Annotated in this window: 891 protein-coding genes, 6 tRNA genes, 18 pseudogenes and 1 riboswitch (1 of these 916 only partly in view); of the genes and pseudogenes, 491 read left to right on the plus strand and 424 right to left on the minus strand. The window is 64.5% G+C overall.

What is annotated here, in order from left to right:
• The 7 genes from ACXMDY_RS04665 to ACXMDY_RS04695 all read left to right on the plus strand — a co-directional run.
• Positions 1 to 1419, plus strand: the 3' portion of a protein-coding gene (locus ACXMDY_RS04665) for a CocE/NonD family hydrolase (RefSeq protein ID WP_311133925.1). It extends 183 nt beyond the left edge of the window; the window shows 1419 of its 1602 coding nt (coding positions 184-1602); its start codon lies off the left edge, out of view; the stop codon is at positions 1417 to 1419.
• Positions 1420 to 1436: 17 nt separating this feature from the next.
• Entirely contained in the window at positions 1437 to 2156 is a 720-nt protein-coding gene (locus ACXMDY_RS04670) for a DUF3887 domain-containing protein (protein WP_259700870.1), read from the plus strand.
• A gap of 60 nt (positions 2157 to 2216) precedes the next feature.
• Positions 2217 to 4529 (plus strand): 1,4-alpha-glucan branching protein GlgB, encoded by a 2313-nt coding sequence (gene glgB, locus ACXMDY_RS04675; protein WP_259700869.1) that lies wholly within the window; start codon positions 2217 to 2219, stop codon positions 4527 to 4529.
• 44 nt (positions 4530 to 4573) lie between these two features.
• On the plus strand, positions 4574 to 5632 hold the full coding sequence (gene hemE, locus ACXMDY_RS04680; RefSeq protein WP_259700868.1) for a uroporphyrinogen decarboxylase: 1059 nt from the start codon (positions 4574 to 4576) through the stop codon (positions 5630 to 5632).
• The gene (locus ACXMDY_RS04685; protein ID WP_259700867.1) at positions 5629 to 6633 is read left to right on the plus strand and encodes an NAD-dependent epimerase/dehydratase family protein; all 1005 of its coding nucleotides are present in this window, start codon (positions 5629 to 5631) and stop codon (positions 6631 to 6633) included. The genes hemE and ACXMDY_RS04685 overlap by 4 nt, the downstream gene beginning before the upstream one ends.
• A 62-nt stretch (positions 6634 to 6695) precedes the next feature.
• Positions 6696 to 7040, plus strand: a complete 345-nt coding sequence (petE, locus tag ACXMDY_RS04690; protein WP_259700922.1) for a plastocyanin — start codon at positions 6696 to 6698, stop codon at positions 7038 to 7040.
• 116 nt (positions 7041 to 7156) lie between these two features.
• Positions 7157 to 7498: a c-type cytochrome gene (locus tag ACXMDY_RS04695; RefSeq protein WP_259700866.1), complete on the plus strand. Its 342-nt coding sequence runs from the start codon at positions 7157 to 7159 to the stop codon at positions 7496 to 7498.
• A 161-nt stretch (positions 7499 to 7659) separates the two neighbouring features.
• Here ACXMDY_RS04695 and ACXMDY_RS04700 read toward each other — a convergent pair whose 3' ends face one another.
• Positions 7660 to 7866 (minus strand): hypothetical protein, encoded by a 207-nt coding sequence (locus ACXMDY_RS04700; RefSeq protein ID WP_259700865.1) that lies wholly within the window; start codon positions 7864 to 7866, stop codon positions 7660 to 7662.
• Between the two features lie 30 nt (positions 7867 to 7896).
• Between ACXMDY_RS04700 and ACXMDY_RS04705 the strand changes: the two genes are divergently transcribed.
• Positions 7897 to 8142 (plus strand): hypothetical protein, encoded by a 246-nt coding sequence (locus ACXMDY_RS04705; protein WP_259700864.1) that lies wholly within the window; start codon positions 7897 to 7899, stop codon positions 8140 to 8142.
• Positions 8143 to 8195: 53 nt separating this feature from the next.
• On the opposite strand, the gene ACXMDY_RS04710 is transcribed toward ACXMDY_RS04705, so the two are convergent.
• Entirely contained in the window at positions 8196 to 8669 is a 474-nt protein-coding gene (locus ACXMDY_RS04710; protein ID WP_259700863.1) for a hypothetical protein, read from the minus strand.
• A 150-nt stretch (positions 8670 to 8819) separates the two neighbouring features.
• Between ACXMDY_RS04710 and clpB the strand changes: the two genes are divergently transcribed.
• The gene (gene clpB / locus ACXMDY_RS04715) at positions 8820 to 11447 is read left to right on the plus strand and encodes an ATP-dependent chaperone ClpB (RefSeq protein ID WP_259700862.1); all 2628 of its coding nucleotides are present in this window, start codon (positions 8820 to 8822) and stop codon (positions 11445 to 11447) included.
• Positions 11444 to 13051, plus strand: a complete 1608-nt coding sequence (locus tag ACXMDY_RS04720; RefSeq protein WP_259700861.1) for a bifunctional aminoglycoside phosphotransferase/ATP-binding protein — start codon at positions 11444 to 11446, stop codon at positions 13049 to 13051. Before clpB ends, ACXMDY_RS04720 begins: the two co-directional genes overlap by 4 nt.
• Before the next feature lies 1 nt (position 13052).
• On the opposite strand, the gene ACXMDY_RS04725 is transcribed toward ACXMDY_RS04720, so the two are convergent.
• Positions 13053 to 13343, minus strand: coding sequence for a 4a-hydroxytetrahydrobiopterin dehydratase (locus tag ACXMDY_RS04725; RefSeq protein ID WP_259700860.1), 291 nt, complete (start codon positions 13341 to 13343; stop codon positions 13053 to 13055).
• A gap of 82 nt (positions 13344 to 13425) precedes the next feature.
• The gene (locus ACXMDY_RS04730) at positions 13426 to 13791 is read right to left on the minus strand and encodes a hypothetical protein (protein ID WP_457767409.1); all 366 of its coding nucleotides are present in this window, start codon (positions 13789 to 13791) and stop codon (positions 13426 to 13428) included.
• Between the two features lie 35 nt (positions 13792 to 13826).
• On the opposite strand from ACXMDY_RS04730, the gene ACXMDY_RS04735 reads away from it, so the two are divergent.
• A complete protein-coding gene (locus ACXMDY_RS04735) occupies positions 13827 to 14090 on the plus strand; it encodes a hypothetical protein (RefSeq protein WP_259700858.1) in 264 nt (87 codons plus the stop codon).
• Between the two features lie 10 nt (positions 14091 to 14100).
• Here ACXMDY_RS04735 and ACXMDY_RS04740 read toward each other — a convergent pair whose 3' ends face one another.
• Together ACXMDY_RS04740 and ACXMDY_RS04745 are read right to left on the minus strand one after the other, a co-directional pair.
• The gene (locus tag ACXMDY_RS04740) at positions 14101 to 14811 is read right to left on the minus strand and encodes a helix-turn-helix transcriptional regulator (protein ID WP_259700857.1); all 711 of its coding nucleotides are present in this window, start codon (positions 14809 to 14811) and stop codon (positions 14101 to 14103) included.
• 162 nt (positions 14812 to 14973) lie between these two features.
• Positions 14974 to 15420, minus strand: a complete 447-nt coding sequence (locus tag ACXMDY_RS04745; protein ID WP_259700856.1) for a DUF2721 domain-containing protein — start codon at positions 15418 to 15420, stop codon at positions 14974 to 14976.
• A 62-nt stretch (positions 15421 to 15482) separates the two neighbouring features.
• On the opposite strand from ACXMDY_RS04745, the gene ACXMDY_RS04750 reads away from it, so the two are divergent.
• The 3 genes from ACXMDY_RS04750 to ACXMDY_RS04760 are packed head-to-tail and all read left to right on the plus strand — an operon-like array spanning position 15483 to position 18278.
• Complete coding sequence (locus ACXMDY_RS04750) at positions 15483 to 17057, plus strand: carboxypeptidase M32 (protein ID WP_457767410.1); 1575 nt, start codon at positions 15483 to 15485, stop codon at positions 17055 to 17057.
• 34 nt (positions 17058 to 17091) lie between these two features.
• Positions 17092 to 17679 (plus strand): inorganic diphosphatase, encoded by a 588-nt coding sequence (locus tag ACXMDY_RS04755; RefSeq protein WP_259701326.1) that lies wholly within the window; start codon positions 17092 to 17094, stop codon positions 17677 to 17679.
• A gap of 17 nt (positions 17680 to 17696) precedes the next feature.
• Positions 17697 to 18278: a L,D-transpeptidase gene (locus tag ACXMDY_RS04760; RefSeq protein WP_259701325.1), complete on the plus strand. Its 582-nt coding sequence runs from the start codon at positions 17697 to 17699 to the stop codon at positions 18276 to 18278.
• On the opposite strand, the gene ACXMDY_RS04765 is transcribed toward ACXMDY_RS04760, so the two are convergent.
• The 6 genes from ACXMDY_RS04765 to ACXMDY_RS04790 form a co-directional block, all read right to left on the minus strand.
• A complete protein-coding gene (locus ACXMDY_RS04765) occupies positions 18268 to 20244 on the minus strand; it encodes a chloride channel protein (protein WP_259701324.1) in 1977 nt (658 codons plus the stop codon). The two genes, ACXMDY_RS04760 and ACXMDY_RS04765, sit on opposite strands and share 11 nt — an antisense overlap.
• Positions 20228 to 21181 carry a hydroxymethylbilane synthase gene (hemC, locus tag ACXMDY_RS04770; RefSeq protein ID WP_259701323.1) on the minus strand — a complete coding sequence of 318 codons (954 nt, stop codon included), beginning with the start codon at positions 21179 to 21181 and terminating at the stop codon, positions 20228 to 20230. Before hemC ends, ACXMDY_RS04765 begins: the two co-directional genes overlap by 17 nt.
• A 94-nt stretch (positions 21182 to 21275) precedes the next feature.
• The gene (locus ACXMDY_RS04775) at positions 21276 to 21689 is read right to left on the minus strand and encodes a DUF1824 family protein (RefSeq protein WP_259701322.1); all 414 of its coding nucleotides are present in this window, start codon (positions 21687 to 21689) and stop codon (positions 21276 to 21278) included.
• A gap of 73 nt (positions 21690 to 21762) precedes the next feature.
• Positions 21763 to 22842 carry a glycosyltransferase gene (locus tag ACXMDY_RS04780; protein ID WP_259701321.1) on the minus strand — a complete coding sequence of 360 codons (1080 nt, stop codon included), beginning with the start codon at positions 22840 to 22842 and terminating at the stop codon, positions 21763 to 21765.
• Between the two features lie 83 nt (positions 22843 to 22925).
• Positions 22926 to 24341, minus strand: coding sequence for an RNA polymerase sigma factor RpoD (gene rpoD, locus ACXMDY_RS04785; RefSeq protein WP_259701320.1), 1416 nt, complete (start codon positions 24339 to 24341; stop codon positions 22926 to 22928).
• A 131-nt stretch (positions 24342 to 24472) separates the two neighbouring features.
• On the minus strand, positions 24473 to 24664 hold the full coding sequence (locus ACXMDY_RS04790) for a hypothetical protein (protein WP_259727274.1): 192 nt from the start codon (positions 24662 to 24664) through the stop codon (positions 24473 to 24475).
• Between the two features lie 85 nt (positions 24665 to 24749).
• Between ACXMDY_RS04790 and priA the strand changes: the two genes are divergently transcribed.
• On the plus strand, positions 24750 to 27029 hold the full coding sequence (gene priA / locus ACXMDY_RS04795; RefSeq protein ID WP_259701319.1) for a replication restart helicase PriA: 2280 nt from the start codon (positions 24750 to 24752) through the stop codon (positions 27027 to 27029).
• Here priA and ACXMDY_RS04800 read toward each other — a convergent pair whose 3' ends face one another.
• From ACXMDY_RS04800 to ACXMDY_RS04810, 3 genes are all read right to left on the minus strand, one after another.
• Positions 27030 to 28163 carry a DUF3153 domain-containing protein gene (locus ACXMDY_RS04800; RefSeq protein ID WP_259701318.1) on the minus strand — a complete coding sequence of 378 codons (1134 nt, stop codon included), beginning with the start codon at positions 28161 to 28163 and terminating at the stop codon, positions 27030 to 27032. It abuts the gene before it with no gap.
• A complete protein-coding gene (gene argB, locus ACXMDY_RS04805; protein ID WP_259701332.1) occupies positions 28156 to 29052 on the minus strand; it encodes an acetylglutamate kinase in 897 nt (298 codons plus the stop codon). Before argB ends, ACXMDY_RS04800 begins: the two co-directional genes overlap by 8 nt.
• A 103-nt stretch (positions 29053 to 29155) precedes the next feature.
• Entirely contained in the window at positions 29156 to 29728 is a 573-nt protein-coding gene (locus ACXMDY_RS04810; RefSeq protein WP_259701317.1) for a DUF2854 domain-containing protein, read from the minus strand.
• Positions 29729 to 29821: 93 nt separating this feature from the next.
• Between ACXMDY_RS04810 and ACXMDY_RS04815 the strand changes: the two genes are divergently transcribed.
• Positions 29822 to 30040, plus strand: a complete 219-nt coding sequence (locus tag ACXMDY_RS04815) for a hypothetical protein (protein WP_259701316.1) — start codon at positions 29822 to 29824, stop codon at positions 30038 to 30040.
• Between the two features lie 32 nt (positions 30041 to 30072).
• Here ACXMDY_RS04815 and ACXMDY_RS04820 read toward each other — a convergent pair whose 3' ends face one another.
• The gene (locus tag ACXMDY_RS04820; protein ID WP_259701331.1) at positions 30073 to 30549 is read right to left on the minus strand and encodes a single-stranded DNA-binding protein; all 477 of its coding nucleotides are present in this window, start codon (positions 30547 to 30549) and stop codon (positions 30073 to 30075) included.
• A gap of 31 nt (positions 30550 to 30580) precedes the next feature.
• Between ACXMDY_RS04820 and ACXMDY_RS04825 the strand changes: the two genes are divergently transcribed.
• Complete coding sequence (locus ACXMDY_RS04825; protein ID WP_259701315.1) at positions 30581 to 31459, plus strand: precorrin-6A/cobalt-precorrin-6A reductase; 879 nt, start codon at positions 30581 to 30583, stop codon at positions 31457 to 31459.
• On the opposite strand, the gene ACXMDY_RS04830 is transcribed toward ACXMDY_RS04825, so the two are convergent.
• The 4 genes from ACXMDY_RS04830 to ACXMDY_RS04845 all read right to left on the minus strand — a co-directional run bounded on the left by ACXMDY_RS04830 (position 31395) and on the right by ACXMDY_RS04845 (position 36134).
• Positions 31395 to 32393 carry an adenosine kinase gene (locus ACXMDY_RS04830; protein ID WP_259701314.1) on the minus strand — a complete coding sequence of 333 codons (999 nt, stop codon included), beginning with the start codon at positions 32391 to 32393 and terminating at the stop codon, positions 31395 to 31397. The two genes, ACXMDY_RS04825 and ACXMDY_RS04830, sit on opposite strands and share 65 nt — an antisense overlap.
• Complete coding sequence (locus ACXMDY_RS04835; protein WP_259701313.1) at positions 32386 to 33705, minus strand: adenylosuccinate synthase; 1320 nt, start codon at positions 33703 to 33705, stop codon at positions 32386 to 32388. Before ACXMDY_RS04835 ends, ACXMDY_RS04830 begins: the two co-directional genes overlap by 8 nt.
• Before the next feature lie 86 nt (positions 33706 to 33791).
• Positions 33792 to 34262: a photosystem II protein Psb27 gene (psb27, locus tag ACXMDY_RS04840; protein WP_259701312.1), complete on the minus strand. Its 471-nt coding sequence runs from the start codon at positions 34260 to 34262 to the stop codon at positions 33792 to 33794.
• A gap of 54 nt (positions 34263 to 34316) precedes the next feature.
• Positions 34317 to 36134, minus strand: coding sequence for a proline--tRNA ligase (locus tag ACXMDY_RS04845; protein ID WP_259701311.1), 1818 nt, complete (start codon positions 36132 to 36134; stop codon positions 34317 to 34319).
• 126 nt (positions 36135 to 36260) lie between these two features.
• Here ACXMDY_RS04845 and ACXMDY_RS04850 point away from each other — a divergent pair, with 126 nt between their 5' ends.
• Together ACXMDY_RS04850 and ACXMDY_RS04855 are read left to right on the plus strand one after the other, a co-directional pair.
• Positions 36261 to 36782 (plus strand): hypothetical protein, encoded by a 522-nt coding sequence (locus ACXMDY_RS04850; RefSeq protein WP_259701310.1) that lies wholly within the window; start codon positions 36261 to 36263, stop codon positions 36780 to 36782.
• A gap of 220 nt (positions 36783 to 37002) precedes the next feature.
• A complete protein-coding gene (locus ACXMDY_RS04855) occupies positions 37003 to 37260 on the plus strand; it encodes a hypothetical protein (RefSeq protein ID WP_259701309.1) in 258 nt (85 codons plus the stop codon).
• 17 nt (positions 37261 to 37277) lie between these two features.
• Here ACXMDY_RS04855 and ACXMDY_RS04860 read toward each other — a convergent pair whose 3' ends face one another.
• A complete protein-coding gene (locus tag ACXMDY_RS04860; RefSeq protein WP_259701308.1) occupies positions 37278 to 38042 on the minus strand; it encodes a class I SAM-dependent methyltransferase in 765 nt (254 codons plus the stop codon).
• A 133-nt stretch (positions 38043 to 38175) separates the two neighbouring features.
• Here ACXMDY_RS04860 and ACXMDY_RS04865 point away from each other — a divergent pair, with 133 nt between their 5' ends.
• Together ACXMDY_RS04865 and ACXMDY_RS04870 are read left to right on the plus strand one after the other, a co-directional pair.
• Positions 38176 to 38538, plus strand: coding sequence for a (2Fe-2S)-binding protein (locus ACXMDY_RS04865; RefSeq protein WP_259701307.1), 363 nt, complete (start codon positions 38176 to 38178; stop codon positions 38536 to 38538).
• Positions 38535 to 38948, plus strand: coding sequence for a Spx/MgsR family RNA polymerase-binding regulatory protein (locus tag ACXMDY_RS04870; RefSeq protein ID WP_259701306.1), 414 nt, complete (start codon positions 38535 to 38537; stop codon positions 38946 to 38948). Before ACXMDY_RS04865 ends, ACXMDY_RS04870 begins: the two co-directional genes overlap by 4 nt.
• On the opposite strand, the gene ACXMDY_RS04875 is transcribed toward ACXMDY_RS04870, so the two are convergent.
• Entirely contained in the window at positions 38833 to 40368 is a 1536-nt protein-coding gene (locus ACXMDY_RS04875; protein WP_259701305.1) for a hypothetical protein, read from the minus strand. The genes ACXMDY_RS04870 and ACXMDY_RS04875 overlap by 116 nt on opposite strands.
• A gap of 117 nt (positions 40369 to 40485) precedes the next feature.
• Between ACXMDY_RS04875 and lepB the strand changes: the two genes are divergently transcribed.
• Entirely contained in the window at positions 40486 to 41268 is a 783-nt protein-coding gene (gene lepB / locus ACXMDY_RS04880) for a signal peptidase I (RefSeq protein ID WP_259701304.1), read from the plus strand.
• Here lepB and ACXMDY_RS04885 read toward each other — a convergent pair.
• Together ACXMDY_RS04885 and ACXMDY_RS04890 are read right to left on the minus strand one after the other, a co-directional pair.
• Positions 41207 to 42475, minus strand: a complete 1269-nt coding sequence (locus tag ACXMDY_RS04885; protein ID WP_259701303.1) for an amidohydrolase family protein — start codon at positions 42473 to 42475, stop codon at positions 41207 to 41209. The two genes, lepB and ACXMDY_RS04885, sit on opposite strands and share 62 nt — an antisense overlap.
• Positions 42475 to 43818 (minus strand): histidine phosphatase family protein, encoded by a 1344-nt coding sequence (locus tag ACXMDY_RS04890; RefSeq protein WP_259701302.1) that lies wholly within the window; start codon positions 43816 to 43818, stop codon positions 42475 to 42477. Before ACXMDY_RS04890 ends, ACXMDY_RS04885 begins: the two co-directional genes overlap by 1 nt.
• A gap of 30 nt (positions 43819 to 43848) precedes the next feature.
• Between ACXMDY_RS04890 and ACXMDY_RS04895 the strand changes: the two genes are divergently transcribed.
• The 5 genes from ACXMDY_RS04895 (at position 43849) to ACXMDY_RS04915 (ending at position 49300) form a co-directional block, all read left to right on the plus strand.
• The gene (locus ACXMDY_RS04895) at positions 43849 to 45255 is read left to right on the plus strand and encodes a CPBP family intramembrane glutamic endopeptidase (protein ID WP_259701301.1); all 1407 of its coding nucleotides are present in this window, start codon (positions 43849 to 43851) and stop codon (positions 45253 to 45255) included.
• A 142-nt stretch (positions 45256 to 45397) separates the two neighbouring features.
• Positions 45398 to 45784, plus strand: coding sequence for a hypothetical protein (locus ACXMDY_RS04900; protein ID WP_259701300.1), 387 nt, complete (start codon positions 45398 to 45400; stop codon positions 45782 to 45784).
• Positions 45785 to 45920: 136 nt separating this feature from the next.
• A complete protein-coding gene (locus tag ACXMDY_RS04905) occupies positions 45921 to 47621 on the plus strand; it encodes a peptidoglycan D,D-transpeptidase FtsI family protein (protein WP_259701330.1) in 1701 nt (566 codons plus the stop codon).
• A 65-nt stretch (positions 47622 to 47686) separates the two neighbouring features.
• Positions 47687 to 48865, plus strand: coding sequence for a transaldolase (locus ACXMDY_RS04910; protein WP_259701299.1), 1179 nt, complete (start codon positions 47687 to 47689; stop codon positions 48863 to 48865).
• A gap of 57 nt (positions 48866 to 48922) precedes the next feature.
• Entirely contained in the window at positions 48923 to 49300 is a 378-nt protein-coding gene (locus tag ACXMDY_RS04915) for a cyclic nucleotide-binding domain-containing protein (protein WP_259701298.1), read from the plus strand.
• On the opposite strand, the gene ACXMDY_RS04920 is transcribed toward ACXMDY_RS04915, so the two are convergent.
• The 5 genes from ACXMDY_RS04920 to ACXMDY_RS04940 all read right to left on the minus strand — a co-directional run bounded on the left by ACXMDY_RS04920 (position 49290) and on the right by ACXMDY_RS04940 (position 53766).
• On the minus strand, positions 49290 to 50450 hold the full coding sequence (locus tag ACXMDY_RS04920; RefSeq protein ID WP_259701297.1) for an NAD(P)/FAD-dependent oxidoreductase: 1161 nt from the start codon (positions 50448 to 50450) through the stop codon (positions 49290 to 49292). The two genes, ACXMDY_RS04915 and ACXMDY_RS04920, sit on opposite strands and share 11 nt — an antisense overlap.
• Positions 50447 to 50986, minus strand: a complete 540-nt coding sequence (gene frr, locus ACXMDY_RS04925) for a ribosome recycling factor (RefSeq protein WP_259701296.1) — start codon at positions 50984 to 50986, stop codon at positions 50447 to 50449. The genes ACXMDY_RS04920 and frr overlap by 4 nt, the downstream gene beginning before the upstream one ends.
• A gap of 29 nt (positions 50987 to 51015) precedes the next feature.
• The gene (gene pyrH / locus ACXMDY_RS04930; protein WP_259701295.1) at positions 51016 to 51729 is read right to left on the minus strand and encodes a UMP kinase; all 714 of its coding nucleotides are present in this window, start codon (positions 51727 to 51729) and stop codon (positions 51016 to 51018) included.
• Between the two features lie 53 nt (positions 51730 to 51782).
• Entirely contained in the window at positions 51783 to 52481 is a 699-nt protein-coding gene (gene cobO / locus ACXMDY_RS04935) for a cob(I)yrinic acid a,c-diamide adenosyltransferase (protein ID WP_259701294.1), read from the minus strand.
• An 82-nt stretch (positions 52482 to 52563) separates the two neighbouring features.
• Complete coding sequence (locus ACXMDY_RS04940) at positions 52564 to 53766, minus strand: site-specific integrase (protein ID WP_399241638.1); 1203 nt, start codon at positions 53764 to 53766, stop codon at positions 52564 to 52566.
• A 104-nt stretch (positions 53767 to 53870) separates the two neighbouring features.
• Between ACXMDY_RS04940 and hemH the strand changes: the two genes are divergently transcribed.
• From hemH to ACXMDY_RS04970, 6 genes are all read left to right on the plus strand, one after another.
• Positions 53871 to 55046 carry a ferrochelatase gene (gene hemH, locus ACXMDY_RS04945; protein WP_259701293.1) on the plus strand — a complete coding sequence of 392 codons (1176 nt, stop codon included), beginning with the start codon at positions 53871 to 53873 and terminating at the stop codon, positions 55044 to 55046.
• Between the two features lie 43 nt (positions 55047 to 55089).
• Positions 55090 to 55584 carry a M23 family metallopeptidase gene (locus tag ACXMDY_RS04950; protein WP_457767411.1) on the plus strand — a complete coding sequence of 165 codons (495 nt, stop codon included), beginning with the start codon at positions 55090 to 55092 and terminating at the stop codon, positions 55582 to 55584.
• 34 nt (positions 55585 to 55618) lie between these two features.
• The gene (ilvB, locus tag ACXMDY_RS04955) at positions 55619 to 57472 is read left to right on the plus strand and encodes a biosynthetic-type acetolactate synthase large subunit (RefSeq protein ID WP_259701291.1); all 1854 of its coding nucleotides are present in this window, start codon (positions 55619 to 55621) and stop codon (positions 57470 to 57472) included.
• A 47-nt stretch (positions 57473 to 57519) separates the two neighbouring features.
• Positions 57520 to 57903, plus strand: coding sequence for a thermonuclease family protein (locus ACXMDY_RS04960; RefSeq protein ID WP_259701290.1), 384 nt, complete (start codon positions 57520 to 57522; stop codon positions 57901 to 57903).
• On the plus strand, positions 57900 to 58130 hold the full coding sequence (locus ACXMDY_RS04965; protein WP_259701289.1) for a GIVxVP protein: 231 nt from the start codon (positions 57900 to 57902) through the stop codon (positions 58128 to 58130). The genes ACXMDY_RS04960 and ACXMDY_RS04965 overlap by 4 nt, the downstream gene beginning before the upstream one ends.
• A gap of 93 nt (positions 58131 to 58223) precedes the next feature.
• On the plus strand, positions 58224 to 59363 hold the full coding sequence (locus ACXMDY_RS04970; RefSeq protein ID WP_259701288.1) for an ABC transporter substrate-binding protein: 1140 nt from the start codon (positions 58224 to 58226) through the stop codon (positions 59361 to 59363).
• 148 nt (positions 59364 to 59511) lie between these two features.
• Here the strand turns inward: ACXMDY_RS04970 and ACXMDY_RS04975 are convergent, their stop codons facing one another.
• Positions 59512 to 60318 carry an MBL fold metallo-hydrolase gene (locus tag ACXMDY_RS04975; RefSeq protein ID WP_259701287.1) on the minus strand — a complete coding sequence of 269 codons (807 nt, stop codon included), beginning with the start codon at positions 60316 to 60318 and terminating at the stop codon, positions 59512 to 59514.
• A gap of 302 nt (positions 60319 to 60620) precedes the next feature.
• On the opposite strand from ACXMDY_RS04975, the gene ACXMDY_RS04980 reads away from it, so the two are divergent.
• Positions 60621 to 62441, plus strand: coding sequence for an NAD(P)/FAD-dependent oxidoreductase (locus tag ACXMDY_RS04980; protein WP_259701286.1), 1821 nt, complete (start codon positions 60621 to 60623; stop codon positions 62439 to 62441).
• Here ACXMDY_RS04980 and ACXMDY_RS04985 read toward each other — a convergent pair.
• The 4 genes from ACXMDY_RS04985 to ACXMDY_RS05000 all read right to left on the minus strand — a co-directional run bounded on the left by ACXMDY_RS04985 (position 62380) and on the right by ACXMDY_RS05000 (position 65936).
• Positions 62380 to 62742: an AbrB family transcriptional regulator gene (locus ACXMDY_RS04985; protein WP_259701285.1), complete on the minus strand. Its 363-nt coding sequence runs from the start codon at positions 62740 to 62742 to the stop codon at positions 62380 to 62382. The genes ACXMDY_RS04980 and ACXMDY_RS04985 overlap by 62 nt on opposite strands.
• 114 nt (positions 62743 to 62856) lie before the next feature.
• A complete protein-coding gene (pgeF, locus tag ACXMDY_RS04990) occupies positions 62857 to 63690 on the minus strand; it encodes a peptidoglycan editing factor PgeF (RefSeq protein ID WP_259701284.1) in 834 nt (277 codons plus the stop codon).
• Between the two features lie 24 nt (positions 63691 to 63714).
• Complete coding sequence (locus tag ACXMDY_RS04995; protein WP_259701283.1) at positions 63715 to 64602, minus strand: Tab2/Atab2 family RNA-binding protein; 888 nt, start codon at positions 64600 to 64602, stop codon at positions 63715 to 63717.
• Positions 64599 to 65936: a S1 RNA-binding domain-containing protein gene (locus ACXMDY_RS05000; RefSeq protein WP_259701282.1), complete on the minus strand. Its 1338-nt coding sequence runs from the start codon at positions 65934 to 65936 to the stop codon at positions 64599 to 64601. Before ACXMDY_RS05000 ends, ACXMDY_RS04995 begins: the two co-directional genes overlap by 4 nt.
• A gap of 60 nt (positions 65937 to 65996) precedes the next feature.
• Here ACXMDY_RS05000 and ACXMDY_RS05005 point away from each other — a divergent pair, with 60 nt between their 5' ends.
• The 6 genes from ACXMDY_RS05005 (at position 65997) to folE (ending at position 71251) form a co-directional block, all read left to right on the plus strand.
• The gene (locus ACXMDY_RS05005) at positions 65997 to 66833 is read left to right on the plus strand and encodes a creatininase family protein (RefSeq protein WP_259701281.1); all 837 of its coding nucleotides are present in this window, start codon (positions 65997 to 65999) and stop codon (positions 66831 to 66833) included.
• A gap of 54 nt (positions 66834 to 66887) precedes the next feature.
• A complete protein-coding gene (locus tag ACXMDY_RS05010; protein ID WP_259701280.1) occupies positions 66888 to 67595 on the plus strand; it encodes an aldehyde oxygenase (deformylating) in 708 nt (235 codons plus the stop codon).
• Between the two features lie 99 nt (positions 67596 to 67694).
• Positions 67695 to 68747 (plus strand): long-chain acyl-[acyl-carrier-protein] reductase, encoded by a 1053-nt coding sequence (locus ACXMDY_RS05015; protein ID WP_259701279.1) that lies wholly within the window; start codon positions 67695 to 67697, stop codon positions 68745 to 68747.
• Positions 68748 to 68775: 28 nt separating this feature from the next.
• Positions 68776 to 69765, plus strand: coding sequence for an acetyl-CoA carboxylase carboxyltransferase subunit alpha (locus ACXMDY_RS05020; protein WP_259701278.1), 990 nt, complete (start codon positions 68776 to 68778; stop codon positions 69763 to 69765).
• Positions 69766 to 69788: 23 nt separating this feature from the next.
• Positions 69789 to 70499, plus strand: a complete 711-nt coding sequence (locus ACXMDY_RS05025) for an SDR family oxidoreductase (RefSeq protein WP_259701277.1) — start codon at positions 69789 to 69791, stop codon at positions 70497 to 70499.
• An 8-nt stretch (positions 70500 to 70507) separates the two neighbouring features.
• Positions 70508 to 71251, plus strand: coding sequence for a GTP cyclohydrolase I (folE, locus tag ACXMDY_RS05030; RefSeq protein WP_259701276.1), 744 nt, complete (start codon positions 70508 to 70510; stop codon positions 71249 to 71251).
• A gap of 81 nt (positions 71252 to 71332) precedes the next feature.
• On the opposite strand, the gene ACXMDY_RS05035 is transcribed toward folE, so the two are convergent.
• The gene (locus ACXMDY_RS05035) at positions 71333 to 71812 is read right to left on the minus strand and encodes a hypothetical protein (protein WP_259701275.1); all 480 of its coding nucleotides are present in this window, start codon (positions 71810 to 71812) and stop codon (positions 71333 to 71335) included.
• A gap of 213 nt (positions 71813 to 72025) precedes the next feature.
• Positions 72026 to 72691, minus strand: coding sequence for a phosphoribosylanthranilate isomerase (locus tag ACXMDY_RS05040; protein ID WP_259701274.1), 666 nt, complete (start codon positions 72689 to 72691; stop codon positions 72026 to 72028).
• An 80-nt stretch (positions 72692 to 72771) separates the two neighbouring features.
• On the opposite strand from ACXMDY_RS05040, the gene ACXMDY_RS05045 reads away from it, so the two are divergent.
• Positions 72772 to 74049, plus strand: a complete 1278-nt coding sequence (locus ACXMDY_RS05045) for a site-2 protease family protein (protein ID WP_259701328.1) — start codon at positions 72772 to 72774, stop codon at positions 74047 to 74049.
• Here the strand turns inward: ACXMDY_RS05045 and ACXMDY_RS05050 are convergent.
• Entirely contained in the window at positions 74033 to 74746 is a 714-nt protein-coding gene (locus ACXMDY_RS05050; RefSeq protein ID WP_259701273.1) for a lipoyl protein ligase domain-containing protein, read from the minus strand. The genes ACXMDY_RS05045 and ACXMDY_RS05050 overlap by 17 nt on opposite strands.
• A gap of 83 nt (positions 74747 to 74829) precedes the next feature.
• Between ACXMDY_RS05050 and ACXMDY_RS05055 the strand changes: the two genes are divergently transcribed.
• Entirely contained in the window at positions 74830 to 75621 is a 792-nt protein-coding gene (locus ACXMDY_RS05055) for a sulfite exporter TauE/SafE family protein (RefSeq protein WP_259701272.1), read from the plus strand.
• A gap of 25 nt (positions 75622 to 75646) precedes the next feature.
• Here the strand turns inward: ACXMDY_RS05055 and ACXMDY_RS05060 are convergent, their stop codons facing one another.
• Complete coding sequence (locus tag ACXMDY_RS05060; RefSeq protein ID WP_259701271.1) at positions 75647 to 76135, minus strand: CRR6 family NdhI maturation factor; 489 nt, start codon at positions 76133 to 76135, stop codon at positions 75647 to 75649.
• An 89-nt stretch (positions 76136 to 76224) separates the two neighbouring features.
• On the opposite strand from ACXMDY_RS05060, the gene psaM reads away from it, so the two are divergent.
• From psaM to ACXMDY_RS05085, 5 genes are all read left to right on the plus strand, one after another.
• Positions 76225 to 76329, plus strand: a complete 105-nt coding sequence (psaM, locus tag ACXMDY_RS05065) for a photosystem I reaction center subunit XII (protein WP_255087898.1) — start codon at positions 76225 to 76227, stop codon at positions 76327 to 76329.
• Between the two features lie 323 nt (positions 76330 to 76652).
• Complete coding sequence (locus ACXMDY_RS05070; protein WP_457767412.1) at positions 76653 to 76895, plus strand: hypothetical protein; 243 nt, start codon at positions 76653 to 76655, stop codon at positions 76893 to 76895.
• Between the two features lie 112 nt (positions 76896 to 77007).
• Positions 77008 to 78036, plus strand: coding sequence for a protochlorophyllide reductase (locus ACXMDY_RS05075; RefSeq protein ID WP_259701269.1), 1029 nt, complete (start codon positions 77008 to 77010; stop codon positions 78034 to 78036).
• Positions 78037 to 78223: 187 nt separating this feature from the next.
• Entirely contained in the window at positions 78224 to 78829 is a 606-nt protein-coding gene (locus ACXMDY_RS05080; protein WP_259701268.1) for a hypothetical protein, read from the plus strand.
• On the plus strand, positions 78826 to 79713 hold the full coding sequence (locus ACXMDY_RS05085; RefSeq protein WP_259701267.1) for a hypothetical protein: 888 nt from the start codon (positions 78826 to 78828) through the stop codon (positions 79711 to 79713). The genes ACXMDY_RS05080 and ACXMDY_RS05085 overlap by 4 nt, the downstream gene beginning before the upstream one ends.
• 32 nt (positions 79714 to 79745) lie before the next feature.
• Here the strand turns inward: ACXMDY_RS05085 and ACXMDY_RS05090 are convergent, their stop codons facing one another.
• The 4 genes from ACXMDY_RS05090 to ACXMDY_RS05105 form a co-directional block, all read right to left on the minus strand.
• Complete coding sequence (locus tag ACXMDY_RS05090; RefSeq protein ID WP_259701266.1) at positions 79746 to 80915, minus strand: glycerate kinase; 1170 nt, start codon at positions 80913 to 80915, stop codon at positions 79746 to 79748.
• A gap of 123 nt (positions 80916 to 81038) precedes the next feature.
• Positions 81039 to 81953 (minus strand): ferredoxin:protochlorophyllide reductase (ATP-dependent) iron-sulfur ATP-binding protein, encoded by a 915-nt coding sequence (gene bchL, locus ACXMDY_RS05095; protein WP_259701265.1) that lies wholly within the window; start codon positions 81951 to 81953, stop codon positions 81039 to 81041.
• A gap of 135 nt (positions 81954 to 82088) precedes the next feature.
• Positions 82089 to 83708 carry a ferredoxin:protochlorophyllide reductase (ATP-dependent) subunit B gene (locus tag ACXMDY_RS05100; RefSeq protein WP_259701264.1) on the minus strand — a complete coding sequence of 540 codons (1620 nt, stop codon included), beginning with the start codon at positions 83706 to 83708 and terminating at the stop codon, positions 82089 to 82091.
• Positions 83699 to 84952, minus strand: a complete 1254-nt coding sequence (locus ACXMDY_RS05105) for a ferredoxin:protochlorophyllide reductase (ATP-dependent) subunit N (protein ID WP_259701263.1) — start codon at positions 84950 to 84952, stop codon at positions 83699 to 83701. Before ACXMDY_RS05105 ends, ACXMDY_RS05100 begins: the two co-directional genes overlap by 10 nt.
• A 235-nt stretch (positions 84953 to 85187) precedes the next feature.
• Between ACXMDY_RS05105 and ACXMDY_RS05110 the strand changes: the two genes are divergently transcribed.
• From ACXMDY_RS05110 to cbbX, 14 genes and pseudogenes are all read left to right on the plus strand, one after another.
• Positions 85188 to 85499, plus strand: coding sequence for a BMC domain-containing protein (locus tag ACXMDY_RS05110; protein ID WP_255087884.1), 312 nt, complete (start codon positions 85188 to 85190; stop codon positions 85497 to 85499).
• Between the two features lie 73 nt (positions 85500 to 85572).
• Positions 85573 to 86985 carry a form I ribulose bisphosphate carboxylase large subunit gene (locus ACXMDY_RS05115; RefSeq protein ID WP_259701262.1) on the plus strand — a complete coding sequence of 471 codons (1413 nt, stop codon included), beginning with the start codon at positions 85573 to 85575 and terminating at the stop codon, positions 86983 to 86985.
• A gap of 38 nt (positions 86986 to 87023) precedes the next feature.
• The gene (locus ACXMDY_RS05120; protein ID WP_071801781.1) at positions 87024 to 87365 is read left to right on the plus strand and encodes a ribulose bisphosphate carboxylase small subunit; all 342 of its coding nucleotides are present in this window, start codon (positions 87024 to 87026) and stop codon (positions 87363 to 87365) included.
• Between the two features lie 77 nt (positions 87366 to 87442).
• Positions 87443 to 89791, plus strand: coding sequence for a carboxysome assembly protein CsoS2 (gene csoS2, locus ACXMDY_RS05125; RefSeq protein ID WP_259701261.1), 2349 nt, complete (start codon positions 87443 to 87445; stop codon positions 89789 to 89791).
• Positions 89792 to 89831: 40 nt separating this feature from the next.
• A complete protein-coding gene (locus ACXMDY_RS05130; RefSeq protein ID WP_399241650.1) occupies positions 89832 to 91376 on the plus strand; it encodes a carboxysome shell carbonic anhydrase in 1545 nt (514 codons plus the stop codon).
• A gap of 1 nt (position 91377) precedes the next feature.
• Positions 91378 to 91650, plus strand: coding sequence for a carboxysome peptide A (locus ACXMDY_RS05135; protein WP_259701259.1), 273 nt, complete (start codon positions 91378 to 91380; stop codon positions 91648 to 91650).
• On the plus strand, positions 91650 to 91901 hold the full coding sequence (locus ACXMDY_RS05140) for a carboxysome peptide B (RefSeq protein ID WP_259701258.1): 252 nt from the start codon (positions 91650 to 91652) through the stop codon (positions 91899 to 91901). The genes ACXMDY_RS05135 and ACXMDY_RS05140 overlap by 1 nt, the downstream gene beginning before the upstream one ends.
• 292 nt (positions 91902 to 92193) lie before the next feature.
• Positions 92194 to 92487: pseudogene (locus ACXMDY_RS05145) on the plus strand (BMC domain-containing protein); the annotation flags it as partial.
• A gap of 14 nt (positions 92488 to 92501) precedes the next feature.
• Positions 92502 to 92963 (plus strand): ferritin-like domain-containing protein, encoded by a 462-nt coding sequence (locus ACXMDY_RS05150; protein WP_259701257.1) that lies wholly within the window; start codon positions 92502 to 92504, stop codon positions 92961 to 92963.
• 118 nt (positions 92964 to 93081) lie between these two features.
• Positions 93082 to 94926, plus strand: coding sequence for an NAD(P)H-quinone oxidoreductase subunit F (locus tag ACXMDY_RS05155; RefSeq protein WP_259701256.1), 1845 nt, complete (start codon positions 93082 to 93084; stop codon positions 94924 to 94926).
• Positions 94927 to 94939: 13 nt separating this feature from the next.
• Positions 94940 to 96406: an NADH-quinone oxidoreductase subunit M gene (locus ACXMDY_RS05160; RefSeq protein WP_259701255.1), complete on the plus strand. Its 1467-nt coding sequence runs from the start codon at positions 94940 to 94942 to the stop codon at positions 96404 to 96406.
• Positions 96403 to 97590, plus strand: a complete 1188-nt coding sequence (locus ACXMDY_RS05165) for a CO2 hydration protein (protein ID WP_259701254.1) — start codon at positions 96403 to 96405, stop codon at positions 97588 to 97590. Before ACXMDY_RS05160 ends, ACXMDY_RS05165 begins: the two co-directional genes overlap by 4 nt.
• Positions 97556 to 97804, plus strand: coding sequence for a 4a-hydroxytetrahydrobiopterin dehydratase (locus ACXMDY_RS05170; RefSeq protein ID WP_259701253.1), 249 nt, complete (start codon positions 97556 to 97558; stop codon positions 97802 to 97804). Before ACXMDY_RS05165 ends, ACXMDY_RS05170 begins: the two co-directional genes overlap by 35 nt.
• Complete coding sequence (gene cbbX, locus ACXMDY_RS05175) at positions 97804 to 98730, plus strand: CbbX protein (protein ID WP_259701252.1); 927 nt, start codon at positions 97804 to 97806, stop codon at positions 98728 to 98730. The genes ACXMDY_RS05170 and cbbX overlap by 1 nt, the downstream gene beginning before the upstream one ends.
• 24 nt (positions 98731 to 98754) lie before the next feature.
• Here cbbX and dnaA read toward each other — a convergent pair whose 3' ends face one another.
• Complete coding sequence (gene dnaA / locus ACXMDY_RS05180; protein WP_457767413.1) at positions 98755 to 99903, minus strand: chromosomal replication initiator protein DnaA; 1149 nt, start codon at positions 99901 to 99903, stop codon at positions 98755 to 98757.
• 88 nt (positions 99904 to 99991) lie between these two features.
• Positions 99992 to 100132: pseudogene (locus ACXMDY_RS05185) on the minus strand (DnaA N-terminal domain-containing protein); the annotation flags it as partial.
• Between the two features lie 96 nt (positions 100133 to 100228).
• On the opposite strand from ACXMDY_RS05185, the gene ACXMDY_RS05190 reads away from it, so the two are divergent.
• On the plus strand, positions 100229 to 101380 hold the full coding sequence (locus ACXMDY_RS05190) for a trypsin-like peptidase domain-containing protein (protein ID WP_399243693.1): 1152 nt from the start codon (positions 100229 to 100231) through the stop codon (positions 101378 to 101380).
• A gap of 109 nt (positions 101381 to 101489) precedes the next feature.
• Here the strand turns inward: ACXMDY_RS05190 and ACXMDY_RS05195 are convergent, their stop codons facing one another.
• The 3 genes from ACXMDY_RS05195 to hisG all read right to left on the minus strand — a co-directional run bounded on the left by ACXMDY_RS05195 (position 101490) and on the right by hisG (position 104541).
• Entirely contained in the window at positions 101490 to 101978 is a 489-nt protein-coding gene (locus ACXMDY_RS05195) for a GNAT family N-acetyltransferase (RefSeq protein WP_259701249.1), read from the minus strand.
• 104 nt (positions 101979 to 102082) lie between these two features.
• On the minus strand, positions 102083 to 103882 hold the full coding sequence (locus ACXMDY_RS05200) for an ABC transporter ATP-binding protein (protein WP_259701248.1): 1800 nt from the start codon (positions 103880 to 103882) through the stop codon (positions 102083 to 102085).
• Positions 103882 to 104541: an ATP phosphoribosyltransferase gene (gene hisG, locus ACXMDY_RS05205; protein ID WP_259701247.1), complete on the minus strand. Its 660-nt coding sequence runs from the start codon at positions 104539 to 104541 to the stop codon at positions 103882 to 103884. Before hisG ends, ACXMDY_RS05200 begins: the two co-directional genes overlap by 1 nt.
• A gap of 29 nt (positions 104542 to 104570) precedes the next feature.
• Between hisG and gloB the strand changes: the two genes are divergently transcribed.
• Positions 104571 to 105401, plus strand: coding sequence for a hydroxyacylglutathione hydrolase (gene gloB / locus ACXMDY_RS05210; protein ID WP_259701246.1), 831 nt, complete (start codon positions 104571 to 104573; stop codon positions 105399 to 105401).
• Between the two features lie 3 nt (positions 105402 to 105404).
• On the opposite strand, the gene ACXMDY_RS05215 is transcribed toward gloB, so the two are convergent.
• Positions 105405 to 106625 carry an ABC transporter ATP-binding protein gene (locus tag ACXMDY_RS05215; protein ID WP_259701245.1) on the minus strand — a complete coding sequence of 407 codons (1221 nt, stop codon included), beginning with the start codon at positions 106623 to 106625 and terminating at the stop codon, positions 105405 to 105407.
• On the opposite strand from ACXMDY_RS05215, the gene ACXMDY_RS05220 reads away from it, so the two are divergent.
• From ACXMDY_RS05220 to ACXMDY_RS05235, 4 genes are all read left to right on the plus strand, one after another.
• A complete protein-coding gene (locus ACXMDY_RS05220) occupies positions 106624 to 107025 on the plus strand; it encodes a RidA family protein (RefSeq protein WP_259701244.1) in 402 nt (133 codons plus the stop codon). The two genes, ACXMDY_RS05215 and ACXMDY_RS05220, sit on opposite strands and share 2 nt — an antisense overlap.
• A 100-nt stretch (positions 107026 to 107125) precedes the next feature.
• Complete coding sequence (locus ACXMDY_RS05225) at positions 107126 to 107395, plus strand: hypothetical protein (protein WP_259701243.1); 270 nt, start codon at positions 107126 to 107128, stop codon at positions 107393 to 107395.
• A gap of 58 nt (positions 107396 to 107453) precedes the next feature.
• On the plus strand, positions 107454 to 108416 hold the full coding sequence (locus ACXMDY_RS05230; protein WP_259701242.1) for a hypothetical protein: 963 nt from the start codon (positions 107454 to 107456) through the stop codon (positions 108414 to 108416).
• Between the two features lie 120 nt (positions 108417 to 108536).
• Positions 108537 to 108610: transfer RNA gene (locus tag ACXMDY_RS05235), tRNA-Pro, on the plus strand.
• Positions 108611 to 109123: 513 nt separating this feature from the next.
• Here the strand turns inward: ACXMDY_RS05235 and ACXMDY_RS05240 are convergent.
• The 8 genes from ACXMDY_RS05240 to ACXMDY_RS05275 all read right to left on the minus strand — a co-directional run bounded on the left by ACXMDY_RS05240 (position 109124) and on the right by ACXMDY_RS05275 (position 113435).
• Positions 109124 to 109360 (minus strand): helix-turn-helix domain-containing protein, encoded by a 237-nt coding sequence (locus ACXMDY_RS05240; protein ID WP_259701241.1) that lies wholly within the window; start codon positions 109358 to 109360, stop codon positions 109124 to 109126.
• Positions 109360 to 110094 (minus strand): KilA-N domain-containing protein, encoded by a 735-nt coding sequence (locus ACXMDY_RS05245; protein WP_259701240.1) that lies wholly within the window; start codon positions 110092 to 110094, stop codon positions 109360 to 109362. Before ACXMDY_RS05245 ends, ACXMDY_RS05240 begins: the two co-directional genes overlap by 1 nt.
• Before the next feature lie 35 nt (positions 110095 to 110129).
• Complete coding sequence (locus tag ACXMDY_RS05250) at positions 110130 to 110432, minus strand: hypothetical protein (RefSeq protein WP_259701239.1); 303 nt, start codon at positions 110430 to 110432, stop codon at positions 110130 to 110132.
• Complete coding sequence (locus ACXMDY_RS05255; RefSeq protein ID WP_259701238.1) at positions 110432 to 111025, minus strand: hypothetical protein; 594 nt, start codon at positions 111023 to 111025, stop codon at positions 110432 to 110434. The genes ACXMDY_RS05250 and ACXMDY_RS05255 overlap by 1 nt, the downstream gene beginning before the upstream one ends.
• A complete protein-coding gene (locus ACXMDY_RS05260) occupies positions 111018 to 111263 on the minus strand; it encodes a hypothetical protein (RefSeq protein WP_094555481.1) in 246 nt (81 codons plus the stop codon). The genes ACXMDY_RS05255 and ACXMDY_RS05260 overlap by 8 nt, the downstream gene beginning before the upstream one ends.
• Positions 111260 to 112006 (minus strand): hypothetical protein, encoded by a 747-nt coding sequence (locus ACXMDY_RS05265; RefSeq protein ID WP_259701237.1) that lies wholly within the window; start codon positions 112004 to 112006, stop codon positions 111260 to 111262. Before ACXMDY_RS05265 ends, ACXMDY_RS05260 begins: the two co-directional genes overlap by 4 nt.
• Positions 112007 to 112096: 90 nt before the next feature.
• A complete protein-coding gene (locus tag ACXMDY_RS05270) occupies positions 112097 to 112816 on the minus strand; it encodes a hypothetical protein (RefSeq protein ID WP_259701236.1) in 720 nt (239 codons plus the stop codon).
• 94 nt (positions 112817 to 112910) lie between these two features.
• Positions 112911 to 113435 carry a VRR-NUC domain-containing protein gene (locus ACXMDY_RS05275; RefSeq protein ID WP_259701235.1) on the minus strand — a complete coding sequence of 175 codons (525 nt, stop codon included), beginning with the start codon at positions 113433 to 113435 and terminating at the stop codon, positions 112911 to 112913.
• A gap of 915 nt (positions 113436 to 114350) precedes the next feature.
• Between ACXMDY_RS05275 and ACXMDY_RS05280 the strand changes: the two genes are divergently transcribed.
• Entirely contained in the window at positions 114351 to 114587 is a 237-nt protein-coding gene (locus ACXMDY_RS05280) for a type II toxin-antitoxin system Phd/YefM family antitoxin (RefSeq protein WP_259701234.1), read from the plus strand.
• Positions 114587 to 115033, plus strand: a complete 447-nt coding sequence (locus ACXMDY_RS05285) for a type II toxin-antitoxin system VapC family toxin (RefSeq protein ID WP_259701233.1) — start codon at positions 114587 to 114589, stop codon at positions 115031 to 115033. The genes ACXMDY_RS05280 and ACXMDY_RS05285 overlap by 1 nt, the downstream gene beginning before the upstream one ends.
• Here the strand turns inward: ACXMDY_RS05285 and ACXMDY_RS05290 are convergent.
• A complete protein-coding gene (locus ACXMDY_RS05290) occupies positions 115024 to 116442 on the minus strand; it encodes a DEAD/DEAH box helicase (protein ID WP_259701232.1) in 1419 nt (472 codons plus the stop codon). The genes ACXMDY_RS05285 and ACXMDY_RS05290 overlap by 10 nt on opposite strands.
• 103 nt (positions 116443 to 116545) lie before the next feature.
• On the opposite strand from ACXMDY_RS05290, the gene ACXMDY_RS05295 reads away from it, so the two are divergent.
• The 7 genes from ACXMDY_RS05295 (at position 116546) to ACXMDY_RS05325 (ending at position 123680) form a co-directional block, all read left to right on the plus strand.
• A complete protein-coding gene (locus ACXMDY_RS05295; protein WP_259701231.1) occupies positions 116546 to 116743 on the plus strand; it encodes a hypothetical protein in 198 nt (65 codons plus the stop codon).
• Between the two features lie 15 nt (positions 116744 to 116758).
• A complete protein-coding gene (locus tag ACXMDY_RS05300) occupies positions 116759 to 119455 on the plus strand; it encodes a primase-helicase zinc-binding domain-containing protein (protein ID WP_259701230.1) in 2697 nt (898 codons plus the stop codon).
• A gap of 290 nt (positions 119456 to 119745) precedes the next feature.
• Positions 119746 to 120432, plus strand: a complete 687-nt coding sequence (locus ACXMDY_RS05305; protein WP_259701229.1) for a hypothetical protein — start codon at positions 119746 to 119748, stop codon at positions 120430 to 120432.
• 124 nt (positions 120433 to 120556) lie between these two features.
• Entirely contained in the window at positions 120557 to 120925 is a 369-nt protein-coding gene (locus tag ACXMDY_RS05310; protein WP_259701228.1) for a hypothetical protein, read from the plus strand.
• A 5-nt stretch (positions 120926 to 120930) separates the two neighbouring features.
• Complete coding sequence (locus tag ACXMDY_RS05315; protein WP_259701227.1) at positions 120931 to 121449, plus strand: hypothetical protein; 519 nt, start codon at positions 120931 to 120933, stop codon at positions 121447 to 121449.
• Positions 121446 to 123107 carry a phage terminase large subunit family protein gene (locus ACXMDY_RS05320; RefSeq protein WP_457767414.1) on the plus strand — a complete coding sequence of 554 codons (1662 nt, stop codon included), beginning with the start codon at positions 121446 to 121448 and terminating at the stop codon, positions 123105 to 123107. The genes ACXMDY_RS05315 and ACXMDY_RS05320 overlap by 4 nt, the downstream gene beginning before the upstream one ends.
• A gap of 192 nt (positions 123108 to 123299) precedes the next feature.
• On the plus strand, positions 123300 to 123680 hold the full coding sequence (locus ACXMDY_RS05325; protein ID WP_259701225.1) for a sigma factor: 381 nt from the start codon (positions 123300 to 123302) through the stop codon (positions 123678 to 123680).
• A gap of 145 nt (positions 123681 to 123825) precedes the next feature.
• On the opposite strand, the gene ACXMDY_RS05330 is transcribed toward ACXMDY_RS05325, so the two are convergent.
• Positions 123826 to 124107 carry an excalibur calcium-binding domain-containing protein gene (locus ACXMDY_RS05330; protein ID WP_399243680.1) on the minus strand — a complete coding sequence of 94 codons (282 nt, stop codon included), beginning with the start codon at positions 124105 to 124107 and terminating at the stop codon, positions 123826 to 123828.
• Positions 124108 to 124202: 95 nt separating this feature from the next.
• Positions 124203 to 124724, minus strand: a complete 522-nt coding sequence (locus ACXMDY_RS05335; protein ID WP_457767415.1) for a hypothetical protein — start codon at positions 124722 to 124724, stop codon at positions 124203 to 124205.
• A gap of 141 nt (positions 124725 to 124865) precedes the next feature.
• Between ACXMDY_RS05335 and ACXMDY_RS05340 the strand changes: the two genes are divergently transcribed.
• From ACXMDY_RS05340 to ACXMDY_RS05365, 6 genes are all read left to right on the plus strand, one after another.
• Complete coding sequence (locus tag ACXMDY_RS05340) at positions 124866 to 125900, plus strand: IS5 family transposase (RefSeq protein ID WP_457767360.1); 1035 nt, start codon at positions 124866 to 124868, stop codon at positions 125898 to 125900.
• A 550-nt stretch (positions 125901 to 126450) separates the two neighbouring features.
• The gene (locus tag ACXMDY_RS05345) at positions 126451 to 128085 is read left to right on the plus strand and encodes a DUF4055 domain-containing protein (RefSeq protein WP_457767416.1); all 1635 of its coding nucleotides are present in this window, start codon (positions 126451 to 126453) and stop codon (positions 128083 to 128085) included.
• Positions 128085 to 128582, plus strand: a complete 498-nt coding sequence (locus tag ACXMDY_RS05350; protein ID WP_457767417.1) for a hypothetical protein — start codon at positions 128085 to 128087, stop codon at positions 128580 to 128582. Before ACXMDY_RS05345 ends, ACXMDY_RS05350 begins: the two co-directional genes overlap by 1 nt.
• Positions 128582 to 129676, plus strand: a complete 1095-nt coding sequence (locus ACXMDY_RS05355; protein WP_457767418.1) for a LysM peptidoglycan-binding domain-containing protein — start codon at positions 128582 to 128584, stop codon at positions 129674 to 129676. Before ACXMDY_RS05350 ends, ACXMDY_RS05355 begins: the two co-directional genes overlap by 1 nt.
• A gap of 89 nt (positions 129677 to 129765) precedes the next feature.
• Positions 129766 to 130632, plus strand: coding sequence for a hypothetical protein (locus ACXMDY_RS05360; RefSeq protein WP_457767419.1), 867 nt, complete (start codon positions 129766 to 129768; stop codon positions 130630 to 130632).
• Between the two features lie 551 nt (positions 130633 to 131183).
• Positions 131184 to 132233, plus strand: coding sequence for a linear amide C-N hydrolase (locus tag ACXMDY_RS05365; RefSeq protein WP_457767420.1), 1050 nt, complete (start codon positions 131184 to 131186; stop codon positions 132231 to 132233).
• A gap of 106 nt (positions 132234 to 132339) precedes the next feature.
• On the opposite strand, the gene ACXMDY_RS05370 is transcribed toward ACXMDY_RS05365, so the two are convergent.
• Positions 132340 to 132750, minus strand: a complete 411-nt coding sequence (locus ACXMDY_RS05370) for a hypothetical protein (RefSeq protein ID WP_457767421.1) — start codon at positions 132748 to 132750, stop codon at positions 132340 to 132342.
• 122 nt (positions 132751 to 132872) lie between these two features.
• Between ACXMDY_RS05370 and ACXMDY_RS05375 the strand changes: the two are divergent.
• From ACXMDY_RS05375 to ACXMDY_RS05385, 3 genes and pseudogenes are all read left to right on the plus strand, one after another.
• Positions 132873 to 133055 (plus strand): annotated as a pseudogene (locus tag ACXMDY_RS05375) (thiamine biosynthesis protein ThiC); the annotation flags it as partial.
• A gap of 156 nt (positions 133056 to 133211) precedes the next feature.
• Positions 133212 to 135617, plus strand: coding sequence for a DUF1254 domain-containing protein (locus tag ACXMDY_RS05380; RefSeq protein ID WP_457767422.1), 2406 nt, complete (start codon positions 133212 to 133214; stop codon positions 135615 to 135617).
• A gap of 126 nt (positions 135618 to 135743) precedes the next feature.
• Positions 135744 to 136805, plus strand: coding sequence for a helix-turn-helix domain-containing protein (locus tag ACXMDY_RS05385; protein ID WP_457767423.1), 1062 nt, complete (start codon positions 135744 to 135746; stop codon positions 136803 to 136805).
• 102 nt (positions 136806 to 136907) lie between these two features.
• Here ACXMDY_RS05385 and ACXMDY_RS05390 read toward each other — a convergent pair whose 3' ends face one another.
• Together ACXMDY_RS05390 and ACXMDY_RS05395 are read right to left on the minus strand one after the other, a co-directional pair.
• Positions 136908 to 137255, minus strand: coding sequence for a hypothetical protein (locus ACXMDY_RS05390; protein ID WP_457767424.1), 348 nt, complete (start codon positions 137253 to 137255; stop codon positions 136908 to 136910).
• Between the two features lie 127 nt (positions 137256 to 137382).
• Positions 137383 to 137580, minus strand: coding sequence for a hypothetical protein (locus ACXMDY_RS05395; RefSeq protein ID WP_457767425.1), 198 nt, complete (start codon positions 137578 to 137580; stop codon positions 137383 to 137385).
• Here ACXMDY_RS05395 and ACXMDY_RS05400 point away from each other — a divergent pair.
• Complete coding sequence (locus ACXMDY_RS05400; protein WP_457767426.1) at positions 137570 to 138040, plus strand: hypothetical protein; 471 nt, start codon at positions 137570 to 137572, stop codon at positions 138038 to 138040. The genes ACXMDY_RS05395 and ACXMDY_RS05400 overlap by 11 nt on opposite strands.
• 6 nt (positions 138041 to 138046) lie before the next feature.
• Entirely contained in the window at positions 138047 to 138298 is a 252-nt protein-coding gene (locus ACXMDY_RS05405; protein ID WP_457767427.1) for a DUF1651 domain-containing protein, read from the plus strand.
• 165 nt (positions 138299 to 138463) lie between these two features.
• On the opposite strand, the gene ACXMDY_RS05410 is transcribed toward ACXMDY_RS05405, so the two are convergent.
• Both ACXMDY_RS05410 and ACXMDY_RS05415 read right to left on the minus strand, forming a co-directional pair.
• On the minus strand, positions 138464 to 138616 hold the full coding sequence (locus ACXMDY_RS05410; protein ID WP_457767428.1) for a thiamine-binding protein: 153 nt from the start codon (positions 138614 to 138616) through the stop codon (positions 138464 to 138466).
• A gap of 92 nt (positions 138617 to 138708) precedes the next feature.
• Positions 138709 to 139272: an HPP family protein gene (locus ACXMDY_RS05415; RefSeq protein ID WP_457767429.1), complete on the minus strand. Its 564-nt coding sequence runs from the start codon at positions 139270 to 139272 to the stop codon at positions 138709 to 138711.
• 58 nt (positions 139273 to 139330) lie between these two features.
• Here ACXMDY_RS05415 and ACXMDY_RS05420 point away from each other — a divergent pair, with 58 nt between their 5' ends.
• The 5 genes from ACXMDY_RS05420 to ACXMDY_RS05440 all read left to right on the plus strand — a co-directional run bounded on the left by ACXMDY_RS05420 (position 139331) and on the right by ACXMDY_RS05440 (position 143567).
• On the plus strand, positions 139331 to 139495 hold the full coding sequence (locus tag ACXMDY_RS05420; RefSeq protein WP_457767430.1) for a hypothetical protein: 165 nt from the start codon (positions 139331 to 139333) through the stop codon (positions 139493 to 139495).
• A 405-nt stretch (positions 139496 to 139900) separates the two neighbouring features.
• Positions 139901 to 140146, plus strand: coding sequence for a hypothetical protein (locus ACXMDY_RS05425; protein WP_457767431.1), 246 nt, complete (start codon positions 139901 to 139903; stop codon positions 140144 to 140146).
• Between the two features lie 583 nt (positions 140147 to 140729).
• Positions 140730 to 140936, plus strand: a complete 207-nt coding sequence (locus tag ACXMDY_RS05430) for a hypothetical protein (protein WP_457767432.1) — start codon at positions 140730 to 140732, stop codon at positions 140934 to 140936.
• Positions 140937 to 141274: 338 nt separating this feature from the next.
• Positions 141275 to 142687 carry a glutamate decarboxylase gene (locus ACXMDY_RS05435; RefSeq protein WP_457767433.1) on the plus strand — a complete coding sequence of 471 codons (1413 nt, stop codon included), beginning with the start codon at positions 141275 to 141277 and terminating at the stop codon, positions 142685 to 142687.
• Between the two features lie 10 nt (positions 142688 to 142697).
• Positions 142698 to 143567: a hypothetical protein gene (locus ACXMDY_RS05440; protein WP_457767434.1), complete on the plus strand. Its 870-nt coding sequence runs from the start codon at positions 142698 to 142700 to the stop codon at positions 143565 to 143567.
• Positions 143568 to 143656: 89 nt separating this feature from the next.
• Here the strand turns inward: ACXMDY_RS05440 and ACXMDY_RS05445 are convergent, their stop codons facing one another.
• A complete protein-coding gene (locus ACXMDY_RS05445; protein WP_457767435.1) occupies positions 143657 to 145276 on the minus strand; it encodes an alpha/beta hydrolase family protein in 1620 nt (539 codons plus the stop codon).
• A gap of 255 nt (positions 145277 to 145531) precedes the next feature.
• A complete protein-coding gene (locus ACXMDY_RS05450; protein WP_457767436.1) occupies positions 145532 to 145786 on the minus strand; it encodes a hypothetical protein in 255 nt (84 codons plus the stop codon).
• A gap of 345 nt (positions 145787 to 146131) precedes the next feature.
• Between ACXMDY_RS05450 and ACXMDY_RS05455 the strand changes: the two genes are divergently transcribed.
• The 10 genes and pseudogenes from ACXMDY_RS05455 to ACXMDY_RS05500 form a co-directional block, all read left to right on the plus strand.
• Positions 146132 to 146821 carry a GAP family protein gene (locus ACXMDY_RS05455; protein ID WP_457767437.1) on the plus strand — a complete coding sequence of 230 codons (690 nt, stop codon included), beginning with the start codon at positions 146132 to 146134 and terminating at the stop codon, positions 146819 to 146821.
• 117 nt (positions 146822 to 146938) lie between these two features.
• Positions 146939 to 147109: a hypothetical protein gene (locus ACXMDY_RS05460; protein WP_457767438.1), complete on the plus strand. Its 171-nt coding sequence runs from the start codon at positions 146939 to 146941 to the stop codon at positions 147107 to 147109.
• A gap of 646 nt (positions 147110 to 147755) precedes the next feature.
• The gene (locus ACXMDY_RS05465) at positions 147756 to 148760 is read left to right on the plus strand and encodes a formylglycine-generating enzyme family protein (protein ID WP_457767439.1); all 1005 of its coding nucleotides are present in this window, start codon (positions 147756 to 147758) and stop codon (positions 148758 to 148760) included.
• A gap of 226 nt (positions 148761 to 148986) precedes the next feature.
• Complete coding sequence (locus ACXMDY_RS05470; protein WP_457767440.1) at positions 148987 to 150651, plus strand: arylsulfatase; 1665 nt, start codon at positions 148987 to 148989, stop codon at positions 150649 to 150651.
• A gap of 105 nt (positions 150652 to 150756) precedes the next feature.
• Positions 150757 to 151329 carry an HdeD family acid-resistance protein gene (locus ACXMDY_RS05475; protein WP_457767441.1) on the plus strand — a complete coding sequence of 191 codons (573 nt, stop codon included), beginning with the start codon at positions 150757 to 150759 and terminating at the stop codon, positions 151327 to 151329.
• A gap of 41 nt (positions 151330 to 151370) precedes the next feature.
• Positions 151371 to 152441, plus strand: a complete 1071-nt coding sequence (locus ACXMDY_RS05480) for an HAD family hydrolase (protein WP_457767442.1) — start codon at positions 151371 to 151373, stop codon at positions 152439 to 152441.
• A 60-nt stretch (positions 152442 to 152501) separates the two neighbouring features.
• Positions 152502 to 152969, plus strand: a complete 468-nt coding sequence (locus ACXMDY_RS05485; RefSeq protein WP_457767443.1) for a hypothetical protein — start codon at positions 152502 to 152504, stop codon at positions 152967 to 152969.
• Between the two features lie 487 nt (positions 152970 to 153456).
• Positions 153457 to 153660 carry a DUF1651 domain-containing protein gene (locus ACXMDY_RS05490; protein ID WP_457767580.1) on the plus strand — a complete coding sequence of 68 codons (204 nt, stop codon included), beginning with the start codon at positions 153457 to 153459 and terminating at the stop codon, positions 153658 to 153660.
• Between the two features lie 53 nt (positions 153661 to 153713).
• The gene (locus ACXMDY_RS05495; RefSeq protein ID WP_259727759.1) at positions 153714 to 153959 is read left to right on the plus strand and encodes a hypothetical protein; all 246 of its coding nucleotides are present in this window, start codon (positions 153714 to 153716) and stop codon (positions 153957 to 153959) included.
• An 89-nt stretch (positions 153960 to 154048) separates the two neighbouring features.
• Positions 154049 to 154114, plus strand: a pseudogene (locus tag ACXMDY_RS05500) (hypothetical protein); the annotation flags it as partial.
• 284 nt (positions 154115 to 154398) lie between these two features.
• Here the strand turns inward: ACXMDY_RS05500 and ACXMDY_RS05505 are convergent.
• The 3 genes from ACXMDY_RS05505 to ACXMDY_RS05515 are packed head-to-tail and all read right to left on the minus strand — an operon-like array spanning position 154399 to position 157384.
• The gene (locus ACXMDY_RS05505; protein WP_457767444.1) at positions 154399 to 155022 is read right to left on the minus strand and encodes a class I SAM-dependent methyltransferase; all 624 of its coding nucleotides are present in this window, start codon (positions 155020 to 155022) and stop codon (positions 154399 to 154401) included.
• Positions 155023 to 155051: 29 nt separating this feature from the next.
• The gene (locus ACXMDY_RS05510; RefSeq protein ID WP_457767445.1) at positions 155052 to 156422 is read right to left on the minus strand and encodes an Nramp family divalent metal transporter; all 1371 of its coding nucleotides are present in this window, start codon (positions 156420 to 156422) and stop codon (positions 155052 to 155054) included.
• A 41-nt stretch (positions 156423 to 156463) separates the two neighbouring features.
• Complete coding sequence (locus ACXMDY_RS05515; RefSeq protein WP_457767446.1) at positions 156464 to 157384, minus strand: vitamin K epoxide reductase family protein; 921 nt, start codon at positions 157382 to 157384, stop codon at positions 156464 to 156466.
• Positions 157385 to 157494: 110 nt separating this feature from the next.
• On the opposite strand from ACXMDY_RS05515, the gene cadR reads away from it, so the two are divergent.
• The gene (cadR, locus tag ACXMDY_RS05520) at positions 157495 to 157911 is read left to right on the plus strand and encodes a Cd(II)/Pb(II)-responsive transcriptional regulator (protein ID WP_457767447.1); all 417 of its coding nucleotides are present in this window, start codon (positions 157495 to 157497) and stop codon (positions 157909 to 157911) included.
• Positions 157912 to 157927: 16 nt separating this feature from the next.
• Here cadR and ACXMDY_RS05525 read toward each other — a convergent pair whose 3' ends face one another.
• Positions 157928 to 160135 (minus strand): heavy metal translocating P-type ATPase, encoded by a 2208-nt coding sequence (locus ACXMDY_RS05525; RefSeq protein ID WP_457767448.1) that lies wholly within the window; start codon positions 160133 to 160135, stop codon positions 157928 to 157930.
• Positions 160136 to 160222: 87 nt separating this feature from the next.
• Positions 160223 to 160633: a hypothetical protein gene (locus ACXMDY_RS05530; RefSeq protein WP_457767449.1), complete on the minus strand. Its 411-nt coding sequence runs from the start codon at positions 160631 to 160633 to the stop codon at positions 160223 to 160225.
• A 334-nt stretch (positions 160634 to 160967) separates the two neighbouring features.
• Between ACXMDY_RS05530 and ACXMDY_RS05535 the strand changes: the two genes are divergently transcribed.
• Together ACXMDY_RS05535 and ACXMDY_RS05540 are read left to right on the plus strand one after the other, a co-directional pair.
• On the plus strand, positions 160968 to 161534 hold the full coding sequence (locus ACXMDY_RS05535) for a DUF411 domain-containing protein (protein WP_457767450.1): 567 nt from the start codon (positions 160968 to 160970) through the stop codon (positions 161532 to 161534).
• Positions 161535 to 161542: 8 nt separating this feature from the next.
• Positions 161543 to 163042, plus strand: a complete 1500-nt coding sequence (locus tag ACXMDY_RS05540) for a multicopper oxidase family protein (protein ID WP_457767451.1) — start codon at positions 161543 to 161545, stop codon at positions 163040 to 163042.
• Here the strand turns inward: ACXMDY_RS05540 and ACXMDY_RS05545 are convergent.
• The 6 genes from ACXMDY_RS05545 to ACXMDY_RS05570 all read right to left on the minus strand — a co-directional run bounded on the left by ACXMDY_RS05545 (position 163039) and on the right by ACXMDY_RS05570 (position 167368).
• Positions 163039 to 163491: a cupredoxin domain-containing protein gene (locus tag ACXMDY_RS05545; RefSeq protein WP_259727771.1), complete on the minus strand. Its 453-nt coding sequence runs from the start codon at positions 163489 to 163491 to the stop codon at positions 163039 to 163041. The genes ACXMDY_RS05540 and ACXMDY_RS05545 overlap by 4 nt on opposite strands.
• The gene (locus ACXMDY_RS05550; protein WP_259727772.1) at positions 163491 to 165593 is read right to left on the minus strand and encodes a copper-translocating P-type ATPase; all 2103 of its coding nucleotides are present in this window, start codon (positions 165591 to 165593) and stop codon (positions 163491 to 163493) included. Before ACXMDY_RS05550 ends, ACXMDY_RS05545 begins: the two co-directional genes overlap by 1 nt.
• Before the next feature lie 107 nt (positions 165594 to 165700).
• A complete protein-coding gene (locus ACXMDY_RS05555) occupies positions 165701 to 166000 on the minus strand; it encodes a hypothetical protein (RefSeq protein ID WP_259727773.1) in 300 nt (99 codons plus the stop codon).
• Positions 166000 to 166164, minus strand: coding sequence for a DUF3721 domain-containing protein (locus tag ACXMDY_RS05560; RefSeq protein WP_259727774.1), 165 nt, complete (start codon positions 166162 to 166164; stop codon positions 166000 to 166002). The genes ACXMDY_RS05555 and ACXMDY_RS05560 overlap by 1 nt, the downstream gene beginning before the upstream one ends.
• A gap of 145 nt (positions 166165 to 166309) precedes the next feature.
• Positions 166310 to 166534 carry a DUF3721 domain-containing protein gene (locus tag ACXMDY_RS05565; RefSeq protein WP_259727775.1) on the minus strand — a complete coding sequence of 75 codons (225 nt, stop codon included), beginning with the start codon at positions 166532 to 166534 and terminating at the stop codon, positions 166310 to 166312.
• 102 nt (positions 166535 to 166636) lie between these two features.
• Positions 166637 to 167368, minus strand: coding sequence for a DUF305 domain-containing protein (locus ACXMDY_RS05570; RefSeq protein WP_457767452.1), 732 nt, complete (start codon positions 167366 to 167368; stop codon positions 166637 to 166639).
• A gap of 83 nt (positions 167369 to 167451) precedes the next feature.
• Here ACXMDY_RS05570 and ACXMDY_RS05575 point away from each other — a divergent pair, with 83 nt between their 5' ends.
• Together ACXMDY_RS05575 and ACXMDY_RS05580 are read left to right on the plus strand one after the other, a co-directional pair.
• Positions 167452 to 167931, plus strand: coding sequence for a MerR family transcriptional regulator (locus tag ACXMDY_RS05575; RefSeq protein WP_311133744.1), 480 nt, complete (start codon positions 167452 to 167454; stop codon positions 167929 to 167931).
• Between the two features lie 76 nt (positions 167932 to 168007).
• The gene (locus ACXMDY_RS05580; protein ID WP_259727794.1) at positions 168008 to 168376 is read left to right on the plus strand and encodes an AbrB family transcriptional regulator; all 369 of its coding nucleotides are present in this window, start codon (positions 168008 to 168010) and stop codon (positions 168374 to 168376) included.
• Positions 168377 to 168408: 32 nt separating this feature from the next.
• Here ACXMDY_RS05580 and ACXMDY_RS05585 read toward each other — a convergent pair whose 3' ends face one another.
• The 5 genes from ACXMDY_RS05585 to ACXMDY_RS05605 form a co-directional block, all read right to left on the minus strand.
• Positions 168409 to 168789, minus strand: a complete 381-nt coding sequence (locus ACXMDY_RS05585) for a type II toxin-antitoxin system PemK/MazF family toxin (protein WP_259727777.1) — start codon at positions 168787 to 168789, stop codon at positions 168409 to 168411.
• 8 nt (positions 168790 to 168797) lie between these two features.
• Positions 168798 to 168947 (minus strand): hypothetical protein, encoded by a 150-nt coding sequence (locus ACXMDY_RS05590; protein WP_259731629.1) that lies wholly within the window; start codon positions 168945 to 168947, stop codon positions 168798 to 168800.
• Between the two features lie 675 nt (positions 168948 to 169622).
• Positions 169623 to 169784 (minus strand): hypothetical protein, encoded by a 162-nt coding sequence (locus ACXMDY_RS05595; protein WP_457767453.1) that lies wholly within the window; start codon positions 169782 to 169784, stop codon positions 169623 to 169625.
• A 75-nt stretch (positions 169785 to 169859) separates the two neighbouring features.
• Positions 169860 to 170570 (minus strand): ArsA family ATPase, encoded by a 711-nt coding sequence (locus tag ACXMDY_RS05600; RefSeq protein WP_259727779.1) that lies wholly within the window; start codon positions 170568 to 170570, stop codon positions 169860 to 169862.
• Positions 170567 to 171112, minus strand: coding sequence for a hypothetical protein (locus ACXMDY_RS05605; protein WP_457767454.1), 546 nt, complete (start codon positions 171110 to 171112; stop codon positions 170567 to 170569). The genes ACXMDY_RS05600 and ACXMDY_RS05605 overlap by 4 nt, the downstream gene beginning before the upstream one ends.
• A gap of 119 nt (positions 171113 to 171231) precedes the next feature.
• Here ACXMDY_RS05605 and ACXMDY_RS05610 point away from each other — a divergent pair, with 119 nt between their 5' ends.
• Entirely contained in the window at positions 171232 to 171480 is a 249-nt protein-coding gene (locus ACXMDY_RS05610; RefSeq protein ID WP_259727781.1) for a hypothetical protein, read from the plus strand.
• 4 nt (positions 171481 to 171484) lie between these two features.
• Here ACXMDY_RS05610 and ACXMDY_RS05615 read toward each other — a convergent pair whose 3' ends face one another.
• Both ACXMDY_RS05615 and ACXMDY_RS05620 read right to left on the minus strand, forming a co-directional pair.
• Entirely contained in the window at positions 171485 to 171751 is a 267-nt protein-coding gene (locus tag ACXMDY_RS05615) for a hypothetical protein (protein WP_259727782.1), read from the minus strand.
• Positions 171752 to 171891: 140 nt separating this feature from the next.
• Complete coding sequence (locus ACXMDY_RS05620) at positions 171892 to 172761, minus strand: GNAT family N-acetyltransferase (protein ID WP_399254047.1); 870 nt, start codon at positions 172759 to 172761, stop codon at positions 171892 to 171894.
• Between the two features lie 118 nt (positions 172762 to 172879).
• Here ACXMDY_RS05620 and ACXMDY_RS05625 point away from each other — a divergent pair, with 118 nt between their 5' ends.
• The 12 genes from ACXMDY_RS05625 (at position 172880) to brxL (ending at position 190095) form a co-directional block, all read left to right on the plus strand.
• Positions 172880 to 173515, plus strand: a complete 636-nt coding sequence (locus ACXMDY_RS05625; RefSeq protein WP_457767455.1) for an alpha/beta family hydrolase — start codon at positions 172880 to 172882, stop codon at positions 173513 to 173515.
• A gap of 83 nt (positions 173516 to 173598) precedes the next feature.
• Entirely contained in the window at positions 173599 to 173787 is a 189-nt protein-coding gene (locus ACXMDY_RS05630; protein WP_259727785.1) for a hypothetical protein, read from the plus strand.
• A gap of 8 nt (positions 173788 to 173795) precedes the next feature.
• Entirely contained in the window at positions 173796 to 174167 is a 372-nt protein-coding gene (locus ACXMDY_RS05635; RefSeq protein ID WP_259727786.1) for a hypothetical protein, read from the plus strand.
• A 38-nt stretch (positions 174168 to 174205) separates the two neighbouring features.
• Positions 174206 to 175192, plus strand: coding sequence for a hypothetical protein (locus tag ACXMDY_RS05640; protein ID WP_457767456.1), 987 nt, complete (start codon positions 174206 to 174208; stop codon positions 175190 to 175192).
• Positions 175193 to 175198: 6 nt separating this feature from the next.
• Entirely contained in the window at positions 175199 to 176332 is a 1134-nt protein-coding gene (locus ACXMDY_RS05645; protein ID WP_457767457.1) for a tetratricopeptide repeat protein, read from the plus strand.
• Positions 176333 to 176541: 209 nt separating this feature from the next.
• On the plus strand, positions 176542 to 177354 hold the full coding sequence (locus tag ACXMDY_RS05650) for a hypothetical protein (protein ID WP_457767458.1): 813 nt from the start codon (positions 176542 to 176544) through the stop codon (positions 177352 to 177354).
• Positions 177351 to 177908 (plus strand): DUF1788 domain-containing protein, encoded by a 558-nt coding sequence (locus ACXMDY_RS05655; RefSeq protein ID WP_259727791.1) that lies wholly within the window; start codon positions 177351 to 177353, stop codon positions 177906 to 177908. Before ACXMDY_RS05650 ends, ACXMDY_RS05655 begins: the two co-directional genes overlap by 4 nt.
• Entirely contained in the window at positions 177905 to 181393 is a 3489-nt protein-coding gene (gene brxC, locus ACXMDY_RS05660; RefSeq protein ID WP_259727792.1) for a BREX system P-loop protein BrxC, read from the plus strand. Before ACXMDY_RS05655 ends, brxC begins: the two co-directional genes overlap by 4 nt.
• Positions 181394 to 181415: 22 nt before the next feature.
• The gene (locus ACXMDY_RS05665; RefSeq protein WP_457767459.1) at positions 181416 to 184904 is read left to right on the plus strand and encodes an Eco57I restriction-modification methylase domain-containing protein; all 3489 of its coding nucleotides are present in this window, start codon (positions 181416 to 181418) and stop codon (positions 184902 to 184904) included.
• A gap of 3 nt (positions 184905 to 184907) precedes the next feature.
• The gene (locus ACXMDY_RS05670) at positions 184908 to 185681 is read left to right on the plus strand and encodes a hypothetical protein (protein ID WP_457767460.1); all 774 of its coding nucleotides are present in this window, start codon (positions 184908 to 184910) and stop codon (positions 185679 to 185681) included.
• A complete protein-coding gene (gene pglZ / locus ACXMDY_RS05675) occupies positions 185681 to 188026 on the plus strand; it encodes a BREX-1 system phosphatase PglZ type B (protein WP_457767461.1) in 2346 nt (781 codons plus the stop codon). Before ACXMDY_RS05670 ends, pglZ begins: the two co-directional genes overlap by 1 nt.
• On the plus strand, positions 188023 to 190095 hold the full coding sequence (gene brxL, locus ACXMDY_RS05680) for a BREX system Lon protease-like protein BrxL (protein WP_457767462.1): 2073 nt from the start codon (positions 188023 to 188025) through the stop codon (positions 190093 to 190095). The genes pglZ and brxL overlap by 4 nt, the downstream gene beginning before the upstream one ends.
• 189 nt (positions 190096 to 190284) lie before the next feature.
• Here brxL and ACXMDY_RS05685 read toward each other — a convergent pair whose 3' ends face one another.
• From ACXMDY_RS05685 to ACXMDY_RS05720, 8 genes are all read right to left on the minus strand, one after another.
• Positions 190285 to 191232, minus strand: coding sequence for an ArdC family protein (locus ACXMDY_RS05685; RefSeq protein ID WP_457767463.1), 948 nt, complete (start codon positions 191230 to 191232; stop codon positions 190285 to 190287).
• Positions 191233 to 191369: 137 nt separating this feature from the next.
• The gene (locus ACXMDY_RS05690) at positions 191370 to 191618 is read right to left on the minus strand and encodes a hypothetical protein (protein WP_457767464.1); all 249 of its coding nucleotides are present in this window, start codon (positions 191616 to 191618) and stop codon (positions 191370 to 191372) included.
• 315 nt (positions 191619 to 191933) lie between these two features.
• Positions 191934 to 192335, minus strand: coding sequence for a type II toxin-antitoxin system tRNA(fMet)-specific endonuclease VapC (gene vapC, locus ACXMDY_RS05695; RefSeq protein WP_457767465.1), 402 nt, complete (start codon positions 192333 to 192335; stop codon positions 191934 to 191936).
• On the minus strand, positions 192332 to 192565 hold the full coding sequence (locus tag ACXMDY_RS05700; protein WP_457767466.1) for an antitoxin: 234 nt from the start codon (positions 192563 to 192565) through the stop codon (positions 192332 to 192334). Before ACXMDY_RS05700 ends, vapC begins: the two co-directional genes overlap by 4 nt.
• Before the next feature lie 175 nt (positions 192566 to 192740).
• On the minus strand, positions 192741 to 193037 hold the full coding sequence (locus ACXMDY_RS05705; protein ID WP_457767467.1) for a hypothetical protein: 297 nt from the start codon (positions 193035 to 193037) through the stop codon (positions 192741 to 192743).
• A 139-nt stretch (positions 193038 to 193176) separates the two neighbouring features.
• Positions 193177 to 193731 carry a sigma-70 family RNA polymerase sigma factor gene (locus ACXMDY_RS05710; protein WP_457767468.1) on the minus strand — a complete coding sequence of 185 codons (555 nt, stop codon included), beginning with the start codon at positions 193729 to 193731 and terminating at the stop codon, positions 193177 to 193179.
• 175 nt (positions 193732 to 193906) lie between these two features.
• Positions 193907 to 194164 carry a hypothetical protein gene (locus ACXMDY_RS05715; protein ID WP_457767469.1) on the minus strand — a complete coding sequence of 86 codons (258 nt, stop codon included), beginning with the start codon at positions 194162 to 194164 and terminating at the stop codon, positions 193907 to 193909.
• Between the two features lie 4 nt (positions 194165 to 194168).
• A complete protein-coding gene (locus ACXMDY_RS05720) occupies positions 194169 to 194909 on the minus strand; it encodes a L,D-transpeptidase (RefSeq protein WP_457767470.1) in 741 nt (246 codons plus the stop codon).
• A gap of 186 nt (positions 194910 to 195095) precedes the next feature.
• On the opposite strand from ACXMDY_RS05720, the gene ACXMDY_RS05725 reads away from it, so the two are divergent.
• Both ACXMDY_RS05725 and ACXMDY_RS05730 read left to right on the plus strand, forming a co-directional pair.
• On the plus strand, positions 195096 to 195323 hold the full coding sequence (locus tag ACXMDY_RS05725; RefSeq protein WP_457767471.1) for a ribbon-helix-helix protein, CopG family: 228 nt from the start codon (positions 195096 to 195098) through the stop codon (positions 195321 to 195323).
• A complete protein-coding gene (locus tag ACXMDY_RS05730) occupies positions 195320 to 195664 on the plus strand; it encodes a type II toxin-antitoxin system PemK/MazF family toxin (RefSeq protein WP_457767472.1) in 345 nt (114 codons plus the stop codon). Before ACXMDY_RS05725 ends, ACXMDY_RS05730 begins: the two co-directional genes overlap by 4 nt.
• Before the next feature lie 29 nt (positions 195665 to 195693).
• Here ACXMDY_RS05730 and vapB read toward each other — a convergent pair whose 3' ends face one another.
• Positions 195694 to 195930, minus strand: coding sequence for a type II toxin-antitoxin system VapB family antitoxin (gene vapB, locus ACXMDY_RS05735; RefSeq protein WP_457767473.1), 237 nt, complete (start codon positions 195928 to 195930; stop codon positions 195694 to 195696).
• Between the two features lie 93 nt (positions 195931 to 196023).
• Positions 196024 to 196392 carry a hypothetical protein gene (locus ACXMDY_RS05740; RefSeq protein ID WP_457767474.1) on the minus strand — a complete coding sequence of 123 codons (369 nt, stop codon included), beginning with the start codon at positions 196390 to 196392 and terminating at the stop codon, positions 196024 to 196026.
• Here ACXMDY_RS05740 and ACXMDY_RS05745 point away from each other — a divergent pair.
• The 7 genes from ACXMDY_RS05745 to ACXMDY_RS05775 are packed head-to-tail and all read left to right on the plus strand — an operon-like array spanning position 196391 to position 200926.
• Positions 196391 to 197290 (plus strand): major capsid protein, encoded by a 900-nt coding sequence (locus tag ACXMDY_RS05745; protein WP_457767475.1) that lies wholly within the window; start codon positions 196391 to 196393, stop codon positions 197288 to 197290. The genes ACXMDY_RS05740 and ACXMDY_RS05745 overlap by 2 nt on opposite strands.
• Positions 197291 to 197330: 40 nt before the next feature.
• Positions 197331 to 197756 carry a hypothetical protein gene (locus ACXMDY_RS05750; protein WP_457767476.1) on the plus strand — a complete coding sequence of 142 codons (426 nt, stop codon included), beginning with the start codon at positions 197331 to 197333 and terminating at the stop codon, positions 197754 to 197756.
• A 4-nt stretch (positions 197757 to 197760) separates the two neighbouring features.
• Positions 197761 to 198684, plus strand: a complete 924-nt coding sequence (locus tag ACXMDY_RS05755) for a hypothetical protein (protein ID WP_457767477.1) — start codon at positions 197761 to 197763, stop codon at positions 198682 to 198684.
• Between the two features lie 15 nt (positions 198685 to 198699).
• Positions 198700 to 199482, plus strand: coding sequence for a hypothetical protein (locus tag ACXMDY_RS05760; RefSeq protein ID WP_457767478.1), 783 nt, complete (start codon positions 198700 to 198702; stop codon positions 199480 to 199482).
• A 57-nt stretch (positions 199483 to 199539) separates the two neighbouring features.
• Complete coding sequence (locus ACXMDY_RS05765; RefSeq protein ID WP_457767479.1) at positions 199540 to 199848, plus strand: hypothetical protein; 309 nt, start codon at positions 199540 to 199542, stop codon at positions 199846 to 199848.
• A complete protein-coding gene (locus ACXMDY_RS05770; protein ID WP_457767480.1) occupies positions 199848 to 200669 on the plus strand; it encodes a hypothetical protein in 822 nt (273 codons plus the stop codon). The genes ACXMDY_RS05765 and ACXMDY_RS05770 overlap by 1 nt, the downstream gene beginning before the upstream one ends.
• 2 nt (positions 200670 to 200671) lie before the next feature.
• Complete coding sequence (locus ACXMDY_RS05775) at positions 200672 to 200926, plus strand: hypothetical protein (protein WP_457767481.1); 255 nt, start codon at positions 200672 to 200674, stop codon at positions 200924 to 200926.
• Positions 200927 to 201086: 160 nt separating this feature from the next.
• On the opposite strand, the gene ACXMDY_RS05780 is transcribed toward ACXMDY_RS05775, so the two are convergent.
• The 3 genes from ACXMDY_RS05780 to ACXMDY_RS05790 form a co-directional block, all read right to left on the minus strand.
• A complete protein-coding gene (locus tag ACXMDY_RS05780; protein ID WP_457767482.1) occupies positions 201087 to 202139 on the minus strand; it encodes an Acg family FMN-binding oxidoreductase in 1053 nt (350 codons plus the stop codon).
• A gap of 196 nt (positions 202140 to 202335) precedes the next feature.
• Complete coding sequence (locus ACXMDY_RS05785; protein WP_457767483.1) at positions 202336 to 202740, minus strand: hypothetical protein; 405 nt, start codon at positions 202738 to 202740, stop codon at positions 202336 to 202338.
• Positions 202741 to 202799: 59 nt separating this feature from the next.
• A complete protein-coding gene (locus ACXMDY_RS05790) occupies positions 202800 to 203189 on the minus strand; it encodes a hypothetical protein (RefSeq protein ID WP_457767484.1) in 390 nt (129 codons plus the stop codon).
• A gap of 279 nt (positions 203190 to 203468) precedes the next feature.
• On the opposite strand from ACXMDY_RS05790, the gene ACXMDY_RS05795 reads away from it, so the two are divergent.
• The 5 genes from ACXMDY_RS05795 (at position 203469) to ACXMDY_RS05815 (ending at position 208157) form a co-directional block, all read left to right on the plus strand.
• Positions 203469 to 204731 (plus strand): hypothetical protein, encoded by a 1263-nt coding sequence (locus ACXMDY_RS05795; RefSeq protein ID WP_457767485.1) that lies wholly within the window; start codon positions 203469 to 203471, stop codon positions 204729 to 204731.
• Positions 204731 to 205165, plus strand: coding sequence for a hypothetical protein (locus tag ACXMDY_RS05800; protein WP_457767486.1), 435 nt, complete (start codon positions 204731 to 204733; stop codon positions 205163 to 205165). The genes ACXMDY_RS05795 and ACXMDY_RS05800 overlap by 1 nt, the downstream gene beginning before the upstream one ends.
• Positions 205165 to 206034: a hypothetical protein gene (locus ACXMDY_RS05805; protein ID WP_457767487.1), complete on the plus strand. Its 870-nt coding sequence runs from the start codon at positions 205165 to 205167 to the stop codon at positions 206032 to 206034. The genes ACXMDY_RS05800 and ACXMDY_RS05805 overlap by 1 nt, the downstream gene beginning before the upstream one ends.
• 4 nt (positions 206035 to 206038) lie before the next feature.
• Positions 206039 to 207235: a hypothetical protein gene (locus tag ACXMDY_RS05810; protein WP_457767488.1), complete on the plus strand. Its 1197-nt coding sequence runs from the start codon at positions 206039 to 206041 to the stop codon at positions 207233 to 207235.
• A gap of 775 nt (positions 207236 to 208010) precedes the next feature.
• On the plus strand, positions 208011 to 208157 hold the full coding sequence (locus tag ACXMDY_RS05815) for a hypothetical protein (protein WP_457767489.1): 147 nt from the start codon (positions 208011 to 208013) through the stop codon (positions 208155 to 208157).
• A gap of 69 nt (positions 208158 to 208226) precedes the next feature.
• Here ACXMDY_RS05815 and ACXMDY_RS05820 read toward each other — a convergent pair whose 3' ends face one another.
• The 4 genes from ACXMDY_RS05820 to ACXMDY_RS05835 form a co-directional block, all read right to left on the minus strand.
• The gene (locus ACXMDY_RS05820; RefSeq protein ID WP_457767490.1) at positions 208227 to 209012 is read right to left on the minus strand and encodes an RAD52 family DNA repair protein; all 786 of its coding nucleotides are present in this window, start codon (positions 209010 to 209012) and stop codon (positions 208227 to 208229) included.
• Between the two features lie 64 nt (positions 209013 to 209076).
• Positions 209077 to 209295: a hypothetical protein gene (locus ACXMDY_RS05825; protein WP_457767491.1), complete on the minus strand. Its 219-nt coding sequence runs from the start codon at positions 209293 to 209295 to the stop codon at positions 209077 to 209079.
• Between the two features lie 81 nt (positions 209296 to 209376).
• Positions 209377 to 210009 carry a siphovirus Gp157 family protein gene (locus ACXMDY_RS05830; RefSeq protein ID WP_457767492.1) on the minus strand — a complete coding sequence of 211 codons (633 nt, stop codon included), beginning with the start codon at positions 210007 to 210009 and terminating at the stop codon, positions 209377 to 209379.
• Positions 210010 to 210059: 50 nt separating this feature from the next.
• Positions 210060 to 210527 (minus strand): SLOG family protein, encoded by a 468-nt coding sequence (locus ACXMDY_RS05835; protein ID WP_457767493.1) that lies wholly within the window; start codon positions 210525 to 210527, stop codon positions 210060 to 210062.
• A 770-nt stretch (positions 210528 to 211297) separates the two neighbouring features.
• On the opposite strand from ACXMDY_RS05835, the gene ACXMDY_RS05840 reads away from it, so the two are divergent.
• Positions 211298 to 213934: an AAA domain-containing protein gene (locus ACXMDY_RS05840; RefSeq protein ID WP_457767494.1), complete on the plus strand. Its 2637-nt coding sequence runs from the start codon at positions 211298 to 211300 to the stop codon at positions 213932 to 213934.
• Between the two features lie 372 nt (positions 213935 to 214306).
• Here the strand turns inward: ACXMDY_RS05840 and ACXMDY_RS05845 are convergent, their stop codons facing one another.
• Together ACXMDY_RS05845 and ACXMDY_RS05850 are read right to left on the minus strand one after the other, a co-directional pair.
• A complete protein-coding gene (locus ACXMDY_RS05845) occupies positions 214307 to 214510 on the minus strand; it encodes a hypothetical protein (RefSeq protein WP_457767495.1) in 204 nt (67 codons plus the stop codon).
• Between the two features lie 34 nt (positions 214511 to 214544).
• Positions 214545 to 215720, minus strand: coding sequence for a hypothetical protein (locus tag ACXMDY_RS05850; RefSeq protein WP_457767496.1), 1176 nt, complete (start codon positions 215718 to 215720; stop codon positions 214545 to 214547).
• A 1165-nt stretch (positions 215721 to 216885) separates the two neighbouring features.
• Between ACXMDY_RS05850 and ACXMDY_RS05855 the strand changes: the two genes are divergently transcribed.
• Together ACXMDY_RS05855 and ACXMDY_RS05860 are read left to right on the plus strand one after the other, a co-directional pair.
• Positions 216886 to 217194: an addiction module antidote protein gene (locus ACXMDY_RS05855; protein WP_457767581.1), complete on the plus strand. Its 309-nt coding sequence runs from the start codon at positions 216886 to 216888 to the stop codon at positions 217192 to 217194.
• Positions 217195 to 217296: 102 nt separating this feature from the next.
• The gene (locus ACXMDY_RS05860; protein WP_457767497.1) at positions 217297 to 217782 is read left to right on the plus strand and encodes a hypothetical protein; all 486 of its coding nucleotides are present in this window, start codon (positions 217297 to 217299) and stop codon (positions 217780 to 217782) included.
• A 212-nt stretch (positions 217783 to 217994) separates the two neighbouring features.
• Here the strand turns inward: ACXMDY_RS05860 and ACXMDY_RS05865 are convergent, their stop codons facing one another.
• The 5 genes from ACXMDY_RS05865 to ACXMDY_RS05885 all read right to left on the minus strand — a co-directional run bounded on the left by ACXMDY_RS05865 (position 217995) and on the right by ACXMDY_RS05885 (position 223021).
• Positions 217995 to 219695 carry a potassium/proton antiporter gene (locus tag ACXMDY_RS05865; RefSeq protein WP_457767498.1) on the minus strand — a complete coding sequence of 567 codons (1701 nt, stop codon included), beginning with the start codon at positions 219693 to 219695 and terminating at the stop codon, positions 217995 to 217997.
• A gap of 97 nt (positions 219696 to 219792) precedes the next feature.
• Positions 219793 to 220089: a hypothetical protein gene (locus ACXMDY_RS05870; protein ID WP_259731688.1), complete on the minus strand. Its 297-nt coding sequence runs from the start codon at positions 220087 to 220089 to the stop codon at positions 219793 to 219795.
• Positions 220090 to 220146: 57 nt separating this feature from the next.
• A complete protein-coding gene (locus ACXMDY_RS05875; RefSeq protein WP_457767499.1) occupies positions 220147 to 220878 on the minus strand; it encodes a polysaccharide deacetylase family protein in 732 nt (243 codons plus the stop codon).
• A 48-nt stretch (positions 220879 to 220926) separates the two neighbouring features.
• Positions 220927 to 222054 (minus strand): WD40 repeat domain-containing protein, encoded by a 1128-nt coding sequence (locus ACXMDY_RS05880; RefSeq protein WP_457767500.1) that lies wholly within the window; start codon positions 222052 to 222054, stop codon positions 220927 to 220929.
• Positions 222038 to 223021, minus strand: coding sequence for a CobW family GTP-binding protein (locus ACXMDY_RS05885; protein WP_457767501.1), 984 nt, complete (start codon positions 223019 to 223021; stop codon positions 222038 to 222040). Before ACXMDY_RS05885 ends, ACXMDY_RS05880 begins: the two co-directional genes overlap by 17 nt.
• A 539-nt stretch (positions 223022 to 223560) precedes the next feature.
• Between ACXMDY_RS05885 and ACXMDY_RS05890 the strand changes: the two genes are divergently transcribed.
• A complete protein-coding gene (locus tag ACXMDY_RS05890) occupies positions 223561 to 224361 on the plus strand; it encodes a glycosyltransferase family 2 protein (RefSeq protein ID WP_259731692.1) in 801 nt (266 codons plus the stop codon).
• Between the two features lie 104 nt (positions 224362 to 224465).
• Here ACXMDY_RS05890 and psbA read toward each other — a convergent pair whose 3' ends face one another.
• The gene (psbA, locus tag ACXMDY_RS05895; RefSeq protein WP_457767502.1) at positions 224466 to 225545 is read right to left on the minus strand and encodes a photosystem II q(b) protein; all 1080 of its coding nucleotides are present in this window, start codon (positions 225543 to 225545) and stop codon (positions 224466 to 224468) included.
• A gap of 197 nt (positions 225546 to 225742) precedes the next feature.
• A tRNA-Lys gene (locus tag ACXMDY_RS05900) sits at positions 225743 to 225814 on the minus strand.
• Positions 225815 to 225944: 130 nt separating this feature from the next.
• On the opposite strand from ACXMDY_RS05900, the gene ACXMDY_RS05905 reads away from it, so the two are divergent.
• From ACXMDY_RS05905 to ACXMDY_RS05930, 6 genes are all read left to right on the plus strand, one after another.
• Positions 225945 to 226472: a gamma carbonic anhydrase family protein gene (locus tag ACXMDY_RS05905; protein WP_259701653.1), complete on the plus strand. Its 528-nt coding sequence runs from the start codon at positions 225945 to 225947 to the stop codon at positions 226470 to 226472.
• 112 nt (positions 226473 to 226584) lie between these two features.
• A complete protein-coding gene (locus ACXMDY_RS05910; RefSeq protein ID WP_259701654.1) occupies positions 226585 to 226707 on the plus strand; it encodes a photosystem II protein Y in 123 nt (40 codons plus the stop codon).
• Complete coding sequence (trmFO, locus tag ACXMDY_RS05915; RefSeq protein WP_259701655.1) at positions 226707 to 228101, plus strand: FADH(2)-oxidizing methylenetetrahydrofolate--tRNA-(uracil(54)-C(5))-methyltransferase TrmFO; 1395 nt, start codon at positions 226707 to 226709, stop codon at positions 228099 to 228101. Before ACXMDY_RS05910 ends, trmFO begins: the two co-directional genes overlap by 1 nt.
• Before the next feature lie 24 nt (positions 228102 to 228125).
• Positions 228126 to 229679, plus strand: coding sequence for a carotenoid isomerase (gene crtH, locus ACXMDY_RS05920; RefSeq protein WP_259701656.1), 1554 nt, complete (start codon positions 228126 to 228128; stop codon positions 229677 to 229679).
• 209 nt (positions 229680 to 229888) lie between these two features.
• Positions 229889 to 230023: a hypothetical protein gene (locus tag ACXMDY_RS05925; protein WP_259701657.1), complete on the plus strand. Its 135-nt coding sequence runs from the start codon at positions 229889 to 229891 to the stop codon at positions 230021 to 230023.
• The gene (locus ACXMDY_RS05930) at positions 230016 to 230576 is read left to right on the plus strand and encodes a hypothetical protein (protein ID WP_259701658.1); all 561 of its coding nucleotides are present in this window, start codon (positions 230016 to 230018) and stop codon (positions 230574 to 230576) included. The genes ACXMDY_RS05925 and ACXMDY_RS05930 overlap by 8 nt, the downstream gene beginning before the upstream one ends.
• On the opposite strand, the gene ACXMDY_RS05935 is transcribed toward ACXMDY_RS05930, so the two are convergent.
• A complete protein-coding gene (locus ACXMDY_RS05935) occupies positions 230577 to 231305 on the minus strand; it encodes a response regulator transcription factor (RefSeq protein WP_259701701.1) in 729 nt (242 codons plus the stop codon).
• A 190-nt stretch (positions 231306 to 231495) separates the two neighbouring features.
• On the opposite strand from ACXMDY_RS05935, the gene ACXMDY_RS05940 reads away from it, so the two are divergent.
• A complete protein-coding gene (locus ACXMDY_RS05940; protein ID WP_259701659.1) occupies positions 231496 to 231762 on the plus strand; it encodes a DUF6761 family protein in 267 nt (88 codons plus the stop codon).
• A gap of 27 nt (positions 231763 to 231789) precedes the next feature.
• Here ACXMDY_RS05940 and grxD read toward each other — a convergent pair whose 3' ends face one another.
• From grxD to ACXMDY_RS05960, 4 genes are all read right to left on the minus strand, one after another.
• On the minus strand, positions 231790 to 232113 hold the full coding sequence (gene grxD, locus ACXMDY_RS05945) for a Grx4 family monothiol glutaredoxin (protein ID WP_259701660.1): 324 nt from the start codon (positions 232111 to 232113) through the stop codon (positions 231790 to 231792).
• A 49-nt stretch (positions 232114 to 232162) separates the two neighbouring features.
• Entirely contained in the window at positions 232163 to 232396 is a 234-nt protein-coding gene (locus ACXMDY_RS05950) for a BolA family protein (protein ID WP_259701702.1), read from the minus strand.
• Positions 232397 to 232507: 111 nt separating this feature from the next.
• Complete coding sequence (locus ACXMDY_RS05955; RefSeq protein ID WP_259701661.1) at positions 232508 to 233053, minus strand: hypothetical protein; 546 nt, start codon at positions 233051 to 233053, stop codon at positions 232508 to 232510.
• 29 nt (positions 233054 to 233082) lie between these two features.
• Positions 233083 to 233805 carry a lysophospholipid acyltransferase family protein gene (locus tag ACXMDY_RS05960; RefSeq protein WP_399243888.1) on the minus strand — a complete coding sequence of 241 codons (723 nt, stop codon included), beginning with the start codon at positions 233803 to 233805 and terminating at the stop codon, positions 233083 to 233085.
• A gap of 197 nt (positions 233806 to 234002) precedes the next feature.
• Here ACXMDY_RS05960 and ACXMDY_RS05965 point away from each other — a divergent pair, with 197 nt between their 5' ends.
• Positions 234003 to 234752 carry a pyridoxine 5'-phosphate synthase gene (locus ACXMDY_RS05965; protein WP_259701662.1) on the plus strand — a complete coding sequence of 250 codons (750 nt, stop codon included), beginning with the start codon at positions 234003 to 234005 and terminating at the stop codon, positions 234750 to 234752.
• A complete protein-coding gene (locus ACXMDY_RS05970; protein WP_259701663.1) occupies positions 234749 to 235084 on the plus strand; it encodes an MgPME-cyclase complex family protein in 336 nt (111 codons plus the stop codon). The genes ACXMDY_RS05965 and ACXMDY_RS05970 overlap by 4 nt, the downstream gene beginning before the upstream one ends.
• Here ACXMDY_RS05970 and ACXMDY_RS05975 read toward each other — a convergent pair.
• Positions 235081 to 235272: a hypothetical protein gene (locus ACXMDY_RS05975; protein WP_259701664.1), complete on the minus strand. Its 192-nt coding sequence runs from the start codon at positions 235270 to 235272 to the stop codon at positions 235081 to 235083. The genes ACXMDY_RS05970 and ACXMDY_RS05975 overlap by 4 nt on opposite strands.
• Before the next feature lie 59 nt (positions 235273 to 235331).
• Positions 235332 to 235661 (minus strand): hypothetical protein, encoded by a 330-nt coding sequence (locus tag ACXMDY_RS05980; RefSeq protein ID WP_259701665.1) that lies wholly within the window; start codon positions 235659 to 235661, stop codon positions 235332 to 235334.
• Between the two features lie 125 nt (positions 235662 to 235786).
• Between ACXMDY_RS05980 and ACXMDY_RS05985 the strand changes: the two genes are divergently transcribed.
• Genes ACXMDY_RS05985 through ACXMDY_RS06000 form a run of 4 tightly spaced genes read left to right on the plus strand, consistent with a single transcriptional unit; the run spans position 235787 to position 245335 of the window.
• Positions 235787 to 236467 (plus strand): metallophosphoesterase, encoded by a 681-nt coding sequence (locus ACXMDY_RS05985; RefSeq protein ID WP_259701666.1) that lies wholly within the window; start codon positions 235787 to 235789, stop codon positions 236465 to 236467.
• A complete protein-coding gene (locus ACXMDY_RS05990; RefSeq protein WP_259701667.1) occupies positions 236461 to 239814 on the plus strand; it encodes an exodeoxyribonuclease V subunit gamma in 3354 nt (1117 codons plus the stop codon). The genes ACXMDY_RS05985 and ACXMDY_RS05990 overlap by 7 nt, the downstream gene beginning before the upstream one ends.
• Positions 239811 to 243650, plus strand: coding sequence for a UvrD-helicase domain-containing protein (locus ACXMDY_RS05995; protein ID WP_259701668.1), 3840 nt, complete (start codon positions 239811 to 239813; stop codon positions 243648 to 243650). Before ACXMDY_RS05990 ends, ACXMDY_RS05995 begins: the two co-directional genes overlap by 4 nt.
• Positions 243647 to 245335, plus strand: a complete 1689-nt coding sequence (locus ACXMDY_RS06000) for an ATP-dependent DNA helicase (RefSeq protein ID WP_259701669.1) — start codon at positions 243647 to 243649, stop codon at positions 245333 to 245335. The genes ACXMDY_RS05995 and ACXMDY_RS06000 overlap by 4 nt, the downstream gene beginning before the upstream one ends.
• A gap of 11 nt (positions 245336 to 245346) precedes the next feature.
• Here the strand turns inward: ACXMDY_RS06000 and ACXMDY_RS06005 are convergent, their stop codons facing one another.
• Positions 245347 to 247518 carry a glutamine synthetase III family protein gene (locus tag ACXMDY_RS06005; protein ID WP_259701670.1) on the minus strand — a complete coding sequence of 724 codons (2172 nt, stop codon included), beginning with the start codon at positions 247516 to 247518 and terminating at the stop codon, positions 245347 to 245349.
• Positions 247519 to 247644: 126 nt separating this feature from the next.
• On the opposite strand from ACXMDY_RS06005, the gene ACXMDY_RS06010 reads away from it, so the two are divergent.
• The 4 genes from ACXMDY_RS06010 to ACXMDY_RS06025 all read left to right on the plus strand — a co-directional run bounded on the left by ACXMDY_RS06010 (position 247645) and on the right by ACXMDY_RS06025 (position 250648).
• Positions 247645 to 247866, plus strand: coding sequence for a hypothetical protein (locus tag ACXMDY_RS06010; RefSeq protein WP_259701671.1), 222 nt, complete (start codon positions 247645 to 247647; stop codon positions 247864 to 247866).
• A gap of 3 nt (positions 247867 to 247869) precedes the next feature.
• Complete coding sequence (locus tag ACXMDY_RS06015) at positions 247870 to 248235, plus strand: phosphomannose isomerase type II C-terminal cupin domain (protein WP_259701672.1); 366 nt, start codon at positions 247870 to 247872, stop codon at positions 248233 to 248235.
• A 333-nt stretch (positions 248236 to 248568) separates the two neighbouring features.
• Positions 248569 to 250290, plus strand: a complete 1722-nt coding sequence (locus ACXMDY_RS06020; RefSeq protein WP_259701673.1) for a DEAD/DEAH box helicase — start codon at positions 248569 to 248571, stop codon at positions 250288 to 250290.
• A gap of 25 nt (positions 250291 to 250315) precedes the next feature.
• Positions 250316 to 250648, plus strand: a complete 333-nt coding sequence (locus tag ACXMDY_RS06025; RefSeq protein ID WP_457767503.1) for a hypothetical protein — start codon at positions 250316 to 250318, stop codon at positions 250646 to 250648.
• A gap of 16 nt (positions 250649 to 250664) precedes the next feature.
• Here the strand turns inward: ACXMDY_RS06025 and ACXMDY_RS06030 are convergent, their stop codons facing one another.
• Both ACXMDY_RS06030 and ACXMDY_RS06035 read right to left on the minus strand, forming a co-directional pair.
• Positions 250665 to 250865, minus strand: coding sequence for a hypothetical protein (locus tag ACXMDY_RS06030; RefSeq protein WP_259701675.1), 201 nt, complete (start codon positions 250863 to 250865; stop codon positions 250665 to 250667).
• 139 nt (positions 250866 to 251004) lie between these two features.
• Complete coding sequence (locus ACXMDY_RS06035) at positions 251005 to 251199, minus strand: hypothetical protein (RefSeq protein ID WP_259731993.1); 195 nt, start codon at positions 251197 to 251199, stop codon at positions 251005 to 251007.
• Positions 251200 to 251292: 93 nt separating this feature from the next.
• On the opposite strand from ACXMDY_RS06035, the gene ACXMDY_RS06040 reads away from it, so the two are divergent.
• The 6 genes from ACXMDY_RS06040 (at position 251293) to ACXMDY_RS06065 (ending at position 258640) form a co-directional block, all read left to right on the plus strand.
• Positions 251293 to 253089, plus strand: a complete 1797-nt coding sequence (locus ACXMDY_RS06040; protein ID WP_259701676.1) for an ABC transporter ATP-binding protein — start codon at positions 251293 to 251295, stop codon at positions 253087 to 253089.
• Positions 253090 to 253188: 99 nt separating this feature from the next.
• Complete coding sequence (locus ACXMDY_RS06045) at positions 253189 to 253836, plus strand: ParB/Srx family N-terminal domain-containing protein (protein WP_259701677.1); 648 nt, start codon at positions 253189 to 253191, stop codon at positions 253834 to 253836.
• 243 nt (positions 253837 to 254079) lie between these two features.
• On the plus strand, positions 254080 to 254937 hold the full coding sequence (locus ACXMDY_RS06050) for an LCP family protein (protein WP_259701678.1): 858 nt from the start codon (positions 254080 to 254082) through the stop codon (positions 254935 to 254937).
• Between the two features lie 99 nt (positions 254938 to 255036).
• Positions 255037 to 256812, plus strand: coding sequence for a TolC family protein (locus tag ACXMDY_RS06055; RefSeq protein WP_259701679.1), 1776 nt, complete (start codon positions 255037 to 255039; stop codon positions 256810 to 256812).
• Positions 256794 to 257660, plus strand: a complete 867-nt coding sequence (locus ACXMDY_RS06060) for an aromatic acid exporter family protein (protein WP_259701680.1) — start codon at positions 256794 to 256796, stop codon at positions 257658 to 257660. The genes ACXMDY_RS06055 and ACXMDY_RS06060 overlap by 19 nt, the downstream gene beginning before the upstream one ends.
• Positions 257621 to 258640, plus strand: coding sequence for an FUSC family protein (locus tag ACXMDY_RS06065; RefSeq protein ID WP_259701681.1), 1020 nt, complete (start codon positions 257621 to 257623; stop codon positions 258638 to 258640). Before ACXMDY_RS06060 ends, ACXMDY_RS06065 begins: the two co-directional genes overlap by 40 nt.
• On the opposite strand, the gene ACXMDY_RS06070 is transcribed toward ACXMDY_RS06065, so the two are convergent.
• Genes ACXMDY_RS06070 through psbP form a run of 4 tightly spaced genes read right to left on the minus strand, consistent with a single transcriptional unit; the run spans position 258622 to position 261810 of the window.
• Positions 258622 to 258828, minus strand: a complete 207-nt coding sequence (locus ACXMDY_RS06070; protein WP_259701682.1) for a hypothetical protein — start codon at positions 258826 to 258828, stop codon at positions 258622 to 258624. The two genes, ACXMDY_RS06065 and ACXMDY_RS06070, sit on opposite strands and share 19 nt — an antisense overlap.
• Positions 258825 to 260084: an NHLP bacteriocin system secretion protein gene (locus ACXMDY_RS06075; protein WP_259701683.1), complete on the minus strand. Its 1260-nt coding sequence runs from the start codon at positions 260082 to 260084 to the stop codon at positions 258825 to 258827. The genes ACXMDY_RS06070 and ACXMDY_RS06075 overlap by 4 nt, the downstream gene beginning before the upstream one ends.
• 31 nt (positions 260085 to 260115) lie before the next feature.
• On the minus strand, positions 260116 to 261213 hold the full coding sequence (locus ACXMDY_RS06080) for an FAD-dependent oxidoreductase (RefSeq protein ID WP_259701704.1): 1098 nt from the start codon (positions 261211 to 261213) through the stop codon (positions 260116 to 260118).
• A gap of 12 nt (positions 261214 to 261225) precedes the next feature.
• Positions 261226 to 261810 (minus strand): photosystem II reaction center PsbP, encoded by a 585-nt coding sequence (gene psbP, locus ACXMDY_RS06085; RefSeq protein ID WP_259701684.1) that lies wholly within the window; start codon positions 261808 to 261810, stop codon positions 261226 to 261228.
• 148 nt (positions 261811 to 261958) lie between these two features.
• Between psbP and recR the strand changes: the two genes are divergently transcribed.
• From recR to ACXMDY_RS06115, 6 genes are all read left to right on the plus strand, one after another.
• Positions 261959 to 262534, plus strand: coding sequence for a recombination mediator RecR (recR, locus tag ACXMDY_RS06090; RefSeq protein WP_259701705.1), 576 nt, complete (start codon positions 261959 to 261961; stop codon positions 262532 to 262534).
• Positions 262535 to 262554: 20 nt separating this feature from the next.
• Positions 262555 to 263466, plus strand: a complete 912-nt coding sequence (lipA, locus tag ACXMDY_RS06095; RefSeq protein ID WP_259701706.1) for a lipoyl synthase — start codon at positions 262555 to 262557, stop codon at positions 263464 to 263466.
• A 6-nt stretch (positions 263467 to 263472) separates the two neighbouring features.
• Positions 263473 to 264666 (plus strand): sodium/glutamate symporter, encoded by a 1194-nt coding sequence (gene gltS, locus ACXMDY_RS06100; protein WP_259701685.1) that lies wholly within the window; start codon positions 263473 to 263475, stop codon positions 264664 to 264666.
• Between the two features lie 62 nt (positions 264667 to 264728).
• Complete coding sequence (gene gap / locus ACXMDY_RS06105) at positions 264729 to 265748, plus strand: type I glyceraldehyde-3-phosphate dehydrogenase (RefSeq protein WP_259701686.1); 1020 nt, start codon at positions 264729 to 264731, stop codon at positions 265746 to 265748.
• 217 nt (positions 265749 to 265965) lie between these two features.
• Entirely contained in the window at positions 265966 to 266727 is a 762-nt protein-coding gene (locus ACXMDY_RS06110; protein ID WP_259701687.1) for a 20S proteasome subunit A/B, read from the plus strand.
• A gap of 319 nt (positions 266728 to 267046) precedes the next feature.
• Positions 267047 to 267826: a bestrophin-like domain gene (locus ACXMDY_RS06115; RefSeq protein ID WP_259701688.1), complete on the plus strand. Its 780-nt coding sequence runs from the start codon at positions 267047 to 267049 to the stop codon at positions 267824 to 267826.
• A gap of 242 nt (positions 267827 to 268068) precedes the next feature.
• On the opposite strand, the gene ACXMDY_RS06120 is transcribed toward ACXMDY_RS06115, so the two are convergent.
• From ACXMDY_RS06120 to ACXMDY_RS06155, 8 genes and pseudogenes are all read right to left on the minus strand, one after another.
• Positions 268069 to 269436 (minus strand): DUF2252 domain-containing protein, encoded by a 1368-nt coding sequence (locus ACXMDY_RS06120; RefSeq protein WP_259701689.1) that lies wholly within the window; start codon positions 269434 to 269436, stop codon positions 268069 to 268071.
• 68 nt (positions 269437 to 269504) lie between these two features.
• Positions 269505 to 270011, minus strand: coding sequence for a chloride channel protein (locus ACXMDY_RS06125; RefSeq protein ID WP_311133933.1), 507 nt, complete (start codon positions 270009 to 270011; stop codon positions 269505 to 269507).
• Positions 269990 to 270856 (minus strand): annotated as a pseudogene (locus ACXMDY_RS06130) (chloride channel protein); the annotation flags it as partial. The pseudogene ACXMDY_RS06130 and the gene ACXMDY_RS06125, both read right to left, overlap by 22 nt.
• 148 nt (positions 270857 to 271004) lie before the next feature.
• Positions 271005 to 272261: a carbohydrate porin gene (locus ACXMDY_RS06135; RefSeq protein ID WP_259701691.1), complete on the minus strand. Its 1257-nt coding sequence runs from the start codon at positions 272259 to 272261 to the stop codon at positions 271005 to 271007.
• A 103-nt stretch (positions 272262 to 272364) separates the two neighbouring features.
• Positions 272365 to 275106 (minus strand): cyclic nucleotide-binding domain-containing protein, encoded by a 2742-nt coding sequence (locus ACXMDY_RS06140; protein ID WP_259701692.1) that lies wholly within the window; start codon positions 275104 to 275106, stop codon positions 272365 to 272367.
• A gap of 72 nt (positions 275107 to 275178) precedes the next feature.
• Positions 275179 to 275703, minus strand: coding sequence for a hypothetical protein (locus ACXMDY_RS06145; RefSeq protein ID WP_259701693.1), 525 nt, complete (start codon positions 275701 to 275703; stop codon positions 275179 to 275181).
• The gene (locus tag ACXMDY_RS06150; protein WP_259701694.1) at positions 275700 to 276659 is read right to left on the minus strand and encodes a DUF952 domain-containing protein; all 960 of its coding nucleotides are present in this window, start codon (positions 276657 to 276659) and stop codon (positions 275700 to 275702) included. The genes ACXMDY_RS06145 and ACXMDY_RS06150 overlap by 4 nt, the downstream gene beginning before the upstream one ends.
• Complete coding sequence (locus tag ACXMDY_RS06155; RefSeq protein ID WP_259701695.1) at positions 276656 to 276883, minus strand: hypothetical protein; 228 nt, start codon at positions 276881 to 276883, stop codon at positions 276656 to 276658. Before ACXMDY_RS06155 ends, ACXMDY_RS06150 begins: the two co-directional genes overlap by 4 nt.
• Positions 276884 to 277565: 682 nt before the next feature.
• On the opposite strand from ACXMDY_RS06155, the gene ACXMDY_RS06160 reads away from it, so the two are divergent.
• The gene (locus tag ACXMDY_RS06160; RefSeq protein ID WP_259701696.1) at positions 277566 to 277781 is read left to right on the plus strand and encodes a hypothetical protein; all 216 of its coding nucleotides are present in this window, start codon (positions 277566 to 277568) and stop codon (positions 277779 to 277781) included.
• A 5-nt stretch (positions 277782 to 277786) separates the two neighbouring features.
• Here the strand turns inward: ACXMDY_RS06160 and ACXMDY_RS06165 are convergent, their stop codons facing one another.
• Positions 277787 to 277948 carry a hypothetical protein gene (locus ACXMDY_RS06165; protein ID WP_259701697.1) on the minus strand — a complete coding sequence of 54 codons (162 nt, stop codon included), beginning with the start codon at positions 277946 to 277948 and terminating at the stop codon, positions 277787 to 277789.
• Positions 277949 to 278199: 251 nt separating this feature from the next.
• Here ACXMDY_RS06165 and ACXMDY_RS06170 point away from each other — a divergent pair, with 251 nt between their 5' ends.
• On the plus strand, positions 278200 to 279042 hold the full coding sequence (locus ACXMDY_RS06170; RefSeq protein ID WP_259701698.1) for an ABC transporter six-transmembrane domain-containing protein: 843 nt from the start codon (positions 278200 to 278202) through the stop codon (positions 279040 to 279042).
• A gap of 32 nt (positions 279043 to 279074) precedes the next feature.
• On the opposite strand, the gene ACXMDY_RS06175 is transcribed toward ACXMDY_RS06170, so the two are convergent.
• Positions 279075 to 279374, minus strand: coding sequence for a hypothetical protein (locus ACXMDY_RS06175; RefSeq protein ID WP_259701699.1), 300 nt, complete (start codon positions 279372 to 279374; stop codon positions 279075 to 279077).
• A gap of 990 nt (positions 279375 to 280364) precedes the next feature.
• Between ACXMDY_RS06175 and ACXMDY_RS06180 the strand changes: the two genes are divergently transcribed.
• The 3 genes from ACXMDY_RS06180 (at position 280365) to ACXMDY_RS06190 (ending at position 284307) form a co-directional block, all read left to right on the plus strand.
• Positions 280365 to 281345, plus strand: coding sequence for a hypothetical protein (locus tag ACXMDY_RS06180; protein ID WP_457767504.1), 981 nt, complete (start codon positions 280365 to 280367; stop codon positions 281343 to 281345).
• A gap of 848 nt (positions 281346 to 282193) precedes the next feature.
• On the plus strand, positions 282194 to 283228 hold the full coding sequence (locus ACXMDY_RS06185) for an IS5 family transposase (RefSeq protein ID WP_457767360.1): 1035 nt from the start codon (positions 282194 to 282196) through the stop codon (positions 283226 to 283228).
• A 515-nt stretch (positions 283229 to 283743) separates the two neighbouring features.
• On the plus strand, positions 283744 to 284307 hold the full coding sequence (locus ACXMDY_RS06190) for a hypothetical protein (RefSeq protein WP_259701616.1): 564 nt from the start codon (positions 283744 to 283746) through the stop codon (positions 284305 to 284307).
• Between the two features lie 785 nt (positions 284308 to 285092).
• On the opposite strand, the gene ACXMDY_RS06195 is transcribed toward ACXMDY_RS06190, so the two are convergent.
• Both ACXMDY_RS06195 and ACXMDY_RS06200 read right to left on the minus strand, forming a co-directional pair.
• The gene (locus ACXMDY_RS06195; protein WP_457767505.1) at positions 285093 to 286139 is read right to left on the minus strand and encodes an ArdC family protein; all 1047 of its coding nucleotides are present in this window, start codon (positions 286137 to 286139) and stop codon (positions 285093 to 285095) included.
• 260 nt (positions 286140 to 286399) lie between these two features.
• Positions 286400 to 286777 (minus strand): hypothetical protein, encoded by a 378-nt coding sequence (locus ACXMDY_RS06200; protein ID WP_259701614.1) that lies wholly within the window; start codon positions 286775 to 286777, stop codon positions 286400 to 286402.
• A gap of 115 nt (positions 286778 to 286892) precedes the next feature.
• On the opposite strand from ACXMDY_RS06200, the gene ACXMDY_RS06205 reads away from it, so the two are divergent.
• From ACXMDY_RS06205 to ACXMDY_RS06215, 3 genes are read left to right on the plus strand one after another with little or no spacing between them, the layout of a single operon-like run.
• Entirely contained in the window at positions 286893 to 287138 is a 246-nt protein-coding gene (locus ACXMDY_RS06205; protein ID WP_259701613.1) for a hypothetical protein, read from the plus strand.
• A 2-nt stretch (positions 287139 to 287140) separates the two neighbouring features.
• Positions 287141 to 287539 carry a PIN domain nuclease gene (locus ACXMDY_RS06210; protein ID WP_259701612.1) on the plus strand — a complete coding sequence of 133 codons (399 nt, stop codon included), beginning with the start codon at positions 287141 to 287143 and terminating at the stop codon, positions 287537 to 287539.
• A gap of 4 nt (positions 287540 to 287543) precedes the next feature.
• The gene (locus tag ACXMDY_RS06215) at positions 287544 to 287732 is read left to right on the plus strand and encodes a DUF1156 domain-containing protein (protein ID WP_259701611.1); all 189 of its coding nucleotides are present in this window, start codon (positions 287544 to 287546) and stop codon (positions 287730 to 287732) included.
• An 80-nt stretch (positions 287733 to 287812) separates the two neighbouring features.
• On the opposite strand, the gene ACXMDY_RS06220 is transcribed toward ACXMDY_RS06215, so the two are convergent.
• Together ACXMDY_RS06220 and ACXMDY_RS06225 are read right to left on the minus strand one after the other, a co-directional pair.
• Positions 287813 to 287938: a hypothetical protein gene (locus ACXMDY_RS06220; protein WP_457767506.1), complete on the minus strand. Its 126-nt coding sequence runs from the start codon at positions 287936 to 287938 to the stop codon at positions 287813 to 287815.
• Positions 287939 to 288856: 918 nt separating this feature from the next.
• Positions 288857 to 288940: transfer RNA gene (locus tag ACXMDY_RS06225), tRNA-Leu, on the minus strand.
• Between the two features lie 41 nt (positions 288941 to 288981).
• On the opposite strand from ACXMDY_RS06225, the gene ACXMDY_RS06230 reads away from it, so the two are divergent.
• Genes ACXMDY_RS06230 through feoB form a run of 5 tightly spaced genes read left to right on the plus strand, consistent with a single transcriptional unit; the run spans position 288982 to position 292991 of the window.
• Complete coding sequence (locus ACXMDY_RS06230; RefSeq protein WP_259701610.1) at positions 288982 to 289233, plus strand: NAD(P)H-quinone oxidoreductase subunit L; 252 nt, start codon at positions 288982 to 288984, stop codon at positions 289231 to 289233.
• Positions 289234 to 289237: 4 nt separating this feature from the next.
• A complete protein-coding gene (locus ACXMDY_RS06235) occupies positions 289238 to 289591 on the plus strand; it encodes a DUF3007 family protein (RefSeq protein ID WP_259701609.1) in 354 nt (117 codons plus the stop codon).
• A gap of 14 nt (positions 289592 to 289605) precedes the next feature.
• Positions 289606 to 290439, plus strand: coding sequence for a tryptophan synthase subunit alpha (gene trpA / locus ACXMDY_RS06240; protein WP_399243845.1), 834 nt, complete (start codon positions 289606 to 289608; stop codon positions 290437 to 290439).
• Between the two features lie 5 nt (positions 290440 to 290444).
• Positions 290445 to 291116 carry a class I SAM-dependent methyltransferase gene (locus tag ACXMDY_RS06245; protein ID WP_259701608.1) on the plus strand — a complete coding sequence of 224 codons (672 nt, stop codon included), beginning with the start codon at positions 290445 to 290447 and terminating at the stop codon, positions 291114 to 291116.
• Positions 291117 to 291140: 24 nt separating this feature from the next.
• A complete protein-coding gene (gene feoB, locus ACXMDY_RS06250; protein ID WP_259701607.1) occupies positions 291141 to 292991 on the plus strand; it encodes a ferrous iron transport protein B in 1851 nt (616 codons plus the stop codon).
• A 6-nt stretch (positions 292992 to 292997) separates the two neighbouring features.
• Here the strand turns inward: feoB and ACXMDY_RS06255 are convergent, their stop codons facing one another.
• Positions 292998 to 293246, minus strand: coding sequence for a FeoA family protein (locus tag ACXMDY_RS06255; RefSeq protein ID WP_259701606.1), 249 nt, complete (start codon positions 293244 to 293246; stop codon positions 292998 to 293000).
• A 64-nt stretch (positions 293247 to 293310) separates the two neighbouring features.
• On the opposite strand from ACXMDY_RS06255, the gene ACXMDY_RS06260 reads away from it, so the two are divergent.
• On the plus strand, positions 293311 to 293577 hold the full coding sequence (locus ACXMDY_RS06260) for a YciI family protein (RefSeq protein WP_259701605.1): 267 nt from the start codon (positions 293311 to 293313) through the stop codon (positions 293575 to 293577).
• Here ACXMDY_RS06260 and ACXMDY_RS06265 read toward each other — a convergent pair.
• Together ACXMDY_RS06265 and ACXMDY_RS06270 are read right to left on the minus strand one after the other, a co-directional pair.
• Complete coding sequence (locus tag ACXMDY_RS06265) at positions 293565 to 293942, minus strand: c-type cytochrome (protein ID WP_259701604.1); 378 nt, start codon at positions 293940 to 293942, stop codon at positions 293565 to 293567. The genes ACXMDY_RS06260 and ACXMDY_RS06265 overlap by 13 nt on opposite strands.
• 73 nt (positions 293943 to 294015) lie before the next feature.
• Complete coding sequence (locus ACXMDY_RS06270; protein ID WP_259701603.1) at positions 294016 to 294252, minus strand: DUF3136 domain-containing protein; 237 nt, start codon at positions 294250 to 294252, stop codon at positions 294016 to 294018.
• Positions 294253 to 294374: 122 nt separating this feature from the next.
• Here ACXMDY_RS06270 and ACXMDY_RS06275 point away from each other — a divergent pair, with 122 nt between their 5' ends.
• Together ACXMDY_RS06275 and ACXMDY_RS06280 are read left to right on the plus strand one after the other, a co-directional pair.
• Positions 294375 to 294869 carry a GNAT family N-acetyltransferase gene (locus ACXMDY_RS06275; RefSeq protein WP_259701602.1) on the plus strand — a complete coding sequence of 165 codons (495 nt, stop codon included), beginning with the start codon at positions 294375 to 294377 and terminating at the stop codon, positions 294867 to 294869.
• Between the two features lie 42 nt (positions 294870 to 294911).
• The gene (locus tag ACXMDY_RS06280; protein WP_259701601.1) at positions 294912 to 295472 is read left to right on the plus strand and encodes a Nif11 domain/cupin domain-containing protein; all 561 of its coding nucleotides are present in this window, start codon (positions 294912 to 294914) and stop codon (positions 295470 to 295472) included.
• On the opposite strand, the gene ACXMDY_RS06285 is transcribed toward ACXMDY_RS06280, so the two are convergent.
• The 5 genes from ACXMDY_RS06285 to ACXMDY_RS06305 form a co-directional block, all read right to left on the minus strand.
• Positions 295420 to 295914 carry a phosphate-starvation-inducible PsiE family protein gene (locus ACXMDY_RS06285; protein WP_259701600.1) on the minus strand — a complete coding sequence of 165 codons (495 nt, stop codon included), beginning with the start codon at positions 295912 to 295914 and terminating at the stop codon, positions 295420 to 295422. The genes ACXMDY_RS06280 and ACXMDY_RS06285 overlap by 53 nt on opposite strands.
• Entirely contained in the window at positions 295914 to 296141 is a 228-nt protein-coding gene (locus ACXMDY_RS06290; RefSeq protein WP_457767507.1) for a hypothetical protein, read from the minus strand. Before ACXMDY_RS06290 ends, ACXMDY_RS06285 begins: the two co-directional genes overlap by 1 nt.
• A gap of 82 nt (positions 296142 to 296223) precedes the next feature.
• Entirely contained in the window at positions 296224 to 296526 is a 303-nt protein-coding gene (locus tag ACXMDY_RS06295; RefSeq protein WP_259701625.1) for a hypothetical protein, read from the minus strand.
• Positions 296526 to 296936 (minus strand): YkvA family protein, encoded by a 411-nt coding sequence (locus ACXMDY_RS06300; protein ID WP_259701598.1) that lies wholly within the window; start codon positions 296934 to 296936, stop codon positions 296526 to 296528. Before ACXMDY_RS06300 ends, ACXMDY_RS06295 begins: the two co-directional genes overlap by 1 nt.
• Before the next feature lie 94 nt (positions 296937 to 297030).
• Positions 297031 to 297954, minus strand: coding sequence for a sigma-70 family RNA polymerase sigma factor (locus ACXMDY_RS06305; protein WP_259701597.1), 924 nt, complete (start codon positions 297952 to 297954; stop codon positions 297031 to 297033).
• Positions 297955 to 298214: 260 nt separating this feature from the next.
• On the opposite strand from ACXMDY_RS06305, the gene ACXMDY_RS06310 reads away from it, so the two are divergent.
• Positions 298215 to 298733, plus strand: coding sequence for a DUF2214 family protein (locus ACXMDY_RS06310; protein WP_259701596.1), 519 nt, complete (start codon positions 298215 to 298217; stop codon positions 298731 to 298733).
• 11 nt (positions 298734 to 298744) lie between these two features.
• The gene (locus ACXMDY_RS06315) at positions 298745 to 299515 is read left to right on the plus strand and encodes a matrixin family metalloprotease (RefSeq protein ID WP_259701595.1); all 771 of its coding nucleotides are present in this window, start codon (positions 298745 to 298747) and stop codon (positions 299513 to 299515) included.
• A gap of 13 nt (positions 299516 to 299528) precedes the next feature.
• On the opposite strand, the gene hisIE is transcribed toward ACXMDY_RS06315, so the two are convergent.
• Positions 299529 to 300236: a bifunctional phosphoribosyl-AMP cyclohydrolase/phosphoribosyl-ATP diphosphatase HisIE gene (gene hisIE / locus ACXMDY_RS06320; RefSeq protein WP_399235891.1), complete on the minus strand. Its 708-nt coding sequence runs from the start codon at positions 300234 to 300236 to the stop codon at positions 299529 to 299531.
• Between the two features lie 39 nt (positions 300237 to 300275).
• On the opposite strand from hisIE, the gene ACXMDY_RS06325 reads away from it, so the two are divergent.
• From ACXMDY_RS06325 to ACXMDY_RS06345, 5 genes are read left to right on the plus strand one after another with little or no spacing between them, the layout of a single operon-like run.
• Positions 300276 to 300779 carry a 6-pyruvoyl trahydropterin synthase family protein gene (locus ACXMDY_RS06325; RefSeq protein WP_259701594.1) on the plus strand — a complete coding sequence of 168 codons (504 nt, stop codon included), beginning with the start codon at positions 300276 to 300278 and terminating at the stop codon, positions 300777 to 300779.
• Positions 300776 to 301741: a permease gene (locus ACXMDY_RS06330; protein ID WP_259701593.1), complete on the plus strand. Its 966-nt coding sequence runs from the start codon at positions 300776 to 300778 to the stop codon at positions 301739 to 301741. Before ACXMDY_RS06325 ends, ACXMDY_RS06330 begins: the two co-directional genes overlap by 4 nt.
• Positions 301742 to 301771: 30 nt before the next feature.
• Positions 301772 to 302479 (plus strand): TIGR03943 family putative permease subunit, encoded by a 708-nt coding sequence (locus ACXMDY_RS06335; RefSeq protein ID WP_259701592.1) that lies wholly within the window; start codon positions 301772 to 301774, stop codon positions 302477 to 302479.
• Positions 302476 to 303825 (plus strand): hypothetical protein, encoded by a 1350-nt coding sequence (locus tag ACXMDY_RS06340; protein ID WP_259701591.1) that lies wholly within the window; start codon positions 302476 to 302478, stop codon positions 303823 to 303825. The genes ACXMDY_RS06335 and ACXMDY_RS06340 overlap by 4 nt, the downstream gene beginning before the upstream one ends.
• 48 nt (positions 303826 to 303873) lie before the next feature.
• The gene (locus tag ACXMDY_RS06345; protein ID WP_259701590.1) at positions 303874 to 305178 is read left to right on the plus strand and encodes a hemolysin family protein; all 1305 of its coding nucleotides are present in this window, start codon (positions 303874 to 303876) and stop codon (positions 305176 to 305178) included.
• Positions 305179 to 305190: 12 nt separating this feature from the next.
• On the opposite strand, the gene ACXMDY_RS06350 is transcribed toward ACXMDY_RS06345, so the two are convergent.
• Entirely contained in the window at positions 305191 to 307953 is a 2763-nt protein-coding gene (locus tag ACXMDY_RS06350; RefSeq protein WP_259701589.1) for a cation-translocating P-type ATPase, read from the minus strand.
• A 96-nt stretch (positions 307954 to 308049) separates the two neighbouring features.
• Between ACXMDY_RS06350 and ACXMDY_RS06355 the strand changes: the two genes are divergently transcribed.
• Positions 308050 to 309453 (plus strand): TrkH family potassium uptake protein, encoded by a 1404-nt coding sequence (locus tag ACXMDY_RS06355; protein WP_259701588.1) that lies wholly within the window; start codon positions 308050 to 308052, stop codon positions 309451 to 309453.
• Here ACXMDY_RS06355 and ACXMDY_RS06360 read toward each other — a convergent pair.
• The 3 genes from ACXMDY_RS06360 to ACXMDY_RS06370 are packed head-to-tail and all read right to left on the minus strand — an operon-like array spanning position 309426 to position 312036.
• The gene (locus ACXMDY_RS06360; RefSeq protein ID WP_259701587.1) at positions 309426 to 310271 is read right to left on the minus strand and encodes a metal ABC transporter permease; all 846 of its coding nucleotides are present in this window, start codon (positions 310269 to 310271) and stop codon (positions 309426 to 309428) included. The genes ACXMDY_RS06355 and ACXMDY_RS06360 overlap by 28 nt on opposite strands.
• The gene (locus ACXMDY_RS06365; protein WP_259701586.1) at positions 310268 to 311035 is read right to left on the minus strand and encodes a metal ABC transporter ATP-binding protein; all 768 of its coding nucleotides are present in this window, start codon (positions 311033 to 311035) and stop codon (positions 310268 to 310270) included. Before ACXMDY_RS06365 ends, ACXMDY_RS06360 begins: the two co-directional genes overlap by 4 nt.
• Before the next feature lie 50 nt (positions 311036 to 311085).
• Positions 311086 to 312036: a metal ABC transporter solute-binding protein, Zn/Mn family gene (locus tag ACXMDY_RS06370; RefSeq protein WP_259701585.1), complete on the minus strand. Its 951-nt coding sequence runs from the start codon at positions 312034 to 312036 to the stop codon at positions 311086 to 311088.
• A 165-nt stretch (positions 312037 to 312201) separates the two neighbouring features.
• On the opposite strand from ACXMDY_RS06370, the gene ACXMDY_RS06375 reads away from it, so the two are divergent.
• Positions 312202 to 312642 (plus strand): Fur family transcriptional regulator, encoded by a 441-nt coding sequence (locus ACXMDY_RS06375; protein WP_399243832.1) that lies wholly within the window; start codon positions 312202 to 312204, stop codon positions 312640 to 312642.
• 15 nt (positions 312643 to 312657) lie between these two features.
• Here the strand turns inward: ACXMDY_RS06375 and ACXMDY_RS06380 are convergent, their stop codons facing one another.
• Positions 312658 to 313329: a Fe2+-dependent dioxygenase gene (locus tag ACXMDY_RS06380; RefSeq protein WP_399243850.1), complete on the minus strand. Its 672-nt coding sequence runs from the start codon at positions 313327 to 313329 to the stop codon at positions 312658 to 312660.
• A 177-nt stretch (positions 313330 to 313506) separates the two neighbouring features.
• On the opposite strand from ACXMDY_RS06380, the gene ACXMDY_RS06385 reads away from it, so the two are divergent.
• The 7 genes from ACXMDY_RS06385 (at position 313507) to ACXMDY_RS06415 (ending at position 319992) form a co-directional block, all read left to right on the plus strand.
• Positions 313507 to 313746: a hypothetical protein gene (locus ACXMDY_RS06385; RefSeq protein ID WP_259701583.1), complete on the plus strand. Its 240-nt coding sequence runs from the start codon at positions 313507 to 313509 to the stop codon at positions 313744 to 313746.
• Between the two features lie 142 nt (positions 313747 to 313888).
• The gene (locus ACXMDY_RS06390) at positions 313889 to 315472 is read left to right on the plus strand and encodes an iron uptake porin (protein WP_259701582.1); all 1584 of its coding nucleotides are present in this window, start codon (positions 313889 to 313891) and stop codon (positions 315470 to 315472) included.
• 49 nt (positions 315473 to 315521) lie between these two features.
• Positions 315522 to 315878, plus strand: coding sequence for a hypothetical protein (locus tag ACXMDY_RS06395; protein WP_259701581.1), 357 nt, complete (start codon positions 315522 to 315524; stop codon positions 315876 to 315878).
• A 33-nt stretch (positions 315879 to 315911) separates the two neighbouring features.
• Entirely contained in the window at positions 315912 to 316994 is a 1083-nt protein-coding gene (locus tag ACXMDY_RS06400) for a CobW family GTP-binding protein (RefSeq protein WP_259701580.1), read from the plus strand.
• Between the two features lie 88 nt (positions 316995 to 317082).
• Positions 317083 to 317226 carry a hypothetical protein gene (locus ACXMDY_RS06405; RefSeq protein WP_259701579.1) on the plus strand — a complete coding sequence of 48 codons (144 nt, stop codon included), beginning with the start codon at positions 317083 to 317085 and terminating at the stop codon, positions 317224 to 317226.
• A 147-nt stretch (positions 317227 to 317373) separates the two neighbouring features.
• Positions 317374 to 318429, plus strand: coding sequence for an extracellular solute-binding protein (locus ACXMDY_RS06410; protein WP_457767508.1), 1056 nt, complete (start codon positions 317374 to 317376; stop codon positions 318427 to 318429).
• 9 nt (positions 318430 to 318438) lie between these two features.
• Positions 318439 to 319992: an ABC transporter permease gene (locus ACXMDY_RS06415; protein WP_259701577.1), complete on the plus strand. Its 1554-nt coding sequence runs from the start codon at positions 318439 to 318441 to the stop codon at positions 319990 to 319992.
• Here the strand turns inward: ACXMDY_RS06415 and ACXMDY_RS06420 are convergent.
• The 5 genes from ACXMDY_RS06420 to fldA form a co-directional block, all read right to left on the minus strand.
• The gene (locus ACXMDY_RS06420) at positions 319972 to 322131 is read right to left on the minus strand and encodes a PhoX family protein (protein ID WP_259701576.1); all 2160 of its coding nucleotides are present in this window, start codon (positions 322129 to 322131) and stop codon (positions 319972 to 319974) included. The genes ACXMDY_RS06415 and ACXMDY_RS06420 overlap by 21 nt on opposite strands.
• A complete protein-coding gene (locus tag ACXMDY_RS06425; RefSeq protein WP_457767509.1) occupies positions 322128 to 323153 on the minus strand; it encodes an esterase-like activity of phytase family protein in 1026 nt (341 codons plus the stop codon). The genes ACXMDY_RS06420 and ACXMDY_RS06425 overlap by 4 nt, the downstream gene beginning before the upstream one ends.
• 156 nt (positions 323154 to 323309) lie before the next feature.
• On the minus strand, positions 323310 to 323522 hold the full coding sequence (locus ACXMDY_RS06430) for a histidine phosphatase family protein (RefSeq protein WP_259701574.1): 213 nt from the start codon (positions 323520 to 323522) through the stop codon (positions 323310 to 323312).
• The gene (locus ACXMDY_RS06435) at positions 323510 to 324115 is read right to left on the minus strand and encodes a histidine phosphatase family protein (protein WP_259701573.1); all 606 of its coding nucleotides are present in this window, start codon (positions 324113 to 324115) and stop codon (positions 323510 to 323512) included. The genes ACXMDY_RS06430 and ACXMDY_RS06435 overlap by 13 nt, the downstream gene beginning before the upstream one ends.
• Before the next feature lie 502 nt (positions 324116 to 324617).
• Positions 324618 to 325142 carry a flavodoxin FldA gene (gene fldA, locus ACXMDY_RS06440; RefSeq protein WP_259701572.1) on the minus strand — a complete coding sequence of 175 codons (525 nt, stop codon included), beginning with the start codon at positions 325140 to 325142 and terminating at the stop codon, positions 324618 to 324620.
• 1504 nt (positions 325143 to 326646) lie between these two features.
• On the opposite strand from fldA, the gene ACXMDY_RS06445 reads away from it, so the two are divergent.
• The 3 genes from ACXMDY_RS06445 to ACXMDY_RS06455 all read left to right on the plus strand — a co-directional run bounded on the left by ACXMDY_RS06445 (position 326647) and on the right by ACXMDY_RS06455 (position 331160).
• Positions 326647 to 330345, plus strand: coding sequence for a beta strand repeat-containing protein (locus tag ACXMDY_RS06445; protein WP_259701571.1), 3699 nt, complete (start codon positions 326647 to 326649; stop codon positions 330343 to 330345).
• Between the two features lie 360 nt (positions 330346 to 330705).
• Positions 330706 to 330834, plus strand: a complete 129-nt coding sequence (locus ACXMDY_RS06450; protein WP_259701570.1) for a hypothetical protein — start codon at positions 330706 to 330708, stop codon at positions 330832 to 330834.
• Positions 330835 to 330887: 53 nt separating this feature from the next.
• The gene (locus ACXMDY_RS06455) at positions 330888 to 331160 is read left to right on the plus strand and encodes an IS66 family transposase (protein WP_457767510.1); all 273 of its coding nucleotides are present in this window, start codon (positions 330888 to 330890) and stop codon (positions 331158 to 331160) included.
• An 813-nt stretch (positions 331161 to 331973) separates the two neighbouring features.
• On the opposite strand, the gene ACXMDY_RS06460 is transcribed toward ACXMDY_RS06455, so the two are convergent.
• The gene (locus ACXMDY_RS06460) at positions 331974 to 332426 is read right to left on the minus strand and encodes an ATP-binding cassette domain-containing protein (protein WP_259701568.1); all 453 of its coding nucleotides are present in this window, start codon (positions 332424 to 332426) and stop codon (positions 331974 to 331976) included.
• Between the two features lie 435 nt (positions 332427 to 332861).
• On the opposite strand from ACXMDY_RS06460, the gene ACXMDY_RS06465 reads away from it, so the two are divergent.
• On the plus strand, positions 332862 to 333437 hold the full coding sequence (locus ACXMDY_RS06465) for a ferritin (RefSeq protein WP_259701567.1): 576 nt from the start codon (positions 332862 to 332864) through the stop codon (positions 333435 to 333437).
• A 37-nt stretch (positions 333438 to 333474) separates the two neighbouring features.
• On the opposite strand, the gene ACXMDY_RS06470 is transcribed toward ACXMDY_RS06465, so the two are convergent.
• Together ACXMDY_RS06470 and ACXMDY_RS06475 are read right to left on the minus strand one after the other, a co-directional pair.
• Positions 333475 to 333729, minus strand: coding sequence for a hypothetical protein (locus ACXMDY_RS06470; RefSeq protein ID WP_457767511.1), 255 nt, complete (start codon positions 333727 to 333729; stop codon positions 333475 to 333477).
• A gap of 103 nt (positions 333730 to 333832) precedes the next feature.
• Positions 333833 to 334429: a Crp/Fnr family transcriptional regulator gene (locus tag ACXMDY_RS06475; protein WP_259701565.1), complete on the minus strand. Its 597-nt coding sequence runs from the start codon at positions 334427 to 334429 to the stop codon at positions 333833 to 333835.
• 219 nt (positions 334430 to 334648) lie between these two features.
• On the opposite strand from ACXMDY_RS06475, the gene ACXMDY_RS06480 reads away from it, so the two are divergent.
• A complete protein-coding gene (locus ACXMDY_RS06480; RefSeq protein WP_259701564.1) occupies positions 334649 to 334816 on the plus strand; it encodes a hypothetical protein in 168 nt (55 codons plus the stop codon).
• Here ACXMDY_RS06480 and ACXMDY_RS06485 read toward each other — a convergent pair.
• The 5 genes from ACXMDY_RS06485 to ACXMDY_RS06505 form a co-directional block, all read right to left on the minus strand.
• Entirely contained in the window at positions 334804 to 335292 is a 489-nt protein-coding gene (locus tag ACXMDY_RS06485) for a Fur family transcriptional regulator (RefSeq protein ID WP_259727992.1), read from the minus strand. The genes ACXMDY_RS06480 and ACXMDY_RS06485 overlap by 13 nt on opposite strands.
• An 88-nt stretch (positions 335293 to 335380) precedes the next feature.
• Positions 335381 to 336406, minus strand: coding sequence for a lysylphosphatidylglycerol synthase domain-containing protein (locus tag ACXMDY_RS06490; protein WP_259701563.1), 1026 nt, complete (start codon positions 336404 to 336406; stop codon positions 335381 to 335383).
• Entirely contained in the window at positions 336403 to 337647 is a 1245-nt protein-coding gene (larC, locus tag ACXMDY_RS06495) for a nickel pincer cofactor biosynthesis protein LarC (RefSeq protein ID WP_259701562.1), read from the minus strand. The genes ACXMDY_RS06490 and larC overlap by 4 nt, the downstream gene beginning before the upstream one ends.
• A 4-nt stretch (positions 337648 to 337651) precedes the next feature.
• Complete coding sequence (locus ACXMDY_RS06500; RefSeq protein WP_399242061.1) at positions 337652 to 338338, minus strand: hypothetical protein; 687 nt, start codon at positions 338336 to 338338, stop codon at positions 337652 to 337654.
• A gap of 9 nt (positions 338339 to 338347) precedes the next feature.
• Positions 338348 to 339079 (minus strand): hypothetical protein, encoded by a 732-nt coding sequence (locus ACXMDY_RS06505; RefSeq protein WP_259701620.1) that lies wholly within the window; start codon positions 339077 to 339079, stop codon positions 338348 to 338350.
• An 82-nt stretch (positions 339080 to 339161) separates the two neighbouring features.
• Here ACXMDY_RS06505 and ACXMDY_RS06510 point away from each other — a divergent pair, with 82 nt between their 5' ends.
• Complete coding sequence (locus tag ACXMDY_RS06510) at positions 339162 to 340049, plus strand: tetratricopeptide repeat protein (RefSeq protein ID WP_259701561.1); 888 nt, start codon at positions 339162 to 339164, stop codon at positions 340047 to 340049.
• On the opposite strand, the gene ACXMDY_RS06515 is transcribed toward ACXMDY_RS06510, so the two are convergent.
• Positions 339979 to 340299 carry a hypothetical protein gene (locus tag ACXMDY_RS06515; RefSeq protein WP_259701560.1) on the minus strand — a complete coding sequence of 107 codons (321 nt, stop codon included), beginning with the start codon at positions 340297 to 340299 and terminating at the stop codon, positions 339979 to 339981. The genes ACXMDY_RS06510 and ACXMDY_RS06515 overlap by 71 nt on opposite strands.
• 63 nt (positions 340300 to 340362) lie before the next feature.
• Here ACXMDY_RS06515 and xth point away from each other — a divergent pair, with 63 nt between their 5' ends.
• Positions 340363 to 341271, plus strand: a complete 909-nt coding sequence (gene xth / locus ACXMDY_RS06520) for an exodeoxyribonuclease III (RefSeq protein ID WP_259701559.1) — start codon at positions 340363 to 340365, stop codon at positions 341269 to 341271.
• 62 nt (positions 341272 to 341333) lie between these two features.
• Positions 341334 to 341834 carry a hypothetical protein gene (locus ACXMDY_RS06525; RefSeq protein ID WP_259701558.1) on the plus strand — a complete coding sequence of 167 codons (501 nt, stop codon included), beginning with the start codon at positions 341334 to 341336 and terminating at the stop codon, positions 341832 to 341834.
• A 5-nt stretch (positions 341835 to 341839) separates the two neighbouring features.
• Here the strand turns inward: ACXMDY_RS06525 and grrA are convergent, their stop codons facing one another.
• From grrA to ACXMDY_RS06540, 3 genes are all read right to left on the minus strand, one after another.
• A complete protein-coding gene (grrA, locus tag ACXMDY_RS06530) occupies positions 341840 to 342247 on the minus strand; it encodes a GrrA/OscA1 family cyclophane-containing rSAM-modified RiPP (RefSeq protein WP_259701557.1) in 408 nt (135 codons plus the stop codon).
• Positions 342244 to 343197, minus strand: coding sequence for an extracellular substrate binding-like orphan protein GrrP (gene grrP / locus ACXMDY_RS06535; RefSeq protein ID WP_259701556.1), 954 nt, complete (start codon positions 343195 to 343197; stop codon positions 342244 to 342246). Before grrP ends, grrA begins: the two co-directional genes overlap by 4 nt.
• A gap of 67 nt (positions 343198 to 343264) precedes the next feature.
• Complete coding sequence (locus tag ACXMDY_RS06540) at positions 343265 to 344809, minus strand: FAD-linked oxidase C-terminal domain-containing protein (protein WP_399242056.1); 1545 nt, start codon at positions 344807 to 344809, stop codon at positions 343265 to 343267.
• 184 nt (positions 344810 to 344993) lie between these two features.
• On the opposite strand from ACXMDY_RS06540, the gene hemL reads away from it, so the two are divergent.
• Genes hemL through ACXMDY_RS06575 form a run of 7 tightly spaced genes read left to right on the plus strand, consistent with a single transcriptional unit; the run spans position 344994 to position 352255 of the window.
• A complete protein-coding gene (gene hemL, locus ACXMDY_RS06545; RefSeq protein ID WP_259701619.1) occupies positions 344994 to 346280 on the plus strand; it encodes a glutamate-1-semialdehyde 2,1-aminomutase in 1287 nt (428 codons plus the stop codon).
• Positions 346281 to 346285: 5 nt separating this feature from the next.
• Positions 346286 to 347479, plus strand: coding sequence for an ABC transporter substrate-binding protein (locus tag ACXMDY_RS06550; RefSeq protein WP_259701554.1), 1194 nt, complete (start codon positions 346286 to 346288; stop codon positions 347477 to 347479).
• The gene (locus tag ACXMDY_RS06555) at positions 347476 to 348420 is read left to right on the plus strand and encodes a branched-chain amino acid ABC transporter permease (protein WP_259701553.1); all 945 of its coding nucleotides are present in this window, start codon (positions 347476 to 347478) and stop codon (positions 348418 to 348420) included. The genes ACXMDY_RS06550 and ACXMDY_RS06555 overlap by 4 nt, the downstream gene beginning before the upstream one ends.
• A complete protein-coding gene (locus tag ACXMDY_RS06560; RefSeq protein ID WP_259701552.1) occupies positions 348417 to 349331 on the plus strand; it encodes a branched-chain amino acid ABC transporter permease in 915 nt (304 codons plus the stop codon). Before ACXMDY_RS06555 ends, ACXMDY_RS06560 begins: the two co-directional genes overlap by 4 nt.
• A complete protein-coding gene (locus ACXMDY_RS06565; protein ID WP_259701551.1) occupies positions 349328 to 350101 on the plus strand; it encodes an ABC transporter ATP-binding protein in 774 nt (257 codons plus the stop codon). The genes ACXMDY_RS06560 and ACXMDY_RS06565 overlap by 4 nt, the downstream gene beginning before the upstream one ends.
• Positions 350098 to 350832, plus strand: coding sequence for an ABC transporter ATP-binding protein (locus tag ACXMDY_RS06570; protein ID WP_259701550.1), 735 nt, complete (start codon positions 350098 to 350100; stop codon positions 350830 to 350832). The genes ACXMDY_RS06565 and ACXMDY_RS06570 overlap by 4 nt, the downstream gene beginning before the upstream one ends.
• Positions 350833 to 350878: 46 nt before the next feature.
• Positions 350879 to 352255 (plus strand): NAD(P)/FAD-dependent oxidoreductase, encoded by a 1377-nt coding sequence (locus ACXMDY_RS06575; RefSeq protein WP_259701549.1) that lies wholly within the window; start codon positions 350879 to 350881, stop codon positions 352253 to 352255.
• On the opposite strand, the gene ACXMDY_RS06580 is transcribed toward ACXMDY_RS06575, so the two are convergent.
• Positions 352230 to 353048 (minus strand): SDR family oxidoreductase, encoded by an 819-nt coding sequence (locus ACXMDY_RS06580; RefSeq protein WP_259701548.1) that lies wholly within the window; start codon positions 353046 to 353048, stop codon positions 352230 to 352232. The two genes, ACXMDY_RS06575 and ACXMDY_RS06580, sit on opposite strands and share 26 nt — an antisense overlap.
• 57 nt (positions 353049 to 353105) lie before the next feature.
• On the opposite strand from ACXMDY_RS06580, the gene ACXMDY_RS06585 reads away from it, so the two are divergent.
• The 3 genes from ACXMDY_RS06585 to ACXMDY_RS06595 are packed head-to-tail and all read left to right on the plus strand — an operon-like array spanning position 353106 to position 355630.
• Positions 353106 to 354065, plus strand: coding sequence for a DMT family transporter (locus ACXMDY_RS06585; protein WP_457767512.1), 960 nt, complete (start codon positions 353106 to 353108; stop codon positions 354063 to 354065).
• Complete coding sequence (locus tag ACXMDY_RS06590; protein ID WP_259701546.1) at positions 354062 to 355072, plus strand: VOC family protein; 1011 nt, start codon at positions 354062 to 354064, stop codon at positions 355070 to 355072. The genes ACXMDY_RS06585 and ACXMDY_RS06590 overlap by 4 nt, the downstream gene beginning before the upstream one ends.
• Before the next feature lie 36 nt (positions 355073 to 355108).
• Positions 355109 to 355630 (plus strand): DoxX family protein, encoded by a 522-nt coding sequence (locus ACXMDY_RS06595; RefSeq protein WP_259701545.1) that lies wholly within the window; start codon positions 355109 to 355111, stop codon positions 355628 to 355630.
• A 43-nt stretch (positions 355631 to 355673) separates the two neighbouring features.
• On the opposite strand, the gene ACXMDY_RS06600 is transcribed toward ACXMDY_RS06595, so the two are convergent.
• From ACXMDY_RS06600 to ACXMDY_RS06615, 4 genes are all read right to left on the minus strand, one after another.
• Positions 355674 to 357311, minus strand: a complete 1638-nt coding sequence (locus ACXMDY_RS06600; protein ID WP_259701544.1) for a GMC family oxidoreductase — start codon at positions 357309 to 357311, stop codon at positions 355674 to 355676.
• A gap of 51 nt (positions 357312 to 357362) precedes the next feature.
• Positions 357363 to 360026: an MGH1-like glycoside hydrolase domain-containing protein gene (locus ACXMDY_RS06605; protein WP_259701543.1), complete on the minus strand. Its 2664-nt coding sequence runs from the start codon at positions 360024 to 360026 to the stop codon at positions 357363 to 357365.
• Positions 360027 to 360090: 64 nt separating this feature from the next.
• Entirely contained in the window at positions 360091 to 360549 is a 459-nt protein-coding gene (locus ACXMDY_RS06610) for an RrF2 family transcriptional regulator (protein ID WP_259701542.1), read from the minus strand.
• On the minus strand, positions 360546 to 362108 hold the full coding sequence (locus ACXMDY_RS06615; RefSeq protein ID WP_259701541.1) for a UbiD family decarboxylase: 1563 nt from the start codon (positions 362106 to 362108) through the stop codon (positions 360546 to 360548). The genes ACXMDY_RS06610 and ACXMDY_RS06615 overlap by 4 nt, the downstream gene beginning before the upstream one ends.
• Before the next feature lie 57 nt (positions 362109 to 362165).
• Between ACXMDY_RS06615 and ACXMDY_RS06620 the strand changes: the two genes are divergently transcribed.
• From ACXMDY_RS06620 to sds, 5 genes are all read left to right on the plus strand, one after another.
• Complete coding sequence (locus tag ACXMDY_RS06620) at positions 362166 to 362921, plus strand: 2-phosphosulfolactate phosphatase family protein (protein WP_259701618.1); 756 nt, start codon at positions 362166 to 362168, stop codon at positions 362919 to 362921.
• A 71-nt stretch (positions 362922 to 362992) separates the two neighbouring features.
• Positions 362993 to 363811 carry a carbon-nitrogen hydrolase family protein gene (locus ACXMDY_RS06625; protein ID WP_259701540.1) on the plus strand — a complete coding sequence of 273 codons (819 nt, stop codon included), beginning with the start codon at positions 362993 to 362995 and terminating at the stop codon, positions 363809 to 363811.
• An 8-nt stretch (positions 363812 to 363819) separates the two neighbouring features.
• The gene (locus ACXMDY_RS06630) at positions 363820 to 364947 is read left to right on the plus strand and encodes an N-acetylmuramoyl-L-alanine amidase (RefSeq protein WP_259701539.1); all 1128 of its coding nucleotides are present in this window, start codon (positions 363820 to 363822) and stop codon (positions 364945 to 364947) included.
• Between the two features lie 21 nt (positions 364948 to 364968).
• The gene (gene murI / locus ACXMDY_RS06635; RefSeq protein ID WP_457767513.1) at positions 364969 to 365772 is read left to right on the plus strand and encodes a glutamate racemase; all 804 of its coding nucleotides are present in this window, start codon (positions 364969 to 364971) and stop codon (positions 365770 to 365772) included.
• Positions 365773 to 365796: 24 nt separating this feature from the next.
• The gene (gene sds, locus ACXMDY_RS06640) at positions 365797 to 366768 is read left to right on the plus strand and encodes a solanesyl diphosphate synthase (protein ID WP_259701537.1); all 972 of its coding nucleotides are present in this window, start codon (positions 365797 to 365799) and stop codon (positions 366766 to 366768) included.
• On the opposite strand, the gene ACXMDY_RS06645 is transcribed toward sds, so the two are convergent.
• A complete protein-coding gene (locus ACXMDY_RS06645; protein WP_457767514.1) occupies positions 366752 to 367225 on the minus strand; it encodes a DoxX family membrane protein in 474 nt (157 codons plus the stop codon). The two genes, sds and ACXMDY_RS06645, sit on opposite strands and share 17 nt — an antisense overlap.
• An 89-nt stretch (positions 367226 to 367314) precedes the next feature.
• On the opposite strand from ACXMDY_RS06645, the gene ACXMDY_RS06650 reads away from it, so the two are divergent.
• Genes ACXMDY_RS06650 through ACXMDY_RS06660 form a run of 3 tightly spaced genes read left to right on the plus strand, consistent with a single transcriptional unit; the run spans position 367315 to position 369524 of the window.
• A complete protein-coding gene (locus ACXMDY_RS06650) occupies positions 367315 to 368139 on the plus strand; it encodes a helix-turn-helix domain-containing protein (protein WP_259701535.1) in 825 nt (274 codons plus the stop codon).
• Between the two features lie 39 nt (positions 368140 to 368178).
• Positions 368179 to 368496, plus strand: coding sequence for a hypothetical protein (locus ACXMDY_RS06655; RefSeq protein ID WP_259727965.1), 318 nt, complete (start codon positions 368179 to 368181; stop codon positions 368494 to 368496).
• Between the two features lie 29 nt (positions 368497 to 368525).
• Positions 368526 to 369524 (plus strand): aspartyl protease family protein, encoded by a 999-nt coding sequence (locus ACXMDY_RS06660; protein ID WP_259701533.1) that lies wholly within the window; start codon positions 368526 to 368528, stop codon positions 369522 to 369524.
• 24 nt (positions 369525 to 369548) lie between these two features.
• On the opposite strand, the gene ACXMDY_RS06665 is transcribed toward ACXMDY_RS06660, so the two are convergent.
• Entirely contained in the window at positions 369549 to 370751 is a 1203-nt protein-coding gene (locus ACXMDY_RS06665) for an NAD(P)/FAD-dependent oxidoreductase (protein WP_259701532.1), read from the minus strand.
• A 131-nt stretch (positions 370752 to 370882) separates the two neighbouring features.
• Here ACXMDY_RS06665 and ACXMDY_RS06670 point away from each other — a divergent pair, with 131 nt between their 5' ends.
• Together ACXMDY_RS06670 and ACXMDY_RS06675 are read left to right on the plus strand one after the other, a co-directional pair.
• On the plus strand, positions 370883 to 373369 hold the full coding sequence (locus tag ACXMDY_RS06670; protein WP_259701531.1) for a CPBP family glutamic-type intramembrane protease: 2487 nt from the start codon (positions 370883 to 370885) through the stop codon (positions 373367 to 373369).
• 41 nt (positions 373370 to 373410) lie between these two features.
• Complete coding sequence (locus tag ACXMDY_RS06675) at positions 373411 to 373785, plus strand: hypothetical protein (RefSeq protein WP_259701530.1); 375 nt, start codon at positions 373411 to 373413, stop codon at positions 373783 to 373785.
• A gap of 15 nt (positions 373786 to 373800) precedes the next feature.
• On the opposite strand, the gene ACXMDY_RS06680 is transcribed toward ACXMDY_RS06675, so the two are convergent.
• Positions 373801 to 374589 (minus strand): prohibitin family protein, encoded by a 789-nt coding sequence (locus ACXMDY_RS06680; protein ID WP_457767515.1) that lies wholly within the window; start codon positions 374587 to 374589, stop codon positions 373801 to 373803.
• Positions 374590 to 374649: 60 nt separating this feature from the next.
• Between ACXMDY_RS06680 and ACXMDY_RS06685 the strand changes: the two genes are divergently transcribed.
• Positions 374650 to 374883, plus strand: a complete 234-nt coding sequence (locus tag ACXMDY_RS06685; protein WP_399235942.1) for a hypothetical protein — start codon at positions 374650 to 374652, stop codon at positions 374881 to 374883.
• 13 nt (positions 374884 to 374896) lie between these two features.
• Here the strand turns inward: ACXMDY_RS06685 and ACXMDY_RS06690 are convergent, their stop codons facing one another.
• Positions 374897 to 375547: an HAD family hydrolase gene (locus tag ACXMDY_RS06690; protein ID WP_259701528.1), complete on the minus strand. Its 651-nt coding sequence runs from the start codon at positions 375545 to 375547 to the stop codon at positions 374897 to 374899.
• 48 nt (positions 375548 to 375595) lie between these two features.
• Between ACXMDY_RS06690 and acs the strand changes: the two genes are divergently transcribed.
• Positions 375596 to 377560: an acetate--CoA ligase gene (gene acs / locus ACXMDY_RS06695; RefSeq protein WP_259701527.1), complete on the plus strand. Its 1965-nt coding sequence runs from the start codon at positions 375596 to 375598 to the stop codon at positions 377558 to 377560.
• Between the two features lie 5 nt (positions 377561 to 377565).
• Positions 377566 to 378528: a hypothetical protein gene (locus tag ACXMDY_RS06700; RefSeq protein WP_259701526.1), complete on the plus strand. Its 963-nt coding sequence runs from the start codon at positions 377566 to 377568 to the stop codon at positions 378526 to 378528.
• Here ACXMDY_RS06700 and ACXMDY_RS06705 read toward each other — a convergent pair.
• The gene (locus ACXMDY_RS06705; RefSeq protein WP_259701525.1) at positions 378477 to 379256 is read right to left on the minus strand and encodes a DUF1350 family protein; all 780 of its coding nucleotides are present in this window, start codon (positions 379254 to 379256) and stop codon (positions 378477 to 378479) included. The genes ACXMDY_RS06700 and ACXMDY_RS06705 overlap by 52 nt on opposite strands.
• A 21-nt stretch (positions 379257 to 379277) precedes the next feature.
• A complete protein-coding gene (locus ACXMDY_RS06710; protein ID WP_259701524.1) occupies positions 379278 to 379739 on the minus strand; it encodes a peroxiredoxin in 462 nt (153 codons plus the stop codon).
• A 72-nt stretch (positions 379740 to 379811) separates the two neighbouring features.
• On the opposite strand from ACXMDY_RS06710, the gene ACXMDY_RS06715 reads away from it, so the two are divergent.
• From ACXMDY_RS06715 to ACXMDY_RS06730, 4 genes are all read left to right on the plus strand, one after another.
• Complete coding sequence (locus tag ACXMDY_RS06715) at positions 379812 to 380687, plus strand: 3'-5' exonuclease (RefSeq protein WP_259701523.1); 876 nt, start codon at positions 379812 to 379814, stop codon at positions 380685 to 380687.
• An 82-nt stretch (positions 380688 to 380769) separates the two neighbouring features.
• Entirely contained in the window at positions 380770 to 380928 is a 159-nt protein-coding gene (locus ACXMDY_RS06720; RefSeq protein ID WP_259701522.1) for a hypothetical protein, read from the plus strand.
• On the plus strand, positions 380925 to 382031 hold the full coding sequence (gene corA, locus ACXMDY_RS06725) for a magnesium/cobalt transporter CorA (RefSeq protein WP_259701521.1): 1107 nt from the start codon (positions 380925 to 380927) through the stop codon (positions 382029 to 382031). The genes ACXMDY_RS06720 and corA overlap by 4 nt, the downstream gene beginning before the upstream one ends.
• Positions 382032 to 382128: 97 nt before the next feature.
• The gene (locus ACXMDY_RS06730; RefSeq protein ID WP_259701520.1) at positions 382129 to 382389 is read left to right on the plus strand and encodes a Nif11-like leader peptide family natural product precursor; all 261 of its coding nucleotides are present in this window, start codon (positions 382129 to 382131) and stop codon (positions 382387 to 382389) included.
• Between the two features lie 47 nt (positions 382390 to 382436).
• Here the strand turns inward: ACXMDY_RS06730 and ACXMDY_RS06735 are convergent, their stop codons facing one another.
• Together ACXMDY_RS06735 and ACXMDY_RS06740 are read right to left on the minus strand one after the other, a co-directional pair.
• On the minus strand, positions 382437 to 382925 hold the full coding sequence (locus ACXMDY_RS06735) for a cyclic nucleotide-binding domain-containing protein (protein ID WP_259701519.1): 489 nt from the start codon (positions 382923 to 382925) through the stop codon (positions 382437 to 382439).
• Between the two features lie 63 nt (positions 382926 to 382988).
• On the minus strand, positions 382989 to 383408 hold the full coding sequence (locus ACXMDY_RS06740) for a hypothetical protein (protein ID WP_259701518.1): 420 nt from the start codon (positions 383406 to 383408) through the stop codon (positions 382989 to 382991).
• Positions 383409 to 383483: 75 nt separating this feature from the next.
• On the opposite strand from ACXMDY_RS06740, the gene ACXMDY_RS06745 reads away from it, so the two are divergent.
• The gene (locus tag ACXMDY_RS06745) at positions 383484 to 384548 is read left to right on the plus strand and encodes a PstS family phosphate ABC transporter substrate-binding protein (RefSeq protein ID WP_259701517.1); all 1065 of its coding nucleotides are present in this window, start codon (positions 383484 to 383486) and stop codon (positions 384546 to 384548) included.
• Between the two features lie 59 nt (positions 384549 to 384607).
• Complete coding sequence (locus tag ACXMDY_RS06750; protein ID WP_259701516.1) at positions 384608 to 385507, plus strand: CHAD domain-containing protein; 900 nt, start codon at positions 384608 to 384610, stop codon at positions 385505 to 385507.
• Between the two features lie 170 nt (positions 385508 to 385677).
• Here the strand turns inward: ACXMDY_RS06750 and cpcA are convergent, their stop codons facing one another.
• The gene (gene cpcA, locus ACXMDY_RS06755) at positions 385678 to 386169 is read right to left on the minus strand and encodes a phycocyanin subunit alpha (RefSeq protein WP_457767516.1); all 492 of its coding nucleotides are present in this window, start codon (positions 386167 to 386169) and stop codon (positions 385678 to 385680) included.
• 39 nt (positions 386170 to 386208) lie between these two features.
• On the minus strand, positions 386209 to 386727 hold the full coding sequence (locus tag ACXMDY_RS06760) for a phycocyanin subunit beta (RefSeq protein ID WP_457767517.1): 519 nt from the start codon (positions 386725 to 386727) through the stop codon (positions 386209 to 386211).
• A 41-nt stretch (positions 386728 to 386768) separates the two neighbouring features.
• Here ACXMDY_RS06760 and ACXMDY_RS06765 point away from each other — a divergent pair, with 41 nt between their 5' ends.
• On the plus strand, positions 386769 to 386912 hold the full coding sequence (locus ACXMDY_RS06765; protein ID WP_259702340.1) for a hypothetical protein: 144 nt from the start codon (positions 386769 to 386771) through the stop codon (positions 386910 to 386912).
• Between the two features lie 13 nt (positions 386913 to 386925).
• The gene (locus ACXMDY_RS06770) at positions 386926 to 387804 is read left to right on the plus strand and encodes a transglutaminase family protein (RefSeq protein WP_259702339.1); all 879 of its coding nucleotides are present in this window, start codon (positions 386926 to 386928) and stop codon (positions 387802 to 387804) included.
• A 34-nt stretch (positions 387805 to 387838) separates the two neighbouring features.
• Here the strand turns inward: ACXMDY_RS06770 and ACXMDY_RS06775 are convergent.
• The 7 genes from ACXMDY_RS06775 to ACXMDY_RS06805 all read right to left on the minus strand — a co-directional run bounded on the left by ACXMDY_RS06775 (position 387839) and on the right by ACXMDY_RS06805 (position 391815).
• Positions 387839 to 387912, minus strand: a tRNA-Pro gene (locus ACXMDY_RS06775).
• Positions 387913 to 387927: 15 nt separating this feature from the next.
• Entirely contained in the window at positions 387928 to 388293 is a 366-nt protein-coding gene (locus ACXMDY_RS06780) for a hypothetical protein (RefSeq protein WP_259702338.1), read from the minus strand.
• 6 nt (positions 388294 to 388299) lie between these two features.
• Entirely contained in the window at positions 388300 to 388488 is a 189-nt protein-coding gene (locus tag ACXMDY_RS06785; RefSeq protein WP_259702337.1) for a hypothetical protein, read from the minus strand.
• A gap of 5 nt (positions 388489 to 388493) precedes the next feature.
• Positions 388494 to 388865 (minus strand): hypothetical protein, encoded by a 372-nt coding sequence (locus ACXMDY_RS06790; protein WP_457767518.1) that lies wholly within the window; start codon positions 388863 to 388865, stop codon positions 388494 to 388496.
• Positions 388866 to 388892: 27 nt separating this feature from the next.
• Positions 388893 to 389651 (minus strand): peptide-methionine (S)-S-oxide reductase MsrA, encoded by a 759-nt coding sequence (gene msrA, locus ACXMDY_RS06795; RefSeq protein WP_457767519.1) that lies wholly within the window; start codon positions 389649 to 389651, stop codon positions 388893 to 388895.
• A 24-nt stretch (positions 389652 to 389675) separates the two neighbouring features.
• Positions 389676 to 389939 carry a hypothetical protein gene (locus tag ACXMDY_RS06800; RefSeq protein WP_259702334.1) on the minus strand — a complete coding sequence of 88 codons (264 nt, stop codon included), beginning with the start codon at positions 389937 to 389939 and terminating at the stop codon, positions 389676 to 389678.
• 127 nt (positions 389940 to 390066) lie between these two features.
• The gene (locus ACXMDY_RS06805; RefSeq protein WP_259702333.1) at positions 390067 to 391815 is read right to left on the minus strand and encodes an ABC transporter ATP-binding protein; all 1749 of its coding nucleotides are present in this window, start codon (positions 391813 to 391815) and stop codon (positions 390067 to 390069) included.
• Positions 391816 to 391896: 81 nt separating this feature from the next.
• Here ACXMDY_RS06805 and ACXMDY_RS06810 point away from each other — a divergent pair, with 81 nt between their 5' ends.
• The 11 genes from ACXMDY_RS06810 (at position 391897) to ACXMDY_RS06860 (ending at position 403486) form a co-directional block, all read left to right on the plus strand.
• Positions 391897 to 392223, plus strand: a complete 327-nt coding sequence (locus ACXMDY_RS06810) for a DUF3288 family protein (protein ID WP_259702332.1) — start codon at positions 391897 to 391899, stop codon at positions 392221 to 392223.
• A gap of 158 nt (positions 392224 to 392381) precedes the next feature.
• Positions 392382 to 393437 (plus strand): anthranilate phosphoribosyltransferase, encoded by a 1056-nt coding sequence (gene trpD / locus ACXMDY_RS06815; protein ID WP_259702331.1) that lies wholly within the window; start codon positions 392382 to 392384, stop codon positions 393435 to 393437.
• Complete coding sequence (carA, locus tag ACXMDY_RS06820; RefSeq protein WP_259702330.1) at positions 393434 to 394615, plus strand: glutamine-hydrolyzing carbamoyl-phosphate synthase small subunit; 1182 nt, start codon at positions 393434 to 393436, stop codon at positions 394613 to 394615. The genes trpD and carA overlap by 4 nt, the downstream gene beginning before the upstream one ends.
• Positions 394616 to 394741: 126 nt before the next feature.
• Positions 394742 to 395092: an STAS domain-containing protein gene (locus tag ACXMDY_RS06825; protein ID WP_259702329.1), complete on the plus strand. Its 351-nt coding sequence runs from the start codon at positions 394742 to 394744 to the stop codon at positions 395090 to 395092.
• Positions 395073 to 395531, plus strand: a complete 459-nt coding sequence (locus tag ACXMDY_RS06830; protein ID WP_259702328.1) for a ribonuclease III domain-containing protein — start codon at positions 395073 to 395075, stop codon at positions 395529 to 395531. Before ACXMDY_RS06825 ends, ACXMDY_RS06830 begins: the two co-directional genes overlap by 20 nt.
• Positions 395532 to 395774: 243 nt before the next feature.
• Positions 395775 to 397151 carry a 23S rRNA (guanosine(2251)-2'-O)-methyltransferase RlmB gene (gene rlmB, locus ACXMDY_RS06835; RefSeq protein ID WP_457767520.1) on the plus strand — a complete coding sequence of 459 codons (1377 nt, stop codon included), beginning with the start codon at positions 395775 to 395777 and terminating at the stop codon, positions 397149 to 397151.
• A gap of 64 nt (positions 397152 to 397215) precedes the next feature.
• The gene (locus ACXMDY_RS06840) at positions 397216 to 397464 is read left to right on the plus strand and encodes a DUF1816 domain-containing protein (protein WP_259702326.1); all 249 of its coding nucleotides are present in this window, start codon (positions 397216 to 397218) and stop codon (positions 397462 to 397464) included.
• A gap of 30 nt (positions 397465 to 397494) precedes the next feature.
• Complete coding sequence (gatA, locus tag ACXMDY_RS06845) at positions 397495 to 398955, plus strand: Asp-tRNA(Asn)/Glu-tRNA(Gln) amidotransferase subunit GatA (RefSeq protein ID WP_259702325.1); 1461 nt, start codon at positions 397495 to 397497, stop codon at positions 398953 to 398955.
• A gap of 190 nt (positions 398956 to 399145) precedes the next feature.
• Positions 399146 to 399400 carry a type II toxin-antitoxin system Phd/YefM family antitoxin gene (locus ACXMDY_RS06850; RefSeq protein WP_259702324.1) on the plus strand — a complete coding sequence of 85 codons (255 nt, stop codon included), beginning with the start codon at positions 399146 to 399148 and terminating at the stop codon, positions 399398 to 399400.
• Positions 399400 to 399786 carry a type II toxin-antitoxin system VapC family toxin gene (locus ACXMDY_RS06855; RefSeq protein ID WP_259702323.1) on the plus strand — a complete coding sequence of 129 codons (387 nt, stop codon included), beginning with the start codon at positions 399400 to 399402 and terminating at the stop codon, positions 399784 to 399786. Before ACXMDY_RS06850 ends, ACXMDY_RS06855 begins: the two co-directional genes overlap by 1 nt.
• Positions 399787 to 399979: 193 nt before the next feature.
• Positions 399980 to 403486, plus strand: coding sequence for a DNA polymerase III subunit alpha (locus tag ACXMDY_RS06860; RefSeq protein ID WP_259702322.1), 3507 nt, complete (start codon positions 399980 to 399982; stop codon positions 403484 to 403486).
• Positions 403487 to 403528: 42 nt separating this feature from the next.
• Here ACXMDY_RS06860 and ACXMDY_RS06865 read toward each other — a convergent pair whose 3' ends face one another.
• The 5 genes from ACXMDY_RS06865 to ruvA all read right to left on the minus strand — a co-directional run bounded on the left by ACXMDY_RS06865 (position 403529) and on the right by ruvA (position 405918).
• On the minus strand, positions 403529 to 403747 hold the full coding sequence (locus ACXMDY_RS06865; protein ID WP_259702321.1) for a hypothetical protein: 219 nt from the start codon (positions 403745 to 403747) through the stop codon (positions 403529 to 403531).
• A gap of 238 nt (positions 403748 to 403985) precedes the next feature.
• On the minus strand, positions 403986 to 404336 hold the full coding sequence (locus tag ACXMDY_RS06870; RefSeq protein WP_259702320.1) for a CsbD family protein: 351 nt from the start codon (positions 404334 to 404336) through the stop codon (positions 403986 to 403988).
• Positions 404337 to 404491: 155 nt separating this feature from the next.
• Complete coding sequence (locus tag ACXMDY_RS06875; protein ID WP_259702319.1) at positions 404492 to 404941, minus strand: PAM68 family protein; 450 nt, start codon at positions 404939 to 404941, stop codon at positions 404492 to 404494.
• A gap of 9 nt (positions 404942 to 404950) precedes the next feature.
• A complete protein-coding gene (gene rpsO / locus ACXMDY_RS06880) occupies positions 404951 to 405220 on the minus strand; it encodes a 30S ribosomal protein S15 (protein ID WP_259702318.1) in 270 nt (89 codons plus the stop codon).
• Positions 405221 to 405273: 53 nt separating this feature from the next.
• Positions 405274 to 405918 carry a Holliday junction branch migration protein RuvA gene (gene ruvA / locus ACXMDY_RS06885; protein ID WP_259702317.1) on the minus strand — a complete coding sequence of 215 codons (645 nt, stop codon included), beginning with the start codon at positions 405916 to 405918 and terminating at the stop codon, positions 405274 to 405276.
• Positions 405919 to 405940: 22 nt separating this feature from the next.
• Between ruvA and ACXMDY_RS06890 the strand changes: the two genes are divergently transcribed.
• From ACXMDY_RS06890 to ACXMDY_RS06905, 4 genes are all read left to right on the plus strand, one after another.
• Entirely contained in the window at positions 405941 to 406390 is a 450-nt protein-coding gene (locus ACXMDY_RS06890; protein ID WP_259702316.1) for a hypothetical protein, read from the plus strand.
• A gap of 174 nt (positions 406391 to 406564) precedes the next feature.
• Positions 406565 to 407635 carry an HlyD family secretion protein gene (locus ACXMDY_RS06895; protein WP_259702315.1) on the plus strand — a complete coding sequence of 357 codons (1071 nt, stop codon included), beginning with the start codon at positions 406565 to 406567 and terminating at the stop codon, positions 407633 to 407635.
• Positions 407632 to 410373, plus strand: a complete 2742-nt coding sequence (gene rbbA / locus ACXMDY_RS06900; protein WP_259702314.1) for a ribosome-associated ATPase/putative transporter RbbA — start codon at positions 407632 to 407634, stop codon at positions 410371 to 410373. The genes ACXMDY_RS06895 and rbbA overlap by 4 nt, the downstream gene beginning before the upstream one ends.
• Before the next feature lie 3 nt (positions 410374 to 410376).
• Entirely contained in the window at positions 410377 to 411498 is a 1122-nt protein-coding gene (locus ACXMDY_RS06905; RefSeq protein WP_259702313.1) for an ABC transporter permease, read from the plus strand.
• Positions 411499 to 411510: 12 nt separating this feature from the next.
• Here ACXMDY_RS06905 and ACXMDY_RS06910 read toward each other — a convergent pair whose 3' ends face one another.
• Positions 411511 to 412434: a DMT family transporter gene (locus tag ACXMDY_RS06910; RefSeq protein WP_259702312.1), complete on the minus strand. Its 924-nt coding sequence runs from the start codon at positions 412432 to 412434 to the stop codon at positions 411511 to 411513.
• 70 nt (positions 412435 to 412504) lie between these two features.
• On the opposite strand from ACXMDY_RS06910, the gene dnaG reads away from it, so the two are divergent.
• Both dnaG and ACXMDY_RS06920 read left to right on the plus strand, forming a co-directional pair.
• Positions 412505 to 414586, plus strand: a complete 2082-nt coding sequence (gene dnaG / locus ACXMDY_RS06915) for a DNA primase (protein ID WP_259702311.1) — start codon at positions 412505 to 412507, stop codon at positions 414584 to 414586.
• Positions 414587 to 414642: 56 nt separating this feature from the next.
• The gene (locus ACXMDY_RS06920; RefSeq protein WP_259702346.1) at positions 414643 to 415962 is read left to right on the plus strand and encodes an aromatic ring-hydroxylating dioxygenase subunit alpha; all 1320 of its coding nucleotides are present in this window, start codon (positions 414643 to 414645) and stop codon (positions 415960 to 415962) included.
• A 3-nt stretch (positions 415963 to 415965) separates the two neighbouring features.
• Here ACXMDY_RS06920 and ACXMDY_RS06925 read toward each other — a convergent pair whose 3' ends face one another.
• From ACXMDY_RS06925 to ACXMDY_RS06940, 4 genes are all read right to left on the minus strand, one after another.
• Complete coding sequence (locus ACXMDY_RS06925; RefSeq protein WP_259702310.1) at positions 415966 to 417270, minus strand: Y-family DNA polymerase; 1305 nt, start codon at positions 417268 to 417270, stop codon at positions 415966 to 415968.
• 77 nt (positions 417271 to 417347) lie between these two features.
• Positions 417348 to 417782: a LexA family protein gene (locus ACXMDY_RS06930; protein ID WP_259702309.1), complete on the minus strand. Its 435-nt coding sequence runs from the start codon at positions 417780 to 417782 to the stop codon at positions 417348 to 417350.
• A gap of 98 nt (positions 417783 to 417880) precedes the next feature.
• On the minus strand, positions 417881 to 418384 hold the full coding sequence (locus ACXMDY_RS06935; protein WP_259702308.1) for a hypothetical protein: 504 nt from the start codon (positions 418382 to 418384) through the stop codon (positions 417881 to 417883).
• Between the two features lie 13 nt (positions 418385 to 418397).
• Entirely contained in the window at positions 418398 to 418916 is a 519-nt protein-coding gene (locus ACXMDY_RS06940) for a pentapeptide repeat-containing protein (protein ID WP_259702307.1), read from the minus strand.
• Positions 418917 to 418969: 53 nt separating this feature from the next.
• Between ACXMDY_RS06940 and ACXMDY_RS06945 the strand changes: the two genes are divergently transcribed.
• The 8 genes from ACXMDY_RS06945 (at position 418970) to ACXMDY_RS06980 (ending at position 425552) form a co-directional block, all read left to right on the plus strand.
• The gene (locus ACXMDY_RS06945) at positions 418970 to 419362 is read left to right on the plus strand and encodes a YraN family protein (protein ID WP_259702306.1); all 393 of its coding nucleotides are present in this window, start codon (positions 418970 to 418972) and stop codon (positions 419360 to 419362) included.
• A 65-nt stretch (positions 419363 to 419427) separates the two neighbouring features.
• Positions 419428 to 420240: a 16S rRNA (adenine(1518)-N(6)/adenine(1519)-N(6))-dimethyltransferase RsmA gene (rsmA, locus tag ACXMDY_RS06950; RefSeq protein WP_259702305.1), complete on the plus strand. Its 813-nt coding sequence runs from the start codon at positions 419428 to 419430 to the stop codon at positions 420238 to 420240.
• 108 nt (positions 420241 to 420348) lie between these two features.
• Positions 420349 to 421299, plus strand: coding sequence for a 4-(cytidine 5'-diphospho)-2-C-methyl-D-erythritol kinase (gene ispE, locus ACXMDY_RS06955; RefSeq protein ID WP_259702304.1), 951 nt, complete (start codon positions 420349 to 420351; stop codon positions 421297 to 421299).
• Complete coding sequence (locus ACXMDY_RS06960) at positions 421296 to 421619, plus strand: DUF3082 domain-containing protein (RefSeq protein ID WP_259702303.1); 324 nt, start codon at positions 421296 to 421298, stop codon at positions 421617 to 421619. Before ispE ends, ACXMDY_RS06960 begins: the two co-directional genes overlap by 4 nt.
• A gap of 209 nt (positions 421620 to 421828) precedes the next feature.
• A complete protein-coding gene (locus ACXMDY_RS06965; RefSeq protein WP_259702302.1) occupies positions 421829 to 422812 on the plus strand; it encodes a pyruvate dehydrogenase complex E1 component subunit beta in 984 nt (327 codons plus the stop codon).
• A 1-nt stretch (position 422813) separates the two neighbouring features.
• Positions 422814 to 424328 carry a protein translocase subunit SecD gene (gene secD, locus ACXMDY_RS06970; RefSeq protein ID WP_259702301.1) on the plus strand — a complete coding sequence of 505 codons (1515 nt, stop codon included), beginning with the start codon at positions 422814 to 422816 and terminating at the stop codon, positions 424326 to 424328.
• A gap of 19 nt (positions 424329 to 424347) precedes the next feature.
• Complete coding sequence (gene secF, locus ACXMDY_RS06975) at positions 424348 to 425325, plus strand: protein translocase subunit SecF (protein ID WP_259702300.1); 978 nt, start codon at positions 424348 to 424350, stop codon at positions 425323 to 425325.
• The gene (locus ACXMDY_RS06980; RefSeq protein ID WP_259702299.1) at positions 425322 to 425552 is read left to right on the plus strand and encodes a hypothetical protein; all 231 of its coding nucleotides are present in this window, start codon (positions 425322 to 425324) and stop codon (positions 425550 to 425552) included. The genes secF and ACXMDY_RS06980 overlap by 4 nt, the downstream gene beginning before the upstream one ends.
• On the opposite strand, the gene ACXMDY_RS06985 is transcribed toward ACXMDY_RS06980, so the two are convergent.
• The 4 genes from ACXMDY_RS06985 to mnmH are packed head-to-tail and all read right to left on the minus strand — an operon-like array spanning position 425521 to position 429115.
• Complete coding sequence (locus tag ACXMDY_RS06985) at positions 425521 to 426534, minus strand: AI-2E family transporter (protein WP_259702298.1); 1014 nt, start codon at positions 426532 to 426534, stop codon at positions 425521 to 425523. The genes ACXMDY_RS06980 and ACXMDY_RS06985 overlap by 32 nt on opposite strands.
• Positions 426531 to 427619: an AI-2E family transporter gene (locus tag ACXMDY_RS06990; protein WP_259702297.1), complete on the minus strand. Its 1089-nt coding sequence runs from the start codon at positions 427617 to 427619 to the stop codon at positions 426531 to 426533. The genes ACXMDY_RS06985 and ACXMDY_RS06990 overlap by 4 nt, the downstream gene beginning before the upstream one ends.
• Positions 427616 to 428017: a photosystem II reaction center protein Psb28 gene (gene psb28 / locus ACXMDY_RS06995; protein ID WP_259702296.1), complete on the minus strand. Its 402-nt coding sequence runs from the start codon at positions 428015 to 428017 to the stop codon at positions 427616 to 427618. The genes ACXMDY_RS06990 and psb28 overlap by 4 nt, the downstream gene beginning before the upstream one ends.
• Positions 428018 to 428041: 24 nt before the next feature.
• Complete coding sequence (gene mnmH / locus ACXMDY_RS07000; RefSeq protein ID WP_457767521.1) at positions 428042 to 429115, minus strand: tRNA 2-selenouridine(34) synthase MnmH; 1074 nt, start codon at positions 429113 to 429115, stop codon at positions 428042 to 428044.
• A 71-nt stretch (positions 429116 to 429186) separates the two neighbouring features.
• Between mnmH and ACXMDY_RS07005 the strand changes: the two genes are divergently transcribed.
• Positions 429187 to 429909, plus strand: a complete 723-nt coding sequence (locus ACXMDY_RS07005) for a GUN4 domain-containing protein (RefSeq protein ID WP_259702294.1) — start codon at positions 429187 to 429189, stop codon at positions 429907 to 429909.
• A 172-nt stretch (positions 429910 to 430081) separates the two neighbouring features.
• The gene (locus tag ACXMDY_RS07010) at positions 430082 to 430492 is read left to right on the plus strand and encodes an ATP-binding protein (protein WP_259702293.1); all 411 of its coding nucleotides are present in this window, start codon (positions 430082 to 430084) and stop codon (positions 430490 to 430492) included.
• A gap of 28 nt (positions 430493 to 430520) precedes the next feature.
• Here ACXMDY_RS07010 and ACXMDY_RS07015 read toward each other — a convergent pair whose 3' ends face one another.
• Positions 430521 to 430889 carry a DUF6439 family protein gene (locus ACXMDY_RS07015; protein ID WP_457767522.1) on the minus strand — a complete coding sequence of 123 codons (369 nt, stop codon included), beginning with the start codon at positions 430887 to 430889 and terminating at the stop codon, positions 430521 to 430523.
• A 9-nt stretch (positions 430890 to 430898) separates the two neighbouring features.
• Between ACXMDY_RS07015 and ACXMDY_RS07020 the strand changes: the two genes are divergently transcribed.
• Positions 430899 to 431177 carry a hypothetical protein gene (locus ACXMDY_RS07020; RefSeq protein WP_259702291.1) on the plus strand — a complete coding sequence of 93 codons (279 nt, stop codon included), beginning with the start codon at positions 430899 to 430901 and terminating at the stop codon, positions 431175 to 431177.
• A gap of 4 nt (positions 431178 to 431181) precedes the next feature.
• On the opposite strand, the gene ACXMDY_RS07025 is transcribed toward ACXMDY_RS07020, so the two are convergent.
• A complete protein-coding gene (locus ACXMDY_RS07025; protein WP_259702290.1) occupies positions 431182 to 432255 on the minus strand; it encodes a class I SAM-dependent methyltransferase in 1074 nt (357 codons plus the stop codon).
• A 246-nt stretch (positions 432256 to 432501) separates the two neighbouring features.
• Here ACXMDY_RS07025 and ACXMDY_RS07030 point away from each other — a divergent pair, with 246 nt between their 5' ends.
• Both ACXMDY_RS07030 and ACXMDY_RS07035 read left to right on the plus strand, forming a co-directional pair.
• Complete coding sequence (locus ACXMDY_RS07030; RefSeq protein WP_259702289.1) at positions 432502 to 433020, plus strand: allophycocyanin subunit beta; 519 nt, start codon at positions 432502 to 432504, stop codon at positions 433018 to 433020.
• Positions 433021 to 433096: 76 nt separating this feature from the next.
• Positions 433097 to 434305, plus strand: a complete 1209-nt coding sequence (locus ACXMDY_RS07035) for a pyridoxal-phosphate-dependent aminotransferase family protein (protein ID WP_259702288.1) — start codon at positions 433097 to 433099, stop codon at positions 434303 to 434305.
• Here ACXMDY_RS07035 and ACXMDY_RS07040 read toward each other — a convergent pair.
• Positions 434223 to 434720: a nucleoside deaminase gene (locus ACXMDY_RS07040; RefSeq protein ID WP_259702345.1), complete on the minus strand. Its 498-nt coding sequence runs from the start codon at positions 434718 to 434720 to the stop codon at positions 434223 to 434225. The genes ACXMDY_RS07035 and ACXMDY_RS07040 overlap by 83 nt on opposite strands.
• A 238-nt stretch (positions 434721 to 434958) precedes the next feature.
• Between ACXMDY_RS07040 and ACXMDY_RS07045 the strand changes: the two genes are divergently transcribed.
• The gene (locus ACXMDY_RS07045) at positions 434959 to 436458 is read left to right on the plus strand and encodes a pyridoxal phosphate-dependent decarboxylase family protein (protein ID WP_259702287.1); all 1500 of its coding nucleotides are present in this window, start codon (positions 434959 to 434961) and stop codon (positions 436456 to 436458) included.
• 80 nt (positions 436459 to 436538) lie between these two features.
• Here ACXMDY_RS07045 and ACXMDY_RS07050 read toward each other — a convergent pair whose 3' ends face one another.
• Genes ACXMDY_RS07050 through ACXMDY_RS07065 form a run of 4 tightly spaced genes read right to left on the minus strand, consistent with a single transcriptional unit; the run spans position 436539 to position 441386 of the window.
• Entirely contained in the window at positions 436539 to 438131 is a 1593-nt protein-coding gene (locus ACXMDY_RS07050) for a YcjF family protein (RefSeq protein ID WP_259702344.1), read from the minus strand.
• A complete protein-coding gene (locus tag ACXMDY_RS07055) occupies positions 438131 to 440320 on the minus strand; it encodes a transglycosylase domain-containing protein (protein ID WP_399244133.1) in 2190 nt (729 codons plus the stop codon). The genes ACXMDY_RS07050 and ACXMDY_RS07055 overlap by 1 nt, the downstream gene beginning before the upstream one ends.
• The gene (gene lspA / locus ACXMDY_RS07060; protein WP_259702286.1) at positions 440307 to 440786 is read right to left on the minus strand and encodes a signal peptidase II; all 480 of its coding nucleotides are present in this window, start codon (positions 440784 to 440786) and stop codon (positions 440307 to 440309) included. The genes ACXMDY_RS07055 and lspA overlap by 14 nt, the downstream gene beginning before the upstream one ends.
• Before the next feature lie 24 nt (positions 440787 to 440810).
• Positions 440811 to 441386: a biotin transporter BioY gene (locus ACXMDY_RS07065; protein ID WP_259702285.1), complete on the minus strand. Its 576-nt coding sequence runs from the start codon at positions 441384 to 441386 to the stop codon at positions 440811 to 440813.
• 61 nt (positions 441387 to 441447) lie between these two features.
• On the opposite strand from ACXMDY_RS07065, the gene ACXMDY_RS07070 reads away from it, so the two are divergent.
• Complete coding sequence (locus ACXMDY_RS07070; protein ID WP_259702284.1) at positions 441448 to 441705, plus strand: DUF3148 domain-containing protein; 258 nt, start codon at positions 441448 to 441450, stop codon at positions 441703 to 441705.
• On the opposite strand, the gene ACXMDY_RS07075 is transcribed toward ACXMDY_RS07070, so the two are convergent.
• Together ACXMDY_RS07075 and ACXMDY_RS07080 are read right to left on the minus strand one after the other, a co-directional pair.
• Complete coding sequence (locus ACXMDY_RS07075) at positions 441666 to 442982, minus strand: M16 family metallopeptidase (protein ID WP_259702283.1); 1317 nt, start codon at positions 442980 to 442982, stop codon at positions 441666 to 441668. The two genes, ACXMDY_RS07070 and ACXMDY_RS07075, sit on opposite strands and share 40 nt — an antisense overlap.
• Positions 442979 to 444259, minus strand: coding sequence for a M16 family metallopeptidase (locus ACXMDY_RS07080; protein WP_259702282.1), 1281 nt, complete (start codon positions 444257 to 444259; stop codon positions 442979 to 442981). Before ACXMDY_RS07080 ends, ACXMDY_RS07075 begins: the two co-directional genes overlap by 4 nt.
• 47 nt (positions 444260 to 444306) lie before the next feature.
• Here ACXMDY_RS07080 and ACXMDY_RS07085 point away from each other — a divergent pair, with 47 nt between their 5' ends.
• The 11 genes from ACXMDY_RS07085 to ACXMDY_RS07135 all read left to right on the plus strand — a co-directional run bounded on the left by ACXMDY_RS07085 (position 444307) and on the right by ACXMDY_RS07135 (position 455431).
• Positions 444307 to 445101: a phycocyanobilin:ferredoxin oxidoreductase gene (locus ACXMDY_RS07085; RefSeq protein WP_399236321.1), complete on the plus strand. Its 795-nt coding sequence runs from the start codon at positions 444307 to 444309 to the stop codon at positions 445099 to 445101.
• Positions 445102 to 445169: 68 nt separating this feature from the next.
• Entirely contained in the window at positions 445170 to 445979 is an 810-nt protein-coding gene (locus ACXMDY_RS07090; protein ID WP_259702280.1) for an HlyD family efflux transporter periplasmic adaptor subunit, read from the plus strand.
• On the plus strand, positions 445976 to 447163 hold the full coding sequence (gene devC / locus ACXMDY_RS07095) for an ABC transporter permease DevC (protein WP_259702279.1): 1188 nt from the start codon (positions 445976 to 445978) through the stop codon (positions 447161 to 447163). Before ACXMDY_RS07090 ends, devC begins: the two co-directional genes overlap by 4 nt.
• Positions 447164 to 447317: 154 nt before the next feature.
• Complete coding sequence (locus tag ACXMDY_RS07100; RefSeq protein WP_259702342.1) at positions 447318 to 448007, plus strand: ATP-binding cassette domain-containing protein; 690 nt, start codon at positions 447318 to 447320, stop codon at positions 448005 to 448007.
• A gap of 73 nt (positions 448008 to 448080) precedes the next feature.
• The gene (locus tag ACXMDY_RS07105; protein ID WP_011129965.1) at positions 448081 to 448236 is read left to right on the plus strand and encodes a hypothetical protein; all 156 of its coding nucleotides are present in this window, start codon (positions 448081 to 448083) and stop codon (positions 448234 to 448236) included.
• 11 nt (positions 448237 to 448247) lie between these two features.
• Positions 448248 to 449180, plus strand: coding sequence for a glycosyltransferase family 2 protein (locus tag ACXMDY_RS07110; protein ID WP_259702278.1), 933 nt, complete (start codon positions 448248 to 448250; stop codon positions 449178 to 449180).
• A 142-nt stretch (positions 449181 to 449322) separates the two neighbouring features.
• A complete protein-coding gene (gene rpsB / locus ACXMDY_RS07115; RefSeq protein WP_259702277.1) occupies positions 449323 to 450042 on the plus strand; it encodes a 30S ribosomal protein S2 in 720 nt (239 codons plus the stop codon).
• Between the two features lie 75 nt (positions 450043 to 450117).
• Complete coding sequence (tsf, locus tag ACXMDY_RS07120; RefSeq protein WP_259702276.1) at positions 450118 to 450780, plus strand: translation elongation factor Ts; 663 nt, start codon at positions 450118 to 450120, stop codon at positions 450778 to 450780.
• Between the two features lie 34 nt (positions 450781 to 450814).
• A complete protein-coding gene (locus ACXMDY_RS07125; RefSeq protein WP_259702275.1) occupies positions 450815 to 452230 on the plus strand; it encodes a hypothetical protein in 1416 nt (471 codons plus the stop codon).
• Complete coding sequence (recG, locus tag ACXMDY_RS07130) at positions 452188 to 454680, plus strand: ATP-dependent DNA helicase RecG (protein WP_399244129.1); 2493 nt, start codon at positions 452188 to 452190, stop codon at positions 454678 to 454680. The genes ACXMDY_RS07125 and recG overlap by 43 nt, the downstream gene beginning before the upstream one ends.
• A 34-nt stretch (positions 454681 to 454714) precedes the next feature.
• Positions 454715 to 455431 (plus strand): M15 family metallopeptidase, encoded by a 717-nt coding sequence (locus ACXMDY_RS07135; RefSeq protein WP_259702274.1) that lies wholly within the window; start codon positions 454715 to 454717, stop codon positions 455429 to 455431.
• On the opposite strand, the gene ACXMDY_RS07140 is transcribed toward ACXMDY_RS07135, so the two are convergent.
• Together ACXMDY_RS07140 and sir are read right to left on the minus strand one after the other, a co-directional pair.
• Complete coding sequence (locus ACXMDY_RS07140; RefSeq protein WP_259702273.1) at positions 455395 to 455802, minus strand: hypothetical protein; 408 nt, start codon at positions 455800 to 455802, stop codon at positions 455395 to 455397. The two genes, ACXMDY_RS07135 and ACXMDY_RS07140, sit on opposite strands and share 37 nt — an antisense overlap.
• A gap of 71 nt (positions 455803 to 455873) precedes the next feature.
• On the minus strand, positions 455874 to 457607 hold the full coding sequence (gene sir, locus ACXMDY_RS07145) for a sulfite reductase, ferredoxin dependent (protein ID WP_259702272.1): 1734 nt from the start codon (positions 457605 to 457607) through the stop codon (positions 455874 to 455876).
• 87 nt (positions 457608 to 457694) lie between these two features.
• Here sir and glyS point away from each other — a divergent pair, with 87 nt between their 5' ends.
• A complete protein-coding gene (gene glyS / locus ACXMDY_RS07150; RefSeq protein ID WP_259702271.1) occupies positions 457695 to 459860 on the plus strand; it encodes a glycine--tRNA ligase subunit beta in 2166 nt (721 codons plus the stop codon).
• 6 nt (positions 459861 to 459866) lie between these two features.
• Here the strand turns inward: glyS and chlP are convergent, their stop codons facing one another.
• A complete protein-coding gene (gene chlP / locus ACXMDY_RS07155) occupies positions 459867 to 461282 on the minus strand; it encodes a geranylgeranyl reductase (protein WP_259702270.1) in 1416 nt (471 codons plus the stop codon).
• A gap of 154 nt (positions 461283 to 461436) precedes the next feature.
• Between chlP and ACXMDY_RS07160 the strand changes: the two genes are divergently transcribed.
• The 8 genes from ACXMDY_RS07160 (at position 461437) to ACXMDY_RS07195 (ending at position 469582) form a co-directional block, all read left to right on the plus strand.
• Complete coding sequence (locus ACXMDY_RS07160; protein ID WP_259702269.1) at positions 461437 to 462186, plus strand: M15 family metallopeptidase; 750 nt, start codon at positions 461437 to 461439, stop codon at positions 462184 to 462186.
• A gap of 20 nt (positions 462187 to 462206) precedes the next feature.
• Positions 462207 to 464015, plus strand: a complete 1809-nt coding sequence (typA, locus tag ACXMDY_RS07165) for a translational GTPase TypA (protein ID WP_259702268.1) — start codon at positions 462207 to 462209, stop codon at positions 464013 to 464015.
• Entirely contained in the window at positions 464012 to 464467 is a 456-nt protein-coding gene (locus ACXMDY_RS07170; RefSeq protein ID WP_259702267.1) for a DUF309 domain-containing protein, read from the plus strand. Before typA ends, ACXMDY_RS07170 begins: the two co-directional genes overlap by 4 nt.
• A 158-nt stretch (positions 464468 to 464625) precedes the next feature.
• Complete coding sequence (locus ACXMDY_RS07175; RefSeq protein ID WP_259702266.1) at positions 464626 to 465132, plus strand: LptA/OstA family protein; 507 nt, start codon at positions 464626 to 464628, stop codon at positions 465130 to 465132.
• Positions 465129 to 465857, plus strand: coding sequence for an LPS export ABC transporter ATP-binding protein (lptB, locus tag ACXMDY_RS07180; RefSeq protein ID WP_259702265.1), 729 nt, complete (start codon positions 465129 to 465131; stop codon positions 465855 to 465857). Before ACXMDY_RS07175 ends, lptB begins: the two co-directional genes overlap by 4 nt.
• A 26-nt stretch (positions 465858 to 465883) precedes the next feature.
• A complete protein-coding gene (locus ACXMDY_RS07185; RefSeq protein WP_259702264.1) occupies positions 465884 to 467062 on the plus strand; it encodes an LptF/LptG family permease in 1179 nt (392 codons plus the stop codon).
• Between the two features lie 47 nt (positions 467063 to 467109).
• Complete coding sequence (gene ccsB, locus ACXMDY_RS07190) at positions 467110 to 468030, plus strand: c-type cytochrome biogenesis protein CcsB (protein ID WP_259702263.1); 921 nt, start codon at positions 467110 to 467112, stop codon at positions 468028 to 468030.
• Complete coding sequence (locus ACXMDY_RS07195) at positions 468023 to 469582, plus strand: glycosyltransferase family 39 protein (protein ID WP_259702262.1); 1560 nt, start codon at positions 468023 to 468025, stop codon at positions 469580 to 469582. The genes ccsB and ACXMDY_RS07195 overlap by 8 nt, the downstream gene beginning before the upstream one ends.
• A gap of 17 nt (positions 469583 to 469599) precedes the next feature.
• Here the strand turns inward: ACXMDY_RS07195 and rpe are convergent, their stop codons facing one another.
• Entirely contained in the window at positions 469600 to 470283 is a 684-nt protein-coding gene (gene rpe / locus ACXMDY_RS07200; RefSeq protein ID WP_259702261.1) for a ribulose-phosphate 3-epimerase, read from the minus strand.
• 195 nt (positions 470284 to 470478) lie between these two features.
• Here rpe and glpX point away from each other — a divergent pair, with 195 nt between their 5' ends.
• The 7 genes from glpX to ACXMDY_RS07235 all read left to right on the plus strand — a co-directional run bounded on the left by glpX (position 470479) and on the right by ACXMDY_RS07235 (position 477449).
• Positions 470479 to 471483 carry a class II fructose-bisphosphatase gene (gene glpX / locus ACXMDY_RS07205; protein ID WP_259702260.1) on the plus strand — a complete coding sequence of 335 codons (1005 nt, stop codon included), beginning with the start codon at positions 470479 to 470481 and terminating at the stop codon, positions 471481 to 471483.
• 10 nt (positions 471484 to 471493) lie between these two features.
• On the plus strand, positions 471494 to 472804 hold the full coding sequence (locus ACXMDY_RS07210) for a glutamyl-tRNA reductase (RefSeq protein ID WP_259702259.1): 1311 nt from the start codon (positions 471494 to 471496) through the stop codon (positions 472802 to 472804).
• Positions 472805 to 472925: 121 nt separating this feature from the next.
• Complete coding sequence (locus ACXMDY_RS07215; protein ID WP_259702258.1) at positions 472926 to 474221, plus strand: glucose-1-phosphate adenylyltransferase; 1296 nt, start codon at positions 472926 to 472928, stop codon at positions 474219 to 474221.
• An 87-nt stretch (positions 474222 to 474308) separates the two neighbouring features.
• Entirely contained in the window at positions 474309 to 475727 is a 1419-nt protein-coding gene (gene gndA / locus ACXMDY_RS07220) for an NADP-dependent phosphogluconate dehydrogenase (RefSeq protein WP_259702257.1), read from the plus strand.
• Positions 475724 to 476470 carry a 6-phosphogluconolactonase gene (gene pgl / locus ACXMDY_RS07225; RefSeq protein WP_259702256.1) on the plus strand — a complete coding sequence of 249 codons (747 nt, stop codon included), beginning with the start codon at positions 475724 to 475726 and terminating at the stop codon, positions 476468 to 476470. The genes gndA and pgl overlap by 4 nt, the downstream gene beginning before the upstream one ends.
• Positions 476470 to 477033 carry a CIA30 family protein gene (locus ACXMDY_RS07230; protein WP_457767523.1) on the plus strand — a complete coding sequence of 188 codons (564 nt, stop codon included), beginning with the start codon at positions 476470 to 476472 and terminating at the stop codon, positions 477031 to 477033. Before pgl ends, ACXMDY_RS07230 begins: the two co-directional genes overlap by 1 nt.
• The gene (locus ACXMDY_RS07235) at positions 477030 to 477449 is read left to right on the plus strand and encodes a hypothetical protein (protein ID WP_259702254.1); all 420 of its coding nucleotides are present in this window, start codon (positions 477030 to 477032) and stop codon (positions 477447 to 477449) included. Before ACXMDY_RS07230 ends, ACXMDY_RS07235 begins: the two co-directional genes overlap by 4 nt.
• On the opposite strand, the gene ilvD is transcribed toward ACXMDY_RS07235, so the two are convergent.
• Genes ilvD through ACXMDY_RS07275 form a run of 8 tightly spaced genes read right to left on the minus strand, consistent with a single transcriptional unit; the run spans position 477433 to position 485394 of the window.
• Complete coding sequence (gene ilvD, locus ACXMDY_RS07240) at positions 477433 to 479103, minus strand: dihydroxy-acid dehydratase (protein WP_259702253.1); 1671 nt, start codon at positions 479101 to 479103, stop codon at positions 477433 to 477435. The two genes, ACXMDY_RS07235 and ilvD, sit on opposite strands and share 17 nt — an antisense overlap.
• A gap of 54 nt (positions 479104 to 479157) precedes the next feature.
• A complete protein-coding gene (locus ACXMDY_RS07245; protein WP_259702252.1) occupies positions 479158 to 479463 on the minus strand; it encodes a hypothetical protein in 306 nt (101 codons plus the stop codon).
• Between the two features lie 51 nt (positions 479464 to 479514).
• Complete coding sequence (locus ACXMDY_RS07250) at positions 479515 to 481020, minus strand: GMC oxidoreductase (protein ID WP_259702251.1); 1506 nt, start codon at positions 481018 to 481020, stop codon at positions 479515 to 479517.
• Complete coding sequence (locus ACXMDY_RS07255) at positions 481017 to 481649, minus strand: cytochrome c oxidase subunit 3 (RefSeq protein WP_259702250.1); 633 nt, start codon at positions 481647 to 481649, stop codon at positions 481017 to 481019. Before ACXMDY_RS07255 ends, ACXMDY_RS07250 begins: the two co-directional genes overlap by 4 nt.
• A gap of 3 nt (positions 481650 to 481652) precedes the next feature.
• Entirely contained in the window at positions 481653 to 483341 is a 1689-nt protein-coding gene (gene ctaD, locus ACXMDY_RS07260) for a cytochrome c oxidase subunit I (RefSeq protein ID WP_259702249.1), read from the minus strand.
• Between the two features lie 21 nt (positions 483342 to 483362).
• Positions 483363 to 484289 (minus strand): cytochrome c oxidase subunit II, encoded by a 927-nt coding sequence (locus ACXMDY_RS07265; RefSeq protein ID WP_259702248.1) that lies wholly within the window; start codon positions 484287 to 484289, stop codon positions 483363 to 483365.
• Positions 484286 to 484870, minus strand: coding sequence for a DUF2231 domain-containing protein (locus ACXMDY_RS07270; RefSeq protein WP_399236246.1), 585 nt, complete (start codon positions 484868 to 484870; stop codon positions 484286 to 484288). The genes ACXMDY_RS07265 and ACXMDY_RS07270 overlap by 4 nt, the downstream gene beginning before the upstream one ends.
• Before the next feature lie 26 nt (positions 484871 to 484896).
• Positions 484897 to 485394 carry a DUF2231 domain-containing protein gene (locus ACXMDY_RS07275; protein WP_259702246.1) on the minus strand — a complete coding sequence of 166 codons (498 nt, stop codon included), beginning with the start codon at positions 485392 to 485394 and terminating at the stop codon, positions 484897 to 484899.
• Between the two features lie 154 nt (positions 485395 to 485548).
• Here ACXMDY_RS07275 and ACXMDY_RS07280 point away from each other — a divergent pair, with 154 nt between their 5' ends.
• Complete coding sequence (locus ACXMDY_RS07280; protein WP_399241997.1) at positions 485549 to 486067, plus strand: HdeD family acid-resistance protein; 519 nt, start codon at positions 485549 to 485551, stop codon at positions 486065 to 486067.
• An 8-nt stretch (positions 486068 to 486075) separates the two neighbouring features.
• Here the strand turns inward: ACXMDY_RS07280 and ACXMDY_RS07285 are convergent, their stop codons facing one another.
• Genes ACXMDY_RS07285 through ACXMDY_RS07300 form a run of 4 tightly spaced genes read right to left on the minus strand, consistent with a single transcriptional unit; the run spans position 486076 to position 492221 of the window.
• Positions 486076 to 486258 carry a hypothetical protein gene (locus ACXMDY_RS07285; protein ID WP_259732294.1) on the minus strand — a complete coding sequence of 61 codons (183 nt, stop codon included), beginning with the start codon at positions 486256 to 486258 and terminating at the stop codon, positions 486076 to 486078.
• Between the two features lie 5 nt (positions 486259 to 486263).
• Entirely contained in the window at positions 486264 to 488060 is a 1797-nt protein-coding gene (gene ggt / locus ACXMDY_RS07290) for a gamma-glutamyltransferase (protein ID WP_259702243.1), read from the minus strand.
• Positions 488047 to 491721: a hydantoinase B/oxoprolinase family protein gene (locus tag ACXMDY_RS07295; protein WP_259702242.1), complete on the minus strand. Its 3675-nt coding sequence runs from the start codon at positions 491719 to 491721 to the stop codon at positions 488047 to 488049. The genes ggt and ACXMDY_RS07295 overlap by 14 nt, the downstream gene beginning before the upstream one ends.
• A gap of 8 nt (positions 491722 to 491729) precedes the next feature.
• Positions 491730 to 492221: a YajQ family cyclic di-GMP-binding protein gene (locus ACXMDY_RS07300; protein ID WP_259702241.1), complete on the minus strand. Its 492-nt coding sequence runs from the start codon at positions 492219 to 492221 to the stop codon at positions 491730 to 491732.
• Positions 492222 to 492281: 60 nt separating this feature from the next.
• Between ACXMDY_RS07300 and ACXMDY_RS07305 the strand changes: the two genes are divergently transcribed.
• On the plus strand, positions 492282 to 492743 hold the full coding sequence (locus ACXMDY_RS07305) for an MAPEG family protein (RefSeq protein ID WP_259702240.1): 462 nt from the start codon (positions 492282 to 492284) through the stop codon (positions 492741 to 492743).
• 25 nt (positions 492744 to 492768) lie between these two features.
• On the opposite strand, the gene ACXMDY_RS07310 is transcribed toward ACXMDY_RS07305, so the two are convergent.
• The gene (locus ACXMDY_RS07310) at positions 492769 to 493683 is read right to left on the minus strand and encodes an SPFH domain-containing protein (RefSeq protein WP_259702239.1); all 915 of its coding nucleotides are present in this window, start codon (positions 493681 to 493683) and stop codon (positions 492769 to 492771) included.
• Between the two features lie 86 nt (positions 493684 to 493769).
• Between ACXMDY_RS07310 and ACXMDY_RS07315 the strand changes: the two genes are divergently transcribed.
• Complete coding sequence (locus tag ACXMDY_RS07315) at positions 493770 to 494213, plus strand: NfeD family protein (RefSeq protein ID WP_259702238.1); 444 nt, start codon at positions 493770 to 493772, stop codon at positions 494211 to 494213.
• Between the two features lie 23 nt (positions 494214 to 494236).
• On the opposite strand, the gene ACXMDY_RS07320 is transcribed toward ACXMDY_RS07315, so the two are convergent.
• Genes ACXMDY_RS07320 through ebsA form a run of 3 tightly spaced genes read right to left on the minus strand, consistent with a single transcriptional unit; the run spans position 494237 to position 496365 of the window.
• Positions 494237 to 494749: a DNA-protecting protein DprA gene (locus ACXMDY_RS07320; protein WP_259702237.1), complete on the minus strand. Its 513-nt coding sequence runs from the start codon at positions 494747 to 494749 to the stop codon at positions 494237 to 494239.
• Positions 494750 to 494776: 27 nt separating this feature from the next.
• Entirely contained in the window at positions 494777 to 495895 is a 1119-nt protein-coding gene (locus ACXMDY_RS07325; protein ID WP_259702236.1) for a phosphotransacetylase family protein, read from the minus strand.
• A gap of 26 nt (positions 495896 to 495921) precedes the next feature.
• Positions 495922 to 496365 carry a type IV pilus biogenesis protein EbsA gene (gene ebsA, locus ACXMDY_RS07330; protein WP_259702235.1) on the minus strand — a complete coding sequence of 148 codons (444 nt, stop codon included), beginning with the start codon at positions 496363 to 496365 and terminating at the stop codon, positions 495922 to 495924.
• A gap of 101 nt (positions 496366 to 496466) precedes the next feature.
• Between ebsA and ACXMDY_RS07335 the strand changes: the two genes are divergently transcribed.
• The gene (locus ACXMDY_RS07335) at positions 496467 to 497186 is read left to right on the plus strand and encodes a Rossmann-fold NAD(P)-binding domain-containing protein (RefSeq protein WP_259702234.1); all 720 of its coding nucleotides are present in this window, start codon (positions 496467 to 496469) and stop codon (positions 497184 to 497186) included.
• On the opposite strand, the gene map is transcribed toward ACXMDY_RS07335, so the two are convergent.
• Positions 497183 to 498043 (minus strand): type I methionyl aminopeptidase, encoded by an 861-nt coding sequence (gene map / locus ACXMDY_RS07340; RefSeq protein WP_259702233.1) that lies wholly within the window; start codon positions 498041 to 498043, stop codon positions 497183 to 497185. The genes ACXMDY_RS07335 and map overlap by 4 nt on opposite strands.
• Positions 498044 to 498098: 55 nt before the next feature.
• On the opposite strand from map, the gene ACXMDY_RS07345 reads away from it, so the two are divergent.
• The 7 genes from ACXMDY_RS07345 to gltX all read left to right on the plus strand — a co-directional run bounded on the left by ACXMDY_RS07345 (position 498099) and on the right by gltX (position 501586).
• A complete protein-coding gene (locus ACXMDY_RS07345; protein WP_259702232.1) occupies positions 498099 to 498431 on the plus strand; it encodes a peptidase in 333 nt (110 codons plus the stop codon).
• 41 nt (positions 498432 to 498472) lie between these two features.
• The gene (gene rplS / locus ACXMDY_RS07350) at positions 498473 to 498928 is read left to right on the plus strand and encodes a 50S ribosomal protein L19 (RefSeq protein ID WP_259702231.1); all 456 of its coding nucleotides are present in this window, start codon (positions 498473 to 498475) and stop codon (positions 498926 to 498928) included.
• Between the two features lie 63 nt (positions 498929 to 498991).
• Positions 498992 to 499064: transfer RNA gene (locus tag ACXMDY_RS07355), tRNA-Trp, on the plus strand.
• Between the two features lie 36 nt (positions 499065 to 499100).
• Positions 499101 to 499289 (plus strand): SH3 domain-containing protein, encoded by a 189-nt coding sequence (locus tag ACXMDY_RS07360; RefSeq protein WP_259702230.1) that lies wholly within the window; start codon positions 499101 to 499103, stop codon positions 499287 to 499289.
• Positions 499290 to 499311: 22 nt separating this feature from the next.
• Positions 499312 to 499842 carry an NADPH-dependent FMN reductase gene (locus ACXMDY_RS07365; protein WP_259702229.1) on the plus strand — a complete coding sequence of 177 codons (531 nt, stop codon included), beginning with the start codon at positions 499312 to 499314 and terminating at the stop codon, positions 499840 to 499842.
• A 190-nt stretch (positions 499843 to 500032) separates the two neighbouring features.
• Positions 500033 to 500106, plus strand: a tRNA-Asp gene (locus ACXMDY_RS07370).
• Positions 500107 to 500146: 40 nt separating this feature from the next.
• Positions 500147 to 501586 (plus strand): glutamate--tRNA ligase, encoded by a 1440-nt coding sequence (gene gltX, locus ACXMDY_RS07375; RefSeq protein WP_457767524.1) that lies wholly within the window; start codon positions 500147 to 500149, stop codon positions 501584 to 501586.
• On the opposite strand, the gene ACXMDY_RS07380 is transcribed toward gltX, so the two are convergent.
• The gene (locus ACXMDY_RS07380; RefSeq protein WP_259702227.1) at positions 501557 to 502828 is read right to left on the minus strand and encodes a cation:proton antiporter; all 1272 of its coding nucleotides are present in this window, start codon (positions 502826 to 502828) and stop codon (positions 501557 to 501559) included. The two genes, gltX and ACXMDY_RS07380, sit on opposite strands and share 30 nt — an antisense overlap.
• Positions 502825 to 503064 (minus strand): hypothetical protein, encoded by a 240-nt coding sequence (locus ACXMDY_RS07385; protein WP_259702226.1) that lies wholly within the window; start codon positions 503062 to 503064, stop codon positions 502825 to 502827. Before ACXMDY_RS07385 ends, ACXMDY_RS07380 begins: the two co-directional genes overlap by 4 nt.
• A gap of 53 nt (positions 503065 to 503117) precedes the next feature.
• Here ACXMDY_RS07385 and polA point away from each other — a divergent pair, with 53 nt between their 5' ends.
• On the plus strand, positions 503118 to 506183 hold the full coding sequence (gene polA, locus ACXMDY_RS07390; RefSeq protein ID WP_259702225.1) for a DNA polymerase I: 3066 nt from the start codon (positions 503118 to 503120) through the stop codon (positions 506181 to 506183).
• 3 nt (positions 506184 to 506186) lie between these two features.
• Here the strand turns inward: polA and ACXMDY_RS07395 are convergent, their stop codons facing one another.
• Together ACXMDY_RS07395 and ACXMDY_RS07400 are read right to left on the minus strand one after the other, a co-directional pair.
• Positions 506187 to 506540, minus strand: coding sequence for a nucleotidyltransferase domain-containing protein (locus tag ACXMDY_RS07395; RefSeq protein ID WP_457767525.1), 354 nt, complete (start codon positions 506538 to 506540; stop codon positions 506187 to 506189).
• Positions 506512 to 506913 (minus strand): HEPN domain-containing protein, encoded by a 402-nt coding sequence (locus tag ACXMDY_RS07400; protein WP_259702223.1) that lies wholly within the window; start codon positions 506911 to 506913, stop codon positions 506512 to 506514. The genes ACXMDY_RS07395 and ACXMDY_RS07400 overlap by 29 nt, the downstream gene beginning before the upstream one ends.
• 101 nt (positions 506914 to 507014) lie before the next feature.
• Between ACXMDY_RS07400 and ACXMDY_RS07405 the strand changes: the two genes are divergently transcribed.
• On the plus strand, positions 507015 to 508238 hold the full coding sequence (locus ACXMDY_RS07405) for an aromatic ring-hydroxylating oxygenase subunit alpha (RefSeq protein WP_259702222.1): 1224 nt from the start codon (positions 507015 to 507017) through the stop codon (positions 508236 to 508238).
• A gap of 86 nt (positions 508239 to 508324) precedes the next feature.
• Positions 508325 to 508786 carry a hypothetical protein gene (locus tag ACXMDY_RS07410; RefSeq protein ID WP_259702221.1) on the plus strand — a complete coding sequence of 154 codons (462 nt, stop codon included), beginning with the start codon at positions 508325 to 508327 and terminating at the stop codon, positions 508784 to 508786.
• Positions 508787 to 508801: 15 nt separating this feature from the next.
• Here ACXMDY_RS07410 and ACXMDY_RS07415 read toward each other — a convergent pair whose 3' ends face one another.
• From ACXMDY_RS07415 to ACXMDY_RS07430, 4 genes are all read right to left on the minus strand, one after another.
• Positions 508802 to 510223 (minus strand): undecaprenyl-phosphate glucose phosphotransferase, encoded by a 1422-nt coding sequence (locus ACXMDY_RS07415; protein ID WP_259702220.1) that lies wholly within the window; start codon positions 510221 to 510223, stop codon positions 508802 to 508804.
• A gap of 27 nt (positions 510224 to 510250) precedes the next feature.
• A complete protein-coding gene (locus ACXMDY_RS07420; protein ID WP_259702219.1) occupies positions 510251 to 511507 on the minus strand; it encodes a WcaI family glycosyltransferase in 1257 nt (418 codons plus the stop codon).
• 313 nt (positions 511508 to 511820) lie between these two features.
• The gene (locus ACXMDY_RS07425) at positions 511821 to 512084 is read right to left on the minus strand and encodes a transposase (protein ID WP_259702218.1); all 264 of its coding nucleotides are present in this window, start codon (positions 512082 to 512084) and stop codon (positions 511821 to 511823) included.
• A gap of 486 nt (positions 512085 to 512570) precedes the next feature.
• On the minus strand, positions 512571 to 513272 hold the full coding sequence (locus ACXMDY_RS07430) for a class I SAM-dependent methyltransferase (protein WP_259702217.1): 702 nt from the start codon (positions 513270 to 513272) through the stop codon (positions 512571 to 512573).
• Between the two features lie 622 nt (positions 513273 to 513894).
• On the opposite strand from ACXMDY_RS07430, the gene ACXMDY_RS07435 reads away from it, so the two are divergent.
• The 4 genes and pseudogenes from ACXMDY_RS07435 to ACXMDY_RS07450 form a co-directional block, all read left to right on the plus strand.
• Positions 513895 to 514056: a hypothetical protein gene (locus ACXMDY_RS07435; RefSeq protein ID WP_259702216.1), complete on the plus strand. Its 162-nt coding sequence runs from the start codon at positions 513895 to 513897 to the stop codon at positions 514054 to 514056.
• Between the two features lie 35 nt (positions 514057 to 514091).
• Positions 514092 to 514445: a transposase gene (locus ACXMDY_RS07440; protein ID WP_457767582.1), complete on the plus strand. Its 354-nt coding sequence runs from the start codon at positions 514092 to 514094 to the stop codon at positions 514443 to 514445.
• Positions 514446 to 514494: 49 nt separating this feature from the next.
• The gene (locus ACXMDY_RS07445) at positions 514495 to 514641 is read left to right on the plus strand and encodes a transposase (protein ID WP_457767583.1); all 147 of its coding nucleotides are present in this window, start codon (positions 514495 to 514497) and stop codon (positions 514639 to 514641) included.
• 189 nt (positions 514642 to 514830) lie between these two features.
• Positions 514831 to 515004: pseudogene (locus ACXMDY_RS07450) on the plus strand (transposase); the annotation flags it as partial.
• A 424-nt stretch (positions 515005 to 515428) separates the two neighbouring features.
• On the opposite strand, the gene ACXMDY_RS07455 reads toward ACXMDY_RS07450, so the two are convergent.
• The 16 genes and pseudogenes from ACXMDY_RS07455 to ACXMDY_RS07530 form a co-directional block, all read right to left on the minus strand.
• Positions 515429 to 515593 (minus strand): hypothetical protein, encoded by a 165-nt coding sequence (locus tag ACXMDY_RS07455; RefSeq protein WP_259702215.1) that lies wholly within the window; start codon positions 515591 to 515593, stop codon positions 515429 to 515431.
• Positions 515594 to 515688: 95 nt separating this feature from the next.
• On the minus strand, positions 515689 to 516126 hold the full coding sequence (locus ACXMDY_RS07460; protein ID WP_259702214.1) for a hypothetical protein: 438 nt from the start codon (positions 516124 to 516126) through the stop codon (positions 515689 to 515691).
• A gap of 166 nt (positions 516127 to 516292) precedes the next feature.
• Positions 516293 to 516745 (minus strand): annotated as a pseudogene (locus ACXMDY_RS07465) (FkbM family methyltransferase); the annotation flags it as partial.
• A gap of 376 nt (positions 516746 to 517121) precedes the next feature.
• Positions 517122 to 517967 (minus strand): glycosyltransferase family 2 protein, encoded by an 846-nt coding sequence (locus ACXMDY_RS07470; protein WP_259702213.1) that lies wholly within the window; start codon positions 517965 to 517967, stop codon positions 517122 to 517124.
• Positions 517968 to 518040: 73 nt separating this feature from the next.
• Positions 518041 to 518637: a class I SAM-dependent methyltransferase gene (locus tag ACXMDY_RS07475; RefSeq protein ID WP_259702212.1), complete on the minus strand. Its 597-nt coding sequence runs from the start codon at positions 518635 to 518637 to the stop codon at positions 518041 to 518043.
• Positions 518638 to 519299: 662 nt separating this feature from the next.
• Positions 519300 to 519986, minus strand: a complete 687-nt coding sequence (locus tag ACXMDY_RS07480; RefSeq protein WP_259702211.1) for a class I SAM-dependent methyltransferase — start codon at positions 519984 to 519986, stop codon at positions 519300 to 519302.
• A gap of 313 nt (positions 519987 to 520299) precedes the next feature.
• A complete protein-coding gene (locus tag ACXMDY_RS07485; protein ID WP_259702210.1) occupies positions 520300 to 521625 on the minus strand; it encodes a glycosyltransferase in 1326 nt (441 codons plus the stop codon).
• Between the two features lie 700 nt (positions 521626 to 522325).
• Positions 522326 to 523018: a class I SAM-dependent methyltransferase gene (locus ACXMDY_RS07490; RefSeq protein ID WP_259702209.1), complete on the minus strand. Its 693-nt coding sequence runs from the start codon at positions 523016 to 523018 to the stop codon at positions 522326 to 522328.
• A gap of 203 nt (positions 523019 to 523221) precedes the next feature.
• Positions 523222 to 524253, minus strand: a complete 1032-nt coding sequence (locus ACXMDY_RS07495) for a glycosyltransferase family 2 protein (protein ID WP_457767526.1) — start codon at positions 524251 to 524253, stop codon at positions 523222 to 523224.
• The gene (locus ACXMDY_RS07500) at positions 524250 to 525935 is read right to left on the minus strand and encodes an asparagine synthetase B family protein (protein ID WP_259702207.1); all 1686 of its coding nucleotides are present in this window, start codon (positions 525933 to 525935) and stop codon (positions 524250 to 524252) included. Before ACXMDY_RS07500 ends, ACXMDY_RS07495 begins: the two co-directional genes overlap by 4 nt.
• An 87-nt stretch (positions 525936 to 526022) precedes the next feature.
• Complete coding sequence (locus tag ACXMDY_RS07505) at positions 526023 to 527144, minus strand: glycosyltransferase (RefSeq protein ID WP_259702206.1); 1122 nt, start codon at positions 527142 to 527144, stop codon at positions 526023 to 526025.
• 52 nt (positions 527145 to 527196) lie between these two features.
• Positions 527197 to 528390 carry a glycosyltransferase gene (locus ACXMDY_RS07510; protein ID WP_259702205.1) on the minus strand — a complete coding sequence of 398 codons (1194 nt, stop codon included), beginning with the start codon at positions 528388 to 528390 and terminating at the stop codon, positions 527197 to 527199.
• Positions 528390 to 529367 carry a glycosyltransferase family protein gene (locus ACXMDY_RS07515; RefSeq protein ID WP_259702204.1) on the minus strand — a complete coding sequence of 326 codons (978 nt, stop codon included), beginning with the start codon at positions 529365 to 529367 and terminating at the stop codon, positions 528390 to 528392. Before ACXMDY_RS07515 ends, ACXMDY_RS07510 begins: the two co-directional genes overlap by 1 nt.
• A 724-nt stretch (positions 529368 to 530091) precedes the next feature.
• Positions 530092 to 531585, minus strand: a complete 1494-nt coding sequence (locus ACXMDY_RS07520; protein WP_457767527.1) for an IS1182 family transposase — start codon at positions 531583 to 531585, stop codon at positions 530092 to 530094.
• Between the two features lie 134 nt (positions 531586 to 531719).
• Positions 531720 to 532496 carry a class I SAM-dependent methyltransferase gene (locus ACXMDY_RS07525; RefSeq protein ID WP_457767528.1) on the minus strand — a complete coding sequence of 259 codons (777 nt, stop codon included), beginning with the start codon at positions 532494 to 532496 and terminating at the stop codon, positions 531720 to 531722.
• A 919-nt stretch (positions 532497 to 533415) separates the two neighbouring features.
• Positions 533416 to 534147: a sulfotransferase family 2 domain-containing protein gene (locus ACXMDY_RS07530; RefSeq protein ID WP_457767529.1), complete on the minus strand. Its 732-nt coding sequence runs from the start codon at positions 534145 to 534147 to the stop codon at positions 533416 to 533418.
• A 398-nt stretch (positions 534148 to 534545) separates the two neighbouring features.
• Here ACXMDY_RS07530 and ACXMDY_RS07535 point away from each other — a divergent pair.
• Positions 534546 to 535535 (plus strand): annotated as a pseudogene (locus ACXMDY_RS07535) (IS1595 family transposase).
• Between the two features lie 383 nt (positions 535536 to 535918).
• On the opposite strand, the gene ACXMDY_RS07540 reads toward ACXMDY_RS07535, so the two are convergent.
• Positions 535919 to 536695 (minus strand): hypothetical protein, encoded by a 777-nt coding sequence (locus ACXMDY_RS07540; RefSeq protein WP_457767530.1) that lies wholly within the window; start codon positions 536693 to 536695, stop codon positions 535919 to 535921.
• A gap of 575 nt (positions 536696 to 537270) precedes the next feature.
• The gene (locus ACXMDY_RS07545; RefSeq protein WP_457767531.1) at positions 537271 to 538581 is read right to left on the minus strand and encodes a transposase; all 1311 of its coding nucleotides are present in this window, start codon (positions 538579 to 538581) and stop codon (positions 537271 to 537273) included.
• Between the two features lie 358 nt (positions 538582 to 538939).
• Here ACXMDY_RS07545 and ACXMDY_RS07550 point away from each other — a divergent pair.
• Positions 538940 to 539563: pseudogene (locus ACXMDY_RS07550) on the plus strand (IS1595 family transposase); the annotation flags it as partial.
• Positions 539564 to 539937: 374 nt separating this feature from the next.
• Here ACXMDY_RS07550 and ACXMDY_RS07555 read toward each other — a convergent pair.
• The 3 genes from ACXMDY_RS07555 to ACXMDY_RS07565 all read right to left on the minus strand — a co-directional run bounded on the left by ACXMDY_RS07555 (position 539938) and on the right by ACXMDY_RS07565 (position 545506).
• Positions 539938 to 541533 (minus strand): hypothetical protein, encoded by a 1596-nt coding sequence (locus ACXMDY_RS07555; RefSeq protein WP_457767532.1) that lies wholly within the window; start codon positions 541531 to 541533, stop codon positions 539938 to 539940.
• Positions 541530 to 542711 carry a glycosyltransferase family 4 protein gene (locus ACXMDY_RS07560; protein WP_457767533.1) on the minus strand — a complete coding sequence of 394 codons (1182 nt, stop codon included), beginning with the start codon at positions 542709 to 542711 and terminating at the stop codon, positions 541530 to 541532. Before ACXMDY_RS07560 ends, ACXMDY_RS07555 begins: the two co-directional genes overlap by 4 nt.
• A 1022-nt stretch (positions 542712 to 543733) precedes the next feature.
• Complete coding sequence (locus tag ACXMDY_RS07565; protein WP_457767534.1) at positions 543734 to 545506, minus strand: ABC transporter ATP-binding protein; 1773 nt, start codon at positions 545504 to 545506, stop codon at positions 543734 to 543736.
• 691 nt (positions 545507 to 546197) lie between these two features.
• Between ACXMDY_RS07565 and ACXMDY_RS07570 the strand changes: the two genes are divergently transcribed.
• Together ACXMDY_RS07570 and ACXMDY_RS07575 are read left to right on the plus strand one after the other, a co-directional pair.
• Complete coding sequence (locus ACXMDY_RS07570) at positions 546198 to 546536, plus strand: leucine zipper domain-containing protein (protein ID WP_457767535.1); 339 nt, start codon at positions 546198 to 546200, stop codon at positions 546534 to 546536.
• Positions 546537 to 546661: 125 nt separating this feature from the next.
• On the plus strand, positions 546662 to 546928 hold the full coding sequence (locus tag ACXMDY_RS07575) for a DDE-type integrase/transposase/recombinase (protein ID WP_457767536.1): 267 nt from the start codon (positions 546662 to 546664) through the stop codon (positions 546926 to 546928).
• A gap of 885 nt (positions 546929 to 547813) precedes the next feature.
• Here the strand turns inward: ACXMDY_RS07575 and ACXMDY_RS07580 are convergent.
• From ACXMDY_RS07580 to ACXMDY_RS07590, 3 genes and pseudogenes are all read right to left on the minus strand, one after another.
• Positions 547814 to 547984 (minus strand): annotated as a pseudogene (locus ACXMDY_RS07580) (hypothetical protein); the annotation flags it as partial.
• Between the two features lie 522 nt (positions 547985 to 548506).
• A complete protein-coding gene (locus ACXMDY_RS07585; RefSeq protein ID WP_457767537.1) occupies positions 548507 to 548905 on the minus strand; it encodes a protein-tyrosine phosphatase family protein in 399 nt (132 codons plus the stop codon).
• Positions 548906 to 548973: 68 nt separating this feature from the next.
• On the minus strand, positions 548974 to 550098 hold the full coding sequence (locus ACXMDY_RS07590) for an SLBB domain-containing protein (protein ID WP_457767538.1): 1125 nt from the start codon (positions 550096 to 550098) through the stop codon (positions 548974 to 548976).
• A 132-nt stretch (positions 550099 to 550230) separates the two neighbouring features.
• On the opposite strand from ACXMDY_RS07590, the gene ACXMDY_RS07595 reads away from it, so the two are divergent.
• A complete protein-coding gene (locus ACXMDY_RS07595; protein ID WP_457767539.1) occupies positions 550231 to 552657 on the plus strand; it encodes a GumC family protein in 2427 nt (808 codons plus the stop codon).
• Positions 552658 to 552854: 197 nt separating this feature from the next.
• Entirely contained in the window at positions 552855 to 554708 is a 1854-nt protein-coding gene (locus ACXMDY_RS07600; protein ID WP_457767540.1) for a hypothetical protein, read from the plus strand.
• 54 nt (positions 554709 to 554762) lie between these two features.
• Here the strand turns inward: ACXMDY_RS07600 and ACXMDY_RS07605 are convergent, their stop codons facing one another.
• From ACXMDY_RS07605 to ACXMDY_RS07620, 4 genes are read right to left on the minus strand one after another with little or no spacing between them, the layout of a single operon-like run.
• Positions 554763 to 555113, minus strand: a complete 351-nt coding sequence (locus ACXMDY_RS07605) for an acyl carrier protein (RefSeq protein WP_457767541.1) — start codon at positions 555111 to 555113, stop codon at positions 554763 to 554765.
• Positions 555114 to 555117: 4 nt separating this feature from the next.
• Positions 555118 to 556914 (minus strand): fatty acyl-AMP ligase, encoded by a 1797-nt coding sequence (locus ACXMDY_RS07610; protein WP_457767542.1) that lies wholly within the window; start codon positions 556912 to 556914, stop codon positions 555118 to 555120.
• Between the two features lie 2 nt (positions 556915 to 556916).
• Positions 556917 to 558311 (minus strand): cytochrome P450, encoded by a 1395-nt coding sequence (locus ACXMDY_RS07615; RefSeq protein WP_457767543.1) that lies wholly within the window; start codon positions 558309 to 558311, stop codon positions 556917 to 556919.
• Positions 558311 to 559513, minus strand: a complete 1203-nt coding sequence (locus ACXMDY_RS07620) for a hypothetical protein (RefSeq protein WP_457767544.1) — start codon at positions 559511 to 559513, stop codon at positions 558311 to 558313. Before ACXMDY_RS07620 ends, ACXMDY_RS07615 begins: the two co-directional genes overlap by 1 nt.
• Before the next feature lie 102 nt (positions 559514 to 559615).
• On the opposite strand from ACXMDY_RS07620, the gene ACXMDY_RS07625 reads away from it, so the two are divergent.
• A complete protein-coding gene (locus tag ACXMDY_RS07625; protein ID WP_457767584.1) occupies positions 559616 to 560062 on the plus strand; it encodes an SRPBCC family protein in 447 nt (148 codons plus the stop codon).
• A 22-nt stretch (positions 560063 to 560084) separates the two neighbouring features.
• Here the strand turns inward: ACXMDY_RS07625 and ACXMDY_RS07630 are convergent, their stop codons facing one another.
• Genes ACXMDY_RS07630 through ACXMDY_RS07645 form a run of 4 tightly spaced genes read right to left on the minus strand, consistent with a single transcriptional unit; the run spans position 560085 to position 573866 of the window.
• Positions 560085 to 566576: a type I polyketide synthase gene (locus ACXMDY_RS07630; protein ID WP_457767545.1), complete on the minus strand. Its 6492-nt coding sequence runs from the start codon at positions 566574 to 566576 to the stop codon at positions 560085 to 560087.
• Between the two features lie 6 nt (positions 566577 to 566582).
• Positions 566583 to 571496: a thioester reductase domain-containing protein gene (locus ACXMDY_RS07635; RefSeq protein ID WP_259701146.1), complete on the minus strand. Its 4914-nt coding sequence runs from the start codon at positions 571494 to 571496 to the stop codon at positions 566583 to 566585.
• Entirely contained in the window at positions 571489 to 572592 is a 1104-nt protein-coding gene (locus ACXMDY_RS07640) for a glycosyltransferase family protein (protein ID WP_259701145.1), read from the minus strand. Before ACXMDY_RS07640 ends, ACXMDY_RS07635 begins: the two co-directional genes overlap by 8 nt.
• Positions 572592 to 573866: an MFS transporter gene (locus tag ACXMDY_RS07645; protein WP_259701144.1), complete on the minus strand. Its 1275-nt coding sequence runs from the start codon at positions 573864 to 573866 to the stop codon at positions 572592 to 572594. Before ACXMDY_RS07645 ends, ACXMDY_RS07640 begins: the two co-directional genes overlap by 1 nt.
• A gap of 84 nt (positions 573867 to 573950) precedes the next feature.
• On the opposite strand from ACXMDY_RS07645, the gene cysS reads away from it, so the two are divergent.
• Positions 573951 to 575459, plus strand: coding sequence for a cysteine--tRNA ligase (cysS, locus tag ACXMDY_RS07650; protein WP_259701143.1), 1509 nt, complete (start codon positions 573951 to 573953; stop codon positions 575457 to 575459).
• A 59-nt stretch (positions 575460 to 575518) separates the two neighbouring features.
• Here cysS and ACXMDY_RS07655 read toward each other — a convergent pair whose 3' ends face one another.
• A complete protein-coding gene (locus ACXMDY_RS07655; RefSeq protein ID WP_259701142.1) occupies positions 575519 to 575737 on the minus strand; it encodes a hypothetical protein in 219 nt (72 codons plus the stop codon).
• A 98-nt stretch (positions 575738 to 575835) separates the two neighbouring features.
• Here ACXMDY_RS07655 and ACXMDY_RS07660 point away from each other — a divergent pair, with 98 nt between their 5' ends.
• Together ACXMDY_RS07660 and ACXMDY_RS07665 are read left to right on the plus strand one after the other, a co-directional pair.
• On the plus strand, positions 575836 to 577071 hold the full coding sequence (locus ACXMDY_RS07660) for a 1-deoxy-D-xylulose-5-phosphate reductoisomerase (protein WP_259701141.1): 1236 nt from the start codon (positions 575836 to 575838) through the stop codon (positions 577069 to 577071).
• A gap of 23 nt (positions 577072 to 577094) precedes the next feature.
• Positions 577095 to 577463, plus strand: a complete 369-nt coding sequence (locus tag ACXMDY_RS07665; RefSeq protein ID WP_259701140.1) for a (2Fe-2S) ferredoxin domain-containing protein — start codon at positions 577095 to 577097, stop codon at positions 577461 to 577463.
• Here ACXMDY_RS07665 and ACXMDY_RS07670 read toward each other — a convergent pair.
• Positions 577402 to 578415 carry a YheT family hydrolase gene (locus ACXMDY_RS07670; RefSeq protein ID WP_259701139.1) on the minus strand — a complete coding sequence of 338 codons (1014 nt, stop codon included), beginning with the start codon at positions 578413 to 578415 and terminating at the stop codon, positions 577402 to 577404. The two genes, ACXMDY_RS07665 and ACXMDY_RS07670, sit on opposite strands and share 62 nt — an antisense overlap.
• On the minus strand, positions 578408 to 579109 hold the full coding sequence (locus ACXMDY_RS07675; protein WP_259701138.1) for an SDR family oxidoreductase: 702 nt from the start codon (positions 579107 to 579109) through the stop codon (positions 578408 to 578410). Before ACXMDY_RS07675 ends, ACXMDY_RS07670 begins: the two co-directional genes overlap by 8 nt.
• Positions 579110 to 579228: 119 nt before the next feature.
• Here ACXMDY_RS07675 and ACXMDY_RS07680 point away from each other — a divergent pair, with 119 nt between their 5' ends.
• The 3 genes from ACXMDY_RS07680 (at position 579229) to trxB (ending at position 582469) form a co-directional block, all read left to right on the plus strand.
• On the plus strand, positions 579229 to 580668 hold the full coding sequence (locus ACXMDY_RS07680; protein WP_259701137.1) for a DEAD/DEAH box helicase: 1440 nt from the start codon (positions 579229 to 579231) through the stop codon (positions 580666 to 580668).
• A 115-nt stretch (positions 580669 to 580783) separates the two neighbouring features.
• Positions 580784 to 580999 carry a hypothetical protein gene (locus ACXMDY_RS07685; protein ID WP_259701136.1) on the plus strand — a complete coding sequence of 72 codons (216 nt, stop codon included), beginning with the start codon at positions 580784 to 580786 and terminating at the stop codon, positions 580997 to 580999.
• A 72-nt stretch (positions 581000 to 581071) separates the two neighbouring features.
• A complete protein-coding gene (gene trxB / locus ACXMDY_RS07690; protein WP_259701135.1) occupies positions 581072 to 582469 on the plus strand; it encodes a thioredoxin-disulfide reductase in 1398 nt (465 codons plus the stop codon).
• 60 nt (positions 582470 to 582529) lie between these two features.
• Here the strand turns inward: trxB and infA are convergent, their stop codons facing one another.
• Positions 582530 to 582799 carry a translation initiation factor IF-1 gene (infA, locus tag ACXMDY_RS07695; protein ID WP_259701134.1) on the minus strand — a complete coding sequence of 90 codons (270 nt, stop codon included), beginning with the start codon at positions 582797 to 582799 and terminating at the stop codon, positions 582530 to 582532.
• 236 nt (positions 582800 to 583035) lie between these two features.
• Here infA and ACXMDY_RS07700 point away from each other — a divergent pair, with 236 nt between their 5' ends.
• Positions 583036 to 583707, plus strand: coding sequence for a pseudouridine synthase (locus ACXMDY_RS07700; RefSeq protein WP_259701148.1), 672 nt, complete (start codon positions 583036 to 583038; stop codon positions 583705 to 583707).
• A gap of 18 nt (positions 583708 to 583725) precedes the next feature.
• Here ACXMDY_RS07700 and ACXMDY_RS07705 read toward each other — a convergent pair whose 3' ends face one another.
• The 4 genes from ACXMDY_RS07705 to ACXMDY_RS07720 all read right to left on the minus strand — a co-directional run bounded on the left by ACXMDY_RS07705 (position 583726) and on the right by ACXMDY_RS07720 (position 586316).
• Positions 583726 to 583941, minus strand: a complete 216-nt coding sequence (locus ACXMDY_RS07705; protein ID WP_259701133.1) for a hypothetical protein — start codon at positions 583939 to 583941, stop codon at positions 583726 to 583728.
• A 77-nt stretch (positions 583942 to 584018) separates the two neighbouring features.
• Positions 584019 to 584981, minus strand: a complete 963-nt coding sequence (locus ACXMDY_RS07710; protein WP_259701132.1) for an NAD(P)H-binding protein — start codon at positions 584979 to 584981, stop codon at positions 584019 to 584021.
• Between the two features lie 84 nt (positions 584982 to 585065).
• Positions 585066 to 585164 carry a cytochrome b6-f complex subunit PetM gene (gene petM, locus ACXMDY_RS07715; protein ID WP_259701131.1) on the minus strand — a complete coding sequence of 33 codons (99 nt, stop codon included), beginning with the start codon at positions 585162 to 585164 and terminating at the stop codon, positions 585066 to 585068.
• Positions 585165 to 585176: 12 nt separating this feature from the next.
• The gene (locus ACXMDY_RS07720) at positions 585177 to 586316 is read right to left on the minus strand and encodes a N2,N2-dimethylguanosine tRNA methyltransferase (RefSeq protein WP_259701130.1); all 1140 of its coding nucleotides are present in this window, start codon (positions 586314 to 586316) and stop codon (positions 585177 to 585179) included.
• A 3-nt stretch (positions 586317 to 586319) separates the two neighbouring features.
• On the opposite strand from ACXMDY_RS07720, the gene ACXMDY_RS07725 reads away from it, so the two are divergent.
• Complete coding sequence (locus ACXMDY_RS07725) at positions 586320 to 587264, plus strand: alpha/beta fold hydrolase (RefSeq protein WP_259701129.1); 945 nt, start codon at positions 586320 to 586322, stop codon at positions 587262 to 587264.
• A gap of 47 nt (positions 587265 to 587311) precedes the next feature.
• The gene (gene ilvN / locus ACXMDY_RS07730) at positions 587312 to 587842 is read left to right on the plus strand and encodes an acetolactate synthase small subunit (protein WP_259701128.1); all 531 of its coding nucleotides are present in this window, start codon (positions 587312 to 587314) and stop codon (positions 587840 to 587842) included.
• A gap of 24 nt (positions 587843 to 587866) precedes the next feature.
• Here the strand turns inward: ilvN and ACXMDY_RS07735 are convergent, their stop codons facing one another.
• Both ACXMDY_RS07735 and ACXMDY_RS07740 read right to left on the minus strand, forming a co-directional pair.
• Positions 587867 to 588577 carry a peptidylprolyl isomerase gene (locus ACXMDY_RS07735; protein ID WP_259701127.1) on the minus strand — a complete coding sequence of 237 codons (711 nt, stop codon included), beginning with the start codon at positions 588575 to 588577 and terminating at the stop codon, positions 587867 to 587869.
• 5 nt (positions 588578 to 588582) lie between these two features.
• The gene (locus ACXMDY_RS07740; protein ID WP_259701126.1) at positions 588583 to 589158 is read right to left on the minus strand and encodes a photosystem I assembly protein Ycf4; all 576 of its coding nucleotides are present in this window, start codon (positions 589156 to 589158) and stop codon (positions 588583 to 588585) included.
• Positions 589159 to 589417: 259 nt separating this feature from the next.
• Here ACXMDY_RS07740 and psbD point away from each other — a divergent pair, with 259 nt between their 5' ends.
• From psbD to ACXMDY_RS07755, 3 genes are all read left to right on the plus strand, one after another.
• On the plus strand, positions 589418 to 590476 hold the full coding sequence (psbD, locus tag ACXMDY_RS07745) for a photosystem II D2 protein (photosystem q(a) protein) (protein WP_457767546.1): 1059 nt from the start codon (positions 589418 to 589420) through the stop codon (positions 590474 to 590476).
• The gene (psbC, locus tag ACXMDY_RS07750) at positions 590460 to 591848 is read left to right on the plus strand and encodes a photosystem II reaction center protein CP43 (protein WP_259700930.1); all 1389 of its coding nucleotides are present in this window, start codon (positions 590460 to 590462) and stop codon (positions 591846 to 591848) included. The genes psbD and psbC overlap by 17 nt, the downstream gene beginning before the upstream one ends.
• A 258-nt stretch (positions 591849 to 592106) precedes the next feature.
• Positions 592107 to 592976, plus strand: coding sequence for a YcgJ family protein (locus tag ACXMDY_RS07755; protein WP_259700931.1), 870 nt, complete (start codon positions 592107 to 592109; stop codon positions 592974 to 592976).
• Here the strand turns inward: ACXMDY_RS07755 and ACXMDY_RS07760 are convergent.
• Positions 592957 to 593574, minus strand: coding sequence for a Maf family protein (locus ACXMDY_RS07760; protein ID WP_259700932.1), 618 nt, complete (start codon positions 593572 to 593574; stop codon positions 592957 to 592959). The two genes, ACXMDY_RS07755 and ACXMDY_RS07760, sit on opposite strands and share 20 nt — an antisense overlap.
• Before the next feature lie 66 nt (positions 593575 to 593640).
• Between ACXMDY_RS07760 and ACXMDY_RS07765 the strand changes: the two genes are divergently transcribed.
• Genes ACXMDY_RS07765 through ACXMDY_RS07775 form a run of 3 tightly spaced genes read left to right on the plus strand, consistent with a single transcriptional unit; the run spans position 593641 to position 595813 of the window.
• Positions 593641 to 594018 carry an Npun_F0494 family protein gene (locus ACXMDY_RS07765; RefSeq protein ID WP_259700933.1) on the plus strand — a complete coding sequence of 126 codons (378 nt, stop codon included), beginning with the start codon at positions 593641 to 593643 and terminating at the stop codon, positions 594016 to 594018.
• A 32-nt stretch (positions 594019 to 594050) separates the two neighbouring features.
• The gene (locus ACXMDY_RS07770) at positions 594051 to 595529 is read left to right on the plus strand and encodes a cobyric acid synthase (protein ID WP_259701110.1); all 1479 of its coding nucleotides are present in this window, start codon (positions 594051 to 594053) and stop codon (positions 595527 to 595529) included.
• Between the two features lie 38 nt (positions 595530 to 595567).
• Complete coding sequence (locus ACXMDY_RS07775) at positions 595568 to 595813, plus strand: 2Fe-2S iron-sulfur cluster binding domain-containing protein (RefSeq protein ID WP_259700934.1); 246 nt, start codon at positions 595568 to 595570, stop codon at positions 595811 to 595813.
• A 38-nt stretch (positions 595814 to 595851) separates the two neighbouring features.
• On the opposite strand, the gene mnmA is transcribed toward ACXMDY_RS07775, so the two are convergent.
• Positions 595852 to 596985: a tRNA 2-thiouridine(34) synthase MnmA gene (gene mnmA, locus ACXMDY_RS07780; protein ID WP_259701111.1), complete on the minus strand. Its 1134-nt coding sequence runs from the start codon at positions 596983 to 596985 to the stop codon at positions 595852 to 595854.
• 157 nt (positions 596986 to 597142) lie between these two features.
• On the opposite strand from mnmA, the gene ACXMDY_RS07785 reads away from it, so the two are divergent.
• On the plus strand, positions 597143 to 598771 hold the full coding sequence (locus ACXMDY_RS07785) for an NAD(P)H-hydrate dehydratase (RefSeq protein WP_259700935.1): 1629 nt from the start codon (positions 597143 to 597145) through the stop codon (positions 598769 to 598771).
• Between the two features lie 56 nt (positions 598772 to 598827).
• Positions 598828 to 599757, plus strand: a complete 930-nt coding sequence (locus ACXMDY_RS07790; RefSeq protein ID WP_259700936.1) for a sigma-70 family RNA polymerase sigma factor — start codon at positions 598828 to 598830, stop codon at positions 599755 to 599757.
• Positions 599758 to 599760: 3 nt separating this feature from the next.
• Here the strand turns inward: ACXMDY_RS07790 and pdhA are convergent, their stop codons facing one another.
• On the minus strand, positions 599761 to 600885 hold the full coding sequence (gene pdhA / locus ACXMDY_RS07795; protein WP_259700937.1) for a pyruvate dehydrogenase (acetyl-transferring) E1 component subunit alpha: 1125 nt from the start codon (positions 600883 to 600885) through the stop codon (positions 599761 to 599763).
• 125 nt (positions 600886 to 601010) lie between these two features.
• Between pdhA and ACXMDY_RS07800 the strand changes: the two genes are divergently transcribed.
• The 8 genes from ACXMDY_RS07800 to galE all read left to right on the plus strand — a co-directional run bounded on the left by ACXMDY_RS07800 (position 601011) and on the right by galE (position 610354).
• On the plus strand, positions 601011 to 602942 hold the full coding sequence (locus ACXMDY_RS07800) for an IMS domain-containing protein (RefSeq protein WP_259700938.1): 1932 nt from the start codon (positions 601011 to 601013) through the stop codon (positions 602940 to 602942).
• A 72-nt stretch (positions 602943 to 603014) separates the two neighbouring features.
• Positions 603015 to 604502, plus strand: coding sequence for a signal recognition particle protein (gene ffh / locus ACXMDY_RS07805; protein ID WP_259700939.1), 1488 nt, complete (start codon positions 603015 to 603017; stop codon positions 604500 to 604502).
• Positions 604503 to 604600: 98 nt separating this feature from the next.
• Positions 604601 to 605044 carry a 30S ribosomal protein S16 gene (gene rpsP / locus ACXMDY_RS07810; protein WP_259700940.1) on the plus strand — a complete coding sequence of 148 codons (444 nt, stop codon included), beginning with the start codon at positions 604601 to 604603 and terminating at the stop codon, positions 605042 to 605044.
• Between the two features lie 11 nt (positions 605045 to 605055).
• A complete protein-coding gene (locus tag ACXMDY_RS07815) occupies positions 605056 to 606048 on the plus strand; it encodes a PhoH family protein (protein ID WP_259700941.1) in 993 nt (330 codons plus the stop codon).
• 62 nt (positions 606049 to 606110) lie between these two features.
• Positions 606111 to 606839, plus strand: coding sequence for a Bax inhibitor-1/YccA family protein (locus tag ACXMDY_RS07820; RefSeq protein WP_259700942.1), 729 nt, complete (start codon positions 606111 to 606113; stop codon positions 606837 to 606839).
• A gap of 122 nt (positions 606840 to 606961) precedes the next feature.
• Entirely contained in the window at positions 606962 to 608077 is a 1116-nt protein-coding gene (gene gmd / locus ACXMDY_RS07825; RefSeq protein WP_259700943.1) for a GDP-mannose 4,6-dehydratase, read from the plus strand.
• A gap of 214 nt (positions 608078 to 608291) precedes the next feature.
• Positions 608292 to 609278, plus strand: coding sequence for a GDP-L-fucose synthase family protein (locus ACXMDY_RS07830; RefSeq protein WP_259700944.1), 987 nt, complete (start codon positions 608292 to 608294; stop codon positions 609276 to 609278).
• Entirely contained in the window at positions 609275 to 610354 is a 1080-nt protein-coding gene (gene galE / locus ACXMDY_RS07835; RefSeq protein WP_259700945.1) for a UDP-glucose 4-epimerase GalE, read from the plus strand. The genes ACXMDY_RS07830 and galE overlap by 4 nt, the downstream gene beginning before the upstream one ends.
• On the opposite strand, the gene ACXMDY_RS07840 is transcribed toward galE, so the two are convergent.
• Positions 610306 to 611403, minus strand: coding sequence for a TIGR03790 family protein (locus ACXMDY_RS07840; RefSeq protein WP_259700946.1), 1098 nt, complete (start codon positions 611401 to 611403; stop codon positions 610306 to 610308). The genes galE and ACXMDY_RS07840 overlap by 49 nt on opposite strands.
• 367 nt (positions 611404 to 611770) lie before the next feature.
• Here ACXMDY_RS07840 and ACXMDY_RS07845 point away from each other — a divergent pair, with 367 nt between their 5' ends.
• A complete protein-coding gene (locus tag ACXMDY_RS07845; RefSeq protein WP_259700947.1) occupies positions 611771 to 613702 on the plus strand; it encodes an ABC transporter ATP-binding protein in 1932 nt (643 codons plus the stop codon).
• A 104-nt stretch (positions 613703 to 613806) separates the two neighbouring features.
• A pseudogene (locus tag ACXMDY_RS07850) lies at positions 613807 to 613953 on the plus strand (AbrB/MazE/SpoVT family DNA-binding domain-containing protein); the annotation flags it as partial.
• A gap of 44 nt (positions 613954 to 613997) precedes the next feature.
• On the opposite strand, the gene ACXMDY_RS07855 reads toward ACXMDY_RS07850, so the two are convergent.
• Positions 613998 to 614759, minus strand: coding sequence for a hypothetical protein (locus ACXMDY_RS07855; RefSeq protein WP_457767591.1), 762 nt, complete (start codon positions 614757 to 614759; stop codon positions 613998 to 614000).
• Between the two features lie 238 nt (positions 614760 to 614997).
• Here ACXMDY_RS07855 and ACXMDY_RS07860 point away from each other — a divergent pair, with 238 nt between their 5' ends.
• On the plus strand, positions 614998 to 615966 hold the full coding sequence (locus tag ACXMDY_RS07860) for an FkbM family methyltransferase (protein WP_457767547.1): 969 nt from the start codon (positions 614998 to 615000) through the stop codon (positions 615964 to 615966).
• Between the two features lie 497 nt (positions 615967 to 616463).
• On the opposite strand, the gene ACXMDY_RS07865 is transcribed toward ACXMDY_RS07860, so the two are convergent.
• Positions 616464 to 617354: an N-acetylmuramoyl-L-alanine amidase gene (locus ACXMDY_RS07865; RefSeq protein ID WP_259700950.1), complete on the minus strand. Its 891-nt coding sequence runs from the start codon at positions 617352 to 617354 to the stop codon at positions 616464 to 616466.
• 121 nt (positions 617355 to 617475) lie between these two features.
• On the opposite strand from ACXMDY_RS07865, the gene ACXMDY_RS07870 reads away from it, so the two are divergent.
• Positions 617476 to 617706 (plus strand): AbrB/MazE/SpoVT family DNA-binding domain-containing protein, encoded by a 231-nt coding sequence (locus ACXMDY_RS07870; protein ID WP_259700951.1) that lies wholly within the window; start codon positions 617476 to 617478, stop codon positions 617704 to 617706.
• On the opposite strand, the gene ACXMDY_RS07875 is transcribed toward ACXMDY_RS07870, so the two are convergent.
• Both ACXMDY_RS07875 and ACXMDY_RS07880 read right to left on the minus strand, forming a co-directional pair.
• Positions 617642 to 617992 (minus strand): nucleotidyltransferase domain-containing protein, encoded by a 351-nt coding sequence (locus tag ACXMDY_RS07875; RefSeq protein WP_259700952.1) that lies wholly within the window; start codon positions 617990 to 617992, stop codon positions 617642 to 617644. The genes ACXMDY_RS07870 and ACXMDY_RS07875 overlap by 65 nt on opposite strands.
• The gene (locus ACXMDY_RS07880; RefSeq protein ID WP_259700953.1) at positions 617989 to 618414 is read right to left on the minus strand and encodes a nucleotidyltransferase substrate binding protein; all 426 of its coding nucleotides are present in this window, start codon (positions 618412 to 618414) and stop codon (positions 617989 to 617991) included. Before ACXMDY_RS07880 ends, ACXMDY_RS07875 begins: the two co-directional genes overlap by 4 nt.
• A 551-nt stretch (positions 618415 to 618965) precedes the next feature.
• Between ACXMDY_RS07880 and ACXMDY_RS07885 the strand changes: the two genes are divergently transcribed.
• On the plus strand, positions 618966 to 620045 hold the full coding sequence (locus tag ACXMDY_RS07885; protein ID WP_259700954.1) for an FkbM family methyltransferase: 1080 nt from the start codon (positions 618966 to 618968) through the stop codon (positions 620043 to 620045).
• Here the strand turns inward: ACXMDY_RS07885 and ACXMDY_RS07890 are convergent.
• Entirely contained in the window at positions 620018 to 620224 is a 207-nt protein-coding gene (locus tag ACXMDY_RS07890) for a hypothetical protein (RefSeq protein WP_457767592.1), read from the minus strand. The genes ACXMDY_RS07885 and ACXMDY_RS07890 overlap by 28 nt on opposite strands.
• Between ACXMDY_RS07890 and ACXMDY_RS07895 the strand changes: the two genes are divergently transcribed.
• Positions 620138 to 623050, plus strand: coding sequence for a glycosyltransferase (locus ACXMDY_RS07895; RefSeq protein WP_457767585.1), 2913 nt, complete (start codon positions 620138 to 620140; stop codon positions 623048 to 623050). The genes ACXMDY_RS07890 and ACXMDY_RS07895 overlap by 87 nt on opposite strands.
• Before the next feature lie 220 nt (positions 623051 to 623270).
• Positions 623271 to 624122 (plus strand): methyltransferase domain-containing protein, encoded by an 852-nt coding sequence (locus ACXMDY_RS07900; protein WP_259700956.1) that lies wholly within the window; start codon positions 623271 to 623273, stop codon positions 624120 to 624122.
• A gap of 178 nt (positions 624123 to 624300) precedes the next feature.
• Here ACXMDY_RS07900 and ACXMDY_RS07905 read toward each other — a convergent pair whose 3' ends face one another.
• The 3 genes from ACXMDY_RS07905 to ACXMDY_RS07915 form a co-directional block, all read right to left on the minus strand.
• Positions 624301 to 625239, minus strand: coding sequence for a class I SAM-dependent methyltransferase (locus ACXMDY_RS07905; RefSeq protein ID WP_457767548.1), 939 nt, complete (start codon positions 625237 to 625239; stop codon positions 624301 to 624303).
• 174 nt (positions 625240 to 625413) lie between these two features.
• Positions 625414 to 626226: an FkbM family methyltransferase gene (locus ACXMDY_RS07910; RefSeq protein WP_259700958.1), complete on the minus strand. Its 813-nt coding sequence runs from the start codon at positions 626224 to 626226 to the stop codon at positions 625414 to 625416.
• A gap of 132 nt (positions 626227 to 626358) precedes the next feature.
• Positions 626359 to 627165 (minus strand): glycosyltransferase family 90 protein, encoded by an 807-nt coding sequence (locus ACXMDY_RS07915; protein ID WP_259700959.1) that lies wholly within the window; start codon positions 627163 to 627165, stop codon positions 626359 to 626361.
• A gap of 602 nt (positions 627166 to 627767) precedes the next feature.
• Between ACXMDY_RS07915 and ACXMDY_RS07920 the strand changes: the two genes are divergently transcribed.
• The 18 genes from ACXMDY_RS07920 to ACXMDY_RS08005 all read left to right on the plus strand — a co-directional run bounded on the left by ACXMDY_RS07920 (position 627768) and on the right by ACXMDY_RS08005 (position 643747).
• Positions 627768 to 628727, plus strand: a complete 960-nt coding sequence (locus ACXMDY_RS07920; RefSeq protein ID WP_259700960.1) for a GDP-mannose 4,6-dehydratase — start codon at positions 627768 to 627770, stop codon at positions 628725 to 628727.
• 47 nt (positions 628728 to 628774) lie between these two features.
• A complete protein-coding gene (locus ACXMDY_RS07925; RefSeq protein ID WP_259700961.1) occupies positions 628775 to 630001 on the plus strand; it encodes a glycosyltransferase family 4 protein in 1227 nt (408 codons plus the stop codon).
• Entirely contained in the window at positions 629998 to 631140 is a 1143-nt protein-coding gene (locus ACXMDY_RS07930; RefSeq protein ID WP_259700962.1) for a glycosyltransferase family 4 protein, read from the plus strand. The genes ACXMDY_RS07925 and ACXMDY_RS07930 overlap by 4 nt, the downstream gene beginning before the upstream one ends.
• A gap of 96 nt (positions 631141 to 631236) precedes the next feature.
• Complete coding sequence (locus ACXMDY_RS07935) at positions 631237 to 632124, plus strand: glycosyltransferase family 2 protein (protein ID WP_259700963.1); 888 nt, start codon at positions 631237 to 631239, stop codon at positions 632122 to 632124.
• The gene (locus ACXMDY_RS07940; protein ID WP_457767549.1) at positions 632121 to 632999 is read left to right on the plus strand and encodes a DUF5672 family protein; all 879 of its coding nucleotides are present in this window, start codon (positions 632121 to 632123) and stop codon (positions 632997 to 632999) included. The genes ACXMDY_RS07935 and ACXMDY_RS07940 overlap by 4 nt, the downstream gene beginning before the upstream one ends.
• 3 nt (positions 633000 to 633002) lie before the next feature.
• Positions 633003 to 633641 carry a class I SAM-dependent methyltransferase gene (locus ACXMDY_RS07945; RefSeq protein ID WP_259700965.1) on the plus strand — a complete coding sequence of 213 codons (639 nt, stop codon included), beginning with the start codon at positions 633003 to 633005 and terminating at the stop codon, positions 633639 to 633641.
• Positions 633638 to 634954, plus strand: coding sequence for a glycosyltransferase (locus ACXMDY_RS07950; protein WP_259700966.1), 1317 nt, complete (start codon positions 633638 to 633640; stop codon positions 634952 to 634954). Before ACXMDY_RS07945 ends, ACXMDY_RS07950 begins: the two co-directional genes overlap by 4 nt.
• Before the next feature lie 4 nt (positions 634955 to 634958).
• The gene (locus ACXMDY_RS07955) at positions 634959 to 635990 is read left to right on the plus strand and encodes a glycosyltransferase (protein ID WP_259700967.1); all 1032 of its coding nucleotides are present in this window, start codon (positions 634959 to 634961) and stop codon (positions 635988 to 635990) included.
• A gap of 253 nt (positions 635991 to 636243) precedes the next feature.
• Positions 636244 to 637062: an FkbM family methyltransferase gene (locus ACXMDY_RS07960; protein ID WP_259700968.1), complete on the plus strand. Its 819-nt coding sequence runs from the start codon at positions 636244 to 636246 to the stop codon at positions 637060 to 637062.
• Positions 637059 to 638168 (plus strand): glycosyltransferase, encoded by a 1110-nt coding sequence (locus ACXMDY_RS07965; RefSeq protein WP_259700969.1) that lies wholly within the window; start codon positions 637059 to 637061, stop codon positions 638166 to 638168. Before ACXMDY_RS07960 ends, ACXMDY_RS07965 begins: the two co-directional genes overlap by 4 nt.
• Positions 638169 to 638172: 4 nt before the next feature.
• Positions 638173 to 638550 carry a nucleotidyltransferase domain-containing protein gene (locus tag ACXMDY_RS07970; protein WP_259700970.1) on the plus strand — a complete coding sequence of 126 codons (378 nt, stop codon included), beginning with the start codon at positions 638173 to 638175 and terminating at the stop codon, positions 638548 to 638550.
• On the plus strand, positions 638547 to 638774 hold the full coding sequence (locus ACXMDY_RS07975) for a HEPN domain-containing protein (protein ID WP_259700971.1): 228 nt from the start codon (positions 638547 to 638549) through the stop codon (positions 638772 to 638774). The genes ACXMDY_RS07970 and ACXMDY_RS07975 overlap by 4 nt, the downstream gene beginning before the upstream one ends.
• 69 nt (positions 638775 to 638843) lie before the next feature.
• A complete protein-coding gene (locus ACXMDY_RS07980) occupies positions 638844 to 639698 on the plus strand; it encodes a class I SAM-dependent methyltransferase (RefSeq protein ID WP_259700972.1) in 855 nt (284 codons plus the stop codon).
• Positions 639667 to 640110, plus strand: coding sequence for a hypothetical protein (locus ACXMDY_RS07985; protein ID WP_259700973.1), 444 nt, complete (start codon positions 639667 to 639669; stop codon positions 640108 to 640110). Before ACXMDY_RS07980 ends, ACXMDY_RS07985 begins: the two co-directional genes overlap by 32 nt.
• 25 nt (positions 640111 to 640135) lie before the next feature.
• Positions 640136 to 640606, plus strand: a complete 471-nt coding sequence (locus ACXMDY_RS07990) for an FkbM family methyltransferase (protein ID WP_259701112.1) — start codon at positions 640136 to 640138, stop codon at positions 640604 to 640606.
• 112 nt (positions 640607 to 640718) lie between these two features.
• Positions 640719 to 641480: a methyltransferase domain-containing protein gene (locus tag ACXMDY_RS07995; RefSeq protein ID WP_259700974.1), complete on the plus strand. Its 762-nt coding sequence runs from the start codon at positions 640719 to 640721 to the stop codon at positions 641478 to 641480.
• 325 nt (positions 641481 to 641805) lie between these two features.
• Positions 641806 to 642624, plus strand: coding sequence for a glycosyltransferase (locus tag ACXMDY_RS08000; RefSeq protein WP_259700975.1), 819 nt, complete (start codon positions 641806 to 641808; stop codon positions 642622 to 642624).
• Position 642625: 1 nt separating this feature from the next.
• Complete coding sequence (locus ACXMDY_RS08005; RefSeq protein ID WP_259700976.1) at positions 642626 to 643747, plus strand: glycosyltransferase family 4 protein; 1122 nt, start codon at positions 642626 to 642628, stop codon at positions 643745 to 643747.
• Positions 643748 to 644029: 282 nt separating this feature from the next.
• Here the strand turns inward: ACXMDY_RS08005 and ACXMDY_RS08010 are convergent, their stop codons facing one another.
• Positions 644030 to 644203 (minus strand): type II toxin-antitoxin system prevent-host-death family antitoxin, encoded by a 174-nt coding sequence (locus ACXMDY_RS08010; RefSeq protein WP_259700977.1) that lies wholly within the window; start codon positions 644201 to 644203, stop codon positions 644030 to 644032.
• Positions 644204 to 644325: 122 nt separating this feature from the next.
• Here ACXMDY_RS08010 and ACXMDY_RS08015 point away from each other — a divergent pair, with 122 nt between their 5' ends.
• The 7 genes from ACXMDY_RS08015 (at position 644326) to ACXMDY_RS08045 (ending at position 652153) form a co-directional block, all read left to right on the plus strand.
• Positions 644326 to 645678, plus strand: coding sequence for a glycosyltransferase (locus tag ACXMDY_RS08015; RefSeq protein ID WP_259700978.1), 1353 nt, complete (start codon positions 644326 to 644328; stop codon positions 645676 to 645678).
• 90 nt (positions 645679 to 645768) lie between these two features.
• Positions 645769 to 646755 carry an FkbM family methyltransferase gene (locus ACXMDY_RS08020; RefSeq protein ID WP_259701113.1) on the plus strand — a complete coding sequence of 329 codons (987 nt, stop codon included), beginning with the start codon at positions 645769 to 645771 and terminating at the stop codon, positions 646753 to 646755.
• Positions 646752 to 647930, plus strand: a complete 1179-nt coding sequence (locus ACXMDY_RS08025; protein WP_259700979.1) for a glycosyltransferase family 4 protein — start codon at positions 646752 to 646754, stop codon at positions 647928 to 647930. The genes ACXMDY_RS08020 and ACXMDY_RS08025 overlap by 4 nt, the downstream gene beginning before the upstream one ends.
• Complete coding sequence (locus ACXMDY_RS08030; protein ID WP_457767550.1) at positions 647927 to 649120, plus strand: glycosyltransferase; 1194 nt, start codon at positions 647927 to 647929, stop codon at positions 649118 to 649120. The genes ACXMDY_RS08025 and ACXMDY_RS08030 overlap by 4 nt, the downstream gene beginning before the upstream one ends.
• Positions 649117 to 650478, plus strand: coding sequence for a hypothetical protein (locus ACXMDY_RS08035; RefSeq protein ID WP_259700981.1), 1362 nt, complete (start codon positions 649117 to 649119; stop codon positions 650476 to 650478). Before ACXMDY_RS08030 ends, ACXMDY_RS08035 begins: the two co-directional genes overlap by 4 nt.
• Positions 650406 to 651587 (plus strand): glycosyltransferase, encoded by a 1182-nt coding sequence (locus ACXMDY_RS08040; protein ID WP_259700982.1) that lies wholly within the window; start codon positions 650406 to 650408, stop codon positions 651585 to 651587. The genes ACXMDY_RS08035 and ACXMDY_RS08040 overlap by 73 nt, the downstream gene beginning before the upstream one ends.
• Positions 651584 to 652153, plus strand: a complete 570-nt coding sequence (locus ACXMDY_RS08045) for a WcaF family extracellular polysaccharide biosynthesis acetyltransferase (RefSeq protein WP_259700983.1) — start codon at positions 651584 to 651586, stop codon at positions 652151 to 652153. Before ACXMDY_RS08040 ends, ACXMDY_RS08045 begins: the two co-directional genes overlap by 4 nt.
• An 11-nt stretch (positions 652154 to 652164) precedes the next feature.
• Here the strand turns inward: ACXMDY_RS08045 and ACXMDY_RS08050 are convergent, their stop codons facing one another.
• A complete protein-coding gene (locus ACXMDY_RS08050) occupies positions 652165 to 652932 on the minus strand; it encodes a class I SAM-dependent methyltransferase (protein WP_259700984.1) in 768 nt (255 codons plus the stop codon).
• A gap of 49 nt (positions 652933 to 652981) precedes the next feature.
• Here ACXMDY_RS08050 and ACXMDY_RS08055 point away from each other — a divergent pair, with 49 nt between their 5' ends.
• From ACXMDY_RS08055 to ACXMDY_RS08095, 9 genes are all read left to right on the plus strand, one after another.
• A complete protein-coding gene (locus ACXMDY_RS08055; RefSeq protein ID WP_259700985.1) occupies positions 652982 to 654205 on the plus strand; it encodes a glycosyltransferase family 61 protein in 1224 nt (407 codons plus the stop codon).
• Entirely contained in the window at positions 654183 to 655040 is an 858-nt protein-coding gene (locus tag ACXMDY_RS08060; RefSeq protein WP_399243583.1) for a glycosyltransferase, read from the plus strand. The genes ACXMDY_RS08055 and ACXMDY_RS08060 overlap by 23 nt, the downstream gene beginning before the upstream one ends.
• Positions 655037 to 655960 (plus strand): Rossmann-fold NAD(P)-binding domain-containing protein, encoded by a 924-nt coding sequence (locus tag ACXMDY_RS08065; RefSeq protein ID WP_259700986.1) that lies wholly within the window; start codon positions 655037 to 655039, stop codon positions 655958 to 655960. The genes ACXMDY_RS08060 and ACXMDY_RS08065 overlap by 4 nt, the downstream gene beginning before the upstream one ends.
• On the plus strand, positions 655957 to 656985 hold the full coding sequence (locus tag ACXMDY_RS08070; RefSeq protein ID WP_259700987.1) for an MraY family glycosyltransferase: 1029 nt from the start codon (positions 655957 to 655959) through the stop codon (positions 656983 to 656985). The genes ACXMDY_RS08065 and ACXMDY_RS08070 overlap by 4 nt, the downstream gene beginning before the upstream one ends.
• A gap of 1 nt (position 656986) precedes the next feature.
• Positions 656987 to 658978, plus strand: coding sequence for a polysaccharide biosynthesis protein (locus tag ACXMDY_RS08075; protein ID WP_259700988.1), 1992 nt, complete (start codon positions 656987 to 656989; stop codon positions 658976 to 658978).
• Between the two features lie 7 nt (positions 658979 to 658985).
• Positions 658986 to 659900: an exosortase/archaeosortase family protein gene (locus ACXMDY_RS08080; protein WP_259700989.1), complete on the plus strand. Its 915-nt coding sequence runs from the start codon at positions 658986 to 658988 to the stop codon at positions 659898 to 659900.
• A gap of 6 nt (positions 659901 to 659906) precedes the next feature.
• Positions 659907 to 660587: a hypothetical protein gene (locus ACXMDY_RS08085; protein ID WP_259700990.1), complete on the plus strand. Its 681-nt coding sequence runs from the start codon at positions 659907 to 659909 to the stop codon at positions 660585 to 660587.
• Between the two features lie 62 nt (positions 660588 to 660649).
• A complete protein-coding gene (locus ACXMDY_RS08090) occupies positions 660650 to 661642 on the plus strand; it encodes a hypothetical protein (RefSeq protein ID WP_259700991.1) in 993 nt (330 codons plus the stop codon).
• 174 nt (positions 661643 to 661816) lie between these two features.
• Entirely contained in the window at positions 661817 to 662194 is a 378-nt protein-coding gene (locus tag ACXMDY_RS08095) for a protein-tyrosine phosphatase family protein (protein ID WP_259700992.1), read from the plus strand.
• Here the strand turns inward: ACXMDY_RS08095 and ACXMDY_RS08100 are convergent.
• The gene (locus tag ACXMDY_RS08100) at positions 662144 to 664498 is read right to left on the minus strand and encodes a GumC family protein (RefSeq protein ID WP_457767551.1); all 2355 of its coding nucleotides are present in this window, start codon (positions 664496 to 664498) and stop codon (positions 662144 to 662146) included. The genes ACXMDY_RS08095 and ACXMDY_RS08100 overlap by 51 nt on opposite strands.
• A gap of 294 nt (positions 664499 to 664792) precedes the next feature.
• Here ACXMDY_RS08100 and ACXMDY_RS08105 point away from each other — a divergent pair, with 294 nt between their 5' ends.
• The 3 genes from ACXMDY_RS08105 to ACXMDY_RS08115 all read left to right on the plus strand — a co-directional run bounded on the left by ACXMDY_RS08105 (position 664793) and on the right by ACXMDY_RS08115 (position 667530).
• Positions 664793 to 665806: an SLBB domain-containing protein gene (locus ACXMDY_RS08105; RefSeq protein ID WP_259700994.1), complete on the plus strand. Its 1014-nt coding sequence runs from the start codon at positions 664793 to 664795 to the stop codon at positions 665804 to 665806.
• Between the two features lie 39 nt (positions 665807 to 665845).
• The gene (locus ACXMDY_RS08110; protein WP_259700995.1) at positions 665846 to 666781 is read left to right on the plus strand and encodes a hypothetical protein; all 936 of its coding nucleotides are present in this window, start codon (positions 665846 to 665848) and stop codon (positions 666779 to 666781) included.
• 83 nt (positions 666782 to 666864) lie between these two features.
• A complete protein-coding gene (locus ACXMDY_RS08115) occupies positions 666865 to 667530 on the plus strand; it encodes a hypothetical protein (RefSeq protein ID WP_457767552.1) in 666 nt (221 codons plus the stop codon).
• 73 nt (positions 667531 to 667603) lie between these two features.
• Here ACXMDY_RS08115 and ACXMDY_RS08120 read toward each other — a convergent pair whose 3' ends face one another.
• The gene (locus ACXMDY_RS08120; RefSeq protein ID WP_457767586.1) at positions 667604 to 668107 is read right to left on the minus strand and encodes a hypothetical protein; all 504 of its coding nucleotides are present in this window, start codon (positions 668105 to 668107) and stop codon (positions 667604 to 667606) included.
• 130 nt (positions 668108 to 668237) lie between these two features.
• On the opposite strand from ACXMDY_RS08120, the gene era reads away from it, so the two are divergent.
• From era to larB, 6 genes are all read left to right on the plus strand, one after another.
• On the plus strand, positions 668238 to 669230 hold the full coding sequence (gene era / locus ACXMDY_RS08125; protein WP_259700997.1) for a GTPase Era: 993 nt from the start codon (positions 668238 to 668240) through the stop codon (positions 669228 to 669230).
• 46 nt (positions 669231 to 669276) lie between these two features.
• Complete coding sequence (locus ACXMDY_RS08130) at positions 669277 to 669774, plus strand: phycobiliprotein lyase (protein WP_259700998.1); 498 nt, start codon at positions 669277 to 669279, stop codon at positions 669772 to 669774.
• On the plus strand, positions 669771 to 670478 hold the full coding sequence (trmD, locus tag ACXMDY_RS08135) for a tRNA (guanosine(37)-N1)-methyltransferase TrmD (protein WP_259700999.1): 708 nt from the start codon (positions 669771 to 669773) through the stop codon (positions 670476 to 670478). Before ACXMDY_RS08130 ends, trmD begins: the two co-directional genes overlap by 4 nt.
• Before the next feature lie 72 nt (positions 670479 to 670550).
• Positions 670551 to 671030: a 2-C-methyl-D-erythritol 2,4-cyclodiphosphate synthase gene (gene ispF / locus ACXMDY_RS08140; RefSeq protein ID WP_259701000.1), complete on the plus strand. Its 480-nt coding sequence runs from the start codon at positions 670551 to 670553 to the stop codon at positions 671028 to 671030.
• Complete coding sequence (locus ACXMDY_RS08145) at positions 671027 to 671473, plus strand: TIGR03792 family protein (RefSeq protein ID WP_259701001.1); 447 nt, start codon at positions 671027 to 671029, stop codon at positions 671471 to 671473. Before ispF ends, ACXMDY_RS08145 begins: the two co-directional genes overlap by 4 nt.
• The gene (gene larB / locus ACXMDY_RS08150; protein ID WP_259701002.1) at positions 671470 to 672261 is read left to right on the plus strand and encodes a nickel pincer cofactor biosynthesis protein LarB; all 792 of its coding nucleotides are present in this window, start codon (positions 671470 to 671472) and stop codon (positions 672259 to 672261) included. Before ACXMDY_RS08145 ends, larB begins: the two co-directional genes overlap by 4 nt.
• Before the next feature lie 42 nt (positions 672262 to 672303).
• Here the strand turns inward: larB and ACXMDY_RS08155 are convergent, their stop codons facing one another.
• From ACXMDY_RS08155 to ACXMDY_RS08165, 3 genes are all read right to left on the minus strand, one after another.
• A complete protein-coding gene (locus ACXMDY_RS08155; protein WP_259701003.1) occupies positions 672304 to 673257 on the minus strand; it encodes a DUF1517 domain-containing protein in 954 nt (317 codons plus the stop codon).
• Positions 673258 to 673377: 120 nt separating this feature from the next.
• Positions 673378 to 673593 (minus strand): sulfur carrier protein ThiS, encoded by a 216-nt coding sequence (gene thiS, locus ACXMDY_RS08160; RefSeq protein WP_259701004.1) that lies wholly within the window; start codon positions 673591 to 673593, stop codon positions 673378 to 673380.
• Positions 673590 to 674672, minus strand: a complete 1083-nt coding sequence (locus ACXMDY_RS08165; protein ID WP_457767587.1) for a thiamine phosphate synthase — start codon at positions 674670 to 674672, stop codon at positions 673590 to 673592. The genes thiS and ACXMDY_RS08165 overlap by 4 nt, the downstream gene beginning before the upstream one ends.
• A gap of 105 nt (positions 674673 to 674777) precedes the next feature.
• Here ACXMDY_RS08165 and ACXMDY_RS08170 point away from each other — a divergent pair, with 105 nt between their 5' ends.
• Entirely contained in the window at positions 674778 to 674915 is a 138-nt protein-coding gene (locus ACXMDY_RS08170) for a hypothetical protein (protein WP_259701006.1), read from the plus strand.
• Here the strand turns inward: ACXMDY_RS08170 and ACXMDY_RS08175 are convergent.
• Entirely contained in the window at positions 674871 to 675848 is a 978-nt protein-coding gene (locus ACXMDY_RS08175; protein WP_399243639.1) for a bifunctional riboflavin kinase/FAD synthetase, read from the minus strand. The genes ACXMDY_RS08170 and ACXMDY_RS08175 overlap by 45 nt on opposite strands.
• Positions 675849 to 675958: 110 nt before the next feature.
• Between ACXMDY_RS08175 and ACXMDY_RS08180 the strand changes: the two genes are divergently transcribed.
• The gene (locus tag ACXMDY_RS08180) at positions 675959 to 676540 is read left to right on the plus strand and encodes a DUF3611 family protein (protein WP_259701008.1); all 582 of its coding nucleotides are present in this window, start codon (positions 675959 to 675961) and stop codon (positions 676538 to 676540) included.
• Here the strand turns inward: ACXMDY_RS08180 and surE are convergent.
• Both surE and ACXMDY_RS08190 read right to left on the minus strand, forming a co-directional pair.
• Positions 676537 to 677352: a 5'/3'-nucleotidase SurE gene (surE, locus tag ACXMDY_RS08185; RefSeq protein ID WP_259701009.1), complete on the minus strand. Its 816-nt coding sequence runs from the start codon at positions 677350 to 677352 to the stop codon at positions 676537 to 676539. The two genes, ACXMDY_RS08180 and surE, sit on opposite strands and share 4 nt — an antisense overlap.
• A gap of 130 nt (positions 677353 to 677482) precedes the next feature.
• Positions 677483 to 678694 carry a hypothetical protein gene (locus ACXMDY_RS08190; RefSeq protein ID WP_457767553.1) on the minus strand — a complete coding sequence of 404 codons (1212 nt, stop codon included), beginning with the start codon at positions 678692 to 678694 and terminating at the stop codon, positions 677483 to 677485.
• A gap of 268 nt (positions 678695 to 678962) precedes the next feature.
• On the opposite strand from ACXMDY_RS08190, the gene pheS reads away from it, so the two are divergent.
• Genes pheS through ACXMDY_RS08210 form a run of 4 tightly spaced genes read left to right on the plus strand, consistent with a single transcriptional unit; the run spans position 678963 to position 682272 of the window.
• Entirely contained in the window at positions 678963 to 679970 is a 1008-nt protein-coding gene (gene pheS, locus ACXMDY_RS08195) for a phenylalanine--tRNA ligase subunit alpha (RefSeq protein WP_259701011.1), read from the plus strand.
• 51 nt (positions 679971 to 680021) lie between these two features.
• Entirely contained in the window at positions 680022 to 680978 is a 957-nt protein-coding gene (locus ACXMDY_RS08200; RefSeq protein WP_259701012.1) for an NAD(+) kinase, read from the plus strand.
• The gene (locus ACXMDY_RS08205) at positions 680975 to 681658 is read left to right on the plus strand and encodes a winged helix-turn-helix transcriptional regulator (RefSeq protein ID WP_259701013.1); all 684 of its coding nucleotides are present in this window, start codon (positions 680975 to 680977) and stop codon (positions 681656 to 681658) included. Before ACXMDY_RS08200 ends, ACXMDY_RS08205 begins: the two co-directional genes overlap by 4 nt.
• Positions 681655 to 682272, plus strand: coding sequence for a DUF192 domain-containing protein (locus tag ACXMDY_RS08210; protein ID WP_259701014.1), 618 nt, complete (start codon positions 681655 to 681657; stop codon positions 682270 to 682272). Before ACXMDY_RS08205 ends, ACXMDY_RS08210 begins: the two co-directional genes overlap by 4 nt.
• Here the strand turns inward: ACXMDY_RS08210 and nrdJ are convergent.
• Both nrdJ and ACXMDY_RS08220 read right to left on the minus strand, forming a co-directional pair.
• Positions 682191 to 684503 carry a ribonucleoside-triphosphate reductase, adenosylcobalamin-dependent gene (gene nrdJ, locus ACXMDY_RS08215; RefSeq protein ID WP_259701116.1) on the minus strand — a complete coding sequence of 771 codons (2313 nt, stop codon included), beginning with the start codon at positions 684501 to 684503 and terminating at the stop codon, positions 682191 to 682193. The genes ACXMDY_RS08210 and nrdJ overlap by 82 nt on opposite strands.
• Before the next feature lie 156 nt (positions 684504 to 684659).
• Positions 684660 to 685958, minus strand: a complete 1299-nt coding sequence (locus tag ACXMDY_RS08220; protein WP_457767554.1) for a serine hydrolase domain-containing protein — start codon at positions 685956 to 685958, stop codon at positions 684660 to 684662.
• A gap of 54 nt (positions 685959 to 686012) precedes the next feature.
• Here ACXMDY_RS08220 and ACXMDY_RS08225 point away from each other — a divergent pair, with 54 nt between their 5' ends.
• The 3 genes from ACXMDY_RS08225 to ACXMDY_RS08235 all read left to right on the plus strand — a co-directional run bounded on the left by ACXMDY_RS08225 (position 686013) and on the right by ACXMDY_RS08235 (position 688762).
• Entirely contained in the window at positions 686013 to 687671 is a 1659-nt protein-coding gene (locus ACXMDY_RS08225; RefSeq protein WP_259701016.1) for a peptide chain release factor 3, read from the plus strand.
• A gap of 71 nt (positions 687672 to 687742) precedes the next feature.
• Positions 687743 to 687967, plus strand: coding sequence for a hypothetical protein (locus ACXMDY_RS08230; RefSeq protein ID WP_259701017.1), 225 nt, complete (start codon positions 687743 to 687745; stop codon positions 687965 to 687967).
• An 87-nt stretch (positions 687968 to 688054) separates the two neighbouring features.
• Positions 688055 to 688762 (plus strand): CPP1-like family protein, encoded by a 708-nt coding sequence (locus tag ACXMDY_RS08235; RefSeq protein ID WP_259701018.1) that lies wholly within the window; start codon positions 688055 to 688057, stop codon positions 688760 to 688762.
• Between the two features lie 2 nt (positions 688763 to 688764).
• Here ACXMDY_RS08235 and hslO read toward each other — a convergent pair whose 3' ends face one another.
• Positions 688765 to 689679: an Hsp33 family molecular chaperone HslO gene (hslO, locus tag ACXMDY_RS08240; RefSeq protein ID WP_259701019.1), complete on the minus strand. Its 915-nt coding sequence runs from the start codon at positions 689677 to 689679 to the stop codon at positions 688765 to 688767.
• Between the two features lie 15 nt (positions 689680 to 689694).
• A complete protein-coding gene (locus tag ACXMDY_RS08245) occupies positions 689695 to 690342 on the minus strand; it encodes an ABC transporter ATP-binding protein (protein WP_259701020.1) in 648 nt (215 codons plus the stop codon).
• A gap of 68 nt (positions 690343 to 690410) precedes the next feature.
• Here ACXMDY_RS08245 and ACXMDY_RS08250 point away from each other — a divergent pair, with 68 nt between their 5' ends.
• Both ACXMDY_RS08250 and ACXMDY_RS08255 read left to right on the plus strand, forming a co-directional pair.
• Positions 690411 to 690866: a DUF3531 family protein gene (locus ACXMDY_RS08250; RefSeq protein WP_259701021.1), complete on the plus strand. Its 456-nt coding sequence runs from the start codon at positions 690411 to 690413 to the stop codon at positions 690864 to 690866.
• 41 nt (positions 690867 to 690907) lie between these two features.
• Positions 690908 to 691654 carry a 16S rRNA (uracil(1498)-N(3))-methyltransferase gene (locus ACXMDY_RS08255; protein ID WP_259701022.1) on the plus strand — a complete coding sequence of 249 codons (747 nt, stop codon included), beginning with the start codon at positions 690908 to 690910 and terminating at the stop codon, positions 691652 to 691654.
• A 2-nt stretch (positions 691655 to 691656) separates the two neighbouring features.
• Here the strand turns inward: ACXMDY_RS08255 and ACXMDY_RS08260 are convergent, their stop codons facing one another.
• Positions 691657 to 692019 (minus strand): hypothetical protein, encoded by a 363-nt coding sequence (locus tag ACXMDY_RS08260; RefSeq protein WP_259701023.1) that lies wholly within the window; start codon positions 692017 to 692019, stop codon positions 691657 to 691659.
• Between the two features lie 127 nt (positions 692020 to 692146).
• On the opposite strand from ACXMDY_RS08260, the gene ACXMDY_RS08265 reads away from it, so the two are divergent.
• Positions 692147 to 692911: a DUF92 domain-containing protein gene (locus ACXMDY_RS08265; RefSeq protein WP_259701024.1), complete on the plus strand. Its 765-nt coding sequence runs from the start codon at positions 692147 to 692149 to the stop codon at positions 692909 to 692911.
• On the opposite strand, the gene ACXMDY_RS08270 is transcribed toward ACXMDY_RS08265, so the two are convergent.
• The 6 genes and pseudogenes from ACXMDY_RS08270 to ACXMDY_RS08295 form a co-directional block, all read right to left on the minus strand.
• A complete protein-coding gene (locus ACXMDY_RS08270; protein ID WP_259701025.1) occupies positions 692847 to 693743 on the minus strand; it encodes a sigma-70 family RNA polymerase sigma factor in 897 nt (298 codons plus the stop codon). The two genes, ACXMDY_RS08265 and ACXMDY_RS08270, sit on opposite strands and share 65 nt — an antisense overlap.
• Positions 693744 to 693849: 106 nt before the next feature.
• On the minus strand, positions 693850 to 694527 hold the full coding sequence (locus ACXMDY_RS08275) for a GDSL-type esterase/lipase family protein (RefSeq protein WP_259701026.1): 678 nt from the start codon (positions 694525 to 694527) through the stop codon (positions 693850 to 693852).
• A gap of 883 nt (positions 694528 to 695410) precedes the next feature.
• Positions 695411 to 696145, minus strand: a pseudogene (locus ACXMDY_RS08280) (ABC transporter permease subunit); the annotation flags it as partial.
• Positions 696142 to 696948 (minus strand): ATP-binding cassette domain-containing protein, encoded by an 807-nt coding sequence (locus ACXMDY_RS08285; RefSeq protein ID WP_259701028.1) that lies wholly within the window; start codon positions 696946 to 696948, stop codon positions 696142 to 696144. The pseudogene ACXMDY_RS08280 and the gene ACXMDY_RS08285, both read right to left, overlap by 4 nt.
• Positions 696949 to 696951: 3 nt before the next feature.
• Positions 696952 to 697917 carry a putative selenate ABC transporter substrate-binding protein gene (locus tag ACXMDY_RS08290; protein WP_259701029.1) on the minus strand — a complete coding sequence of 322 codons (966 nt, stop codon included), beginning with the start codon at positions 697915 to 697917 and terminating at the stop codon, positions 696952 to 696954.
• A gap of 18 nt (positions 697918 to 697935) precedes the next feature.
• A complete protein-coding gene (locus ACXMDY_RS08295; protein WP_259701030.1) occupies positions 697936 to 699114 on the minus strand; it encodes a pyridoxal phosphate-dependent aminotransferase in 1179 nt (392 codons plus the stop codon).
• A gap of 63 nt (positions 699115 to 699177) precedes the next feature.
• Here ACXMDY_RS08295 and ACXMDY_RS08300 point away from each other — a divergent pair, with 63 nt between their 5' ends.
• The 3 genes from ACXMDY_RS08300 to ACXMDY_RS08310 all read left to right on the plus strand — a co-directional run bounded on the left by ACXMDY_RS08300 (position 699178) and on the right by ACXMDY_RS08310 (position 702637).
• Positions 699178 to 699813 carry a uracil-DNA glycosylase gene (locus ACXMDY_RS08300; RefSeq protein WP_259701031.1) on the plus strand — a complete coding sequence of 212 codons (636 nt, stop codon included), beginning with the start codon at positions 699178 to 699180 and terminating at the stop codon, positions 699811 to 699813.
• Positions 699814 to 699916: 103 nt separating this feature from the next.
• Positions 699917 to 701161 (plus strand): (E)-4-hydroxy-3-methylbut-2-enyl-diphosphate synthase, encoded by a 1245-nt coding sequence (gene ispG, locus ACXMDY_RS08305; protein WP_259701032.1) that lies wholly within the window; start codon positions 699917 to 699919, stop codon positions 701159 to 701161.
• A 129-nt stretch (positions 701162 to 701290) separates the two neighbouring features.
• Positions 701291 to 702637, plus strand: a complete 1347-nt coding sequence (locus ACXMDY_RS08310; RefSeq protein WP_259701033.1) for a S41 family peptidase — start codon at positions 701291 to 701293, stop codon at positions 702635 to 702637.
• Between the two features lie 38 nt (positions 702638 to 702675).
• Here the strand turns inward: ACXMDY_RS08310 and ACXMDY_RS08315 are convergent, their stop codons facing one another.
• On the minus strand, positions 702676 to 702873 hold the full coding sequence (locus ACXMDY_RS08315; RefSeq protein ID WP_259701125.1) for a hypothetical protein: 198 nt from the start codon (positions 702871 to 702873) through the stop codon (positions 702676 to 702678).
• A gap of 41 nt (positions 702874 to 702914) precedes the next feature.
• Complete coding sequence (locus ACXMDY_RS08320) at positions 702915 to 703202, minus strand: SemiSWEET family sugar transporter (RefSeq protein WP_259701034.1); 288 nt, start codon at positions 703200 to 703202, stop codon at positions 702915 to 702917.
• 107 nt (positions 703203 to 703309) lie between these two features.
• Between ACXMDY_RS08320 and ACXMDY_RS08325 the strand changes: the two genes are divergently transcribed.
• On the plus strand, positions 703310 to 705364 hold the full coding sequence (locus ACXMDY_RS08325; protein WP_259701035.1) for a lipase family protein: 2055 nt from the start codon (positions 703310 to 703312) through the stop codon (positions 705362 to 705364).
• A gap of 16 nt (positions 705365 to 705380) precedes the next feature.
• Here the strand turns inward: ACXMDY_RS08325 and ACXMDY_RS08330 are convergent, their stop codons facing one another.
• Both ACXMDY_RS08330 and ACXMDY_RS08335 read right to left on the minus strand, forming a co-directional pair.
• Positions 705381 to 709016: an Ig-like domain-containing protein gene (locus ACXMDY_RS08330; protein WP_259701036.1), complete on the minus strand. Its 3636-nt coding sequence runs from the start codon at positions 709014 to 709016 to the stop codon at positions 705381 to 705383.
• Positions 709013 to 709792: a hypothetical protein gene (locus ACXMDY_RS08335; protein ID WP_259701037.1), complete on the minus strand. Its 780-nt coding sequence runs from the start codon at positions 709790 to 709792 to the stop codon at positions 709013 to 709015. Before ACXMDY_RS08335 ends, ACXMDY_RS08330 begins: the two co-directional genes overlap by 4 nt.
• 533 nt (positions 709793 to 710325) lie before the next feature.
• Here ACXMDY_RS08335 and ACXMDY_RS08340 point away from each other — a divergent pair.
• On the plus strand, positions 710326 to 710796 hold the full coding sequence (locus ACXMDY_RS08340) for a type IV toxin-antitoxin system AbiEi family antitoxin domain-containing protein (protein ID WP_259701038.1): 471 nt from the start codon (positions 710326 to 710328) through the stop codon (positions 710794 to 710796).
• Between the two features lie 665 nt (positions 710797 to 711461).
• Here ACXMDY_RS08340 and ACXMDY_RS08345 read toward each other — a convergent pair.
• The 3 genes from ACXMDY_RS08345 to ACXMDY_RS08355 are packed head-to-tail and all read right to left on the minus strand — an operon-like array spanning position 711462 to position 712371.
• A complete protein-coding gene (locus ACXMDY_RS08345) occupies positions 711462 to 711860 on the minus strand; it encodes a type II toxin-antitoxin system VapC family toxin (protein ID WP_259701039.1) in 399 nt (132 codons plus the stop codon).
• Complete coding sequence (locus ACXMDY_RS08350) at positions 711860 to 712096, minus strand: AbrB/MazE/SpoVT family DNA-binding domain-containing protein (RefSeq protein ID WP_259701040.1); 237 nt, start codon at positions 712094 to 712096, stop codon at positions 711860 to 711862. Before ACXMDY_RS08350 ends, ACXMDY_RS08345 begins: the two co-directional genes overlap by 1 nt.
• Positions 712097 to 712128: 32 nt before the next feature.
• Positions 712129 to 712371, minus strand: a complete 243-nt coding sequence (locus ACXMDY_RS08355) for a hypothetical protein (RefSeq protein WP_259701041.1) — start codon at positions 712369 to 712371, stop codon at positions 712129 to 712131.
• A 516-nt stretch (positions 712372 to 712887) separates the two neighbouring features.
• On the opposite strand from ACXMDY_RS08355, the gene ACXMDY_RS08360 reads away from it, so the two are divergent.
• Positions 712888 to 713073, plus strand: a complete 186-nt coding sequence (locus tag ACXMDY_RS08360; protein WP_259701042.1) for a hypothetical protein — start codon at positions 712888 to 712890, stop codon at positions 713071 to 713073.
• A 95-nt stretch (positions 713074 to 713168) separates the two neighbouring features.
• Here the strand turns inward: ACXMDY_RS08360 and ACXMDY_RS08365 are convergent, their stop codons facing one another.
• Positions 713169 to 713585 carry a PIN domain-containing protein gene (locus ACXMDY_RS08365; protein WP_259701043.1) on the minus strand — a complete coding sequence of 139 codons (417 nt, stop codon included), beginning with the start codon at positions 713583 to 713585 and terminating at the stop codon, positions 713169 to 713171.
• Positions 713585 to 713815, minus strand: a complete 231-nt coding sequence (locus ACXMDY_RS08370) for a hypothetical protein (protein ID WP_259701044.1) — start codon at positions 713813 to 713815, stop codon at positions 713585 to 713587. Before ACXMDY_RS08370 ends, ACXMDY_RS08365 begins: the two co-directional genes overlap by 1 nt.
• A 214-nt stretch (positions 713816 to 714029) precedes the next feature.
• Between ACXMDY_RS08370 and relB the strand changes: the two genes are divergently transcribed.
• Together relB and ACXMDY_RS08380 are read left to right on the plus strand one after the other, a co-directional pair.
• A complete protein-coding gene (gene relB, locus ACXMDY_RS08375; RefSeq protein WP_259701045.1) occupies positions 714030 to 714257 on the plus strand; it encodes a type II toxin-antitoxin system RelB family antitoxin in 228 nt (75 codons plus the stop codon).
• A complete protein-coding gene (locus tag ACXMDY_RS08380) occupies positions 714241 to 714507 on the plus strand; it encodes a type II toxin-antitoxin system RelE family toxin (RefSeq protein WP_259701046.1) in 267 nt (88 codons plus the stop codon). The genes relB and ACXMDY_RS08380 overlap by 17 nt, the downstream gene beginning before the upstream one ends.
• A 123-nt stretch (positions 714508 to 714630) precedes the next feature.
• On the opposite strand, the gene mfd is transcribed toward ACXMDY_RS08380, so the two are convergent.
• On the minus strand, positions 714631 to 718161 hold the full coding sequence (gene mfd / locus ACXMDY_RS08385; RefSeq protein ID WP_259701047.1) for a transcription-repair coupling factor: 3531 nt from the start codon (positions 718159 to 718161) through the stop codon (positions 714631 to 714633).
• A gap of 306 nt (positions 718162 to 718467) precedes the next feature.
• Between mfd and ACXMDY_RS08390 the strand changes: the two genes are divergently transcribed.
• Entirely contained in the window at positions 718468 to 719064 is a 597-nt protein-coding gene (locus ACXMDY_RS08390; RefSeq protein ID WP_259701048.1) for a hypothetical protein, read from the plus strand.
• Positions 719065 to 719071: 7 nt separating this feature from the next.
• On the opposite strand, the gene ACXMDY_RS08395 is transcribed toward ACXMDY_RS08390, so the two are convergent.
• Together ACXMDY_RS08395 and ACXMDY_RS08400 are read right to left on the minus strand one after the other, a co-directional pair.
• Positions 719072 to 719449: a hypothetical protein gene (locus ACXMDY_RS08395; RefSeq protein WP_457767555.1), complete on the minus strand. Its 378-nt coding sequence runs from the start codon at positions 719447 to 719449 to the stop codon at positions 719072 to 719074.
• 75 nt (positions 719450 to 719524) lie between these two features.
• On the minus strand, positions 719525 to 719887 hold the full coding sequence (locus tag ACXMDY_RS08400) for a hypothetical protein (RefSeq protein WP_457767556.1): 363 nt from the start codon (positions 719885 to 719887) through the stop codon (positions 719525 to 719527).
• Between the two features lie 61 nt (positions 719888 to 719948).
• Between ACXMDY_RS08400 and ACXMDY_RS08405 the strand changes: the two genes are divergently transcribed.
• Genes ACXMDY_RS08405 through ACXMDY_RS08415 form a run of 3 tightly spaced genes read left to right on the plus strand, consistent with a single transcriptional unit; the run spans position 719949 to position 721056 of the window.
• Complete coding sequence (locus ACXMDY_RS08405) at positions 719949 to 720431, plus strand: TerC family protein (protein WP_457767557.1); 483 nt, start codon at positions 719949 to 719951, stop codon at positions 720429 to 720431.
• The gene (locus tag ACXMDY_RS08410) at positions 720344 to 720685 is read left to right on the plus strand and encodes a DUF475 domain-containing protein (RefSeq protein ID WP_457767558.1); all 342 of its coding nucleotides are present in this window, start codon (positions 720344 to 720346) and stop codon (positions 720683 to 720685) included. The genes ACXMDY_RS08405 and ACXMDY_RS08410 overlap by 88 nt, the downstream gene beginning before the upstream one ends.
• A 5-nt stretch (positions 720686 to 720690) precedes the next feature.
• A complete protein-coding gene (locus ACXMDY_RS08415; protein ID WP_259701117.1) occupies positions 720691 to 721056 on the plus strand; it encodes a DUF6464 family protein in 366 nt (121 codons plus the stop codon).
• On the opposite strand, the gene ACXMDY_RS08420 is transcribed toward ACXMDY_RS08415, so the two are convergent.
• The 9 genes from ACXMDY_RS08420 to ACXMDY_RS08460 form a co-directional block, all read right to left on the minus strand.
• Entirely contained in the window at positions 721023 to 721985 is a 963-nt protein-coding gene (locus tag ACXMDY_RS08420) for a cation diffusion facilitator family transporter (RefSeq protein WP_259701051.1), read from the minus strand. The genes ACXMDY_RS08415 and ACXMDY_RS08420 overlap by 34 nt on opposite strands.
• Before the next feature lie 18 nt (positions 721986 to 722003).
• On the minus strand, positions 722004 to 722645 hold the full coding sequence (locus ACXMDY_RS08425) for a TMEM165/GDT1 family protein (RefSeq protein ID WP_259701052.1): 642 nt from the start codon (positions 722643 to 722645) through the stop codon (positions 722004 to 722006).
• 82 nt (positions 722646 to 722727) lie between these two features.
• Positions 722728 to 723009: a P-II family nitrogen regulator gene (locus ACXMDY_RS08430; RefSeq protein WP_259701053.1), complete on the minus strand. Its 282-nt coding sequence runs from the start codon at positions 723007 to 723009 to the stop codon at positions 722728 to 722730.
• A 6-nt stretch (positions 723010 to 723015) separates the two neighbouring features.
• The gene (locus ACXMDY_RS08435) at positions 723016 to 724017 is read right to left on the minus strand and encodes a sodium-dependent bicarbonate transport family permease (protein ID WP_259701054.1); all 1002 of its coding nucleotides are present in this window, start codon (positions 724015 to 724017) and stop codon (positions 723016 to 723018) included.
• A 96-nt stretch (positions 724018 to 724113) separates the two neighbouring features.
• Positions 724114 to 724965 carry a carbohydrate ABC transporter permease gene (locus ACXMDY_RS08440; RefSeq protein WP_259701055.1) on the minus strand — a complete coding sequence of 284 codons (852 nt, stop codon included), beginning with the start codon at positions 724963 to 724965 and terminating at the stop codon, positions 724114 to 724116.
• Complete coding sequence (locus ACXMDY_RS08445; RefSeq protein ID WP_259701118.1) at positions 724962 to 726170, minus strand: DEAD/DEAH box helicase; 1209 nt, start codon at positions 726168 to 726170, stop codon at positions 724962 to 724964. The genes ACXMDY_RS08440 and ACXMDY_RS08445 overlap by 4 nt, the downstream gene beginning before the upstream one ends.
• Before the next feature lie 139 nt (positions 726171 to 726309).
• Complete coding sequence (locus ACXMDY_RS08450; protein WP_259701056.1) at positions 726310 to 726972, minus strand: alpha-ketoglutarate-dependent dioxygenase AlkB family protein; 663 nt, start codon at positions 726970 to 726972, stop codon at positions 726310 to 726312.
• Positions 726973 to 727095: 123 nt separating this feature from the next.
• Positions 727096 to 727266: a hypothetical protein gene (locus ACXMDY_RS08455; RefSeq protein WP_259701057.1), complete on the minus strand. Its 171-nt coding sequence runs from the start codon at positions 727264 to 727266 to the stop codon at positions 727096 to 727098.
• Positions 727263 to 727703 carry an AAA family ATPase gene (locus tag ACXMDY_RS08460; RefSeq protein ID WP_259701058.1) on the minus strand — a complete coding sequence of 147 codons (441 nt, stop codon included), beginning with the start codon at positions 727701 to 727703 and terminating at the stop codon, positions 727263 to 727265. The genes ACXMDY_RS08455 and ACXMDY_RS08460 overlap by 4 nt, the downstream gene beginning before the upstream one ends.
• Positions 727704 to 727853: 150 nt before the next feature.
• Between ACXMDY_RS08460 and ACXMDY_RS08465 the strand changes: the two are divergent.
• A pseudogene (locus ACXMDY_RS08465) lies at positions 727854 to 727958 on the plus strand (nucleotidyltransferase domain-containing protein); the annotation flags it as partial.
• Positions 727959 to 728118: 160 nt separating this feature from the next.
• Positions 728119 to 729174 carry a class I SAM-dependent methyltransferase gene (locus ACXMDY_RS08470; protein WP_259701059.1) on the plus strand — a complete coding sequence of 352 codons (1056 nt, stop codon included), beginning with the start codon at positions 728119 to 728121 and terminating at the stop codon, positions 729172 to 729174.
• A 6-nt stretch (positions 729175 to 729180) separates the two neighbouring features.
• Here ACXMDY_RS08470 and ACXMDY_RS08475 read toward each other — a convergent pair whose 3' ends face one another.
• From ACXMDY_RS08475 to ACXMDY_RS08485, 3 genes are read right to left on the minus strand one after another with little or no spacing between them, the layout of a single operon-like run.
• Positions 729181 to 730599: an NAD(P)(+) transhydrogenase (Re/Si-specific) subunit beta gene (locus ACXMDY_RS08475; protein WP_259701060.1), complete on the minus strand. Its 1419-nt coding sequence runs from the start codon at positions 730597 to 730599 to the stop codon at positions 729181 to 729183.
• Entirely contained in the window at positions 730599 to 730895 is a 297-nt protein-coding gene (locus ACXMDY_RS08480; protein ID WP_259701061.1) for an NAD(P) transhydrogenase subunit alpha, read from the minus strand. The genes ACXMDY_RS08475 and ACXMDY_RS08480 overlap by 1 nt, the downstream gene beginning before the upstream one ends.
• Complete coding sequence (locus ACXMDY_RS08485) at positions 730892 to 732040, minus strand: NAD(P) transhydrogenase subunit alpha (RefSeq protein WP_259701062.1); 1149 nt, start codon at positions 732038 to 732040, stop codon at positions 730892 to 730894. Before ACXMDY_RS08485 ends, ACXMDY_RS08480 begins: the two co-directional genes overlap by 4 nt.
• A gap of 228 nt (positions 732041 to 732268) precedes the next feature.
• Between ACXMDY_RS08485 and ACXMDY_RS08490 the strand changes: the two genes are divergently transcribed.
• Complete coding sequence (locus tag ACXMDY_RS08490) at positions 732269 to 732550, plus strand: 2Fe-2S iron-sulfur cluster-binding protein (RefSeq protein WP_259701063.1); 282 nt, start codon at positions 732269 to 732271, stop codon at positions 732548 to 732550.
• Between the two features lie 26 nt (positions 732551 to 732576).
• Here the strand turns inward: ACXMDY_RS08490 and maeA are convergent, their stop codons facing one another.
• From maeA to ACXMDY_RS08510, 4 genes are all read right to left on the minus strand, one after another.
• Entirely contained in the window at positions 732577 to 734259 is a 1683-nt protein-coding gene (gene maeA / locus ACXMDY_RS08495; RefSeq protein WP_259701064.1) for an oxaloacetate-decarboxylating malate dehydrogenase, read from the minus strand.
• Positions 734260 to 734313: 54 nt separating this feature from the next.
• Positions 734314 to 734748: a hypothetical protein gene (locus ACXMDY_RS08500; RefSeq protein ID WP_259701065.1), complete on the minus strand. Its 435-nt coding sequence runs from the start codon at positions 734746 to 734748 to the stop codon at positions 734314 to 734316.
• A gap of 65 nt (positions 734749 to 734813) precedes the next feature.
• Positions 734814 to 735260, minus strand: a complete 447-nt coding sequence (locus tag ACXMDY_RS08505) for a TspO/MBR family protein (protein ID WP_259701066.1) — start codon at positions 735258 to 735260, stop codon at positions 734814 to 734816.
• 31 nt (positions 735261 to 735291) lie between these two features.
• Positions 735292 to 735867, minus strand: a complete 576-nt coding sequence (locus tag ACXMDY_RS08510; protein WP_259701067.1) for a hypothetical protein — start codon at positions 735865 to 735867, stop codon at positions 735292 to 735294.
• Between the two features lie 104 nt (positions 735868 to 735971).
• Between ACXMDY_RS08510 and ACXMDY_RS08515 the strand changes: the two genes are divergently transcribed.
• The 3 genes from ACXMDY_RS08515 to ACXMDY_RS08525 all read left to right on the plus strand — a co-directional run bounded on the left by ACXMDY_RS08515 (position 735972) and on the right by ACXMDY_RS08525 (position 737286).
• The gene (locus ACXMDY_RS08515) at positions 735972 to 736118 is read left to right on the plus strand and encodes a hypothetical protein (RefSeq protein ID WP_259701068.1); all 147 of its coding nucleotides are present in this window, start codon (positions 735972 to 735974) and stop codon (positions 736116 to 736118) included.
• An 86-nt stretch (positions 736119 to 736204) separates the two neighbouring features.
• Positions 736205 to 736417 carry a Nif11-like leader peptide family natural product precursor gene (locus tag ACXMDY_RS08520; protein WP_259701069.1) on the plus strand — a complete coding sequence of 71 codons (213 nt, stop codon included), beginning with the start codon at positions 736205 to 736207 and terminating at the stop codon, positions 736415 to 736417.
• Positions 736393 to 737286, plus strand: coding sequence for a lysophospholipid acyltransferase family protein (locus tag ACXMDY_RS08525; RefSeq protein WP_259701070.1), 894 nt, complete (start codon positions 736393 to 736395; stop codon positions 737284 to 737286). The genes ACXMDY_RS08520 and ACXMDY_RS08525 overlap by 25 nt, the downstream gene beginning before the upstream one ends.
• Here the strand turns inward: ACXMDY_RS08525 and cbiE are convergent.
• On the minus strand, positions 737283 to 738578 hold the full coding sequence (cbiE, locus tag ACXMDY_RS08530; protein WP_259701071.1) for a precorrin-6y C5,15-methyltransferase (decarboxylating) subunit CbiE: 1296 nt from the start codon (positions 738576 to 738578) through the stop codon (positions 737283 to 737285). The genes ACXMDY_RS08525 and cbiE overlap by 4 nt on opposite strands.
• Before the next feature lie 73 nt (positions 738579 to 738651).
• Here cbiE and ACXMDY_RS08535 point away from each other — a divergent pair, with 73 nt between their 5' ends.
• The 6 genes from ACXMDY_RS08535 to ACXMDY_RS08560 all read left to right on the plus strand — a co-directional run bounded on the left by ACXMDY_RS08535 (position 738652) and on the right by ACXMDY_RS08560 (position 745628).
• Entirely contained in the window at positions 738652 to 738897 is a 246-nt protein-coding gene (locus ACXMDY_RS08535; protein WP_259701072.1) for a hypothetical protein, read from the plus strand.
• A 65-nt stretch (positions 738898 to 738962) separates the two neighbouring features.
• Entirely contained in the window at positions 738963 to 741464 is a 2502-nt protein-coding gene (locus tag ACXMDY_RS08540; protein WP_259701073.1) for a GH116 family glycosyl hydrolase, read from the plus strand.
• Positions 741461 to 741988 carry a DUF3122 domain-containing protein gene (locus ACXMDY_RS08545; protein WP_399236077.1) on the plus strand — a complete coding sequence of 176 codons (528 nt, stop codon included), beginning with the start codon at positions 741461 to 741463 and terminating at the stop codon, positions 741986 to 741988. The genes ACXMDY_RS08540 and ACXMDY_RS08545 overlap by 4 nt, the downstream gene beginning before the upstream one ends.
• On the plus strand, positions 741958 to 743076 hold the full coding sequence (gene ribD, locus ACXMDY_RS08550) for a bifunctional diaminohydroxyphosphoribosylaminopyrimidine deaminase/5-amino-6-(5-phosphoribosylamino)uracil reductase RibD (RefSeq protein WP_457767559.1): 1119 nt from the start codon (positions 741958 to 741960) through the stop codon (positions 743074 to 743076). The genes ACXMDY_RS08545 and ribD overlap by 31 nt, the downstream gene beginning before the upstream one ends.
• Positions 743073 to 744104: a mechanosensitive ion channel family protein gene (locus ACXMDY_RS08555; RefSeq protein ID WP_259701074.1), complete on the plus strand. Its 1032-nt coding sequence runs from the start codon at positions 743073 to 743075 to the stop codon at positions 744102 to 744104. The genes ribD and ACXMDY_RS08555 overlap by 4 nt, the downstream gene beginning before the upstream one ends.
• Before the next feature lie 3 nt (positions 744105 to 744107).
• Positions 744108 to 745628, plus strand: a complete 1521-nt coding sequence (locus tag ACXMDY_RS08560) for a peptide ligase PGM1-related protein (protein ID WP_259701075.1) — start codon at positions 744108 to 744110, stop codon at positions 745626 to 745628.
• Between the two features lie 7 nt (positions 745629 to 745635).
• Here ACXMDY_RS08560 and ACXMDY_RS08565 read toward each other — a convergent pair whose 3' ends face one another.
• The 4 genes from ACXMDY_RS08565 to ACXMDY_RS08580 are packed head-to-tail and all read right to left on the minus strand — an operon-like array spanning position 745636 to position 751536.
• Positions 745636 to 746688, minus strand: coding sequence for a glycoside hydrolase family 130 protein (locus ACXMDY_RS08565; protein ID WP_259701076.1), 1053 nt, complete (start codon positions 746686 to 746688; stop codon positions 745636 to 745638).
• On the minus strand, positions 746685 to 747797 hold the full coding sequence (locus tag ACXMDY_RS08570) for a Gfo/Idh/MocA family protein (RefSeq protein ID WP_259701077.1): 1113 nt from the start codon (positions 747795 to 747797) through the stop codon (positions 746685 to 746687). Before ACXMDY_RS08570 ends, ACXMDY_RS08565 begins: the two co-directional genes overlap by 4 nt.
• Positions 747794 to 750064, minus strand: coding sequence for a glycosyltransferase family 4 protein (locus ACXMDY_RS08575; RefSeq protein WP_259701078.1), 2271 nt, complete (start codon positions 750062 to 750064; stop codon positions 747794 to 747796). The genes ACXMDY_RS08570 and ACXMDY_RS08575 overlap by 4 nt, the downstream gene beginning before the upstream one ends.
• Positions 750061 to 751536 (minus strand): glycoside hydrolase family 130 protein, encoded by a 1476-nt coding sequence (locus tag ACXMDY_RS08580; RefSeq protein WP_259701079.1) that lies wholly within the window; start codon positions 751534 to 751536, stop codon positions 750061 to 750063. Before ACXMDY_RS08580 ends, ACXMDY_RS08575 begins: the two co-directional genes overlap by 4 nt.
• 407 nt (positions 751537 to 751943) lie before the next feature.
• On the opposite strand from ACXMDY_RS08580, the gene ACXMDY_RS08585 reads away from it, so the two are divergent.
• The gene (locus ACXMDY_RS08585) at positions 751944 to 752096 is read left to right on the plus strand and encodes a DUF2256 domain-containing protein (protein ID WP_259701121.1); all 153 of its coding nucleotides are present in this window, start codon (positions 751944 to 751946) and stop codon (positions 752094 to 752096) included.
• Between the two features lie 238 nt (positions 752097 to 752334).
• Here the strand turns inward: ACXMDY_RS08585 and ACXMDY_RS08590 are convergent.
• The 6 genes and pseudogenes from ACXMDY_RS08590 to lysA all read right to left on the minus strand — a co-directional run.
• Positions 752335 to 752862, minus strand: a pseudogene (locus ACXMDY_RS08590) (class I SAM-dependent methyltransferase); the annotation flags it as partial.
• The gene (trhO, locus tag ACXMDY_RS08595; RefSeq protein ID WP_259701080.1) at positions 752859 to 753806 is read right to left on the minus strand and encodes an oxygen-dependent tRNA uridine(34) hydroxylase TrhO; all 948 of its coding nucleotides are present in this window, start codon (positions 753804 to 753806) and stop codon (positions 752859 to 752861) included. The gene trhO and the pseudogene ACXMDY_RS08590, both read right to left, overlap by 4 nt.
• Positions 753796 to 754761, minus strand: a complete 966-nt coding sequence (gene bioB, locus ACXMDY_RS08600; protein ID WP_457767560.1) for a biotin synthase BioB — start codon at positions 754759 to 754761, stop codon at positions 753796 to 753798. Before bioB ends, trhO begins: the two co-directional genes overlap by 11 nt.
• A gap of 75 nt (positions 754762 to 754836) precedes the next feature.
• A complete protein-coding gene (locus ACXMDY_RS08605; RefSeq protein ID WP_259701081.1) occupies positions 754837 to 755631 on the minus strand; it encodes an isoprenyl transferase in 795 nt (264 codons plus the stop codon).
• Positions 755628 to 756497 (minus strand): diadenylate cyclase CdaA, encoded by an 870-nt coding sequence (gene cdaA, locus ACXMDY_RS08610; RefSeq protein WP_259701082.1) that lies wholly within the window; start codon positions 756495 to 756497, stop codon positions 755628 to 755630. Before cdaA ends, ACXMDY_RS08605 begins: the two co-directional genes overlap by 4 nt.
• Positions 756498 to 756521: 24 nt before the next feature.
• Positions 756522 to 757937 (minus strand): diaminopimelate decarboxylase, encoded by a 1416-nt coding sequence (gene lysA, locus ACXMDY_RS08615; protein ID WP_259701083.1) that lies wholly within the window; start codon positions 757935 to 757937, stop codon positions 756522 to 756524.
• A 37-nt stretch (positions 757938 to 757974) separates the two neighbouring features.
• On the opposite strand from lysA, the gene ACXMDY_RS08620 reads away from it, so the two are divergent.
• The 4 genes and pseudogenes from ACXMDY_RS08620 to ACXMDY_RS08635 all read left to right on the plus strand — a co-directional run bounded on the left by ACXMDY_RS08620 (position 757975) and on the right by ACXMDY_RS08635 (position 763985).
• Entirely contained in the window at positions 757975 to 758469 is a 495-nt protein-coding gene (locus tag ACXMDY_RS08620; protein WP_259701084.1) for a GNAT family N-acetyltransferase, read from the plus strand.
• Positions 758470 to 758658: 189 nt separating this feature from the next.
• Positions 758659 to 761217: an ATP-dependent Clp protease ATP-binding subunit gene (locus ACXMDY_RS08625; protein ID WP_259701085.1), complete on the plus strand. Its 2559-nt coding sequence runs from the start codon at positions 758659 to 758661 to the stop codon at positions 761215 to 761217.
• A 357-nt stretch (positions 761218 to 761574) separates the two neighbouring features.
• Positions 761575 to 762230, plus strand: a pseudogene (locus ACXMDY_RS08630) (dienelactone hydrolase family protein).
• A gap of 81 nt (positions 762231 to 762311) precedes the next feature.
• Entirely contained in the window at positions 762312 to 763985 is a 1674-nt protein-coding gene (locus ACXMDY_RS08635; RefSeq protein ID WP_259701086.1) for a mechanosensitive ion channel family protein, read from the plus strand.
• A gap of 10 nt (positions 763986 to 763995) precedes the next feature.
• Here the strand turns inward: ACXMDY_RS08635 and ACXMDY_RS08640 are convergent, their stop codons facing one another.
• The gene (locus ACXMDY_RS08640; RefSeq protein WP_259701087.1) at positions 763996 to 764787 is read right to left on the minus strand and encodes a GNAT family N-acetyltransferase; all 792 of its coding nucleotides are present in this window, start codon (positions 764785 to 764787) and stop codon (positions 763996 to 763998) included.
• A 108-nt stretch (positions 764788 to 764895) separates the two neighbouring features.
• Here ACXMDY_RS08640 and ACXMDY_RS08645 point away from each other — a divergent pair, with 108 nt between their 5' ends.
• Together ACXMDY_RS08645 and ACXMDY_RS08650 are read left to right on the plus strand one after the other, a co-directional pair.
• Positions 764896 to 765273 (plus strand): hypothetical protein, encoded by a 378-nt coding sequence (locus ACXMDY_RS08645; RefSeq protein WP_259701088.1) that lies wholly within the window; start codon positions 764896 to 764898, stop codon positions 765271 to 765273.
• Positions 765274 to 765283: 10 nt separating this feature from the next.
• Positions 765284 to 765883 carry a non-canonical purine NTP pyrophosphatase gene (locus ACXMDY_RS08650; RefSeq protein WP_259701089.1) on the plus strand — a complete coding sequence of 200 codons (600 nt, stop codon included), beginning with the start codon at positions 765284 to 765286 and terminating at the stop codon, positions 765881 to 765883.
• Here the strand turns inward: ACXMDY_RS08650 and ACXMDY_RS08655 are convergent.
• Positions 765880 to 766617, minus strand: coding sequence for a BMC domain-containing protein (locus ACXMDY_RS08655; protein WP_259701090.1), 738 nt, complete (start codon positions 766615 to 766617; stop codon positions 765880 to 765882). The two genes, ACXMDY_RS08650 and ACXMDY_RS08655, sit on opposite strands and share 4 nt — an antisense overlap.
• 192 nt (positions 766618 to 766809) lie before the next feature.
• Here ACXMDY_RS08655 and ACXMDY_RS08660 point away from each other — a divergent pair, with 192 nt between their 5' ends.
• From ACXMDY_RS08660 to ACXMDY_RS08670, 3 genes are all read left to right on the plus strand, one after another.
• The gene (locus ACXMDY_RS08660) at positions 766810 to 767274 is read left to right on the plus strand and encodes a hypothetical protein (protein WP_259701091.1); all 465 of its coding nucleotides are present in this window, start codon (positions 766810 to 766812) and stop codon (positions 767272 to 767274) included.
• 280 nt (positions 767275 to 767554) lie between these two features.
• On the plus strand, positions 767555 to 768019 hold the full coding sequence (locus ACXMDY_RS08665) for a VOC family protein (protein WP_259701092.1): 465 nt from the start codon (positions 767555 to 767557) through the stop codon (positions 768017 to 768019).
• Positions 768016 to 768471, plus strand: coding sequence for a cupin domain-containing protein (locus ACXMDY_RS08670; RefSeq protein WP_259701093.1), 456 nt, complete (start codon positions 768016 to 768018; stop codon positions 768469 to 768471). Before ACXMDY_RS08665 ends, ACXMDY_RS08670 begins: the two co-directional genes overlap by 4 nt.
• Here the strand turns inward: ACXMDY_RS08670 and ACXMDY_RS08675 are convergent.
• From ACXMDY_RS08675 to ACXMDY_RS08695, 5 genes are all read right to left on the minus strand, one after another.
• Positions 768450 to 769049, minus strand: coding sequence for a DUF2808 domain-containing protein (locus ACXMDY_RS08675; RefSeq protein ID WP_259701094.1), 600 nt, complete (start codon positions 769047 to 769049; stop codon positions 768450 to 768452). The genes ACXMDY_RS08670 and ACXMDY_RS08675 overlap by 22 nt on opposite strands.
• The gene (locus ACXMDY_RS08680) at positions 769046 to 770338 is read right to left on the minus strand and encodes a glutathione S-transferase family protein (RefSeq protein ID WP_399243625.1); all 1293 of its coding nucleotides are present in this window, start codon (positions 770336 to 770338) and stop codon (positions 769046 to 769048) included. Before ACXMDY_RS08680 ends, ACXMDY_RS08675 begins: the two co-directional genes overlap by 4 nt.
• Positions 770339 to 770401: 63 nt before the next feature.
• Positions 770402 to 770581, minus strand: coding sequence for a hypothetical protein (locus tag ACXMDY_RS08685; RefSeq protein WP_259701095.1), 180 nt, complete (start codon positions 770579 to 770581; stop codon positions 770402 to 770404).
• Between the two features lie 135 nt (positions 770582 to 770716).
• Entirely contained in the window at positions 770717 to 770902 is a 186-nt protein-coding gene (locus ACXMDY_RS08690; protein WP_259701096.1) for a hypothetical protein, read from the minus strand.
• A 409-nt stretch (positions 770903 to 771311) separates the two neighbouring features.
• Positions 771312 to 771683 carry an AbrB family transcriptional regulator gene (locus ACXMDY_RS08695; RefSeq protein ID WP_259701097.1) on the minus strand — a complete coding sequence of 124 codons (372 nt, stop codon included), beginning with the start codon at positions 771681 to 771683 and terminating at the stop codon, positions 771312 to 771314.
• 79 nt (positions 771684 to 771762) lie between these two features.
• Here ACXMDY_RS08695 and ACXMDY_RS08700 point away from each other — a divergent pair, with 79 nt between their 5' ends.
• From ACXMDY_RS08700 to ACXMDY_RS08715, 4 genes are all read left to right on the plus strand, one after another.
• Positions 771763 to 771900, plus strand: a complete 138-nt coding sequence (locus tag ACXMDY_RS08700) for a hypothetical protein (protein WP_259701098.1) — start codon at positions 771763 to 771765, stop codon at positions 771898 to 771900.
• A 124-nt stretch (positions 771901 to 772024) separates the two neighbouring features.
• Positions 772025 to 772408: a DUF393 domain-containing protein gene (locus tag ACXMDY_RS08705; RefSeq protein ID WP_259701099.1), complete on the plus strand. Its 384-nt coding sequence runs from the start codon at positions 772025 to 772027 to the stop codon at positions 772406 to 772408.
• Positions 772405 to 774213, plus strand: a complete 1809-nt coding sequence (locus tag ACXMDY_RS08710) for a gamma-glutamylcyclotransferase (RefSeq protein WP_259701100.1) — start codon at positions 772405 to 772407, stop codon at positions 774211 to 774213. The genes ACXMDY_RS08705 and ACXMDY_RS08710 overlap by 4 nt, the downstream gene beginning before the upstream one ends.
• A gap of 174 nt (positions 774214 to 774387) precedes the next feature.
• Positions 774388 to 774570, plus strand: a complete 183-nt coding sequence (locus ACXMDY_RS08715) for a hypothetical protein (RefSeq protein WP_259701101.1) — start codon at positions 774388 to 774390, stop codon at positions 774568 to 774570.
• Here the strand turns inward: ACXMDY_RS08715 and ACXMDY_RS08720 are convergent.
• The 8 genes from ACXMDY_RS08720 to speB form a co-directional block, all read right to left on the minus strand.
• Positions 774516 to 775694 carry an aromatic ring-hydroxylating oxygenase subunit alpha gene (locus tag ACXMDY_RS08720; protein ID WP_259701102.1) on the minus strand — a complete coding sequence of 393 codons (1179 nt, stop codon included), beginning with the start codon at positions 775692 to 775694 and terminating at the stop codon, positions 774516 to 774518. The genes ACXMDY_RS08715 and ACXMDY_RS08720 overlap by 55 nt on opposite strands.
• 39 nt (positions 775695 to 775733) lie before the next feature.
• Entirely contained in the window at positions 775734 to 776504 is a 771-nt protein-coding gene (locus ACXMDY_RS08725; RefSeq protein WP_259701103.1) for an ABC transporter ATP-binding protein, read from the minus strand.
• 14 nt (positions 776505 to 776518) lie between these two features.
• Positions 776519 to 777265 (minus strand): ABC transporter permease, encoded by a 747-nt coding sequence (locus tag ACXMDY_RS08730; protein WP_259701124.1) that lies wholly within the window; start codon positions 777263 to 777265, stop codon positions 776519 to 776521.
• Between the two features lie 74 nt (positions 777266 to 777339).
• Positions 777340 to 778356, minus strand: coding sequence for an ABC transporter substrate-binding protein (locus ACXMDY_RS08735; RefSeq protein WP_259701104.1), 1017 nt, complete (start codon positions 778354 to 778356; stop codon positions 777340 to 777342).
• A gap of 13 nt (positions 778357 to 778369) precedes the next feature.
• Positions 778370 to 779755, minus strand: a complete 1386-nt coding sequence (glnT, locus tag ACXMDY_RS08740) for a type III glutamate--ammonia ligase (RefSeq protein WP_259701105.1) — start codon at positions 779753 to 779755, stop codon at positions 778370 to 778372.
• Positions 779752 to 780456, minus strand: a complete 705-nt coding sequence (gene hypB / locus ACXMDY_RS08745; protein WP_259701106.1) for a hydrogenase nickel incorporation protein HypB — start codon at positions 780454 to 780456, stop codon at positions 779752 to 779754. Before hypB ends, glnT (ACXMDY_RS08740) begins: the two co-directional genes overlap by 4 nt.
• A gap of 4 nt (positions 780457 to 780460) precedes the next feature.
• Positions 780461 to 780853 carry a hydrogenase maturation nickel metallochaperone HypA/HybF gene (locus ACXMDY_RS08750; protein ID WP_259701107.1) on the minus strand — a complete coding sequence of 131 codons (393 nt, stop codon included), beginning with the start codon at positions 780851 to 780853 and terminating at the stop codon, positions 780461 to 780463.
• Positions 780854 to 780856: 3 nt separating this feature from the next.
• Positions 780857 to 782047: an agmatinase gene (gene speB / locus ACXMDY_RS08755; protein WP_259701108.1), complete on the minus strand. Its 1191-nt coding sequence runs from the start codon at positions 782045 to 782047 to the stop codon at positions 780857 to 780859.
• Between the two features lie 26 nt (positions 782048 to 782073).
• A riboswitch (guanidine-I (ykkC/yxkD leader) is annotated at positions 782074 to 782194 on the minus strand.
• 39 nt (positions 782195 to 782233) lie between these two features.
• On the opposite strand from speB, the gene ACXMDY_RS08760 reads away from it, so the two are divergent.
• From ACXMDY_RS08760 to ACXMDY_RS08785, 6 genes are all read left to right on the plus strand, one after another.
• Entirely contained in the window at positions 782234 to 783121 is an 888-nt protein-coding gene (locus ACXMDY_RS08760) for a sugar phosphate isomerase/epimerase family protein (RefSeq protein ID WP_259701109.1), read from the plus strand.
• A 374-nt stretch (positions 783122 to 783495) separates the two neighbouring features.
• Positions 783496 to 784146: a TIR domain-containing protein gene (locus tag ACXMDY_RS08765; protein ID WP_399243633.1), complete on the plus strand. Its 651-nt coding sequence runs from the start codon at positions 783496 to 783498 to the stop codon at positions 784144 to 784146.
• 47 nt (positions 784147 to 784193) lie between these two features.
• Entirely contained in the window at positions 784194 to 785228 is a 1035-nt protein-coding gene (locus ACXMDY_RS08770; protein ID WP_457767360.1) for an IS5 family transposase, read from the plus strand.
• A gap of 98 nt (positions 785229 to 785326) precedes the next feature.
• Entirely contained in the window at positions 785327 to 785575 is a 249-nt protein-coding gene (locus ACXMDY_RS08775) for a hypothetical protein (RefSeq protein ID WP_457767561.1), read from the plus strand.
• A gap of 212 nt (positions 785576 to 785787) precedes the next feature.
• The gene (locus ACXMDY_RS08780; protein WP_457767588.1) at positions 785788 to 786039 is read left to right on the plus strand and encodes a DUF4160 domain-containing protein; all 252 of its coding nucleotides are present in this window, start codon (positions 785788 to 785790) and stop codon (positions 786037 to 786039) included.
• 31 nt (positions 786040 to 786070) lie between these two features.
• Positions 786071 to 786307 carry a DUF2442 domain-containing protein gene (locus tag ACXMDY_RS08785; RefSeq protein ID WP_457767589.1) on the plus strand — a complete coding sequence of 79 codons (237 nt, stop codon included), beginning with the start codon at positions 786071 to 786073 and terminating at the stop codon, positions 786305 to 786307.
• Positions 786308 to 786376: 69 nt separating this feature from the next.
• Here the strand turns inward: ACXMDY_RS08785 and ACXMDY_RS08790 are convergent, their stop codons facing one another.
• On the minus strand, positions 786377 to 787822 hold the full coding sequence (locus ACXMDY_RS08790) for a CoA transferase (protein ID WP_457767562.1): 1446 nt from the start codon (positions 787820 to 787822) through the stop codon (positions 786377 to 786379).
• 616 nt (positions 787823 to 788438) lie between these two features.
• Here ACXMDY_RS08790 and ACXMDY_RS08795 point away from each other — a divergent pair.
• A pseudogene (locus ACXMDY_RS08795) lies at positions 788439 to 790027 on the plus strand (IS3 family transposase).
• Between the two features lie 338 nt (positions 790028 to 790365).
• On the opposite strand, the gene ACXMDY_RS08800 reads toward ACXMDY_RS08795, so the two are convergent.
• A complete protein-coding gene (locus ACXMDY_RS08800; protein WP_457767563.1) occupies positions 790366 to 790578 on the minus strand; it encodes a winged helix-turn-helix transcriptional regulator in 213 nt (70 codons plus the stop codon).
• Between the two features lie 456 nt (positions 790579 to 791034).
• On the opposite strand from ACXMDY_RS08800, the gene ACXMDY_RS08805 reads away from it, so the two are divergent.
• Complete coding sequence (locus ACXMDY_RS08805; protein ID WP_259702176.1) at positions 791035 to 791739, plus strand: DUF429 domain-containing protein; 705 nt, start codon at positions 791035 to 791037, stop codon at positions 791737 to 791739.
• On the opposite strand, the gene ACXMDY_RS08810 is transcribed toward ACXMDY_RS08805, so the two are convergent.
• The gene (locus ACXMDY_RS08810; RefSeq protein WP_259702175.1) at positions 791724 to 793112 is read right to left on the minus strand and encodes a DUF6880 family protein; all 1389 of its coding nucleotides are present in this window, start codon (positions 793110 to 793112) and stop codon (positions 791724 to 791726) included. The genes ACXMDY_RS08805 and ACXMDY_RS08810 overlap by 16 nt on opposite strands.
• Positions 793113 to 793230: 118 nt before the next feature.
• Between ACXMDY_RS08810 and ACXMDY_RS08815 the strand changes: the two genes are divergently transcribed.
• Positions 793231 to 793740, plus strand: coding sequence for a hypothetical protein (locus ACXMDY_RS08815; RefSeq protein WP_259702174.1), 510 nt, complete (start codon positions 793231 to 793233; stop codon positions 793738 to 793740).
• A 701-nt stretch (positions 793741 to 794441) separates the two neighbouring features.
• Positions 794442 to 794819, plus strand: coding sequence for a large conductance mechanosensitive channel protein MscL (gene mscL, locus ACXMDY_RS08820; protein ID WP_259702173.1), 378 nt, complete (start codon positions 794442 to 794444; stop codon positions 794817 to 794819).
• Positions 794820 to 794850: 31 nt separating this feature from the next.
• On the opposite strand, the gene ACXMDY_RS08825 is transcribed toward mscL, so the two are convergent.
• Both ACXMDY_RS08825 and ACXMDY_RS08830 read right to left on the minus strand, forming a co-directional pair.
• Entirely contained in the window at positions 794851 to 795024 is a 174-nt protein-coding gene (locus ACXMDY_RS08825) for a PIN domain-containing protein (protein ID WP_259702172.1), read from the minus strand.
• A gap of 12 nt (positions 795025 to 795036) precedes the next feature.
• The gene (locus tag ACXMDY_RS08830) at positions 795037 to 795291 is read right to left on the minus strand and encodes a PIN domain-containing protein (protein WP_259702171.1); all 255 of its coding nucleotides are present in this window, start codon (positions 795289 to 795291) and stop codon (positions 795037 to 795039) included.
• Positions 795292 to 795521: 230 nt separating this feature from the next.
• On the opposite strand from ACXMDY_RS08830, the gene ACXMDY_RS08835 reads away from it, so the two are divergent.
• On the plus strand, positions 795522 to 795764 hold the full coding sequence (locus ACXMDY_RS08835) for a type II toxin-antitoxin system Phd/YefM family antitoxin (protein ID WP_259702170.1): 243 nt from the start codon (positions 795522 to 795524) through the stop codon (positions 795762 to 795764).
• Positions 795761 to 796030 (plus strand): Txe/YoeB family addiction module toxin, encoded by a 270-nt coding sequence (locus ACXMDY_RS08840; protein ID WP_259702169.1) that lies wholly within the window; start codon positions 795761 to 795763, stop codon positions 796028 to 796030. Before ACXMDY_RS08835 ends, ACXMDY_RS08840 begins: the two co-directional genes overlap by 4 nt.
• A gap of 537 nt (positions 796031 to 796567) precedes the next feature.
• Here ACXMDY_RS08840 and ACXMDY_RS08845 read toward each other — a convergent pair.
• Positions 796568 to 799432: a valine--tRNA ligase gene (locus ACXMDY_RS08845; protein ID WP_259702168.1), complete on the minus strand. Its 2865-nt coding sequence runs from the start codon at positions 799430 to 799432 to the stop codon at positions 796568 to 796570.
• Between the two features lie 473 nt (positions 799433 to 799905).
• Here ACXMDY_RS08845 and ACXMDY_RS08850 point away from each other — a divergent pair, with 473 nt between their 5' ends.
• Positions 799906 to 802125, plus strand: a complete 2220-nt coding sequence (locus tag ACXMDY_RS08850; protein ID WP_457767564.1) for a DUF3883 domain-containing protein — start codon at positions 799906 to 799908, stop codon at positions 802123 to 802125.
• Between the two features lie 68 nt (positions 802126 to 802193).
• Here ACXMDY_RS08850 and ACXMDY_RS08855 read toward each other — a convergent pair whose 3' ends face one another.
• Positions 802194 to 802700: a hypothetical protein gene (locus ACXMDY_RS08855; protein ID WP_259702166.1), complete on the minus strand. Its 507-nt coding sequence runs from the start codon at positions 802698 to 802700 to the stop codon at positions 802194 to 802196.
• Positions 802701 to 803658: 958 nt separating this feature from the next.
• On the opposite strand from ACXMDY_RS08855, the gene ACXMDY_RS08860 reads away from it, so the two are divergent.
• Positions 803659 to 804429, plus strand: a complete 771-nt coding sequence (locus tag ACXMDY_RS08860; protein ID WP_259702165.1) for a sulfite exporter TauE/SafE family protein — start codon at positions 803659 to 803661, stop codon at positions 804427 to 804429.
• 52 nt (positions 804430 to 804481) lie between these two features.
• Here ACXMDY_RS08860 and ACXMDY_RS08865 read toward each other — a convergent pair whose 3' ends face one another.
• Positions 804482 to 805195 (minus strand): hypothetical protein, encoded by a 714-nt coding sequence (locus ACXMDY_RS08865; RefSeq protein ID WP_259702164.1) that lies wholly within the window; start codon positions 805193 to 805195, stop codon positions 804482 to 804484.
• A gap of 4 nt (positions 805196 to 805199) precedes the next feature.
• Positions 805200 to 805565, minus strand: coding sequence for a hypothetical protein (locus tag ACXMDY_RS08870; RefSeq protein ID WP_259702163.1), 366 nt, complete (start codon positions 805563 to 805565; stop codon positions 805200 to 805202).
• Between the two features lie 36 nt (positions 805566 to 805601).
• Between ACXMDY_RS08870 and ACXMDY_RS08875 the strand changes: the two genes are divergently transcribed.
• The 4 genes from ACXMDY_RS08875 (at position 805602) to ACXMDY_RS08890 (ending at position 808837) form a co-directional block, all read left to right on the plus strand.
• Positions 805602 to 806165: a type II toxin-antitoxin system RelE/ParE family toxin gene (locus ACXMDY_RS08875; protein WP_259702162.1), complete on the plus strand. Its 564-nt coding sequence runs from the start codon at positions 805602 to 805604 to the stop codon at positions 806163 to 806165.
• A complete protein-coding gene (locus ACXMDY_RS08880; RefSeq protein ID WP_399244095.1) occupies positions 806059 to 806547 on the plus strand; it encodes a helix-turn-helix domain-containing protein in 489 nt (162 codons plus the stop codon). Before ACXMDY_RS08875 ends, ACXMDY_RS08880 begins: the two co-directional genes overlap by 107 nt.
• A 56-nt stretch (positions 806548 to 806603) precedes the next feature.
• On the plus strand, positions 806604 to 806855 hold the full coding sequence (locus tag ACXMDY_RS08885) for a hypothetical protein (protein WP_259702161.1): 252 nt from the start codon (positions 806604 to 806606) through the stop codon (positions 806853 to 806855).
• Positions 806856 to 808030: 1175 nt separating this feature from the next.
• Complete coding sequence (locus tag ACXMDY_RS08890) at positions 808031 to 808837, plus strand: alpha/beta fold hydrolase (protein WP_259702160.1); 807 nt, start codon at positions 808031 to 808033, stop codon at positions 808835 to 808837.
• A gap of 5 nt (positions 808838 to 808842) precedes the next feature.
• Here the strand turns inward: ACXMDY_RS08890 and ACXMDY_RS08895 are convergent, their stop codons facing one another.
• Together ACXMDY_RS08895 and ACXMDY_RS08900 are read right to left on the minus strand one after the other, a co-directional pair.
• Entirely contained in the window at positions 808843 to 810507 is a 1665-nt protein-coding gene (locus tag ACXMDY_RS08895) for a phosphatidylglycerol lysyltransferase domain-containing protein (RefSeq protein ID WP_259702159.1), read from the minus strand.
• On the minus strand, positions 810504 to 811022 hold the full coding sequence (locus ACXMDY_RS08900) for a DUF1003 domain-containing protein (protein WP_457767565.1): 519 nt from the start codon (positions 811020 to 811022) through the stop codon (positions 810504 to 810506). The genes ACXMDY_RS08895 and ACXMDY_RS08900 overlap by 4 nt, the downstream gene beginning before the upstream one ends.
• 404 nt (positions 811023 to 811426) lie before the next feature.
• Between ACXMDY_RS08900 and ACXMDY_RS08905 the strand changes: the two genes are divergently transcribed.
• The 4 genes and pseudogenes from ACXMDY_RS08905 (at position 811427) to ACXMDY_RS08920 (ending at position 813677) form a co-directional block, all read left to right on the plus strand.
• Complete coding sequence (locus ACXMDY_RS08905) at positions 811427 to 811750, plus strand: helix-turn-helix domain-containing protein (RefSeq protein WP_457767566.1); 324 nt, start codon at positions 811427 to 811429, stop codon at positions 811748 to 811750.
• A complete protein-coding gene (locus ACXMDY_RS08910) occupies positions 811747 to 813012 on the plus strand; it encodes a type II toxin-antitoxin system HipA family toxin (protein WP_259702156.1) in 1266 nt (421 codons plus the stop codon). Before ACXMDY_RS08905 ends, ACXMDY_RS08910 begins: the two co-directional genes overlap by 4 nt.
• Positions 812981 to 813199 (plus strand): annotated as a pseudogene (locus ACXMDY_RS08915) (HvfC/BufC N-terminal domain-containing protein); the annotation flags it as partial. The gene ACXMDY_RS08910 and the pseudogene ACXMDY_RS08915, both read left to right, overlap by 32 nt.
• A 37-nt stretch (positions 813200 to 813236) precedes the next feature.
• Positions 813237 to 813677 (plus strand): hypothetical protein, encoded by a 441-nt coding sequence (locus tag ACXMDY_RS08920; RefSeq protein ID WP_259702155.1) that lies wholly within the window; start codon positions 813237 to 813239, stop codon positions 813675 to 813677.
• Between the two features lie 114 nt (positions 813678 to 813791).
• Here ACXMDY_RS08920 and ACXMDY_RS08925 read toward each other — a convergent pair whose 3' ends face one another.
• From ACXMDY_RS08925 to ACXMDY_RS08980, 12 genes are all read right to left on the minus strand, one after another.
• A complete protein-coding gene (locus tag ACXMDY_RS08925) occupies positions 813792 to 814004 on the minus strand; it encodes a type II toxin-antitoxin system HicB family antitoxin (protein WP_259702154.1) in 213 nt (70 codons plus the stop codon).
• Positions 814001 to 814201 carry a type II toxin-antitoxin system HicA family toxin gene (locus tag ACXMDY_RS08930; protein ID WP_259702153.1) on the minus strand — a complete coding sequence of 67 codons (201 nt, stop codon included), beginning with the start codon at positions 814199 to 814201 and terminating at the stop codon, positions 814001 to 814003. Before ACXMDY_RS08930 ends, ACXMDY_RS08925 begins: the two co-directional genes overlap by 4 nt.
• A 1282-nt stretch (positions 814202 to 815483) precedes the next feature.
• Positions 815484 to 815783, minus strand: coding sequence for a hypothetical protein (locus tag ACXMDY_RS08935; RefSeq protein ID WP_457767567.1), 300 nt, complete (start codon positions 815781 to 815783; stop codon positions 815484 to 815486).
• A gap of 99 nt (positions 815784 to 815882) precedes the next feature.
• Positions 815883 to 817013, minus strand: coding sequence for a hypothetical protein (locus ACXMDY_RS08940; protein ID WP_457767568.1), 1131 nt, complete (start codon positions 817011 to 817013; stop codon positions 815883 to 815885).
• Positions 817014 to 817593: 580 nt separating this feature from the next.
• Positions 817594 to 818712 (minus strand): SAVED domain-containing protein, encoded by a 1119-nt coding sequence (locus ACXMDY_RS08945; protein WP_259702150.1) that lies wholly within the window; start codon positions 818710 to 818712, stop codon positions 817594 to 817596.
• Positions 818705 to 819121: a Mov34/MPN/PAD-1 family protein gene (locus tag ACXMDY_RS08950; RefSeq protein ID WP_399244092.1), complete on the minus strand. Its 417-nt coding sequence runs from the start codon at positions 819119 to 819121 to the stop codon at positions 818705 to 818707. Before ACXMDY_RS08950 ends, ACXMDY_RS08945 begins: the two co-directional genes overlap by 8 nt.
• 62 nt (positions 819122 to 819183) lie before the next feature.
• Positions 819184 to 820893: a ThiF family adenylyltransferase gene (locus ACXMDY_RS08955; RefSeq protein WP_259702149.1), complete on the minus strand. Its 1710-nt coding sequence runs from the start codon at positions 820891 to 820893 to the stop codon at positions 819184 to 819186.
• Entirely contained in the window at positions 820890 to 821900 is a 1011-nt protein-coding gene (locus ACXMDY_RS08960; protein ID WP_259702148.1) for a nucleotidyltransferase domain-containing protein, read from the minus strand. The genes ACXMDY_RS08955 and ACXMDY_RS08960 overlap by 4 nt, the downstream gene beginning before the upstream one ends.
• 473 nt (positions 821901 to 822373) lie before the next feature.
• Positions 822374 to 823024: a 2OG-Fe(II) oxygenase gene (locus tag ACXMDY_RS08965; RefSeq protein ID WP_259702147.1), complete on the minus strand. Its 651-nt coding sequence runs from the start codon at positions 823022 to 823024 to the stop codon at positions 822374 to 822376.
• Entirely contained in the window at positions 823021 to 823494 is a 474-nt protein-coding gene (locus tag ACXMDY_RS08970) for a protein phosphatase (RefSeq protein ID WP_259702146.1), read from the minus strand. Before ACXMDY_RS08970 ends, ACXMDY_RS08965 begins: the two co-directional genes overlap by 4 nt.
• Positions 823495 to 824607 carry an inorganic phosphate transporter gene (locus tag ACXMDY_RS08975; RefSeq protein WP_259702145.1) on the minus strand — a complete coding sequence of 371 codons (1113 nt, stop codon included), beginning with the start codon at positions 824605 to 824607 and terminating at the stop codon, positions 823495 to 823497.
• Positions 824608 to 824622: 15 nt separating this feature from the next.
• Entirely contained in the window at positions 824623 to 825285 is a 663-nt protein-coding gene (locus ACXMDY_RS08980; protein WP_259702144.1) for a DUF47 domain-containing protein, read from the minus strand.
• 114 nt (positions 825286 to 825399) lie between these two features.
• Here ACXMDY_RS08980 and ACXMDY_RS08985 point away from each other — a divergent pair, with 114 nt between their 5' ends.
• The 4 genes from ACXMDY_RS08985 to ACXMDY_RS09000 are packed head-to-tail and all read left to right on the plus strand — an operon-like array spanning position 825400 to position 829114.
• Entirely contained in the window at positions 825400 to 825657 is a 258-nt protein-coding gene (locus ACXMDY_RS08985) for a hypothetical protein (RefSeq protein ID WP_259702143.1), read from the plus strand.
• A gap of 43 nt (positions 825658 to 825700) precedes the next feature.
• On the plus strand, positions 825701 to 826612 hold the full coding sequence (locus tag ACXMDY_RS08990) for an oxidoreductase (protein ID WP_259702142.1): 912 nt from the start codon (positions 825701 to 825703) through the stop codon (positions 826610 to 826612).
• A gap of 26 nt (positions 826613 to 826638) precedes the next feature.
• Positions 826639 to 827883 carry an extracellular solute-binding protein gene (locus tag ACXMDY_RS08995; RefSeq protein WP_259702141.1) on the plus strand — a complete coding sequence of 415 codons (1245 nt, stop codon included), beginning with the start codon at positions 826639 to 826641 and terminating at the stop codon, positions 827881 to 827883.
• Between the two features lie 10 nt (positions 827884 to 827893).
• Positions 827894 to 829114, plus strand: a complete 1221-nt coding sequence (locus tag ACXMDY_RS09000; RefSeq protein ID WP_259702140.1) for a mechanosensitive ion channel family protein — start codon at positions 827894 to 827896, stop codon at positions 829112 to 829114.
• Between the two features lie 399 nt (positions 829115 to 829513).
• Here the strand turns inward: ACXMDY_RS09000 and ACXMDY_RS09005 are convergent, their stop codons facing one another.
• The 7 genes from ACXMDY_RS09005 to ACXMDY_RS09035 form a co-directional block, all read right to left on the minus strand.
• Entirely contained in the window at positions 829514 to 830026 is a 513-nt protein-coding gene (locus ACXMDY_RS09005; RefSeq protein ID WP_259702139.1) for an HPP family protein, read from the minus strand.
• The gene (locus ACXMDY_RS09010) at positions 830023 to 830298 is read right to left on the minus strand and encodes an MSMEG_0570 family nitrogen starvation response protein (protein WP_259702138.1); all 276 of its coding nucleotides are present in this window, start codon (positions 830296 to 830298) and stop codon (positions 830023 to 830025) included. The genes ACXMDY_RS09005 and ACXMDY_RS09010 overlap by 4 nt, the downstream gene beginning before the upstream one ends.
• A 67-nt stretch (positions 830299 to 830365) precedes the next feature.
• Positions 830366 to 831364, minus strand: a complete 999-nt coding sequence (locus tag ACXMDY_RS09015) for a sll0787 family AIR synthase-like protein (protein WP_259702137.1) — start codon at positions 831362 to 831364, stop codon at positions 830366 to 830368.
• Positions 831361 to 832005: an MSMEG_0567/Sll0786 family nitrogen starvation N-acetyltransferase gene (locus tag ACXMDY_RS09020; protein WP_259702136.1), complete on the minus strand. Its 645-nt coding sequence runs from the start codon at positions 832003 to 832005 to the stop codon at positions 831361 to 831363. Before ACXMDY_RS09020 ends, ACXMDY_RS09015 begins: the two co-directional genes overlap by 4 nt.
• Entirely contained in the window at positions 832005 to 833150 is a 1146-nt protein-coding gene (locus tag ACXMDY_RS09025; RefSeq protein ID WP_259702135.1) for an MSMEG_0568 family radical SAM protein, read from the minus strand. Before ACXMDY_RS09025 ends, ACXMDY_RS09020 begins: the two co-directional genes overlap by 1 nt.
• Entirely contained in the window at positions 833143 to 834192 is a 1050-nt protein-coding gene (locus ACXMDY_RS09030; protein WP_259702134.1) for a Nit6803 family nitrilase, read from the minus strand. Before ACXMDY_RS09030 ends, ACXMDY_RS09025 begins: the two co-directional genes overlap by 8 nt.
• A gap of 2 nt (positions 834193 to 834194) precedes the next feature.
• Positions 834195 to 834677, minus strand: a complete 483-nt coding sequence (locus ACXMDY_RS09035; protein ID WP_259702203.1) for an MSMEG_0572/Sll0783 family nitrogen starvation response protein — start codon at positions 834675 to 834677, stop codon at positions 834195 to 834197.
• 166 nt (positions 834678 to 834843) lie between these two features.
• Between ACXMDY_RS09035 and ACXMDY_RS09040 the strand changes: the two genes are divergently transcribed.
• The 5 genes from ACXMDY_RS09040 to ACXMDY_RS09060 all read left to right on the plus strand — a co-directional run bounded on the left by ACXMDY_RS09040 (position 834844) and on the right by ACXMDY_RS09060 (position 840387).
• Positions 834844 to 836175, plus strand: coding sequence for an MSMEG_0569 family flavin-dependent oxidoreductase (locus ACXMDY_RS09040; protein ID WP_399244089.1), 1332 nt, complete (start codon positions 834844 to 834846; stop codon positions 836173 to 836175).
• A complete protein-coding gene (locus ACXMDY_RS09045) occupies positions 836172 to 837131 on the plus strand; it encodes a fatty acid desaturase (RefSeq protein WP_259702133.1) in 960 nt (319 codons plus the stop codon). Before ACXMDY_RS09040 ends, ACXMDY_RS09045 begins: the two co-directional genes overlap by 4 nt.
• On the plus strand, positions 837128 to 838186 hold the full coding sequence (locus tag ACXMDY_RS09050; RefSeq protein ID WP_259702132.1) for an alpha/beta fold hydrolase: 1059 nt from the start codon (positions 837128 to 837130) through the stop codon (positions 838184 to 838186). Before ACXMDY_RS09045 ends, ACXMDY_RS09050 begins: the two co-directional genes overlap by 4 nt.
• Before the next feature lie 5 nt (positions 838187 to 838191).
• On the plus strand, positions 838192 to 839475 hold the full coding sequence (gene glnT, locus ACXMDY_RS09055; RefSeq protein ID WP_259702131.1) for a type III glutamate--ammonia ligase: 1284 nt from the start codon (positions 838192 to 838194) through the stop codon (positions 839473 to 839475).
• A 108-nt stretch (positions 839476 to 839583) separates the two neighbouring features.
• Complete coding sequence (locus tag ACXMDY_RS09060; RefSeq protein ID WP_259702130.1) at positions 839584 to 840387, plus strand: HAD family hydrolase; 804 nt, start codon at positions 839584 to 839586, stop codon at positions 840385 to 840387.
• Positions 840388 to 840442: 55 nt separating this feature from the next.
• Here the strand turns inward: ACXMDY_RS09060 and ACXMDY_RS09065 are convergent.
• Together ACXMDY_RS09065 and ACXMDY_RS09070 are read right to left on the minus strand one after the other, a co-directional pair.
• Positions 840443 to 840664 (minus strand): annotated as a pseudogene (locus ACXMDY_RS09065) (cell division protein SepF); the annotation flags it as partial.
• A gap of 69 nt (positions 840665 to 840733) precedes the next feature.
• Complete coding sequence (locus ACXMDY_RS09070) at positions 840734 to 841273, minus strand: PAP/fibrillin family protein (RefSeq protein WP_259702129.1); 540 nt, start codon at positions 841271 to 841273, stop codon at positions 840734 to 840736.
• Positions 841274 to 841439: 166 nt separating this feature from the next.
• Here ACXMDY_RS09070 and ACXMDY_RS09075 point away from each other — a divergent pair, with 166 nt between their 5' ends.
• Entirely contained in the window at positions 841440 to 841763 is a 324-nt protein-coding gene (locus ACXMDY_RS09075) for an RNA recognition motif domain-containing protein (RefSeq protein ID WP_457767569.1), read from the plus strand.
• A gap of 62 nt (positions 841764 to 841825) precedes the next feature.
• Here the strand turns inward: ACXMDY_RS09075 and ACXMDY_RS09080 are convergent, their stop codons facing one another.
• Positions 841826 to 843376 carry an apolipoprotein N-acyltransferase gene (locus ACXMDY_RS09080; RefSeq protein ID WP_259702127.1) on the minus strand — a complete coding sequence of 517 codons (1551 nt, stop codon included), beginning with the start codon at positions 843374 to 843376 and terminating at the stop codon, positions 841826 to 841828.
• A 52-nt stretch (positions 843377 to 843428) separates the two neighbouring features.
• Here ACXMDY_RS09080 and ACXMDY_RS09085 point away from each other — a divergent pair, with 52 nt between their 5' ends.
• From ACXMDY_RS09085 to ACXMDY_RS09095, 3 genes are all read left to right on the plus strand, one after another.
• Positions 843429 to 843770 carry a phasin family protein gene (locus tag ACXMDY_RS09085; RefSeq protein WP_259702201.1) on the plus strand — a complete coding sequence of 114 codons (342 nt, stop codon included), beginning with the start codon at positions 843429 to 843431 and terminating at the stop codon, positions 843768 to 843770.
• A gap of 70 nt (positions 843771 to 843840) precedes the next feature.
• Positions 843841 to 844473, plus strand: coding sequence for an FKBP-type peptidyl-prolyl cis-trans isomerase (locus ACXMDY_RS09090; protein WP_259702126.1), 633 nt, complete (start codon positions 843841 to 843843; stop codon positions 844471 to 844473).
• A 127-nt stretch (positions 844474 to 844600) separates the two neighbouring features.
• Positions 844601 to 845200 carry a superoxide dismutase gene (locus ACXMDY_RS09095; protein WP_259702125.1) on the plus strand — a complete coding sequence of 200 codons (600 nt, stop codon included), beginning with the start codon at positions 844601 to 844603 and terminating at the stop codon, positions 845198 to 845200.
• A gap of 4 nt (positions 845201 to 845204) precedes the next feature.
• Here the strand turns inward: ACXMDY_RS09095 and queA are convergent, their stop codons facing one another.
• Genes queA through lipB form a run of 5 tightly spaced genes read right to left on the minus strand, consistent with a single transcriptional unit; the run spans position 845205 to position 850913 of the window.
• Positions 845205 to 846371, minus strand: coding sequence for a tRNA preQ1(34) S-adenosylmethionine ribosyltransferase-isomerase QueA (queA, locus tag ACXMDY_RS09100; RefSeq protein WP_259702124.1), 1167 nt, complete (start codon positions 846369 to 846371; stop codon positions 845205 to 845207).
• Position 846372: 1 nt separating this feature from the next.
• Positions 846373 to 847728: a dihydrolipoamide acetyltransferase family protein gene (locus tag ACXMDY_RS09105; RefSeq protein ID WP_259702123.1), complete on the minus strand. Its 1356-nt coding sequence runs from the start codon at positions 847726 to 847728 to the stop codon at positions 846373 to 846375.
• Positions 847729 to 847784: 56 nt separating this feature from the next.
• Positions 847785 to 848228 (minus strand): YlqD family protein, encoded by a 444-nt coding sequence (locus ACXMDY_RS09110; RefSeq protein WP_259702122.1) that lies wholly within the window; start codon positions 848226 to 848228, stop codon positions 847785 to 847787.
• A gap of 46 nt (positions 848229 to 848274) precedes the next feature.
• Positions 848275 to 850203 carry an AMP-binding protein gene (locus ACXMDY_RS09115; RefSeq protein WP_259702121.1) on the minus strand — a complete coding sequence of 643 codons (1929 nt, stop codon included), beginning with the start codon at positions 850201 to 850203 and terminating at the stop codon, positions 848275 to 848277.
• Positions 850204 to 850235: 32 nt separating this feature from the next.
• Positions 850236 to 850913 carry a lipoyl(octanoyl) transferase LipB gene (gene lipB, locus ACXMDY_RS09120; protein ID WP_259702120.1) on the minus strand — a complete coding sequence of 226 codons (678 nt, stop codon included), beginning with the start codon at positions 850911 to 850913 and terminating at the stop codon, positions 850236 to 850238.
• A gap of 96 nt (positions 850914 to 851009) precedes the next feature.
• Between lipB and hpf the strand changes: the two genes are divergently transcribed.
• Genes hpf through ACXMDY_RS09145 form a run of 5 tightly spaced genes read left to right on the plus strand, consistent with a single transcriptional unit; the run spans position 851010 to position 855795 of the window.
• The gene (gene hpf, locus ACXMDY_RS09125) at positions 851010 to 851621 is read left to right on the plus strand and encodes a ribosome hibernation-promoting factor, HPF/YfiA family (protein ID WP_259702119.1); all 612 of its coding nucleotides are present in this window, start codon (positions 851010 to 851012) and stop codon (positions 851619 to 851621) included.
• Between the two features lie 4 nt (positions 851622 to 851625).
• On the plus strand, positions 851626 to 852321 hold the full coding sequence (deoC, locus tag ACXMDY_RS09130) for a deoxyribose-phosphate aldolase (protein WP_259702118.1): 696 nt from the start codon (positions 851626 to 851628) through the stop codon (positions 852319 to 852321).
• On the plus strand, positions 852318 to 853148 hold the full coding sequence (gene recO, locus ACXMDY_RS09135; protein WP_457767570.1) for a DNA repair protein RecO: 831 nt from the start codon (positions 852318 to 852320) through the stop codon (positions 853146 to 853148). The genes deoC and recO overlap by 4 nt, the downstream gene beginning before the upstream one ends.
• Positions 853149 to 853152: 4 nt before the next feature.
• On the plus strand, positions 853153 to 854532 hold the full coding sequence (locus ACXMDY_RS09140) for an MFS transporter (protein ID WP_259702116.1): 1380 nt from the start codon (positions 853153 to 853155) through the stop codon (positions 854530 to 854532).
• A 27-nt stretch (positions 854533 to 854559) separates the two neighbouring features.
• Positions 854560 to 855795, plus strand: a complete 1236-nt coding sequence (locus tag ACXMDY_RS09145) for a glycosyltransferase family 4 protein (RefSeq protein ID WP_259702115.1) — start codon at positions 854560 to 854562, stop codon at positions 855793 to 855795.
• Positions 855796 to 855816: 21 nt separating this feature from the next.
• Here the strand turns inward: ACXMDY_RS09145 and ACXMDY_RS09150 are convergent, their stop codons facing one another.
• From ACXMDY_RS09150 to ACXMDY_RS09180, 7 genes are all read right to left on the minus strand, one after another.
• Positions 855817 to 857217 (minus strand): 1-acyl-sn-glycerol-3-phosphate acyltransferase, encoded by a 1401-nt coding sequence (locus ACXMDY_RS09150; protein ID WP_457767571.1) that lies wholly within the window; start codon positions 857215 to 857217, stop codon positions 855817 to 855819.
• Positions 857218 to 857260: 43 nt separating this feature from the next.
• Complete coding sequence (locus ACXMDY_RS09155; protein ID WP_259702113.1) at positions 857261 to 857770, minus strand: WbuC family cupin fold metalloprotein; 510 nt, start codon at positions 857768 to 857770, stop codon at positions 857261 to 857263.
• Positions 857771 to 857775: 5 nt separating this feature from the next.
• Positions 857776 to 858423 (minus strand): superoxide dismutase, encoded by a 648-nt coding sequence (locus tag ACXMDY_RS09160; protein ID WP_259702200.1) that lies wholly within the window; start codon positions 858421 to 858423, stop codon positions 857776 to 857778.
• Positions 858424 to 858526: 103 nt separating this feature from the next.
• Complete coding sequence (locus ACXMDY_RS09165) at positions 858527 to 859966, minus strand: flavin monoamine oxidase family protein (RefSeq protein WP_259702112.1); 1440 nt, start codon at positions 859964 to 859966, stop codon at positions 858527 to 858529.
• A gap of 22 nt (positions 859967 to 859988) precedes the next feature.
• Positions 859989 to 860714, minus strand: coding sequence for an orotidine-5'-phosphate decarboxylase (pyrF, locus tag ACXMDY_RS09170; protein WP_259702111.1), 726 nt, complete (start codon positions 860712 to 860714; stop codon positions 859989 to 859991).
• On the minus strand, positions 860711 to 862003 hold the full coding sequence (tyrS, locus tag ACXMDY_RS09175) for a tyrosine--tRNA ligase (protein WP_259702110.1): 1293 nt from the start codon (positions 862001 to 862003) through the stop codon (positions 860711 to 860713). Before tyrS ends, pyrF begins: the two co-directional genes overlap by 4 nt.
• 67 nt (positions 862004 to 862070) lie before the next feature.
• Positions 862071 to 862394, minus strand: a complete 324-nt coding sequence (locus ACXMDY_RS09180) for a DUF1825 family protein (protein WP_259702109.1) — start codon at positions 862392 to 862394, stop codon at positions 862071 to 862073.
• A gap of 132 nt (positions 862395 to 862526) precedes the next feature.
• Here ACXMDY_RS09180 and ACXMDY_RS09185 point away from each other — a divergent pair, with 132 nt between their 5' ends.
• From ACXMDY_RS09185 to ACXMDY_RS09200, 4 genes are all read left to right on the plus strand, one after another.
• Positions 862527 to 863213, plus strand: coding sequence for a hypothetical protein (locus tag ACXMDY_RS09185; protein WP_259702108.1), 687 nt, complete (start codon positions 862527 to 862529; stop codon positions 863211 to 863213).
• Positions 863210 to 863854: a GIY-YIG nuclease family protein gene (locus tag ACXMDY_RS09190; RefSeq protein ID WP_259702107.1), complete on the plus strand. Its 645-nt coding sequence runs from the start codon at positions 863210 to 863212 to the stop codon at positions 863852 to 863854. The genes ACXMDY_RS09185 and ACXMDY_RS09190 overlap by 4 nt, the downstream gene beginning before the upstream one ends.
• 70 nt (positions 863855 to 863924) lie before the next feature.
• Positions 863925 to 865406 (plus strand): leucyl aminopeptidase, encoded by a 1482-nt coding sequence (locus tag ACXMDY_RS09195; protein WP_259702106.1) that lies wholly within the window; start codon positions 863925 to 863927, stop codon positions 865404 to 865406.
• 29 nt (positions 865407 to 865435) lie between these two features.
• On the plus strand, positions 865436 to 865687 hold the full coding sequence (locus ACXMDY_RS09200) for a hypothetical protein (protein ID WP_259702105.1): 252 nt from the start codon (positions 865436 to 865438) through the stop codon (positions 865685 to 865687).
• A 43-nt stretch (positions 865688 to 865730) separates the two neighbouring features.
• Here the strand turns inward: ACXMDY_RS09200 and ACXMDY_RS09205 are convergent, their stop codons facing one another.
• From ACXMDY_RS09205 to ACXMDY_RS09235, 7 genes are all read right to left on the minus strand, one after another.
• A complete protein-coding gene (locus tag ACXMDY_RS09205) occupies positions 865731 to 865916 on the minus strand; it encodes a hypothetical protein (RefSeq protein ID WP_259702104.1) in 186 nt (61 codons plus the stop codon).
• A 59-nt stretch (positions 865917 to 865975) separates the two neighbouring features.
• Complete coding sequence (gene msrA, locus ACXMDY_RS09210) at positions 865976 to 866644, minus strand: peptide-methionine (S)-S-oxide reductase MsrA (protein ID WP_259702199.1); 669 nt, start codon at positions 866642 to 866644, stop codon at positions 865976 to 865978.
• A gap of 40 nt (positions 866645 to 866684) precedes the next feature.
• Positions 866685 to 867905 (minus strand): lipid-A-disaccharide synthase, encoded by a 1221-nt coding sequence (gene lpxB, locus ACXMDY_RS09215; RefSeq protein WP_259702103.1) that lies wholly within the window; start codon positions 867903 to 867905, stop codon positions 866685 to 866687.
• Complete coding sequence (gene lpxA, locus ACXMDY_RS09220) at positions 867905 to 868726, minus strand: acyl-ACP--UDP-N-acetylglucosamine O-acyltransferase (RefSeq protein WP_259702102.1); 822 nt, start codon at positions 868724 to 868726, stop codon at positions 867905 to 867907. Before lpxA ends, lpxB begins: the two co-directional genes overlap by 1 nt.
• A 4-nt stretch (positions 868727 to 868730) precedes the next feature.
• Complete coding sequence (fabZ, locus tag ACXMDY_RS09225; protein WP_259702198.1) at positions 868731 to 869159, minus strand: 3-hydroxyacyl-ACP dehydratase FabZ; 429 nt, start codon at positions 869157 to 869159, stop codon at positions 868731 to 868733.
• Positions 869160 to 869192: 33 nt separating this feature from the next.
• Complete coding sequence (gene lpxC / locus ACXMDY_RS09230) at positions 869193 to 870041, minus strand: UDP-3-O-acyl-N-acetylglucosamine deacetylase (protein WP_259702101.1); 849 nt, start codon at positions 870039 to 870041, stop codon at positions 869193 to 869195.
• 2 nt (positions 870042 to 870043) lie between these two features.
• Positions 870044 to 872070, minus strand: a 2027-nt coding sequence (locus ACXMDY_RS09235; protein WP_457767572.1) for a BamA/TamA family outer membrane protein, incomplete at its 5' end; no start/stop codon positions are given.

The following is an 872070-nucleotide window of genomic DNA, read 5'->3' on the forward strand; positions in this document are numbered from 1 at the left end:
AGAGAGGGCTATGTGGTGGCAGTGCAGGACGTGCGGGGCCGGGGTGACTCCGGCGGCGATTTCGGCGGCTTCGCCCAGGAGGCCCGTGATGGAGCCACGGCCCTGGCCTGGGCCCGTTCTCAGTCCTGGAGCAACGGCCGTCTCGGCACCTACGGCTTTTCGTACCAGGGCCTCACCCAGTTGCTCAGCGACAACCCGGACCTGACCCCGGACTGCCTGGTGCCGGCGATGACCGGCCTGGATGAACGGCTGCACTGGGCCAGCGATGGCGGTGCCCACCGCTGGGCGCTCGGCCTGGCCTGGGCCCTGCAGCTCGCCGCCGAAACCGTGCGGCGCCAGGGGGATGAGCTGGCCTGGACCACGATCCGCCGCAGCCTTCAGTCGGGCCATTTCCTGGCCGACGGACTGGAGCTGCTGCGGCGCCATGACCCCGCCGGGATGGGCCTGGGCTGGTTGGGCCTGGATCCTGGCAGCGCCGAGGGCTGGTGCATTCACCAGCCCTCGGTGGCCCTGCTGCGCCGGCCGATGCTGCTGGTGGGCGGCTGGTGGGACGCCCAGCTCGGCGGCGTGCTCGATCTTCACCACCGCAGCCTGCAGGCCGGTGGCGACCCCCTGCTGCGGATCGGTGCCTGGAGCCACCTCGACTGGGATGGCGGTCTCGACCGGCTGCAGCTGCTCTTCTTCGATCAGCACCTCCGCGATCGGCCCGCAGCACTTCCCCCGGCCCGGCAGCGCCTCGCCGATCTGGGCAGCGGCCTCTGGTCGGATGCCGCCGGCGCCGGGATCCCATCGGTCCCCTGGCGGCTGGCCAGTGATGGTCTCGCCGCGATCGATCACCGGGAAGGCCGGCTGCTGGGTCCGGAGGACGACGACGCTGGCGGCGGTGAGGTCTGGCTGGTGCACGATCCCTGGCGGCCGGCACCGGGCCGGGGCGGACACCTCGGGCTGGATGCCGGCCCGGTGGAGCGGGGCGACCTGGATCGCCGCAGCGATGTGGCCTGCTTCACGACCGCCCCGCTCCCCAGGGCGCTCCGTCTGCAGGGGCAACTGCAGCTGGAGCTGGAGGTGGCCGCCGATCAGCCCGGCTTCGATCTCTGTGCGGCCCTCTCGATCGTGCGAGGCCAGGGGGAGCAGGTGCTGCAGATCAGTACGGCGGTGGGGCGCTTCCTCGGCCCGGATTGCCTGCGGGGGCAGCGGCGGCGGATCCTCTTCCAGCCCCTGCTGGCCAGCCTGCGCACCGGTGAACAGCTGCGTCTTTCCGTGGCTGCCGCTGCCTGGCCTCAGATCGCCGTGAACCCGGGAACCGGCGCGATCCCCCTGGGCCCGGCCGGGCCTGAGCACCGGGTGATCAGCCTGCAATTGTTGCTGCCTGGAGCCTCGCTTGGGCTGCTACCTGGGTCTTCGGCCAGACTGGACTGATTCTCGAATGTTTCTCTGTGAAGTTGCCTGTCCCTCTGCTGGCCGTGGTTTTTGCCTGCAGCGCCTGGCTGCCGCCCGCCCTGGCCAGCTCCGCCCTGAATCCGGAGCAGGCCCGCAACGCCGCCGCCACGATCATCGAGGGGTTGCAACGCAGGAACAACCAGGCCATCTACAACCTGCTGGCCCCGGATCTGCAGCGCTCCACCACACCGGAGCGGGTTCGGGAGCGGATGCAGCAGCAGGAGCCGATCCTGAGCAGCAGGATCAAGGAGGTGCTGGTGGGCGCCGACGACAGCACGGTGGAGGTGGAGCTGCTCACAGCCACCGGAACCCATCCTCTGGTGCTGGTGATCGACGACCGGGGACGGCTGCTGGGCTGGGAACGGGATCTCAATGACACGCCGGTCCGTCAGGTAGCCAACAACTTCATCAAGGCGCTCAGCCAGGGGAAGGTGGTGGAGGCGCGGAGCCTGCTTTCTCTCCAACTGCAGGAGCAGATCAGCCCGCAGGACATGCTCAACCGCTGGAAGGATCTCGAAAAGCTCACGGGCAGCTTCCAGCGCGTGAGGGGCACGGTGGTGGCCAGCCAGGGCGGCGATCAGCAGCTGGTGCTGGTCACCACCCAGTTCAACCGTCTCACTGACAACCTTTTCGTGATTCTCGATTCCGGCAATCACATCATCGGGATCGACTTCCCTGAACAACTGAAGCGACAGGACGGAGCCAGCACACCCTGATCAACGGCAGTTCCACCAACCACGGCGATCTAAGGTTCACCCTCCCAATGCGAGCCCTCCATGCTTCCCGCCGCCAGCCTCGACGGGATCAGCCAGGACGGCGAGCGGCTTGAACAGTGCTCCCACGACCACCCCTTCGCGGTGCTCGGTCCCCAGCCCGAAGCGGATGGCTGGGTCGTAAGGGCCTGGATGCCGGAGGCGGATCGGGTCAGCCTGTTGCTGGATGGCCAGGAACTGACCATGGCCAGCTCCCAGCACCGCTGGTTGTTTGAAACCCGTCTCCCAGCCGATCCAGGCTGCACCTATCGCCTGAAGGTGAGCCGGGCTGGCATCGAGCACATCCAGCACGATCCCTGGGCCTTCCGTCAGGAGTGGATGGGGGAGCTGGACCGGCATCTGTTCGCCGAAGGGAACCATCACCACATCTGGCATCGGCTCGGCGCCCACCCCTGCTGCCGGGAGGGGATCGAGGGCGTGCAGTTCGCTCTCTGGGCCCCGAATGCCCGCAGCGTGGCCATGCTCGGTGGCTTCAACAACTGGGATGGACGCCACCATCCGATGCAGCAACGGCTCGGCGGCATCTGGGAGCTGTTCATTCCCGGCCTGGCCGTCGGCACCATCTACAAATACGAGGTGCGCAGTCCGCAGGGCCATTGCTATCAGAAAGCCGACCCCTACGGCTTCCAGCATGAACTCCGTCCCCAGACCGGTTCAGTGGTGGCCGCCCTAGGCACGTACCGCTGGAGCGACCAGGCCTGGCTGGAGCAGCGTGAGGCCAGAGATCCCCTCGATCAGCCGATCGCCGTCTATGAACTGCACCTCGGCAGCTGGATGCACGGGTCCAGCGATGAGCCCTACCGCGAAGCCGACGGCACGCCTCGTGCCCCGGTGGCGGCCGCTGATCTGAAGCCCGGTGCCCGGCTGCTCACCTATCCCGAGCTCGCCGATCGCCTGATTCCCTACGTGAAGCAGCGGGGCTTCACCCACATCGAGCTGATGCCGATCGCCGAGCATCCCTTCGATGGATCCTGGGGATATCAGGTCACAGGCTTCTATGCCCCCACCAGCCGGTTCGGCAGCCCCGATGAGTTCCGGGCCTTCGTTGATCGCTGCCACGCCGAGGGGATCGGTCTGCTGCTCGACTGGGTCCCCGGCCACTTTCCCAAGGACAGCCACGGCCTGGCCTTCTTCGATGGCGCCCACCTCTACGAGAACGCCGACCCACGCATCGGTGAGCACAAGGAATGGGGCACCCTGATCTTCAACTACAGCCGCAATGAGGTTCGCAACTTCCTGGTGGCGAACCTGATCTACTGGTTCGAGGAGTTTCACATCGATGGCATCCGGGTGGATGCGGTGGCCTCGATGCTCTATCGCGACTATCTCCGGCCCGATGGCGAATGGCTGGCCAACGAGCATGGCGGCCGCGAGAACCTCGAGGCGGTGCGCTTCCTCCAGCAGGCCAACACGGTGCTCTTCCAGCACTTCCCAGGTGCTCTCTCGATTGCCGAAGAATCCACCACCTGGCCGATGGTGACAAAACCCACCCATCTCGGCGGGCTTGGCTTCAACCTCAAGTGGAACATGGGCTGGATGCACGACATGCTCGATTACTTCGAGCTCGATCCGTGGCTGCGCCAGTTCCACCAGAACAACATCAGTTTCTCGATCTGGTATCACTACACCGAGAACTTCATGCTTGCCCTCAGTCACGACGAAGTCGTGCATGGCAAAAGCAACCTGCTCAACAAGATGCCAGGTGATGACTGGCAGAAGTTCGGCAACGTGCGTGCCCTGCTCGCCTTCATGTGGACCCACCCCGGCAAGAAAACCATCTTCATGGGCATGGAGTTCGGTCAGCGGTCTGAATGGAACGTCTGGGGTGATCTGGAGTGGAATCTGCTCCAGCACGAACCTCACCAGGGCTTGCTGAACCTCGTTGACGACCTCAACATCTTCTATCGCAATGAGCCTGCCCTCTGGCGTGACGACTTCGTTCAATACGGCTTCCAGTGGATTGATTGCAGCGACAACCGCAATTCGGTGATCAGCTTCATGCGGCGCGAGGAGATCAGCGGCCGCTGGCTGGTTGTGGTGGCCAACTTCACTCCCCAGAGCCATTCCAACTACCGCATCGGCGTTCCGCTGGATGGGTTTTATGCCGAGGTCTTCAACACCGACAGCAGCCGCTATGGCGGCAGCAACCTCGGCAATCTGGGTGGCAAGTTCAGCGAGGAATCACCGATGCACGATTACTGCCATTCCCTTGACCTCTGCCTGCCACCGCTCAGCGTCCTGGTGCTTCAGCGGGATGGGGAGCGCAGCCAGGAGCCGTGTGAAGAAGCGCCCAGCAGCGGTCTTCTGGTCGGGTAGGTTCGCCCCTGGCTTCGCCTCTGCCTCCGGCACCGTTTCCTCCCATGGCCGATTCCCTCCCCCTGCTGTTGCGCGCCGCCCGTGGCGAGCAGGTGGAGCGTCCGCCTGTCTGGATGATGCGCCAGGCCGGTCGCTACATGAAGGTGTACCGCGACCTGCGCGATCGCCATCCGGGCTTCAGGGAGCGATCCGAAAACGCCGACCTCTCCTACGAGATCTCGATGCAGCCCTTCCGGGCCTTCCAGCCCGATGGCGTGATCCTGTTCTCCGACATCCTCACGCCGCTGCCCGGGATCGGCATCGACTTCGACATCATCGAGAGCAAGGGACCGATCATCGATCCCCCGATCCGCAGCCAGGCCCAGGTGGATGCCTTGCGGCAACTGAATCCGGCTGAAGCCCTGCCCTTCGTGGGGGAGGTGCTCAGCCGCCTCAGGCAGAGCGTCGGCAACCAGGCGGCGGTGCTTGGTTTCGTCGGCGCCCCCTGGACCCTCGCCGCCTACGCGGTGGAAGGTAGGAGCAGCAAGAACTACGCCGTGATCAAGGCGATGGCCTTCCAGGAGCCCGCCCTGCTGCATCAGCTGCTCGGTCACCTGGCCGATTCGATCGCCACCTACGTGCGCTTCCAGATTGACAGTGGCGCCCAGGTGGTGCAGCTGTTCGACTCCTGGGCCGGCCAGCTCAGCCCGATCGACTACGACGTCTTCGCGGCCCCTTACCAGAAACGGGTGGTGGATCAGGTCAAGGCCACCCACCCCGACACGCCGCTGATCCTCTACATCTCCGGCAGCGCCGGGGTGCTGGAGCGGATGGCAAGAACCGGTGTCGATTTCATCTCGCTCGACTGGACCGTGGACATGGCCGACGGCATCGCCAGGTTGCCAGAGCACCTTGGGGTGCAGGGCAATGTGGATCCAGGGCTGCTGTTCGGCACGCCCGAGGCGATCCGGGCCCGCGTGGTGGACACCGTGCGCAAGGCCCGCGGCCGCCGCCACATCCTCAACCTCGGCCACGGCATCCTGCCCGGCACGCCTGAGTGCAACGCCCAGGCGTTCTTCGAAGCGGGCAAGTCGGTGAACGAGCTGATCGGAGCGGCTGTTTGACGGCACCGACCAGGGTCCTGATCACCGGGGCCAGTGGCTGTGTCGGCCAGGCGATCGCCCAGCAGCTGTATCACGGCTCCAACGTGGAGCTGCTGCTCTGGCTGCGGGATCCGGCCAAGCTCACCGCCGTGCCCCGCCACGATCCCCGGATCACCCTGTTGGTGGGTGATCTGCGCGATCAGCAACCCCACGCCGCCGCGATCGCCTCGGCCGATCGGATCATTCACACCGCCACCGCCTGGGGTGATCCGGAGCGGGCCCACCAGGTGAACGTGGTGGCGGTCAAGGAGCTGCTCGCTCGCACCGATCCGCAGCGGCTGGAGCAGGTGATCTACTTCTCCACGGCCAGCATTCTCGATCGCCATCTGCAGCTGCTGCCCGAAGCGGCGGCCTACGGCACCGAGTACATCCAGACGAAGGCTCTCTGCCTGCAGCAACTGGAGGTCCACCCCATGGCCGAGCGGATCGTGGCCGTCTTTCCCACCCTGGTGTTCGGCGGAACGGTGCAGCCGGGTGGAGCGTTGCCCGCCAGCTATCTCACCGCCGGGCTCAAGGAGGTGGTGCGCTGGCTGTGGCTGGCCCGCTGGTTGAAGGCTGAGGCCAGCTTCCATTTCATCCATGCCGAGGACATCGCCCGGGTGTGTGTGAACCTGGCGCTCCAACCGCACCGGGCCAACCCGGAACCCGGCCAGGGATCGGTGCGTCGCCTGGTGCTCGGCCAGCCAGCGGTCACCGTCGACGACACCGTGACGCGGCTGTGCCGCTGGCGGCGGATCCGAAGGCCCTGGTTTGCGATCCCCCTCAGTGGCTGGTTGATCAATGCCCTGATCAAGGTGCTGCCGATCGAGCTCAATGACTGGGATCGCTTCAGCATCCAGCAACGCCACTTCGTGCATGAGCCGATCAGTCCGCCGGAGCGGTTCGGCCTGGTGAGCCTCGCCCCCACGCTCGAGCTGGCCTTTGAAACCGCGGGGTTGCCCCAGCGGGATGGGCAACGCTGAAGCGGGAGCGATTCCTATGGTTGGCGTCAGCGTTCTCTGACACCATGCACCGCTTCCGACCGATGGCCTGCCTGCTCCGCTGCGGGCTGCTGCTCTGGCTCGTGCTGATCACGGCCCTTCCGGCGCAAGCCGCCATTCTGGAAGTGAAGCTCGGCACCGATGGCGGCATGCTCGCCTTTGAACCCAGCAGCCTCACGATCGCCCGGGGCGACACCGTCCGCTTCGTGAACAACCGCCTGGCTCCCCACAACGCCGTCTTCGATGGCCACGAGGAACTGAGCCACACCGCACTGGTTTTCGCCGAGGGCGAAAGCTGGGAGGAAACCTTCGCGGAGCCCGGCACCTTCACCTACTGGTGTGAGCCGCACCGCGGGGCGGGAATGGTGGGCAGGGTGATTGTGCAGTGAAGCTGTTGATCAGCCCCCCTGGCCAGCGAGGGTTACGAGATTGTTTCGATCCTGGCCATTCGTACTTCCCGCTGGCAGGGGAGGCTTCTAGCTTTGTCGGGTTGCCCGTTTTTTCGATGCGCCGCCTGATCAGCTTCTTCGCCCTCTGCCTCGCTTTTCTGCTGGGGGCAGCACCCAGCTTCGCCGCCGATGCGGCCCACGGTGGCCAGGTCTTCTCGGCCAACTGCGCCGCCTGCCACATGGGTGGCGGCAACGTGGTCAACGCCGAGCGCACCTTGAAGCAAGACGCCCTGGAGGCCTATCTCGCCGATTACAGCACCGACCACGAAGCGGCCATCGCCATGCAGGTCACCAAGGGCAAGAACGCCATGCCTGCGTTCCTTGGCAAACTCACCGAAGCTGACATCTCCGACGTGGCCGCCTACGTCGAGGAAATGGCCGGCAAAGGCTGGAGCTGAACGGCAGCCATCCCGGCAGCCAGGCCCGGTCCAGCACTGATTCACCGGTTCAATCAGCTCCCGGCAAGGGCACCAAGCTCTGTCCTTGCTAAGGCTGCTGCTTCCCAACCCTGTCCTGATCGACAGGGTTTTTTGCTGGAAACTCCGCGCCGATCCGCCCCTCAGTCCTGGGAGCGGCGATGGGCGAGCACGGCGAGATAGAGGTCTTCCGGGACTTCGCGGATGTCGTATTCACTCGGCAACACCCCATGGGTGTGCTGATGAACCGCCATCCAGCAGTTGCGCTCCGGATCGTTGCCGGTGCCATCGAAGCGGCGTGATTGCTCCGCCAGCCGTTCCACCAGCTCCTGATCCTGCTCGTCGGCCATGCTTCAGTGAAGCCTGAACAAGACCCCATCATGATCGCGCGTGTGCTGGTGCTGGGCGCCTCGATGCTGATCGGATCGGCCGGCGCCCAGGCCCAGAAGAGCTGTCCCCTGCTGGTGCCCCGCGAGGAGGCGTTCCTGCAGCCGAAGCGCCTTCCACCGGCTCAGGTGCCGGCCAAGAACGCCGCCGGCTGCCTCTCCCCAGCCGATGCCATCTACGCGCCCGACGGCTGCCCCCTCAGGCTCTGTCCCAGGCCCACCCGAGGCATTGAACTCTGAGCGCTGGCAGCGCCTTAGAAGGCACCAACACAATCAAAGAGCCCGGCACAGCATCAACGGCAGCCGTAGACCGAAACCACATAGCTGAAGCCGGTGGCGTTGGCGTTGTATCCCGAGCCCACCTTGACGTTCACCTGGCTGACCAGTTTGCCGCCGAGGGAGGCGAAGGGACCGAACTGCCTGAACTGGCCGGGTTTGGCATCCAGGGTCTGATTCACCACCTGCAGATTCGTGCCGTCGCTGAACTTGAGATAGGCCTGAATCGGGTAGGGACCGGGCTTGCTGGAGGTGGACCTGAAGTTGACCAGATAGCTCCTGTACGGACGGCTGACGATGAAATCAGTGTTGAAATTGGTTCTCCCGAACGGGAACACCAGCGGGCCATCCAGCTGGATCGTTTTGCTGATGCTGGTGCCGCCGCCCACGGCATCGAGCAGCCCACAATTCGAAGCTGCCTGCGCCGGAATGCCAGTCAGCGCCAGCAGGGGAAGGGCGAGCAGGGTGGAAATGGGATGGAGGCGCATCATCGGGTCTGTGTCTGGGGTCGCCAGGGGAACCTATGAGAGGGCCCGGCGGTCGGTTCGGTTGGTTCGCCATTTGTTTCGGCAGGCCCATCCTGTGGAAACCAGGGAGCTCGCATACGGTTTTGAAACCTCCCCCATTGCCGTCATCCCGCCATGCATCCCACCGCCGAGCAGTTCACTGAAAAAGCCTGGGCTGCCGTGGTGGCGGCCCAGCTACTCGCCCAGAAGAGGCGCCATCAGCAACTCGAAACCGAGCACCTGTTCGCCGCCCTGCTGGCCGACCAGGGCCTGGCCGGTCGAATCCTCGAGAAGGCGGGGGTGAACCCCGACCTGCTCAGCCAGAAGGTGGAGGCTTTCCTGGCCGCCCAGCCGAGCCTCAGTTCAGCGGCTGAAACGGTCTTCCTCGGCAAGGGCCTGGGCACCCTGCTCGACCAGGCCGAAGCCCTCAAGCAGGAATTCGGCGACAGCTTTCTCTCGATCGAGCACCTGCTGCTGGCCCTGGCTGTCGATCCACGCTGCGGCCGCCAGCTGCTCACCCAGGCCGGCACCGACAAGACCAAGCTGCTGGCAGCGATCGAGTCGGTACGCGGCAGCCAGAAAGTGACCGACCAGAACCCCGAAGGCACCTACGAATCCCTGGAGAAGTACGGCCGCGACCTGACGGCGGCCGCCCGTGAGGGCAAGCTCGACCCGGTGATCGGCCGCGACGAGGAAATCCGCCGCACGATCCAGATCCTCTCGCGCCGCACCAAGAACAACCCGGTGCTGATCGGGGAGCCGGGTGTGGGCAAGACGGCCATCGTGGAGGGCCTGGCCCAGCGGATCGTCAACGGCGATGTGCCGCAGGCGCTGCAGAACCGTCAGCTGATCTCCCTGGACATGGGCGCCCTGATCGCCGGTGCCAAGTACCGCGGCGAATTCGAGGAGCGGCTGAAGGCGGTGCTCAAGGAGGTCACGTCCTCAGAGGGCCAGATCGTGCTGTTCATCGATGAGATCCACACGGTGGTGGGGGCCGGCGCCGCCGGTGGCTCGATGGATGCGAGCAACCTGCTCAAGCCGATGCTGGCCCGCGGCGAACTGCGCTGCATCGGCGCCACCACCCTCGATGAGCACCGCCAGCACATCGAGAAGGATCCCGCCCTGGAGCGCCGCTTCCAGCAGGTGTTCGTGGATCAGCCCACCGTGGAAGACACGATCTCGATCCTGCGCGGCCTCAAGGAACGCTACGAGGTGCACCACGGCGTGCGCATCGCCGACAGCGCTCTGGTCGCCGCCGCCGTGCTCAGCAGCCGCTACATCGCCGATCGGTTCCTGCCCGATAAGGCGATCGACCTGATGGATGAATCGGCCGCCCGGCTGAAGATGGTGATCACCTCCAAGCCGGAGCAGATCGACGAGATCGATCGCAAGATCCTCCAGCTGGAGATGGAGAAGCTGTCGCTCGGGCGTGAATCCGATGCCGCCAGCAAGGAACGCCTGGAGCGGATCGAGCGGGAGCTGGCCGAGCTGGGCGAGCAGCAGAGCGGCCTCAACGCCCAGTGGCAGAAGGAGAAGGGTTCGATCGATGAACTCAGCGCCATCAAGGAGGAGATCGAGCAGGTGCAACTGCAGGTGGAGCAGGCCAAGCGCAGCTACGACCTCAACAAGGCAGCCCAGCTCGAATACGGCACCCTGGCCGAACTCAACAAGAAGCTGGCGGCCAAGGAAACCGAGCTCAATGCCGCCGGTGCCGACAAGACCCTGCTGCGCGAAGAGGTCACCGAGGAGGACATCGCCGAAGTGATCGCCAAGTGGACCGGCATCCCGGTGGCGCGGCTGGTGCAGAGCGAGATGGAGAAACTGCTGCATCTCGAAGCGGATCTGCACGCCCGCGTGATCGGCCAGGAACAGGCCGTCACCGCCGTGGCCGATGCGATCCAGCGCTCCCGCGCCGGGCTCAGCGATCCCAACCGGCCGATCGCCAGCTTCCTGTTCCTCGGCCCCACCGGCGTGGGCAAAACCGAGCTGTGCAAAGCCCTGGCCGCCCAGCTGTTCGACAGCGACGACGCCATGGTGCGCATTGACATGAGCGAATACATGGAGAAGCACGCCGTCAGCCGCCTGATCGGCGCGCCTCCGGGCTACGTGGGCTACGAGGAGGGCGGCCAGCTCACCGAAGCGGTGCGGCGCCGGCCCTATGCGGTGATCCTGTTCGACGAGGTGGAGAAGGCCCACCCCGATGTGTTCAATGTGATGCTGCAGATCCTCGATGACGGCCGCGTCACTGACGGCCAGGGCCGCACGGTGGATTTCACCAACACCGTGCTGATCCTCACCAGCAACATCGGCAGCGCCTCGATCCTCGATCTGGCCGGTGATCCAGCCCGCCACGGCGAAATGGAGAAGCGGGTGAACGACGCCCTGCGGGCGCACTTCCGCCCCGAATTTCTCAACCGGCTTGATGAAACGATCATCTTCCACAGCCTGCGGGCCGAGGAACTGCGGCAGATCGTGGTGCTTCAGGTGGAGCGGCTGCGGCGGCGGCTGGAGGAACGCAAGCTCGATCTCACCTTGAGCACTGCGGCACTCGACTGGATCGCCACGGTCGGCTACGACCCGGTGTACGGGGCCAGGCCCCTCAAACGGGCGATCCAGCGCGAGCTGGAAACACCGATCGCCAAGGCGATCCTGACCGGCACGTTCCCCGAGGGAAGCACGATTGCCGTGGACGTTGAACAGGAGGGTGGCAGCCCGCGGCTGGCCCTGCGGCCCCATCGCCACCAGCCGTTGGTGAGCGTGTGAGCGAAGGAGCTGCTGACGCCAGCCTCGACGCCCTGATCGCGGCCCTCTCACTGCCTTCGGCCTATCCAGCCGCTGACTGGGAGGGGGTGGCCCCAGAGCAGCGGCGGGTGGAGGTGATTCAGACCCACATCAGCGTTGTGTTCCTGACCCCGCAGCGGGCCTACAAGCTCAAGAAGCCTCTGCGGCTCTGGGACCTGCTCGATTACAGCAGCCCAGAGCTCCGCCTGCACTGGTGTGAGGAGGAAGTGCGGCTCAACCGCCGCCTGGCGCCGGATCTCTACCTCGGTGTGAGCCAGCTGATCGGACCCCGGGGACCTGAACCCGTGGTGGTGATGCGTCGCTTCGCCGCCGCCGACACCCTCCAGGCCCGGCTGGCGGCAGGACAGGTCGGTCCGGAAACGCTGCGGGCCGTGGGCAGCCGCATCGCCGCCTTTCACCGCCAGCATCTCCTCACGGCCGCCAGGTCCACCAGCCTGCTCAAAGACTTCAGCCGGGTGCTGCACAGCAATCTGCGCTCCACCCGCTCCTGTGTGCCGGCACTGGTGCCCGCCTCTGTGCACCGCCAGCTCGACCATCTTCTGGCCCTGGCCCTGCGGAGGCAGCGGCACCTGCTGCGGCAGCGGCTGGGAGCCGGCTGGGCCGTGGATGGCCACGGCGATCTCCGGCTTGAGCATGTGCTGCTGCTGGAGCCGATTGCCGTGGTGGATGGGGTGGAATTCAATGCGAGCCTGCGCCGGATCGATGCCGGCTCCGATCTGGCCTTCCTGGCCATGGAGCTCCAGGCGGCGGGCCACAGCGAGCTGATCGAACCCCTGCTCGAAGGCTATGGCCGGGCAATCGAGCCGGCCGTGTTTGCCCTGTTCTGCGCCTATCGCGCCCATGTGCGGGCCAAGGTGGCGGCCGCCACCTGCCTGGAGCCGGAAATCCCGGCCGCCCAGCGGCAGCAGGCCGCCCGGATGGCCCAGGCCCAGCTCAGCCTCGCCCTGGCCTATGCCGGCAGCGGCCAGACCCCGCCGGCTCTGCTGCTGCTGCGGGGGAGTTCCGGCAGCGGCAAGAGCCAGCTGGCCAGAGAGCTGGCCCCCTGGTTGCTGGCGGATCATCTCCAGAGCGACAGGATTCGCAAGCAGTTGCATGGGCTGGCGCCCCTGGCGCGGACTGTCGGCGCCGAGCGGGATCAGCTCTATGGCGCAGCAGCCCATCAACGCACTGAAGCGGCCCTGCTCGCCGCCGCCGCCGCCAGCCTCCGCCAGGGGCGCACCGTGCTGCTCGATGCCACCCATCTGGCTCGCTCCAGCCGAGCCCGGGCCGTGGCGCTGGCGGGCGAGCTGGCGGTTCCCTGGTTGATCCTCGATCTGCACACTCCCCAGGCCGTGATCGAGGCGCGCCTGGAGCAGCGCTACCGCCGCAACGACGACCCCAGCGACGCCGATGCGGTGATTCAGGCGGCCCAGCGGCTGGCCACCGATCCCTTGCTGCCGCAGGAAGCTGAGCGCACCCTGACGGTGCCAGCCGACCTCCCCGGCCAGACAGAGGCTGAAGGACCGCGGGTCGCTGCTCTGTTGATCGAGATCTGGTCTCGATTGATCGAGCCAGCCGGGCGATGAGTCAGTCGTTCAGCAGCCCGTCGATCCGCCTGGCGAGCTCCAGGTCGAGGCTGGAGAGGCCCCCGGTGTCATGGGTGGTGAGGTCGATCATCACCCGGTTGTAGATGTTGCCGAGCTCCGGATGGTGACCCATCGATTCGGCGATCAAGGCCACCTGGGTGAGGAAACCGAAAGCTTCCACAAAGGAGGTGAACAGCAAGCCGCGATGCAGCTTGCCGTTCACCACACTCCAGTCAGGCAGCTCGATCTCGAGTGCGGCGATCTCTTCGGCGGAAAGCGATTTGGCAACCATGGCGACTTGAGCCAGTCGGGATTCCAGCCTGGCAGAGGCCTGCCCTGATCCGTGCTGAGCGGGAGCAGGTCGGCAGGTCCATTCAGTCACTGGGCTCGGAGAGGTCGTGGAGGCGATCGATCATCAGATCCAGCTCCGTGTCGTTGTCGGGGTCGACTCCCTGGGCGCTGCGGCGCAGCACCTCGGCATTGAGCCGCTCACCATTGCGGCGGGCCAGCAGGGTCGAGGCGGAAAGGAGGGGGGCGGCAGGCTGCTGGGAGGGCGATGAATCCACCAGGCCGGCCAACCGATCGAGAGTGGGGGCCAGGTCGCTGAGCCGGGCGTTCAGCGCCCTGAGTTCCGCTTGCAGGGCGGCGATCTGAGCCGAGAGAACGGCCCAATCAGTGGCTGCCGGGCCATCGAGGGGAGCGCCACTGGGCTGCTGACTCAGCACCGACCGGGGCCCCATAGGCTTGGGTGATCGATCCGGTCACTTGCCCAGCCATGGAGCGTCGCGCCTGTCGTCATTGGTTCTCCATTCTCATCAGCCTGCTCGGGTCTGGAGCCATTCTGGCCACAGGCCCCGGGGCCCAGGCCCAGGAGGTGATCCCCAAACTTCAGGCCCTCTGCCCCCTGGGCTATGTGGACACCTTCAACGGCAAGTGCAGCACCCTCGGCGTCGTCAGCTACACCGTGGCACCGACCAACGGTGAAGCCTGCCAGTCGGGCTGGATGAACATCGGCGGTGGCTATTGCCGCCGCAAATGATCGGGCCTGCTCAACCGGGTGGATCCCAGCTCACCAGTCCAAGCCGCAGGGCAATCAGGCCCGCATCCAGCCGCGTGCGGGCCTTGAGCTTGCTCAGCACGGCCTTGATATGGCTTCGCACCGTTTCCACGGAAATGTGGAATCGCTGGGCGATTTCATGGGTTTCACAACCCTGCAGCATCGCTTCGACCACCTGCAGTTGCCGGGGCGTCAGCCGTTCCGGCTCACCATCGCCCAGGCCACGGCTGCTGCGCTGCAGCAGGGCGGCCACGGCCGTATCCATGTACACCCCGCCCGTGCCGAGCACGGCCTTGATCGCTGCAACCAGGGTGCCGAGACCGACGCGACGCTCCAGGCAGATGCCGTCACAGTTGGATTCAAGGGCCGCCAGCAGAACGTCAGGGGTGTCCCGCTCGAGCAGCAGCAGGCAGGCCAGGCGGGGATAGAGCCGTTTGGCCTCCCGGACGAACTGGCAGCCGCTGCCGGCCTCCAGGGGATGGGTCACGAACAGCAGATCGGGGAGCCGCCTGCTGAGCAGGGCCAGCCCTTCTGTCTGGCAGGTGGCAGCTCCGATCCACTGGGCTGGCTCGCCGACGGAATGGGTGATCAGGGTGATCAGCAGCCGGCGGCCACTGACGATCATCAGCGTTCGACCCCGGAGCAGCTCGATCGCCTCATCTCTGGCCTGGCCACCGGGCCCCAGCAGTGGGGTCATGTCCATGGACCAGGTCCTGAGGCATTTACGTTGATGCGATAAGCCCGGATGACAAGACCATGTCAGGAGATCCTGACATGGTCACGACGTCCCGGTCGAATCCTGGCGATCCCCTGCCGATCCCCGCGGCTGGTTGATCGGGACTGGGTCAGGAAAAGCGGCGTTGGATCAGTAGTAGCGCCGTGGGTTCTGGGAGATCGCCAGTTGCACCTCCACCAGGAAGAGCAGCAGGGCCAGGATCAGCGAGGCCATCGCCAGCACGAACACCGGCACCACGATCGCGGCAAGATCAACGGCCGCAACGGCGCTGATGAACAGCACCGCCACCACACCGGAAACCAGCAGGGCCGTGAACGTGGCGCAGAGGATGGCCCGATTGATCAGAAACAGGCGACGGCGTTGCACGGTCAGCACCGCCTTCAACTGCTTCGCCTGGGCGATGTTGCCCTTCTCCATCGCCTCCTGCAGAACGCGGGTGCGATCGATGATCCGACTCAGACGAGCCGTGAAGGTGCCCAGCAGGCCGCCGATGCCGGTGAGCAGGAACACCGGAGCAACGGACAGTTGAATCGCCCGGGACAGGCCGGCCACCGCTGTCGCATCAGTCAGGCTCATCGGCCCCTTGGCATGGCGGATCGTTTCAATGGTTGCAGCATCGGTCCAGGAGCAGCAACGGGATGACGAATCAGGCGAGGCAGAGGCTGGCAGCCCATGTCCGGGAGACCCGGCTGCTCGGCAGTATCCATGGAACGCTCTACTGGGATCAGAACACGCTGATGCCCAGCGCCGGCGCTGCCTGGCGGGGTGAGCAGCTGGCCCTGCTGGCCCGCCAGCTGCACGAGCGCCAGAGCAGCGCCGCCTACGCCGACATCCTGGCCGCCGCCGAAGCCGAGCTCGGAGCCAGACCAGCCACCGACCCCTGGCGACAGAACCTGGCCCTGCTGCGCCGGGACCTCGAGCGACAACGGCTGCTGGACCCTGCTCTGGTGGCAGCGCTTTCCCTGGCCAGGACGAGGGGTTACGCCCTCTGGCAGGAGGCCCGCAGCCAGGCCGACCATGCCCGCTTCGCCCCGGCCCTGGCCGAGCTGATCGCCCTGCGCCAGGAACAGGCCCGTCAGCTGGCCCCGGTCGAGCGCGATGCCGAGGGCCGGCCGCGCAGTTGCTGGGAAATCCTCGCCCAGCCCTTCGAGCCGGGGATCAGCAAGGCAAGGCTGGCAACCCTGTTCAAGCCCCTGGGCCAACGACTGCCCCCGCTGATCGAGCGCCATGGCCGACAGGTGTCGGCCATGGCGCTCGATCCGCACCAGGCGGTGCTGTCAGACACGGCGCAGGAGCGGCTCTGCCAGCAGCTTCTCCAGGAGTGGGGCTTCGACCCCAGCCAGGCGGTGCTGGCCCGCTCTCCGCACCCCTTCTCCACCACCCTCGGTCCGGCCGATTTCCGTATCACCAGCCGGATCGTGCCTGGCCAGCCGTTCTCCGCCTTTCTCGCCACCGCCCACGAATGGGGCCACTCCCTCTACGAACAGGGACTGCCCCGCCACGACCAGCAGTGGTTCGCCTGGCCCCTGGGCGATGCCACCTCGATGGGAGTGCACGAGAGCCAGAGTCTGTTCTGGGAGTGCCGGGTGGGACGCGGTGAAGCCTTTGCGCGGCGCTGGCAGCCGCGATTCCGTCAGGCGATCGAGCGGCAGACGGCCCGGAATGCCGGCCAGGCCGGCGCCCAGTGGCAGGACCCTGCCGCCTTCTGGCGCGAGCTCAACCCCCGACGACCAGGGCTGATCCGGGTCGAATCCGACGAACTCAGCTACTGCCTCCACATCCTGTTGCGCTACGAGCTGGAACTGGCGCTGCTGGAGGGTGGCCTGTCGGTGCAGGAGCTGCCAGCCGAATGGAACCGCCGCATGCTGGCGATGCTCGGCATCGCGCCCGGCAACGACGCCGAAGGTTGTCTCCAGGACGTCCACTGGAGCGAGGGCCTGTTCGGCTACTTCCCTTCCTATGCGCTCGGCCACCTGATCTCGGCCCAGCTGGCGGAAGCGATGGAGCGGGAGATCGGCCCGATCGAAGCGCGGCTGACGGCAGGGGACGACCGGGCCCTGCTGGACTGGCTGCGTCTGCACGTGCATCCGCTCGGCCGGAGTGTCACCGGCGAGGAACTGGTGCTGCGGGTGAGTGGGGCCCGGCTCGACTCCAGCGCCTTCCTCACCTACCTGGAAGCAAAGCTGGAGAAGCTCTCGAGTGGGCATCCGTAGGATCACGGCCGCACGTCCTTCCTCTGCTCTCGCCATGGCGAACATCGACCATGCCCCCAGCCGCACGATGCTCAACCTGCTGCATGTGCTGCCGGCTTTCGCCGATGAAGCCGAGCTGCGGCTGAACGCGATCATCGAGGTGAATTCGATGACGATCAACAAGTACGAACTGATCACCGAATCGGGCCAGCTCAAGCTCGATCGGGTCGGGTACTCCTCCCTGGCCTATCCATTCGCCTACGGCTGCATCCCCCGCACCTGGGACGAAGACGGCGATCCGCTCGACATCGAAATCGTCCATGTCACTGAACCGCTGGTGGCGGGCAGCCTGGTTGAGGCGCGGATCATCGGGATCATGACCTTTGACGATGGCGGCGAGGTGGACGACAAGGTGATCGCCGTGCTGGCCGACGACAAACGGGTGGAGCACATCACCAGCTGCGAGCAGCTCGGCGCGCAATGGCTGAAGGAAACCCAGTACTACTGGGAGCACTACAAGGACCTCAAGAAGCCCGGCACCTGCCACGTCAACGGCTTCTTCGGAACCGAGGAGGCGGTGAGGATCGTCAAGGCTTGCGAAGCGCGCTACAACAGCGAGATTGATCCCAAGCTCGTCAACTGACGCCCCCGTACACCTCCATGGCGATGAAGCATCTCTCTCCCCAGCGGCTGGTCCGTCTCCTCCCCGCCCTCGCTGTGCTGGCGCTTGGCACCGCCGCCCTGCCTGGGCGGACCGGGCAGAGTGCAACGCTCGTGACGCCTGCCCCGGTCCCCGCCGCTGTCACCCCGGCGAACCCCAGCACCGCCGCCGTCACCAGCACCAGGGAAATCGTGCTGGAACTCGGCAAGCGCACGATCAGCCTGCTGGACAACGGCAAGGTGATCGGCAGCTGGCCGGTGGCGATCGGAGATCCCTCCACCCCCACCCCCACGGGCAGCTTCAAGGTGCGCAACAAGGTGGTCAATCCCCAGTACCAGAGCACGGTCTCCGGCAAGATCAACCCCACCCGAGGGGCCCAGGGTCCCCTCGGTGACCGCTGGATCGGGTTCCACACCACCACCAAGGATCAGTACGGCATCCACGGCACCCCCACCGCCTGGGAGTGGACGGTCAAGGGTCGCGAGGCCGTTTCGCGCGGCTGCGTGCGGATGCTCACCCCCCATGTCCGGGCGCTGTTCGATCAGGTGGAGGTGGGGACTCCCGTCGTGGTCAAGCGCTGAGCTGCCGGGCCAGGGCCAGGGCCAGGCCGTCACGGCTGGCCAGTCCGCGCAGGGCCCCAATCGGCAGGCCATCGGCAGGCAGGCCGTGGGGAAGATATCCTCCAACCCCTTCCTCCACGGCGAACACAGGAACCTGGCGCAGGCCATTGGGAGTGAGTTGATCCTCAAGCCTGTCCAGCCTTGCCGTCAGGGGCAGCCAGACCAGATCGCTGCGGCGGCAATCGTTCACCCTCACGGCTTCCTGTCGTTCGATTCCAGCGCTGAGGCCCCGCTGCAGATCCTGCAGGGTGACCAGTGCCACAGCCCGGTCCGCCTCGACGGCGATCAGACAGTGGCCATGGACCTCGGTCAGTCGGGCCACCGCCGCCGCCGCCGGTGTGGCGGCCGGCAACACGAGGGGGACATCCGTCCCGAAAGCCTCCGACACCGGCAGGGCGGCCAGTTGAAGCCTGCGTTTCTCCTCCAGCGGGTCGGCGCCCAGCAGGCCACGGTCCTGGAAGCCCTGCCAGCGCTCGACCAGCAAGGCGCTCAGGCCGGTGGCGGCCATCAGGGGAAGCACGATGCGGATGTCATGGGTGAGCTCGAACAGCAGCAGCAGTGCGGTGAGCGGGGCCCGGGCGCTGCCGGCCAGCACCGCCGCCATCCCGACCATCGCGTAGGCGGGGGGTTCGGCCACGGGCAGATGCAGCCCACCCTCCCCCAGCAACTGGCCATAGCAGTTGCCCAGCACCGCCCCGAGAAACAGCGAGGGCGCGAATCCACCACCCACGAACCCGGTGGCATTGCTGAGCCCTGTGGCCAGCAGCTTCACGACCAGGAGGGCCAGCAGAGTGCCCAGAGCGATGCCCCCCTCATTGCCGAGCAGCGCTTCGATCGTGTCGTAGCCGACCCCGAGCACCTCGGGAAAGCCCAGGGCCAACACCCCGACCCCGAGCCCGCCGAGGGCGTTGAGCAGCCAGGGGGCGAGCCGGCCCATCTGGCGCTGCACCGGTCCGCTGCGCCCGGCCGCCAGCAGAGTCACCAGTGCCCAGGAGATCAGGCTCGCCACCACGCCAAGCCCGAGGTAAAGCGGTAACTCCAGCGGTGAGCGAACGTCATAGGCGGGCAGCCTGAAAATCGGTTCATCACCCAGGCAGAGCTGGGTGACCAGGGCCGAGCTGACCGCGGCCACCAGCACTCCCCGCAGGCTGGGGCGGCCGGGGATCGTGCTGTAGGCCCCTTCGAAGGCGAAGAACACGCCAGCGATCGGTGCCCGGAATCCGGCCGCCAGACCGGCCGCCACCCCCGCAGCCACCAGCGCCTTCTGGGACTCCGGCGAAAGCGAGCCGCGCTGGCCGACCCAGAGCCCGATGTTGCCGCCGCCTTCCACGCTCGGTCCCTCCGGTCCGAGCGATGCGCCACTGCCCAGACTGAGTGCGGCAGCCACCAGCCGCAGCAGCGGCAGCTTCGGTGCGGCCCGCACCATGCCATCGGCCATCGCCATCAGGCTGGGCAGCCCGGGGCCGAGATCCCTGGCGAGCTGGCGCAGCAGGCCAACCAGCAGCCCGCCCAGCATCGGCACCACCAGCACCGGCCAGGAGGAGAGCCAATTCACGGCGATGGTGGCTGCGGGCAGGGGTTCCGGGGGCGCCGGCGGTGGTGGCAGGAAACCGATTCCGCCCAGGCCGAGCTGCAGCAGGGCCTTGAGAGGTGTGCTGGATTCGGGCTCGGCGGGATTGAAGATCTCCACCGGGGTTTCGGGAGATCCCACCGTGCCCAGCACGCCCATCACCGTCTCCACCACGGTGCCGAACAGGAACTGGTTGATGTACCCGAGCAGGAAGTGGAAACCGACCACCGCCAGGCCGGTCAGCACCCCGACGAGGGCAGCCCAGGCGAGCAGGTTCCACTGAAAGGGAATCGCGCGGGGCTCGCTCTCCTGCTCAGCCACCGGAGGCGATGGAACCAGCTCAGTGCTCGCGGCCAACGGTTGCAAAGATCTCCTCCAGAATCTCTCCGGCGCCCTGGGCCCGGAGGCGCTCAGCGAGGGCGATGCCGACCGCTTCCGGATTGCTCTGATCGCCACTCACCTCATCACGGATCAGACGCTGGCCATCCAGGCTGGCGACCATGCCGGTGAGCACGAGGGCCTCGGCCTCAAAGCGGGTGTTCACGCCGATCGGAACCTGGCAGCCTCCCTCCAGTTGGCGGAGGAAGGCTCGCTCGGCCAGGCAGCGGCGGGATGAGGGAGTGTGCTCAAGGGCCTTCAGCTGGCCGATCACCTGTTCGTCACCACTGCGGCACTCGATGCCGAGGGCACCCTGCCCGACGGCATGAAGCGAGATCTCCGGGGCGATCCGCTCGTGGATCCGTCCCGACAGCCCGAGCCGCCCCAGTCCCGCCGCCGCCAGGATCAGGCAGTCATAAGCACCGGCATCGAGCTTTTCCAGCCGGGTGATCACGTTGCCGCGCACATCCTTGAACACCAGATGGGGGTAATGGTGGCGAAGCTGGGCCAGGCGCCGCAGGGAGCTGCTGCCCACCACGCTGCCCTCGGGCAGGGTGGCCAGGGATTTGTCGGCATGCCTGGCGTGCACCACCAGGGCATCGGCCGGGTCTTCCCGTTCGGTGATGCAGCCCAGCACCAGGCCATCGGGAAGATTGGTGGGCAGATCCTTGAGGCTGTGCACGGCGATATCGGCCCGGTCCAGGAGCATCTGGGCCTCCAGTTCCTTGGTGAACAGGCCCTTGTCGCCGATCTTCGCCAGGGCCACATCGAGAATCTTGTCCCCCTGGGTGGCCATCGCCTCGATGCTGATCTCCAGCCCCGGATGGGCCAGAGCCAGTTCATCACGCACCCAGTGGGTCTGCACCATCGCCAGCTGACTGCGGCGGGAGGCGATGCGCAGGGTGGAGCCAGCCATCAACTCAATCCTCAAACCGGCCAGTGGCCGTCCTACAGCCGCTCAGCCTAAGGACCAGCCGTCCACCACTCGCCCTGACCGGGAAAGATCGTGATCAGCCAAAGAAATCCAGGGGGAACGGTCCCCATGTGCCTTCGGCGTCCGGATCCGAACCGTGATGGCCGGTGATCAGCAGCCCGTGGCCCAGACCGGTTTCAGGTCGGAGCCTGAACAGACCGGTGCTCTGGTTTCCCTTGAGGAACACCGGACCCGCCGCCGCCGGGAGGGCGTCTGCCTCTGCGACCAGGGCCTGCCAGCCCAGGGCCCGCTCACAGCTGCGCAGAGCCGCGACGGCGGCCGCTCCGGATGGAGCCATCACCCCGACCGTGAACCACTCACAGCCCGCGACCGTGGCCAGCAGCTCCCGCAGGATCCGCTCCTGTTGCCGGTCATCGATGGACGGGGCGGTGCGCAGGCCGCAGAGGTCGGCGAGGGAGGCCAGCTCAGGAAGATCCGTGGGTGGGTTCATCGGGTCAGCGGGACGTCCGGCCACTCTGCCCCTCCAGGTCCTGGCTTGGGGCGAGCAGCCAGCCAGCCGTCAGCTAGGGACTGTTCCAGACAAATCGCGACGTGGCGGCATAGTTCCAGACGAACACCACGGCGATGCCGGCGATCTGCGCGAAGAAGGTGTCATTGGAAATCTGGTTGTAAAACAGACTCGCCAGTCCAACGTTGGCCAGCATCGGCAGGGAGGCCACCGCCAGAAACTTGACCAGACCCGCCAGCAACGGCATGCCCTGGAGCCGGCGATGGCGAAAGGTGAGACTGTTGTTGATCAGATAGTTGGAGATTGCCGAAACAAGCACGGCAACCGGCAAGGCCAGCTCGAAGGAAAGGCCGATCAGCATCAACAGCTTGGAGGCCAGCAGCTGGAGGCCGACTCCGCTCAGGCCCACCAGAGCGAAGCTCACCGCACGGCGCGGCACCAGCCTCAACAGCAGGGTGTGCAGGATCGAAACACCGAAGTCCCAGAGCACTGCCTGATCCAGCTTTGAGCTTCCGTGGCTGCGGCTCTGAAAGTGGAGCGGGATCTCAGCCACCTTCAACTGGCCCCGGCTGAGGGCCAGCAGTTCATAGAGAAACTTGAACCCCTGAACATCCACCTGCCGCACCCAGGGCATGCAGCGATCCAGGTTCATCGCCATGAAGCCACTCATGTAATCGGTGAGCTGCCGGTAGCGGGGCAGGCTGAACCGCGCCAGCCGGTTGGCCAGGATCGATTGATCCTGGCGTGAGTCCGACAGGCCCAGGATCGAAGCTTCAGGGTGAAACCGGCTGCCGATCACCAGATCACTGCCCTGGCTCAGCAGGGCCTCCAGCGCCAAGCCCACCGCAATCGGTTGATGCTGACCATCACAGTCCATCACCACGGCAAGATCACCGGTGGCATCGAGCAGACCTTCCTTGATGGCGCTGGAGAGACCGGAGCGGCCGACCCGTCGGATCAGGCGGATCTCCGGTTGCTGGTGGGCGAGTTTCCTCACCTGCTCGGCCGTGCCGTCAGCGGAGTCGTCGTCGACCACGATCAGCTCAATCGACCACCGATCCCTCAGCAACAGCAACTGCTGCAGGATCACGGTGATCGTGGCGCATTCGTTGAAGGTGGGAAGAATGATCGACACCCGAGGTGCCGATGCTGGCGAATGCCCTGCCTGGGAGGTGCGGGGAAGAGAGACCAATCCGCTGGGTTCGAAGCTGCGGAAGGTTACTTGATGTACTCCTTCAGGACGCCGTTGCGGTTTGGGTGACGGAGCTTGCGCAGGGCTTTGGCTTCGATCTGACGGATGCGTTCGCGGGTCACATCGAAGATCTGACCGATTTCTTCAAGGGTCTTCATGCGGCCATCATCAAGGCCGTAGCGCAGGCGCAGCACATCCCGCTCCCGGGGGCTCAGGGTGGCCAGAACGCCTTCAAGATCTTCACGCAGCAGGTTCTTGGCGACATCCTGCTCTGGATTTTCAATGTCGGCTTCGATGAAGTCGCCGAGGCGTGAATCTTCCTCCTTGCCGATCGGAGTTTCCAGGGAGATCGGCAACTGGGCTGACTTGGCGATGAAGCGCAGCTTCTCGATCGTCATTTCCATGCTTTCAGCAATCTCTTCTTCGGTGGGTTTGCGTCCGAACTCCTGGCTGAGCACCTTGGTGGTTTTCTTGATCCTCGAAATGGTTTCGTAGAGATGAACCGGCAGCCGGATGGTGCGGCTCTGGTCGGCGATGGCGCGGGTGATCGCCTGACGGATCCACCAGGTGGCATAGGTGGAGAATTTGTAGCCTTTCTCGTGGTCGAACTTCTCGGCGGCACGGATCAGGCCGAGGCTGCCCTCCTGGATCAGATCCTGGAAGGAGAGGCCTCGGTTCATGTATTTCTTGGCAATCGACACCACCAGGCGCAGGTTGGACTGCACCATCTTTTCCTTGGCGCGCCGACCCAGCATCAACCGCCGCCGGAACTTCAGCAGGGTCATGTCAACGAGAACAGCCCACTCCTTGACATCGGGGTAATGGCCGTTGTCCTGCTCGAACTGGGTTGCGAGCTCCTCGAGCAGAAGCAGGTCGGCGATCTTGCGGGCGAGCTCGATCTCCTCATCAGGCCGCAGCAACCGGATCCGGCCGATCTCCTGGAGATAGACCCTGATCGAATCCTCGGTGTAGACACCCTTCGGACCCACCTTGATGCTGGCCAGCGCCTTGCTGGCAACAGGCTTGCCGGCGGGGGCAGGATCATCTCCCTCGGCCGCAGCCAGGAGCTGATCGGCGACATCATCGAGTTCAACAATGTCAAGGGGCAAATCGAGGCTGCCGGTGGGCTCGGCCTTGGCCTTCGCCGCCTTGGTGGTGGCCGCCTTGCCTGCGGTTGACTTGCCTGCGGTTGACTTGGTGGCCGCTGCTTTCGTGCCGACTTTCTTGGCCGCCGGTTTGCGGGTGCTCGTCACTGTGTTGACAGCTCCGTCGCTGAGCGGGGCCGATTCCGGATCGGTGGCGGTGGGATCGGGCTTGGGCCTGGCTTTGGCCCGGGGTGCTTTGGGCTTGATCTCGACGGTGACCTGCTCGCCCGCCTGGTTCGCAACCGCGAGGATCTCGGGTTCGGCTTTCGTGGACTTCAGGGCGGCAACAGGGCTCATAGGAATCGGCAGCTAAAGAAGCGGGATCGGGCGAAGCGGATGGGGATGGACGGATCAGGGCAGTGCCTGTGGTGCAGGCGCGCAGCGAACGCACAAGCAAAAATCACCCGCCAAGAACCTGGCCCCTGCGCTCAACCGGCAGGGGTTGAAACGACAAGGGGAAAAACAGTGATCAGCGAGGTCGAGCCAACAACGAAGTAGAACAGCACGGAGGCCTTTGCAGGGTTGTCAGGGGTGATCGCAGACTGGGAGAAAGGAAGGAGCGGAAACTCCGACAGGCTTTCTCGCCGTGTCTTCCCTCTGAACGAAACACTGATCAGCACCGGGTGCAGCTTGAGAGGCTGCTCAACCCATGCATTCTAAGAACCTGTATCGGTGTTTGCAAGGCAAAGACACCACCCCATCGCTTTGAACCAGGATCCGACCTGCTGGCAGGTGTGGCTGGAGGCCGGCCGGGAGGGGCGGGTGTTCAGCTACACCAACCCTCGGGACCTGGTCCTTGCACCTGGAGATCTGGTCAGGGTTTCCTTGCGGGGACGTCGGCAGATCGGCCTGGTGGTGTCCTGCCAGGAGGCTCCTCCCCCGGGGCTGGATCCTGGCAGGATGCTGCCGATTGAAGCTCTGCACCAGGCGGCAGCTGTTGATCCGCAATGGCAGGCTTTGCTCATGGAGGTGGCTGAAGACTGCCACACCAGCCTGTTCAAGACGCTCAAAACAGCCCTGCCAACAGGCTGGCTGGGCCAGCGCCGCCAGCCTCCTCCGACAACAGCCCGCCAGCGCCACTGGGTGGAGCCACTGGAGGCGGCGGCAGCCCATCCGGATCTTCCCCCTCGCCAACGGGAGCTGCTCGATCGCCTGTGGATGCAGCCCGAAGGAGCCTGGCTACAGGAAACCCTTCAAACCTGGGGCTTCAGTCGCTCGGTCGTGCAAGGTCTGGTGGGCCGTTCGCTGGTGCGGATTCAACCCAGACAAGCCCCATCCCCCAGCCAAACCACAGCCAGAGCCACAGCTACATCGCCGTCACCGCCCCTCCCGCTGCAGCCACCCCGGCAACTGAACCGGGCCCAGGCCGAAGCCCTGCAGCGGTTCGCCAGCTCACCAGGGGGGGCGACACTGCTGCTCTGGGGTATCACGGGGTCCGGCAAGACCGAGGTCTATCTGCAGGCGGCGGCCCAATGCCTCGCCGCAGGAGAAAGCAGCCTGCTGCTCACCCCGGAGATCGGCCTGGTGCCCCAGCTGCTGGATCGCTGCCGGGCACGGTTCGGTGGGCAAGTGATCGCCTATCACAGCGGGCTGGGGGAAGGCGAGCGCATCGCAGCCTGGAAGCAATGCCTCGCCGCGGATCGTCAGGGTGCCGTGGTGGTGGTGGGAACCCGCTCCGCCATCTTCCTGCCACTGGCGCAGCTGGGTCTGATCGTGCTCGATGAGGAGCACGACAGCTCCTACAAACAGGAAAGTCCGATGCCCTGCTACCACGCCAGAACCGTGGCCCAGCGTCGCGCCCGGCGCTGCGGGGCGCGACTGCTGCTCGGCAGCGCCACTCCTTCCCTGGAATCCTGGCTGGCCTGCAGGGCGAAGCCTGGCCAATCCGATGCGGCCGCCACCCTGCTGAGATTGCCGGAGCGGATCAGCGGGCAGAGCGATGCCCCGGTCCGGGTGGTCGACATGCGCCAGGAACTGGCCGGCGGCAACCGCCGCCTGATCAGCCGGGCCCTGCGGGACCGCCTCGATCGCCTGCGGGAGCAGGACGGCCAGGCGGTGGTGCTGGTGCCCAGGCGTGGATACAGCAGCTTCCTGAGCTGCCGAAGCTGCGGCGAGGTGGTTCAGTGCCCCCATTGCGACGTGCCGCTCACCGTCCATCGTCACCGCGATGGCCACCAATGGCTGCGCTGCCATTGGTGCGGCCACCGCCAGGAACCGGGCCTCCACTGCGGCCACTGCGGTTCAACGGCCTTCAAGCCCTTCGGGGCGGGAACCCAGCGGGTAATGGAACAACTGGAGCTGGAACTGGAGGGGTTGCGGCTGCTGCGTTTCGATCGCGACACCACCCGGGGACGGGATGGTCATCGCCGACTGCTGAGCCAGTTCGCTGCCGGCGAGGCGGATGTGTTGGTCGGTACCCAGATGCTCACCAAGGGGCTCGATCTCCCCCGGGTGACTCTGGCGGCCGTGCTGGCCGCCGACGGACTCCTGCATCGGCCTGATCTGCGCTCCGGTGAACAGTGCCTGCAGCTGCTGCTGCAGCTGGCTGGGCGGGCCGGCCGCGGTGAACGTCCCGGCGAAGTGATCGTGCAGACCTACAGCCCGGACCATCCGGTGATTCGTCACCTCGTCGATGGGCGCTACGACCGCTATCTGGAAAGCGAAGGGCAGATCCGCCAGCAGGCGGCACTTGTGCCGTACAGCCGGGCCTGCCTGCTGCGCCTGGCCGGCCCATCCGCCACCGCCACCGCCACGGCAGCCGCCAGCCTGGCCGAGCAACTGCGGGGACCGCTCCAGGCAGCCGGCTGGCAACTGGTCGGACCCGCCCCGGCTCCGGTCGCCCGGGTGGCCGGGCGCTATCGCTGGCAGCTGCTGTTGCACGGACCAGCCGACTCCGCCCTGCCCCTGCCGCCGGAAGCGGATCTGCGTGCGGCCCTGGGCCAGCAGGTGAACCTCAGCATCGACCCCGATCCTCAGGAGCTCTGATCAGGACTGGGTTCGATCAGGTGAGGGAAGCTCCGGCCAGCCGAATCCCGCCTGCCAGCGCAGGCGCTGCAGGGCGAGGGCCAGGCTGAGCAGAAGCAGGATGGCCAGAACACCGAGGCCGAGGCGGCTCCACCGCCAACAGCTCAGCTCCAGGCTGTTGAGCGCCCCGATCTGCAGAGGCCAGCGCACCCCATCCGCCCTGGGCTCAGCGGCCAGGGGCTGGGCCAGGCGGACAGCCTGGGGACTCAAGGGCCCGAGCACCACGCTCAGATCGAGGCCAGGCAGGTCAGCCAGCTGGCGCAGGTCCACCTCCAGTCCGAAGCGCTGCCGGGCTCCGAGCAGCCAGTTCCGCTCCCGCAGGAAAAGGCCGGGAGGGGGCAGCGTCAACCCGCCCAGCTCAGCTGCGGTTGCCGTGCTCAGGGCAAGCAGATCTGCGAGTGCCGGACCAGACAGGCTGGCGCTGCTCAGCCTCACCACCCCCTGCTCAGTGGTGATTGCCAGGCCGGTTCCCGGAGCCATGGGCAAGGCTTTCAGACCCTGGACGAACGCCCGTTGCCAGGGCAGCGGGCGCGTGCTCTCGCTGCTGAGGGTCTGCTGGAGTTGAAGCCGACCGGGAGCGCCGAAGCGCAACTCCGTCTCCACCCGCAGGCAACCGGAGAGCAGGGTGGTGAGCAGAAGCAGCAGGGTCACCACCACCACGGCGAAGCCCACCGGGCCCCGGGTCGGTCCGACCGGAGGGGATGGCGGCGGAGCAGGGCGATGGCTGACTGAACGACGGACGCTGGCGCTGGCCCTGAGGCGTCCCTGCAGTGCATCGCTGCCATTCAGCACCGGCAGGGTGAGCGACCAGTTCGCCGGCCGCTGCAGGGGCGGGGCCTCGAGAATCAGTTGAAGATCCCTGGCCTGGCTGCGGATCTCCGGGTCCTGGCAGACCCGCAGGCTGCGGCAACAGGCCGTCGCCGCAGCATCCTGTCCCTGGCCCAGCAGGGCGGTGACCATCAGCAGTCGCAGGCTGCCGCCGAAACCACTGCTGGCGGGATGGGCCAGAGCCAGGGGTTCTAGCAGCCGCAGGCAGACCCCGTAATCACCCCGCTCAAGTGCTGAACGGGCCGGCAGAAGCGGATCCTCAGCCATGCTCCTGAGGGGAGCGCCCCAACAGCATCGTGCCGATGCCGGCATCGGTGAACACCTCCAGCAGCAGGGCATGGGGCACCCGGCCATCGACGATATGGGCGGCGCCAACCCCCTGGGCCAGGGCGCGGATGCAGCACTGGGTCTTGGGCGTCATTCCACCGCTGACCACGCCGCTAGCGATCAGCTGCCGCGCTTCGGTGAGGCTCAGCTGGCGGAGCAACGAAGCCGGATCGTTGCGGTCCCGCAGGATGCCGGGCGTGTCGGTGAGCAGGATCAGCTTTTCGGCCTGCAGGGAGGCGGCCAGCTCCCCGGCCACGGTGTCGGCGTTGATGTTGTGCGATTGACCCAGGGGATTCGGCGCCACGCTTGAGATCACCGGGATGTAGCCGTTCTGCAGCAGAGGGGCGAGCACATCAGGGTTGACCGCCGCCACATCACCCACCAGGCCATGGGATCCATCGCCCCAGGTGCGCGCTTCCACCAGTCCTCCATCGCTGCCGGAGAGACCAACCGCCCGGCCACCCAGCCGGTTGAGCCCGTTGACGATCTGCTTGTTGACCCTGCCGACCAGCACCATTTCAACCACGTCCATCGTGTCGGAGTCGGTGATCCGCAGGCCATCCACGAAGTTGGGCTCAATGGCCATGCGGCTCAGCCACTGGTTGATCTCCGGGCCGCCGCCGTGGACCACCACCGGTTGAACCCCCACACAGGCCAGCAAGGCCAGATCACGGAACACGGCGTCGCGCAGCTCCTGATGCACCATGGCGGCGCCGCCGTACTTCACGACCACGCGGCGACCGGCGAAGCGCTGGATGTAAGGAAGCGCTTCGCTGAGAACGGAAACCCTCAGGCTGTCCTGGGGACTGATCAAGGGGTCCTGGCTCAAGGGGTCCTGGCGTAAAGGGTCCTGGGGCAGTGGGTCCTGGGGCAGTGGGTCCTGGGGCAGTGGGTCCTGGCTCAAGGGAATCGGCCGAAGAAACGAACGGGCATCAGGCGGATGCCGCTTCCAGGGTGGTGTTGCCCGGCTCAGCCGGCAACAGGGACAGATCGAGTTCGGCACTGCCTTGGGGGTCCAGTTCCGCCACCAGTCCAGGCCCGAAGAAACGACCCAGCCGTTCCTGCTTGGCCAGCCAGCGCTCGAGAGGCACCCCCTGGGTTCTGAACCGGAGAATCAGCCCATAGCCGCCATGGCGCTCCAGCTCAGCAACGCTGATCAGTTCGGGGGGCTGGTCGTCGTCCCAGAGCTTGAGCGCCTCAAGAGAACTTTCCAGATGGGCTTTCTGTCCGTAGCGCCAGCGGGTCACGTCCTTGAGCAGGGCGCTGAGCGGTTCGCTGGCGTCCAGCTCCCGCAGGTCCCGGAACTGGGCCGGTGGAGTGAGCCTGACCGCCGGGGGCAGCTCCGAAGACTTGAGGGCCAACCCGCCGAGCAGCAGGGGAATGCCGTAGAAAACTCCGGCCAGGCTGATGTTGGGGCTGTCGGTCGCATAGGCGATCGTGCCGACCACGGTAAGCACCGACCCGAGGATCGTGAGCAGGCTGCCGGGAGACGTGAGGGCTTGCATGGCGACCATTCTCCAGCAAGGGGGATGCGAGATGATGGTTTCAACCGTTCCAGCTGCCATTTCAGCTCGAACCTTCCTTCCGCCAGCGCCGAGATGACCACAACTGGACCCGAGCCGGCCCCGGCGGCAGAGAAGGCCCCAGAGCCGATCAGCACCCTGGAGCTGATCGAGCAACTCATTGCCGACCGGATCTGGCTGCTCCAGCAGATCGACGGGGGACGCTGGAGTGATCTGCGTCTTGATCTGGCGGCGCTGGAGCGGGAGCTCGGTCAGATGCTCGACCTGGCCAGCGAACGGTTCGCGAAGCGCTGAGCGCCCGCTGCGAGGGCGCTCAGAAGCACCCTTCAGAAAGGGATGTCATCGTCATCGGGCAGATCGGGCACCAGCGGAGACGTGTTCCAGGTGGGGGCTTCCGGGGCACGATTCGGCGGGGAAGTGGGCGCAGCGGCTGGGCGGGCCGGCACAGGTCGTGGCACGGTGCGGGCCGGAGCCTGGCCGGATGGGGCCGAAGCGGACGGCGCGCCCATGGGATGGAGCCGGGAGAGGGTGAACTCGGCCCGCTTCTCCTTGACGCCATCGGGCCGCGTGAACGTGCTTACCCTCAGGCGCCCCTCCAGCATCAGACGCTGGCCCACCTGAACCCGGTTCTGGAGGTCCTGCGCCAGATTGCCCCAGCCGACCACCTTCAGCTGCCCAGGGGGATCATCCGGCCTCAGTCCGTCAATCTGAACAGCCATCTCCGCCACAGGGGTCTGGTTGTCCTGGGTGTAACGCACCTGGGGCACTTCGAGCACCTCCACTTCCAGCACACAGTGATTCACAACCAGGAACGCGACAGCGGGCCACATCCTGATGCACGGCCCTGATTTCGACCAGCGCCGCAGGATCTGGCTGATCGCCGGCACCGGCGAGGGACCCGTTCTGGCTGCAGCCCTGCTCCGGCATGGCTGGCAGCTTTCGGTGGCGGTGGTGAGCCAGACCGCCAGCCGTGTCTACCCGTCCCACCCGGCCCTGAAGCTGGAGGTGGGCCCCCTCGACGGAGCAGCAGCAATGGCACAGCGGCTGGCTCAGGCCCACTCCGAGGGAAACCCCTTCGCCTGGGTGGTTGATGCCAGTCACCCGTTCGCGAGCCGGGTCACCGCCGACCTGGCGAGGGCCTGCGGCTGGAGTGGCCAGCCGCTGCTTCGCCTTGAGAGGCCCCTGCTGATGGCCCCGGCCGGACTGGATCGAACCGTGCTGCCAGACCTCGAAGAACTGGGCCGGCTGGACCTGCGTGGTGATCGGCTGCTGTTCGCGATCGGAGCCCGTCACCTGCGGCAGGCCGTGGCCCTGGCCGCCGCCGCAGTGCCCTTCGCCAGGCTGCTGCCCAGTCCGGAGAGCCTGCGGCTGGGTCGGGCCGCTGGACTGGCCGACGACCAGCTGGCCTGCCACAGGCCGGGCCGGAATGCGGGCTGGCCCGAGTTCACCCTGGAGCGTGCCCTGCTGCGCCACTGGTCCGTCACCACAGTGCTCTGCCGTCAGTCCGGCGGCCCGACGGAGCACGGCTGGCAAAGCCTCTGCAGCAACCTGGGGTTGCGCCTGCTGCTGCTGGCCCGACCGGCGGAACCGCCAGCTGGCACCAGGCTGGAGCTGGAGGCCATCGTCGAGATGATCGGCGCCCCTGGCCTCAGCCCAGGTGGGTGGCGACCAGATCCGGCAGGGAGGCCTGGGAGCGGGGACCCAGCTGGGTGACCACCTGGGCGGCACAGAGGGAGCCCAGACGGCCACAGCGCTCGAGGGAATCACCACGGGAGTAGCCGTAGAGGAAACCGGCGGCATAGAGATCACCGGCACCGGTGGTGTCGACCAGGGGACCGAGCTGGTAGGGCTCGATCACCACGGTGTCGCCCCCACTGAGCAGAACAGATCCGCGCTCGCTGCGGGTCAGGGCAGCCACCTGGCAGCGGCCACGCACCTGCTCCGCCGCCGCCTCGAAGCTGGAGGTTTCGTAGAGGGCGGTGATCTCCGCTTCATTGGCGAACAGCAGATCGACGTGACCATCGACCAGCTCCAGGAAGCTGGCACGGTGCCGATCGACGCAGAAGGCATCGGAGAGACTGAGGGCCACCTGGCCACCGCTCCGGCGCATCACCTCGGCGGCGGCGATGAAGGCCCGCTTGGCTGCCTCGCTGTCCCACAGGTAGCCCTCCAGGTAGAGAAGCCTGGCCTGAGCCACCAGATCGAGGTCGAGGTCTTCGGGTTCGAGGCCCACCGATGCCCCCAGATAGGTGCACATGGTGCGCTGGGCGTCCGGGCTCACCAGGATCAGGCAGCGGGCCGTCGAGGGGCCCGTGGTGGCCGCAGGGGTGTCGAAACCAGCGCCAACGGAACGGATGTCATGGGCGAAGATCGCGCCGAGCTGATCATCCCGGACGCGGCCGATGAAGGCGGCCTTGCCGCCGAGCTGGGCGATGCCGGCCATGGTGTTGGCCGCCGACCCACCGGAGGTTTCCAGCCCAGGACCGCTGGCGGCGTAGAGCCGCTGGGCCTGCTCCTCATCGACAAGGGCCATGGCGCCCTTGGTGAGTTGGTGGTCATCGAGAAAGCCGTCGTCGGTCTGGACGAGCACATCGACGATGGCGTTACCGATGGCGACGACATCAAGGGACTTGGTGGTCTCAGGCATTCAGAAGAGCTCGTTTGGGTCCGTGAATGGGGTCTTCGACCACGATGGTCTGATCCCGGTGAGCGCCAAGGGAGACGATCGCAATCGGAACTTCCATCAGCTCGGCAAGGTAGCGGAGATAGGACATCGCGGTAGCGGGGAGATCCTCCAGTCGCCGACAGTCGGCCGTGGAGCACTGCCAGCCCGGCAGGCTGACGAAGATCGGCTGACAGCGGGCGAAGGCTTCGGCACTGCTGGGGAAATGCTCGATCCGCTCCCCATCGAGCTCGTAGGCGACGCAGACCTGGATCACGTCGAGCTCATCGAGCACATCGAGCTTGGTGATCGCCAGGCAATCCAGCCCGTTGACCTCGACCGCATAGCGGCCGATCACCCCGTCGAACCAGCCGCAGCGGCGGCGACGACCGGTGGTGGTGCCGAATTCGTGCCCCCGGTCGCAGAGGTGGTCGTTCAGGCTTCCCTGCAGTTCGGTGGGGAACGGGCCCTCGCCGACCCGGGTGGTGTAGGCCTTCGCCACACCGATCACCCGATCGATCAGGGTGGGCCCGACACCGGCACCGATGCAGGCCCCCCCCGAAACGGGGTTGGAGGAGGTGACATAGGGGTAGGTGCCGTGATCGAGGTCGAGCAGGGTTCCCTGGGCCCCTTCGAACAGGATGTTCTTCCGGCCGCGGGCCGCCTGGTGAATCGTGCGGGTGCAGTCGACCACATGGGGGGCGAGGCGCTGCCCATAGGCGGAGTATTCACGGATCACCGCCTCCGAATCGAGCGGCGCCAGGCCGTAGATCTTCTCGAGCAGGAGATTCTTCTCGACCAGCGGCGCGGCGAGGCGATCGCGCAGCCGTTCCTCGTCGAGCAGATCGATCACCCGGATACCGTTCCGCTCGGCCTTGTCCGCATAGGTGGGACCGATGCCACGGCCTGTGGTGCCGATGCGCCGATCGCCGCGCCGCTGCTCCATCGCCTGATCCAGCAGACGGTGATAAGGCATCGTCACGTGGGCTGTTGAGGCCAGCTTGAGCCCGGCGATGTCGATGCCGTAGGCCAGCAACATGTCCAGTTCGCCCAGCATCACCTTCGGGTCCACAACCGTTCCGGAACCGATCAGGCAGATTGTTTCGGGATAGAGAATTCCGGACGGAATCAGGTGCAGTTTGAGCACCTTGTCATCAACAACGATCGTGTGGCCGGCGTTGACTCCCCCCTGGTACCGAACGACCACATCAGCGGAGCGGCTCAACAGGTCGGTGATCTTCCCCTTTCCTTCGTCACCCCACTGTGCTCCGATGACAACGACGTTGGCCAAGGACACAGCGGCCCGAAGCCGCTTCAAAGCACAAGGTTGGAGCCTGTCAGATCAGAGGCCCTTCCGTCAAAGGAAAGGGCGATCCCGACGCTTCAGGCACCGCGGGCCACACTGGCCTCCGCTTTTCTGAGTTCCTTCTCAAGGCGTGAGCGCAGGGCTTCCGGCAACGGCCGGTTGGCATAGTTCGCGTAGTGGCCAGCCAGGGAATTGATCGCTGTCTGCATGGTGGTGAAGGAACTCAACCCATTCACCCTGGGCTTGGGTCGGTAGTAAGCCACGTAACCCGTGACCAGAGTGCGGGCGGCGGTTTCGGCTTCGGCCCGGCCAGGGTCGTCGGCGGCGATCGCGATGGTGCTCAGCAGGGTCTGGGCGACCGTCAGCGTGTCATCGACGTAGGAGCCGCTCAGCGGGCCGGCGGGGCTGCCACAGCCACTGAGCGAGAGGCTCAGGGTGAGACAGATGGCCAGCAGTGCAGTGATCGGGCGCCGGATCGCCGCACCGAGCCCCCCGAACCAGGCCCGAACCGATTTCAGGCCGGCCGTTCGATCACACGCAGCAGCCATGGGCACTCGAATCCAACCCGGCAATTCTACGAGAACCCCCTGAGCCGGGCAGAATCAGCTGATCTCCAGACCCCGCCGCCCGGCAACCAGCCGTGGCAGAAGCCTGGCCAACAGGTCCGTGGCCGGCAGTTCCTCGCTGGCATGGCTGACGCGCTCGACCAGCTCCACCATCCCCGTGGCGGCTCCTCGTCCGACCACCACCCGCCAGGGAATGCCGATCAGATCTGCGTCCTTGAACTTCACACCGGCCCGCTCGCTGCGGTCATCGAGCAGCACATCGACAGCCGCGGCCCTGAGCTCCCCGTAAAGCCGCTTAGCCAGGCTGAGCTGGTCAGGGTCCTGACCGTTGGCCACCACCACGATCAGCTCGAACGGAGCGATCGCAACCGGCCAGCAGATGCCCTTGCCGTCGTGGTGCTGCTCCACCGCCGCCTGGGCCAGCCGCGACACACCGATGCCGTAACAACCCATCCAGAAGGCCTCATCGGTGCCGGCTTCGGTCGTGAAGCGGGCATCGAGGGCTTCCGAATACTTCCGACCCAGCTGGAAGATGTGGCCCACTTCAATGCCGCGGCAGGCCACAAGCCGCTGCTGGGGGTCGTGGAGACAGGGATCGCCGGGTTGGGCGGAGCGCAGATCGACCAGCTCGGGAAGCGGCGTCAGCGCTGGCCAGCCGTCTACCACCAGATGTTGGTTCAGCTGATTGGCACCGCAGACGAAACGATCCAGTTCGGCGACGCTGGGATCCGCCAGCCTGAGGAACTGGCGCCGCCAGTGGTTCGCGCCCTCAAGCACCGCGTCGTCGAGCTGAGGGCCAAGGAACCCGAAGGGCAGGGCCGCCACACCCTCTGACTCCAGCTGCTCGGCGGCGATGGGCAGGAGATCGAGCAGGGGGTGTGAAGGATCGGCCAACGTGGCAACCAGGGCATTGCGCAGCTTGACCTCATTGAGCTGCTGATCGCCGCGCAGGCAGACCAGGACGGGCTGGGCAGGCAGGCCCGAGAACCGGGCCAGCAGCAGCAGCACCTTGAGAATCCGGCTGGGAGCGAATCCATGGGCTTCGCTGAGCGCCGCGATCGAGCCCTGCCCCGGGGTCGCCACCACACCGGCGGAGACATTCGGATCAAGTGGCAGAGCAGGGGGCGCCATCGAAACGGCCCTCTCCTGGTTGGCGGCATAACAGCCGTCGGGGCTGGAGAGGATCAGGTCTTCACCCACCTCTGCGGTGACCATGAACTCCTGGCTGGCCGAGCCACCGATCGCGCCGCTGTCGGCTTCCACAGCGACGGTACGGAGTCCGCAGCGCTGAAAGATGCGGCGATAGGCCTGGTCCATCGCCAGGTAGGTGTCGGCCAGGCTGGTGGGGTCGGGATGAAAGGAGTAGGCATCTTTCATGATGAATTCCCGGCCGCGCATCAGGCCGAACCGCGGGCGGATCTCATCGCGGAACTTGGTCTGGATCTGATACAGGCAGACGGGCAACTGGCGATAGGAGCGCAGAAGATCGGCAGCCAGGGCCGTCACCACCTCCTCATGGGTCGGGCCCAGTCCCAGGGCACGGTCCTGGCGATCGATCAGATGGAACATGATCCCCTCGCCGGCCGTGTAGCCCTGCCAGCGACCGCTGCGTTCCCAGAGTTCAGCGGGCTGAAGCTGGGGCAGCAGGGTTTCAAGGGCTCCTGTGCGGTCCATCTCCTGGCGCACGATGGCATTGATCTTGCTCAGCACCCGCCAGAGCAGCGGCAGATAGGCATAGACACCGGCAGCGATCCGGCGGATGTATCCACCCCGCAGCAGCAACCTGTGGGAAGCGATCTCCGCCTCGGCCGGATCGTCGCGCAGTGTCACCAGCATCAGGTGCGACACGCGCATGATTCAAGGCTGACCGGGGGTCGTGGAACCTATCATCATCGCCTTCCTCCCCTGGACGAACAGGCCCCGAAGCGGGAAACTTCTGTTAGCTTCTCAAGCCTGTCCCAATCGTCTTGAATTCGTCTCATGGCTGTGGCTCCGCAGGATCCCGATGGTGGGATCACCTCGGCTGGTCTTCGGGCCGACGTCCCCTCAGCTGCGGCCTATCCGGGCGGCATTCCCCTGGTGGCATTTCCAGGCTCGGGATCCAGTGGCCCCTCCGAGGCCCTGATCGGTATCGATGACGTGCAGAACGCCCTGAACCGTTCCAGGGCCTCCGTCTATCGCTACACCAACACCGACCCACGCAACCTCAATCCGCCCTTCAATCCACGGCGGCTCAATCCTGAATACCGCACCGACCAGAAAGATCCGCTCCAGTTTCACCCCAACGAAGTGGCACGCTTCGCCCGCGATGTCCTGCGCATCAAGGAGGTCACCGTTGAGGTGCTCAATTCCCCCTCAACGGTGACCCAGGAGTTGCTGGGCTCGATCCTGGAGGAGCTGCAGGCCATCCGCGGCCTGCTCAACACCATGGAACAGGCCCCCGGCCCCCTCGAACTCAGCCGCAGACGCGAGAGTTTCGAGCAGTCCCGTCCAGCGGCGTGAATCAACCGGCCCGGGGCTTGATCGCCCAGCCAATCTGGTGCCAAGATAAAGGGATCAATCAGGAAGAATGATCTGAGGTTGTGTTGTTCGGTTGCCGCATCGGTCGGTTTCCCAGCTTCACAGCAGCGTTCTCAAACCTGGTTGTGCTCACCGATCAACCTGATGCCTGGCTGAGCCTGGCGATTCCAGGATCCGGGGAGCTGCTCCTCATTCCCAGTCCATGGACTCCGCCCAGCCCCGATTCAGCCTCGACGACCTCCCCCAATCCGCCCAGGAGCCAGCTGGGGATCCAGGTGAGGATCCATTCAGTCCGGGCACCATTCTCGAAAACAGCTCTCCCCTGCTCGGGGCCCTGATTGCCATCCTCTCCCTGCTCGTGCCGATCGGCGGCGTGATGGCTGATCGGTTCAGTCAGCCGGCCCTGCCCTTGCCCATCTCCGCTTCTCTGGGCGAAGGCCTCCAGAAGTCGGCCCCCTGAGGACGGCAGGAGTGATGTCAGCTGCTCCGCTGCAGCAGAAACCCCTCGTAGTTGAGGGCCTGAAAAACCCGGGCCGGATCGCCGAATCCGGCGGCGTTCACAAGAGCGGTGAACCGTCCGACTCCGATCGGATGAAGGCCCTGGCTGAGCGACTCAACGACCCCCCTCTCCTCACCCAGCCCGCTCGCGCTCTGAAAGCCGAGTTGGGCGGCGGCCATCTGGTCCGTAAGCAGGGGCAGGGCAGGACGCATCAGATCAACCAGAACCAGCTGCCCGCCAGGTTGGAGGCAGCGGGCCAGGGCCGTCAGAAAGGCCAGCTTGCTGCCGTCGTCCGGGAGGGACTCAAGCACCAGCACCGAGAGCGCTCCGGCAAACCTGTCCTGGGCGTCGAACGCTTCCACGTTCGACTGGCACCAGCTGATCATGGTTTGGTCGCCGAGGCGCCGGCGGGATGCCGAGAGCATCGCGGCAGATGGGTCGAGGGCAGTCAGTCGCCAGTCAGGTCGCTGAGCCACCGCCTCGACCAGCTCGGCGCCGGTGCCACAGCCTGCCACCAACACTTCCGACCCGGCCGGCCCGGCGACCGGCGAAGCTGACAGCAGAGCAACCGCCAGGCGAGCCAGGCTTGCGTAGCCGGGAATCAGGCGCTGCACCACCAGGTCGTAGCCATCGCCCAGCTGGTCTGCGACCAGTTGGCCAGAAACCAATGGATCAGTCAGTGGATCGGCCGGTGGATCGGCTGGTTGATCAGCGACCGTGGGGTCGAGTGGAATGTCCGGCAAAAATTCAGCAGCCAAAGACCCGCCATGACGGAGACACAATTTAGCGGTGACAGCCGCCAAGAACCCTTGCTGAGCTGTGCTGAATCGACCGTCGAGCAGGTAAGTTTGGTGGCGCCGTCGAGCGTTGTCATCCGTGCCCACCATCCGCTTTGAACAGGAAGGCCAGCAGGTCGGATGCATCGAGGGAGCCAACCTGCGCAAAGCGGCACTCGACGCCGGCATCAACCCCTACAAGGGTCTGAACAATTTCAACAACTGCGGTGGCCTCGGCCAGTGCGGCACCTGCGTCATGGAAGTGCTGGAGGGTGCCCGCAACCTTTCTCCCCGCAGCGATGTGGAACAGGTCTATCTGGCTGATCGTCCTGCCAACTTCCGGTTGAGCTGCCGCACCTCCGTCAACGGCGACGTCACGGTGCGTACCCGTCCGGATGCGGCGGTGGGCAAGGGATCCAACAGCCTGGTCGGCGCCCTCAAGTCCCTCGTCGGCAGGAAGTGAGCCCCAGCCCGCTGCGGCTCTACAGCTATCCCCGTTGCAGCACCTGCCGCAAGGCGATCAAATGGCTTGACCAGCATGGCGTTGCGATGGTCTTGCACGACATCACCCTGACGCCCCCGTCCAGGTCGGACCTTGCGCTTGCCTGGGGTGAGCTGTCGCCCCCGCAGCGATTGTTCAACAGCAGCGGCCAGAGTTACCGCTCCCTCGGCGCCGCCACCGCCAGGGCGATGACCATGGAGCAGGCGCTTGATGCGCTCTTTGCCGACGGCAAACTGATTCGCCGCCCCTTCCTGATCAGGGCTGATCCTTCCCTGGTGCTGGTGGGTTTTGACCCGGAACGCTGGAGTGAAGCCCTTCTGACGACTCCACAGGCACCATCAAGGCATCCAGTTCCCCCATCAGCGCATTGATCCCCACCCGGTTGATCTGGGCCAGATAGGTGAGCTTGAGTTCCTCCAGCAGATTGCAGACCAGCTGCTGGCTCCGCTCCAGTGCCTCGCCGTTCTCGAGCGAGCTGGCCAGCTCCTCCCAGAAGCGATCCACCAGACGCTGCAACAGGTCAACCTGCTGGTTGTCGCGCTGCTGGAGCCGTTCACCGGTGCTGCGTGAGAGTTCCAGGAGGCTCACCGCCATGCCACCGGCCAGCTGCTTGGAGAGCCCCCGCTCGATCTGAAGCAAAGGCTGAAGCTGACGCAATCCGGGAGGAACCACCAGCCCCTGCAGGCTCTGCTGGAGGGAGTGGCTGAGCACCGCCGCCAGTTCAGGCTCGAGCCGTGGCGCCACCTGCCGCAGCAGCAGCGGGCCCCAGATCCTCAGCAGTTCCACCAGCTCCCGCTCGTTGTTGATCGTGACGATCTGGTGGCTGCGCAGGCGACGAATCCGCTGGGGCCACTGGGGGGAACGGATCACCCCCTGGGCTCCGTCCATCAACTGCAGGGCCAGCACTTCGAACAGCTCCACCGCCAGCAGGGCCACCACCACCCGACTGACCACAGCCCGCAGCGGCTCGAAGCTCACCAGTCCACTGGTCTGCAGGCGTTCGATGACAGGAATCAGCCGCAACAGGCGCCAGACGGGAAGCAGCAGCGGCAGGTCGGTCCAGCGACGCAGCAGGGCTCCACGCCAGCTCAGCCCGGGGACCCGGCGGCGGATCCGCACGACCCGAAGCAGAATGTCAACAAGAAAAACGCTCTGGAACAGCAGCAGGTCCGCTCGCCAGAAATGATCGGTCGGACGACCATTCTCATCGATCGAGCGCCAGTAGTTGGTCGCCACCAACGGCAGGATCTGCTGGCGCCAGAACAGCCGCTCGCTGGCCCAGGAACGGTTCTGCAGCCACTCGTCGCTCAGCAACCGGGCTGCCGCCTCCCTGGCGGAGGGGATGTCGGCCCGCTGACGCATCCGGTTCTTGATCTTCTCCAGGGTGCCGGATCCGCCGGAGGCCAGAAAGGGGTTGTCCTGGATCATGTCCTGGGCCAGCCGCACCTGGCGGAGCCGAAAGGCCTCGGCCCTTGAACCGGATTCCATCGCCCGGTCGAGCTGCTCGAACTGATCGAGGAAGGCCTGGCTTTCGCGGTGGGGTTCGATCCCCTTGATCGGGTCGTAGAGCGGGGTGATGTCCGGCAACCAATGCAGCGGCAGAGCCAGGGGCACCGAGGGGAGCGGATAGAGGTTGCGCTGCAGCCAGAAATTCCGCAGCGGCACGTAACTGAGGTCGAAGCAGACCCAGAGGAGATTGAGGCTGGCCCAGAGGGCTACGAACTGGTCCCAGCGACGACCGGGTGAGCGGGTCCCGAGCGTTCGGATCCTCTGCCAGCGGGGCCGGGCCATGGGGCTGCTCCATTCCTCACCAGCGTAGGCAGGGGTCCGCGTCCTCCAGCACTTAGGGTCGATGCCGGAACGGCAGCCGCGGCTGACGCCCAGAATCCCCATGCCACAACAGGTGCTTTGACCGCCGAGGACGTCCCGTCAGCCAACCTGGAGCCGCCGTCGACAACGGACGCAGATCCCAAACCGCCCCAGGAAAGCGCCTGGGCTTTCTGGCGCAGTGTTCTGCTCACCCTGGCGGTGGCCCTTGGCATTCGTCACTTCCTGATCGAGGCGCGGTTCATACCCTCCGGCTCGATGCTTCCGGGGCTGCAGATCCAGGACAGGCTGCTGGTGGAGAAGATCAGCTACCGCAGCCGCAGCCCGCGAAGGGGGGAGATCGTCGTGTTCCATTCCCCCTTCCACTTTGATCCTGCCCTGCGGGCCGATCACCAGGCCGGACCCCTGCGTTGCCTGGTGGTCAATCTGCCTTTGCTGGGATCGATTCCGGGAATTCAATCCCCCGCCTGTGATGCCTACATCAAGCGGGTGGTGGCGGTCCCGGGCGATCGAGTCGTGGTCAATCCCCGTGGCCAGGCCTGGATCAATGGCCAACGGCTGAATGAGCCCTACGTGACCAACCTCTGCCCGGTCGACAGGCAGGGGGTGGGCCCCTGCCGCACCCTCAACACCGTGGTGCCGGCCGGCCATGTCCTGGCCCTCGGCGACAACCGCGCCAACAGCTGGGACGGTCGCTTCTGGCCCGGTAGCCCCTTTCTGCCCCAGGACGAAATCATCGGTCGAGCCTTTTACCGGTTCTGGCCCCTGGATCGCCTCGGCACGCTCGCCGATGCCGACCAGCTCAGGGTTCCCCCCCCCGCCAAAGCTCCGGCAGCAGTCCCGACGCCAGCACCTGGCCCGTGAGGCTGCAGCCGGCGTAGGGCTGATTGGCGGCCCTTGAGCCGAAAGCATCGGAGCCCGGCTCCCACCTGCGCTCCGGATCGAACAGGATCCAGTGTTCGCTGCCGGGCTGGAGGGTTTCGGCGGCCAGACCAAGGAATCGAGCCGGCCCCCAGCACAGCACCTGCCACAGAGCCGGAATGCTCCAGCCGGCTCCCAGCACCAGCTCCTGCCAGAGCGCCGGCAACACGAAGCCATGGCCTGCCAGCCCCGGACGGCGCTGATCAATCGGCAGCAGGCACTCCTCCGCGTCCAGCGGCACATGCTGCACGGCCACAGCGCTCAGCACGCCATCAGCGAGGGCGGCGAGCAGAGAGCGGCGATCATCCGGTCCCCCCAGGGCGGGGACGACCCGCCAGCCTTCGGCGACCGGATCGAGTCGGCCGCTGTCGGCGACCAGATGCCACCAGCAGACGCTGGCGGGCAATGACCTGGGATGGGAGCGCAGTAACGTCACCCCCGCTGCGGTGGAGAGCTGGGCAAGCCTGATCTCCGCTGCCGGCAGCTCCTGGTCCAGGGCAAGGATGCTCTGCAGCGGCAGGGTTTCGCTGAGTGGGGGATCCAGCGGCCAGCCCACCCGCAACGCTTCCACCCCTTCACGCACGAAGCCACCACGGCTGAGCGCCGCATCCCTGGGAGCGAGCAGAACCGGCCGACCGGCGGCTTCGCCGAGGCGCAGCCCCCGCTCCAGCAGGGGCAGGGGGGGCAGGGTGTCATCCTCCGCCAGACCGATCGCACCCGCCGCGATCAGATCGGCATGGGGCGCCAGCTCGAGGCCAGCACCCCCCAGACTGAAGCCGGCCCAGAGGGGCAACTGGAACGGCGGCCTCGCGGCAAGCAGCAGGTGTTCCGGCTGGTCCCGCCAGCTGCGCCCCCTGGGCAGCAGCGCCACCGTGCCGTATCCCGCCGCCGCCGCCGCGCGCACCAGGCTCTCGAGGGTCTCGGCGACGGAGCCAGCCGGCTGCTCCAACACGCTGTGCGGATCCACAAGGGCCGGAGCCAGCAACCACCGGGCGGCCGGCCAGGGGGTGAGCCCGAGGATCTCGGCGCGGGCCACGGCCTGAGGACCGATCGCAGCCAGCCGCCCTTGCTCGATCAGCACATCCTCGTGGCGCAGGGCCAGGTCGGGCCCTTCCAGGTACTGGACCTGCTCAAGGAAGCAGGTCGTCATCAGAGGGCGCCAGCGGCGGTGCGATCGAGCACTCCACCCAGATGGGCGGTGAGATTCAGGCAGGTCACCACCGGAGCTGAGTGGGCCGGATCGGCTGGAAAGTCGATCACGCTGACCCCGCCATTGCCCTGCTTCACCATCCAGATGTCGGCGGGGCTGAGGCCGAGCAGAGCACACAGAATCGTTTTGTTGACGGCGTCATGGGCCACCACCAGGGCCGACTCGGAATCAGCCAGGCTCCCAGCGATCGTCCGAATCGAGCTGATCGAGCGATCCCAGACCTCCTGGAGATTTTCACCCTCGGGCATCTGAACGGTGTCAGGGGCGCGCTTCCAGGCGGCAAGCAACTCCGGCCAGCCCCGGGCGATCGCTTCCTCGAGTTCACCCTCCCAGAGGCCATGGCCGATTTCCACCAAGCCCCGCAGGCTGGTGAGCGGAATGCCGGCCCGATTGGCAAGGATCAGCTCGGCGGTCTGGCGGGGGCGGGCCATGGAGCTGGTGTAGGCCCGCTGGATCGGCTCGCTCGTCAGGCAGCGACCGGCCGCTTCGGCCTGGTGGCGTCCCTGGGGATTGAGGGGAATGTCGATCTGGCCCTGGAAGCGTCCCTGCCGGTTCCAGTCGGTTTCGCCATGGCGGACCAGCAGCAAGCGGGGGCCGGCCCCCTTGGCCGGCAACCCCTCGCCCAGATGGGCGGTGCCGTTCAACGACTCGATCTGGACCTCCCCAGCTCCATCGCCGCCAGGGGCGATGTTGAACACCGAGAGCGAGGCGTTGTCGAGACGCAGGCGCTGGAATCCGCCCCCGGGCAAGGACAGCAGGTTGAGGATCAGGCAGCGCAGGATGGCGTTGTGAGCCACGACAAGCACGGTGACCGTCTCGTCGACGGATGGATCGGTGAAGCGCTGCAGCAGGCGGTCGAGAAAGCGCCGGGCCTGGGCCATCAGCTCGACGATCGGCCGATAGACGCTGCCATCACCACGGCGCAGCTCCAGCTGCTCGGGTGACTGGCGCCAGAGCCGATGCTGTTCCGGGAAGCGCTGCCTCAGCTCACTGACGAGCAAGCCGCTCCACGGCTCGAGATCCACCTCCAGCAGGTCGTCGTCGAGGGTGGCGATCAGACCACCGCCCTGGGCGGCCAGCAGCAGCGTGGCGGTCTGCTCAGCGCGGCGGAGCGGCGAGCTGTAGACCGCCTGGAGGCTGAGGGGGCGGAGGGCAGCGCCGGTGGCCGTGGCCTGACGCTGCCCCAGCTCGGTCAGGGAGGAGCGATCATCGCGGCCCTGAACCCGATGTTCGACGTTGAAGCTGCTCTGCCCGTGCCTGACCAGAAGGAGCCTGAGGGGCACGGGTCGTCAAGCCGAGAGCGAAGCCATCGTATGGGAGGGCTTCGGGCCACAATCGAGACAGTGGGGGAACGGCGGTTGAAACCAGTGGTGGATCGGCAGCGGCCCGGACTGTGGAAGGTGGCGCTCGCCCTGATCAGCCTGGCCCTGAGCCTGTTGCTGTGGATCAACGGTCTGCTGGAAAGCCTGGACAGGCCCTCCGTCGGGAACGATCTGGTGATCCGCCAGCTGGAGCTGGCGGCCCTGGCCGCTCCCCAGGTGAGTCCTTCCCTGCACGACCTGCTGATCGGGGAGAACCCTGAAGCGGCCCTGCTTGAGGAGATCGAGCGGCAGTCCAGACCGGAGAACGATCCACTGCGCGCCCTGTTGCAGCTGAACGGCCCCGAGCCCAGCCGGGCCAGACCCCTGCTGGAAACGCTCCGGGATGGAGGTGATCCGGCCACCGCTGCCCTGGCCGCCAGGCTGCTGGCGGAGCCTGGATCAACGGACCCAGGCCGGCCACAGCCGGAGCTGCCGGGCTCCGACCCCCTGCTTCGGCGCCTGAGCTGCCTTGCCCTCGGTGGCAGCGGCTCCTCCTGTGCCCTGCCCCGGGAGGAACGGCAGGCCTTTTTCCAGTTGATCGGCGTCACCCTCCTGCCCAGCCTGGCGGCGCTGGGGGGAGTGCTGTTGATCGGGCGGGAGATCTGGCTGCGCTGGCGGGGACTGGTTCCCGAACCGCCGCCGCTGCTGGGCCCCCCGCTCGGCGTGATCGACGTGATCCTGCTGGTGGCCGGGGGATTCGTCCTCCTGGGCGAAGTGGCCACGCCCTTGCTGATCACGCCGCTGATCTCCGGAGCGCTGCATGGGCTGGCGATCGAATCGCCGCTCGCCGATGGCCTTTCCGTGCTCCTGCTGTACCTCGGTCTGATGGCGGCCCCCCTGACGATCCTGGCCCTGATGCTGGGCGGACAGCGGCCCGAGGGTGGTTGGCTGCAATACCGCTGGCGGCCGGTGGGCAGCGCGCTTCGCAAGGGGCTCAAAGGACTGCTGATCGTGCTGCCGCTGGTCAGCCTGGCCAGCTGGCTGCAGCAGCTGGTCTGGAGCGATCCCGGCGGCAGCAATCCACTGCTGGAACTGGTGTTGCGCAGCACCAGCCCCCTCGCCCTGTTCTGTTTCGCCTTCACAGCGATCGTGCTGGCACCGCTGTTCGAGGAGACCATTTTCCGTGGTGTGCTGCTGCCTGTGCTGGTTCGGCAGCTCGGCGCGGGCTGGGGCGTGGTCGTCAGCAGCGCCGTTTTCGCCCTGGCCCACCTGAGCCTCAGCGAGCTGGCGCCTTTGTTCGTCCTGGGGCTTGCCCTCGGTTGGCTGCGGCTGGCGAGCGGCCGGCTCAGCGCCAGCATCTGGCTCCACGCGCTCTGGAACGGCCTGACCTTCAGCAATCTTGTTTTGCTTGGAAGCTGATTTGTGCCTTGCTGAGCCTCCAGGGGCATGGTTCACTTGCGGGAAGGCTTGGTTTGATTCGGTGGTTGCTGCTCCGTCGCCACAACGTTCAGGTCGTCGGCACCCCTTTTCGCTGATTCAGGGATCCCTGGTTCAGCAATCGATGTCGGCCCGCAAGGTGGCCCGCCAGGCGCCGGTGCTGGCGGGGCTGCACCGGATGGCGGATGGCCTGCTGCTCGCCCTGGGCGGAACGATGGTGGGACTGGCAGCCCTCACTCTCCACTGGCAGAGCGCCTGGACAGAGAGTTATCAACGGCTGGAGGCTGCCCAGCTGCTGGAGCATCGGTTTCAGGAATCGTCCGCCGTGCTGGAGCACCACCATCTGGCGATGGCGAAGCGTCCTGGCCAGCTCGTTCCCACCAACATCCAGAAACTGATCTACCTGCCTTCCCCGGATTCCGGCGTGGCCCAGCAGTCCCCTGCCCAGCCAGATCCCACCCTGGCCGGATCACCGGCAGCAGCCCTGCCATCCATCCGGCCTGGCTACTGAGGTGTTGACACGTCCGTCACCGCCAGCCCGGCCGATCCCGATCCACCAGGCCAGGGGGCGACGCTCAGGGTCGGTGGGCACCGAACGCCAGCGACGGGTGGTCCCTCTCCAGCCGGTCCCGACCGCTCGGCTGATCATGGTCTACCTCCTTCTTGTCAGTGGCTTGACGGGCCTGGGGGTGCGTCTGGCCTGGTTGCAGGTGAAGGAGGGGGACAAGCTGCAGGCCAGGGCCAGGGCGATCCAGACCCAGCAGGTCAAGCCGATCGGCAAGCGCCGCCAGATCGTCGATCGCCAGGGCAAGCTCGTGGCCCTCGATGAGGAGCACTACACCCTCTGGGCCCACCCGCGCTACTTCAACTTCCCGGGCGATGACCCGAACGCCAAGCGCAGCCCCGGTGCTGTGGCCGAGAAACTCTCGGAGCTGATGGCACTGCCGGCCGCCGATCTGAACCGCAGGATGGGCAGCCGCCAGAGCGGCGTCAAACTGGCCACCGACCTGGACGCTGAAACCGCCAATCGCATCAGAAAGCTGGGCATCAGCGGCCTTGACCTGGAGCCATTCCCCCAACGGCTTTATCCCCAGGGCCAGCTGTTCGCCAATGTGGTGGGTTTTCTCAACCAGGACCGGGTGGCCCAGGCAGGCCTGGAGCAAAGCCGGGATCAGGAGATGTGGCGCCAGGAAAGCATCCGCTCGCTGCGGCGTGGTGCCGATGGAACACCCCTGCCCGATGGGCTCAAGGCCGGCGTTCTCTACACCGACGACCTGCGCCTCCAGCTCACCCTTGATGCCCGGTTGCAGCAGGTGGCCCAGCAGGCCCTGATGCGCCAGATCAAGCAGTGGAAGGCCAAGCGAGGAGCGGCTCTGGTGATGGATGTGCGCAATGGCGAGATGCTGGCGCTGGCTTCGGTCCCCAGCTACGACCCCAATCAGTTCTGGAAGTACTCCCCCGCCCTCTTCCGGGAGTGGTCCGTGCAGGACCTCTACGAGCCCGGCTCCACCTTCAAACCGATCAATCTGGCCATCGCCCTTCAGGAGAAGGCCATCCAGGCTGACGGCAAGGTCAATGACAGCGGGTCACTGATGATCGGTGGCTGGCCGATCTTCAACCACGATCGGCGTGGCAATGGACTGATCGATTTCCCGACGATTCTGCAGGTTTCGAGCAACGTCGCGATGGTGCAGGCGATGCGGAAGGTCAAGCCCGGCCATTTCTGGCAGTGGCTGCACAAGATCGGCATCGATACCGTGCCGGACACCGACCTGCCCGGGGCCGTCGCCGGCCAGCTCAAGAGCCGCCAGCAGTTCACCGGACAGCCGATCGAACCCGCCACCGCGGCCTTCGGTCAGGGGTTCTCACTCACGCCTCTGAAGCTTCTCCAACTGCACGCCATGCTCGCCAATGGCGGCCGTCTGGTCAGTCCTCACATCACCCGGGGCCTGCGCTCCGGTGATGGACTGGCCGGGTCAGGCGGGCCCAGCAACGGTCTCCAGGTGCTGGATCCAGCCGTTGCCAGGCAGGTGACGGCCTGGATGGAAACGGTGGTGGAACAGGGCAGTGGCAAGGGGGTGAAAGTGCCTGGCTACCGCATCGGCGGCAAGACGGGAACCGCCCAGAAAGCCCTCAATGGGGTGTACATCCCGGGGGCGCGGATCTGCAGTTTTGTGGCCACCCTGCCGATCGAAGACCCCCGCTACGTGGTGCTCGTGGTGGTGGATGAGCCCCAGGGGGGCAATGCCTACGGATCGACCGTGGCGATCCCGGTGGCGAAACAGCTGATCGAGGCCCTGCTGGTGATCGAGAAGGTGCCGCCAAGCACACCGCTCGTTCGGGGATGATCACCCCCAGGCTGCGGTTTGACGACCCCTGGCTAGCTTGATCATCTTCCTGGGTTCCCAGCTCCATGGCCAATCTGCTCGACCAACTTGCCGGGATGACCGTGGTAGTGGCCGACACCGGTGAGCTGGAGGCAATCAAGCAGTTCACCCCCCAGGACGCCACCACCAACCCCTCCCTGATTCTGGCGGCAGCCCAGATTCCCCTCTATCAGGATCTGATCGACACCTCCCTGCGGGACTCAAGGCTAGTGATCGGCGCCGATGCCCCGGCCGAGGTCGTGGTGCTCGAAGCGCTCGACGAGATCTGCGTCACCTTCGGCAAGGAGATCCTCAAGATCGTGCCGGGGCGAGTGTCCACCGAAGTGGATGCCAGGCTCAGCTATGACACCGAAGCCACGATCAACAAGGCCCGCAAGCTGATCGGGCTTTATCAGCAGGCCGGTATCGGCAAGGAGCGGGTGCTGATCAAGATCGCCTCCACCTGGGAAGGCATCAAGGCCGCGGAGCAGCTTGAGCTGGAGGGAATCCACTGCAATCTCACCCTGCTGTTCAGTTTCACCCAGGCCGTCGCCTGCGCCGAAGCCAAGGTCACCCTGATTTCCCCATTCGTCGGACGCATCCTCGATTGGTACAAGAACGACACGGGCCGGGATCATTACCCAGGTGCTGAGGATCCAGGTGTGATCTCAGTCACCCAGATCTTCAACTACTACAAAACCCATGGTTACAAAACCGAGGTGATGGGCGCCAGTTTCCGCAATCTCGAAGAAATCATCGAACTGGCCGGCTGCGATCTTCTCACCATCTCCCCCAAACTTCTCGATCAGTTGCGCCAGCGGCAGGGTGAGCTGGGCCGGCGCCTCAACCCGTTCGATCCAGGCCCGAGTGAAGCCCTCTTCTCCCTGAGCCACGCCGACTTCCAGCAGCGCATGGCCGACGATCGCATGGCCCATGAAAAGCTCGACGAGGGCATCCGCGGCTTCAGCAAAGCGATCGAAACCCTGGAAGCCCAACTGGCCCATCGCCTCGGCGAGCTCGAAGGCGAAGCGGCCTTCGCCCATGCCGCCCAGGAAATCTTCCTGCTCAACGACCTTGACGGAGATGGCTGCATCACCCGGGAGGAGTGGCTGGGGAGCGATGCTGTGTTCGACGCGCTGGACACCGACCACGATGGCCGTCTCGTTCCCGAGGACGTGCGCGGCGGGCTCGGTGCCCCGCTGGCACTCTCGGCAGCGGCCAACTAACCAGCGCTTAACCTCCGAGCATCAGGATGGAGAAGTTGCATCGCTCTTCCCTTGCCCATGAATGCTCTCGACACCATGCGCGCCCTTGCCAATGAAGGTGAGGTCCGTCATTTCGAGGCCGGTGAATTCGTCTTCGGTGCCGGCGATTCGGGTGACTGCATGTTCGGGGTCCTGGAGGGCACCATCGAGCTCAGCTGGAACAATCACGCCGGCTCCGAGGAGATCCAGGCCGGGGATGTCTTCGGTGCCGGCGCCCTGGTCACGGCCGACCATCGCCGTTTCGGCGAGGCCAAGGCACTCACTGCCAGCCGCATCCTGGTGATGAATCGGGAGAAATTCCTGTTCGCCGTGCAGGAATCCCCGATGTTCGCCGTTGAGTTGCTCGGATCGATTGACGAACGGCTGCGCAAACTGAAGGACTGCCTCAAGCGCTGAAGAGCAGGCGGCGGATCACCCGTTGGGCGATGTCGCCGTAGCCCATTTCACCGGAGAGGATCTGGGCGATCCGCTGGGGGGCCGTCGCCCGTTTGATCCCGAGCTGATAGCCCACCCGGGGCAGGCGGTAGAACACCTGGGCGATCCGCCTCCCCCAGGCCATCGACTGGCCCCATTCCAGCCGCATCACCTCGCTGTAGTCCGCCAGGGCCCCTTTGTTGCCGGCCAGCCATCGGTCCAGGGCCTCAGCGGCTCTGGTGCCGCTGAGCAGGGCAGGACGCAGCCCCTCGGCCAGGAACGGATCACACAGCGAGGCGGCATCCCCAACCACCACCACACCGTCGCCGTGCAGCCGGTGGTGGCCGTCCCAGACCCGCAGGGGCCAGTGGCTGCGGACACCGGCATCGGCAGGCAGTCCCAGGCTTGGCAGCAGCTCGGCCAGCACGGTGTCGGCATCGTTCAGTTCACGGCCCAGAAAGGTGCCGACCCCGATACTCAGGCCACCCTGCCGGGGAAAGGCCCAGCAGAAGCCATGGCGGACCAGGCCGAACTCGAACCGGGCGGTGCCGGGATCCGGCACAGCCCCCTCCACCTCCACGGCAAGGGCGGCGGCATAGCGCGGCCTGGGGGAACCGAGCCCAAGCGGAACATTGAACCGGGAGCGTGCCCCGTCGGCGACCACCACAGCCCTGGTCAGCAGCGCTGGGCCGTTCTTCAGTTCCACCCGCCAGTGATCACCGCAATCGCGCAGGCCGCTCACCGGGGAGCCATCCAGCAGATCGGCTCCGGCCTGCACGGCCTGATCCGCGAGGAACATGTCGAAGCGGGTGCGCTGCACGATCCAGAAGGGAGCCTCACCCGGAAGATCGGCCAGCACAGGGTCTTCCAGGCACCAGGTGAACCGCACCTGGGTGATCACCTGATCAACGGCGGGGGAGAGGTCGAAGGGAAAGAGGCGCTGCACCGATGCCGCCATGCCACCACCACAGGGCTTGGCGCGGGGCAACCGTCGGGCCTCCACCAGCTTGACCCGGTGCCCCCTGGCGGCCAGGTGGTAGGCCGCTGCCGCACCGGCGACCCCGGCACCGACAACGATCACATCGGCATCGAAGCGACCCGCACCGGCCTCAGCCAGGACCGGGACGCTCAAACCTTGAGGATGTCGACTTCCTTTTCGGCGAGATGCTTCTCCAGTTCAGCGATGAAGCGATCGGTGAGCTTCTGGACAGCCTCCTGGGCATCCCGGCTCTGATCTTCGGAGAGCTCGCCTTCCTTCTCCTGCTTCTTGACCTGGTCGATCGCGTCGCGGCGAATGTTGCGGAGCGACACCTTCCCCTCCTCGGCATAGCGGGAGGCCAGTTTGCAGAACTCCTTGCGCCGGTCTTCGGTGAGCGGTGGGATGTTGATGCGGATCACCTTGCCGTCGTTGTTGGGGGTGAGTCCGAGGTCGCTCATGGCGATGGCCTTTTCGATCAGGGCCATCGAGCCGCGGTCGAACGGCTGGATCTGAATCGTCTGGGAGTCGGGCGTGGAGAGGGTGGCCAGGGAACGGAGCGGGGTTTCCGCTCCGTAGTAATCCACTGAAAGTTTGTCGAGCAGGGATGGATTGGCGCGGCCCGTGCGGATCGTGTTGAAGGTGCGCTGGGTGGATTCCACCGACTTGCGCATGCTGGCTTCGATGTCCATGGCGGGAAGGGGGGTGGTGAGCGCCGGGGTCAGCCGGCGGGAGTGATGCTGGTGCCGATCGCTTCACCGGCCACCGCCTTGCCGATGTTGCCCGGTCCGAACAGGTCGAAGACCAGGATCGGAATGGCGTTGTCCTTGCAGAGAGCGATCGCGGTGCTGTCCATCACGGCCAGCTCGCCGCTGAGCACATCCTGGAAGGTCAGGGTGGAGTAGCGAACGGCATCGGGATAGCGGGCTGGATCCCGGTCGTAGACCCCATCCACCTTGGTGGCCTTGAACACCACATCGGCATTGATTTCCGCAGCACGCAAGGCCGCTGCGGTGTCGGTGGTGAAGAACGGGTTGCCGCAGCCCGCCCCGAACACCACCACCCGGCCTTTCTCGAGGTGGCGGATGGCGCGGCGACGGATGTAGGGCTCGGCGAGCTCCTGCATGTCGATGGCGGTCTGGACGCGGGTCGGCACCCCATAGCGCTCAAGGGCGTCCTGAAGGGTGATGGCATTCATCACCGTCGCCAGCATGCCGACGTAATCGGCCGTGGCGCGTTCCATACCGGCCGCCGAGCCCTTGAGTCCCCTGAAGATGTTGCCTCCGCCCACGACGATGGCCAGCTGGGTGCCGGTGGCCACCACCTCGGCCACGTCGTTGGCGATCGACTTGACGATCGCCGGATCGATGCCGTAGCCCTGCTCACCCATCAGCGCCTCGCCGCTGAGCTTGAGAAGGACACGCCTGTAAGCCATCTGATCGAGCGCTCAGCTCATGCAAACGGGCGAACAGTAGCAACCGCAAGGGCTCAATATTCGATCCCGGCCTGGGCCTTGACCCCCTGCTCGCGGAACGGATGGCGCAGCAGGCGCATCTCGGTGACCAGGTCGGCCCGCTCGACCAGCGCGCCGGGCGCACCCCGTCCGGTCAGGGCCACATGGGTGAGGGGTGGACGACGGTCCAGCCCCTCCAGAAGCTGGTCAAGCTCCAGGTAGCCCAGCTTGATGGCCACGTTCACCTCATCGAGAACCACCAGCTTGAAGCTGGCATCGGCCAGGTAGAGCAGAGACTGCAACCAGGCCTGCTGGACCAGCTGGCGGTCCCGCTCCCGGTCCTGGGTCTCCCAGGTGAAACCCTCACCGAGGGCATGCCATTGCAGGGCTTCGCCGAACACCTGGAGCGCCCTGGCCTCGCCGGGTTGCCAGCCCCCCTTGATGAACTGCACCACCGCCACGCGCTCGTCGTGGCCGAGCGTGCGCAGCACCAGGCCCAGGGCCGCTGTCGTCTTGCCCTTGCCCTCGCCGGTGAACACCAGCACCAGGCCCTTTTCGAGATTGCGCTCGCCGACCCGTTGTTGCTGCACCTCCCGGCGGCGCTCCATGCGGCGCCGATAGCCCGCCGCATCTGGCTCCGGCGCAAGCACGCCGCCCGGACCCAGCTCGGCGGCACGCTGGTCGAGCGACGCCGACTGGTCGGCGGCCGGGGCAATGGGATCAGGTTCAACCATGCGGACTTCGGAACCGACTGCTGATGCACTTTGACCGACCCTCCGCACGAACCGGTGGAGCGGCCCCCAGGGCGGCCCGTGCCTATCGCCGCCGGGCCAGGGCCGCATCCACCGCCTGCTGCTGGTCGCGGCGGGTGATCCAGTGGTGGTAGGTGCGGGTGTGGATCGTGACGGAGTGGCCCATCATCCGGGCTGCCACCGTGTCCGGCAGACCGATGTGGATGGTCCGCACCGCCCAGGCGTGGCGCAGGTCGTAGGGGGTGATCGGCAGGTCGTAGCGCCGGAACTGCTCCGCCACCCGGCGACCCACCTGCTGGAGGGTGGTACGGCGCAGGTCGGTGCAGACCGATGGCAGAGCCGCACTGGATTCGGCCAGCTTCGGCAGCTCGAAGTGCTCCACCCACTCCGGCTGAAACGGCCAGACCTGATGCTCGCCCGTCTTGCTGGTGGGAAGCACCCGCAGGACCCGATCACCGCCGGGAGCAAGGCTGGAAAGATCCGTGAAGAACACTTCGTGGTTCCGCAGTCCGTAGGTGGCCATCAGCCCGTAGGCCAACCGCCAGCGGGGGTTGGGAATGCGCTCCACCAGATCCTGCACCGCGGCGTCGCTCGGCAGCTGGCGGAACTGGGCCTGGTGCAGCCCATAGCCACCGGCCCGCTCCGCCCAGTCCGGAGCCAGGCGGAGGCCCAGCTGCCGGGCCAGGGCGGCCAGGGCGGTGCCGCACTGCTGACGGCTGCGGCTGGCGGCCGGGTAACCCTCGAGCACCTCGAGAAACAGCTCCGCATCGAGGTTCCGCTGGCGGCTTGCCGCCAGCGCCAGCAGCCGTCTGAGGTAGGGGAGGTAGGCACCCAGCCAGGTGGATCGACAGCCGGCAGGGTTGCGCCGCCGGCGCGGGTCGGCGAAGAAGCCGGCCTTGAACTGCTCCAGCACACCCTCAGCGACGCGGCTGGGATCAGCGGCCGCTGCCGGGGAGCGCTCCTGCCCGACAGCCCAGTCCCGCCAGTCAAAGCGTTGGTGCTGAAGCTGCTGCTGGAGTCGGCGCAGAGCCCGCTGCGCCTCGCGCAGGCCACCCTCACTGGCACACAGTCCAAGGCTGATCCGCTGCACCGGGAAGCCACCACCACCGCGCCGGCAGGGCAGCGGCCCCCGCAGGCCGAGCCGCTGACCGCGGCGCTCAAGTCGCAGCGACACCCCGCTGGCGCCCAGCAGGCCATTCTGCCGCTGCAACTCCGCATCGATGGCCGCCGCCGGGTCCAACCCCTTTGCTCCCCAGCCCTCCACCACCAACCGATCGTCCGGGTTGGGCCGACCTTATCGATCGAAGCCTCGAGCGGCCAGGGGGTCTGGTGACAGCGTTACGCTCGGCCTTAACAACGGAAAGATCGGGCATGGCCAGGGTCGGCGTGGTGCTGATGAACCTCGGCGGACCCGAGCGGATCGAGGATGTCGGTCCATTTCTGTTCAATCTGTTCTCGGACCCCGAGATCATCCGGCTGCCGATTCCGCTTCTCCAGAAACCGTTGGCCTGGCTGATCAGCACCCTGCGGAGCAGCAAGTCGCAGGAGGCCTACCGCTCCATCGGCGGCGGTTCACCATTGCGGCGGATCACCGAGCAGCAGGCCCGCGAGCTGCAGAGCGAGCTCCGTCTGCGCCATGTGAATGCCACCACCTATGTGGCGATGCGCTACTGGCATCCATTCACGGAATCCGCCGTCGCCGCGATCAAGGCCGATGCCGTCGATGAGGTGGTGGTGCTGCCTCTCTATCCCCATTTCTCGATCAGCACCAGCGGCTCGAGTTTTCGTGAACTGCAGCGGCTGCGCCAGGCCGATCCGGCCTTCAGCCGCCTGCCGATCCGCTGCATCCGCAGCTGGTACGACCATCCCGGCTATGTCAAGGCGATGGCCGAGCTGGCCGCCACCGAGATCCGCGCCTGCGGGGATCCGGCCAGCGCCCACGTCTTCTTCAGTGCCCACGGTGTGCCCAAGAGCTACGTGGAGGAAGCCGGCGATCCCTATCAGCAGCACATCGAGGCTTCGGCCGCGCTGGTGATGGCCGAACTGGAGCAGGAGCTCGGCCATCCCAACCCCCACACCCTCGCGTACCAGAGCCGGGTCGGACCGGTGGAATGGCTCAAGCCCTACACCGATGAGGCCCTGGTGCGCCTCGGTGCGGAGGGGGTGAAGCAGCTGGTGGTGATCCCGATCAGCTTCGTGAGCGAGCACATCGAAACCCTGGAGGAAATCGACATCGAATACCGGGAAATCGCCACCGAAGCCGGTATCACCACCTTCCGCCGGGTGCCCGCCCTCGACACCTATCCCACCTTCATCCGCGGCCTCGCCGACCTCGTTGAGATCGCTCTGGCCGGTCCGGAGGTCAACCTCGACCAGGCCGCCACCCTGCCCACCAAGGTCAAGCTCTATCCCCAGGAGAAATGGGTCTGGGGCTGGAACAACAGCTCCGAGGTCTGGAATGGCCGGCTGGCAATGCTGGGATTTTCTGCTTTCCTGCTGGAGTTGATCAGTGGCAAAGGTCCCCTGCATGCCCTGGGCCTGCTCTAAAGCGAGCCGCCTTGGCCTGACCGGCCTGGCTCTGCTGGCCTTGGTGGCCTCCACTCCGGTAGCCCTGGCTGACCAGAGCTGGCGCCAGGGTGTGTTCCCTGTGGCCCGCTTTCTGGCCTACACCAGCCCCTTCGGTGGCCGCATCGGACCTGACGGAATCCAGGAGCACCATGGCGGTCTCGACATCGCAGCCCCGCTGGGATCGCCGATCCTGAGCTGGTGGGGTGGGGTGGTGGAGTCGATGTTCAGCGATGGGCGTTGTGGCCTTGGCGTGCTGATCCGCTCGGGCGATTACCGCCACCTTTACTGCCACCTGGCCGGCCAGGTCAGCGGTCGCACCTACACGAGTGGCCGGCTGCGCCTGGTGGTGGGCCAACCGGTGCGCGGCGGCCAGCTGATCGGCCATGTGGGAATGAGCGGACGCAGCACCGGACCGCACCTGCACTGGGCGATCAGCCACCGCGGCCGCTGGCTCGATCCCGCAGCGATCTTGCGCGCCATGGCAAGAAGTCGCCCATCGCGCCAGGTCAGACCTTAATGTTGTGACTCTGGTTGAGTGCGTCCCAGCTGCCGTGACCCTCACATCCCTCTCTCCAGCGGCCACCACCGCCGAATCGTCCTATCCGGCTCCCATCCGGGGTGCGGAGGCCCTGATGGATGCGCTGCACCGGCATGGCGTCCGCCACATCTTCGGCTATCCGGGTGGCGCGATCCTGCCGATCTACGACGCTTTGCATCAGGCGGAAAGCCGCGGCTGGCTGAAGCACATTCTGGTGCGCCACGAGCAGGGCGGCGCCCACGCGGCCGATGCCTATGCCCGCTCCACCGGTCGGGTGGGTGTCTGTTTCGGCACCTCCGGGCCTGGAGCCACCAATCTGGTCACCGGCATCGCCACCGCCCAGATGGATTCGGTGCCGATGGTGGTGATCACCGGCCAGGTGAGCCGGGCCTCGATCGGCACCGATGCCTTCCAGGAAACCGACATCTTCGGCATCACCCTGCCGATCGTGAAGCACTCCTGGGTCGTGCGGGATCCGGCGGACATCGGCAGGATCGTGGCCGAGGCCTTTCTGATCGCCTCCAGCGGCCGGCCCGGGCCTGTGCTGATCGATGTCCCCAAGGATGTGGGCCTTGAGGAGTTTCTCTACGAGCCGGTCGAGCCCGGCAGCGTTGTTCCCGCCGGGTATCGCCTGCCCGCTCCGCCAGCCTCCCAGCAGATCCAGCGGGCCCTCGAGCTGATCAGGCAGTCGCGGCGTCCCCTCCTCTATGTGGGCGGCGGAGCCGTCAGCTCCGGAGCCCACGAGGCGGTCCGTCAGCTCGCCGAGCGTTTTGCCCTGCCGGTCACCACCACCTTGATGGGAAAGGGCTGTTTCGATGAGCGGCATCGGCTGGCGGTCGGCATGCTCGGCATGCACGGCACGGCCTATGCCAATTTTGCCGTCACCGAATGCGATCTGCTGATTGCCGTCGGTGCCCGTTTCGACGACCGCGTCACCGGCCGGATCGACAGCTTTGCACCAAGGGCCCAGGTCATCCACATCGACATCGACGCGGCGGAAGTGGGCAAGGTCCGGGTGCCGGAGGTGCCGATCGTGGCGGATGTGCGCGAAGCCCTCAACGCCCTGCTGCTCTGCTCCGCCGAAGAGCCGGCCACCCATCGCACCAGAGCCTGGCTTGATCGTATCGACAGCTGGAAGGCCCACTATCCCCTGGTGATTCCAGAACCGCAGGGGGCTATCGCCCCCCAGGAAGTGCTGATCGCCCTGCGGCAGCTTGCCCCGGATGCCTACATCACCACCGACGTCGGCCAGCACCAGATGTGGGCGGCCCAGTTTCTCAACAATCCTCCCCGGCACTGGATCAGCAGCGCCGGCCTCGGCACGATGGGCTTCGGTCTGCCGGCAGCCCTCGGGGTCCAGGTGGCCCACCCCACTGATGCGGTCGTCTGCGTGGCCGGCGACGCCAGCATCCTGATGAACATCCAGGAGCTGGGCACCCTGTCGCAGTACCAGCTGCCGGTGAAGGTGGTGATCATCAACAACGGCTGGCAGGGCATGGTGCGCCAGTGGCAGGAAAGCTTCTACGGAGAGCGTTACTCCGCTTCTGAGATGGAGGCCGGCATGCCCGACTTCCCTGCCCTTGCCGAAGCTTTCGGGGTCAGGGGGGTGCTGATTTCCGATCGCGACCGATTGCTGGAGGATCTGGCCACCGCCCTGGCCCACCCAGGTCCAGCCCTGATTGATGTGCGGGTGCGCCGCAACGAAAACTGCTACCCGATGGTGCCGCCGGGAGCCAGCAATGCCCAGATGGTCGGCCTGCCCAGCCATCCGGAGCTGGCAATCGACACCACCCGCCAATGCGGCTCCTGTGGGTCCACCACAATCAGCGCCCACCTGTTCTGTCCCACCTGCGGCGCCAAGCTCTGACTTCCCCGAGCCGATCCCTGCGATGGTTCAGCCAGTGGAGCCGGTCGATGGCACTGGCGATCTGCCTGATCACGATGCTCTCGGCTGCGCCGATGGCCCTGGCCGCTGAAGTGCTGCAGGTGCGCAGCGCAGATCTGCTCCAGGTGGGCGATCAGAATCGCAGCTATCCCGTTCGGCTCGGTTGCGTGGAAGTGGATGCTTCCCACACCGTGGCTGCCACCGAATGGCTGCGCAGGGCGCTACCGCGCCGCACAAAGGTGAATCTCAGGCCGCTCGGCAGCGTCGATGGTGTGTTGCTGGCCCAGGTGAAGCTTCTCCCCGGGGGCGCCGACCTCGGAACAGGCCTGGTCAGGGAAGGTCTGGCCACCCGCCTGACCCCGCCCGGCGCTCCCCTGGGTTGCCCGGCATCTGAGCCGCCGCCAACGCCATGAGCCTGAATCGCACCGCCAAGGGCATCGTGCTTGTCCCGAGCCTCCTGCTCGGTGGCGCTTTTCTGGCGGCGAGCCTCTGGAACCAGGGAGAGGCGGCGGCGAACCGGACCCTGGCGGCGACCCTGGGGGGGATCCTGATGGCAACCGGTTTGCTCAGCCAGCTGCTGCCGGAGCCGACCAAGCAGGATCCTGGCGAAGCTCAGCAGCCAGATGCTGATGGGCCTTGAAAGAAAAAGCCTGCAGGCTCACCACTAACCTGCCTCGGCGGGACGCAATCGATGATGGGCACGGGAAAGGTTGATCCCAGCACACCCTCAGAGGTGGGCTGTCCCGGGAAGCTTCGCTGGGGTGCGCTCGGTCTGGCCGCCAGCCTGCTCGGCGTTCAGAGCCTCGCTGCCAGCGGTGCCATCGGTGCCCAGGTGCTGATGATGCTGCCCGCCGATGGCCAGGTGGCTGGCATCGGCGATGGCTTGCGGCGGGGCTACGGCCTGGCGATGGACGAAGCCAGAGCTTGCGGCATCAACCCACCATCGCTGGAACTGGGCTGGTTGCCGACAGGGGAGGATCCCAGGCCGTTCCTGCAGGGCCGAACCTTGCCGAAACTGCTGATCGCACCTCCGGCCGTGTCGCTGTTGCCCTACGGCCTGCTGGCGCAACAGCTCCAGATCAGTGTGTTGCTTCCTCTGCAACGGGGCATCTCCCTGCAAGGACTGCCCAGCCAGCCGGGCTCCGATCGACTCTGGCCAGTGCTGCCCGCCCGCAGCATGGAGGCGGATCGTCTGGCCCGGGCACTGATCGAACAGGACAAGGGAAAAGCGATGGTGATCCATGACGGCTCCATCGAGCTGGTCGTCCTGGCCGACCGCTTGGCCGAGACCCTCAGCGGTGGCGGTGGCTGGGTGGTGGGACCGGCCAACGAGCCGACAGGGATGGAAAAGCCCGACCAGGCGAGCCTCGACCGGTTACGCGACGACATCGGCTGGTATCAACCTGAAGCGCTGATCGTGATGACCTCCCCCGGATCGCCCCTGGCCAAAGCGGTGGCCCGTGCATCCCTGCCGGAGACTCTGACCCTCGTCTGGCCGTTTCCAGTGGTGACCCCAGGCCCCAATCCCCAGCTGGGCATTGAGCCGCTCAGCCGTGGACCTGGCTGGAACCGCTTCGAGCAGGCGTTCAGATCGGCCCATGGATTTGATCCAGGCCTGGTGGAAGCGGCCGGCTATGACACCGGCCAGCTGACCGCCCTCGCCGCCCACGGCTCCGCCAAGCGGAAGGCCTGGGCCCTGGACGGGCTCGATGCCAAAACCCCGGCGCTTGGGCTGTGTGCGGCTCTGGAGGCCCGCGCCAAAGGGTCCAGCCTTGCCCTCAAGGGAGCCGCCAGTCGGCTTGAACTCTCGGCTGCCAATCCTCCCACCGGTGAGTGGAAACTCACGGCCCTGAAGCCACTGAAGCGTCCCTGAGCAGATCCTCCAGGCTGATCCCTCAGGCTGATCCGTCAGGCTGATCCGTGGGGGGTCTGTGGCAGGACAAACTCCGGTGCTACAGGGAGAGACAGAGCACAGCATGGTGGCCAGCCAGCGCGGGATGGCTGAGGCAAGGCTGGCATGTTCAGGGGCGCCTGGCAGCCTCGAGCGCCGTTGTCGCCAGGGCATAGCGCCTGCCGGGCACAGGATCAATCAACAGACAGCCATGACCCGACTCAGCCGGGCGGAGCGAACCGGCGGGTTGGTGGGCGTTGACCACGGCTTCCGCCGCCTGCACCGAACCCTTCTGCCAGAGGAGACGGGTGAGCAGCCCGGAGAACTCGGCCGTGCCGCCGGCCGTGCTGGCCAGAACGGTGCGTGGCTGAAACCGCTCCAGCAGGGCAGGCAAAACCTGACGACCCTTCACAAAGGCCCCCGCCACGGGCAAACCAAGATCGACAACAGGGGTGATCACCGCGTCGAGGGGTTGGGCCGGCAGCTCAGCTGCCAGGAATCCATGCGGTTCAAGGTAGAGCCGACCCTCTGCATGCTCGAGCAGGTAGCCGTTCTCCAGCTGCGGCACCGGGGCTCCTGCAGTGGCAGTGATCCGCAGCTCTCGCCAGTCCAGACAGTCGCCAGGCGCCAGGGCTGTCACCGCTGTGAAACCCAGTTGACGCGCCCGGACGGCGGCGGTGGTGGAGCCAACCACCGGCAACTGCTTATCGAGCAGCGCAAGGCTGGCGGGATGACAATGGTCGGGAAGACCCTGGCTGAGCAGCAGAAGATCCAGCCGCTCGGGCGCCGGCCACGGATCCGCCAGGGTGGCCTGGAAAAACCAGGGACCCGGCGGAAACTCCAGGCTGCCAGTCAGCCACGGGTCAAGCAACACCCGCAACGAACCGAATTCAAGCAACCAGCCATTGGCGCCGTAATAGGTGGCATGCAAGGCCATTGGCCGATCCTGGACTGAGCCGAGACCCTAGATCGCCTGTGGACAGGGACGTGGCAGCACCTCCAGCGGATCCTCAGAGCCCGGCCGTCGCCATTGCCAGACAAGGAGTGCATGGGAACTGAAGCGCACGGCACACAGAACTGCCAGACCGATGCAAAGGGGGCAGTGGGTCAGTCCCATGGGCTGGCTGCGCAGGGCTGCAAAGGATTCAGTGACTCCAAGCTTGGCAGCGACCGGAAGCAACCTGGGCCCTGGCTGCTGGAATGGTGGGGAAGTGACATTTCCACCGGCGAGCAGGCAGCGTGTTCCGGCTGAGCGAACTCAAGGTCCCCCTGGATCACTCCGACGCGGAGCTGCGTCAGGCGGTACTCGATCGCCTGGGCATTTCAGCCGAGGCCCTGCTGGCTCTCCGGGTGGTGAAGAGGAGCGTGGATGCCCGTCGCCGCTCCGCCGTGCAGTTCAGCTACAGCCTCGATCTTGACCTCGCCCTATCGCCAGGGACCCGGCGACGCCTCGGCCGTGATCCCCAGTTCCGGCCCAGCCCCGACGCCACCTATCGGTTTGTGGGTCGCGCCGCAGAATGCCCGGATGGCCGCCCGCGTCCGATCGTGATCGGGGCCGGTCCATGCGGTTACTTCGCCGCCCTGCTGTTGGCTCAGATGGGCTTCAAACCGCTGCTGCTGGAGCGGGGCAAGGCTGTGAAGGAACGCAGCGCCGACACCTTCGGCTTCTGGAGAGACCAGCGACCCTTCGATCCGGAATCGAACGTGCAGTTCGGCGAAGGGGGGGCGGGCACCTTTTCCGACGGCAAGCTCTACAGCCAGATCCGAGATCCCCAGCACCATGGGCGCAAGGTGCTGGAGGAACTGGTGGCCTGCGGGGCCAATCCCGACATCCTCCATCTGCATCGCCCCCACATCGGCACCTTCAAACTGGCCACCGTGGTGCGGGGCCTGCGCGCCAGGATCGAGGCTCTCGGTGGCGAAATCCGCTTCCAGAGCCGGGTGGTGCGACTGGAAACAATCCCAGCCAAAGCAGGTCCACTCACAACACTGCCGCCCGCCGGCCGGTCTGGCGCAGTCAGCGCCGGCATCGGTGACGATCGCTTCCCGGCCCAGCAGATGGCTGCGGTCTGGCTGGCTGATGGGAGCCGTTTAGCCGCCGATCAGGTGGTGCTGGCAGTGGGTCACAGCGCCCGGGACACCTTCGCCATGCTGCTGGAGCAGGGTGTGGCGATCGAAGCCAAACCCTTTTCGATCGGGCTACGCATCGAGCACCCACAGTCGCTGATCGACCAAGCCCGGTGGGGCGCCTTCGCCGGCCATCCGCGCCTCGGCGCGGCGGAATACAAGCTTGTGCACCACTGCGCCAATGGCCGCAGTGTCTACAGCTTCTGCATGTGCCCCGGTGGACTGGTGGTGGCTGCCGCCTCGGAGCCGGGCCATCTGGTGACCAATGGCATGAGCCAGCATTCCCGCAATGAACGCAATGCCAACAGCGGCATCGTGGTGGGTCTGCAGCTCGCTGACCTGGAACCCTTCGGCCAGGGAGCCAACGACCCCCTCGCCGGCATCGCCTTCCAGCGCCACTGGGAGGCGAAGGCCTTCGCACTCGGAGGCAGGAGCTACCGCGCCCCCTGCCAGCGGGTGGGGGATTTCCTGCAAGGGTCCCAGACCAGCACCAGCACCAGCACCAGCACCACAATCGACACCGGCAGCACGGGTTTGGCAGAAACGGGGGAAGCTGCGGATCTGATTCAGCCCTCCTACGGGCCTGGAGTGAACCAGGCCGACCTCGGAGCCTGCCTGCCGGCCTTCGCGGCGGCGGCGATCCGGGAGGCGTTGCCTGCCTTCGATCGCACGATTCCCGGTTTCAGCATGGCCACTGCCCTTTTGACCGGAGTGGAAACGCGCACCTCTTCACCGGTTCGCATCCCAAGGGGGGAAAACCTGCAAAGCATCAATGTCCGGGGGCTCTATCCAGCTGGGGAGGGAGCCGGCTATGCCGGCGGCATTCTGTCCGCAGCCATCGATGGCATCAAGGTGGCGGAGGCGCTTGCCCTCACTCGTCTTCGTCGTCAGCGCCGAGAGGAATCAGGCGAATCTGCTTGCGTCCCAACTTGATCTGGAACTCATCACCCGGCTTGAGATCAAGCAGGCTGGTGTAAGCCTTACCCACCATCAGATTACCGTTGAACTGAATCTTGGTGGTGAAGCTGAGCTTGCGACCACCCTTGCCGATTTTGCTCCATGAACTGAAATCCACGCCCTTGGCATTGAGCAGGGCTTCGTAGAAGGCTGTGAAGTTCAATCGTTCACTGCCATTCTTCTTTGCCGAGACGTAGCCACAAGCCCGTACAATCTCGGATTTGCTGACGTCTCCCATCTCCTTTACTTTGGCAAGAAGATCGGCGCCGGTAAGCATGTTGAACGGTTCAGATATCTTCAGGATTCTATAAGATCATCCGCCATCCGGCAAGCCAGCGGCGACAGGAATCCACACACAACTCTCTATCCAGAAAGGATGACCAGAGGAGGCTCAGGCCTGGGCCACGATTCCGCTCCATTGCACGGCCTTGACCTGATCTCGGCGCCAGGAATGAAAGAGCAATGGCTCAGCAGCCGTGCAGAGCGGACACACACTGATCTGATCGGCGGACAAGCCTTCAAGCCGCAACTGTTGGGCGGCGGCCGCACGGATGTCAAGCCTGAATCGATCGGGCTGGGGATCGTCGGACAGAGCACCGCAGCGTTGCAACGGCTCCAGCCTCGCCAGCCGATCGCTTGGGGCATCGAGCAGATCCGGTAGGCCTGCCGAAACCAGGCTGGCCGCCACCTCCAGGGCCACATCGGCGTGCACCTGATAGGCCGCGCCATGGATGGCTGGGCCAAGGGCAACCTGCAGGTCCTCGCGCCGGCTGCCGAGTCGCTCCATCTGCTCAATCGCTTCCGGCAGGATGCGACCCGCCACACCTCGCCAGCCGGCGTGGCAGGCCGACACCTGGCCGGTGGCGCCATCGGCGAACAGCACCGGGGTGCAATCAGCCCCGCAGACCCAGAGGCTCTGACCACCTTCCCGGCTGAACAGGCCATCGGCGGCGGGCCAGGGCTCCCCTGTCGCAAGATCGGCCCCGAGCACCTTCGCGCCATGCACCTGTCGGGTGCGGTGCACACTCACACCGGCGCTGATCGCTCCAGCCAGTTCCTCCGGGCCCCGTCCGCCCCACTGACGGGTGAAGAAGCCATGTTCGAAATCGGCCAGCCGATCAGCCTGGAGGAAATAGCCGCCATAGGTCCCCACCCAGGTCCAGCCGGGCAGGCTGTTGAAGGTCCGATCCGGCCGATCGAACGGCGCTTCGACGGCTTCAGCCATGGAGGTGGGATTGCTGGGGAGAGGTCATGGATCGGGAAGATCGCGGAGCAACCAGAAACCATCGAACCTCTCCGACTGGGGAGTGCTCTGGACGGCGATGAACTGCAGGCCAGCCACCTCCTGGCGGGCGAGGGCAAAGACGGCCCTGGCCGCTTCAGCCTCCGCTTCCTCCACCTTGCCCAGCAGCCAGCGGTTCTCAAGGGCAGCCTCAAGCAGCAAAGAATCGTCGTTGATCTCCAGGCGGACTGGCTCCAGCCCCGCCATCCAGCCGGCGATCGCCAGGGACCGATTGGCGCTGAACAGGCGGATGCCGGGAACAACAAGCTGACCTGCCAAACCGGCCGGCAAAGCTCCCAGTCCGCTGAAGCCGATCTCCCAGGCGGAGGCTTCCTGGAGAGCGGCCACCGTGAGGGTGGCCCAGCTCCAACGGTCACCGCGAACAGCTTCAGGCAGGATCACAGCCGGTGCGGCAACCGGAATCGGTGGCGGCGCCAGCGGGCCCGCCAGATAGCCCGCCTCCTCGGGATAGACCCGCTGCTCCCGTTCTGCCAGCCAGTCGAGCAGGGCATAGCAGCGGCGGCTGGGCACCACTTCGAGCCCGATCGCTTCGGCAGCACGCTGCACCATCGTGCGCATCGAGGCCCGCCAGCAGCGCAGGCGCCGGGGGGGGCGGTAGCCATCCCGCTCTGCAGCGGCGAGGGCCTCAGTGAGGGCCCCCTGCAGCCAGATCGAGTTGACGCTGGTGGCCGGACAGACGCTGACCCAGCGAAACCCCGCTTCGGTGGCGTCAAAGGCCGGAGTGGAGCAGATCAGCAGTTCCCAGCGCTTCTTGCCATCGGCCTCCAGCACCGGTCGGGAAAAGTAGTCCAGCTCCCAGTCGGCGGAGACGGAGCTGGCTGCAGCCTTGCTCATCCGGCGGTCTGCTCCTGCTGACGCAGGCCGTTGCGGGCCCGGTTGGCCCGGTCTTCCGCCTCGGCCATCACCTTCTCCTTGTCGACCAGCCATTCGCCGGGCTGGCCCTCCAGCAGGGCCGTGTTCAGTCCGATGCGGCCGCGGGACGGGTCGAGCTGGGTGATCAGGGCCTTGAGACGGTCGCCCTGGTCGAAGACCTCGCGCAGATCGCGCAGGGTGCCGCCGGTGATGCACGACTGATGCAACAGGCCACTGACGCCGCCGAGATCGACGAACAACCCGTAGGGCTTGACGGCCACCACCTGGCCCTCGACCAGCTGACCCACCTCCAGCTCCTGGAAGCGGGCCGCCGTGCTGGCCCGCTTTTCAGAGAGCACCAGCTTGTGGGTTTCGATGTTCACCTCAAGGAAGGCGGCGCCCAGGGTCTTGCCCACCAGCTCCTCGTGGTTCTCCCCGTTGATCAGCTGGGAACGGGGAATGAAAGCCCGCAGGCCTTCCAGGTCACAGGTGACGCCGCCGCGGTTGAAGCCACTCACCTTGACCTGCACGACCTTGCCATCCTTCTCCAGTTGCTTCACCTTGTCCCAGCTGTGGCGCAGGGCCAGGGCGCGGGCACTGACGGTGACCATGCCATCGGCATTCTGCTCGCGCGTCACGAGCACTTCCACCGGCTGTCCCCTGGGAAAGCGTTCCTTGAGGTTGATGATGACGCCGAGGCCACATTCGGCCTTCGGCATGAAGCCGGGTGCCTTGCCGCCGATGTCGACGTAGACGCCATCACTCTCCACCGTGAGCACGACGCCCTTGACCACCTCGCCGGTGGCCCCAACCGGCTCGTTTTCGTCCAGGGCCGCCAGAAAGGCGTCCTCGTCGAAATCAAACTCATCGACCGTGCGTGCCGGCGTGCTGGCAGGCTTCGGCCCAGGGCTGGCGCCTCTGGAGCTGGGCTTCTCGCCGCCCAGCAGATCAGCCATCGTCAAGCCTTCCAGGCTGGCCGTTTCAAACCGATCGCCATCCCGATCCTCAGGATCGATGCGATCTGGAGCAGGCTGGGCTGGATCGTAGTGGCCCTGGCCCGGTCGGAACGGGGCAGAGCGGGCTGGTGCAGAGGGCTGGAGGGGATTGGTGGCGCGCACCGGCGACTCCGCCTGACTGGGTTGAACATTGGGCTCATCCAGCACAGGGGCCGGTTGCTGCTCCTTGCGGCTGAGGTGCAGCACCTGAAGCGGCTTGCGCAGGGGGGTGGGGGGTTGCAGGCGAGAGCTGGAAGCTGGAAGCGGCCGTTGTGATCCGGCCTGGGGATCGCGCGCTGGCTGCTGATCGGATCCGGCCATGGTTCCAACGGAACTCGGGTAGGACCACACTGTAAGGATCACGGGCTGAGGGTTTCCAGGATGGATGCGGCCGGCCAGACCGACGCCCCACCAACTGGCGGAGCGCAGCGATCACTGGAAAGACTTCCCTGGCCGGCGATCGAGAGGGCTGCCGCTCGGCCCGGCAGCACGGTGATCTGGCCGTTCGGGGCGGTGGAGCAGCACGGCCCCCACCTGCCGATCGGCACCGATGGCCTGTTCTCCGAACGGGTGCTGGACGGCGTGCTGGAGCGGCTGCCGGAGGCGCTGCCGATCTGGCGGCTGCCTCTCTCCAGCTATGGATTCTCCCCTGAGCATCGAGGATTTCCTGGAACCCTGAGTCTCTCGGCAGAAGCGCTGATTGCTCTGGTGATGGCCGTGGGCCGTGATCTGGCGGGAGCGGGGTTCGACCGGTTGGTGCTGTTCAACGGCCATGGGGGGCAGATCGCCTTGCTGCAGGTCGCTGCCAGGCAACTCAGGGCCGCACAGCCAGCCATGGCGGTGCTGCCCTGCTTCCTCTGGAGTGGGCCGCAGGGTGTGGCCTCCCTGCTGCCGGAACCGGAACGCCACGAAGGTCTCCATGCCGGCCTGGCCGAAACAAGCCTGATGCTTCACCTCGCGCCGGAGCTGGTCGGTCCGCAGCGGCCCCATGACGGGCGCCTGGGCCGGGAAGTCGCGGCAGTAGCCCCGGCCGGCTGGAGCCTGGAGGGTTCCGTGCCGAACGCCTGGCTCACGGCAGATCTCTCCAGCTCGGGGGTGATCGGGGATGCCCGGAGTGCCAGCGCCGCCTTGGGGGAGGCTCTGTATGAAGCGTTGGTGATCGGCTGGAGTCAGCTGCTCGGAGGGCTCCTCAGCAGCGAGTGGCCGCCGAGGGGGTGATCAGATTCGTCGGGCGGTGGTTACAGTTGAATCAATCTCTGAGTAACCGCGGTCATGACCGTTGCGGAAACCACGTCGGCCCTTCTGGACGCTCTGCCGGATTTCACCACCAATGAATACAAAGATGCCTACAGCCGCATCAACGCCATTGTGATCGAAGGTGAACAGGAGGCCCACGACAACTACATGTCGCTGGGGTCGCTCATTCCCGATCAGGCCGACGAGCTTGCTCGCCTTGCCCGGATGGAGCTCAAGCACATGAAAGGGTTTCAGGCCTGTGCCAGGAATCTGGATGTGGTTGCTGACATGCCATTCGCCAAACAGTTCTTCTCCCCGCTCCACGACAATTTCCAGTCCGCACTGGCCGAGGGCAAGGTGGTGACCTGCCTCCTGATTCAAGCCCTGCTGATTGAAGCCTTCGCCATCGCCGCTTATCACATCTACATCCCTGTAGCCGACCCATTTGCCCGCAAGATCACCGAAGGTGTGGTCAAGGATGAATACACCCACCTGAACTACGGGCAAGAATGGCTCAAGGCCAACCTGGAGGCAAGCCGCACCGAACTGGAACAGGCCAATCGCCAGAATCTGCCTCTGGTCCGCCAGATGCTCGATCAGGTCGCTGGCGATGCGGCCGTGCTCCAGATGGAAAAGGAAGGTCTGATCGAGGACTTCCTGATCGCCTATCAGGAGGCGCTTGCCGAGATCGGCTTCACCGGCCGGGAGATTGCCCGCATGGCGGCCGCAGCCCTGGTCGGCTGAACCCTGGGGGGGCACGCTGCTGAAGCGATCACACCGAGCGGTAGCCTGCACTACAAGGTGGCCCGCGAACGTTGGTTCGCTTCGAGAGGTACAGATTCCATGTTTGGTCTGATCGGACATTCCAGCAACTTCGAGGAGGCTCGGCAAAAGGCAAGGAACCTTGGCTACGAGGACTACGCCGAGGGTGACCTGGACATGTGGTGCAGCGCACCGCCCCAACTGGTCGAAAAACTGACGATCACTGACCCTGCCGGCCAGACCATCGAGGGCGCCTACATCGACTCCTGCTTCGTGCCGGAGATGCTGTCCCGCTTCAAGACAGCAACCCGCAAGGTCCAGAACGCCATGGAGCTGGCCCAGAAGCAGGGAATCGCGATCACGGCCCTGGGTGGATTCACCTCGATCATTTTCGAGAATTTCGATCTGGCCAAGTTTCAGCAGATTCGCTCCACAACCCTGGAATGGGAGCGCTTCACCACCGGCAACACCCACACCGCCTGGGTGATCTGCCGCCAGGTCGAGATCAACGCCCCGCTGCTGGGCATCGATCTCAGCAAAGCCAAGGTGGCGGTGGTCGGAGCCAGCGGCGATATCGGCAGCGCCGTCTGCCGCTGGTTGCAGGACAAAACCGGCGTCGGTGAACTGCTGCTTGTGGCCAGGCATCAGCAGCGCCTGCTTGATCTGCAGGCGTCTTTGGCAGGGGGCAGGATTCTTCCCCTGGAAGAGGCCCTGCCCGAAGCCGATGTGGTCGTCTGGGTGGCCAGCTTGCCCCAGTCGCTCTCGATCGACTGGCAGCGGCTCCGATCACCCTGTCTGATGATCGATGGGGGCTATCCCAAGAACCTCGATTCGAAGATTCAGGCGGAAGGGGTTCACGTCCTCAAGGGGGGCATCGTTGAGTTCTTCACTGACATCGACTGGCAGATGATGGAGGTGGCCGACATGGATCAACCGAAACGCCAGATGTTTGCCTGTTTCGCAGAGGCGATCCTCCTGGAGTTCGAGGGCTGGCATACCAACTTCAGCTGGGGACGCAACCGCATCACCACCCAGACGATGGAGCAGATCGGTGCGGCTTCCAGTCGCCATGGCTTCAAGCCCCTTGGCCTCGATCCAGCCAGGATCCGTTCGCTGGCCGGCGCCATGCTCTGAACCCCCTGTTTTTACCTTTCTCTCCCCGATGGCCCGCCGCCCCCTGCTCGACTTCGAAAAACCCCTCGTTGAACTGGAGGAGCAGATTGAACAGATCCGCCAGCTGGCCAAGGATTCCGAAGTGGATGTCAGCCAGCAGCTCCTCCAGCTGGAAACCCTCGCCGCCCGGCGCCGCGAGGAGATCTTCGGTGCGTTGAGTCCCTCCCAGAAGATCCAGGTGGCGCGCCACCCCCAGAGGCCCAGCACCCTGGATTACATCCAGGTGATCACCGAGGAGTGGCTGGAGCTGCATGGGGATCGGCGCGGCTCCGATGACCAGGCCCTGGTGGGGGGAATCGGTCGCATTGGATCCCACGCCGTGGTGCTGCTGGGCCATCAGAAAGGTCGCGACACCAAGGAGAATGTGGCCCGCAACTTCGGCATGGCCTCACCAGGCGGCTACCGCAAAGCGATGCGACTGATGGACCACGCCGATCGTTTCCGGCTGCCGATCCTCAGCTTCATCGACACTCCGGGTGCCTATGCGGGGGTGCTGGCAGAGGAACAGGGACAGGGCGAGGCGATCGCCGTGAATCTGCGGGAGATGTTCCGGCTCAGGGTTCCGATCATCGCCACGGTGATCGGGGAAGGCGGATCCGGCGGCGCGCTCGGCATCGGTGTGGCCGACCGCCTGCTGATGTTTGAGCACAGCGTGTATACCGTGGCCAGCCCGGAAGCCTGCGCCTCGATTCTGTGGCGGGACGCGGCGAAGGCGACGACCGCGGCGGCAGCCCTGAAGATCACCGCCGCCGACCTGCTCCAGCTCGGCGTGATCGACGGAGTGCTGAGCGAACCGTCTGGGGGGAACCACTGGTCGCCCCTCCAGGCGGCCAAAACGCTGAAAGAGGCCCTGCTGGAGCAGCTGGCCAGCCTTTGTGCGTTATCCGAAGCGGATCTGCTGAACCAGCGTTACGAAAAGTTCCGCCGGATCGGCAGGTTCATCGAAGCCGGGGCCACAGATTCTTCTCTGAGCAATTAAAATAAAATTGTTAAGGAGGTTGTTTGGCTGCTGTTCTGATCACGGGTGCCTCCAGGGGTATTGGTGCAGCAACGGCACGACGCTTTGCCTCAGCAGGCTGGGATCTTCTGCTCCTGGCCCGTCCCAGCGCGGAGCTGGACCTCCTGGCCGACTCCTTGCGGAGTTCCGACTGCCAGGTCGGGGTTGTGACTGCCGATCTCAATGACGCCGACTCGATCACTGGGGCAATCCATCAGTTGCTTTCGCTCGGAATCACCCCTGCGGTGGTGATCAACAATGCTGGAGCTGCCTACACCGGCTCTCTGGCTGAGATGACCCTGAGCCACTGGCAATGGCTCCTTCAACTCAATGTCACCAGCGTGTTTCAGGTCTGCCAGGCCGTCTTGCCCACACTGCGGGCTACGGGATCGGGCCTGATCATCAACGTCAGCAGCCATGCTGCCCGAAGGGCCTTCCCCAACTGGGGCGCCTATTGCACATCGAAGGCCGCACTCGAAGCGTTCAGCCGTTGCCTTGCAGAAGAAGAGCGCAGTCACGGAGTCAGGGTCTGCACCCTGACCCTCGGGAGCGTGAATACCCCCCTGTGGGTGTCGGATACCGTCAACGGAAGTTTCGACACCCGTGCCATGCTAAGTGCAGACCAAGCAGCTGAAGCCCTCCTGTTTCTCGCTCAACAGCCTTCCACCCAAGTGGTGGAGGATCTCACCCTCATGCCCGCCACCGGAGCTTTCTGAAGTCTTCCATGACATCCACCCTTCCTTCCGCTTCACTCCCACGGGCAACGGCCCCGGAGCTGGCGCCTGCACCGATCAGCCATCGCATTCGGGAAAGGCTCGTGCAAGCCGGGGCCTCCTTCTTCGCCAACGACAACATTTCCGATTTTCTTCAGGATGGTGATCTGGAGCAACTGGAAATCGAGGTTGCCGGCAAGGTGAGGGAGATGCTGCGCAGTTTGGTGATTGATATCGACCACGACCACAACACCGAAGAAACAGCTGAGCGCGTTGCTCGGATGTATCTTCATGAAGTTTTCAAGGGTCGTTACCATCAACAGCCCAAAATCGCCAGTTTTCCAAACGTCAAGAAGCTCGATGAGATCTATACCGTCGGGCCGATCAGCATCCGTTCTGCCTGCTCCCACCATCTTGTGCCCATCCTGGGCAACTGCTGGATCGGCATCAAACCAGGGGACCGTGTGATCGGGCTCTCCAAATTCGCCCGGGTGGCAGATTGGGTCTTTTCACGCCCCCACATCCAGGAAGAAGCTGTGATGATCCTGGCCGATGAAATCGAACGGCTCTGCTGTCCGCAGGGGCTGGCGATCCTTGTCAAGGCCCAGCATTACTGCATGAAATGGCGTGGGGTCAAGGAACCACAGACCAGCATGGTGAATTCCGTCGTTCGTGGGGACTTCCGCCACGATCCCAGCCTGAAACAGGAATTTTTCGAGCTGGTCAGGCAGCAGGAATCGATGCTCACCAGCTGAGCATTCATATGCCCGGTATCCAGCTGCCGGAAATGTGATCGGGCAGTACGGAGATCATGCAGCAGGCTGTGGCTGCCGTGATCAGCGAGGGGTCTGAGTGACAGGCCCAACAGGTTGTGAGCTCTGTCTGACGGTTGTGGTGCCGGCTCCACTCACGGATACCACCATCAGTTGCTGACCCACATCCAGCATCGTCAGTCGGTAACTCGCCCCCCTTGCCTCAGGAATGAGCTGCCAGCTCTGCTGTCCCGGCGCGATTCGATACCAGTGGAAATCCACAGGAGAGGCTCCGGAACCTGTCAATGACGCGCTCAAGACAGCACCCACCAGGGCGGGGCCGGCCAGCAGTGCCTGCTGAACAAGGGCCTGTTGCTGGTTCACAACGGTTTCCAGGCCTTGATCAGCGCTGATCTGCTTCCGCAGGATCTGGATCTGCTGCTCGGGATCAGCCGTCAGTCCAGGCACACACTGCAGGCTGCCATCCACCAACTGACAACCGGGCACCATTCCCTGGGCCTGGGCCAGACCTGAAGCGAGCAACGAACCAAGCAGAGCAGCCATGGCGATGGCCGATCGCCTTGGTGCCCTCGACAGGCTGCGGACCATCGGCACGTCAGGAAGTCCCATTGAATCCATTGAATTCTGCAGATCCCCGAAGCTGGATTGCCCCGGACGCTGAGCCGTTTCGTTGATCATCCCCTCAATCCACTCCTGAAGGGCCCTGAAGGCCCCAGATGTCACAGGGCCAGGTTCCGTTGGCAGCCCATCCTCGGCTCAGGGAGCGAGCCGAGGATGGGCTGCCCTGATTGCTTCAATCAGCTGGCTCACCCTCCCCAGATCCTTGAGGCCCGGAGCCAGCTCCACCGAACTGGAGACATCCAGCCCATCCGGTTGAACCGCGGCCAGAACAGCCGCCACGTTCTCCGGAGAGATCCCACCGGCCAGCCACCACGGCATGGCCGGTTGAAAGCCGCTCAACCACTCGATCGGGATTCGCTGACCACTGCCCCCCAGCTGGTCAGGCACCCAGGCATCAAGCAACACGGCATCCACAGCACCGGCGTAGGCCATCACCCGCTGCAGATCAGCGGGGTGGCGCACGCGCAGGGCCTTCCAGAGGGGGCATCCCAGCTGCTCGGCCAGCTGACGGCAGTGCTGCGGTGATTCCCGGCCATGGAGCTGAACCACGTCGTGGCCGCCCTGCTCTGGCCGGAGCGAATCAAGCTCATCGTCCCCTGGATCCGCCACCACAAGCACGCCCAGGCAGTGCGGACTGCTCTGGTGCAGAGCGGCGAACAGGCCAGGGCGGAGGGGCGGCTCCAGCCAGCGGGGGGATCCCTCCACGGCGATCACGCCCACCGCATCGGCGCCGCTGCTCGCCACCGCCACCGCCTGATCACTCCGCCGCAGGCCGCAGATCTTCAACAACGGAACAGGCACGGCCTCAGGAGCGGTGGTCTTTCTAAGATTCATGTTCGACGACTTCGGGCTCCGCCTGAGGCATAGCCGGAATGAATCGCGTGGGCGAGGGATGGTTGCTGATGAGGATCCAGGGCATACCCCTGCGGATCCATCCCAGCTGGTTCGTGATTCTCGGCCTGGTCACAGTGCTCTTTCAGCAGCAGTACAGCGCCCAGTTCGCCGGCCAGGCCTCCCTGCTCAGTCTCTGGTTGCTCTCCCTGGCAACGGCGCTGCTGCTGTTCGTTTCGGTGCTGCTGCATGAGCTGGGCCATTCGCTGGTGGCGATCGCCCACGGCGTCAAGGTCCGCAGCATCACCCTGTTCATGCTGGGCGGGGTGGCCACGGTGGAGCGGGAGTGCAGCACGGCGCTGGCCGCTCTGCAGGTGGCGGCCGCCGGCCCCCTGGTCAGCCTGGTGCTGGCCGGGCTGCTGCTTCAAGGCAGTCACTTCGTTTCCCACCTCTCGCCGATGGCGGGCGAAATGGTGGAGCAGCTCGGGGGCCTGAACCTCATGCTTGGCCTGTTCAACCTGCTGCCCGGTCTGCCCCTGGATGGCGGTCTGATCGTCAAGGCGCTGGTGTGGCAGCACACCGGCAGCCAGCGGCGTGGGGTGCAGGTTGCGGCGGCGATCGGCCGCTTCCTGTCGCTGATGGCGATCGGCATGGGCACCCTGCTGGTGCTTCGTGGCGGCGGCTTCGGAGCGATCTGGCTGGTGCTGCTGGGTTGGTTCGGGCTCGGCGCCTCCAGGAGCCAGCTCCAGCTGCTCTCCCTGGAGACGGCCCTCCGCGATCTCAAGGTCCGTGAGGCCGCCGGCCGTCGTTTCCGGGTTCTCGAGGCCGATGCCTCGTTGAAGGAGCTCAGCGGGGTTCGCCGCAGTGATCCCTCCAACCAGCCTGCTGACTGGATCCTTGTCTGTGATCGGGGCCGCTGGAAAGGCCTGATCGACGATGGAGCCCTGCAATCACTGCCGGTCCAGCGCTGGGAGATCGAGCAGGTGGGGGATCACCTGCAGCCGCTTGCCTCGCTCAGTTCCATCAGCGAGTCTGCGCCGCTGTGGCAGGCGGCCCTCAAACTGGAAGAGCCTGGCGTCAATCGTCTGCTTGTGCTCAGTGACGCGGGCCTCCCATCCGGGACCATTGAGCGTCCGGAGCTTTCCGAAGCGGTGCTGAAGCGTCTGGGCCTGCGCCTGCCGACGGCCTTGTTGGATGCGGCCCGGCGACAGGGCAGCTACCCGATGGGCCTGGCCCTTGGCCAGGTAGCCCGTGGCATCGCCGGCTCTCTCCCTGCGGAACCCGGCTCACCGCCCGCCACCCCGCCTGCGATCAGCTCCGCGAAGTGAGGCCGGCCCGAGCCAGGGGCACTGGTTCGCTCCCAGCCTGCTGTCGACGGAGATCGATCGCGGCAAGCTCCGTCTCGTTGAGCGGGCTCGAATCAAATCCACCCCCACCCAGAGCCGCCTCTGCCGAACAACGCAGATGCGCCAGGAGGGCATCCCCATCGATCGGCAGGGCAGACAGCTCAGGTGGCTCGGCGCCGAAGATCTCCATCCAGAGGCCTGGGGTGGGCGAGAGCTGCACACTGCCGTGCTGAAGCAGATGGCCCTGGCGCCACAGCTGGGCACTCCCCACCCGCTTGGCTCCGTTGAGCTCCACCAGATCAGCGCTGGTGCTGGTGGCAAAGCAGCTGCTGCGCTGCAGCCCGGGCGCCGAAGAGCCGAAGGCCAGGGGGCAGCCAAGTTGCTGAAATCCATCCAGCAACCACTGGCTCGCCAGGCGATAACTGAGGCTGCGCGGCCCTGGAGCCTGGGGCCACAGCAGGGCATAGGTGAGGCAACCACCGTGCAGAACCGCCCGACCACCGCTCGGTCGCCGCACCACCTTGATCAGCCCCTGCTGCTCCAGAGTGGTCCAGTGGGGCTCCAGCGTGCGCTGGTGGAAACCAAGGGAAAGGGTGGGGGTCGACCAGGTGTAGAAGCGAAAGGCTGCCGATCCACGGCCAGCCACCAGCTCATCGAGCAGCCACTCATCGATGGCCATCTGCCAGTCGCCTGGGCCGTTGAGTGGCGGAATCCAGCGCCAGCGGCTTGGGAATGGTGGGGTGATGGGAGATCCTGGAGCCAATGGTCAGGAGTGCTCTTGATCCCACCATGGTGATGGAGCTGCTGCCCCTGCTGCCCCTCGGCCTGCTGGCCGGCCTGCTCTCAGGGCTGCTGGGTGTCGGAGGTGGTCTGGTCTTCTCACCCCTGCTGCTCCTGCTCGGCCTCACCCCCCACCAGGCTCTGGCCACCAGCACCCTGGCCATCGTGCCCACCACCTTCGGGGGGACCTGGTCCCATCTTCGAACCGGCAGGCTGGCCTGGCGTGAGGGCATTTGGATCGGCCTCAGCGCCGCCGGCAGCGGCCTCCTGTTCAGCCATCTCGGCAACGGGCTGAGCGGCTGGCACCTGCTGGCGATCCAGGCGGCCATGTACGGACTTCTGGCCTTCAGCATCCGTGCGACGCAGTCAGAGGCGGACAGCAGGGAGCAGCCACGAGTGGCTGCCATCGGCCTGATCGCCGTGGGCAGCGTCGGTGGACTCGGCGGCGGCCTGCTCGGCCTCGGCGGCGGACTGCTGATGGTGCCGCTGATGGTGCGCATTCTGGGTGTGCCGATCCATCAGGCCATCCGGCTCAGCACTCTTGCCGTGCTCTGCTCCAGTTCAGCCGCCTCTGCCGAGTTTCTGATCGGGGGGCGAGCCAATGCCTCGATGGCCCTGCTGCTGGGCGGATCCGCGGCCTTTTCAGCTCGCTGGTCAGCCGCCCGGCTGGACCGGGTGAGTGAACAGACCCTGGTCTGGCTGCTCCGGCTGGTCACCCTGCTGCTGGCGATCGACGCCGGCCGAAGGGCGATCAGCCTGGGGCTCAGCAGCTGAACGTCCGCCCCAGGCCCAGCAGCATTCAACCGTTCAGAGGCAGGGGTTGCCAGAACGCTGAGTCCAGTTCAAAGCCGAGCATCGCCGCCATCTGGGCCAGCCCACCGCGACAACCGAGCCCATGCAGCTGACTCCAGTGATCGAGCAGGAAGAGCCGGTGGGTGATCCAGAGTTCCAGGGATTCCGGGGCGAAACGGATGCCCTCGGTGCGGCTGAAGCCATGGGGAAGCAACATCGCCACATGACGACAGAGCTGGCCACTGCTTCGCTCCAGAATCAAGGGCAACCAGGGATGCAGCGCGTCGGCCCGCAGGCTCCAGAGCCGCAATTCGGGCAACTCGGAGAGTTCCCGCGGATCCGCCTCCGACCGCGGCCACTCGAAGTTCAAGGCAAGCTTGCCAGCACGCTCCAGCAGGGCCGCCGGGGGTAGATCGCGCCAGAGCTGGAGCGGGGTCAGATCGAGCGAGCGGATCTGGCTGGCCGAGATCGTGAGCGGAGCGGAGGAGGGAGCCATCAAGAGCTATGACAACCCGCGGCCTGGCAGCGGCGAGGGGTGAGTTGGAGCTGAACAATGGTGGCGACAATCGTTCCCCGTCGTCGGCCATGGTCACAACACTCAGCCAGGTAGAAGTGCTGATCGCTCTAGTGGTCGCCGCCCACGCCGGTGTGCTGGCGATTCGCCTCTGCGTCAGCCTTTACAACGCCTGATCCAGAAACGGGAAGCCCTGGACCTTGGCATCTGCACGGAGAGCTGTTAGAAGCGGGGCCTAGCTCGCGACTCCGCCTTGACAGCCGCCCAGCGCTCCGCTCCCTTCGGCTCAAGATCGACTGGATCATCCACGATCGGTTCTTCAACGGCGGGATCATCACCGTTTGAGCCCTCCCAGGAGACTGGCCGGCGCAGGCGCAGCGACGGACCGAGTCGTTCTGAATCTCCACGCCCTCAGCAGCGGCCCTCGGGCGAGCGGCAGGAGGTGTTGTGCAGCGTGATCGGGCTCACCGTCAAACTCGGTGTTGCCATGTTGGCCGCCGTGAGTCTCACCCATCTCGCCGCTGCCTATCAGCAACGGCTCGATCGTCACGGTGAACTGAGCGCCATCCTCGATATCGAAACCGCCCGGCTGCGGCGGGCCCAGGCCCGTTTCGACAAGCTCTTTTCAAAGGAAGGAGAACAGCAGCTGCTGCGAGAGCAGGATCAATGGATCGCCCCGAATCGCCTCCGGGTGGTCTGGGAGCCCCCCAAACAATCCAGTTCGCTTCACTCCCGCCTCTGAACATCCGCGGCGAGCCGGGCAACCATCACCTTCTGTTGAATTCCACTCATCCGGCAGCCGCTGAGGCACCCGGCTGGCTTTAGGTATGGGCTCAACGCAGCAATTCGCCAGCATGGCGTCCGATTCCGATCCAGCCATCCAGCCGTTGGCGACAGCCCAGCCGCTCAGCCCGGCAGCAGCGCAAGCCCCGGGCACCGTTCTGATCACAGGCTCTTCCTCAGGCGTCGGCCTTCATGCCGCCAAGGCCCTCGCAGCCAGGGGCTGGCATGTGGTGATGGCCTGCCGGGACACGGCCAAGGCCCGCGCAGCAGCAGCAAGCCTGGGCATTCCCGAGAGCTGCCTGAGTCATCTGCAGGTGGACCTCGGTGATCTCGCCAGCGTCAGGAAAGTGCCGGAAGCCTTCAAGGCGACAGGACGTTCGCTCGACGCCATGGTCTGCAACGCAGCCGTGTACCTGCCCCTGCTCAAGCAGCCCCGACGCTCCCCCCAGGGCTACGAACTCTCGATGGCCACCAACCATTTCGGGCATTTCCTGTTGATTCAGCTTCTGCTCAAGGAGCTCGAACGCTCGGCGCATCCATCCAGACGGCTGGTGATCCTCGGCACCGTCACGGCCAACTCAAAGGAACTCGGTGGCAAGATTCCTATCCCTGCACCCGCTGATCTGGGCGATCTGGCCGGCTTCCGGGCCGGCTTTCAGGCGCCGATCAGCATGGCCGATGCCAAGCCCTTCAAGCCTGGCAAGGCCTACAAGGACAGCAAGCTCTGCAACATGATCACCACCCGAGAGCTGCACAGGCGGCTGCATGCCAGCACGGGCATCGTGTTCACATCCCTGTACCCCGGCTGCGTCGCCGATACGCCCCTTTTCCGCAACAGCTATCCGCTGTTCCAGCGCATCTTTCCCTGGTTCCAGAAGAACATCACCGGTGGATACGTGAGTCAGGAGCTTGCCGGTGAGCGGGTCGCCATGGTGGTGGCCGACCCGGCCTTCGCCAGCTCAGGCGCGCACTGGAGCTGGGGGAACCGCCAATCGGCCAACGGCAGGCAATTCATCCAGGAGCTCTCCGAGAAAGCCAGTGATCAGGCCACGGCGGAGCTGATGTGGGATCTCACCAGCCAGCTGGTCGAGCGTGTCTGATGCTCTCGGTGGGTGACAGATTCACCGCCCTCCAAGTAGAGGGCGGAGCAGAGCTGCTGAAGCCTGCTAAGACAGGCTTGGATTGATCGGGTTCCGCAGGGCCTCGTCATAGCAAAAATCAGGATTCCCAATCCTGCGATTTTCAGCCTCACGTTCCCAGCCTGAAAGTTCTTAGCGAAGTATGCCGATGCCTCGACCATTGCGCTGGGCCCTGGCCATCGGACTGGCCGGGCTGCTGATTGTGGGCGGGGCTCTGCTGCTGCCCTTCTCCGATTGGTTTCCCGGTGGAACCGTTGCTGGCATCTCCAAACAGGAGGTGGTCAATGGGACGGCCTTCAATCGCCTCTTCCCCGCACCGGCAGCTGGAGAAGACCTTGTCTTCAGCCAGGAGAAGCGCGGTTTCAGTGAAGCCAGGCTGAAGCGCGATGGCGCCGTGGTGGCCCTGCTGGCCATCTCCGACACCAGCACGGCGCCGGAGGCCAGGGCCAAGTTCGAGTCCGCCAGCGAGGCGATCGCCGGTTGGCCCCTGGTCGAACAGGGGCCCCAGGCCAGCGCCCTGCTGGTGGCCGATCGTTTTCAGGTCAAGGTGATCGGCCAGGGCAGTGGGCTGGATCCGCAACGGAGGCACGCCTTGCTCGGCGCCTTCGATCTCCCCCGAATCGCAGCCCTGGAACCCAGCCGTCAGAGCCGCACCAAGCCCCGTGGCCAGCTGGCTGAGCAGCTCGGCGAAGCCCTGCCGGCAGCGCCTCCAGCCACCCTCCAGCCCCAGCCCGAGCTGCAACCTGCCGCATGAGCCGTACTGTCCTCGAACGCCTTGAGCGCCTGCCTCGCAGAGATCTCACGGTGCTGGCTCTCAAGGGCATCAGCACCCTGGTTCCTGGTGGCTGGAGCAACCCCACCAGCGCCGACCAGATGATCAGCGAGGTGATCGGTAGCCAGGATCCTCAGCTGATCCGACAGGTCAGGATCCGCGCCGATCAACTCAGCGGCGCCCGCGCCGAGGGGTATGGCCGGGCCCTGAGCCTCTACGACGCGGTGAACCGCTCCCAGCACGCCACCGGTGGATTGCGTCTGCTGGCCAATGTCACGGCCGGCCTGCCCCTGCTGAAGCGGATCTCAGGCATCACCCCGCCGGGGGACACACTCCAGGCCGTGGACCTGAGCCTGAAGGTCGGGGCTGAGCTGCTGGCCTTCACCCAGGTGAACGGCCTGCCTGGAGACAGCTTCGCCGATTTCGGCGCCGCCCTGGCCGACTACGCCGGAGAGGCCCGGGTGCGGATGGCAGCCCTGATCTGCTTCGACGGACTCCTCCCCCTCGGCGATCAGGCCCTGCAACGCCTCGACGGCCTGCTTGGAGCCGCCGGCAGCGGCGACCTCCACAAACTGCCGGCCTACGGGCGGATGGCAGCACTGATCCCTGGCCGGGGCGATGCTGCCCACATGAGCTTTCTGCGCCGTGGGGTGGATCAATGGCTGGGCTGGGCTGGTGGCTTCGTGGGCCAACTGGGCCTGAGCGGTCAGAAGGCGGTGGCTGCGCTTGAAGGAAGCATCGGCCCCTGGCAGGGGCGCTTTGATCAGCTGGCCGCATTCCTCGATGCCTTCACCGACACCTATGCCCATACCGGCGTGCAGGCGGTGGCCCGGCGACTGGTGGAGCGGGCAGCCGCGGAGATCTGACCGCCTTGGGCCTCGGCCAGTCCCGAGGCTGATCAACCACCCTGGTCCGCCCTCCCAGCTGTGGCCAGGAAGAGGCGCATCACCCGCTCGGCCGTATCGGCGACCATCTCCCGGCCTTGATCCATGGCCTGCTGAAGGCTCACCGGACCGGGCACCAGGGACACGATGCTGGTCAGACCCATGCCGTAGAGGAGTTCCGCTCCCGCACCGATGCTGCCGACAATGGCCACCACCGGGACCCCCTGCCGCTGCGAGCGCTGCACCACGCCTCGGATCGTTTTGCCATGCAGGGTCTGCTGATCAATCCGTCCCTCGCCGGTCAGCACGAGCTGGGCGCCCCGGATGGCTTCGGTGAAGCCGCAGGCCTCCATGACCAGGTCGATACCGGGCCGGAGCTCGGCGCCGAGAAAGGCGATCAGTCCGGCGCCCAGGCCCCCGGCAGCACCGGCGCCTGGCTGGTGGCGGACCCGACGGCCGAACGTGGGTTCGATCAGGTCGATCGCCTGGCCGAGCAGGGCTTCCAGCCTCCCGACGATCACGGCGTCGGCCCCCTTCTGGGGTCCATAGACAGCACTGCAGCCATCGGGACCCAGCAGTGGGTTATCCACGTCACAGGCCACCAGGATGTGGCTCTGCGCCACAGCCGGGTGGAGACCGGCTGGATCGATCCTGGCCACCTCAGCCAGGCCTTCTGCGGTGATCGGCTCAAGCATCTCCCTGCCATCGGCCCGGAAGAAACGGATGCCCAGCGCCTGGGCCATGCCGACGCCGAGGTCATTGGTGGCCGAGCCGCCGATTCCCACGATCAGGCGGCGTGCCCCCCGATCCAGGGCCGCGCCGATCAGCTGCCCGGTGCCATAGCTGGTGGTGTGGAGTGGATTGCGACTGGCGACAGGAATGAGCGGCAATCCGGAGACACAGGCCATCTCGATCACCGCTGTGCTTCCGCCGTGGATCAGTCCGATCAGGCCATCGACCGGCCGCCGCTGGTCCGGCAGGGGCCCGGTGGCCGCAACGCTGATCCGCTCCCCGCCACAGGCGGCGACGAGTGCCTCGGTGGTGCCTTCACCGCCATCGGCCATCGGCAGGGCAACCAGTTCGGCGTCGGGTCGAACGCGGCGCACACCCTCTCGAAACCCATCGCACACCTCCAGAGCCGTCATCGAACCCTTGAAGGAATCCGGCGCCAGCACGATCTTCATGGAAGGCTTTCGGATGGATCGTCGCGCTCAGCAGCCAGGCTGATCACCCTGATTCACCGATCGTTCGGAATGCGGCCAATGGGAGCGCCAGCCCCCAGCGCGACCGCACGGTCCATCTGCCCGTCAATCGAAGCCCAGCAGATCGAAGATATCCCGGTCCTTGAGCGACTCGGCCTCCAGCGGCTCCACGTCGCTGAGCATCTTCTGAGCCAGGCTCAGATACTCCTGTTGCACCGCTTCCACTTCCGGGCTGGCTTCCATCTCGAAGATCGTGCACTTCTTCAGGCGTGATTTCCTGATCGCATCCACGGTCTTGAAGTGGGCCATCGTGCGCAGGCCGGTGCGCTGATTGAACTTATCGATCTGGTCGGTTTCTTCGGAGCGGTTGGCGATCACACCACCGAGCCGCACCTTGTAGTTCTTGGCCTTGGCATTGATCGCCTGCATGATCCTGTTCATGGCGAAGATCGAGTCAAAGTCGTTCGCCGTGACGATCAGGCAATAGTGAGCGTGCTGCAGGGGGGCGGCGAAGCCACCGCAGACCACATCGCCGAGCACATCGAAGATCACCACGTCGGTGTCTTCCAGCAGGTGGTGTTCCTTGAGCAATTTCACCGTCTGGCCGGTGACGTAGCCGCCGCAGCCGGTGCCGGCCGGCGGGCCACCCGATTCCACGCACATCACGCCGTTGTAGCCCTCGAAGACGAAATCTTCAGGGCGGAGCTCCTCGGTGTGAAAGTCGACGGTTTCGAGGATGTCGATCACCGTGGGCACCATCCTCTTGGTGAGGGTGAAGGTGGAATCGTGCTTGGGATCGCAGCCGATCTGAAGCACCCGCTTGCCCAGCTTCGAGAAGGCGGCCGAGAGGTTGGAAGAGGTGGTGGATTTGCCGATGCCGCCCTTGCCGTAGACGGCGATCACCAGGGCACCCTCCTCGATCGCCATCGCAGCGTCCTGATGCACCTGCAGGCTGCCTTCGCCGTCTTCATGGCCCGACGGGGCCCCTGCGGTGGTGGGAGGCGTGAGTGTGGTGGTCATGGGAAATGGCAAGCCGAGGGAACGGCGATCGATTCATCTAAGGGCAAGCCCCCTGTGGCTGCAGGGGGTTCGTGCAAACCGAAACATCAACAATCGAGCTGATGCTCAGGCTGAGGATCGGCTCCACCCAGCGATTCAGCGGCTGAGCTGGGCCTTGGCGTCGTAGAGAACCTCCGCATCAATCCGGGCGACGCCCCGCTCCCGGGCAAAGATTTCGGTGTTGCGCCGCACCTTGCCGCGCACGAAGAAGGGGATCTTGGCCAGTTCCGCCTCCCCATCGGGCGTCCAGAGCGGAGATGCATCGACAGGGATGGCGAGATCCTGCACCGTCCCGATCAGCGTTGGCACCGGAGCTTCCTCTCGGCGGGGATCGGTGGCGCTGGCGACCGCTGGCGCCCCGTCTGCCAGATGGCTGCGGTGGCCCTCGATGAATTCGAAGTCGTGGCGGAACATGCCGATCAGGTGTTCCTCCAGCCCCATCATCAAGGGATGCACCCAGGTGTCGAAAATCACGTTGGCTCCCTCCCAGCCCATCTGGGGGGCATAGCGAGCCGGCACATCCTGCACATGGAGGGGGGCGCTGATCACCGCGCAGGGAATACCGAGCCGCTTGGCGCTGTGGCGCTCCATCTGGGTGCCGAGCACCAGCTCCGGAGCGGCCTCGGCCATGGCTTGCTCCACCGCCAGGTAGTCGTCGGAAATGAGCGCCTCAAGGCCGAGTTCTTGGGCGACGGCACGCACCTCACGGGCCTGTTCGCGGCTGTAGGTGCCGAGCCCCACCACCGTGAAGCCGAGTTCACGGCTGGCGATCCGCGCAGCCGCGATCGCGTGGGTGGCATCGGCAAAGATGAACACCCGCTTGCCGGTGAGGTAGGTGGAATCCACCGAACGGGAATACCAGGGCAGCCGCGAGCTCTGATCTGCCTCCAGGCTGGCCGGTGCCTCCAGACCGAGCAGGGCGTGAAGCTCCCTCAGGAACTGGGCTGTGGCACCGATGCCGATCGGCACCGTTTTCAGCACCGGTGTGCCGAAACTGCGCTCCAGCCAGCTGCAGAGGGGAGCGGCCACCTCCGGGTAGAGGCAGAGGTTCACATCGGCGGCCGGCAGCCGCAGCAGGTCGGCGGGCCTGGCGCCCAGCGGTGCCACCGTGTTCACATCGATGCCGTGCTCCGCCAGGAGGCTCCGCAATTCCCTGACGTCGTCACGGCAGCGAAAGCCCAGCAGGCTGGGGCCGAGGAGGTTCACCCGTGGCCGACGGTCTTCGGCACGCCAACGGGTCGGATCAGCCTTGGGGCTGCCTGGAGGAGGCAGTTGGTTCCTGAGCAGGCCGCGACAGAGCTGGTAGAGGGTTTCAGCCGCACCCCAGTTCTCCTTTTTCGAGTAGGCGGGCAGCTCCAGGCTGACCACCGGGATCCCAAGCCCCATGCCGGCTGCCAGCGATCCCGGCTGGTCCTGGATCAGCTCGGCCGTGCAGCTCTCACCGACCAGAAGGGCTTCCGGCTGAAACCGATCCACCGCCTGCTGGATCGAGCGCGTCACCAGTTCAGCCGTGTCCCCGCCGAGGTCGCGGGCCTGGAAGGTGGTGTAGGTGACGGGCGGACGGCGGCCGCGTCGCTCGATCATCGTGAACAGGAGATCGGCATAGGTATCGCCCTGGGGGGCATGCAGCACGTAGTGCACACCCTCCATCGAGGCGGCGACGCGCATCGCACCCACATGGGGCGGGCCTTCGTAGGTCCAGAGGGTCAGTTCCATTGGAGAAGATCGCGACGGTGCAGGGGACGGGCGAACAGTTCGGCCAGATCGGCAGCCTGGTCACAACCGTGAATCGGGCTGAACACCAGTTCGATCGACCATTTCGTGGCGATGCCTTCGGCCTCCAGGGGATTGGCCAGGCCAAGACCGCAGACCACGAGATCAGGTCGGCTGGACCTCACCCGCTCCAGTTGACGCTCCACATCCTGGCCTTCACTGAGCTGGGTCCCGGGCGGCAGCAGGGCCAGTTCCTCGGCCATCAGTTGCCGGTCGAGATAGGGGGTGCCCACCTCCACCAGCTCCATGCCGCACTCGCGGCTCAGGAAGCGGGCCAGGGGAATCTCCAGCTGGGAATCGGGCAGCAGGAACAGGCGCTTGCCCTCCAGCTGGCGGCGCAGGGGCTCAAGGGCCCGCCGACCACGCGCCACCAGGGGATCCAGCACCGTGTCCCGGTGGGCGGAGTCGATTCCGAAGGCGGCGGCGGCGGCAGCCATCCAGGCAGAACTTCCTTCCACACCAAGCGGAAATGGGCTGGCGATCCTTGTGGCTCCCCGGCGTTCGAGGGCCCGGACGGTATCACTGAGGAAAGGCTGGGCAAGCAGCAGCCGGGTTCCTGGGCCCACTGGTGGCAACTCAGTGGACTGGCGCGGCGGCAGACTGCGCACCGGCCCGATCCCGAGGCGCTCGAACAGGGTGAGGAACCGTTCCTCCACCCCATCCGCCAGGGTGCCGACCAGCAGCAGCTGGGTTTCATCCGTGGCGGGAAGCATCGGCACCAGGGCCGCCAGGGCCGCATCCTCGCCCTGGGTGAAGGTGGTTTCGATGCCGCTGCCTGAGTAGTTCACCACCCGCACCCGCCCCCTCAATCGGCTGGTGAGCCGCTCGGCGGCCTTGGCCAGGTCGAGCTTGATCACCTCGGACGGGCATGAACCGACCAGGAACAGCATGCGGATCTCGGGTCGCCGGGCAAGCAGATCGCCCACCAGCCGGTCGAGCTCATCGTTGGCATCAGCCAGGCCGGCCAGATCCCGTTCGCCAAGGATCGCCGTGCCGAAACGGGGCTCGGCAAAGATCATCACCCCTGCCGCCGACTGGATCAGGTGGGCGCAGGTTCGGGAGCCGACCACCAGAAAAAAGGCATCGGGCATGCGGCGATGCAGCCACACGATCGAGGTGAGGCCACAGAACACCTCCCGCTGGCCGCTTTCCTTGATCAGCGGCGGCAGGGTTGGCGTAGCGGCCATGGAAGGGTTCGATCGATCCCTTCCTGGTTACCTCAGAGGATGCCGAAGAAGATTTTGAACCGGCCCCATCCGCGCTTTCCTTCACATGGCTTCATATTTCTCAGGGTGGATGAGCAACGCTTATCAAGGCCAGCTCAGACGGTGATGAGTCATCACACCCAATTCACTTGACGGCGGGGTACGTCGAAGAGCACTGTTCTCATCGAACCTCCTTTTCTTTGTCCCGGAGTCGTCAATGGCGAGTGAAACCATGGGCATTGCCCTCGGCATGATCGAAACACGTGGCCTCGTGCCTGCCATCGAGGCGGCAGACGCGATGACCAAAGCGGCTGAAGTCCGTTTGATCGGCCGCGAATTCGTCGGCGGCGGCTACGTCACCGTCCTGGTGCGCGGCGAAACCGGTGCAGTCAACGCAGCTGTCCGAGCAGGCGCAGATGCCTGCGAGCGCGTCGGTGACGGCCTCGTGGCCGCCCACATCATCGCCCGCCCCCACCGCGAAGTGGAGCCAGCCCTCACCAGCAGCTTCGGAGTCGGATCCAAGGACTGAGTCCTGATGCGCCCCTGAATCAACGGGCGCCCAGCCCTCCCCTTCCCAATCGATCCACACCGACATTCTCCCCATGAGCAAGAAATTTGACGCCGGGGTCAAGGAGTACAGGGATACCTACTGGACTCCCGACTACGTCCCCCTCGACACCGACCTGCTGGCCTGCTTCAAGGTCACCGGCCAGGAAGGTGTTCCCCGCGAGGAAGTGGCAGCCGCCGTGGCCGCCGAGTCTTCCACAGGCACCTGGTCGGCGGTCTGGTCTGAACTTCTCACCGACCTCGACTTCTACAAGGGCCGTTGCTACCGGATTGAAGACGTTCCCGGTGACAAGGAGTCGTTCTACGCCTTCATCGCCTACCCGCTCGATCTGTTCGAGGAAGGTTCGATCACCAACGTGCTCACCTCCCTGGTGGGCAACGTGTTCGGCTTCAAGGCCCTGCGCCACCTCCGTCTGGAAGACATCCGCTTCCCGATGGCCTTCATCAAGACCTGCCCAGGCCCGCCGAACGGCATCTGCGTCGAGCGCGACCGGATGAACAAGTACGGCCGTCCGCTGCTTGGTTGCACGATCAAGCCGAAACTCGGCCTCTCCGGCAAGAACTACGGCCGGGTGGTGTACGAATGCCTCCGCGGTGGTCTCGATTTCACCAAGGACGACGAAAACATCAACTCCCAGCCCTTCCAGCGCTGGCAGAACCGCTTCGAGTTCGTGGCCGAAGCCGTCCAGCTGGCCCAGGAGGAAACCGGCGAGAAGAAGGGGCACTACCTCAACTGCACCGCCGCCACCCCCGAAGAGATGTACGAGCGGGCCGAGTTCGCCAAGGAACTGGGTCAGCCGATCATCATGCACGACTACATCACCGGAGGCTTCACGGCCAACACCGGTCTGTCGAAGTGGTGCCGCAAGAACGGCATGTTGCTGCACATTCACCGTGCGATGCACGCAGTGATCGACCGTCACCCCAAGCACGGCATCCACTTCCGGGTGCTGGCCAAGTGCCTGCGCCTCTCCGGTGGCGACCAGCTGCACACAGGCACGGTGGTGGGCAAGCTCGAAGGTGATCGTCAGACCACCCTGGGCTTCATCGACCAACTGCGTGAGTCGTTCATCCCCGAAGACCGCAGCCGCGGCAACTTCTTCGACCAGGACTGGGGTTCGATGCCCGGCGTCTTCGCCGTGGCCTCCGGCGGCATCCACGTGTGGCACATGCCCGCGCTGGTGGCGATCTTCGGCGACGACTCGGTGCTGCAGTTCGGTGGTGGCACCCATGGTCACCCCTGGGGTTCCGCCGCTGGCGCCGCTGCCAACCGCGTGGCCCTCGAAGCCTGTGTCAAGGCCCGTAACGCCGGACGTGAGATCGAGAAGGAAAGCCGCGACATCCTGCTCGAAGCTGCCAAGCACAGTCCCGAACTGGCAATCGCTCTCGAAACCTGGAAAGAGATCAAGTTCGAATTCGACACCGTCGACAAGCTCGACGTCAATTGATCCGTTCCCTTATCCCCTCCACTTAACCAAGGATCCCCATGCCCTTCATGAGCACCGTGGGTGACTACCAAACAGTCGCCACCCTGGAGACATTCGGCTTTCTGCCTCCCTTCTCCCAGGACGAGATCTACGACCAGATCGCTTACATCATTGCCCAGGGCTGGAGTCCCCTGGTCGAACACGTTCACCCCAGCCGCTCGATGGCGACCTACTGGTCGTTCTGGAAGCTGCCCTTCTTCGGCGAAAAGGATCTCGGCGTGATCGTCAGTGAACTCGAGGCCTGCCACCGGGCCTATCCGGATCACCATGTGCGCCTGGTCGGCTACGACGCCTACACCCAGAGCCAGGGTTCCTGCTTCGTCGTGTTCGAAGCACGCTGAAGGGTTTCGGTCCCGGCTCAAGCCGGGACCTCACCCCTTTTCCGAATTGTTCAGGCCACTTAACTCACCGGGCGGATATGGCAACTCAATCCAGTCGCGAAGCGGCTCTAGCGCGCCGCTTGGCCCTCTCCACTGCGGGAAAAGCGGCTGAAAAACGCTATTCCACCAGTATTGATCGGGTGCGCAGCGCAGCTGAAGCGCGGCCGATCCACTCCGCCACTCCTGTGAGCGTGGCTCCGACCCCCGCACCGACATCGCGTTCGTCACGGCCGGACCTGTCCTACCAACCATCCAGCCAACCCCGCTCGAGAACGGCGATCTCCAATCCCAGCCGCGATCTCGTTCTGGCTCGCCGTGAGGCCCTCAGCAAACGGGGCAAGCGAGCTGACACCAGCAAGGATCGCACCCGCACCGCGCCAGAACAGGCCCAGGCGAGCACCCCCCCCCCTGCTGCCGCCGCCACGGTTTCCGAACCGGTTCGTTCAGCAAAGCCCCTTTTTCAGGAAAGTGGCCATCGGCATTCAGCCTCGGGCGCCAACGGTGGCCATCGCCAGGCCCCGAAGCGAGCTGCCCAGCACAACCCCAGCCGTGCCGTCGTGCTGGCGCGCCGCGAAGCCCAGTCGAAACATGGCAAGTCGGCAGCCAGGAACGGCTCAACCGGAACCGCCGCCGTCGTGCGTCAGTCGAACCCGGATATCAGCAGCCGTGACCTGTCCCACCGCATCCGTGATCTGAAGAGCAAGACCGGAGCCGCCGCCGTCGGGGGCAACAACGGAGTCACCCGGCCCACCGGCCCGCGTCGTGGCATCAACAAAGTGGCCGCCGCCCAGGACGCCAGCTGGAAAGTGGGGGTCGGGGAGACCAGCCGTGGCCAGTTGGTGACGGGTACCCAGGCCAACCGTTCGCTGAAGACCACCGGCAACGAGGCAAGCACCTGTCGGCCGATCACCGGAACGGAGTACATGGGTGCCGACATCTTCCGGGCCTTCTGCCAGAGCGAACCCCAGCCCCTGCAACCCGCCAAGGTGGCCGTCACGGCCACCAGCCACGGCAACCGGGTCACCGGCAACGAAGTCGGCCGGTCCGAAAAGGTCACAGGAGATGAGCCGGGAACCTGCAAGATCGTCACCGGCACTGAATACCTTTCCGCCAACCAGTCAGCGGCCTACTGCGGCGGCACCAGTCCCGCCCCCCGCAAGGTGGGCATCGGCCAGACCCTGGCCGGCCGGCCGGTCTCCGGTGTGATGGTTGGTCGCTCCGAAAAGGTCACCGGCGATGAACACGGGGCCGGGCTTCGCACCACCGGAACCCAGTACGTCGGCGCCGATTCCACAGCCACACCAGGGCAGGCCCCGGCCAAGGTCGGTGCCGTCCACACCCTGCGTGGCACGGGCATCACCGGCACCCTCGTCGGGCGCAGCGAAAAGGTCACCGGGAATGAGCCAGGCACCTGCAAGCGCGTCACCGGTGACGAATACATCGGCAGTCAGCAGTTCGACGCCTTCTGCGGCACCCGTCCGGAAGCCGAAGCCCCCAAGGTGGGCTTCAGCCTCACCAACAAGCAACTGGTGGTCTCCGGCACCAGCACAGGGCGCTCCTCCAAGGTCACAGGCGATGAACCCGGCACCTGCAAAGCGGTGACAGGCACCCCCTATGCGGGCCTGGAACAGGCCGGCGAATGGTGCGCACCAACGGCGGTTCAAACCATCCGTCAGCGCACACCGATGGGGATGGGAACCCCCGGCCCCCGCCTCAGCGGCATCCAACCCGGAATCGGCGGTGTGATGACCGGCGCCGGCAAAGGAGCCTGTGAACCACTCACCGGCACCCCCTACGTGGGCGTGGAACAGTTCAACGAAGCCTGTGGTGCCGCTGAAGGCCACGAGGCCGATTTCCCCCAATCCCTCGATCTTCAACCCTGGCAGCAGTTCAGCGTCCAGTCGCCGGCCCGGGCCGCTCAGCAACAGCCTGAACGCCATGGCGCGGTCACGGGGACCCGCTACGAAACCAGTGCCAGGATCACCGGCCCTTTTGACCTCGCCGGTGACAAAGTCACCGGCACCGAACAGTTCCGCTTCGATCGTCGGCCAGCCCAGCTCGCCGGAGCTGCACTGAACCTGCCCCCCAAGGCTCCCGTCAGCGTTGACGAGGACAATCGGCCAGCCTCACGGGTGACCGGAGAAGGAATCTCGGCCGGTCTCCACATCACTGGAGACGACTGGGACCGGGGCAAACGGGTCACCGGAACCGAAGGGGTGTCGGCCCGACGCCGCAATCCCACCCGCACCGGTCCGATGCCTGCCATGGCCAGGGTTCAGCCGAAGCGCAATGAAGAGGTGACGAAACCGATCAGCCGGGTGACCGGCTCAAGCGGCAACACCGAGCACGGATCCCTGATCACGGTTTCCGGCGGCGCCCGAGGTTGATGGAATCGCTTCCCTTCTCCCCCCTCACCTGACCTTGCCAATCCCGCGACGCCAACCCCCCGGCCAGAAGTCCCTGGCACCAACAGCGCCGCGACGCCGCCCTGATCCAGGTCAGGTCCCGCTGGCCGCCCCCAGCCGGGCACGGTCAAGCCACAGCTGGAAGCCGATCGCCACAGGCCCCGTCCATCCACTCTGCGACCGGGCCGGCAACGAGCGGCTGCATGCCTACGAAAGCGCCGTCAAGGGATCCTTTGATCGGATCGTTCCGGTTCTGAAGCATCTCTCGGCTCTGCAGCACGATCCCCATTTCGTCGAGCTGGCCCAGCGGCATGCCAGAGCCGAGCTCGGATTTGCACTTCCCCTGGCGATCCTGGAGAAGGCCTGGGTCAGTCAGCTGGACATGCGCAGCCTGTTCGCCTGGTGCGTGTTCGAAACCTACGGACAGGTGAGCGAATCCTTCTTCCGCGACGATCCCCTCGATTGTCGCGACGGCACTCCGGCTGCCGAGGCGTTCAATGCCTTCCTGCTCGAGTGTGGCTTTCATCTTCTCGATGTGACCCCCTGCGCCGATGGACGGCTGGCGCACACGATCAGCTATGCCCTTCGCCTGCCGTTCAGCTCGGTGCGTCGCAGGCCCCATGCCGGCGCCATGTTCGACGTGGAAGACACCGTGGACCGCTGGGTGAAGACCGAGCACCTGCGCTACCGGGAAGGCCGTCCCAATCCGGCCCATGCCCCCACCCGCTACCTCAAGGTGGTGGTTTATCACTTCAGTTCCGTCGACCCCAGCCATGAGGGCTGTGCCGCCCACCACTCCAATGACGCCGCCGCCGCCAGCCAGGGCCTGTCAAGGCTGATGGACTTCCAGCAGGCGGTGGAGAACAGCTTCTGCTGCGGGGCTTCCGTCGATCTGCTCTTGATCGGGCTGGACACCGATACCGACGCGATCAGGGTGCATGTGCCATCCAGGGATGGCGCCACCGATCTGCACAGCTGGCTCGATGCCCGTGAGGCCCATGCCACCACCCTTGAGCTTGATCCTGCCGCCGCCCGCGAAAAGCTGCACAGCCTGGTGACAGCCGCCGCCGCGGGCGAGCCTGACGAAGGCATGGTGAGCCTGATCACCCGGCTGGTTGAGCACAACCTCTCCCAGATCGACTACGTGCGGAGCTTCCATGGCGGGGCCTATGCCGATGCCGGCCATGCCGAGCGATTCATCGGTGTGGGGATCGGCTTCAAGGAGATTCATCTGCGCAACCTCACCTATTTCGCCCATCTCGACACCGTTGAAGAAGGCGCGGCCGATCTCGATGTCGGTGTGAAGATCTTCACCGGGTTGAACGTTTCCAGGGGCTTACCGGTTCCTGTGGTGGTGCGCTTCGATTATCACGGCAGTGTGCCCGGGGCCAGGGAACGGGCCCTGCTGCATGGCCAGCGGGCTGAAGCCGCAATCCGCAATCGCTACAGCGATCTTTGTCGCGAAGGCCTGCTCCACACGCTCCTGACCGTGCGGGACCGCGACCAGCACGCTCCTGCCGAGGCCGTAGGGTCATCGATCAACCTCGAAACGGCGGGGGGGCATTGAAATGTTGATCTGCAAGGTCGTCAAACCACTCGTTTCCACCAACCGGATTCCAGGTTTCGAGCACAAGCACCTCCAGGTGGTGCTCGACGGCAGCTCCCAGAAAGTGGCTGTCGACGCCGTCGGCTGCATTCCCGGCGACTGGGTGATCTGCGTGGGAAGCTCCGCCGCCCGGGAAGCCGCCGGCAGCAAGTCCTACCCAAGCGATCTCACGATCGTGGGGATCATCGACCACTGGGATCCTGACAGCGGCAACGCCCCAGGGGGATCAGCCTGATGGAGATCATGCAGGTGACCGGATCACTGATCTGCAGCCAACGGGTCGATGGTCTGCGCCATTGCAACCTTCGGGTGCTGCGTTCCACCAAGGGCAAATTCAGCGTTGCCGTCGATCCCGTGGGTGCCTCACCAGGCAACTGGGTGTTCACCGCCAGTGGCTCGGCGGCTCGCTTCGCCTCCGGCGATCCCGATCTGCAGACCGACCTGACGATCGGTGGGATCATTGATTTCTGGGATCCAGATGGCTGAGTCCCAGTGGCCACCCGCCCTTCCCCCGCAGCCCCCACGACCTGACCACGTCCATCGACTTCCGCCATGGCCACCCCCACCCCCGACAACCCTCATCCCGTCGCACCACCGCCAGTCGGGGCGTGAGCAGCCCGTCAGCCAAAGCCCTGCCAGCGGCGGCAGGGGCGGCGACCCCTGAGCCCCAGACACCCCCTGTTTCAGCGCCAGCCGTTTCGGAGGGCACCAAGCCCCCGCGCCACCGGCACCAACACCCACCCACCCCCCATCGAGCACCGCCATGGCCCCTCTTCCACACGGCATTGCCCTCGGCATGATCGAAACCCGTGGGCTTGTCCCCGCCATCGAAGCGGCTGACGCCATGACCAAGGCAGCTGAAGTCACCCTCGTCTCCCGCGAATTCGTCGGTGGCGGCTACGTCACCGTGATGGTCCGCGGCGAAACCGGTGCCGTCAACGCCGCCGTCCGTGCCGGTGCCGACGCCTGCGAGCGGGTGGGCGATGGCCTGGTGGCAGCCCACATCATTGCCCGCCCCCATGTCGAGGTGGAACCTGTGCTCGTCCCCAGCGGCGCTGACCGGAGGAGCTGAGCGTGATCGGCGGCGTGCATCCGCGCGTGCTCGGCTACCTGGGCCGAGCCCTCAGCCTTGAGTACACCGCGGTTCAGCAATACATGACCCAGTCTTCACTCGTGGAGCTCTGGGGACTGGCTGACGCGGCCGAGCGGTTCCGGCAGGACACCGCCGAGGAGATGCGGCATGCCGAGCGGATCGTCATGCAGATGCTGCAGCTGGGTGTGGCTCCCGCCGCCTCCCAGCTGCGACCGGTGCGGGCCGCCTCCAGCCTGGTTCAGCTGCTGCGGCTGAACAGGGAACTGGAGGCGGATCTGATCCAGCATTACGCCGAAGCAGCCCGGTTCTGCACGATGATGCGGGATGAGGTCAACGGTTCCTTCTTTCGCCTTCTCTGGGAAGAAGAACTGCAGCATGGCAACGATCTCGAAATCTGGATCCAGGAACTCGATCGCAACGGTCCGGAAGGAGCAGCGCAGAGGGCCACCTTCTAGCCACAGTTTTGTGACGTTCTGATGGCGTACCCCAGACGCCTTTCCGTGTCTGGGGTACTCAACAGATCAGCATGGTTGCCTCGGCTCAGTTGTTGCCACCCTGCGGTGAAATCTGATCTTGGTGTCGTCGCTCCCCCTATCGGTTCAGCTGGCCTGGTTGATCCCGCTCTACGGCTTCGCAGGGGTGGGGATGTCCTTGCCATGGGCATGCGGCTGGATCCGCCGCACCGGGCCCAGGCCCGCCGCCTACCTGAATGTGCTCGTCACCCTGGTGGCCTTTCTGCACGGCACGGCGCTGCTCAATGCAGTGTTACAACACGGGGCCTATGAGATCAGTCTGGGCTGGTTTCAGGCCGCCGATCTGAAGCTGGAGCTGAGCTTCGATCTCTCCTTGACCAACCTGGCCTGCCTTGAGCTGGTCGCTGGGCTGAGCCTGCTGGCCCAGGTGTTCGCCCTCGGCTATCTCGACAAGGAATGGTCACTGGCCCGCTTCTTTGCCCTGGTGGGCTTCTTCGAGGCGGCGATGGCGGGGGTGGTGCTGAGCAGTTCCCTGTTTCTCACCTACTTTCTGCTGGAGATGCTCACCCTCTCCACCTACCTCCTGGTGGGATTCTGGTACGGCCAGCCCCTGGTGGTCACCGCTGCCAGAGACGCCTTCCTGACTAAGCGTGTCGGCGATGTGCTGCTGTTGATGGGGGTGGTCGCCCTCTCCGCCTTCGCCGGGGTGATGCGCTTCGAGGATCTCTACCGCTGGGTGCCCCAGGCCCAGCTTTCACCCCTGGCAGCCAACCTGCTGGGCCTGGCGCTGATCGCCGGACCGCTCGGCAAGTGCGCCCAATTCCCCATGCATCTCTGGCTCGATGAAGCGATGGAGGGACCCAATCCGGCTTCGATCCTGCGCAACTCCGTGGTGGTGACCTGTGGTGCCCTGGTGTTGCTGCGGCTGATGCCGATCCTGCAGCTCTCGCCGATCAGCCTGGACGTGCTGATCGTTCTGGGCTCGCTGACGGCGATCGGCGGGTCCCTGGCCGCCCTCGCCCAGGTCGATATCAAACGGGCCCTCTCCTACACAACCAGTGCGGCCATGGGGCTGGTGTTCATCGCCATCGCCGAGCAGCAGCCGGCCATCGCCCTGCTGCTGCTGTTTGCCCACGCCGTTGCCAAGGCCCTGTTGTTCATGAGCGTGGGGAGCGTGATCGCCACCACCAATTGCCAGGATCTCAGTGAACTGGGCGGCCTGGCCCGCTGCATGCCCGCCACCACCGTGGCCTTCCTGGTGGGGGCAGCCGGCAGCACCGCCCTGGCGCCACTCGGCTGCTTCTGGGCCTACGGACTCGACGTGGAGGCCCTGGCCCGCAGCTCACCCGCCCTGGCCATGGTGGTGCTGCTCGCCAACACACTCACGCTGATCAACTTCAGTCGGGTGTTTCGCTGTGTCTTCCTCGGGCCCCGGCAGACCAAGACACGGCGGGCTCCCGAAGTGAACTGGCAGATGGCCCTGCCGATGGTGAGCCTCACCGTGCTGGTTCTGCTCACTCCCTTGATCATGGTGAAAATCGATCCTGTTCCCGGGCTGGCTTCGTTCCCGCCCCAGGTGGCATGGGCGTTGGTGGCCAGCGGGGCCACGGGCCTGATCCTGGGGGGGACGGTGCCGCTCTACAAAGGATGGTCACGCTCGACCCTGAAGCCCCTGCGCCAACTGCAGGATCTGCTCGCCTTCGACTTCTACACCGAAAGGATCTACCGGCGCACGGTGGTGGCTCTGGTTGCGACGCTCGCCCGGCTGGCCGCCTGGTTTGATCGGCAGGTGGTGAATGGTCTGGTCGAGCAGCTCGCCTCGCTGTCAATGGCGAGCGCCGCTGGGCTCAAGCTCACTGTCGGCGGCCAGATGCAGACCTACGTGCTCACGGCGATGGCCTCCATCGTGGTGCTGCTTGGCTCGCTCAGCTGGGTGATGCGATGAGGGTGATGGAACCGTGCTGAGCGGCCTGCTGCTGATCCCCCTGCTGGGTGCCCTGATCCTGGCGATCTGGCCCGGCGATCCGGCGCCGGAGCGAATCCGGCGCAGCGGCGCCGCCGTGCTTGCCCTGCAGCTGCTCTGGTCCATTCGGGTGCTGGTGAGCTTCGATCCCAGCGCTGGCGGCATGCAGCTGGAGGAAGCCGTTCCCTGGCTCGGCAGCCTCGGGCTGCACTACCGGCTCGGGATCGATGGACTTTCCCTGCCCTTGGTGCTGATCAACGGAGCGTTGTGCCTGGTGGCTGTTCTGGCCACGGAGGCCGGGATCCTGAGGCCGCGGCTCTTCTTCTCACTGATCCTGTTGATCAGCGGCGCCGTCAATGGTGCCTTCCTGGCCCAGAACCTGCTGCTGTTCTTCCTGTTCTATGAACTGGAACTCGTGCCGCTCTGGCTGTTGATCGCGATCTGGGGCGGCAACGGCAGGGCGAGGGCCGCCACGAAGTTTCTGCTGTTCACCGCCGTCTCCGGAGGGCTGATCCTGGCCGGGTTCCTCGGCCTGACGCTGGCGACCGGCAGCGCCGATTTCAGTCTGCGAGCCATCAGCAGCGACGATCTCGGCCTGGGCGTCCAGCTGGCCCTGCTCGGGGCACTGCTGGTGGGCTTCGCCATCAAGATTCCCCTTTTTCCCTTCCACACCTGGCTGCCCGATGCCCACACCGAGGCTTCAACCCCGGTTTCGGTGCTGCTGGCCGGGGTGCTGCTCAAACTGGGCACCTACGGCCTGCTGCGCTTCTGCTTCGGCCTGCTTCCTGAGGCCTGGGCCCTTTGCGCCCCCTGGCTGGCGGGCTGGGCAGCGGTGTCGGTGCTGTTCGGCTCCCTGGCGGCGATCCAGCAGCAGGACATGAAACGAATGGTGGCGTACAGCTCCGTAGGCCACATGGGCTATGTGCTGCTGGCTGCGGCGGCGGCCACACCGGTGAGCCTGCTCGGGGCGGAGTTCCAGATGATCAGCCATGGCCTGATTTCAGCGTTGTTGTTCCTGCTGGTGGGAGCTGTCTACAAGGTCACCGGCAGCCGCGACCTCCGCGAGCTGCGCGGGCTGCTCAATCCCGAGCGGGGTCTGCCGCTGGTGGGGTCGCTGATGATCATCGGGGTGATGGCCAGCGCCGGGATCCCTGGGATGTCGGGGTTCATGGCCGAGTTTCTCGTCTTCCGGGGCAGCCTGATCGCTTTCCCGTGGCAGACCCTGCTCTGCATGGTCGGCTCCGGTCTCACAGCCGTCTACTTCCTGCTGCTGGTCAACCGTGCCTTCTTCGGTCGGCTGGGGGCCACCGTGCAGCTGGCGGCGATTCCGCTGCAGCGACATCTGCCCGCCCTCGCGCTGACGGTGGCGATCCTGGCGATCGGCCTGTTCCCCCAGGGTCTTGGTCTGCTGAGCGAGACCACCAGCACCGCGATGGCAGAGCCGAGCGGGGTGCTGCGATGAGCCCGCCCAGCGCCGAGCAGCTGATGGCCAGGCTTCTCAGCGGCCAACCCCTGCTGGAGGAATCGGCCGATCACCTGCTGGAGGTGGTGGGGGTGCTCGAAAGCTATGGCGAGGTGCTGGATGCCTACAGCATCAACCTCAACCATCAGGCCCAACGGGAGTTCCTCAACCCGCTGCCGATCTGGCGATTCTTCGATGGGGCGCTGAGCGCCGGGCGGCTCTGGCGCCACCTGATCCACGACCGACTCAACTACGAGTACGCCGAGTATTGCCAGCGGATGATGCTCTGGCATGGCACCGGCGGCCTCGACACCTATCTCGACAGCAACCCCTTCGCCGCCGACTGCCGCCTGGTGATCGCCCATCGCCGCCGCAGAGACCCCCTGCTGAATCTGCTGGATCGCTTCTTTCCGGACTTTCTGCCGGAGCAGATCCGCTCCGCCGCCACCGCCAGTGCCCTGGGACAGTTCTGGCGGGTGATGAGTGATCTGTTCCGCGAGCTCCGAGTCGCCCATCGCCATGGAAGGGTGGACTCGATCACGGCGGTGGTCGCCTTTCTGCGCGATGGCCTGGTGGCGGCGGCCGGCCAGCCGATCCACTATCGCGTGGAGCTCGACGGGAAAGGCTTCGACATCCTGCCGGCCGAAGCAGGGCTGACCTTCCTCGCCGATGTGGCCGTTCCCTACGTGGAGGCGGTGTTCCTGCGGGGCACCCCTTTCCTGGGCACGGTGTCTTTCAACGCCCAGGCCCAGCAGATCCCGATCGACCAGGGCCGTTTCCAGTACGGCGCCCTGTTCGCCGATCCCCTGCCCACCATGGGCGCCGGCATTCCCCCCAGCCTGCTGATGCAGGACATGAGCCGCCATCTTCCGGCCGATCTCGAAGCGCTCTACGCGAGCCGGGGCCGGGGCAGAGGTGATCTGCGGGTCAAGATCTGCACCAGCTTCCAGAAGGCGATGTTCTGTGTCACCAATGCCGCGATCGCCGGCACCTTTCCCCATCCGCTCCGGGGCGCCGGGGCGGCGGAGCAGGGACTCAACCATGCCCATGCCGAGGCCTGGGTGAAGCGGCTGCTCCAGGCGCAGATCGGCTGTCTGCCGGCGGCTGGGCCAGTGCTGGCCTCAGTTTCGCCTGGGCTAAGTTGCAGGGATGGATCAGCCCTGGACCAAACGGCAGCGCCCTGAACGCCTGGAGCGGCGTATCGAGTTCGACGACTACGAAACCACCCGCCTGTTTCTGGAGCAGCTCAACGAGCTCGCCGAGCAGCGCCAGTGCTACCCGGACATCAGCTTCGGGCGCACCTACGTGAACCTCACCCTGCGGGCCGAGCCCGACCAGAGCCCGGTGGGCGAGCCGGAGCTCGCCTTCGCCGCCGCCATCGACGCCCTCGTGCCCTGATGGAGCAGGCGCCGGTCGATGACGACACGCCGGTCGATCTGCGGGCCGCCTATGACAGCACCGGTGTGGATGAGGTGCTTGTTCAGCTCGATCGCGAGCTGATCGGCCTGAAACCGGTGAAAACGAGAATCCGTGAGATCGCCGCGCTGCTGGTGGTGGAACGGGCGCGCAAGCAGGTGGGCCTGGCCACCGGTGCCCCCAGCCTGCACATGTCCTTCACCGGCCATCCCGGCACCGGAAAAACCACAGTGGCTGAACGGATCTCCGACATCCTTCACCGGCTCGGCTATGTGCGCAAGGGTCATCTGGTCACCGCCACCCGCGACGACCTGGTGGGCCAGTACATCGGCCACACCGCCCCGAAAACAAGGGAAATGCTCAAGCGTGCCATGGGTGGCGTGCTGTTCATCGACGAGGCGTACTACCTCTACCGGCCTGAAAACGAACGCGACTATGGCGCCGAAGCGATCGAGATCCTGCTTCAGGTGATGGAGAACAATCGCGATGATCTGGTGGTGATCTTCGCGGGTTACAAGGATCGGATGGATGTGTTCTACCAATCCAACCCCGGCCTCTCCTCGCGGGTGGCCAACCACATCGATTTTCCCGATTACACCGCCGAGGAGCTGCTGGCGATTGCCAAGCTGATCATGGCAGCCGAGAGCTACCGGTTCAGTGAGGAGGGCAGCGCCGCCTTCTCCGACTACATCCAACGGCGCATGCAGCTCCCCTTCTTCGCCAACGCCCGCTCGATCCGCAACGCCATCGACCGGGCACGGATGCGTCAGGCCAACCGGCTCTTCAAACACCTGGGCCCAGGCCTGACCAAACGGGATCTGATCACGATCGAAGCCTCCGACATCACCGCCAGCCGCGTGTTTCAGGGCGAGGTGGAAGGGCTCGACCCCAGCCTGCCGCTGACCTGAACCCCTGCGAGCTGGCTGGACGATTCAGCGGCGACGGCGGCTATCGATCTGCAGGAGATCCCGAACCTGCTGGAGCTGGCGGGCCAGGCTCGGATCGATCGCCAGTTTCTTCTCGATCTGCTCCACCGCATACATCACGGTGCTGTGATCCTTGCCGCCGAACACATCGCCGATGCGGGGCAGGCTCAGGTCGGTGCTCTGACGCATCAGATACATGCCCACCTGGCGGGCCTGGCTCACGGCCCGCTTGCGGCTGCTGCTGCGCATCTCCTCCACGCCGATACCGAACACCTCCGCCACCTTCTCCACCACCTGCTGCGGCGTCACCACCACCTCATTGCCCACCGGATCGAGCATCGGCGCCACCGATTCCACCGTCATCGGCAGGCCGGTGATCGAGGCGAAGGCCACCGCCCGGGTGAGCGCCCCCTCCAGCTCCCGGATGTTGGAGGTGAAGCGGCCCGCCAGATACTGGATCAGGTCGCGGGGGAGCGTCATGCGTTCCTGCTCGGCCTTCTTGTGCAGGATCGCCATGCGGGTTTCCAGATCGGGGGTCTGGATGTCGGCGATCAGGCCCATCGAGAAGCGCGAGATCAACCGTTCCTGCAGGCGGGGGATCTGGCTGGGCGGGCGGTCGCTGGCAATCACGATCTGGCGACCCGCTTCGTGCAGGGCGTTGAAGGTGTGGAAGAACTCCTCCTGGGTGTACTCCTTGCCTTCGATGAACTGGATGTCGTCGACGAGGATCAGATCGGCGGCGCGGTAACGGTCGCGGAACTTCTGCATGCCGTCCTTGCGGATCGCCTGGATCAGGTCGTTGGTGAACGACTCGGTGGACACGTAGAACACGCGCGCCTCCGGGTCGATCTCGACGCGGTAGTGGCCGATCGCCTGCATCAGGTGGGTCTTGCCCAGGCCAACGCCACCACAGAGAAACAGGGGGTTGAACTCGCGGCCGGGCGCTTCGGCCACCGCCAGCGAGGCGGCATGGGCCATGCGGCTGTTGGGCCCCACCACGAAGCGGTTGAACACGTAGCGGGGGTTGAGGCCCGGGGCGGGGCGGCGGGGCGTTTCGCCGCGCGGAGGGGGATGGGGGCTGAATCGGCTGCGCCCCCGATGCAGCGACGACTTCCAGACCAGGGTCGTTCGGTACTCCCGAAGCCGTCTCCACATCCACCCGCACGGAGTGCCCAGCCAGCTCCGAGGCCACCGCCTCGATCGTGCTGAGGTAGTTCTTGCGCAGCCAGCCGCTCGCGAAGCTGTTCGGGGCCTCCAGGCGCAGCCTTCCATCGGAGAAGCCGGCACAGCGGGCCGGCCGGATCCAGGTTTCGAAGGTGGGCTTGCTCAGATTGGCCTGGAGTGCCTCTTGAACCCGGTGCCACAGCTCCTGACCCTGCTGCACCTCCGCCTCGTCCCACAGTGGCCGAATATAGGCAGATCCCCAGCCTCCGACCTGTGCCCGGCAAGCGGCCTTCGGCCTGGACCACCTCCCCTCTCCATGACCTCTGATCGGCGTCCTTGCCCGGTGGCCCTTCTGCCCAGCCTGATCGCTGCCTGTTCCGCCGGCCTCCTGCTGGGAGGCTGCACCCTGGGTGTGCCGAACCTGCTGAAGCAGAAGAGTGAGCCGGTCGCCGCTCCGAAGGTGAGCGACGCCCCCGCCGCCATCCCCCTCCAGGCCGGCAATCGCTTCATCGTCGACGCCGTCGACAAGGTCGGACCGGCGGTGGTGCGGATCGACACGGTCAAGCGGGTGATCAATCCACTGGGCGGCCTGTTCGGCAGCGCTCCCGCCGTTCAGCAGCAGCAGGGGCAGGGCTCCGGCTTCATCACCCGCTCCGACGGGGTGATCATCACCAATGCCCACGTGGTGGAGGGAACCAACGAGGTGTCGGTCACCCTGCCGGACGGCCGCAGCTTCAACGGCAAGGTGCTCGGCGGGGATCCGCTCACCGACATCGCCGTGGTCAAGGTGGTGGCCCAGGGGCTGCCGGTGGCCCCCCTGGGTGACTCCACCAAGGTGCGGCCGGGAGAGTGGGCGATCGCGATCGGCAACCCGCTGGGCCTCGACAACACGGTGACGGCGGGAATCATCAGCGCGATCCAGCGCACCAACGCGATCGGGGAAGGGCAGCGGGTGCCTTACATCCAGACCGATGCCGCCGTCAATCCGGGCAACAGCGGCGGGCCACTGATCAACGACAGTGCCCAGGTGATCGGCGTCAACACGGCGATTCGGCAGGCGCCAGGCGGTGGCCTGAGCTTTGCCATCCCGATCAACCTGGCCCGCCAGATCGCCGCCCAGATCCTCGAGAGCGGTCGGGCCTCCCATCCCTACATCGGCGTACGCCTGCAGGCCCTCACCCCTCAGCTGGCCAGGGAGATCAATGCCACCGCCGCCAAATGCCGCCTGCCTGAGATCAACGGCGTCGTGGTGGTCGACGTGCTGAAGGGCAGCCCCGCCGACCAGGGTGGGCTGCAGGCCTGTGATCTGATCGAGAAGGTGGGTGACAAGCGCGTGCAGAACCCCTCCGAAGTGCAGGTGGCGGTGGACGCCGGCAGGGTCGGCCAGGAGCTGACGGTGCAGGTGCGGCGGGGCGAGAAGGCGCTCAGCCTCACGGTTCGCCCCGCCGAGCTGCGCCGCAACAGTTGAGCCGCTTCAGCCAGCCGATCTGAGCCGAGCTGATCTGATCAGGACCAGACCAGACAAAATCGGACCTGACCTGACCTGACCAGGATCAGGATCAGGATCAGGATCAGGATCAGGGTGAATACCAGAAGGCGCAGCGGCGTTGGCGGGGCTCCAGCTCCCAGCCCTGCAGTTCGTAGAAGCCAACCACATCCGGATCAGCGAACAGGCTCACCCGCTCCACCTCCATCCGCCGCAGCCGCTCGAGCACATAGGCCATCAGCTGACGACCCAGGCCGGCCCCCTGGTAGGTGGGGTGGACGGCCACGTCCCAGACGGTGGCCTCCAGCACGCCATCGCCGGTGCAGCGGGCAAAGCCCACCAGCTTGGGGAGGCGGGGATCGTGCCGCCACAGACCGACCCGCAGCAGGCTGTGCTCCAGCGCCTTGCGCACCCGCCGCAGCGGCCGGCGACTCCAGCCGACCGCATCGCAGAGACGCTCCAGCTCAAGCAGATCGATTTCCCTGTCAAAGCTCAGCACCAGCTGGAGGCGGGGATTGGCGCTCGGGCAGATCCGGTGATCGGCGCCATAGAGGCTGGAGAGGTGAGCAGTGAAATCCAAATCCAGTGGAGGGCAGCCCGGAGATCGTCTGATCCTGCCCGATCCAGGCCCGGCGGGCGGTCGGGGGTTGGGGAGATCACCGGCCGATCAGCTGGCCTTGCCGTTCAGAGCGTGACAAGTCCCCGTTCCTGCAGGTCGGCCAACTGGGCGTAGAGCCCCCGGGCCGCCCGCAACTGCAGGTGACTGCCCTGCTCGATCAGCTGACCCTTGCGCAACACCAGGATGCGGTCGGCGGATTCGACCGTGGCGAGGCGATGGGCGATCACAATGGCGGTACGGGCGTGGAGCAGCCTGTCGAGGTCGCGCTGCAGGGTGGCTTCGGTGGAGGGATCCATGAAGGCGGTGGCCTCGTCGAGGATCAGCACCGAAGGATTCCGGATCGCGACTCGAACAACGGAGAGCAACTGGCGCTCCCCGGAGGAGAGATTGCCGCCCCGCTCCCGCAGCTCCGTTGCCAGACCATCGGGAAGGCGGCGCAGCAGGGCCTCAAGACCGAGCTCATGGCAGAGGCGCTCGAGTTCGGCGTCGTCGATCGGGGCGTCGAGGCGGAGATTGTCGGCCACGTTGCCGCTGAACAGGAAGGTGTCCTGGAGCACCACACCCAGCCTCTGGCGCAGGGTGCCGATCGGCAACTCACGAATGTCGATGCCATCGAGCAGGATCCGCCCCTGCTGGGCCTCATAGAGCCTGCAGAGCAGGCGGATCACGGTGGTCTTGCCGGAGCCGGTGGGGCCCACCAGGGCCACGTGTTCGCCGGGGGCAATCCGAAAACTGAGGTTGGTCAGGATCGGATCGTCGGGCCGGTAGGCAAACGAGACATCCTCGAACTCCACTTCGCCGGCACTGGCCCGCTCCAGGGCTGAGCGCCGCGCTGCCGGGCTGCGCTGGATATCGGCCATGCTGCTGATCTCGATCGGTTGCTCCAGAAGTTCACCAATCCGCTCCACCGCGGTGAGTCCACCCTGGATCTGGGTGAACCGTTCCGCCAGCTGACGCAAGGGGTCGAACAGCCGCTGGGAGAACAGGATGAAGGTGGTGAGGGTGCCGAGCCCCATCGAACCACTGGTGACCATCCAGCCCCCCAGGGCAATCACCAGGGCCACGGCGCTGAGGGCCACCCACTCGATGAAGGCGGAGATGGCACTGTCGTAGAAGATCGTGCCGCCCACGGCCTGGCGATAGGCATCGGTGGTGTGGGCGAAGCGGCGGCTGTTGATCGTCTCCCGCCGGAACATCTGGACCACCTCAAGGCCCTGGAGGTTCTCCTGCAGATCGGCGTTGAGCTGACTGAGCTCCTCCCGGACGCGGTAGTTGGCCTTGCGGTAGCGCCCCTGCAGCCAGAGGATGATCAGCACCACCGGGATCTGGATCACCAGCAGCAGCGCCCCGAGCTTCGGCTCGATCGTGAGCATGGTGATCGCGATCACCAGCAGGGTGACGAGGTCGGCGAGCACTCCGACGGCGCCACTGCCGAACACCTCCGCCAGGGCGTCGACGTCACTGGTCAGCCGGGTGAGCAGCTTGCCCACCGGGGTGCGGTCGTGGAAGCGGAGCGACAGATCCATGGCATGGCGGAACAGGTCGTCCCGGATCCGGGCGGTGAGCCGCTGACCCACCGCCTGCACGCTGTAGGTCTGGATTCCCTGCAGGCCCAGACGCAGCAGAACGGCGCCAAACAGCAACAGCACCAGCAGGCGGATCGCCTGGGGCACGGGCAGGTTGCTCAGCCAGGGAAGCGTGGGTTCATGGCGCAACACGGAGATGGCCTGGCCCACCAGGAGCGGCTGAACGGCGGCAGCCAGGGCCACCGGGATCAGCAGCAGCAGGGTGAGCAGCAGGCGGCGGCGATCACGGCCCAGGTAGGGAAGCAGGCGCAGCAGCCGCTGACGGTCCAGGTTGGCCATCAGGCCGTCACCGCTTGGCGGGCCGGGGGACTGGCCACAGCGATCCGATCCACAATGGACTGGAGTTCGCCCTGATCGAGCCGCAGGGCGATCGGGTGACCGATCAGGCGGGCCGTGCTTGTGAAGAGATCTTCGATGGCCACAAGGCCGTTGTCACGCAAGGTGCGTCCGGTGGCCACCAGATCGACGATCGCCTCGGACATGCCGGTGATCGGACCCAGCTCCACCGATCCGGTCAGGTGGATGAGTTCCACCGGCAGGTCGAGCTGATCGAAGAACGCTTCGGCACAACGCACGAACTTGCTGGCCACCCGGCAATGGGCGGGCAGGTCGGCAGCACGCCGGTAGCCACTGCTGGCCTTGACAGCCACCGCCATGCGACAGCCGCCGAAGCCGAGATCCAGCAGGGGCGCCACCGGCAGGCGGTGTTCCCGCAGCACATCGTCCCCGACGATGCCGAACTGGGCCTGGCCATAGGCCACATAGACCGGCACATCGGCATTGCGAACCAGCAGGGCCCGTGCCGTGCCGCAGGGGCTCGGCACCATCAGCTGGCGATTGTCGTCATCGAGCAGGGCACTGAAATCAAGGCCGGCGGCGGCAAACCGCCGAACCGAGTCTTTGAGGAGGGCACCTTTTGCCAGGGCGACGGTGATCATGGAACTGCACCGCAGATTGGACTTTAACGATGAGGAAGCCAGGGGGCGAGTGGCAGGCGGCAGAGCCGGGCGCCGGGGCCAAGCGGGCGGCGGCTCCCGCCGAGGATGTGGCAGTGGCTGTCGCCCTGGTGCCGATCCTCGACGACAACTACGTGTTCGTCCTCCATTCCAGCCACCAGGCGGTGGTGATCGATCCAGGCATTGCGGCGCCTGTGCTGAGCTGGCTGGAGCAGCGGCAGCTGGAGCTGGTGGCCGTGCTCCAGACCCACCACCATCAGGATCACATCGGTGGGACGCCAGAGCTGATGCGGCGCTGGCCCGGGGCCGCGGTGGTGGCCAGCCGCGCCGATCAGGAGCGGATTCCCTTCCAGACCCGTTCCGTTGCGGAGGGCGATGACCTCGAGCTGCTCGGCCGTCGGGTGGAGGTGCTGGAGCTGCCCGGCCACACCCGTACCCATCTGGCCTACCTGCTGCCGCCCGTGGCCGGCGGCCAGGGCGAGCTGTTCTGCGGCGACGTGTTGTTCGCTGGCGGCTGCGGCCGACTGTGCGAAGGCACGGCGGAACAGATGCACCGCTCGTTGCAGCGCCTCGCCGCTCTGCCCGACGCCACCAGGGTCTGGTGCGCCCACGAGTACACCCTGGCCAACCTGCGCTGGGCCGCCTCGGTGGCTGATGTCAGGCCAGCCGAGCAGGCTGCGGTGGCGGCCCGCCTGGCCGAAGTGAAGGAGCAGCGGCACCGCGGGGAGTGCACAATTCCCAGCACCATCGGCCTGGAGCGCCGCTCGAATCTGTTCCTGATGGCCGGGGACGCCGGGCAACTGGCGGCGCGTCGCCTGCACAAGGATCAGTGGAAAGGTTGAGGCTCAGCCCTGACTGGCAGGCTCGGCCACAGCCACCACCGACAGACCGTCGGGAAACAGCACGGCCTTCTGGGCCTCGCGGATCCGCAGCCGACAACGCTCGCCACGGCTGAACTCCTGATCGAGGGGCAGCCGCAGTCGCAGTTGCAGGGGAGGGCTGCCGGCCTGCTCCAGGTGCACCTGGATCAACCAGTCGCGGCCGAGAAACTCCCGGCCCATCACCCAGGCGTCGCCATCCGGGTCAGCCACCGGCTCAAGGGCCGTCGGGTCGAGCAACACCTCCAGTGGGCCCGAATCCCGCCCGGAGGTCATGGCCACGACGGGCTCGGCCGGCTGCAGCCAGCCCAGCGGCGTGCGCAGACGCTGGCCATCCCAGCAGGCCGGCACGAGATTTCCCTGCAGAACGAAGCGCCCGACAAAGGCGCTGGCCGGGCGACGCACCAACTCCCGGGGGCTGGCGCACTGATGGATGCGCCCCCCCTGCAGAACCGCCACCCGGTCACAGATCGCCAGGGCCTCCTCCGGATCGTGAGTCACGATCACGCCACTGGCACCGCAGCGGCTGAGCACGGCGGGGAGCTCGCTGCGCAGCCGCAGCCGCACCTCGACATCAAGATTGGAGAACGGCTCATCGAGCAGCAACAGGGAGGGGCCTGGCGCCAGGGCCCTGGCCAGGGCCAGCCGTTGCCGCTGACCGCCGGAGAGTTCGTGGGGATAGCGGTGCTCCAGGCCGCTGAGCCCGAGCAGTTCCAGCAGCCAGCGAGCCCGGCTGCGATCCTGATGGGGCTTCAGGCCAAAGCAGGTGTTGCACCAGGCATCGAGGTGGGGAAACAGGGCATAGTCCTGAAAGACCATGCCGACCCCGCGCCGCTCCGGATCAAGCCAGCGGTCGGGGCCGGCCACCTCCTGGCCCTGAATCAGAATTCTGCCGCTGGCGGGACGCTCGAATCCCGCCACCAGGCGCAGCAAGGTGGTCTTGCCGCAGCCGGAGGGGCCCAGCAATCCCACCAGTTCGCCGGGGCGAAGTGCAAAATCGATGGCTTCAAGGGTCCAGCCCTCGCCATCGGAACGGCCTGCAGCTGAGGCGATTGAGGCCCCGTCGTAGCGGTGCCAGACGTTTTCAAGCCGGACCTGGTCCCGGTGTGGCGCCTCACTCCAGAGAGGTTCCCGGCTCCTGACTGTGGGCGATCCACTTAGGCTCATCGCCTCATCTTCTCCTGTCATGGTGTCCCTGCCCGAAGCGATCCAAACGGCTTTGGCGCCGGCTCCCGTCGGCCCTTACAACCAGGCGGTCAAGGCGGGCGACCTGCTGTTCTGCTCAGGACAGATCGCCCTGGATCCGTCCACCGCGCTGATGGTTGGAGGAGGAGATGTGGAGGCGGAAACCAGGCAGGTGCTGGCCAATCTCGAAGCGGTGCTGGCGGCGGCCGGCTGCACCACCCGGCACGTGGTGCGCACAACGGTGTTCCTGGTTGACCTGGCCGACTTTGCGGCGGTGAACCAGATCTACGCCGAACACTTCGGAGCCGGAGTTTCGCCGGCCAGGGCCTGCGTGGAGGTGGCGGGCCTGCCGAAAGGGGCCAGAGTGGAGATCGACTGCATCGCCCTGCTCTCGAGCCCCTGATCAGTGGCTGTGGCAGGTTACGAAGCTCACGCTTGGTAATCAAGGTGACAGTCACCAGCTGGCACATGCCCAAGAATCGGAGGATGCACCAGCTCCCCCCATGGCGTACTCCTCCCTTGGCGTCAGGTCTGTTTTGAATGGCGGCAAAAATCGGCTCTACAGACTGGTCGATCAGCAATGCTCCCCCCATCCCGTGCTCGATGACCACTTCGAGACGATGGATGCGGCCTGGGAGGCCGCCCTGGACTGGTGGCAGGAACAGGTGGGCGCGGTGGAGCAGCCGATCGGAATCGGCATTGAAGTGAGCACCCCCCGGGGCGACTGGCGCACCCTGCGTTATCCCGGCACCTGGCCAGGCCTGATGCACTGACGGCTTTGCCGCCCGTCTCCACTCCGGTTTCACCTGCTCACCGGGTCGGGTGGTCACGATGTTTCTTGTCCATCTCTCTGCAGAGCAGGCCCCACTGCTGGCCGCAGCCGTCGCCGGTGCCTGTCGGATCGGCAATCGCTGGTCCACAGCCTTCCAGCCCCGCTTTCTCGCCCTGATCTTCCAGGAGCTGCTGGGAGTAACCCTGGATTTCGAACAGCTCGAAGCAATCGATGTGGAGGCGGCGGCTGGTCTGTTTCCCCAGCCGCAGCAGCGACGGGAGCTGGTCGAGTTGCTGGTGCTTGCCGAGATGCTGGTGAATCCAGTGCCGCCAGAGCTTGAACGGTCGATCGAACGCTGGGCGGCACGGTTGGGTGTCGATGACCGCAGCCTGGTGATGGCCCGCGATGTGGCGTTCAACAGCCGATCGCAGGCCCAGAGTGATTTCTACAGGCTCTTCTGGATGGGGGTGGAAGACCGCCAGACGGCGGGCTTTGAGCAGCTGCTGGAGCTGCATGGCCCCAAGGCCTGGACCTTCACGTTCGAGCCGGATGCGGCCCTAGCGGCCCGCTGGCGTGCCCTGGCCACAGCCCCGCCGGGGAGCCTTGGTGCTGCCGTCTGGCGGCATTACCAGACCAACAGGTTCACCACCCCCGGCGAACTGGGTGGCGCCAACGCGGCACTCGCCCATCACGACTGGCTGCATGTGCTGGGTGATTACCAGGTGGATGTGGTGGGTGAGGTGGAGAATGCCGCCTTTGGTGCCGCCAGCAGCTCAGTGCCGGGAGCCAATCTCTGGTTTCTCGGCGTGATGGCCATGTACGAAGGCGGCTTGTTCGACAGTGTGGTGGCCGGTGGGCAGCAGAACTGTGTGTCGGCGCCGGGGGTTCCTGAGCGGGTTGTGGCCGCACTCAAGCGGGGCAGGCAATGCTCCCGGGATCTCCTGGCCATCGACTATTTCACCGTGGCCGATCAACCTCTGAAGGAGCTGCAGGAAGCCTGGGGAATTGCTCCTCGCTGCTGACGAGCCGGTTCCACCCCACCCTGCCGCCACCAGCGCCCTGCTGAAGCCGGCTTGATCCCAGAGCTGGGGCGGCGGTTTCGGGCCAGGGCCACGAACAGCCGCAACCTATGATGGAAGAGGCGGGGCGTGGCGCAGCTTGGTAGCGCGGGTGCTTTGGGAGCACTAGGTCGCAGGTTCGAATCCTGTCGCCCCGACTTACTTCTCAGGGATCGGCAAGGGGCCATGTGAGCAAATGAGTGAGCAAATCTTCGGTTTGCTCACTCGTCCAGCCCTCAGCGTTTCCTCCTCGGCGCCAGGGCCACACCTGCGGCGGCTTGATCAAGATGTATGCCTTGGTGGCCCCGCACCGAGCAGCCCGTACAGCTGGCCCCCGCGCATGCTTCCACCGATGGGCCTCTGGTCCATGGCCTGGGGCAGTTGGCTCGGATCTTGGCCCAGTGCTGCAGGGCCCTTTCACGGAGAATCCGCAGGAGCGGCTGCCGGCGGCAGTGGGAAGCCCAGTTCCGGAACATGGAGACGCTGGTCACGGCAACAGCCCACACGGCTGGTTGGGGACTGCCCCCGTCCAGATGACCTGCCGATGGGCCGACCCAGGGGCATCGAGATCAACCCTGATCAGCCAGCTCCTCCTTGCGCGACACCCAGGCGAGAGCGCTGATCAGAAATTCAAAGGCGCCTTTGCTCACTCACGTGAGCAGCGCAACCCCCTACTGCCGGAGGTTGCGCCGGCTCCAACCGGTGATGGTGGCTTCCACGTTCTCGAGGTGCCACTGCAACGGACCCCTTCCCTCAGTGCAGCCCCAGCGGCGGTAGTGCTTGCCTGGTTGCAACACCCCCCGCAGCCGCAGCTGGCGGAGGGTCTCACGGCTCATCCCCAGAACAGCACAGGCTTCGGCGGTGCTCACCCAGACCCGCTGTCGTGCAGGTGTTGTCGGCGAATCCATCAGCCTCCTGCCAGCTGAGCGCGGAAGCGCTTGAGGGTGTCGATCAGCCATGAGCGGCGGTAGCTCTTCACTTGGCGCGGGGCCCCATCGACGAACTGCTGGCGCAGCGGAGGCTCCTGGCCGAAGTCTTCGCGATAGACCCCAGCCACCAGCATCCCGGCCGAGCGGTACTTGGCGCGCGGAAGCACCTCCTCAAACACCTCCAGCCAGGCATCGCTGAGGGTCAACTCATTTTCGGCAGGGGCGCCGGGCAGCAACCCCGCGCTGGCGGTGAGCACGTTGCTGCGCACGATGTCCTTGAACAGGAGCTGGTCGCGCTGATCCAGCCCGCCGAGCCGCTCGAACAGCCCGATAGAGCGCTCCACCAGGGCGATCACCTCGACTTCCCTGAGCCTGGGCGGGGGTGCCACCACCGGTGCCGGTTCAGCCTGCTGGACGCTCTCCAAGAACCAACCGTCCATCCACACCGCGAAGGGTGCGCTGATCCAGCGGGCCAGGTCCACGGCGACCTGCGGATGAACCCAGGTTCCGCCGCCCTGGCCCTGGCGCGACTCGATCAGGTCAAACATCCGAATTCCGGAGGTTTCCGCGAGGGCGTCCAGGTAGGTCTGACAGCGGTCGCTCTCGCGATACTTCGACCACTGCTTGCCGTTGGCTTTGCACATCGCCGTGGCATTGACATAGCCATCCGTCGTCCGGCGACTGATCGGTGTCCCGTTCCACGAGCGAGTCACCAACTCGAAGAGCGCCGGAGAAGAAACGATGCTGTTCATCGGTATGGATGCGGTGTGACGGAAGAAGCCCCGCCGGCGGCGGTGCCGGCAGCGGGGAGGAAAACGGTTGTGGTGCTGGCCGGTGTCAGCCGCGGCGGGACAGGGCCCGCGATCACCAGCAGCAGGGTGCTCAGCTGGAAAACCAGGACCAGCAGTAAGAGCCGGTACAGGTCCCGCAGGCTGCTCACGTAGACGGTGGTGGTGGGCCGGCGGGTGCGGCAGAAGGCCGGCAGCTGGGGTTTGTCCCCCTGGGGGCGTCCGCTGCCAACACCGCCGCGGACACTGTGGAGGTGGGTCATCAGAAGGGTGCCTCCTCGTCGTCATCGGCGGCCCAGTCACTGGAGCCGGAGCCGGTGGATGCGTTGACCGCGGAGTAGCCGTCGAGCTCGTCGAAGCCGTCGGTGGGATCGACCTGCTCGTAGGGGACGAACTCGACCACCTGGATTGCCCGCGGCTGAAAGGTCATGCCGCAGCCGTTCTCCCCGTCCCAGTCGTAGATATCGAAAGCGACGATCACCTTCGAGCCGTTGCCGATGGCGGCCCCATCCCAGGGATGCTTTCTCGCGTCGACGATGCGGGGGGCCTCGGAGAGGGAGCCGTCGCGCCGCTGAAACTGCGGAACCTTGAAGCGCACCACGGTGAGCTCGCTGGGCTTGTCCTTGTCGGCTTTCCAGGGGAAGCCCTTCTCAGCGCGGCGTTTGCGGCTGCCGTGCAGGGCGATGAACTGATCCTCCATCGCCAGCAGGAAGGATTGCGCCCTCTCGTCGCTATTGGGCAGCAGCAGGTCGCAGGTCCAGGCCAGCGGTTTGCTCTTGTCGAGTTGATGCCTGGGGGTGATCAGGTGGGCCCAGCGCACGGCGGCGAGGGGTGTGCGGAACAGGTCCTTAGCCATGGTGTGAATCCGGTGAAACGGTTGGTTGATCGAAGGGAGGAAGCGGCGGCAAGCCAAAGCGCTCCCGCAGCAGGTGGTGCACCGCTCCGCTGGCGGAGAGGTTGCGGGCCTCCATCAGCTCGCGGATCCGCAGGTAGACGTCGGTGCGCACCTGGGTCTGGATGAAGTGACGGCCAGCCACTGAGCGCGGCTGCTCGCCATAGCGGCGGGGCGGCCGGGGGCGATGGCTCGGGCTCATGGGGCGCACGGCGTGGGAACGACCTCCGGCTCCTGGCCCTGGCATTCCTCGAGGAAGCGCTCGATGAAGTCGCCGTGCTGGCGCTGGGTGATGCGATCGCCTATCGAGCGGGCACTGCGGGGCACCTGGAAGTGCTCACGGAACGCATTGGTGAGCTCGCGGCGAACGGCCGGCGGCAGATCCAGCACCTGGCGGTGGTAGCCGCTGATCTCCTCGGGCGTCAGTGGAAGCAGTGCTGGGTCGCCACCTTCATCGGGACTGTCACTGCTGCCGGCCTGGACCTCGGCCTGCTGGCCTGAAGCTTGTGCCTCAACATCGGGCTCCGGCCGAGCCACAGCCGTCAGTGGGCCGCCAGACTTGTCAGCCCCACTCAGTTCTTCACTGTCACAGGGCTTTGCAGCCTGAGCCTCTGGAGACACAGGAATGCCCAGCAGCATGGCCAGCATCAAGCCGGTCATTCCGGGCAGATCGCCGGTTTCGCCGGCCCAAGCCTCACTGTTGAGCTCAGCGCCAGCGGCGTGCCTCACCGTGACCTGCAGCCTGGAGCGGCCCTGCTGCTCGTCCAGTTGGGCGGACCAGCCGATGCCCTGGCGGAAGGCAGGGCGTGCAGCCTCCACGACGGCGCCCAGGTCGGGGCAAGGGATGGCGGAAACCTCGGCCTGAAAGCAGGCCAGGGCGTGGGTGAGCTGTTGCTCAGGGGGGTGATGAGACTGGGCCTCCAAGGGCCTGGCTGGTGTGACCATGGGGAATCAGATCGGGCGGTTGCCCGCTGATCATGATCTTAGAACTCTTTACTGAAAGCCGCATTAGCAGCGGCTGTTAATTCCTAGCCATTAGGCCGCGACGGGCTTCTTGCCCTTGCCCCTGCCGGGTTTGCGCGGCTGGCAGTTGGCGGTCTCCCACTGATCAAGCCAGCGCTTGGGCTGATACAGGTCGCCCTCGATCCAGAGGGGGGCCAGCTCCTCGGGCTTGTAGTCGCCAAAACCGGTGAGGACGGCGTAGAAGCGCTTGCGGTGTTCCTCGCTGGCTTCTGCCGCCAGGGCGGTGATGGCCTCGCTGGGCTCGAGCTCGCACTCGTCGACGACCCGCCGCAGCTGGTTGCGCCACTTGGTCGACAGTTCGGTGGCCTTGCGCTGGCCGATGGACGGGGCCGGCGTGGTTCGGAACGCATCTGGTACCTCGCGCAGGCCGCAGTAGCAGGCCCAGAATTCCAGTGGTGTCCAGATCGGGCAGTTGTTGTCCCCGATGGGAACCGCGCCCTTCAGCTTCTCCTTGATCGCCTGATCCTTGAGCGCGCCCCACGCCTCATCGGCGATGCGGCGGTTGAGTTCTCCCAGTTGCCAGAAGGCTTTCTGCCGCAGCTCGCCCGCCTTGCCCTGCTCGATCACCGAGAGGTTGCCGTAGGAGATCGTCTCGAAGCCAACCTCCTCAGCCCAGCTGCAGGCGGTGTACTGGGTCCAGCCGTTGCGTCTGCGCCAGTTCAGCAGCATGCGTCCGAATGCAGAACGGTTCTCCTCCTGGCGCTCAAGCAGCTCCGCGTAGGTGATGGCCACGTTCTGAACTCCGAGTTCTTAGCGGGAAGCTAAGACATACTTGGCAGGCACAGCCATAGCCTGTCATGTCCTGCTATGTCAGAACCGGTCAGGGTCAAGTCAGTAGGGGATCTGCTTGGCTTGATGTCCAGTGATCGCTATCCCTGTCTCCATCTGTGGTCTCAAAGCCAGTGTGTAGGGGTGCTCGCCGGGGTGGGCCTGCGCCAGCTGCCTGAGCCGCTTCTGCAGTTCTGCCCGATCCATCAGTGGCTTGCCGCAGCTGGCTTGTCACGGCGAGCGACTGCTCCGCTTCCTCGATGGAGCGGCAGACGGCCGCCACACCCCCGAGCTGCTCCACGAGATGCAGAAAGGCCCGCTGCTCAGCGCTGACGACACCGTGGGGCGTCTTGATCTCGAGGGCGACGAACTGGGCGATCTGCTGGCCGACCAGCTCAGGTGTGACCTCCAGCGACCGAAGGCCGATCAGGTCGCTGCTGCCCCTGCACAACCCGAAACGCACCTGCCGGCCTTGCTGATCGACCAGGGCACCGGTGTTGTTGCGCCAGAGCCGTACCGGCCCATGACCGCAGGCCAGGCGGATGCGCTGCTGGATCTCGTATTCGCTGTGGGGGGAGGCCATGCCTCCTGTTGCCAGACTGAGCACAGGAAACGTCGTGGCACTCGCCATGCCAGCCCGAAAGACACGACCTCGGTCAGGCAGGGATGCTGGGCCTCGCCGACACTGATTAAGTAGGAGAGACGCGCATGTCATCCAGGAGGAGACCAGGCAATACTGAGGCTTGTCAATCGCGTGCGAGTCTTACCTTTCTTCGCCCAATATTTGCATTACTGATTATATGCTATGGAATGCAGGACCGGGGCAACGGTGTCCTTGCGCAGTCACTCCACTTCACCAGGCTGAAGAGCACATCTGTTACATGCGCAGCAGCCCAGTCTTCGGTTCAGGCCGAATTAAAGTCACGGGGATTCTTTTCGCCTTACCGGGCCAACGACGGCACTCGCATAGCGAGGATGGTCTATCCAGCAGTGACGCTTGATAGCACCTCCATCGGGAAGTACTACTACGGAGCGCCTCCAGGTCGGCCGCAGCAACTGGACATCAACCTCTCGGGAGACTCTGACAAGCTTTATCAGGGCCTTCTCTCGTCGCCCGTCTACCTATCTTCTCTTGGGGCCCGGATCATTGAAGCGTGCCCCGACATTGGCATGGTGAGCTTCAACCACTGGCATGAGGGCGGGGTCCCGGTTGGGTTTTTCCCTGATGCAACAGCTCGCACTTTCCAATGGGTGGACCTTGGAGAAGGACCCCACACTCGTCAGGTCCCAGGGGAAGATGGAATGAATGTCATGCAGTTCGAGTGGGGGTACTACTTTTCACCATGACCATCCTGAGATCCCTCACGGCAATCACTCTGGCCCTGATCTCACTGGAGTGCATAACGGTGCTTTCAAACGAGCGCGTATCTGCCTATGAACATGCCTGGGGCTCGCCCCGCGACCGCGCTTAGAGTTGGTCATCTAGATGGACAACGGCATGAAGCAGGTCACGGTGGCGGAAGCCAAGGCTCAGCTTTCGAGCCTGCTCGATGCAGTGGAGAGCGGTCAGCCGGTGGTGATCACCCGACGCGGCAAGGCCATCGCTGAGCTGGTCCCCAGGCATGCCGTGCGCGATCTCGTGCCCCAGCTGCAGGCTCTGCGGAACTCCCTGCCCCATCAGGCCACCAGCGGCGTGGAGACCATGCGCGCGCTGCGGGATGACGTCGGCTCCTGATGCTTTACGTCGATACCTGCGTGCTGCTGGCGGCTCTCACACCGGAGGCCCATTCCGATACCGCAGCGGCATTTTTCGAGCAGGCCACAGCACCATTGGCGATCAGCCCTTGGAGTGCCACCGAGCTCCATTCCGCTCTCGGGCTCAAGGTGCGCACGAAGGCCCTGAGCCGCTCGCAGGCCGAGGCGGTGCTGCTGGGATTTGAACGCAGCCTGGCCCCAGGTCTTCTGATGCTGGAGGTGGAACCGCAGGACTTCCGTAATGCCAATGCCTGTCTGCTCGGCTGGACCACGGCCCTGCGGGCGGCCGATGCCCTGCACCTGGCGATCGCCTCCGGACGGGGCGCCACCCTCTGCAGCCTGGATGCCCCGTTTGTGCTGGCAGCACAACAGCTGGGGCTCGATGCCCAGCTGATTGGGGCTGACGAAACCTCCACTCAGGCCTGAAGGCCCCGCTGCCGGGCAGCCCAGACATGCCTGGCCCAGCCGGGTTTGTAGCCCCGCTCCTGCTCCCGCTGCTGCAACTGCTCGAAGCTGCGGCAGCCGGCCGAGGGCGACCGGCGGCGTGGCCGCTGCTGTTGGCGGGGCTTGGGCCGGTGGGCACCGGCGACGATTTCGACCAGATCGCCCTCGATCTGCTGCAGACCGCGGCGCTGCTCATCGCGCTCCTCACTGAGGAACAGGTGGCCGCAGTCAGGGCACTGCTGGGCCGCGCTGGGGCAGCTGCAGAAACAGAGCGGGCAGTCCTTGATTGGAATCGAGACTCCCTCCCGACGCTTCCGGCCGGCCAGGTTCCACTCGCGCTCGTCGGTGGGCAGCCCGTGGCGATGGGCATTGCCGACGTGATCAAGGATGACCGCCTCGCCCTTGCCTGGTGCGGACCGCAGGGCCCGGCCGACCATCTGCAAGTACAAGCTCAGGCTGGCGGTGGGGCGCATCAGGATTGCGCCGCCGACCGAGGGGATGTCGGTGCCCTCGGAAATGATCATGCAGCTGGTGAGCACCTGCACCTCGCCGGTGCCCAGTCCGGCAATCAGGCGCCTGCGCTCTTCTGCTGGGGTGCTGCCGCTGACCGCTGCGGCGCGAATGCCATCAGCGCGGAAAGCACCGGCCAGCTGCTCGGCGTGCTGGATCGTGCAGCAGAAACAGATCGCCGTGGCCGGATGCAGCCTGCGCCTGTAGTGCGAGACGGCATCACCGATGGCGGCACGATCGCCGAAGGCGCGTGCGGCCTGCTCCAGGTCGAAGTCGCCCATTCGGCGGCGAAGTTTGCTGTTCCGTGCCCCTGGCCAGGAGAAGACTCTGGGCCGGGCCAGCCAGCCCTGCTCCACCAACCAGGCCGCTGAGGGCCCCAGCACCAGGGCCTCAAAGAAGCCGCCCGCCTCAACGCCAAGCCCCTTGCCGTCGAGGCGCTCGGGGGTGGCGGTCTTGCCGATCAGGTGGGCGCCTGGCCAGGCGTTGATGATCCGGCCCCAGACGTTGCCCGCCACCAGGTGGTGGGCCTCGTCCTGAATGATCAGATCCGGCGCCGGCAGCTGAGCCAGCCGCCGCGCCACGGTCTGCACCGAGCCCACCGCCACCTGCCGCCCCTGGAGCTGATGGCCGGGGACGATGAGGTCGGGCTCCAGACCCCAGGCCCACACCGTGGCGCTGAGCTGCTCGATCAGCTCGGCCCGGTGCGCCAGCACCAGCACCCGGCGGCCCTTGCCGGCCGCACCGCGGGCGATCGCGCCGATGGTCTGGCCCTTGCCGGCGCCGGTGGGCATCACGGCGCAGACCCGCTTGTGCCGCTTCAGGGCGGTGCGGAGGTCGGCCAGGAGCTGGAGCTGGTAGTCGCGCAGGACGATCGGGGCCATGGAGAGGACTGGATGCTTGGCGCTGATCAGCGCGGGCTGACAGTGTTCAACTTACCAAGCCTTGCCCTGTGCGCTTAGGCTCTACTGCAAACTCCTAGCTAACATGGCCTCCTTTGCTCCGCCCCTGAGTTTCTCGATCACCGAGGAGCAGCTGACTTGGCTTGACCAGCGCCGCCGACACGGCGCCCTTAGCCGCTCGGCGGCGCTGCGCCAGGTGCTGGATGCCGCCATCGCCGCTGAGCAGAGCGCCAGCAGCGCCCTGCCTGTTGCTTCCGGGACCGCGCTTGTTGCCCAGCGCTGACCCGAGGCGATCACCATGGCCACCGATGTCCTTGCGGCGGCCAGTGGCCGCTGGAGCGAAATCCTTGAGGCACTGGCCGCTCTGCCCCCCGAACAACTGAGCAACCGCCATCAGCCCTGCCCCATCTGCGGAGGCAGGGATCGCTACCGCTTTGATGACCGGGATGGCAGCGGCTCCTGGTTCTGCAACCAGTGCGGCGGCAAGGACCACATGGGCGGCGCTGGCTCCGGAATGGACCTGCTGATGCGGGTCCGCCACTGGAGCTTTCGTCAGGCCTGCGAGGAAGTGGAGCGCTATCTGGGCCTGGCGCTTGAACCTGATCAACCACATAGGCCCCAGGCCAGCGCTTCCTCCAATGGCGCATCCGGCAGACCAGCAGCGGCATCGGCTGCCGGCCTCCCCGGCCATGGCGGCCGGCCCTGGCGGCAGCCCGAAACCCCGCCAGTAGAAGCACCACCACCAGCCCTCGATCAAGGGGCCATCGCACAGTGGTGCTACCGGGACGTCAGCGGCGCCCAGCTGTTTTGGATCCAACGCCTCTGCGGCGGCCGCAGCGGTCGCAAGGCCTTCCTGCATCGCGTCTGGCTCGATGGCGGCTGGCACCGGCCCAGCCGCCGCGACCCCTTCTCCTGTGAGTGGCCTGCGACCCGGCCCCTCTACGGCCTCCATCACCTGTTCGCCCGCCCGGAGGCACCGGTGCTGGTGGTGGAAGGGGAGGGCACAGCCGATGCGGCAGCGCTCCTCTTCCCGCAGCACGTTGTGATCAGCTGGCCCAACGGCACCAACGCCACCGCCAAGGCCGACTGGAGTCCACTGGCGGGGCGATCGGTGACGCTCTGGCCCGATGCCGATGCACCGGGGCGCAAGGCGATGCAACGCCTCGCCCCCCTTCTTGAAGAGCAGGGCTGCCTGGTGCAGCTGGTGGAGCCGCCGGCCACGGTGCCCGAGTGCTGGGATCTGGCCGATGCCGACTGGACGCCGGCGGAGGCGGCCGAGCGCCTGCAGGCATGGCTCATGCCTTTGCCGGCTGATGAGGCAGAAGGGAGCACGGGTCATGCGGCCTCTGACAGCACCGCTTCCGGCAGCGAGCCCCCGCCCCCCACTGGCGGCGCAGCTCCGTTTCAGTGCCTTGGCTACGACAGCGAGGCGAACTACTACCAGCCCAGCAGCACCGGCCAGATCCTGCGGCTGGGCCGCTCCTCTCACACGGCCACTCAACTGGTGGCCCTGGCTCCGCTGCGCCACTGGGAAACCCTTTACCCGAGCCGCACTGGCGTGAACTGGGCGGCGGCGGCCAGCGACCTGCACGAGCGCTCCGCTGCCACCGGCATGTTCGCCCCCGAGCGCATCCGCGGCCGTGGCGCTTGGTGGGACAACGGCCGCACCGTGCTGCACCTCGGCGACCGCTTGATCACCCCGGACGGGGAGCAGCCGATCACCGAACCCTTCCCCTCGCGGCACATCTACCAACGCCTCAAACGCCTCCAGGGGCCTGGCGGCGTGGAGCCCCTGTCGGTGGAGGACGCGGCCGTGATCGTGAGCATCGCCAACCGCTTCCGCTGGGAGGTGCCGGCCTCCGGCACCCTGCTGGTCGGCTGGGTGGTGCTGGGCCCGATCTGCGGTGCCCTGCCCTGGCGCCCTCACCTGTGGCTCACCGCCGGCGCGGGAACGGGCAAGAGCGCGATCCTCGATCGCTTCGTGGTGCCGCTGCTCGGGGACTTCGCCCTGGTGGTGAGCGGCGCGACAACGGAAGCAGGCCTGCGCCAGACGATCTGCTGCGATGCCGTGCCAGTGGTCTTCGATGAGGCGGAGAGCAACGAGAAGGGCGACCAGCAGCGCATGCAGGCCATCCTCTCGCTGGCGCGGGTGGCCAGCAGCGAGAGCAGCGCCGCCATGCTCAAGGGTTCACCGAGCGGCGAGGTGAGCCGCTACCGGGTGCGCTCGATGTTCCTGCTCAGCTCGATCGCCACCGCCCTCAAACAGGGTGCCGACAAGAGCCGCTTTGCCCAGCTCACCCTGCGCAGCCCGAGCGACATCCCCAAGCAGGAACGGGAAGCTCACTGGACGGCCCTGGACCGTGATCTGGAGCGCCACATCACCCCGGAGCTGAGCCGGCGCCTGATCGCACGCACCGCACGCCTGATCCCGATGATCCGTCAGGCCGCCGGGGTTTTCACCCGCGCGGCGGCGCGACACTTCGACTCTCAGCGGCTGGGCGATCAGTACGGCACGCTGCTGGCGGGTGCCTGGTCGCTGCTCAGCGATGTGGCCCCCACAGAAGCCGAGGCCGAGCTCTGCATCGCGGCCCACGAGTGGGACAGCTACAGCCAGAGCACCGAGATCCCCGACGAGCGGCGCTGCATCCAGACGATCCTGCAGCGGCCGATACGGGTGGAGACCAATGACAAGCCGCTGACTCGCACGATCGGCGAGCTGGTGGATCTGGCCACCTGCCGCGACAGCTGCATCGAGATCCCACCGGACCTGGCCGATCAGACCCTGGCCCGCCATGGCCTGCGGGCCGAACCAGAGCGCCTGCTGGTGAGCAACACCGCCAAGGCGATCGAGCAATTTCTGGCCGATACCGCCTGGGTGAACAGCTGGCCGGTGGTGCTCTCACGGCTGCCTGGAGCCATGCGCTTCGGCCCCGTGCGCTTCCGCGGCGCAGGGATGGTCACGCGCGCCGTTGCGATCCCCCTCACCTCCCTGTGACAGACCATGCGTCACGACATGAGCCTCTGGAGCACCGCCGGTCACGCCGAGAACGATTGCTGCATCTGGGTTTGCGGCATGCGTAACGGTGTGACGGTTCCGGTGGGGCAGAGCCCCCCTTACAGAGATCAAGAGGAATTCCCCTCTCTAGTGATCCCTCTTCTGCTGCTTGCTAAAGCTTCTATGCCTCTACAGATGGTTACCTCGTTACAAGGGGCTCTAACCCCTCTTCCAGCCAGGGATCTCGGTTGTGACGTCCACCGTCACCCGCCGTTGCAACCGAAACAGCGATGCTGAAGAGCACCTGGCTTGATCTCATCCCCGGCCTGTGGCGGGATGAAGCTGCCCACCGCTACTGGCTGGGCGAGCACCTGTTTCCGGTGTCGATCACCGGCGTCCTGGCCCATGGCCTCAGCGCCACGGCCCGCAGAGCGATCGAAGCCAAGCGGCCGGTCTGGGAACCACGCGGCAACACCGTGCACGCCGCCCTGGAGCGCTACAGCCAGGCCCGCTTCTCGGGCGGCCGCAACGCAGAGCAGGCCTTACTGGCAGTCGAGCAGCTGCCTGGGCACCACCGGTACCGGGACTGGATCCTGCCGCTGCTGCAGCTGCCGCTCTGGGACGAGGTGCAGGTGATCGCCAGCGAACGGCTCAGCTGCTGCCTCACCCGCAACCTGGCCGGCGGCTTCGATGGGGCCTATGCGTCACCGGCTCTCAGTGACCGTCGGGGCCGCGAGGTCCGGGTGCTCTACGACCTCAAGACCCTCTCGGCCCATGGCCGCCCCTATTCCACCGCCGCCCAGCTGGGGGGCTACATGGTGCTGGAGGCCGCTCAGGGAAACCATTACGACCTGGGCCAGACGCTCTGGAGCAAGCCGGGCGAGGCGTTCACGAGCACCTTCTACAGCCGTGAGCAGTGCCTGGCGGCCTGGGCCGCCGCCTGGAGCCGCTACTGCCTGGCGTGCCGGCCGTTCTGAGCAGCAACGAAAACACCATAGGAATTAGCAGCCGCTGTGATTGCGGCTCTTAGAACAGAGCCAATACACTTAACTGATCGCCAGGCTCCACTTCCCTGGCTTGCTTGTTGCTGTGCTGGCTGCCATGACCACTGCCCCTGCCGCTGTTTCTGTCTCTGCACCGGGCCCAGAGGCGATCGACGCCGTGCTGGATGCCCTCACCGCGCTCAAGGCCCAGCAGAAGCAGCTGGAGCAGGAGCTCGAACCCCTGTTGGAGTCGCTCAGCGCGGCGATGGACGCCGGCGAGCTGGATCCCTCCTTCTCCCACAACGACTGGGCCTTCTGCCACAACGCCGGCCGCCTGAACTACGAGTTCCCGCTGGCCGTGCAGCAGATCGAGCAGCAGCTCAAGGCTGCTCGCGATGCGGCAATCCAGCAGGGCAGCGCAACGGAGAAGCGCGGCAAGCCGTTCTGGACCATCCGCCCCCCGAAAGCAGCGGCACTGCCGATCTGAGCCCCATGCCGCCCCGGTCCGCTCCACCGACGCCAGATCCGATCGAGGAATTGCGCTCAGCTGCCAGCGCAGAGGATGAAAACGGCCAACCGCTGTATGAACCGACTGACCCCGCCAGGCCGATCGGGCACGCCAATCCTCCCCGCCGGCCCAGAGGCCTCGCCTCCCATCAGCCGCCCAGGCCCTCGCGGCTTGAGGTCGAACGTCGCATCGCCGAGGCGCAGTTGTGGATCGCCCAGCGGATACCGCTGGTGTTGATCTACGAAAAAGGTCGTGAAAGCTGGGGGGTGAACAACAGTCAGACGATCAACAGGTATCTCAACCTCGCGCGCGAACGCATGGTTGAGGAGCTGATCTCGGATCGCAAGCGTCACCAGGCCGAGCAGATCTACGCCCTGATGGATTGCGCCCGTCGGGCAGCGGACGCCGAGCAGTTTTCCGCCGCCGTGGGTGCCCATCGGGTGATCGCAGAGATCGCCGGGATGTTGCGTGCCCCGGCCAAGCCGTATTCGGAGCGGCCATGACGATGGCGCTGCTCACCTGGGCTGGGCGCGCTGTCGATGGCGGCCTGCTCCACGGCCCGCATCACCCGGATCCCTGGGCTGATCCCGGGGTGCTGGCCTATCGCGACCCCGATGAGCTGATCGCTGGCGCAGGTCCGCTCTCGCTGGAGCAATTCATTGCCCTGGCCTACCCCCGCTACGCCTTCCACCGCTGGGCGCTGGTACTGATCGCCTTGCTCCAGGCGATCGCCGATGGCCAGCTCTCGCGCCTGATCGTCACCTGCCCGCCACGGCTTGGGAAATCACTCCTGGTTTCCAAGCTGTTCCCCGCTTACTTCATCTACCGCCACCCCCATCTGTTCGCCGCCATCGCCAGCTACAGCGGTGAGCTGGCCTACGCCCATTCGCGCGAGGCGCGGCACTTCTACCGCGTCACTGGCAATCCACTCTCCAAGGATTCCGCCGCCGTCGGCAACTGGCTGACGCCAGAGCGTGGCGGCTGCATCGCTGCCGGTGTCGATGGTCCCTTCACGGGCAAGGGCTACAGCCTCGGCATCATCGATGACCCCTACAAGGGCCCCGCTGATGCTGGCTCCGCCCGGGTGCGGCAGCGCTTGGTGGAGTGGATCAAGGCGGTCTGGTTTCTCCGCGCTGAGCCGCAGTTCATCGCTGCCGGAGAAGGCGCCCTGCAGCGCAATCTTTCAGCCCAGGTGATCGTGCTCACCCGCTGGGACCACGAGGATCTGATCGGCTGGTTGCTGGAGCAGGAGGGTGGCGATGCTCCCCACGGCTGGCACCTGCTCAACCTGCCGGCGATCGCCGAGCTCCCGGCCGACCGGCAGACCTTCCCGCCTTCCTGCACCGTCGAGCCCGACTGGCGCCGCGCCGGTGAGGCGCTCTGCCCTGAGCGCTTCCCGCTCTCCGAACTGCTCAAGATCCGTTCCCGCTCTGGCTCCTACTGGTGGCAGGCGCTCTATCAACAGCGCCCCTCCCCGGCCACCGGCTCGATCTTCCTGCGCCAGTGGCTGCGCCCGCCCTTCCCCCGCAGCAAACCCCGCCGCTACGCGCCGCTGGTGCTCTCCTGCGATCTGTCCTTCAAGGGGGAGGAGGACTCCGACCACTGCGGCTTCGTGCTGATGGGGCTGCTGGCGCCGGAGTTCACCGATACCCAACAGGCCGAACCCCACAGGGGCCAGACCCAAGAGGCCGAGACCCAGAGGGCCGGACGCCAGGGCAAGACCAGCCCCCAGGAACTGCAGATCGAGGTCCTTTGGGCCGCCCGCCATCGCTTCGGGTTGCCGGAGACGATCCGCTTCCTGCTCTCCTCTCTTGCCGCCCTGCACCACCAGGGCCTCAAGCCCGATGCGGTGCTGATCGAGGACGCCGCCAACGGCCCGGCCGTGCTGCAGATGCTGCGGCGCAAGGTGCCGGGCCTGCTGCCGATCCCGGCGCGGGGCAGCAAGACCTTCCGCGCCCATGCCGTCGCGCCGCTGCTGGAGGCCGGCCAGGTTCGCTTTCACCCCCGCGCCAGCCAGCTCACCGAGGAGCTGCCGCGCTTCCCGAAAGGGTCCAAGGATCTGGTCGATGCCTTTGGCCACGGTGCGCTGTGGCTCGAAACCCGCTACTGGCGTGGCCTGGGCATCAAGCGGGATCCGCTGCCGATGCTGCTGACGCGGTGATCGATGCATCAACTCGCGTTGCCGATCCCGATCGGTGCTTCTCCAACCAAGCGGTGCTCTCGCCACCGCCGACGCGCTGCCTCGGAGCCCCACCAGGGTGATGAGCAGCTCTCCCTCAGCCTCCGGCACTGCCGCCCGCGGCCCCGTCGACACCGGCCGAGCAACCCGAACGCTGCAGCCCATGCCCTGGCCTTGGCGCACCTGGACCTGGCCGAGAAGATCGCCGGCAACTTCGCCCGCCGCACCACCCATTCCTTCGATGATCTGCGCCAGCTCGCGGTGATCGGATTGCTCAAGGCTGCCGCCCGCTTCGATGGCACGGGCGGGCGTTCGTTTCGCCCCTACGCCCGCACCTACGCCAACGGCGAGATCACCCACTACTTGCGGGACCACGGCTTTGCGATCAAGGTGCCCCCCTCCTGGCGCGATCTCTACGCCAGTGGGCAGAAGTTGTTGAGGGAGGGGCTGCCGCCCCATGCGGTGCCGGAGCGGCTGGGGATCACGGCCGAGCGCTGGCAGGAGATCCAGGAGGCCTGCTCGATCAAGGTGATTGCTCTGCAGCCGGATAACTGAAAGGTTGGCTCTTAAGTTGCTACACCTACGCTAATCGGTTAACCGACAGAGCACGTGCTGAACATTAAGTCGCATCCCGGCGCGTCCACTCGATTGCCAGGTTGCAGCGAGATGGATAATTTATTGGATTCGACGGCGTGATTTGCTATTTGCACCACTGCTTCTCGCAGGGGACACCATCGTTGTTTCCGTCCATCTTTGTGTAAGGACAATTCTTCAGGAAGAATGTAGCCTCAGCACAAGAGGTCATTTGTGAACAGTAGGTCCGGCCATCACACTTGAATCGCCCTTCAGATGCCAGTTCTGGGACTGCAGACGCTGCGGCTTCAGTAGCACCCACGGCAGGGGTCTGAGCTCGAAGTTGATACTGCTTGTAGCCGTACCAACCAGCTGAAACGAGCAACAGCAGCAAGATGATGTTCTTCATTGCGTCGAAAAATCTGCGTGCACCATAAGCGCTCAGTTTCAGCCGCGATTTTACCGCGAGGAAGCGGAGGCAGAAACGTCGGCTGGAACCTGTTTTTAGAGATACTTCACATTGACATACGCCTGGCAGAACTTGGCAGCCATTGAAATGATCAGGTCGATTGCCTCGTCTAGGTCGGTAATGACTCTCTTGGGCGGACTATTACCTGCAGCGCCATGTCTTGCATACACACCAAGTATGCTCATGTTGTTGCATGCTGCCGTGAATGCATTGATCTTATTGATGTCAGAAAACTCTTCTAGCGACAACTGTAGAGGCTTTGAATGGTACCTGACAGTGTCAAGAATCTTGTATAGTGTGCCCCAGGCAAGAATGCATTCAAGCGGCGAGTTTTTTGATACCAAACCAACAAGAAACAACAGAGCGCGTAAGTCGCTGTCAGCCTTCGAGAGGTTAAGGAGGTGCGATGGACATCTGGTCTTTGGATTGTTCCAACCACTCAGGTCTCGATCTATTGCAGAATTTCGATAGAATGGGTCTTCTTCGATGATGTTTGCGTAGACCGAATGTCGTCCGCCGCCATTGATTCGCGCGAACTCCGAAAAGCGGACTGGCACTGGATGAATATCGCCCCAGCAGAGGCGCAAGGCACCATTCAATAGGAGTTGCAGGCTATAGAGGGCACCTCGAAAAATCTACGTCGCTCCCTGACAGACTTTGAAATAAGCAATAGAATTGGTTCAGTTCAATACAGCTGAATGGGACAGCGTGGATTCTGGGATGAGGAGAAGCGCATCCACAGGCTTCAGCAGAAGAAGCCTACGTTAGCGACCCTATCCGAGACGATTCCTTGGGAAGCCTTCAGGCCCCTGCTGGAGCAGGGTTACAGCCATGAACGGAAGAGCAATGCTGGCAGGAAACGGATTGATCCGCTCATCCTCTTCAAGATGCTGGTGCTTCAGCAGCTGTTCAACCTCAGCGATGAAGAGCTGGAATTCCAGGTCAATGACAGACGCTCATTCGAGGAATTTGTCGGACTGGGAGTGATGAACACCATTCCTGATGCCACCACGATTGCCTTCTTCCGCGAGCGTCTCCGCAAGGCGGGCGTTATCGATGAGCTCTTTGACCGGTTCGAGGAGCACCTGCGGTCCGAGGGACTGGAGGCCCGTGGAGGGCAGATCATCGATGCGACACTGGTCCCTGTTCCCAAACAGCGAAACTCAAGGGAGGAGAACAAGACCATTAAGGATGGAGCCATCCCAGAGAAGTGGCTGAACAAGCCAAACCGACTGCGCCAAAAGGACACTGACGCCCGCTGGGTCAAGAAGAATGGCATCAGCCATTACGGATACAAGAACAGCATATGCATTGATGCCACTCACGGCTTCATTCGAAGATTTTCCATTACCCCAGCCAACATTCACGACAGCCAGATGCTTACACAGGTGCTAGACCCTGAGAACAGGGATGACTTCGTCTGGGCTGATTCTGGCTACGCCGGCGTGCGGTATGAGGATCTGCTGGATATGGCTGGTTTTGAGAGCAGAATTCATGAAAAGGGCTCACGCTGCCATCCATTGAGCGAAGAAGCCCAGGAGCGCAACAAGGCACGATCTAGTGTGCGGGCAAGGGTTGAGCACGTCTTTGGTGCAATCACAACTTGGATGCGCGGCAAGCTGACGAGGCGGATTGGATTGGCCAGAACGAGAGCTTGGTGGGGACTGCGTAATCTGACTTACAACTTTCTTCGATACCTGCATAGCAACTCAAAGGCAACGCCGGCCTCCTGATCATTCGACAGGGAGATAAACGACTCGACTTAAAGTAATTGATGCCAGTCGTCAGGAGCATCTGCACGTGCAGAGGATTTCCTTGCAGCGTCTCAATATTGCCTCAAAAGTGGCAATATTTCGAGGTTCCCTAGAGCCTCTGCGCTACATGAACAGGATCGTCGAGTTCGTCTACGTGGCATGAGTAGGCAAAGAACTGCATCCCTAGATGATCGTTCTCGTAACTGAGTCCGATGTCATTGCCAGGAAAGTTCTGGGTAAGGTCTGGATAGTACGACCCAGCCGAGACTGCGATTTCCCATTTGTGCGGTGGAAGCATGCCTTACCCCTTGCTTTTTCGACAGTTCAGCAAACTAAATTTGATAAGACTCTTCTTTCCGCTGAACACGGTTTGTGTCCCAGTCGGACACTGCAAAGATTAGCTCCGGCATCAACTCAGCGGATGTCCTGTCCTCCCCCTGGTGGACGCGGCTTGAAGGCGGGTGGCGCCGTTTGATGTCAGCCATGGGCCACCCCCCTTGTGGCAATAGTCCACAGCAGCCCCACGCGCTTGGCCTCCAGGAGTCGCAACCGAAGCCGCAACAAGTGGCTGCCGCTCTCCCCGCCCGAGGCACAGGCCTTGGCGGCGGCAGGCACCGCTCCACTGGTGCAGCCCTGGCGGGAGCATGCCACCCTCCGGTCCCTGCGGGAGCAGCTCCAGCTCTGCTTTGACTGCTGGAACCTGCTTGATGCCCCCGGCGGCACCAGCCGTCGCTGCGTCTACCTGCCGCCAGGCGCCAAGGAGCCTGACGCCAACTACCGCAACCGTGTGGAGAACGCCCGCCCGAGCGGTTTCTTCCGCGATGCGCTGCGCACCTACGCCGGGATGCTCTCCTTCCTGGAGTACCTGGCCCTGCCGCCCTCACTCCAGCGGGTGATCTCCGATGTGGATGGGCGCGGCACCGATCTGGGTGTGTTCCTGTTCATCGCCGATCTGCTGGTACTGCGTGATGGCGGCTGCTTGATCCTGGTGCTGCCGCCCCTGCGAGGCTGGCCATCAGAGGGCCACCGCCTTGATGCGATCCGCCGTGGTGATCGCCTCTCGCTGCCGCGCCTGTCGCTGGTGCCGCGCGGTGATCTGCTGGATTGGCACCTGCCCAGCCCCGACAGCCCACCGCATCGGATCAATTGGCGGCAGGACCGTCGGGCGCCGCAGCCGCCGCTCTACGACAGCGCCATCCCGGTGCATCATCTCGGCCCTGTGGGTCTGGGACCCAATGGAGCCGAGGCGCCGCGGCTCGAGGACTGGCTTTACCACCAGGCAACCCTCGGTGATGACGGTCTGGCCGTCGAAACCTTCGCCGCTGTGCCCAACAGCACGGCGGCCAGCGCAAGGGCCGTCAGTGTTTATGGCGCCAGCGGATACACCGCCCAACGGCTGGGCCCGCCGCTGCTGCTGCCCCGCCAGCACACCATGCCGGTGGTCTGGTATGCCGCCGATGGGGCGGCCTTTGGCGAGGGCGATCTGCCCCACCTGGGCCTCGCCAACCAGTACCTCACCCACTACCGGCTCAAGAGCGAATACGAGGACCTTCTCTCTCGCTGCGCTTTGCCGGTGGGGGTGCGCTCTGGCCTGGTCGATCAGTTCGGCTTCCAGCGCAGTGAGGACGGCGAACCCCGCCCCCCAGAGCAGCTGGTGCTCTCCACCTCCACCTTCATGGACCTGCCTGAGGGGGCGGACTTCAACTGGAAGGAGATCCGCGCCCGATCGCTCGCCGAGCACCGCGCCTACCTGACCCTGCTGGATGAAACCATGCGCCGTGATGCGCTGGTGCCGACTCAGAATCGGGGTGCCGGCCGCAGCGAAACCGAGATTTCGCTCACCGCCGGCCAGGCCTACGCCCTGCTCCAGTCGCTAGCCACCCAGAAGACCTCGGTGTTTGAGAACGTGCTGGCGCACTGGTGCTCACTCACCGGCGACAGCCTGATGCCAGGCGCCGGTCTGGCGCTCACCGTGACGCCGCTCACCCCGCCGCTGCGGCCCCAACCGACGGTGGGCGAGTGGCTCACGCTCCACGAGCGCGGCGTGATCAGCACCGCTGAGCTGCGCCACCAGCTCTCGCTGGCTGCTGCGCCGGGGGTGGTCAACCCGATCAGCGGCTCGGCCACCGAATCGTTCGCCGTACCCACAGCGGAGATGAGCTGATGAGCGGCCCACCTGCCAACCCCAACGCCTGGCGTCCGTCGGATCTGGAAGCGATCCGCCGCGCCCTTCTGATCCCCGTCACGGCGTCTGCTCTGCGGGCCATCAATGACGCGATGGCCCAGCTGGAGCGCAGCTATCCCGAGGCGATCCCTGGCGCCAAGGCCTCGCTCGACGCCATCGCCGTGATCGATGCGGGCCTGGCCGCTGGTGGCACGCCAGCCGAGCCCTTCGTGATCAAGACGACCCGCAAAGCGGCCGCCGGTCCGGTGCCAGCTGAGCTGCCCAAGAAGAAGCTCGATGTGATCGAGTACGCCACCGAGCTGCTGATGGAGGAGGTCTCGACGGAATACGCCGAACCCACCGCCAACAGCTATGGCCTCAGCCCCGGCGCCCAACGGCGCGGCCATGTGTCCAACCTGCTGCTGATCCTGCCGGTCCTGGCCTCCTGGTGCGCACCGGCGCCGACGCCGTTCTCCGGCACCCTCCTGCGCTCCTGATGAGCGCCAGCCCGGTCACAGCCCTGCAGGAGGTCGCCAACCTTCGCCTGATGTTTCAGCAGCAACAGCATCCCGGCGCCAAGAACCCGGTGACGGTCTGCCGGCAGGTGATCGACTGCTCGATTCAGCAAACCAAGCTGATCTCCAGCCGCGACAACGGCCCCGGCATCGACACCGGTGACATCCTCTGCGAGGGCTACCTCACCCGCGCCGCCCTGCTCCCGCCCGCCACGCCCGAGTCCAATCCCTGGGACTGGCTGGCGGCCGAGCAGGCCTGGCAGACCCCCGGTCTGCGGGCCACCTATCAGCCGCTGCCGGTTCCGCCAGCATCCGAGCCACCGCGGCCAACCACCGTGCAGGTGCCCGTCGAGGGGGTGTGCTGGCTGGGTGATCTGTCGCTGCTGGAAACACCGGGCGTGCTGCCGCTCAGTCCCCGCGCTGTCTTCGCTGGCGCCAGCCTGATGATGATCGGCCAGGCCTATGGGCCTGGTGGAATCGGGTTGCAGGTGCAGCCGGAGCTGGGGGAGGCGATCAGCTTTGCCCTCAAGCCCAACCGTGTGCTGGTGCTGGAGAGCGGCGACAGCTTGAACCTGATCGCCGAGCGCTATGGCACCACAGTGCAGACGCTGCGGGCGGTGAATCCGGATCTGGCACAGCAGGGGCCGATCACCACGGCCACGGGCGACACGCTCAACGTGCTGGCCGCCCGCTACGGCACGACCGTCGATTACCTGCGCAAGCTCAACCCGTCGCTGCTGCGCGCCGATGGCCACTCCACCGTGAGCGGCGACACGCTCAAGGCCCTGGCCGTGGCGTACGACACGACCGTGGATTGGCTGCGGCTCTACAACCTGGACTACGACCGCTGGCCCCGCAGCGATCCGCTTCCGGTTGGGGTGCTGCTCGATGTGCCGGCGATCCGCCCGTCCGATCCGCTGGACGTGGGCCAGGTGCTGCAGGTGCCGCTGATCCGCCCGGCCACCTTGCTGTCTGCCGGCGGCTGGATCTACCTGCCGCCCCTGCGGGGTGTGAATGCGGCTGACGATCTCTGGGATTTGGACCTGTCGCCGGATCCGCCACCTGCCACGCCGTGACCCAGTGACTGGCTGGTGGTGGCAATAGCTGGGGTGAGTGCAGCCCGGATGGGGCGCTCGCTTCAACCACAGCCGTGATGGGTGGACCGATGACCAAACGCCTTTCCCAGAACCTCCGCGTCCTGCCGCAACCGACCGCCGAGCATCAGCAGCTCGTCAGCTACGCGCAGCCGCAGCACTGGCCCAACCAGGAGCCGCCTGCCCAGCCGGAGCCGGAAGACGACGACCTCGAGGATGACGACCTCGACCCAGATGAGCCCCTCGATGAGCCCGGCGAGGAGGTTGAGGCTTCCCGCTCCGAGCCGTTCGATGCGCTCAAGGCGGAGCGGCGCAAGACCAACCAGCTGGAGCGGGAGCTGCGCACGATCAAGCGCCAGCTCGCCCAGTTCTCCAAGATCAACCCCGACGAGTACGAGCGCCTGCAGGAGGCCGAGCGGCAGAAGGAGCAGCTGGAGCGCGAGATCGCCAGCCGCGAACTGCAGCTCGAGGCCGCCGCCGCCCGAAAGGTGAAAGCGGCCGCCAAGGAACGCGACGAGGCACTCCAGGACGTGCAGAACCTGCGCAAGGAACGCCTGCTGGAGCGGTTGTTCGTTGACGCCGATGGCCGCGCCGGTGGGGACAACCGCGGCTCGTTCTTTGAGATCTTCAAGCACCAGGTCGGCGGCGAGTTCCGCCTCACCAAGGACGGAGCCGGCCGTGACCTGCTGGAGCCGATCGACTCCAAGGGCAACGTGCTGCTCGGTGATCACGGCAACCTCGATGCCGCCGATCACATCGAGTCGCTCCGTACCCATCCGGTGCTCAGCTTCCTGTTCAACCAGCGCGGCGGCCTGGGCCCCGCCACCGTGATCGCTGAGTTCGATGGCAACGGCCAGCCGACCAACCTGCAGAGCATGAGCGCCAGTGAGCTCTACCTAGCCAGCTACGCCAAGAAGCCAGCTGGCGCCCGGCGTTGATCCATCCGCGCTCCGTCCACACGGGCGGAGCGCATCATCGTGCAACCGATTGGTTGAGAGAGATTGATCGACGCACAATCAAGTGCCTGGCGGGGGACTCCAATTCACGATCAATCGAATCAAACGAAGTAGATAAAAGGGGGGGGATATACCCACGAATACGAGAAACGCGCGCGTACTGCTTCGGAAATGTCGCAAAATCTGGAAATTCGTTGCTCCGATCAACTCAGTGTCGGCTGACCTTCCTCCTACATCGACTTGCCTGCTTGAGGCGGCCACGGGGCGCAGCGCAACACCCGAGCAGGCGCGAGCGGGTGGAGCGGTGGGCCGCAGGCGCCCCGGCCTAGCCGCAGATCTGGCAGTGTTTAGCAGGGGATCGTCCCGAACCCATTGCAGATGATGACAGTCGAAGTGTCGTTCTTGCCTCTGCAAAGACACGAGATATTATTATACATAATCATCAATTCTCTATTTTCTAAATGGCTTTTATGTGTAGGTTCAATCAGTTTCGGGCCATTAGCCGGGCGTTACTTACCACTGCCGCCGGCGCAATGGTCTTGGCATCGGCCCCTTTGGTACAGGCCTGCACCGGAATAAGGCTTACGGCTGCCGATGGATCGGTCGTGCACGCACGAACAATGGAGTTCGGGCTTGACATTGCCTCGGATGTGCTGGTCATTCCTCGCGGCTTCGCCAGAACTGGCCTGACGCCTGATGGCACCGCCGGGCTTTCTTACCGCTCTAAGTATGCAAGCGTGGGCGCTAACGGGGTAGGTCTTCCCTATCTTTTCGACGGATTGAATGAAAAGGGTCTGGCGGTTGGAACGTTCTACTTCCCGACAAGTGCCGGCTACATGGCCTACACGAAAGGCAATGCCTCTCGCACACTTGCTCCCTGGCAGGTTGGATCTTGGATCCTTGAAAACTTTGCCAGCGTGGAGGACGTGCGCAAGAACATCGCCAGCATCGTCGTTGCAGACGTCACGTTCAAAGCGTGGGGTTTTACGCCGCCGGTTCATTACGTGGTGCATGATGCGTCGGGTAAAAGTATTGTCATCGAATATGTTGGCGGCAAGCTGCAGGTCCATGACAATCCCCTTGGCGTCATGAGTAACTCGCCAACGTTTGACTGGCACATGACCAATCTGCGCAACTATGTGAACCTTTCGGTGACGAATGCCGCCCCGATCAAGCTGGGGCCCGTGAAGCTAGCCCCCCTAGGCATGGGTTCAGGCATGCTTGGTGTCCCAGGCGATTTCACGCCACCATCGCGGTTTGTGCGCGCCGCGATTTATAGCGCATCAGTTCTGCCGTCTGGCACTGGCAATGCAGCCGTGGAGCAAGCATTTCATATTCTGAACCAGTTCGATATACCCAAGGGTGTTGCTCGCGACCACGAGAAGGACGAGCACGGCAATATCGTTGCTGATTACACGATCTGGACCAGCGCGAATGACCTTAAGGCCAGGCGATTCTTTATCAGAACCTATGACAACAGTCAGATTCGCTCCATCGACCTGATGACTCAGGATCTAAATGCCAAGGGAATCGCTACTTACTCCATCAAGGGCAAGGAAAAATTCGTGCCATTAACTCGATAAGGAACCGTACGATCCCACTGCTGCCCTGCTTGCTGGCCTTCACCGGCGCCGGCCAGCAGGGGGGAAAGGGCAGCCAGCTGACGCCAGCCGCCCGACCGGGACGAGATCAGGCGCGGAAGCCGAACTCCCGGCGATAGAGATCAAGGTGGTGGGCTTCCAGCAACTCCATCGCCAGGAAGGCTGGGAAGGGGACCAGGCCAGAGAGCGTGACCTCCTGGGAGGACAGCCCACGCCGGGGGCGCGCAGGAACCGCCACAGGGACAGGCATCTGAAGCGGCTCGATCTGACGCAGCTTCTGCTCGAGCAGCGCCCACAGATACTTCGGGATGCCAGAGGGCCGAGGACAGCGCCACACCTTGCAGGTGACATCCCAGGGCCGGGCCTCTTCCAGCAGCAGCCCGTGCTTGCCGGCCTTGCTGATCTCGATCATCAGCAGGTGCTTGCTCACCGCCTTGCCGGTGACGGCCCTCCAGGTGATGCCGCTCATCGTGGACGCATAGATCGTGATGGGTGCCATGGCCGAACCAGGCAAAGGACCTCGAAGCACTGCGCGGGGAGGGCAAGGGGCGCCTCGGCGCCTTGCGCAGCCCTTGCGCCGCCGCGCACGCTGAAGCAGGCCGCCGCTACCGTCCGCATCACAAGCATGCCCGCGATTACCACGACGAACCCCTGCCGTCCGACATCTACAAGCAGGCCGAGTTCTGCTCGATGTGCGGGCCGAAGCACTGCCCGATGCAGACCAAGATCACCGATGAGGATCTGGCGGGGCTGGAGGAAGTGCTGAAGGCGCAGGAGCAGGCCAGGGAGGCTGCGGTTATCTGAACCGCAGGCAGCACCAGGATCAGGGCTGATTCGGATCAGGCTGATTTTGTGCCAGGAGCGCAAACGTGGGCTGCGATCTTGCGCATCTGGCATGGTCTGAGGCATTGATTGCCCCCTCAAGACCACAATCGGTTGATCTGCTCCTGATGGTTGCTGATGTTGCGCGCGTCCCTTTCCTCCCTGTTGGTTGGCTCCAGTTTCCTGCTGGCTCCGTTGCCGGTGGCAGCACAGGTGGCGCCATCGCCGGCTGAATTCCGGCAAATCGGCAGGGAGGCCTATGTGTATGGCTTCCCGATGGTGGACAACTACCGCATCCAATACGCCTACTTCGCCGATCCGAGCAACCCCGATTACAAGGCTCCCTACAACCAGCTGCTCAATGTTCCGCGCGTCTTCACCCCGGCTGATACGGCTGTGCAGACGCCCAATTCCGATACGCCCTACTCCTGGTTGGGCCTGGATCTGCGCCGCGAACCGCTGGTGCTCAGCGTGCCGCCGATCGAGCAGCGGCGCTACTGGAGCATCCAGCTGATCGATCTCTTCACTCACAACTTTGCCTATCTCGGCAGCCGCAGCACCGGCAATGGCGGCGGCACGTTCCTGATCGCCGGTCCCAACTGGAAGGGCAGCACCCCCCCTGGCATCACCAAGGTGATCCGCTCGGAAACGGATCTGGCCCTGGCCCTTTACCGCACCCAGCTGTTCAACCCCGCCGATCTGGCTTCGGTGCAGGCCCTCCAGGCCCAGTACAAGGTGCAACCGCTCTCGGCGTTCCTCGGCGGTCCGGCCCCTGCCGCCGTGGCGCCGATCCGGTTCATCAAGCCGCTCAGCTCGGCAGAGCAGAAAACCTCGCTGCGCTTCTTCGAGGTGATGAATGCCCTGTTGCCCTACGCCCCCGTTCATCCCAGCGAGCAGAAGCTGCGCGCCTCCTTTGCCCGGATTGGGATCGCCCCGGATCGGGCCTTTGACGTCTCGATGCTGTCGCCCCGGAACCGAACGGCCCTGGAGGCGGGCATGGCCGACGGCTGGGCTGATTTCGCTGCGCTCAAGGCCCGCATTGACAGAGGCGAGGTGACCTCCGGCGAGCTGTTCGGCACGCGCGACTTTCTGAACAACAACTATCTCTCCCGGATGACGGCCGCCGTGCTTGGCATCTACGGCAACAGCCGCGAGGAGGCCCTCTACCCGGTGTATTTCGTTGATGCTGCTGGTCAGAAGCTTGATGGCAGCCGCAGCAATTACCGGCTGCGCTTCGGTCCCAATCAGCTGCCACCGGTGAATTCCTTCTGGTCGCTGACGCTCTACCGCATGCCCGAGAGCCTGCTCTATGGCAATCCGCTGAACCGCTATCTGATCAATTCGGCGATGCTGCCCGGCCTCCAGCGCGATCCCGATGGTGGCCTCACCCTGCTGGTCCAGAACCCATCACCTGGCCAGAAGTCGGAGTCGAACTGGTTGCCGGCACCTGACGGGCCCTTCTCGCTGTTTCTGCGTCTGTACTGGCCCAAGCCGGAGGCCCTCTCCGGCAGCTGGAAGCCACCGGCCCTGCTGGCTGAGCCGCTCGGCGCCGGCGTTACCGCCGGCCCGCCTGCCGCTTCCAGCGAAGCGGTCACGCCCCAGACCTACATCCGTGCGGAGACCGATCGCACTTTCCAGAACATCGTCCGGCAGGCTGGTGGGGTGAACCGCTGGTTTGTGATCCGAAACCCCACGCCGCTCGATCAGCAGACGGTGGTGCGGATGAATCTTGACACCCTCTATTCCGCTTCGATCGTGGATACCTCCAAGGGCGCCACGGTCACGATTCCGCCGCTGCCGAAGGGGCGGTTCATGTCGGTGCTGTTGGTCGACAATGACCACTACGCTCCGGCGGTGTTCTATGAGCCCGGCACCTACGCCTTACCGCGCGACACCAAATATCTGGCGGTGGTGGTGCGCACCCAGCTGTTCAACCCCAAGGATGCCGCTGAGATCGCAGAGGTGAACAGACTTCAGGACTCGGTTGTGGTGAGGGCAGCCAGTGCCGATCCACTTCCACCCTCGCGCTGGGATCAGGCCTCGCTCAAGGCGCTCACCCAGCGCTATGAGCAGGAGGCCAAGGCCTACTCCAGCTACAAGGGAATGATGGGCCCTCGCGGCACGGTGGATGAACGCACGCGCCACCTGGCGGCAGCGGCAGCCTGGGGTCTTAATCCTGAAAAGGATGCCACCTATCTCAACACCAGCGGTTCCTTCGATCAGCGGGTGTGCCATACCGCAACCTATGCGGTGCCGGAAAACAAGGCCTTCTGGTCTATCACCCTCTACGGAGAGGATGGCTACATGAAACACACCAATGCGGTGGTGAATTCCAGTAATGTCAAACTCAATCCTGATGGCACTTTCACTGTTGCCTTTGGCTCCCAGCAGGTCTGCGGAGCTGTTGCCAACCGCGTGGATGTGGCGCCGGGCTGGAATCTGTTGATGCGGATCTACCGTCCGGGCCCTTCCGTGCTCAGCGGTGCCTACAGCCTGCCGAAACCGATCCCGACTCCCCCATCCCAACGGACTGCAGCACCCTGAATCCGCAGGGATTGCAGCTGGCTTGGTGCCATCGATAGAGCCACCTGAAACCCACGCCGGGCGTACTTGCTAACCTCCGCCGATGGGCTGTCTGGCTCACCGCAGGGTTGTGTTGGATTTGCGTTGATGGCGCCCGCTGGTCTTGGCCGAATCCCGTTGCTGGGCCAGGCTGGCTTGAGCCGCTATTTTGACGATCCACAACTGTGGGCTGAGCAGCTTAATGCGTTCACGCCAAGCCACATCTGTGAGCCCACAGCGCGTCAAGGTCCGTTCAGCAATTGCATGGCGATGCTACCGCTTGGTTGCATGCGCATTCTGAGCACGCTTGGAAACTCCATACAGCTCGCCAGCAGCGGTTCCGGTTATGCACATCTGGTGATGTCTTATCGGGGGCTGACGCGCTGGTGTGTTGATCGCCAGTGGTTTGACAACTGGACGAACGAATCACTGCTGTATGTACCACCTGGTCCGCTCCAGATTGAAAATTCGATCACTGCCGGCATCGTCACGTTTGTCGACCTCGACGCACTCCTGCAGACGGCTCTGACGATGGAGGGCCCGGACGGCAATCATCGGATGGTGAAGGGGGCTCTTCAGTCCACCCGCCTGATTCCCGCCCAGGATCCATCCAGTCGCAAGCTATTCCGTGTTCTCTATTCGGCTTATCGACATCTTGATTGTCTGTCGACTGCAGGGAGTGAGGTTCTTCGTCAGTCCTGCATGGAGGATCAGATCCTGCGCCTCTGGATTCTGTTGCTGATTCCTGAGTTGCGTGTTGGTGCCGGCAGGTCGTCTCGTCCATCCAGTGATGGGGATGGCTCCCGTTGGATCAGGGCACTCACCGATTGGATTGATGCCCATGCAGATCACCCCCTAGCGCTCACTGATCTTGAGCGGCAAACGGGCTATTCACGCCGCAGTCTTCAGCTGGCATTCCGCAGGCATATGGGCTGCACGCCCATGCAATGGGTGAAACGCTGCCGCCTGCAGAAGGCACGCGAGCGACTCCTCCATTCCGCTCCCGGTGATTCCGTTGGTGGGGTAGCTCAACGTCTGGGCTTTGCCAATGCGGCCTCCTTCAGCCGCGATTTCACCCGCCTCTATGGCGAAAAGCCTTCTGCGCTTCTTCGCCAGGCGCCTTCACGACTGGATTCCTTTCCAGAGAGATCAGCGGGTCCCGCGCTCTGAGCCCCCGCTGTCGCCCTTGTCGCTCACCAAAGCTCGTCTGGTGATTCGCAAGACAGAGAGAAAGGGGCCGATAGGCCCCTTGGGGGCTGCCCCCCACGGGCCTCAGATCACCGAAACGGTGCAGCCCTTGGTGCCCTGCAGCTTGCGGGCGATCGCGTGCGCCTTCTCGGCGGGAATGAAGCGCATCTTCTTGACGGGCTTGCCGCGCTTCCCGAAGAACTGCAGCTCGCAGGGGTGGGCGCTGCCCTTGAGGCCACCGGGATAGAAGTGGACGACGACGCAGCGGATGGGGCTGCTGGGGCCGGATTGAGCTGCCATGGGATAAACGGCGAGGGACCCCTCGGTGCTGGCCTCCCGCACAGGGGAAGGCAGGGGCGGCGTCGCCGCAGCGCGGCAAGCCGCTTGCGCAGCCCTTGCCGAGCCGAGCAGGAGGCCACCGTGGGGACCCATCGCCCAGCTCCGAGGTTCTGCAGCAGCCCCAGCTGACGCCGTTCGGCCGTGCTCCCGCCACGGGGGGTGAGCGCGATGGGGGACGCCAAGCGTCTGGCCCACTCCAAGGGCCATCGGCTGAGGGTGCTCAGCGAAACCAGAGCGAGCACCCGCCGCCAAAGAAGCGCTGCAGCTGCTGGCCGCGCAGCTTGGCGATCGGTGCGGGCACCAGGCGGCAGGGACGCACCGCCTGGCCGGTGGCATCGAGGAACCAGATGCGGGCCTGGGCGCCGGGGTGATCGGCCGGCTCGAGGAACTCGACGCCGATGCAGGCGATGGCGGACATGGATGGCGAGCGACGGACACCTGCGCCACGCCCCGTCAGGGGCATCCTGGCCGCGGTGCCGAGCTGCCATCCAGCCGCCACGGTCGCAGGATGCTGGCCCGGGCTGGCCAACTCGATGGAACTCCTGCTAGTACGGGTGTACTTCTTGCTTGGCGGTCTTGTGTCTGCTCCCCCTGCTCGCTCTCGTGGTTCCCATCGGGACAGGAGCCCCAGCGGGGAGGAAGCGACCGTCGAGGCCTGGCCCTATCTCGATGAGGCCTTGCTGCGCCCCAGTCGCAGCCGCAAGGTCTGCATGACTTGCCATTGGTTTCGCCATCACGCCGGGGTGAACTGCATCCCCCTGCTCACCTGTCAGCTGCACCAGGGACTGCTGGCTCAGGGGGAGCACCTCACGCACCGCTGTCAGGGCTGGACCGACGACATGACACGCCAGCGGGGCTGGTGCCCGGAGGTGGCCTGAGCAGGCATGGCCATCAGCAAGGGGCCACCCCTGTCGCCCAAAGACGGGTGGCTCAGCGACGGCCGCCAGGTGCTGCGTTTCCGCCCCACGCGCTGGGAGCGCACCTACCAGCGGCTGGAGATCACCAAGGGGGAGATACTCCCCGGCGAACCGGTGCCGCTGCTCAAGAACCGCCGGGAGATCAGCCGGGATGAGGCCCTCAAGCTGTGGGCCAGCAAACGCCAGGAGGGCTGGAGCCCCTGTGAGCCCCAGTGGTGATGGGGTGGGGCCCAGGAATGAGGTTTGCCGTACTGACACAACGGCCCAACGGATCTATCAATGAGTCAGAGGCCTCGACCAGGGCGGTTCAAACCAGTTCCCTGCAACCGGCCCTAGCCCTTGGCTTCTGCGCAGCAGTAGGGCGCCCGACACGGGGCGCCCTTCTCATTGGCTCCGATCCGGCTGCTGTTGGAGCAAAGCCTCAACGCTTGCCACCTTGTCTTCCAGCGTCTGGTCCCGATCGGTGCGGATGTTGACCTTCACGTTGGTGAAGATGCGATTGCACCCCATGGCATGCAGCGCCCCATGACAGGCCACGTGGGATCCATGGGGGCGATCCAAGCGCAGCGGGTGGTTGATAAGGGTGTTTCTTTGGAGATGTAGCCCGGGGGGTGAGTGCTGCTTTCCGCTCAGAGCCAGTGGTGCGGGTAGGGCATCGCCCCCTTGACCCAGCGGCTGAAGCTGGCTGCCAGAAGCACCAGCAGCAGCGAGCCACTGAGCACCGGAAACAAAACGAAGGGCCACTTGGCACCCAGCAGTACCCCCAGAAAGGCCAGGCCGCCGGCCGGCGGATGCAGACAGCGCAGCTGCTGCCCCAGCAGGATCGTCAGCCCCACGGTCAGGGCGATCACCAAGGGCCCTCGGCCCAACAGGGCCACCGCCGCCACACTCAGCAGCGCACCCACCAGATTGCCGAGCACGATGTTGCGCGGCTGGGCCAGGGGGCTGGCCGGGTAGCCGAAGAGCAGCACAGACGAGGCCCCGAGCGGCGCGGCGAGCAGCAACTTGCCGCTCCAGGCACTGAGGGCGCTCAACAGGACAATCGCCGTCAGGGCCCCCAGCCAGCTCACCCCCAGCTGCCCCAGGCGGAATTGGGGCTGGTAGGCCCGCCCCCGCAAGCGTTCGGCGGCGATCCGTGCACCCAGGCGCCGGCCGAGAGGTCCGGAGCACCAACGCCCGATCGGCCCAAACAAATCCGTTGATTCCCCGACGCAACGGCTGCAATTCCAGCAGAGACCTGGAGCGGTTTTGGTGTTGAGCCCGACGGGTGCAACTGCCGCCGAGACCTTGGAGGAGTGGCCGTTTCTCGATCAGGCCGTGCTGATCCCCAGCTCCAGCCGCAAGGTCTGCATGACCTGCCACTTCTTTCGCCACCAGGCCGGGGTGAACTGCATCCCCCTGCTCACCTGCCAGTAGCACCAGGGCCTGCTGGCCCAGGGGGAGCACCTCACGCACCGCTGTCAGGGTTGGACGGACGACATGACACGCCAGCGGGGCTGGGCGCCGGAGGGGAGCGTGAGGGCTGGGGCCAGCCGGCAGCCACCGCTCTCACCCAAGGAGGGCTGGCTGATCCTGGTCGCCAGGTGCGCTTCCGCCCGACCCGCTGGGAGCGCCAGGTGCAAAGGCTGGAGATCACCACCGGCGAGTTGCTCCCGATAAGGAGATCCCCTTGCTGAAATCACGCCGGGAGCTGAGCCGGGCTGAGGCCCTGAAGCTCTGGGAGGACAAACACAAGCAGGGCTTGACGCCCTGCAGCCTCCAGTGGTGATCACGACCACCGCACAAACCGATCGCACCCCCACCAAGCTGAGCTCAGAACCGATGACCACTTTCTTGCCGAAGAGCAGCAGCCACCAGCCACGGCGTTATCGCTTGGTGGATCATCACGGCCAGCCACACCTTGAGCCCGATGAGCACTTCGACTCGATCGAGAAAGCCTGGGCCTTCGCCACCCTCTGGTGGCAGCAGCCGCAACCCGCTGGCGAACCGGCCACCCTCGTTGGCCTTGGCCTGGAGGTGAGCACCGAGAACGGCAGCTGGCGCACCCTTCGCCATCCGCAGGGATGATCCCACCCCTGTCAGGCCACAACAAAGGTGACCACACAAGCCACTCCTGCCCTAAGTAGATGATCATTATTTTACTGCAGATACAATCGATAGGAGCTACTATTTCCTCTCACTTGGCGAAACTTGTTGGACCACTGTGGAGGGCGTTGATCTATGGCCTGATTAGCTATTCTGGGCTTGCTCTGATCAACAACTCAGAGCTGGACCTCCCCAACATATGGATTGCCTATCTGCCGATGTTTATCGGTGTCTATGTGGTCACGCAGTGGCTAGATAAGAAGTTTGGGGGCTGAAAGCCTCGGGATTGGACGCGTCTTCATCAATCGAGGACCAGACCGTGCGGATCGATCACAGCCACTCCACCTAAAACGCCTACGAGCCAGCGGAAGCCCACGGTTCAATCAACGCCTCCAGCTCCTGGGCCCAGTGGCTGCCCAATTGAATTGATTCGCTCCTGGCGGCAGCAGGGGGCGAGACAATCACATCCCTGATGATCAGCCTCCCTGGCCCCAATGACCTCTCCGTTGCCGATCCGGCCCATTGAATCGGCCGACTGCCCGGGGCTTAGCGCCTGCTGGAGCGTATGTTCTGCGCCGGGGAATCCTTCCCCCACGACCGTGCGCTCACAGAAGCCGAGGTGAGAGTTCTGTGGGTGGAGGAGTCCCAGACGGTGATGGAGGCCCTCGCTGCCAATGGGGCCGTGGTGGGGACCTACTACCTGAGGCCCAATTCCCTGTGCCTTGGTGCCCACGTGACCAGCCTGGGACTGCCGCCTTGGTACTGGCGGTAACGCCGGCCCAGGCCGATGGCTTTATCCGCGGTGGCCTGACATCAGGCTTCCTACACCTGATCACCGGCCAGTTCGACTGGCGCCTGGCCGACTGTCCCTACCGGGTGGGCAGCCCCCTCGAGTTGGATCCGCTGCGAGGGGAGCTAGGGCAAAGCCTCTGTCTGGCACGCTCGGTAAGGGCAGCCGCAGCGATCCTCAGCCAGCCAGGAGTGGCTGGTAGACCCCCTGCCACTGAAGCGCGACCGCGGAGGCGGTTCCCGCACTCCTCTCGCCAATGGTGCCTAGAAGCATTCTCCAGGCACAATAGTGTTGGCTCACGCGTATCACCAAGGTATTCAATGGTCTCCAAGCCAGATCTTCAGTCTGCTCGCCATTCAGATCGACACTCCAGCGACGACGACATCTACGCCTCCGGAAATCTTTCGTCAGGGATGCCGAAGCGCATATTTCCAGCCAAGGAGAATAATCCCAGAGCTGTGTATGCCGCCATTCACGATGAGTTGATGCTCGATGGCAACTCCCGCCAGAATCTGGCCACCTTCTGCCAGACATGGCTGGAGCCAGAAGTTCATCAGTTGATGAATGAGTGCATCGACAAGAACATGGAGGACAAGGACGAATATCCCCAGACCGCTGAAATCGAAGCCCGCTGTGCGCGCATGCTGGCGGACCTCTGGAATGCCCCATCGATCGACGGTGCGATCGGCTGCACCACCCTGGGCTCCAGCGAGGCAGCCATGCTCGGCGGCATGGCGATGAAACGCCGCTGGGAAGCCAGCCGTCGCCAGCAGGGAAAACCCACCGACAAGCCCAACCTCGTCACGGGGCCTGTGCAGATCTGCTGGCACAAGTTCACGCGCTACTGGGACATCGAGCACCGGGAGATCCCGATGGAACCCGGCCGCTTGCTGATGACACCCGAGCAGGTGCTGTCGCACTGCGATGAGAACACGATCGGGGTGGTGCCCACCTTGGGGGTGACCTTCACGGGTCAGTACGAACCGGTGCAGGAGGTGGCTGCAGCCCTCGATGCCCTCGAGCAGCAGACCGGCCTCGACATCCCCATCCATGTGGACGGCGCCAGTGGTGGATTTCTTGCCCCCTTCTGCCAGCCTGATCTGCTCTGGGATTTCAGGCTGCCACGGGTGAAATCGATCAATGCCTCAGGCCACAAGTTTGGCCTGGCGCCCCTGGGTACCGGCTGGGTGCTGTGGCGGGAAGCGAAGGATCTCCCCGAGGAGATGGTGTTCTGGGTGAACTATCTGGGTGGCAACATGCGCGACATCACCTTGAACTTCTCCAAGCCAGGTGGGCAGGTGATCTGCCAGTACTACAACTTCATCCGGCTGGGCAAAGAGGGCTACCGAAAGGTGCACGACGCCTGCTATGCCACCGCCCAGCATCTGGCGAAGGAAATCGAGAAGCTCGGCCCGTTCGAGATGATCTATGGCGGCGATCCCAAGACGGGAATTCCATCGGTCTGTTGGCGGATCAAGGACGGGGAGGATCCGGGCTTCAATCTCTTTGACCTGGCGGATCGCCTGCGTGTGCGCGGCTGGCAGGTGCCCGCCTACACCCTGCCCGCCCACTGCAGCGATCAGGCGGTGCAGCGGATCCTGGTGCGGCACGGCGTCAGCCGTGACCTCGCCGACCTGCTGCTGGAGGACATCAAGGGTGCCATCGACCATCTCCATCTCCATCCCCTGAGCGCCTCGCTGAGCAGTCAGGAAGCCTCAGGCTTCCATCACTGAGCCGACGTCGATGCTGACCAGCAGCCCTGGAAGCTCCGTGCTGGAGCAACAAGGACCTTGGCCGTTCATCACCAGGCGTGTGGCCAGGAGAGAAGGGCAGATCGTGAGCCTGTGGCGCTCGCGTCATCAGCGCAAGGGTCTGCCTGTGCGGCGGACCGGACAGATCCTGCTCCTGGAGGTGGCCCTCAGCCGCTGTCTCTGGATGCCGCTGGAGCTGAACTGGTGGATCGGGGTGTTGTTTGCCCTCGGTTCGCTGCTGTTTGCTCTTGGCAGTTGGCTGAGCCTCCAGCCGCTGCTGGCCCAACAGTGGCGCCTCAGCCCCGAGGCGGTGAGCCGGGTGTTCTTGTTGGGTTCGATTCCTTTCACCACAGCGGCTTACCTGCAGTTGTTTCAGGCCGCCAACGCTCCCCTGCCCTCCGGTCAAGCGCAGGCCCACGGCCAACACCGGCGTTGGTTCGGCTGGAAGCCCAGGGATCCGGGCTGGCTCAGCTGTGCCCTGCAATTCCCAGGCACGCTGCTGTTCAATCTCAACACCTACAACGCACTCAACACCGGGCTGGATTGGTTCGATCAGGAGCTGATGGTCTGGGCCCCGGACCTGCTGGGTTCTGTGCTCTTTCTGGCCTCCGGCTATTTGGCCTTCATCGACTCCTGCCACGCCCACTGGGCATGGCAGCCGCGCAGCCTGTCGTGGTGGGTGACAGCCATGAACCTGATCGGTTGCGTGGGGTTCATGCTCTCGGCCGTGCTCAGCATCGTTCTGCCGTCCACGGTGGGACCCGCTTGGCCAACGGCATCGCTGCTGTTCACCCTGGCGGGGGCCATGGGATTTCTGATCGGTTCCCTGTTGATGCTGCCTGAGGCAGTCGTTCCTTCCTGAACCTCTCGTCAGCCGGTGATCACGGCACTGCACCGGCTAAGCGGAGCGTGGATGAGTCGTTCCCAGCTGACGGTCTACAAGGTCAACAACTATTGGCTGGCAGGGATCGGACGGGTCTTCAGCTCGGTTGTGACGTTCACCAGGGGATAGGTGCTGTCCCCCCAGCCATCGGGAGGCAACAGCAGGGGTGCATTGGGGCCTGGGGCCGCTGCCGGCCCAGCTGCGAAGGCACCATTGGTCCAGGCCAGCAGCAGCGCTCCAAGCGGCCCGCCACCTTGCTCCAAGGTGGCGCGAAGGTTGAAGTGGGTGCCGCCCTTGGCCAGCACGACCTGATGGCCGCCGCCCACGTTGCGGGCCTCCTGGGCCATCGGGATCAGCGCTTCAGGTCCGGAGGGAACGACCCAATCGTGCGTACCGCTCACCAGCAGCACCCGGGCGTTCATCTTGCCGGCCGAACCCACGTTGAACAGCAGCGACGTCACCGGACTCACCACCATCACAGCCTTGATGCGTGGATCAGCCCGCCCGGCCCGGTTTGCCGTCTTGAGGAAGCTGCACTGGAGCACCCAGCTGAGATTGCGGGCCGGATTGCTCAAGTTCGGGCATCGCTTGATCATCAGCGCGTTGCTGGGTTGGGCGCCCGCCAGCTGGAGCATGTCGGTAGCGCCCCACGACTGGCCCATCCCCACCACATCGTCGGTGCGGAGATTGGCGGGAAGGTCGGTGAGCGTGCCCTTGGCGGCCGCGTCGATCGCTGCCGAGATGTCCATGGGCCGCAGGATCAGGTCTTCGGGGCTGGGCGGCGGGGTTTCGCCAGCGAGCATCGAGCGCTGCTGGCTGAGGTCGCTGCCGGGGTGGCGGGGGATCAGCACCGTGTAGCCATGGCTGGCCAGGTGCTTCGCCCAGCCCTGGAAGCTCTCGGGATCGTCCCAGAGCCCGTGGGAGATCACCACCAGCCGTCCGTTGGCACCAGTGGTGGGCATGACCGACACAATCGAAAGCGGCTGGGGCCGGTAGGCCACACGGATGGTCTGTTCCGCCAACTTGATCGCCCTCGGCCCCATCCGGGTCAGGGCCGGATCGATGGCCGCCGTGGGGATCGCCTTCACCAAGCGCTCACCTTCCGCCTGCTGACGGATGAGCCGGTCCGCAGCCAAAACAGCCTGCTCTAGATCCAAGGTGGCCGACTGCCCCGGGATCGCCTCCAGCACATCGAGCAGGGTGGGAGATCCCTTGGCGGCGGCCCGGTTGAACACGGCGGCCAGCTCCTGGCTGTCAATCGGCTGGGGTACACCCTTGACCTGGAAAATCGCTGAAACGATCATCAACGCCTGGTTCAGCAGCGGTGATCCCACCGAGGTGTCGGTGAAGCGGGTCACCTCCAGGGGCAAGGGTGTGTTCACCAAACCCACCAGCTTGCGGCCCAGGTCCCCATTGGTGGCCTGATCCAGCTGGGCCAGATCGCTGTTGCCACTCAAGAGGGTGCTTGGGTTGCGCAAGTCAGCCAGTTTCACCGTGAAGCTCGTTTGAAGCAGGGGCAACGGCACCACGATCTGCTCGAGGGCATGGGCGGGAGCGCCCAGACCTCCCAGACCAAGAACCACCAGACCGCTACAGCCTGTGGAGAGGGCCCATCGCCGCAGGGCGGGATGAAGGCGGGCTTGTTTCAGGTTCTCAACCACTTGGCGGTCCATTGGGTAGATGGGCATGGGTTGAAAGGGCTCCAGTGTTGCGGTGAAACATCAACCCTGGAGCCATTCACACCTATTTCAGCTGATCATCCAGCAGGGATAGATCACAGGGAGAAAGCCGCTTTCCGTAGGGCCGATCGCTGGCCTCCCACAGGTGCCCCACGTCGGTTGATCTGAGGCGCCCATCCACGTGCTCCCTGGCATCACCCCCCCCCCAGTGCGTGATTCTTCCACTGGCCCCTCTAGCTCCAGACCCTTTCCGCTCAGCCAGGTTCAGAGGCCGTACTTGGCGGCAGCCTTCTGCTTGCAAATCGTCTTGGCGCTGCTGATGCTCATGCGCGCATTCACCTGTTCGACGACGCAGCTGCAGGTGTAAGTGGCCAGGCCTGCCGGTGCCGGCTTGCCCGAGAGCGCAACCTCTGCGTTCACGGCATTGCTGCAGTAGTGCATGATCAGATCGTCTTTCATGTTCTGCGCCCTGGCTCCAGGCGCGACGCAGGCGAGGGTGCCGCAGCTCATTGCCGCCATGGCTAGGAACCGCGCTGATGCCGACATTGCCAAACTTTCCAAAAATCAAGCTTAACTGTAGCGGCTTGCAAAGTTGTCCTGCAAAGCAATCTGAGGCCCTGAGATTCGTCGGACATGCATCCTCAATCAACAAGAATGGATGTCCTTCATGAGAGCGTCCGCAGTCGATCGAGGCGCAAAGGCGTGGCTTTTGGCTGGGACAACACATCTAGCGGCCCGTCTACTGCCACTTTCATGCTGGATGATGATCTGAGGCTCCTAGCGATCTGTCTCGAAGCTTGAGCTGACGGTGGGCAGGAAGTCTCAGTAGCCCGCACCCCCACTCGACCCCTGAGCCGACTGCCCATGGCCACTGCAGCTGATCTGACCTCCCTCGCCCTCAAGGTGTTGCCGCTGGCCCTGGGAGCGGCGGTGAGCCCGCTGGTGCTGGTGGGACAGATGGTCACGCTCAGCCAAGGTGGTGCGGGCCTGCGGCCGGGCTGGAGCTACGCCGCCGGGACAGCTGTGGTGGTGGCTCTCTGGTTGGCCCTCGGCCTGGCGGTGGGCGCTGCCCTGCCGCCCCACCCCAGCGGCCCCGACCCGGTGTCAGCAGGACTGCACCTGATGCTGGCCCTAGTGCTGGTGGCGATTGGTGCTCGGATTCTGAGCCGCTCAGCCGCCCCCGCGGAAGCCAATACAGCTCCACCTCCGCCGGTTTCTGCTGGAGGTCATACGCTCAGGCATGCCTTTCTGCTAGGCCTGGGAGCCATGGCGGCCAACCTCACCTCCTTGGTGCTGGTGTTGCCCGCCAGCGAGATGTTGTCTCGCTCCAGCCTCCCCGGAGGTGCCAAGGCCCTGCTGGTGCTGGCCGTGGCCTTGATCACCCTTTTGCCCTCCCTGGTGCCGCCGCTGGCCCTGGCCCTGGCGGGGGCGAGCGGCCGCAGGGCCCTGGAGCGATTCAGCGCCTGGAGCGAAGCCCACCAACGTCAGATCACCGCATCACTCTGTTTCGGCTTTGCCCTGCTGCTGGCCTGGAGTGGCCTCGGTCTGCTCTGAGCGGCCCCCGCATCACCTATAGCTAGGCACCATGGAGCTTGCACCCGCTGGCCCTTGGTTATGGGCACGAAGGGGCTACCACCCGGGCGGGTCCAGCGCCTCCAGTCATTCCCCATCTTGTCCTTACCCAGGAAGTGCGCCGAACACCTCAAGGGCTGGCTCATCTATGGCCGTCAGGAGCTGCGCTTCCGCCCGACCCGCTGGGAGCGCGACGTGCAACGGCTGGAGATCACCAGCGGCGAACTGCTGCCCGATCAGGAGATCCTGTTGCTGAAGCGGCGGCCTTGAGCAGAGCGATCACCGCGAGTTAGCGCAGGTCGTCGAAGGGATGGGTGGTGCAGCCGACAAAGTTGCCGGCGATCATCTTGGCCAGGGCCAAGTGCCCCAGGGCAGGTCAGCGGCGTTCGAATGGCTCGGCTGGCAGCCACGGGGCCTGTGGTCGCAGGGCCGAAAGCCGAGCGAGGGCTGTTGCTCACCCTGGAGGGTCTTTGAGACAGCGCGAGCACGGCGGCGAGCGCCCCACTCAGCCGGAGCGACGATGGCATAGGCCTGTATGAACAACTCAGCAGTCTGTCAAGGCTTTTCGCTGCCATTGATCAAGTGTTCGCCAAAATGAGGTTGGATGAGAGATCCGGTCTAAGGACCCGCAGTGTCGTCAGGGTGAGATGTCGAATTGCTCATCAGCCATGTAGTGCCTGATACGAAAGATTGTGGCTTGGAACGTTCATTCGGCGAGATCCGAAAGCATTGTTAAGCAATGTTTCAAGGGGGGGGGGGTGACAGGGTCTTGCAGGCCAGCGGGGTCACAGTTAGAAGTCGCGACATAAGGGTCTGCCAAGTCTTACCAAGTCCGCATTCAGCATTAGCCCTCCATTTTGAGCATCAATTGCGTGGTAGCTGCTCTTAAGACTTCACGACCGATGCGGGAGCAGGAATGAAAGCGTCCAATCAGCAGATCTTGGCCTTTGCATTCACGATCGCGGCTCTCCTGATTGCCTGCCCAGCTGCCTTTGCCTGCCCAGCTGCCTTTGCCTGCCCCACTGGGATGGTAGAGATCCATGGCGGAACCTTTCGCATGGGGACAGATACCCAACTGCCGGAAGAGCGATCGGCGGAAGCTGTCACGGTTGAGGACTTCTGCATGGACAGCCATGAAGTCACCAATGCCCAATTTGCCCAGTTTGTGAAAGAAACTGGCTATCTCACGATCTCAGAACGGCCTATACCCAAAGACCAGTATCCCGATTTGCGGGATGACCAGCGAATGCCTGGTTCGGTGGTGTTTCAGCCAGTGGCAGCAGCAGGGGAACCGATTCCAGATTTAAGCTGGTGGCATTGGGTTCTTGGCGCAGATTGGCGTCATCCGGAAGGTCCGAGCAGCAGCATTGAAGGCAAGGAAAGTCATCCCGTTGTTCATGTTGCTTTTAATGATGCTCAGGCCTATGCCAAATGGGTAGGTCAGTCGCTGCCAACGGAGGCACAGTGGGAATTCGCGGCGCGCGGGGGGCTTAAAGACAAAGTCTTTAGCTGGGGAAACACTTACTCGGCCAAGAAAGCCAACACTTGGCAAGGTAAGTTCCCGGTAAATAATACCCAGGAAGATGGTTATCTCGGCACGGCCCCAGTTGGCTCGTTTCCTGCCAATGGATACGGCTTGTATGACATGACAGGCAATGTTTGGGAATGGACGAATGATTGGTATCGTTTCGGACACGAGGGAATGGCCAACACCATTAACCCCGTTGCCAGCAACGAACAGGAAAGCTTTGATCCTCGAGAACCCGGTATCACCAAGCACGTGATCAAGGGGGGATCGTTTTTGTGCGCCCGTAACTATTGCAGTCGTTACCGACCTTCGGCAAGAGAGGCCCTGTCCCCAGATTCAGGTACGTCCCATGTTGGTTTTCGTCTTGTGGATGTATCCACCAACTCATCTTAAGCCAACCTTGATGCAACGGCTTCCCTTTTAAGTAAAAACTTCGTTAAATGAACAAGCCATGAAGCATTTCTGTCGATCTCACCTTCGGCGTTTTACAAGCCTGTTAATGGCTCTTTGTTTGAGCATCTCATTGGTGGCTTGTGGTGAGAAATCCCCAGAAGCCACAGTTGCCGCCCCTTCCTCGACAGCAGTTGCCACATCAAGTGGCCAACCTGTTTCTCGCGCGATGGGGCTTCCCAACAAGGAATTTGCTGAAAAACCGAACATTATGTTCATCATGGGTGATGACATCGGCTGGATGCAGCCGGGCATCTACCACCGTGGCTTGATGGTCGGGGAAACGCCCAACATCGATCGCATCGGCAAAGAGGGCGCAATTTTCATGGATTACGTCGCCATGCAAAGTTGTACTTCTGGGCGCAATGCCTTTTTCACTGGCATGTATCCGCTCCGCACCGGCATGATCCCGCCGCAGTTACCCGGTAGCCCTTCCTACCTGAGGCCTGGTACTCCGGCACTTGCTAAGTTCCTCCGCGATCGCGGCTATACAACCGGAGAGTTCGGCAAAAATCACCTTGGTGATCATACCGCCGCCCTTCCGACGGCCCATGGATTCCAGGAATATTGGGGCTATCTGTATCACCTAGACGCGATGCAAGGAGTCAGTTTTCCCGACATCAACAAGTCACCGACGGTGCAGGGTATCGCGCCGCCCTGTAGAAATACGCCTGTTCCAGGACTCCCCCCAGTCCCCGGTGCTGTGGATGCAGCCACCACAACATGCCTGACGCCGCCACGCCCCGTCGTCTACTGCACATCCTCCGACGGAACTGAGAAAAACCAGACCTGCAAGGATGAAGGCCCGTTGACGCTAGATCGGTCCAGAACCATCGACGAGGAGATCTCGACCAAGGTGATCGACTTCCTTGATCGCAACGACCCGAAGAAGACCAACAAGCCTTTCTTTGTCTGGTATAACCCAGCCCGCATGCACGTCACAACCGTGCTGCCGCCGAAGTATGAGGCCATGATTGGCGAGCCGGGTGGCAAGGACTGGGGCGCGAACGAAGCAGGCATGAAGCAGATGGACGACAACATCGGCTATGTCATCAAGAAGCTCGATGACATGGGTCAGCTCGATAACACCCTGCTCGTCTTTACTACCGACAACGGTGCTGAGGCCATCTCCTTCCCCGACGGCGGTGTCACGCCCTTCAAGGGTCAAAAAGGAGAGGCCTGGGAAGGTGGCTATCGCGCTCCCATGGTGGTCCGCTGGCCCGGGCACATCGAAGCGGGCACGGTCAAGAATCAACTGTTCGCTGCCCTCGACTGGCTGCCGACGCTGGTGGACATTGCCGGTGGACCTAAGGGAGACGGCCTGAAGAAGCAGATCGAGGCGGGCAATTACCCAGGCATCGTCAAGACAACCCTGGACGGTGTTGATCAACGCGATTATCTCGAAGCCAAAACAGAAAAGTCGGCACGCGACGTCTTCTTCTATTACTCAGGTTCGACCCCTTCCGCGGTGCGTTACAAGAACTGGAAGATGTACTACTCAATGGCTCAGCCGGGACCCGCCGGCTGGCTCATGCCTCTTATCCCTTTCCACTGGACCTTGGTGCAAAACATCAAGCGTGACCCCTTTGAGCAGGCAGTTGGAATCGAGCAGAAGACGGCTATGAGCATGGGCGGTGCACTTGGTTCTCCGAGTACCGCCTACATCTACGACTGGAATATGCTGCCAATCGGACAGCAATTGTGGCTGAATGAACTTGAGTCCTACAAGACATTCCCACCACTTCAGAGTCCAGAAACTTATAATCTTACCGGGATTCAGGAGAAGATAAGGGAACAGGTGAATGCTAGTCATGCCAATCATCCCAGCGACTAGTCGCTAGAGACAAGGCTGACGATATGGAGCGGGTACATCGCGTCAATGTTTCCGCTCTCTTTTCAGAACTCTCTTCATTGCACATTCCACAGTGAACCAACTCTCATGTTGAACCTCAATCCTGAATCATCCCAGGACCCTCAGCAGAACCACAAGAGCGCAAGCGCGATCGCTGTGCTCATGATTCTTCTGGGTGCACTGGCCATCTTCTATCCACTTTTTGCGACGGTCTTTACCTTCAATGTTCTCGGCTTTGTGCTGTTATTGTTCGGCACATTGCAATTATTCTATGGAGCTCAGACTCGCACGATGCAGGTCGGACACCATGTTCTCAATATTCTGATGGGGATTTTTTACCTTATTGTAGGATTTTGGATTTTAAGACATCCCGTATTTTCCATCCTTGATCTGACCCTGGTGATCGGTATACTCTTCTTCATTCAAGGAGCTATACAAGTTATCCATTCCTTTGAAATGCGACCAGTTCAGAACCGTGGCTGGATGCTCGCCAGTGGCATTGCTGGCATCATCCTCGGCATTCTGATCTGGAGCAACTGGCCTGTTGATTCCTTGACCCTGCTCGGGTTATTGGTTGGCATTAACCTGATCATAACGGGGGTCAGTCTGTTGGCCATTTTCAATCAAGCTAAGCGTTCGACTGCCGTAGACAAGGCTTGACTTGATCAAGTCAAAATGAGAGTCTCTCAAGAGAAGCGATCATGACATTCATCCGCAAGTCGTATTCGTTGACGCTATCAATACTGTTTGCGGTGGTATTCTTAATCGTCTTTATCACCCTGACGAGGGCAATTGCACTGCCGCAGCCTTCTGATCCCCTTCCTTCCTGGAATCAGGGGGAAGCCAAGCAGACGATTATCAAATTTGTGCAATCAACCACAACCCAAGGCAACCCGGAGTTCGTGCCTCCGGCCGAGCGCATTGCCGAGTTCGATCAGGATGGCACCCTCTGGGTCGAGCATCCGCTCTACACCCAGGTGATGTTCGCGCTGGAGCGCGTTCCGGATCTGATCAAGGCCAAGCCGGAATTGGCTCAGGTCGAACCGTTCGAGACCGTCCTCTCGGGCAATAAGGCGGGCCTAGCGAAGCTTACTGACAAAGACTGGTTTGAAATCGTGCTCGCGGCTCAGAGCGGCATGACAACCGAAGCGTTCACGCGGGACGTGAACGCCTGGCTCGCAAAAGCGCGGCATCCGCGCTGGAGCCGTCCTTACACCGAGCTGACCTATCAACCGATGCAGGAGGTACTGAAGTATTTCCGGGCCAACGGCTTCAAGACGTTCATCGCCACAGGCGGCAGCCAGGGCTTTGTGAGGCCCTATTCCGAGCGGGTCTACGACATTCCGCCCGAACAAGTCGCAGGCACCGCGCAGCCGCTTCGCTACGGGTATGGCAATGATGGGCTGCCGACGCTCACGCGCCAGCCGAAGCTGCTGCTCAACAATCTCGAGGCCGGCAAGATCGAGAACTTCTATCTCCTGTATGGACGCCGGCCCCTCGCCGCTTTCGGCAACTCGTCCTCGGATGATCGTCAGATCCTCGAATACACCACCGCCGGCCCTGGCCGACGCCTTGGCATGCTGGTGCTCCACGACGATGCCAAGCGTGAATACGCCTATGGCCCTGCGCAAGGGCTACCCGATACGACGGTCGGCACCTTCAACCAGGAGCTCTACGAGGAAGCGAAGAAGAAGGGCTGGATCGTGATCAGCATGAAGAACGACTGGAAGCAGATCTTTTCTTTTGAGCCTCGCCTCCCGTCCCATCGCTGACATCAATCCCCAATTATGGGGGCATAGTAATGTAGAATTAAATCTTGTTGATCTGCAGTTATGAAGCTTCTGGCCATCTCCCTTCTGAGCGCATCATTAGCCCTCGGTGTTGGTTCAGCTGCAGAAGCGCAACCGAGTTGTACCTTCCTGCAACCAATCGGCGGCAACGGCATCACTCCGATCGTCTCCAAGCAAGTCGGTCGCGACAAGCTGATCGGCAGGGACAACTGGAACACAGACTTCATCGTCAACCAGCCCTACAGCAGCTTCAAGTTCTTCTTCACGGCTAACTCTTCCGACGCCAATGCGAAGTACCCAGTGGAGGGCTTTATGAAGTTCAGCGATGGTTCTAACCTGCAGGTGATCACTGAGACCATGAACCCACCGATCGGCACTGGGCGGATGTTCGGACCATTCCCAGCCATCCCCGGCAAGCAGGCCAGTCAGATGAACTTCAAGGTGGGCGCCAGCAGCGACCCCGGTGCCCTGGGCTTCAGCTATCGGATTTCAGTGCAGGGCTGCATTTGAAGCCTCCGAGGCGACATGGTAAATGATGTATTGAGAATCTACCTACCTGGTTAGTTTCGTACTATTTGCCATTCCTGCTGTCGCTTCGGAGCCGAGAGTATGCAATCAGGCGGCACTTGACCCCAGTGCCGCACAACTCCCGTCATACTCCAAAGCGCGTGCAGCAGTCTTAGTATGCTTCCTCCGGTAGGCGATACGGGGCGTTCAGCTGCTTACTGGAGGCCGAGCCTTTGATAGGTGGTACGCCGTGACAATGACATGTGGAACCCCTTGGTCAGCTTTAAACTTGAGGGAGTCGACACACCTAAAAATGATTAACAGGCACGCCACAATCTAATTAAATCACAGGCCGTGGTGGCAGCCCTACTCGCGGACATGGCCGGCCAATTGTTCGGCTCCAAACCTTGTGAGATTGAATCCTTAAGTTGGCTGAGCCGGCACGGCCATCAGCAAGGGACCACCCCTGTCCCCCAAAGAGGGCTGGCTGATCCATGGCCGCGAGGTGCTGCGCTTCCGGCCGACACGCTGGGAGCGCACCTACCAGCGGCTGGAAATCACCAAGGGAGAGTTACTCCCCGGCGAACCGGTGCCGCTGCTCAAGAACCGCCGGGAGATCAGCCGGGATGACGCCCTCAAGCTGTGGGCATGCAAGCGCCAGGAGGGCTGGAGCCCCTGCGAGCCTCAGTGGTGATCACCATCACCACCCAAACCGATCGCAACTCCACCAAGCTGAGCTCAGAACCGATGGCCACCTCCTTGCCGATGAGCAGCAGCCACCAGCCACGGCGTTATCGCTTGGTGGATCAGCACGGGTTACCCCACCTTGAGCTTGATGAGCACTTCGATTCGGTTGAGGAGGCCTGGGGCTTCGCTACCCACTGGTGGCAGCAGCAGCAACCCGCTGGCGTAACGGCGACGCAGGTTGGCCTTGGATTGGAGGTAAGCACCGAGAGCGGCTGCTGGCGCACCCTTCGCCACCCGCAAGGCTGAACCCTGCAAAGGTGAGGCCACAAGCCACCTCCGCCCTGGCACGCTCGTCTCCGACCGATCAGGCCCAGGCCAGCGCGCAACCCAGTGATGTGCTGTCGGGATCGATCGAGCGCGTCACCTTCCACAACGCTGAGAACGGCTTCTGCTTGCTGAGGATCAAGGCCCGTGGCCACCGCGACCTGGTGACGGTGGTGGGCCATGCCGCCGAGATCGTCGGGGCCTCGGCCATGGCCAGGGGCAGCAACACCAACGCTGCACCGGCGTACAGCAGACCCGCCACGAGCACGGGAGAAGGCCCGTGGCTGACGCTGCCGATCAGCGGAGCGCTGGAGCCGAACAGCGCGGCGGCCAGCAGGCCCGACAGCCAGCCGCGGCGCTGTTCTCGCGTCTGGGAGGTCATCAGGATCACCACAGCAACCGGACGGGCTCCATTGCAAAACTATGGGGAAGTAGTCCGTTGGAACCGACAGGACAGAAAGTGTTGCTCCGCGCCGCCTGGTGTGCGATGGCTGAACCGCTCATGGCTGAGCAACGAAAATGCATTCCCCAGGGTTTCCTGAAGCCTCACAGGGCTGTACCGCACCACAGGCAAGCCACTGCAAGTGGTGGGGCCATCTTCTGCAAAGGTTTCCAGGAGAAGAGTGCCACCAGGCTTGAGCGCCTGCAGCACGGCCTGGACATAGGCCTGCTGATCGGCGGGGCTGGTGAGGAAATGAAACACCGCCCGGTCATGCCAGACGTCATAGGCCTGATCGGGCAGGGTGGCCGTGAGGATGTCGGCCTCCAGCCACTGCACTGCAGCCGCGCGAGCGCCAAGCCGCTCTTTGGTCACGGCCAGTGCCGTGCCGGAAAGGTCCAGAACCGTGATCCGTTGATAGCCAAGGTTCAGGAGGTCATCCACAAGCGTGGAGGCACCGCCACCCACATCAATGATTGCCGCATCCAGTGGTAGGCCGGCAGCCTGAAGCAGCCGGAGTGAGTCATCGGCATGGGCTTGATACCAACTCAACGACTCAGGGGCCTTGGTGGCGTAGATCGTCTCCCAGTGCTTTTTGCTCGTCATGGGCCCACGCAGAGGCTGCTGTTAACAGTTCAGCCGCCCCGCAGCACCGCGCTGAGCAAGGAGACGTTGATCATCACAATCACACTGGCGCACAGCCAGCCCGCGGCCTGCAGAGCGAGCGGCGCTCTGAGCTCGCCCATCAGAGCGCGCCGCCCGCAGAACCACACGAGCGGGATCACCGCGAACGGCAACTGCAGCGACAGCACCACCTGGCTCAGCACCAGCAGGTTGGTGGTGGCCCGTTCCCCGAACAGGATCACGGTGGCCATCGCCGGAATCAGGGCCAGGCCGCGGGTGAGCAGCCGCCGCTTCCAGTCGGGAAGACGGATCTGCAGAAACCCCTCCATCACGATCTGGCCAGCCATGGTGGCGGTGAGCGTTGAGCTCTGGCCCGCCGCCAGCAGGGCCACCCCGAACAGCACGCTGGCCAGCGAGGTACCCAGCATCGGCGTCAGCAGCCGGTAGGCCTCGCTCAGGTCCGTGACCGGCAGCGGCAGCCGTCCGTAGAAGCTGCCGGCGGCCAGCACCAGGATCGAGACATTGATCAGAAAGGCCAGGCTGAGGGCAATCAGGGTGTCCCAGGTGCTGAAAGCCAGGGCCCTGCGCTGCGTCCCCTGGCCGCCGACCCAGAGGCGGGATTGCACCAGCGAGGAATGCAAATAGAGGTTGTGGGGCATCACCGTGGCCCCGAGAATGCCGGCGGCCAGGAACAGCTGCTGGCCGTCCCTGAGGCTTGCGGCCTGGGGAAGAAAGCCCAGGCCCACCTGGCTCCAATCGGGTTGGAGCAGCAGCATCTCGACGGCGAAACAACCGCCCACCAGAGCCACCAGGGCGATCACCAGGGCCTCCAATCGGCGGATCCCGAAGCGCTGCAAGGCCAGCAGCAAAAGGGTGTCGGCGGCCGTGAGCCCCACCCCCCAGAGCAAGGGGAGACCGAAGAGCAGCTGCAGGGCAATGGCGCTGCCCACCAGCTCGGCCAGGTCGCAGGCAATGATGCCCACCTCGGCCAGCAGCCACAGGGGAATCCGCCAGAACCGCGGCAGCAGCTGGCTGCAGGCCTGGGCCAGATCCAGCCGCGTGGCGATGCCCAGCCGGCAGCAGAGCGACTGGAGCACCATCGCCATCAGGCTGGAGAGCCCGATCACCCACAGCAGGCGGTAGCCGAACTGTGAACCGGCCGCCAGATCCGTCGCCCAGTTGCCTGGATCCATGTAGCCCACGGCCACCAGGTACCCGGGGCCGAGCACCCGCAGGAAGGTGCGCAGGGTGCCCAGGCCGGCGGGCACCTCCACGGCCTGGGCGTCGATGCGAGCGGCGGTGCCGAGCGGTGCATCAGGCATGAAGCGATGCCAGCGGAGCTGGAGGGTAAGGCGAGGGAGGCTGCGATCTTGCCGGGGCATCGCTGGCCTGACCCCGCCCTGAAGAAGGGATCACCGCCAGTTCAGAAGTCGCGGGAACCGGTGTAGCCACTGAGATCAGCGAGAGTTTTCAGCGGCTTGACGCCCGAATCCACAACGCCCTTGATCTGCCAGCTGGGATAGCCCTGAACCCCCTGCTGCTTGCAGAGCGCGGCCTGGCTGTTGACGCCGTCTTCGGCACATTCGATCACCTGGAGCTTGGCGGCGGCTTCCTTGCCGAAGGCCTCCTTCTGGTCATGGCAGTGGGGGCACCAGTACGCCGTGAACACCCGGGCACCACTGCTGCTCAGATGCTCCGCCAGCGCAATCTTGGCTTGCGAGCTGGCGCTGACGACAGCTGGAGCCACCCGTCCGCTTTGAGCGACAGGCTGGTCCGCCGAGGCCGCCCAGCCCAGCCCCAGCAGAGCGACAAGAAAGGCCGTCATCAATCCGCGAAAGATCATTTGGCTGCGGTCGATCCAGAGACCTCCAACAAGGCTCAACAGGAACAGCGCGAGGCTAAGGGCGGCTGACACCACACAGAAGGTGCAGAAGGCCTTGATCTCGAACACCAGGAGCCCCATCAGCACCAAGCTGAAGACGGCCATGCCGCTGCAGGTGAGGAACAGAGCCCACCGATTGCCCTCCGATCCAGGGGCCCGCAGACCTCCTCGCAGCAACGGCATCAGGGCCAGCAGGAGCACCGTGGCGTAGGCAAGAAAGCCAAACAGAGAAAGCGGTTGGCCCAGCAGCGTGCCCCAGGCGCTGCCGAGCACCTTGTCGCAGCCATCGCTGCCGCCCGGACAGGACAGGCTGCCGATCCAACCCCAGCGCTTAGCGGTGATCGAGCCGGTGTCGATCATGCCGATCGTGGCGAGCACGGCCATGGTGAGCCGCACCCAGGGCCGGCCTGGCTCCTGGCCGGCCCGGCGGGAGAGAGGTTTGGTTCGCGTAGCGCTGCTCACAGGCTGAGAGAAGGTTGGAGATGGCGCCATTGAAAAGCCTGAAGTGGCTCCAGGGTCAAGGGCCTAATGTGCCCAACAAGGGGTTGTCACCTACCGGGGAGGGAGCATCGATGCAGATCGGCGAGTTGGCACGCTCCACCGGGGTGAAGATCGAAACCATCCGCTATTACGAACGGGAGCACTTGCTGCCGGTGCCACAGCGCACGGATGGCAACTACCGCCTCTATTCGCCGCGGCATGTGGAGCAGTTGCGTTTCATCCGCTACTGCCGCGGCCTTGACATGAGCCTGGAGGAGGTCCGCATCCTGATCGAGGCGCGGGAAACACCAGCCGGGAGCTGCCAGACAGTCAACCTATTGCTGGACGAGAAGATGGCCGAGGTCGATGCACGGGTCGATGAACTGCGCCAGCTTCAGGATCAGTTGTGGACTCTCAGAGGGCAATGCCCGCAACCTGATGAGGCGAAGACCTGTGGGATTCTCGTGGAGTTGAACCGTTCGGCTCGAATCAACAAGGCACGGATCTGATCGTTTCCTGGCTGGCTCAAACTCTGATCCGCTCAAAGATGGGTTGGTGGAGAAGACGAAGACCATTGGCGATCACGATCAGGCTGGTGCCCATGTCAGCAAAGACCGCCATCCACATCGTGGCATTGCCCGCCACGGTGAGCACCAGAAAAAGGGCCTTGATTCCCAGCGCCAGCGCAATGTTCTGACGCAGGATTCGGAAGGTGCGGCGAGAGAGAGCGATCGTTTCCGGAACGCGCATCAGATCGTCGTTCATGATCACCACATCGGCGGCTTCGATGGCGATGTGGGTGCCCGCGGCCCCCATCGCAAAGCCGATGTCCGCCTGGGCCAGAGCCGGCGCATCGTTGATGCCATCGCCGGCCATGGCCGTGAATCCGTAGCGGGCCTGCAGATCGGCCACCGCCTCGAGCTTGTCTTGAGGCAGCAGGTTGCTCCTCACCTCCTCAATTCCTGAAAGGGCCGCGATCGCAGTCGCGGTGGCTGCGTTGTCGCCCGTGAGCATCACCGGGGTGACGCCGAGGGCTCGCAGGGCCTCCATGGCTGCCGCGGAGCTGGGCCGAACGGTGTCGGCGACGGCGATCAGGGCGAGCACGCCGCTGTCATCCGCCAGCAGGCTGAGCGAATGGCCCTGGTGCTCGTGAACCTGCATCGAGGCTTCCAGTTCGCTGGAGCAGAGCCCCAGCTCCTCGATCCAGCGGTGGTTGGCCAGCATGAGCGGCCGCCCCGCGATCAGGCCGCGCACCCCCCGCCCCGGCAGGGCCTCGAAGGCCTCCACGGCCAGCCGCTCGCCATCGAGGCCTGCGGCCATGGCCCGCGACACGGGATGGTCTGAGCGCTCCGCCAGGCTGCTGGCCAGCTGTTTCAGTGCGCCAGCGTCCGCCCCTTCTTGCCGAGGGGAGAAGGCCACCAGCTTGGGCTGCCCCAGGGTGATCGTGCCGGTCTTGTCGAGGGCCAGCACCTTGATCTTGCGGGCCTCCTCGATGTAGAGGCCACCTTTGATGATGATGCCGCGGCGGGCGGCGGTGGCCAGGCCGCTCACCAGCGTGACCGGGGTGGCGATCACCAGCGCACAGGGGCAGGCGATCACCAGCAGCACCAGGGCCTTGTAGATCGCCTGGAGTGGGGTGAACCCCAGCAAGGGTGGCGCCAGCAGGGCAACGGCCAGGGCCATGACGAACACGGCCGGGGTGTAGCGGGCCGCAAAGCGATCGACGAAGCGCTGGATCGGGGCACGGGAGGCCTGGGCTTCCTCCACGGCCTGGATGATGCGCGCCAAGGTGCTGTGGGAAGCCGGCGCCGTCACCTTGATGTCGAGGGCGCAGCCCTGGTTGATCGTGCCCGCAAACACCTCATCCCCTGGACCTTTGTCGACCGGCAGGCTTTCGCCGGTGATCGGGGCCTGGTTGATCGCACTCTCGCCGCTGAGCACCGTGCCATCGAGCGGCAGCCGTTCGCCCGGGCGGACACGCACCACAGCTCCGATGGCCACAGCACTGGCCGGCACCCGTTGCCAGCGGCCATCGCTCTGGCGGATCTCCGCCTGATCGGGGGCCAGGGCCATCAGGCTGGTGATCGCCTGGCGGGCCCGCTCCACCGCCCGCGCTTCGATCGCCTCGGCGACGGCATAGAGCGCCATCACCATGGCGGCTTCCGGGAAGCGGCCGATCAGGAAAGCACCCGTGACCGCCACGCTCATCAGCGCATTGATGTTCAGCCGGCCCTGGCGCAGGGCCGCGAGGCCCTTGCGAAACACGGAGAAGCCCGCCAGGGCGATCGCGGCGATGGCGATCCCGATCTCCAGCAGTTCATGGCCCGGGTAGGCGGGAACGACCAGATGCAGCAGCTCCGCCGTGATCGCCAGCGCCAGGGAGCCCGCCAGGCGGAGCCGTTCACGGCGGCGTTCGGCGCGGGTCTGGGCGGCGGACGGCCGGTGATCGGGGCTGATCGGCTCCGGGTTGAACCCCAGCCGGCGGATCGCGGCGAGCGCGGAGTTGAGCGCAGCTGTTTCGGCATCGATCGCCAGAACCCGCTCGGCCAGCGAGAACCTCAGACCTCGGATGCCGTCGAGCCCTGAGAGGGCATGGCGAATTTCGGTTTCTTCGGTGGCGCAATCCATGGCGCTGATCCGAAACAACCTTTCGGTACCGGCGGCCGGCTGCGGCGCTGGGAGGGCTCCGGCCGTCTGCTCGCTGGTTCCGCTGCTGCAGCAAGGATCCGCCATGGTGTTGTCATCCAGATCCCAGCAAACAGCCTGTAGTCGCTTCAGGGTCAAGGGTCTGGCCATCACCGCGTGGCCACAGGTTGTTGATCAACGCAGCTGGGGGCACTCCTGATCCCGCAACGGCTGCAGCAGCCGATCGGCTTGCCGGGCCAGCTTGGCTCCAGCCGCTGTGTAAAACCTGAACCACTGGCGATTGACGTAGAGAACCCGCTGGTTGCGCACCAACTGTTCTTCCGCCTTGTGGCGGCACTCGAGCAGGGCCTGGTAGTCGATGGTCAGCCCGTTGCGGTCGTTGGCGTTGGCCCCATCGGCCTGCTGGCTGAGCACCGGGCAGATCCGTTCACGGGTGGTACGGACCAGGGCGATTTCGGCCTTCATGGCCTGCTCGGCCAGGGCATTGCGTTGATCCAGCAGTCTCTGACACGGCTCCAATTCAGCCGCCATCACCGGGGCTGCCAGCCAGCAACAGGTCATTAACAGGGTCAGGACGTGGCGCATGCACGGATCAATTCGAGTCCTGTGTCTTTGGCGACGATGGGCGTGATCAGCTTGAGAAGAGTCAGACCATTCACTCATCGATCTGCAGCACCCCCATCAGCCCCAGATCCTCGTGGTTGAGGTTGTTGCAGTGGTCAACAGTGCGCCCCGGAAAATCCCGGAAGCTCACGCGCAGGCACACCTCCTCGCCCGTTTTTGAGCCCCTGCGAGCCCCAGTGGTGATGGGGGGTGGCCACGTCTAGTGCTTCCGAAAGCGTGACGGTCGATCCAACCATTGCTTGACTCTCCCCTTTACTGGAGCCCTTATGGTTGAACTTCTGCGTCTGTCGGTGTGATGGCCAGCCGGAAAATCAGTCCCACTCGCCCCCTTCACCACCACTGGTCTGGGGTGCAGCGCCGCGGACCACTGCTCGCCGCGATGCTGGCTGGGCTGAGTGCCGCCGGTCTTGGCACCCTGCTCTGGCTGTCCAGCTCTCGGCCAGCACTGGCTGAGGGAGGCATGCCGAGCGTTTCCAAGGCAAGGAGCCTGCAAGTGATGGCCTACCGCTCCGCTGGCTGCAGCTGCTGCAAGGGGTGGCTCAAACACCTCCGCGCTGAGGGCTTCAGCGTTGTGGATCACGTGGTGAAAAATCTCGATGAGATCAAGGTCAGCCGTGGAGTCCCCAGGGATTTGGCGTCCTGCCACACCGCCACGGTGGCGGGGTACGTGATCGAGGGTCATGTTCCGGCCGAGGCCATCCGCCGGTTGTTGCGCCAGCGACCGGCGGTGGCGGGGATTGCTGTGCCGGGGATGCCTCTCGGTTCGCCGGGCATGGAGTCCACTTTGCGGAAGGAGTCCTACACGGTCTTCTCCTTCGCTCGTGATGGATCCATCAAACCGTTCCTCAAGGTGGACGCCTGAGGATGTCGATGGCCTCCCATTTCGGTCGCCGCTCCTTCCTCGCCCTCGCGGCAGGGGCCTCCGCCTCCGTCGCGGGTACGGCCCTGATGGGACGCTCCGCCCCCCTGCGCTCAGGCGGCGTCTCCCAAGCACCGAACCCATCACGTTTCCGCTCCAGCGGTGGGCGGCTGGACGTGGATCTGGTGGCGCAGGAGACGGCCGTGACGATTCCCCGTGGCCCCAGAACGGCGCTCACTTACAACGGCCTGCTGCCTGGTCCATTGCTGGAGGTCGAACCCGGAGACGCCGTGCGGATTCGGCTGCACAACCGCCTGAATCTCCCCACCAATCTCCACTATCACGGTCTCCACATTCCGCCCAGCGGTAACGCTGACAACGTCTTTTTGAGCGTGGCCCCGGGGGCCAGCCAGACCTACGAGTTCAGCCTGCCCGCCGACCACCCTGCCGGCACCTGCTACTACCACCCTCACCATCACGGCACCGTGGCCGATCAGGTGTTCGGCGGCCTGGGCGGTGTACTGATCGTGCGGGGTGACCTTGATCGCATCCCCGAGGTGCAAGCGGCCCGCGAACAGGTGCTCTTCCTCAAGGATCTCCCCGGAGATGGGAATTTCGGCCCGATGGGCATGGGGAGGATGCTGGGGCGGGAGGGAGCGGTGCTCACCGTCAACGGCCAGGTGAATCCTGCGCTCACGATCCCCGCTGGCGGCCTGCTGCGGCTGCGGATCGTGAACGGATCCAATGCCCGCTTCTGGCGGCTGTCCCTGGAGGACCATCCCTTCCACCTGATCGCCACCGATGCCGGTGCCCTCGAGACTCCGGTTCAGCTACCTGAGCTGCTGCTGGCCCCAGGCGAGCGGGCCGAGGTGCTGGTGCGGGGCGAACGGCAGGGCGGCCGCTACCGGCTCCTGAACCTTCCCTATGCCCGTGGCTCTGGCGGAATGATGGGCGGCATGGGCCGAAGCAGAGGAATGGGCCGAGGGATGGGAATGGGAATGGCCCGAAACCAAGGCCAAGGCACTGCTCAGGAGGGGCCGCTGCCGGTCGCCACCTTGGAGTACGAGGGATCTGTGGCGACCCTGCCGTTACCCGAGCGCCTGCTGCCGGTGACCCCTCTGCCGGAGCCGGTGCGCACCCGCCGCTTTCTTCTCAACCACGGCATGGTCCCTGGCCTGGGCATGGTGTTCACGATCAACGGCCGCGCTTATGAACACGGCAGGATTGACACCCGCGTGCGACTCGGTGACACGGAAGAGTGGGAACTGGTGAACGACGACGGGATTATGGATCACCCCTTTCACGTGCATGTCAACCGGTTCCAGGTGATCAGTCGCCATGGCACCCCCGAGCCTTACCGGGCCTGGAAAGATGTGGTGGTGGTCCGAGCGGGGGAGACTGTGCGGGTCCGCACCCGCTTTGAAGACTTCACCGGCCGCAGCGTGTACCACTGCCACATTTTTGATCACGAGGAGCTGGGGATGATGGGCACTCTGGAGATTGCTGCTTAGCTCACCTCAAGCACACCGCGCACCATGTTCATGCCGCAGTGGAAGGGATAAACCCCCGGCTCAGTGGCCGGCAACTCCAACTTGGTGGTGGCGTTCAGGGGCAGATCGAGGGTTTTGTGGAAGTCAGGGAAGATCACCTGGGCCACACAGCCGCTGGGATCGATGCGGTGAAAGGACAGCCGCAGCGGGCGGCCGGCCATCGCCTTGATCCGGGCGGGGGCATAGCCGCCATCCACCGTGATGGTGATTTCCTGGATTCCTTGCTCTCCTACCCGGGCCGCCACGCCCGATCCATGGCGCCCCAGGAACCACCAAAGCTCCCAGGCGATCAGGGCCAGACCCACCATGAACACCAGCACATTCAGGCCCGAGGGCTGCTCGATCGAGCGCCAGAGGGGCTCAGCCGCACCGCGGGCTGCACTCCCCGCCATCAGAAAAGGAAGCAACATCAAGGTGCCGCAACGGGGAGTGGAGTGGGCCTGAAACGGCGCAACCGCAACGCATTGGTCACCACCGAAACCGAACTGAACGCCATGGCGCCGCCGGCGATCATCGGGCTCAGCAGCCAGCCGGTGAAGGGAAACAGCAGACCGGCGGCGACGGGGATGCCGGCAACGTTGTAGGCGAACGCGAAGACCAGGTTCTGGCGAATGTTGGCCATCGTGTGGCGGCTGAGTTCGATCGCCGCCGGCACCCCGGCCAGGTTGCCGGAGATCAAGGTGATGTCGCTGGCGGCGATCGCCACATCGGTGCCGGTGCCCATGGCGATGCCAACGTCGGCCTGGGCCAGGGCGGGGGCGTCATTGATGCCATCGCCCACCATCGCCACCGGGCCTTCCCCCTTCTCCTGCAACCGGCGGATCACCGCGGCCTTGTCGGCGGGACGCACCTCGGCGATCACCCGCTCAATCCCCACCTGGGCGGCCACCACCTCGGCGGTACGGCGGGCGTCGCCGCTGAGCAGCACCACCTGCAGGCCCAGGCGCCGCAGGGCGGCCACGGCGGCGGCAGCGCTGGGCTTGAGCGGATCGGCGATGCCGAAGCAGGCCTCGATTCGGTTGTCCACCACCACCGCCGCGACACTGCAGGCCGATGCTTCCATCCGTGCCACCAGGGGTGTGAGGCCCGTGATGTCGAGGCCGAGTTCGCTCAACCAGCGGGGTGTGCCCACCAGCACCCTCAGCCCGGCCACCGTGCCCTGCACCCCGAGGCCCGCCACCGCCTCGAAGCCCTCCACAGCCGGCAGCTGCGGATCCTGGAGCTGGGGGCGGATGTAGCCCACGATCGCCTCAGCCAGCGGATGCTCCGAGCGCTCCTCCAGGGCTGCGACGGCGGCCAGCAGGGTCTGGACCGGCAGCTGGCCAGCGGGCAGTCGCTCGAAATCGGTCACTTCCGGGTGGCCAAGGGTGAGAGTGCCGGTCTTGTCGAGCACGATCGTGCGCAGACCGCCGGCGGTTTCCAGCGCTTCGGCGCTGCGGAAGATCAGCCCGCTCTCGGCTCCTTTGCCGGAGGCCACCATGATCGAAGTAGGCGTGGCCAGGCCCAGGGCACAGGGGCAGGCGATCACCAGCACGCTCACCAGGAAGAGCATCGCCAGCACCGGATTGCCGCTGACGAGGAACCAGACCACAAAGGCCGCGATGGCGATGGCGATCACCACCGGCACGAACCAGCCCACCACCTGATCGGCCAGCTTCTGCACCCGGGTGCGGGAGCTCTGGGCCTGACGCACGAGTTCCACGATCTGGGCGAGCACGGTGTCGGCTCCCACGCGGCTGACACGGAAGCTGAAGCTGCCGCTGCGGTTCATCGAGGCGCCGATCACGCTGTCACCGGGAGCCTTTTCAACAGGGGTGGGTTCACCGGTAAGCATCGATTCCTCCACCCAAGAACTGCCCTCCACCACCACCCCATCCACGGGCAGCTTCTCGCCGGGCCGCATCTGGACCAGATCACCAAGTACCACCAGCGCCACCGGGATTTCCTGCCGCACACCGTCGCGAAGCACACGGGCGGTGGGCGGCTGCAACTGGAGCAGCCGACGGATTGCTTCTGATGTCTGGCCCCGGGCTCGGGCCTCCAGCAGGCGGCCCAGCAAAATCAGGCTGATGATCACCGCAGCGGTCTCGTAGTAGACGTCTGCTGGCAACCCCTCCGCGGTGAGCAGCTGGGGAGCGAAGGTGGCGACGAGGGATGCGAGCCAGGCGATGCCGGTGCCGGCCGCCACCAGGGTGTTCATGTCGGCGCTGTGTTGGCGAAAGGCCGAGGCAGCGCCTGTGAAGAACTCCCGCCCACACCAGAACAGCACCGGCGTGGTGAGGATCAGCTGGATCCAGGGACTGGTGAACCAGTCCGGCAGGAAGGGGAGATGCATCCCGCCGAGCATGTGAGGCAGGCTTGAGAGGACCACCAGGCCGGTGAGCACCGCCGCCACGGAGACCTTGCGGCGCAGGAGCGTGAGCTCATGGGCCAGCTCCCGCTCCATATCTGGGGTCGACGTGCCGCTGCCGTCGTCCTGGCAACAGGACGGCTTTGTCGTCGTGGATGTCATCGGGTTGTCTCCCCTTTCGACGGCCTACTGGTGCAAACTAATCTCTCCAGCATGCTGGAGAGTCAAGCCTCCGTGGCCGTTCGATACTGAATCAGTGTGGCGCTCTTCTAGGCCGTTGAGGTGTTCTTACGGCGCCCGCCAACGAACAGAGCGACTCCAGAGATCGCGATGAGCAGTGAAAGGATTCCGATGATCACCGAGTAGTAGGGCTGAAGATTGATGATTCCGAAATTGCCGGTATGGATCTTCATGAGCCAGAAGGCCTCGACGTTGTTCGCCAGCAGCAGGCCGTAGATCGAGCCGGAAAGGGCGGTGATGATCAGCGGCACTGCGGCGATCGGAACCAGGGCGCGATGAAGGCGCCGCCGAAGGTGTCGCTTGCGCAAGGTACTGCTTGGGCCGGTCATCAGTTCTTCTGCAGGGCCTCATGGAGAGCCCGCTCGTTGGCGCAGGGCATCCACACCGAACCCATCGCGAAAGCGCCCTTGCACTTGAGCTCAGCGGCCCGTTTCTCCGCATCGGCTTTGGTCTTGAACATGCCCTGCATATGGGCCTCTGCGCCAGGCGGCATCAAGACAGCCAAGGCGCCAGTGAGCACCAGGATCAGGGCAGCACGACTACCAAGGTCGGTTCTAGAAGAATGAGTCTTCATGGTCATAAAGAAAGCAAGGTGAGCCGAAGAGTTCTGATCGAGGGGCATTAGGCGAGCCAACGGCTCACTTTTCTTTCGACACGGCCTTCTGGTATGTCTCGAAGCTGGCGCAGGGCATCCACTCGCTTCCCATGGCAAGCGAGCCAGTGCACTTGAGCTCCTTGGCGCGCTTTTCAGCAGCGGACTTGGTAGGGAACATGTCGTTCGCCTGGGAGTGAACCAGCGTTGGCATGAGCAACTGGGAGAGCATCGCCAAGGCGGCGATCGGGAACAAGCGAGAGAAGGTCATGATTCGCTCTGCGGGTGTGAATGGATTCGTAGGTCTTGACCGGATCATCCGGCCGAATCACATGAATGAAAAGAAGCGGTCGTCGGCCAGGCCAGCGGCTGGTCAGAGAGTGAAAAGGGCGTCGTACTTGTGGTACTCCGGCTTGCGTAATCCCTCCACGGCCAACATCTTGCGCAGCTGCATGATCTCCGCCCGTTGCGCCACGATCACGCCCACAGCGAAGCGACGGATCGTCGGATTGGTGCTTTTGGCTAAGGCGTCGTGGGCCATGATCAGTGCTCCGCCGTGGTGATCGAGCATTCCCTCAAGGAACCACACCACCCGGTTCTCCTTGGTGGGGCTGTCGACCATCATCCGCATGCCGTCGATCTGGGCCTGGCTCATGCGGCTGAGGCCCGAGAGGCTGTTGGGATCACCGCCGCTCGTCAGCGCCACCGGATAGACCGGCGCCTGGGGGTACCAGGCCTTGCGCCAGAGGCCCATGGCGCGAATCTCGCCCGCCTGATCGCGCCAGATTGCCCTGCCCAGGTGCCCAACGCCGGGCTGGCCGATGCCGAAGACGAATTCGCTCATGCGCAGCGCACCGGTGTGGTGCTGCACCATGCCGTCGATGAAGCGCAGGTCGTAAGTGGAGCCCGCTGGGCCCACCTCGTGCGCATGACCAGCATGGGCGCCAGATGCGGGGTTCATCGAATCAGGCTGGGCCGGTGCCTGGCCACCCTGGGGCATCGTGTGCATGTCGTGGTTCATCGGCATCTGCGCACGGGCTCCTGCCAGGGGGGCCAGCGGCAGCAGCGCCAGTGAGGCAAGGAACAAAGCAGGCTTGAGGCGCATTCGCTCGACGATCCATGGGACTAACCCTAGGATGCAGTCTCCATCAGATGGAGAGTCAAGTGGTCTCCGCAGCTTCTACCAACATGCCATCGAGCAACCATCCAACCATCGGCAAGCGCATGGCCGTCCCGGCGGCAAGGATCAAGAGTGCGGTGCTCCCCAGCACCGGGGCCGAGGCGGAGGGAGCCATGAAAATTGGCGAGGTGGCCGAGCGTTCGGGCCTGCCCGTCAAAACCATTCGCTTCTACAGCGATGAAGGGTTGATCTGGCCGATCGGGCGCTCCCAAGGTGGTTACCGCTTGTTCGACAGGAACATCGATCAGGACCTGGAACTGATCCGGGCCTTGCGGGCTATGGAAATCCCACTGAGCGACGTGCGCCAGATTCTCGATGCCCGGCGGGCGGGGGTCTGCACCTGCGACGAGCTCAAGACCACCATTGCCGCCAAGGCCGAGGAGATTCAGCAGCGGATCTTGGGACTCAAGGCCCTGCGCAGCGAGCTGAACATCCTGTTGAAATCCTGGGAAGACTGCGGTGGCAGCAAGCGTCAGGCCCGGCCGTAACGACTAGCGATTGCATTGGGTACTGGTTCGCTGTCGACCAACCGGTACGTTGTGGGGAAATTCAAGGAATCCACCCATGGCACTAACTGGTGCAGATCTACTGGCCAAAGTGAAGGAACTCGGTGATGCCAGCAAGTCCGATCTGGTCAGGGCCGCTGGCTACGTCAGCACCAAGAAGGACGGCAGCGAGCGGCTGAACTTCACCGCCTTTTACGAGGCTCTTTTAGAGGCCAAAGGCGTCAGCTTGGGCTCAAGCTCGGCCGCTGTGGGCAAGGGCGGCCGCAAGCTGAGCTACGTGGCCACCGTGCAAGGCAACGGCAATCTGCTGATCGGAAAGGCCTACACCGCATTTCTGGATCTGCAGCCCGGCGATGAGTTCGAGATCAAGCTGGGACGCAAGCAGATCCGCCTGGTGCCCGCCGGCGGGGCTGACGACGAGGAGTGATCTGCTGAAACTGGCGATGGCCGCCTCATCCTTCAGGTGAGCCCTCCGATGGCCAGCACCACCAGCTGGCGCAGTTGCTGCAGCTCGGCGGGGGTGACGCAGGAGTCAGTGGCTGTGGTGATGCGTGTCTTGGCCACACAAGTGAGATTCTGAGGGAGCAGATAGCTCACCTTCTTGCAGCCGTTGGCCGAGCTGGGTTGCAGCACCACAGTCAGGTCGGGAATGGCCAGTTCGGGGTCGCTCGTCATCGGCGCCACCAGGACTGTGGGATAAGCAAGGTCAAACAGTTCGCAATCTTGCACGACCACAGCCGGTCTGAGCTTGTTGGGCTCCGGGGGGTGAGGGTCTTGATCGGGGTCATCTGGATCTTTGCGCCAGTCGACCGTGACAATTTGCCCTGCCTTCAGCTCCACGCTTGCGCTCAGTGGCCGAGGAGCTCAGGTGTGGCCCAGTCGCCGATGAAAGAGTTGGCGTCCGGATCAGCCGCGATGTGTTCGGCCACGGTTTTGCTCTGGGCCCGAATCCGTGCCCGCAGAGCCTCCATGGCGCTCACCGAACTGCTCACCTGCATGACGCTTCTCCCCCCACGTTGCCTGCGGCGGACGGAGAAGGGAGCTTCGAGGTTTTGGCTGGCTTGATCGGCTGGGGTCATGACGGCAGCGGCTTTCGCCAACCTCATGGGCTGAGGCTTCAACGTTAGACGTCATTCCGGTCTCGGCCCGATGCTGACGGCACCACCTGGCTAGGCCAGGTTCTCCATGGGTCAAGGGGCCTGCACGACAAAGCCCGGTGACGAGGCCACCGGGCTCTGAAGCAGTTGGGTTGGTGGGGGCGGAGCTGCTGACGCTGGCACCTGGGGCCAGTTGACAAGTGGGACCTCCCGTTGGGTCCGGGGCACCTGAGGCGAGGCCGTTAACGGTGCAATGGACGGCGTTGCAGCCAATCAAACAGCCGCGACACGCCAGGGAAGTGAGTGATCCGTCGAGAGTGTTGGAGCAGGGACCGGATCGTCAGCGCACTCCTAAAGGATGCTCAGGTGGGGTGTCTTCCATGCTCTGGAGCCTCCCGATTGTCGATGAACTCACAATCGGCCGGCCAGCTGATGGGGGCAATAGGGGTTTATGCCTGAGTCAGCCAGCCCCGGATCCGGGCCAGCAGGTTCGCTTCCTGGACCGCCTCGATGTAGCGCTTGGCACGACGCCACTGCTGCGCAGCCTTCGGCTAGAGGTCGTCCTGGCGGGTCGCGTCAATTACGGAGGCGGGTAGGAGCCCCCCACCCTTGCCATGGCAGCGAGGTGGTGCGGATCGTCAGCGCCGAGAGGCTGGGCGATGCCGCCTGCACATCGCTGACGTGGTGCTGGGGGCTGCTGCTGGAGTGGCGGTTCCGGCGGGAGCTGGATCCAGCCACCGGCTGCGCCGAGCTACTACGTCAATCCTCAGGCTCCTGCTCAGGTGGTGGCAACCGCTTGGGGGGATCAGATGGTCAAGGCTCCGCCAGAGCTGTGATCGCACGAAGCGTCTCAAGCAAGTCCGGCAGTCGTTGCTGGTTGGCCTGATCAGGTGGGAGAAACGCAGGAAGTGCCTCGACGAAAGCGGGCGTCGCCAAGAGGTCCTTGAACTGTGCCGCGAGATCGTTCCGCAGCTCAGGCAGGCTCAGCCGACACTCCTCCAGCAGCGACTCACGACCGTCGACCACGGCCATCAGGTCCTCCAGATCGTGGCTGAAAAGAAACTCTCCCTGGCCACGCCCGTGGAAGGCCTCCAGCTTGGTGGCCAGGAAAACCGGTGCGCTCACCATCCGAATCGAGCGACCGCTCGGCAACGCCTGAAGCTGGGCGGTATCCATGGCCAGGGGATACCAGCGATTGGAAAAGCCCAGAATCTCGCCCTGGGTTGGCATCAGGTCGAGGATGATCTCCTCGATGCACCAGCGGCAGAGTGGTGCGCCGGGCCGTGTGTCTTCCTGGAAGCCCCGTCTCTTCAGCTGCATCCCCAGCTGGTAGTAGTCGGACCTGGCGATGACTCGGCAGATCACATCCACGTCCTGGGTGGGCCGGATGTCCGGCATGGCGGGATCTGTGATCAGCACACCGGCCACCACCCCGCCGACAAACACCAGTTGATCGAGCAGGGGATCTCCCAAATGCTCAGCCGCCCGTTCGAGCAGGGAGACGTTGGGATCGTTGGGGTTCATGGCTGCAGCCGCTCCTCCAACAGGGCCACGGCCAGGGCCTGTTCACGGGCGCTGCCGCCACGCACCGCGTCGAACAGGGCCAGCAGTTCGCCCAGTGCCGGATTGCGCGCCGCCGCCTCAGGGACACTCGGGTAGAGCGGGTAGAAGGCGATGCCACGGGCCGTGCCCTTCTTCCACGGCCAAACCGGCGGCGGATCGTTGCCTGACCGGAACTGCTCGTTGAGAGGCGAGGCGGCGTAACCAGTGGGCACTCCGCGGGTCAGGCCGCCCTGGCTGGCCGGGAAGCAGTAGCGGGCGCCGTGCTGCACAAAGGATCTCAGGGCGGCACGTACCACCGAGGGCTTGCCATCGACACCCTTGGTCGCCAGCTTGGCAGCCACGGCACGCTCCACCGCCGCATGGGCCTCAGAGGCCGTCATGCCCAGCTCGGCGCCAAGGTCCGCATAGGTGGGCGCCGGGCCATGATCGAGAGCCAGGCGCAGCAGCACCACCAGATCCTGCGGGCGCAGGACGAGCTGAGGGTTGGAGGGGGATCGGGCCAACGTCGGAGGCATTAATTCGCCATTCGCGAATAGCGAATATAGAGCGCTGAAGCTGTCTTGGCCACCCTTCTGCCTCATGGGGAGGGTGGGGCGGAAAACAGCCGCCGCTCGATCACCTCATGGGGCACACCCACCTGCTGGGCGATCAGCATCACCAGCTGCTCCAGTCGAACGAGGCCCAACCCTTCGGGGAGCTGGCCGCCAAAGTCAAGAAGGCGCGCAGCGCGATCGCCGCCCGGGATCTGCGGCAGGAGCAGCCCCAGGAGCTACGGCAGGACGCGGTGAGCTACTGCAGCCGGGGGGTGTCATCCATCGTTGGGCCTCCGAAACTGATACGTGAACGATCGGCCTACCGGCAGGGGCAATAGGGGTTTATTCCTGACTCAGCCAGCCCCGGGCACAGGCCAGCCGGCCTGCTTCCTGGACCGCCTCGACGCAGCGCTTGGCCCTGCGCTTCAAGTCGTCCTGGCCCTGGGACCGCAGCAAGTAGGCCTCCATCGCTTCTGGGGTTTCGATCACCGCCAGCAGCCCACTGGTGCGATCACCGATGGCGGGATCGTTCAACAGACGGCTCACCAGGCTCAGCTCCCAGAGTTGCGCTCCAGTGCCGCCGGGTTGGAACAGCTGCTGGTGCAGCACATTCAGGCAGCTCGCCTTGAGCGCGTCCAGCTGACCGGGCTTGAGGCGGCGACTGTTGGGCAGGCCTTCTGCGGGGCCAGCGGGGATCGCTGCGCGCCGGCCACTCGGCTGACACCAAATCCTTCCTGTTCCTAACCATTTCAGCCCAGCTCAAGGCAGGCCAAGCCGTAGAGGTCTTGCAGCGGTAGCTGGGGTGGCCCACCGCGGTACATGCGCACCGTATGGCTCACTACCGAGAAGCCCGCCGACTGCAGCAGCGGTCCAGAGCGGGGGTTGGCTTCCGGCGCATCGATCAACACCGGGCCATGGCGGTGGGCGGTCAGCTGATCGATCAGGGCCTGCGCAATGGGGCTGCTGTCAGCAATCAGCGGCCCTAGCCGCCAGCCCCCTGCCCGCTCCAGCCCATCCAGCAGGCAGGGCCGGATGCGGCCGTAGCCGCGACAGCAGTCCTCGGCGTCGAGCGCCACCAGAACAGCGCCGGAGTCCGGCTCCCCCAGCCAGCGGCCCAGGAAGAGCGGCCGGGGAGTGGCCTCGTGGCGGGCGTCATAGTCCTGCACCACATCCTTGGGCACGGCGGCTGCCGGCAGCAGGGTGATCCCCTCTGGTTCGGGCGCAGCGGCGTCGCGATCCCCCCGGCCACCTGTGTCCCGCCGCCAGCGCAGGGTTGCGCCTGCGGCGGTGAACCCCCAGCCGGTGTAGTCCACCAATCGCGCATCGGCCGCCTCCAGTCCCACGCAGGCCACCCCCTCGAGGTGGGCCAGGGCCTGCTCCCAGAGGGCCACGCCGTAACCATGGCCGCGGTGCTCAGGGCGGACCAGGAACAGGCCGATAAAGCCGTATTGGTCGTCGTAGCGGACGCCGGCGATACACCCCACAGGCTCGCCGTTAAGGCAGCCCACCCATAGGCCGTCAGAATCGGTGTCGCGATAGTCGTCGACATCGCATGGGCCAGGGCAGAAGCCTTCCCGCCGCGCCCACTCGGTCACCTGGGGCAGATCTGCAGGCCGCATGGGCCGGATCGAATAACCGGACATGGGCGAGGTTTGGGAAGGTTGCTGGAGCAGGCTCCAGATGTTGCGGCTGCAACCGTTGCTTTGGTGCCTAATTATGGAAGCCGAGGCGTTTCCCTTGATCGATGGACCCGACGCCGCGCCGGCCTCCGTGCTGCTGGCCCATGGGGCCGGCGCACCGATGGACAGCCCGTTCATGGCGGCGATCGCCAGCGGCCTGGTGCTGCAGGGCTGGCGGGTAGTGCGCTTTGAATTCCCGTACATGGCCCGGCAGCGAATCCTGGGCAGGCGTCAGGGACCCGACCGGATGCCAGTGCTGCAGGAGGCGTTCCGCCAGCAGGCGCGGCTCGAGCAGATGGAGGAGCCGGACCGGCCGCTGTTTATCGGCGGCAAGTCGATGGGCGGCCGAGTGGCAAGCCTGCTGGTCGATGAGTTGGCCGCCAGCGATCGGGTGCGCGGCTGCCTCTGTCTGGGCTATCCCTTTCACCCGCCCGGCAAACCGCTGCAGCTGCGCACCGAGCACCTGAGCGCCTTGGAGGCGTCCACCCTGATCCTGCAGGGGGAGCGGGATACGTTCGGTCGCCGCGAGGAGGTGGAGACCTACGTCCTCTCGCCGCAGGTGCAGCTGCGCTGGATCCCCAGCGGTGACCACAGCTTCAAGCCCACCCGCAGCTCCGGCCTCAGCGAGGCGGAGAACTGGGCCACGGCGGTGGCCTTGAGCGATCAGTTCCTGCGGGAGCGTCTGATGCACTGAGCTCTCATCTCCCGGAAGGAGATCTGCACCAGCGAGACCGATCGGATGTTCAATGCTGGAGGCCGCCTCGATGAGTTCCCTTCATGCCGCGCCAGCGCTACCGGCAGAACCCACTGCCACTCGGTCCTGATGCTCCGCCGGTGGAGCTGTTTGGGCCAGATCAGCCCAATCCATCCGGACTCCAGGTGGTGGAACAGGGCCAGTTGGGGGTGGTGCCGCTGGGGCCGCTGTTCGACGCTCAGAGCGGGAACACAAGCTGCAACGAGGCCTGAGCACCACCATGGCCGACCTCACGATCACCACTCAGGACGAACTGCCAGGACCCGGTGACGATCGTCCCTATGTGATGTTCGTCAACCAGACCGAGTACGGAATCGGCCGGTTCCTGCGCACCAATGTGCTCTCGGCACGGCCCGATCTCAAACGCTTCACTTCCATCCGCTTCCGCATGACCCTGAAGCGGCATCCGAGCGACAGCGCCGGGGAGATCGTGCTGGCCCTGCTGGAGGCGATCGATCTGGATCCGCCCCTGTCGGTGTTCTGCGGCGACCTGCATCTGGAGATGGAGGGATATCCAATGGAGGAGGGCTGCACGATCGAGGTGCCGCTGCTGCCGCCTGGTCGACGGCCACCGGCCAGGGGCTTCAGCTGAGGACGCTGAGCGGCGGGTTGCCCGGTTGAAGCTCCAGGTTGGCCACGTTCACCTGGCTGCTCTCGCCATCAGGTCAGGCGACGGTGGCCAGCACGAGGGAGCTGCCAGGGCTGATCGGCGCCATCGCCGTCACGGTGCCCCTGGCAAACGGCCCCACCCTCGTGGAGGCTTCCCATCCTCGCTGGGGAGGCGAGGAGCGGCCGATACCGTGGGGACACTCCTGCCGCAGCAGCCTCTTGGCGATGGTTGAGCACGCGCTCCTACCGGCCGTGACCCGCATCCTCCAGCGGGTGGAAGCGGTCAGCGGACTACCGGTGGCCGTGGCTCAGGAGCCCGGTCTCAGCACCCTTGCCACCCTCAAGCCCGCCAACAAGGAACGGCAGGCGCACTTGATCCTGTTCAGGCAGGATGACGAGGCCAGCAGCTATCACGTGGCCTTTGAGGCGGCGCTGCTGCTGCGGCTGGTGGAGGTTCCCCAGGAGCTGCGGGTGAACCTCACGGAGAAGCGGGAGGCGCGCGAGCAGGTGGTGTCGCAGGTGGAGAAGCTGCACAAGGGCAAGCTGCCGTTGGCCCGGGCGCGGGAGCTGGGGCTGGGCTTCTACAACGGCCTGATGGTGCAGCTGCGCTCAATAGGACCGGGGCTGTGCGCTGACAGGTGGCTGTTTGAGGAGGCACCGGAGCTGCGGGGCTTGCAGGCGGCGGTGCTGCAGGAGCAGGTGCAGCAGAACGTGCCCAGCCTCAATGCCGACATCGACCGCCTGGCTCCTGCCGCGGTCGTGAAGGCCAGCCGGGGGATGAACGCGGCCTATGCCTTCCAGGCCGCTGAATTGGTGGGCCTGCCGCCACTGGCGGTGCCGTATCAGGCGGCAGGGTTCGAGGTGCTGGCGCGGGAGCTGATCGCCACCACCCGAGAGCAGGCCACTACGGCGGATCCGGATCGGGAGATGATCGACGCCTGGGCCGAAAAGCTCGGGATTGCTCGCTGGTACAACTGGCAGCCTGCCTATCCCGCTGGGGTTTGCTGAATGGGCATGCAGGCCACCTCGTTCACGATCGAGGAGACGACCTTCGATCGGAAGCTGCTGCCGGAAGACAGCGGTAAGCCGGGCAGCGCGGCCTTTCACCGGGCGGTGACCGACTACTTCCAGCAGGCCTATGGCGCCATGGGCGGCCGGGTGGATGTGGTATTTGCCAACGGGCGCATCGAAGTGAACTGGAGCCCAGCAACTGAGAGTGCAACTCCTACAGCCGAGGCGATGGCGGCCATCACCCCGCTGCTGAAGCAGCGCCGCTACGGCGAGGCCCGGCCGTTGCTGGTGGCCCTGCTGGAAGCGGAACCAGAGAACCGTGACGCGCTCTACAACCTGGGCATGGTGGCGAGCGATGAGGGTCAGCTGAAGGAGGCCCGCGAGCTGCGGCGGCGGGCGGTCGCGGTGGATCCTTCGTTTGCCAATGCCCAGGTGGCCCTGGGGGTGGCAGCCCTGCGGGACCAGGACCAGGCAGAAGCACGCCAGGCGCTGGAGAGCGCGATTGAGCTGGAGCCTGGCAACCCCTATGCGCTGCGCACCCTGGGCAGCCTGCTCACCGCGGCGGGCGCCCTGGCGGCAGGGGCAGAACGGTTCCGGCATGCCCTGGCGGTGGCACCAAACGATGCTGTGGCCAGCCTGAGCCTGGCCCAGGCGCTGCTGGAGTTGGATCCAGGCGAGCACCGCGACGAGGCCGATGCGCTGTTGCTACGGGTGATCGAGCAGCAACCGTTTGGGGAGCTGGGTGAGCAGGCCAAGGCGCTGCGGGGGCAGGTGGCCGCACGCGATCTACGCCAGGCCAGCAGCAATGGTTTGAGGCAGGACGCGGTGACCTACTGCCTCGATGCCCTGCGCCGCTTCCAGGCGATGGACCAGGCCGAGTTCATGGCGGTGATCAGCGAGGTGGCGGCCGTTGGTCAGAGCGGGCTGCAGATCAATGAGCCAGGCACCAACCGCACCCTGAAGACCCTGCCAGGCAGCTGGAGCGACCTGGCGCTGGCCTGCCTGATCCATGTGGGCATGAAGCGGCTGACGCCGGATGAGGACTCAGGTCTGGGGATCGAGACGGAATACGTGGAAGCGCTTCGGCTGCATGGTGGTGAAGGAGCGCATCAAAGTCTGGGCAGACCAATGGTGTAGGCCTGCCACTGAATGAAGGGCAGCGTGCGCCGAAACCTATGCACCCAACGCATCAATGAAGCGAAGCCTGTGACGACCCCAGAAGCTCGGCGGCACCTGCCGTTGCCAAGCGGCAGACTGCCGCAAGAACGCTGCCGGCCTGCATGCGCAGACAACCTTGGTGCGGCCCCCATCAGTGCCTTCCCAGGGCTGCCAGCTCCCTCCGCCGCATGCCCGCCCGCCGCTCCAGCCCCAAGCTCCCGAAAGCAGCAGCTTCCTCGCCAGACCTAGCGGCCCTCGGCTTCCGCATCGCCAGCAGCGGGCCCCACACCAGCAAGACCCTGATGCTCCAGGAGCTGGTCGCCCTGTTTGAGGCCGTACCGGCTGATGCACCGACGAAGGCCTACCGCATCGCGATCGTGGAGGAGAATGTGCTGGGTAAACGGACCGCGACGACCCGGAAGGAAACTGCCAGCCGCCTGAAGGCCCTGCATGGGCTGGATCCCTCCAAGCCCATGTTCCGAGTGATGCGGCGCCTCTGGGACATCGACTCCCAGGCCCGGCCACTGCTGGCGCTGCTCACTGGCCTAGCCAGGGACCCCTTACTGCGTTCTTCGGCTCCTCTGGTGATGGGCATGGCCCCTGGGACTGTGCTCAGCCGCAGCGACCTGATTGAAGCGATTCGGGCGTTCACGTTGGAGCGGCTGAGCCCCAGGGTGCTGACAGCGGTGGCCCAAAACACAGCTAGTAGCTGGACCCAGACGGGCCATCTGCAGGGAAAGGTGCGTAAGGTTCGCCAGTCCGTCACGCCAAGCCCCACCGTTGTGGCCTATTCGCTCTGGCTTGGCTATTCAGAAGGCCGACGCGGCAAGGGGCTGCTGAATACGCTCTGGACGTCCGTGCTCGATTGCTCCCCCTCGGCATTGATCGAGCTGGCGTTACAGGCCAAACGTCTGGGCTTGCTGGAGGCGAGTCACGGTGGTGGTGTTCTGGCGATTGACCCCACTGGGCTCGATCCGCTCCAAGAGAGAGCACGTTCATGAGCCGGATCGATGAACTGGCCCACCGCTACGGCGACCACATCGGTGCTCCGTGGCAGCAGGGCCTTCCCGCTGCCAACCGGGTGGTGATGCTGGTGTACGAGAAGGAGCTTGAGCGGCAGCTGCGCGGCAAGCTTGGCGAATTTGAGCAGCGCACCAAGGCTGCCGGCCACGGCTGGCAGCTGGTTGACCTCACCACTGCCTTTGCCGACTGGATGGCCGTCATGAAGTACCGGGACTCCTATTTCAACGGTCCAGAGAAGATTCGTCTGAAGCTCGACAAGGCCTTTCTTCAGCATGTGAGCGATCTGACCAAGGCTCAGCTGGAACAGGGCGGGGACAACGACGTCGTGGCTGTGCTGGGGGCGGGAAGCCTGTTTGGCTTCCTTCGGCTCTCCGATGTGATCAAGGACATCGAGCGCGACATCCAGGGCCGGCTGGTGGTGTTCTTCCCCGGCCAGAAGGACGGCAACAACTACCGGCTGCTCGACGCCCGCGACGGTTGGAACTACATGGCGGTGGGCATCACCCGCCACCCCACAGGAGCGGTGGCATGACCAAGAAGATCTTCGAGACCCTGCAGCGCGACCCGCGCACCAGCCCGCTGGCCAACAACGGCCAGGCACGTATCACCACCCTCGACGACGACAACGCCCGTAAGGAGCTGGAGGCTGAGCTTCACACCTTCGTGTGCGACGGCCAGTACGGCCGGGCGATGGAAGTGATCCTGCAGAGCTACCTCAGCCAGCAGGGCCAGGCGCGCCAGAACGCTGCCTGGATTGCAGGTTTCTACGGCTGTGGCAAGTCCCACTTGCAGAAGATGCTCGGGCATCTCTGGGCCAACACCGATCTTGGTGGCGGCAGACGGGCCCGAGATCTGGTGCTGGAGCTGCCGGATGCGGTGCGAGCCCAGTTCAAGGAGCTCGACACCCTGGCCCTGCGCAGCAGCAAGCCATTGGTGGCGGCCAGTGGTGCCATGCCATCCGGCGCCAAAGACGCCGTGCGCGCCACGGTGCTGGCGATCCTGCTCAAGGCGCAAGGGTTCCCAGAGACGGTGCCCCAGGCACGGTTCTGTTTCTGGCTGCAGAAAGGTGGGCATCTCGATGCGGTGCGTGCAGCGGTGGAAGCAGAGGGTTGCAGCTGGTTTGAGGAACTCGATGACCTGTACGTGAGCCCAGTGATCGCCAGTGCGGTGTTGGAGCGAATTCCAGACTTGGCCGCTGGCATCACGGAGGCCATTGATCTGATCGGCCGGCAGTTCCCCGATCGGGAGGGCGACATCACTACCAAGGACTTTGTGCAGTTGGCGCGCAAGGCCCTCGCTCCCGATGGTGGCGAGCTCCCCCACACGATGCTGGTGCTCGATGAGGTTCAGCAGTACATCAGCGACTCCAACGATCGCGCCACCGATTTCGTGGAGCTTGCCGAAGCCCTGCAAACCGAACTGGACAGCCGGGTGTTGCTGGTGGCCTCCGGCCAGTCGGCGTTGTCATCAGAGACACCTCAACTGCAGAAGCTCAAAGACCGCTTCCGCATCAACGTGCAGCTCTCGGACACCGACGTGGAAACGGTGATCCGCAAGGTGATCCTGCAGAAGCGGCCTGATGCTCAGGCTGCCGTTGAACAGGTGTTGGATGGCAATGCCGGTGAGATCTCCAAACAACTCCAGGACAGCGGCATCAAGGAACGCTCGGAAGATCGCCAGGTGGCGGTGGCCGACTATCCGCTGTTGCCCACCCGCCGCCGCTTTTGGGAAGCCTGTTTCCGCAGTGTCGATGCTGAAGGCACCAACAGCCAACTGCGCTCCCAGCTGCGGATCATCTTCGATGCGGTGAAGGACATCGCTGCTGCAGATGTGGGCCAGGTGATCACCGGTGATGTGTTGTTCCAAGCGATGGCTGGAGATCTGGTGAACTCCGGGGTGTTGCTCAATGAGCTGAACAACCGAATCGCGGCACTGGATGACGACAGCGTTGAGGGCAAGCTGAAGCAGAGCCTCTGCGGGCTGGCCTTCCTGATCAGTCGGCTCCCACGGGAGCAGGGAGCCGATCTTGGGGTCAGAGCAACAGCTCGCTCCTTGGCGGATCTGATGGTGGCGGATCTGCGCTCTGACAGCGGCCAATTGCGCCAGGACGTAGCCAAGTTGCTGGAGGCCATGGCGGAAGACGGCACCTTGATGAAGGTGGTCGATCAGCCCGGGCTGGAGGAATACCGGCTGCAGACCACCGAAGGCGCGCAATGGCAGGGCCAGTTCGAGGAAAAGAAGCAGGCGGTGCGCAATGACGCCAGCGAACTGAGTAGCAAACGGGAGCAGCTGCTGGGCCACGCCATCCAGGAGGAGCTCAAGGCCGTGAAGCTCTCGCAAGGTGACGCCAAGATGGCGCGCAAACTGGCGCTGTGGATCAGCGGTGAGCCGCCGGCTCCTTCCAAGGAAGGGGTGGTGGTGTGGGTGCGTGACGGCTGGGGCTGCAGTGAGAAGGAGGTACGGGACGCAGCCCGCGAGGCCGGCGCTGATGATCCGGTGCTGCATGTGTTTCTGCCGCGTCGAGGGGCCGACGACCTGAACGCCCGGATCATCGAAGCCAGCGCAGCCAAGCGGGTGATTGATCATCACGGCACCCCCTCCACGAACGAGGGCCGAGAGGCCCGCTCCTCGATGCAAAGCCGCCAGAACCGGGCGGAGGAAGGAATTGGTGAGTTGATTGGGGATGTGATCACCAATGCCCTGGTGTTCAAGGGCGGCGGGGCTGAGGAATACGGAACGAAGCTTGCTGCCAAGGTGCAAAGCGCGGCGACCGAGGCCTCCCTGGCGCGGCTGTTCCCAGAGTTCACCAAGGCAGACTCCGCCGGCTGGGGCCTGGCCGTGAAGCGGGCGAGGCAAGGCAGCGACAGCCCACTGGAGGCGGTGGGCCATAAGGGCGCCACCGAAACCCACCCGGTGGCTCGCCAGGTGCTGAGCACCATCGGAGCGGCCAAGGAAGGCAGCACGATCCGGGCTGAGCTGCTGATCGCGCCCTATGGCTGGCCCCAGGATGCGATCGATGCGGTGCTGCTGGCGTTGCATCGCGACGGCACGCTCAGTGCCAAGGACGGCAGCAACAACACGATCACACCGGGCCAGCTGGATCAGCAGAGCCTGGCGAAAGCCAAGTTCGTGCCGCAGCAAGTGCGCCTGACGGCCATCGAGAAAGTGGGGGTGCGCGGGGTGTTTGGCATCCCCGGGGTGGGTGTCAAACCGGGGGAGGAAGAAGCCAAGGCGAGCGAGTTTCTCGATGAAATGGAGAACAAGGTTGCCCAATCCGGTGGTGCCGCTCCCCTGCCGGCACCCATGGCTGCGCCTTTGCTCACAGAACTGCGTGGGCAAAGCGGCCCCGAACAGCTCAAGGCGATCCTTGAGGCCAAGGCCCAGTTGCAGGCGCTGTGGGATGACGCCAGCACCCTGGCGGATCGCAAGGACAAGCGCCTACCTCAGTGGGAGCGCCTGGTGACTCTTCTATCCGAGGCCGAGGGTCTTCCAGTTCATCAGGAGCTAGAGCCACAGGTGGCTGCCATTCTTAAGCAGCGCTCCCTGCTGGATCCCACCACCGACTACGTGGCACCGCTGCTCCAAGAGGTGGAGAACGCCCTCAGCGCGGCGATGGATCAAGCCCAAAAGAACCTGGTTCAAGTGCTTGCCGCCGAGCTGAAAGATTTGGAAGACACGGCCGAATGGAAGGCGCTGACGGATGAGCAGCGCACCACCATTGCCCAGACGGCCCAGCTCCCCGCGGAAACCATTGAGGCCGAGCCGTTGGAGCGCAATCAGCTTGTGGATGCGCTGCAGCAGCGCTCCCTGACCAGTCGGGCCGAACTGGCCGACTGTTTGGCGGCCCGTTTTGCCAACGCCCGCACGGCCGCGGCCCAAGCCCTGGAGCCCAACACCCAGGCGGTGAAGCTCAGCAGCGGGGTGCTCAAAGACGAGGCTGCCCTCGATGCTTGGTGGGCCGCCAAACGCGCCGAACTGCTCTTGAAGCTGCCCCAAGGCCCGATCCAGATCAACTAGCCAGCCCTGCTACTCAGCCCCCATGCCAGCCCTCGCCTCAACCCTGCGCCAGTCGCTGGACAAGACCGTGGTGAAGGCCCGCGACCTGGCCGAGCGCGGTGCCCGAGAAGCGCTTATGGGTTTGGCCGTGGGGGCCAAAGAGCCCTTCTCATCTATGGGAGAAGAAGAGCGGCGCCTGCGTAACCGCTTGCGAGCCCGCGGCCGGCAACTGGGTGATCAGCTGGATGCCCCAAAAGGCACCCAAAGCATTGAGCGATTAGTGCGGGAGATGGCCTACGAGCATTGGCACCGGATGCTGTTTGCTCGGTTTTTGGCGGAAAACCAGCTGCTGATCGAACCCAGCTCCGGAGTATCAATCAGCCTTGATGAATGCGAAGAACTAGCTGCTGAGGAAAGCACAGATCTCTGGGAGCTGGCAGCCCGTTTTGCCCAGGGGATGCTGCCCGAAATCTTTCGGGTTGACGACCCGGTGCTTGCGGTCAAGCTGCCTCTTGAGATCCGCCAGCAACTACAGGCGTTGGTGGCAGCGTTGGAGGTGGAGGTGTTCACCGCCAGCGACAGCCTGGGCTGGGTGTACCAGTTCTGGCAAACGAAGCGCAAAGACGAGGTCAACGACTCCGGCGTCAAGATCGGCGCGGATGAATTACCGGCGGTCACGCAGTTGTTCACCGAGGACTACATGGTGGACTTCCTGCTCGACAACACCCTCGGTGCCTGGCACGCCGGCAAGGTGCTTGCCGCTAATTCCCAGCTGGCCACCACTGCCCGAAGCGAAGACGAACTCCGCCAGTCCGTGTCGCTGCCCGGCTGCCCGTGGAGCTATCTCCGCTTCATCAAAGGCGAGGACGGCAAGTGGACACCCGCCGCCGGCACGTTTGAAGGCTGGCCGAAGACGGCGAAGGAACTCAAGTGCCTCGACCCCTGCATGGGCAGCGGGCATTTCGTCGTGGCGATGTTCGAGCGGCTTGTCGCGCTGCGGATGGCGGAGGAAAAGCTGGACGCGCCCGCGGCGGTGGCGGCGGTCATCCGCGACAATCTCTTCGGGCTGGAACTCGACTCGCGCTGCACGCAGATTGGCGCGTTCAACCTGGCGCTGGCCGCGTGGCGTCGCGTGGGCCACTGCGCGCTGCCGGCGATGAACCTGGCCTGCTCCGGCCTCGCGCCGAACACGCGCGAAGCCGACTGGCTCGCGATTGCCGGCGACAACCAGAAGCTCCAGCGCGGCATGGAACGGCTTTACCGGCTGTTCCAAAAGGCGGCGGTGCTGGGCAGCCTCATCAACCCGCGCGCCGGCGAGGGCGACCTGCTGGTGGCCGCGTTCCATGAACTCCAGCCGCTGCTGGAAAAGGCGCTGGCGCAGGAAGCCAAGGACGACACCGCGCACGAAATGGCCGTGACCGCGCGCGGCCTGGCCAAGGCGGCGGAAATTCTCGCCGGCCAGTTCACGCTCGTCGCCACCAACGTGCCCTTTCTTACTCAATCGAAATTCTCCGCCGAACTGAAGGAGCACATTTATTCGTTTCTCGAATTGGCAAAGGAGAATCTCGCCTCCGCATTCTCACTCAGAATGGTTGGCCTTACCGCCAAACACGGGGTGATGGCTTTTGTGTCACCTCAAAGTTGGTGGTTCTTGAAGCGATACACGGACTATCGAAAATGGCTTCTGGAACGGCAAACCATCAGGGCGCTTTATCGTCTAGGTGAAAAGGCGTTCGAAAGCCCGCAAGCAGGGGGCGAGTTGGTTGGTCTTTCAATTATTCAGAACATCGAACCTACACGCGATGCTGCGATGCTTATCGCGGATGCCTCCTACGGAAAAGAGCCCTCGGAGAAGGCAGAAATCCTTCTGGATGTGGGCGGTTCGACCGTCAAATATGCTGACGTCTTGAGGAGTGAGGACTTAGCGTATCGCCCCCAAGTGACTAACGGCGGAAAGATCGGCGACATTGCGTCAGTTTTGCAGGGATTAGTCACTGGTGATTCCGCTCAATACTTTGGCAAGTTCTGGGAGAGGCCAAGAAATGGTATTGAATGGGAGTTTCTTCAGTCCACTTCTTCAAGAACAACTTACTACGGTGGGCTGACGGATGTAATCCTTTGGGAGAAAGAACAAGGGCGGCTTGCGGCTCTTGCGGAGTCAGTGAAAGGAATCAACCATTCTGCGCAGAACTGGCGGAAGGGGAAGCCAAACTGGGGCAAGCCGGGCGTTGTAGTCAGTCAAATGGGCAACTTTCCTGCCACGCTTTATCTTGGGAATATTTATGACCACAACTGCTGCGCGATTGTGCCAAATGACGATTCAGATGTCGTTCCTCTTTGGTCGTTCTGCTCATCCGAGACGTTTGCCAAATCTGTTAAAGCACTAAACCAAAACAGAAAGATTGAGGTCGGAACAGTGCTCAATACTGATTTCGACCTGGCGCACTGGCAGAAGGTGGCGGCGGAGAAGTATCCGCAGGGGTTGCCCAAGCCGTTTTCGAGCGACCCGACGCAGTGGTTGTTCAACGGCCATCCAAAGGGCGCCGATCAGCCGTTGCATGTGGCCTTGGCCCGCTTGCTCGGCTACCAGTGGCCGCGCCAGACCGGTTCCAATTTTCCAGATTGCCCGGCGCTCGCTACGGATGGTCTGGAAAAACTGGCGGATGACGACGGCATCGTCTGCTTGTCGCCCACCCGCGGTGAATTAGCTGCTGCCGACCGCCTAAGGAGTTTGCTTGCCGCAGCCTTTGGTGAGGAGTGGAGCAACGCCAAAGAGCGGGAGCTGTTGCTGGAAACAGCCGTGGCCAATGATGCCAAGAAGGCCGCAACCGATCTAGGCGACTGGCTGCGCCAGAACTTCTACGCCGAGCACTGCAAGCTCTTCCATAGTCGTCCGTTCATCTGGCAGATCTGGGATGGCAACCCCAACGGCTTCTGCGCCCTGGTGAACTACCACAAGCTTGCTGCCCCCAACGGCCAAGGCCGCAAAACTCTGGAGCTGCTCACCTACACCTACCTGGGCGATTGGATCGATCGCCAGAAGCTCGATCAAGCAGAAGGCATCAACGGCGCCGATGATCGCCTCGCCGCCGCCCTTGATCTCCAGGAGCAACTCAAGAAGATCCTCGAGGGCGAGCCGCCTTACGACCTCTTCGTGCGCTGGAAGCCCCTGCACCAACAAGCGATTGGCTGGGATCCAGACATCAATGATGGTGTGCGTCTCAACAGCCGCCCCTTCCTCAACGCCACTCTTCGCAAAGGCGGCAAGACCGGTGCAGGCATCCTGCGCTCCAAGCCCGGCACCATCAAGTGGGCCAAGGACCGCGGCAAGGAACCGATGCGCCCCAAAGGGGAGTTCCCCTGGTTCTGGTGCTGGGATGAGAGCAACCACGCCCTCGCCACAGATTTCGGCGCCCCCATCGCAGGCGCTCCACCGGTTGGCACCAGCTTCGATGGCAACCGCTGGAATGATCTGCACTACAGCCGCGCCGCCAAGGAAGCTGCACGGGCCCAGCATCGGGGAGAAGGCTGAAGCATGCGGATCCGCAGCCATCCCTTCCCCGACGCTGCGGCTTTGCCTTACTGGATGTGGGATGACGACCAGCCGCTCAAGGCTCATCCCGCTTACCGCAAAGCCAAAGCCGGTGAGCAGGAAGCCGCCATTGATCTGGTCTGGGATCTGACGATCGAGTTCCTTGCTGGCTTGCAAGCCAAGCTCCCGCTTGAGCTCACCTACGTGGCCCCCTATGCCCGAGAAGCCACCGGCGACAACGCCATCCCGCTGATGCTTGCCAGCGCCTGTGCCGAGATCCTTCACGGCGATGTCGAAACCGAAATCGTCCAGGCCTCCCGTGTTTTCCACACCGGTGCCAAGGCCATGGAGCGCCTGTTGCTGCGGCCCCAATTCGATGGACCGGTCACCCCTGGCACCGCCTACGTGCTCGTCGACGACGTCACCTGTCTGGGCGGCACCCTCGCCGAACTGGCCGACTACGTCCAGGCCGGTGGCGGCCAGGTGGCAGCTGTCATTACGCTGGTGAATGCCGGACGGCTCAAGCCCCTCAAGCCTGAACCTCTGGTAACCCGCCGTTTACGCGAGAGGTGCCCCGATGCCATCCAACACATCTTCGGCATCGACCCCGGTGCCCTCACAGCCAACGAAGCCTGTTACCTCAGTGGTTTCCGAACGGCTGACGAACTCCGAAATCGCGCAGCTAAGGCAGCAGAAGAGATCGATCTCCGCCTACGCGCAAAGGGTTTTCAACTTGAGGCTCAGCCAGCGCCCTTGAGCCAGGAGGGCATCAGCTGATGGCGCTGCCCCGCACCCTGCTTGAGGCCCTGATCCAGAAGCTGCGGGGTTGCAACGTCTGCAGTGATGCCGAGGTGGCGCCGGTTGCCATCCTCTGGACCGATCCCAAACGGGAGTGGCTGCCCCTGATCCCCCAGCTGCGCAGCGCCCTGCCCGAGCTGATCAGCCTTGGCACCTACGACGCCGAGCAGCTGCAAGGGCCCAGCCTCTGGCTGCGCTGCATCGTTGATCGCACCTTGGCGGAGCCACCCATCCCCGAGGGGCAGATCCCCATCCTTTATCTCCCCGGCGTGAGCCGCCAAGACCTTCGGGCCGGTGAGGGTTGCCCCTGGGCCTGGGAGCCGCTGATCGAGCTGATGTTCCTCGGCACCCTCTGGCTGCAGCGCAATGGCCGCGACTGGACCCTGCAGGCTTTCCTCGGCTCTCCTGATGCCTTGGGCCTTGATGTGGCCAGTGATCAGGACACAAAACTAGCGATGGCCAGGGCCCTCACCGAATTGGCGATGCAGCCGCTGGCCCAGCTTCGGGGTACACGCCTGGAGGCCAAGGATTTCGACGCCATGCTGGTCGACGATCCGATCCGCGACCTCCTGCGCTGGATGGTCGACCCTTCTGGCTTTCAGCAATCCCGCAACATCGATCAATGGAACGCTCTGGTGTCGGTGTGGAAGAAGGACTACAAGTTCGATCCGTCCAAAGACAGCGAACTCACCGCCGCTGAGCGTCTCGCCACTGGCAAGCCCGAGTGGGAGAAAGTCTGGAGACGTTTCGACGACCAACCCGCCGCCTACCCAGGCCTCGTTGATCTCCTGCGCCGCGCCGCTCCACCCACCAACCAAGTGGATCTGCTCGGAAGCAGCAGTGATCCCTCCACCTCCCGTTGGCCCCACCGCAACGACGCCATGGAGCAGGAGGTGCAAGAGGCCCTCAAGGCTTTGCCCAAACAGCCCCATGCCCAGGCCTGCAAGGCTGTGCGCGATCTAGAAGCCAGCCACGGTCAACGGCGGCAGTGGATCTGGGCCCAGTTGGGCCTCTCCCCCATGGCCGAACTGCTCGCCCCCCTCGGCCTCCTCGCCCAGCGGGCTGATCAGCCCTTGGTTGGCACTACCCCAGCAGACTTCATTGCGCCCTACACCGAATCCGGATGTGAGGCTGATCTGGCGGCTTGGCAGGCGGTAGCCCAGGCCAGGCCCGAGCATGAAGCCATGGTGCTGGCAGCTGTCGCAGCGCTGTTGGAGCCCTGGCTGGATGACACCGCCAAGCGTTTTCAGGCCGCTGTTCAGAGCCACGGGCTTCCCATCCCGGTCGATCAACCCGCCATCGCGGCCCCACCAGGTGGCTGCCTGCTGTTTGCCGATGGCCTCCGCTACGACGTGGCTCGCCAGTTGCAAAAACGGCTTGAGGAGATGGGCATCACAGGGGGACTCACCACCCGCTGGGCCGCTCTTCCCACGGTGACCGCCACCGCCAAGCCGGCGATCACTCCCCTGATTCATCTGATCCAGGGACAGGCTCTGCCAGAGGATTTCGCCCCCAGCTTCCGCAACGGCAAGGCCACCAGCGCTGCTGAGTTGCGCAAGGCCCTCGAGGCCGAGGGCTATGTGGTGCTGGCTGACGGCGCCTTGGATTTGCCCACCAGTGCCGCCGCCAAGGGCTGGCTGGAGATCGGCGATCTCGACCACCGCGGCCATCAGCTCCAGGATCAATTGCCCAGCGTCATCGGCCCGGAGATCGAACGCCTGGCCCTGCGCATCCAAGCGCTACTGGCGGCGGGCTGGAATTCAGTTCAGATCGTCACCGACCACGGCTGGCTGTACTGCCCCGGTGGTCTGCCCAGCGCCCAGCTGCCCAAGCACCTCACCGCCAGCAAATGGGCCCGCTGCGCGGTCATCAAAGGTGATTCGCAAGTGCCGGTGCCCACGGCCGCCTGGAGCTGGAATGCTTCGGCGCACTTCGCCACCCCAGCGGGCGCCGCCTGCTTCAACACCGGTTCCACCAACTCCTACGCCCACGGTGGCATCAGCCTCCAGGAGTGCCTCACACCTGTGTTGAACGTGTCCGGCGGATCCAGCGTTGTGGCGGCGGCCAGCATCAGTGCCATCACATGGAAGGGGATGCGTTGCTATGTGGAGGTAGCCGGGGGGGCTGAGGGCCTCAAGGCCGACCTGCGCCAGGGCAGCCCCGGCGGCACCTCCGTTGCCAATCCCAAGCCCATCGAAGACGGCAGTGCCCGCTTATTGGTAGAGGATGAGGAGCTTGAGGGTGTTGCGCTTGTGATGGTGCTCCTGGGCCACGAAGGCCGCCTGATTGCCCAGCGGCAGACCCGAGTCGGAGAAGACGCATGAGCAGCGCGCCTGCCATCACCAGCGAGATGGACCATCTCGATGAGCTGGGTGCCAAGGCCTTCGACGGCTACCTGGTCCGTAAAGACCTGGTGCGCAAATACTCCCGCCAATACCCGGTGCCCACCTACGTGGTGGAGTTCCTGCTCGGTCGCTACTGCGCCAGCACTGATCCAACTGAGATCGAGGAAGGTCTGCAGATCGTCGAGAAGCAGCTCCAGGGCCGCACGGTGCGCACCGGAGAGGAGGAGCTGTTCAAGGCCAGAGCCCGTGATCAGGGCAGCGTCAAGATCATCGACATCGTCAGGGCTCGCCTCGATACCCGCACCGACTCCTATATGGCCGAGGTACCCAGCCTCGCCATCAAGGACGCCCAGATCGATGACGACCTGGTGCGCTCCAACGAGCGCATGCTCACCGATGGCTTCTATTCCGAGGTCACCCTCGAGTACGACCCGGTGATCGCCCAGGAACGCAATGGCCGGCCTTTTCGCATTGCCGGACTGCGGCCGATTCAGATGTCCAACCCCAATGTGTTGGGGATCCTGGCCAAGGGCCGAGCTGCCTTCACCACAGGCGAGTGGCGCGACTTCTTAATCCGCTCGATTGGACTGGAGCCCAACGCTCTCGATGAGCGGGCCAAGATGGTGGTGCTGCTGCGCATGGCTCCCTTCGTGGAGCGCAACTTCAATCTGGTGGAACTGGGGCCAAGAGGTACTGGCAAGAGCCACCTGTTCCAGCAGATCTCCCCTTACTCGCACCTGATCTCGGGGGGTAAGGCCACTGTCGCCAAGATGTTCGTCAACAACGGCAACGGCCAGCGGGGTCTGGTGTGCCAGTACGACGTGGTCTGCTTCGACGAGGTGGCGGGGGTCTCCTTCGATCAGAAGGACGGCGTCAACATCCTCAAGGGCTACATGGCCTCCGGTGAGTTCAGCCGCGGCAAGGAGAGCATCCGCGCCGAGGGCGGGATCGTGATGGTCGGCAACTTCGATGTGGATGTGGAGCAGCAGCAGCGCATCGGCCATCTGCTTAGCCCGTTGCCCCGTGAGATGCGCGATGACACCGCCTTCCAGGATCGGATCCACGCCTATGCCCCCGGCTGGGATTTCCCGAAACTCAACCCCAACGAGCACCTCACCAACCACTTCGGCCTGGTGAGCGATTTCCTCAGCGAGTGCTGGAGCAGGCTGCGCGAGAGCGGCCGGGTGTCGGCGCTGCAGAACCGGGTGCACCTTGGTGGAGCCCTCAGTGGTCGCGACATCGAGGGCGTCAACAAAACGGCGAGCGCCCTGATCAAGCTGCTGTTCCCTGATCCCCAAATGGAGATCCCCGATGAGGATCTCGAGTGGATCGTGCGTGTGGCACTCGAATCACGCCGCCGCGTGAAGGAGCAGCAGAAGCGCTGCCTCAAGAGCGAGTTCCGCAACACCCACTTCAGTTACACCCTCGGCCTGGAGGGGGTGGAGAAGTTCGTGGCCACGCCCGAGCTCCACAGCGATGACGCCATCGACGGCGACCCTCTACCACCTGGCCAGGTGTGGGCGATCAGTCCAGGCACTGGGGAGACAGGGCCGAGCCTCTACCGAATCGAAGTGGCCGTCGGACCTGGGAGCGGGGTGAAGATCCTCAATCAGCCCGTCCCGCCCCCGTTCCGCGAAAGCACCAAGGTGGGCGAGCAAAACCTCTACTCCCGCGCAAAATCCCTCGTAGGGGACCGTGACCCACGTGGCCACGAATACTCGGTTCAGCTGCGGGCCATGGACAACGACCGTTCAGGGGCTGGGCTGGGCCTGCCCATCCTTGTGGCCCTGGTGGGCGGCCTGCTGGAGCGCAACACCCGGGGGAGCACGATCATCGTGGGCTCCCTGAACCTCGGCGGTTCGATTGAGATGATCCCAAACGCGGTCTCGATTGCAGAGCTGGCAGTCGAGAAGCAGGCCCGAGTGCTTTTGATGCCGGTGTCGGCTCGCAGAGCCCTGAATGATCTCCCCGATGATCTCTGGACCAAGATCTCGATCGAGTTCTACAAGGATCCGGAGGATGCGGTGTTTAAGAGCTTGGATGAGTAGAGACTGGGGAATGACGTGCAGCGCTGATTCAGCTCAGCATGTACACATCATCGGTGCTCTGATTGAGATAGAGATCACTAGGCGGCCCGCTCGGCACCGTGGTGGGAGCAGCGCTGTTGGTGAACTAGCCGCTGCCACCGAGATCAGCCCCAGCGGAGACTGAATGGCCGGGCGAGGGCCACGGGGCATTCAGCTGGCCTGGCCCTGGCCCTGTGGCTCCTGCTCCCCAAGCGCCTCTGGGCAGATCAGATCCGCCGCCTGCCTTGCCTCACTGAGCACCTGAAACAGCACCTTCGGGGACTCCTTGAGCAGCTCGATCCAGTGGCCGAGATAGGCGGCATGGCTCTCGATCTCGCTGCCGATCTCCAACCGATCACCCAGCAGCACCGCCCCCAGCTCAGCAACCAGCTCCTCACGGGCATAGCGCCCCTTCCCGAAGACACCGCCGAGATCCCGCTTCAGGCGCGATTCGTGGCCAGTGGAGTGGATGGCTTCATGGGCCCAGGTGGCACAGAACGCCGCTGGTGAGTGGAAGCTGGCTCGATCAGGCAGCTGGATCCGATCAATCGCAGGCAGGTAGCAGGCGCGATCACCCCCAAAGCTGACCGGCACCGGCCAGGCACCCAGCACGGCTTCCGCAGCCTCCAGCCGCTCGGGCTCCGGCTTGGGCTCCACGCCTTCCGCTGCCTTGCGGGCTTCGATCAGTGAGGGAAGTGCTTCACCCTCGAGATCGGCGGCATTGAAGACCGCCACCGGCCGGTAGGTGGCCCAGCTGTGCAGGGTGACTTCACCGCCCTCGCCTTGCTCCTCGCAGCTGTGGAGCTGGGGCCGCAGGATGTGAACCGCCTTGCTGCCCTTGCGGGGGAAGATGCCGAGCTTTTTGGCTTCGGCAAAGCCGCACCAGAACAGCAGGCTGGATCCGCGCATGTGCAGGCCGAGGGTGAGCAGGATCGGATTGGCGCCGCGGTAGCGATGACCCGAGATCAAGTTGACGTGGTGGCCACCGCCGCTGCCATCCCAGGGCCGGCGCCAGGGGGCTGAACCGGCCTCCAGCAGCTCGATCAAGGAGGCGACGATCCTTTCCTCGGCCGTGGGGCCAGTGAAGCTTTTGCGTGAGCGGGACTTGGACGCGGCCATGAATGGCAAAGCGCGGGACGCCCGAGTGGTGCCCCGCGCAGGCAAGGGCGGCGACGGCGCCTGTCGCCGAGCCGCTTGCGTCAGCCCTTGCCCGTGGGGCGACCATGAGGAAGCCCGCGCGCCTTACCCCCCAGCGCTCAGGTGATCCGCAGCAGATTGCCGCTGCTCCAGCCACCGGTGCGCCGCACCCGTGACGGGCGGGAGAGCGTGCTCTTGGTCATCTGCCGATCGAAGCTGCCCCGCGAGGGGGCCATAGCGACAGAGAAGGCAACCCCCGGTGCTCCGACGACCTGCTGGGGCCAGACGCCGGTGCGTGGCTTGGCGTGAACCCGGGCGACCTGAGCCGGGGCCTTCATCGACCTGGCGCTGATCATGGTGGCGGGCATGGCTTTGCTCCTTGTGTTCAGGCTCCATTGCCAGGCCACGGCCGCCGCTGGCAAGGGGTGTTGACGTCTTGTGGCTGCGCTGATGCCTCCTGCTACTCGTGGCTCTGCCAGCCGTGGCTCTGCCAACCGTGAACCGCCGCCACAGGTCCCACCTGGCCCCTGGCGTGTGACGGCCAGGATCAGTGGCGGCCTGGTGCAGATCAGCAACAACCACGAGTCGCGGGTGATCCGCAAAGCGGAAGTGGAGGCCTACCTGCGGAGCGGCAAGGCCTGGTGATTCGAATCCTGTGGAGTTCAAAGCGCCTGTGCGGCGCCTTACGCCGTTGGTGCCCAGTTATCAACTTGCAGACCGGGCACTTGGGCAAACTCACGGGTGTTGTTGGTGATCAGAGTGGCCTGCAGGCTCAGGGCATGGGCCGCGATCATCGTGTCGAGTGAACCAATCGGTGTACCCCTGCGTTCCAGCTCCGCACGCAGGTCGCCGTAGGCCCAGGCGGCGCGCTCGTCAAAGGGCAGGATCGTTAGTGGGGCCAGAAACATCTCCAGAGCCTGACGGTTGCGCGCCGAACTACTCTTTGCCACACCAAAGGCCAGCTCGGCAGCTACCACACTGCAGAGGCCAATCTCTCCAAGTCGGTAATTCTTGAACCGCTCCAGCACAGCGGCTGGTTTGGCATTGATGATGTAAATACAGATGTTGGTATCGAGCAAGATCATGGGCTGATCGCTTCTCGGATCTGCTCTTCGGGTTGCTCGCGTGTGATCACAAACCCCGGCTCAAAGGCTGCCAGCCCCGCCTCCAGGGTTTGCCAGGGGTCATCGATGGGCAGCAGCAGCACGCCGTTGCCGAAATGCTTCACCACCACCTCGTTGCCGCGGAAGCGGTAGTCCTTCGGGAGCCGTACCGCCTGGCTGCGGCCCGATTGGAACAGACGTGCGGTGTCCATCGGATGCCCCGGATCTGGTGATGACCCATGGTAGCTACCAACGCTGGAACTCGACTTGCGGCGACCAGGTCAGCTGGGCAGGCCCCACTCACGATCCATGCCCTTTTCGCTGCGTTAGCGGGCCAGCGGCAACACCTGTTGACGCTGAGGGCCGCCTCAAGCGGCCCCATCAGGTTCAGCCCTGGGCCACGAGCTCTGCGGCCATGGAGGCCTGCACTCGCTCGACCTCGCCCTCATTGGCGACCTCCAGCGCTGCATCGATTTCTTGGATGCGAGCCAGGAACTGCTCCAACGCGGGGATCAGCTCCTCCTCCAGCAGGGTGATCTCCTCCTCGCCATAGGGGTGATCGATCCAGAGGCGGCGGATCGGCTTGCCCCGGTGGCAGCGCAGAAGCCTGCTGAGCCCCTGATGGCAGGAGTGGACAAGGGCAACGGGATCCTCGCGGCAGAGGGCATCGAGCCAGAAGGACATGGAACCTGGCGCCCGGTGGCGCAGCGATGGGACGCCAGCAGCACCGCCGGATCTGGCAAGGGCGGCGAGGAACGAGCCGCTTGCGCAGCCCTTGCCCCGGCGGATGATGCGCGATCCCACCGCCAGCCCCATTGGGGCCTCAGGCCAGCACGGCCCTGAGGGCGGCCAGGCCCTTCTGCCGGCGCCGCTGCACCGACATGGCGCTGATGCCAAGCTTTGCGCCGATCTGGCGGAGGCTCTGGCCCTCCAGCACCGACAGCCGGATGATTGCGGCCTGGCCAGCCGGGAGCCGATCCAGCAAGGCCTCGATGCCCTCGCCGCAGGGCTGGCCCGGCTGCTCAGGCGCCTCCAGCTGATCGATCCAGTGATCACCGCTAGGCATGGGCGCATGCAGGCTCTGGTGCGCCCAGGGATGGATGCCCTTCTCGTGCTGACGCCGCGGGACGCGGACCAGGCGGCCGTGATCACGGAGGTGATGGAGCAGGGCGCCTTTGATGCAGCGCCTGAGATAGCCGGCGGCAGAGGCTGGCTCGCTGACCTGCCGGCAGGAGAGCCAGAGCTGCATCCGGGCCACCTGGCGGGCATCCTCCAGCTCGATCACCCGGCTGCCGGCAGCGATGCCGCGGGCGATGGAATCGGCGAGGGGCAGGAACTGCTGAAAGAGGGCATCGGCCTGGGATTGGGTGTGGGCCATGACCTGATCGCGAAGGACGCGCGACCCAAGGCCTCGACGCAGGAAGAGGCCAAGCTGAGCAAGGCCAAGCAGCAGGCCAGCCCACCAAGCCCCACCGATCTCTCCCGGCACCCCAGACCCTGCCGCCATCGCTGGCTGAACGTCTCCAGCCGATCGAGTGATGCCTTGGTGGGGCCTAAGGCCCTGGCGGCCTGTTGCTGTCGCTCAAGGCCTTGCCGCCGAGCAACGCCAGCAGGGTGTTGAGGGCGACGCCGAAGGCGGTGTGGACGGCGTTATCAAAGCGAGCACACAACCCTCCCTGGGGCACTAGTTGCTGAGCGCTGCGCCAGGCGCAGACACCTGCGCCAAAGGCGTAGAGCGAGACCTCAGCGATCAACACCACAGCGACCAGGCGCAGCAGGAAGCGCTCGCGGTTGAACGGCCGCTCCTCCACCGGCTCAGGGCTCCTGGAAGACGCCGACATAGACCGTGCCCTTCTTGTAGAGGGGCAAGACCTTGTCGCGCAGGTCGACGTTGTGGAGGCGGATGCAGCCAAGCGTCGGCAGCAGTGGCTGGTTGGCGGCCCAGGCACCGGGCCAGCCGCAACCGGAGCCGCCGCCATGGAGCATGATCCCGGCCCGGCCGACCGTCACCTCCTGGTTCTCCAGCTCGACCAGATCGAAGCTGTACCAGCCGTAGGACATGGCCGTGTCCGTGCAGGGCGGGTTGGGATCTAGCTCGTAGTCGGGATAGAGCTGGCCGAGCTTGTAGAGCCCCGGCGGTGTGTCGGTGCTGGTGTGTTTCCAGTCGTTGTCGGCACCCTGGCCCCTCGCCAGACACGGCACCTTCCACAAGAACTTGCCGGTGTGATCAAACGCTTCCAGGTCCTCGTCGCGGTCGTTGACCAGCAGATACGAGTCGCCCGGCTTGACCGGTGCGGCGATCTTGGGACCCACCAGGCCGGCTTCTTCTGAACCGCGTGGATCAAGGCCACCGGTGGGAGCTGGGGGAGCCGGTGGAGTCGGTGGCTTCTCGCTGAACTTGAGCGCCCATTGGGCCTGCTCATCGAGGATGTCGCCGCTGCCTTCCAGCTCGGCGATCGAGTCATACAGCCCCCAGATGCCTGAAACCTGCTGGGGTTCCCCCTTGAAGGCCTCCCAGCGGTCCTGGAATCGCTCCGGGGTCATCGGCGTGGCCATGGCGGCAAGAGGGTCTTGGGTTCAACCCATTGCCAGCACCGCCAGCGGTACGTTCTGACCTACGCGTATGGCGCTCTGCTCTGCTGCGATGGCCAGCCTTTTTCGGGCAGAGGCCCGCATGCTCGCCGCCGCAAGAGCAGCCATCCCACCTACGCTGTAGAACGAACCGTTCAACAGCAGGGGATCATGGCGATCGGGGTGCGGGTGGAGCCGGAACTCGAGCGGCAGCTCGATCAGCTGGCCCGGCAGCTCGGCAAGAGCCGCAGCGCCTGCGTGCGAGACGCCATTGCCCAGTACCTGATGCGCCACGGCGATCGCGAGGAAGCCCGCCGGCAGTCAGAGCGGCTGGCCGAACGGGAACCTCAACAGCACTGGAGCGAACAGATGCCCGACTGGAGCGACTGGACCGCGTGAGCCTGCCTGAGCTCCGCCGCGGCACCGTTGTGACCGTGGCCAGTCCGGGGGTGTACTCCGGCAAACCCAGACCAGCAGTGGTGGTTCAGGCCGATCGCTGGTTGCAGGCCCATCCCAGCGTCACCCTCTGCCCGCTCACCAGCACCCTGGTGGAGGCGCCCCTCGTCCGGCTTCCCGTTCAGCCAACGGCACGCAACGGCCTGCAAAAGCCATCCCAGCTGATGGTCGACAAGCTGTTCAGCGTGCCGATCAGCTCCCTCGGCAAGGTGGTGGGGCAACTGGAGCCCCAGCTGTTGATCGAGCTGGATCTGGCCCTACGGGGTTGGCTGGAACTCCCCTGAGATGGCCGTCACTTGAGGCCATCAACGAATCAGCAGGATTCGCGTTCGCCTTGTTCCTGGGAAGCCCGCTCCGCCAGAAAGTCTCCTGTCACTGTCGGACCACCCAGGAAGAAGCTGTCCCAGCTGCGGCCGAGCGGCGCGATGATCCGCTCCTGGCCGCAGGCCCGGACCTCCACCTCCTGGACGGAGTCGGGAAACCGCAGATGGGCCGGGAGGCGTACGGCCTGGCTGAGGTTGCTCATGAACAACTTGGTGACAGACCGCATCGAACCGGCTGGATCTCCAGCGAGTCTGTCTCTGGGTGGCTTGTCCCGCCATCGGCATGGGAAAGCCCGGCCGCAGCCGGGCGGGAGCTGCGCTCAATAGGGCAGCTGCTCCAGCTCCATCCAGGCCGGGAAGCTGGCGGGCGTGAGCAGCTGGCGTTCAAACAGGATCTGCTCAGCCAGCTCGGCCAGCCGATCGCAGGGGATGGTGGCGAGACGGCAGCAGTAGCTGAGGCGCTCCAGTGAATCGGAGCTGTGGCGCTCCAGAGCAGAGCGGCGGAAGGCGGAAGCCATGGGGAGCTGGAGAAGGACCCCAAAGCCGGGCGGGGTGGGGTCAAGGGCGGCATCGCCGCTTGCGTCAGCCCTTGAGGCCACCCCGCACCATGACGGGGCCTGACCAGCCACCAACCCTTTCAGTCGCTGGTAATAGCTGGAGACGTTGCTGGGTACACCCGGAGCAAGCATGGGCCTCTCCCTGATCGAGGCTGCCAAACACGAGACGCGGGTGGAGCGCCTGGCCGTGATCAAGACCTTCACCGAGGGTCAACTGATCAGCCGCCTGCCCTTCCGCAACCTGCTTGGTGGTGCTCTCAAGTTCGCCGTCGAGAAGAAAATGCCCCGCGTCGGCTTCCGTGCCGTCAACGAGGGCTACCGGCGTGACTACGGCGCCGTCGAGAACGACACCGAGTTCGTTCACCTCTTCGGGGGGGACCTTGATGTGGACCGCTCGATCGTTGACCTCAACGGCCCTGAGGCCAGGGCCAGCCAGACCGAGCAGAAGGTGCGCTCGATGCGGCTCACCCTCGAGGCGGCTGTGATCAACGGCGATGCCGCCTTCGATCCGCGGGCGTTCAACGGCCTCAGCAAGCGGCTCACCCCCGGCGGCCCCCAGACCGTCGACAACACCTCCGGCAGTGTCAAGCTCACCCGGCTGGAGGCCCTGGTGGACTCCGTCAATGCCTACGGCAGCGAGAAGGTGCTGCTCACCAGCAAGGCAGGACGGCGCCAGATCAGCTCCGCCTGCCGCGCTGCTGGTGGTGATCTCTATCAGGTGATGGACGGCCGCCACTGGTTCGAAGACACCGAGATCCTCTGCCTGGAGGAGGACGCCAACGGCAATGACGTGCTCGGTTTCGGCGAGGCGGGCGGCACCACCTCGATCTACTGCTGCGCCTTTGGCGATGAGCAGATGACCGGCCTGCAGGGACCGTTCGAGGGTCGCTACGGGATCTCGGTGCGGGACTTCGGCGAAGTGCAGGACGCCCCGGTGTTCCGCACCCGCGTCGATTGGTACGTGGGCTTTGCCGTCTGCGATCAGAAGGCGATCGGGCGGCTGTTCAACATCGGCCCCGCCCTGACCTGAGGGCCACACCCCCTGATCTCTTTTTTCTGAGGACATGACCATGACCGCTTCTGGCAACAAGCTCATCGATGCCGTCACCACGCTGGTGGGCTGGATCAACTACAGCGCCACCGACCCGTTCGAGCGCACCCGGGTGAGCGCCGAGATCGTGCGCCTGAGCGTTCCGCTCGACACCGTCGAGCACTTCACCCTGCTGTTCTCCCACCCCGGCGCCGCCGCCGCCGTGACAGCGCTGCTGGAGGTGGCGCCGTTGCTCAAGGACGGCACCACCGGCACCTGGCTGACGGCCGCCACCGTGGCGATCCCCGCCGCCGGCGGGCAGATCGAGGCGACGATCAGCGGCGGCTCGCTGGTGCCTGCTGCCGGTGATCTGGCCAACGTGGTGGACCCGTGCTTCTTCTTTGCGCGGGCAACCCTGACGCCATCGACGCCCGCTGGCGCCCACGTCAGCCTCACCCACGCCTGAGCCGATGAGCAACTCTGAAAGCTCACTGGTACGGCCGACGCAGCCCGGCACTCCCTGGGCACCGCCTCAACCGCTGACGCAGGGCTCGGATCCGACGGTACCGACCGCACCGGAGCTCAACCCCGTCCCGGAGGGACCTTCCGACCGCATTCGCCCCGTTGATCCGACCATCCCGATGGCCCTCACCAATGCCGATTCCCTGCTGAGCGTGGCGGCCCCGGAAGGGATGGTGCGGATCACTTTTGGCGATCAAAGCCGCTTCTGCTTCCCCTGCCACATGGATGGCTGGCAGGCCCTCGGCTGGACGGCGCACCCTCCAGGCCTTGCCGGTGGTGATGGGGAGGACGGTGGTGGATCGCCGCCGGACCCACCGGATCCGCCTGCGGCGCTGCCAACAATCACCGCGATCAAGGGCGGACCGTATGTGGTCAAGGGCGAGGTCGTGGAGGCTTACGTGGTGGGCACTGGCTTCTCTGCTGATGGTGACCTCGAGGTCCGGGGTGAGAGCCAGGCAGAGGCGGGTGAGTACAGCTTCTTGGGCGCCACGGAGTTGAGCTTCCAGCTGGATTGCAGCCTGATCACTGAACCCACCCGGCTGCCAGTTGTGGTGGTGAACGGGTCGGGCAAGAGCGAGCCGTACAACCTGGCAGTGGTGGCTGCCTCAGCTGTTGATGCCTCGGTTGTGGCCCTTGCGGCGACTGCTGAGGACCTGCCCGATTACGCCGCGATGACCAAGGCGCAGATCATCACCGAGGTGGAACGCCGCTATGGCGTGGCGCTGGATCCGGGCATGACCAAGGCGGAGCTGGTGGCCGAGGCTGAACGGCTGGTCTCCAAGGGTTCACCGACGGTGTCCCCGATCGCTGGGCTCGATGGACCGCCGGCGAGTGATGAGGAGCCTGCCCTGCCGCTGGATCTGCTGCCCTGATCCAGCAGCATCGCCATGCCTTACCCGCTGCCTACCGGCTTCGATGACACCAATGGGCGGGTGCGGATCCTGCCGCCGGTGGGTTGCCCGGGCAGCGAGGAATGGGTGCTGCTCCATGAGGCGCCGCGCTGGCTGGAGCTGAGCTTCCGGCTGGGGCCGGTGCCGGCCCTGCCGCTGGAGTTGTTCTGGATGCCGGCGCCGAGCCGCTGGAATGATCCGCTCGGTTCAGCGCCGATCGAGCTGGCGGTGAACCCTCTGGGGCTGCCGGCCCAGGACTTCCAGGTGGACTGGGGCGATGGCACAAGCGAAACCGTGCCCTGGACGCCCTACCGGCCCGATGTGCCCAAGGTGCGGCACGTCTACGGGCAGCGGCTGGACCTGACCGTGACGGTGACGATGGGGGTGAACATCGCCGCGTTGCCGGTGGCGCTGCTGGGCTGCCCCCTGCCGCCGAATCTGGTGCCATCGAATCCGATTGGCACCGGTGGCGTGGGCACCCTGGCCGGTGTGGAGCCGCTGGTGCCGAGCGACGGCCTCGACGGGCTCGCCTACAACGGCAGCCGCGCCGAGGTGTGGCGACTGCGCCTGCACCCCCAGGGCGGGCTTGCGCTGCTGCCCTCGCCGGTGGACGGCAAGCCGTCGCTGGTGGTGATGAACGGCTCCGGCGCCGCCAGCCGCGGTACGCGCTGGTATGCGGGCGATGGCCCACCACCGAGCGAGGGGCTGGTGCCGACACCGGCACCGGGTGATCTCTACCTCAACCGGACGAACGGCCAGGTGTTCGAACTGATCGTGTGAGGCCGGGGCCGGGCCAGCGCCGGTGGTAATAGCTGGGGTAAAACGCTGGGGGAGTGGATGACGTCTTGGGGCGCCCTCGGGCTGTCGCTGCGGGGGCCGGAAGGACCAGCGGGAGCTGCTGGAGTCGCGGGCGCCCAGGGACCAGCCGGCTCCCAGGGCCTGCAGGGTGTGCCAGGCACCACCGGCAGCCAGGGTCCAGTCGGCCCCGCCGGGCCGAGCCTGTGGGGTGGCATCACGGGCAGCTTGAGCAGCCAGAGCGACCTGCAGGCGGCGCTCAACCTCAAGCTCAACGCCTCCAGGTTGACGGTGGGACCAACGGCACCGGCCAGTCCACAGGTCAACGACCTCTGGGTGGACACCAACTGATGGCGATCACCACCCGTGACCAGCTGATTGCGGCCTTGGCGAACTCTCGCCATGTGCTCTTTGACAAGTCCTCGATCGCCAACGCCGTGGCCGGCCGCTTCTACTCCCTGTGGCGAGCGAACGGCCAACCGGTCCAAGGAGCGATTCCGACTGCGGCAGCTTTCTGCGACAGGAACCTGCAGGGTGCTCTGGGCATGGAGAACCCGATCACGCCGCTGCTCAATTACCTCGCCTGGGTGGATGTCGCCACGGGAAATGCCACCAGCACCTTGGAGATCCATGACCGCCTCTGCCATCAGGGCGGCCTCTCCGGAACCATCGCAGCACCGACAGCCCAGATCACCAACCTGCCGCTGACGCTTGCCGCGGTGCCTGCGGAGCGAATCGGTGCACCGGATCACAGTCAGTTGCAGTGGTGGCTGGAGTGGTACGCCGACACCGGCTCCACGGGGGTGAGCGCGACCGTGAATGTGACCTACAGCGATTACACCAGCGGCAACGTGACAGTGCCGCTCGCGGCCACCAGCCGCGCCTCAGGCCTCTATCAGATCCTGCCCTTTGCCGCCGGCAAGACGGGCATCAAGGCGGTCAACAGCGTCACCCTCAGTGCCACCACTGGCACCGCCGGCAACTTCGGCGTGACCTGCACCCGCTACCGCGCCGGCCTGTTCACGGTGGTGGCCAACAAGGCGGAGGTGTTCGACTGGGCCGCCCTTGCCCTGCCGGAGATCGCCAACGACTCCTGCCTGGCCCTGCTCCAGCTCTGCACCACAACCACCACCGGGATCTCCAAAGGTGTCGTCCGTTTTGCGGCCGGCTGAGCATGAACCGCAGCAGCCGTGATCGCGCCCTGCCATGCAGCGGTGGTTCGGACCGTTGGGACCGGGGCCCGGCCGGAGAGATCATCACCACCGAGTTCTTCTGGCTCCAGGAGCTGCCGCCGCCGCTCGGCAACGGAGAGTTCGCCGTCTGGATGGGCAACGGCTGGACCACGAGGCCCTGCAGGGTCTGGACTGGCACCAGCTGGGTGCAAAAGCCGATCCGCTTCTGGAGCGGTGCTGCCTGGCTACTGGCCTGAGAGGGCGTGCTCGCATCATTGGCACTCCTATGCAATGTCAAGGAGGAAGACGAGTCAGAGGATTTTGAGCAGCGCCGCGCCGCTTGCAGCAGATAGACCGTCACCAAGTCCAAAGCCCCCTCTGCGGCGACGTTGGACAGCGAGTTAGGGGGGCATGGGTTCAAACCATCACCGCCTCGAGGGGCCTGCGGGCCGAGAAGGGCAGTGCCGCGCCGCGCCCAAAGCGCATCACGATGTCCGGGCGCCGCCCAGGCAGGCCAACCAACGCCGAGAGATCAGCGCGCAGCCCCGGCACCTCGACCGGCTGGTTGAGAAAAGCGCATTTCAGGCCCAGCGCGGTCGCCTGAAGGGCAAACCGCTGGCAGGCCCGCCCCACCTGCACCCAATGCGCAGGTTCCGCCTCGGCCCCGACGAACACCGCGATCCCTGCGGACGAGGCGATCTGGCGTGAATATCTCTCCCTCTCGGCCTTCACAGTGAAGACCCGATCGAACAGCCAGGGCCCCATCCACTCCGGCAGGGCCGGGTTGCCGCTGGCGGCGCTGAACAGCCCGTCTCCCGAACGCAGGGCAGCATTTGGGCTGAAGCGCAGCCAGTGCTTCAGCTCAGCGATGAATGCCGGATCACCGATCTGCGCGGTGTTGCCAGCAATGATCAGATCGCGGAGCTGATCCATCGGCGGCCGCTCGGTGATCAGCACCAGATCGACCCCCGGAACCGCTGCCGCCGCTCTCAGCAGGCGCAGGTCTGGGGCGCCGACGGTCGAACCGTCGTAGTCGGCCCGCGTCGATTGGCGGCGTGGGATCGCATCGAACAGGGCCTGCTCGCCGCCGTTGCCCGTCCCGAAGCGGACCAGCACCGTCCCGCCGCCGGCCGGATCGAACTCGATTTCACCGGCCCGGCCCGCAGCAGCAGCCGCCAGGGCCAGATTCTCGGCGGCACAGCCCAGTGACACGAACACATGGTGATCGTCGGGATCAACCACTGGGGTGCGTCGGCCGAAATCGGGAAGGATCGCGATCCCGTTCTTGCCCGGGCGGAACAGCCAGGGCTGGGTGTTGTGACCGTTCGGGGCCAGGCTCGCGTAACGGATCAGATCGCGGGTCTCCGGTGCCGTGGTCGGGATCCGGCGCAGCTCGGCAACCGCAGCCTTGTATTCGGCCATCGACCCCATGCCGTTCTTGTTCGCCCAGGCCGCACTGCCCACAGCCACTGCGGCAGTTCCGGCCCCCAACAGCAGATTCCTTCTCGTCACCATCGCCGCACGCCCTTGCTGAGGATCGGCGGCACCTTGCGGTGCGGCAGGCCTGAACTTTCAAGCTACTGCCCGTTTCTCGGCTCGACTCACACCAGACGAAACGAAGATTTCAAAAGGGGTTTGTCAGGCAGCAATTTTGCCCCGCGCTGAATCACTCAGTTGGTGTTGAGGCTGGGCCGTAGGCCTTCAAGGTGATGGTAAGAGCGACGAGAAAAAGGCAACCCTCCAAAACCATGAAGGCTATGGAACTCGCGCCCTGGATTGCCTGCTGATACTGACTTGCTGCGAACATTCGGACGAGGCCGAGGAGAAGCAAGAACCAACCTGCAAGAGTGATCAGCACAGTCCAGTTCTTTTCCCACACATTGTGCGCTCGCACGAGTGCCAGGCCTGCGACGAACATGATGATGCCCGAGAGATAGATGACCGGTGGAATTTGATCGTCATAAAGGTGAGGCTGAATCAACGGGAACTCAGAGAGGAGTATCACGCCGATGGCAGGGCCAAGGAGTCCGCCAAGTTGCCTGGAATTCGCCACAGAGGCCTCCGGAGTCAAGGTTGTTTGATCTGATCATCTGTCTAAAGCTGAGCTGTGCAAGTCCGTCGCAGGCTGGGTTAACCAGCGTTCTGCAGGCGGAAGAAAAGCCACGGTGCGAGTGTGATCCAGAGGAGGAAGAGAATCCAGACGCGGCCGGCGAAGAGGTTGTACTGGTCGAGAACTTGCGCCAAAGGGCGATGCTGTAGCACCAAGCCCATGAAGAACTCGAAGGCCACCGTGAGACCAAGCCAGATGAGCCCAATGAGAAGGGCCTGGTGGCCCGATGATGGGGGCCAGATGTACACAATCAACCAGATGAAAAGCCCCATGAACATCGAGCCGATGAGGGTCGAGAGCTGATGAGCGCGAAGCTCTGACATGACCTTCCCGAAGCTCAACTGCCGGAGAGCACCGTTGGCGACGGCGATGACCAGCATTGGAATCCAGGCGATTACGTATTTGGTCAAGGGAAGAATCTGATGTGGGTTGTCATCCAGAGGCCAGCGATCCTTTCTTGCTGGCGGTTCAAGGCTTCTCGCCAGCCGCTGCTGGTTGAGGGTTCAGCCACTGCTTTGCTGCGTCATCCATGGGTTTCGCCTGCCCTGCTTGTCAGTACGGCAAGCCGATCACGGGGGTGTGTTGCGCCGTGATGGCGACTGCCCGCCAATCTCCACGCGGTTGCCCCGGACCATAAACCGCCCGTCAAAGCACGTGGCAATAGATCGTGAGAACGGCCTGCTGAGTCGATGACCTCCTGGGCGAACACCGGCTCGATCCGTGGACCGCAGGGGGTGCCAGGACCCACAGGACCTGGTGGCAGCACTGGCGCCACGGGGCCGCAGGGCAACAGTGGACCGCAGGGCTCGCCGGGCCCCGCAGGCAGCCAGGGACCGGCGGGAGCCACCGGCCAAGCAGGCAGCACGGGAGCCGCAGGACCCCAAGGCCCTGCCGGCCCCCAGGGCAGCGCCGGCACCGGCATCAACCTCAAGGGCAGCGTGGCCACCTTCTCGGCGTTGCCCACAAGCAACCGTCAGCAGGGCGACGCCTACATCGTTCAGGACGAGAACGACACCCTCTACAGCTGGAATGCTTCCGGTAATGCCTGGGTGAACGCCGGGCCAATCTCAGGCCCCGCTGGTCCGGCTGGACCGACCGGCGGTATTGGACCGGCTGGCCCGACCGGGCCGAGCGGAGCGGCCGGCAGCACCGGCGCCGCTGGGCCGCAGGGGATTCAAGGCCCGATCGGTGCCACTGGCGGCACAGGCCCTGCCGGCAGCCGTGGCACGGGCTGGTACGCAGGCAGCGGGCCGCCGCCGGCCACCATCCCCGGCCAGATCGAGGGCGATCTCTACCTCGATCAGAGCAACGGCGACGTCTACAAGCTCAACGTCGCCGCCAGTGGCACCCCGGTGGCCAGCCTGCCGGCGATCGGTGCCGCCTACGAGGGCGGCTACTACGGCGGGCTGATCTCCCAGAGCATGAATGGCGTGGCCACCCACGCCCTGATCATTGCTCCCAAGGCCACCGGCCAGAGCAGCCGAGCTTGCAAGACCACGGGCACGGCAACGACGGGGGCATCGAGCACCTTCGATGGCTGGGCGAACAGCAACGCCGCCAACGATGCGGCCCACCCGGCGACGCAATGGGCGCGGGGGCTCACCATCGCCTCCTTCTCTGATTGGTACATCCCGGCGCTGTTCGAGTTGGAGATCCTCTACCGGCGCTTCAAGCCGGACGGGAGCGAGGGCAATGCAACCAGTCATGGCGCCAACCCCTATGCGGTGCCGGCCAGTGCCAACTACACCTTCTCGTCTCCGGCTCAGACCGCCTTCCCGCTGTTTGCGATCGGCGGTGCCCAGGAGTTCCTGGCGGGGGGGATGGGCACCTCCACCCAGGACTCAGCAACCACCCACCAGGTGCAGGACTGGTTCTATGGCAACTGGGAGCCGCTGGGCAAGACGTTTCCCCAGACCGTGCGGGCGATCCGCAAGATCCAGGTGATCCCCTGATGCAAGTTGCTCCCCGCTGGGTGCCCCGCATCGACACACCCCGGCGGGCCCTTGAGCAGCAGGACAGCGGGCCACTGAGTGGTCCGTCGGTGTTGGATCTGAGCTTTGCGTCCCTTGGTGTGGACGGACTGTTTCTCGAGGTGAGCTGCTCGGTGGCGGCCTGGGTGAGCTTCTACGACTCCCCAGCAGCGCGGACGGCCGATGCAGCCCGGCCGATCGAGGAGGACCCACCGCTCTCGGCCGGTGTGCTGCTCGATCTGCGCTATTCCGCAGAAACGCCGACCCTCAAACTCGCGCCGGGCTGCAGTTACAGCAATGGCGAAAGTCCCCTGCAGCAACGTCTCTGGGCGCGCATCCGCACCGAGGCCACTGGTGCCCACACGGCCACCGTGGCGGTGCTGGCGCTGGTGCTCAACGATTCGGTGGGCGGTTGATGGCAGCGACGATCACCGATCTCAGCCGCCGCGGAGACCAGGGCTTTGCCCTGCCGGGCCTGTTTGGTGAGGCCCATGCCCTGCTGATGGCCTGGCTCACGGCCGCGAACGGCCAGAACCCGACCCAGCTGCTGAGCCTGCTCAATGGCCCTGCCGGTGCGCCGGGCTTCTGCGGCTGGACGATCAAGGCACGGCTCGCGGAGCTCAGTGGTGGCCAGCCGGCGGAGCTGATGGCCCAGTGGGTGGCAAATCTGAACACTGGCGCTGTGACCACCCACGCCAGCCTGGCAGCAGGCTTCTCGCCGGGCTCCGCCCTCGGCGGCCACGGCAGCCTCACCGGCGGGGTGGGCACCACCAACTCCCTGATCACCTTGGGATCACAGCCTCTACCCCTGGGGGCGGTGGTGGCCTCATGCATGGCGGCAGGGCAGGAGTTCTTCTGCTTTGCCTTCTCCCAGCACTCCTTCTCCAACCGCCAGGCAGTGGCGTTGCTGATTGCCAAGGATGTGGTTTCCGGCCAGTGGCACATCTCGCTCACCGACATGGCCGGTGTGATTGCCACGGTGGCCTGGAACCTGGCGCGGCCCCAGGTGCTGCTTGCCACCGCTTTCCGCGCTGACTTCTTCTCATCGGCGGCACCGCTGATGCTGGTGCGCCCGGCCCAGTGGCTGCCGATCACACCGACGGTTTTCTACCAGCAGCCACTGCCGCCGGTGCAGTGGTGGGACCCGGTGGCATTGCCGGTGGACCTGGCGATCTACAACCGCACCTTCACGAGCCTGGGATACATCAAGCCGGCCGATGGCAGCGAGTGGCTGCAGCTCGGCCCCTCACGGCTGGTGGTGCGCCTCAAGGACCCGGTGAGCTGACGCGATGACCATCACCTGCTCCGCCCTGCAATGGCCGCTCTGGAACTGGACCAGCAAGCTGCCAGGCGCTCCGGGCATGAAGCTGGCGGAGGCCTTCAGCGCCTTTTCAGCTGAGGTGAATGCCACGCCGGCCAATGCTGCTCTGCAGCTGCAGGTCGTCAAGGATCACAGCGCCGCAACGGGCGCCACGAACTACGGCTACGTCTGGCGGCTGGGCCATCCGCAGACGCCGGTGCTGCTCAGCTTCTACAACAACTCCAAGGTCCAGGGCTACAACTCCAGCAGCAGCTCCGCCCGCCTGCAGCTGGGCCTCGAGAGCGCCTACACCAACGACAGCAGCAACAGCGGCTACGGCAGCTTCTCGGCGACCTTGTTCAGCGTCAATGCCGGCTTGTCGCATTACGCCTCCGATGGCACACCCACCTGGGACCTGGCCGGTTTTCTGCTGATTCAGGCTGATACAACGCCAGGCCGTGAGTTCTTCTGCTACACGATCGCGCCGATCGGAACTGACATCAACACGCAGAATCACACCCTGCTGCTATTTCGCTCAGCGGCGGTGAGCGGCTGGAGTGTTGTTCTCAATCGCTCCAACTCCTACACCGGCATGTTCTATTCACTGAACAACTACACCTGGAGCAACAACGCTTTGGTGGCGGCCTCGATCATTCCACTGCCACCCACGGGCAGCGAGCAGCAGCTGATCCAAGGCTGCGGGCTGTATGCGAACACCAGCAGCGGTGTGTTCGCGCCGGGGATCATCCAGCCCCGCATCGCACTGCCGGACTGCTTCTGGTTCGGAAGCAACCAGCACTCGGACCCGCGCCGTCTGGGCCGGGTGAGCAACCCAGGCGGAGCCGGCACCTTTTACCAGCTGGCGGCGGCCTACAGCGGCGCCACCGATCTCTGGTACCTGAACCCAGCGGGTACGCAGCCGCTCTCTGGCTGGGACACGGTCGGTTCCTTGCCCTGGAGCACGATCCCGGATCGGCTGAGCTTCTGCCCGCTGCTCACCCCAGGCCCCGTCGCGATGGGACCAGCCACCGGCCCGGACTTCTTGATCGACTGGTCCACAGCCGCGCTCGGCGCCGCGGGCGTGCGGCAGCACCCCTTCTATGCCAAGCAGCTCCAGGGGAGTGGCAGTGGTGGTGGCAGCGGCCGGCCGAGCACCGGAGTGCTCTGGCCGAGAGGAACGCCATGAGCTTCCGCTTGTGCTGGCACGACTCTGACTCGATCGGAAAGCACTCGCATGACAGCCGTGTCGGCAGAAGCAGGCCCGAGGCGTTGCCACTTTCTTGGCCGTCACACGGCCCTTATTGCGAACGATGAGAACCGTTGCGCTGCAGCGCTTCTTGTGGCAAGCGCTGGAATGAGGTTGTGGCGGTTCTCGGGATGCCCAGCCGGGACGGCTCTCGCAACCAGATCACATAGGGGCGATCCTACGGCTGACCACCAAATCTGGCAATCGCCGAAGGCCTTTACACCATCCCTGGTGTCTTCTGGCCGTCTGTGCCCGAAAGCCGGTGCTAGACCTTGAACTCCGCATGGGGCGGCCCTTCTACGCAAGAAGGGCCCAGGGAATCTGACCTCCCTGAGCCTCCCCTTGCGGGCTACTCCACTGGTATTGGAGCCATTTCATGGTGAACCATTCCGGGCAGCCTCCGGGGCCCGACCCGCACAACTCAACAACCGCCCACCCATACCGTGGGACTGGGCCTGCTTCCCTCAACTGCTCCCACCGGGTCACATCAATGGAGATGTCCCCGGCGAGGACGGCAGTCGATCGCGAGTGAGGGGAGGGCTGATTGATGACGACGGATCAACCGACGCGAGCCCTGTTCCACAAGGTGGTAACGACAGAAGAAGGGCCCTCTGGCACTTCCTACACCGTTGCTTACTTCGAAGATGCAGATGGCGCCAAGCTCCTGGCATTTGCCACCTCCGAGCGCTTCGGGGACCTGGATCTTCTCCCGTTGATGACAGGCCAAGAGCTCGCTCTGGCGTCTGGGAGCCCTTGCCTGGAAGTGCTGCCGCTTCAGCTTCAGAGCGAGGAAGTTCAGCAACACGTTGCCGAGCAACGGACCCTGCTCTCGCTGCAGCGGTTGATGGTGACCGGTCACTGACCCGCTTGACACAGGTGGGTGCAATCAAGATCCCCCCCACCTGGAGCGCAGCCGCTTCTGCTCCTGGAATCACGCCGGCACAGCTGCGTGCTGCACCAGGAAGGCCTCGATCCAGTCGTGATGGCGCTTCTGCAGGATCCGATCGGCGATGGAAGTTGCCTCCTCCGGGACCTGAAACCGCTTGCGGAATGACTTGGTGAAACCCTCCAGCACCGGCCTGGGCAGGCCGCGCAGGGTGGCCAGGATCTGGCTGATCGTGGCCGGATCGAGGGGCGACAGGCTGGGGTCGCCTGTGGCTTCTGCTGCGGCGTTCTGTGCCGCGGGGGAGGGGCGGCGGTGGATCGACCTGGTGCCGTTGCTCGCAGGAACTGGACGGGCGCTGTCCTCATCCGATTGGGTGACCTCCCGCTGCTGCTTGTCATAAAGCGCCAGCCCAAACGGGTTCCCGAAGGTCATCAGGGCACGCTTCATAGCATCGGTTTCGGCCTCCTTGATGGCGGATTCATGGGCCTGGCCCAGGTCCACGTCAATGCCGTGCCCGGCGCCGGTTCCCTCGCGGATCAGAGGGGCGGTGCCCACATGGCTTACGGTGATGCGAACCCGGGCTGTGTAGGTGACGCCCCAGCCAGGGCGGTTGTCCCGGCCGATGCTGCGCTCGCTCTGGTTGACGCAGCGGACTGAGGTTGTTTCTCGCATCCAACCGTCAAAGCCAAAGATGCGGTTGGCTTCCGCGATCACCTGCCACCCCTCCAGGTAGCTGACGGTGCTCCGGCCCTGCTCCCGCTGACGCACCTTGGCGCGATCGAGGGGTGCAGTGAGGGCGGCGATCTGCTCGGCAGAGAAAGTGCTGACCATGACGATGAGTAAGGAATGAACTGGCGTGAGGACTTGGACTGGCTGGCGGTGGCTGGTTTGGGAATCAGCTGCTGTTGTCTTCTGAATTGGTGATGGGCTCGATCAGCACCCAGCAGGGCGGCTCGCTGCAGTGAATGTGATCGGGCGAGGGCCTGCGGCCTGGTTTGCGGGTGATGGGCACCACCCAGCTGGCCAGGCGGGTGGACCAGATATGGCCTTTGGGCCGTGGCGTGGTCGCTTTGGCGCCAGAGGTGAGGCTGTTGCTGTAAGGGGTGAGCTCCATAGCTTCTGAGGAGGTGGGAAGGAATGGGTGTGGGTCCGCCTATGCAGCGGACCTGTATCGAGGGGGCCTCTGGCCCCCCGCTCAGTGGATGCGCCAGCTACGGCGCGACACCAGCTGGACGCCGGCGATCTGGTGGCCGGCCTTGATTGCTTCCTTGATGGCGGCCTTATCCGGTTGGCTGGTGGTCTTCGTCACCAGCCACTCCTGTGCCAGGGCCAGCTCGTCGTCGATCTCGACGGCCTGGGATTTACGGCTGCTCAGCTCGTGGTTGGGGAAGGAGAAGCGGGTGGCCCCCGGCTGCAGCCGGGTGAGCACCAGAACCAGGGAGTCCTCAAGGGCATCGGCCCGGCCGACATCGGAGCGGGAGAGCTCCGTGAGGCGCTTGGCCTGCTGCTGGCGGTAGGCCGCCTGGCCGCGCAGATGCTCGATCACCCAGCAGGTGGCATCGGCCTTGGCCGCGAGGGCCTGCTTGTTGCCTTCCTCGGCCAGCAGGGCGGCCTCCAACTCCGCCAGGGCCTGCTGGCGCTGCTCGGGCTCATCGGCCTCCAGCTGCTCGGCCAGCTGGCCGATGGCGGTGGTGAGCTCCTGGGCCTCGATGCCCAGCTGCCAGAGGGAACCGGAGCGGCGGATGGAGGTGGCGGGACCGGCGGCTTCTGGAGCAGCCACCGCTGGGGCAATGCCAGGAGCGACGGCGATGGGGGTGAGAACAGGCATGACAGTGAAAAGGGGATGGGGAACGAAGGCGCCAACAGGCGCGGAAGGCTTCAGGGGCAAGAGGCAGAAGCGGGCTTGGCCCAGAGACCGGCGGATGGGTTGACCTCGACCACGGCGATCGGCACCGGGGCGCGGGAGGCCATGCGGCGGGCCTGCTGCACCAGCGAGGCCGTGCCGGACCCACCGGGGAAGGCCACCACCAGCACGGAGGTGGAGACACCAGGGGAGGTGTGGGTCACGGCCCGGGCCACAGCCAGCTCGAGCAGATCCCGATTACGGATCGGCCCAGCGGCCCGGCCATGGCGCCGCCACTCGGCGGGCATGACCAGCGCCGACCAGCCCAGCTGATGGGCGGCGCGGGCGATTGCGGCATCGGCCCCACGTGCTCCGCCGTGAAGCAGCAGATGGACCAGCCGGCCCCCGCTGCGGGCCAGCAGCTCAGCAGCCACCCGCTGATGGGGCCAGGCCAGATCCCGGCCGCCGCCGGCCGCGATCACAAGAGACCGGCAGGGGGCCACCTTGGGCCCAGATGAAGTACAAACAGCCATGGAATCAGTTGCCGTAGGTGACAACTGATCGGGGCATCATGCCGCTGTTACGAGTGCGGCGGCGATGGCGAGATCAGGGGATGACGTTGCCGCAGGCGATGGGCTCGGGGCCTTTGGCGCTTACCTAATCCTAGCAGTACAAATGCACTTCATGGAGGCCAGAGCTGCTGCAGCAACTCCGATCTAAAGGATCGCAGCTCACGCCAAACGGGACGAATTGAGTGGAGACCAACTGGGCATCATTCCGCCGGCCTTGTGATCCAGGCCTGATGGATAGCCGCGCAGCCGTGCGGGGTGGGCAACGGGAAAAGCCGGTACAGCCCAGGAGAGCAAAAGGCCAGCCACCGCAGCCGCGGAAGAGAGCCTGAGCTCTTTACCCCCAACACCGGCCCCAGAGCGGAGGACGGAGGCGGCTGGACGACACAAGCCACTGCGCAGCTGTGGCACGTTGAGGACGGCCGCCTCCGACCGAAGGCCTTCGGTGCATTGCTCTCCCGCAGGCCATCTTCAGGAATTCCAGCAGCAGCCCGATTTGGTGGGTGCAATTCAACATTTTAATGGCCCGAGAGACGCCGAGCCAATAATTATGACTTCCATTTGGCCCCTTACATCTGAAATGAATTCCACTCGCTTTTGAAGGAAGTGCGGAGTTTGCAGTGCCTATCGATAAGAATTGCCTGGTTCAAAAGCAGACAAAAGAGCTAGCCTGCACGAACTCCAACCGAACCTCCTAGAATACGGTGAAGTCACTAACCTACGAATATTACGTACGGCAGTTTAGAGAAGCACTTGGATCCGAAATCCAAGCGCTTCGCAAGCAGGGCGGGCAGACAACAATAATTACTGATGGACGCAGAATAGGCACAAGAAATGGTAAACACATTTACTTATTTAGCACTGACAACGAAATCAAGCTTCCTGATGACACCTCAATTGAGGTCATCTGTCAGAAGAGACACTATTCAGGAATGCTTTTATCAACAGAAGGATTTGATCTTCAGGTAGCCATATCTAAAAACATTGGTGAGCTGGTTGAAATCGCTCGGATCACAACCGAGCCTTGGTTTTTGCTCGAAAAGCTGCAAGAAAGACTCAGTGAAACAGTTGAAATGGCTGACGCCAATCGTGAATTAGGACTAGAGCTGCTTAGTGGCCCCACGCAAACCTTGGCGAGTAGTGGCGGGAGGCTTTCTGAGATCATTCTGAGGATAGAAGCAGAAATAGGGACAACGATTAGGGCGAATAAGCACCAGTTAATGGCCGTAAAAAAAATCCTCGACTGTCCTGTGAGCTTTGTATGGGGCCCTCCTGGAACAGGTAAAACATCTACATTAGGACTGAGTGTTGCGTCCTTGGTTCACGAAGGCGAAACAGTTCTAATACTTTCACATAGCAATACTGCCGTTGACACCGCGATGCAAAGCATGGCAAGATATCTCCACAAGACAAGCTATTATAAAGAAGGTCTTATTGTCCGCTTCGGCATTGGTAGTGAAGAGACTTATGGTCTCTATCCAATGGTCGACATTCGCGGAATCGCGAAGAAACAGAATGCTACTCTTGTCGCAAAAATTGATGCGCTAGGGAAAGAGCGAACGCGGATTATTAAAAGACTTCGTGACAGCGATCTTAGTGAGAAACAAAAACAAGTCTTACAGAACAGAGTGGCAGTTATTAAAACTGAATTGCAGCCTCTCAAGCAGTTAATTCGCGACAAGCTATCAGAGCTTGTCAGCCATGCAGTTGTGGTCGGCTGCACGTTTTCTAAAGCATCGATTGCAGAGGAGATCTTCGGACGACAGTTCGATGCTGTTATCATTGATGAGGCAAGCATGGCTTACATTCCTCACTGCATCTATGCAGCAACACTGGCCAGAAAGAGAATCGCCGTCTTCGGCGACCATCGCCAGCTTGGCCCTATATGCCAATCCGACACGGATGCTGCCAATCAATGGTTGAAGAGAGATATCTTTGACGAGTCTGGGGTAACCAAGACTGCAAACGGTATCGGAGGAGAAAACGGAATGATTCTGCTGAAAACTCAGTACCGAATGCACCCTTCAATATCCTCGATACCTAATACAATCTTCTACGATAATGTACTCGAAGATGGTGAGCTACTCACTGATAAATGTGCCACTATCGTTCAGGGCGAGCCAAATCCAGGTCACCCGCTTGTTTATTATGACTTAGGAGAGAGATTTGCATCCTGCTTCAGGGAAGAGGAGTCACATAGCAGATTTAATCCAATCTCAGCTTTAATCGCGGTTGACATTGCAATGAGAGCCCAACGCAGCGGTATCGAAGGGATTGGAATTATTACGCCATACAAGGCTCAATCTAGATTAATTCATCGAGTTATCCAGGACTGCCGCCTAGATGGCATCCTTTCATCGACGGTCCATCGCTTTCAAGGTTCCGAAAGATCCTTAATAGTCTTTGATACCGTTGAAAGCCATCCTCAAACAAAAATCGGGAAGTTATTGGCAGGTGGAATGAAAAGCACTGCTGCCCGCCTTGCGAATGTGGCTGTCAGTCGAGCACAGGGCAAGTTTGTCTTCTTGGCAAATAATACTTATATCAGAAATCAAATTGATCACTTCAGCGTTTTTCGCAAATTCAACGATCGCCTTTATAACAATTCTGAGCGTGTCGATATATCGCATGCTCTGCTTGGAGAAACCTGGTCTTTTGAGCTTCCTGGCCTTACCTATTTCCCGTCCCGCACTTCTGCTCGGGACCAAATCAATAAGGATTTGGCTGGGGCTCGTCACACTGTCGCGATTGATTGGCCCAGCAGCTTTGGTACTCAGGAATTCTTTTCTCCATTCTGCATCAGGCAAGGAACAAACATACTTTATCGTGGATGGGGCAAATTCAGAGACTCAATCAAATTGCAAAACGTCAGATATTGGCAGACAGACTCGTTCTCGGATGACGCACTTATTGGCCTCGATCAAGAGATCCTATGGATCTGCTTCAGCCCAAAAGGCAAGAGTACACCGTGCCTTCGGATCCACCTTCCTAAGGCTGTGGCTCTGTTGCATTCCTTTCTTCAGCTGGCTCCTACTGATCATGGACCAATCGAAGGGGATATTCATGTATTTGGAACTTGTGGAATATGTCGAAATCCTCTTTGGTATCAGCCAAGTCTTCATTGCAACGGACAGCCCCGCGTTGCGTGTGTGAAACATCCTCAGGAAGGGCGCAAAATGACCAAGGGTGACGCCACAAAACTTGCTCAACTGACGAAAACAATATGTGAGGTCTGTAATTCGGCGCTGATCGGCAAGCAAAACGGTGCGAACGGTAAGATCTTCCTAGGATGTAGCCAGAAGGGTTGCAAGGGAAGCCTAGACATCGGCCAGCTTGTATAAGCCAAATGTCTGCTATCAGGAAACTCGTTACGAAAGCGTCCGTTCTCTTTAATGTATCCAACTTAAGACGGCTTTCCACCTTACACGGCTTCTTCTGAAATCAAGAATGAGGCAACGATCATCCTAACTTCCCGGGCTAACGCTCGCCCGTGAGCCCTAGCCGAGCGGGAATTGTCTCAACCGCGAGCCGCCTTCTGAGTAACTTCTGCCCCCTCGCATGTAGCTCCCTCCAGCACCCTGGCACCGAAATCATGAAACCCTTCTCCCGTAGGTAGTGGATGATTTCTCCGGTCACGAAGAAGCGGACTTAGATGATGAAGTGATTGGGGCTGCGCCCTGGCTGTTCGCGGTGGTAGCGGCGGGATGTCTTGATCAATCCGATCGCCGCCAGATGACGAGGTCTTCATTGGAGTGGCCAGTCCGTCGGGCGTAGTTGACCACGACCTTGGCGGCAAAGGGCAAGCGCTCATCCACCAGGTTGTCGTAGGTTGCATTGGAGAATACCAAGAGTTCAGAAATCAGTACGTCGTTGCCGCTCAGAAACACGAGCTGCCCGGTCTCCAGCAGCGGCGACACCAAATAGGCGCGGCTGAGCTTGCTGCCCTCTTTCCTATTGGCTCAAACGTTCCGCTGCTCGCTCGAAGGCGACATCCACCACGTCATCGCCGCACCACTTGCTGTAGGCCGCTAGGTGTGTTTCGACGCTGTGACCCATGGCAGCGGCGGCCACCTTCGGTGGCAGTTCGCAGGTGAGGTGAGCACGGTGGGCGTAGCCATGGCGGGCGGAATACAGAACCAGCTTCTCTCCTGCCGCCTCGTACTCCCGGCGCAGATCCTGCCAACGTTGGCGCCTGCGCATGTGCAGGCCCAGATCTTCGGCGCCATACCCCGGGCGCATCGGCGGTAGTTGCTGGCCCTTGAACCGCTCCACCAGCTTCCAGTCCTTAGCCCAGTCGTCACAAGGAAGCAGGCGCAGCGGCCTGGGCTTTGTCTGGCCCCGGCTGGTGCTCTTGCAGTAGTTGCACCACAGGCGCCCGTCGCGCAGCTCAAGGTGCTGCAGCTCCTCTGGCCTCAGGCCAAAGGCCGCCAGCAATTGAAAGGCGAACCGCCATCGAGGGTCGGTGATGGCCTCCACCAGCCCGAGGATGTGCTTCACCTCGAGTGGCGTCGTGATCGTCTTCGCCACTCGCTTGCGGCCTACAAATGGGTCGAGGTCGAGTGGTGGCGCCCACTCCAGGCCCAATGTGCCGTGATCGACTCCCCAGCGCAGCAGCGCAGCCGTCTGCTGCACCTGCATCTGGCGACCACGGGTGCCGGGCTGATCGGCCCATCGGGCAGTGACGGCCTCCAGCAGCTCACGTGGATTGGTTGGTGGCTTCTTGCCGGTGAGGGTGGCCAGCAGCTCTGTCATTCGGCGCTGGTACACGTTGTCCCAGGTCTGGGGCTTAATGGCACCACTGCTCAGCTTGCGGGCTTTGAACCGTTCCACCAGGGCAGGCCAATCAATCGGGCCGGCCTTTGGGCCTGCTGCTGGCTCATCGGTGGCCAGGACGGCGGCGATGGCACGGTCGAGGGGTAGGCCGTCAATGTGGGCGGCGTGAATCGCCAACACGGTCTCTCGGATCAGATCGGCCTGGTCCTGTGACCATTCGAAGGGCAGCAGAACTTGATGGCGGCCACCGATGGCATCGACCGTGAGGCGGGTACGGCCACGTAAATCGGACACGCGCCAGCCGCTACTGGTGCCCCGCTGGGCGAGAGAGAGGCGCAAGCCGGAGCGCAGCACGGTGGCCCAGGTGCCCGAGGCTCTAGAACTCCCCATGTGAGCAAACAGGTGAGCAAATCACCCCCTGAGATTGCCACGCTTGGGCGCCGCCTGTCAGTAGCTGGCAACGCGAACAGCAGTGATAGCAACGTTCTTTGGCCTAGACTTCAGTCGCTGCAGGCACCTCACCAAGCCCCCAAAAAAGAGCTTTGGGAGCACTAGGTCGCAGGTTCGAATCCTGTCGCCCCGATTGACTTTTCAGGGATTGCAAAACAGGAGATCGCTGGGCGGGAGCGTTCATGCCAAACCAGTGGGAATTCTCAGGGCGTGCCCGCAGGCCAAGACCCAATGGTCCAGTACTGGGACCCCCGGCAACGAGGCCTGAGGGTCACACACAGCTGAGCAACAGCTCTGAAAATTCGGATGACTGATCTGCTCCACCAGATTCAGGGCAGCAACTGGAGAGTGCTGCACCTTGACGAAGTGTTGCCTTGGCCTGAATGGGTTCACCCCTGCCAAGGCGGCGATGGGGCGCCAACGGGTTCGAATCGAGTGATCACCGCGACCGTTCTGCACACCCCTCAAATACAATTGATCTTGCACGAGCCAGCTGCAGGCCCCTGGAGCAATGTGATGGGTGCCAATTGTCAAATGGGCGGCAGGTGTTGTTTGAAGGTGGATGATTCACGGAATCCCCGATACAAGAATCCAAACCACTCTCGAACCACCTCGTTCGACCATCAGGCGTGGAACAACCAAAGCCTGACCACGGCCCCAGCAGTCCAACTGTGTCAATGAAAACAGGTGGTTATCGGACCCGTCTATATAGGGCTAGACAGGCTCAAGACCGGTTGCGGAGCCGTATCCCCAGAGATACAATGGTGGGGTACTGGAGATTCGGGAGGCCACTGCCTATGCCGAATGGTTCCGTGGCCTGCGTGATCGAGCAGCGAAAGTTAGCATCGACATTCGGATCAGGCGTCTATCCCTGGGAAACCCAGGTGATGTCCGGCCAGTCGGACAAGGCGTCTCTGAGCTTCGTTTTCACCACGGCCCTGGCTAACGCATCTAATTCATTGACCCGGCCAACACAGTCGTCGTTCTTCTCACTGGTGCAGACAAGAGTGCTCAAGACAGGGACAACCAGCATGCCAATGATCTAGATCGAAACCTATTGGTGGTGTCAATGACAAGAACCGAAACAACCATCTGGGATCCAGTCAACCATTTCACAACCAGCGAAGCCATGGCGGCCTATCTTGAAGCCGCCTTTGAAGATGGAGATCCAAGCCTAGTGGCTGCTGCCTTAGGTGATATTGCTCGTCCAAAAGGCATAATGCAAATTGCGCGTGAAGCTGGAATGGGTAGAGAAAGTCTCTACAAGGCTCTCTCGTCTAGCATTAACCCTGAACTGGCCACTGTCTTGAAGGTTATCTCTGCACTCGGGCTTCAGTTACATGCCAGTCCAGCCGATGAGGCGGAGACGGCCATCTAGCAATGCCATCCACCTGGTCTGCCTCCAATTGAATCTTGATCGACGCCTCGTATCCTTGCGGCCAGGTGATGGCAAGCGTTTTACCGATGGAGCAGCAATGGCATGAACATCATCATTCTCGGCAATGCCGGAGCAGGCAAGAGCACCTTGTCCAGATCGATCATTGCCACGCGACCAGCCGCTGAATTATCACTGGACGAGGTGGCGTTTCACGGCAGCACCGAAAGACGGCCACTTCAAGATAGTATTGAAGATGTTAAGCATTGGATTTCAAGCCATGATAGATGGATCATCGAAGGCTGTTATTCTGACATCATTGAACCAGTATTGATCTTCTGCGATGAGCTGATCTTTCTCAACCCTGGAGTAGATGCATGCGTTGCCCACTGCCGCATGAGGCCATGGGAGCCTGAGAAGTTTGGTTCACGTCGTGAACAGGATGAGAACCTGGACAACCTGATTAAATGGGTTCGTTCCTACGAAACTCGCGCAGACGAGTACGGGCTTTCCAGACATAGAGCTCTCTACGAATCCTTCCATGGGATAAAATCTGAGTTTGCGCATCCAAGCCAGTATGTAGCGGGGTAACAAGGCCATCCACCATGTCCGTAGCCGCAGGGTTCCTGCTTGGAACCTCAACATGCTTGCGGCTTTGTCCAGGTCAGCACTATTCAGAAGTAAGCATCCTGCTGAAGAACAAGCTTTGCCGCCGATTTCGCTGATATCGTTTCGATCAATATCAAGGCGGAATGATAACGAAGGCCTAACTGGCTAAACCCAACGCCTCGGCGTGCACGCTTTCAAGCCACCGACCCACAGCAGGTCACCAGAACCAGATCCGGCTCCGCAGCTGGTGTGATCAGAAAGGGACCGAGGCGAGCCTGCTGCTGCGGGCCGGATTCCGCCAGTAGGGCAGCGAGGCTTGAGCTCGCCGCACCAGGCGCACCGTTCAGCGCCATGGTCTGGCCATAGAAGCGATGCAGCTGGGCCAGGCTGGTTTGCGCGTTGAAGGCCAGCACCAGGCCGACCGGAGGGGACGACGGCTCCGGGTCTGGGTCGAACAACCGATCCATCAGTGGCTTGAGCTGGGTGCGCAACGCCACGAACACATGATCTCCAGGCTGGAGGGCCGTTCCGCCACGCGGCATCACCACCTGCCGGCCGCGCAGGATCAGGGTCATCAGCACCCCATCGGGGAGGGGAAGATCTCGCAGCAACTGGCCAGCCACCCGGGCGCCGGGCTTCACGGTGTAGTCGACGATCTCCCCATCAACCTGACGCAGGGCATTGATCTCCACCGACAAGGCGGGCACGGCGTCGGCAGGGCGGCCGATCTGCAACCAGCGTGCCACCAGTGGCAGAGACCAGCCCTGAGTGAGCGCCGAGATCAGCACCACGAAGAACACGGCGTTGAAGATCGTCTGGCTCTGGGGCACACCCGCCATCAGCGGGAAGGTGGCCAGGGTGATCGGAACCGCGCCCTTGAGCCCAACCCAGGACAGGAACAGGAGTTCACGGCGCCGGAAGCGGAACGGCCAGGTCGCCACCGCGACGGCGACGGGCCTGGCCACCACGATCAAGACCAGAGCGATCAGCAGACCTTCGCCGGCAACCGCCAGCAGGCGGCTGGGGAAGCTGAGCAACCCCAGCATCACGAACAGAATGATCTGGCCCAGCCAGGCGGTGGCGTCGTGGAAGGAGAAGATCCCCCGGCGAAACACGATCGAGCTGCTGCCGAGCACGATGCCGGCGATGTAGACAGCGAGGAAACCACTGCCACCCAGCACCGCCGCCAACCCGAAGGCCACCAGCCCGAAGGACAGCGCCAGCAGGGGGTAGAGGCCCGGGTAATCCAGGTTGATCCGGTTGACACTCCAGATCGCCAGCCGCCCCACACCGAGGCCCACCAGGCTGCCGATGCCGAACTGGGCCAGGAACAGCAGCGCCAGGTCCTGGGGGGAAGAGGTGTTGCCGCTGATCACGCCGATCAACCCCAGCGTGAGGAAGATCGCCATCGGATCGTTGGAGCCGCTCTCCACTTCAAGGGTGGCCGTGAGCCGTTCGGGAAGCTTCAGGCCGCTGGAGCGGAGCACCGAGAACACGGCAGCCGCATCGGTGGAGCCGACGATGCTGCCCAGCAGCAATCCCTGCAACAGGGGCATCTTCAGCACCCAGGCCGCCGCCAGGCCCGTGAGCAGCGAGGTGAGCAGAACGCCGATGGTTGAAAGCGACAGCGCCGTCCGCCAGACCCGTTGCACAGAGGTGAGCGAGGTCCGCAGTCCGCCGTCGAACAGGATCAGCGACAGAGCGACGCTGCCGACACTGTTGGCCAGGGGATAGTTCTCGAACGGGATCCGCCCCAGCCCTTCCGAGCCCGCCAGCATCCCCACCGAGAGGAACAACACCAACACAGGAACACCGAACCGGGCCGAGAACTTGCTGGAGACAATGCCCAGCAGTAACAGCACTCCCGCCAGCAGCACGGCTGCGTTGATCGACACGCTCCCTCAGCCAGCACAGCCCTTCAAAGAATGGCCCAACTCCTGAACCATGCACCATCTCAGGGCCCAGAGAAGCTGGTTGCGCTGCTGAGGGGCTTCAGGCGTTCTGCCGCACCCGTTTCACAGCCAGGCCCGCCTCTGTGGCCGTGACACCGGCCAGCACCACCAGGCCGACCAGCCCCACCAGCTGGTTCTGGGCTTCAGCAGCCGCCTCGGCGTTCTGGGCCAGCGCGGCTCCGGCCACGAACCAGGCAGTCGCCAGGGCCGAGGTGATCCAGTAGGCCTTCCAACGGCGCTGGTAGAGGTAGCCGGCACCCAGCCCTGGCACCACATTCAGCACCACCGCCACCCAGCCGGCGGAGGCGGCCAGGATCTGCTCACGGGTGGGGGCCATGGTGTGATTCATCACTGAGCTCACTCTGGCGGTGGTGGAGCGCTGGTGGGGGCAGGTTCAGCAGGGCGCACCCAGCAGCTCCGCCAGCGGCACGAAGCTGTAGCCGCGTTGGCGCAGCTCGGGAATGATCCGCCGCAGGGTGGCCTGGGTGCGCGCGCTCAACGCTGGCGTGTCGTGGAGCACCAGGATCCCGCCGGGGTGGGCATTGAGCCGCACGAACATCCGCACGAACCACAGCGGTGGCAGATAGGTGTCCCAGGGAAAGATCGAGCCCAGCACCAGCCGGTAGCGGCGCTCGGCCAGCCAGCCGAGCATCGCCGTATGGAACAAGGCCCGCCCCGGACGGCACCAGCGCCAGTGCAGCGTCTGCGGTGCGGCGGCCGGCTCGATCGCCTGTTCGGTGCTCTCCAGTTCGTCCAGGAACTCGGTCCTGTCGAGGCCGGCGGAGCGCGCGTCGATCCACAGGTGGTTGCCGATGGCGTGGCCCTGCTCCAAGGCCCGGCGGGGAAAGTGCGGGTCGTTCGGCAGATGGGAGCCGATCAGGAAGAAGGTGGCCGGCACCTGCAGCTCCCGCAGCAGCTCCAGCAGGGCGTCGGAGCCAGGGCCACTGGGGCCGTCATCAATCGTGAGCGCCAGCCGCCGCTGCCTGTCACCGCCACAGAACACCACCTGCGGGTTGAGCGGCGCCAGCAGCCCCCGGATCACCAGCGAGGGCAGCAGCGCGATCACCCCAGCCACCAGGAGCAGCAGGGCGAGGGCGAAGCCCGGCAGGGGTGGGAGTGGGGACATGGCGGGGGATTGGCGGCTGGCGGAGGCGGTTCAGGCCGTGCTGGTGGCTCAACCAAAGCCGGCCCCACCGGATCGCCGCTGACGTTCCCTGCCTGGCACGGCCACCGGCCACAGCCACCAGCGCCCCTGATCTCCACCGGCGGCCAGATGCAATCCGTCCGGACGCCAGGCCAGCGCCTGGAACCCCTGGCCTTCCCCTTCGAGCGCCTGCAGCAGGCGGCCGCGGCCATCCCAGAGGCCCACGCTGCCATCGGCGGAGGCACTGGCCAGCAGGGGGCGGCCCGGCGCGAAGGCCAGGGCCTGCACACGCTGTTCATGCCAGAGCAGCGGCTCCGGTTTCCAGCCCTGTTCACTGCGATCCTGCTGTTGCCACAGCACCACGTGGTCGGCGGCGGCCACGGCCAGGGAGGGCGCCAGCTTGCCGGGCTGATCGCTCCAGGCCAGCGCCCGCACCTTGGCCGGGAAGCCACTGAACTGCCAGGGCCGCCCTTCGCCCGCCTCGGGCCAGAGCAGCAGGGAGCGGTCCATCTGGCCACAGGCGAGCAGGTGGCCCACCGGCGAGAAGGCCAGGGCCAGACCCACGGAAGCGGTGGGGGCACGCCGGGGGGCGGCGGCGGGATCGAGCGGGTTCCACAGCGCCAGCTCGCCATGACAGCTCGCCGCCAGCCGCCTGCCGTCGGCACTCCAGGCCAGGCTCTGCGCGGTGCCGGGCAGCTCCAGGCTGCCGGGGTGCCACTGCCGCACGGCCCCATCCCAGAGCCGCACCCGGCGGCCCGCCGCCACAGCCAGCAGCAGGCCAGCCGGCTGCCAGACCGCCGCATCCAGCCAGCCGGCGCCAAGCGGCAGCGGCGCGAAGGCCATCGGCCGCACCCCGCTGCCCCCCAGCTCCCAGAGCAGCAGCTCCCCGGCCTGGCCCACCGCCATCAGGAACTGACCATCGGCACTGAAGCCGATCGCATCAAGGCTGGCATCGTGATCGCCCCGCAGCAGCTCCTCGCAACCGGCGCGGAAATCGAGCAGCAGCAGTTCGCCGCCGGCACTGGCGATCGCCAGAGCGTTCCCATCCGCTGACCAGCTCAGCGCGGTGATCGCTTGCTGCAGCTGCCCGCAGAGCCGTTCCTGCACCAGCGGCGCCGTGCCCTTCACTGCAGCAGCCCCCTCAGGCGACACAAGCATTGAAGCCAGACCGCAGGCCTTCGGTATCAAGATCGCGGCCGATGATCACGAATTCGGTGCAGCGCCGCTCACCATCTTTCCAGGGGCGATCGAAATCGCCATCCAGCAGCATGTGCACCGCCTGGAACACGTAGCGCTCGTCCTTACCCTCCAGCTGGATGATGCCCTTCATCCGAAACAGATCGGGCCCCCGCTCGGCCACCAGATCCGACAGCCAGCTGCCCAGCTTGTCGAGGCTCATCGGCCGCTCCTCCACGAACGCCACCGAGCCCACAGCGTCGTCGTGTTCGTGGGCATGCTCTTCGATCAGGAAGCCGGGATCGAGGCTCAGGGCCCGCTCCAGTTCGAACGCCCCCACACCCAGCAGCTGATCGATCGGTGCATCGGCGTTGCAGGTGGTGAGCAGCCGTGCCATCGGGTTGATCGCCCGCACCCGCTGCTCGATCGCCTGTCGTTCGGCCTCCTCCACCAGATCCGCCTTGTTGAGCAGCAGCACATCGGCAAAGGCCAGCTGTTCCTGCACCTCCTCCGCCTCCCAGTGCTGTTGCACGTGCACCAGATCCACCAGGGTGATCACCGCATCGAGGCGCAGTTCATCACGCAGATCTTCATCCACGAAGAAGGTCTGGATGACGGGGGCGGGATCGGCCAGGCCGGTGGTTTCGATCACCAGATGATCGAAGCGATCGCGCCGTTTCATCAGGTTGCCGATGATGCGGATCAGATCGCCACGCACGGTGCAACAGATGCAGCCGTTGTTCATCTCAAAGATCTCTTCGTCGGCATCGATCACCAGTTGGTTGTCGATGCCCACCTCGCCGAATTCGTTCACGATCACCGCCACCTTGAGGCCGTGCTCGTGGGTGAGGATCCGGTTCAGCAGTGTGGTTTTGCCGGCCCCGAGATAGCCGGTGAGCACGGTCACCGGCAGGCGGTCGGCGGCTGGAACGGCGCTGGTGAAGGCCATGGCAGGGGGGTGGGGAGCAGCCGGCAAGGCCGATGCCCCGCAGGAGTGAGAATCGTTGTCGTTCTAGCAGCGCTGGCGCCAACTGGGCGGTGCCGGCCGCGTGGTGAAGGCCTCACCGCAACCAGGCGATCGATCAGGCCCCGATCGGCCTCAAGCGCCGACCATCCGGCTGACTGGGCTCGAATCAGCTGCCTGTTCAACTGCATCAGGCGCGCCGAAGGCGACAACAAAGCTGGACTGCTGACGGCTTCAGGAGCAGCCGGATATCACCACGCACCACACTTCAACGCATGGCCGATCAGGGGAAATAATCGCTGCAAAAATGACCAATCTGCAGTGACATTTCATGTGAATGTTCAAGGCCGCCTACCGACTGCTAGCTTATCTGTGGTTACCTGCAGGCAGCACATCAGCCAGCCAGATTTCAATTTGCCAAAGATTTGCATCAGTCACCCTGGCCTTCATCATCCCATTCAGGCAGGAATGAAGGCTCAGCCGTTGAGAATCGAAACCAAAGGAATCCATCTTCAGACACAGATATGATTGTCAGCGTGATAACCCCAACCAGGCTCTTGCCGGATCGGCTCAGCATGCTGGTGGAGTTGAATCAAAGTCTGAAGAACAATGAGTGCGAGGTTGAACATGTGATCGTGATTGACGGCTCAAGCCGCAACACCCTGCCCGATGGGATTTGCGAAGGGGCTACCGTCATAGCGACAGAACGCCCGATCGGTCAGGCGGCGGCACGGAACCTGGGTCTTGTGATTGCTGCAGGAGGGTGGATCACCAGCGCCGATGACGACGATTGGCTTTACCCCCATTCCATTGATCTACGGTTGCAGGCCATCCAGGCTCAGAACGGTGCCCTCTGGTCGGCTGGTTACTGCCAGGACGACTCCAAGTCCGACCCAAGAATCGTGCCCGCAGGACCGAGTGCTCCTGGAGACATCTGGCGTGCCTGGCCGACACCAAAGGCAAGCATCCCATTGGGTCCGACAACCTTGCTGGTGGAAGCCAACCTGCTGAAAAGAGCTGGAGGCTGGATGGGCCTGCCCCAGGGAGAGGATATCGGCATGATGATGGCCGTCACCAGCATGGCTCCAGGCATCGTCATTGAAGCTTTCGTGTATCACATCCGGTTGCATGGTGGGCAGATGACCAAAACAAAATGGTTTGACGACCTGGAACTTCTCTCCCGAAGATGTGCCTGGCAACGGGGCGAGCAGATTCTCTCCAGACGACAGGTGGAAGCGTCTCTCTGGAATGGCGGTTCAATCCAGGACTGCCTTCCTCCCCTCAGGGCTCAACCGACGGCTCTGACCAGGCTTGCTGCCCGATAACTGCTGATCGAGGCATGTGCCAACAAAAAGCCCCCGCCATGGCGGGGGCTTGGCTTCAATCCACGCGAAGCAGTTGGTGGACCCTATGGATCAACCAGCCTGGATCAGCCGATCGCCGGGGCGATCAGGGCCACAGGGGTGGCTTCTGCAGAAGCCAGATCGAGCGGAAAATTGTGAGCGTTGCGCTCGTGCATCACTTCCATGCCAAGGCCTGCACGGTTCAGCACATCAGCCCAGGTGTTGATCACGCGGCCCTGGCCATCGAGGATCGACTGGTTGAAGTTGAAACCGTTCAGGTTGAAGGCCATCGTGCTCACGCCCAAGGCGGTGAACCAGATGCCGATCACCGGCCAGGCGGCCAGCAGGAAGTGCAGGCTGCGGCTGTTGTTGAAGGAGGCATACTGGAAGATCAGGCGACCGAAGTAACCGTGGGCGGCCACGATGTTGTAGGTCTCCTCTTCCTGGCCGAACTTGTAGCCGTAGTTCTGGCTCTCGCTTTCGGTGGTTTCACGCACCAGCGAGCTGGTGACGAGCGAACCATGCATCGCCGAGAACAGCGAACCACCAAACACACCGGCCACACCCAGCATGTGGAAGGGGTGCATCAGGATGTTGTGCTCGGCCTGGAACACCAGCATGAAGTTGAAGGTGCCGGAGATGCCGAGGGGCATGCCGTCGGAGAACGAACCCTGACCGAAGGGGTAGATCAGGAACACAGCTGAAGCAGCGGCCACTGGGGCGCTGTAGGCGACGCAGATCCAGGGACGCATGCCGAGGCGGTAGGAGAGTTCCCACTCACGGCCCATGTAGCAGAAGATGCCGATCAGGAAGTGGAAGATCACCAGCTGATAAGGGCCACCGTTGTAGAGCCACTCATCGAGGCTGGCGGCTTCCCAGATCGGGTAGAAGTGCAGGCCGATGGCATTGCTGGAGGGAACAACAGCACCGGAGATGATGTTGTTGCCATATATCAGTGAACCAGCGACGGGCTCACGGATGCCGTCGATGTCAACGGGGGGTGCAGCCACGAAGGCCACGATGAAGCAGATGGTGGCAGCCAGCAGGGTGGGGATCATCAGCACACCGAACCAGCCCACGTAGAGGCGGTTGTTGGTGGAGGTGACCCACTCACAGAACTGACTCCAGGCAGAAGCGCCTTGGCGCTGCTGAAGAGTTGAGGTCATGAGGACGAGAGATAGTGCCCCCGAAGGGACGAGGAAGGAAGACAAGGCAAGGCGGAAGCCGCCTGCGGACCCGCTTGCGCGGCTTGTCTGACAAAGATTAACACGCTGTTGCGTTTTGTTAAGAGGCGTTTCCTGATCAGCAGGAGGTTCCCGGGCGTCTTGCCTGGATCACCGCCAGGACGTTCGCCGTTCAGAGATGGGTCGCCTGAGATTCGAACTCAGGACCAATCGGTTAAAAGCCGAGTGCTCTACCGCTGAGCTAGCGACCCGCCCGGATGGGCCAGCAGCGAACGTATCACAAGGGGAATGCACTCCCCATTGCACCGGAGATCCTCCGGCTGAAGGCCATCCCAAAAACTTGCCTGACCACAATGGTCATGCTGTCGAAGGCTCCGATCCGTGACCGCAGACCGTTCTCCCTGGCCTGAGCCCAACGTCCACCCCGAGGCCTGGGTGGCACCCAGCGCCGTGCTGATTGGCGACGTGTCCCTGGCGGCTGGAGCAAGCCTCTGGCCGCTGGCCGTGGCCCGCGGCGATCTCTGCTCGATCGTGGTGGGCGAGAACAGCAACGTTCAGGATGGGGCGGTGCTGCACGGAGATCCAGGCCAGGGCGTCTGGATCGGGGCGGAGGTCACGATCGGCCATCGGGCCGTGGTCCATGGGGCCGTCCTCAAGGATGGTTGCCTGATTGGTATCGGCGCCATCGTTCTTAACGGTGTGACCGTGGGAGAAGGGGCCCTGGTGGCGGCAGGGGCTGTGGTTACCAGTGACGTGCCACCGGCCACGCTGGTGGCTGGTGTGCCTGCCAGGCCACGCCGTGAGCTGAGTGCGGCAGAACTGTCCGACCAACGCCACCATGCCCTCCGTTACAGGACATTGGCCGCCGCCCATGCCGGCAGGAGCGATCGAACGGGCTTTGAACGCTGAAATCCAGCCTGGATCGGTTTCGGGACCCACTGCAGGTTCGCCCCACCCGCTCCGGATTGTCCTCAACGGGGTCCTCGGGTCCGTAGGATCACCTCACCCTGCATTGGACCCGATGGACGCAAGGCTTCTGCTGGTTTCAGCCCCGATCCTGCTGGCTGTCAGCTGGGCTGTGTTCAACATCGGACGGGCGGCCGTCGGCCAGCTCCAACTCATGCTCAAGCGCTCCCGCGCCTGATGATCCAGGTGATCGGTGCCGGCCTCGCCGGTACTGAAGCGGCCTGGCAGATCGCCCAGTCCGGTGTGCCTGTGAGGTTGTGGGAAATGCGGCCGGTCTGCCGCTCCCCCGCCCACCACAGTGGCGAATTCGCAGAGCTCGTCTGCAGCAACAGTTTTGGAGCCCTCTCCAGCGACCGGGCCGCCGGGTTGCTTCAGGAGGAATTGCGCCAACTTGGTTCGGTTGTGATCGGCACTGCCGATGCCCATGCCGTTCCTGCGGGCGGGGCCCTGGCCGTGGATCGGGGCCGTTTCAGTGAAGCCCTCACCGTCGCCCTGGAGCAGCATCCCCTGATCAGCGTCGAGCGGCGCGAGCTGAGGGAACTGCCACCACCTGCCGAAATCACGGTGCTGGCCACCGGTCCACTCACCAGTGACGCCCTGGCCGAGCAGCTCCGCGCCTTCACCGGTCGCGCCGAGTGCCACTTCTTTGATGCCGCCAGCCCGATCGTGGAAGGCGAGAGCATCGACATGCAGCGGGCTTTCCGGGCCAGCCGCTATGACAAGGGCGACGCGGATTACATCAACTGCCCGATGAACCGGGAGCAGTACCTCGCCTTCCGCGAGGCGCTGCTGGGCGCCGAACAGGCGGAACTGAAGGATTTCGAGCAGGAAAGCGCCACGTTCTTCGAAGGCTGCCTGCCGATCGAGGAGCTGGCCCGCCGCGGCGAAGACACCATGCGCTATGGGCCGCTGAAGCCGATCGGTCTGTGGGATCCCCGCTGGGGCGACCTCTACGACGCTGATGTGCGCCGTGCCCGGCGCGCCTATGCGGTGGTGCAGCTGCGCCAGGAAGACAAGGACGGCCAGCTCTGGAACCTGGTGGGCTTCCAGACCAACCTCAGGTGGGGCGAGCAGAAGCGGGTGCTCCGCCTGATCCCCGGCCTGGAGAACGCCAGCTTCGTGCGCTTCGGCGTGATGCACCGCAACACCTTCCTTGAAGCGCCTCAGCTGCTGGATCCCACCCTGCAGTTCCGCCAGCGCCCTTCGCTGTTGGCGGCCGGACAGATCACCGGCACCGAGGGCTATGCAGCGGCGGTGGCCGGCGGCTGGCTGGCCGGCACCAACGCCGCCCGGCTGGCGCTGGGCCAGGAACCGATCTGCCTGCCTGTCACCACCATGGCTGGCGCCCTCACCCACTTCATCGCCTCCGCCCCCAGTGAGCGGTTCCAGCCGATGCCGCCCAACTTCGGCCTGATGCCGGAGTTGCCGGAGCGCATCCGCGACAAACGCCGCCGTTACGGCGCCTACCGGGATCGGGCCCTGGCGGATCTGGCCCCCTTCGCGGCACCTTCAGCAGCACCGATCGCGGCGCCGCTGGCGGCCACCCCCGGGGCCGACCTGGCGCTTGCCTAGCCTCGGCGCACCGGCAACATCTCCGTGCAGCAGACGAGCGGCAACACCTCCCCGGCGGCGGGAGGCGGGGCCTTGGATGCCGTGGTGATCGGCTCGGGCATCGGCGGGCTGGTCACCGCCAGCCAGCTGGCGGCCAAGGGGGCGAAGGTGCTGGTGCTGGAGCGTTACCTGATCCCGGGCGGCTCCGGTGGCAGCTTCAGGCGCGCGGGCTACACCTTTGATGTGGGGGCCTCGATGATCTTCGGCTTCGGCGAGAAGGGGCACACCAACCTGCTCACCCGCGCCCTGGCGGACGTGGGTGAACGGCAGGACACCATCCCCGACCCGGCCCAGCTCGCTTACCACCTGCCAGGCGGCCTTGAGCTGGCCGTCGATCGCGACTACGACAGCTTCATCGCCCGGCTCACGGCCCTGTTCCCCCACGAAGCCACCGGCATCCGCGCCTTCTACGACACCTGCTGGCAGGTGTTCCGCTGCCTCGATGCCATGCCGCTCCTCTCCCTGGAGGATCCTGCCTACCTGGCCAAGGTGTTCTTCAGAGAACCCCTGGCCTGCCTGGGGCTGGCCCGCTGGCTGCCGGTGAACGTGGGCGATGTGGCCCGCCGCCACATCAAGGATCAGGCGCTGCTCAGGTTCATCGACATGGAGTGCTTCTGCTGGTCGGTGATGCCGGCCGATCGCACGCCGATGATCAATGCCGGCATGGTGTTCTCCGATCGCCATGCCGGCGGCATCAACTACCCGAGGGGCGGCGTCGGCACGATCGCCGAACACCTGGTGCGTGGCCTGGAGCGCCACGGCGGCGCCATCCGCTACTGCAGCAGGGTCACCAAGGTGGTGCTGGAGGGCGGCCAGGCGGTGGGCGTGGAGCTGGCCAGTGGCGAAACGATCCGCGCCCGGCGGGTGATCTCCAATGCCACCCGCTGGGACACCTTCGGCAGCCTGGTGGATGCCGCCCACACACCGGCGGCGGAGACGGTCTGGCGGCGGCGCTACAAACCCTCAGCCTCGTTCCTCTCGCTGCACCTGGGCGTGAAGGCGGAGCTGATTCCCGCCGGCAGCCACTGTCACCACCTGCTGCTGGAGCACTGGGAGGAGATGGAGGCGGAGCAGGGCACGGTGTTCGTTTCGATTCCCACCCTGCTGGACCCGTCCCTGGCACCGCCTGGCCATCACATCGTGCATGCCTTCACCCCGTCGGCGATTGACAACTGGAAAGGCCTGGGACCCACGGCCTACGCCGAGGCCAAGCAGGCCGCCGCCGATCGCCTCATCCGTCGCCTGGAATCCTTTCTGCCGGGCCTCGGCGCGGCGATCACCCACCGGGAAGTGGGCACGCCCCGCAGCCACCGCCGTTTCCTGGGCCGGCACCAGGGCAGCTACGGCCCGATTCCGGCGCTGCGGCTGCCTGGCCTGCTGCCGATGCCGTTCAACCGCACCGGCATCCCCGGGCTCTACTGCGTGGGGGATTCCTGCTTCCCCGGCCAGGGGCTCAACGCCGTGGCCTTCAGCGGCTTCGCCTGCGCCCACCGGGTGGGCGCCGACCTGGGGCTCAACCCCTGGGCCCTGCCGGACTGAGCAAACAGGCGGAAACCCGAAGACCCAATTCCACGGATTGCCGGCCAGGAAACTAAGATTGAAACAGTTCGCAATATTTCCAGGTGGGACAGTCTGAAACGCCCAGCTCGCAGGACCTGGCCCGGTACCTTGAAGAAAAGGGAGCCCTGACCAAACCCTGGCTGTTGATGCAGTTGAGGCTCAGCAAGCTCAAAGAGGAGAAGGCCTCGATGACATCTGACGAATACCTGCTGCGCATCCAGGACGCCCACACCGATCTGATGCGGATGGGCCCGTTCTGGAAGGGTCAGGAGCGGCAGGTGTTCGGGCTCTCCGGCGACCCTCTCCCCCTGACTGATGGCTGAGCTTCAGCCGGTCATCGGCCCCCCAGACAACAAGCCCTATCGGATCGCTCCGTTGATCCGCACCACCCTTCTGCTGCTTTATCTCTCCCTGGTGGGTCCTTTGCCTGTGCTGGCACCGCCGGAGCTGAGGGTATGGCTCCTGGCTGCCCTGATGCTTGGGCTGGTGCTGGTTTTGGCCATGTTGAGTGAACAGGTGGTGCTCGAATCCGATGCCATCCGGGTGGGTCATCCACGATGGTGCGCCTGGCTGTTCCGCCGGGGCTGGCGGCTGGATTGGAGCGAGGTCGGCCGGTTGGTGCCGATCACCACCAGCCAGGGCGGCACCGTTCACTACATCCGCTCCCGACAAGGCGAGCACTTTCTGTTGCCGCAACGCCTGGAACGCTTTGCCGATTTTCTGATGCGCTTCCAGCAATCCACCGGGCTCGACACCAGGGGGATTGGACGGATCACCCCCGCCTGGACCTACTGGACCCTGGCGATGCTCAGCCTGCTGCTGCTGATCGGCGAAGGGATCAGCTTCGCCTGGCTCCTGCCTGCCCAGGCCGGCTGATCAGCCAGCGCTGGCAACCTGGCGCAGCGAAAGGTTGCCAGACTGGGAATCGCCGTCTTCCGGCAGGGTTTCAAGACTGAATCGATACCCCTGCTGCCGCACGGTTTCGATTCCTCCCCCTTCTCCCAGACCCGCCAACTCCAGCTTGCGCCGCAGCGTGAGCACCTGGGTATCGACGGAGCGGGGGCCACCACTGAACGGGGGCCAGGCCATCCGCAGCAGTTCCTGGCGGCTGCGAACCATGCCTGGCGGCATCAGCAGCGCGCAGAGCAAGGCAAATTCCCGCGGACTGAGCTCGACAGGCTGATCGCGCAGCATCACCTGGCGCAGCAGCAGATGCACTTCAAGCGGGCCCACACAGACCCTCTCCTGCAGGCCACTGCCGCTCCGCCGCAGCAGACTGCGACACCGGGCCGCCAGCTCCTCAAGACCGAAGGGCTTGCGGAGCACGTCATCGGCGCCGGCATCGAGCATGGCCACCACGGCATCCGCACCGGTTCGGGCGGTGAGCACCATCACCGGGCAGCGCAGATGGGCCGCCAGCCGCAGCGCGGAGCTCTCCTCGAGCAACTCGGCGCTCACCAGCAGATCCGGCATCTGGTCTTCGCAGAGCTGGAGCGCCTCGGTGGCCGATGCCACAGCAGCCGCCAGATGGCCATCCTGCCTGAGGCGCTGGGCCAGCACCGTGCGAAGCGTGGGGTGGGGATCCACCACCAGAATGCGCTTCAGGGGTGAAGCGGAACCACGCCGTTCTCCAGGCCCCTGGCCCTCGGCCTGGGGTGGATGTTCAGAATTCAGGCTGGGCCTCAGCTCCACAGCGGATCCCTAGGGAATCCCTAAGCTACTCGGCATCCGGGTTCCGACGATCAGGTCGTTGCCACCCCTGCTTCAGTCCCCCCCACCGGCCGAACGCCTCACCATGACCGCGCTGCAGAATCCTGAGGCCATTCGCCACTTCCAGTCACTCTGCGATGCCTGTCAGGACCTGGTGAGCCGCTACCACAGCCCATCGGAACTGCGGCTCTATGCCGATGGCTACCTGCACGCCCTGCGGCGCACCGCCGTGCTGGATTCCCAATCCCAGCGAAGGCTGGAGGAACTGATCGATCGCTGGATCCTCGATCCCTCTGGTTTCATCGGACCCGGTGGTGATCTCAGCACCCTTTACCAGAGCGGTCACCACTGAGCCGACAGGGGCATCGCCAGCAGGGCCTCAGGAGGCCAGGGCCACCGCGAGGGTTTCGCGCAGCTCACCAGAGTTATACAGCTCGATGAGAATGTCGGAGCCGCCGATGAACTCCCCATTCAGATACACCTGGGGAATGGTTGGCCACTCGGAGAATTCCTTGATTCCGTGGCGAATTTCAGGGTCGGAGAGCACGTCGAAGGTTTCGAACGACACCCCAAGGGTGTTGAGGATCTGAACCACATTGTTCGAGAAGCCGCACTGCGGCATCAACTTCGTGCCCTTCATGAACACCACCACCGGAGCGCTGGTCACGAGGGTCTTGATGCGTTGCTCAACGGTGGGTTCCATGGGCTGCTGGGGGTGGGGATCAGAAAGGTTGAAGGAAGCTGGGCCGGGCTCAGCCAGGGGATGAGGTCTGCAGAGCCAGGGCATGGATGGCCTCACTGGCCAGTTCGCTGCGCAGGGCTCCGTAAACGAGCTGATGCTGCTTGATGCGAGAAAGACCGGCGAAGGCGGCGGAAATCACCTTCACCTGGAGGTGGTCTCCCCCTCCGGTCAGATCGTCAACCTCAACCTGGGCATCCGGCAAGCTGTTCCAGATCGCTGCTCTGACTTGATTCGGTTGCACCATGCTCTCGTCGGAACTCACAGAACGGGAATCTAGAAGCTGGGGCGCCATGGCTGGCTGATCGCTCCATCCCTGGCTCAGCGGATTGTCAGAGGGAACGGACGGATCAGCCGATCACTTGCTGCCGGTGGTGGCAGGGGCCGGTTCTCCGGCCGTGTAGGGGGTGGTGGCAAAGCCCAGCTCCACCAGGCTCTGGTAGGCCCTGCGCCCTTCCTCCCGGGCCGGGGTCATGATCTTGATCACCTCCACCAGCAGCGGCACCGCCACCTCCGGTTGGTTCTGACGGCGCAGCAGGGCCGCCAGCCGCAGGTTGGCCTGGGCCAGGGTTTCCAGAGATTCACGGCCCTTCTGGTCCATTTCCCTTGGGATGCGTGCATCCAGGCCCCGGAAGGATCCACTCAGGTCGCGATAGAAACCGAGTAGCCGCAGGCTGGCGTCACGGGCGAGGTCGTAGTCCTTGCGGGCCGCGGCCAGATCGCCGCGGGCAACGGCGGCGTCGCCTCGCACCAGCAGGCCGTTGATCGAGGCAAGGTTGAAACCGACACTAGCGCCCTCAAGCACCTTCTGGGGTTCCGCTTGGGCCGAGGCGGCCGGTATGGAAACGACGGGGGCGAGGGTTGCCGCCAGAGCAAGCCCGAGGGCGACAGGGGGCCAGCGCACGTGGAAGGATCGAAAAGTTCTGATCAACTCTAAAGGGCGTCGATCGGACGCCCCAAAGCCAGACGGGCCGCTTCCTCGGCTGATTGCATGGCCAGGGCCAGGCGTTCGTTGAGGGTTTTCACAGCCACACGCCCCCTGCCTTCCACGCTCAGCACGGGGCCGAAGCAAAGCGCTGCCCGACTCCGGAAGTGCGGACGCTCCTGTTCATAGCCGATCCCAACGGGAACCACCTGGACAACCACCCCCTGGCTGGCGGCCAGGACAGCCAGCCGGGCCAGACCCTGATGCAACCGGATCGGACCATCCTGGCGACGGATCTGGCCTTCCGGAAAGACGACAAGCTGCTGGCCGACCCTGAGGAGATCCACTGCGTAGCGAAGGGTGGTGGTGCCCGGCCGGCCCTGGTCGACGGGGAAACAGCCCAGACGCTGCAGAAACCAGCCCTGGATTCCCTTCATCTCCGTCTGGGTGACCATGAACCGGCAGTCTCTGCCGCTGACGCGCCGGCCGGCGGCGCGCGGCAGCAACAGGGCATCCCAGCGGGCACGGTGGGTGGGGGCCAGCAGCACGGCGCCGTGCAGGGGCAGGTGCTCGGTGCCGAGCAGCTCGATCCGGCTGAACTGCCATGGCAGGGCCAGATCCTGGGTGACCGCCATGGCCAGTGGAGCCAGGGCCGGGCTGACCCCGAAGCAGATCCGGCGCTCCCGACGGATCAGGGCGTGCTCAGCTGCCGATGGTTCGGCTGCAAGCACCGTTTCCGGCCCGGTTGCCGGCCCTTCGGCTGGCTCGGTTGTCGGGCTGATCTGCTGCCGCGAGCTCACGGCCACCTGCCATCACGGAACTATCGGCAAGCTAGGGGGACAGGCTCCCCGCCGATCCACCCGACGGGCAGTTGCCGCTGCGGCCCGGATTCAATCCATAGGATCAGGCAAACCATCCCGCTTCTGCCGTGGCCAGCCTTGGCGTGAACATCGACCACGTTGCCCAGGTGCGCCAGGCTCGCCGCACCGTGGAGCCTGATCCAGTCAGTTTCGCCCTGTTGGCGGAACTGGGGGGAGCCGACGGCATCACCGTGCATCTGCGCGAAGACCGGCGCCATGTTCAGCTCCGGGATCTGGAGCTGCTGCGGGCCACCGTGCGCAGCCGGCTCAACCTGGAAATGGCTGCCACCGCTGAGATGGAGGCGATTGCCCTGGAGATCAGGCCCGACATGATCACCCTGGTGCCGGAAAAGCGCCAGGAGGTGACCACCGAGGGAGGGCTGGACGTGCTGACCCAGCGTCCGGCCCTGCAGGCCCTGGTGGAGCGACTGCAGATGGCCGGCATTCCCGTGAGCCTGTTCGTGGACCCGGAGCCTGCCCAGCTGGAGGCCAGCCAGCTGTGCGGTGCCCGCTGGGTGGAGCTCCACACCGGCGCCTACGCGGAAGCGAGCTGGCCGGAGCAGCCCCGCGAACTGGCCAGGCTCACCGAGGCCGCCGCCCTGGCCGGTCAGCTCGGCCTGCGGGTCAACGCCGGCCATGGCCTCACTTATCAGAATGTTGAGCCGGTCGCCGCGATCGCCGCGATGGAGGAACTGAACATCGGTCACACGATCGTGGCCCGGGCCCTGGCGGTGGGGCTGCAGGAGGCGGTGCGGCAGATGAAGGCCCTGGTTCAGAATCCTCGCCACGACCCCCTGTTTGGTGGCATCAGCCCATGAGCGCCTCAACGCCGACCACCTATTTCTTCGTAGCCGCCAGCACAGCCTTCCTCACGGAGGAGGAGCCGCTCGAAGAAGTGCTCCGGGAGCGGGTTCGGAACTACGCCGAGGGGAACAAGCCGATCGATTTCTGGCTGATCAGCTCCCCGGCATTTCTTGCCTCCGTCGATCTTCAGAGCGTTGCCGCCTCCCTTCCGAAACCGGCCTCAGCCGTGGTGTCCACCGATCCGAAGTTCATCGATTTTCTCAAGCTGCGCCTTGAGTTCGTGGTGAAAGGGAGCTTTCTGGCCCCAAGTGCCACCATTCCGGATCCATTGGCCGCCGCCGGCTAGGCCACCTGGCGCTGCTTCTCAACCACCCAGCCGGCCAGGTGCCTCTGCTGGCGGTGGTCAAGGGCCCGATCAGCCAACAAGCGCTCACGCAGACGCTCCAGATCCTCCGGGTGAAGTTCACCGTTCGACTGCCAATGGAGATTGGTGGGGATCAAGGTGTTGGGTTGCTGACGCAAATCTCTGTCCATGTTGTCAGAGCGAACAGCCCTGGGGCGACCCTGAAATCGGTTGAATTCCTGCAGAGATCTCAGAACAGGCCGAGGAAGCGTCGACGTCCCTCGGAGGGTCTGCCAGCGGGAGTGTCCCTGCCGTCCTGCTGATGGCGAGGCCGCTGATCGCCAATCGTCAGCAGGGCCTCCTTGTTCTTCCACCAGATCCAGTCGCGGATCGGCGGTGTGGCGAGCAGGTCGTTGCGGCTGAGCCGCAGTCCGAGCCGCGATGAGGCATCGAGCAGCACCTCGACCATGGCCTCCCCATCCGTGCAGGCAGCCAGTGCCTCGTTGGTGCGCTTTGCTCCATTCAGCGCCTTCACCAGCAGATTGACCCTCTGGGAAACGGAGAGGGAGGCTGGATCCATGGGCCTGCAAAGACATTGGGCGGACGGTACCAGCGCCAGTGAACCGGTGGCAGGCGGCAAAACTGACAAAAGGCGCTCGAAGGTTCAGACTTCAAGAGCGCAAGCTTCTTCAACCCGCCCGTTCCATGGCGTCTGCACCGCCCCATCAGCCCCACTGGGTGATCGGTGATGTCCATGGTTGCGCCCAGGCCCTCGCAGAACTGATCTCCAGGCTCCCCAGGACTGATCGGCTGATCCTCTGTGGAGATCTGATCAACCGTGGGCCCCAGATCCAGAGAACGATGGAACTGGGCTGGAGCCTGGTCCAGAGTGGTCGGGCGGTGTGGTTGCGCGGCAACCACGAGCAGAAGCTGCTGGATGCACTGAGCCGGGGAGATTCGATCCGAAACCGCAGCCTGGCCGGGTCCGACACCTTCCGCCAGCTCGGTACGGAGCAGTGCCGGTTCTGGCGGTGCCGGCTCGCTTCCCTCCCGCTGGCGTACTGGGGCCAGGGCTGGGTAGCGACCCACGCCGGCTTCGATCCATCCACCTGGAAGCCTGATCTGGGAATCCGCGCCCCCTTCTGGCGGGCCTACGACGGACGTTTCGGCGACGTGATCATCGGCCACACCCCTGAGCAGGTCGTGAAACGCCGCCGCAATTCGATCGTGATGATCGACACAGGAGCCTGCTACGGGGGGCGGCTGACGGCCTACTGCCCCGAAACCGGCGACACAGTCAGCGTGCCGGGCGCGGGCTCGCTCCCGGACGACCGGACCATCAGGCAGGAGCTGGAGCGATCCTTCCTGGCCCCCTGCCCTTGCTGACGGTCTATCGCAGCAACCGGGCCGAGTTTCTCGCCCAGTTGCTGGCCCAGCAGCTCCGCCTCGACCCTCCCAGCCCCTGGGAAACCATCCAGGTGGTGGTGAACACCTGGCCCACCAGCCGCTGGCTGGGGGAACAGCTCGCCGTGGAGCTGGGTGGAATCGTCGCCAATCTGCGGTTTCCCTTTCCGGCCAGCCGTCTGCGTCAGATCGTCAATCACCTGCTCGACGATGCTGCCGCGGCCGACGATCCCTGGCGTGCCACAAATCTGGTCTGGCCGGTGCTGGAGCTGCTGCCGGAGCTGGCCAAGGCGCCTGAGGCGTTTCTGCTCGAGCGCTGGCTGCAGAGTCGCGGTGACAGCCAACGGCTCGACGCCCCGCTCTGGCAGCTGGGCCGGGCCATCGCCGACAGCCTCGACGATCTCACCCTCTACAGGCCGGCCATGCTGGCGACCTGGTCGGGCGGTCAAGACCGCGATGATCGCGGCGAGCCGCTGCCCGAGTTGCAGCGCTGGCAACCACTGCTCTTCCGCCAGCTGCAGGCCCGTCTTGGGGTGCAGCCGTTCGGTCTCAGGCTGATCGAGGCGATCGAGCGGCTGCGCCTTGGCACCGCCCGGGTGGAAGGACTGACGGGCACGCTGCGGCTGTTCGGTCTCAGCAGCGGCGCCCCACTCCAGGTGCAACTGCTCCAGGCCCTCTCGGCTGTTCTGCCGGTCGACATCTACCTGCTGACCCCCTGTCGCGACCTGTGGCAGCGCTGCAGCCAACGGCGCCAGGAGCTCCGCGATGCCGTGGCTCTCACCGAGCCCTTCGCCCTCGACTGGCTGGTTCAGGCTCCGGCTCTGGAGGGACGCTTCGGTCGCCTGGGCGGGGAGTTTCAGCAGCTCCTGGAGGGAACCGGCGAAGCCCAGCTCGGTTGTGCCCAGGAACGGGACCTGTTCTTTCTTCCCGCCACGGCCGCCACCGCGCAGGGGCGAAGCCCCCGGCTGCTGGAGCAGCTCCAGGAACAACTGGTGGAGGGAGCCGCTCCGCAGGCACTCAGCTGGCGGGCGGGGGATCGCTCCCTGGAGTTCCACCCCTGTCCCGGGCGGCTGCGGCAGGTCCAGATCGTGCGTGACCGCCTGTTGCAGCTGATGGCCGAGGACAGCAGCCTGGAACCGCGTCACATCCTGGTGATGACGCCGGATGTGGACCGACTCGCTCCCTTGCTGGCCGCCGTGTTCGGCGACACGGCAGCCACCGGCGTGGTGTTGCCGTGGCGACTCACGGACCGAAGCCAGCAGGAGGAAGCGGGCCTGAGCGCGGCACTGCTGCAACTGCTGCTGCTGGGGGGTGAGCGGCTCACCGCCAGCGCGCTCGAGACCCTGCTCCAGAACACGGCGCTGCAGGAGCACTTCCAGCTCGAGTCGGGCGAAGCCGCCGCCCTCAGCTCCACGCTCCAGACCTGCGGCTTCCGCTGGGGACTGGCGGCCGAACAGCGCGGAGGAAACGCCAGCCACAGCCTGTCCTGGGCGATTGATCGCCTCTTGCTCGGCCTGGCCCTGCCCGATCAAGCCGGAGTGGCGGTCGGCGACTGCGCTCCCCACCGGCTGGGGGGAACGGTCGAACAGCTGGGTCGCTGGATCCGTTTGCTCACCAGCCTGCGGCAGGTGCTGACTGAACTGGCCCGCGCCCACAGCGCCGCCGAATGGGCCGCCCGGCTGCCGCCGCTGCTCACGCTCCTGTTCGGTGATGGTGGAGATCGGGCCTGGGAACTGCAGACCATCCGGGAGGCGATCGCCAGCTGGCATCAGAGCGCGGCCAGCTGCGACCTTCAGCTCACGGCTCCAGTGGTGGCCGCGGTGCTGAAGGAACGTCTCTCAGCCGACAGCGGTCGTTTCGGGCACCGCAGCGGTGCTCTCACGATCAGTGCCCTCGAGCCGATGCGCGCCATCCCCCACCGGGTGATCGTCCTGATCGGACTCGATGCCGGGGCCTTTCCCCGCCAGGGGACACGGCCGGGTTTCGATCTGATGGAGAACCACCGCCGCCTGGGTGATCCCCACAGCGCCGATCAAGACCGCTACGGCCTGATCGAGGCGCTGCTCTCGGCCCGGGATCATCTGCTGATCTGCTGGAACTGCCGCGAGGAACACAGCGGCGAACCGATTGCACCGGCTGCTCCGGTGCGCCAGTGGCTGGAGCTGGTGCGCTCGGAACTGGGGGAGGAAGCGGCGGCTTCCCTGCTGGTGAACCATCCCGCCAGTCCGCTCGATCGCCGGAACTTTCTGGTCGAGGACGGGCGCCAGCCCGCCAGCTGTGATCAGCGCCTGCTCAGGGTGCTGCAGCAGCTGGAGCGCTTAGGCAGCCTCGGACCAGGGACTGATCGATGGGAGGGGGCCACCGCACCCCTGATCCTGCGGGGTCCTGGCCGGAACGTGCGGGGCGAACCTGGCGTCGCGGCGGCAACGGAACGGCTGGAAGCGGAGGAGGCCTACCGCGATCTCCGCCACTGGCTGATCAGGCCCCAGGATCACTGGCTTCGCAGCCTGGGCCTGGAGGCGCGGGAATGGAGCGAGGCCATCGAGGATCTCGAAGACCTCGAACTCGATGAAAGGCAGCGTGCCGCCCTGCTTCGTGGCGTGCTGGATGCGGATCCCGCCCCAGGCGGAGCCGATCCGCCGGACTGGATCCAGCGCACCCGGGGGCGTGGCCTGCTGCCCCCGCTGGCGGCCGGCATCCTCGAAGCCCAGGCCCTTAACGAACGCTGGGGTTCGCTGAAGCAGTGTCTGGAACGTCTTGGCACCCCCCACCAGGAGACGCACCACTGGCAGCCGCCACTGGCTTCGCTCCAGCCCCTGCAGGCCACCGTCCTCTGGCATGACACCACGCTCGTGCTGGTCAAAACGAGCAAAGCCCAGGCCTCCCATCGCCTGGAGCTGGCCTTGCAGCTGATCCTCTCGGGCGCCTGTGGGGCCCAGACCTCGGGTGCTGTGTTGGTCGCCCGCCACGAGAACTCCTTTGCGGTGGTGGAGAAGCTCCGCCCCCCAACTTCCCTTCAGGCCGGTTCGATCCTGGAGCAGTGGCTGGGCTGGCACCAGCGCAGCCACTGCTGGCCAGTGCCACCGGCCACCGGCTGGGCCTATGCCGAAGCGGAGCTCGCCAGCCCCGGCACCGGTCTTGCCAAGGCCACGGCCTGCTGGGAAGGCAGCGGCTTCGGCCAGAGAGCGGAACGGGAGGACCCGGCCATCAGCCTCTGCTTCGGCCGCGACACAACCGCCAGGGAGCTTGTGGCGGGGACGTTCGGGCCGTTCCATGAGCTGTCGATCGAACTCCAGACCCCTCTGCTGGCCCTGCGGTCAGAACCATGACCCAGCTCCAGCCGCAGCCGGGAGCGCCACCGGTCGACTTCGAGGCCAACGGGGTGGGTCTGGAAGGCGGTGTGCTGCTGCTGGAAGCGAGCGCCGGCACCGGCAAGACCTTTGCCCTCGCCCACCTGGTGCTGAGGCTTGTGGTGGAACGGCAGCTGTCGTTGCGGGAACTGCTGGTGGTGACCTTCACCGATGCCGCTGCCGCCGAACTCAGGGATCGCATCGGCCGGCGACTGCTGCAGGCGCTGCAGGGAATCGCTGATCTGGAATCGGCGGCTGGAGAGGCCGCTGGGATCGAGGGGATCGACGACGTCCTGCGGGCCTGGCTCGCCAGCCAGGGGAGCATCGAGGCCAGCCCACGGCTGCGGGCACGGCTGTTGCTGGCCCTCGAAGACCTCGATGCCGCCGACATCACCACGATCCACGGATTCTGTCGCCGCACCCTGCAACGCCAGGCGCTGGAGGCCGGGCTCGGCCCCGACGTCGAGCTGGACACCGATGCCAACACCCTGGTCGAGCAGATCTGCCACGACTACTGGCAGCAGCAGATGCTGCCCCTGCCCAGCCACCTGCTCGATGGGCTCAGGCGCCGGGGGGTGAGCCTGAAGGGATTGATCAGCCTGTTGGCCCAGCTGGAGGGGGATGCGGCCCTGGGTCTTGCCCCCCTGCCGAGCGGTTTCCAGGCCGAGCTGCCACTGCCTGGCCAGCTGATCAACCTCTGGGACCAGCTCTGGAACGCGTTCGTCCAGCTCTGGCAGACCAGAGGGGAGCTCCTCTATGGGGCCCTGCAGGCAGCCCCGGCCCACTGGAAGTCGCTCGGTGCCAAAACCTCCAGGGAGTATCCGCTCAAACCGAAGATCGACCGCCACCGGAAGCTCTCCAACTGGCTGATCGCCCAGCAGGCGGGGGATGGGATGGGGTCCTACGCCGACACGGTGAAGGATCCGAACGGCCTCAGTGACTATTTCCACCCGGGCCCCTTCACCAAGCAGGCCAGTCGCTGGGAAGGAGCGGCTGTTTCCCTGCCGGAGCGCCCCCTGATGGAGGCTGTTGCGGGCCTGGTGGATGGGCCTGCCGAGGCGATGCTCGCCCATTTCTGCCACTGGGCCCGTCGGGAGGTGGCAGAGCGGCGGAGGCGCAGCGGCCGGATGAGTTACGGCGATCTGCTCCGGGGGCTGGATCCAGGCCTGGAGGGCACGGCCCACCGGGAACTGATCGCTGCGGTGGCGCATCGCTATCGGGTTGCCCTGATCGATGAATTCCAGGACACCGATCCGATTCAGTGGCGCATCCTGCGGCAGGCCTTCCTGAACCCATCGCTGCCCGGAGACGGGCCGGATCACCTGCTGGTGATGGTGGGCGACCCCAAACAGGCGATCTACCGCTTCCGGGGCGGTGACCTGGCCACGTACCAGGCCGTGCGACAGATCACCCCCCGGGTGGTGGTACTGCGATCGAACTTCCGCGCCTCGGCACCCCTGGTGGCCTCGCTGAATGGACTGATGGCGAAGGGGCTGGCACGCTCCGGCCTGGAGGTTCCCGCCGTCGTGGCCGAACGCTCCGGCGGAATCAGCCTGTCCCTGCCGGCTGGCGACTCCCCCCTGCAACTGCTCTGGCTTGGCGGCACGGTGGCTGATGCTCCCCTGCCGAGTCGCAGCGCCCTGGAGCGGGAGCTGCCCCAGCAGGTGGGCTGCCTGATCGTTCAGCTGCTGGGGCGGGGCATCCAGGTCCGGGAGGGTGATCGCTGCCGTGCCCTCCTGCCCCAGGACATCTGCCTGCTGGTCAGCCGCCACGACCAGGCGGAGGCGCTGCGCCAGGCCCTGGAGCGGCGAGGCGTGGCCTCACGGCTGGTCAGCAAGGAGGATGTCTTCCTGAGCGAAGGAGCGGCGGTGCTGCAGCGGCTGCTGGATGCCCTGGCGAAGCCTGGCCAGGCTCGAAGCCGGCGCCTGCTGGCGGCCTCCCCCCTGCTGGGCTGGAGCGCCCAGCAGATCGCCGAGGCCAGCCCCGGCAGCTGGGACGCCCTGGCCGGCCAGGTCGCCCGCCTCTCCGCCGACCTGGCCAGTCGCGGGCTGCTGGCCGCCCTGGGCGAGCTGATCCGGGCGGAGACCCTGGCGGAGATCACCCTGCGGGGCGGCTTGCTGGCGGATCTGCAGCAGTGCGCCGAGCTCGTCCAGGAGCGCATGCATCAGGAACGGTTCGGGGCGGCGGCCGCCGCCGACTGGTTGCGGCGACGCCGGCATCACCCCCCGGCGACCCTGCCGGAGAAGCACCAGCCGAACAGCGCGACCGTTCCTTCCGCGGTGGGTCTGGTGACGGTGCATCGCAGCAAGGGACTGGAATTTCCCGTGGTGATCTGCCCCTATCTCTGGCAGGCGCCCGGCAGCAGCCGCGGCCGTGCTGGCGCCAGCAGCCTGGGGCGACGCTGGACGCCGCCGGGGGAACAGCAGGTACGCCTCGACCTGCATCGCAATGCCTGCTGGGGCGATGGCCTCGCGGCGCTGCAGCAGGAGCGGCAGGAGCTTGGGGCGGAAGCCGAGCGGCTGGCCTATGTGGCCGCAACCCGGGCGATGCAGTTGCTGATCCTCTGCTACGGGCCCGCCAAGGAGCAGGCCCTCAATCCGCTGCTGCCCTGGTTGTTTCCCACGCTCCCCCTTCCGTCTGAAGGGGATGATCTCGCCCCCATCCAGCGGCGCATCGACCTGGAGCAGATCCGCGGGCTGCAGCTGATCACCCCACCGGAGGCGGCGGACCAGGCGGAACGCTGGCAGCCCCCCTCCCCCCAGGGGGTGCTGGCCACCGGGCCGAGACCCGAGCGGTCCCTTGGCGATGGCTGGGGGCGCAGCAGCTATTCCAGCTGGACCCATGGCGCGGCCTCCAGTCTTGGACCGATCGCCCTGGAGGAAGGACGCGAAACCGATGGAATCAGCGCTGGGATCAGCGATGCGGTGGCGGCAGAAGACCTGGCGGTGGGCCCAGGCCAGGCGTCCCGCTCGATCTGGGCCGGGGAGGGGCCACTGGCCTTCTTCCCCCGGGGCGCCGGAGCTGGAGACTGCCTCCACCGCATCCTGGAGCAGGTGGACCACCAGCTGCCCGCCAACACCCCTGCCCAGGCGGAGCTGGTGGAACGGGAGCTGGCACGGGCCGGCATCGAAGCCGGTGAACGGGACGCCGTACTCCGGTTCCTGGATCAGCTGCGGTTCACGCCGATGGGCGGCGCCCTGGGGGCGTTCCGGTTGGCTGATCTGCCGATCAACCAACGGCTCAATGAAATGGGTTTCGATCTGCCGCTGGCGAGCGGCGAAGGTCAGCTGGTGCGGGCTTCCGGCCTGGCCCGGGTGTTCCGGCAACAGCCTCTGGCGGCCGCGCCCACCTATGCCGACCAGCTGGCCGATCTGCCGGTGGCCAGCCGGGGGTTCCTGACCGGTTCGATGGACCTGGTCTTCACCGCCCCCGACAGCGCCGGGGCGGAGCGCTGGTGGGTGGCCGACTGGAAAAGCAACTGGCTGGGCGAACGGGACCAGGCGGGCCAGCCGCTGGCCTGCGGGCCGCGCCACTACGGCGAGGAGTCGATCGCAGCGCTGATGCGCAGCAACCACTACCTGCTTCAGGGCCATCTGTATCTGGTTGCCCTGCATCGCTACCTCGACTGGCGGCTGCCGGGTTACAGGGCCAGTCAGCACCTGGGGGGCTACGTCTATGTGTTCCTGAGAGGTGTGCCGGGCCCCCTTCCCAGGCAGGCGGCGGAAGGGAGCTTCGTGCCCGGGATGCTGGTGGAGTCCGTCGATCTGGCCAGGCTTGAATCCCTCGATGCGCTCCTGCGGGATGGCCAGCGATGACGGCAGCCGTGCCGGCGGGTCGAGCACAACAGCCGTGGCACGGTCCCCTGGCGGAGGCGATGGCCGAAGCCTTGCCCCGGCTCTATGGAGTGGCGCCCGACCCCCTGCTGAGTGAACTGATCAGGGCCCTCACCTCGGCCCTGGAGCGTGGGGAACTGGAACTCGACCTGACTGGCCCACCCCCGGATGGGGTATCCGCCGCTGCCTGGCCGGCCGGCCACGGCGCCGCCCTGAAGCGATCGGGCCTGGCGGCAGTCAGCAGTGATCCGGCTGATCCACCAGCGCCGCTCGTGGCAACGGCGACGGGAGGAATCGCCTGGCGCCGCTGGTACGAGCAGCAGGAATCGGTGCTTGCGGCTCTCCAGGAGCGGGCCCTTGCTCCCCGCCTTGAGCTGGTAACAGCAGCAGCCCAGAGCCAGGTCGCAGCAGAGATCAGCCTTCGCAACGGGCTCGACCCGCAGCAACAACGCGCCCTGCAGGCCCTGCTGCAGCATCAGCTCGTGGTGCTCGGCGGTGGACCCGGAACCGGGAAAACCTCCACCGTGGTGGCGATGCTGGCGGCGGTGATCAGCCTCAACCCAGGGCTGCGGACCTGGTTGGCAGCACCCACAGGCAAAGCCTCCAGCCGGCTGAAGCGGGCCATCGAAGATCGCTGCGCCGTGCTGCCGGAAAGCCTGGCTCTGGCCTTGCGGGCCCTGCCCTGCAGCACACTTCACCGCCTGCTCGAAAGCAATGGGGAGCGGTTTGGCCGTAACCGCAATCATCCCCTCGCCGTCGATCTGCTGGTTGTCGATGAAGCGTCGATGCTCGACCTCAACCTGGCAACCGCCCTGCTCGACGCCCTGCCGCCCCAGGCCCAGCTTCTGCTGGTGGGAGACCCGGCCCAGCTGCCACCGGTGGGAGCCGGAGCGATCCTGAGCGAACTGCATCGACCGGAGCGCTGGCAACAGCTGGGCGAGGCTGCCGTTGAGCTCGGCACCACCTATCGCAATGCCGGTGCCATTGCCGGCGTTGCCTCGCTGCTGCGCCATGGGGACCGTTCCGCTGTCCTGGAGCGACTGGATCGCCTCAGCCCGGCTGACAACCTCAGCTGGCTGAGAAGCCCCACGCTCCGATTGCCGCTGGAACTGGAGAAACGCATGCTGGAGCAGCAGCGGGAACTGCGCCGCCTGGCGGAAGGCTTCAGCCTCGATGATCCCCACACAGCAGACGTGTTGCTGCAGCAACTTGAGGCCTTCATGGTGCTCTCCCCTCTGCGGCGGGGGCCATGGGGGGTGGAAGAACTCAACCGCCGGCTGTTGGGGGAACGGTTCAACGGTGGACCTTCGCGCTGGCCCCCCGGCACTCCGGTTATCTGCACCCGCAATCAGGAGGAGGCAGATCTCGCGAATGGAGACGTGGGGGTGGTGGTGCAGCCATCCGGAGGGGCTGTCCTGTTCGCGGCTGCAGGCGGCAGGACGCCAGCGGAGCCGAAGCTGATTCACCCAGCCCGGCTGGAAGGAGCCGCCGCTGCTTTTGCCCTCACCATCCACAAGGCCCAGGGGAGTGAATACGAAACCGTCTGCCTGCTGATGCCAGTCACCCAGCATCCTGATCCACGATCCCTCTACACAGGACTGACCCGGGCCAGGGATCGCTGTGTGCTGATCACCCCCGAGGGAACCGATTGGTTGCCAGGGGGGTGATCAGCTGTGGCTCAACGGACGAACAGCATCTCCTGATAGGTGGGCAGGGGCCAGATCGCATCATCCACGAGCGTTTCCAGGCCATCGACGGCTTCCCGCAGGGTTTCCATCAAGGGCAACAGGGTGTGGGCGCAGTGGTTCATGTGGGCCTGGGCATCGCCGTGGGGTGGGCTGGCGATGGCCTCTTCCAGCTTCGTGCAGGTCTGGAGGAGCTGCTGGTTGAGGCTGGCGATCTTGCCTGCCATCGCCCGGTCTGGGGGAAGGCCGAGGTTTTCCTGGTGGTGCAGGGAGCTGGAGAGCTGGCCCAGATAGGTCATGACGGCCGGGTACACCTGGGTGCGGGCCATCTGAAGCGCAAGCTTGGCTTCCACCTCGATCGCCAGCACGTACTGCTCGGCGTAGACCTCGTAGCGGCTTTCCAGTTCAACGGCACTGAGCACCCCTTCACTGACGAACAACTGGCGGACATCCTCCCGTTGCAGCACGGAGAGAGCATCGGCAGTGGTGCGGAGATTCTCCAGTCCGCGCTCTTCGACGGCTTTGTGATGCCAGGCCTCGGAGTAGCCGTCGCCGCCGAACACAACCGAACCATGCTCCTGCATGATCTGCTTGAGCACCGAAAAGGCTGCGTTGGGCAATGTTTCACCCGCCCCGAGCTTGGCTTCCAGCTGATCGGCCACGAAGCGGAGCGAATCGGCCAGGATCGTGTTCATCGCCACCAGGGGCCCCGCCACCGACTGGTTGGAGCCGACGGCCCGGAACTCGAAGCGATTGCCGGTGAAGGCGAAGGGTGATGTGCGGTTCCGATCGCCTGGATCCTTGGGGAATTCAGGCAGGGTGTCGACACCGAGCTGCATCACCCCGGCGGTGGCGGATCCGGTCACTTCGCCTTCGAGGATCTGCCTGTAGACATCTTCCAGCTGGCTGCCGAGGTAGACCGAGATGATCGCAGGAGGGGCTTCGTTGGCCCCGAGCCGGTGGTCGTTGCCGGCCGTGGCCACCACGGCCCTCAGCAGGGGGCCATAGAGATGGACGCCGCGAATCACGGCTCCACAGAACAGCAGGAACTGCATGTTCTCGTGGGGGGTGTTGCCGGGATCCAGAAGGTTGCCCTGGGTGGCATTGCCCACCGACCAGTTGACGTGCTTTCCGGAGCCGTTGATGCCTTCGAACGGCTTTTCGTGCAGCAGGCAGTTCATGCCGTGCTTCCGGGCGGTGTTCTTCAGCAGGGTCATCGTGAGCTGCTGGTGATCGGTGGCCACGTTGGCGGCCTCGAAGAAGGGGGCGAGCTCGAACTGGCCCGGCGCCACTTCGTTGTGACGGGTCTTGGCGGGAATGCCGAGGGTGTACATCTGCCGCTCCACGTCTTGCATGAAGACCTGGACCCGCTGAGGGATCGCGCCGAAATAGTGATCGTCGAACTGCTGGCCCTTGGCCGAAGGAGTTCCGAACAGGGTGCGACCGGTGAGCAGGAGATCCGGGCGAAGCGCCACGAAAGCACTGTCCACGAGGAAGTATTCCTGCTCGGCGCCGCAGCTGGAGTTGACCGGAGCCACGTCGGTGTAGCCGATCAGCTTGAGCAGCCGCTGGGCCTCGTGGTTCATGGCCGCATTGGAGCGCAGCAGAGGCGTTTTCTTGTCGAGTGCCTCGCCGGTCCAGGAGATGAAAACGGTGGGGACGCAGAAGGTGACCCCGTTCGGAGTCTCCATCAGGAAGGCCGGGCTGGTGATGTCCCAGGCGGTGTAACCGCGGGCCTCAAAGGTGGAGCGGATGCCGCCGTTGGGGAAGGAGGAGCCGTCAGGTTCGCCCTGGACAAGCACCTTGCCGGTGAACTCGGTGATGGTGGAGCCGTCTCCCTGGACCGAAATGAAGCCGTCGTGCTTTTCGGCGGTGGAGTTGGTGAGCGGATAGAAGACGTGGGCGTAATAGAGAGCTCCCCGACTCGTTGCCCACTCCTTCATGGCCTGGGCAACCATGTTGGCCACCGAAACATCAAGCTTGCCGCCCTCCTTGACCGTCTTCTGAACCGACTTGAAGACGTCCTTAGGAAGAGCCGCCTTCATTTTGGCGAGATCAAAAACGTCCTGGGCCCAGAGCTCCTGAAGGGGTGCATTGGGGGCCGTTGCCGCCGCCGGACGTTCCTGGATTGAACGGAAAGCGGCAAGGCGCTGGGGACTGGGCATGGGTCAGGAATTTGGCTCGGTTTGCATCTTTGGCTGCGGCGAGGCGCTGAGATGAAGCCATTGCTACCGAACCCCCGGGCCGGGCTGATGGGAGAGACTGAAGGAGCAACAACGAGCTCGGCCCTCATGATCCGCTACTACCTGCTCTTGCCGGATCCGACAGGAGGTGAGGCCACGCTGGGGCGGATGCTCGAAGATCGTTCGGAAGCCTGCTTCGACGGCTCGGCCACGCCGCCCAGCTGGCAGACCTGCAGCAACCAGATCCAGCGGCGGCTGCACTCCCACGACAAGATCGCCGAGATCAGCCTGGCCCGGGCCCAGGCCTGGAAACCGTCCGCCTTTTCCTGAGCTGTGCCCCCCTTCGAAGCAGAACGCTGTGAACGACCCTGGGGGTGGTTCGAATGCCTGGTCAGCGGCCCTGGTTATCAGGTGAAGCGGCTTCAACTCAAAGCGGGCCAGCGGATCAGCCTGCAGCGTCACCAGCAGCGCAGCGAGCACTGGGTGGTGATTGAGGGTGCGGGAACGCTGGAATGCGATGGGCAGGTCATCGAAGCGGAGCAGGGCACCCGCCTGCTGATTCCCCTGGGCGCTGTGCACAGGGCCACGGCAGGCGCCATCTCTCTGGCGATCCTGGAGGTTCAGATCGGATCGAGGCTCGACGAAGACGACATCGAGCGACTCGCCGACGATTACGGAAGGACGGCCTCACTCCGCTGAAGCATCCGGGAGTGGGTGGAGTGCCTGGTGATACAATTCTTCTTCACCCTTTGATTAAGGGCAAGGCAGTCTTGCTTCAGGCCCAATAGGCCAAAGATTTGGATCGCTGCCGGCCTGCGTTGAAGGACATTCCAGGCCAACGCCTCCACAATCTCCGTGACCCAGCCTTCCGCTTGCGAGAGCTTCGCGTGCTCTTCCGACAACCTCACGACTTCCGACAACCTCACCACGTCAGACGCCACCACCACGTCAGACACGATCAGCGAACAGGTCAGCTCCCATCCTGAGCCGGATTCCCTGATCCCTGCCGAGCCTCTCCAAACGGCCGCTCCCTTGATCTCCGTCTCTGGCACCCCAGGCGGCTTCGATGGCTTCGGCCTCAGCGCTCCCCTGCTTGAAGCCGTCGAAGCCTGCGGTTACACCACTCCCTCGCCCATCCAGAAAGCGGCGATTCCCGAACTGATGCTGGGCCGCGATCTGGTCGGACAAGCCCAGACGGGAACAGGCAAGACAGCGGCTTTTGCCCTCCCCCTGCTCTCACGGCTCGACCCCAGCCAACGCACCCCCCAGGTACTCGTTCTCACCCCGACCCGGGAGCTGGCTCTGCAGGTGGCCGAAGCGTTCAACACCTACGCCAGCAAGCTGCCCCAGGTGCGCGTCCTGCCGATCTACGGCGGCGCCGACTTCCGTGATCAGATCGTGCGCTTGCGCCGTGGTGTCCAGGTGGTGGTGGGAACACCGGGCCGGGTGATGGATCACATGCGCCAGGGAACCCTCGATCTGTCCGGGCTGCGCAGCCTCGTGCTCGACGAAGCCGACGAAATGCTCCGGATGGGGTTCATCGACGATGTCGAATGGGTGCTTGAGAAGCTTCCCGAACAGCGGCAGGTTGTGCTGTTCTCCGCCACCATGCCTGCGGAGATTCGGCGCCTTTCACGCCAATACCTCAAGGACCCCGCAGAAGTCACCATCCGCCAGAAAGGCGCCGAATCGAGCACGATTCGCCAGCGTCATCTGATCGTGAACGGCTCCCAGAAACTCGAGGCCCTCACCAGAGTTCTGGAAGCAGAAAGCAGTGAGGGTGTGATCATCTTCGCCCGCACCAAGGCGATCACCCTGGCCGTCACTGAAGCCCTCGAGCAACACGGCTACGACGTGGCCGTCCTGAATGGCGATGTTCCCCAGTCGCAGCGTGAGCGCACCGTCGAGCGGCTGCGAAGCGGCCAGGTGAACGTGCTGGTGGCCACGGATGTGGCCGCCCGGGGCCTCGATGTCGAGCGGATCACCCTGGTGATCAATTACGACATTCCCTTCGACAGTGAGGCCTACGTACACCGGATCGGCCGTACCGGCCGAGCCGGCCGCCAGGGCGATGCAATCCTGTTCCTCACCCCTCGGGAGCGCCGCTTCCTGACCGGTCTGGAGCGTGCGGTGGGCAAGCCGATCGAGCCGATGGCGGTTCCCAGCAATGCCGACATCAACCAGAACAGGCTCGACCGTCTGCGCCTGGAGCTCACCACCCTGGTCCAGCATCCCCGCGCTGCCGAGCAGGAGCTGGCCCTGCTCAGCGAGATCCTCCAACGGGTTGGAGGCGAGATCGAGGCAAGCCCGGAGCAGCTTGCTCTGGCTGCCCTCCAGCTTGCTGTCGGCACCAAGCCCCTGCTGGTTCATGGCAACGAAGACTGGCAACGCTCCACCGGCCAGCGTGATCGGGAACGCAGCCGCGATGACGACGACCGTCGTGGTGAGCGGCGGCGGCCCGATCGGCAGGGTCGCGATGGGTTCTCCAGGCAGGATGGGCCCTCCGTGCCGGATGCCGATATGGACCGGTTCCGGATCGAAGTGGGCTGGCGCGACCACGTCAAGCCGGGCAACATCGTCGGCGCCATCGCCAATGAGGCCGGTCTCGCCGGTCGCAGCATCGGGCGCATCCAGATCTTCGACACCCACAGCACGATCGATCTGCCCCAGGGAATGCCGGATGATGTGTTCACGGCGTTGAAGCAGCTGCGGGTCATGAACAAGGAACTTCAGATCAGCCGCCTCTCCAGCTGACGCCTTCCCTTTGATCGAGCAACCCATGCGCCGAGCACCGGATTTCGTCCCATCGTCCGACCAGAGGATGCGATACGTGCCCGGCTGGCTGGCTGTGGTCTCGGCCTTTTCCCTGATGCCGCTGGTTGCACTGGTGGGCACTGAGAAGGCTCAGGCCCAGAGCAAGGACGAGGTTGTGGTCGAGCGACTCTGCCTGGCTGGATTCAGCGCTGCCTTCCAGGCCGCCGGCAAAGTGGCACCACCAGGAATGAGCACCTACACCTGCTCCTGTTTCCTCGATCAGATCAATCAGGGGAGTGGACTGGATGCCGCCCAGTCCACCTGCCGAAAACGCACACAGGAACGGTTCAGGATGTGATCATCGCAGCCCTCCCTCAGGCGGTCTGGCCGGTCAGTCCGTCGGTGCAGAGGCAGGACACTTCCTCCAGGGATAGTCTTTCCAGGCTGGCGACGAACGCGTATTGAACTTCAGGGGTTTCGGTGCGAATCAGCGTTTGGAGCAGGTCAAAACGGTCGGCGAAAGCAAGCTCTCCGCTCTCACTCCAAGCCAGACTCCAGGCAACGGGCGAAGCCATGGGGTGAAATCGCAACGTTAGGGTTTCAGCACAATGAACCCAGATGGGCCAAATTGGCAACGCGTTTTTCGATCTCTTCGGATTTTCTTCCAATGCATCCCAGGGCTGGCCTCAGGGTGAATCACGCTAATTGATGGATTCAGAGCCTGCCGTCCTGCAGCTCGTCGAGATCAAGACTCAGATCCCGTGTCCAGCCCTGGGAGCGCAAGCTGGCGGCGGGCTCAAGCAGAAGCAGTTCGCCCTCGCGCTGCTCAGGCAATGAAGCGCGCAGGTGTCGACGGCGCAGTTTGGCCGTCCAGCGCTGGAACCGTGTGAAAGAGCGTGAGCGAGTCAACGGATCTGCTCCAATTGGAGTCTTTCCCGTTCTAGTGGCGCCGGCTGGGCAAAAACAGCTCATTTCAAACCGATCCTGAATTCCGCCTTCCGCATGGCTGCATCACCCGAGCATCCCGCCCTGGCCCGTCTGCTGGCCACGCTCGCACCCCATCGACGCCTGGTCTGGCTGGCTGCCACCTGCTCGGTGCTCAACAAGCTCTTCGACCTGGCCCCACCGGTGTTGATCGGCCTGGCCGTCGATGTGGTGGTGCGGCAGCAGTCGTCCTGGCTGGCGGCTTTCGGCTTCAGCAGCGTTCCCAGCCAGCTGGCGGTGCTGGGGGTGCTCTCCTTTCTGATCTGGAGCGCCGAATCCCTGTTCGAATACCTCTACGGCGTGCTTTGGCGCAACCTGGCCCAGACCGTGCAGCATGAGCTTCGCCTCGACGCCTACGACCATCTCCAGCGGCTTGAGATGGCCTTTTTCGAAGCGGGCAGCAGCGGAGGGCTGCTGGCCATTCTCAACGACGACATCAACCAGTTGGAGCGCTTCCTCGACCACGGCGCCAACGAGGTTCTGCAGCTGATCACCACGGTGCTGGCCGTGGGTGGCGCCATGCTGGTGCTCTCACCCGGCGTGGCTGGAGTCGCCTTTCTGCCGATCCCGGCGATTCTCTGGGGCTCCCTGCTGTTTCAGAAACGGCTGGCCCCCCGCTATCGCGACGTGCGCGATCGGGCCAGCGATCTCAACAGCAGCCTGGTCAACAACCTGGGCGGCATGCTCACGATCAAGAGTTACGCCGCCGAGTCCTGGGAACTGGAGCGGATCGGCCGGCAGAGCGAGGCCTACCGGAGCAGCAACCGCCACGCCATTCGGCTCTCGGCGGCCTTCATCCCTCTGATCCGCTTCGCGATCCTGTTCGCCTTCGTGGCGATCCTGGTGATCGGCGGCCTCCAGGCCTGGCAGGGGGCGATCGCGATTGGCAGCTACAGCTTTCTCGTCTTCATCACCCAGCGGCTGCTGTGGCCGCTCACCACCCTCGGCCGCACCCTCGATGACTACCAGCGCGCCATGGCCTCCACCGACAGGGTGCTTGACCTGCTGGCCACCCCGGTGGCGATCCCCAGCGGTGATCGGCCCCTTCCCCTGGCGGCGGTGCGCGGAGCACTGGAGTTCCTGGATGTGAGCTTCGGCTACGCCGGACGGGAATCCCTGCTGAAGGGCTTCGATCTGACCATTCCCGCCGGTCACACGATCGGAATCGTCGGGGCCACCGGCTCCGGAAAGAGCACGCTCGTCAAGCTGTTGTTGCGGCTCTACGAGGTGGATCAAGGAGAGATCCGGCTGGATGGGGTGCCGATCCGCAGTCTCAGGCTGGGCGACCTGCGGCGAGCGATCGGGCTGGTCAGTCAGGAGGTGTTCCTATTCCACGGCAGCGTGGCCGAGAACATCGCCTACGGCAGCTTTGACGCCACCCCGGCGGCCATTGCCCACGCCGCCGCGCTTGCCGAGGCGGCCGGCTTCATCGAGGCGCTGCCCGACGGCTACGCCACGGTGGTGGGAGAGCGGGGACAGCGGCTTTCCGGAGGCCAGCGCCAGCGGATCGCCCTTGCCCGCGCCATTTTGAAGGATCCACCGGTGCTGATCCTCGATGAAGCCACCGCCGCGGTGGACAACGAGACAGAAGCCGCCATTCAGCGCTCCCTGGAGTTGATCACCGCTGAGCGCACCACCCTGGTGATTGCCCATCGCCTCAGCACGGTGCGCCATGCCGACAGGATCGTGGTGATGGAGGAGGGCAGGATCGTCGAGAGCGGCCACCATGACGATCTCCTGCGGCATGGCGGTGTCTACGCCAATCTCTGGAGGGTGCAGGCCGGGCTGCGGGCCAGCGAAGCCCTGACGGCCTGAGCCGAGCGGAGGGCATGGCCGGCGGCAACGCCGCTAGCTGCCTGGATGTTGCACGATGTGAGGGAGGGCTCTCTTTTTCCGCACCAGCTGTGCTCGCCCATGGCGCCGATTCCAGGCCCGTTTCAGCCGTTGCCCCCGCCGGGGGGTGAACTCATCGAGCTGCCGCTGAGCTGCCTCCAGCCAACACAGCTCTGCCTGGGACTGGCGGAAGTGGAGGCACGCACCAGCGACTTCCGGCTCGAATCACCCCAGAGTCTGCGGCGCTATCTCCGCAACCGACCGGTGCCGATCGCCGTGAGCAGTGCCGGGGAGCACTGGATGATCGATCGCCACCACCGTCTGCGGGCCCTGCTTGATGTGGCCCCGCAGACCACGGTCTTCTGCTCGGTGGTGCTGGAGCTGGAAGGAGCCAGCCAGAGCTACTGCCTGGAGGAATTGAACCGGCGTGGCTGGCTGTATCTGATCGACCGGGACGGCCAGGGTCCCTACCCACCGGAACGCCTGCCTCGCCATCTGGCTGAGCTTCAGGACGACCCGTACCGGAGCCTGGTCTGGAAGCTGAAACAGGAGGGTCTGATCCGCCCGCAGCCCTCCGTGCCGTTCCTGGAGTTCCACTGGGGAGCCTGGCTGCGAAGACAACCCCTGCCGCCGTTCAGCTCCAGGAACCTGGAGCCGGCCCTGCAGGAGGCAAGAATGCTGGTGCGGAGCCGCCGCGGCGGCGGAATCCCAGGGGAAGGCTGGATCTGAAGCCAACACTTTTTCACCACTGTCGGGACAGCCTCTCTCCTTGCGATCTGGACCTGGCTCAGCGAGCGCCCCGGCAGCAAAGGATCAGGGAAAGATGAAATAGGATTAAGAGATGATGCCTCCCGTGGTGCAGCCTTCCCGGTCGGCTCTTCAGACCAAGTTCCTCCACCTACAACCGTTGCACCGACATTGAGACTCAGTTCCAAGCGGTCCAGATCCGGTCCCTGGATCGTGGTTTTCGCCATGGTGGCCGGCCTCAGCGGCGGGCTGTTGCTCGCGGCACCACTGGCGGGCCTGGTCAGCTCCGGCTGGAAGATTGACACCCGGGCCATCCCCAATCCGTTCACGGCCTGGGCCAACACCGACCAGGATTTGCTCGTGCTCGGCTCCGACGTCGGCGGTGGAAACACCGATGTGATGCTGACCCTGCGGGTTGCCGACGGCCACACCACCATCACCCAGGTTCCCCGGGACACCTACATCAATTCACCACGGTTCGGGCCGATCAAGGCGAATGCTCTCTATGCCTACGGCGGCACGGATGCCGTCAAGGAAGAACTCAGCCATCGGCTGGGCCGTCCAATTGGCCATCACCTCCTGATCAACCTGGGTGCCATCCGGAGGATGGGCGATGTGCTCGGCGGTGTGGAAGTGAACGTGCCGAAGCGGATGTACTACGTCGATAACAGCCAGGGGCTCTACATCGATCTCCAGCCTGGTGTGCAGACCCTGAAGGGCAGGGATCTGGAAGGCTTCCTGCGCTGGCGCCACGATGAAGCAGGGGACATCGGTCGGATTGATCGCCAGAAACTGGTGCTCAGTGCCCTGTTCGCCAAGCTGACCCGGCCTGAGAATCTGGTGCGGCTGCCGAGCTTGCTGGCAGCGGCCGGCGATGACGTCAAGACCGATCTCGGGCCGATGCAGATCGGCGGCCTGATCACCGCGATGGCCGCCACCAACCTCAGTACCGAACGGATCGGTGGCCGACCCTTTGATCAGAATGGCATCAGCTACTGGGAAGCAGACTGGCCGGCCGTGAGCACGGACAGCTCCAGCAGTGGCGATGGGGCCAGCGAGGGTCGCTACCGATTCCTGTTCTGATTGCACACCGCCGGGGATGAAGCCCGACGATCAACCACGGTCATGGGGCTCCCGAAGACGTGGATCCTGGGGAACGGTTCTCGCCATCGCCCGCCAACGATGCTCCGGTTGCCACGGCATGAGGTGATGGGGAGCAAAGGCAACCATCGGTTCTGCAGATCGGGCGGCTCTGCAAGGCTGAGCTTCGGCCTGTTCGCCTGCTGGCTGGCCCTGCAGGGGTCCGCCATCCCCACCGGCACCCGGGCTCTGGAGCGCTCCTGGCAGCGGCTTGATTCAGAGCTGCAGTGGCTGGATCAACTGCTGCCGGAGCCAGCCCCCGCGACAGACTCCGCCGGCCAGAAGCCCAGTGGCAGCACACCAGCCGGGCTGGAGGCAACGCCGCCGCTGGCCCTGCCGAGCGCAACCCAGCTGAGGCGGGCAGGAAGCCAGAACCTCAGCCTTGAGCAATCCATCGCCATCGCCCTCGCCCAGAGCCCGAGCCTGGAGGCCAGACGGCTGGACGTGGCCGCTGCCCTGGCGCAGCTGCAGGCGCAGCTGGGGGCTTTCTGGCCAAGGATCTCTGCCCTGGCGGGCCTCGGCTACAGCCAGAGCGCCAGCGCGTTCGGGGTACCCCAGGGCAATGGCCGGCTGGGTTTCGGGCCCAACTTCGCCGCCAACGGCCTGCTTGCCGCAGACGGATCGACCACCGACGGCCCCTTCTTCGTTCCAGGCGGCGGCAACGCCAGGCTGAGTCAGGGGGTGCGTTCGGTGGCCGGGAGAGTGGAGCTGGAACTGGCCCTGCTCGATTTCGCCCGCCAGCCGGCGATCCAGGCGGCCCGTGCCCGGCTGCGGATGGGCCGCCAGGCCTACGCCAATGCCCTGCGCCAACGGCAACTGGAGGTGAGCGAGGCGTACTACGGCCTGCAGCGCGCCGACCAACTGGTGCGCATTCGCGACGCTGATCTGCGCAATGACCTGGTGATCCTCCAGGACGTGCTCGCCCTCAAGCAGGCAGGGCTGGTGCCCCGGCTCGATCTGCTGCGCCGCCGGGCGATCGAAGCCGACAGCGAAGAACGGCTGATCCAGGCGAGGGCGGATCAGGCGATCGCCCGTCGTCGCCTGGCCCTGCTGCTCAACCTGCCGCCTGGGATCACCCCTGGCGCCGGCGATCCGATCGCCCTGCAGCCGCGCTGGCCCCTCGATCTGGAGTCCAGCCTGCTGGCCGCCTACGCGGGAAATCCCCAACTGGAGGCGTTGCTGGCGATGCGAGAAGCCCTGGCCAACGAGAAGGAGGCCCGGGCCGCCGAGCTGTTGCCGAGCCTGAGCCTGGCTGCCAGCGCCGGAGCCGCCGGCAGCCAGAGCCAGCAATGGGATGCCAGCGGCGACTGCTGTGGTGCCACCGTGATCCCGATCCTCAACACCGGCAGCACCGAGTGGTCGGTGGCGCTCACCTTCCGCTGGCTGCTCTTCGACGGGGGACGGAGCGCCGCCGAAGTGCGGGCCCTGGCCCGCCGCGAGGAAGGGGAGGCCCAGCGGTTCGCCGCTGCCCGCAACGACATCCGCCTGCGGCTGGAGCAAGCCTTCTTCAACCACGAGGCCAGCCTCGCCCGGCTGGCCTCGGCCCGGCGCGGCGTGGCTGCCAGCCTGGAGGCCTTCCGTGATGCTCGCCTGCGCTATCAGAGCGGCCTGTCCGATGAGGTGACCCTCTCGCTCACCCAGGACCGGCTGATCACCAGCCTGGTCGGGCGGCTCGAAGCCACCGTGGCCGTGAACATCACCTATGCCCAGCTCTTGCGTGACCTGCTTCCCGGGCCCTGGGACAGCGCAGCCGCTGCCCCGCCGGTGACGCTGACCCTGCCGAAGGAGGAGGCCGCGCGATGGGATTCCGCCCGCTGACCACCGAGCAGTGGCACAGCAGCCTGCGCATCGGGATCGCCAGCCTGATTGCGGCGGCGATCACGCTGCGCTGGAACGGCTCCAGCAGCCTTGATCTCTGGTACTGCCTCTACGGGGTGGCCCGCAGCAACCTGGCCGATCAGAGGCTTTCCAGCCGTCTGGCCAGGGAGCGGATCGTGGGCACCCTGTTCGGAGGCGGCGTCGGCTGCGCCCTGCTCCTGCTGGGACCGGGGTGGATCTGGATCGGGGTCGGGTATCTGTTGGTTCAGCTGCTCGGCAGCCACTGGAACCTGAGCGGAGGCAGCCGCAGCAATGGCGCCGTTGCTGTGCTTCTGATGATGATGGTGCCGGCGGATTCAGCTGCCGGTCCCACCTATGTGCTCGCGAGGGTGCTCTGGCATCTGCTCGGGTTATCGATCGGCATGGCGGTGGAGCACCTGTTCTGGCCGAGGGGCGACCGGGAACAACGGGAGCAGCTGGAGGCGAAACTGCTGGGCCTGCTGGCCGATCTGGATCTTCAGCCCGATGCCGTCCGCGCCCAGCGACAGGAACGCCAGCTGGTTGAACTGTTCAGGCAGATCCGGGAAATGGCGCAGCTGAGCGCCCATTCCGACCCGTCCGTCGGCACGGATCTGCCAGGGGAAGGGCGGCTGCAGGCGCTGGAGCAGGCGGTGATCCATGGGGCGGCGTTGCTGCGCCACCCCCATGGACCGAGCGCCGACGGCCCCCTCGCCCAACGCTGCCTGTCGCTGGAGCGCGAGGCCCTGGCGGGCAAGCTGGCCTTCCTGACCGGAGCGGTGGGCCCGGCATGGGCAGTGGTCCCGGCAGGGGCAGCCGCGCCGGCATGAACACCGCCCTGACCGTGCGAAACGCCGTGGTGCTCAGCCTCACCGCCGGGCTGGCCGAACTGTTCCGGCTGCCTGAAGGGCTGTTCATGGTGCTGGCGGTGTTGCTCAGTCTGGAGGGCTCGATCGGCCAGGGCCGCAAGGCGGCGCGCGAGCGGGTGATCGGCACCTTCTGTGGAACGGCGGTCTGCCTGCTGCTGCTGGGCCTGCTGCAGTGGAGAGGGGTGCCGGCCGCGACACTCGGGCTCAGCCTGGTGCGGGTGCTGGGCCACGGACTGGGGCTGAGCAGCGGCTTCATCGTGGGTGGCCATGTGGTGGCTGGCTCGGTGGCGAACCACAGCAGCGACTGGCCCACCTACATCGGGCTGCGGGCCGTGGAAACCCTGGCCGGGGTGCTGATCGCGGTGCTGGCGGCCCGCTGGATCATGCCGGTGCGAGCCAGCCACCGCCTGCAGCTGGCCCTGGGCCAGTGGCGCCGGGAGCTGGCGGCGGCGCTGCGCCAGCCGGAGCGCTCAGCAACACGGTTGAGCCTCCTGCGGGGCCAGCGGGATCAGCTGCTCGACCAGCTTCCCTTCGCCCGCGAGGAACTGCTCCCCACTCCCGGTGCCCTGGCAACACAGTGGGATCAGCAACTCTTCCATGGCGGCGCCCTGCTCAGCGGCCTGCGCGACCTCAGCCAGCCGGACCCGGCGGTGCCGCCCGAACTGCGACGGGCCCGGGACGCGCTGTTGCGGCAGGCCGCGGATCTGCTCGATGCCAGCCTGGCGGGACGGGACCAGGCTGGCGTGGAGCAGCAGCGTTCCTGCCTGCAAAAACTGAGGCAGGCCTCCAGCGAACTCGTTGCCCTGGCAGGCCGACCCGACTCCAGCCATGACCCCGGCGAAACGGCGCTGGACCTGCTGGCGCAGTGGATCCACCGCAGCCGGTTGATCGGTCTGCACGCCGAGGCGATGGTGGAGGCTGCTCAGGGGGAACCATCCTGAGCAGCCTGGAGCCAGCGCTCCAGCCGGTAGGCGAGCAGCACCACAAGAACCACCAGCCAGAACCACAACTCCGGCGCATTGGCGTTGAGCAGCACCACGAAGATGGCCGCTTCGGCGATCAGCCAGGGCAACTCCCGCCGCAATGTGGTGGTGGCCGGAGGTGATTTTCGTGGACCTGGCGAACTCACTTCCGATCCCCCGGGCCTGGGTTGGCATCGAAGCCGCGGAATCCACCGGTGAGGTTCCGCAGCCCCGGCAGCACGTAGGAAAGCGGAGTGCGCCATTCCACATAGGCGTGGGTCACGGTGGTGAGCCCCTCCCGCACCGGAAAGACGCGACTGCCCTGCGACAGGGTCCAGCGATAGCCATCAACACTGCCGGGGTCGCGCTCCAGCCCGATCTCGGCCCGCATCACCGGTCCTGCTTCCACCAGCGCCTTGGCGAGCTGGGGGTTGCCGATCGTGGTGGAGATGTCGGCCTCGGTGGCGGGAAGCACGTTCACCCTCTTCACCTTGCCGACGATGCCACCGAAACGGCCCCGCTGGTTCCAGTCGGGAACAACCTCTACCGGCAGGCCATCGCGCAGGCGGCGGGCATCGGCCGGAGCGAAGTAGGCGATGGCCCGCAGCGCTGCAGCGCCCGGATCCCGGCCGATCGTGCCCAGCCGCTGGCCCACCGCCACGGTCTGGCCGGGGATCACCTGCAGGTCGAGCACCACACCGTCGCGGTCGGCGTGGAGGCGGCCGTCAAAACCAAGCTGGGCCTCCGTGACCCTCAACTGACGGCGCAGATCATCAATGCGGAAACGCCGCTGCAGGGCCTCGGTTTCAATGCTCAGCCTCACCTGCTGGAAGCTGGTGAGCAGCCGCTTCTCCTCGATCCGCACCTGATCGAGGCTCACGCCGGTGCTGGTCAGACCCTGCTCGACCGCCACCACCTCCGTGGAGAGCGGGGCGACCACGTCGCGCTGCGCCAGCCAGTCGAGGTTGGAGAGCTTTTCGCTGTAGGTGCCCTTGAGACGGCCGAAGCGGCCGCGATCCGCCGCCAGCTTGGCCAGAGCCGTGTCAACCGCCTCTTTCTCACTGAGCAGTCGCAGCCGATCGCGACCGGAGAGCTGCAGGTCCTGGCGTTCCAGCTCCCGCAGGTTGGCCCGCTGTTGCTCCAGCTGCCGCTCGAGCACGGGCAGGTGGAACGCGATCAGCACCTGCCCCCGCCGCACCCGATCGCCCACGGCCACATGGAGCCGGCGCACCTGGCCACCGGCACGGGCATCGAGCAGACCGGCGTTATCGGGCAGCAGCAACACCCCTTTGCCCACCACTTCGGTCGGCACGGCCCAGAAGCAGGCCCAGAGAACCAGAGCTCCAGCCATGGCACCCAGGCTGCATCCCACCTGCTGATGAGGTGTGAGCCCCTTCCTGGCCGTGGGAAGTGGAGCGTTCATCGGCTCAGCATGCAGGGTTTCGCTCCAGCTGTCAGCAACCCGGCAGCCGTTCCAGGGCAGCGGAGTCGCCACCGATCGCCGCCGCCAGCAGGGGGGCCAGCGGCGGCACCAGGGCAAACGGGCCGCTGAAGCCGGCAAAGACCCACAGCCCCGGCCAACCCGGAACCGGTCCGACCAGGGGAACTCCCGTGCTGGTGAAGCTCACCGGCACCTGGAGGAACGGCGCCTCCAGCACCCCCAGCCCCGGGTCGATGGCAGCCAGGGCCTGGCGAAGGGCCGCTTCGAGTCCAGCAGGTGATGGTGGCGGCCCGCTGGCCACACCCGGCCGCACCAGGGTGGTCTGGCCCAGCAGCAACCCCTTCCCCCAGGGGGCGAGGCCCGCATCGACAACCCACTCCTCGCCCCTGAGCCCGGCAGCCCGGTCCTCCAGCCCCTGGCGTCCACCCAGCAGCGGCATGACGATCTCCGCAGCGTCGGCCAGCGCCTTCGGCAACAACGATGAACAGGCAGCGGCATCCTCAATGGCCAGCAGACCGGCCCAGCTGACCCGCAGCCGATCAGGCAAGGCCGACAACAAGGAGCGGCAGCCGGCTCCGGCCGCGAGAACCACCTGATCAGCCGGAAGCGATTCCGCCCGGAGGGGGCAGGCAACGGCCTGGATCCGCTCCACCCCGGCCCGATCGAGGGCGGCGGGGAGGGCGCGGAGGAGGCTGGGGACATCGACCCGGCCATAGGGCAGCCGCAGGGAGCCCGCCGTTCCTTCTTCAACCGGCCATCCCGTCCCGGTGGGCAGGTGGCGTTCCGCCCGATTCCGCACCCCGGCGAGGGCGGTTTCGATCGCAGCGGCCGCAGCCGCACAGCCGCTGTTCCGCCAATGGAGCAGCAGGCTGCAGGGCTGCCAGCCGAGCGGCCCATGGCGCGCTTCCAGGTCGTGCCAGCAGGCCGGGGCCGTTGCCATCAGGGCACCGAGTGGACCAGGGGGGCCAGCCCACCAGGGCACTCCCCCATAGCTCAGCCCGGTGGCGCCAGAACGGGCTGAGCCGGAATCCTGCAGCAGGACCCGGGCTCCGGATTCGGCCAGGGACAGGGCCAGCAGGCTGCCGGCCAGGCCGGCACCGATCACCAGCACGTCCGCCAAAGCTCAGATCCGCAGCGTGAAGGAGGTGATCACCTGGTGGAAGAGGGTGTGCACCTTCTGCCAGCGGTCCTCGTTGGTGCTGGCAGCCAGGGTGTAGAGCCGGCCGCGGTCGACCACAACGGTGGCCAGTTCATGGCGGTCGCGGCCGGCCAGATGGACGGCGTATTCAAGGTCGAAGAAGGTGTGGTCACCGTCCTGGCGTTCCACCGCCTCGACCAGCTCGGCGCGACGTCCGCTGCCCTCGGGGGCGATCACGATCCGGCCGAGTTTCTCCCCCACCGCCTCGGCGCTCTCCAGCGAAGCGAGTTCATTGGTGGCGTTCACCTCGGAGATCACCAGGCTGAGGGTTTCGTCGCTGTTGATCAGGTCGTGGAACACCACCTGGGGTCCACCACTCACCGCCACCCGGCTCCAGCCGGTGGGGTAGAGAAAGGCGTAGCGCCCGTCGGGGCTCTGGAAGGAGTTGAGGCCAGCGGCGGCGGCACTGCAACCGGCCAGGCCACCGCCGATCGCGAAGACTCCGAGCACCAGGGCCAGCAGCCGGGAAAGCAGGGGAGCGGGAAGGACAAAAGGAACGCGCGGAACCATCGTCGGCTGGCAGAGGCGAGGGAGATGCGCCATGGCACTCAGACTATTGTCGCCGCCGCCTGGCGGACTGCATCACCGCCGGCCTGGCCCCTAGATTCCGGCCAGTTGCGGCGGTTCGCTGAGCGGCTTCACCCGGCCCCTGGCCCGCCTGATCGACCAGTTCGAGCGGCTGCCCGGCATCGGCCCCCGCACCGCCCAGCGGCTGGCGCTGCATCTGCTGAGGCAGCCGGAAGAACAGATCCGCAGCTTCGCCGACGCGCTGCTGGCGGCCCGCAGCCAGGTGGGCCAGTGCCGGCGCTGCTTCCACCTGTCGGCGGAGCCACTGTGTGAAATCTGCCTCAACAACGAACGGCAGAATGGCCAGCTCTGCGTGGTCGCCGATTCCCGCGACCTGCTGGCCCTGGAGCGCACCCGGGAGTTCAAGGGGAGTTACCACGTGCTGGGCGGATTGATCTCGCCGATGGATGGGGTGGGCCCGGAGCTGCTCCATGTCCAGCCCCTGGTGGAGCGGGTGGACCGCGAAGGCATCACCGAGGTGATCCTGGCGCTCACCCCGAGCGTCGAAGGCGACACCACCAGCCTTTACCTGGCCAGGCTGCTGCGGCCGTTCTCACCGGTCAGCCGCATCGCCTACGGCCTGCCGGTGGGCAGCGAGCTTGAGTACGCCGATGAAATCACCCTGGCCCGGGCCCTGGAAGGACGGCGCAGGATGGACGAGCAATGACCGGCACGGAGAAGAAAGGAATGGGTCCGAGCAGCCGATACAGCGCCATCGCCCCGGCCGAGCGTCTGCCCGAGTGGCTGAGACGGCCGGTGGGGAACGCCTCTGATCTGGAGACGGTTCAGGGGGTGGTGAAGCAGCAGCGACTCCACACGATCTGCGAGGAGGGCCGCTGCCCGAACCGGGGCGAGTGCTACGCGGCCGGCACGGCCACCTTCTTGCTGGGCGGTCCGATCTGCACCCGCAGCTGCGCCTTCTGCCAGGTGGAGAAGGGCCAGGCGCCGGTCCCCTTCGACGCCGGGGAGGCCGAACGGGTGGCGGAAGCGGTGGAGGCCCTGGGCCTTCGCTACGTGGTGCTCACCGCCGTCGCCCGCGATGACCTGGCCGACCATGGCGCCAGCCTGTTCACCGGCACGATGGCCGCGATCCGGCGCCGCACGCCCCAGGTGTCGATCGAGCTGCTCACCCCCGACTTCTGGGGTGGCCACCGCAGCGAAACCGAGGGGCTGGCCGCCCAGCGACGGCGCCTCGGCACGGTGCTGGAGGCGGGGCCGGTGTGCTTCAACCACAATCTGGAAACGGTCCGGCGCCTCCAGGGGGAGGTGCGTCGCGGTGCCACCTACGAGCGCTCCCTGGGCCTGCTGGCCGCCGCCCGCCAGCTGGCTCCCGCCATCCCGACCAAATCGGGGTTGATGCTGGGACTCGGCGAAACAGCAGACGAAGTGATCGAAGCATTGGCGGATCTTCGCCAGGCCGGCTGTGAACGGCTCACCCTGGGGCAGTATCTGCGGCCCTCCCTGGCCCATCTACCCGTGCAGCGCTATTGGGAACCCGAGCAATTCGTTCGCTTCGGCGAGGTTGCAAAACAGCTGGGATTCAGCCAGGTGCGCAGTGGGCCGCTGGTGCGCAGCAGCTACCACGCCGGGGAGGATTGAAGAGCAATGCAATTCGAAAGCTTCTCCACCTTCAACATTGCCATCGTTGTGCTGGCGATCGGCCGATGGCTCAATCAACGGGTGGCGCTCTTGCGGGAGTTCAACATTCCGGAGCCGGTCAGCAGCGGGCTACTTGTCTGCCTTCTGCTGGCCCTGTTCCACAGCGTCACGGGAATCGAGGTGGGCTTCAATCTGGCCACCCGTGATTTCCTGCTTCTCTACTTCTTTGCGGCGATTGGACTGAACGCCGACATCAGGACTCTGCGGGCGGGCGGGCGGCCCCTGCTGGTGCTGGTGGTGGTCACGGTGGTCTACATGATCCTTCAGAACCTCACCGGCGTGGGCGTCGCCACCCTTCTGGGCCTCAATCCACTGATCGGCCTGCTGGGTGGATCGGTGTCGCTGCTCGGTGGGCACGGCACGGCAATTGCCTGGGCACCGCGGTTCGCCGCCAGCCACGGGGTGGAGAACGCCCTGGAGATCGGCATCGCCTGCGCCACCTTCGGCCTGGTGCTGGCATCCCTGATGGGTGGCCCGATCGCACGTCTCCTGATTCGCGGCAACAAGCTCCAGCCAGCCGTCCGCAGCATGGCTTCAAGGGTGGATGACGGTGGGCGTCCCGCGGAGCCGATTTCCTATTTCAGCCTGCTGACCACGCTGTTCTGGCTGAACGTCAGCCTGGCGCTGGGCGAGGCTCTGCACGAAGGCCTGCGTGCCATGGGACGCCAGTTGCCGTTGTTCGTCTGCTGCCTGTTCGCCGCCATCCTGCTCACCAACACGGTGCCACGGCTGGCCCGCTTTCCATGGCCCGCCGGCAGCCGCTCCCTGGCGATCGTCTCGGACGTCGCCCTGGGAATCTTTCTGACGATGTCGCTGATGAGCCTGCAGCTCTGGACGATTGCCGAGCTGGCCGGCCCGATCATCACGATTCTGGCCGCCCAGTTCGTGCTTGCCTTTCTGTTCGCCATTTTCGTGATCTTCCGGGTGATGGGTCGTGATTATGAAGCCGCCGTGATCTGCTCCGGCTTCGGTGGCATCTCCCTTGGCGCCACCCCCACGGCCATGGCCAACATGGCAGCTGTGACCCAGACCTATGGCCCGGCCCAGCGCGCCTTCATCATCGTGCCGCTGGTGTCGGGGTTCTTCGTGGATATCAGCAATGCCATTGTGATTCAACGCTTTCTGAACTGGCTGGGCTAAGCCGGCTGGCTGCTAGATTAAAACAAGATCCTCACAACTTCAAGCCGCAGGGAGAGTGTCTCATGACCATCAAGATTGGAATCAACGGGTTTGGCCGAATCGGCAGACTGGTATTTCGGCGTGCCATTGAAGCCAGCGATGTGGATGTAGTTGGCATCAACGATCTGCTCGATGTTGATTACATCGCTTATCTGCTTCGTTACGATTCAACCCACGGCCGCTTCCAGGGGGATGTCACCGTCAACAGCGGCAATCTGATCGTCAACGGCAACACCATCCGCGTCACCGCCGAGCGGGATCCCCGCCAGCTCAACTGGGGAGCGGTGGGAGCTCAGATCGTGCTGGAGTCCACCGGCTTTTTTCTCACGGATGCCACCGCCAGGGCCCACATCGAGGCCGGGGCCAGCAAGGTGGTGCTCTCCGCCCCCTCGAAAGACGACACGCCGATGTTCGTGATGGGGGTGAACCACACCAGCTACGCCGGCCAGGACATCGTTTCCAATGCATCGTGCACCACCAACTGCCTGGCGCCGATCGCCAAGGTGCTGCACGACAACTTCGGCATCAGCTCAGGCCTGATGACCACCGTGCATGCCACCACCGCCACCCAGAAAACAGTTGATGGCCCGTCCGTCAAGGATTGGCGGGGCGGCCGTGGCGCCGGCCAGAACATCATTCCCTCCTCCACCGGAGCGGCCCGGGCGGTGGGCAAGGTGATCCCGGCCCTGAACGGCAAGCTCACCGGCATGGCCTTCCGGGTGCCCACTCCCGATGTGTCGGTGGTGGATCTCACCGTGAATCTCTCCACCCCCACCACCTACGAGGCCATCAAGCAGGCGATGCGAGCGGCGGCCGCAGGACCGATGCAAGGGGTGCTGGGCTACACCGAAGAGGAGGTGGTTTCGGCCGATTTTGTTGGTGAAACCTGCACCTCGGTGTTTGATGCCGGTGCCGGCATCGCCCTCACTGACACATTTGTGAAAGTGGTGGCCTGGTACGACAACGAATGGGGCTATTCCTGCAAATGCCTCGACCTGATCCGTCACATCGCCGGCCCCAGCCCAGCGGCCCAGGAAAGCTGAAACAGCCAGATCCATTCTGCCAAGCTGATTGAGCGGTTCATTCCTGATGAACCAGCGCTGACCAGCGGCATTCTCACCAGCAGGTCGATCTGCAGCAGGTCGATATCCGGAGCTCGAAGCTGGCAGGCTCAGAAGTTCCTCACTTCTTAACCTTCAAGGCCTCAAGCTTGCCTGGCGGATCGCTAAGATCATTGTCTGGATTCTGGAGTTTCAAGCGGTGACGTATTGCATCGGTTACTGGCTGGAGAAAGGGCTCGTCCTGGCATCAGATTCACGCACCAATGCAGGAGTTGATTATATCTCAAGCTACAGCAAGATGCATGTTTTTCAGCCGGCTGCCGATCGGATCTTCGTCCTTCTTGCTGCGGGCAATCTAGCCACAACCCAGGCTGTGATCAGCTGGATTCACCGCGATCTCGATCAGAAGATCGAAGCTACACCTGCAGCCAATAAAGACCTCCGATCATGCCAGTACCTCTTTGAAGCAGCCAGCTATGTCGGTCGTGTGAGTGTGGCTGTGCAACAGGAAAATGCTCCTGCTTTGCAGCAAGCTGGAGCCAGTGCCGGAGCTTCCTTCATCCTGGGCGGGCAGATCAGAGGGGAGGCCCATGGCCTGTACCTGATCTATGCTCAGGGCAATGCAATCAAGGCAACACGTGAAACTCCATACCTGCAGATCGGTGAAACAAAGTATGGGAAACCACCGCTCGATAATGTGGGGCATTCCAATCTTTCCCTGGAGGATGCAGCCCGGCTTTGCCTGATTTCAGAAGTTCTCACCCAGCGATCCAACCTCACCGTGGGTCCGCCCTTCGAGCTGGCCCTCATTCCACGGAATCACCTGGCGATCAGCCATCAGCTCAAGCTGGATGGGGATGCTCCCGAGCTTGCTGCCATGATCGAAACCTGGAGTGACGCCCAGAGGGAGGCGCTCTACCGCCTGCCTCATTTCTCCTGGGAGCATTCGGCGGCATCCTGACGCCGCAATCAGCCCACCCCCAATCACTCTCTCCTGCTCCTATTGGTGTAGTGGGATTGGTGTAGTGGAAAAGACTGAAGCCCCATAAGACAACAACTCTGAGGAGTGAGTGGATTGTCGATGCGGCAAGTTCAGTTGGTATGGACAGGCAAGCCTGACGGCTCAACACGTGGTATTCTCAGAATAATGATGATCATGTTTCAAGGTTGCATGCCTTCATTTGTTCTGGACGAACAGGATCTCGTCCTGGCGTGAGCAGCACCGACAGGACCCCCTGCTTGCAAAGCCAACTTTCACTGCTGTCCTGATTTGATTGAGCATGGAATTCCTAGCCGTATCACTCCTGTCAGCAACACTGCTGGGCCTGGGCATGGCTGGAAGCATCGAAACTGGCTATCGAATCGGGCGGCGGAGATTAATCAGAGATCCCGAAAGAACGATCGAAGGATTTAGCGCCGTTGAAAACTCTATCTTTGGAATTCTAGGGCTGCTCCTGGCTTTGACATTTACTGGAACACTATCTCGCTACGAGAATCGGGTCCATCTGGTATTAAAGGAAGCCAACGCTATTTCAACCGCCTACCATAATCTCGATGCACTGCCGAAGCAAGATCAAGCGAAGTTGCGGCCACTCTACAATGATTATGTTCAATCGCGTATCCAAGTCTTCCGATACTATGATGATCGAGAACGATCGAATGCCTACTTCCGTCAAAGTCTTGCCCTGCAAGACAAGATCTGGGTCATTGCCAGTGCCTCTGTTCTAAAGGATAAAAATCGAGGAATCATCACTCTTGTCCTGACATCAACCGGCGAGATGATGAATGTTGCCAACGAACGGCTGCAGGCGACTCGCACCCATCCACCGCTGATTGTTTACATCTTGCTGTTTGCTCTCGCCTTGGCTTCTGCCTTTATGGTTGGCCAGGATATGTCCGTAAATTCAAAACGGCCGCTCTTTTATATGATTATTTTCTGCCTGACCATATCCCTCATCACCTTCATCATTATTGACCTGGAAAACCCACGGGTTGGCCTGACAAGAATCAACATCCAAGGAGACAAGATCCTTTTGGAAACCTTGTCCCACATGAAATAAGGTTGGTTCTACCTCCAGGTGCACCCTCCCGGTGGGATGAAAACCAGCCCGGCAAGGCATCACTGGATGGCCTCCAGAGGTACGGGGCTGCCGATGTCGTCGCCCATGCGCAACTCCAGCCGTACCAGGAGTCATTCAAGCTGGAAGCCTGAGCGCTGAACCGGCGGGAGAGCGATCTGCACCAATGACCCAGGAAGTCCTGGTCGATGCAGTCGAGCCCCCAGGGCTATCCGCTGCCGAGCTCAGCGATCGGCTTCGATCAGGGCCTCGATCCGCCCGGCGTCCACAGCCGCCTGGAGGCTGGCGTGGTCGCGCTCCGTCTGGTCGGCATAGGCGATGGCGAAGCGTTCGATCGCCCGGTCGGCCGCCTCTCCCACACCCAGGTAGCCGCTGATCGTGGCAGCGTCTCCGCCGCGGGCGTGGGCACGGGCCAGCGACCAGCCGCAGTAGTCGGCGTAATGCTGGAGTCGCAGGGGGGAGATGTCCTCGATCGGGTACGACATTTTCATGTCACGCAGCTGGCGCACGAAGTAGTCGTTGCCGATCCGGCTGCGGAACCAGCCGAGAAACAGATCGCTGCCGGATTGCATCAGCCGCTGGCCCATCACCACGCGCTGGCCGTGGTTGGGCAGGGTGCTGGGCAGGGTGTAGGGCTCCAGCACCGACGGGTTGGCCTGCTTGATCTGCAGGATCAGGGGATGGCCATCCTCGGAGAAGTAGAGAGCCACCAGGCAGCGGGTGCCGACACTGCCGATTCCCACCACCTTGAGGGCCACATCCTCGAGGGTGTAGCGATCCAGCAACACACGCCGCTCATCGGACAGGGAGAGTCGATAGTCCTCCAGGTCTTCGCTGATCCGCTGCTCCAGTTCTTCATGGCAGACATGGGTGAGCACGGGAGGTTGGTCGGTGAGCCGGCAATGGCCATCCGCCAGGGTGGTGATCTTCGGAAACAGGTGATGGGCAATCCGCCGGCGAGCCTTGGCAGTGAGTGATTGGCGCGACTTTCTGATGGCCTTGGTCGGTGCGGCCTCGATCAGATCGTCGGCATCGAAACGGGCATACCAGACCTCCAGTGGGCTGGCCTCGACGTACTCCCGCAGATGCTGCCGGTAGGAGCGGACGCATCGCCGGGCGGCTTTACGGCAATCCACTTCGGAATGGTTGTTGTCGCGGCCCGCCAGCACGAAACTGGTGGCCAGACGCTTCACATCCCACTCCCAGGGGGCCGGGTGGGCCTCATCAAAATCATTGAGATCAAAGATCAGATTCCGCTCCGCCGTGGCAAAGAGCCCGAAGTTCAGCAGGTGGCAATCCCCGCAGGCCCACACCTGGATGCCGGAGCGCGGCAGCAGGCTCAGGTCATGGGCCATCAGCGCCGAGGAACCCCGCATGAAGGTGAAGGGGGAGCGGAGCATCCGGCCGATGCGAATCGGAATCAGCTCCTGCACCCGCCCCGCATTGGAGGCTTCCAGCAGGGCGATCGGATCACGGCTCCCCAGCAGGGAAGACCATTCCGCCTGGGCCGAGCGGGGAACCGCCGAGCGCAGCGCCTTTCCCCTGGCCAGGCGCTGAGCGGCGGTGTTGGACCCCGCCCAGGAAGGACTCAAAACGATGATCCGGCTCAGGTGGCGCCCATCGTCCCATGGCTTCCCTTGTTCAGATGGTCACACCAGCGTCAGCCCTTGAGGCGGCTGGCCTCTTCCAGCGTCAGGGAGAGCACGGAGATTCCCCGGCTTGCCCAGGCGCCGGCGGCCACCGCCACCCCCACCGTGGCCAGGCAGGTGAGGGTGGCCAGGGTGGGTCCGCCCACCCCCAGCACCATCGCCATGGCGGTGAACGGCAGGCGGTAGCCACCGGCGATCCCGGCCGCCGCCCCGGCGGCACCGGCCAGATCGGGGGGCACCCCGAAGGCCGCGGCGAACACCCGGCCGGCGATGTCGCCGATCGCCAGGAACGGCACGAAGACGCCCCCACAGCCTCCGGCCGCCACCGCCGCCGTGGTGGCGGCGGCCCGCAGCAGGGCGACGGCCCCAGCAGGGTGAGGGGGGTGGCGGCCGGTGTGGTCTCGGCCCAGACGATCGCCGCACCGCCGGGCCCGAAGCCCGCAGCCGGCGCGGCGATCCAGCCGGTGGCCAGCGCAATCGCCAGCATGGCAAGGGCTCCCAGGGCCAGCTTTCGCCACGGTTGAGCCTTCCAGCCCCGGGCCCAGTAGATGGCCTTGCCGGCGAGCGCCGTGACGGCCCCGGCAATGGCGCCGATCAGGAGGGCCGCTGCCACCGCATCCCAGAGATCGGCCGGGGGCACTTTCGGCACCACCAGGCTGATCAGCGTCAGCTGAAACGTGACGTTGATCCCCCAGCCCACCAGGCCACCGGCCAGGGCCGCCGCCACGCGATCGACGCTGAACGGCACCTGGCGGCGACGACCGAGTTCGAGCATGAAACAGGTCCCCACCAGGGGGATCCCCATCAGGGCCGCCACCCCGGCGGCCCCACCTCCCACGGCCAGGGGCCGCAGCAACGGCCGCAGCCACGGTCGCCACCGGCCCATCCAGGCTGCTGCGGCCACCCCCAGGTGGGCGGCAGGCGACTCGGTTCCCATGGCGCCGCCGAAGCCGACGGTGGCCAGGATCGCCAGGGCCCGCACCGGCGCCAGCCACCAGGGGAAGCGCTCCTCCTCCCCCGCCGTGGCCAGCACATCGGCGGTGAGATCGGCGCGGGCCGCATCACCGGGGAAGGTGGTCCAGATCCGCAGCGCCCTGGGCACCGGCACTCCGGCCAGGGGGAGCAACGGCAGCCGACCGGCCCCCTCACCCTGGGCCAACCCCTGCAGCACCAGCACCGCCAGGGCGATGCCCAGCACGGGCAGGGCCAGCAGCCAGCCGGGTTCGAGCTGCCAGACCCGCGCCAGGCTGAATTTGATCAGTTCTGTGACCAGAACGGCTGCCGCCGCACCTGCCAGGCCACCAAGAACCCCACCGGCAGCGCCGGTGAGGCCTCGTAGAGCGAGCTGTGACAACGGCTGCATGGCATGAGGAATCGCCCCAAAACCATCCTGGGCAGGATTAAGAATGCCCTAAGGGCTGATCGAAGCAGTGTCACAACAGGAAAGGCCTGAAGCGTGGCAACAGGGCTGACGACGATCCCAGTGGAGAAGGAGCCGCTCCGGAGGTGGTTCAGAACCGCAGCGTTGCCCGAATCAGTCCAGCCCAGACGCCGAGCGTGGCGTCCGTCGATCCAACGGGGAACAGCAGTGCCTGGGATGGATCATCGCTGGCTGTCATGGCCCCCCGAGGGCGGGTCAACCAGAACACGGCAGGCGTCAAGCTGAGCTCGTCACTCACCACAATCCGGTAATAGAGCTCATAAGCCAGGCCTCGATCGTCGATGGGCCTGGTCCCCGATGCCTGGATGCCCGTCACATGGGCGGGTGACCCCACAGCGAATCCCAGGCTGTTGCCCTGGCGGAGCACATCACTCCAGACCAGCCCGGTGTACCAGGACTGGGTACGCAGCCCCGACACGTTCGCCACCGGATAGGCACCGAAACGAAAGCTGTCCTGACCCAAGCCAACGCTGATCGAGGGGATCCACCTTGACCGCCGAGGTTGCCAGTACCCCGCCACCGACCAGGACTGGAGCGATCCATCGCGCGCCCCTGCGGCCAGGAGGCTGGCCAGTGGCGTCCCCCTCAGCCTCACCTGGGGGCCGCTGAAGGTATAGGCCCCGGTGATGTTCCACTGGGGCCTGGTCAGGGCCAGCTGGAGGGTGCTGGTTTGGGAGGAGACAGGAGAGAACAGGCCACCACCTTGAGGGGATCCACCGGCGCGTTCGGCCACGTAGGCATAGCCAAGGCTGAATCCCTGGAGCACACCCCGGGGCTGCCACCAGGCACCGAAGCCGCCACCGGATCGCTTGCTGTAGGCACCGGGGGCCCCGGCGTACTGAAACAGATCGAGAATGGGGGAGTCGTTGTAGACACTCGGCCAGACGGGGAGCTTATCGAGCTGGCTGATGATGCCACCCACACTGATGCGGAGCTCGGGGCTGAGCGGAACCTGCAGATAGGCCCGGTTGACACTGATCGGATTGTCGGATGCGAAATCGAGGCGCGTCAGCGGAGTTGGTGGATTGGAGAAGAAACCGGAGGCGCCGAAGTTGCCGCTTCTGAAGCGGACCCTGAGCAGGTCCTGCCCCGTGAAACTCGTGTCGATCGTGACCCGAGCGTCATGGTTGACGCTGAGTGCGTTGAGCAGGGGAAAACCCAGGGCTGTATTGGAACCCCTGTCGACAACGTCGCCCTCAAAACTGAGGGCGCCCATCGCCGTATTCACCTGGGCATGAATGATGGTGGTAGGGGTGAAGTCCTCTGGCTCCTGAGCCCTGAGCGGCTGGACGTCTGTTGCCACGGCCATCGCAAGAGCAAACGCCACGACAGCGCCTGGGGCTGGCTGTCGCAGCCACAGATCTGCTGAGAACTTCCCTGACCACGAAACCAGCCGTCCCACCGATTGCCGGGGCCAACGGCCGTGCCGCTCAGGCCTGCACCGAACGCATGAACCGCTGCAAGTGGCGGCTCTCCAGCTCCAGCACCCGGCGGCCAAGGTCGTGATCCTGATCGAGCATGGCATCGAAACTATCGACCGGAACAGCCAGCAGGCGAGTGTTGTCACGCTCGGCCACGATCGTGTTCTCGGTGGCGCTGTGGGTGAGAACTTCGAGTTCATCGAGAACCTGGCCAGGCTTGAGGGGCTCCAGGCGAACGCGCTGTTCTTCCTGATAGTGGATCACCGCTTCCCCATCAATCAACAGCAGCAACTCGCGGCAGGTGTCGCCGGCTTCGGTGATCAGCTCACCCGCCGCGTAGGTGTGCACGCTGGAGGCGTCAGCAAGGGCTTCGAGGGTTTCCGGCCGGGTGCGACGGAAGAAATCGCTGGCCGCCAGGCACAGCCGCAACTCCAGGGCGGGAAGATCGGCCAGGACCAGCTCCGCCGCCTCCAGGTTGAGCAGCTGCTGGGCCGTCTGACCCAGCAGCTGTGCCACCGGTGCAGTGCTGAGAGCACCGGCAAGCTGGCGGGCGCGGCTCCGATCCAGCTGGGCCAGCAGGAACAGGGCCGCCGCTGCGGTGGTGGGAGTGCGTTCCTGCAGCAGGGTTTCGAGATGGCCGAGCGTGACCGGCAACGGGATCTCCAGGGAACAGGCGGAGGGTTCAGCTCCAGGCGCATTGAGATCGGCAAACAGCTGCGGGGAGAGGCGCTGCCTCCACGGCCCCCGCTCCAGCATCTCCAGCAGCACCAGGGGGGACTGGGCCCGCAAGCGCACAACCAGGCCTGGCAGGACCGGATCGTCCTGGAGGATCACGAAGGCCTCAAGGATCGCGCCCATGCTCAGCTCCAGGCGGTGGCGGATGTGATCGGTGAGCACAATCCGAACAAAAGGGTGCTGGGGGACTGAGGGTTGATGCAGGGCGCGCCAGGTCTCGCTCAGCCCTGGCAAGCGATCCAGCAGCGCCTCGACCTTCCTGGCGGCGCCGACTGCGGGCTTGAGCCCATCCAGCACGTTCTCCTGCTCCTGGTCGGTGATCGCGTACTCCAGTTCCAGAGGAGTGAGCATCGATGGGGTGGCTGAGCCCTGCTGGCGGGCCTGGAGCAGGAGCAGCCGCTCCAGCGATTGGCGATAGCCATTGAGGCGGACCTGATTTTCAAGGCTGCGGCGGCTGTCGGGGTCGAGCAGATCGGGATCCTCCACGCCCAGCTCCTCGAGCAGCTGTTCGTGCTCGGCGTCGGAGACACCCAGCTCCACACGCATCTGCTGGAGCACATCCAGACTGCTGGCCACGTTCACATAGCCCTCGGCAAGGGCATCCCGCACCACCCCCTTGTAGGCCTCCTGGCGTTTTTCACGGGTGAACCCAGGCAGCACCTTGGCGAGCACATAGACCTCATGGGTGTTGAGCTCGGCCAGGCTGCGGCCGTCGAGGTACTGGGCGACATTGAGCTGCAGCCGCTCCAGCTGTTTGCGGAAACGGCTCGCCAGGTTCTCCCGGCCATACAGATCGGGATCACGATTCCAGGCGCGGTACAACCACAACGTGCTCAGCATCATCAGGAGCAGGTCGTAGAGGGTTTGCACCCAGAGGGGCAAAAGCTGGATCAGAGGCCGGCCGGCAAACAGAAAGAAGACATTGAAGATGGCAAAGGTGCACAGGCAGAACAACCGGTGCCGAACCACCGTGAAAGCAGGGCCAGCCTCGTGGCGATGGGCGCTGATCCGGCCCCTGTTCTCGATCCAGCGTCCGCACAGGGCACCCAGCCAGGTGCACAGACCGAGAACCAGGGGAACCGCCACCAGTTTCGGCAGATTGATCGGTTGACCCCACAGGAAAAGCCCAGGCCTGAGCAGGGATGCGAGCTGATCACTCTGGCGTAACCAGGCACCGGAGAAATAATAATCCCAGTTACCAGCATAGAGATAGTAAAAACCGAAATAGCCGATCACCAATCCCACATAGCCATAACGATCAAAGCCAGCGGCGGGTTTGTCGATCCCGGCCCAGTACATCCGCTCGGCATCGATGTCGATGCAGGGTTGCTGGCAGGCCACACAAGCACTCTGCTCGGATTGATCCGGCAACACCGTGCGGCACATCGACTGGGTGATCAACTGTTCACTGGTGTGGGCCCGGCTGCCCAGCAGGCCGGCCGGTGTGGAGTAGATGCTCTGCACCGGCGCCATCGGGCAGAAATACTGACACCAGGCCTTGCCACCGAACAGGTAACCCACCGCGATGGCGGCCGCAATCGTGAACAGCAACCAACCGGCCAGCACGATCCGATCCGCATTGAAAAACAGCAATCGTCCGCAAAGCCCAACGAACAACCAGCCGAATTGCAACTGCTGGTAATGCTGACCCAGCCAGGAGTCTGCTGGCACCTTGGCGATCTCGAAGCGTCGCTTGCCGGTTTTGGCATTGAGGCGCTCGAACTGACGCTGCAGGCCGAGGGCGCGGGGAATCTGGGAAAGAAAAGACAGTGGGCAGATCCGCCGCCAGAGCTCGTGGCCGAACACCAGGAGAATGAAGATGCCGGCTGGCACGACCACCCCCCAGAACACCGTGGTGCCAAGGGGATAGGGTTGCTCGATCAGACAGGAACCCTGCACCTCAACGCACTGCCGCGATAACCGCAGGGGGCTCCAGGGGTGATCCGGATCGGTGAATCTCGCCGTCCAGGGGTCATAAAAGAGCGAACCGATGATCAGCAACCAGCCAACGGTCAAGATCCAGCGAACCAGATGCATCCGAGCCTCTGAAATCTGAATCACCATCCCCCCTGATCATTGCGTTCGACCTTACCGGGCCGATGCCTCAACCAGCAGGGCGCTGCAGCGCCTCAGACCCTCCTGGCAATCGCCTGCCATCCGCAGGCCGGCACCACCCCAGAGCAGCCGCTGGGGCCAGTCCAGCAAGCCCGCCCCAACGGTCTGGACCGGTTGAAATCCAAGCCGTTCGAAGTAACGCACCAACCGGCAGTGCTGGACCTCTTCATCGTGAATCGCCAGCAGCTGGGCGCGACGGCAGGGGGTCTCCTCCAGGGCCCAGGCGAAGGTGGCAGCCCAGATCAGCACCCCCACCCGATGGGCCCTGCCCTGCACCCGCAGGGTGTCGAGGTGGAGACCGCTGGCAGCCGGCAGGGCCCAGCCCTTGAGTTCACCGAGCAGTTGCGGAGCCTGCTCCGGCCGGCTGCGCGCCACCCCCACCCTCAGGGCCCAGATCCCCAGCTGTCGCCGCCTCTGAATCCGGAGCAGCAGTCCCCGCCGCACCGCACAGCGCTCCAGCTCCGCCAGGCTCAACGGCCCGGCCCCGGCGCCGGTCATCCTGCTGGGTAGGGCTCCACCCCCACCACCGCCGTCAGCGGCAGGGGGCCAAAGAGATGGGGAAACAACTCCCCACTCCCGGGAGCAGGCTCCAGCCGGCAGATGGCCGCCAGTGGCTGTGGATCGATCGTGAGCAGGCGCACGGTGCCGGCATCGGCGTAGAAGCGCTGGTAGGTGGCGTCGATCTGGTGGGCCTGGCTGGCATGGATGAAGCCCACCTCCTCCAGGCTGCGCCCACGGGTGGAGCGGCGGTACTCACCGGCCAGCTGGGCGTCCTGCCAGTCGGTGGCCAGGGCGAGGTGATAGAGAAAGCGGCTTGAGCGCCAGCGTTCCCGCCGGGTCATCACCGCCGCGAGCGCTTCGCTGGCCAGGAAGCGGCTCAGCCAGGTCTGCAGGACTTCCAACCCAGGCTCGGCCTGAAAAGCCTCCGGATCCACCCGGGCAAACTGACGCACGAACGGCAGCAGGGCGAGATCAGCCAGACAGGGGTGATCGCCGAGCAGCCAGGGCGCCAGGCGGGCATTCCAGTGATGCAGGATCTCCAGTGCCTGTTGGCGATGCCGCAACGGCTCTGAGCCAGGGAAGCGCTCGGGGTACTTGAAGTGATCCAGGTGGAACTTGAAGGGGCCGTCATTGGTGCTGATCAGGCTGGCCATCTCCTCCACCAGGGCCGGCTGTCCATGCCGGAGCAGATCGCCAGGGTCGTGCTGCTCCAGAGCCCAGCGCATCACCGCCAGGCTCTGATCAATCACCTGGCCAGCACCACTGGCTGTGGCGGGAAGCACCAGTACCGGCACCGTTCCTTTCGCCGATACCTCCAGCAACTCGGCCGGTTTGGCCCGAAGGCTCACTTCACGCAGTTCAACGGCGACACCGGCAGCCCGCAGGGCCAACCGCGCCCGGATCGCGAAGGGACAACGGCGAAAACTCCACAGAACCGGTGGTGCGGCGCTCAACGCTCGGCCAGGAGCGCCGCGAGCCGTTCCTCAACCCCCTCCCGTTCGGCCGGATCACCAACGACCGTGAGCACACCGGACTGGGGCCACCAGTTCAGACGGAGATTGGTGTCTTCCTGATCGGAAACGAACAGTTCGAACTGGCCCTTGTGTTCCCAGTGACCGGGGAAAGCAAGACGATCCACCAGGACCTTCAGCTCATCGAGCGTGCCGAGGAAGGTCATCACGAAAGAGGCAATGCAGGCAGCTTACGAAGCGGCGGGCAGCTCCGCCCTGATTCAGAACCAGAACGGAGACAAGGAGCTGAAGCGGTGCGCACCGAATGCGGAACAAACATCGTTTTGTCTTGCTGGATACCTGGAAGGAATGCCATTTCAAGGCATCATGATCGGATCAAAACATATGGCGCCCCTGGCTGCGGCCAGGAACCAAAACCCTTGGATCCTTGACATAATGAGAAAATCCTGAGCGAGCCTACCGGCCAACCCGATGGTCCAGGTCATCCTGCCCCCCTGAGGAGCCTTCACGCCTGGTTCCCAGACGCAGGCCGCAACCAAACGACCCGATCGCCCAATCGACAACCCCTGCCATCGTGCTGGTACAGGAAATGACGATCACAACCAATACCAGGCCCACGGACAGGCAATCGGAGCGATTGCGAGTTCCGTCTTCAACCCCTTGCCCAGTCGCTGTTGGCCACTGGTTCGGCTCTTTCGCCGGAGATAGCTCAGCCAGAGCTCCTGAACCCCCAGTTCAAATGCAACAACTGATACCGATTGCCCATCCACGTCGCTATCAGCCATCCCGCCATCAAGCCCACTGACTGACCCGCCATTTCATGTCATGGACAAGCACACTCAAGGCAATGGGGACAATCTCGTCACTGATCGCATCCATGCCCTCTCAATGGCTCTGAGGAGCTCTCCCGATCTGGCCAGCATGGTGCGCTCCAGCACCAATCCACAGCAGATCGTCGACATTGCCCAATCCCTGAACATCGAGATCAGCATCCCACTGCTGCGCAAGTTCTCCAGCCAGCTATCTGCCCCCTACTGGCCCTGGGAAAACCAGAACAGCGAGATGCGGCGCAAATTCTTTGACGATTGGCTCCAAGGACAATGAAGAGTTTAGCCGGGCTTCATGGCAATCCTGAGCTCTGCTTCGCAGTCCTGGAAAGCGTTTTGTTTCCCGTAGCCAACGCCTTCCGCGCAGCCGCTGCCGCTGTGGCAACGCATCCCGAACAACAACTGCTTGCCCATGGCAGCCGAATCCTGCAGTTCAGGATCCATCACCTTGGCCTTGTTGTTGGTGGAACTGGAGGCCTGGAAGTTCCTGGTTAGATCGGGGATGCTCCCATCGATCTGCCCGATTCCGGCGAAGCGCCTGAGGACGTCACCATGTCACAGATGATCACTCTGGAGAGGCATCGAAGTGCCTGGATCACTGATCCTGTGGGTCAGCAGTCTCTCGACTTGAGGGGAGTGAGCCTGATCCGTTGATCACGGCTCTACGGCCACCCTGGGGACGACAACGCAACACGATGACGCAGTCGATCCTTACCGCCCTCTCCCGTGCTGAACGGCTGTCGATTGCCGGCACCTACACCCTCACCCTGCTGGAGAACCTCTGCATGCTCGCCTATCCGGCACTCACCGGATGGGCGGTGGACGGGCTGCTGAAGAACAGCTACCGGGGCCTTTCGGCGCTGATTGCCGTGTGGCTCGTGCACCTTGTGATGGCTTTTGGGCGGCAGCGCTACGACACCCGTGTCTTCATGGGCCTGTATGCCCGGCTCGCCGTGCTCACCGTCGCTGAGCAGAGGCACCAGGGCCACGGCACGAGCATCGTCTCGGCGCGGGTCGAGATGATGCGCGAGATGGTGGGTTTCTTCGAGGCCGATGTGCCGGCGATGTTCTCCCAGGTGGTAACCGTGATCGGGTCGCTGGTGATGCTGTTCACCTTCGACCTGGAGGCGGGATTCATCGCCATGGCGGTGCTGCTGCCGATGGCGCTCATCAATACCTGGTACTGGCGGCGCGCGCTCCGGTTGCATCGTGGCCTCAACGACCAGATCGAGCACGAGATCGCTGACATCGAGGCGGCTCGGCCGCTGCGCCTTCGTCGTCACTTCGGCCGGGTGCGTCGCTGGCACGTTCAACTGTCCGACAGCGAGTCGTGGACCTGGACGGTGACGGAACTCGCCACGATCATCGCCCTCGTCGTCCTGCTGATCGACTTCACCCGGTCGCCGGTGTTCAGCGCCGGCGCCATCTATGCCGTGCTCGCCTATGTGTTCGATTACCTGCAGGGCCTCGACAGCGCTCCGGCATTGGTGAACAGCGTCGCCCGGCTCAGGGACATTCGTGCGCGGCTGGGCCACTGAGCGTCAAACCAGCAGACCTTGCAACTGTGGGGTCAGGTCACACCACCATTCCCACTGGAACCCTCTGGGGAGCGCCCATGGCGATTGGGCAGAGCCCCCTTGATCAAACGATCCTCGAGCACGTCCCTCTGCAGCGGTCGCAGGTCGTCCTCGGTTGTGATCTGGAATCCTGGCACGGCATCAAACAGCGGCCCCAGCGGCACCACCGCCAACTGGCCCTGCTCGGCCAGCTGCAGTCCGGGTGGGTTGGCCTGCTCCGGTCCGAACAGTTCAGCGGCGGGGGCCACGGCACCGAGCGGCAGCGGATCCTGGCGGTAACGACGGCGTGGCATGGACAGAGCGCATAGAGCTGTCCACCAGCATCGAACAATCAGCCGCCCTGATCTGGATTTGTGCCTTGATCAGCAGGCTGAGCAGCAAGAGCACCGTGGCCTGCAGGTCGGCGATCCTGGCGGCGGTGAGGGGGGAGGGGGAGAGCAGGAGCATCGGAAAGGGGCGAGGGGCGTGTACCAATCGTGACGAGGCTGGTGCTGCTGCTGGGGAGCAAGCCCACAGCTGGATCCGTCGTCACCCCAGAAGCCCAACAAGCTCAACTTGGCAGTGGTCGTTCTGAACGGTCAGATGCCTGAGCAAGGACGACCAGCAGAGCGGGTTGTGCCGCAGCCGAGTGCAATCCACGGCGACAGAACGGCGAGCTGACTGTTGCCGCAGATCAACTTGAACCCCCACAGTGTTGCCACCTGTGGATTTCAAGTCCGCGATAAACCCAGTTTTAACAATGGTTCCCGGCAGTTGTGTGACCACATGCTGACCACAGCTGATCGCGTTGCCGGAGCTTGGCATTGGAGGTTTCCACGGAATGGAATGCGGAGAACCCAATCCACCCGGTGCCCCGTTGGTGGTGGTCAGGGCACCGCCAGCTGCTCGCGTCAGTCCTTGCCGGCTGCCGGCGAACCCCCAACCCAAACCAGCAACAAGTGGGTGTGGGCACCGAAGGTGGTGAGGGTCTTTGCTCCCGCTGCCGGACCTCCAACCAAGACCAGCAGCGCCAAGTTCAGCTGTGGCTCACCCCCCGCACAGAAGCAAGCCTCAAAGAGCACCACTGCCGCCATTCTCAACCAGCCGGGAGATCACAGCAGGAGCTCTCCTCGATCTGCTGGTTGAGAATGGCAGTGGTCCCCGCAGGATCAGGAATCCCAGCCGGAGACGATCAGCAATGGCTCATCCACCTCCTAGGCAGGGTTCCTCTGCCGGCAGCCAGGAGTGAGTTCGTATCAGTGACAAGCGGAATCATGCTGGCAAGATGCGCAGGCACCTTCAACATGGATAATAGAGACTATTACGACCCCTGTAATGATGGCAGGAAGATGGGTAGTGTTGGCAAGTTTTATATTCGATTTATGATGAGACGTCTGGGGAGATTGCTAACAGGTGCCGCTGTCACGACGACATGTTTGTTCGTTCAGGCAGCTCCATCTCATGCTGCGAATGTCACAGGGACAGACAGCACAGGCGTTCTAGGCGTCCCCGGCGGTAGTGGTACCTCATTTGGTTCTCTTTTGCCAGGTGATACCTTCCGCATCAACCTGTTGCCATACGTCCTGAGCATTGTCGATGACGATACCTCATTCAACGCAATCGGAGCGGCAATCTCTTTTGGCAGTGGACCTGCAGCATTCAAGGATGTGGGGTTAATCGCCGGCGGAGATGTGGATTTGGGCATTTTTAGCAAAAGCTTCACTGATCAACCGATTGCTTTGTGGGGATTTGTCCCTGTGTCTGCCACAAGCAAGGACGTGTTGTCTTACACTGCAAAGGGTGAAGAAGAGCTATTCAACAATTATCGCACTGCAGACTTTACTCTTCTACCAACCGGCACTCTGGGGCAGCCACGAACGGCAAGCATTGGAGGTCTGCTTGCAGCAGCAACCCAATTCAATTTATCCAATCCAACTCGATTTGACCTTGTAGGAACTTATGTTGGCGGTGGCGATAACAACACGAAGATTAATTTCGGCCTGGCTAGTTTCACAAATCGTGGAACAACTGGCAATCCCAACCAACCCAAACCCGGTGATCTTGATTTCTCAACAGCAAGATTCAATGGTGGCTTCTTCACGTTGAAGGAAGATCCTGAGTTCATACCAGTTCCCCCACCCGAGTTTGACCCTCCTGATCGGAACCCTGGGCCTCCGGGGCGAGATCCAATCACATCTGCAACCGTGCCCGGGCCATTGCCTGTGCTTGGTGCAGCTGCAGCCTTTGGTTGGAGCCGCAGGCTGAGAAAGCGTATCAAGACTTGAAGGAAAGCCCCAAAGACAGCCTGTCCGCCCTTTTCAACCACCTGGGAGATCACAGCGCTGGGCTTCGTCGACCTGCTGGTGGTTGATCCAGTGGTCACCGCATGAGCAGGAATCCCAGCCGGAGACGATCAGCGATGGCTCATCCACCACCAGCTCCAGGTTGGTTTGTTGGCAGACAGGAGCAGGTTCCTTTCTGCCAGCTGTTCGGCGACGATTAGGTAGGCGGGTCCGCGCAACTATATAGGCGGGTCTCAGGACGCGACAACAGGGCTCCGATCTCGGTCTGGAGAGTTGTCATGCCCGCCCCTTTGTCGTTGCGGATCAAGGAGCGGTACATGGCCAAACGGGCCCAGGCACTCCGGCTCAGGCTCCTGCCAGCCCTGGGCACAAGCAACCTGCCAGTCCTCGATCGTGGCGGCCAACTGAGCGCTGGTGGTTGCAGGTTGAAGTGGAGAAGGCTCCATGGCAGGAACGGCGTAGAACACCGTCCCCTCCCAGCGGCAGCAGCAGCTGAGGCAGGGGTGCCAAAGGCACTCGCGTCAGCCCTTGCCGGTTGCTGCCCCCATCCCCTGAGTGTAGCGAAGGTCGATGGGGTGCCGCAGGATCATCGGGATGGGGGTTGTCGGGCCTGCCAGAGCTAGAAACTCACCCTTAGGGCTGACCAGCAGCGGCTACCCGAGGTTTCTTGAGGTAGAGGTAGAAACCGGGAATAATTACCAAGTCCGGACCAAAGGCCAACTTTTTAAGCGTACCTCTTGCGCTTACTACAGGGCACCTCGAAAAATCTACGTCGCTCCCTGACAGACTTTGAAATAAGCAATAGAATTGGTTCAGTTCAATACAGCTGAATGGGACAGCGTGGATTCTGGGATGAGGAGAAGCGCATCCACAGGCTTCAGCAGAAGAAGCCTACGTTAGCGACCCTATCCGAGACGATTCCTTGGGAAGCCTTCAGGCCCCTGCTGGAGCAGGGTTACAGCCATGAACGGAAGAGCAATGCTGGCAGGAAACGGATTGATCCGCTCATCCTCTTCAAGATGCTGGTGCTTCAGCAGCTGTTCAACCTCAGCGATGAAGAGCTGGAATTCCAGGTCAATGACAGACGCTCATTCGAGGAATTTGTCGGACTGGGAGTGATGAACACCATTCCTGATGCCACCACGATTGCCTTCTTCCGCGAGCGTCTCCGCAAGGCGGGCGTTATCGATGAGCTCTTTGACCGGTTCGAGGAGCACCTGCGGTCCGAGGGACTGGAGGCCCGTGGAGGGCAGATCATCGATGCGACACTGGTCCCTGTTCCCAAACAGCGAAACTCAAGGGAGGAGAACAAGACCATTAAGGATGGAGCCATCCCAGAGAAGTGGCTGAACAAGCCAAACCGACTGCGCCAAAAGGACACTGACGCCCGCTGGGTCAAGAAGAATGGCATCAGCCATTACGGATACAAGAACAGCATATGCATTGATGCCACTCACGGCTTCATTCGAAGATTTTCCATTACCCCAGCCAACATTCACGACAGCCAGATGCTTACACAGGTGCTAGACCCTGAGAACAGGGATGACTTCGTCTGGGCTGATTCTGGCTACGCCGGCGTGCGGTATGAGGATCTGCTGGATATGGCTGGTTTTGAGAGCAGAATTCATGAAAAGGGCTCACGCTGCCATCCATTGAGCGAAGAAGCCCAGGAGCGCAACAAGGCACGATCTAGTGTGCGGGCAAGGGTTGAGCACGTCTTTGGTGCAATCACAACTTGGATGCGCGGCAAGCTGACGAGGCGGATTGGATTGGCCAGAACGAGAGCTTGGTGGGGACTGCGTAATCTGACTTACAACTTTCTTCGATACCTGCATAGCAACTCAAAGGCAACGCCGGCCTCCTGATCATTCGACAGGGAGATAAACGACTCGACTTAAAGAAATTGATGCCAGTCGTCAGGAGCATCTGCACGTGCAGAGGATTTCCTTGCAGCGTCTCAATATTGCCTCAAAAGTGGCAATATTTCGAGGTTCCCTACAGGCATCCACTCCAGTTTCTCACCCATGGCATCAAGTAAAGTGATGTACCTCTGGACTCCAGACTCCTTCGTGTCAGCGTTCAAGTGACAGAGTTCGCCCGACCGGGACACAACCCACAGCCAAGGTGTACCTCCGTATTTGGAATCTCCAATTCGGTCTTCTCTCTCTGTCAGCCAATGCCTAAGACATTCGTCAAAGTGTAAGCGGTTCATTGGCAGCTTCGACGACATTTTTGCTAAACTCATTGAACTAATCCCTTGGCCTTTGGTAGGCCAATATATGCGGCAATCTGAGTTCACGAGGACGCGTCCACGGATGGTGACATTATGGCACCCAGATTTCCAATTCACTTACAATCAGTCCGCTCCTATCGGCCATGCATGTACCGGACCAACTCTGAAGTCGTAACTAGAGTCCACAAAAGCCTCCTCGCCAACTTGCTTAGCTTTTGCGAAAGCCACAATATTCACGATTGGAAGGGCATACAAGAATCCAGAATCAAGGAAGTATTTGATCAGCCACTGTGGAAGCTGCTCGAACTGGAGGGGAAGTACGTGAAGGACTACGTCTCTGAAGGGGTGGTCAGCATTGAGGACAATACTGGCCAGCCGGTCAATCCAAACAGTGGCAGGTGGACAGATGATGACCTCAGAAGAGCATTCCCGGAACTTGCCAACGTCCAAGAACCCTCAAAAGAAAAGGCATTTAAATGTCAACTGGAGCACGTTAACTCTCGCAGGCTTCTAGTTGAGAGCTTATTGCTAAAGCGTATAACTCTTGATGAACTAGTAGAGAAGCATCTCATAGGTTGTGTTGTGACTTTAGCGGAACACACGCGACTCAGAACGAAACACGAGAGCCTTGATGACCCTTGGCTAAAGTACAGAAAGGCAGACCCTCCTGTACGCGTATGGAGCAGGGCGAATCAAGAATGGCTGTTCTAGAGTTATTTCGTGCCGTGGAATATCTGGGCAGCACGGCCAAAGGTTGCCCCTAGAGCTAATCATGCTTGCATGGTTGTCTGGTCTTTTCTCGGTGTAGAATCCCAACGCGGATTGATCAGATCTTGCTGTTCAACGAAGATTCACTGCATTTCGACTTTTTTGCGAATTAGGCGGAGCGACCAATTGTCAAATCCTGTCTTGTGGATTGACTATTGAGGAAGATGAGAAAGTGTCGTCTGGGCTGCCAGGTCAACGACCTTGTTGCTTCGTCATTCAGCTTCACATGTCGTGCCCCCACGAAGTTTTGGGATAGACCAGAGGAAGGCTTTTTGAACAGGGCGAACTTTGTGGATGTAGTAAGGTCAAAAAAGCTTGATGCAAAGTCCATGGCTTCACCGCATGATGAGATTATCGCCGCGTTTCAAGAAGTGGATCCTTCCATCTCAGTATGAGCTCGGGGCGCTGGCAACAAGCGCAATTGCTATAGTCACATTCACGGACCAAATCAACAGCGGCGTGCAAGTTCCTGCAACACCCACAGCATCACCGTCCTGCAGATAAACGGAACAGTTTCAATCAGAAGACCTGTGATGAAAGCATTGGGTGGCGATAAACGACCCGATCAAAGTGTGACGGTCAATCCCATCGGCCACACAACTGGACCGGTCTATGGAGAGTTTGATTATGCAATTACTGCTAGTGACATTCTAAACCGATGGGATTCCTATCTCGAGTTTGCTCGGGACGTCGTTGCGATTGAAGTAAGTCGAGGGCGATGGTAAGCGTCAATCAAGCTGATGGTGTGGTACCGATACCTCCACCGCCCGCCTCGCCTCACCGAGCACCTGAAACAGCACCTGCGGGCTTTCTTTGAGCAGCTCAACCCAGTGGCCGAGGTATGCCGCATGGTTTTCGATCGCGCTGCCGATCTCCAGCTGGTCTCCGAGTAACACCGAGCCCAGTTCTGCTATCAGCTCCTCCCGGGCATAGGCCTTGGAGCCCATCCGACCGCCCAGGTCTCGCTTGAGGCGGGAAGCATGGCCGGTGGAGTGGATGGCTTCATGGGCCCAGGTGGCATAAAAACCGGCGGCGGAATGAAAGGCAGCCCGCTCAGGCAGCTGGATGCGATCAAGCTGCGGGAGATAGCAGGCCTTGTCGCCGCCATGACTCACAGGCACCGGCCAGGCAGAGAGGATGGTTTCAGCAGCGGCAAGTCGCTCTGGTTCTGATCGAGGAGCAACCTGCTCAGCAGACCTGCGAGCAGCCAGTTTCTCGCCTTGCAGGTCACTGGCGTTGAACACCACCACCGGGCGGAAGCTCACCCATCCCCGTTCAGCCGAGCTGCCATCGGCAGGCCTGGAAGTAGTGGCCTTTGGGGGGTCCTGGCCACCGGAGCCGACAGACCCGACAGACCCGGCAGCATCGCCTGGGCAGATCAGCTGCGGCCTGAGGATTCTGATGCCCCGGCTGCCTTGGCGGGGAAACACCCCATGGGCCTTGGCCTCCGCAAAGCCGCACCAATACGGCATCACCGACCCCCGCAGGTGCATCCCCAGCGTCAGCAGAATCGGGTTGGCCCCCCGGTAACGATGACCACTGAGCAGGTTGACGTGGTGGCCACCCCCAGTGGAATCCCAGACCCGCCTCCAGGGGGTGGTGCCAGCCTCCAGCAGCTGGATGATCGCTGCCACCAGCAGCTCGGCGGAAGATGGTTGCTCCGCTCCGTCTTTGCAGCGTTTGGAGCGAGACGTTGACCTCTGGCGGGAGGGTGGTGAAACAGCAGCCATCGGGCAGCAGCGCAGGACCCGAAGCACCGGCGCGGCCAGCAGCAAGGGCTGGCCTTGGGCCTCGGTGTATCACCAGTTCCCAGGCCGTCACCAAACAGAGGAAGGCCAGCTCGTGAAACCCTTGTGCGGCCGCGCATGCTGAGGAATCCCTGCAAGCAACTGAGGATGTGTCCGAGCAACCGATGAACCGATCTGCCGTGGGGGTGATGAATGGAAAACCGTGCTGGGTTCAGGTGGTGGCACGCCGTGATCATTTTTGCCGCAGCCAACGTGACCAGTGCCCTGCCGGCTGGTTTTGGCGGGGACTACGCTTTTTCAATTCCTTTCAGCAGCCTGAACTTGCACCACCAGACTGGCCTTTTGCGCCGGTCTGGTTGTTCCTGAACGCGACATCCCTGGTTGCCTTGTCCCGGATCGCCACCACCGCCCAGACCCTGGCCGAACTGGAGCTGGAGATCGAAACCCTCAAGGGCCTGGACAAGCTGAGCAAGAAGGTGGTGGATCAGCGCTGCGACGCCAAGTGGAGCGAACTCGATCGGATCCTTGATGACGAGCAGATGCGCGAGCCCAATGGGGGCCGCCGCAAGCTGGTGCTGTTCACCGAGTTCAAGGACACCCTCACGGATATGGCGATCAAGATCCGCGATCGGCTCGGGAGGCCAGAGGCGGTGGTGGAGATCCACGGCGGCAGTCTGGCTTCGGCGACACTCAGATCACCCAGATTCTGCAGCAGCTTCTGGCCGCCGGGAGGGCGCCCCATTGACGAGCGGTGCCATGCTTGGCCGCAGAGTCCAAGTTGTGGAGATCGAAACCATGAAAGTGACTGTGGAACTTTCGGACGCCGAGATGGCCGAAATCCTGGGCCTCACAGGTGAGCACAAGAAAGGTCCCGCCATTCGCCGCCTGATGGAAGAGGCCCTCCAGCAACGCCGCCGCGCCCAGATCGCACAGCGTTTCCTCAGCGGCGAGTGGGGCGTGGAGTTGGAGACCTACGAGACCGACCGGGAGCGCGAGCGTCAATGGGACCAGGAGATCGCCTCGTGACCATGCTGCTCGACACCAGCCTCTGGATCGACTTCACCCGTGCCCGGAGCCCGGCCCCGTTGAAGCAGTTCATCGCTCCCTTCGTGTTGGACCCTGAGGCGCACTTGGCCGAACCAGTGCGCTTCGAGTTGCTGCGCGCAGCCCGGCCGGACGAGACCCGCCAACTGGAGGCCCAGTTCGCGACCCTGCCCACACTCCCCACCCCGGCGGATCTGTGGCAGCGGGCGATCGAGCTGGGCCAGGCCTGCCATCAGATCGGGCGCACGGTGCTCAGCCTCGATCTGCTGGTGGCTGCTGTGGCCTTGCACCACAACGCCGTGCTCGTGAGCTTCGACGCCGACTTCGAGTCCATCGCCTCGGTGAGTGAGCTACGCCTGCAGCGCCTGGATCGCCCTGCCTGACTCCATGACCTCCCACGTCATCCGCCGCCGAATGAAGGTGATCGAGATCGCCATCCCCATGGAGGCGATCAATGCAGCCTCAGCGCGGGGAATGAGCATCCGTCATGGCCTCCCCAGCACCCTGCACCTGTGGTGGGCCGCCCGCCGCCAGCTGCTCACCTGCTCTGGAAACAGGCCCCGCTCACGGCAGTAGGCGCTCAGCTCAGTGGCGTTGAGGCCAGCGGTCTCCAGCACCACCGTGAACTTGTCAGCGGCACTCCAGCCCTCAGGTTCTTACTCGGATGCCGGCACCACCTCTCCCTGCATCCGCCAGGACTTCCTCCATTTGTAGAGGGTGATCGCGTGAATGCCCAGCTCTTCTGAAATCCCGGCCTCGCTCTGCCTGTGCGGCGGGCTCATCCGCCTCCTCACATCAGTCCTGACGGCCTCGCTGTATCTGCGCATTGGTCATGTCCTCAAGCCCCCGGATGTACTGATGAGAGGGGTGACATCTTTCCTGAAACCGGGGGGAGTCAACAGAAGAGCAGGGTGCATCCCACAGCTTCGCTGCGGGTCGGGCCCTTCCAGTCCCCTTGCGCTTGGGCAGCACCACTCAAGCTGCCCCTGGTGGGGGCTGGGCTCAGAATTCCGCAATGTGCGGGTCGGGTCAAGGGCAATGGCACGCCCGCTGCTGGCTCTGCTTGGGGTGTTGACCACCCCCCCTCTGCCTGTAGGCGCGGTCCCTTGACTCCCACCCCCTTTCTGCTGACGTCCATCCCGTCAGCCCGATGGCTACCAATCGTTCATCCAGTACCAACAGGACCACCTTGGGGAGCTGATCGATCAGCTGCTCTTCGATGGCCAGCTCAGCAACCCAATGATTCCGATGGATCCAGGGATGGAGCAGGAGTTGTCGTTCTGAGGGTTGCGGCCCTCTGCTGTCTGCGTGGCTGAGTCAAGGGTTTCATGAGCTGGCCACGCACCGGGCGAGGGTCCTTTGCGCTTGGGGCCATGACTGACTCTCCTTCTGATTCCTTGCAGCTCCAGGCCACGATCGAGGCCTGGGAAGCGGAAGGCAGGAACCTTCTCCTGTCTGCCTGCAGAGCACTCTGGAGCTGGTGATCGATGAACCATCACTGATCGGCTCCACCGCCTCAGAACCAGATCCTTGAGGGCGCGGTTGATGCGAGCCAGATTAAGGATCCCGGGAGGCCATGGAAAACCGTGCCTGGTTTGGCCCTCTCCGGTCAATTCAGGGCCTAAAGCATGCCTGGCAAGCTGGAGCCCGCAAAAGTGTCGCTACCCACAACTCCACTGCCCTGCAAGCGATCTCAGCGATGGGGGCAGGGGGACTTGAACCCCCACAGTGTTGCCACCTGCGGATTTTAAGTCCGCTGCGTCTACCGATTTCGCCATGCCCCCTGGCGCGGACAGCTTAGATTTCAGGCAACGGTTCCAGAACCATGCCATTGCCAGGGTTGCTCAGCTCGCTTTCCCCGGAAACCCTGGGCGTGCTGATCGCTTATGTGGTTGTGGCCGGTGCCTATCTCGTGGTCGTGCCGCTGGCCCTCTACTGGTGGATGAACAAGCGCTGGACCGTGATGGGCAAGCTGGAACGCCTGGGTGTGTATGGCCTGGTGTTTCTGTTCTTTCCAGGGCTGATCCTGTTCTCACCCTTCCTCAACCTGCGCCTGGCCGGCCAGGGAGAGGCCTGAGCCGATGACCCGGGGTCAGTCGCTGCTGCTTGGTCTCGGCGTGTTCGCTTTGGGTGGGCTGGGCTACGCCGGTTTCAGGTTGGCGGGCTTTGAAGCGAGCTCAGCCGGCATCGCCGCCGAGGCCGTGCTGATTCTCGGCGTGGTCGCCTGGACAGCCAGCTACCTGTTCCGGGTGGTGACCGGCAGGATGAGCTTCATGGAGCAGCGCCGCCAGTACCGCGCCGCCTACGACCAGCAAACCACCGACTCGCTCCAGAAGCAGTTCGACGCCCTCTCCCCAGCCGATCAGGAGGCCCTGTTGCGCGAAATCGGCCAACTCACCGACGACCCCGGCAAGCAGCCGGCTCCTTCCCCCTGAAAGCCACCTCCGCCTTGCCCCAACCCCCAACCGATCGCCTTGCTGCCGGCGCCATCCAGGCCCGCTTCCAGGCCCTGGCCGCCGCCAGGAGCTGCGCCCTGATGCCCTTCCTGATGGCGGGGGATCCCGACCTGGACACAACAGCTCGCACCCTGCTGGCACTGCAGGCTGCCGGGGCTGATGTGATTGAACTGGGTGTTCCCTACAGCGATCCCCTCGCCGATGGTCCGGTGATCCAGGCTGCCGCCGCCCGTGCTCTCGCCGCCGGCACCACCCCAGCCAGGGTGCTGGAGATGCTGGCCAGCCTGCGCGGCCAGCTCACCATCCCGATGGTGCTGTTCACCTACACCAATCCCCTGCTCAACCTGGGCATGGCGGCCTTCTGCCATCGGGCCGCCGCCGCCGGCGCCGCTGGCCTGCTGGTGCCCGATCTGCCGCTGGAGGAAGCGGAGCGGCTCTCCCCGCTCGCCGCCGCCGAAGGCCTGGATCTGGTTCTTCTGGTTGCCCCCACCACCCCGGCGGCGCGCATGGCCAGGATCGCCGCCGCCAGCCGGGGCTTCACCTATCTGGTCAGCGTCACCGGCGTGACCGGGGTGCGCAGCCGGCTGGAATCCCGGGTGGCAGGGCTGGTGGAGCAACTCAAAGAGTGTGGCTCCACTCCGGTGGCGGTCGGTTTCGGCATCTCCGGCACCGACCAGGCCCGCCAGGTGCGGGACTGGGGCGCCGATGGCGCCATCGTCGGCAGTGCGCTGGTGGCGCGCATGGCAGCGGCCAGCCAGGCAGGAGGCGATCCGGTGGCAACCGCGGCAACGTTCTGCGCCGAGCTGCGCCAAGCCCTCGACAGCTGAAACCGATGCCTGAACAGCCAGCGATCTTCGGTTTCAACCTCGACCTGCCCTATTCCGAAGCCTGCGAACGCAACAAGCAGCCGATCCTCGAAGCCCTGCGCAGCTGGCTGCCTCCGGAGGCCACGGTGCTGGAGCTGGGCTCCGGGAGCGGCCAGCACGCTGTTCACATCTGCAGAAACCTGGCAGTGCGCTGGCAACCCAGTGATCGCCCCGGCTATCTGGAGGGCCTGCAACGCCGCTGGGCACTGGAGGCTGAGGGGCTGAAACCCGGCACACTCCAGCCACCGATCGAACTCGACGTGACCCGCCCAGAGCAGTGGCCGACGGGGCCCTTCGATGCCCTGTTCACGGCCAACACGGCCCACATCATGCCCTGGGCTGCCGTGAAACAGCTCCTGGCCCTCAGCGCCCGGCTGCTGAACGCCGATGCGCTACTGCTGCTCTATGGCCCGTTCAGCGACAACGGCGCCCACACCAGCGCCAGCAACGCCGCCTTTGATGCCCATCTGCGCAGCCTCGATCCGGCCATGGGTGTGCGCGATGCCCGGCTGCTGGCTCTTGAAGCAGCAGCGGTGGGCCTCAGGCCGGCAGCCGACCTGAACCTGCCCGCCAACAACCGGATCCTGATCTTCCGGCGCTCCGGCCATCCCATCGATTCAGCCCCAGGGTCTTCGTAGCATTGGGGGTATGAGCCACAGCCGATGAACCCGCTGGCACCGTCCTGCCATCGCCCGGCAGCGGCCGGGCCCCTGCTCCAGGGGGTCAGGCGGGTGGCCCTGCTGGGCATGCCCAACACCGGCAAGTCCACCCTGTTCAACTGCCTCACCGGTGGCGAGGCGCGGGTGGCCAACTGGCCGGGCCTCACCGTGGAGTTGTTGCGGGGCGCCCTGCCGAGCGATTGCCACGGCCGCCCCTACGAGCTGGTCGATCTGCCAGGCATTCACGATCTGCTGGGCAGCAGCGAAGACGAACTGGTCGTCAGGCGATTTCTGGAGCAGCACCCGCCGGACCTGGCGGTGGTGGTTGTCAATGCCAGCCAGGTGAACAGCCAGCTGCGCCTGGCCCTGGAGCTGCAGGCCACCGGCCTGCCGCTGTTGGTCGTCCTGAACATGGCTGATGAAGCCGAGCGCTTCGGCGTGGTGGTCGATCAGGCGCGGCTCAGCGAGGAACTGCAGCGGCCGGTGCTGATGATCAGCGCCCGCCGCAACCAGGGAATCGCCGAGCTGCTCAGGTGGATCCATCAGGCCGATCAGATCCACCCTGCCGCCCCTATTGCCCTGACTCCTTCAGGGCTCGACCAGCGGCTTCTGGAGTTGAACGAGCGTTGCGTGCAGCTGCCGGAGGGCCTGTTCGATCAACTCAGCCATCAGATCGACCGGGTGCTGCTCAACCCCGGCGTGGGCATGGTGGCCTTCCTGGCCGTGATGCTGGCGATGTTCCAGTTGATCTATGCGATTGGCGTGCCGATCCAGGAGTTGATGGGACTGGGCTTCGACGCCATCCAGCGCAGCACCCTGCTGCCGGCCCTGGCCGCGATCGGCCTGCCGGAGTTCCTGATCGGCTTGCTGAGCGATGGGCTGTGGCTGGGAATCACCACGGTGATCAGCTTCATGCCGATCATCTTTCTCTTCTACCTGATGATCGCCCTGATCGAAGATTCAGGCTATCTAGCCCGCTCCGCCTTCCTGATGGACGGTGTGATGCACTGGCTGGGCATGGACGGTCGCTCCTTCGTGCTGCAGATCATGGGCTTCGGCTGCAACGTGCCGGCGATCATGGGCACCCGGGTGATCCGCGATCGCTCCCAGCGATTGCTTGCGATGCTGGTGATTCCCTTCTCGCTCTGCCAGGCACGGCTGGCCGTGTTCGTGTTCATGGCCGGAGCCTTCTTCGCCAGGCCCTGGTGGGCCCCTGGCCTGGTGATTTTCGGCTTCTACAGCATGAGTTTCGTGGCGGCGATCCTCACGGCGCTGCTGTTCCGCCACCTGTACCCGAGTTCCGAAGCCTTTGTGCTGGAACTGCCGCCCTATCGCCTGCCGAGCCTGGCCACCATGCTGAAGAAGGCCAGCCTGGAAATGAAGAACTTCTTCGTCACCACCCGCCAGTTCATCATCGTGGGCGTGATCGCGATCTGGCTGCTCAATCACCTGCCGCTCGGGGTTGATCAGCTGGCCGGTCAGTCCTTTGCCGGCCAGATCGGCCTGCTGACCCAGCCCCTGCTCGGGCCGATCGGCATGAATCCCCAACTCACCGTTTCGCTGATCTTCGGCTTCATCGCCAAGGAAATCCTGCTCGGGGCGATGGCGGTGATCTACGCCACCTCCCAGGCCAATCTGGGGGCGGCGATGGTGGCTTCGATCACGCCACTGCAGGCCCTGAGCTTCATGATGTTCACCCTCCTCTACACCCCCTGCCTTTCAACCGTGGCGATTCAGCTCAAGGAATCGAAGAGCAAGGCCTTCACCTGGCTATCGGTGGGCTGGTCGCTGGCCCTGGCCTGGCTGCTGGCTTTCCTGCTCTATCAGGGTGGCCTGAAACTGGGGCTGGGCTGAGCTCGCTCAGTCGCTGATCGGCGCCACCTCCATCTGGATGCCATCCCGGCGGCGCAGCATGAACTCCAGAAGCCCCACCCGCACATGCAGGATGCCGCCGGGGAAACCTCGTCGCACCACCTGGAGCGTGATGCCCGGTTTCACTCCCATCGCCCGCAGGCGCTCCCGCAGGGAAGGATCGGCCGGAAGGCTGCCCAGCAAGACCATCGCGCCGATCGGGGCTTCAGCCAGAGACATCGACCCCTTCCGGTCCATGGATCTGACCCTAGGGCGGCCGATGGCTCGCTAGTTTCAGCAGTGCCGATGGGGCCATGGGCCGATGCGTTTCGTCCTCTGGGGCACCTACTGCGACGACGCCCTCACCAGGCGGGCCCCCTACCGCAGCGAGCATCTGGCCGGGTTGCAGCGCCAGAAGCAGGAGGGTGTGCTGATCACCCTCGGCCCCACCGAGGGCAGCACCCACGTGTTCGGCATCTACGAAGCCGATTCCCGTGAGCAGGTTGAAGCCCTTCTCCGCGACGACATCTACTGGCGCCAGGGGATCTGGACCGAGCTGAAGGTGTATCCCTGGATTCAGGCCTTCTGAGCGGGAGCAGGGCGGGGCCAGTCAGCCAGGGCCTGCCGCCACACCCACTCAGCCACCAGGGCAGGGCCATCTTCGCCGAGCACCTTGGCGTAGCCACCCATCTGGCCGATTCCACCGGCGGCGATCGTGGCGATCAGCTCCGGACCCTCGATGCCGTTGCGTTGCAGCGCCGCCAGTTTCAAGGTCTTGTTGCGGCGGAGGATGTTGCCGCCATGGATGTGGCAACCGGAGCAGTGGGCCTCGAAAAGCTGCTCACCACTGGCCCCATAGGCCGAGCTGGGCCAGCTCAACAGCAGAAAGAGAGCCAGCAGGAAGGCAGCGGCCAGCAGGCGCCTCCACCAGGGATGGGCAGAGGCTTCGGTCATTCGGCGCCAGCCCTGGCAAGCGAAGCGTGGTGGGGCTCACGACAACGGATCAGGGCGCCCATGGCCACCAAGCTCACTGATCGATCGGCAGACCAGCCTGCTTGGCCCTGAGATAGCGCTGGTAAAGATCGAGCGGCGAGCGGTAGCGCTGGGGAAGGCAGTCATGCAGGCGCTGCAGATTGTGCCAGCAATGGGTGCGCTCAATGCGCTCCTGGCTGCGATCATCAGCGACCAACCGCCGGAGGGCCTGGCAATAGGCGGAAAAACCTGCTTCCAGTTCTCCGATCGTGAGCGGTTTGGAATCGGCCATGGTCATTCGCTGCTGATCTCCATGGGCCTGCGTTGACCGTATAAAGGAACGTGCCTTGAAGGTGAGTGTATCGGCCCGTTCGGTCCGATCTCGTTTCATTTCTTCGCAGCCCTGGAGCAACCATGACCCCGCTGCGGCCGCTCGGCAGCCACGACATCGACGAGGTGATCGCCGTTTACCGCGACGCGGTGCTCAGCCAGGCTCCCCGGATCTACAGCCACGCCCAGGTGAAAGCCTGGGCAGAGCTGGCTGCGGGCCGTGCCAGCCTGCCGCTGGAACTGGCCCGTGGCATCGGGATGGTCAGCACCGGCGGCGTGGATCGAGACGGCAGCCCCTCCGGGCCGATCGAGGCCTTCGCCCTGCTTGATCCCGTCGATCGGATCTCACTGCTTTACTGCCGTGGGCGCTCCTGCCGGCAGGGGAGGGGGCGAGCCCTGCTGAAGGCCCTTGAAAGTGAGGCCCGCAGGGCCGGGGCGATCCGGCTCCGTACGGAGGCCAGTTTTCTCTCACGGCCGCTGTTCGAGCGGCTGGGCTGGCAGGTGGACGGGCTCGAGACCCTGCCGCTGGGCGGGGTGATCTTTCACCGCTTTCTGATGTCAAAGCCCCTGCTGCCCTGAAGCCAGCCCACCAGGCAGACTGACCACCCCCCCGCTGCTCCGATGGCCGAGAAGGACCTGCAGCGCTTTCTGACCAAGGTGGACCAGCTCAATGCCTTCGTGGCCCTGAGCCGCCGTGACCCCGGGCTCGGCGAGGCCCTGCGGAACTGCTCCGATCACGCCAGCGTCGTGGCCCTGGCCCGAAGGCATGGCTTCGAGATCGGCCGCCGCTGGGGCGAAGACCACCAGGATCAGCCGCTCGATCCAGGCTCGGGGCGGGGTCTGGAGGCCCCCCCGAAACCGAACCCGAAGCCGCCCAACCTGCTGGCGAGCCACTGCCCGGAACCGGGCCAGGAAGCCACCGAGTTGGTACTAGAGGCGCCCGGACTGCGGCTGGAGCGGATTCACTCCTGCAGCCACAGCGGGGAGTGGCAGGAGCAGAGCGGTTCGGAATGGGTGCTGCTGCTCAGCGGCCGGGCGCAGGTGCAGTTCGCCGATGAGCCGCAGCCACGCCAGCTGGCCTGCGGAGACTGGCTGGTGATCGCCCCCGGCCGCCGCCACCGGGTGGTGGCTACCGATCCGTCACCTGGAACGCTCTGGCTGACGCTGACCTGGAAGCCTTGAGAGCCTTGAGATCAGCCTGGCGCACCAGCCAGTAGCCGATCGAAAGACCCACCACCATCAGGGCCAGACCGAGGAGCAGCTCAGGCTTGTTCTCGGCACCCGGCGGCAGCACGATCACCTTCCGAGCCACGGCCGTGAGCGCCGTGATCAAGACCAGCTCGATCTGCACGACATGGCGCCGCAGATAGGCGGTGACGTTCTGAAGCACCTCCAGGGCGATCAGCAGGGTGAGGACGTCACCGAGAATGCGGATCATGTCATCACCCAGCCAGCCGGTGGCGGGGTTGCCGAACTCCGCGAGCACGGAGAGAACCAACTGAACGGTTCCCGCCACGATCACCACACAGATCAGCAGGGAGAGAAGCTTGGCGAGCTGCCGCTCAAACCGTTCGACCATGCCGAGGAAGGCCTCGTCGGCGAACATCGCGCGAAAGCGGCTCATCAATTCTTGAAGGGGCTGTACTCGGGCTTGGCCGGGGTATCGCTGGGCGAGTTCTCGATCGCCGTGTTGCAGGTGACCGAACCATCCGCCGCCGTCACGCAGTCCACCGGCTTGATCCGGGTTGAAGGACCGACGTTGCTGCCGCGTTTGAGCAGGTAGCTCTCACTCTGGGCCCAGGCAGCCGGGGCACTCCAGGCTCCGGAGGCAAGCATCAGTGACGTGGCCATCAAGGCCAGCCCTGGGCTTCCGGAACGGGGGCGAAATCGCAGCAGCATCATGGCCGGGGCAGGGGCCCACCACTCTGCCTGCTCATCCCTGGGTTTGGCGCCCCTCCCGGATCTCGTTGAGCAGGGCATCGAGGTCAAGATCGAGCTGGGTGAGGGAATCCGGCTCGCTCTGCCAGAGGGCTTCGATCGCGCAGAGCCGCTCCGCCACACCCCTCAGCCCCTGCTCATCGTGGAGGCGCCGGAGCTCTTCGAGCAGAACCGGCATCCGAATTGATTCGGCCCGCAACGCCCTGCGCAGGTCGGCCTGGGTGCGGCCGCTGTGACGCAACCACTCCTTCAGGAAAACCTGCAGCTCCTCAAGCTGATCGGGGCTCAACGTGACCATCAACGGGACGGAGGAAACCAGCGATCCAGCTTGCGCCTGGCCCGCAGTTTGATGTCCGGGGTCAGGTGGGTGCCGGCCATGCCCAGCAGGGCGGTGAGAGCCACCAGGTCGTCGCTGAAACCCGCCACCGGGATGAAATCGGGGATCAGATCAAGCGGCAGAACCAGGTAGGTGAGCGCGGCGAGAACCGTGAACCTCACCTGAACCGGAGTGCTTCCATCCAGCAACAGCTCCAGACATTCGATCGCCGGCAGGGCGATGGCACGACCGGCGCGTCGCAGCAGACGCTGCAGCAGACCTTCGTCGACCACACTGCTTTGAAGGACCTCGGCTTCCAGCGTGGTGCCGTCATCAGAGGCGGCACTGGATGGGTCGGACGAAGCGTCGAAAGGGATGTCGGAGCTGGCCATGGTCGTTCCACAGCAATGAACCTGTTCATCATCCTCTGCCGATCCCAGGCGGACAAGTTCGGTTTCAGGAACAATCAGGATCGGAGATCTTCCCCTAGGCGATCTCTACAAGACCGCTCTGAAGGCCGATCTTGCGCATCTTGCGCAGGGCCCGCTGCACCACCAGCCGGCAGTATTCCCGGCTGCAGCCAAGCTGCTCGGCCACATCGACCAGGGTGCGCCATTGATGGTTCTGATCGAGGCCGAATCGCAGCAGAACCACGGACCGTTCCCTTGGAGAGAGCTGGGCCTGATCGAGCAGGACCCACACCATGTCAAGCCGCTCGGCCTGCTCGGCTCGCTCCAGCGGGGAAGCCTCGGCGCTGGGCAGCACGTTGAGCAGATCGGACGGATCCAGCAGGGCGTGGACATCCCCCTGAAGGCTGACGGTTCCACTGCGCAGTTCGCATCCCTGCAGCGCCTCGACCTGCAGCACACTCAGCCCGAGCTGCGCCGCCAGCTGGGGAGTGGTGGCAGCCTGGCCATGGAACTGCAGCAGGGTGGCCCGGGCGGCCCGCAGCTGGGTGAGCTGCTCATTCACGTTGACCGGTATCCGGATCGTGCGGCTCTGGGTGGAGAGGGCGCGGTTGAGCCCCTGGCGGATCCACCAGTAGGCGTAGGTGCTGAAGCGATTCCCCCGGGTGGGGTCGTACTTCTCGACGGCGCGGCACAGACCGAGCGTGCCCTCCTGGATCAGATCCAGCAGCTCAAGGCCCTTGCCCTGGTAGCGCTTCGACATGTTGACCACAAGCCGAAGATTGGCCACGATCATCTGATCCTTGGCCCGCTCGCCAAGGCGAATCAGGCGCTGATCCTGCTTTGAAAAGGTGGGAGCCGTCTCCAGACCATCGATCAGGCGATGACGCTCCTGTATGCCGATCATGGTCTGAACGGTTCGACCGAGGGTAAGTTCCTGGACCGGCGTAAGCAATGGATGGCACCCAATAGAATTGAGATAGGCACTAAGAGGACTAAGCATCGGATATTTCTTCTGGTTCAAATTTATCCTAAAGCCCATAACTTTTTCAGAAACCGGAGAACCGAACCTCCAGGATTAATCTCCTGATTATCTCCCTTATTGAGATCTTCTCGCCGTCTTCTCTACAGAACCAGCTCATCCTTCGCCGCCGCTGCTTCCAACCAACTTCCAACCAACCAATCCAGCCTTCCGCCACGCTGTGGTGATGGTGGTGGACTCGCTACGGTCTGCGCAGCAACCCAGCCCAGGATTCCGCAGCGATGGCCCCCTTCCCCGCTCTCCCCCACCTGATCTCCCTGGGTTTCGTCTTCCCCACCGGCGTCCTGCCCAGTGCGGTGGTGGCCTACGTCCACTACCTGAGTTTCATGGTGTGCTTCGGCGCCCTGGTGCTCGAACGCCGGCTGATCAAGGCCGACCCGGCCAGGGGGGAGGCCATCCTGATGGTGATCACCGATGTGGTGTACGGCATCGCCGCCCTCGCGGTGCTGCTGAGCGGCATCCTGCGGGTGCTGCACTACGGCCAGGGCAGCGACTTCTACACCGAAAACCCCCTGTTCTGGTGGAAGGTTGGGGTGTATCTGGCCGTGGGGACCCTGTCGCTCTATCCCACGATCACCTACATCCTCTGGGCCATCCCCCTCCGCAAAGGGGAGCTGCCCGCGGTGAGCGAAGCCCTGGCCTCCCGGCTGCGCTGGGTGCTGAACATCGAGCTGGTCGGCTTCGCCACCATCCCCCTGCTGGCCAGCCTGATGGCGCGGGGTGTGGGACTGCCCGGCTGAGGGGTCGATCGTTGCCCAGTCATCCCGAGCCATCCCGAAGCCAGGATTGGCGTTCCTTCGGGGTGCTGATCGCCGCCTGCTGGCCGCTGCTGTCGCTTGGTCTGCAGCCAGGCCAGGCCAGGGCTCAACCAACCTGCCCGCTGGCCGAAGCAAGCCGGCCCTGGGCGGAATCAGGCCCTGCTGAACCGATCACCGCAGCGGTAGAAACGCCAGGCGACTACCGCCATGTTCTCGCTCCCTCCGCCGCCGGCTGGCCGGTGCTGTCCCACTGGTGCGTCTGGGTGGAGCCCCAGAGCCTGGAGGGCCCCGCCGCCCGCTTCCAGCTGCTGTGGCTCCAGGCTGTCGAGGCTGCCCTCGGGCAGTGGCAGGAGCATCTGCCGCTGCAGCGGGTGGAGGATCCCCGCCGGGCCCAGGTGCTGATCCGCCGTGAGCGGCCGCCCCGGCAGCAGCTACCCACCGGCCGCTCACGGGCCAGCCACGGCAGGGCCACTCTCAACCTGCAGATCACCGCAAGGCTGGGGGTCTGGCGGCTGGAGCCCAGGGTGGAGGTGCTGATCAGCCCGGACCAACGCCGGGCGGCGATCGAGGCCACGGCGCTGCACGAGCTGGGGCATGCCTTCGGGCTCTGGGGCCACAGCCCCGACCCCGACGACGCGATGGCGGCGGTGCCCGGCGCCGATCCGGTGTTGCGGCTGAGTCCCCGCGACCTGGCCAGCCTGCGCTGGCTCTATGGCCAGCCGACGCGCTTCGGTGCCCCAGTGCCCTCAGCGCCCGTGCCCTGAACAATCAAGCTGCTCAGGCAGACCGCCGCGCGGCACCACGGCGGGTGGCCAGCACGTTGAGCACCTGGCGCCAGGCCACCCCATGGTGGGCCAGAGCCACCTGCAGATGAAAGATCAGATCAGCCGCCTCGCCGGCGATCGCAGCGGGATCGTCGTCCTTGCAGGCCATCACGAACTCGACGCTTTCCTCGCCGATCTTCTTGAGAATGGTGTTGTCACCCCCCGCCAGCAACCGGTTGGTGTAGCTGCCGGGCTCCGGCCGGCGCCGGCGGCCTTCGATCACCCGGGCCAGCTCGGTGCAGGCATCGGCCGGCGGCGGCAGGGCCGTGGCGCCGCCGGAGGTGGGAGCGGCGTCCGCTTCGTAGAAGCAGCTGCGGGCGCCGGTGTGGCAGGCCACATCACCGACCTGCTCGATGCTGAGCAGCAGCACATCGGCATCACAGTCGTAGCGGAGACCCCGGAGCCGCTGCCGATGGCCGCTGGTGGCGCCCTTGTGCCAGAGCTCCTGACGGGAACGGCTCCAGTAGTGCACCTCCTCTGTGGCCAGGCTGCGCTCGATCGCCTCCCGGTTCATCCAGGCCACCATCAACACAGCCCCATCCAGCCAGTCCTGGGCGATGGCGGGAATCAGGCCGGCGGCATCGAAACGCAGGGAATCGATCAGCCCCGGGGGGGGCAAAGACCCAGCGGCGGGGCTGGGGAGCTGAAATGATTCCTCCAAGGCCTGCGCTGTGCGGCGGCTGCAATCCTCCCCCATCCCATGACGGCAGCGACCGCGGCGCCCTACAGCTGCTCCAAACGGTTCGGCGGCTACCCCTGTTGCCACCGGCAGTGGCGCCACCCTGGCCATTGCCGCTTCGTGCACGGCTACAGCCGCGAGTTCACCTGCTGGTTCCGGGCCCACCGGCTCGACGCCAACGGCTTCGTGGTGGACTTCTCCAGCCTGCGGCCGCTGGCGGAACAGCTGGCGGAGCAGTTCGATCACACCGTGCTCATCAATGCCGACGATCCCCTGCTGGTCCAGTGGCAGGCGCTGCACAACCTGGAAGCGCTGGATCTGCGGGTGATGGCGAATGTGGGGATGGAGGGCAGTGCCGCCTGGGTCTGGGAGCGGGCCAACCGGCTGCTTGCGGACCGCGATGGTGGCCGCAGCTGCTGCTGGAAGGTGGAAGCCCGCGAAAACGAGAAAAATGCCGCCTGCTTCGAGGCGCTGCCCGCCTGGTTCACCGCTGAGGGCCACTCCACCAGCCAGCCAGCCCTGTGAACCCGGAGCGCCTCGCCACCACCTGGGCGCTGTTCCAGGCCCTGCTGGTGGAAGCGATGCCATTCCTGCTGATCGGGGTGGCGATCTCGACGCTGGCCCGCTGGCTCAGCCCGGGCGGCTCCTGGGTGCGGAAGCTGCCGGCCCACCCCCTGCTCGGGCCCCTCACCGGTGCCGCCCTCGGCTTCGCCCTGCCGGCCTGTGAATGCGGCAACGTGCCGGTGGCGCGGCGGATGCTGGCGGGCGGCGCCCCCCTGGCCACGGCGATGGGCTTTCTGTTCGCCGCGCCGGTGCTGAATCCAATCGTGCTGGCCAGCACCTGGGCCGCCTTCCCCGACCAGCCCTGGCTGCTGGCGGCCCGCCCCCTCGGGGCCCTGCTGATCGCCCTGGTGCTGGCCACGCTGTTGCGCCAGCTGCCGGAGGCCGAGCTGCTCACCCCTGCCCTGCTGGAGGAAAGGCGGCTGAGCCAGCCGCTCAGCAGGGTGTCGTTGCTGGAGCGTCGCAGCGGCCTGATCGGTGCCGAAGCATCGCCGATCCCCCCCGCCCTGCCACCGCAGCGACTGCCACTGGCCGAACTGCTGGGCCACGGCAGCGCCGAGTTCCTCAATCTCGCCCTGCTGCTGGTGATGGGCTGCGCCATCGCCGCCCTGGTCCAGACCGTGGTGCCGCGAACCTGGCTGCTGGCGGTGGGGGGTGCCCCGACCCTGTCGATCCTCAGCCTGATGTTGCTGAGCCTGGTGGTTTCGGTGTGCTCGAGCGTGGATGCGTTCCTGGCCCTGGGGTTCGCCGCCCAGGTCACCCCTGGTGCCGTGCTGGCCTTCCTGCTGCTGGGACCCGTGATCGATTTCAAACTGGTCGGGTTGTTCGGCGTGTTGTTCCGACCCCGCGCCATCCTGTTCACAGCGGTGGCGGCCAGCCTGGTGGTGTTGCTGATCGGCCAATGGGTGAACCTGGTTTTGCTGTGAAGCTGGTTTTGCTGTGAAGTGGGGGATGCTGTGAAAGCGGACGCACTCCTGCAGCCGATCAGCCTGGCGTTGTGGTCGGCGGTGCTGCTGCAGAGCGCCGCCAGTGGCCGACTCGACCTGCTGCTGCGCGCCGTTTTCCACCCGCTGGTCTTGGGCAGCGGCCTGGTGCTGCTGGCCCTGGCCGCCGTGGGGCTGGCAGCAAGCATCCGGAGCGATGCCAGGAGCGGTGCCTGGAGTGGAGCCCGTCTCACTTCAGGCCAGCGGACAGCCCTGCTGCTTGGCTGCGTCGCCGCGATCGCGGTGTTGTGGATTCCACCCCGTCCATCCTTTGCCGATCTGGCTGCCAACCGGGGCCGGGAGCTGCTGGAGGAACCGGGCCTGAGCTTTGTGGTGCCCCCCGGCCAGCGCAGCCTCACCGAGTGGGTGCGGCTGCTGCGCAGCGAGCCCGACCCTGGCCTCCACAGTGGCGATCCGGTGCGGATCAGCGGCTTCGTGCTGCCGGTGCCAGGCGATCGGCCCCAACTCGCCAGGTTGCTGGTGCGCTGCTGCCTGGTGGATGCCACGCCAGTGGGTCTGCCGGTGCTCTGGCCAGGCGATCGCCCCATTCCCCCAGCCGACCAGTGGCTGGAGATGACCGGTGTGATGACCAGCGAGCGCTTCGAGGGCCGGCAGCGCAGCGTGGTGAAGCCATCGCGATGGCGGCCCATCCCCCGTCCCCAGCGACCCCTCGAGCCATGAACGGCCTGTCGGTGGCACTGGCAGCAGGGCTGGGCCTGGCCCTGGCCCAGCAGCAGCTCCTGCTCCAGCGTCCGCCGCGACTGCTGGAGCTGCGGCAGGCAGCCGCCAGTTCCGGACCGGCAGCCCTGAGGCTGCGCTTCAGCCGGCCCCTGGAACCGCAAAGCGTGGCAAGCCGCACCACCTTGAAGCCGGCCCTGCCCTTTGACATGCAGGGCAACGGCAACCCGCTGCTGCTGCTGCCGAAAGCCGGCGAGCGCATCCTGGCGCCCCTGCGCCTGCACCTGGGCGGCGAAGACGGGCGTGGGCTGGCTCTTGCGGGCGTCGAGCGCCACTGGGACCCTCGCCCCCACCTGCTGGCCGTGGTGCCGGTGGCGGGTGGGGAGCAGCTTCAGGTGCGCCAGCACGATGGCCGCTGGACGGCACTCACGCCGGTGTGGCCTTCGATTCCGGGGCTCCAGCCCCTGGGGGATGGCTCCGGTGTGGGCCTGGTCAGCCGTGACCAGCAGGGCAGCCACCTGGTGTGGCGGCTGGACCTGCATACCCGCAACCTGTCGCCCACGGCGGCCGGACTCGGACTGGTGGAGCGCCGGAAGCTGGAGCGGCTCGGCGATCAGCCGCTGCTGTTCGCCCACCTGAGCAGCAACCGGGCCGGCGACCTGCTGGTGCAGGCTTCGCCGCGCAGCGATGGGCAGGCCAGCACGGTGCTGTGGAAACGGGATGGCGGACGTCAGTCCCTGGAGCTGGAGGCGAGCGGTCCGATCGCCCTGCTCCCCCAGGGGGGCGAGCTGATCGTGCCGGAGAGCGAAGGACTCTCCCTGCGCGCCCTGCCGCCGCAGCCTGCCCGGCGGCAGGTGCTGCCGGGCAGCCGTGACCTGAGCAGCTTCTGCCCGGTGGCGGGGCGGGCCCTGCTGGTGCGCCACTGGCCCGATTTCCGCCGCTCCCTGGAGCTGGTGGAGCCGGGGCAGGCGCCGCGAGCCCTCTGGCTGGGCAGCGCCGGGCTGGCCGCCAGCGCCTGCTCCCGCGGCGGCGAGCGGGTCTGGGCATTGCTGATCGAGGGGCTCCGTCAGCCCAGGCTGGTGCTGCTGGGGCTCGATCAGCGCGGCAGGGTGCTGCAACGGCGGGAGCTGACCGGCCTGGAACTGGAACCTGGCACCGACCTTCACTACGACCCCACCACCGACCGCCTGCTGCTGGCGGTGCGTTCCCGGCCAGAGGCCCAGGGCGTTGGAAGCGCCAGTGAGCCACAGCGTCAGCAGGCCCGGGCCGCCCTGATCGATGCCAGCAGCCTGGAGATCGACCTGCTGGAGCAACCGGTGCGGCAGGTGAGCTGGCTGGTAGCGGGCTGATTCAGTAACGACTAAAGTGCAGATTCGATTGTTGTTTGTCTGAGCCGCTTGGCGCTGGAGATCCTCTTCATCCTGGTGCTGATCGTCGCCAACGGCATCTTCTCCGGCTCCGAGATCGCTGTTGTCTCCGCCCGCAAGGTGCGGCTCCAGCAACTGGTCGAGAAGGGAAACAAGCCGGCCCGCCTGGCCTTGCGCCTGGCGGAATCCCCGAACGATTTTCTCTCCACGGTGCAGATCGGCATCACCCTGATCGGCGTGCTGAGCGGCGCTGTCGCCGGGGCGACGGTGGCCCAGCAGATCAGGCCGGTCTTCGATCGCATCGAGGCTCTGCGGCCCTACAGCGAAGGGTTGAGCGTGACCCTGGTGGTGGCCCTGATCACTTATCTCTCCCTGGTGATCGGCGAGCTGGTGCCCAAGCGCATCGCCCTGGCCAACCCGGAGCAGATCGCCTGCCGCATCGCCCCCGCCATGCGGGCGCTCTCGCGGCTGAGCGCTCCGGCTGTGCACCTGCTCGGCGCCTCAACCGACATCCTGCTCAAGCTGCTCAACGTGGCCGCCAGCACCGAACCCGACATCACCGAAGAGGAGATCAAGGCCCTGATCCGCCAGGGCGCCGACACCGGTGTGTTCGAGGCCAGCGAGCACGACATGGTGCAGCGGGTGCTTCGCCTGGGAGATCGATCGATCAAGACGCTGATGACCCCCCGCACCGAGATCTTCTGGCTGGATCTGGAATCCTCCCTGGAGGAGAACCTCGCGGAAATCAAGGAATCGAACCATTCCCGTTTCCCGGTGGGCCGCGGCAGCCTCGATGCCTGCATCGGCATCGTGCGGGTGCGCAACCTGCTCACCGCCCAGCTGGGCAGCGAACCCCTGGATCTTGAGGCCCTCTGCCAGGAGCCGCTCTATGTGGCGGAATCGACCCCTTCGCTCACCGTGCTGGAGGAGTTCAAACGCACCGGCGTTCACGTCGCCCTGGTCACCGATGAATTCGGCGGGGTGGAAGGCATCGTTACCCTCAACGATCTGATGGAGGGGATCGTCGGGGATCTTCCCAATCTGGAAGACGAGGAGGACCCTTCCTTTGTGAGCCGCGAAGATGGTTCCTGGCTGGTGGATGGCAGCCTCGACATCAACGAGTTCGATGATCGGATCGGCGCCAAGTTGCTCGGCTCAAACGAGCAACTCCCCTACCACAACATGGCTGGATTCGTGATTCATGCCCTGGAGCGCATTCCCAGATCCTCCGATCATTTCGAGTGGAAGGGCTATCGCTTCGAGGTGGTGGACATGGACAGCAAGCGGGTCGACAAGATCCTCGTGTCTCCATCTTCAAGCCCGACCCACGCTTGATCAGCCAGCCATTCAGGCATCGGCATGGGCACGGCGGCGCCACAGACGCCACACCTTCTCCAGCTCCAGGTAGAGGAAGAATACCAGGCTGAAACCAAGGCAGATGGCCAGGTCCTCAAGTGTCAGGGGCGTGGTGCCGAAGAAGTTCGAAAGCACGGGCACGTAGAGCAGGGCCATCTGCAGGACGGCGGTGAGCAGCACGGCACCGATCAGCCAGGGGTTGGAAACCGGGTTCACCTGCACCAGGGGCAGATCGCTGCGTGCGGCCAGGGCATGGCCCATCTGGGCCAGACAGAGCGTGGTGAACACCATCGTCTGCCAGGGGGCACCTGCTTTGACGGCATAGAGCATCAGCACGATCGTGATCGCCGCGAACACCACACCGACGCGCAGGATGTAGCTGCCGATTCCGCGCGCGAAGATCGACTCACCGGGTTCGGCCGGCGGGCGCTGCATCAGACCCTCCTCACCAGGCTCAAGGGCCAGCGCCAGGGCTGGAACACCATCGGTCACCAGGTTCATCCAGAGGATCTGGAGTGGCGAAAGGGGGACCCCCACCAGGCCGAGCAGGGGCGCCGAGGCGATCGTGATCAGCTCACCGACGTTGCTGCCGAGGATGTACTTCACGAAGCGGCGGATGTTGGCGTACACCAACCTCCCCTCCTCCACCGCGTTCACGATCGTGGCGAAGTTGTCATCGAGCAGCACCATGTCGGAGGCCTCCTTGCTCACCTCGGTGCCGGTGATGCCCATCGCCACGCCGATGTGGGCCTGCTTGAGCGCCGGGGCGTCGTTGACGCCGTCACCGGTCATCGCCACCACCTGGCCATTGGCCTGCAGGGCCTTGACGATCCGCAGCTTCTGCTCAGGCGGCACCCGGGCATAGATGCTGCAGTGGCTGACCACCTCCTGCAGCCGGGCATCGTCGTAGCTCTCCAGCTGCCGGCCCAGCACCACCTCAGCCTCGCCGGCAACCAGGCCGATGCCCTGGCCGATGGCGCGGGCGGTGAGGGGATGGTCGCCGGTGATCATCACCGGCCGGATCCCGGCCTCCCGGCAGCGGGCCACCGCCTGGGCCACTTCCGGACGGGCCGGATCGAGCTGGGCCATCAGCCCGAGCAGCACCAGATGGTCGAGCTCAAGCTCGGGGCTGTGGTGGTGGGGCGCGCAGGCGAAAGCCAGCACCCGCAGGCCGGAAGCGGCCAGATCGCGCGCCTGCTCCAACCACCACTGTTTCTGCGGATCAGACAGAGCACTCACACCGGAGCCTGAGATCCAGCGGTCGCAGCTGCCGATGATCACCTCCGGAGCACCCTTGCTGATCGCCAGGGAGCTGGAGCCGGCCGCCACCTCTCCAAGCGGTGCCTGGAGCGTGCCGTCTCTGTCCTGCACCCACACCGCCATCAGCTGGCGCTCGGAGCTGAAGGGAATTTCAGCGGTGCGCTCGTAGCGGCTGCGCAGGGCGAAGCCATCCAGCCTGGCCTTGCCGGCCGCCACCACCAGGGCACCTTCGGTGGGATCGCCAAGCACATCCCAGCTGCCGTCTTCCGCCTTCCTGAGCTCGGCATCGCTGCAGAGCACACCAGCGGAGAGCAGCAGATCCCTGGCGCCAGGGGCAATGCCTGCTGCGGCACCCTCCGGGACGGGGAGCTCGACAGCAGTGAAGGAGCCATGGGGGTCGTAGCCCTGGCCGCTCACGGCGATCGCTTGACTGCCGCAGCGCAGCTCCTCCACCACCTGGCGGTTCAAGGTGAGGGTGCCGGTCTTGTCGGTGCAGATCACCGTGACCGAGCCGAGGGCCTCCACGGCCGGCAGGCGGCGGATCAGAGCGGCCCGCTGCACCATGCGCTGGGTGCCGATCGCCAGGGTCACCGTGATCACAGCCGGCAGACCTTCCGGCACGATCGCCACGGCCATGCTGAGCGCCACCTCCAGCAGGCCCAGCAACGGCTGACCCAGCAGCCAGCCCCCCAGCACCACCACGGCCACCAGGGCCAGGGCCGACACCACCAGCACGCGGGCCAACCCATCGAGCCGTTCCTGCAACGGGGTGGATTCGCCGCCGGCTGTGTTGATCAGCTGGGCGATCTGGCCCAGTTCCGTGCCCATGCCGGTGGCCGTCACCAGCGCCGTACCCCGTCCCCGCACCACCTCGGTGCCCTGAAACAGACAGTTCTGTCGCTCAAGCACTGGCGTGGAGGCCTCCAGCACCAGTTCCGCCTTCTTGAACACCGCTTCCGCCTCGCCGGTGAGAGCCGCTTCCCGCAGGCCCAGCTCGGCCCCCTCCAGCAGGCGGGCATCGGCGGGGACCCGATCGCCCGCCTCAAGGCGGATCAGATCACCGGGCACCAACTGCTCACTGCTCAGGCGCTCCCAGTGGCCGTCACGGCGCACCGTGACCAGGGGCTGGGCCATCTGCCGCAGGGCGAGCAGGGCTTGCTGGGCACGGCTTTCCTGGAGATAGCCCAGCAGGGCGTTCAACCCCACGATCAGCACAATGGCGATCGCATCCTTGGGGAACTTCTGCGCCTGGAAAGCGATGGCGGCCGACACGGCAGCCACGGCCAGCAGCATGATCAGCATCACGTTGCTGAGCTGATCCCAGAGGATGCGCAGGTTGCTCCGGCCCGCGGCCAGCTCCAGCCGGTTGAGCCCCACCCTGGCCAGCCGTGCCGCGGTCTGGGCGGTGCTCAATCCCCCCTCGCCGGCCTCCAGTTCCTGGAGGCATTGCTCGGGGGTGAGGCTGTGCCAGGCAGGCGCGACAGGACCGGTCAAGGGATCGCGGAACCGCTTGGCAACTCACCCTACGGTCGGGATTCTGGCTCTCCATACAAACTGGGCGATCGGTTGGCCGCAAACGGCCCTGGCGCGATGACATCCAGCCCCCTTCATCCCTTCTGGAGCCGCCTGCTGCTGTGGCGCCATCGCCTCTCGGTTCCCCAGTTCACCGTGGTCACCGGGTTGCTGGTGATCGCCCTGGGAACCGTGCTGCTGGCCTCCCCCCTCTGCTCCAGCGACGACGTCGGACTCTGGCAGGCCCTGTTCACGGTGACATCGGCGATCACGGTGACGGGTCTGTCGATCATCGATGTGGGCAAGGATCTCACCTTCTTCGGGCAGTTGACCCTGGCCGGATTGATCATCACCGGCGGGCTCGGCCTGATGGCGATCACCACCTTTCTGCAGGGTTTCGTGCAGGGTCGCGGCGGCCTGCGTCATCGCCTCGACAAAGGCCGATCGCTCGATGAGTTCGGCGTCGGTGGCATCGGCCCGACCTTTCACCGCATCCTGATCACCGCCGGTTGCGTGATGGGGGTGGGCACGGTGATTCTGTATGTCTTCGGATTCACCGATATCAGCAACCACGGCGAGCGGCTGTGGGCGGCGATGTTTCATTGCATCAGCGCCTACAACAACGCCGGCTTCGGTCTCTGGAGCGACAACCTGGTCGGCTACCGGGCCAATCCGGTCGTCAATGGGGTGATCGCCAGCCTGATCGTCACCGGCGGCATCGGTTGGCGCGTCACCAACGATGTCTGGGAGAAGCGCTACAAGCTGCGCAAGCTCCACCGCCTCAGCCTGCACACGCGGCTGGTGCTGCGCAGCACTCTGGTGCTGATCGTGGTTGGCGCCCTGGGGCTGCTGTTCACCGAACAGTTCACGCCGGACGGGATCATGAACACCCTCCCCTTATGGGACAAGCTGCAGGTCACTGTTTTCCAGTCGATCACCACCCGCACCGCCGGGTTCAACACGGTGCCGCTTTCAATCACCACCCTCTCGGATGCGGGCCTGCTGCTGATGATCGTGCTGATGTTCATCGGCGCCAGCCCCGGCGGCACCGGCGGCGGCATCAAAACCACCACCTTCGCGGTGCTGATGGGTGCCACCCGCTCCACCCTCGAAGGCCGCAAGGGGGTGATCATCCGCCGCCACGAAATCCCCGGCGACATCCTGCTCAAGGCGGTGGGAGTGGCCCTGGCCTCCGGTCTGTTCGTGATCCTGATGACCCTGCTGCTGGGCCTCGGTCCAACGGCGGGCGGGGAAAGCGCCCAAAGCTACAACTTCCTCGAGAAACTGTTCACCTGCATGTCGGCCTTCGGCACCGTCGGGCTGGATGTGGGCGTGACCGCCAATGTGAACCGCTGGGGCCAGCTGGTGCTGATGGTGGGCATGTTCGTGGGACGGCTGGGCATCATGCTGTTGCTCTCAGCCTTCTACGGCAGCAGGCCCCAGTCGAGGGTCGGCTATCCCCGCGAAGAGGTGTTCATCTGATTCCTGGGGGCCGCCACCGCCAGGGCCACCAGAAAGCCCACCAGCTGAAAGATCACCACACAGGGCCCTGAGGGCAGATCGAAGCGGCCGGAGAGCAGCAGCCCCAGCACGGCGCAGATGGCCCCCAACGCCGCGGCCAGAACCACGTAGCCATCGAAGTGGCGGCTCACCAAGCGGGAGGCACAGGCCGGGATCACCACGAAGGCACTGATCAGCAGCACCCCCACCGCCTTGATCGAGATCGCCACCACCACCGCCAGCAGCACGATGAACAGCAACCGGTGCAGCGGCACCGCCACCCCACGGGCAATGGCGAGGGGTTCATCGAGGGTGAGCAGGATCTGGTCGCGGCGGGTGAGGCCGAGATAGGCCGCAGCGGTGAGCAGCAACCCCACGATCAGCCCCAGATCCAGCCAGGAGATGCCGAGGATGTCGCCGAACAGCAGCTGGTGGATGCCGCCCTTGTAGCTGCGCACGAAGCTGAGCGCCACCACGGCGATCGCCAGCGACGACGAGTAGATGATGTTGAGCAGGGCATCGGTGGGAAGGCGGCTGTGCTCCACCAGCCGACTCACCACCAGGGCGAACAGCACCGCGAAGGGGATCAGCACCAGGGTGGGGTTGAGGCCCAGCAGGATGCCGAGCGTGATGCCGAGCAGGGCCGAATGGCCGAGCGCATCACTGAAGAAGGAGAGCTGGCGCAGGATCGCGAAGCTGCCCAGCAGGCCGCCCAGGGCCCCGGTGAGCAGGCCACCGATCAGGGCCCGCTGCATGAACGGCTGGGCCAGCAGCTCGCCCAGGGCCACGCCGTCGTTCATCGGTGGTGATGGTGATAGGGCACATAGCCACGGCCGTAGACCCGCTCCAGCTGGGCGGGGCTGAGGGCGTGATCAGGCGGGCCTGAACAACGCAGACTGCGGTTCAGGCACAGCACGCCATCGCAGGTGCGTCGCACCATCTCCAGGTCGTGCGACACCTGCAGGATCGTCCAGCCCTCGCTGCGCCGCAGGTCGAACAGCAGGCCGTAGAACTGCTCCGCCGCCTGGCTGTCGAGGCCCGCCTGGGCTTCATCGAGCACCAGGAGGCGGCGCGGGCGCACCACACAGAACGACAGCAGCACGCGTTTGGTCTGGCCGCCGGAGAGTTCGCTGATCAGCTGATCGGCCAGATCACTGCAGCCGGTTTTGGCCAGCGCCTGGCGCACCGCCTGCCGCCGCCGCTCCGACCCGTGCCAGGGCAGCTGCAGCCCCGGCGGATCCCAGCCCAGGCCCACGAAATCGGCCACGCTCAACGGGCAGCGGTTGCGCACGGTGAAGGTCTGCGGCAGGTAAGCCAGCTGGGCCCGCACCGATGCGGGCAACTGGCCCTGGGGACCCATCGGACGGCCCAGCACCTGCACCTGGCCGCTCTGGTGCGGAAGGATGCCGAGCAGCGCCTGCACCAGGGTGCTCTTGCCGGCTCCGTTCGGACCGACCAGGGCGGTGTCGGACTCCGCAGCCAACGCGAAGCTCACGTTCTCCACGGCGGTGACCCCCTCGCGCCGCACCGTGAGGCCCCTGACTTCGAGAACCATTTCCGCCATCACTTCAGCCTACCGAGCAAAGGGGAAGCGCACCGCTGGGCGGAAGCCGCTCACGATCCGAAAGCCCCGACCAGATCATTGACATTGCGACGCATCTGGGCGGCGTAATAGCCGGGCTGATCAGCCTCGGCGGGGCCGGTTTCCAGGGGGTCGAACACACTCACCCGCACCCCGAGATCGGCAGCGAGGGCGTTGAAGGAACGGCTGCCTTCCTGGGGCTCGGAGAGCAACGCCTTGAGGTCGGATTGCTTCACCTGTCTGGCCACCCGCTGCAGATTGGCCGGGCTGGGATTTTCTTCAGGGGCTTCCACCACGAAGGAGGCACTCAGCTTGTAGCGGTCGGCGAAATAGGGGGCGAAATCATGGAAGGCCACGAAGGTTTTGCCCGCAAACGGCTTCAACCGGGCCGCCAGCTCGGCATCGAGGGCCCGCAGCTGGGCGCTGAAACTGGCGGCATTGGCGGTGAACTGCTCCTTGCAGGCGGGCTTGGCGGCGATCAGTCCATCGCGGATCGTTTCCACCTGCTGAACGGCCCGCAACGGATCGAGCCAGATGTGCGGATTGTTCGGGCCATGGTCATGGCCGTGGTCATGGGCGTGGTCATGGCCGCTTTCGGGCTTCTGCTCAGGGTTCGCCAGGGTGGCGATCCCGGCGCTGGAATCGATCACCTTGAGCTTGGCGTTACCGGCGCCACTGATCAGCTTGTCGAGAAACTCCTCGAGGCCAAGGCCGTTCTTGACGAGCACCGATGCGTTCTGCAACCGCACCAGATCACTGGGTGTGGCCTGGAAATCGTGGGGCCCCACGTTGGCGGGAATCAGGGCCTGCACCGTGGCGCAATCTCCGGCCACCGCCCTGGTGAACTCGGTGATCGGCAGAAAGGTGGTGACCACCTGCAGCTCCAGGGCGGAACTGGTCGCCGGCCCCTGGCCGACACGAGTGCAGGAGGCCAGCAGGGCGGCTGCGGTCAGCACCGCCATGGGGCGCAGGACGATTCGCATGGGGAAAGCGAGCGGTGACAGGCGAGGCGCCGGGAGAACGGCAGATCCAGCTGAGAATGATACTCATTCAATTCCATTGGTCCTGTTGCCCTTTCGTTTCGGATCGGCTCAATGGGCTGGGACGGCGCTCCATAGGATCAGCGGTGAATCGCTGTCGTCCTGGCCATGGCTTCCGAGGCAGCCGTTTCCGTTATGAATGCCAGTCCGCGCAACGCCAGCCCGCTGAACGCCAGACAGAGCCACCTGCTCGACCAGCTGCAGGCGGCCGGCCATGAGCTCTCCGGCCAGGACCTACACGCCCGGCTGCGGAGCACCCCCCACGGCATGGGTCTGGCCACGGTCTACCGCCACCTGCGCCAGCTGCAGCAGCGCGGCCTGGTGCGCTGCCGCCACCTGCCCAGCGGCGAGGCGCTCTACGCCCCCACCGAACGGGACGAGCACCATCTCACCTGCGTCGACTGTGGCCGCACCCTGCCCCTGCGGGCCTGTCCCATGCACGACGTGCATCTGCAACCCCAGCAGCTGGAAGGTTTCCGGCTGCTCTTCCACACCCTGGAATTCTTCGGGATCTGCGCCAGATGCCAGGAGCGGCAGGACGTGCCCTGAACGCCGGGGCCCGGATCAGCGCTGCTCCCCCCACATCCTCAGGAGGTTGCTGTAGCTGCGGCTGAGCAGATCGAAGGCCTCCGCTTTCCCCTGCTGGCTGAACAGCAGCCGCCGGGCCGTGTCGAGTTCGAACAGCAGCTCCCGCTGCTCAGCGCAGCGGATCCGGCTCTGGATCCAGCCCACACACACCAGCCGCTCCCCCCCCGTCACGGGCTCCACCCGGTGCAGAAGGGTGCTGGGGTAGACGATCACGTCGCCGGCGCCGAGGCGAACCGCCTCCTCGCCGTGGGGGAACTCCAGCACCAGGGCGCCGCCCGCGTAGGTGGCCGGCTCCGAGAGAAACAGGGTGAAGGAGAGATCGGAGCGGCCATCGGCCATGAAGGCGTTGTCGACATGGCGGCCGTAGCCTTCCCCCACCCCTGAGCGGCTGAAGAGCAGGCCATGGATCCGGCTCGGCAACGCCGCCGAATTCAGCAGTGGGTGGCCCCCCAAGGCCTGGCGCACCTGGAGCGCCAGCTGCCTGTGCAGGCTGGAGCCCCGCTCCAGCTGGTGGTTGTGCTTGACCGCCCGGGCATGCCAGCCGGCCGTCTGGTGGCCTGGACGCCAGTCCACCCCAGGCTCCAGAAGGCGATCTCGCCAGGCAGCGATTTGCTCAGGTGTGAGCAGCGATTCGATCTGGAAACGCATCAGGCCGTCTCCATCCTTGATCTGCACCGGTCGATGATCGGGTTGCTGGTGCGCTGATCGAATCCGGAACAACCAGCAGCAAGGAGTCCGTAACCAATGACACCGGTCCTTGTGCCAATGGTGAGACCTTCATGCTGGCCGCGATCCACAATCGGCCTCATTCGCATTCGATCCACGATGCAGCGCTCCAGTGTCGCCCTGTTTCTTGCCGCCACCGGTCTGATTGCCGGGATGACCGGCTGTGGCAAGCCTCCTGAATCCAGCGAACCGCAATCGCCGGCGGCCGAGCAATCCGAGCCTGATCACGCCGATGACCAGAAGGACAAGGAGGACCGCGACGACAAGAAAGGCGGTCAAGACAAGAAAGGCAGTGAGGAAGGAGAAGGCGGTGAAGGTGGTGAAGGCGGCGAAGGCTGACCCAGCACCGCTGGTGATGGCACAGCCGGAGGAGCAACCGGTCGATCGGACCCAGGATGATTTTGATAACTATTATCGTTCTCGGCAGACTCAGGACAGGCCGGCCGCCGTGTCTGTCCCGCCAACCTGGATCTCCCCCTTGATGACCCTCTCCCTGGCCCGCCTGATCGCTCCCGCCGCTTTCGGCCTGCTCCTGCCAGCGGCTCCGCTGGGCGCAGCCGCCTCAGAGCTCAAGCTCGATGGCATCAACCGCTATGCCGCCAGTGGCGCTCCGATCAGCCAGCAGCAGGTCACCAGCATCACCCAGTTCTCCGATGTGCAGCCCACCGAGTGGGCCTACCAGGCGCTCGCCAACCTGGTCGAGCGTTACGGCTGCGTGGCTGGCTATCCAGATGGCAGCTTCCGTGGCAAGAAGCCGCTGAGCCGCTGGGAAGCTGCCGCCCTGCTCAACGCCTGCCTCGACCGGATCACTGAGGTGACCGACGAACTCCGCCGCCTGATCAAGGAGTTCGAAACCGAGCTGGCCGTGCTGAAGGGCCGCGTCGATGGTCTCGAAGCCAAGGTGGGTGAGCTGGAGGCGAGTCAGTTCTCCACCACCACCAAGCTCAGCGGCCTGGCCACCTTCGTGGTGGGAGCCAACGCCTTTGGCGGCAGCGCCGATGCCCTGCTCGATCAGACCCGGGCCGAGGTGGGCGCCACCACCTTCAACTACGACGTGCAGCTGGTGCTTGACACCAGCTTCACCGGCAAGGATCTGCTCCGCACGGTGCTTCGGGGCGGCAACTTCGGCAGCAGCGCCTTCGGCGGCGCCGGACCCACCGGCAATCTCTCGATCATGGAGATCGCGTTTGAGGAGGATGCCGGCCCCGATGCGCTGGGGATCGACAAGCTCTATTACCAGTTCCCGCTCAGTGCCAATTTCACCGCCACGATCGGCGGGAGGCTCGGCCAGGAAGACATGTTGGCGGTATGGCCCACCGCCTACGTGACCGATCCGATCCTCAACTTCTTCTTCCTGAACGGCATCCCATCCAGTTACAACAAGAACGCCGGACCTGGCGCGGGCCTCTGGTGGCAGAGCGAAGGCTGGAGCCTCAGTGCCGCCTATGTGGCCGCCACAGGCTTCCTGGGGGATTCCGGAATCGGAGGGATCGGCAACGGCAACAGCCAGGGCACCGCAACCGCCCAGCTTGCCTATGCCAGCGAACGCTGGGCCGTGGCTGCGATCTACAACTACATCCAGCAAGGTGTCGCCATCTCCGGTGCCACGCCATTGACAGCCGCTGTGTTCGAGGACAATCCCTCCAGCAGCACCAACGCCTTCGGCCTCAGTGGCTACTGGCAACCGGCTGCATCCGGCTGGCTGCCCTCGATCAGCGCCGGCTGGGGGATCAACAGCACGAGCTACGACGACTCCCAGCCCGATGGCAGCGTCAGCACCAGTCAATCCTGGATGGTGGGTCTGCAGTGGAGCGATGTGTTCTGGAAGGGCAACGCCCTGGGCATGGCGGTCGGCCAGCCGATCTTCGCCACCGCCCTGGAAGGAGGGGGCAGCCCGAACGACGGCAATTTCGTGTGGGAATGGTGGTACAAGGTTCAGGTCACCGACAACATCTCGGTGACGCCGGCTCTGTTCTATCTGAGCCGGCCACTCGGCCAGGAGACGCCATCGGGAGACAGCTTCAACCAGCTGGGCGCCCTGATCAAAACCAGCTTCAGCTTCTGAGCGAACGGCCCCACGCCGATCAGGATGGAACGACGTCTCCGCCAACCCCATGAGCCTGCTGCGCGAAATCATGCAGACGTTCGGGCGACAGAGGCGCCGCGATCCGGCCACCAATCCGGCCTACGCCGCACAGCTGGCCTGCTGCTCCGACGACGAGCTGCTCTACGAATGGACCTGGCTGGAGCGCCGCCTGGAGGAGTCTTCCCTGGCCAGCGGCCCGGAAGCCCTGCTCCAGCGGCAGGAGGCCAGCCTCTGGCGCGGTGACCTGGTCCGTGCCATGGACCACCGTGCCCTCTCGCCGGTGCCGCAGCGGGGGCCGATCGACCCCGCCCACCACGCCTGGGAGGTCAGGGACGAGGCCATCCGCCTGGCCTGGCGCCTTGGGCGCAGCCAGGCTCCAGACTGATTCGATCCGATCTCCCGCCATCTTCCCCAGGCCATGAGCAGCATCACCAGCCGTCCCAGCCCATTGCCGGTCACGATTCTCACCGGGTTCCTGGGAGCCGGCAAAACCACCCTGCTCAACCACATCCTCGCCAACCAGGAGGGCTTGAAAACAGCCGTGCTGGTGAATGAGTTCGGTGAGATCGGCATCGACAACGACCTGGTCATCGCCACCGGCGAAGACATGGTGGAACTCAGCAACGGCTGCATCTGCTGCTCGATCAACGGCGAACTGCTCGAAGCTGTGGAGCGGATCCTGCAACGCCCCAACCCGGTGGATTACCTGGTGGTGGAAACCACCGGACTGGCCGATCCGCTGCCGGTGGCGATGACCTTTCTGGGCAGTGAACTGCGCGACAGCACCAGGCTCGATTCGATCATCACCCTGATCGATGCCGAAAATTCTGACCAGGCCCTGCTGGGCAGCGAGGTGGGCCGGGCCCAGGTGGTCTATGGAGACATCCTGATGCTCAACAAGGGAGATCTGGTATCGGAGCAACAGCTCCAGGCCCTTGAGCAGCAGCTGCTCAGCATCAAACCGGAGGCCCGCATCCTGCGTTCCGTGAAGGGGGTTGTGCCGCTGCCACTGCTGCTGAGTGTCGGGCTGTTCGAATCGGATCGGGTGGTGGCCCAGCCAGCCACCGTGCCTCACCACGATCATGACCACAGCCACGATCACGGGCACGATCCCAATCACGGGCACAGCCACGATCACGGCGATCACCATGGCCACGACCATGCGGACTCCAGCCATCCGGCCGATCACCTGGCGATCGAAGGCTTCACCTCCCTCTCGTTTGCCGCCGATGGACCGTTCGGCCTGCGCAAGTTCCAGAACTTCCTGGACAATCAGCTCCCGGCGGGGGTGTTCCGGGCCAAGGGGATCCTCTGGTTCAACGAGAGCGAGCGGCGCCATGTGTTTCATCTGGCCGGCAAACGCTTCTCGATCGACGACAGCGACTGGACCGGTGCCCGCAAGAACCAGCTGGTGCTGATCGGCAAAAACCTCGATCACGCCACCCTGCGGCAGCAGCTCAGGGCCTGTGTGGCCAAGGATGCCGGCAAGGGTTTTTCCTGAGTCAGCCCCTCTCCGGGGCAGATTCGCCGCCATCGACACAATTCAGCCGTGGAACCTGGTTACGCTGAGACGACATTGAGCCGGGGCCATGGTCGATTTTCTGCTCTTCGCCGGGGTCCTCGCCCTGTTCGGTCTCGCCTTCTGGCTCACCGCCAACTCTGACGACGACAATTCCGGTGGAGGGTTGATGCAGCCAGCCCTGGTGCCGGTGCGGGTCAGATCCCGCCGGTGAGGGCTCCAGGGGGCCTGAGCCGCCCCAGGCTTCATCCCTTCGTCACATTGGTCACGTCAAGCCGAACCCTTTGGTCGCAGACGTTGATCACACGATTCCTACGCTCCGGAGATTGATCCAGCGCCCTCAAAGCGCATCAATCTCAAGATGAATCGATTTCCATTCACGTTCCTTCAGATTGCCACCACCGGCCTGTTGGCCGTTTCAATCGGCGGCGCCATCAGCGCCGGCCTCGCCCAGCAATCCCCGGCCAACCGCAAACCGGCTGAGATCGGCGTCTACTCCGGTCGTCACTACAACACCGACAAGGAGCTCTACCGCCAGTTCACCGCCCGCACGGGCATCAAGGTGAACGTGCTGGAGGCCAAGGACGACGCCCTGCTGGAGCGGCTCAAGAGTGAGGGCAAGAACAGCCCCGCCGATGTGCTCGTACTCGTCGACGCTGCCCGCCTTGACGCCGCCACCGATCAGGGCCTGTTCCAGCCCAGCCGCTCGGCCGCTCTCCAACGGGATGTGCCGGCCAACCTGCGGGACTCCAAGGGTCGCTGGTATGGCCTCACCCGCCGCGTGCGAGCGGTGGTGGTCAACCCGAAGCTGGTGAATCCCGCCACGATCCGCACCTATGCCGATCTGGCCAGGCCGGGCCTGAAAGGCAAGCTCTGCCTGCGGGAACGCAAGAGCCCCTACAACCAGTCGCTGGTGGCCAGCCAGATGATCCTGCGCGGTGATGCGGCCACCCGGACCTGGATGCGCGGCATGGTGGCCAACGTGAAGCAGCCCTTCTTCACCTCCGACACGCCCCTGGCGCGGGCTGTCGCCAGGGGGGATTGCGGCGTGGGGGTGGTGAACTCCTACTACGTGGCCCGGATGCTCTCCGGTGAAGGCGGCGCCGACGACAAGCGTCTGGCCGAGCAGCTCAAAGTGGTTTACCTCAATCCGTCCCACGTCAACATCAGCGGTGCCGGCGTCACGCGCCATGCCAGGAACCCCCAGGGAGCGATCAGGCTGATCGAATTCCTGGCTTCCCCCACCGGCGGCCGCGGCTACGCCGAAGCCAACAACGAGTATCCGCTCAAGGGCTTCGGGGACAACCCCATCCTCAAGCGGTTCGGCACATTCCGGGCCGATGGCGTCTCGGTTGAGCAGATCGGATCGAGGAGCAAGGCGGCCACCTTGATGATGGAATCGAACGGCTGGAAGTAGAAACAGCCGATGGTGTCACTGACAGCAGCTTGGGTCTCGGCCCCGCCCCGGCGATCACCCCTGGTGGTGGCTGTGCTGCTGGTCTGTGCGCTGGCGTTGCTGCCGGTGCTGGTGCTGCTGGGTTATGCCCTGCTCGGCACCGGCCTCGGCAGCCTCAGGCTTGGTGCGGAGGGGGTGGAGCAACTGCTCAACACCCTGGCCCTGCTGGTGGCGGTGGGGCTGATCGGCGCCGCCCTGGGAACGGCCAACGGCTGGCTGACCGCCTGCTGCCACTTCCCTGGCCGGCGCTGGCTGCGGCTGGCCCAGGTGATTCCCCTGGCGGCACCGGCCTTCGTGCTTGCCGCCGTGCTGGTGGACCTCGGCAGCCGCTGGGGCCTGCGGGTCCATGGCCTCGGCTGGGCCGTGCTCTTGCTGAGCCTCACCACTTACACCTATGTCTTTTTGCTGTCCACCGAGAGCTTCTCGGTGAGTGGCCGCCGCCAGCTGGAGGCCTGCCGCAGCCTCGGGGTGGGACCCTGGGGCAGCTTCCGGCGGGTGGCTCTGCCGCTGGCCCTGCCATCGATCGGGGCCGGCGTTGCCCTCAGCGGCATGGAGGTGGTCAACGAGCTGGGTGCGGTGGAACTGCTCGGCGTCCCCACCCTCTCGCGGGGCATCCTGCAACGCTGGCAGGGGGAAGGCGACCTGCAGGGCGCCGTGGGGCTGGCGCTGCTGGCCCTGGTGATGGTGAGCCTGCTGGTGGGAGCCGAACGCTGGCTGCGCCAGCGCAGCCGACGCTGGAATCTGGGCAACGAGGGCGCCAGCCCCCTGCAGTGGCAGCTGCGGGGTTGGCGACGGGCCACCGCCCAGCTGCTCACCCTCCTGCCACCCCTGGCCAGCCTGGCGATTCCGCTCACCTGGGCCTTCGTGAGCCGGGACCAGCTGCAGAGCGATTCCCTCGACGACCTGCTGGCCCTGAGTCTGCGCAGCTTTGGCCTGGCCCTGGCGGCAGCCCTGGTCACCGTGGCGGCCGCCCTGCTGCTGTCGATCGCCCGGCGCTGGATTCCCCAGCCCATCCTGCGGAAGCTCACCTTCGCGGCGGGCATGGGCTATGCCATCCCCGGCACCGTGCTGGCCCTGGCCCTGATGCTGATCGGCGGTCCACTGGGATTCAGTCCGCTGCTGCTGCTGCTCTGGGGCTATGGCGATCGCTTCCTGGCCGTCTCCAAGGGAGGCCTGGACGCTGCCCTCGAGCGCATCCCGCCCAGCGTCGATGAAGCCGCCACCGGGCTGGGCTGCAGCTGGCTGCAGGTGCTGCGGCGCGTGCATCTGCCCCTGCTGCGGGGTCCCCTGCTGGTGGGAGGGCTGCTGGTGTTCGTCGACACCGTCAAGGAACTGCCGCTCACCTTTTCCCTGCGTCCCTTCGACTTCGACACCCTGGCGGTGCGGGTCTACCAGTACTCCAGCGACGAGCGGGTATCCGCCGCCCTGGTGCCGGCCCTGCTGATCCTGGCCCTGGGCCTGCTGGCCTCCCTCGCCCTGATGCCCAGCCTCGAAGATCCCGATTCAGGTGTTCAGCAACGCTGAGCCATCCAGCCGGCGGATCACCACCACGCCGGGCCGGGGGGGACGGCCGGGGGCGCCGGTGGGCCAGTTCGAGCCGAGTGACACCTGGCGTAGCTGGGGAAAGCGGACGCCCTCGCGATCGACCAGCTCGAAGGACTGAAACTCCTCCATGCCGGCCCGATGGGTGCCATTGGCCTCGCCAGGGTGCTGCACAGCCAGCAGCAGGCTGCGCTCGGCCGGATCGAGGGCGAGACCGCAGAGCTCACACTCGTTCGGGCCGATGGCGAAGCAGAGGGCCTCACCGGCGCCGCCCCCCTGGCGGGGCAGCAGCCAGCAGCTGTTGTTGCCGAACAGATCGGTGGAGGAGGAGCCACTGCTGCGATCGGTCACCATCCAGAGGTTGCCGGCCCGATCGAGGGCCAGGTTGTCGGGGTTGGTGAAGCCCATGCCCCCCGCCCAGGGTTCACCGCCGGTGGCCACCATCCGCCAGCGGAATCGCCCCTCGCTGGCGGGCCCGGCTTCACTCAGCCGCATCACGAAACCGTGGGGCCAGGTCATCTCCCCCTGCGGCCCCTGGAACATCGCCGGGTCAGCGCCGCCCTCGCTGTCGGAGCTGCCGGAGGTGAAGGCGATCAACAGGTCACCCGTCACCGGATCGAGATCGGTGTCCTCCGGCCGGGCCGTGGGGGTGGCGCCCACCGCATTGGCCGCCAGGTGAGCATCGATCAGGATCGCCCCCTGTTGCTCCTCACCATGACCTGGATAGAGGGCGGCCAGGGTGGGGAAGCGCCGCACGTACGCCCCCACCCCGGCATCGTCCAGGAAGGCGACGCCGCCGGCCTGGAGCCGGTCGGGGTTGGGAAGCATCACGGGCACCGCCAATCCGGCGTTGCCGAACCCCGAAGGCAGGAAGGGATCGAGGGGAGTGGAGGGCAGCAGCGGAATCCAGCTGCCGCTCCCATCGGCGAAGAATCGGGCCACCTCCAGCCGCCCCTGGCCGAACAGACGGGAATTGCGCTTGTCGCGCCGATCCTTCACCAGCCCGGCACTCACGAACCGGTAGAGGTGGCCGCCGCGGCGGTCGCAGCCGGAGTAAACCACAAGCGGCTGCTCCGCCTCGGCCCGCACCGCCACCGCCTCATGGCGGAAACGGCCGAGGGCGGTGTGCTTGGTGCCGGGGTCGGTGGGATCGGCCGGATCGATCTCCACCATCCAGCCGTATTTGTTGCCGGCCAGGCCATACACGTTGCCCAGTCCACTGAAGGATCCGGGCCGGCAGGCCAGGGGCCGCTCGCGGGGGTGCTGGGAGCTGCCGTCGGCATACACCGGCTCGACAACATGGGTCTGGAAGTTTTCCTCGGCGCTCAGCACCGTGCCCCAGGGGGTGGTGCCGCCGGCGCAGTTGGCAAATGTGCCGATCACCCGATCGGCGAGGCCGTCGTCGTAGCCGAGCCGCTGGCGGCGGCGGAACACGCTGGCCGCAGGCCCGCTCACCTTGAGGCGTTGCTCCGGCCGGCTCAGGCCACTGATGCCGGTGATCCGACGATCGAGGGGGCCGGGGGAGCGCAACCAGCCCCCGCCGGGTGCCGCCGTCAGGCTGGCCACGCCGATGCCGAGGTCGGTCATCGCCTGGTCCACAACGCCACGCAGCAGGGGCCAGAGGGGGTCCGCCGCCGCCAGGTCCGTGCAGTCGATCCGCCCACCGCGGGGCTGAAGTGCTTCAGCAAGCTCCGCAAAGGGCAGCGGCTGACCCACCACCTCAGCGAACCCCTCCAGCCAGGGGCGCTCGCTGATGTACTCGAAGTTGATGGTGAGCAGGGCCCGGCCCGGGCCCTGGGGGGTGAGGGCCAGGAAGTCGTTGTTGTAGCCCACCCGGCTGTCACCGAGGGGATCACCCCAGGCCAGCAGCAGGTCGGAGCGGAAGCCCTCCGGCACCACCAGCCGGTCCTCAACAACCTGGCGCCCATGGCGCCGGCGCTGCTCAGCGGCGGTGAGGCCTTCGCTGGCCAGGGGGAGAGGAGCCAGAACCGGCTGGAAAGGCAAGACGGCAGCGGCAGGGCTGCGGGCAGCGACAGGGCCTGATCGCAGCGGTCCTGGAGCCGCCAGGGCTGCACCGCTCAAGCCGAGCAGAGCCAGAAAGCGGCGGCGGGGAAGGGTCATCGGGGCGCCCGGCAGCGGGGGGCGATGCGGGCCAGGCGGTTCGCCTGCAGTGGACTGAAATTGTCATCGCTGACCAGCAGCAACGTCGGTCGTCCATCCGACAGCGGCGGGCCAGCGGCGAGACCTTCCCAGTTCTCTGGAGTGAGACCGGCAGCAAGCAGATCCCACTGCTGCAACGGGCCCGGAGCTGGGACGGCGGGCCCAGGGGTGGGCAGCAGCACCAGACGGCTCCACCAGCGCGCCGGGGCCTCATAGCCGCGGATCAGTCCGAGCAGACCAGCCGGAACTCCAGCCCGGCCACTCTCTCCGCGGAAGGCGAGCAGGTCGGTGAGGCCCCAGCGGGGGCCGCCGAGGGGAAGGTCGAACGAACCGAGCGGCTGAAAGCCAGGCGTCTGCGGCGACAAGCCAGCCACGGCGCCCGCCAGGGGGCCGAAGCCCAGCAGCCGGACCTGGCCGGGCGGATCCTGGAGCAAGGGCCGCTCCGCAGCCAGCAGCAACGTGCTGAACTGGGGAGGCAACAGGGTGAGCGATTCCGGCCCCTGGTTCACATCCAGCCCCCGTCCCGGCTGGGCACGCCAGTCGTCCGGGAGCTCCAGGGACTGGAGCAGTTGGCCGCTGCGCCGATCGAAACGCATCAAGCGGGCGGGTTGCTCCGTGGTGCGGCGCCCCTCACTGACGATCCAGAACTCCCGGTCCCGCAACACCAGCCCCTCGCCGTCCAGGGGTTGCTCGAAGGGCTGACCGTTGGCCGCGCTGAGCGGCAGGCGACGACCGAAGACAGGCGGCGGCGCAGCGGGAGAGCCCAGGCGATCAACGCCGTGAAGCGGAACCAGAAAAGGAAGCGGCGCATCACTGAGCAGCCAGAGGGTGGTTCCGTCTGAATCGAGAGCAGCTGCGGAAAAACCACCCAGCGGCTGGCCGTCACGGCCTTCGCGCGGCAACGGCACGTCGCCGATCAGCTCCCAATCACTGGGTGCAGGGCAAGGCATCACCCAGACCATGGCGGCGGGCTGAGGCGGCAAGGGAGACGGCGTGATGGGAACCAAGGGGAAACACACCGGACCGGTTGTTCACGATGGCCGAAATCCCCTGAACAGGAGGCGGGGGATCGCCAGGAATCCAGCACCGAACAGGCAGCACCGAACAGGCTTCACCGAACAGGCTTCACCGAACAGTCATCAGAAGCTGGCCCACTGATCCGGCTTCAGGCTGGCCTGGACTGTGAAACCTCCCTTGCCGTCGGGCGTGAGCACGTAGGCGATTCCCTGGGGATCTGGATAGATGCCGGTTGCCGCCTCAAAGAGATCATCATGGCCAACAACCACGGTATTGGTGCCCGGCCTGGGAGGCGCCGTGAGGAAGGGCAGCAGATTGGCCTTCATCTCAGCCATCTGAGCGTCGGTGTAATCCTCGAAGGGAAGAAAATCAACTTGGCAGACTGTTGATGCCGTCCGAAGGCCAGATCAGCCGTCTGCCAGGCGCGGCAATACTGGCTGCTGTAGACAGTGCCGACCGGAATCTTCAGCGTCTGGAAGGCCTTGCCAATCTCTCTGGCTTGTTCGATGCCGGCTGCGCTGAGTTTGCGCTGGGTTTCGCAACTCGCCAGGCTCATCTTCGGATCGGCCTGGTCTGCGTAGTCTTTGGTGGTCTGGGCATGGCGGAAGTAAATGATGTTCCCGCCCGAGCGCAATGCCGCCAGCAGCTGCTGGGAGCCGAGCCTGTTCACGAAGGCGGCATTGGCCTTTTCACCGGCGCTCATCTCCTCAACCTTGGCCGCAGCCTCACCACCTTCGCCGCCCTGGCTCAGAAGCCAGACGTCGGATTCGACAGGGAGTCCAACAATTGCTCCACTGCCGAATGATGCTGTTTCAACTGGAACCCTCATAGTGGCAGACAAGACCGGAGTGGCAGCGCCAACGATGCCAAGCCCAAAAAACAAGGCGATTGAAGTGATTACTGGATGCATGACAAAGGGAAAGTTCATAATTCTAGACAATAGCGGCAATCGCTCCAATCTCAATACTCAAAAGATACCCAATCGCTTGAGCAATGATACAAGATGTGTTACCGGTCAGTGTTACGTGGTTCCCTGATGCCGGGACACTCAGTTGTCAGAGCAGAGCAATGCCGTGCCGAGCCCGGGCTCGAACAGAGCAATGCCTCCACGCCTCGGTGTTCAGTTCGCTACTCCAGACGGTTACAAACTTTCGTTCAGGCATACCCGCAGCCGAGACAATGATTGTCCAGAAGCAAGGCAGACAGGATGGATGGATTTGCAGAGGAGCAAGAATTCGTAAACCGAATTCTCCAACTCACCCAGCTCCGGGATTGGTGCATGGAAAGGCTATCGGTTCTTTCACTCAGAGCCGACCCGGAGGATGCGCGGTGCCTCACCAGTGAACATCTGGAAATGCTGGTGGAAACAAATGCCTGGAAAACACTGTGGGTTGATGCGAGATGGCGAGGACAAAATCACCAGGGGTGAGCTAGAACATACGAGGAGCTTCACGCCTCAGTTGAGCCAACCAGCTGATCAGTCGCTCATCTGTCAGGTCCGGCTCACTGTCTTCATCAAGTGGAAGCCCGCAGAACAGGCCATTCACAAGGCTCTTCGATTCAGAGTAGGCATAGCCTGAAGGAGATACTTTGCCAACAATTGTTGCCCCAGACTGAAGAAATGCTGTGTACAACTCTTCCATGGCATCACAGAAATAGGCAGGATAAGATAACGAATCACCCAATCCCACGATGGCCACGAAGCGTCCTGCCATCTGCAGATCAGGAATCAACTCCAAGTGACTGTCCCAGGCTGTACCTGAACACATCGAATCGGCTCCTGTATTCCAGGTGGGCACACAACAGATCAAATCTGACCCTCCGGCCAGATCCTCAGTGGCCGCGAGATCATCCACATCCTTCAGCATGGCCGTTGAGCCGATCAGCTCCGCCAGGCGGGTGGCGATAGCTTCCGTTTTCCCGGTGGTGGTAGCGAAGAAAATGCAAACAGCCATTGAGTTGAAACAGTACCCGTGAAGTTCCAGTCGTTGAATCTATGCCTTGGCAACTGAAACAAACAATATTGAGTGACATCTACTCCATCGATGGGACATCTTTCAGTTTCCTGAACAGAAGACTGAAGGACAGGCCGCAAACACTGCCCCTAGTGCCATTCTCGCCTGCATCTATCAAGCCACAAGCTCAGATTCGATCATCCAGATCTGAATAGATCTCTAGGCAATCTTGGCAAAATGGAGACAAGCCCTGGGTGGATGATCCAGGGCATCACCATTACTGGATTCACTGAATGCCAGTCAAGCCTGATGTCAGGTAGGTTCGCCTGAGAGTCGTAGCCCTGAATCCAGCTGCCAGATCCATTGAAGATGGGGTTACCTGGGTCTGTGACATTGCGCTGGGCCTGGGGTTTGGGATGACCGAATAGTCCCTTGGGAGTTGAAGGCTCAACATCAGCCGATGATCCATCTCTGTCAATTGAGCAGGTGATTCCGGCTCTGCAGCCAGGGCAGTCCCGACCGTAAGCGGCTGTGTCTCATCCAATTGCTTGCTGGCATCACCGGCCCGGCGTGAGGCCCGCTAGATCCGCTACTCATCATCACAGCCCTCAGCCTCTGAAGCCTTCAGCTCAGCAGCCTTTACCTCAAGCTCCGCTTGAGCCTTGCGGATCCACTCCAACAGAGTGGAGCGGCCGTGCATCTCTTCCGGGAGTTCATCGACCCGCCTGCCCTAGCGATAATGCCAATTCCCCTTGTCATCGATGAACTCGAACTTGCACAGCGGCCCACACATCTCGCCATCCTGCTGCCGCTCACATCTGGGCATCCGCTCGTGGCTTGTGGCCCTTAAAATGCTGGCACTGGCTTACAACTTGGTATGGTCAGGCACCACTTGGCCAGGTTCGCCATCCCCGGACTTTGACAGAGCCGACCTCGTAAAAGGCATTTTCGAGACTGGACGCCGAGTTGACATTGGTAGAAATCGCTCATTAGGGTACTAGTTGCCTGTGAGAACCCAGAAGCAAGCGGCAACCCAGCAGGCATTCTCGATCTGGTGCCTCCCACAAGCAGGCATGGGACCAGGTAAATGGGAACTGGGAAGCCAGGTGCAGTAGGCGTACAGGAGTAGCAGAACAATCATCTTGGGGCGTACGGCTTCTGCAGACGTTGATCCTCCTGCCGGTTGACTGCGTGAATAGTCTCGAGATGAAGTTTAGCGGCCCGATCCGGAAAAAAAGTGCAGTGAGTTCTCAGTAAGCCACTCGACAGCTATCGGCGTGAAGTGCAGCGTCTGGTCGGGATTCCAGGGGGAGGGGGGAGGAGGTGGACTTGACCAGAGCCATTAGTCCTACTGAGAACAATGCAGCCACAGGGGGTTTAGGCGGAATTTGGAGCGGCTGTGGAGGGCCTGGGCGCTGATCAATACGCAACAGCCTCCTGACCGGGAGCCCGCAGCTGGGCTTGGATCGTGTAAAGTATCCCCATTGAAACCTGATATGCCTGCGTGGCCATTCTTAACGGCGACAATCTTAATAATATCCTGTTCGGCACCGCCTTCATGGATGTTATCAAGGGCTTTGCCCTTAACGATTTAATCAACGGCGCGGGCGGCGCCGACTTCATCGAAGGCGGAGCAGACGAAGACATCCTTCTCGGCGGTGGCGGCAACGATACCCTCTATGGCGACAATGAAGCAGGAGGCGCCGTAACAGGAAACGACCTCCTCGATGGCGGGGCCGGCGATGACTTGATCGATGGCGGCAGGGGGAACGACACCATCTATGCCAACGAGGGCAGTGACAGAGTGTTTGGCGGCGAGGGCGATGACGAATTCTATTTACACGGCGACGGCCTCGGCGGAGATGTTTTTCTCTCCGACTCGGGCGGAATTGATACAGTGAATTTCTCGCTCGCCGGGGCCGGTGTCAGCGCAGAACTATCCAGTGCCTTGTCCGGTGTCATTCAGTCGTTCAATGTCGATGGACGGACGATCCGTTTGGGAGCCCTTGGTGTTGGAGGCCTGCCGTTCGTCCAACCGAGCACCTTTGAAAACGCAATCGGCAGCGCTTTTGACGACAGGCTTGTCGGCAACGAGTTTGACAATCGACTTGCGGGCGGCGACGGCAACGATCGTCTTTTTGGCGAAGGCGGCAATGACACGCTGTTGGCGGGCACTGGGACAGATTATCTCAGCGGCGGAATTCAGACCACGCTGCACGAGCTAACGCTTAACTCAACTGTCGAATTGACGCCCGTCGATAATTTCAAACTGATATTCGAGTCGTTCGATCCGGGCGGCGATCAAGCGCCGGGATCGGGAACGAGCGCCCGAGTCCGCGTGTCGTTCGACATCTTCACGAACAATAGTGCCTCCATTTCAGAGACGACGTTTTTCCTTACTGTCTCTGTGAATGGCTTTATTAGCGACTTTTTCTTCGACGGCAACAACACGTCTTTCTTGGAGTATAGAGAGGTCGTCGCAACGGGCACAGATGGAGCCATATTTGCAAAGACATTTGACCTGATCGTGCCCGGCCTTGTTTTGGGCGCCAGCAATGCGATTGGGATACAGATTTTCGCAAACAATAATTACGATGATTCGGCTAGCACAGTCTTCGTAAGCGACCTGCTCGCCCAGCAATTCACGGTCGACAGCAGCGTGACGCCCTTCTCCGGCAACGATACGTTGGACGGCGGCGCCAACGGGGCAGGCGTGACGACCATGCGTGGCAGCGACGGAGACGATACCTATATCGTGCGCGACGCAGCTGATCTGGTTCAAGAAAACGCGGACGACGGAACAGACACCGTACAGACAGATATCAGCTATACGCTTCCCTTCGCAGTGGAGAATCTGATTCTGCTGGCCGACGCGAACATCAATGGAACCGGCAACGACTTGAACAATGTGATTACGGGGAACAACGGCGACAACGTATTGCTCGGGGGCTTTGGTAATGACACGCTGATCGGCGGATTGGGCAACGATGTATTGGGCACCAGCGATCTGAGCAGCGAGTTGGGCGACGACGTGATGATGGGCGGCGGCGGCAACGACCTCTATTTCCTCCGCGATGGCGGAGATGCCGTGATTGAGTCGCTGGCGGGACCAGCGGGTGGTGTCGATACTGTCATTTCAACCATTTTCAATTACACGCTCGGCGCGAACATAGAGAATGCCGAGCTGTTTCCCACGTTCGGGTTAAATCTCACGGGTAACGCGCTGGACAATCGCCTCACGGGCAATCTGGGCGACAACGTTCTGAATGGTGGTCTGGGCAACGACACCATGACTGGCGGCGATGGCAACGATACCTATTTCGTTGGGCAGACTGGTGATCTGGTTGTCGAAGCCAACGGGAGCTTTTCGGCCGGATTGAGGGATGGGGTGCAGTCGTCCCTTGCGACCTATACGCTAACGAACCATGTCGAGAACCTGACCCTGTTGACCGGAGCAGTTACGGGCATTGGCAATACCCTCGACAACGTCATTACCGGCAATTCCGCGAACAACTCACTCAGCGGTGGCAACGGCAACGATACGTTGAACGGTGGGCTTGGTGTCGACACGATGAACGGCGGAGCCGGCATTGATACCTATGTCATTGATACTCTGGGCGATGTCATCGTTGATTCGTCTGGTATCGATGCCATCCAGGCCAATTTCAACGCGACGCTGAGCATCTTCTCGCAGATTGAGAACCTCACCCTGACAGGCTTTGCCTTCCAAGGCTCTGGCAATGGGTTGGCGAACCGCATTGTGGGCACGTCGCTTGCGAATTCCCTCATCGGAGAAGCTGGCAATGACACGTTGGAGGGCGGCTCGGGCAACGACCTCTTGACCGGCGGGATCGGCAATGACCGGCTCGATGGCGGGATTGGCAACGACACGATGACCGGCGGCGACGATAACGACGTCTATCTCGTGGATGCGACCGGCGACACGGTTGTCGAACTGCCAGGCGGTGGCACCGCCGATCGAATCGAGAGCACAATTACCATCGCGGCGCTGGCGGCGGAGGTGGAGCAGCTGACGCTCTTGGGAGCAGCAAACCTCAACGGCACGGGCAATGCGCTAGCCAATCGGATAGTCGGCAATACCGGGAATAACATCCTGGACGGTGCGGCCGGTGTGGACATCATGATCGGCGGTGCCGGTAACGACGTCTACAAAGTTGATGTGACTGGTGAATCGGTCGTTGAACTTTCAGGCGAAGGCATTGACCGGGTTGACAGCCTGGTGTCCTATGCACTGACTGCCAATGTTGAGAACCTCACTCTGCTTGGTCTGGCGAACATCAACGGCACGGGTAACACGCTCGCTAACACGATTGTCGGCAATGGCGCGGATAACGTGCTGAACGGCGGCGTGGGCGGCGGCGATGTTCTGCGGGGTCTGGGCGGTAACGACACCTATGTCGTTGACGAACTGTCCGACACTGTTACCGAGGTCAACGCGGTCGGCGTCGATCTGGTGCAGTCCTCGGTCAGCTTCACGCTCGGCAATTTCGTCGAGGATTTGAGGCTTACAGGATCGGCGGCGATCAACGGCACGGGCAACACGCTCGCTAACGTCATTACTGGCAATGCGAGCGACAACATTCTCGACGGGAAGGCTGGCGCGGATACGCTCTCGGGTGGAGCGGGCAACGACGTCTACGTTGTTGACAATGTGGGTGATGTGATCGTGGACTCGAGCGGCACGGGTGACGAGGTCACGGCGAGTGTCACACGGACTCTCGAAACGACAATTGAAAAGCTGATGCTAACGGGTGCTACCGCAATCAGCGGGACCGGCAACACGCTTGCCAACACGATCGTAGGGAACAGCGCGGCCAATACGTTGGACGGCAAGGCGGGAGCGGATACGTTGACTGGCGGATTGGGTATCGATAGGTTCCAATTCTCCGTTCTTCAGAACCTACCTGACAGGATTACTGATTGGGAAAACGCAAATGACGTGATTGCCATCTCCGCATCCGCGTTCGGCGGCGGACTTGTTGCTGGGGGGGCCGTCCCCTTCGCATTCGGTAACGGCATTCCTGCCACGTTTGGAACCAACGGTCAGTTTCTGTTCGATGACATTAACGAAAATCTCTTTTTCGATCAGAACGGTTCCAATCCAGGCGGTCTGTTTCACATCGCCGTCGTTGTCGGCGGCGGCGGGTTCTTGGGTGACTCAAACTTCAGCATCATCGCTTAGGATAGTGACCGGGTGATTACGTGCTCCGGGCAACAGACTCCTGGGTATTCCTGACAAAGTTAGGTCAACTGCGACACAACTTGTTTCAGCATTCGAACCCCGACAAACTGGCTGCGCGCTGGGCAATCGATGATTGCTGCACCTGCTGATCAGTACAGATATACCGTTAATATCATACCGACAGGTCTCAATCGATGAATTCTGCGTGCATTTTGGAGGCACCTTGGACCTTGGACCCGGACAACCGCTGAGTGCGCTTCTTTTCTGAGATGCCCTGGGCAGAGCTGGGAAAAACAATTTGTAGCTAAGTTCACCCCCACGATTGGTCCCCCCGCAAAGCCTGTAAGGCTGGCCTTTGGAGTGCTGCTCATCAAGCAACGGCTCGGCTTCTCCTATGAGGCGTACCGGCTGCACCGGTTGGTGTGCCCCTGCTGCTCCACCAGCACCTGCGCGGCGTTGCCGGTGGATGTGGAGCTCAGTCGCCGCTAGCCTCGGCTCATTGCCTTGGTGGTTTTGCTGGGTTGCGCCTTCCCCCCTTGAGTTTGAGCAAGACCCAGGCGCTGCTGGTTCAGCTGCTGGGAATAGAGGGCCGTCGCGTCGCCATTGCGGCAATCCGCCAGTGCCTGAGCGCTGCACTGGAGCAGCCCACGCATCAGGCCACCGCTTTCGCCCGTCAGCAGCCGGTGGCCTACGTGGATGAAACCGGCGCACCCACAGGCAACGCCGACGGATGCAATCCCACCGGAAAGCGCGGCTGGCATTGGGTCATGGTGACAGCTGTTGTGACGGTTTTTGTTCAGGGCCTGAGCCGCTAGACGTCCGCTGCGTTCGAGCTGAATACCCCCACCATGTGTGGGCAATCGACTTCCAGTTCAACCAAACAATGGATGGCCGCACGCTCAAGCTTCTGAACGTGGTGGTTGAATTCAGCCGCTTCTGTCTGGCCACTCGAGTGGGCCGGCGCTGCAAGGCTGTGGATGTTGTCAATCACAACTTCTCTCAATCGCACCTGGCATGGGTGCCTTTGCCGACAGAGCTGGGAGTTATCGGCGACAGACCTCTGCCGGCTCCATTCCAGAATGGCCATGGTGACGGACTCCCTCACCTGGTGGGGTCAGGGAGTTTTTCTTGTTCAATCTGGAAGTGAATGTGCCCCACTGCACTTCCGGGCAGGACAGGTGTGCACCACGGCGACAGGTCGCAAGTGCAGGCCACAGCGCTGACCCAGCGGCAGGGAGGTATCGATGGGCAGGCGCACCCGCAGCCGTATCCCTCCCTGGCCCACCTGATCGAGCCAGTACCGGCCGAGAAACTGCCTTCCCACAATGATGGTCACTCCTCCATTGCCAGGGCAGAGATCAAGATCATCTGGGCTTGCCAGCCCCTCCAGAGAAACGTCTGACGCCACCGGGAGCGTAAGAGAGGTTGATTCGTTCACTGACTGAGTTGGCCCCAGCAGGGTGTGCAGGACGCAACCCTGCCACCAGGCAGGCAACACGTTGCACTGCAGCACGGAGCTCCCAACAAAGGACGTGACGGGCCCACTGACCAGTTCTCGCGGGCTGGCGCATTGACGGAGGCGACCATCCTTCAGCACAGCGACACGATTGCAGATCGCCAGGGCCTCCTCAGGATCGTGGGTGACAAGCAGACCGCTGGTGCCGCACTGCGCCAGAACAGCGGGAAGCGCGTCCCTTGTTCTGGCGATGCGGAAGACCGAAGCAGACGGTCTCCCAGGCGGTCAGATGGGGAAACAGGGCGTAATCCTGGAAAACCATGCCGACACCTCGCCGTTCCGGTGGCAAACAGCGGCTGGGTCCCACCACTTCGCGTCCGCCCAGACGGATCACGCCTCGCTCCGGTCGACCAACTCCGGCGATCAAGCGCAGAAGTGTCGTTTTTCCGGAACCAGAGGGACCAAGCAATCCCACCAACTCACCAACACCAAGTGATGGTTCAACGCCCTGGAGAACCCAATCCGTGGACCCAAACTGGCTGGGAAAGCGATGCCAGAGACCCTCAAGTTCAATTGAATGTCGACCAGCATGGCAGGCCGATTGGGAGTGGTCGATGGATGACATCCAGGCAGAGAAGGAGTTTTGTTTCCTTACCACTGGAGAGGACCAATCAGATCCCAGAGACAAACTGCTGAGCACTGACGCTGCCTGGAGCCGAGCTCGGAGCCGGAAGCAGAACTGAGGGTGGGCTCAGTCGCGGCCACAGCGGCAACAACCGCCCTTCCAGTGGGAGCATTTCGACTGCTTGCAACCCTTCTTCTTGGAAACCCGAATCAGATCCTGGCGCAGGGCGCGAACAGCGGCAGGTTCGGGAGGGGGGGCAAGATCGGCCATGCCATCGGAGGTGGTTGGTTCAACCCTAGAAGGCCATCACCCCCCAGCCGCAACCATGATCACCCCCGGCTGTAACCAATCGAACATCGAGCCAGGATGGATCTCCCATCTGGGCCTGGTGCCCGCTTGGGTCCCTACGCTGAGTTCAAACCAACGATCAGCACAATGACTCTGAGCACCCAGCCCGTTGCCGGCAGCCTGCAGAGTGGTGGGAGGCCTGTGGCTCAACCGATCCAGGAGTCGCTGCTGGAGGCACTGCAGCAACATCTGGCGATGGAACTGAACGCCAGCGCCTCCTACTGGGCCCTGGCGATCTGGTTCGCCGAGCGGGAATTACGCGGCTTCTCCCATCATTTCAAGCAGGAATCCGATCAGGAACGCAACCATGCCGGCCTGTTCGCCGACTACCTGATTGCCAGGGGACAGCCTGTGGCACTGGGAGCGACCCTGGCACCACGACAGGTGTGGAGTGATATCGAAGACATCCTGGCGGCTGTTTTTCAGATGGAAGTGGATGTCACCACATCACTCCATCAGCTCTATGCCATGGCGGAGCAATCCGGTGATGTGCGCACCACCGTCTATCTCGATCCGTTGATCGACAAGCAGACGGCTTCGGAAGATGAAGCCGCCCATCTTCTCGGTCGTCTGCGGCTGGCCGCCGGTAATCCTGCCGCTCTGTTGATTCTCGATACCGAACTGGCAAACGGTCAGGCGGCACCGTCCAAGATCGGGGAGTAACTCAGCCTCAGGCCGCCTGCTCCTGAAGCGCTGTCGCTCAGGCCAGGCTGGTGCGGCGGGTGAGTTCAAGCAGGAAGGCGATCCCGACGGGATCGAGTCCGGGCCGGCCCTGCCAGGCCCTGACCACGGTGCGCAGTTCAGCCTGGCGCTCGGCGCAGCGGTCGAGTTCGCCGTGCAGCCGGCCGATCAGATCGGCATCACGGCAACGGGACACCTGGGCCTGGATCTGGCTGCGCCGGCTCAGGAGGCGGCCCATCTCGCGGCAGAGGCTTCCAAGCAGGCTGTCGGCCACGTGAACCGGCTGCCGCGGACAAGCCAGAACCGCAGGGCCCGCCGGGGACAGGGAAGAAGAAGGAGAAGAGGAAGGAGAAAGAGTCATGGGGCAGGGATTCCGTTCAGCCGAGCGCAAGGGGAGCCGATTCCACCAGGGACGGCGCCAGACGCAGGCCGCTCTGGCCGCTGGGAGCCTCCAGCAGCTCGGCCTGGCGAATCCGGGAAATCAGCCGTGTGGTGGTGACGCGGGTGGTGCCGATCAGCTCTCCGATCCGCTCATGGGTGAGGCGGAATGGCAGATCACACCAGGGACCGCAACGGCGGCCCAGCCGACGGACCAGCAGGCCGAAGAGGGCATGGAGCCGCTGTTCAGCACTGCCGAGATGGCGAATGCGAAGCAATTGCAGAGTCCATTCGTTGACAGGATCGAAACCATCGCTCTCGCCGGCTTCTCCGTCGCTGCGGAAACGGAGCGGAGTGAGCGCCTCGACGCAGACCCCTTCACTGCAGAGACGGTCGGTACGCAGCCGGTCGCCGGCCTGAAGGAAGGCAAGGGTCATCCCCTCGGTTTCCTCGCAGGGGCAATAGACCCTGGCCACCCCTTCGAGCACCTCAAGGCAACAGCCGCCGGGACGGCCAGCGGGATCGAGCAGAACGGTCTGACCGACAGGCATGCGCACGGCGGTGGAAGGCGAATCAGGCAGGAAGCGAAAGGCCACGGACCCAGCACTGTTGCGAATGACTCGCAATCTAGACAGTCAACCCGCTTTCTTGCAAGTGGTTCTCAATAGCAACTGGTTGTTGCAAGTCGGTCGGCCGGCGATCGACCGGCGGCGGCACCGACAGCGGTGTCATTTGGGCTCAACGCCGGTGCCATCAACTCCCGGGCTCGCCTGGAATCCCCGCAGGATGGAACCCGTCCCCCACCCGACCAGGCCATGATCCGGATCCTTGGCGATCGTGCCTCCCTGCTGGCAGCCCTCACCGCCCACTGGGCCGACCAGCAGCATGGCCTCAGCTCTCCCCCTGCCAGGCGCCGGGCCATCAACCCGGGCCAGGCCATGGCCGCTCCGCCCAGACTGAGCAGCCCCCCTCAACCGTTCTGAACCGCGGCGCAGCCAGGGCACAGCGCCCGCACATTCAGCACGCACTCAATCAGGCGAAATCCTTGGCCGAGCGCCGCCTGCTCTCCCGCCGCGAGAACCGCCGAACTCTCGAATTCCTCGGTACGACCGCAACCGACGCAGACCAGATGATGGTGGTTGCGGTGGGTGTCACCGGCCAGTTCGAAGCGTCTGCCCCCCTCCGGCAGTTCCAGCTCCCGCAGCAGCTCCATCGAACTCAACAGCCGCAGGCTGCGATACACCGTGGCCAGGGAAACCTTCTCCTGGGAGCCGAGCAGTCGCTGATGCACCTCTTCGGCACTGAGGTGGCTGCCTTCCCCGATCCGCTTGAACAGGGCCAGCACCCGCTGGCGCTGGGGAGTGAGCCGCTGGCCACGGCCATGGAGGCTGGCGCGCAACTCGCCCGCTGCCAGCGGAGCGGCCAGGACCTCGGTTGACGGAGCTGCGGAGTCGATCAAAACGGACAAGGGCACAGCGCCAGGCCGGGCGTTCTCAATAATAGGCCTTGTTGCGAAGATCGGAACCGGTGGTGCCTCCGGGGATGGTTCAGCTCGCCAGCGATCGGTTCCGAGCCGCCGCCGCCACCAGCAGGCCATCCAGGCGGGCCAACAGGGCCGCCAGCAGATCGGCCAGGGTGGCCACGAGCCGATAACTCAGGGCCACCGCGAGCAGGGGAGCCTCAGCCAGTTCGGCGCCGAGCAGCAGCAGCAGCATCGCCTCGAACACCCCCAGGCCGCCTGGAGCACCCGGCACCACCAGCCCCACGGTCCAGGCGAGCAGGAAGCCGCCCAGCCAACCGGGCCAGCCCAGGCTCAGCTGCTGATCGAAGGCCAGCACACAGCAGGCGAAACCGCCGAAGCGCAGCAGCACGAAAACGAACTGGGGCAGCAGGGGCAACAAGGGATACCCCGGCAGGGAGAAAGGCGCCGGGGCCGGGGTATCCCCCCCAGGCTCCTCCAGCTTCAGCTGCCGAGCCCGGCGCCGCTCCAACCGCCCCAGCAAGGGATTGAGCCAGCGCGGCAACAACAGCACAGCCGGGAGAAGGGCGAGCAGGGCCAGGCCGTTCTGCCAGCCAGCAAAGGGCACCAGCAGCAAGGCAGCACTGGCTGCCAGAACCGGATCGAGCATCACGGCCACCACAGCCTGAGGAGTGGAGAGCGCGACGGCCAGCAGCGGCAGCTCCCCGGGGAGGGCAGCCTCCTCCCTGCGACGCAGCAGCTGCACCCGGGCTGCCAGGTGCCAGATGCCACCTGGCAGGTACTTGTAAAGATTGCTGCGCAGATAGAACCGGACACAGGCGGCCCAGGCCGGCCGAAAACCAAGCCAGCGCAAGCCCACCGCCCAGGCCATCCCGCAGATCACCAGGCTCAGCAGGCTGAAGCCGATTCCCATGGTGAGCCAGAGCCAGCCCTGGGGATCGAGGCGCAGGGCCAGCAGCTGCTCGCCATTGCCCAGCAGAGCGGCGAAAACGAAGCCGAAGCTCAGCAGACTCACCCAGACCCGCGCCCCCCCCGGCAGAGCCAGCTTGGGCACAGCCAGCCTGGGCAGAGCCAGCTTGGGACGTCTGATCATCGGGCCGCGTCGCTGCTGGGATCTGGATTGTCGCCGGCCAGGGCGCGCAGCGCCGCTTCCCGCACCTCCTGCAAGCTCAGGCCATGGGCCCTGGCCAGGGAGGCCAGGTCGTCGTGTTCAGGCTTGGAACGGTGGCTGCCATCCGGCAGGGTGACCCACTTGATCCGCACCTCTCCCCAGGCCGTACTCACCTGTCGCTGCAGGCGCGGCAGACACCAGCGCTGCTCCAGGTGCTCACGCACCCCCAGGCTGCTGCCATGGCGCCACCAGATCGCCCGCAACGCAGCAGCCCGCTCCGGCTGGGCCACAACCGTGAGCAACACGCCGCATCGGCCCTTTTTCATCTGCACCGCCTGGCTGTAGACCTCCAGTGCTTCTGCCGCACGCAACTCCTCAACCAGAAAGGCGAGATCCTCGGCCGTGGCGTCGTCAATCTGGGCCTGCTGCAGCAACACCGTTTCCAGAATCGGCCGGGCAGCCGGGACCAGCTCCGCTCCCTCCGGTTCCATGGCTTCCGCTGCCAGCCAAAGCCGGAGCAGGTTTGGACGATCCAGCTGACGGTGGCCGAGGCCGATCCCCACAGCCGACGGCACCATGGCGGGGGCCGGCCCGAAACCGTCCACCCAGGCTGCGATCAGTGCCATTCCCGTGGGCGTGGTGAGTTCACCGGCGGGCCGGCCATCCCCGCCGGCCAGGGGAACGCGATGGCGGCGGGCCAGCTCCAGCACCGCCGGCGCCGGCAGGGGCAGCAGGCCGTGGGCTGTCGCCACCACACCATGACCGGCCGGCGGCGGGGCACAGATCAGGCGGTCCACCTGGAAATGGAGCAGGCCGGCGCAGACCCCCACCACATCAACCAGGGCATCCACGGCCCCCACTTCATGAAAATGCACGCGCTCAGGCGGGTGGCCATGCACGGCGCCCTCCGCCTCGGCCAGCAGCCCGAACACCTCCAATACCTTCTGACGCAACGGCGGCTCGATCGCACTGGAATCGATCTGGCCTCGGAGCTCCAGCCAGCGACGATGCTCCAGCTGGGGCTCCAGAAGATCCACGCTGAGCCGGCGGCCGCGCAGCCCACCGCTGCTGGCCTCCTCGATCCGCAGCCGGTAGGCACCGCTCAACCCCAGGGCAGCCAGGGGGGCTTCCACCGTCGAGGCAGGCAGTCCCAGATCGAACAGGGCCGCGAGCACCATGTCGCCGGCCACACCCGTGGGGCAATCGAGATAGGCCAGGGTCATGGCGTCAGCGCAACAACCGGGGGGCGCCGGAGAGCAGATGCTCGGCGCGCTCCTCAAGGCGAGGCTGCTCCCGTCGCAGCCATTGCACCACTTCCCGCCGGGCCCGGCGTTGTTCCAGCTGGGCGGTGGCCACATCAAAGCCCGACAATCCCCAGAGGCGGCCGAGCAGGGCCCGGTCATCACCGCCACCGCGGGAGCGGCCGTAGATCAGGCTTTCGGCTGCCATGCCGGCCTGCAGCACCCGGCTCCAGCGGCGCAGATCTTCAGCGGCCAGTTTGGCGTGGGCGGGAATCTCGAACTCCGTGCTGCCGCTGGCCCGCAATCCAGCCTGCAGGCAGGCGAGGCTGCCGACAAGCACCCGTCGAATCGGCAGGTCGTTCTGCTCGGCCAGCAGGGAATGGCCCGCCTCGTGGATCGCAATCCGCCGCAGCCGCTGCCGGCCACCGGGCAGGGCTTCAGCCAGCAGATGGCCGCCCCTGCCACCGAAACGGGCCGCATCCACCGTGAGACCAACCAGTCCAGCACCGACCGCCAGACTGGTCAGCCAGGGGGAGATCCCCAACACCGGCCCGAGCACCGCCAGGCCTGTGCCAGCAGCCACCACGATCCCCGCCGTCAGCGTGCTGATCGAGCCATCGCCGGGATCCGGAGCTGGAACCCTTCGCGTGGAGCTGGATTCGGGATGGTCCACAGAACGACCTCAGCTCCCCGGCCGAATGATCGCCGTGCGGCGGCCGCCAGGGGGCAGGGCCTCACCCCGGCTGATCGGATTCCTCGGTGGCTTGCGCTCGCTCCGGTCGGCGCTGCTGCGACCAGAACCGCTGCGATCCTTGCCGCCCCGGTTGCCGCGCTGGGCGACCGGACCGATCACTTCGAAGCGCTCCACCTCCAGCTGACTGGCCTGACGTCGCAGATCGAGGGAGACGAAATGGCGCAGATGCTCCAGGGGGATCTGGCCGCGCAACTGCAGCTTGAACGGTTGCACCCTGGTGCCATCGGCCCGGGGTTTCTGACGCACCTTGATCACCAGGTCACCACTCTCGGGCCGGGTGAAGATCAGCTCGCCGCGCACGGAGAAGTAGTCATCCCCTTCCGGAAGGCTGTCCTCTGGGGGCTGGTCATCGGCCGGGGGTGACTCGACGGCATCGAGGGTGCTGGGCTCCCACACCCCCACCATCTGGAGATGGAGGCTGCCAGGCTCGCGAATGCGGGGATACACCACCCAGAGATGGGGGCTGGCCATGTCGAGATGGCGACGCACCAGGCTGAGAACCCTGCCCAGCACAACCGCTTCGATCGCTGTGCCATCGGCGGTGTGGATCAGGCCACGGGTGGGCTGCTCCGCATCGGTTGGAACGTACTGGCCGCGAACCACGCCAATGGCCCGGTACTGCATCGGTTCGGTGACCGGGGAAATCGGATGGTGACGCATCTTCAGGGGGGGCAACCATTGGCCCGTGCCGCAATCTAGCCAGGCCTCCAGGGGCCAGACTTGACTGAACTCCGATCGATCCATGGCTTCCCGACTGAGTGTCGGCCGCATCGTTGCCGCCCGCCGGGGGCTCTGGCTTGCTGCGGCAGGCCTGGCCCTTTCGCTCGGCGGACTGGGGGCGGGCTGGTGGCTGGCCCAGCGTGACCCTGCCCCCGCCAATGCCGATCGATCCCGGCTGGAGGCTCAGAAGCAGGTGGCCCTGCTCAAGGCCGACCTTGCCCGGGGCAACGCCACCCAGGGGCAGCAGCAACGGTTGCTGGAACTCCTGCTGGCCCTGCAGTCCAATGCCGAAGCCACCGTTCTGCTGGAGCGGATGGCCGATCAGCAACCCGACCGCTGGCCGCTGCGGCTGATGCTGGCCGAATTGCGCCGTGCCCAGAATGACCGCAGCGGTGCCGAGCGGGAAGTGCGGCAGCTGCTCAACATGAATCCTGAGCGGATCGAAGCCCTCCAGTTGATGGCCCTGCTGCAGTGGGAGCAGGGCCAGGGAGAAGCGGCCCAGGCGCAGCTGCAGGCCCAACTGCAGAAAGCCTCGTTGCCCCAGCTGAAGCCCCAGGCCCTCCCGATCGGCCTGCTGCTTGGAGACCTGCGCCAGCGGCGCGGCCAGCTCGCTGAAGCCGACGCCCTCTACCAGAGCCTGGCCAGAAGCTTCCCGAGTGACCCCAGACCCGTGCTGGCCAGGGCCTTGCTGAAGCAGCAGCAGGGGCAGACCCAGGCCGCTCTCGCCATCCTGGCCGAAGCGCGGCGACGGCAACCGGATCGCCAGGATGCCCGCCTCGATCAGGTGGCCGCAGCCTGGGGGCTGGCGCCCTTGCGCAGCCCCGCCAGCGGCCAGCCTCCTAAGGACCCTTCATCCCCGCCGATCCAGGGGTCTGGCCTGCCGGCACCGTCTTCACCTCCAGCTCCCTGAGCGCCCGATCAATGGCATCGCCGGGGTCGGTGGCGTTATCGAGTGCCTGACCGCGGCGGATCCGGTTCATCAGCTCGATCGGGTTGGTGGTGTTGAGAATTCCCTTGTTCTGATCGGGGCCGTAGTCGTAGAGCTGCTTCTCCTGCACCGACTGACCGGCTCCGAACCCATCGGCGCGCACGATCCCCGGCACCACGATCACAGCGGCGGCCAGCAAGGCAACAGCACGGAAGGCCAGGGGAGGCGCCATGGCGGGGCAGGCATCAACGGGATCCGATGCTAGGGCTCATCGCCAGCCGCTCTCGTTCAGGCCATGCGCATCGCCACCTGGAATGTGAACTCCGTCCGCACCCGGCTGGCCCAGGTGCTGGCCTGGCTGGAGCGGCAGAACCCTGATCTGCTCTGCCTGCAGGAAACCAAGGTGGAGGACCGGCTGTTTCCCACCGAGGCCTTCCGGTCCCTGGGTTACGACGTGGCGATCAGTGGCCAGAAGGCCTACAACGGCGTGGCCCTGCTCAGCCGGTTGCCCCTCGAGGATGTGCAGGTGGGTCTGGCGGCCCTGTTGCCCGAGGATGCTGACGCCAGACGGTTGAGCGAGCAGAAGCGGGTGATCAGCGCCCGGGTGGCGGGCGTGAGGGTGCTCAACCTTTATGTCCCGAACGGCTCAGGACTGGGCAGCGAAAAGTATGGCTACAAGCTGGAGTGGCTGGCCTGCCTGGGCCGCTACCTGGCCGTCCAGGCGGAGCGGGGCGAAGAGCTGTGCGTGCTTGGAGATTTCAACATCGCCCTCGAAGACCGCGACATCCACGATCCGGCCCGCCTCAGCGGCGGGATCATGGCCAGCACGGCCGAGCGCCAGGCGCTGCAGGCGGCCCTGGGTGGAGATCTCCATGACGTCTTCCGGCTGTTCGAGCCAGCCGGCAACCACTGGAGCTGGTGGGACTACCGCAGCGGCGCCTGGGACCGGGACCGGGGCTGGCGCATTGATCACATCTATCTCAGTGAGAGCCTGCTGGCCTGGGCCACCGGCTGTGCGATCGACAAGGTGGTGCGGGGCCAGGAGCAACCCAGCGATCATGCGCCGGTGCTGGTGAATCTCCAGCTCCCCGAGGATGACGACGACAACGACAACGACAACGACGGTGACGGTGACGGTGACGATCACGGGGCCGATCTGGACGGCGGCTTCAGCTTCCAGACCAGCCCGATGGCAGGGTGCTGAGCGCAGACAGGGGCGGCTCGGCGCCTGCTGAGAGCCCTAAGGTTGGCGCCAAAACAATCCCGATGCTCAACAGCGATCTGAATCGTCGTTCACAGCGGCTCAGGCCGAATCAATCCTGGCTGAGCCTGGCGGCCGTGCTGGCGCTGGGCTGGTCGACGGGCGCCCAGGCCGAACCCGTCTGCAGCTTCCTGATGCCCCTGGGCGGCAGCGGCGATCCGGTGGTGGCGAAGCGGGTGGGGCCAGGTCGGTTGCTGGGCCGTACCAACTGGAACACCGACTTCATCGTGGACAGACCCTTCACGAGCTATCGGTTCTTCTTCACCGCCACCTCCACCGACCCCGCCACCTACCCGGTTCGGGGCTACATGCGCTTCACCGATGGCGCCAGCCTGCGCCTGTTCGACGTGACGATTTCACCGCCGGAGGGGACAGGCCGCATGTTCGGCCCCTTCCCGGCGATCCCCGGTCGCCGCACCAGCCTGATGAACTTCCACATCGGATCGAGTTCCCAGCCCGGTGCCCTGGGCTTCAGCTATCGCATCTCCGTGCAGGGCTGCAACTGAACGGGTTACCAGTTCCGGAAAACGCCACCGCGGGGGACAGCGTTGACAAAGCCGCCGCCGCCATAGGCCCCATTCACGAAGCCACCGCCGCCGTTGACGAAACCTCGGCTGCCGCCTCCGTAATAGGGGTGACCGTTGACGAAGCCGCCCCCGCCGGGACCGCGTACGGCGCCGCCGTAGCGACCATTGGCGAAACCGGCGGCGAGTTGCTGGTCACCGCTGGGTGAAGCCGGATCATCGATCACACCCTGCCTCTGTCGCAGGGCGGCGGCGATGCGGCTCAGCCGTTGCTCGATCGTGCTGTCGGGGCCAGCGAACGCCGGCGGGCTGCCGGCGGCCTGGCCCTGCGGCGCGCTGAGCACGGTGAGGGAAACCAGCAGGCCGAGCATGCCGGCACGGGAGGTGATCGTCATGGGGCTTGCACCGACGGAGTGGCAGAGGACGTTGCTGGAACCAGGATCTGTTCGTGGTTGAGCAACACGGTCTGAAAGTAATCCTTGATCAGCTGGGGAGGAAGGCCGAGCATTCCCTCGGGGCCCAGCCACCGGTTGACCAGCTGCACATCCGCCTTGTTGTCGTTGAGGTAGCCCTGGATCAGCTTCGCCACGGCCAGATTGGCGAGATTGCGGAACGTGGAATTGTTCTCCGGCAGCATGCACCCCACGGCATAGCGTGCCAGGGGCGCCTCCGGCACGAGTGCAAATCCCTGGGCACCCTTGCGTTGCAGGGCGGCGGCGACCAGGAGCGAATCGCCAGCCACAGCATCGAGCTGACCGGCGACCAACTGGCTGACCCCTTCATTCAGGCCAGCCACGGGCACCCGCACCGCCCTGGGCTGCAGAGCCTTGATCGCCCGATCCCCGAGCGAATCGGCAACAACCCCCACACGCTTGCCCAGCAAGGAATCGGCGCTGCCGCTGAGCCGCCCCTGCGGGGTGAGCATGCGGATGCCGGAAAGGCTGAACGGCAGGGTGAAATCAACGAACATCTCCCGCTCCCAGGTGAACTGGGCGCCGCAGACAAGATCAACTTCGCCTGTCTTCACCTGGCGGAAGAGCGTGGCCGGATCATTCACCGGCTGCACATCAAGGGTGATCGGTTTGCCGAGATAGCGGGACACTTCGGCGGCGATCCGCTCCGCAACGGCGATTCCGTAGCCCGTCGGCTGTTGCTTCTCGTTGAGAAAGGAGTAAGGGGCCAGGTTGGTCGGCCCACCCAGGCTGATCACCCCGGTGCGGGCCGCCCGCTCGATCACCGTTTCCGCCCTGGCGGTGGAAGGGGTCAGCAGCGGCACCAGCAGGGCCGCCAGGGCCAGCACCAGGGCACCCGGAGCCGGAATCGGCAAGCTCAGGATCTTCAGCACACCGAATCAGAGCGGAGAACAACCGACTCAGTATGCCAACCCTTCCAGAGCAGCACTGGAGCGGGATTCAGTACACCTCAACTGTTGCGCCGAGCGCGGCGGCATCGGCACCGTTCCCATCTCCGCTGCCATCGCCGGAGAGTGGCAAGCCATCCAGCTGAAGGCCGATCGAACGGCCGCGCCGCGCCGACTCCCCACAGCTGCGCGGGGTGGGAAAGAGCTTGCCGGGGTTGGCCCTGCCTTCGGGATCAAAGGCCCGGCGCACCCGTTGCATCGTGGCCAGATCCTCGGAACTGAACATCCAGTCGAGGTAGCAGCGCTTATCGGAGCCGACACCATGCTCACCGGTGATGCTGCCACCGGCGTCGATGCAGAGCCGCAGAATGTCGGCGCCGAGATCCTGAACCCGCTGCAGCACCCCTGGGCTGCTGGCGTCGTAGAGGATCAGCGGGTGGAGATTGCCGTCACCGGCATGGAACACATTGGCCACTGAAAGGTCATAGGCCCGGCTGAGAGCTTCGATCGCCGCCAGCGTTCTCGGCAGAGCGCTGCGGGGCACCACCCCATCCTGGACGTAATAGGTGGGCGTGATCCGGCCCACCGCCGCAAAGGCCGATTTGCGGCCCTTCCAGAGCTGGGCCCGATCAGCTGCACTGCGGGCTCGCCGGATCGAGCGGGCACCCGCCTGGAGGCAAAGCTCAATCGAGCGCTCCGCCGCAGCCTGCACTTCCTCTGAGCGGCCATCAAGTTCGATCAGCAGCACCGCTGCCGCATCCCGGGGGTATTCGTCGACCCCGAACAGATCATCGACGGCGTTGATCGTGAAGTTGTCCATGATCTCCATGCCGGCCGGCAGCACCGCAGCGGCCGTCACGGTGCGGACCGCCTCTCCGGCCGCCTCCATGGCGCCGAAATCGGCCAGCAGCACCTCGACGGTCTGGGGCTGGGGCAACAGGCGCAGGGTGATCGCGGTGGCGATGCCGAGGGTGCCCTCGCTGCCGATGAACACGCCCCGCAGATCCAGACCCGGCATCTCCGCCAGCGATCCACCCAGGCTGGTGATGCTGCCGTCGGGCAACACCACCTCCAGCTCCAGCACATGGTTGCTGGTGACGCCGTACTTGAGGCAGTGCACCCCACCGGCGTTCTCGGCCACGTTGCCGCCGATGCTGCAGACCACCTGGCTGGAGGGATCCGGGGCGTAGTAGAAGCCTTCACCACTGACCGCCCGGGTCACCCAGCTGTTGATCACACCGGGCTGCACGGTGATGCGCTGGTTCTCGAGATCAACGGCGAGCACCGATCGCATCCGGCTGGTGACAACCAGCAGGGCCTCCTGCTCCACCACCGCCCCGCCGGAGAGCCCGGTGCCACTGCCCCTGGCCACGAACGGCACCCCCATGGCGTGACAGCAGCCCAGGATGGCCGCCACCTGCTCGGTGGTTTCCGGCAGCACCACCAGGGGCGGCTCATGGCGGTGCAGGGTGAGGCCGTCGCAGTTGTAAGTGAGCAGTTCCTGGCGGCGCGCCACCACGGCCCGCTCCGGCAGGATGCGGCGCAGGTGCCGCTCGATCCGCTTCCAGGGGAGCCTCGATGTGCTGGAGGTTTCCACCAACGGGAGCAGAATCAACCAAGCGGACTTTACCGACCCGGCAACGACTGGACGGAAGGAGCCATTCCTGCGTAAGGATGGGAAATGGCTGTTGCAACGGGGGCGCCCTGCCGTTCCCCTCGACGGGCCGCCCCCAACACCCGCGGATTCAGCTTTGACATCGGCCCCCGTCTCGGTTCCAGCCCTGAACACCACCCGCTCCAAGGAACTTTTCGCCGCTGCCCAGAAGCTGATGCCGGGCGGCGTCAATTCGCCGGTGCGGGCCTTTCGCTCCGTCGGCGGCGAGCCGGTCGTGTTCGATCGGGTCCAGGGGGCCTACGCCTGGGATGTGGACGGCAACCGCTACATCGATTACATCGGCTCCTGGGGGCCGGCGATCTGCGGCCATGCCCACCCGAAGGTGATCGGCGCCCTGCGTAACGCGCTCGGCAAGGGCACCAGCTTCGGCGCCCCCTGCGCCCTTGAGAACCAGCTGGCCCAGATGGTGATCGATGCCGTCCCCTCCGTGGAGATGGTGCGCTTCGTGAACTCCGGCACCGAGGCCTGCATGTCGGTGCTGCGGCTGATGCGGGCCTTCACCGGGCGCGAAAAGCTGATCAAGTTCGAGGGCTGCTACCACGGCCACGCCGACATGTTCCTGGTCAAGGCGGGCTCGGGCGTGGCCACGCTCGGCCTGCCCGATTCCCCCGGCGTGCCCCGCAGCACCACCGCCAGCACGCTCACGGCTCCTTACAACGATCTCGAAGCGGTCAAGCGGCTGTTCGCTGATAACCCCGGTGAAATCGCCGGCGTGATCCTGGAGCCGGTGGTGGGCAACGCCGGCTTCCTGCCTCCCGAACCAGGCTTCCTGGAGGGCCTGCGCGAGATCACCACCGAAAACGGCGCCCTGCTCACCTTCGATGAAGTGATGACCGGATTCCGCATCGCCTACGGCGGCGCCCAGGCCAAGTTCGGCATCACCCCTGATCTCACCACCCTCGGCAAGGTGATCGGCGGCGGTCTGCCCGTGGGGGCCTACGGCGGCCGCGCCGAGATCATGGCGATGGTGGCCCCGGCCGGACCGATGTATCAGGCGGGAACCCTCAGCGGCAATCCCCTGGCGATGACCGCCGGCATTCACACCCTTGAACTGCTGCGCCAGAGCGGCACCTACGAAAAACTCGAAGCCACCACCTCGCGGCTGATCGCCGGCATCCTGGCGGCCGGCAAGGACGCCGGCCTGCCGATCTGCGGCGGCAGCATCAGTGCCATGTTCGGCTTCTTCCTCTGCGACGGTCCGGTGCGCAACTTCGAGCAAGCCAAGGCCGCCGACACCGAGCGGTTCGGCAAGCTGCATCGGGCCATGCTGGAGCGGGGCATCTACCTGGCGCCGAGCGCCTTCGAAGCCGGCTTCACCTCCCTGGCCCACTCCGACGAAGACATCGACGCCACCCTGGAGGCGTTCCGCGACAGCTTCGCCGCCATCGCCTGAGCGGCATGCAGTTCCGCCTTCGCCCGCTCCCCCGCCTGCTGCTGGGGCTGAGCGGCCTCACTCTGGCCTTGGCTGGCTGCGCTTCCACCGGCAGCGACAAACCGCTTGATCTCAGCCAGGGGGTCCCGGTGGGGGCGGTGCTGGCTCTCACCAGCAACGCCAACGTGTATGGACAGGATCAGCAGCTTGGTATGCAGCTCGCTGAGCGCTGGTTCAAGGGAAAAGTGATGCCGATCCGGCTGCGAATCGAGGACTGCGGCGGCGACGAACAGGCGGCCAGTCAGGCCTTCAACCTGCTGATCGATGCGGGAGTGGTGGCGCTGATCGGCCCCACCCTGTCCCAGCAGGCCTTCGCCGCCGACCCGATCGCCCAGCGGCGCGGTGTCCCGGTGGTGGCGCCCTCCAACACCGCCGAGGGCATTCCCCAGATCGGCAGTTTCATCAGCCGTGTGTCGGCCTCCAGCGCCGTGATCGCGCCCCTGTCGATCAAGGCCGCCCTGAAGCGCGACCCATCGATCCGCCGCGCGGCGGTCTTCTTCGCCCAGGACGACGCCTACAGCAGCTCGGAAGCGGCGATCTTCCAGAGTGCTCTGGCCGCCAAGGGGCTGAAACCGGTCACCGTGCAACGCACCCAGCTCAACGACCAGGATTTCCAGAACCAGATCACCGCGGCGCTGCGGTTGAAGCCGGATCTGATCGTGATCTCGGCCCAGGCGGTGGATGGCGGCAACCTGATCCGCCAGCTCCGGGAACTGGGCTACAAGGGCTCGATCGTGGTGGGCAACGGCATGAACACCCCGAACATCTACCCGATCTGTCAGGCCTATTGCGACGGCATCCTGATCGCCCAGGCCTACAGCCCCGAACTGGATTCGGCCATCAACAAGGGATTCGTGACGCTCTACAAGGAGGCCACCGGAGGCGCCATTCCCCCCCAGCTCTCCGCCCAGGCGTTCACCGCTTATCAGGTGGTGGCCGAAGCGCTCACCCGGCTCAACCGCCGCACGCCCATCAACGTAAGGCCGCTGATCGAGGTGCGCCAGGAGCTGATGCAGGAGCTGCTGAGCGGTCGCTACGACACGCCCCTCGGCGCGATCGCCTTCACTCCCGAGGGTGAGGTGGTGCAGGAGCGCTTCCACGTGGCCGAGGTGCAGATGGAGCCGGGCGGACGGAGCGGTCGCTTCGCCCTGCTCGAATGAGCAGCGGCGTTGAGCACCTGCTTCAGGTCCTCTTCAACGGGCTGGCCAGCGGGGCGGTCTACGCCCTGTTCGCCCTTGGCTACACGCTGGTGTTCTCCGTGCTCGGAGTGATCAATTTCGCCCAGGGAGCGCTGTTCACGCTTGGGGCCTATTTCACCTACCTGTTGATCGGCGGGGCGGTGGGATCAAACGGAGCCCTCGCCGGCTTCCAGCTTCCGCTCGCCCTGCCGTTCTGGCTGGCCCTGCTGTTGGCCGGTGCCGGTGCCGCCGGGATGGGGCTGGTGGTGGAGGCCACCGCCTTCGCACCGCTGCGCCAACGGCGGGCGGAGCCGCTCCTCTTTCTGATCTCCAGCCTGGGGGCCGGGGTTGTGATCGTGAATGGAGTGCAGCTGCTGATGGGGGCCGAAAGCTATTCGATTCCAGCCGGCAGCCTGGGGAGACTGCCGGCTGCGGTTCTGATCGGTGGCGCCCAGGTGCGTACGGTGCAGCTGCTGCTGATGGCCGTGGCGGCCGTTGTGCTCGTGGTTCTCACCCTCTGGCTGGAGGGCAGCCGGCTCGGCAAGGCCCTGCAGGCCGTCTCGGAGGATCCTGTGACAGCGAGGCTGCTGGGCATCGATGCCGGGGCGATGATCCGGCTCGCCTTTGCCCTCAGCGGTTTTCTCGCCGGTGTCGCCGGTGGGCTGGTGGCCCTCAGCGTGAGCATCGCCGGGCCCTACTTCGGCATCGGCTTCGGACTCAAGGGGCTGGGAGTGCTGGTGCTCGGAGGGCTGGGCAGTGTGCCGGGGGCCATGCTCGGCGGGCTGGTGGTGGGGCTGGCTGAGGCGCTGGTGCCGGCTGAATTCTCCGGCTACAAGGACGGGGTTGCCTATGGCTTTCTGTTCCTGGTGCTGCTGCTCCGGCCCCGGGGTCTGCTGGGCAAAGCCACGGTCAGCAAGGTGTGAGTGACCTCTCCCTGCTGGTTCAGATGGGGCTCGGCGCTCTGCTCGCCCTTTCGGTGTACCTGCCGTTGCGCTGCGGACAACTCTCGCTTGCCACCCCGGGCTTCTATGCGATCGGCGGCTATGTGGCGGCCCTGCTCTCCACACGCTGGCCCGCCCTGGCCGCTGCTGGTGCAGGTGGGCTCTACCCGTTGCCCGCACTGCTGCTGGAGATGGTCCTGGCCGTGGGACTGGCGGTCGGGCTTGCTCTGCTGATCGGCCGACCGGTGCTGAAGCTGCGGGGCATCTACCTGGCCATCGCCACGATCGCCCTGGTTGAGATCCTGCGGGTGGTGAACCTCAACGCCGGCTGGAGCGGTGGGGCCGTGGGGATCTTTGCGATTCCACAGCCGTTCGATGGTCCCGGCGGCTACCTGGTCTGCACGGCGCTGCTGCTGGCGCTCTGCTGCTGGTTCTGCGCCCGACTGGAGCAGACGCGTCTGGGGCGGGCGATGGCTGCGATCCGGGAAGACGAACTGGCGACGCGCTGCATGGGGGTGCCCACGGCCCAGGTGGCCTTGAGCGCCTTCGTGCTGAGTGCCGCGATCGCGGCCCTCACCGGAGTGGTGGCCGCCCATTTCCTCAACACCTGGAACGCCCGCCAGGGTGGCTTCGATGCCAGCATCACCACCCTGGCCTTCGTGGTGTTCGGTGGATCCCGCACCTGGCTCGGGCCGGTGCTGGGTGGCCTGGTGCTCACAGCCCTGCCGGAACTGCTGCGGCCGGTCGGTGACCTGCGCCTGATCGTGTTCGGCCTGGTGATCCTGGTGGGCTCGATCCTGGCGCCCCAGGGGCTGATCACGCCGGAGAGGCTGGCCGCCCTGGCACGGGCCTTCCCGGCTCGCGCCGCAGGCGGCAACGGAGTTCGCCGGTGACGGCACCACCCCTGCTGGAGCTGGAGGGACTTTCCAGGAGCTTCGGCGGGCTGGTCGCGGTCAACCAGGTTTCGCTGCAGGTGCAGGAAGGCACGATCACGGGCCTGATCGGACCGAACGGGGCCGGCAAGACCACGCTCTTCAATCTGATCTCCGGGCTGACGCCCCCCCATGCCGGTCGCATCCTCTGGCAGGGTGCGGCTATCGGTGGCCTGCCACCGGAGCGGGTGAACCGGCTGGGCATCGCCCGCACCTTCCAGAATCTGCGCCTGTTCGGACCGCTCAGCTGCCTCGACAACGTGCTGGTTGGCCTGCACAGCGCCGACCGATCGCCGCTGCTTGCCGGACTGCTCAACCGGCCCGCCTTCCGTCGCCAGCAGGACCAGCTTCGGCAACGGGCCCACGAACTGCTGGAGCTGCTGGAGCTCGATCGGCTGGCCGATCAACCGGCCGACAGCCTTGCCTACGGCCACAGACGCCGACTGGAGATTGCCCGTGCCCTGGCAACCGGCCCCAGGCTGCTGCTGCTCGATGAACCGGCCGCCGGCATGAACCCCGCGGAGAAAGCGGCGCTGGCCGACCTGATTGAGAGGCTGCGCCAGCGCTTCAACCTCACCGTGCTGGTGATCGAACACCACGTGCCGCTGATGATGCGCCTCTGCGATCGCCTGGCGGTGCTCAACTTCGGCCAGCGGATCGCGGAAGGAACCCCCGCCGAGGTTCGCAGCGATCCGCTGGTGATCGAGGCCTACCTGGGGAGCCAGGCATGACCCCGGCACCCCCTGGCCCCGCCCCTCTGCTCGCCCTGCGGGGGCTCACGATCCGCTATGGAGCGATCGAGGCCCTCAGCAACCTCGACCTGGACATCCACAGCGGCGAGCTGGTGGCGCTGCTCGGTGCGAATGGGGCCGGCAAGAGCACGGCGCTCCGGGCCATCTCCCGACTGGTGGATGCGGCGGCGGGAACGGTGGAGTGGAAGGGGCGCCCGCTCGCTGCGTTGTCCACTGAAGCCACCGTGCGCCTGGGCATCGGCCACTGCCCGGAAGGCCGCCGGGTGCTGGCCCGCCAGAGCGTGGCCACCAACCTGGAACTGGGCGCCTTCCTGCGGCGCGATGCCGGCGCAATCCAAGCCGACCTGGACTGGTGCTACAGCCTGTTTCCGCGCCTCGCCGATCGGCGCCGTCAACTGGCCGGCAGCCTCTCGGGGGGCGAGCAACAGATGCTGGCGATCGCCCGTTCCCTGATGGGACGGCCCGAAGTGCTGATGCTCGATGAGCCGAGTCTTGGCCTCGCCCCCAGGCTGGTGGAAGACCTGATGGCCGTTCTGCGCGATCTTCACAGCCAGGGACTCACGATCCTGCTGGTGGAGCAGAACGCGCTGGCAGCGCTGGCGATCGCCGACCGGGGCGTGGTTCTCGAGGCCGGCAGCGTGCGGTTGCGCGGCTCTGCCACCGCGTTGCTCAGCGACGACCACCTGCGAGCCAGCTACCTGGGCTCGTGAACCGCAGTGCCCTGAATAGGCTTCAGGCCATCCGGCCTGCACCCCCATGCCCCGCGAGCGCTTCTTTCTGGAGTTGGAGCCGCCGGCCGAAGAGCTGCGCGATCGCCCCCATGTGGTGATCGTGGGCGGTGGTTTCGCGGGCCTGGCCGCCTGCAAGGCCCTGGCCGGCGCCGATCTGCGCGTGACGCTGATCGACAAGCGCAACTACAACCTCTTCCAACCGCTGCTGTATCAGGTGTCCACCGGGCTGGTGGCCCCAGGGGATGTGACCGTGCCCCTGCGGCTGCTGGTTGGTCGCCAGCGCAACGTGCAGGTGCTGATGGGGGAGGTGAAGGAAATCGATGCGGACGCCAAGGAGCTGGTGTTCAACGAGCGCCGCCTGAGCTACGACCAGCTGATCCTGGCGGCGGGCTCCGGCAGCTCCTACTTCGGCCACGACGACTGGCAGGCGATCGCCCCGCCGATGAAGCAGCTGGACGACGCCCTGGAGATCCGCGAGCGCCTGCTGCTGGCGATGGAGGAGGCGGAGCAGACGCACGAGGCAAAGAAGCGGCGCTTGCTGCAGTCGGTGGTGGTGGTGGGGGGTGGACCCACCGGCTGTGAGCTGGCGGGGTCGGTGTCGGAGCTGCTGCGCCACGCCATGGCGCGGGATTTCCGCCAGCTCGATCCCGACGACACCCGCATCCTGCTGGTGGATCCCGGCGACCGCCTGCTGCGCGGCATGCATCCCGACCTGAGCGAAGGTGCCCGGCGCTTCCTGGAATCGATCGGCGTGGAGGTGCTGCTGGGGGGCCGGGTGAAGGCGATCGAGCCGGGCCGCGTCACGATCAGCACCGCTGCCGGGGAGCAGGTGCGGGAGGCGGCCACCGTGTGCTGGACGGCCGGGGTCAAGGCGTCCCCACTGGGCGCCCGGCTGGCCGAGGCCACCGGCGTGCCGCTTGATCGGGGCGGCCGGGTGCCGGTGGACGCCGATCTCTGCGTGCCCGGCCATCCCGAGATCCGGGTGGTGGGTGACCTCTGCGCCTACGCACCCAGCCCCGGAGCCCCTCCGCTGCCGGGGCTGGCCAGTGTGGCCGTGCAGATGGGCAGCTGGGTGGCCCGTGACCTGCGGGCCGGGCTGGAGGGCCGCCGCCAGCTGCCGTTTCGCTTTGTGGATTTCGGCTCGATGGCGATGCTGGGGCGCCTGCACGCCGAGGCCGACCTGCGCGGCTGGCGGGTGGACGGCCCGCTGGGCTGGCTGATCTGGGGCGTGGCCCACCTGGGCTTCATGCCCGCCAACGAGAACCGGGTGAGCCTGCTGACCAAATGGCTCTGGGCGATCGCCGCCCGGCAGCGCGGCTCCCTGCTGATCATGGGAGAACCGCGCTTTGAGGAAGCGGAGGCCGTGAGCCGTGCCGCTACAGACCCGGGCTGCTCTGCATGATGCCGCCATCGGCAAAGATCGTGGTGGCGGTGATGTAGCTGGCGGCGTCGCTGGCGAGGAAGGCCACCACGCTTGCCACCTCTTCCGGCCGGGCCATGCGGCCCAGCGGAATGGCGGCATCCAGCTTGGCCATCAGCTCCGGATCCTTCATCGTGGCGTCGTTGATCGGAGTGGCCACGGCGCCCGGGCCCACATTCACCACGGTGATGCCGTGAGGTGCCAGCTCCAGGGCGGCGGTGCGGGTGAGCATGCGCATGCCGCCTTTGGCCAGGCAATAGGGCGTGTTGTTGGGCATCGGCCAGTCTTCGTGAACCGAGGAGATGTTGATGATGCGGCCGCCGCCGCCCTGGGCGATCATCTGCCTGGCAGCAAACTGAGTGGCGAAGAAAACACCGCGCAGGTTCACATCCAGCACCTTGTCGTAGTCGTCGGGGGTGGTGGTGAGAATGGAGGTGCGGGTTTCGATGCCGGCGTTGTTCACCATCACATCAATGCGCCCGTATTTCTCCACCGCCGCATCCACCAGCCGCTGAAGATCCTCCAGCTTCGCCACATCAGCCTGCACACCGAAGCTGCTGCCGCCAAACGAGCCGATCTCCCGCTCGATCTCCTCGGTGGCCTCCGGGTGAGAGCGGTAGTCGATCACCACCTTGGCGCCGCGGTGGGCGAGGGCTTCGACGATCGCCTTGCCGATGCCGCTGTTGCCGCCGGTCACGATCGCCACCTTGCCCTCCAGCAGCTTGGCCAGGGTGCGGAGGGCGTCGGGATTGACGGTGCTGGTCACGGAATCCATGGGTGACAGGGCCGACTTTGAAGGTAAGCATGGGCCCACCGGGCAGGGTTGAGCGCCGTGGCGAATGTGACTCCATCCACACCCCAACAGGCGGACGCCGCATCGATGCGCTCCCTGCTGCTCGGGGCCGCCCTGCTGGTGCTGGCCTTCCTGGCGAACACCGCCCAGAGCGCCTTCGGCAAAGCGCTCGGCAGTGGCATGGGGCCCGTGCCTTTCACCTGGCTCACGTTCGTGATCGCCCTGGTGTTGATCCTCCCCTGGGTGCTGTGGCGCGGTGGCCGTGATCTGCGCACCGCTGTGCCGCTGCTGCACCTGCTGCGCAGTTGCACCGGGCTGGCGGGTTTCTTCCTGTTCATCACCGCCGCGCGGCTGGTGAATCTGGTCAACGCCAATGTGCTGCTCAACACCACGCCGCTGTTCATCCCGCTGCTGGGCTGGCTGGTGCTCGGCCAGCGGGTGCCCCGGGTGCTGTGGGGCTGCCTCGGCATCGGCTTTGCCGGCATGGTGATCGTGGTGCAGCCCAACGCCTCCCTGCTCACCCGTCCCGGCGATCTGCTGGGCCTGGCCGCCGGCCTGCTCTGCGCCGTGGAATTCCTGGCCGTGAAACGGCTCGACCGCAGCGAAGCGCCGCTCACCCAGATGATCTATTTCCTGCTCATCGGCAGCGCCGGCTCCAGCGTGGCGATGCTCGGCCCCCTGCGGCCCGAGGGGCCGATCGCTGCATTGCTGGGCGGGCTGGAGGCCAGCCAGTGGCTCACGGTGCTGGCCTCCGGCTTCTGCCTGGCCTGCTTTCAGTTTCTGCTGATCAAGGCCTACACCTATGCCGAACCTGGTGCGATCGGCGCCTTTCAGTATTCCTCGGTGGTGTTCGCCGGCCTGATCGGCTGGATCTGGTTTGCCGAACAACCCACGCTTGCGGTTTGGCTCGGCACCGCCTTGATCAGCCTGGGCGGCGTGCTCAGCATCGTGTTGCAGCGCCCCGGCGGCACCCCCCCAGCAGGCACCACCGGCCCATGACGGCCGCCACCGCCGGCCCCGGCCCCCACATCGAAGCGGTGGCGATCACCTGCAGCAGTGCCGAGCGCAGCGCCTCCTTCTTCTGCGGATCGCTCGGCTTTGTGCGGCTGGGAGACCACCGGCTGGTGCAAGGCCCTGAAGCCGCCCTGTTCGGGCTGCCGGAAGGGCGGCTGCTGCGGGTGCAACTGCAGCTGGGCGAGGAGCGCCTGGATCTGATCGAGGTGCTCGATCCCGGCCCAGGCGAGCGGCCGGGCCGGCCGCTGCCGCCGGACTCACGCAGCTGTGATCTCTGGTTCCAGCACCTCTGCCTGGTCACGACGGATCTGGCGGCCAGCCAGGCGCGCCTGCAACCGTTACTGGCCGCTGGCGTGCTCACGGCGGTGTCGGAGGCCCCCCAGCGGCTGCCCGACTGGAACACCGCCGCCGCTGGCATCTGGGCATACAAGTTCCGGGATGCCGATGGCCACACCCTGGAGCTGCTGCAGTTTCCCGCCGGCAAGGGAGATCCCCGCTGGCACCGCCCGCGGCCAGCCTGTGCCTGGGAGCTGCTCGGCATCGATCACAGCGCCATCGCCATCGCCGATTCCGGCCGCAGCCGTGCCTTCTACAGCGATGGGCTCGGCCTGATCGCGTTGCCGAGCGGCGAGAACAGCGGCGTGGAACAGGACCGGCTCGATGGGCTGAGCGGAGCGAAGGTGCAGATCACGCCGCTGCGCTGCAGGGCCGGCATGGGCATCGAAACCCTCACCTACCTGCCCCCCAACCAGGGGCGTCCGCAGCCGGGAAATCCGGCCCCGCAAGACCTTTCCCACTGGCAGATCCGCCTGGCGGCCAGCAACCTCGAGCAGATTGCCGCCACTGCGGCGGCCTTCGGGGCGCAGGTGCTTCCACCTGGCCTGATGGAGCTGGAGGCGGGGGCCTCACCCTGGACGCGGGGCCTGCGCCTGGCCGATCCCGATGGCCACGAACTGCTGCTGCTGGAGGCGGGCGGCGTCAGCGGCTCCTGAACCCCATCGACGCAGCCGGGCGCCTTGGTTACGTTGATGGCCCGAAGCGTGCAAACTCCCGTGGCTGTGGAGATCGTCGAGGTCCTGGTGCCGATCGGCCCATCTCCCCTGGCCGAAGCGGCGCTGACGTTGCTGCGGCTGTTCACCGGCATCGCCTTCATCCGCCATGGCTGGCCGAAGCTGCGCAACCTCGGCACCTGGGCCGCCGCCATGCGCACGCCCCGCTGGCTCTGTTTCCTCTCGGCGGCCTCGATGTGGGCGGGCGGCATCGCCTTGATCATCGGGCTGCTCACACCGCTGGCCGCCCTGGCGATTCTGGTGTCGATGGCCTATGCAATGGTGCTGGAGGTGTTCGCGGGCACTCCGTTCATCGCCCCGGACCCCTATCAGATTCCGGCTGGAGATTATGCCGGCCCCATGGGTGTGGGGGAACCGCCCAGCTGGGAAAAGGCGGCCATGTATGTGGTGATGTGCCTGGTGCTGATCAGCGCCGGTGGTGGCGCACTCTCCCTCGATGGGCTGCTGATAAGAGATCTCCTGCTGAGCAACTTCGGCTGAGAAGCTCAGCCGCGTCGATGCGGATGGTGTGCCACCGGCCTGATCAGCTCTGCAACCGGGCGATCAGATGATCGCCCACCCGCAGGGCGTTGGCGATCGCGGTGAGCGAGGGGTTCACGGCGCCGATGCTGGGGAAGAAGCTGGTGTCCACCACGTAGAGGTTGTCGAGCTCGTGGGCTTTGCAATCGAGATCCAGCACCGAACTGGCCGGATCGGTGCCGAAGCGACAGGTGCCGGCCTGATGGCCCACGGCGGCAATCGCCATGCTGGATTTCACGTAGATCTGACGCTCCACCAGGTGATTCTTCAGATAAAGAGAATCCAGCAGGCTGCGCAGATTGTGCTCCAGCCTGGCGCTGGCCGTTTGATTGTTGGGGGTGTAGGAGAGCGTGATCGCCCCCTCCTTGTTCACGGTGATGCGGTTCTCTGGGTCGGGAAGGTCCTCGCTGCTCAGCCAGAAATCCAGCGCATGCTCGGCGATCTTGTCCATGCTCCAGCCCGGCATCAGGAAGGTTTCCAGCGGGGCATAGCCCTTCATGATCGTGCCGCTGGTCTTGCCCGTCATCTGGATGTTGCCCATCGGGTAAGGAAACGCCTCAGAGCCCAGATACCAATCGTTGATCGACACCGTTTTCTGAAACACGGTGGTGTTGGGTTCATGGGCCAGCGCCACCAGGGCCTTGCTGTTGTGGAACATGTAGTTGCGGCCCACCTGCCCCGAGCCATTGGCCAGGCCGGCCGGGTGGCGGTCGCTGGCAGACATCAGCAGCAGCCGGGCGCTGTTGGCGGCACCGCAGCTCACCACCACCACATCGGCGGAATAGCGCATCGGCTCGCCATCACGCAGGAGTTCCACCGCCGTGACCCGCCCACCACTGGCATCGGTGAGCAACCGCTGCACATGGGCGCGGGTGAGCAGTGACACATTCGCATCGGCCAGGGCCGGCCGGATGCCCACCACTTCCGCATCTCCTTTGGCATGCACAAGGCAAGGAAAGCCATCGCAACGGTTGCACTTGCGGCAACGGCTGAAGGGCAGGTTGGCCTCATCGAGCATCACCCCGCTGGGGGCGTGGAAGGGGCGCAGGCCGGCGGCGCGCAGGTCGTCGACCAGCTTCTGCATGCGCGGCTCATGGGCGATCGGCGGATGGGGATAAGGGGCACTGCGGCGGGGTTCGGTGGGATCCTCCCCCTGCTGGGCATGCACATGGAACAGCTCTTCAGCCCGCTGGTAATAGGGCTCAAAGACGTCGTAGGGAAGGGGCCAGGCCGGTGAGATGCCGTCGTGGTGAATCAACTCACCGAAATCCGCCTCGCGCAGGCGGAAGTGGGCGGCCCCATACATCTTGGTGGCGCCGCCCACCATGTAGTGGCTGCCGGGCTGAAAGGCCTTGCCGTGTTTGTCGTGCCAGGTGTCGGCAGACACGTAGCGGCCCTGCTGAAACACCGCTTCGGCGCTCCAGTTCTGCGGTTCCTGGGGGAGCCAGTCGCCGCGCTCCAGCACCAGCACCTTGAGGCCGCTGCCGGCCAGATGCCGCGCCAGGGTGCCACCACCGGCACCACTGCCGATGATCAACACATCCACGTGGCTGCCATCCGGTGGATTCAACTGGCCGGCGCCAGGAAGCGGCGAGAGGGTGATCGGGGGAGCGGTGATCGAGGCCGGTGGGGTGGCAGGCATGGCGGTGTTGGAGGCGGCGGAACAAGAAAACAGACCAGACCGATGCTGCGTTCAGGGAAGTGGATACTGGGCGAGCTGGGTGATCATCTTGCAGACGATCGCGCTCCAGCCGGTCTGATGGCTGGCGCCCACCCCACGGCCGGTGTCGCCGTGGAAGTATTCGTGGAACTGGATCAGATCACGCCAGTGGGAGTTGCGTTGAAACAGCTCCACATCCCCCAGGAAGGCGCGCCGGCCCTGGCTGTCACGGCGAAAGAGATTCACCAGCCGCTGCTCCAGCTGCAACGACACATCCCAGAGGCTGAGCCAGTGGCCGGAGCCGGTAGGGAATTCCACCAGAAAGCTGTCGCCATAGAAATGGCCGAACTTCTGCAGGGATTCGATCAGCAGGTAATTGAGCGGCATCCACACCGGGCCGCGCCAGTTGGAGTTGCCTCCAAACATCGCCACCGGGCTGTCGGCAGGTGAATAGGCAAGGCATTCGGATTCGTCTCCTTCGGTGTAGCAGAAAGGAGCCGTTTCATACACTTTGGAGAGCGAGCGAATGCCATAAGGCGAGAGGAATTCAGCCTCATCGAACAGCCGTTCACAGATGCGGCGCAACCGATCCTCCGGCACCAGCGAAAACAACAGCCGATCGTTGTGCCGGCGGCCCAGGTGCGTTTCCACCCATGAGGGAGACGTGCGCTCGTGGATGTACCACGCCATGCTGCGCTTCACATCCAGCACCGGCAACCGCTCCAGCGTTTCCTGATCGAAGCTGGCCACAGCCAGCAGGGGAATCAGGCCGGCGATCGAGCGGCTGCGGAGATAATCGGAGCTGCCATCCGGCCGCTCGATCACATCGTAATAAAAGCCATCCTGCTCGTCCCAGTTCAGAAAGCCGTTATCTGTGGGTGTGTTGAGCGTGAGGTTGAGCTGCACGAAGTCGTAGACGAAGCGTTCACACAGATCGGCATACTCCGGCTCACTGACACTCAGCTCCACGCTGATGTTCAGCAGATTCAGGCTCAGCGACGCCATCCAGGCGAGGCCATCGCTCTCACCGATGCGGCTGCCATCCGCCAGCGGAAAGCGGCGATCGAACACGGCGATGTTGTCGAGGCCGAGGAAGCCTCCCTCGAACACATTGTCTCCCGAACGGTCGTTGCGGTTGGCCCACCAGCCGTACTCCAGCAGCAACTTGCGCAGCGCGGCGCGCAGAAAGGGCCTGTCCGCCGCACCGTTCTGCTTGCGATCGATCTGAAACACACGCATCGCCGCCCAGGCGCCGATCGGTGGGTTGGGATCGGAGAGGGCCCATTCATAGGCGGGGGTCTGGGCGTTGGGCGCCGTGAAGCGGGGGCTGCGCAGCAGCATGCACTGCTCCTTGGCGGTGGCTGGATCGAAGCCGGCGAACGCCACGGCGTGCACCATCAGATCCCACTGGCAGAAGTAGGGGTACTCCCACGAATCGGGCATGGAGATCACATCTTCCACATGCAGACGCCGCCAGGCCGCATTGGCACTCCTGAAGCGCTCCGGCGGCGGCACCGGCTGGCCGGGGTCCCCCTCCAGCCAGCGCTTCACATCCCAGCTGTAGTACTTCTTGCACCACAGCAACCCAGCGGCGCCTGCGAGGTGAATGCGGCGGTCGTCGTCGGCCAGACCCGGCACGCAGTGCTCGAAGTAGGCACGCCATTCCTGTTCGCGCGCCTGATGCATGGCGTCGAACGCCGCTCCGAAGGCCGCCGGCTGCTCGCCCGCCCAGAGGCGCAGATCCACCACCCAGGTTTCACCCGGCGCCAGGGTGCGGCGCAGCAGCCGGGCCGCCTTGGTGCCCCGCTGGGCGGGATTGATGGCGCCCCCCTCCCCCTCGACCACATAACGGTGGAAACCGTCTTTCTGAAACGGCCGCCGGTTGGGCTGGCGGAACAGCCGCCCGGTGTTGGTCTCGTTGTCGGTGAAGATCCAGGGGCCCGGCTCAGCGCAGGCCAGCCGGTACGAGCCGAGGCCGGGCAGCCCAGGGGCGCGCAGTTGGTCGCCCTCGAGCTCCAAGGGCTGCTCGGCGGCGTCCGCATAACCCCAGCTCCAGGTGTTGCGCAACCAGAGGGTGGGCAGCAGGGTGAGCGGCGCCGGATCGGGCCCCCGATTGGTGAGCTGCAGGCGGATCAGCAGGTCGTCGGCCGCCGCCTTGGCGTACTCCACCTGCACGTCGAAGTAACGGTCGTCGTCGAACAGCCCGGTGTCGACCAGCTCAAATTCCGGGCTGTCACGCCCGCGGCGGGCGTTCTCGTCGATCAGGTGCTCGTAGGGGAAGCGGCGCTGGGGGTATTTGTAGAGCCCCCGCATGAAGCTGTGGGTGGGGGTGTTGGCCAGGTGGAAGGTGTAGTCCTTGATGTCTTCGCCGTGGTTGCCTTCGGGGTTGCCCAGTCCGAAGGGCCGCTCCTTGAGGATGGGATCGAGGCCGTTCCAGAGCGCCACCGAAAAGCAGAGGCGGGCGCGCTGATCGCAGAGGCCCAGCAAGCCGTCTTCCCCCCAGCGGTAGGCGCGCGAGCGGGCATGGTCGTGCGGGAAGGAGCGCCAGGCGTCGCCGTCGGCGGAATAGTCCTCCCGCACCGTGCCCCACTGGCGATCCGGCAGGTAGCTGCCCCAGAGCGCCCAGGGCACCAGCCCCTGATCCCGCTCGGCCATGCGACGCCGTTCGGCGATCGGGCTGGCATCGCTGTCGGGCATCAGAGCGTGAGCAACACCAGGCCATCCTGGCCGCGACCGGCGTTTCCGCAGGCCGCTCTGTGGGTTACCCCACCATCAGGCCGCCATCTTCGCTGAGGCATTCCTGCCAGCTGCGCAGATCGAAGAGCAGTTCTTCGAGCGTGAGCAGGGCCAGTTCCCGCTCCAGCGCCCGTTGCAGGCGCCGCACCAGGGCCTGGGCCACCTGCTCACCTGCCAGCGAAGGGTCGCTCGCCATGACCACCGCGGGCCCCAGCGCCGGCCCCAGCGCCGGATCGGCCCGCACGGCCTGCAGCACCTCAGCGACGGGGATCGCCGCCGGCGGGCGCCGCAACCGGTAGCCACCGCTGCGCCCCCGGCGCGCCTCCACCAGATCGGCCCGCCGCAGCTGCAGCAACACCTGCTCCAGCATCGGCGCCGGGATCGACTGGGCGGCGGCGATCTGGGTCACCGAACACCAGCTGCCAGGCTGCTTGGCGAGCTCCAGCAGCGCCTTGAGCGCCTGCAGGCCGCGGCGCTTGATCAACGCCGCGCCGCCAGCCGCTCCAGCACATGCTCCAGGGTGTAGCCGAACAGGGTGGGATCCGGTTCGGAGGCGTCGATGTCAGCCAGACCCAGCTCCGGCCAGCGGGCATCGAGCCGGTCTTCGATCGCCGCCGGCCGGCCCAGCGGTTCGCCCCACTCGTGCCGTTTCTCCGGCCCGATCTTGGTGGTGGCATCGATCGCCAGGCGTCCGCCCAGCCCCAGCCGTTCGCTGGCGAAATCCAGCGTGTCGAACGGGGTGTCTTCGAGCACGAACAGATCCCGCTGGGGGTCCACCTGGGCGCTGATCGCCCAGATCACCTGGCGTGGGTCGCGGATGTTGATCGACTTGTCGACCACCACCACGAACTTGGTGTAGGTGAACTGGGGCAGCACCGTCCAGAAGGCCATCGCCGCCCGCTTGGCCTGGCCGGGATAGGCCTTGTCGATCGAGAGCACGGCCAGCTTGTAGCTGAGCCCTTCCATCGGCAGGAAGAAATCGATGATCTCGGGCACCTGCTGCCGCAGGATCGGCGTGTAGATGCGGTTGAGCGCGATCGCCAGCATCGCCTCCTCCTTCGGCGGGCGGCCGCTGAAGGTGGTGAGAAACACGGGGTTCCTGCGCTGGGTCATGCACTGGAAGCGCACCAGCGGCGAGGCTTCCACGCCGCCGTAGAAGCCCATGTGATCGCCGAAGGGGCCATCGGGAAGCTCCTCGCCGGGGGTGATCGTGCCCTCCAGCACCACCTCGCTGTGGCTGGGCACCTCCAGATCCACGGTCTTGCATCGGGCCAGCCGCACCCCCTCGCCGGCGTAGATGCCGGCGAACAGCCACTCACTGAGCTGCACCGGGATCGGTGTGGCGGCCGCCATCACCAGCAGCGGATGCACGCCGATCGCCACCGCCACCTCCAGCGGCTTGCCCATGGCGGCCGCCTTGCGCAGGTGGCGGGCGCCACCGCGCACACTCAGCCAGTGCACGGTCATCGTGTTCACCGACTGCCGTTGCAGCCGGTAGACGCCCACGTTGGGCACGCCGGTTTCCGGGTCTTTGGTGATCACCAGGCCGAGCGTGATCACCCCGCCGGCATCGCCGGGCCAGGGGCGCAGCAGCGGCAGGCTGTCGAGGTTCACCTGATCGCCCTTGAACACCTGCTGGTGGCAGGGGGGCAGCAGGTCGAGGTCGGGGCGGGCTTTCACCACATCCCAGAGCACCCCGCCGAAACGCACCGCCTCGCGCAGCCCCTTCGGCGGCCGGGGCTGCTGCAGCAGGGCCAGCCGCGCGCCGAGATCCTCCAGTTCTTCAGCCCGCTCCAGGCCCATGCTCCACACCACCCGCTGCACGGTGCCGAGCAGGTTCACCGCCACGGGCATCGGGCTGCCGATCACGTTCTCGAACAGCAGGCCGGGGCCACCGCGGGCCAGCACCCGGTCGGCGATGGCGGCGAGTTCCTGGTCGGGGTCGACGGGGGCGGTGATCCGCCGCAGCTGGCCGCGTTCCTCGAGAAGGGCAAGAAAGCCGCGGAGATCGCGGGTGGAGCTCCGCGGCAGCGTGGCCGGCATCGAGTGGGTCCTGAGCGTCGCTGCCTACTGTGACGCACGCGACCCGTGCCCTGCGCCGTGCTGATCCATACCTTCCACACCTCTGAAGACGTGCCCGAACGCGGCCCGGGAGCAGCGGCGGGCCCGGATGCGGCCGTGGTGATCGACGTGCTGCGCGCCACCACCACGATCGCCTGGGCGCTGCAGAACGGGGCAGAGGCGATCCAGGCCTTTGCCGACCTGCCCAGCCTGGAAACGGCGGCGGCCGCCTGGCCAGCCGAACATCGGCTGCGGGCCGGCGAACGGGGCGGAGCGATGGTGGCAGGCTTCGATCTGGGCAATTCGCCCCTGGCGGTCACGCCGGAGCGGGTGGCGGGCAAGCGCATCTTCCTGAGCACCACCAACGGCACCCGCTCACTCGACAAGGTGCGCGACGTGCCCCTGCTGCTGACCGCCTGCCTGCCCAACCGCCTGGCGGTGGCCGAACGGTTGCTGGAGAAGAACTGCCGGCAGGTGTGGATCGTGGGCAGTGGCTGGGAAGGCTCCTATTCGCTGGAAGACACCCTGGCGGCTGGCGCGGTGGCGGCGGCGGTGAACGAGCTAGGGGGATCCAGCCAGCCAACCGTTCGGCCCGGCAACGATGAAATGGTGGCCGCCCTGGCCCTCTGGGAGCAGTGGAAGCAGGATCCCGAAGCCTGCCTGCGAACAGCCAGCCATGGTCAGCGGTTGATCGGCCTGGGCGACCATGACGCCGACTTCCAATGCTGCGCCGCCGTGGACAGCCTCCGGGTCGTGCCGCTCCAGACCGAGCCGGGCGTGCTCAGGGCGAGCTGATCGCCTGCGCGCAGCCAGGGAGGGTGCCATCGGGCTCCCCTACAGTTCCGCCGTCCTTTCAGCCGTTTCCGGTGCCGAGCTTCCTTGCAGCCGCTCTGCAGATGACCAGCACACCGGACCCGGAGGCCAATTTCGCCGCCGCCGAAGAGCTGATCGAACTGGCGGCCCGGCGGGGGGCCGAGCTGGTGGGGCTGCCGGAGAACTTCGCCTTCATGGGCGACGACGAGCGGCGGCTTGAGCTGGCCCCGACCCTGGCGGAGCGCTGCAGCCGCTTCCTGGTCACGATGGCGCGGCGCTACCAGGTCACCCTGCTGGGGGGCGGCTTTCCAGTCCCCGCCGGCGAGAAGGTCACCTTCAACCGCGCCGAACTGGTCGGCAAGGACGGCCAGCTGCTGGCCCGCTACGACAAGATCCATCTCTTCGATGTGGACCTGCCCGACGGCAACACCTTCCGGGAGTCGGAAACGGTGCAGCCGGGCATGGCCCTCCCACCGGTGGTGGATGTGCCGGGCCTCTGCCGCGTCGGCCTGTCGATCTGTTACGACGTGCGCTTCCCGGAGCTCTACCGCCATCTGGCCGGGGCGGGAGCCGAGTTGATCATGATTCCTGCCGCCTTCACGGCCTTCACCGGCAAGGACCACTGGCAGGTGCTGCTCCGGGCCCGCGCGATCGAGAACACCGCCTACGTGCTGGCGCCGGCCCAGACCGGACTGCACTATGGGCGCCGGCAGAGCCATGGCCATGCCCTGGTGATCGATCCCTGGGGAACGGTGCTGGCCGATGCCGGCGTGGCCACTGGACTGGCGGTGGCACCGGTCGACTCCAGCCATGGTCAACGGGTCCGGACCCAGATGCCCAGCCTCAAGCACCGCCGTCCATCGCTGTTCTGATCCTGGGGATGCCCTGCCCACCACTGCTGGGGCCGCTGCGCAGCGGACTGATCGGTGGCGTCGCCAGCCTGGCGATGCTGCTGAGCGCCCTGCCTGCCCAGGCGGCCAGCGCCCTGGCCGCCTGGCGGATCAGCCGCGATGGCGTTCTGGAACTGCGCACCACCCCATCCATCAGCCTGCAGGCGTTCTATGAAGCGGGCCAGGGCGGCCAGGGGCCCCGGATCTGGATCGATCTTCCCGGTGCCCCCCAGCGCACCCGCAGCCTGCGCGGCAGTGGCCTGCTGCGGGAGGTCCGCATCGGCAGGCCCGATGGAGCCACCACCCGGCTTGTGCTCGAATTCGCCCCCGGTACCCAGCTTGATCCCAGCGCGATGCGACTGGTGGGGACAGCCCGGGATCGCTGGCGACTGGAGGTGAGCGGGCTCCGTTCAGGCGACATCGAGCCAACGGGAGAAGGGGATGTGGATGCCGCTGCGGTGGCCTGGCGGCCCCGTCCTTCGCCGTGGCGGGCCGAACCCTCCCCTTCTGCGTTTCAAGGGGGCAGCGGCAACCCCCTCAGCGCCGGTGGCCTGCCTTCCGTGCCAAGGGGACGCTTCAAGGTGGTGATCGATCCCGGCCACGGCGGCCCCGACCCTGGCGCCGTCGGGATCGGCGGCCTGCGCGAAACCGACGTGGTGCTGGACGTGAGCCTGCAGGCGGCCAGGCTGCTGCAGGACCGTGGCGTGCAGGTGCTGCTGACCCGGACCACCGAGGTGGACGTGGATCTGCCCCCGCGGGTTTCGCTGGCCAACAGCAGCGGTGCCGATGCCTTCCTGAGCATCCATGCCAATGCCCTGAACATGAGTCGGCCGGATGTGAACGGCATTGAAACCTTCTATTTCCAGAGCTCCCTCTCCAGGGCCCTGGCCAGTGCAGTCCAGGCGGAGGTGCTGGCGGTCTCTCCCGGCAGCCCGGACCGGGGCGTCAAACCCGGCCGCTTCTTCGTGATCCGCCGCACGGTGATGCCGGCGGCCCTGGTCGAAACCGGCTTCGTGACCGGCGATCTCGACTCCCCCAGGCTGGCCGCCGCCGCCCACCGCCAGCAGCTGGCCCTGGCCATCGCCCGCGGCATCCTCAACTACCTGCGGGGGGGCTGAATGCAGGGGCGGATCGGCCTGATGGACAGCGGCCTCGGCGGCCTGACCGTGCTGCGCCAGGTGCTGGAACGCCACCCCCACCAGCCATTTCTCTACCTGGGTGACACGGCCCGGGTTCCCTACGGCCAACGCTCGGCGACTGAGATCCGCACGATCGCCAGGGAGCTGATCGGCTGGTTCCGATCTCAGCGGGTGGATCTGGTCGTGATGGCCTGCAACACCACCAATGCCCTGGCTTTCGACGTGTTCGAGGCGGAGGCCGGCGTTCCGGTGCTGGGCCTGATCGACAGCGTGGCCGCCCAGCTGCGTGCCGATCGGGTCGGGGTGCTGGCCACCCCCGCCACCGCCGCCAGCGGTGCCTACGGCCATGCCCTCCGCGCCGGCCATCCCGGCACCCTGGTGGTGGAGGTGGGTTGCCCCGCCTTCGTCCCGCTGATCGAGGCGGGCAAGCTCGATGACGATCGTCTGCGCCAGGCCGCCCTCCTCTACCTGGAGCCGCTGCTGATCGCCCGCGTCCAGACCATCGTGCTGGGTTGCACCCATTACCCGCTGCTGCAGGACCTGCTGCTGGAGTTGCTGCCGGCCGGGGTGAGCCTGGTGGATCCTGCTGTGGCAACGGTGGAGAGGCTTGGCAGCCTGCTGCAGCAGACGCCGGCAGCACCGGTCACGAGCTGTGGACTTGAGCAACCCCGGTCCCTGGCGAGCAACGGCCGCTTCTGCGTCACCGGCGATCCCCGTTCCTTTGCCGAGGCTGCCACCCCCTGGCTGGGCTGGCAGCCCGCGGTGGAGCAGGTGAACCTGCATGGGGCCGGCCGCTCCTCCTAGGATCCTTGAGGCAGTGCGGTGGACATGGCGACGGTTGCTGACTTGCTCCAGCCGGTCGAGAACGATCTGGAAACGCTGCTCAGCGATCTGCGCAACCTGATCGGTGCCGGCCATCCGATCCTGCAGGCCGCAGCCGAACACCTGTTCAGCGCCGGCGGCAAGCGGATCCGGCCCGGCATCGTGTTGCTGCTCTCAAGGGCTCTCTCCGAGGAGGGGGAACTCGGTTCGCGCCACCGGCGCCTGGCCGAGATCACCGAAATGATCCACACCGCCTCGCTTGTTCACGACGACGTGGTGGATGAGGCCTCCACCCGGCGCGGGGTGGACACGGTCCACAGCCGTTTCAACAATCGCCTGGCTGTGCTGGCCGGAGATTTTCTGTTCGCCCAGGCCAGCTGGCACCTCGCCAACCTGGACGATCTGGAGGTGGTGAAGCTGCTCTCCAGGGTGATCATGGATCTGGCCGACGGGGAAGTGCGGCAGGGGCTCTACCGCTATGACACCGGCCAGAGCTTCGAAACCTATCTGGGCAAGAGCTACTGCAAAACGGCCTCCCTGATCGCCAACAGCGCCAAGGCGGCAGGCGTTCTCAGTGGGCTGGCCACTCCTGAACTCGACCAGCTCTACCGCTTCGGTCGGCAGCTCGGACTGGCCTTCCAGGTCGTCGACGACATTCTTGATTTCACCGGCAGCGACCTGCAGCTCGGCAAACCGGCCGCCAGCGACCTGGCGGCCGGTTACCTCACCGCTCCCGCCCTGTTCGCCCTGGAGGAACGCCCCGCCCTGGCTGGCCTGGTCGAGAGAGAATTCTGTGAAGCCGACGACCTCGACAACGCCCTCGCCATGGTGCGCGGCTGCGAGGCCATTCCCCGCTCCAGGGCGCTGGCCGAGGGTTTCGCACGGGAAGCGCGGCTCTCGCTTCAATGGCTTCCTCCATCAGAAGCCTGCTCCGCCTTGCTGGCCCTGCCTGAATTTGTGCTCAGCCGCCTGTCCTGAGGGCCTGGCCCTCAGCTGCGGGCTGGTTGGCCACCAGCAGCAGGCCCCCGATGATCGCCACGTTCTTGAGCAGCTGAATCCGCTCGCCCGGATCGGTGATCTCACCGTGGAAGATCAGGCTTGTGGGGATCAGGAAAATCAGCAGCAGCAAGGCACCCAGCCGGCTCTGCCACACACTGATCAGCAGCAGGGCGCCGACCGCCAGCAGCAGCATGGCCGCGGCCAGCAGCAGTGGGGCGAAAGGCAGACCCTTGACGCTGATCCTGGCGGCGACGGCGCTGAAACCAGTCAGCTTGCCGAACAGCGCATGCAGAAAGACCAGACCGAGCATGGTGCGGGCCAGGCCATCAATCAACCGATTGGGAACGATCATCGGAGCGAGGCGGATCACCAGGAGGATGGACAGGGCCAGTCTGTGGCCCAGCTCACCCACTGGTGGCAGCACCGCCCTGGACAAGGCCGTGATCGCCGGGCTCCGTTTGTGTGCCCATGGGCAGGGACTCAGGCGAGAAAATCGAATACCCTCGGCTCGCCGATCACGATCCGATGGGACAGCAGCACGCCGTATCGGGGCCTGAGCAGGACACCCCGTACCAGAAAGCCCTCACGACGCTGGGAGCCGGCCTCAGGCAGCAGCGTGAAGCCAGATCCATTGATCTACCTGAGCTGGCCACCAGGCTGTTCTTTCCGATCGAGCAGCTCGAAGCGCTTGAAGCCGGTGATCGCAGCCGTCTGCCGGAGCCCGTCTATGTGATCGCCCAGGCCCGCCGGGTTGGGCTGGCCCTCGGCCTCGGCGATGACGGCCGGATCCAGGGGCTCGAAGCGGTGATCAGCAGCTCCAGGCATCCGCAGCTGCTGCATCCCCTCACCCATCAGCCCGAGCCCCCTGGCAGACACAAGACCGGAGCGAAGCGGCTCTTCAGCCACACCACCGAACGCAGCCACCCGCTGAACAGACGGATGATCGGAGTGGCGATCGCCTGTGGGGCGGCTGCGGTGCTCGGCTTCACCCTGAACGATCGGGCGCGTCACCAAACGACTCCCACGCCCAACCGGCAGGAGGCGGCTGGGCAGGCCCTGGTGGCCGCCAGCCCCACTCCCAGAGCAAGCGCTGAAAACGTTCAGACCACGGCAGCGGGCCAGATCAGCCTGAGCAGCGCCGAGCCCAGCTGGCTGGAGGTGAGGGATCTTGCTGGCCAGTCGCTTTTCAGGGGCACCCTGAACGGATCCAGGCAATTCCCGCTGGGATCCGGAGTGAAGGTGATCGCCGGCCGGCCGGATCTGGTGCAGGTGCAGGTCGGCCAGGCCCCAGCAAGGCCGCTCGGCAGGATCGATCAGGTGAGCTGGCTGCGCTTCGGCCCGACCCGCTGATTCCAGCTCCATAGGATGGAGTGATTGGAAGCAGGTCGCATGGTGTTTCAGATCGCCCTCTCCACCCTGGTTGCCCGGCTTCGATCCCTGCTCCTGATCAGCGGAATCCTGCTGGCCGCTCCACTCGCCAGCTGGGCCGAATCCTCCACCGCTGAATCGATCTGGGACGAAAGCAACGCCCGGGAGAGAGCGCTGCAACAGGTGCCACAGGGGGCCACGGTGAGCGGAACGAGTTGCGAATCGTTCTCGGTCGGCATGGGCAACACCCGCTATCGCTGCACGGTGACCTACACATCGACTCCAGCACCTGCCCAGGCTCCAGCAACGGCACCGGCTGCCGCCCCCAGCGCCCCGTAGGAGCCAGGTTCCATGAACGGCACAGATCCATGAACGGCACCAGCTGCGGCCCCACGGCTCAGGGCTGGTCTGTGGCGCTGTTGCTGCTGCTTCCAGCCAGCAGCTTGCCGGCAGCGGCGGCCCTGATCCAGGTCAGGGGTATTCCCCTGGCCGGTGGCATCGTCACGGGCCAGGTTTCGGTACCGCTTGAGAGGGCCGAAGGCGGAGACGCACCGGTGCTGCGGTTTCGCACCGAACGGGGCGCGATGGTGGCACTTCTGGTCGATACCGGTGCCTCCTCGACCCTGGTCAGCCCGGACCTGGCCAAGCGGCTCGGCCTGCGTTCCCAGCTGGTGCCACCTGAAGCCTTCGGCCTGGCAGGGGCCGGTGCCGACTGCGCCGAGCTCCAACCCCGCCGTGCCCGGTTGCCCCTGCTGCGGCTGGACGGCCAGGGCGGTCAGCTGCAGATCAGAGGCAGCGATGCCCTGGTGTTGGCGGTGCCGGGGCTGCCAGCCGGAATCGATGGGGTGCTCGGAGCGCCCCTGCTCCGCCAGCTTCCCCTCTGGATCGATCCCACCACCAACCAGCTCAGCCTCGGCGGGGCGGCACTGCGGGCAGCGGAGCGGAAGGCCAGAGCCCGCGCCCCGCTCGAGCTGCCGCTGCGCTGGGAGAAAGGGGTACCGCTGCTGGTGCTCTGGGGCGCCAGCGGTCCACTCCCCGCCCTGGCCGACACCGGCGCTGAGGGCCTGTTCGTGACCCCTGAGCTGGCAGCCCGACTCCAACCTCTCGGCAGCGTCCAAGCGGTGCGTCTGAGCGGGTTCTGCGGGGAACAACCGGCCAGCCTGGTCCGCCTGGCCGGCCTGCGGCTGGAACCTGGCCCGCCCGGCGCCGCCCCCCAGGCGCCGTTCGCGCCGCTCGAGGCGATCGTGACCCGCAACCCGGTGTTCGCCGCCCTGGGGGTGGAGGCGATCGTCGGGCAGGAGCTGCTGAGGGATCGCATCCAGCTCTGGCGGCTTGAGCAGATGCCGCCCGTGCTCAGCCTCTGGTGAAGCCCTGCTGCCTGACCAGGGCAGTCAGCCGAGGTTGGGCGGCGGGGCCTGAGTCACCGGTGCGGCAGCCGCGAGCAGCGCGGCCGGATCCCCGGAGAGAGGAGGAACGATCCGTTGGCGGTTGATCAACTGCTTGGTCTGCTTTGCCGCCGCCCCGCTCGAAACGAGCCGCCGCTCCCAGCCTTCGGTGTAGAGGGCCCCCCAGGCTCCGAGGTCCAGAACCGTCACGTAGTCGGCCAGCTGCAACGGCAGCAGCGGTTGACCGAAGAGATCGCAGACCGCGTTGTGGCCGGCGAAGCGTCCCATCGGGCGGCTGTGCTGACAGGACATCACCGAGCTGTGGCCGGCGTCGATCGGAACCGAGGCGCAATCTCCCGCCGCAAACAGGGCCTCGACGCCCTGAACCCGCAGGCAGCCGTCCACGGGAAGACGCCCGAGCCGGTCGCGCTCCAGCGGCAGCTGCCCGGTCAGCGGGCTGGCCTGCATTCCGGCGCACCACACCACGGTGGCGGCATCGATCGCTTCGCCGGAGCTGAAGGTCACCCCGGCCGGGGTGATCGCCGCGACGCCTGCGCCCAGGCGGGTTTCGATGCCCAGCGCAGCGAGGGCCGCCTCGATCACCGGCTGGGCGGATTCGCCCATGGCCGAGCCGACCCTGGGGCTGTGATCGACCAGCACGACGCGTCCAGATTCAAGCCTTGACGGCAGTTCGCTCGCCACTTCGATGCCGGTCAGGCCGGCGCCGACCACGACGACGGTGGAGCGCCCTGGAAAATCAGGCCGGCCGGCCAGCCCCTGAAGATGCTGCTGCAGTCGGCTGGCGCCGTTCCAGGTATCCACATCGAAACCATGCTCGGCCAGACCGGGAATGGCCGGTCGCCGCAGTTCACTGCCCAGGGCAAAGACGAGACGGTCGTAGGCCAGGCTGCTGGCCCCATCCGGTGTGGAGACAGCCACGCTCCGGGCGGTGGCATCCACGGCCAACACATCAGCTTCGACGAACCGGATGCCGACGGGGCCGAGCAGGTCGGGCAGGGGAATGCGCAGGGCGCTCAGGTCGGCTTCGTAGTTGCGCACACGGATGGCGTGAAAGCGATCGCGGTTTACGAGGGTGATCTCGAGGGCCTCGGCGGCAAGCCCCAGGAGGTCCCGCTGGCGGGCCGCGGCCAGTGTGCTCCAGAGGCCGGCGAATCCACCGCCGAGCACCAGCAGTTTCTTGGCCGCCATCGATCTCCTGCTATCGGGTCTGGGCTGGAGCGGTTGCGCTGGGGTCGAGCCGAGACGCCGGTTCGCACCACCTCTTTACCGGAACCTGCCTGCAGCCGCCAGCCTCGCCGACACCGCCCCGATGGTGGACGATGGCGTCGATCTGCCCGGCCTGTCCCATCGTTCGCCTTGTCCTGCTGCTTTCGCTGCTGGCCGGCCTCGGCCTCGGTGGCATCGGAGCGCCGGCGTGGCTGGCCAGGGCTGCGGAACCTGCCCAGCCCTCCAGCTACGCGCTGGCCCAGCGGGCTCCGTTCAACCGCCCAGCCTTCTATCCGATCACCGTTCAGCCGGATCCCGCGCTCTACCGGCCGAATGGCGCCTGGATCGGCCGCCTGATCCTGCCGGAGGCGGCCACGCAGGGCTCCGTTGACTGGGTGTGGATCGAAATCGAGCACGCCCCGAGCGATTGGCAGCAGCTGGTGGGGGAGCGGCTGCGGCTTCACTGGCAGGACCGTCCGGAACTGAAGGGACTGGTGCGCGCCGTGAGCACCGACCTGAACCTCAGCCCTGCCGCCCGCCGGGCCAGCGCCGGCGGCGACCTGGTGCCCGAGCGGCTCGATGGCCGCCGCGCCGTCGGGCCCTTGCAGTCCCTGGCCGGTGCCCGCCCCAACGACGACCTGCAGGTACGCCTGGAGGATGTGGCCGTCTCCCGGGAGCCGAACGGCGGCGTCCTGCTGCGGATCGGCAGCCCACCGGTCCAGATCAGCGGCCGGTATGTGGCCCTGGTGCGCCTGCTCGGCCCCGCCCCCCCTGCTGAAGCGGGAAGCCCAGAAGCCAACGACCGCTTCCTGGTGCAGCACTACGACCGCCGCCGCCGCGGTTTCGAGGGGGCGATCGAAACGGTGCGGATCCCTCAGCAACCGCCTGATCGCTATGGCCGAACCCTCTCCAGCCCGGCCGGTCTCGCCGCCAGCAGCACCGGGGAGCAGGGCTGGTACCTCTACGGCGCCCCCGATGCCCGGGGTCTGTTCACCGCCCAGGCCCTGCTGCCGCGCCGGCTCACCCAAGCCGATGCCGACAGCAGCGTGGCCGGCCGGGCGGCCGGGCTCCGCTACATCCTCAATCGCAACTGGTCGGACGTGCCCGGCCGCCGTGGCCAAAGCGAGCGGGTGCAGGTCTCCACGGCAGGGGGGAACCAGGCCTGGCGCCTTGGCCAGCATGGCCTGGTGATTCACACCTTCGGCGGAATCGGCGGCAGCCGGGGCGAAGCCGCGGCCGGGTTCACCGTGACCGGCCATTTCGCCTTCGGCGAGGTGGAGGTGATGACGGACCCATTCAGTGGCGAGCCCCGCTTCGAGATCCGCTATCACCAGATCTACGCCAACAATCCGAACGGGATCGTCGCCGGCACCCAGGACGCCAGCGCCTATGCCGGTGACCTGCAACGGGGCTGGATCTGGCTGCGGCCCTTCTCCGATGTGCTGATCAACCAGCCCCTCTTCGCCGAGCTGTCGCTGGGCGGCCGCAATCTCTCCCTGTTGCGGGAGCTGGCGGTGCAGGCGGAGCTGATCATGGCCCGCTACCGCAGCGGCGACGGCACCGGCCTCGCCTCGGTGACCCCGGCCACCTCCTGCGTCCAGGATTCGAGCCAGGCTCTGTTCATCTCCATCCGACGCCTGCGGGAACGGGTGCAGTCGGACCCGGCGCTGGTGCGCTGGCTGAAGAACCATCCTCGCCACCCGGACACGCTTCGCTTCAACGAACTCAACGGGCTGGCCCGCTCCCTCGATCAGCTGCTCACCCCCTTCGGCATGGTGCGGGCCGACTGGAAGCGGAACGCGGCGGTGGCGGGAAACCCGGGGACGGGAGCAGGGGGCGGCGACCCATCCACCACCGCCCTGTTCCAGCGTGGCCAGAGCCTGGCGGATGTCCTGCTGAGCTGGCGTTCGATGCTGCCGCGCCGCGCCCACGACGACACCGCCCGGGTGTTCCTCCAGAACGGTGCCGGCCTCTGGTTCCTGCGCAGCAACCAGATCCCCGGAGACGATCCCAGCCTGGTGCCCCTGGCCCCCACCCTGCTGCTGGGCCAGCTGCCCCAGCTGTCCACCCTGCTGCGTCGCTTCAGCGATGCCCTCTTCACCCCCCTGGGAGGCAGCGGTTCAGCGGCCAGCCTGGCGGTACTGCTGACCTACGCCGGTGTGGCCCTGGAGCAGGGCCGGCGCTCCGGGTTTCTGCCGAACGGGTGGAAGCGACGAACCTGGCGGTTCCGGCCCCTGGGCCCATTGCTGCGCCAGAGCGCCTGGTTGCTGCTGATGCCCTCGCTGAGCGAGGAACTCGTCTTTCGGGTAGCCCTCCTGCCCCACCCCCTCGAAGGCAGCGGCCCTGGCGGCAGCCTGGCCTGGGGTGCCCTGAGCGTGGGCCTGTTCGTGCTCTACCACCCCCTGGCGGGCGCCAGCTGGTACCCACGGGGCCGCGCCGTGTTCAACGACCCCCGCTTCCTGGTCCAGTGCACCCTGCTGGGGGTGGCCTGCGTGCTCACCTATGGCCTCACGGGCTCGCTTTGGGCGCCGGTGCTGGTCCACTGGCTGGCGGTGAGTCTGTGGCTTGGGCCCCTCGGCGGGCGCCGACAGCTGGGTTGAACCGGCGGCGCGAGACTCAGGCTGTTCCAGGTGGCAAGAGCATGGCCCTCGATCGCTTCAAGCAAGCCCTGACCGCCTTGATGATCGCGGCACCCAGTGATCCGCTCGATCGCGACGAGTACTTCGAGGTGACACCCCTGCCTGCCGCCGACGGCCCCTTCGAGCTGGTGGTGGTGGACGAGGAGAACGGCATCTTCGCCGCCCTCTACCTCGATCGCCTGTTTCAGGAGGACGAAGCGGGACAGGAGGAGGTGGCACTGCTCTTGCCCGGCTACCTGGAGGAGACCTTCGGGTTGGAGCCCAGTGAGTGGGTACCCACCGCACCGTTCGATCTGGGCTGGCGCTCGCGGGAGTTCCTCTGGTTCCTGGAGTTCAGCCTGCCGGGGCTGACGCCCGCCTGCCACAGCGACGCCTGAAACAGGCGCCCCCGATCAGCGGCGGCCGTTGACGATCACCGACGTGCCGCCGCCGGGGGCGGTGCCGGGCAGGGCCGGCACAACGGAGGTCTGGCCGTCCCACTTGTCGAGGAACAGCTTGTAGAGCACCTGGTCATCGAGGCTGGAATTGAGGATCTGGTAGCGCTGGGCTTCCTGGTCGGCGATCTTCACTTCGGTCTGGGCCCGCAGCAGCCGCTGGTCGGCGATCTGCTTCTGCTCGATCGCCGCTCGATACTCCTCGGCAATCTGCAGACCGGTGAGGTCGAGGCCCTGCACGATCACATAATCGAATTTCTTGAGTTCCTCGGCCACCTTGTCCTGGACCAGCTCTGAGATGCTGTTCCACTCCGTGGCGATCGTGACCAGTTCATACTGCGAAAACACCGATTTCAGCGCCTTGAGCAGTGACGGCTGAATGATCCGCGCATAGATCTGGGAGTTGTCGGTGGCGATCGTCTCGAAGATCCGCGCTGCCTCACTGGGCTTCACCGCATACTTCACGGTGGCCGTGGCCTCAATCACCTGCAGGTCCTTGGTGAGAGTGGAGAACTGCTCGGGCCGCACCTGGGTGCGCACATCGAAGAGCGAGGTGGCCTGAATCAGCGGTGCCTTGATGTTCGGCCCGGGGCTGCGCTGGCCGCCGGTCACCTTGCCGAGGGTGGTGACCACCGCCACGTTGCCGGCCGGCACGATGAAAATCGTCTGGGTGAGCAGGATCAGCACCGCCACCGCCGCGATCACCTGGAAGGAGGCTCCAGGCCCATCCCCACCGGCAGGGCGCATCGAGCTTTGCATGGGTGATCTGAATGCCTTGGTGGGCACGACCCTAGGCACCGGGCGAGAATGGCGGCCCTCCACCAGAGCCTGACGATGACCGGCAACCTGCAGGCGATCGGCTTCATCGCCAGCTGGGTGCTGGGCTGGGGGATCGGCGGCTCCCTGATCGATGCCGGCCTGATCAACGCCGGTGTCTATTCGATCGACACCAACCAGCTCGGCACCCTGGCCACCTTCACGGTCTGGTCGGTTCTGTGGGGAGGGCTGGGCTACCGGCTCTACCAGCGCTTCACCGCCTGAGTGGCAGCGGCCCTCAGACCTCCACCTCCAGCAGGGAGCGCAGGCAGCGCACCTGCGGCGGGTAGCTTTCGCTGCCCACCCCCGCCGGCAGAAGCACCAGCACCTTGCAGCCGGCCGCCAGGGCCGCCGCCGTGCCGGCGTGGGAATCTTCGAACGCCCAGCAGGCTTCAGGTTCGACGCCAAGCCGGCGGGCGGCCAGCTGAAAGCCGTCAGGCGAGGGCTTACCGCTGGAAACACCCGGATCGTCGCCGTAGACCCGCAGATCCAGCAACGCAAGCCAGGGATGGGGAGCACTCTTCACGGCAACGGCCTCACGGCTGCTGCTGGTGACCAGCGCCATCGGGATCGCCAGCTCGCGGCACCGGGCCAGCAGCTCGGGCGCCCCCTCCATCGCCGGCGCTGACGGCAACAGGCGACGCGCGATCGGTTGCTGAACCGCCAGCAGCTGGTCGACACCCGGGCCCGCCGCCCCTGACGCCTCGATCCAGGCGATCACCTGGTGGGCGTTGTCGAGCCGCCGCCGACCCCGCAGCCCCAGCAGCTGGGCCTCATTCAGGGCCAGGTCGAACTGGGCCGCGGCCTGGCGCCAGGCCAGGCCGTGCAGAGGCTCGGTGTCCAGCAGGAGGCCATCGAGATCGAACAGACAGGCGGCTGGGCGGGTCATGGCGGCATCCTCTCAGTCCACAATGGGGGCCGCCTCCCTGCCGCCGCGATGAGCCAGGACACGATCGAATCGGTGCTGCAGGAGGACCGGGTGTTCGAGCCCCCCGCCGCCCTCGCCGCCACCGCCCGCATCGGCAGCCTGGACGCCTACCGCGCCCTGGCCCAGCAGGCCGAGACCGACCCCGACGGCTTCTGGGGCGAGCAGGCCCGCCAGAGCCTGCACTGGTTCGAGCCCTTCCACACCGTGCTCGATTGGAGTGGGGCTCCCTTTGCCCGCTGGTTCGAGGGGGGCACCACCAACGTGGCCTACAACTGCCTCGACCGGCACCTGAACGGTCCACGTGCCCACAAGACGGCCCTGATCTGGGAGGGGGAACCGGGTGACGGGCGCCGCTACACCTACACCGAGCTGCACGCCGAGGTCTGCAGGGCCGCCAATGCCCTGCAGGAGCTCGGCATCGGCAAAGGCGATCTGGTGGCGCTCTACATGCCGATGGTGCCGGAAGCGGCCATCGCCATGCTGGCCTGTGCCCGCATCGGCGCGCCCCATTCGGTGGTGTTCGGTGGCTTCTCGGCCGAGGCCCTGCGGGATCGGCTGATCGATGGCCAGGTCAAGGCGGTGATCACCGCCGATGGGGGCTTCCGCAAAGACAAGGCGGTGGCGCTCAAGCCGGCGGTGGACCAGGCCCTGGCCGAGGGCTGCCCCACGGTGGAGCATGTGCTGGTGGTGAAGCGCACCGGCGAACCCACCGCGATGACGGCGGGCCGCGACCACTGGTGGCACGAGCGGGTGGATCCCGCCAGCGCCGAGCACAAGGCCGAGCCGATGGCCAGCGAAGACCGCCTGTTCGTGCTCTACACCTCCGGCTCCACCGGCAAACCCAAAGGGGTGGTGCACAGCACCGCCGGCTACAACCTCTGGGCCCAGCTCACGTTTCAGTGGATCTTCGACATCCGTGAAGACGACATCCACTGGTGCACCGCCGACGTCGGCTGGATCACCGGCCACAGCTACATCGTGTACGGCCCGCTCTCGGCCGGCGCTACCACGGTGATGTACGAAGGCGCGCCGCGGGCCTCCAAACCAGGCGCCTTCTGGGAGGTGATCGAGAAGCACAAGGTGAGCATCTTCTACACCGCCCCCACGGCGATCCGGGCCTTCATGAAAAACGGCCGCGAGGTGCCCGACCACCACGACATGAGCTCGCTGCGCATCCTCGGCACGGTGGGCGAGCCGATCAATCCCGAGGCCTGGATGTGGTACCGGGAGGTGATCGGCGCTGGCCGCTGCCCGGTGGTCGACACCTGGTGGCAGACCGAAACCGGCGGCGTGATGATCAGTCCCCTGCCAGGCGCCACCCCCACCAAACCGGGATCGGCCACCCTGCCCCTGCCGGGCATCGCCGCCGACGTGGTCGACCATGACGGCAGCTCCCAGGCCGCCGACCAGGGGGGCTACCTCGCCATCCGGCGGCCCTGGCCGGGGATGATGCGCAACGTGCATGGCGATCCGGAGCGCTTCCGCAAGAGCTACTGGGAGGAAATCCGCCCGGCCAACGGCAGCTGGCTCTACTTCGCCGGCGATGGGGCCCGCCGCGATGCCGATGGCTACTTCTGGGTGATGGGCCGGGTCGACGATGTGATCAGCGTGTCGGGCCACCGACTCGGCAGCATGGAGATTGAATCCGCCCTGGTGAGCCACCCGGCCGTCGCCGAGGCCGCCGTGGTGGGCCGGCCCGACGACCTCAAGGGCGAAGCGATCGTGGCCTTCGTCACCCTCGATGCCGGCACCAGCGGCGACGACGCCCTGATCGCCGCCCTGAAGAAGCATGTGGGCATTGAGATCGGCCCGATCGCCCGTCCCGACGAGATCCGCTTCACCGATGCCCTGCCGAAAACCCGCAGCGGCAAGATCATGCGCCGCATCCTGCGCGCCCTGGCGGCAGGCGAAGAGGTGAGCGGCGACACCAGCACCCTGGAAGACCGCTCCGTGCTCGATGCCCTGCGGGTCTGACGGGGATGCGGATCGCCAGCAGCCGGGCCGAAGCCCTCGCCATCCTCGCCGCGATGGCGGATGTGGGCGCCGGCGGTGGTGAGCCGCCGCCGGCCGCCGCGGCAGCGGTGGCAGCGGCCGGCCACTGGATCTTCCAGCTGCCGGAGCACGAAGGGCTGGACCAGCTGCCGGCCACCGGCCCGGCCCAGCTGGCCGCTGCCCTGGGCACGGGGGCCCTGCGTCAGGAGGCGATCCGGTTCCTCACGGTGATGGCCTTCCTGGGTGACCAGCTCGATCCGGCCCGGATCAGCCGCGTGCTCGCCTACGCCGCCGCGCTCGGCATCCGGTCGAGCTCGATCGAGGAGATCGCCGCCGTGGCCCGGGGCCAGCTCCAGGAGGCGGTGGCGCACATGGTGCGCGACAACATGAGCTCGCTGACCGGATCGCCATGGCGCCCGGAGCAGGATGTGGCGGCCTGGCTGCTGCCCTATGGGGGGGAGGGGGCGGATCCGCAGCTGGCCGCCCGTTATCGGGCCCTGGCCAGCCTGCCGAGCGACCGGCTCGGACGCGCCTTCCACGACCACTTCCAGCGCAACGGCTACGCCATGCCGGGGGAGCCGACGGCCCTCAACGAACGCTTCACCACCCCCCACGACACCTGCCACGTGCTTGCCGGGTACGACACCACACCCCATGGCGAAATCCTGGTGTCCACCTTCACCGCCGCGATGCACCCGGTGCATCCGATCTCCGGCCATGTGCTGCCGGCGATCATCTCCTGGCAGCTCGGCATCCCGCTCAATGCGGTGGCCAGGTCGGCGCGGGGTGAGCTGGATCCGGTGGCGTTCTGGCGGGCCTGGGCACGGGGGGAGGCCATGCCGATCGATCTGTTCGCTCCCGGCTGGGACTTCTGGGAGTGGGTGGACCGGCCACTGGCTCAGCTGCGAACCGCCTGGCTGGGCGAGCCCAGCCACCAATCCAGCAGCTGATCAGCCAGTCGGTCGATCTGCCGCTGCCGGGCCGGATCATCGGCCCAGGCCCCCAGCAGGTTCTGGCGCAGGCCGGCACTGGCGGGGGTGAGGTGATCGCCGGGCCGCTCCAGCAGGAGCGAGGCATCCTCCGGGCGCTGCTGCAGCACGCCGATCAGCCGCCGGCTCTGGTCGAGCGCATCGGTGCCGAAGCGGATCAGCAGGTTGCGGGGCTGGCGGTAGTGCAGCCCCACCAAGCGCAGCGTTTCCTCCGGCGAGGGACTGAACTCGGTGCGCAGCCCCAGCCGGGGGGCGAGATCAGCCAGCAGGGGGATGGAGCGATCCGCCGAGAAGTTGTTGAAGCTCATCGCCGCCAGACCACTGCAACCCCGGCCGCCATCAGGCGCCAGCAGGTGCAGCTTGCAGCCCAGGCTGTGGCCGAGCCGCAGCACGGGGCGCGAGCCGGCCTGCCCTGCAAGGGAAGCCTGATCAACGGCACTCTCCCGGGCGGCGCGAAAGCAGCGCCAGGCCTCGGTGGCCTGGGCCTGGTGATCGAAACCGGGCACATAGCTCCAGGCCCGCACCAGCAGACCCCGCAGCGCCAGCGCCTCCAGCAGGCGGCGGTAGCTGAGCTGGGGGGTGGCGGCCAGCACGGTGCCACCGATGAACTCCACCACGCCGATGGCTGAAGCGGCCGCAGTGGGCGGGGTCAGGGTCCAGAGGCTGCCCTGCTGCTGCCAGCGGTTCATGGCGATCGGGGGAATCGGCGTTCAGGCCGGCAGCCGCCGGAGGGCTGCGAGGGCCTCGCGGGCGTGGGCCGCGCCGTCGAGCAGGTTGCTGAAGATGTGCCGCACCACCCCATCGCCATCGATCACGTAGGTGACCCGGCCGGGCAGGAGCCCCAGGGCCTTGGGAACCCCGAAGGCCTGGCGCAGGGCATTGCCGCGGTCAACCAGCAATGGATAGGGAAGTTGATGACGGGAGGCGAACCGGCTGTGGCTGCCGGCGTCATCGCCGCTGACACCCCACACCTGGGCGCCAAGGGCTTCGAGCCCGGCGTGGTTGTCGCGGAACGCACAGGCCTCGGCGGTGCAGCCGGGAGTGTCGTCCTTGGGGTAGAAGAACAGCACCAGGGGCTGGCCCTGAAGCTGATCGCTGCGGCGCTCCACGCCGCTCTGATCGGTGAGGGCAATCAGGGGGGCCCGCTCTCCCAGTTCGATGGCGTTGGCCAAACAGGCTCCATTCGCTGTGACACGAGCCTAGAAACCCCTGGGCTTGCGCCGCCCCCTTGCACGGCTGGGATCATGGAGAGGTCGGAGCAGGCGGGCATGGAGCTGGAACCAGGCAGTGGCGAGGAGCGGAACCGCTGGCAGCAGACCAGCCTGCTGAGCCTGGTCGCACCCGCCCAGCTGTGCGATGGCACCGCTGAGAAGGCTGTTGAAGCAACCGATGGGGCCGCCACTCCCTCCACCCCATCACATCAGCCGCCCCCCCCGGCCCGGCTGTTGATCCTCGATACGGAAACCACCGGCCTCGATCCGCTGAAGCACCGCTGCATCGAAGTGGGAGCTGTGCTGTTTGACGTGCCCCAGCGGGCCGTGCTCAGCCAGATCTCCTTTCTGCTGCCCTGCCAGACCAACGAGGCCGAAACCGTCAACGGCATCGCCGCGGCGGTGACCCGGCTCAGCCAGCCCTGGCCCGAAGCCCTGGCCTATTTCCAGACCCTGGTGGCCGCCTCCGACCTGATCCTGGCCCACAACGCCGGATTCGACCGCCAGTGGTTCGGCCACGGCCCGCTGCCGGCGATCGAGAAGCCCTGGCTTTGCAGCATGGAGGACCTGCGCTGGCCGCCGGATCGCAACCTGCGGGCGAACCCCTCGGTGCGCGATCTGGCCCTGGCCTACGGCGTGCCGGTCTGGGCGGCGCACCGGGCCCTGACCGACTGCATCTACCTGGCCCAGGTGCTGGAGCGCTGTGACGATCTCGAGGGTCTGCTCTGCGCCGGGCTTGAACCTCGCCAGCTTTATCGGGCCCGGCTGCCCTACGAAGAGCGGCACCGGGCCAGGCAGGCGGGTTTTCGCTGGAACGACCCGGTTCCGAAGGCCTGGAGTCGGCGCCTGAGTGCCCGCGAGGCCGCCGCAATCGGCTTTCCGGTCAGCCTGGAGCAGCTGAGCGCGTGATCTGCCATGCCTGACGCGGTCGCCCAGATGGCAGAACGAAGCGGGGGCCACACCTGAAATCATGGGCCCCGCTGCTCTCGCCATGGCTGGTCTGCTCTGGAGCCACCGGTCCCAGGTTGGTTGCTGTCTGCTGATCCAGGCGGCGCTGCTCAGCGTTGGGCTGGGGCTGGAGCGCTTCATGCCCCAGCCGTCTCCGGCGCCATCGCCAACCAGCCTGGGTCTCGCTAGAACTCGGGGATGATCCGCACCGCACCGGCCAGTCCGGTTTCCAGACGGCTGAAGATCCGGCCCGGCCAGATGCCGGGTCAATTGTTCGTCCATGGCGGACGGGCTCCCACCAGCCTCTCCGTGCTCCGCTTCAGCGCTCTGGGGATGATCCATCAGCATGCCCTGGCCGGGCCGGATGGCCTCGAGCCACTGATCGCCAGCGGCGATCCGCTCTGGGTGCGGCTGAAGGGGCTGGGAAATCCGGGCCTGATCGCCGCGGTGCTGCACAAGCTGGCGGTTCCCGAGATCTTCCACACCCCGCTGATCGAAACGCCCCAGCGCACCAGGGTCGACTCGGTGCGGGATGCGGTGCTGGTGGTGATGCACCGCCTGAGCTTTGCCGACTCTCCCGCCCACCTGATCAGCGAACAGGTGGGACTGCTGCTGATGCCCAACCTGCTGCTGACCGTGGAGGAATCGCCCAAGCCCCACTCCTTCCCCCAGCTCACCCAATGGCTGGATTGCCTCGACCCCCCACCCGGCCGCGAGGACCTCGACGACATCCTCCACTTTCTGATCGATGAGATGCTCGACGAGCTCTTCCCGATGCTCGAGCATCTGGCCGAGCTGCTGGATGGCCTTGAGGAATCGGCCCTGCGGGACCCGAAACCGAAACTGCTCAACCGCGCCTACCAGGCACGGGGCAGCCTGCGCCAGATCCGCAGCCAGGTGTGGCCCCTGCGCCACCAGATCCTGATCCTGCTGCGCCAGAACCAGCGGATCCTCGGCCCCGATGCCCGCAGCGGCTTCGAGGACATGGCCCAGCACGTGGGGTTGATCTTCGAGAACGCCGAGCTGCTGCGTCATCAGTGCGACGCCGTCTCGGATGCCTACATGGCCAGCACGAGCAACCGCATGAACCAGGTGATGAAGACGCTGACGATCGTGTCGAGCATTTTTGCTCCACTCACCTTCATTGCCGGCATCTATGGCATGAACTTCAAGGTGATGCCGGAGCTGGATCTCCCCCTGGGCTATTACTTCGCCCTTGCCTTCATGGCCCTGGTGGCGATGCTGCAGACCTACTTCCTCTGGCGACGGGGCTGGTTCACCGACTGGACCGCCACCCGGCGCTGAGCAGCAGCAACCCAAATGCATGGCAGATTATTTCAGAAGCTTGACGGGCAGCACCCCTTAGCTGAGCCTTAAATCCTGAACATCAGATCTTGCTTCCGTGGCCCCTTTGCCGATTGATTCGTTTCTCGACCAGCTCAGCCAGGACGAGACGCTTCAAGACAAAGCCAGGACAGCCACCACAGCGCAGGACATAGCCACAATCGCGCAGGCAGCGGGGTTTGTGATCACGGCTGGCGATGTGATCGCCTTCTTTGCCTCCCAGTTGCTCAATGGAGATGCTGCCGTTGTTGAAAAACGCTTCGACAGCCTCGGCTGGGACATCGGGGAACTGCTCTGGGCCCTGAAGACCTGGCGCTGAGGCTCCCGGCTCCAGTCCAGGCGGCCGGATCCACTCCAGGCAGGAGGTCAGATCGGTTCATAGACGGCGGTGGTGCTGCGAAGCCGTTTCGCCAGTTCACGGATCACTCCCCGAACGATCTCGGGATGGTCGACCATGAGTGCTGCAAGCATCTCCTGATCGATCCGATAGAGAAGGGTGGGCTCAAGCGCCGATACCGAGGCCGAACGGGGCTCTGGATCCAGGGCAGCCAGCTCGCCGACGATCTCCCGCTCACCGAGCTCCACCACGGTCTGATCACCGATGTGGACCCGGACAAGCCCCGACACGATCACATACATGGAGGTGCCGAGATCACCCTGCCGGAACAACACATCACCCGGCTGGAGATGAACCTCCTCCACCCCATTGGCAAGCTGTACCAACACAGGATCGGGGGCGTCTGAGAAGATATCAACACCGCTCAGGACCAGAACCTTATCCATCAGGGCGGAATTCGTCATGGCCAGTAACGCAATGAGCTGGATCGAGCTCACCAGGGCCAGTTCCGCAGCCATGGCTGTTCTCAAGACTAGGACCGCTCCCCAGAGATGGCCAATGGCACTGGCCGAAACAAGGGCCTAAGCCTCCGTTGTTCGGCGCCGGCGGGAGCGACTGATCCGCGAGCGGCAGGTGCTTGAGCAGTAGAGCGCATCCCGACGCCGGGCCGTGAAGGCTGTGCCGCAACAGCCGCACAGCCTGGTGGCTGGCTCGGCTGGCAGGCTGCTCAACAGCAGCGGCACCAAGCGCCGGGCCCTCTCCCCCAGCACAAGATCGAGTCCGTAGCCGTCCATGAGCAGGGCAGCGGCATCGGCGTAACCAAGGGCTTCGGCGAGCCGTGGGGCTTCGGCCGCCATCCTCTCCAGAAGCAGGAACAGTTCATAGCCCTCGCTCCAGAACCAGCGGCGGCGCTCCCGCACCAGCTCCGCCAGCCGCTCGGGGGGGAGCTGATCAGCCCGGTCCTGGGGGCGGATGGGGAGTGAATCCTGGGAACCAATCACTACGAACTCCTAACCGCCACTTAACCACTGCCAGCAGTCCTGCGGCGCAGAGTGGCCGGGCAGAGCGACTGTGGCATGGTTCAACGCGATCGATCCATCGGCAGCCGCTGGAGAAACCAGGGTTGCTTCGGCCTCGCCACCGCCCTGTTGCTCGGGGGGCTTCCGGCGGGGGTGGCCCGAGCCCAGTCGGCAGCGGCCCCGATCGTGATCAGCGGATCGAGCACCGTCTTCCCGATCACCACGGAAGCGATCCGGGCCTTCCGCCAGACCAGAGCCGGCAGGGATGTGCGCTTCGACCTCAGGGAAACAGGCACAAGCGCCGGCTTCCGTGATTTCTGCTCCGGAAAGGTGCCGATCAGCAACGCCTCCCGGCCGATCAGCAGCAAGGAACTCAAGGCCTGCGCGGCCAGGGGCATTCGCTTCATCGAACTGCCGATCGCCTTCGATGCGCTCACGGTGGCTGTCAACCCACGCAACACCTGGGCCAGACAGATCAGCACCCAGGAGCTCTCCACCCTGTGGAGCCGCCAGGCCCAGGGCAGGATCAATCGCTGGAATCAGGTGAACAGCAGCTGGCCGGCCAGCCCGATCAAGCTCTGCGGACCGGGCAAGGATTCCGGCACCTTCGATTATTTCAACAAGGCCATCAACGGATCAGCCGAAAACTCCCGAACCGATTTCAGCAGCAGTGAAGACGACAACGTTGTGGTGAAGTGCATCGCCGGAAATCCACAGGCTCTTGGTTATGTCGGCTTCGGCTGGTATGCAGCCAACACCGCCAAACTGAGAGCCATGGCGATCAAGGGTGCCAAGGGAGCGGTGCTCCCCTCTGTGGAGGCCGTTCAGCAGGAACGCTACAATCCACTTTCGAGGCCGTTGTTCATTTACGTGAACAATGAAATGCTGCTGAAACAAGACAACCTACGGCGTTTCATCAAGTTTTACCTGCAAGACGGCCCCAGGATGGCGAAAACAGCTCGCTTCATCCCATTGCCTGATTCCACCTACCGGCTGGTGGAATCGAAGCTCTACCGCCATGTTCTGGGCACCTCCTTCGGTGGTGATCTGCCTGTCGGGCTCACGATCGGCGAAGCCCTGCGGCGGAGCTTCGATCAAACCAAGCAGCCCCAGTTCCGCTGATCCCGCCGATCCTCCGGCCTGCATCGGTGATTGGAGAACGGTGGCGCAGAATCAATTTCATGCTTGATCTCAGCGCCCCCCTCCTCAGCAGTGGCGACTATGCCCGTGAGCTGATCCACCGCCAGACCCGTCGGCTTGGCAAGCTCCAGGCCGAGGTTCTCGCCGACCGGGACCCGGAAGCGCTGCACCAGTTGCGGGTGAGCCTCAGGCGGCTGCGCACGGCCCTCAGCCAGTTCGCAGCAGCCCTGGTGATACCTGATGCGATCACCGACCGCCGGATCGCCCGGGTGGCCCGCCGCACCGGCCTCACCCGCGATCTCGATGTGATGCGGGCGAAGCTCACCGCCAGCTGGCTGCCGATGCTGCCGGATCCGGAACGCAAGACGCTCAAACCGGTGCTCAAGCAACTCGAGCGGGACCGGCAGATGGCCTTTGACGGCCTGGCAGCCACCCTGCGCGAAGGCCCCTATCTGAAGATGCTGGCGAGGCTGCACAAGTGGCAGCAATCACCCCGGTTCACGGCGATCGGAGCGCGTCCGCTGCGCGGCTGGCTGTTCGAGTGGCTGGCCCAGTCGATCGGCGGCCTGTTCCTGCAGACCGGCTGGTGCGCCAGCGATCCCCATGACGGGAGCCTGCACGACCTGCGCAAGACGATCAAGGGTGTGCGCTATTCCCTGGAGGTGCTCGAACCCTTCGCCTGCCCAGCCCTCGGTGGCTGGGTGGCCGACCTGCGCAGAGCCCAGGACTGCCTCGGCGATCTCCATGATCTCCAGGTGCTCGCCGCGGCGCTCAGCGACGAGCTCGAGCGGGATCTCGCCAGGGCGGTGCCGACCCTGCACCAGGCGATCGAACGGCAGCAGGCCGAACGCTGGGGCGAGTGGCTCGCCTGCTCAGAGCTGCTGCTCAGCGAAACCAGGCGGCGGGAACTGAAGAACAGCCTGATCGAAACAACAGCCTGAACGGCTTCTCCTCTGCGGCTCCACTATCGCGGCTCCACAACTGCCGCTTGCAGACCACCGATTGCAGACCACCGCCTGCAGACCACCCCCTGCATCACCCGCCATGAAAAAAGGACCCCGTAAGGGGTCCATCGTTGCCGTGGGGCGAACTGCTGACTGGTGTCAGGAGTTCAGACGAGTGCGTTGATGGCGTAGTCGATGTAGTTGTTGGCGATCACACCGGGATCACCAGCGATGCCGTGGTTGGCCTTGATGTAGCTCAGGGCTTCCACATACCAGGAGGGGGAGAGCTCGAAAGCGCGGTTGATTTCATCCAGACCGGCGATCAGGTACTCGTCGAGGGGGCCGGTGCCACCAGCCACCAGGGAGTAGGTGATGTGACGGAGGTAGTAACCGATGTCACGGGAGCACTTGGCCTTGCCTTCCGGGGTGGAGGCGTAGTTGGGTCCCTGCTGCTGGGTGGTGTAGGGATACTTGTTGTAAACGGCCTGGGCGGCGCCGTTGACGAGGGAATCAGCGTTGGCGGTGAGTGCCTTGGCGGCTTCCAGAGCGTTCTTGGCGCGCTCGAAGCGTCCGAAGGCGGCATTGAGCTCGGTGTTGCTCAGAAACCGACCCTGGGAGTCGGCGGCGGCAACGGCCTCGGTGAGTGGAGTCTTCGACATGGTGGAAGGAGAGGAAGGGGAATCGAAGGAAAAGAAGGATCAGCCGACAGCGGCGGCGGCGCGATCGAAGTAGGTGCCGATTTCGGAGACCAGGGCGGAGCAGTCACCGGGGGTGATGCCGTTGCGGTCGTTGACGAGGCCGAGGGCGGCATCCTTCATCTTGCGGACACCTTCTGCCACCGAAGCGCCAGGCACGCCGAGGGCGAGATAGGTTTCGCGGAGGCCGTTGAGGCAGCGATCTTCCAGGACGGAAGCATCACCGGTGAAGACGGCATAGGTGACATAGCGGAGGATGATCTCCATGTCACGCAGGCAGGCGGCCATGCGGCGGTGGGTGTAGGCGTTGCCACCGGGTGCGATCAGGGCGGGCTGCTGAGCGAAGAGCTCGCGGGCCGCGTTGGTGACGAGGCTGGAAGCGTTGGAGGTGATCCGGTTCACGGCATCCATGCGCTTGTTGCTGTCAGCAACGACCGAGGCCAGGGCATCGATCTGGGATGGGCTGAGGAATTCGCCGCGGGCATCAGCCTGGGCAACGACCTTGGTGAAGGCGTCGAACATCGGGTGGTCTCCGGGTTCCGATTGAAAGGAGCGAGCAAACCTTGGACGATGGCGGCTTGACTGGGACGGTCTCTCAACAAAAGGTCATTGATTCAGCCGCCGCACCGGGACAGCAGAATGGTTCAACGGTGGATTTCCGTGGTGCTGATTCCGTGATGCTGAAATCTGTGATGCTGATTCCGTGATGCTGATCCCGTGATGCTGATCCGGATCCACCACTCCCTGCGGTTCCGTTACGAGCGGCCGGTTTTCCTGGAGCCGATGACCGTGCGGCTCTCACCCCGGCAGGACGCCACCCAGCAACGGCAGCGCCATTCCATGGTCATCTCCAGCCCACCTGCCGAAGAGGCCTGGATCATCGAGCCGGATGGCCATGACGCGGCCGTGGTCTGGTTCAACAAGGAGCGCGAAAGCCTGGAGATCAAGGTGGAGTCGGAGGTGCGCACCCTGCGCGATAACCCCTTCGACTGGATCTTCACCGTTCCCGGGGCGCAACAGCTGCCGATGGAGTACGAGCCGGCCCTGGCCGCCTCGCTGGCACCAGCACGGCTGGATGGGGCCGTGGAGTCCGTCAGGGGCTGGGCCGACGGCCTGGCCAGTGCCGTGGATCACTCCACCACCGCCTTCCTGGGCCACCTGGTCGATCACATCCACACCACCTTCCACCACATCGGCCGGCTGGATGGGGATCCCCAGCTGCCGGAGCACACGCTCGAAACCCGAACCGGCGCCTGCCGCGACACGGCGATGCTGTTCGTGGCGGCCTGCCGCTGCCAGGGGCTGGCCGCCCGGTTCGTGAGTGGGTACTCGATCCACCATCCGCCCGAGGTCACCGAACAGGAGCTGCACGCCTGGGCTGAGGTGTATCTGCCAGGGGGCGGCTGGCGCGGCTATGACCCGAGCCTCGGTCTCGCCGTGGCCGATGGACACATCAGCCTTGCCGCCGCACCCGACCACCGGCTGGCCGCACCGGTGGTGGGCACCTACCGGGGCACCGGCGTGGGCTCCACGATGGACTACACGATCAATCTGGCAGCAGTGGGCAGCCACGAAAAAGCCCCGCCAGAGCGGGGCTGAATGGGGAAAGAAACCAACGAGAAACTGATCAGAATCGGAGCGGCGGGATTTGAACCCACGACCCCCACTACCCCAAAGTGGTGCGCTACCAAGCTGCGCTACGCCCCGTCAAAAGGGAAGCTATCACAGCTCCTGCGGCAACCAGTCCTCCCAGCGTCGGCTGCGTTTGAGCCGCTTCAGGATCCTGGGGCTGAGACGCTCGCGGCTGAGCCCGGCGTAGCCGACGATCCAGAGACGACGGGCCAGCAAACGCAGGGCGGCCAGGTTGAGCCCCGCCAGGCGCAGTTCTGGCTGACGCCTCCAGGCACTGGCGGTGACGGGCATCGGATCGCCCCGTTGTCCGCCCAGCCAGCTTCGCAGCGCCCCGTCCGCCATCCACTCCGGCACGAGCACGAACAGCACCGCCAGCAGGCCATAGAGCTCGACGAGACCCTTCGGCAGTGGGTGGAGAGGGCGACGCCTGATGTCCGGGGGAAGGGGAGGCTCCAAGGCGGCTCAGAGCAAGGTGCCTTTCGGCTGGGTGATCGGCGGCGGGGCGGGAAGCCCGGGTGCGGGCGCCTCCCTCCACAGAAAGGGGGATTCGACCGGAGCGTTCAGGCGGGCAAACCAGAAAACCAGAGCGAACACCACTCCGAGCGTGACGGCGATCGAGAGCACCACGGTGCGGTCGGAGAGGGGGCCCATACCGTTCAAACCTGATCCGTGCGCAGGCAGATCACCCGCTGGGGCAGCCGCTCGACGATCAGTTCATCGCCCCGCAGGATCAGGCGCAGGGCGTCATTGCCGTAGCGAAGCCCAGGCAGGCTGGAGGTTTCGCGAAAGAGCGTGGTGCTGGATCGGCCCGAGATCAGGGAGGCCTGGGCATCGTTGCGCTCCAGCACGATCCTGTTGTCATCCCGGCAGAGGAAGCTGTCGCGGGTGTTGTAGTGCTCCCACCACGGCGAACCCATCGCCCCGGCCGGCTGGGGGGCCAGCAGGGTGCTGCAGCCCAAGGCCGACGCTGTCAGCAGCGCTGTGAAGGCGGCTGACGGCCTGGGGATCGGAAAGAGCCGGACTGCCATCAGGGAGCGATCAGACAAACGGAGAATTCAGAGGCGGATCGGTTGATTGGAACTGCGCAGGACGCAGTGCTGCACCGACCAGTCGTACTGCTCCCAGACCTCCGGTGCCAGCAGGAAGGAACTGCCGGGGAAGGGGGTGAGCCGCACGCCGCTCGGACGGGCGGAACAGTAGGGGCGGCTGCCGGGGCGGGCCAGATATTGCTGATGATGGGTTTCGGCAAAATAGAACGGGCGATCGGCCACGATCTCGGTGGTGATCGGACCGAAACCAGCCAGCTCCAGCTGCTGCTGGTAGTGGTGCCCACTGGCCTGGGCCAGGCACAGCTGCTCGGCCGTGCTGGCGATGATCGCCGAGCGGTACTGGCTGCCGGTGTCATGGCCCTGGGCCAGGCCCTGGGTGGGGTCGTGGCATTCCCAGAACAGCTTGAGCAGATCGCTGAATCCCACCAGTCCTGTGTTCCAGACCACCCGCACCACCTCCGTGTGGCCCGTGCGCCCGGAGCACACCTCGTCGTAGGTGGGGTTGGGGGTATGGCCCGCCGCATAGCCCACGGCGGTGGTCACCACGCCAGGGAGGCGCCAGAAGCCCTTTTCCGCTCCCCAGAAGCAGCCGCAACCGAAGACGGCCTCCTCCTCTCCCGCCTTCAGGGGAGCCTGCAGGTCGGTGCCGAGCACCTGATGGCGGGGAGCGGTGACGATCGGGACCGATCGGCCGGGCAGGGCCTCAGCGGCCGTCACAATTCGCTGCTTGGGGCTGTTGGCCGTAGACGTGAAGAGACCGAACACCGATCCAGTGCCACTGTCACCAGCCTAGGCAGGGGTTTCCAGCGGCGCTGTCGGCTCCAGGGCGATGTGGTTGAGCAGGGTGGTGGTGAAGGCGAACAGCAGGAACGGCAGGGAGAGCACCAGGATCATTCCCACCCCCACCAGGGCGAAGAGCGGCTTGCTCGATCCCATCAGGGCAAGCCCGGCGGCGAGGCTCACGAAGATCACCACCATCCAGATCAGCACCTGACCGTAGATGTCACCGAAGGTGAGCGTGCAACGCAATTTGTAGGCCTTGGCTGGATCCATGGGGCACCCACAGGAGACCCTCAGCTAAGAGCCACCTGGCTGGATTGGGGCGATGCATCAACAACTCGTTTGATTTCAGCAGCTGATTTCAGCAGCTGCTTTCAGAAGCTGAGTTGAGCAGCCCCGATCAGGCCAGCTGCAGCTGCTCCTCGGCCTGCTGCCGCTCCCAGAGCCGCCGGTAGGTGCCTGGCACGGCCAGCAGGTCCTGATGGCGGCCCTGCTGAACGAGTTTTCCATCATCGAGCACCAGCACCCGGTCGCAGGCAGCGGCCGCCGAGAGCTGGTGGCTGATCATCAGGATCGTGCGGCCCTGCTGGGAACGGATCGAGGCCAGGATCGCCGCGGCGGTGTTGTTGTCCACGCTGGCCAGGGCGTCGTCGAGCACCAGCAGGGGAGCGTCCACCATCAGGGCGCGGCCGAGGGCGGCCCGCTGCCGCTGGCCGCCGCTCAGGGTGATGCCCCGCTCCCCCACCAGGGTCTGATAGCCGTCGGGAAAGCCGCGGATGTCCGCTTCCAGGCGGGCTTCCCGGGCCGCGCTTTCCACCTGCGGCAGGGGGGCGTCGGGAACGCCGTAGCGGAGGTTGTCAGCCAGGGTGGCGGTGAACAGATAACCCTCCTGCGGCACCAGAGCCACCTGGCGCCGCAGCGATTCGAGCGCCAGGGCGGTGACATCGACCCCATCGAGAAACAGGACCTGCTCCGGCACATCCACCATGCGCCCGATGGCCCGGGCCAGGGTGGTTTTACCGGATCCCACCGGCCCCACCACCGCCACCAGTTCACCGGGGAGGAGCTGAAAACTCACATCCGTGAGCGCATCACGCTGGGCCCCGTCGTAGCGGACCGAGAGGCCACGGGCCTCGATCGCGCCGCGCCCCCCCACCGCCACCGGAACGGGCCGCTCCGGTGACACCACCCCTGGCTGCCTGGAGAGCAGCTCCTCGACCCTTTCCAGGCTCACCTGGCCGGTCTGGAAGGTGTTGAGCGTGAAGCCGAGCAGGGCTGTGGGAAACACCAGGCGCTCGACGAACAGGATCAGGGCCACCAGATTGCCGACGCTCAGCTGACCGCTTTCGATCCGCCCGCTGCCGAACGCCAGCAGCAGCAGCAGGCTGATCGAGGAGATGCCCTCCAGCAGCGGGAACAGGGTGCTGCGGGTGCGGGCCAGGGAGAGGGCCGAATCGCGATAGCGGCCGTTGCGCTCGGTGAAGGCCTTCTGTTCGTTGTCTTCCTGGCCATAGATCTTGATGGCGCTGATGCCGGAGAGATCCTCCTGGATCAGATCGCTGAGGCTGGCGAGGGCCTCCTGCTGGCGCCGCTGCTGACGCATCATCCGACCGCCGAACAGGCGCACCACCATCAACATCCCCGGATAGAGCCCAAGCGCCGCCAGGGTCAGCAGGGGGTCGATCGCCAGCATCGCCGGCACCGTGAGGGCGTAGGCCAGAGCCGTGTTGGTGAGGCTGAGCATGGCGAAGCCGAGCAGCCGCCGCACGTTCTCGACATCACTGGTCGAGCGGCTGATCACATCGCCGCTGCCGGTGGCCTGCACCCAGCCGGGCTCCTGGCGAAGCATGTGGTCGAACACCTGCTGACGCAGGCTGGCTTCCACCTGGCGCCCGACCCCGAACACCAGCATCCGTGACACCAGGCGGGCCACCCCCATCAAGGAGGCCAGCAGAACGATCCAGCCGGCCTGGCGCAGCACGGCCGAGACGGCGAAACCATCCTGCAGATCGTCGATCACACCGCGAACCATCAGCGGAATGGTCACGCTGAGCAGGTTCACCACCAGCAGGGCCACGACGCCCTGGGCCAGCACCCGCCGGTGGGGGCGAAGGTACTTCCAGAGCAGGCCGGGTCGGATGGCGGCCATGGAAACGGGCAACGGGATCCAACCTACGGATGGAGGCGGCGGTGCGAGAGTTGATGCTGGAGCGCGACCTGGAACGGCCCGATGAGCGAACGCCCCCAGAGCGAACCCCAGGCTCACCCGCTCCATGCCACCGACCGCGACGTGGTGGATCGATTGCTGGCCCTCGATCAACCCGGCGATGGCGACCTGGTCGATCTGGCCCGGCTGCTGAGGCGCTACGACAGCTTTCCCGGCGCCGACGACCTGCAGCAGGATCTGGCCAAATGCCTGGGGCACTGGGGCTTCAGCCTGGATCAGCTGCACCGGCGAACCCGCACGATCTGGGCGGCCGGTTACCGCCCCGGCATGGCGCCCGGGGCTGAGGCGGTGGGGAGCGGTTTCGACACCGCCGCCCAGGACACCGCCTGAGCCGCTGCAGGCTTTTGGGATGAACTGGTCAGATTCAGCCTTTCCGGGGGATAGTGGGAGCGTCCCCATCACCCGGCCCGGCGTGTCCTGCACCCGGGCTTTTTTCTGGCGTCACGCCAACGGCGACTGATTACGCTCGGGATCCTGAATGCCGATCAATGGCTCCATCCACCTCCTGGCCTGGCCTGCTGGAGTCGCTGCTGGAGGGGGTGTCCCTGGGCGAGACCGAAGCCACAGCCCTGATGCGGGGCTGGATCGACGGACAGATCGAACCTGAACTCACCGGTGCCCTGCTGGCCGCCCTGCGGGCCAAAGGGGTGAGCGGCACCGAACTGGCGGCGATGGCGCGGGTGTTGCGGGCTGCCGTCGTCCTGCCCTGCCCGCGGCCGACCCTTCCCCTGGTGGACACCTGCGGGACCGGTGGCGATGGCGCCGGCAGCTTCAACATCTCCACCGCCGTGGCGTTCGTGGCCGCCGCCTGCGGGGCCAGTGTCGCCAAACATGGCAACCGCAGCGCCAGCGGCAAGGTGGGCTCCGCCGATGTGCTGGAAGCCCTCGGCCTCAACCTCCAGGCTCCTGCCGCCGCCGTGGTCGGCGCCCTGCCGGGCAGCGGCGTCACCTTTCTGTTCGCCCCTGGCTGGCATCCCGCCCTGGTCGGTCTGGCGCCCCTGCGCCGCCGCCTCGGCGTTCGCACCGTGTTCAACCTGCTGGGCCCGCTGGTGAACCCGCTCTGCCCCGAAGCCCAGGTGGTCGGCGTCGCACGTCCCGGCCTGCTCGAACCGATGGCCGAGGCCCTGAACCGGCTGGGCCTGGAGAGGGCCGTTGTCGTCCATGGCCACGGCGGCCTCGATGAGGCCTCCCTCTCCGGCCCCAGCGAACTGCGACTGGTGGAGAAAGGGGAGATTCGTCACCTGCAGCTCGACCCGCTCGCCATGGGGCTGGCGGCAGCTCCCAGCGAAGCCCTGGGCGGCGGTGACCTCGAAACCAACCGGCGCATCCTCGAAGCCGTGCTGCGCGGCGGCGGCAGCAGCGCCCAGCGGGATGTGGTGGCCCTCAACACCGCCCTGGTGCTCTGGGCGGCCGGCCGGGCCGCCACACTGCAGGAGGGACTGGATCAGGCGCAGCGCAGCCTGGCTTCCGAAGCTCCCTGGCAGAGGCTGCTGGCCCTGCGCCAGGCCCTCGCTCCGGTGGCTGATCAGGCTGCTGCGCCATGATCGAAGCCATCGGACGGGTCCCCTTGAGCGTTGCTTCTCCACCCGCCAGCAGCGAGGCCCTGCTGGTGCTGGCCGATGGCACCGTGCTGCGTGGCAAAGGGTTTGGAGCGCGGGGCACGGCGATCGGAGAGGTGGTGTTCAACACGGGGATGACCGGCTATCAGGAGGTGATCACCGATCCCAGTTACGCCGGCCAGCTGATCACCTTCACCTACCCGGAGCTGGGCAACACCGGGATCAACCCAGACGATCAGGAGGCCGATGGGCCCCAGGTGCGGGGCGTGATCGCCCGCCAGCTCGTCGGGCACCCCAGCAGCTGGCGTTCCACCGCCAGCCTGGAGAGCTGGCTGTCCCGGCATCGCGTCGTGGGAATCGAGGGGGTCGACACCCGTGCCCTGGTGCGCCATCTGCGCGAGGGCGGCGCGATCAACGGAGCGATCAGCAACGACGGCAGCGCGGCCGGAGACCTGCTGGAGCAGGTGCGCAGCAGCCCGTCGATGGAGGGCCTGAATCTGGCGGAGCAGGTGAGCACCAGGGCGGCCTATCAGTGGGACCGGCTCTGCCCGGCCGGCTTCGACCAGCGCCTGCAGGAGAGGCCCGAGCGACCCTTCCGGGTGGTTGCGATCGATTTCGGCATCAAGCGAGCCATCCTCGAGCGCCTCGCCGCCCATGGCTGCGTGGTGGATGTGCTGCCGGCCGGCAGCAGGATCGATCAGGTGCTGGCGCTCGATCCTGAAGGTGTGTTTCTCTCCAACGGTCCGGGGGATCCGGCGGCGGTCGAGGCGGGCATCCTGCTGGTCAAGGGGCTGCTTGAGCACGTCGAGCTTCCCCTGTTCGGAATCTGCCTCGGCCACCAGATCCTGGGGCTGGCCCTCGGCGGCAGCACCTACAAACTGGTGTTCGGTCATCGGGGCCTGAACCATCCCTGCGGTGGCAAGGGGCTGGTGGAGATCACCAGCCAGAACCACGGCTTCGCCCTTGAAGCGGCTTCCCTGCCGAGCGACCGGGTGGAGATCACCCACCAGAACCTCAATGACGGCACGGTCGCGGCCCTGCGCCACCGCCACCAGCCGGTCTTCGGTGTCCAGTACCACCCGGAAGCCAGCCCCGGTCCCCACGACGCCGACCATCACTTCAGCCGATTCGTGGCGCTGATGGCCGATCGCCGCCGCCCCTGAAGCCCACCGTTCGATGGGACGCCGTGGGCCGCGGTCGTGGAGCTTGAGATCCCCGCTTCCCTTCACTCTCTACACTTCGAGCGCCGTTTCGCATCGAGGCCTGCGGAGATTTCTGAACTGCAGCGATTGACCGTGTCCCTGCGAGGTGGCTTCGAGAAGCAGGCCCTCTGCCTGCTGTTCAGCTTCACCGGCCAGCTGGATGCCTACTCCGACAAACAATTCAAGGACTACATCCTGCTCCACCAGGGCAACAGCACCCTGCCGGTGCTGCTTGATCTGACCCACATCGATTTCATCGATTCCTCCGGCCTCGGCGTGCTGGTGCAGCTCGCCAAGCTCTGTGGCGATGCGGGCATCCGGTTCCTGATGGTGGGCAATGCCCGTGTGGTTCAGACCGTCAAACTGGTGCGGCTCGAAGAGTTCCTCCATCTCCAGAGCGACCTGAACGCGGCTCTCCGTGCCCTCACCACCAGCTGATCCGGCGTCCTCCGACTGGCTGCGTCAGCGCCCGGCCGTCCAGGGCACCGAGCTGGGCCCGCTGCAGCTGGCCTGGCTCGGTGATGCCGTCTGGGAGCTGCATCAGCGCCTGAGGCGGTGCCGCGAGCCCGGGCGCAGTGACAGCCTGCATCGAGCCGTGGTGGAGGAGGTGCGCGCCGGGGCCCAGGCCGCCGCCCTGCTGCGGCTCGATCCGCTGCTCAGCGAGCTGGAGCGTGACTGGGTGCGCCGGGGAAGGAATCGGGCCGGGCGGGGACCGAGACGTGCCGATCCGGCCACCTATGGCCAGGCCACGGGATTTGAGACAATGGTGGGCTGGCTCTTTCTGCGGAACCCCGGACGGCTCGCTCAGCTGCTGGATCATCTTGAACAGCCCGGACCCGACCCATTGCCTGAGAACGTCCATGCCCCAACGATTTGAGCGCCGCCGGCCGAAGGGGTCAGAAGGGGGCGGCGAGCGGTCCGCCCAGGGTCCACGCGGTGCCAAGCCCTCACGCTTCAGTGGTCCAAGGCCCGACTGGCGCAGCGCCCTCCGGATCGCGAGGGCCGTGAACGCCGCGAAGGGCGGGAAGGGCGGGAAGGTCGCGAAGGGCGCGGCGAGTCCAGGCCAGGCGAACGCCGCGAGCGTTTCACGAGGCCGAGCGGCGAGGGTCGCCCCACCCGGGTGATCCCGGCCAGGCCCGGCGCCCGCCGCAGCGACCCGGACGGCAGACCCGCCGGCGCCAGGCCCGTCTACGGCAAACCGAGCTTCAGCCGGCCAGCCGCCGGTGGCAAGCCCTCCTTCGGGGGCCGGCCATCCTTTGGTGGCAGGCCTTCCTTTGGCAAGCCATCTTTTGGCAAACCCTCCTTCGGCAAGCCCGCCTTCGGGAGGAAGCCGCCGTTCGGCAAGCCGAGCTTCGAGCGATCCCGCTTGGAAGACAGGCGTGCCACCAGCTCCGCCGGCCCCGCCGCTGAACGGGAAGACAACCTCGAACCCAGCGGCGAGTCGGAGAGGTTCGGCGCCGAGCCGGCCGAAGACATGATCTGGGGCCGTCATTCAGCCCAGGCCAGCCTGGAGAGTGACCGGCCCATCCATCGGATCTGGTGCACGCCTGAGCTTCGCTTCGCCCCGCGCTTCCTGCAGCTGCTGCGCGAAGCCAAGGCGGGGGGTGTGCTGGTGGAAGAGGTGAGCTGGGCACGGCTCGGCCAGCTCACCGGTGGCGCCGTCCACCAGGGGATCGTGCTCCAGGTGGCCGCCGCTGACACCCTGGACCTGGACAGCCTGATCGAAGGGTGCCGCGACATCGGCGAACCGCCCTTGCTGATGGCCGTCGACGGGCTCACCGACCCCCACAATCTCGGCGCGATTCTGCGCAGCGCCGAGGCGCTCGGCGCCCATGGGCTGATCTTGCCCCAGCGGCGCAATGCCGGACTGACCGGATCGGTGGCCAAGGTGGCCGCCGGAGCACTGGAGCATCTCCCGGTCGCCAAGGTGGTGAATCTGAATCGATCCCTTGAGCAGCTCAAGGATGAGGGCTACCGCGTCGTCGGCCTGGCCGAGGAAGGCACGGTCAGCCTGATCGAAGCCGACCTCGACGGCCCCCTGGTTGTGGTCACGGGCTCGGAATCCCAGGGGCTCTCGATGCTGACCCGCAAGCACTGCGACCAGCTGATCCGCATCCCGCTGCGCGGCGCCACGCCGAGCCTGAACGCTTCGGTGGCCACCGCCCTGCTGCTCTACGAAGTGGCCCGCCGCGGCTGGATGAAGCCGATCACCGGCACGGCACCAGCTCCCCGGATCGTGCGGCCCCAGTTGCCCCACCAGGCCGCTTCCGTGCCGGAATCGGCTGCGATCGACCTTGAGCTCGATCCTGATCCCAGCCTCAACTCTGATCCCCTACTCGATCCTGAGACAGAGACAGAGACAGTTGCAGAGGCAGAGACAGTTGCAGAGGCAGAAACAGCGCCCGACCCGGCGGCGGCGGATCCTGCCGTGGCCGAGGCGGTGGCCCCAGAACCTGAAGAGCTGCCCGCCAGCTTTGCGGGGGACATCGAACTGTGAGCGACGACAAGCGCGGCCCGGTCAGGCAGGTCAAGGGCACAATGGGCCCAGACGATCGTCTTCCATGAACGCGCTCCTTCAACCCCTGCGCAGCCTGGCCAATGGTCTTGGCCTGGCCTGGTGGGCGAAGGTCCAGACCGAATCCCCGGACGTCATCTACTGGTTCGGTCCCTTCCTCAGGCGTCGGGAGCTGGAGAACAAGCTGCCGGCCTTTCTGGCCGATCTGCAGGCCGAGGCACCCGCCTCGCTCAGCCATGAGGTGGTCCGTCTCAACCGGGGCGAACCGCTCACCGAACTGCTCGGGCCTGGCTGATAGCGTCGGCCGATCGCCGCAACAGATGCAATGGGGATCGCCGAATGGCGTGAGCGGCTGCAGAGCGGAGAGCTCTCCGCCCGGGAGCTCACCGATCAGCATCTGGCCCGGATCGCAGCGGTGGAGCCCACCGTTCATGCCTTCCTGGAGGTCACCACCGAGCGGGCCCGCGCCGATGCCGACCGCATCGATGCGGCCCGCGCCGCCGGCGAGGCACTGCCACCGCTGGCCGGCATCCCCCTGGCCATCAAGGACAACCTCTGCACCAAGGGCATCACCACCACCTGCTCCAGCCGCATGCTGGAGCACTTCGTGCCGCCCTACGAATCCACCGTCACCGAGCGGCTGTGGCAGGCCGGCGCCGTGCTGCTGGGCAAGACAAACCTCGACGAGTTCGCCATGGGCAGCTCGACGGAAACCTCCGCCTTCGGGCCGAGCCGCAACCCCTGGGATCCCGAGCGGGTGCCGGGCGGCAGCTCCGGCGGCAGTGCGGCGGCGGTGGCCGCCGGTGAAGCGGTGGCCGCGCTCGGCTCCGACACCGGCGGCTCGATCCGCCAGCCCGCCGCCTTCTGCGGCGTGGTGGGGCTCAAACCCACCTACGGCCGGGTGAGCCGCTGGGGGCTGGTGGCCTTCGCCAGCTCGCTGGATCAGGTGGGTCCGTTCAGCAGCAGCGTGGCCGATGCCGCCGAGCTGCTGCAGGTGATCGCCGGCGCCGACCCCCGCGACAGCACCTGCCTGCAGGCCCCCGTGCCGGATTACCGGGCCGCGCTGCGGCAACCCATCACCGGTCTGCGCGTGGGTCTTGTGCGCGAATGCTTCGAGCAGGAGGGGCTGGATCCCCAGGTGAAGGCGTCGGTGCTGGCGGCCGCCGCCCAGCTGGAGGCGCTCGGCTGCGAGCTGGTGGAGGTGAGCTGCCCCCGCTTCAACGACGGCATCGCCACCTATTACGTGATCGCTCCGTCGGAGGCGTCGGCCAACCTGGCCCGCTACGACGGCGTGAAATACGGCTTCCGCTCCGGGCAAGCCGGCAGCCTGGCAGAGATGACCGCCCGCAGCCGCGCCGAGGGCTTCGGTGATGAGGTGCAGCGCCGCATCCTGATCGGCACCTACGCCCTCTCGGCTGGCTATGTGGATGCCTTCTACAAAAAGGCCCAGCAGGTGCGCACCTTGATTCGCCGCGACTTCGACGCCGCCTTCGGCCAGGTGGATGTGTTGCTCACCCCCACCTCGCCCACCACCGCCTTCCGCTTCGGCGCCCACGCCGACGACCCCCTGGCGATGTACCTGGCCGATCTGCTCACGATTCCAGCCAACATGGCGGGCCTGCCGGCGATCAATGTGCCCTGCGGCTTCGACGACGGCGGCCTGCCGATCGGCCTGCAGCTGATCACCGGTGTGCTGGAGGAGCCGCGCCTGCTGCAGGTGGCCCACCACTACGAACAGGCGGCGCGGGTGATGGACAACCGGCCGGTGGCGGCGCTGGTGGCCTGAGCTTGTGGGCTGAGCAGCCTTCCGCCAGTTCGAAGGTGGTCTCCTTGGTGTGCCACTAGGTGTGCCACTTGATGTGCGCCTTTTTGGGGGCCGATGCCAGCCCTGCCGAGCCAGAGATCCACAGCCCCCTGAAGCTCTCTGAGGAGCTGGTCTGACTAAGTTAGTGTGGGAGGAAACGGGCTGTTTGCCCATGCGACAAGCCAACCTCTACGCAGCAAAAGCCCAGCTCTCCGAGTTGGTTCAGGCCGCCCTCGACGGTGAGGAGGTCTGGATCGCCCGGGCGGGCAAACCACTGGTGCGGCTGGTGCCGGGCAGCCCCGCCCACCGGTTGGGCGGGCGGGGATCGCTGGATCTGGAGGCAGGTTGCATCGATGCCGCCTTCGCCCCGGAGGTTGAGGGCGCGGTGGCGGCCTTGCTCGGTGGCGAATCCGAGGGATGGCTCTGATGGCCGCTGGAGGCGGCTACCTGCTCGACACCTGCGTGCTGCTTTGGTGGCTGAGCGGGGACCAACGCCTCTCCAGGGAATGGGAGGAACGGTTGTGTGGGGCCCGCTGTCTGGTCAGCGCCGCCTCGATCTGGGAGGCAGCCATCAAACATCAGCTGGGCAAGCTGCCGGTGTCCCCTCAGGCCCTGGTCAAAGCAGCCCAGCAGGCGGGTTTCGCGTTGCTGGCGATCACCCCCGACCATGCCGCCGCCACGGCGCTCCTGCCTCCCCACCACAAAGACCCGTTCGATCGCCTGCTGATCGCCCAGGCCCGCTCAGAAGGGGTGCTCCTGCTCAGCGACGACCGTGCCCTGAAGGACTACGGACCTGGCGTGATGCTCCTGTGAGATCACGATCAACGTACGCAGGGAAACTCTGCTGGATCGGCAATAGGACCAGCTGCCAATCGCCTTGATCGGCATCATCACCTGAGCGCAGCGGCTGCACACCCCAGATCTGGTGTCTGCAGCCCCGCACGGCCCGGCAGAGAGCCTGGATCTAGTGGTTTTCCCCTAGGCTGGCGGCAGCGACCCACTGCCCTTGGCCTTCGTTCCGCTCCACAACCACAGCGACTACAGCCTGCTGGACGGGGCCAGCCAGTTGCCGCAGATGGTGGAGCGGGCCGTGGAGCTGGGCATGCCGGCCCTCGCCCTCACTGATCACGGGGTGATGTATGGCGCAATCGAGCTGCTGAAGCTGTGCACCAAGGCAGGCATCAAGCCGATCATCGGCAATGAGATGTATGTGATCAACGGCTCGATCGAGGATCCGCAGCCGAAGAAAGAACGCCGCTACCACCTGGTGGTGCTCGCCAAGAATGCCACCGGCTACCGCAACCTGGTGAAGCTCACCAGCATCAGCCACCTGCGCGGCATGCGCGGCCGGGGCATCTTCTCCCGCGCCTGCGTCGACAAGCAGCTGCTGACGCAGTACAGCGAAGGCCTGATCGTGGCCACCGCCTGCCTGGGCGGTGAGATTCCCCAGGCGATTCTGCGCGGCCGCCCGGATGTGGCCCGTGATGTGGCCCGTTGGTATCAGGAGCTGTTCGGCGCCGATTTCTACCTGGAGATCCAGGATCACGGCTCGCCGGAAGACCGGATCGTGAACGTGGAGATCGTGCGCATCGCCGCCGAACTCGGCATCGAACTGATCGCCACCAACGACGCCCACTACCTCACCAGCGGTGATGTGGAAGCGCACGACGCCCTGCTCTGCGTGCTCACCGGCAAGCTCGTCACCGACGTCAAGCGCCTGCGTTACACCGGCACCGAATACATCAAGAGCGAGGCGGAGATGGGCCGCCTGTTCGCCGATCACCTCGAGCCAGCGGTGGTGGCCCGTGCCATCGCCAACACCGCCGCGGTGGCCGAAAAAGTGGAGGCCTACGACATCCTCGGACGCCAGCAGATGCCGCGCTTCCCGATCCCGACCGGGCACACGGCGGTGAGCTATCTGCGCGAGGTGAGTGAGCAGGGCCTGCGGCAGCGGCTGGGGCTCTCGGCCGCTGATCCGTTCGAGCCCGTGTATGGCGAGCGGCTGGCCTTCGAGCTGCAGGTGATGGAGCAGATGGGCTTCCCCACCTACTTCCTGGTGGTGTGGGATTACATCCGCTACGCCCGTGAGCAGGGCATTCCGGTGGGTCCGGGCCGGGGCTCGGCGGCGGGCTCGCTGGTGGCCTATGCGCTTGGCATCACGGCGCTCGATCCGGTGGAGCACGGGCTGCTGTTCGAGCGCTTCCTCAACCCCGAACGCAGGTCGATGCCGGACATCGACACCGACTTCTGCATTGAGCGGCGCAGCGAGGTGATCGATTACGTCACCCAGCGCTATGGCGACGACAAGGTGGCCCAGATCATCACCTTCAACCGCATGACCTCCAAGGCGGTGCTGAAGGATGTGGCCCGCGTGCTCGACATCCCCTACGGCGATGCCGACCGCCTCGCCAAGCTGATTCCGGTGGTGCGCGGCAAACCCGCCAAGCTCGCCGAGATGATCGGGCCGGAGTCACCGGCGGTGGAGTTCCGCGAAAAGTATGAAAACGATGCCAATGTGCGCCGCTGGGTGGACATGGCCCGCCGCATCGAGGGCACCAACAAAACCTTCGGTGTGCACGCCGCCGGGGTGGTGATCGCCGCCGAACCGCTCGATGAGCTGGTGCCGCTACAACGCAACAACGACGGGCAGGTGATCACCCAGTACTTCATGGAAGACGTGGAGGCGATGGGGCTGCTGAAGATGGACTTCCTCGGCCTCAGAAATCTCACCATGATCGATAAAACGGTTGATCTGGTCGAGCAGGGCAGCGGTGAACGCATCGACCCCGATGCCCTGCCGGCCAATGATCCCGGCACCTATGAGCTCCTGGCCCGCGGGGATCTCGAAGGCATCTTTCAGCTGGAATCCAGCGGCATGCGCCAGATCGTGCGCGACCTCAAACCCTCCTCACTGGAAGACATCTCCTCGATCCTGGCGCTCTACCGCCCCGGCCCCCTTGATGCCGGACTGATCCCTAAATTCATCAACCGCAAGCACGGCCGCGAAGCGATCGATTTCGCTTGCCCGGCCCTGGAGCCGATCCTCAAGGAAACCTACGGGATCATGGTGTATCAGGAGCAGATCATGCGGATCGCCCAGGATCTGGCCGGCTATTCGCTCGGAGAAGCGGATCTGCTGCGCCGCGCCATGGGCAAGAAGAAGGTGTCGGAGATGCAGAAACACCGCAGCCAGTTCGTGGAAGGTGCCACGGCGCGGGGCGTGAACGCCACGGTGGCCGAAGCCCTGTTCGAGCAGATGGTGCTGTTCGCCGAATACTGCTTCAACAAGAGCCACTCCACCGCCTACGGCGCCGTCACCTATCAGACCGCCTACCTCAAGGCCCATTACCCGGTGGCTTACATGGCCGCCCTGCTCACGGTGAATGCCGGAGCCACCGACAAGGTGCAGCGTTACATCGGCAACTGCCAATCGATGGGCATCGAGGTGATGCCACCCGATGTGAATGCCTCCGGCATCGACTTCACCCCCACCGGCGATCGCATCCTGTTCGGTCTCTCGGCGGTGCGCAACCTCGGTGATGGCGCCATCCGCCAGCTGCTGGAGGCTCGCCTCACCGGTGGGCCCTTCACCTCCCTCGCCGATCTCTGCGACCGGCTGCCGGCCGGCCTGATCAACCGGCGGGCGCTGGAATCGCTGATCCACTGCGGCGCCCTGGATGCCCTCGAGCCCAACGCCAACCGCGCCCAGCTGATGGCCGATCTCGATCTGGTGCTGGATTGGGCGGGCAGCCGCGCCCGCGACCGGGCCAGCGGCCAGGGCAATCTGTTCGATCTGCTCGGCTCCGCTGCCGCCCCTGAACCGGCCACAGCCCCCCGGGCCGCTGCGGTCGCCGACTATCCCCCCAACGAGAAGTTGAAGCTGGAGAAGGAACTGGTGGGCTTCTACCTCTCCGATCACCCGCTCAAGCAGCTGAGCCGGCCGATGCGGCTGCTCACCCCGATCTCCCTGGCCAGCCTGGAGGAGCAGCCCGACAAGGCCCGCGTCAGCGTGGTGGCGATGGTGGCGGACATCAGGGCCCTCACCACCCGCAAGGGCGATCGGATGGCGGTGCTGCAACTGGAAGATCTCAGCGGCAGCGCTGAAGCGGTGGTGTTTCCGAAAACCTTCGCCCGCCTCGCCGACCATCTGATGCTGGATGCCAGGTTACTGGTCTGGGCTTCGGTGGACAGGCGGGACGAGCGGGTGCAGCTGATCCTCGATGACTGCCGCGCCATCGATGCGCTGCAGTTCCTGATGGTGGAACTGCAGGCCGAAGACGCCGCCGACATCGGCGTGCAGCATCAGTTGCGCGAATGCCTGGTGCGCCACCGGCCCGACCAGGAGGAAGCGGGGGTACGGGTGCCGGTGGTGGCGATGGTGCGCCAGGCCAGTGAGTCGCGCTATGTGCGGCTGGGCTATCAGTTCTGCGTGCGCGATGGCGCTGCCGCCCTGGACACACTCACCGCCGCATCGTTCACAGCCCGGCTGCGCTCACCGCTGCAGCTGGTCTGAGGGGTGATATCACGGAATCATGGCAAGCACTCAACGCTGTGATCAGAGCCTGTACCTGCGGATTGCCTCCTGCTTGCAGTTCACCTGAGCCGCATTCAGGGAGCGACCAAGGTCGAGATGCCTGAGAAAGCATTGACAGGTGAACTGGGTCAACCCTGCCGGCACAGCCAGGCCGGAACGCTCCACTTCCGTATTGACGGCAAGCTGACAGAAACGCATCACGATGTTGCTCTGATCGAGGGTTCTGGCCTGGGTGGCCATCGGAGAAGCCGAGATCAAACCACAACCGGCTATCCCAGCAACAGACCTGATCGCATGCAGCAAGGCAATACCTGATAACGAAAAACGACGCGAGCGCTGAAGATCAACCGCAGGCTTATCAGCGCTCAGCAGCCGCCCCGCAGGGCGAGGGGAAGCTGCACAAGCCTGGATGCACTGTGGCCGGGATTGTCTGGCCAAAAGGGCTTGCCTCGCCAGAGGCCAGCTGTTCAGGCGGGGATCATTTGATCTTGTCGGCTGCCTTTGCTGCCGAATCCGCCAATGAGTCAGCCGCAGACTTCACACCTTGCTTGAGATCGGACCCAGCCTGCATCGCTGCAGCCTGCACCTGCTTGGCCTGTCCTTTGATCGTTTCGCCGGGATCACCCATGAGTTCTCCGTGGGCGGCCTGGAGCCGGCCTTCCACTTGCTTGGCGGAGGCGGAGAGATCTTTGGACTTGATGTTGGCAGCAAACGGTGCGTTGGCTGGGTGGCTGGTCATGGCAATGGCCGGGGCCTGAAAAACCAACGAGCCGATCAGGACGATCACCGCAAGAATCAAGCCCATCGGGTTTCCCTTGGTCGTAGTCATGGCTGGGTGGCTCTGCAAGAACACCCCACCACTAGCCAGCCATGCCGAAGCCCGCCACACAAAGTCGACAGAAACCCGCTTGCAGTCGCAGCAAGCCCGGCCATCGGACATCCGTCCGTCTTCCGTCAGTCGGCCCCAACGGCCTGGGCTGGGCCTCAGGCCTTGCCCCCCTGCCGCATCGCCTTGAGCGAAGCACCCACCCGCCGCAGGTTCAGCCCGATCTGCTCAGCACCGAACCAACTGCCGGCCGCTTCCTCCCAGCTGGCCGACAGCACCCCGTAGCTCAGCCCGAGCAGGCCAAGCAGAAAACAGCCACCGGAAGCGGCCAGAGTGGCCACGGTGGGGATGGCGAGGATGTCACGGCTCACCAGCAGGTAGCTGGCCACGAAAACGGCCATACCGAGGAACGAGGGCACCCCGGTGGCGATCGCGATGCGGCGGGCCATGCGGTTGGCCACCGCCGATGGGATCACCTGGGAGCCTGAGGTCCTGGCGGCTTTGGACGTTGCCGGTTTGGCCTTGGGCTGCGGCTTGCCCCCACCGGCAGCCCTGGCGGCCGCAGCTCGGTCGGGCTTGAACGGCAGGGGCTTGCGCTTCGCTGCCATGGCGAGAGATCAGCCCCGGATGCCGAGCTTGGCGATCAGCTGGCTGTAGCGCTCTTCGCTCTGGGCGCGGAGGTAGCCGAGCAGCCGCTTGCGACGGCCGATCATCTTGAGCAGCCCCTGGCGGGAGGAGAAGTCGTGCTTGTTCTGCTGGAGATGGCCGGTGAGCTGGACGACCCGCTCGCTCAACATCGCCACCTGGACCTCAACGGAGCCGGTGTCGGTGCCGTGGGTCTGATGGCCGTTGATCAGCTCCTGTTTTTTGGTGGTATTGAGCGGCATGCCGACGTTGAGCCCTGACGGTGCAAACCGACAACCTACCGTCCCGGCGGCCCTCAGGCGACCTGCTGGGACAGCCAGCGCAAACTCTCCCGCAACCAGTCATCGGCTCCCAGCTCCGGTGCCAGTCCCTGGCGGCCCACCGCCCGCAGGGCCCGGTTGATCTCAAGGGGCTCGTAACCAAGCGCCGTCAGGGTGATCTGAACATCGTCGCGGGTGGTTGACGCCGGCTGGCTGGCGGCATCGACGGCCAGCTCACCGGGATCCGTCTCATCGAAATCCACCGCCTCTGCCAGCTTGCTGCGCAGTTCCACGGACAGCCGCTCGGCGGTGCGCCTGCCCACCCCGGGCGCCTTGGCCAGCAGCCGCAGATCGGCCTGCACGATCGCCCTGACCAACTCCTCGGTCGGCATCGCCCCGAGCAGCGCCAGGGCCATCTGGGGGCCGACGCCGCTGACCGCCACCAGCAGACGGAACAGGTCACGTTCATGGCGGGCCCCGAAGCCGAACAGGGTCCAGCTGTCCTCGCGGATGGCCTGGTGGATGTAGAGCACCAGGCTGCTGCCGGCCGGCGGCAGGCCATCCCAGTGGCGCCGGGTGAGCTGCACTTCGTAGCCCACCCCCTGGCAGGCGAGCAGCAGACCGCAGCGATTGCCCTGCTGCCACTGCTCCGCCACGGTGCCCTGCAGCCAGCCGATCATGGGGACACGTTGAAGATCTCCCATGCTGCCCGCTCTGCCCGTTGACGCCAGTCGTCGGTTGCGGCCGCTGCCGGCGCTGCTGGTGCTGCTGCTGGCCCTGCTGCTGAGCCTGACGGGCTGCCAGGGCGTCGGCCAGCCGCCCCGGCAGGTGTTGCTGGATGCCCTGGAGTTGCAGATCGCCCTGACCCAGCAATCGATCGCCCAGGCACTCGACCTGCCGCCGCCGGGACCGCCCCAGGTGAGCCGGGTGCGGGTGGCGCGGCAGGAGGCCATCACGATCGGGGAAGCCAGGGGGCTGCACCTCACCGGCCAGTTCGACTGGCGGCTGGCGGAGGACCCCTACCGGGTCGACAGCGGCTTCGAGTTGTTTCTCCAACGGGGTGAAAAGGGCCAGAGCTGGCGCCTGGCCCGGCCCAGGGACCAGAACGGCAGCCCCGGCTGGGTGAGCGATCCTCTGCCGCTCAAGGGATAGGCGCCCGGCTCACCAGTGTTTTCACGGTGATGCCGCTTCAGCGGCCGCTGGCGCCAGCTCCATGTCGACTTGCTGACGGAATCGCAGCCGCTCGGTCAGGAGTCAGCCTTCTGGCTAAGACGACAGAAAAGTTCTTCCTCCGCCTGGTCGTCCGATCGTTCCGAGCACCCCACGATGATCCGAGGCCGCTGGCTGCTGGTGCTGGGCGGCCTGCTCGTGGCCGGGGGAGGCGCTGGCTTCGCCGTCTGGCAGGCCTCCAGGCCGACGCAGCTTCCTGACAGCTTCGCGCGTGGCAACGGAAGGATCGAGGCGGTGGAAATCGACGTGGCCACCAAAGCGGCAGGCCGGATTGATCAGGTGCTCAAGGACGAGGGGGACTTCGTCGTGCGCGGCCAGGTCCTGGCCAGGATGGATACCGACGTGCTGACGGCACAGCTGAGGGGAGCGCAGGCGGATCTGCGCAAGGCCACCAGGGCCGTCGAAACGGCCGAGAGCACCGTGTTGCAGCGGCGCAGTGAACGCACCGCCGCCGAAGCCGTCGTTGTGCAGCGCAGCGCCGAGCGCGAAGACACCCGCCGCCACCGGCGCCGCCAGGAGCAGCTATTCGTCAGCGGTGCCGTCTCGGCCCAGGACCTCGACGATGCACGCGCCAGCTTCTACGGTGCCGATGCGGTGGTCGCCGCAGCCCAGGCGACCGTGGCGGCCAGCCGCGCCGCGATCAGCACGGCAGGTTCCCTGGTGATCGAAGCGGAGTCGTCGGTGACGGCCGCCCAGGCCCGGATCGAAGCGATCCGGGCCGACATCACCGACAGCCAGCTGAAGGCTCCCCGCGATGGGCGGGTCCAGTACCGCGTCGCCCAGCCCGGTGAAGTCCTGAGCGCGGGGGGGAAGGTGCTGAACATGGTCGACCTCTCCGACGTTTCGATGACCTTCTTTCTGCCAACGGACCAGGCCGGGCGGGTGCGGCTCGGCTCCGAGGTCCATCTGGTGCTGGATGCCGCTCCGCAGCTGGTGATCCCGGCGCAGGTCAGCTTCGTTGCCGACGTGGCCCAGTTCACCCCCAAGACAGTGGAAACGGCGATCGAACGCCAGAAGCTGATGTTCCGGATCAAGGCCCGGATCGATTCCGCCCTGCTCAAACGCCACATCCGCAGCGTCAAGACCGGGCTGCCCGGCATGGCCTATGTGCGGCTTGATCCCAGAGTCCCCTGGCCCGCGAATTTGACGGTGAAGGTGCCGGGTTGACGCCACCGGTCATCCAGTTGTGCGAGGTGCGGTTGCAGTTCGGCGCGACCTGCGCCCTCGCCGGCGTCAGCCTCGACGTGGCCAGCGGCATGCTCAGCGGCCTGGTCGGCCCGGATGGGGTGGGGAAGTCGAGCCTGCTGGCGCTGGCGGCCGGAACCCGGCGGGTGCAGCAGGGCCAGGTGCTCGTCCTCGGCGGTGACATGGCCAACCCACGCCACCGCCGCCAGGTGTGCCCCCGCATCGCCTACATGCCCCAGGGCCTCGGCAACAACCTCTCCCCGACGCTCACCGTCAACGAGAACGTGGATTTCTTCGCGCGCCTGTTCGGCCTCGGACGCACGGAGCGTCGCAGCCGCCGCGCCGCCCTGCTGGAGCGCACCGGGCTGGGCCGCTTCGGCAGCCGCCCTGCCGGCCAGCTCTCCGGCGGAATGAAGCAGAAGCTCGGCCTCTGCTGCGCCCTGATCCACAACCCCGACCTGCTGATCCTCGATGAACCCACCACCGGGGTCGATCCGCTCTCGCGCCGTCAGTTCTGGGACCTGATCGCCGGCATCCGACGCGAACACACAGCGATGAGCGTGCTGGTGGCCACCGCCTCGATGGAGGAGGCGGCCAGCTTCGACTGGCTGGTGGCGATGGACAACGGCCGCGTGCTCAGCAGCGGCAGCCCAGTGGAGTTGCTGCAGCGCACCGGCACCACCACGCCGGAGGCCGCCTTCATCGCCCTGCTGCCGGAGGCGAGGCGCCAGGGACACCACCCGGTCACCATTCCGGCCCGCCCACCGGGCGATGGCCAGGTGGCGATCGAGGCCATTGAGCTCAGCAAACGCTTCGGCACATTCCTTGCCGTGGACCGCGTCAACGTGCGGATCGAGCGTGGCGAGATCTTCGGCTTCCTCGGCTCCAACGGCTGCGGGAAGTCGACCACGATGAAAGTGCTGGCAGGGCTGCTGCCGGCCAGCTCCGGCCAGGTGCGCCTCTTCCAGCGGCCGCTCAACGCCGACGACCTCCGCACCCGGCGCCGGGTGGGATACATGTCGCAGGCGTTCTCGCTGTACAGCGAGCTGACGGTTCATCAGAACCTGGTGCTGCACGCTCGGTTGTTCCAGGTACAGGCGGCGGAGATCACCGCCCGTTGCGCCGACCTGATGCAGCAGTTCGGCCTGGGGGATTTCGCTGACGCCTTGCCGGGGACCCTGCCGCTGGGGGTGCGCCAGCGGCTGTCGCTGGCGGTGGCCCTGGTGCACCGGCCCGAGCTGCTGATCCTCGATGAGCCCACCTCGGGGGTCGATCCGATCGCCCGGGACATCTTCTGGCAGAAACTGATCGATCTCTCGCGCAGCGATCACGTCACGATCTTCCTCTCGACCCACTTCATCAACGAGGCACAGCGCTGCGATCGCCTCTCGCTGATGCATGCCGGCCGGGTCCTGGTCAGTGACACCCCCGCCGGCCTGATGGTGCGGCGGGGCGCCGCCACGCTCGAGCAGGCCTTCATCGGCTACCTGGAGGAGGCGAGCGGAGCCACAGACGCCAACCCCTCTGCCGCCGCGATCACCGCTGCCGCGCCCCCTCCGGCCGGCCTGGAGCGTTCGCCATGGGAGGGGAAGGGCTTCAGCCTGCAACGGCTGGGCAGCTACACCAGGCGCGAAGCCCTGGAACTGAGCCGCGACCCGATCAGGATCACCACGGCGGTGCTCGGCAGCCTCTTCCTGATGGTGGTGATGGCCTTCGGCATCAACATGGATGTGGAGGATCTGCCCTACGCCGTGCTCGACCGCGACGACAGCACGGCGAGTCGGGAGTACGCGCTGAACCTGGCCGGATCGCGCTACTTCATCGAACATCCACCCCTGGATGGCTACGACGCCCTTGATCGACGCATGCGCTCCGGGGAGCTGAGCGTGGCGATCGAGCTGCCACCGGGCTTCGGGCGTGATCTGAAGCGCGGCGACCCGGCGGCGATCGGCGCCTGGATCGACGGTTCGATGCCGCTGCGGGCTGAAACGGTGCGCTCCTATCTGCAGGGCGTCCATGGCCAGTGGCAGACCGACCGGGCCCGGCGTCAGCTGGGCCAGTCCAGCGCACCGGCCGCCGCCAGCATCGAGACACGATTTCGATACAACCCCGACATCCTCAGCCTGGTGGCGATGGTGCCGGCCACGATCCCGATCCTGCTGCTGCTGATCCCGGCGATCCTGGCGGCGCTCTCGGTGGTGCGGGAAAAGGAGCTGGGCACGATCGTCAATTTCTACGCCACCCCCGTGACCCGGCTGGAGTTCCTGCTCGGCAAGCAACTGCCCTACGTGGCCCTGGCCATGGTGAACTACACCCTGCTCACCCTCTTGGCGGTCACGCTGTTCGCCGTGCCGCTGACCGGCAGCGTGGCGGCGCAGGCCAGCGGTGCCCTGATCTATGTGACCTGCGCCACCGGTCTTGGGCTGCTGATCTCGACCCTGGTGCGCACCCAGATCGCCGCCCTGTTCACCACCGCGGTGCTGACGATCCTGCCGGCCACCTCCTTCTGCGGACTGCTCGATCCGGTCTCCTCCCTCCAGGGGGCCGGTGCACTGATCGGGGCGATCTACCCCACCGCCCATGCACTCACCATCTCCACCGGCACGTTCTCCAAGGAACTGGGCTTCGGCGATCTGCTCCGACCTTTCACCGCCCTGCTGATGACGGTGCCGGTGCTGCTGGGGTTGTCCGTTCTTTTCCTGAACAAACAGGAGACCTGAGCCATGCGCGGCGCCAACATCTATCACCTGGGCCTCAAGGAGCTGTGGAGCCTGGCCCGAGACCCGATCATGCTGATGATGATCGTCTTCGTCTTCACGATGTCGGTCTATGCGGGGGCCACGGTGTTGCCGGAAACGCTCCATCTGGCGCCGATCGCGATCGTCGACGAGGACCGCTCGCCTCTCTCTGAACGCATCATCGCCGCCTTTGAAGCTCCCTACTTTCTGCCGCCGCAGCTGATCGAGCAGCCGCTGATGGACGAGCGCATGGATGCGGGCCTGGACACCTTCGCCCTGGTGATCCCCTCCGGCTTCCAGCGCGATGTGCTGGCCAGGCGCTCACCGGCGATTCAACTCAATGTGGATGCCACCCGGGTCAGCCAGGCGCTCACGGGCAGCGGCTATGTCCAATCGATCGTCAGCACCGAGGTGCAGACCTTCGTTCAGCACAGCCAGGCAACACCGCCAGCGGCGGTGGACCTGGTGATGCGCATGCGCTTCAACCCCGAACTCACCAAGACCTGGTTCGGTGCCGTGAACAAGTTGATCGACAACATCACCCTGCTCGCCATCGTGCTCACCGGAGCGGCCCTGATCCGGGAGCGCGAACGGGGCACGATCGAGCACCTGCTGGTGATGCCGGTCACCCCCTTCGAGATCATGGCCAGCAAGGTCTGGTCGATGGGCCTGGTGGTGCTCAGCGCCGGGTTGCTCTCCCTGCGGATCGTGGTGAGCGGCTGGCTGGCGGTGCCATTGGCCGGCTCCCTGCCGCTGTTCGCCGCCGGAGCGGCTCTCTACCTTTTCGCTGCCACCTCACTGGGAATCTTCCTCGGCACCTTCGCCCGTTCGATGGCCCAGTTCGGCCTGTTGCTGATGATGGTGTTGCTGCCGCTGCAGATGCTTTCAGGCGGTGTCACCCCTCGCGAAAGCATGCCGGAACTGGTTCGCACCCTGATGCTGGCAGCACCAAGCACCCATTTCGTGATGCTGGCCCAGGGCATTCTTTTCCGTGGAGCCACGTTCATGGTGGTCTGGCCTCAGTTTCTGGCCTTGCTGCTGATCGGATCGGTGTTCTTTGCTGTGGCCCACGCCCGCTTCCGCAGCGCGATCACGGCGATGGCCTGACGGCCTGACGCTTCAGCGGCCCAGGCTCAGCAGGGTGGAGCCGAGCACCAGGCCGGCGGCGGTGAGGATGTCGGGATCGAGGGATTCGCCGAACCAGAGCAGCCCCCAGAGGGCCGCGAGCGGCACCTGCACGTAGCTGAGCGCCGTGGCGCGGGCCGCCGGCATGGCCATCAGGCCGCGGGTCAGGGCCAGCTGGCCCAGCTGGGTGAACACCCCCACCCCCAGCAGCCAGCCCCATTCCGCCGGCCTGGGTGCCACCGGATTCAGCAGCACCAGCGGCAGGCTGAGCGGCAGGGCCATCAGCGGGAAATAGAACACCACCACCAGCGGGTGTTCGCTGCGGCGCAAGGCGCGCACGCTCACGTAGGCCAGGGCCGACAGCAGCGCACCGGCCAGGGCGAACAGCAGCGGCCCGGTGGGCAGAGCCACGCCGGCCGCTGTGCCCACTGGCTGGAAGACGGCCAGGGCGGCGGGATCGGTGAGCAGCAGCACGCCCAGCCAGCCCAGGGCCACCGCCAGCCACACCCGGGCGCCGGGCCGTTCGCCCAGCAGCGGCCAGGCCAGCAGGGCGGTGAAGGTGGGATGCAGGTATTGCAGCACCGTGGCCACCGCCAGCGGCAGGCCGGCGATCGCCAGAAACACGCAGTAGAGGCCGGCGGTGCCGAGCACGCCGCGACTCACCAGCAACCACCGGCGCTGTCCCCAGGGCGAGAGGCCCGCCCGGCGCAGCAGCCACCAGCTGATCAGCAGGCTCACCACCGAACGGGCCAGCACCACCTGAGCCACTGGCAGCCGGCCGCCCAGCGCCTTGACGCACACCCCCATCAGGCTGAAGGCCAGGGCGCTGAGCAGCATGTCCATGCCGGATCCCAGCCGAGCCGGCTCAAGGCCAGAGTCGTTGACCCTAGGCAAGGCAACGCCGGCAACGGTGGCCATGGCATCTCCCCACCTCTGGTGGCGTCAGGCAGAATGGCTGCCATCAAGCCCCTACAGGTAGCGCCGTTCCTTGAGCCCACCGGCACCTCAGGCCCGCCTTCACCCCCGCACGATCGAGGCCGTCAAGGAGCGCGCCGACATCGTCGATGTGGTGGGCGAGCACGTGGTGCTCAAGAAGAAGGGCCGCGAGTTCGTGGGGATCTGCCCCTTCCACGACGACAAATCGCCGTCGATGACGGTCTCGCCCGCCAAGCAGTTCTATTACTGCTTCTCCTGCGGCGCCGGCGGCAACGCGATCAAGTTCCTGATGGAGCTGCAGCGCAACAGCTTCAGCGATGTGGTGCTGGAGCTGGCACGCAAATACCAGCTGCCGGTGGAAACGGTGGAGGGGCCGCAGCAGGAGCGCTTGCGCCAGCAGCTCTCGCGCCGCGAAGCGCTGCTGCGGGCCCTGGCGCTGGCCTCCGGCTGGTTCCGCAGCCAGCTGCGCAGCCCCGCCGGTGCCGCCGCCCTCGCTTACCTCAAGCAGCAGCGGGGCCTGAGCGAAACCACGCTGGAGAGCTTTGAACTCGGCTACGCGCCCGAGGCCTGGGATGGGCTGCTGAAGCACCTGCAGCAGGTGGAGGGGCTGGCACCGGAGCTGCTGGAGGCCGCCGGTCTGGTGGTGCCACGCAAGGGCGGCGACGGCTTCTACGACCGCTTCCGCCACCGGGTGATGGTGCCGATCCGCGACCGCCAGGGGCGGGTGATCGGCTTCGGCGGCCGCAGCCTCGATGGCGGTGAACCCAAATACCTCAACTCACCGGAAACGGAGGTGTTCGAGAAGGGCAAGCATCTTTTCGGCCTCGACCGCGCCACCAACGCCATCCGCAAGGACGACCAGGCGGTGGTGGTGGAGGGCTACTTCGATGTGATCGCCCTGCATGCCGCCGGCATCACCAATGCGGTGGCGGCGCTCGGCACGGCGCTCAGCAGCCAGCAGATCACCCAGCTGTGCCGTTGCTGCGACAGCCGCCGCCTCGTGCTCAACTTCGACACCGACGGCGCCGGTGTGCGGGCGGCGCAGCGGGCGATCGGCGAGGTGGAGCAGCTGGCCCTGCAGGGGCAGCTGGAGCTGCGGGTGCTGCACCTGCCCGCCGGCAAGGATCCCGACGACTTCCTCAAGGAGCATGGAGCGGGCGAGTACCGCGCCCTGCTGGAGCAGGCGCCGCTCTGGCTCGACTGGCAGATCGAGCAGGCGCTGGAGGGCAAGGACCTGGCCCGCTCCGATCAGTTCCAGCAGGCGGTGTCGGCCCTGGTGGCGCTGCTGGGCAAGCTGCCCCAGAGCGCCGTGCGCAGCCACTACCTGCAGCAGGTGGCCGAGCGCCTCTCCGGCGGCCAGGCACGCCTGGCCCAGAAGCTGGAGGAAGACCTGCGCCAGCAGGTGAAGGGCGAGCGCTGGCACGGCCGCGCCAGCCGCTGGGAAAAGCCCGGTGAGATCGGCCTGCGCGAGCGGGCCGAAGCGGAGCTGCTCCGCCTCTATCTCCATGCCGCCCGCCATCGCGGCGCGATCCGGCGCGAGCTGCGCCTGCGTGAGCTCGATGATTTCGCCCTCCAGCACCACCGCCTGCTCTGGGCGGCGATCAGCGAACGGGAGGAGGACAACCTCGGCGTCGGCCGGCTGGAAGCGATCAACCGTGGCGAGGATCCCGGCGACGACCTGGCCGATCTCGATCTGCCCCGCCTGCTGGCCGACCAGCTGCTGATGGAGCAGAGCGAGCTGCTCAACCGGCTCACCCCCCTGCTGGAGCCCGATGAGCTCCAGACCATGAATCTCTCGGCACCCCTGCTCCAGCTGCGCGGCACCGCGGCGGTGCTGGAGCGCCAGCGTTGCCTCAAGCGCTGTCGCCATCTGCTCGATGCCTGGCGGGGTCAGCGACTGGAAACCCTTGAACGTTGCATCGCCCTGCTGCTGGAGCAGGAAAAGACCGAAGCCGCAACAACGGTGGCCGTGAACATGGAAACCCGCATCGACGCCCTGTTCGCCGCGCTCAACGCCGATGCCCTGCGATTCCAGGAGCTCTATTACAACGAGCGGAAGCACATCTCTCACCTCGACCGCCAGCGTTGTCCCGGCCTGGCCGAGGCCCTCGCCGCCACCCCGACCGCCGCCTGATCGATAGCCCCGCCGGCCCTGCCAGCATCGGCAGCACCCAGTGCTTCCGCGGCGCCATGCCCTCCCTGTCTCACTCGTCCTGGCATCGCGCCTGGTACCCGGTGGCCTATCTCAAGGACCTCCGGCCAGACCGTCCCACCCCCTTCACCCTGCTCGGCGACGACCTGGTGATCTGGCGGGACCGACAGGCCAGCCAGTGGCGTGCCTTCGCCGATGTCTGTCCGCACCGGCTGGTGCCCCTTTCCCAGGGCCGCCTCAATGGGCGGGGCGAGCTGGAGTGCCCCTACCACGGCTGGAGTTTCGATGGCGAGGGGCATTGCACCATCATCCCCCAGGCCGAGGCCGGCAGCACGATCGACACACCGCGCAGCCGCTGCCACGCCTACGCCACCGCCGAAGGCCAGGGGATGCTGTTCGTCTTCGCCGGCGATCCCGCCGCAGCTGCCGCAGCGCCCCTGCCGCTGCTGCCGATGCTGGCGGAGGAGCCGGAGCAGTGGACGGTGCAGGACACCTTCCGCGACCTCCCCTACGACGCCCTCACCCTGCTGGAGAACGTGCTTGATGTGAGCCACGTGCCGTTCACCCACCACGCCACGGTGGGCAAGCGCGAGACGGCCGGACCGGTGAACCTGGAGCTGACCAGCAGCGGGCCGGAGGGCTTCACCGGCGTGTGGCCCGAGGGGCCGCGCCGCGGCACGCTCGGCACCCAGTTCACCACCTTCCAGGCCCCCTGCCTGATGTGGCACGACCTCACCGCCAAGGGGTTCGCCCGCATCCTCACCGTGGTGTACGCCACGCCGATCCGGCCGGGGGAGTGCCGGCTGTTCGCCCGCTTCCCCTTCCGCTTCGAATCAGCCCTGCCCCGCCGGCTGCTGAAGCTGCGGCCGGAATGGCTGCAGCACCTGGCCAACCACGTGGTTCTGGAAGACGACCAGGCCTTCCTGCACTGGCAGGAGCGGGTGCTGGAAGCCCGGGGCGGCAGCGACGGGCTGGCCCGCTCCTGTTATCTGGCCACCAGCTCCGATGCTTACGTGCGCGCCCTGCACGACTGGATCAGCGCTGGCGCTGGCAAGCCGTTCGGTGATGCCACGCTGCCGGAGCGGCTGGGGGAAACGCCGCTGCTGGAGCGCTACGAGAGTCACACCCGCCATTGCCGCAGCTGCTCCGGCGCCGACCGGCGCCTGGCCCAGCTGCAACCCATGCTCGCCGCCGTGCTGCTGCTGGCACTCGGCGGCGCCGCCTGGTGGGGAGCTTCAGCGGCGGCGGCCGGTGCGCTGGGGGTGGCGGTGCTGGCAGCGGCGGCCTGGTTCCAGGCCGGGCGCTGGCGGCGGCAGTTGCGCCATGGCCGGCCGGTGCCGCCGCGCAACCTGACCTGAGGCTCAGGCCAGCACCACCGGCAGATCGGCCAGCCGGGTGGTGGTGGCGCCTGAGAGGCGCTCCCGTTTCATCGCCCAGCTGGGGCGCAGACCGCAGGCCGCCCACTGCACCGTGCCGCGGCCGTAGCGGCGGTTGAGGCCATCGATCGTGGCCATCAGCGCCTCGCGGCGCTGCTGCTGCTCCGGCGACAGGGGAACAAGCAGATGGTGCTGCAACTGCTCCACCGGCTGCAGGTTCTGCAGCAGCACGCCGGCCTTCTGCAGGGGCTTGTGGGGGCGAAACAGACGCGCAGCCAGGGGCAGGGCGGCGGCCAGCAGCACGGCGGTGTCCTGGCTGGCCAGCGGCAGCGAGACGGTGGCGGCATTGGCGTAGAAGCTGGTGCCGTTGAAGGGGCTGCTGCGCACGAACACCGTGATCGTGCCGGCCCGCTGGCGCTGGCGGCGCAGCTTCTCGGCGGCGCGGCTGAGGTAGGTGGCGATCGCCTCCCGCAGGGCCGCCAGGCTGGTGACCGGCTCACTGAAGCTGCGGCTGACGCAGGTTTCCTGTTTGGCCGGCACCACGCTCTGCAGCAGCAGGCAGCTGTGGCCGCGCAATTCCTGCTGCAGACGCAGGCCCACCACCCCACAGCGGGCCCGCAGCTCGCCACTGGGCAGATCGCGCAGCTGGCGGGCATTGGCGATGCCGCGCAGACGGCACCAGCGCGAGAGCTTGCGGCCGATGCCCCAGACCTCTTCCACCGGCACCTGCTCCAGCCAGAGGTCGGGATCGGCCACGGCCCCCAGATCGAACACGCCCAGCGACTGCCCCGCCCGCTCGCCACCCGCCGGGTACCCGGAGCGCTTGGCCAGCCGGTTTGCCAGCTTGGCCTGGGTCTTGCTGGCGGCGATGCCCACCGCCACCGGCAGACCCAGGTGGCGCCGCACCTGCCGGCGCAGCGCCTGGCCCCAGGCCGTGAGATCTCCGCCGGCCGGCCGGTGCAGGCGGCCGAAGGCTTCGTCGATCGAATAGATCTCCAGCTCCTCCACCCAGGGCTCCAGGGTGGCCATCAGCCGCTGGCTCATGTCGGCGTAGAGGGCGTAGTTGGAGCTGCGCACCACCACCCCCTGGCGCTCCAGCTGGCGGCGCACCTGGAAGTAGGGGGTGCCCATGGCGATGCCGAGGGCGCGGGCCTCGGCGCTGCGGGCCACGATGCAGCCATCGTTGTTGGAGAGCACCACCAGCGGCCGGCCGATCAGGACCGGATCGAGGGCCGCCTCACAGGAGGCGTAGAAGTTGTTGCCGTCGATCAGCACGGTGGCGAGCGGCATCGGTTGGGCAGGGCGAGGGGTTCAGGGCGGCTGGATCAGGGCCACTGGATCGGGGCCACTGGATCAGGGCCACTGGATCAGAGCGGGTGGATCACCTGGATGGCCACGCCCCAGAGGCGGGTGTCGTCGGCGTCATGGAGCTCCAGGGGGGGGTAGGCCGGATGGGCCGCCTCCAGCCGCAGGCGGCCCTGGTGCCGCACCAGGCGCTTGAGCGTGAAGGCACCCTCCAGCACGGCCACCACAATGCGGCCGGGGCGCGGCTCGACGCTGCGATCAACGATCAGCAGGTCGCCGTGGTGGATGCCGGCGCCCGTCATCGAATCACCGCTGACGCGCAGAAAAAAGGTGCTGCTGGGATGCGCGATCAGTTGCTCATTGAGGTCGATGCCCACCTCCACGTAATCGTCGGCGGGGGAGGGAAAGCCCGCCGCCACGGATTCCACCGCCAGGGGCAACCGCACGGCACGGCGATCAGGCCGCAACGGCAGGGGCTGGGGCTGGGGCAGCGACAAGACAGGGAGAGGGCGGATCGCGTCGAGCAAGGGGGCAGCCGACAGAGACCATCAGAGTAGTACAAATCTACTGATGAGCCCGATCTCGGGCGCCGGGCTCAGGGGCCGGCCGGATCCTCCTCGTCCTCCAGCAGCAGCTGCTGAAACTCGGTGTAGAGCTCAGGGTGGTCGGCGGCGAGGCGACGATCCGGCCGCGGATTCAGGGGGCGTCCCCCCCGTCCCGCGCTGCCGCCCGCACCATTGCCCGCGCCGAGCCCGGCACCGGTGCGACCAGCGGAGGGCGAGGAACCGGCAGGAGGCGCCGGGGAGGAGGGGGGCAGCCGCTCGATCCGCCGCTCCTGGAGCTGCCGCTCCTGGCGGCTCAACTCCAGCTCCTGCAGGCGCTGCAACAGGTGAGGCGGCACCGTGCCGTCCGGGCTCACCTGCATCAGCTCGTGGAACAGCGCATCAGGATCGGTTTCCGTTTCCACCCGGTGGCGCCGCTCGCCCGCTGCCGCCGCCGCTGACCCTGCCACCGCGCTGGACGGTGGTGCCGGCAGGGGCTGGGGCAGGCGCCGGCCCAGCTCCCTGAGGCGATCAAGGCTGCGGGAGTCGAAGGCCATCAGCGAGGCGGCGTCAGGGGCACCCCAGTGTGTCGCGGGTGATGCGGCCAGTGACGGGGTTGGTGCCGGTGGCGCTGGCGCAGAGCTTCTTGAGCACATCGGCCCTCAGGGGCACGTTGGTGAAGTCGGCCCCGTCGATCGCCACCCGATCGAACTTGGTGTTGAAGGCGAAGGCATCTTCCAGCACCGCATCCCGCAGGTCGGTGCCCTCCAGCACCGCCGAATCGAGGGTGGCCTGGCGCAGATCGGCACCGCGAAGGTTGGCGTCCTGCAACTTGGCGCCGAACAGGCTGGCGTTGCGCAGGTCGGAGCCGGAGAGATCAGCGTCCCGCAGATTGGTGAGGCTGAAGGTCACCCCGCTGAGATCGGTGTCGTGGAAATCGGCACCGATCAACACCTGTTTGGCGTAATCCATCGCGGCAGCGGCGGGGGCCACCGGCCAACCGGGCAGCAGCCCGGCAACCAGACCCCCCAGGCCACCCAGCAGAACCAGCAGGAAGCCCGTGAACAGCGAACGCAACGGGGCGGCCATGGCAGCGGAGGGACAGGCATGGGAACTGTAGGAACAGTGGGTCTGGCGGTTCGATGGGGGCGATCACAACGCAACAGTCGAAAAACCAGCGGCGAATTCCAGGCCAGTGGGCCGAGCAGCGGGCCCTGCGGCTGTTGCGCAGCCGCGGCTGGCAGCTGGTGGCACGGCGCTGGTCCTGCCGCTGGGGCGAACTCGATCTGGTGGTGGCCAAACCCGGCCGCCTGCTGCTGGTGGAGGTGAAGGGTCGGCGGCACTGCGGACGCGACGGCTGGGGCACAGCAGCCCTGGGCCCTGTCAAGCGAGCCCGGCTGGCCCGGGCCTGGGGCTGCTGGCTGGCCACCCAGCCGGAGCGGGCGAGCCTGCCGGTGGAGGTGGTGTTCGCCCTGGTGCCCCTGCCACCGACGCGGGGGGAGGTGCGCTGGCTGCGGCTGGATCAATGGAACTGAATTCGTGGAATTGAGCGGCCCCGGCTGGCCAGGCGGCAGTGTGGAGGGGTCGCCCGCCCGCCGCCATGACCTTCGGGGCCCATCGCGCCCGCAAGCGCTTCGGCCAGCACTGGCTGATCGATGCCGGCGTGCTGGAGCGCATCGTGGCGGCGGCGGAGCTGCAACCTGAGGACACCGTGCTGGAGGTGGGTCCGGGGCGCGGCGCCCTCACCGAGCGGCTGCTGGCCTCCCCGGCGGCGATGCTGCAGGCCGTGGAACTCGACCGCGACCTGGTGTCGGGCCTGCGGCAGCGCTTCGGCGACCATCCCCGCTTCGAGCTGCTGGAAGGGGATGCCCTGAGCGTGGAGCTGCCGGCGGCGGACAAGGTGGTGGCCAACATCCCCTACAACATCACCGGTCCACTGCTGGAGCGGCTGGTGGGCCGGCTGGACCGGCCGGCGCCGATCCCCTACCGGCGGCTGGTGCTGCTGGTGCAGCAGGAGGTGGGAGAACGGATCCGGGCCAGGGCCGGCAGCAGCGCCTTCAGCGCCCTGAGCGTGCGGCTGCAGCTGCTGGCCGACTGCCGCTCGGTGTGCGCTGTGCCGCCCCGCTGCTTTCAGCCGCCGCCGAAGGTGCACTCGGAGGTGATCGTGCTGGATCCACGGCCGGCGGATCAACGGCTGGAACCCGCTCTTGCCGCGCGGGTGGAGCTGCTGCTGCGCCGCTGCTTCGCCAGCCGCCGCAAGATGCTGCGCAACAGCCTCGCCGGCCTGCTGCCACCGGATGCCCTCGCCGCCCTCGCCGCCGAGGCGGGCGTCGATCTGCAGCAACGGCCCCAGGAGCTGGCCCCCGGGCGCTGGGTGGCCCTGGCGCTGGGCCTGCCCAGCGGGCACGGCTGAGGGAGCCCGCCAGGAACTGGACTGGAACGGACAGTCGGGGGGTTTGAATCGGGCCGACCAGGCCCATGCCGCCCCGCCGTTCCCGTGTCTTCCCTCCCGTGCCATCCCATGGCTGATCTGCACGCCCTGGCCCCGGCCAAGATCAACCTGCATCTGGAGGTGCTTGGCCTGCGGCCCGATGGCTTCCACGAGCTGGCCATGGTGATGCAGAGCCTTGAGCTGGCCGACAGCCTGGCCCTCTCAGCCCGCCACGACGGTGTGCTGTCCCTGAGCTGTGATCAGCCGGGTCTTCCCACCGATGGCACCAACCTGATCGTGCGGGCCGCGGAGCTGTTGCGACGGCAGACCGGACAAGCCTCACTCGGCGCCGATCTGGTCCTCACCAAACGCATTCCGATCGGAGCGGGCCTGGCCGGTGGCTCCAGCGACGGTGCCGCGGCCCTGCTCGGGCTGAATCAGCTCTGGGAACTGGGGCTGGGCGATGCCGACCTGCGCGCCCTGGCGGCCGAACTCGGCTCGGACGTGCCGTTCTGCCTGGTGGGCGGCACCCAGCTCTGCTTCGGACGGGGCGAGCGGCTGGAGCCTGTCGACCTCGGTGCCACCGAGCCGCTGGCGGTGCTGCTGATCAAGGATCCGGCGGCAAGCGTGTCCACCCCCTGGGCCTATGGCCGCTGCCGGGAGCTGCGCGGCGACTTCTACCTCCAGCAGGAAGTCGATTTCGAACAACGCCGCTCCAACCTGCGCCACGGCCCCCTGCTCGCGGCCCTGCGGGGAGAGCGGGCCCTGCCACCGCTCCGCAACGACCTGCAGGCGGTGGTCGAGCCGGAGCAGGCCAGCGTGCGCCTGGGCCTGGCTCTGCTGCGCCAGGCCGAAGGCCAGCTGGGGGTGGCGATGAGTGGCTCAGGACCCAGCCTGTTCGCCCTGTTCGCCGATCTGGAGCAGGCCGAAGCGGCCCGATCCCAGCTCGGTGAGGCCCTCGACGCGGCGGGGTTCGACGCCTGGTGTTGCCTCTGCAGCAGCATGGGGGCCCGCCCCGGGGTGCCGCCCCCATCCCCATGAGCGATTCGCCGCCATCGCCAGCCGAGACCAGCCCGGCCCCGCCGGTCCGCAAAGGGCCGCTCAGCTTCCTCTCCGGCGCACTCACCAGCGGTCTGCTCGCCTGGATGTTCCTGCTGCTGAGCCAGCGGGTGGTGGGCTATTACGCACTCCATCCGCCGCACTACAGCAAGCCGTTTGCCCAGAGCATCGCCACGGCGCTCAAGACGCTGATCGTCGGCATGAGCTTCCTGGCCACCTTCAGCTGCGCCTTCGTGGGCCTGGGCCTGTTCCTTGTGTTCATCCGCAGCCTGCTGCCGGCCCAGGCGCAGAAGCCTTCCTAAGCTCAGCCAGGCTTCACCCCCACCCCTGCTTGCTGCGATGACCCCCCACGACCTCGGGCTGCTCGCCCTGCTGCTGTCACCGGGAATGCTGCTCTCCGTTCTGCTGCTGGCCACGTTCGCCGCCGGCGGCTGAAGCTTCCGCAGCCTGCTCCGGCGGCCTGAGATAAGTTGGCCGCTCCACCGGCAGCAGCCGGGTCCGCTCTCCTTCCGTGGCCGAGACGCTCCTCTTCAACGCCCTGCGTGACGCCATCGACGAAGAGATGGCCCGCGACCCGATGGTCTGCGTGTTCGGCGAAGACGTCGGTCAGTACGGCGGTTCCTACAAGGTCACCAAGGATCTCTACGAGAAATACGGCGAATGGAGGGTTCTCGACACCCCGATCGCCGAGAACAGCTTCACCGGCATGGCCGTCGGAGCCGCCATGACAGGACTTCGCCCGATCGTGGAGGGCATGAACATGGGCTTCCTGCTGCTCGCCTTCAACCAGATCTCCAACAACATGGGGATGCTGCGCTACACCAGTGGCGGCAATTACACGATTCCCACCGTGGTGCGAGGCCCCGGCGGCGTGGGTCGTCAGCTCGGGGCGGAGCACAGCCAGCGGCTCGAGGCCTACTTTCACGCGGTGCCCGGCATCAAGATCGTGGCGGTCAGCACCCCCACCAATGCCAAGGGCCTGATGAAGGCCGCCATTCGTGATAACAACCCCGTGCTCTTCTTCGAGCACGTGCTGCTCTACAACCTCAGCGAAGAACTTCCTGAAGGCGATTACATCTGCGCCCTCGACCAGGCCGAAGTGGTCCGGCCCGGCAAGGATGTCACGATCCTCACCTATTCCCGGATGCGGCATCACTGCCTCAAGGCGGTGCAGCAGCTGGAGGCGGAGGGCGTCGATGTGGAACTGATCGACCTGATCAGCCTCAAGCCGTTCGATCTCGACACGATCACCCGCTCGATCCGCAAGACCCACAAGGTGATGGTGGTGGAGGAATGTATGAAAACCGGTGGGATCGGTGCCGAGCTGATCGCCCTGATCACGGAACACTGTTTCGATGATCTCGATGCCCGCCCCCTGCGGCTCTCCAGCCAGGACATTCCCACCCCCTACAACGGAGCCCTGGAGAACCTCACGATCATTCAGCCCCATCAGATCGTGAAGGCCGCCACCCAGCTCAAGACAGGCGTGTTCTGAGATGGCACGTCAACAGGGGTGGTTCGCCCTGATCCTGGCCCTGGCGATCGCCGCCGGCGCGGTGCTGGCCGCCTTCCCGCTCCAGCTTGGTCTTGATCTCCGGGGCGGCAGCCAACTCACCCTGCAGGTGCTGCCCGCCGGTGCGATCACCAAGGTGCAGCGGGAACAGCTGGAGGCCGTCAAGGACGTGCTCGATCGCCGCATCAACGGCCTGGGCGTGGCGGAATCCACCCTCCAGACCGTGGGCGACGACCAGTTGCTGCTCCAGCTGCCCGGTGAACAGGATCCGACCCGGGCCGCCAAGGTGCTGGGCACCACGGCCCTGCTTGAGTTCCGCGCCCAGAAGCCCGGCACCGAACAGGAGATGCAGGGGCTGCTGCGCCTGAAGCGCCAGGCCGAAGCGGTGCTGGCCCGGCTTGAGCGACGCAGCCCGGCCACTCCTGAAGGGGGTCTGCCATCCGGCCAGACCCCACCGCCACCGGCCAGCTTCCCCGCCGCTGAACTGGCCAAGGCCCTCGATGGCCTGGGCGTGAAGGTGCCGGCAGCTGCCGGCGAGGCCGACCAGATCAAGGCCCTGCTGGAAGAGGTGAACAAGCGGGTGGTCGCCCTCTACGAACCAGCCAGCCTGACCGGCAAGGGGTTGGTCACGGCGGGGCGCCAGCAGCAGAGCAACGGCCCCGGCTGGGATGTCACCCTCGGCTTCAACCGGGAGGGGGGTGAGGCCTTCGCCCGGCTCACCCAGTCGATCGCCGGAACAGACCGCTTGCTGGGCATCGTGCTGGATGGCCGCTCGATCAGCGAGGCCAGCGTCAGCCAGGAATTCGCCGCGGCCGGCATCACCGGCGGCGCGGCGAGCATCACCGGAAATTTCACGGCTGAGGAGGCCCGGGATCTGGAGGTGCAACTGCGCGGCGGCTCCCTGCCCCTGCCGGTCAGGATTGTGGAGGTCCGCACGGTCGGCCCGTCGCTCGGTGCCGAGAACATCCGCACCAGCCTCACCGCCGCCCTCACCGGCCTCGGGCTGGTGGGGGTGTTCATGGTTGTGGTCTACCGGCTGCCCGGGGCCGTGGCGGTGCTTGCCCTCAGCCTCTATGCCCTCTTCAACCTGGCGGTCTATTCCCTGATTCCCGTCACCCTCACCCTGCCCGGCATCGCCGGCTTCATCCTCAGCGTCGGCATGGCGGTGGATGCCAATGTGCTGATCTTCGAGCGGGTCAAGGAGGAACTGCGCAGCGGCAACACCCTGATCCGTTCGATCGACACGGGCTTTTCCCTGGCCTTCAGCTCGATCCTCGATGGCCATGTCACCGGCCTGATCAGTTGCCTGGCGCTGTTCATGCTCGGAACCGGGCTGATCAAGGGGTTTGCCGTCACCCTGGCGATCGGCCTGCTGCTCAGCCTGTTCACTGCCCTCACCTGCACCCGCACCCTGCTGCGCCTGCTGATGAGCTATCCAGCCCTGCGACGCCCCACCTACTTCCTGCCCGCCACCCAGCTTCCCGCCGGCGTGGCCTGAGCCCCCCCACCTCCAGCCTGTGACTCAGAGTCCCTCCCCCCGCTTCCGGATCAGCCGCTACCGGCGCCTCGCCTGGCTGGGATCGGGGCTGGCCTGCCTGCTCAGCGTCGTTGGCCTGGCCCTCAGCTGGCTGAACCCGTCGATCGGCTTCCCGCTCCGCCCCGGCCTTGATTTCACCGGTGGCACCCAGATTCAGCTGGAGCGGATCTGCGAAGCAGCCTGCACACCACTGACGGCTCCGGCCATGCAGCAGCGGCTCGCCGATCTGGCACTGCCACCGGAAGATCTGGAGCGGGCACCGAACCTCGGCAGCGCCAGTGTCCAGGTTCTCGATGGCGGCCGCTCCCTGCTGCTGCGGCTGCCCGCCCTCAGCCCTGAGCAGAGCGCAGCGGTGATTGCCGACTTCACCACTGCCATCGGCCCGCTCAACGCCGCCGGCACCGCGATCAACACGATCGGCCCCACACTGGGATCCCAGCTGCTTCAGAGCAGCGTGATTTCCCTGCTGGTGAGCTTCGCGGCGATCGCGGCCTACATCACCTTTCGCTACGACCGGGTCTTCGCCTTTCTCGCCCTGGTCTGCCTGGCCCACGACGTGCTGATCACCTGCGGGGTCTTCGCCTGGCTGGGGCTGTTGCTGGGCATCGAGGTGGATTCCCTGTTCGCCGTCTCGCTGGTCACCGTCGCCGGTTATTCCGTCAACGACACGGTGGTGGTGTTCGACCGGATCCGCGAACAGAAAACCAGCCTGGGCCAGCTCCCGGTTGCCGATCAGGTGGATGTGGCCGTCGATGCCACCCTCACCCGCTCCCTCTACACCTCGCTCACCACCCTGCTGCCGCTGCTGGCGGTGATCTTCTTCGGCGGCAGCAGCCTGTTCTGGTTCGCCGTGGCGCTCACGGTCGGCATTGCCGTCGGCAGCTGGTCGAGCATCGGTGTGGCGCCAACCCTGCTTCCCCTGTTCAACGCCCCCAGCCCCGCCCGGAGCGCGGCATGAGGCGCCTGCGCCTGCCGCTGATGCCGGTGCTGCTGATCCTGCTGGCGCTCTGGGACCTGCGGGCGGAACTCCAGCTGATCAGCGATCACTTCACCTGGGTCACGCTCCGGGCCGCCCTGGTTCAGCATCCCCTGGCTGTGGCGGTGCTGCTGCTCGCACCGGATCTGATCCGTCGCTACCGCCAGAAGCCGGCAGCTAGCCGCCCGGCAGGGTCCAGCGATCCATGATCTGCTCCACCAGCACCCGCTGACAGACCACCTGAATCACCACCACCAGGGGCAGACCCAGCAGCACACCCGGCAGTCCCAGCAGGGCGCCCAGGCTGAGCTGGGCCATCAGGGCAACGGTGGGGAGCAGATTCACGGTGCGACTCAGCAGCACGGGGGTGAGAACGAAGGCCTCGACGTTCTGGAGAAACAACCGCAGAATCAGCACCTGCACCACCTTGGCCGGAGAGATCAGCAGGGCAACGGCCATCGGCAGCAGGGTCGCCACGGTCGGGCCGATCGTGGGGACGAAGGTGAGCAGGCCGCAGACCAGGCCGCTCAGCAGGGCCAGCGGCACCTTCAGCAGGGCCAGGCCCGCCCAGGTGAGCACGAACACAGTCAGGGCCGAAACCGTCATGCCCGCCAGCCAGCCGCCGAGGGCCTGGCGGCAGTCGTGCAGCAAGCCCTGCATCGCCGAGCGGTAGAAGCGGGGGGTGGCGGCGACCAGCAGGCGCTGGTGGCTGCGGGGATCAAGGGCGAGCAGCACGGCGAGCAGGCCCATCAGCAGCAGCTGGATCGTGGTGTTGGCGGTGCTGCCCGCCACCCCGAGCAACTGGGAACCCAGCGGCTGTAGCCGGTCCCAGCTGCCCAGATCAAGCAGTTGCGTCTCGAGGGTCTGCAGACCCCGAAACTGGCCGGCCAGGGCACCGAGCCGCTGGATCAGCACCGGCACCAGCTGGGTGAATTCATTGGCCTGCTGCACCAGCTCAGGCAGCAGCAGCTCCGACACCTTCCAGCCCAGCAAAGCCAGCACCAGCAGCACCAGGGCGAGGGCGGCAGGCCGGTTGAGCGGCAGGCGGCGCCGCAACTGGGTCACCGGCACATCAAGGGCAACGGCCAGAACCACGGCGCCGAACAGCACCAGCAGCACCCAGCGCAGCTCCCAGAGCAACAGCCCGAGCACCACCAGTGCCAGGCAACCCAGCAGGGTGCGGCTGGTCATCCCAGCGACCGCTGGCGTTTCCAGGGATCGAGCACGTCATGGATCAGCACCTCCCGCACGATCACCTGCAGGCACACCGCCATCGGCAGGGCGAGCAGCAGCCCCAGGGGGCCGAACAGCACCGTGAACAGGAACTGGGCCGTCAGGGTGAGGCCAGGCAGGAGGCTGAGCTGGTGCTGCATCACCGATGGCGTGATCAGATAGCTCTCCAGGTGCTGAATCACCAGGTAGAGGCCGATCACGGCCAACGCCTTCCAGGGGGCATCCAGCAGGGCCACCGAAACCGGGAAAATCGTGCTCAAGGTGGGGCCGACATTGGGGATCACGTTCAGCAGCCCGGCCAGCAGGGCATTGGCCACCACCAGTTTCACGCCGAGCAGCATCAGGCCGATCCCCGAGAGCAGGGCCACGCAGCAGGAGCTGATCAGCACACCGACCATCCAGTCGCTCAGGGCGGTTCCGCAGCCATCCAGCACCTGGCGGAAGCGGCGTCGGTAGAACGACGGAATCAGCAGCACCGCCACATCCCGGTAGGCGGTGGGTTGCACCGCCACCATCACACTCACCGCCACGACGAACAGCAGTTGCAGCAGCCCCCCCCCGAGGTTGCCGGCCAGGCCGAGCAGGCGGCCGAGTCCCTCGCCAAGGCCGCTGGCCAGGGCAGCGCTGCCCTCGGAACCGCTGGGCAGCAGCTGCTGAAACTGCTGAAACCAATCCAGCTCGAGGGTGGCGTCCTGGCGCCCATAAATCATCCGGGCAGCCTCGGTGAGGGCGCTGCGGGCCATTGCCAGCAGGAGCTCCGCGGCGGCAGGCACCTTGGTGAGCAGTTCGGCGAACTGGGCGGCGAAGGGGGGGATCAGCACGGTGACGGCCAGCACCAGCAGCACCAGCAGACCCAGCAGGCTCAGCAGCAGGGCAAGCGGACGGCCGCAGCCGAGTTGCCGGCGCACGAACCCCACCAGCGTGCAGAGCGCCATCGCCAGCACGATGGCGGCGAACACCTGCACGAGCACATCACGCAGGCTCCAGAGCAGCGCGACGGCCGCCGCGGTGCCGGCCAGACCCAGCCACTGCCCGAATTTCAACCTGCTTCCGGCTCCGGCGCCGGCTCGGGCGCCGGCTCGGGCTGATCGTCTGCCGGCTCATCGTCTTTCTCGGCGAAGCCGAGGCCATGGCCGGCGGCATAGCGATCGGCAAACCGCATGAACCGATCGAAATCCTCCTCGGTCTTCCAGGTGTAGGTGGCCTCGATGGCGCTGGCGCGGCCATTCACGAAGCGGGCGTTCACATCTCGCGTGACCAGCTCACCCTCTTCATCGAGCAGAAACATCCCGGTGATGTCGCCCATGGTTTCCGGAGCGAGGGCCGCCGGCTCCTCGAACACGAACAGCGCCTGGCCGGTGCGTCCGTCGCGGGACCGGGTCAGGCGGATATCGGGAACCACCGGTTCATCCACCCCACGAAAAAACTGAATGGCAGTCATCGGAGGAGGCAACAAACGCCGATCCTAAACAGCACGACTGATCCGGCCCTGGTTCAGCAACAACTCCGCCACAGTCGGCTCAGGCCAGACTCCGAGCTCGATCCAGGCCACCGGCGACAAAGACGGCGAAGACGACCCAGAGAGCTGGAGGGTGGCCTGTTGCGCCGGTGCTCGCCGGGCATCGTGGTCGTAACAACGGTCGTAATAATCCAGCATCTGGCGACAGGCCTCTGCCCAATCCCCGGCAGCGATCGCCGCCAGGGCCGCCTTGGTTCGCTCCGGTCCCAGTCGCTTGGCGATCCGAGCGGTGGCCTCGGCAAGGGCTGCGCCATCCTGCCCCCCATACACCTCCACCAGCCGCCGTACCCGCTCCTCAAGCGGGCGACGCAGCTCCAGCCGGGGCGCCGTCTGCTTCTGCCGCCAGAGCCCGGCCGGAATCCGGCAGCGGCCCACCTGAACACTCTCGGCTTCCAACCAGATCTCAGCGGCCTCGGCCAGCTGGTTCAACTGGTGGGCCAGCCGATTCTCGTAGTGCTCGGTGCTCGGTTGGGGCGGCTGGCCCAGGCCACCGAAGCTGCTGCCCCGATGGTGGGCCAGCCCCTCCAGGTCCACCACCGCCACGCCGCGCCGGGCCAGCTCCAGCAGCAGATCGGTCTTGCCGGTGCCGGTGCGGCCCGCCAGCAGGCGCAGCGGCCAGGGCTGCTCAAAGCGAGCCAGCACCCACTGCCGGTAGGCCTTGTAACCACCCTCCAGCAGCAGCACCGGCAGATCAAGCGTCTCGGCCAGCCAGCCGAGGCTGGCGGAACGCAGGCCACCACGCCAGCAATGAATCCGCAGCGGCTGGCCCTCGTAGCGCATCCGCAGGGCCTCCCCCAGCTCGGCCAGCCGGGGGCCGACCCGGGCGAGACCGAGCTGGACGGCCGCCGTCCGACCCTGCTGCTTAAACAGAGTGCCGATCTCGGCCCGTTCGGAATCGCTGAACAGGGGCAGGCTGTGGGCACCGGGGATATGGCCCCGCTCGAACTCGGCCGGACTGCGCCCATCGAGCAGCGGCCCCGGGGCGGCCAGAAATGGCTCGATCGCCAGCCGCACCGCCATCCCCCCGACCCGGACCGACCTGTCCTGACATAGTGGACCCACGCTGGCCCCGATCAGGCTGGCTGAACGTCATGCTCTCCGGACCATCCGCCTCCACCACCATCAGCGCCGAAGAGCTGCTGGAACGGTTTCTGACCAGCTCGCAACGGCAGCGGCGCAGCCTTCTCGACCAGCTCGACGCCCGGGCCGCCGAGCTCCGTCCCCTGCTCATCGACAGCCTCGGGCATCTCGATGCCAGCGGTGACGACTGGGTGGCCGGCACCCTGATCCACCTGCTGCTGAAGGAGCAGGATGCCCTGGCCAGCGACTTCCTCTGCCGCTATCCCCAGGGCTGGCTGGAGCTCGGCACGGCCCAGGGCATCGACTATCTGCCCCTGCAGAGCGCCCTGATGGGCAAGGCCTTCGAGGAGGCCGACCGGCTCACCAGTGCCATCCTGCGCCAGCTGGCCGGCCCTGCGGCCGAAGGTCGCGGCTATGTCTATTTCAGCGAGGTGGCACCGATCGAGGGCCTGGATCTGGTGAGCCTCGACCGGCTCTGGAACTGCTATTCGCTCGGGCGATTCGGATTCTCGGTCCAGGCTCGCCTGCTGCGCAGCGTCGGCGGACGCTGGCCGCTGCTGTGGCCGAAGCTGGGCTGGAAAACCGGCGGGGTCTGGACCCGCTATCCATCCGGATTCACCTGGTCCCTGGAGGCGCCGGAAGGACACATGCCCCTGGTCAACCAGTTGCGGGGAGTGCGGCTGATGGATGCCCTGCTCTGCCATCCCGCTCTGCAACAGCGAGTCGTCAGCTGAAGGGACAGGCGGTTAGGGTCAAATTCAGTGGGCGAAAGAGTGGATGCCGCTTCACTTGAGCACCTTGCTGTTCAAGATCCCGTCAACCGTTCCCTGGGGCTTCCCCTGGAACCTCCAGCTGTTGACGAGATCGGCGTTTCCGAAGGCCGTTTCCGGCATCAGGCCTTTCCGTTTGAACCTCTTCGCTGGGAAGACGTTCACCTGGACGGATTACATCACCCCGTCAACCCTCCAGCTCGGACCGCTGCTGGAGCTGCTGCTGGAGCCGGTGGCCCAGGCCGCCAACCTGGCGGGCCTTCAGCTGGGCCTTCAGGAAGCCCTGGTCAACGCCGTCCGCCATGGCAACGGTGGTGATCCCAGCAAATGTCTGCGGATCCGCCGCATCCTCTCGCCCCGCTGGGTCATCTGGCAGATCCAGGATGAGGGCTTCGGCGTACCGCCGGCCTCCCGCACCAGGGAGCTTCCAGCCAGTCCGGAGGCCTGCTGCGGCAGGGGCTTCTTTCTGATCCACCATTGTTTCGATGATGTGCGCTGGAGCGGTCGGGGCAACCGGCTCCAACTGGCCGCACAACGCCGGCGCTGACCGTCAGCGTTGTGCCGCCGCCGCCTAGCTAGCGGCCGTGGCTGGGGCAGCCAGGATCCTTGAGGTCGCCCTTCAACCAGGCCAGACCCTGCTCCAGCAGGGCGATCGCCCGGACCTGAGCCTCGCCGCCCAGTTGCTTCGCAGAGCTGTCATCACCGACCAACTGCACGAGAGCCGCGGCAATCTGCTCGGCCCCGCGGCGGGGCTTCTGCCCCTTGTGGGCGTGCCAGTCGCGCTCCTGGATCACCAGCAGCCGATGCAGGGCCTCGGCCAGCTGGCGGCTGCCGTCCGGCCAGGGGCTGCGCGGCGCAGCAGGATCATTGGCACGGGCGATCCCAACGGGAACGCCGATTTCGGAGGGAGGCGTCACTGGACGCAGGGCGGCATGGGGATCCATCCTGGCGCCATGCCCAAAGGCCTGCGCAGATCCAGCCGCCGCCGACCATCGGGGTGGTTGAACAGCCTCTCCGCCCTGCTGGCGATGGCCGCCCGCGGCGAACGGCTCAAACCCGAAGACACCGGCAGCGGGGCCCGCCGACTCCGCCAGCACCTGGAGCTGGGCCAGCGGCTGCTGGATCCCCTGCCCAGGTCGCTTCGCACCGAACAGAGCGGCGGGGAATGGTTCTGGAGAGCGCTGCGCTGGGGTGGCGCCGGCCTGGTGCTGGCCTGGCTGCTCCGAGCTTGAACCGTCAGGAGGCAGGGGATCCGAATGGCTTGGTGGCTCTCCAGACCCGGGTCATGAAGTGGGATTCGCAGTGAATCGCCTCGAATCCGGCTTGCCGCAGCCGTCCATCGATGGCATCGCTGATGTAATCGCGGTAGTAGGGCTCATGGAACATGCGGCGGAAGTTCTCCATCGCCGGCATGAATTCCGGAGAGTCGGCCATCTGAACGGAATCGGCCATCACCAGGGTGCCGCCGGGCTCAAGCAGCCGGAAACAGTCGGCGATCACCTGCTGGCGGGCTTCGCCCGGGAGCTCGTGCAACAGGAAAACGCAGCTGACCGCCTGGAAGGTGGCATCGGCGAACGGCATCGCCTCCGCATTGCCCTGCACCAGTTGCGGCAATTCGCCGGGCAACTGGGCCAGGAAGCGGTTGGCCTCCCGCAGGTAGGCGGTCGAGAGATCGAGCCCGACCAGCTGAACTCCCGGCAGGGCACCTCGCAACTGGCGCAGGGTCCGGCCGGTACCGGTGGCCACGTCCAAGACCCTCAACTGGCCTGGCGTACGGCCTGGAAAGGCCCGCAGGCCCCGTCGCAAAGGCGCCAGCACGCGACGGCGCATCGGATCCGCCGTGCCGTTGAACAGAATCTCCACCTGAAGGTCGTAGAGGAGGGCAGAGCGATCGCTCAGGTAGCCGTCGGTCTGATGGTGGAAGTTCTGGAGGTAGTAGGCGGGAAAATCGGCGGGATCCACCTCCCGGGGGAGGTCGCGCACATTGCGCTGAGAGCGTCGGCTCCAGGTGCTGGGCAGGTCGAGCCAGACCAGGGGATAACGGGTGGCCCATTGCATCCAGGGAGCCTCAAAAAGCAGGGAGGAGGGATAAACCCCCCGCTCGGCGTCCTGCCAGTCGACCTCCAGGAGGCGATTCATCGAGCTGCGCAACTGCTCGAACATCTCCGGAGGGACTGGAACGGTCTGGGGCAGGCTGCCCGGGGCGAGCAGTTCCAGAAGCCTGGTGCTCACCTCCTTATGGGCCAGGCCAAGCAGGCTTTTGCCCTGCTGGAGTGTCTGGTAGGCGATCTTGCTGACCGTTTCAGGCATCGGCTGGATCAGGGAGCTGAACCTGGAGGAAGTCCCATTCCAACGGATCGGCCCAGGCGCCGCGAGCCGGATCAGGAGCACTGCCGGGCAGGACCCGGGCTCGCACTGAGTGGGAAGGGCATCAACGGGAATAGCCCCGAAGCCGCGTAACCGTTTCTGTCAAAATCTTCAGATCCCACGGCTGCACTGGGTTCTTTGCGGTAGGCGGGTGCTAGTTTTCGGCTCAGGTCAGCGGATCTCCACGTCATGCGCGATGCCATTACCGGCCTGATCGGTCGGTATGACCAGCTTGGGCGCTATTTCGATCGGGATGCGATCGATCGGATCTCCAGCTACTTCGCCCAGTCCGGGTTACGCCTGGCGGCAGCGGAAATCATCAATCGGGATGCCACCGACATCGTGCGTGAAGCCAGCCGCCGGCTGTTCGAGGAGGATCCGGAACTGCTGCTTCCCGGCGGCAATGCCTACACGACCCGCCGCCTCTCGGCCTGCCTGCGCGACATGGATTACTTCCTGCGCTACGCCAGCTACGCCCTGGTGGCAGACGACCCCACCATCCTCGATGAGCGGGTGCTCAACGGCCTCGACGACACCTACAAGAGCCTGGGAGTTCCCACCGGGCCTACCGTCCGCAGCATCAACCTGCTGGCCGATGTGGTCAGCGAGCGGCTTGAATCAGTCGGGCTGGGTCCCACCGATGTGGTTCGCCTGCCGTTCAACCACATGGTCCGCGGACTTGGCGCCGTCAACGTCCGGGCCCGCTAGCCCCGGTCGGTCCCTGGAGAGCCCGCGGCCCATTGCTGCGTAGGCTTCGCATCTCTTTCCTTTCGCGCCGCTGGTCTTGGTCACCCAGTTTCCTTCTGCCCCAGTCAGCGATCGCCATCGCCTCTCGCTGGAACCGATCGCCACACCCGAGAGGCTGCTGCTGGGCCCAGGACCCTCCAACGCCCATCCCACCGTTCTGGCCGCCCTGGCGCGCAGTCCGATCGGCCACCTCGACCCCCTCTACATCGAGCTGATGGGTGAGGTGCAGGAGCTGCTGCGCTACGCCTGGCAAACCGATAACCGCCTCACCATTCCGATGAGTGGCACCGGCAGCGCTGCCATGGAAGCCACCCTGGCCAACACGGTCGAGCCGGGCGACGGCGTTCTGGTGGCCGTCAAGGGCTACTTCGGCCACCGCCTTGTGGACATGGCCCAGCGCTACCGGGCCGAGGTGCACACGATCGAGCGCCCCTGGGGGGAAGCCTTCAGCCTGGCTGAGATCGAAGCGGCCCTGCTGCTGCACCATCCGAAGATCCTGGCGATCGTCCATGCCGAAACCTCCACCGGCGTCTGCCAGCCGATGGAGGGGATCGGTGAACTCTGCCGCCGTCACAACTGCCTGCTGTTGCTCGACACGGTCACGTCCCTCGGCGCTGTGCCGATCCACCTCGACGCCTGGGGCGTCGACCTGGCCTACAGCTGCAGTCAGAAGGGCCTGAGCTGCCCTCCCGGTCTGGGACCGTTCAGCATGGGACCCAGGGCCGAAGCCAAGCTCTCCGCCCGCAGCGGCAAGGTACCCAACTGGTATCTCGATGTCTCCCTGCTCAATCAGTACTGGGGCAGCAACCGCACCTACCACCACACGGCCCCGGTGAACATGAACTTCGGCATGCGCGAAGCCCTCAGGCTGCTGGCCGATGAAGGCCTGGACAATGCCTGGGCCCGCCATCGCCAGAACGCGGAACGTCTCTGGGCCGGTCTCGAGCGGCTGGGGCTCGAACTCCATGTGGCTGAGCCCCTGCGGCTGCCGACCCTGACCACGGTCCGGATTCCGGAGGGCATCGACGGCAAGGCCTTCAGCCTGCATCTGCTCAACCGTCACGGCATCGAAGTGGGAGGCGGCCTCGGGGCCCTGGCCGGCAAAGTCTGGAGAATCGGCCTGATGGGCTACAACAGCCGTGCCGAAAACGTCGACCGGCTGCTCAATCTGCTTGAAACGGAGCTTCCCGCCTTCCGGACGGGCGCGTCGAGCGATCAAGCCGCTGTTGCCGTCGCTGCTGCCTGAACCAGCCGGCCAGCAGATCCTGGGCCTCGGCAGCGAGCACCCCCCCCAGCACCACCATCGGATGGTGAGCGCTCGGGTCGATCGACAGATCCAGGCAACCACCCAGGGCGCCGCGTTTCGGGTCGGCAGCGCCAAACACCACCGTGCCCATCCGGGCCTGGATCAGGGCCCCGGCGCACATCGGGCAGGGCTCCAGGGTCACCAGCAGCGTGCTGTCGTTGAAGCGCCAGTCCCCTCGCAAGCCTGCGGCCTGCCTCAGCGCCACAAGCTCGGCATGCCCCAGCGGATCCTGTCGGGTCTGGCGCTGGTTCGTTCCCCAGCCCAGGCAACGGCCGCGGCCATCAAGAACCACGGCGGCAACCGGAACCTCCCCGCGCGAGCCGGCCAGGCGGGCCAGGCGGAGCAACCGCTCCATCCAGAGCAGCCGCTGATCATCCGCACAGGCAATTGGGGTGGGCACAACCGGGGGCGGGGGCGAGGATGCTGGGCGAGCTGGGGTTGGACGTGAACTGATGCAGCCAGGCTGACACCCCGCCAGAGTGCCCCCAGCTCCAGAGAGGATTGACTGCAGAAATGGTCACTGCAGAACAGGTCAAACAAGGTCACCGCCCAGGACAATCGCTGCCCAGCGCCATGCACCGCCTCCCAGGAGAATGATCGGCCCGACCACCCTGCCCGCTTTGAGCCCCCTGCCCGGTGCCGCCTCCCTGCCGGTGCCGGTCGGCAGCTGCGGGCCGCTGCCCTTCGCTTCTCCCGACCAGGTCGATCCGCAACTGGAGACATTTCTGCGGGATGCCGCCGATCAGCTCTGCCGCTGGCTGGGTTCCTCCTCCAGTCGCCCGCCCCTGCCGGGACTCAGCCTGCTGCCTGGCCTGGAGCCTCAGAAGGATGGGCTCGATGGTGAGCGGCTCCTCTCAGATCTTCAACAGCTGATGGACGGGGCGTACAACCCCAGCCATCCAGGTGCCCTGGCCCATCTCGATCCGCCCCCGCTCACCGCCTCGCTGGTGGGCGACCTGATCTGCGCCGGGCTCAACAACAACCTGCTGGCCGAGGAACTGTCCCCGTCCCTGAGCAGGCTGGAGCGGGGCCTCTGCGCCTGGCTGGCTCGCCGGCTCGGGCTCGGCGAGAAGGCGAGCGGCGTCCCGGCCAGTGGCGGCAGCCTCAGCAACCTGATGGCCCTGGTTACCGCACGCCGGAGCCGTGGTCTCGGGACCTGCCAGGAGGCCGTGGTCGTGGGCAGCGCCGACCTGCATGTCTCGATCGAGAAGGCGCTGATGGTGATGGGTCTGCCGAGCGAGGCCCTGAAGCGCCTGCCCGTCGATGCGACCGGTGGCCTCGATCCGCTCCGGCTGGAGGAGGCGCTGGAGCAACTGCAGCGAGAGGGCAGACCCGTGATCGCCGTGGTGGCCACCGCCGGCACCACGGTGAGGGGAGCGGTGGATCCCCTGGTGGAGATCGCCGCCCTTTGCCGCCGCCATGGGATCTGGCTGCACGTCGATGGGGCGATCGGTGGGGTGCTCGCCCTCAGCGAGCGCCACCGCCATCGGGTGGAGGGAATCGGCCAGGCCGATTCGGTCACGATCAATCCCCAGAAGCTGCTGGGAATCACCAAGACCTCCTCGCTGCTGCTGCTAGCTGATCCCACCCTGCTGCCCGCCACCTTCGGCACCGGGCTTCCCTACATGGAGCCGAGCTGGGCCGATGGCCACGGTGGGGAGTACGGCCTGCAGGGCAGCCGCAGTGCCGAGATCCTCAAGCTCTGGCTGGGTCTGCGCCAGCTTGGACTCTCAGGTGTCGAGCGGGTGATCGAGTCGGCGATCACGCGACGGCGACGGTTGCAGCGACGACTGGAGCACGACCTGCCGGCAGGGGAGCTGCTCCTGCTCGGTGGTCCGCTGCACCTGCTCGCCTTCAGGCCGGCCGGTCTCGACCCGATCGCCACGGAGCGATGGTCGACCCAGTGCCGCGCCGCCCTGCTGGCCGAGCAGCTGATGCTGTCACGGCCGCTTTACCAGGGCCACCACCACCTCAAGGCGGTGCTGGGAAACCCCCATACCGGTGAGGCCGAGCTGGAGCGGCTTGGGGCCGTGGTGCGGCGGTCGCTGCAGGGGGTCGCCCCTGGAGCCAGCCCGGTGGTGGCGAATGGCTGAGCCGAGCCGCCGGGGCCGCTGGGTGGCGATCATCACCGGGGCACTCTCGATTCTGATCGGTGTGCTCTATCTGGGCCTGATCACGGTGCTCGACGCCCGCGGTCCCCTTCTGCCGCCTCCCCCCGAGGCCCTGGGCGCGGCGGCAACTGCGGATCCTTCCGCCGTTGCAGAGGCTCCACCACCCGGTTGAAAGCCGCCTCCAGGAAGCGTTTCAAGGCACCATCCCGGCGGTTGAGGTCGTATTGCCGTTGCACCACCTCCTGCAGTCCGCCATCGCCCCAGTCCTGGTCCTGCTCGAAATAGGTGATGAAACTCTGGCCGGCGATGCGGGTCAGCCAGGCTGCGCCAACCCCCTGCACCGCCTTGCTGACCACCAGCGCCGGCAGATTCAGGGTCAGCGCCGAACTGATCAGGCTCAGTCCCCCCTTGATCATTCCCAGCCCGGCCAGGGTCCGTCCCACCGAAAGGGCCAGATCCTGCCCGCTCTGCCGGGAGAGGTTGACCCCGTAAACCCGGCCGATCTCCACCACCATCTGGGCGTTGACCGCGGCGGTGCCGAGCAGATCAACGACGGGCAGGGGGTTGACCACAAGCACGCCCGCCCCGATCCACATGTAGCGCTCAACGATGCCTTCAGCATCGCGGCGACGCTGGCGAGCCAGCAGCGCCCGGCTGGCAGCACCGAGGCAACGGCTCTGCAACAGGATGTTGTCAGCGATCAGTTCCTCGCCGTCCTGGTGGAGCAGCGTGGCCAGTCGTCGCACCAGGGCCTGCACCTCCGGGTCCGGTTGCAGGGGCCTGCCGCCGGGCCGCGGCAGCGACTGGGGCGCCGCACTGGTGGGAACCACATCTTCGGTGTCGAGCCGGCCACCGGCGCGCTGGCGCAGCAGGCCGATCAGTCGCCGTTCCTCCTGCTCCCCCCGCAGATCGCATTTGTTGAGCACCAGAATCAGGCGCTTGCCCAGACTGGCGAGGGTCTCGAACACCTCCAGCTCGGCAGCCCGCAGATCTCCATCCACCACCAGGAGCAGCAGATCGGCCCGCGCAGCCCGTTGCCTGGCCACGGTTTCCCGCTCGCGGCCATCCGCCCCGGCTTCGAGGATCCCCGGCGTATCGACCAGCTGCAGGCCGCGGCGCAGTCCCTTCAGCCTCAACCGATAGGTCTCACACTCGCTGGTGGAGCCCATCGGCGCCCCCACATCCCCCACCACCTCGTTGAGCAGGGCCCGGATCAGCGACGTCTTGCCGGCGGACCCCGCCCCGAACACAACCAACACCAGGTCCCCCCGGGCCAGTTCCGCCTCCACCCGGTCACGTTCCTGGCGCAGCGCTTCGCGTTCGACATCGTCGCGAACCCGCTCAAGCACTTGATCAATCGCCTGAAGGTTGCGCTCGGCCGCTTCCTGACGGCTCGCCAGCGGCCCCTGAATGGTTGGCGGGGGCAAGCGAGCCGGGCGGGGCTGGCGCCAGGCCAGCAGCCAGGGCCAGGCCAGCCGCAGCGCCAGCAGGCCGCCGCCGCCGAACAGCAGCAACATCACCGGCCCCACCAGCCAGTAGGGCAGCAGGTAACTCAACTGCCAGAGAAGGGTGTTGAAAGCCTGCAGCAGCAGGGACGCCGCCACCACCGCCGCCAGGGCTGCCCCCAACCACAGCCAGGGCCGGAAGCGACGCATCACGGCTTGGCCACGGCCGGCTGTGAACCCCGGCCCGCCGCACGGATGATGTCTCCCCAGAGGCCGGCGGCCAGGGCACTGGAGCCGGCGGTGGGCCGATTCTGGTCATTGCCCAGCCAGATCCCCATCACCCAGTGCCGGCTTGGCTCGTAGCCCACGAAGACCAGATCATGCCCCTTGTTGGTGGTGCCGGTCTTCCCCCCTTCCTCACCGCCCAGGTAGGCGGCGGTGCCGGTGCCACCGCGCACTACACCCCGCAGCAGAGCCTGCATCTGCCTGGCCACCGCGGGCTTCACCACCGGCCGGGCCGGGCTGATCGTGCGACCTGGACCACTGGGCTGCTTGCGACAGCGGGCATTGTCGAGGCCGCCACAGGTTTCGGCATCGGTGAGTCGCCGCACGGTGCTGGGGGCGTGCCACACCCCGTCATTGGCGACGGCGGCGTAGGCGGCGGTGAGTTCGATCAAGCGCACCTCGCTCTGGCCCAGGGCCAGCCCGGGCACCGCCTGCATCGTGGAGGTGAGGCCCAGGTCCCGGGCCATTTGCTCCACCTTCTCCAGGCCGACCCGCCGGGCCAGGCGAAGGGCGGCGGTGTTGCTGCTGATCGCAAAGGCCTGGCCCAGGCTGAGCGTGCCGCCACAGGAGCTGGCGAAAGACTGGCCGGCCCACTTCAGCGGACCGCAGTTGAGGCCGGCGGACGGCTTGATCCCCTGGTTGAGGGCCGCGAGGTAGGTGAACAGCTTGAAGGTGCTGCCCGGTTGGCGCAGGGCCATGCTGGCCCGGTTGAACTGACTGCGGCGGTAATCGCGACCGCCGGCGATCGCCAGCACCCCGCTGTTGCGACTGTCGAGTACCACCACCGCCCCCTCACTCACCCCGGCCGGCGCCCCGACATCGAGCCTGCGGCGCAGCTGGCGTTCCACCACCTGCTGCAACAGCGGATCAAGGTGGGTTTCGACCAGGAAGTTCCCTTCGGCGGCCACATCAGCGCCCAGCAGACCCTCCAGATCGCTGCGCACCTGGTCGGTGTAGAAGGGCACCGGTCGGTTGCGGCCGCCCCGGCAGGCATCGGGACCCAGTTGCACCGGACGACGGCGGGCCTGGCGGGCCTGATCGGCACTGATCCGTCCGGTGTTGGCCATCTTCAGCAACACCCCATTGCGGGCCTCAAGAGCAGCCTGGGGATTGCTGCAGGGATCATGGCCGTTGGGGGATGGCAGCAGCCCCACCAGCAGCGCAGCCTCCTCCAGGCTGAGTCGGGCGGCAGGCTTGGCGAAGTAAGCCCGGGCAGCGTCTTCGAAGCCCCAGCCCACCCCCAGATACACCCGGTTGAGATAGCTGAGCAGCAGGGCGCCCTTGCTGAAGCGCGCCTCCAGCTGCAGGGCAACGAGCAGCTCCCGCCATTTGCGCACCAGGGTCTCCCCCTCCCCCACCTGGTCGGGATACAGGCTGCGGGCCAGCTGCTGGGTCAGGGTGCTGCCCCCTTCCAGCACCCGCCCCCCCAGCAGATTGGTGACCAGCGCCCGGCCGGTGCCGATCGGATCCACACCGGGATGCCACCAGAAGCGGCTGTCCTCGCTGGCCAGCAACGCTTCGATCAACACCCTTGGGTAGTTACTGAGCGCTTTGTTCTCGCGGTGTTCGCTCGAATCAGCAGAACTGAGGGGCCGGTTCAGGCGGTCGTAGAGAGCCACCGGTCCCCGCACCGGCGCCAGGCTGCCCCGCACGGGCATCAGCACCACCGAAAACCCCAGCAGCAGCATTCCAGCCGAGGCAACGGCGGCGGCGGTGGCGGCGGCGACCCTGAACAGGGTGGGCAGGCGTGGCTGGGGGCGACGCTGAAAAACCAGCTCCGGCAGACCGGGCTCCGTGGCGGGTCCGAACCGGACCGCATCTCCATCACGGAGCAGCAGCTGGCTGATCCGCTGCCCACGCCAGTAGAGGCCATTGGTGGAGCCATCGTCGCGGAGCAGCCAGTCGGAACCGATCTGCTCGAGGAGGGCATGGCGCTTGCTGACCGCCGGATGGTCGAGCCAGACCTCCAGGCGGCTGTCGCGGCCCAGGCGATAGAGACCACCGTGCAGGCTGATCCGGCGGCTCGGATGGCCCGGAACGAAGAGCTCCAGGAGCGCTTCGGAGGGCAGGGAGCTTGCCGCCACCCGTCGATTCAGCAGCTCAGCGCCCAGCACCGGACCGCCCCTCCCACAGGTCCAGGGCGAGGCAGGCCACCGCCACGTTGATGGCCAGATCGGCCAGGTTGAACACCGGGAACGGGAATGGAACCAGCTCCAGGAAATCAACGACACCCCCCAGCCGCCAGCGGTCGAGGCCATTGCCCAGGGCCCCCCCGAGCAGGGCGCCCAGTCCCACCGCCTGCCAGCGACGCAGGCTGTCCTGCCGCTGAATCCAGACGATCAGACCGATCCCCACCAGGAAACTGACCAGACCCAGCAGGGCAGTGGATGACTGAAACAGACTGAAGGCCGCGCCGGTGTTGAACACCAATCGCAGGCGCAGCAGGCCCGGCAGGAAAGGCTGGGGAGCGGCGGGGGCGAGGGCCATGCCCGCCCAGGCCTTGCTGAGCTGATCGAGCAGCACCACCGCGGCGGCGATCAGCCAGGCGACCCGTCTGCGGGACTGGACAGGCAGCGTCATTGGAATGTCGTCACTGGGCAGATGTCATGGTTCGACCAGAAGCAGCCTGCGCAGAGGCACCGCCAGCACGGCAACGGCACAGCAGAGCAGCAGCTGCGGCAGCAGTGGGCCCAGGCTGTAGCTGAGCAACAGATCAACCAGGCTGCCTCCCCAGCGGCCCACCAGGCCACCGATCAACAGGTTGGTGATGCCACAGAGCTGAATGGTCAGCAGACCCAGCAGGGCGGCCCCGAGCAGGCGCAGCAGCTCACCCATCCCCTCCTGCCGTGCCAGCCGACCGGTCACCCAGCCGGCCGGCACGAACCCGGCCAGGTAGCCGAAGCCGGGGTCGAGCAGATAGGCCATCCCACCGCCGCCGTGGAACACCGGCAGCATCAGCAGACCCAGGCTCAGGTAGGCCACGGCCGCCAGCAGGGTGGGCCGCGGTCCGCAGACGAGCGCCGTGAGCAACAGGGCCGGAACCTGAGCCGTGACCGGCAGTTCCTGCAGGACAACGCCGCCACCGGTCGTCGGCAGGGGAATGAAGGTCTGAATCAGACCACCGCTGATGATCAACAGCAGCCCCACGATGGCGCCGCTCCAGTTGGCTAGGGCCCGCAATCGAATGGAACCTGACTCTCCCCATCCTGCTGTAGTGGGGAGCAGCCGAGAGCATCGAACCATGAACTCCTCAGACAGCCCCCCTCCCCATGCCTGGACGGTCGGGACACGGGTGCGCCTCAGCGGCAGCCCCGACTTCCTCAAAACCGCAGATCCCATGCCGATGCTGCGCCCCCCCGACCTGGTCGATCCCAGTGAAGTCGGGCAGATCACCGGCCTCAGGGCCCTGGATCAGGTGGCGGTCCGCTTTCGCCGTGGCACCTTCGTGATGCGGGCCGATCAGCTCAGCAGCGCCGAAGCGGAGGAGCCCAGGGGGTGAGCGGCCCAGGCCCGCTCCGCGGCGGCGAGGGCCGCTGCGGGTCCGCAGAGGCTGAGGCTGGGGCGCGCCAACAGGGAGCGGGCGGCCTGCCAGAGAGCTTCTGGATCAAGGGCTTCAGCCTGCTGGCTGGCCTGATCGGGGTAGGACCAGGGCAGGCCATGGCCCAGCACCAGGGCCTGACGATCAGCGATCTGGCCACAGGTCTGACGACCGGTGGCCACAAGGCCACGGAACTTGGCCAGGGCAAGCTGCCACTCTTCAGTGGTGAGGGGCTGATCAAGCAGCCGCTGCCATTCCTCCAACAACTGGGTGGTGGCCTCGGTGGCCCGATCCGCCGAGCTGGAGAGATGAAGCACGAAGGGGGCGGCGCCGCGCCTGGCCGGCAGGTGAACGCCCACGTCGTAGGCGAGACCCTGTTCCTCGCGCAGCACCACGAACAGGCGACTGGACATGCCCACCCCCAGATGGCACTGCAACAGCCGCAGGGCCACGGAACGGGGATCAGCCAGGCAGACCGTGGCCGCCCCCAGCATCAGGACGAGTTGCTCGGTGTCGAGTTCGGTGCTCACCAGGGCGGCGATCGAGCGACCACCGGGGCCAGCTGCCGCCAGCGGCGGCGCGGTGGGCCAGAGCGGTCCGACCGGAGGCTCCAGCAGCGCCGGCAGCTGCGGCGGCGGCTGACCGGTGATCACCAGAACGGCCCCTTCAGCGCCGAGCCGGCCAGCCGCCTCAAGCAGCTGGGGACGCTCCAGAGCCGCCAGTTCATCCTCCACGCCGAGGGGATCGTGGCCGTAGGGGCCTTCGCCAAACAACTGATGCCGCAGCAGGTCGTGGGCCTGCTGAAACGGGTCTTCCCGCTGGCGGAGCAGCGCCTGCAGGTTGAGCTGGCGCTCCAGGCTGATCTGATCGCTCGCCAACCAGGGGTTGAGCACCATCGCGTGCAGCAGGGGCAGCAGGGCGGCGCTGTCGGCACTGGCGCACTTGAGGCTGATCAGCAGGCCGTCTTCGGTGGCCTCGCAGCGGAGCTCATCACCGAGGCCCTCGACCAGATCGGCCATCGCCTCGCCACTGAGGTCGCCGCAACCCCGACTGAGCAGGCCTGCCAGCAACTGGGCGCGGCCCCGCTGACCGCGGGGATCGGCGCCGCTGCCGCCCCGGATCCACAACTTGGCGGAAACGATCGCCGGTCCGCTCCGGCGCAGCACCCAGACCGGGCAACCACCCTGCAGGGTGAAGGTTTCAGGCGTGGGGAGAGGGGGGTGAAGCAGGGCGCTCATGCCGGCAGCACCAGCAGACGGCAGGCCTTGCCCGGATCGAGCAGCGGCACCATCTCACTGCGGATGCGCTCCGGCGACCAGGCCTCGAGCAGCTCCAGGGGATGGCTCAATGGTGCAAGGCGGCCCCAGAGCCCCTGATGGCCGGTGAGACCGGCCACGGCGGAAGCCGACTCCAGGCCGAAGCGGTAGCCATTGGCCACCAGCCGCCGGGCCCGCTCCAGTTCCTGCTCCGTGGGGGGCGCCGCGCAGAGCTCCTGCCACACCTGGGAAATCTGGGCCTCCACCCGCTCGGCCTGGCCAGGATCGAAAACCGCCTCCAGAAGTCCGAGGCTGCCGGCCTCCAACACGTTCAGATCCAGATCAATACTCTCGACGAGCCTGAGATCTTCCCGCAGCCGTTGGACCAGCCGGCTGCGCTTGCCTTCGGCCAGCAGTGTGGTGAGCAGATCGGCACCGGCCACCGCATCCAGATCGGCAGCCGCCGGGAACGACCAGGCCATCAACAGCCGTCCGGCCTCCAGCCGGGGCAGGCGCAGATCGTGGCGGCCGCTTTGCAGCCGCAGCGGCGCGAACCCGGCAGCGGTCAGCCCAGCGTCAGCCTGATGGTCAGGGGGGGACAGCCCAGCCAGAGGGCTGCTGGCCAGCAGGCCTTCGAGATCGAGATCCCCCACCGCACCGGCCATTCCCAGGCTGCAGTGCCCGGGTTGATAGCGGCGCCTGTGAAACCGGGCCATCCGTTGCGGGTCATGGTCCAGAAGAGACCTGCGATCGCCGAGGATCGGGCGGCCATAGGGATGGCCGGGGCAGGCCAGGGCGAGCAGCCGCTGGAAGGCGACCTCTTCCGGTTGATCTTCACTCTGGGCCAGCTCCTCGAGCACCACCTGCTTCTCCATGCCGAAATCGTCCGGGTCGAGCCTGGGATGGAGCACCAGATCCAGCAGCAGATCGAGTGCTTCAGGCGCGGCGGCCGGCGGAATCAGGACGTGATAGTGCACATCGTCAAAACCGGTGGCTGCGTTGCTGCTGCCTCCAAGGGCCTCGATGCGACGGTCGAACTCGCCGGCGGCGAGCTGGCCGCTGCCCTTGAAGACCATGTGTTCCAGAAAGTGGGCCAGGCCGTATTCCTCAGCTGCCTCCGTGCGGCTCCCCGCCTGGCACCAGAAATCGAGACAGACCACCGGAGCCTGCTCCTGCTCAACGGTGACGACCTGGACCCCGTTGTCGAGCTGGAAGGCGAGAGGGGACGGGAAGATTTCCTCTGAATCCTGCGAAAACACCAAATCCTGCGAAAACACCAAGGGCTGAACCGATCACGCATGGCAGGATCAGCATTCTGCTGGCTGAGGCAGCCTCCGTGACCAGCACAGCATCAACCGCCGGCGGCATCCATCCCCTTGTAGACGCTCTGGCCGAGCAGATCCGGGCCAGCTGGCTTTCCCTCCCCGCCCTGGAGGGGCTGGAGATCGCCCCCGATCTCGAAGCGATCACCGGCAGCCTCGATGGCGAGCGCCTGTTCATCCACAACGAGCTCAGGCGCTGCCGTGGCCTGCGCAAGCTCCATCTGGAAACGGCCCGGCTCGGGGCCGGGCTGCAGATCCTGCATTGCGTCTACTTCCCGGATCCCCGTTTCGATCTTCCCGTGTTCGGAGCCGACATCGTGGCCGGGCCCGCCGGGGTTTCCGCCGCGATCGCCGACCTCTCCCCGACCACGGGGGTGCTGCCGACCGGCATCGCTGCCGGTCTGGAGAACCTGCCGGTTCATCCGTTCAGCCAGATCCGCGAACTGCCCGCCTGGGGCACGATCTTCTCTCCTTTCGTGCGCTTCGTGCGGCCGGTCGGCGCCACCGAGGAAGGCTGGTTCATCGAAGAGGTGAACGGTCTGCTGGCGGTGCTCGCCACCGCCATTGCCCAGGCCGAGGAGCAACCCCTGAATCACCCGGCTACGATTGATCGGTATCACGGCCAGCTGTCCTATTGCCAGCAACAGAAACGCAACGACAAGACCCGGCGGGTCCTGGAGAAGGCGTTCAACCCGGCCTGGGCCAACCGCTACATCGAGGAACTCCTGTTCGACGATCCGCCGCTGATCCCGGCCGACGGATCAGGCGCCCGCTGCTGATCGCCGCGGCGGCTCTGCTGCTGCTGGGGGGAGTTTTCTGGTTCTGGCAGTCGAGGCAACGTTCGGCCGTGGCCAGAGCTCCCCGCGCCCAGCCTGCCGTCGCCCCTGAAGCGGTGTCGGCCCTGGGCAGGCTGGAGCCGGCCGGCGATGTGCGCAAGCTTGCCGCGCCGACGACCGATTTCGGCGGCAGCCCGCGGCTCTCCGAGCTGCTGGTTGAAGAGGGGGACAGGGTCGCCCAGGGACAGGTGCTGGCCCGCTTCGACAACGGCCCCACCCTGCAGGCGGAGCGGCGGCTGGTGAACAGCCGCATCACCAACCTCAGCAGCCAGGTGATGGTGCTGGAGAGGGAGATCAATCGCTACCGCCAGCTGGCCCGGGCCGGCGCCACCGCCGCTGCGGATCTGGAATCCCGCGAACTCAAGTTGATCGAGCTGAAAGGGAACCTGATCGAAGCGCGCAACCAGCTGCTCAAGACCGACACCGACCTGGTGAACACCGAGCTCCGCGCGCCGATCGCCGGCACCGTGCTGCGTCTCCAGTCGCGGGTGGGTGAGCGGCCAGGTGAAAACGGCATCCTGGAACTTGGAGCCAGTGACCGGATGGAGGCGGTGGCGGAGGTCTACGAAAGTGACATCAGCCGACTGCGTTTCGGCCAGAAAGCAACGGTCACCAGCGAGAACGGCGGTTTCAGCGGCAGCCTCGGCGCCAGGGTGATCCGAATCAGCCCCCAGGTGCGCCAGCGCCAGGTGCTCTCCACCGACCCCACCGGCGACGCCGACGCCAGGGTGGTGGAAGTGCGGCTCGAACTCGATCCAGCCGATATCAGCCGGGTGCGCAATCTCGTCGGCATGAAAACGATCACCCGCTTCCAGCCATGAGCGCCTTGTCCGGCCTGGGCCGGCTCTGGACCTCCCGGCGCATTCCCCTGGCCTGGCTGTTGCTCACCCGGCAGCCGGTACGGCTGGCGGTGGCCCTGGCCGGCATCAGCTTCGCCGGGATCCTGATGTTCATGCAGCTGGGCTTCCGCGACGGCCTGTTCGATGCCAGCGTCACGATCCACAAGCTCTTCGATGCCGACCTGGTGCTGATCAGTCCGCGGACGATCAGCTCGATCAGCATGTTGGGATTTCCGCGCCGACGCCTGGTGCAGGCCCTCGGTGATCCCGAGGTGAAGGGGATCACACCGGTGAACTGGAACTTCCTGCTCTGGCGCAATCCCGAAACCAAAAGCACCCGCTCGATTCTGGCGATCGGCTTCGAGCCCAACGATCCCCTCTTTCTGGACCCCGGCTTGAAGAGCAAGGCGAAGCTGCTCACCCAGCGCGGCCGTGTCCTTTTCGATGAACTGTCCCGGGAGGAGTTCGGGCCGGTCGGGCCCTGGTTCCGCCAGGGCCGCACGGTGGAAACCGAGGTGAGCGGCACGCGGGTGCGGGTGGCGGGGCTGGTCGGACTCGGCCCCTCCTTCGGCGCCGACGGCAACCTGATCACCAGCCGCGAAACCTTCCTGAGCCTGCTCCCGGAAACCCCTGCAGGCAGCATTGAGCTGGGTCTGATCCGGCTCAGCCCCGGCGCAGAGCCTGCCGAGGTTCAGCAGCGCCTGCGCAAGCAGCTCCCCAGGGACGTGACCGTGTTCACCAAAAAGGAGTTTGAGGAATCCGAAAAGGACTACTGGCGCAGCAGCACGGCGATCGGCTTCATCTTCACCCTGGGGGCCGGCATGGGCTTCGTCGTGGGCTGCGTGATTGTTTATCAGATCCTCTACTCCGATGTGAGCGATCACCTGCCGGAGTACGCCACCTTGATGGCGATGGGCTATCCCCTCACCGCCTTGCTCGGGGTTGTGGGCAGGGAAGGATTGCTGCTTGCCCTGCTCGGCTACCTGCCCGCCTACGGGGTTGGCCAGGGGCTCTATGCCCTGGTGCGCTCAGCCACCAAGTTGCCGGTGGAGATGAACACCACCCGCGCCGTCGTGGTGTTCAGCATGATCCTGGTGATGTGCATGGGTTCAGCCGCGATGGCGATGCGGCGCCTGGCCGACGCCGATCCAGCCGAGATCTTCTGACCCTGGGCCAACCCGGGCCAACCACCCTCCGACCGAACCGCTTCCCATGGCTGTCCACCCCACCCACAGCGACGGCACTGGGAACGGCACCGTCACCGGCACCGGCAATGGAACCGGCAACGGCAGCAATGCCCCGTCCACCGACGATCCGCCGATGGTGGATCTTCACGACCTCTGCCACTGGTACGGCGAGGGCGAGATGCGGCGCCAGGTCCTGCAGAACGTGGAGCTGCGCATCCACCCCGGCGAGGTGGTGCTGCTGACCGGCCCTTCCGGCTGCGGCAAGACAACCCTGCTCACCCTGGTGGGGGGGCTCCGCCAGGTTCAGCAGGGGCAGGTCACGGTGATGGGGGAGCAACTGGAGGGCTCCAGCCGCCGGCTGCGTCAACAGCTCAGGCGCCAGATCGGCATGATCTTCCAGGGTCACAACCTGCTGCGCTGCCTCACCGCCGAGCAGAACGTGCAGATGGGTTCGGATCTGCTCCCTGGCCTCGGCTATCGGGCCCGGCGAGACCAGGCCCGCGAATGGCTGCGAGCCGTCGGCCTTGGCGACCACCTGGGCAAACTCCCCCATGACCTCTCCGGTGGCCAGAAGCAGCGGGTGGCGATCGCCCGGGCCCTCGCCGCCCACCCCAGGCTGCTCCTGGCCGATGAACCCACCGCCGCCCTTGACAGCCGCAGCGGCCGCGAAGTGGTGGACCTGCTGAAGCGGCTGGCCCGGGAGCAGAGCTGCGCCGTGCTGATGGTCACCCACGATCCCCGCATCCTGGATGTGGCCGACCGGCTGGTGGCCATGGAGGATGGACGCCTCCGTACCGCGCCGCTGGTGGCAGCAGCGGGCTGAACCGGGCTTGACAGCTCCGGCTGGAGGCCAGGAGTAGGATGGTTTTTCTCTCCCCAAGGTCCATCCTTTCTCCATGGCGAAACGCAGGAACCTCAAGAAGGAAAAGCAGGAGCGCAACCGCTCCTACGCCCGCAAGTTCAAGAAGCGCAAGCTGCGCAACGACGGTCGCGGCGAAGGAGCCGGCAACGGGGTGACCGGCACCGCCAACAACGGTGGCGCGGCCGACTGAGCAGCGGGAGCATGTTCCCCAGCGTCGTCATCCCCACCTACAACCGCCGGGCCATCCTCGAGAAGTGCCTGCGGGCCCTGGAGCGGCAGCAACTGGCCGCTCCGATCGACACCTACGAGGTGGTTGTCGTCGATGACGGCTCCACCGATGGCACCGCCGACTGGCTGCGCCGGAATGCCGCCGCCTTTCCCCATGTGCGCCTGATCGAGCAGGACCATGGCGGCCCAGCAGCGGGGCGCAACCGGGGGGTCGAGCAGGCCCGCGGTGATGTGATCGTCTTCATCGACAGCGATCTGGTGGTGACCGAGCTCTTTCTGCTCTCCCATGCCAGGGCCCTCTCCCGCCACTGGCTGGAGCGGGGCAACAAGCTCTGCTTCACCTACGGAGCGGTGATCAACACCAGCAATTTCGACGATCCCACCAGCGAACCCCACAAGCTCAGCGATCATTCCTGGGCCTACTTCGCCACCGGCAATGTGGCGATCGATCGATCCCTGCTGGAGCTCTCCGGCCTGTTCGACACCGGCTTCCGCCTCTATGGCTGGGAAGATCTGGAACTGGGAGAGCGCCTGCGCCGCATGGGAGTCGAGCTGGTCCGCTGCCCGGAGGCACCCGGGTATCACTGGCATCCGGCCCTGAGCCTGGAGCAGGTTCCCGATCTGGTTCGCATCGAGCAGGAGAGAGCTCGCATGGGCCTGGTCTTCTACCGCAAACACCCCACCAGGCGTGTCCGCTTCATCATCCAGTTCACCTGGTTGCACCGCCTGCTCTGGGAACTGCTCACCCTCGGCGGCCTTCTCAATGAGCGCAGCCTTCGTCCCCTGCTGGCCTGGCTGCTGCGCCACGGCCATTCCGCCCTGGCGATGGAACTGCTCCGGCTGCCACTCAACCGGATCGGTGTCCGCGCCCTCTACCGGGAGGCCCGGGCGGAGGGATTGAGCTAACAGGCTCTTTGGTAACTTGAGAGGTCCCCCAACACCGCACACCTGTCCGTTTCGGGTGCTCAGGCGAACCCGGTGACTCCCCCTGGAGCCACTCCGCCCTGATCCCTGGCAGGTGGAGGCGAACCCGAAACCCCTCTCAACCATGGCTGTCGTTACCCTCTCCGAAATGATGGAGGCGGGTGCCCACTTCGGGCACCAAACCCGCCGCTGGAATCCCAAGATGTCGCGCTACATCTATTGCGCGCGCAACGGAGTCCACATCATCGATCTCGTGCAGACCGCGATCTGCATGAACAACGCCTACAAATGGACCCGCAGCGCCGCCCGATCCGGCAAGCGCTTCCTGTTCGTCGGCACCAAGAAGCAGGCCTCCGAAGTGATCGCCATCGAGGCCGCCCGCTGCGGAGCCTCCTACGTGAATCAGCGCTGGTTGGGCGGCATGCTCACCAACTGGAGCACCATGCGCGCCCGCATCGACCGGCTCAAGGATCTGGAGCGGATGGAGTCCTCCGGGGCGATTGCGATGCGGCCGAAGAAGGAAGCCGCCGTGCTGCGGCGCGAGCTCGACCGTCTTCAGAAGTATCTCGGTGGTCTGAAGAACATGCGGCGGCTGCCGGATGTGGTGGTGCTGGTCGACCAGCGCCGTGAAACAAACGCCGTGCTCGAGTGCCGCAAGCTCGACATCCCTCTGGTGTCGATGCTCGACACCAATTGCGATCCCGATCTCACCGACGTGCCGATTCCCTGCAACGACGACGCCGTGCGCTCGGTTCAGCTGGTGCTCGGACGCCTGGCCGACGCGATCAACGAAGGCCGGCATGGTGCCCCCGACCAACGCTCCGGCGACGACGAGGAGTCCTGAGCCCATGGGGCTGGCTGCTTGACCAGCCCCGGACCCGGTCCCTTTCTTCCTGATCTCTCTCCATCCCTTCTCCCCATGGCTGCGATCACAGCAACCCTCGTCAAGGAACTGCGCGACAAAACCGGCGCAGGAATGATGAACTGCAAGAAGGCGCTGACGGAATCCGATGGCGACATGACCAAAGCGGCCGAATGGTTGCGCCAGAAAGGCATCGCCACCGCCGAGAAAAAGGCTGGACGCACGGCGGCGGAAGGCGCGATCGGCAGCTACATCCACACCGGTGCCCGGGTTGGGGTGCTGCTGGAACTGAACTGCGAAACCGACTTCGTCGCCCGCGGCGATCTGTTCCAGGATCTGCTGCGCAACGTGGCGATGCAGATCGCCGCCTGCCCCAACGTTGAATACGTCAGCACCGACCAGATCCCCGAAGACGTGGTTGAGCGGGAGAAGGCGATCGAAATGGGTCGCGACGACCTGGCCGGCAAACCCGACAAGATGAAGGAGAAGATCGTCGAGGGGCGCATCGGCAAGCGCCTCAAGGAGCTGGCGCTGCTGGAGCAACCCTTCATCAAGGACAGCTCGATCACCGTGGCTGAGCTGGTCAAACAGGTGGCCGGCAAGATCGGCGAGAACATCCAGGTGCGGCGCTACACCCGCTACACCCTCGGTGAAGGCATCGAGGTCGAACAGGTGGATTTCGCCGCTGAGGTGGCCTCCATGGCCAGTCCGGCCCCTTGACCACCGCCCGCACCCTTTCAACAACGGCAAGGCCTTGGACCGCAGAGCCACGGCACTGAGCGAGGCGAGGGAACAGTTGCAGCGGATGCAGCAGCGGCTTGAGCAATCCAATGCCGCGCTGGTTCACGAGCTGACCCTCTACTTCCAGGTGTTGCGGGAGGGGTTGCCGATGGCCGTTCAGCAGGCGGCCTTCCATGTGGCCACCCAGCTGGTCCCGGAGCGCTACGGCTCCCTCGAAGAGGGTCGACGCCAGGAACTGCAACGGCGGCTGAGGGAGTTGGTGGAACGCTGCGGCTCCCTGCTCACCCTGGAGCAGCTGATCGTGCTCGGCCGGCAGGTTCAGTCGGAGCAGAAACGGCTGCATCGACGCGAGCAGCAACGACTGATCGCCGCCCTGACCGACCAGCCAGAACAAGACTCCTCCGGCGACGATCCAGCCAGCCAGGGCCCGCTTCCGCCGGGTTCGGTGCGGCTCGGCCTCGATCTGCCGCTCTCCGCCGACCTCTTTTCCGCCGGCCTGCCAGGGCTGGCCGGCCTGGCCGCCCTTGGCCTCTCGCCGGCGGGGAAGCCCCCTCCAACTGGCATCGAGGCCGATCCAGACGATCTCGCTGCAGCCGCTGATCACCGGGCCGACGAGGCCTCACCGGAGGCCGGGGGAGCCGAAGCGGACACTGGCGATTGCGCTGAGGAAGCTGGCGATCAAGACGACGAAACAGCCACGGAAGCTGGGGAAAGTGGGGAAGCTGGGGAAGTTGGGGATGAGGAGGAAATGGAGGAGTTGGAGGAGACGGAGGAGTTGGAGGATATGGAGATGGATGAGGAGGAAGACGCTCCCGGCGATCTCGGAGCCGGGCGGCTCGACGCGCTTCGCTCCAACCAGGGCCTGCAGCAACTCTTCGCCATGGCCTCCGAGCAGTTCGGTCGCGATGCCACCAGGGAGGAAGACGAGGAGCAGGAGCTTCCAGCCGACCCTGAAGACGGGGCCTCACCGGTTGTGCTGCCCGACCAGCCGATCGCGCTGCTGCGCTGGTGGGAGGTGCTGGATCGTGCCTTGCAGCGACGGTTACGCAACCTGTCCCACGCCATCAATCTCGATCTGCTGCGGCTCGGCCTGACCCGCAGCCTGCTGCCGATCAACCTGCTCGATGCCGTGCTCGACGGCCAGATCGAAGCGATGCCTGCTCCTGCCAATCTGTTGCGCCTATCCCTGCCCTTCGCTCCTGAGGCGATGGCCGGACAACTTGAGGCGATCGGCCTGCTGCTGCGCAGCAGTGATCTGGAGTTCGATCAAGCGCGCCTGCGCACCTGCCGGCGCCGACTGGAGCAGCGGCGGCAGGATGTGCGCAAAATGGCTCGGCAATACCGCCATTGGCAGCGGCGCACCCAGGCCCTCGAAGCGGAACAGCAGTGGTTGCAGGACAGCCAGACCAACCTGCCGGCTCCCCCCTGAGCCGCCCCCCCCAGGTGGGAGCGGAGTGGATCGCGACCCTGCAGAAGGCCCTGCAGATCGAAGCGGATCGGGGCTTTCCGGACCTGGAGGGCAGGCAGGAACGGTTCAGCGTCTTCCTCGCCCGCCATTGCCGCGAACCCTCGGCGGGGCTGGCGCCCCTCGACCTTGAGTTCGATCGCTACGCCCAGCTGAGCCTGGCCGGTCGCCAGAACCTGGTCCGACGCTGCCGGGAGGCGCTGCATCGGCTGCGGCAAAGCCTGGAGCCCGCCTCCCCCTTTGCCCCACCGAGGCTGCGCCTGGCTCCCCTGCCGCGGCAGGGGGGGGCGAACCCATCGAGGCCGACCCCGATCGGGCCGAACACCCCGCTGTCGGAGGTGCCCGGCATCGGGCCGAAGCTGGCCACCAAGCTGGCGGGCCTTGGGCTGCTGCTCGCCGCCGACCTGCTGCGCCATTACCCCCGCGACTATCTCGACTACGCCCACCTGGTCCGGATCAACGCCCTGGTGCCGGGCGAAACCGCCACGGTCGTGGCCACGGTGCGGCGCAACCATGCCTTCACCAGCCCGCGCAACCCCAACCTGTCGATCCTGGAGCTGCAGGTGCAGGACATCACCGGTCGGTTGCGCCTCAGCAAGTTCTTCAACGGCAAGCGATTCGCATCAACAGGCTGGTTACGGGCCCAGGAACGCCAGTACCCCGCGGGCAGCACCCTGGCCGCCAGTGGCCTGGTCAAGCAGACGCCCTGGGGACCCACCCTGCAGGACCCCCTGATCGAGGTGCTCGATGGTCCGGGCGCGCCCGTGCGCTCTGAGCAGATCGGCCGTCTGCTGCCGGTTTACGGGCTCACCGAAGGGTTGAGTGCCGAGCGGCTGCGTCAGGCGATCCAGGCGGTGCTGCCGGCCGCCGCCCCCTGGGGGGATCCGCTGCCGGCCACCCTGCGGCGGCGGCTGAACCTGCTCGATCGTGCCGCGGCCCTGAAGGGCATCCATGCCCCGGTGGATCAGGCTGAGCTCAAGGCCAGCCGGCACCGCCTGGTCTTCGATGAGTTTCTGCTGCTGCAGCTGAGCCTGCTGCGCCGCCGTCAGCAGCTGCGCAGCCGCCCCTCGCCGCCCCTGCTGCTGCCGCCGGGGCAATCCAGCCTCGTGGCTGCCTTTCTGGAGCTGCTGCCCTTTCCGCTCACATCGGCCCAGCAACGGGTGCTGGGCGAGATCCGCGCCGACCTCGCCCGGGAGCGGCCGATGGCGCGCCTGGTGCAGGGGGATGTCGGCAGTGGCAAAACCGTGGTGGCGATCGCCGCCCTGCTCACCGCGATCGAGGCCGGCTGTCAGGGGGCCCTGATGGCACCCACCGAAGTGCTGGCCCAGCAGCACGCCCGCAAGCTGGGGGAATGGTTGCCCCAGCTGCAGATCCGCGCCGACCTGCTGACCGGCTCCACATCGCGTCTCAGGCGCCGGGAACTGCTGCAGGATCTGGCCAACGGCCAGTCGCAACTGCTGGTCGGGACCCACGCTCTGATCGAGGATCCCGTGCATTTCGCCCGGCTCGGGCTGGTGGTGGTGGATGAACAGCACCGCTTCGGGGTGCGACAGCGCAACCGCCTGCTCGGCAAGGGCCTCCAGCCGCATCTGCTCACCATGACCGCCACGCCGATTCCCCGCACCCTCGCCCTGTCGGTGCACGGCGATCTGGAGGTGAGCCAGATCGATGAACTTCCCCCCGGTCGTACCCCGATCCGCACGCGGCTACTGCGGGGCAGCGAACGCCTGGAAGCCTACGAACTGATCCGTGACCAGGTGGCCCAGGGGCAGCGGGCCTATGTGGTGCTTCCCCTGGTGGAGGAATCGGAGACGCTGGATCTCCGCTCGGCGGTCGAGGTCCATGAGCAGCTGAGCAGCGAGGTATTCGCCGACCTGCGGGTCGGTCTGCTCCATGGCCGCCTCGACAGCCGCCAGAAGCAGGCGGCGATCTCCGCCTTCGCGGCCGGGCAGACCGATGTGCTGGTCGCCACCACCGTGGTGGAAGTGGGCGTGGACGTCCCCGAGGCCAGCGTGATGGTGATCGAGCACGCCGATCGATTCGGGCTGGCCCAGCTCCACCAGCTGCGCGGGCGGGTGGGTCGGGGTGCCGCCGCCTCCCACTGTCTGCTGATCAATGACAGTCGCGCCCCCCAGGCGAGGCAGCGGCTGGAATTGCTGGTGCGCTCCAGCGATGGCTTCGAGATCGCCGAGATGGACCTGCGTCTGCGGGGGCCGGGGCAGGTGCTCGGCACCCGTCAGTCGGGTCTGCCGGACCTGGCCCTGGCCAGCCTCACCGACGACGGCGACGTGCTGGATCTGGCCCGTCAGGAGGCCAGCGCCATTCTGGAAGAGGATCCCGACCTGCAGCGACACCCTGGCCTGGAGCGCGCCCTGAGCGAACAGCGCCAGGCTGAAGCGGCCCGCTTGAATTGAGCACCGCCGCTCCGTCGGTCCGCCCCATGCCGCTGTGTCACGTCCCTGGAACGTCATCCCGATCCACGACAACGACGATCCCCTGATCGAGCTGCCGCTGGCCCTGCATCGCCTCCTGCCCCATCCCTACATGGAACTCGGCGCCCCCTATGGAGCCAGTGGTTCCCCCTTCCAACTGCGCAGGGCTGTGGTCGAACGTCTGCTGATCGCCGAGGCCGAGCTGCAGCGCCACGAACCGACCTGGCGACTGGCGATCTTCGATGCCTGGCGGCCGGTGGCCGTGCAGGCCTTCATGGTCGAGCACGCCCTGCTCAGCACCTGCGCCGCCAGGGGGGTGGATGCCGCCGTGGCCAGCCCGGAGCGCGAGGCGATCCGGCTGGAGGTGGGGCGTTTCTGGGCGCCGCCCAGCCAGGATCCGTCCATGCCCCCGCCCCACAGCACCGGTGCTGCCGTGGATCTGACCCTGGCAGAGGCCAGTGGCGAGCCGCTGGCCATGGGTGGAGAGATCGATGCGATTGATCCGGTGTCCGAACCCGACCACTACGCGGACTTCGATCTGGAAAGCGACGGTCATCCGGCCCGTTGGCACCACCGCCGGCTGAGGCTCCGGGCCGCGATGACGGCGGCGGGTTTCTGCCAGCACCCCAATGAGTGGTGGCATTTCAGCCATGGCGACCAGCTCTGGGCCTGGCAATCCGCTCAGGCCTCGGCGGTCTACGGGCGCTGGCTGCCTGTGCCCGGCGGCGCCTGAGGCAGAGGCATCGTCTGCAGATCCCGCCAGATCTGCTCCGCCACCTCCCGGCTGATCAGGTTCTGGTCGGCGCAGCTGCGCAGAGTGGCCTCACCAAGCTCCAGCTGCAGCGTGCGCAGCCGGGCCATCACCTGGGGAGACTGTCCCACGAACTGGTCGAGCTGGCGGCGAAAGGCGGCAGTGAGGTGATCCGGTTGGCAGGTGGCGAAATCGGGGCGGTAGACCCGTACGGGGGCGGCTGGTGGTGTGGGCATCGTGCGGCCCTGGGCCAGGGCGCCCGGCAGCAAGGCCGTCGAGCCGATCAGGCGGCCGGCCGGGAAAAGGGCAACCAGCACCTCGACCAGCAGCGCAATCAAGCCGAGCCGAACCATCCTGTGGATGAGCCCGCTGTGAACAGACCCGCCATGGAGCGGCCTGATCCCGGGCCGGCTAACGCGTTGCATCAGCAAGCTGGCAGCAGGGCCCGCACCCGCTCGGGGCCGAGCTGGCCGACGAAATCTCCGAAGCTGGCCGCTCTGCCGCCGCCTGGGTTCGATTTCCAGTCCCGCAGCAAGGGTTCAAGGGTGGTCTCCAGATGTTCGAGGGGCATCTTCTCGAGGTAAGGGGTGGCCAGCCGGCTGAGGTTGGGAGTCCCTCCCAGCCAGAGCTGGTACTGATCCACCCCACTGCCGACCAGCCCGATCTCCGCCATGTAGGGGCGGGCACAGCCATTGGGGCAACCGGTCATGCGCACGAGCACGGGTTGGTCGATGTCCAGCCGGCGGAGCAGGCCATCGAGACGATCGAGCACCGAGGGCAGAATCCGCTCCGCTTCGGTGATGGCCAGCCCGCAGGTGGGCAGGGCCGGACAGGCCAGGGCGTGACGGGCCAGCCGTGCGGGAGCCTCAGGTGCGACGAAACCCAGAGCAGCCAGAGCGTTGCGCACCGTCGTGCGCTGGCTGGTGCCGATGTTGCAGAGCAGCAGATCCTGGTTCGGAGTGAGGCGCACATCGAGCTGATAGGTCTCGACAAGCTGCCGCAGCCCTTGCTTGACAGCTCCCTCCAGCCGACCGCAGAGCAGGGGAAGCCCGACGAACCAGAGGCCGCTGCTCTGGCGGTGCCAGCCGAGATAGTCGTGAAGCTTGGTCTTCGGCTCCGGCCGCAGGGCCTTGATCGGGTGGGGAAAGTAACGGATCAGTTCCTGCTTGAACCAGGCGATGCCGCGATCGTGGATCAGATACTTCATGCGGGCATGACGCCGCAGTTCCCGGTCGCCATGGTCGCGCTGCAGGGCGGCAATGGCCTGAACGAGATCGAGGATGTGCTCCGCAGCCACATGGCCGAGCGGATCGGCGGTGCGGGCGAAGGTGTCCTCTTTGTTGTGGGTTCGTCCCATGCCGCCACCGACGTAGACGTTGCAGCCCCGCAGCCGCCCGGCTGGATCGCAGAACACCACCAGACCGATGTCCTGGGTGAGCAGGTCAACGGAGTTGTCACCGGGCACCGTGACCGCCACCTTGAATTTGCGGGGCAGATAGGTGCCGCCGTAGAGGGGCTCGGTGGCGTCGCCACTGAACAGGGCTCCCTGCCGCTGCCGTTCGCGGGCCCGCTTCACGGCCGCCTCGGGCTGAAACCGGTAACGGTGGTCGCCATCCACCCAGAGATCGAGATACGACCCTTCAGCCGCCTGGGGTGAGAGCAGATCGGCGATCGCGTCAGCGAGGCGACGGGCCGCCGGGTAACCGCCCTTTTCGAAGGGGGCCGCCGGTGCCATCACATTGCGGTTGATGTCACCACAGGCGGCCAGGGTGGAGCCCATCGCCCGCACGATCGTGCCGATCACTTCCCGCAGATCGGCCTTGGCGATGCCATGCATCTGGAAGGCCTGGCGGGTGGTGACCCGCAGGCTGCCGTTGCCGAGCCGGTCGGCCAGGTCATCCATGGCCAGGTAGAGCGGCACGGGAATCAGACCCGCCGGGCTGCGCAGCCGCAGCATCATCTGCCAGTCCTTCTCGTGGCCTTTCTGGCGATGGTCGCGATTGTCCTGCTGGTAGCTGCCGTGGAACTTGAGGATCTGAACAGCACCATCGGTGAAGAACGGCTTGTCGTTCTCCAGTTCGGTGGCAAGGGGCTCCCTGAGATGGTCGCTGCGCGCCTTGAGTTGCTCGAACTTGCTCAAAGGCGGGGAAGAGGTCACAAAGGCTTCGCCAGCATCTCTCGAAGGTAGCGAAGCGGCTGCGACCCAAAGGCGTTCAATACAGTCGATGGCGTCCGAGAGGCGTCCGTGGCCACATTTCTGCTCGAGATCGGCACTGAAGAACTGCCGGCCGATTTCGTTCGCCTGGCCCTGCCCCAGCTGGAGCGACAGGTGCGCGCCTCTCTGAGCAGCCAGCGGCTCGGCCATGGACTGGTGCGAAGCACCGGCACACCACGACGTCTCGCCATCACCGTCGCGGCGTTGCCCTCCCACCAGCAGGACCTGGAAGAGGACCGCAAGGGCCCGCCGGCCGGAGCGGCCTTCGCTGATGGCGCTCCCACCCCCTCCGCCCACGGCTTCGCCCGTCGCTGCGGCGTCGCCATCGGCGACCTGGAGATTCGCCAGACGGCCAAAGGGCCCTTCGTGTTTGCCAGAACCCGCCAGGCCGGTCAGTCCACCGCAGCGGTGCTGGCTGGCGAGATCCCTGGCTGGGTGAACGCCCTGCAAGGACGACGCTTCATGCGCTGGGGTGAGGGGGAGCAGCGCTTCAGCCGACCGGTCCGCTGGCTGGTGGCCCTGCTCGATGAGCAGCCGATCCCGATCGAGCTGCCCGGTTGCGATCCGGTGGTGCGGAGCGGGCGGTTGAGCCGCGGCCACCGGCTCAGCCGGGCCGTCGTGACGATTCCGGCAGCGGCGGCCTACGCCGAGACCCTTGCCGCTGCAGGGGTTCAGGTGGAGCGTGAGGATCGGGCCCGCTGGATCCGGGAGGCGGTCGAGACAGCCGCATCCACTTGCTCGGCCCGTCCAGATTTCCCGACCGAACTCTTCGAGGAACTCGTTGACCTGGTGGAGTCGCCCTCCCTGATCGAGGGGCGGGTGGAGGAGCGCTTTCTGGCCTTGCCACTAGAAGTGCTCAGCACGGTGATGCGCACCCACCAGCGCTACATCCCCCTGCTGCACGCCAAAGCTCCTGATGATCCACTGGCCCTCGACGCCACCGAAACGCTGCTTCCCCGCTTTCTCTGCATCGGCAACGGCAGGCCAGAAGCGATCGAGACCATCCGGCGCGGCAATGAAAGGGTGCTCAGGGCCCGACTGGCCGATGCGGAATTCTTCCTGGCGGCAGACCGGGCCGTCACCAGTGAGCAGCGGCGAGAACAACTCGCCAGCGTGACCTTCGCGGAGGGACTGGGCAGCCTCCTGGATCGGGCCGAACGCCTGGAGTGGCTGAGTGGCCTGTTGCTGGATCAGCTGAATCTGCCGGAGAGCTCGGCCCTCAGCGCCCGCCGGGCCGCCCACCTCTGCAAGAACGATCTCGTCAGCCAGATGGTGGGCGAGTTTCCTGAACTCCAGGGGGTGATGGGCGCCAAGTACGCGCTGGCCGAAGGGGAAGCCAGGCCTGTTGCCCTGGCCGTCCTGGAGCACTATCTGCCCCGGGGAGCCGCTGATCAGCTGCCCAGCTCCGATGCCGGCGCCATCGTCGCCCTCGCGGAGCGTCTGGAGTTGCTGCTGAGCGTCTATGCCAAGGGGGAGCGCCCCAGCGGCTCATCCGACCCCTACGCCCTGCGAAGGGCGGGCAACGGCCTTGTGCAGATCCTTCTGGAGCGGGGCTGGGCCCTGGACCTGAGCACCGTCCTGCAGGACGGGACAGCCCATTGGCAGCAACAGCTCCCGGAACTCAGCCTGGATGCGGCTGCACTGGCCACGGAGCTGACCGACGTGGTGCGGCTGCGGCTGATCAACCTGCTGGAGGAGCAGGGCTTCGATACCGACCTGGTTCAGGCCGTGGCGGGGGACAGGGCGGCAGCGGGGCGATTGGTGGCGGATGTGGCCGATGTCCGCCGGCGGGTGGAACTGCTCGCCGAACTGCGGTCCACCGGAGCCCTGGCCCCCCTGCAGGCCGTGGTCCAACGGGCCAGCCGACTGGCCGAGAAAGGCAGTCTCGACACCACGATCCTCGACCCCATGGCCGTGGTGAATCCGGCTCTGTTCAGCTCAGCAAGTGAACAGGGCATGTTGCGCGTGCTCAAAGACCTCCTGCCGATCACCGCCGACCAGGCCGAGGATCGCTACCGGACCCTGGCCACAGAACTGATCGGTGGGGCCCCTGCCCTGGCGGCCTTTTTCGATGGGGACACCAGCGTGATGGTGATGGCTGACGATCCAGCCGTGCGCACCAATCGGCTGAATCTGCTCGGCGTGCTGCGCAACCAGTCGTTGGTGCTGGCCGACTTCAGCAGATTGGCGAGCTGAGACGGCTCAGGTTTTGCTGGCCAGCACAGGCTCCCGGGCCCCACTGTCCTTGGCAGTTGCCGGGGCAGGGGGCTGGAGGGGTCCGCCAACGGGATCAGGCTGCTGCTGGTGGGGTGCTGATTCAGGGGATGCCTGCAGCCTGGCCAGACGATGGGCTTCCATCTCTTCGGGACTGCGGACCGCGCTGGCCACCGGCTTGTAGGCAATCGGAGCGAGAGCCTGGCCGCGCAGCACCGAGCCGAGCGTCATCAGAGTGAGCTTGATCTGCTGCCAGGGATTCATCATCACCACCCGCTTGTACAGATAACTGTCAAAAGTCAGGCGCTGCACATCTTTGTCGTCACACATTTCGACAAACGCTTCTCGGGCCGCATCATTGCGATAAAAAATGTTCTGAAGGATCTCAAGAACCTTGTAGGTTGCACCATACTTGCGATCCCACTTCTTGATATAAACCTTGAGGTCCTTCTCCGATGGAATGGTCCGCCCCTGATCGCTCGCCGAGACGATCTGCTCGGCGCACATCCGTCCACTCTTGGCCGCGAAATAAATCCCCTCACCTGAACTCTTGGTGACATAACCGGCTGCGTCCCCGACCAGGGCCATCCGGCCCACGACCCGGCGAGGGCGGGGATGCTCCGGGATCGGATGGGCCTCCACCTTGATCACCTCACCATCGAGCAGACGGGCGCTGGCCCTGGCCCGGATGCCCTTCTGGAGGCTTTTGATCAGGCTCTGGTTCTGCTGCATCGTGCCGGTGCCAACAGCGACATGGTCGTACTTCGGAAAGACCCAGCCATAAAAGTCAGGCGAGACGTCGGTGCCCACATACATTTCGGCAAGGTCTTCGTAGTAGCTCATCTCTTCCTTGGGAAGGCGGATGCGTTCCTGAAAGGCGATCGCCACGTTGTAATCACCCGCATCCATGGCCTTGGCCACCCGGCTGTTGGCCCCATCTGCGCCCACGATCAAATCCACTTCCAGGGTTCTGATCTCTCCGGTGGGTCCCCCTGAAGAATAGTCAGCGTATTGAAGGGTATAAGGGCCCTGCCGATTCACACCGGTATCGATGCTCTGAACCAGGCCGTTGACCAATTGAGCGCCCATAGAGGCCGCGCGATCGCGCAGGAAACCATCCATCACCTCTCGGCGGCACATGCCGATGTATTCATTCTCGTCACCGAGATGAATGTCCACTTCCCGGTTGGAAGGGGAAATCATCTTCATGTTCCGAACTTTCCGATCGATGATCGATGCGGGCAGATCGAACTCAGCCACCATGCACAGCGGTATCGCGCCTCCGCATGGTTTGGCGTTGTCGAGCTTGCGCTCGAACAGCCAGGTCTGAATGCCCGCCTTGGCCAGCACTTCAGCAGCACAGGATCCGCTCGGGCCGCCACCCACAACTGCGACTCGCAACATCTTGAAACCTGCTCCGCTGGAACGATCTTGAGCTGGAAGCTAACACCGAAGACCGGCCCTGCGTTGAAGCATGGATGGCACAGCCCTAAGATTGTCTCCAAGCTTGTTTGAACGGCGTGTTCCACGAGGAGTGCCACGGGGAGTGCCTCCAGGAGTGACACCCCGTGCCCGCTCCAAGCTCCCCACGCGAGAGCTGCCCCACGAGATCCCGGTAGCCCGTCGAACGGCTCGACCGATCCCGGCAGCGTCTGGCCCACTCAAACCACTGGTGCTCGGCGCCGCAGGCCTGGCGGCCCTCGGGTTTCTTCTCGTGGTGATCGTGCCTCTGGCCAGAACGATCCTCGACCCCGACCCCCTCGCAGGCTTCGGCTCCCAGCGGAGCTTCGATGGTCGCCTCCTGGGTCATTTCCCCTTTCCGGAAGTCTCCGCCGATCAGCTGATCCAGGTGGCTCCAGGCCTCAAAGCCCATCGCGACGCAGCCGAGCCCCTGCTGGCGATGCAGCGGGAGGCAGCAGCCGATGGCGTTGATCTCCGTGTTCTGAGCGGGTTTCGCGACCTGGCCCTGCAGAAGCAGCTGTTCTTCGACGTGAAGGCGGAACGCAATCAAAGTGCCGCCGAGCGGGCCAAGGTGAGTGCCCCGCCGGGTTTTTCCGAACACAGCACCGGCCTGGCCTTCGACCTCGGCGACGGAACCCGCCCCGGCACGAACCTGAAGGATGCCTTCGAGACCACCCCGGCTTTCGCCTGGCTGGAGCGCCATGCCAACCGTCACCACTTCAGGCTCTCCTTTCCGAAGGGCAACAGGCAGGGGGTCAGCTACGAACCGTGGCACTGGCGTTTCGAAGGATCGGCTGAAGCGCTGAAACTGTTCGAAGCGGCCAGGCGAGGGGCTGAGATAAGGTGATCAATTGATTCTGCCGCTGCATGAGCGCCCCATCCCAGCGCGCCCCGATACGCAATATCGCGATCATCGCCCACGTTGATCATGGCAAAACCACCTTGGTGGATGCGCTGTTGCAGCAGTCGGGGATTTTCCGGGATGGAGAGGCCGTTCCCACCTGCGTGATGGACTCGAACGACCTGGAGCGGGAACGCGGCATCACCATCCTCTCCAAAAACACGGCCGTCACCTACGGCGACACACGAATCAACATCGTCGACACGCCGGGCCACTCCGACTTCGGCGGCGAAGTGGAGCGGGTGCTGGGCATGGTGGATGGCGCCCTGCTGATCGTCGACGCCAACGAAGGCCCGATGCCCCAGACCCGCTTCGTGCTGCGCAAGGCGCTGGAGCAGGGTCTGCGGCCGATTGTGTTCATCAACAAGATCGACCGGGCCCGGGTGGATCCTGAGCAGGCCGTCGACAAGGTGCTCGATCTGTTTCTGGAACTGGGCGCCGACGACGACCAGTGTGATTTTCCCTACCTGTTCGGCAGCGGCATGGGCGGTTTTGCCAAGCCGGACATGGCCACCGACAGCGACAACATGAAGCCGCTGTTCGATGCGATCCTCCGCCATGTGCCGCCCCCGGTCGGCGATGTGGACAAGCCACTGCAGCTCCAGGTCACCACCCTCGACTACTCCGATTTTCTGGGCCGGATCGTGATCGGTCGTGTCCACAACGGCACCATCAAGGCCGGCCAGACGGCGGCGCTGATTCGCGATGACGGCAGCATCAAGCGCAGCAGGATCAGCAAGTTGCTGGGCTTTGAAGGTCTCTCCAGGGTTGAGATCGCCGAAGCTCACGCCGGTGACCTGGTGGCCGTGGCCGGTTTCGATGAGGTCAACATCGGCGAAACGATCGCCTGCCCTGATCACCCGGAGGCCCTGCCGCTGATCCGGGTGGACGAACCCACCCTCCAGATGACCTTCGTCATCAACGATTCACCGTTCGCGGGCAAGGAGGGCAAGTTCGTGACCAGCCGCCAGCTGCGGGATCGGCTTCAGAAGGAACTGCTCACCAACGTGGCCCTGCGGGTCGAAGACACCGACTCACCGGATCGCTTCGCGGTGAGCGGCCGGGGTGAGCTTCACCTTGGAATTCTGATCGAAACGATGCGGAGGGAGGGTTACGAGTTTCAGGTCACCCAGCCCCAAGTGATCTTCCGCACCATCGACGGAACCCCCTGCGAACCCGTTGAAACCCTGGTGATGGACGTGCCTGAAGAGGCTGTCGGCAACTGCATCGAAAAGCTCGGCATGCGCAAGGGCGAGATGCAGAACATGGAAACCGGTGCCGACGGACGCACCCAGCTGGAATTCGTGGTGCCCGCCCGGGGCCTGATCGGCTTCCGCGGCGAATTCGTTCGCGCCACCCGTGGCGAGGGGATCATGAGCCATTCCTTCTTCGAGTACCGCCCGATGCAGGGGGATTTCGAAGCACGGCGCAACGGCGTGCTGATTTCGTTCGAAGAAGGAACAGCCACCTTCTATGCCCTCAAGGGCGCCGAAGACCGGGGTCAGTTCTTCATCACCCCGGGCACGAAGGTCTACAAGGGGATGATCGTCGGCGAACACAACCGTCCCCCCGACCTGGAACTGAATGTCTGCAAGGCCAAGCAGGTCACCAACATCCGCTCGGCCGGCGCTGAGGTGCTCGACACCCTCCAGTCCCCGATCCAGATGACCCTGGAGCGCGCCCTGGAATACATCGGACCCGACGAAATGCTGGAGGTGACGCCTGAGTCGATCCGTCTGCGCAAACTGGCGATGAAGAAGCCGGCCAAGCGATGACGGACCGGCCCACCGGCTGGCGGACATCGAGTCCGGCCCCGATCGATCTGGCCCTTGATCCCCGCTTCGTTGCGGCTGTCACCCTCTTCAACCAGGCCGCCTGGTATCCATGCCACGACGGCCTGGAAGAGCTCTGGCATGAATCCCTCGGCCAGGACCGGATCGTGCTCCAATCCCTGCTGCAGATCGCTGTGGCCCATCTCCATCTTGAGCGCGGTAACCGGCATGGAGCCACGGTCTTGATGGGCGAGGGGCTGGGGCGCCTGGCCCCTTTCCCTGACGAGGTGCTCGGGCTGGATCTCGGCCCGCTGCGCGCTCAGGTCAGCGGCCGGTTGCACTGTCTGCAACAGAACGGAGATCCGGGCAGCCTGCCGCTTCCCAGTCTCTCCCCGGTCAGCTGCAATGGCCATCCATCCCTGCAGGGCCCTGCTGAATTGAGGCCATTCATTTGATGGCCGTTCGTCTGAGAGCCATTCTCTCGATTTCCACGCCAAATGAACAGCCGAGCGCCCCTGCGCTTCAGGCTTTCCACCGGCACTGCCTGATTCACGCCTGATTCACGCCTGATTTGGACCGGACTGATGCTGATCCCCAACGGAGCAGCCAAACCATGAACCCTGGTCGGCCCCTCTCCCGACATCCCCGGAACCAGCCTCTGGGTGCGCTGCTGCTGGTGCTGGTTCTGCTGAGCGCTCCTCGGGCCTGGGCCCAGGGCGCAGCCACCGTCCCCGTCGCCACTCCAGCCGCGGCAACGGCAACTCCACCACCGCCAGCAGCGCAGCCGACCGGCCTGGTCACGATTGAATCGGACAGCCAGAAGGCCGACAACGCCACAGGCATCATCACGGCGATCGGCAACGTCAGGATTCTTTATCCGGATCGGCGCCTGGTGGCCACCTCCCGCCAGGCCCAGTACTTCACCAAGGAGGGCCGGATCGTGCTGACCGGCGATGTCGATGTGATCCAGGAAGGGGGAAATCTGTTGCGGGCCGAGCGGGTGGTCTACCTGGTGGACAGTGAGAGGGTTCTGGCGGAGCCCGGCAGCGGCCAGCAGGTGTTCAGTCGGCTCCGCCTCCAGCAGAACAACGCCAGCCCAGGGACTGCGGCGCCCCGATGAGTCTCCAACTTGAGGAGGTCGCCCTCAGCCTCGGCGGCCGCCCCCTGGTCAAGGGCGTCAGCCTCGAACTCCATCCCGGCGAAGTGGTGGGGCTGCTCGGCCCGAACGGAGCCGGCAAGACCACCACCTTCAATCTGGTCACCGGCAGGCTGAAGCCCGACCGGGGAAGGGTGATGCTCGATGGCCGTGCCGTCGAAGGCCTGGCCATGCCCCAACGGGCCCGCCTGGGAATCGGCTATCTACCCCAGGAACCCAGCGTCTTCCGTCAGCTCAGCGTCAGGCAGAACCTGCAGCTGGCGCTGCAGGAAAGTGGTGCACCGGCGGGGATTCGCCGCACACGCCTTGAGCAGCTGATCGAGGACTTCCACCTGAGCCGCTTCCAGCACCGTCTCGGTTTTCAACTCTCAGGGGGGGAGCGACGGCGCTGTGAGGTGGCCCGGGCTCTGGCTGTGGGTCCCAGGGGGCCCCGCTATCTCCTGCTCGATGAACCGTTCGCCGGCGTCGACCCGCTGGCTGTGGCCGATCTGCAGGCCCTGATCGGCACCCTGAGGGAGCGGTCGATGGGCTTGCTGATCACGGACCACAACGTGCGGGAAACCCTGGCCATCACCGATCGGGCCTACATCCTCACCGAAGGCAGCATCCTGGCCGCCGGCCGCTCCGAGGTGGTCGCGGCGGATCCGCTGGTTCGACGGCATTACCTCGGGGAGGCCTTTCAGTTGTGAATCAGGTGCAGGGAGCCAACCCGCCTTTGAGCCGGCCCAGCCAGGGCTGGCAACACCTGCCTGTGCTCAGGCCACTTCCCCTGCTGGACCGCTGGCTGGTCGCGGAGCTGGTCCCCCCGCTCCTGTTCGGTATCGCCGCCTTCACCGCCGTATCCCTCTCGGTGGGGGTGGTGTTCGAACTGGTGCGCCGGGTGACCGAATCGGGGCTGCCGATCGGGGTGGCCCTGCAGGTGCTGGGTCTGCGCTTGCCGGGGTTTCTGGTGTTGTCGTTTCCGATGGCCACCTTGATGGCCACCCTGCTGGCCTACAGCGGGCTTTCCAGCAACTGCGAGCTCACAGCCCTGCGCAGCCTCGGGGTGAAGACCTGGCGAATGGTCGTTCCAGCCCTCCTGGTGGCGGTGCTGATGAGCCTGGTCACCTTCCTGTTCAACGACCTGATCGTGCCCAATGCCAACCTGCAGGCCAGCGATGTGCTCAACCAGGCCCTCGGCAAGGCGGTGGCCGCCGAGAAGGGCAGCAACATCATCTATTCCCGCTTCAGCCGCCGGGAAAACAAGGATGCGGAATCCGGAAGTGAGCGCTATCTCTCCCAGCTCTTCTACGCCGGACAGTTCAGGGACGGAGAAATGATCGATGTCACGGTGCTGGATTTCACCCGTGACGGGCGAACCCAGATCCTCAGCGCTGATCGGGCCATCTGGAGCCCTGCCGAGGGGATGTGGGAATTCCGGGACGGCAAGGTGGTGCTGATCGACAACAGGGACGCCACCACCACCTCGGCGCGTTTCAGCCGCTACCTCTACCCGCTCGACCAGGGACCCCTGCAGCTGGCTGCCCTGCCCAAGGATGCCGCCGCCATGTCGGTGTCCGAGGCGATCAGCGCCGAGAAGCTGCTCAGGGAAGCCGGTGACCGGAAGGAAGCCCGCCGCATGCGGGTGAGGATTCAGGAGAAATTCGCTTTTCCATCCATCTGCCTGGTGTTCGGCCTGATCGGCAGCAGCCTCGGGGTTCGCCCCGATGCCCGCACCAGCCGCAGCCAGGGGTTCGGGATCAGTGTGCTGCTGATCTTTTCCTACTACCTGATGTCATTCATCTTCAGTTCGCTGGGGGTGAAGGGCACCCTTTCACCCTTCCTGGCCGCCTGGGCTCCGGTCCTGGTCGGGCTGGCCACCGGACTGCTGCTGCTGCGCCAGGCCAGTCGCTGAGGTTGGATGTCCAGGCAGACTGGCAAGAGCCGTTGTTCCCCCTTCCCGTGCTGGCTGCCGTGACCGATCCGGTTCTCGCCCTTGGCCTGCTGGCCTTCGGTCTGTTGTTGCTCGCCCTGCCGCTGGCGTTCTGGAGCGTCAGCTCTGCCACCCCCAGCACCCTCGTGCGTGTTCTGGTCGCGGCGGCGAATCTGAGTTTGACGGCCCAACTGACCCTGCGCTGGTGGGAATCGGGCCATTTCCCGATCAGCAACCTCTACGAATCGCTCTGCTTTCTGGCCTGGGCCTGCAGCCTCACCCAGTTGCTGGTGGAGCGCTCATGGCCCTCACCCCTGGTTCCGGCCGCCACCACGCCGATTGCCCTGGGCTGTGTTGCCTTTGCCAGCTTCGCCCTGCCGGATCGCCTCCAGGAAGCCGCTCCGCTGGTGCCGGCCCTGCGATCGAGCTGGCTGGTCATGCACGTGAGCGTGATCATGGTGAGTTATGCGGCTCTGCTGGTGGGCTCGTTGCTTTCCCTGGCGGTGCTGTTCACCGAGCGTCAGCAGACCCTTCAACTGCGCAGCAGTTCAATCGGCAGCGGTGGGTACCGCCAGGCCAAGCTGGCCACCCCCTCCGGCGAACTGCAGCTCAGCAGTGTCTCGATCGGGATCAACGAGCAGCTCGACAGCCTCAGCTACCGAACGATCACCGTCGGCTTCCTGTTGCTCTCCGTTGGTCTGGTCAGTGGGGCCGTCTGGGCGAACGAGGCCTGGGGCAGCTGGTGGAGCTGGGATCCGAAGGAAACCTGGGCCCTGATCTGCTGGCTTGTCTATGCCGCCTATCTGCACACCCGGCTCAGCCGAGGCTGGCAGGGCCGCAGGCCGGCCCTGGTGGCGGTGGCCGGACTGGTGGTGATCCTGGTTTGCTACATCGGCGTGAACCTGCTCGGCATCGGTCTGCACAGCTACGGCTGGTTCCTCGGTGACTGAGCCACAGGCCTCAGGGCCTGGACGTGTTCTGCAGCCCAGATGGCTGCTGCCGCTTGTGCTGCTGGCAGGGCTGCTGCTTCGCTTTGCCCTGATTGCCATCCTGCCGCCGGGGTACGACGAGGCCTACTACCTCTTCTACGGCCTTCATCCAGCCCTGAGCTACTTCGATCATCCCGCAGCCGTGGGGCTGTGGGCCTGGCTCGGCCATCGGCTTGGCGGCTCGATTCTGGCCCTGCGCATCCCGTCGCTGCTGAGCTACACCCTCGCCCTCGCCCTGCTGGCTGATGCGACCGGTCGCTGGTTTGGCCGGAATGCCGGGCTGCTCAGCGCCGTGATCGGCAGTATCTGCCCCCTGCTGTTCCTCTGCGGTGGCGTGCTGCTGTTGCCGGACAGCCCCCTGCTACTGGCCATGGCGGCCCTGCTCTGCTGGCTGTCAAGACACCCCCAGGTCGTGCCCGGCACGGCCAGGCAGGCGATCGGACTGGGTGCCCTGCTCGGCTTGATCACCCTTGGTAAGTACCACGCCTTGCTGCTGCTGCTCTCCCTGCTGGCCTGGACCCTGGCCAGCAGGGAGCGCCGCCGGCGGTACGCAAGCCCCTGGCCCGCCGTTGCACTGCTGGTCTGGCTGCTGGTCTCCGCTCCGTTATGGCTCTGGAACCTGAGCAATGGCTGGGCATCCTTCCTGTTCCAGGGCGGCAGGATCGGTGCAGGCGCTGCCTACGCCTTCGAAGCCCCACCCCTGTTCCTGCTCTCCCAGCTGGCGCTGCTCTTCCCGACGATCGGCGCCGTGCTGCTGGTGGCACTGCTGCCCCGGCCGGGCCTTGATGGGGCGGCACCACACCGACAGCTTCTGCGCTGGCTGGTGCTGCCGCAGCTGATTGCTTTCCTGCTCCTGGCCGGAAGACTGCATGTGCTGGCAAGCTGGCTGGTGCCGGCCTGGTGGCTGCTGCTGCCGCTGGCTGGCGATTGGCTGGCTGGCCCACACCGGCACTGGTGCCGCAGGGGGATCAGACTGGGGGCCTGGGGCACGGCCGTGTTCCTGCCACCGCTGCTGCTGGTTCTGGCCCTGCAGGTGCGCTGGGGAATGTTCGATGGCCTGCTGCCCCCGGGCCTCGATACCTCCAGCGAGCTGATGCCTGCCGACAGCCTGCGCAGGGATCTGCAGCGCCATCCGGCAATCTGGAAGGCGCTGCAGGAAGCCGAGCTGATCGCCGGCAACCGCTACGAGCTGCCTGGATTTCTGGCCCTGGCCCTGGGCCCTGAGCTGAAGGCCGAGTACACCACCTTCAACAAGGACTCCAGGGGGTTCGCCTGGTGGCAACGCGCCGATGGCTATGTCGGATCCAGTGGGGTGCTGTTCGGCATCCTTGAGCCCGGAAAACCTCTGGCTCGTCCCGCCTGGCTCCCCTGGCTGGGAAATCTGCAACCGCTTGGGGTCGTCACGGTCAACCGCTCCGGCAAACCGGCAGTTGAGCTGGAATTCAGTCGGTTCGGACCGATCAACCGTCCTTTGCCCAGACGCTACGGGCCAGGGGCAACCCGGAAGAAATAGCCGCGCCGGTCGCCCCTTCAGACCAGGACTGTTTCGGGTCGGCGGCTGTGGCGAATGCCGCTGATCGCCTCGCGGTAATCGGGCTGATTGAACACCCCTGAACCCGAAACAATCGCGTTGGCTCCCACCTCGATCACCTGCCAGGCATTGTTGGCCTTGAGGCCACCGTCCACCTCGATCCAGGGATCGAGACCCCGTTCATCACACATCCGCCGCAGACGCCGCACCTTTTCGACCGCCGAAGGGATGAAGCTCTGCCCGCCGAAGCCGGGGTTGACGCTCATGATCAGAACCAGGTCACAGAGCTCCAGGCAGTACTCCAGGGTGTCGAGCGAGGTGCCGGGGTTGAGCACCGCACCGGCTTTCTTGCCCAGGTCCTTGATCTGACCAAGATTGCGATGAAGGTGCGGGCAGGCTTCCACCTGCACGTAGATGTGGTCGGCTCCGGCCTTGGCGAAATCCGCCACATAGTTCTCCGGCTCCACGATCATCAGATGAACGTCGAGCGGCTTGGTAGTCACCGGACGGAGGGCCTCGACGATCAGCGGGCCGATCGTGATGTTGGGCACGAAGCGGCCGTCCATGACGTCGACATGGATCCAGTCGGCACCGGCTTCGTCGACGGCCCTGACCTCATCGCCGAGGCGGGCGAAATCAGCGGAAAGGATCGACGGAGCGATCACCAGAGGCTTCGTGCTCATGGCTGGGGCCACTGGGGCATAAGGAGCACCGTGATTGTAGGAATCGGCTGGAAGCCTGGAACAGGCCGGACAGACCCGGCCGGTGAGCCCTGATCGTCGCTGATACAGTATCGATCGTCTAATGGCTGAAAGGCCTTGCTGCAGCTGAACTGCCGGCCTTTCAGTTGACGTTTTCTCCCTCTCTGCCAGACCCCCGTGGATCGCACCCTCATTCAGGAACTGCTCGAAGTCGTCGAGCAGGCCGCCATTGCCTCTGCCCATCTCACCGGGCTGGGGAAGAAGGATGAGGCCGATGCGGCTGCCGTGGAGGCGATGCGGAAGCGCATGGGCTCCATCGTCATGCAGGGCCGGATCGTGATCGGCGAGGGGGAACGGGACGAAGCCCCCATGCTGTACATCGGCGAGGAAGTGGGCAGCGGCACCGGCCCCGGCGTTGACTTCGCCGTGGATCCCTGCGAGGGAACCAACCTCTGCGCCAACGCCCAGGATGGCTCGATGGCCGTGCTGGCCGCCTCCGATCGCGGCGGGCTGTTCAATGCTCCCGACTTCTACATGAAGAAGCTGGCGGCTCCCCCGGCCGCCAAGGGCAAGGTGGACATCCGCAAGAGCGCCACCGAGAACATCGCCATTCTGAGCGAGTGCCTCGGCCTGCCTGCCAGCGAGCTGGTGATCGTGGTGATGGATCGGGCCCGCCACAAGGAGCTGATCGCCGAGATCCGTGCCACCGGTGCCCGGGTCAAGCCGATCAGCGACGGTGACGTTCAGGCGGCGATCGCCTGCGGCTTCGCCGGCACCGGCACCCACTGCCTGATGGGCATCGGCGCCGCCCCTGAAGGGGTGATCTCCGCCGCAGCCCTGCGCTGCCTGGGCGCCCACTTCCAGGGCCAGCTGGTCTACGACCCGGCCATTGCCCAGACAACCGAGTGGGCCGATTACACCAGGGAGGGCAACGTGGAAAGGCTCCACTCGATGGGCATCACCGACATCGATAAGGTTTATGAAGCCGAGGAACTGGCCTCCGGGGAGAATGTGGTGTTCGCAGGCAGCGGCATCACCCCCGGCCTGCTGTTCAAGGGGGTCGTCTTCGAGCACGACTGCACCCGCACCAGCAGCCTGATCATCAGTTCCCTCGATCAAAGCGCCCGCTTCACCGACACGATCCACATCAAGGACGGCGCCCAGAGCGTCGCCCTGCGCTGAACCCCTCCCCATGCACATCGCCGTCGTCGGCCTCAGCCATCGCACGGCCCCGGTCGAGATCCGCGAGCGGCTCAGCATCCCCGAGCAAACGATGGAGGAATCCCTCCAGACCCTGCGCGGCGATTCCCAGGTGCTGGAGGCTTCCATCCTCAGCACCTGCAACCGGCTGGAGATCTACACCCTGCTGCGTAGCCAGGAGCAGGGAATCACGGCGGTGGGCTCCTTTCTGAGTCGGCACTCAGGGCTGGAGTTCGGCGATCTCACTCCCCATCTGTTCACCTACCACCACGAAGAGGCGGTGGTTCACCTGCTGCGGGTCGCCGCCGGCCTTGACAGCCTCGTGCTGGGCGAGGGGCAGATCCTCTCCCAGGTGAAAAAGATGGTGAGGCTGGGGCAGGAGCATGGCTCGATCGGGCCGATCCTCAACCGGCTGCTCAACCAGGCGGTGAGCACCGGCAAGCGGGTGCGCACCGAAACCAACCTGGGCACCGGCGCGGTGTCGATCAGCTCGGCTGCTGTTGAGCTCGCCCAGCTGAAGCTGGGCCAGGCCCGGGGCCTCGATGACCTGGTCTCGCTGGATCAGGAGCAGGTGGCCGTGGTGGGGGCAGGCCGGATGGCGCGGCTGCTGCTGCAGCATCTGCAGGCCAAGGGATGTCGCGCCCTCGTGCTGCTCAACCGCACCGTGGAGCGGGCCGAGGCCCTTGCTGCCGATTTCCCCGAGCTGCCGGTGCAGTGCAGACCCCTTTCCGACCTCGACCACTGCCTCAGCACCTGCTCATTGGTGTTCACCAGCACCGCTGCGGAGCAGCCGATCATCGACGCAACCCGGCTTGGGGGGCTCAACCGGCGCTCGGCACTGATGCTGATCGACATCGGCGTTCCCCGCAACATCCGCTCGGGTGTCAGCGATCTCGCTGGCGTGGATGCCTACGACGTGGACGATCTCCAGGAAGTGGTGACCCGCAACCAGGAGGCCAGGCGCGAGGTTGCCATCGAGGCCGAAGGTCTGCTGCAGGACGAAACCCGCCAGTTCCTGGAATGGTGGGATGGTCTGGAAGCGGTGCCCACCTTGAACCGGTTGCGCCAGACCCTTGAGACGATCCGGGAACAGGAGCTTCAGAAAGCCCTCAGCCGCATGGGGCCCGATCTGTCCGCCCGGGAGCGGAAAGTCGTCGAAGCACTCAGCAAAGGGATCATCAACAAGGTGTTGCACAGCCCTGTCACCCATCTGCGGGCTCCCCAGCCCAGACAGCAGCGGCATCTGGCCATGCAGGTGCTGCATGAGCTCTTCGAGCTTGACGGCGGCAGCCCCGACGCTTGATCAGGCCAGGGGATGGTGGCCATTGCCACAGTTTGGTGCGGTCCACAGGCAGCCGCCTTGCCCGGTCAAACGCTCCGGTACGGTGCTCTGGTGCTGGAAACAGACCTGTGAAGAGTGAGTCATGAAGCGGGTTCTGGCGATCATCCTCGGCGGAGGAGCGGGCACCCGCCTCTATCCCCTCACCAAGATGCGGGCCAAGCCAGCCGTTCCCCTGGCCGGCAAGTACCGTCTGATCGATATTCCGATCAGCAACTGCATCAATTCGGGGATCAACAAGATCTACGTGTTGACCCAGTTCAACAGCGCTTCCCTGAACCGACACCTCACCCAGACCTACAACCTCTCGGCAGGTTTCGGCCAGGGCTTCGTGGAGGTGCTCGCTGCCCAGCAGACCCCGGACAGCCCCAGCTGGTTTGAAGGCACCGCCGATGCGGTGCGCAAATACCAGTGGCTGTTCCAGGAATGGGACGTGGACCACTACCTGATCCTCTCCGGTGACCAGCTCTACCGGATGGACTACAGCCGTTTCGTGAAGCACCACATCGAAACCGGTGCAGACCTCAGCGTCGGTGCGCTGCCGGTGGATGAAGCGCAGGCCGAAGGCTTCGGCCTGATGCGCGCCGACGACGATGGACGGATCCGGGAATTCAGCGAAAAACCGAAGGGCGCGGCGCTGGCGGCCATGAAGATGAATACGGCCAAACTCGGTCTGGCGGAAGCGGAGGCGGCCCGTCGTCCCTATCTCGCCTCGATGGGGATCTATGTGTTCAGCCGCCACACCCTCTTCGACCTGCTGAGCAGCAACCCAGGCGCCACCGATTTCGGCAAGGAGATCATCCCTCTGGCCCTGGGCCGCGGCGACAACCTGCAGAGTTTCCTCTTCGATGACTACTGGGAGGACATCGGCACGATCGGGGCCTTCTACGAAGCCAACCTGGCCCTCACCGATCAACCCAGGCCTGCCTTCTCCTTCTATGACGAGAAGTTCCCGATCTACACACGGCCTCGTTACCTGCCCCCCAGCAAACTGCTCGACACCCAGGTCACCCAGTCGATCATCGGGGAAGGATCCCTTCTGCAGGCCTGCAGCATCCACCATTGCGTGCTCGGTGTGCGCTCCAGGATCGAGGGGGAAGTGGTGCTGCAGGACACCCTGGTGATGGGCGCCGATTACTACGAATCCGCCGAGGAGCGCGCCGTTCTGCGGGAACGGGGCGGCATCCCGCTGGGGGTGGGCCATGGCACCACCGTGCGGCGCGCCATCCTTGACAAGAACGTGCGGATCGGCCGCAACGTCACGATCGTGAACAAGGATCACATCGAAGAAGCCGACCGCCCCGAGCTGGGCTTCTACATCCGCAACGGCATCGTGGTGGTGGAGAAGAACGCCACGGTGGCCGATGGCACGGTGATCTGAGCGGTTGCTGACACAGCCACGCCCGCGACGGCGTCGGGCCTGGCCCACGGGCACACTGGCACCGAAAGGTTTGCAAGCCCTCCTGACATGAGCAAAGCGCACTTCGGCCTGATCGGCCTGGGCGTGATGGGCGAGAACCTTGTCCTCAACGCCGAGCGCAACGGCTTCTCCAGCGTCGTCTACAACCGCACCTGGGCCAAGACGGAAGAGTTCCTCAACGGTCGCGGCGCCGGCCTCCAGATCATCGGCGCCCATACCCTTGAGGAGTTCGTCGCCAGCCTGGAGCGCCCCCGCCGCATCCTGATGATGATCAAGGCGGGCCAGCCGATCGACGACACCATCGCCGCGATCTCCCCCTTCCTGGAGGAGGACGATCTGCTGATCGACGGTGGCAACTCCCTCTACACCGACACCGAGCGGCGGGTGAAGGAGCTGGAGAGCAAGAGCTTCGGCTACATCGGCATGGGCGTCTCCGGCGGCGCCAAAGGGGCCCTGGAGGGGCCGAGCATGATGCCGGGCGGCACCAAGGCGGCCTACGACGCGATTGAGAGCCTGGTGACCAAGATGGCCGCCCAGGTGGAGGACGGCCCCTGCGTCACCTACATCGGCCCCGGTGGCGCCGGCCATTTCGTGAAAACGGTGCACAACGGCATCGAATACGGGATCGAGCAGATCCTGGTGGAGGCCTACGACCTGATGAAGCGGGGCGCCGGCCTCGAAGGCATCGCCATGGCGGATGTGTTCGACGGCTGGAACCAGCTCGAAGAACTCTCCTCCTATCTGGTCGAGATCACCGAGGTGTGCCTGCGCACCCGCGATCCCGAGGATGGCGGCGACCTGGTCGAGAAAATCCTCGATGTGGCCGGCCAGAAAGGCACCGGCCTCTGGACCGTGATCAGTGCTCTGGAGATGGGGGTGCCCGTGCCCACCATCTACGCCTCCCTCAATGGCCGGGTGATGAGCTCGATGAAAACGGAACGAGTGGCCGCCGAAGCGGTGCTGCCGGGCCCGGCGCCCCACCCCGTCGACCTGGGCGCGGCGGCCGATGGCCTGCCGCCACTGCGCGATGCGGTGATTCTTGCCTGCATTGCCAGCTACGCCCAGGGCATGGCCCTGCTGGTGGAAGCCTCCAAGCTGCACGACTACAAGCTGCAGCTCTCCTCGATCGCCCAGATCTGGAAGGGGGGATGCATCATCCGCGCCCGCCTGCTGCAGCGCATCCAGGACGCCTACGACGCCAACCCGGGTCTGGCGAACCTGATGGTGGACCCCTGGTTCGCCGAGCAGATCAACCGCCGTCTGCCCGGCCTGCGCCAGGTGGTGGCGGATGCCGCCCTGGCCGGCATTCCCGTGCCGTGCCTGAGCAGCACCCTCGATTACATCGACAGCTACCGCACCGCCCGCCTGCCCCAGAACCTGCTGCAGGCCATGCGTGACTGCTTCGGCGCCCACACCTACGGGCGCGTGGACCGCGACGGTGCCTTCCACACCGAGTGGCTCGGATGAGCGGGTCTGCCCCCGTCACCTACCGGCTCGAAAAAGCTGCTGATCGCCAGGCCCTGGCTCGCCTGGCGGCTGAAACGATCGCCACCACGATCGACCTGGCCCTGGCGGAGCGGAATCGTGCCCAGATCGCCCTGGCCGGCGGCACCACCCCGGAAGTCGCCTACCGGCTGCTGGGTGAGCAGCACCTGCCCTGGGAGCGGGTCGATGTTCTGCTCGGTGATGAGCGCTTCGTGCCGGCTGATGATCCCTCGAGCAATGCTCTGATGCTGCGGCGATCCCTGCTGGCGGCAGGTCCTGGCTCGATGGCCTGTTTCCATCCGGTCCCCACGGATCAAGCCAGTCCAGGCGAGGCCGCTCTCGCCTACGCCGAGCTGTTGGGCCGGCTTTGCCCCGGCGACCCACCGGTGTTTGATCTGGTTCTGCTCGGCCTGGGCGACGACGGACACACCGCCTCTCTCTTTCCCGGCACCGCCGCCACCGGCGTCACCGATCGCAGCGTCACCGTGAGCGAAGGCAAAGGGCTGCCGCGAGTCACCCTCACGGCGCCGGTGCTCAGTGCGGCGCGGCGGGTGATCTTTCTGGTGAGCGGGGAGGGGAAACAGCAGGCCCTGCAACGGCTGGTCGATCCCAACGAGCCCGCCAGCCGCACCCCGGCCCGATTGGTGCGCCCACGCACACCCGTGCTGATCCTGGCCGATCCAGCTGCTGCGGCAGGCTGGATGAGCGAATCGCAATCGCCTTGATGAGGTCGCCGATGCTGCTGGTGAGCGGAGATGGCTTCAGTGGCTGGCTGGCGCTCAACGACACGATCATGGGTGGGAGCAGCAGCGGTGCCTGCCGTGTCGGTCCGGAGGGTCTGGTCCTGGAGGCAGAGGTGGTCGAGCAGGGTGGTGGATTTGTCAGCTGCAGGTCTCCCCTGTTCTCTCCCCCCCTCGACCTGGGCGCCTACCGGGCCCTGCAGCTGGAAGTGCGCGGCGATGGCCGGCGCTACAAGCTCGCCGTGGCCTGCGCCGACGGGTTGGCCGGACTGACCGAACTGATTCCAGGCGGCCTGCGCTGGGTGGCGGAGTTCGACACCTCCGTCCTCTCCCCGGATCAGCCAGCCCAGCTGGTTGAGATCGGCTTCGATCAGTTGCGGGCCTCGGTGCGGGCCCGCCCCCTCAACCTGCCGCTGCGCTTCGATGCCTGCCGGGTCACCCGGTTGCAGATCCTGCATTCGAAGTTTGGGGACGATGGTCAGCTCAATGCCGGCTTCCGGGCCGGGCCTCTGCAGTTCTCCCTGCTGGCGGTGCGGGCCCTGCCGTGACGGTGCCGGAAGAGCTGAGCCGGCGAATCGCCGTCGCCGCCGATCTCTGCCTCAAGCCCCACCGCCATGCGGTGGTAGGTGAGATGGTCGGGGAGGCGCTGCCTGCCAAGCTGGGCAGCGAGCCCGGCCCACCGCTCGACGATCCCGTGGACCAGTGCCTGCGGATCCAACCGCGCCGCGCCGATGGTGAACGACTGCCGGAGCTGGACATCGAGCTGGAGCTGTACCGCAGCGGCGACGAGCTTCACCTGATGCTCAGCTGGCCGGAGCAACCGGCATTGCCGATGCTCTGGCATGGCCAGCATCCCGTCTGGATGGACGCGGAGACCGGGCTGCGCACCGAACGCCCGAGCCAAGGGGCACCCCTGGAGGCCCTGGCCCGGCGCCTGCGGGCCTTGCTCAGCCCTGATCGGTGACCGCCCCCAGGCTGCTGCTGCTCACCAGGCGAGCGTACTTGCCCAGCACGCCGGTGCGATAGCGGGGCTCGGGTTTCACCCAGGCAGCCCGGCGGCGCTGAAGTTCAGACGCCTCCACGTTCAACTGGATCAGCAATTGGTGGGCATCCACGGTGATGCTGTCGCCCTCTTCCACCAGGGCGATGGTGCCGCCCACGGCGGCCTCAGGGGCCACATGGCCCACCACCAGGCCGTAGGAGCCGCCGCTGAAGCGCCCATCGGTGATCAGCGCAACCGATTCACCCAGCCCCTGGCCCACGATCGCGGCGGTGGGGGAAAGCATCTCGCGCATGCCAGGACCACCCACCGGGCCCTCGTAGCGCACCACCACCACGTCGCCGGCATGGACCCCACCGGCGAGAATCGCCTCCAGGGCACTCTCCTCGCTCTCGAATACCCGGGCCGGGCCGGTGATCACCGGGGTCTTGACGCCGCTGATCTTGGCCACCGCCCCCTCTTCCGCCAGATTGCCCTTGAGGATGGCCAGGTGCCCCTTGGCATAGAGCGGATTGGACAGGGGCCGGATCACGTCCTGATCGGCCGGGGGCTCGCTTGGCACATCGGCGAGCACCTCGCGCAGGGTGCGCCCCTCGATCGTGCCGCAATCGCCGTGCAGCAGGCCGGCATCGAGCAGCAGCTTCATCACCTGGGGGATGCCGCCGGCGTTGTGCAGATCCACGGTCACGTAGCGGCCGCTGGGCTTGAGATCGCAGATCACCGGCACCCGCTGGCGGATGGTTTCAAAGTCGTCGATGGTGAGCGGCACCTCGGCGGTGCGGGCGATCGCCAGCAGGTGCAGCACCGAATTGGTGGAGCCGCCGACGGCCATGATCACGCTGATCGCATTCTCGATCGCCTCGCGGGTGATCAGATCGCGGGGGCAGATGTTCGCCGCAATCGCCCGCACCAGCACCTCGGCAGAGCGTGCAGCGCTTTCGGCCTTCTCTGGATCCTCGGCCGCCATGGTGGAGCTGCCCGGCAGGCTCAGGCCCATCGCTTCAAAGGCCGAGCTCATCGTGTTGGCGGTGAACATGCCGCCACAGCTACCGGCACCGGGGCAGGCGTTCTTCTCGATCGCCAGCAGTTCGGCTGCGTCGATGCGGCCACCGGAGAACTGACCCACCGCCTCGAAGGCACTCACCACGGTGAGATCGCAGGGGCCGAGCCGACCGGGCTTGATCGTGCCGCCGTACACAAAGATCGCCGGGATGTTCATGCGGGCCATGGCGAGCATGGCGCCGGGCATGTTCTTGTCGCAGCCGCCGATCGCCAGCAGGCCGTCCATGCTCTGAGCGTTGCAGGCGGTTTCGATCGAATCGGCGATCACCTCCCGGCTCACCAGCGAATACTTCATGCCCTCGGTGCCCATCGAGATGCCGTCGCTGACGGTGATGGTGCCGAAGGTCTGCGGCATCGCCCCCGCCGACTGGGCCGCTGCCACGGCCCGCTCGGTGAGGTCGTTCAGCCCCAGGTTGCAGGGAGTGATCGTGCTGTAGCCATTGGCGATGCCGATGATCGGCTTGTCGAAATCAGCGTCGCCAAAACCGACGGCCCGCAGCATGGCGCGATTGGGGGACCGCTGGATGCCTGCGGTGATGGCGGCAGAGCGGAGCATGGGCAAGGGGAGCAGCTCAAGCAAGTTAACGATCCGGCCGGAGCGGGCCTCGCCTCAGTCTTCGGGGCTGAGGCACTCCAGCTGGCGTCGCACATCCTCGATGGCCCGGTTCAGCTCCTTGACCTTGTGCTGCAATTCACTGTCCAGCAGGGGGCGGTGTTCACCGAGTTCCCCATCGCGTGAGCCCTCCTGCAGCCGTGAAAGGCTGAGGCTGCGGCGCTGACGCAGGGCCTGGCGCCGCCGCTCCGCCTCCGAGAGCAACCACCAGCCCAGACCGGCTGCACCGACCAGGGCACCGCCGATGGCGCTGGCCAACAGGCCGGTGCTCCTGGGCTGATTGCGTTCTCTGAGCTCGCCCATCGACCTTCTCCTTTCCCGATCCCAGGTGTGGTCCAGACTAAGGGCGGCTGATCAGGCCAGATGTTCGGCCAGCCGCAGGGCGTTGGCGATGATCGTCAGACCTGGCGAGAGGCCGGGGCAGCTGGGGAAAACGCTGGCATCGGCAATGGTGAGGTTGCCGATGCCATGGCAGCGACCCTGCAGATCCACCACCGAGCTCGATGGGTCGCTGCCCATGCGGCAGGTTCCGCAGGCGTAGCCCATCACCGCCAGGGGGGCCTCGCCCCGGGGGTGAATCCAGGACCGGTTGACCACGGTCACGAGGGGGTCGGCCTCCACGGCCTGGAGGGTATCGAGCCAGCGATAAACAAGCCGGTCGTGGGCTTCGAGGTTGTTGGGCAGGTAATGGATCCTGATCCGATCGTTGCGCAGGGTGATGCGGTTATCGGGGTCGGGCAGCACGGCGCTGGTGGCCCACCAGCACACCGAGCGGGCCGCCAACCGCTCCAGGCCAGCCTTCGGAAGCAGCCGGCTGACCAGGGACAGCACCGGCGGTGACTCGGCGAAGAGGGGATCCTGCAGCACACCACCGCCACTTTCGATGTGGCCGAGAGGAAAGCTGACATTCTTGTCGCCCCAGTAGTAGTCGTTGATGCCGAGGCTGCGGGGATACCGGCCGGAGTTGGGCTCGCTGGCTCTCTGCAGAATCGCGCTGAGCTGCAGTTTCATCAGATGACGCCCCACCAGCCCGGAGCCGTTGGCCAGCCCATCCGGGTGGGGATCGCTGGCTGAGGCCAGCAGGATGGCGGGGGTGTTGATCGCGCCGGCGGCGAGAACCACCTGATCAGCACGAAACAACCAGCGCTGACCCTTGATTTCAGCCTCGACCCCCCGGACCTCGGTGCCACTGGGATTGACATGCAGGCGCCGGACCCTGGCCTGGGTGCGCAGGCGGGTGGCGCTCTGCTCCAGGGCGGGTATGACGCCGAACAACTCGGCATCGCCGGTGGGATCGGCCAGGTCCTCCGACCAGGTGAGCGGCAGATCGTAGGGGCGACAGCCCTGGCGCTCCAAGCCGGAGCGCAGCGGCTCCAGGAATGGCTCGATCGGCCGGGGCTGGTGGAGGTAGGCCCCCGTTCGCTCCGGCTCGGTCGGATCGATGCCGGCGGCGCCGTGCACCCGGTAAAGCGCCTCGGCCCGGTCATACCAGGGGGCGAAATCGGCGTAATCGAGACCCCAGGCCGGCGCCCGGCCGGTCTGCATGGCCAGACCGTCGAATTCCGCAGCCCGCATCCGCTCCAGAACAGCGCCCCAGATCTTGGTGTTGCCACCGAGGGCGTAGATCGCCTGGGGGTTGAACGGATCGCCATCGGTGCCGAACCACTGCTCGGCGGGGTGATAGCGATCCTTGCGGAACAGGTCGATATCAGCGACGTTCTGATCCTCCTGGGGAAGGCTGCCTCCCCGCTCCAGAATCAACACCGAGCGTCCCATAGCCGCCAGCGCCGCGGCCACGGTGCCACCGGCAGCGCCGCTGCCGATCACGATCACGTCGTAGTGGTCATCATCGATGATCATGCTGGCCAGATATAAAGAAGCAAGAAGAGAAGCACCCAGATCACATCAACGAAATGCCAGAACAGGGAGGCTGCCACGACCCCCTGCTCCCCGCCCTCGTAATTGCCAGGCAAGAAAGAGCGGATCAGCATCAGCCCCATCAACAACACACCCGTGGCGACATGGAGGCCATGGAAACCGGTGAGCAGATAGAAGCAGCCGCCAAACGTCCCGGAGGTGAAGCCGAAGCCGAGCCCACTCCACTCGATCGCCTGGCCATAGAGAAACAGCGAACCCATCGCCATGCTGAGCAACCAGAAGGCGCGAAAGCCCCATAAACGGCCTCGTTTCAGACACCATTCAGCAACAGCGATCGTGCCGCTGCTGGAAACCAGCACGGCTGTGTAAGCCAGTGGTGTGCGCCATTCCAATCCCTCCACACCTGGCGGCAGCCAGTTGAGAGCGGAGAGCTTCAGCACGGCGTACCCCGTGAAGAAAGCCAGGAAAATGACGCTCTCGGAGCAGAGAAAGATGATGAATCCGGTCAGCGTGTGGTTGGCATGGCCACCGTGGCTCCCGTGGCTGGAGATCTGGCCGGTGGATGGCTGGAGGCCGGGGGTTGGCTCTGGGCTGGCGGGGGTGACGATCATTGGTCAGACCTGCTGCAGGGAGCGTTCATAGGCCTCCTGGTTTTCCACCAGGGGCAGGCCGGTGCCGTAGCCATAGGGACCGCTGATCACGGTGGGGACATGATCTTCGAAATTCTCGGTGGGTGGCGGCGAAGGCAACAACCACTCAAGGCCGATCGCATTCCAGGGATTGGCCGGCGCTCGCTCGCCCCGGACCAGGGAGCTGACCAGGTTGAGCAGAAAGGGAATGATCGAGACGCCGAGCAGGAAGGCACCCAGGCTGGCGATCACATTCCAGAAGGCGAATTCCGGGTCGTAGGAAGACACGCGCCGAGGCATTCCCATCAAGCCAAGAGGATGCATGGGAAAGAAGTTGAGATTGGTGCCGATGAACGTGAGGAGGAAATGAAGCTTTCCCAATCCCTCGTAGTACATCCGGCCAGTGAACTTGGGAAACCAGTGGTAGATCGCGGCATACACACCCATGGTGGCAGCCCCATAGATCACGTAGTGGAAATGTCCCACCACAAAATAAGTGTTGTTGACGTGGATGTCCACCGGTACGGTGGCCAGCATGATGCCGGTGACCCCTGCGAACACGAAGTTGAACAGCCCACCGAGGGCAAACAGCATCGGGGTGTTGAGCCTGATCTTCCCACCCCAGAGTGTGGCCAGCCAGGCGAACACCTTGATACCGGTTGGCACGGCAATCAGCATGGTTGTCACCATGAACAGATCACGCATCCACTGGGGCACACCACTGGGGAACATGTGATGCACCCAGACCACCAGGCTCAGTCCAACGATCACCAGCGAAGCTGCTGCAACAAACTTGTAGCCGAACAGCGGCTTTCTGGCATACACCGGGAACAGCTCCGAAAACACACCGAACACCGGCAGAATGATCACATAGACGGCCGGATGGGAATAGAACCAGAAGAAATGCTGATAAAGAACCGGGTCACCGCCCCCCTCAGGCCGGTAGAACGAAGTCCCCACCACCAGATCAAACAACAGCATCACCGCCCCACCGGTGAGAGCCGGCAGGCCGATCAACTGAATCACCTGGGCCGACAGGGCTGTCCAGCAGAAGATCGGCATGCGGAACAGAGTCATGCCGGGGGCCCGCATCCGCAGGATCGTGGTAACGAAGTTCAGAGCCCCCATGATCGAAGACACGCCTGAAAGAGCCACCGCCACGATCCAGAGGGCCTCACCGTTGATCAGGTGGCCCAGCGGGTTCTGAAGGCTCACCGGCGGATAGGACCACCAGCCGGAAGCGGCCGGCCCGCCCGGCACCAGGAAGCTGGCCATCAGGATCACCCCGAACACCGGAACCAGCCAGAAAGCCGCGGCGTTCAGCCGCGGAAATGCCATGTCGGGGGCACCGATCATGCAGGGAATCAAGAGGTTATTAAGCCCATTGAGCACCGGAAACATGAACAGGAACAGCATGATCGTGCCATGCATCGTGTAGAGGCCGTTGTAAACGGTGCGATCAACCAGATCCGCCTCCGGGGTGATCAACTCACCACGCATGATCATCGCCAGCAGGCCACCCACCAGCAGAAAAATCAAGGCGGTGGCGATGTATTGAATGCCAATCACCTTGGCATCCGTATTGAAGCTGAAGTAACGCTTCCAGCCGTTGGGTGCCTGGGGCTGGGGGCTCGGAAGCTCACCGATGCCGGGGTCAAAAGGTGTGATGGTCATGGCGTGAAGGTCATGGCGTGATCAGCCGTCGTGGGGAAGGGTGTTGGAGCCGGGCACATTGACCATCGGTGGTGGGGCTGGGACCACGGTGGCGTAGCCGCTGCTGGTGCTGCGTCCCTGCTGGAGGGCGTACTCCCTGGAGGCGTCACTCAGACCCGGTTGCAAGGGGAGTTTGGCGGCACGGCGCAGCCAGCTCTGGTAGTCGTCCTCGCTCTGGACAACCACATCGACCTGGTTGGCGGCGAACCAGGTGCCGCTGTATTCAGAGTCGCGCAGTCGGTAGCGGCCCAGCCGGGTTGGGGTGATGAAAAAAGGAATCACCCGACCGGGAATCACCTGCTGCTTGAGCCGGAAGGCCGGAACATAGAACCCATGAATCACATCCTCACTGCGAAGCTGCAGCCCGACCCGACGCTCGAGCGGCAGATGCAGTTCCGTGCTGGTCACACCGGCGGCTGGATAGCGGAACTCCCAGGACCACTGGCGGGAGATCACCTCGATCTCGAAGGCGGGCGACGACCCATCGGCAGCGGCAGTCTCCGGGCCACCGTGCACGTGCTCCATCGGACCGATCAGGCCGATCTGGCGGTTCACATCGATCGTGTAGGCGGCGATCGCCATCACCAGCACCAGGGGGATCACCGTCCAGATGATCTCCAGACGAAGGTTGCCTTCGATCGGCGCCGCATCGCTGACGTCGTACTTGGCCGCCCGGTTGAACAGGATCACCCAGGCCATCACGGACACCACCCCGGAAAAAACAAAGGTGGCAACAGCGGTTTCAAAGCTGAACAGGCCATCGACGAGGGGAGCCGCGCTGGAGGCCTGAACCGGCAGCCAGCGATAGGACTGACGTCCCATCCAGAAGCTGAACCAGACCAGCAGACCCAGCCAGACCGCCAGACCGCTCAACGCAGTCAGGCCGGGGCGGGAAGGGGTGGTGGTCATGGCAGGGCCTCGTGCAGATCAGCTCCACCCGCCAGGAGCTGATCCGCCGTGACGTGCACGCCGAATTCAACCGCCAGCTGGGCTCCGAGGGTGCCGTGCCAGGCCATCATCCCGAGCAACAGCACCCCGGCCAGCAGGTAGGTCCACTGCACCTGACGGCCCATCTCCCGACGCCAGGCAAAACGCTGCACACCTCGCCACAGGGTCATCACCACGATCGCGAACAGCAGGGCGACTCCGCCGGCGCCGTGCCAGAGCATGGTGGCGGTGCTGCTGAGGCCGAAGCTGCTGGTGATCCCTGGCAGAGGCACGGCCAGCTGCATTTCCACAAAGCCGGCGGCCACCGTGAAAAAGCTGATCAGACAGCAGGCCACCAGGTTGTACCAGCCCACATCATGGAAACCGGCACGGCTGACCGGCAGGGCCAGAAAACGGAACAGCCTTTTCTCAAGCGGGAACACGGCACCAGCCACATCGAAGGCGATCGCGATCACGAACAGGCCGATGCTCAGATGCACCAGGTTGGGATGGATCGGCAACCGGTAAGGCAGATCGTTGGCCCCGAGTTCGAGAAGGGGCATCGACAGGATGGCGGAGGCCAGAGCCATCACACCAGCCCCGCCCGCATGGCTTCGACCACCTTGACGGTGTGGAGGCCGTAGACCCAGATCAGCTGATTGCCCAGAATCACCTGCACGACCACCAGCAGGCTGAGCAGGGACCCTGCCCCGAGGAAAACAAGCGGCAACTGAAGCGGATTGCGGCTGCGGATCACGTAGCGCCAGCCGGTCAGCAGGGAAAGGACTCCGGCGAGAGCCCAGCCGAGGGTGCTGTGCAGGTTGAGGATGTCGCGGGAGGCGCCGTAGGGGTTGGCCAGACCCGCCTCCACCTGGCCGAAGATGATCGCCACGAAGATCGCGGCGGTGGCAAAGAGCAGGTTCCAGAAGGAAACCTCATACAACGCAGGCTTTCGGGCCAGCACGCCGATCAGATCAAAGACAAAGGCGATCAGGGCCATCGCGATCACGAAATGCACCACGATCGGATGGATCGTGTCCATCCAGGGCAGGTTGCGATCGTTGAGCTGAGGCAACAGCTCCAGCATGACCCGGTGCCTGGATGAACACCCTTCAAGCTTGGGCGGGTCCCTGGCTCGACCGCGGCTTTGTCATCGAATCCGCTCCAAGCCACCTGGGCTGGCGCGACCTGCACCTCCTGAACCCCTTGAGTGGGTCCACCTAGGCTGACTTTTTGTGGTGATGGCCGTGACGGCACCTGCCTCCCGATCGATGCGCTGGCTCACGGCAGGGCTTCTGTTCGCGGCAGCCGGTCTCTCGGTTGCCTTGCCGTTCGTCTCGGCCACCCTGCTCACCCTTGGCCTTGGCGGTGTGGCGGTGGCCACCGGGGTGGCCCAACTGCTGCGGGTCCGGGGAGGGGATGGCCGCACCATCGCCTTCCGGGCCCTGTCCGGGCTCCTCTACCTGGTGAGCGGGATCTGGATCCTGCTGTTTCCCCTGGGCAGCGAAGTGAGCCTCACCTTGTTCGTGGGGGTGCTGCTGGCCTTCGAGGGGGTGATGGAGCTCGCCGCCGCCGCCGCCAGTGAAGGGCCGGCCCGAGCCCTGGTGATCACCGATGGTGTCGTCACGGCGATCCTCGGCGGGCTGCTGATCGCCGAATGGCCCAGCGACAGCCTCTGGGCGATCGGCACCCTGTTCGGCGTGGGCCTTGCCCTCTCCGCTGTCAATCTGCTCAGCAGCCCGGCTTCGGCTGCGGCCTGAGCGGGGCTTCAGTCGCGCCGCCGCGCCACCAGCCAGGCGGCACCCAGCAAGGCGGCAGACAGGACAGCCAGCTCAATCAGTCCGCCGCTCCACATCCACTCCTGCTGGGTGAGTGCAAGCAGGGGCTGGAAGCTGGCAACGGCAAAACCCACAACGATCCAAACAAATCCGCCGGATCCAGTCTGCGCCAAGACCCTCACTCCCCGATCGCCAGGGCCTCGCCGCGACGGGAATCGGCCACTCCGAGGCTGCCGCCCCCGGGCAGGGCCTCCACCGAATGGGCTGAGCCCATCGCCGCCACCCGCAGCAGCCTGTGACCCATGGTCTGCAGCAGTCGCAGGGTATCGGGGCTCAGGCCCTCCTCGTGGCTGAGCTGGTCAGGCCAGAGCTGGCTGTGGACGCGGCTGGCGGCGACGGCAGAGGCCAGGTTGAGGCCGTGCTCCAGCCGGTTGAGCAGCACCTGCAGCACGGTGGTGATGATGCGACTGCCGCCGGGACTGCCGGTGGCCAGCAAGGGACCACCCTCCCTGCTAAGCACCAGGGTGGGGGCCATCGAGGAGAGCGGCTGCTTGCCGGGCGCGATGGCGTTGGCCTCCCCCTGGACCAGCCCGAAGGCGTTGGCCTCCCCGGGCCTGATCGAGAAGTCGTCCATTTCATTGTTGAGCAGAAAGCCGGCGCCTGGCACGCTGATCCCGTTGCCGTAGGCGAAGTTGAGCGTGGTGGTGGTGGCCACCATCGACCCTTCGCGATCGATCACCGAGAGGTGGGTGGTGTTGCCGCCCTCCGCCGCCCTTGCTGGCGGCGGCGCCAACAGGGCCGCCGGGGTGTGACGCCCCAGCTGGATGCGTAGCCGTTTGGCGATGGCGTCGGCCGGGCTGAGCAGACGCTCCAGCGGCAGGGCAACGAAGCGGGGATCACCGAGCTGGCTGTTTCGATCGAGATACGCCAGGTTCATCGCCTCCACCATCACGTGGATGGCGGCGGCGCTGTTGAGTCCCATCCCCGCCAGGTCGAACCCCTCAAGCACATTGAGAAGCTGGATCAAGGTGACGCCACCGGAACTGGGCGGCGGCATGGCGATCACCGCATGGCCGCGCCAGCTGCCGAGCAGCGGCGTCAGGGGCCTGGCCCGGTAACCGCTGAGATCGGCGGCGGTGATCAGCCCGCCCCGGCGCCGCATCAGCTCCAGCAGTTGCGCAGCCACCGGCCCGGCGTAGAACCCAGCCTCCCCCTGCCGGGCGATCCGGCGCAGGGTGGTGGCCAGCTGGGGCTGACGCAGCCGCTCGCCTGGCCGGTAGAGCCCACCATCAGGCTTGAAGAACAGGCGGCTCGAGCCGGGGTCGGCCTTGAGCAGTGCCGCCGCCGCCCCCAGGGAGTCGGCGAGCTCCCGACTGACGATCACCCCGTCCTCGGCCAGCCGGATCGAAGGGGCCACCACCACCGCCAGGGGCAGCCGACCATAGCGGCGCTGGGCCAGCACCAGACCCGCCACGGTGCCGGGCACCGCCGTGCTCAGCAGACTGCGGGTGGCCCTGCTTCGATCCACCGCCCCGGCGGCATCCAGGAACAGATCAGCCCGGGAAGCCAGTGGGGCGCTCTCACGGAAATTGATCGTCACGGCCCGGCCCCGGCCCACCCGCCGCTCACCTGGCAGCAGGGGGGTGGAAGCCCGCTGCGCCGTGCCGGGCGGCTCCGGCCGCCACAACACCAGAAAACCTCCGCCACCGAGGTTGCCGGCCTGGGGCAGGGTGACGGCCAGGGCAAAGGAAGCTGCCACCGCCGCATCCACGGCGTTGCCACCCTGGCGCAGCACGTCGCGGCCCACCCGGGAGGCTTCGGCTTCCTGGCTGGCCACCATGCCGCCAGCGGACCAGACCGGTGCAAACCGCTGACCCTGCTCCTGCAGCACGTTGGCCCCGGCGGCTGGAGCCAGCGCCAGGCCGAGCAGCAGGCCGGCCAACAGACGTGTGGTTGGGCGATCAGGCCTGGCCATAGCCGCCGCCTCCCGGAGTTTCAATCACGAGCCGATCGCCTGGGTTCACCAGCAGCTGGGCCGAACCGCCCAGCTGCTGCTCCCCGCCGGCCTGCCGCACCAGCCGGTTGTGCCCCACCGCTCCAGGCCCCCCGCCGGCCAGACCGAAGGGCGCCACCTGGCGGGAGCCGGAGAGGATCGCCACCGTCATCGGCTCAAGGAAGCACAACTGGCGCACCACGCCATCGCCACCCGCCCAGCGGCCCTGCCCGCCACTGCCGGTGCGCACCGCAAAGGACTCCAGCCGCACCGGAAAACGCTGCTCGAGGATCTCCGGATCGGTGAGCCGGGAGTTGGTCATGTGGCTCTGGACCGCCGCGGCCCCGCCAAAGCCCGTGCCGTCAGCCAGGATGCCGGCGCCGGTTCCGCCGCAGATCGTTTCGTAGTACTGGCAGCTGTCGTTGCCGAAGCTGAGGTTGTTCATCGTGCCCTGGGCCGCCGCCAGCACGCCGAGCGCACCGAACAGGGCGTTGGCGATCGCCTGGGATGTTTCCACATTCCCGGCCACCACCGCCGCCGGTGGCCGGGGGTGGAGCAGGCAGCCCTCGGGCACAACCAGCTCCAGCGGCCGGAAACAACCGGCATTGAGCGGGATCGCCTCGCCGACCAGACAACGGACCACGTAGAGCACCACCGCCTTGGTGATCGCCAGGGGAGCGTTGCGGTTGCCGGCGTCCTGGGGCGATGTGCCACTGAAATCAATCCGGGCCCGCCGCCGCTGCCGGTCGATCTCCACCTCCAGCTGGATCACCAGACCACCATCGAGGGGCAAGCTGAAGCGGCCGCCAACGAGCCGATCGATCAGGCGCCGCACCGCCTCGGCACCATTGTCCTGGACGTGAGCCATGAAGGCCCGTACCCTTGCCCCTCCCTCCCGTTCCGAAAGGGCCAGCAGGAGCTCGGCCCCCAGCTGGTTGGCGGCCACCTGGGCCCGCAGATCGGCAAGCAGCTGGTCAGGGTTGCGCACCGGCTGGTTCCCCGCCATCAGCCGCTGGCGCCACTCGACTTCAAGCAGAACACCACCACGCAGCAGCGGGATGTTGTCGAGCAGAAGGCCCTCCTCACTGAGCTGGCGACTGAAGGGGGGCATCGAACCCGGGGTGAGGCCGCCCACATCGGCGTGGTGGCCACGGCAGGCCACGAACAGGGGTTCGCCCCCGCAGAACACCGGGGTGATCGCGGTGAGGTCGGGAAGGTGGGTGCCGCCGTTGTAGGGGTTGTTCGACACCACCACATCACCGGGACCCAGGGGGAGACGCTCACCGCGGCGAATGGCGGCCAGCAGGCTGGCCACGCTGTCGCCCATCGAGCCCAGATGGACGGGGATATGGGGCGCATTGGCGACCAGGCCCCCCTCGCCATCAAAAACGGCGCAGGAAAAATCGAGCCGCTCGCGAATGTTCACCGAACGGGCGCTCTGCTGCAGCCGCACCCCCATCTGCTCGGCGATGGCGGCGAAACGGTGGTGGAACAGCTCAAGCGACACCGGGTCCACGCCGTTCTGCGGTCCTGACGGATGGGTGGAGGCTGGAGCGGCAGCAGCGGTGTGGCTGAAGAGCAGCTCGCCACCTGGCAGGAGATCCGCCTGCCAGCCCTCAGCCAGCAGGTTGGTGCCGGTGGCCTCCACGATCAGCGCCGGCCCGCTGAGCCGGGCTCCAGCTGCCAGCTGGTGGCGCTCCCACAGCGGCACCGTCTGCCAGCGACCCTCCAGAAACAGCGCCACAAAGGCGGATTCGGCCCGGGAGCCGCTGCCCGTCGGAGCCCCAGCCACCACCGGAGTGTCATTGGCCTCCACCTGCTCCACGAGCAGCCGCTCGACCACCAGGGCCAGCGGCTCGCCGGCCGTGGCCACAGGCAAGTAGCCATAGCGGCGGCGATGGCTGGCCTGGAACGCCTCGCCGATCGCCTCCAGGCTGGCGAAGGGCACCGACAGGCACACCTCACTGCCGCCGAAGCGGAGTTCGAGGCTGATCCGCACGATCGAGCCGGACCCCGGGACGGCCAGCTCCGCCGCCATCGCCGCGAGCCTGGGCAGCAAGGCCGCATCCAGCGGTTCCCGCACCACGCGCTCCCGCAGCAACCGCCGGTCGGCCAGGCCGATTCCATAGGCCGAGAGCACACCGGCGAGGGGATGGAGCAGCAGCCTGGAGATGCCGAGCTGGGCCGCCACGGCGCAGGCGTGCTGGCCGCCGGCTCCGCCGAAGCAGACAAGCGTGGAGTTGCGGATGTCGTGACCCCGCTGGATCGAGATGCGCCGGATCGCCTCAGCCATGCGATCAACCGCGATCGCCAGCGCACCTTCCGCCAGCCGTTCCGAGACCTGGGGCAGGCCCGTGGCGGCATGGATCCTGGCCGCCAGCAACTCGAACTCCTGCCGCACCACCGCAACGTCAAGGCACTGGTTGCGGCCTGGGCCGAACAGGGCCGGGAAGCAGGCAGGCTGAAGACGACCCAGCAGCAGATTGGCATCGGTGACCGTGAGCGGCCCGCCCAGCCGATAGCAGGCGGGGCCGGGATCCGCCCCGGCCGAAGCAGGCCCCACCTGCAGCCTCAGTCCATCGAACTGAATCTTCGAACCGCCACCAGCCGCGACGGTATGGATCGGCAGCATCGGCGCCTGCAGGCTCACCCCGTTGATCTCGGTCTCAACGCAACGCTCCCAGCCCCCATCGGGACCAGCCGGATCGAAATGAAAAACATCGGTGGAGGTCCCACCCATGTCGAAGCCGACAATCGCTTCAGCCGCAGCCGGCCTGCCCCCGACCGCTGGCGAGCATCCCACTGCCGCTGCCGCTGCCGCAGCCGCCACCCGCACCGCGCCGACCATGCCGCCGGCCGGCCCGGAGAGGATGGTGTCCTTGGCCCTGAGCCGATCGGGGCTGATCAGCCCACCGCTCGACTGCATCACCTCCAGCCGGCAGCCGTCGCCGAGGGCTGAGCGGAGCTGGGCCAGGTAGGTCCCCAGGGCTGGCCCGACGAAGGCCTCCACCACGGTGGTCTGACCACGGGGTACCAACCGGCTCTGGGCGGCAACGGCGTGGGAAAGGCTCAGCTGCTCGAACCCGAACCGAGCCAGCCAGCTGCCGAGGGCCAGCTCGTGGCGGGGGTGACGGGCCGCATGCAGCAACACCACCGCGCAACTGCGCAGGCCCCGCTCCAGGGCCTGATGAAGTCCCCGCTCCAGGTCGGCGTCCAGCCGCAACGGCTCCAGCTCCTTGCCATCGGCGGCCAGCCGTCCGCCCACTTCAATCACCTGGCTGAAGAGCGGGGCCACGGTCTGGATCCGCAGCGCGAACAGATCGGGGCGATGCTGATCGCCGATCCGCAGGGCATCGGCAAATCCGGCCGTGATCAGCAACAGGGTTGGGCTGCCTCGCCGCTCCAGCAGGGCATTGGTGGCCACGGTGGTCCCCAGCCGCACTGCCTCGATCGCCCCGGCGGGGATCGGGGCATCGCCCGCCAGGCCCAGCACCTGACGCATGGCCATCACGGCTGGGTCAGCCAGGCGACCCGGTTGCTCGGAGAGCACCTTGCGTACCACCTGTTCCCCGCCCGGACCCTGGCCCACCAGGTCGGTGAAGGTGCCGCCCCGATCGATCCAGAAGCGCCAACCGCCTGCCACGGCTCCGCCTAGCGGTAGTTCTCGAACTGCAGCGGCAGCTCCAGATCTTCAGCGCGCAGCAACTGGATCACCTGCTGCAGGTCGTCCTTGTTCTTGCCGGTGACCCGCAGGCTCTCGCCCTGGATGGCCACCGTCACCTTCTTGATCTGATCGCGCACCGTTTTGCTGAGCTGCTTGGCCAGCTCCTGGCTGAGCCCCTTGCGCAGCTTCACCACCTGCTGCACCCGGTTGCCGCCCACCGGCTCCGCCGGCTGGAAATCGAAGATCTTGAGTGAGAGCTCTCGCTTGACCGCCTTCTGTCGCAGCACATCGGTCACCGCGTCGAGGGTCATGTCGCTGGCAGTGGTGATCGTGAGGCTGGTGTCCTCCAGATCAATCTCCGTTTTGGAATCCTTGAGGTCGTAGCGCTGGCCCACCTCTCGGCGCACCTGATCAAGCGCGTTCACCAGCTCCTGCCGATCGAAATCCGACACCACGTCGAAGGAGTAGGTGTCGGCCATGGCGGAAAGCACGAAGCGAGCGGAGATCAGCTTAGAAAAGGACGGCCCAGCCATTCCCCCATGCTCGCCCTCCTTGCTGTCGCCATCCCGCCTGGCAACTCGGCGGCGCCCTTCGCCTGGTCGCTGGTGCTCTCCGGGGCCGTGGTGGTGCTCAGCCTGGTGCCCCTGGCGGCCGGCCGCTCCAAGGCCGATTTCACACCCGGCGATCTGGCCGCCCCCCGGGCGATGTTCGAGCGGCTGCCGGCCTGGGGGAAGCGGGCCAGCTGGGCCCACCAGAACAGTTTCGAGGCCTTCACGCTGCACGCCCCCGCCTGCCTGCTCTGCCTGCTGGCGGCTCCGGCCGTGCTGGCAGCCTCACCCATGGCAGCCGTGGCCGCCTGGCTCCACCCGGCCCTGCGGCTCGCCTACATCGGTGCCTATGTGGCCAATATTCCGCCCCTGCGCAGCCTCTGCTGGATCGGCGCGCTGCTGAGCACGGGCCTGCTCTACAGCGAAGGGCTCAAGGCGCTGCTGCGCGGCTGAACGGAGGAACCTCCCTGGAGGGATCTCAGCTGCCGCCCTTCTCCTGCAGCCCCTTGAGAGCGGCAAGCAGGGAAGCCGGACTCTGGGGATCCACCATCAGCACCGATCCCCCCTTGCTTGCTGCCATCGCCTGGCCCATCGCCATCCAGTCTTTGGCCAGCAGCAGGCGCAGGCCCTCGGCCGCCGCCGGCTGGGAATCAATCACGGCGGCCAGCTCGGTGGCGGCCTGGGCCCTGGCCTTGGCGAGCAGAAGTTGCTGTTTGGCCTGGGCGTCGGCGTCGAGCAACACCGCCTCCTGCTTGGCCTTGGCATCGAGCACCAGGGCTTCGGCCCGCCCCTTGGCGGCATTCACCTGGGCTTCCCGCTCGCCCTCGGAGCGGAGGATCGCCGCCCGCTTCTCCCGCTCAGCGGTCATCTGCTGCTCCATCGCCTGCTGCACCCCCTGGGAGGGCTGGATGTCGCGCAGCTCCACCCGGGTCACCTTCACCCCCCAGGGGTCAGTGGCCTGATCCAGCTCGTTGAGCAGGGTCTCGTTCACCTCCTGGCGGGTGGTGAAGGTCTGATCGAGGTCGAGCTTGCCCATCTCGGCGCGGATCTGGGTGAGCACCAGGTTCACCATCGCGGCCTGCAGATTGTCGACGCCGTAATAGGCGCGGGCATGCTCGAGCAACTGCCAATACACCACCGCATCCACCACGATCGAAACGTTGTCGCGGGTGATGCACTGCTGCGGCGGGATATCAAGCACCCGCTCCTTGAGCGATTCATGGCTCACCACCCGCTCCATTCCCGGAATCACCAGGGAGAGGCCGGGCCGCAGCTCCCGGTCGTACTTGCCCAGACGTTCCACCAGCATCGAGCGGCTGCTGCTGGTGACCTTGATGCCGCTGATGCCCAGGCCAGCCAGCACCGCCAGAACCGGAAGAAGCAGAAATTCCATCCAGAGACCATCGCTGGGACCACGGTAGGCAGGATGGTGTCAGCGGATGGCGACCGGTACCCGCTTTCCCCGTCTTCCCCTCCCCTGTGAATCCCATCCTCTGGTTCGCCCTGGCGGCGGCGGTGCTGACCCTGGAGCTGGCCGGAGCCGACGGTGACGGCCTGTTGCTGATCGCCGGGCTGGCCGGCCTGCTGCTGACCCTGCTGAGCGCCCTGCTTCCGGCCGTGCCTGCGGCGGCGCAACTGGTGCTGTTCCTGGCGCTGGTGGCGGCTGGTTACGTCGCATTGCGGCGATGGTCGGCGGGCCGGCAGGCGCGGACGATCCCACCCTCGGCCCGGGCCGAGCTGGCCGAGGTGATCAGCCGCTTCGAGGCCAATGGCGAAGGGAGGGTGCGCTGGCAGGGCCAGAGCTGGGCCGCCATCAACCTGGCCCCCGGCGAGCCCCTCGACCCAGGCGCCCAGGTCGATGTGATGGGCCGGGAGGGAACCTGCCTCCAGGTCCTGCCACGCCACGACTCCCTGCCTGGTTGATCCCGAACTGGAAAAACGCCGGGCTAATCGAAGAACAGCAGGCTCACCACCTTGCCCATGTCTTCGGCGGTGCGGCAGCTTGAAAGCAGGGTTTCGCTGTCGTGGAAGGCAAAGCAGATCAGCTGATCGGAACGGCCGATGATCTCCTGGTTGCAGAGAATGCTGGCCATCGGCAGGGGCAGGTCGTCGTGTTCCGGCTTTTCGACGAGATGGAGCACCTGCTCGAGTTGCTCGCGGGATTCACCGGGCTGGCGATCCAGGCTCTGGGGAAGCAGCACGGTGAGCCGGGCGGGGTCGATGCCGAGCACACCGCGGATCACCGCCGCATTCACACCCTGGGATCCTGAGGTGACCAGGTTGTGGCCTTCCTGGGCCAGCGAACGGGAGACCAGCTCGACGAGATGGATCGACACCACCGGCACATGGCGGCTGCCGAGAATGGCGATGCGGCGTTTGCCCGTGTCCTGAAGCAGGGCCAGTTCCTGGGCGAGGGTGTCAATCCGGTCGAGAGAGGGAAGATCGAGGGACCGGGTCACCGAGGTCGCGCAGCCAGCCGGATGAAACTAGCAGCGCCCTTGCGGGGCAAGCCCACTCCCCAGCTGAAGCCGCTCGAACAGGCGATCAAAACGGCAGTGCTCCTCCACCAGGCGAATGGCGTAACTGGCCTTCACCGATTCATGCAGCCGCACGTGGCCGAAGGCCCGCTCAATCACCTCCACCGTGGTGAGGGTGTCGTGATCAACCTTGAGCACGGGGACGTCGAGTTCCTCCGCACGGTTGATCAGCTGGGGGAGCGGATCCCCCGCCCCGGTGAGGATCAGGCACTGGGTGGAGGCCTCCAGGGCCGCCAGCTGGATGTCGGTGCGATCAGCGCCGGTGACCACGGCCATGTTGCGGCGGCGGCGGAAAAACTCCATGGCTGAGTTCACGTTCATCGCCCCGATCGAAAGGGTTTCAACCAGGAGATCAAGGCGCTCGGGGCAGCAGAGCACGCTGGCGCCGAGTCGCTCGACCAGCTCTTCCACGGTGACGCTGCGCAACAGGGGGCTGCGGGGCATCACCCCGAACACCGGCAGACCGACCTGTTCGATCGCCGGCACCAGCTCGGCCCGCAGCGATTCCACATCTTCAGGATTGACGGCATTGAGCACAACACCGGCCAGCTGGTCACCGAGCTGCAGGCGCGCCTGCAGCAGGGGCTCAATGCTGCGGCTGTCCTCCCAGAGATGGACCAGCACAACCGGCGCCTCAAGCCCCCTGGCCAACTGCGGCAGGCTGAGGCCGTAAAGCAGGCCTTCATTGAGGCTGCCAGCGGCTTCGAGCAGGTTCACCCCGTCGGGGTAAGCCGCCAGTTGCTGCTGCAGCCGCGTGAACCCATCCCCTGGCGCCAACCGCCCGGCCAGGAGGCGATCCCTGGCGGTTTCAGCCGCCTGGAGTGCGAGGGAGGCGATCAGGCACTCCGGGGCGAGGCCCAGGGTGCTGCCGACGAAGGCGACGTCTGCGTCGATCAGCGCAGCGGGGGGTGAGGCGGGAGACATCCGGCCCTGGCGCAGGCTGGTGGCGAGCGGCTTGCCGAAGCGAATCGGCACTCCCTGCCGAGTCAGCAACCGGGCCAGTCCGAGCGACAGGGCTGACTTGCCGCTGAAGGGATCGCAGGACCCGATCAGCAGGGTGCTGCTCATGAGCGATCTCGATCAGGATGACCAATCTAAGTGGCGGGCGAGCCGGGACTCTCGCCCAGCAACAGCCAGCGCCAGAACGCTTCGGGAAGGTCGTCTTCGCCGCGGATGGCCTGGGCCTCCAGCAGATCCATCAGCCAGAGCACCAGCTGATGGCTGGGCAGGGTGAAGTTGTAGACCAGCCCAGGAGTGGCCGGGAAGGTGAGAACACAGGCCACAGGTTCCTGGGGTGCCTCCACCGGCTGCCAGCGCAGCTCGAACGGATGGACGCCTGCCGGCCGCAGCTGTCGGCGTCCACTCACCTGACGGGCTTCGAGCAGATCGAGGGCAAGCTCAAGCCAGGACTCCCGCTCAACCCCACCGCAATAGGGAGCGAACAGGGCTGAAATGGCTGGATCAACGTCCAGGGCGGCGGGAATGGCCTCGAAGCTGTCCACGGTCGATGGGGGCGAGGCGAAGGGGGGGCGTGCCAAGGATGACGCGTTTGACCAGGATGGCTTCATTCCCGCTGACTGTGGCCCCGATCAACGAACCCCGCCACCGCCCAAACTGAGCGGGCCTGCATCACCCTCCCGTGCTGCTCCCCCTCAGCGATCGAACCGTGGCGGTCAGTGGTGCCAGCGGCGCCTTCGGCATGGCCCTGCTGCTGCAGCTTCACCGCCAGGGGGCACGGCCGATCGCCCTGACCACCCAGCCGCGGACCCTGATGCTCGACGACGGCGCCTGTGGGACGATTCCCCTGCGCAGCGTCTGCTGGAGCTGTGGGGGCGAGGCGGCCCTCGCCGAACTGCTCAGGGAGGTGGACATCCTGGTGATCAACCACGGCATCAACACCTTCGGGGATCGAGACCCAGGCGCAGTGCAGCGGAGCCTGGAGGTGAATGCCCTCAGCGCCTGGCGGCTGATCGAGCTGTTCCTGTCACTGCCGGAGCGCCCGGCCGGCCAGCCGGGCCGGGAGCTCTGGGTGAACACCTCCGAAGCGGAGATCCTGCCGGCGATCAGCCCTCTCTATGAGATCAGCAAGCGCCTGCTGGGCCAGCTGCTCAGCCTGCGGGCGCTCGACCGTCGCGGCGACAACCCCTGCCGCATCCGTCGTCTGGTGCTGGGACCGTTCCGATCCGGGCTCAACCCCTATGGAGTGATGGGGGCTGATTTCGTGGCTGGGCAGGTGATCGCCCAGGCCAGGCGCCACTGCGCACTGATCATCGTGTCGCCGAATCCGCTCACCTATGTGCTCACTCCTCTGGCCATGGCCCTGCGCCACGGCTATTTCCGCTTGACGAGCAGGGCTTAGAAATCCCGGTCGGTGAGAATCTCGCAGCCGTCGCTGGTCACCACGATCGTGTGCTCCCACTGGGCTGAGAGGCTGCCGTCGCTGGTGACGACCGTCCAGCGATCGGCGAGGGTGCGGCAGCCCTTAGCGCCGGCATTGAGAATCGGCTCCACCGCCAGGGTCATGCCGGCCCGCAGGGTGAGGTTGGGGAGGTCCCGGGTGCGGAAGTTGAACACCGAGGGCTCCTCATGCAGGTTCCGGCCAACGCCATGGCCGGTGTAGTCCTCCACAACACTGAAACCGTGGGCCTCGACGTGGTCCTGGACCGCGCCGGCAATATCGAGCAGGGTGTTTCCCGCCTTGATCCTGGCCAGGCCCTTCATCAGCGATTCCTGGGCCACCCGACTGAGCAGTAGGCTCTGCTCGGAGGCCTCACCGACACAGAGGGTGACGCAGCTGTCGCCGTGGTAGCCCTCGAAGTAGGCGCCGGTGTCCACCTTCAACAGGTCGCCAGAGCGGATCACCCGCTTTTGACTGGGGATGCCGTGAACCACTTCGTTGTTGATGCTGGCGCAGATGCTGGCCGGAAAGCCGTGGTAGCCCTTGAAGCTTGGCGTGGCGCCCATGGCGCGGATCCGCTTCTCGGCATGGCGATCGAGATCGGCGGTGGTCATGCCGGGGGCGGCCAGATCGATGATTTCGCGCAAAACAGTGGCCACGATGCGGCTGGCCTGACGCATGATCGCGATTTCCCGCGCTGATTTGATCTCGACACCACGGCGTCCTTTTTGGATGCGGGGGCCGGTCTGCACCGCTGTTGCCGGGGAAGCCTTCCTAGCCGCGGTGCTGGAGGCGAGCAGATCAGCGAACAGGTTCATCAGCGGGCGCCTGGACACTTCAGACTCTTAACCTATCAACTTTCCCAAGCCGACCATGCAAGCCCTGGCGAAACTGCGGCGCTGGCACGGCCTGCTGGCCCCGGTCGTCCTGGCCCCCCTGCTGGTCACCGTGGCCAGCGGCATGAGCTACCGCCTGCTGCGGGACTGGGCAGGCTTCAGCCGTGATCAGGCCCACCTGCTGATGGTGCTTCACGAAGGGGAATGGCTGGGCAGTCAGGGCGAAACCATCTACGTGGCCCTCAACGGCGTGGGGCTGCTCTGGATGCTGGCCACCGGAGCGGGCCTGCTCATCCAGAAATGGAGTCGTCGAGCCGTGGCCGGTCGCAAGGCGGAATCCCCCCCTGCTCAAACCGAACCCGAAAGCTGAGGCGGTACACTTGTTGTTTGGCCAGAAACCTCGGAACTGGGATGGCAGCGGAACTCAACGACACCGATTCAGCGGCCACAGCCGAAACAGGATCCCCGGGCGGAACCACAGCAGTGGCTGAGAAGCCTGTAGCTGCAAAGCTCTGCGCCTACGACCTGATCAAGGCCTTTGAAGCCGAGCAGCTCAAGCCCGAACTTCCCGAGATCTACGTCGGGGACACCGTGCGGGTGGGGGTGCGAATCAGCGAAGGAAACAAGGAGCGGGTGCAGCCCTACGAAGGTGTGGTGATCGCCAAGCGTCATGGCGGCCTCAACGAAACCATCACGGTGCGGCGTATTTTTCAAGGCATCGGGGTGGAGCGGGTCTTCATGCTTCACAGCCCTCAGGTTGCCACCATTCAGGTGGAGCGTCGCGGTAAAGTCCGTCGTGCCAAGCTGTTCTACCTGCGCGATCGGGTCGGCAAGGCCACCAGGGTGAAGCAGCGCTTCGACCGCTGAATCCTGGCTTTTCACCACTCGTTCGGGTGCCGATTTCGGCACCGGACCAAAGGGCATCTTCTTGCGCCGTTAGTTCAGTTGGTAGAACGCAGGTCTCCAAAACCTGATGTCGGGGGTTCAAGTCCTCCACGGCGCGCTCGTTGCCCTTCCCTGCCCTTTCCTGGTTCCGGATATGGAGTTGGATCTACAACCCGGTGATGTGGTCAAGGTGCTCGAGTCCGCCGCCCTTGGCTGGGTTCGGGCCCGGGTGATCCGGGTCAAATCCGGTGGACGCGTCGTGGTTCAGAGCGACCAGGGCAGCGAGTTCACGGCCCGGGGCAACCAGGTGAGGTTGATCGAGCCAGCCGGATTCCGCCCCTGATGCACGTCACGGTCTTCCCCTGATGCTCGTTCTCGCGGCCAGCAACGGCAAGAATCTGGAATTGGCCAGGCAGATCCTGCTCTGTGCCGAATCCAACTCAGAAGCCAACGCCGCAGCTGGCTCAGGCGCCGCAGAGCTGATTGATCTGGTGGCACTGAACCTTCCCCTGTTCACGCCGGTGCAGCAACCCCAGGGTGCCGGACCCGGCCTTGAACAGCTGGCCTCCGCCCTGCGCCGGCATCGGCGACTCTGGGTCTGCGCACCCGAGTACAACGGCAGCCTGCCGCCAACCCTGGTCAATGCGGTGGCCTGGCTCTCCACCAGCACGGCCGATTTCCGCAACCTGTTCCAGGGCATCCCGGTGGCGCTGGCCAGCCACAGTGGAGGCAGCTCCCAGAAAGTCCTCAGCGGCATGCGCCTGCAGTTCTCCCACCTCGGTGCGGTGGTGATCGGCCGCGAGCTGCACAGCAACAGCCAGAAGGGTGCCAATCCCGAGAGCATCGCAGCCATGCTGGCGGAACTGCATCGGCTGGAAGCTCCTCCCCTGGCCTGAAGCCTGTTCAGCGGCAGGAGGCGGGTGAACTGCTCCGCACAGGCGACTTGCCCCGGGAGCTTTCGGTGGAGGCTTCAGTAGAGAGCTTCAGTTGACGGGTTCAGTTGACGGGTTCAGTTGACGGCGGGACCCGTGATCGCGGATACTCTTGAGGTTGCACGGGCAACACAGGTCGGCCAAAAGCCGCTCTGGGACTGTAGTTCAACCGGTTAGAGCACCGCCCTGTCACGGCGGAAGTTGCGGGTTCGAATCCCGTCAGTCCCGTCTGGCCTCATCAGCCACCTTTTTTCAGGAGATCGATCCAGTGACGGTGCGGGTACGCCTGGCTCCCAGCCCCACCGGCACACTTCACATCGGCACGGCCCGCACAGCCGTTTTCAACTGGCTGTTCGCCCGCCACCATGGCGGCGCATTTCTGCTCCGAATCGAAGACACGGACCGGGAACGTTCCAGCCCGGCCTTCACCGCCAACATCCTCGACGGTCTCGCCTGGCTCGGCCTCAGCTGGGACGGCGAGCCGGTGATCCAGAGCGAGCGGCTCGAGGCCCATCACGCCGCCATCAGCCAACTGCTCGCCAGCGGCCATGCCTATCGCTGCTACATGAGCGACGCGGAGCTGGAGAGCATGCGGGCGGATCAGAAAGCCGCCCACGCCGCACCACGCCACAACAACGCCCACCGCGACCTCAGTGCGGCCCAGCAGCAGGCCTTCCAGGCCGAAGGCCGTGAGGCGGTGATCCGCTTTCGCATCGACGCTGACGCCAGCATCGACTGGAACGATCTGGTCAGGGGGGCCATGCATTGGAGCGGCGCCGATCTCGGCGGCGACATGGTGATCGCCCGCCGTGCTCCGGCCACCGCCATCGGCGATCCGCTCTACAACCTTGTCGTCGTCGTTGACGATGCGGCCATGACGATCAGCCATGTGATCCGCGGCGAAGACCACATCGCCAACACCGCCAAGCAACTGCTGCTCTACGCAGCGCTGGGCCTGCCGGAGCCGGTGTTCGCCCATACGCCCCTGATCCTCAACGCCGAGGGCCGCAAACTCTCGAAGCGTGATGGGGTCACATCCGTCGCCGATTTCCGCGACCTGGGCTATACCGCCGAAGCCCTGGTCAACTACATGACCCTGCTGGGCTGGTCGCCTCCAGACGAGATGGGCGAGCGCTTCTCCCTCGCCGAAGCGGCGGCGGTGTTCGGCTTCGAGCGGGTCAACCGGGCCGGAGCACGCTTCGACTGGGACAAACTCAACTGGCTGAACGGGCAGGTGCTGCATGAACGCAGCCCGGCCGATCTGTGCCACGACCTGATCCCCCTCTGGCAGGCGGAGGGCTGGTGGAGGGCCAGCGAAGATCCCGAATGGGCGGAAGAACTGGCAGCCCTGCTCGGTCCATCCCTGGTCACCCTCCAGGACGGCATCGAGCAGGCCAGGCCTTTCTTCCTCTGGCCCGGCTGTGATGCGGCCGCCACTACCCAACTGGCGATACCCGAAGTCCAGGCGGCCCTCTCAGCCCTGCTGGAGCACCTGCCGGGCTCCGAGCAACCACTCACCGCCGCCGCCGCCCAGGAGCTGCTGGCCGCTGCAGCCAAGGCGGCCGGAGTGAAGAAGGGGGTGGTGATGAAAAGCCTGCGGGCCGCCCTGCTCGGCAGTCTTCAGGGTCCCGATCTGATCACCACCTGGCGGCTGCTGCACAGCCGAGGCAGCGACCGCTCACGACTCGAGAACAGCCTCACGGCCTGAACGATCGTCACTCGGCTGGGCTGTTGCCTCCTCCGGCCGCACCAGGCCCAGCACCCGGGCCAGGGGCGTGGCCGTGAGTCCCTGGATGCCCACCGTCATCAGGATGGTGAGAAACACCAGACCCTTCAACTGGGCGGCGCCCGGCACACCAGCCAGCTCCAAGCGCAGGGCGAACAGGCTGGCCACCGCAGCGGTGACGATTCCCCGTGGCGCCAGCCAGGCCAGCAGCACCTTCTGGGGCACACTGAGCGGCAATCCGGCCGTGGCGAGCAGCATCGACACGGGCCGCACGGCCAGCATCAGCGCCAGAACGCAAGCCACCCCACCCAGGCCCAGGGGGCTGAGATCGCCCCAGGACAGATCGGCGGCCAGCAGGGGAAACAGGATGCTGATCGCCAGCTGGGCCAACTGGCGGATCAACCCATCGAGCTGGGCCGATCCGGCCGCGTCGCGACGGCCCACCATCCAGCCGGCCGCCACCGCCGCCGGCAGCCCCGACTCGGGCAGCAGAAGGTCACAACCGGTCACCATCAGAAACAGGATGCCGAGGCTGAGCTGGAGTCGCAGACCACTGCCTGGGTCCACCGGCAGGCGAGCCAGCAGGGCGTTGAGCAGCAAGCCCGCCATGCTGCCGATCAGCACGCCACCGCCGAGCCGCAACACCAGATCAAGGCCCAGCGCCCGCCAGCCCGACAGTCCGCCCAGCACCAGCTCCAGCAGCAACAGGGCGAGCACGGCCCCGAACGGCTCCAGCACCAGCCCTTCCCCCTCCAGCACCTCCCCGAGGGGTGGGGCCAACCGCATCTGCTGAACCAGCGGCGTCACCACGGTGGGTCCGGTACCCAGCACGATCGCGCTGAACACCGCCGCCAGAGGCCAGCTCAGGCCCGCCAGCCAGTGGGCGGCGACCATCGCCGCCGGCAAGGCCAGGGCCAGGCGCACCAGCACGATGCGCAGCACCGCCAATCGCGACACGTCCCCGGGCAGGCTGAGCTTGAGGCCGCCATCGAAGAGCACCAGGCTGACCAGAAGAGCCACCACGGTTTCGAGTCCGCTGCCCAGCTGGAGCGGATTGACCAGGCCGAGGCCGGAGCGGCCGATCACCAGACCGGCGGCCAGCAGCAGCACCACCGCGGGCAGGCCGGTGACAACCGCCACCAACTGGGCCAGCGCGCCGGAGAAGAGGGTGATGCCCCAGAGCAGCTGGAGCCGCTCAGGAGCGTCGGTGACAGGCAGGGTCAATCTTCAATCGCGCCGTACTGGGGTTCGATCCGGATCGCGCTGACGGCACTGGGGCGAAGCACGAGGTATTCGCCGTCGAGATCGCCGATCGGCACGTTCACGAAGGCGTCGGCCGCTCCGGCGTTCAGGACGCCGTACCAGGCCTGGAAAGCATCGAGGCTGGCGAAGTGCACCAGCTCATGATGGCCTCCGACCAGGAGCAGATGGATGGCGTAGCGGCGGGGTTGACGTGCCATGGCGGCGGTTGCGGCCAGCCCACAATGGCCCCGCTGGTGGCAGGCTGGGGCGAATGAAGCCAGCCTCCACTGTTTCATCACCTTCTTCCACCGCTTCAGGCGGTGGCCAGCCCCTGCTGCTGCTGGTGGATGGCCACTCCCTGGCCTTTCGCAGTTTCTATGCGTTCGCCAAGGGAGGTGAGGGGGGACTGGCCACCCAGGCGGGCGTTCCGACCAGCGTCACCTACGGCTTTCTCAAGGCGCTGCTGGAGAACGTCCGCGGGATGACCCCCCAGGGTGTGGTGATCGCCTTTGACACCGCTGGACCCACCTTCCGCCACGACGCCGATGCCACCTACAAGGCCCACCGCGACGAGGCTCCCGAGCACTTCTTCACCGACCTGGCCAACCTTCAGGAGATCCTCTCCGAAGCCATGGATCTACCTCTCTGCATGGCGCCTGGCTACGAAGCCGACGACGTGCTCGGCACCCTGGCCAACCGGGCGGCGGACGCCGGCTGGCGGGTGCGCATCCTCTCGGGAGATCGCGACCTCTTCCAGCTGGTTGACGACGAGCGCGACATCGCCGTGCTCTACATGGGAGGCGGCCCCTACGCCAGGAATTCCGGGCCGTCGATGATTCGCCGGGAAGGGGTGATAGCCAAGCTGGGGGTCAGCCCCGAGGAGGTCGTCGACCTCAAGGCGCTCACCGGGGATTCCAGCGACAACATTCCGGGCGTGAAAGGGGTGGGGCCCAAGACCGCGATCAGCCTGCTGCAGGCCCATGGCGATCTCGATGGCATCTACTCAGCCCTTGATCAGCAGAAGGGAGCTCTGAGGACCAGGCTGGAAACCGACCGGGAGAAGGCTTACCACTCACGGATGCTGGCCGAAATCCTGATCGACATTCCGCTGCCGAGTGAACCGCGGCTGACCCTCGGCTCGGTGAACGGAGCCGACCTGGAACGTCGGCTGCAGGACCTGGAGCTGCACAGCCTGGCGCGCCAGCTGGCGGCCTTCGAGAAGGCTTTTTCGGCCGTCAGCAAGCCCAAGGACACTGAGCTCAAAGAAACCGGGCTCAAAGAAACCGGGCTCAAAGAAACCGGGCTCAAAAAAAGCGAGCTCAACAACACTGAGCCCAACAGCACAGAGCCCGAAAGCCTCGAGCCGGCCTCGGCCGCCGCCGCCAGCCCGTCTCCAGCACCGGGAGCGGACTCAGAGCCGCCGCCGGGCCGGTTGCCTGCCCTCAACCCGGAAATCCTCTCCACCTCCTCCCAGCTGGAGGCCCTGGTGGCACGGCTCTGGGCCAGCACCGATCCGGCGCAGCCTGTGGCGCTTGACACCGAAACCACCGCCCTCAACCCGTTCAAGGCCGAGCTGGTGGGGCTCGGCTTCTGCTGGGGAGAAGGGATGGCCGATCTGGCCTACATCCCGATCGGTCATCAGCCCCCGGCGGCCGCTGATCTGCTCAGTGCGCCGGCGGCGGCACCAGGGCAGTTGCCGCTGGAAGCGGTGCTCACGGCCCTGGCCCCCTGGCTGGCCAGCGACGCCCACCCCAAGGCACTCCAGAACGCCAAGTACGACAGGCTGATCCTGCTGCGCCATGGCCTGAGCCTGGGCGGCGTGGTGATGGACACCCTGCTGGCGGATTACCTGCGGGACGCCAATGCCAGGCACGGCCTGGAGGCGATGGCGGAGCGGGAATTCGGCTTCGTGCCAACCGCCTTCGGCGAGCTGGTGGCCAAGGGCCAAAGCTTCGCCGCGGTGCCGATCGAGGCGGCGGCCCTCTACTGCGGCATGGATGTGCATCTCACCCGCAGGCTCTCGACGCTGCTGGCGAGGCAACTGGCGGCGATGGGTCCCCAGCTGAGCGCGCTGCTCAGGGAGGTGGAGCTGCCGCTGGAGCCTGTGCTGGCCTTGATGGAGGCCACCGGCATCCGCATCGACACGGCCTACCTGGGAGAGCTGAGCCTGGAGCTGGGCGACCAGCTGCAGCGGCTGGATCAGCAGGCCAAGGCGGCCGCCGGAGTGGAATTCAACCTGGCCTCACCGAAGCAGCTGGGCGAGCTGCTGTTCGACACCCTGGGGCTGGACCGGAAGAAATCCAGGAAGACCAAAACCGGCTGGAGCACTGATGCCGCCGTGCTCGAGAAGCTGGAAGACGACCACGCGGTGGTGCCGCTGGTGCTGGAGCACCGCACCCTGAGCAAGCTCAAGAGCACCTACGTGGATGCGCTGCCATTGCTGGTGGAGCCTGAGACGGGCCGGGTGCACACCGATTTCAACCAGGCGGTGACCGCCACCGGGCGATTGAGCAGCAGCCATCCGAATCTGCAGAACATCCCGATCCGCACGGTGTTCAGCCGGCGGATCCGCAAGGCGTTTCTGCCCCAGGAAGGCTGGAACCTGATCAGCGCCGACTACTCCCAGATCGAGCTGCGCATTCTCACTCACCTCTGTGGCGAGGAGGTGCTGGTGCAGGCCTACAACGACGGCGATGACGTGCACGCCCTCACGGCCAGGCTGCTGCTCGACAAGGACGTGGTGAGCCCGGAAGAGCGGCGCCTCGGCAAAACGATCAACTTCGGGGTGATCTACGGCATGGGTGCCCAGCGCCTGGCCCGCGAAACCGAGCTGAGCGTCGCCCAGGCGAAGGACTTCCTCAGCCGATACAAGCAGCGCTACCCGAAGGTGTTCGCCTTCCTCGAGCTGCAGGAGCGCCTGGCACTCAGCCGCGGCTACGTGGAGACGATCCTGGGTCGGCGGCGCCCGTTCCCCTTCGACCCGGGCGGCCTCGGGCGGCTGCTGGGCACCGATCCACTGGCGATCGAGCTGGAGGTGGCCCGGCGGGCCGGCATGGAGGCCCAGCAGTTGCGGGCGGCCGCCAACGCACCGATCCAGGGCTCCTCCGCCGACATCATCAAGCTGGCGATGGTGAGGCTGCACCACGAACTGGCCGCGGAGGGACTGCCGGCGCGGCTGCTGCTTCAGGTGCACGACGAACTGGTGATCGAAGCCGCCCCGGAGGCCACCGAGGCGGTGCGCGCCCGGGTGAAGGAGGTGATGGAGAGCGCTGTTCAGCTCAGCGTGCCGCTGCTGGTGGAAACGGGGGTCGGGCCGAACTGGATGGAAGCGAAATGAGGGCTACGCCTGGCGCTGCCAGATCCAGCGGGCATCGCGCTGGAGTTCCTGGGCCATCCGCTGATCAGAGGCCATCAGGATGACCAGTTCGCCGGGGGTCAGCACCAGGGCATCACAACTGAGCGGCAGTTGTTCCAGGGGCCAGTGCAGCAACCTGGCTTGCTGGCCTCCCTCAGCGGCGGAATCGATCAGCAGCAGATCCAGATCACTGCCCACACCGGCGGTGCCGCGTCCGTAGCTGCCGAAGACACCCACCCGTTGCAGGGATGGGTGAACCTGACCCTGGTCCTCGGCCCAATCGGAAAGCTCACGCAGCACCAGGTCCGCATCAGGCCAGCGCAGCACGGATTGCGTCAACAAGCGAACGGGCATGGCGAAAGGCGTCCTCGCTCTGCAAACGGCCGAAATGGTCGGTCGGGGCACCATCAGGAAGGCTATCGGGGTAACGGGTGGGGATGTAGAGAGCATCAAGAATCCGCAGGCGATCTTCCAGATCGGTAACGGCCAGGGTCAGGGCCTCTTGATCCGGAGCGGGCAGATCACGGAAGGCCCGGCCGAGGCCATGGCCCCAGATCTGCTGACCACGCTGCAAATGCAAAGCCTTGAGCGCCTTTTCCACAGCCTGATGGCAAGCAAAGCAGGCCCATTCATGGTGGCCGGCTTCGGCACCGACCGCTGCCAGTTCAAGGTCGGCGAGGGCCTGATGCAACCAGTCGGCGGAGCGGTTCATTCAGACGGGCCAGGAGCCGAAAGACGAGAATGGCACCGGTTCAGGGCAGGCGCCAGCCCGGCTTGCCGCCGTAGGGTGCTTGCAAGCGCAATGCCTGCAGCATGGATGAGCGGCAGCGTTCCGATTGGGCACGCTCCCTGCGGGATCCCGAGGCCTTTGCCAACGAACAGGCCTGTTTTCGCCCGATCTGGACCCTGCTCGGACTCACCACCGACATCCCCAGCGACAACGACTGGATCCGTTGCAACCTTGGTGGAAGCTCCGTTTTTGTGCAGCGTTTCGGCACGACGATCCGTGGATTCGAGAACATCTGCCGGCATCGTTTCCATCCGATTCGCACCAAAGCGAAGGGGAGCGGAATGGTGCGCTGCGACTTTCACCATTGGGTCTACAACCAGGCAGGGGAAGCCGTCGGCATTCCTCAGTGCAAGAAGCTGTTCGGGGGTACACCCAGGGAGCTAGGGGTGCGGTTGCGGCCGGTGGAGATCGCCACCTGCGGGTTCCTGATCTTCGGGCGCTTTTCCGAGCAACCGGCCACCGCACCAGGCTCAGCCGAGCCCACCGAACGGGAGCAATCGGCAACCAGTGGGGCTGAATCGCTGCAGGAGTACCTGGCAGAAGCCTGGCCGATCCTGGCGGCGATCTGCCAGGTGAACAACCCGCCTCACATCGCCTGCAGCTCCGTGAAAGCGAACTGGAAGCTTCTCTATGAGCTCACACTGGAGGAATACCATCTGTTCGCGGTGCATCCATCCACCTTTCGGATGCTTTTCTCCGTTGATCCAGCCCATTTCGGCACAACCGGATATCTCAAGCCTGAGCACGCCCACTACCCACGCTTCGGGCGCCACAGTGCCTTCTTCTTCAAGGGAAAACCTGGCGATCTGACGGCGATGGCCGGGGATTGCCGGGATGGCAGCTATCGCCCCAGTGGCTACCGGATTCTGCAGATCTTTCCGAATCTTCTGATCAATCACTACCAGGTGTTGCAGAGCTGGTATGTATCGATCACCCAGTATGTTCCAGAAGCTCACGATCGCACCAGCGTGCGCAGCTGGTTTTTTCAGGCCCCGTTTCCGATCGAAGCCAGATCCTGGTTTCACAGCCTGCTGCGGCGGATCACGGAACCTTGGTTGCCGTTCTTCGTGGGCCCCAACCTGCGCCGGCTCACCGGGGAAGACCATGCGGTCTGCGAAACGCTCCAACCGATCGCCGGCCAGATCACCGCCTCCCCCCTGCTCGGCGGCGAGGAACAACGGATCGGCTGGTTCCGGCAGGCCTATGGCGCTGTGCTGGGCGGGGAAGACCCCCTGAGCGGCAAGTGAGCGATCCGGGATCGACCAAAGAGCGAAGGGCGCCGCAAAAGCCAGAACCTGCGCAAGGATTACTGAAGCTCAGGACACGGCGCAGCATGCAGGCAGGCAAGGGCGAAACCGGGCAGAACATCGCCAGCGAGCGGAAGCCACGTCAGCGCAGCCGCCGCCGGGAACTGCTCTGCCCGGCCCACCCCGAGCAGAAGCTGGTGGGGAACGGCAAGAAGTACTTCCTGCACCTGCTCACCCCCGAGCAGCTCAAGCAGCGGGGCATGCCGGATGGCAAGGCCCGGCTGGTGATCAATGCCTTTCCGGTGCTGGTACTGAGCAACGAGTGGATCGAGGAACTGTTCTGCGCGGAATGTGGGGCATGCCACTGGTGCCACGTGGTGCGGCTGGATTCGGTGCAGCACACGGTCCGCTGGGCGCCCCGCGACCTCTGGCAGCAGGTGGCCCATGTGGATCCGATCGGCGGCAACCCGAGCGTGAGCCAGTTCACCGCCAGCCAGGCTCGCCGTCACAGCCGCAAACGCAGCGATGGCAAAGCCTGGTTTGGCTGAAAAAGGCTGGTTCGGCTAATAAGCGTTGGGGGACGACAAGCCGAACACAGTTCGAAGCAGAATCTTCACGTCCAGGCGCAACGACCAGTCCCGCTGGTAGCGGAGGTCGGCCTCGATCCGGCTGGCCATCGATTGAAGCGTGGACGTTTCGCCGCGCCAACCCTCCACCTGGGCCAGCCCGGTCATGCCCGGCTTGAACTGGTGCCGCTGCATGAAGGCGGTGATCTGAGTGCGGTAAAGCTCGTTGTGATCAACGGCATGGGGCCTTGGACCCACCAGGCTCATTTCACCTTTGAGAACATTGATCAGCTGGGGCAGTTCATCAAGAGACCAACGGCGCAGATAGGCCCCGAGGGGGGTGATGCGCGGGTCGTGGCGAGTGGCTTGAACCAGCCCGGCCTGATCGCCAGCCTCCATAACCGTCATGGTGCGGAATTTGAGAATGCGAAACCGTTTTCCCTTGAAGCCATACCGCTCCTGAGAAAACAGAATCGGCCCCGGGCTGGTGAGCGGAATCAGGACTGCGATCAGGATCAGCAGAGGGGAGAGAGCCACCAACAACACCAGCGAGCCCACCAGATCGATCACCCGCTTGGCCTGGCGATCGAGGTTGGCCTCAGGAGGCACCCAGAGGCCGAACACCAGCTGGCTGCCCAGCCGCTCGACGTTGAAGCGCATGCCCTCCTGGGCCCAGTGGGGCACGTAATAAACCGGCAGGCAGGTATCTCCGAAGAAGCGGATCACCTCAGCCATCGAAAGGTGACTGGAGCGTCGATCGGGAAAATAGCTGAAGTAGATCTGATCAGCCGTGTTGAATTCCAGCCAGCGGCGCAGCTCCGAAAGCCCTCCCATCGAAGCAGGCATGCTTTTCGGGAGAATGGTGGGTTCCGCCGAGGGAGACTCAAACCAGGCCACCAACCTGAGACCCAAGTGGGGCTGGGCAAGCAACTGGGCATGGAAGCTGCAGGCTGTGGCCGCAGGCCCCCAGTAGATCACGTTGCGGCTGTTACCACCTTTGGCACGGTGTTTGCGCAACAGGTGGCGACCCCACAGATGACAGAAAAGCAACCAGCCAAGGCTGAACAGCGACCAGACGCTGACCGTGAGGCGAGAGAAGTTCTCGCTGGTTTTGGTGAGAAAAGCGATCAGCAACAGGATGGTGATCATCGCCACCCAGCTCAGCAGCAGACGACGGAGCAACAGCAACAGGCTCTGCTGCCGGTAGCTCTGATAAATGTTTCCCTGGCTGAGAACGATGAACGAAACAACCAGAATGAGGATTCCAGCCTGGTGATCCAATCCTCCTTGGCGGATCTCGAACTGACTGTTCCACCAGGACAGCAGCAGGAATGACTCGCCGATCACCAGAGGATCCAGCCATCGCTGAATGCGGTTGAGATCCTTGCTGTAAAGGCGGAGCAGCCCGGTGGATTTCATCAAAACCTCAGCTCAGCATGGAAGTTATCAGAGATTTTTCAGGTAATCTTCGAATTTGCTCAACACCGCATCCCGATCCCAGTCGCGCAGGGCCAGCTGTCGGGCTGCGGTTCCCAGGGAAGAGCGAAGGGTAGGGTTGTCTGCCAGCTCCCGGGCGGCCACGGCCAGCGCATTGGCATCTCCAGGGGGCGTCACCATTCCACAGGACGTGGCTCCGGTGATGGCGGCAGCCAGACCGGTCTGCGGTTCGGCTGTGGCCAGTACCGGCCGGCCACTGGCGAGCATGGCCAGCAACTTGGAGGGCATCACCACATCGGCCGCTCCGGCCTGCTGGGGAAGCAGGTGGATGTCTGCCAGCTGCAGGAGAGCATTGAAGCGCTCTGAGGGCTGGAGCGGCAGAAAAAGCACACGGGGAAGGGAACCACAGGCGGCTTCGAAGGCGGCACGGGTGGGGCCTTCACCGCAGAAAATCCAGTGAAGGGTTGGGTGATCAGCCAGTTGGAAGGCAGTTTCAGCCAGCACCTCAAGGCCTTGCTTGCGGTTCATGCTGCCGGAGTAGAGAGCCACCACGGCATCAGCGGGAATGTCCAGCTCCCGGCGCCAGGCCAGCTGGCCGGGTGGAGCCAGCGGCTCGATCGCTTCGCAATCCACCCAGTTGGGGAACAGCCAGATCCGGCGGGAAGCGACACCTTTGAGTGCAAGGCGGGCGCACATCGCCGGTGAAATCGTTGACACAGCCGAGAATCCCTGCAGAACAAACCGCTCGATCGCCTCGGCCCAGGCACGCAGCGGTCCACCGGCCAGGAAGCCGAGCTCGAAAGCGGCATCCAGTTCGAAATCCTGGATGTGCAGCACAGCAGGCACCCTTCGCCCACGCAACCGGGCCAGGGCGGTGAACAACAGCGCTGGGGCCGCACAGAAAAAGGCCGGGGCGATCACCAGCAGCCGATCTGGCGGCTGGTGAAGCTGGGCCAACAACGGAAAGGCGGATGAGCAAGCGAAGGAGGCCAGATGAACCAGCCTTTTTAAGGTGGTGGGCTGGCGGGGCACCCAGAGCGGACAACGGCGAACAACCAGGCTGCCTTGGCTGGCGGGCCCGTGGCGGTCCACAGAGTAGCGATTGCGAAACGGGGGCTGGAGCTGCCACTGGGGGTAGTAGGGAGGGGCAGTGATCACCAACACCTGATGCCCACGGGCCGAAAGCCAGCTGGCCAGTTCGCCGGTGTAGCGGCCGATGCCAACGGGCTCAGGGGCGTAGTTGAGGCCGAGGATCAGCAGACGCATCGGGCAAGACTTCAGGACAGGTGGAGCAACGGAAGTGACGTGCCCGCCGGCTCCTCCACGCGCGCCAACGTGGAGGTAAGGCAGGGGAGAGGACGTGCCCAGCGGCAGGGTGCATTCAGATAACGCCCAACCACACCAAATGTGGTCTGCGAAACAGGACCAAGTAAGGACACACGAGGCAAGCCAGGGCCAGACGAGGCGACGGCGGGATCGTCCAGGCCGGACTTCATGTCAAGCCTGAACTCAGCTTTACAGCCTGCAAGTCGGTTCGCTTCTCGATGCTGAAGTGGCAGCGTAATCCAAAGAACGACTGCTAGCACCTTGCAACCGAATGCATTTCAGGATCTCTCCGCTTGCGCCTGTTTTTGGTGGAGCTGGGGCTATTGATGTTCGTGACATCAAGGATCGTGGCTTCCCTCAGCATCACGCTCCTAGCACTCAGCATCTGGTTCACACACGCGAGGATCTGCTCTTCCAGCAGATGGCGAACGTTGTGGATCGTGCTCTCATCAGGGATCCGGCCATCCATTGTCTCGATCCCTGCGAAGCGGCTGAAGTAGGGCGTATCGATCAGCATCTACTCCATCAAGGGATCTGAAAGGGTGAACAACTGCTGCTGACAGGTGGATTCGCAGCATCACATCCAGAGGAATCGATGCCGATCTCCATTGCTTGAAGGTATATGATACACGGGCTGGATCAAGGTCAGAAATGCTTTCCAGGGAACCGTGGCCTCAATCTCATTCAAGAAGTGCTGAAGGAACGTCTTCTTTATCGCGAATGTCTACACGTAGTCCGTGAATCCTAGGTGGAGAGGGCGACCATCCGTTACATTATCAATCATAGTTGTGAACTGAGTTTGGCGGAGTTTGCCAGATGCTCCTTACATGCAAGTCAAGATTCACCCAAAAATACTTCAAACAATAGCAAAGATACAGCAGATAAAAAAAGTTCTGGACTCTTTGTCAACTGAAATAAGCCACCAAAGATCCTAGCCAAAAATTCGTAACGTCGACGAATAAGCTTTCAATAGAAAAATGGAAAACAATACAAACAACTCTTATCAAGTTTGTGGTTTTTGGAAAAATGCAAAAATAGAACCATAGAGTTGAACTGGCATAAATGTATGCGCTACGAGCATTAGTTTGTACATCATGTCGCTTCCAAAAGTATAGCCTGGCTCCGAGGGATAAATAAAAGATCGATTTAGATATTGTGGAAATGACTTTTGAATCTGGTTAATCGAGTTCATTCGGTAGAAGGTTGGGAAAGCATCCTCTGGGGCACGCCTTGGCTGAAGGAATCGGAGCGTAGAAATGTGTAGCTTGAAAGGCAATACACCAGCAGCAAGTGATCGGTAATTCAACCTGTGTGGAGTAACCGCACAGAACCACCCCCCAGGCTTTAGAACACGGTTCACTTCTGAGGAGAAAGTCACTGGATTCTCAACATGTTCCAACACCCAACTTGCTATAATTACATCTACTGATTCACTATCGAGTGGGATAGTGTCACCCTGCATTACAAATGACTGATCAACCGCATGGTTCTCAAGAACAGCTTGATCAATGTCAACGCCGATAACATAAGCTCCCTCATTTCTAAGATCATGGAGCTTGCTGCCAATTGTTTTCTCGTTAGCCCAAGATCCGCGACCTGCTCCGAGGTCTAGCACAGTTGGACTCAGAGGCAGTATCGATCTAACTCGCAGATAGAAGTCAATGGTTCCATCTCTAGTTGAAAAATCACCAATTAGCTTTTTCATGAATGAGATGGCAACTCAAATAAATGATCAATGCTTAAAAGGCTCGAAGCGATGAGGTGGTGCCTTGAATATCAAGGGTCACGAAGCCGAGTCTGGCGCAAATTAAGCGCTGGACAGAATCCATTCCAATCTATCTGCTTGGCCCGAGGAGGATGAAGAGGCCAAGCTTTGGAAAATCAAGAACATCAACGGCTCGACTCGTTTGAAAATATTTTAGCACATGCTGCTGCCCACTTTCAGCGCCCCTCTGCCAGTACAATTGACGCGTCTCCATCACAATTACTTCCACCACCGAGGGCCTGATGGAATCGATCAATATATCCTTGAAGCGAGGCTGTCTAGCCGAAAGTTTCTGCGAAGCAGTGGGCTGATATCCACCGGCGGATGACCCCACCTCACCGCAAAAATATGTAGAAGGTTGCTCAAGAGTTAGACATCTACGTTATGAACCTCTACAGATGCTGCGCCTGCCTCCCCTGTGCTGGTGTAAGTCTTTGAGGATCTCAACTCCGGCGGAGTCAGGGTTGATCGCGCACCTGAGGCGTTCCGCTCAGCGGCCAGCGTTGCAAGGGGTGGGCAGGCCCGTGACCACGGTTTGAGCACTATCTCAACCAGACGAACCATGCCCACTTCAACTCGTGCCGCAACTGAGCTGGCGCCGCTACTGGATAGCAGCAGCGCCGGTGAGCTGGAGCGCCATGAGCGCAGCGAAGACCGGCTCGGCTACCGCAACGACTACTGGCCGCTCACCCTGGCCACCCAGGAAGGCGCATCGACCTGCTGATCAACAACCTGCACACCGGGGGCTTCCTTCCCTCAATCCTCGAGCCCTGCCGCTGCGTCGATCAGGTCCTTCATGGCGTGGTGATGGAGGCCTACATCGGCTGCATCTCCACACGCAAAGTGGACACCCTGGTGACGGACCTGGGCGTGCAGAGCGGCTACTCGAAATTCCAGGTGAGACAAATATCCAAGGAGATCGACCAGCAGGTGCAGGCACTTCTGAACCAGCCGCTGTATGAGAGCGGCTACGCCACGCCTACGTCTGTCTCGATGCCACCTACCTCCACGACCGGCTGGGGGGGGGCTGCAGGTAAGCTCCAGAGCCACAGTCGTGGCCATGGCAGTCAACGCCGATGTCCGCAGCGAGCTGCTCGGCCTGGAAGTGGGTGAGAGCGAGGGCTTCTAGAGCGCATTCATCTCCTCTCTCAACGCCGTAGTCATCTGCGGAGAAGTTGAGCGCGGCCTCACTGACGTCAAGCTGGCGATCAGTGACGCCCATGTGGGCCTGACCAAGGCGATCCGACGGCAGCTCCAGGCCAGCTGCTGGCAGAAGTGCCCATTCTATTTTGCTCGGAACCAGCTGTAGCGGGTACCAAAAGCCAACCAAGACATGGTGACCGTCGAGCTGCGCTCTGTGTTTGCACAGGAGTGGGGCATCGTGGCCCGCTGGGAAGACCTGGGCGGCTGACTCCCTGGGCGAGCGCATCCCCAAGGCCGCTGAGCTTATGGACAAGGCCACGGAAGACGTGCTGGCCTACCGACACTTCCTGAAGCAACATTGGAAAAGGGCTGGAGCAGGATCCCGTTGGAGCGGCTCAACGAAGAAAACAAGCGGCGCACCAGGGTCGTCGACATCTTCCCCAACGACGCCTCGATCTCACGCCAGGTGGGTGCGGTGCTTCTGGAGCAGGACGAGCACTGGCAGTTGGAGGGCAGGCGTATGTTCTAAGACAAGAGCATGGCTGCCATTCCGACCCAGGAGAGCCTGCCTGCGTGGGCCTCGCTGCAGAAAGCAACGGCCTTAGCTCAGGCACCAAGGTGACCGCGCAGTAGCGGGCGCACAGAGCTCAGCGGCGGCGTTCATCGCCCGGGGGCCGGCGCACAAGCCGGCACATCCAAAATTACAGGCGTAGCCCAAAACCGATCAGCAATGCAGACGAAGGCACTTGACCATTCAATCGTCTGGAATCATCGTGAAACAACGAGCTGCCAAGGCAGCTATCAAGTGACAGCCCGTCATTCACCCCTGTTCACCCTCAGATCAGGACAATCGGGGCTCGGGGCATACACCACGCGAAGGGAAGCGAGCAGCCAAAGGGTGAAGTGCGGATTTCATAAGAAAAGAAAAGCAACCAGATGAGTAACATCCGCACCTAGAGCTGGTAAGGCAAAGTGATTGCTGCTTCGCGTAGGACCAGGAAGTTCTGCTGAGATGGCAGCAAGGCCGGGTCGGCAGCGATCAGGACAACCTGCAAGCCATGTTGCTGAAAGGCAAGGCCGGAACGGGAGAACAACGAAGAATCGGTGATCAACAGCACAGGGATGCCGAGATGATGGTGACGCAACCAGCGGCTGGTGAGGCTTGTGTTCTCCGAGGCGGTAAGGACGCAGGAATCAGGTAAAATGTTGGAAATTAAAAGCCCAGCGAGAACAGCTGCTCAGTTGTGGTCAGCTCGTCACCGGAAATGTAGACATGGGCATACACACTACTAGAGGAGCACTCATTGCAGTGGCCTTGGTAAAAGCGCCGATATCGGGGCCACGTCCGAAGAACACCACCACCGGAGCAGCAGAGAGGGGCTGCACCAGAAGCGGTGAACTGCTGTTGTAGCGAGACCGCGGGCAGAGCGGTTGAGGCAGGGCAATAAATTTTGCGTAATGCCGGAGGCAGCAACAGCACGAACTCCAGCATGTGGAGTCTGGAAAGTCGGTGACACCAAACGAGCAGGGCTGCGACGAGCGCCAGAAGTGGCATCAGAAAGGCGGTAGTATCAATCAGCTGCAGCGGCAGCTCGCGGAATTCAATCCAGGCCAGCGGTGCAGGTGGACAAGCGATCCATTTGATGGTCATCACTGATCGATCGCCAGTCACGCAGGAACTTCTGGGATGGGAGCGCAGTCGCGTGTGGCTGGGGGCAGCCGCACCAGACGGTCATAGAGTAAGGCGACCCACCTTCACCCTGGGTGCGTTGTTGTAGCGCTCCTGCACAAAGACCAGATCGCTGATCCAGAGCTGGTTATGGGCAGTGCTGCGTTGGGGCGTGGCTGCCACTGGGGCCAATTGGCGACTGAAGGGGTCGTACTGATAGCGGGAGAAGCCGGCCTGTTCCATCGTGCGCTGCTGAAGAGGTGTCGGCTTCTAGCAGCACGGCCTTCAGCAGAGGGTTGCGCAAGGCCGTGGTGGCGCCGCGCAGCACATAAGGCTCATAGCCTTCCACATCCACTTTCCACATAAGGCGGATTGGCTTATCGCGCAACAATTGATCAACGCTGATGATCAGAACCTCCACGGTGGGTTCATCGCTGAACGTTGAAAGCAACGACATAGCACGGTTGGTGGTGTCGCTGCCGGAGGTGAAGCGCAAGGTTCCATCTTCTGCGCCAAGCGCAAGGCAGTAACTGGTCACAAGAGAATTCAGGTCATTGAGCCGTACATTGCGCTGGAGGCGGGCAAATGTTTCCGGAATCGACTCAAGGGCAGTGGAATGAGCTTAAAGAACACCACTAGCAAGTATTGAGTAGGTACCTACATTGGCACCAATGTCGAGAAAGCCATCACCAGGACGAAGCACGTGCAACACAAACGCCATGTCTGCGGCTTCGTGCAACCCGCAGTACACGTTCATGGTGGCGCCCGTCATTCCCCGCTCAATCAAGGGAGAGGTACCGCCAATCTATGGGAAAACAGCGGGCATCCCAAGCAGGCGGATGCCAAGCTGCCAGCGCAGAAAGCGCGCAAAGGTACCGGGAAGATCCCGGCTTGCGAGAGGATGGCGTTGTCAGTAGCGGAAAAGCAAGAGGGGTGCCAGTAATTGGCGAGAAAGGACGGACATTGGCAATAAGGGGTTAGGGATTCGGCGGACTGGTGGTCAGCTCGAGTTCTTGAACCTTAAGTACTATCATGGCTTCGTAAAAACTCTGCAGAAGAGCATAGGTGAAGCCAGGGGTGCCATCGAGAAAGCCACACTTGATTACGTAGAGCAGTAGGAACTTGATCAGCGGGCGGGCCGGTAGGCGGTAAAACAGCTCCTTCTGATGAAAGCGGCGGCGGTTAAAGTCGCCCTCAAAGAAGGCGGCAGACAAACTAAAGGGCTCCTGGTTCTGGCGGTTCAGGAGGATCTGCTGGGCTTCGAAAGTACTGTAGGAATTATGACGGGCGATCCAGTGGCTCAGGCCCTTGGAGAAGGGGTAGTGGTCAAGAGGATGCTGCAGGTCACCAATAAGGCCGTCCACAACAGTGAGGGGATTGACCAACCGCTCATAGTGAACATACTCTGGACGAAAAAGGCGGATATACCAAGGAGAAGACTGTACATGTTTAAGATGCCTGCCATGGAAAAAGTCACGTCGACAGATTCGATAAGCGACAGGATTCATCAGATCGGGATGAAGAGGAATGGAAGCTATAAAGCCAAACTCATCTGCGGCCGCGAAAGGAAGACGCTCATCGGCATCAATATAAAAGACCCAGGGGTGCTTAAAGGCAATATTTCGCAACCCCCAGTTCTGATGAGATGACCAATTATCAAAAGGTCTTTCAATTAACCTTGCACCAGCGGCCAATGCTATAGACTGGGTTGCATCAGTACTGAGAGAGTCGTAAACAACAACATCATCACTCCAGGCTACAGATGAAAGACAACCGGGAAGATCATTCTCTTCATTTTTTGTGAGAATAAGAATTGAAATCACAATTCAGATGTGCAAATTATAAAAAAATACGATGCTTAGCCCTAACGTTTTTGAGCGACATAGAACATGGACTTCAAAGATAGTTAAAACGGCCAATTCCGTGAAAATCAACGATATCGAAACCGGAATCAAGAAGCAACTTGGCAAGGGTGCGCTTACTAAAAAACTTGATATGACCTCCGTCCCTCAAGGAAGTATGGTGCTTATCCCACTTATCAGAAATAGATAGCGCAAGATTCTTGAGGTATCCATGATATGGTGTTGTGATTAATAGATAACCATGGTCAACCAAAACCTCGCGGGAGAAATGAAGCAATTGCTGAGGAGAGTAAAGATGTTCTATAACCTCGGTAGAAACTACAGCATTAAAAAGTCCACAACTAGAAACGATTAAGGCAGGATCGTCCTGAACCCCATGCTGATAAAATGGAATGTCAGGGAAAGCGGCCCGTGATACTTCAATACCCTGGCTGTCAAACTCACAACCAACGATGTCGAACCCATTCATATGAAGATATCCACATAACTCACCATTACCTGAACCGAGATCAAGGACTTTAGCTGGCGCCAAAGCTCTCAACTGATTCAAAATCTGAAGTCCTAAAATGCTGGTAGTTCCAGTGCTTTGATGTGTCCATCCATAGTTTTGAACAATTTCAGGAGATGCCATGAGAAAAATGCAAAATGTAGAACTGAACTAACAATAACAGATCAAAAGTAAATAGGAAATGTAAGTGACCAAATTATCGCTGATAAACAAGCAAGATTGAAAATTAGCATGAATGGCTTGGATTTTATTGCAGGCATCGTGGTTTTATCGGACGACAGGGATTTCCGCCGCAAACCATCCAAGGAGGCAGAGACTTTGTTACAACGGACCTGCATCCCACGACAGATCCTTCACCTATAGTAATGCCTGGCAAAAGAAAAGATTCTGAACATACCCATACAAAGGCATTAAGAACAATTGGAGAAACAATCAAGGGTAGTTCCATTTTGCTATAATCATGGCTGCCAGTGCAAAGTGTGACATACTGGGAAACAATGGAGCCGCGCATAAATGTGATTAACGCCATATTGTAAACATTGACACCATGACTAATCGTACAGTTGTCTTCCAGGGAAAGATTTTCTGGAAGCCATATTTTTGTGCTAGGGAAGATTTTGCAATGATTGCCAATATTAGCACCAAACAATCTCAATAATGCGATTCGCCAACTGTGCATGAAATCTGGTGTATACCGAAAGAATAGAAGATAAACAAAGCTCCAAACAACTCGCTTAACTTTATTAGAGCGGGAAAACGCGGAAAAAGAGTAAGTCAAATGATCGCTAGTACATTTTACGGGAGTGAGCAACGATCATCTCACCCAACCCACTGCCTGAAAGTGCTCGCGGTGACCATATGGGATTTAGTAGCTTGCGGAGTTGATAAAAACGATAGGTATTAGACTGAGGAGAAGCTTGGAGTGAATGTGAGGACAACAGAGGCGTAGTAATCATGCCAAACAAACACTTGATCCTATGCGCTAATCGAAATGCAAGCATTTCCCATGGCTCATAAGTATATATTTTTGTATTGAATAAGCAAGACATATGGCCAAGTAAGAAGTTAAGTGATGAAGGTGAAAAACAGCTGATGTGCTCATCAGGTATCCACTTCGGGAAAGATGAACCCATTTCGAGAACAGTTTTTGATTGGAAGTTGTCAGTTGCTAGAACAAGATGTCCACCTGGTACCAGGAGCCTTGTCAGATCCTCAATAAAATGCAATGGTGAGGAGATATGCTCGATAACTTCAAACGCGCAAATAATATCATATGAATATGATACATTGCCTAGATCACTAAATGTATTGATATTAAGAACATTGCTTGAATGATCTCTCTGGGCTGATGAAATTTCAAGTCCGTCACATTTGATGTTGTGTTCTGAAGACAACAAGGAGGGAAGAAAGCCATATCCAGAGCCCACATCAAGAATTTTTTTTCCTCCTAAATCCCCAATTAACTTTTTCAAAATCCTTGCATTGGTAAAGGCATTGACTCTCTGACCCTGTATAATTCTCTTATCAGAATAACCATGGTCGTATGTGAATCGGAGTTGATCAGCTGAGGGAATCTCCTCAGGAAATATAAAATGACAATTATGGCACTGTAGAATAACTACACTGGAAACAACTATGACAGGAGAATGGCTCAATGAGCTACAAATTGGACAAACGTTCCTGATTTCAGACGCAATAGTTGTTGACATACTTAAGATTGAGATAATTCAAAGCCTGAAAGAACTAACCATGAAAGGAACATAGAACGATGACCTAATTGAAGATTCAAAGGATAGAGCTTCTCAGATTGAGAAGCAGGTTTCCAGCAAGTGTAGCCAAATCAAAACGCTCTTGGAAAAGAGCTTTTGCATTCAAAGCAATAGAAGATTTCTCTTGAAGTGTTTTGCTATTCCACTCGTGCAACGCTTCAGTAACACCTTGAATCGTGTCTGAGAATACAAGACCTGCTCCGGCCGCCATAACCTCGGCAGAGATGCTCACCGGTTCAGATATCGCCACCGGAAGGCCACAGGCTAAAGCTTCGGCAACCACAATACCGAAATTCTCTTGATGGGAGGGCAGGCAGAAGAGTTCTGCTGATCTGAATGCGCCCCACTTGAGATCACCGCTAAGCATGCCGGGCCAGGTAATGCGATCGGCAATACCAAGGATGGTAGCCCGCTGTTGCAACTTTGCTTGCCAGCCCACCTGATCGGGACCGGCAATCACCAGATGCAGGCGGGGATCACTGGAAGCCACCGCCGCAAAAGCCTCGATCAACAAGTCTATACCCTTCTTGGGATGAACTCGGCTAAGAAAGAGCAGCAGCCTTTGACTGCGAAGTTGGGGGAACTTGCGTAAAAACAACTCCCGTTGTTGATAAGTGTCGCCAGGCGGTGCTGAGGTGCCATAACCCACCACCTGCTCACGAGCTTGATATAGCCAGAAAGACTGGCGTGCCAACAACCTCTCCTGCTCGGTGGTGAACATTACGGCCTTGGCATCTCTCAGCACCCGATAGTCAGCCCAGGGCCAGTAGGCCCACTTCTTAAGATGCTTGAGCGGATAAGTGCGCTTGAACCAGGGATCCAGCATCCCATGGGGATAGACAAAGTAGGGAATCGCACTGCCATGTAGAGCCCGCCAAACAGCAAAGGCGTGGTATTGCCATAAGCCATGCACTATCACGGCATCGTGCTGCGCAGCCAACTTCCGTATCGATGCTGTCAAACCTCGCCGGTAGCCGTAGCCACCAGCCACCGGCCCTAAGGCGACGACCTTGGCGGGAAAGTCTGCAAGCCACGGGGCATCTGGTGGATCAAGACAGGCCACAGTCGTTGTCACCCCAAGGGCCATCAGGTGAGGGGTGATCTGACGGATTCCCTCCATCGGACCGCCGTCTCGGGGGTTGAGAGTGCGGATGAAGCGAAGAATGTTCAAATCTGAGTGACGAGTTGCGACAGAATAAGCCTGCGAAAACTGCGCAGAACCGAAGGGGACGGTGTTGTAGTTGGCTTGAACTTGACTGTCGATAGCATGGTCGAACTGAACAATATGTACTTGGCGCAAGGCCTCTACAAAAGAGTAGCCGACACTGGAAATGGCTTGCATGACAGGCTACACATAAGGATACCCGCTTTCCAACTCAAAACCATCGTAAGCAGTCCAAAAGGGGCATCGTCAAGCCTTCATAATCGACTTGAGAATTAAATCAACCAATCTTCTGACTATGCAAAAAGGCTATTGCCATAGATGTTGATTCGCATTATTCAAATTCCTGTCGGGTAATGTCACTATTACGGAAAGGACAGCAGGTTATTACGCTCTATATGAAAGCCACGGCCATGGAGCTTGAGAGAAAAACTACGTCTTCAACACTTCAAAGGGCTCAATGATCAATCCAGCTTACCAAGTCACTTTCTGAAAAACTTTTGAAGTGGCAAACTGGGAAATTGCAATCCAATCAAGTTTGGCAAAGTACAGACAATATTGTCAGATAAGTACGTAAATTCAAGATCTTCCATTGCGTAGACTGAAGTTGTCAATAAATGAAGAGTCGATAAATCAACATCAAATCAGCCCCTCAACCACCAACCCCCGTCCGCCCCCAACCTTAGACAGGATAGTATTTGCAAATTTGCGTGAAGCTGGGTAAAGCAATGAGAAGAATTAAGATTCAATAAAAAAGGTCACTTCAAATTTGGTTTGATAACCAGAGTCATAAGAGTAATTGTTGAAATATTTGAGCTACATTGATGGACAACAGCATTGCAGAATACAATTATTAAGCATCATGTTAATTATGGACGAATCACAAATCCTGTTGATCATTTACTGAGCAGTAAAGAATGATCTCACCACCAAACAAATTCGGAAACATAGAACATCCTAGATTATCCAAAAAGTTTCTCGTTGACTGATTTAGTAAATGATGTCGAAGAAAACCAAGTGGAATAGAGCCATTCACACTCAAACTAAGTTTATCTAACTGGGGAAGTGGATCAAGAAAGTGCCTGCAAACAGTGTAATATGTATAAAAGTGCAAATGAGTTTCGTCCATGATCCCACTTTTAGTGTACTCAAAAATTCCTCTGGCAAGTCGCCATCGCGACCTCCAGCTTGCGATGTTTGGCAATAAGATAATTACTTTTCCATTTGGCTTTAAGAAGGGCAGCAGTTTATTTATGACTGAGACTGGGTCAACTAAATGTTCTAGAACATGACATAAAAGCAAAGCATCAAATTTATGGGCAAAAGACAAATCATTTCTTTCTAAATCTGTATGAATACAACAATCCAAAACTTTAGATGCCTCTTCGTATTCTGCTTGTGAACAGGTTACTCCTGTAATACGACTTGATGGATAGATAGAGTTTATCAATCTTCCATTGCTGCCTGATCCACAACCGATGTCTAAAATTTGGCGATCATTCTCAGTGAGATATGGCAAAATTGACGAATTACCATCATTCTTATAAAATGAAACCGAATTGAGAGGTGGCATGATGACGAATCGAGGGAATTAATTCTGCTGTCCGAGAGAAGCACTTTCTGATGGTGAGCTTCAAGAAACAGGACTGAAAGCATGGGCTCTGATTATGCGAATGTGGATATCGGTTCTTGATTGACACGGAAATTACTGGGTCTGAATACTCCCAAGTTCAGGAAATTAATTGTTCGGAAAATATCTTACAAAATACTAACAATTCATGGGCCACTACCAATTAGTCTATTCACTCGATAAGCCAGTGAAAGAAAAGAATTCTTTCCTAAACGACCACCAAGAGAAAGGAAGAATACACAATAGCGCAAAATCAGCGGAAGAAGATACTGTTTTGAGGCATTAGAAGAACTCAAGGCATGCAGTTTCACCGGATGTCCCCCTAGAGCCGTACGCAAACCCATTAGCCTATACTGGCTATCATAAACTAAGGTTCCAGCAATTCTTAACAAAAGCTTCCCAATAATGCCACGTACTTGAATTCTCGAATAAATCTGAGATGTGACGATGGAAAGCTGAGTGTACAACTCGCCATTTGTATTTAAATGAACGCTTGCTTGGCCTGGGTGGCTTCGCACTGAGACATAACTAGCATCAGAGATTAGTAAGCGATTGACTTGCACAAACCGAGCCCAATACTCAAAATCACCGGCGTAGGGATAAGCTTGGTTAAATTCACCAGCCTGAAGTAAGCACTTTCTGCGTACGCAGGCACATGACAAATTTCCCAGGAGATTGCCATGCAGAAAAAAGAGAAGTTGGCTGTTATGAGAATCTACGAGTTGTGGTAGTTTCTGATTCAGCAGTTTTCCTCCATTCCATCTAATCACTCCAACCGATGGATCAAGTGTGCGCCAGCTGGCTACAATCAAGGAAAGAGAATCTGGAGTCGATAAGTAATCGTCAGCACAGAGGATCTGGACGAGGGGTGCCTGAGCTCTTTGAGACAAGAAATTAAGATTTCCAAAAATTCCAAGATTCTGTGGCTGATAAAAAATGTTTATTCTTTGATCACCTAAATCTTGAATTTGCCTGAGATAGTCTATGGATCCGTCTATCGATCCATCATCTGAAATGACCCATTGCCAATTCTGTTCATTTTGAGAAAATATAGATTCGGCTGTTTCCATGATGTAGGGGAGGCTGTTCCAGACCGGTGTCAGGATTGTAATCGCAGCTGAAGTTGGCATCGATATTGAAAATGGTTGGCCTTGTGAAGGATTCGTGTGAGAAATCATGTGTTTCTACGAGCAAGTTCCCCAAGTTGAACAAGACTCCATGCCTGGCTCCAGTGTACTGATCTATCCTCAAAGCCTTTCCAGATGGCGCGGATCCAGGTGGTATCCAACCAACCACTTGCACACAGCTGCTCAAGCCGTTGCAGGCAGAGTGGACGAAGCGCCCCTCTCATCCATACCGCCATCGGTAACATGGCGGTTCGACGAGAGAGAGGGATAGTCCGAATAGGAAACAGATCGATACAAGCGGACAGGAGCAAACCTTTGCCCAGACGTTGATAACGCTCTGGCATTCGCAATGCAGTTTCCACCAATTGGTGATCAAGAAAGGGAAATCGAAGCTGTATCCCGCATGCCATTCTGAGCATGTTGCTGTCGCGCAGCAGCATCGGTTCGGTTGAAGCAAAAAGTTCTGCCCAGCTGATCTGGCCGAAGCGCTGGGTGATCCGCTGAGGTGGTTGCTGCGGCCACTCGAGTGGCACTGCGCCTGCAATGGCCAGCTGGGCATCACCATGAATACGCCGCAGCGCCAGGCTCAAATGCCAATTGTCCCAACGGGGTAAGTGGCTGAGCTTTGTGGCCAGGGAGGGGCTGAACCGCTGAACCAGCGACTGGCGGAAGTGAGTGGGCAACCAGCCGATCCGCAGCAGCCATGGGACGAGCCGGTGAGAGGGGCAGCCACCGAAAAGCTCATCGGCCCCAAGGCTCGTGAGGGCAACGGTGATGCCTTGCTCACCCATGGCACGGCTCAATAGGTAGGTGTGGAGGCCATCTGCCGTAGGCTGATCAAGAGCTGCAAGGCCCGCCTCCACCCATGCAATGGCCTGGTCAGCCTCCAGGATGAATTCGTGATGATCAGCACCGCAGTGATCAGCCAACTGGCGAGTTACACGGAGTTCGTCCTCTGGCTGGCCAGGAAGATTCAAGCTGAAGCTGGTGGTTCGCCCAGGGTGGATGCGGCAGGCCAGAGCCAACAGGATGGCGGAATCAAAGCTGGAGGAGAGGAAACAGCCCATCGGCCCGCAGCGCAGCTGTTCAGAAATGGCTCGCTCCAGTTGGGCGCGCAGGAAACAGCGAGCGTGAGTGGGAGAGCGAATCGGCAGTGGGCCCCAGTCAGGCCGGGGTTGGGGAGGCCAATAGCGAACAGGCCGGTGGGGACGATCTCGGTTGAACCTCACCACAACACCAGCCGGGAGGCTATGTACCCCCGCCGTCGCTGGTGGCACGAGAACCGCCGGAGTACTGAGGTGGCCCCAAACCAGCATCTGGCTGATCGCATGGGGGGAGAGATCATGGCCACCGGGGAGTGCACGTCGCTCGGAGGCGAAATGAAGGCCGACCTCATCCCAGGCCAAATGGAGCGGTTGGATACCAAGGCGATCACGGGCAAGAAGTAGCTGCTGCTTGTGGTGGTCGTAGGCGGCGAAGGCGAACATCCCGCGCAGATGTATCAGTAGGGCAGGGCCTAACTGGGCCAGGCCTTCAACCAGGGTTTCACCATCGCTGTTTCCGTACCAATCTAAAAACCGAAGTCGATACCGAACATCCAGGTGGTTGTCAATAGCACCTGTGAACAGCAGCGTGAACCGGCCGCAGCGGCTGTGAATGGGTTGGGATGCCAATGAACAAAGGCCATCGGGGCTATGCCATTCGCCCGCGGTGTGCTCGGCATGACGGCTCAAAAAAGCCTGAGCCTTTGTGGGTTCTGTAGATGAAATCCGGGGTGATGCATCAACGTGGTAGCGAAAGGCTCCCATGAGGCCAGCCATTCAACCTGCCCCCTGTAGAACCAGGGCTCTGCGATAGTGGGCGTCGAGCTGATCGAGCCAGCGGTCGTAGTCAAAAGAATGAGCCCACGCCATTCCAAGTTGGCGGCGATGTTCAGCCTTGGCATCATCGAGATCAAGCCCTGAAGCCACCAGCAAAGCAGCCTGATCTGCCCAATCAATGAATAGCTGGGGTTCCGGAGGACATGGAGGTAGATAATACGCTGCAGTACCACCCACCTCGCTCATAGGTGCCCGATCTGTGGTGAACACCGGACAGCCGCAGGCCATCGCTTCGAGAATAGGCCAGCCAAAGCCTTCGTAGTAAGAGGGAAAAAGCAATCCGGCCGCACGATTGTAAAGAGAAACAATCAGCTCGTCGCTGGCGTGATCCAAAACGAACAGTCGATCAGCCAAGGCTGGGTGTTGCTGGAGCCACAGCACGAGAGCTGGGCTGAGGCTCCCCACGAGCACAAGATCAAGATCCCCCCATCGACTGGACAGCCGTTCCCAAATCGCCAAGACACCCTGTCGATTCTTATACCAGTTCCGGCCAATATGGAACAAGAAACGACGCCCTTGCAGCCGGGGAAGCTCACGGCTTAGTGCGGCTTCAACAGATTCTGCCGGAAGAGGGCCGAAGCGGGAGGGCAGGGGAAGAAGGGCAACGTCAGAAAAAAGTGGTGATGTTGACAACTGTCGCTGCAATGCAAGCCGCGTGGCCTCTGATATCGATAAAAAGCAGAGTGCCTGGCGGAAGCCATGGCGAATCCATCGCTGATAGAGGCGCCCAGTTCGACCGGGACGGTGTTCAGGCAGCAGGCCCAGGGAACCTTCCAAAGCCAGCATGTCATTCACATGCACGACATGAGGATAATGGCGAACCACACACATCCAGGGTCCAAGGGCCTGATCAGTGAGCACAATCAGGCTTTGTCGAGGTAGCGAGCGTAAACTCCACCAGAGGATGGGTGGGAAAAGCAGGAACTGATCAACATAGCCAAGCCAATGCCAGGGCCATCGCTGAGGTAGCCAGCCTCCAAGCAAGATGGGAGGAGTCAGCTCAGTGACATGATGACCTCGCTTCCTTAGCCCTTGCTTAACCAGGTCAGCAAAAGCCGCCATGCTTGGTCCAACGCTGGGAGCGTAGTGTCGGAGCAAGATGATCCTCATCGGTTCAGGCAAGATCGTCCATGGCAGTAGAGAGCGACTGGGCTGCAGAATCAATGCTATAGCTTTGGAGCAAGTCATTGGCCCAGTGAAAATCACGGGGGAGAGCTGAAAGTGATTCGAGGGCAATGGCAAGGGCCGTGCATGAGCCCTCGGGAATCACCCTAACCCGTTCCCAGCTACCAAAATCAGCACTACAACCCACTGCATCGCTCACAACAACATTGCAGCCGGCCTGCAGCGCTTCGTTGACCACCAGACCCCAGGTCTCCCCCATACGGCGAGATGGAAGCACAACCGTATCTGCAGCCAAATACCAATCGGGCAAGGCTTGCTGATTGATGAAGCCAGGGAAATAGCTCTGAATGCCAAAATCACGTTTGGCACGATCAGCCATGAGATGCAACTCAGCATCTAAGGACCCACTACCTACAAAGACAAGGGAAAGATGGGTCCGACTATCAGTTTGCAGATGATCGATGCAAGAAAAAAGAAGCTGAGGATCCTTCTTCGGGATGAACTTACCGAAGAAAGCCACCAAATGGGAGGAAGGGAGTAAATCCAACCGATCTCGGAGGTCGTTGCGCCGTTCGAGGAGCACAGAGGATGGAAAACCGGCAAGTGGATTAGGCGTACAGTAGTTAGCGTGGCTGAGTTGCTTCGGCTTAAGACCATGACGCAACCAGTGATCGCGACTCAGACTTCCAATCGGAAAAGCGCGATCAAGTCGTGAGTAAAGGGTGGTGTAGTACATCGATCGCAGAACATTCTTGAGACCAGAACGACGGAAGGCCTGATCCTGGGTTTCACAGCGCATCCAAACCTGCAAGCCTCTCGTGAGGGCAGCCAGGTAAGCCACATGGTCAAAGCGGTAATTGAGTGAGTTGAGCAGAATGGCCTTGGGTTGCAGGCGATCCAAAAGCTCGGCAATGCCTTTCCCATCCAAAGAACCCCACCCTCCCAATGGCTCTGTTTGCTGATTACGAAGAAATGAGAAAGAGTAGCCTTGAAGCAAATTGGAATCCCAGGCAAACGAGGAAGCAAAGCCAGGGTCTCGATAGCCCTGGATAGAGAAGTCACTACCATAGGCCACATGAAAACGGGCCGGTTGTAACTGCTCTAGCCGTGAATAGACCGGTGCTCTATATTGAATTGGATGGGATTCAAAGATAACCAGATCAGGGGTGGTTGCTTGCTGCATCAGATAGAGTTGAGAATAGAGCGAGAGATATCTTCATTACCAACACCAAGCTCACGCACCCTTGAGCTGCCGGCCTGACGCATCACTTCGCGTTTCATCGGATGAGTAAGCAGATCACAGCACAGCAAACCACATTCTTCAACCGTATCCCAGAAGATGGCTTCGTAGCCTTCTTCATAGAGAAGCTGATGCTCACTGGTCCGCTCAGCGCAGAGCAGGCTGCCGGCGAAGGGCACTTCTACAGAGCGACGTGTAAGCAAATCGCGGTTGCCATGGGAAAGGAATCCAAGGCATATGCTGGCCTTTGCAAGGGCACTAGCATAGGCTGTGTTCAATATGCCATTACCCATGTGGCACATACGAAGTTCAGACCAATGAGGGCTACGCTGCCATCTATTACCCATTAGGTGAATCGGCAATCCGGATTGCTTCAGCTTGAGGAGGAAGGTATCTCGATGTTCACCTGGAATGAGAGTACCGATGAAAAGAATAGAATCAGACTCCGAAGTATCTGCATCATCCACCGGCTTGGGAGGTGCGTGAACTACCTCATCATAAGATGTCAAGACTCTAAAGACACGCTGAGCACCAAAGGCAATCCATTCAAGAAGATTTTGCTCTCGAACACAAACGCAAAAGTCATAAAAGGGCAAGGCTGCACGCAAGGAAATAAACCTCTTCCAATCACGAGGGCCAGTAGGGTCATCGTTGTTGAATAGGAGGATAGGAACGGAAAATCGTTGTTTCAGCCAAAGAACAGCTTGAGGACCAAGTAATTCACCACCAATGACATAAACCAGATCTGGTCGAGCCTGATTTAGCATGGGATTAGTCTGCAGAACATAAATTAATTCTGATTGCAGCAAACAATACCCTGACAGGTACCCTATCGCTGAGCGCCATGAAGACGAAAGTCTTAGCAGAGATCTAGGATTAAATATGGCAACATTATTCCCTAAGCGCCGCAGGGCTTCCATGCGGTGTCTCGAAGTGCTTCCCAAGGAATCATCACCGATACACAAAAGAGAACAGGGAGTATTCATGTCAAAATACAATAAGAGCAGAAACGAATTATGAACTTCTAGTAAACATTCGACACAACATAAAACCGTCGCAGGCATCTAGGTTGGGCTTGCATATGCTGCAGTCATGTCTATGCGATAACGAGACAATCGTAGAATCATTCATAGGTAGCAATTCGATTCATCCCTTCTGACTCATAGAGTCTGATCAGGCTGGATAAACAAGCATAAAGGAGGACAAAAAGGGGCGGAACACCATCAGAAGCTTCTCGGCAAACATCATAAAAAACGCATGGAGATAAGTATTGCAGCGCAGTGAGCGAGCCTCTCACTGAACTATGTCGTTAAAGTTGCAGTGCTTCATTAAGCAGTCCCAAAACAAACAGTCATAAGATGGGTCGAACAATGGGCGCATCAAAAAATCGGCTTTCCCGCGACCATTGACCAAGCCCGACGCCGGCTAGGACATGAGTCTCAATCGAAGCATCAAGAGTAAAAAGGAAATTTCGAAGTACCCACAAGGTAACTAGGAGCGTGTCGCACGTCTAGCCCGACCAAGGCCTGGCACAGCGGCAGGCGGTTCAGCGAAATGATTCGCCAGATACCCAGCAGCACTGAGGGGGCCTCAGGCCGTCGCCATCGCAGCTCTGAACAACTACTCCTTCGGAGAAGCCTGCGGCTAGATGATGTTGTGGGTGGTGGCCATCAGTGCCCATTCCCCATTCACCTGCTCCAGGCCCCGCAATCGGAAGCGATCCAGCCGTCTTGCTCCTTTGATCTGCCCAAACACCGGCTCAACGACCGTTTTACGCAAGGCGTAGACCGCTTGCCCTGCTTTTGAGCGGAGCTTGCGATCCATCCGGCCACGGGCATCGAGATCTTTCGGTGGCCTGCCCCGTGATGGCCTGGGCCTTTGGCCGTGCTGCTGGCGACTGGTGGAGATGTAGGCATTCAGTCCGATCTGCTCGCATGACGCGAGGTTGGCGTTGCTGCAGTAGCCCGCATCCGCTGTGAGCACCTCCGGCAACTGGCCGGTGTTGGCCAGGGTCCGCTCCAGCATGGGCAGCAGGTGCACCGCATCACTGGGCTGGTTGCTCACGCCGATGGCCACGATCACCTGGTGATCACCATCGACGGCGGCCTGGCAGTTGTAGCCCTGAATCCAGCCATCAGCTCCCTTGAGGATGTGGCTCTCTGGGTCTGAGAAGTTGCGCTGGGCTGTGGGTTTGGGGTTGCCGGCTGCATCGGTGGGCAGTTGGCGTGATGGCATGGCCAGGGGATCGTGCTCTGCTGCAAGGACCGGTGAGTTGAGCCCAGCGACCGCAGCTTTCTCGAACGCCAGCTTCTGAGTGTCATCCGCTCGTCTGCGGGCACCACGGGCACGGCGTGATGCCTGCTTACTGGTCTGGGCATCGCTACTGGCCTCAGCCTCGGTTGCTTTCTGCTCTGCCACCTCAGCCTGTTCTGTGTGTTGGCGAGCCTTACTTGCGGCCGCCTCTGCTTCCAGCTCGGCTTTGGCCTTTCGGATCCACTCCAGCCGGCTGCTGCGCCGCTGCAGCTCCTCAGGAAGTTCATCACCCCGCTTGCCTTTGCCGTAGTGGCCGTCCTCCTGGGCGTCGATGATCTCGGCCCTGCGCAGCAACGCCCGCATCTCGGCTTCCAACTGCTGTTCGCTCCTGAGCATCCGCCCGTGGCTCATGGCCTTGAGCTTGCTGGCATTGGCGCGGATCTTGGTGCCATCCAGCGCCACATGACCCAGGGTCACCAGCCCCGCCTTCTGGCACAGCCTCAGCACCTGAACAAACAAGCCGGCCAAAGCCGTGAGATGGCGCCGGCGGAAATCGCAGATCCGGCTGTGGTCGGGCTGCTGGTTACCGGTCAGCACCCGGAAGGCGGCGTCTTCCCAGCAAGCCTTCTCAATCTTGCGGGAGCTGGGTAACCCGACGCAGTAGGCGTACAGGAGCAACACCACCAACATCCTCGGCTCATACGCCTTCTCACCCCGCGGATCCTTCTGGCGGTAGACGGCGTGTATCTCCTCCAGATCGAGCTCAGCGGCCAGATCCAGCAGGAAGAACACCAGGTGTTTCTCTGGAAGCCAGTCCAACGGTGACGGCGGCAACAGCAACGTCTGCTCTGGGTTCCAGGGACGGAAAGACTTGGGCTTGACCATGTCCCATTCTCTCGCTCAGAACCGCTGCTGTCACAGGGATTCGGGCAGATTCAGGGCCGTCTGTGGAGAGGCTGGACGCTGTTCTATGCGCGACACGCTCCTAGCGGAAATGGCAGTATGCCATACAATGCACGTTAGCCGTCCTCACCCACTCGAGAATGAACGGGCTTAAACAATTTATTCTTCTCAAGAACAACAATCGAATCATGAATATGAATCCCTGAGCAGTCTTTGCTTACAGCGGCTTGTTTCAACTTCTTTGTGTGATACCAGTAGTGCATATCATCTATCAAATCCATCGCAAAACCAAAGAAATTTTTCCTAGATCGAAATCCTCCACCGTATCTATTCCAATAGGCGGAATGCAAATCCTCGATCATATATATACCGCCATATTCTAAACGGGGAAACAAGTATTTTAATGAAGTTGTAATATGCTCCATATGATGACTGCCATCATCTAAAACTATATCTAAACCTCCCATTTCGCTAACAATTGAAGCCAAGAATGAGGGGTCAGTCTGAGAGCCAATTCTTACTTGCCCTGAAAGACCATTCAACTTCTCGCACTTAGGATCAATATCAATACCAAAGATAATGGCATCAGCGCCGAAGTAATTTCTCCACATCTGAAGACTGCCACCATTACTGACACCAATTTCAAGAAATCTAATCTGCTTGTTACGGTAAGGCGAAAAATAACGATCGTACAAGGGAATGTAATGATGCCACTTGTGCACGACAACACCCGTATTATTGGCAAAATATTCGAGCAACTCACTTTCATGGTTATACTTATCTTTTATATCTCTCTTAACACTCGACGACTCATCAAAACTAAACTTAAATTGAGATGTTTCTTGGTGGGCGGTGTTTGCTCTATACAATTTGGCCAAGATAGTCGGCGTCAAGGATTTCGCAATTGCCTTAAAGTTCATCATTGTTCTACATTTACAGAATGAACTGCCATAGTATTAACTACTATATCAAAAATCCGGCCAATTTCAGGGTTGATTCAAAGTGTTACAGGCGTGCTGGCTTGAGCTACCAGCGTTGGGTTCTCTGAGCGAGCTTGCTACTTCTATGTTCCCAAAACCGGCTCTGCTGCAGCTGATCGCGATCTGATCAGCTTCCTGAAGGCGATCCCCGACACGCGGATGCGGAGTGGGATTGGTCCCCCCGCCAGGTATCTGCTGCCGGTGGACGTGCTGGGAATCTGGAGCGGCTGGGAAAGCTGGAGAGATGTGGAAAGATTCGTGCGGGGAGACCATGCAGTATTTGATGAGCAGTAAAGGCTCAAACTTCTACAGCCACCATAAGATTCAGCGTTTCGCTACTTCTTCCTCCAGATGGACGTGAATGTCCTCTGCGCTGCAATCCGTGACTGGACGATCGCCCAGATCCCAGGTGGTACAGAGGGTCTCGAACAACCTGTGTGTCGGTAGGAGCTTGCGGAGTTCGATCGAGCCCACACCTGGCGGTGGCTCAGCGTTCATTGCACAAGTTGCACTGTACTCGGCCGCCTGGGGTTTGGCGATCTCGCTGGTGTGATACGCCACGGGTGAGAACCGGCCAAGCTGACGGCGCTGAAACAGTTACCGGGCGAGATGCAAATGGCGAAATCCTCCAATGCAGTCAAGTGTTGCGAGCACAAGTGGCGATCTGACATATATCTATAAATAGACATAGTTTGATGAAAAATCCTGCAAAGACAGCAAGTAATGTAGATGTCACGCTAGGTTGTAACGACTGCATTTTAATGCTTGGCTTGATTTAATATAGAGAAGCAGGAAGATATCTATTCAGACGTGAGTTAGGTCCAATTTTGGTTCACATTACATCCTGCTGGGTAACTGATAGGGGATAGCCAAAGAACCGAAAATCTTCCGAGTAATGTTCCAAAACAAGATGAGCTGCATGCTTGGTTAGTTTAGGCCGGACTGGCTTGTGCAAGTTGTCCATTCTTTGCTTTAATTTTAATGCTGAACCAATATAATGATCTGGTTGAAGACTATGTTCTTTGTCGAATGATGACAAATCTTCTTCAAGATGCTCAAATCGTATAACTTTCACTTGATAAAATGATCCATCATGCCGACGTAGGTAATCCAACTGTCTTAGCTGGTGTGATATTAGGTTATGCCTTATAAATGATCTGTCATGCGGCCAAGTATTACAAAAAACCTCAAGGTCTTGATCGCTCCACTTACTTGAGTGGGTATGATGACAATAAAGGCTAATAATACGAGAAAATGGATTTCTTGAAATGCAAAATATCGTGGTACTGGCCAGCGAACAAGGCAGTAGACGGTAGTGATCTATCTCGTGTAGAGTTAAATGTTGGCCTACCAATGCAATATCGATCATGCCGCGAAGATTAATTTTACTATTAGCACATTCCTTATTGGCTACTATCCTAGCAATAGATGATAGTTTACTGCGGTTTTTTTGATTCGCTTGCTTTCCCGGATAATCTGACATTTTATAGCGATCTTCAACGTACTTGCCGGCATTCTTGGGAATGTGGATAAATAGCAGTTTTTTGTCAAAATCGAATGGCATGAATCTGAATTGCTTTGAAATAAAGTTTTAGATTTTCTTGGAGACGTATTGGGGCAACTACATTGCAGAGGCTCCGCAAGCATGCTTGATCTAATCGTATAAGTTTTTGGATAATGCTAAGTTGAGGTTACGAACGAGAAATTCTTATACTTAAATTCTACAATGAAGTAGACTTTAAAATCGTTCAGCATGCTCAGTAGATCATATTCGCCAAAGTGGGACATCTTTAGGAGATCCAGAATGCATGCGCTGTGTTCAGGAGAAGTGTTCATTGGTTTTTTGCCATTAACAGTATTAGTTGACTCTAAAGGATTCTTGATTAGGTAGCAAGAGCTGATTGCGCTCGGCAGCCACCTAAGCTAGTTCTTATGTACCAGCACTGATTGGCATGGCCATGAATCGAGTCCAAGTCAAGTCTGGCTCAGCCCAAGTTCATAAAGGTCTATGTCAAAAAGGACGGAAGTAAGGTCGCCTGGGAGCTGTCGGGCTGGCCGGATCGTTTCCGTTGCCCCCGGAGACAAAGAAAGTAGTATAGGTATATCGGTGGGAGGCAGCACAAGCGGTATCAGTACCGGGAGCTTCCACCATAAGTTCAACCTCACGGCCGAAACCATCCTGGAGGGGACAAAGTTACCGATGACCACCTCATTTCTCGCCTTCTTCATGGTTGGAAGGGCAAAGACCGGCATCTCATCACACGCTCTAAGGCGCCATCTCGGCGTGAGCTACCGAACGGCATGGCTGGTTCACAACAAGATAATGGAAGCAATGAACGAGCGGGAGGAGATCTATGTCTTGCGGGGGAAGGTGTAGATGGATGATGCTTATCTCGGCGGAGAACACTGGGGGACGAGGAAGGTCATCGATCAGAGAACAAGGTCAAGGTGGCGATCGTGGCAACCATCTCACTCGATGATGCGGGCCAACCCCGGCACGTGAAGCTTGCCACCACAGAGAAGTTCTCCTTTGCCGCAATCGCTGACTGGGCTCAGGATTCACTGGCGATTGGATGTGAGGAGATCTATGACAGGCTGGCTTGCTTCCGCGCCGTGGCAGAAGTCGGTTGCCTCCATCAACCTGTGGTCGTGAAGGGTCGCCATCCAAATGATTTTCCGGAATTTCGCTGGATTAACACGGTGCTCAGCAAGTTGAAAACCAGCTTAAGCGGCATCTTCCATGCCCTGAAATTCGATAAGTACGCTAATAGCTACCTGGGTTCCTTCACATACCGCTTCAACCGACAGTTCAACTTGGCAGCGATGACTGAACGAGTGGTTCATGCCATCTGCAACTACGGAGCTCGGCCAAAACGCTTCTTGAGGAGTGCAGAGATAGCTACCAAATCAAGTGGGCTTTTACATGGCCGATTTTTTGCTATTCCAATGTAGATACTAGGGTATGGATATATTTAGATACGTCCGTGGAGAGCTGGGACGCTGCTCAGTTCTCAACAGAGTCCGACCTTTTGCCAAGGAATGAGCATTGCAAGCTGCAACCAGCGATTGCCAAGATCTAGTAGTCAGCATAAGACACATGAACTTACTTGATTGCAAGCTTACTGACATTGCGATTCCGATATGGATGCGGACATATTCAGTGGCGACAATCCACAATTGACATGTTTGATGCATGCATGTCGACATTGAAACGCTAAGACCATTTTTGGCACGAAAGATGTGGCACTTTTTGGAGTCACTGCCTAACAAATCTCTGGCAATTCAAACCCCAATTATCAAGAGCTTCAAGATACAAGCCGTAATGTGATGAAAAACTATAGGGAGGAATCAGCAAAGGAGCCACAATATCTATCGAAAAAAGGATTCAATAGTTGATGAAGCCTAATATCAAGTGAATTAATCATGGATAATCTTTGAATTACGTCCTCCGAGACATCAGTCAGCTTAGGACGCGACTTGGTTGCCGTGATGCCTACTCTAGCTATTTTGAGTGGTACACCAATTCCGCATGATAGATGCTCTACCGACGACTCAATAAAGCTGTGATGAATCCAATAACTATAGTTTTTTAATAAGTGATTCTGTGCAATGCGAACAAGCTTTCTTTCACCCAACACTTTAAGCGCAGGAATCCAAAAGTTAGTAAAAGGCAAACCTGCGTAGGCTTTGGTTTGAAGGTTCTGAGCCGGAACTGCTGACAAATAAAATTGTACAACATCTTGATTATCAGAAAGAAACTGACTCCAGGGACTGCGATCTCCAAGCTCCAAATGATAGTGATAATAACTAATCATCTGATCAATCGGATCACGAAGTGTGGCAATATGTAGGCGTTTACGTCGGGCAACATGACTCCAAGGGCGCAATAATCGATGAACTCCCCAGGGGTAATGACCGACAAGGTAATCGAAATCGCTGGGATGGGCCCAGAAGATTCCCGACATGCCTGCTTTCCTAGTAAAGCTTACCCTGCCTGGCCAATAAAATGAAGAATCTGACAATGCAAGTCCATCTCTAATAGCGTAATGCAATGAGGTACCACAACATTTTGGGACATGTGTTACAAAAAAAACAGGCTGTTGGTGCAACATAGGAGATATTGGAATAGAAAAGAGGGAATGGCAATCAACCAAGAATTCTAAATCTACAGTCAAAGATAGGTTAAATTAAGATGAACGATGTAATGACTGATTAGGTGGCAAGATCAGCTCCCTGCCACCTGGGCTGGAACACATAAACTATACAAGTCTGCCGTGGTCGTGAATCGGACCCAGTTGCAGTCGGATCTGTCTTTGCCAAAGTTGTCAAGCTCTACTGCACCGAGGAGAAATGCGAGGCAGCCCTGGAGCAAGCGCTCTGGCCGGATGGGTTGCGCTGAGGGGCAAGGAGCAAAAGCATATCAGTGGCCGAGAACACAACCGCTATCAGAGCCGGAGCTGTCGCCATCAAGTCACCCTCATGGCCGGCACCATTCTGGTGGTTACCACTGACCACCTGGTTGTTCGCCATCTACCTAGGAGCGTGTCGCATGTTGAGCCTGATCAAGTCGTGACGCAGCGGCTGGCGGTTCAGCGAAATGATTCGCCAGATACCCAGCAGCACTGAGGGGGCCTCAGGCCGTCGCCATCGCAGCTCTGAACAACTACTCCTTCGGAGAAGCCTGCGGCTAGATGATGTTGTGGGTGGTGGCCATCAGTGCCCATTCCCCATTCACCTGCTCCAGGCCCCGCAATCGGAAGCGATCCAGCCGTCTTGCTCCTTTGATCTGCCCAAACACCGGCTCAACGACCGTTTTACGCAAGGCGTAGACCGCTTGCCCTGCTTTTGAGCGGAGCTTGCGATCCATCCGGCCACGGGCATCGAGATCTTTCGGTGGCCTGCCCCGTGATGGCCTGGGCCTTTGGCCGTGCTGCTGGCGACTGGTGGAGATGTAGGCATTCAGTCCGATCTGCTCGCATGACGCGAGGTTGGCGTTGCTGCAGTAGCCCGCATCCGCTGTGAGCACCTCCGGCAACTGGCCGGTGTTGGCCAGGGTCCGCTCCAGCATGGGCAGCAGGTGCACCGCATCACTGGGCTGGTTGCTCACGCCGATGGCCACGATCACCTGGTGATCACCATCGACGGCGGCCTGGCAGTTGTAGCCCTGAATCCAGCCATCAGCTCCCTTGAGGATGTGGCTCTCTGGGTCTGAGAAGTTGCGCTGGGCTGTGGGTTTGGGGTTGCCGGCTGCATCGGTGGGCAGTTGGCGTGATGGCATGGCCAGGGGATCGTGCTCTGCTGCAAGGACCGGTGAGTTGAGCCCAGCGACCGCAGCTTTCTCGAACGCCAGCTTCTGAGTGTCATCCGCTCGTCTGCGGGCACCACGGGCACGGCGTGATGCCTGCTTACTGGTCTGGGCATCGCTACTGGCCTCAGCCTCGGTTGCTTTCTGCTCTGCCACCTCAGCCTGTTCTGTGTGTTGGCGAGCCTTGCTTGCTGACGCCTCTGCTTCCAGCTCGGCTTTGGCCTTTCGGATCCACTCCAGCCGGCTGCTGCGCCGCTGCAGCTCCTCAGGAAGTTCATCACCCCGCTTGCCTTTGCCGTAGTGGCCGTCCTCCTGGGCGTCGATGATCTCGGCCCTGCGCAGCAACGCCCGCATCTCGGCTTCCAACTGCTGTTCGCTCCTGAGCATCCGCCCGTGGCTCATGGCCTTGTGCTTGCTGGCATTGGCGCGGATCTTGGTGCCATCCAGCGCCACATGACCCAGGGTCACCAGCCCCGCCTTCTGGCACAGCCTCAGCACCTGAACAAACAAGCCGGCCAAAGCCGTGAGATGGCGCCGGCGGAAATCGCAGATCCGGCTGTGGTCGGGCTGCTGGTTACCGGTCAGCACCCGGAAGGCGGCGTCTTCCCAGCAAGCCTTCTCAATCTTGCGGGAGCTGGGTAACCCGACGCAGTAGGCGTAACAGGAGCAACACCACCAACATCCTCGGCTCATACGCCTTCTCACCCCGCGGATCCTTCTGGCGGTAGACGGCGTGTATCTCCTCCAGATCGAGCTCAGCGGCCAGATCCAGCAGGAAGAACACCAGGTGTTTCTCTGGAAGCCAGTCCAACGGTGACGGCGGCAACAGCAACGTCTGCTCTGGGTTCCAGGGACGGAAAGACTTGGGCTTGACCATGTCCCATTCTCTCGCTCAGAACCGCTGCTGTCACAGGGATTCGGGCAGATTCAGGGCCGTCTGTGGAGAGGCTGGACGCTGTTCTATGCGCGACACGCTTCTAGTTGGACAGCCCCTAGCCAAAGGCATCCGTGCAGCGGTAAACCGGCAACGACTGACTCGCACTGCGGGAGTCTCAGCGTGACCTACCGAACGACATGGCTGGTTCACAACAGGATCAAGGAAGCAATGAATAAGCGTGAGGAGGTCTATGTCCTGCGGGGGAAGGTGCAAGTAGATGATGGATGCCTCGGTGGAGAAAGCTGGGGTGTCAATGCAGGTCGTGGATTCAGAGATAAAGGTGCCGATCGTGGCAACCGTCTCACTCGATGATATGGGTCACCCACGGGACGTGAAGCTTGCCACTCTGGCCACATTCTCCTTAGCCGCCAATGCAAACTGGGATTAGGATTCACAGGCGATTGTATGCGAGGTGATCTCTGACGGGCTGATCTGCTTCGACGCCGTGGCAGAAGTCGGGGGTCTCCATCAACCTGTGGTCGTGAAGGGTGGCCATCCCAATGAACATCCGGAATTCTGCTTGATAAAACGATGCTCAACAACCTGAAAACCAGCTTCAGTGGCAACTTCCATGCCCTGATATTCGATAAGTACGCTAATCGCTACTTGGGTGCCTTCTATTTCCGCTTCAACCAACGCTTCAACTAGGCAACGAGGGCTGAGCGAGTGGTTCATGCCATCTGCTGCTGCTGCGGTCGGCCGAAACGCTACTTGAGGAGTGCGGAGATACCTAACTAGTCAAGATTAATTTTTGATTGGGAATACCATCGCTGGATTCACAGGAAACCTAATCAGCTTATTAGAGGTGATTAAACCAAAACTCGTTCTTCTAGAGTAAAAAAACTGAGCAAGCAATATGACGCAAGGATGAAAGAGCAATGAAAAAGCTGGAGGGAAGGCTTCTGCAATTTCAATGCAAGAGGCTGAGGCATCTACCTGAAAGTGAGAGGAAATCAAGATATTCAAAGAGCAGCACTAGAGAAGCCACTACTTATTCTAAAGAGAAACAGATTAACAAAGGATAAGATAAGGTCATTCTATCAAAAACAGATACATCAAGAGATAAGAAGATCTGATGATAATGCAAAAGCTGGAAAATTAGTGGGCAAGTTTCAGACAGCTTTGAAGAACGCAAGAGTTGATCTCACCAAAAAAAATAGCAAGATTGGCTCAAAAAATGTTCGGAATGAGAATATAAAGAAAGAGGCTACTGACTCAGAGCTCGAGAAGGTAAGCCAAGGAAAAAGTTGGGTGATAGCTACAGCAGAAAAAACTGGTATCATATGTGATGACAAAAGGGCATGAGAGTCTAGAAGTGGAAATACCAAGAGCAATCCTAATAACAAGATAATCAAATAACCATAACCAAACCCGGCCATGCCAGTGCCGAAAAAATGACCGGCAAAGAATCCTCCCACCATATAAATACTACCAGTATTGGCTAGTGACATCAAAAAATCACCCATGCTTCCCGAAAGAGCAAGGTCCTTTAACTTTGCCAATCCAAATAAATCAAGAACAGGCCCAGGAAAAATAGATACAACCCTCAGAAATTGAATTCTAGCCATCTGCAAACCAGCTTGCGGAGTAATCCGTTGGGAAAAGGTAAGAGAAATATCAGGGTATCGGGCATTAACAAATCGCGCAAGGAAAAGGTTGCTAACGTATGTATCATTCCTATCTTCGCTGAGCTTAAGTGTTTTTCCGATGGTGTACTGCCTAAGAGTCTCACGGTCCTTCATAAGCTCCAAAGTGACAGCAAGAAGTTCTTGCGCTGGTATATCTCCTCTTAAAAATCTCGCCATTACAATTGCCGTTGCCAAATCAGTAACAGTTGGCAGAGCAAGTAAAAGTACCAAGGCAAGCGAAATAAAGATGGAAAGTCTAATACGAATGAGACCATACAACCATTCGAATGCGAAGCCAATTATAAGGCAAACTATTGGTACAAGAAAAGGGCCCCTAGCCCCTCTGCCAACTGAGGTCACAACAATGAGAGCCTGAAAACCCAGATATATCAAGAGAGGTTGAACGAATTTATTCCGCTCCAAGCGATCATTCATGCCCAAAAGACGGCAAAGCAGAAAGGAGGCAGGAATGATGGATAAGAAGTCAAAACCAACAATAAACTTTAAAACAATTGTATTCGTGACCTGATTATTAAACCATGAGCTGACTGCCAAAGCAAACGTACCCAAGGCACCCATCCATATTACTTCACTGGAATGAAGTGGTTTGAAAATATACAGACGAAGCATGATATGCTGCACCGCTGCCTTCAACTGATAAAGAATAGCCGAATTCCGATAAATCCAATGAGCCAAAATGCATACAGCAGATACAACCAGGCTATGCGAAAAAGTCGTGTAAGGGACCTGAAGAATATTGGTGATGCTGTTCCCTTCCATTGCAGTGAAAAGCAATGGACCAAGCTGAAGCGTGACCGCAAAACCGATAAGAACAAGAGTAGACAGTGGAAATCTAAGAAAACGGATTTCACGAAAACAATCATACAGAAGGAGATAACTGCCAGTCGCAGCAAGCAGTGAGCAGAGAATATCTGTGCTTGTGGATGCCAGAAAGCACTGCACAACGAAGCCCACCCAAGGCAAGGCCAGCACAAGCCCACGCACTCTGGTGATGCGAGGTTGCACAGGTGCTGGCTCAACGAGGGCTTGATATGCAGTTGAGACGACGGGATGGCTCATGTGGACAGATCGGACGCTGCTTGGATTGAATGGATCAAACTTGACCATTTTTGACCGTAAGAATCCCAACCCCCGAGAGAAATCACACGTGCCAATGCAGCACGGGCCATCTGTTCGCGCAGTTGGGGCTGATCTGAGAGTTGCTGTAGACGATCTGCAATCAGCTGTGGCGAACGGATCGGTACGATAAAGCCTTCAACGCCATTGCTGATCAATTCAGATGCTCCGGTATTGGTTGAGGCAATCACAGGGCAGCCGCATGCCAACGCTTCACCGATCACCATTGCTAAACCTTCTTCGATACTGGGAAGCACAAAAACCGATGCACGGCTGTAATAGCGTCGCAACTCTCCGTTAGGAACGTTCCCGACAATCTCAATGGACGATTGGTCTACAGTGCCAAGCATAGATATGGCTTCTGAAGTCTGGCTACCAACTAACGTCAAAGACTTGCGGGGGTGATTCAATCGTTGAAACGCATCCAAAAGGTCGATAAAACCCTTTCTGGGTCCCGCACAACCCACAAACAAAACACGAAATTTATCATCATGAGACTCGGGGTCCTCACATGGCCAAAAGCGCTCAAGGCGAGCCCCATATGGAATCTTGAACAGCTTTAGCTCAGGAACTCCTTGGGATGTAAAACTGTCAAAACAAAACTGGCTGGGGACAGAAATCAGATCCGCCTGCTCGTACTCGGCTTCTTCTTTGGCAATGCATCGATGATCAATGCCTCTCCAGACTTTTCCATACCGTCTATACTCTTCATGCAGTAGTTGATCCTGAAATCGGATGTGGGAGGAGCCACGATCACAAATGTGAAGTCCTCCCAACATTTGGGCACGTCTGCCAGAGTGGAGGCCGGTTCCTGAAAGTGACAATAGAATGGTAGGTTTTTTTAGATGTCTTTTCACATGGTGATCAAGAGTTTCGTGGGCGTACCATGCCCACTGATTATTCAACCAGTTCCACCGATCAAGCCCTAGCTTGCCACGAGCCATATAAGGGGCTAATAGCCAGGGGTACGTTTTGATTTTTTCGGCTGGGATACCATCTTCATCCTTGAGTTTGAAGCGAGGATACCCCGTGTATACTACATCGAGCAAGTTTTGCTTTTCGAACTGGCGAGCAAGATGGAAATGGTGAAAGCGACCGATGGTGATCTGGGTGATATTCATTGGGTGTAGTCGAAGTGGATCTCGGATCAAGCTGAATATTGAACATTAAGACCACAAGTCTTGAAATGATTTCAAAATAAAGCCAGATTCGAACCCAGAAGGGGCAAGTACTACTCTTCCTCCATGGGTTTATGGAGCAAAATCACATCCACTCTTGGAGTGTTAAAGTGTCAGTCAAGATATATTGATTGCCACTGCACAAACTTGGGGCCATCGACTCATCAAGCACCGTGACGAACCACAACAGTGCAACCGGTTAACTTCCAATAAGAAACGTCTATACAAACAGAACAGCGAGATGTTCGGTCAAACCGATGATTTAAAAATGGGAAAGTGCACAGGCGTTTAGCCTCCAGGCTCTACAGGTGACAGCAGGTGTTGGCTATCAGCTCGTCGGGATTCGTGATAGCCGCATACAAGCTCAAAGGAAGGTTCACGGAATCCTGATCAGGAAACAGCAAGCTCTGGATTGCACAATACGGTATTACTCTAGGCAAAAATCAGATACTCGAAGCCATCGTGGAGGTGAACGTCTAGTATCTAGGAAAAGCATGCCAGATCAAAGTTATGTAAGTCAGCGGGTTCTCTGGGGAGACAACTCACCGGACAGTGTGGGCTACTCGAGTACACTTTCACCAAGCCACAGAACCACTCATCCACGGCAGAACCAACAAAGCCTGCGACTCCTGTGAGCAGAATGGTCTTAATTTATCCTTGTTGAACACCCTGAGAAAATCCTGACTAAACAATGATTTAAACGTAATCTGCATCACCAAAAATATATCAAAGCTTCAGAATGCTGTCAATAGAATAGTGTCAGAATGCTCGTATTAGCTGATCAGAAGCAGAGTTGTAGGCTTAAGTTTTGGGTCTCCATAGATAAATGAGCAAGGCCCTGGCGGAACATGGCAGCGTTCAGCTCAATACCACAGATGTTAATGCAACCTGCACAACTAAAACTGACAAAGCAACCAAATAAGTTTTGGAATCAGCCTCTATAGCAATGGAGTTTAGTTTGAAGGTTACACTAACTTATGAAAACCAAAATGGCCAGCTTCAAGCTCTCGGTAGGAGCCAATGGCAGCGATGCGTCCCATCTCAAGCAAGATAATCCTGTCACAGTTTCGCACAGTGGTAAGGCGATGAGCTATCAGGATTACCGTTAAACGGCGATCCAACTCTTCGATCGCCTTCATCACCTCCGCTTCGGTTCGGTTGTCAAGAGCACTGGTCGCTTCATCGAGTACAAGCAGATCGGACTGCTTGTAAAGAGCCCTGGCGATACCGATCCTTTGGCGCTGGCCTCCACTGAGCCGGACACCCCGCTCCCCCACAAAGGCGCTATATCCCTCGGGGTTAGATGTGATCACCTCGGCGATGCGAGCTTGCTCTGCAGCTTCTCGAACACGCTGATGATTGATCTGATCCTCTGGGACTCCAAACGCAATATTCGCTGCAAAGCTGGCGTCGCTCAAGTAAATCTGTTGAGGCACATGTGAAACCCGCGACCTCCACGACGCCGCCAAGCCAGGTGTATTATGGAGATTCTCACCATTGACCAAAATTGTTCCCTTGGTAGGAGCCAACAGACCAAGGATCAGGTCGCAGCATGTACTTTTCCCACTTCCAGTGGTTCCTACAAATGCAAGCCTCTCACCCTTGGTCAGGTTCAAATCCAAATCTCTGATAACCCAGGGACGGTCTGAACTGTAACGGTAACTAATTTTCTGAAGCTGAAACAGAGTACTGTTAGTTGATGGTAAGCAACCTGAAGGCAATCTAGTACTCGTAGAAGTTGCAGGTTCAATGCCAGTAGGTTGTTTGACAGATGCCAAGAATGGTTCAATCCTTCTCAGTGATGCCTGGTTGGCCTGCAAGTTGCCCACCGCTGTAAAACATTGCTGGAGAGGAGTGAGCAATCGGTAGGCTCCTAGGGACAACGTTCCCAACAGTGGAAGCTGCTGCTCGACACCCTCACCGGAGAGTGCCAACAGCAAAGAAAGAGCCACAATGATCAGAAGCGAAAAGCCCTCAATAAGGTATCGGGGCACTTGGGCCTTGATGTTGATTGAGCCCCCCGCCAAACGATAGTTTAGGAAGCGGCTACGGTATGCATCAAGAAAGAAACCCTGCGTTTGATCGAGTAGAACATCGCGTATGCCGCCCAAACCCTCTTGGGTCACCTTCAAGAAAGCCTGATAATTGATCGCTCGTCTCTGACCATCCAATCTGAGACTAGCTTTGGTGAAGCGGAAGACAAGAAGATAGAAACCTGCTAGCAACACTGAAACCACCAGCATCACAGTAGGGGAAAGAGCTATCAACGAGCTGGCTAAAAGCACCACGATCGATAGGTTTACCACAAGAATAAGTAGTGACTGAATTGAGGCACAAACCTGATCAATATCAGTCGTAAGATAGCTTAGAATTGAGCTACTGTTTTGTTGAATATGCCAGGAATAGGGGCGCATGAGCACAGAGGCAAAAACCCGCTCTCCTAGATCAGCGACGATCAACACTCCCAGCCTCACTTGCAGAATGGTTGTGAACAGTCTCAGACATATACTTACCACCACCACTACCATAAAGCCCAGTCCTAAGACGAGCAGGAGCTGGTCGCTTGGCATTGAGCTCAATGGGAATGACAATGGACCCAAGATCTCCAACCCATCTTGGGGATTCGCCAAGAGTCTAAGGAACGGCAAAAGTGCACCAATGTTAGCCACTTCACCCACAGCTGCCAGCAAGCTAAAGACCTGGAGCACCAATAACTGACGACGGCGGCGGGGGCTCAAGCAATTCCATATTGGATGCAAGGCCTTAGGAATAATGGGTTTAGAAAGTTTCATTTAGGCCACATTAGTGCACAGCAGAATGGGGAGCAACTGAGGCGAGAATGCTACATCAACTCAAGAGGAATGTTCACTCATTGCAATTATTTTATCAAACCTTGCAGCTCCAATTCACAGTCAATTTAAATCCAAGAGTCAAGAATGTCAGAGCGATGCAACTTCAGCTTAGCTATAACAGAATACACACAATCCATGCAAGGCTACCACGGACAATACTTACGTTTTCAATGACATTAAATCGATTCACAATGGAATGGTAGCTAGAGACAAAGCTAACTGACAGACTGTCATTACAACCGCAGCCTTCCGGAAGGAACCAGATTACTGCTTACATACTTAGCACTATGTCTTGTACTAAGAGTGGCAAGATTGTGGCCTTGTCCTGTGGAGGGCAATACAAAAGTCATCAAGGATACTCAGTGGGGCTGCACCGATGCAGTTGACAGTGCTTAGGTGTGTAGTCCCACCAGGTTGTTCAGCTGACAAGGGGGTGTGAGGTCGCCAGGGTCGGAGTGTCACCACCGTCCTAAGATCTCACACACCATGAATAGCCACCCACTGGCCCGACTGACACCCATCAGTCGGGAACGGCTCATCCGCTGGCATCTCGATCAGGGCGTGCCGCTCAAGACCCTTGCAGCGCAAGCGGGGTACTGCTTCGCAGAAGCCTGACGGCTACAGCCTGCGCACGGCCTGCAAGTGGCTGGCGCGTTTCCGTGATGGCGGCGTAGCTGCACTGGCGGATCGAGTGTTCGCCGCAACCAGCGGCGGACGCTCGATCCGCAGCGACTGCAGGAGGCCGTGGATCTACGACACCAGCGGCTGCACGCTCCGTCGTATCGCCAGTGCCCTCTGTGCGCGGCTTGCCACCTTTGGCCGGCTCATGAAGGGCCTGGGTCTGGGACGACTGAAGAAAACCTTGACCCCAAACCTCCCGTTCGTCGCTACCAGTGGGAGCGGCCGGGCGACATGATCCATGTCGACACCTAGCCGCAGGCTTCTCCTCAGGAGTGACAGTTGGCTAGATTTGAGCGTGTAGGCCACCGGATTACTGGTGACCGCCGTCAAGGCTCCACACTGGGTGCCGGCTACGAGAAGGTGCACGTCGCGATCGACGACGCCACCCGCCTGACCTACGTCGAGGTACTCGCAGAAGAGCAGAAGGCGACGACCGTTGGCTTCCTGGCCCGTGCCATCGGCTGGTTTTCTGAGCAGGGGATCACCTGTCGGCGGATCCTCTCGCAAAACGGCCCCTCCTACCGCTCCGGTGACTGGCGAAAAGCCTGCCGCGCCTCGGATCTCAAGCCCATCCGCACCAAGCCCTACACGCAACAGACCAATGGGAAAGCGGAACGGTTCATCTAGCCGCAGGCTTCTGCGCAGCAGTGGACTCTCCTGGCGGAATGGGCCTACGTGATCGCCTACCAGACCTCAGACGAACGCAACAACTGGCTACCCCACTATCTCGGGATCTATAACGGCAGCAGGTGCCACATGGCTCTCAGTGCCTCACGCTTCAGCAGTGCCTTCAGAGGCTGCTGGTCGCTGAATGACCTGGTGAGAAAACACACTTAGGGAATCGCGGTGGTGCGTGTATAGACAGCGATGGATGGCTGCTCGTGTCGGTCGAGCAGAGATAGCACATCGTTGAGTGACGCCGCACACAGCTGGAATACCTGCTGATCTGGATGGTCAGGAGGGTTTGCAGTTGCTGGTTGAACACAGATGTTCGGCGTCGGCATGTAGCTCCAATTCATGGTTGGTGGTGGAGACGAAGCTCTCCACAATGGCGTTATCCCAGAAGTAGCCCATAGCAGACATCCTGAGAGAAACATTGTGAAGAAGCCGCGCGACACGCATGGCTACCCATCTTGCGACCGACATCACGCAGCTCCAGATGGATCCTTAGAGCGCCCTAGAAGAGAAGGTGCTCTTGGAACACCGCCTTGATCAGATTGGTGAGCTCAGCATCCTCAACAGGCCGCTGGCCAAGTGCCTTATGCCGTAGGCACCAGGCCAAATAGTCACTGCAGGCAACACCCAACTGACGGCAAAGCCTGGCAGTAGAATAACGGCAGAACAGAGACTCAATCAGGCGCAACAGCTCGGCAACGGCTGCCCTGCTGCTTCTCTTGGGGTTGACTTCGCCTATGCAGAAGCCCGATTGGCCAAGGGAAGTGCGCTCCCGCCAGCCTGACCAAATCCTTCTCCATCCAGAGCTTCCGTTTGTCCTGGCGCAGCCGGACCCGTTCAGCGCCTTCCTCGCTGGTGAGCTGGCCCTGACTGATCAGGAGGACCGAAATCACCCCGATCAGTGCGGGCTTGTCTGAACCACTTGGCCAGGGTGCTGATGGAAATGCCGTGACGCTGGACCACAGGCGTGCAGTTGAGGCCCTCATTCAGCGAGAACTCAATGGCCTCTTGCTTCTGCTGCGAAGCGAGGCTTCATCAATCCTTAGCTTGGTTGCTCAACGATGGACAGCCTGGGGTTATGGCGTGACTCGAAACGGCTTGTACACGAAACCAGGTAAACCCATAAGATCAGTGAGTCTTGCAGGGACCGACAGACTGCGAAAACAACCGCATATCCATTGGAAAGATGAAAGTTTGACTCATTGCGCACCCAGCGCTGAAGGCCAAGATAAAAAATGCTCATGGTCTCCTCATTTGCGAACATGAGGTTAAATCTCCCTGATAAAGCGGGTTGATCAAGAGTTTTTCTAGACTACTAAAAATTAAATATCCCATCACTGACTGAAAAACAAAACAACCGAACACTTCAATAAGGATTGGGCAATTGACTCGTTCAACTCAGAGCGTAGGGTTACTATGCCCAAATTGATCAAGTAAAAGCCGAACCATCAAAGCTCAAGGACTGGAGCTTTGCTCACAATCTCATGAACCAAGGTTAGCTTACACCACATTGATTTGAATGCCCCAATGTCAGGAAAAGAAATCCTGGCCTTGTCCCATGACTAATTGTTGGAGAGCTTCCAACTGCCCTGGCAATGGGTTGGTTCCAGGATGGACCTGCATCAGATAGTCAAGCGCCTGCTCTCTGCTGAGATGTCGATCATGCATGAGCCATGCCAGGCACACTAAAGGAGAGCGTTCCATCGCAGCCACACAATGGACGAAAACAGATCCGTGGGTCCGAAGTCCAGCCAGCAAATGGAGTGCAGAAGCTAGTTCTTCAGGCTGAACCATGTGTGTGCTGCGGTGGTCAGGGAGCACCAGCCGCTCCCAGGCAAACCGGTCCTGAATGCCAGAGGGCAAAGGAGCTTCATCTTCTGATGACAAGCTGAGTACAGCCTTAACCCCTTCGGCTTCAAGACGTACCAAATGACGTTCGGCCCTTGGAGCAGGACCAACTGCAAGGCAGTCTCTGAGAACCCAACTGATTCTGAACATTAATTATTCAGAATACGGAACAAAGCACCTATGCTCACTAGGCCAGTAAGGGGCTGGGTTACAGCGCCGAGTGCATCAGAGGCCACAGCAAAACCACTACGGTTAACAATAACTGTATCACCATTTCTTAATGGTGGATTTTTGGCGTTAGAAGCACCCTGACTCAGATCCAAGCCGAACACTTCACGGGTAGCTGTCCCGTTGCGGTTGATACGGATAAGCTCTATCCTACTCTGACTAGCACGCCATGATTCCACCCCTCCAGCCGCCAGCACGGCCTGCATCAAAGGAGTGTTGGCACCTAGCTGAATACGTCCGGGCTTCTTCACCTCACCGACCACATTGACTGTAATCTCCTGTGGCGAAAGATTAACGGCTGCCAGTTCGATCGACTCTTCCACGGGTTGATCAGCTTTTTCGATTCGGAGCGTGTCCCCATCGAATAGGAAAGGGTTTTGAAGCTGATCGCCAGCCTGAACTAGAGCCAACAGATCAAGACGCGTCCGTTTGAAGCTGGGTGATTCACCAGGAAGACGTCGCTGAAGGATCACCACACGTAAGTCAGCATTCAAGGTGATTCCACCTGCTTTCTGGATCACATCTACCACCGTGGGCAATCCGCTGATAATGACACCAGGACCTCCCTCGGAAACAACTTGACTCACCTCACTGGTTGTCAGGGAATACACACCAGGTCGCTGCACCTCCCCCACCACCGCCACCCGGATCGGCCGAGGTCGCACTACACGCAGAAGCAGATCTGGCCTCTTCATCTGCTGACGGAAAAGGGTGGTAAGCCAGAAACTCGCCTGAGAAAGGGTAAGTCCAGTGAGTCGCACGCTTCCAATCAGTGGCAGTGTGGCGGTTCCGTCACTGAGCACTTCAAAAGGGCCCGAAAAATCCAATGCGTCATACAATTTTAGATCGAGTCCATCTCCAGCGCCAATAATGTATTCATCGCCCTGGGGAGCAGGTGTTTGGCTAGGGGATAACTGCGTTGAGGGATTTGATTCTGTCTTGCGTGGCAATGCTTCTAGAGCTGTAGCAGCATGAACGAAAAGAATCTGGTTCACCATCCCAAGACAAAATATTAAAATCATGCTATGGAACGACCGTAATTTCATGATGTTTCAGATTTTCCCAACAATTTGAGGAGTGCACTGTAAAACGGGTTTCATTTTTTGCGTTAATGGCGTACGATGCCTTTATGCTAGACCACAATCATCTTGTCTAATCAGATCCCTAAGCCAGTTTCCATGCCGGATCAAAACGGGAATCACTTGATCAATACTGGTGTTGAGTCTGATTCCAATGGTTTGCAGTTCGTGCCCATTGAAAGGTCGAGTTTAAGCTCCGAGCCTAAGGGACGGGATCTGTCCGATCTACTGTTTGCAGTCAGACGGAGAAAGCGGCTTGTTCTTTTGACGACTGGAGCCATTCTGGCTGTCACAATTGCGCTTACAATTTATCAACGCCGTTTTACCCCGGTTTTTCAGGGTTCGTTTGATTTGTTGATCAGCGATCCCATTTCGGACGGCAATGAAAATAGAAACTCAGATCCTACCAGTACCATTTTCAATCAACTGGCACTGAATTCAACCAGCGCAGACATCCCTACCCTGATAGAAGTCCTTAGGAGCTCCGCTCTCCTTGAGCCAATCGCCAAGCAATTTGGAATCACAGCAGATAATCTCTCAGGAAACATCGCAATTGCCTCCGGTGGAAGCCGACTGAGCGAAGCACGTGGCGTCTTAAAGATAAGCCTCAACGGGAAGGATCCTGCGATAACCAAAAAGTTACTTGAGGCTATCAGCAATACTTACCTACAGTATTCACTTGTCCAACGGCAACAGCGGCTTACCGAAGGATTACTCTTTTTAGACCGACAGGCTCCCGATTTACAGAATAAGACAAATCAGCTACAGGCTCAGCTTGCTCGTTTTCGCGAATCTAATAACCTTCTACAGCCAACTGAGGAAGGGATTGCCCTTAAAACACAGCTTGCCTCGCTTGAGAATCAGCGGGCCGAACTAAAAGCCGATTATTCAAGGTTGCTATCTGTGCGAACCTCTATCGAGAATGGAACCCTCAAAGCCCAAGGTTTTCAGGAAGCCATCGGCACATCAAACACAGGAACCGCTGGTGGTTTATCCACCCAAGGCCAAGGCCTATCAATCGCCGGTGCCGGTCAGGCTATCCTTGAGCAGCTAACCAAGGTGGAAAAGGAACTGGCAGAAGCTCAAGCTAGATTCACCCCATCATCCACAATCGTCCAAGGCCTACGGGCACGCCGAAATGGCATGATTCCGCTTCTTCGCAGCAACCAACTTGAAGCAGTGTCTTCGGCTCTCAACCTTAATGCCAACCGTCTTGAATCTCTTGATCGCCAAGTAGCGCGGCTCAATGCCATCTTCCAGCGTCAGCCGGCTTTAATAAAAGAATTTGAGGATATTCAGCAGCGGCTCACAATTGCTCAAGCCAACCAAGCTGGATTCATTAAAGCCAGGGAAGACCTCCAACTTGAGCTTGCACAGCGCAGCGTCCCTTGGAGTGTAATTTCTATGCCACAGGTCTCCCTTGTTCCCGTGGAGCCCTCGATCAGACGAAACATGGCTTTGGGCCTCTTGCTCGGCCTGTCAGGAGGAATCGCAGCCGGCCTGATCCGCGACCGCTTCGACCATGTTTTCCACAAACCTAGCGAGGTGCGCGACGACCTCAACCAGCCCCTGCTTGGCAATATTCCCCATGTGTCCTTCTTTCGTGGAGTTCGGGAAGACCGCCGCTTCCTGTTGGCCGAGCTGGATCAGAGCGTTTCACCCGACAACACAGCGGTGCCAGAGGAGAAGCGCAAAGCCATCGGTTACCAGCGATTCTTCTACCAGGAAGCCTTTCGCAACCTATACACCAGCTTGCGCTTTCTCAACAGTGAACGGCCCCTCCGCTCGATCTCGATCACCAGCTCCCAGCCCAACGAAGGCAAGAGCCTGGTGAACATTCTGTTAGCCAAAACCCTTTCAGAAATGGGGCAACGAGTGCTGATTGTGGATGCCGACTTACGCAAACCCCAGCTGCACCAACGGCTTGGCCTCGACAACCTGATCGGCCTCTCCAACCTGCTCAGCGGCGATGCCGACCGCTGGCAAGATGCTATTCAGCCTGTTCCCGGTTATGCCAACTGGTTTGCCCTCACCAGTGGCAGGCGTCCCCCCGACCCCGCTCGCCTGCTTGGCTCTTCGCGGATGGCGGATTTCGTGCGACAGGTGGCTGAATCCGGACAGTTCGACCTGATTCTCTACGACACACCCACAGTGCTCGGCCTTGCCGATGCCCTGCTGGTCGCTGAACAACTCGATGGCATGGTGCTGCTCGTCAGCCTTGCCCGCGTCGATCGAGCCCTGCCCCACGAATCGATCGAGCGCATCCGCTCGGCCGGTGCTCCCCTGCTCGGCATCCTCACCAATGCGATCAAAGAGGAAAAGCAACGCGACAATGCCTACGGCTACGGTCGCTATGGAAAGGGTTACGGCTACGGAGCTTATGACTACCGCACTGCTTACGCCTACTACGGAACCGACGACACAACCCCGTCAACGACTCAGAGTGACAAAACGCTTGAGGAAGGGGCTGTCAAGCCAAGGCGAGAGGGTTGGGGCCGCAAGCTGATGGGCTGGCTCGATCGGTGAATTCCTTGCAACCTCCTCGCCACCTCCTGCTGATCAGCGGGGCCACTTGCACTGTGATGTCCGCCCTGATTGCTTCAGTGGCCCAGGCTCAACCGATCCAGACAGAAGCAACCACCCCAAGCCGGCCGCTCTGGGAGCTTGTCACCCCGTCCGCGCCTGTCGAACCTACAGCCGCTCCGGATCCAGACAGCACTCCAATGCTCCAGCCCGCCAGACCGCTGGTCTGGACCTCTGCAGACGAAGGCCCTGCCTCCAGCTCCAGCGGGCGGCAACTGGAATGGGTGGCGGTGGAGCCAGGCGACACCGATCCTCTCACCCCTTTCAGCTACGCCCTCGCCACCATCGCCTCCGATTCCACCACCCGGCTGGCGGTTGAAACGATTGAGCCCGACAACACTCCGAAAACAGCGGAAGAGGCCCTGGCTTTTGCCCGCAGCCTGCCACCCCCGGCAGCCAGTTATCTGCCCCTGCTCCGGCTTGGCCTGGCTGTGCCCACCGCCAACCAGCTGGAATCGGAGGGCCTGCAGATTGCTTATGGGCTCATCACTCCCGCAGCCGGTGGGGGCATCGACCTCCCAGGCACCGGCAACCAGAATTACTACGTTCGCGGTGATATGGGCCTGACCCAGCGGCTGCAGATCTCCGGGTTCTACAGCGTCGCAGACGATCCTCTGTTTGCCCCGATCAGCAACAAGCCGATCCGTCCCGCCAACCGCTGGGAGGTGTTTGGTGCTGCATCCCAGTGGCAACTGAGCAAAGGCGAGCATTGGGCCATGGCGATCACCGCTTCCCTCGAGCAGTTCACGGTGGGCAGCGGCGGCTCCGACTTCGGCCGGGGCACCAATGCCTTCAGGTCCTCGGTTTCATCCAACATCTTCAACGACAGCAACAAGCGGGTTGAAACCGACAACATCGTCGGCTCGATCGGCCTTCCGATCAGCTGGCAGGTCAGCCGCACCCTGCAACTGAGCTTCACCCCCGGGGCCAGTTTTCTGCCGGCCAGCCAGGGGGCCGGCCAGGGTGGAGCCGGCACCTTCTTCGGCAGCTCGATCACCCTGGCGGCCGGGCTGAGCTGGCGACCCTCGCCCCAGCTGAACCTGTTTGCCTCCGGCCTTGTCCCCTTCGGGCCAGGCACCAACAGTTTCGATCGCAATCTCGATTTCTACCGGGTCCCGATCTACACAGCCGGGCTGAACTACGCCCTCAATCCGCGCATCAGCCTCGAAGGTGCGATCACTAATGGCTTCGGTGGCAGCCCCGCCACCGCTTTGCTGGCCTTGCCCAGCCAGGAACAACTGCTCTACACCGGCCGCTTCGTCTACTCGATCCAGGCGGAAGATTCACCGCCGATCGCCCTGAGCCGCCGCCAGCGCAGTCTGGCCATCGGTGGCGTAACGGTGAACACCGCCGTTCTCCCCCCTGAAGGCTCTGTGCAGATCTCAGCGAATGCTGACAATCTGGGCAACCTGTTCGGCTTTGTCGGCTATTCGGCCTCCAACGATTTCCAGCTCCAGCTCTGGGGCGGCGGGGTGTTCAACGGCATTGATCCCGTTACCCCCCTGAGTGACCAATTCGCTTCCGATGATGGCCTCAACCAGCGCTTCGGCGGCAAGGCCGTGCTGTTCAGCCAGCTGCGCGGTGCCCCGTTCTCCGGTGGTGGCCGCATCACCGTGGGACGCAACGAAGACCCGGCCAGCCTGCAGGGCTACCTGTTCTTCGAAACAATGGGCACCTGGGAGGTGACCCCCTGGCTGGCCCTGAACTCCAATCCCAAAGTGGCCTGGAACGGCACCAGCACCGCCTATGGCCTGGGCCTGAGTGCCAATGTGCAGCTGGGGCGCTGGTTTCAATTCATTCCAGAACTGAACCTGGTGGCAGACGAAGACTCCGACTCAGCCGGCACCAATGGCACAGCCGCCCTGCGCTGGATTCCCAGCGACTCCGCCATGGTCGACGTTTACGTGAGCAACGCCGCCGGTCTGCTCGACATCGGTCAGCTGCTCGGCAACAGCCAGGTGCGGGTGGGTGGACGGCTCACCCTGTTGTTCTGAAGCCGTTGCAGAGTGCTGCCGAAGCTGCTCTGGAGAGCGGGATGACCTGGCTCGTCAGGTGTGGGCTGAGGCCATCTGCTCAGCGAGTGCGCCACTGAGACTCTCGATCGTGGTGTACTGATAAAGCAACGTGGGGTTGATTGTGCAGCCAAGCCACTCCTCCAAGTCGCCCGTCAAACCGATCGCCAGAGAAGAATCCACCCCCAGTTCATCAAATTGAAGCGCAGGATCGATCGTGTCCGCAGGAACCTGAAACAGATCAGCAAGGTAATCAATCACCCAGCCGCTGATATCCTCTGCTGTGATCTCAGTGTTCATAACAAGTTGCGATAGGAGAATGTTTTGCATCCACATTGCAAAACTTAGCATCAGCGGGTGCCAGCATCCCTGCACTCCGCAGACCATTCATTCATTCAGCGCCTATCCCTGGTTGGGGCCAACCACGCACCACCGCCAGACTTCCGGCCAGAAACTCCATGCGGCAATGATCTCGCCTCACCTTTCCACTCGTTGTTCGGGGGATCGTGGCGGGCTTGATCAGCACCACCGCATCAAGGCGAACCCCATGCACGGAGAGCACACTTGTGCGGATTGCCTCGATGCAATCGCTGGGGCTGATCGACCTGAGCGCCATTCGCTCCACTTCCTGAACCATGATCACCTGCTCACGCCCCTCTCTCTCCAGGGAAAAGGCAGCCCCACCACCAGCCTGCAGGCCGTCAGCACAGTGCTCAACGGTCAGCTCGATCTCGTGGGGGTAATGGGTTTTGCCATGGAGAATGATGATGTCCTTGATACGACCGGTGACGAACAGGTTGTTCTCCTGGATGAAACCCAGATCTCCTGTTCTCAGAAACGGTCCCACTTCTGAATCAGCCAATCGGGCTGCAAAGATCTGGCCTGTTTCCTGCGGGCGGTTTCTATAACCGTTGGCCACACTCTTTCCCTTAACCCAGATCTCACCCACGCGATCAGCTGAGCATCGAACTCGAGTCACCGGATCAACGATCAGAACCTGGTGATCCAACCCCTCCCGGCCACAACCCACAATGCCGATGCTCTGATCCGAAGGCACATCGCAGCCCACTACCTGGTTCTCCATCAGCCCCTCTCGGCTGACCTGTTTCACAACGACCGGCTGGCGAACCTGGCTGCCCGTGACGAACAGCGTTGCTTCCGCCAGGCCATAGCAGGGATAAAACGCGTCCCGATTGAATCCGCAGCTTGAAAATGTGTCAGCAAAGCGTTGAATCGTCGCCGAACGAACAGTTTCTGCACCGATGAAGGCAAGCGTCCAGGAGCTCAGATCCAGTTGATCACGCTGGGCCGCTCCAATCTTCTGAACACAAAGGTCGTAGGCGAAGGTGGGTCCACCACTGGTGGTTGCCTGGTAATGACTGATGGCCTGGAGCCAGCGCAGCGGTCGTTGGATGAAGTGAAAGGGAGACATCAGAATGCAGGGTCTGCCGATGTACAGCCCTTGCAACAGATTGCCGATCAATCCCATGTCATGAAAATGGGGAAGCCAGCCAATCCCAATCGTGGTTCGATCATGTCGAAAGGCCTTTCGGATCAGCTCTTCATTGCTGAGAACATTGGCGTGAGAAACCACAACCCCCCTAGGGGCATTGGTGGTGCCGGAGGTGTATTGGAAAAAAGCGGCGGAATTGACGGCAGGATCCGCCGGATGCCAGTCAGGAGAAGGCTCCACACTGATTTGATCGGTGGCCAGCAGGCGCAGTGACTGCGCCCAGTCGTGCTTGCTGGGGTCCTTGTGGAGTGCTTCAAGAATATCGGAACTGGTCAGAACCAGGCGGGTGCCGGCATCGCTGAGGATGGCCGTGAGGCCACCCAGCCGCTTCAGGCCCGGGGGGGTCTGAACCGGGATCGCCACCAGGCCCGCAAACAGGCAGCCGAAAAAAGCTTCGATGAACCCCAGACCTGGGTGATACAGCAAGCCAACCGCTTCGGAATGAACCTCCAGGCCCTGCAGCGAGGCGCCGATTCGTCTGGCTTGCCGCTCAAGCTGGAGGTAAGTGATCGCCTCCTCCTGGCGCTCGCCATCGCGCAGAAACACATAGGCCACCCCCTCCGGCTGGCTGCGCGCCCTGTAGCACAGGAGATCCACCAGGGTGCTGCAGGCCTGCTCCGGCCGGTCTCCGCCGGAGGCAGCAGACGACCAGGGCCAGCAGGCATCGGGCGCCACGATCACAGCCGCCGCAGCTTCACCTGCACGCCATTCACGGAGCGCAAGGTTAAACGCGCCACCAGATCGGGGCGGTGGCCGGGGTCCGGCAGGATCTCGTAGCGGCGCACCAGTTCAGCCAGCACCAGCAACGCCTCCTGCAGGGCAAAGGCCGCGCCGGGGCATTTCCGGGGCCCCAGACCGAACGGCAGGAAGGCCTCCCTGGCCAGGCGACGCTCCTCCACGCTGGCCTCCTCCGCCAGAAAACGCTCGGGGCGGAACTGATGCGGATCGCTCCAGTTCTGCTCGTGACGCTGAATCACCCAGGGGGAGATGGTCAGCAGGGAACCCACCGGACAGTGCTGATCCAGCAGGGTGGTGGGCTGGAGGGCTTCGCGCATCAAAAAGCTGATCGGGGGGTAGAGCCGCAGGGTTTCATTGAACAGCGCCGTTCCGTAGGGCAACTGCCTCAGGGCCTCAAAGCCCAGGGGCCCCTCCTGGCCCGCAAGGGCTGCGACCACCTCCTGCCGGAAGCGCTCTTGGGCGTCCGGGACGTGGGCCAGGAGATAAACCGCCATGGCCAGGGCACTGGCCGAAGTTTCATGGCCCGCCAAAAACAGAACGCACACCTGATCGAGCAATTCCTCGAGGCTGAAGGATGAGCCGGTGAGCGGATCGCGGGCCTCGATCAGGGCCTGAAGCAGATCCTGGCCATGCGGTGCCTGGTCTGTGGTGGAAGCCGCGAGGCGTGCTTCGATCGCCGCCCGGATCCAGGCCCGGATCCGGCCGGCATGGGTGGCCAGGTAGCGGTTGAGCAGGCCCTGGGGTACCCGCAACAGGCGCAGCATCACCGCCCGGCCGGCCCGGCGCTGGTAGTTGGCGAAGTCGCCGAAGAGCATCGCCGCCTCCGGGCCGGCCAGGGGACACGACAGGATCGTTCGCACGATCACATCGGCCGCCACCAGTGTCATCTCGGCATCGATCGCCACGCTGCGGCCATCGGCGAGGGGGTCGAGGCGAGCGATCAGATCGCTGGTGGCCCCCTCCATCTGTGGAAAAACCCGCTGCAACTGGGCCACCTGGAAGGCCTGATCCACCAGCCGCCTCTGCCGTTCCCACTCCTTTCCGTTAACTGAGAAGATCCCCCGGCCGATCAAGGGCTGCAGCACCCACAGTGTGAACGGATGCTTCGGGAACTGCTCAACTTGGTCCACCATCAGCAGCCGCACCGCCGCCGGCAGATTGACCAGGAACAGGTGGAAACCGAAGAAACGAACCCCACCGATCGGAATCTGGAAATCCCAGCGGTTCAGCAGGCCCAGCCAGGAATGGAGACCACGCAACAGACGAAACAGGTAATTCGGCGTGGAAGGCCCCGGCCGGGGATGAACCGGCTCAAATCCGAAAGGGCAAGCCATCAGGGCATCGGGTTGCTCGCCTGCGCCGGGCTCTCCACCGGCTGAAGCACGAGTTCCAGGTAATCAAAGCCACTGCTGCGCTCTGGCTCCCGGGTAGCAAGGTATTCAAAATGGAGACCCAACTGACCCTTGATGACCTGCCAGAGGGAGGTGAGACCCTGGCGATCGGCAAGGGAAATCAACTCGACCTCTGGATAGGGGGAACTGGGCACTGTCAGACCACAGGTGAGGTAAAGATCGACCCCACGCCCGGAAATGAAGTCATCGATGGAGCTCACATCCCGCCAAGGAAGCCGCACACCGTTGAGCAACTCAACGAGATCCCTGCGAAAAGACAATGCCCGCGGTTGAATGGCCAGCAAACTAAGATTCTGGCCAAGACTGAGCATGCTCAACCGGGATGCAATGGGAGCAAATCCAGGCTGTCGGCGCAACTCTGCCGCCAACATTGCCATCACAAATGTTCCATTACTGTGGCTGACAAGCATTATTTCTACCGATGGCTCAGAAGCTTCAAGCTGAAGAATTTCCATCACGAGCTTACTCAATCGAGGCCTCAGTTCACCTTGGTCATCCACTGCGAGTCGATGGATGAAAGCCATCGACCGAAAAAACCAAAGAATCCCAATTCGATCTGCAAGCAGCCAGGCTTGCCAAAGAATCACCATGCTGAAAGCTGAGGCCAATCCCAAAGATATTGGCTTCAGCCATGCAAGATAAACTGTTGCATAAAAAGCCAGCGAGCCGAGCAGGCCCGCCAGAAAAAAGGCACATGCAAAAAACAGGAGAGGAAACAAGAAGCAGATGATGCCTGGCAAGGATCCTCGAGCGATCCGCCATAACACTCCTTGCATCAGCTGATCGCCATACACAACCAAGCCAGTTCCGAGGAGACGAAGGGGATTTCGCTCCCAACTCTGACGAACAATGTCATCCCAATGCAAAAAACAGTAGTCAACATCACAGCCAGCCTGGTTGCTGGGATCGGCCTCATTGACTCGCCAGCGACTCAGAAAGGATAGGGCATCCTTTCGGCGAGAGCCCACGGAAAGTGCCCGCCCGGTCAAATCTGAAAATCGCTTCAGCTGCTGGGAGAACAAACCATGATAATAAGAAGCCCCACGTGGATCAAAGCCGCTGATGTAATAGACTCTTCTTTCAACCATTGTTTTCTCGCCAGCGGCCCCCTTCACCTCTCCCACCCTATGTTCCTCCAATCCAACCGTTGCTTCGGGATAATCTTAGCGGCAACATCAGCATGCTCTTCTCTTGCCGTTGCTGCTCCAGCTTCCCAACCCATGCTGATGGGGAGCAAAGGCTCATACACCGTTTCCATAGTAGCAACGACGACACCAGAGAAAGCCTGGCGTATTCTCACCAGTTACGAGGACGCCGCCCTTAAAATGCCTGATATCAAGCAGTCCAAGCTGATCAGTCGCCAGGGAAACAAACTTGAGGTGGCTCAAACCTATCAGGCCCCCTACACCTTTGGGTTGCGCATCAAGGCCAGGCTGGCCGTCACGGAAACTCCACCTCGGCAGATGAGCTACCGGCTGATCAGCGGCGATCGCATCCGCAGCCTCCAGGGCAACTGGACCCTCACGCCTGTGAAGGGGGGCGTGCTGGTGAAGCACCAGATCAGGATCGATCCCGATCTGCCTGCTGTGTTGCGTCCCCTCTATTTTGAACTCAGCGAAACCAACCTCAGGCAATCGATGCAGATTCTGCGCAGCCTGATGGAGAAGGGGTGATCTTTCCTGGCAGGGGTTGCACCTATTCACCCCGCAATTGTCGCACCAGATCGTCAACGGGCAGCGCTGCAACCTCTTCAAGCTTCTGATCCCAGGCGAGGTTGGAAGCCACAGTCTCCAAGGGCTCAGGCACAGCAGGCTGTGGCGATGACTCCGTCAGGAAAAGCACCTCCATCAGGAAATGATTCACCAGGTCATCCACCGTGGGTTTCTCGAAGACCAGCGATTCAGACAGGGAAACACCAAGATTCTTCTCCAGCAGCACATTGAATTCAAGCGCCATCAGCGAATCGAGCCCCATGTTGAAGAGTGGCTCGGAGGCATCGATCTGCTCCGCTTCCGCCAGGCCCAGCACCTTGGCCAACTGCTCCTGGACAAACCTTCTCAGCACGGCCTGGCGCTCGATCGCAGGGGTGGCCTGAAGCACGGCCAGAAGGGCGGGTGGGCCCGCGTCGCCAGGCGATGACGCCCCTGGCGCGCCACCGGCAAGAAGGTTGGCGAGCAGGGCCCGCTGTCCCCGGGGAGCCTGGCGGAGCAGACGCTCCCAGTTGATGTTCAGCACCGCCACGCTGCCACGGCTGCTCCTGTTCAACAGGCGTTCCAAGGCCAGCAGACAGGCCGCCGGAGGCAGCAGAGCGACACCCAGGGTCCTGAGCCTCTGGCGATCCCGCCCGGCCATCGCCGCCGCCATGCCCTCCCCCTGCCACGGACCCCACTGGATCGACAGACGGTGGCCCCGCGCCGCCCGGCAGGCCGCATCGAGGGCACCGTTGGCGGCTGCGTAGCTGCTCTGGCCCGGGGAGCCCAACAGCGAGGCCATCGAGGAAAAGGCCACACCGAAGTCGAGCGGCTGCGAAGCCAGGGCCGCCTCGATGGCGTTCCAGCCACCGTGCTTCACCGCCAGAGCCTCCGCCAGACGCGCCGGGGTCTGGCGATCGATCAGGCCGTCATCGAGCCGGCCGGCCGCATGGAAGAAGCCCCGCACCGGCCGCTCCAGCCCGTTGAGGCCCAGCCGCAATCGATCGGCGGCATCGGCCGCCATCAGATCAACCGCCAGGCAATGCAGGCGCACCCCCCGGCGCTCCAGGCTCTCCATCAGGGCCCGGGCAGGCGGTGGGGGATCGGCCAGGGAACGGGACACCAGCACCAGCTCCTTAGCCCCCTGATCGGCAAGCCAGGGCAGCAACTGCCGACCGATCCCCCCCAGGGCGCCACTGACCAGGTAAGCCCCATCGCCATCAACCCTCAAGGCCGGCGGTCGGGGGGGCTGGCTGATCACCACCTTGCCGGTGTGGCGGGCCTGGGCCATCAACCGGAAGGCCTCGACGCTGCGCTCGTTCGGGAAGACGGTGACCGGCAGCGGGGTGAGCTGGCCGTTACCCAGCTGCTCGATCAACTGCAGCAGAAGCCCCCGGATCAGCCCAGGTGAGGCCGCCGCCACCTCCAGCAGATCGAAGGGCAGGTAGCGGGCATCGGGACGCCGATCCCGAGCCTGCTGGCGGCTCCAGGTCTCGATCTTGCCGAGTTCGATGAAGCGCCCCCCCCTCGCCAGGGCACGGAAGCCGGCCTCCACTCCGTCGCCCTTGAGGCTGTTGAGCACCACGTCGACGCCCCGGCCGCCGGTGTGCTCCAGAACCTGCTCGGCGAAGGCGAGGCTGCGGGAGTCGAACACCGCAGCCACTCCCTGGGCCAGAAGTTGCTCCTGCTTGGCGGCGCTGGCCGTGGCCAGGATTCGGGCCCCGCAACGGCGCGCCACCTGCAATGCCGCCTGGCCCACGCCACCGGCTGCCGCATGGATCAGCACCGTTTCACCGGGCTGCAGGCCAGCCAGATCCACCAGCCCATAGTGAGCGGTGAGGAAGGCAGTGGTCACACTGGCGCCCACTTCCGGGGTCATCGCCGCCGGTAGCGGCACCACCAGTTCGGCACGGCAGCACACATGGCTGGCCAGGCTGCCCACGGCCAGGGCCGCCACCACCGTCTGGCCGATCAGTTCACGGGCAACCCCCTCACCGCAGGCCACCACCTGGCCGACGCACTCACCCCCGAAAGGCACCCGGGCTTCCTCATCGAGCCCGAGCTGACGGCTGTAGGTCCGCAGCAGGCCAAGGGCATTGAGCACATCACGGAAGTTGAGGCCGGTGGCCGCCACGGCCAACAGCACCTCACCCGGTGCTGGCTCCTGGGCAGCCACGGGCTCCGCCCAGAGGGTTTCGAGGCTGCCGAACGAAGCAATCGCCCAGCGGAACCGATCAGCAGGGAGGGGCATCAGGCGCTCAACCCGGGCGGCGCCGTCCTGCCAGAGGATCGCCGCCTCCCGCTCCGCCAGCTCCCAGAGCAGCGGCCAGTCAGCGGGGCCCGGCGCCAGGGCCCGATCCTCCGGCAGCCGCAGCCGGCTCCAGCCGAGCTGCGGCTGCTCCAGGGCTGCGGTTTTGCTGAAGGCTTCCAGGGCGCCCTGGGCCGGACCCTCCCCCTCCAGCACCACCATCATCCGGCGGGGCTGGGGGGTGCGGCTGGAAGCGCTGCCGAGTTGCTGGGCGATCACCAGCAGACCCTCCAGCGCCTCCTGCACTGAGAGGGTGCGCAGATCCGGCCAGAACAGCACCGGGCCCGGACCTGGCACCGTCTCGCCCAGATCAAGCCGGCCGGCCTCACCACCCTGCTGAGCTGTCCAGGCCTGGAAGCCGGCGGCCTGCTCCCCAACGGCTCCCACCAGCCAGGGCGCCTGGGGCGAGCGGAGCGGCAGCGGCTGGAGTGTTGGTTGCTGTGGCTCCGGCGCCAAACTGGTCCAGACGCTCTGATAGAGCCAGTCGGCAGGACTCTCGCCCCCGCTGCCTGCCTCCTCCGGCAGGGGAAACAGCCAATCGAGCGCCTGCCGGGGCAGCCGGCGCAGACGGAAGCCAGCGATCCAGCCGATCACGGCCTCCGCTCCTGCCAGGCTCGGATCGAGCAGCAGCAGATCGGCTTCCACGAAGGCCGCCTCGTCGTTGGCGACCAGTTGCACCTGGACCTGCAAACGATCCGGCAGCGGCAACCGGGCCAGCCAGAGGCGATCAAAGCCGACCGGCAGGAAGACCTGGCCGGCCGCAGCGGCAGGATCCAGCGTGGCCGCCACCACCTGGAGGCAGGCATCAAGCAGGGCCCAGTCTCTGGCGCCAGGCGGGCGGACCAGCTCGGCCCAGGCCTGGCCCAGCTCCTGCCGGAGCCCGACCACCCCTCGGAAGCTGGGGCCATACACCAATCCGATCCGCTCGAGAGCTGCGTAGAAGCCGGACAGATCCACGGCCGCGGCCGTGGCGGGGCAGGCGCAGGGCTCGAAGGGCGCCGGATCCGGATCGCCTGACCCAGGCAGCAGGCCTCCGCCATGGAAGCTCCAGCGGCGCTCCGCTTCGACGGGCCCGGGGCCGGAGTCGGCCTGCTCCAGGCTGTGAAACTCAAAGGTCCGGCTGGACGGACCCTCGCTGATCACCAGCTGCAACCGCAGCGGGGAATGACGCAGCTTGAGACTTCGCTCCAGCTCCATCCCCTTGATGGCCAGGGGGACGCCCTCCTCCTGGAGCTGCTGCAACACAACGATCAGGAAGCCGGTGGCCGGGAACACCACCTGGCGGCGCAGGGCGTGATCTGCCAGATCGGCCGGCTGATCCGCCCGGAGCACGGTCTCGAAGCGCTGCTCCCGGCCACCGGGGAGATCGAGCCGCCGCATCTGCCCATCGTCAGACAAAGAAGGGGTGGAGCGGGCCGCCACCTCCCCCGGAGACGCCAGAAGCTGATCCAGCCAGAGGCTGGCCGCTTCCTTGGTCTGGCCGTAGACGGGCCACCAGAACCGCTGCCGCTGGAACGGGTAACCGGGCAGATCCACCCAATGGTGAGGGAAAGGCCGGTGAAAACCGATCCAGTCGACCCGGTGGCCCTGAAGGTGCAGCTGGGCAAGGCTGGACAACATGACCCGGACATCCTCAAGACCGGGCCGCAGGCTGGGCAACCAGGTCAGGGCCGGGTCCGGCAGACATTGCCGCCCCATGCCGGTGAGGGTGGGTCGGGCGCCGATCTCCAGGAAGGTCTGGGCACCCTGGGCCGCGAGGCAATCCATCCCCCGGGCGAACTTGACCGGACGGATCAGGTGATCGCACCAGTAGGAGGGATGGGCGATCTCCTCACCGGCCAGACGGCCGGTGAGATTACTGACCAGGGGCTGGCGGGGAGGGTGGAAGCGAAGCTGGGCAAGCTCCTTGGCGAACGCGTCGAGCATCGGGGCCATGGCCGGCGAATGGAAGGCATGGCTCACCGCCAGACGGTGAACCGCCAGCCCCTGGGCCTGGGCCTGGAGTTCAAGCCGATCCAGGGCCTTCAGCGGCCCGGAGAGCACCGTGTTGGCGGGCCCGTTGCTGGCAGCCACGGTGAGCTCGGGGTGCTGCTGCAGCAACCGGTCCAGCTGGTCGGCCGTGGCCAACAGGGCCAGCATGCCGCCACCGGCGGGAAGCTCCTGCATCAGGCGCCCCCGCGCCACCACCAGCCGGATGGCGTCTTCCAGGCTGAACACCCCAGCCAGATGGGCGGCCACCACTTCGCCGACGCTGTGGCCCATCAGCAGATCGGGGCGGACTCCCCAGCTCTGCCAGAGCTGGGCGAGGGCATAGCCCACCACGAACAGGGCCGGCTGGGTGTAACGGGTCTGGTTCAGGGCGGAGGCGGCCGCCTCTTCCAGGCCAGCCGCCGGGTAAAGCACCCTGGCCAGGGGCTGGGGCAACAGCGGGTCGAGCAGGTGGGTGCAGGCTTCGAACGCCGCCCGGAAGACGGGATGGTGACGGAGCAGCCCCTCGGCCATGCCCAGGGTCTGGGATCCCTGGCCGGTGAACAGGAAGGCGAGCTTGCCGGGACGCCGGGCGGCCTGGCCCCAGCTGATCCCCTGGGGCTCCTCGCCGGCAGCGAAGCCAGCGAGCTGCAGCAGCAGAGCGGCATGATCCGGGGCCAGGCAGACGAGTCGACGCGACAGCTGGCTGCGCCGCTGGTTGGCCGTGGCGCAGAGATCAACCAGGGGAAGACCGGGCTGGTCCCGCAGCAGGCTGGCCAGGTCGCCTGCTTTCTGCCGTAGGGCCACATCGGAGTGGGCCGAGAGGCAGAGCAACTGGAGCGGCAGGGGCCTGGGGGGGCGGGGTCGCGAACTCGCCGCGGCAGGTTCCGGCGGCTCGCCGAGCACGACATGGGCATTGGTGCCGCCGAAACCGAAGGAGCTGACCCCCACCACGGCCGGCCGATCCGCCTGCGGGAATGGCTCCAGCGAAGTCTGGACCTGCAGCTTCAGCCCGCTGAAATCGATGTCGGGGTTGGGGTTGCGGCAATGGAGGCTGGCCGGAAGCTGGCGGTGATGGACGCAGAGAGCGGCCTTGATCAGCCCGGTGATGCCGGCAACGGTTTCGCCGTGGCCGAGGTTGCTCTTCACCGAGCCCACCCGGCAGGGCTGGTCGTGAGGCCTGCCTTCCCCGAGCACCGTGCCGAGGGCCTGCAACTCCACCGGATCGCCCTGGCGCGTTCCGGTTCCATGGGCCTCGACGTATTGGGCGGCGGCCGGATCGATCCCAGCCCGGGCAAAGGCCTGGCGCACGCAGATCACCTGGGACTGCAGGTTGGGCGCCACCATGCCGTTGCTGCGGCCATCGGAATTGACTGCCGTGCCCTGGATGAGCGCATAGATCGCATCCCCATTGGCCAGGGCCGCTGACAGGGGCTTGAGCAGCACCACTCCAGCGCCCTCGGAGCGGACGTAGCCATCGGCACTGGCATCGAAACTCTTGCAGCGGCCATCGGCGGAGAGCAGCCCGGCCTTGCAGAAGCCCATCTGGCTGCCAGGGCTGATCAGGGCCTGAACACCTCCGGCCAGGGCTGCCACCGCCTCGCCCCTCCAGAGGCTCTCACAGGCGAGATGGACAGCCACCAGTGACGAGGAACAGGCCGTGTCCACCGAGAAACTCGGACCCTTGAAATCGAAGAAATAGGAAAGACGGTTGGCCGCGATCGAGCTGGTGTTCCCCGGCAGCACGAAGGGCTCGTTGTCGGGAACGGCGTAGTTCTCGGTGGAACTCCACAGAACGTTGATGTAATCCGCCGAGGAGATCCCGATGAACACTCCCACCGCCTGGCCACGCACGGCTTCCACCGGCTGCCCCCCATCTTCCAGGGCGCGCCAGGCCACCTCCAGCAGGAGCCGTTGCTGCGGATCCATGCAGATCGCCTCCCGGGGTGAGATCCCGAAGAAGGCGGCATCGAACTGGTCGATGGCCTCGATGAAGCCCCCGTGCCGCACGTGCTGGTGCAGCGGGCGCTGTGGATCGGGATCGAAATGGCGCGCCAGATCCCAGCGATCCGATGGCACTTCCCGGATCACATCACGGCCCTGGATCAGCAGTTGCCAGAAGTCGGCGGGGGAATCCACCTCCCCCGGCAGGCGACAGCCGATGCCCACGATCGCGATCGGCTCCGGTGGGCGAGGGACGTGGGGCTCAGGATTGCTCAAGGATCTCTAACCGGGATGGCCGGAAAGGGCCCTCAGAAACAGGCCGGCATACCGCTCGATCAGCTCCTCGCGACTGGGGCAGACCACCCCGAGCGCCTGGAGCACGGCCTCGGTGCGCTCGCAACTGGGCCTGGAGCGCAGGCCCGGCATCAACAACTGGGAATAGGTGAGTTGTTCGCTCCCCCAGCGCTGCGAAAAGAAGGGAATCAGGGGGTAGAGCGGATTGGTGGGCTGCTTTGACAATTCCTCCAGCCAGTCCTGCAAGGGAACAGCCTTGGGGCTCTGATCACTGAAACCCTTCAGCAGGTCGCTCCACAGCACCGGCCGGGGGTGGTTGAGGTGGAACACCGCCCCGGCATGCTCAGGCTTCCAGGCCAGAACGCCGACGGCGTCACTCACATAGTCGACCGGCACCAGATCGAGCTCCGTCATCACGTCGAGGGTCTGGCCCAGCTCCAGGCAACCCCGCACCAGGCGATGGATGTAGTCGTCGGCATTCCAGGCTCCCGTGCGGGAGTGACCGCCGATCAGGGGAGGCCGGTACACCGTGACCGGCAGGCCCCTGGCGGCGGCGGCCAGCATCAGGCGCTCACTGACCCACTTGGTCTGGGAGTAGCCGAGCACAATCCCCCGCCATTCGCTGAGGTCATCGGATTCGAGAATCACCTGATCGCGGTAGGCGGCCGCCTCGGCCACCGCGGTGCTGGAGATGAACTGCACCGGCAGGGGGCGGGGTCCCGCCACCGCCAGGCGCAGCACTTCAAGGGTTCCTCCCACATTGGCGGCCCGAAGCTGGCTGTAGGGGAGGGTGTAGCTGAGCTGGGCACCGTTGTGGAGGATGCCGTCCAGTTGGGCGGCCAGGGCGTTGAAGCCAGCGGCCTCCAGGCCGAAACGAGGCCTGGCGAGGTCACCGGCGACCCCGACGATCCGCTCAGCATCGGCCTCCCGCCACAGCCCATAGCTGCGCAGATTGGCCTGCACCCTCTCCCAGGCGCCATGGTCGGAATCGGCGCGGGCCAGGCAATGGATCCTGAGATCGGGCCAGCGCTTCAGTTGGTCGGCCAGCAGATGGGCCCCCAGAAAGCCAGTGGCCCCGGTCACCAGCACCGCCCGGCCGGGTCCGTCCTGCCCTGGGTCGTCCAGACCAGGGGCCGGGGGGTTGAACGGCCAGTGCCAGTCGGCCGGCAACACGGCTTCGGCGGCCAGGTCGGTGTCCGCAGCGACGCCGTTGACGGACGGACTGCCCCCTCCGATCAGCAGGAGCAGGTGGCCGGCCAGGCTCCCCAGAGTGGGATCCCCCGCCATCGCTCCGAGACCCAGGCTCACCCCCAGTCCGGCCTGGACGGCCGTGGCCAGCTCAACCGCCATCATCGAATCCATGCCGAGCAGCTGGAGGTCGGTGCCGGCCTGAAGATCGGCCCGGTCATAGCCGCCCAGCTCGGCGAGCACATCGGCCAGGCAGCCGAGCATGGCGGCTTCGGCCGTCGCCCCTTCCAGATTCCCCTCCAGCTCCCGGATCACGGTGAGCTCCTGGGTGAGGGCCCTGAACCGGGGCACGAAACGATCATGGGCCTGCTCCTCCAGCTCCACGACCACTGCCCTGGCCTCGCTGCTGCCCATCCAGCGCTCCAGGCTGGCGAGGGCCTGGGCGGGCTTGATCTTGCGCAGGAAATCGGCCGTTCCCGCGGCCATTCCCTCTCCGGCCCAGGGACCCCAGTTGATGCTGAGGGCGGGCCAGCCCTGGGCTCTCCGCTCGGCCATCAGGCCATCGAGAGCTCCATTGGCGGCACCGTAGGCCGCCTGGCCCGGCGAACCCAGCAGGCCGGCCACAGAGGAATAACAGAGGAAGAAATCGAGCGGCAGGCCCCGGCTCAGCCGGTCAAGGTGCTGGGCACCCAACACCTTGACGGCGGCAACGGCGGCGCATCGCTCGGGGGTCTGATTGATCAGCAGGCCATCGTCCAGCACCCCGGCGGCATGGATGATTCCCTGCAGCGGCAGGCCACTGGCGGCAATGCGGGCAAAAACGGCCTCGAGGCCAGCGCCATCGGCCACGTCCACGTTCTCCACCGTCACGCGGGCTCCGAGAGCTTCGAGTTCGGCGATCACGGCCAGCTGGGCGGGATTGGCAGGCCGCCGGGCCAGCAGCACAAGCTGGCGGCTGCCGGCGGCGACCAGCCAGCGGGCCGTGGCCAGACCCAGGGCCCCCAGCCCACCGCTGATCAGCACGGTGGCCGCGGCCCGCAGGGCCGGGCCAGGGGCCACGAACAACTCGGCCGGCGCCGGATCCAGCGACACCCGTTCCACCGCGCCGGCCTGCAGCCGTCGTTCTTCAAGCGTGGCCAAGGCGGGCCCGGTCAGCAGCAGGTCCACCAGATCGGCTCCGGCGGGATCGCACCACAACAGGGCGCCGCCCTGGGGTCCGGCTTCCCGGATCCAGCAGCGGGCGAGAGCCGCCAGGGCCTCACCACCGGCCTCGTCTGAGCCGCTCAGGGCCCAGTGAACGGTTTCAAGGCGGGCGCTTCGCTCCAGCAGGCCCCGGAGCAGCGGGAGCCATTCCTGCCAGAAGGGCTGCCCGGCCAGGGCTTCGGCCGACGGCGGCCGGAGAGCTGTCAGCAGCACGAGCGAAGGGCGGCTGCGGGCGGCTGCCTCACTCGTCTGTGGTTCATCCAGCCAGGCATCGAGGCCGTCGAGATCGGGCAGCCAGCAGGCCCCGTTGCCGAGGCGCTCCGCCAGGCTCAGGCCGATCGCCGCCGTTCCCCCGAGCAACACCAGGGGGGCGGAACCTGAAACAGCTGGTTCGAGCGTCTCCAGCGCTGTCCAGCACCGCCAACGGTCGAGCTGGAAAGCCGCTTTGGCGTGAATCCGATCATGCTCCTCGATCCAGAACGTTCCCCGATCGAACGGAACGGTGGGAAGCACCTGACGGGGCCAGAGCCTGGCGGGGGAGAGGGGACGCCAATCGAGCTGGCAGCCGGCCAGCCAGAGTTCAACCGCGCGGCTGATCCCCGGAGCCTCGAGCGGAAACCGCAGGCCATAGCCATGGGCCGCGAGTTCCTCGCTGGCGGCGCCGGCTTCCACCAGGCGAGGCCGGGACGGCAACACCGCGAGTGTGGTGGCCAGATCAAGCGAATCAGCCCCATGAACCACCGCGCCGGGTTCGACGCCGAGCCGCAGCCAGTCCGCCACCCAGCCAGCGGCACCGGGCGAGGCAGATCCGACAAGATCCCAGGCCAGGCGGGGCGGGGAAGCAGGCGCCTCACCCCAGAGCAGCGCTGGCACCTCTTCCCCATCCAGCCAGCCCGCGAGGTCGGCCGCCGCAGCGATCGGTGTCGCCGCCTTGAGGGCCAGCCGCCAACGCAGGCTGCGGCGGCCCTCCCGACTGGTGGCACAGACGGCCTGCCAGTTGGCCTGAGCCACTCCGGGCAACCAGCGCACAAAACGCTCCACCAGCTTCTGAAGGCTGGACTCCGTCGAGGCGGAGAGCAGCAACCAGTCGTCAGCCGCGGGGGAATCGGCGGGGGCTGGGATCAACTCAGTCGGGGCCTGTTCGACGATCACATGGGCGTTGGTGCCGCTCCAGCCGAACGAACTGACCGCCGCCCGGCGCAGAACGCCCTGACGGGGCCAGGGTTCGAGGACCTCAGGCAGCCGAAGCGCCCACTGATCCCAGTCCATGAGTGGAGTGGGTCGGCGCAGGTGCAGGTGGGGCGGCACCAGCCCCTTCTGAACCATCAGGATCCCCTTGATCAACCCGGCGATTCCGGAGGCCCCCTCCAGGTGGCCGATGTTCGTTTTCACCGAGCCCAGCAGCAGCGGAGCATCGCGATCCGGACTGGCATAGATCGGGGCGAGGGCCTTGAGCTCGATCGGATCGCCCAGGGCGGTGCCGGTGCCATGGGCCTCCAGCACATCGATCTGATCCCCCTCCAGCTGAGCCAGGGCCAGGGTCTGACGCATCAGGGCAGCCTGGGCCTCACCACTGGGGACGGTGAGCCCGGCCGTGGCGCCGTCCTGGTTCACCCCACTGCCCCGCAGCACCGCCCAGATCGGATCGCCGGCCGCCATCGCATCGGCCAGCCGCTTCAGCACCACCACCCCACAGCCCTCGCTGCGCACGTAGCCATCGGCGGCCGCATCAAAGGATTTGCAGCGGCCATCGGCCGCCATCATTCCGCTCTTGGCCAGGCAGAGGCTGTTCACCGGCGAGAGGATCAGGCTGACGCCACCGGCGAGGGCCAGGTCGCAGCCGCGATCCCGCAGGGAACGGCAGGCCAGGTCCACCGTCACCAGGGAGGAGGAGCAGGCGGTGTCCACCGCCAGAGAGGGTCCGGTCAGGCCCAGCAGATAGGAGAGCCGGCCCGGCGCCATGCTCAGGCTGGAGCCGGAGGCAAAATAGAGGTCGAAGCGCTCGTCACCGACTTCGCTGCGCAGCTGGCGCCAGGCGTAATCGTTGGTGCAGATGCCCATGAACACCCCCGCGGCCGTGCCCTTCAACCGATCGGTGGCGATGGCAGCCGTTTCCAGGGCTTCCTGGGCCACCTCGAGGATGAGCCGCTGCTGGGGGTCCATCGCCTGGGCCTCCCGGGGGGAGACGCCGAAACCGGCGGGCTCGAACTGGTCGACATCCGCCAGAAAGCCGCCTCGGCGGAAATGCATCTTCCCGGGCCGACCCGGGCTGGAGTCAAAGAAATCCTCGATCGGCCAGCGGCTGGGGGGAACCTGGCTCAGCCCGTCTCCCCCCTCACACAGAAACGACCAGAAGGCTTCAGGGCTGTCGAGATTGGGCTTGCCTTCGCCAGCGGGGAACCGGCAGCCCATCCCGACCACGGCGATCGGTTCGGCCTGGAGCAGCTGACGCTGGTCGTGGGCCTTCTGGGCCAGCAGGGCCAGCTGAAGTGCAGAAAGACCCTTAACCATGCAACAAGTATTTCATGACCCTCTCAGGATCGGCCTGGAGGGCGCACTGCCGGTAGCGGAGCCGCAACAGCTGATAGCGGGCGGGGTCGGCCAGCCAGCCCCCCACCACGGCAGCGAGATCACAGGCCCGCTGGATGGACGTGGCGAGCCCTCGCTCTCGGAAGTACCGCAGGGCCAGAAGCTCCTGGGGCATGCACCCGCCCAGGTGATGAAAGATCAGGGGACAGCCCAGCAACAGGGCTTCGGTGGCGGTGCGGGCCCCTGGCCGACTCACCATCGCCCAGCAGCGCCGATAGAGGGCCGCCATCGCCTCAGGTCCCTGGAAATCAAGGGCGGTGACCGCCAGGCCGGGGTGGGACTCAGCCCAGTGCTGGACAGCATTCTGAAGGTCTTTTCGGTGTCCGCACAGGGCCACCACCTCCAGCTGACCTCCCCAGGGAAGCAGCTGCTCCAGCAGTTCCAGATGGTTGCCGGAACCGTTGGCACCTGAGCCCAGCACCAGCAGCGGCAGGCCAGGAAGGGTGAGCGGTGCCGGCCCCCCGGCGTGGAACGGCTGCTGGAGCAGGGGGCCCAGCACCGCAATGCGCTGCTCAGGAAACAGTCGCTTCCGCAGCTCAACTGCCACAGGCTCGGTGATGGCCCAGAAGCCGTCGGCCGTTCGGGTCACCCAGTTGCGGGTGAAGCCGAAGCCCCCATCCACTTCTGTGCAGCAGACGATGCAGCGCAGCTGGGGACCGACGACCCGCTTGGCCAGATCGAAATGGCCCCTGTTCGTGTGGGGATGGGTGGAGATCAGCAGGTCGGGCAGGCAGCGACGCAGCACCTCCACGAAATGGCCGCGGCCGATCAGAACGGTGCCGGGCTTGGTGAAGTCTTCCGTTTCGAGAATTCGCCAGTAGATCTTATGAAGCCAGGGCGCCTTCTTCTGAATCCAGTTATAGAGATTTGTGGCATCACTGTTATAGGCACAGGTGTCTTCATGGAAGAGCACCGTCACATCCACGTGCGGCACCTGAATGCCAAACCAGGAAACCAGGGCATTCGCCGCATTCTGATGAGCCGTGCCTGCCCGGGAGGTGAGGATCAGAACGCGCATCAGAAAAGCGTTGCAGCAAGGCGTCCCTGCCGCTTGATATGTTCCGACTGCCAGACAAGAACCATCAGCAGCAACCATCCGACAGCCCAGAGGCCGATCGCCATCGGTCTGCCGGCCGAAGAACCCATCGTCTCCCGGATCCAGCCGGGCCAGAAGGTCCATCCCATCGCCGGCTGGAGAAAGCGATCGACCAACAGGGCAATGCTGCAGAACGCCGCGAGTCGTGCGCTCCACTCCATTGCAAAACGCGCGGCGAACAGCCGCGGCTGCTCTTCAACAGGCGTCACCGCCTGCCAGAGACTCTGAAGGGCAGCACCGCTGATTGGAACGCCCGCTGAGAAGAGGCCAAGGGCAAGGAACCAGATCACTGGCAGCCCTTCGAACACAACCAGACCAGCTCCGATCAGGATCACGCTCTGAAACGCCAGCGCGGAAAGCAGCGCCGACGCCCAGTGCCGACGCTCCACCCTTCGCCAGCCGAGCACCCCCAGCCCGAACCCTCCCGTCCCGACCAGGAGGGCTACCCCTAGGCGGGTGGCACCACTGGCGGTGAGCACCCAGGCGGGAAAGAGGATTTCGCAGGCCGCCATCGCGAACGACACCGTGGTGCCCAGCAGCAGCAGCGGGCGGGTCAGGGGGTTGGCCCAGAGCTCCGACACTCCGGCCCGCAGACCAGGCACCCAGGTCTGGCGCGGCTGCAGGGGGGCCAGTGCAGCCCTCGGCCACCGGACCAGACCCACACAGGCCAGCGCCACAAGACAGGTTCCACCGTCAAGGGCCAGGGCCCCCGCCAGACCGCCGACCCCCACCAGCACTGCTCCCAGCAAGGGGGCCGCTGCCATCACCAATCCGTCGCCGCTGGCGAACAGGCCGTTGGCCCTGCCCAGCTGCTCGATCGGAACCATCTGCGGGATCAGGCTCGCGAAGCAGAGCACCAGCGTCGCTTCCGCGACGGCAGCGACAGACAGCAGAGCCAGGATCAGGCTGAGGGGAGCCGCCTGGCGGTAGAGAGCAATCGCCAGCAACAGGGTGACGGTTCCACCCAGGCCGTTGGCGAGGAGCATGACGCGGCGACGGGGCCAGCCGGACAGCCGGCGACCGAGCAAAGGCAACGCCAGCAGCTTGGCCAGCAGGATCACGATCGCCACCGTCGTGAAACTGGCGAGCTGGCCATCCCGCTGGAACAACCACAGACCGAGCGCATAGAGGCTCGTCTGGGTTCCGAAGTTGGAGACCAGCTGACCTGCCCACAGAACGGTGAAGGCTTTCGGCAATCGGCGGCTCTGCAGGGAGGGCTGGATCCTAGGTACCGGCAAAGGCCAGGACCTACGGTGCCCGAACGGACACATCCGCCCCCCTTGACCCTGCGGTTCACCAACACGCTCACGCGCCGCACCGAGACCTTTGAGCCGCTGGTGCCCGGTCAGGTGTCGATCTACTGCTGCGGCGTCACCGTCTACGACCTCTGCCATCTCGGCCACGCCCGCAGCTACATCGTCTGGGATGTCCTGCGGCGTTATCTCAGCTGGCGGGGATTCGCGGTCACCTTCGTCCAGAACGTCACGGACATCGACGACAAGATCCTGCAGCGGGCCGCCGCCGAGGGCACTTCGATGCAGGAGGTGAGCGAACGCAACATCGCCGCCTTCCAGGCCGACATGGCCTCCCTGGGAATCCTGCCGCCGGACCGCCTGCCCAGGGCCACCTGCTGCCTGGACGGCATCCGCTCACTGATCGGGGAACTGGAAGCCAAAGGGGCCGCTTACTCCGCCGACGGTGACGTGTACTTCGCCGTGCTGAAGCGGGCCGACTACGGCAAACTCAGTGGCCGCAACCTCGATGAGCAGCAGGATGGAGCCAGTGGCCGGCTCGATGACGGCGAGGAAAGCCGCAAGCACCACCCCTTCGATTTCGCCCTCTGGAAAGGAGCCAAACCGGGGGAGCCCAGCTTCCCCTCCCCCTGGGGTCCGGGCCGGCCAGGGTGGCACATCGAATGCTCGGCGATGGTTCGCCAGGAACTCGGTGACTCGATCGACATCCACCTCGGTGGCGCCGACCTGATCTTTCCGCACCACGAGAACGAGATCGCCCAGTCGGAGGCGGCCACCGGCAAACCCCTGGCCCGCTTCTGGCTGCACAACGGCATGGTGAACGTGGAGGGCGAGAAGATGTCGAAATCGCTCGGCAACTTCACCACGATCCGCGCTCTGCTGGAGCGGGGCGTTTCACCCATGACCCTGCGGCTGTTCGTGCTGCAGGCGCATTACCGCAAACCGCTCGATTTCAGCGATGCCGCCCTGGAAGCCGCTGCCGCCGGCTGGAGCGGTCTCAACGCCGCCCTCGACCTCGGGGTGCGCTTCGGGGATCGGCTCGGTTTTTCGGTGGCTGCCGGGCCTCTGCCCCAGCGGGATCAGCAGCAGTCCATGGCCTGGGATCCCTCCGAGCTTCAGGAGGCGTTCATCAGCGCCATGGACGACGACCTCAACAGCTCGGCCGCCCTGGCGGTGCTGTTCCAGCTGGCCAGGCCGCTGCGCGCCCTCTCGAACCGGCTCGAACGGGGTGAGGATCCTCTTCAGGCCGATCCGCCGGGCCCCAGCGTCGCCGATCTCCAGGGCCGCTGGCAGCTGCTGATCAGCCTGGCCGGGGTGCTGGGCCTCCAGTCCGAGCCGCTCAGCCCTGCGGAATCTTCGGCTGTCGCCGCCCCCGGCCCGGCGGAGACGGAGATCTCGGCCCTGATCGCCCAGCGGCTTGTGGCCCGCAGTAGCAGGGACTATGCCGCAGCCGATGCGATCCGCGATCAGCTGCGTCGCGACGGCATTGAACTGATCGACCGGCCCGGCGGCAGCACCGACTGGATCCGCAAGTGAGCTGTGGAGGACGCCGGGTTCAGTCGCCAGGATTCAGGTACCAGATTCAGTCGGTCAGATCAGTCGGGAGGGGGCTCCGGGGCTTTGCTGCCGGCCATCAGCGCCTCGATCCGCCGGATGCGCACGACCGTGGTCTGCCACACCTCACGGCGGAACGGATCACTGGCCGGACAGGCCGCCAGGCATTCCTCGATGCTCTCGCCCCGCTCGAAGGCATCCCAGAGCTCCCGCTCCAGCCGGGCTCTCTCGATGAAATTCCAGCGCCTGAGCCAGAGCACGGCAGTCGGTCGGATCGATCCAGTGTGACGCCCCGACCCTCCGGGGGAGGTGCGCCCGGCCTGGATGGGAGACTGACGGCCATCGACGGAGCAGCGCGGTGAAGGCGATCAGCGTGCTGGGGTCCACCGGCTCGATCGGCACCCAGACCCTGGAACTGGCCAGCGAGTTCCCCGATCGCTTCAAGGTGGTGGCCCTCAGCGCCGGCCGCAACCTGGCCCTGCTCACCGACCAGATTCAGCGCCACTCCCCCGAAGTGGTGGCCCTGGCCGATGCCGCCCTGCTGCCGGAGTTGCGGGCCCGCCTCGCCGCCCTCGACCGGCCTGGCCAGCCCTTCCGCTTGCCTGAGCTGCTCGGTGGCAGCGAGGCCCTCTGCGCCGCCGCCGCCTGGCCCACGGCCGAGCTGGTGGTAACGGGAATCGTCGGTTGTGCCGGCCTGCTGCCGACCCTCGCGGCGATCCGCGCCGGCAAAGACCTGGCGGTGGCCAACAAGGAAACCCTGATCGCCGCCGGGCCCGTGGTACTGCCGGAGCTGAAGCGCAGCGGCAGCCGGCTGCTGCCGGCCGATTCGGAGCACTCCGCCATCTTCCAGTGCCTGCAGGGCACCCCCTGGGCCGACACCGCCCGCCTGTCCACCGGCATTCCCACCCCCGGGTTGCGTCGCATCCAGCTCACGGCCTCCGGCGGCGCCTTCCGCGACTGGCCCGCCGCTGATCTGGCCAAAGCCACCGTGGCCGACGCCACCAGCCATCCCAACTGGAGCATGGGGCGCAAGATCACCGTGGATTCAGCCACCCTGATGAACAAGGGCCTGGAGGTGATCGAGGCCCACTATCTGTTTGGCCTCGATTACGACCAGATCGAAATCGTCGTCCATCCCCAGAGCATCATCCACTCGATGGTGGAGCTGGTCGATTCCTCGGTGCTGGCCCAACTGGGCTGGCCCGACATGAAGCTGCCTCTGCTCTACTGCCTCAGCTGGCCGGAGCGTCTCGAAACCCCCTGGCGGCGGCTCGATCTCACCGAGGTGGGCAGCCTCAGCTTCCGCGCCCCGGACCGGGCCAAATACCCCTGCATGCAACTGGCCTATGCGGCCGGTCGCGCCGGCGGCACGATGCCGGCGGTGCTCAATGCCGCCAACGAGCAGGCGGTGGCACTCTTTCTGAACGAGCGGATCCCCTTCCTGGCGATTCCAGAGCTGATCGAGCGGGTCTGCGATCGCCACCGAGGCGACCTGCGGGCCGATCCAGGCCTCGACGACGTGCTGGCCGTGGATGGCTGGGCCCGGCAGGCGGTGGATGAGGCGGCCGCCACAGCCCAGATCCTGCCCCACTGAGCCGCATTATTCTGAGTCGCACCATGGCGATTGCCCATCATCTCCTGCTCTGCGCAACGCCCAGCAAGCCACTCTGCGGCGATCCGGCCGTGGGAGCCGCCAGCTGGGAGCGGCTCAAGACGTTGGTGCGCCAGCTCGACCTGGAGAATCCGAGCCGGACCGGCGGCATCGTGCTGCGCAGCAAGGCCGATTGCCTGCGGATCTGCGGCGGCGGTCCGATTCTGCTGATCTGGCCGGAGGGCATCTGGTACGGGGGCGTGACGCCGGAGCGGATCGAGCGAATCGTGCGGGAGCATGTGATCGGCGGCGATCCGATCGAGGCCTGGATTCTCAGGCGCACGCCCTTCGGGGGGGCTGCCGATCCAGCTGCTGGCGCAGCCAGTGCAGGGTGAGCTGATCCGACCAGCTGCCGCCGGGGGCATGGAAGCCGTTGTGTCCGCCCCCGGCCGAGAGGACGACCTCGAGCCCTGGCAGGGCAGGATCCCGTGAGGCCAGGGCGACGGCGGGGGCCGCCGGCACCCAGGGATCATCGAGCGCCTGGATCAGCAGGCTCGCCGGCAAGGGCGGATCCGGCTCCTGGAGCCTCAGCAGTGGACTGGCCTGGGCGTAGTAGTCGTCCACCGAGGCGAAGCCCCAGCGGGGTGCGGTGATCAGGGTGTCGAAATCGCGGATGCTGCGGACCTGGCTGAGGCCAAGCCGCTCACCGGCGCTGAGTCCACTGGAATCAGCCAGGGTCTGGCGACGCAGGCTGCGCAGCAGCCAGCGCTCGTAGAGCCGGTTGCGGGGCAGACCGATCGCCGCCGAGCAGCCGGCCAGATCGAGCGGACTGCTGATCACCACCAGGCCATCAAGCCAGGGCTGCGGCGAGCCTGGCTCGAGCACCCCATTCAGCAGCACGGTTCCACCCAGGGAGAAGCCCACCCCGAACAGCGGCCGACCCTCCGCCAGCTGCCGCGCCCGGCGCAGGGCTGGCAACAGGTCGCCGTTGCAGTGGGCCGCATAGGTGCCGGGGGCCAGGGAGCGGCCAGCGCCGGCTCCCCGCAGATTGAGACGCAACACCGCAAAACCCTGGGCCTGCAGGACCAGGGCAAGGCGGCGCACCCCGATCGCCTGACTGGAGCCGCCCAGGCCATGCAGCAGCACCACCACGCCGAGGGGCGCCGCCTGGGCGGGCCGGTCGACCAGAGCCAGCAACTGCTCTCCCCGCCCGATCGGGATCGGCAGGGGCTCAGCCTGATCGACGGGAAAGCGCGGCCCCCGCAGGGTGTCACGCAGGGTCTGCAGGTCGGGCCCCCACCAGGGCGGCCGCGGCTGAAAAGGCACTGCCCCGAGTGGTTCAGGCATCGACGACGAGGGGTTGGCTCTGCAGCCATTCCGCCATGCCGATCGGCGCCAGATCCGGGCCGCTGGTGATCTCGATGATCCGGCCGGTCGCCGCTGGAGTGGCCAGGGCATCAAGGCAGACCCTGGCCACCAGGCGCCTCGGAATGCTGTTGCTCTCCTGCTGATCAGGCCCGCTGAAGCGGATGCCTTCGGCCTCCAGGTTCAGCTCCGACTCCTTCAGCCCGCCCGGTCGCACCACCGTCCAGGCCAGGCCGCTCTCCTGGAGCCAGCGTTCCCCCAGCCGTTTCCAGAGCAGGATCAAGCCGAACAGGTTGAGGGGGTGGAAAAAGCGGCCACTGCAGAGCGAACTGACCAGCACCACCCGCTGCACCCCAGCGGCCTGGCAGGCGGCGATCTGGGACCGCATCGCCAGGGCATCAACCTGCAGCGGACCGCTCAGGTCGATCGAGGGGCGGGCGCCGGTGGCGATCACAAGGGCCTGTGCACCCTGCAGGGCCCGCTCAAGGGCGGCCTTGTCGCTGAGTTCGAGGCGAATCAGCTCGGCCCCCTCCAGGCCGGCTGGAACCGTGGAGTTGGGCCGCAGGATCGCCCGCACTTCGTATCCCCGACCGAGGGCCTCCTGCACCACCCGCCAGCCGGTCTTGCCGGAGGCACCGGTGACGGCAAGCAGGCCGGGGGCGGAAAGAGCAGGCATCCAGGACAGGAACAGCTGATCCAGTTCTAGGCAAAGGGAGCCCCCCTGGCAGGCAAGGACTGCCCCTCAGCCGGTTCCGGCCGGTTTCAGCCACAGAATGGCCACCTTGCCGCATGGCCATGGGCTCCCTTTCCTTCAACCTGGCGGCGCGGCACTCCCTGGCGGGCCCCAGGCCACGGCACTGGCAGCGACGCATGATCGAACTGCTGAGGCGGCGGCTTGAGCAAGGCGGGCCGGCTGGGCAGGACGTGCTGATCCATGCCGGTCCCGGGGCCGGCAAGACCCTCGGCGCCCTGCTCGCCTTTCAGCGACTGCACCGGGAGGGGACACTCACACACCTGCTGGTCTGCTGCCATCGCAGCTCGATTGCGGCCCAGTGGCGCTCCGCCGCCGCCCAGCTCGGCCTCACCCTCAGCGACTGGCCGGCGCAGTCAGCCGATCCCGCCGGCGGCGCCGGGCTGCTGCTCAGCTATCAGGGCGCGGCCCGTCAGATCGACAGGCTCGAGCGGGAGCTGGCCTGGACCCGCGAGGCCAGGGTGCTGGCGGTGGCCGATGAAGTGCATCACCTCGGCATCGATCCGGAGGAGCCGGAGGCCGCCGTGTGGGGACAGGCCTTCCAGCGGCTGAGCCAGGGCTGCGTGCTGCGGCTCGGTCTGAGTGGCACGCCCTTTCGTGCCGACAACCTGGCCTTCCGCGCCGCCCGGCGCCACCGGCAATGGGAAGGGGGCGAGCTGATCGAGCACATTGCCGCCGATCTCAGCGTCGAGCCGCGGGAGCTGATCGCGGCCGGCGATGTTCGCCCGCTCGAATTCCGCTTCCAGGATGGCTGGGTGGACCACGGCCGCCTCGGCGACACCGAGCGCTCCTCCCTTTCAACCGAGTGGCGGGAGGGCTGGCGAGCCCGAAACCTGCGACGAGCCATCCAGCCGGGAGACAGCAGCAGCATCGCCCTGAGGGTGCTGCTGCAGGCCCGCCGTCGCCTTGAGCGGTTGCGTGCCGAGGCTCACCCGCTGGCGGGCGGGCTGGTGATCGCCCGGGACATCGCCCATGCCAGGCGGATCACCGGCCTGCTCGAAGAAGAGGGGGATCGGGTCGTGCTGGTGCATTCCCAGGATCCCGAGGCGGCCACAGGGCTGCAGCGCTTCCGGGACGGGGAGGCGGACTGGCTGGTCAGCATCGACATGTGCGCCGAGGGATTCGATGCCCCCCGCCTGCGGGTGGTGGCGTACCTGACCACGGTGGTGACCCGCAGTCGCTTTGTTCAGGCGATCACCCGTGCCGTTCGGATGGAGGCCGGACGATCTGAGCTGGAGGCGATTCCCCGCCAGCCCTCCTACGTGTTCGCCCCGGCCGATCCGCGCCTGCTGGCCTATGCCCGCACCTGGTCGGTGGCTGAGCCGTATCGGATCCGGCCAGGCGCGCCCCCCGCCGAGCAGGATTCGGCCGCGGGCGGCGGCGGCGGCCGCAGCCTGCCCCCGCAGGCCCTGGCCGAGGGGGTCGGAGCGGTGATCCGGCTGCGTGGACCGGAGCTGCCCCGTTTCCTGGGCGGACCGATCTGACCCCTCCCGCCCGGATCAGGACACGGGGCTGTTGTCAAAAAAATGCAACGTTCCCGGCAACAACCAGGCAGCTGATCAACACGCTCGCCAGCCTGAACGTCTCCGGAGCAGGACCATGGCCCATGCGTCTCTCCATCGCCTGCTGGCGGCCCAGGTGAGCTGGGCGGAAAGGCGAATCGCCAGCCTCGACGCAGCGGAGCGCTACGAAGACAGTTTCGCGCTCACCGAAGAGTTCCGCGAATGGATCCTCTGCATCGACGACCGACCCGAGCGGGTGGAAGCCCTGCTGCTGCCGAAGCACCACTGGCCCAAAGCCATCCGGGAACCCTGATTCCCACCTGCCACCCGCCGGGCGAACCCTTGCTGATCTAGGGTCAACTCATACCCTCTCCGTTTAAGCGCGATGACGGCCGAGCACCCTCTGCCGGAACCATCCGGTATCGAAAACCTGGTGATCGTCGGCTCCGGCCCGGCTGGATACACCGCCGCCATCTACGCCGCCCGCGCCAACCTCAGCCCGCTGCTGATCACGGGTTTTCAGGATGGCGGCATCCCCGGCGGCCAGCTGATGACCACCACCCACGTTGAGAATTACCCAGGCTTCCCAGACGGGATCCTCGGCCCCGATCTGATGGACCGGATGAAGGCCCAGGCGGAGCGCTGGGGCACCCGGCTGGTGGAAGCCGATGCCGAAGCGATCGACCTCTCGGCTCGCCCCTATCGGGTGCGGGTCGAAGGGGCCTGGGTGCAGACCCAGGCCCTGATCCTGGCCACCGGTGCCAGCGCCAACCGCCTGGGCCTGCCCCAGGAGGAGCGCTTCTGGAGTCACGGCATCAGCGCCTGCGCGATCTGCGACGGCGCCACGCCCCAATTCCGCAATGCCGAGCTGGCGGTGGTCGGCGGGGGCGACTCCGCCTGCGAGGAAGCCGTCTACCTCACCAAGTACGGCAGCCATGTCCACCTGATCGTGCGTCGCGACTCCCTGCGGGCCAGCGCCGCCATGGCCGATCGGGTGCTGGCCAATCCCGCCATCACCGTGCACTGGAACCGGGCCCTGGTCGACGCCAGCGGTGATGACTGGCTCAGTGGCCTCACCCTGAGAAATCTCACCGACGGCTCCAGCGAAGAGCTGCCGGTGCGAGGCGTGTTCTACGCCATTGGCCACACCCCCAACACCCGTCTGGTGGGCGACCAGCTCGAGGTGGATGCCAAGGGTTACCTGGTGACCAGCCCCGGCCAGCCGGACACCAGCCTGGAGGGGGTGTTCGCCGCCGGCGATGTGGCCGACGCCCAGTGGCGTCAGGGCATCACGGCAGCCGGCAGCGGTTGCCAGGCCGCCCTGGCGGCGGAGCGCTGGCTCAGCCATCACGACCTGGCCATCACCGTGGCGCGCGAGGCGGTGGAGCCGGAACCGGCCGGGGAACCCACCGCCACGGCCGTGTCCGACGCCGACAATTTCGATCCCGCCGCCCTCTGGCAGAAAGGGGGGTTCGCGCTGCGCAAGCTTTATCACGAGAGCGACAAGCCTTTGCTGGTGGTCTACACCTCGCCCAGCTGTGGTCCCTGCCATGTGCTCAAGCCGCAGCTCAAGCGCGTGCTCAGCGAACTGGGCGGCAGCGCCCTCGGCATCGAAATCGACATCGACGCCGAGCAGGAGATCGCCGTGCAGGCCGGTGTCAACGGCACCCCCACCGTGCAGCTGTTTTTCAACAAGGAACTCAAGCAGCAATGGAAGGGTGTCAAGCAGCGGAGCGAATTCCGCGATGCCATCAACGCCCTGCTGCTGACTCCGGTGAGCTGAGCCAACAGCGCTGAGCCAACCGAGCTGAGAGGCGTCCGCGCTGAAAGGCGTCCGCGCTGATCAGCGGCGTCGGGGGCCGCCGGGGCGGTTGCCGCCAGGCCTCGGTCCAGCGGTGCCGACGTTCCGTTCCCGGTAGGTGATCCTGCCGCGGGTGAGGTCATAGGGGCTGATCTCGACCAGCACCTTGTCTCCGGCCAGCAGCTTGATGCGGAACTTGGTGAGTTTGCCAGCGGCGCGGCAGAGGCACTGGTGACCGGAGGGCTGATCGAGGGTGACCAGGTAAAACCCGTTGCCCTGTTCTTTCTCGATCACACCCGAGGTTTCGATCATGCGCGGCTGGTGCTCGATTCAGACAATCGATTCAGCTTAAATTGGCGCCTCGCCCCCCCTGTGACGGTTAGGGTCACACCCCCGGCACCAACCAGCTTTTGATCGCTTCAACATTGCTGGCCTCCCCTTTGATCGCTCCGCCTCTGTCGCTGGATCTGGGCCTGCTGCTGATCTCGATCGGGGTTGTCAACCTCTGGAAAGCACGCCAGAACGGCAGCGCCAGCTGACTCCTTCCCCTGGTCACCCTTCTCTTCCACAAGCCCTACGGGGTCCTCAGCCAGTTCACGGTCGAAGCAACGGCCGATCGCTGGAGAACCCTCGCCGATTTCATCGACAGTCCTGGTGTGTACGCCGCCGGCCGCCTGGATGCGGACAGCGAGGGCCTGCTGCTGCTCACCAGTGACGGACGCCTGCAGCAGCGCCTCACCGACCCCCGCTGGGGCCACTGGCGCCGCTACTGGATCCAGGTGGAAGGGTTTCCCACTCCTGAGGCGATCGCGGCACTCCGTGCCGGCCTGCCCGTGCAGGGGAGACGAACCCTGCCGGCAAGGGCCGAACGGCTGGCCGATCCAGCTGCCGCTCCCCGCCAGCCACCGATACGCCATCGGCTGAGGGTGCCGACCAGCTGGCTGCAACTGGACTTACGCGAAGGCAGGAACCGCCAGGTGCGGCGCATGACGGCCGCCGTCGGCTACCCGACCCTGCGGCTGATCCGCACAGCCATCGACCTGATGGATGACGGCCCTGCGCTCAACCTGGCCGGCCTGGAGCCGGGCCAGTGGCGCCAGGTGACCAACGAGGAAAGCGAACGCCTGAAGGCGTTGCTGCTCCGCAGGCCGGTTCATTCGCCGGGCCTGGGGGGCCGGGCCGGTGGCGGGAAAGGGGGCCAGGGAGGCGGCGGCGGGTAGGGCGGCCTGGCCTGGGAGTCAGCCGATGACCTGCTGCAGCTCCCGCGCCGTTTGCAGCTGACCGTAGTAATAGTTGGCACGGGAGCGTCGATCCGGATCCTCGAGCGAATCGAAGGCATCGAAACCAAGGGTGAGCCAGAGCTCATGGCCGCAGCAACGGTTCAATTCCGCCACCGCCTCCTGCTCAAGGTTGGTGAGCCGGCGCTGCAGGTTCTTGATCTGGGCAATGGACATGGCTGGGGGAGCTCAGGGCAGCAGAAAAGACAGGCGAACCAGTGAACCAATCAAACCGGATAGTACATCTGAACTGATCAGAAGGGGAGTTTCTTCTTGGCGTCCTTGGCGAGATCCACATCCAACTCCCGCAGCCGCTTCAGGATCGTGCCGAAATACTCCTTCAGATAGTCCTCCAGGTGGGTGGTGCTGGCGGGGTCGAGGGCGAAGGCTTCATAGCTTTCCTCCATCGGCGCCTCCAGGCTCACCCCTCCGCCGGTGACCTCGGCGAAGGACAGCCGTTCGGCCACGTTGACCCCCGGCTCGAAGAAGGCCGCAAACGCCTGCATCAGCCTGATCAGGAACGGCCTCACCCGGAACACCCGGGCTGGCTTGCCGCTGTACTTCTCGCAGAGCTGGGTCACCTCCCCGGTGTTCCAGGCCTTCGGTCCCACCACCGCATAGGCATGGTCGATCGTGCCTGGACGCTCCAGGGCAGCAACCGCGAAGCGGGCCACGTCCTGGGTGTTCATGTAGGCGATCGGGGTTGGACTGCCACTCACCCAGACGGTCTGGCTCTCCAGCACCGGCATGGCGAATTGACCGATCACCCCCTGCATGAAGGCGACGGAGCGCAGGATCGTGTACTCGAGGCCGGATTCGATCAGGGCCTGCTCGGTGCAGTACTTGATGTCCATCAACGGAACGCTGCGGTGCTTCTCCGCATCGAGCAGGGAGATGAACACAAAACGTTTGACGCCGGCCTGAAGGCAGGCATTGATCAGGTTGAGTTTGCCGGTCCAGTCGATCGTGTAGATGCTGCCGTTGTCGGTGGCCCGGGCCGTGGCCGCGTCGATCACCGCATCCTGGCCTTCCAGTGCGTAAAGCAGGCTTTCCGGCTCAAGCAAATTGCCACGGGTGAGCTCGCAGCCCCATTCCTGCAGAAACGCGGCCTTGCGGGGGGTGCGCACCATGCAACGCACCTGATGACCCTGATCGAGGGCGCGTCGGGCGATCTGGCGACCAAGGGTTCCCGTTGCGCCGACGACCAGAACCTGCATGAATCACCGGCGCAACGGCTGGAGCCTAAAGCTGCGGCAGGGGCCGGCGCGGGCCTCGGCTTCGAGCGATGGGCCCAGGGGATTTCAGTCGTTCTGAAGCTTGAGCAGGATGGCGCCACCCACCAGGCCAACGGGGATGAGCACCCAGAAGATCGCGGCGATGCTGAAGATTTCAGAGGCCATGGCGGGTGGCGGCTAGGGCTCTCCATTGTGCGCCCCCGCCACCTCAAGCACCAGCGACCAGGGAGCATCGGTGCGAAGCTGGGCCGGCATCACGCCACTGGCATTGGCGGCCCATCCCCTGGCCCGGAGGGCTTCCACCAGATCCGCCAGCACCGGCGGACCACCCCCCAGCCGTCGTCCGATCGCGGCGGTGGGCCAGCAACGGGCGGGGACGCCCACATCGCTGATCAGGCTGGCCAGCAGCTTTGTCGTGGCAGGAGCAAAACTGGATTCCGCCGCCAGGGCAGCCAGGGCAGCCAGGCTGGGTCGATGCTGCAACGGACCGATCCAGAGGGGACCGCTGATCGCCAGGGGTCGATCCGGACCGCAGCAGGAGGGCCAGTCCCTCAGGCGCAGCAGTGGTTGCACCATCTGGTCTCCGCAACGGTGGCAATGGGCCGTCATCCCCAGCAGCGCCTCATCGCCGGCCTCGATGCGACGCTGCAGACGCACGGCGGTGCGGAAGGTGCGTCCCTCGCTGAAGCTGAACAGCGGTTCCACCCCCCGGCCCATGGCCCAGGCGGTGCGGGCGATCACCCCCAACTGCAGCCGCAGGGCCAGCTCCCAGCTGGATGGCTGGGCCCGGGCCGCCGCCCCCAGCCGCCGGATCGCCGCAGGCCGGTCATGGCCGGTGGGGGAACGGCCGTCGGTGCTGGCCAGGTAGAGGACACCGCCGAAGCCGACGGCCTCGAGGGCCAGGGGGAGAAGGGCGGTGGGACAGCCGAACCCATCGAGATCAATCAGCTCGAAGCGCTCCTCACGGACCAGGCAATCGGCCAGGAGCTTCTGGGCGGTGAGGCTGGTGATCCGCAGCGATGGGATCTCCCCCTGCCGCAGGGGGGCCAGGTTCGCCTCCAGCAGAGGCAAGCGGTCGGGATCGGCGTCATTGGCCCAGACGGCCGTGGCCGCGCTTTCCTGGCCATAGCGAAGGGCACGGATGCCACAGCCGGCCATCAGATCCAGCACCCGCAGCCGGCCGTTGAGGGCCAGGTGACTGGCCAGCAGCACGCCGAGGTCCCGGGCCGGCCGCGAAGCGGCCTGAAAGAAGCCAGCTCCGAGCCGCAGTCGCGCTGAGGCTTCGCAATAGTGGTCTGAGTCCTGCGTCGGTTCCACTCCTTGCTGTCGACCCAGCTCCAGCCTGTCGCAACGACGGGCGCCGATTGGGGCCGGCAGGCGATCTGGCACTGGCGGGGGCTGGCCTGCCACTGGCGGGTTCTGGGTGATCCAGGCCATCCACCCCTGCTGTTGCTGCACGGCTTCGCCTGCGGCTCGGGTCACTGGCGCCACACGGCGGGGCCCCTGGCGGCGGCCGGCTGGTGCGTCTACGGCCTGGATCTGATCGGTTTCGGCGGGTCGGCCCAACCGGCCCTGCGCCTCGACAACCGGCTCTGGGCCCGCCAGACCCGGGCCTTCCTGGAAGAGGTGGTCCAGGCACCCGCTGTCCTGGTGGGCCATTCGCTCGGCAGCCTGGTGGCGCTCAGCTGCGCCGGCTTCTTCCCCGCCTGGGTGCGGGCCGTGGCGGCCGCCACCCTGCCCGATCCCAGCCTGCTGATCACCGTGAAACGGCGGCGTGCTCCCTGGCGACGGCGGCTCAGACGGCTGGTGATCACCCTGCTCTGCCGTCTGTTGCCTCTGGAGTTGCTGGTGCCCTTGATTGCGCACACGCCACTGCTCAACCTCGGCATCCAGTCGGCTTACAACAAGCCGGTGATCGGCGACAGGGAGTTGCATCAGCTGATCGCCTGGCCAGCCCGCAGGCCGACGGCGGCCTGGGCCCTGAGAGGCATGAGCATCGGCATGGCCCTGCGACCGCGGGGGGCCACTGCCGCCGCGCTGCTGGATCGCCTCAGCCAACCTCTGCTGGTGCTGTGGGGTGATGCCGATCGGCTCGTTCCGATCGAAGTGTCGCGCCAGCTGAAGCGATACAAACCCGATCTCGAACTTGTGGTGCTGCCGGGTGTTGGCCACTGCCTCCAGGACGAGGCCCCGTTGCGGTTCGGGGGCCTCTTGCTGGACTGGCTGGCACGCCTGCCCGACCCCACCCCCGCCGGTCCGGGCTGAGGTCAGGGGGCGGCCACGTAATTTGGGGGCAGGCAAGCGCTGCGGGCATGAAGCACACCCTTTCGGTGCTGGTCGAAGACGAATCCGGGGCCCTGAGCCGGATCTCCGGTCTGTTCGCCAGGCGGGGCTTCAACATCGAAAGCCTGGCGGTCGGACCCGCCGAGCGCCGGGGGGTATCCCGGTTGACGATGGTGGTGGAAGGCGACGGCTCCACGCTTCAGCAGATGACCAAGCAGCTCAACAAGCTTGTCAACGTGCTGAACGTGAGTGATCTCACCACCATTCCTGCCGTGGAGAGGGAATTGATGCTGTTGAAGGTGGCGGCACCGCCGGAGCGGCGCTCGGAGATCCTCGACCTGGTCCAGGTGTTCCGCGCCAATGTGGTCGATGTGGCCGACAACGCCCTGATCCTTGAAGTGGTGGGGGACCCCGGCAAGCTTGTGGCCATTGAGCAGATCCTCGAGGCCTACGGCATCCTCGAGATCGTGCGCACCGGCCGGGTCGCCCTGGAGCGGGCCTCAGGGGTGAACACCGCCTTCCTGAAGATCACCGCTTCAGACAAGCGGGTGCCGGCCTGACGGTTCAGACGGATCGCTGATCGCTCAGGGCTTCGCCTTCACCAGGGTGCCACCCTCCAGCAGGACGGCCTTGATCAGCCGATCGCCCTGCTTGATCCGATCGACCACCTCCATGCCTTTGACCACCCTGCCGAAGACGGCATAGCGCCCGTCCAGTTCCACGAGGGGCCGCAGAGCGATGTAGAACTGCGCGCTGGCGGAATTGGGGTCCGCCGAGCGGGCCATCGCGATCGCCCCCCGATCGTGGAGCAACCGCAGACGGCCAAGCTGGGTCGGATCCAGAAGCTCCTCGCCGTAGCGGGGGTCCGCTTCTCCCTTGAGGCCGATTTCCAGCGGAATGGTTCGAGGGGCCCCCGTGCTGGTATCGATGAATCCACCACTGCCATAGAGGCTGGCAGGAACCTTGGGATCAGCGCTCTGGGGGTCGCCGCCCTGAACCACGAAGGGGGAGGGCTCCGTCACCACCCGGTGGAAAACAGTGTTGTTGTAAGTGCCGCGGCGCACGAGATCGACGAAGTTACCGGCGGTGAGCGGGGCCGCGTCACCGATCAGAGAAACCTGGATCTCGCCACGGCTGGTCTGCAGAGCAACCAGGGCCTTGCCGCTCAGGCAGGGGGTCGTGGCGTTGCTGCAGCCCACGGCCGTCTTGGCTGAATCAGCGGCACAGGCCGTCAGGCCCATCGGCGCCAACAGCAGCAGCGCCCACAAAAGGGCGCGGGTGAAGGGAAGAGCCATCGCGATCAGACGCCCTCCAGGGGAACCCTGAGGAACCGGGCCAGCTCGGCGCCGCTTTGCTCCAGCTCGGCCAGCGGCAGGGGTTCGCCCACCCGGGTGAGGGGAAGATCGCGGCGGCCCTGCAGGCGCAGAGCCAGACGCCGACGGGGGTTGAGGCCGTCGCGAATATCCACTTTCACCGCCTGGATGTCCCGCAGGGGGAGATCGAAGCAGATCAGCTGGCGGAAACCACGGCGGCTGATCGTGGCCACACCGCTGCCCTGGTCGAAACGGTTGCTGCCGGCGCCCAGATCGATGGCGATCACACCCCACAGATAGGTGGCCAGCAGCAGGGCCGCCACTCCATAGGCCCCCATCACCAATCCCTGGGGGACCCATTCGAGGGAGGCGGGGTGACCGATCGGCAGCAGGTTGACCCCCAGGCGGCTGGAGAGGCTGGTGAGCAGAAAACCGGCGCCACCAGCGCTCACAACAGCAGCAACCAGCAGATTGGAAGGCCGGCGTGAACCCTGCACCGGCTGATCAAGGACCAGTGAAGGGTCGCGGGGAGGCGAGGCAGCCGAGGAAGGGACCGAAGCCATGGCGGCGTGGCAGGTGCGGAGTTCTGCCATCTTCGCCCTCCCGCCGCAGCTCTGTGGTGCCTGCCTGGGCCTGGCGCCACAGCGGAGACAGGAGCGTGGGCCGCGCAATCAGCTGGCAGCAAATGAGAAGAAATACTTAAAAACCCAGCCGCGGGAAGCCATGTCAGGGCGTTTCGGCCAGTCCCGACTCCGGCTCGAACGTTGTTACCATCGCCGGGTATTTCACCGATCAGCGGGTTCTCCACCTGCCTATGCACCCATGACGATTGCCCTAGGGCGCGCGCCTTCCACACGGGGATGGTTCGATGTCCTCGACGACTGGCTCAAGCGTGACCGCTTCGTTTTTGTCGGCTGGTCCGGTCTGCTGCTGTTCCCCACCGCCTACCTGGCACTGGGCGGCTGGCTCACCGGCACCACCTTCGCCACCTCCTGGTACACCCACGGCATTGCCAGCTCCTACCTGGAGGGCTGCAACTTCCTCACCGCTGCCGTCAGCACCCCTGCCGACGCCATGGGCCACAGCCTGCTGTTGCTCTGGGGTCCGGAAGCGCAAGGTGATTTTGTTCGCTGGGTGCAGCTCGGTGGCCTCTGGCCGTTCGTGGCGCTGCACGGTGCCTTCTCGCTGATCGGCTTCATGCTGCGTCAGTTCGAGATTGCCCGGCTGGTGGGCATCCGCCCCTACAACGCGATCGCCTTCTCCGGTCCGATCGCGGTGTTCGTGAGCGTGTTCCTGATGTACCCGCTGGGTCAGAGCAGCTGGTTCTTCGCACCATCCTTCGGGGTGGCGGCGATCTTCCGCTTCCTGCTGTTCCTGCAGGGCTTCCACAACTGGACGCTGAACCCGTTCCACATGATGGGCGTGGCCGGCATCCTCGGCGGTGCGCTGCTGTGTGCCATCCACGGCGCCACAGTGGAGAACACGCTGTTTGAGGATTCCGAGCAGGCGAACACCTTCAAGGCGTTCGAGCCCACCCAGGAAGAGGAGACCTACTCGATGGTCACCGCCAACCGCTTCTGGAGCCAGATCTTCGGGATCGCCTTCTCCAACAAGCGCTGGCTGCACTTCTTCATGCTGTTCGTGCCGGTGATGGGTCTGTGGACCAGCAGCATCGGCATCATCGGCCTGGCGCTGAACCTGCGTGCCTACGACTTCGTGAGCCAGGAAATCCGCGCCGCTGAGGATCCTGAATTCGAAACCTTCTACACGAAGAACATTCTTCTGAATGAAGGTCTGCGTGCCTGGATGGCACCGGCTGACCAGCCGCATGAAAACTTCGTCTTCCCTGAGGAGGTCCTGCCCCGTGGTAACGCTCTCTAGTCCTTCCCTTGTTGCCGTTGGTGGCAAGGACCTCGACTCCACCGGATATGCCTGGTGGGCCGGCAATGCCCGCCTGATCAACCTGTCCGGCCGTCTGCTCGGGGCCCACGTGGCTCACGCCGGCCTGATGGTGTTCTGGGCCGGGGCCATGATGTTGTTCGAAGTGAGTCACTTCAGCTTCGACAAGCCGATGTATGAGCAGGGTCTGATCCTGTTTCCGCACGTGGCAACCCTCGGCTACGGCGTCGGTCCCGGTGGTGAAGTCACCAGTCTCTATCCCTTCTTCGTCGTCGGTGTTCTGCACCTGATCAGCTCAGCAGTGCTGGGCGTCGGTGGCCTCTATCACGCCCTGCGCGGCCCGGAGATCCTGGAGAACTACTCCTCGTTCTTCTCCCAGGACTGGCGTGACAAGAACCAGATGACCAACATCATTGGCTATCACCTCATCCTGCTTGGAGTGGGTGCCCTGCTCCTGGTGTTCAAGGCCATGTTCTTCGGTGGCGTCTACGACACCTGGGCTCCAGGTGGTGGCGACGTGCGATTGATCACCAATCCAACTCTCAGTCCGGCGGTGATCTTCGGCTACCTGACAGCAGCTCCCTTTGGTGGAGAAGGCTGGATCATCGGCGTGAACTCGATGGAAGACATCATCGGTGGTCACATCTGGGTGGGCCTGATCTGCATCTTTGGAGGCATCTGGCACGTGATCACCAAGCCATTCGGCTGGGTGCGCCGTGCCTTCATCTGGAACGGTGAGGCCTACCTGAGCTACAGCCTGGGTGCCCTGAGCCTGATGAGCTTCATCGCCAGCACCTACATCTGGTTCAACAACACCGCTTACCCCTCCGAGTTCTACGGCCCCACCAATGCCGAGTCCTCGCAGGCCCAGAGCTTCACCTTCCTGGTGCGTGACCAGCGACTTGGTGCCAACATCGGTTCGGCCATGGGCCCAACCGGCCTGGGTAAATACCTGATGCGCTCCCCCACCGGCGAAATCATCTTCGGCGGTGAAACCATGCGCTTCTGGGATTTCCGTGGTCCCTGGCTCGAGCCCCTGCGAGGCCCCAACGGCCTGAGCCTCGACAAGCTCCAGAACGATATTCAGCCCTGGCAGGTGCGCCGGGCCGCTGAATACATGACCCACGCCCCGAATGCTTCCCTCAACTCCGTGGGAGGCATCATCACCGAACCCAACTCGGTGAACTTCGTGAACGTGCGTCAGTGGCTCTCCGCCACTCAGTTCGTGCTCGCCTTCTTCTTCCTGGTGGGCCACCTCTGGCACGCCGGTCGCGCCCGCGCAGCCGCCGCCGGTTTCGAGAAGGGCATTGATCGCAAGGCAGAACCAACCCTGGCCATGCCCGATCTCGACTGAGTTTCCCCGACTCAACCGAGCATCCACGCAATCCAGCTTCAGCCACAAGCTGATCCATCTGGAGATCTTCCTGAACCCCTGCCTCCGCAGGGGTTTTTTTATGGTCGACACATCTGGTCAGACCTGAGCGCCAGACAGATGAACTCTGGTTGTTCCTTCAACGCTCACCCTGGCTACGGTCCAGCTGAGGTGATGGGGAGATCAGCGCAGCTGGCCATCCACACCACCCGGCCATACCCCTCACCCAGACCAGCAGCCATGACGACCCCCTGCTCCAGCGGCCATGTTCAGAAACGCTCGCTGGGATGGCTGGCCACACTCTCCCTTCTGGTGCTCCCAACTCTGAGCGCACCGTTGCAGGGGCAGGCCAAGACGGAAACCCTGACTTTTCCCAGCAGCGGCGTGATCTGCGACTCGGCGGTGCGGATCTGCTACGACAGCGACGGCGCCTCCCTGCCGCTGACCCGTCGCCATTTCGACCGGCGGGCCGAGCAGAACCTGAAGCGGCTGCTCTCCGGGAGGACGATTCCCAGGGAGTTCCAGTTCAGTGGTGGAGAAGTGTGTGATGTTCAGCGCCAGCTCTGCTGGGACAATGGCTGGAAGAAAACAAATGTGAGCAATCGCCTGAGCCGTCAGCTGTTCGGCAGCGTCAGACGCTCAGACGATCCATGGGCAAACAACAACTCCAACAACAACTGGGGTAACAACTGGGGCAACAACTCAAACAACAATTCAAACAACAATTGGAACAACAACTCAACGAACAACTGGAATCAGAACCAGCAGGCAAATTCTTGTGAACTCTCCCAGTCCGGGCGGAGCGTCTTCAATGGCAGCTGCGATCTGAGGCAGCGAAGCACAGCCAATGGAACGGCCTATTCCGTTGAGCTGCAGAACGGCCGGCAGTTCGCCTTCTACAACAGGCAGGGAGAGCTGGTGCTTCGAGACGGAACGGGAACATGGCCCGTCCGCACCGCAAGGCGCGGCAACGAAGTGATCTTCAGCTGGGGCAACCAACGGCTGATCACCCGTGTTAACGATCAACAGGTGAACCCGACAAACCTTTCTCCCAGCCTGAATCCCACCAACCAGTTCCTGCAGGGTCTGTTCAACAACCTGTTCCGCTGATTGGAGCTTCTGGCTGCAACCAACGTCGCAGCAAGGGGAGGCTCAGGCCGATCACATTGCTGAAACATCCCTCGATCCGCTCCACCAGCAGGCCGCCGCGGCCCTCAAGGGCAAAGCCACCGGCACACTGCAACGGTTCGCCGGTGTCGACGTAGGCCTGGATCTCCGCGTCCGTCAGGGCGGCAAACAGAACCCGGGTGGTCACGGTGGCGAGCAGGGGAGACGCCACGCCGACCTCAGCCGGGAGCAGGCAATGGCCGGTGTGGAGCTCCCCCCACCGACCCGCCATCTGCCGCCAGCGCCGGCTCGCCTCAGGCGCATCACCAGGCTTGCCGAACACCTCCCCTTCAAAAACCAGCACCGAATCACAGCCCAGCACCGCTGGCCCCAGCTCAGATCCCACGGTCGCCGCGCCCCGCACGGCCTCGGCCTTGGCCAGGGCCAGCCGCTGCACCAACCACTCGGCTCCCAGCGGCCCGGCCGCCGCCGTGATCGCACGCTCATCGACACCACTCACCTGAGAGCGATGGGGGATGGCGGCCTGCTCAAGCAGGCGCCGCCGCGCCGGCGAGGCGGAGGCAAGCAGCAACGACGTCATCCCGGTGGCCCAACGGCCCCCATCCTGCGTCGCGATGACGGCCAGCCATCCGGGAGAATCACGGCTATGGACCCCGTTGCCTGCCCCAACCCGGGGCGCTCGTTCAGCCGCGCCGCCAGTGCCCTGCGTTGCCTGCCGTTTCGCAGGGCCTTCTACGCGCTGGTGGGGGGGGAAGCGATCAGCAGCGGGGCCCTCTGCGATCGCTCCGACTGGTCCGTCTTCTGCTTTCTGCCGATGGGCCCGCAGCGGGCCGAGGATCATTTCATCTGGCTGATCCGGCTCGGGGTGCTGCGCCGTGAGGTGGACGGCCAGGGGCTGACCGATCGGGTGCGGTTGACGCCGATGGGACGCCAGTTGCTCGCAGGTTTCCCGGGCGAGATTCCACGGGCGGGGCTGGCCGAGCGGATTCACCAGAACCTGCGCCGCCACCGGCCCCGCCTGTGAGCAGCGCGCCTCTGGCCCCGCTCCCGGCCCTGATGGTGCTCGGCACCAGCAGCGGGGCCGGCAAGTCGCTGATGACAGCAGCCCTCTGTCGGGTGTTGCGGCGGCGCGGAGAGCGTCCGCTGCCGTTCAAGGGGCAGAACATGAGCCTCAATGCCTGGGTGGACGAGGGGGGCGGCGAAATGGCCTACAGCCAGGCCCTGCAGGCCTGGGCGGCCGGACTGGAGCCGGAAGTGGCGATGAACCCGGTTCTGCTCAAACCCCAGGGCGACAGCACCAGTGAGGTGATCCACCTGGGCCGCTCAGTGGGGATTGCCCGCGCCGAGCACTACTACCGCGACTGGTTCCGGCCCGGCTGGGCGGCGATCCGCACAGGGCTGAGCAGCCTGCAGGCCTCCCACCCCGGCGGACAGCTGATTCTGGAGGGGGCGGGCAGCCCGGTGGAGGTGAACCTGCAGAGCCGCGATCTCACCAACCTGCGCCTCGCCCAGTACCTCCGAGCCCGCTGCCTGCTGGTGGCGGACATCGAGCGCGGCGGGGTGTTTGCCCAGGTCGTCGGCACCCTGGCCCTGCTGCGACCGGTGGAGCGGCCCCTGATCCGGGGCATCCTGATCAACCGCTTCCGCGGCCGGCGGGAGCTGTTCGATGCGGGGCGCCTCTGGCTTGAGCAACGGACGGGGATTCCGGTGCTGGGGGTGATGCCCTGGCTCGATGAGCTGTTCCCGCCGGAGGATTCACTCGATCTGCTCGAGCGGCGGGCCCGCAAACCCGATGCCGAGCTGGAGATCGCCGTGCTGCGGCTGCCCTCGATCAGCAACTTCTCCGACTTCGATCCACTTGAGGCCGAACCGAGCGTGCGGCTGCGCTGGGTGCGCCCCGGCGAGGCGCTCGGCCAACCGGCCGCCGTGATCCTGCCTGGCAGCAAGCAGACCCTGCGGGACCTGGCAGCGCTCCAGGCCAGCCCGATGGCCGGGGAGCTGCAGGCCTTCGTGGCCGGCGGCGGCCATCTGTTCGGCATCTGCGGCGGACTGCAGATGCTGGGCCGAGCGCTCGAGGATCCCGATGGTCTGGAAGGCGGCGGCATGGTCGGCTCCATGCGAGGCCTGGGGTTGTTGCCACTGCTCACCCGCTTCGGCTCCGTCAAGGCCCTGCGCCGGCGCAGCAGCCAGGCGCTCTGGCCACCGCCCGGAGGCCAGGATCTGGAAGGGTTCGAACTGCACCGGGGGCGCTCCCACTGCCTGGCGCCCCAGCACTGCCATCCGCTCGGCTCCGAGCCCGAGCTGGGCTGGTGGCAGCAGCTTGAGCCGGGTGGTTCAGTGGCCGGCACCTACCTGCATGGTGTGTTCGAGAACGGCCCCTGGCGGCGGCGCTGGCTGAACCAGCTGCGCCGCCAGCGGAACCTCCCCGACCTGGGGGAGGCCCAGCCCCACCACAGCCGCCAGCGGGACGCCCTGCTCGATCGCCTCGCCGATGCCTTCGAGGCCCACGTCAACCTGGAGCCGCTGCTGCACTGAACACTGCTTCAGACTGACCCAGACACAGCCGTGATTCCATGGCCCCTCCCCTGGTCAGGATCAGCTGGCCGAATGGCAGCACCAGCCTGGAGCCGGCCGGCACCGCCTGGTTGTCTGCAGCGGCCAGCGGCAACCTGCTGATTCCCACCGGCTGCCTGGGCGGCAGCTGCGGCGCCTGCGAGATCGAGGTGAACGGCCAGGTTGTGCGCGCCTGCATCGCCTCCGTTCCGCCGGCCCGCAGCGGCGAGCTCAGGGTGGAACTGGCCAGTGATCCCTATTGGTGATCCCCATTGGTGATCCCTATCGGTGATCAGCCTTGTGATCAGCCCGCCGCCTGGATCAGCCCGCCCCCCAGCACCAGCTCGCCGGCATAGAACACGGCCGCCTGCCCCGGTGTGATCGAGAACTGCTCCTGCTCGAACTCCAGGCGGCCGCGATGGGGCCGCCCAGCGGCGTCATCGGTGGCGGTGGGCGCAAGCGGCGTGAAACGGGCCCGAACCGGCCCACTCCGATAGCGCACCTGCACCTCCAGTGACAGTGGAGCGGCGGGAGGATCGATCGATACCCAGTTGATCGCTCCCACCACACAGCCGGAGCGAGCCGCCTCGGCGCGGGGGGCAACCACCACCCGGTTCATCGCAGCGTCGAGCCGCACCACATGCAAGGGCTCACGCCAGGCCACCCCCAGCCCCTTGCGCTGGCCGATCGTGAAGTGCTCGATGCCATCGTGCTGGCCGATCACTGTTCCGTCCGCCAGCACGATCTCCCCCTGGCGGGGCGGTAGGTAGGCGTCGAGAAAGGCCTTCATCGAGCCGTGATGATCGGCCAGGCAGAGATCCTGGCTCTCCGGCTTGCTGGCCGTGCGCAACCCCAGGCGCTCCGCTTCAAGGCGGGTGTCCGGCTTGCTGATTTCACCGAGCGGAAACAGCAGCCGGCCCAGCACCTCCTGGGGGAGGTCGTAGAGGAAGTAGCTCTGATCCTTGCCGGCATCGAGACCGCGCAGCAGCTGCGTCCGGCCGGACCGTTCGCCTGAGCAGGAAGCGGAGGCGGCAGCCAGCGACGGTCGCAGCCGGGCGTAATGCCCGGTGGCAATCCGGGTGATGCCCCGCTCGGCCTCGGCCCAGGCGAGCATGGGCGCGAATTTCACCTCCCGGTTGCAGCGGGAGCAGGGCAGCGGCGTGACGCCGCCCGCATAGCCCTCCACAAGGAAATCAACGATCTGGGCCTGGAAGCGGGCGCGGGAATCGACGACATGGTGGGGAATCCCCAGCTGGTCGCAGAGGCCGGCCGCATCCACCAGACCTTCGGCGCAGCAACTCCCCTTGCCGCTCATCAGCCAGAGGGTGAGCCCCTCCACCTGCCAGCCGGCCTCCACCAGGAGAGCGGCGCTCAGGGAGCTGTCGACCCCGCCGGAGAGGCCCACGGCGACGCGATGCTCACCTGGCCAGGCCCGCAACCGCTCGACGGCCCGGGCAGCGGCAGGGGTGGCCGGACAGGTGGTTGCGGAAGCACGGGTTGCTGAAGCGGGGATTGCTGAAGCGGGGGCTGGAGAAAGGGTCACACCGAACACCCTCGATGCTGAATCGTGGGGCAAAAACATCCTTGCTCCCATCATGGGACCAGCCCGCGCCGCCGTTGCCGTGCCCTCCTGGCCCGCCCGTGATGCCGCCCACCTGCTGGTGCGCTCCGCCCAGATGGCGGACCTGGAAGAAGCGCTGTTCGCCAGTGGCCTGCCCGTGGAAGCCCTGATGGAGAAGGCCGCCCTACGAATCAGCCAGCGGCTGCTCGGGCAGCCGGATCGGCTGGAGCGGGGCGTGCTGGTGCTGGTGGGGCCCGGCCACAACGGCGGTGATGGACTGGTGGTGGCCAGGGAGCTGCATCTGGCCGGGGTGCACGTTCAGCTCTGGAGCCCCTTCGAGCAGCGCAAGCCCCTCACCGAGGCCCACTGGCGCCATGCCCACTGGCTGGGGGTGGAGCAGTGCGCCGGCAGCCCTGATCCGGCCGATCCACGCCTCTGGATCGATGCCCTGTTCGGCACCGGCCAGCGGCGACCGCCCGGTGCGGTGATCGAGCGACTGCTGGCGACCAGGCAATCGCAACGGCCAGGCCGGCTGGTGGCGATCGATGTGCCCACCGGCCTCTGCGCCGACAGTGGCCAGCTGCTGGGGGAGGTGGCTGCCTGTGCCAGCCACACCTACGTGCTCGGTCTGCTCAAGCAGGGCCTGGTGCAGGACGCAGCCCTGGCCTGGGTGGGGGAGCTGGAACGGCTCGACCTCGGGCTCCCGCCCGCCCAGCTCGCCGGCCTGCCGGTGGACCAGCCCCTGGGCCTGGCGGCAGCGGATCTGGCCTCGACCCCCTGGCCGATTCCAGATCCGAGGGCTGGGAAGTATGGACGGGGCCGCCTGCTGGTTGTGGCCGGCAGCAACGCCTATCGCGGCGCTGCCCTGCTCAGCCTGCTGGGTGCCGGCGCCAGTGGTTGCGGCAGCCTGCGGGGCGCCCTGCCGATTGCGGTGGCCGAAGAGCTCTGGGCGGTGCAACCCGATGTGGTGGTGCACCGCGCCCTGGCCTCTGGAGCCCAGGGGGGCCTCTGCCTGGCGGCGCTGGGAGAAGCCGGAGCCCTGGACCGCCTCGATGCGGTGCTGCTCGGCCCCGGCATCGGTGCCGGCCATGGGGCAGACGGCACGGATCAGACCCTGGCCTGGCGAGCGCTGCAGCACTTCAGCGGACTCCTGGTGCTGGATGCCGATGGGCTCAACCGCGTGGCCGCCGGGGAGACAGGGACCGGAAGCGATGCCTGGCTGCGGGGACGCCAGGGCGCCACCTGGCTGACGCCCCATGCCGGCGAATTCGCCCGCCTGTTCCCGGATCTGGCCAGCCAGCAGCCCTTGGCGGCGGCGGCGAGCGCCGCCGCCCGCTGTGGCGTCAGCGTCCTGCTCAAGGGGGCCCGCAGCGTGGTGGCCGCGGCCGATGGCCGCCGCTGGCAGCTGCTGGAGGCTGCCGCCCCGGCCGCCCGCGCCGGACTGGGGGACGTGCTGGCCGGCTACGCCGCCGGCAGGGGGGCCGCTGCCGCAGCGGCTCAGACCTGCTCCCCTGCGGATGGAGCCCTGCTGGCGGCCGCCGCCCTCGACCATGCCCAGGCCGGCCTGCAGTGCTGCCGGATCCTCGGCGCCGCAGCGGCCAGCCCCCAGGCCATCGCCAGCCAGCTGGCCCGGCGTGAGAGCAAGCTGCCAAAACGTTGTTAAAAACACACCCAAACCGGGCGATTGCGTCGAGATTGACGCAACTTTTGCGTCGTTTCATGGCTGTCACCAGCCTTCAGGCCCGAGACACCCACCAGCGGCGCAGGACGGATTCGATCCACTGGTATCTGACCACGATCGGCAGGGAGCCCCTGCTCACCCCGGCTGAGGAGATCGAACTGGGCAACCAGGTCCAGACGATGATGCGGCAGCTGGAAGCCAGCGAGCCCAGCGAACCCACCGACCAGACCAATCAGGTGCTGCGGATCGGCCGGCGGGCCAAGCAGCGGATGATCAAAGCCAACCTCCGGCTGGTGGTGAGCGTTGCCAAGAAGTACCAGGGCAAGGGGCTGGAGCTGCTCGACCTTGTCCAGGAGGGCTCCCTGGGGCTGGAGCGGGCCGTGGAGAAATTCGACCCCACCCGTGGCTACAAGTTCTCCACCTATGCCTTCTGGTGGATCCGCCAGAGCATGACCCGGGGGATCGCCTGCCAGTCGCGCACGATCCGGCTGCCGGTTCACCTCAGCGAGCGGCTGGGCTCGGTGCGCCGGGTCAGCCTGGAGCTGGCCCACAAGCTCGGCGCGATGCCCAGCCGCCAGGAGATCGCCGAAGCGATGGCGATCCCGATCCAGGAGCTCGACGGGCTGTTGCGTCAGTCGCTGACCACCTCGAGCCTCGATGCGCCGGTGAATGGCGAGGAAGGGCGCAGTCCCCTCGGTGATCTGATCGCCAGCCCCTCCAGCCAGGAACCGCTCGAGCGGATGGAGCAGGCGATGGACCACGACCGGCTGCAACACTGGCTCAGCCAGCTTTCGGCCCAGGAACGCCAGGTACTCGACCTGCGCTTCGGCACCAACGGGGCTGAACGCAGCACCCTGGCCGAAATCGGCCGGCTGATGTCCGTCTCACGCGAGCGGGTGCGGCAGGTGGAACTGAAGGCCCTGCGCAAGCTGCGCAGCCTCTCGGAGCTCAGTGCGACCAGCCCCTGAGATTCAGTCTTCGGCCCAGATGTAACGGGTGAGTTCGGCGGGGTCGGGCTCGGGAGCGGCGATGGCGAAGCTCACGGCATCGGCCACCTCGGCATCGATCTCGGTTTCGATCGCCTTGAGCTCCTCGGCCGTGGCCAGCTCGGCGGAGATCAGCTGGCCGGCAAGGGCCTTGATCGGATCCCGCTGGGCCCAGAAGGCCTTTTCAGCCTCGCTGCGCAGCTCATCGGGATCGGCCAGGGAATGGCCACGGAAGCGGTAGGTGAGGCACTCCAGCACCGTGGGGCCATCACCGGCCCGGGCCCTCTCGATCGCCCGCTGGGCGGCGGCGCGCACCGCCAGCACGTCCATGCCATCGACTTCCTCTCCGGCCATGCCGAAAGCAGCCGCCTTGCGCCAGATCTCCGGCTCGCTGGTGGCCCGTTCATGGGCCATGCCGATCGCCCACTTGTTGTTCTCCACCACGAACAGGATCGGCAGCTTCCAGAGCGCCGCCATGTTGAGGCATTCAAAGAACTGGCCGTTGTTGCAGGTGCCATCGCCGAAGAAGGCGGCGGTGACGGAATCACTGCTGGCATCGCCGAGCCCATCGCGCTTGTAGCGGCTGGTGAAGGCGGCGCCGAGGGCGACCGGAATGCCCTCGCCGATGAAGGCATAACCGCCCAGCAGGTGGTGCTCCCTGGAGAACAGGTGCATGGAGCCGCCGCGGCCCTTGCTGCAGCCGGTGGCCTTGCCGAACAGCTCGCTCATCACCTCGCGGGCCGGCACGCCGCAGCTGAGCGCGTGGACGTGATCCCGATAGGTGCTGCAGAACCAGTCGTGCTGGGCCTTCATCGCCTTGATCACGCCGGTGGCAACCGCTTCCTGACCGTTGTAGAGATGCACGAAGCCGAACATCTTGCCACGGTAGTACATCTCGGCGCATTTGTCCTCGAAGCGCCGACCCAGGGTCATGTCGCGGTAGAGCATCAGCCCCTCAGCCCGGCTCACCGTGCAGGGAGCGGAGGCGAAAGCTGCCAGCCGCAGGGCGTGGCTTCCGGCCGCCTCAGCTTCAGCTGAACCAGCGGGGGCGGCAACAGGCTCAGAGGCGAACGCTTCAGGGGCCGACTTGAGCGCGAACTCCTGGGTCATGGCGGGAGTGGCGTGGTCTTCAGGGGCCGACTGTACGGGGTCCAACAAGGCCAGGGCGTCAAAACCGATGCCTCTGCCTACACTCACCAGCAATCCACCCGCGAGGGGTCTGGGAGTCGCTGCGGTTGGAACTTCCGATCGACCATTACCGACTGCTTGGGGTCAGCCCCTCCTCCGATTGCCAGAACGTGCTGCGCAGTCTTCAGCAGCGCCTCGACAACCCCCCCGGGCAGGGCTTCAGTCCTGAGGGACTTCAGGCCCGGGCCGACCTGCTGCGTGCCAGCGCCGAGCTGCTCAGCGATGACGACAGGCGCAGCGCCTACGAGGCCGATCTGATCGCCTTCGAGGGCAGTGGAAGTTCCGGCGCCCCAGGCCTGGAGGTTCCCAGCTCCAAGGTGGTCGGGGGCCTGCTGCTGCTGATGGAGGCCGGCCAGCCCCTGGAGGCCTTCGAAGCCGCTCGCCACAGCCTCCAACCACCCCAGACCCCCGCGCTGGGCAGCAGCCGCGAGTCCGATCTCAGCCTGTTGGTCGGGCTGTCCTGCCGTCATGCCGCCACCGAACTGAGCCAGGAGCGGCACTTCGAAGCGGCCGCCTCGCTGCTGCTACAAGGCAGGCAGCTGCTGCAACGGCTGGGCCAGGCACCGGCCCAGCGGCACCTGCTCGACGACGACCTCGACAGCCTGCTGCCCTTCCGGGTGCTCGACCTGCTGAGCCGGGATCTCACCGCCACAGCCGAGCGCCAGGAAGGCCTCCGCTGGCTGGACGTGCTGGTCAAGAAACGCGGTGGGCTGGAAGGAGACGATGATCCATCGCTGCCGCGGCAGGAATTCCAGGCCTTCTTCAAGCAGATCCGTCAGTTCCTCACGGTGCAGGAACAGGTGGATCTGTTCAGCCGCTGGGCGATCGAAGGCTCGCCGACGGCGGCGTTCCTGGCCAGCTATGCCCTCACCGCTTCCGGCTTCGCCCAGCGCAAACCGGAGCGGATCGCTGCGGCCCATCAGCGGCTGATCCACAGCGGCCAACCCGGAGTAGGGCCGTTCCTGGCCTGCCAGAACCTGTTGCTCGGCCGCATCGACGCCGCCCAGACCGGTTTTCTGAGCGATTCCGAGCCGGATCTGCGCCGCTGGGCCGAGCAACGCAGTGACGACCCGCTCGGCCAGATCTGCGCCTATTGCCGCGACTGGCTCTCCAGGGAGGTGCTGCCCGGCTATCGGGACATCGAAGTCGACGCCGATCTCGACGCCTACTTCGCCGACCGTGACATCCAGACCTATGTGGAGGCGCAGGACCACTCCTCCCTCGCAGGGAGCGGGGTCGCTCCACCGGGCCCGACCGCCACGGCTTGGACGCCGGCCGATGCGGGGTCCGGGGCTCTGCCGCCGCTGGGATCAGCGTTCGGTGATTCGAGCGATTCCTTCGCCCTGCCGGCTCCGGCGCAACCGAAAGCAGCCGGCCGGCGGCGGGAGGGCCGCAGGCCTGGCTGGCTGCTCCCGCTGGCGGCCGGCGTCGCCGCCATCGCCGTTGCAGGGGGTGCCTGGTTCGCCTTCAAGCCGCTCAACCAGGCACCCCAGCCAGCTACCACACCTGACGCCAAGCCGACCCTGAAGCCGGCCGTCAAGCCAGCCGTAAACCCTGTGATAACGGCACCGGTTTCGCGCCTGCCCCTCAAGGCAGCCGAGCCGAGCGACGCCGAGATCAAGGCTCTGCTCGAGGCCTGGCTGAAGGCCAAGGCCGAGGTGCTGGCCGGCCAGCCCCCCGGCCGGCCCCTGGCTGAGCTGGCCAGGCCTGCCATGGTGGCGAGCCTGCTGGCGGAGGCGGGCCGGAACAGCAGCCGACAGCAGCGGCAAACCGTGAACGCCGCTGTGGAGCAGCTGGCGGTGACCAGCCGCAGCCCGAGGCGGATCGAAACCAGGGCGAGGCTGCGCTACAGCGAGCAGACCACCAACAGCGCCGGCACGGTGATCGACCGCACCGAGCCGATCGAGCTGCGCAACAGCTACGTGTTTGCCCGCGACGGCGAGGTCTGGAAGCTGGCCGGCTGGCGCCCCCGCCGCTGAGCCCGGCGGACCGCTTTTTAGGATCGGCGGGCGGCCGCCCACCCGCCTAGCCCGATCACCCGGTCTTCCTCCATGTTCGACGAGCTTTCCCAGCGTTTTGAAGACGCCGTCAAGAGCCTGAAGGGCCAGGACAGGATCACCGAAGGCAACGTCGATGGCGCGCTCAAGCAGGTGCGTCGCGCCCTGCTCGAAGCGGATGTGAGCCTGGAGGTGATCAAGCTGTTCATCGCCGACGTGCGCCAGAAGGCGATCGGCGCCGAGGTGGTGCGGGGGGTGAGCCCGGATCAGCAGTTCATCCAGCTGGTGCACCAGGCGCTGGTGGAGGTGATGGGCGGTGCCAACGCCCCGCTGGCGGTGGCCGAAACGGCCCCCACCGTGATCCTGATGGCGGGCCTGCAGGGGGCGGGCAAGACCACCGCCACCGCCAAACTCGGGCTGCATCTCAAGGAGCAGGGGCGCCGGGCCCTGCTGGTGGCCGCCGACGTGTACCGTCCGGCCGCCATCGATCAGCTGACCACGCTTGGTGCCCAGATCGGCGTGGAGGTGTTCAGCCTGGGCACCGACGCGAAGCCGGAGGCGATCGCCGCCGCCGGGGTGGCCAAGGCCCGCGCCGAGGGGTTCGACACCGTGCTGGTGGACACCGCCGGCCGGCTGCAGATCGACACCGGGATGATGGAGGAGATGGTGCGGATCCGCGCCGCTGCCGCTCCCGACGAGGTGCTGCTGGTGGTGGATTCGATGATCGGCCAGGAGGCCGCCGAGCTCACCCGCGCCTTCCACGAGCAGGTGGGCATCACCGGAGCGGTGCTCACCAAGCTGGATGGCGACTCCCGCGGTGGAGCGGCCCTCTCGATCCGCCAGGTGAGCGGCGCGCCGATCAAGTTCATCGGCACCGGCGAAAAGGTGGAGGCGCTGCAGCCCTTCCACCCCGAGCGGATGGCCAGCCGCATCCTGGGCATGGGCGACGTGCTCACCCTGGTGGAGAAGGCGAGCAAGGAGGTGGAACTTGCCGATGTGGAGAAGATGCAGCAGAAGCTGCAGGAGGCCTCCTTCGACTTCTCGGATTTCGTCCAGCAGATGCGCATGATCAAGCGCATGGGATCCCTGGGCGGGCTGATCAAGCTGATCCCGGGAATGAACAAGATCGACGACGGCATGCTCAAGCAGGGGGAAGCCCAGCTGAAGCGGATCGAGGCGATGATCGGCTCGATGACCGAAGCGGAACGTCAGCAACCCCAGCTGCTGGCCGCCCAGCCCTCCCGCCGGCGGCGGATCGCCGCCGGCAGCGGCCACACCCCCGCCGATGTCGACAAGGTGCTGGCTGATTTCCAGAAGATGCGCGGCTTCATGCAGCAGATGACCCGGGGCGGCGGGATGCCCGGGATGCCGGGAATGCCTGGAATGCCCGGGATGCCTGGAATGCCCGGGATGCCGGGAATGCAGGGCATGCCTGGAATGCCCGGTGCCGCTCCGGGGATGGCGGGAGCGACAGCCAGGGGCGGCCCTGCCCGCAAGCCATCGCGGCCGGCCAAGAAACGCAAGGGTTTCGGCCAGCTCTGAGGGTTGGCGGCGGCCAGCCGGGCACCCCAGGCGGTAGGGTGAGATTCGGCGTGTGATGTCACCGCCTGCCCAAGGTTCTCCCAGTCAGCAACGCAACGATGATCAAGCTCCGCCTGAAGCGGTTCGGCAAAAAGCGGGAAGCAAGCTTCCGTCTGGTCGTCACCAACAGCACGTCCCGCCGCGACGGCAGGCCGCTTGAGGAGCTCGGCTTCTACAACCCACGCACCAAGGAAACCCGCCTGGACACCGAGGCGATCCGGGTGCGCCTGAGCCAGGGCGCCCAGCCCACCGACACGGTCCGCTCCCTGCTGGAGAAAGGTGGCCTGATCGAGAAAACCATCCGCCCGGGTGAAACCGTGGGCAAAGCGAAGCAAGCCGCAGCCCGCGAAGCCCTGATCCAGCAGGCAGCCAAGGAAGCGGCCGCGGCCAAGGCCGAAGCAGCGGCTGCCAAGGCTGCTGAAGAAGAAGCTGCAGCCGCAGAAGCAGCCGCGGCGGCCGAAGCTGCCGAGCCGGAACCCGAACCGATCAGCGCCGAAGCTTGAGCAGCCGGCCCATGGCCGGACTTGAACGGGGCTCCTTCTTTTCGATTGATCTTCCCGATCCAACCGCTGCCCTCTCCCTCTCTGGTGGAGCGGAAGCCAACCTCAGAAGGATGGAGGCCCTCACGGGAGCCTCGATTGTTCTGCGCGGGCTGCAACTGGTCATCCAGGGCCAGCCAGCCCAACTGGAGCGGGCCGCAGCCCTCGTGGAGCTGGTGCGGCCGCTCTGGATGGAAGGTCAGACGGTGGGCGAGGCCGATCTTCAGTCGGCCCTGATCGCCCTCGATGGCGGCCGCAGCGCCGCCCATCGGAGCCTCACCGAAAAAGTGCTGGTGCGCAGCTCCAGCGGCAAGCTGCTGCGCCCGCGCACCGAAGGGCAGCGCGCCTATGTGGAGGCGATCGAGACCCACGACCTGACCCTGGCCCTGGGCCCGGCCGGCACCGGCAAAACCCTGCTGGCCGCGGTTCTGGCGGTGCGGATGTTGCAGGAGCGGCGGGTCGAGCGGCTGATCCTCACCAGGCCTGCCGTGGAAGCGGGGGAGCGGCTCGGCTTCCTGCCGGGTGATCTGCAGCAGAAAGTGGACCCTTTCCTGCGCCCCCTTTATGACGCCCTGCATGGCCTGCTGGGTGCCGAGCGCACCGGCGGCCTGCTCGAGCGTGGCGTGATCGAGGTGGCACCGCTGGCCTACATGCGCGGCCGCACCCTGGCCGACGCATTCGTGATCGTCGATGAGGCCCAGAACGCCACGGCGGCCCAGATGCGCATGGTGCTCACCCGGCTGGGGGAAAACTCCCGCATGGTGGTCAGCGGTGACCCAAGCCAGGTGGACCTTCCACGCCACCAGATCAGTGGCCTGGCCGAAGCCGCCCGGGTGTTGGCCGGGGTGGAGGGGGTGGCGATCTGCACCCTCACCGACGCCGACGTGGTGCGCCATCCCGTTGTGCAGCGGGTGGTGCAGGCCTACGCGCGCCACGACCAGGCCCAGCGGCAGGACGGGCTCAGATAGGGAGATCCACACTCCACAGCCTCGGCGTCGCTGTCAGGATGGAGAAGTTCGACCCCAGAGCCATGCCGGCCAGCAGCAATTTCCAGGAAGCGATCCGCGAGGCCCAGCAGGGTGCCCTCGTCGGCCCGAACGTGGTCAACAAGGCGTTGCCCTATGTGGGCGGCGGCATGGTGCTCACGGCAGCCGGCGTGGTCGGCGGTCTGTCGATGATCGGCAGCCCGATCTTCATGCCCCTGTTCTGGGTGTCGCTGATCGGTAACTTCGTTCTCTTCTTCATCGCCCAGAACGCGGCGATGAAAGGGAACAACGGCACCGCCCTGCCGATCCTGGCTGTCTACAGCCTGCTCACCGGCTTCACCCTGAGCGGCATCGTGGCGCTGGCGATCGGCACCGCCGGGATCGGCGCGATCGGCACGGCTGCCCTGGCCACCGGCATCACCTTCGTGATCGCCTCGGTGGTGGGTCGCAACATGAGCGACAGCATCGGTCAGGCGCTCAGCGGTGTGGTGGGCCTCGGCATCGTCGGCCTGCTGATCGCCATGGTGGTCCAGATCGTGGGCGGGATCTTCATCCCGGGCTTCGGTGGCAACGGCTTCGAGCTGCTGATCGCCGGCTTCGGCACGGTGCTGTTCGTTGGTGCCGCCTTCGTCGACTTCTACACGATGCCGCGCACCTACAACGACGATCAATATCTGGCCGGCGCCCTGGGGATGTACCTCACCTACATCAACCTGTTCATCTTCATCCTGCGCCTGATCATTGCCCTCAACGGCGGCAGCCGCAGGGACTGAGCCAGGCTGAGCCAGGCCAGGGCTTGCCAACCGAGCCGCAGCCAGGGAGTTTTCCCTGGCTTTTTCATGTTGGAATGCCCCTTCCCCTTAACCGCCCAGGCGCACCTGGCCCCCTCCAGCCCATGAGCAAGATTGCCCTGATCACCGGCATCACCGGCCAGGACGGCAGCTACCTCACCGAATTGCTGCTGGAGAAGGGCTATGAGGTGCACGGCATCAAGCGGCGAGCCAGCAGCTTCAACACCAGCCGGATCGACCACCTCTACCAGGATCCCCACGAGAGCGATCCCCGCCTGGTGCTCCACTACGGCGATCTCACCGATTCCACCAACCTGATCCGGATCGTGCAGCAGGTCCAGCCGGATGAGATCTACAACCTCGGCGCCCAGAGCCATGTGGCGGTGAGTTTCGAGAGCCCTGAGTACACCGCCAACGGCGATGCCCTCGGCACCCTGCGCATCCTCGAGGCGGTGCGCATCCTCGGCCTCACCGGCAAAACCCGCATCTACCAGGCCAGCACCAGCGAGCTCTACGGGCTGGTGCAGGAGATTCCCCAGAAGGAGACAACCCCCTTCTACCCCCGCAGTCCCTATGGGGTGGCCAAGCTCTACGCCTACTGGATCACGGTCAACTACCGCGAGGCTTATGGGATGTATGCCTGCAACGGCATCCTCTTCAACCACGAGAGCCCCCGCCGCGGCGAAACCTTCGTGACCCGCAAGATCAGCCGCGGCCTGGCCCGCATCGACGCCAACCTCGAGCAGTCCCTGTTCATGGGCAACCTCGATTCGCTGCGGGACTGGGGCCACGCCCGGGATTACGTGGAAATGCAGTGGCGCATGCTGCAGCAGGAGACACCGGAGGATTATGTGATCGCCACCGGCCGGCAGGAGAGCGTGCGGCGCTTCATCGAGCTCTGTGCTCTCGAGCTGGGCTGGGGGGGGATCGACTGGAGCGGCGAGGGGCTGACCGAAATCGGCCAGCGCGCCGACACGGGCGCCACGGTGGTGCGGATCGATCCGCGCTATTTCCGGCCGGCGGAGGTGGAAACCCTGCTGGGGGATCCCACCAAGGCCCGCGAGAAGCTGGGCTGGACCCCCACCACCACCCTGGAGGAGCTGGTGGCGGAGATGGTGGCCGCCGATGTGCAGGAGGCCGCCAAGGAGGCCACCCTGCGCCGCGAGGGCTTCACGGTGGTGGGATCGATGGAGAATCCACCAGCACTGGTCAGGCCGTGAGGGGGCCTTTCGGCCGTTACGCAGCTGGCGCTGCTCAGACGGCCTGCAGGACCCCCTCACGGCATTGGGCGGGGAGCAGGCGGTAGGGAAGTGGTGGGATGGCAAGTGGGGGGGATGGGGATGGGGAGGCTTTGGGAAGCGGGGGGTATGGAGGGCTGGCAGCAGGAGACTGGACGGTGGGAATGACGGCGAAAAAGGAGAGAAGGGGTGGGGAATGGGGCTGATTGACAGGTCGGATCGGATCTTTGTGGCGGGGCACCGGGGCATGGCGGGCAGTGCCATCTGCCGGGCTTTGGTTGGGAGGGGCTACACGAACCTGCTCACCGCCGGGCGCGACGTGCTGGATCTACTCGATCCTGTGGCGGTGGCTGGCTGGTTTGCGGCCAACCGTCCGGACGTGGTGGTGCTGGCGGCGGCCAAGGTGGGCGGCATCCTCGCCAATGCCACCTACCCCGCCGACTTCCTGCTCGAGAACCTCAAGATCCAGAACCATGTGATCGAGAACGCCTGGCGCCAGGGGTCGCGGCGCTTGCTGTTTCTGGGCAGCAGCTGCATCTATCCCAAGTTCGCCCCCCAACCGATCCGGGAGGAGTCCCTGCTCACCGGGGCCCTGGAGGGCTCCAACGAGTGGTATGCAATCGCCAAGATTTCAGGTATCCAGCTCTGTAGAGCCTTGCGCCAGCAGCACGGCTTTGATGCGATCAGCCTGATGCCCACCAATCTCTACGGGCCTGGCGACAACTATCACCCCACCAACAGCCATGTGCTGCCGGCCCTGATCCGTCGCTTCCATGAAGCCAGGGAGACCGGCGCGGCCAGCGTGAGCTGCTGGGGCAGCGGCTCACCGCTGCGGGAGTTCCTGCATGCGGATGATCTGGCCGATGCGGCGGTGTTCTGCCTGGAGAGCTGGCAGCCCGCCATCACCCCGGAGCACCCCGATCCCCTGCAGTTCCTCAACGTGGGCACGGGCGTCGATCTGCCGATCCGGGAGCTGGCCGACCTGGTGGCAGACGCCGTGGGCTATCGGGGCGAGATCCACTGGGACACCAGCAAACCGGATGGCACCCCCAAGAAGCAGCTGGATGTGAGCCGCCTGGCGGCCCTGGGCTGGAAAGCCCGGATTCCCCTGAGCGAGGGGTTGCAACGCATCGCTGCAACCTACGGCCAGGACAGACAGGCGGCCGGCCTGCAGCGCCATTGAGGGTTCTGGTCACTGGCGGAGCGGGCTACATCGGCAGCCACGCGGTGCGGGCCCTGCAGCGGGCCGGCCATCAACCGGTTGTGCTCGACAACCTGGTGTACGGCCATCGGGCGGTGGTGGAGGAGGTGCTGCGGGTGCCGCTGGTGGTGGGCCAGGTGGGCGACCGGGCCCTGCTCGATCAGGTGCTCAGCGGTTCACACCCAGCCCTGGCCGCCGGGGGGGCTCCGATCGAGGCGGTGCTGCATTTCGCCGCCTATGCCTACGTGGGTGAATCGGTGCTTGCCCCCGCCCGCTACTACCGCAACAACCTGGGGGACACGCTCACCCTGCTCGAAGCGTTGATCGAGCCGAGCCAGGGAGACGGGCAGGGCCGACGGACCAGCCCGATTCCGATCGTGTTCTCCTCCACCTGCGCCACCTACGGCATCCCTGGGCAGGTGCCGATCACCGAAGACACGCCCCAGCAGCCGATCAATCCCTACGGCCGCAGCAAGTGGATGGTGGAGCAACTGCTCGATGATTTCGCCCGCGCCTATGGCCTGCCCAGCGTGATCTTCCGCTACTTCAATGCCGCCGGCGCCGATCCGGCCGGCGATCTCGGCGAAGACCACAACCCCGAAACCCACCTGATCCCCCTGGTGCTCGATGCGATCGCCGGCCACCGCCCGGAGGTTCAGCTGCTGGGGGATGACTACCCGACGCCGGACGGCAGCTGCATCCGGGATTACATCCATGTGAGCGATCTCGCCGATGCCCATGTGCTCGGGCTGGAGCACCTGCGCCGCCAGGGGCGGAGCAGCGCACCGCTGATCTACAACCTCGGCAACGGCAGCGGCGCTTCGGTGCGGCAGGTGATCGAAGCCGCCCGGGCCGTGACCGGCCTCGATCTCACGGTGAAGGTGCAACCGCGGCGGGAAGGTGACCCGCCGGAACTGGTGGCCAGCGCCCGCAAGGCCCGGGAGGAACTCGGCTGGCAGCCGCGGTTCCCGGAGCTCACCACGATCCTGGAGCACGCCTGGGCCTGGCATCAGCGCCGCCACGGCCTGGCCAGCGGCTCTCCGATGAACACCCCCTGACCCGGCATCGCCACGCTGCGCCAGTAGGCCTCGATCAAGGTGTCACCACGGCGGTAGAAGAGCATCAACAGGGCGGGATCGGGAAACTTGGCGGGGATGCTGCAGGGCTCCACCACGGTGCCGTAGCTGCCGGTGGCGCCGGCCTCCAGCCAGCGCAGGGCACTCATCTGACCGGCTTCGGTGGGCTCGCCGCCGGGGGTGAGCTGGCCGCCGTAGGAGGTGAGGTGATCGGCCACGGCGCCGGGCCGGAACCGGTTCGAGTTCAGCTCCTGCACCGTGGCCAGGCCGGTGAAATAGAACATCACATCGCGGGCGTTGCGCAGGGCATCGGCCTTGAGGATCTGCACCCGGAACCCCTCGCCCACCGCAGCCCGGGCCCGGTCGTAGCCCAGGGCGCGCCCATTGCGGGCCGGATCGCTGCTGCTGAGCAGGTAGGCGGTACCGGGCGGGCGGGTGCCATCGGCGGCGAGGCCCCGGCCGATCAGGCGGCGTGCCTGGTCGGGGCTGGCGGCGGCCAGCAGCATGGTGGGTCGAATCCCCAGGGCATCCCAGGGCCGGCGCACGGACCCGTTGGCAAAGAAGGGATTGATCCGGGTGAAGCGGCACCCCTCGGCGCAGTGGCGGGTGTCGTAGCCGAAGGCGAAGGCGGTGGTGATCGAGAGGCAGCCCACCCGATAGGGAGTGGCCCAGGCCAGGGCATAGACCTGCACATGGGCGGGGGTGCGCCGGATCACCTGCTGCCGGATGGCGCGAAATCGGGCGGGGCTGAGCTGGGGGGCCGGCGGGAAGCGAATCCGGATCAGCTGGGCGGCGGGAATCCGGCGCCGGGCGGCGTACTCGCTGCCGATGGCGATGCTGAGCGGATCGGCCTGGTTGATCACCACGGCAAGGTGGCGCCGATCCAGTGGACCCAGCCGGGGATCGCTGGGGGGATCGTGGAAGTGGCCCGGATCGGCGCGGCTGGAAATGGCCCCATCCAGCCGGGCACCATCACTGCCGATCCAGGCGGGCAACAGGATCACCATGGCCAGCGAGAGGGGGCGAAGCACGGCTCGAACAACGATGGGCGAAACCTGAAATAGGCTGTGAATTCGGTGAAACAAACGATTCCCGTCTTATAGGTGTTGCGCTGGAAATGAGGCAGCTTGAGCCTGGCTTGCGCCCAACCGGCATCTGATGCCCATGGTGTGCTTATGCGTTAAAATCAAGTTCAGAGCAGTTGAATTGGGGTTGTAGTAGCAAATTGCAGGCTGATCGATACAGCCTAACCAACTCATTTGGGCGAATTTGCACGATCTTCTCACCCTTTACTCAGTTAATCCAGCCAAGGGCTGGGCGTGAGGTCGCCGTCAACGGCTGAGTTGGCTTCGGCGACCCACCTGCCATCCCTGTTCCAAACCCAGCTTTCCGCCTGCCTTGCCTGTTCGCCTGCCACCACCGCTGAAACGGGTTGTTCGCATCCTGGGTGGTTCGGTGCTGGCGCCCCTGATCGGAGCGCAGCCGGCACCCGCCCTGATCCGGGCCACGGCGCGGGCTCAATGGCGGCTGATCGCGCTCAACTTCGGCACCAGCCTGGTGGAGGCGTTCAGCGAAGGGGCCACCCTGGGGGTGATCTTTCTGGCGGTGGATCTGCTCAGCAGGCCGGTGTCAGCGGCTGGCGGCTCGGCGATGGACTGGGCCAGCAATCCCCTGGTGGGGCGTTTCCCGGGGCTGGTGGAGCTGCTCACCGGGCTGCCCCGCACCCCGATCTTCCTGATCCTGATGGCCCTGGCCGTGCTGTTGCAGGCCACCCAGAGCCTCACCCGCTACCTGAACGGCGTGAGCGTGGCCTACTTCGGCGCCCGCTGCAATGCCCTGATCACGGCCCGCATCCACAGCCAGATCCTCAGCTTCGCCTACCCCTGCGCCAGCCGGTACCGGGTGGGTGATCTCACCGACTACGCCGCTGGAGGGCCCCAGGCGGTGAGCAACCAGATCTCCCTGACCAGCGGGCTCCTGCTGCAGGTGCTGCTCACCGGGGTGTACCTGGCCATCCTGATCACCCTCTCGCCCTGGTTGCTGCTCCTGGCCGCAGGCCTGGCCCTGGCCATCACCCTGATGCAGAACCAGCTGCTGCCTCGGATCAGCCGGCAGGCCCAGCGGGTCACCCAGAGCCAGCTGGCGATCAGCACCCGGATCACCGAAGACTTTCAGGGCCTGCGCCTGCTGCACAGCAGCGGCCAGCTGGATGCTGCGGATCAGAACCTCAGGAGCCGGATGGGGGACCTGGAGCAGGGCCTGCGGCGGCAGAGCCTGTTAATGAACATCGTCGGGCCTGTGTCGTCGTTTCTGCCGATCCTGGCGATGGCCGTGATCGCCGGACTGAGCCTGGTGGTGTTCGGAGCCCGCAGCACCGGGGTGCTGCCGAGCCTGGTCACCTTCGTGCTGGCCCTGCAACGGCTGAACATGCGCCTGGCGGGAATCGCCGGCACCTTCAATGGCATCGCCGAGAACACCGGCCGGTTCGAGCGGTTGAACGAGATCCTGGCCCCCACCGGCAAACAGTTCCGGCGGCAGGGCGGGATTCACTTCGAGGCGCTGCACACCGCGATCGAACTGGAGGGGGTGGGGCTGCGCTACGCGGCCGGCCTGCCGCCAGCCCTCCAGGAGATCAAGCTGAGCCTGGCCAAAGGCAGCACCACAGCGCTGGTGGGGGCAAGCGGGGCCGGCAAGAGCTCGATCGCCGATCTGCTGGTGGGGCTCTACGCCCCCACCTCGGGGCGCATCCTGATCGATGGCACCGACCTGGCCGATCTGGAGCTGGGCAGCTGGCAGCAACGTCTCGGCGTGGTGAGCCAGGACACCTTCCTGTTCAATGCCTCGCTGGCGGAGAACATCGCCTACGGCTGCCCGTGGGCCGGCCGGATCGAGATCGAAGCCGCCGCCGAGGCGGCCCAGGCCATGGGCTTCATCAGGGCGCTGCCGGATGGAATGGCCACCCTGGTGGGAGAGCGGGGCTACCGGCTGAGCGGCGGCCAGCGGCAACGGATTTCGCTTGCCCGCGCCATTCTCCGCAAACCGGAACTGCTGATTCTCGATGAGGCCACCAGTGCCCTCGACAGCCAGAGCGAGCGGCTGGTGCAAGAAGCGATCGAGCGCTTCGAGCGGGAGCACACGGTGCTGGTGATTGCCCACCGGCTCAGCACGATCGTGAATGCCGATCAGATCGCCGTGCTGGATCACGGCCGGATCATGGAGCGGGGCCGCCACCGGGAGCTGCTGGAGCGAGCCGGCCTTTACGCGCAGCTGTGGGGACACCAGGCCAGCCCGGGCGTGGCTCCGCAAACGGCCCTGCTGAGCCAGCCCTGAGCAAAGCCTCCTGCCTGGTCAGTCCTCTGAATCGACCAATCAGGTCAGCGGCAGTTGCCATTCCGCTGAAAATCAGAAACCATGAAAGTCCACGAGGTTGCCGAATGGATGGCGCTCAGTCCATTGGAGCTCGCGAGGTTCTCACGGTGTCGAGTCGAGGCCAGATCACCTTGCCTGCCGGGATGCGCAGGCATCTGGGCATCGCACCGGGCGGGGTGGTGATCGTGGAAGAGCTGGATGGAGAGCTGCGTCTCAAGCCCGCTGAGGTGCTCGAACAGGAGTTCTACAGCGATGCTCAGATCGAGGAGTGGGATCGTGCCGACCGGCTTTCGGTCAGCGCACGCAACACCATCCTCAGGCGGCTGCAGCTGGGGCGAAGCGCCTGTTTCTTGATGCCAATGTGCTGTTCACAGCGGCTCACAATCCGGATGGAAAAGCTGCTTTCCTGATCACGCTGGGACAATCCGGCCTGATTCAACTGGCCACCAGTGCCTATGCCAAGGAGGAAGCCCGGCGAAACCTGGCCCGGAAATTTCCCCACTGTATGGATCGTTTTCTGGCCAGTATTGATGGCCTCCGCCTGGTGAGTGACGACTGCGATGTGCTTTGTCCTGCCGGGTTGCCTGAGAAAGACTGGCCGATCTATCGGGCAGCCCATGCCTGCAAGGCTGATGTGTTGGTCACCGGTGATCTCCGTGATTTCGGCCCGCTGATGAATGCGCCCGAGCGCACCGCTGGCCTCCTGGTTCAAACGGTCGCCGAGGGCGAAGGGCTCGAAGAAGGCGGTGATGCCGAACTCCTGGGCGAATTCGAGCACCCGGCACCAGGCGCGGTCGTCGCGGAGGATGCCGCGCAGGATCACCGGCGCGTTGCCGCCCTGCAGGCCCATCTCGAACTGGGGATGGCCGATCGAGGCCTGCACGCCGTCGTCCCGGTAGGTGGGGGCGATGTCGGTGCTGCCGATCAGGATGCGCCGCTGGGCGGGATTCCATTCATAGGGGATGTCGTAGAGGGCGAGCAGATCGGCGGCGAGAGCCCAAGAGGGAAAAGGAAGCACCGGCTGGGGAGGCTGGATCGCATGTCTGGGAGTGGCAGGGTAATCTGAGCATCAGCCGAAACGGCAGCGAAGCGCATCATGGGTACTTAGGGAGATAGAGATTGGCACTCTTGCTAATTGTCAGAAAGAGATCCTTCACCTTCATTTTCCCCGACCCAGGATCACGAAGAGTGCAAACCTGTTCAACGGGTAACTTTCGATGTAAGGTTGACCCGCCAGGATGCGTTGCCACTAGAATATGAGAGCACGTTTTCGAGAAGCCCTTTCACCACTTTTCAAGAAGGTGAGAAGCAAGTTCGCAATCGACATTGGCAATAAGCCTGGCACAGTCTCTGACCAAGGAGCTCAGACACCAACAGCAAGTGATCGATCTGAATTTGGCATCGCGAAAACCGATTACGGACACATGATCGCCTACAAGTCAGACAAGGTGATTGGGCAATCGTTGCTACTTCATGGAAGCTTCCAAGAAAGACAAATCAAAGAGGTAAATCAATTTCTAATAAGGTCTTTTGGTTTTCAGCCAACGACCTTCTTGGACATAGGAGCTAATATTGGCACTCATGTTATTCACGCCGTTCAAACAGGACAGTTCAGCCTGGGAATAGCTATAGAGCCTGATTTCAACAATTTCAATCTCCTAAGATGCAACATTCTACTAAATCAGGCGGAGGAAAAGATTCGTCCATTTCGGATAGCCTTGTCTGACAACAGTGAGCCAATTATTCTTGAGCTCTCGCCAGGAAATTTCGGGGACCACAGAATTCGCACAAAAACAGATCATCTATCTCCATCAATTGATGATGAACAGATGCGCGAGACATCAACAGTGCCTTCCGCAACGCTTGACGACTTTCTCGAAGCCCAACAACCGGACCTGGCTACCACACTAATTTGGATGGACACACAAGGGCACGAAGGCCATATCATGTCGAGTGGCAAGAAAGCCCTTGCCAATGGAGCCTGTTACATCGTTTCCGAATTCTGGCCCTACGGATTGGAACGCTCCGGAGGCAAGCGTAATCTTTTTGACTTTCTTGGATCGTGTCATTATATCTATGATACTCGATGCGATTCCTGGGAGGATAATGTTCCGCTAACGCTTGAGCAGCTGGAATCTCTCTATCAAGAAATGTTGGCCGACACCAGAAAAGATTATCACCCTCACACTGACCTGCTCCTCATCCGACAATCAACACCGAAGTAGAAGATTGAGATCAGCAGATCGAATGATCCCATGGATGATGGTAACAGAAAGGACCACTTGAAAGAAGACAGATGGCTCTGTTAGCCATCCAACAGTATTTTCCAGATAAGACTCAGCATAATTGAGCGAAGGCATAAGAGCCCTACGTAGATGGACATGATTCTCACCAACAAGTCATTGCAATAAAATGAGCAGTAGATCCATTGGGCAAATGATCTACTCAGCACGAGTGAAACACTTATTAGAAGAGTTTTTCCAATGGCATCATGATCAATGACGGACTCTCTTGTGCGTAGGCAAAGGCAACGAAGCCGCCAAGTCGTCAATCGTATTCCACCATGATTGGAACTCCAGAGAGTCTTGAAGCATTTCATTCTCGATGCTGGAATCCTTCACCTATCCGTCTACGGGCCAGCAGATAGCACATAAGAGTCGTGGCATTAAGGTACGATTGCCACAGTAGTCTACTAGCTGGAAAGATTAGATTCACCGAATCTCTAACCTCCCCGCCGTTCCCCAAGGGCAAAGGGCTGGAAGAAGGCCGTGATGCCGAACTCCTCGGCGAATTCGAGCACGCGGCACCAGGCCCGGTCGTTGCGGAGGATGCCCCGCAGAATCACCGGAGCGTTGCCACCCTGCAGCCCCATTTCAAACAGGGGGTGGCCGATCGAGGCCTGCACCCCATCCTCCCGGTAGGTGGGTGCGATGTCGGTGCTGCCGATCAGGATGCGCCGCTGGGCTGGATTCCATTCGTAGGGGATGTCGTAGAGGGAGAGCAGGTCGGCGGCGAGCGCCCAGGAGGTGCCATTCGCGTCGATCTCCACCGCCAGTTCGGTGCCACGGGCGGCCATGGTGGCCCTGCGGCGGAAGGCCAAGGCTGGCTGGCCAGGGTCTGGATCGGGCTCGACGCTCAACAGGGCACGGACCCGACGCCTCAACTCCTCGCCGCCATCGGCCGGCCCGCCCTTGCGAAGCTGCATGAAATCCCAGCGCTCGCCGGTGCCGCCCCAGGCCACCGGGCCGTAGTTGTCATGCATGACGCGCCCATCCCGGTTGGAGGCGGCTTCGGCGTGGGTCATCACCCGCTCGATGCGAATGTCGGCGGCCTGCCAATCCCAGCTGCGGGCCACGGCCGCCACCTCCCGGCACATCGCCTCGATCTGGGCCTCGGTGGGCGGCATCGACCAGGGATCAGGACGGCCGCCCATGCAGGCGCAGGAGATCGCCACGGCATTGCTGTTGCGCCGCCAGGTGTGGGCGTTGAGATCGATCGTGTAGGAATGCAGCCGGTGCAGATGGCCATCCCCGGCCACGATCGTGTGATACAGCCCGGAGCGCACCCAGTTGTAGGGGGTGGCACTCCAGTGCAGGTAGATCGTGGGGGCCATCGCAACGGGGTGGCGAACGGGTGGAGGAGGCCAAGTGGGGGAGGCCCGGCCGGACGGTAGCCGCTCTAAGTACCTGCGGCATGGAGCTGTCCACAGGGATCAGGTCGTCATCCCCAAGCGGGTGCGTGAGCAATTCGGGCTGTCACCGGGCCAGCAGTTGCAGGTGATCGCGCTGCCAGGCCGGATCGAATTGGTGCCCAGCCAACGCATCACAGCAGCGGAAGCTGCTGAACATGGGCTGAACATGCACAGGTTCTGCCATGGCCGAGCGGCCCCCAGCAGGCCGATCACGGCTGCTCCCAGAGCACCACACCGGCCCTGGCGATGTGCTCCTTCAGGGGGGGGTGATTGATCAGGTGCTGGAGCTGCAGGTCGATCCGCCACGGCAGCAGCAGATCATCCAGTTCGGCACCGAGCAACAGGAGCTCACCGAGCCCGAGGGTCGGGGCCTCCAGGCACAGGTCAATGTCGGATCCGGAGCGATGCCGGCCCAGCGCCCGTGATCCGTAGAGGATCACTCGCCGGACTGCTGGATGACAGTGAATCCGCTCCAGCAGCTGGGTTGTGGCCTCAGCCGAAAGGCCAGGAATGCCGGCTAGGATCGGTTCTGATCCAATCGATTGTGTGGGTATCGTCAACGCTGCCTGGCCCGCTGAGCCATCTGATCATGGAGCGCCTGAAGCTCCAGTCCATAGGTTTCCACGATCAGGGTGGCAATCTCGCGGGCCAGGGAGGGGTTGTAGGTGTGGCTGGTGAGATTACGGCTGCGGATCATCCCCATCCAGATGGCTTCGCTGTCTGGCCTGAGCAGATCCCTGACCACAGCCTCCCGCACCGCATCCCGCGAGCCACTGATCCCACTCACGCCCTGGTCCACCAGAAAATCCTTCAACAGCTGCCAGCTCAGTTCATGGGTGAACTCAAAAGCGTGGATCAACCCCTGTTCCTCAAGCTCGCTCAAAGGGCGTGAGCGGGCCGTTGCGATGGCCCGCTGCAGGGTGGCAAGAGCGCGGCTGTAGTTGTCCAGGCGTTGAAGCCAGCGCACATCCGCTTCCGCCATGGCTTCAGGAGTTGCAATCGGTGGTGTGAGTCTGGTCCATGCCGAAAGCTCTACGGCACACCGCTTCGGCGCATGAATGGATCGGCTGGGCTGGCCCTCAGGGCCCGGCTGTGCCGCTGGAGCCGGAAGAACTGGTCCGGCGTGACCTTGAGTACCACCAAGCGCCTGGTGCGCAGCGAGGGTTTTTCGGCTTTGGCAAGATTCGATCGTGTTTGGCAAGATTCGATCGTGGCCTGCTGCGATCAGCTGCGGCGCCTGGGCTGTCAGCTGAGATACGGGAGCACTGAATCACCCTGGCTTCGATTGAGCTGGGACAGGAACTGACGCACTCCCACGAATACGGAAAGCCCAGGGTGCCACCCCAACATCCTTCATGACAGCAGTGTGCCGAATCCGATGCAGCGAGTTAGAGCGATCAGCATCTTTCTGGCCACCGCTCAAAGCCATCCAGACAACCTCTACACGATGAAAGCTGATTTCCTGAACAACCCATCACTCCGTCCTTTATTGTCTCACTCACTTGTTAATCATCAGACATTATCCCCAGCCCGATGAGCTTCACCGCCTATGGCCGAGACCTTGAAGATCTGATTCTCTGGCGAGCGCTCCACGACGTTTCTGAGGGCTTTTACATCGAGGTGGGAGCCGGAGATCCGATTGCTGAATCCGTGAGCTGTGGCTTCTACGCCAGAGGCTGGCGGGGTGTTCTGGTGGAACCTGCCGCTGATGTCGTGATCGCCCTTTCCCAGGAGCGGCCTGAAGATGCGCTTGAGCCGGTGGCCCTGGGCGCCAGCTCGGGTTCACTCCACTTTTTCGATTTCAAGGGAACGGCCCACTCCTGCGCTGATCCGCTGATCGCTGCTCAGCGGGTGCTGGCAGGATTCCAGCTCAGAGAAACCGAGGTGCGTTTGCACACTCTGGATCAGATCTTCGAGCGCCACGCCGAGGGCAAGGAGATCCACTGGCTGAAGGTGGCCGTGGAGGGCATGGAGGCAGACGTGCTGGCGGGCTGGAGCAGCCTCCGTTTTCACCCCTGGATCGTGGTGGTGAACAGCCTCCATCCCACCAGCGGAGCCGACACCCATGCCGCCTGGGAGCACCACCTGATCCATAAGGGCTACAGCTGCGCCCGCTTCGATGGCGTGAACCGGTTTTATGTGAGCCAGGAGCACAACGACCTGGCCGCAGCCCTGGCCAGCCCACCGCTGGGGCTTGCTGGGGTGCAGCTGGGGGGAAGGCCCTGCCATCCACTCTGCGGCGGCACCTGGCAAGAAGCCCAGGCAGAACTGGAGGCCCTGGGCCGCCACACCCGCGCCGTGGAGGCGGAGCTGGAGGCAATCCGCTCCAGCCCCTGGTGGCGCCTCAGCGGCCCGGCTCGCCACGGGGCTGAGGTTCTCTCGCCGCTGCCCGGGCAGCTGCAAACTGCCAGCCGCCGGGTCCGGGGCACCCTGTCGCGGCTGCTGCGCCGGGCTGCCCACAGCCGGCCGGGCCGCTCGCTTCAGCATCGCCTGCCGCTGCGAGCCTGGGCCGAGCACGCTGGGCTGCTGAAGCCCCGCCCCCTGCCGGTGCCCAGCCCGGTGCTGCCCACGGCCACGGCCAGCCGCTACGCCCGCTGGCTGGTGCGGCCATGAAAATCCTGCTGGATCTGCAGGGTGCCCAGACGGAGAGCCGCCACCGCGGCATCGGCCGCTATCTGCGTGAATTCACCCGTGCCCTGCTGCCGCTGTGTGATCAGCGGGGCCATTCCGTGCAGATCCTGCTCAACGAGCGCCTGGCCGATGCCGCCCGCGACCTTCGCAAGGACCTCCACGATCGGGTTGGCCCGGGCTCCTTTCGGGTGTTCAGCCCAGTGGGGGCCTCCCACGATGGCGGCCTGAGCGAAGACGAACGCCGAGGCTTCAACCGCCGCCTGCTGCAGGCGGTGATCGACGATTGCCAGCCGGATGTGCTGCTGATCGGCAGCCTGTTTGAGGATCAGAGCGGCGCAGCAGTGACGGCCATCGAGCCGATCCGAACTGTGCCAACGGCGGTGATCGCCTATGACCTGATCCCCTTTCTTCACCCCGATACCTACCTCAGCTTCGAGCCCACACGGATCTGGTACCACCAGAAAATCGAGGAACTCAAACGCGCAGACCTGCTGCTGGCGATCTCCCACTCCACCAAGGGGGAGCTGGAACAGCACCTGGGGATCGAGCCGGAGCGGGTGGTGGCAATCTCCACCGGTGGCAGTGCGGGCTTCAGCGCCGCCGACCTCAGCCAGGCTGAGCGCCTGGATCTGCAGGAGCGCTTCGGTCTGGCCGGCAGCTTCCTCTATGGCAACGGCATGGTGGAGCCCCGCAAGAACCTGGACGGGTTGATCCGGGCCTACGCCCTGCTGCCTCGCAACCTGCAGAACACCCACCAGCTCTGCATCAGCACATCCGCCCAGCCCCAGGCCGTGGCCGGGCTTCGCAAGCTGGCCCGTTCGGTGGGAATCACCGATCAACAGCTGGTGATCGCCGGCCATCTCTCCGATGCCGACCTGGCCCTGCTCTACCGCGCCTGCACCGTTTTCGTGTTCCCCAGCTGGCATGAGGGCTTCGGGCTGCCGGTGCTGGAGGCGATGCAGTGCGGAGCGGCCGTGCTCACCTCGAACCGCTCCAGCCTGCCGGAGGTGATGGGCCGTGCCGATGCCCTGTTCGACCCTTTCAACCCGGCGGCGATCGCCGAGCGAATTGAGAAGGTGCTCCGCAACGAACCCTTCCGGCTCGATCTGAAGGCCCACGCCGCAGTTCAGGCCAGGCGCTTTTCCTGGCAGGCCACCGCCGCCGCCGCCCTGGCGGCCCTGGAGCAGCTGGCCGCCTCTGCAGACCAGCCGGCAGCCCCGCCTTCTGCCAACAAACCGCAGCTGGCCTACGTGGCTCCGGTGCATACCGCTCAACTGCCCCAGCACGACCATCACCAGCAGGTGCTGGCGGAGCTCCAGAACGATTACCAGGTAACGGTGATCAGCGCCGACAACCAGGAGCAGCTGCGCCAGGGAGAACACCGCTTCGAGCGGGTGCTGATCGCCCTGGCCGATCACCCCGCCTACTCCTATGGGCTGGAGTTGCTGGAGAGCGTTCCAGCGGTGGTGGAACTGCTGGCTAGCCAGCTGGACCAGCTCTACCGCAGCAGGGGAATCGAAAGATGGCTGAGGGAGCTGCAACGCTGCCACGGCTACCCGGGCCTGCTAGCGGTTGCGAAAGGTGCATCGCTCAAAGACCTTGCCAGCTACCCTTGCACCGAATTGCTGGAATCGGATTCGCTCGGGGTGATCGGGCCCGACGTTCCGCTGGCGAATCTGGCCTGTCACCTGGATCGGCTCTACCAGGCAGCCACTCCGGTCCTGGGCCTGCTCAAGGAGCCAGCTACTCTGCAGCTGGCGGCGAAGTCAGGCCAGGCTGCGGAGGCCATCTGCCAGTCGCTGGCGAACAGCCTGCCGAGACACTCACCGAAGCGGCGGCGCCAGTTGCTGGTGGACATCAGCGTAGTGGTTCGACACGACGGAAAATCAGGAATTCAGAGAGTCATCAAGGGAGTTCTTAGCCAGATTCTCAGAGATCCATGCATCCCATGGCAGGTTGAACCGATTTATCTCAACGATGAAGGACAATTTCTTTATGCGCGAGCGTATTCATTGAAGTTTCTTGCCTTGGGAGGAGAATGGAGCAAGGATGAACCCGTTGAGGCAAAGGAAGGCGATGCATTTCTGGGTCTCGATTTGAACATCCAGTTAATGTATAGGGGGAGCGAAGCCCTGAACAGACTTAGCGCCAATGGCGCTAAAGTCCACTTTGTAGTCTACGACATAATTCCTATACTTTGTCCAGATTATGTCGGCCGGGAACATCGACAGCTATTCACCCGATGGTTGGAGCAAGCAGCAGAGTTTGATCATCTGATCTGTATTTCCAAGGCAGTAGCCGAAGACGTGGAACTGTGGCTGCAAGAGCATCCCGAGCTGAAGAACCCAATGAGAGCAATACGTTGGTTTCATCTTGGATCAGCTTTGGATGGAGCCAAACCGAGTCACGGATTGCCAGAAAATGCTCACGAAGTTCTTACAAAGCTGAAAGAAAGTCCGACTTTCCTATTCGTTTCAACGATCGAACCAAGGAAGGGACATTTTCAACTATATTCTGCGGCAAATCTACTCTGGGATCGAGGAGAGTTATTTAATCTCGTTTTCGTGGGCCGTCAAGGGTGGAACATGGAACAGCTTGCAACAGAGATTAGACAGAATCCATTACACGATAAGAACTTGCACTGGCTTGAAGGGATATCAGATGAGTATTTAGATTTGATCTACAAGGCCTCAAGTTGTTGCATTAATCCATCAATGGCTGAAGGGTTTGGTCTGCCCGTAGTTGAAGCCGCGCGATATGGCATCCCTTTGCTGCTTCGTGACCTTAAAGTGTTTCAAGAAGTGGCTGGTCATGCTGCCAAGTACTTTACAGGCGATGATCCCGCTGCCCTTGCCAACGCAATGAGTGAATGGATGCAACAGAACAAAGCTTCTCCATTTCCACCGCCAGAAGATATCAAGACAATCTCGTGGCAGGAGAGCGCTGAATGGTTACTCATGCTTTTGGAAAAGAATGACGCAGCTTGAAGATCCACAGGATGGAACGCATGCAATTAGCAGTAATATTGCTCTCTTTTTGCATTGGGACACTCTTGACATGCCACCAATCAAAGCAGCCAACAATTAGGGTGGTGGAGCTCAATCCAAATCGTATACGAACCATGACGCCGTGGTCGCATTGCTTTCCAGCAGGCAAATCCAAAAATAAATAAGCTAATTTACCATACACCTTTACCAAGCAATCCACATGCTACGGTCATCCCTTTGCCGAGAAGTTGATTTCAGATCAGAATGGTACAACAAATGGTGCAACATAATCAAGAATGGCCTCAAAAAACTTGACGAAGAGGAAAAGGCAGTTTGGCAACCAGTCTGGGATGGCATGAGTTTTAAATGTATGCACCGTAAACTATGGGAGTGGTGCGCAATTTCAGAGGCTCTAGAAGAGCGGGGTATGCTCGTGGATGGCAGAGAAGGTATTGGCTTCGCAGTTGGGAAAGAGCCGTTAGCATCAATGTTTGCAAGCTATGGGCCAACAGTTACTGCAACTGATTACCCATCAGGAGATATAGCTTCCCAATGGAACGAAAGCGGTCAGCTCGCCAAGGGCATAGAGGATTCGAATTGGCCAGGCCTAATTTCGCATCAGGAGTTCCAAGATCGAGTTAAGTTTCGACCAGTTGACATGAATCGGTTAAGTGTCTTGGACAGTAAGGTTTACGACTTTATGTGGAGCTCTTGCTCGTTTGAACATTTAGGTTCATTGGAAGCTGGAATAAACTTTGTCTGCAATTCACTCGAATTGCTCCAACCCGGTGGGCTAGCAGTGCATACAACTGAGTACAATGTTTCTTCAAATGAAGATACCATAAAGAATGGAGACAGCGTGATTTATCGTCGACGTGATATTGAGGCCCTTGATCGGAGATTGCGCCTCCAGAACGCGGCAATCGAAAATCTTGATTTTGAAGCAGGCAGCGAACCAAACGACATCGGTTATGACTATCCTCCCTATTACTCCCACAATCGCCAGCACATCAAGCTAAAGCTTGGAGATTACATCAGCACTTCAATCCTACTCATCATAAGAAAGTATTAGCCAACAAGGGGGTTTGCCGCCAAACTTTCGCAGTGCAGAAATCACCAGACAATACCGATGGAAGTCATCAATAAAATTACATTGCAGACAGGAATACAAAGAGTCTAAAGATAGTTCAACCATGACAGCTCTATTTAATCTGCTGCTTAACTTGGAGAGGGTTCCCAACTGATTCCCGTTAAGCATCAGTCATCCCGCCTAGAGGAGTAAGGACTGCAGCCATGTAATCTGAGTCATCCGATTGAATGAATTCACAGAGCTTCATTCCTGCTGAAGCAGCCAAGAATTCAAGCGACCTTCCCATAAAGAAAAATACATGGAACCGAGTATACTCGTAAAGATAATCATAGCATGGTGTGGCATGAACAAGCTTTCCATCAGGCAGTAAAAGCTCTTTCAGCATTGATGTTACTCCAATAGGATCGGTTAAATGTTCAAGTACATTATGAGTGATAATTCCGTTGAATCGATATCGAGAAAGCTCCTCAGTCGTTGCAAAGACCCAATCTGAGGAATTCACAAGAGAAGGTTCAAACCCATAGATCTGATATCCCTGTGAACGCAGAGTTAAAAGAGCCTTAGGCTTAGCCACACCACACCCATAATCAAGATACACACCCTCCTTCTTCAAGCCCAATAGCTCAAAGCTTCGTAGGATCCTGTCGGTTGAATCACCTTCAGAGTAGAGTTGATAATGCAAACGATAATCAAACTCTAACATCTCCTCCTCCATTTCGAGCACCTTCGCCGGCCCAAAGATTACATCACAGCAAGGACATTGCCGGCGAATTAACTCACCACCAAGAAAGATGCACGTGCTGGAGTAGCATTTAAAAGCAGATTTGTCATCTTCATGGCCGCACAGATAGCATAAAATACGATCCTTTTCGGCGAGAAGATGCAATCGATCTAAAACAGCCCAATGAGATTTGATAAGATATTGAGCAATTTCGTGCACGCGGTAGTTCTCTACGCTTTCCTCCAACTTGGTAAGGCGGTCAAGAATCAAGTCCTGCCGCACGAAGAACAACCATTTGTTCCTCAAAGCAGTCTTGAGTCGTTTCGGGAAAAAGTGAAACATGTTAACACCTAAATTTTTCATAGCGATGTGCAGCACTCTACATTAACTACAATAAAAACAATAGACTTTAGACGCAATCAACTACAATTTAATAAAGGTAGCACAAACACTGCGAAACCTTGTTAAAATGCAAGATCTTAGATAGTCCAAAGTGGGCATAGTTCTGAAACTTAAGGATGTCTGCATGTATCTTTTGATGAAACAGGGAGTTCAATTCAACATTCTACGATAAAGCTGAAGGAGCAACGCTTTCCTCGATCGCCAATTATTGGTCAACAATTCAAGAGCATGCTTAGTTCGAATCAGCTCTTGACTTGTTTCTCGAAGTAACTTGGGAGAGTAGCCATCCCAAATTCCAATTGGAAACGAGAAAAAGGACTTCAATTCCGTCAGAATTTCAGATGCACCCCACCATTCATTCAGACCATCAAAGTAAAGGAATTCGTAGGAGTAATTGCGCAGAAGCAAGTTTATTTCATTCGTATTTGGTGCCTTTTCTGTTGAGCAAGGTGTAGTTGCTTCGTACAAGATAATTTTTGGTCGATATCGAAACAAGTCAATTCCCAAAAAGACCTCTAGCTCAAAGCCTTCGACATCAACCTTTAAAAATTCAAACTGCTTGTCAGGATACCCCAAATCTTCCAAAATTTCATTCAGAGGTCTAACATCAACCTCAATCTCTCTTTCCTCAAAGCCAAGGTGACTTGCATTTATTATGTTTTCCTTTACCAAACTACTTAAACCAGATCCCTTCAGTGCAGTCAACTTTGCCTTCCCATTCGATGCTCCCGCAGCACAGCAAACAACCTTGTCCCTTGTTCGTGGATAAAAAGTGGTTGCACATTCTGGAATGGGTTCAATGGTAATTCCAGACCATCCCTTGAGATAAAAGAACTTGGTTACCGAGTCTTCTTCTTCATCTTGGCCGCCAACATCAATGTAAAAACCATCATTCACATCCTTAAAGCAACGTTCCAAAAGGACGTCTTCAAAATTCTGAGAAAAGAAGCTGTCGACAGTCATGTTGATGTTTTTTCTATCTTAACATCAAACTAGGGAACGGCACCCAGCAGCTCACCAATTCCAGAAAGCCTCCTGCAATTTATGCATCATGTCTGAGCAGGTTGCCGGATAATATAAACCATGGTAACTCACTCAATCGTACCCACTGAAATTAGCATAAGCCAACGCCTTAGCTTTCATTAGATCTGGAATCAGATGAACATAAGCGTGCATCGCAATGAATCCTCGATAGGCAATCCAGCACGCCTCCTCATGGTTCTTCAAAGCCCAATTCACCTGTTCTGGAAGATCACTAAAATCCTTAGCAGTTGGAATAAAATGCCTCCAGGGTTGTAACAGCGGATCATAAGCTAGGTAGCGTTTAGATGGGGGCTTAAAGACCAGACAACCTGCCAAATACTTGGACAGGCTCCCCCAGGCTCTTGCATTCCCAGGGATGTCTGGGTAAAAGCGATGTGCCATGATCTCAGACTCCGATATCTCGGAAGAAAAAATAGATTCGTTGACAAGTTCAGTCTTGGCTGCCTCCCTAAGGCCTTCATCAATCTGAACTAATCGAGAAAGGGCAAGGTCAATAGCCGAGTGGCTCCCACGTAGTTTCTTGCAGATTTGAAATCTTGGATTGTTCCAAAGGTCATTCAACGACCCGATATGAAGGCCTGCCTGGCCAATAACCCCACCTGTCGTAGAGCCTCTCCACAGCATGGAAGGAAGCTTTGCATCGAACGAACGAAAAAAAGAATGCGCATCCAAGAGCTGTGGCAAAGCCTTTGGCTTACTTCGATACGTGATCATGGCGTAGAGATCTGGAACCACATTGGCAAGATCCGAGCTATCCATGCAGAGGCAATCTCCGCTACTGACACCCAAGTCACCGGCATCCAGCCTGATGCTGAATTCGTTATCAATGCTGGAAGAAAGACTCTTGAGCAGCGGCAACCAATGGCCGAGTACCTGCCAAATCCTTCGTCGTCCCAGCTCAACGGGTGGCGATGAGGCGGCAAACCAGGATGGGACACTAACTACCGCTAGAGGGCTCGAACGCGATCGGTTTTTTCTCCTAGGCTGATAGTGCACGATGACTTGGAACCCCTCCAAATCGTCCGTAATACAAATTGATGGAACATCATCCCTTTGGCGTAACTGCGCCTCATGAACCAACTCAGATTCCCAAGGTTGACCGCTAGCAATAGCCGTACTTGGCATCATAAGCTGGATACCTTTTCTCAATGCGGATGGCACTTTGAGGAAGAGTGAGCGCATAGGTCTCATTGGGTTTACAAAATCCGAGCTATCCTAAGTTTTAATCAATTGATCACCAGCAGAATTCCGTCAGGATTTATTCACTTGTTTTACAACTATAACACCAACCTACATCAGGGCCATGAATCCCCTTGTATGAATACCATGAACATCCTTGCTCAGCCTAATATGCTAGCTGCATATCATGGAAAAGTCTCAAAAACATACCTCAAGTCTTGGCTCAGTCGAATTGCCTGGTCCTTGCGATTACTCTTTAACCTTGAGATCTCCGCCCAACCATGAGTCCACCTGTTGCTCTGATCAGCGGCATCACCGGCCAGACGGGGGCATACCTGGCCCACCGGCTGCTGCAAAAAGGCCACAAGGTGGTTGGCGGCACCCGTGATGCCAGCTCCTCCGACCGCAGCCGGCTGAAGCGGCTTGGCGTGGATGGCGATCTGGAGTTGCTCTCACTGGCGCCAGCTGATTTCCGCAGCGTGATCCAGTGTGTGCGCAAGGTGCGGCCTGATCAGATCTACTACCTGGCCGGGCAAACCAGCGTTGGTCTGTCGTTCGAGCAGCCCTTCGAATCGATCGAATCCATCGCTGTTGGCACCCTCAATCTGCTCGAAGCGATCCGCCTGCTGGGGGAAGACATCCGCTTCTTCAGTGCCGGCAGCAGCGAATGCTTCGGTAACTCCCTGGTGTTTCCACTCACCGAAGAATCGCCGATGCGGCCGGTGAGCCCCTACGCAGTGGCTAAATGCGCCGCCTTCTGGTCCACCGTGAATTATCGGCAAGCCTATGGGCTGTTTGCCTGCACCGGTATTCTCTCCAACCACGAATCACCGTTGCGCCCGGATCGCTTCGTGACCCGCAAGATCATCTCGTCGCTGCGGAGCATCCAGGCTGGCGACGCCGACAAACTCACCCTCGGCAACCTGGACATCTGGCGTGACTGGGGCTGGGCTCCGGACTACGTGGAGGCGATCGATCTGATCATGAGTGCCGATAATGCCGACGATTACCTGATCGCCAGCGGCCACACCCACAGCCTGCGCGAGTTTCTCAGCATCGCCTGCCGCCTGGCCGGCCTCGACGAAGACCAGATCATCTCCAGCGACCCGGGCCTCTACCGCCCATCGGAGCTGAACACCATCGAGCTCGATCCCAGCAAGATTCGGCAGCAGCTGGGCTGGAGCAGCACCCTGCCATTTGAAACGATGGTGGAGCGCCTCTATCACGAGGAGTTGTTCTGAACAGCCGTTCTCAGCTGCCCGGGCCCACGGTTTTCTTTGAAGCCACGGTGCTCGGGCAGGCCCGTCAGTGCGAAGGAATGCGCACCGGCATTCACCGCTGCATTCTTGAGCTGCTGCGCGCCTTGCATCGCGACCATGCCGACCTCCAGCTGGTTCCTTTCAGCCGCACCGGCAACGCTGCCGCCGATCTCAGAGTCGTGCTCCAGCAGGAAGGTCTTCCGCCTGGCCTGGCGCCGCGGCAGGCCAGGCTGGACCGGCTGGTGCGCACCGTGCTGCCGGCCTCACCCCTGCCGGGAAAGCTGCGTGAGCTGGCCTACACCGTCAGGGAGCGTGCCTATGAATCCGCTCTGGTCCGGGCGCTGCGCAGCACTTCGGATCCACCCCTGCTTCAAGACTGCTTTCAGGGCACTCCGCTCCGCAAGGCCTTCCCCCCCTGTCACCATCTGGCGATTGTCTACGACCTGATCCCGATCCTCTTTCCGCTTCAGATTCAAGCCGGTTTCTTCGAACCGTTCGATGCCTTCTACGCCTCCCTCACAGCCAACGACACGGTGATCTGCATCTCCGAGGCCACCCGCCTTGATCTGCTGCGCTGTTACACCCAGCTGAATCCAGATCGCTGCCTGGCCATCCCCCTGGCGGCCTCGGAACAGTTCCGCCCCGAGCACGATCAGGTCGCCATCGCCGCCATCAAAAACCGGCTTGGCCTCGCCGCTGATCAGCCCTATGTTCTCTCACTCTGCACCCTCGAACCCCGCAAGAACCTGGCAGCGGTGGTGCAGGCCTTCGCCCGGTTACCCGGGCTCCAGGCCGAGCACGCCCAGCTCAGGCTTGTGCTGGTGGGCACCTCCGGCTGGGGTGATCAGGCCGAGCTTGCCGCCATGGCCAGGGATCTTGGAGTGTTCGACCGCCTGCTGATCACCGGCTACCTGCCGGATGCCGAGCTTCCCGCTCTCTACTCAGGAGCGCTCGCCTTTCTGTACCCATCCCTCTACGAGGGCTTCGGCTTGCCGGTGCTGGAGGCCATGCAATGCGGCACACCGGTGATCAGCTCCAACCGCTCCAGCCTGCCGGAGGTGGTGGGAGAGGCCGGATTACTGATCGATCCCACCGATATCGATGCCCTGGCCACAGCCCTGGAGGCGGTGCTGAGCTCCACGGAGCTGAGGCAGCGGCTCGGGGCCGACGCACTGGAGCGGGCCAGCCTGTTTTCCTGGAGCACCACCGCCGGCCGGATCGCCCAGCTTTACCGGGAGCGGCACAACAGCCGATGAGCGCAAAGCGGCCCCTGCGGCTTTACTACGACGGCTACATCTACGGCTGTTACGACCGGGGCACCGGTGGCATCACCCGCTACTTCGATTCCCTGATCAGCCACCTGCCCACCGATCTCCAGATCCTGCTGACAAGCTCGCGGCCACCCCAGCTTCCCCATCCCCATCACCCAGGCCTGCAGATCGTGCACGCCAACCCAAGACGATGGCCTGTACGGCTTTCACGCAAACTGGAGCATTTCAAATACACCCTGGCCGCAACCTTGTTTGAGCCAGATCTCAACCATCCCACCTATTACATTCCCCCCAGGATCTTCCAAAACCAACGCCGGAGCCGTCCGTTGGTTTACACAATTTATGACATGATTCACGAGATCTTCAGCGAGCAGGAGGATCCTCAGGGTGAAGCAGCCGGCGAGAAAAAAGCCTGCCTTGAACAAGCAGACCTTCTATTATGCATCAGCGATTCAACACGGCAAGACCTTCTGCGTTTTTATCCCCAGCTGGAATCACGCAGCTGTGTGGTTCCCCTGGCAAGCTCGCTTGATTGTGCTGGCAATGATTGTGGATCTGAGCATCCGAATCCAACCCTACCCAACGCTCTCGCCACCATTCCCTATGTGCTTTATGTAGGCAACCGCAACACCTACAAAAACTTTCCCCTTCTGCTGAAGGCTGTCGCAGCGCTCCAGCCCAGCCACAGCGATCTCCACCTCTGTATCGCCGGCCAGCGCCTGAACGGAGCAGAGTGGCGGCAGGTGGCTGAGCTTGGCCTGGGCCAACGGCTCGTGCAGGTGGAAAGCCCAGCCGATGATCTGCTGAAATCGCTCTACGCATGCGCCCTGCTGTTTGTCTACCCCTCTCTGTACGAAGGTTTCGGTATCCCCCCCCTGGAGGCGATGCAATGTGGAACGGCCGTTGTGGCCAGCCATAGCTCCAGCATCCCCGAGGTGGTGGGGGACGCGGCCAGCTTGTTTGATCCCACCAGCCTGGAGGATCTGGTCGAATCGATGCGAACCTTGCTCGATTCCGCTTCCCTCAGGGAGCAACTGATCAGCAAAGGCCATCAACGGGTGAAACAATTCAGCTGGAGCCGAACGGCCGCCCAGACGATGGAGCATTACCGATCGTTGCTTTGAGCATCCGGGTCTTTGTCTCGGCAGCCGGCTCCATGAGTCAGCAATCAAAGCGATTCTAACCGATCAACTTACCATCACACTTTGCTGATAAACAACATGCCGAGCAGCCCAGGTTGTCCCCAGATCACCCTGGTCACCCCATCGTTCAATCAGGGCGAATTCATCGAGGCCACCCTGGATTCCGTTCTCTCGCAGAACTATCCAGATCTTCAATACATTGTGATCGATGGCGGCAGCACCGATGGAACGGTGGAGATCCTTCGCCGCTATGAGCGTCACCTCAGCCTGCTCCTGATCGAACCAGATCAGGGCAGTGCCGATGCAATCAACAAGGGATTGCGGCTGGCCACAGGCGAATGGTTCAACTGGCTGAATTCAGATGATGTGCTCATGCCAGGTGCCCTGAATCAGTTGGCCTGTCATGCGCAGCGGCACCCAGATCGGCAATGGATCAGCGGCTGCAAAGTGAACCTTGATGCAGCCGGCAGCTATGTGTCGAGCCAGGCCCCCTGGCGTGAGAACCTGGCCTTCTGGTTGTTTGAAGCGGCTCTGTTTCCCCAGGATGCCACCTTCCTTCGCACCGGCTTTCTGCGTGCCAAGGGAATCGAGCTGGATGTCGCACTTTGCAACGTCTACGACACCGTTCTCTATCTCCAGTTGCTTGCCCATGCCGAGCCGCTGCTCGTTTCCTCCGTGTTTTCTGGCATGCGCTGGCATCCCGATCAGAAAACCGCCAACACCACCCAGCGGGCGCTGGAGAGCGAAGCGATCCGGGCGGCATCTAGGCGGCTGCCCCACCATCACCGGATCACCTGGACGCAGAGGCTCTGCGCATCGCGGCTCGCCTGGCTGGCCCGGCCACTGCTGATCAGCCTGGCCAACTTGAACCTCTGGCCATCGCGGCTGAACTGGACCGTGGAGCAGTACAACGCCTGGACGCGATCCTTCCAGCTGTGCCGGATCAGGGATTGCATCCACCAATGACTGGAGCTGCAGCCATCAACCCAGTTGTGGTGATTCCTGTTTACCAGGCGAATCTCAATGCCTACGAGCAGATCAGTCTGCGGCGCGCCTTTGCCATCCTGGCGGACCATCCCATCTGCCTGCTTGTGCCCCGCTCCAGGCAGAACGCCATCCGGCTGATGCTCCAGAAGCTGCTCCCTTTGGAGGCCAACTGTGGATGGCAGGTCGTGGACGACCACTGCCTGGACTCACACCGCTCCTACAATCAAATGATGTTGGAGCCAGCGTTCTATCGCCACTACGCATCCCACAGCCACCTGCTGATCTGCCAGCTGGATGCCTATGTGTTCGAGGATCAGCTCCTGCACTGGTGCCACCAGCCCTTCGATTACATCGGCGCCCCCCTTTATCTTCCCAACGCAACCCATGGACCCGCAGGCTTGTTCTGCGTTGGGGTGGGGGGGTTCTCCCTGCGCCGGATTCAGCCGATTCTTGCCTTGCTTCAAGCCAACCCGATCGTTTTTCGAAGCCGAGAACTTCGCGAGATCCTCCAACCCTTCAACAACAAAGCCCGTGCCTTGTATCTGATCCGCTATCTTTTCTGTCGATTGATCAATGGCTGCCGGCTGGCGGCACCTGGCAACCAGTTAAGCCGCTGGGTAGGGGTGAACGAAGATGCTGTGTTCGCCAAGTATCTTCCTCGTTATCACAGCAGTTTTCGCCTTCCGGATGCGAGTGCAGCCTTGGAATTCTGCATCGACAAGCATGTGGAACTGGAGCTGGCTGCCCTGGGCGGAGCCATTCCATTCGCTGCCCATGCCTGGTGGACCTGCCCCGAAAACCTGGCCGCCTGGCGTCCATTCATCACTGAACTGCAAACCAGCGAGGCGATCTGAACCATGATGGATGTCGATCTTTCCTATGTCCAGCGGTTGCTGCGTGATCGCGTTATCACAGGCAAGGTACTGGAGCTTGGCGGTGGCTATGGCGGCCAGATCTGCGCTGAGCTGATCAAAGAAGCCGGGCTCGACTATGCTTCCACTGATCTGCCTGGTTGCCCCTACAAGGTGGATTTAGAGATCGACTTTCTCGCTTCTGCCCCATTGGCTGTGGCTGAACAATTCAACACCCTGTTGATCCTCAATGTCTTGGAGCATGTGTTTGATCCGGTAACCTTGCTGGATCGAGCGGTTTCTCTTCTGGCTCCACAGGGTGTGGTCGTGTTGTTGAGCCCCGTGTGCTGGCCGATTCATCACTACCCCGTTGATTGCCACCGTCTCCTGCCGGATTTTTATCGCGAATATGCGCGTCGGCGTGGCATGAAGATCGTGGATAGATCCTTCGTCTATGTGTCCTCAGGTGCCGCCATTCCACCTGAAGCCCCCTCAAACGAGGCCTTGCCCCGCATTCAAGCTGGATCCGCTGTTCAGAGGCTCTGGTCCCGCAGTGTGCATCGCCTCCTCCGCACCGATGGACGCCCGATCTACACCCTGCCTGTTGCGCAGGAAGCAATCGCCGTGGCGCTGCGATCCGCTTGAGTGCCTTGCGCCTGCTTCACCTCACCAACGATCACTATCCCCGCGTCACCGGCGGCACGGAGATCTTCGTGAGCCAGCTGATCGAGGCGCAGCTTGGCTTGGCCGGTGCCGCTGAGATCCTCTGGGCCTGCCACCGGGCACCCCTGCTGGATCCCGACCATGCTCCGGCGACGCCCCTGAGCCGGCAGCAGCGCCTGCTGCCGCCGATCCAGAGCGGGTCCCGCCGGCAGCAGGTGGCCGCCACCGCCGCCGCCATCCCCGGCTTCGCTGAGCTGCTGCAGGAGTTCCGCCCCGATGTGGTGCATCTGCATTCCTTCAGCGAGCGCTGCGGGCTCAGCCATGCCCGCGCTGCCAAGGCCTTCGGTGCCCGCCTGGTGGTCACGGTGCATGCCCCCGGTTTCACCTGCATCAAGGGCAACCTGATCGATGGGCGCGGGGCGATCTGTGATGGGGTGATGCGCGAGCGGCGCTGCAGCCGCTGCCGGTTGCAGAACGGCGGCCTGCCCCTGCCGCTCGCCGCTGTGGTGGCACTCCAGCAGGGCTGGCCCCTGGGTCCGGAAACGCCAGGCACCCTCGCCCATGTGCTCAGTGCACGCCAGCTCACCGCCGCTTTCCAGGCGGCCTGGCGAGAGCTGGCGGGCCTCGCCGATGCCATCCACGTGCTCGCCGAATGGAGCCGCCAGGTGCTGCTGCGCAACGGCGTGCCAGAGCACAAGCTGCAGCTGATCCGCACCGCCGGCCCACCGCCATTGCCGCCGAAACAGCGCCAGCCGATGGAGGATGGCCTGCTGCGCCTGGTGTACTGGGGCCGCTGTCATCCGGTGAAGGGGCTTCACCTGGTGATCGAGGCGATCCTGGCCCTGCCGCAGACCGCCCCGATCCAGCTCGATTTCTTTGGCCCCTACTGGGACAGCAGCTACGGCCGCAACCTGCAGCGGCGCATCGCCGGCGATCGCCGCTTCCGCCTGCGGGGGAACATTGCCAAGGCAGAGCTGCTGCCGCGCCTGCAGCACTACGACCTGGCGGTGGTGCCCTCCACCTGGCTGGAAACCGGCCCGCTCACGGTGCTGGAAGCCTTCGCCGCCGGGCTCCCCGTGGCCGGCAGTGATCTGGGGGGGATCCGGGAGTTGCTATGTGGCGCCCCCACTTACCTGCGTGTGCCATTAAATCCACAAGCTTGGACATCGTTACTAAAAACCTTGATATCAGATCCGGGCATTATGAGGTTCTCATTGCCAGTTTTTGATTCATTCCACTATCTTGCTGGCAGAACAATGAAGCTCTATTTAGCCTTGTCAAATACAACCTTGTAATGAGATGAATATTCTTCTGATCGCCGACCCCCACATTCCAGTTCCACCGACGCAGTACGGAGGAACTGAACGAATTGCAGATCTTTATGCACGGGAACTTAACCGCCTAGGGCACCGGATCAGCCTCATGGCCGGAATTGGTTCTCGCGACTATGGGGGAGGGTTGCATGTGCACCGCGCTCCAACAATGGCATACCACAGCCGAGCCAGACGAAAACTTCAGTTTCAAATCCAAAGCCTGTGGGCCGCAAGGAATGTGGATTGGATTTTCAATCATGGTCGATTTGATTATTTAGAGACCCTGCTGAGAACCGGTATCCCAATTGTGCATATCGCCCAAAACCCACTTGACGGTGATCAGATCAAATTTATGGAACGTCGAGTGCGGTCGAACTTTCTACTATGTGTCGTCAGCAATGATCAGCTTAAAGATGCGCCAACCTCGTTGCCCACCAAAACAATTCACAACTTTGTCGATACTAGACATTTTCGTTTCAGCAACAAAGGTGATGGCTACCTTGCGTTCCTTGGACGTCTCACTGATAACAAGGGAGTTCACACCGCAATTGAAGTCGCCAAGCTGACCAACCGTCAGCTTCGGATCGCCGGAACAATCTCAACAGAAGAAGGAGGCGAGGAGTACTTTTATCAACGCGTCAAACCCGAGATCGATGGGGACCTAATTCAGTATGTTGGACCAGTTGACGATACCCAAAAGCAAGCCTTACTTTGCGGAGCTGATGCATTGCTTTTCCCTACTCAATGGAGAGAGCCCTGTGCGATCGTGATATCCGAAAGCCTTGCCTGCGGCACTCCAGTTCTGGCCTTTGATGTTGCATCTAATGGTGAGCTTATTGATAACAGAGTAACAGGCATTTTATGCCCAACGGTTGGTGACGCCACTCAAATGGCAGAGGCAGTTGGGAGAATCAATCAGATTTCTCGAATGGATTGCCGCAAAGCCGCTGAAACTAGATTTGACGTACGATCAGCAACCCGCCAGCTCATTAATTCACTCCCTGCGCGGATTCTATAAGCCATCTTATCGCGTCAGAACCATTTAAGCACGAAACGCTACATAGCATTCATCTATCTTTTTAGCGATAATTTCTTGACATCAGAATCCACATGAATAGCGCAGCCGAAAGGCCAAAGCCTACCACTCCTGAAGGGGTACCCAAGCAAAGACGGCCCAATTAGGAATTAACAACCGTCTCAAGAGTCAGCATCCATCAGCATTGAGACCAGTCTCAATGACCAGCTAACAAAATTTCACTCATGAACAAGATATGACAGCAAAAGCATCCATCAAGGCATTTCTGAGCTTCCTGAGCGACTATGCAGACATGCCATTCTCTCCTCGAAAACGGCAGTTTCCACGTTATGTCTGGAGTTATCTGGCCAGTGCCATGGCGCGCCGAACTGGCACCTATTCATCGAGCCTTGCCTTCCAATTCAAACGCCAAAAGACAATCACTATCAGCCTACAGCCTGAGCACTTCGGCATGGCCAAAGGAATCCTTCAAGACTGCGAATACGACAATCTACCCCTCAAGGCTTCCCCCAAGACCATCATGGATCTGGGTGCGAATATTGGATTGGGCGCAGTGGTCTTTCATGGACAGTCGCCCGAGGCTGAAATCTTATGCGTAGAGGCCGATCCACGAAATGTTCAGCTGCTGCTGCGCAACCTGAAAGACAATGGGATCCCGGCTCATGTGGTGGCAGCAGCGATTGGTCCTGAGCAGGGATTGCTATCACTTCGGATCGGTCAGGACAGCACATGTAGCACACTTGTCGATGCCTCTGTCATTCATCCAGGCATGAATGCTGAGGTCAAAGTACCCGTGGTTTCAATGGATCAACTGCTTGAAGTCTGTGGCTGGAGCAGAATTGATCTGCTGAAGATTGACATTGAAGGTGCCGAAGAAGAACTGCTGTGTGAGTCCCCCCATTGGCTTGAGAAAGTAGGCGCAATTGTGATGGAGATTCATCCCAATACAACACCAGAGCGGATTGCTGGATATCTTCGTCCCTATGGTTTCGTGCTTGAAAAACACGGAGAAGGTCGCGAACCCGTTTACGTGGCCTCGAAGCAAACCGTGTGAGCGAGCACATCATCATCGTTCTCGATTCGCTTTGCGCCGAGGGCACTCAAATCCTTGCTCTCCAGCTCTCCCAGCAGTGGCTGGCCCAGGAGATTGAGATTTCGGTGGTATGCCTGTTTCCCGAACCGAATGATCTGCTTCCGGAGTATGCGGCACTCGGGCTGAGCCCACAAGTTTATCGCCTTGGCCAGGGTCTTGGCCGTTATCTTCAGTTGCTGGTTCAGAGCTTCTGGATCTGCAGAAAAACGAAACCCACCGCCGTGCTCAGCTTCCCGCTCGGCTGGCATGCCTGCATCGCCTGGGGCGCCAGGCTGGCTGGCGCGAAGCGGGTCTGCGCCCATGTGGGCAACCTGCCACCGGTGTGGACCGGGGGCGCCTTCCGGAAGTTCCGTTGGCTGGTGCAGCTGGGGCGGCCCGTCACCAGCCGCCTGCTCTGCTGCTCCGATTACATCCGCGCCGCCACCATCCGCGATTTCTGTGTGGCCGCCATCGAAACCACCACCATCTACAACGCCTGCGACCTCGATCGCTTCGCAGCCCAGCCACGAACTGCCTCCCATTCGGGCACTCCTCGCATCGGCATGGTGGCGCGGCTGGAGATCCACAAGGATCAACCCACCCTGCTGCGTGCCGCTGCGTTGCTGCGGGATCAGGGGATGGCCTGCGAGATCTGGCTGGTGGGCGAGGGAAGCCATCGCCCCCAGCTTGAAGCCCTGATCGCTGAGCTGGATCTGGGTGATCGGGTGAAGCTGCTCGGCATGCGCCGCGACATCCCCGAACTGCTGGCCCAGCTCGATCTGTTCGTGTTTGCCGCCAAGCCCGACGAGGGGTTCGGAATCGCCCTGGCCGAAGCGATGGCCGCCGGTGTGCCGATTGTGGCCACCGATGTCGGCGCCTGCCGGGAGGTCCTGGAGAATGGACAGCTCGGGCGGCTGGTGGCTCCTGGTGATCCGGGGGCGCTGGCGGCCGGGATCAGGGAGGTGCTGGCCGATCCCCTCGCCGCCCGCAGGCGCGCCGAGCGGGCCCGTAAGCGGGCGCTCCGGGATTTTTCAGTGCAGGCCATGGCCCAGGCCTACGGGCGGGAACTGGGGCTCTCGGTAGCCTGAAGCCATGGCCGCTTCCCCCACCCTTTCTCCCCTGGAGGCCCTGCGCCAGCAACGCCATGCCCGCTGGCTGGCCGCCTTCACCAGCAGCCTGATCGAGGTGTTCAGCGCCCATGCTCAGCCGGGTGGTGAACCGTTCGAGGTTTTCTTGTTCGGCTCCAGAGCCCGGGGCGACTGGGATGGCTACTCCGATATCGACCTGCTCGTGATCGCGGATGAGCAGGGGGCGGCCGATCTCTGGGCCGATCGCCTGCTGGAGGCCGGTGCTGGCTCGGATGTGCTGCCGGTCAGCCGAGGCTGCTGGCAAGCCTGGCTTGCTTCTCCCTCTCCCCATTGGCGAGCGGTGCGCTCCCAGGCCATTCCCCTGCTGCCCTGGCCCCCGTGAACGCACGCCCGAAAGCCTGGCTGGCCCAGGCCCGCAACGACCTGGAACTGGCCGAACTCGCCAGCCGCAACGGTTTCCTCGCCCAGGCCTGCTATTTCGCTTCGCAGGCTGCACAAAAAGCTTTCAAGAGCATGATCCTGGAGCTTGGAGTGGAACCACCCCACCAGCCGAGCTGTTCGACCCCGCCGATGCTGAACAGGCGATCGGAACGGCAGCAGCGGTGATCGAGGCGCTCGCCGCCACGGATCAGGCGCCAACGTGATCCCTTTTTCTCCTTGATTGCTTCTCACTCCATGGCCCCACTCAATCTCAACGAACTGGCCGCCCGCTCGGAAGCGGCGGGGCTGGCGCTGACTGGCTTCGTTTCCAGGCAACAGGCCGATGCCGAGGCCCTTGAAGATCTCCGCACCTGGCTGCTTGGCCAGTGCGAAAGCCTGTACTTTCTCCATTATCTGAAGGGTGGGCTTCAGCACTGGTCAAGGCGCTGGGAGTATCCCTATGTGCTCAGCCAGGTGGCCCGCTGGATCAGCAGCCAGCCGGATCCAGCCGCTCCCTGCTCCCTGTTTGATAACGCCTGCGGTGTGAATGCCACCGCTTACCTGCTGGCCACAGCCGGGCATCAGCTGATCGGCACGGATCTGGGCGAGCAGGCTTCTGCGGAAGGCGATCTTCCCTCCGACGCCTGGAGCCACCCCGACCTTGACGCTGTGGCTGGGAGCCTTCACTTCCAGCCGGCCGATTCCCTGAACCTTCCCTTTCCCGATCACCATTTCGATGCGTCCTATTCGATTTCATCCCTTGAGCACATGCCTGATCCGGTCCAGGCCGTTCGGGAAATGATCCGGGTGACCAGGCCAGGTGGGCTGATCACCTTCACGATGGATGTGGCCCCCTACCAAGGGGCCGTGGCAGGCGAAAGCCAGGTGAATCGCTCCAACTTTGCGGAGTTCCAGGCGCTGCTGGCTGCCAGAACTGAATTCTTCAGCCCGCCCTGCTTCGTGATGCCGCAAGACGCCCTGAGCTGGCAGCAGGATTGCCGCACGTCCTCCGGACTGCGAGCAGCCGCAGGCCAGGTTCGCCGGTTACTGGAAGGTGAGCCGGAAATCCCCAATTTCCATGTCTTCGGTGGGGCCTACATCAAGCTATGAATCTGAGCATCGCTTCTCGCCTTCAAAACGGAATGAAACAGCCGATCAGAGTATTTCCGATAGAGCTGTTCGCCTTGTGAGCTATAATCAAAACCGGCTGATCAATGCCAGCACAAAATCTGATCACGGGATCAGAAACGGCCGTGCACCCAGCCTCAACTATCTGTGGCTGCTTGCTCAAATGGGCTTCCAGAAGGCCCCATCGATCAGATTTGCTGCTGTCAACTTCCGGGTGATGAAAAGTCATTACCAGCTGCGTTACCTGCTGAAACACAGGCAGATTGAACCCGTTTTGAGCCGATTACTGAGCCTGTGCTGTCCGGATACTCTGTTTCTTGATATCGGAGCCAATGTTGGCCTGTTCTCACTTCTGATCGCTGCCCAAAAGGGGGTCCACCTGCCTGGCTTTTGAGCCGATTCGAACCACCTTCGCCTCCCTGGTTCAGAACTGCCGAGCCAACCCTCAACTGAACATCAGTGCGCTGAACCTTGCCCTTGGCGCCCACTCGGCCCAGATCGCCATGACAGCCCTTCCGGAGAGTGGGATCAACCACATCCACAGGGAGCCAAGCGATTCCCTGGGGCCAACGCAGTCGGCCTTTCAACTCAGCCTTGATCAACTGAAGCTCTCAGATCTGAGCGGCCTTCATGGCAAGCTGGTGATCAAGATTGATGTGGAACACCATGAGCTTGAAGTGTTGCGTGGAGCCAGTGAAACCTTGCGGATCAACCAGCCGCTGGCGCTCTGCATCGAAGCAGCGCCAAACGAACTGGCTGCAATCATCCCCTTACTGGGCAGCAACTTCCAGCCAATCGAACCTCCCTATCATCCTGGATTCCAGCGATCACCAGAACGGAACATCTACAATCACTTCTTTGTCAATCAACTCTGGCAATCAGAGGAATGAAATCCAAAACCATCAACTCATCATCCTGATTCCGTAACGATGCAGACCAGGCCCATGTCCTTCCACGACCAGCAACAATCGGCATCGCTGAACCGATTGGAGGGCCAGAATCATGTCACCGTCTGAGCCTGCCTATGACCAAGGCTTCTATGCGGACATGCATGGAAAGTCGCTTGGTTCATCCAGAATCATTCTGAGCCTCCTCCAACAACAACTTGGCACAAGGTCCATTCTGGATCTGGGTGCAGGTCAATGTGCCTGGGGGCAAAGTTGCCTTGAACTGGGGATCAGCTATCTCGGAGTCGATGGCGATCACGTGATTACCAACAGGCTCGCCGTTCCGCTCAACAACTTCCTGGCCAGGGATCTGACCAAGCCATTTCTCACCGACCAGGTCTTTGATCTGGCCATTTGCATGGAGGTAGGAGAACATCTGCCACCTGAATCCGCTCCTGTGCTGGTGGAAAGCCTGGTGCGCCATGCCGAGCTTGTCCTGTTCTCAGCCGCCATTCCCTGGCAGGGAGGTACCCATCACATCAATGAGCGCTGGCAGAGTTGGTGGGCCGTGATTTTCAAGCAGCATGGCTACTTACCGCTTGATCTGCTCAGGCCGCAGGTCTGGAGCAATGGCCAGGTTGCCGAATACTATGCACAGAATGCAATTCTATATGCCAAGGAAGGCGAGCCCTACAATCGCATTCTTCCGCTGACCATCGAAACAATTGCAACGAATCCGATTCTAGATTGTATCCATCCACGTGAATACGAACGCAAAGCTGACATGGGGCGGCGGCGCGTCAGCGAAATCATCCAATCCTTGCCACGCATCACAACCCGGGTGATTCGGAATCGAATCAGCAAAACCAGTCCTTGACGTGAGCAATGAAACCATTGTCGTCCATGTGCTGGATGGATTGAATCTGGGCGGAATCGACAATCTTGCTTGTTCACTGATTCGCGAATTCAATCGCCGACACCATGTCAGGTCGTTTCTTCTCAGCCTTTCATCAACACAGGAATCAGCACTCAACACCTTCCTCTCAGACTCAACTCTCTGCCTCAACTCCGCTCTGATTCCAGGTAAAACATGGAAAGGCTTGAACCGTTGCCTGAAAACCTATCAAGCCGCTAAAAAGCATCATTTCACAACGGCGATCATTTATCCCTTCAATGCCTCTCTCCTGCCGGCATTGATCGGATTGAAACTGGCTGGAGTTCGCCGGATTCTGGTTCACCTCGGCAATCCGGTCGCCACCACGAGCCCCGCCAAGCAAAAGACCCACCTGCTGTGCGCCCTGTTCAGCGCCCTGGGGGTGACCTTCGTGCCCTGCTCCCAGTATGTGAAGTCGTCCCTGAACCGGAACTGCCTGCTCAGACGCCAGGCCCCGATCATCCCGAACGGCTGCGACACGCGAGCCATTCTGAGCCGTGCCCTGAAGGCCCGGAAGCAGGATTGGACGGCCGGCCCCACGGAGCGCGATGGCGCACGGAGACATGTGGTGATGGTGGCCAGGCTGGATCACATCAAAGACCACAACACCTTGCTGAAGGCCTTTGCCATCGCCCGCAGACAACGAACGGAAGCCTGGGGCCTCTGGTTGGTGGGGGACGGGGACAACGACGCATCACTCCGCAAGCTGAGTGCCGAACTGGGCATGAATCCCCAGGACATCTTTCTGGGTCGCCGCCATGACATCCCTGAGATTCTGGGTGCGGCCGATCTCTTTGCCTTCTCCACCACCGTGGCCGAGGGTTTCGGCATTGCCCTGGTGGAAGCGATGGCCGCCGGGCTGCCCATCCTGGCCAGTGACGTGCCGGCCTGCCGGGAGGTTCTCGACCAGGGCGCCTCCGGGCGTCTGGTTCCAGCGGGAGATGTCCAGGCCTGGGTCAGCCATCTGGAGGCGTTGATGGAGGATGCCCAGCTGCGGATCGCCCTGGCCAAGCGTTCCTCCGCCGCCGCGAGCCAATTCGATCTGAGCACAACGGCGCAACACTGGCTGCGCCTGGTTGAGGCATGAGATGAGCCGCCTGCTGCTCTGCAATGGAGATGCCACCGATCCGGCCACCTGGAGCAACATTCCCTACTTCCTGCTGCAGGCCGGCATCACATCGGGATGGCTGCAGAGCGGCATCTCGCTTCATCCCGAGCCTCTCAAAGGAAGGAAACGACTCTGGAATCTGGCTCAGCTGATCCGCACCGGCAAAGCCGGTGGGTTCCAGTACAGCCCCCTTTACGCCCAGACCCTCTTCCAGCAGGCGGGGCTCCAGAACTTCAAAGGCTCCCTTCTCAGTCACTACCCCTTCCTGCCCCCCCTGCCATGGCCAAGCTCCCAGCGGGTCGACTTCTACATCGATGCCACCACCCGCCAGATCTTCGATGATTACGGCCTGGGCGATCCGATCAGTGCCTCCTTTCGTGCCGAGGCGTTGACCCGGGAACGGCTGGCCTATCAACAGGCGGGAAGCGTGATCTGCATGGCCCAGTGGACCGCCAACTCGGTGATCAACGACTACGGCATCGATCCCGCCAAGGTGCATGTGGTGCCGGGTGGCGCCAACCTCGATGAAGCCCGACTGGCGGAACTGGCTGAGCCGGCATCTCCCCCACTCCCATCAGAGGAGGCGCCCCTGCGCCTGGGCTTCCTGGGCAAAGACTGGCCGCGCAAGGGCGGACCGTTTCTGCTGACGGTGGCCGAGGCCCTGCAGCGGCAGGGGATTCCCAGCCGGGTCCGTGCCATCGGGGTTGATCCAGCCAGGCTTCCGCACCACCCCCTGCTGGAGCCCCTGGGCTTCATCAACAAGCAGACCGACACCCCCCGCTTCGTGGCCGAGCTGCGCAGCTGGCATTTCGGCGCCCTTTTCTCCAGCGCGGAGGCCGCCCCGCGATCCAATCTCGAGTGCCTGCGGCTGGGCGTGCCACTGATCGCCCACGCCGTGGGAGGCATCCCCTCCACCCTTCCCGACGCCGGCTGCGGCCAGCTGTTCCCGGCCCATCCATCAGCGAGCGAGGTGGCCAACTGGCTGGTGGACCGGCTGACCCCCTACCAGAGGTATCTGGCCTGGCGAGCGGCCCTGGCGCCCCGCTGGCGTGAATTCACCTGGGCGGCGGCAGTGGAGCAGTTGGCGGTGGTTCTGAACTGAAGGGATTGATCACCTCCACCCCTGTGGGGATGAAATGGCGAACATTCCGCGTCACCACCTGCAGGCCGTGCTCCAGCGCCGTCCCTCCAACCAGCTCCGCAGAAGCCTTGCGAACGCGACATCACCTTTCTGCTTGATCGCGATGCCCCGCTCGAACTCCCCAAGGCTGATCTCACTGAGAAAGTGATCATCCGACCTCTGCTCCCTGAGCCAGCTCACCACACCTCAATCCCGCTGACGCCTGCGCAGTTCCGAGATCACCACCGTATCGAAAAGAAACACTCACTCCTCCCAGGCCCGTGGCTCCAGCTGGATGGGTTGGCTGCTCCCATCGTCCTGGGGTTGTGCCAGAAGCAGCTCCACCAAGCTCGGCTGTTGGAGGCGCTCAAGCTGCTGAAGACGCTTGTAATCGGCAATTCCAAGAATCACCGTGGCTGGTTTGCCACGCCTGGTCACGAGCTGGGGTCAGCCGGCCATGGCGGCCTCCACCACGGCACTGAAGCTGTTCTTGGCGTCCTGAAGGGTCCACACTTGGTCAGTCTCGCCTTTGTCCCAGCTAGATGATCAGGCTAGCTAGCATGGGCATCCCCCCAACTCCCCGCAGACGGCGCATCCTCACGGTTGTTCAGGCCCTCTCCACCGGCGGCACCGAACGGGTGGCCGCCACCTATGCGATCGCCACCGCGGCGATGGGCTTTGAATCGGCGATCCTGGGCATCTACGGCGGTGGCATCCTCGAAGCGGCGCTCCAGGCCGGCGGTGTGCAGGTCTGGAGTGGCGCTGACGCCATCGCCCCCCTCTGCCTTCAGAGCGAACAGGAGCCCTGGGATCTGATCCACAGCCACAACGGTGGGCAGTTCGATCCCTACTCCGATTGGTTGATCGGCAGGCTGAAAGGGGGCACCACCCGGGTCGTGCAGACCAATGTGTTCGCGCGGGCGGATTACGGGCCCTTGCCTGATCCGATCGACTTCGAACTGCTGATCAGTCAGTCGGGGGCCTGGAAATGGAGCCGCTGGGTCCGCTCCGCCGCCCGCCGCCGGCCCCATGGAGTCTTCCCCTACCTGGTGGCCGAGCAACGCTTTCGCCCGCCGCAGGCCGGCGAGCGTCAATCCGCCCGCGAGCACTTCCAACTTTCGTCCACAGCGCCGGTGGTCGGCCGCATCGGCCAGCCCTCTGATTCGAAATGGGATCGGCGGATTCTGGATGTCTTCCGCCTGATTCAGCAACGGCTGCCGGATTGCCAGCTGTTGCTGGTGGGATGCCCACCGGGAATCTCTGCCGAGATCGACACCCTGCCGGCCCCGCTCCGCGCCGCGATCCAGGTGTTCCCCGCCAGCTCCGATGACCGGACCCTCCAGGCGGCCTACTGGGCCATGGATCTGTTCCTGCATCTTTCGCAGATCGGCGAATCGTTCGGACTGGTGCTGGTGGAAGCGGCCCAATCCGGCCTGCCGATCGTGACCGGATCCACGCCGCTCAAGGACAACAGCCAGGGCGAAGTGGTGCGAATCCTGGCGGCAGGCCGCTCGGCCGCCAGCGTTGAGGCGATCGCTGCGCACGCCATCGATCAGCTCCGCTCTAGCAGCCTCGAGCAGGATCGAAACGCCATCGCCAGCCAGGCCAGGCTGGCCTATGGAATCGAGTCGAACCAGCACCTGCTGAAGCAATGGATCGATCTGCTGATCGAAACCGGGGATCCCGTTGCCCTGGCGCACCTGCTCCAGAACCAGCAGGCCAGCCATCCCTGCTGGCGGCGCTCCGACCCCGAGCAATGGCGGCGCCAGGCCCTGGCCGACCTCTCACCGCCCGGCCGCCTCCTCTTCCGCCTGCTCCATCAGCCCTGGCTCTACAGGCTGTTTCGCAGCTGGCGGGAACGCCCCTACATCCGCCAGCAGCGCAGGAGGATCGACATTCTGCTGCTTAGCTAAGTGCCATCAACCGCCGACCTGGCAAACCTTTTCGACGGCCCAGAACAGCGCGCCTGATCAAGATGTTCTGATCGATCATGGCCTTTGCTTGTGCTGGATCTGCTGCTGATGCGCACCCCATTCCCCTACGGCCTGCGCAAGATCTGGAGCCATCCTTCCCATTGCGCCTCCGGCGGGTTGCGTGGGCTCAGTCATCGCCTCGGAGGAACCGTTCGCTGGGCCACCTACCAGCTCCAGAAGAAATTGAGCCTGTTCCCCGCCACCGGCCGGGTGATCCCCTGGGTGGATGGCCTGAAGGTGCAACTGCTCACCAACAGTCAGGGAAGCCAGTCTTGCCTTTACTACGGCCTGTTCGATTGGCCCTCGTTGCAGTTCCTGCGCCGCTACCTGCGGCCAGGTGATCTCTGCGCCGACATTGGCGCCAATATGGGTACCTACAGACTGCTGATGGCCAGGTGGGCTGGGGCCCAGAGCGTTCATGCCTTCGAGTGTCTACCGGAGAACGTGACCAAGCTGAGATGCAACCTCAAACTCAATGGTCTGGAGGCCGTAACCGTGCATCCCGTGGCCCTGGCCGATCGCGATGGGCTGGTGCAGCTCAATCGAAGCGATGGTGATTCGACCGTCTCGATCTCACCCCCCCCCCTCGATGGTTACAATCACTCAGAAAATGGCATAGGCAGTTCGCCGGGCTTGTCAGAGCATTGGGTCCAGGCGAAGCGCCTTGATGGCTTCCCCTGGCCTGATCGCTTTGCCTACATCAAGATTGACGTTGAAGGGGCTGAGCAACTGGTGCTTGGCGGGAGCGAAGGGGAACTTCGGCGCGGCGCCCCGAAGGTCTGGAGTTTCGAACTCCTTGACACTCAGCAGCGACTGGGCTCCAGCAATGCCGCCCTGCTCGAAGCCTTCACTCGCTGGCAATACGGCTTTTATCTCTACGACCCCACTACCAATCGCTTGCAACCCTTCTGCCCTGAAACTTCGGGAGCTGAACCGCCACGACTGGACAACAACGTTCTCGCTATCCATGTCAGTGCCTTGGAGGAGGTGGCTAAGCGGTTGTGCGGGTTGGTATGACCCAGAACTACGCCGTGCTCCAGGCCGGTGCCCGGATGCACTACGCCGTGCCGGCCCTGCTGGCCCGCGCCGGTGTGCTGGCAGCCTTCTACACCGATCTGCACAGCAACCACCGGCCCCTGGAGCTGCTCGATCGCCTCTGGCCCCGGCAACTCCAGCCCAGACCGCTCAGGCGCCTGCTGGGCCGGCGCCTGCCAGCGGAGTTGCCCCGCCGGCTGGTGCGCGATCAACCGCTGGCCTCCCTCACCTGGGCCCGCCACGGCTCACGCTCCGACGAGCTGCTGCTGCAGCGCGCCTGCCGCGAGCGCTTCGGCGGCGCAGGCGCGCTCTACACCAACTTGATCAACAACGATCTCAATGCTTGCCGGCAAGCCAAAGAGCTGGGATTGAAGGTGGTGCATGAACTGATCATCTCGGCCGATGTGGGCCGCACCCTGCTGGAGGAGCGCCGGCTCCATCCCGGCATCGAGCCAGATGGAGAAGCGCCGGAGCTGGTGGAAGCGGGCATCGAGCGCGATCGCCAGAAGTGGGCCCTCAGTGATCAGGTGCTGGTTCCCTCCAGCTACTGCCTCGACAGCTGCATCGCCCTCGGCTGTGATCCGGCCAAGCTATCGCTGGTTCCCTACGGCATTCCCGAGCATTGGTTCGAGCTGGAGGCCGAGCCCGAGCCCGGCCGGATCCTGTTCGTGGGTCAGGTGGGGCTCCGCAAGGGCAACCACGTGCTGGCCGAAGCCTGCCGGGAACTGCGCCGGCGGGGGGTGGCCTTCGATTGCCGGGTGGCCGGTCCGCCCCTGGTGGATGTAAGCCTGCCCCTGTTCGAGGGGCCCACCTACCTGGGCCAGGTGCCCCGCCGCCAGATCCGCGAGGAGTTCCGCCGAGCCGATCTGTTCGTGCTGCCCACCCTGGCCGAGGGCATGGCCCTGGTGCACCTGGAGGCCATGGCCTGTGGGCTGCCGGTGATCACCACCCCCCAGTGCGGCTCGGTGGTGCGCGACGGCGTGGAAGGCTTTCTGGTGCCGATGGGCCAGAGCGTCCCCCTGGCCGATCGCCTGGAGCAATTGCTCGGCGATCGCAGCCTGCGCAACCGGCTCGGCGCCGCCGCCCGGCTCCGGGCCCACGACTACACCTGGGCCCGCTACGGCGAGCGGCTGCTCACCACCCTGCAGCGCCGATGATTCCCGTGCTGCTGGCCCTGCACCGGATCGGCCCATACCACGACATCCGGCTGAGCGCGGCCGAGCGCCTGCTGAACCTGCAGGTGCTGGAAACCCGCCCCGACAGCCAGGAGTATCCCTGGGCCATTGCCCCAACGGGCACCTACGGCCGCCATCAACTCACTGGAGCCGGTGATCCCGAACAGGATCCCGCCAACCCGGAACTGGATCGGCAAATCGCCGCCCTGCTGGATCAGCTCCAGCCGGCTGTCGTCGTCACGACGGGCTGGGCCGACCGCGCCTACCAGCGGCTGATCCACCAGGCCGATCGCCGAGGCATCCCCCTGGTGCTGATCTCCGACAGCCGCGAGCGCGACGAGCCGCGCCGCTGGGCGAAGGAGTGGATCAAGCGTCTGCTGCTGCTCAGCTATGCCGCTGCCCTTGTGGCCGGCAGCGAAAGCCGCGCCTACCTGGAGCGGCTGGGCTTTGCGGCCTCTGCCATCGTTCAGCCCTGGGATGTGGTCGACAACCGGGGCTTCGCGGCCGGGGCCGCCCGGGCCCGCCGCCAGCCAGTACCCGACCACCCCGTGCTCGCCAGGCCCCATTTTCTGTGTGTGAGCCGCTTCGTGGCCAAGAAAAACCACGCCGGCCTGCTGGCTGCCTACGGCGCCTACCAGCGGCAGGGGGGGGCCTGGGGGCTTCGGCTGATCGGCGCCGGTCCGCTTCATGCCCAGATTCAGGCCGCCGTGGCGCAGCTTCCCCATCCCGGCCGCGTTCTGATCGATCCCTTTCTGCAGCTGGAGCTGCTCCAGGAGGCCTACGGCCAGGCGGCCTGCTTCGTGCTGGCCAGCCACAGCGACCAGTGGGGCCTGGTGGTGAATGAGGCGATGGCGGCTGGTCTGCCGGTGATCGTCAGCCGAAACTGCGGCTGCTGCCTGGATCTGATCGAAGCTGGGGCGTCTGGCTGGAGCTTCGATCCGGCCCAGCCCGCCGCCCTCACCGCCCTGCTTCAGGCAGCCGAAGCCCAGTCCGCCCAGCAGCGCACCAGCATGGTGGCTGCCGCCCATCGCAAACTGGAAGGCTTCGATCCCCGATCCTTCGCCGCTGCACTGGCCAGCGCCGTTGCCCTGGCCCGAACGAACACCCACCACCAACACAGCCGCCGCCGGCAGGGGGCACTGCTGGCCCGCCTGCTCAGCCACCAGCCATGACCGATCCCAACCAGCTGAGCTTCGATGAAATCCTCCTGGTGGGTGGGCTGATCGCCCTGATCACCGCTGAAACCTGGAACGCCGCCACCAGCCGCCAGTGGGTGGACCTGTTTCGCCCCACCCTGATCATCGCGGCAATCCTCGCCTTCTACTGCCTGCTCGGGCCTCTCTGGCTGCTCAATAGCGGCGAACTGGTCGTCCAGAAGGGACTGGGGGGCAGGCTCTCGATGGTGTGGGGCTGGGCCGGGGCACTGTTCTTCTATGCCGCCCTGCTGTTCGGCTTCCACCAGCTGGCCACCCCGCGCTTCAACCAGCGTTTTCTCGCCGACATCCAGCCGGAACACCTGCACAAGCTCGGTAGAGCTCTCTGCCTGGTGGGCCTGGCCATGTTCGCGTTGGCTTTCGGCCCAAGGGCGATCGCTCTGCTGAATCCGGTGGCGGGCATCAACCCCCTGGTGGGTTGGGATGAAGGCGGTGCGGATATCGGCGCCTTTGCCAACTACTTCAACTATGCGGTGAACTTTCTGATTCCAGGCATCGCCCTGATGTTCACCGCCTGGATGACCAGCAAACGTGACCCCACCCAGGTGTTCTTGTGGCTGTTGGGTGCTATTGGAATCTACACCAGCCTTGGTTTTCGCTATCGCCTGGTGATTCTGCTGATTCCGATCATCCTGCTTTGGTACATGCTGCGGCAACGAAGGCCCAATCCGATCGTCATTCTTGCCATTGCCGCCGCAGCCATCCTGGTGGCCGGGGTCGTCGGCGCTTCCAGGCAATATGGATTGGGGCTGGATCCAACCAAGCTCCAGGGCAAAGGCCTTTACGATTTTTTCACCAATGCCCTCGGCGAAACCAATGTGTTCTTCACAACCGCCGGCGTGATGAAGATCACCCCATCCGAAAGCCCCTTTGTAGGCCTTGATCCGCTGATCGCCACGGTTCTCTTCCCGATCCCCCGGGTGTTACTGCCGGGCAAGCCCGGCAACGAATACATCTCCAATGTCACCTCCATTCTCTATGGAGGTGCGAAGTATGCCTCCGGCACGGCGATTCTCAACTTCGCCGAGTACTACCTGATGTTCGGCTGGCTATCCCTGGTGGCCGGGGGGCTGTTCATGGGCTGGCTGGTGCGTTGCCTGTGGAACTGGTTTCTGATGCGGCTGCATGAGCCCTTCGCCTATGTGATCTACGTGATCTCAGCCTCGTTCCTCTATGTGGCGATCAGCCGGGGCTACCTGCCCCAGGTGGCCCTGCTGTTCGGCTTTTCGGTCTACCCACTGTTTTGGCTCTATGGCCGCTGGGCCAGGCCGGTTCAGCAACTCGGCGCCGGCCCCGCTGCGGTGCCCCGGTCCTGAACCCCTCCACCAGCCACCCGCTGCGGCCCCTTCACCTCTCCCACTCCGCCGGAGCGGCCGATGGCGGGATCGCCACCGCCGTGGCCGATCTGGTGGCCGCCCAGCAGCTCCGCGGACTGGCCAGCGCCTGGGCCACCGCCGAGCGCCACCCAGCCTGGCGCCGGGATCACCGGCTGCGGCTTGAGGCGATCCGCTCCGGGGCGGAGCTGATCCACATCCATGGCCTCTGGCGCAGTCCCAGCCGCATCGCTCCCGCCCTGGCGGCCTCCGGGCTGCCGCTGCTGATCGCGCCCCACGGCATGCTCGACCCCTGGGCCCGGGCCAACAGCCGCTGGAAGAAACAACTGGTCTGGCGGCTCTGGGAAAAGCAGGCGCTGCAATCCGCCCGCTGCCTCCAGGCCCTCTGCCCGGCTGAAGCGGCGGCGATCCTCGAACTCGGACTGACCACCCCGATCGCCGTGATCCCCAATGGCGTCACTCCACCGGATCGCAGCCGAGAGCTGCCCCCGCCGCCGTGGAGTGGCCAGGTGCCGCCGGGGGATCGGGTGCTGCTGTTCCTGGGCCGCTTTCACCCCAAGAAGGGGATCGGGCCACTCCTGGACGCCTGGAGCCAGCTGGCCGCCGCCGCCGCCCGGGCCGGCTGGTGGCTCGCCCTGGTGGGCTATGGCGATCAGGGTCAGCTGGCCGCCCGGCTGAACGCCGCTCCGCTCGAACGCTGCCTGGTGCTCGGCCCCTGCTTCAGCGAGGCCCGGGATGCCTGCCTGGCTGGGGCCGCCGCCTTCGTGCTGCCGAGTTTCAGCGAAGGCCTGCCGATGGCGGCTCTCGAAGCGATGGGCTGGCGCCTGCCGGCGCTGTTGAGCCCCGCCTGCAACCTGCCTGAAGCCTTCAGCGCTGGCGCCGCCTGGCCGGTGGCCGCCGCAGCCACTCCCCTGCAGCTGAGCCTCAGCAGGCTGTTCACAGCCGATCCACATGAGCTGGCCTCGATGGGTGCGGCTGGGGAGCGCCTTGTTCTGGAGCGCTACAGCTGGCCCCAGGTGGCCGAGCAGACCGAGCAGCTCTACCACTGGATGCAGGCTGGCGGAACGCCACCCGCCTCGCTCAGCCGATGAGACAGGATCTCGCCAACTACCAGTTGCCGGCAGACTGGTCGCCGGGTGCCCCGCGCTGGAAGCAGGCGCTCTGGCTGATCGTCGGCCAGCTGCTGCTCGGCTCCCATCTGCCGGGAACCGCCTGGCGCCGTTGGCTGCTGCAGTCGTTCGGAGCGCAGATCGGCTCGGGCTGTCGTCTCAAGCCCGGGCTGCGGGTGAAGTTTCCCTGGCGGCTGGTGGTGGGGGATCACTGCTGGCTGGGGGAGAGCGTCTGGATCGACAACCTGGCCCCAGTGAGGCTGGGGGATCGGGTCTGCCTCTCCCAGGGGGCCTTTCTCTGCACCGGCAACCACGATTACCGCAGCCCTGGATTCGAGCTGACGCTCGGCCCGATCAAGGTGGGCGCCGACGCCTGGATCTGCGCCAAGGCCGTCCTTGCCCCTGGCAGCCAGGTGGGAGAGGGGGCCGTGGTCGGCCTGGCGGCGGTGGCGTCGGGCAGGATTGGCTCAGGATCGATCATGGCCGGCAACCCCGCCGTGCCGGTGGGGCGGCGCCAGGCCAGGCAGTTCGCCCCCGACAACGGTTGAGGGCAAACCGATCAAACCGGCTTGGTGAACAGCTTGCGGAGGATCGCCAGAGGCATTCTGAACAGATTGGCGGGTGCCAGCGGATGCCAGCGCCGATAGCCAAGCCCAATGAATTCGGTTTCAAGGCTGGATGAACGATCACGCAACACAATGAAGTCCTGCCCCTTGACCAGGAAACGGAAGGGAACGCGCTGGACGACTGCCGCCAGGACAAGACCATCCCGAACGGTTTCCCAACCGAAATCATCACCACAGATCAATCCGTCTGGTGAAACAATCTTCAATGCGTTTGAAACGTCCTTGAAGACAGAGTATGTGTCATGAGCGCCATCAACGTAGATCACATCAAAGTGAAGCTTCTGATTGGCAAAAAGCGACAGAGCAGATTGCGAGTCAGCCCGGAAGGGAAGAATTTGATCAGCGTAACCATTGGCATGAACATTCCAAAGAAAGTCGTCAAAGAACGTTGGGCCATAGGGCTCGATCGCAAGTCTTTTGAAGCCCCATTCGCCATCAGCCCACGCTCCTTCATTGTTGAGGTAGTGCTCAACGGAACCAAGCCAGGTGTCCACGCAATAGACCTTGGCATCGGCGTTGAGCGGAATGGCCGCTTCACACCAGGCCATTGCCGATGCCCCCATCCAGCTGCCGATCTCCAGGATCGAACCTGGCCTGATCAGTGAGCAGACATCGGCGAACAGGCTTTGCTGCCGTGGCTCCGGAGCCACCCGTTGCTCAAGGATGCGCGCCGGTGGGCACTGGCCAGGAAAGATGTTCATCCGTGCAGGGCCCTGGGCAAATCGAGAATAAGGGTTCCTGGTCCAGTTGATGTTCCAACGACTGCTGCGATCCAGACGCCGCTGCCTTGATCTGGTCAAGCGGCTTGCCCTGTTGGTGGCCGACGCCAGCAAGAGGCTCACCACAGGCAGCGGCTTTTCGGATCAGGATCATGATCTGTTCAGAGCCTGCCCCGGCTCCTCCTGTGGAGCGGAAGCCAAACCCACCTGGAAATCCACCACATTCGAAGCACCGACCCCCCCAAGCCTTGCCCGGCACGAAGAAGCACGGGCGATTCCGTTGCTGGCATGCCGGATTCTCCCTGCGGCAAGAATCCTCTCGATCTATGGCCATGTCTACGGGCCGAACCTGGACGCTCTGCATGGAAACTCGAGCGATACCGACAGCCGGCAGGCCGCCATGCTGAGTGCACTGCTGCCCAAACTGGCGCCCACAAGGTCAGCTGGCCAGGCTGATGCGCCGGGTCACTCCCTGGTTCTGATCCAGGAGCGTCTCTGGTGGGACAACTACTTTCACTGGACGCTCGACTATCTCACCCAGATCGTCTGGGCTGAGCGCCATCTCAGGTCCCTGGGCTCCGCTGGCCTGGAAGCCCTCACCGTCTACTACATCAGCAAGGAAACAACCCGCCGCTACCAGCAGGAATCGCTCGACCTGCTTGCCTGGACCGGGCTCAAGGCCCAACGGGTGGAATCAAAGGAAAGGCTGCTCAATCTCCGGCTCACCAATCTCCTGATCGTTCAGGATCGGTATGCCATTCAGACCATGGACCCGAGCTGTCACAACAATCAACTGCATCCTGAGATAATCAACAACTGGAGCAGACTTGTGACCTCTTCTCCACAAGTGAAGGCTCCACGATCCAGGCAAAGAATTTACATCTCCCGCAAACTGACAACCTCAAGGCGGGTGCTGAACGAAGCGGCCGTCATCGAAACGCTCGCACTCCACAACATTCAACCCGTCTGCCTTGAGGGCATGAGTGTGGCCGAACAAGTGGCCCTGTTTCAGTCGGCGGAACTGGTGATCTCTCCCCACGGCGCTGGACTGACCAACCTGATCTATGCAGATCAACCAGCTGTACTGGAGTTGTTCTGCTCCGGTCATCGGATCGGAGCAGAATACTTTCAGATCACCATGATCAGGGGCGGCCGCTACTACTTCCATCAGCTTGAGCCCGCCAACGCGAGCAATGACATGATCGTGCCGATTGACCTTCTGCAGCACTATCTTGAGGCTCTACTGCCCTCCTGATCAAGCCAGCCCGGCTCACGCTGATCAAGCCGGGCTGGCCCCTGCTGATGGGCCGGCATCGATCCTGATCGTTGTTCCCACCCTCGATTCCCATCCACTCCTGCCGCGCCTGGTGGACTCGCTGCAGACCCAGACCCATCCCCGTTGGCAGGTGCTGTTCATCGACGGACCGTCGGGTCAGGAGCATCGCGCCTATCTGCAGCAGCTCTGCCACTCCGATCAGCGCTTTGCCTGGCAGGTTCAGGAAGCCGGCCGGCCCGGCATCTTCGCAGCGATGAACCAGGGCTTCGCCGCAGCCGCTCCAACCGACTGGCTGCTGTTCTGGGGCAGCGACGACTGGGCCGCCAGTCCGACGGCCCTGGAGCGGGCCGCCGCTGCCGTCACCGGTTGTGATCTGCTGGTGGCCGCGGGCCGCTACGCATCGATCGGCGCTGGTGGTGAAGCCGTGCCGGGCCGTCGCACCGTCTTCCGCTGGCGTCACTCCTTCCGCCGCTCCCTCTTTCTCGGCTCCACACCCCCCCACCAGGCCACCTTGATCGGCCCGGGAGCGCGCCAGCACCTGGCCGCCTACACCCCTGGCTTCCGCCTCGCCGCCGACCTCGACTACTTTCTGGAGCTTTCCCGCTTCCAGGGTCTGCGGGTCAGGATGTTGGCGGTGGAGCTGGTCCAGATCGCCGTGGGAGGCGTCAGCGGCATCCAGCATCAGCGGCGGCTGCAGGAGGTTCGGCAGGCCTATCGGCGGGCCTTCGGGCTGCTCTGGTGGTGTCCTTTTCTGCTGCGCTACCTGCAACGCGCGGCCAGTGCCATCGCGCCACGGCTGGGCAGGAGACCATGACGAAGCTTCTGATCTTCGGAGCCACCACCCCGGCAGGCGATGCCTTCCTCCGCCAGGCCATGACCCTTCAGCCAGGCCTCCAGCCAAGCCCTGAGCTGAGCGTGGCGGGGCGGCGGCCACCCCCCGACCACCCTGGCCTGCCCTTCCTTCCCTGCGAGCTCAGCAGCGAGGCTGCCGCTGCCAGCGCCTGGCCCGATCGCAGCCAGGCGACAGGCCCTCTGGTGGTGGTGAGCTTTGCGCCGATCTGGCATCTGGCGCCTTTCCTGAACCGGCAGCTGGCCGCCCAGCCGCCCCCTGGCCTGCGGGGGGTGGTGGCCTGCTCGTCTTCGTCGGTGCTCACCAAGCGCTTCGCCAGCAATGGCTTCGATCGCGCCCTGGTGGGCAGGCTGCAGCGGGCCGAGGCGGAACTCCAGGCCAGCTGCAAGCGGCACGGCCTGGCCTGCCAGATCCTGCAGCCGACCCTGATCTACGGCCGCAGCGGCTCCTACGCCGATCGCAACCTCAGCCGGCTGGCCACAGCGCTGGGGCGGTATCCCTGGCTGCCGGTGCCGGATCCCAGTGGCCTGCGGCAGCCGATTCACTGCGCCCAGCTGGCGGCAGCCGCCCTGCACCTCGCCCTGGCCCAGCTGCGGGACGACCAAGGCCTGGATCTGCCCAGCCACCTGCCGATCGGCGGCGACGACACGCTCAGCTACCGGGCGATGCTGGAGCGGCTTGCCCCGGCCACTGGCCGGACCAACCGGCTGCTGCCTGTGCCGGCCCGGCTGATCTACGCCCTGGCGGCCCCTTTGCTGCTGGTTTCGCCGAAGCGATTCGAGGCCGTGCTGCGCATGGGCGCCGACCTCTGCGGATTCCTGCCGGTCCACGAGCTGCTCGGCCGGCCGCCCGCAGCATTCCCCGCCGGACCCCTGGCTCCATGAACCCGGCATCCATCCCCCAGGCCGGGGCGCTCGCCGCCCTTTCCGCCACGCTCAGCTGGCTGCTGCTCGCCGGCCTGCTGCCGGTCCTGCGCCAGCGGCTGCTGGATCAGCCCAACGCGCGCAGCTCCCACCGGCTGCCGACACCCCGGGGAGGCGGTGTGGCGTTCGTGGCGGTGAGCTGCCTGATGGGTCTGATCCTGGGGCTGACGGGGAGTGCCAGCTGGCTGGTCTGGTTGCCGCTGATCTGCGCGCCTCTTGCGATCACGGGATTTCTCGATGACCGGCACGACCTGCCGGCCGCGCTGCGCTTCGGCATCCAGGCCCTCACCGCAATCGGCCTGATCAGCGTGGCGGCCGTGCCCCTTCCCTGGTGGATCCTGCCGCTGGTGGTGATCGGGATCACAGCCGTGGTCAACTTCGTCAACTTCATGGATGGACTCGACGGCCTGGTGGCGGGCTGCCTGGCGGTGGTGTTCGCCGTCGCGGCCCTTCGCCTCGGCACCGAGGCCCCCTGGAGCCTGGTGGGGGCACTGCTCGGCTTCCTGGCCTGGAACTGGAGCCCCGCCAGGGTGTTCATGGGAGATGTGGGCAGCACGTTCCTGGGGGCCGTGTTCGCCGGAACCGTGCTGCAGGCCGGCGATGCCGCCACGGCACTGGCCCTGCTGCTGGTGGGGTTTCCGCTGCTGGCCGATGCGCTGATCTGCGTGCTGCGCCGCGCCGTGGCTGGGCAACCGGTGTTTCAGGCCCACCGGCTGCACCTGTATCAGCGTCTGCATCAGGCGGGCTGGAGCCACCAACAGGTGGCGACGCTCTACATCGCAGCCACCGGGCTTGGCGGTCTGCTGCTGCTGAACCTTGGCCCGATCGGGCTTGCCATCGGAATCGGCCTGGACATGGGCGTAGGGTTGCTGCTGGAATTGAAGGTGGCAGCACCTTTCCAGGGCCAGGCAGCGTGGCGTGGGGAGCAGGAGATAGCTGCACTCCCCAACGGCAAAAAAGATTGCAGCAACACCAGGCCGAACTGAGTTGACCTCCCTCATTCACATCACCGTCCGATGCCCCACCTGGCTGCGGAGAATCCTTCTGGTGGGAATGGATGGATTGCTGATCGCCTGCAGTTTCATCGGGGCCTACCTGATTCGCTTCAACCAGGATTTCCGGCTGTTCATCAGCTACTTTTCCCACCACGGCTGGCTGCTGCCCTGGGCCGTCGGCAGCGGCTTGCTTCTTCTGGCCATCAGCGGATGGTATCGAAGCCTCACCCGTTACTCGGGCAGCCACTCCCTGTACGCGCTGCTCCCCAGGGCCGCCATTCTGACCGTGGGCCTCTGGTTGATCGCCTGGTTGAACCGGGGGGTGATGCCACCCAACTCCTTCTGGTTTCTCTACTTTCTGCTGTTCACGATTGGATCGATCGGCAGTCGGATCATTCTCCGCGATCTGCTCAGGTTCCAACTGGGTCGAGTTCAACCAGCCGATCAATTCCGGCGAACAGCCAGGCGAATCCCAACCCTGATTTACGGAGCCGGTCGACCCGGTGCCAGCCTGAGGCAGGCCCTTCAGAATGATCGCCGGTTCAAACTGATCGCCTTCCTCGACGATGACCCCAGACTCCAGGGCCGAAAGCTTCAGGGGTTGACCATCCACTCCCCCGAAAAGATTCGATCCCTGGTCGAAAAGCACCAGATCAAGCAGACCCTGCTGGCGATTTCAACCCTCTCCCGGCATCGCAAACGTGAACTGGTCGATCGCCTCACCGAATGCGGCCTCAGCGTGCTCACCATTCCATCGCTCGCCCAGCTGGCCTCGGCCGAGATCGTCGTCGATGAACTCCGGGCCGTCACGATCGAGGATCTGCTCGGCCGCGAGGCCTCCAGCCCGGATCCGGAGCTGCTCGGCGTCGGCGTCACCGGTGCATCAGTCCTGGTGACCGGAGCGGGTGGATCGATCGGCACGGAGCTGTGCCTGCAGATCCACCAGCTCGGTGCCCGAACGCTGGTGATGCTGGAGCAAACCGAGTTCTCTCTCTATTCGCTGGAAAAGGTGGTTTCGGCGCAACACCAGCCCGGCAGCGAGCTTGTTCCCGTGCTCGGAGATGCTGGCAACAAGGTCCATCTCGAAGCGCTGTGCAAGAGATACGCCGTGGACACGATCTTCCACGCTGCGGCCTACAAACACGTTCCGATTGTTGAGTCCAATCTTTGCGTGGGGATCGGTAACAACCTGCGATGCACAGCTTCGGTGATTGATGCCGCTCTTCACACCGCGGTCAAACGGGTCGTGCTGATCTCCACGGACAAGGCCGTGCGTCCCACCAGCGCCATGGGGGCCAGCAAGAGAGTCTGTGAACTGATGATTCAGAATGCGGCTCAACAGGTGGCCGGATCCGGGCAGGGACCGATCTTCTCGATGGTCAGGTTCGGCAATGTGCTGGCCTCCTCCGGCTCGGTGATCCCCCTGTTCCACCAACAGATCCAGGCAGGTGGGCCGATCACCGTGACCCACCCGGCCATCACCCGCTACTTCATGACCATTCCCGAAGCCGTCCAACTGGTGCTTCAGTCCACTGGCATGGCCGAAGGGGGGGATCTCTTTCTGCTCGACATGGGCGAACCGGTGCGAATCGCTGACCTGGCCAGACAGATGGTGGAGCTCTCCGGGCTGCGCGTCCGCGATCAGCAGCACCCGGGCGGAGACATCGAAATCCAGTTCACGGGGCTCAGGCCAGGTGAAAAGCTGTTCGAGGAACTGCTGATCAACCCGATGGACCAGGAAACCAGGCATCCACTGATCCGCAGGGCCAGGGAACCTCAGCATGCTTCCAGAGATCTCGCTATCAAGCTTGATCATCTCAATCGAGAACTGAACGACTGGAATGATCAGGGAGTGATCAGCAGCCTTCAACAACTGGTCCCGGAGTATCTGGCAGAGGGGAAAGAAGCCGAGAGTCAATCAGCCAATTTGGGGCAGGGGTCCGAACAAATGATCGACAACAAATACACCAAAACAAAGAATTGATGCAGCCATGATCGCACTGTACAAGCAAATCCCGAAGCTGCCTGCAGCCACATCGAGGAACCTCTGGTTTCTCACCGCAGCCCTGGTGGCCATCCACAACCTCTGGGTGATTCAAACCACCCAGGACGCCACCACCCTGCTGGTGTTTTCCCTGCTCTGCTGGTGGGGTGCCCTGACCTGCATGGAAGATCGGCTCGATTCGTTGCATCCGAATCCAAGCTGGCCCTCACTGGTGGCGGGCTCGGTTCTGCTGCTCTGGTGCCTGGTTCGCAGTGCTGTGATCCTTGATCGCGACAGCATGATCTACATCGTGGGCGTTGTTCAGGTTGTTGCTCTCGCCCTGCTCTGCAAGCCGATCCGAAAACTCACCCAGTTCTGGCAGCAGATCCTGATCGTGGCCCTGGTTCCGCTCTCGCTGTTCGCTCAGCGCTTTTTTCCGGAAGAACCGCTCAGCCTGATCACAGCCAAGCTGGCCACGGCCTGGCTGGCCATTTTCGGGTTTGATGCCGCCAACTCGGGCCGGGTCGTCACGATCAGCCAGCAGGCCTCCGTTGCCGTTGCCGGACCCTGCACGGGCTACGAACAGATTTCCCAGGTGCTCGCCATTGCCGTGATCTTTCTGCTTGCCTTCCCACTGCGAAGGCTGCATCACCAGATGCTGATCATTGCCTTTGCTCCCTTGATCGCGATCGTCTGCAATTCCTTTCGCATCGCCCTCCTCAATGTGATTGTCTACTTCGAAGCGCTGGCTGAATCCAACGATCACTGGTGGTTCGATTTCTTCCATGAAGGGGATGGCTCGCTGATTTTCTCCGGCATTGCCGTCTGCCTGTTCGCCTGGCTCTACCTCAAGGTGCTCGACAGGGAACTGGGGCCCCTTGATCTCACCGAGCAAGGCCAGGCAGCACCCCCCAACCTCTGAGAGCCCATGCGCTATTCCCTGCTTCGAGGTTGGCTGATGGTCACCGCCGGCGTCGCCGGGCTGGCCCTGCTCCAGTCGATCGTTCTGCCCCGCTGGCCGCAGGCTTCCGCCCCTGGGCTGGCTCGATTCAACTGGCCGGAGGTGCCACTCATCCCTGCCAAGCCACTCTGGCCGGGTGGCCGCACAGCTGGCCTGGCGCGCAGCACCACATATGGTTTTCAGCTTGCTGGAAAGGCGGCCCCATCAGCCACTCGATTGAGCCTCACCCTGCTGGAGCCAAGGCAATGGCGCACGTTTCAGCTGGCGCAGGCAACGGCGGAGATTCCATTGTTAAAACTCAGAGAGCGAAGACTGAAGAAACTCGGTGAAAATGAACTGGCATTGGGAACGATTCAGAAAGAAGCTGCCCTGCAAACCTGCCTCACCACGGAAGGGAACAATTTCGTTACAGAAAAAGCCTTTTTCAGTCTTTCGTTTGAAAAGCCGCCGCAGACGAATCGTGAGCAGCTGGAACGGGTTCTTGGCCTCCGTCAGAACCGCACCCACCGCTGCCTTCTGGTCAGCCTGAGTACAGCCCGGGGTGGTTCAGATCCTGATGGTAAACTGATCAATCTGTGGATAGAGCTGAAACCCCATCTTTCGGAGCACCTTGCCATGGTGAACACCCTGTCCGGTCAGCCTTGGTGACGGAAGAATCTTCACTTCCGGCTCTCCCGGAACCGGCGGAAGCCCTTCAGGACAATGAACCCATGCTGCCCAGACAGCATGGCTCAGTGGGCACCGTCGCCGGCTACGCCCTGCTGCTGTATGCGCTCTACAGCCTGGCATTTCTGTTTTACGGAAGCAAAGCCAACCAACCCGCCGAGATGCTCGGCAGGGTCAACAGCCTGGTTGGGCTGTTCCCACCCCTGCTGATCTCCTTTGCCCTGATCTTCCAGAATGCCGAGCGGCGCCCCTTCAAACCGGTTGGGTTTGTGGAAGGATCGCTGCGGCAAGCTGTTTTGCTGCTTGGGATCATCTACCTGCTGGCTGCTCCTGCTGCTCTGTTTCTCGGGCGCAATCAGATCACCCTGAATCAGAACCGGCTGGGGATCGCCGCCGAGCAGTTCCAGGAACGCAAGCAGGAAATCATGCGTTCTGTTCAGGGGCTGAAACGGCGTGAGGAGTTTCTGATCGCCCTGCAAAGCTTCCCGGAAATCTCCAATGTGGTGATCACACCCGGTGAGCAGGCCGATGTGGTCATCAATGGGATCAACCAGGGGCTCGACAAAGGCATCGAGGCACGGTTGCAGGCCCTCACTGCGGAGCAGCAGCAAAAATCCGCAGCGATCAAGGCCCAGGCTCGGGTCGCCATGCTTGGTTCCCTGATTGCCGGATTCTCATTTCTGGCCATGGCCTCACGGCTGCTGCCCTGGCTGGGCCGATCTCTGAACAACCTGTCCACCAGCCTGAGGCGATTCTGGAATGGCCTCAGCCCATCACGAAAACCACCACGGGCTGCCCGTGCAGGCAGCCCCCCTCAGAAGATCAAGCCATTCAGCCAGATCAGCCAGGGCTCAACGCTGGTCAGGCCAACAGGCCAGCCTGGGCTGATCCGCAGCTTGCGGAGAGCCATCAGAACGTTCACCGGCGGCGTCAGCCAGATCTGGATACGGCTGCAGCGCCAACCACAAAACCGCAGGAATCAAACCAGGCAAAACCGCCCCAAACGCCCCCATTCCAGACCCTCCAAGAGGATTTAAGCCGTGCCATTCCTGTCACAGTTCTGGAAACGATCAGCGCCGATTCAGTTCAGCTGGATTCTGCCTTCCCGGTTGGCCATCGGCCCAGCTCCACTCACAGCCGCAGACTGGAAGATCCTCGAAAGCGCTGGCTTTCAATCTCGATTCAGCTGCTGCTATCCAGGTGAAGTGCCCTTGCAGCCAGGCTCAGAGGCAGCCTTTCTGCATGGCGGTGTGTCACTGCCGGATCACCGCCAGCAGGAACCCCTCAGCAGAGAACGCCTGCTGCAGGCGATCAACGCCTCCCGAGAGATGCTGGATCACTCGCCGCCGTTGTATCTCCATTGCCTCGCTGGACGCGAACGCTCGGTAGCCCTGGCCATTGCCCACGTGAGCATGATACGAGGCCTTTCGGTGTATGAGGCGCTGCTGGCTGTGCGCGCCGCCCATCCACCGGCCAACCCTCTGTTTGAACATCTGGAATTGCTGGAGGTTCTTCTCAAACCTGAGCAGCCTTTCTCACTAGCGACGGAACCATCCCTTCAATCGATTCAACCCCCCGGAGCTGCCTGACTGATTCGAATCAGGTTTGGCAGCCGATCCGCTTGCTGCTGAGGATTGGGCTTGGTCTGAAGGATTGTCAGGCAGGGCCTCTGCAACATCTTTGGAGGCCAACCGTTGGGAATAGGTATCCCGGTAGCCGGCATAAGAATAATTGTAGTGATAGCCGTATTCGTAGCCATAATCGTTGAGGCGGGTGGGATAAGCCACCTGATTGCACATCAAGCCAAGAATATCAACACCTGTGGCTTTGATGCGCTTGATGGCCTGCGGGGCAATCTCACGACCAACCCTGCCCAGGCCGACCAGATAGAGAATGCCATCCACCTTCTCACCCAGAATCACGGGATCCGAGAGCAACAGACAAGGGGGGGTGTCGAAAATGATCAGGTCATAGCCTGGCAGCGCCCGCAGATGCTGCACCATGTCGCTGCAACGCAGGGAATTGAGCAAACGAGCTGGATCGGGCGCGCGACTCCCGGCCGTGATCAGTGAAAGATTGCTTGTGATTGGCTTGATATAATCCTGAATATTGTCATCCGTGTCACCAAGATAATCAGAAAGACCTTTGACATTGTCGACAGCGAAATGCTTGTGTTGAACGGGTAGACGCATGTCCGCATCGACAAGCAACACGTGCAGGCCGAGGTCGGCAAGAGTGTTGCCAAACACGGAAGCAGCTGTTGACATTCCTTCATTCTGGGTAGAAGAGGTGATCACCACCAGACGAATTTCACGGTCGGCCCTGAGCAGCCGAAAGGTGGTGAACAGGCTTCTCAACGATTCCTTGATGGCGAAGCGCTCCGTTCCCGGCAGCTCCTTGAGGCTCTTGAGGATTGAATCACTTGAAACAATCGGCAGATAGGGGATCAAGCCCAGGATCGGCAGACCCAGCTCCTGACTCGCTTCTTTGGGGGTGTGATAAGCATCATCCGTTTTCTCCCGAAGCAGAACAGCAGCGATGCCAACGGCAAGACCAATGAAGAGGGCTCGCAAGAATTCCCTGGAAAGATCCGGCTCGATTGGAACGTCCCCAAAGACGGGGGGAGAGATCACTTGCCATGGAACGGTTTGCTTGGCAACCTCCAGCCTGAAGTTTTCGCGTGCCTGGATATAGGAAAGATAGTTCGCCTGGGCAACTTCAATTTTCTGCTGAAGTTCCTCATACTTTCGGATCTCCTCTGGGCTTTGCTTGAAGTTCTTGTTCAGCAGCAGGATCTGGCGATTCAGTTCATTCTGCTGAGCCTGATTGGCAAACAGCTGGCTGCTCAGCTGATCAATCCCCTGGCTCTGAACAAGGGGCTTGATCCTGTTGCGCTGCGCCAGGAGGGTTTGAAGCTGCGGCGAATCCGACTTGAACGTGGCCCTGGCCGTGGCGATCTGCTGATCCAGTTGGCTGAGTTGCTGCTGGGGGGTGACAACAGTGTTGGAGGAAGGCGCGACGGAATCGGCTCGGGGGCGCGTGGCCAGGCCGAGCTGGGGGTTGCCAGCAGCGGGACTACCCTGGCCGACAACTCCGCTGCCCGATGAACCAGGGCTGGGGAGCGTGATCAATTTGCCGGAGCGCACCGAGGCAAGCTGCGTTTCCAGCTCCGCCTGCTCCACCTGTAGTGTGCGCAGCTGGCCAAGCAATCCATCCCGGGAGGAGATGATGCTGCCGCCCTGGGCGAGGGGTTCGAGGAAACTGTTGGATTCGCGGAATTGCTTGAGGGTACGCTGCAGTGAGTTCACCCGTTGCTGGAGTGCCGGAGCCTGCTGGCCAAGAAATTCAAGGCCCTGACCCAGCTTCTCCTGACGCTGGATCAGGGCATACTTCGGATAACTGTCGGCCAGGGCTGTGAGAATCTTTCGACCCTGAACAGGATCGGACCAACGCAGCTGAATATTGAGAACACCCTGACTGTCGGCGCGGGTACTGCCGATCGCCAGGCTTCCGATCAAACTGCCCAGCGGAATCGCCTGGGCCTCGGCGATCGGTTTGAGCACCACTGGACTAGTGAGCAACTGGATCAGAGTGGGAACATCAGAGTTGCCCAGAGAAGTTGTTTTGGCCAGGGATTCAACCACCCCTGAACTAGGCGTAGAAGGCCCCACATTCGCCAGTGGATCGGTGATCAACATCTGGAAGCCACCGATGTAAACGGGGGCAACAATCCGTTGTCTCAGAGCATTGGCGGCGAGCAGGGCGGTGGTAACGAAGAAAACAAACAGAAACAGCGCCTGGCGTCGCTTCAAGCTACGAATCAGCTTGAAGAGAACATTGGTGCTGGCATCATCAGGCTGATTGGCTGTTGGCGAAAGAGCGCTCGCGGCCACCTGGGTGGAGCCGGTGCCAAAGGGGGAATGGGGTGTGGGTGATCCAGCCTCCGTCAGCACAGGGATTCTTCAGAGTGGGTGTAAGCTTACGTCAACAATGGGCTGAATTGCCATTGGTGGACGTTGAACCAGGATGGCATGGCTGATCAGGCTGGAATGGCACACAGATTGGGGCATTTCTTCTTTCTGCTGTTAGCAGCAGCTGCGCCGTTGGCCGTTCCGCTCGGGGCGAGCACGGCCCCATCGGCACCCTTCACCCAGAGTCTCAATCGTCCAACATCCCCCCTGCCTGCCATGGGATCTCCCCTGGCCGCCCATCAGGATGTTTATATCCTCGGCCCCGGCGACAGGCTGCAACTGCAGATGCTTGACCCGAGTGCCCAGGCCTATGGCGGCAACCTCGAAATCCTCAACGACGGCACCGCATCCCTGGCGTTGCTTGGGTCTGCCCAGCTCACCGGCCTGACGATCAGCCAGGCCACCCAATGGCTCACCCAGCTCTATGGCCGTTTCCTGATCCGCCCAGAACTCACCCTATCTCTATCGGCTCCCAGGGCCATGCAGGTCACCGTGCTGGGGGAAGTTCAAACTCCTGGTTTATACAGCCTTTCCCCAGGTGGTGACGCCTCCGCTGTCACCGGCGTGGGAGGCACGGGCAACCCTGGCCTCCCCACCGTGGTCACCGCCATCCAGAAGGCCGGTGGAATCACCCTGAACTCCAACATCCGCTCGGTCACCCTGCGACGGCGCCTGCCTGGGCTCAGCAGTGATGTCAAGCAGGTGACCCTGGATCTGGCCAGACTTCTGCAGAACGGCAACCTCAGCCAGAACCCCTTTCTCTTCGACGGGGACACGATCATTGTAGCCAAAGCTCTTGATCCCCTGCCCGAGGAAGTGATCGCCCTGGGGGCGATCAACCTCTCACCGCAGACGATCAATGTGTCGATCATCGGAGAAGTCCGCAACCCCGGGCCGATTCAACTGAAGGCAAACACCCCTTTGGTGGAGGCCATTCTCAAGGCCGGGGGGCCTAACGACTGGCGTGCCCAGAAGAACAATGTCGAGTTGGTGCGAATCAACCGCAACGGCACTGTCAGCCGCCAGAGCTTTTCATTGAATTACAGCCAGGGTGTATCCAATGCCTTCAATCCTCCCCTGCGAGATGGGGATTCCGTGGTGGTGCCAAGAAGCCTCTACGGCAAAACAGTGGATGTGGTGAATCAGGTGGTTGCACCGCTGGGCCAGGCGCTCAATTTCTACACTCTTTACTGTTCCTTCAGCAACAACGACGGCAGCAACCGTTGCTGATCTTCCGGCTTTCCCCAAACCCATTTTGAGGCCGCTCCGATGAACACGTCCTTTCCCACCCTGCTGAGGGCCGTGGGTTTCGCTTCGCTCATCCAGCTGGTCTGGTTGCCGGCGCTGCTGATCAGCGCCATCGACCAGCGCCACCAGGCCCGGCGCCTGGCCGAGTCGGCTCCAGGCAGCAAATCCACCGCGCCGGCCTGGAAAAACCGGTGGAAGGATCCGATCGACCAGCTGTTCAGTAACCAGGATCTGCCCGGCCTGCAACCGCAGCGTTCCACGCCCCAGCCAGCAACAGCCTTCAGTCTGGCCAACGGAGTGGTGGTTCTCAATGGCGGCAAGCGGCACAGCCGGGCTGATCAGCCGGAGCAGACCGGCGTCGCCATCGAGCTGGGCCGTGATGCGCTCGGCATCCTGCGGCCCCTGCCGCCGGCAGGCTTCACAGCGGCGGAGCTGCTGGGCGGTCCGCTCACCCTGGCCTCGCTCCAGGAAGCGCCGATGCCATCGTTGGCCCGGTCGGAGCGGGTTCGCTGGCTGAGCAGTGGCGATCCCCTGGCACCGCTGAACGCCGAATGGCGTGAGCCGATGCGGCAGGCGATGCGGCAACTGGAATCCCCGGATCAGCCCCCTGCCACCCAACCGCTGATTCAACAAGCGCGGATGGTGCATGTGCCCTCAAGGCGCCTGCGCAGCAGCGAGCAGGTGCCCGTGGCGATCCACGCCGATGGCACCGTGCAGGTGTTGCGCCGTCCCGCCGCCCCGGAGGCCCTGCGGGACATCGAGGAATGGTCGCAGCGCCAGTCTCTGCCGGATGCAGGCAAGGTGGTGGCCGCCGTGGTGAGCCTCGAACCCCTGCCGAGCGCTCCTGATCCCGCCAACAGCCAGGCCGCAGCCCTTCCCGTTCCAGTGGCCGCCCCGGTGGCGACACCAGTGGCAGCGCCTGAGCCGGCCCCACCAACGCCCAGCCTGGCCAACTGAACCCTTATACCATCCACCTCGCCATCATCAGGTTGACGAAATGCCCGGGTTGCCTCTAAGGTGAACGCAGATTCAGTGAGCAGATGGGTTTCCATAGCAAAACAGCTGTCGCCCTCGTAGCAGCCGCCGTAGCCCTGCTTTCAGGGTCGTCAGTCAAGGCAGGAACCATCTCGTTCAGCTTCGTGCCAACTGCCGTTGTCGATCTCGGCACCATCAACACCCAGCTGCCTGGGGCTCCGTTCGTCAACAACGCAGGCGGTTTTGTCATCACATCGGCCGGAACGGAAGATTTCTTCGGCGCAACCGGAATCACGCCTGTTTCATTCACCTATTCCAAAACAAATCCTGCCTTAGATACCGTCAATCCAGGAACTGGATTCACATCGATCATCACTGCCCAGCTTTCAGCGTTCACGCTCAGCGGCACCTGCACCTCTTGCAATATTCTCTTAACCCCGGCGCTCAGTACAACATCGAACGGAGTGGCAACCAACATTCCATTCGCTGTTTCCAATTTCATCAATCAGGCTTCTCCTGAGTTCATCACAGTTGCCGGCGGTTCCCAGTCGATCGGTCTCACCTTCAACATCGGCACCGTCTTCCCAGGAGGACCAACAAATTTCGGTACGCTTGAACTGATCTCCCCGATTCCTGCAGTGCCCTACCCAGTGCCCTTCATCGGTGCCGCTGCGGCCTTCGGGTTCTCCCGCAAACTGCGCAAGCGGATCAGCCTTTCCAAGTCGGTCTGAGTCGATTCCATCCCTTTCATCTCAACCGTTCCAGAACGGTTGAGATTTTTTTATGGGTGCTAACCCGGCCTGATCATCCCAATGCGGCCGCCCCGCCGGTCAGCACTCCCCTGATCACCCTGGCGATCGCCTCGATCTGCACGCTGTCGTAGCCCCAGCGCTTCAGGAAGGCCACATCTTCACCAGTGCCGTCGGTGGCCGCCAGCAGCACCGTCAGGCGCTGCTCCGCAGCAGCGGGCTCCAGCCAGGCCAGCAGTTCGGCGCAGCGACGCTGCACCCGCTCGGAGCGGCCTTGCTGCTGCTCGTCGCCCTGGCGCCCATGCTGCACGGCCATCGCCGTGCTCATCGCCAGGTTGCGCGCGGTGAGATCCACCACCCCCTCGCCCGCGAGCCGCAGACTCTGGGCCAGGGGTTCGGGCAGCCGGTCCATCAGGGCTGAATCCCCGGCCAGGGCCACCACAAAGAAGCCCCTGGCCCCGTCGCGGCTGGCCACCAGCTCCCCCACCCGTTCGGCCAGCACCTCGTCGCTCAGTTCCCCTCCCCCCCACAGCCCGATCCACTGGGCCGTGATCTCCATCGCCTGGGCGAAGCTGGGAGCGGCGGGCGGCACGGTGATAGCAGACGGCACGCCTGCTGCAGACGGCACGGATGCGGCATCGGGGCTCGGTGTGGACATCCCTGCTCGGCTAACTGGCAGTGTTGAGGCTATGGAGAATCCAACGCCGCCGGAGTTCAGCCGGCCCATTCCGGCAGAATCAAGCCCGCCGGCTTCCATTCCGCTGCTGCCGACCCAGAGCGTTGCCGGTTTCCGCTCCGGCTTCGTCGCCCTGATCGGCCGGCCGAATGTGGGCAAGTCCACCCTGCTCAACCAGCTGGTGGGCGAAAAGGTGGCGATCACCTCGCCGGTGCCCCAGACCACCCGCAACCGGCTGCGGGCGATCCTCACCACCCCCACCGCCCAGCTGGTGCTGCTCGACACCCCTGGCATCCACAAGCCCCACCACCTGCTCGGAGAGCGGCTGGTGCAGAGCGCCCGCGGTGCGATCGGCGAGGTGGATGTGGTGCTGCTGCTGATGGATGGCAGCGAGCCGGCCGGCCGGGGCGATCGCTTCATCGTCGAGCTGCTGCAGCACTGCCGCGCCCCGGTGCTGGTGGCGCTCAACAAGCAGGATCTGATCGAGCCAGCCGCCGCCGCCGCCCTTCAGGCCAGCTACCGGGAGCTGCTGCAGCTGGCCGCGCTCAACGCCCCCCTCCACCCCTGCAGCGCCGTCAGCGGCGAGGGCTGCGCCGATCTGGTGGCGGCCCTGGCCGCCCAGCTCCCCCTGGGGCCCCACCTCTACCCCACCGACACGGTGAGCGATCAACCGGAGCAGCTGCTGCTCTCGGAACTGATCCGCGAGCAGGTGCTCAGCCACACCCGCGAGGAAATTCCCCATTCGGTGGCGGTTCAGATCGAGCGGATCGTCGAAGACGGCAAGCGCACCGCCGTGCTGGCCACGGTGCTGGTGGAGCGCTCCAGCCAGAAGGGGATTCTGATCGGCAAGGGGGGCCGCATGCTCAAGGAGATCGGCAGCGGCGCCCGCCACCAGATGGAGAAGGTGTTTGACGGGCCGGTTTATCTGGAGCTGTTCGTGAAAGTGGTGCCGAACTGGCGGCGCAATGCGGCGCGACTGGCCGAGCTGGGCTACAGCGGCTCCTGAACCCGGGGCTCCTGCAGGATGGAGCATCGCCCCCAGACGTCCCGCCGTGACCGGCCCCCAGCCAGACCCCTCCGCCGCCTTTCCACCGGGCAGCCTGCCGGCCTTCCTCGCCCTCTGCGCCGGTCAGTGGATGGCCCTGCGCAGCCAGTTCAGCCCCGAGCGCCTTCCTGGCGAGGACGCCGATGACGACGCCTGGCACAGCAGTGAGCGCGGCGAGCTGGTGGTGAGCGCCCTGGTGGCGACCAGCAGCGGCAGCCTGGGTGGACTGGCCGTCACCTCGCCCCAGGGGGACACCAGCCGGATTGATTTTCAGGCCGATGGCAGCCTGCTGGCCTGGGAGGGCGCCGCCCCCCTCGGCCGCTGGCAGCTCTGGCCCGACGGCAGCCTGGAGCTGGTCACCGAGGCGGGCGGGCTGGAGCGACGGGAGCGGATCTGGTTCACCAAACCCAACCTGCGGCTGCGCAGCAGCGTCGTGCACAGCAGTGACGGTGCTGCCGCCCAGGCCAGCTTCTGCTCGGAGATTCGCCGGGTCAGCCCCCCATGAGCGGCCTGCGGCTCGATGTGGTGAGCCTGGTGCCTGAGGCCTTCGCCCTGCTCGCCGGTCTGGGGGTGATCGGCCGGGCCTTTGCGGCGGGCATCGCCGAGCTCCACACCCACAACCCGCGCGATTTCGCCACCGACCGCTACCGCAAGGTGGATGACGAGCCCTACGGCGGCGGGGCGGGGATGGTGCTCAAGCCGGAGCCGGTGTTCGCCGCCTTCGAATCGATCCCGGTGCTGCCGCGGCGGCGGGTACTGCTGATGACCCCCCAGGGGCAGCCGCTGCGCCAGGCCGACCTGCGTCGCTGGGCCAGCGGCAGCGACCAGCTGGTGCTGCTCTGCGGCCACTACGAGGGGTTCGATGAGCGGATCCGATCCCTGGCCGATGAGGAGGTGTCGATCGGCGATTTCGTGCTCACCGGCGGCGAGCTGCCGGCGATGACGGTGATCAACGGCGTCGTGCGGCTGCTGAGCGGCACCCTCGGCACCGCCGCCTGCCTGGAGGAGGAAAGCCACACCGCCCTGCTGCTTGAGCACCCCCACTACACCCGCCCGGCCAGCTTCCGCGGCCTGGAGGTGCCGGCGGTGCTGCGCAGCGGTGACCACGGCGCCATCGCCCGCTGGCGCGCCGACCAGCAGCAACAGCGCACCCGCGAGCGTCGCCCCGATCTCCACGCCCGCTGGCAGGCGGACCAGCAGGCTCCCTGATCCAGGCGGGAGTGAGCGGCAGGCGGCGGCAGTGGGCTGGAAGACTGGAAGGAATCTTGAGGGATTACCTGCATGCAGCTGCGGATCGGCAACGGCTACGACATCCACAGGCTGGTGCCGGGGCGGCCGCTGATCCTGGGGGGCGTGCGGCTGGAGCACCCGCTGGGGCTGGATGGCCACAGCGATGCCGATGTGCTGGTGCATGCCCTGATCGATGCCCTGCTCGGCGCCCTCAGCCTTGGCGACATCGGTGGCCACTTTCCACCGGAGGATCCCCGCTGGAAGGATGCCGACAGCCTGGAGCTGCTGGCCCAGGTGATCGCCCTGGTCCGGGAGCGCGGCTGGGAGGTGGTCAACGTCGATGCGGTGGTGGTGGCGGAACGGCCCAGGCTGAAGCCCCGGATCGAGGCGATGCGGGCCTCGATCGCGGCGCGACTCGGGGTGGAGCCCGATCAGGTGGGGGTGAAGGCCACCACCAACGAGGGCCTCGGCCCCACCGGCCGCGAAGAGGGGATCGCCTGCCATGCCGTCGCCCTGCTGCGGAAGCCATGAACCGGCCCGTTCTGATCGGCCTGACGGTCCTGCTGCTGGCCTTCGGGCTGGCCCTGTCTCTGCTCAGGCCGGCAGCGGGGGCAGCCCTGGCAACCAGGGACCTGGCGATCGGTGAAAGCGGCGTGGTGGAGGTGCTGCGGCTGCGGGTGCCCGCTGCCGAGCGCACCTGCTGGCGCCAGGCCGAAGCCCACAGCTGGGAGCCCTGGTTGCTGGAGCAGGCCGGCTACCGGGGCAGGGAGCTGCTCTGGGACGCCAGGCTTGAGGAGGGGATGCTGCTGATCGGCTGGGCCCGCCAGAGCGACTGGGACGCGATCGCACCCGAGCAGATCGAGGCGGTGCAGGCCCGCTTCGAAGCGGAAGCACGGCGCTGCCTGGGGCGGGCCGAGGCTTCAGCCAATCCCTTCCCCCTGCTCTCCAGCGGCGCCCTGCTGCCGGAGCGATGAGCCGGCAACCGCCCCAACCCCAGGCTGGCGGTCGGCCGCTGGATCCGGCCCTGATCGAAGGCCTGGCCGAACTCGACCTGAACCGGCGGCAGCGGCTCGGCCTGGCGGAGGCGATCTGGGGTGAGGACAAGAGCGCCGCCCAGATCGCCGCCATCCTGGAGCGCCTGGCCGCGGTGGATTCCGAAAGGTTGGCGGGCGCCGCAGCTGAGATCATCCTGGTGACTCGGGTGTCGGCGGAGAAAGCCGCAGCTGTGCTGAGCAGCCTGCAGCGCCGCCGGCTGCCCCTGGCGCTGCACCATCACCCCGAGGCCCGCTGCCTCAGCCTCGGAGCGCTGCCCGGCAGCGAGCAGCCCAGCAGTGAACCGGCTGCCACCGGTGGGGCGCCAGTGGCGATCCTCTGCGGCGGCAGCAGCGATCTGGTCGTGGCCCAGGAGGCTCTGCTGGCCTTGCGTTGCCACGACATCGGTGCTGATCTGGTCGTGGACGTGGGGATCGCCGGGCTGCATCGGCTGCTCGGCAAACTGGAGCGGCTGAGCCGGGCCCGGGTGCTGATCGCCTGTGCCGGCATGGAGGGGGCCTTGCCCACCGTGCTGGCCGGCCTGCTGCCCCAGCCGGTGATCGGCGTGCCCATTTCCGTGGGCTATGGGGTGAGCGCCGCTGGAACGGCCGCCCTGCACGGAATGCTGGCCAGCTGCGCACCGGGTCTCACCGTGGTGAACATCGACAACGGCTACGGAGCCGCCATGGCGGCGCTACGGATCCTGAGGGCGGTGAACCCTGAGGAGTGATGAGCAAGTCAGAGATGCTGGACGCTCAGATTTGCTGGACGCTCAGAGGTGCTGAAGCTGGGGATAGGCCGTGAGCAGCTCCTCGGTGCTCAGCACTTCGCCGGCTCCTTCCGGCTGCCAGATCACCTCCAGGGCCAGCAGGTCGTTGGCCGGCACGGCGCCGATCAGCCGCAGGGCCTCCCGCAGGCTCTCGGCAGTGTTGACTGTTTTGATTGGCATCCGGCCCCGGCTGGCCACCAGCAGGGTGATGGCGATGAAGTCGCTGGCGGCATCGGCATTCCCCGCCGGCCGGGCCGAATCCTGGAAGCGCTGACCGCCCACATTGGAGGTCACCTCGCTGCGCAGCTTGCTGCGCTCGGTCATCGAAAGGCGATTGAAGGTGGATTCGGTACTCACGAAGGGAACCTGACCCACCTCACAGTTGGCGTAGACCCAGAGGTCGGGCTGGCGCATCAGGGCCAGGCTGGTTTCCTGCAGCACCTTCTGAAGGCCGCCGCTGTCGGAGGTGTTGGCCGTGGCCGCCAGACGGCGGAGATCATCCTGCAGTTCCCGGGCCGTGGCCAGCAGACCCACCTGCAACTGCACCACGTTCACCGGCCCCTCGGCCACCGGGGCATAGCCGCCGCCGTTGCCGGCCGAAAGGGCGGGTCCGCCGCCTCCCCCTCTGAGTGCATTGACCAGCACCCCGGCGATGGTCATCAGCACCAGGAAGCCGAACAGCCCGCCGCCGCCGAAGCCGAACATCGGGATCAGGAACGGAAATCCGATTCCGCCACCCCCAAAGCCGCCGCCGTAACCACCGCGATAGCCGCCACCGCCGCCAAAACCACCGCCGCCATAGCTGCCACCGCTGCGGGGCATCGAAGGGGCCGAGCGGAAACTGCCACCGCCGATGCGGCCGCCACTGGCAGCATCGCTCGGGCGTGGTGCTGCGAAGAGCAGCAGGCCGCTGGTGAGCAGTGGCAGGAATACCCAGGCGGAGAGGCGCCGAATCATGGTTGGGTTGAAGGTGGGTTTGAAGTCTGCCGAAGAAACGGATTTCAAGACTGACTTGAAAAATCTGCGGAAGGAAGCAAGGAAGGAGGGCACGGAAATCGCCCGAAGCATGACTTGAATCTAGGAACCCCCCCCCACAATGGTGACCACCTCCAGAACATCCCCCGCCAGAACGGGTTGCTCGCCCCAGTGTCGCCTGGGAAGGATCGCGCCGTTGAACTCCACGACCACCAGCCGGGGCTCATAGTTGCAGCAGCGCAGCAGCGCCTCCAGGCTCAGACCGGCCGGGCAGCGGCGCTCCTCGCCGTTGAGCTGCACGCAGATCATCGCTGTCATCGCGGCGCTTCGCCTGGATCTGCCCCGGCCGGGCCGCTGCCATCGAGCAGCCCCAGCAACTGGCGGGTGGCGGCGCCTGGGTCCGGCGCCGCCGTGATCGCCCGCACCACGGCCACCGCCGGCGCTCCGGCGGCGAGCACCGCCGCCAGGTTGGTGCTGTCGATGCCACCGATCGCAAAGCAGGGAATCGGGCTGGCGGCCGCCGCCGCCGTCACGTAGGCGAGGCCCACCGGCTCCCGGCCCGGCTTCGTGGGGGTGGCATGAACCGGTCCGACACCGACGTAGTCACAGCCATCAGCCACCGCCTGATGCAACTGCTCGAGGCGATGGGTGCTCCGGCCGATCAGGCGCTCCCGGCCCAGCAGGCGGCGGGCCAGCGCCGGTGGCAGATCACCCTGGCCGAGGTGGACCCCGTCGGCGTCCACCGCCAGGGCGAGGTCCACCCGGTCGTTGACCAGGAACAAGGCGCCATGGCGGGCGCAGAGCTGACGCAGGGCGCTCGCCTCGGCATACCGCTGGCTGTCGTCAGCCTGCTTGGCGCGGTATTGCACAAGCCGCACACCGGCCGCCAGCGCCGCCGCCACGGTGGCCTCCAGCTGGGGCGACGGGCTGGTGACCAGATAGAGGCGGCAGCGGGCCAGCTGGTGGCGACGGCGATCGCCATCGGGGCTGCCGGCCAGCAGATCCACCTCCAGGTCGTAGAGGGCGTACCGAAGGCTGGCGGCTTCGGCGGCGAGGGTCGGATCGCTGGCGCGGCCGAACTCCTCCAGCACCCGCAGGGCTTCCTGAACCCGGCCGGCGTTGGCGGCGACCACCTGGGCAGGACTGCGGCGCTCCAGCTGGGCAGGGTGGCCGAGGCCCGCCGATCCATCGGTGGCGGTGTGGCGCGCCAGCTTGTAGCGCTCCAGATGACAGCGACCCAACCGCTGGCGCATGTCCTTGGTGCGGGCGACGAGATCAGCGCGCCCCAGGCCGAAGCGGCACCAGTCTTCGATCACCCGCAGCCCTTCCCGGGCCCGATCGAGGTTGGCATCGATCAAGCGGTCCACCGCAGCCGGCGGCGGGGAGGAAGCCGGCAGCGGGTAGAAAGCCGGCGGGTCGATGGCAGAGGGTGTGGGCTGGATCACATGGTTCAGACGGGGGAGCGGAAGCTGCCTAGGTTGATCACAACGGGGACGGGACCTTTGGCCAAGGATTCGGGTGGCAACGACGTCGTCGGTGGCGACAATCCCATGCTGGTGTTGATCACGGGAATTCTGCTGCTGGGCGGCATCGGCCTATTCATCAGCTGGGGCCTCACCCACGCCTATCCGGCCGCCTGAGCCGATCACTCCCGCCAGTGCCGAGAGGATCCGGCGGGAGTGATCGGCATCCGCACCGATCTGGGCGCTGAGCGCCTCCAGGCTCCCGAAGCGCTGCTGGTGGCGCAGCAGCTCCACCGGCTCCACCTCCAGTTCCTTGCCTTCGAGCTCCAGTTGGCGGTCCAGCAGGTGCACCTCCACCGCCGAAGGGGCCAGCGGGTCAACCGTGGGCTGGGGACCCAGGTTCATCACAGCGGCCAGCGGCTCAGGCCCCCCCCCACGCACGAGCGCGGCGTAGACCCCTTCGGCGGGCAGGAACTTGCGGCCATCCACCCGCAGGTTGGCGGTGGGCCAGCCCAGCTCCCGCCCCAGGCCGCGACCGCGCACCACCCGCCCGCTGAAGCGATAGGGCCGCTCCAGCAGGCGGGTGGCCTCGGCGATCGCGCCAGCGGCGAGGGCACGGCGGATGCGGCTGCTGCTGACCCGCTCGGCACCGTCCCACAGCATCGGCAGCACCTGCACCCGCAGGCCATGGTCTGCGCCGATCCGCCGCAGGGTCTCCGTGTCGCCGCTGCGACCCGCCCCGAACCGGAAGTTCTCCCCCACCGCCACCTCGCGGGCAGCCAGCTGACCCACCAGCACCTGCTCCACGAACGCTTCCGGGCTGAGGGCCGCCAGATCACGGGTGAAGGGCACCAGCACCAGCTGCTGGATGCCGCAGGGCGCCAGCAGCGAGAGCTTCTCGACGGGCAGGTCGAGCCGCAGACGGGTTTCGCCGTAGAGCAGCTCGCGGGGGTGGGGCCAGAAGCTCACCACCGTGGGAACCAGGCCAGGGGCTGGATCCGTCGCGATCGCGGCGATCACGCGACGGTGGCCCTGGTGCAGGCCATCGAAGCTGCCGAGGGCCAGGGCGGTGGGGCCCAGGGCGTCCTGGGGTGATCGCAGGGGAATCAACGGTGCGGCCAGTGCCCTGATCAAATCCATCCTTCCACGACAACACCGATCACCGCGTGCTGCGTCAGCCATGGCAAGTTTGGGGCGTCAAGTCTCGCCGCCCGATTCCGATGGCCGATCGCCTCGACCTGCAGCTGGTGTCCGCAGCGGTCAGGCGAATGGGCTGGATCCGCTTCTGGGCCCAGCTGGTGCTGGGGGTGGTGGTGATCGGGGTGCTGTTCTTCAACAACATCAGCGGACGGCTGGCCGCCAATTCCAGCCGGGCCCTGGGCCTGGGTCCGGGACTTTCCCTCACCACCCTCTCGTTCCTGGTCCTGCTCTGGTCGCTGTGGCAGGCCTGGCTGGTGGTGCGCTGTGGCCGCGCCCTGGCCAGCCCGGTGCGGCCGAGCCGCGGTGAAACGGCCCGCCTCGTGAAGCGCGCCCTGATCGCCGACCTGGCCGGCCTCAGCCTGGCCGCTGTCGGATACCAGGCCCTGGCCGGCAGCCTGTTCGTCCAGGCCTCGATGCAGGTGCCGGGCTTCTTCGGGGCCCAGCTGGCCGTTCCGCCCGGCACCCGCGGTGGCCTGATGGGCCTGCCGATCACCTCGATCGAGATGCTCTCGGTGCTGAGCAACACCCAGGTGCTGTTCGCCCACCTGATCGGGCTGCTGATCAGCCTCTGGCTGCTGCAGCGGGTCTACCGGCCCACCTAGGGCCACACCTGGGGCACCGCCTGGGGCACCAGGTCCTGCAGCGCCGCCAGCCCGCCCCGCCAGAACAGCTCCGGCTGCAGGGGGGTGAGGGCAGCACCGCCCCGATGGATCTGGGCCACGTCCGTCGGCCAGTCGCGCGGGCCGGCCGTGGCCGACTCCAGATCGACCACCACCTCCCCGGCCAGCCAGTAGTAGGTGCGGCCACGGGGATCGGTGCGCTCATTGAACTGATCCAGATAGCGCCGCACCGCTGGGCGGCACCAGCGCAGCGGCCCGATCTCGGCGCCAGGCAGGGCCGGCACGTTGAGGTTGAGCAGCAGGCCGTCAGGCCAGCCCGCCGCGATCACCCGTTCAGCCAGATCGAGGGCCAGGGCGGCCGCCGGCTCGAACTGCCGCCACTGAAAGCAGGCACTGCTCACCGCCAGGGCCCGCAGGCCTTCAAGGGTGCCCTCCATGGCCGCGGCCACCGTGCCGGAATAGAACACATCACTGCCCAGGTTCGGGCCGTGGTTGATGCCGGAGAGCACCAGGTCGGGGGGGCTCTCCAACAGCCGGCCGAGAGCCAGCTTGACGCAGTCGGAGGGGGTGCCGCTGCAGGCCCAGGCCGTCACCCCGGCGGCGAACAGCCCATCGGCGCGCTCGGCCCGCAGCGGCGTCTGCATGGTGAGGCCGTGGCCGGTGGCGGAGCGCTCCTGATCGGGACAGACCACGGTGACCGTGTGGCCCCTGGACGCCGCCTCGGCCGCCAGGGCCTGGATCCCGGCGGCGAAGACTCCGTCATCGTTGCTGATCAGGATCCGCATGGAAGACAAAAATGAGGCTATGGGGAGAACGCAGGTGAAGCTGGGTTAGCCGGAAGCTGAATACCACTCTGATCAACGATAAGGGGAGGTCCTCCTGAGACTTTGACTGGTTCATTCTGGTCATTGTGCCGACCAGCATTCAATTGGCTCCGAGCCCAAACAGGGTTCTTGCTAAAACCAACGGCATCGGGTAGACGATCTGAACGGAAGTAGCCTCGAAGAATGCGCCCCAGTAATGGCCCAGAAAAAACTGTGGGGTTACCACAAGCAACCCGAGACAGACCAAACCTGCCTGACGACAGGCTGGCGGATTGGCCTCGCAGACCAGCAGAGCGCTCGCCAGAATAAATGGGAAGACATAGAGCGCGCATCTCCACTGATCTCCGGCTGACAGGTTGACAAGAAAATAACAACCAAGAATCAGCAAGCCATGAGCAAGAAATAATCGATACGACGCTTTCGCCCGAACAAGCTGGTCAAATCGCCAACCAAAGAGAGAATGCTTGCTGACAACCATGAATGCTGCCAGAACAGGAAAAATCCAAAACCACCGAAACGCAGCAAACCATTGAATCAATCCGTAAAGGATGAAGGTTGGGTGATAAGTTTCAAGCTGCCAGAATAGATTACTGATTTTCTCATACTGGTAATGCTCCAACGGCGCAGGAAAAACCACTCCTGAATCAATCAAGGCACGAAATGCCATCACAAGCAAAATCGCTGGCAAAAAATAAAAGTATTGTCTTGCGATGAACCTGAGCTTCAGGTCCTGCCGAGAACTGAGCGCCCAGGCCAATGACGGAAGCAGCAGCAAGGAAACAATCGCCCGCTCATCAAGTGTCAGGGCAAGGAAAGACAGAAGTGTGGTGGCAATCAGCCCTGGAGAAAACAGAATGGCTGCAACCGCCCCGCAAGCCAGCGAATCAGTGGCGACCCAGCATGTGGTGCCTGAAACAACCAAGAAGGTCAGAGAAGCGCAGATCGTGAGAATGAAAGAGGTTACGGGGTCACACTTACGACGAAAGATTCGATGCAAAAGGAAACACAAAAAAAGAGAGCCGAAAAGACTCGGCAAGACGATGGCGTGCCCACGAAGACCAACGAAGTGATTGAACAGGGGGACTGCCAAGCGATAGGCAAGAACATTGTCAACCGTGTCATAAACAATTCCGAATGGATCTCTGGCCTGTTGCATCATCAGCCCATAGCGGTCTGACGATTCGCCCCAATTCAAATAGACCCACAAGGGTGGAAAATAAAGAAACACCGAGACAAAAAATGAAACAGCCGCGGGAAAGCGAAGGCACAAGTTCACGCCCGCTTGCTTGACATTCCCGAGCCGGATGACCACATGATTGACTCGCCTATGTTGCATTCAATCCCAGTTTGAAGAAGAGCATGAAAAATTCTCTAAAACATGATGCCTTCATGGAAGCAGCTTTCATCGCTCCGAACAGTCGATGCACACATCTCTGATCCGTAAACCTTCAACTCACCTACAAGTGGCAGATCCTGGTTTGCTCTCACTACTTTGCCTCCTTGCGCTCTGATCCAGAGTGCCCTGTCCATCAAAGCCTGTCGCGTCAACATTTAACGTTGGTCTCTCTCGAAGCCTTTCCGTGAGCGCCACGATCAGCCTCCAGCAGCTCAGCGAGCAGCTCGACAGCCTGGAGGCCGAAGCCGCCGCGGCGATTCAGGCGGCCGCCAGCGCCGCCGAGCTCGAACCGCTGCGGGTGGGACTGCTCGGCAAGAAGGGGCGCCTCTCCGCCGTGCTCGGGGCGATGGGCCGGCTCTCGGCTGAGGAGCGGCCCCTGGTGGGCCAGCGGGCCAACCGGCTCAAGGAGCAACTCCAGCAGCTGCTGGCCGAGCGGCTGGGCACGCTCAAGGGGGCGGCGCTCGAGGCTCGGCTGCAGGGCGAACGGCTGGATGTGACCGCCCCGAGCCGGTACGCCCCGGCCGGTCACCGCCATCCGCTGATTTCCACCACCGAGGAAATCGTCGACATCTTCGCCGGCCTGGGTTACCGGGTGGAGGAAGGGCCCGAGGTGGAAACCGACCACTACAACTTCACAGCCCTGAACATCCCGCCCCACCATCCGGCCCGGGACATGCAGGACACCTTCTATCTCCCGGAGGGCTCCCTGCTGCGCACCCACACCTCGCCGGTGCAGATCCGCCATCTGGAGGCCAACCCGCCGCCGGTGCGGATCGTCGCCCCGGGCCGGGTCTATCGCCGGGATGCCGTCGATGCCACCCACTCACCGGTGTTCCATCAGGTGGAAGTGCTCGCCCTCGACGAGGGCCTCGACTTCAGCCACCTGCGCGGCACCGTCACCGCCTTCCTGCAGGCGTTCTTCGGCGACCTGCCGGTGCGCTTCCGGGCCAGCTACTTCCCCTTCACCGAACCGTCCGCCGAGGTGGACGTGCAATGGCGCGGCCGCTGGCTGGAGGTGATGGGTTGCGGCATGGTCGATCCTGCCGTGCTGGAAGGTCTGGGGCTGGATCCGGAGCGCTGGAGTGGCTTCGCCGCCGGGCTTGGCGTGGAGCGTTTCTGCATGGTGCGCCACGGCATCGACGACATCCGCCGCCTGTTCAGCAGCGACCTGCGCTTCCTGGAACAGTTCTGAGCAGCGGGTCCGGGGAGCCCGATAAACTCCGGGATCACCCGCCTGCGATCGGTGCCCTGCGTCGGACTGATCGTCAACGATGGCAAGGACCTCGCCCTGGCAACGGCCGAGGCCATCGAGGCGCACTTCACGGCGGCCGGAACCAGCGTGGTGCGGGTGAGCAGCTCCGGCGGTGTGGTGGGGTTCGCCAATCCCGATCAGCACCTGCGCACCCTCGGCTATGCCGCCTGCGTGCCGCCCAGCTTTCACCCCGACCTGAGCCTGGCGGTGGTGCTGGGCGGCGATGGCACCGTGCTTTCCGCGGCCCGCCAGACAGCCCCGATCGGGGTGCCGATCCTGACGATCAACACCGGCCACATGGGCTTCCTGGCTGAGGCCTACGTCCATGAGCTCGAAGCGGTGCTGCAGCAGTTGCAGGCCGGCCAGTGGACCGTGGAGGAGCGCTCCATGCTGGTGGTGAGCGTGATGCGGGGCGAGCAGCGCCGCTGGGAAGTGCTCTGCCTCAACGAGATGGCCCTGCACCGCGAACCCCTCACCAGCATGTGCCACTTCGAAATCGCCATCGGCGGCCACGTGCCGGTGGACATCTCCGCCGACGGGGTGATTCTCTCCACCCCGACCGGCTCGACCGCCTACGCGCTCAGCGCCGGCGGTCCGGTGATCACTCCCGATTGTCCGGTGCTGCAGCTCACCCCGATCGCACCCCACTCGCTCGCCTCCCGGGCCCTGGTGTTCAGCGACCGGGAACCGGTGACGATCTTCCCGGCCACGCCGGAGCGGCTGATGATGGTGGTGGACGGTAGTGCCGGCTGCTATGTCTGGCCCGAAGACCGGGTGCTGATCCGCCGCAGTGAACACCCGGCCCGCTTCGTGCGGCTCCAGGATCACGAGTTCTTCCAGGTGCTGCGCAACAAGCTCGGCTGGGGCCTGCCCCACGTGGCCAAGCCCGGCAGCTCGAAGCCCGGCGCCAGCCAGCGGGGCCAGATGCGGCGGGGGCGGCGGGGATGAGCCGTGGGGAATGGATCCTGCTGGTCGGTCCCCAGGCCGAAGCCAGGGCCGATCGCCTGCTGGCCTCGGGCTACCGCGTCGCCCGGCTGGGCAGCCTGCTGGAGCCGCCGCTGCTGGCGCTGCTCTCCGGTGAGGAGGCCCGCGCCCTCCTGCCCACCCTGCGGCTGACCATGCCGGAGCTGGCCCTGCTGCTCGACATCGGCTCCGACAGCGTCGCAGGCCGCTCCGAATGCCTCCAGGCCGGTGCCGATGATTTCTGGCTGTCGAGCGCCGGCTCCAGCGATCTGCTGAGCCGCGTGCGGCTGCATCTGCAGCTGGGCAGCCACCGGTCACCGCCCCGGGGCGTGATCCAGGTGGCTGATCTGCGGGTCGACACGGGCAGCCGCGAGGTGCGTCGAGGCAGCCGCCTGATCAACCTGACCGCCCGGGAGTATCAATTGCTGATGGTGCTGCTGCTCCACGTCGGGGAAGTGCTCAGCCGGGAGCAGATCCTGCGCGAGGCCTGGGGAGACCAGCCGGAACCGGCCAGCAACGTGGTGGAGGTCTATGTGCGCTACCTCCGCCAGAAACTGGAGGAGCAGGGGGAGCGACGGCTGATCCACACCCTGCGGGGCCAGGGCTACTGCCTCTGCGACAGCCAGCCACCCGCCAGGTCAGCTCCAGGGCGGACAGCCCCATGAATCCCCCCATCAGCAATCGACTGGCACGTTGGGGCGCCCTGCAGGCCTGCCTGCTCACGCTGGCGACGGCCGTGGGAGCCGATCAACGGGCACCGTCCGAACCGCCCCAGTTCCTGCCGATCGAGGCGGAATGGTGCCTGGAGCCAGCGGCGATCACGACGCCTCCGGCAGCGACGCCCTGTCTGCAGCTGGAGGTGCCGCGCACCCCGCGCCAGTACGCCTGGGGAATGATGGGACGTCCCCCCCTCGGTGCCCTGCGCGGCATGTGGTTCCGGTTCGAGCCGGCCAGTCCGGTGAGCTTCTGGATGCACCGCACCCTGGTGCCGCTCGACATGGTGTTCCTGCGCGGTGGCCGGGTGATTGCCATCGAGGCCTCCGCCCCACCCTGTCCGCGCCTGCCCTGCCCGAGTTACGGGCCGGCAGAACCCGCCGATGGCGTGGTTGAGCTCGACGGGGGCGAAGCGGCGCGGCTGGGGATCAGGCTGGGCTCAGCCGCTGCGCTGCGCTGGCGAGGGACATCGGGCCGGACTGATCAGGGCTTGGCCAGCGGCAGCAGGCACTTGTCCGAATCGCAACCGGCTGGCCCGGCTTCGACCAGTTCGCCGCCGTCGTAGCGCTGCAGGGCCTCGAAGAAATCGACGCTGGAGCGGCGGGCGGCCACCTCGGCCTGCAGCCTGGTGTAAGTGGCCGCATCGATCGGCTCGAACGGCAGCCGCGGGAAGGTGGCATTGGCATCGAAGCGGGCCAGCAGGGCGGCGGAGATGTAGCCCTCGCCTGCGTCGATCGCCTTGTGGATGGCCTCTGCCAGCGGCTCGATCTCGTTCTCACGGAACTCCACCGTGGCGGAGGTGTTGTGGGCCGTGTAGTGCTTCTGCACCTGCATGTAGAAGTCGAACTGGGCCAGCGCCGAGAAGTTGTTGATCTCCACCGCATCGGCGCCCGGAATGTTCGCCCAGCTCACTTCAGTGGGGATCTCCACCAGCCATTCGCCGCAGCGGGGATCAAAGGGGTCATCCAGCAGGCGCCCCTGCTCGTCCTTGTCGGATTGACTGGGCACGATCGTGTAGCCGTAGTCGAGGCAGGCCAGCGCCACCGGATCGTTCTTGCGGAAGGTGATGCGGCGGATGAAGCGCTGTGCCTTGGGGGGATGCCAGCCGGGGGATGCGCCGGTGAGCAGGCTCTTGGTGCCGGCCGGTTGCACCGTGGTGCAGCGGTTGGGGCGCCGCAGACCGTGGCGGTCGCAGTAGTCCCACACCGCTTCATTGACGATCTGCTTCCAGCGCCCCAGGTACTCCGCTTCCTGGGCCTTGAACTTCAGCCCCTGCTCCGTTTCAGGGCGGCCCTGCTCCCACCAGTTCAACCAGGGGGTGCCGAAGGCATGCACGAAGAAGTCGAACAGGCCGGTGAAGCTCACCCCCACAATCGGATCCCAGGCGCGGCTCTGGCGGTAGCGCTCCACTTCGAAGTCGTGGTTGAGCAGGCAGGCCACCGCCAGGCCGCCAGCTTTGAAGGCATCAGCCTGGGCCTGGTGATCGGCGGGATCGATCCGGTTCAGATGCACTTCCGCCAGGTTGCAGTGGAAATCAGCACCCAATATTTCACCGCATGGATTTAGGCCGTATCGCCCTAATCTGTGCTCCAATTCATTATCTTCAATCTCCGGATGATTCAGCTGTAACCAGCGCCCCGCCTCCTCGCGGCCCTGGTCCACATAGATGTCGATGAACTCGCTGCGCAGCTCAGGGGTGGTCAGCAGGTCGGCATTGGAGCGGGCGATCGCTTCGGGGGCGAACTGGATCGCCCCTTCGCCGCTCTGGAATTGCTTGACCACCGCCTCCAGCACCACCTCTTTCGAGGGGCGGCTGTGGAACACCCGGGTGTGGTTGGCCATCCGCAGCGCATCGCGCTCGGGGTCGATGCTCCAGTTGCCCTCGGCGTCCTGTTGCCAGAGGTTCTCCTTGGCGCCAGCGGCGGCTGAATCCTCCGCGGAGAACTGACGCATGCCGGCGCTGCGGCGGATGTTGCCGGCCACGATCGTGACCGCCGCCTGATCGATCAGCAGGCAGCACTCCACCGAGCTGAGCCGGCGGCCGATCGCCTTGTTGAGGATCTGGGCCACGCGGCCGTAGAGGTCGCCCAGCTTCACCGGGTTGGCCATGCCGCCGAAGCCCTTGAGCGTTTCGCCCACCGGCCGCACGTCAGAGAGGTCCACGCTCACCGTGATCGGGGCGCCGGCGTCGAAGCGCTCGTCGCTGCTCAGCTCCAGCAGCAGCTGGTAGCTGTCGACCCAGCCGCGGCGGGTGTCGCCCACCTTGATCGACACCCGGTTGCCATCGATGCTGTGGCTGGTGGCCTCCTGGCGCGCTCCGGCGGGGGTGAGGCCGATCGGGCTGACGCCCTCGATCACCAGCTGGTTGCGCACCAGCGGCAGCCGCTCGATCAGGCGTGGCTCGATGATGGCGCCGGTGCCGCAACCCATCATCGCCAGGTCCATCATCAGACCGAAGGCTTCCCAATCCACCAGGTTGGTGGAGGTGCAGTTGTAAGCGCCGGAGAAGTTATGGCGCTGCTCGATCCAGGGCGTGCCACCGATCCACAGCCAGCGCCCCGACGGCAGCGCCTGCTGGTGCTTCTGCATGCGCCGGATCAGCTCCACTTCCTCGCCATCGAGATGGCCCAGCTGGCGCAGACCCTCCAGGTTGCGCTCGGACACCTGATGCCAGCTTTCGCGGCCGCCTGGCGTGCGGCGGGAATAGGTGCGGTAAAAAACGGGGTTCGCCGCCGGGGCCGTGGGCGGGAAATCGGGCTCCAGCAAGCCGTTGGCACCGATCTGCCCGCCCTGCAGCCTGCCGGCACTGGCCTCCTGGCCCACCGCTGCGGCGGGATCAACCAGATCGGGGCGCGCTGGGGTGAGGGTCACGGCGGAGGGGGTGGTCAGGTTGGTGAACCATAACGCCACCAGTAGGGGGTGCAAGCGCTGGCGGCCACCAGTGGCAGTGCCTTACTCAGCGGCTGCGTTCGGCTCCACCATCGGGTGGCCGAGCGCGGCGGCCAGGGCCTGGGCAATGCGCGATGCGGCGGAATGACACGGACCGACACCAGAGTTCCCGGGCACGGTCGGCTGGCCCTCCGCGCAGGTCTGCCCCGAGACGATGTCGGTGTTCACCATCACCACCAGGGTGATGCCCTTCGGCTTGTAGTGCTGCACCTCAGTGTTGAAGCCCGGCAGCTCCCCCTCATGGCCGTACCAGTCGAGGGCGCGGGCGAGGCCCATGCCATAGGCCCTTGTCGGGGTCTGGGGCGCCCTTTCATCGGGCCCGAGGTAGATCGGGACGCTGAGGTCGAACGAGGCGAGGCGCTTGGCCTGGGTCGCGGCCGAGAGGATCCCATTGCCGGTGCCGAGCGCTTCACCCCACACCAAAAGGTCGTTGAGGCTGGAGATCATCGCCCCGGCCGTCCACCCCCACGACGGGTTCCAGTCCGTGGCATCAACCGGTTGTCTGCCCTTGACGCCCTGCAGCGTGTAGCCCCGGGCGTGCGGCTCCGCAAAGGTCGCGTCGGTGGGCATCAGCGTGTGGTCGAGCCCCAGCGGCTTGAGGATCTGCTCAGCCAGCACCTTCTCGATGGGCTTGGCCGTGACTTGCTCGATCACCATCCCCAGCAGCACGAGGTTGGTGTTCGAGTAGAAGACCATCTCCCCCGGTGGGAACAACGGCGCGTCCTGCTTCACAAGGTCGACGAGCTGCTGGGGCGTCCAGGGAGTATCGGGATCGGCAAAAAGCGCGTCCTGGAAGCTCTGGTTGAAGGTGTAGCTGGGGATGCCGCTGCGCATCTCGGCCAGCTGGGCCAGCGTCGCCCTGCCGTTGGGCATTCCCGGCACGTAGGTCTCGATGGGGTCGTCGAGCGAGAGCGCGCCCCGCTCGGCCAGTTGGAGCAGGGCCGTCACCGTGAAGGTCTTGGTGACGCTGCCGATGCGCTGGTTGACGTCCGCGGCCATCGGCATGGTCCTGGCCCAGTCCTCGTAGCCAAGCGTCGCCACCCAGGTGCCTTCGGCGGTCTTCACGGCCATAACGGCGCCGGGTGCACTGGTTTCTGCGAAGGCGGCGCTGGCGGACTGGTTGAGCGCCTTGGTGGTTGCGGCGTTGAGCCCGTTCACCACAAGCGTGATCCTTTCACTTGCTGGCGCCGTGGTCTCTGCTGCCGGTCGGTCGGCGCCATAGACCACCGAACTCATCACCAGGGCGGTGGTGAGAGCCAGGGCAGAGAAGCGTTTGATGGTGAATGCCCCAGGTTCCCTCAAGCTAGATCGGCTTCGCAGGCCGCTCGCCACAACCAGGGGTGGCAGGCTGGGGGGATGACAGCCCAAGCCTCAGCCCCGGCCGCCCAGGCCGCCGATCCCGAGAGGGCCGCCCTGGCTGAGGCCGTGGCCCGGCGCCGCAATTTCGCGATCATTTCCCACCCCGACGCGGGTAAGACCACCCTCACCGAGAAGCTGCTGCTCTACGGCGGTGCCATTCAGCAGGCCGGGGCGGTGAAGGCCAAGGGCGAACAGCGCAAGGTGACCTCCGACTGGATGGAGCTCGAGAAGCAGCGCGGCATCTCGATCACCTCCACCGTGCTCCAGTTCGACTACGACGGCAGCACGATCAACCTGCTCGATACCCCCGGCCACCAGGACTTCTCCGAGGACACCTACCGCACCCTGGCCGCCGCCGATAACGCGGTGATGCTCGAAGACGCCGCCAAGGGCCTCGAGCCCCAGACCCGCAAGCTGTTCGAGGTCTGCCGCATGCGGCGGATCCCGATCTTCACCTTCATCAACAAGATGGATCGGCCCGGGCGCGAGCCGCTGGAGCTGATCGATGAGATCGAGAGCGAGCTGGGCCTCACCTGCTGGCCGGTGAACTGGCCGATCGGCAGCGGCGACCGCTTCCGCGGTGTGATCGACCGCCGCAGCCGCGACGTGATCCTGTTCACCCGGGCCGAGCGGGGTCGCCAGGCCGCCGAGCGGCGCCTGGCCGCCGGCAGCCCCGAACTGGCCGATCTGGTGGAGCCGGAACTGCTGGCTCAGGCCATCGAGGAACTGGAGCTGCTCGATGGCGCCGGTGCCGACCTCGACCTGGAGCTGGTGCATGCCGGCGAGCTCAGCCCGGTGTTCTTCGGTTCGGCGATGACCAACTTCGGCGTGCATCCCTTCCTCGATGCCTTCCTTGAGCTGGCCCAGCGGCCGGTGGCCCGCACCAGCCACGACGGCCCCGTCGATCCGCTGCGGCCCGAATTCAGCGGCTTCGTGTTCAAGCTGCAGGCCAACATGGATCCCCGCCACCGCGACCGCATCGCCTTCGTGCGGGTCTGCTCGGGCCGCTTCGACAAGGACATGAGCGTGCGCCATGCCCGCAGCGGCCGCACCATCCGCCTATCCCGCCCCCAGAAGCTGTTCGGCCAGGACCGCGAGGTGGTCGAAACCGCCTACCCCGGTGATGTGATCGGCCTCAACAACCCCGGCATGTTCGCCATCGGCGACACCCTCTACGTGGGCCAGAAGGTGGAATACGAGGGCATTCCCTGCTTCAGCCCCGAAATCTTCGCCTGGTTGCGCAACCCCAACCCTTCGGCCTTCAAGAGCTTCCGCAAGGGAGTCAATGAGCTGCGCGAGGAGGGGGCGGTGCAGATCCTCTACGACACTGACGCCAGCAAGCGAGATCCGATCCTGGCCGCCGTCGGCCAGCTGCAGATGGAGGTGGTGCAGTACCGGCTGGAGAACGAATACGGGGTGGAAACCCGGCTGGAGCCGCTGGGCTTTTCCGTGGCCCGCTGGGTGAGCGGCGGCTGGGACGCCCTTGAGGCGGTGGGCCGGATCTTCAATTGCAAAACGGTCCGGGATGCCTGGGACCGGCCGGTGCTGCTGTTCAAGAACGACTGGAACCTCAACCAGCTCAGCGCCGACCACCCCGGCCTCGGCCTGAGTGCCGTGGCGCCGGTGGTGAGCGGGGTGGAGCCGATCGCCCTCTGAGGCGGCAGCCCGGCTGGCGTCACGGCCGCGGCCTGACTTCGCCAGAATCATTGCAACGAAAGGTAACAGCTTTGCCCGAGCACCACTGGCTGGTCCGGCCACGCCGCGATGGCGGCTCCGACTACGTCCACTTCCTGGCGCGTCAGGAAAACGTCGAGGTGCTCGAAGGCACCCACCTGCCCCCCCAGATGCCCCTGCTCAAGAGCCGCCACTGGCTGGCGCCCCCGGAAGCGGAGGCCCGCTGCCGTGATCTGCAGGAAACAGGTGGCTATCAGGCCTGTGATCCCCTCTTCTGAATCGTGTCGCAGCACCTGCCCTGAACCTTCCTGGGCGCCCCGCCTCGATACGCTCGGCCTATCACCCTGTTCACCGCACCGGAGGCCATGACCCACGGTTCCGCCCCACCCCCCAGTGGCGCTGGTGGCTCCAGCCCCTACGAGCGGCTGGGGATCGCCCCTGATGCCAGTTTTGACGAGGTCCAGGCCGCCCGGCGCGATCGCCTCGACGCTCTCTCCGGCGATGCCCAGGCCCAGGCCCAGGTGGAAACCGCCTACGACGCGGTGTTGATGGAGCGGCTGCGCGAGCGCCAGCAGGGCAAGGTCAGCAGTGCCGCCATGACCGCCTCGAAGCGTGAGGAGGTCAAACCGGCCATCGTTGGTCGCACCCCCTCGCGGCCCAGTCTGCCCGCCCTGCCGGCCATGCCCCAGCTGGCCGGAGCCAAGCTGAAGCTGCCGCGCCCGAGCTTCAGTCTGCCGAGCCTGGCGCTGGCCGTAGGCCGTGAACGCTGGTTTCCGCTGGTGGCCAATGGCCTGTTGATCCTGCTGCTGCTGGTGGCTCCTGCCGGCTCGGCCGAGCTGCTGCTGGCCCTGGCCACCGGGGTGACGGTGGTGAACCTGCAACGGCGCAATGGCCGCTTCCTGGCGGCGGTGGGCTGGAGCTTCGCCCTGCTCAGCCTGGGGCTGCTGCTGGGCGGCGGCCTGATGCAGCTGCTCGATCCTTCCTTGCCGCTGGGCCTGCCGATCGACGCCGAGCAGGTTCAGAGCCTGCCCGCCCTGCTGCTGCTGCTGCTGGGGGCCTTGCTGATCGCCTGAGCTCAGGCCACCGCCAGCTCGTTGATCAGCTCGCGCAGTTCCGCCTCCTCCACCCCATACACCTCATTGCAGAAATGGCAGGTGAGCTCGGCGCGGCCATCTTCATCAAGGATGGCGTTGAGTTCGGCCGGTCCCAGCAGCCGCAGGGCATCGACACTGCGCCGACGGGTGCAGGGGCAGTGGAAGGTGACATCCTGCTGCGCCTCGGCATCCTCCAGCAGCCTCGGGTCGAGGTCCGGAAAAATGTCTTCCAGCAGGAGGGTGAGATTGCCGGAGCAGGCCGCCAGGCGACGGCTGAATCCGCTGATCTCCCGGCAGCGCTCCTCCAGCAGCGCCACCAGGGCCGGCTCACTGGCCGCCTTCGGTAACACCTGAACCAGCACACCACCGGCGCAACGCACGCCACTGCTGTCGATCTGCTCGCCGACGAACAGGGCGGAAGGGGTCTGCTCGGAATGGAGCAGGTAGGAGGCCACGTCATCACCGATGCCACCGCTGACCAGTTCGACGGTGCTGCTGTAGGGCTCTCCCCTGCCCTGATCGCGGACGACATGCAGGTAGCCGGTGCCGGTGGCCTTGCGGAAATCAAAGCCATGCAGCCCCGCCTCGGTCTCGATCAGGTCGAGCTCCAGCCCCGGCTCCCCCACATAGCCGCGCACGCTGCCATCCCGGCCGGCATCCACCATCAGCCCCCGCAGCGGCCCATCCGACTGGATGCGCAGGTTGACGCGGCCATGGCGCACCTTCATCGAACTGGCCAGCAGCAGGCCGGCCGTCATCGCCCGGCCCAGCAACGCCGTGGTCAGGTAGGAGAGGCCGTGCCGGCGACGGGCGTAACGGGTGGTGACCGTGGTGGTTGCCGCCACCAACCGGATCCCGCCCTGGGCCGCCGTGGCCCGCACCAACTGATCGGGCATCGGCCCACCCCCAACTCAGGCCATCGTACGGAGCGCCGGCAACGGTCGCAGCACCCCCTGCTCCAGCCGCCAGCCGTGGCTGATCAGGCCGCGGAACAGCTCGGGCTCGTGGGTCACCACCAGCAGCACCCGGTCGCGGCTGAGCTTGCCCAGCAGCTGGAGCACCTCCTGGCGCACCGACCAGTCAAGGCCGGCGGTGGGTTCATCAAGCAGCAGCACGCGCGGATCCCGCACCAGCTGCACCGCCAGGGCCAGGCGGCGCTGCTGGCCACCGCTGAGCCGCTCCGGCGCCTGCTGAAGCGAGAGGGAGCCCAGTCCCACCTGATGCAGCACCGCCTCGATCCGCTCGGCCGGCAGCCTGCGCTGGCCGAGCTTCAGCTCCTGTCCGACGCTGAGTCCGAGGAAGTGACGTTCCGGAAACTGAAACACCAGCCCGCACAACCAGCGCCGCTGGCGGGCCTGGAGCACCGCGCCCTCCCAGAGAATCCTGCCGCTGCTCGGCTCGGCCAGGCCGCTGATCAGCTCCAGCAGGGTGGTTTTGCCGGAGCCGCTGCGCCCCGCCACCAGGGCAGGCTCTCCCGGCTTGAGGCAGAGATCCACGCCGTCAAGAACCGCCGCCGCCGCGGTGGCCGGTCGGTAGCGCAGGGCCTGGAGCTCGAGCATGGGCGGCATCGGGTCGCTCCAGCTTGCACGGCGTTGTTGGATGGGTGCCGATCGGTGGGCGCTTGGTGATGGAGGTCAGATTTCGTGACGTGGATCCGTTCAACTGCTGGATCTGGCTGCGCTTTGCCGCACCCCCCGGCCAGGGGGAGCGCAGCTACGTGGACACCGCCTTTGAAAGCTGGTTCTTTCTGGGCAAGCTGGGCGGCTTCAACGCCGAGAACCTCCAGGTGCACGAGGAGGGTGCCGAGCTGAGCTGGATGGCCTACGACGGCGATGACGCCGAGAAGGCCCTGCCCGCCCTGATGCACAACATGGGCGAACTGGAGTATCAGGAGGACTGGGGCCGCTGCTGGATGGATCTCGGCACCAGCGACGGCCTGGCCCTCGATGTGCTGATCAATGTGCTGCGCCAGCTCGACAACGACGTGACCGAGATCGAGGAGCTGGTGATCGGCGGCGTCAACGACGACTGGCCGGTGGAGGAGCAGGAGGAGGCGATCTTCCCGCTGGGCGGCGGCCGCTGAGCGGCCCGCCGGCTGGAACAGAACCCGCCACAGAAACCGCCATGGCCCGGGAACTGCGCCGTCTGCTGATCGATCCGGGCCGTCTGGCCGATCGACTCGCCCTCACGGCCGAGGAAAGCCGCTATCTCACCCGGTCGCTGCGCTACCGGCCGGGGGATCGCTTCGCCGTCACCGACGGCGCCGGCCGGCTCTGGAGCGCCGTGCTGCTTGATCCACGAACCGCTGAGCTGCAGCAACCGCGCCAGCATCCACTCGAAGTGGAGGCCGCGGCCAGACCCTGCCTCTGCCTGGCCCTGGCCGTGCCCAGGCTCGATGGCGACGTGGTGATCCGCATGGCCTGCGAGCTCGGGGTCGATCAGCTCCAACCCCTGCTGGCGGCGAGAAGCAGCCCGGGGGCAGAGCGGCGGCGGGGGCGCTGGCCGGCGATCCTGCGCGAGGCCGGTGAACAGAGCGAGCGGCTCTGGCAGCCGGAGCTGGGCGAGCTGGTTGAAGCAGGAAGCTGGCTGGCCAGGCCGGTGGAGGGCCTCGCCCTGATCGCCACCACCCGCCGGCCTGATCTTCCCCTGCTCGGTTCGCTTCTGGCCGGCACTTCAGCGGGGGAAGCACCGGAGGCCCTGGCACTGGCGATCGGACCGGAGGGCGGCTGGACGCCGCAGGAGGAGGAGCTGGCCGGACAGAGCGGCTGGCGGGCGGTGAGCCTGGGGCCCCGCATCCTGCGCTGCTCCACAGCGGCGGTGGCCGGCCTGAGCCTGCTCAGCCAGTGGCGCAGCAGCCGGCACGGCTGCTGAACTCAGCCCCGGGTGAGGCTGGTGGCGATCGCCTTGAAGCCGGCCAGGTTGGCGCCTGGGAGGCGGCGGGGCTGGGCCAGGGCACCGGAGGGAATCAGCAGCTCCGGGGCAAAGGTGACCGTTGAGGGGGCCGGACGGTTCTCCTGATCGCGGCGCAGCTCGGCGGCGATCGCCTCCGCGGTGGTGGGGCCAGGGGCCGGAGCGGGGCTGGCTGCCGGTGCCGGGCTGGCGACAGGCTCGGCTGGGAGCACCGGGCTCTCTGCAGCTGGGGAAACCGGAGCCTGGGGCGCCACGGAGGCGGGAGCCGGCTTGGCGCCGTCGCCACCGAGGTCAAGGAAAAAGGAACCCTTGCGGTTGAACATCATGGCGTCGGCCCTGTGTGGCAGTGGCTTCGATTATCCGTCGCGTCCCCTCCGCCCGGCCGCCGGCTTAGGGGTGTGCAACAGAATAGGCGCAGACCACACTGGCAGGCGTCGCTGCACCGATGGCACGATGACCTGGTGGACGGCTCCGCCACCCCTTCCCCCGCAGACCGTGGCCGCCTGGCTGCTGGCTCTGGGGCTGAATGGGTTGCTGATCACCCTGGCCCAGCGCCTGCCGCTGCTCACCCGTGCCGGCTGGGTGCATGCCGGCATCCTCGGCACCGTGCTGTGGGGGAGCCTGGGCTGGCGCGGCTGGCTGGCCGTGGTGCTCTATCTGGCCCTGGGTTCCCTGGTGACCCGAATGGGCTTTCAACGCAAGCAGGCCGCGGGGCTGGCCGAAGCGCGGGGCGGTCGCCGCGGCCCTGAGAACGTCTGGGGATCAGCGGCGACCGGGGCCGGCCTCGCCCTGCTGTGCACCCCACCCGGCGCTCCGGTGGGCCTGCTGCTGCTGGGCTTCGGCGCCAGTTTCGCCGCCAAACTGGCGGACACCTGCGGCAGCGAGATCGGCAAGCGCTGGGGCCGCACCACGGTGCTGATCACCAGCCTGCGGCCCGTGCCGCCGGGCACGGAGGGGGCGATCAGCCTGGAGGGCAGCCTGGCCAGCCTGGTGGGAAGCGGCACCATGGCCCTGCTGCTGCTGGGCCTCGGTGTGCTCTCCTCAGCGGCGGCCTGGTGGCTGGTGACCCTGGTCGGGTTGGTGGCCACCCTGCTCGAAAGCCTGATCGGCGCCACCCTTCAACCCCGGCTGGCCTGGCTGAGCAATGAACTGGTCAATGGGCTGCAGACCCTGATCGCCGCGCTGCTGGCGATCGCCCTGGCCCTGCTGCTGCCCTGAGCTGGAGCGCGCCTGCCTCCAGCCGCAACGGCGGAGTGAACAGCTCACCGAGCTCCACTCCGATCTCCTGGCGCAGCTGGACCAGCAGGGTTTCACAGCGCTTCTGGGCGGCCCGGGCCCTGAGGCCGACCAGCTCGCCGAGCTCCCGCCAGGAGGCTCCCTCGAGCACGCGCCCCTCCAGCAGCCGGCGGTGGGCTGGATCAAGGCGACCGAGGCGCCGACGCAGCCAGTCCTGGGGTTCGGCGTCGCAACAGGGCGACACCACTGAACTGTCGGGCCGGCAGGGGTGGGGGGGCTGGCTCGCTTCGATCTGCGCCAGCAGGGGCAAGGCGCCACCATCCCCATCCGCAGCGGCGGCAGGGGCATCGAGGCTGCGGATCCGCAGGGCGCGGTGCAGGGCGCAGGCCTCCCGCCAGCGGTCGACGCGACAGCCGAGCGCCGCCGCCAGTTCGGCTTCGCTCAGGGCTGGCGACTGCTGCTGCAGCCGCTGGCCGCGGCAGTGGAGTTCGCGCAACTGGCGCGAACAGCGCAGCGGTTGGTGATGGTCGCGGAGATGGTGCTGCATGGCGCCCCGGATGTAGGGCACCGCATAGCTGCTGAGGGCCTGGGCCTGGTGCGGATCGAAGCGCTCGATCGCCCGGATCAGGCCGAGGCAGCCCAGTTGCACCAGATCCTCGAACGGCAGGGAGGTGGTGCGGCTCTGGCGCTCGGCCACCTGGCGCACCAGGGGAAGGTTGAGTTCGACGATGCGGTTGCGGTCGCGGGGGTCGGCACTGGCGCGGTAACGCGCGAGGAGACTGGCGTTGAGGGAGGCGAAAGGCTGATCCGACACGGGAAAGAGGGGGGTGAAAACCGTGGTTTCACCCTCTGTCCGGTGCGGCCTTCCAGGCCATTCCCCAGCCGGGGGAACTTCTCTCCCCCATCCGGGTGATCCCCGTTCAGCGGCCTGGGGTGCTGACCAGCGCGGTCTCCAGCTCGGCCCAGCGCAACAGGGCGGGCCACTGGCGCACCCGCTCATAGACCCGCTGATGGCCGGCGGCGTTGAGATGGAGGCCATCGGCATCGATCAGCCGCAGCCAGTGGGGATCGGCGAGCAGCGGCTCCAGCAGCGGCAGGAAGGGCAGATCGGCCTCCAGGCAGGCCTCCTCCAGCAACCGCTCGTAGCGGTGCACCGTGGCCAGGTCGTACCAGAGGCAATCGGCGTAGGGCATCACCGCCTCATCCACCGGCGCCAGCCCGAGCACCAGCACCGGGGCCAGCGCCCTGGCCTGGGGCAGCAACTGCTGAAGGCCGAACAGGAACGCATCGGGGCCCAGCTGATGGCGGCCATCGCGGCGGCCCACCCGGGCGGTGTCGTTGAGGCCGATGTTGATCAGGATGCCCTGGGGCGCCTGGCGCCGCAGTTCGCCCCGGCAGCCCACCTCGGCGGGCAGGCGGGCGGCCAGCCGCTCCAGCCCGTCGCCCCGCACCCCGAGGTTGTAGAGCACCGGCCCGTCCGGCAGGCCCATCCAGTGGCGCCTGAGCCGTTCGCACCAGCCGCCGTGGTCGGGATCGCCCCAGCCATAGGCGCTGCTGTCGCCCAGCACCACGAGCTTGCGGGGGATGGCTAGGGGCATGGGCGGGGGATAGGCGGACCTGGGGAAATCGATGCAAGGCTTCAGGCCGCCAGCAACCGGTGGCGGACACGGTCGCTGAGATCCTCCCCAGCAGGGTCAGGGCGGCGTAGACCGCCACCAGAGCAAGAAGCTGATCGACGGCGAAGGAGCTGAGGGCTTCGAGCAACAGGGTTCCCAGCCCTGCCGCCCCCACCAGCCCGACCACCACGGTTTCGCGCAGGATCACATCGGCGCGGTAGGCGCCATAGGCCAGGTAGGAGCGGGACAGGCCGCTGAAGCGGCCATAGAACAGGGCGAGCCGTGGTCCGCAGCCGGCGCAGCGCAGGGCAGCCTCGGCGCCCCCCCCAGCCGCGTCGGCCGCTTCCAGCAGCAGGCGACCGAGCACACCCAGGTTGTGAAAGGCGAGGGCCAGGGCTGCGGTGATCAGGCCGGGCTTGAGCACGAACAACAGCAGCAGGGCCGTCAGCGGTGGTGGCCAGAGCCGCCCTAGGGCCCAGAGGCCCTGCAGCAGCAACCGGCCCCAGGGCCAGGGGGCGACCAGCAGCAAGAGCAGCGGCGCGACACCCACCGCCAGAGCGGCGGCCAGCAGGGTGAGCAGCAGCGTGCTGCCCACCATCGCCCCCCAGGGCAGGGCAAGCACCGCCGGGCAGTCGGGATGGAAGGGCGGCAATGCCTGCACCACCAGCAACGCCGCCGGGTTCACCCCGAGCGCCAGGGCCAGCAGCAGCAGGACGGGCAGCAGGGCCAGCGTGGCAAGCAGCAGTTCACGGCCACGGCTGCCGACGGCACCGGCCGCCAGACCGAAGCGGCCCGGCATGCCCCAGCGCCGGCGCAGCAGCCGCACCAGCCCCTCCAGCAGCAGCATCACAGCGAGCAGCAGCCACAGGCAGGTCCAGAGCTCATGGAACTGCAGGGACTGGAGGGTGAGCCGCAACTCCGTGCCCAGGCCGCCCAGGCCGAACACCCCCAGCAGGGTGGCGCTGCGCAGGGCACACTCCAGCCGGTACCCGCCATAGCTGAACACCCCCGGCAACAGGGCCGGACCCAGGGCGGTGAGCAGGGCGGCGGGGGCGGCGGCCCCGGCGGCGCGCAGGGCCTCGAGCGGAGCGGTGGGCAAGGCATCGAGCAGGTCGCTCACCACCCGCGCCACCAGGGCGGCGTAGGGGATGGCGATCGCCAGCACCGCCACGGCCGGCTGCAGGCCGACCAGCTGCAGCAGCAGCAGACCCCACAGCAACTCATGAATCGAGCGCGGGATCGCCAGCAAGCGCCGCAGGGCACCGGCAGGCCATACCCGCCCGGCCATGGTGCGCCAGACGGTGCGGGAGCTCAGCACCCCTCCCACCAGCCCCAGGGCGAGGCTGACGGCCCAGCCGAGCAGGGCAACGGCCACGGTCACCCCCAGCCCCCTCAGGGCGGAAGCCAGCAGGACGTGATCGCCCGAGGGGGTGATGGCGGCGAAGGCGAACTGGCCGATCAGCTCCCAGCCGCCGCCATGGACCACAGCCGGCAGCACCGCCGCCAGGGGAAGCAGCACCAGGGCCGGCAGCAGCATCAGCAACGGTGCGGCGGGCCGGCGCTGCGACCAGGGGTGCTGGGCCGGGGCCAGGGGGGTCATCGAGGCTCCGCCAGAGCGGGCATGGATTCGGCGCCGTAGAGCGACTGGATCAAGGCGGCATCAAGCGCCGCCGGGGGCGCATCCAGCACCAGCCGGCCCGCCCTGAGGGCGAGCACCCGGTCGAAACCACTAACCAGATCAGGCCGGTGCAGGCTGAGCAGCAGGGCGCGCGGGGCGGTGGCCTGGCGCAGCAGCAGGGTCAGCAACTCCGCCGCCAGGCGTGGATCGAGGTGGGCCAGGGGCTCGTCGGCCAGCAGCAGGGTCGGCTGCTGACGCAGCAGCCGGGCGATCGCCAGCCGCTGACGCTGGCCGCCGGAGAGGGCCGTGACCGACTGGGGCAGCAGGGCTGGATCCAGATCCACCTGGCGCAGGGCGGCGGCGTTGGCCGCTGTCTCGAGGGGCTGCAGCAGGTTGCGCAGGGCCCGGGGCCAGCCCCACTCCGCCAGTCGGGCAGCGTTGAGGTTCTGCTGGACGCTGAGCTCCTCGATCAGGCGCAGGTCCTGCCAGAGGGTGCCGATCCGGGCCCGCTGCCGCTGCCGCAGCCGCTGGGAGCGGGCCGGTGGCGCCCCCTCCCAGAACAGCTCACCACCGCTGGGCTGCAGCAGGCCGTTGGCCACGGCCAGCAGGGTGCTCTTGCCGGCACCGCTGGCGCCGAGCAGGGCCACCCGCTCGCCTGCCCGCAACTGCAGGGAAACCCCCGCCAGGCGATCAGCGCCCCGGCCCGGCACCGTGACATCGCGAAGCTCCAGCACCAGCGGTGGCGAGCCGGACCCTGGGCCCGATGGCGAGCCGGAGCGGTTCATCGCTCAGCGAATCTTGCCGATCTCGCGGCCCACCTTCTCGATCGGGTCGTACAGCCGCGGAGTCGCCGGAATGAAGCGCTTCGCACCGAACAGATCAAGGATCTGGGCCTGCTGGGGATTGCTGGCGCGCAGATTCACGAAGGTGGACTGGAGCCTGGCGGTGAAGCCCTTGCCGAAGCGCTGGTCGAGATTCGGCTGGGCGAGCCAGTGGTAGTTGGCGTAACCGGGGGTTCGCCAGATCACGATCACCTTCTTCGGGTCGGTCTTGCCGGAGCTGAGGCTGCTCTGCCACACCTCCTCGTTCACCACCCCCGCCTGGTAGGCGCCGCTCTGCACGAGGGCGATCGTGGCGTCGTGGCTGCTGCTGAAGCCCGGGGCGCCGCCGGCGAAATCGCTCAGCCGCACGCCGGCCTGGCCGAGGAAGTACTGGGGCATCAGCCGACCGGAGGTGGAGCTCTCCGAACCGAAGGTGAAGCGCTTGCCCTTGAGCACGCTCAGCCCCTTCTGGTTGGCGATCGGCTTGATGCCACTGGCGGTGTTGGCGATGAAGAAGCTCTGGAAGGAGGCGTCGATGTCGCGCTGGGCGATCACCCTGGCGCCGGGCTTCTGCAGCCGGGCCTGAACACCGGTGAGGGCTCCGAACCAGACCAGATCCAGATCGCCGCGGCGGAAGGCGCTCACGGCGGCGGTGTAATCGGTCACTGGCACGTACTTCACCGGCACGCCGAGGCTGCGGCTGAGTTCGTTCGCCAGCAGGGGGTAGAGGCGGTTGAGGGTTTCGGGCTTCTGATCAGGAATGGCGCTGATCCGCAGCAGCTTCTGCTGGGCCTGGGCGCCGGGAAGGAGCGGAGCGGCGGCGGGGGTGACAGGGGGGAGGACCGCCGGCAGGAGCAGCATGGCCAGGCCGGCCAGCACGGCGGTCGAACGTTCTCGGAGCCGCAGGACAGGGCGGCGGAAAGGAGATGACATCAGAAAAAAGGTGGGGGGTCAGAGGCTGGCCAGGAAACGCTCAAGGCGGGCCAGGCCATCGGTGATGGTGGCGGGGGAGGCGGCGCAGGAGAGCCGGATGCAGCGGTCGTCGCCGAAGGCCACCCCCGGCACCACCGCCAGACCCACCTGTTCGAGCAGCTGGTTGGAGAACCGCATCGAATCGAGCCCGTAGCTGCCCACATCCGGGAAGGCGTAGAAGGCGCCCTGGGGAGGCTTCAGCCGGATTCCAGGCAGGGCCCGCAGACCATCACTGAGCAGGCGGCGGCGCTGGTTGAACTGTTCGGCCATCGCCTGAACGCACTGGCGCGACCCCTGCAGAGCCGCCAGGGCGCCGTACTGGGCGAAGGTGCAGACATTGCTGGTGCTCTGACTCTGCAGGGCGCTGGCGGCGGCGATCACCTCACGGGGCCCGGCCAGGTATCCCAGCCGCCAACCGGTCATCGCCCAGCCCTTGGCGAAGCCGTTGACCACGAACACCCGATGCCGCAGATCGGGGGCGATCGCCGCGAAGCTGTGGTGCTGCTGGCCCGGCGCCAGCAGGAACTCATAGATCTCGTCGCAGACCACCGCCACCTGGGGATGGCGCCGCAGCACCGCTGCCAGCCCCTCCAGCTCAGCGCGGCTGATCACCATGCCGGTGGGGTTGGCGGGGCTGTTCAGCACCAGCAGCTTGCTGGCCGGGGTGATCGCAGCCTCCAGCAGCTCCGGGCGAAGGCGGAAACCATCACTGGCCTCGCTCGGCAGCAGCCGCACCGAGGCCCCGGCCAGCTGGGCCATCTCGGGGTAGCTCAGCCAGTAAGGAGCGGGAAGCAGCAGCTCATCACCAGGGCCGAGCAGCACCTGGAAAAGATTGAACAAGGCCTGCTTGCCGCCGTTGGTGACCAGCACCTGATCGGGGGTGGTGGGGATGCCGTTCTCATCGCTGAGCTTGGTGGCGATCGCCTGGCGCACGGCCGGTTCGCCGGCGGCGGGGCCATAGCGGGTGGCACCACGGGCGAGGGCCTCACTGGCCGCCTCGCGGATGAAGGCGGGAGTTTCGAAATCCGGTTCGCCGGCACTGAGGCTGCAGATGTCGTATCCGTCGGCCCGGAGCGCACGGGCCCTGGCCGAGATGGCGAGGGTGAGCGAGGGCTGCAGAGCGATCGCCCTTGCCGACAGATTCAACGGGCAGGGCATCAGCGTCGTCGCAGCGTTCGACCGCAACATGGGCGGTGGCACTCAGGCAATGGAGCGCGTGAAATGAAGAAGTCATCTTGCCTGACGCCGATCGATCCCGGCTGGCCCAGCCCCGGACGGCTCAGCCGCCTCCAGGCGGCCTGCGCGGCCTGCCGCCGCTGTGGCCTAGCTGAAGGCCGTGTGCAGGTGGTGGTCAGCCGCGGCAGCCCCACCGCCCGGTTGATGGTGATCGGCGAGGGGCCCGGCGCCGAAGAGGATGCCACCGGCTTCCCCTTCGTGGGCCGGGCCGGCCGGCTGCTCGATCAGCTGCTGGCGACCGTAGCGATTGACACCAATCGTGATGCCTACATCTGCAACGTGGTGAAGTGCCGGCCGCCCGGCAACCGCAAACCCACCCGCGAGGAAATGGCGGCCTGCCTGCCCTGGCTGCTGGAGCAGGTGGAGCTGGTGCAACCCCAGGTGATCCTGCTGGCCGGCGCCACGGCTGTGCAGGCGGTGCTGGGAATCAAGGGCGGCATCACAAGGTTGCGGGGCCAGTGGCAATGCTGGCAGGGGCGCTGCTGCCTGCCGATCCTTCACCCCTCCTATCTGCTCCGCAATCCTTCCAGCCAGCCGAACACGCCGAAGTGGCACACCCTGCAGGATCTGCAGGCGGTGAAGCGGCGGCTCGATCATCCAGAAGACTGGGCTGAGGGCTGAAGGCTCATTGCTGAGGCCTGGGGCGGCCCTGATCGCCCCTATCGCTTGATCGTCAGTTCCCTGGCCGCTGTGACAGGCTTTGGCCAACCCCGGCCCACCCGCGATGACCGGCACCCTCGCCCGCCCCGACACCAGCCTTGCGGGCCTCCCCGCCGACTGGGCCAGCAACCCCCGCTACGACACCCTGATCACCCGCCGCAAAACCCGCAGTGTGCGGGTGGGTGATGTCTGGGTGGGCAGCGAGCACCCGGTGGTGGTGCAGTCGATGATCAACGAGGACACCCTCGACATCGCCGGTGCCACCGCCGGCATCCGCCGCCTGCACGAAGCCGGCTGCGAGATCGTGCGGCTCACGGTGCCGAGCCTGGGCCATGCCCGGGCGGTGGGGGAGATCCGCAAGCGCCTTCTGGACAGCTATCAACCCGTGCCGCTGGTGGCCGATGTGCACCACAACGGCATGAAGATCGCCCTGGAGGTGGCCCAGCACGTCGACAAGGTGCGGATCAACCCGGGCCTGTATGTGTTCGACAAGCCCGATCCCAACCGCACCGAGTTCACGCCCGAGGAAGTGGCGGCGATCGGCGCGCGCATCCAGGCCACGCTCGAACCGCTGGTGAGCCTGCTCAAGGAGCAGGACAAGGGCCTGCGCATCGGCGTGAACCACGGCTCGCTGGCCGAGCGGATGCTGTTCACCTACGGCGACACGCCGCTGGGGATGGTGGAGAGCGCCATGGAATTCATCCAGATCTGCGATCGCCTCGACTTCCACAACATCGTGGTGTCGATGAAAGCCTCAAGGGCCCCGGTGATGCTGGCCGCCTACCGGATGATGGCCGACCGCATGGACGCCGAAGGCTTCCATTATCCGCTGCACCTGGGCGTCACCGAAGCCGGCGACGGCGACTACGGCCGCATCAAGAGCACCGCCGGCATCGCCACCCTGCTGGCCGAGGGCCTCGGCGACACGATCCGGGTGTCGCTCACCGAGGCGCCGGAGAAGGAGATTCCGGTCTGCTACTCGATCCTGCAGGCCCTGGGCCTCAGGAAAACCATGGTGGAGTATGTGGCCTGCCCCAGCTGCGGCCGCACGCTCTTCAACCTGGAGGAGGTGCTGCATGTGGTGCGCAACGCCACCGCCCACCTCACCGGCCTCGACATCGCCGTGATGGGCTGCATCGTGAATGGCCCCGGCGAAATGGCCGACGCCGACTACGGCTACGTGGGCAAGACCCCCGGCACCATCTCCCTGTACCGCGGCCGCGACGAAATCCGCCGGGTGCCGGAAGCCGAAGGTGTGGAGGCGCTGATCGCCCTGATCAAGGAAGACGGCCGCTGGGTCGATCCCTGAGGCCGCTGGGCCAGCGCCGGGTGGCCGGGTCACATCCAGACGTGGCTGCAACCGGCCATCCCCCTGTGCTGAGGCCAACCGGGGGGGCTAGCTTGAAGCTTCCACTCACGGTGCCCGGAGTCTTCGCCAATGGCCAATGGTCGCACCAGCCTGCTCGTGTTGGCGGGGATCGGCGCCTGCACGGCGGCAGCGGTGGTCGGCGGGGAGTGGTTCATGGCTCCGAGTTCCGCCTCCCTGATCACCGACAGCCCGAAGGAGGTGATGGATCAGGCCTGGCAGATCGTCTTCCGCGACTACCTCGACACCACCGGCAAGTACACCCCGGAGCAGTGGCGCAAGCTGCGCCGTGACCTGCTGGCCAAGAGTTACGGCAACACCAAGGAAAGCTACGAGGCGATCCGGGGGATGCTCGGCACCCTCGATGATCCCTACACCCGCTTCATGGATCCGCGGGAGTTCAAGGAAATGCAGATCGACACCTCGGGGGAACTCTCCGGGGTGGGGATCCAGCTGAGCCTCGACAAGGACACCAAGGAACTGGTGGTGGTGTCACCGATCGACGGCTCACCGGCCTCGCGGGCCGGGGTGCTGCCGAAGGACGTGATCGTCTCGATCGACGGCAAGAGCACCAAGGGGATGACCACCGAGGACGCGGTTAAGCTGATCCGGGGCCAGGCCGGCACGTCGGTGACCCTGGAGATGCGCCGCAAGAACCAGCTGCTCACCGTGCCGCTCACCCGGGAGCGGATCGAGCTCCACGCCGTGGAGCACCAGATCAACACCACCCCGGATGGGGTGAAGGTGGGCTACATCCGCCTCAAGCAGTTCAACGCCAACGCCGCCAAGGACATGCGGGCCGCGCTCCAGGATCTGGAGAGCAAGGGGGTGAAGGGTTACGTCCTCGACCTGCGCAGCAATCCCGGCGGCCTGCTGGTGGCCAGCGTGGAGATTGCCCGTCAGTGGCTTGATGAGGGGATCATCGTCTCCACCCGCACCCGCGACGGCATTCAGGACATCAAGCGCGCCAACGGCAGGGCCCTGACCAAGGCGCCGGTGGTGATCCTGGTGAACGAGGGCTCAGCCAGTGCCAGCGAGATCCTCTCCGGTGCGCTGCAGGACAACAAGCGCGGTGTGCTGGTGGGCCAGAAGACCTTCGGCAAGGGCTTGGTGCAATCGGTGCGGGGCCTCTCCGACGGCTCCGGCATGACGGTGACGATCGCCAAGTACCTGACGCCCAGCGGCCGGGACATTCACAAGCACGGCATCAAGCCCGATGTGCTGGTGAAGCTGAGCGAACAGGAGATCCAGAACCTCAAGTTCGATGAGATCGGCACCCGCAAGGACGGTCAGTACAAGGAGGCCGAGAACACCTTGGTGAAGCAGCTGCGCCTGGTGGGCAAGGCACCGGCCAAACCGTTCAGCCCCACCAGCGCCAACCTGCCTTCAGCGCTTCCTGCCGCCCTGCCGGCTCGCTGAGCCGACAGGGCAGCCAGCCAGCCAGCCAGCACAAGGAATCAAGCCGCTCCACTCACCGGCTGCATCAGCCCGCCACCGGGATTGGAATCGTCATCGTCGTTCTCCTGATCGTTCTGGAAGAGGGCGAACAGACCGAGGGCCATGGCACTGGCCAGCACCGAAACCAGCTGCCAGCCGGCCTGGGATCCCATCGATGCACCACCCAGATCCATCAGTTCGCCCATGATCAGCTCCATGTGCGGAAATTGTAACGATTTTTTGCGGCAAGCCGTGCGTGTCACCAGAGCCGGTCGCGGCCGGAGCGCAGCGCCTGCAGCTTCCGCTCCAGCACCACCAGCGCCGGAATCAGGGTGAGGCCGTTGGCCACGATCAGCGGGCCGTCCTCGGTGAGCAGGCCGTAGATGCCCCAGCCGGTGATTCCGATCGTGAACAGCAGGTACATCCGCAGCGAGATGCCGCGGGTGTCGCCGCTGCGCACTGTCTTGATCGCCTGGGGAAAAAAGCTCAAAGTGGTGAGCGTGGCGGCGGCGTAGCCCAGGAGCGTCACCGGCAGGGGCTGAGTCATGGCGGCAGCATGGCCGCAGCCGGGGCGAACTGGGTGATCCGGTCACGATTCGGCGGCGCAGCCGCCATTCACGCCTAGGTTGCCGCAGGTCGACGAGAGCCCTTGCCGTGCAGACCATCGACGATCTCCTGCGCGAGACCACGGCCCGCTACGAGCAGCGCAGCGAGCAACGGGAGCGCACCGGGCGCCTGATCCAGGAGCAGGGCGTGCTGGCGGCCAATGATCCGGAGCTGGTGGAGCAACGGCTGAAGCGGCTCCATGCCGATCGGCAGCTGGTGGAACAGCTCGGGGCGATCAAGTGCAGCTTCAGCGCGGCCGGCCCGGGGCTGGCGCCGCGGGATTTTCCCCGGTCGCTGGAGCGGGTGATGGGCACCAACGACCTGATCGGCATCCGCTTCCTGGAACAGGGAGTGCAGGTGGCGCGGGCGGTGGCGCGGGTGCAGATCCGCGATGGGCAGGGCCGCGCCGAGGGCTACGGGTCGGGCTTTCTGGTTTCGCCCCGCCTTTTTCTGACCAACAACCATGTGCTGGCCACAACGGCCAGCGCAGCCGCCAGTTTGGCTGAGTTCAACTTCCAGGAGAGCGCCGGCGGCGAGATGCAGCCCAGCCAGGTGTTCCCGTTCGCGCCGGAGGAGTTCTTCCTCACCGACCAGCAGCGGGACTACACGCTGGTCGCCCTGCGCCGGGATTCGCGCCTGGGCCGTTATGGCTGGCTGCCGCTGATCCCCCAGATCGGCAAGTTGATGGTGGGCGAAACGGTGAACATCATTCAGCACCCGAACGGTGAACCGAAACAGCTGGCCATTCGCCACAACCAGGTGGTGGATGAGCTGGAGCTGTTCCTCCACTACAAGACCGACACGGCACCGGGATCATCCGGCGCACCGGTGTTCAACGACCAGTGGGAAGTGGTGGCCCTGCACCATTCCGGCGTGCCGCAGCGCTCACCCGAGGGACGGATCCTGGCGCTCGACGGCCGCCACTGGGAGGAGTGGATGGGCGAGCAACGGGTGGCCTGGATCGCCAACGAGGGGGTGCGGATCAGCCGCCTGGTGGCCCATGTGCAGCAGCAGCCGCTCTCGCCCGAAGGCAGGCGGCTGGTGGAGGAGATGCTCACGCCCAGCACCCCTGCGGTGCTGGCGGATCGACCGCCGGCGGCTCTGCCGGATCTGCCGCCGTCGCCTGCCGGCGAGGCGTTGCTGCCAGCCAGGCTCGAGGCCGGAGTGGCCACCTGGACCATCCCCCTGCAGGTGAGTGTGCGCTTGGGCGCCGCCCAGCCAGCGCTCGAAGCCGCAGAACTGTTCGGCTGGGGCAGCCCCCGCCAACCCCCGGAGGCAGCGGCGGCGGTCAGCGCGACGTTCTCGCTCGCCTCACTGAGCCGCGAGAGCTTCAGCTGGGACACGGCGCTCTCGCTCGCCCTGGCCTGCCAGCTGGCCTACGAACCGGCGGCGACCGTGCAGGCACGTGCCCTGGAGTGGGGTTTCAGCAGCTGTGAGCCGATCAGCGACGGCCCGGCCCAGTGTTTCGTGGCAGGCAGCGAGGATCTGGTGCTGGTGAGCTTCCGCGGCACCGAGAGCGTGGCCGACTGGCTCAGCAATCTGAAGCTGCTGAGCACGGACAGCGGCCGGTTCGGGCCCGTGCATGCCGGCTTCCTGGAGCAGTTCCGGGCGCTGCAGCAGGAGATCGAGGCGATCCTGCGATCCGCTCCCGACCGCCGGCTTGTGATCACCGGCCACAGCCTCGGCGGGGCGATCGCCGTGCTGGCCGCCGCCAGCTGGGTGGGTGAGCTGCCCCTGCACGGGCTGCACACCTTCGGCCAGCCGATGGCGGGCAAGGCCGCCTTCGCCAGCTTCGTGCAACGCCAGTTCGAGGCGCGCTACTTCCGCCACGTGAACGGTGCCGACGTGGTGAGCCGGGTACCGCCCGGCTACCGGCACGCCGGCCAGCTGTATCGCCTGGCCGGCCGCGAATCCACCAGCAGCACCGCCAGCGCCTGGGGAACAGAGAGCCAACCGCTCAACACCGAGCAGTTCAGGCAACTCCAGCAACGGCTCCAGGCCGAAACCGGCGGCGCTGGAACCCAGGAGGGTTTCACCAGCCTGATCAGCGATCACATGATCACGGCCTACATCAGCAGGATCGCTCAGCAGCCGGTGGGCTGAGCATGGCTGGCCGTGCTCAGAAAATCTGCAGCTGGTTCAAGGTGCCGCTGAACCCGGTGATCTCAAGGATGGAATCGGTGGCGGCGGAGAAGCCGGCCACGCCATCGTTGATCGCCAGGAAGGTGCGGGTGCCGGTGGCGGGATTGTTGAAGGTGAAGCTGGCGACACCGCCGGTGGAGGTGGTGGTGAGGGCGGGGAAGTTGGCGGGGGTGAGCAATGCAGCGATCGCAGTGGCGCTGAGCTCAGCAACGGAGCCCCGAGCCACGGGGTTCACCGCCGTGGCCAGGGTGCGGACCAGCGGGGCGTCAATGCTGTCGAGGCCGGTGACCAGATCGCTGATCCGATCGATCGGTGTGGTCGGGCTGGCCGGGAGTCTGGAATGGCTGAGGGAGCTGAGCCGGAAGGTGTCAGCCCCGGCGAGGCCGGTGAGGCGATCAACCGTGCTGGTGAAAGAGAGGATGTCGCTGGCGGGGCCACCAGAAACGACATTGGTGGTGCGGAAGTCGTAGCTGCTGGTGCCGGCAAAGGGGTTGCCGGCGCGGTCGGACAAGGAGCCTGCCGGGAAGGTGAGGAAGTATCGGGTGTTGGGCGCCAGGTTGCTGGTGGGGTTGATGGTGACCCCCGTGCCACTGATGCTGAGCCGGGTGCTGGTGGCGGCATCAAAGCTTTCAGTGATCGGTCCGTCAGCGGAGCCGACACGCAACTGAATGCTGCCCGTTCCGCGCTGGATGGCTTCTGAGACGTTGAAGACAATGTTGGCGGCAGGGTCGACACCAATGGCTCCGTCGAGAGGGGAGAAGGAGGTGATCGCTGGTGCTGTTGTATCAAGCACAAACGTGCGGGCAGCAGAGGCCACTCCCAGATTCCCTGCCGCATCCGCCACACGGGCCGTGATCGAATACGTGACGCCGGCACTGGCCGGCAGGGTGGGCGTGTAAGTCCAGGTCTTGGTGGTGTTGTTCACCGTGGCACTACCCAGCAGCGTGGTGCCGCTAAAGATCCGCAGGGTTTCACCGGAGACCAGCGCAGCAGAAAGGCTGCCGGTGATCGTCGGCGTCAGATCATTGGTGCGGCCACCAGCTGCCACCGTTCCGGTGATGATGCCGACGTTGTCGGTCACAGCACTGATCGCTGCGGTGGTGAGCGGTGCGGTGGAGTCGAGGAAGAACGTGCGGGTAGCAGAGGCCACTCCCAGATTCCCTGCCGCATCCGCCACTCGGGCCGTGATCGAATACGTGACACCGGAACTGGCCGGCAGGGTGGGCGTGTAGCTCCAGGTCCTGGTGGTGTTGTTCACCGTGGCACTGCCCAGCAGGGTGGTGCCGTTGAAAATGCGCAGGGTTTCACCGGAGGCCAGCGCAGCAGAAAGGCTGCCGGTGATCGTCGGCGTCAGATCATTAGTGCGGCCACCAGCTGCCACCGTTCCGGTGATGATGCCGACGTTGTCGGTCACAGCACTGATCGCTGCGGTGGTGAGCGGCGCGGTGGAGTCGAGGAAGAACGTGCGGGTAGCAGAGGCCACTCCCAGATTCCCTGCCGCATCCGCCACTCGGGCCGTGATCGAATACGTGATCCCCGCACTGGCGGGCAGGGTGGGCGTGTAGCTCCAGGTCCTGGTGGTGTTGTTCACCGTGGCACTGCCCAGCAGCGTGGTGCCGTTGAAGATCCGCAGGGTTTCACCGAAGACCAACGCAGCAGAAAGGCTGCCGGTGATCGTCGGCGTCAGATCATTGATGCGGCCACCAGCTGCCACCGTGCCGGTGATGATGCCGACGTTGTCGGTCACAGCACTGATCGCTGCGGTGGTGAGCGGTGCGGTGGAGTCGAGGAAGAAGGTGCGGGCAGCAGAGGCCACTCCCAGATTCCCTGCCGCATCCGCCACACGGGCCGTGATCGAATACGTGACGCCGGCATTAGCGGGCAGGGTGGGTGTGTAGCTCCAGGTCCCAGTGGTGTTGTTAACCACTGCATTGCCCAGGAAGCTGGTTCCGTTAAAGATCCGAACGGATTCACCAGCCACAAGCGGCGCTGAAAAGGTGCCGATGATCGTGGGGGTGCGATCGTCTGTGCGTCCTCCGGGGGCGATCGCTCCCTGAATCAAGCCCGTGTTGTCGCTGATTCCAACGATCGCAGCCCTCACAACCCCACGTCCGACGAGAACGGCAGGCACCGCCACTACTTCGGCAAAACCATCAGCATCGACGTAGGAGATGTTGACTCGAACTTGTTTGCCAGCTTCGGCAAAACCAAGGAGCTGTGAGGGTGAATTGCTGCCGATGTTGACCCATGAACACCCATTGGGACTGGATTGCCAGAGGTAGGTAAAACTGCCATTCCCATCTGGGTCGTCAGCAGTTTTGGACGCTGTAAGGGTCTGGCCAACAGTTGGGATGTCCGCAATGGAGAAGGTGGCTTTGCCCTCGTTCACAATCTGCGGATCGTCGTTACCGATCGTGCCAACACCCTGCCCTTTGACAATGGTGGCATTGGAGGACCCACTTAAATTCACTGTGAATGTTTCATCACTCTCGAAGGTGGTGTCACCAAAGATCTCGATGCTGATCGTTTTTGATGTTTCTCCCGGAGCGAAACTTAGGCTGCCACTGATCGCTCTGTAGTCACTGCCATCTGTGGCGGTTCCATTGGGCGCACTGTAGCTGACGGTGACTGGTTCACCGGTAACAATATTGAGGGATACCGTGAAAACGAGGAATTGGGCGCCTGAATTGCCTTCTGCGATGCTGACATCGTTGATTGAGAGTGTGCGGGGCGTATCGTCCGCTCCGATTCGGCCACCCGCTTTACCAAACAACAGATAGTGGTCTAGGGCACCGCGATAATTGTTGGCCCCAAAGGCAGCCCGCACATCTTCATACTTGGCGAGATAAAATTTTGCATCAAACTCAGGCGATCCCCTACGTCCCTCATTGATTCCAATGAAATACCAATGCCGAGTGGCTTCCACCTCCTGATTGGCATTGTTGGTAACGGCCTTGACATCTGCGTTATTGGCCAGGTAGTAACCGAGCTGAAAAGCAGTTGAATCGGTAATCCATTCGGATCCATACCAGCCACCGGGTTTGCCCCACTGGTAGTAGTGACTGATAGCACCACTGAAGTTCATCACCCCATAGGCTTGCTCCACATCCGGGTGAGCTGCCATGTAATAAATAGGGTCAAACTCTACCGAACCCCTACGACCAAACTTCAGGCCCCACTCCAGCCAATGGCTGATAGCGCCGGCGTAGTTGGTGGCGCCATAGGCATTAGCAACATCCTGAAACTGTTGCAGGTAATACTTTGGATCAAAGACAAGCGAGCCACGACGTCCTTCTGTGATTCCGAATTGAAGCCAGTGAGATTTGGCTCCCTCAAAGTTGGAAGCCCCGTAAGCATTTCTAACGTCGGCGTAGGTTGCCAGGTAATACGCAGGGTCGAAGATAGGAAGAGCTAATCGCGCATCACCTGGGGGCGGCGGCGGCGGAGGCGGATTGGGATTAGGCGTTGTCGAGTCATTCGCGAGGTAAATGAACTTTGCGGCAAAACTAGCACTACCACGATTAATTGTGCAAGACGTATACTTTTCGTCAAAGTTTAAATTGTGCTCTGAAATTACATACGAGCTAACCATTCCGTCGGCGCCATAACTCACACTCTCAACGAAGGCAACATGCCCGGTTGAGCCCAGGTTTTCCCAAACGGCGATACTGTGCCGCCTAGGCGTATAGTTCCAACCGAATCGCCAACTATGCCTACATTGTCATCCCAAACCTTGGCGTCATCTGGCGCTCCATTTCGAATCTTTGCCCCTAAGCCTTGCAAATTCCCGAAGTAACCCAGTTCAATAGCCCTTCCGTAAGCATAAGAAGTGCATTGCATGTTATTCCATCCCTGCCCACCCAGCGCAGGATTTGAGCTATTCCAATTCAAGGCAATAAAGTCATTATTGAATCGCGTGTAAGCCGAGTTACTTGTATTGATGCCGAAGTCAGAAGGGGCTGATAGCTCAACGCTTATACCCGTGACGTCACAAAGCCGCAAGAAGGAATGATCCTCTTGCAGAGTCAATGAATCAGATGCATCTTGGTAAATTAGATTTTGTAGGGCTAACCCTGAGAACAGCTCACCCTCATCCCCCGGAGTATCACTCCCGTTCAACATCCCATCCAGATGATGGCCCAGCTCCTCTGTAAGCACGGCGATCACCTGCTGCTCACTCGCCGATGCCAGCCAGTCACCATTGAGATAAATCGTGCAGGTGCTGATCGCATAGGCCCCAGCGGCCCCAGGCAGCACCGAGCCCTCCAGCACCTCAATCGGCGGGAGCCCCGAGAAATCCCCGGCGCCCCAGGCAGCTATCAAGCCTGTGAGCGCTTCAGGCTCGGGTCCAGCGGGAAGGAGCAGGGCCGTGCGGGCCGCGTAGCTCAAGCTGCCATCGATCGACTAGGCCGTGAGCTGGGATCTCCAACCTTGCAGGAGAGCCTCAAGGCTGGTGGGAGCCAGGATCATGGCTTGGCAGCAAATTGGAATAGCTAACGGTAAGGAGGGTTTTGGTACTTTTGGCTGCGGCTCTCACTCAACTTTCATTTTCAACGCTGTATTTTCAGTTTCGCAGGTAGCGACAACTACAAAACCCCATTGGGCGCGGCGCAAACCCTGCATCCAACGGCATTTGGCGCTATCCCTTGCAGTGTCCGCTGCGGCGAGAAAGAATCCCCAAGATGCACGCCCAAGTTAGTTTGATGCCTGTTGCAGGGTCGCCATAACTTGTCACGGACTTTTCAGAAAGGTCGATGCCGTTCAAGACGTCGCCAGCACGATGATTCACCGGCCATAAGCGCTGACTCTGACGAAAAGAACCAGGATGATCGGATAAAATCTGATCGTGTTGCCAAAAACAGACAAGCTGGAGCATCCGCTGCGGCGCTTCGGGGCTGTGCCGCTGGCACGGGAAGTGCTCGATGAAGCACTCTGCGGTTACCGGCAGCCCGGCTTGCCTGCCCCTGATCGCCAATCATCTCTACGGCCCCTCCTATGTATCCCTCGACTTTGCCCTGGCCTGGCATGGCCTGATTCCCGAGGGGGTGGCTGAGGTGACCTCGGTGACCCCCAAACCAAGCCGCAGGCTCAGCAACGGTCTGGGGCGCTTCACCTACCACCACCTGCCACTGCACTACTACACGGTGGGGCAAGAACTGGGCCAGGCAGCAGATGGGCTCAGCTTCCTGATCGCCAGCCCCGCCAAGGCACTGTGTGATCGGCTGGTGCTCAGCCGCCAGTTGGCGCCGTTGTCCCGCGGGGCCATGCGGCAGTGGCTGCTGGAGGATCTGCGGCTGGATCCCGATCAGCTCGGACTGCTCAACCTGGCCGCCATCCGCGCCTGCCTGGCCACCGGCTACAAGCGCAGACAGCTGGGAACCTTGCTCACGTAGATCGAAACGCTGCAGCAGGAGCTGGCCACGGAGCCAGCGCCATGAAAACAGGGCCATGAACTCAGCGCCATGAACAGGGTGGTTGAGCAGATGCTGCAGCGGGTTCCGCTCGATATTGAACGCTTCATTCCCGACCCCCACCCACTGGCCATCGTCTGAACTTCTGGCCGGCCGATGCGGCTTGCTACCTATTTCAGCAGCCTCCTTACCTGATCCCATCAGGCCCCTGCAGCCGAGCCTGATGACCGTTGCGCCCTCTTCCCCAAAGTCAGAACATTGCCAACCGGCCATGTCAATGCTTAAGCCGATGGGAAGCAGAATCGGGATGGCCGCGATGATCAACAGGACAGGTCTGGACTGTGTTCTCAGGCCTGTGGAAGCGATCGCATCGAGCATGATGTCATCAAACTGAGGATGCGGATAGTACCTGTAGCGGTGACGGACCCGGAGATTGGTGAGCTGCAGAGCCACCTTGCTACTCTCATCGCAAACGTCCACGCCGGGCAGCAGCGGGAGTGAGTCGAACATCAGAGCGAACAATCTGAAGATTAGATTTTATACAACCTTGCCTTCTGCTGTAGTCATGGATCTTTGTATCTATTAAGTGTGGACTCTGTCGCTGATTCCGCGTCTCATCTTGCCTATGCCAGCCTGCTGCCTTTCTTTTAAGGTGTGATCAGCTCAAGCCCTGGAAACGCCTGGCGATAGCGGCGTCGATCTCGGGTCAGCAGCGGGAGCCTCTCAACCAGAGCATGGGCGCCGATCAGATAATCGGGCAGGATCGTGCGTCGTTCGCCGCCACGCTCTCGGTAATCGGCATGGGCCCGGGCCGCCAGAAAGGCCGCCTCCCTCGGCAGGGCCCGGTAGTCGAACAGATGGGGAGGCAGCAGCTCATCCACCGATTCGATCGTTTCCATCGCAAAGGCGATCTCGCCGTAAATGATGGCATTGATCACCACGGGCCCCCGATCCAGCCATTGGCTCAGCTGAGTGGTGCTCCAATCACACCAGCGAGGATCGGCGGTGGCGACATCGAGCAGGACATTGGAATCCACCAGCACCATCAACGGTCATCCCCGCGAGTGAGCGCGAGAAGTGCATCGGTGCTCAAGCGCGTTCGCAGCCTCGCTCGGCGAAGCCGCTGAATCGACTCGGCGCCTGCTGTGGTCTGCTGTGGGGCTTTTTCAAGAATGACGCGTCCTTGTTCGACGCGGAAGGCCACTTCCGTATGGGGCAACAGGCCACATTCGCGTCGGATCTCTTGCGGGATCGTCACTTGACCCTTGGAGGTGATCCGCATGGAAGCTGCGTAAGAATGGCGTAGTAAGAATCTTACGTCTGGGAGCGAACAGACCTGGCGCGGCAGCGGCGGCTTCCGGTTTCCCCCGTCACCACGCCTGGTGCCACCGACTGATTGGGAATGGCTGACAACTCACCACCGCGGATGCCATCAACCTGGAAGGCCTCCTTGGACGCATCACCCCAGATCAGCTGACGGATGTGCTGCAGCGGATCGCCACGGCCATGGATCTGACCCTGCAGGAGCCGTGGCTGAAAACCTGACCCCTCAACCAACCAATCAGCCCCTCCCTCATACCTCCAGCACTGAAGCGTTTCTGGCCTCTAGCGCTTCCGCCCCCTGGGCGTCGCTCAGCCCATAGGCCGCCGGATGTTCGGATGAAAGGGGCGTCATCTTTCCTGGCAGAGGGGGAGTTGGCACCGCCGCACACCCTTACAAACGCAACCGCCCAGCCGCCGTGATCCTCAGCGAGGCGGACTACGAATCCATCCTCTCCGCCCAGGCATCCCCGGTCGATTCCGGCGCTGCCCTGCGCTGGCTGCGATCTCGCCCTCAAAAGCTTTGGCAGCGCTCGCGGCGTCGAGCTGGATCCGCCCAGCCTTGGCGCTCACCTTCGCTTGACCTGCCCGGTTGATTCACAGGCCACTCAGAGGCCATCACCGCAGCGCTGTTCGGTCGATCGGATTGGCCTTGATCGATCCCTGGAGCTGAGCTCCAAAATGAATCCAAGCGGCTCGCCGGCCCTGACCTCACGGCTCCAACTTTGAATGGCAGGAATTCTGGCAACGGCCATGGCCAGCCACTCGGCTGCGGTGAGCGAGGCGATCCGTCAATGGCTGCAGCATCGGCAGGTGGCGGAACTGCAGCAGGCCTACGCCGATCTGAACCAGCTCCAGGGGGAGGGGGGCGACCTGGAGGAAGCCACAGCGGATGGGGAGGCAATGGGCGCCGAGACGCTGGAGCGCCTCCATGGCTGAACGGGGGAGGCTCAACCAGCAACCCTCTCAACAAACCGTCTGCACCGCAGCATTCCTGGCTGCGGCATGCTTCGGCATCGCCTGCACGCGTCGTTTCAGTCGAGGAGGGGATTGATCACCAGGAGCTCCCCCAGCCTGGATTGGTGGTGAAAGTCTTCACTGAACAGCACGGCGCAGCCGCTGCGGATGGCAGCTTCGGCAATCAGGGCATCAAACCAGCTGAGCTGATGCCGCAACGCCAGCTGATGGGCATCGAGAACCAGATTCAGCTCCGTGCTGACCACTTCAAAGCCAGCCATGGCAGCAAGCAGAGCCGTGATCTCTGCATCGCCCAGGGCAGGCCGGAGTTTGCGGGTCGCCACCGCGCGCAACTCAATCAAAACCTGGGTACTGATGATGATCTCGTTGTCCTCGGCCAGATCGGCCAGCCAGCGGCGGATGCGTTCTCCCTTGACAGGCTCGCGCCTGTCAAGGCGGTACACCCAGAGGTTGGTGTCAACGAACACCCGCATCAGGTGCGTTCGTAAAGAGACTCTCGGCTCCAGGGTTGGGCGCTGATGCCTTGGCTGCTGGCGGCCACCGCTTCAAAACTGGCCAACGCCTCCAGGCGCTGACTGCGGGCATCCACATAGCGGGCCAGGAAATCACGCACCAGGGCATTCACCGAAGTTTTCTCCCTCAAGGCAGCTTCGCGAGCTCGCTGTAGCAGCGCAGCATCGAGAGCGATGGTGAGATTGGCCATGGCCTCAACCTACACGGGTTTCGTGTAGCACGGGCATCGAACACCCCCGAGCTCAGACAGCCAGCACCGCCGCGTTCTTCGCCGCCACCTGCTCCGACCGCTGGACCTCGCTCAGGTGATCGGCGGCCGGATGTTCGGATGAAAGTGGTCCCATCGTTCCTGGAACCGGGTGAGCCAAGCCGACTAAAGTGAATGCATCGATTCAGATGAATGCATGGCCACCTCCGTTCGCCTGGAGCCCGCCCTGGAGGCAAGGCTCGACCGTTTAGCCCTGGAGACTGGCCGGACCAAAGCCTTTTACCTGCGGGAGCTGATCGAGCAAGGCATCGATGATCTGGAAGAGGCCTACCTCGGTGCCACTGCCTTGGAAAGCCACCGCCGGAGCAGCCAGCCAGCCATCCCTCTGGATCAACTCATGAACGACCTTGGCCTGGACGGTTGAGTTCATCCCCGAGGCCGCGCAGCAACTCCGCAAGCTTGATCGCACGGCCGCCGGCCGCATCGCTCGCTATCTCCAGGAAACGGTCTCCAACGGCAGAGATCCTCGCCAACGCGGCCAAGGGCTGACCGCCAATCTTGCTGGCCTCTGGCGTTACCGGGTTGGCGACTATCGAGTGATCTGTCAGATCGAAACGTCCCGTCTGCTGGTGCTGGTGGTGAGGGTCAGTCATCGGGGCGAGGCCTACCGCTGAGGCCAATCACTGCTACTCCTCAGTTATGAATTCAGTCCAGACAGGCCTAAAACCACGTCAGGGCGCGATCTCGATGGCGATACACCCAGAAGTTGGTGTCAACAAACCCCCCTCACACCCACCTCACACCACCAGCACCGCCTCATTCCTCGCCTTCTGCTGCTCCGCCCGCTGGGCGTCGCTGAGTCCATCGGCACCGGGGAGCTGCTCGGCCATCGCCTGCAGCCAGGCCATCAGGGTGTCGAGCTGCTGGGCGGCGGGGAGCACGCTGAGCCCACGGGCCAGCACCTTGGCCGTGCTGCCGGCACCGCCCTGATACACCAGCCGGCCGTGCAGGTGCTGGGGCAGGCCCTGGCGCAGCAGCCGGAAGGCTGGCTCCTCCATGGGGGTTTCGAGCACCAGGTTGGGTTTTTCGGCCCTGAGACGCGAGAAGCCGCAGCGCCTGGCCAGCAGCTTGAGCTCCATCAGCTGCAGCAGGCTGGCCACCGGCGCCGGCAGGGCGCCGTAGCGGTCGATCCAGCCGGCCGCCAGCTCCAGCAGTTCGGCCTTGCCGCCGCAGCCCGCTGCGGCCCGGTAGGCGGCCATCTTCTCGTCGGCTTCGGTGATCCAGTCGGCCGGGATGAAGGCGGTGATCGGCAGGTCGATCTGGGTGTCCTCCACCACCGGGATGTCCTGGCCCTGGATCTCGGCGAGGCTTTCCTGCAGCATCTCCATGTAGAGGTCGAAGCCGATCGTCTCCAGCTGGCCGCTCTGCTCCACCCCCAGCAGGTTGCCCACGCCGCGGATCTCCATGTCGCGCATCGCCAGCTGATAGCCGGAGCCCAGCTGGGCGAACTCCTGGATCGCCCGCAGCCGCTGCCGGGCCGCTTCGCTCAGCGAGGCATCACCGGGATAGAACAGCCAGGCGTGGGCCTGCACACCGCTGCGGCCCACCCGGCCGCGCAACTGATAGAGCTGGGCGAGGCCGAAGCGGTGGGCATCTTCCACCAGGATCGTGTTCACCCGGGGAATATCCAGGCCGCTTTCGATGATCGTGGTGCAGAGCATCACGTCGGCCTCACCGGCGTTGAAGGCCACCATTGCGCTCTCCAGTTCCCCTTCGGCCATCTGGCCGTGGGCCACCAGCAGCTTCAGGCCCGGCAGCATCTCGCGCAGCTGCCCCGCCACCTCCTCGATCCCCTCCACCCGCGGCACCACGTAGAACACCTGGCCGCCGCGGTCGAGTTCCTGGCGGATGGCGCTGCGCACCGCCTCCTCATCACGGGAGGCGAGGTGGGTCTTGATCGGGCGGCGCAGCGGCGGCGGCGTGGTGATCAGGCTCATCTCCCGCACCCCCGAGAGGCTCATGTAGAGCGTGCGCGGAATCGGGGTGGCCGAGAGCGTCAGCACGTCCACGTCTTTTCTGAGCGCCTTGATCTTCTCCTTCTGGTTCACCCCGAAGCGCTGCTCCTCATCCACCACCAGCAGCCCCAGCTGCTGGAAGCGGGTGCCCTTGCCGAGCAGCTGGTGGGTGCCGACCACCACATCCACCTTCCCCGCCACGAGGCCATCGAGGATCGTGCGACGTTCGGCGCTGGTGCGGAAGCGGTTGAGCAGCGCCACCTTGAGCGGATAGGGGGCGAAGCGCTCGCTGAGCGTGCGCCAGTGCTGCTGGGCCAGCACCGTGGTGGGGGCGAGCAGGGCGCACTGCTTGCCGGCCGTGACGGCCTTGAAGATCGCCCGGATCGCCACCTCCGTTTTGCCGAAGCCCACATCACCGCAGACCAGCCGGTCCATCGGCTCGGGCTTCTCCATGTCGCGCTTCACCTCGGCGATCGCCTTCACCTGATCCGGCGTGGGCTCATAGGGGAAGGAATCCTCCAGTTCGCTCTGCCAGGGGCCATCGGGGGGGAAGGCGAACCCCGGCGACTGGTGGCGCTCGGCGTAGAGCCTGACCAGATCGAGCGCCACCTTGCGCACCGTCTTGAGCGCCCGTTCCTTCGCCCTCGCCCAGGCCACACCGCCCATGCGGTTGAGTTCCGGCGGCGTGTCGGTGCTGGCGCGGTAGCGGCCCAGGCTGCCCAGCTGGTCGGCGGCCACCCGCAGCGTGCCGTCGGCGTACTGCACGACCAGGTAGTCGCGGGATTCGCCGCTGATCGCCAGCTTCTCCAGCTTCAGGAAGCGGCCGATGCCGTGGTTGCGGTGCACCACGAAGTCGCCGGGCAGCATCTTGCCGGGGTCCACCGTGCGGCTGGCCGCCTTGCGGCGCCGGCGCACATAGCCGGTGGCGGCCAGGCTGTGCTGGCCGAAGAATTCCCGGTCGGTGAGCAGCACCAGCTTCCAGGCCGGCAGCTGCAGCCCCTCCAGCTCGGCGGTGCCCCTGAGCTTCAGCGCCACCGGCGTGTTCTGCTCCACCAGCCGCTCGATCGCCGGGAAGTCGTGGGGGTTGGGCACGAAGCGGGCGATGCAGTCGTGCTCCTCCAGCAGCGCCACCGCCCGCGACGGCTGGGCCGACACCAGCCAGACCCTGGTGCGCTCCTGCTGGTGGCCTTTCACCAGGGCCGCCAGGCGGCCGAACTGGTTGGGATGGGCGACCGCGGCGCGGCTGGCCAGATCGAAGCTGTTCGGGTGACGGTCGGTTTCGTTCAGCTCGGCCAGATCGAAGCCGGCGAAGGCTTCAGCCGCCTGCAGGGCCTCGATGATCGGCCGGTGCAGGGCAGGCAGATCCAGATCGTCATGCTGGGCTGCGGCGTGCTCGAACCACTGCTGGCCGTGGGCCAGCCCCTGGCGCCGCTCATCAATGGCGATCAGGCTGTGGGGTGGCAGGTAATCGAGCAAGGAGGCCGGCTGCTCCCAGGCCAGCCCCATCAGCCGCCGCATTCCCTCGGGTGTGCCGCCCTCCAGCAACTGCTCGAGCGCCTCCGGGCTGAGCAGGCCTTCGAGCTCAGCCGGCATCGTCTGCCGCAGGGCCTCGGCCACCAGGGGGCCGTAGCCGGTGGGGGTGAGCCGCACCGCCTCGATCGGATCCAGCGAGCGCTGGGTGGCCGGGTCGAACTCGCGCAGCTTCTCGAGCGTGTCGCCGAAGAACTCCAGCCGCACCGGCAGCTCGGCGCTCACCGGGAAAAGATCGACGATGTCGCCGCGACGGCTCCAGCTGCCCTCCTGCTCGATCGTGGGCACCCGCTCGTAGCCCAGGCCCGCCAGGGTGGCGGCGAGCTGCTCAAGGTCGACCAGCTGACCCTTGCGCAGGCTCAGGCAGCGGGCGGCCAGGGCGGCCGGCGGCGGCAGATGGGGCTGCAGGGCCCGCTCGGTGGCCACGATCGCCCCCCGCCAACCCCCATCCACCAGCTCGCTGAGCACCTGCAGCTGACCCCAGGTGATCTCACTGGTGGGATCGAAGGGCTCATAGGGGGACCCCTCGCTGGTGGGGTAGAGGGCAGCGCTGGGCCAGCCCATCAGCTCAAGCAGGGCGCTCCAGCGTCCCGCCTCCTCCAGGGTGGGCACCACCACCAGCAGGGGCGCCCCGGCCAGCCGGGCCAGGGCGCTGGCGATCAGAGCCCGACCAGCCCGGCCGGCGCCGCTCAGGCGCAGCCGCTCGGGCCTGCGGCTGCGTTCAAGCACCTCACCGGTGAGGGGCACCTGCTCCAGCTGGCGCACCAGGGCGGTGAGGGGCATCAGGGCGGAGCGGGCACGGACTTCGATCCTGCCAGCTCCCCGTCAGCATGGAGGCACTACCTTCTGCGTCCGGAGTCCCTGGCCCGCCCTCACCGCCCTCAACCTCCCCAGCGTCGCCGCCGCCGCCGCGATGGCCGCCTGGCGAGCCTGCTGATCGGTGTCGGCCTGGCCGGGACCGCCGTCTGGGCCTGGTCGCCGCCGCCACAGACGCTGCCAACCCTGGCAGCGCTGGACGCTCTGCCGTTCCAGCTTCAGGAGCTGTGGCTGTCGAGGGCGCCGGCACCGCCCAGACCCGGCGATGTGGTGGTGGCTTCCGCCGATCTGGCGCCCTTGCTGAACTCGCTCAGGCTGGCGGATCAGAGCTGGCGGCCCCGGGCCATTCCGCTGCCTGGCGGCGGCTTTCGCTACCTCTACAAACGCCGCGCCGATGACCCGCTGCTCACCGTTGAGCAGATCAAGCAGCGGCTGCTCAACCCGCCGGAGTTCCGGTCGGAGCGCCTGGCGATCACCACCTTGATCCCCGCCCTGGAGCGGGTGGGGGTACGCATCGTGCTGGGTCCACCGATCAAGCGGGGGGCGGCGGCCGAATGGGACCCGGCCGCCCGCACGATCCGGATTCAGCCGGGAGTGGTGAGCAACGGCAGCGTCGAATTCGCCCGGGTGCTCAACCACGAGGCGATCCACGTGGCCCAGAGCTGCCGCCGCGGTGGCCCGGCCGCCCAGCCGCAGCTGCTCGGGCTCTCCAACCAGCTCGATGTCCAGAGCCAGCGGCACCTGGGGGATCCGGTCTATGCCAGCGCCTCCCCGCTGGAGCGGGCCCTGGAGCGGGAGGCCTACGCCAACCAGCACCGCCTGGAGCTGGGCATCGCCCTGCTGGGCAAGGAGTGCCGCCAGCGGCGCTGATCACCGCTCAAGGCGGCGGCGGTGGCGGCGGCTCGCCGATCATCACGCCCTCCAGCAGCATGTTGAAGTGCAGCAACTGCTGGTCGCTGAGCTGCTGGCGGCTGGTGTGGGAGAAGTGCCGCTCCAGGAACTCCCTGCCCTGGGCCGCCCCCCAGCCCAGCTGGCCCAGCAGCTGATCACACTGAGCCAGCAGTTCCGGCCGCCGCAGCGGCGGACGCGCCTGGGCGGGATCACTGCCCGGCTCCAGCTGCAGCAGGGCCTGGCGGTAGCTGAGCAGGTCGGCGTAGCGCACCAGCCGACCGCGGCTGGGATGGCCGAACACCCGCTCCAGGTAGATGGCCTCCTGCTCCCGCCCCCAGCGCAGCCGTCTGAGCTGGAGATCCACCTCGGCGAGCTCGTCACTCCAGTCCTCGGGATCAGCCGGGGGTCCTCCGGGCTGGGGCCCTCCGGGCGGGGCGGCTCAGGGCTGGCCGGGCTGGAGCCGGGTGGCTCCGGGCTGGGCGGCTCGGCAGAGAGGAGAGCGGCGGGGGCGGGGCGGGAACAGGCTGGGGCACCGGTTCGGGGACGGGGCGACACGGACCGGTGCTGCGGCGGTGGTGGTGGCGGTGGTGGCGGCGGTGGCGGAGCTGGTGGCGGAGCTGACGGTGGAGCTGGTGGCGGCCGGCAGGCGGCCCCGCAGGCGCTCGATCGCCCGATCCTCCGCCTGCTCGGCGTTGCCGCCCTCCCCCAGGGCGCTGCCGAGGCACGCCCCCTGCTGCCAGGCGCTCACCAGCACCACCCGCTGACCCGGTTCGGCATGGACCAGTTGGGACTGCAGCTGCATCGGCTCAGAACCGTGTTGGGCGTTTTCTACAGTGATGGGCTCAGAGCACCGCTGCACGCCCATGGAAGCGGAGTCGATCGAATCCCTGACGCCGCTGTTGCAGGGAGCGGATCAGTGGAGCGAGCTGCTCCTGCTCCTGCCCTTGCTCGTGGCCCTGGAGGCCGTGCTTTCCGCCGATAACGCCATTGCCCTGGCGGCGATCTCGCGGCGCCTGCAGGACCCGATCCGCCAGCGGCAGGCCCTCAACCTTGGGTTGCTGCTGGCCCTGGTCTTCCGGATGGGACTGATCGTGGCGGCCCGCTGGGTGCTGGATTTCTGGCCGCTGCAGCTGGCCGCCTCGGCCTACCTGCTCTGGCTGGCCGGCTCCCATCTGCTCGGGCGGGGCCAGGGGATCCGCCCGGCGGCGGGGGCGAGGAGGGGATCACCGCTCCCCATCCGGTGGGGCTGCGGGGCGTCGTGCTCACCCTCGCCGTCACCGATCTGGCCTTCTCGCTCGACAGCGTCGCCGCCGCCGTGGCCGTCACCGACCGCCTCTGGCTGGTGATGCTGGGCGGCGTGATCGGCGTGATCGCCCTCAGGCTCACCGCTGAGTTGTTCATCCGCTGGTTGGCCCAGTACCGGCACCTCGAGAAGGCCGGCTACCTGGCGGTGGGACTGGTGGGGCTGCGGCTGCTGCTGCGGCTGGCACTGCCCGGTATCGAACTGCCGGATTGGGCCTTGCTGCTCCTGGTTGGCTCCCTCTTTCTCTGGGGCTTCTCGCAGCGAAACGGCGACCAGCCCGGGGAGGTGAACCCCTGAGCCCCCTGCGCGTCGAGCTTCGCCAGGCCGGCACCGACCGGTTGCTGGAGCATGTGGAACTGGCCGATCTGGGCGATGTGCCCCAGCCGGGGCGGTGGTTCCAGATCGGCGAGCGCAGCTTCCTGGTGCTGCAGCGCCACCACCGCTACCAGCTGCGCAACGGGCGCTATCAGCTCGCCACGGTGGCCCTGCAGGTGAAGCTGGAGCGTCAGCCGAGCGATGCCCGCTGGTGGAACCAGCACTGGGTGATCGGTGATCCCAGCTGCCGCTTCAATGCCCGGACGCCGCTGCTGCGCTGCGCCGTGCTGCCGGAAGGCCCCTGCGAGCGCTGCGCCCACTACGCCCCGATCGGCTCGCCCTGCCCCGCCTGATCGGCCGCCTCGAAGGGTTCGAGCTGGAGGGTGCAATGGGGAATGCCCAGCGCCGCCATCCGTTGCTTGGCCTGGTGCAGCAGCTCCATGTCGTCGATCACACCCAGCTCGCGGTGCAGATGGGCGGTGAGAGCGTTCTGGGAGGTGCTCATCGCCCAGACATGGAGGTGGTGCACACCCCGCACCGCCGGGATCTCCAGCAGGGCGAGCCGAACCGCCGCCAGCTCGATGCCCGGTGGGACGCCGTCGAGGGCCACGCCCAGCGATTCACGCAGCAGGGACCAGCCACTCCAGGCCACCGCCAGGCCCACGGCGATCGCCGTGGCCGCATCCAGCACCGACCAGCCGGTCAGCCCGACCAGCACGGCGCTGACCATCACCGCCGCCGAGACGGCCGCATCGGTGAGCAGGTGCACCACCGCCGCGCGGCGATTCAGATCGTGGCTGTGGTCGTTTCCGAACAGCCGTGCCGAGAGCAGGTTCACGACGATGCCGGCCGCCGCCGCCCAGGCCACCGGCCCACTGACCACGTCGACCGGATCGAACAACCGCTGCAGCCCCTCCACCACCACCACCGCCGCCGCCATCAGGATCAGCACCGCATTGATCAGGGAGGCCAGCTGGGTGCTGCGGCCCAGGCCATAGGTGAAGCGCGGGCTGGCGGGTCGCTTGCTGAGCCGCTCCGCCCCCCAGCCCAGCAGCAGCCCCGCCACATCGCCGAGGTTGTGGACGGCGTCGCCGATCAGGGCCAGGGAGCCGAAGCTGAAGCCGATCACCAGCTGCAGGGCGGAGAGGGCGCTGTTGAGCAGCACGCTCCAGCGGAACGCCGCCGCGGACCCGGGGCGGTGCTGATGCTGCTGGCGATGGGGGCGGCGCTGGATCTGCACCGCCGGGTGGGGCGCCTCTGGACTGCTGTGATCGTGGGCCATGGGGGGAGTCGGGGTGGGTCAGGCCAGCGCCTGCCTGAGGGCGACAAGGGCGAAAACAAGGAAGAGGGCTCCGCTCAGCCGGAACAGGACCCGTTCCTCGATCCGCTGGCCGATCCACTTGCCGGCACCCACCGCCAGGCCGGTGACCAGGGCGTGGCCGGCCAGGGTGCCGGCCAGCAGGCCGGTGAAGGTGAAGGCGGGGGCGGTGGCCAGAGCGATGGTGGCGAACTGGGTGCGATCCCCCAGTTCGGCCAGGAACACCAGCACGAAACTCTCGCGGATCACCGCCCGGCTGCCGCGTGCCTGCTGGCGTTCATCGGCCCTGGCCACCAGCTCTTCGGCGTCGCGGGCTTCCTGGGCGGCGGCGCCGGCACCCATCGCCTGGGCATCGAGCAGCAGCTTGATCCCGAAACCACCGAACAGCAGGGCGGCCAGCCAGGGCACCACCGCTTCCGGCAGCAGCTGCCGCAGACCGAAGCCCATCGCCAGCGAGAGCAGGGTGACCGCGGCGAGGGCGGCGAACGCTCCCACAAACACCCAGCGCCCCCGGTGACGCGCCGCCAGGATCATCGCCATGAAGAAGGTCTTGTCGCCCAGCTCCGCCAGGGTGATGGCGGTGAGGCTGGAGCCGAAGGCGGCGAAGGTGGGGTCGCTGGCCATCAGATGCGGGGAACTGAGGGGAGCCTGACCCACAACGGCGCCTGCCGCTGTTCAGCCGCTGCTGCCGTTGGCGCCGAAGTGCTCAGAACGGTTCAGCGGTTGAGACGAATCCAACGCCACCGTAATAGTCGAGGATCGGCTTGAGCCCCAGCTGCAGCGCCTCCAGCACAGCCGGCTCACAGAAAACGATCACGTGGGCGTTGGCGCCGAAGCCACTGAACTCCATCGACTCCGAGACCATGCCGTGGGGGCCGCGGCCGGTGACGTGCCGCATCACGGTGTAGCCGGGCGCCCGGGCGGCATCGATCAGCGGCAGCACCCGCTCCAGTTCCCGCTCGCTGATGATCAGATCAAGGCGTTGCATCGGCGTTCAGGCAGCGGGGATCACGAGGCGGAGCATGGCCATGTAGAGGGGGATGCCAACGATGATGTTGAAGGGGAAGGTGACTCCCAGCGCCGTGGAGATGTAAAAGCTGGGGTTGGCCTCCGGCACCGTCATCCGCATCGCCGCCGGAACAGCGATGTAGGAGGCACTGGCGCAGAGCACCATGAACAGCAGGGCATCACCCTGGGGCAGTCCCAGCAGCCTGGAGAGGCCCAGCCCGACGGCGGCGTTGAACAGGGGCATCAACAGGGCGAAGCCGATCAGGAACGCCCCCGCCCGGCGCAGGTCGCTGAGGCGCTGGGCCGCCACGATGCCCATGTCCAGCAGGAAGAAGCTGAGGGCGCCGTAGAAGAGCTTGCCGGTGAACGGCTCCATCTTCTCCAGACCCTGGGGGCTGAAGGCGGCCACCAGCAGACCGATCACGAGGCTGCCGATCAGCAGCAGCACCGAACTGTTCAGGAAAGCCTCGTGCAGCAGGGCGCCCCAGCGGATCGACGGCCCGCCGCTCGGCTCGGGGCGCTGCTGGGCTCCGGCCAGCTTCACCAGCAGCAGCCCGACGATGATCGCCGGTGATTCCATCAGGGCGAGGGCCGCCACCATGAAGCCGTCGTGGGGCGTTGCGGTGACATCGAGGAAGCTTTCGGCCGTGATGAAGGTGACGGCGCTGATCGAGCCGTAGGTGGCGGCGATCGCCGCCGCATTGAAGACATCCAGCCGCCGCCTGAGCACCACGAAGCTGTAGAGCGGCACCAGCACCGACATCGCCATGGCGGCCAGCACCGTGACCAGCACCTGGAAGCCGAGGCCGCTGTGCTGCAGCTCCACGCCACCCCGGAAGCCGATCGCCAGCAGCAGGTAGAGGGAGAACAGCTTGGGCAGCGGGGCCGGGATCTCCAGGTCGGAGCGCACCAGCACCGCGATCACACCCAGGGCAAAGAACAGAACCGGTGGGGAGAGCAGGTTCTGCAGCACCAGGCTGGTCTCCATCGGCGCCTGGATCAAGGGGGTATGGCCACTTCGACCTTACAGAGCGAAGCAACGCCCACCAGCCTCAGCCGTTGAGGCCGTCAGCCGTTGACGCCGTCAGCCCTTGACGGCAGAGCCGGTGGCACTGGGCAGGATGTAGCGCTGCAACAGCACGAACAGGAGCAGCACCGGCAGGATCGAGACCACCGCGCCGGCCGACACCATCCGCCAGTCGAGCGAGAAGCTGCTGGCCAGTTGCTGCAATCCGAGCGGCAGGGTGTAGAGGCTGGGATCATCGAGAATGATCAGCGGCCAGAGGAAATCACTCCAGGTGCCGATGAACACGAACATCGCCAGGGTGATCAGATCAGCCCGCGCCGCCGGAATCATCACGTTCCACCATTCCCCCAGCCGGCTGCAGCCGTCGATGCGGGCCGCCTCCTCCAGCTCCACCGGCACACCGGTGAAACTCTGACGCAACAGGAAGATGCCGAAGGCCGTGGCGGCCTGGGGAATGATCAGGGCCCAGAGGGTGTTGCGCAGGCCGATCTGCACCATCAGCAGGTAGAGCGGGATCATCACCACCTGGAAGGGAATCAGGATGGTGGCGATCACCAGGGCCAGCACCAGGCCGCGACCGGCGAAGCGCATCCGGGCCAGGGGATAGGCCGCCAGGGAACAGAACAGCAGGTTGGCCACCACCGCCAGCAGGCTCACCACGGTGCTGTTGAACAGATACAGGCCGATCGGGTGATCGGCGAACAATCGCCGGTAGGCATCGAGGCTGGGCTGGCTGGGCAGCAGGGCCGGCGGTGTCGTGAAGATGTCTTCGGCCGGGCCCTTCAACGAGGTGCTCACCAGCCAGAACAGCGGCACCAGCACCAGCAGGGCGAGCAGCAGCAGCAGGGCGAGCTGCAGACCGGGCCGAAGGGCGGCGCCGAACCGCAGCCGCCGGGTGGCGGAGGTCAACGGCGGGGGCGGCTCTGGCGAGCGGCTGGCTGGCTGCGGGGTGAACCGCTGCGGGAGACGTTGCGCCGGGGGCCCTTGCCGCGGCCGCCGCTGAGATCCAGGGGCGGGGCCGAGTGGATGGTGGGCTCGAAGCCCGGCACCGGCTGACGGGGCAGGGGATTGCCGATCACCCGCTCGATCGCCCGCAGCAGCTCGTGCTCCTCGGCGGCCACCAGGGAAAGGGCATGGCCGCTCTGGCCGGCCCGGCCGGTGCGGCCGATGCGATGCACATAATCCTCGGCGACATTGGGCAGATCCAGGTTCACCACATGGGGAAGCTGCTCGATATCAAGGCCGCGGGCGGCCAGATCGGTGGCCACCAGCACCCGCATCTCACCGCTCTTGAAGCCGGCCAGGGCCCGGGTGCGCGCCCCCTGGCTCTTGTTGCCGTGAATGGCCATGGCGGTGATGCCCTCCTGGCTGAGCCGATCGGCGAGGCGGTTGGCGCCGTGCTTGGTGCGGGAGAACACCAGCACCTGCTGCCAGTTATTGGTGCGGATCAGGTGGCTGAGCAGGTCGCCTTTGCGGGCCATGTCACAGGGATGCATCACCTGCTCCACCAGGGGCGCCGCCCGATTTTCCGGGGTGGCCTGCAGCTGCACCGGGTTATGCAGCAATCCCTGGGCCAGCTTGCGGATCGAGGGGTTGAAGGTGGCGGAGAACAGCAGGTTCTGGCGTTTCGGCGGCAGCAGGGCGAGGATTTTCTGGATGTCGCGGATGAAGCCCATGTCGAGCATGCGATCGGCCTCATCGAGCACGAGGATCTCGAGCCGATCAAAGCGGATCGCGTTCTGCTGATAGAGGTCCATCAGGCGGCCGGGGGTGGCCACCAGCACGTCGGCGCCACGGCGCAGCCGCTGCATCTGGGGGTTGATCTTCACCCCGCCGAACACCACATCGCTGCGCAGATCAAGGAAGCGGCCGTAAACCTGCACGCTCTCCGCCACCTGGGCGGCCAGCTCCCGGGTGGGGGTGAGCACCAGGGAGCGCACCTGGTTGTTGCGGGCGTGGGGACCGTGCTGGAGCCGCTCCAGCATCGGCAGGGTGAAGCCGGCTGTCTTGCCGGTGCCGGTCTGGGCGGCGGCCATCACATCGTGGCCCCCCAGCACCGCCGGAATCGACTGCAGCTGGATCGGTGAAGGCTGGGTGTACCCCTTCAGGGCGATCGCCCGAAGCAGCGGTTCACAGAGCCCGAGGCTGGAGAAATCACTGGAGTGCGACGATCCGATGGCCCCGGTGCTGGGGTGCTCCTGTCCCGGAGCGGGGTGGGTCAGAAGGGTGATCGGAGCAATCCGCAAATTTTCTTCAGCTTAGGGGGGGCTTCAGGGGCCTGGTTCCGATCACCCGAAAGGTGAGATTGAGGCGCTCCTGGAGCACCCGGCGGCGGCGGGGCAGCTGATGCAGCCAATGGCGCTGGGTGGGCGGCTCCATGATCAGCAGATCGCCGTGGCCCAGTTCCAGGCTGAAGGCAGCGGTGCCGTTGACGGCGGGATGCCGGGGCCGGAGGCGGAAGCTGCGGCTGGCGCCCAGGCTGAGCGAGGCGATCGGCCGGTCCGGATCCAGCTCCGGCTCGTCATCGGCATGCCAGCCGAGCCTGTCGTTGCCGTTGCGGTAGCGGTTGAGCAGCAGGGAGTTGAACGGGCAGCCGGCCTCGGCCTCCACCTGCTCCCTCAACGCCTGCAGCCGGGGAGTCCAGGCTTCGATGGCGTTGCGGACACCGCTGTAGGTGTAATGGCAGCCGGGATCACCCATCCAGCAGGTGAGCCGCGGAATCGGATGGGTGCGGCCGAACAGGGTGATCTGCTCCTGCTTCCAGGGCACCTCCTGCAACAGAGCGCTCAGGTGGTGATCGGCTTCAGCCAGCCAGCCAGGCCGATGGCGCACCACCAGACCATCGGCGCGCACGACGTGCTCGACCTCGCCTGATGGCACGGGCTCGGGGGCGAGCAGATCAAGCTGCCGGCTCATGGGAAGGGAAAGACCATTCCGTTCAGCATCTCCCCCACAGCGCAATCCCCGGCGACGCTTGCTGCGAACAACCAAGTCGCGTCAGGGTGTCGATGCGGCTGTGTCGGCGGGCCTGCACCGCCATCAGCACAGCGCCTCCAGCGCCGTGGCCAGTGGCATCACCTCGGTGCGCTCATTCAGGCGGTAACCGCGCTCAGCTGGGGTGATCACCAGCAGATCCAGCTCGGCGCCGCCATGGGTGGCCCAGAACCAGGCGCCTTCGGGCCGCCAGCCGGCAAGCAACTGCTCAATCACAAACCCCTCCCAGGAGGCGCCCAGCCTGGGGTGGCACAGCAAAGCGTCGTGGTCCTGGACACGATCTCCACGCGCCCGGCCAGCGACTCCGACGACTGGCGCAGCAGCACCCCAGAAGCCGAACCGAGGATCAGGAAACGAGCTGGCGTCCCCGGGCGATCAGCGAGCACCCGCAGCAGCGGGAAAAGCTCGGGGCGGCGCTGCACTTCATCGATCACCACCGTGCCGCGCAGATCCCCGAGGGCCGTGAGGGGCTCCTCCAGCCGCGCCAGGCTGATCGGGTCCTCGAGATCGAACCAGTTGGCGCTGCCGAGATCAACCAGCTGGCGGGCCAGGGTGGTCTTGCCGCACTGGCACGGGCCGAGCAGGGCCACCACCGGCGCCCGGGCCAGGGCAACCTGCAGCGCGGCAAGCAGGGCAGCGCGGAAGCATGACACCAGCCTGGGCTCTTGCCTTGAAAATCATGCAGTAGACGCACGATTTTCAAGGGTGTTTGAGGGTGTGCGTAGCCGACTCCGATCCACGCACTGCAGGGACTTTCGAAGCGGCAGTCCCCACTCACTGGTGACACCGATGGGCTGGAAGCCATTGGCGAACAGGCTGGCGTTGCGCAGCTTGAGCTGTTTGGATCAGCCTCCAAAGGCCGCTTTGATCCGGCCAGCAGTGATCTGGACTTCATCGTGCTCATGACGGAACAGGAGAAGTCTGGCTATGCCAGACGTTTCGCTCACCGCTGGCTGAAGCACAACTGGCTGGCGGATCGGCCAAGCCAGCTTCCAGGAGCTGCGGGCTTAAAATCGGTCGATGCCGCCAGTCATCAAAGCCCCCATCACGCCGCCACCAGCCAACACGATGGGTCCGCAATCGGAGCTGGGGCGGAGAGCCAGGGCTGTTCTGGATGGGGCGCGCTATGGCCTGTCGTTCGCGATCGGTCGCTATCTGGCCAGCGCACCCGAGCCGCTCGATCCCGCCTTCACCTGGGGGTTTCTCACCGGCCGGCCGCCCGCCTGGCAGCGGATCCTGATCGAGGGCTATCCGTTCCGTTTTCAGCGCCGCTGGATCCTGGCGAAGGCCTTCGCCGGCAGCCACGCCGCCGGCATCGAGGAGCACTACGACGTCTCCAACGCCTTCTACAGGCTGTTCCTCGATCGCGAGCTGATGCTCTACACCTGCGCCGACTTCGAAAGCGACAGCGACACGCTCGAAACAGCCCAGCGCCGCAAGGCCGATGATCTGCTCGCTCTGATCCGGCCGGCCGCCGGGGAGAGGATCCTCGATCTCGGCTGCGGCTGGGGCGGCATGATGCGCCATCTCCACGCCGCCACCGGCGAGCAAGGCGGGCTGCGGGGCATGACCCTCTCCAGGGAACAGGCTCGCCATGTCGGCGAAACTCTCGGCTACGACGTCGTCCTGGACGACTTCATCACGGCGTCCTTCCAGCCGGATTCCTACGACAGGATCTATGGCATCGGTTCGATCGAGCATGTCCGGCCGGCGGAACTGCAGCCGCTGCTGCAACGGCTGCACCGGGCCCTGGCCCCGGACGGCCGCCTGGTGCTGCAGTTCTTCGCCCTCAACAGCGACCCCCTGCCGACCAGCCAGATCACCGGCCAGCTGTTCTTCCCGGGCTCGGCCCTCTCTCTCTATTCCGAATTCCTGCTGGCGGCAGGCAACGCCGGCTTCGAGATCGTCCACGATTCCAGCCGCGACTACCGGCCCACCCTGCGGGCCTGGTTCGAGCGGCTGGTCGAGAATCGGGAGGAGGCCATCAGCCTGGCCGGCCTGGAAACCTACAACCGCTATCTGGTTTTCTTCGCGGTGTCCTGGGCCTTCTTCGACCAGAACCAGGCGACGCTGCACCGGCTGGCGCTGGAGAAAACGCCAGCCACCAGATCGATCAACGCCTGAACCGATTCAGCGGGAGGCCGCCGCTCCGGCTGCCACCTTCCCCACCCCCAGCGAACGCAGTTCCTGAATCAGGCCCTGCAGCACCTGCTTGGCATCACCGAACACCATCGAGGTCTGCGGCAGCTCGAACAGATCGTTGCGGATGCCGGCATAGCCCGAACCCAGGCTGCGCTTCACCACGAACACCGAGCGGGCCTGGTCCACCTCCAGCACGGGCATGCCGTAGAGGGGGCTGGCCGGATCGCTCTTGGCGCGCGGGTTCACCACGTCGTTCGCCCCCAGCACGATCACCACATCGGTGCGGGGAAAATCGGGATTGATCATCTCCATCTCGATCAGCTGGTCGTAGGGCACATCGGCCTCAGCCAGCAGCACGTTCATGTGACCCGGCATCCGCCCCGCCACCGGATGGATCGCGTAGCTCACCGCAATGCCGTGGGCTTCGAGCAACCGGGCCAGCTCCTTGAGGCTGTGCTGGGCCTGGGCCACCGCCAGGCCGTAGCCAGGCACGAACACCACCCGCTCGGCGGCCTCGAGGGTGAGGGCGCATTCCTCCGGGCTGCAGGAGGTGACGTTCTTGTAGCCCTCGTCCTTGGCGGCTTCTCCGCCCTCTGACGAGGCCCCGGCCCCGCCGAGGGCGCCGCCGAACAGCACCGAGGTGAGCGAACGGTTCATCGCCGTGCACATCACCTGGGTGAGGATCAGACCGGCTGCTCCCACCATCGCTCCCGCCACGATCAGCAGCTCACTGCCCACCACGAAGCCGGCCGCGGCCGCCGCCACCCCGGAATAGGAGTTGAGCAACGAAATCACCACCGGCATGTCGGCGCCACCCACCGGCAGGGTGAGGCCCACACCCAGCAGCAACGACAGGATGGTGAGCGGCAGCAGGGCCAGGGCGAAGCCCTTGAGCACCAGCACACAGCAGGCCAGGCAGGCCAGCGCCGTGGCGATGTTGACCGCATGGCGCTGGGGCCGCAGCGTCCAGGCGGGGGTGCCGAGCCACTCCTGCAGTTTTCCCATCGCCACGATCGAGCCGCTGAAGGTGATCGCACCGACCACAACGGAAGCCAGCACCGAGATCTGGCCGATCAGGCTCAGCGGCGTGGGCAGCTGCACCGCACCGATCGCCACCAGAAGAGAAGACATGCCGCCGCAGCCGTTGAACAACGCCACGGTTTCCGGCATGGCGGTCATCGCCACCCGGTAGGCCAGCAGCGCCCCGACCCCACCGCCGGCAGCCAGGCCGAGCAGCATCCACGGCCAGCCGTCCAGGCCCTGCTGGAGCAGCAGCCCCGCCACCGCCAGCACCAGGGCCAGGGCGGCCAGGCCATTGGCGGTGCGGGCGGTGCGGATCTTGGCCAGGCCCTTGAGGCCGAGGGCCAGCAGCAGCACGGCCCCGAGATCGAGCGTCAGTTCACCCATCAGTTCGATTCCTTGCGTTTGAACATGGCCAGCATTCGATCGGTCACCAGAAAACCGCCCACCACGTTGAAGAGGGCGAAGCCGAGCGCCGCGGCCCCCAGCAGGCGCAGGCCCGGGCTCGGTGCCGCGCCGATCAGCGCCAGGGCGGCCAGCAGGGTGACCCCGCTGATCGCGTTGGCGCCGGACATCAGCGGTGTGTGCAGAGTGGGCGGCACCTTGCCGATCAGCTCAAGCCCCAGCAGGCTGCCGAGCAGCAGCACCCAGAGCGCCTCCGCGGCGCCGAGATCGGTGCTCATGCCAGCACCTCCTCGAGCGCTGGCCAGAGATCGGAGCGGCGGCAACAGCCTTGATGGGTGATCAGACAGGGGTCGAGCAAGGCATCCTCAGGGTCGAAACGAAGTTCTCCCGCCTCGATCAGCTGCTCCATCAGCGCGGCGAGATTGCGGGCATAGAGAGCGCTGGCGTGCTGGGGCACGGAAGCGGGCAGGTTGGAGGCTCCCAGGATGCGGACACCACCGACGTCAACGGTCTGGTCGAGGCGGCTGCCGGCGACGTTGCCGCCCTGGGCCACCGCCAGATCCACCACCACGGCGCCAGGCCGCAGCTGGGCGAGCAACTCCTCGGTGATCAGCAGGGGGGCTGGCTTGCCGGGCACCTGGGCGGTGGTGATCACCACGTCGGCCTCCTGCAGATGCAGCGCCAACTGCTGGCGCTGGGCCTCCAGGAAGGCCACCCCGGCCTGGCGCGCATAGCCACCGGTTTCACCGGGGGCATCCAGGCTGGGCGGGTCGATGAAGCGGGCGCCCAGCGATTCCACCTGCTCCTTGGCGGCGGGGCGCACATCGCTCACCTTCACCACGGCACCGAGCCGCCGGGCGGTGGCGACCGCCTGCAGGCCGGCCACGCCGGCGCCGAGCACGAGAACCTTGGCGGGTTGCACGGTGCCGGCGGCGGTCATCAGCATCGGGAAGAAACGGTCGAGCTCGGCCGCCGCCAGCAGCACGGCTTTGTAGCCGGCGATGTTGGCCTGGGAGGAAAGGGCGTCCATCGTCTGGGCCCGGCTGATCCGCGGCAGCAGCTCCAGCGCCAGCGTCGACACCCCGGCGCTGTTGAGCCGATCGAACAGGGGGCGATTGGCGTAGGGGTCGAGCAGGCCGATCAGCAGGCTGCCCGAGCGCAACAGGCCATAGCCGCCAGCCTCTGCGGCGGTTTCCAGCGGCGGGGCCTGAACGGTGAGCACCACGTCGGCCTGCTGCCAGGGATCGGCGGCATCGAACGCGGTGATCTCCGCACCGGCTTCGGCGAACAGGCCATCGTCAAAGCCCGCCGAGCGGCCGGCACCGGCCTCAAGGCCGACCTGGCACCCCCAGCCGGTGAGTCGTCGCACGGTTTCGGGGGTGGCGGCCACCCGCTGCTCCCCGGCCCGACGTTCCCTGGGCACAAACACCCTGATCACAGGATTCCCCGCACAGCGGCACTCTCTATGGAGCTTTTCGGCGCACAACGCAAGCCGTTCCTGAGCGTTGTGTTCGTGCCCCCACAGAACCAGGGGAACCGCTGCGCCGCTGGAGAACCAACAAACCAAGACATTCTTGTGTGCTGATCGATACAAGCAAGCTGGCAAAGGGTTCCTAGATCGGCGCGGAAGAATTCAGACCAGCAATTCGTCATGGCCAGCTTCACCATCACGCTCAACGACGGCAAATCGTTCAGCTGCCCCGATGACCAGTACGTGCTCGATGCCGCCGAAGAGCAGGGCATCGACCTCCCGTACTCCTGCCGGGCGGGCGCCTGCAGCACCTGTGCCGGCAAGATCCTCTCCGGCAGCGTTGATCAGTCGGATCAGAGCTTCCTCGACGATGACCAGATCGCCCAGGGCTATGCCCTGCTCTGCGTCAGCTACCCGATGAGCGATTGCAGCGTTCAGACCGGGGTGGAAGACGACCTCTGAGCCGCTGCTGCCCCTCAGCCGCCCGATCAGACTGCCTCCACGGCGCCGTACACCGGTTCCCAGCTGGCCTGATCGAGGCGCTCGATCGCTTCGGCCGGGGTGGCCGCCAGACGGGCCAGCCCCTCGTTCACGGCAGCTTTGGCCACCGCTTCAGCCACCGCCCTGGCCACCGAACCCACCTCAGCCAGCGTCGGCATCAGCGGCGCGGTGGGGTCGGAGCTGCCGGGGATCCGCTCCGCCAGGGCCTCCAGAGCCGCGTCCACCATCGCTTCGCTCACCTCACGGGCTCCCACCGCCACGGCGGCAAAACCGAGCCCTGGATAGAGGAAGCAGTTGTTGCACTGGCCGATCCGCCGCTCCAGCCCATCCACCAGCACCGGAGCGAAGGGGCTGCCCGTCGCCACCAGCGCCCGTCCCCCCGTCCAGGCCAGCAGATCGGCCGGGGTGGCCTCCGCCAGCTGGGTGGGGTTCGAGAGGGGCAGGATGATCGGCTTCTCCACAGCCGCCGCCATCCTCTCCACCACGGCCCGGCTGAACGCCCCGGCCACCGTTGAGGTGCCGATCAGCACAGTGGGACGCACCTGGCTCACCACCTCCAGCAAGCCGATCCGGCCGTCGGCATCCCGCTCAAAACCGCTCACCTCCTCGGTCGATCGGGCGAATCGGGCCGCCAGGGGCGAAGCGATCGTCTGGCCCTCCAACAACAGCCCCTCCCGGTCGATCAACCACAACCGCCCGCGGGCCCGCTGCTCGCTCAGTCCGCTGCGTTGCAGCAGGCGCACCAGGCCCTCGGCAATGCCGCAACCGGCGGTGCCGGCCCCGAACACCACGATGCGATGGTCTTCCACCGGGACGCCGGCGCCGCGGGAGGCGGCCAGTACAACGGCACAGGCCACCCCCCGGGTGCCCTGGATGTCGTCGTTGAAGCTGGGCAGCTGGTGGCGGTAGGTGGCGAGGTTGCGGTGGGCGTTGGCCACGCCGAAATCCTCCCAGTGCAGCAGGGCGCCCGGGAACACGGCCTGAACCGCCGCCACGAACGCGGCGATGAAGGCGTCGTAGGCAGACCCCTGCAGGCGCGGCTGACGGCAGCCGGGATAGAGGGGATCGTCGATCAGGCTCTGGCGGTTCGTGCCGACATCCAGCACCACCGGCAGCAGCCGCTGGGGATCGAAGCCGGCGCAGAGCGTGTAGACAGCGAGCTTGCCCAGGCAGATTTCGATGCCGCCGATCCCCTGGTCGCCGATGCCCAGGATGCCCTCGGCGTCCGTCACCAGGATCAGATCAACCGCCCCCCCGGCGGCCGCCTGGCGCAGCACCCCCTCCAGCCGCGGCTGGTCGCTGCAGGCCAGATAAACCCCTCCGGAAGGGCTCTGGTGGTCGAGGCTGAAGCGCTGGATCGCCGCCCCCACCGTCGGCGTGTAGACGATCGGCAGCAGATCGTCGATGTGATCCGCCAGGAAGCGGTGGAAGAGGGTGGAATTGGTACGGCGCAGGGCCTGGGCGAAGCGGAACTTCTCCAGATCACTGCCCAGGCCGCCGAAGCAGGCCCACGCCCTGGCCACCTGGGTTTCAAGCGTTTCAACCGCTTCTGGCAGCAACCCCTCCAGGCCGAGTTCCCGGCGCTCCCGGGGGCTGAAGGCCGTGCCTTTGTTGAGCGCCGGGTCGGCGAGCAGGTGACGCCCCCGCAGCCGGGTCTGCCGGGTGGGCATCGAGACCTCGCCGATTCGGTGATTTCGAACCGGCAGCGTACGTGGCGGCAGGGTTCAGGCGTCGTTCAGGGCCTGACAGGCAAACACCTGCAGATCGCCGCGACGCAGCAGAAAGGTGGGCTCGGCGGGCTCGTTCAGACCCCACAGCCACTTGCCGTCGGTGTAGGTGGGCGGGCCGGCATCGTTGGTGCGCGGCAACTGCAGCGTGAGCTCCCGCCAGCGCAGCACGACAAAGGCGCCGGGGAAGGTTCCCGCCAGCACATTGCCCACCAGCGGATCATCGACGGCACCGTTGTCGTAGCGAGCGGCCAGCGGATCCCCATCACAGCGATAGGCGCGCTCCACCGGGCTGGCCATAGCCGGAGCCGCCAGCGCGGCCCAGAGGGCGAACCCCAGCAGCAGCGGCAGCAGGCTGCTCCAGAAACCCCTCTGGCAGATGCTCTGAACAGACACCATCGTGGCGGCGCGGCGTGGCGGCAGTGTGGGCATCCTCAGTGTGGCCTTGCGCTGGGCTTGGCCGGAGCCGGGCTGGCTGGAGCTCGCGGGCGGCCCGTTCAGCGATTGAGGCGCTGCATCTGCCAGGTGACCAGGGTGCCAAGCGGGCTCCAGAGCAGGAAGGGCACCAGCAGCAAGGCCGCCACCGGTGAGCGGGAGGCCACCAGGATGGTGAGCACCACCCCCCAGACCCAGCCGGCAAAGCCGATCGCCGTGCCGGCGGTGAGCGAACGGGTCCGGCAGATCAGCCAGGTGTAGCTCTGGACCAGCACGAGCAGCAGCAGGTAGCCCGCCATCGCCCCCCAGCCGCTGCCGGCCTGCCAGCTCAGCAGGGCCGAGGCGTAGAAACAGCCGTAGATCACCAGCCAGATCAGCGGGATCCAGCGCTCGAAGGTGAGCCAGGCGGGCCGGCGCAGCCGCAGAAACCACTGGAAATCAGCGCGGCTCGGATTGAGCGCCAGACTGACTCCGACCTGGACGACCAACAGAACCAGCCAGGCGGGCATCAGCTCAGTCTCCAGGCTGCAGGTTCGATGCTCAGACCCTAGCGATCGGCTGGTCCGGCGCCTGAAGCCAGAGGGCCAGGCCACCGCCCCGGCCCCGCGCCGCCAGCCAGCGGCCAGGGGGCTCGGAACCGGGGCCGGAGCCGGATGCGTCTCCAGCCAGCGTTTCGGTGGCGATCAGGGCGAAGAACGGCAGGGCACCGTGGCGCTGGCCGGGCCCCGTGGAAGCCGGCGGCCCGGCCAGGGGGCGATCCAGCCAAAGCCAGTCACCCAGTCGCAGCTGCAGCTGCTCGAAGCGAAAGATCAGCAGGGGCCGGCGACCTTCAAGCCAGGCCTGGCCCTGGAAGCTCAGCTCCAGGGCGCCCAGCTGAACACGGTTGGTGATGCGCAGGGGGGCCAGCGGCGCTGCGGCCGCAGCGAGGATCAGGCGAGCCCCCAGGACCCGCAGCAGCGCTGAGCTGAGGGCGGCGGGCTGGCCGGCCCGGCGGGGCCAGGTCTGGGCCAGCACCCAGGTTCCGAGCAGCTGCTCCGCCCTGAGGCCACTGCCATCGCGGCGGCTGGTCCGCTCACGGTCCAGCAGCAGCTCGGCATCGGGCAACGGGGATGGCATCGCAGTGGCCGTATCAGTGGATTCTGGGCCCTCGCCCGGTTCGCTCCGGCCTTGACCCCCGCCCCCAAAGATGGGAGGTTGATGGGAGCGACTGAAGCCCGGCCTTGACAAATCCACTCCAGGCCACTGCCTTGCTGGTTGCCGCCCTGGCCGTTCTGTTGCTGCCGATCCCGGGCTCTCAGGCCTGCGAAAAGCATCTCAACGGCCATCAGAACAGTTCCGAATCCCAGAGCGAAGGAAGCAACCGCTGAGGTCAGCCACCCGACATTGCGCTGTGTTCAGATCGCTGGCTTCCGTCCACTCGTTTGGGCATGGTTGAACACCTGGCATTTCCCCCATGACCTGGAGCGAACTCGAACGGTTCGTCCTGGAGGCAGAAGCCGACCCGGTGATGCGCCGATCGCTGAAGCACTGCCGCTCTGAAACGGAACTGCTGCTGGCGGCACGGCGTCTGGGCTACCGGCTCAGCCGCGGCGACCTGATCGAGGCCCGTGAGGAGCACCGCCGCGAGCAGAAGCAACAGGGTTGCCAGGCCGGGATGCCAGCCTGATCGCTGCCCACCAGGCCTGCGTCGGCTTGCTGCATCCCATGCCCAGTGGCTCAGCGCCCGACCGTGATCCAGGTGGGCTCCGCGATCCCCTGTTCATCAGGGAACTGATGCCCATCTGGGGGTGGCTGCACCGGCACTACTTCCGGGTTCACACGAGTGGCTGGGAGCATGTGCCAGGCCAGGGGCCGATGCTGCTGGTCGGCTCCCACAACGGCGGCCTGGCCACTCCGGACCTGCCGATGTTTCTCTACGACTGGTTCCGGCGTTTCGGCTACCAGCGCGAGGTCTATGGCCTCACCCACGCCAAGGTCTGGCAGACCCATGCCCCGATGGCCCGCCTGGCAGCCCGGGTGGGGGCGATTCCCTTCTATCCCCGCAACGCCCTCGCCGTTCTGGAGATGGGACACAGCGTTCTCGTCTATCCCGGTGGCGGCAACGATGCGTTCCGCCCCCACCGGGCGCGGGGCCAGATCCATTTCGGCGGGCGCACCGGCTTCATCCGGCTGGCCCTCTGGCATTCCCTGCCGATCATTCCACTGATCTCCTGGGGCAGCCACGACACCCTGATCGTGCTGGAGGATTGCTATCGCCAGGTGGAGCGGTTGCACCGGCTGGGGATGCCCTGGCTGCTGGGAATCGATCCGGAAGTGTTTCCGATCTACCTCGGGCTTCCCTGGGGTCTGGCCCTCGGCCCCCTGCCGAACATTCCGCTGCCGGCCAGGATCCACACCCGCGTCTGCGCACCGATTCAGTTCGAGCGCACCGGTTACGCCGCCAGCCGCGACCGGGGGTATGTCCAGGCCTGCTATCAGCAGGTGGTCGTGGCGATGCAGGCCGAGCTCGACAACCTCGCTGACCAGGCTTCTTAACGGCGCCCCTTGAGCACCAGCACCGGGTTGAGCGGCGCCAGCCGGGTGCCATCGGCCAGGGCTGCGCCCCGCCAGGCCTGCAGCTGAACCACCCTCACCTCCAGGCCGGCGTGCTCCAGCTCCTGGCGCAATCCAGCCAGGGCCTCCACCGTGGCCAGGGGCATCACCACCACGCCCCCCGGACGCAGCCGGGCCAGCACGGCCTGCAGCAGCGCCAGCCGCTGCCGCCCACCACCACCGATCAGCACCCGGTCGGGGTCGGGCAGCGACAACTCCCGGCCGGCTGAGCCAGCACCGATCAGATCGAGGGCCTCCGCTTCCAGCACCGCCGCCGGCTGCACCCCCAGCCGTGCGGCATTGGCGGCGATCAGGGCGGCCGAACCGCCGCGGCGCTCCACCGCCCAGAGCTCCAGCCCCGGCCGCAGCCGCAACGCCTCCAGCCCGACCGAGCCCACGCCGGCCCCCAGATCCCAGAGCACGCCGCGCTCCGGCAGCTCCAGATCAGCCAGCAGCTGGATCCGCACCTCACGCTTGGTCATCAACCCGGGGCGATCGTCGTGCTGCACGAACAGTCCGTCCTCGAGGCCGAACAACGGCAGACCGGCCGGAGCCGTGGGCACCGGCGGCTCGGCGATCAGCAGCACCAGGTGGAGTGGATCGAGGTCGGGGGGCAACGGGGCGGCGGGGGCCAGCCGCTGCACCCGCTCGGCCGGATGGCCGAGCCGTTCACACAGCCAGAAGCCATAGGCCGGCTCCAGCCCAGAGGCCCGCAGAATCCGACGCACCGTCTCGGCGCCGCCGCGGCCGGGATCGGTGAGCACCGCCAGGGCAGCCGGCCGTTCCTGCAGCCGGCGGGCCAGCGGCTCAGGCTCGCGGCCGTGCAGGCTGATCCAGCTGGCGTCCTGCCAGGGGCGGCCGAGCCGGGCGAAGGCCAGCTGCAGGGAGCTGGGGGCAGGATGAAAGCGCAACTGGTCGGCGGGCAGGTGCTGCAGCAGCAGCCGGCCGATGCCGAACCAGAGCGGATCGCCGCTGGCCAGCAGCACGGTGGCCCGGCCGGCGGCCAGCGCAGCCCGCAGCGCCGGCATCAGCTGCTCGGGCCTGTCACTGCTGAGCACCTCCACAGGCGGGCTGCCGGCTGATTGCTGCCGCTCCTGCCGCTCAGCCAACCAGGGCTCCAGTTCCACCAGCAGGCGGGAGGGTGCCGCCACCAGCCGCGCCCGCCGCAGCAGGGCCAGCGCCGCCGGCGGCAGGGCGCTGAGGCCGGCGGCATCGGTGCCGATCACATCGATCATCCCTTCCTCATCGCTTTCTCGCGGCAGCTGCCAGCGACAGCCTGGCCATGATGCACACCCGTCACCGACCGCCATGGCCGATTCCAGCCATTCCGCCGAGCGCCGCCGGCGCATCCATGACCTGGTGCTCGGCCTGCTGGCCCGCCAGGGCGAGCTCGAACTGCTCGCCGGGGACGGGGCCGGCATCGGCGGGGTGGATGGGGATCCGGCGCTGTGGCTGGAGCGCAACCGCCGCGTTGTGCAGCGCTATCAGGCGCTGGTGCGCTCGGCCATCACCCTCGATGCGCTGATCGACCAGGAAGTGGGTCGTCACCCGTGAGACCAGCCGCCCGTTCGCTGCTGAGCCAACGGCTCTGACAAGCTGGCCCCAGCTTTCGAGTCCAGATGGCGCCCTTCGGCCTCTCCGCTCTCCAGAATCTGCGGCGCGGCGGCCGGAAACGCTGGCAGGCGCCGCCAGCCAGCTGGCAGCGGCCATTCGGCCTCGGCTGGGAGGCGCCCTACACCGTGCGCTACGCCAGCAACCTCGATGACGGCCCGAACCACGGCCTGCCGCTGGGTGGTTTCGGCGCCGGCTGCCTCGGCCGCGCTCCGGATGGCAGCTTCAACCTCTGGCATCTCGATGGCGGCGAGCACTGGTTCGGCGCCGTGCCCGACTGCCAGTTCGCCCTGTTCGAGAACGACGGCAAGACCCAGCGGGCCTTTGCCCTGGCCACCGAACCGCAGCGGGACGACTCCCGCCCAGAAGCGGACACCCCCCCACTGGCCGCCTGGCAGTGGTATCCGGCCAGCACCACCGAGCGGGTCACCGGCACCTACGCCGCCCGCTACCCGCTCAGCTGGTTCCAGCACAGCGATGTGTTCCAGGCCGGGGTGAGCTGCGAGGCATTCAGCCCGATCCTGCCGGGCGACTACCAGCGCAGCAGCTATCCGGTCGCGGTGTTCCGCTGGCAGCTCAGCAACCCCACCGATGCTCCCCTCGATCTCTCGCTGCTGGTGAGCTGGCGCAACACGGTCGGCTGGTTCACAAACACCGATCCCAGCGCCGCCGTCAGCTTCCGCGACGATGGCAGCCCCGAGCACAACTACCGGCCGGCGATCGGTCGGGGGCGGGGCCAGCGCAACCGCTGGATCGATGCCCCCGGTCTGAGCGGCGTGCTGCTGGAGGGGGCAGCCAGCCAGCCGATCGCCGAGGGGGAGGGTCAGTGGTGCCTGGCGGTGCCCGACCAGCTCGATGGGGTGGAGGTGCTGCGCTGCAGCCGCTGGGATCCCAGCGGTGATGGCGGCGAGATCTGGGAGGCGTTCCGCCGCGACGGCTCGATCCCCAGCAGCAACAACGACCGCCGCAGCACCGGCAGCGAGCAGGCCAGCGCCGCGATCGCCCTGCGGCTGCGGCTGGAGCCGGGGACGGCGATCGAGCTGCCGGTGGTGATCAGCTGGGACCTGCCCGTCACCGCCTTCGCCACCGGCAGCTCCGCCCGGCGCCGCTACACCGATTTCTTCGGCGACAGTGGCGGCAATGCCGCCGCCATCGCCGCTGAAGCCCTGCGCGACTGGCGCGACTGGCGCCAGGCGATCGACACCTGGCAGGCACCGGTGCTGGAGCGCAGCGACCTGCCGGAACCCCTGCGCATGGCGCTGTTCAACGAGCTCTACGACCTGGCCAGCGGCGGCAGCCTCTGGACCGCCGCCACGTCCACCGACCCGGTCGGGCGGTTCGGGGTGCTCGAGTGCCTCGACTACGCCTGGTACGAAAGCCTCGACGTACGTCTCTACGGCTCCTTCGCCCTGCTGCAGCTCTGGCCCGAACTCGACAAGGCCGTGCTGCGCAGCTTCGCAAGGGCGATACCCAGCGCCGATCCCACGCCGCGGCCGATCGGCTGGTATTTCACCCAGGGCAAGGGCCGGGTGGAAGCGCCCCGCAAAGTCGCCGGTGCCACCCCCCACGACCTCGGCGCCCCCAACGAGCGCCCCTTTGATGCCACCAACTACACCGCCTACCAGGATTGCAACCTCTGGAAAGACCTGGCCTCCGACTTCGTGCTGCAGGTGTGGCGGAGTTTCAGGCTCGCCCCCACCGGCGAAGACCTGCGCTTTCTGGCCGACTGCTGGCCGGCGACGGTGGAAGCGCTGCGCCACCTCAAGCAGTTTGATGTCAACGATGACGGCCTGCCGGACAACGGTGGCGCACCCGATCAGACCTTCGATGACTGGCCGCTGCAGGGGGTGAGCGCCTACTGCGGCGCCCTCTGGATCGCCGCCCTGGAGGCGGCCCTGGCCATGGGCCAGCGCCTGCAGCTCGAGCTGGGCCTCGACACCGCGGCGGTGCAGCGGGAATTCGGCGGCTGGCTGGAGCAGTCGCGCGCCCACTTCGATGCGTTGCTCTGGAACGGGGAGTACTACAACATCGATGCCGGCAGCGGCACGCCGGTGGTGATGGCCGATCAGCTCTGCGGCGACTTCTACGCCCGGCTGCTGGGCTTACCGCCGGTGGTGGCCGACGAGCGGGCCCGCTCGGCGCTGGCGGCGATCCGGGACGCCTGCTTCGAGCGCTTCGAGGGCGGGCGGCTGGGCGTGGCCAACGGCCTGCGCCGCGACGGGACACCGCTGGATCCGAACGGCACCCATCCCCTGGAGGTGTGGACCGGCATCAACTTCGGCCTGGCGGCCTATTACCGCCTGATGGGAGAAACGGCCACGGCCCTGGCGATCACAGGCGCCGTGGTGGAGCAGGTGTACACCGGCGGGCTGCAGTTCCGCACCCCCGAAGCGATCACGGCGGTGGGCACCTTCCGCGCCTGTCACTACCTGCGGGCGATGGCGATCTGGGCCCTCTGGGCCACCCACACCGGCTGGGCGCCGATCCCGGGGGCAGCGCGGGAAGCGTGAGCGCCCCTTTGCGGCCGGGCCCGTGGCGAACCCTGCTGGTGGCCCTGCTGCTGAGCGGCCTCAGCCTGCTGCTCGCACCCGGCGGCGCCCTGGCGATCGGCCCGCTCGCCCAGCTGCACGGGCACCTGGATGCCAATGGCACCCCGGTGCTGCGCAGCCTCGAAAGCCTCCGCGACCTCGACGACCAGAGCTGGCAGCTGGTGGCCTACCGCGCAGGCGGGCCAGGCGGATCCCTGCGGCTGCGGATCGTGGGCTATCCGGGCAAGGTGCGGCTCGATCACCCCACCCCCCTGCAGGTGAGCTCCGGCCCCTTCCAGTGGAACCTGGAAGACATCACCCTGGCCAGTGAGGCCCTCGCCGGCGATGGCCGCTCCGCCGCCGCCGAGTTCGATCTCGCGCCCCTGCTCGCCGACCTGAGCCAGGATCGCCCTCTGCGCCTGCGGCTGAAGGGAGTGTTCAGTGAGCTGCCGGTGCCGCCCTATGTGGTGGGGGAATGGCGGCAGCTGGGAGAGGCGCCGGCGTGAATGAGCCCTGGCAGCGCTGGATGGACCGTGCCCTCCAGCTGGCGGCGCTCGGTGACGGCCGCACCAGCCCCAATCCGCTGGTGGGGGCGGTGGTGCTGGCTGCAGACGGGACGCTGGTGGGGGAGGGCTTTCACGCCCGCGCCGGTGGACCCCACGCCGAAGTGGGCGCCCTGGCCCAGGCTGGCCCGCGTGCCCGGGGCGGCACCCTGATCGTCACGCTTGAACCCTGCTGCCACTTCGGCCGCACGCCGCCCTGCAGCGAGGCCGTGATCACCGCCGGTATCGCCCGGGTGGTGGTGGCGATGGCCGATCCCGACCCCCGCGTGGCCGGTGGCGGCATGGCCCGGCTGCGGGCGGCGGGGATCGAGGTGATCGATGGTGTGCGGGAAACAGAAGCGCTGCGGCTGAACGCCGCCTTCTGCCACCGGCTGCACACCGGCCGGCCGCTGGGCCTGCTCAAGTGGGCGATGAGCCTCGATGGCCGCACGGCGCTGCCGAATGGCCACAGCCAGTGGATCAGCGGCCCTGAAGCACGCCGCTGGGTGCACCGGCTCCGGGCCCGTTGCGATGCGGTGATCGTGGGCGGTGGCACCCTGCGCGCCGACGATCCACTGCTCACCAGCCGCGGCCAGCGCTCGCCCGAACCGTTGCGGGTGGTGCTGAGCCGAACCCTGCAGCTTCCCCGCCACGCCCAGCTCTGGGACCAGACCCAGGCAGCCACCCTGGTGGCCCACGGTCCGGGCGCCGACGCCGCCACCGCTCTGTTCCTTGATCAGGCGGGCATCGAGCGGCTGGAGCTGGCGGAATCCGAACCGGCGGCGCTGCTCCGGGCGCTGGCGGAACGGGGCTGCAACCGGGTGCTGTGGGAATGCGGGCCAGCCCTGGCGGCGGCGGCGCTGCGTCAGGGCTGTGTGCAGCAGCTGGCCGCGGTGATCGCGCCGATCCTGCTGGGCGGCGAGCCGGCCCGCACACCGCTCGGTCAGCTCGGCCTCACCAGTGTCGAGGCGGCACCAGCCTGGCAAGGCGGCCGGCGCCGCTGGCTGGGCCCCGACCTGCTCTGGGAGCTGGAAGCGGGGCAGTCGCCATGACCACATTGCTCGCGGCGCTGGAGATCCCGCTGCTGGGAGTCCTGCTGGCGGCAGGGCTGTGGCTGGTCCTGGAACTGCTGGGCAGGCGGCTGGCGCCGGGCTCGCTCGGCCGTGCCCTGCTGCTGCGCAGCCGGATCAGCCTCTGCCTCACGGTGGTCGCCACCAGCCTCGCCTGGTGGCTGGCCGGCCGGCCCGGTCCGATTCCGTTTTCCCTGCCGCTCAGCCGCACCGACCTGCGCGATGGCGTGATCAGCCTCGGCCTGATCTGGACGCTGCTGCGCTGCAAGGCGGAGCTGCTGGGCAAGGCCGAGCGCTACTCCGAGCAGTTGTTCCCCTCCCTGCCGGTCCGGGATCGGCTCTTTCTGTTCGATGTGGCCGACAAGCTGATCGGCTCATCGGTGCTGATCCTGATCGCCCTGCTGATCCTGCGGCTGGTGGGGGCGCCCCTGGCGGTGCTGGCCACCACCGGCGGCTTCGGTGCGGCGGCCCTGGGTTTCGGCGCCAAGACGATCGTGGAGAACGCTCTGAGCGGGATCAGCCTCTACATCAACCGTCCCTTCGTGGTGGGCGACCTGATCCAGATCCCGGATGAGCAGCTCACCGGCACCGTCGAGCAGATCGGCTGGTATTACACCTGCCTGCGCGACCTGGAGCGACAGCCGATCTTCATCCCCAACGGCCTGTTCACGGTGAAGCCGGTGATCAACAGCGGCCGGATCGACAGTCGCCGGGTGTGGATCGAATTCAGCCTTCGCCACCAGGACCGCGAGGCCATCGAGCCGATCGTGACAGTGCTGCGCCAGGCCCTGGCGACCGACGCCGGCATCGACCAGAGCAAACCGCAGGGGGTTCACTTCGTGGGCTACGGCGATGCGGGGCTCGATCTGCGCCTGCTCTGCTTTTCGGCCAGCAGCGAACTGCCGCTCGCCTGGGATCTGAAGCAACGTCTGCTGCTCGCGATCGGCAAGGTGGTGGAGGACCACCAGGCCAGGATGCCGATCCAGCATGCCTCGCCCGGGGAGGTCTGAGCCATGGCCCACAGCTTCAGCGAACTCCAGTCCCAGCTGCAGCCACAGTGGGGGGACTTCGATGACGACCGCAGCGGCGGTGATGACCTCAGCCACCGGTCCGAGGGTTGCGATCTGCTCGTGGTTCCCTCGCTGAGCCTGGACCAGGGCCAGATGGACCTGGTCGCCGGCGTGCACCACTACGAGGAGCGGCAGCTGTTTTCGCTGATCCGGCTGCGTCATCCGGGGGTGCGGGCCGTCTACGTCACCAGCAAGCTGCTGCCGGAGCTGGTGGTGGACGCGGTGCTGGAACTGCTGCCGGGGGTGCCGGCCTCCCATGCCCGGCGCCGCCTTCACCTGTTCGACACCGACGATGCCTCGCCGCGCCCGCTGACCGAGAAACTGCTGGAGCGCCCGGCCCTGCTGGGGCGGATCCGGGAGCTGTTGCGGCCGGGGCGCAGCTTCATGACCTGCTTCAACGTCACCCCCCTGGAGAAGCGGCTGTCGGAGCGGCTGCAGATTCCCCTGCTCGGCACCGATCCCGCCCTGGGCTACTGGGGCAGCAAGGCGGGCAGCCGGGAGCTGTTCCGCCGCTGCGCCGTGCCCCATCCCCCCGGCAGCGGCCTGGTCCATACCCTCGACGCCCTCACCGAAGCCACCGCCACCCTCTGGGAAGACCAGCCGAGCCTGGAGCGGGTGGTGGTGAAGCTGAACGAAGGCTTCAGCGGCGAAGGCAATGCCCCCCTCGACCTGCGCCCCCTGGAGCTGGCGGGCACCGGTTCAGCCGAACGGCGCCGCCGCCTGCGCCAGGCCCTGGGCGCTCTGGCGATGCCGCCGCCCCACTGGCTGGAGCTGCTGCGCGACCAGGGAGCCCTGGTGGAGGCCTGGCTGAGTGGCGGCGAGGCGCTCAGCTCCCCCAGCGTGCAGGGGAACATCCATCCCGGCGGCCGGGTGGAGGTGCTCTCCACCCATGAGCAGGTGCTGGGCGGAGTGAGCGGCCAGACCTACCTGGGTTGCCGCTTCCCCGCCGACGCGACCTACCGCGATGCGCTGATGCGCCATGGCCTGGCGGTGGGGGAGGCGCTGGCGGCGGAAGGGGCCCTGGAGCGGTTCGCGGTGGACTTCGTGGCCCGGCGCTACGGGGAGCACTGGGATCTGCAGGCGATCGAGGTGAATCTGCGCAAGGGCGGCACCACCCACCCCTACATGGCCCTGCGCTATGCCACCAACGGCCGGATCGACCCGATCAGCGGAGCGTTCCGCTCCCCCACCGGTCAGGCCCTCTTCTATACCGCCACTGACAACCTGTGTGATCAGCGGCTGCGGGGATTGCTGCCGATCGACCTGATCGACATCGTGGCGGCCGCCGGACTTCACTTCGATCCGGCCGAGCTGAGCGGCAGTGTCTTTCATCTGCTGGGTTGCCTCTCCCAGTTCGGCAAACTCGGCATGACCTGCATCGGCCACAGCGCCGAAGAAGCCGCCCACATCTACAACGCCACGACGGAGCGGCTGATCGCGGGTGCGGAAGCCCTGCGGCGCTGAATACCCTTCAGGGCTGCCTGAGCAGATCGCTCAGCCGCAGGGCAACCACTCCGCAGGCGCTGTCCGCGGCACCGCAGTAGATCAGCACCGTTTCCCCCTGAAGAATGATCCCGGTCGGGAAGATCACATCCGGCACAAACCCCCGGCACTCGTAGTCCAGCTCGGGCACCAGGATCAGCTCACCGGCCCTGCGGATCAGCGCGGGTTGGTCCGGATCCAGCAGCAGCAGGCCGGCGCCGTAACGGCCGACGCCACTCTCCCCTTCCCCCTTGTTGTTGCCGTGATAGATCGCCAGCCAGCCCTCAGAGGTGCGGATCGGTGGTGTTCCCGCCCCGATCCGGCCCCGATCCCAGGCGGCGGTGGCGCCCAGAAGCGGCTGGTGCCGGCCCCAGTGCAGCAGGTCGGGTGAGGAGGCCAGCCAGATCTCGGGTCGGCAGAAGGCGTGGGCTGTGGTCGGCCTGTGCAGCGCCTGATACTGGCCACCGATTCGCTCGGGGAACAGCACGACATCCTTGTTCTCCGGACAGAAGATCACTCCGTGGTGCTGAAAGGAATGGAAATCCCGGGTTGAGGAAAGGGTTGTTGCAGCCCCATGACAGGACACGGCTACGGAGGTGATGTAATACCGGTCGTCGATCGGCGTGATGCGGGCATCTTCGATCCCATAGGCCTCGCAAGCCTGGCTGGGTCTGAGGATCTGCGACTCAGCCGCCGCCAGCTGCAGACCATCCGGGCTGCGAACAACCCTCAGATGGGAGGTGGATGTGAGACGAAGCAGGCCGGTCTGCCGGATCTGCACCACCCGTGCATCCAGCACGATCACCTCATGCTGCGGAAGCCAGTCGGTGATCACACAACCGGCTTCCGGATCCCAGCGCGGCAGCCCCACCCATCCCGGCCGAGCCTGCCGTGGAGCTTCAGCCACCCGGATCAGCAGGACAACGCCATCCGCCGTGGCCACAGCCCCCGGGTTGAGAACACCGACCACCCGCAGATCCTCCTGCGAAGGAGCCAGATCATCGGCTCGGAGCAGGCAGCGGCTGAACAGACGCGGAATCATGGGCTGGAATCAGCCAGCTCGGTGGCCGCGCAGGCCATGGCCAGCGATTGACGGCCGTTCGCCTCGGTGATCAGCCGCGGATGGGAGCGATCGGCCAGCCAGGCGAGCTGGTCAGCGAACAGGGCTCGCAGCAGCTCACAATAACGACGCATCTTTTCGGCATGCAGGCCTGCTCTGAGATCGATTTTCTGATACACATCAAAATCCTTGTGCCGCCCCCGAGCCAGCCGATCCGGGCCGGAATAGCTGTTGAGAACATCGAGCTGCGCATCAGGAAAAATCTCCATCAACGTGCGCGTCTGCGCCTCATCCACCACCGCCTTGAGCCGAACCCGAATGGGGACCCATTCATCAAGGGTCAGCTCACCGCGCTCAAACAACAGGCGGAATTCCTGGCGTTCCAGCCGTGCCGGCTGGGTGAACCCATGATAGAAGGTGACCAGGGCACCATTGCCATAGCGCACCACACACTGCACCTGCTCCTCCACGCCTGAGCCCGGACGCAGGATGCGCTGGGCGGCCACCACCTCCCCCTGGCCCAACCAGCCTTCAAACAGATCGAAGAAGTGCACGCCGTGTTCAATGAAAATGCCGCCACTTTTGGCACGATCCCAGAACCAGTGCTCCGGTGAGAGCCCTTCATCACCGGCGGCATTATCAAACCAGCCGTGCAGGAACTCGCCGAGCACCCGCGATTCGATCAGTCGGTGCACGGCCTCATACAGCGGGTTGTAGCGCTGCATCAGGTTGGCGATGCACAACTGATCACCGGCTCGGGCGAGCTGAAGGAGATCATCCGCCTGCTCCACCGTGAGAGCCAGCGGCTTTTCACAGATCACATGTTTCCCTGCTTCCAGGGCGGCACGCACCTGGGAATAGTGGAGGAACGGTGGCGTTGCGATGTAGACGAGATCCACCTCCTCCATTTGGAGCAGCGTCTCCACATCCAGCGGTTCAGTGACACCGAAGCGACGGGCCATGGCGATGGCCGCCTCACGATGGGTGCCGGCGATGGCAACAAGCTCCGCCCCCTCGACCAGAAGGAATTGCTGCAGGGCAAACAGGCCGAAACCGCCTGCTCCGATGGCGCCGATGCGGGTTCTGGTCATCGTTTTTGGTGGGGATGGCGAGCGTGTTCAAGAAGTCGCATCTCCTGGAGTGCCAGCAGAAAGGCGAGGGTCGATTCGGCACCCTGGTTCTGATTGACACTGTCGTCCTGAAGACCATCGAAGCAGCCCCCCGTGAGCGCGTTATAGAGGGGTAGGTGGAGATCGTTTCCACCGAGAAACCAGGCGAAGGCCCGCCACGCTTCATCCAGCCAGAAGTCATCGCCTGTGGCCGACCAGGCTTCGACGCAGGCGGAAACCGAAGCGCAGGCCTCCAGGGGTTGCTGGTCGAAGCTGGCCCGGAACTGACCTCGCCTCCAGAAACCGTTCGAGCCGATCGGCCTGAAGTGACCGGCCTCGGCGGTCTGCATAGCCATCAGCCAGCGCAGACTGCGCAGACCCACCTCGAGAGCGTCACTGCGTTGCGACCAGCGCCCGCTGAGAATCAGGGCATGCGGAAGCGAGGCGTTGTCATAACTGAGAACATTCTCGAACCATGGCCATTCATCCCCACAGGTGGCCTGGAAGGCGTCGAGCAACTGGTCGGTCAGCTGGTCGCGCATCAGATTGACGGTGCGATCACCACTCAGTTTTCGCAGGTATTCATGAATGGCCTTGAGCCCAAGGGCCCAGGCCCGTGGACTTGTTGTCTGCGTCACCGACGGCAACGCCAACCGAAAAAGATCCGCTGCCCAGTGACGCAGGTCGTCGCGTTGTGATCGCCCCACACAAGCACCCAGCGCCAGCAACGTGCGACCCAGGCAATCGTCGGAACCATCCTCATCGAGCCAGCTGCGCTCGAAACTCATGAAATTATGAAACCGACAGGTTTCGGGGATGAAGGCATGGTTGATGAACGACCCGTAACAGGTGGCAAGCGATTGCACGAGCGGGGTGACGTCACCCGATTCTTCAAGCATCACCAGCAACTGCAGGGCCCGGACATTGTCATCCGTGCAATAGCCTTCCTTGAAGTTGGGCAGCGTGTATTTAGCGTGCTGATAGATACCCGTTGAATCCGAAATTCGCTGGAGGTGCACCAGGCGCATCACCGGCAATTCGCGCGGTTCCTGCCCCAGGGGCGTAAGGAGAGCGTGGAGGGCAGAACCATTTCCACGCTCAAGCCGGGCACGCTCAAAGGAGGCGTAATACAGCGTGGCTGTATGGCTCCAGATCATGCCGCGGCCAAGCAGATAGGCCTGTTTACGCATGGCATGACGGCGGACATCATCCAGCAGCAGACCGATCAGCGCCTTGGCGATGGCGTCACTGTCGCGAAAGGGGACCAGAACCCCTCGCCCATCAGCGAGGAGCTCCTCGGCATGCCAGTAGGGGGTGGAGATCACCGCCTTGCCGCAACCAAAGGCATAAGACAGCGTGCCGGAGGTGATCTGGTCGGGATTCAGGTAGGGGGTGATGTAGATGTCTGCGACACCGAGAAAATCCTTCAACTCCTCAAAACCAACAAATCGGTTGTAGAAGATCACCTGCTTTCTCACCCCCAGCTCGATGGCCAGCCGTTCCAGGCTCAACCGGTAGGTCTCGCCCTGCTCACGCAAAAGATGGGGGTGGGTTGCGCCCAGAACGATGTACACCATCTCAGGGAACTCCTTGACCACCTCGGGCAAAGCACGGATCACGGTTTCGATTCCCTTGGCAGGTGAGATCAGCCCGAAGGTGAGCAGCACCTGTTTACCCTCAACGCCGAACTGATCCTTGTAATAGTTGGGATCCACAAACGGCATGTCTGGGACGCCGTGGGGAATCACATCCAGATGATCGGAGGGCACCTCATAGATCTCTTCGAGAATCCGCTTACCGCGATCGCTCATCACAATGATCCGGGTCGAAAGAGCGGCAACCTCCTTCATCACAAGGCGCTGCTCGGCGGTCGGCTCCTCCAGGATCGTATGGAGTTGGGTGACAACAGGGAGATGAACATTACGAAGCAGCGTCAGGATATGGCTGCCGGCCGGTCCACCATAGATGCCAAACTCGTGCTGTACACAGACAACATCGGCGTCGGTCAGATTCAGAAAGTCTGCCGCACGGCGATAGCTGTGGAGCTCCTGCTCGGCAATTTCAAAGCGAACTTCAGGAGGATAGGCATAGCCCTCCGGCACATCATTGACCGCAACAATGAAACAATCATTACCGACTGCATCGTCTGTCAGCGAGCGATAGACGGAATGGGTGAAGGTGGCGATTCCGCACTTGCGGGGCAGATAGTCGCCAACAATGGCAATCTTGCGTGTGGATCTTGGTTTCAAGGATTGTCCTCCATTCGAGTGGCTTTCAAGGCGCCCAACAACTCCTCAACCGATAGGGTGGCAAAACTGGTGGACTGATCACTCATGGCATACGGTAAAATCAGTTTACCGGCATGGATCAGCGATCCGCAGCTATACACCACATTGGGTACATATCCTTCACGTTCCTCCTGGGTTGGCTCCAGCAGCGGCTCCGTCAGGCGCCCGATCACCCGGCCGGGGTCTTCGAGGTCAAGCAGGATCGCTCCGATCGTGTAGCGGCGCATCGGCCCCACACCATGGGTCAGCACCAGCCAGCCGGCCTCGGTTTCAATCGGCGAACCACAGTTGCCGATCTGTACGAATTCCCAGGGATAGGTGGGTCGCATCAGGATGCTTTTCTCATACCAGAAGTTCAGCTGATCGGAATACATCAAGTAGATATTTTCACCATCCTGCCTGGAGAGCATGGCGTAATGGCCCCTCACTTTTCGCGGGAAAAGAGCCATGCCTTTGTTCTCCACCTCGGGCCCATTCAAGGTGCTGATTTTGAAACGGCTGAAATCCTTGGTTTCGAGAAGTTGAGGGAAAACCAGTTGCCCATCATAGGCACTATAGGTTGCATAATAAGTCGTCTGGCCATCATCATCACAGAAGGCAACAAAACGAGCATCCTCAATTCCTCGCCTTTCGGTGGGAGAGGTGGGAAAGATCACCCGCTCCGAGCAGTCATCACCCGTGTCAAAACTGATCTCGTAATTGGCCCGCGCCAGGGACAGAACACTCTCCGCCACCTGCAGGCTGTCTCCAGTTCCGAATCGATCCCGACGCAGCGCCTGGTTGGTCAGCACGGTGAGCTGCTCAAAGCTGAAATGATCCTGCAGCTGATCCATCAACCGTTGGGCAAACGGTGAAAGCAGCCCCAACTCAAGCAGCTTGCGCTCGAACAGATATTTGTCATAACTTGGGTTGGGATGGACATCCGCAGCGGCCACAAAAGGGCTCGGCACATCAAGCACAATGTCCAGCTGACGATTGATCACCCCAGTGCGGAAGACAATCGAGGAAATATGGCCCTCACCGGTGGCACGCAGGCTCAGCAGAAAGCGCAGGCTGCCCTCTTCCAGGCCCGACTGATCGGGGTGTGGCACGATCGACGGGTTGAATAGAGCCGCCGCTTCGAGCGAGTATTCCAGTGTGAAGTAGGCGCCGATCAGCAGCCGCTCACAATGATTCAGGGGCTGGTCGGAGATCAGATACTCGCGCGCATGATCAAAGCGGCTGAGCAGAAATGTCTGCAGCTTTTCATGACGGCCTTCGAATCGCTCCAGCATGAGGGCTGCTTCATGCTCCGCATCAGAGCGACTCAGGGAAGTGACCCGAGCGACGATGCGTTGAACCCGCTCCCTGTTGCTCCATTCAAAGGGTCTGAAAAAGACACGGGAAGGATCGGGCCGAATCTGAATTGATGTTCTATTGACTTGGACAGTCATGGTTGATGATCTCTTCCGATCCGTGAAAAATGGCTAGAGTGATGACTTGATCGCTGATGCGTTCACTCTGCCGTTTCTCAACCCCTTGCCTCCATTCAGGCTAGGTTGCCGCCGGCCCCGGGTAACAGGCAGGATCCAGGCAGGCTTGAGAAATTGGCCTGGATCGCTCTTCCCTCTCCTGTGGCCGGCCGAGCACCGATCCGCCCTGGCTCCTCGCTGGCCACAACTGGCTCAGGGCCATGTTGATCATGGCAAGTTGGTTGGTTAGGCAAGCAGGCCAGAATTGGGGCCAGAAAGCCTCGCTGAATGGCTGCTGAACTGCGGATCATCGATTGATCTTCAGCCCAGAAGCAGCGATTGATCGGCGATCCATCTCCAGGATCCGCATCCTTATCCTTCAATCATCCATGCCCGCTCCCGCCGAACGAGCCACCAAGGTCTGTCCGGTCTGCGGAAGGCCCTTTCAATGGCGCCGGAAATGGAAAGAGGTCTGGGAGCAGGTGCGCTACTGCTCGGAGCGCTGCCGTCGCCGCAGGTCGATGGCGTCCAGCCCGAAGTGAGCGGCGGGGCCGGGGGCTTGAACGCCCTGAAACGCAGCCGCACGTAGTCGGCCACCCAGAGGCCATCAGCTTGTTGCAGGGCCAAGCGAAGGCTGGCCACCACCTCCTCGATCAGGGCGGGACGCTGCTCGGGGGAAACCGCACCGGTGTAGGTGTGGCAGAAGGTTTCGATCCAGGCCCCCACCGACCCCGGCAGCGGCGTGGGGCGCGGGATCAGCTCGATACGCTCCACCTCGAAACCGGCCGCCTCCAGCAGGCTGCGGTAGGCGGCCGGTCCGGGGAAGAACGTGTCGGGTTCCACCACCAGCCCGCGCCTGGCCAGGGCAGCGACCAGGGCGCGGTGGATGGCCGCCACATTGCCCTGACCACCGAACTCGGCCACGAAGCGTCCGCCCGGCCGCAGGGCCCGGAAGACCCCCTCGATCACCGGCTCCGGCGGCAGCATCCAGTGCAGGGCGGCGTTGGAGAACACCGCCTCGAACATGTCGCTGAACGGCAGCGACTGGCCGTGAAGCTGGCGTGCATCGAGGCCGAGCTCCCGGGCCGCCGCCACCATCGCCGCGCTGGCATCGACACCGATCACGACGCAGCCGTGCTCGACCAACCGCCGGGTGAGGGCCCCATCGCCGCAGCCCAGGTCGAGGATCCGCTCGCCGGGCTGGGGATCGAGCCACTCCAGCACCGCACCGGCCAGATCGGACACGAAGCGGGCGTTGGCCGCGTAGCGCTCGGCGTTCCAGCTCTGGCTGCTGGCTGCAGCGTTCATGGCGAAGGGAGGCCGAGGTGGGCCTGGCCCCGCTGGCGGGCCAGACCGATCTGGCGCTGACGCTCGGCGAAGCGGCCGCGATCGGCATCGCTGAAGCGTGCGATGCAGTGATGGCAGCTCACCCCTGCCTCGAAACCGGCCTGCTGACGGCCCCCCGGGGAAAGCGGCAATCCGCAGGCATGGCAGAGGCTATGGCTGCCCGGCTGCAGCCGGTGGTCGAGCGCCACCCGATGATCGAAGACGAAGCACTCGCCGCTCCAGCGGCTCTCGGCCTCGGGAATCTCCTCCAGATAGCGCAGGATGCCCCCCTGCAACTGATGCACCCCCTCAAACCCCTGCTGGAGGAGGTAGGCCGTGGCCTTCTCGCAGCGGATGCCACCGGTGCAGAACAGGGCCAGCCGGCGGGGTTGCTGCGCGGCCACCCGGGGCCTGAGCTCCCGCTCCACCCAGGCGGGGAACGCACCGAAGCGCTCGATGCCCGGATCGAGCGCCCCTGCAAACGTGCCGACCGCCACTTCGTAGCCATTGCGGGCGTCGATCACCAGGGTGTCTGGATCGTCGACCAGGGCGTTCCATTGCTGCGGCGGCACCCTGCTGCCCGCGCCATCGAGCGGCCGCACCGTCGGGCAACCCAGGGTGACGATCTCCCGCTTCCGCCGCACCTTGAGGCGGTGAAAGCCCGGCTCGGCGCTCCAGCTGGTCTTCACCTCCAGATCGGCCAGGCCCGGTTGCGCCTGCAGCCAGGCCAGCAGATCAGCCACACCAGCGGCAGGTCCACAGACCGTGCCGTTCAGCCCCTCCTCAGCCAGCAGCACCGTGCCGCTCAGCTGGCCCGCTGCCCCCCGCTCCCGGATGCCGCGCTGGAGGACCTCAAGCCCGTCGCTGTCCAGGGGCACGAAGCGGTAGAAGGACGCCACCTGGAAGGCCGCCGGCTCAGCGCCCATCCACCGGCTCCACCTGCACACCGGCCGCCGCCAGCAGCTCCCGGTCCGCCGCCACGTCGGGATTCCCGGTGGTGAGCAGGGTATCGCCGTAGAAAATCGAATCGGCCCCCGCCTGCAGGCAGAGGATCTGGGCCTCACGGTTGAGCTGCTGCCGGCCGGCACTGAGGCGCACCCGGCTGCTGGGCATCAGGATCCGGGCCGTGGCCACCATCCGCACCAGCTCCAGGGGATCGAGCGGCGCCTGCTCCTCCAGGGGCGTGCCCTCCACCGCCACCAGCACGTTGATCGGCACGCTCTCGGGGTGGGGCTCCAGGTTGGCGAGCACCTGCAGCAGGCCGGCCCGATCGCGCAGGCTTTCACCCAGACCGATGATGCCGCCGCTGCAGACGGTGATGCCGGCCCGACGCACCCGCGCCAGGGTGTCCAGCCGCTCCTGGTAAGTGCGGGTGGTGATGATCTGGCCGTAGTGCTCGGGGCTGGTGTCGAGGTTGTGGTTGTAGGCGGTCAGCCCCGCCGCCGCCAGGCGCTCGGCCTGGCCATCGGTGAGCATGCCGGCGGTGACGCAGGCCTCCAGTCCCAGCTGCCGCACCCCCCTCACCATCGCCAGCATCGCTTCGAAGGGGGCTCCATCGCGGATGTCACGCCAGGCCCAGCCCATGCAGAAGCGGTGGGCGCCGGCCTGCCTGGCCGCCCGTGCCCGCTCCAGCACGGGTTCCACTGCCAACGCCGGCCGGCCGGCCACGTCGGCGCTGTTGTGCATCGACTGGGGGCAGTAGGCGCAATCTTCCTCGCAGCCGCCGGTCTTGACGCTCAGCAGGGAGGCCAGCTGGACCCGGTAGCCAGGGTTGGCGGCGCGGTGCACCTGCTGGGCCCTCCAGAGCAACTCCAGCAGGGGCAGCTCCAGCAAGGCCTGGATCTCCTCACGGCTCCAGTCATGGCGGAGGGGATGGGGCACTCCGGAGCGCGGTGGGGTGGGGCGGTGGGGAGATCAAGGCAATCTTCTGGGACAGGGATGGTGGGGCTTCCCGGCTCACGGCGCGACCGGCTCGACGCCGCCGAAGCGCCGCTGGCGGTTCTGATAATCGAGCAGCGCCCGCACCAGAGCCGCCTGATCAAAATCCGGCCAGAGCACATCGGTGATGTGGATCTCGGCGTAGGCCAGCTGCCAGAGCAGGAAATTGCTGATCCGGTATTCACCGCTGGTGCGGATCAGCAGGTCGGGATCCACCTCACCGGCCGTCTCGAGCTGGGCGGCGAAGGCCGCCTCATCGATCGCCGCCGGGTCGAGCGCTCCCCTGGACACCTCCACAGCCAGCTGACGGGCCGCCTGGACCAGTTCACGCCGGCCGCCGTAGTTGGTGCAGACATTGAAGTGGATGCCGGTGTTGGCGGCGGTGCGCTCCGTGGCCGCCTCGATCAGCCGCTGCAGCCCGGCCGGAAGCTGGCCGAGATCGCCGAGAAAGCGGATCCGCACCTGTTCGCGCTCCAGCCCCTCCAGTTCCCTGGCCAGAACGCGCTCGAACAGGGTCATCAGGAAACTCACCTCCTCGCCGGGTCGGTTCCAGTTCTCGGTGGAGAAGGCGTAGGTGGTGAGGGCGCCGATGCCCCAGTCGCTGCAGAGGCGCAGGGTGCGCTTCAAGGCCTCGACACCCTCGCGGTGACCCATCACCCGCGGCAGGTTGCGCTGCTTTGCCCAGCGGCCGTTGCCGTCCATGATCACCGCCACATGGGCGGGCAGACGGGCAGGATCCAGCAGGTCCGGCAGGGGAGCCAGCGGTTCCCGGGACGCCAGGATCGGGTCGGTGGTCGCCAGGGAGCGACTCATGCGCGGGATTCAGGCGTGTCCTGCGTCACGCTACGCCCAGTGGGAAGGGACAGCACCGATCCAGGGCCAGGGCCGGGCTTGGCGGGTGGCTTCTGGGCGGGCTGGGCCACCGCCGCGCTCAGCAGCTCCCGCAACCGACTGCTGGTGATCGGTCGCTCCAGGCGCCCCTGGCGGGCCAGCGAGAGGGTGCCGGTCTCCTCGGAGACGACGATGCAGAGGCAACGGTCGAACCGTTCGGTGATCCCCATCGCGGCCAGGTGGCGGGTGCCGTAGCGGGCGATGCCCTGCCGCGACAACGGCAGAATCACCCCGGCCGAAAGGATGCGGTTGCCCTTCACCAGCAGGGCACCGTCATGGAGAGGGGTGTCGGCGGCAAAGAGATTGAGCAGCAGGTCGACGGAAAGCAGGGCGTCCAGCTCGATGCCGGGGTTGAGGAAATCCTCCGGGCGCAGATCACTGCCGAGGTCGAGCAGGATCAGGGCTCCCCGGCGGCTCTGGGAGAGGCGCCCGGCCGCTTCGGTGAGCTGCGCCACCGAGCCGGACAACGCCTGATCCTCCTTCTGGCTCCCCAGCAGCACGTCCAGTCGTCCGGTGCCGAGCAGCTCCATCAAGCGCCGCAATTCGCCCTGCCAGAGGATGGCCAGAGCGAGGCTGCAGCCCAGCACCACCGCTTCGAGCAGGCGGGTGGTGAGCGGCAGGTCGGCGAACCGCTGGACCACCCAGACCAGGGCCACCAGAAACAGCCAGCCCCGCAGCAACCAGAGGGTGCGGGGCTCCCGGACCCTGGCCAGCAGCAGCACACCGAGAGCCGAAGCGAACAGCAGGTCCAGCACCACACGGATGTCCAGGAACCCCAGCCAGATCACAACGACGAACCATCAAGGCTGGCCTCAGGGTACCGGCGAGAACCGTTCGGGTAATCGGTCGTAGCGCAGCAATTCCTCCGGCCGCTCGCGCCGCTGCACCAGTTCGGCCTCACCCCCCTGCACCAGAACCGTCGCCGGCCTGGGGATGCGGTTGTAATTGGAAGCCATCGAGGCGTTGTAGGCGCCGGTGGCGAAGACGGTGATCACATCGCCACAGCGGCTGGCCGGCAGGGGGAGGTCATGGAGCAGCACATCCCCGGATTCACAGTGCTTGCCGGCCAGGGTCACCGTTTCGGAGGGCGGCGCAGTGGGCTGGTCGGCCAGCACCGCCGTGTAGGCCGACTGATAGGTGATCGGACGAGGGTTGTCGCTCATGCCGCCATCGACGGAGAGATAGGTGCGCAGACCCGGGATCTGCTTGCGGCTGCCGATCGCGTAGAGGGTGAGGCCCGCCGTGGCCACCAGGGAGCGACCCGGTTCGCACAACAGACGGGGCAGGGCCAGGCCGCGCTCGCTGCAGGCGGCCACCACCGCTTCGGCCACACCCTTCACCCAGGCCTGAATCGAGGGGGGATCATCACTGGCCACATAACGGATGCCGAGCCCACCGCCGACGTTGAGATCACCGCAGGGGTGTCCGAGCGAGCGGGCCAGGGCGAGGGCATCGGCCATCACCCCGGCCAGATCGTGGTGGGGCTGGAGCTCAAAGATCTGGGAGCCGATGTGGGCATGGAGGCCATCGAGCCGGGCCCAGCTGCAGCCCGCCAGCTGCCGCAGCACCGGCTCGAGCTGATCGGGATCGAAACCGAACTTGCTGTCGAGGTGACCGGTGCGGATGTACTCGTGGGTGTGGCACTCGATGCCGGGTGTGAAGCGGAGCATCAATCGCACCGGCGCCTTGCCGGCCGGGGCCAGCTCGGCCAGCAGGGCGAGATCGAGTGCGTTGTCGACCACCACGGTCACCCCCTGGTCCAGCGCCAGGGCGAGCTCCTCCCTCGACTTGTTGTTGCCGTGCAGCACGATCCGCTCGGCGGGCATGCCGCCCTGCAGTGCCGTGAGCAGTTCACCGGTTGAAACGGCATCGAGGCCCAGGCCCTCGGAGGCCACCAGGGCGCTCAGCATCAGGCTGCTGTTGGCCTTGGAGGCATAGAGGGCGAGGGCGGGGCCGGGGTAGTGGGCGGCGAGGGCCTCGCGGTAGGCCCGGCAACTGGCCCTGAGGGTGTCTTCGTCGAGCACGTACAACGGCGTTCCGTAGGTGCGGGCCAGCTCACTGAGCCCACAGCCCCCCACCTCCAGACGCCCGAGGGAATCGAGCCTGGTGGTGAGCGGGGTCAGGTTGCGGTTGGGGCTGAGCCGATCCTGGTTCGGCTCCAGAAACGGGGCATGGCCGGCTGCGGAGATGGATCCGTCGATTCCGCTCGGCACGAGGAAGGTGGTCATTGTGATCAACGCTGGCCCTGGTGATCCAATCGTAAGGATGGGAACGAATTCCACCGGGGCCGCGGCGGCTCGACCCGGAGAGCGGGATCAATCGCCGCGCCGGCTTTCGATCGACGACCTGACGGCCTGTTGCGCCCTCGACCAGCTGGCTCTCGACGGCCTGTGGACCCCGATCCAGTGGCGGCAGGAGCTCGATGACCCCGATCGGCTCTGCCTGGGCCTCGGCCCCGCCACCGAGCTCGCCGCCATGGGCATCGGTGCGGTCGTCCTCGATGAGCTGCATGTGTCCCTGGTGGCGGTGCACCCGGAGCGGCGGCGGCGGGGCCTCGGGCGCCTGCTGCTGCAGACCCTGCTCCGGGAGGGCGGCGCCAGGGGCTGCCGGCGGGCCACTCTGGAGGTGTCTGAGGCGAACGGGGCTGGGATCGCCCTGTACGCCGCCCTTGGTTTCCGCACGGCCGGCCGACGTCGCAGTTACTACCGCAATGGAGACGATGCTCTGATCCAATGGGCTGAGCTCAAATCGCAGGAGTGAGACCTGTTGATTGCAAAGGTTCGGATTGCCGCCCATTCTTGATGCGGAAGGCCGAAGAGTTCGCTGCTGTGATGTATCAAAAAGGCACTGTCCAGCCCAGTCTTTGCAAAGGACTTGGCTGATGTGCTCCTGGAGGCTCCGCCACCCGCTCAGCCCTGATAAGTTGGATGCACTTGCACAGGTCCGCCCATGTTCGAGCGGTTTACTGAGAAGGCCATCAAGGTCATCATGCTGGCCCAGGAAGAGGCCCGCCGTCTCGGCCACAATTTTGTCGGCACGGAGCAGATTCTGCTCGGCTTGATCGGAGAAGGCACCGGCGTGGCCGCCAAGGTGCTCAAGTCGATGGGCGTCAACCTCAAGGATGCCCGCGTCGAGGTGGAGAAGATCATCGGCCGGGGATCCGGCTTCGTGGCCGTGGAGATCCCCTTCACCCCGCGAGCCAAGCGGGTTCTGGAACTGTCCCTTGAGGAGGCCCGTCAGCTCGGCCACAACTACATCGGTACCGAACACCTGCTGCTCGGCCTGATCCGGGAAGGCGAGGGCGTGGCCGCCAGGGTTCTTGAAAATCTCGGTGTCGACCTGGCCAAGGTGCGCACGCAGGTGATCCGCATGCTCGGTGAAACGGCCGAAGTGGCCGCCGGCAGCGGCAGCAAGGGATCCACCAAGACCCCCACCCTCGATGAATTCGGCAGCAACCTCACCCAGCTCGCCGCCGAAGGCAAGCTCGACCCCGTCGTCGGTCGTCACAACGAAATCGACCGGGTGGTTCAGATCCTCGGTCGGCGCACCAAGAACAATCCCGTGCTGATCGGTGAACCCGGCGTCGGCAAAACCGCCATCGCCGAAGGGCTCGCCCAGAGGATCACCCAGGGCGAAATCCCCGACATTCTCGAGGACAAGCGCGTTCTCACCCTCGACATCGGCCTGCTGGTGGCCGGCACCAAATACCGGGGCGAATTCGAGGAACGGCTCAAGAAGATCATGGAGGAGATCCGCAGTGCCGGGAACGTGATCCTGGTGATCGACGAGGTCCACACCCTGATCGGCGCCGGCGCCGCCGAAGGCGCCATCGATGCCGCCAACATCCTCAAGCCCGCCCTGGCCAGGGGCGAACTTCAGTGCATCGGCGCCACCACCCTCGACGAATACCGAAAGCACATCGAGAGGGATGCTGCCCTGGAGCGGCGCTTCCAGCCGGTGATGGTGGGCGAGCCCACCGTGCTCGACACGATCGAGATCCTGCGCGGGCTGCGCGAGCGCTACGAACAGCACCACCGCCTGCGGATCAGCGACGAAGCCCTGGTGGCCGCCGCCACCCTCGGCGACCGCTACATCAGCGATCGGTTCCTCCCCGACAAGGCCATCGACCTGGTCGACGAGGCCGGCAGCCGGGTGAGGCTGCTGAACTCCAAGCTGCCGCCTGCCGCCAAGGAACTCGACAAGCAACTGCGCGGCGTTCAGAAGCAGAAGGAGGACTCCGTGCGCCAGCAGGATTTCGGCAAGGCCGGCGAGTTGCGCGACAAGGAAGTGGAACTGCGGGAGCAGATCCGCCTGATTCTCCAGAACCGCCGCGAGGAGGAACCTGCCGCCTCCGCCGACGAGGCAGCCGCCGGAGCGGAAGCCACCATCGGTCTTGAGATGCCCCTGGCCGGCGCCGGTGGCGACCGCAGCCCCGTGGTCACCGAGGAAGACATCGCCCAGATCGTCGCCTCCTGGACCGGAGTCCCGGTGCAGAAGCTCACCGAGAGCGAGTCGGTGAAGCTGCTCAACATGGAGGAAACCCTCCACCAGCGCCTGATCGGCCAGGACGAAGCGGTCAAGGCCGTGTCCAAGGCGATCCGCCGCGCCCGGGTGGGTCTGCAGAACCCCAACCGACCGATCGCCAGCTTCATCTTCTCCGGCCCCACCGGCGTCGGTAAAACCGAGCTCACCAAGTCACTCGCTGCCTACTTCTTCGGCAGCGAAGACGCCATGATCCGGTTGGACATGTCGGAATTCATGGAGCGCCACACGGTCAGCAAGCTGATCGGCTCTCCTCCGGGCTATGTGGGCTTCAACGAAGGTGGCCAGCTCACCGAAGCCGTTCGTCGCCGCCCCTACACGGTGGTGCTGTTCGATGAGATTGAAAAGGCACACCCGGATGTGTTCAACCTGCTGCTGCAGTTGCTCGAAGATGGTCGCCTCACAGACTCGAAAGGCCGCACCGTCGATTTCAAGAACACCTTGATCATCATGACCTCGAACATCGGTTCGAAGGTGATCGAGAAGGGTGGCGGGGGCCTCGGTTTCGAATTCTCCGGTGCAGCCGCCGAAGAAACCCAGTACAACCGGATTCGTTCGCTTGTGAACGAGGAGCTGAAGCAATACTTCCGCCCTGAGTTCCTCAATCGTCTCGATGAAATCATCGTCTTCCGGCAACTCAGCCGCGACGAAGTGAAGCAGATCGCTGAGATCATGCTGCGGGAGGTGTTTGGCCGCATCCGCGAGAAAGGCATCGAGCTCTCGGTCACCGAGGCCTTCAAGGAACGGCTGGTCGAAGAGGGTTACAACCCCAGCTACGGGGCAAGGCCGCTGCGCCGAGCCGTCATGCGCCTGCTCGAAGACAGCCTGGCTGAGGAGTTCCTCTCCGGCCGGATCAAGGATGGCGACGCGGCCATCGTCGATATCGACGACGACAAGCAGGTGGTGATCCGCTCCAGCAGCGCAGCGATCACGCCTGAACCGGCCCTGGCCGGAGCCAGCGCCTGAGCGTGAGCAAACCCTCCAGCCCCGCCGCGCCAGGCGGAGGTTGGAGGGACGTGGGTGTCACACCGCCAGGACACCTGCAACACGCTCTCAACGGGCTGGGTCCTTACTCTTGACCCATGAAAGACATCGACCCGATCGAAACACCATCGGCTTCCGAGCAAGCCGGCCAATCCGATCCAGCCAGCCCTTCGAAGCCCCCCATCGATGAATCCTGGGCCTCCGGTCAGCGCAAGCGTTATCTCGCCTCGCTGCCACACCAAGACCCCTAACTGATATGGCGCGGTGAGCACCCCCCGGCTGATTGAAGGGATCGTCTCCATCCCGGTGGCTGGCCACAGCCTGACCGCCTACCGGGCCATGCCCAGGGCAGACCAACCCCTGCCGGTGCTGCTGGTTGTCCAGGAAATCTTCGGGCTGCACCCCCACATCCAGGCCGTCTGCCGGCGGCTGGCCAGCCTGGGCTACCTGGCTGTTGCCCCCAGCCTTCAGGAGCGCCAGGGGGACGTGGCCAGCCAGCCCGATCTGGCCGGGATCTACGCCATCGTGGCCCGGGTGCCCGATCACCAGGTCCTGGCAGATCTCGATGCCTGCGTGGCCTGGGCCGGCAGCGAATGCAACGGTGAGATCTCCCGGCTCGGCATCACCGGTTTCTGCTGGGGCGGGTCACCTGGCTGTATGCGGCCCACAACCCCCAGCTCAGGGCGGGTGTGGCCTGGTACGGCCGTCTTGACAGCCCGCCCACGGCCCTCCAGCCGATGGTGCCGACAGCCCTGGCCGGCCAGCTCCAGGCACCGGTGCTCGGCCTCTATGGCGGCCAGGACGAGATCATTCCCCTGGCATCGATCGAGCGGATGCAGCAGGCACTCGAGCAAGCCGGCAGCCCCAGCCGCATCGTCGTCTACCCCGACGCCCCCCATGGCTTCCACGCCGACTACCGCGACACCTACCGCCCGGCAGCGGCAGCCGACGGCTGGGGCCGAATGCGGGACTGGTTCACGGCCCACGGCGTCTGAAGCGGGGAAGCGGCGCTGCGCAATGGCAGGGCGGAATCTAGGCTGAGCCAGTGATTGCAAGCGATTCGATTGGTTGCCGGAATGGCTGCTCCCGACCGTCCGGAGCGCACCCTCTTCAAGAGGGCCAGATGGCAGCGTCAGCTGCTGGCCCTGCTGCTGGGAATCTGGATCGTTTCGGCGGGAGCGCCATCGCCGGCGAAGGACCCAGCCAGCCCTCCCGCCGGTTCGGGCTGCGCTGAAGAGCCGGCCTGGATCACCCTTGATGGGCGACGCATCGCCGAGGTGCGCGGCGGGGCAGGCGTCCAGAGCGCCAGGACCGTGGCGAAACTGGCAACGGAGCGGCTGACGGGCCTTGCCAACGATTACAGCTTCAATCCGGCCGACTTCGTGCTGCGCGAAGACCCTCCCTACACGATCCTCGGCATCGAGCGGGATGGGCAGTTCAGCAAGAAGATGGCTTTCGATGATCGGATCGCCACCTGCTTCGGCCTAAGCAGGCAGGCCCTGGCCGCCGATTACCGCGACAGCTTTCAGCAGGGCATCCTGCGCTACCGGCAGGACAACTCCCTGGTCTCCTGGCTGCGGGGCACGGGTCTGGCCCTGCTGGTGCTCGGCATCTACATCCTCTGGTTGCGATTTCAGCTGGGGCTGAATCGAACGATCAGGGGCTGGCTGACCAACAGCAACAACCAGCAACGGCTCTGCCTCCGCATCGCCGGTAATCAGGTGCTGGATTCCAGCCAGGTGAGACCACTCCTCCTGCTGGTCTGGCAAGCAAGCCAATGGGCTCTGCTGCTGCTGGTCAGCTACCTGCTGATCCCCCTGCTGCTGGGCTTCTTCCCCCCCACCCAGGCCGTCGCCGCGGGCCTGAGGGGCCAGGTGCTCGGGGTGGTCGGCCGGTTGATCCAGGCGATGGTCGCCGCCATTCCAGGGCTGTTGTCGATCGCGCTGATCCTGGCGATCACCGTGCTGGTGATCCGGGCCAGCAACGCCTGGTTCAAGGCCCTGGAGCACGGCACCCTGCGCATTCCCGGCTTCTACACCGAGTGGGCGAGCCCCACCGCCAGGCTCGCCTCCGTCTTCATCGCCCTGATCGGCCTGGCTGTCGCCTTTCCCTATCTGCCGGGCTCCGGGAGCAAGGCCTTTCAGGGAGCAGGCCTGCTGCTGGGCCTGCTGGCCGCCCTTGGCTCCAGCGCCGTGGCCACCAACATCATCAGCGGCCTGATGCTGATCTACACCCGCGCCTACAAGGAAGGCGACCGGGTCGAGATCAACGGCGTGGTGGGTGTGGTGCAGGACCGGGCCCTGCTGGTGACCCGGTTGCAGACCCCCCGCAACGAACTGGTGAGCATTCCGAATGCAACGGTGATCGGCGCCTCGGTGGTGAACTACAGCTTCTCCCGACGGGAGATCCAGCAGCCGGTGGCCCTCGCCACCACGATCACGATCGGCTACGACGTGCCCTGGCGCCAGGTGCACGCCCTGATGCTGGCGGCAGCAGGCAGTGTCGAGGGGATCAGCAGCGAAATCAATCCCTTCGTGCTGCAGACATCGCTGAATGATTTCCACATCAGCTATGAACTGACGGCCTTCATCCAAGACCCGGACAGCTATCGCCAGAGCCTCTCCGCCCTGCTGGGTGCCCTGCAGGACCAGTTCGCCGCCGCCAATGTGGAAATCCTCTCTCCCGGCTATCACGCGATTCGCAACGGCAACCGCAGCACCGTGCCGATCAGTCCGACCCAGCCGTCCTGAGAGCAGCCACTCAGCCGGCCGGCCGCAGATAGAGCTCCAGCACACCAGCGCGGCCGAAGCCCATGGCGGCATAGAGCGACTCCGCACCCGCCGAAGCCTGCAGCAGGGTGAGACGGGCCCCGCGGGCGGCGCCGGCCGCAATCGCCGCCGCGGTCACCGCCCGACCCAGCCCCATGCTCCGCCAGGCCGGCAGCGTTCCCACCCAGAAGATGGAGCCGGTTCCATCCAGCACCACGGAGGTGGCCACAGCCAGCAGCTCCGAGCCCAGTACAACGCCGTAGGTGAGCGGCGACTCCGCCGAACCATCCCCCAGCAGGGTCTCGGCCGCCAGCTGGCCCATGGCGGCGGGGGCAGCGAAGCTGAGCGCGGCACAGCGTCCATAGGCCTGGGCGAAGGCCGGCCCCAGCGGCAGCAGTTCAGCCCCCGGCACCGCCATCGCCACCCGTTGCCCCGGATTGGCGGTGGCCGCCAGCAGGGGCGCCGTGGCTGAGTTCATCAACGCCGCCGGGCTGAGCCGCTGATAGCCGAGCTCAAGCAACTGCCTCCCCTGCTCTGCGGGGCGTTGATCGGGCCAGCAGAGCCAGATGCAGGGCCTGCCACCTCGCCGGAAGAAGGCATCGAGCCGCGCCAGGCTGGCAGCCGTCCAGGCGGTGCCGGCGCTGATCACACAGTTGGCGAAGGGGTGGGGGATCGGCGCTGCGAACCAGCCGGCGTCCCCTTCGGTGTGCCAACTGCCACCCCGCCGGCCCAGCTGGGCAAAGCCATGGGCCATCAGCCGCCTGGAGATCGCGGGTTCCGTCATCGTTGCCCGGCGCGGCGGGATCGGAACGGAATCCTCACAGACACGTCTGGGTCGGTTGCCGTCCCTGGGCGAGGATGGCGAACTCCGGCTGAAAGCATGGCGCGATTGATGGTGGTCCTGAAGCCCAGTGGCGTCGCTTCGGGGGAAGATCTGATCCCAAGGCTGCTGCCCACCCTCGCCCGGCTCGATACCGAAATCGATCATCAGGGCAAGCTTCACCTCAGCGGGCTGCTGCGGATTCCGCCCCAGGGACTGGTGGTCCAGCTGTTTGCGGATGTTCAACCCCAGGCCGATGGTCCGGAACTCGACGTGGTGCTGATGAGCGCCGAGGCGATGACCAAGGGAGCCCCCCAGACCCACCAGGCCCTGACCAACCTGATTGCGCTGCTTCCCGAGCATGCCATCGGCCTGGAGCTCACCTTCCGCTCCGACCGGGACGGCCCCCTGCCGCTGCGGGAGCGGACCCCCCTGCCGGCCAGGAGCTGAGAACAGGGCCTTGGCACAGCGCAATGAACTGGTGATTGCCAGCGGCAACCCGCACAAGGTGAAGGAGATCACCACGATGCTCGACGCCGTGGAGCTCACGGTGATCGGCCAGCCCGATGGGCTGGACATCGAGGAGACGGGCCACAGCTACGCCGAGAATGCACGGCTGAAGGCCGAAACCGTGGCGCGGCTCACCGGCCGCTGGACCCTGGCCGACGACTCCGGGCTGGCCGTGGATGCCCTGGGCGGCGCCCCTGGCCTTTTCTCGGCCCGCTACGCCGCCAGTGACCGGGAGCGGATCGCCAGGCTGCTGAAGGAACTCGGTGACAGCCCCTACCGCACCGCCGCGTTCCATTCGGCCCTGGCCCTGGCGGATCCCGGCGGCCACACGGTGCTGGAGGCCGAGGGGACCAGCCAGGGAGAAATCCTGCTGCAACCGGTGGAGGTGGCCGGAAGCCACGGCTACAACTCGGTCTTCCATGTGCGCGGGGCTGGCTGCACCCTCGCGGAGATGAGCGACCACCAGTTGCTGAGGTTCAGCAGCCGCGCCAGGGCCGCCAGGGCGATGGCACCGAAGCTGCTCGCATTGCTGGGGATCGGCGCTCCCTAGCGACGGTTGATGATCTCGATGGCCCGCATCGCCGCCGCCGCCGCCTCGTCAATGTCTCCTTCGCGGCCCGCCAGGGTGAGCCGCCCATAGGCGCCCACGGCCTTCACATCCACCACGGTGATGTTCGACGACTTCTCGGCCTCGTTGGCGGCGATCAGCACGTAGCCGGCCGGTTCGGTTTCGAGAATGAACATGCTCATGCCGGCCTGGATCATCGAACCGCGCCGGTTCTGGCGGTTGATCAGCACCGCATGGTCGGGTGTGATCGCCCGGATGATCTCCGACCAGGTGACCTCGCACTGGCCACGCTGCTCCACCGTGGTGCCCATCGCCTCGACCACGGCCTGGCCGGAGAGCAGCACGCTGCTCTGGTCGCGGTGGTAGAGGGCCAGCGACCCGAAGGCGCGCTCCACCACCTTCTGGCCGAGGCGCACGGTGCTGGCCTTCAGGGCGATGTCGGTGAGGCGGTGCACGGCCATGCCCGGGGCCACCTCCAGCCAGAGGCAGGCATCGCTTGGAATCGGCAGAAAGCCCTGGGACACCGTGCCCATGTAGGCGGCCAGCTGGGGCTGCAGCGAATCGAGGAACACGTAGGCCCGCAGCTCGATCTCGGCGCCCAGCTGGATCGAGGGGCTGTGGCTGCCGGTCAGAGGGGTGAGCCTGGAACGTGGATTGGGGTTCTGCGGACGGGGATCATTCGGAAATCGAGGATCAAACCGTGGCGAACGGGGCATCGTGCCAGACCTGCGGGACCGGGGTGCGTCTTGGCCTGCGTAGGGCAGGACGGTTCCCCAGGGACTGGGATTTCGAGGAATTGAGCGGATCCTACCGTTCGGCTCAGACCGGCCCCCGGCGAAGCCACGGCAGCCCTTGCGAACCCCGGCGGAGCCGATACCTTGCGAATCAGGAACCCAGCCGTCGCAGCCGTGGTGTCGAAACGAAGCAGCCCCTCCAGCTCCGCCCAGGCGGTTCCCGCCACGATCGGAGAACAATCCTTTGCCGACTGGATCGCCGGCGCCATTGATCAGGGTGTCAAACCGGAGCAGGCCCTTGCCGTGGTCGGTCTGGGATTGATGCGGGGCATGGGCGATCCCGGCTACGGCCTGCCGCTCTTTGACTCCGAATCGACGTCCCAGGATGGTCCGTTGCTGATGCAATCGATCAAAACGCGGCTGGAATCGGTTGCCATGGCGATCGAAACCGGCGCACCGCTGAGCACCCAGGAAGTCACCCTGCTGATCGGCGCCCGCCCCGGCAGCGCCAAGGTGAGGCGAGCCGGGCTGGTGGCCGAGCGGATCGGCCGCAATGTCTGGCAGTTGCGCCGTGCCCGCAGCGAAGAGCGTGAAGCGGCCACCCCAACCTTCAGCGAAGGCTTCCGCCGCCGCCTCTGAGCGGCTTGAGGCGGCCTGGCACTGAAACGAAACGAATGTTGCGTTTGTCCGGCAGTCGCTGTCCCGCTTGCTGGTCAGCGCTATCACTGAGTGACCGACGCACCCTTCACCCCGTCGGCCCAGAGCAGAGGCAGGCGGCATCGACCCCCGCCGCTCCGCTCCGGAAAGGCCCCCGTCAGCTGCACGGGGGCTTTTCTGTATCCAGGCCACCCCCACTGGCACCGCCCCAACTGGCACCGCCCCACTGCCAGCACCGAACAGTCACCACCGAACAGCGACCATGGCGTCCGCCGCCCTGTTTCACCTCTCCTTTCCCGTCAACGATCTGGACGCCACCGAACGCTGGTACGTCGATGGGCTCGGCTGCAGGCGAGGACGACGCAGCCCCGAAGCCCTGGTGCTCGGCCTCGGTGGCCATCAGCTGGTGGCCCATCTCGCCGCCGGAGCGCAGCCGGCCCAACGCGGCATCTATCCGCGCCATTTCGGCCTGGTGTTCGCCGAGTCTGCGGCCTACACGGCGATCGAGCAGCGGGCCCGGCGGCAGGAGCTCCAGTTCGGCGTGGCGCCCCGGCTGCGCTACCCGGATTCACCGCTGGAGCACCGCAGCTTCTTCCTGGTCGATCCCTCGGCGAACTGGCTGGAGTTCAAGCATTACCACCACCCCGAGGCGATCCTCGGGCTGGGCGAGCTGCCGCTGGTGGGGGAGCACAGTGATTCGTCCGCCGATCCTGCCCCCGCCAGATGACCCAGGACCTGATCGAACGGCTCCAGCTCACGCCCCATCCGGAGGGTGGCTTCTACCGGGAACGGCATCGCTCGGCGCTGATCGTGCGACGCGCCGATGGCCTGGAGCGATCGGCCTTCACGGTGATCGACTTCCTGCTCCCGGCCGGCGTGACCAGTCGCTGGCACCGGCTCAGCGGCGCGGAGGAAAGCTGGCACCACGCCGGCGGCGCTCCCCTGCGGCTCTGGCGGCGTCCTCCCGGCGCCGCAGCAGAGGCGATGCGGCTGGGTCCCCTGGATCCGGCCTTCCCGGACCAGTACCCCGTGCAGGTGATCCCGCCGGACTGGTGGCAGGCCGCCAGCAGCCTGGGTGCCTGGACCCTGGTGAACTGCTGTGTGGCACCCGGTTTCGATTTCGCCGACTTCTGCTGCGAGGACGAGCGGGGCGAGGCTCAGAACAGGGTGTTGCTGTAGATCGAGAGCCGGGCAAAACCGACCGGTGCCCCGACCGGATTGGGCCCGTGCGGATACGCCCGTACGGCGAACAGCGTGATCCCGGCCTGGGCTGGGTTGTTGAACGGTTTGAGCGCCACCGTCATGGTCTGACCTGGGCCCGGCGGGGTCAGGAACCGGATGGAGAACAGCCGCCGCTGCTGATCAAAGCTGGTTTCAATCGGCAGACTGGCCCCCTCCCGACGGGGTTCGCCAAGAAAGGCACGGGTCTGCGCCACATCGAAGGGGAAGGTCCAGTCAACCCCGGTGGTCTGCTGGATCTCCAGTCGCCCCAGCCCGGCCCCGGCCTGCTCGGGCATGGCAATCGTGAAGTAGTACTCCGCACCGTTGTCCATCACGGTGGTGTAGTAGTTGCGGAAGGTGAGCTTCCAGGGCGGCGTCTGAAAAAAGGTGCTGCCGCGCAGTTCCAGCGCCAACAGCGGCTGAGGCGGCAGCAGAAGGGCTCCGGCTCCAGCCAGCACGCAGGGCCCAGCCACCAGCAGGGCGGAGATCAGGTGCCCAGCGCCGGGGCGCCTGCCATGGATGGGGGGCCGGCTCATCGGAAGGTGCCAGCAGGTGGGCGCGTCGCCCCGATCGAGCCGGCAAAGGGGCGTGGATCCTGATCGCGGCGATGGTGGGTTGGCAAGGGGGGTGGCCCGCCAGGCGCCTGATCGGCGCTGGGCTGATCGCAGCTGAGGGAAGCCTGGGCGACCGCGCTGAGGGCCCGGCGCAGAGCCCGGGCCGCCAGCAGCGACATGTCGCGGGGAACGCTGATGCGGTCTTTCAGGTAGAGCAGGCCAACGGCGGCGCCGACGGGCGCCGGGCAGGGGCGCCCCAGGATCAACTGGGTCAGTCCGCAGCGCAGGGCCCGATCGAAGCGCTCCGGTGGCACGGGATTCACCGCCAGGATGGCGTGACGATGCCGGAGCACCCGGCGCAGCGCCTCGGCCGCCTCATCGCCCCGGGGGGTGTGGGAGGTTTCCGGATCCAGCGGTTCAGCCAGGGGCCAGGGACCCTGATCAACCCGCCGGCATGCGGCCTGCTGACGGGCGGAGCCGCTGGCGTAGCAGCCCCCCATCTGGGGCGGGAGATCGTGGGCATGGGTGTGAAAATCGCCCTGGGTGCCGAGGTAGGTGGAGCGGCCCTCCATGGCCGTGAACCAGGCGGCGATAGCGGGATGGCGCTCCTTGAGGCCATAGCCTTTGTAGTAATAGAGGCTGGCATTCATCCGCTCGATGTAAGGGGTGAAGACCAGATCAGCCGTGCTGAATTCCGCCAGGAAGAACGGACCAGGATGGATGTTCAGGGCCGAATCAACCTTCGACGCCACCTGGTCGAACGACCGCTCGGCGGAGGCCTCTTGCCGCTCTGAGCTCGAGGGCACACAGAGCCACTGGCACCAGGCCCGGAACAAGCTGCGCTCCAGTTGACGCAGAGGTAACACCTCGGGGGCGTTCATGGCCGCACCGAGCGGCCCGAAGGCTGCTTCGAGGGCCTGCAGGATCAGATCGCTCTCGGTGATCAGCCGACCATCGAGTTCGAGGGCCGGCAGCATCCCACTGGGCACCAGGCGCTTGAACCAGGCCTCCTTCTCGCCGTAGCAGAACATCGTGACCTTGCGGATCCGATAGGGAATCCGCTTCTCCTCCAGCCACAACCACACCTTCTGGCAGTAGGGGCACCAGGCATGGTGATCGCGGAACAGGGTGACCCGCAGCTCCGATTCGCTCTGGCCGAACAGGCGCAGGGTGGCCTGGGCATTGGTTGGACCCTCAATCCGATCGGGCTCAGGTGGGGACAGGGCTTCGAGCTCCTGCCAGCTGAGCGGATCGATGGGGGCTTGGATCACGGAAAGGGGGAAAGCCTGGGGCCTGTCAGTGGAGATTCTGGCAAGGCCGGATCAAGCCAGGCATCAACTCTGTTGAAGTGAAAGCAGCTCAGCTCCGTACTGGGCACTGAAGCTGGCCTGAAGCTGCCAGAGCTCAAGCAAAGACTTGGAGATGAGCCGCAGATCCTCGATCTCGGTGCAGCTGTCGATCGCCCTGGCATGGGCCTCAACGGCGAACTGCCGCGAAAGAGAGAGGGAATCCATGGCAAATAAGCGGCTTCCTCAAAGATAGCAACAATTCTTGACAATTGCTGATTCGAGGCATTCTGTGCCAGGCCAAGTGGCCGAAACGGGGGCCATCTGACAGAGGACAAGGCAGATGCAGGCTGGATTCCCGCCCTAGGCCGGCTCGAGAACCACCTGGCTCAACTGGTTCATCGGCACGGCGAAGGGGGGGGAACCCTGCTTGGAGAGGGGCCAGCGGCGGACCCAGCAGCGGTCGCCGTCATCATCGATGCTGAGAATCTGATAGGTGGTGTCGCCTTTGCTGGTCAGTTGTACGAAGGCGCCTTGCTGAAGCGTCATGTTGATGCTCCTCAGGAAAAAGGGACAGGTGAGAAGGTCCGAAGCACGAACCCCAACGCTTGCCAACGTAACGGAGTATTTCGGCGAATTGACAGCCAGTCATGGATCGGTCACCAGCTTGTGGAGATGCTGACCTGGCTCCAGACAGGCGGACGCTCGGCCTGCTGCACCTGATTCCTGGTGAACGAAAGCTCTGGATGCTCGACAACCCGCCAGCTTTGCTGGCGAGGTGCCTGCCAATGGTGATGCCCAGCTGCAACCCAGAAGCCCATTGGGGATCCGGGGGCTGAGCTGGGCGAAGCTGAAACCAATCAGCCGAATGAATCAAGCCAGCCCTGCCAATGGAGAGCAGGCAGAGCTGAAGCGCTGATGGAGGCTGGATTCCACTGACAGATCCAGCCTGGCCGACTCAATCCTCGGTGTCGTCGGAGCCACCGACGGGAACCAGACGGATCTGCTTCTTGCCGAGCTTGATTTCGAACTCATCGCCAGGCTGCAGACCGAGCAGAGCGGTGTAGGCCTTGCCGATCAGCAGGTTTCCATTGAACTGCACCTTGGTGACATAGCTGAGCTTGCGGCCACCCTGACCGACCCCATTGCCACTGCCAAGGCCAAGGCTGACTCCCTTGGCTTCGAGAAGTGCCTCATAAAAGGCCGTGAAGTTGAGCCGCTCGCCGCCGTCTTTTTTGGTGCTCACATAGCCGGCTGCCTTGACCAGCTCGGATTTGCCGACATCACCCAACTCCTTGACTTTGGCCAGCAGGTCAGAACCGGTGAGCATGGAATCGAATTGTCACTACACATCTAACATAGCAATACGACCTCCGAACTGACTAGCCCTCTCCCAGCCAATTTCCCCGTTGAACGGGCTGCAGATCGCCAGCGCCGAAGCCATCCCCGCAGCGATCCTGCGCTATCACGGTGTGCAGCGAGATCCACTGGCGGTTCTCAGTCCAGTTCACGGCCGATTCCCCCAGCTCAGCGGCCGCAGACGGTAGGCAGATCGCGGCTGAATCGACACCGTCTGAGCATGGCCTGAAACCCATCTTGCTGGCCCGGTGGCTCAGCCCCCGAGCCTCCCAGCAAAGACGCCAGAATGATCGAACCTAATCTGCTCAGCTTGTGCAACTCGTCTATGACGGCGGTTGTCCGTTCTGTCGCCACTTCGCGGCCACCAGTGCCTTGCGTGGCGGACTGACCGACCTTGAGATCATTGACGGTCGCGCCGACAGTGTGCTGCGCCAGCAACTGGCGGAGCGGGGCTTTGATCTGGCTGACGGGGCGATCCTGATCGAGGGGGAACGCTGCTGGCATGGCGCCGATGCGGTTAACCAGCTGTGCCGGCAGCTGCGTCCCACCGACGGATTGCTGCGGCTGTTGATCAGCGTGTTCAACGACCGAAGCCGCAGTCGCCTGCTCTATCCCGGGCTGCTGGCCGCGAGGCGTCTGGCACTGATGATCAGGGGCCTGCCCCTCAATCCCGCGCTGGAGCCGACGACGCGTTGAACGGAGACGGGTCGGCAGGCGACCGGGGGGAACTGGTCTTCGTCTACGGGACGCTCAAGCGGGGCGAGCCCAACCATGGCTGGCTGCGGGGTGCCCGCTTTCTGGGGCGGCGTCGATTGCCGGGAGTTCGGATGCATGATCTGGGCCCCTATCCGATGGCCGTGCCCGCTGCCGGTGAGGAGCAGAAGGGGAAACCGGGCCGTTTGCCGCTGATCCACGGTGAACTCTTCCGCGTGGATGCCGCCGGCCTGGCCGGGCTGGATCGGCTGGAAGATGTACCGAACGACTACAGACGGCTGCGGCTGGTTCTCAGCGACGGCATGCCCGCCTGGGTGTATCTGGGCCGCGCTGAGCAGGTGATCGGGGCCGCCCCGGTTCCGCTCGGCGACTGGGGCACGAAGCCGGTGTTCAGCTACGGCTCCAACCTCTGTCCTGACCAGCTGGCGGCCCGCTGCAAGGGCTGGGACGGCAGCGGCCAGGTGGCCCGCCTGGAGGGCTGGCGCTGGGGAATCAGCAAGGTCCGCTCGCCTGGCCGCGGCTCCGGCCAGCCAGGCGAAGGAGCTGCCGACATCCAGTCTGACCCGGGCGCCCACTGCTGGGGGGTGGTGCACCATCTCGGCCCGGCCGATCGGCACGCCCTTGATCGCCATGAAGGGGTGGCGGCGGGCCACTACCGAACCCAGACGCTGACGGTGACAACGCTGCAGGGGGAGTGTTTCCCGGTTTCAACCTATGTGCCCACACCGGAGTGGAGCGCCGACGGACTCAGACCCAGTCCGGACTACGCCGACCGCATCCGACGGGGATCGGCCCACTGGCCCTTGCCCGAGCTGTGGCGGCGGACCCTGGAGGCTGCCCTGGATGGCGAGCTGGGGAGTGAACTGGGCGGCACCGGGTCGCCTGCCTGGCCTTGCTCACATCCGACACCAGCAAGGCCACCGCTGGCCAGACTCGACTCCCCACCATCCGGCCCCAGCCACTCCCGTGCGGCCATGAACATCCAGGTCGGTTGCAGGCTCACGGCAACCTTCTTTCAACCCACCCCGCTGGTGCTGTTGCTCCAGCCGCACCACTCCCGTCAGCCGGATCTGATCGCGCCCGATCCGATCGACGTGCAGCCCGCCGTGCCGCTCGAGCAAGGCACCGACGGCTTCGGCAACCGCTTCTGCCGGCTGGTGGCACCGCCCGGAGAGAGCCGGTTCAGCCTTCAGACCGTCGTCAGCGATAGCGGCAGCCCCGATCCGGTCGTGCCCACGGCGCGGCGGCTGCCGGTGCAGGAGCTGCCACCCGAGGTTCTGGCTGATCTCAATGCCAGCCGCTACTGCGAAACCGACCGTCTTGGCGAGATCGCCTGGAACCTGTTCGGGAACTGCCCGCCCGGCTGGCCGCTGGTACAGGCGATCTGCGACCACGTGCACAACCACATCCGCTTCAGCGGCGACCATGCCAGCTCCACCAAAAGCGCCTTTGATGCCTATATGGAAGGGCGCGGCGTCTGCCGCGATTTCGCCCACCTGGCAATCACCTTCTGCCGCTGTCTCAACATTCCCGCCCGCTATTGCACCGGCTATCTGGGCCATACCGGCATCAGCTTCGATCCGGAGCCGATTGATTTCTCGGCCTGGTTCGAGGCCTACCTGGATGGCCGGTGGTACACCTTCGATGCCCGCTTCAACACGCCCCGGATCGGCCGGGTCCTGATCGCCCGCGGCCGCGATGCCGCCGATGTGCCCTTCCTCCGCTCGTTCGGCGAGCACCAGCTCACCGGCTTCGAGGTGATCACCGAAGCCCTTGAGCCGGGCTGAAGCGGCGAGGTTCGATGCCAGCCGGAGCAGACCACGCAACAGGGGGCTGGTGGGGCGGCTCCAGGCGAAGGGAGGGGGGTCATCCACACCGGCCGGATGGGTGATCGAGCGAGGCGAAACCCGCAAAAAATTGTTATGGTTGATACCGAAGACTTTCCTATCGCTCCTCTCGCCATGGCCACCGCTCACACCAATTCCGCTGCCCGCCAGGCTTCGCTGATCGAATCGCTGCGGATGCGCTACGCCGCTGCCGTGGCCGCCGGTGACGCCGAAGCAAAGCTGGCTCTGTTCCGGGAAGCCGCCTATCTCGACATCAGGCCGGAACTGCTGGAGCAGTCCGCGGCGGCAGCGGCCTGAACTGGGCCTGATCGTGCCAGGGCCTCCCGGTAGAGCGCCTGATGGTGGAGGATCCGGCGTTCCAGCTGATGGGCCGGGCCGGGGCTGAACCCGCCGCTGCCGTAGGCCAGCTGGGCTGATTCCACCAAGGCGCGATCCTCTTCAAGAAAAGCCGTCATCTCCTCCAGCTGGGCTTCGGCCCCGGCTGCTCCCTGCGCCGGGCCGGCCAGGGTCAGCTCCAACCGGCAGCGATCAAGCGCCTCAGGATGGAAGCCGATCAGGGCCGTGGTGCCATCGGGCCAGAGCAGTACATGGTTCCAGGGGGGCACTGAGAAGGTCAGGAACGTGCCGGTGGGCCCGGCATCACCGGCAGAAGCCATCGGCATCGGGGTGGCGAGCAGGTTGCACCAGCGCCCGAAGCGATGCCGATAGGCGCTCACCGGACCCTGGGTGCGATGCAGCGTGGTGGGGTGGGCAATGGCGACGTGGTAGTCGTCGAGGGTGTTGTCATGGGCGATCTTCCAGTTGCAGGCCAGGCCGAGCCGGCGGCGACCGAAGAGCAGCGGAGCGGCATCCGAAGCAGGCGGTGATTCAGGCGCATCAACCCTCCAGCCCCCCTGCTCCCGCAGCAGATCCAGCTGCTCCGCCAGAGCTGGAGCCGCCGCACCGGCGCCGGCCTCAGCGGCAGGCAGCGGCAGGCGCACCCAGAGGAAGGGGCCAGCCACGGCGATCTCGATCGGGCTGAGGTCCCAGTGCTGGCGCTCGAACGGTGCGCAGAAATCCCCCTCCCGGGCAGCCGCCAGCAGGCGACCATCCGGGGCGTAGGTCCAGCCGTGGTAGGGACAGATCAGCTTGCGGCAAGGGTTAAGCGCGCTTCCCGGCGCCAGCAGGGCCACGCCCCGGTGCGGGCACTGGTTCAGGAAGGCCTGCGGTCCAACGCCGGGCGGATGGGTGAGCAGCAGCTCCACCCCCAGCAGGGCGCGACTGAGCGCCGCCCCCTCGGGCAGCTCCGACAGCAGCGCCAGCGGATGCCAGAACTGCCGCGCGTAGACATGGCTCTCCCACTGAGCGACCAGGTGGGAGCCATACAGCTCGGCAGCCAGAAAGGGAGCCGCCGGTGGCGGGGTGGCGAGGGAGGTGGTCATGGCGAATCGACGGAGAGGCTGGGAGCTGGGAGCTGGGATTCAGGCCATGACGCCGGCATCGAGGCTGCGCAGGCAGCCGGCCAGCTCCTCCCGCAGTTCGAGGAAGGGCCGTGAAACCCGCAGGTGGGCGAGGCTGGTGCGATCGAGCTGGGCGGAAACGGTGCGGATGATCCGTCCGGGACGCGGCGCCATGATGTGGACGCGCTGGGCCAGCAGCAGGGCCTCCTCCACGTCGTGGGTGATCAGCAAGGCCGTCAGGCCGGTGCGTTCCCAGAGCTGGTAGAGAAACTCCTGCATCGATTCCCGGATCTGCAGATCCAGGGCGCCGAACGGCTCATCGAGCAGCAGCACCTTGGGATCGGCAGCCAGGGCCCGGGCGATCGCCACCCGCTGCTGCATGCCGCCGGAGAGCTCCCGGGGCAGACGCCGACCGGCATCGGAAAGCCCCACCACCTCCAGGAAGTAGGCGGTGCGTTCGCTCACCTCCCGCTTGGCGCGCCCCTGGAGCGTCATGCCGAAGGCCACGTTCTCAGCGGCGCTCAGCCACGGATAGAGGCTGTACTTCTGGAACACCATGCCGCGATCGGAACCCGGTCCCCTGACGGGCTTGCCATCGACGGTGATCGAGCCCGTGCTGGGACGTTCCAGGCCGGCCACCAGCCGCATCACCGTCGACTTGCCCGAACCCGAGCTGCCCACCAGGGCCACGAATTCGCCTGAATCGAGATCCAGGTTGATGTCTTCGAGCACCAGCTTGGCCTTGGAGCCATGGCCGAAGGTCTTGCTGACGCCGGTTACCGAGAGATGCATGGAGGATGCCGGGTTCAGTTGGCCCAGGAGCAGGCCCGGCGCATCAGCAGCCGGAAGCCCAGATCGATCGCCAGGCCGATCAGACCGATCACGATCAGGCCGACGAAGATCTCATCGGTACGAAGGAAGCGCTGGGCCAGGGAGATGCGTTTGCCCAGGCCCTCGTTGGCGGCCACCAGCTCGGCCACGATCACCAGATTCCAGGCCGAGGCCATGTTGATGCGATAGGCATCGATCACCTGGGGGGCGATGAAGGGCATCACCACCCTGGTGACGATCTGGAAGCCACGGCCCCCGAGCGTGAGGGCGGTTTCACGCAGCTCGGAGGGCACGAACTTCACCGAATCCATGATCATCAAGGTGTTGAAGAACACGGTGCCGATGAAGATCAACAGGATCTTGGGCTCCTCCCCGAGGCCGAAGTAGATGATCAGCAGGGGGATGAAGGCGGGCGCCGGCATGTAGCGGATCAGGCCCATCAACGGCTCCAGCAACTGGCAGATCACCCGGCTGCAGCCCATGGCGATGCCGATCGGCAGCGACACCAGCGCCGAGAGGGCGAAGCCCGCCCCGACCCGGCCAACGCTGGCGAGCAGATCCCTGATCAGGATGCCGCGGCTGTACTGGTCGCTGCCTGCCCTCCAGACCGCCTCGGGGCTGGGCAGGAAGAGCTTGTCCACCAGACCGCTGGCGGCGATCAGCTGCCAGAACAACAGCACGGCCAGGATGCCGATCAGCCCGAGTGACCAGGGGTGAGCCAGCCAGCGCAGCAGTGCTGAGCCGCCCGCCGCCCCCCCAGCTGTTCGGGGCTTGTCAGCTGTGGTGGACGTGAGGCTCACTTGGCCGCATCCACGAAGCTGGAGTTGAACAGCGTGCCGAGCTCGGGCGTGGTCTTGGCGAGGCCCGTTTCCACCAGGAAAGCACTGATCTGCTCAGCGGCGTAGGGAAGGGAGAGCATGGTGGTGCCCGGCTTGAAGTTGGTGCGGTTCTCCTCCAGGGTCTGAATCGTGGTGCCGGCGTTGTAGGCCATGAATTCGGCCTCGCTCACGCCGGAGCGCTCCACCAGGATGGGCAGGGTGCCGGCGGGATCGTCCTTGATGGTCTGGAGGGTGGCGAACCAGGCATCGACGATCTTCTGGATCTTCTCGGGGTTCTTGGCGATGAAATCGGTGCGACAGACCAGCAGGTCGCTGATCGCACCGGGGTGGTCTGCGGAGGTGGTGAGCGCCTTGCTGCCGGGGCGCTTCAGGGCCTGGGTGGTGAAGGGGGCATAGACGCCGGCCGCATCGACCTTGCCGGCAGCGAAGGCGGCGGCGGCGGCGCCGGTTTCCAGGGGAACGAAGGTGATGTCCTTGGCGGAAAGGCCCGCATCCTTGAGCACCTTGAGCAGCAGGAAGTGGTCAACGGTGCCTTCCTCAGCAGCCACCGACTTGCCCTTGAGGCCGGCGACGGAGGTGATCTCCTTGGCGGCGATGATCTGGTCATTGCCGGTGGAGAAGTCGTTCTGGAGCACCACCTGCAGGTCGGCGCCACCGGCGACCGAACTGATCGTGTCGTTGAGCGTCTGGCTGTTGCAGTCGAGCTGGCCGGCGTTGAGGGCGTTGATCGAATCCAGGTAGCCATCGAACCACTGCAGCGCCACAGGCACACCCTCGGCCTCAAAGAGCTTCTTGTCCTCGGTGACCTTCCAGGGGAACCAACCGGGCCAGGCGCTGTAGCCCACCTTCACGGGCGTGTCCTGGCTGACGGGCTTCTGGCAACCCGCCACCAGGCCGGCGGAGAGCGCGGCCGCCAGTGCGGAGGCGACCAGGCGGGTGCGGGGGGAGCGACGGATGGATGGGAAGCGCTTCATGGTGATCAGGGGGTTAGAAGAATTCGAGATAGCGCTTGCGTTCCCATTCGGAAACAGCGCCGTGGTACGACTCCCATTCCTCGCGTTTGTAGGCGACGAAGGAATCGAACATGGCATCACCGAATACGCTTCTCGAGAGCGGATCGGCGGCGAAGGCCTCGATCGCCTCGCCGAGGGTGCGGGGCAGCAGGCTGATGCCGCGCTCGGCGAGCTGCTCAGGGCTGAGGGTGTAGGCGTTCACGAGGTTGGCGGGGCCTGGATCGAGCCCTTCGCGGATGCCCTCGAGGCCCGCCGCCAGAATCATCGCTCCCCCCAGGTAGGGATTGGCGGCGCTGTCGGCGGCACGGCACTCCACCCGCCCACCGGGAGAGGGGATGCGCAGCATGTTGGTGCGGTTGTTGTTGCCGTAGCAGATGAACACCGGCGCCCAGGTGAAGCCGCTCATCGAGCCCTGGGCCACCAGCCGCTTGTAGCTGTTCACCGTGGGGGCGATCACGGCGCAGATCGCCGGGGCATGGCGCAGCACCCCAGCGATGAACTGCCTGGCCAGATCACTCACACTGGCCGGGGCGCCGGAGGGGCAGACAAACAGGTTCTCGCCTGTGCCCAGGTCGGCCAGCGACATGTTGTAGTGGGCGCCGCTGCCCGTGCGATCGCTGAACGGCTTGGGCATGAACGAGGCCACCAGCCCATGGGGGCGGACGATCTCCTTGGCCATCAGCCGGAAGAAGGTGAGCCGATCGGCCATGGTGAGCACATCGGCGTAGGCGAAGTCGATCTCGAACTGGCCGGGGCCGTCCTCGTGATCGAAGGAATAAACACCCCAGCCCAGCTCGTTCATGGCGCTCACCAACTCGTCGAGCCAGCCGAGGTTGTCGAGCAGACCCACCACGTCGTAGGCGGGCTTGTCGAGCACATCCCGATCGCTGCAGGGGGAGAGCTGGCCTTCGGGGCCGCGGCGCAGCACGAAGAACTCGGTTTCGATGCCGAGGTTGAAGCGGTAGCCCATGGCGGCGGCCTGGGCGCGGACGCGGTTGAGGATGGTGCGGCTGCAGGCCTCGAACGGGGCACCGTTGAGGTGAAGGTTGCTGGCCAGCCAGGCCACATCCTTCTTCCAGGGCAGCACCGTGACGCTGGCGGGATCGGGCACGGCGGCGACCTCGTCGTCGCTCACCTCCTGGGGTACGCCATCGAGGGCGGCACCGGTGAACAGCTCGGAGCCGCGCAGCATCTGGCCCAGGTGATCCAGGGGCACGGCCTTGGCCTTGCTGACGCCGTGCAGATCGACGAAGGAGGCCAGGGCATAGCGGACGCCCTGGGCGGCCAGCGCGGCCTTGAGATCGGGCCCGCCGCCGGTGGCTGCCGGCGGATCAATGGCGATGGAAGTGGAAAGGCTCATCGGATCACCAGGGCGGGCAGGGGCTGAACCTGGACGGCCACCTGCTCCAGCAGCCACTGGTGCCAGGCGCCCAGGCCTTCGCCGCTGCTGGCCGAGAGCAGGAACACCCGCGCCCGGGGGTTCACCTGGTTCACGTGGTCCACGAACCGCTCCACCTGAACCGGCAGGTAGGGGAGCAGGTCGATCTTGGTGATCAGCACGCAGTCCGCCTCGCGGAACATCACCGGGTACTTGAGTGGCTTGTCCTCGCCTTCGGTGACGCTGAGCAGGGCCACCTTGAGGTGCTCTCCCACCTCGAATTCAGCCGGACAGACCAGATTGCCGACGTTCTCCACCCAGAGCAGATCGAGGGCGGCCGGATCGAGGCGCTGCTTCAGCAGCTTGAGGCCACCGCTCACCATCGAAGCATCGAGGTGACAGGCGCGGCCGGTGGTGATCGGCACCACGGGCACCCCCACCGCCTCAAGACGCTGGGCATCGAGGGTGGTGGTCATGTCGCCTTCGAGCACCGCCATCGAAAGCCGGGGCGCCAGGGCCGTGATCGTGCGCTCCAGCAGGGAGGTCTTGCCGGCGCCGGGGCTGCTCATCACGTTGAGGCAGAGCAGGCGCCAGGCGTCGAAATGCTGGCGGTTGTGGTCGGCCTGGTGCTGGTTGGCGGCCAGCAGGTTGAGACCGAGGGTATCGGTGAGGGGCATGTGCATCGGATCAGGGCGAGGAGGAAAGAGCTGGGATCAGGGCATCGTCGTGGAGCTGGTAGTCGATCGAGCGGATGCGCAGCTCACGGCCTGAGACGATCTCCTCCATCGGGTGATCACAGCAGGGGGAGCGGTAGGCGTTGCCCGGCTCGGGGCTGTAGATCGCCTCACAGCGGAGGCAGCGGGCACGCAGTGGAATGGTTTCGATGCAGAGCTCGCTGCCGGCCAGCCAGCCCCCCTGCACGGCAGCGCCATAGGTGAAGCGAAGCGCCTCGGGCTCGACGCAGGTGAAGGAACCCACCTGAAGGTGCACCAGGCTCACCTCGGGCCGCTTCGGCCGGTGCTGCCCCTTCCATTGATTGAGCGAGAGCAGCAGACAGCGGGTCATGTCGACTTCATGCATGGCTCACCTCCACTTCTGATCGACGCCCATGTTGCAGGTGTCATGCAGCCAGGCCGGCCGGCCTTTGCGCGGCAGCTGGCCACTCACCACCAGGTGGGCCATCACATCGCAGATCACACGCGTGGCCATCAAGGAGGTCATGTCGCTGATGTCGTAGGGGGGGGAAACCTCCACCACCTCAAGGCCGCAGACCGGCACGTTGCGCACGATCAGCTCCAGCAGCTTGAGCGCTTCGCGCGGCAGCAGCCCGCCGGGTTCGGGCCAGCCGGTGCCGGGCACGAAGCCGGCATCGATGCAGTCGATGTCGAAGGAGATGTAGACGCAATCGGTGCCATCGGTGGCGCGCTCAATCGCGAACCGGGCGGCCGCCTCCAGGCCCATGTCGCAGATGTCGGTGACGGTGAGCACGTTGGTGCCACGCTCGCGGCAGACCTTCACCCCTTCGCGCGGCACCTGCCAGCCACCGATGCCGAGCTGCACGAGGTTTTCGGCCGGGGCGTTGGCCATGTTGGTGGCATGGAACCAGGGGCAGGTGTGCATGCGTTCGTCGAGGTCGATCTCCTGGGTGTCGACGTGGCGATCGAAGTGGATGATGCCCACCTTCTTGTCACCGAGGTGGCGGCACACGCCGCGCACGGTGGGAAAGCCGATCGAGTGATCACCGCCGAGCAGGATCGGGAAGGCGCCGCTGGCGAACACATGGGCCACGCCCTTGGAGATCTGATCGAAGCTCTTCTCGTTGTTGGCGGGAATCGTGAAGATGTCACCCACATCGCAGAGCGTGATCGATTCGCGCAGATCCACCCCCATCTCGTAGTTGTAAGGGGTGTAGAGCGCCGAGATGCGGCGGATGCCCTGGGGCCCGAAGCGGGTGCCGGGGCGGTAGGTGGTGCCGCAATCGTGGGGGATGCCCACGATCGCCACATCGAATTCACCGACGCGGTTCACGTCTTCGATGTAGGGCGCCTTCATGAAGGTGTTGATGCCCGCGTAATGGGGCAGCTCACCACGGGAGAAGGTGGAGATGCGCCGATCAACGATGCTCTCGGCGGCCTCCAGGCCATAGCGGAGGCCCTGCTCCACCTCCTGCTGCCAGCCGGTGAGCGGCAGGCGCGCTTCCTTTTCGAGCGCTTCAGCGCCTTCGGTGGTGTGGGGACGCTCAAAGGCCCCTGCGGGGCCTGAAATCTCGGGCATGGAGGATCACGGATGGGGGCTGGGCGGTCTCCCGGGCTTTTATCCCTCCGTGCCACCGGGAAAACCGGTGTGTTTCTCTCGGACCAGGCGCTCTGGAATGGCTGTGAGAACAACCAATCCGAAACCGGAACCCTAGAAACTTCTTCCGCTGCGCCATGCTCCCCCTTGCCGCTGGGCAGAGTTGTGATGACTGTTACCGAGTGGGGCGATGGGGAGGCCATCGCTGCCGCACAGCCGGGGACGCTGCTGTTTCAGAGCCTCTGGGGGTTTGGGGGGTCGCTGGCCGAAGCGATCGAACGCTCGCGCAGCGACGGCTTCGATGGCCTGGAGCTGAACCTGCACCACAGCGCCGTGAAGGGCCTCAAGGCCCAGGCGGTGCGATCGGCCCTGGAGAAGGCGGAGCGCAGGCTGATCCTGGAGCTGGTGACCGGCGGCGACTACGTGCCCGATCTGGGCCGCACGGCCGATCAGCACCTGGAGGAACTCGATGGCCTGCTGGCCGAGGCGGTGGAGCTGCAGCCGCTGAAGGTGACGGTGATCACTGGCAGCGACAGCTGGGGCTGGGTGGAGCAGCAGCGCTTCTGGGGCCGCAGCCTCGGTCTGGTGGAGCGCAGCGGCCTGCCCGTGAGCTTCGAAACCCACCGCTCCCGCTGCCTGGCGAATCCCTGGACCATCAGCCGCACCCTGGAGGCATTCCCGGCCCTGCGGCTCACCGCAGACCTGAGCCACTGGTGCGTGCTGGCCGAGCGGCTGATGACCCCGGAACTGGTGCCGATCCAGCTGATGGCCGGCCGCGTTGATCACATCCACGCCCGGGTGGGCTGGGCCCAGGGGCCCCAGGTGAGCCACCCATTTGCGCCCGAGCACCGCGACGCCCTGGAGGCCCACGGATCCTGCTGGCAGCTGTTCGCCGAACGCCACCGCACCGGGGGCCGCGGAGCCCTCACGGTGACCCCCGAATTCGGCCCCGATGGCTACCTGCCGACCCTGCCATTCACAAATCAACCGGTGGCTGATCTCGGCGAAATCAATCGGGCAATGGCTGGGTGGGTGCGGGAGCGGTTGGGGGAGTGAAATGGCCCCTCGATGCGCACATTCAGTTGTGCACCATCAACCCTGGAATGGCTGATTGAGATCCAGAAGCGACCAGGCTTCCCCACCGGCATGGCCAACAGGTTCAATGACCTGTATCACATCAACCAGTGGGTTCGCGGACCCGCCTAAAACTCCAGCCAAGCCGCGTCAAAGGCTGTGATCCATTGGCCGCCAATGGATCTAGAGTTGCCGGAAACAGGGGGCTACGACCTTATGCGGTTTGATGGAGGGCTTGATGGAGGGTTCTCGGACCCGCCTAATTAGCGTTAGGCCTCATCCACAGCCCGATTCAGCAATGAAGCCAAGCCATTAAAATCACTGAAACCTCTTTCCAAGAAATCCTGGTTGTAATTATGAAAGTATTTGTGTCTTGGTCAGGCAGGCGAGGCAAGAAGATTGGTGAAGCCCTCAAGACTTGGCTGCCTGATGTTATACAGTCTGTGGAACCATTCTATTCACCTGACATAGAGAAAGGTGAGCGATGGTCCTCGGAAATCGAGCAGAATCTAAGGGATTCCAAGGTTGGCATTATTTGCGTAACACCTGAAAGCATGCTCTCTGCTTGGCTAATGTTTGAATCTGGAGCAATTAGCAATGCCAAGCTGTCACGAGTATGTCCACTGCTCTTTCAAGTAGAGCCAGCCCAGCTCCAAGGCCCACTAAGCCAGTTTCAAGCAACTCCCTACAGTGAAGACGAGATAAAGAAACTAGTTTTTTCAATCAATGAGCTTCTCGATAGTCCGCTATCAGATGCCCAGTTGCAACGTACTTTCAGCCGATGCTGGCCTGAACTAAATGACTCTGTAGGTGAAGCTTTGTCTAGTCGCGAAGACGACGAAAAGCCGGCTGAACGCTCTATGCAAGATATGATTGAGGAGATTCTTACAACTGTAAGATCAGTCGCAAGCTCAGGTCTAGACGAAGATGCAAGGGCTCATTGGATACTGCTTTACAGAACACTCGTCGAATTTGGGGCACCTCGAAAAATCTACGTCGCTCCCTGACAGACTTTGAAATAAGCAATAGAATTGGTTCAGTTCAATACAGCTGAATGGGACAGCGTGGATTCTGGGATGAGGAGAAGCGCATCCACAGGCTTCAGCAGAAGAAGCCTACGTTAGCGACCCTATCCGAGACGATTCCTTGGGAAGCCTTCAGGCCCCTGCTGGAGCAGGGTTACAGCCATGAACGGAAGAGCAATGCTGGCAGGAAACGGATTGATCCGCTCATCCTCTTCAAGATGCTGGTGCTTCAGCAGCTGTTCAACCTCAGCGATGAAGAGCTGGAATTCCAGGTCAATGACAGACGCTCATTCGAGGAATTTGTCGGACTGGGAGTGATGAACACCATTCCTGATGCCACCACGATTGCCTTCTTCCGCGAGCGTCTCCGCAAGGCGGGCGTTATCGATGAGCTCTTTGACCGGTTCGAGGAGCACCTGCGGTCCGAGGGACTGGAGGCCCGTGGAGGGCAGATCATCGATGCGACACTGGTCCCTGTTCCCAAACAGCGAAACTCAAGGGAGGAGAACAAGACCATTAAGGATGGAGCCATCCCAGAGAAGTGGCTGAACAAGCCAAACCGACTGCGCCAAAAGGACACTGACGCCCGCTGGGTCAAGAAGAATGGCATCAGCCATTACGGATACAAGAACAGCATATGCATTGATGCCACTCACGGCTTCATTCGAAGATTTTCCATTACCCCAGCCAACATTCACGACAGCCAGATGCTTACACAGGTGCTAGACCCTGAGAACAGGGATGACTTCGTCTGGGCTGATTCTGGCTACGCCGGCGTGCGGTATGAGGATCTGCTGGATATGGCTGGTTTTGAGAGCAGAATTCATGAAAAGGGCTCACGCTGCCATCCATTGAGCGAAGAAGCCCAGGAGCGCAACAAGGCACGATCTAGTGTGCGGGCAAGGGTTGAGCACGTCTTTGGTGCAATCACAACTTGGATGCGCGGCAAGCTGACGAGGCGGATTGGATTGGCCAGAACGAGAGCTTGGTGGGGACTGCGTAATCTGACTTACAACTTTCTTCGATACCTGCATAGCAACTCAAAGGCAACGCCGGCCTCCTGATCATTCGACAGGGAGATAAACGACTCGACTTAAAGTAATTGATGCCAGTCGTCAGGAGCATCTGCACGTGCAGAGGATTTCCTTGCAGCGTCTCAATATTGCCTCAAAAGTGGCAATATTTCGAGGTTCCCTTTGGTCGACAAGCAGAAAAAATAGGCAGAACTGCATCGGAAGAAGGTGTGTATGAACTTATGCAACTCACTCTGAAGCATCTACAGCTAACCCTGAATTTAGCGGGCCCGAAGATTGCGAAGACATCCAAGCAACAAGAGCTTGAAACGGAAGCCAAGATAATGATGAATGCCTTAACTAAAGCTATCGATGAAATTGCCCCCATCCCATTCTGATCGAACACAGCGCCTAACAAGCCCCTCGAGTGGACAGGCCACCACCATCACTCGGCTGTGCCACCATAGGCTCCCTGCCTGCCACTCAGGGGCAGCGCTAGAAAGATGGAAACAGCCGTCCCAGATTGGACGAGATAGCGCAACCGCCATCAGGCCCTGATCGAAGCTACTGAATCAACAGCCTCACAGCAGAACCATGCTGGAACTCAAGTCTGGGAGCCTGCTGGTCACCAACTGTCTTCCGGGACGGCGAGTTTCGGTTTTTCTTCTTCTCACGCGAGGAGAGCCGCATGCACATCCATGTCAGCCATCCTGATGGTGAGACAAAGTTTTGGCTGAGTCCTTCCATTGAACTTGCCCGCAACATCGGCCTAAGCTCCTCAAAGATCAAGGATGCCGAACGCTTGGCACTGTCACGTCAACAGGAGATCATCGATGCCTGGAACAACCACTTTGGAAGCTGAGGTCACCAATGTTTCCAGGTTTTGCATCTGGATGCTTATTGATGACGAAGAGTTGGCTCTCCCATATTCCGAATTTCCGTGGTTCAAGGCCGCCACGATTGAGCAAGTCATTAACGTTAGGCGCCCCACCGCTGATCATCTCTATTGGCCTGATCTCGACGTTGAGTTGTCCGTTGAATCGGTACGCAATTCCAAGAGGTTTCCTCTCAGGGCGAAGAGCACTTTCCAAGCATGCCATTCACCTGAACCGCCTCCTCAAGTTCACTGATGCCATGAAGCGGTCGTCAGCCATGCTCTTAACGGCCAGGTGTTGGCAAGCGCTACCGATACCCAACGTTCAATCCCAGCTCAGCAGGGAAGACCCCAGCGGTTGGGTGGAGCGATCGAAGCCGGGTTTGATGTCGGGGAGTTCCAGCAGGCTGGGCAGGTAGGTGATGGTCCCGAAGGGCCCGTCAATCGTTTCGACCGGCAGATCGGACTCACTGATGAGATCGGCCCAGGCTTTGGTGCCGTTGAGCACGGCAGGGTCGAGCAGGCCTACATCCTGGGCCCACATGCACATGCGGGTGAGCGAAACACGCACCTGATAGCTGCCGCCTTCCTCGGCACGCTTCAGCAGGGCGGAGGCGATGGCGGCCGCACCCACATAACCGGCCAGGTAGTCGGCGAAGATGTTCTGCACCGGCATCATGGGAGCATCCACAGCCCCTTCCTCATCCACGTAACCCGACACCGCCACGGCAAGCATGTCGAAACCGCGGAAGTCGGCCCATTCGCCTTCAAAGTCGAAACAGCGCAGCTCATGGGCGATGATCCCCGGCCGGCTTGTGGCCAGCACTTTGGGTGAGATGCCCTTGTGGTCGAGGTTCAGATAGGAACAGGTGAACACATCGGCGTTCTGGAGAAGGCTGTAAAAGGCATCACGATCGCTGCTGTCGCACAGATCGCAGTAGGCGGCGCGCTTGCCGATATCCGTTTCCAGGCGCCAGTTGAGGTGATCGGGGTAATCGACCCTGGAGAGATGGAGCACATCGGCCCCGAATTCCGCCAGGGTGCGGGCCGTGATCGGCCCCCCGATCACATGGGTGCAATCGAGCACCTTGATGCCCCGCAAGGGACGCCCATCCGTTGGCAGGCCGGATGGCAGGGGGATGGGATCGCTCTCGCCGATCTTGATCAATTCCACCACCGGCTTGGCGGCAAGGCGGGCACCCACGGGATGGCGTCGCCACTCGGCGGCGGTGCGCACCACACCCACGGCAGCTCCCTCATCGCGCAGGGCGCGTTCGAGCGGCTCCGCATCCCAGCCACTCACCGCCTGCTCCACCGCTCGGGGGGTGGGAGCACACTTGAGCACTCGGTAAACCGCATCGCGCAGGCGTGGATAGAGAGTTTCGAACTTGATGAAGCGCCCATCGCGGGTGGCATAGAACTCACCACCCACGGAATCGTCGAAGGAACCGGGAGCGCCGTAGTCGGTGAAGCCGAGTTCGCGGCCGTTCTGGCGCAGATAGGCGATGCCGTGGTGCTGATGCACACCGGCATGGGCATCCGTTGTGACGTCCTGCACGGCACCACCACGTCGCTGCCAGATGTCACCGAGGCACATGCCCAGGCTGGCCTGGGCCGCGGCCATCAGTTCGCCGAAGCGGTGCCTGGAGGACAGCAGAGGATCGGCATGACGAATCGTGACCTTGCCGGGGTACAGGCGCTCCTGGCGACCGATCGCCGATTGGATCATATCCAGGGCACGTTGGGCGGAATCGGTGTCAACCTGGGCCATGGGTTCCTGGGTGAAGGCAGAAGCGGCACTGCCAAAAATTGGATCGCGGTCAGCCTAGTGGCTTGATACAGATTGTCCATCACCGCCCAACACCTCCTTCGGTGAGTGCGATCAGAAACGACACACCCAGCCTGCCCTGATCATCGATTCGCAGAATGCCGAGGAGGCCTGCCTTCTGAGCGCGGCTTTCTGAGACAAGGCTGACGGTCGGCCTTTCTGTAGCTGCACTGAGGTGTGCAGATCGATTTCGACCCTGGCAGTCACCGGCAAGGACGCGACCAATCTGAGCAAGCACGGCTTCTCTTTGGAAGCCGCAGCTGAGCTTCGTTGAGACGATGCACCCGTCTGGATTGATGATCGGGCTGAATCCTGGGGAAGCAGGAATGGTTGCCTTGACTCTGATTAATGACGGACTGTTCTTCGTAGTCGTTGTAGATCGAGATCCATAGAAGGAGAACAATTGGTCTACGCAAAGCCAATCGCCGTGAGGTCAGTCACTGTGTCAAAGCCCTCAAAGAAGATCCGCCTGAGGATGCCAACACCCCCTCTGCCAGGAAAGTTGACGCCTCTCCATCTCGACCATTTCCACCACCAGGGGGCCTGATGGAACCGATCAATGCGTCCTTACAGCGAGGCTGTCAAAGCTGATGTCCGCCGGCGGATGGGGCCTCCCCATCGCCAGAGCGTGACGGAGATCGCCCAGGAGCTGGGCATCCACGTGATCACCCTCTACAAATGGCGCAAGGCCTGGCGTCTGCAGGGGGAGGTGGTGCCGGCTACCCAGAAGGACCCCGAGGGTTGGGGCCCAACTGACAAGTTCACGGTGGTCCTGGAGACTGCTGGGTTCAACGCCACCGAACTCGGCGCTTACTGCCGCGAGCGGGGTCTGTTCCCCGAGCAGGTGGATCGCTGGCGCCAGGCCGCCCAGGATGCCAACGCACAGCCGCTGGTGACGATGGCCGAGCAGAAGGACCTGGAGAAGCGCCACCAGGCCGATCAGCGGGAGATCAAGCGGCTGCAGCAGGAGCTGCGCCGCAAGGACAAGGCCCTGGCGGAGGCGGCGGCGCTGCTGATGGCCTCAAAAAAGATCCAGGCCTTCTGGGGAGAGGACGGGGGCGACTGACCTCACCGTCTGATCGCCGCAAGGCCCTGGGGATCCTCGAGGCCGGCATGGCCGCGGGCGCACGGGCCCGTGAGGTGGCCGCTTTGCTTGGTGTGGGGCTCACCACCCTGCAGCGCTGGCGGCGTCAGTTCGCTGGTGATGGGGACGGCAGCGATCGCCGCAGAGGAAGCCCCCGCCATGTGGCCCATCGCCTGAGTGAGGAGGAGCGCCAGCGAATTCTGCTCACCTGCAACCAGACGGAATTCGCGGCGCTGCCGCCGGGGCAGATCGTGCCGGTCCTGGCGGATCGGGGCCTCTATATCGGCTCGGAGCGGAGCTTCTACCGGGTGCTCCATGCCCACGGCCAGGCCCACCGCCGCGGGCGGGCCCGTCCGCCCCAAGAGCCCCGTCCGGTGCCACGGCTGCAGGCCAGGGGGCCGAATCAGCTGTGGAGCTGGGACATCACCTACCTGCCCACCAGCGTTCGGGGGGTGTGGCTGTACCTCTATCTGGTGATCGACGTCTGGAGTCGCAAGGTGGTGGCCTGGGATGTGGCCGAGCGGGAAGACGCCCAGATCGCCGCTGATCTGGTCGGCCGTGGCTGTCTGCGGGAGCGGATCAGTAAGGGCCGCCGCCAGCCGCTGGTCCTCCATGCCGACAACGGCAACGCCATGCGCGCTGCCACCCTGGAAGCCCGGCTGGAGGAGCTGGGGGTGCTCAGATCCTTCTCCAGGCCCAGGGTCAGCAACGACAATCCCTACTCGGAGTCGCTGTTCCGAACGGTCAAGTACCGACCGGACTACCCCAGGCGGCCATTCCAAAGCAAGGACGACGCCTGCGCCTGGGTGGCCACGTTCGTGAGCTGGTACAACCACCAGCACCGCCACAGCGCCATCCGATTCGTGACGCCCCACCAGCGCCACAGCGGTCAGGCCGAGGAAATCTGCCGCCACCGTTCCCGCGTCTATGAGCAGGCCCGGCAGTGTCACCCCCGCCGCTGGAGCCGCTGCACCCGCAGCTGGCATCAACCGGAGGTGGTCTGGATCAATCCACCGCCTCCAGAAAACGCCAACGGTCCGGCTACTTTGTCGATCGCCGTCTGATTGGCGGCAGGGGCGTCATCTTTTCTGGCAGTCACCGACACGGGATGACGATCAGGCAATCAACGCAGCGGCCAAATCAGATCCTGATGCCCTTCCACTAACAGACGAACAGATGACCGCGATGGTTCCCATTCAGGCTCTGCGAGGTCGACCCAAACTGGGGAATGAAAAGCAGCTTGATTCAATCCGATAGAGCCCTGAGGTGGTTGACTTTTTCAGAGCTTCCGGGACTGGTTGGCAGGCTCGAAAAGATGAACGCTCGCCCGATATGCGCTTGGCGCAAACGTGCCCGATACGGCAAGCCAATGGAGCGGTTGCCTGCGGGGCTGATCGGCCAGCTAGTCCTCGGCCCGCTCACGCTGCCCGCTCAGGATGCGGCTGAAGCGGTGCGTACCCGTCAGCAGCGCCACCAGCACCAACACTCCCCAGCGGCTGGTCACGTGCTGCAGCACGGTGCGCGAGGGGCACTCGGCGGCAAACAGTTCTCCCCTTCGCATCAGCGTGGAGATGGTGGGCGTTTCAGCCACGGGGGCCGGCTGGGCGCTGCTCATTTGATGCTTACTTTTTTGTGCGTACTTACGAAAAGTTTGCTTGCTCGATGGTCTCCCCTCGTCTGCTCCTCCTTGCAAGCAGGGTTTCCATGATTGTCATCACCGGCGCCACCGGCCAGCTTGGCCGCCTTGCGCAGCCCAGCCAAAGCCGTCGAACACGTGGTCACCGAAGCCACGCTGCGCGCCTCGGGCATCCCCCATGTGCTGCTGCGCAACGGCTGGTAAACCGAAAACCACACCGGCAGCATCGGCGCTGCACTTCACTACGGCCCCGCACAAGTGGGTCTGGGCCTGCCAGCAGGCTTCGCCACGCTGCTGACCGTGCCGATCTCGGTGCCCGTCTGAAGCAGGTGGGCGAAGCTGAGGCTGTTGGATCGCGGCTTTCGGCTGAGCGGACGATCAATTCCGCCCTGGTGATGGCCCTGCCTTGGAGCCAGCATCCCTGATCATCCATCCATGGCTTCCGCTTCAGGCTTCGCCAACCACACCCCTCTCACCGTCATCGGCATCGACGTGGGCGGCGCGCGCAAGGGCTTCCATGCCGTGGCCCTCTGTGGCGGCGCCTACCGAGATCGCCACAACACCGCTGATCCGGTTGCCCTGGCCCGGTGGTGCCACCACAGCATCGGCGCGCAGCTGGTGGCTGTGGATGCCCCCTGCGGCTGGAGCGTTGATGGCCGCTGCCGTCCCGCCGAACGGGAGCTGATGGCGGAGCGGATTCCCTGTTTCTCCAGCCCCTCCCGGGCGCGTGCCCTGGAGCATCCCTCCAACTACTTCGGCTGGATGCTCTGCGGTGAGGCCTTGTATGGGGCGCTGGCCTCCAGCCACACCCTGGCCGTTGCCCGGCCTGCGCCCGGGCAGGTCTGCAGTTTTGAAACCTTCCCCCACGCGATCACGACCCATCTGCACCGGGCCCTGGGGCTGGGGCCGGCCCTGGCCTCAGCCAAGCGTGTGCAGCGGCGGGCCCTGCTGGAGCGCTTCGGGGTGGACACCGGGGCACTCACCAGCATCGACTGGATCGATGCCGCCCTCTGCGCCCTCGCCGCCCAGCTGCTGGCCGGAGCTGGCCCCTGCCGCGTCTACGGCGAACCGGCCAGCGGGGTGTTGATCGTGCCGACGGGCGTGGATGGGCCGCTGGCCACGCTTCAGAGCGCCGGCTGAACCAGGCTCCAGAAGCCCAGCTTCCGGCCGTGGTCCTGATCCAGCCCGGCCAGGTAAGCCGCGTGATCCAAAGCGCCGCACCAGTCTTCGATCCCGGCGGCCAGGGCCCGGCAGCTCTGGAGATGGCGGGCGGCGTGGCGGTAACGGCTGGAGCGGCCCTGCTCAAGGCTGAAGTTGATCATCGCCCGCAGGCACAGCGTGGCCGCCAGCGGTTGCTTGGCCTCCAGGGCCTCGGCGACGGGACCGAGCAGTTGGTAGAGGTCGCCATCGAGTTCGTCGTGGCGCTCCAGGATCAAGCGGGCGGTGCGGCGGCGATCGGGCCACTGATGCAGAAAGCGCAGGGCCTGGTTGAAACCGGGGTAGGACAACGCCAGATCCAGGGCCCGCTCCTCCTCGGCGGCATCCTCGAAATCAGGAAGATGCTTGAGGTAGGCGCGCAGGTGGCGGATCGACAGCGACCGCTCCACCACCATCCAGCGCAGGGCCTGGGCCTCCTCGCCGCGCTCAAGCGCCTCGAGGGCGGCGACGCGGGCATCGAGCCATTCGATTGAGCCCGCCAGCCGTCCCTGCTGATCAGGGTCGGCCGCATCCAGCTGAGCCAGGGCCTCTTCAGCCCTGCCGGCGGCGGTGAGCCGGCCGGCCACCTCGGCGACGATCGCCGGCACGGTGAGGGCGCCAGGGTCATGGTCGCGATACTCGCCCAGGTAGGCCTCGGCATCGCCGAGGGCATCGGCGATCTCGAGCATCGCCAGCTGCACGGTGCGACGGCGATGCTCACTGGCGTTGGGCCGGCTGCGCTGGGCCTCCAGCCGCTGGCGCAGCTGGGCCAGGCCCTGGCCGCCCAGGGCCTCCTGGAAGTGCTCGATCAGCAGATCGAACTGGCCGTAGCCGTTGTCGATCAGCGCCGCGTAGACCTGATCCGCCAGGGCTTCGCGGTCGGGCTCGCCACGGGCCGCAACGCAGCCCAGATCAGCGGTGACCTTGTGAAACAGCTGCATCATCTCTCCATCGCTGTCGTCGCAGCGCTCCAACAGCGGTTCCACCAGCTCCAGGAAGGTCCAGAGCAGGTCCACCGCCAGGGCGGGCTCGTGCTCGGCGATCGGCCCGACGATCGCCAGTCGCTGCTGGTCGAGGTCGGTGAGCAGGGCATCGCGCTGGCGCCAATCCAGGAAGCTGGTGGAGCGGGCGATGGTGGCCAGCCGCTTGCGGACCTCCCGGCCGATCTCGGCCGGTCCGCGCTGCTCGGCCAACGCCAGCCGCAGCTGCCGCTTGGCAGCTGCATTGCCCTGGGTGAGGCTGATCAGGAGCTCCGCCAGCTTTGCCGCACCCAGGCCTTCGAGATTCCTGGCATTGAGGGTGGATCGGGAAGCCATCAATCAGCCGTCAGTTCAGAGCGGGCCAGGCATCATTGTGAAGTCGCTGCCAGCAGCGGCGTTGAACTCCTCCAGACGCCGATTACGGTTTCGCCTCACACCCTGAGGGAGCAAGGCCATGGCGGCCCGCGCCAGGACAGCACGGCCCAAGGCCATGGCGGCCACCAGCCCGGAAGAGCAACTGGTTCAGAAGCTGCAGCGGATCGAGGCGCTCTTCTCCCGGGCCGGCAGTGAGGGCGAACGGGTGGCGGCCGGGCGCGCGCGGCAGCGCATCCAGGCCCGGCTCCAGGAGCTGGCGGCAGAAGAGCCGCCGATCGAGTTCCGCTTTTCGCTCTCCGACCAGTGGTCGCGCCACCTCTTCGTGGCCCTGATGCGGCGCTACGGCATCACCCCCTACCGCTACCGGGGCCAGCGGCGCACCACCGTGATGGCGCGCCTCAACCGCAGCTTCGTGAACGACACGCTCTGGCCGGAATTCCTGGAACTGCAGCAGACGCTCTCGGCCTACTTCGACGCCCTCACCGATCGGGTGATCGAGCAGGCCCTGGAGGTGAAGGCCAGTGAGGCCGAGGAGCGCCCCCCGGCCCCCCAGCTGGAGCCGGTGGATCACCAGACCTCCCTGCTGTAAAGGTTTCAGGCTTTGGAGGGGCGTAGCCCAGTGACCTGGTGCTTCTGCCCCCCGTTGTTCCCCGCCATTGCCCCCAGGAAAAAACCTATCGACCTACTGGGGCGCCTCGAGAACCGCCTTCTGGCGCTCCAGTTGCTGGGCTTCAATTCCTTGGGCTGCCTGCTTGGCGCGCTCAATGGGCTCCAGCAGAGCGGAACCGCTGGGGGGCGACCTGGTTGCGCTCGGCTGCGAACATCCGGACACCGCTGTCATCAATGCAGCAACGCACAATGCTGGTTTCAGATTCATTGATCCAGATGGCTATGGCAGACCCTGCGCGCCCATTCCAGCCTGAACGTGAAGATCTTTCAACATACCGTTCATCAAACATGGGATCCGTGGCTTGATCCGTAGCTCGATACATGGCTCGATACGTCGATGGGCTGACGGCTGAACCGCCCGCGGACTGTCCGGGTCGATCTGGCCAGCTCCAAGCTCTGCCTCTGGAGAGCTGGCTGCCATGAACCTGAGAATGACGCCGGCCCAAGCGGGTTGATTGTTCGGTACTTCTCAGGGCATCGATCGCCGGGCTCCCGTTCATCGCTCGCATCAGACTGGATACAGGATCTGATTTCTGCCTGAATCACCCCGCGATCACAACGCTGGCCGGAAGGGATGCACTCCGCCGGTGCCATAGGGTGATTCAGTTATTGAACAAAGTTATGGCCCGCCGCTCCGGTTTCCTCGCCGATTTCCAGGCCTTCATCAACCAGGGCAATGTCGTTGACCTCGCCGTGGCGGTAGTGATCGGCGGCGCCTTCGGCAAGGTGGTGGACGCGGTGGTGAGCCTGGTGATGGGCAGCGTGCTCACCCCCGCGCTCAAGGCGGCCAACGTCGATTCGATCAATGCCTGGCCAGCCGGCGCGGTGATCGTGGCGTTGATCAATTTCGTGGTGATCGCCTTCGTGGTGTTCCTGATCGTGCGGGCGCTCGAGGCCACCAAGCGCAAGGAGGAAGCGGTGGCACCCCCCGACACCCAGGCCCAGCTGGCCTCGGCGGTGACCCGCCTCGCCGATGCGCTGGATCGCAAGGGGCTGTAGGGGCGCAGCGGAGCTGATCGGCGGCGACCGCTCAGCCCTGTAGCTCTTCGCCACTCCCGGCTTCAGCCACCCAGTTCTCGATGGAGAGGCCCGGATAGATCTGGAAGTCGGCCAGGTTGTTGCTCACCAGCGTGACGCCCAGCGCGAGGGCATGAGCGGCAATCAGTTTGTCGAGCCCATCGCGGCGCCGTTCGCGGCTGGCCAACCGAATGGGGCCTCAGGCGGCGGCGGCATCGCCATCGAAAGGGGCGACCGGCACCTCCAGCAGAAACCGCTGCAGGGCCAGGCGGTTGCGCTCCGCCTGGTCCCCTGAGGCGATCACCCCGTACTCCAGCTCCGCTGCGGTGATGGCTGAGATCATCACCTCCCCAACACGCCAGCGAGCAAGGCGCTCTGCCACCTGGGTGGGCTGGTGTTTCATCAGGTGGATGCAGATGTTGGTGTCCAGCAGGTAGAGGGGGCGGAGGCTCATGGCTGGCTGATCAAGCGCCCCTCACAGCTGCTCCCCTCACAGTTGGTCCCGCTCTTCCTGCTGCTGATCGCCGCGACCTGCCGCCAGGAACTCCGGCGAAAAGCTGGACAGGGCCGCAAGAGCTTCCGCCTCCGCGCCTCCGCGCCTCTGCCGCCCAAAGGGACCAGCGAGCCGTCTGGCCGGAGTCAATGTGGTACGTTTTTGCGTACGCTGCTTTCAGGCTGCTTCCGATGGCCAGCCTTTCCGCCACCGAAGCCCGCAAGCGGCTGTATGCGCTCATCGACGAGGTGACCGCCTCCCACGAGCCCCTGCAGATCACAGGCAAGCGCGGGAATGCCGTGCTGCTCTCGGAATCGGATTGGCAGGCCATCCAGGAAACCCTCCATCTGGTCTCGATTCCGGGCATGCGCGAATCCATCCTCCAGGGCCTGGCTGTGCCGTTGGAAGACCTCAGTGATCAGCCGGGCTGGTGAGCTGGAGCGTTCGCTTCACACGGCAAGCCCAGAAGGACGCCCGCAAGCTTGCCGCTGCATCGCCGGACTTGAAGGCCAAGGCCCAGCAGCTGCTCCTTCTGCTGGCAGATGATCCCTGCCGCCAACCCCCGCCCTTTGTGGTGTTGGTGGGTGATCTACGCGGGGCCTTCTCCCGGCGGATCAACATTCAGCACCGGCTCGTGTACCAGGTGCTGCGCGAAGAACGCATGGTCAAGGTGTTGCGGTTGTGGACCCACTACGGATGAGGGTGAAAGGGCTGGGGATTCAAGCCAGCCGTCCGTTCAGCTATCGATGCCATTCTCATGACGAGCCCTAAGACTCTGTCGCCAGCAAGGCGATCAGGAAGCCTGAGATTGGCGGGACTAAGTCAAGTCGCCCGAAGAGAGCATGGGACGACAGAAGCAGTGACTTCACTGGTTCGCATTCATGTTGGAGGTGTGGCGTCGGGTTGTGTGATGGCAGCGGGGGTAGCAGGTTGAGCAAGTTCGGGATAATCGCTTGGATGGAGATAGCATGAAGGCAAGCAAGTTCGATCGGTGGCATCCGTGATCGGCCACGAAGGAGCAAGTGAATCGTCCGCATCGGTATTATCAGCACTCAGCTGAGTGGCTTCAGCCGAGTGCTGAATCAACCGTTGAAGCTCCTGGAGTTTTGCCTTGGCCAACGTGTCGTGATTGCATTCAGCGATCTGGGCGGAGATGGTGTCGAGCGGCGTTTTACTGCTCTTCTACATCCAAAAGCGCCGCTATTTTAATCGAAACCCAGCAATCTTCGCCCAGAACTCAGCCCAGCCCCGCCAGCCGCCCCCGCGCCAGCGCCGCCTGGGCTTCGGCTTCGGCCAGGTTGGCCTGGCATTCGGCTACCACCTCCGGTGGGGCCTTGCCGGCGAAGTTGGGGTTGGCCAGGCGGCCGGCCAGGCCCTTGATCTCCTTGTCGGCCTTGGTGATGTCTTTCTCCAGCCGGCCGCGCAGGGCGTCGAGATCCACCAGGCCCTCGATCGGCAGCAGCACCTGCAGCTCGCCGCTCACGGCCGCCAGGCAGCGGGCGCTCACGGGCGTGCCGCCGTCAGCATCGGCGGCGGCACCACCTCTGGCATCGCCGCTGGTGTCGCGCACGTCCACCGACGCCGCCCGGGTGAGGGCGGTGATGTCGCCGCTGCCGGCGCGCAGCACCGCCGCCAGCTCAGGGCGGCCGGTGAGGAACACCACCGGCGCCGGCTGGGCGGGCTTGAGCCCCGCCACGGCGCGCAGGTTGCGCACCACCCGGATCGCCTCGATCAGCTCGGCGAACTGATCCTCCAGCGCCTGATCCAGGGCGGCCTCGTCGAGTGCCGGCCAGGGCTGCAGGGCCAGGAAGGTGCCTTCCGGCGCGCCGGTGAGCCCGTGCCAGAGCTCCTCGCTCAGGTGCGGCATCAGCGGATGCAGCAGCACCAGCAGCTCATTGAGCACCTTGGCCAGCACCTGGCGGGCCACGCGCTGATCCGCCAGCACCTCAGCGCTGAGCGGCTCGCCCTCAACGGCGGGGCGGGGATTGAGCCGCCGCTTGAGCAGCTCGATCGTCCAGTCGCACACCTCGTTCCAGGCGAACTCGTAGAGCCCCTTGGCGGCTTCGCCGAGGGCATAGCTGCCGTAGCGCTCCGCCGTTTCGCCGTTCACCCGGGCCAGGCGCGAGAGGATCCAGCGGTCGGCCAGGGTGAGGGCGGCCGGATCGGGGTCCCCCAGGCTGGCGGGCGTTTCACCGGCCAGATTCATCAGCGCGAAACGGGTGGCGTTCCAGAGCTTGTTGGCGAAGTTGCGCGCCCCCTCCACCGTGGCTGAGCTGCCGCTGGCGCGGTCGTAGTCGAGGCGGATGTCCTGGCCGGCGCCGGCCACTTCGCGCACCAGGGCGAAGCGCAGGGCATCGGCGCCGTAGCGCTCGATCAACGGCAGCGGATCGATGCCGTTGCAGGCGCTCTTGCTCATCTTGCGGTTGTTCTCATCCCGCACCAGGCCGTGGATCATCACGTCGGCGAAGGGCATCCAGCTGGTGCGGCCGCCCACCGGCACGCCGTCTTCCTGCAGGAAGGCGCCGGCCAGCATCGTCATGCGCGCCACCCAGAAAAAGATGATGTCGAAGCCGGTCACCAGCACGCTGGTGGGATACCAGGTGGCCAGATCGGCGGCGTTCGGATCGGGCCAGCCGAGGGTGGAGAAGGGCCAGAGGCCACTGGAGAACCAGGTGTCGAGCACGTCGGGGTCTTGCTCCAGCTGTAGCGCGCGGCCCGCCGCCCGGCTGGCGGCGCCGAACTGCGCTTCCGCCCTGGCGCGCGCCTCCTCGGCATCGCGGGCCACCACGTAGGGGGTGGCGTCCGTGATCACGCCACCCGTTTCACTCACCACGAACCAGGCGGGAATGCGGTGGCCCCACCAGAGCTGGCGGCTGATGCACCAGTCGCGGATGCCCGTGAGCCAATCGCGGTAGACCTTCTCCCAGCGCTGCGGCACGAAGCGGGGTTCGCCCTGATCGAGCGCGGCGCGGCAGCGGGCGGCCAGCGGCTCGGCCCGCGCGAACCACTGGGTGGAGAGCAGGGGCTCCACCGGCACCTTGCCGCGATCCGAAAACGGCACGCTGTGGCGGTGCGGCTCCACCTTCACCAGAAAACCCTCGGCCTCCATCGCCGCCACCACCGCCGCACGCGCCTCGAAGCGATCCAGCCCGGCGAAGCGACCGGCCGCGGCGTTCATCGAGCCGTCTTTGGCCATCACCGTGATCAACGGCAGGCCGTGGCGGGCGCCGATGGCGAAGTCGTTGGGGTCGTGGGCGGGGGTGACCTTGACGCAGCCCGTGCCGAAGGCCGGATCCACGTGCTCATCGGCCACGATCGGGATCTGGCGGCCCACCAGCGGCAGGGTGAGCGTGCGGCCCACCAGGGCGGCGTAGCGGGGGTCGGCGGGGTGCACGGCCACGCCGGTGTCACCCAGCAGGGTTTCGGGGCGGGTGGTGGCCACCACCAGATGGTCGGTGCCGTCGGCGGCGGCGCCATCGCTGAGCGGGTAGCGGAAATGCCAGAGATGGCCGTCCATCTCCTTCATCTCCACCTCCAGATCGCTCACCGCCGATCCCGAGGCCGGGCACCAGTTCACCAGGTATTCGCCGCGGTAGATCAGCCCCTGCTCATGCAGCCGCACGAAGGCTTCCACCACGGCTTTGTTGAGGCCAGGATCGAGCGTGAAGCGCTCACGCCGCCAATCCACCGAATAACCGAGCCGCCGCAGCTGACCCACGATCGTGCCGCCGCTTTCGGCCTTCCAGTCCCAGGCGCGCGCGAGGAAGGCGTCGCGGCCGAGGTCGTCTTTGCTGCCGCCTTCCGCCTTGATCTGCTTCTCCAGGATCGACTGCACCGCGATCGAGGCGTGGTCGGTGCCGGGCAGGCACAGCACGTTCTTGCCCTGCAGGCGCTGAAAGCGCACGATCGTGTCGATCAGGGCCGTCTCGAAGCCGTGGCCCATGTGCAGGCTGCCGGTCACGTTCGGCGGCGGGATCACCACAGAAAACGGCTCGCCGGGCGCGTTGGGGTCGGGGTGGAAAGCACCGGCGGCCTCCCAGGCCCCCTGCCAGCGGGCTTCGGTGCCGGCTGGGTCGTAGGTCTTGGGCAGGGCCTCGGTCACGGTGGGCGGGGGAAGATCAGCCCATGCTCTCAAAGGGCAGCCAGCCTCACGTCAGGCCCGTAGCCCAGCAGGGTGCGATCAGCGCTGAGCAGGAGCGGTGGCCGCCTATCGCTCACTTCCGGCATCAGCGGCTCGGGGAGCCCTTGGGCAGGGCTTGCTTCGGATAACGGGTGGAGAGATCCCTTGAAAAAACTGAGTTCCAGACAAACTTCTGATGGGTCCTGACTGCAGAACGGGAGCAAGGAATTGCTGGAGGCCTGTCTACACGTACATTCAACTAGATTAATTAGTCTACCCGCTAGATCTTGATTTCAGGCACTCCAAAGGTGAAGAAGCATTGGGAATTGCTGTGCCGCGTCATTGAATATTATTTGTCCAGCCCACATAGCTTTATCAATTTAATCACACGTTAACTATTGACTAATCAATCGGCATGCAGTAAAATTTTAAATTACTTAAGCAGGAGCAGCAAAATGTTGGCCGACATTTCATTTATGATTGAGAGCTTTGAAAAAAAAGCGATCGAGCTGCAGCAGGAAGCAATTAGAAACACACAGATAATCGAAGAGCTTGCTGGACTTGAAAAATACATCGCTGAAACATATGTATCTCGCGTCTTCTATGAAATCATCCAGAATGCCGATGATTGTGGGTCAACGCGCTTTCATGCCTTTTCATATAAAGATGCGGTGATTCTCTTTAACAATGGCACTCCATTTTCAGATACAGATCTTGAGTCGCTATGCCGTAGTGCATTTTCGGCAAAGCAACGTGGATCGAATATTGGCTATCGTGGAATTGGCTTTAAGTCAGTCGCAGGGGTATGCACGAGCGTATCTCTGCTGAGTGGCGAACTTGGTGTTTACTTCAGCAGACAGAAGACACAGGAGGTTTTATCACAGCATTCCCGTGTTCCACTTCTAAGAGTTCCTCATCTCGGTTCGCTTAATGAGGATGCCACGAGCTTTGCCAAAGCTTACATGGTAGCCAACCATATGAAAACATGCTTCATCCTGCATGAAGCCAGTACTGACTCATTACTTATTGACCTCAAAGGCCTAAACCGCACTTCAATTGCATTCCTACGAAACCTGAAGGAGATAGACATTAGCATTAATAACTATTCCAAGAAGGTAATGGCTGAACTTATTCAAGGAACAGAAAGAAAGATTGGAGCCATCAACCAAAAAGACCTAATAATTAAAACAGATGTTAACGTAGATGATAAAGCGTCTACCGCTGAGCATAGGGTTCGCATTTGGAACTTTAAAAAAATAGGAGTTTCAACAGATGTGATCGATGACAAGCCTGTTCGCCTGAAAAAGAATGATGCATATGCGCAAGCATTCCTACCTATGCTGACAACAACAGGTCTCGGTGCGCGTATTAACGGTGACTTCAGCACCGATCCATCCCGTTCGAGGATTAACCCAGACAAATATACACGTGACACCTTAAAAGATCTGATTGAGCTTATATTTATGTTGCTAGATCGACTCTGTGACGAGAACTTGCAAGATATTGAGAAGGAATTGCTTGAAACTCTAATTCCATACAAGAATGCGGCTATGTTCGATATCTCCCCTTCGTACATTTCTGATCAGATACAGGCAAAAATCTCTGATGGCGATCGTATTATTCTAGCAGGTTTTTTGCTATGTCCTTCTTGGCTCAAGAAGACTGATTATAAGAAATTAGCAAAAGCTGGTAGATACAAGCCTTTATCTTTCGATCAAGTAGCAGTGGGAGACTACGAGAGTTTCTTCTTTTCTCTTGGTGCAACTAAGCTAGGAATGCTCAAAGCTCTTGAACTCTTGGCAAAGACCAAGCTCACGTCAGCTGGCATAGTCTCATTTTGGAGGCATATTCTTGATGACATTAGAGCTTTAGGTCAGATCCAGGCAATTGATAGCGATCTCTGTCACAATGCTAATCTGTTTATCTGCAGTGATGGCACAGTTAGATCAGGAAACGAAATCAGTCAACTGAAGGATGCTGATGTTGACATCATCTTTATGGCAAGCCTGTTCGACCTTGCTGGAAGAAGTACTGATGCCGCGGACCTATGTGTTCATTTTGGCCTACCAGTTGGCAAAGTCCCTGTTACATTACTGGAGACAATTCAAAGCAGTCTTCGAAAAAGCAACAGCTCAATTCATCATAAAATGCTAATGCTAATCGATAAGAAAAGCCAAACTGAAACTGCTATTGCCAAAGATCCGCTGAAAAGTCGTTCGCAGGAATCAACAATCAAGCTCAAGGCATCTGATACTGAGTTACTTACGCCTCAGCATCGTCGTGAGCCTAGTTGGCGAAGCATTGAGAAAGTTGCCAGCAAAATTTTGACGATAATGGGCTATATTGTAGACGATGTTAGCAAGAAAAATGTTGGATATGACTATATCGCTTACGATGATGATGGCAACCAGCACTGCATCGAAGTCAAGAAACTAGAGGCCTTAGGTGAGGACTTTTTACTCACGGACAATGAGATCTATGTTTCCAAGGACATCGGCGAAAACTACTGGATTTTACTTATAGTTCAGCCAAGCCCTGAATCTACACCTACTCATTATGCCATTATCAAGAACTTCTACAGAACTTTTGAGTCGCGAATGACTAGAAGATGCATTAAGTACCAAATGTTTTGCTCTGAGTATGATGCAGACTTTGAACGACTTGTGTTCGAGTGATGGTTCTCTTCTTTTATGCATGATATGCCGGTTGCTTACAAGACAAGCTATGTGTCTAACCGTCTGAGTTAAGCCGCTCCGAAATTCGGCATTGGCATGAATGATTGGTTAGGTGTTGACAGGCTGACCTTGTTTGGCAGACTTGGCAACGAGGAGAAATGCCGAATTAGATACACATCAAGAGCTGGAGCAAGGTAGTAAAATTTTTCGACAAATGCGAGCATGGTTCCGTGCAAAGCGGAAAGCCAGCGTTCCTCAGGCTTGGAATAGCGGATTGAATAATCAGACCCTTCCCAGTCGATGCACAGAACATGCTTATACAAGCGACTCCCAATGCCTCTTCCTGCGCCCGTGGAGGCCGCCAGCCCGATAGAGACAATTTCTCTATGTTCAAAAATGGTGTAGCAGCCCTGTTTATCATGGTTCGGTATTGGACCAGGACTGCGGAGTGACCAAAGTGTGACCCAGCAAGGTGCTGCTTCGCCAACTCCGCTTGGCCAGTGCAGCTCTAAGAAACGGGCCGTAGCATCCTTAAGCGCCTCAAACCTATCCAGCGATTCGCCTTCGCTCGCCACGTTCGTTATAGTCACAAATAAGACTGCATCCCAGAATTATAATGGTTGCCGCTTTGTTGCTTTTAAGCGCGCTTGGACCAGTGTTGCTTCCAGTCATCAAGCTCGGCAATGTGTCCCACGTAACCATAGTTGTAGATGAACTCGACAGTACTGGGGGCTTTCGAGATCGACATTGTTTACTCTTGTTGCAAATGGGCCTAAGGAGACTCTGGAAAACTCAGTCCATCCGCGCGGGAATAACGCTGTGATCGCAGGTATGGACAGGGTTCATGGGCGGCAAGCAGCTTGGGCTTGGTAACTACGAACAGACCACGGTCAAATAACGCACCACACGCGAGCGGTTTCTCTCTGGGCCCGCCATTATGAATCATCTCAAGGGGAATTTACCCTTGCTCTGCCTGAGCATTGCGCTGAATCTTCGCAGGAACACCCTTGTGGGATTCTCATGGCTGCATGTTCCTGTGGCACGAAGCTTGGTGGGCCGATTTGGGTCGCCGTTGACCGATTGATTGAATAGAGCTAAATCTACTAGCCGAACAACTGAATCCAGACTGGCCTTTATCTGCTGAGATCCCATTCCGCTGAAGGCAAGAATGAAGCCATCGGTAACTATATGGAATCCAGATCGGCCATCAGGGCAACTCGTATTCAGAGGAATTGCATTTTCAGTGTCTGGCGAGCATTGAGCTGGCAGATCCCTACCGGCAGCAAATACCCGAAGGCAACTTCCCCAGAGAGATGCCATCCTCGTCCCTCGCAGGTTGCCTTGAGCAAATGTTCCCTGAGGGCATAGAAGTTCCATTACTACCAGTATGCTTAGCCTCAAAGCAGCATTTTAACGGCTTCTGGAAAGCTATTCATCCATAACGAGGTTCTTACTCTTCATGACCTGTTTCTTAATGCTAGCCATGGGTCTTGCAGGGGCCAGACTCCAAGCAGTGATGGCTGACCTCAGCGGATGACAGGTTGGATCGACTACTGCCTCGTCAGCATGGCCGGGGCCGTCTGCGCCTTTATGAACACCCTGGCCTCCAGCGGGTCTGCAGTGAGCCTGCCGATGCTGATCTCCCTGGGCATGGATCCGGAGATGGCCAATGCCACCAACCGCCTGCCGGTGATCGTGGGCTGCATCACGGCCGTTGCCACCTTCCAGCGAGCTGGTGTTCTGCCATGGCGGATGGCCCTGCGGGTGGCCGGCCCGGCCACGCTCGGCAGTGTGGCTGGTGCTTTGCTGGCCGATGCGATACCGGCTCGGAATCTGGGGATGGCGATCACTGCCGCCGTACTGGCGGCTCTGATTCTTCTGGTTACGAAACTGAAGGCAGCTCTTAACCAGCCACCCCAGGAATCGGCCCGGTTCAGTTTCAAGGAAGCGCTGATCTTCTTCGGTATCGGCACCTGGGTGGGATTCATCGTGCTCGACGGTGCCACTTACCTTCTCCTGGCACTGGTGCTGGTGGTGCGCCTCCCCCTCACGGCGGCCAACGCCGTCAAGAACCTGGTACTGATTCCAACCACCCTGGTGTCCCTGCTGGTGTTTGCCCGCGATGGCCACGTGGCCTGGCTCCCTGGCGGCGCCATGGCATTCGGCAGCATCGGCGGGGGCATGCTGGCCGCTCGCCTCGCCTTGCTGCCGGCAGCCCGGGTCTGGGTTTTTCGCCTGTTGGTGGTAGTGATTGCAGGGGAACTGATCCAGATCGGCCAACACTTCCTGCACCGCCCCATCTGAAGCCTGGTCGTGCAGCGAAGCCTGCATCAACGCTTGAATTAACGGGCGCGCTTTAGTGCGTCCCTGTTGAATGATTTGTTAGCTTTTCTTTGTGCTTAGCCCACCAAATGCCTATCACCTCAGACATTTCAGGCTTAAATGCCCCGATGTAATCGTCAGCCACGCCCTGTGCCCCTGTGGCGTGCGGAAGGACAACAACAGTCAGCTTCTCATACTGCTGAAAACCAAATCGAAGGCGCCTTCGTGGCTTGCCGTTGAAATACACGTCTTTTTGAAGCCACCTGGTTTCCCCTTTGCGGGTGCCAAAGATGGATTCGACCTTAATGCTTAAAGTGGGTGACGTGAATGCCAAAAGAAGCTCTCTGCCAAAGAAAAAAATTACGCTTGGTTTCAATGCTTCGCACGTCTGGAAGAATGACTCGTTATCCTCGATGCATGCCTGCTGAGTGTTTATGCCATCCATATTGTTTGAGCATGTTTGTAGCCAGTTTGTTTGAACGATTGACCTTTCGAGCGAACCCGCTTTCTCGCTACTTCGGGCAAGATCGTAACCCCATAGGGAAAACCAAGAAACAATACGGTTTCTAAATGGATAGTCATTGACCTCACCGTCCGAAAAAAAAGATTTATGCGGGTCTGCCCTGTTAATTCCGGCAGCATCCTGCAACTCATCATTTTTGCTGTAACCGTGATTCAGACCGCATAGAAGAAGTCCGCCGTCTCTGTTCTCGGAGCCGATCAATGAGTGAACTGGCAGATCGTTCATTGCGTTACCAAAGCCTTAGAACTAACTGTCCTGCAACCACCAAAACGGGTGATCTTCCAATTTCGTAAGTATTTGATGAGTTTGAGCCAGTTTTCGGCTTTACCTTCTGACCATCAATAACCCACGTATTTGAAGATGACGCACTGGTCTTTGGTTTCAGTTCCTTTCCATCCCATATCCATGTATTGGATGAGGATGCACTAGTTTTTGACTTTATTTCCTTGCCGTCAAAAATCCAAGTATTTGAAGATGAAGCCCCTGACTTTGGCTTTAACTCTTTTCCATCGCAGACCCAATTACTGGGTAATTCAATCGTGTTTGCCATATTTTTCTCCTTTGGTTGTTTTGAAGAAGGGGATATCTGCTTCAACGAAAGCTAACGCTTGCAATCACCTGGCCGCAGGGAGTGCTCGACGAAGAACTTAGCCTTGCGGTGGCGGCACAGGTGCATGGCAGGGTTACCCTGTTCAGAGACAGCTGGCGGGGAGGAGCTCATTCCTTCATTATTCAAGCTTATACTAAATTTAGCTTGAAAGAAGCAGTGCCAAGCTGGAACTACCATGAGAGACTGGCCAAAGGCAAGGGGATCGTTACAGAGTGGATCACTTCTACTCGAATGGACAAGAAGACGCAGGCCAATCTTGATCGAACCCTTGAGCAACTTCGCCAGCAACCCCAAACGAACTGGTCCAGACCAAACGCGAGCAGTCTCGGCGATCACATATATGTGATACGCTTTAAGAGCAGCATGGGTGGGCAGCTCCGAATTTTTGGGCATTTCCATCTGCCTCATGAAACATTTGTGATGACTCTCCATGGCTACGAAAAGGACAACAAGTATCACCCACCCGACTACCAGGCACGTGCCAAAGAGTACGAAGCCAGTTGCAATTCAGACTTTTCGACTCAGACCAGGCAATATCGAGACATGTGTACTATCTGCACAGACAAAGACTCCATCCAGGCCTAAAGAGTCTCTTTCTAAGTCTGTCAGATATCTGTCGCTAAAGCCTCAGTGGAGCGATAGAGAATATCGTGAGGCCTACCTGGAGGCATCAATTGAGCAGGGCATAGCATGGCAAATAAGAATTAATAGACAAAAACGCGGTCTTTCTCAGAAAGATTTAGCGATAGCTCTCAATACAAGGCAATCTGCGATATCTAGACTGGAAGACCCTGAGCACGGCGCGTACAACCTCAGAACCTTAATAGAAATCGCAAAAGCTTTTGATTGCGCATTGAGCATAAGGTATATCCCCTATTCCAGTCTTGCCGAGGAGAGCCATAGGCTGTCCGAAGAGAATCAGTTTGCTCTTCCTTATGCATACGAAGCTCAGGAGGCTCCCAAATGACTAAACCAAAGACTCGTGGGAGTTCACGACCAGGAGAATCGATTAGGCCCGCCGAGTTGCAGGCATTCTACGTAGACCAGGTCGCATCAATTGCGTATGGCGTTCACGTATCGAAAATAACCTTTGGAATTAGTGGTGGAAGCGAGGACGAGTATCCAGTTCCAGCTGTAAGCATCGTAATGCCAACGTCCAATCTTCGCAGATTTGCGGTTGACATTGCAAGGCGCCTAGGAGATGCAGACTTCAAGGATAAGATGAGAGAAGCCTTGCATGAAGCTTTAAACGAGTTGGATCAAGAGGATGAGTAGAGCTTTCCGTTTGATCAGGCTAACGCTCCAGATCAGAAGCGGGCAGGTGATTTCTGACTGCGCATGCGACTTGTGCACCCGTCTTCTGAATCTGGGTGTTGGACGGTTGCTGTAGACAAATTATCCTGGAACCTAGGTGCACTTGCAGAAATACACCATCAGCGGTTTACTCGATGCTTGCATGTCTGCAACTGATTGCAAGCAAATAGCATAATAAGTGATGCCCCGGCAAAGGCCTTAAGATATATGGGCGAAACTCATTTAATGGATGCACGCGCATTGCCCCGGTAATCAATCAGCTTGAAACTGATTTCTAGCCATGTTTATAATGCTCCTCGTTGCGCTGCTGAGATTCTTCTTTTCCTTCTAGCCAGTAGATCCCTTTGAACTTATCAAGTGCCATACGGCGATAGGCCTCCTCGCTCATCACAACCTCAGCAGTGAAGTAGTAAGTCAATTCACCTCCATCGCTAGATGAAACGACCTTTGGCTGAAATGTACGGCTACCATCTGAGTCGCTAGGTGAGAGAGTGAAATGGCAGGGCGAAGACGTCCCATGATCTTTCGAGGCTTTGTCGGTGGCAGAGCAACTTATGCCATATCCAACTTCAAGCTGCTGGATTCCCCTTACTTGATTATTCCAGTTTAGGGGTCTAGCCATATTTCCCACTGTATTGGCCTATGAGATCGCATTGATTGACACTTACCGGCATTATTAATATTACATGATATCTGATAGGGTATTCATCAGTGCTGCGGTTAGGGTGATCACCCTAGTCCATCCAACGCTGTATAGGCGGGTCCGGTATCCACTCCTCCCAGCCCCTCAGTGCAGCATAAGCACCTTTGCCTTGCCTGGCTACTGCGCTGAATCCAGCTGCGACAGCTTGGTTATGCCCTTTGAGGCGTCTGCGGAAGGGCAACTTCGGCGGATCCGATAACCACTTGTTCAGATCGATACAGTTGGAAGGCTGGCCGCAGCCATGGCCTGGTTGTTCCATACCGAGTTGTTCCATACCGAAAGGTTGGCTGAGCTGGTTTAACGACCAGTCGAACAATGAGCTCAACCGCACCCGCTCCATTGCTGCCCAGGGTCCCTGCTCCTGCGCCCTCCAGGCATAAGCAGCGGTTCTAGGGTCCGGCTATCCACGGACGCGATCACGGGACGGGAGCCCATGCAGCCAGGACAGACCGTTGCGCTGCGCTCGGGGGTGGCCCTCACGGTGAACCTGCACCGCGGTAGTTCGCCTCCCGTGGTGTTTGTTCACGGCGGGCTGGGGAATCGCCTCAACTGGCGTTCCCAGTTTGAATTCGCCTGCCAGCAGGGTTGGGAAGCGCTCGCCTACGACCTCGCCGGTCATGGCACTTCCAGCGGCTACCGCACCTACTCCATTGGCCGGCATTGCCGTGATCTCACCCGGCTGCTGGAGCGGCTGTCGATTGCCGCACCGATCCTCTGCTGCCACAGCTATGGCGTGCCGATCGGCCTGGAGTGGGCGCATCGGAACCCCACCGCTGGGCTGATCCTGATCGCCGGGGGCAGCCATGATCTCGACCCCTGGTGGGAGCAACCGCTGATGACTGCGATGGCCACGGGAGGACGCCGGTTGATGGCGATCCCTGCCGTGCAACGGCTGGCGCAATCCCTGGTCAGCAGCCAGCGCAGCCCGGCCATGCGCCGTTACTTCGAGGAGAATCCGATTCCCACGCAGCTTGCTCCTTACCAGGCCCTGAAGATCTTCTGGGCTTACGACCTCTTCGCCAAAACCGGAGTCGACACCCTCCGCCGGATCCCCGCCCTGGTGATCACCGGCGGCTGCGATCCCGCCTTCAGCTTCCGCATGGGGGAGAACCTGGTGGCGCATTTCCAGCAGGGCAAGCATCTCCATCTGGCTGAAGCAGGACACGTGATGATGGCCGAATTCCCTGAGAGCGTGAATGCCGGGATCAGCAACTGGATCGCTTCGCTGGGCCGCTTTTGATCTGCTCAGATCTCCGGCTTGAAGTAGTCCACCAGGCGATCACCTGAATCGGCCCTGATCAGGGCCACCACCGTTGCCATCAGGTTGGCGTAGCCGGCGAAGACCAGATATCTCGGCTCCCAGCGCGGCTTGAACTTCGCCTTGTAGGCCCGCAGACCCTCAAAGCCATAAAACTGATCCATGTGCGAGGAGAGATAGTGAATCGCCCGCTCGATGCGCGGCGAACTGGATCGCTCGCCAACCCCCGAGAGAGCCGAGAGCCCGAGGCTGAAGCGCTCAACCCCCTGATCCTTGTAGTGGTGGAAGAGAAAAACGAACAGGGCATCCATCGTTCCGGGCACCATCTCCTGGCGATGGCGCATCAGGTCGATGCTGATTTCGTCCACGGGACAATCCGGCACAACCGTGGCGAAGGCTGTGATCCTGCCGCTGCTGTCCCTGGCCGCCATCACCGGGCATCGCTGCAGATAGGCCTCCTCGAACCACCCCACCGAAAACCGCTTCTCGGCTCCGTGCATCAGCCTGAGCCACTCATCGCTGATGCTCTTCAACTCCCTGAGCAGGCCGGGCGGATGGGGAGGGGCGAGCACGTCGAAGCGGTGGCCGAGCTTGTTCAGCCTGTTGGAGGCCGTGCGGAAGTCGGAGCCAGCCTTGCCGCTGGTCGAGAAGCTGCTCAGATCCACCAGGGCTTCCTCGCCGATCTTCAGGGAGCTGAAACCCAGGCTTGCAAAGAGTTCCAGCCCTTCAGGCCCGGTCTGATAGAAACCGGGAATCCAGTCATTGAGGCGGCAGATCCGCTGGAAGTCTTCAATGGCCTGGAGCCTGTCTTCTGGCGGACCGATCGGATCTCCCAGCGCAATGGCACCCCTTCCCTTGGGCACATAGGCGATCAGGCTCTTGCCCGAAGGACTGAAGCAATAGGCCTTGTCAGCAAGGAGCGCGAACGGCGCCAGGGATGATCTGGCGTGGCCTTCCACGATGCTGTGGGCGCACTGGCGTTGCTCAGCTGTTGCTGGTTCACCGCGCAGGATGATCGGCCGCAGCAGCATCCACAGGCCGTACATCAGCGTGATGAATCCGATCAGCTGGATCGAATCCGTGAAGAACGCAGCGAAGCGCGTCAGCGGCCTGACCCCGCCGCTGTCCTGCAGGACGAACACCCGCAGGGTTTGGCCAGCGGCGGCCGGCAGGCTGAAGCGGCGGCTGAAGGCCCCGTTCAGCAGCAGGAATCCAGCGGTGCCGTAGGCGAGGGTGAACAGGATGGAGGCCAGCAGGCTCCGGGCCCCCTGGGCGATCGAGGGTGGATCGGATCGTGCGGTGTAGAGGCCCCGGCTGGCGATCAGCAGCACGATCAGCAGCGCGGCCAGCAGGCTCTCTTCGTAATCGAATCCCTTGATGATGTTGAACACGATCGAAAGGCCCAGCAGGGCCAGTGCCAGCAGCCAGGCCATCCGCTTGCGGCGCAGCAGGGCAGAGGCCAGCACCAACAGGAAGAAGCCACACAGGGCGGCAAAAAGATGGGCCGTGTGGCGAAGTTCAAAGGGAACCAGTTGACGCCACCACTCCAGCCGGGCCGGCAGGCTGGGCGAAACGGCGGAGAGCAGGTTCACGATCCCCATGGCGGCCATCAGGCCCGCGGTGATCCAGGGGCGGCGAGGGTGCTGGTTCATCGAGCCTGAACATCCCGCAGCAGCTCACCCAGGTGGAGCAACTGCTGCCGCTGCTCGTCGAGCAGCACCTTCAGTTCCACAATCTCGATCCCCCGCAGAACATCAACCTTATCCTGTAGATGGCTAAGCTCAAGTTCCGTTTTCTGATTCACTTCGTAGTCGTTTCTTGCATCAGCCCGATCAATGGAGGCCTGCCGGTTCTGGCTCATCATGATGATCGGTGCTGCGTAGGCCGCCTGGAATGAAAGCATCAGATTGAGAAGGATGAATGGATAGGGGTCCCAGCGCTCGCTCTTGATACTGACATTGGCAAGAATCCAGAGAATCAGAATGGCACTCTGAATCAGAATGAAGCGCCAGGAACCAACCACGGCCGCAACACGATCGGCCAGGTATTCACCCCAGGTGGGTTGATCGGTGGGTGGATTGAGACCTGGCTTTCTGTGCCGCAGACGCTGCAGCAGGCGGTATTCCTCGGGAGTGATCTTCTTCTTGATCGACTTGATTTCCGTCATGCCGCGATCCCCCGGAAACCCGGGATGGAGGGATTGCATCAGTGTGGAACCTGCCCAGCCGATTTCAAACCGCAGGCCCTGGCCCCAGCTGCGGCGAGGCGGGCGATGGTGGCCTTGAGCCGGGGTCGCAGGTCTTGGGGACGGCCTCGGTCACAGTTGGGGTCGGGGAGATCCGTCCATGCCCCGCAGGCCTGCGGGGGCGCCCGCTAAGCGAGCGAGCACGCTTCCACCTCACGGATCTGGGGGATTGCGGCGCAGGAACTGCGAGAAATTTGCCTGCGCGCAGCCGATTCTATGCAAGAAGTCCGCCATTATGGTCATTTGCTCAGAAGAATGTCCATAATGGCGAAATGCCAAGCAAACCCCCGGTCGTCTTCCCGCAGGAGCAAAGGCTGCTTTCCCAGTTGGGCGAGCGACTGAGGCTCGCACGCCTGCGGCGCAAGCTGAGCAACGCCGTCGTGGCGCAGAGGGCCGGCATCTCCAGAACGTCGCTCTACAAAGTGGAGGCGGGCGACCCGGGAGCCACCTTGGGCACTTACCTGCGCGTGATGGCGGTCCTCGGGCTTGAAGCCGACTTCAATGCTTTGGCGGCAGACGACAAGGTGGGCCGCAGGTTGCAAGACCTGGTCTTCAAACCGCCCGCGTCACAGGCGCGGCGCAGACAAGCCTCCGCCGATGCACCCAAGGCTCCTGGCGGTCGCGCGAACGGCACGGGGGACTCATCATGAGCAGCCAGGACAACGCCGTAGAGGTCTGGCTCGAATGTGACCTGGGGCCGCCATGCCGGGTCGGCACCCTGGAGCATGACCGTGGGCAGATCCGCTTCCAATACGAACAAGCGTGGCTAATGGACTCACGCGCGTTCGCGATCGACCCGGACCTGTCGCTGGACAAAGCTCCGTTCTTTCCCAAGCCCGAGTTGGGCAACTTCGGCATCTTTCTGGACTCATCGCCGGACCGTTGGGGCCAGACATTGATGAAGCGTCGCGAGACCCTGCAAGCCAAGGAAGAGAAACGCTCTCCACGGACGCTGTACGCGTGGGACTTCCTGCTCGGAGTCCAGGACTTCACCCGGCAAGGCGGCCTGCGCTTTCGGGGGGTCGGAACGCAGGAGTTCCTGGGCAACGAGAAGATGGCCGCACCGCCCGTCACCACGCTGCGGGCACTGGAGACGGTCGCGTATCAGCTCAGCAACCGGCGCATCGACGACCTGGACGCGCTGCGCAAGTGGTTGGCCGTGCTGGTTGCACCGGGCGCGTCCTTGGGTGGTGCACGCCCGAAAGCCAACTTTACGGACGCAGACGGTTCGCTATGGATCGGCAAGTTCCCGGCGCAAAACGACGACCGGGATGTCGGCGCCTGGGAACACGTCGTGCACGGCTTGGCGCAGAAAGCCGGTGTTGACGTGCCAGAAGCCAAGGTCGTGCGGTTGAGCAACGAGTTCCATACGTTCTGCGTGCAGCGCTTCGACCGCGCCAAGGGCACGCGGCGCTTCTATGCCTCCGCGATGACCTTGCTTCGCAAGGAGCAGAGCGAGGGCACGAGCTATCTGGAACTGGCCCAGCTCCTTCGGACGCGAGGCGATGGTGCGCATACGAGTGCTGAGCTGGAGCAGTTGTTCCGCCGCGTCGCATTCAATGTGGCGATCGGGAATCGCGACGACCATCTGCGCAACCACGGATTTGTGCTGGCCGATAACGGCTGGCGTCTCGCACCTGCATTCGACGTGAACCCCAACGTCGATAAGGCAGAACACGTCCTCAACATCGACGACTCGGACAACCGGCCGAGTCTCACAACAGTGCTATCCACCGCGCTGTTCTATGGGCTGGATGAAGAACGCGGAGGGCAGATTGTTGAGGATGTTGTGAGTGCCATCGATGGATGGAAGCTCGCGGCAAAGAAGGCCGGCATCGCGCGTAGTGATATCGAACTCACCGGCAGCGCGTTCTCTGCGCATGCGGAGTACAGGTCAGGCTCTGCAGCTTGACGCGTCAGCCGATCGCTCGCCATCACCTGGCCGGAAGGAGGCATTGGTGCATACAAGGGCTCCATTGGAGATCTATCCCGTCTGCAAACGCCTGGTGGGTGCGCCCTTCTTTGCTGCCATGGCCGCCCGCTACGTGAGCGAGCACGCTTCCACCTCACCGGATCTGGGGGATTACGGCGGCGAGCTGCCGGCCTTTCTGCGCGCCTTCACCCCAATGGCACCGGGTGTTCAACGCCCCGGATCAGAACGGCCTCGATCTGGCGGCCCTCGCCCGCGTGGCTCCGGAGCAGTGGGAGCAGCTGGTGTTTCAACTGCCGCAGGCCAGTGCGCTGCTGGAATCGGCCTATCCGGTGGACCGGATCTGGGCCGCCAACCAGCCAGATGCAACGGAACCAGAAGCGATCGATCTGGATGAGGGCGGCGCGACGCTCCTCATCTGGAGGGAGGGCGTGAACACGCGCATCGAGCGGCTTGACGCTGGTGTGTGGCAGCTGCTGCAGGGGTTTGCCGCCCGCACGAAGTTTGGCCAGCTTTGCAGCGAGCTGGATCCAGGAACGAACCCTCGGGAAAGGGATGCCGCCGTGTTGCTGCCAGAAGTGGTGGCGCGCGGCTGGGTGGGTGGGTTTGCATTAGGGGACTGCCGGACTAAAGATAGGCGGGTATAGCTCTTGCTTTGTTGATATAACGCTCCAAATCAGAAGCTGGCAGAGGCATGGGCATGGCTAATACCTTTTGCTTCCGTCTTCTGAATCTGGATGTTAGCCTTCGCTTCGTGTCAGTTATGCAGCAAGTTCAACATATCCAACGGCACAAGACGGCTCCGGTATCTCCATGCCATCCTGCCGTAAGCCGTCTAAATGAAATGAGATCGCCTCGCGAATCTGCTGTTCAACTTCAGAGGCATTATCGCCAGTTGCGATACAGCCTGGGAGATCTGGAACGTAGGCCGAAAAGTTTTCTCCAGCCTTCTCGATGACTACTGCGTACTTCATGGTTGTTCTGAACCTCTGAGACCTGCTTGCTTCATGATACTCATCTGAGTGCCCTTTGCAAGCTCATCAGACGGCTTGCCAGCAATGGTTACCCTACCTGGCTTTCTTGGGTGCTTAAATTGGCGATGACTCCCCCTTTGTGCCACTTGAATCCAGCCATCGCTCTTGATCGCTTTGAGAACATCGGATACTTTCATTTCTACCCGTGAAACGCCACGTCGGGCAGGAGAAGTTTAGGGCAGTGCCAATCGGTCGCTTTGCTTGTCGTAACATGCAGCTCTACTGAGTTGTTTCGAGCTGACCGCAGCTTCTAATAGTGTCATCATTTACAAGATAGGCCAACTCCTGATAAGGCAATTACGCATAATCGCCAGAAGTCATGTGATCTCTCAGCTCAAAACCCAGGGCGCCCAGCCGCACGGATTTTGAGTAAGGCTAACGCTCGCCATCATCTGGCCGCAAGAGAATCATTCTGCGTGACGACACCCTTGGAGGCGGTCCAGGTGTCTGGCAATGTTGGATGGTTGCTTAGAGTAGAAGGATGAGTTACAAGCTGTTGGACCTGAGCGATAACCGCTCGCCGCCCTGAGACCGTAGTGGAACCTAAAAGCTAAGCGCTGAGCAAGATTTCTTGCGATTTGAGTTCTCCGATACTAGAGACCCATAATCGCCTTTCAGGTCCCTGAAGGTTCAGTGGACATTTCATCCATACGCTGCCATGACAGAATGGAAGTAGTAGAGTCAACCAAGCTGGTCCTTGCCAATGACCCGAGGCCAAAGCTCCTACTTGCCAAAGAAGACTGCGCGGCGGATTCAGATTGTTGATCACATCATGGACTCGCTCTTAAGTCCGAGCTATTATGCGAAGATTGGGTCGGGATTGAGCGAACAACATGTAAAGTCATTCATCTATAATCAATTCTTGTCTGACCTCACAAAGTTGCATAGGGCACTTGAGCCAGAGCTGAGTGAGGGCAGTGTTAAACGAAAGGCAAGTGAATCACTTTATTGGGAAGGCGATAAAGGCACAACAGTAAATAATCTTCTGCTGTTTGGAGTTCAGCATAGGCCTGATTTCATGGTGCTAATAAACGATACACGCATTGCAATTGAAATCAAGAGGGGCGATTCTGGTCAACATGTGCGAGAAGCAATTGGCCAGGCTCTTGTGTATGCTTCTCACTTTGACTTCACTTGCTGCATAATTGTCGATTCTTCTAGTGACAAGAAGATTAGAGATAGTCTGTCCGAAGACAAGGAGAGATTGGCTCTTCAGAGACTATGGGATTCATTTATTATTCGAATGAGCACTATCTAATTCTAAATGACAAGCGATGACCCTCTTTGTGTGGCCAATCCATCCAAAGCCAAGATCAGAAGCGGAACATAATTCGAGCATCGCCTTTAACATTCGCTCCCGTCTTCTGTATCTTGATGTTATGCTGTGGCTCAGATGTTCAGAAGCGAAATGCCGCTTACTTATTGGCAAGTGGCTTGCCGCAAACCTAGTCGACAGTAAAGCTCTTGCTGTTTTTGGTACAAAAAAGAATCTACAAAAGATTTTTGGGACCTAGAGACAAGCTCATCAAGAACCTTGTTGAATGTCTTTGTCTGCAGGTCATTGAGAACTTGAATCAGCTTGAAGCCGGTAGCTATATGAGGCTGAAGAGCTTCTAGCTCATCAACTGATAGGATTTGCCAATCCATGCCAGTAATACCATCCTGTGCAAGCAGTCCATTTATATGTTGGCGAAATAATGTGCCATCTACAAGATGCAACGGCTCAAGTGTAACCAGGATTGGCCTAAATGTAGTACACTTATGAAACATTTCGAGCTCCTGACACTTTGAGCAGCAAGCGGATATAAAACTATGAAGCTATTTTAAACCTTTCCTTACCTGTGCCAGGCTACTATTTACTGCCTCTTCACTAGCAATCGACTGAGCTGCTCTGGTAAATCGAGTAGCCTTACACTCAATCAGAATTAGCGACGAGCCATCCATCCATATCCAATCAGAAACCTTGCCTTTGTTAGATGGATAAAATTTTCGAATGTCTACTTCTGACAACAACGTCTCGGTCTTAATGCAGTTTTTAAGCACAAGACCTACATACGCTTCAAATACGAAACCAAAGAATTCAGAGAATGTGTTTCCTGATGCCGTAGAGTGCGCATTGTACATATCATAAAATATTCCTGCTGAGATTCTCGAGCCAATTAGACCGGGAACTGGAGAATGGAAGAAGTCCTTACCGGACGTCGCGAATTGCTTATTTTGGCATGGCTTTATCAATGGATATGAAATGAGCGGGTTAAAATCATACATCCTGAATCGACGATCAGAATTCTTCCTTTTCTCGTACAGACTTGTGAACTTGAGTTTGTCTGCTGAAAGCTGATCTAAGATTAGGCTTAGAACCTTTTGAGTTGGCAGTTTAATCCCCTTTCTGCGAGCGTTAAGGAGGTAATCTCTATTTATGGAAAAGCCGCTTTTTGATGCCGCATAGACCACAAATCCTGTAGTGATAAAGTCTAACGTAGTAAAACCATGCAATCCTAAAAAGCTGCTTTCAAAATCAAAGTTAGGAATCCCCGGTTGCCCGTGCAGCTGACGTGGAATTTCATAATACAGATAAAAAGGGCGAGCAAATTCGCTAAATACCTCTACTTCATACGGAAACTGACTGCTCACTACCCGTAACATTAGGAAAATAGGGTTGGAGCTCTCAAATTCTTCTCGTAGACTTTCGTCAAAAGTAATTGGATCGCTAAGAAGGTATGTGTTTGACAATTCTATCAATGGTGCGATGTTGTAGCTCTTGATTAATTGGGAGGTGTTGCTGGGGGGGCAGAATCTCATGGCAAAATTTGAAAGCCCAGCGATCATGAATGGATTAAGGTCTGTTGACTTTTGGCTTAGTAGCCATAGGGATCTCATGACATCTCCCAGCTTTAGCCTTGCTAGCATTGAGCCAATCTGATTTTCTAGCGCATCCAGGCTTGACATTGACTCGATACCCATGAAGAGTGGATTGGATATAATAGTAGACGACCTGAGATGTCGACTAAGTTCAACGGAGTTTGCGGTAAATAGGGCTATTAGCTATCCCATTGTGCCTTTCTGGAGTAGTGCGCCGAGACTATCGGACATGGTTATACCATCAGCATAACGCTCAAGATCAGAAGCGGGCCGAGAGCCCAGCATAGAAGCCTTCGTACGCTACCGTCTTCTGGATCTTGTTGTTATACGGCGTAGCCACGCAAAAAGAAGTAGCCTGTTGGCCAACCGGCGTCTTAAACTGTAGCTCGTTTCACCTCCAGGGTTTTCAAGAAGCAGCCCCTAATGAACTTCCATACAACTTATGATGCAATCCGATTGCAAGATATGTCAACAGTTTACTACAGCCCTGTTTCCTGCATTCTGGAGAAAGGAGGCCGAGACTGAAGCCCCTACGCTTTATCGCAAGGCAAATGTCTTGGCTTGGCAAATGAATGTAAATATGATGAGCGTGAATATTAAACCTCAGCTACCGAGTTATTCATCTATTAACTTCAGCCATGGCTAAAATACTGGTATTGCTATGTGGTCACTTCAGGCGAACTGCAGGCTTCCATATAGGTGTCTGCCACTCCCAGACATGAATCTCCTCAAAAGTTTTAGGCAACAGCATGCGGCCAATCTCAACACTTGCAGATATCGGTGTCGCAGGATACAGGTGAAGGATACGAACTCCGGATCGGACCAACTGCATTAGAAAAGCGTTGAACTGCTGGCGGAAAATTTTGAGATGCTTTTCTTGTCGAATGATGTCGCGGTTAGGCTCAACGACTCGAAACTCAACGACGTTGGGGCTGTCAGGGTGATCCGCCATGTTAGAGATACTGATGACTGCTGCAACCTCACGCGGTAACGAATGTGGCACACTGAAGATGAACGATGGCTCTTGGCAATCAACGTGCTTGTCCCATAACCAGCGCTCGGCGGGCAGGTCGAGCACAGTAGCTTCAGTTTTGTCACCAATCAGAGATCCAAGCTTCATGAGCATCGGAATTGGCGCGAATGCAGCAATAGTTAGGTGTGTCGGCCCGTTTCTTGATGTAAGTTCTGGTCGAATTCTCTGCTCGTACAGCCTAGACAGAGTTAGCTCGGCGAATGGCCAGAAGGCGAGCGAATCGTCAAAGATCTCGAAGTCACCTTTGTCGATATGAACAACTCTTCCTACCGGGAATCTCGTGTAGCTACTATTTTCGAGCATCGCATGATGTATCTGCGTTCGCTCAATAACTGGTACATGCGATCCAACTGGAAACGTCATCAAAATAGGCAAGCTATCTTTTACACCGTTAGCCGAGTAAATGAGCTGAATCCTGGCCTCATGCTCCCGCTTCATTGCATGGAGTTGTTCAACAGTAAAACGATTATTCTTTCCATGTCGATCGATACGCTTATGGCAGACAAGGCATGAGAGCATCAAGTTGTTTGGGTCCTTGGCCAACAGCTCAGACTCTCCCTCAACTCCGCGAGCTCCATCAGGGCTGTCGGCAATAATGTGAGCATATTCGCCGACGACGCATTTTTCTTTGGTCAGAAAGTCCCTATCTACAGGCTTGCAACAGCCCCGGAATTCACACCTACCAGCAGCCGCAATCCAGAGGTCGCGGCGAACATCCTTGGGGATATAGGCACGTGCTTGCTTCCTAGGCATTATCAGAAACCTCTCTCAGTTCTCTCATGAACCCTCTACGGCTAAGGCACCAGACTCGGATGAGGGTAGTACCCACTATAGGGAAGAAGAGTCGGTCGCCTTCAAACATGTCGGCACTTACAGTCTTTTCCCAATCCCTCTTGTCTGTGTTGCTCGGTGTTGGGCAGGTTTCTGGGTGTGTGTGCCAGAGGCCTAGATAGGCCATCGTCATCTGTTCCTCAGCCCACCGTGCGCGCGCAATCTCTCCATGTCGCTGTGATCTAAAGAAGCCAAAGCGGCTGCGCCTATCTCCATGCTGAGGCGTCGTCACTTCGTCTACAACAATGTCGTTGGAATCGAGTAAGTGTCTACCAAGTAATGCTCCACCCGCCTCGCATTGCCACCAGCGTCGCTGAGTGTAAAACTGCATCTGTGCGACGGCATGCTCAACAATGATTAGCCGACGCTTGTGGCTGACCGTGAAAACTAACCTCACGTTGACCTCTTGCAGCGTAAGCACGGTCGGCCGAAGACCCGCTTTGTGGCTTCCTCGTCTGAAAGGCTCCGAGCGATGTCGAGCCAAGGCGTGACATGCAGCCCTTGCTGTCTGGCGACCCTGCCTTCTCCAACCCAGTTTCGGTAATAAGAAGTAGTAGGCTGATTACCATCAAGGGCCGCAAGCAGGTGTTCTGCTGCGAGCAATGCAGTTCGGCGTGCCTGCAAGGCGCCGTACGGAACGAAGTTCCCAGCACATCCTGTAAGGTTTCTCGACACAACCTGGTTTGGAGCAAGGAACGCTGTTCGTGAGTAAAGAGAAGCTAGCCCTTCGTCGTCTCGGAAAATGCAATCAAGACAACCTTCACCTTTCGTCCAGGCCAGAACAGAGTGCCCACCCAGATCCAAAGCTTCAAGCCATGTGTAAACCACAGGCAGATGGATTGCGCTGGCCCGGAATACACGGGATAACGAGCGCTCGACCGTTGGCTGTCCTATGGCGATCACGATGCCATCCACACCATCTAGGTTGGTTTTCGCCAGCCACTGCTGCGCGGTCTGAGGCACACTCGTCGTGCTTAGACCTGGGTACATGCTCTCGAGGACTGCAGCGAGAGCATTTGTCTTCTTAAAATCGACCCAACAAACCGGGAGGAAATGTCTGAAGACATTATCTTCGCTAAAGGTATCGGAGTCCACTAGCGTTAGTCGCCCAATTCCACTTGACGCCAAGATATCTGCTACTTGCGAACCGATCGAGCCACAACCCACGACCACCACATGCTTATTCAGCATCTTGAGCGACGCGCCTCCTCGCTCGCGCATGTAGTTCGCTGTGTGACGCCGCAATGAAATCGGTACTGGTGGTAACCCGGCATCGACGAACCCATCTTTCACACGGAAGCTCACGCCGATGGCCGAGATCCCTCCAGCAGCGCGAGGCATGGACACAATCAGCACGACAAGTTTCGGCCCGTTCTTTGAAGGCCCGACAAGACCCTGCCAGAGTTCTTCCTGAACCGGTGAGAACTGAGCGCGGACTCCGTCCACAAAGGCTGCGGTCAGCTTCTCTGGGGCGCACGGAGGCGCTGGGGCACGCTCAAGGTGAACATAGAGAGCGCGCTGATTGATGGCTTTGCTTGGTCGGAAGTCCCTAGGAACAGGATGCCTGTACTCGGTCAGCCACCAGACCAGGGGGTCTGCCTTTGTATCACAATGTGCAGTCAACAGTCGATCCTTCGCATCGACTTCAAAAGTTGCTCGGCCTGTGCAGGCATCTGGCAATGTTGCCCAGTAGCCCTCAAGCTCGTTGAAGAAATCTACTTGGTCGTTTGCTGCATCGATAGCCGAACGCTCCAATATCTCATATCCTGCTAATACAGTTTGAGCGGTGATCTCGGCGTGCCGGTCCGAGTCCAAGGACATCCCTTGGCCATCATTTACGCAAACCATTCCGCGATAACTGACATGGGCAAGCAATCGTTTGGATCCTTCTAGGAATAGATTAGGTAGCGACAATGCATCTGGGTTGCACGCGACGTGGAGCTTCCAGGCATTGTCGCCGCTGCCAGCTAGCCTTATGCCCAAGTAGCCTTTTCTTTGACTTTCGAATCTCTCGACTTTCAAGCCTTGCTGGCCGAATAACTCCTCGACGGCACGAAAATACTCGTCAAGGACGAAGGATTCATCTGTCGCTTTCTCAGTCAAGCTGACGTCCCCGTGCTGATGTAAGGAGCCACAACAGCCTTTGCAGTTTGCGACTTATCGGGAATTGGGAAATCGCTACCGAACTGTTTCTGCATGATCTTGCAGGCTTCTTCTGGCAGCGACTCGTCGTAGGCAATCTCGAGAGCATTACGTAAAGTTTCTAGTTTTGCCTTGAGCGTCGTCATTTGTGTATTGGTCATGCATTCCGCTAGATCGTTGAAGGGCATAACTGGGAGCATCACTGAGAGACGATCATGCCAGCCATCATTAGATGAAGTGCCACGAAACTGATTCAGCATCTCTTTCGCCAAGTCCAGCAATGCCAACAAATCAGCGGCTTTTCCGGATACCTCGAAACGTGGCTTGAACCAATGCATAGCTGCAACGGTGAGAGCAATACTGAGCGGAGAACCGCTGGATGCGAACTGTTGGTCTCTCCATCGTTTGATATAACGAATACATCGGCGGTACTGTGCCCGCTCAACTTTGTCATCGAAGACGTTGCAGATAAGACGAGTTAGCTCCCTGGGGTTGGACTGTTCCCAGATCCTCCTGCTCACGTCTGAATTCTCCTTGCCCTTGGCTAGGTCGAGGGTATCGTCATTACGCTTTGCATAGATGGCCAGGTCGACGTGGTACTCCGGCTTGCAATCGCGTATGTAGGTCACTGTGACACAGGGCCTTCGGATATCTATGGTGCGGCCATGTGTATTTAGTGCATCACGCACCAACTTCTTTATCGTGACTGGGTCTGGATAAGCACTCCGTGAGCAGTCGAAGACTAGACCGACATCAATGTCGTAATTTCCATCCAGCGGGACTATTCCCGTGTGCATGGAGTAGCTCCCTTGGTGAAAGTCCTCGAAGGCAGGCACCTCGGCAGGAAGATTGGCCTTTAAATTCTGAAGGAGCGTGTCACGCTTTTCTCTTAAATTAGCTTTCTCGTCGTCCTCGTCAAGCTTGATGATCTTGTGGAAATTCTCGAAGTAAGACTGGAGTAAAGGCACAGCGCTTTCCTGCTACGGCTTGCTTGGTTCCACCTACCCTAAGGCACCATATATAGCGTTCAAGGTGCGGATAGCCGCACCCGCCCTCCACACCTGGCGTGAGCGACAAGGCCATAAAGTGTTAACTGAGTAAAATTGCTTACTGCATTGTCTCTCATTGGCTTAGGGCTATTGCAGCAGACTCTGCCCGTATAACGCTGAATGGGCGGGTCCGGTATCCACGCTAAACCCAGGCTTTTTGACAGTCTAAGAACCATTGCATTGGCTACCTCTTGGCCTTGAATCGGCAGCGGCGCCAGGCTTTTGCCCTTTGAAGCGGTTGCAGAGCCGGATCTTATGCGGATCCGCTATCCACCCATGCCAAAAGGTTGATCTGTTGCTCAAGGTTCAGCTCACACGCGAGTAAGCGTCCTGGGGCTCTTGGGCCATAACGCTTCTCCGCACATGCCGATTCCCCGCCGCCAACCTGCGCTTCAGCTGCTCGCAAGCCGAGCGATGTAATCCTCCCGCCTGCCCGCATTGATCCAGCCGGTGGCGATTGTTTTGCTGTGCTCGTGGCTCACCCGGCCGCGGTGGATGTGGGAGATCCCCGCCGGGAAGATCGCCAGCGTGCCTTTTTCGGCTTCCACGTGGTGGTCTTGCCAGTGGAATTCGGTGCCGCCGTCAGGCACGTCGTTGCAGTAGAGGATCCAGGCCAGCACGCGGCGGATCGGCTCGGTGGCCTCCTCGCTGGTGGTCCAGTCGCAGTGCCAGGCGTGGAAGGCTTCGCCGGGGGCGTAGCGCTGCAGGTTGAAGATCGGCAGCACGAACAGCGACTGCTCTGGCGCGCACTGGCGCAGCAGCGGCCGCTCCTGCAGGTAACGCTCCAGCCCGGCGTTCACGCCGCGCACGATCACCTCAGCCAGGGCGAAGGCCTCCGGATCGCTGCGGTCGATCGCTACCAGGCTGATGTCGGTCGACACCTTGGCAGGGGTGGCTGGAACACCGAGAGCGTCGCCTTCGGCCTGCGGTTCGCCGAAGGCGACGCCGCGGCGCTGCAGGTCGGTGCGGCGCTCGTAGAAGGCGCAGATGCCGTCGGCGAGGGCCGCATAGCCGGCGTTGCGGTAGGTGCCGATCAGGTTCATGAGTGGGCAGCCTCGCTGGCTTGGGCCCAGGGAACGGCCACCAGGCCCTCCAGCTGCTGCCAGTCGGCTGGATCCACCACCCGCTCGCTGAGCCCGACGCGGGCCAGCGCTTCGGCCACCCGTTCAGGCGGCAGCGTCACCGAGGGGTGCAGCGGCAGCACCACCACCTGGCTGTCGGCTGGATCGGCCAGCAGGCGCAGCTCCAGATCCTCCAATGTGCGCTCGAAGAAGGTCTGCCGCAGCCGCCGCGCCAGGGCCGGCTCCAGTGCTGCCGCGAAGCGCCGCAGGCCCTCGTCGTCGCCGCTGCAGCCGCAGCTCAGCGCCAGCCAGATCATCAGCTTGGCCCAGCTCTCGGCGGTCCACAGCGGCGGGAAGCTGCTGCGGTGCTGGCGCACCAGCTCGCCGATCGCGAACTCAAACAGCGCCGCCTGCAGCACGGCGGGATCGGCGGCGGCCGGAGGGGCTGACATTCAAGGCACAGCAGGTCCAGACGCCAACACTGCCACCGCCAGCGGCCCGACAGCCCGGTACACCTCCTGGCCGAACACGTTCTGCACCACGAACAGCAGCACGAAGCCGATCACCGCCGCGATCAACGGTGTGGTGATCCAGCCGGAGGCGATGCCGCCCAGCACGCCCCAGCGGATCTGGCGCACCCCCTTCATGCCCTGCAGCAGGCCGATGCCCAGCACCGAGCCGATCACCGCCTGCGAGCCCGACACCGGCAGCAGCGGAATCGTGGGCAATCCCCAGCCCGCCAGCAGGCTCTCCAGCGCCGTGGAGGAGAAGATGAACAGCACCATGGAATGGGACACCACCACCACGAAGGCACCGAGGGGCGAGAGGGTCAACAGGCCATCCCCCACGGTGAGCATCACCTTGCGGGAATAGGTGTACACACCCACAGCCACGGCGATTCCCCCGATCAGAAACAGCTGCTCCACCGACGACACCGACAACGACCCCAGCGTGAGCTCACGGAAGGGTGAGGCCTCCACAAAGAAGCCCATCACGTTGCCGATGCCGTTGGCGCCGATCGCATAGGAGCCGAAGATGCCGGCCAGGATCAGGCCGCTGCGGGTGTTGCGGTCGAGCGAGAGCAGGTGGGGCCGCGTCAAGCGGATCCACTCCACCAGCAGCTTGAAGAGCAGCATTGCGAAGATCGCGCCAAGGATCGGCGAGATGATCCAGGTGGAGAGGATGCGGCGCAGCGTGCCCAGGTCGGTGGGGGAACCGCTGAACAGGTTCCAGCCGATGATCGAGCCCACCACCGCCTGGCTGGTGGAGGCCGGCAGGCCCAGCTTGCTCATCCAGGCCACCGTGAGCGCGGCGGCCAGAGCGGCGGTGAAGGCCCCGGGCAGGGTGTTGATCGCCCCCAGCTGCCCCAGCCCCTCGGCAGCGCCGCTGCCGCTGGTGACCGCCCCGATGATCACGAACACGCTGCAGAGAAAGGCGGCGGTGGAGAAGCGGATCATCCGCGTGGCCACGGCGGTGCCGAAGGCATTGGAGGCGTCGTTCGCTCCCATCGACCAGCCCAGGAACAGGCCGCTGGAGAGAAAGATCAAGGTGACGATCAGCGCCATGGGGAAAGCTCCGGCTCAGAGCGAGCGCTTGATCGCGAAGATCGAAAGGTCGTCGCCGATGTTCTCCGCCTTGTCGGCCAGGGCATCGATCATCGAGGCGGCTTCCCGCAGCAGGGTGCGCTGCTCGAAGCCAAGATCGGCGGCGTAGATCCGCCGCTTGAGCTTGTAGGCGAGCTTGTCGGTTTCGTCCTCGAACACCCGCACCTCATTGATGTGGTCGCGCACCGCCGCCGGCGTGCGAAAGAAGGTGCGGGCCGCCACCACCACGGCCTGCACACTGCGGATCGCCATCGTGGTGAGTTCATCGAAATCCGCGCCGAATTCCGGCAGCCGCTGGGGCTGCACGATCATCAGCTCCTGGAAGTCGTCGCCCATTTCATCGAGCAGCTCAAACAGGCTGGCCAGCAGCCGCAGTACATCGCCGCGGGCATCCGGCAGCAGCATCTCCGTGTAGAGCATGGTCACGATCGTGCGGCGCAATTCACTGCAGCGCCGCTTGATCTCGATGATCTGATTCAGTTTTTCCAGGCAGATCTCCTGGTCTTCACGGGCACAGAGAAAGGCCTTGATCCCCAGCTCCCCCACGATCACCCCTTCGGAGATCTTGTCGAGGAACTCATCGATCTGGCCTTCCAGAAACCGCGTTTTTCCAAACAGAGGGGGAGTCTCACCCGACATCGATCTCCCCATCTGTCTCTGGGGGCACCCTAAGCGGCCCTTCGCCACCACCCCTTCCCTGGCCAGCGGAGCCAGCAGGGGGGCAAACTACAGGGGCCTCAACGTGACAGACCCATGGCCCTCGACCTCAACGATCCGGATCTGGAGTTTGCGGATCTGGTCTACGCCTACCAGAGCTGGGTGATGGCGGTGATCAACGACGAGAAGCTCGGCGCCGAGGACAAGCTGCTCACCGACGACATCGCCGAGGACGCCCTCAACGCCATGCGCTTCCTGCCCGGTGAGGTGACCTCAGCGATCGAAACCAGCCTCGCCCGCGTCTACGACGTCGATCCCGACGAACTGGCCGACCTGCTGTTCCCCGAAGACTGACCCACAACAGCCCAGCAGAAACCACCACGCAGCCGCCACGCCGATGCGCTGGACCATCGCCGACATCCCCGATCAGACCGGCCGGATCGCCCTGATCACCGGTGCCAACAGTGGCCTTGGCCTCGAATCGGCCCGTGCCCTGGCCGGGCGTGGCGCCACCGTGGTGCTGGCCTGCCGCTCCCGGCGCAAGGGGGAAGCGGCCAGGGACGTGCTGCTGCCGGCCGCCGCCGCCGGGCTGGAGGTCCTGGAGCTCAACCTCGCCGATCTGGCCAGTGTGCGGGCAGCGGCGAACTGGATGGCCGAGCAGTACGGCCGGCTCGACCTCCTGCTCAACAACGCCGGGGTGATGGGCACACCGCGGCAGCTCACCCACGATGGTTTCGAGCTGCAGTTCGGCACCAACCACCTCGGCCACTTTGCCCTCACCAAGGCCCTGCTGCCCCTGCTGGAGCAGCGGCCCGGCTCCCGGGTGGTAACGGTGACTTCCGGGGCCCAGCATTTCGGCCGGATCGCCTTCGATGATCTGCAGGGTGAGCACCGCTACGACCGCTGGGCGGCCTACGGCCAGAGCAAGCTGGCCAATGTGATGTTCGCCCTCGAACTCCAGGAGCGCCTCTCGGCGAGTGGCAGCACCCTCGCTTCCCTGGCCGCCCATCCCGGCCTGGCCCGCACCAACCTGCAGCCCGCCTCGCTGGCGGCCGCCGGTTCGCGGCTGGAAGGGCTGGCCTACCGCCTGATGGACCCGCTGTTCCAGAGCGCCGCGATGGGGGCACTGCCCCAGCTCCATGCCGCCACGGCCCCCGAAGCGCGCGGCGGCGAGCTCTACGGGCCTGATCAATGGGGGGGGATGCGGGGCTGGCCCACCCAGGCGCGGATCGCCCAGGCCGCCCTCGATCCCAGCCAGCGGCGCCGGCTCTGGGAGCTGAGTGAATCGCTCACGGAGGCTCGGTCTTGAGGCCATGGCTGCGGATGGCCGGCGCCATGGCCAGCTCCCTGGCCTTGTCGCTGGGGCTGAGCGGCTGCAGCGATGGCCTCCTCTCCGACACCCTGTTCATTTTCGTTGAGAACGAATCCAACCAGACCCGACAGGCGGAGATCGGCGATTCCAGGGGTGTGGTGGAAGGGCTGCTCAAGGATTTCGAGCAGGTCAATCCAGGCGTGCGTATCCAGGTGCGGCATTTCTCAAGCGAAGAGATCCTGCCGGCCACCACCTTTCGCTCCTCCCGCGCCCTCGGTCCGGATCTGCTGGTGACAAGGGTGATCACGGCACTGAAGCTGCACGAGCAGAAACTGACCACCCCGGTGCGGTTTTCCGGCAAGCGTCTGAGCGAGATCCACCCCCGCTTCCTGGCCGAATTCCGACTCACCGAAAACACCTTGCTGGCCGTTCCGCTGCTGGCTGAACCGCAGCTCGCCTGCTTCAACAAGCGCCGCGTTCCGGCTCCACCCACCAGCCTCGACCAGCTGATCGACCTCAGCGCCAAGGGGATGCGGGTGGGCCTCCCCCTGGGTGCCACCGAACTGTTCTGGACGGCCAGCGGCAACGGAGCCTCTGACAGCCTGATCACCCTGCTCGGCTCCGAGCAAGCCGGCAAGCAAGCCGGCGCCGCTTCCCCAGCGATCACGCCCACCGACCAGCTCCGGCTACTGGGCTGGCTCAACTGGCTGGACAACGCCAACCGGCAGCAGAACGTGGAGTTCGCCGAGGAATCGATCGATCTGGTCGAACGGCTGGGCAAGGGAGAGCGGGACTGGATCAGCTGCAACAGCCTCTGGCTGGGCCGCCTGAGCAAGGAGCTCGGAAGCTCGCTCGGGGTGTCGGAGCTGCCGGGTGCGAACGATCAGCCGGCCACCACGCTGACCCGGCTGAAGGTCTGGAGTTTCGGCGAACACTCCAGCCCCCGCCAGCGGGAGCTGGCGGAAGCCTTCGTGCTGTTCACCCTCAACACCGTGAATCAACGCCGGCTGATGCAGGCCGGCCCCGGTAATCTGCCCGTGAACAGGGAGGTGCTGATCCCGGTCAAGAGTTCCCGCCGCTTTGCGGCGATGGCTGCCAGCCTCGACCACTCCCGCATGTTGAGCTTCCGCCATCCCGACAGCGTGGAGGAACGGGTGGGCCAGTTGCACGACCTCCTGCGTCAGTTGATTGTGGGAACGATCGATGCTCCTGGGGTGCTCCGGGACCTGAACGATCCCGGCGCCCCCCCCGACCTGGACACCCCCTGAAGCCCGGCCGATGGACAAACTGCTCATCGAGATCTCCGGCTGGCTGGGCTACCTCGGCCGCCCCCTGGTGCTGCTGCAGGGGTTGATGATCGCCGCCCTGATGCTGGGCTATCGCTGGGGAATCCAACCCCGCCTGGCCGCGCGCGCGCCTGTGGTGCGGCTGCTGGGCACACTCGGGTTGCTGCTGGCGCTGCGGCTCGGCGCCCAGCTGCTCCAGGTGCTCGGGCAACCGAGCGGCCTGGTGGAGTACACGGTGAGGATCTATGCGATCTGGCAGGTGCTGATCGCGGGGCGGGTGCTGCTGACCCAGCGCTTCGGAACGGCGCCGATCGATCGGTTGTACGGCCGGATCATCAAGCCGATCTTTCTGCTGTTCCTGGCGGGGTCCCTGGTGAATCAGTTCGATTCACTCGAAGACTTTGCCGACATTCCACTCTTTCCCCTGTTCAACGAACCGCTCACCACCGGCGGAATCGTGCTGCTGTTCAGCATTCCCTATTTCCTGGTGGTGCTCTCGGAGTTTCCGGTGGCCTGGCTGGGCAGCCTGCTGCAGCGGCTGCTGGGATTCAGCCGGGGCACCCGCGAAGCGATCCAGATCGCCTGCCGCTACCTGCTGGTGGGCGGCGGGTTCCTCTGGGTGCTGCACCGGATCGGACTGAACGCCAACGCGATCGCCGCCGTGGCCGGCGGTCTGTCGGTGGGGCTGGGTTTCGGCGTGAAGGAGGTGTTCTCGAACTTCATCAGTGGGTTGTGGCTGCTGTTCGAGGGGTCGGTGGGTCCTGGCGAGATCCTGTTCATCGATGGCGACCCCTGTGAGGTGCGCAGCCTCGGCATGCGGGCGGCGGTGCTCTGGCGCGACCGCGACAACGCCGAGCTGGTGGTGCCGAACCAGGACTTCTTCACCAAGACCACCACCACCTACACCGGCAGCGACCGCATGCGCCGCAGCCAGGTGGATGTATCCGCCGCCTATCAGCACGACCCGGAGCTGGTGTTCCGCCTGCTGGAGCAGGTGGCCCTGGCCTCCCCGCGGGTGCTGCCCCAGCCCGCCCCGAAGGCCCTCCTGCTCAGCTATGGCGATTCGGGCATCAACTACGCGCTGCGCTACTGGATCGCCAATCCAATGGACAACGCCGGCATCAAGAGCGAGGTGTCCACGGCCGTCTGGCACGCCTTCGCCAGCGAAGGCATCGAAATCCCCTTCCCGCAGCGGGTGGTGCACCCGGGGTGATGGTTAGGTGGCAGCTGCTGAAGCCTTCCTGGTACGGCGCCGGCGAAACCGTGCGCCGCAATCTGCTCAAGGAATGTGAGGTCCACATACCCTGCTGCGCCTGCCCACCGGCATCTTTTACGCCCAGGGCGTGAAGGCCAAAGTGCTGTTCTTCGACCGCGGCCGGGTGCGGAGGCTCCGTGGACCAAAACCGTGTTGGTGTACGACCTGCGCCCGAACATTCACCTCACCTTCAAGACCAAGCGCATGGCCCGCGTCGACCTTGATGAAGTCGTGGCCTGCCACAAGGTGAGCCCTGATCTCTTCTGGCTCCGCGACGAGAGCCTGGAAGACTCGGCCAATCTTCCCGAGCCGCACCTGCTGGCTGATTTCTGCGTTGTCTGGTTTCAGCAATCAAGTTCACCAATACTTCGGATACCTGCCAACCCTCACCGCGTTGTTGTAAATCAGCGCCACCGCCGTCACGATCACGGCGCCCAGCACGGTGGGAAACAACAGAAAGCTCCAGCCTGGCTGCAGCAGGAACACGATCACCGGATTGGAGCCGGCCGGTGGGTGCACGGTGCCGGTGGCCATCATCACGGCGATCGCCGTGGCCAGGGCAGCGGCCATCGCCCACCACTGCGGTCCGAACAGGCTGAGAAACAGCAGACCCACGGCGGAGCTGAGCGTGTGGCCCAGCACGATGTTGCGCGGCTGGGAAAAGGGCACATCGGGATAGCCGAAGGCCAGCACGCAGGTGGCGCCGAAGGAGCCGAGCACCAGTTCCTGGCCAAGGCCGAGGCGCAGCAGGGCAACAGCGGCGATCGCCAGGAAGCCGCCCAGCCAGGCCAGGGCGATGGCCCGGCCGGCTGGGCGAGGGGGCAGTGGCGCCCGGTCACCGCGGAACTTGGCGAGGAAGGAGACGTTCATGCGGCGTTGATCTGAACGAACTGGTCGGCGGCGTAGGCGGTGGCGGTGTGGCGCAACTTGCTGCGCTCCTCATCGGTGCGCGTGCAGGCGAAGCCGTAGCGGGCCCGCACCCGCTCGGACGCCTCCGCAAGGGCCTGCTCGGCGCGCTGCTGCAGCTCCCCCACCGGCAGCCGCTCGCCGGGCTTCAGGTGCTGCAGGATCACCGTCGATGGCGAGTAGAGCGTGGTGAGGTGGCCATCGGGCCATTCGAGCTGGAGCAACACTTCGGGCATGGCCGGAACGCAGAAGGTGGAGTTGAACGGTGAACGGTGGAAAGCACTGGCGGTGAAAGGTGCACGCCTACCCCGACGGCACCGGGCCGAAGCCGGTGAGCGCCTCGGCGCCGCTCCACAGCAGCTCCTCGCCACCGCCGGCCCGCAGGCGCACGCCCGGCTCCGCCGTGAAGCGGCCGATCGGCTGGCAGATCAGCGCCGGCCCATGGCCCTCTGCTGCGACGGCCGCCCGCAGGGCCGGCTCCTGCTCCGGGGCCACCGCCAGCAGGAAGCCGAAACTGGGGAAGCAGGCCAGCCAGTCGTCCAGCGCCACGCCCTCAGGCGGGGTGATCGCCTCAAGCTCAAGCGCCAGACCGCAGCCGGCGCTCTCGCAGAACATCACCGCCGTGCCCACCAGGCCGCCCATGCTGATGTCCTTGGCGGCATGCACCACCCCGCTTTCGGCCAGCTGTGCCGGCAGGGCCAGCTGGCGGCGCAGCAGCTCCGGCGCTGCAGTGGTGGCCGCATCCCAGAACAGATCGGGGTGGCGCATGCGGCCGGCGCCATTCACCAGCAGGAAGCAGTTGTCGCCAGGGCGGGCGAACCGGGCCGAGAGCACAGCGCCAGCGGCCGTGCCCAGCACCGCCACCGCCAGCGCGTCATAGGGGCTGCTCAGGTTGGTGTGGCCGCCCACCACCGGCACGCCGAAGCGCGCCGCCGCCGCCTGCAGGCCCGCCAGCACCGGCTCGGCCCGCGCCGCGTCGCGGCACCAGAGGCTGTTCACCAGCGCCAGCGGCCGGCCGCCCATCGCGGCGATGTCGCTGAGGTTCACCAGCACCCCGCACCAGCCGGCGAACCAGGGATCGCGTGCCAGCAGGCCCGGATCCATCCCCTCGCTGGCCAGCAGCAGCTGGCCGCCGCAGGCCGGCAGCAGGGCGGCATCATCGCCGAGCAGGGCGGCCGGGCCGAGCGCGGCGAAGGGCTGGTGCGGGAAATGGGCGGCGGGGTGCTGGATGGCGCTCTTACCCTGCAGGCCGGCCAGGGCACGCAGCCGCGCCGCCAGCGGCGCCAGGTCGATGGCGCTCATGCCACCGGGCGGCGTTCCCGCGACGGGCTGTAGTAGCTGAGGTCGGCCTCCATCAGGTGATGGGGCAGGCCCTTGATCTCCAGCCGCTCCACCGAGCGCCAGTGCAGGCGTTGGAAGAAGCGCACGTTCTGCTCCTGCACCGTGGCCAGGAAGCGGTCACAGCCCCAGCCGTTGGCGGTGGTGACGGCCTTCCAGATCAGGCCTTTGCCGATCTGGTTGTGGCGGCGGAAGGCGGCATCCACACCGAGCCGGCCGCCGTACCAGAGCCGTGGTTCCTGCTCCAGGATCCGCACCACCCCCACCACCGGCCCCGTGCCGCCCTGGTGTTCCCCCGCCCGGTTGGCCCCATGGGCGATCGCGGCGATCGGCGTGGCGCCCCCATCGCGAGCATCGCGGTCGGAAGTTTCAAACAGGTGCTGCTCCTGGCAGAAGATGCGGCGGCGCAGGTGCCAGTAGCCAGCCAGCAGCGGTGTGCCGGGGCGCAGCAGATGAAAGGAGAAGCGCTCGGAGCTGGCCGAGGGCGAGAGGCGGAAATCCTCGGCGTCGATGCCGAGGCCCCAGCGCACCGATGGGGTGAAGGCGGCCGGCGCCGAGGTGGGGCTGCGGCCGATCTCGTGGCTGGACGGATCGATGAAGAACATCAGGCGCTGGCGGAGCCGCCGCCCGCCGGAGGGGTGGCCGCCTGCTCGAACAGCGACAGGGCCGAGCAGGCGCCGCACTTGGCGCAGCCCGCCGACATCGCCGCCGCCCGCAGATCCGAGGCCGCCAGTTGCTTGGCGACGGCTGTGTAGATTTCCACCATGAAGGTGGCGCTGGGCGCGGGATGGTGCTCCAGCGGCGTGCCGCTGATCGGCACGAATGGCACCACGAAGGGGTACACACCGGCGGCGATCAGGCGCTCGCTGCAGGCCACGATCGCGGCGGCGCTGTCGCCCAGGCCCGCCAGCAGATAGGTGGACACCTCGCCGCGGCCGAACACCGCCACCGCCTGCGCGAACGCTTCGAAATAGCGCTCCAGGCTCAGCTCCGCCTTGCCCGGCAGGATGCGGCGCCGCACCTCCGGCTCCACCACCTCCAGGTGCATGCCGAGGCTGTCAACGCCGGCGTCCTTCATCCGCTGATACCAGATCGGATCCTCCGGCGGCTCGCACTGGGCCTGGATCGGCAGGTTCACCAGCGCCTTCACCGCCGCCGCCGTCTCGGCCAGCAGGCGGGCGCCGCGGTCATCGCTGTTGGGGGTGCCGGTGGTCATCACCAGCTGGCGCACCCCATCGAGCCGCACCGCTGCTTCAGCCACCTCGGCCACCTGGGCCGGGGTCTTTCTCACCACGGTGCGGCCATCCTCAAGCGATTGCTCGATGGCGCAGAACTGGCACGACTCGCTGCGGTCGCGGAAGCGGATGCAGGTCTGCAGCAGCGTGGTGGCCAGCACATCGCGGCTGTGCAGCAGCGCGATCGAGCGGTAGGGCGTGCCGTCGGCGGTGTGCAGGCCGTAGAAGCGCGGCTCCGGCGGAGCCTCCACCTGCACCGCCACCCCCAGCGGCGCCTCCCGCCGCAGCTCCAGCCCGGCGGCGCCGGCCTCCAGGCGATAGGGCGAGCGCTGGGCGGCGCTGCTGTACACGGGCACCATCACCGTGGTGCCATCGAGGCTGAGGGCGCGGTGGTCGGAGGGGCCGGCACCGCCGCGGCGGCCCTTGTTGCCGGGCACCCCAGGTTCCACGAGGCCCTGAACCTGCAGCTCGGTGACGAGCCGCGCCAGCGCGGCATGGTCGCGGGGGTCAGCCATGGGGAACCGGCTCCGGATGGGAAACGAGCGGGGGCGGCACGACCGCCAGGGGGTGCGGCAGCAGCTCCGGAAACGGCTCCAGCAGTGCCGGCAGGGCGGCGGGCGCTCCGCCGTCGCCCTGCTCCTGCACCTGACGCGCCGGCGTGCGATCGAGGCGCAGGCCCAGCAGGTCGGGGCGGCTGTAGTGGCCCACGCTGTCCATCATCCGTTTGCGCTTGGTGATCAGGGCCGGGTCGAGCTCGGCGATCGCCAGCCCTTCCCCCTCCGGCAACGGACCCGCCAGGTAGCGGCCTTCCGGGCTGATCACGGCGGTGTGGCAGCCCCCCTGGCACGCCTTCTGCAGCGCCGGATCCGTGGTGATCCGCTCCAGATCCGCCGGATCCAGCCAGGCGGTGGAACTCACCACGAAACAGCCCGCCTCCAGCGCGTGGTGCCGCAGGGTCACGGCCGTCTGCTCGCTGAAGATCGGGCCCACCAGCGACCCGGGGAACTGGGCGCAGTGGATCTCTTCCCCCTGGGCCATCAGGCTGAAGCGGGCCAGGGGGTTGTAGTGCTCCCAGCAGGCCAGGGCACCGATGCGTCCCAGCGCCGTGGGCACCACCGTGAGGCCGGCGCCATCGCCCTGCCCCCACACCATGCGCTCGTGATACGTGGGGGTGAGCTTGCGTCGCTTCAGCAGCAGCGTGCCGCTGGCGTCGATCAGCAGCTGGGCGTTGTAGAGGCTGCCGCCCTCCCGTTCGTTGATGCCCAGCAGCACGTGCATGGCGTGCTCGCGGGCGGCGGCCGCGATGCGGCGAAGCGCCGGGCCTGGCACCGTTACCGCCTGCTCATAGAGGCGCAGGTGGGAGCGGCCCATCAGCGCCGGCGGCTCCACGAAGGAGAAATAGGGGTAGTAGGGCAGGAAGGTTTCGGGGAAGACGATCAGCTGCACCCCCTGGCCGGCCGCCTCCGTGATCGCCGCCAGCACCCGTTCCACAGACCCCTCCAGGCTGTAGAGCACCGGACGGATCTGGGCGGCGGCCACGACGATCGGGCCGTTCATCGTCAGAGCGTCCAGGTGTCGAGGATGAAGGCGCCTTCCTTGCGGTGCAGCAGCACGATGTCGAGCACATCGAGCGGATTCACCGGGGTGATGCCCGCCATCAGCGCCCCTTCGCCATGGCCGTAGAGGGCCTGGAGGGCAAAGCGGCAGGCATACACCTTGCCGCCCTGGTCCATGAACTTCTGCAGGCGGGCGTTGAAGTTGAGATGGCCGTCGAAGGCGGCATCACCGAGCTTGGGGAAGCCGCGCTGCACCCCGAGGGTGACCCCAGGGCCGTACAGCAGGATTGAGGTCTCGAAGCCCTTGTTGATCAGGCGGCTGGCCTGCAGCAGGTTCACCAGGCCGATCGAGCCTTCGAACGCCACGGTGTGAAAGGTGACGAGCGCCTTTTCGCCCGGTTCCGCTTTCACATCGGGGAACACCTTTTCCTCGTAATCCACGAGGAAATCGCCAGGTTGGTTGGCGGGGCGGGCGACCTCAGGCATGAACCGGCGACCTGTCATGGAAACGGCGTCACGACCCTGCACCAGGCGTGTGTGAACTTGTGTATCGGCAGGCACCAAACCAGCCGGGCGCCCTGGCCGGAAGTTTGGTCTTGCTCGCTACCACCGGCCTGCCGCTCTGCGGCTCACGATGAACTTCCATCACAGCCTGTCCGTGGCGTCCCCAGTCCGCTCGTCCGACGCCGCCCCGCTGGCGTCGCCGGCCGCCGCTCCGGTGGTGGTGATCGGCGGCGGCCAGGCGGGGCTGTCAGTGGCCACCTGCCTCCAGCAACGCGGTATCGACGCCCTGGTGCTGGAACGGCACCGGGTCGGGCATGCCTGGGAAGCGCAGCGCTGGGATTCGTTCTGCCTGGTCACCCCCAACTGGCAGTGCCGCCTGCCCGGCTTCCCTTACGACGGCGACGACCCCGATGGCTTCATGGGCCGCGACGCGATCGTGTCCTACCTGCGCCGTTTCGCCCATCGCGCCAGGGTGAATGTCCGAGAAGGGGTGCGCGTCGAGCGGTTGCAGCGCTGCGGCGGCGGCTACCGGCTGCTCACCAGCGGCGGAGTGCTGGAGGCCGCGCAGGTGGTGATCGCCACCGGCGCCTACCACCGGCCGCGCCGCCACCCGCTTGCCGAGCGACTGCCAGCCACGGTGCTCCAGCTCGATGCCCGCGACTACCGCCGCCCAGACCAGCTGCCGGTGGGGCCGGTGCTGGTGGTGGGCAGCGGCCAGTCGGGCTGTCAGATCGCCGAAGACCTTTTTCTCTCCGGGCGCCGCGTCCATCTGAGCGTCGGATCGGCACCCCGCTCCCCACGGCGCTACCGCGGCCGGGACGTGGTTGAGTGGCTGGAGCGGATGGGGGTGTATTCCACCCCCATCGACGCGCACGACGATCCCCGTGCCGTGCGGCACAAGACCAATCACTACCTCACCGGCCGCGACGGTGGCCGCGAGATCGACCTGCGCCAGCGGGCCGGCGAAGGCATGGTGCTGCACGGCCGCCTGGAGGGGATCGCCGTCACGGGGCTGAGCTTCGCCGCCGATCTGGCCGCCAACCTCGATGGCGCTGATGCCGTCTACAACCGCATCCGAGCCAGCATCGACGCCCACATCGACGCCACCGACCTGGACGTTCCCCACGACCCTCCCTACGAACCCTGCTGGCGCCCGGCGCCGAACACCGGCGGCAGCCGACTCGACCTGGCTGCGGAGCCGCTGGCGGCCGTGATCTGGTGCACGGGCTACCACTCCGATTTCAGCTGGGTGGAGGTGCCGGTGTTCGATGGCAGCGGCGAACCGGTGCACCAGCGGGGCCTCACCGGAGCCGAAGGTCTCTATTTCATCGGCCTGCCGTGGCTTCACACCTGGGGCTCCGGCCGCTTCTGCGGCGTGGGCAGCGACGCCGACCACATCGCCCAGCGGATCGAGTGGCGGCTCCGCCCTCGCGACGGCAGCCAGGACCAACTGGAATGCACGGCATTGCTTGGCTCATGACGGCAGTGGACCTCCCGACGCACAACAGCAGCCTGATCCCCGCAGACAGCCTGCGCCAACTCAACGCCCGCTCCGATCGGGCCGGCTGGCTGCAGACCCTCTTCCATGCGGCGCTGATCCTGGCGGCGGGCTGGGTCTGGGGCGATGAGCGGCTCAGCCTGCTGCTGCGCCTGCCGGCCCTGCTGCTCTGCGGCTGGGGCCTGGCCTTCGCCTTCTGCGCCATGCACGAATGCGGCCACCGCACCGCCTTCGCCAGCCGCGCCGTCAACGATGCCGTGGCCTGGTGGGCCGGGGTGCTGAGCTTCTACAACGCCGATTTCTACCGCCGCTACCACCAGTGGCATCACCGCTACACCCACCAGCCGGGCCTCGACCCGGAACTGGAAGACCAGCCGCCCACCACGCGCTGGGGCTACCTGCTGGAACTGAGCGGCCTGCCCTGGTGGGCCGCCAAGCTGCGCGGCCACGCCCGCGGCCTGCGTGGCGATTTCAGCGCCAACCCCTACATCCCCGCCGAAGCGGCCGCTGCGGTGCGCGCCTCGCTGCTGAAACAGGCGGCCCTCTACGGGGTGCTGCTGCTGCTGTCGTTGCCGGGCGGCAATGGCTTTCTGCTCTGGCACTGGCTACTGCCGCTGGCGCTGGGGCAACCGCTGCTGCGCTTTGTGCTGCTGGCCGAGCACGGCGGCTGCGACACCGGCACCGATGGGCTCAGCAACACCCGCACCACCCAAACCCTGGCGCCGCTGCGCTGGCTGATGTGGAACATGCCCTTCCACGCCGAACACCATCTGTTCGCCTCGGTGCCGTTTCACGCCCTGCCGGCAACCCACCCCTGGCTGGCACCCCGGCTGCGCCATCTGGATTCCGGCTACCTGGCGCTGCACCGCCGCTTTCTGGCTGATCCGCAGCTGCTCGCCCTGCCCGCCCCAGCCGCCGGCCCCGCCCCGTCGGTTTGAGCACCGCCACCGCCGCCCTTGCCGCCCCGGCCAGCAGCGGCGACCGATCCTTCGCGCTCGGAACCTTCGATTTCCACTGCGGCCGGCAGCTGAGCGAGGCCCAGCTCTCCTACCGGGTGTACGGCACGCTCAACGCCGAGCGCTCCAACCTGGTGCTCTATCCCAGCTCCTACGGCGCCTGGCCGGAAGACATCGACTGGGTGGTGGGTCCGATCCTCGACCCGACGCGGTGGTGCGTGCTGCTGGTGAGCCAGTTCGGCAACGGCCGCTCCAGCAGCCCCAGCAACAGCGCGATGGGATTGCGGGAAGACGGCTGGGTGATCAGCCACCGCGACAACCAGCGCGCCCAGCAACGCCTGGTGACCGAGCGGTTCGGCGTGGAGCGGATCGCCCTGATCTACGGCTGGTCGATGGGGGCGCAGCAGGCCTATCACTGGGGCGCCCTGGCCCCGGCGGCGGTGGAGCGGCTGTTCTGCCTCTGCGGCACGGCCCGCACCACCCCCCACAACCGCCTGTTCCTGCTGAGCCTCCGCCAGGCGCTCACCGCCGATCCGGCCTGGGACGGCCGCCGCTTCCGCGCCCTGCCGGAGCAGGGCCTGCGCAGCTTTGCACTCATCTACGCCAGCTGGGCCGCCAGCCAGGCCTTCTACCGCGAACGCCGCCATGAGGCGCTCGGCTATCCCTCGGTCGACGACTATGTGGAGCGCAGCTGGCTGCCCGCCTACCGCCGCCACGACCCCCACGACCTGGTCGCCATGCTCGATACCTGGCTGGACAACGACCTCGCCCTCGCCATGGCGGCCGCCAATGGCTCCACGCAGCCCGGCGATCTGGCGGCGGCCCTGGGAGCGATCCAGGCCCGCACCACCGTGATGGCCGGAAGCCACGATCTCTACTTCCTCCCCGACGACTGTGCAGCCGAGGCGGCCCTGATCCCCGGCAGCCGCTTCGAGCGGATCGAATCGGTGCTGGGGCACCGGGCCGGCAATCCCCGTGACGCGCCGCGGGAGCAGGCCCTGATCCGCGCCGCCCTCGATCGTCTCTGCCCCACCTGAACCCCATGACCGCTTCAGACCCAACCGCCCCAGACCCCGCCGCCCTGGCCCGCTTCGCCGCCAGCCACGGCATCCGCCACTTCCTGTTCTCCTTCGCCGATCTGTTCGGCGTGCAGCGGGCCAAGCTGGTGCCCACCTGCGCCGTGGAGAGCGTGGCCCGGGCGGGAGCTGGCTTCGCCGGTTTCGCCGCCTGGTTCGCCATGACCCCCGCCGATCCCGATGTGCTGGGGCTGCCGGATCCGGCCAGCCTGATGGTGCTGCCCTGGCAGCGGGAGCTGGCCTGGGTGGCCACCGACCTGGTGGTGGAAGGCCAGCCCCTGGAGCAGTCGCCCCGCTGGGTGCTGAAACGGCAGCTGGAGCGGGCCGCCGCCCTGGGCTACCGGTTCCGCACCGGCGTGGAGGCGGAGTTCTTCCTGCTGACGCCGGACCGTGAAGCGATCGCCGATCACGCCGACACCCAGAGCAAGCCCTGCTACGACCAGCTGGCCCTGATGCGCCAGCTGCCCCTGATCGGCGGGCTGCTGGAGGCGATGGAGGAGCTGGGCTGGGGCCCCTACCAGGCCGACCATGAAGACGCCAACGGCCAGTTCGAGATCAACTGGACCTTCGCCGATGCGCTGGTGACCGCCGACCGCCACGCCTTCTTCCGGGTGATGGCCAGCGCCTTGGCGGAGGAGCAGGGGGCACAGGTGAGCTTTGCGCCCAAACCGTTCGCTGCGCTCACCGGCAACGGTGCCCACCTCCACCACTCGCTCTGGGACGCGGACGGCCGCAATCTCTTCCACGACCCGCTTGGTGAGCAGGGCCTCTCCGAACTGGCCTATGCCTTCCTGGCCGGTGTGCTGGAGCATGCCGCCGCCCTCTGCGCCCTCACCAATCCAACCGCCGAGAGCTACCGGCGGCTGGCCGGGCGGGCCCCCAGTTCCGGTGCCACCTGGTCGCCGGGCTGGATCAGCTACGGCGGCAACAACCGCACCCACATGGTGCGCATCCCCGACGACCAGCGCCTGGAGCTGCGGCTGGCCGACGGGGACGCGAACCCCTATCTGCTGCCGGCCGCCGTACTCGCCGCCGGTCTCGATGGGATCGAGAGGGGCCTGGATCCAGGCCCCCGCAGCGACGCCAACACCTACACCGATCCCCCCACCGGCGCAGCGGCCAGGCCCCTGCCGGCCAGCCCGCACGAGGCCCTGGAGGCCTTCGCGAACGACCGGATTCTGCGGGATTCCCTGGGGGAGCCGTTCTGCCAGGCCTATGAACGTCTGCGGCGCCAGCAGCTGACAGGCTGAGGTCTCTCCCCCCTGGGACAATCAGCTCCATCTGGCCACTCCCCGGGCTTCTCCCCGGGCCGCTCACTGGCCACCGACGCCCGATCGTTCTGCAGCCCCGCCAACGCGATGGACCAGGCCGTGACCCTCTCGCGCCGACAGTTCACCTCCCAGATCAGCGGCAGCCTGCCGGAGCAGCCGGAACTGATCCTGGTCATGGATCTGGATGGAACCCTGCTGGGCGGCACGGTGAACCAGCGGCGCCGGCTTTATCACTGGCTGGAAAACCGGCGCGAGCGGGTGCTGCAGATCTTCTGCACCGGCCGCGACCGTGCCTCCGTGCGGGGGCTGCTCGCTGACGACAACGGGCTCGCTCCCCCCACTCCCCACCTGGTGATCAGCGATGTGGGCTGCACGGTGGCCTGCGGCAGCAGCCTCGAAACGGTGCCGATCGCCGTCGATCCGATCGAGGCCCAGTGGCAGGCGGTGCGGCCCCGGCTCGACGGCTGCCTGCAGGGCCTGGCGGGGCTGAGCCCCCAGCTGAGGAACGTGGAGCGGCGCTACTCCTTCAACTACGAGCCCCGGGTCTTCGATGCCTCCATTCTCCGCAGCCTGGAGCGGCTCGGGGTGGATTGTCTGCTCTCCGATGAGCAGTATCTCGATGTGCTTCCCGCCGGGGTGAACAAGGGCTCCACCCTGCTCAACCTGCTGGCCTTGCTCGATCTCCCCCACGGCCGGGTGGTCACCTCCGGCGACACCCTCAACGACCTCGCGATGTTCCAGACCGGCCTGAATGGGGTGATGGTGGGCAACGCCGAAGCCAAGCTGCGGGCCCTGCATCCCGAGCTTCCCAACACCTACCTGGCCGAAGCCCATGGCTGCGCCGGCATTGCCGAGGGACTGCGGCACTTCGGCCTGGATTGCCCAGGCTGAAGCCGGCGATCCCCCTGCGGCGGGCTCAGCGCTCGCTCAATCCGCCGGGATCCCGGGTGATTTCCACTCCGAAGGGAGCGAACAGGAAGACCAGCTCCCCGAGCCGCTCCTGTTGACCGTCGAGGGCGAAAACGCCGCCGGCCACGAAATCGGCGGAGCGCTGGGCCTCCTCCGGGGGCATCGAGCTGAGGTTGAGCAACACCGTCTTGCGTTCCCGCACGGCATGGACGGCCGCCATCACCTCATCGAAGCTCATCGGTTCCATCAGAACCACCTCGGGAGGCAAGTCGGGGAATCGGCTCATCGCCACAAGGTGCCACGCACCACTCAGGAGGTCCAGGCAGGCTCAGGCCACAGACAGGAAATCGCCGGGACGCAGATCGGTCCGTCGCTTCAGGACGAAGACGGTGCCGGCATTGCCACGGCAGATGCGGAGGTCCTGGTCGAGAACCGTGATGTCGAGCCAGGCGGGATAGGGCTGGCGAACGGCCCGGAACAACCGCAGCCGCTGCTCACCGAAGCGAGGACCCAGCCAGCCACCCTGTTCAAACGCGACGCTGACACGCTGGGGACCCACCACCGCAAGGCTGGCTTCGATGCTGATGGCGGCCAGGGCCCCGAGCGGACCGGCCGGACGCAGCAGATTCATGCCGCGCCCCTGCTCCGGCAGGAGGATCTGCAGATTCTCCAGCCAGGGCGCCACCAGGAGATAGGGCAGACGGCTGCTGCTCCAGCGCAGTTCCCATACCCCCTCCAGCAGCGCCCGCTGCCGCTCGAGATCGGCCGGCTCCTCCTGCTCAAGGGCCTGAATCAGGGTTTCGACCCGGCGATCGCCGCCTTGACCAGGCTGGTCCAGTTCACGCAACAGTTGATCACGATGTGACATGGAAGCCAGACTTCGGTAAAGACCGGGTGAAGATCGGATTCGAATGGGACTGGGGAGCGGATTCGGCCGCCGGTGGGATGTAGGGTGATCAAGGTTCATAGATCTCTGGCTAGCTCACAACTGGGCTAGAGCCCTCGACGGATCAGTTCAAGTTTTTCCCAGTTACATGACAATCTACGTAGGCAACCTTTCGTTCGACGCCGAACAGGAGGATCTCCGTGACCTTTTCAGTCAATACGGAGAAGTTCGTCAGTGCAGCCTGCCGCTCGACCGGGAAACCGGCCGCAAGCGCGGTTTTGCCTTTGTCGAACTGGCCAATGATGCCGAAGAACAGAAAGCCATCGACGATCTCCAGAACGTCGAATGGATGAACAGGATGATCCGCGTCAACAAAGCCGAGCCCCGTGGCGGCGGTGGTGGCGGCGGCTACGGCGGTGGTGGTGGCGGCGGCGGTTATGGCGGTGGCGGCGGTGGCCGCAGCCGCTACTGAGCTGCCAACCAGCATCCACACCCCTGTGGTTTCTCCCCAAACCCCGCTGACGCGGGGTTTTTTCATGGCTGGAGCTCCTGCTCTGCCCCCGTTTCGCCGCCTGGCTGTCGGCTGATGCGCCCAGAGCTGAGGGCCGAGGCCGAGGCCGCCAGAAGCAGCAGCAGCCCCAGGGGCAGCTCCCCCCAACGGGCATACATCGTCAGCCGGCTCAGCGCTTCGAGCCTGAACCGGGCTGTCGCCGCTCGATTGGCGGGGAGACGCTGCATCACCACCCCCTGGCTGTTGATCACCAGGCTGGGGCCGGTGTTGGCGGCACTGACCAGCCAGCGACCCGTTTCGATCGCCCGTAACTGGCTGAGCGCCGTGAACTGGTGCTGAAGCAGGGCGGGGTAGGGATCGAGATTGGCCGCCGCCAGCAACCAGCCGGCACCACCGCGGCTGGCTGCCGCCAGTGCCTGGCCATCGGAAATCTCGTAGCAGATCGCCACGCCGATGGCCCCAGCCGGCCGCTGCAGCAGCCGGGAGGGATCGCCGGGCTCCACACCGCCGACGGCGGACAGACCGCTCCAGCGCCAGAGTCCGGCCAGCGGCACCCATTCCCCCAGCGGCACCAGCCGGTGCTTGTCGATCCAGCCGGAGGGGTTCAGCTGCCCAGGCTCGAACCGGAGCACGCTGCTGCGCAGCTCCTCCCGCTCAAGGCGAAAGCCACCGGCGATCACCTCCACCGGCTCCGGGCCAGGCAGCGCCTGGCCCCGGAGCAGGGAACCCTCCGGCAGCAGCAGGCTGTCAACCCCGAGCCGGGCCGCCTCCCGCCGGGCCGCAGCCAGCCGCTGCAGCAGGCGCTGTTGCTGGCTGGGCGCGAACTTCTCCCGGGTGGGCACCGCCGGCTGCAGCACCAACACCTCCACCGGCTCGCCGCGCTCTGCCCGGGACACTCTGAGCTGGCTCCAGCCCAGCAGATGCAGCGCCACCCCCACGGCGATCAAGCCCAGCCACCAGCGCTGCCGTCGCGCCGGCGGGGCGCCGAGGGCTCGCCAGAGCCACCAGCCGAGCATCAACTGGGCCGCCGCCACCATCCCACTGCCGCCGATGGCCGCCAGCCCCGCCAGGGCCCGGTCCCCTGGCAGCGGGGCCGCGCCCAGCCCCAGCCAGAAGAGGGGGCTGCGGGCCAGCAGCACCTCAGCCAGCCCCCACAACCCCGCCAGCAGCAGCGCCGTGCTCCAGCGAGACGGCCCCAGCCAGCGCGCCAGACCGCACCAGAGGGCCACCAGCAATCCGGCCGCCAGGCCGCAGGCCAGCCAGAGCAGCAGACAGATCGGCAAACTCAGCGGCAGCGGAACCCCCAACCAGTCGAGAGGATGGAGCCAGAGCAGCCAGCGATGGCTGACCAGCACCCCGCAGCCACCCCACAGCGCCGCCGCCCGGAGGCTGGCGCCGATTCCAGCAACCCGGTGGCGAGCCCACTGACGCTGGGTCTGGGCCCAGAGCGGCACCAGAGCCAGCCAGAGCACGGGCGGCCAGCCGAGCGGCGCGAGGCTCAGGCCGGCCAGCCCACCGGCCAGAGCTGCCACGGGTGTGGAGACCACCCAGCCGGGTTGGCGGTCATCGCCCATGACCTGGAGCCAAACCGATGACCATGATCAGAACGAGCACCAACACATCGCCATGGACAGGGACAACCTGCTGCAACAGCTTCTGCTCCGAGGACTCGGCACCAGTTCCCTGGTGGCGGATCGCCTGCGCAGTGTGACCCAGGACTGGGTGAGGAGCGGCCAGCTCGACCCTGGCCAGGCCACCGCCCTGGTGGACGATGTCATGCGGGCCCTGCGGGGTGACAACCCCGAGCTGGAAAAGCAGGCCAGCCGCCAGATGGAGCGCAACATCGACCACTTCCTTCAGGACGTGGGCCTGGCGCGGCAGAAGGAGATCGATGAACTGCGTGGACGCATCGACCGACTCGAACAGCTGCTCCGCTCCAGGCGGGAATCGGAGAACGTCCCGGACTGACCCCTGGCGGGCGGCAGGGGGCGAAGCGGCGCCTGGCAGAATTGAATGTCTCTGTGGCGGCCGCCGCGTCATGCGCGAAATCCTGATCAGTGCCACCGTCTGCGTGGCCTGTCTGCTTGTGGCCCTGTTCAGCCAGCTGATCGCCCCGAGCGGCGTGGAGGCGGCCAGCCCGATCGCGGCGGCTGCCCCCATCCCCGCTGCCCGGCCCGCCGTCAGCCAGGCCGCGGACAACCGCTTCGAGCTCGACCCCGACGACCCCAATCCCACCCTGTTCGCGATGGCTCCCGACCCGATCGTTTCCGACAGCAACACCCTCGCCCAGGCCGGGGCGGGTGCCCTCGGAGGTGAACTCACCGCCTCCCCGGAACGCACCACCGCCAGCGGCCTGCGCATCACCGATCTTCTGGTTGGTGAGGGCCCTGAAGCCGGCGCCGGGCAAACCGTGCAGGTCAACTACAGAGGCACGCTCACCAGTGGGAAGGAGTTCGACAGCAGCTACGGACGCGGTCCGTTCAGCTTCCCCCTCGGCGCTGGTCGGGTGATCAAGGGCTGGGATGAAGGGGTGGCCGGCATGAAGGTGGGAGGCAAGCGCAAGCTGGTGATCCCGCCCGATCTGGCCTATGGCGAGCGGGGCGCCGGTGGCGTGATTCCCGCCAATGCCACCCTGATCTTCGAGGTGGAGCTGCTCGGCATCGGCGGCTGAACAGCCACGTCTACGAAGCCATTGTTACAATTGTCACAGGGCTGAGCGGCTTGCCGGCCGATTCACCATGGCCGGCCAGTCGGCGTATTCGTTACCAGCGCATCTCCGTCAACCTTCCTGATTCCCCATGACCCACCAGCTGCCCGCGCTTCCCTATGCCCTCGAAGCGCTTGAACCCCACATCTCCCGCCAGACCCTGGAGTTCCACCACGGCAAGCACCATGCCGGCTACGTGACCAATCTCAACAAGATGCTGGAAGACACCGACCTCGAAACCAAGAGCCTCGAAGAGGTGATCGTGGCGGTGGCCGGTGATGCCGGCAAGGCCGGCATCTTCAACAACGCTGCCCAGGTCTGGAATCACACCTTCTACTGGCAGGGAATGAAGGCCGGTGGTGGCGGCGCCCCCGCTGGAGCCCTGGCCGAGAAGATCGCCGCCGATTTCGGCAGCTATGCAGCCTTCGTGGAGCAGTTCAAGGCGGCGGGAGCCACCCAGTTCGGCAGTGGCTGGGCCTGGCTGGTGCTGGATGGCGGCACCCTCAAGATCACCAAGACCGCCAACGCGGATCTCCCCCTGGCCCATGGCCAGACGGCCCTGCTCACCATGGATGTCTGGGAGCATGCCTACTACCTGGATTACCAGAACCGGCGTCCCGATTACATGACCACCTTCCTCGACAAGCTGGTCAACTGGGACTTTGTCGCTGCCAACCTGGCGGCGGCCTGAGCGATCAGCCGGTGATTGATTGCGGCGGCGCCTGCGTTGAGGGCTCCGCCGCTGTCGGCCGGGCGCTCTCCAGAACCGCAGCGGGCGGGATCCACATCGCGTCGCCATATGAAAAGAAGCGGTAGCCCGCCTTGATCGCCGTGCCGTACAGCTCCAGGAGCCGCTCACGGCCCACCAGGGCGCTCACCAACAGCAGCAGCGAGCTGCGCGGCAGGTGGAAGTTGGTCAACAACCCCTGCACCACCTGAAAGCGAAAACCGGGCTGGATCACCAGATTCACCGGTCCGCGAAAAGGAACCAGCTGGCCGTCATGGAGGGCAGCCACCCCTTCCAGGGAGCGCACGCTGGTGGTGCCGATCGCGATCACCCGGCCACCCCGGCGGCGGCAGGCCGCCACGGCCTCCACCGCGGTGGCGTTCAGCTCCACCCACTCGCTGTGCAGTTCCAGCCCCGAGAGATCTTCACGCTCAACCGGCCGGAAGGTGCCCAGGCCGACGTGCAGGGTGATCCGGGCGATCGTCACACCCCGCTCGGCCAGGGCCGCCAGCAGGGCATCACTGAAGTGCAGACCGGCCGTCGGTGCCGCCACCGCACCGGGCCGATCGGCGAAGCGGGTCTGATAGCGCTCGTCGTCGCTCGGCTCGTGCTGATGGATGTAGGGGGGCAACGGCATCTCCCCGTAACGATCCAGCAACCCCTCGATCGCCGCAGCCGTATCCCGATCGGCGGGGAAGCGAATCACCAGGGTGCCGGCCTCCCGCTCCAGAGCCACCACCTCCACGGCCAGGGCCGGCTGGTCGGGCGCTTCGAGCTGGAGCCATTCGCCTGGCTTCAGTCGCCGGGCGGGCCGGGCCAGGGCACGCCAGCAGCCGTCGCCGAGGGGATCCAGCAGCAGCACTTCCACCGCCCCGCCGCTGGCCCGGCGAGCGGCCAGCCGTGCCTTGAGCACCCGGGTGTCGTTGACCACCAGCAGATCCCCCGGCAGAAGCTCGTTCTGGAGGTCCCAGACCGTCAGGTGCCGGCAGGCGGAATCGGCATCAACGGCCAGCAGGCGGGCCGCATGACGGGGTTCCACCGGCCGCTGGGCGATGCAGGCTTCCGGCAGCACGAACTCATAGCTGGAGAGCAGCAGGTCCGGGTGAACCGCGCCTTCGGACTCGACCCCCTTCACCTCAGAGGGCCAGGCTTTCGGGGTTGGTTTCGATCAGGGCAGCCAGATCCTTGAGGAAGGCCGCCCCGTGGGCGCCGTAGATCACGCGGTGATCGGCCGTGAGGTTCACCTGCATCTGCCGCTTCACGGCAATCGAGCCATCCGCTCCGGCCACCACGGTGGGACGGGAAGCGGCCACCGCCAGAATGGCGCCGGTACCCGGCGGCAGGATCGCATCGAAGCGATCGACCCCGAACATGCCGAGGTTGGAGAGGGTGAAGGTGCCGGTGCTGTATTCGTCCGGCTTGAGCTGCTTGGTGCGGGAGCGGGCGACCAGGTCGGCCCAGCTGCGGGAGAGCGAATAGAGATCGGTCTTGTCGGCATCAACCAGTACGGGGGTGAGCAGGCCACCGTCGTCCATGGCCACCGCCACCGCCACGTTCACCCGGTCGGGATAGGCCATGCCGGCTTCGGTGAAGGCCACATTCACCTGGGGGTGCCTGGCCAGCACGACACCGACCGCCTTGGCCAGCAGGGCGGTCATCGTGACCCCCTTGCCCTTGACCGTCTTGTAGAGGGCATCAAGCCTGTCGGTGGTGATCGTGTAGCCGACGTGAAAACAGGGAACGCCGAGGCTGGCGTTCATGTTGCGGTTGACCGCCTGCTGCAGGGTGTTGAAGGCCACGGTGTCGCCAGGGCGCCCGAAGGCCTGGCCAGAGGCGGCGGCCGGGGCGGCGGCCCGGGCGGCCCCGTTGCCAGCGGCGGCGGCGGCAGCCGGTGCAAAGGCCGCGGTGCCTTCGGCCACCCGCGGCACGCTCACGGACTGGCCGCTGGCCAGCTCGACATCTTCGGCCTGAATGCGGCCATGGGGTCCGCTGCCCCGCAGGGATTCCAGCGCCACCCCGAGCTGCGTGGCCAGTTTGCGGGCCCGTGGGGTGGCCACCAGCCGGCCCGCTGCGGGGGGCGGGGAAGGCACCGCCGGCGGAGCAACCGCTGCAACCGCCGCTGGGGCGGGGACAGGGGGCGGAGCCGGCGCTGCAACTGCCGCTGCTACCGGGACAGCGACAGCGACCGGAACGGCAGGGGCGGCCGTGGGGGCGCTCGGGGCACTGGCCTGAGCGGCGGCGATCTCGGCCTCGGTTTCGACGATCAGACCGATTGTTTCGCCCACCGGTGCCGTTTGCCCCGCCGGCATCAGCACGGCGGCGAGGAAGCCTGCCTGGAAGGCCTCCACGTCCATGTCCGCCTTGTCCGACTCCACCACCAGCACCGACTCACCGCGGGCGACCGGATCGCCGGGTTTCTTGAGCCACTCGACGATCTTCCCCTCCGTCATGGTGGAGCTGAGGGCGGGCATGAAGATGTCGTGGGTCGCCAAAATCTTGATCCAAAGGGGCAGCGAGCACCGGCATTTTAAGGGTGCCCCGCCAGGACTCAGCCCCCCTCGATCGCTTCGATCACCCCGTCGCGAACCAGAACGGCCACCTGCAGCTTCTGAACCAGGTTGTCCCCCACCTTCACCTTGCAGGCACCCTCGATCTGGCCCTGGTCGACGACCTGCTCGAAATCCAGTTCCCGCACCTGACGTTGCTGCTCCAGGAGGGTGCGCTTCTGCTCCTCCAGTTCGGCCCGCTTGGCCGCCACCTGCTGCTGCACCGAGCCCACCTGCTCCTGCACCCGCGGATCGAGCGGATTGAAGCTCTGGCTGCGGATTTCATCGACCAGCTGCTGGCCCTCCTGCTCGAGCTGGGCGAGCTGCTGGTCGGAGTTGCTCACCGCAGCGCTCAGTTCGCGCTCGGCATCCTCCTTCCAGCGGGGAGTCACCACGGCCCGCACCGTGATCGTGCGTTTGATCGTCAGCGTTTGGCCCTCGGACATGACATGCCTGTAACAACGTTCAGGCTGTCAGCCCGGCGACCAGGGGTCAACTGCGGTAGATGGCCTCGATCGCCGCCGCATCCCGGCTGGTGATCCGATCACGGCGCTGCTTGAGCGTCTGGGTGAGCAGGCCATTCTCGATCGTGAACGGCTCCACCCCCGCCACGCCGGCCAATCGTTCATCGGGGCGGGATCCGGGACGGGCGGCCAGCAGCCGGTTGAACGCACCCTTGAGGGTCCGCAGCTCCTCGCGATCGAAACTCTCCCCCCTGGGCACAACCAGAGCCGCCAGCTGGCGGCGGTCCTGGCCGACCAGCATCACCTGCTCCACCCGCGGATGGGCGACCAGGGCCTCCTCCAGGGGGCCGGGCTCGATGTTCTCGCCACTGCTGAGCACGATGGTGTCCTTGGCCCGGCCGGTGAGCACCAGGGTGCCATCGGCCATCAGGTGGCCCAGGTCGCCGGTATCGAACCAACCGGCACCATCCAGCACGGCGGCGGTGGCTTCGGGTTTGCCGAAGTAGCCCGCCATCACCTGGGGCCCGCGGCCCAGCACCCGGCCCCGTTCGCCCAGGGCCAGCAGCGCACCGCTCTCGGCATCAACGATCCGCAGCGCCGTTCCCGGCAGGGGCTGACCGGCACTGCCGCGGCGGTTGTGCCAACGGCGGCGACAGGTGAGCACCGGACTGGTTTCGGTGAGTCCGTAGCCAACCAGCAGCTCGATGCCGATCGCCTCGAAGAAGCCATCCACATGGAGAGCCAGGGCGCCGCCGCCACTGATCGCCGTGCGCATCACCCCCCCCACCAGCTGCTGGCGCACCTTCGGCCAGAGCAGCCGCGAAGCGAGGGCATGCAGGGGCCAGCTGACCACCACCAGGCAGGCCGCCAGCAGGCGCTGCGGCGCTGGTTCGGGCTGCAGGGTGAGGTCCAGGGCACGGCGACGTTGCAGGGCATGGAATCGGCTCAGACCGAGGGCCCGCTCGATCAGCCGACGGCGCGAGGCCGGCATGGCCACCAGCGCATCCTCGAATCCGGCCAGCAGCGCCTCCCAGAGGCGGGGCACGCTGATCATGTACTGGGGCCTCACCCGCTGAAGGTCGGTGCGGAGGTGCTTCAGGGTGGTGTAGGCCTGCTGGCAGCCGCAGGAGAGCAGGAAGTATTCGGCGGTGCGCTCGTAGGCGTGCCAGATCGGCAGCACGCTGAGGGCCCGATCGCCCGGTCGGGGCGAGACCGCCACGCCGAGGGTGGCGAGCTGGTGGAGAAGATTGGCGTGGCTGAGCGGCACCCCCTTGGGGCGGCCGGTGGTGCCGGATGTGTAAAGCAGCGTGGCCAGCCGCAGTGCCCCTCCCGAAGGTGGCGGAGGGAGCGGCGCCGCCAGCCCCCGTTGCCGGAACGCGGCCCAGTCCAGCAAGGCGCTGACCGGGGTGGTGGTGGCTGGAGGGGCGGTGGCTGGAGGGGCGGTGGCCGGGGTGAGCTCGGCCGGGCCATCGTCGAGAACGAGCACGAAGCGAAGCCGTTCCAGCTGGGGGTCGCTGAGCTCGAGCCGCTGCAACAGGGCTTTCGACTCCAGCACCAGGCCGATCGCGCCTGAGTCTTCGAGGATGTAGCGGAGCTCATCGAGCGGTGCGCTGCTCCCCCGCACCGCATCGGCGGCACCGGCTCGCATCAGGCCCTGGTCAGCCACCAGCCAGCGGGGGGAGTTTTCCGCGAACAGGGCGACCACATCACCAGACCGCACGCCAAGTGCCGCGAAGGCGCTGGCAGCCGTGCTGATCGCTGCGTCGAGCTGCTGGAAGCTGAGGGTTTCAGGCGGACTGGCATGGGGCGCTTCCAGGGCGGGTGCCTCGCCGTAGCGCCTGGCCAGGGCAGGCCAGAGCTGCTCCAGGCCCACCAGCTCACTCCAGTCGGTGGCCTCAGCCAGAGCGAGCCTGTCGCGTTGATCGGCCTGCCAGTGAATCTCCGCCTTCCCGGTCACGGTGCTTTCCAGCTGAACTGGCCCCAGCCTTATCACCCCCAGAGCCTCTCCGTGCCAACCGGTGGGCGGAGCGTCAACCCGAACCGGGTGGCGATGGCCTCCCTCAGCAGCGGCTGCACCTGGTCGATGCCCAGGCCCGGCAACCAGTCGCACAGTCGGCCGACGGCTCGATCAGCCAGGCCGCAGGGAACGATGGCGGCGAAACCGGAGAGGTCACAGTTCACATTGAGGGCCAGGCCGTGCTGACTGATCCAGCGCCTCGCCCCCACGCCGATCGCCGCCAGTTTGCGGCCCTCCAGCCAGACTCCGGTCAGGCCATCGATGCGTTCGCCGGCCAGACCGAGCTGGCCGAGCACATCGAGCACAGCCCCCTCCAGCTGGCGGAGATAGAGGTGCAGATCGGCGCCATGGCGTTGCAGGTTGAGCACGGGATAGGCCACCAGCTGACCGGGCAGGTGATGGGTGACTTCGCCACCCCGATCGATCCGGAACAGGGGGGCGGGGGGGGCGAGCGGGTCGAAACCCAGATGGGCCTCGCTGGCGCCGCGGCCCAGGGTGTAACACCTGGGGTGCTGGAGGATCAGCAGGGCTTCCGGGCCCCGGGAATCGGCCAGCAGGCGCTCCTGCAGCAACCGCTGCCAACGCCAGGCCCGCGCGAACGGCACAGGGGCATCCGGAACAAAAAGGATTGCATCGAGGCCAGGATTCATCGGCCGGTCTTCGTACGATGAAAACGATCGAATCGTTGAAGCAACGCTTCGATCCTGCTGCCGGCGTTGCAGCCGTCTCTCCCGCAGAGGTGTTCGATGAAGCTACTGATCCACGGGCGCAATCTCGACGTCACCCAAGCCATTCGCGATTACACCGAATCCAAGTTAAGCCGGGCGATCAGCCATTTCGAGGGGCTGGTCAAGGAGGCCGATGTCCACCTCTCCGTCGCCCGCAATCCACGGGTGACCCAGCAGACCGCCGAAGTGACGGTGTTCGCCAACGGCACGGTGATCCGGGCCCAGGAACGCAGCGAAAACCTTTACGCCAGCATCGACATGGTGGCCGGCAAGCTCAGCCGCCAGCTGAAGCGCTACAAGGAGCGCCTCACCGAGCACCATGGCGGTGAGCTGTTCACCGGCGATCGCCCGGTGGGACAGCAGGAGGACGGACCGGACTCCCTGGAGGCAGCCGCAGCAACGGAGCTGCCCGGCGATCTGATCGGCGGTCGCGAGCCTGCCCTGCCGGCTCCCGCGGTGCGGCGCAAGTACTACGCCATGCCGGAGATGTCCCTGCAGGAAGCCCTTGATCAACTGGAAGTGATCGACCATGACTTCTATGTCTTCCGGGACCGGCAGAGCGGCGGCATCCAGGTGGTGTATCACCGCAACCACGGCGGCTACGGCGTGATCCAAGCCCGGGAGTCCTGAACCGTTGGCCCGCGATCGCCCCGACCTTGCCCCCTTGATCGACCACGCCCTGCTCGACCCTCACCAGGGTCAAGCAGCGATTGAAATCTGTTGTGACCAGGCCAGGCATTTCGGTTTCGCCGGCGTCTGCGTGGCCTCCCGCTGGCTGACCGTGGCCCGGGAGCGGCTCGGCAGCGACACCCGGGTGAAACTGATCGGAGTGGTGGCTTTCCCGTTCGGCGCCGTGCCCAGCCGGGTCAAGCAGGCCGAGGCTGAGGCGGCTGCCGAAGCCGGCGCCGATGAACTCGACATGGTGCCTGATTTCGGTGCCCTCGCCGATGGCAACGGCAGCGCCGTCTACGACGAGATCGGCTCGATCGTGGCGCTGGGTCTGCCGGTGAAGGTGATCCTTGAGGCGGGGCGGCTCGGCCCCGAGGCCTTGCAGTTGCTGGTGGAGGCCTCGATCGATGCCGGAGCCGCCTTTCTCAAGACCGGCAGCGGCTTCGGTCCGGCGGCCACGGTGGAGCAGGTGAGCCTGCTGCGGGAACTGGCCAGGGGACGGGCCGGCATCAAGGCGTCCGGCGGGATCACCAACCTGGAGCAGGCCTTCGCCCTGGTGGAGGCGGGCGCCAGCCGGCTGGGCACCAGCCGCGGGGTGGCCCTGATCGAGGCCATGCGGCGCCCCCCCGCCGGCCGTGAGTCCGGCGGTGTGCCGGCGTGAGCCCGGATGGGCGGCTCGAAGGGCTTTCGCTCAAGTGCGGCGCCCTGGGTGAGAACGATCGGCTGCTCACCCTGCTCAGTGATGCTGAGGGCCTGACCCGGCTGGCCGTTCCCGGTGCCCGAAGGCCCCGCAGCAGCCTGGCGGCGGCGGTGCCGCTGTCGTTGCTGCAGCTGCAGGTGAGTGGCGGCAGCGGCCTGCGGCGGGTCCGGCAGCTCAAGGTGCTGCGCAGCTTCAGCCACCTGGCCCAACGGCTGGAAACCCTTGCCGCGGCCCAGACCCTCAGCGAGCTCGCCCTGCTGCTGGTGCCCAGCGGCGATGGGGTGGCCGGAATCCTCGATGATCTCGTGATGCAGCTGGGTCGCCTGGAGCTGGTGGTGCAGGGCCGGCAGGACAACCTGGAGGCCCTGGCGGTGGCGGTGCAGGGCTGCGTCCACCTGCTTGCCCTGGGCGGCTACGGCCTGCCGCTGCAGAGCTGCGCCCGCAGCGGCCTGGCGCTTGATCCCCCCCTCGGCAACGGCGCCTGGCGCTGCAGCCTCCTGCCCAGCGAGGGGCTGGTGGTCGTGGCCGAAGCGGGGGCTGTGCTGGTGCTCAACGCCTCGGAACTCGCCCTGCTGCAACGCCTGCCCCGGCCTGGTCTGCCGCGCCGCCAGGATGGAACCCTGATCGGACCGGTGCTGGTTTGGCTGCGTCTGCTTCAACTGGTGGAAGTCTGGTGCGGGGAGCATCTCGGCCGCCGCTGCCGCTCTCCCGCACTGCTGCGCGGCTGTTTCGAGCCCGCCACGCGACTGACGCTGGGCTCTGGGTCATCATTGCCGCCGAACGGCTGACACCTTGAGCGGACTCTCCCGACCCACACCCCCGCCCGCTCCCGCCGAGGCCGTGCCGCCCAGGCAGGAGGGGATCGAGGCCGTGCTTGCCCTGCCCAGCTTCCGCAGGCTGTGGCTGGGGCAGATCTTTTCCCAGCTGGCCGACAAGTTCTACATCGTGCTGATGGTGTTCCTGATCGCCCAGTACTGGGTGACGGACACCCCTCAGGACAACGGCGCCCTGGCCGAGGCGGCGGCCAGCCTGCGACTGGATCTGGAGACCCGGACCCAGATGATCACCCTGCTGGCCACCGGGATCTACGTGGCGAACACCCTGCCGGCCATGTTCCTCGGCACGGTGGCCGGGGTATGGGCCGATCGCTGGCCCAAGCGGCAGGTGATGGTGGCCTCCAATGCCCTCCGGGCCGGCCTGGTGACGCTGGCCCCGCTGGCCCTGGTGCCGGGGCCCTACTGGCTCGGCCTGAGCTGGGGCTACTGGTGGCTGGTGGTGATGACCTTCCTGGAGTCGGTGCTCACCCAGTTCTTCGCCCCGGCCGAGCAGGCGGCCATCCCGCTGCTGGTGCCGCGCACGCGGCTGCTGGCGGCGAATTCGCTCTATCAGGCCACCAGCATGGGGGCCACGATCGTGGGCTTCGCCCTCGGCGATCCGGTGCTGAGGCTGTTGCGCAACGGCCTGGCGGAAGTGGGTTTCAAAGGAGGAGAGTTCCTGTTGCTGCCGCTCTGCTACGGCCTGGCGGCCTTCATCATCAGCACGATTCCGATGCGTGAGGAACCGCGCCAAGCCGAAGGCACCAGCGTCTGGAGTGAAATCGCCGAAGGCATCCAGGTGCTGCGGGAACGCACCAGCGTGCGCAGCGCCATGCTGCACCTGGTGCTTCTTTACAGCATTCTGGCGGCGCTCTATGTCCTGGCGATCAGCCTGGCCGGCGCAATCGAGGGCCTTGGACCCACCCAGTTCGGCACCCTGCTGGCGATGAGCGGTCTGGGCATGGCAACCGGAGCCCTTGCCGTCGCCCAGCTCGGCCATGGCGTCAGCCGCCGGGTGATGGCCTCTACGGGCCTGGCCACGATCGCCTTCAGCCTGGTGCTGCTGGGCCAGGTGCGCGGCAACCTGATCTTCACGCTTGGCCTCTGCACGCTGCTGGGGATCGGGGCCTCACTGCTGGCGATCCCAGCTCAGACCACCATCCAGGAAGACACGCCCGAGCCGATGCGCGGCAAGGTGTTCGGCCTGCAGAACAACCTGATCAACATCGCCCTCAGCCTGCCGCTGGTGCTGGCCGGAACGGTGGTGAGCCGCTACGGCTTGCTGCCGGTGCTGTGGATTCTGGCCGCCATCGCCTTTGTGGCCGCCCTGCTGGAGCGTCCCTGGCGGCGCTGCTAATCTTCCTCATCGGAAGAACGGCGGCAGGTGGCCCATATCGCCTGGCTGGGCAAGAAATCTCCGTTTTGCGGCAATGTCTCCTATGGCTTGTCCACCACTGAGCGGCTCCGGGAGCGGGGTCATCGGATCAGCTTCATCCATTTCGACACCCCCTCCACGGGCCTTGGCCTCGGTTGGGACACCCTCAACCCCGATGGCAGGCAGAGCGCGGCGGCGGCCCTGAGATCCGCCAGGGGTGTCGGGCCACCTGGAGATGGCAGCCGTGAAGTGGCCCTGCCCTATCTGGTCAAGTCGCAGGTGTACACCATCCCCTCGCCCGGGGCGCAGCGGGAGCTGCGGGAATCGCTGGAGCAGCTCAAGCCCGATCTGGTCCACGCCAGCCTCACCCTGTCGCCCCTGGATTTCCGCCTGCCCGATCTCTGCCAGCACCTGGGTGTGCCGCTGGTGGCCACCTTCCATCCGGCCTTTGACGCGAGCCTGCGCAACCTCACCGCCGGCACCCAGCAGCTCACCTATCAGCTGTACGCACCGACCCTGGCCCGTTTTGACCGGGTGATCGTGTTCTCCGAGCGGCAGGCGGAGGTGCTGGCCAGGCTGGGGGTGCGGGAGGAGCGCCTGGCCGTGATCCCGAACGGGGTGGACACCGACCGCTGGCAGCCCGCCCCGGCCCATGGGGGGACGGGGGAGCTGGCCCAGCTGCGCCTGCGCTTCCAGGGTCGGCGCGTGTTCCTGTACATGGGCAGGCTGGCCACCGAGAAGAACGTGGAGGCCCTGCTCAAGGCCTGGCGGCTGGTGCGGCCACGCCATTGCCTGTTGCTGATCGTCGGAGACGGTCCCCTGCGCGGCTCCCTGATGGCCAGCGGCGACGACCCGGATGTGGCCTGGTGGGGATACGAAGCCGACCAGGCGATGCGGGTGGCCCTGCTCCAGGTTGCCGAGGTGTTCCTGCTGCCCTCCCTGGTGGAGGGGCTGTCGCTGGCCTTGCTGGAGGCGATGGCCTGCGGAACCGCCTGTGTGGCCACCGATGCCGGCGCCGACGGGGAGGTGCTGGAAGGTGGCGCCGGGATCGTGATCAGCACCCAGGGGGTCACCACCCAGCTGCGCACCCTGCTGCCGGTGCTGCGGGATCAACCGGTGCTCAGCGCCGAACTGGGGCGCCGGGCCAGGACCAGGGTGCTGGAGAGATACACCCTCACCCGCAACATCGAGGCTCTCGAAGCGCTCTATGGCCAGCTGGTGCCGCTGCGGTCGCTGGCCGCCTGAAGCGGCAGGGCCCTGCCTGGCTCAATCGAGCATCGCCGCCTCCAGGCTGGCGCGGAGCACGTCGGTCAGCTGATCCACCGCGAGGCGGCGATCGCGGCGGTAGTCGGCCAAGCGTGGGCCGGCTTCGATCGGTTCCCCGACGATGATCCTCACCTGCCGCGCCGCCGGGGCCGGCGGCCGCTCGCCCCGCCGGCCCCGGATCCAGGCGATCGCATCCCACAGGATCAGCAGAACCTCAAGGTAGCGATCGACGCTGGGTTTTTCGGCCACATAGGCATCTCCCATCGAGGCGAAGTACTCGACCAGGCGCATGTGGTCGAGGTGGCGGGCCGCTTCGACGGCACACCAGTCGGCCAGGCTGCGCTCAAGGGGGGCGCAGGCGGCCAGGTCGTCGCGGTAGATCGCCTGCCAACCGGCCTGCTCGATCCGGCGGCAGCGCTCCAGGATCGTGCCCCTCGGCTGCAGATCGAAGTGGGATTCCGCTGCCGCAAGGGCCGTTGCCTGGAGCCTGCTCAGGCGGGCCGAGAGGGCGGGATCGCCGGGGGTCAGCCCAGGCTCCTCGCCGCTGCCCAGCCGGTAGAAGTGTTCCAGCTGGGTGAGCAAGCGGCCGGAGATCCGCAGCAGACGGCCGTAGCGGTGGTCGGCCTCCTCGGTGGGAAGGGCCGGCGCCCCGGCAGGGGGGAGCGTGATGCCCAGCACGCCCTCCAGGGCGGTGAGCAACCGGTCGATCGGTGCCCAGTCCCGATGCAGCAGGCTGTAGCGCAGCACGACCGGCACGATCACAACCCGCTCCTCCCGCCCTTCGGCCACGAGATCTTCGCAGCACCAGAACGCCATCTGGGCCAGGCCAGGCTCCAGGGGGCCCAGCAGTTCGTCGTGGTTGTTGGTGGCCCCCTCCGGCGCGATCGCCAGGGGGAAAGGGCCCGAGCAGAGCAGATGGCGGGCCGTCTTCAAGGCCCGGCGGTCGAGCCTGCCGCGCTGGATCGGGACTCCACCCAGCCTGGCCAGCATCCAGCCGGCGGCGGCACCGGCCCAGAGGGGGATTCCCCGGTCGTAGAGGAACTGGCTGTGCACCGGATGGGCCAGCCGGATGCCATGGCGGCGGGCCGCCCGGGGCACCTCCTTCCAGAGCAGCTGGGCCATCACCAGCGGATCCGTGGTGCTCGGATGCCGGAAGGCGATCAGCAGGCGCACCTCACCGTTCTGGGCCGCGGCGCACAACTCCGCCAGCTCCACCACGCCGCTCACCGCACCGATGCCGATCCGCCGTGAGCCGAGCACGGCCGGCAGGGCCAGCCGGCAGAGGCGATGCAGCCAGGGCGTGTAGGCCGGCTGGATGAAGCCCAGGGCGGGCTGGGCGGCCTGGACCTTGGCGCTTGGCATGGGGCTCTCAAGGGCGGCGGAATCGCCGACCGGGGTCAACAGTCTGCGGGGCTTTGACGGCCAGGCGGCCGGAGGGGGCCGTTCAGCCGAACAGCTGTGTCCAGGCCCGCACCTGGGCAGCGGCGGCAGGGCTGCCCTCCGCCGGGAAGCAGGGCAGAAAATCCTTGTCCTGGGCAGGGATGTAGGGGCCCTGTTTCACCTCCAGCAGCACGGAGTCGCGCTGGAGGGCCACCAGGGTGTGGAACTGGCCATCGGCCAGCTCAATGCCCCGCAGCGGACCGGCCGCCTCAAGCCGTTCGCCCAGCAGCACATCGCCGGCCCCATTGAGCAGCAACACGCCGATCGCCCCCTGCAGGACCACGAAGCACTCAAACGCCGCACCGGGTTCCTGGCGGAGATGGCGGTGGGGGCGCACGTAGGTGCCGGGCTGCAGCACATTCAGAAAACGCTGCACCGGCTCGGGCTCGGCATGGAAATTGTGATTGCACCGCAGCCGCGGCGATCGACGGGCCTGGTCCGCGACCGCGTCGAACAGGGCCTGGTCGAGCCGTTTGATCACGCCTGATGCCGCTGGACGGCCGCTCTCGCCCATCCCCATCAGACCGGCTGCTCCGCGAAGCGCCTCGACACCGCCTCCCAGTTCACCACCGACCACCAGGCCTCGAGATAGTCGGCGCGGCGGTTCTGGTACTGGAGGTAGTAGGCGTGCTCCCAGACATCGTTGCCGAGCAGCGGGATGCCCCGCCGATCACTGACATCCATCAGCGGGTTGTCCTGGTTGGCGGTGCTCACCAGCTCAAGCGTTCCCTTCGGATTGACGATCAGCCACACCCATCCCGATCCGAAGCGCTGCAGACCAGCCGCCTTGAAGCCCGCCTGGAACTGCTCAAACGAGCCGAAATCCCGATCGATCGCCGCGAGCAACGCCGGCGACGGCGCTCCGCCCTGGCCCGGCGGCGCCAGAGACTCCCAGAAAAAGCTGTGGTTCCAATGGCCGCCGGCATTGTTCCGCACGGCGGCCGAGCGACGCGAAGGCCGTTTCAGCAGGGCCTCCAGGCCCTGGCCCTGCAAGGACGGATCCGCTGCCACGGCGCTGTTCAGGTTGGTCACATAGGCCTGGTGATGGCGGTCGTGATGAATCGCCAGGGTGGTGGCGTCGATCGCCGGCTCCAGGGCATCGATGCCGTAGGGCAGGGGAGGAAGGGAGAAGGGGGCACCCTCGGCCCGGGCCCCGGACGGCGCCATGACCAGGAGCAGCAGGGTCAGCAGGCAGGCAAGGATCCTTGGCATCGGCTGAGCTGCGGAGCCACAGAAGGCGGATTCCAGTATGGAAGCGGCTGCGCCCGAATCAGCCCAGCCGCTCCAGCACCGCCGCTGCGGCCTCCTCACCGCTGCGCACCGCCCCATCGAAGAAGCCCGGCCAGCGCTCGGCCACCTCGGTGCCCGCCCAGAACACCTGGCCATGGGGCCGGCGCAGGGCATCGCCACAGCGGCTCCAGAGCCCCGGCGGCATCCAGGCGGCGTAGGCGCCACCCACGAACGGCATCGCCGGCCAGTCCTTCTCGACGTAGGCCACAGGCGTCAGGGCCGCCGGGCCCAGATAGGCGGCCAGATCGCCCAGCACCGCCTCCTTCCGTTCCGCCTCACTCAACGGCGCCCAGCGGTGGTAGCGGTGGCCCACCACGAAGGCGGCCAGCACGCCGCAACCGGTCTCGGGATCGGAGCTGTCGGCCACCAGTTCCACCCAGGGGCGATCGCCGATGGCGATCCCCGAGAGCCCCAGCTCACGCCACCAGGGCGTGGCATAGACGATCAGCAGCTTGGCGCAGGCGCCCATCGCCATCTGCTGCTGCAGCTCCTGGCGGTCGGCGGGAAGCTCCGGCGTGAAACGGAGCCGCGCCGCCAGCGCCGGCGGCATCGCCACGATCGCGGCGCGGCAGGGATACTCCGCCTGGCCGGTCTGGACCCGAACCAAACAATCCGCCGCGGACGTCTGTGTTGGCTGCAGCACGGCAAGCACCGGCTCGCCCAGCCGCACCACCCCCTCAGCCAGCTGCGCCGCCAGCAGGGCCGGCAGCTGGCCGGCGCCGCCATGCAGCAGCTCCTGCTCCGGCTGCTCGCCCTGGGGAGCGGTGCGCTGGCCCCAGAGCACATGCAGCAGCGACACCTGCTCCGGCTCAGCCGGGCCCAGGAAACCGACCGCCCGACAGAAATAGGCGAAATACCAGGCCGCGAACGGGGTGTGGGTGTGGGCGTCGATCCAGTCCTGGAAGCTGAGCCGATCCAGTTCGGCAGCGGCGGGATGGTGGTGGGGGTGACCTTCCGGCAACTGGGCCACCAGCGCCTGGAAGCGGGCCAGAGCCGCCATGGCATCGTCCCAGTCGGCGGCTGGCACGGCCGGCGGCTGGCCTTCGGGGAAACCCTGGAAGAATCCGGCGAAGGTGCAGCGGCAATCGCCGAACACCAGCACCGTTTCACCGTCGTGGGGAGAGTCGAAGCGGCGGATGCCGTGCTGATCCAGCAGGGCGAGGAAGCGGCTCTGGCTGGGGCCGACCCACTGGCCGCCCAGGTCGATCCAGCTGTCCGGGCAGCCCCCTGGCGTCAGCTCCCCATCGAGCCGCACGCTCTGCCGGCACATCCGCCCACCGAGCCGGGCATCCGCCTCGATCAGGCGCACCGAGCGGCCGGCCCGCTGCACGGCCAGCGCCGCCACCAGCCCCGCCAGGCCAGCTCCCACCACCACGACATCAACGGGTTCCGCCTGCGTCATCACCATGAAGCCCAGCATCGCAGCCAGTTACCCGGGCGGTTCAGGCCTGCAGCTCGGCGCAGCAGGCCTCGAAGGCCGCCGCCGGATCCTCGGCGGCGCTGATCGGCCGACCGATCACCAGGAAGCTGGCCCCGGCGGCGATCGCCTCGGCCGGGGTGAGCACCCGCACCTGATCGCCGCTGCCACTGCCGGCCGGGCGGATGCCGGGGGTCACCAGGGTGAAGGGTTCCCGGTGGATGGCCCGCAACGCCGCCACCTCCAGGGGGGAGCAGACGGCACCGCCGATCCCGGCGGAGGCCGCCAGACCCGCCAGCCGGAGAACATGGCTGGGCAGCGGCTCGGTGATCGCCAGCTCGGCGGCGAAACAGGCCGGATCCCAGCTGGTGAGCACTGTGACCGCCAGCAGGGTTGGCGGCGCCACACCAGCGGCGGCGGCCCCCTCCAGCGCCGCCGCCTGGGCCGCCACCAGGGCCTGATGGCCGGCGGCGGCGTGCACCGTGATCAGCTCGGCCCCCAGCCGGGCGGCGCTGCGCACCGCGCCGGCCATGGTGGCGGGGATGTCGTGGAACTTGAGATCGAGGAACACGCCGAGACCCCGCTCCCGCAGGGCGCTCACCACGGCCGGGCCGGCGGCGGTGAACAGCTCCAGCCCCACCTTCACCCGCCGCAACCCGGGGATCCGGCCGGCCAGTTCGAGGGCGGCGGCGGCATCGGGCCGATCGAGCGCCAGGATGATCCGCCCGGCAGGGCTGAGGGAGATGGTCATCGGATCACCAACCGCCGGAACGTCTTCCTGCCCAGTTGCAGCACTCTTCCTTCCAGCTCTGCGGCGGCGCTGAACTCCTGGTTCGGATCAGCCAGCTTCTCGCCATCCAGGCGCACGCCACCCCCCTGGATCTGGCGCCGGGCTTCGCTGCTGCTGACGCAGAGCCCCAGGGCACTGAGCAGATAGAACGCCTTGGCCGGGAAGTTCACGGGCTCCAGAGACAGTTCAGGAACGGATTGGGCGCCCTGTGCCGCTGGAATCCCCGCCGCGCCGGCCATCCCGACCCTGCCATGGGGCGCCGCCACCAGTTGCCGCGCATCCAGCTGGGCCGCCCGGGCTGCCGCCTCACCATGCAGCCCGGCGGTCACCTCCAGCGCCATCGCCATCTGACGTTCGCGCGGGGAGGCCGGCAGGCTGGCCTGCTCCAGATCGGTGAGCAGGGTGAGGTAGTCGCCCACCACCGCGTCCGGCAGCTTTTCGAGCTTCGAATAGGTGGAGAGCGGGTCTTCCCGCAGACCCACGGTGTTGCCCAGGCTCTTGCTCATCTTCGCCACACCATCGAGCCCCGGCAGGATCGGCATCAGCAGGGCGAACTGGGGCTTCTGGCCGAAGTGCCGCTGCAGATCCCGGCCCATCGCCACGTTGAACTTCTGGTCGGTGCCGCCCAGCTCCAGGTCGGAGCGCACCGCCACCGAGTCGTAGCCCTGCAGCAAGGGGTAGAGGAACTCGTGCAGGGAGATCGGCAGGCCGCCGCCGTAGCGCCTGGAGAAATCGTCCTTGGCCAGCATCTGACCCACGGTGGCGGTGCCCAGCAACTCGATCACCCTGTGCAGATCGAGGCCTGAGAGCCACTCGCTGTTGCGGCGCACTTCGAGTCGGCCGGGGGTTTCGAAATCCAGCAGGGCCCGCTCCTTCGGCAGCCCCTCACCCAGCTGGGCCAGGTAGGTGGCGGCATTGGCCTCCACCGCAGCGGCGCCGAGCTGCACCCTTGTGGCGTTCTTGCCGGTGGGATCGCCGATGCGGGCGGTGAAATCACCGATGATCAGCACCGCGGTGTGGCCCGCGTCCTGAAAGGCCCGCAGCTTGCGGAACAGGATCGCGTGCCCCAGATGGATGTCGGTGCCGGTGGGGTCGATGCCGAGCTTGACCCGCAGGGGGCGGCCATTGCGCTCCGCTTCCGCCAGCCGGGCCGTCAGACGCTGATCGGGGTTGTCCTCAGCGCCGGTGGGGAAGAGATCGGCCATGCCCCGCTCCAACCAGCCCGGCAATGCATCAGCACCCATGGCCATCCCCCGGCAGCATCGCTTGACCCAGCCGGATCGTACCCAGCGGCGTCCGGCTGTTCGCCGCCGCTGCTCAGCCGGCTTTCTCCAGCTCGCTCTTCATCCGCTCAAGCGTCTGGTTCATCTGCACGAACATCAGATCAGGGGTGAGGCCGAACTGACCCAGCTGGGTGCGCAGCTGCTCCACGGTGAGCTTGGCCTGGAAGTCTTCGGAGAGCTCGAAGCGCTTCATGAACACCCGGTAGCGATCCATCAGCTCCTCCATCCGCTCGATGAACAGCTTCTTGCCGGCGCGATCGAACTTGCCGTAGTCGCCACCGAGCTGGGTGAGCTGCTGGTAATCGCCGAACAGCCGCTTGGCTTCGTCCTGAACGATTTCGGATTCGAAGAATCCCATGGCAGAGGCCAGGCGTGGTGCGTTGCCGTTGATTCTGAGCGGCCCACCGCCTCCAGGGGAGTGTGGATTGACGTAATCGGGCGGCAATGACCGCTAACTTCAGTCCAGACGTGCGTTTGGGCGAGTGCCACCATGGCCAAAGGGCACTGGTTGGATGGCATGGCCCGCCGGCTTCTGGTCGCCACAGGCCAGTTGCCGGCACCTGCCGGGCGCCCGGCACCCCCCCCGTCCAGCCCGCACCAGCCGGAGGCCGAGGCGATCGAGCGTGACCTGCTCGCCCTCAAGCTGGCCGGCAATCCAGGCCTGCGGCTCCGCAACGCCGAGGAGGTGCGGCAGGCGGCGGCCCTGGGCTGGCGCCTCGATGTGAACCGGGCCACGGCGGCCGACTGGCTGCGCCTGCCCGGCTGCACCCCCAGCCAGGTGGACCTGTTGCTGCGCCTGCAGGCCGGTGGCGTGCAGCTGAGCGGTGTCGAGGATCTGCAACGGCTGTTGACGCTGCCGGAGGAGCGGATCCGCTGCTGGCAACCTCTGCTCGCCTTCCGCTGGTATGGCGATGCCGCCCCGCCCCGGTCCGCCCCGATCGACCTGAACCGCTGCGGCGTGGAGCAACTCCACGACCGTCTGCCCCTCGATGCCCAGCGCTGCCAGCGGCTGGTGCGGGAGCGCAGCCGGGGCCCGTTCCAGGATCTCGCCGACCTCCAGCAGCGGCTGGCCCTCCCCGCCGATCTGGTGGAGGGCCTGATCGGCAAGGTGAGCTTCAGCAAGGGGCCGGTGGGTCCGGATCTGCCCCGGCCCGGTGATGGCCCTCCCTCCCGTTGAGCCGGGCCCCGGGCCGGCAGGGAGAACTATTCGAGCCGGGCTCCGGATCGGATCCGCTCGACGGAACCACTGCCCTGCCGCTGCTCCGGCACCAGTTGGTCGCCTGGCAGGGGCGGCTGGCTGATTTTCAGCAGCCGCTGTTCGATCCAACCCGGCCAGCCACTGATCCGGCCGGAGCCCCCTGCCGGGAACAGGGCTGGCTGTTCCCGCCGGAGTTCCCCGGCCAGCTTCCGGGCCCCGAAAGCCTGGCGAGCGGCTTCAACCCCCTCGCCCTGGCCCCCCAGAGCCTGCAGTTCTGGCGCTGGCCCCAGCCGCCCCAGGGGGGAGCGGCCATTTATGTGGTGATCGACCAGCCGCCCCACCTGCAAACCTCCCTGCTGCTCTATGTGGGCGAAACCGGCCGGGCCGAGCTTCGCTGGAAAGGAGAGCACGACTGCAAGACCTACCTGTCCGCCTACGCCGAAGCCATGCTGCAGGCCAAGCTGACCACCCGGCTCAGCATCCGCTTCTGGTGCGATGTGCCAGCGGCAGCCAGGTCGCGTCGTGCCCTGGAGCAGGCCCTGATCCGCCGCTGGCTGCCGCCGTTCAACAAGGAGACCCGCCAGCGCTGGGCCACGCCGTTCACCAGCGATCCGGCCTGAGCGCGGCCGGCCCCAGGCCAGGGCCGCACCAGGTGGCATCGCTACGATCACGGCCCCCAGTCCTGGCCCCATGGAGTTCCGCTGTTCCCCCATCCCCCTGAGCGAATGGGACGGCGAGACCCTCGCGGTGGGGATCTTCCAGGGCGATGACGGGGAGTCGCGCCAGCTGTTGCAGGCCCGCTTCGGTGAGGGCCTGATCAGCCTGCTCGAGCATCGCCAGTTCAAGGGCAAACCGGGTGAAACCCTCAGCCTCTCCCTGCTGGATCGTTCCCCCGCCCAGCTGATCGTGGTGGGGTTGGGCGAATCGGCCCACTTCGATGGCCAGGGCCTGCGCAGCGCGGTGGCGGCGATTGCCAGGGCGGCAGCCGCCGGCAGGGCCACCGAGCTCGGCATCGCCCTGCCCAGCGCGGAGCTGGAGCCCGCCATGGCCGCCCGACTGATGGCCGAGGCGGTTCGCCTGACCCTCTACACCGACCCACGCTTCAAGAGCGAGCCGGAACCCCGGCACCTGCCGCAGACGGTCACCCTGCTGGGCCTGCCGGAGGCGGCCGCAGCCGGCCTTGCCGGCCTGGAGGCCACCTGCGCGGGCGTGGAGCTGGCACGTCAGTTGGTGGCGGCCCCTCCGAACGTGGTCACCCCCCAGGCCCTCGCCGACACCGCCGCCACCATCGCCCGGGAGTTCGGCCTGGAACTCAAGGTGCTGGAGCGCTCCGACTGCGAGGCCCTCGGCATGGGCGCTTACCTCGGGGTCGCCCAGGGTTCCTGCCTGCCTCCCAAGTTCATTCACCTCACCTACCGGCCAGCCGACGGGGCCAGCCGCCGACTGGTGCTGATCGGCAAGGGCGTCACCTTCGATTCCGGCGGCTACAACCTCAAGACGGCAGGCTCCCAGATCGAGATGATGAAGTACGACATGGGCGGCAGCGCCGCCGTGCTCGGCGCCGCCCGGGCCATCGCCGAACTGCGGCCGGCCGACGTGGAGGTCCATGTGCTGGTGGCCGCCTGCGAAAACATGATCAGTGGCAACGCCATCCATCCCGGCGACATTCTCACCGCCTCCAACGGCAAGACGATCGAGATCAACAACACCGATGCCGAGGGCCGGCTCACCCTGGCCGACGCGCTTGTCTACGCCAGTCGCCTTGAGCCCGATGCGGTCGTTGATCTGGCCACCCTCACCGGCGCCTGCGTGATCGCCCTGGGTGAGGAGATCGCCGGCCTCTGGTCCCCCAGCGACGAACTGGCCGCGGCCCTGCTGGACGCCGGCCGCCAGGGCGGTGAGCAGTTCTGGCGCATGCCGCTCCAGGCCTCCTACAAGGAGGGCCTCAAGAGCCCGGTGGCCGACCTGAAGAACACCGGCCCACGGCCTGGCGGTTCGATCACCGCCGCCCTGTTTCTGCAGGACTTCGTAGACCCGGCCACGGCCTGGGCCCACCTGGACATCGCCGGCACCGTCTGGAGCGACAAGGGACGGGGGCTGGATCCGGCCGGAGCCACCGGCTTCGGGGTGCGCACCCTGGTGAACTGGGTGAGCCAGGGTGGCCGCGCCTAGGTTGGCTGCAGACGCTCCAGAGCGAGGCCATGGCCGTTCAGAAGATCCGCTGGTATCTGGGCGCCCAGCTCGGGGTGCTGTTGCTGCCGATGGGCCTGTGCCTGGTCGGTGAGGCCGTGACCCGCCGGACCCTGCAGAAGGTGGCCCTGCTGAACCAGATGGTCTCGCCGGCCGGGCCCTGGTTCTGGTATGGCACCCTCGGGCTGATCTGCGTGGTGGCCGGCGTGGGGCTGATGGTGGAGAGCGGCCTGCTGCGGGGCTACCCCAGGAATGCCCGTTGAAGCCTCGCCCCGGTTTCGCTCGGTTGCAGCTCGATCCTGCCGCTCAGATCGCGACCGGTTCGAGGGCTGCCAGCAGGGTTTCGGGTGATTCCAGGGCATGGATCTGCCAGCGAGCCCGCTCGCCGAGGCTGCTGCTCAGCCGTTCCAGGTCGTCGGCAGCCTGTTTCGGGCTCTCATAGGGTCCGATGTGCCGAGTGGTCAAACCATCGCGAATCGTCAGTAGATACATCCGCCACCCTCCCGTCTGGGATTTCCACCCTAGGCACATCGAAGCGTTCTGAACAGGCTTCAGGGCCTGGCTCCAGCCCATGGGACGGAACTGCGGGCCCTGCTGCCCCAGACCTGATTGAGCCGCTGATCACGGCCGCACGACCAGCGGTAGTAGTTGTATTTGAGCTTGTTCTGCTCGGCGTAGTTCTGGTGGTATCCCTCGGCGGGCCAGAAGCGCTGCAGCGGACGGATCTGCACCCGGATCGAGCTCGGGTTCTGCCTGAGCTCCCGGGCCGCCTCCTGAAGGCTGGCCTGGGCCTGCTCCTGTTGTCGCGTTCCCCTGGTGAAGATCGCCGGCCGGTAAGAGGCCCCACGATCACAGAACTGGCCGCCCCCATCGAGGGCATCGACGTTGCGCCAGTAGGCGCGCAACAGGGTGGGATAGCTGATGCGGCTGGTCTCGAAGCGAACCAGCACGCTTTCCAGGTGGCCCGTACCCCCAGCCGTCACCTGGCGGTAGGTGGGGTTCGGCCTGGAGCCGCCGCTGTAGCCACTCACTGCCTCCACCACGCCTGGGAGCCCCTCCAGATCGTGCTCAAGGCACCAGAAGCAGCCGCCGGCGAACACCGCCTCCTCGATCGCCGCCTGGGCGGGTGCGGCGGCGACGACAAGAAGCAGCAGCCCCAGCAGCAGCGGACGGGCGACCCCTGACCACAGCCGGGACTTCCAGGCTCGGCTCGGTTGCATCGGCAGGATCGGCTCGGGGGTGCTGGTGGAGGCCATCCACTCATCCTGCCGGGCTGAACGCAGCCGCCGCTGCTGACGGCTGCGCCATCGCCAGGTGATCGAGGATCTCGACGGCGGCCCGCCCGGTGACACCAGGTTCACCGAGGCAGAGGCGCAGGCGCCCATAGCCCTCGATCATCCGCTCACGGGCTTCACCGGGATCGAGCAGGGGAAGGGCCGCAGCCACCACGGCCGCCGCTGTGAACGACTCCTGGAGCAGTTCCGGAACAAGGCGCTCCCCCAGCACCAGGTTGACCGGCGAAATATGGTCGACCCGGAAGTGCAGCAGGTGGCGGGCCAGCCAGGCCGTCGGACGGCTGACGCGATATCCCACCACCTGGGGAACCCCCCGCAGGGCCAGCTCCAGATTCACGGTGCCCGATTTGGTGAGCGCCAGATCGGCGGCGGCGGAGAGAACGGGCCGCAGCCGATCGGCGTCCGAGGCGGGCACCACCTCGGCCTGCACGCCGGCCTGGCGGAGCAGCGCCGCCAGCGGCGCCTCGAAGGCGGCCTGACCGGCCGGCACCATCACCCGCAGGCCTGGCCGCAGCCGTTGCAGTTCCGCCGCCGCCGCCGCCAGGGTGGGCACCAGATAGCGCATCTCCTGGCTGCGGGAGGCGGGCAGCAGCAGCAGCAGGCGCTCTTCCGCGAGGAGGCCCAGCTCACGGCGGGCCTCCTCGCGGCCGGGAAGGTCACCCAGCGTGTCGAGCAGGGGGTGGCCCACCCAGGTCACATCGGCCCCCCGTTCGCCGTAGAAGCGGGCCTCCTCGGGAAAGATCGAGAGGATGCGGTCGGTGAAACCGATCAGCCGGGTGCTGCCCCCCTCGCCGATCCGGAAAGCCCACTCCTGGGGGGCGATGTAGTAGGTGATCGGAACCCCCGGCAGCTGGCGCCGCAACTTGAGACCGAGGCTCACATTCGCTCCCATGTAGTCGATCAGGACCACCCCATCCGGTGGGGTCTGGCGCAGCAACCTGCCGACCCGCCGCTGCAGCCGCAGGGTGGGGAGCACCAGCGGCAGTGCCTCCCACAGACCCATGGCACCCATCGGCGCGGTATTGGCCAGCAGCCGGGCACCGGCCCTCTCCATCCGCTCCCCACCCAGGGCGATGATCTCGAGGTCGAGCTCCCGGCGCCTGGCCTCGGCATGGAGCGCCTGGATCAGCAACCCACCCTGCAGATCCCCCGACACCTCGCCGGTGCTGATCAGCAAGCGCACCATCAGCGATGGGGCGGCAGGGGACCGCGGCGTCCGGGGGTGATCGAGGCTTCAAGGAAGCTGCAGAGCTGCTCCGCCGCCGGCAGCAGCTCGTCCTGGCGGATGCGGGCGAGGGCCTGGACCAGCACCTCGTCGCCGCGGTAGAGGCGGTTCCAGACCTCCTGCAATTGCCTGAGTTCGGCACCGGCGGCCCGTTCGGCCAGGCCGCTGCGCCGCAGGCCGATGCGGTTGAGCCCCCGCAGCCGTCCGGGGTGGCCTTCGACGATGGCGAAGGGGGGCACGTCCCTGTCGATGCGGCTCATGCCGCCCACCATCGCCAGCGTGCCGATGTGGACGAACTGATGGATGCCGAGCACCCCGCCGATCACGGCCCGGTCGCCGATCACCACATGGCCGGCGATCGCCACGCTGTTCGCCACGACGATGCCGTCGCCCAGTTCACAGTTGTGGCCGACATGGCAGTAGGCCATCAGCAGATTGCCGCTGCCCAGCCTGGTCTGCTCGCCATCGGCGGTGGCCCGGTTGATCGTGACGCATTCCCGGATCGTGTTGTCGTCACCGAGCACCACTTCGGTGGGGGCCCCGTTGTATTTGAGGTCCTGGGGTTCGAGGCCGATGCAGGCCCCGGGGAAAACCCGGTTGCGGGCACCCATCCGAACGCGGCCTTCGATCACCACATGGGGCCCGATCCGGCTGCCGGGACCGATCTGCACCTCAGGGCCGATCACGGAGAACGGCCCGATCGCCACGCCGACAGCCAGCTTGGCGCGGGGATCGACCAAGGCGGTGGGATGGATCGAGGTTTCCACGGCTGCGCTGGTCATCGCCTCAGTCCACCAGAGAGAACATCAGTTCTCCTGAACAGACGCGCTGTCCATCGACCGTGACCTCTCCCCTCACCTTGCCGAACCGCCGATGCTTGATGGCCAGCAGCTCACAGCTGATCCGCAGTTGATCGCCAGGCACGACCGGCCGCCGGAACCGCACCCCGTCGATCCCGGCGAAGACGAACAGCCCCTTCGGCAACTCAGGCATCTGGGCAATGATCAGTCCCCCCACCTGGGCCATCGCCTCGACGATCAACACCCCCGGCATCATCGGACGACCCGGGAAATGGCCCTGGAAATGGGGCTCGTTGAGGGTGACGTTCTTGATGGCGACCGCCCGCTTACCAGGCTCATGTTCGACCACCCGGTCCACAAGGGCAAATGGGTAGCGGTGGGGCAACAGATTGAGGATCTGCTCACTGGTGAGCAGGGGTGAGCCGGCAAGAGAAACGGTCAACGGGCTTCAGGCAGATCGGGAGTGAGCAGCCAGGGCAGCCGCCAGAGCGGTGTGCAGCCCATGGGAACCGCGGTATGCGAACACCTGGGCTCGAGGCAAGCCCACCAGCGCCAGGTCGCCCAGCAGGTCCAGCAGCTTATGGCGCACCGGCTCCTGTTCGAGGCGCAAAGGAGGATTCAACCACTGCTGGCCATCACAGACCAGGGCATTGCCCAGATTCCCACCTTTGATCAGCCCCGCCGCCTGCAGTTGCTCCACCTGCTCGCGAAAGCCGAACGTGCGGGCCGGGGCGATCTCCTCAACGAAGCGCCGAGGCGTGAGCTCCAGGGAAAAGGACTGTCGGCCGATCGCCGCCTGGGGAAACTCGATCGCCGCTCCCAGCCAGGGCTGGAGGCTGGGCAGGGCGGTCACGAAGCTCCGGCCCTGCTGCAGGGTGAGCGGTGAAGCGAGCTCCTGCAACGGCTCCCGCTCACCCACCAGCTGGAGGCCCGCTTCGGCGATCGCCTCCACCCACGACAGTGCGGAGCCATCCAGCAGCGGCACCTCATCCCCTTCAACCAGGATCGTCACCTGGCTGAGGCCCGTCCCAGCCAGGGCTGCCAGCAGATGCTCCACCGTGGCGAGGCGGCGTTGATCAAGCCTCAGGGCGGTGCACAGCTGGGTTTCGCACACCAGGCCGGGATGAAGCCGGCTGACAGCGCTGCCCGGCTGATCCAGCCAGCCCAGCTGAAAACCTGGCTGATCACTGGGCTCGAGGCGCACCCGGCAGAGGTTGCCGCTGTGCAGGCCCACCCCGGAGCGCTCCACCGGTGCCGCCAGGGTCCAGGCCTGGCTGTAATCGCTGGGCCAGTCCATGGCTAGAACTTCCAGCCGACACCGAGGTTGAAGCGCCAATCACCGCTGAAGTCCTTGCTGGCGACCTCCAGCCGGAGTGGACCGACCGGAGTGGTGACGATCAGACCGGTGCCCACCGAGAAGCCACTGCCCGGTTTTGCCAGCAGACCACCTGGATTGCCCTGGACACTGGCCTGGGAGCCGAAATCGGTGCCGCCATCCACGAAGAACGATCCACTCACGACGGAGAACAGCGGGAAGCGGTACTCGATCGTGGCTTCGCCAAAGCTCTTGCCGACCCCGAGGTCACAGTCGGCGAAGCCCCGCACCGAGTTGGAGCCGCCCATGCAGAAGGCCTCGTAGGGGGGCAGGTCGCCGACGTTGGTGCCGGCCGAGACCTGGAAGGCCAGGGCCTGCTTGCAGTCGGCCGCCTCACCGGGTTTCGGCCGACAGCCCTTGTAAAACCGCAGCCAGTTGACTGGAATGAAATAGGAATAGCTGCCGCGCAGGCGGTTGAAGGTGGGTGAATCGGGCCCGACCGAAACGAACTGCTCCGTGCTGAGGCTGAGAAAATTGCCGGAGGTGGGATTGCGGGGATCGTTGAGCGTGTTGCGGGTGGCAGCCACCCGCACCGCCACCAACTGGTTGGTGGTGGCGCAGTTGAACGCCACGCAGACCACGTTCTCGATCGGAGCCTCGGAACCGTCGAAGTTGTTGGTGCTCACACCGAAGGGCATGGATTCACCGGCGAAGTTGATCGGCCTCACCTCCTGGGCACTGGCCCCCACCACCAGACTCCAGAGGGCCTTCCTGAAGGGATTTCCACCATTGAGCGGCCGCACGAACTGAATGTTGCCGCCCACCCGCTGGATCGCGATCGAGTTGCCGTCGTAATCGAACCAGCTGTTCCCCGGGGAATCGGATTCGGCTTCACCAACCGAGTCGAAGCGCCGGCCTTCGGGGTTGTTATCGGAGTTGATGTTGTAAGCCAGGCTGGTGCCAGGAGCTTCGTAGAAATCCGAGGCGGTGTTGATGTTGCCGTTTTCCTGGCTCTGGTAGATCTGCGGCACATCCCGGCTGATGAACAGGCGGGCACGGAAAGCTGTGCGGTATTTATCCCCCTTGATCCACGGATCCGTGAAGGACAGGTCGGCCAGGCCGCCGAACTGGCCATAGGTGAAGTTGAGGGCCACATCCCAGGCTCGACCCCTCAGGTTGCTGTCCTGGAGCTGCACCTGGCCGAACACACCCTGGCTCTGGCTGTAACCCAGGCCGCCGGAGAGGGAGCCGGTGGATTGCTCCACCACCCCAAGCACGATCACCACCTCACCAGGCTGGGCCGGAACGGGCCGCAGGGTCACCTTGACATCGGCAAACAGCCCGGTGCCGTAGAGGCGCTTGATGTCCTCCTCGAGGTTGCGGCGGTTGAAGGTCTGGCCCGGCAGGATCGAGATCTCGCGGCTGACCACCCAGGGCTTGGTCTTGCCGCGGATCGGCTCACCCTTTTCGTTGGTGGCGGAGCCCTCCTTGTCGAGGAACTGCACCTCCACCGCCTGGACTGTTCCCTCCCGGACCGCCAGAAGAACCACACCCTCCGGACTGACGCGGCTGGGGCCGGTGATCCTGGCCAGGGAGTAGCCCTGGTCGGCGTACCACTTCTGCAGTTCCTGCAGACGGCCCTGCAGGGTGTTGAGGTTCAGGGTCTTGCCGACGTCGGCGGCGAAGGTGTCCTGGAGAACCTCGGCAGGAAGCTTGGCCTTGGCGGTGTCGAGCTCCACCTTCTGCAAAACGGGATTGGCGGTGGCGATCACCACCAGCTGCACGCCGAGCGGGCCGTCGACCGGCTGAATCCGCACATCCGAGAACCAGCCGCTGGCATAGATCGCAGCGAGATCGGTCTGCAGCTCGGAGCGGGAAACGCGGCTGCCGGGCCGCACAACCATGGCGTCATAGACGGCCAGCTCCAGTCTTTCGCGCTCCGGGTGACCCTCAAGGCCATTGACCACCACCTCGCTGATCAGCACCTTGGGCTCGGCGGGTGCCGCCGGCG

It is taken from the genome of Cyanobium sp. ULC082 (assembly GCF_977927535.1).

Excerpts from the sequence above, each read along its gene's own strand:
- brxC (WP_259727792.1), top strand. The coding sequence starts at position 177,905 with ATGACCAAGAAGATCTTCGAGACCCTGCAGCGCGACCCGCGCACCAGC.
- ACXMDY_RS05010 (WP_259701280.1), top strand. The coding sequence starts at position 66,888 with ATGACCGTTGCGGAAACCACGTCGGCCCTTCTGGACGCTCTGCCGGAT.
- ACXMDY_RS04710 (WP_259700863.1), bottom strand. The coding sequence starts at position 8,669 with ATGATGCGCCTCCATCCCATTTCCACCCTGCTCGCCCTTCCCCTGCTG.
- ACXMDY_RS07770 (WP_259701110.1), top strand. The coding sequence starts at position 594,051 with ATGGTGCTCGGCACCAGCAGCGGGGCCGGCAAGTCGCTGATGACAGCA.
- ACXMDY_RS05755 (WP_457767477.1), top strand. The coding sequence starts at position 197,761 with ATGAGCAACTCTGAAAGCTCACTGGTACGGCCGACGCAGCCCGGCACT.
- ACXMDY_RS07940 (WP_457767549.1), top strand. The coding sequence starts at position 632,121 with ATGACTGGAGCTGCAGCCATCAACCCAGTTGTGGTGATTCCTGTTTAC.
- ACXMDY_RS07250 (WP_259702251.1), bottom strand. The coding sequence starts at position 481,020 with ATGATCATCGATGATGACCACTACGACGTGATCGTGATCGGCAGCGGC.
- ACXMDY_RS08970 (WP_259702146.1), bottom strand. The coding sequence starts at position 823,494 with ATGTCAGCCCCTCCGGCCGCCGCCGATCCCGCCGTGCTGCAGGCGGCG.
- ACXMDY_RS06805 (WP_259702333.1), bottom strand. The coding sequence starts at position 391,815 with ATGGCCGCCATCCGACCCGGCCTGCTCTGGAAGTACCTTCGCCCCCAC.
- ACXMDY_RS07510 (WP_259702205.1), bottom strand. The coding sequence starts at position 528,390 with ATGCAGCAAGCAACCACCCCTGATCTGGTTATCTTTGAATCCCATCCA.
- ACXMDY_RS08585 (WP_259701121.1), top strand. The coding sequence starts at position 751,944 with ATGCCCGCTCCCGCCGAACGAGCCACCAAGGTCTGTCCGGTCTGCGGA.
- ACXMDY_RS05470 (WP_457767440.1), top strand. The coding sequence starts at position 148,987 with ATGGGGCTTCCCAACAAGGAATTTGCTGAAAAACCGAACATTATGTTC.
- ACXMDY_RS05590 (WP_259731629.1), bottom strand. The coding sequence starts at position 168,947 with ATGCAGGTGAGCAGTTCGGTGAGCGCCATGGAGGCTCTGCGGGCACGG.
- ACXMDY_RS04745 (WP_259700856.1), bottom strand. The coding sequence starts at position 15,420 with ATGAGCCTGACTGATGCGACAGCGGTGGCCGGCCTGTCCCGGGCGATT.
- hemH (WP_259701293.1), top strand. The coding sequence starts at position 53,871 with ATGGCCAGGGTCGGCGTGGTGCTGATGAACCTCGGCGGACCCGAGCGG.
- ACXMDY_RS05465 (WP_457767439.1), top strand. The coding sequence starts at position 147,756 with ATGAAAGCGTCCAATCAGCAGATCTTGGCCTTTGCATTCACGATCGCG.
- ACXMDY_RS08250 (WP_259701021.1), top strand. The coding sequence starts at position 690,411 with ATGGAGGTCAGATTTCGTGACGTGGATCCGTTCAACTGCTGGATCTGG.
- ACXMDY_RS07280 (WP_399241997.1), top strand. The coding sequence starts at position 485,549 with ATGGCCGTGACGGCACCTGCCTCCCGATCGATGCGCTGGCTCACGGCA.
- vapC (WP_457767465.1), bottom strand. The coding sequence starts at position 192,335 with ATGATCTTGCTCGATACCAACATCTGTATTTACATCATCAATGCCAAA.
- ACXMDY_RS04965 (WP_259701289.1), top strand. The coding sequence starts at position 57,900 with ATGAGCCTGAATCGCACCGCCAAGGGCATCGTGCTTGTCCCGAGCCTC.
- ACXMDY_RS05140 (WP_259701258.1), top strand. The coding sequence starts at position 91,650 with ATGGAGATCATGCAGGTGACCGGATCACTGATCTGCAGCCAACGGGTC.
- ACXMDY_RS05215 (WP_259701245.1), bottom strand. The coding sequence starts at position 106,625 with ATGACAGGAGAAGATGAGGCGATGAGCCTAAGTGGATCGCCCACAGTC.
- map (WP_259702233.1), bottom strand. The coding sequence starts at position 498,043 with ATGAACCTGTTCGCTGATCTGCTCGCCTCCAGCACCGCGGCTAGGAAG.
- ACXMDY_RS05080 (WP_259701268.1), top strand. The coding sequence starts at position 78,224 with ATGCCTCGACCATTGCGCTGGGCCCTGGCCATCGGACTGGCCGGGCTG.
- ACXMDY_RS09000 (WP_259702140.1), top strand. The coding sequence starts at position 827,894 with ATGGACAAACTGCTCATCGAGATCTCCGGCTGGCTGGGCTACCTCGGC.
- ACXMDY_RS08965 (WP_259702147.1), bottom strand. The coding sequence starts at position 823,024 with ATGAACCTGATCGGCACCTACCGCAACGCCGGCTATGCGGCCCTCGCC.
- ACXMDY_RS07100 (WP_259702342.1), top strand. The coding sequence starts at position 447,318 with ATGGTGGATCTTCACGACCTCTGCCACTGGTACGGCGAGGGCGAGATG.
- ilvN (WP_259701128.1), top strand. The coding sequence starts at position 587,312 with ATGAAGCACACCCTTTCGGTGCTGGTCGAAGACGAATCCGGGGCCCTG.
- murI (WP_457767513.1), top strand. The coding sequence starts at position 364,969 with ATGGACAGCGGCCTCGGCGGCCTGACCGTGCTGCGCCAGGTGCTGGAA.
- ACXMDY_RS09185 (WP_259702108.1), top strand. The coding sequence starts at position 862,527 with ATGGCCAAAGGGCACTGGTTGGATGGCATGGCCCGCCGGCTTCTGGTC.
- trpD (WP_259702331.1), top strand. The coding sequence starts at position 392,382 with ATGGCTCCATCCACCTCCTGGCCTGGCCTGCTGGAGTCGCTGCTGGAG.
- ACXMDY_RS04995 (WP_259701283.1), bottom strand. The coding sequence starts at position 64,602 with ATGAGCAAGGCTGCAGCCAGCTCCGTCTCCGCCGACTGGGAGCTGGAC.
- ACXMDY_RS07230 (WP_457767523.1), top strand. The coding sequence starts at position 476,470 with ATGAGGTCGCCGATGCTGCTGGTGAGCGGAGATGGCTTCAGTGGCTGG.
- ACXMDY_RS08655 (WP_259701090.1), bottom strand. The coding sequence starts at position 766,617 with ATGCCCCGTTCGCCACGGTTTGATCCTCGATTTCCGAATGATCCCCGT.
- ACXMDY_RS07540 (WP_457767530.1), bottom strand. The coding sequence starts at position 536,695 with ATGTTGCACCAACAGCCTGTTTTTTTTGTAACACATGTCCCAAAATGT.
- msrA (WP_259702199.1), bottom strand. The coding sequence starts at position 866,644 with ATGCAACCGAGCCGAGCCTGGAAGTCCCGGCTGTGGTCAGGGGTCGCC.
- ACXMDY_RS08300 (WP_259701031.1), top strand. The coding sequence starts at position 699,178 with ATGAAGAAGTCATCTTGCCTGACGCCGATCGATCCCGGCTGGCCCAGC.
- ACXMDY_RS08400 (WP_457767556.1), bottom strand. The coding sequence starts at position 719,887 with ATGCAGCTGCAGTCCCAACTGGTCCATGCCGAACCGGGTCAGCGGGTG.
- ctaD (WP_259702249.1), bottom strand. The coding sequence starts at position 483,341 with ATGACCATCACACCTTTTGACCCCGGCATCGGTGAGCTTCCGAGCCCC.
- ribD (WP_457767559.1), top strand. The coding sequence starts at position 741,958 with ATGGCGGCAGCTGGGAGAGGCGCCGGCGTGAATGAGCCCTGGCAGCGC.
- ACXMDY_RS06065 (WP_259701681.1), top strand. The coding sequence starts at position 257,621 with ATGGGCAGTGGTCCCGGCAGGGGCAGCCGCGCCGGCATGAACACCGCC.
- ACXMDY_RS06365 (WP_259701586.1), bottom strand. The coding sequence starts at position 311,035 with ATGGCGGAAATGGTTCTCGAAGTCAGGGGCCTCACGGTGCGGCGCGAG.
- frr (WP_259701296.1), bottom strand. The coding sequence starts at position 50,986 with ATGGACATCGAAGCCAGCATGCGCAAGTCGGTGGAATCCACCCAGCGC.
- ACXMDY_RS08245 (WP_259701020.1), bottom strand. The coding sequence starts at position 690,342 with ATGCTCGAGCTCCAGGCCCTGCGCTACCGACCGGCCACCGCGGCGGCG.
- ACXMDY_RS04695 (WP_259700866.1), top strand. The coding sequence starts at position 7,157 with ATGCGCCGCCTGATCAGCTTCTTCGCCCTCTGCCTCGCTTTTCTGCTG.
- ACXMDY_RS05825 (WP_457767491.1), bottom strand. The coding sequence starts at position 209,295 with ATGGAGCTCACCCCTTACAGCAACAGCCTCACCTCTGGCGCCAAAGCG.
- ACXMDY_RS06785 (WP_259702337.1), bottom strand. The coding sequence starts at position 388,488 with ATGGGCCCCCTCTCCGACCGCACCGTGGTGCTCTCGATCGCCGTCACG.
- ACXMDY_RS07275 (WP_259702246.1), bottom strand. The coding sequence starts at position 485,394 with ATGCTGGAGCTGTTGCCTCAGCTCAACGATCGCAACCTGCCCTGGATG.
- ACXMDY_RS05930 (WP_259701658.1), top strand. The coding sequence starts at position 230,016 with ATGGCTGAGCTTCAGCCGGTCATCGGCCCCCCAGACAACAAGCCCTAT.
- lipB (WP_259702120.1), bottom strand. The coding sequence starts at position 850,913 with ATGAATCCTGGCCTCGATGCAATCCTTTTTGTTCCGGATGCCCCTGTG.
- ACXMDY_RS08945 (WP_259702150.1), bottom strand. The coding sequence starts at position 818,712 with ATGCCTAGGAAGCAAGCACGTGCCTATATCCCCAAGGATGTTCGCCGC.
- ACXMDY_RS05280 (WP_259701234.1), top strand. The coding sequence starts at position 114,351 with ATGAAGCAGGTCACGGTGGCGGAAGCCAAGGCTCAGCTTTCGAGCCTG.
- ACXMDY_RS06185 (WP_457767360.1), top strand. The coding sequence starts at position 282,194 with ATGGGACAGCGTGGATTCTGGGATGAGGAGAAGCGCATCCACAGGCTT.
- ACXMDY_RS07020 (WP_259702291.1), top strand. The coding sequence starts at position 430,899 with ATGCCCAAAGGCCTGCGCAGATCCAGCCGCCGCCGACCATCGGGGTGG.
- ACXMDY_RS08805 (WP_259702176.1), top strand. The coding sequence starts at position 791,035 with ATGGCTTCCGCTTCAGGCTTCGCCAACCACACCCCTCTCACCGTCATC.
- ACXMDY_RS08635 (WP_259701086.1), top strand. The coding sequence starts at position 762,312 with ATGGCTGCTCCCGACCGTCCGGAGCGCACCCTCTTCAAGAGGGCCAGA.
- ACXMDY_RS07985 (WP_259700973.1), top strand. The coding sequence starts at position 639,667 with ATGTCTTCGGTGGGGCCTACATCAAGCTATGAATCTGAGCATCGCTTC.
- ACXMDY_RS08865 (WP_259702164.1), bottom strand. The coding sequence starts at position 805,195 with ATGAACGATCTGCCAGTTCACTCATTGATCGGCTCCGAGAACAGAGAC.
- ACXMDY_RS05395 (WP_457767425.1), bottom strand. The coding sequence starts at position 137,580 with ATGTCCGCCATCGCCTGCATCGGCGTCGAGTTCCTCGAGCCGGCCGAT.
- trxB (WP_259701135.1), top strand. The coding sequence starts at position 581,072 with ATGACGGCCGAGCACCCTCTGCCGGAACCATCCGGTATCGAAAACCTG.
- ACXMDY_RS08535 (WP_259701072.1), top strand. The coding sequence starts at position 738,652 with ATGGCCGATTCCAGCCATTCCGCCGAGCGCCGCCGGCGCATCCATGAC.
- ACXMDY_RS06310 (WP_259701596.1), top strand. The coding sequence starts at position 298,215 with ATGGCCCCCTTCCCCGCTCTCCCCCACCTGATCTCCCTGGGTTTCGTC.
- ACXMDY_RS05230 (WP_259701242.1), top strand. The coding sequence starts at position 107,454 with ATGTTTCTTGTCCATCTCTCTGCAGAGCAGGCCCCACTGCTGGCCGCA.
- ACXMDY_RS08990 (WP_259702142.1), top strand. The coding sequence starts at position 825,701 with ATGCGCTGGACCATCGCCGACATCCCCGATCAGACCGGCCGGATCGCC.
- ACXMDY_RS07740 (WP_259701126.1), bottom strand. The coding sequence starts at position 589,158 with ATGGCTTCGGTCCCTTCCTCGGCTGCCTCGCCTCCCCGCGACCCTTCA.
- ACXMDY_RS06285 (WP_259701600.1), bottom strand. The coding sequence starts at position 295,914 with ATGAGCCGCTTTCGCGCGATGTTCGCCGACGAGGCCTTCCTCGGCATG.
- ACXMDY_RS07515 (WP_259702204.1), bottom strand. The coding sequence starts at position 529,367 with ATGGAAGCCCTGCGGCGCTTAGGGAATAATGTTGCCATATTTAATCCT.
- ACXMDY_RS06160 (WP_259701696.1), top strand. The coding sequence starts at position 277,566 with ATGGCTCTGAGGAGCTCTCCCGATCTGGCCAGCATGGTGCGCTCCAGC.
- ACXMDY_RS06615 (WP_259701541.1), bottom strand. The coding sequence starts at position 362,108 with ATGCCGGCCACGCTGCCGCGGAGCTCCACCCGCGATCTCCGCGGCTTT.
- maeA (WP_259701064.1), bottom strand. The coding sequence starts at position 734,259 with ATGCCCACCCGGCAGACCCGGCTGCGGGGGCGTCACCTGCTCGCCGAC.
- ACXMDY_RS07415 (WP_259702220.1), bottom strand. The coding sequence starts at position 510,223 with ATGAAATCCACCGGGCTGCTCCGCCTTTACAGCAAGGATCTCAACCGC.
- ACXMDY_RS05240 (WP_259701241.1), bottom strand. The coding sequence starts at position 109,360 with ATGGATTCGCCGACAACACCTGCACGACAGCGGGTCTGGGTGAGCACC.
- ACXMDY_RS06875 (WP_259702319.1), bottom strand. The coding sequence starts at position 404,941 with ATGGCAGCGAAGCGCAAGCCCCTGCCGTTCAAGCCCGACCGAGCTGCG.
- ACXMDY_RS06245 (WP_259701608.1), top strand. The coding sequence starts at position 290,445 with ATGCCTGAACAGCCAGCGATCTTCGGTTTCAACCTCGACCTGCCCTAT.
- ACXMDY_RS05770 (WP_457767480.1), top strand. The coding sequence starts at position 199,848 with ATGGCGATCACCACCCGTGACCAGCTGATTGCGGCCTTGGCGAACTCT.
- ACXMDY_RS09020 (WP_259702136.1), bottom strand. The coding sequence starts at position 832,005 with ATGTTCTTCATCGATCCGTCCAGCCACGAGATCGGCCGCAGCCCCACC.
- ACXMDY_RS06715 (WP_259701523.1), top strand. The coding sequence starts at position 379,812 with ATGGAGAGGTCGGAGCAGGCGGGCATGGAGCTGGAACCAGGCAGTGGC.
- ACXMDY_RS05390 (WP_457767424.1), bottom strand. The coding sequence starts at position 137,255 with ATGGGTCCCCACGGTGGCCTCCTGCTCGGCTCGGCAAGGGCTGCGCAA.
- ACXMDY_RS07880 (WP_259700953.1), bottom strand. The coding sequence starts at position 618,414 with ATGGCGGAAGCGGATGTGCGCTGGCTTCAACGCCTGGACAACTACAGC.
- hisG (WP_259701247.1), bottom strand. The coding sequence starts at position 104,541 with ATGATCACCGTCGCCCTGGCAAAAGGTGCCCTCCTCAAAGACTCGGTT.
- ACXMDY_RS05980 (WP_259701665.1), bottom strand. The coding sequence starts at position 235,661 with ATGGATCCAGCCTCCCTCTCCGTTTCCCAGAGGGTCAATCTGCTGGTG.
- ACXMDY_RS05580 (WP_259727794.1), top strand. The coding sequence starts at position 168,008 with ATGGCACTAACTGGTGCAGATCTACTGGCCAAAGTGAAGGAACTCGGT.
- ACXMDY_RS09160 (WP_259702200.1), bottom strand. The coding sequence starts at position 858,423 with ATGGCGCCGTCCGGGGCCCGGGCCGAGGGTGCCCCCTTCTCCCTTCCT.
- ACXMDY_RS08830 (WP_259702171.1), bottom strand. The coding sequence starts at position 795,291 with ATGAGCCTCCGCCCCCTCTACCTGCTGGACACCAACATCTGCATCCAC.
- ACXMDY_RS07140 (WP_259702273.1), bottom strand. The coding sequence starts at position 455,802 with ATGGTTCGGCTCGGCTTGATTGCGCTGCTGGTCGAGGTGCTGGTTGCC.
- ACXMDY_RS05455 (WP_457767437.1), top strand. The coding sequence starts at position 146,132 with ATGGCCACTGCAGCTGATCTGACCTCCCTCGCCCTCAAGGTGTTGCCG.
- ACXMDY_RS07405 (WP_259702222.1), top strand. The coding sequence starts at position 507,015 with ATGGATGAGCGGCAGCGTTCCGATTGGGCACGCTCCCTGCGGGATCCC.
- pgeF (WP_259701284.1), bottom strand. The coding sequence starts at position 63,690 with ATGGCTGAAGCCGTCGAAGCGCCGTTCGATCGGCCGGATCGGACCTTC.
- ACXMDY_RS05330 (WP_399243680.1), bottom strand. The coding sequence starts at position 124,107 with ATGAAGAACATCATCTTGCTGCTGTTGCTCGTTTCAGCTGGTTGGTAC.
- ACXMDY_RS08675 (WP_259701094.1), bottom strand. The coding sequence starts at position 769,049 with ATGAGCCGGCCCCCCATCCATGGCAGGCGCCCCGGCGCTGGGCACCTG.
- ACXMDY_RS08290 (WP_259701029.1), bottom strand. The coding sequence starts at position 697,917 with ATGTCATCTCCTTTCCGCCGCCCTGTCCTGCGGCTCCGAGAACGTTCG.
- ACXMDY_RS05480 (WP_457767442.1), top strand. The coding sequence starts at position 151,371 with ATGACATTCATCCGCAAGTCGTATTCGTTGACGCTATCAATACTGTTT.
- ilvD (WP_259702253.1), bottom strand. The coding sequence starts at position 479,103 with ATGCTCCGCTCTGCCGCCATCACCGCAGGCATCCAGCGGTCCCCCAAT.
- ACXMDY_RS07945 (WP_259700965.1), top strand. The coding sequence starts at position 633,003 with ATGATGGATGTCGATCTTTCCTATGTCCAGCGGTTGCTGCGTGATCGC.
- rpoD (WP_259701320.1), bottom strand. The coding sequence starts at position 24,341 with ATGAGCCCTGTTGCCGCCCTGAAGTCCACGAAAGCCGAACCCGAGATC.
- ACXMDY_RS06920 (WP_259702346.1), top strand. The coding sequence starts at position 414,643 with ATGCCCTCCCTGTCTCACTCGTCCTGGCATCGCGCCTGGTACCCGGTG.
- ACXMDY_RS04900 (WP_259701300.1), top strand. The coding sequence starts at position 45,398 with ATGTCGGCCCGCAAGGTGGCCCGCCAGGCGCCGGTGCTGGCGGGGCTG.
- ACXMDY_RS05110 (WP_255087884.1), top strand. The coding sequence starts at position 85,188 with ATGGCGAGTGAAACCATGGGCATTGCCCTCGGCATGATCGAAACACGT.
- bchL (WP_259701265.1), bottom strand. The coding sequence starts at position 81,953 with ATGACCACCACACTCACGCCTCCCACCACCGCAGGGGCCCCGTCGGGC.
- ACXMDY_RS05005 (WP_259701281.1), top strand. The coding sequence starts at position 65,997 with ATGGATGCGGCCGGCCAGACCGACGCCCCACCAACTGGCGGAGCGCAG.
- ACXMDY_RS04700 (WP_259700865.1), bottom strand. The coding sequence starts at position 7,866 with ATGGCCGACGAGCAGGATCAGGAGCTGGTGGAACGGCTGGCGGAGCAA.
- ACXMDY_RS07430 (WP_259702217.1), bottom strand. The coding sequence starts at position 513,272 with ATGAAAAAGCTAATTGGTGATTTTTCAACTAGAGATGGAACCATTGAC.
- ACXMDY_RS07590 (WP_457767538.1), bottom strand. The coding sequence starts at position 550,098 with ATGAAATTACGGTCGTTCCATAGCATGATTTTAATATTTTGTCTTGGG.
- ACXMDY_RS05020 (WP_259701278.1), top strand. The coding sequence starts at position 68,776 with ATGGCCCGCCGCCCCCTGCTCGACTTCGAAAAACCCCTCGTTGAACTG.
- ACXMDY_RS08070 (WP_259700987.1), top strand. The coding sequence starts at position 655,957 with ATGAACCCGGCATCCATCCCCCAGGCCGGGGCGCTCGCCGCCCTTTCC.
- ACXMDY_RS07625 (WP_457767584.1), top strand. The coding sequence starts at position 559,616 with ATGGGGAGCAAAGGCTCATACACCGTTTCCATAGTAGCAACGACGACA.
- ACXMDY_RS06895 (WP_259702315.1), top strand. The coding sequence starts at position 406,565 with ATGATCCGAGGCCGCTGGCTGCTGGTGCTGGGCGGCCTGCTCGTGGCC.
- ACXMDY_RS08930 (WP_259702153.1), bottom strand. The coding sequence starts at position 814,201 with ATGAAAGTATCCGATGTTCTCAAAGCGATCAAGAGCGATGGCTGGATT.
- ACXMDY_RS07545 (WP_457767531.1), bottom strand. The coding sequence starts at position 538,581 with ATGAGCCGAGGATGTTGGTGGTGTTGCTCCTGTTACGCCTACTGCGTC.
- ACXMDY_RS07755 (WP_259700931.1), top strand. The coding sequence starts at position 592,107 with ATGACGACCCCCTGCTCCAGCGGCCATGTTCAGAAACGCTCGCTGGGA.
- ACXMDY_RS04775 (WP_259701322.1), bottom strand. The coding sequence starts at position 21,689 with ATGAACCCACCCACGGATCTTCCTGAGCTGGCCTCCCTCGCCGACCTC.
- ACXMDY_RS08625 (WP_259701085.1), top strand. The coding sequence starts at position 758,659 with ATGTTCGAGCGGTTTACTGAGAAGGCCATCAAGGTCATCATGCTGGCC.
- ACXMDY_RS08605 (WP_259701081.1), bottom strand. The coding sequence starts at position 755,631 with ATGAGTCGCTCCCTGGCGACCACCGACCCGATCCTGGCGTCCCGGGAA.
- ACXMDY_RS06415 (WP_259701577.1), top strand. The coding sequence starts at position 318,439 with ATGGTGTCACTGACAGCAGCTTGGGTCTCGGCCCCGCCCCGGCGATCA.
- ACXMDY_RS06000 (WP_259701669.1), top strand. The coding sequence starts at position 243,647 with ATGACGGCAGCCGTGCCGGCGGGTCGAGCACAACAGCCGTGGCACGGT.
- ACXMDY_RS06060 (WP_259701680.1), top strand. The coding sequence starts at position 256,794 with ATGGGATTCCGCCCGCTGACCACCGAGCAGTGGCACAGCAGCCTGCGC.
- ACXMDY_RS07955 (WP_259700967.1), top strand. The coding sequence starts at position 634,959 with ATGAATATTCTTCTGATCGCCGACCCCCACATTCCAGTTCCACCGACG.
- ACXMDY_RS06650 (WP_259701535.1), top strand. The coding sequence starts at position 367,315 with ATGGGACAGCAGCACGCCGTATCGGGGCCTGAGCAGGACACCCCGTAC.
- ACXMDY_RS06050 (WP_259701678.1), top strand. The coding sequence starts at position 254,080 with ATGGTGGCCGGCCTCAGCGGCGGGCTGTTGCTCGCGGCACCACTGGCG.
- ACXMDY_RS05525 (WP_457767448.1), bottom strand. The coding sequence starts at position 160,135 with ATGGCGGATCCTTGCTGCAGCAGCGGAACCAGCGAGCAGACGGCCGGA.
- ACXMDY_RS06985 (WP_259702298.1), bottom strand. The coding sequence starts at position 426,534 with ATGACCAGCCGCACCCTGCTGGGTTGCCTGGCACTGGTGGTGCTCGGG.
- devC (WP_259702279.1), top strand. The coding sequence starts at position 445,976 with ATGAGCGCCTTGTCCGGCCTGGGCCGGCTCTGGACCTCCCGGCGCATT.
- ACXMDY_RS07460 (WP_259702214.1), bottom strand. The coding sequence starts at position 516,126 with ATGACCATCAAATGGATCGCTTGTCCACCTGCACCGCTGGCCTGGATT.
- ACXMDY_RS08030 (WP_457767550.1), top strand. The coding sequence starts at position 647,927 with ATGATTCCCGTGCTGCTGGCCCTGCACCGGATCGGCCCATACCACGAC.
- ACXMDY_RS08505 (WP_259701066.1), bottom strand. The coding sequence starts at position 735,260 with ATGCCCGCCTGGCTGGTTCTGTTGGTCGTCCAGGTCGGAGTCAGTCTG.
- glgB (WP_259700869.1), top strand. The coding sequence starts at position 2,217 with ATGCTTCCCGCCGCCAGCCTCGACGGGATCAGCCAGGACGGCGAGCGG.
- ACXMDY_RS06300 (WP_259701598.1), bottom strand. The coding sequence starts at position 296,936 with ATGGCCAGCTCCGACATCCCTTTCGACGCTTCGTCCGACCCATCCAGT.
- ACXMDY_RS06370 (WP_259701585.1), bottom strand. The coding sequence starts at position 312,036 with ATGCGAATCGTCCTGCGCCCCATGGCGGTGCTGACCGCAGCCGCCCTG.
- ACXMDY_RS05765 (WP_457767479.1), top strand. The coding sequence starts at position 199,540 with ATGACGTCTTGGGGCGCCCTCGGGCTGTCGCTGCGGGGGCCGGAAGGA.
- ACXMDY_RS06435 (WP_259701573.1), bottom strand. The coding sequence starts at position 324,115 with ATGAACTTTCCCTTTGTCATGCATCCAGTAATCACTTCAATCGCCTTG.
- ACXMDY_RS05880 (WP_457767500.1), bottom strand. The coding sequence starts at position 222,054 with ATGCTTGTGTCGCCTGAGGGGGCTGCTGCAGTGAAGGGCACGGCGCCG.
- ACXMDY_RS05260 (WP_094555481.1), bottom strand. The coding sequence starts at position 111,263 with ATGAGCCCGAGCCATCGCCCCCGGCCGCCCCGCCGCTATGGCGAGCAG.
- hslO (WP_259701019.1), bottom strand. The coding sequence starts at position 689,679 with ATGCCCGATCAGTTGGTGCGGGCCACGGCGGCCCAGGGCGGGATCCGG.
- ACXMDY_RS08205 (WP_259701013.1), top strand. The coding sequence starts at position 680,975 with ATGAGCCGTGGGGAATGGATCCTGCTGGTCGGTCCCCAGGCCGAAGCC.
- ACXMDY_RS08760 (WP_259701109.1), top strand. The coding sequence starts at position 782,234 with ATGACTGTTACCGAGTGGGGCGATGGGGAGGCCATCGCTGCCGCACAG.
- ACXMDY_RS06555 (WP_259701553.1), top strand. The coding sequence starts at position 347,476 with ATGAGCAGCGGCGTTGAGCACCTGCTTCAGGTCCTCTTCAACGGGCTG.
- ACXMDY_RS06525 (WP_259701558.1), top strand. The coding sequence starts at position 341,334 with ATGCTCAACAGCGATCTGAATCGTCGTTCACAGCGGCTCAGGCCGAAT.
- ACXMDY_RS08665 (WP_259701092.1), top strand. The coding sequence starts at position 767,555 with ATGGCGTCCGCCGCCCTGTTTCACCTCTCCTTTCCCGTCAACGATCTG.
- ACXMDY_RS08475 (WP_259701060.1), bottom strand. The coding sequence starts at position 730,599 with ATGGGTGAACTGACGCTCGATCTCGGGGCCGTGCTGCTGCTGGCCCTC.
- ACXMDY_RS08560 (WP_259701075.1), top strand. The coding sequence starts at position 744,108 with ATGGCCCACAGCTTCAGCGAACTCCAGTCCCAGCTGCAGCCACAGTGG.
- ACXMDY_RS08520 (WP_259701069.1), top strand. The coding sequence starts at position 736,205 with ATGACCTGGAGCGAACTCGAACGGTTCGTCCTGGAGGCAGAAGCCGAC.
- ACXMDY_RS09180 (WP_259702109.1), bottom strand. The coding sequence starts at position 862,394 with ATGGGATTCTTCGAATCCGAAATCGTTCAGGACGAAGCCAAGCGGCTG.
- ACXMDY_RS08540 (WP_259701073.1), top strand. The coding sequence starts at position 738,963 with ATGGCGCCCTTCGGCCTCTCCGCTCTCCAGAATCTGCGGCGCGGCGGC.
- ACXMDY_RS06800 (WP_259702334.1), bottom strand. The coding sequence starts at position 389,939 with ATGGATCCAGCCAAGGCCTACAAATTGCGTTGCACGCTCACCTTCGGT.
- ACXMDY_RS08470 (WP_259701059.1), top strand. The coding sequence starts at position 728,119 with ATGGGTCCGCAATCGGAGCTGGGGCGGAGAGCCAGGGCTGTTCTGGAT.
- ACXMDY_RS04905 (WP_259701330.1), top strand. The coding sequence starts at position 45,921 with ATGGTCTACCTCCTTCTTGTCAGTGGCTTGACGGGCCTGGGGGTGCGT.
- ACXMDY_RS08180 (WP_259701008.1), top strand. The coding sequence starts at position 675,959 with ATGGCCGATCGCCTCGACCTGCAGCTGGTGTCCGCAGCGGTCAGGCGA.
- ACXMDY_RS08350 (WP_259701040.1), bottom strand. The coding sequence starts at position 712,096 with ATGCGGATCACCTCCAAGGGTCAAGTGACGATCCCGCAAGAGATCCGA.
- ACXMDY_RS04985 (WP_259701285.1), bottom strand. The coding sequence starts at position 62,742 with ATGCTTACCGGCGCCGATCTTCTTGCCAAAGTAAAGGAGATGGGAGAC.
- ACXMDY_RS05170 (WP_259701253.1), top strand. The coding sequence starts at position 97,556 with ATGGATCAGCCCTGGACCAAACGGCAGCGCCCTGAACGCCTGGAGCGG.
- ACXMDY_RS07930 (WP_259700962.1), top strand. The coding sequence starts at position 629,998 with ATGAGCGCAAAGCGGCCCCTGCGGCTTTACTACGACGGCTACATCTAC.
- trhO (WP_259701080.1), bottom strand. The coding sequence starts at position 753,806 with ATGGGCGCTGAGCCGGCGGCCTTCCAGGTGGCGTCCTTCTACCGCTTC.
- ACXMDY_RS09045 (WP_259702133.1), top strand. The coding sequence starts at position 836,172 with ATGACGGCAGTGGACCTCCCGACGCACAACAGCAGCCTGATCCCCGCA.
- ACXMDY_RS06590 (WP_259701546.1), top strand. The coding sequence starts at position 354,062 with ATGACGGCCGCCACCGCCGGCCCCGGCCCCCACATCGAAGCGGTGGCG.
- ACXMDY_RS04855 (WP_259701309.1), top strand. The coding sequence starts at position 37,003 with ATGGACTCCGCCCAGCCCCGATTCAGCCTCGACGACCTCCCCCAATCC.
- ACXMDY_RS04815 (WP_259701316.1), top strand. The coding sequence starts at position 29,822 with ATGACCACAACTGGACCCGAGCCGGCCCCGGCGGCAGAGAAGGCCCCA.
- ACXMDY_RS05995 (WP_259701668.1), top strand. The coding sequence starts at position 239,811 with ATGACCCAGCTCCAGCCGCAGCCGGGAGCGCCACCGGTCGACTTCGAG.
- ACXMDY_RS04705 (WP_259700864.1), top strand. The coding sequence starts at position 7,897 with ATGATCGCGCGTGTGCTGGTGCTGGGCGCCTCGATGCTGATCGGATCG.
- ACXMDY_RS07400 (WP_259702223.1), bottom strand. The coding sequence starts at position 506,913 with ATGAACCGCTCCGCCGACTGGTTGCATCAGGCCCTCGCCGACCTTGAA.
- fldA (WP_259701572.1), bottom strand. The coding sequence starts at position 325,142 with ATGGCTGTTTGCATTTTCTTCGCTACCACCACCGGGAAAACGGAAGCT.
- ACXMDY_RS08770 (WP_457767360.1), top strand. The coding sequence starts at position 784,194 with ATGGGACAGCGTGGATTCTGGGATGAGGAGAAGCGCATCCACAGGCTT.
- ACXMDY_RS08450 (WP_259701056.1), bottom strand. The coding sequence starts at position 726,972 with ATGAGCCGGCAGCTTGATCTGCTCGCCCCCGAGCCCGTGCCATCAGGC.
- ACXMDY_RS08405 (WP_457767557.1), top strand. The coding sequence starts at position 719,949 with ATGGAAGCGGAGTCGATCGAATCCCTGACGCCGCTGTTGCAGGGAGCG.
- ACXMDY_RS05700 (WP_457767466.1), bottom strand. The coding sequence starts at position 192,565 with ATGGACACCGCACGTCTGTTCCAATCGGGCCGCAGCCAGGCGGTACGG.
- ACXMDY_RS07970 (WP_259700970.1), top strand. The coding sequence starts at position 638,173 with ATGGCCGCTTCCCCCACCCTTTCTCCCCTGGAGGCCCTGCGCCAGCAA.
- ACXMDY_RS08315 (WP_259701125.1), bottom strand. The coding sequence starts at position 702,873 with ATGGAGCTGATCATGGGCGAACTGATGGATCTGGGTGGTGCATCGATG.
- ACXMDY_RS06595 (WP_259701545.1), top strand. The coding sequence starts at position 355,109 with ATGGCCCGAAGCGTGCAAACTCCCGTGGCTGTGGAGATCGTCGAGGTC.
- ACXMDY_RS04825 (WP_259701315.1), top strand. The coding sequence starts at position 30,581 with ATGCACGGCCCTGATTTCGACCAGCGCCGCAGGATCTGGCTGATCGCC.
- ACXMDY_RS06665 (WP_259701532.1), bottom strand. The coding sequence starts at position 370,751 with ATGGCGGCCAAGAAACTGCTGGTGCTCGGCGGTGGATTCGCCGGCCTC.
- ACXMDY_RS06380 (WP_399243850.1), bottom strand. The coding sequence starts at position 313,329 with ATGCGTTTCCAGATCGAATCGCTGCTCACACCTGAGCAAATCGCTGCC.
- ACXMDY_RS05405 (WP_457767427.1), top strand. The coding sequence starts at position 138,047 with ATGGCCATCAGCAAGGGGCCACCCCTGTCGCCCAAAGACGGGTGGCTC.
- ACXMDY_RS08715 (WP_259701101.1), top strand. The coding sequence starts at position 774,388 with ATGGCCACCGCTCACACCAATTCCGCTGCCCGCCAGGCTTCGCTGATC.
- mfd (WP_259701047.1), bottom strand. The coding sequence starts at position 718,161 with ATGCCCCTCACCGCCCTGGTGCGCCAGCTGGAGCAGGTGCCCCTCACC.
- ACXMDY_RS04845 (WP_259701311.1), bottom strand. The coding sequence starts at position 36,134 with ATGCGCGTGTCGCACCTGATGCTGGTGACACTGCGCGACGATCCGGCC.
- ACXMDY_RS04830 (WP_259701314.1), bottom strand. The coding sequence starts at position 32,393 with ATGCCTGAGACCACCAAGTCCCTTGATGTCGTCGCCATCGGTAACGCC.
- ACXMDY_RS08695 (WP_259701097.1), bottom strand. The coding sequence starts at position 771,683 with ATGCTCACCGGTTCTGACCTGCTGGCCAAAGTCAAGGAGTTGGGTGAT.
- ACXMDY_RS06690 (WP_259701528.1), bottom strand. The coding sequence starts at position 375,547 with ATGACCCGCCCAGCCGCCTGTCTGTTCGATCTCGATGGCCTCCTGCTG.
- ACXMDY_RS07815 (WP_259700941.1), top strand. The coding sequence starts at position 605,056 with ATGGCCGGACTTGAACGGGGCTCCTTCTTTTCGATTGATCTTCCCGAT.
- ACXMDY_RS04915 (WP_259701298.1), top strand. The coding sequence starts at position 48,923 with ATGAATGCTCTCGACACCATGCGCGCCCTTGCCAATGAAGGTGAGGTC.
- ACXMDY_RS08145 (WP_259701001.1), top strand. The coding sequence starts at position 671,027 with ATGAACCGGCCCGTTCTGATCGGCCTGACGGTCCTGCTGCTGGCCTTC.
- ACXMDY_RS05940 (WP_259701659.1), top strand. The coding sequence starts at position 231,496 with ATGACCGCGCTGCAGAATCCTGAGGCCATTCGCCACTTCCAGTCACTC.
- lpxA (WP_259702102.1), bottom strand. The coding sequence starts at position 868,726 with ATGACCAGCGCAGCCGTGGAAACCTCGATCCATCCCACCGCCTTGGTC.
- ACXMDY_RS09010 (WP_259702138.1), bottom strand. The coding sequence starts at position 830,298 with ATGCCCGAAGTGTTGCTCCAGCTCGAATGGCCCGATGGCCACCTCACC.
- hypB (WP_259701106.1), bottom strand. The coding sequence starts at position 780,456 with ATGCACATGCCCCTCACCGATACCCTCGGTCTCAACCTGCTGGCCGCC.
- ACXMDY_RS07665 (WP_259701140.1), top strand. The coding sequence starts at position 577,095 with ATGGCGATTGCCCATCATCTCCTGCTCTGCGCAACGCCCAGCAAGCCA.
- petM (WP_259701131.1), bottom strand. The coding sequence starts at position 585,164 with ATGGCCTCTGAAATCTTCAGCATCGCCGCGATCTTCTGGGTGCTCATC.
- ACXMDY_RS06700 (WP_259701526.1), top strand. The coding sequence starts at position 377,566 with ATGCGGATCGCCAGCAGCCGGGCCGAAGCCCTCGCCATCCTCGCCGCG.
- ACXMDY_RS05575 (WP_311133744.1), top strand. The coding sequence starts at position 167,452 with ATGCCATCGAGCAACCATCCAACCATCGGCAAGCGCATGGCCGTCCCG.
- ACXMDY_RS06175 (WP_259701699.1), bottom strand. The coding sequence starts at position 279,374 with ATGCCACGCCGTCGTTACCGCCAGGATCCGCTGCCGCTCGGTGCCGTG.
- ACXMDY_RS05050 (WP_259701273.1), bottom strand. The coding sequence starts at position 74,746 with ATGGCCATCGATGAGTGGCTGCTCGATGAGCTGGTGGCTGGCCGTGGA.
- ACXMDY_RS08510 (WP_259701067.1), bottom strand. The coding sequence starts at position 735,867 with ATGCCATCCCCGTTGCCCGATGCCGAGCTGCTGCTGGACCGTGAGCGG.
- ACXMDY_RS05670 (WP_457767460.1), top strand. The coding sequence starts at position 184,908 with ATGCGGATCCGCAGCCATCCCTTCCCCGACGCTGCGGCTTTGCCTTAC.
- ACXMDY_RS06810 (WP_259702332.1), top strand. The coding sequence starts at position 391,897 with ATGAGCGAACGCCCCCAGAGCGAACCCCAGGCTCACCCGCTCCATGCC.
- ACXMDY_RS06360 (WP_259701587.1), bottom strand. The coding sequence starts at position 310,271 with ATGAACGACGGCGTGGCCCTGGGCGAGCTGCTGGCCCAGCCGTTCATG.
- ACXMDY_RS07170 (WP_259702267.1), top strand. The coding sequence starts at position 464,012 with ATGACGGACCGGCCCACCGGCTGGCGGACATCGAGTCCGGCCCCGATC.
- ACXMDY_RS08295 (WP_259701030.1), bottom strand. The coding sequence starts at position 699,114 with ATGCCCTGCCCGTTGAATCTGTCGGCAAGGGCGATCGCTCTGCAGCCC.
- ACXMDY_RS08980 (WP_259702144.1), bottom strand. The coding sequence starts at position 825,285 with ATGTCGGGTGAGACTCCCCCTCTGTTTGGAAAAACGCGGTTTCTGGAA.
- ACXMDY_RS05645 (WP_457767457.1), top strand. The coding sequence starts at position 175,199 with ATGCAGGCCACCTCGTTCACGATCGAGGAGACGACCTTCGATCGGAAG.
- ACXMDY_RS05380 (WP_457767422.1), top strand. The coding sequence starts at position 133,212 with ATGTTGCGCGCGTCCCTTTCCTCCCTGTTGGTTGGCTCCAGTTTCCTG.
- chlP (WP_259702270.1), bottom strand. The coding sequence starts at position 461,282 with ATGTTGCGAGTCGCAGTTGTGGGTGGCGGCCCGAGCGGATCCTGTGCT.
- ACXMDY_RS07560 (WP_457767533.1), bottom strand. The coding sequence starts at position 542,711 with ATGAATATCACCCAGATCACCATCGGTCGCTTTCACCATTTCCATCTT.
- ACXMDY_RS07110 (WP_259702278.1), top strand. The coding sequence starts at position 448,248 with ATGTTCCCCAGCGTCGTCATCCCCACCTACAACCGCCGGGCCATCCTC.
- ACXMDY_RS04730 (WP_457767409.1), bottom strand. The coding sequence starts at position 13,791 with ATGGGGCCCCGGTCGGTGCTGAGTCAGCAGCCCAGTGGCGCTCCCCTC.
- ACXMDY_RS05745 (WP_457767475.1), top strand. The coding sequence starts at position 196,391 with ATGGGCCTCTCCCTGATCGAGGCTGCCAAACACGAGACGCGGGTGGAG.
- ACXMDY_RS05720 (WP_457767470.1), bottom strand. The coding sequence starts at position 194,909 with ATGGCCACGCCGATGACCCCGGAGCGATTCCAGGACCGCTGGGAGGCC.
- ACXMDY_RS07705 (WP_259701133.1), bottom strand. The coding sequence starts at position 583,941 with ATGTCCATTGCCCAGATCAAGAACCTGCAGCGCCGGCTCACCAACCTT.
- ACXMDY_RS07505 (WP_259702206.1), bottom strand. The coding sequence starts at position 527,144 with ATGGCGGCTTTTGCTGACCTGGTTAAGCAAGGGCTAAGGAAGCGAGGT.
- ACXMDY_RS06505 (WP_259701620.1), bottom strand. The coding sequence starts at position 339,079 with ATGCGTCACCATCCGATTTCCCCGGTCACCGAACCGATGCAGTACCGG.
- ACXMDY_RS06760 (WP_457767517.1), bottom strand. The coding sequence starts at position 386,727 with ATGTTCGACGCCTTCACCAAGGTCGTTGCCCAGGCTGATGCCCGCGGC.
- ACXMDY_RS06220 (WP_457767506.1), bottom strand. The coding sequence starts at position 287,938 with ATGAGCCCGCCGCACAGGCAGAGCGAGGCCGGGATTTCAGAAGAGCTG.
- ACXMDY_RS05690 (WP_457767464.1), bottom strand. The coding sequence starts at position 191,618 with ATGCCCGCCACCATGATCAGCGCCAGGTCGATGAAGGCCCCGGCTCAG.
- ACXMDY_RS06675 (WP_259701530.1), top strand. The coding sequence starts at position 373,411 with ATGGCCCTCGATCGCTTCAAGCAAGCCCTGACCGCCTTGATGATCGCG.
- ACXMDY_RS08835 (WP_259702170.1), top strand. The coding sequence starts at position 795,522 with ATGGCCAGCCTTTCCGCCACCGAAGCCCGCAAGCGGCTGTATGCGCTC.
- ACXMDY_RS09205 (WP_259702104.1), bottom strand. The coding sequence starts at position 865,916 with ATGTATCTACTGACGATTCGCGATGGTTTGACCACTCGGCACATCGGA.
- ACXMDY_RS04960 (WP_259701290.1), top strand. The coding sequence starts at position 57,520 with ATGGCACTGGCGATCTGCCTGATCACGATGCTCTCGGCTGCGCCGATG.
- ACXMDY_RS05570 (WP_457767452.1), bottom strand. The coding sequence starts at position 167,368 with ATGCGCCTCAAGCCTGCTTTGTTCCTTGCCTCACTGGCGCTGCTGCCG.
- ACXMDY_RS09165 (WP_259702112.1), bottom strand. The coding sequence starts at position 859,966 with ATGCTGGGCTTCATGGTGATGACGCAGGCGGAACCCGTTGATGTCGTG.
- ACXMDY_RS05805 (WP_457767487.1), top strand. The coding sequence starts at position 205,165 with ATGGCAGCGACGATCACCGATCTCAGCCGCCGCGGAGACCAGGGCTTT.
- ACXMDY_RS09195 (WP_259702106.1), top strand. The coding sequence starts at position 863,925 with ATGGAGTTCCGCTGTTCCCCCATCCCCCTGAGCGAATGGGACGGCGAG.
- brxL (WP_457767462.1), top strand. The coding sequence starts at position 188,023 with ATGAGCAGCGCGCCTGCCATCACCAGCGAGATGGACCATCTCGATGAG.
- ACXMDY_RS05355 (WP_457767418.1), top strand. The coding sequence starts at position 128,582 with ATGAGCGCCAGCCCGGTCACAGCCCTGCAGGAGGTCGCCAACCTTCGC.
- ACXMDY_RS05425 (WP_457767431.1), top strand. The coding sequence starts at position 139,901 with ATGACCACTTTCTTGCCGAAGAGCAGCAGCCACCAGCCACGGCGTTAT.
- ACXMDY_RS05360 (WP_457767419.1), top strand. The coding sequence starts at position 129,766 with ATGACCAAACGCCTTTCCCAGAACCTCCGCGTCCTGCCGCAACCGACC.
- ACXMDY_RS07175 (WP_259702266.1), top strand. The coding sequence starts at position 464,626 with ATGAACCCTGGTCGGCCCCTCTCCCGACATCCCCGGAACCAGCCTCTG.
- ACXMDY_RS05035 (WP_259701275.1), bottom strand. The coding sequence starts at position 71,812 with ATGGCTGCTCTGCTTGGTTCGTTGCTCGCTTCAGGTCTGGCCCAGGCC.
- ACXMDY_RS04910 (WP_259701299.1), top strand. The coding sequence starts at position 47,687 with ATGGCCAATCTGCTCGACCAACTTGCCGGGATGACCGTGGTAGTGGCC.
- ACXMDY_RS07830 (WP_259700944.1), top strand. The coding sequence starts at position 608,292 with ATGGGGCTGATTGACAGGTCGGATCGGATCTTTGTGGCGGGGCACCGG.
- ACXMDY_RS08210 (WP_259701014.1), top strand. The coding sequence starts at position 681,655 with ATGAATCCCCCCATCAGCAATCGACTGGCACGTTGGGGCGCCCTGCAG.
- lptB (WP_259702265.1), top strand. The coding sequence starts at position 465,129 with ATGAGTCTCCAACTTGAGGAGGTCGCCCTCAGCCTCGGCGGCCGCCCC.
- ACXMDY_RS06570 (WP_259701550.1), top strand. The coding sequence starts at position 350,098 with ATGACCCCGGCACCCCCTGGCCCCGCCCCTCTGCTCGCCCTGCGGGGG.
- ACXMDY_RS07215 (WP_259702258.1), top strand. The coding sequence starts at position 472,926 with ATGAAGCGGGTTCTGGCGATCATCCTCGGCGGAGGAGCGGGCACCCGC.
- csoS2 (WP_259701261.1), top strand. The coding sequence starts at position 87,443 with ATGGCAACTCAATCCAGTCGCGAAGCGGCTCTAGCGCGCCGCTTGGCC.
- ACXMDY_RS08115 (WP_457767552.1), top strand. The coding sequence starts at position 666,865 with ATGGGTTTCCATAGCAAAACAGCTGTCGCCCTCGTAGCAGCCGCCGTA.
- ACXMDY_RS07300 (WP_259702241.1), bottom strand. The coding sequence starts at position 492,221 with ATGGCCGACACCTACTCCTTCGACGTGGTGTCGGATTTCGATCGGCAG.
- ACXMDY_RS05370 (WP_457767421.1), bottom strand. The coding sequence starts at position 132,750 with ATGGCACCCATCACGATCTATGCGTCCACGATGAGCGGCATCACCTGG.
- ACXMDY_RS05545 (WP_259727771.1), bottom strand. The coding sequence starts at position 163,491 with ATGTTGCTTCCTTTTCTGATGGCGGGGAGTGCAGCCCGCGGTGCGGCT.
- ACXMDY_RS05120 (WP_071801781.1), top strand. The coding sequence starts at position 87,024 with ATGCCCTTCATGAGCACCGTGGGTGACTACCAAACAGTCGCCACCCTG.
- ACXMDY_RS07105 (WP_011129965.1), top strand. The coding sequence starts at position 448,081 with ATGGCGAAACGCAGGAACCTCAAGAAGGAAAAGCAGGAGCGCAACCGC.
- ACXMDY_RS06215 (WP_259701611.1), top strand. The coding sequence starts at position 287,544 with ATGACCTCCCACGTCATCCGCCGCCGAATGAAGGTGATCGAGATCGCC.
- psb27 (WP_259701312.1), bottom strand. The coding sequence starts at position 34,262 with ATGGCTGCTGCGTGTGATCGAACGGCCGGCCTGAAATCGGTTCGGGCC.
- ACXMDY_RS07360 (WP_259702230.1), top strand. The coding sequence starts at position 499,101 with ATGGAGTTGGATCTACAACCCGGTGATGTGGTCAAGGTGCTCGAGTCC.
- ACXMDY_RS05925 (WP_259701657.1), top strand. The coding sequence starts at position 229,889 with ATGACATCTGACGAATACCTGCTGCGCATCCAGGACGCCCACACCGAT.
- ACXMDY_RS06305 (WP_259701597.1), bottom strand. The coding sequence starts at position 297,954 with ATGCTTAGTCCTCTTAGTGCCTATCTCAATTCTATTGGGTGCCATCCA.
- ACXMDY_RS06660 (WP_259701533.1), top strand. The coding sequence starts at position 368,526 with ATGAACGGCACCAGCTGCGGCCCCACGGCTCAGGGCTGGTCTGTGGCG.
- ACXMDY_RS08425 (WP_259701052.1), bottom strand. The coding sequence starts at position 722,645 with ATGGCCAGCGACCCCACCTTCGCCGCCTTCGGCTCCAGCCTCACCGCC.
- ACXMDY_RS05565 (WP_259727775.1), bottom strand. The coding sequence starts at position 166,534 with ATGACCTTCTCTCGCTTGTTCCCGATCGCCGCCTTGGCGATGCTCTCC.
- ACXMDY_RS07265 (WP_259702248.1), bottom strand. The coding sequence starts at position 484,289 with ATGACCACCACCCCTTCCCGCCCCGGCCTGACTGCGTTGAGCGGTCTG.
- ACXMDY_RS09085 (WP_259702201.1), top strand. The coding sequence starts at position 843,429 with ATGGACAGGGACAACCTGCTGCAACAGCTTCTGCTCCGAGGACTCGGC.
- ACXMDY_RS05505 (WP_457767444.1), bottom strand. The coding sequence starts at position 155,022 with ATGACGAGCAAAAAGCACTGGGAGACGATCTACGCCACCAAGGCCCCT.
- ACXMDY_RS05220 (WP_259701244.1), top strand. The coding sequence starts at position 106,624 with ATGGTGTCCCTGCCCGAAGCGATCCAAACGGCTTTGGCGCCGGCTCCC.
- ACXMDY_RS05000 (WP_259701282.1), bottom strand. The coding sequence starts at position 65,936 with ATGGCCGGATCCGATCAGCAGCCAGCGCGCGATCCCCAGGCCGGATCA.
- ACXMDY_RS07790 (WP_259700936.1), top strand. The coding sequence starts at position 598,828 with ATGGCTGTCACCAGCCTTCAGGCCCGAGACACCCACCAGCGGCGCAGG.
- ACXMDY_RS09200 (WP_259702105.1), top strand. The coding sequence starts at position 865,436 with ATGGCCGTTCAGAAGATCCGCTGGTATCTGGGCGCCCAGCTCGGGGTG.
- ACXMDY_RS08725 (WP_259701103.1), bottom strand. The coding sequence starts at position 776,504 with ATGCATCTCTCGGTAACCGGCGTCAGCAAGACCTTCGGCCATGGCTCC.
- ACXMDY_RS05315 (WP_259701227.1), top strand. The coding sequence starts at position 120,931 with ATGCCGCCCCGGTCCGCTCCACCGACGCCAGATCCGATCGAGGAATTG.
- ispF (WP_259701000.1), top strand. The coding sequence starts at position 670,551 with ATGCAGCTGCGGATCGGCAACGGCTACGACATCCACAGGCTGGTGCCG.
- ACXMDY_RS06960 (WP_259702303.1), top strand. The coding sequence starts at position 421,296 with ATGAGCGATTCGCCGCCATCGCCAGCCGAGACCAGCCCGGCCCCGCCG.
- ACXMDY_RS06575 (WP_259701549.1), top strand. The coding sequence starts at position 350,879 with ATGCCCCGCGAGCGCTTCTTTCTGGAGTTGGAGCCGCCGGCCGAAGAG.
- ACXMDY_RS05620 (WP_399254047.1), bottom strand. The coding sequence starts at position 172,761 with ATGCGGCCTGCAGATCTGCCCCAGGTGACCGAGTGGGCGCGGCGGGAA.
- ACXMDY_RS07735 (WP_259701127.1), bottom strand. The coding sequence starts at position 588,577 with ATGGCTCTTCCCTTCACCCGCGCCCTTTTGTGGGCGCTGCTGCTGTTG.
- ACXMDY_RS06925 (WP_259702310.1), bottom strand. The coding sequence starts at position 417,270 with ATGCCGCTCGCCACCGTGCTGATCGACGGCAACAACTTCTACGCCTCC.
- ACXMDY_RS05295 (WP_259701231.1), top strand. The coding sequence starts at position 116,546 with ATGGCCTCCTTTGCTCCGCCCCTGAGTTTCTCGATCACCGAGGAGCAG.
- ACXMDY_RS08850 (WP_457767564.1), top strand. The coding sequence starts at position 799,906 with ATGTTGGCCGACATTTCATTTATGATTGAGAGCTTTGAAAAAAAAGCG.
- ACXMDY_RS07075 (WP_259702283.1), bottom strand. The coding sequence starts at position 442,982 with ATGAGCGCCCTGCTTCACCCCCCTCTCCCCACGCCTGAAACCTTCACC.
- ACXMDY_RS08490 (WP_259701063.1), top strand. The coding sequence starts at position 732,269 with ATGGCCAGCTTCACCATCACGCTCAACGACGGCAAATCGTTCAGCTGC.
- ACXMDY_RS06190 (WP_259701616.1), top strand. The coding sequence starts at position 283,744 with ATGTACCGGACCAACTCTGAAGTCGTAACTAGAGTCCACAAAAGCCTC.
- ACXMDY_RS05970 (WP_259701663.1), top strand. The coding sequence starts at position 234,749 with ATGAGCGCCTCAACGCCGACCACCTATTTCTTCGTAGCCGCCAGCACA.
- psbD (WP_457767546.1), top strand. The coding sequence starts at position 589,418 with ATGACGATTGCCCTAGGGCGCGCGCCTTCCACACGGGGATGGTTCGAT.
- ACXMDY_RS05075 (WP_259701269.1), top strand. The coding sequence starts at position 77,008 with ATGGCGTCCGATTCCGATCCAGCCATCCAGCCGTTGGCGACAGCCCAG.
- ACXMDY_RS06870 (WP_259702320.1), bottom strand. The coding sequence starts at position 404,336 with ATGACTACGACCAAGGGAAACCCGATGGGCTTGATTCTTGCGGTGATC.
- ACXMDY_RS05815 (WP_457767489.1), top strand. The coding sequence starts at position 208,011 with ATGACAGGCCAAGAGCTCGCTCTGGCGTCTGGGAGCCCTTGCCTGGAA.
- ACXMDY_RS07640 (WP_259701145.1), bottom strand. The coding sequence starts at position 572,592 with ATGCGCGTTCTGATCCTCACCTCCCGGGCAGGCACGGCTCATCAGAAT.
- ACXMDY_RS04975 (WP_259701287.1), bottom strand. The coding sequence starts at position 60,318 with ATGGCCTTGCATGCCACCTATTACGGCGCCAATGGCTGGTTGCTTGAA.
- pyrF (WP_259702111.1), bottom strand. The coding sequence starts at position 860,714 with ATGACCATCTCCCTCAGCCCTGCCGGGCGGATCATCCTGGCGCTCGAT.
- ACXMDY_RS05100 (WP_259701264.1), bottom strand. The coding sequence starts at position 83,708 with ATGGAACTGACCCTCTGGACCTACGAAGGCCCGCCCCATGTGGGTGCG.
- ACXMDY_RS08645 (WP_259701088.1), top strand. The coding sequence starts at position 764,896 with ATGGTGGTCCTGAAGCCCAGTGGCGTCGCTTCGGGGGAAGATCTGATC.
- corA (WP_259701521.1), top strand. The coding sequence starts at position 380,925 with ATGATCCGCACCGCACCGGCCAGTCCGGTTTCCAGACGGCTGAAGATC.
- pgl (WP_259702256.1), top strand. The coding sequence starts at position 475,724 with ATGAGCGGGTCTGCCCCCGTCACCTACCGGCTCGAAAAAGCTGCTGAT.
- ACXMDY_RS08640 (WP_259701087.1), bottom strand. The coding sequence starts at position 764,787 with ATGACGGAACCCGCGATCTCCAGGCGGCTGATGGCCCATGGCTTTGCC.
- dnaA (WP_457767413.1), bottom strand. The coding sequence starts at position 99,903 with ATGTGGAGACGGCTTCGGGAGTACCGAACGACCCTGGTCTGGAAGTCG.
- ACXMDY_RS05385 (WP_457767423.1), top strand. The coding sequence starts at position 135,744 with ATGGCGCCCGCTGGTCTTGGCCGAATCCCGTTGCTGGGCCAGGCTGGC.
- ACXMDY_RS05535 (WP_457767450.1), top strand. The coding sequence starts at position 160,968 with ATGGCCAGCCGGAAAATCAGTCCCACTCGCCCCCTTCACCACCACTGG.
- vapB (WP_457767473.1), bottom strand. The coding sequence starts at position 195,930 with ATGCGGTCTGTCACCAAGTTGTTCATGAGCAACCTCAGCCAGGCCGTA.
- ACXMDY_RS05795 (WP_457767485.1), top strand. The coding sequence starts at position 203,469 with ATGACCTCCTGGGCGAACACCGGCTCGATCCGTGGACCGCAGGGGGTG.
- era (WP_259700997.1), top strand. The coding sequence starts at position 668,238 with ATGGAGAATCCAACGCCGCCGGAGTTCAGCCGGCCCATTCCGGCAGAA.
- larC (WP_259701562.1), bottom strand. The coding sequence starts at position 337,647 with ATGACCCTGGCCTATCTCGATTGCCCCACGGGTGTGGCCGGCGACATG.
- ACXMDY_RS06515 (WP_259701560.1), bottom strand. The coding sequence starts at position 340,299 with ATGGCGCCTCCCCTGGCCTTCCGTGCTGTTGCCTTGCTGGCCGCCGCT.
- ACXMDY_RS04750 (WP_457767410.1), top strand. The coding sequence starts at position 15,483 with ATGACGAATCAGGCGAGGCAGAGGCTGGCAGCCCATGTCCGGGAGACC.
- ACXMDY_RS05550 (WP_259727772.1), bottom strand. The coding sequence starts at position 165,593 with ATGACATCCACGACGACAAAGCCGTCCTGTTGCCAGGACGACGGCAGC.
- ACXMDY_RS07865 (WP_259700950.1), bottom strand. The coding sequence starts at position 617,354 with ATGGCCCCCACGATCTACCTGCACTGGAGTGCCACCCCCTACAACTGG.
- ACXMDY_RS05875 (WP_457767499.1), bottom strand. The coding sequence starts at position 220,878 with ATGTCCCCACTCCCACCCCTGCCGGGCTTCGCCCTCGCCCTGCTGCTC.
- ACXMDY_RS08975 (WP_259702145.1), bottom strand. The coding sequence starts at position 824,607 with ATGGCGCTGATCGTCACCTTGATCTTTCTCTCCAGCGGCCTGTTCCTG.
- ACXMDY_RS06550 (WP_259701554.1), top strand. The coding sequence starts at position 346,286 with ATGCAGTTCCGCCTTCGCCCGCTCCCCCGCCTGCTGCTGGGGCTGAGC.
- ACXMDY_RS06580 (WP_259701548.1), bottom strand. The coding sequence starts at position 353,048 with ATGGATTCCGTGACCAGCACCGTCAATCCCGACGCCCTCCGCACCCTG.
- ACXMDY_RS04740 (WP_259700857.1), bottom strand. The coding sequence starts at position 14,811 with ATGGACATGACCCCACTGCTGGGGCCCGGTGGCCAGGCCAGAGATGAG.
- ACXMDY_RS08120 (WP_457767586.1), bottom strand. The coding sequence starts at position 668,107 with ATGGAGATCACGGCCCAGTGGATCGGGCTGTGGGGGGGAGGGGAACTG.
- ACXMDY_RS05655 (WP_259727791.1), top strand. The coding sequence starts at position 177,351 with ATGAGCCGGATCGATGAACTGGCCCACCGCTACGGCGACCACATCGGT.
- cpcA (WP_457767516.1), bottom strand. The coding sequence starts at position 386,169 with ATGTCGAAGACTCCACTCACCGAGGCCGTTGCCGCCGCCGACTCCCAG.
- ACXMDY_RS06605 (WP_259701543.1), bottom strand. The coding sequence starts at position 360,026 with ATGCCCGACAGCGATGCCAGCCCGATCGCCGAACGGCGTCGCATGGCC.
- ACXMDY_RS08670 (WP_259701093.1), top strand. The coding sequence starts at position 768,016 with ATGACCCAGGACCTGATCGAACGGCTCCAGCTCACGCCCCATCCGGAG.
- ACXMDY_RS05830 (WP_457767492.1), bottom strand. The coding sequence starts at position 210,009 with ATGCCTGTTCTCACCCCCATCGCCGTCGCTCCTGGCATTGCCCCAGCG.
- ACXMDY_RS07345 (WP_259702232.1), top strand. The coding sequence starts at position 498,099 with ATGCAAGCCCTGGCGAAACTGCGGCGCTGGCACGGCCTGCTGGCCCCG.
- ACXMDY_RS06385 (WP_259701583.1), top strand. The coding sequence starts at position 313,507 with ATGCAGCGCTCCAGTGTCGCCCTGTTTCTTGCCGCCACCGGTCTGATT.
- ACXMDY_RS06075 (WP_259701683.1), bottom strand. The coding sequence starts at position 260,084 with ATGAACGCTCCACTTCCCACGGCCAGGAAGGGGCTCACACCTCATCAG.
- ACXMDY_RS08435 (WP_259701054.1), bottom strand. The coding sequence starts at position 724,017 with ATGGAGACCAGCCTGGTGCTGCAGAACCTGCTCTCCCCACCGGTTCTG.
- ACXMDY_RS08055 (WP_259700985.1), top strand. The coding sequence starts at position 652,982 with ATGTTCCAACGACTGCTGCGATCCAGACGCCGCTGCCTTGATCTGGTC.
- rpe (WP_259702261.1), bottom strand. The coding sequence starts at position 470,283 with ATGAGCACGAAGCCTCTGGTGATCGCTCCGTCGATCCTTTCCGCTGAT.
- ACXMDY_RS06230 (WP_259701610.1), top strand. The coding sequence starts at position 288,982 with ATGCCATTGCCAGGGTTGCTCAGCTCGCTTTCCCCGGAAACCCTGGGC.
- hemC (WP_259701323.1), bottom strand. The coding sequence starts at position 21,181 with ATGGCTGGCTCCACCCTGCGCATCGCCTCCCGCCGCAGTCAGCTGGCG.
- ACXMDY_RS07050 (WP_259702344.1), bottom strand. The coding sequence starts at position 438,131 with ATGCGTCGCTTCCGGCCCTGGCTGTGGTTGGGGGCAGCCCTGGCGGCG.
- ACXMDY_RS08785 (WP_457767589.1), top strand. The coding sequence starts at position 786,071 with ATGCTTATTGATGACGAAGAGTTGGCTCTCCCATATTCCGAATTTCCG.
- ACXMDY_RS05435 (WP_457767433.1), top strand. The coding sequence starts at position 141,275 with ATGGTCTCCAAGCCAGATCTTCAGTCTGCTCGCCATTCAGATCGACAC.
- ACXMDY_RS08430 (WP_259701053.1), bottom strand. The coding sequence starts at position 723,009 with ATGCAACGCCTTGATCTGATCATCAGCGAGCGGGAACTGGAGCGGGTG.
- ACXMDY_RS07495 (WP_457767526.1), bottom strand. The coding sequence starts at position 524,253 with ATGATTTCTCACACGAATCCTTCACAAGGCCAACCATTTTCAATATCG.
- cbiE (WP_259701071.1), bottom strand. The coding sequence starts at position 738,578 with ATGATCGATGTGATCGGCACCGATGCCGCCGGCCTCAGCGCCCTGCCG.
- pglZ (WP_457767461.1), top strand. The coding sequence starts at position 185,681 with ATGGCGCTGCCCCGCACCCTGCTTGAGGCCCTGATCCAGAAGCTGCGG.
- ACXMDY_RS05440 (WP_457767434.1), top strand. The coding sequence starts at position 142,698 with ATGCTGACCAGCAGCCCTGGAAGCTCCGTGCTGGAGCAACAAGGACCT.
- ACXMDY_RS08860 (WP_259702165.1), top strand. The coding sequence starts at position 803,659 with ATGACAGGTTGGATCGACTACTGCCTCGTCAGCATGGCCGGGGCCGTC.
- ACXMDY_RS09155 (WP_259702113.1), bottom strand. The coding sequence starts at position 857,770 with ATGGGCGAGAGCGGCCGTCCAGCGGCATCAGGCGTGATCAAACGGCTC.
- ACXMDY_RS06400 (WP_259701580.1), top strand. The coding sequence starts at position 315,912 with ATGAGCAGCATCACCAGCCGTCCCAGCCCATTGCCGGTCACGATTCTC.
- ACXMDY_RS07635 (WP_259701146.1), bottom strand. The coding sequence starts at position 571,496 with ATGGTTAAGGGTCTTTCTGCACTTCAGCTGGCCCTGCTGGCCCAGAAG.
- ACXMDY_RS08275 (WP_259701026.1), bottom strand. The coding sequence starts at position 694,527 with ATGCCCCTAGCCATCCCCCGCAAGCTCGTGGTGCTGGGCGACAGCAGC.
- ACXMDY_RS08810 (WP_259702175.1), bottom strand. The coding sequence starts at position 793,112 with ATGGCTTCCCGATCCACCCTCAATGCCAGGAATCTCGAAGGCCTGGGT.
- ACXMDY_RS04810 (WP_259701317.1), bottom strand. The coding sequence starts at position 29,728 with ATGCAAGCCCTCACGTCTCCCGGCAGCCTGCTCACGATCCTCGGGTCG.
- ACXMDY_RS05910 (WP_259701654.1), top strand. The coding sequence starts at position 226,585 with ATGGACGCAAGGCTTCTGCTGGTTTCAGCCCCGATCCTGCTGGCTGTC.
- gltS (WP_259701685.1), top strand. The coding sequence starts at position 263,473 with ATGCAATTCGAAAGCTTCTCCACCTTCAACATTGCCATCGTTGTGCTG.
- ACXMDY_RS06145 (WP_259701693.1), bottom strand. The coding sequence starts at position 275,703 with ATGACCGGCGCCGGGGCCGGGCCGTTGAGCCTGGCGGAGCTGGAGCGC.
- gmd (WP_259700943.1), top strand. The coding sequence starts at position 606,962 with ATGAGCAAGATTGCCCTGATCACCGGCATCACCGGCCAGGACGGCAGC.
- ACXMDY_RS06705 (WP_259701525.1), bottom strand. The coding sequence starts at position 379,256 with ATGAACCGCTGGCAGCAGCAGGGCAGCCTCTGGACCCTGACCCCGCCC.
- ACXMDY_RS06005 (WP_259701670.1), bottom strand. The coding sequence starts at position 247,518 with ATGCCCAGTCCCCAGCGCCTTGCCGCTTTCCGTTCAATCCAGGAACGT.
- ACXMDY_RS06055 (WP_259701679.1), top strand. The coding sequence starts at position 255,037 with ATGCTCCGGTTGCCACGGCATGAGGTGATGGGGAGCAAAGGCAACCAT.
- ACXMDY_RS08685 (WP_259701095.1), bottom strand. The coding sequence starts at position 770,581 with ATGGATTCCCTCTCTCTTTCGCGGCAGTTCGCCGTTGAGGCCCATGCC.
- ACXMDY_RS09060 (WP_259702130.1), top strand. The coding sequence starts at position 839,584 with ATGGACCAGGCCGTGACCCTCTCGCGCCGACAGTTCACCTCCCAGATC.
- ACXMDY_RS07255 (WP_259702250.1), bottom strand. The coding sequence starts at position 481,649 with ATGATCGTCACCCCCGCCAGCCCAGAGCCAACCCCCGGCCTCCAGCCA.
- ACXMDY_RS06850 (WP_259702324.1), top strand. The coding sequence starts at position 399,146 with ATGCGACAAGCCAACCTCTACGCAGCAAAAGCCCAGCTCTCCGAGTTG.
- ACXMDY_RS07040 (WP_259702345.1), bottom strand. The coding sequence starts at position 434,720 with ATGGAGCGGTTGCTCCGCCTGGCCCGCCTGGCCGGCTCGCGCGGGGAG.
- ACXMDY_RS05705 (WP_457767467.1), bottom strand. The coding sequence starts at position 193,037 with ATGTCCTTCTGGCTCGATGCCCTCTGCCGCGAGGATCCCGTTGCCCTT.
- ACXMDY_RS06265 (WP_259701604.1), bottom strand. The coding sequence starts at position 293,942 with ATGACCGAAGCCTCTGCCCATCCCTGGTGGAGGCGCCTGCTGGCCGCT.
- ACXMDY_RS08005 (WP_259700976.1), top strand. The coding sequence starts at position 642,626 with ATGAGCCGCCTGCTGCTCTGCAATGGAGATGCCACCGATCCGGCCACC.
- ACXMDY_RS06745 (WP_259701517.1), top strand. The coding sequence starts at position 383,484 with ATGGTTCAACGCGATCGATCCATCGGCAGCCGCTGGAGAAACCAGGGT.
- ACXMDY_RS05400 (WP_457767426.1), top strand. The coding sequence starts at position 137,570 with ATGGCGGACATGGATGGCGAGCGACGGACACCTGCGCCACGCCCCGTC.
- psb28 (WP_259702296.1), bottom strand. The coding sequence starts at position 428,017 with ATGACTGCCATTCAGTTTTTTCGTGGGGTGGATGAACCGGTGGTTCCC.
- ACXMDY_RS07270 (WP_399236246.1), bottom strand. The coding sequence starts at position 484,870 with ATGCCCCTTCTCGAACTCGGGGCCAACGATCTGCCTTACCGGTTGCCG.
- ACXMDY_RS07210 (WP_259702259.1), top strand. The coding sequence starts at position 471,494 with ATGCACATCGCCGTCGTCGGCCTCAGCCATCGCACGGCCCCGGTCGAG.
- ACXMDY_RS07385 (WP_259702226.1), bottom strand. The coding sequence starts at position 503,064 with ATGGCACGTCAACCCCGCCGCTACGCCATCCATCTGCTCCTGGTCGGA.
- ACXMDY_RS05105 (WP_259701263.1), bottom strand. The coding sequence starts at position 84,952 with ATGGCCGCTACGCCAACCCTGCCGCCGCTGATCAAGGAAAGCGGCCAG.
- ACXMDY_RS09035 (WP_259702203.1), bottom strand. The coding sequence starts at position 834,677 with ATGCCTGAGGTCGCCCGCCCCGCCAACCAACCTGGCGATTTCCTCGTG.
- ACXMDY_RS06290 (WP_457767507.1), bottom strand. The coding sequence starts at position 296,141 with ATGGCCACGTCACTGATGCTTGCCTCCGGAGCCTGGAGTGCCCCGGCT.
- ACXMDY_RS06430 (WP_259701574.1), bottom strand. The coding sequence starts at position 323,522 with ATGGCTGAGATGAAGGCCAATCTGCTGCCCTTCCTCACGGCGCCTCCC.
- ispG (WP_259701032.1), top strand. The coding sequence starts at position 699,917 with ATGACCGGCACCCTCGCCCGCCCCGACACCAGCCTTGCGGGCCTCCCC.
- ACXMDY_RS07605 (WP_457767541.1), bottom strand. The coding sequence starts at position 555,113 with ATGGTCTGCGGAGTGCAGGGATGCTGGCACCCGCTGATGCTAAGTTTT.
- larB (WP_259701002.1), top strand. The coding sequence starts at position 671,470 with ATGAGCCGGCAACCGCCCCAACCCCAGGCTGGCGGTCGGCCGCTGGAT.
- ACXMDY_RS07325 (WP_259702236.1), bottom strand. The coding sequence starts at position 495,895 with ATGAGCAGCACCCTGCTGATCGGGTCCTGCGATCCCTTCAGCGGCAAG.
- ACXMDY_RS05320 (WP_457767414.1), top strand. The coding sequence starts at position 121,446 with ATGACGATGGCGCTGCTCACCTGGGCTGGGCGCGCTGTCGATGGCGGC.
- ACXMDY_RS05530 (WP_457767449.1), bottom strand. The coding sequence starts at position 160,633 with ATGCGCCACGTCCTGACCCTGTTAATGACCTGTTGCTGGCTGGCAGCC.
- ACXMDY_RS06460 (WP_259701568.1), bottom strand. The coding sequence starts at position 332,426 with ATGTCATCCATCGACCACTCCCAATCGGCCTGCCATGCTGGTCGACAT.
- ACXMDY_RS05975 (WP_259701664.1), bottom strand. The coding sequence starts at position 235,272 with ATGGACAGAGATTTGCGTCAGCAACCCAACACCTTGATCCCCACCAAT.
- ACXMDY_RS07425 (WP_259702218.1), bottom strand. The coding sequence starts at position 512,084 with ATGCTGATCGATACGCCCTACTTCAGCCGCTTCGCAGGGATCGAGACA.
- acs (WP_259701527.1), top strand. The coding sequence starts at position 375,596 with ATGAGCCAGGACACGATCGAATCGGTGCTGCAGGAGGACCGGGTGTTC.
- ACXMDY_RS07520 (WP_457767527.1), bottom strand. The coding sequence starts at position 531,585 with ATGGTCAAGCCCAAGTCTTTCCGTCCCTGGAACCCAGAGCAGACGTTG.
- ACXMDY_RS08345 (WP_259701039.1), bottom strand. The coding sequence starts at position 711,860 with ATGGTGCTGGTGGATTCCAATGTCCTGCTCGATGTCGCCACCGCCGAT.
- feoB (WP_259701607.1), top strand. The coding sequence starts at position 291,141 with ATGAACCCGCTGGCACCGTCCTGCCATCGCCCGGCAGCGGCCGGGCCC.
- ACXMDY_RS06890 (WP_259702316.1), top strand. The coding sequence starts at position 405,941 with ATGCTGCCCGCTCTGCCCGTTGACGCCAGTCGTCGGTTGCGGCCGCTG.
- ACXMDY_RS08480 (WP_259701061.1), bottom strand. The coding sequence starts at position 730,895 with ATGAGCACCGATCTCGGCGCCGCGGAGGCGCTCTGGGTGCTGCTGCTC.
- ACXMDY_RS09005 (WP_259702139.1), bottom strand. The coding sequence starts at position 830,026 with ATGAACGTCTCCTTCCTCGCCAAGTTCCGCGGTGACCGGGCGCCACTG.
- ACXMDY_RS08580 (WP_259701079.1), bottom strand. The coding sequence starts at position 751,536 with ATGACTGTCCAAGTCAATAGAACATCAATTCAGATTCGGCCCGATCCT.
- ACXMDY_RS05650 (WP_457767458.1), top strand. The coding sequence starts at position 176,542 with ATGCCCGCCCGCCGCTCCAGCCCCAAGCTCCCGAAAGCAGCAGCTTCC.
- ACXMDY_RS08620 (WP_259701084.1), top strand. The coding sequence starts at position 757,975 with ATGGGAACGAATTCCACCGGGGCCGCGGCGGCTCGACCCGGAGAGCGG.
- ruvA (WP_259702317.1), bottom strand. The coding sequence starts at position 405,918 with ATGATCGGCTGGCTGCAGGGCACCGTGGCGGAGCAGTGGCAGCAGGGC.
- ACXMDY_RS08995 (WP_259702141.1), top strand. The coding sequence starts at position 826,639 with ATGGCCAGCTCCCTGGCCTTGTCGCTGGGGCTGAGCGGCTGCAGCGAT.
- ACXMDY_RS06935 (WP_259702308.1), bottom strand. The coding sequence starts at position 418,384 with ATGGCCTTCGACTCCCGCAGCCTTGATCGCCTCAGGGAGCTGGGCCGG.
- glnT (WP_259702131.1), top strand. The coding sequence starts at position 838,192 with ATGACCGCTTCAGACCCAACCGCCCCAGACCCCGCCGCCCTGGCCCGC.
- ACXMDY_RS07420 (WP_259702219.1), bottom strand. The coding sequence starts at position 511,507 with ATGCGTCTGCTGATCCTCGGCCTCAACTACGCCCCTGAGCCCGTTGGC.
- ACXMDY_RS06735 (WP_259701519.1), bottom strand. The coding sequence starts at position 382,925 with ATGGCTGCGGAACTGGCCCTGGTGAGCTCGATCCAGCTCATTGCGTTA.
- ACXMDY_RS04725 (WP_259700860.1), bottom strand. The coding sequence starts at position 13,343 with ATGGTTGCCAAATCGCTTTCCGCCGAAGAGATCGCCGCACTCGAGATC.
- mscL (WP_259702173.1), top strand. The coding sequence starts at position 794,442 with ATGGCCCGCCGCTCCGGTTTCCTCGCCGATTTCCAGGCCTTCATCAAC.
- ACXMDY_RS07245 (WP_259702252.1), bottom strand. The coding sequence starts at position 479,463 with ATGGGCGAGCTCAGAGAACGCAATCAGCCCAGGAGCACCGGCCTGTTG.
- typA (WP_259702268.1), top strand. The coding sequence starts at position 462,207 with ATGAGCGCCCCATCCCAGCGCGCCCCGATACGCAATATCGCGATCATC.
- ACXMDY_RS06945 (WP_259702306.1), top strand. The coding sequence starts at position 418,970 with ATGGGGGCGATCACAACGCAACAGTCGAAAAACCAGCGGCGAATTCCA.
- ACXMDY_RS05800 (WP_457767486.1), top strand. The coding sequence starts at position 204,731 with ATGCAAGTTGCTCCCCGCTGGGTGCCCCGCATCGACACACCCCGGCGG.
- ACXMDY_RS06025 (WP_457767503.1), top strand. The coding sequence starts at position 250,316 with ATGCGCCGAGCACCGGATTTCGTCCCATCGTCCGACCAGAGGATGCGA.
- ACXMDY_RS07885 (WP_259700954.1), top strand. The coding sequence starts at position 618,966 with ATGAGCTTCACCGCCTATGGCCGAGACCTTGAAGATCTGATTCTCTGG.
- ACXMDY_RS09015 (WP_259702137.1), bottom strand. The coding sequence starts at position 831,364 with ATGAGCGCCATCGACCTGGCGCCGCTGGCGGCGCGGCTGCGTGCCCTG.
- polA (WP_259702225.1), top strand. The coding sequence starts at position 503,118 with ATGAAGCCAGCCTCCACTGTTTCATCACCTTCTTCCACCGCTTCAGGC.
- glnT (WP_259701105.1), bottom strand. The coding sequence starts at position 779,755 with ATGAGCCTTTCCACTTCCATCGCCATTGATCCGCCGGCAGCCACCGGC.
- ACXMDY_RS05810 (WP_457767488.1), top strand. The coding sequence starts at position 206,039 with ATGACCATCACCTGCTCCGCCCTGCAATGGCCGCTCTGGAACTGGACC.
- ACXMDY_RS06170 (WP_259701698.1), top strand. The coding sequence starts at position 278,200 with ATGACGCAGTCGATCCTTACCGCCCTCTCCCGTGCTGAACGGCTGTCG.
- ACXMDY_RS07785 (WP_259700935.1), top strand. The coding sequence starts at position 597,143 with ATGGGACCAGCCCGCGCCGCCGTTGCCGTGCCCTCCTGGCCCGCCCGT.
- ACXMDY_RS05340 (WP_457767360.1), top strand. The coding sequence starts at position 124,866 with ATGGGACAGCGTGGATTCTGGGATGAGGAGAAGCGCATCCACAGGCTT.
- ACXMDY_RS06340 (WP_259701591.1), top strand. The coding sequence starts at position 302,476 with ATGAACGGCCTGTCGGTGGCACTGGCAGCAGGGCTGGGCCTGGCCCTG.
- ACXMDY_RS06490 (WP_259701563.1), bottom strand. The coding sequence starts at position 336,406 with ATGATCAGACGTCCCAAGCTGGCTCTGCCCAGGCTGGCTGTGCCCAAG.
- ACXMDY_RS08720 (WP_259701102.1), bottom strand. The coding sequence starts at position 775,694 with ATGACCACCTCCCTCGCCACCCCGCCACCGGCGGCTCCCTTTCTGGCT.
- ACXMDY_RS08940 (WP_457767568.1), bottom strand. The coding sequence starts at position 817,013 with ATGTCAAGCCTGGATGCGCTAGAAAATCAGATTGGCTCAATGCTAGCA.
- psbA (WP_457767502.1), bottom strand. The coding sequence starts at position 225,545 with ATGACCTCAACTCTTCAGCAGCGCCAAGGCGCTTCTGCCTGGAGTCAG.
- ACXMDY_RS07680 (WP_259701137.1), top strand. The coding sequence starts at position 579,229 with ATGGGCTCCCTTTCCTTCAACCTGGCGGCGCGGCACTCCCTGGCGGGC.
- ACXMDY_RS07475 (WP_259702212.1), bottom strand. The coding sequence starts at position 518,637 with ATGGCATCTCCTGAAATTGTTCAAAACTATGGATGGACACATCAAAGC.
- psbP (WP_259701684.1), bottom strand. The coding sequence starts at position 261,810 with ATGGTTCCGCGCGTTCCTTTTGTCCTTCCCGCTCCCCTGCTTTCCCGG.
- lpxC (WP_259702101.1), bottom strand. The coding sequence starts at position 870,041 with ATGGACTGGCCCAGCGATTACAGCCAGGCCTGGACCCTGGCGGCACCG.
- pdhA (WP_259700937.1), bottom strand. The coding sequence starts at position 600,885 with ATGACCCAGGAGTTCGCGCTCAAGTCGGCCCCTGAAGCGTTCGCCTCT.
- ACXMDY_RS05365 (WP_457767420.1), top strand. The coding sequence starts at position 131,184 with ATGGTCTTGGCATCGGCCCCTTTGGTACAGGCCTGCACCGGAATAAGG.
- ACXMDY_RS06680 (WP_457767515.1), bottom strand. The coding sequence starts at position 374,589 with ATGCGCCCTGCCGGTGGGGATGGGCCTGGAGCCTCCTTCCAGGTGATC.
- ACXMDY_RS08815 (WP_259702174.1), top strand. The coding sequence starts at position 793,231 with ATGGCGGCCCGCGCCAGGACAGCACGGCCCAAGGCCATGGCGGCCACC.
- ACXMDY_RS04735 (WP_259700858.1), top strand. The coding sequence starts at position 13,827 with ATGGAGCGTCGCGCCTGTCGTCATTGGTTCTCCATTCTCATCAGCCTG.
- relB (WP_259701045.1), top strand. The coding sequence starts at position 714,030 with ATGGCCACCTCCGTTCGCCTGGAGCCCGCCCTGGAGGCAAGGCTCGAC.
- ACXMDY_RS05135 (WP_259701259.1), top strand. The coding sequence starts at position 91,378 with ATGTTGATCTGCAAGGTCGTCAAACCACTCGTTTCCACCAACCGGATT.
- ACXMDY_RS08765 (WP_399243633.1), top strand. The coding sequence starts at position 783,496 with ATGAAAGTATTTGTGTCTTGGTCAGGCAGGCGAGGCAAGAAGATTGGT.
- trmD (WP_259700999.1), top strand. The coding sequence starts at position 669,771 with ATGAGCGGCCTGCGGCTCGATGTGGTGAGCCTGGTGCCTGAGGCCTTC.
- ACXMDY_RS05495 (WP_259727759.1), top strand. The coding sequence starts at position 153,714 with ATGGCCACCTCCTTGCCGATGAGCAGCAGCCACCAGCCACGGCGTTAT.
- ACXMDY_RS07900 (WP_259700956.1), top strand. The coding sequence starts at position 623,271 with ATGCTACGGTCATCCCTTTGCCGAGAAGTTGATTTCAGATCAGAATGG.
- ACXMDY_RS08065 (WP_259700986.1), top strand. The coding sequence starts at position 655,037 with ATGACGAAGCTTCTGATCTTCGGAGCCACCACCCCGGCAGGCGATGCC.
- ggt (WP_259702243.1), bottom strand. The coding sequence starts at position 488,060 with ATGGCCAGGCCTGATCGCCCAACCACACGTCTGTTGGCCGGCCTGCTG.
- ACXMDY_RS07935 (WP_259700963.1), top strand. The coding sequence starts at position 631,237 with ATGCCGAGCAGCCCAGGTTGTCCCCAGATCACCCTGGTCACCCCATCG.
- ACXMDY_RS07760 (WP_259700932.1), bottom strand. The coding sequence starts at position 593,574 with ATGACGTCGTTGCTGCTTGCCTCCGCCTCGCCGGCGCGGCGGCGCCTG.
- ACXMDY_RS05750 (WP_457767476.1), top strand. The coding sequence starts at position 197,331 with ATGACCGCTTCTGGCAACAAGCTCATCGATGCCGTCACCACGCTGGTG.
- ACXMDY_RS05685 (WP_457767463.1), bottom strand. The coding sequence starts at position 191,232 with ATGGCCGCGTCCAAGTCCCGCTCACGCAAAAGCTTCACTGGCCCCACG.
- ACXMDY_RS06855 (WP_259702323.1), top strand. The coding sequence starts at position 399,400 with ATGGCCGCTGGAGGCGGCTACCTGCTCGACACCTGCGTGCTGCTTTGG.
- ACXMDY_RS07860 (WP_457767547.1), top strand. The coding sequence starts at position 614,998 with ATGAGAGCACGTTTTCGAGAAGCCCTTTCACCACTTTTCAAGAAGGTG.
- ACXMDY_RS08080 (WP_259700989.1), top strand. The coding sequence starts at position 658,986 with ATGATCGCACTGTACAAGCAAATCCCGAAGCTGCCTGCAGCCACATCG.
- ACXMDY_RS04760 (WP_259701325.1), top strand. The coding sequence starts at position 17,697 with ATGGCGATGAAGCATCTCTCTCCCCAGCGGCTGGTCCGTCTCCTCCCC.
- ACXMDY_RS05015 (WP_259701279.1), top strand. The coding sequence starts at position 67,695 with ATGTTTGGTCTGATCGGACATTCCAGCAACTTCGAGGAGGCTCGGCAA.
- ACXMDY_RS05610 (WP_259727781.1), top strand. The coding sequence starts at position 171,232 with ATGGGGCACACCCACCTGCTGGGCGATCAGCATCACCAGCTGCTCCAG.
- ACXMDY_RS06275 (WP_259701602.1), top strand. The coding sequence starts at position 294,375 with ATGACCCCGCTGCGGCCGCTCGGCAGCCACGACATCGACGAGGTGATC.
- ACXMDY_RS05305 (WP_259701229.1), top strand. The coding sequence starts at position 119,746 with ATGCTGAAGAGCACCTGGCTTGATCTCATCCCCGGCCTGTGGCGGGAT.
- carA (WP_259702330.1), top strand. The coding sequence starts at position 393,434 with ATGATCGAAGCCATCGGACGGGTCCCCTTGAGCGTTGCTTCTCCACCC.
- ACXMDY_RS05510 (WP_457767445.1), bottom strand. The coding sequence starts at position 156,422 with ATGCCCCGGCAAGATCGCAGCCTCCCTCGCCTTACCCTCCAGCTCCGC.
- ACXMDY_RS05855 (WP_457767581.1), top strand. The coding sequence starts at position 216,886 with ATGACAAGAACCGAAACAACCATCTGGGATCCAGTCAACCATTTCACA.
- ACXMDY_RS06465 (WP_259701567.1), top strand. The coding sequence starts at position 332,862 with ATGACTCTGAGCACCCAGCCCGTTGCCGGCAGCCTGCAGAGTGGTGGG.
- ACXMDY_RS07910 (WP_259700958.1), bottom strand. The coding sequence starts at position 626,226 with ATGACTGTCGACAGCTTCTTTTCTCAGAATTTTGAAGACGTCCTTTTG.
- ACXMDY_RS04800 (WP_259701318.1), bottom strand. The coding sequence starts at position 28,163 with ATGGCTGAGGATCCGCTTCTGCCGGCCCGTTCAGCACTTGAGCGGGGT.
- ACXMDY_RS06115 (WP_259701688.1), top strand. The coding sequence starts at position 267,047 with ATGGAATTCCTAGCCGTATCACTCCTGTCAGCAACACTGCTGGGCCTG.
- ACXMDY_RS09090 (WP_259702126.1), top strand. The coding sequence starts at position 843,841 with ATGCGCGAAATCCTGATCAGTGCCACCGTCTGCGTGGCCTGTCTGCTT.
- ACXMDY_RS08570 (WP_259701077.1), bottom strand. The coding sequence starts at position 747,797 with ATGACCAGAACCCGCATCGGCGCCATCGGAGCAGGCGGTTTCGGCCTG.
- ACXMDY_RS08900 (WP_457767565.1), bottom strand. The coding sequence starts at position 811,022 with ATGACGGAAATCAAGTCGATCAAGAAGAAGATCACTCCCGAGGAATAC.
- ACXMDY_RS06260 (WP_259701605.1), top strand. The coding sequence starts at position 293,311 with ATGCGTTTCGTCCTCTGGGGCACCTACTGCGACGACGCCCTCACCAGG.
- ACXMDY_RS08085 (WP_259700990.1), top strand. The coding sequence starts at position 659,907 with ATGCGCTATTCCCTGCTTCGAGGTTGGCTGATGGTCACCGCCGGCGTC.
- ispE (WP_259702304.1), top strand. The coding sequence starts at position 420,349 with ATGGCTGATCTGCACGCCCTGGCCCCGGCCAAGATCAACCTGCATCTG.
- rpsP (WP_259700940.1), top strand. The coding sequence starts at position 604,601 with ATGATCAAGCTCCGCCTGAAGCGGTTCGGCAAAAAGCGGGAAGCAAGC.
- ACXMDY_RS04755 (WP_259701326.1), top strand. The coding sequence starts at position 17,092 with ATGGCGAACATCGACCATGCCCCCAGCCGCACGATGCTCAACCTGCTG.
- ACXMDY_RS05265 (WP_259701237.1), bottom strand. The coding sequence starts at position 112,006 with ATGGTCACACCAGCCAGGCCCTTGGAGGCCCAGTCTCATCACCCCCCT.
- ACXMDY_RS05225 (WP_259701243.1), top strand. The coding sequence starts at position 107,126 with ATGGCGTACTCCTCCCTTGGCGTCAGGTCTGTTTTGAATGGCGGCAAA.
- ACXMDY_RS06255 (WP_259701606.1), bottom strand. The coding sequence starts at position 293,246 with ATGGACCGGAAGGGGTCGATGTCTCTGGCTGAAGCCCCGATCGGCGCG.
- ACXMDY_RS05445 (WP_457767435.1), bottom strand. The coding sequence starts at position 145,276 with ATGCCCATCTACCCAATGGACCGCCAAGTGGTTGAGAACCTGAAACAA.
- ACXMDY_RS05200 (WP_259701248.1), bottom strand. The coding sequence starts at position 103,882 with ATGGCCAACCTGGACCGTCAGCGGCTGCTGCGCCTGCTTCCCTACCTG.
- ACXMDY_RS06165 (WP_259701697.1), bottom strand. The coding sequence starts at position 277,948 with ATGGATCCTGAACTGCAGGATTCGGCTGCCATGGGCAAGCAGTTGTTG.
- ACXMDY_RS05115 (WP_259701262.1), top strand. The coding sequence starts at position 85,573 with ATGAGCAAGAAATTTGACGCCGGGGTCAAGGAGTACAGGGATACCTAC.
- ACXMDY_RS05760 (WP_457767478.1), top strand. The coding sequence starts at position 198,700 with ATGCCTTACCCGCTGCCTACCGGCTTCGATGACACCAATGGGCGGGTG.
- ACXMDY_RS05710 (WP_457767468.1), bottom strand. The coding sequence starts at position 193,731 with ATGGCCCACACCCAATCCCAGGCCGATGCCCTCTTTCAGCAGTTCCTG.
- ACXMDY_RS05600 (WP_259727779.1), bottom strand. The coding sequence starts at position 170,570 with ATGAACCCCAACGATCCCAACGTCTCCCTGCTCGAACGGGCGGCTGAG.
- ACXMDY_RS05165 (WP_259701254.1), top strand. The coding sequence starts at position 96,403 with ATGAGCCCGCCCAGCGCCGAGCAGCTGATGGCCAGGCTTCTCAGCGGC.
- ACXMDY_RS06750 (WP_259701516.1), top strand. The coding sequence starts at position 384,608 with ATGCTTGATCTCAGCGCCCCCCTCCTCAGCAGTGGCGACTATGCCCGT.
- ACXMDY_RS07045 (WP_259702287.1), top strand. The coding sequence starts at position 434,959 with ATGATCGGCCCGACCACCCTGCCCGCTTTGAGCCCCCTGCCCGGTGCC.
- ACXMDY_RS08800 (WP_457767563.1), bottom strand. The coding sequence starts at position 790,578 with ATGAGCAGCGCCCAGCCGGCCCCCGTGGCTGAAACGCCCACCATCTCC.
- hemE (WP_259700868.1), top strand. The coding sequence starts at position 4,574 with ATGGCCGATTCCCTCCCCCTGCTGTTGCGCGCCGCCCGTGGCGAGCAG.
- ACXMDY_RS06390 (WP_259701582.1), top strand. The coding sequence starts at position 313,889 with ATGACCCTCTCCCTGGCCCGCCTGATCGCTCCCGCCGCTTTCGGCCTG.
- lpxB (WP_259702103.1), bottom strand. The coding sequence starts at position 867,905 with ATGGTGCGCTTGCTGATCAGCACCGGCGAGGTGTCGGGGGATCTGCAG.
- rpsB (WP_259702277.1), top strand. The coding sequence starts at position 449,323 with ATGGCTGTCGTTACCCTCTCCGAAATGATGGAGGCGGGTGCCCACTTC.
- ACXMDY_RS06235 (WP_259701609.1), top strand. The coding sequence starts at position 289,238 with ATGACCCGGGGTCAGTCGCTGCTGCTTGGTCTCGGCGTGTTCGCTTTG.
- ACXMDY_RS07600 (WP_457767540.1), top strand. The coding sequence starts at position 552,855 with ATGCTCCAGCCCGCCAGACCGCTGGTCTGGACCTCTGCAGACGAAGGC.
- ACXMDY_RS07030 (WP_259702289.1), top strand. The coding sequence starts at position 432,502 with ATGCGCGATGCCATTACCGGCCTGATCGGTCGGTATGACCAGCTTGGG.
- grxD (WP_259701660.1), bottom strand. The coding sequence starts at position 232,113 with ATGGAACCCACCGTTGAGCAACGCATCAAGACCCTCGTGACCAGCGCT.
- mnmH (WP_457767521.1), bottom strand. The coding sequence starts at position 429,115 with ATGGCGGTGCGGCTGGCGATCGAGCCATTTCTGGCCGCCCCGGGGCCG.
- ACXMDY_RS06375 (WP_399243832.1), top strand. The coding sequence starts at position 312,202 with ATGGCTTCCGAGGCAGCCGTTTCCGTTATGAATGCCAGTCCGCGCAAC.
- ACXMDY_RS05665 (WP_457767459.1), top strand. The coding sequence starts at position 181,416 with ATGCCAGCCCTCGCCTCAACCCTGCGCCAGTCGCTGGACAAGACCGTG.
- ACXMDY_RS08105 (WP_259700994.1), top strand. The coding sequence starts at position 664,793 with ATGGGATCTCCCCTGGCCGCCCATCAGGATGTTTATATCCTCGGCCCC.
- ACXMDY_RS06045 (WP_259701677.1), top strand. The coding sequence starts at position 253,189 with ATGGCGCCGATTCCAGGCCCGTTTCAGCCGTTGCCCCCGCCGGGGGGT.
- rplS (WP_259702231.1), top strand. The coding sequence starts at position 498,473 with ATGGCAGCGGAACTCAACGACACCGATTCAGCGGCCACAGCCGAAACA.
- ACXMDY_RS08985 (WP_259702143.1), top strand. The coding sequence starts at position 825,400 with ATGGCCCTCGACCTCAACGATCCGGATCTGGAGTTTGCGGATCTGGTC.
- ACXMDY_RS07685 (WP_259701136.1), top strand. The coding sequence starts at position 580,784 with ATGGCCCATGCGTCTCTCCATCGCCTGCTGGCGGCCCAGGTGAGCTGG.
- ACXMDY_RS06480 (WP_259701564.1), top strand. The coding sequence starts at position 334,649 with ATGATCCGGATCCTTGGCGATCGTGCCTCCCTGCTGGCAGCCCTCACC.
- ACXMDY_RS05350 (WP_457767417.1), top strand. The coding sequence starts at position 128,085 with ATGAGCGGCCCACCTGCCAACCCCAACGCCTGGCGTCCGTCGGATCTG.
- cadR (WP_457767447.1), top strand. The coding sequence starts at position 157,495 with ATGCAGATCGGCGAGTTGGCACGCTCCACCGGGGTGAAGATCGAAACC.
- ACXMDY_RS06510 (WP_259701561.1), top strand. The coding sequence starts at position 339,162 with ATGGCTTCCCGACTGAGTGTCGGCCGCATCGTTGCCGCCCGCCGGGGG.
- ACXMDY_RS06905 (WP_259702313.1), top strand. The coding sequence starts at position 410,377 with ATGCGCGGCGCCAACATCTATCACCTGGGCCTCAAGGAGCTGTGGAGC.
- hpf (WP_259702119.1), top strand. The coding sequence starts at position 851,010 with ATGAAGCTACTGATCCACGGGCGCAATCTCGACGTCACCCAAGCCATT.
- ACXMDY_RS09110 (WP_259702122.1), bottom strand. The coding sequence starts at position 848,228 with ATGTCCGAGGGCCAAACGCTGACGATCAAACGCACGATCACGGTGCGG.
- folE (WP_259701276.1), top strand. The coding sequence starts at position 70,508 with ATGACATCCACCCTTCCTTCCGCTTCACTCCCACGGGCAACGGCCCCG.
- ACXMDY_RS06790 (WP_457767518.1), bottom strand. The coding sequence starts at position 388,865 with ATGGCAGTCCGGCTCTTTCCGATCCCCAGGCCGTCAGCCGCCTTCACA.
- ACXMDY_RS08025 (WP_259700979.1), top strand. The coding sequence starts at position 646,752 with ATGACCCAGAACTACGCCGTGCTCCAGGCCGGTGCCCGGATGCACTAC.
- ACXMDY_RS06395 (WP_259701581.1), top strand. The coding sequence starts at position 315,522 with ATGAGCCTGCTGCGCGAAATCATGCAGACGTTCGGGCGACAGAGGCGC.
- ACXMDY_RS07670 (WP_259701139.1), bottom strand. The coding sequence starts at position 578,415 with ATGCCTGAACCACTCGGGGCAGTGCCTTTTCAGCCGCGGCCGCCCTGG.
- ACXMDY_RS08235 (WP_259701018.1), top strand. The coding sequence starts at position 688,055 with ATGACCCACGGTTCCGCCCCACCCCCCAGTGGCGCTGGTGGCTCCAGC.
- ACXMDY_RS07995 (WP_259700974.1), top strand. The coding sequence starts at position 640,719 with ATGTCACCGTCTGAGCCTGCCTATGACCAAGGCTTCTATGCGGACATG.
- lipA (WP_259701706.1), top strand. The coding sequence starts at position 262,555 with ATGGGTCCGAGCAGCCGATACAGCGCCATCGCCCCGGCCGAGCGTCTG.
- ACXMDY_RS06030 (WP_259701675.1), bottom strand. The coding sequence starts at position 250,865 with ATGGCTTCGCCCGTTGCCTGGAGTCTGGCTTGGAGTGAGAGCGGAGAG.
- ACXMDY_RS07025 (WP_259702290.1), bottom strand. The coding sequence starts at position 432,255 with ATGCCTGAAACGGTCAGCAAGATCGCCTACCAGACACTCCAGCAGGGC.
- ACXMDY_RS08790 (WP_457767562.1), bottom strand. The coding sequence starts at position 787,822 with ATGGCCCAGGTTGACACCGATTCCGCCCAACGTGCCCTGGATATGATC.
- ACXMDY_RS05285 (WP_259701233.1), top strand. The coding sequence starts at position 114,587 with ATGCTTTACGTCGATACCTGCGTGCTGCTGGCGGCTCTCACACCGGAG.
- ACXMDY_RS05630 (WP_259727785.1), top strand. The coding sequence starts at position 173,599 with ATGCCGCGCCAGCGCTACCGGCAGAACCCACTGCCACTCGGTCCTGAT.
- cbbX (WP_259701252.1), top strand. The coding sequence starts at position 97,804 with ATGGAGCAGGCGCCGGTCGATGACGACACGCCGGTCGATCTGCGGGCC.
- ACXMDY_RS05250 (WP_259701239.1), bottom strand. The coding sequence starts at position 110,432 with ATGACCCACCTCCACAGTGTCCGCGGCGGTGTTGGCAGCGGACGCCCC.
- ACXMDY_RS08360 (WP_259701042.1), top strand. The coding sequence starts at position 712,888 with ATGGCCAGCCACTCGGCTGCGGTGAGCGAGGCGATCCGTCAATGGCTG.
- ACXMDY_RS05055 (WP_259701272.1), top strand. The coding sequence starts at position 74,830 with ATGGTCAGGAGTGCTCTTGATCCCACCATGGTGATGGAGCTGCTGCCC.
- ACXMDY_RS06210 (WP_259701612.1), top strand. The coding sequence starts at position 287,141 with ATGCTGCTCGACACCAGCCTCTGGATCGACTTCACCCGTGCCCGGAGC.
- ACXMDY_RS04885 (WP_259701303.1), bottom strand. The coding sequence starts at position 42,475 with ATGACGACCTGCTTCCTTGAGCAGGTCCAGTACCTGGAAGGGCCCGAC.
- ACXMDY_RS05555 (WP_259727773.1), bottom strand. The coding sequence starts at position 166,000 with ATGACCGGCCCAAGCAGTACCTTGCGCAAGCGACACCTTCGGCGGCGC.
- ACXMDY_RS07615 (WP_457767543.1), bottom strand. The coding sequence starts at position 558,311 with ATGGCTTGCCCTTTCGGATTTGAGCCGGTTCATCCCCGGCCGGGGCCT.
- ACXMDY_RS06770 (WP_259702339.1), top strand. The coding sequence starts at position 386,926 with ATGCTGATCCGGATCCACCACTCCCTGCGGTTCCGTTACGAGCGGCCG.
- ACXMDY_RS08420 (WP_259701051.1), bottom strand. The coding sequence starts at position 721,985 with ATGGCCCACGATCACAGCAGTCCAGAGGCGCCCCACCCGGCGGTGCAG.
- petE (WP_259700922.1), top strand. The coding sequence starts at position 6,696 with ATGGCCTGCCTGCTCCGCTGCGGGCTGCTGCTCTGGCTCGTGCTGATC.
- ACXMDY_RS07485 (WP_259702210.1), bottom strand. The coding sequence starts at position 521,625 with ATGCAAGCCATTTCCAGTGTCGGCTACTCTTTTGTAGAGGCCTTGCGC.
- thiS (WP_259701004.1), bottom strand. The coding sequence starts at position 673,593 with ATGACAGCGATGATCTGCGTGCAGCTCAACGGCGAGGAGCGCCGCTGC.
- ACXMDY_RS06355 (WP_259701588.1), top strand. The coding sequence starts at position 308,050 with ATGACATCCAGCCCCCTTCATCCCTTCTGGAGCCGCCTGCTGCTGTGG.
- ACXMDY_RS05725 (WP_457767471.1), top strand. The coding sequence starts at position 195,096 with ATGGCGATCGGGGTGCGGGTGGAGCCGGAACTCGAGCGGCAGCTCGAT.
- ACXMDY_RS08925 (WP_259702154.1), bottom strand. The coding sequence starts at position 814,004 with ATGAAGTACGCAGTAGTCATCGAGAAGGCTGGAGAAAACTTTTCGGCC.
- ACXMDY_RS05635 (WP_259727786.1), top strand. The coding sequence starts at position 173,796 with ATGGCCGACCTCACGATCACCACTCAGGACGAACTGCCAGGACCCGGT.
- gndA (WP_259702257.1), top strand. The coding sequence starts at position 474,309 with ATGAGCAAAGCGCACTTCGGCCTGATCGGCCTGGGCGTGATGGGCGAG.
- ACXMDY_RS05090 (WP_259701266.1), bottom strand. The coding sequence starts at position 80,915 with ATGAAGATCGTGCTGGCGCCGGATTCCTTCAAGGGTTCGATGACGGCT.
- ACXMDY_RS06685 (WP_399235942.1), top strand. The coding sequence starts at position 374,650 with ATGGCGGCCCTCCACCAGAGCCTGACGATGACCGGCAACCTGCAGGCG.
- ACXMDY_RS05775 (WP_457767481.1), top strand. The coding sequence starts at position 200,672 with ATGAACCGCAGCAGCCGTGATCGCGCCCTGCCATGCAGCGGTGGTTCG.
- ACXMDY_RS05085 (WP_259701267.1), top strand. The coding sequence starts at position 78,826 with ATGAGCCGTACTGTCCTCGAACGCCTTGAGCGCCTGCCTCGCAGAGAT.
- ACXMDY_RS07530 (WP_457767529.1), bottom strand. The coding sequence starts at position 534,147 with ATGCCATTCGATTTTGACAAAAAACTGCTATTTATCCACATTCCCAAG.
- ACXMDY_RS06010 (WP_259701671.1), top strand. The coding sequence starts at position 247,645 with ATGATCCGCTACTACCTGCTCTTGCCGGATCCGACAGGAGGTGAGGCC.
- ACXMDY_RS06420 (WP_259701576.1), bottom strand. The coding sequence starts at position 322,131 with ATGACCCTTCCCCGCCGCCGCTTTCTGGCTCTGCTCGGCTTGAGCGGT.
- grrA (WP_259701557.1), bottom strand. The coding sequence starts at position 342,247 with ATGACGATCACCTCCCGTGCCGGCATGCTCGGCCTGCTGGTTTCCCTC.
- ACXMDY_RS08260 (WP_259701023.1), bottom strand. The coding sequence starts at position 692,019 with ATGATGTTCAACCGCAAGGGTTCCTTTTTCCTTGACCTCGGTGGCGAC.
- ACXMDY_RS06865 (WP_259702321.1), bottom strand. The coding sequence starts at position 403,747 with ATGGCCACCCAGGCCAGAACCCTCGATCAGAGCAACATCGTGATGCGT.
- ACXMDY_RS06980 (WP_259702299.1), top strand. The coding sequence starts at position 425,322 with ATGAGGCGCCTGCGCCTGCCGCTGATGCCGGTGCTGCTGATCCTGCTG.
- ACXMDY_RS07555 (WP_457767532.1), bottom strand. The coding sequence starts at position 541,533 with ATGAGCCATCCCGTCGTCTCAACTGCATATCAAGCCCTCGTTGAGCCA.
- ACXMDY_RS06280 (WP_259701601.1), top strand. The coding sequence starts at position 294,912 with ATGGCCGAGAAGGACCTGCAGCGCTTTCTGACCAAGGTGGACCAGCTC.
- ACXMDY_RS08370 (WP_259701044.1), bottom strand. The coding sequence starts at position 713,815 with ATGGCCAATCTCACCATCGCTCTCGATGCTGCGCTGCTACAGCGAGCT.
- ACXMDY_RS05190 (WP_399243693.1), top strand. The coding sequence starts at position 100,229 with ATGACCTCTGATCGGCGTCCTTGCCCGGTGGCCCTTCTGCCCAGCCTG.
- ACXMDY_RS07365 (WP_259702229.1), top strand. The coding sequence starts at position 499,312 with ATGCTCGTTCTCGCGGCCAGCAACGGCAAGAATCTGGAATTGGCCAGG.
- ACXMDY_RS06670 (WP_259701531.1), top strand. The coding sequence starts at position 370,883 with ATGGCGTCGATCTGCCCGGCCTGTCCCATCGTTCGCCTTGTCCTGCTG.
- ACXMDY_RS05885 (WP_457767501.1), bottom strand. The coding sequence starts at position 223,021 with ATGGCCTTCACCAGCGCCGTTCCAGCCGCCGACCGCCTGCCGGTGACC.
- ACXMDY_RS06840 (WP_259702326.1), top strand. The coding sequence starts at position 397,216 with ATGAACGCGCTCCTTCAACCCCTGCGCAGCCTGGCCAATGGTCTTGGC.
- ACXMDY_RS06295 (WP_259701625.1), bottom strand. The coding sequence starts at position 296,526 with ATGGTCACGTTGAGCCCCGATCAGCTTGAGGAGCTGCAGGTTTTCCTG.
- ACXMDY_RS05820 (WP_457767490.1), bottom strand. The coding sequence starts at position 209,012 with ATGGTCAGCACTTTCTCTGCCGAGCAGATCGCCGCCCTCACTGCACCC.
- ACXMDY_RS06180 (WP_457767504.1), top strand. The coding sequence starts at position 280,365 with ATGGATAATAGAGACTATTACGACCCCTGTAATGATGGCAGGAAGATG.
- ACXMDY_RS08155 (WP_259701003.1), bottom strand. The coding sequence starts at position 673,257 with ATGATTCGGCGCCTCTCCGCCTGGGTATTCCTGCCACTGCTCACCAGC.
- ACXMDY_RS07820 (WP_259700942.1), top strand. The coding sequence starts at position 606,111 with ATGCCGGCCAGCAGCAATTTCCAGGAAGCGATCCGCGAGGCCCAGCAG.
- ACXMDY_RS08555 (WP_259701074.1), top strand. The coding sequence starts at position 743,073 with ATGACCACATTGCTCGCGGCGCTGGAGATCCCGCTGCTGGGAGTCCTG.
- ACXMDY_RS07595 (WP_457767539.1), top strand. The coding sequence starts at position 550,231 with ATGCCGGATCAAAACGGGAATCACTTGATCAATACTGGTGTTGAGTCT.
- lspA (WP_259702286.1), bottom strand. The coding sequence starts at position 440,786 with ATGACGCTGCCTGTCCAGTCCCGCAGACGGGTCGCCTGGCTGATCGCC.
- ACXMDY_RS08015 (WP_259700978.1), top strand. The coding sequence starts at position 644,326 with ATGGGCATCCCCCCAACTCCCCGCAGACGGCGCATCCTCACGGTTGTT.
- ACXMDY_RS05860 (WP_457767497.1), top strand. The coding sequence starts at position 217,297 with ATGAACATCATCATTCTCGGCAATGCCGGAGCAGGCAAGAGCACCTTG.
- ACXMDY_RS05740 (WP_457767474.1), bottom strand. The coding sequence starts at position 196,392 with ATGCTTGCTCCGGGTGTACCCAGCAACGTCTCCAGCTATTACCAGCGA.
- ACXMDY_RS07920 (WP_259700960.1), top strand. The coding sequence starts at position 627,768 with ATGAGTCCACCTGTTGCTCTGATCAGCGGCATCACCGGCCAGACGGGG.
- ACXMDY_RS05255 (WP_259701238.1), bottom strand. The coding sequence starts at position 111,025 with ATGGCTAAGGACCTGTTCCGCACACCCCTCGCCGCCGTGCGCTGGGCC.
- pyrH (WP_259701295.1), bottom strand. The coding sequence starts at position 51,729 with ATGGCTTACAGGCGTGTCCTTCTCAAGCTCAGCGGCGAGGCGCTGATG.
- ACXMDY_RS06655 (WP_259727965.1), top strand. The coding sequence starts at position 368,179 with ATGGTGTTTCAGATCGCCCTCTCCACCCTGGTTGCCCGGCTTCGATCC.
- ACXMDY_RS05950 (WP_259701702.1), bottom strand. The coding sequence starts at position 232,396 with ATGGTGCAACCGAATCAAGTCAGAGCAGCGATCTGGAACAGCTTGCCG.
- ACXMDY_RS08225 (WP_259701016.1), top strand. The coding sequence starts at position 686,013 with ATGACAGCCCAAGCCTCAGCCCCGGCCGCCCAGGCCGCCGATCCCGAG.
- ACXMDY_RS08365 (WP_259701043.1), bottom strand. The coding sequence starts at position 713,585 with ATGCGGGTGTTCGTTGACACCAACCTCTGGGTGTACCGCCTTGACAGG.
- lysA (WP_259701083.1), bottom strand. The coding sequence starts at position 757,937 with ATGACCACCTTCCTCGTGCCGAGCGGAATCGACGGATCCATCTCCGCA.
- ACXMDY_RS05985 (WP_259701666.1), top strand. The coding sequence starts at position 235,787 with ATGGCGTCTGCACCGCCCCATCAGCCCCACTGGGTGATCGGTGATGTC.
- ACXMDY_RS06405 (WP_259701579.1), top strand. The coding sequence starts at position 317,083 with ATGGTCGATTTTCTGCTCTTCGCCGGGGTCCTCGCCCTGTTCGGTCTC.
- ACXMDY_RS08950 (WP_399244092.1), bottom strand. The coding sequence starts at position 819,121 with ATGCAGTTTTACACTCAGCGACGCTGGTGGCAATGCGAGGCGGGTGGA.
- ACXMDY_RS08890 (WP_259702160.1), top strand. The coding sequence starts at position 808,031 with ATGCAGCCAGGACAGACCGTTGCGCTGCGCTCGGGGGTGGCCCTCACG.
- ACXMDY_RS07305 (WP_259702240.1), top strand. The coding sequence starts at position 492,282 with ATGCTCGCCCTCCTTGCTGTCGCCATCCCGCCTGGCAACTCGGCGGCG.
- ACXMDY_RS08895 (WP_259702159.1), bottom strand. The coding sequence starts at position 810,507 with ATGAACCAGCACCCTCGCCGCCCCTGGATCACCGCGGGCCTGATGGCC.
- ACXMDY_RS05060 (WP_259701271.1), bottom strand. The coding sequence starts at position 76,135 with ATGGCTCCCTCCTCCGCTCCGCTCACGATCTCGGCCAGCCAGATCCGC.
- gap (WP_259701686.1), top strand. The coding sequence starts at position 264,729 with ATGACCATCAAGATTGGAATCAACGGGTTTGGCCGAATCGGCAGACTG.
- ACXMDY_RS08320 (WP_259701034.1), bottom strand. The coding sequence starts at position 703,202 with ATGACTCAGCCCCTGCCGGTGACGCTCCTGGGCTACGCCGCCGCCACG.
- ACXMDY_RS07435 (WP_259702216.1), top strand. The coding sequence starts at position 513,895 with ATGCCCACTTCAACTCGTGCCGCAACTGAGCTGGCGCCGCTACTGGAT.
- ACXMDY_RS04895 (WP_259701301.1), top strand. The coding sequence starts at position 43,849 with ATGGGAGGGCTTCGGGCCACAATCGAGACAGTGGGGGAACGGCGGTTG.
- ffh (WP_259700939.1), top strand. The coding sequence starts at position 603,015 with ATGTTCGACGAGCTTTCCCAGCGTTTTGAAGACGCCGTCAAGAGCCTG.
- trmFO (WP_259701655.1), top strand. The coding sequence starts at position 226,707 with ATGATCCAGGTGATCGGTGCCGGCCTCGCCGGTACTGAAGCGGCCTGG.
- ACXMDY_RS06630 (WP_259701539.1), top strand. The coding sequence starts at position 363,820 with ATGCCCTGCCCACCACTGCTGGGGCCGCTGCGCAGCGGACTGATCGGT.
- ACXMDY_RS07980 (WP_259700972.1), top strand. The coding sequence starts at position 638,844 with ATGGCCCCACTCAATCTCAACGAACTGGCCGCCCGCTCGGAAGCGGCG.
- ACXMDY_RS08255 (WP_259701022.1), top strand. The coding sequence starts at position 690,908 with ATGGCCCGGGAACTGCGCCGTCTGCTGATCGATCCGGGCCGTCTGGCC.
- ACXMDY_RS08690 (WP_259701096.1), bottom strand. The coding sequence starts at position 770,902 with ATGACGCTTCAGCAAGGCGCCTTCGTACAACTGACCAGCAAAGGCGAC.
- ACXMDY_RS06270 (WP_259701603.1), bottom strand. The coding sequence starts at position 294,252 with ATGGCCGATTCCAAACCGCTCACGATCGGAGAACTGGAAGCAGGTTTT.
- clpB (WP_259700862.1), top strand. The coding sequence starts at position 8,820 with ATGCATCCCACCGCCGAGCAGTTCACTGAAAAAGCCTGGGCTGCCGTG.
- ACXMDY_RS05275 (WP_259701235.1), bottom strand. The coding sequence starts at position 113,435 with ATGGCCTCCCCCCACAGCGAATACGAGATCCAGCAGCGCATCCGCCTG.
- ACXMDY_RS08500 (WP_259701065.1), bottom strand. The coding sequence starts at position 734,748 with ATGCCCACACTGCCGCCACGCCGCGCCGCCACGATGGTGTCTGTTCAG.
- ACXMDY_RS09030 (WP_259702134.1), bottom strand. The coding sequence starts at position 834,192 with ATGAACGGCCCGATCGTCGTGGCCGCCGCCCAGATCCGTCCGGTGCTC.
- ACXMDY_RS06600 (WP_259701544.1), bottom strand. The coding sequence starts at position 357,311 with ATGCCTGCCACCCCACCGGCCTCGATCACCGCTCCCCCGATCACCCTC.
- speB (WP_259701108.1), bottom strand. The coding sequence starts at position 782,047 with ATGCCCGAGATTTCAGGCCCCGCAGGGGCCTTTGAGCGTCCCCACACC.
- rsmA (WP_259702305.1), top strand. The coding sequence starts at position 419,428 with ATGACCTTCGGGGCCCATCGCGCCCGCAAGCGCTTCGGCCAGCACTGG.
- tsf (WP_259702276.1), top strand. The coding sequence starts at position 450,118 with ATGGCTGCGATCACAGCAACCCTCGTCAAGGAACTGCGCGACAAAACC.
- xth (WP_259701559.1), top strand. The coding sequence starts at position 340,363 with ATGCGCATCGCCACCTGGAATGTGAACTCCGTCCGCACCCGGCTGGCC.
- ACXMDY_RS05290 (WP_259701232.1), bottom strand. The coding sequence starts at position 116,442 with ATGGCCCCGATCGTCCTGCGCGACTACCAGCTCCAGCTCCTGGCCGAC.
- cobO (WP_259701294.1), bottom strand. The coding sequence starts at position 52,481 with ATGGTTGAACCTGATCCCATTGCCCCGGCCGCCGACCAGTCGGCGTCG.
- ACXMDY_RS06325 (WP_259701594.1), top strand. The coding sequence starts at position 300,276 with ATGACGGCAGCGACCGCGGCGCCCTACAGCTGCTCCAAACGGTTCGGC.
- ACXMDY_RS04875 (WP_259701305.1), bottom strand. The coding sequence starts at position 40,368 with ATGGCCCGGCCCCGCTGGCAGAGGATCCGAACGCTCGGGACCCGCTCA.
- ACXMDY_RS07410 (WP_259702221.1), top strand. The coding sequence starts at position 508,325 with ATGCAGGCAGGCAAGGGCGAAACCGGGCAGAACATCGCCAGCGAGCGG.
- ACXMDY_RS06940 (WP_259702307.1), bottom strand. The coding sequence starts at position 418,916 with ATGGCCGCCCCGTTGCGTTCGCTGTTCACGGGCTTCCTGCTGGTTCTG.
- ACXMDY_RS06410 (WP_457767508.1), top strand. The coding sequence starts at position 317,374 with ATGAATCGATTTCCATTCACGTTCCTTCAGATTGCCACCACCGGCCTG.
- ACXMDY_RS05870 (WP_259731688.1), bottom strand. The coding sequence starts at position 220,089 with ATGGCCCCCACCCGTGAGCAGATCCTGGCCGCCTCCGCCGGCTGGGTG.
- ACXMDY_RS07765 (WP_259700933.1), top strand. The coding sequence starts at position 593,641 with ATGGACCCCGTTGCCTGCCCCAACCCGGGGCGCTCGTTCAGCCGCGCC.
- tyrS (WP_259702110.1), bottom strand. The coding sequence starts at position 862,003 with ATGGCCATGGGTGCTGATGCATTGCCGGGCTGGTTGGAGCGGGGCATG.
- ACXMDY_RS07310 (WP_259702239.1), bottom strand. The coding sequence starts at position 493,683 with ATGGAATTTCTGCTTCTTCCGGTTCTGGCGGTGCTGGCTGGCCTGGGC.
- ACXMDY_RS09070 (WP_259702129.1), bottom strand. The coding sequence starts at position 841,273 with ATGTCACATCGTGATCAACTGTTGCGTGAACTGGACCAGCCTGGTCAA.
- ACXMDY_RS07005 (WP_259702294.1), top strand. The coding sequence starts at position 429,187 with ATGCTCTCCGGACCATCCGCCTCCACCACCATCAGCGCCGAAGAGCTG.
- ACXMDY_RS05450 (WP_457767436.1), bottom strand. The coding sequence starts at position 145,786 with ATGGCGGCAATGAGCTGCGGCACCCTCGCCTGCGTCGCGCCTGGAGCC.
- secD (WP_259702301.1), top strand. The coding sequence starts at position 422,814 with ATGGCACGTCAACAGGGGTGGTTCGCCCTGATCCTGGCCCTGGCGATC.
- ACXMDY_RS07960 (WP_259700968.1), top strand. The coding sequence starts at position 636,244 with ATGACAGCAAAAGCATCCATCAAGGCATTTCTGAGCTTCCTGAGCGAC.
- ACXMDY_RS08735 (WP_259701104.1), bottom strand. The coding sequence starts at position 778,356 with ATGAAGCGCTTCCCATCCATCCGTCGCTCCCCCCGCACCCGCCTGGTC.
- ACXMDY_RS07775 (WP_259700934.1), top strand. The coding sequence starts at position 595,568 with ATGGCCCCTCCCCTGGTCAGGATCAGCTGGCCGAATGGCAGCACCAGC.
- ACXMDY_RS07015 (WP_457767522.1), bottom strand. The coding sequence starts at position 430,889 with ATGGATCCCCATGCCGCCCTGCGTCCAGTGACGCCTCCCTCCGAAATC.
- ACXMDY_RS08565 (WP_259701076.1), bottom strand. The coding sequence starts at position 746,688 with ATGATTCCGCGTCTGTTCAGCCGCTGCCTGCTCCGAGCCGATGATCTG.
- ACXMDY_RS06720 (WP_259701522.1), top strand. The coding sequence starts at position 380,770 with ATGGCTGGTCTGCTCTGGAGCCACCGGTCCCAGGTTGGTTGCTGTCTG.
- ACXMDY_RS08045 (WP_259700983.1), top strand. The coding sequence starts at position 651,584 with ATGAGACAGGATCTCGCCAACTACCAGTTGCCGGCAGACTGGTCGCCG.
- ACXMDY_RS05560 (WP_259727774.1), bottom strand. The coding sequence starts at position 166,164 with ATGCCGCCTGGCGCAGAGGCCCATATGCAGGGCATGTTCAAGACCAAA.
- ACXMDY_RS05475 (WP_457767441.1), top strand. The coding sequence starts at position 150,757 with ATGTTGAACCTCAATCCTGAATCATCCCAGGACCCTCAGCAGAACCAC.
- ACXMDY_RS08090 (WP_259700991.1), top strand. The coding sequence starts at position 660,650 with ATGCTGCCCAGACAGCATGGCTCAGTGGGCACCGTCGCCGGCTACGCC.
- infA (WP_259701134.1), bottom strand. The coding sequence starts at position 582,799 with ATGATCGAAACCTCGGGTGTGATCGAGAAAGAACAGGGCAACGGGTTT.
- rpsO (WP_259702318.1), bottom strand. The coding sequence starts at position 405,220 with ATGCCGCTCAATACCACCAAAAAACAGGAGCTGATCAACGGCCATCAG.
- ACXMDY_RS07070 (WP_259702284.1), top strand. The coding sequence starts at position 441,448 with ATGAACTCCTCAGACAGCCCCCCTCCCCATGCCTGGACGGTCGGGACA.
- ACXMDY_RS05310 (WP_259701228.1), top strand. The coding sequence starts at position 120,557 with ATGACCACTGCCCCTGCCGCTGTTTCTGTCTCTGCACCGGGCCCAGAG.
- ACXMDY_RS05890 (WP_259731692.1), top strand. The coding sequence starts at position 223,561 with ATGATTGTCAGCGTGATAACCCCAACCAGGCTCTTGCCGGATCGGCTC.
- gatA (WP_259702325.1), top strand. The coding sequence starts at position 397,495 with ATGGGGATCGCCGAATGGCGTGAGCGGCTGCAGAGCGGAGAGCTCTCC.
- ACXMDY_RS09025 (WP_259702135.1), bottom strand. The coding sequence starts at position 833,150 with ATGGCTGACCCCCGCGACCATGCCGCGCTGGCGCGGCTCGTCACCGAG.
- ACXMDY_RS06040 (WP_259701676.1), top strand. The coding sequence starts at position 251,293 with ATGGCTGCATCACCCGAGCATCCCGCCCTGGCCCGTCTGCTGGCCACG.
- ACXMDY_RS09095 (WP_259702125.1), top strand. The coding sequence starts at position 844,601 with ATGACCCACCAGCTGCCCGCGCTTCCCTATGCCCTCGAAGCGCTTGAA.
- ACXMDY_RS08750 (WP_259701107.1), bottom strand. The coding sequence starts at position 780,853 with ATGCATGAAGTCGACATGACCCGCTGTCTGCTGCTCTCGCTCAATCAA.
- ACXMDY_RS04850 (WP_259701310.1), top strand. The coding sequence starts at position 36,261 with ATGGCTGTGGCTCCGCAGGATCCCGATGGTGGGATCACCTCGGCTGGT.
- ACXMDY_RS08285 (WP_259701028.1), bottom strand. The coding sequence starts at position 696,948 with ATGAACCGCTCCGGCTCGCCATCGGGCCCAGGGTCCGGCTCGCCACCG.
- ACXMDY_RS08050 (WP_259700984.1), bottom strand. The coding sequence starts at position 652,932 with ATGAACATCTTTCCTGGCCAGTGCCCACCGGCGCGCATCCTTGAGCAA.
- ACXMDY_RS07490 (WP_259702209.1), bottom strand. The coding sequence starts at position 523,018 with ATGCCACCTCTCAATTCGGTTTCATTTTATAAGAATGATGGTAATTCG.
- ACXMDY_RS08110 (WP_259700995.1), top strand. The coding sequence starts at position 665,846 with ATGAACACGTCCTTTCCCACCCTGCTGAGGGCCGTGGGTTTCGCTTCG.
- ACXMDY_RS05300 (WP_259701230.1), top strand. The coding sequence starts at position 116,759 with ATGGCCACCGATGTCCTTGCGGCGGCCAGTGGCCGCTGGAGCGAAATC.
- ACXMDY_RS07710 (WP_259701132.1), bottom strand. The coding sequence starts at position 584,981 with ATGCAGGTTCTGGTCGTCGGCGCAACGGGAACCCTTGGTCGCCAGATC.
- ACXMDY_RS08310 (WP_259701033.1), top strand. The coding sequence starts at position 701,291 with ATGGCCAATGGTCGCACCAGCCTGCTCGTGTTGGCGGGGATCGGCGCC.
- psaM (WP_255087898.1), top strand. The coding sequence starts at position 76,225 with ATGGTCACAACACTCAGCCAGGTAGAAGTGCTGATCGCTCTAGTGGTC.
- ACXMDY_RS05430 (WP_457767432.1), top strand. The coding sequence starts at position 140,730 with ATGTTCTGCGCCGGGGAATCCTTCCCCCACGACCGTGCGCTCACAGAA.
- ACXMDY_RS08035 (WP_259700981.1), top strand. The coding sequence starts at position 649,117 with ATGACCGATCCCAACCAGCTGAGCTTCGATGAAATCCTCCTGGTGGGT.
- ACXMDY_RS06155 (WP_259701695.1), bottom strand. The coding sequence starts at position 276,883 with ATGACCTTCCTCGGCACGCTCGATGAGCTGAAGGTCCTGGTGGATCGT.
- ACXMDY_RS06910 (WP_259702312.1), bottom strand. The coding sequence starts at position 412,434 with ATGGCCACCGTTGCCGGCGTTGCCTTGCCTAGGGTCAACGACTCTGGC.
- ACXMDY_RS08340 (WP_259701038.1), top strand. The coding sequence starts at position 710,326 with ATGAAGCACTCTGCGGTTACCGGCAGCCCGGCTTGCCTGCCCCTGATC.
- ACXMDY_RS07675 (WP_259701138.1), bottom strand. The coding sequence starts at position 579,109 with ATGCCTGCTCTTTCCGCCCCCGGCCTGCTTGCCGTCACCGGTGCCTCC.
- ACXMDY_RS05485 (WP_457767443.1), top strand. The coding sequence starts at position 152,502 with ATGAAGCTTCTGGCCATCTCCCTTCTGAGCGCATCATTAGCCCTCGGT.
- ACXMDY_RS09080 (WP_259702127.1), bottom strand. The coding sequence starts at position 843,376 with ATGGGCGATGACCGCCAACCCGGCTGGGTGGTCTCCACACCCGTGGCA.
- ACXMDY_RS05540 (WP_457767451.1), top strand. The coding sequence starts at position 161,543 with ATGGCCTCCCATTTCGGTCGCCGCTCCTTCCTCGCCCTCGCGGCAGGG.
- gloB (WP_259701246.1), top strand. The coding sequence starts at position 104,571 with ATGAGGAAGCCAGGGGGCGAGTGGCAGGCGGCAGAGCCGGGCGCCGGG.
- sds (WP_259701537.1), top strand. The coding sequence starts at position 365,797 with ATGGCGACGGTTGCTGACTTGCTCCAGCCGGTCGAGAACGATCTGGAA.
- ACXMDY_RS08265 (WP_259701024.1), top strand. The coding sequence starts at position 692,147 with ATGACCTGGTGGACGGCTCCGCCACCCCTTCCCCCGCAGACCGTGGCC.
- ACXMDY_RS09075 (WP_457767569.1), top strand. The coding sequence starts at position 841,440 with ATGACAATCTACGTAGGCAACCTTTCGTTCGACGCCGAACAGGAGGAT.
- ACXMDY_RS08910 (WP_259702156.1), top strand. The coding sequence starts at position 811,747 with ATGAGCAGCCAGGACAACGCCGTAGAGGTCTGGCTCGAATGTGACCTG.